The 707400-nt window shown below is 68.7% G+C and carries 626 protein-coding genes, 8 tRNA genes, 6 pseudogenes and 2 riboswitches (2 of these 642 cut by a window edge); of the genes and pseudogenes, 305 read left to right on the forward strand and 335 right to left on the reverse strand.

What is annotated here, in order from left to right:
• Positions 1-2453, forward strand: partial view of a tetratricopeptide repeat protein gene (locus LCHO_RS09855; RefSeq protein WP_012346990.1) — the 3' portion only. It extends 85 nt beyond the left edge of the window; the window shows 2453 of its 2538 coding nt (coding positions 86-2538); its start codon lies off the left edge, out of view; its stop codon occupies positions 2451-2453.
• A 680-nt stretch (positions 2454-3133) separates the two neighbouring features.
• On the opposite strand, the gene LCHO_RS09860 is transcribed toward LCHO_RS09855, so the two are convergent.
• The 8 genes and pseudogenes from LCHO_RS09860 to LCHO_RS09890 all read right to left on the reverse strand — a co-directional run bounded on the left by LCHO_RS09860 (position 3134) and on the right by LCHO_RS09890 (position 11928).
• Positions 3134-3502 (reverse strand): DUF1428 domain-containing protein, encoded by a 369-nt coding sequence (locus LCHO_RS09860; RefSeq protein ID WP_012346991.1) that lies wholly within the window; start codon positions 3500-3502, stop codon positions 3134-3136.
• A 96-nt stretch (positions 3503-3598) separates the two neighbouring features.
• Positions 3599-3782: pseudogene (locus tag LCHO_RS24300) on the reverse strand (type I restriction endonuclease); the annotation flags it as partial.
• Positions 3779-4411: a DUF4276 family protein gene (locus LCHO_RS09865; protein ID WP_012346992.1), complete on the reverse strand. Its 633-nt coding sequence runs from the start codon at positions 4409-4411 to the stop codon at positions 3779-3781. The gene LCHO_RS09865 and the pseudogene LCHO_RS24300, both read right to left, overlap by 4 nt.
• Before the next feature lie 2 nt (positions 4412-4413).
• Positions 4414-5688 (reverse strand): AAA family ATPase, encoded by a 1275-nt coding sequence (locus LCHO_RS09870; protein WP_012346993.1) that lies wholly within the window; start codon positions 5686-5688, stop codon positions 4414-4416.
• A gap of 411 nt (positions 5689-6099) precedes the next feature.
• A complete protein-coding gene (locus LCHO_RS09875) occupies positions 6100-9177 on the reverse strand; it encodes an efflux RND transporter permease subunit (RefSeq protein WP_012346995.1) in 3078 nt (1025 codons plus the stop codon).
• Positions 9178-9193: 16 nt separating this feature from the next.
• The gene (locus tag LCHO_RS09880) at positions 9194-10429 is read right to left on the reverse strand and encodes an efflux RND transporter periplasmic adaptor subunit (protein WP_150105447.1); all 1236 of its coding nucleotides are present in this window, start codon (positions 10427-10429) and stop codon (positions 9194-9196) included.
• A 129-nt stretch (positions 10430-10558) separates the two neighbouring features.
• Entirely contained in the window at positions 10559-11041 is a 483-nt protein-coding gene (gene rnhA / locus LCHO_RS09885; protein WP_012346997.1) for a ribonuclease HI, read from the reverse strand.
• 65 nt (positions 11042-11106) lie between these two features.
• Complete coding sequence (locus LCHO_RS09890) at positions 11107-11928, reverse strand: class I SAM-dependent methyltransferase (protein WP_012346998.1); 822 nt, start codon at positions 11926-11928, stop codon at positions 11107-11109.
• Between LCHO_RS09890 and gloB the strand changes: the two genes are divergently transcribed.
• Both gloB and LCHO_RS09900 read left to right on the forward strand, forming a co-directional pair.
• Complete coding sequence (gloB, locus tag LCHO_RS09895) at positions 11927-12709, forward strand: hydroxyacylglutathione hydrolase (protein ID WP_043704111.1); 783 nt, start codon at positions 11927-11929, stop codon at positions 12707-12709. The genes LCHO_RS09890 and gloB overlap by 2 nt on opposite strands.
• Positions 12706-14442 carry a transglycosylase SLT domain-containing protein gene (locus LCHO_RS09900; protein ID WP_012347000.1) on the forward strand — a complete coding sequence of 579 codons (1737 nt, stop codon included), beginning with the start codon at positions 12706-12708 and terminating at the stop codon, positions 14440-14442. Before gloB ends, LCHO_RS09900 begins: the two co-directional genes overlap by 4 nt.
• 54 nt (positions 14443-14496) lie before the next feature.
• Here LCHO_RS09900 and recR read toward each other — a convergent pair whose 3' ends face one another.
• The 3 genes from recR to dnaX all read right to left on the reverse strand — a co-directional run bounded on the left by recR (position 14497) and on the right by dnaX (position 17488).
• Positions 14497-15093, reverse strand: coding sequence for a recombination mediator RecR (recR, locus tag LCHO_RS09905; protein ID WP_012347001.1), 597 nt, complete (start codon positions 15091-15093; stop codon positions 14497-14499).
• A 28-nt stretch (positions 15094-15121) separates the two neighbouring features.
• Positions 15122-15448, reverse strand: coding sequence for a YbaB/EbfC family nucleoid-associated protein (locus tag LCHO_RS09910; RefSeq protein ID WP_012347002.1), 327 nt, complete (start codon positions 15446-15448; stop codon positions 15122-15124).
• Positions 15449-15535: 87 nt separating this feature from the next.
• Positions 15536-17488, reverse strand: a complete 1953-nt coding sequence (gene dnaX, locus LCHO_RS09915) for a DNA polymerase III subunit gamma/tau (protein ID WP_012347003.1) — start codon at positions 17486-17488, stop codon at positions 15536-15538.
• A gap of 35 nt (positions 17489-17523) precedes the next feature.
• On the opposite strand from dnaX, the gene LCHO_RS09920 reads away from it, so the two are divergent.
• The 3 genes from LCHO_RS09920 to LCHO_RS09930 are packed head-to-tail and all read left to right on the forward strand — an operon-like array spanning position 17524 to position 20229.
• On the forward strand, positions 17524-18675 hold the full coding sequence (locus LCHO_RS09920) for an AIR synthase-related protein (RefSeq protein ID WP_223210530.1): 1152 nt from the start codon (positions 17524-17526) through the stop codon (positions 18673-18675).
• Positions 18676-18718: 43 nt separating this feature from the next.
• Positions 18719-19489: a leucyl/phenylalanyl-tRNA--protein transferase gene (gene aat, locus LCHO_RS09925; protein ID WP_012347005.1), complete on the forward strand. Its 771-nt coding sequence runs from the start codon at positions 18719-18721 to the stop codon at positions 19487-19489.
• Positions 19486-20229: an arginyltransferase gene (locus LCHO_RS09930; protein WP_012347006.1), complete on the forward strand. Its 744-nt coding sequence runs from the start codon at positions 19486-19488 to the stop codon at positions 20227-20229. Before aat ends, LCHO_RS09930 begins: the two co-directional genes overlap by 4 nt.
• A 34-nt stretch (positions 20230-20263) precedes the next feature.
• Here LCHO_RS09930 and LCHO_RS09935 read toward each other — a convergent pair whose 3' ends face one another.
• Positions 20264-20647 carry a cupin domain-containing protein gene (locus LCHO_RS09935; RefSeq protein WP_012347007.1) on the reverse strand — a complete coding sequence of 128 codons (384 nt, stop codon included), beginning with the start codon at positions 20645-20647 and terminating at the stop codon, positions 20264-20266.
• A gap of 128 nt (positions 20648-20775) precedes the next feature.
• On the opposite strand from LCHO_RS09935, the gene LCHO_RS09940 reads away from it, so the two are divergent.
• Complete coding sequence (locus LCHO_RS09940; RefSeq protein WP_012347008.1) at positions 20776-21537, forward strand: SDR family oxidoreductase; 762 nt, start codon at positions 20776-20778, stop codon at positions 21535-21537.
• A 27-nt stretch (positions 21538-21564) separates the two neighbouring features.
• Here the strand turns inward: LCHO_RS09940 and LCHO_RS09945 are convergent, their stop codons facing one another.
• The 3 genes from LCHO_RS09945 to LCHO_RS09955 all read right to left on the reverse strand — a co-directional run bounded on the left by LCHO_RS09945 (position 21565) and on the right by LCHO_RS09955 (position 24517).
• Positions 21565-22749 carry a porin gene (locus LCHO_RS09945; protein WP_012347009.1) on the reverse strand — a complete coding sequence of 395 codons (1185 nt, stop codon included), beginning with the start codon at positions 22747-22749 and terminating at the stop codon, positions 21565-21567.
• A 393-nt stretch (positions 22750-23142) separates the two neighbouring features.
• Positions 23143-23781, reverse strand: coding sequence for a 3-oxoacid CoA-transferase subunit B (locus LCHO_RS09950; protein WP_012347010.1), 639 nt, complete (start codon positions 23779-23781; stop codon positions 23143-23145).
• Positions 23782-23815: 34 nt separating this feature from the next.
• Positions 23816-24517, reverse strand: coding sequence for a CoA transferase subunit A (locus tag LCHO_RS09955; RefSeq protein ID WP_012347011.1), 702 nt, complete (start codon positions 24515-24517; stop codon positions 23816-23818).
• A 122-nt stretch (positions 24518-24639) separates the two neighbouring features.
• Here LCHO_RS09955 and LCHO_RS09960 point away from each other — a divergent pair, with 122 nt between their 5' ends.
• Positions 24640-25197, forward strand: coding sequence for a LuxR C-terminal-related transcriptional regulator (locus LCHO_RS09960; protein WP_012347012.1), 558 nt, complete (start codon positions 24640-24642; stop codon positions 25195-25197).
• 20 nt (positions 25198-25217) lie between these two features.
• Here the strand turns inward: LCHO_RS09960 and LCHO_RS09965 are convergent, their stop codons facing one another.
• Positions 25218-26117 carry a c-type cytochrome domain-containing protein gene (locus tag LCHO_RS09965; RefSeq protein ID WP_012347013.1) on the reverse strand — a complete coding sequence of 300 codons (900 nt, stop codon included), beginning with the start codon at positions 26115-26117 and terminating at the stop codon, positions 25218-25220.
• Between the two features lie 169 nt (positions 26118-26286).
• Here LCHO_RS09965 and LCHO_RS09970 point away from each other — a divergent pair, with 169 nt between their 5' ends.
• Positions 26287-26754: a (2Fe-2S)-binding protein gene (locus tag LCHO_RS09970; protein WP_012347014.1), complete on the forward strand. Its 468-nt coding sequence runs from the start codon at positions 26287-26289 to the stop codon at positions 26752-26754.
• Between the two features lie 2 nt (positions 26755-26756).
• Positions 26757-28949 (forward strand): xanthine dehydrogenase family protein molybdopterin-binding subunit, encoded by a 2193-nt coding sequence (locus LCHO_RS09975; protein ID WP_012347015.1) that lies wholly within the window; start codon positions 26757-26759, stop codon positions 28947-28949.
• A 62-nt stretch (positions 28950-29011) separates the two neighbouring features.
• On the opposite strand, the gene LCHO_RS09980 is transcribed toward LCHO_RS09975, so the two are convergent.
• The 3 genes from LCHO_RS09980 to LCHO_RS09990 all read right to left on the reverse strand — a co-directional run bounded on the left by LCHO_RS09980 (position 29012) and on the right by LCHO_RS09990 (position 32509).
• Positions 29012-30010, reverse strand: a complete 999-nt coding sequence (locus LCHO_RS09980; protein ID WP_012347016.1) for a 2-hydroxyacid dehydrogenase — start codon at positions 30008-30010, stop codon at positions 29012-29014.
• A gap of 25 nt (positions 30011-30035) precedes the next feature.
• Positions 30036-31451 (reverse strand): sodium:proton antiporter, encoded by a 1416-nt coding sequence (locus LCHO_RS09985; RefSeq protein ID WP_012347017.1) that lies wholly within the window; start codon positions 31449-31451, stop codon positions 30036-30038.
• A 101-nt stretch (positions 31452-31552) separates the two neighbouring features.
• Positions 31553-32509: a histone deacetylase family protein gene (locus tag LCHO_RS09990; RefSeq protein ID WP_012347018.1), complete on the reverse strand. Its 957-nt coding sequence runs from the start codon at positions 32507-32509 to the stop codon at positions 31553-31555.
• 174 nt (positions 32510-32683) lie between these two features.
• On the opposite strand from LCHO_RS09990, the gene LCHO_RS09995 reads away from it, so the two are divergent.
• The 5 genes from LCHO_RS09995 to LCHO_RS10015 all read left to right on the forward strand — a co-directional run bounded on the left by LCHO_RS09995 (position 32684) and on the right by LCHO_RS10015 (position 35899).
• Positions 32684-33247, forward strand: coding sequence for a phasin family protein (locus tag LCHO_RS09995; RefSeq protein WP_012347019.1), 564 nt, complete (start codon positions 32684-32686; stop codon positions 33245-33247).
• 278 nt (positions 33248-33525) lie between these two features.
• Positions 33526-33999: a DUF2946 family protein gene (locus tag LCHO_RS10000; protein WP_083772707.1), complete on the forward strand. Its 474-nt coding sequence runs from the start codon at positions 33526-33528 to the stop codon at positions 33997-33999.
• A gap of 230 nt (positions 34000-34229) precedes the next feature.
• Positions 34230-34745, forward strand: coding sequence for a copper chaperone PCu(A)C (locus LCHO_RS10005; protein WP_043705107.1), 516 nt, complete (start codon positions 34230-34232; stop codon positions 34743-34745).
• Between the two features lie 13 nt (positions 34746-34758).
• A complete protein-coding gene (locus tag LCHO_RS10010) occupies positions 34759-35352 on the forward strand; it encodes an SCO family protein (RefSeq protein WP_012347022.1) in 594 nt (197 codons plus the stop codon).
• 82 nt (positions 35353-35434) lie between these two features.
• A complete protein-coding gene (locus LCHO_RS10015) occupies positions 35435-35899 on the forward strand; it encodes a copper chaperone PCu(A)C (RefSeq protein WP_012347023.1) in 465 nt (154 codons plus the stop codon).
• A gap of 65 nt (positions 35900-35964) precedes the next feature.
• Here LCHO_RS10015 and LCHO_RS10020 read toward each other — a convergent pair whose 3' ends face one another.
• Entirely contained in the window at positions 35965-36666 is a 702-nt protein-coding gene (locus LCHO_RS10020; protein WP_012347024.1) for a Crp/Fnr family transcriptional regulator, read from the reverse strand.
• 139 nt (positions 36667-36805) lie between these two features.
• Positions 36806-37186: a DUF2946 family protein gene (locus LCHO_RS10025; protein WP_012347025.1), complete on the reverse strand. Its 381-nt coding sequence runs from the start codon at positions 37184-37186 to the stop codon at positions 36806-36808.
• 159 nt (positions 37187-37345) lie between these two features.
• On the opposite strand from LCHO_RS10025, the gene LCHO_RS10030 reads away from it, so the two are divergent.
• Positions 37346-38221 (forward strand): ChaN family lipoprotein, encoded by an 876-nt coding sequence (locus tag LCHO_RS10030; protein ID WP_050757328.1) that lies wholly within the window; start codon positions 37346-37348, stop codon positions 38219-38221.
• Here LCHO_RS10030 and LCHO_RS10035 read toward each other — a convergent pair.
• Together LCHO_RS10035 and alaS are read right to left on the reverse strand one after the other, a co-directional pair.
• Entirely contained in the window at positions 38209-38730 is a 522-nt protein-coding gene (locus LCHO_RS10035; RefSeq protein WP_012347027.1) for a DUF1993 domain-containing protein, read from the reverse strand. The genes LCHO_RS10030 and LCHO_RS10035 overlap by 13 nt on opposite strands.
• Before the next feature lie 27 nt (positions 38731-38757).
• Entirely contained in the window at positions 38758-41385 is a 2628-nt protein-coding gene (gene alaS / locus LCHO_RS10040) for an alanine--tRNA ligase (RefSeq protein ID WP_012347028.1), read from the reverse strand.
• A gap of 94 nt (positions 41386-41479) precedes the next feature.
• On the opposite strand from alaS, the gene gabT reads away from it, so the two are divergent.
• Both gabT and LCHO_RS10050 read left to right on the forward strand, forming a co-directional pair.
• Complete coding sequence (gabT, locus tag LCHO_RS10045) at positions 41480-42784, forward strand: 4-aminobutyrate--2-oxoglutarate transaminase (RefSeq protein WP_012347029.1); 1305 nt, start codon at positions 41480-41482, stop codon at positions 42782-42784.
• A 55-nt stretch (positions 42785-42839) separates the two neighbouring features.
• Entirely contained in the window at positions 42840-44330 is a 1491-nt protein-coding gene (locus LCHO_RS10050) for an NAD-dependent succinate-semialdehyde dehydrogenase (RefSeq protein WP_012347030.1), read from the forward strand.
• Positions 44331-44360: 30 nt separating this feature from the next.
• On the opposite strand, the gene LCHO_RS10055 is transcribed toward LCHO_RS10050, so the two are convergent.
• Positions 44361-45275, reverse strand: a complete 915-nt coding sequence (locus LCHO_RS10055; protein WP_012347031.1) for a GGDEF domain-containing protein — start codon at positions 45273-45275, stop codon at positions 44361-44363.
• A 313-nt stretch (positions 45276-45588) separates the two neighbouring features.
• On the opposite strand from LCHO_RS10055, the gene LCHO_RS10060 reads away from it, so the two are divergent.
• The 3 genes from LCHO_RS10060 (at position 45589) to serB (ending at position 50391) form a co-directional block, all read left to right on the forward strand.
• Complete coding sequence (locus LCHO_RS10060) at positions 45589-46011, forward strand: hypothetical protein (RefSeq protein WP_150105449.1); 423 nt, start codon at positions 45589-45591, stop codon at positions 46009-46011.
• A gap of 111 nt (positions 46012-46122) precedes the next feature.
• On the forward strand, positions 46123-49590 hold the full coding sequence (gene mfd / locus LCHO_RS10065; RefSeq protein WP_012347033.1) for a transcription-repair coupling factor: 3468 nt from the start codon (positions 46123-46125) through the stop codon (positions 49588-49590).
• Between the two features lie 93 nt (positions 49591-49683).
• Positions 49684-50391: a phosphoserine phosphatase SerB gene (gene serB, locus LCHO_RS10070; protein ID WP_012347034.1), complete on the forward strand. Its 708-nt coding sequence runs from the start codon at positions 49684-49686 to the stop codon at positions 50389-50391.
• Positions 50392-50424: 33 nt separating this feature from the next.
• On the opposite strand, the gene LCHO_RS10075 is transcribed toward serB, so the two are convergent.
• The 5 genes from LCHO_RS10075 to LCHO_RS10095 all read right to left on the reverse strand — a co-directional run bounded on the left by LCHO_RS10075 (position 50425) and on the right by LCHO_RS10095 (position 55742).
• Complete coding sequence (locus LCHO_RS10075) at positions 50425-51291, reverse strand: HDOD domain-containing protein (protein WP_012347035.1); 867 nt, start codon at positions 51289-51291, stop codon at positions 50425-50427.
• A 124-nt stretch (positions 51292-51415) separates the two neighbouring features.
• Positions 51416-51919, reverse strand: a complete 504-nt coding sequence (rraA, locus tag LCHO_RS10080) for a ribonuclease E activity regulator RraA (RefSeq protein ID WP_012347036.1) — start codon at positions 51917-51919, stop codon at positions 51416-51418.
• Positions 51920-51950: 31 nt separating this feature from the next.
• Positions 51951-53900, reverse strand: a complete 1950-nt coding sequence (gene dsbD / locus LCHO_RS10085) for a protein-disulfide reductase DsbD (protein WP_012347037.1) — start codon at positions 53898-53900, stop codon at positions 51951-51953.
• A 17-nt stretch (positions 53901-53917) separates the two neighbouring features.
• On the reverse strand, positions 53918-54442 hold the full coding sequence (locus LCHO_RS10090; protein ID WP_012347038.1) for a TlpA family protein disulfide reductase: 525 nt from the start codon (positions 54440-54442) through the stop codon (positions 53918-53920).
• Positions 54443-54476: 34 nt separating this feature from the next.
• Positions 54477-55742 (reverse strand): MFS transporter, encoded by a 1266-nt coding sequence (locus tag LCHO_RS10095; RefSeq protein ID WP_012347039.1) that lies wholly within the window; start codon positions 55740-55742, stop codon positions 54477-54479.
• Positions 55743-55957: 215 nt separating this feature from the next.
• Between LCHO_RS10095 and LCHO_RS22095 the strand changes: the two genes are divergently transcribed.
• The 4 genes from LCHO_RS22095 to LCHO_RS10115 all read left to right on the forward strand — a co-directional run bounded on the left by LCHO_RS22095 (position 55958) and on the right by LCHO_RS10115 (position 60246).
• Positions 55958-57349: a roadblock/LC7 domain-containing protein gene (locus LCHO_RS22095; RefSeq protein ID WP_012347040.1), complete on the forward strand. Its 1392-nt coding sequence runs from the start codon at positions 55958-55960 to the stop codon at positions 57347-57349.
• A 41-nt stretch (positions 57350-57390) separates the two neighbouring features.
• Entirely contained in the window at positions 57391-58659 is a 1269-nt protein-coding gene (locus tag LCHO_RS10105; protein ID WP_012347041.1) for a hypothetical protein, read from the forward strand.
• 97 nt (positions 58660-58756) lie between these two features.
• The gene (gene nadA / locus LCHO_RS10110) at positions 58757-59875 is read left to right on the forward strand and encodes a quinolinate synthase NadA (RefSeq protein WP_012347042.1); all 1119 of its coding nucleotides are present in this window, start codon (positions 58757-58759) and stop codon (positions 59873-59875) included.
• A gap of 86 nt (positions 59876-59961) precedes the next feature.
• On the forward strand, positions 59962-60246 hold the full coding sequence (locus tag LCHO_RS10115) for a late competence development ComFB family protein (RefSeq protein WP_012347043.1): 285 nt from the start codon (positions 59962-59964) through the stop codon (positions 60244-60246).
• Positions 60247-60253: 7 nt separating this feature from the next.
• Here the strand turns inward: LCHO_RS10115 and nadB are convergent, their stop codons facing one another.
• Entirely contained in the window at positions 60254-61879 is a 1626-nt protein-coding gene (gene nadB / locus LCHO_RS10120; RefSeq protein WP_012347044.1) for an L-aspartate oxidase, read from the reverse strand.
• A gap of 188 nt (positions 61880-62067) precedes the next feature.
• On the opposite strand from nadB, the gene LCHO_RS10125 reads away from it, so the two are divergent.
• Complete coding sequence (locus LCHO_RS10125; RefSeq protein ID WP_012347045.1) at positions 62068-63309, forward strand: hypothetical protein; 1242 nt, start codon at positions 62068-62070, stop codon at positions 63307-63309.
• A 60-nt stretch (positions 63310-63369) separates the two neighbouring features.
• On the opposite strand, the gene clpB is transcribed toward LCHO_RS10125, so the two are convergent.
• From clpB to LCHO_RS10165, 8 genes are all read right to left on the reverse strand, one after another.
• Positions 63370-65967, reverse strand: coding sequence for an ATP-dependent chaperone ClpB (clpB, locus tag LCHO_RS10130; RefSeq protein WP_012347046.1), 2598 nt, complete (start codon positions 65965-65967; stop codon positions 63370-63372).
• A gap of 130 nt (positions 65968-66097) precedes the next feature.
• Entirely contained in the window at positions 66098-66577 is a 480-nt protein-coding gene (locus tag LCHO_RS10135) for a molybdenum cofactor biosynthesis protein MoaE (protein ID WP_012347047.1), read from the reverse strand.
• A gap of 10 nt (positions 66578-66587) precedes the next feature.
• A complete protein-coding gene (locus LCHO_RS10140) occupies positions 66588-66839 on the reverse strand; it encodes a MoaD/ThiS family protein (RefSeq protein ID WP_012347048.1) in 252 nt (83 codons plus the stop codon).
• Positions 66840-66855: 16 nt separating this feature from the next.
• Complete coding sequence (locus LCHO_RS10145; protein ID WP_012347049.1) at positions 66856-68166, reverse strand: molybdopterin molybdotransferase MoeA; 1311 nt, start codon at positions 68164-68166, stop codon at positions 66856-66858.
• Complete coding sequence (mobB, locus tag LCHO_RS10150; RefSeq protein WP_012347050.1) at positions 68135-68680, reverse strand: molybdopterin-guanine dinucleotide biosynthesis protein B; 546 nt, start codon at positions 68678-68680, stop codon at positions 68135-68137. The genes LCHO_RS10145 and mobB overlap by 32 nt, the downstream gene beginning before the upstream one ends.
• Before the next feature lie 37 nt (positions 68681-68717).
• Positions 68718-70136 (reverse strand): threonine synthase, encoded by a 1419-nt coding sequence (thrC, locus tag LCHO_RS10155; RefSeq protein ID WP_012347051.1) that lies wholly within the window; start codon positions 70134-70136, stop codon positions 68718-68720.
• Positions 70137-70165: 29 nt separating this feature from the next.
• A complete protein-coding gene (locus LCHO_RS10160; protein ID WP_012347052.1) occupies positions 70166-71482 on the reverse strand; it encodes a homoserine dehydrogenase in 1317 nt (438 codons plus the stop codon).
• 62 nt (positions 71483-71544) lie between these two features.
• Positions 71545-72774, reverse strand: coding sequence for a pyridoxal phosphate-dependent aminotransferase (locus LCHO_RS10165; protein ID WP_012347053.1), 1230 nt, complete (start codon positions 72772-72774; stop codon positions 71545-71547).
• Positions 72775-72926: 152 nt separating this feature from the next.
• On the opposite strand from LCHO_RS10165, the gene LCHO_RS10170 reads away from it, so the two are divergent.
• The 3 genes from LCHO_RS10170 (at position 72927) to LCHO_RS10180 (ending at position 75788) form a co-directional block, all read left to right on the forward strand.
• Positions 72927-73298: an Mth938-like domain-containing protein gene (locus LCHO_RS10170; protein WP_012347054.1), complete on the forward strand. Its 372-nt coding sequence runs from the start codon at positions 72927-72929 to the stop codon at positions 73296-73298.
• A gap of 97 nt (positions 73299-73395) precedes the next feature.
• Complete coding sequence (locus LCHO_RS10175) at positions 73396-73872, forward strand: peroxiredoxin (RefSeq protein ID WP_012347055.1); 477 nt, start codon at positions 73396-73398, stop codon at positions 73870-73872.
• A gap of 194 nt (positions 73873-74066) precedes the next feature.
• Positions 74067-75788: a PhoH family protein gene (locus tag LCHO_RS10180; protein ID WP_012347056.1), complete on the forward strand. Its 1722-nt coding sequence runs from the start codon at positions 74067-74069 to the stop codon at positions 75786-75788.
• A 67-nt stretch (positions 75789-75855) separates the two neighbouring features.
• Here the strand turns inward: LCHO_RS10180 and LCHO_RS10185 are convergent, their stop codons facing one another.
• The 6 genes from LCHO_RS10185 to tadA all read right to left on the reverse strand — a co-directional run bounded on the left by LCHO_RS10185 (position 75856) and on the right by tadA (position 84163).
• On the reverse strand, positions 75856-77784 hold the full coding sequence (locus LCHO_RS10185; protein ID WP_012347057.1) for an ABC transporter ATP-binding protein: 1929 nt from the start codon (positions 77782-77784) through the stop codon (positions 75856-75858).
• Positions 77781-79250, reverse strand: coding sequence for an ABC transporter permease (locus LCHO_RS10190; protein WP_043704133.1), 1470 nt, complete (start codon positions 79248-79250; stop codon positions 77781-77783). Before LCHO_RS10190 ends, LCHO_RS10185 begins: the two co-directional genes overlap by 4 nt.
• An 84-nt stretch (positions 79251-79334) precedes the next feature.
• Positions 79335-80318 carry an ABC transporter permease gene (locus LCHO_RS10195; RefSeq protein ID WP_012347059.1) on the reverse strand — a complete coding sequence of 328 codons (984 nt, stop codon included), beginning with the start codon at positions 80316-80318 and terminating at the stop codon, positions 79335-79337.
• Positions 80315-82525, reverse strand: a complete 2211-nt coding sequence (locus LCHO_RS10200) for an ABC transporter substrate-binding protein (RefSeq protein ID WP_043704136.1) — start codon at positions 82523-82525, stop codon at positions 80315-80317. The genes LCHO_RS10195 and LCHO_RS10200 overlap by 4 nt, the downstream gene beginning before the upstream one ends.
• Positions 82526-82548: 23 nt before the next feature.
• Entirely contained in the window at positions 82549-83475 is a 927-nt protein-coding gene (locus tag LCHO_RS10205) for an LD-carboxypeptidase (RefSeq protein ID WP_012347061.1), read from the reverse strand.
• Complete coding sequence (gene tadA, locus LCHO_RS10210) at positions 83468-84163, reverse strand: tRNA adenosine(34) deaminase TadA (protein WP_012347062.1); 696 nt, start codon at positions 84161-84163, stop codon at positions 83468-83470. The genes LCHO_RS10205 and tadA overlap by 8 nt, the downstream gene beginning before the upstream one ends.
• Positions 84164-84231: 68 nt before the next feature.
• On the opposite strand from tadA, the gene LCHO_RS10215 reads away from it, so the two are divergent.
• Positions 84232-86805 carry a cation-translocating P-type ATPase gene (locus LCHO_RS10215; protein ID WP_012347063.1) on the forward strand — a complete coding sequence of 858 codons (2574 nt, stop codon included), beginning with the start codon at positions 84232-84234 and terminating at the stop codon, positions 86803-86805.
• Here the strand turns inward: LCHO_RS10215 and LCHO_RS10220 are convergent.
• Complete coding sequence (locus LCHO_RS10220) at positions 86768-87244, reverse strand: Lrp/AsnC family transcriptional regulator (RefSeq protein ID WP_012347064.1); 477 nt, start codon at positions 87242-87244, stop codon at positions 86768-86770. The two genes, LCHO_RS10215 and LCHO_RS10220, sit on opposite strands and share 38 nt — an antisense overlap.
• Before the next feature lie 226 nt (positions 87245-87470).
• Between LCHO_RS10220 and LCHO_RS10225 the strand changes: the two genes are divergently transcribed.
• The 10 genes from LCHO_RS10225 (at position 87471) to LCHO_RS10270 (ending at position 96468) form a co-directional block, all read left to right on the forward strand.
• A complete protein-coding gene (locus tag LCHO_RS10225) occupies positions 87471-88445 on the forward strand; it encodes an ABC transporter substrate-binding protein (protein WP_012347065.1) in 975 nt (324 codons plus the stop codon).
• 50 nt (positions 88446-88495) lie between these two features.
• Positions 88496-89437 (forward strand): ABC transporter permease, encoded by a 942-nt coding sequence (locus tag LCHO_RS10230; RefSeq protein ID WP_012347066.1) that lies wholly within the window; start codon positions 88496-88498, stop codon positions 89435-89437.
• Positions 89437-90231: an ABC transporter ATP-binding protein gene (locus tag LCHO_RS10235; protein ID WP_012347067.1), complete on the forward strand. Its 795-nt coding sequence runs from the start codon at positions 89437-89439 to the stop codon at positions 90229-90231. The genes LCHO_RS10230 and LCHO_RS10235 overlap by 1 nt, the downstream gene beginning before the upstream one ends.
• Positions 90232-90334: 103 nt before the next feature.
• A complete protein-coding gene (locus LCHO_RS10240; protein ID WP_012347068.1) occupies positions 90335-91561 on the forward strand; it encodes a Glu/Leu/Phe/Val dehydrogenase dimerization domain-containing protein in 1227 nt (408 codons plus the stop codon).
• A 44-nt stretch (positions 91562-91605) separates the two neighbouring features.
• A complete protein-coding gene (hppD, locus tag LCHO_RS10245; protein WP_012347069.1) occupies positions 91606-92682 on the forward strand; it encodes a 4-hydroxyphenylpyruvate dioxygenase in 1077 nt (358 codons plus the stop codon).
• A complete protein-coding gene (locus tag LCHO_RS10250) occupies positions 92679-93230 on the forward strand; it encodes a VOC family protein (protein ID WP_012347070.1) in 552 nt (183 codons plus the stop codon). The genes hppD and LCHO_RS10250 overlap by 4 nt, the downstream gene beginning before the upstream one ends.
• Positions 93227-94522, forward strand: a complete 1296-nt coding sequence (gene fahA, locus LCHO_RS10255; RefSeq protein ID WP_012347071.1) for a fumarylacetoacetase — start codon at positions 93227-93229, stop codon at positions 94520-94522. Before LCHO_RS10250 ends, fahA begins: the two co-directional genes overlap by 4 nt.
• Complete coding sequence (locus LCHO_RS10260; protein WP_012347072.1) at positions 94522-94845, forward strand: 4a-hydroxytetrahydrobiopterin dehydratase; 324 nt, start codon at positions 94522-94524, stop codon at positions 94843-94845. The genes fahA and LCHO_RS10260 overlap by 1 nt, the downstream gene beginning before the upstream one ends.
• 13 nt (positions 94846-94858) lie before the next feature.
• A complete protein-coding gene (phhA, locus tag LCHO_RS10265) occupies positions 94859-95770 on the forward strand; it encodes a phenylalanine 4-monooxygenase (RefSeq protein WP_012347073.1) in 912 nt (303 codons plus the stop codon).
• On the forward strand, positions 95767-96468 hold the full coding sequence (locus tag LCHO_RS10270; protein WP_012347074.1) for an SDR family oxidoreductase: 702 nt from the start codon (positions 95767-95769) through the stop codon (positions 96466-96468). Before phhA ends, LCHO_RS10270 begins: the two co-directional genes overlap by 4 nt.
• Before the next feature lie 26 nt (positions 96469-96494).
• On the opposite strand, the gene LCHO_RS10275 is transcribed toward LCHO_RS10270, so the two are convergent.
• The 4 genes from LCHO_RS10275 to LCHO_RS22100 form a co-directional block, all read right to left on the reverse strand.
• Positions 96495-99695, reverse strand: coding sequence for an efflux RND transporter permease subunit (locus tag LCHO_RS10275; RefSeq protein WP_012347075.1), 3201 nt, complete (start codon positions 99693-99695; stop codon positions 96495-96497).
• A complete protein-coding gene (locus LCHO_RS10280; RefSeq protein WP_012347076.1) occupies positions 99692-101263 on the reverse strand; it encodes an efflux RND transporter periplasmic adaptor subunit in 1572 nt (523 codons plus the stop codon). Before LCHO_RS10280 ends, LCHO_RS10275 begins: the two co-directional genes overlap by 4 nt.
• A gap of 5 nt (positions 101264-101268) precedes the next feature.
• Positions 101269-102504 carry a TolC family protein gene (locus LCHO_RS10285; protein WP_012347077.1) on the reverse strand — a complete coding sequence of 412 codons (1236 nt, stop codon included), beginning with the start codon at positions 102502-102504 and terminating at the stop codon, positions 101269-101271.
• A gap of 78 nt (positions 102505-102582) precedes the next feature.
• Positions 102583-103020, reverse strand: coding sequence for a hypothetical protein (locus tag LCHO_RS22100; protein ID WP_150105450.1), 438 nt, complete (start codon positions 103018-103020; stop codon positions 102583-102585).
• Between the two features lie 187 nt (positions 103021-103207).
• On the opposite strand from LCHO_RS22100, the gene LCHO_RS22740 reads away from it, so the two are divergent.
• On the forward strand, positions 103208-103366 hold the full coding sequence (locus LCHO_RS22740) for a DUF3149 domain-containing protein (RefSeq protein WP_012347079.1): 159 nt from the start codon (positions 103208-103210) through the stop codon (positions 103364-103366).
• Between the two features lie 127 nt (positions 103367-103493).
• On the forward strand, positions 103494-104933 hold the full coding sequence (locus LCHO_RS10295) for a DNA recombination protein RmuC (protein WP_012347080.1): 1440 nt from the start codon (positions 103494-103496) through the stop codon (positions 104931-104933).
• Between the two features lie 12 nt (positions 104934-104945).
• Here LCHO_RS10295 and mnmC read toward each other — a convergent pair whose 3' ends face one another.
• Positions 104946-106913, reverse strand: a complete 1968-nt coding sequence (mnmC, locus tag LCHO_RS10300; RefSeq protein ID WP_012347081.1) for a bifunctional tRNA (5-methylaminomethyl-2-thiouridine)(34)-methyltransferase MnmC2/FAD-dependent 5-carboxymethylaminomethyl-2-thiouridine(34) oxidoreductase MnmC1 — start codon at positions 106911-106913, stop codon at positions 104946-104948.
• Positions 106914-106994: 81 nt separating this feature from the next.
• Between mnmC and rimO the strand changes: the two genes are divergently transcribed.
• A complete protein-coding gene (rimO, locus tag LCHO_RS10305) occupies positions 106995-108395 on the forward strand; it encodes a 30S ribosomal protein S12 methylthiotransferase RimO (protein ID WP_012347082.1) in 1401 nt (466 codons plus the stop codon).
• Between the two features lie 21 nt (positions 108396-108416).
• Positions 108417-109616: a PLP-dependent transferase gene (locus LCHO_RS10310; RefSeq protein ID WP_012347083.1), complete on the forward strand. Its 1200-nt coding sequence runs from the start codon at positions 108417-108419 to the stop codon at positions 109614-109616.
• Between the two features lie 3 nt (positions 109617-109619).
• On the opposite strand, the gene smpB is transcribed toward LCHO_RS10310, so the two are convergent.
• Positions 109620-110084: an SsrA-binding protein SmpB gene (smpB, locus tag LCHO_RS10315; RefSeq protein WP_012347084.1), complete on the reverse strand. Its 465-nt coding sequence runs from the start codon at positions 110082-110084 to the stop codon at positions 109620-109622.
• An 84-nt stretch (positions 110085-110168) separates the two neighbouring features.
• On the opposite strand from smpB, the gene LCHO_RS10320 reads away from it, so the two are divergent.
• Positions 110169-110636, forward strand: coding sequence for a type II toxin-antitoxin system RatA family toxin (locus LCHO_RS10320; protein ID WP_012347085.1), 468 nt, complete (start codon positions 110169-110171; stop codon positions 110634-110636).
• Positions 110623-111003 (forward strand): RnfH family protein, encoded by a 381-nt coding sequence (locus tag LCHO_RS10325; RefSeq protein WP_012347086.1) that lies wholly within the window; start codon positions 110623-110625, stop codon positions 111001-111003. Before LCHO_RS10320 ends, LCHO_RS10325 begins: the two co-directional genes overlap by 14 nt.
• A 13-nt stretch (positions 111004-111016) precedes the next feature.
• Here the strand turns inward: LCHO_RS10325 and LCHO_RS10330 are convergent, their stop codons facing one another.
• Complete coding sequence (locus LCHO_RS10330; RefSeq protein ID WP_012347087.1) at positions 111017-111562, reverse strand: DUF4124 domain-containing protein; 546 nt, start codon at positions 111560-111562, stop codon at positions 111017-111019.
• A 110-nt stretch (positions 111563-111672) separates the two neighbouring features.
• On the opposite strand from LCHO_RS10330, the gene guaB reads away from it, so the two are divergent.
• The 4 genes from guaB to LCHO_RS10350 all read left to right on the forward strand — a co-directional run bounded on the left by guaB (position 111673) and on the right by LCHO_RS10350 (position 117435).
• Positions 111673-113142 (forward strand): IMP dehydrogenase, encoded by a 1470-nt coding sequence (guaB, locus tag LCHO_RS10335; RefSeq protein ID WP_012347088.1) that lies wholly within the window; start codon positions 111673-111675, stop codon positions 113140-113142.
• A 78-nt stretch (positions 113143-113220) separates the two neighbouring features.
• Positions 113221-114465 carry a tetracycline resistance MFS efflux pump gene (locus tag LCHO_RS10340; RefSeq protein WP_043704140.1) on the forward strand — a complete coding sequence of 415 codons (1245 nt, stop codon included), beginning with the start codon at positions 113221-113223 and terminating at the stop codon, positions 114463-114465.
• A gap of 7 nt (positions 114466-114472) precedes the next feature.
• Positions 114473-116071, forward strand: coding sequence for a glutamine-hydrolyzing GMP synthase (gene guaA, locus LCHO_RS10345; protein WP_012347090.1), 1599 nt, complete (start codon positions 114473-114475; stop codon positions 116069-116071).
• 41 nt (positions 116072-116112) lie between these two features.
• Entirely contained in the window at positions 116113-117435 is a 1323-nt protein-coding gene (locus LCHO_RS10350; protein ID WP_012347091.1) for a voltage-gated chloride channel family protein, read from the forward strand.
• A 13-nt stretch (positions 117436-117448) separates the two neighbouring features.
• Here the strand turns inward: LCHO_RS10350 and LCHO_RS10355 are convergent, their stop codons facing one another.
• The 4 genes from LCHO_RS10355 to LCHO_RS10370 form a co-directional block, all read right to left on the reverse strand.
• Entirely contained in the window at positions 117449-117892 is a 444-nt protein-coding gene (locus tag LCHO_RS10355) for an acyl-CoA thioesterase (RefSeq protein WP_012347092.1), read from the reverse strand.
• A 36-nt stretch (positions 117893-117928) separates the two neighbouring features.
• A complete protein-coding gene (locus LCHO_RS10360) occupies positions 117929-118597 on the reverse strand; it encodes a YceH family protein (RefSeq protein ID WP_012347093.1) in 669 nt (222 codons plus the stop codon).
• 19 nt (positions 118598-118616) lie between these two features.
• On the reverse strand, positions 118617-119399 hold the full coding sequence (locus LCHO_RS10365; protein ID WP_012347094.1) for an SDR family oxidoreductase: 783 nt from the start codon (positions 119397-119399) through the stop codon (positions 118617-118619).
• A gap of 103 nt (positions 119400-119502) precedes the next feature.
• A complete protein-coding gene (locus LCHO_RS10370; RefSeq protein ID WP_012347095.1) occupies positions 119503-121692 on the reverse strand; it encodes a putative bifunctional diguanylate cyclase/phosphodiesterase in 2190 nt (729 codons plus the stop codon).
• A 311-nt stretch (positions 121693-122003) separates the two neighbouring features.
• On the opposite strand from LCHO_RS10370, the gene LCHO_RS10375 reads away from it, so the two are divergent.
• The 4 genes from LCHO_RS10375 to LCHO_RS10390 all read left to right on the forward strand — a co-directional run bounded on the left by LCHO_RS10375 (position 122004) and on the right by LCHO_RS10390 (position 131057).
• Entirely contained in the window at positions 122004-123689 is a 1686-nt protein-coding gene (locus tag LCHO_RS10375; protein ID WP_012347096.1) for an electron transfer flavoprotein-ubiquinone oxidoreductase, read from the forward strand.
• 206 nt (positions 123690-123895) lie between these two features.
• On the forward strand, positions 123896-126166 hold the full coding sequence (gene bcsB, locus LCHO_RS10380) for a cellulose biosynthesis cyclic di-GMP-binding regulatory protein BcsB (RefSeq protein ID WP_050757332.1): 2271 nt from the start codon (positions 123896-123898) through the stop codon (positions 126164-126166).
• Positions 126167-126168: 2 nt separating this feature from the next.
• A complete protein-coding gene (gene bcsZ, locus LCHO_RS10385; protein ID WP_083772709.1) occupies positions 126169-127353 on the forward strand; it encodes a cellulose synthase complex periplasmic endoglucanase BcsZ in 1185 nt (394 codons plus the stop codon).
• On the forward strand, positions 127323-131057 hold the full coding sequence (locus tag LCHO_RS10390) for a cellulose biosynthesis protein BcsC (protein WP_012347099.1): 3735 nt from the start codon (positions 127323-127325) through the stop codon (positions 131055-131057). The genes bcsZ and LCHO_RS10390 overlap by 31 nt, the downstream gene beginning before the upstream one ends.
• Positions 131058-131072: 15 nt before the next feature.
• Here the strand turns inward: LCHO_RS10390 and bcsG are convergent, their stop codons facing one another.
• The 4 genes from bcsG to LCHO_RS10410 all read right to left on the reverse strand — a co-directional run bounded on the left by bcsG (position 131073) and on the right by LCHO_RS10410 (position 137808).
• Positions 131073-132662 carry a cellulose biosynthesis protein BcsG gene (gene bcsG / locus LCHO_RS10395; protein ID WP_012347100.1) on the reverse strand — a complete coding sequence of 530 codons (1590 nt, stop codon included), beginning with the start codon at positions 132660-132662 and terminating at the stop codon, positions 131073-131075.
• Between the two features lie 11 nt (positions 132663-132673).
• Entirely contained in the window at positions 132674-135217 is a 2544-nt protein-coding gene (gene bcsA, locus LCHO_RS10400; protein ID WP_190274850.1) for a UDP-forming cellulose synthase catalytic subunit, read from the reverse strand.
• Between the two features lie 106 nt (positions 135218-135323).
• Positions 135324-136106 (reverse strand): enoyl-CoA hydratase, encoded by a 783-nt coding sequence (locus LCHO_RS10405; RefSeq protein ID WP_012347102.1) that lies wholly within the window; start codon positions 136104-136106, stop codon positions 135324-135326.
• 31 nt (positions 136107-136137) lie between these two features.
• Positions 136138-137808 (reverse strand): acyl-CoA synthetase, encoded by a 1671-nt coding sequence (locus tag LCHO_RS10410; RefSeq protein WP_012347103.1) that lies wholly within the window; start codon positions 137806-137808, stop codon positions 136138-136140.
• A gap of 104 nt (positions 137809-137912) precedes the next feature.
• Between LCHO_RS10410 and mltB the strand changes: the two genes are divergently transcribed.
• The 4 genes from mltB (at position 137913) to LCHO_RS10430 (ending at position 143067) form a co-directional block, all read left to right on the forward strand.
• A complete protein-coding gene (mltB, locus tag LCHO_RS10415; RefSeq protein ID WP_012347104.1) occupies positions 137913-139085 on the forward strand; it encodes a lytic murein transglycosylase B in 1173 nt (390 codons plus the stop codon).
• 58 nt (positions 139086-139143) lie between these two features.
• Positions 139144-141108 carry an ABC-F family ATP-binding cassette domain-containing protein gene (locus tag LCHO_RS10420; RefSeq protein ID WP_012347105.1) on the forward strand — a complete coding sequence of 655 codons (1965 nt, stop codon included), beginning with the start codon at positions 139144-139146 and terminating at the stop codon, positions 141106-141108.
• A 54-nt stretch (positions 141109-141162) separates the two neighbouring features.
• Positions 141163-142332 (forward strand): SPL family radical SAM protein, encoded by a 1170-nt coding sequence (locus LCHO_RS22105; RefSeq protein WP_012347106.1) that lies wholly within the window; start codon positions 141163-141165, stop codon positions 142330-142332.
• A gap of 309 nt (positions 142333-142641) precedes the next feature.
• Positions 142642-143067 (forward strand): organic hydroperoxide resistance protein, encoded by a 426-nt coding sequence (locus tag LCHO_RS10430; protein WP_012347107.1) that lies wholly within the window; start codon positions 142642-142644, stop codon positions 143065-143067.
• Between the two features lie 30 nt (positions 143068-143097).
• On the opposite strand, the gene LCHO_RS10435 is transcribed toward LCHO_RS10430, so the two are convergent.
• Positions 143098-144027 carry an asparaginase gene (locus tag LCHO_RS10435; protein ID WP_012347108.1) on the reverse strand — a complete coding sequence of 310 codons (930 nt, stop codon included), beginning with the start codon at positions 144025-144027 and terminating at the stop codon, positions 143098-143100.
• 196 nt (positions 144028-144223) lie between these two features.
• Between LCHO_RS10435 and lexA the strand changes: the two genes are divergently transcribed.
• The 3 genes from lexA (at position 144224) to mnmH (ending at position 146433) form a co-directional block, all read left to right on the forward strand.
• Positions 144224-144919: a transcriptional repressor LexA gene (lexA, locus tag LCHO_RS10440; protein ID WP_012347109.1), complete on the forward strand. Its 696-nt coding sequence runs from the start codon at positions 144224-144226 to the stop codon at positions 144917-144919.
• 126 nt (positions 144920-145045) lie between these two features.
• Positions 145046-145324 (forward strand): hypothetical protein, encoded by a 279-nt coding sequence (locus LCHO_RS23375; protein ID WP_150105452.1) that lies wholly within the window; start codon positions 145046-145048, stop codon positions 145322-145324.
• Between the two features lie 50 nt (positions 145325-145374).
• Positions 145375-146433, forward strand: a complete 1059-nt coding sequence (mnmH, locus tag LCHO_RS10445; RefSeq protein ID WP_043704145.1) for a tRNA 2-selenouridine(34) synthase MnmH — start codon at positions 145375-145377, stop codon at positions 146431-146433.
• 97 nt (positions 146434-146530) lie between these two features.
• On the opposite strand, the gene phbB is transcribed toward mnmH, so the two are convergent.
• The 3 genes from phbB to phaC all read right to left on the reverse strand — a co-directional run bounded on the left by phbB (position 146531) and on the right by phaC (position 150462).
• Positions 146531-147268 (reverse strand): acetoacetyl-CoA reductase, encoded by a 738-nt coding sequence (gene phbB / locus LCHO_RS10450; protein WP_012347112.1) that lies wholly within the window; start codon positions 147266-147268, stop codon positions 146531-146533.
• A gap of 176 nt (positions 147269-147444) precedes the next feature.
• Positions 147445-148623, reverse strand: coding sequence for an acetyl-CoA C-acetyltransferase (locus LCHO_RS10455; RefSeq protein ID WP_012347113.1), 1179 nt, complete (start codon positions 148621-148623; stop codon positions 147445-147447).
• A 78-nt stretch (positions 148624-148701) separates the two neighbouring features.
• Positions 148702-150462, reverse strand: a complete 1761-nt coding sequence (gene phaC / locus LCHO_RS10460) for a class I poly(R)-hydroxyalkanoic acid synthase (protein WP_012347114.1) — start codon at positions 150460-150462, stop codon at positions 148702-148704.
• A 151-nt stretch (positions 150463-150613) separates the two neighbouring features.
• Between phaC and LCHO_RS10465 the strand changes: the two genes are divergently transcribed.
• On the forward strand, positions 150614-150910 hold the full coding sequence (locus LCHO_RS10465; protein WP_012347115.1) for a hypothetical protein: 297 nt from the start codon (positions 150614-150616) through the stop codon (positions 150908-150910).
• On the opposite strand, the gene pgeF is transcribed toward LCHO_RS10465, so the two are convergent.
• Both pgeF and maiA read right to left on the reverse strand, forming a co-directional pair.
• A complete protein-coding gene (gene pgeF, locus LCHO_RS10470) occupies positions 150830-151651 on the reverse strand; it encodes a peptidoglycan editing factor PgeF (RefSeq protein ID WP_012347116.1) in 822 nt (273 codons plus the stop codon). The two genes, LCHO_RS10465 and pgeF, sit on opposite strands and share 81 nt — an antisense overlap.
• Positions 151652-152293, reverse strand: coding sequence for a maleylacetoacetate isomerase (gene maiA, locus LCHO_RS10475; protein ID WP_012347117.1), 642 nt, complete (start codon positions 152291-152293; stop codon positions 151652-151654).
• A 79-nt stretch (positions 152294-152372) separates the two neighbouring features.
• Between maiA and LCHO_RS10480 the strand changes: the two genes are divergently transcribed.
• The 4 genes from LCHO_RS10480 (at position 152373) to LCHO_RS10495 (ending at position 161270) form a co-directional block, all read left to right on the forward strand.
• Positions 152373-152918 carry an NUDIX hydrolase gene (locus tag LCHO_RS10480; protein ID WP_012347118.1) on the forward strand — a complete coding sequence of 182 codons (546 nt, stop codon included), beginning with the start codon at positions 152373-152375 and terminating at the stop codon, positions 152916-152918.
• A 122-nt stretch (positions 152919-153040) separates the two neighbouring features.
• Positions 153041-155263, forward strand: a complete 2223-nt coding sequence (locus LCHO_RS10485; protein WP_012347119.1) for a type I secretion system permease/ATPase — start codon at positions 153041-153043, stop codon at positions 155261-155263.
• Positions 155260-156666 (forward strand): HlyD family type I secretion periplasmic adaptor subunit, encoded by a 1407-nt coding sequence (locus LCHO_RS10490; protein WP_012347120.1) that lies wholly within the window; start codon positions 155260-155262, stop codon positions 156664-156666. The genes LCHO_RS10485 and LCHO_RS10490 overlap by 4 nt, the downstream gene beginning before the upstream one ends.
• A gap of 317 nt (positions 156667-156983) precedes the next feature.
• Positions 156984-161270, forward strand: coding sequence for a cadherin-like domain-containing protein (locus LCHO_RS10495; RefSeq protein WP_012347121.1), 4287 nt, complete (start codon positions 156984-156986; stop codon positions 161268-161270).
• A 10-nt stretch (positions 161271-161280) separates the two neighbouring features.
• On the opposite strand, the gene LCHO_RS10500 is transcribed toward LCHO_RS10495, so the two are convergent.
• Together LCHO_RS10500 and LCHO_RS10505 are read right to left on the reverse strand one after the other, a co-directional pair.
• Positions 161281-163179, reverse strand: a complete 1899-nt coding sequence (locus LCHO_RS10500) for a bifunctional diguanylate cyclase/phosphodiesterase (RefSeq protein ID WP_012347122.1) — start codon at positions 163177-163179, stop codon at positions 161281-161283.
• A 25-nt stretch (positions 163180-163204) separates the two neighbouring features.
• Positions 163205-163942: a transglutaminase-like cysteine peptidase gene (locus LCHO_RS10505; protein WP_012347123.1), complete on the reverse strand. Its 738-nt coding sequence runs from the start codon at positions 163940-163942 to the stop codon at positions 163205-163207.
• 313 nt (positions 163943-164255) lie between these two features.
• On the opposite strand from LCHO_RS10505, the gene LCHO_RS10510 reads away from it, so the two are divergent.
• On the forward strand, positions 164256-166082 hold the full coding sequence (locus LCHO_RS10510) for a TolC family outer membrane protein (RefSeq protein ID WP_223210533.1): 1827 nt from the start codon (positions 164256-164258) through the stop codon (positions 166080-166082).
• Between the two features lie 27 nt (positions 166083-166109).
• Here LCHO_RS10510 and rocF read toward each other — a convergent pair whose 3' ends face one another.
• The 5 genes from rocF to LCHO_RS10535 all read right to left on the reverse strand — a co-directional run bounded on the left by rocF (position 166110) and on the right by LCHO_RS10535 (position 171549).
• Positions 166110-167036: an arginase gene (rocF, locus tag LCHO_RS10515; RefSeq protein WP_043704153.1), complete on the reverse strand. Its 927-nt coding sequence runs from the start codon at positions 167034-167036 to the stop codon at positions 166110-166112.
• Positions 167036-167935, reverse strand: a complete 900-nt coding sequence (locus LCHO_RS10520) for an LOG family protein (RefSeq protein ID WP_150105453.1) — start codon at positions 167933-167935, stop codon at positions 167036-167038. The genes rocF and LCHO_RS10520 overlap by 1 nt, the downstream gene beginning before the upstream one ends.
• 79 nt (positions 167936-168014) lie before the next feature.
• Positions 168015-168770 (reverse strand): HesA/MoeB/ThiF family protein, encoded by a 756-nt coding sequence (locus LCHO_RS10525; RefSeq protein WP_012347127.1) that lies wholly within the window; start codon positions 168768-168770, stop codon positions 168015-168017.
• Positions 168771-168856: 86 nt separating this feature from the next.
• Positions 168857-170305: a S41 family peptidase gene (locus tag LCHO_RS10530; protein ID WP_012347128.1), complete on the reverse strand. Its 1449-nt coding sequence runs from the start codon at positions 170303-170305 to the stop codon at positions 168857-168859.
• A 173-nt stretch (positions 170306-170478) separates the two neighbouring features.
• Positions 170479-171549 carry an ABC transporter ATP-binding protein gene (locus LCHO_RS10535; protein ID WP_012347129.1) on the reverse strand — a complete coding sequence of 357 codons (1071 nt, stop codon included), beginning with the start codon at positions 171547-171549 and terminating at the stop codon, positions 170479-170481.
• 89 nt (positions 171550-171638) lie between these two features.
• On the opposite strand from LCHO_RS10535, the gene LCHO_RS10540 reads away from it, so the two are divergent.
• From LCHO_RS10540 to LCHO_RS10570, 7 genes are all read left to right on the forward strand, one after another.
• Entirely contained in the window at positions 171639-173270 is a 1632-nt protein-coding gene (locus LCHO_RS10540) for an ABC transporter permease (RefSeq protein ID WP_012347130.1), read from the forward strand.
• Positions 173271-173574: 304 nt separating this feature from the next.
• Positions 173575-175095 carry an acetaldehyde dehydrogenase ExaC gene (exaC, locus tag LCHO_RS10545; protein ID WP_012347131.1) on the forward strand — a complete coding sequence of 507 codons (1521 nt, stop codon included), beginning with the start codon at positions 173575-173577 and terminating at the stop codon, positions 175093-175095.
• A 116-nt stretch (positions 175096-175211) separates the two neighbouring features.
• Entirely contained in the window at positions 175212-175580 is a 369-nt protein-coding gene (locus tag LCHO_RS10550) for a DUF779 domain-containing protein (protein WP_012347132.1), read from the forward strand.
• Between the two features lie 49 nt (positions 175581-175629).
• Complete coding sequence (queF, locus tag LCHO_RS10555; protein WP_012347133.1) at positions 175630-176478, forward strand: NADPH-dependent 7-cyano-7-deazaguanine reductase QueF; 849 nt, start codon at positions 175630-175632, stop codon at positions 176476-176478.
• Between the two features lie 41 nt (positions 176479-176519).
• Complete coding sequence (locus LCHO_RS10560; RefSeq protein WP_012347134.1) at positions 176520-176879, forward strand: ArsC family reductase; 360 nt, start codon at positions 176520-176522, stop codon at positions 176877-176879.
• Between the two features lie 159 nt (positions 176880-177038).
• On the forward strand, positions 177039-177401 hold the full coding sequence (locus LCHO_RS10565; protein WP_012347135.1) for a roadblock/LC7 domain-containing protein: 363 nt from the start codon (positions 177039-177041) through the stop codon (positions 177399-177401).
• On the forward strand, positions 177401-178174 hold the full coding sequence (locus LCHO_RS10570; RefSeq protein WP_012347136.1) for a phosphate/phosphite/phosphonate ABC transporter substrate-binding protein: 774 nt from the start codon (positions 177401-177403) through the stop codon (positions 178172-178174). The genes LCHO_RS10565 and LCHO_RS10570 overlap by 1 nt, the downstream gene beginning before the upstream one ends.
• A gap of 20 nt (positions 178175-178194) precedes the next feature.
• On the opposite strand, the gene LCHO_RS10575 is transcribed toward LCHO_RS10570, so the two are convergent.
• Complete coding sequence (locus tag LCHO_RS10575; protein WP_043705144.1) at positions 178195-179328, reverse strand: DNA alkylation repair protein; 1134 nt, start codon at positions 179326-179328, stop codon at positions 178195-178197.
• A 106-nt stretch (positions 179329-179434) separates the two neighbouring features.
• Here LCHO_RS10575 and LCHO_RS10580 point away from each other — a divergent pair, with 106 nt between their 5' ends.
• From LCHO_RS10580 to LCHO_RS10600, 4 genes are all read left to right on the forward strand, one after another.
• On the forward strand, positions 179435-181351 hold the full coding sequence (locus LCHO_RS10580) for a PhoX family protein (RefSeq protein ID WP_012347138.1): 1917 nt from the start codon (positions 179435-179437) through the stop codon (positions 181349-181351).
• 98 nt (positions 181352-181449) lie between these two features.
• Positions 181450-182433, forward strand: coding sequence for a PIN domain-containing protein (locus LCHO_RS22110; protein ID WP_012347139.1), 984 nt, complete (start codon positions 181450-181452; stop codon positions 182431-182433).
• 31 nt (positions 182434-182464) lie between these two features.
• Entirely contained in the window at positions 182465-183172 is a 708-nt protein-coding gene (locus tag LCHO_RS10595; RefSeq protein WP_012347140.1) for a riboflavin synthase, read from the forward strand.
• Between the two features lie 16 nt (positions 183173-183188).
• Complete coding sequence (locus tag LCHO_RS10600) at positions 183189-183740, forward strand: DUF1415 domain-containing protein (protein ID WP_012347141.1); 552 nt, start codon at positions 183189-183191, stop codon at positions 183738-183740.
• An 82-nt stretch (positions 183741-183822) separates the two neighbouring features.
• Here the strand turns inward: LCHO_RS10600 and LCHO_RS10605 are convergent, their stop codons facing one another.
• Genes LCHO_RS10605 through LCHO_RS10625 form a run of 5 tightly spaced genes read right to left on the reverse strand, consistent with a single transcriptional unit; the run spans position 183823 to position 190444 of the window.
• Positions 183823-184743 (reverse strand): hydroxymethylglutaryl-CoA lyase, encoded by a 921-nt coding sequence (locus tag LCHO_RS10605; protein WP_012347142.1) that lies wholly within the window; start codon positions 184741-184743, stop codon positions 183823-183825.
• Between the two features lie 22 nt (positions 184744-184765).
• Positions 184766-186844: an acetyl/propionyl/methylcrotonyl-CoA carboxylase subunit alpha gene (locus LCHO_RS10610; RefSeq protein WP_012347143.1), complete on the reverse strand. Its 2079-nt coding sequence runs from the start codon at positions 186842-186844 to the stop codon at positions 184766-184768.
• 12 nt (positions 186845-186856) lie between these two features.
• Complete coding sequence (locus LCHO_RS10615; protein WP_012347144.1) at positions 186857-187645, reverse strand: enoyl-CoA hydratase/isomerase family protein; 789 nt, start codon at positions 187643-187645, stop codon at positions 186857-186859.
• 2 nt (positions 187646-187647) lie between these two features.
• Entirely contained in the window at positions 187648-189270 is a 1623-nt protein-coding gene (locus LCHO_RS10620) for a carboxyl transferase domain-containing protein (protein WP_012347145.1), read from the reverse strand.
• A 1-nt stretch (position 189271) separates the two neighbouring features.
• Positions 189272-190444, reverse strand: coding sequence for an isovaleryl-CoA dehydrogenase (locus tag LCHO_RS10625; RefSeq protein ID WP_012347146.1), 1173 nt, complete (start codon positions 190442-190444; stop codon positions 189272-189274).
• Between the two features lie 178 nt (positions 190445-190622).
• On the opposite strand from LCHO_RS10625, the gene LCHO_RS10630 reads away from it, so the two are divergent.
• Both LCHO_RS10630 and LCHO_RS10635 read left to right on the forward strand, forming a co-directional pair.
• Positions 190623-191327, forward strand: coding sequence for a TetR/AcrR family transcriptional regulator (locus tag LCHO_RS10630; protein ID WP_012347147.1), 705 nt, complete (start codon positions 190623-190625; stop codon positions 191325-191327).
• An 81-nt stretch (positions 191328-191408) separates the two neighbouring features.
• Positions 191409-191645: a DUF2789 domain-containing protein gene (locus LCHO_RS10635; RefSeq protein WP_012347148.1), complete on the forward strand. Its 237-nt coding sequence runs from the start codon at positions 191409-191411 to the stop codon at positions 191643-191645.
• 37 nt (positions 191646-191682) lie between these two features.
• Here LCHO_RS10635 and LCHO_RS10640 read toward each other — a convergent pair whose 3' ends face one another.
• Genes LCHO_RS10640 through LCHO_RS10660 form a run of 5 tightly spaced genes read right to left on the reverse strand, consistent with a single transcriptional unit; the run spans position 191683 to position 199236 of the window.
• Positions 191683-192786, reverse strand: a complete 1104-nt coding sequence (locus LCHO_RS10640; protein ID WP_012347149.1) for an acyltransferase family protein — start codon at positions 192784-192786, stop codon at positions 191683-191685.
• Complete coding sequence (locus LCHO_RS10645) at positions 192783-196520, reverse strand: hydantoinase B/oxoprolinase family protein (protein ID WP_012347150.1); 3738 nt, start codon at positions 196518-196520, stop codon at positions 192783-192785. Before LCHO_RS10645 ends, LCHO_RS10640 begins: the two co-directional genes overlap by 4 nt.
• Positions 196521-196538: 18 nt before the next feature.
• Positions 196539-197717, reverse strand: coding sequence for a 50S ribosomal protein L11 methyltransferase (locus tag LCHO_RS10650; protein WP_012347151.1), 1179 nt, complete (start codon positions 197715-197717; stop codon positions 196539-196541).
• Entirely contained in the window at positions 197695-198135 is a 441-nt protein-coding gene (locus LCHO_RS10655) for a hypothetical protein (RefSeq protein ID WP_012347152.1), read from the reverse strand. The genes LCHO_RS10650 and LCHO_RS10655 overlap by 23 nt, the downstream gene beginning before the upstream one ends.
• 60 nt (positions 198136-198195) lie before the next feature.
• Positions 198196-199236, reverse strand: a complete 1041-nt coding sequence (locus tag LCHO_RS10660; protein WP_050757335.1) for a tRNA dihydrouridine synthase — start codon at positions 199234-199236, stop codon at positions 198196-198198.
• A 168-nt stretch (positions 199237-199404) separates the two neighbouring features.
• On the opposite strand from LCHO_RS10660, the gene LCHO_RS22115 reads away from it, so the two are divergent.
• Positions 199405-199911, forward strand: coding sequence for a hypothetical protein (locus LCHO_RS22115; RefSeq protein WP_012347154.1), 507 nt, complete (start codon positions 199405-199407; stop codon positions 199909-199911).
• Positions 199912-199951: 40 nt separating this feature from the next.
• Here LCHO_RS22115 and LCHO_RS10670 read toward each other — a convergent pair whose 3' ends face one another.
• Positions 199952-200563, reverse strand: coding sequence for a DUF924 family protein (locus LCHO_RS10670; RefSeq protein ID WP_012347155.1), 612 nt, complete (start codon positions 200561-200563; stop codon positions 199952-199954).
• Positions 200564-200658: 95 nt separating this feature from the next.
• Entirely contained in the window at positions 200659-203649 is a 2991-nt protein-coding gene (locus LCHO_RS22120; protein ID WP_012347156.1) for an FAD-dependent oxidoreductase, read from the reverse strand.
• Positions 203650-203960: 311 nt separating this feature from the next.
• On the opposite strand from LCHO_RS22120, the gene LCHO_RS10680 reads away from it, so the two are divergent.
• Genes LCHO_RS10680 through LCHO_RS10690 form a run of 3 tightly spaced genes read left to right on the forward strand, consistent with a single transcriptional unit; the run spans position 203961 to position 206204 of the window.
• Positions 203961-204692 carry a DUF2589 domain-containing protein gene (locus tag LCHO_RS10680; RefSeq protein WP_012347157.1) on the forward strand — a complete coding sequence of 244 codons (732 nt, stop codon included), beginning with the start codon at positions 203961-203963 and terminating at the stop codon, positions 204690-204692.
• Between the two features lie 9 nt (positions 204693-204701).
• Positions 204702-205511 carry a hypothetical protein gene (locus LCHO_RS10685; RefSeq protein WP_012347158.1) on the forward strand — a complete coding sequence of 270 codons (810 nt, stop codon included), beginning with the start codon at positions 204702-204704 and terminating at the stop codon, positions 205509-205511.
• Positions 205512-205514: 3 nt separating this feature from the next.
• A complete protein-coding gene (locus LCHO_RS10690; protein ID WP_012347159.1) occupies positions 205515-206204 on the forward strand; it encodes a hypothetical protein in 690 nt (229 codons plus the stop codon).
• 34 nt (positions 206205-206238) lie between these two features.
• Here LCHO_RS10690 and LCHO_RS10695 read toward each other — a convergent pair whose 3' ends face one another.
• The 3 genes from LCHO_RS10695 to LCHO_RS10705 all read right to left on the reverse strand — a co-directional run bounded on the left by LCHO_RS10695 (position 206239) and on the right by LCHO_RS10705 (position 211220).
• Positions 206239-208671, reverse strand: a complete 2433-nt coding sequence (locus LCHO_RS10695; protein WP_012347160.1) for a YgiQ family radical SAM protein — start codon at positions 208669-208671, stop codon at positions 206239-206241.
• Positions 208672-208841: 170 nt separating this feature from the next.
• Positions 208842-209060: a hypothetical protein gene (locus tag LCHO_RS10700; protein ID WP_012347161.1), complete on the reverse strand. Its 219-nt coding sequence runs from the start codon at positions 209058-209060 to the stop codon at positions 208842-208844.
• A gap of 267 nt (positions 209061-209327) precedes the next feature.
• Positions 209328-211220 (reverse strand): ABC transporter ATP-binding protein, encoded by a 1893-nt coding sequence (locus LCHO_RS10705; protein WP_012347162.1) that lies wholly within the window; start codon positions 211218-211220, stop codon positions 209328-209330.
• Between the two features lie 170 nt (positions 211221-211390).
• Between LCHO_RS10705 and LCHO_RS10710 the strand changes: the two genes are divergently transcribed.
• From LCHO_RS10710 to LCHO_RS10730, 6 genes are all read left to right on the forward strand, one after another.
• Positions 211391-212410: an amino acid ABC transporter substrate-binding protein gene (locus tag LCHO_RS10710; RefSeq protein ID WP_012347163.1), complete on the forward strand. Its 1020-nt coding sequence runs from the start codon at positions 211391-211393 to the stop codon at positions 212408-212410.
• Positions 212411-212438: 28 nt separating this feature from the next.
• On the forward strand, positions 212439-213470 hold the full coding sequence (locus LCHO_RS10715; RefSeq protein WP_012347164.1) for an amino acid ABC transporter permease: 1032 nt from the start codon (positions 212439-212441) through the stop codon (positions 213468-213470).
• A gap of 160 nt (positions 213471-213630) precedes the next feature.
• Positions 213631-214731 carry an amino acid ABC transporter permease gene (locus tag LCHO_RS10720; RefSeq protein ID WP_012347165.1) on the forward strand — a complete coding sequence of 367 codons (1101 nt, stop codon included), beginning with the start codon at positions 213631-213633 and terminating at the stop codon, positions 214729-214731.
• Positions 214732-214855: 124 nt separating this feature from the next.
• On the forward strand, positions 214856-215611 hold the full coding sequence (locus tag LCHO_RS10725) for an amino acid ABC transporter ATP-binding protein (RefSeq protein ID WP_012347166.1): 756 nt from the start codon (positions 214856-214858) through the stop codon (positions 215609-215611).
• Positions 215608-215754, forward strand: a complete 147-nt coding sequence (locus LCHO_RS22745; RefSeq protein WP_012347167.1) for a type II toxin-antitoxin system HigB family toxin — start codon at positions 215608-215610, stop codon at positions 215752-215754. The genes LCHO_RS10725 and LCHO_RS22745 overlap by 4 nt, the downstream gene beginning before the upstream one ends.
• The gene (locus LCHO_RS10730; RefSeq protein WP_012347168.1) at positions 215744-216103 is read left to right on the forward strand and encodes a helix-turn-helix domain-containing protein; all 360 of its coding nucleotides are present in this window, start codon (positions 215744-215746) and stop codon (positions 216101-216103) included. The genes LCHO_RS22745 and LCHO_RS10730 overlap by 11 nt, the downstream gene beginning before the upstream one ends.
• 48 nt (positions 216104-216151) lie before the next feature.
• Here the strand turns inward: LCHO_RS10730 and LCHO_RS10735 are convergent, their stop codons facing one another.
• Complete coding sequence (locus LCHO_RS10735; RefSeq protein ID WP_223210534.1) at positions 216152-216400, reverse strand: glutathione S-transferase family protein; 249 nt, start codon at positions 216398-216400, stop codon at positions 216152-216154.
• Between the two features lie 118 nt (positions 216401-216518).
• Positions 216519-217484 (reverse strand): LysR family transcriptional regulator, encoded by a 966-nt coding sequence (locus tag LCHO_RS10740; protein ID WP_012347169.1) that lies wholly within the window; start codon positions 217482-217484, stop codon positions 216519-216521.
• Positions 217485-217610: 126 nt separating this feature from the next.
• On the opposite strand from LCHO_RS10740, the gene LCHO_RS10745 reads away from it, so the two are divergent.
• Genes LCHO_RS10745 through LCHO_RS10750 form a run of 3 tightly spaced genes read left to right on the forward strand, consistent with a single transcriptional unit; the run spans position 217611 to position 219857 of the window.
• Entirely contained in the window at positions 217611-218417 is an 807-nt protein-coding gene (locus LCHO_RS10745; protein WP_012347170.1) for a (R)-mandelonitrile lyase, read from the forward strand.
• A gap of 11 nt (positions 218418-218428) precedes the next feature.
• Positions 218429-218605, forward strand: a complete 177-nt coding sequence (locus tag LCHO_RS23700; RefSeq protein ID WP_012347171.1) for a hypothetical protein — start codon at positions 218429-218431, stop codon at positions 218603-218605.
• Positions 218606-218639: 34 nt separating this feature from the next.
• A complete protein-coding gene (locus tag LCHO_RS10750; protein WP_012347172.1) occupies positions 218640-219857 on the forward strand; it encodes an aldo/keto reductase in 1218 nt (405 codons plus the stop codon).
• Positions 219858-220084: 227 nt separating this feature from the next.
• On the opposite strand, the gene LCHO_RS10755 is transcribed toward LCHO_RS10750, so the two are convergent.
• On the reverse strand, positions 220085-221092 hold the full coding sequence (locus tag LCHO_RS10755; protein WP_012347173.1) for a sodium:calcium antiporter: 1008 nt from the start codon (positions 221090-221092) through the stop codon (positions 220085-220087).
• A gap of 122 nt (positions 221093-221214) precedes the next feature.
• Between LCHO_RS10755 and LCHO_RS10760 the strand changes: the two genes are divergently transcribed.
• The 12 genes from LCHO_RS10760 (at position 221215) to LCHO_RS10815 (ending at position 234117) form a co-directional block, all read left to right on the forward strand.
• Complete coding sequence (locus tag LCHO_RS10760) at positions 221215-222465, forward strand: putative Na+/H+ antiporter (RefSeq protein ID WP_012347174.1); 1251 nt, start codon at positions 221215-221217, stop codon at positions 222463-222465.
• Positions 222466-222588: 123 nt separating this feature from the next.
• Positions 222589-223179 carry a 2-oxoacid:acceptor oxidoreductase family protein gene (locus LCHO_RS10765; protein ID WP_012347175.1) on the forward strand — a complete coding sequence of 197 codons (591 nt, stop codon included), beginning with the start codon at positions 222589-222591 and terminating at the stop codon, positions 223177-223179.
• A complete protein-coding gene (porA, locus tag LCHO_RS10770) occupies positions 223163-224428 on the forward strand; it encodes a 2-ketoisovalerate ferredoxin oxidoreductase subunit alpha (RefSeq protein WP_012347176.1) in 1266 nt (421 codons plus the stop codon). Before LCHO_RS10765 ends, porA begins: the two co-directional genes overlap by 17 nt.
• A gap of 336 nt (positions 224429-224764) precedes the next feature.
• Positions 224765-225796 carry a thiamine pyrophosphate-dependent enzyme gene (locus tag LCHO_RS10775; RefSeq protein ID WP_012347177.1) on the forward strand — a complete coding sequence of 344 codons (1032 nt, stop codon included), beginning with the start codon at positions 224765-224767 and terminating at the stop codon, positions 225794-225796.
• A gap of 2 nt (positions 225797-225798) precedes the next feature.
• Positions 225799-227508, forward strand: a complete 1710-nt coding sequence (locus LCHO_RS10780) for an NAD(P)-binding protein (protein WP_043705155.1) — start codon at positions 225799-225801, stop codon at positions 227506-227508.
• Between the two features lie 64 nt (positions 227509-227572).
• The gene (locus LCHO_RS10785) at positions 227573-228787 is read left to right on the forward strand and encodes an ABC transporter substrate-binding protein (protein WP_012347179.1); all 1215 of its coding nucleotides are present in this window, start codon (positions 227573-227575) and stop codon (positions 228785-228787) included.
• Entirely contained in the window at positions 228763-230499 is a 1737-nt protein-coding gene (locus LCHO_RS23150; protein WP_012347180.1) for an ABC transporter permease, read from the forward strand. The genes LCHO_RS10785 and LCHO_RS23150 overlap by 25 nt, the downstream gene beginning before the upstream one ends.
• Positions 230496-231140, forward strand: coding sequence for an ATP-binding cassette domain-containing protein (locus LCHO_RS23155; protein WP_012347181.1), 645 nt, complete (start codon positions 230496-230498; stop codon positions 231138-231140). The genes LCHO_RS23150 and LCHO_RS23155 overlap by 4 nt, the downstream gene beginning before the upstream one ends.
• Positions 231137-232312, forward strand: coding sequence for an MFS transporter (locus tag LCHO_RS10800; RefSeq protein WP_012347182.1), 1176 nt, complete (start codon positions 231137-231139; stop codon positions 232310-232312). The genes LCHO_RS23155 and LCHO_RS10800 overlap by 4 nt, the downstream gene beginning before the upstream one ends.
• 65 nt (positions 232313-232377) lie before the next feature.
• The gene (locus tag LCHO_RS10805; protein WP_012347183.1) at positions 232378-233019 is read left to right on the forward strand and encodes a cation efflux transmembrane domain-containing protein; all 642 of its coding nucleotides are present in this window, start codon (positions 232378-232380) and stop codon (positions 233017-233019) included.
• Positions 233003-233455 (forward strand): disulfide bond formation protein B, encoded by a 453-nt coding sequence (locus LCHO_RS10810; RefSeq protein WP_012347184.1) that lies wholly within the window; start codon positions 233003-233005, stop codon positions 233453-233455. Before LCHO_RS10805 ends, LCHO_RS10810 begins: the two co-directional genes overlap by 17 nt.
• On the forward strand, positions 233452-234117 hold the full coding sequence (locus LCHO_RS10815; RefSeq protein WP_012347185.1) for a DsbA family protein: 666 nt from the start codon (positions 233452-233454) through the stop codon (positions 234115-234117). The genes LCHO_RS10810 and LCHO_RS10815 overlap by 4 nt, the downstream gene beginning before the upstream one ends.
• Before the next feature lie 4 nt (positions 234118-234121).
• On the opposite strand, the gene LCHO_RS10820 is transcribed toward LCHO_RS10815, so the two are convergent.
• Positions 234122-234619, reverse strand: coding sequence for a hypothetical protein (locus LCHO_RS10820; protein WP_012347186.1), 498 nt, complete (start codon positions 234617-234619; stop codon positions 234122-234124).
• Positions 234620-234682: 63 nt separating this feature from the next.
• The gene (gene ribA, locus LCHO_RS10825; protein ID WP_012347187.1) at positions 234683-235324 is read right to left on the reverse strand and encodes a GTP cyclohydrolase II; all 642 of its coding nucleotides are present in this window, start codon (positions 235322-235324) and stop codon (positions 234683-234685) included.
• 199 nt (positions 235325-235523) lie between these two features.
• Here ribA (LCHO_RS10825) and LCHO_RS10830 point away from each other — a divergent pair, with 199 nt between their 5' ends.
• From LCHO_RS10830 to LCHO_RS10855, 6 genes are all read left to right on the forward strand, one after another.
• A complete protein-coding gene (locus LCHO_RS10830) occupies positions 235524-237227 on the forward strand; it encodes a DUF1302 domain-containing protein (RefSeq protein ID WP_012347188.1) in 1704 nt (567 codons plus the stop codon).
• A gap of 10 nt (positions 237228-237237) precedes the next feature.
• On the forward strand, positions 237238-238587 hold the full coding sequence (locus LCHO_RS10835; protein ID WP_012347189.1) for a DUF1329 domain-containing protein: 1350 nt from the start codon (positions 237238-237240) through the stop codon (positions 238585-238587).
• Positions 238588-238617: 30 nt separating this feature from the next.
• The gene (locus LCHO_RS10840) at positions 238618-239724 is read left to right on the forward strand and encodes a WD40/YVTN/BNR-like repeat-containing protein (protein WP_012347190.1); all 1107 of its coding nucleotides are present in this window, start codon (positions 238618-238620) and stop codon (positions 239722-239724) included.
• 71 nt (positions 239725-239795) lie between these two features.
• A complete protein-coding gene (locus LCHO_RS10845; RefSeq protein WP_012347191.1) occupies positions 239796-242222 on the forward strand; it encodes an efflux RND transporter permease subunit in 2427 nt (808 codons plus the stop codon).
• 6 nt (positions 242223-242228) lie between these two features.
• Complete coding sequence (locus LCHO_RS10850) at positions 242229-242600, forward strand: Rieske (2Fe-2S) protein (protein ID WP_012347192.1); 372 nt, start codon at positions 242229-242231, stop codon at positions 242598-242600.
• A gap of 235 nt (positions 242601-242835) precedes the next feature.
• A complete protein-coding gene (locus tag LCHO_RS10855) occupies positions 242836-244749 on the forward strand; it encodes a methyl-accepting chemotaxis protein (protein WP_150105454.1) in 1914 nt (637 codons plus the stop codon).
• A gap of 29 nt (positions 244750-244778) precedes the next feature.
• On the opposite strand, the gene yjjJ is transcribed toward LCHO_RS10855, so the two are convergent.
• A complete protein-coding gene (yjjJ, locus tag LCHO_RS10860) occupies positions 244779-246170 on the reverse strand; it encodes a type II toxin-antitoxin system HipA family toxin YjjJ (protein WP_050757339.1) in 1392 nt (463 codons plus the stop codon).
• A 451-nt stretch (positions 246171-246621) separates the two neighbouring features.
• On the opposite strand from yjjJ, the gene LCHO_RS10865 reads away from it, so the two are divergent.
• Complete coding sequence (locus LCHO_RS10865; RefSeq protein ID WP_043704180.1) at positions 246622-247203, forward strand: hypothetical protein; 582 nt, start codon at positions 246622-246624, stop codon at positions 247201-247203.
• Between the two features lie 271 nt (positions 247204-247474).
• Here LCHO_RS10865 and LCHO_RS10870 read toward each other — a convergent pair whose 3' ends face one another.
• The 7 genes from LCHO_RS10870 to LCHO_RS10900 form a co-directional block, all read right to left on the reverse strand.
• The gene (locus LCHO_RS10870) at positions 247475-248569 is read right to left on the reverse strand and encodes a YeiH family protein (RefSeq protein ID WP_012347196.1); all 1095 of its coding nucleotides are present in this window, start codon (positions 248567-248569) and stop codon (positions 247475-247477) included.
• Positions 248570-248572: 3 nt separating this feature from the next.
• On the reverse strand, positions 248573-250213 hold the full coding sequence (locus LCHO_RS10875) for a 3-(methylthio)propionyl-CoA ligase (protein ID WP_012347197.1): 1641 nt from the start codon (positions 250211-250213) through the stop codon (positions 248573-248575).
• Between the two features lie 100 nt (positions 250214-250313).
• Positions 250314-251672, reverse strand: coding sequence for an MFS transporter (locus LCHO_RS10880; protein WP_012347198.1), 1359 nt, complete (start codon positions 251670-251672; stop codon positions 250314-250316).
• A gap of 14 nt (positions 251673-251686) precedes the next feature.
• Complete coding sequence (locus LCHO_RS10885; RefSeq protein ID WP_012347199.1) at positions 251687-252679, reverse strand: quinone oxidoreductase family protein; 993 nt, start codon at positions 252677-252679, stop codon at positions 251687-251689.
• A 27-nt stretch (positions 252680-252706) separates the two neighbouring features.
• Complete coding sequence (locus LCHO_RS10890; RefSeq protein WP_012347200.1) at positions 252707-253765, reverse strand: beta-keto acid cleavage family enzyme; 1059 nt, start codon at positions 253763-253765, stop codon at positions 252707-252709.
• Between the two features lie 55 nt (positions 253766-253820).
• The gene (locus tag LCHO_RS10895; protein ID WP_043705166.1) at positions 253821-254669 is read right to left on the reverse strand and encodes a TauD/TfdA dioxygenase family protein; all 849 of its coding nucleotides are present in this window, start codon (positions 254667-254669) and stop codon (positions 253821-253823) included.
• Between the two features lie 209 nt (positions 254670-254878).
• Entirely contained in the window at positions 254879-257545 is a 2667-nt protein-coding gene (locus LCHO_RS10900; RefSeq protein ID WP_012347202.1) for a winged helix-turn-helix domain-containing protein, read from the reverse strand.
• A 180-nt stretch (positions 257546-257725) separates the two neighbouring features.
• Here LCHO_RS10900 and LCHO_RS22125 point away from each other — a divergent pair, with 180 nt between their 5' ends.
• Positions 257726-258505 carry a CAP family protein gene (locus LCHO_RS22125; protein WP_012347203.1) on the forward strand — a complete coding sequence of 260 codons (780 nt, stop codon included), beginning with the start codon at positions 257726-257728 and terminating at the stop codon, positions 258503-258505.
• Positions 258506-258688: 183 nt separating this feature from the next.
• Here the strand turns inward: LCHO_RS22125 and LCHO_RS10910 are convergent, their stop codons facing one another.
• From LCHO_RS10910 to LCHO_RS23380, 15 genes are all read right to left on the reverse strand, one after another.
• The gene (locus tag LCHO_RS10910) at positions 258689-259099 is read right to left on the reverse strand and encodes a hypothetical protein (protein WP_012347204.1); all 411 of its coding nucleotides are present in this window, start codon (positions 259097-259099) and stop codon (positions 258689-258691) included.
• Between the two features lie 123 nt (positions 259100-259222).
• Positions 259223-259702 (reverse strand): HGGxSTG domain-containing protein, encoded by a 480-nt coding sequence (locus tag LCHO_RS23955; RefSeq protein ID WP_223210535.1) that lies wholly within the window; start codon positions 259700-259702, stop codon positions 259223-259225.
• 30 nt (positions 259703-259732) lie between these two features.
• Positions 259733-259867 carry a hypothetical protein gene (locus LCHO_RS24130; protein WP_012347206.1) on the reverse strand — a complete coding sequence of 45 codons (135 nt, stop codon included), beginning with the start codon at positions 259865-259867 and terminating at the stop codon, positions 259733-259735.
• Between the two features lie 2 nt (positions 259868-259869).
• Positions 259870-260406 (reverse strand): hypothetical protein, encoded by a 537-nt coding sequence (locus LCHO_RS10920; protein WP_012347207.1) that lies wholly within the window; start codon positions 260404-260406, stop codon positions 259870-259872.
• A complete protein-coding gene (locus LCHO_RS10925) occupies positions 260403-260852 on the reverse strand; it encodes a hypothetical protein (protein WP_012347208.1) in 450 nt (149 codons plus the stop codon). Before LCHO_RS10925 ends, LCHO_RS10920 begins: the two co-directional genes overlap by 4 nt.
• A complete protein-coding gene (locus LCHO_RS10930; protein ID WP_012347209.1) occupies positions 260849-261538 on the reverse strand; it encodes a hypothetical protein in 690 nt (229 codons plus the stop codon). The genes LCHO_RS10925 and LCHO_RS10930 overlap by 4 nt, the downstream gene beginning before the upstream one ends.
• 33 nt (positions 261539-261571) lie before the next feature.
• Positions 261572-261841: a hypothetical protein gene (locus tag LCHO_RS10935; RefSeq protein WP_012347210.1), complete on the reverse strand. Its 270-nt coding sequence runs from the start codon at positions 261839-261841 to the stop codon at positions 261572-261574.
• The gene (locus LCHO_RS10940; RefSeq protein ID WP_012347211.1) at positions 261838-262170 is read right to left on the reverse strand and encodes a hypothetical protein; all 333 of its coding nucleotides are present in this window, start codon (positions 262168-262170) and stop codon (positions 261838-261840) included. The genes LCHO_RS10935 and LCHO_RS10940 overlap by 4 nt, the downstream gene beginning before the upstream one ends.
• Positions 262154-262390, reverse strand: coding sequence for a hypothetical protein (locus LCHO_RS10945; RefSeq protein ID WP_012347212.1), 237 nt, complete (start codon positions 262388-262390; stop codon positions 262154-262156). Before LCHO_RS10945 ends, LCHO_RS10940 begins: the two co-directional genes overlap by 17 nt.
• Positions 262391-262392: 2 nt before the next feature.
• Positions 262393-263205 (reverse strand): hypothetical protein, encoded by an 813-nt coding sequence (locus tag LCHO_RS10950; protein WP_012347213.1) that lies wholly within the window; start codon positions 263203-263205, stop codon positions 262393-262395.
• 189 nt (positions 263206-263394) lie between these two features.
• A complete protein-coding gene (locus tag LCHO_RS22130) occupies positions 263395-265596 on the reverse strand; it encodes an AAA family ATPase (protein WP_012347214.1) in 2202 nt (733 codons plus the stop codon).
• Positions 265593-266123, reverse strand: coding sequence for a hypothetical protein (locus LCHO_RS10960; protein WP_012347215.1), 531 nt, complete (start codon positions 266121-266123; stop codon positions 265593-265595). The genes LCHO_RS22130 and LCHO_RS10960 overlap by 4 nt, the downstream gene beginning before the upstream one ends.
• Before the next feature lies 1 nt (position 266124).
• A complete protein-coding gene (locus LCHO_RS10965) occupies positions 266125-266331 on the reverse strand; it encodes a hypothetical protein (RefSeq protein ID WP_012347216.1) in 207 nt (68 codons plus the stop codon).
• A complete protein-coding gene (locus tag LCHO_RS10970; protein ID WP_012347217.1) occupies positions 266324-266536 on the reverse strand; it encodes a hypothetical protein in 213 nt (70 codons plus the stop codon). The genes LCHO_RS10965 and LCHO_RS10970 overlap by 8 nt, the downstream gene beginning before the upstream one ends.
• Entirely contained in the window at positions 266533-267054 is a 522-nt protein-coding gene (locus LCHO_RS23380; RefSeq protein WP_150105456.1) for a hypothetical protein, read from the reverse strand. Before LCHO_RS23380 ends, LCHO_RS10970 begins: the two co-directional genes overlap by 4 nt.
• A 15-nt stretch (positions 267055-267069) precedes the next feature.
• Between LCHO_RS23380 and LCHO_RS23705 the strand changes: the two genes are divergently transcribed.
• Positions 267070-267240, forward strand: coding sequence for a hypothetical protein (locus LCHO_RS23705; protein ID WP_012347219.1), 171 nt, complete (start codon positions 267070-267072; stop codon positions 267238-267240).
• Positions 267241-267434: 194 nt separating this feature from the next.
• Here the strand turns inward: LCHO_RS23705 and LCHO_RS10975 are convergent, their stop codons facing one another.
• The 9 genes from LCHO_RS10975 to LCHO_RS11010 all read right to left on the reverse strand — a co-directional run bounded on the left by LCHO_RS10975 (position 267435) and on the right by LCHO_RS11010 (position 271402).
• Positions 267435-267725, reverse strand: coding sequence for a hypothetical protein (locus LCHO_RS10975; protein WP_012347220.1), 291 nt, complete (start codon positions 267723-267725; stop codon positions 267435-267437).
• Positions 267722-268162 (reverse strand): single stranded DNA-binding domain-containing protein, encoded by a 441-nt coding sequence (locus LCHO_RS10980; protein ID WP_012347221.1) that lies wholly within the window; start codon positions 268160-268162, stop codon positions 267722-267724. Before LCHO_RS10980 ends, LCHO_RS10975 begins: the two co-directional genes overlap by 4 nt.
• Complete coding sequence (locus LCHO_RS10985; protein WP_050757340.1) at positions 268162-268509, reverse strand: hypothetical protein; 348 nt, start codon at positions 268507-268509, stop codon at positions 268162-268164. The genes LCHO_RS10980 and LCHO_RS10985 overlap by 1 nt, the downstream gene beginning before the upstream one ends.
• A 63-nt stretch (positions 268510-268572) precedes the next feature.
• On the reverse strand, positions 268573-268809 hold the full coding sequence (locus LCHO_RS10990) for a helix-turn-helix transcriptional regulator (protein ID WP_012347223.1): 237 nt from the start codon (positions 268807-268809) through the stop codon (positions 268573-268575).
• 53 nt (positions 268810-268862) lie between these two features.
• A complete protein-coding gene (locus LCHO_RS23385; protein ID WP_150105457.1) occupies positions 268863-269276 on the reverse strand; it encodes a hypothetical protein in 414 nt (137 codons plus the stop codon).
• A 96-nt stretch (positions 269277-269372) separates the two neighbouring features.
• Positions 269373-269621: a DUF4926 domain-containing protein gene (locus LCHO_RS10995; RefSeq protein ID WP_012347224.1), complete on the reverse strand. Its 249-nt coding sequence runs from the start codon at positions 269619-269621 to the stop codon at positions 269373-269375.
• Positions 269618-269875 (reverse strand): hypothetical protein, encoded by a 258-nt coding sequence (locus LCHO_RS11000; RefSeq protein WP_012347225.1) that lies wholly within the window; start codon positions 269873-269875, stop codon positions 269618-269620. The genes LCHO_RS10995 and LCHO_RS11000 overlap by 4 nt, the downstream gene beginning before the upstream one ends.
• Positions 269872-271119 carry a tyrosine-type recombinase/integrase gene (locus LCHO_RS11005; protein WP_012347226.1) on the reverse strand — a complete coding sequence of 416 codons (1248 nt, stop codon included), beginning with the start codon at positions 271117-271119 and terminating at the stop codon, positions 269872-269874. Before LCHO_RS11005 ends, LCHO_RS11000 begins: the two co-directional genes overlap by 4 nt.
• A 206-nt stretch (positions 271120-271325) precedes the next feature.
• Positions 271326-271402 (reverse strand) — tRNA-Arg (locus tag LCHO_RS11010).
• Positions 271403-272109: 707 nt separating this feature from the next.
• On the opposite strand from LCHO_RS11010, the gene LCHO_RS11015 reads away from it, so the two are divergent.
• From LCHO_RS11015 to LCHO_RS11025, 3 genes are all read left to right on the forward strand, one after another.
• Positions 272110-273462 (forward strand): hypothetical protein, encoded by a 1353-nt coding sequence (locus tag LCHO_RS11015; protein WP_043704192.1) that lies wholly within the window; start codon positions 272110-272112, stop codon positions 273460-273462.
• A 17-nt stretch (positions 273463-273479) separates the two neighbouring features.
• Positions 273480-276005, forward strand: a complete 2526-nt coding sequence (locus LCHO_RS11020; protein WP_012347228.1) for a fibronectin type III domain-containing protein — start codon at positions 273480-273482, stop codon at positions 276003-276005.
• A 120-nt stretch (positions 276006-276125) separates the two neighbouring features.
• Positions 276126-276221: riboswitch (TPP riboswitch) on the forward strand.
• Between the two features lie 56 nt (positions 276222-276277).
• A complete protein-coding gene (locus tag LCHO_RS11025; RefSeq protein WP_012347229.1) occupies positions 276278-277567 on the forward strand; it encodes a purine-cytosine permease family protein in 1290 nt (429 codons plus the stop codon).
• Positions 277568-277632: 65 nt separating this feature from the next.
• Here LCHO_RS11025 and thiD read toward each other — a convergent pair whose 3' ends face one another.
• The 11 genes from thiD to LCHO_RS11080 form a co-directional block, all read right to left on the reverse strand.
• Entirely contained in the window at positions 277633-278517 is an 885-nt protein-coding gene (thiD, locus tag LCHO_RS11030) for a bifunctional hydroxymethylpyrimidine kinase/phosphomethylpyrimidine kinase (RefSeq protein ID WP_012347230.1), read from the reverse strand.
• Positions 278514-279176 (reverse strand): thiamine phosphate synthase, encoded by a 663-nt coding sequence (thiE, locus tag LCHO_RS11035; protein ID WP_012347231.1) that lies wholly within the window; start codon positions 279174-279176, stop codon positions 278514-278516. The genes thiD and thiE overlap by 4 nt, the downstream gene beginning before the upstream one ends.
• A complete protein-coding gene (gene thiM / locus LCHO_RS11040) occupies positions 279169-280005 on the reverse strand; it encodes a hydroxyethylthiazole kinase (RefSeq protein WP_043704194.1) in 837 nt (278 codons plus the stop codon). Before thiM ends, thiE begins: the two co-directional genes overlap by 8 nt.
• 98 nt (positions 280006-280103) lie before the next feature.
• Positions 280104-281555, reverse strand: a complete 1452-nt coding sequence (locus LCHO_RS11045; RefSeq protein WP_012347233.1) for an FGGY-family carbohydrate kinase — start codon at positions 281553-281555, stop codon at positions 280104-280106.
• An 8-nt stretch (positions 281556-281563) separates the two neighbouring features.
• Entirely contained in the window at positions 281564-281884 is a 321-nt protein-coding gene (rhaM, locus tag LCHO_RS11050; protein ID WP_012347234.1) for an L-rhamnose mutarotase, read from the reverse strand.
• A gap of 19 nt (positions 281885-281903) precedes the next feature.
• Positions 281904-282887 (reverse strand): ABC transporter permease, encoded by a 984-nt coding sequence (locus LCHO_RS11055; protein ID WP_012347235.1) that lies wholly within the window; start codon positions 282885-282887, stop codon positions 281904-281906.
• Complete coding sequence (locus LCHO_RS11060; protein ID WP_012347236.1) at positions 282884-283915, reverse strand: ABC transporter permease; 1032 nt, start codon at positions 283913-283915, stop codon at positions 282884-282886. Before LCHO_RS11060 ends, LCHO_RS11055 begins: the two co-directional genes overlap by 4 nt.
• On the reverse strand, positions 283912-285519 hold the full coding sequence (locus LCHO_RS11065) for a sugar ABC transporter ATP-binding protein (RefSeq protein WP_012347237.1): 1608 nt from the start codon (positions 285517-285519) through the stop codon (positions 283912-283914). The genes LCHO_RS11060 and LCHO_RS11065 overlap by 4 nt, the downstream gene beginning before the upstream one ends.
• 23 nt (positions 285520-285542) lie before the next feature.
• Positions 285543-286535: a rhamnose ABC transporter substrate-binding protein gene (gene rhaS, locus LCHO_RS11070; protein WP_012347238.1), complete on the reverse strand. Its 993-nt coding sequence runs from the start codon at positions 286533-286535 to the stop codon at positions 285543-285545.
• An 85-nt stretch (positions 286536-286620) separates the two neighbouring features.
• The gene (gene rhaI / locus LCHO_RS11075) at positions 286621-287910 is read right to left on the reverse strand and encodes an L-rhamnose catabolism isomerase (protein WP_012347239.1); all 1290 of its coding nucleotides are present in this window, start codon (positions 287908-287910) and stop codon (positions 286621-286623) included.
• A gap of 26 nt (positions 287911-287936) precedes the next feature.
• Positions 287937-290060, reverse strand: coding sequence for a bifunctional rhamnulose-1-phosphate aldolase/short-chain dehydrogenase (locus LCHO_RS11080; protein WP_012347240.1), 2124 nt, complete (start codon positions 290058-290060; stop codon positions 287937-287939).
• Positions 290061-290234: 174 nt separating this feature from the next.
• On the opposite strand from LCHO_RS11080, the gene LCHO_RS11085 reads away from it, so the two are divergent.
• The gene (locus tag LCHO_RS11085; RefSeq protein WP_012347241.1) at positions 290235-291179 is read left to right on the forward strand and encodes a LysR family transcriptional regulator; all 945 of its coding nucleotides are present in this window, start codon (positions 290235-290237) and stop codon (positions 291177-291179) included.
• Between the two features lie 48 nt (positions 291180-291227).
• Here LCHO_RS11085 and LCHO_RS11090 read toward each other — a convergent pair whose 3' ends face one another.
• On the reverse strand, positions 291228-292523 hold the full coding sequence (locus LCHO_RS11090; protein WP_012347242.1) for a M16 family metallopeptidase: 1296 nt from the start codon (positions 292521-292523) through the stop codon (positions 291228-291230).
• Positions 292524-292713: 190 nt separating this feature from the next.
• Here LCHO_RS11090 and ppk2 point away from each other — a divergent pair, with 190 nt between their 5' ends.
• From ppk2 to LCHO_RS11105, 3 genes are read left to right on the forward strand one after another with little or no spacing between them, the layout of a single operon-like run.
• Positions 292714-293889 (forward strand): polyphosphate kinase 2, encoded by a 1176-nt coding sequence (gene ppk2 / locus LCHO_RS11095; protein ID WP_012347243.1) that lies wholly within the window; start codon positions 292714-292716, stop codon positions 293887-293889.
• Positions 293890-293924: 35 nt separating this feature from the next.
• Complete coding sequence (locus tag LCHO_RS11100; RefSeq protein ID WP_012347244.1) at positions 293925-294209, forward strand: toxin-antitoxin system TumE family protein; 285 nt, start codon at positions 293925-293927, stop codon at positions 294207-294209.
• Positions 294206-294577 carry an HVO_A0114 family putative DNA-binding protein gene (locus tag LCHO_RS11105; RefSeq protein ID WP_012347245.1) on the forward strand — a complete coding sequence of 124 codons (372 nt, stop codon included), beginning with the start codon at positions 294206-294208 and terminating at the stop codon, positions 294575-294577. Before LCHO_RS11100 ends, LCHO_RS11105 begins: the two co-directional genes overlap by 4 nt.
• Before the next feature lie 369 nt (positions 294578-294946).
• Here the strand turns inward: LCHO_RS11105 and LCHO_RS11110 are convergent.
• Both LCHO_RS11110 and LCHO_RS11115 read right to left on the reverse strand, forming a co-directional pair.
• A tRNA-Pro gene (locus LCHO_RS11110) sits at positions 294947-295023 on the reverse strand.
• An 81-nt stretch (positions 295024-295104) separates the two neighbouring features.
• Positions 295105-296055 carry a carbohydrate kinase family protein gene (locus LCHO_RS11115; RefSeq protein ID WP_012347246.1) on the reverse strand — a complete coding sequence of 317 codons (951 nt, stop codon included), beginning with the start codon at positions 296053-296055 and terminating at the stop codon, positions 295105-295107.
• Between the two features lie 247 nt (positions 296056-296302).
• Between LCHO_RS11115 and LCHO_RS11120 the strand changes: the two genes are divergently transcribed.
• The 5 genes from LCHO_RS11120 (at position 296303) to LCHO_RS11140 (ending at position 301106) form a co-directional block, all read left to right on the forward strand.
• A complete protein-coding gene (locus LCHO_RS11120; protein ID WP_012347247.1) occupies positions 296303-297301 on the forward strand; it encodes a sugar ABC transporter substrate-binding protein in 999 nt (332 codons plus the stop codon).
• A 192-nt stretch (positions 297302-297493) separates the two neighbouring features.
• Positions 297494-298453 (forward strand): ABC transporter permease, encoded by a 960-nt coding sequence (locus LCHO_RS11125; protein ID WP_012347248.1) that lies wholly within the window; start codon positions 297494-297496, stop codon positions 298451-298453.
• Positions 298453-299244, forward strand: coding sequence for an ATP-binding cassette domain-containing protein (locus tag LCHO_RS11130; RefSeq protein ID WP_012347249.1), 792 nt, complete (start codon positions 298453-298455; stop codon positions 299242-299244). The genes LCHO_RS11125 and LCHO_RS11130 overlap by 1 nt, the downstream gene beginning before the upstream one ends.
• Before the next feature lie 83 nt (positions 299245-299327).
• Positions 299328-299798, forward strand: a complete 471-nt coding sequence (locus LCHO_RS11135; RefSeq protein ID WP_012347250.1) for an RbsD/FucU family protein — start codon at positions 299328-299330, stop codon at positions 299796-299798.
• 69 nt (positions 299799-299867) lie between these two features.
• Positions 299868-301106 carry an ROK family transcriptional regulator gene (locus LCHO_RS11140; protein ID WP_150105458.1) on the forward strand — a complete coding sequence of 413 codons (1239 nt, stop codon included), beginning with the start codon at positions 299868-299870 and terminating at the stop codon, positions 301104-301106.
• 27 nt (positions 301107-301133) lie between these two features.
• On the opposite strand, the gene hrpA is transcribed toward LCHO_RS11140, so the two are convergent.
• Positions 301134-305171: an ATP-dependent RNA helicase HrpA gene (gene hrpA / locus LCHO_RS11145; protein ID WP_420805702.1), complete on the reverse strand. Its 4038-nt coding sequence runs from the start codon at positions 305169-305171 to the stop codon at positions 301134-301136.
• Between the two features lie 61 nt (positions 305172-305232).
• Positions 305233-305571, reverse strand: a complete 339-nt coding sequence (locus LCHO_RS11150) for a VOC family protein (RefSeq protein WP_262925505.1) — start codon at positions 305569-305571, stop codon at positions 305233-305235.
• Positions 305572-305736: 165 nt separating this feature from the next.
• Here LCHO_RS11150 and argA point away from each other — a divergent pair, with 165 nt between their 5' ends.
• A complete protein-coding gene (gene argA, locus LCHO_RS11155) occupies positions 305737-307077 on the forward strand; it encodes an amino-acid N-acetyltransferase (protein ID WP_012347254.1) in 1341 nt (446 codons plus the stop codon).
• Positions 307078-307137: 60 nt separating this feature from the next.
• Entirely contained in the window at positions 307138-307410 is a 273-nt protein-coding gene (locus tag LCHO_RS11160; RefSeq protein ID WP_012347255.1) for an oxidative damage protection protein, read from the forward strand.
• Positions 307411-307562: 152 nt separating this feature from the next.
• Here the strand turns inward: LCHO_RS11160 and LCHO_RS22135 are convergent, their stop codons facing one another.
• From LCHO_RS22135 to LCHO_RS11340, 38 genes are all read right to left on the reverse strand, one after another.
• Entirely contained in the window at positions 307563-308015 is a 453-nt protein-coding gene (locus tag LCHO_RS22135) for a tail fiber assembly protein (protein ID WP_012347256.1), read from the reverse strand.
• A gap of 2 nt (positions 308016-308017) precedes the next feature.
• The gene (locus LCHO_RS11170; protein ID WP_150105459.1) at positions 308018-308218 is read right to left on the reverse strand and encodes a hypothetical protein; all 201 of its coding nucleotides are present in this window, start codon (positions 308216-308218) and stop codon (positions 308018-308020) included.
• A 126-nt stretch (positions 308219-308344) separates the two neighbouring features.
• Complete coding sequence (locus tag LCHO_RS11175) at positions 308345-314092, reverse strand: phage tail protein (RefSeq protein WP_012347258.1); 5748 nt, start codon at positions 314090-314092, stop codon at positions 308345-308347.
• A complete protein-coding gene (locus tag LCHO_RS11180; RefSeq protein ID WP_012347259.1) occupies positions 314089-314658 on the reverse strand; it encodes a hypothetical protein in 570 nt (189 codons plus the stop codon). Before LCHO_RS11180 ends, LCHO_RS11175 begins: the two co-directional genes overlap by 4 nt.
• Entirely contained in the window at positions 314655-315281 is a 627-nt protein-coding gene (locus LCHO_RS22140; protein ID WP_012347260.1) for a hypothetical protein, read from the reverse strand. The genes LCHO_RS11180 and LCHO_RS22140 overlap by 4 nt, the downstream gene beginning before the upstream one ends.
• A 7-nt stretch (positions 315282-315288) precedes the next feature.
• A complete protein-coding gene (locus tag LCHO_RS22145; protein WP_012347261.1) occupies positions 315289-318630 on the reverse strand; it encodes a phage tail tape measure protein in 3342 nt (1113 codons plus the stop codon).
• 15 nt (positions 318631-318645) lie between these two features.
• On the reverse strand, positions 318646-319014 hold the full coding sequence (locus tag LCHO_RS22755; RefSeq protein WP_012347262.1) for a DUF1799 domain-containing protein: 369 nt from the start codon (positions 319012-319014) through the stop codon (positions 318646-318648).
• A 17-nt stretch (positions 319015-319031) separates the two neighbouring features.
• Positions 319032-319382, reverse strand: coding sequence for a phage tail assembly chaperone (locus LCHO_RS11200; RefSeq protein ID WP_012347263.1), 351 nt, complete (start codon positions 319380-319382; stop codon positions 319032-319034).
• Positions 319383-319392: 10 nt separating this feature from the next.
• Positions 319393-320358 (reverse strand): phage tail tube protein, encoded by a 966-nt coding sequence (locus tag LCHO_RS11205; RefSeq protein WP_012347264.1) that lies wholly within the window; start codon positions 320356-320358, stop codon positions 319393-319395.
• Positions 320359-320396: 38 nt separating this feature from the next.
• A complete protein-coding gene (locus LCHO_RS11210) occupies positions 320397-320615 on the reverse strand; it encodes a hypothetical protein (protein WP_012347265.1) in 219 nt (72 codons plus the stop codon).
• Between the two features lie 33 nt (positions 320616-320648).
• Complete coding sequence (locus LCHO_RS11215) at positions 320649-321110, reverse strand: hypothetical protein (RefSeq protein WP_012347266.1); 462 nt, start codon at positions 321108-321110, stop codon at positions 320649-320651.
• On the reverse strand, positions 321107-321520 hold the full coding sequence (locus tag LCHO_RS11220) for a gp436 family protein (RefSeq protein ID WP_012347267.1): 414 nt from the start codon (positions 321518-321520) through the stop codon (positions 321107-321109). Before LCHO_RS11220 ends, LCHO_RS11215 begins: the two co-directional genes overlap by 4 nt.
• A gap of 9 nt (positions 321521-321529) precedes the next feature.
• Positions 321530-321748, reverse strand: coding sequence for a hypothetical protein (locus LCHO_RS11225; RefSeq protein ID WP_012347268.1), 219 nt, complete (start codon positions 321746-321748; stop codon positions 321530-321532).
• Between the two features lie 127 nt (positions 321749-321875).
• Positions 321876-322757, reverse strand: a complete 882-nt coding sequence (locus LCHO_RS11230; protein WP_012347269.1) for a Mu-like prophage major head subunit gpT family protein — start codon at positions 322755-322757, stop codon at positions 321876-321878.
• Between the two features lie 41 nt (positions 322758-322798).
• Positions 322799-323212, reverse strand: a complete 414-nt coding sequence (locus LCHO_RS11235) for a hypothetical protein (RefSeq protein ID WP_012347270.1) — start codon at positions 323210-323212, stop codon at positions 322799-322801.
• A gap of 53 nt (positions 323213-323265) precedes the next feature.
• On the reverse strand, positions 323266-324387 hold the full coding sequence (locus tag LCHO_RS11240; RefSeq protein ID WP_012347271.1) for a phage protease: 1122 nt from the start codon (positions 324385-324387) through the stop codon (positions 323266-323268).
• A gap of 66 nt (positions 324388-324453) precedes the next feature.
• Entirely contained in the window at positions 324454-325032 is a 579-nt protein-coding gene (locus LCHO_RS11245; RefSeq protein WP_012347272.1) for a phage virion morphogenesis protein, read from the reverse strand.
• Positions 325033-325037: 5 nt separating this feature from the next.
• A complete protein-coding gene (locus LCHO_RS11250) occupies positions 325038-325793 on the reverse strand; it encodes a phage head morphogenesis protein (protein WP_012347273.1) in 756 nt (251 codons plus the stop codon).
• Between the two features lie 2 nt (positions 325794-325795).
• Positions 325796-327550, reverse strand: coding sequence for a DUF935 domain-containing protein (locus LCHO_RS11255; protein ID WP_012347274.1), 1755 nt, complete (start codon positions 327548-327550; stop codon positions 325796-325798).
• 157 nt (positions 327551-327707) lie between these two features.
• Positions 327708-329390, reverse strand: coding sequence for a hypothetical protein (locus LCHO_RS11260; RefSeq protein WP_012347275.1), 1683 nt, complete (start codon positions 329388-329390; stop codon positions 327708-327710).
• Positions 329387-329608: a hypothetical protein gene (locus LCHO_RS23390; RefSeq protein WP_012347276.1), complete on the reverse strand. Its 222-nt coding sequence runs from the start codon at positions 329606-329608 to the stop codon at positions 329387-329389. Before LCHO_RS23390 ends, LCHO_RS11260 begins: the two co-directional genes overlap by 4 nt.
• Entirely contained in the window at positions 329605-330177 is a 573-nt protein-coding gene (locus LCHO_RS11265) for a DUF3486 family protein (RefSeq protein WP_012347277.1), read from the reverse strand. Before LCHO_RS11265 ends, LCHO_RS23390 begins: the two co-directional genes overlap by 4 nt.
• A 3-nt stretch (positions 330178-330180) precedes the next feature.
• The gene (locus LCHO_RS11270; protein ID WP_012347278.1) at positions 330181-330486 is read right to left on the reverse strand and encodes a VpaChn25_0724 family phage protein; all 306 of its coding nucleotides are present in this window, start codon (positions 330484-330486) and stop codon (positions 330181-330183) included.
• Positions 330483-330836, reverse strand: a complete 354-nt coding sequence (locus LCHO_RS11275) for a hypothetical protein (protein WP_012347279.1) — start codon at positions 330834-330836, stop codon at positions 330483-330485. The genes LCHO_RS11270 and LCHO_RS11275 overlap by 4 nt, the downstream gene beginning before the upstream one ends.
• A 57-nt stretch (positions 330837-330893) precedes the next feature.
• Positions 330894-331325: a hypothetical protein gene (locus tag LCHO_RS11280; RefSeq protein WP_150105460.1), complete on the reverse strand. Its 432-nt coding sequence runs from the start codon at positions 331323-331325 to the stop codon at positions 330894-330896.
• Entirely contained in the window at positions 331258-332277 is a 1020-nt protein-coding gene (locus LCHO_RS11285) for a reverse transcriptase domain-containing protein (protein WP_012347281.1), read from the reverse strand. The genes LCHO_RS11280 and LCHO_RS11285 overlap by 68 nt, the downstream gene beginning before the upstream one ends.
• 265 nt (positions 332278-332542) lie before the next feature.
• A complete protein-coding gene (locus tag LCHO_RS11290) occupies positions 332543-332968 on the reverse strand; it encodes a four helix bundle protein (RefSeq protein ID WP_012347282.1) in 426 nt (141 codons plus the stop codon).
• Between the two features lie 36 nt (positions 332969-333004).
• On the reverse strand, positions 333005-334549 hold the full coding sequence (locus tag LCHO_RS22150) for a ubiquitin-activating E1 FCCH domain-containing protein (protein WP_012347283.1): 1545 nt from the start codon (positions 334547-334549) through the stop codon (positions 333005-333007).
• Positions 334549-334854, reverse strand: a complete 306-nt coding sequence (locus tag LCHO_RS11300; protein ID WP_012347284.1) for a hypothetical protein — start codon at positions 334852-334854, stop codon at positions 334549-334551. Before LCHO_RS11300 ends, LCHO_RS22150 begins: the two co-directional genes overlap by 1 nt.
• A gap of 23 nt (positions 334855-334877) precedes the next feature.
• Positions 334878-335090 carry a hypothetical protein gene (locus tag LCHO_RS11305; protein WP_012347285.1) on the reverse strand — a complete coding sequence of 71 codons (213 nt, stop codon included), beginning with the start codon at positions 335088-335090 and terminating at the stop codon, positions 334878-334880.
• Complete coding sequence (locus LCHO_RS11310) at positions 335087-335575, reverse strand: D-Ala-D-Ala carboxypeptidase family metallohydrolase (protein WP_012347286.1); 489 nt, start codon at positions 335573-335575, stop codon at positions 335087-335089. The genes LCHO_RS11305 and LCHO_RS11310 overlap by 4 nt, the downstream gene beginning before the upstream one ends.
• Positions 335576-335999: 424 nt before the next feature.
• Positions 336000-336590 (reverse strand): hypothetical protein, encoded by a 591-nt coding sequence (locus LCHO_RS11315; protein ID WP_012347287.1) that lies wholly within the window; start codon positions 336588-336590, stop codon positions 336000-336002.
• A 7-nt stretch (positions 336591-336597) separates the two neighbouring features.
• Complete coding sequence (locus LCHO_RS11320) at positions 336598-337476, reverse strand: DUF4747 family protein (RefSeq protein WP_043704209.1); 879 nt, start codon at positions 337474-337476, stop codon at positions 336598-336600.
• Positions 337477-337489: 13 nt separating this feature from the next.
• Complete coding sequence (locus LCHO_RS11325) at positions 337490-337738, reverse strand: hypothetical protein (RefSeq protein WP_012347289.1); 249 nt, start codon at positions 337736-337738, stop codon at positions 337490-337492.
• 60 nt (positions 337739-337798) lie between these two features.
• Entirely contained in the window at positions 337799-338125 is a 327-nt protein-coding gene (locus tag LCHO_RS11330) for a hypothetical protein (RefSeq protein ID WP_012347290.1), read from the reverse strand.
• A 55-nt stretch (positions 338126-338180) separates the two neighbouring features.
• On the reverse strand, positions 338181-338624 hold the full coding sequence (locus LCHO_RS22155; RefSeq protein WP_012347291.1) for a helix-turn-helix domain-containing protein: 444 nt from the start codon (positions 338622-338624) through the stop codon (positions 338181-338183).
• A gap of 191 nt (positions 338625-338815) precedes the next feature.
• A complete protein-coding gene (locus tag LCHO_RS23710) occupies positions 338816-338989 on the reverse strand; it encodes a hypothetical protein (RefSeq protein WP_190274800.1) in 174 nt (57 codons plus the stop codon).
• A 13-nt stretch (positions 338990-339002) separates the two neighbouring features.
• Complete coding sequence (locus tag LCHO_RS11340; protein WP_043704216.1) at positions 339003-339287, reverse strand: hypothetical protein; 285 nt, start codon at positions 339285-339287, stop codon at positions 339003-339005.
• A 39-nt stretch (positions 339288-339326) separates the two neighbouring features.
• Between LCHO_RS11340 and LCHO_RS11345 the strand changes: the two genes are divergently transcribed.
• From LCHO_RS11345 to moaA, 26 genes are all read left to right on the forward strand, one after another.
• Positions 339327-339554: a DNA-binding protein gene (locus tag LCHO_RS11345; protein WP_043704218.1), complete on the forward strand. Its 228-nt coding sequence runs from the start codon at positions 339327-339329 to the stop codon at positions 339552-339554.
• 56 nt (positions 339555-339610) lie between these two features.
• Entirely contained in the window at positions 339611-340102 is a 492-nt protein-coding gene (locus LCHO_RS11350) for a hypothetical protein (RefSeq protein ID WP_012347293.1), read from the forward strand.
• Between the two features lie 38 nt (positions 340103-340140).
• Positions 340141-340515 carry a hypothetical protein gene (locus LCHO_RS11355; protein ID WP_012347294.1) on the forward strand — a complete coding sequence of 125 codons (375 nt, stop codon included), beginning with the start codon at positions 340141-340143 and terminating at the stop codon, positions 340513-340515.
• The gene (locus tag LCHO_RS11360; RefSeq protein ID WP_012347295.1) at positions 340515-340781 is read left to right on the forward strand and encodes a hypothetical protein; all 267 of its coding nucleotides are present in this window, start codon (positions 340515-340517) and stop codon (positions 340779-340781) included. The genes LCHO_RS11355 and LCHO_RS11360 overlap by 1 nt, the downstream gene beginning before the upstream one ends.
• Positions 340778-341083 carry an IclR family transcriptional regulator gene (locus tag LCHO_RS11365; protein ID WP_012347296.1) on the forward strand — a complete coding sequence of 102 codons (306 nt, stop codon included), beginning with the start codon at positions 340778-340780 and terminating at the stop codon, positions 341081-341083. Before LCHO_RS11360 ends, LCHO_RS11365 begins: the two co-directional genes overlap by 4 nt.
• The gene (locus tag LCHO_RS11370) at positions 341083-341358 is read left to right on the forward strand and encodes a hypothetical protein (protein WP_012347297.1); all 276 of its coding nucleotides are present in this window, start codon (positions 341083-341085) and stop codon (positions 341356-341358) included. Before LCHO_RS11365 ends, LCHO_RS11370 begins: the two co-directional genes overlap by 1 nt.
• Complete coding sequence (locus LCHO_RS22160; RefSeq protein WP_012347298.1) at positions 341355-342371, forward strand: hypothetical protein; 1017 nt, start codon at positions 341355-341357, stop codon at positions 342369-342371. The genes LCHO_RS11370 and LCHO_RS22160 overlap by 4 nt, the downstream gene beginning before the upstream one ends.
• A gap of 30 nt (positions 342372-342401) precedes the next feature.
• Positions 342402-344195 carry a DDE-type integrase/transposase/recombinase gene (locus tag LCHO_RS11380; RefSeq protein WP_012347299.1) on the forward strand — a complete coding sequence of 598 codons (1794 nt, stop codon included), beginning with the start codon at positions 342402-342404 and terminating at the stop codon, positions 344193-344195.
• 42 nt (positions 344196-344237) lie between these two features.
• A complete protein-coding gene (locus LCHO_RS11385) occupies positions 344238-345536 on the forward strand; it encodes an ExeA family protein (protein ID WP_012347300.1) in 1299 nt (432 codons plus the stop codon).
• A gap of 29 nt (positions 345537-345565) precedes the next feature.
• A complete protein-coding gene (locus LCHO_RS11390) occupies positions 345566-345898 on the forward strand; it encodes a hypothetical protein (protein WP_012347301.1) in 333 nt (110 codons plus the stop codon).
• Entirely contained in the window at positions 345898-346227 is a 330-nt protein-coding gene (locus LCHO_RS11395) for a hypothetical protein (protein ID WP_012347302.1), read from the forward strand. Before LCHO_RS11390 ends, LCHO_RS11395 begins: the two co-directional genes overlap by 1 nt.
• Positions 346218-346853 (forward strand): hypothetical protein, encoded by a 636-nt coding sequence (locus tag LCHO_RS22165; RefSeq protein WP_012347303.1) that lies wholly within the window; start codon positions 346218-346220, stop codon positions 346851-346853. The genes LCHO_RS11395 and LCHO_RS22165 overlap by 10 nt, the downstream gene beginning before the upstream one ends.
• Positions 346850-347209 (forward strand): HTH domain-containing protein, encoded by a 360-nt coding sequence (locus LCHO_RS11405; RefSeq protein ID WP_012347304.1) that lies wholly within the window; start codon positions 346850-346852, stop codon positions 347207-347209. Before LCHO_RS22165 ends, LCHO_RS11405 begins: the two co-directional genes overlap by 4 nt.
• Positions 347210-347247: 38 nt before the next feature.
• Entirely contained in the window at positions 347248-347433 is a 186-nt protein-coding gene (locus LCHO_RS11410) for a DUF3164 family protein (protein ID WP_012347305.1), read from the forward strand.
• Between the two features lie 45 nt (positions 347434-347478).
• Positions 347479-348662, forward strand: a protein-coding gene (locus LCHO_RS11420) for an IS3 family transposase (RefSeq protein ID WP_223210436.1) whose coding sequence is annotated in 2 segments (ribosomal slippage) — positions 347479-347749 and positions 347749-348662 — 1185 coding nt in all. Because the reading frame shifts where the segments join, the coding sequence is not laid out codon by codon here.
• Positions 348663-348671: 9 nt separating this feature from the next.
• On the forward strand, positions 348672-349127 hold the full coding sequence (locus tag LCHO_RS11425; protein ID WP_012347306.1) for a DUF3164 family protein: 456 nt from the start codon (positions 348672-348674) through the stop codon (positions 349125-349127).
• Positions 349128-349135: 8 nt separating this feature from the next.
• The gene (locus LCHO_RS11430) at positions 349136-349393 is read left to right on the forward strand and encodes a hypothetical protein (RefSeq protein ID WP_012347307.1); all 258 of its coding nucleotides are present in this window, start codon (positions 349136-349138) and stop codon (positions 349391-349393) included.
• 208 nt (positions 349394-349601) lie between these two features.
• A complete protein-coding gene (locus tag LCHO_RS11435; protein ID WP_012347308.1) occupies positions 349602-350078 on the forward strand; it encodes a regulatory protein GemA in 477 nt (158 codons plus the stop codon).
• A complete protein-coding gene (locus tag LCHO_RS11440; RefSeq protein WP_012347309.1) occupies positions 350075-350437 on the forward strand; it encodes a Mor transcription activator family protein in 363 nt (120 codons plus the stop codon). The genes LCHO_RS11435 and LCHO_RS11440 overlap by 4 nt, the downstream gene beginning before the upstream one ends.
• A 162-nt stretch (positions 350438-350599) precedes the next feature.
• Positions 350600-350803, forward strand: coding sequence for a hypothetical protein (locus LCHO_RS11445; RefSeq protein WP_012347310.1), 204 nt, complete (start codon positions 350600-350602; stop codon positions 350801-350803).
• Positions 350804-350947: 144 nt separating this feature from the next.
• Entirely contained in the window at positions 350948-351148 is a 201-nt protein-coding gene (locus LCHO_RS11450; protein ID WP_012347311.1) for a hypothetical protein, read from the forward strand.
• A 2-nt stretch (positions 351149-351150) separates the two neighbouring features.
• Positions 351151-351360 (forward strand): hypothetical protein, encoded by a 210-nt coding sequence (locus tag LCHO_RS11455; protein WP_012347312.1) that lies wholly within the window; start codon positions 351151-351153, stop codon positions 351358-351360.
• Between the two features lie 297 nt (positions 351361-351657).
• A complete protein-coding gene (locus LCHO_RS11460; RefSeq protein WP_012347313.1) occupies positions 351658-352713 on the forward strand; it encodes a Fe(3+) ABC transporter substrate-binding protein in 1056 nt (351 codons plus the stop codon).
• 81 nt (positions 352714-352794) lie between these two features.
• The gene (locus LCHO_RS11465; RefSeq protein WP_012347314.1) at positions 352795-353133 is read left to right on the forward strand and encodes an H-NS histone family protein; all 339 of its coding nucleotides are present in this window, start codon (positions 352795-352797) and stop codon (positions 353131-353133) included.
• A gap of 254 nt (positions 353134-353387) precedes the next feature.
• The gene (locus tag LCHO_RS11470; RefSeq protein ID WP_012347315.1) at positions 353388-354116 is read left to right on the forward strand and encodes a C40 family peptidase; all 729 of its coding nucleotides are present in this window, start codon (positions 353388-353390) and stop codon (positions 354114-354116) included.
• 66 nt (positions 354117-354182) lie between these two features.
• On the forward strand, positions 354183-355328 hold the full coding sequence (gene moaA, locus LCHO_RS11475; protein WP_012347316.1) for a GTP 3',8-cyclase MoaA: 1146 nt from the start codon (positions 354183-354185) through the stop codon (positions 355326-355328).
• Position 355329: 1 nt separating this feature from the next.
• Here the strand turns inward: moaA and ispF are convergent, their stop codons facing one another.
• The 6 genes from ispF to LCHO_RS23395 all read right to left on the reverse strand — a co-directional run bounded on the left by ispF (position 355330) and on the right by LCHO_RS23395 (position 360857).
• The gene (gene ispF / locus LCHO_RS11480) at positions 355330-355827 is read right to left on the reverse strand and encodes a 2-C-methyl-D-erythritol 2,4-cyclodiphosphate synthase (RefSeq protein WP_012347317.1); all 498 of its coding nucleotides are present in this window, start codon (positions 355825-355827) and stop codon (positions 355330-355332) included.
• Positions 355828-355845: 18 nt separating this feature from the next.
• On the reverse strand, positions 355846-356973 hold the full coding sequence (locus LCHO_RS11485; RefSeq protein WP_012347318.1) for an NAD-dependent epimerase/dehydratase family protein: 1128 nt from the start codon (positions 356971-356973) through the stop codon (positions 355846-355848).
• Positions 356974-357436: 463 nt separating this feature from the next.
• On the reverse strand, positions 357437-358138 hold the full coding sequence (gene ispD / locus LCHO_RS11490) for a 2-C-methyl-D-erythritol 4-phosphate cytidylyltransferase (protein ID WP_012347319.1): 702 nt from the start codon (positions 358136-358138) through the stop codon (positions 357437-357439).
• 30 nt (positions 358139-358168) lie between these two features.
• The gene (locus tag LCHO_RS11495) at positions 358169-359353 is read right to left on the reverse strand and encodes an ATP-binding response regulator (RefSeq protein WP_012347320.1); all 1185 of its coding nucleotides are present in this window, start codon (positions 359351-359353) and stop codon (positions 358169-358171) included.
• A complete protein-coding gene (locus LCHO_RS11500; RefSeq protein ID WP_012347321.1) occupies positions 359350-360108 on the reverse strand; it encodes a sensor histidine kinase in 759 nt (252 codons plus the stop codon). The genes LCHO_RS11495 and LCHO_RS11500 overlap by 4 nt, the downstream gene beginning before the upstream one ends.
• A gap of 479 nt (positions 360109-360587) precedes the next feature.
• Positions 360588-360857 carry a hypothetical protein gene (locus LCHO_RS23395; protein WP_150105462.1) on the reverse strand — a complete coding sequence of 90 codons (270 nt, stop codon included), beginning with the start codon at positions 360855-360857 and terminating at the stop codon, positions 360588-360590.
• Positions 360858-360874: 17 nt separating this feature from the next.
• Between LCHO_RS23395 and LCHO_RS11505 the strand changes: the two genes are divergently transcribed.
• From LCHO_RS11505 to LCHO_RS11520, 4 genes are all read left to right on the forward strand, one after another.
• Complete coding sequence (locus LCHO_RS11505) at positions 360875-365827, forward strand: peroxidase family protein (protein WP_012347322.1); 4953 nt, start codon at positions 360875-360877, stop codon at positions 365825-365827.
• Between the two features lie 67 nt (positions 365828-365894).
• Entirely contained in the window at positions 365895-367439 is a 1545-nt protein-coding gene (locus LCHO_RS11510) for a TolC family protein (protein WP_012347323.1), read from the forward strand.
• Between the two features lie 41 nt (positions 367440-367480).
• Positions 367481-369700 (forward strand): type I secretion system permease/ATPase, encoded by a 2220-nt coding sequence (locus LCHO_RS11515; RefSeq protein ID WP_012347324.1) that lies wholly within the window; start codon positions 367481-367483, stop codon positions 369698-369700.
• A complete protein-coding gene (locus tag LCHO_RS11520; RefSeq protein WP_012347325.1) occupies positions 369700-371106 on the forward strand; it encodes an HlyD family type I secretion periplasmic adaptor subunit in 1407 nt (468 codons plus the stop codon). The genes LCHO_RS11515 and LCHO_RS11520 overlap by 1 nt, the downstream gene beginning before the upstream one ends.
• Before the next feature lie 27 nt (positions 371107-371133).
• Here LCHO_RS11520 and LCHO_RS11525 read toward each other — a convergent pair whose 3' ends face one another.
• The 5 genes from LCHO_RS11525 to LCHO_RS11545 form a co-directional block, all read right to left on the reverse strand.
• Positions 371134-372435, reverse strand: a complete 1302-nt coding sequence (locus tag LCHO_RS11525) for a DUF3422 family protein (protein ID WP_012347326.1) — start codon at positions 372433-372435, stop codon at positions 371134-371136.
• 78 nt (positions 372436-372513) lie between these two features.
• Positions 372514-374124, reverse strand: a complete 1611-nt coding sequence (locus LCHO_RS11530) for an MFS transporter (RefSeq protein WP_012347327.1) — start codon at positions 374122-374124, stop codon at positions 372514-372516.
• 100 nt (positions 374125-374224) lie between these two features.
• Positions 374225-375739: a tripartite tricarboxylate transporter permease gene (locus tag LCHO_RS11535; RefSeq protein ID WP_012347328.1), complete on the reverse strand. Its 1515-nt coding sequence runs from the start codon at positions 375737-375739 to the stop codon at positions 374225-374227.
• A 10-nt stretch (positions 375740-375749) separates the two neighbouring features.
• A complete protein-coding gene (locus LCHO_RS11540) occupies positions 375750-376214 on the reverse strand; it encodes a tripartite tricarboxylate transporter TctB family protein (RefSeq protein ID WP_012347329.1) in 465 nt (154 codons plus the stop codon).
• Positions 376215-376581: 367 nt separating this feature from the next.
• Positions 376582-378140, reverse strand: a protein-coding gene (locus tag LCHO_RS11545; RefSeq protein WP_085986844.1) for an IS3 family transposase whose coding sequence is annotated in 2 segments (ribosomal slippage) — positions 376582-377702 and positions 377702-378140 — 1560 coding nt in all. Because the reading frame shifts where the segments join, the coding sequence is not laid out codon by codon here.
• On the opposite strand from LCHO_RS11545, the gene LCHO_RS22170 reads away from it, so the two are divergent.
• The 3 genes and pseudogenes from LCHO_RS22170 to LCHO_RS24305 form a co-directional block, all read left to right on the forward strand.
• Complete coding sequence (locus LCHO_RS22170; RefSeq protein ID WP_012347332.1) at positions 378123-380036, forward strand: DUF637 domain-containing protein; 1914 nt, start codon at positions 378123-378125, stop codon at positions 380034-380036. The genes LCHO_RS11545 and LCHO_RS22170 overlap by 18 nt on opposite strands.
• A gap of 2 nt (positions 380037-380038) precedes the next feature.
• Positions 380039-380560 (forward strand): Imm42 family immunity protein, encoded by a 522-nt coding sequence (locus LCHO_RS22760; RefSeq protein ID WP_083772715.1) that lies wholly within the window; start codon positions 380039-380041, stop codon positions 380558-380560.
• A 116-nt stretch (positions 380561-380676) separates the two neighbouring features.
• Positions 380677-380940, forward strand: a pseudogene (locus tag LCHO_RS24305) (DUF637 domain-containing protein); the annotation flags it as partial.
• 140 nt (positions 380941-381080) lie between these two features.
• On the opposite strand, the gene LCHO_RS11565 reads toward LCHO_RS24305, so the two are convergent.
• From LCHO_RS11565 to LCHO_RS11580, 4 genes are read right to left on the reverse strand one after another with little or no spacing between them, the layout of a single operon-like run.
• On the reverse strand, positions 381081-382928 hold the full coding sequence (locus LCHO_RS11565; protein WP_012347333.1) for a GspE/PulE family protein: 1848 nt from the start codon (positions 382926-382928) through the stop codon (positions 381081-381083).
• 21 nt (positions 382929-382949) lie between these two features.
• Positions 382950-383873: a spermine/spermidine synthase domain-containing protein gene (locus tag LCHO_RS11570; protein WP_012347334.1), complete on the reverse strand. Its 924-nt coding sequence runs from the start codon at positions 383871-383873 to the stop codon at positions 382950-382952.
• On the reverse strand, positions 383870-384397 hold the full coding sequence (locus LCHO_RS11575; protein ID WP_012347335.1) for a DNA-deoxyinosine glycosylase: 528 nt from the start codon (positions 384395-384397) through the stop codon (positions 383870-383872). The genes LCHO_RS11570 and LCHO_RS11575 overlap by 4 nt, the downstream gene beginning before the upstream one ends.
• Positions 384394-385242, reverse strand: coding sequence for a TatD family hydrolase (locus tag LCHO_RS11580; RefSeq protein WP_012347336.1), 849 nt, complete (start codon positions 385240-385242; stop codon positions 384394-384396). The genes LCHO_RS11575 and LCHO_RS11580 overlap by 4 nt, the downstream gene beginning before the upstream one ends.
• Positions 385243-385359: 117 nt before the next feature.
• Here LCHO_RS11580 and LCHO_RS11585 point away from each other — a divergent pair, with 117 nt between their 5' ends.
• The 8 genes from LCHO_RS11585 to LCHO_RS22180 all read left to right on the forward strand — a co-directional run bounded on the left by LCHO_RS11585 (position 385360) and on the right by LCHO_RS22180 (position 394236).
• Positions 385360-386391, forward strand: a complete 1032-nt coding sequence (locus LCHO_RS11585; protein WP_043704237.1) for a S1C family serine protease — start codon at positions 385360-385362, stop codon at positions 386389-386391.
• Positions 386392-386440: 49 nt separating this feature from the next.
• Complete coding sequence (locus LCHO_RS11590) at positions 386441-387451, forward strand: AAA family ATPase (RefSeq protein ID WP_043705217.1); 1011 nt, start codon at positions 386441-386443, stop codon at positions 387449-387451.
• Positions 387448-388773 (forward strand): DUF58 domain-containing protein, encoded by a 1326-nt coding sequence (locus LCHO_RS24310; protein ID WP_150105463.1) that lies wholly within the window; start codon positions 387448-387450, stop codon positions 388771-388773. Before LCHO_RS11590 ends, LCHO_RS24310 begins: the two co-directional genes overlap by 4 nt.
• Complete coding sequence (locus LCHO_RS11600; protein ID WP_012347340.1) at positions 388770-389822, forward strand: VWA domain-containing protein; 1053 nt, start codon at positions 388770-388772, stop codon at positions 389820-389822. The genes LCHO_RS24310 and LCHO_RS11600 overlap by 4 nt, the downstream gene beginning before the upstream one ends.
• A 141-nt stretch (positions 389823-389963) precedes the next feature.
• Complete coding sequence (locus tag LCHO_RS22175; protein ID WP_012347341.1) at positions 389964-390500, forward strand: PEPxxWA-CTERM sorting domain-containing protein; 537 nt, start codon at positions 389964-389966, stop codon at positions 390498-390500.
• A gap of 242 nt (positions 390501-390742) precedes the next feature.
• Positions 390743-392233 (forward strand): undecaprenyl-phosphate glucose phosphotransferase, encoded by a 1491-nt coding sequence (locus LCHO_RS11610; RefSeq protein WP_012347342.1) that lies wholly within the window; start codon positions 390743-390745, stop codon positions 392231-392233.
• Between the two features lie 64 nt (positions 392234-392297).
• On the forward strand, positions 392298-393479 hold the full coding sequence (locus tag LCHO_RS11615; RefSeq protein ID WP_012347343.1) for an MFS transporter: 1182 nt from the start codon (positions 392298-392300) through the stop codon (positions 393477-393479).
• Positions 393480-393636: 157 nt separating this feature from the next.
• Positions 393637-394236 (forward strand): CZB domain-containing protein, encoded by a 600-nt coding sequence (locus LCHO_RS22180; protein WP_012347344.1) that lies wholly within the window; start codon positions 393637-393639, stop codon positions 394234-394236.
• Positions 394237-394242: 6 nt separating this feature from the next.
• On the opposite strand, the gene LCHO_RS11625 is transcribed toward LCHO_RS22180, so the two are convergent.
• The 3 genes from LCHO_RS11625 to LCHO_RS11635 form a co-directional block, all read right to left on the reverse strand.
• Entirely contained in the window at positions 394243-395175 is a 933-nt protein-coding gene (locus LCHO_RS11625; RefSeq protein WP_012347345.1) for a dienelactone hydrolase family protein, read from the reverse strand.
• 112 nt (positions 395176-395287) lie between these two features.
• Positions 395288-396610, reverse strand: a complete 1323-nt coding sequence (locus LCHO_RS11630; protein ID WP_012347346.1) for a UDP-glucose dehydrogenase family protein — start codon at positions 396608-396610, stop codon at positions 395288-395290.
• A gap of 205 nt (positions 396611-396815) precedes the next feature.
• Positions 396816-397421 carry an FxDxF family PEP-CTERM protein gene (locus tag LCHO_RS11635; RefSeq protein ID WP_012347347.1) on the reverse strand — a complete coding sequence of 202 codons (606 nt, stop codon included), beginning with the start codon at positions 397419-397421 and terminating at the stop codon, positions 396816-396818.
• A 303-nt stretch (positions 397422-397724) separates the two neighbouring features.
• Between LCHO_RS11635 and LCHO_RS11640 the strand changes: the two genes are divergently transcribed.
• The gene (locus LCHO_RS11640) at positions 397725-398177 is read left to right on the forward strand and encodes an FxDxF family PEP-CTERM protein (RefSeq protein WP_012347348.1); all 453 of its coding nucleotides are present in this window, start codon (positions 397725-397727) and stop codon (positions 398175-398177) included.
• Between the two features lie 160 nt (positions 398178-398337).
• Here LCHO_RS11640 and LCHO_RS24315 read toward each other — a convergent pair.
• Positions 398338-398430 (reverse strand): annotated as a pseudogene (locus LCHO_RS24315) (PEPxxWA-CTERM sorting domain-containing protein); the annotation flags it as partial.
• A gap of 721 nt (positions 398431-399151) precedes the next feature.
• On the opposite strand from LCHO_RS24315, the gene LCHO_RS22185 reads away from it, so the two are divergent.
• The 3 genes and pseudogenes from LCHO_RS22185 to LCHO_RS11660 all read left to right on the forward strand — a co-directional run bounded on the left by LCHO_RS22185 (position 399152) and on the right by LCHO_RS11660 (position 401183).
• Positions 399152-399805, forward strand: a complete 654-nt coding sequence (locus LCHO_RS22185) for a PEP-CTERM sorting domain-containing protein (protein ID WP_050757348.1) — start codon at positions 399152-399154, stop codon at positions 399803-399805.
• 334 nt (positions 399806-400139) lie between these two features.
• Positions 400140-400637: pseudogene (locus LCHO_RS23720) on the forward strand (FxDxF family PEP-CTERM protein); the annotation flags it as partial.
• A 162-nt stretch (positions 400638-400799) separates the two neighbouring features.
• A complete protein-coding gene (locus tag LCHO_RS11660) occupies positions 400800-401183 on the forward strand; it encodes a RidA family protein (protein ID WP_012347352.1) in 384 nt (127 codons plus the stop codon).
• A gap of 34 nt (positions 401184-401217) precedes the next feature.
• Here LCHO_RS11660 and LCHO_RS11665 read toward each other — a convergent pair whose 3' ends face one another.
• The 3 genes from LCHO_RS11665 to LCHO_RS22770 are packed head-to-tail and all read right to left on the reverse strand — an operon-like array spanning position 401218 to position 403223.
• Positions 401218-402783 (reverse strand): ATP-binding protein, encoded by a 1566-nt coding sequence (locus tag LCHO_RS11665; RefSeq protein WP_012347353.1) that lies wholly within the window; start codon positions 402781-402783, stop codon positions 401218-401220.
• Between the two features lie 4 nt (positions 402784-402787).
• On the reverse strand, positions 402788-403048 hold the full coding sequence (locus tag LCHO_RS11670) for a DUF2442 domain-containing protein (RefSeq protein WP_012347354.1): 261 nt from the start codon (positions 403046-403048) through the stop codon (positions 402788-402790).
• Positions 403020-403223: a DUF4160 domain-containing protein gene (locus tag LCHO_RS22770; RefSeq protein ID WP_083772718.1), complete on the reverse strand. Its 204-nt coding sequence runs from the start codon at positions 403221-403223 to the stop codon at positions 403020-403022. The genes LCHO_RS11670 and LCHO_RS22770 overlap by 29 nt, the downstream gene beginning before the upstream one ends.
• 17 nt (positions 403224-403240) lie before the next feature.
• Between LCHO_RS22770 and mntA the strand changes: the two genes are divergently transcribed.
• Entirely contained in the window at positions 403241-403627 is a 387-nt protein-coding gene (gene mntA, locus LCHO_RS11675) for a type VII toxin-antitoxin system MntA family adenylyltransferase antitoxin (protein ID WP_012347355.1), read from the forward strand.
• Complete coding sequence (gene hepT, locus LCHO_RS11680) at positions 403627-404025, forward strand: type VII toxin-antitoxin system HepT family RNase toxin (protein ID WP_223210438.1); 399 nt, start codon at positions 403627-403629, stop codon at positions 404023-404025. The genes mntA and hepT overlap by 1 nt, the downstream gene beginning before the upstream one ends.
• Positions 404026-404049: 24 nt before the next feature.
• Here hepT and LCHO_RS11685 read toward each other — a convergent pair whose 3' ends face one another.
• From LCHO_RS11685 to LCHO_RS11700, 4 genes are read right to left on the reverse strand one after another with little or no spacing between them, the layout of a single operon-like run.
• Positions 404050-405621 (reverse strand): ATP-binding protein, encoded by a 1572-nt coding sequence (locus LCHO_RS11685; protein ID WP_012347357.1) that lies wholly within the window; start codon positions 405619-405621, stop codon positions 404050-404052.
• Between the two features lie 28 nt (positions 405622-405649).
• Positions 405650-407245 carry an ATP-binding protein gene (locus LCHO_RS11690; RefSeq protein ID WP_012347358.1) on the reverse strand — a complete coding sequence of 532 codons (1596 nt, stop codon included), beginning with the start codon at positions 407243-407245 and terminating at the stop codon, positions 405650-405652.
• 28 nt (positions 407246-407273) lie between these two features.
• The gene (locus tag LCHO_RS11695) at positions 407274-408857 is read right to left on the reverse strand and encodes an ATP-binding protein (protein WP_012347359.1); all 1584 of its coding nucleotides are present in this window, start codon (positions 408855-408857) and stop codon (positions 407274-407276) included.
• Positions 408858-408885: 28 nt separating this feature from the next.
• Positions 408886-410463, reverse strand: a complete 1578-nt coding sequence (locus tag LCHO_RS11700) for an ATP-binding protein (RefSeq protein ID WP_012347360.1) — start codon at positions 410461-410463, stop codon at positions 408886-408888.
• Between the two features lie 22 nt (positions 410464-410485).
• On the opposite strand from LCHO_RS11700, the gene LCHO_RS22195 reads away from it, so the two are divergent.
• Positions 410486-411178 (forward strand): FxDxF family PEP-CTERM protein, encoded by a 693-nt coding sequence (locus tag LCHO_RS22195; protein WP_223210439.1) that lies wholly within the window; start codon positions 410486-410488, stop codon positions 411176-411178.
• A 268-nt stretch (positions 411179-411446) separates the two neighbouring features.
• A complete protein-coding gene (locus LCHO_RS23965) occupies positions 411447-412340 on the forward strand; it encodes a PEPxxWA-CTERM sorting domain-containing protein (RefSeq protein WP_012347362.1) in 894 nt (297 codons plus the stop codon).
• Between the two features lie 117 nt (positions 412341-412457).
• Here LCHO_RS23965 and LCHO_RS23405 read toward each other — a convergent pair whose 3' ends face one another.
• The 14 genes from LCHO_RS23405 to LCHO_RS11745 all read right to left on the reverse strand — a co-directional run bounded on the left by LCHO_RS23405 (position 412458) and on the right by LCHO_RS11745 (position 430011).
• Positions 412458-415154 (reverse strand): right-handed parallel beta-helix repeat-containing protein, encoded by a 2697-nt coding sequence (locus LCHO_RS23405; RefSeq protein WP_012347363.1) that lies wholly within the window; start codon positions 415152-415154, stop codon positions 412458-412460.
• An 840-nt stretch (positions 415155-415994) separates the two neighbouring features.
• A complete protein-coding gene (locus tag LCHO_RS22775; protein ID WP_083772719.1) occupies positions 415995-416789 on the reverse strand; it encodes a WecB/TagA/CpsF family glycosyltransferase in 795 nt (264 codons plus the stop codon).
• Positions 416761-417684: a glycosyltransferase family A protein gene (locus LCHO_RS22200; protein WP_012347365.1), complete on the reverse strand. Its 924-nt coding sequence runs from the start codon at positions 417682-417684 to the stop codon at positions 416761-416763. Before LCHO_RS22200 ends, LCHO_RS22775 begins: the two co-directional genes overlap by 29 nt.
• Before the next feature lie 38 nt (positions 417685-417722).
• Positions 417723-418871, reverse strand: coding sequence for a glycosyltransferase family 4 protein (locus LCHO_RS22780; protein ID WP_150105464.1), 1149 nt, complete (start codon positions 418869-418871; stop codon positions 417723-417725).
• Between the two features lie 108 nt (positions 418872-418979).
• Positions 418980-419981: a glycoside hydrolase family 5 protein gene (locus LCHO_RS22785; RefSeq protein WP_083772720.1), complete on the reverse strand. Its 1002-nt coding sequence runs from the start codon at positions 419979-419981 to the stop codon at positions 418980-418982.
• Positions 419982-420053: 72 nt separating this feature from the next.
• Positions 420054-420794: a glycosyltransferase gene (locus LCHO_RS22205; protein WP_012347368.1), complete on the reverse strand. Its 741-nt coding sequence runs from the start codon at positions 420792-420794 to the stop codon at positions 420054-420056.
• A 31-nt stretch (positions 420795-420825) separates the two neighbouring features.
• Positions 420826-422271, reverse strand: a complete 1446-nt coding sequence (locus LCHO_RS22790) for an O-antigen ligase family protein (RefSeq protein ID WP_012347369.1) — start codon at positions 422269-422271, stop codon at positions 420826-420828.
• Positions 422272-422330: 59 nt separating this feature from the next.
• A complete protein-coding gene (locus LCHO_RS22795) occupies positions 422331-423830 on the reverse strand; it encodes an oligosaccharide flippase family protein (protein ID WP_012347370.1) in 1500 nt (499 codons plus the stop codon).
• A gap of 88 nt (positions 423831-423918) precedes the next feature.
• A complete protein-coding gene (locus tag LCHO_RS11720; protein WP_150105465.1) occupies positions 423919-425376 on the reverse strand; it encodes a mannose-1-phosphate guanylyltransferase/mannose-6-phosphate isomerase in 1458 nt (485 codons plus the stop codon).
• Positions 425377-425389: 13 nt separating this feature from the next.
• Entirely contained in the window at positions 425390-426514 is a 1125-nt protein-coding gene (gmd, locus tag LCHO_RS11725) for a GDP-mannose 4,6-dehydratase (RefSeq protein WP_012347372.1), read from the reverse strand.
• Between the two features lie 32 nt (positions 426515-426546).
• Positions 426547-427485 carry a GDP-L-fucose synthase family protein gene (locus LCHO_RS11730; protein ID WP_012347373.1) on the reverse strand — a complete coding sequence of 313 codons (939 nt, stop codon included), beginning with the start codon at positions 427483-427485 and terminating at the stop codon, positions 426547-426549.
• A 36-nt stretch (positions 427486-427521) separates the two neighbouring features.
• Entirely contained in the window at positions 427522-428238 is a 717-nt protein-coding gene (epsI, locus tag LCHO_RS11735) for an exosortase-associated protein EpsI, B-type (RefSeq protein ID WP_012347374.1), read from the reverse strand.
• The gene (gene xrtB, locus LCHO_RS11740; RefSeq protein WP_338033614.1) at positions 428235-429155 is read right to left on the reverse strand and encodes an exosortase B; all 921 of its coding nucleotides are present in this window, start codon (positions 429153-429155) and stop codon (positions 428235-428237) included. The genes epsI and xrtB overlap by 4 nt, the downstream gene beginning before the upstream one ends.
• A 208-nt stretch (positions 429156-429363) precedes the next feature.
• The gene (locus LCHO_RS11745) at positions 429364-430011 is read right to left on the reverse strand and encodes a fibronectin type III domain-containing protein (RefSeq protein WP_012347376.1); all 648 of its coding nucleotides are present in this window, start codon (positions 430009-430011) and stop codon (positions 429364-429366) included.
• A gap of 613 nt (positions 430012-430624) precedes the next feature.
• On the opposite strand from LCHO_RS11745, the gene LCHO_RS11750 reads away from it, so the two are divergent.
• From LCHO_RS11750 to LCHO_RS11780, 7 genes are all read left to right on the forward strand, one after another.
• Positions 430625-430897 carry a type II toxin-antitoxin system ParD family antitoxin gene (locus LCHO_RS11750; RefSeq protein WP_012347377.1) on the forward strand — a complete coding sequence of 91 codons (273 nt, stop codon included), beginning with the start codon at positions 430625-430627 and terminating at the stop codon, positions 430895-430897.
• 259 nt (positions 430898-431156) lie between these two features.
• The gene (locus LCHO_RS11755; RefSeq protein WP_012347378.1) at positions 431157-432101 is read left to right on the forward strand and encodes a GSU2403 family nucleotidyltransferase fold protein; all 945 of its coding nucleotides are present in this window, start codon (positions 431157-431159) and stop codon (positions 432099-432101) included.
• A 76-nt stretch (positions 432102-432177) separates the two neighbouring features.
• Entirely contained in the window at positions 432178-432954 is a 777-nt protein-coding gene (locus LCHO_RS11760) for a hypothetical protein (protein ID WP_012347379.1), read from the forward strand.
• Positions 432951-433817: a hypothetical protein gene (locus LCHO_RS11765; RefSeq protein ID WP_012347380.1), complete on the forward strand. Its 867-nt coding sequence runs from the start codon at positions 432951-432953 to the stop codon at positions 433815-433817. The genes LCHO_RS11760 and LCHO_RS11765 overlap by 4 nt, the downstream gene beginning before the upstream one ends.
• On the forward strand, positions 433817-435142 hold the full coding sequence (locus LCHO_RS11770) for a hypothetical protein (RefSeq protein WP_012347381.1): 1326 nt from the start codon (positions 433817-433819) through the stop codon (positions 435140-435142). The genes LCHO_RS11765 and LCHO_RS11770 overlap by 1 nt, the downstream gene beginning before the upstream one ends.
• 85 nt (positions 435143-435227) lie before the next feature.
• Positions 435228-435962, forward strand: a complete 735-nt coding sequence (locus LCHO_RS11775; protein WP_012347382.1) for a hypothetical protein — start codon at positions 435228-435230, stop codon at positions 435960-435962.
• A gap of 164 nt (positions 435963-436126) precedes the next feature.
• Positions 436127-437275, forward strand: coding sequence for a GNAT family N-acetyltransferase (locus tag LCHO_RS11780; RefSeq protein ID WP_012347383.1), 1149 nt, complete (start codon positions 436127-436129; stop codon positions 437273-437275).
• A 32-nt stretch (positions 437276-437307) separates the two neighbouring features.
• On the opposite strand, the gene LCHO_RS11785 is transcribed toward LCHO_RS11780, so the two are convergent.
• Positions 437308-437883 (reverse strand): Uma2 family endonuclease, encoded by a 576-nt coding sequence (locus LCHO_RS11785; RefSeq protein WP_012347384.1) that lies wholly within the window; start codon positions 437881-437883, stop codon positions 437308-437310.
• A 157-nt stretch (positions 437884-438040) separates the two neighbouring features.
• On the opposite strand from LCHO_RS11785, the gene LCHO_RS11790 reads away from it, so the two are divergent.
• Positions 438041-439207 (forward strand): ATP-binding protein, encoded by a 1167-nt coding sequence (locus LCHO_RS11790; protein ID WP_012347385.1) that lies wholly within the window; start codon positions 438041-438043, stop codon positions 439205-439207.
• 42 nt (positions 439208-439249) lie between these two features.
• Here the strand turns inward: LCHO_RS11790 and LCHO_RS24195 are convergent, their stop codons facing one another.
• The 7 genes from LCHO_RS24195 to LCHO_RS11825 all read right to left on the reverse strand — a co-directional run bounded on the left by LCHO_RS24195 (position 439250) and on the right by LCHO_RS11825 (position 446909).
• Entirely contained in the window at positions 439250-440788 is a 1539-nt protein-coding gene (locus LCHO_RS24195) for a methyl-accepting chemotaxis protein (protein WP_012347386.1), read from the reverse strand.
• Between the two features lie 79 nt (positions 440789-440867).
• A complete protein-coding gene (locus LCHO_RS11800; RefSeq protein WP_012347387.1) occupies positions 440868-441350 on the reverse strand; it encodes a cache domain-containing protein in 483 nt (160 codons plus the stop codon).
• A 201-nt stretch (positions 441351-441551) separates the two neighbouring features.
• Positions 441552-442472: a polysaccharide biosynthesis tyrosine autokinase gene (locus LCHO_RS11805; RefSeq protein WP_012347388.1), complete on the reverse strand. Its 921-nt coding sequence runs from the start codon at positions 442470-442472 to the stop codon at positions 441552-441554.
• Between the two features lie 43 nt (positions 442473-442515).
• Positions 442516-443934, reverse strand: coding sequence for a chain length determinant protein EpsF (gene epsF, locus LCHO_RS11810; protein ID WP_012347389.1), 1419 nt, complete (start codon positions 443932-443934; stop codon positions 442516-442518).
• Between the two features lie 43 nt (positions 443935-443977).
• Positions 443978-444802 (reverse strand): polysaccharide export protein EpsE, encoded by an 825-nt coding sequence (gene epsE, locus LCHO_RS11815; RefSeq protein WP_043704255.1) that lies wholly within the window; start codon positions 444800-444802, stop codon positions 443978-443980.
• Positions 444803-444911: 109 nt separating this feature from the next.
• Positions 444912-445799 (reverse strand): EpsD family peptidyl-prolyl cis-trans isomerase, encoded by an 888-nt coding sequence (locus LCHO_RS11820; protein WP_190274801.1) that lies wholly within the window; start codon positions 445797-445799, stop codon positions 444912-444914.
• Positions 445800-446066: 267 nt separating this feature from the next.
• Positions 446067-446909: an IclR family transcriptional regulator gene (locus LCHO_RS11825; protein WP_012347392.1), complete on the reverse strand. Its 843-nt coding sequence runs from the start codon at positions 446907-446909 to the stop codon at positions 446067-446069.
• 177 nt (positions 446910-447086) lie between these two features.
• On the opposite strand from LCHO_RS11825, the gene LCHO_RS11830 reads away from it, so the two are divergent.
• Genes LCHO_RS11830 through LCHO_RS11845 form a run of 4 tightly spaced genes read left to right on the forward strand, consistent with a single transcriptional unit; the run spans position 447087 to position 452797 of the window.
• Positions 447087-448265, forward strand: coding sequence for an acetyl-CoA acetyltransferase (locus LCHO_RS11830; RefSeq protein WP_012347393.1), 1179 nt, complete (start codon positions 447087-447089; stop codon positions 448263-448265).
• The gene (locus tag LCHO_RS11835) at positions 448262-449860 is read left to right on the forward strand and encodes an acyl-CoA synthetase (protein ID WP_012347394.1); all 1599 of its coding nucleotides are present in this window, start codon (positions 448262-448264) and stop codon (positions 449858-449860) included. The genes LCHO_RS11830 and LCHO_RS11835 overlap by 4 nt, the downstream gene beginning before the upstream one ends.
• A gap of 42 nt (positions 449861-449902) precedes the next feature.
• On the forward strand, positions 449903-450919 hold the full coding sequence (locus LCHO_RS11840) for a TRAP transporter substrate-binding protein (RefSeq protein WP_012347395.1): 1017 nt from the start codon (positions 449903-449905) through the stop codon (positions 450917-450919).
• A 9-nt stretch (positions 450920-450928) separates the two neighbouring features.
• Entirely contained in the window at positions 450929-452797 is a 1869-nt protein-coding gene (locus tag LCHO_RS11845) for a TRAP transporter large permease (protein ID WP_012347396.1), read from the forward strand.
• A 4-nt stretch (positions 452798-452801) separates the two neighbouring features.
• Here LCHO_RS11845 and LCHO_RS11850 read toward each other — a convergent pair whose 3' ends face one another.
• Both LCHO_RS11850 and LCHO_RS11855 read right to left on the reverse strand, forming a co-directional pair.
• On the reverse strand, positions 452802-453671 hold the full coding sequence (locus LCHO_RS11850) for a PPC domain-containing DNA-binding protein (RefSeq protein ID WP_012347397.1): 870 nt from the start codon (positions 453669-453671) through the stop codon (positions 452802-452804).
• 26 nt (positions 453672-453697) lie between these two features.
• Positions 453698-454495, reverse strand: a complete 798-nt coding sequence (locus LCHO_RS11855) for an SDR family NAD(P)-dependent oxidoreductase (RefSeq protein WP_012347398.1) — start codon at positions 454493-454495, stop codon at positions 453698-453700.
• A gap of 112 nt (positions 454496-454607) precedes the next feature.
• Here LCHO_RS11855 and LCHO_RS11860 point away from each other — a divergent pair, with 112 nt between their 5' ends.
• Entirely contained in the window at positions 454608-455321 is a 714-nt protein-coding gene (locus LCHO_RS11860) for a YebC/PmpR family DNA-binding transcriptional regulator (RefSeq protein WP_012347399.1), read from the forward strand.
• Between the two features lie 18 nt (positions 455322-455339).
• On the opposite strand, the gene LCHO_RS11865 is transcribed toward LCHO_RS11860, so the two are convergent.
• A complete protein-coding gene (locus tag LCHO_RS11865) occupies positions 455340-456224 on the reverse strand; it encodes a LysR family transcriptional regulator (protein ID WP_012347400.1) in 885 nt (294 codons plus the stop codon).
• Positions 456225-456373: 149 nt separating this feature from the next.
• Between LCHO_RS11865 and LCHO_RS11870 the strand changes: the two genes are divergently transcribed.
• The 4 genes from LCHO_RS11870 to LCHO_RS11890 all read left to right on the forward strand — a co-directional run bounded on the left by LCHO_RS11870 (position 456374) and on the right by LCHO_RS11890 (position 461579).
• Entirely contained in the window at positions 456374-457357 is a 984-nt protein-coding gene (locus tag LCHO_RS11870; RefSeq protein ID WP_012347401.1) for a tripartite tricarboxylate transporter substrate binding protein, read from the forward strand.
• 29 nt (positions 457358-457386) lie between these two features.
• Positions 457387-458595 carry a M20 aminoacylase family protein gene (locus tag LCHO_RS11875; protein WP_012347402.1) on the forward strand — a complete coding sequence of 403 codons (1209 nt, stop codon included), beginning with the start codon at positions 457387-457389 and terminating at the stop codon, positions 458593-458595.
• Positions 458596-458699: 104 nt separating this feature from the next.
• Positions 458700-458807: riboswitch (glycine riboswitch) on the forward strand.
• Positions 458808-458869: 62 nt separating this feature from the next.
• The gene (locus tag LCHO_RS11880; RefSeq protein WP_012347403.1) at positions 458870-460156 is read left to right on the forward strand and encodes a D-amino acid dehydrogenase; all 1287 of its coding nucleotides are present in this window, start codon (positions 458870-458872) and stop codon (positions 460154-460156) included.
• Positions 460157-460395: 239 nt separating this feature from the next.
• Positions 460396-461579 (forward strand): IS3 family transposase gene (locus LCHO_RS11890; RefSeq protein ID WP_223210436.1). Its coding sequence is split into 2 segments (ribosomal slippage): positions 460396-460666 and positions 460666-461579, totalling 1185 coding nucleotides; the frame shifts between segments, so codons are not numbered across the junction.
• Here LCHO_RS11890 and LCHO_RS11895 read toward each other — a convergent pair.
• The 3 genes from LCHO_RS11895 to LCHO_RS11905 all read right to left on the reverse strand — a co-directional run bounded on the left by LCHO_RS11895 (position 461474) and on the right by LCHO_RS11905 (position 463919).
• Entirely contained in the window at positions 461474-462757 is a 1284-nt protein-coding gene (locus LCHO_RS11895; protein WP_012347404.1) for a tyrosine-type recombinase/integrase, read from the reverse strand. The genes LCHO_RS11890 and LCHO_RS11895 overlap by 106 nt on opposite strands.
• A 215-nt stretch (positions 462758-462972) precedes the next feature.
• Positions 462973-463062: transfer RNA gene (locus LCHO_RS11900), tRNA-Ser, on the reverse strand.
• 35 nt (positions 463063-463097) lie between these two features.
• Positions 463098-463919, reverse strand: a complete 822-nt coding sequence (locus tag LCHO_RS11905) for a symmetrical bis(5'-nucleosyl)-tetraphosphatase (RefSeq protein WP_012347405.1) — start codon at positions 463917-463919, stop codon at positions 463098-463100.
• Between the two features lie 62 nt (positions 463920-463981).
• On the opposite strand from LCHO_RS11905, the gene LCHO_RS11910 reads away from it, so the two are divergent.
• Together LCHO_RS11910 and LCHO_RS11915 are read left to right on the forward strand one after the other, a co-directional pair.
• A complete protein-coding gene (locus LCHO_RS11910; RefSeq protein WP_012347406.1) occupies positions 463982-465283 on the forward strand; it encodes a hemolysin family protein in 1302 nt (433 codons plus the stop codon).
• Positions 465280-466074, forward strand: coding sequence for a SapC family protein (locus LCHO_RS11915; protein ID WP_012347407.1), 795 nt, complete (start codon positions 465280-465282; stop codon positions 466072-466074). Before LCHO_RS11910 ends, LCHO_RS11915 begins: the two co-directional genes overlap by 4 nt.
• A gap of 48 nt (positions 466075-466122) precedes the next feature.
• On the opposite strand, the gene LCHO_RS11920 is transcribed toward LCHO_RS11915, so the two are convergent.
• The 5 genes from LCHO_RS11920 to LCHO_RS11940 form a co-directional block, all read right to left on the reverse strand.
• Positions 466123-467667, reverse strand: a complete 1545-nt coding sequence (locus tag LCHO_RS11920; protein ID WP_012347408.1) for a DUF1501 domain-containing protein — start codon at positions 467665-467667, stop codon at positions 466123-466125.
• Positions 467668-467675: 8 nt separating this feature from the next.
• On the reverse strand, positions 467676-469490 hold the full coding sequence (locus tag LCHO_RS11925) for a DUF1800 domain-containing protein (RefSeq protein ID WP_012347409.1): 1815 nt from the start codon (positions 469488-469490) through the stop codon (positions 467676-467678).
• Between the two features lie 150 nt (positions 469491-469640).
• Positions 469641-470666, reverse strand: coding sequence for a CapA family protein (locus tag LCHO_RS11930; RefSeq protein ID WP_223210440.1), 1026 nt, complete (start codon positions 470664-470666; stop codon positions 469641-469643).
• Positions 470666-471094, reverse strand: a complete 429-nt coding sequence (locus LCHO_RS11935) for a hypothetical protein (protein WP_012347411.1) — start codon at positions 471092-471094, stop codon at positions 470666-470668. The genes LCHO_RS11930 and LCHO_RS11935 overlap by 1 nt, the downstream gene beginning before the upstream one ends.
• 44 nt (positions 471095-471138) lie before the next feature.
• Entirely contained in the window at positions 471139-471633 is a 495-nt protein-coding gene (locus LCHO_RS11940) for a Crp/Fnr family transcriptional regulator (RefSeq protein ID WP_012347412.1), read from the reverse strand.
• A 136-nt stretch (positions 471634-471769) separates the two neighbouring features.
• Here LCHO_RS11940 and LCHO_RS11945 point away from each other — a divergent pair, with 136 nt between their 5' ends.
• The 5 genes from LCHO_RS11945 (at position 471770) to LCHO_RS11965 (ending at position 475499) form a co-directional block, all read left to right on the forward strand.
• A complete protein-coding gene (locus tag LCHO_RS11945; protein WP_012347413.1) occupies positions 471770-473041 on the forward strand; it encodes a class I SAM-dependent methyltransferase in 1272 nt (423 codons plus the stop codon).
• 114 nt (positions 473042-473155) lie between these two features.
• Positions 473156-473920, forward strand: a complete 765-nt coding sequence (locus LCHO_RS11950; protein WP_043704261.1) for a hypothetical protein — start codon at positions 473156-473158, stop codon at positions 473918-473920.
• Positions 473917-474540 carry a GTP-binding protein gene (locus LCHO_RS11955; RefSeq protein ID WP_012347415.1) on the forward strand — a complete coding sequence of 208 codons (624 nt, stop codon included), beginning with the start codon at positions 473917-473919 and terminating at the stop codon, positions 474538-474540. Before LCHO_RS11950 ends, LCHO_RS11955 begins: the two co-directional genes overlap by 4 nt.
• 63 nt (positions 474541-474603) lie before the next feature.
• Complete coding sequence (locus LCHO_RS11960; protein ID WP_012347416.1) at positions 474604-475125, forward strand: roadblock/LC7 domain-containing protein; 522 nt, start codon at positions 474604-474606, stop codon at positions 475123-475125.
• Entirely contained in the window at positions 475122-475499 is a 378-nt protein-coding gene (locus LCHO_RS11965) for a hypothetical protein (RefSeq protein WP_012347417.1), read from the forward strand. Before LCHO_RS11960 ends, LCHO_RS11965 begins: the two co-directional genes overlap by 4 nt.
• Before the next feature lie 24 nt (positions 475500-475523).
• On the opposite strand, the gene lolD is transcribed toward LCHO_RS11965, so the two are convergent.
• Together lolD and LCHO_RS11975 are read right to left on the reverse strand one after the other, a co-directional pair.
• Entirely contained in the window at positions 475524-476222 is a 699-nt protein-coding gene (lolD, locus tag LCHO_RS11970) for a lipoprotein-releasing ABC transporter ATP-binding protein LolD (protein ID WP_012347418.1), read from the reverse strand.
• Positions 476215-477471: a lipoprotein-releasing ABC transporter permease subunit gene (locus LCHO_RS11975; protein WP_012347419.1), complete on the reverse strand. Its 1257-nt coding sequence runs from the start codon at positions 477469-477471 to the stop codon at positions 476215-476217. Before LCHO_RS11975 ends, lolD begins: the two co-directional genes overlap by 8 nt.
• 97 nt (positions 477472-477568) lie before the next feature.
• On the opposite strand from LCHO_RS11975, the gene LCHO_RS11980 reads away from it, so the two are divergent.
• Positions 477569-478609, forward strand: a complete 1041-nt coding sequence (locus LCHO_RS11980; RefSeq protein WP_012347420.1) for a putative signal peptide protein — start codon at positions 477569-477571, stop codon at positions 478607-478609.
• 1 nt (position 478610) lies between these two features.
• Entirely contained in the window at positions 478611-480350 is a 1740-nt protein-coding gene (gene recJ, locus LCHO_RS11985; RefSeq protein ID WP_012347421.1) for a single-stranded-DNA-specific exonuclease RecJ, read from the forward strand.
• A 36-nt stretch (positions 480351-480386) separates the two neighbouring features.
• Here recJ and LCHO_RS11990 read toward each other — a convergent pair whose 3' ends face one another.
• From LCHO_RS11990 to LCHO_RS12010, 5 genes are read right to left on the reverse strand one after another with little or no spacing between them, the layout of a single operon-like run.
• Positions 480387-481544 carry an ABC transporter substrate-binding protein gene (locus tag LCHO_RS11990; protein ID WP_012347422.1) on the reverse strand — a complete coding sequence of 386 codons (1158 nt, stop codon included), beginning with the start codon at positions 481542-481544 and terminating at the stop codon, positions 480387-480389.
• Positions 481545-481594: 50 nt separating this feature from the next.
• A complete protein-coding gene (locus LCHO_RS11995; protein WP_012347423.1) occupies positions 481595-482212 on the reverse strand; it encodes a TetR/AcrR family transcriptional regulator in 618 nt (205 codons plus the stop codon).
• Between the two features lie 31 nt (positions 482213-482243).
• Complete coding sequence (gene paaK, locus LCHO_RS12000) at positions 482244-483554, reverse strand: phenylacetate--CoA ligase PaaK (protein WP_012347424.1); 1311 nt, start codon at positions 483552-483554, stop codon at positions 482244-482246.
• Between the two features lie 35 nt (positions 483555-483589).
• Complete coding sequence (paaI, locus tag LCHO_RS12005) at positions 483590-484042, reverse strand: hydroxyphenylacetyl-CoA thioesterase PaaI (RefSeq protein ID WP_012347425.1); 453 nt, start codon at positions 484040-484042, stop codon at positions 483590-483592.
• 4 nt (positions 484043-484046) lie between these two features.
• On the reverse strand, positions 484047-484865 hold the full coding sequence (locus LCHO_RS12010; protein WP_012347426.1) for an enoyl-CoA hydratase-related protein: 819 nt from the start codon (positions 484863-484865) through the stop codon (positions 484047-484049).
• Between the two features lie 135 nt (positions 484866-485000).
• On the opposite strand from LCHO_RS12010, the gene paaY reads away from it, so the two are divergent.
• Positions 485001-485627 (forward strand): phenylacetic acid degradation protein PaaY, encoded by a 627-nt coding sequence (gene paaY, locus LCHO_RS12015; protein WP_012347427.1) that lies wholly within the window; start codon positions 485001-485003, stop codon positions 485625-485627.
• A gap of 46 nt (positions 485628-485673) precedes the next feature.
• On the opposite strand, the gene LCHO_RS12020 is transcribed toward paaY, so the two are convergent.
• The 4 genes from LCHO_RS12020 to LCHO_RS12035 all read right to left on the reverse strand — a co-directional run bounded on the left by LCHO_RS12020 (position 485674) and on the right by LCHO_RS12035 (position 489795).
• On the reverse strand, positions 485674-486699 hold the full coding sequence (locus LCHO_RS12020) for a LacI family DNA-binding transcriptional regulator (RefSeq protein ID WP_012347428.1): 1026 nt from the start codon (positions 486697-486699) through the stop codon (positions 485674-485676).
• 100 nt (positions 486700-486799) lie between these two features.
• Positions 486800-487603 carry an ATP-binding cassette domain-containing protein gene (locus LCHO_RS12025; protein ID WP_012347429.1) on the reverse strand — a complete coding sequence of 268 codons (804 nt, stop codon included), beginning with the start codon at positions 487601-487603 and terminating at the stop codon, positions 486800-486802.
• A 1-nt stretch (position 487604) separates the two neighbouring features.
• Positions 487605-488726 carry an ABC transporter permease gene (locus tag LCHO_RS12030; RefSeq protein ID WP_012347430.1) on the reverse strand — a complete coding sequence of 374 codons (1122 nt, stop codon included), beginning with the start codon at positions 488724-488726 and terminating at the stop codon, positions 487605-487607.
• 136 nt (positions 488727-488862) lie between these two features.
• Positions 488863-489795, reverse strand: a complete 933-nt coding sequence (locus LCHO_RS12035) for a sugar ABC transporter substrate-binding protein (RefSeq protein ID WP_012347431.1) — start codon at positions 489793-489795, stop codon at positions 488863-488865.
• A gap of 529 nt (positions 489796-490324) precedes the next feature.
• On the opposite strand from LCHO_RS12035, the gene LCHO_RS12040 reads away from it, so the two are divergent.
• The 10 genes from LCHO_RS12040 (at position 490325) to LCHO_RS12085 (ending at position 500633) form a co-directional block, all read left to right on the forward strand.
• Positions 490325-491107: a TIM barrel protein gene (locus tag LCHO_RS12040; RefSeq protein WP_012347432.1), complete on the forward strand. Its 783-nt coding sequence runs from the start codon at positions 490325-490327 to the stop codon at positions 491105-491107.
• Positions 491108-491204: 97 nt separating this feature from the next.
• On the forward strand, positions 491205-492215 hold the full coding sequence (gene iolG, locus LCHO_RS12045) for an inositol 2-dehydrogenase (protein ID WP_012347433.1): 1011 nt from the start codon (positions 491205-491207) through the stop codon (positions 492213-492215).
• A 3-nt stretch (positions 492216-492218) separates the two neighbouring features.
• Positions 492219-493154 (forward strand): MurR/RpiR family transcriptional regulator, encoded by a 936-nt coding sequence (locus LCHO_RS22210; RefSeq protein ID WP_012347434.1) that lies wholly within the window; start codon positions 492219-492221, stop codon positions 493152-493154.
• Positions 493155-493250: 96 nt separating this feature from the next.
• Positions 493251-494084: a shikimate dehydrogenase gene (aroE, locus tag LCHO_RS12055; RefSeq protein ID WP_012347435.1), complete on the forward strand. Its 834-nt coding sequence runs from the start codon at positions 493251-493253 to the stop codon at positions 494082-494084.
• 182 nt (positions 494085-494266) lie between these two features.
• The gene (locus tag LCHO_RS12060; RefSeq protein ID WP_012347436.1) at positions 494267-495169 is read left to right on the forward strand and encodes an HTD2 family dehydratase; all 903 of its coding nucleotides are present in this window, start codon (positions 494267-494269) and stop codon (positions 495167-495169) included.
• A gap of 14 nt (positions 495170-495183) precedes the next feature.
• Entirely contained in the window at positions 495184-496377 is a 1194-nt protein-coding gene (locus LCHO_RS12065; RefSeq protein WP_012347437.1) for a CaiB/BaiF CoA transferase family protein, read from the forward strand.
• A 1-nt stretch (position 496378) separates the two neighbouring features.
• A complete protein-coding gene (locus LCHO_RS12070) occupies positions 496379-497194 on the forward strand; it encodes an HpcH/HpaI aldolase/citrate lyase family protein (protein WP_012347438.1) in 816 nt (271 codons plus the stop codon).
• A 37-nt stretch (positions 497195-497231) separates the two neighbouring features.
• Positions 497232-498578, forward strand: coding sequence for a class-II fumarase/aspartase family protein (locus LCHO_RS12075; protein ID WP_012347439.1), 1347 nt, complete (start codon positions 497232-497234; stop codon positions 498576-498578).
• 95 nt (positions 498579-498673) lie between these two features.
• Positions 498674-499816, forward strand: a complete 1143-nt coding sequence (locus tag LCHO_RS22215) for a sensor histidine kinase (RefSeq protein ID WP_012347440.1) — start codon at positions 498674-498676, stop codon at positions 499814-499816.
• Between the two features lie 85 nt (positions 499817-499901).
• The gene (locus LCHO_RS12085; RefSeq protein ID WP_012347441.1) at positions 499902-500633 is read left to right on the forward strand and encodes a glutathione S-transferase; all 732 of its coding nucleotides are present in this window, start codon (positions 499902-499904) and stop codon (positions 500631-500633) included.
• A 16-nt stretch (positions 500634-500649) separates the two neighbouring features.
• Here the strand turns inward: LCHO_RS12085 and LCHO_RS12090 are convergent, their stop codons facing one another.
• Positions 500650-501588, reverse strand: a complete 939-nt coding sequence (locus LCHO_RS12090; protein WP_012347442.1) for a LysR family transcriptional regulator — start codon at positions 501586-501588, stop codon at positions 500650-500652.
• Between the two features lie 110 nt (positions 501589-501698).
• Between LCHO_RS12090 and LCHO_RS24320 the strand changes: the two are divergent.
• The 3 genes and pseudogenes from LCHO_RS24320 to LCHO_RS12100 all read left to right on the forward strand — a co-directional run.
• Positions 501699-502745, forward strand: a pseudogene (locus LCHO_RS24320) (4-oxalomesaconate tautomerase); the annotation flags it as partial.
• Between the two features lie 108 nt (positions 502746-502853).
• Positions 502854-503795: a Bug family tripartite tricarboxylate transporter substrate binding protein gene (locus LCHO_RS24325; RefSeq protein WP_275935188.1), complete on the forward strand. Its 942-nt coding sequence runs from the start codon at positions 502854-502856 to the stop codon at positions 503793-503795.
• A gap of 37 nt (positions 503796-503832) precedes the next feature.
• Positions 503833-504906 carry a porin gene (locus tag LCHO_RS12100; protein WP_012347444.1) on the forward strand — a complete coding sequence of 358 codons (1074 nt, stop codon included), beginning with the start codon at positions 503833-503835 and terminating at the stop codon, positions 504904-504906.
• Between the two features lie 14 nt (positions 504907-504920).
• Here the strand turns inward: LCHO_RS12100 and LCHO_RS12105 are convergent, their stop codons facing one another.
• Together LCHO_RS12105 and LCHO_RS12110 are read right to left on the reverse strand one after the other, a co-directional pair.
• On the reverse strand, positions 504921-505532 hold the full coding sequence (locus LCHO_RS12105) for an NIPSNAP family protein (RefSeq protein WP_012347445.1): 612 nt from the start codon (positions 505530-505532) through the stop codon (positions 504921-504923).
• A 139-nt stretch (positions 505533-505671) separates the two neighbouring features.
• Positions 505672-506469: a shikimate dehydrogenase family protein gene (locus tag LCHO_RS12110; RefSeq protein WP_012347446.1), complete on the reverse strand. Its 798-nt coding sequence runs from the start codon at positions 506467-506469 to the stop codon at positions 505672-505674.
• 117 nt (positions 506470-506586) lie between these two features.
• On the opposite strand from LCHO_RS12110, the gene LCHO_RS12115 reads away from it, so the two are divergent.
• Both LCHO_RS12115 and LCHO_RS12120 read left to right on the forward strand, forming a co-directional pair.
• The gene (locus LCHO_RS12115; RefSeq protein WP_012347447.1) at positions 506587-507396 is read left to right on the forward strand and encodes an IclR family transcriptional regulator; all 810 of its coding nucleotides are present in this window, start codon (positions 506587-506589) and stop codon (positions 507394-507396) included.
• A 24-nt stretch (positions 507397-507420) separates the two neighbouring features.
• Complete coding sequence (locus LCHO_RS12120) at positions 507421-509220, forward strand: FAD-dependent oxidoreductase (RefSeq protein ID WP_012347448.1); 1800 nt, start codon at positions 507421-507423, stop codon at positions 509218-509220.
• 132 nt (positions 509221-509352) lie between these two features.
• On the opposite strand, the pseudogene LCHO_RS12125 reads toward LCHO_RS12120, so the two are convergent.
• Positions 509353-509817: pseudogene (locus LCHO_RS12125) on the reverse strand (RES family NAD+ phosphorylase); the annotation flags it as partial.
• Between the two features lie 59 nt (positions 509818-509876).
• On the reverse strand, positions 509877-510602 hold the full coding sequence (locus tag LCHO_RS23725) for a hypothetical protein (protein WP_012347450.1): 726 nt from the start codon (positions 510600-510602) through the stop codon (positions 509877-509879).
• Positions 510603-510958: 356 nt separating this feature from the next.
• On the opposite strand from LCHO_RS23725, the gene thiC reads away from it, so the two are divergent.
• From thiC to LCHO_RS12180, 10 genes are all read left to right on the forward strand, one after another.
• Positions 510959-512845: a phosphomethylpyrimidine synthase ThiC gene (gene thiC / locus LCHO_RS12135; protein ID WP_012347451.1), complete on the forward strand. Its 1887-nt coding sequence runs from the start codon at positions 510959-510961 to the stop codon at positions 512843-512845.
• A gap of 10 nt (positions 512846-512855) precedes the next feature.
• On the forward strand, positions 512856-513959 hold the full coding sequence (locus LCHO_RS12140; RefSeq protein WP_012347452.1) for an FAD-dependent oxidoreductase: 1104 nt from the start codon (positions 512856-512858) through the stop codon (positions 513957-513959).
• Positions 513956-514207, forward strand: coding sequence for a sulfur carrier protein ThiS (thiS, locus tag LCHO_RS12145; RefSeq protein WP_012347453.1), 252 nt, complete (start codon positions 513956-513958; stop codon positions 514205-514207). Before LCHO_RS12140 ends, thiS begins: the two co-directional genes overlap by 4 nt.
• Before the next feature lie 5 nt (positions 514208-514212).
• Positions 514213-515046, forward strand: coding sequence for a thiazole synthase (locus LCHO_RS12150; protein ID WP_012347454.1), 834 nt, complete (start codon positions 514213-514215; stop codon positions 515044-515046).
• 21 nt (positions 515047-515067) lie between these two features.
• A complete protein-coding gene (locus LCHO_RS12155; RefSeq protein WP_012347455.1) occupies positions 515068-516909 on the forward strand; it encodes a bifunctional hydroxymethylpyrimidine kinase/phosphomethylpyrimidine kinase in 1842 nt (613 codons plus the stop codon).
• A gap of 244 nt (positions 516910-517153) precedes the next feature.
• Complete coding sequence (locus tag LCHO_RS12160; protein WP_012347456.1) at positions 517154-517867, forward strand: class I SAM-dependent methyltransferase; 714 nt, start codon at positions 517154-517156, stop codon at positions 517865-517867.
• Positions 517868-517986: 119 nt separating this feature from the next.
• Complete coding sequence (locus LCHO_RS12165) at positions 517987-518718, forward strand: TetR/AcrR family transcriptional regulator (protein ID WP_012347457.1); 732 nt, start codon at positions 517987-517989, stop codon at positions 518716-518718.
• Between the two features lie 155 nt (positions 518719-518873).
• The gene (locus LCHO_RS12170) at positions 518874-519527 is read left to right on the forward strand and encodes a protein-L-isoaspartate O-methyltransferase family protein (protein WP_012347458.1); all 654 of its coding nucleotides are present in this window, start codon (positions 518874-518876) and stop codon (positions 519525-519527) included.
• A gap of 29 nt (positions 519528-519556) precedes the next feature.
• Positions 519557-519901, forward strand: coding sequence for a rhodanese-like domain-containing protein (locus LCHO_RS12175; protein WP_012347459.1), 345 nt, complete (start codon positions 519557-519559; stop codon positions 519899-519901).
• Positions 519902-519955: 54 nt separating this feature from the next.
• Complete coding sequence (locus LCHO_RS12180; RefSeq protein WP_012347460.1) at positions 519956-521287, forward strand: TolC family outer membrane protein; 1332 nt, start codon at positions 519956-519958, stop codon at positions 521285-521287.
• A gap of 12 nt (positions 521288-521299) precedes the next feature.
• On the opposite strand, the gene LCHO_RS12185 is transcribed toward LCHO_RS12180, so the two are convergent.
• From LCHO_RS12185 to LCHO_RS12200, 4 genes are all read right to left on the reverse strand, one after another.
• Entirely contained in the window at positions 521300-522391 is a 1092-nt protein-coding gene (locus LCHO_RS12185; protein ID WP_012347461.1) for a WD40/YVTN/BNR-like repeat-containing protein, read from the reverse strand.
• A 109-nt stretch (positions 522392-522500) separates the two neighbouring features.
• Entirely contained in the window at positions 522501-522770 is a 270-nt protein-coding gene (locus LCHO_RS12190) for a MoaD/ThiS family protein (protein WP_012347462.1), read from the reverse strand.
• Between the two features lie 77 nt (positions 522771-522847).
• Positions 522848-524164, reverse strand: coding sequence for a 3-deoxy-D-manno-octulosonic acid transferase (locus tag LCHO_RS12195; protein WP_012347463.1), 1317 nt, complete (start codon positions 524162-524164; stop codon positions 522848-522850).
• Between the two features lie 14 nt (positions 524165-524178).
• Positions 524179-525597, reverse strand: coding sequence for a phosphomannomutase/phosphoglucomutase (locus LCHO_RS12200; protein ID WP_012347464.1), 1419 nt, complete (start codon positions 525595-525597; stop codon positions 524179-524181).
• A gap of 267 nt (positions 525598-525864) precedes the next feature.
• Here LCHO_RS12200 and LCHO_RS12205 point away from each other — a divergent pair, with 267 nt between their 5' ends.
• From LCHO_RS12205 to LCHO_RS12235, 7 genes are read left to right on the forward strand one after another with little or no spacing between them, the layout of a single operon-like run.
• Positions 525865-526218, forward strand: coding sequence for a hydrogenase maturation nickel metallochaperone HypA/HybF (locus LCHO_RS12205; RefSeq protein WP_012347465.1), 354 nt, complete (start codon positions 525865-525867; stop codon positions 526216-526218).
• A gap of 3 nt (positions 526219-526221) precedes the next feature.
• Complete coding sequence (hypB, locus tag LCHO_RS12210; RefSeq protein WP_012347466.1) at positions 526222-527193, forward strand: hydrogenase nickel incorporation protein HypB; 972 nt, start codon at positions 526222-526224, stop codon at positions 527191-527193.
• A 3-nt stretch (positions 527194-527196) separates the two neighbouring features.
• On the forward strand, positions 527197-528384 hold the full coding sequence (locus LCHO_RS12215) for a Kae1-like domain-containing protein (RefSeq protein WP_012347467.1): 1188 nt from the start codon (positions 527197-527199) through the stop codon (positions 528382-528384).
• A 2-nt stretch (positions 528385-528386) separates the two neighbouring features.
• Positions 528387-528650: a HypC/HybG/HupF family hydrogenase formation chaperone gene (locus tag LCHO_RS12220; protein WP_012347468.1), complete on the forward strand. Its 264-nt coding sequence runs from the start codon at positions 528387-528389 to the stop codon at positions 528648-528650.
• Complete coding sequence (hypD, locus tag LCHO_RS12225) at positions 528647-529786, forward strand: hydrogenase formation protein HypD (protein ID WP_012347469.1); 1140 nt, start codon at positions 528647-528649, stop codon at positions 529784-529786. The genes LCHO_RS12220 and hypD overlap by 4 nt, the downstream gene beginning before the upstream one ends.
• Entirely contained in the window at positions 529783-530838 is a 1056-nt protein-coding gene (gene hypE / locus LCHO_RS12230; protein WP_012347470.1) for a hydrogenase expression/formation protein HypE, read from the forward strand. The genes hypD and hypE overlap by 4 nt, the downstream gene beginning before the upstream one ends.
• Before the next feature lie 25 nt (positions 530839-530863).
• Positions 530864-532636 carry an enoyl-CoA hydratase-related protein gene (locus LCHO_RS12235; RefSeq protein ID WP_012347471.1) on the forward strand — a complete coding sequence of 591 codons (1773 nt, stop codon included), beginning with the start codon at positions 530864-530866 and terminating at the stop codon, positions 532634-532636.
• 52 nt (positions 532637-532688) lie between these two features.
• Here LCHO_RS12235 and LCHO_RS12240 read toward each other — a convergent pair whose 3' ends face one another.
• The 8 genes from LCHO_RS12240 to LCHO_RS12275 form a co-directional block, all read right to left on the reverse strand.
• Positions 532689-535229, reverse strand: a complete 2541-nt coding sequence (locus tag LCHO_RS12240) for an ATP-binding protein (RefSeq protein ID WP_012347472.1) — start codon at positions 535227-535229, stop codon at positions 532689-532691.
• Between the two features lie 16 nt (positions 535230-535245).
• Positions 535246-536379 (reverse strand): HD-GYP domain-containing protein, encoded by a 1134-nt coding sequence (locus LCHO_RS12245; protein ID WP_012347473.1) that lies wholly within the window; start codon positions 536377-536379, stop codon positions 535246-535248.
• A 75-nt stretch (positions 536380-536454) separates the two neighbouring features.
• Positions 536455-537258, reverse strand: coding sequence for a crotonase/enoyl-CoA hydratase family protein (locus LCHO_RS12250; RefSeq protein ID WP_012347474.1), 804 nt, complete (start codon positions 537256-537258; stop codon positions 536455-536457).
• Between the two features lie 135 nt (positions 537259-537393).
• On the reverse strand, positions 537394-538257 hold the full coding sequence (locus tag LCHO_RS12255) for a fumarylacetoacetate hydrolase family protein (RefSeq protein ID WP_012347475.1): 864 nt from the start codon (positions 538255-538257) through the stop codon (positions 537394-537396).
• Between the two features lie 57 nt (positions 538258-538314).
• Positions 538315-539070 (reverse strand): SDR family oxidoreductase, encoded by a 756-nt coding sequence (locus LCHO_RS12260; RefSeq protein WP_012347476.1) that lies wholly within the window; start codon positions 539068-539070, stop codon positions 538315-538317.
• A 56-nt stretch (positions 539071-539126) separates the two neighbouring features.
• Positions 539127-540326, reverse strand: coding sequence for a fumarylacetoacetate hydrolase family protein (locus LCHO_RS12265; protein WP_012347477.1), 1200 nt, complete (start codon positions 540324-540326; stop codon positions 539127-539129).
• Positions 540327-540379: 53 nt separating this feature from the next.
• Positions 540380-542161, reverse strand: coding sequence for an IlvD/Edd family dehydratase (locus LCHO_RS12270; protein WP_012347478.1), 1782 nt, complete (start codon positions 542159-542161; stop codon positions 540380-540382).
• A gap of 71 nt (positions 542162-542232) precedes the next feature.
• Positions 542233-543243 (reverse strand): TRAP transporter substrate-binding protein, encoded by a 1011-nt coding sequence (locus LCHO_RS12275; RefSeq protein WP_012347479.1) that lies wholly within the window; start codon positions 543241-543243, stop codon positions 542233-542235.
• Between the two features lie 151 nt (positions 543244-543394).
• Here LCHO_RS12275 and LCHO_RS12280 point away from each other — a divergent pair, with 151 nt between their 5' ends.
• The gene (locus LCHO_RS12280; protein WP_043704269.1) at positions 543395-544363 is read left to right on the forward strand and encodes a LysR substrate-binding domain-containing protein; all 969 of its coding nucleotides are present in this window, start codon (positions 543395-543397) and stop codon (positions 544361-544363) included.
• 45 nt (positions 544364-544408) lie between these two features.
• Here LCHO_RS12280 and LCHO_RS12285 read toward each other — a convergent pair whose 3' ends face one another.
• The 11 genes from LCHO_RS12285 to LCHO_RS22220 form a co-directional block, all read right to left on the reverse strand.
• Positions 544409-545992 carry an aldehyde dehydrogenase (NADP(+)) gene (locus LCHO_RS12285; RefSeq protein ID WP_012347481.1) on the reverse strand — a complete coding sequence of 528 codons (1584 nt, stop codon included), beginning with the start codon at positions 545990-545992 and terminating at the stop codon, positions 544409-544411.
• Positions 545993-546120: 128 nt separating this feature from the next.
• The gene (gene scpB / locus LCHO_RS12290; RefSeq protein ID WP_012347482.1) at positions 546121-546900 is read right to left on the reverse strand and encodes a methylmalonyl-CoA decarboxylase; all 780 of its coding nucleotides are present in this window, start codon (positions 546898-546900) and stop codon (positions 546121-546123) included.
• A gap of 76 nt (positions 546901-546976) precedes the next feature.
• Complete coding sequence (locus tag LCHO_RS12295; protein WP_012347483.1) at positions 546977-547339, reverse strand: HPF/RaiA family ribosome-associated protein; 363 nt, start codon at positions 547337-547339, stop codon at positions 546977-546979.
• A 125-nt stretch (positions 547340-547464) separates the two neighbouring features.
• Positions 547465-547923 carry a co-chaperone DjlA gene (locus tag LCHO_RS12300; RefSeq protein ID WP_012347484.1) on the reverse strand — a complete coding sequence of 153 codons (459 nt, stop codon included), beginning with the start codon at positions 547921-547923 and terminating at the stop codon, positions 547465-547467.
• A gap of 34 nt (positions 547924-547957) precedes the next feature.
• Complete coding sequence (locus LCHO_RS12305; protein WP_012347485.1) at positions 547958-549808, reverse strand: AAA family ATPase; 1851 nt, start codon at positions 549806-549808, stop codon at positions 547958-547960.
• Between the two features lie 13 nt (positions 549809-549821).
• Entirely contained in the window at positions 549822-550532 is a 711-nt protein-coding gene (locus LCHO_RS12310; RefSeq protein ID WP_012347486.1) for a PspA/IM30 family protein, read from the reverse strand.
• A gap of 58 nt (positions 550533-550590) precedes the next feature.
• Complete coding sequence (locus LCHO_RS12315; RefSeq protein WP_012347487.1) at positions 550591-551469, reverse strand: hypothetical protein; 879 nt, start codon at positions 551467-551469, stop codon at positions 550591-550593.
• Between the two features lies 1 nt (position 551470).
• Positions 551471-553042 carry an extracellular solute-binding protein gene (locus LCHO_RS12320; protein WP_012347488.1) on the reverse strand — a complete coding sequence of 524 codons (1572 nt, stop codon included), beginning with the start codon at positions 553040-553042 and terminating at the stop codon, positions 551471-551473.
• A 35-nt stretch (positions 553043-553077) separates the two neighbouring features.
• A complete protein-coding gene (locus LCHO_RS12325) occupies positions 553078-553563 on the reverse strand; it encodes a hypothetical protein (protein WP_012347489.1) in 486 nt (161 codons plus the stop codon).
• Positions 553564-553567: 4 nt separating this feature from the next.
• Positions 553568-554230: a hypothetical protein gene (locus LCHO_RS12330; protein WP_012347490.1), complete on the reverse strand. Its 663-nt coding sequence runs from the start codon at positions 554228-554230 to the stop codon at positions 553568-553570.
• A gap of 119 nt (positions 554231-554349) precedes the next feature.
• On the reverse strand, positions 554350-556509 hold the full coding sequence (locus tag LCHO_RS22220) for a diguanylate cyclase domain-containing protein (RefSeq protein WP_012347491.1): 2160 nt from the start codon (positions 556507-556509) through the stop codon (positions 554350-554352).
• A gap of 189 nt (positions 556510-556698) precedes the next feature.
• Here LCHO_RS22220 and LCHO_RS12340 point away from each other — a divergent pair, with 189 nt between their 5' ends.
• Both LCHO_RS12340 and pbpC read left to right on the forward strand, forming a co-directional pair.
• Positions 556699-561792 (forward strand): alpha-2-macroglobulin family protein, encoded by a 5094-nt coding sequence (locus LCHO_RS12340; RefSeq protein WP_012347492.1) that lies wholly within the window; start codon positions 556699-556701, stop codon positions 561790-561792.
• Positions 561789-564188 carry a penicillin-binding protein 1C gene (pbpC, locus tag LCHO_RS12345; protein ID WP_012347493.1) on the forward strand — a complete coding sequence of 800 codons (2400 nt, stop codon included), beginning with the start codon at positions 561789-561791 and terminating at the stop codon, positions 564186-564188. The genes LCHO_RS12340 and pbpC overlap by 4 nt, the downstream gene beginning before the upstream one ends.
• Before the next feature lie 45 nt (positions 564189-564233).
• On the opposite strand, the gene LCHO_RS12350 is transcribed toward pbpC, so the two are convergent.
• Together LCHO_RS12350 and LCHO_RS12355 are read right to left on the reverse strand one after the other, a co-directional pair.
• Complete coding sequence (locus tag LCHO_RS12350; RefSeq protein WP_190274802.1) at positions 564234-565313, reverse strand: cobalamin-dependent protein; 1080 nt, start codon at positions 565311-565313, stop codon at positions 564234-564236.
• 280 nt (positions 565314-565593) lie between these two features.
• On the reverse strand, positions 565594-566934 hold the full coding sequence (locus LCHO_RS12355; protein ID WP_012347495.1) for a ferredoxin reductase family protein: 1341 nt from the start codon (positions 566932-566934) through the stop codon (positions 565594-565596).
• Positions 566935-567086: 152 nt separating this feature from the next.
• Between LCHO_RS12355 and baeS the strand changes: the two genes are divergently transcribed.
• Together baeS and LCHO_RS12365 are read left to right on the forward strand one after the other, a co-directional pair.
• Positions 567087-568505, forward strand: a complete 1419-nt coding sequence (gene baeS, locus LCHO_RS12360) for a sensor histidine kinase efflux regulator BaeS (protein WP_012347496.1) — start codon at positions 567087-567089, stop codon at positions 568503-568505.
• The gene (locus LCHO_RS12365; RefSeq protein ID WP_012347497.1) at positions 568502-569227 is read left to right on the forward strand and encodes a response regulator; all 726 of its coding nucleotides are present in this window, start codon (positions 568502-568504) and stop codon (positions 569225-569227) included. The genes baeS and LCHO_RS12365 overlap by 4 nt, the downstream gene beginning before the upstream one ends.
• Positions 569228-569274: 47 nt before the next feature.
• On the opposite strand, the gene LCHO_RS12370 is transcribed toward LCHO_RS12365, so the two are convergent.
• Positions 569275-570252: a sugar kinase gene (locus LCHO_RS12370; RefSeq protein ID WP_012347498.1), complete on the reverse strand. Its 978-nt coding sequence runs from the start codon at positions 570250-570252 to the stop codon at positions 569275-569277.
• A 136-nt stretch (positions 570253-570388) separates the two neighbouring features.
• Between LCHO_RS12370 and LCHO_RS12375 the strand changes: the two genes are divergently transcribed.
• Entirely contained in the window at positions 570389-571267 is an 879-nt protein-coding gene (locus tag LCHO_RS12375) for a hypothetical protein (protein ID WP_012347499.1), read from the forward strand.
• Here the strand turns inward: LCHO_RS12375 and LCHO_RS12380 are convergent.
• Positions 571168-572484: a PQQ-dependent sugar dehydrogenase gene (locus LCHO_RS12380; RefSeq protein ID WP_012347500.1), complete on the reverse strand. Its 1317-nt coding sequence runs from the start codon at positions 572482-572484 to the stop codon at positions 571168-571170. The two genes, LCHO_RS12375 and LCHO_RS12380, sit on opposite strands and share 100 nt — an antisense overlap.
• A 200-nt stretch (positions 572485-572684) precedes the next feature.
• Here LCHO_RS12380 and LCHO_RS22225 point away from each other — a divergent pair, with 200 nt between their 5' ends.
• Entirely contained in the window at positions 572685-575225 is a 2541-nt protein-coding gene (locus LCHO_RS22225; protein ID WP_012347501.1) for a response regulator, read from the forward strand.
• A 9-nt stretch (positions 575226-575234) separates the two neighbouring features.
• Positions 575235-575585, forward strand: a complete 351-nt coding sequence (locus tag LCHO_RS12390) for a hypothetical protein (RefSeq protein WP_012347502.1) — start codon at positions 575235-575237, stop codon at positions 575583-575585.
• Positions 575586-575620: 35 nt separating this feature from the next.
• Here the strand turns inward: LCHO_RS12390 and LCHO_RS12395 are convergent, their stop codons facing one another.
• The 3 genes from LCHO_RS12395 to garD are packed head-to-tail and all read right to left on the reverse strand — an operon-like array spanning position 575621 to position 579480.
• The gene (locus LCHO_RS12395; RefSeq protein ID WP_012347503.1) at positions 575621-577078 is read right to left on the reverse strand and encodes a S1 family peptidase; all 1458 of its coding nucleotides are present in this window, start codon (positions 577076-577078) and stop codon (positions 575621-575623) included.
• Complete coding sequence (locus LCHO_RS12400; RefSeq protein WP_012347504.1) at positions 577075-577824, reverse strand: hypothetical protein; 750 nt, start codon at positions 577822-577824, stop codon at positions 577075-577077. The genes LCHO_RS12395 and LCHO_RS12400 overlap by 4 nt, the downstream gene beginning before the upstream one ends.
• Before the next feature lie 54 nt (positions 577825-577878).
• Positions 577879-579480, reverse strand: coding sequence for a galactarate dehydratase (garD, locus tag LCHO_RS12405; RefSeq protein ID WP_012347505.1), 1602 nt, complete (start codon positions 579478-579480; stop codon positions 577879-577881).
• A 256-nt stretch (positions 579481-579736) separates the two neighbouring features.
• On the opposite strand from garD, the gene LCHO_RS12410 reads away from it, so the two are divergent.
• The 4 genes from LCHO_RS12410 (at position 579737) to LCHO_RS12425 (ending at position 585294) form a co-directional block, all read left to right on the forward strand.
• Positions 579737-580699, forward strand: a complete 963-nt coding sequence (locus LCHO_RS12410) for a Bug family tripartite tricarboxylate transporter substrate binding protein (RefSeq protein ID WP_012347506.1) — start codon at positions 579737-579739, stop codon at positions 580697-580699.
• Positions 580700-580830: 131 nt separating this feature from the next.
• Positions 580831-582234 carry an MBL fold metallo-hydrolase RNA specificity domain-containing protein gene (locus LCHO_RS12415; protein ID WP_012347507.1) on the forward strand — a complete coding sequence of 468 codons (1404 nt, stop codon included), beginning with the start codon at positions 580831-580833 and terminating at the stop codon, positions 582232-582234.
• 78 nt (positions 582235-582312) lie between these two features.
• Complete coding sequence (ylqF, locus tag LCHO_RS12420; RefSeq protein ID WP_012347508.1) at positions 582313-583299, forward strand: ribosome biogenesis GTPase YlqF; 987 nt, start codon at positions 582313-582315, stop codon at positions 583297-583299.
• Positions 583300-583812: 513 nt separating this feature from the next.
• The gene (locus tag LCHO_RS12425; RefSeq protein ID WP_012347509.1) at positions 583813-585294 is read left to right on the forward strand and encodes a vanadium-dependent haloperoxidase; all 1482 of its coding nucleotides are present in this window, start codon (positions 583813-583815) and stop codon (positions 585292-585294) included.
• Positions 585295-585376: 82 nt separating this feature from the next.
• Here LCHO_RS12425 and ribA (LCHO_RS12430) read toward each other — a convergent pair whose 3' ends face one another.
• Complete coding sequence (gene ribA / locus LCHO_RS12430) at positions 585377-585997, reverse strand: GTP cyclohydrolase II (protein ID WP_012347510.1); 621 nt, start codon at positions 585995-585997, stop codon at positions 585377-585379.
• A gap of 226 nt (positions 585998-586223) precedes the next feature.
• Here ribA (LCHO_RS12430) and LCHO_RS12435 point away from each other — a divergent pair, with 226 nt between their 5' ends.
• From LCHO_RS12435 to LCHO_RS12450, 4 genes are all read left to right on the forward strand, one after another.
• The gene (locus LCHO_RS12435; protein ID WP_012347511.1) at positions 586224-586886 is read left to right on the forward strand and encodes a CoA transferase subunit A; all 663 of its coding nucleotides are present in this window, start codon (positions 586224-586226) and stop codon (positions 586884-586886) included.
• The gene (locus LCHO_RS12440) at positions 586879-587538 is read left to right on the forward strand and encodes a 3-oxoacid CoA-transferase subunit B (RefSeq protein WP_012347512.1); all 660 of its coding nucleotides are present in this window, start codon (positions 586879-586881) and stop codon (positions 587536-587538) included. The genes LCHO_RS12435 and LCHO_RS12440 overlap by 8 nt, the downstream gene beginning before the upstream one ends.
• Before the next feature lie 87 nt (positions 587539-587625).
• The gene (locus LCHO_RS12445; protein ID WP_012347513.1) at positions 587626-588471 is read left to right on the forward strand and encodes a ParB N-terminal domain-containing protein; all 846 of its coding nucleotides are present in this window, start codon (positions 587626-587628) and stop codon (positions 588469-588471) included.
• Between the two features lie 29 nt (positions 588472-588500).
• Entirely contained in the window at positions 588501-588992 is a 492-nt protein-coding gene (locus LCHO_RS12450) for a flavodoxin family protein (protein ID WP_050757497.1), read from the forward strand.
• 4 nt (positions 588993-588996) lie between these two features.
• On the opposite strand, the gene LCHO_RS12455 is transcribed toward LCHO_RS12450, so the two are convergent.
• From LCHO_RS12455 to LCHO_RS12480, 6 genes are all read right to left on the reverse strand, one after another.
• The gene (locus LCHO_RS12455) at positions 588997-589491 is read right to left on the reverse strand and encodes a hypothetical protein (protein ID WP_150105467.1); all 495 of its coding nucleotides are present in this window, start codon (positions 589489-589491) and stop codon (positions 588997-588999) included.
• A gap of 45 nt (positions 589492-589536) precedes the next feature.
• On the reverse strand, positions 589537-589773 hold the full coding sequence (locus tag LCHO_RS12460) for a hypothetical protein (RefSeq protein ID WP_012347516.1): 237 nt from the start codon (positions 589771-589773) through the stop codon (positions 589537-589539).
• Between the two features lie 82 nt (positions 589774-589855).
• Positions 589856-590773, reverse strand: coding sequence for a ribose-phosphate pyrophosphokinase (locus LCHO_RS12465; RefSeq protein WP_012347517.1), 918 nt, complete (start codon positions 590771-590773; stop codon positions 589856-589858).
• Positions 590770-592299, reverse strand: a complete 1530-nt coding sequence (locus LCHO_RS12470) for a thymidine phosphorylase family protein (RefSeq protein ID WP_012347518.1) — start codon at positions 592297-592299, stop codon at positions 590770-590772. The genes LCHO_RS12465 and LCHO_RS12470 overlap by 4 nt, the downstream gene beginning before the upstream one ends.
• A gap of 36 nt (positions 592300-592335) precedes the next feature.
• The gene (locus tag LCHO_RS12475) at positions 592336-593121 is read right to left on the reverse strand and encodes a general secretion pathway protein GspB (RefSeq protein WP_012347519.1); all 786 of its coding nucleotides are present in this window, start codon (positions 593119-593121) and stop codon (positions 592336-592338) included.
• A 3-nt stretch (positions 593122-593124) separates the two neighbouring features.
• Positions 593125-594801 carry an ExeA family protein gene (locus LCHO_RS12480; RefSeq protein WP_043705314.1) on the reverse strand — a complete coding sequence of 559 codons (1677 nt, stop codon included), beginning with the start codon at positions 594799-594801 and terminating at the stop codon, positions 593125-593127.
• A 260-nt stretch (positions 594802-595061) separates the two neighbouring features.
• Between LCHO_RS12480 and LCHO_RS12485 the strand changes: the two genes are divergently transcribed.
• The 3 genes from LCHO_RS12485 (at position 595062) to LCHO_RS12495 (ending at position 600230) form a co-directional block, all read left to right on the forward strand.
• Positions 595062-595370 carry a DUF485 domain-containing protein gene (locus tag LCHO_RS12485; protein WP_012347521.1) on the forward strand — a complete coding sequence of 103 codons (309 nt, stop codon included), beginning with the start codon at positions 595062-595064 and terminating at the stop codon, positions 595368-595370.
• Positions 595367-597190 carry a cation acetate symporter gene (locus LCHO_RS12490; protein WP_012347522.1) on the forward strand — a complete coding sequence of 608 codons (1824 nt, stop codon included), beginning with the start codon at positions 595367-595369 and terminating at the stop codon, positions 597188-597190. Before LCHO_RS12485 ends, LCHO_RS12490 begins: the two co-directional genes overlap by 4 nt.
• A gap of 166 nt (positions 597191-597356) precedes the next feature.
• The gene (locus tag LCHO_RS12495) at positions 597357-600230 is read left to right on the forward strand and encodes a hybrid sensor histidine kinase/response regulator (protein ID WP_012347523.1); all 2874 of its coding nucleotides are present in this window, start codon (positions 597357-597359) and stop codon (positions 600228-600230) included.
• On the opposite strand, the gene LCHO_RS12500 is transcribed toward LCHO_RS12495, so the two are convergent.
• Genes LCHO_RS12500 through ligA form a run of 3 tightly spaced genes read right to left on the reverse strand, consistent with a single transcriptional unit; the run spans position 600205 to position 605041 of the window.
• Positions 600205-600861 carry a 3'-5' exonuclease gene (locus LCHO_RS12500; RefSeq protein ID WP_012347524.1) on the reverse strand — a complete coding sequence of 219 codons (657 nt, stop codon included), beginning with the start codon at positions 600859-600861 and terminating at the stop codon, positions 600205-600207. The two genes, LCHO_RS12495 and LCHO_RS12500, sit on opposite strands and share 26 nt — an antisense overlap.
• A complete protein-coding gene (locus LCHO_RS12505) occupies positions 600858-602696 on the reverse strand; it encodes a DUF294 nucleotidyltransferase-like domain-containing protein (protein WP_012347525.1) in 1839 nt (612 codons plus the stop codon). The genes LCHO_RS12500 and LCHO_RS12505 overlap by 4 nt, the downstream gene beginning before the upstream one ends.
• A 38-nt stretch (positions 602697-602734) precedes the next feature.
• Positions 602735-605041, reverse strand: coding sequence for an NAD-dependent DNA ligase LigA (gene ligA / locus LCHO_RS12510; protein WP_012347526.1), 2307 nt, complete (start codon positions 605039-605041; stop codon positions 602735-602737).
• A 248-nt stretch (positions 605042-605289) separates the two neighbouring features.
• Here ligA and LCHO_RS12515 point away from each other — a divergent pair, with 248 nt between their 5' ends.
• Entirely contained in the window at positions 605290-605865 is a 576-nt protein-coding gene (locus tag LCHO_RS12515) for a hypothetical protein (RefSeq protein ID WP_043704272.1), read from the forward strand.
• Between the two features lie 24 nt (positions 605866-605889).
• On the opposite strand, the gene LCHO_RS12520 is transcribed toward LCHO_RS12515, so the two are convergent.
• Entirely contained in the window at positions 605890-606933 is a 1044-nt protein-coding gene (locus LCHO_RS12520) for an RNA methyltransferase (protein WP_012347528.1), read from the reverse strand.
• A gap of 125 nt (positions 606934-607058) precedes the next feature.
• Here LCHO_RS12520 and LCHO_RS12525 point away from each other — a divergent pair, with 125 nt between their 5' ends.
• The gene (locus tag LCHO_RS12525; protein ID WP_012347529.1) at positions 607059-608954 is read left to right on the forward strand and encodes a type IV pilus assembly protein FimV; all 1896 of its coding nucleotides are present in this window, start codon (positions 607059-607061) and stop codon (positions 608952-608954) included.
• Between the two features lie 31 nt (positions 608955-608985).
• Here LCHO_RS12525 and LCHO_RS12530 read toward each other — a convergent pair whose 3' ends face one another.
• From LCHO_RS12530 to LCHO_RS12540, 3 genes are all read right to left on the reverse strand, one after another.
• Positions 608986-609483 (reverse strand): thioredoxin family protein, encoded by a 498-nt coding sequence (locus LCHO_RS12530; RefSeq protein WP_012347530.1) that lies wholly within the window; start codon positions 609481-609483, stop codon positions 608986-608988.
• A gap of 84 nt (positions 609484-609567) precedes the next feature.
• On the reverse strand, positions 609568-611934 hold the full coding sequence (locus LCHO_RS12535; RefSeq protein WP_012347531.1) for an ATP-dependent DNA helicase: 2367 nt from the start codon (positions 611932-611934) through the stop codon (positions 609568-609570).
• 5 nt (positions 611935-611939) lie between these two features.
• Complete coding sequence (locus tag LCHO_RS12540; RefSeq protein WP_012347532.1) at positions 611940-612689, reverse strand: MBL fold metallo-hydrolase; 750 nt, start codon at positions 612687-612689, stop codon at positions 611940-611942.
• A 98-nt stretch (positions 612690-612787) separates the two neighbouring features.
• Here LCHO_RS12540 and LCHO_RS12545 point away from each other — a divergent pair, with 98 nt between their 5' ends.
• Positions 612788-613291 (forward strand): acyl-CoA thioesterase, encoded by a 504-nt coding sequence (locus LCHO_RS12545; protein WP_012347533.1) that lies wholly within the window; start codon positions 612788-612790, stop codon positions 613289-613291.
• Positions 613292-613313: 22 nt separating this feature from the next.
• Here the strand turns inward: LCHO_RS12545 and LCHO_RS12550 are convergent, their stop codons facing one another.
• On the reverse strand, positions 613314-614426 hold the full coding sequence (locus LCHO_RS12550; protein WP_012347534.1) for a cell division protein ZipA C-terminal FtsZ-binding domain-containing protein: 1113 nt from the start codon (positions 614424-614426) through the stop codon (positions 613314-613316).
• Between the two features lie 58 nt (positions 614427-614484).
• Positions 614485-617997: a chromosome segregation protein SMC gene (smc, locus tag LCHO_RS12555; protein ID WP_012347535.1), complete on the reverse strand. Its 3513-nt coding sequence runs from the start codon at positions 617995-617997 to the stop codon at positions 614485-614487.
• Positions 617998-618057: 60 nt separating this feature from the next.
• Between smc and dapC the strand changes: the two genes are divergently transcribed.
• From dapC to LCHO_RS12585, 6 genes are all read left to right on the forward strand, one after another.
• Entirely contained in the window at positions 618058-619281 is a 1224-nt protein-coding gene (gene dapC / locus LCHO_RS12560; RefSeq protein WP_012347536.1) for a succinyldiaminopimelate transaminase, read from the forward strand.
• 50 nt (positions 619282-619331) lie between these two features.
• Complete coding sequence (gene dapD, locus LCHO_RS12565) at positions 619332-620156, forward strand: 2,3,4,5-tetrahydropyridine-2,6-dicarboxylate N-succinyltransferase (RefSeq protein WP_012347537.1); 825 nt, start codon at positions 619332-619334, stop codon at positions 620154-620156.
• Between the two features lie 31 nt (positions 620157-620187).
• Positions 620188-621402 (forward strand): PilT/PilU family type 4a pilus ATPase, encoded by a 1215-nt coding sequence (locus tag LCHO_RS12570; RefSeq protein WP_012347538.1) that lies wholly within the window; start codon positions 620188-620190, stop codon positions 621400-621402.
• A gap of 47 nt (positions 621403-621449) precedes the next feature.
• Positions 621450-622598: a succinyl-diaminopimelate desuccinylase gene (dapE, locus tag LCHO_RS12575; RefSeq protein ID WP_012347539.1), complete on the forward strand. Its 1149-nt coding sequence runs from the start codon at positions 621450-621452 to the stop codon at positions 622596-622598.
• Positions 622595-623554, forward strand: a complete 960-nt coding sequence (prmB, locus tag LCHO_RS12580) for a 50S ribosomal protein L3 N(5)-glutamine methyltransferase (RefSeq protein ID WP_012347540.1) — start codon at positions 622595-622597, stop codon at positions 623552-623554. The genes dapE and prmB overlap by 4 nt, the downstream gene beginning before the upstream one ends.
• 98 nt (positions 623555-623652) lie before the next feature.
• Positions 623653-623844, forward strand: coding sequence for a hypothetical protein (locus tag LCHO_RS12585; protein ID WP_012347541.1), 192 nt, complete (start codon positions 623653-623655; stop codon positions 623842-623844).
• Between the two features lie 63 nt (positions 623845-623907).
• Here LCHO_RS12585 and LCHO_RS12590 read toward each other — a convergent pair whose 3' ends face one another.
• Positions 623908-625020, reverse strand: a complete 1113-nt coding sequence (locus LCHO_RS12590) for a 3-deoxy-7-phosphoheptulonate synthase (protein WP_012347542.1) — start codon at positions 625018-625020, stop codon at positions 623908-623910.
• 111 nt (positions 625021-625131) lie between these two features.
• On the opposite strand from LCHO_RS12590, the gene LCHO_RS12595 reads away from it, so the two are divergent.
• From LCHO_RS12595 to LCHO_RS12620, 6 genes are all read left to right on the forward strand, one after another.
• Positions 625132-625356: an RNA-binding S4 domain-containing protein gene (locus LCHO_RS12595; protein ID WP_012347543.1), complete on the forward strand. Its 225-nt coding sequence runs from the start codon at positions 625132-625134 to the stop codon at positions 625354-625356.
• A 44-nt stretch (positions 625357-625400) separates the two neighbouring features.
• Entirely contained in the window at positions 625401-626501 is a 1101-nt protein-coding gene (locus LCHO_RS12600) for a Tim44 domain-containing protein (RefSeq protein WP_223210441.1), read from the forward strand.
• 167 nt (positions 626502-626668) lie between these two features.
• Positions 626669-626956: a hypothetical protein gene (locus LCHO_RS12605; RefSeq protein WP_012347545.1), complete on the forward strand. Its 288-nt coding sequence runs from the start codon at positions 626669-626671 to the stop codon at positions 626954-626956.
• A gap of 2 nt (positions 626957-626958) precedes the next feature.
• The gene (locus LCHO_RS12610) at positions 626959-627357 is read left to right on the forward strand and encodes a hypothetical protein (RefSeq protein WP_150105468.1); all 399 of its coding nucleotides are present in this window, start codon (positions 626959-626961) and stop codon (positions 627355-627357) included.
• A gap of 141 nt (positions 627358-627498) precedes the next feature.
• Positions 627499-628314 carry a mechanosensitive ion channel family protein gene (locus LCHO_RS12615; RefSeq protein ID WP_043704276.1) on the forward strand — a complete coding sequence of 272 codons (816 nt, stop codon included), beginning with the start codon at positions 627499-627501 and terminating at the stop codon, positions 628312-628314.
• A gap of 367 nt (positions 628315-628681) precedes the next feature.
• Complete coding sequence (locus tag LCHO_RS12620; protein WP_012347548.1) at positions 628682-630190, forward strand: DEAD/DEAH box helicase; 1509 nt, start codon at positions 628682-628684, stop codon at positions 630188-630190.
• Positions 630191-630272: 82 nt separating this feature from the next.
• On the opposite strand, the gene LCHO_RS12625 is transcribed toward LCHO_RS12620, so the two are convergent.
• The 7 genes from LCHO_RS12625 to LCHO_RS12655 form a co-directional block, all read right to left on the reverse strand.
• Positions 630273-631700, reverse strand: a complete 1428-nt coding sequence (locus LCHO_RS12625) for a HAMP domain-containing sensor histidine kinase (protein WP_012347549.1) — start codon at positions 631698-631700, stop codon at positions 630273-630275.
• A gap of 27 nt (positions 631701-631727) precedes the next feature.
• Positions 631728-632426, reverse strand: coding sequence for a response regulator transcription factor (locus LCHO_RS12630; RefSeq protein WP_012347550.1), 699 nt, complete (start codon positions 632424-632426; stop codon positions 631728-631730).
• Between the two features lie 74 nt (positions 632427-632500).
• Positions 632501-633049 (reverse strand): Spy/CpxP family protein refolding chaperone, encoded by a 549-nt coding sequence (locus LCHO_RS12635; RefSeq protein ID WP_012347551.1) that lies wholly within the window; start codon positions 633047-633049, stop codon positions 632501-632503.
• Positions 633050-633183: 134 nt separating this feature from the next.
• Entirely contained in the window at positions 633184-633801 is a 618-nt protein-coding gene (locus tag LCHO_RS12640) for a CDP-alcohol phosphatidyltransferase family protein (RefSeq protein WP_012347552.1), read from the reverse strand.
• Positions 633794-634657, reverse strand: a complete 864-nt coding sequence (locus LCHO_RS22230) for an HvfC/BufC family peptide modification chaperone (RefSeq protein WP_012347553.1) — start codon at positions 634655-634657, stop codon at positions 633794-633796. Before LCHO_RS22230 ends, LCHO_RS12640 begins: the two co-directional genes overlap by 8 nt.
• Positions 634654-635583: an MbnB/TglH/ChrH family RiPP precursor modification enzyme gene (locus tag LCHO_RS12650; RefSeq protein WP_012347554.1), complete on the reverse strand. Its 930-nt coding sequence runs from the start codon at positions 635581-635583 to the stop codon at positions 634654-634656. Before LCHO_RS12650 ends, LCHO_RS22230 begins: the two co-directional genes overlap by 4 nt.
• A 24-nt stretch (positions 635584-635607) precedes the next feature.
• Positions 635608-635895, reverse strand: coding sequence for a BufA1 family periplasmic bufferin-type metallophore (locus LCHO_RS12655; protein WP_012347555.1), 288 nt, complete (start codon positions 635893-635895; stop codon positions 635608-635610).
• Positions 635896-636039: 144 nt separating this feature from the next.
• On the opposite strand from LCHO_RS12655, the gene LCHO_RS12660 reads away from it, so the two are divergent.
• Both LCHO_RS12660 and LCHO_RS12665 read left to right on the forward strand, forming a co-directional pair.
• Positions 636040-636609: a sigma-70 family RNA polymerase sigma factor gene (locus tag LCHO_RS12660; protein ID WP_012347556.1), complete on the forward strand. Its 570-nt coding sequence runs from the start codon at positions 636040-636042 to the stop codon at positions 636607-636609.
• A gap of 5 nt (positions 636610-636614) precedes the next feature.
• Entirely contained in the window at positions 636615-636809 is a 195-nt protein-coding gene (locus LCHO_RS12665; protein WP_012347557.1) for an anti-sigma factor family protein, read from the forward strand.
• A gap of 4 nt (positions 636810-636813) precedes the next feature.
• On the opposite strand, the gene LCHO_RS12670 is transcribed toward LCHO_RS12665, so the two are convergent.
• The 4 genes from LCHO_RS12670 to LCHO_RS12685 form a co-directional block, all read right to left on the reverse strand.
• Positions 636814-637773, reverse strand: coding sequence for an NAD(P)H-dependent flavin oxidoreductase (locus LCHO_RS12670; protein ID WP_420805706.1), 960 nt, complete (start codon positions 637771-637773; stop codon positions 636814-636816).
• Positions 637770-639560, reverse strand: coding sequence for an acyl-CoA dehydrogenase (locus LCHO_RS12675; protein WP_012347559.1), 1791 nt, complete (start codon positions 639558-639560; stop codon positions 637770-637772). The genes LCHO_RS12670 and LCHO_RS12675 overlap by 4 nt, the downstream gene beginning before the upstream one ends.
• Before the next feature lie 120 nt (positions 639561-639680).
• Positions 639681-640607, reverse strand: a complete 927-nt coding sequence (locus tag LCHO_RS12680) for an electron transfer flavoprotein subunit alpha/FixB family protein (protein WP_012347560.1) — start codon at positions 640605-640607, stop codon at positions 639681-639683.
• A gap of 2 nt (positions 640608-640609) precedes the next feature.
• Positions 640610-641359 (reverse strand): electron transfer flavoprotein subunit beta/FixA family protein, encoded by a 750-nt coding sequence (locus LCHO_RS12685; RefSeq protein WP_012347561.1) that lies wholly within the window; start codon positions 641357-641359, stop codon positions 640610-640612.
• 189 nt (positions 641360-641548) lie between these two features.
• On the opposite strand from LCHO_RS12685, the gene murI reads away from it, so the two are divergent.
• Complete coding sequence (gene murI, locus LCHO_RS12690) at positions 641549-642367, forward strand: glutamate racemase (protein ID WP_012347562.1); 819 nt, start codon at positions 641549-641551, stop codon at positions 642365-642367.
• A gap of 51 nt (positions 642368-642418) precedes the next feature.
• Here the strand turns inward: murI and LCHO_RS12695 are convergent.
• From LCHO_RS12695 to LCHO_RS12745, 11 genes are all read right to left on the reverse strand, one after another.
• Positions 642419-642507 (reverse strand) — tRNA-Leu (locus LCHO_RS12695).
• A gap of 92 nt (positions 642508-642599) precedes the next feature.
• Positions 642600-642675: transfer RNA gene (locus LCHO_RS12700), tRNA-Gly, on the reverse strand.
• Positions 642676-642722: 47 nt separating this feature from the next.
• Positions 642723-642796 (reverse strand) — tRNA-Cys (locus LCHO_RS12705).
• Between the two features lie 54 nt (positions 642797-642850).
• Positions 642851-642926 (reverse strand) — tRNA-Gly (locus LCHO_RS12710).
• Between the two features lie 104 nt (positions 642927-643030).
• Positions 643031-645448, reverse strand: coding sequence for an endopeptidase La (gene lon, locus LCHO_RS12715; protein ID WP_012347563.1), 2418 nt, complete (start codon positions 645446-645448; stop codon positions 643031-643033).
• Positions 645449-645566: 118 nt separating this feature from the next.
• Positions 645567-646841: an ATP-dependent Clp protease ATP-binding subunit ClpX gene (gene clpX, locus LCHO_RS12720; protein ID WP_012347564.1), complete on the reverse strand. Its 1275-nt coding sequence runs from the start codon at positions 646839-646841 to the stop codon at positions 645567-645569.
• A gap of 38 nt (positions 646842-646879) precedes the next feature.
• Complete coding sequence (gene clpP, locus LCHO_RS12725; RefSeq protein WP_012347565.1) at positions 646880-647488, reverse strand: ATP-dependent Clp endopeptidase proteolytic subunit ClpP; 609 nt, start codon at positions 647486-647488, stop codon at positions 646880-646882.
• Positions 647489-647658: 170 nt separating this feature from the next.
• On the reverse strand, positions 647659-648966 hold the full coding sequence (gene tig / locus LCHO_RS12730; RefSeq protein ID WP_012347566.1) for a trigger factor: 1308 nt from the start codon (positions 648964-648966) through the stop codon (positions 647659-647661).
• 40 nt (positions 648967-649006) lie between these two features.
• Positions 649007-649093, reverse strand: a tRNA-Leu gene (locus LCHO_RS12735).
• A 141-nt stretch (positions 649094-649234) separates the two neighbouring features.
• Positions 649235-652378, reverse strand: coding sequence for an efflux RND transporter permease subunit (locus LCHO_RS12740; RefSeq protein WP_012347567.1), 3144 nt, complete (start codon positions 652376-652378; stop codon positions 649235-649237).
• A gap of 31 nt (positions 652379-652409) precedes the next feature.
• Entirely contained in the window at positions 652410-653576 is a 1167-nt protein-coding gene (locus LCHO_RS12745) for an efflux RND transporter periplasmic adaptor subunit (protein WP_050757500.1), read from the reverse strand.
• 156 nt (positions 653577-653732) lie between these two features.
• Here LCHO_RS12745 and hpnC point away from each other — a divergent pair, with 156 nt between their 5' ends.
• The 3 genes from hpnC (at position 653733) to hpnE (ending at position 656768) form a co-directional block, all read left to right on the forward strand.
• Positions 653733-654563: a squalene synthase HpnC gene (gene hpnC / locus LCHO_RS12750; protein WP_012347569.1), complete on the forward strand. Its 831-nt coding sequence runs from the start codon at positions 653733-653735 to the stop codon at positions 654561-654563.
• Between the two features lie 80 nt (positions 654564-654643).
• Positions 654644-655480, forward strand: coding sequence for a presqualene diphosphate synthase HpnD (hpnD, locus tag LCHO_RS12755; RefSeq protein ID WP_012347570.1), 837 nt, complete (start codon positions 654644-654646; stop codon positions 655478-655480).
• The gene (gene hpnE / locus LCHO_RS12760; RefSeq protein WP_012347571.1) at positions 655470-656768 is read left to right on the forward strand and encodes a hydroxysqualene dehydroxylase HpnE; all 1299 of its coding nucleotides are present in this window, start codon (positions 655470-655472) and stop codon (positions 656766-656768) included. Before hpnD ends, hpnE begins: the two co-directional genes overlap by 11 nt.
• 459 nt (positions 656769-657227) lie before the next feature.
• Here hpnE and LCHO_RS12765 read toward each other — a convergent pair whose 3' ends face one another.
• Positions 657228-657809: a superoxide dismutase gene (locus LCHO_RS12765; RefSeq protein WP_012347572.1), complete on the reverse strand. Its 582-nt coding sequence runs from the start codon at positions 657807-657809 to the stop codon at positions 657228-657230.
• A 151-nt stretch (positions 657810-657960) separates the two neighbouring features.
• Positions 657961-659259 (reverse strand): exodeoxyribonuclease VII large subunit, encoded by a 1299-nt coding sequence (xseA, locus tag LCHO_RS12770; protein ID WP_012347573.1) that lies wholly within the window; start codon positions 659257-659259, stop codon positions 657961-657963.
• Between the two features lie 413 nt (positions 659260-659672).
• Between xseA and LCHO_RS12775 the strand changes: the two genes are divergently transcribed.
• From LCHO_RS12775 to LCHO_RS12825, 11 genes are all read left to right on the forward strand, one after another.
• A complete protein-coding gene (locus LCHO_RS12775) occupies positions 659673-660293 on the forward strand; it encodes a MotA/TolQ/ExbB proton channel family protein (RefSeq protein ID WP_043704279.1) in 621 nt (206 codons plus the stop codon).
• Complete coding sequence (locus LCHO_RS12780) at positions 660290-660715, forward strand: ExbD/TolR family protein (protein ID WP_012347575.1); 426 nt, start codon at positions 660290-660292, stop codon at positions 660713-660715. Before LCHO_RS12775 ends, LCHO_RS12780 begins: the two co-directional genes overlap by 4 nt.
• Positions 660712-661758 (forward strand): tetraacyldisaccharide 4'-kinase, encoded by a 1047-nt coding sequence (gene lpxK / locus LCHO_RS12785; RefSeq protein WP_012347576.1) that lies wholly within the window; start codon positions 660712-660714, stop codon positions 661756-661758. The genes LCHO_RS12780 and lpxK overlap by 4 nt, the downstream gene beginning before the upstream one ends.
• 51 nt (positions 661759-661809) lie before the next feature.
• The gene (locus LCHO_RS12790; RefSeq protein WP_012347577.1) at positions 661810-662013 is read left to right on the forward strand and encodes a Trm112 family protein; all 204 of its coding nucleotides are present in this window, start codon (positions 661810-661812) and stop codon (positions 662011-662013) included.
• A 59-nt stretch (positions 662014-662072) separates the two neighbouring features.
• Complete coding sequence (gene kdsB / locus LCHO_RS12795) at positions 662073-662825, forward strand: 3-deoxy-manno-octulosonate cytidylyltransferase (RefSeq protein WP_043705332.1); 753 nt, start codon at positions 662073-662075, stop codon at positions 662823-662825.
• Between the two features lie 185 nt (positions 662826-663010).
• Positions 663011-663664: an adenylate kinase gene (adk, locus tag LCHO_RS12800; RefSeq protein ID WP_012347579.1), complete on the forward strand. Its 654-nt coding sequence runs from the start codon at positions 663011-663013 to the stop codon at positions 663662-663664.
• A 155-nt stretch (positions 663665-663819) separates the two neighbouring features.
• A complete protein-coding gene (locus LCHO_RS12805) occupies positions 663820-664578 on the forward strand; it encodes a 3-hydroxyacyl-CoA dehydrogenase (RefSeq protein WP_012347580.1) in 759 nt (252 codons plus the stop codon).
• 58 nt (positions 664579-664636) lie between these two features.
• On the forward strand, positions 664637-666436 hold the full coding sequence (locus LCHO_RS12810; RefSeq protein WP_012347581.1) for a gamma-glutamyltransferase family protein: 1800 nt from the start codon (positions 664637-664639) through the stop codon (positions 666434-666436).
• A 43-nt stretch (positions 666437-666479) separates the two neighbouring features.
• Positions 666480-668276 carry a DNA primase gene (dnaG, locus tag LCHO_RS12815; protein ID WP_012347582.1) on the forward strand — a complete coding sequence of 599 codons (1797 nt, stop codon included), beginning with the start codon at positions 666480-666482 and terminating at the stop codon, positions 668274-668276.
• Positions 668277-668601: 325 nt separating this feature from the next.
• Positions 668602-670866: an RNA polymerase sigma factor RpoD gene (gene rpoD, locus LCHO_RS12820; RefSeq protein WP_012347583.1), complete on the forward strand. Its 2265-nt coding sequence runs from the start codon at positions 668602-668604 to the stop codon at positions 670864-670866.
• Between the two features lie 128 nt (positions 670867-670994).
• Positions 670995-671927 (forward strand): adenylate/guanylate cyclase domain-containing protein, encoded by a 933-nt coding sequence (locus tag LCHO_RS12825; RefSeq protein WP_012347584.1) that lies wholly within the window; start codon positions 670995-670997, stop codon positions 671925-671927.
• An 18-nt stretch (positions 671928-671945) separates the two neighbouring features.
• Here the strand turns inward: LCHO_RS12825 and LCHO_RS12830 are convergent, their stop codons facing one another.
• The gene (locus tag LCHO_RS12830) at positions 671946-672641 is read right to left on the reverse strand and encodes an HAD family hydrolase (protein ID WP_012347585.1); all 696 of its coding nucleotides are present in this window, start codon (positions 672639-672641) and stop codon (positions 671946-671948) included.
• Between the two features lie 69 nt (positions 672642-672710).
• Between LCHO_RS12830 and hemH the strand changes: the two genes are divergently transcribed.
• Positions 672711-673817, forward strand: coding sequence for a ferrochelatase (hemH, locus tag LCHO_RS12835; RefSeq protein WP_012347586.1), 1107 nt, complete (start codon positions 672711-672713; stop codon positions 673815-673817).
• Positions 673818-673862: 45 nt separating this feature from the next.
• On the opposite strand, the gene LCHO_RS12840 is transcribed toward hemH, so the two are convergent.
• From LCHO_RS12840 to LCHO_RS12855, 4 genes are all read right to left on the reverse strand, one after another.
• On the reverse strand, positions 673863-674786 hold the full coding sequence (locus tag LCHO_RS12840) for a porin (RefSeq protein WP_012347587.1): 924 nt from the start codon (positions 674784-674786) through the stop codon (positions 673863-673865).
• A 182-nt stretch (positions 674787-674968) separates the two neighbouring features.
• Complete coding sequence (locus tag LCHO_RS12845) at positions 674969-676456, reverse strand: tripartite tricarboxylate transporter permease (protein WP_012347588.1); 1488 nt, start codon at positions 676454-676456, stop codon at positions 674969-674971.
• Positions 676456-676950 carry a tripartite tricarboxylate transporter TctB family protein gene (locus tag LCHO_RS12850; RefSeq protein WP_012347589.1) on the reverse strand — a complete coding sequence of 165 codons (495 nt, stop codon included), beginning with the start codon at positions 676948-676950 and terminating at the stop codon, positions 676456-676458. The genes LCHO_RS12845 and LCHO_RS12850 overlap by 1 nt, the downstream gene beginning before the upstream one ends.
• Before the next feature lies 1 nt (position 676951).
• On the reverse strand, positions 676952-677911 hold the full coding sequence (locus LCHO_RS12855) for a Bug family tripartite tricarboxylate transporter substrate binding protein (RefSeq protein WP_012347590.1): 960 nt from the start codon (positions 677909-677911) through the stop codon (positions 676952-676954).
• Positions 677912-678035: 124 nt separating this feature from the next.
• Between LCHO_RS12855 and LCHO_RS12860 the strand changes: the two genes are divergently transcribed.
• The 3 genes from LCHO_RS12860 to LCHO_RS12870 are packed head-to-tail and all read left to right on the forward strand — an operon-like array spanning position 678036 to position 680646.
• Positions 678036-678704, forward strand: coding sequence for a response regulator transcription factor (locus LCHO_RS12860; RefSeq protein ID WP_012347591.1), 669 nt, complete (start codon positions 678036-678038; stop codon positions 678702-678704).
• 14 nt (positions 678705-678718) lie between these two features.
• Positions 678719-680188 carry a sensor histidine kinase gene (locus LCHO_RS12865; RefSeq protein WP_012347592.1) on the forward strand — a complete coding sequence of 490 codons (1470 nt, stop codon included), beginning with the start codon at positions 678719-678721 and terminating at the stop codon, positions 680186-680188.
• Positions 680185-680646, forward strand: a complete 462-nt coding sequence (locus tag LCHO_RS12870; protein WP_012347593.1) for an RNA-binding S4 domain-containing protein — start codon at positions 680185-680187, stop codon at positions 680644-680646. Before LCHO_RS12865 ends, LCHO_RS12870 begins: the two co-directional genes overlap by 4 nt.
• Before the next feature lie 46 nt (positions 680647-680692).
• Here the strand turns inward: LCHO_RS12870 and LCHO_RS12875 are convergent, their stop codons facing one another.
• Together LCHO_RS12875 and LCHO_RS12880 are read right to left on the reverse strand one after the other, a co-directional pair.
• Positions 680693-682264: a DUF5666 domain-containing protein gene (locus LCHO_RS12875; protein ID WP_012347594.1), complete on the reverse strand. Its 1572-nt coding sequence runs from the start codon at positions 682262-682264 to the stop codon at positions 680693-680695.
• 48 nt (positions 682265-682312) lie between these two features.
• Positions 682313-683212 (reverse strand): DUF6502 family protein, encoded by a 900-nt coding sequence (locus LCHO_RS12880; RefSeq protein WP_012347595.1) that lies wholly within the window; start codon positions 683210-683212, stop codon positions 682313-682315.
• A gap of 189 nt (positions 683213-683401) precedes the next feature.
• On the opposite strand from LCHO_RS12880, the gene grpE reads away from it, so the two are divergent.
• From grpE to LCHO_RS12900, 4 genes are all read left to right on the forward strand, one after another.
• Positions 683402-683947, forward strand: coding sequence for a nucleotide exchange factor GrpE (grpE, locus tag LCHO_RS12885; RefSeq protein WP_012347596.1), 546 nt, complete (start codon positions 683402-683404; stop codon positions 683945-683947).
• A gap of 125 nt (positions 683948-684072) precedes the next feature.
• Entirely contained in the window at positions 684073-686013 is a 1941-nt protein-coding gene (gene dnaK, locus LCHO_RS12890; protein ID WP_012347597.1) for a molecular chaperone DnaK, read from the forward strand.
• A 128-nt stretch (positions 686014-686141) separates the two neighbouring features.
• The gene (dnaJ, locus tag LCHO_RS12895) at positions 686142-687299 is read left to right on the forward strand and encodes a molecular chaperone DnaJ (protein ID WP_012347598.1); all 1158 of its coding nucleotides are present in this window, start codon (positions 686142-686144) and stop codon (positions 687297-687299) included.
• A 138-nt stretch (positions 687300-687437) separates the two neighbouring features.
• Positions 687438-689171, forward strand: coding sequence for a response regulator (locus tag LCHO_RS12900; protein ID WP_012347599.1), 1734 nt, complete (start codon positions 687438-687440; stop codon positions 689169-689171).
• On the opposite strand, the gene LCHO_RS12905 is transcribed toward LCHO_RS12900, so the two are convergent.
• Complete coding sequence (locus LCHO_RS12905; RefSeq protein ID WP_012347600.1) at positions 689108-690385, reverse strand: CaiB/BaiF CoA transferase family protein; 1278 nt, start codon at positions 690383-690385, stop codon at positions 689108-689110. The two genes, LCHO_RS12900 and LCHO_RS12905, sit on opposite strands and share 64 nt — an antisense overlap.
• Before the next feature lie 307 nt (positions 690386-690692).
• On the opposite strand from LCHO_RS12905, the gene LCHO_RS12910 reads away from it, so the two are divergent.
• The 8 genes from LCHO_RS12910 to LCHO_RS12945 all read left to right on the forward strand — a co-directional run bounded on the left by LCHO_RS12910 (position 690693) and on the right by LCHO_RS12945 (position 699225).
• Positions 690693-691598 carry an ectoine/hydroxyectoine ABC transporter substrate-binding protein EhuB gene (locus LCHO_RS12910; RefSeq protein ID WP_190274803.1) on the forward strand — a complete coding sequence of 302 codons (906 nt, stop codon included), beginning with the start codon at positions 690693-690695 and terminating at the stop codon, positions 691596-691598.
• Entirely contained in the window at positions 691595-694795 is a 3201-nt protein-coding gene (locus LCHO_RS12915) for an EAL domain-containing protein (protein WP_012347602.1), read from the forward strand. Before LCHO_RS12910 ends, LCHO_RS12915 begins: the two co-directional genes overlap by 4 nt.
• A 72-nt stretch (positions 694796-694867) precedes the next feature.
• Positions 694868-695737, forward strand: coding sequence for a 3',5'-nucleoside bisphosphate phosphatase (locus LCHO_RS12920; protein WP_043705344.1), 870 nt, complete (start codon positions 694868-694870; stop codon positions 695735-695737).
• Positions 695738-695774: 37 nt separating this feature from the next.
• Positions 695775-696707 (forward strand): DMT family transporter, encoded by a 933-nt coding sequence (locus LCHO_RS12925; RefSeq protein WP_012347604.1) that lies wholly within the window; start codon positions 695775-695777, stop codon positions 696705-696707.
• Positions 696708-696775: 68 nt separating this feature from the next.
• Positions 696776-697402, forward strand: coding sequence for an L-threonylcarbamoyladenylate synthase (locus LCHO_RS12930; protein WP_012347605.1), 627 nt, complete (start codon positions 696776-696778; stop codon positions 697400-697402).
• Between the two features lie 23 nt (positions 697403-697425).
• On the forward strand, positions 697426-697926 hold the full coding sequence (ybaK, locus tag LCHO_RS12935; RefSeq protein WP_012347606.1) for a Cys-tRNA(Pro) deacylase: 501 nt from the start codon (positions 697426-697428) through the stop codon (positions 697924-697926).
• Positions 697927-698005: 79 nt separating this feature from the next.
• Positions 698006-698767: a glycerol-3-phosphate 1-O-acyltransferase PlsY gene (gene plsY / locus LCHO_RS12940; RefSeq protein ID WP_150105469.1), complete on the forward strand. Its 762-nt coding sequence runs from the start codon at positions 698006-698008 to the stop codon at positions 698765-698767.
• A 71-nt stretch (positions 698768-698838) separates the two neighbouring features.
• A complete protein-coding gene (locus LCHO_RS12945) occupies positions 698839-699225 on the forward strand; it encodes a glutaredoxin family protein (protein WP_012347608.1) in 387 nt (128 codons plus the stop codon).
• A 30-nt stretch (positions 699226-699255) separates the two neighbouring features.
• Here LCHO_RS12945 and LCHO_RS12950 read toward each other — a convergent pair whose 3' ends face one another.
• Positions 699256-700314 carry an aldo/keto reductase gene (locus LCHO_RS12950; RefSeq protein WP_012347609.1) on the reverse strand — a complete coding sequence of 353 codons (1059 nt, stop codon included), beginning with the start codon at positions 700312-700314 and terminating at the stop codon, positions 699256-699258.
• 278 nt (positions 700315-700592) lie between these two features.
• Here LCHO_RS12950 and LCHO_RS12955 point away from each other — a divergent pair, with 278 nt between their 5' ends.
• Both LCHO_RS12955 and LCHO_RS22235 read left to right on the forward strand, forming a co-directional pair.
• Positions 700593-701720 carry an HD-GYP domain-containing protein gene (locus LCHO_RS12955; RefSeq protein ID WP_012347610.1) on the forward strand — a complete coding sequence of 376 codons (1128 nt, stop codon included), beginning with the start codon at positions 700593-700595 and terminating at the stop codon, positions 701718-701720.
• 57 nt (positions 701721-701777) lie between these two features.
• Positions 701778-707400, forward strand: the 5' portion of a protein-coding gene (locus LCHO_RS22235; protein WP_012347611.1) for a PAS domain S-box protein. 257 nt of this gene lie beyond the right edge of the window; the window shows 5623 of its 5880 coding nt (coding positions 1-5623); the start codon lies at positions 701778-701780; the stop codon falls past the right edge of the window.

Raw genomic sequence — 707400 nt, forward strand, 5'->3', positions numbered from 1 at the left:
ATGACATTGATGACGCATTGCAGGATGCGACCCCGAATTCCTTCGATGCACGGGCTTGTGCGTACCTCGCTGCAGATATCCTTTCAGCTTCAGACCATCATTTCTCTTTGGCCTACGCACTGAACACTGCCATCGGCGCCAGTTGCATGTCCGGCGAGACGGAACGCGCAAGGCGATATCTGGCACAGCTGGTCGATCTGACGATTGAGAAGGGCACCGAACTCGCAGCCCTATCAGCGGCTGAAAACGTCCGCCGACTATTGCCTGGAAATGCAAAGGCAGATCACGCGCCGAACATCCTCTATGAGGTTATTCGGCTGTATATACATCTCGAAAAAAATGACGATGCCATCCGTACACTGATCACCGCCGCATACCTCTTCGCAGACTTTGGTGCATTTCAACCCGCTTACGGGGCGCTGATGCAGGCAGAAGACATTGCAAGGGACAACCGCCTCCTTCAGGAGTACACGGATGTGGTCTCTACGATGTACTCGATTTGCCTGCTTGAAGAGGACCACACCTACGCCGAAAATATGTGGCCGACGCTAAAGCAGAAGTACGTCGAGCTTGGAAAGCCCGTCCCAACGCATCTCGCAGTCAATCGCGCAACATTGTTGTTTCGGACCAAGCAATACCAAGCTGCCCGAGAAGCCTACGAAGAAGCACTTGAAGGACTCGAGGCTGGTAACGAGCGCGACGAGGGGCGTGCGAGCATTTTGATCAACCTGTCGGCATGCCTCCGCGAACTCGGAGAGCGCGAGCTCTCCGATGCCAAATTGGCTGAGGCTCGAATGCTGGTGCGCACCTTCGAAGAGGTCGACCCGGAGTTGCCTCTGGAAATGGAATTGATCGCCTCAAAGAGTGCCGTTGCCAAGGGCGATTTCTTTGAAGCGGGCGCGTGCCTAGTTCGCGCGGCCAAGCAGCTGGATGCTGGCGTCGCTTTGGTTGAGAAGCTTCACTACCGTCGGGGCTTTCGTGAACGCTATGTCCCTCGGATGGAGCGACTGCTTGCTAGTCTTCCCACAACCGGAAGCGCTGCCCACGTCCTGCCTGTCATTTCTGCAACGCGAGCGAATCGGGTGTCCGACTGGCTTCACTTTTTGGATTGGGTCGAGGTACTCGCCACCAAGATGCCCCCCGATGAGCAGCAAGCGCTCGATGAACTTGTCGAGGATCTCGCGCATTTCGGATCACCGCATCTCCTCGGCCACCGGGAGAAGTACGACGATCCATTGGCCGCAATGGGAATGCGCGATCCGTGGCGCAACATTGCAGAGTACGCCGACAAGGTCACTGCGAGCTACGGCGTCGGCCGCCCCTTCGACGGCGCAACAGCTGAAGGCATCTCAGAGACCATCTCCAAGCGGCTTGAGGAGGGGTACGCAGTACTCGTGAATATGGTGGTCTCCGGACACAAGATGCTGCTCCTCGTGGGCAATCGCTACGTCCAGTGTGACCTGCCCCAGAGCGAGACCAGGGAGTTCTTCGAGGCACTCCTTAAGCATCGTTCCGAGCCCAATCAAGCCAAGACCCTTGGTCAAGCCGTGATCGCTTATCAGGCGGCTCTGCTGAGCTCGATGACGCCTGTGCTGAGCGAACTTGAGGCGGACAGCTGCAAGGGCGTCATCTTCATTCCGGACGGCTCGAATCTGACGCCGATCAATCTGGTCATGGTTGGAGCTCCGAAGATCCGTGCGCGCATGGCGGCTGGCGCTTTCGAAGTTCGTACGTGCATCGCGCCCTATCCCGCGAAACTGCCTCATGGCGCTCCGACGTCATGCCTTGGTGTCATCGAAAGCGATTCAGGCTTGAAGTACGACCGGGCCGATGTTGAGGGATTCTTCAAAGGTGTGGAGTCTGAAGGAAGGTTGCTTGTAGACCCGTCCTGGGAATCGTTCGCTGAAGCTATGGAATCAGCGGACGCACTGGTTCTATCGCACCACGGCTCTTCTGTTGGCCTCTTTACAGACCCGTTCGTCGCAGACATGGCAGGCCCCCATCGGCGCAGCGCCATGAGCTTGAGCCAACTCCAGGGCACGGCATATCGATGGCCCCATCGGCTGGCAGTTCTGGGCACATGCCACAGTGGGGGGCTCGTCAATCGAAACCACCAAGGCCCATTCCGCTCGCACGACCTTATGGGATTCCCGACGGTATTCCTGCTTAACGGTCGAGCTGAAGTCATCGCGGCATCTTGGGCGATCTTTGATCGATTCAACCTACTGTTTACTAACCTGTTGGCGCCCGCATTGAGGACAGCTCATCCTTCGCTGGCTGCCAGTACGGCATTGGCCCTGCTGTTCGACTTGCCTTGCGATGAGTTCGCCGATCTATTGAGGCGCGCATTCTCAGCCGATGTTCAGCGCACCTCCGTACTACATGCACAAATGGATAATTTGCGTCGGCAGCCATTCTGTTACGGCGCATACCAGACATATACCTTGCTGTAACTGCTCCGGCAATGCCTTCTCAGAATTCGTAGGCCAAAGTGCTTATCCGTCAATGACGATGTCGGCGAAGGGCGAGCCCTGGACGCGTGCGTGGTTGGCGAGCCGACTTCGCGCGGCTCACCGTCGCGAGGTCGGGCGTCCGGTTGAAGGCAGTCAGCGTGAGTTCAGCGATTGACGGCGGCAGACCGCACCCGCTGCGCTGCTGCCACTGGCGGCGCGGAGCTGGACGGCAGCAACGGGTCGAAAGTCCCAGTTCGCAGCGAGCGGTAGCAGTCGTTGGCAGGGCATCGTCGCCAGGCCGCTGACTCACCCGAACGCCCAGGCGGCATGGAATGGCGCGATGCAAGGTACACCGGTCATTCGCGCATACGGAACACACGGGTGACCGGTTCCTGCGACCGTCGACATTCATTCCCTGACGCTCACTGGCTGCACCCAGTCTAGTACCGTCGTCCGTCTTGCCACCGTGAACGACAGAAGGTGGCCGCGAGCGTGAAGCCATGCAGGGTCCCGAGAGCCGACATACGGCGACTGCCCCGGGTAGGTGCGAGGCGGTTGCTGGTCCCCGGATCGGGCGCTCTGCGCGACGTCTCCGGGACCACCTGCCTGCGAGCCGGCAGTTTTCGCCAGAGGCCCGCCGTGACGCGTGGCACGTCAAGGGGCGGCGTCGCCCCGCCCGCTCAAGCCGTCACTTCGACCACCGGTTCGAAGCCGCCGAAGATCATGCGTTTGCCGTCGAAGGGCATCGGCGGGTTGCCGGGTGTGGACGGGTCCATGCGCGGGTCTTCCATCATCTTCTTCATGCCGGCGTGGCGCGTGGCCTTGTCCGGCCATTCGACCCACGAAAAGGCCACCGTCTCCTCGGCCGTGGCCTGGACGGCGCGGCTGAAATCGGTGACTTTGCCGTCGGGGACGTCGTCGCCCCAAGCCTCGATGACACGAGTGGCGCCCAGTTCGATGAACAGCGAGTCGAAATGGCGCGCGTGCTCGATGAACTTCTGCTTGTTGGCGGTGGGGACCGCGATCACGAAACCATCGATGTATGACATGTCTTCACTCCTTGGGGGTCGACCGGTCGGCGCGCCCACCTGAGGGCGCCTCGTATCCCATCGACGAATGACAGTACGCCGGATCGACATGGCCCTCAGACGCCGGATGGCATCGCGCAGGCGATGCTTGAGCAGCGCCTCGCGGTAGCTGTCGCGCTCGGTGCCGGGTGTCTTGGCAACGGGCGGCGAAACATCCGGCCCCGTGACCGACTTCCCAGCCCAGCGTCGACAGCCATTCGAGCGTGGCTTGTTCGACGTGGTCTTCGGTGAGGCCTGTCACACCAACGCCTCCGCCAAGGCCGCATGAAACGCCAGGAAGCTCGGTGACCGGCTTCGGCTGGGCTCGATATGCCGACCGATGGCTCGCGCCGCCTCGATCTTGGCCAGCCCGGCCTTGGCGTAGCCGTGGCGCTGCAGCACACGCTCGAAGGCCTCCCAGGTGCCGCCCGTGATGGCATCCGGGTCACGCAAGCCACGGCTCTTGGGCACCCCGTCGGGCAGCTTCGGGTACACGGCCTGCACGGCGGGCCAGTCGCCGAAGTACCAGGCCTCCAACTCCTCGACGGCGATGCGGTTGGCCAGTTGCCAGTCGCCGTGGCCGGCCGCCGCGACGGCCCGTGTGCGCGTCAGCAGGCCGGCGCGGGTGCCGATGGCTTCCATCCGCGACTTGAGGGCCTTGCAGTCCTCGTCGTCCCTGTCCACGATCACCAGCACACGCCAGTCATCGGGCAGCCATTGCGCATAGGCGCGCAGGCGAGCCTCCAGCTTGGCCATCAGGTCGTCCTTGCCCTGGAACGGGTGGATCTCGAACGTGCGTCGTGCCGGCATCAGGCGCGGCAACAACGCGTGCAGGAAGGCCTCCATCGAAGGCTCCTCCACCAGCAGGACCAGGTGGTTTGCTGCCGGCATGCTCAACCCTTCTTCCGGCTGACCGTGGCAGCTGGGCGCCTCAGGGGGCGCGTCGGTGCGCCCTGATTGACGAGGGGGTCGCCAACGCCCAACTGACCTTCCATCCACAGATGGCCGAGCAGGGCCCCCTGCTCGATGAATGCCGTGATGCCGGGCAGATCGGACGCCCGCATCACCTGGGTGTAGCCGGCCTCGTCCCGCCACAGAACGCGCACCTCATCCGGCCGCAAGGCGTTCACGAAGAAAGGCGAATGTGTCGTCACCATCAGCTGGGTCTGCTCGGTGGCCTTGCGGCATTCCTCGGCCAGATCCAGCAACATCCGTGGGTGCAGGAAGTTCTCCGGCTCCTCGATGCCGATGAACGGCGGTGGTGCCGGATCGTGCAGCAGCACCAGGTACTGCAACATCTTCAGCGTGCCGTCGGACGCAAAGCGGGCCAGCACCGGGTGGCTGAAGGGGGTGTCCTTGATCTGCAGCAGCAGGCGGCCATCGGGCATCGGGTCCGCCAGCACGCGCTCGATGCGCGGCACCCGTTGCCGCAGCACGTCGACGATGTGCTCCAGCCGCTCGGCATGGCGCTCGCCCAGGTACTGGATGACGTTGGGCAGATTGTCTCCGGTCTTGGTCAGGTGCTCTTCCGGTCCGGCCTCGGGTTGCCCGCGGGCACTGTCTGCCGCCAGGTAGGACACATGCCAGCCGGTGATGAACTCGCGCAGCGCCGCCACACGCGGATGCTCGGCAAACTGGCCCAGCGCGTTCACGGCCAGCAGGTCGGGCGACTTCAGCGGGATGTCCACCCGCCGGTCTTGTTCATCGGGCAACTCGCCGCTGACGGCCTGGCCCACGCCCTGCCGGTAGTCCAGAAAGCGGAACGGTTTGCCGCCCTTGCCACGTGTCCAGCGCAGCCACTCCTCAACCACGACCGGCACCCCGTTGCGTTCGTCGACTGCGAGGTGGTAGGTGATGAGGGGAAAGCCCGGTTCGCGGTACTTGATCTCCACCGACACCGGGCCCTCTGCGCCGCGGGTCTTCAACTCCTTGGCCCGGCCACGTTTGTCCCAAGCCTTGCGCAGCCCCAACTCGAAACACTCGGCCAGGAAGGCAAAGACGTCGAATACCGTGGACTTGCCGCTGCCATTGGGCCCGAGCAGCACCGTCAGCGGCGTCAGGTCCTTGAACTCGACATCGTGCAGAGCGCGGAAGTTCTGCACCTTGAGGTATTCGATGCGGGCCATGCCGCCGGGCTTCTTCGCGGGGAGACGGGGGGACGGACTCATGAGGTGGCTTTCAAGGCTGCCTGCGCTTCGGGCAGGCGCAGTTTGCCGGAGATGAGGCGGGGGTCTGCGGTAGCCCAGAGGATCTTGTTGAGGTCTTGTTGCATGGAATGCCTGATGAATCAGCGGCCAGCGCCGACTGGATGTCGAGCGATCCTGAGCATCAGGACGGCAATCGTGCTGGCACCGATCACAAAGGCGTGGGCATGCCCCGGGCAACATGCCGGCATGCAGCGGATGTCATGCCTGCATGAGGTCGGGTGATGCCGGCATCGGGTCGACATCACCTGGGCACAGGGTCGACCTGGTGCCGGCCTGCCGAAGGCCTTGCCGGCGCAGCACATGCGCCTCGTGCTGGCAGGGCATGCTCATCGCGGCAGCACCGTGCGCGCCATGCCGGGGCACGGCCGGTCTTCAATGCGCCGCAGCCGGCGCCTCCTCGTTCGCCGGCGTGGTGATCTCGCCGGGCACCTGCTTGCGCGCCATCAGCGTGTAGATCGTCGGCACGACGAAGATCGTCAGCAGCGTGCCCAGGCTCATGCCGCCGACGATCACCCAGCCGATCTGCTGGCGGCTCTCGGCGCCGGCGCCTTCGGCCAGGGCCAGCGGCAAGGCGCCGAGCACCATCGCGCCGGTGGTCATCAGGATCGGCCGCAGTCGCAGGCTGGCGGCTTCGAGCGTGGCGTCCATCACCGACTTGCCCTGCTGGCGCAGCTGGTTGCTGAACTCGACGATCAGGATGCCGTGCTTGGTGATCAGCCCGACCAGCGTGATCAGGCCGATCTGCGAGTAGACGTTGAGCGTGCCGCCGCTCCACTGCAGCGCGGCGAGCGCGCCCACCATCGACAGCGGCACCGCCAGCATGATGATGAAGGGGTCGACGAAGCTCTCGAACTGCGCCGCCAGCACCAGGAAGATGAACAGCAGCGCCAGCACGAACACCAGCCCCAGCGCGCCGCTCGACGAGCGGAACTCGCGGCTGATGCCGTTGAGCTCGGTGGCGTAGCCGACCGGCAGCACCTTGGCGGCCGTGGCATCCATGAACTGCAGCGCCTCGCCGAGCGAATAACCCGGCGCCAGATTGGCCGTGATGGCCAGCGAGCGGCGTTGGTTGAAGTGGTTGAGCTCGCGCGGGCTGACCGACTCGCGTACCTTCACGATCGACGACAGCGGCACCATCGTGTCGTTGCGCCCGCGCACGAACAGGCGGTCGATGTCGTCGGGTGTGGTGCGGCCGCTGGCCTGCGTCTGCACCAGCACGTCGTACTGGTCGGCGTCGCGCTTGTAGCGTGTCACGGCGCGGCCGCCGAGCATGGTCTCGACCGTGCGCGCCACCTGGTCGATGGCCACGCCGGCGTCGGCCGCGCGGTCGCGGTCGACCTCGAGCAGGATCTCCGGCTTGTTGAGCCGCAGGTCGCTGTCGGGCTGCACGATGCCGGGGTTCTTGGCGATCTCGGCCAGCATCTGCTGGTTGATGCGCGCCAGGTTGGCGTAGCTGTCGTTGGTCAGGATCACGAAGTTGATCGCCCGCTCGCGAAAGCCCTGCCCCAGGCTCGGCGGCGTGACCGGGAACGCCGACACGCCCGGCAGGCTGGCGAACTGCGGCTGCATCGCGCGTGCGATCTCGGCGGTGGTGCGGCTGCGTTCGGTCCAGTCGACCGCCCGCAGGATGGCCGTGGCCTGCGCCACCGTCGGGTTGCCGGTGATGACGAACTTGCGATCCAGCTCGGGGAAGTCGGCAGCGATGCCCTCGATCGCACGCGCGTAGCGGGCGGTGTAGTCGAGCGTGGCGCCGTCGGGCGAGTTGATGGTGGTGATGATGACGCCGCGGTCCTCGAGCGGCGCAAGTTCGCTCTTGGCGTGGCTGAACAGCCACCAGCTGCCCGCCCCCGACGCCGCCATCACCACCAGCACGATCCAGCGCTGGCCGAGCAGGCCGCGCAACACCCAGGTGTAGCCGGCGGTCAGGCGGTCGAGCCCGGCCTCCATGACGCGGTCGAAGCGGTTCGGCTTGGCGTTGTGGCGCAGCAGCAGGCTGCACATCATCGGCGTGAGCGTCAGCGCGACAAAACCCGACACCACCACCGCACCGGCCAGCGTCAAGGCGAATTCGGCAAACAGCCGCCCGGTGCGCCCCGGCGTGAAGGCCAGCGGCGCGTAGACCGCCGCCAGCGTCAGCGTCATCGCGACCACCGCGAAGCCGATTTCCTTCGCGCCCTTGAGCGCGGCCTGGAACGGTTCGAGGCCCTCCTCGATGTGGCGGAAGATGTTTTCCAGCACGACGATGGCGTCGTCGACCACCAGGCCGATCGCCAGCACCAGCGCCAGCAGCGTGAGGGTGTTGACGGTGAATCCGGCCACCGACATCAGCGTGAAGGCGCCGATCAGGCTGACGGGGATCGTCACCAGCGGGATCACCGCCGCGCGCAGGTGGCGCAGGAACACGAACACCACCAGCGCCACCAGCACCACCGCCTCGGTGATGGTGGTGTAGACCGACTTGACGGAGCGGTCGATGAAGATCGAGTTGTCGTTGGCCACCGTCACCTGCAGGCCCGGCGGCAGGTCGTCCTGGATCTTGGGCAGCACGGCGCGCACGGCGGCCGAGACTTCCAGCGGGTTGGCCGTGGCCTGGCGGATCACGCCGGTCGAGATCGCCGGCGTGCCGTTCAGTCGCACGATCGAGCGCTCGCTGGCCGGCGCCTGTTCGATGCGCGCCACGTCGCGCAGCCGCACCGAGTAGCCGCTGACCACCTTGAGCGCGACATCGCCGAACTGCGCCTCGGTGTTGAGGTCGGTGCGCGAGGTGACGTTGAACTCGCGCTGCCGGCTCTCGATGCGCCCGGCCGGCACCTCGAGGTTCTGGCGCCGCAGTGCGTCCTCGACGTCCTGCACCGTCAGGCGGTAGGAGGCGAGCTTGTCGGCGTCGAGCCAGATCCGCATCGCGTAGGTGCGGTCGCCGTTGATCTGCACGTCGGCCACACCGGGCACGGTCTGCAGGCGCGGCTTGACGACGCGGTTGATGATGTCGGTGATGGCCAGCGGCGTGATCGTCTCGCTGCTGAAGGCCAGCCAGATGGTGGGCGTGGCGTCGGCCTCGACCTTGGCGATCACCGGCTCGTCGATCGCATCGGGCAGCCGGCCGCGCACCCGCGAGACGCGGTCGCGCACGTCGGCGGCGGCGTTGTCGGGGTCTTTCTCGAGCTTGAAGCGCACCGTGATCTGGCTCTGCTCGGAGCGCGAGATCGAGGTGATGATGTCGACGCCGTCGATGCCGGCGATCGAGTCCTCGAGCGGCTTGCTGACCTGCGACTCGATCACCTCGGCCGAGGCGCCGATCAGCTTGGTGCGCACCGTCACCACCGGCTCGTCGATGCGCGGGTACTCGCGCACCTGCAGCCGGGTGTAGGACACCAGCCCGACCAGCACCAGCAGCAGCGACATCACGGTGGCGAACACCGGGCGGCGGATCGAAACTTCGGACAGTCGCATCGTGTCTCTCCCGCGTTCAGGGCGACGAGGCGGCGTCACCCATCGTCAGCCCGCTGGCCGCGCGGCCCGGCGCCGACGCGGCGACCGCGCCTGCAGCCGCACCGGAACCGCTCGACGCCGTGCGGGCCAGATCGATCACCCGCACCGGCACCGGCGTCGCGTCGCGCCCCAGCCGGGCCTGGCCGGCCGTGACGACCACATCGCCGGCCTTGACCGCGCCGGTGACTTCGGCCAGCCCGGGTAGGCGCAGGCCCACCGTCACTTCCTCGCGCTGCGCCACCTGGCCCTTCTCACCTGCCACCACCTTGAAGACATATTGCTTGTTGCCCAGCGGCACCAGGGCCTCCTCGGGCACCAGCAAGGCGTTTTCGCGCACGCCCATCACCGTGCGCACCCGCGCGAACATGCCCGACTTGAGCCGGTCGCCCGGGTTGTTGACCCGCGCGCGCACCAGCAGGGCCCGGCCGTTGGCATCGACCTGGGCATCGATGGCTTCGACCTGGCCCTTGAACTGCTGACCCGGAAAGGCGTCCATCTCGGCCTCGATGACCGCGCCGCGCCGCAGCCGGCCCAGCACCCGCTCGGGCAGGCGGTAATCGAGCCACATGCTGCTGGTGTCTTCGAGGTTGATGAGGTCGGCGCCATCCTTGACGAAATCGCCGACGTTGATCAGCCGGATGCCGGCCATCGCGTCGAACGGTGCAAGCACGCGCATGCGCGCCAGCTGCGCCTCGACCAGCCGGACTTGCGCATCGGCCACGGCGACGTTGGCGGCCGCCTGATCGACGGCACTCTGGCTCACGAACTTTTCAGCTGCCAGCTCCTGGCTGCGCTGCAGATTGGTGTTGGCGATGCCGGCCTGGGCCCGCGCCTGCTGCAACTGGGCCTGCTGCAGGGTGTCGTCGAGCTGGATCAGCAGTTGGCCGCGGCGCACCCGCTGGCCGTCCTGGAAGCCGATCTTCATGATCCGGCCGGCCACCTCGGGCCGCATCATCACGCCCTGGTTGGAGCGCAGGCTGCCGACCGCGTGCACATCGTCGTCGAGCCGGCGCAACACCACCTGGCCGACCTCGACCGGTGCCGGCCCGCCCGCGTTGCCGGATCGGCCCTGAGCCCCCTTGGCCGCGCCAGAACCCGCGCCGGCCACCGGCCCACCCGCCGCTGCCTCGCCGGCGACGGGACTCGTGCCGGCGGGTCGGTTCTGCACCCAATAGGCCGCACCGGCGAGGGCCACCAGGCCCACGAGGGCCACCAGTTTTTGTGTGATCTTCACAGGGCGCCAGGCCCGTGGAGGGGCCGTTGAAGAGGTTGACGCTGAAATGTAAGCGCAGCCACCGGCGGTCGGGCAGTGCGAAACCGAATGGCCCGTCGCGGGCAGGGATCAGCGCGCGCGCGCGACTTCGACGCCGCGGTTGGCGAGCGCATCGGCGCGTTCGTTGCCCGGGTCGCCGGCATGGCCCTTGACCCAGCGCCACTCGATCTGGTGCAAGGTGGACAAGGCATCCAGGCGCTGCCAGAGGTCGACGTTCTTGACCGGCTTGTTGTCGGCGGTTTTCCAGCCGCGCCGCTTCCAGCCGTGAATCCAGCTGCTGATGCCGTTCTGGACGTAGGCGCTGTCGGTGTAGACCGTGATGCGGCAGCTGCGCTTGAGGCTGGCCAGCGCCTCGATCACCGCCATCATCTCCATGCGGTTGTTGGTGGTGTTGGCCTCGCCGCCGCAGAGCTCCTTTTCATGCCCGCCGCTGACCAGCCAGGCACCCCAGCCGCCCGGGCCCGGGTTGCCCTTGCAGGCGCCGTCGGTGTAGATCACCACCTCGGGTTTGGCGATGACCGCTTGCGGGCCGGCTGTCGATTCGATGCTCATGGATGGGGCTAATTTTTCAAAGGCCGAAGTATCGGGCCAGCGCCAGCCTCGAGGCTCGAATCGCGTCAGGGCTCGTGGTGATGCCGGGCGACCGCCGCCGGAACGGTCGCGCCCTGGGTCTTCTTGCGCCAGGCCGGACCCATCAGGCGCATCGCGCGCACCCGCTTGACGGCCACCAGCACATAGGCCGAACCCAGCACCGGCCACCAGCGCGAGCCGGCATCGTCGAACCAGGCGCAGCGCTCGAGCCAGCGCTCGGTCGCGAACGGCGGGCGATAGCAGCCGAAGCGGCCGGACTCGAACTCGAGGCCCAGCAGCCGCAGCCAGTCGCGCAGGCGGCGCCAGCCGATCAGTTCGGTGCCGCTGCTGACCGGGCCCGAGCCCCAGCCCAGCCGGCCTGCGACGTCGGCGCTGGCCTGGTAGGCGCCCCACAGGCTGGCGGGGTTGAAACCGATCACCACCACCCGGCCCTCGGGCATCAGCACCCGCTCGACCTCGCGCAGGGTCTGGTGCGCATCACCGGCAAGTTCGAGCGTGTGGGGCAGGACCACGAGGTCCAGGCTGGCGGACGGAAACGGCAGCGTCTCGTAGTCGCTCATGACGCTCAGCGGCAGCGGGCCGGGTGGCCAGATCGCGGCGCCGTCGACCGGCGCGGGCGCGCTGGCGGCCAGTCCCGCGTTCAAGGGTCCGTCGTTGACCAGCCAGCGGTGGCGCATGCGGTTGCAGCGCAGTCCCTGCACCGCCGGCCAGCCCAGTTGCACCGCGTGGTAGCCGAAAATGTTGCTCACCAGGCGATCGAGCTGGGCCTGCTCCCACGCGACCAGATAGCGGCCCGGAGGGGTCGTCAGCCACTCGTCAATCCCTATAATTGCTGACTCTTTCGCCATGAATCTACTAGCGCTGCCCGCCTTCGACGACAACTACATCTGGATGCTCCATGACGGCCAGGCGGGCGTGGTGGTGGATCCGGGTGACGCTGCGCCGGTGATTGCGGCGCTCGAGCGCCTGTCGCTGCGTCTGGCGGGCATTCTAGTGACGCACCACCACGGCGATCACGTCGGTGGCCTGGCCGCCCTGCTGCAGCGATGGCCGGTGCCGGTGTGGGGCCCTGCGGGCGAGCCGATGCCGGTGCCCGTCACCGCGGTGCGCGATGGCGACACGGTGCGTGTGCTCGGCCTGGCCCTGCAGGTCATCGACGTGCCCGGCCACACCGCCGGCCATGTCGCCTACTTCATCGATGCGGCCGATCAGCCGTCGATCGGCGAGCCGGTGCTGTTCTGTGGCGACACGCTGTTCTCGGCCGGCTGCGGCCGGCTGTTCGAGGGCACGCCGGCGCAGATGCTGACGTCGTTGTCGCGCCTGGCCGCGCTGCCCGGCGACACCCGCGTCTGCTGCGCCCACGAGTACACGCTGTCGAACCTGCGCTTCGCGCGTGCGGTCGAGCCCGACAATGCCGCGATCGCCCGGCACGAGGCCCATTGCCTCGGCCTGCGCGCCACCCGGACCCCCACCTTGCCCAGCCGGATCGCGCTGGAGCGCCAGATCAACCCCTTTCTGCGCAGCCACGAGGCCGCCGTCATCGAGACGGCGCGCGAGCGTGGCGCCGATGCGCACGACCCGGTGGCGGTGTTTGCCGCCATCAGAGCCTGGAAGAACACCTACCGATGAAATCATCCGCACGCGCCGGTCTGGCACTCACCGCCGTCGCCTTGGCCAGCTGGCTGGCCGGTTGCGCGACCGCCCCGCAGGCCTCGCTGTCCAACACCAGCGAGATCCCGCCGCCGCCGCTGCTGACCACCGTCTCGACCCGCACCCAGCGCCCGCAAGAAGGCCCGCTCGCGCCGCTGCCGTCGCTGGACGGCCAGAACGCGCCGGTCGCCAGCGCCGCCGCACCCGGGGCCGGCGACGTCGCCACCAGCCCGCAACCGGCCGCGACCCGCACGCTCAACCCGACCGGCACGGCCCATGCCGACGACGGCGGCGCCACGGTCGACGTCCGGCCGCTGGCCCGCTCCGAGATCCTCAGCGCCGCCCTGCCCCCGGCCGAGCCCGAAAACGGCATCGATGCAGCCGGCCGACCGACCGACATCCTGCGTCCCGATCAGACGCCGATCGACGACTCGCAGGCCCGCCTCGACCTCTGGCAGCGCGTGCGCGACAGCTACCGCATGCCCGATCTCGACGGCGCGCTGGTCGAGCAGCACGAGCGCTGGTACGCCGCCCGCCCCGAATACGTGCAGCGCATGACCGAGCGCGGCGGCCGCTACCTGTTCCACATCCTCGACGAAGTCCAGCGTCGCGGCATGCCCGGCGAGCTGGCGCTGCTGCCGTTCATCGAAAGCGCCTTCAACCCGCAGGCGATGTCGGTCGCCAAGGCGTCGGGCATGTGGCAGTTCATCCCGTCGACCGGGCGCGATTTCGACCTCAAGCAGAACCATTTCCGCGACGACCGCCGCGACGTGCTGGCCTCGACCCGCGCCGCGCTCGACTACCTGGCGCGCCTGCATCGTCAGTTCGGCGACTGGCACCTCGCGCTGGCCGCCTACAACTGGGGTGAAGGCAACGTCAGCCGGGCCATCGCGCGCAACCAGCGCCTGGGCCTGGCCACCGGCTACGAGAGCCTGCGCATGCCGGCCGAGACGCGCAGCTACGTGCCCAAGCTGCAGGCGGTCAAGAACATCGTCGCCAACCCGCGCGCCTTCGGCCTGACGCTGCCGGCGCTCGAGAACCACCCGTATTTCATGAGCGTGGCGATCAAGCGCGACATCGACGTGGCGCTGGCCGCGCGGCTGGCCGGTCTCGGCGTCGACGAGTTCAAGGCGCTCAACCCGTCGATGAACAAGCCCGTCATCCTGGCCGCAGGCACGCCGCAGGTGCTGCTGCCCTACGACAACGCCGATGCGTTCGTGCGCCGCCTCGAGGCCCATCAAGGCCCGCTCGCCAGCTGGACCGCCTGGGTCGTGCCGCGCACCATGCGCCCGGCCGATGCGGCCAGGCAGGTCGGCGTGAGCGAGTCGGTGCTGCGCGAGGTCAACCACATCCCGCCGCGCATGCTGGTCAAGGCCAGTTCGACCCTGCTGGTGCCGCGCTCGCTGCGGCGCAGCGTCGACGTCTCCGAGCAGGTCGCCGACAACGCCTACATGAGCCTGGCGCCGGATCTGCCGCCGATGAAGAAGGTGGCGATCAAGGCGCGCAAGGGCGACACGGTGGCCAGCGTGGCCAAGCGCCATCGCATCAGCGCGGCGCAACTGGCGCAATGGAACAAGGTGTCGACCAGCGCGCGCTTTGCCGCCGGCCAGTCGCTGGTGATCTACAAGGCGAACAAGCCGGCCAAGGCCACCAAGGTGCGCCGTGCCCAGGCGCCGGCCAAGGCGGTCAGGGTGGCGAGCAGCCGTCCGTGAATCGACTGAAGCAACCGAAGCCGCCGCGGCATGCGGCTGCTTCGGCGGGCCGCTTCAGCGCCGCTCGCTGAAGGCGTGCGCGATGGTGCCGAGGTCGACGTATTCGAGCTCGCTGCCGATCGGCACGCCGCGCGCCAGCCGCGTCACGCGCAGGCCGCGTGACTTGAGGGCCTCGGCGATCACGTGCGCCGTGACCTCGCCCTCGGCGGTGAAGTTGGTCGCGACGATCACCTCCTGCACCACCTCGTCGAAGGCGCGCTCGATCAGCGCCGGCAGGCCGATGTCGTGCGCGCCCACGCCGTCGAGCGGGCTGAGCTTGCCCATCAGCACGAAATACAGCCCGCGGTAGCTGCCGGTGCGCTCCACCGCGGCCTGGTCGGCCGGCGTCTCGACGACGCACAGCTGATGCGGATCGCGCTGCGGGTCGAGGCAGGTGGCGCACACCGGCTGCTCGGTGAAGGTGTGGCAGCGCTCGCAGTGCTGCACCTTCTGCACCGCCGCATCCAGCGCGCGCGCCAGCTGCGAGGCGGCGGGCTGGTCGTGCTGCAGCAGGTGATACGCCATGCGCTGCGCCGACTTCACGCCCACGCCCGGCAATCGGCGCAGCGCCTCGACCAGGTGCGCCAGGGCGTCGCCGGACGAGGCTTTCATCGTGAGTCCCGACGCCTGCGCGCCGTCATCAGAACGGGAACTTCATGCCCGGGGGCAGCGGCATGCCGGCGGTGAGCTTGCCCATCTTTTCCTGGCTGACCGCTTCGGCACGGCGCACGGCATCGTTGAAGGCGGCGGCCACCAGGTCTTCGAGCATGTCCTTGTCGTCGGCCAGCAGGCTCGGGTCGATCGACAGGCGCTTGACGTCGTGCTTGCAGGTCATCACCACCTTCACCAGGCCGGCACCCGACTGGCCTTCGACCTCGACGTTGGCGAGTTCGTCCTGTGCCTTCTTCAGGTTGTCCTGCATCGCCTGGGCTTGTTTCATCAGGCCGGCGAGTTGTCCTTTGATCATGGCGTGTCCTTGGGGTTGGAATGGAAAATGGAAAAGTGGAAGTTGAAACGGGGGTGGCCCGTGGCCACGGGCAAGCGAGTCTGACCGTCAGCGAGGCCGCACCGAACCCGGCACGATGCGCGCGCTCGGGTAGCGCGCCAGCAACTGCTGCACCACCGGATCGTTGCGGATCACCCGTTCGGCCTGCGCCTGGGCCTGCGACCTGGCTGCCACGTCACGGCGGGCGGCGCTGTCGGTGACGGCACCGACGTCGATCTCCAGCCGCTGCGGCTGTCCGAGCAGTTCGCTCATGGCGGCCTGCAGGCGCTCGCGGTGGCTGGCCTGGCGCAGCGATTCGCGCTCGACGCGCAGCTGCCAGCAGACCGGATCGGCAGCGTCGTCGATGCCGGTGCATTCGGCCTGCCAGGCCAGCTCACGCACCAGGCCGGTGACCTTGGTCTGCGCGAGCAGCTGCTGCACGGTGGCCAGCCAGCGGGCCTGGGCCGGATGGGGCGCGGGGATGTCGGCGGCCTGCGGTGCGTCGACGACTTCGGGCGATGGCGGTTGGCTCTCGTTGCGGGCGGTCGGGCGGGCGCCGTCCGATGACTCGGACTCTTCGCGCACCCAGGGCGGTTCGTCGTCCCAGGGTGGCGTTTCGGCTGCCGCAGCAGGCGCCGCCGCCGGACGCAACGGTGGCGCCGGTTCGGACACGCTGATCGCAGTCGGGGCAGCCATCGGGGCAGCAACCGGGGCAGCCATCGGGGTCGGGGATGCGCGCGGCGGCTCCGGGCGGACCGGTGGGGCCGACGGTGCCTGCGCCACCGATGGCACCGTCGTCTTGCTGACGGCGCCGCTGGTGCGCAGCAGCTCGCGGCTGGCTGCCACGGCCGGAGCCGGCACGGGCGCTGCGGCGACGATCGGCGCGGCGGCTGCCGGCCTGACCGCCGACGCAGCGGCACCACCGGCCGGCCGGAACGCCAGCATGCGCAGCAGCACCATCACCAGGCCGCTGTATTCATCGGGCGCCAGCGCCAGTTCGGCACGGCCGTGCAGCGCGATGCTGTAGAGCAGCTGGGTCTCGTCGGCCGGCAGCAAGGGCGCCAGGCCCTGCAGCACCGCCGCGTCGGGATGGGTCGGGTCGATCGCCTGCGGCACTGCCTGCAGCACCGCCATCTGCTGCGCCAGATCGGCCAGCTCTTCGAGCGTGCCGGCGGCCGACAGGCCCTGCGCGCGCAGCTCGTCGACCGTGCGCACCAGCGCCACGCCGTCGCTGGCGGCCAGCGCCTCGACGATGCGCACCCCATGACCGCGGTCGACCGCACCCAGCATCTGGCGCACGGCGGCCTCGCCGAGGTGGCCGCCGGCGTAGGCGATGGCCTGGTCGGTGAGCGACAGCGCGTCGCGCATCGAGCCGCGCGCGCCACGCGCCAGCAGCCGCAGCGCCGGATCCTCGAACGGCACCGATTCGGCGTTCAGCACTGTCTGCAGGTGCTCGAAGACGGTTTCGGTGGCCATCGGCCGCAGGTTGAACTGCAGGCAGCGGCTCAGCACCGTCACCGGCACCTTCTGCGGATCGGTGGTGGCGAGCACGAACTTCAGGTACTCGGGCGGCTCCTCGAGCGTCTTCAGCATCGCGTTGAAGGCGGTCGTCGAGAGCATGTGCACCTCGTCGATCATGTAGACCTTGAAGCGCCCCACCACCGGCTTGTAGACGGCCTGATCGAGCAGCTGGCTGATCTCGTCGACACCGCGGTTCGACGCCGCATCGAGCTCGACATAGTCGACGTGGCGGCCGGCGTCGATGTCGCGGCAGGCGCTGCACACGCCACATGGCGTGGCGGTGATGCCGCCCAGGCCGTCGGCGCCGACGCAGTTCAGGCTCTTGGCCAGGATGCGCGAGACGGTGGTCTTGCCGACGCCGCGGGTGCCGGTGAACAGGTAGGCGTGGTGCAGACGCTGTTGCGTCAGGGCATTGCTCAGGGCCTGCACGACGTGCGCCTGCCCCACCAGCTCGGCGAAGCTGCGCGGGCGGTACTTGCGGGCCAGGACGATATAGGACATGGAGAGGATTCTAGGGTGCCCGATAATCGCTCCCCATGACTTCCGCCTCCCCCACCCCGTCCTCGGCCATGCCGGGCGATGCCGCCACCGGCACCCTGAGCTACGAACAAGCCGGCGTCAACTACGACCTGATCGACCCGCTCAAGGTCACGGCCCAGCGCGCCGCGGCCTCCACCGCCAGCCAGCTGGCGCACCACGGTTTCACCGAAGTGGCCGCCTCGCGCGGCGAATCGGCCTATGTGGTCGACGTCGGGCCGTTCTACCTCGCCTCGATCGTCGAGTGCCTGGGCACCAAGACGCTCGTCGCCGACGAGATGGCGCGCCTGACCGGCAAGAGCTGGTACGACGCCATCGCGCAAGACACCATCGCGATGGCCATCAACGACCTGATCACGGTCGGCGCCACGCCGCTGGTGGTGCAGGCCTACTGGGCCGCCGGCGGCTCCGACTGGTTCGGCGACGACCAGCGCTCGCAGGCGCTGGTGGCCGGCTGGAAGCGCGCCTGCGAGGTCTGCCAGGTCGCCTGGGGCGGCGGCGAAACCCCGGCGCTGGCCGGCATCGTCGAAGAAGGCCGCATCGACCTGGCGGCCTCGTGCACCGGCCTGATCAACCCGAAGGAGCGCCTGTCGGTGGGCGACAAGCTCGCCGCCGGCGACGCCATCGTGCTGCTGGCGTCGAGCGGCATCCACGCCAACGGCCTGAGCCTGGCGCGCAAGCTGGTCGAGCGCCTGCCCGACGGCTACCTGACCGAGATCGCCCCCGGGCTGACGTACGGCGCGGCGCTGCTGGCGCCCACCACGCTCTATTCGCCGGTCACCGAGGCGCTGTTCAAGGCCGGCATCACGCCGCACTACTGCGCCAACATCACCGGCCACGGCTGGCGCAAGCTGCTGCGCCATCCGGCCGAACTGAGCTACCGCATCCACACGGTGCCGCCGGTGACGCCGGTGCTGCGCTTCATCCAGCAGCAGGCGCAGCAGGACGACCGCGAGGCCTACAGCACGCTCAACATGGGCGCGGGTTTCGCGATCTTCGTGGCCGCCGAAGACGCCGAGCGCACGGTCGAGATCGCCCGCGCGCAGGGCATCGCGGCCTGGGTGGCCGGCGAGGTCGAGGCCGGTGCCAAGCGCCTGCAGATCGAGCCGCTGGACATCGAGTTCGGCAACGACGACCTGCAGCTGCGTTGAACCCGGCCGCGCCCGTCGCCCCGCAAGCCGCATCGGCATCGGCATGATCCCCTGGCTGCCCGACGACAGCGACAGCGCGCCCTTCCCGCCCACCCGCCTCGCGCTGGGCCCCGACAGCGAGGCGCCGGGGCTGCTGTGCGCGGGCGGGCAGCTCAGCGTGGCGCGGCTGCGCATGGCCTACCGGCTGGGCATCTTCCCGTGGTACAGCCAGGGCCAGCCGGTGCTGTGGTGGAGCACCGACCCGCGCATGGTGCTGCAGGTGGCGCAGTTCAGGCTGCACCGCTCGCTGAAGAAGACGCTGCGGCGCTTTCTCGTCACGCCGGGCAACGAGGTGCGCATCGACAGCGCCTTCGCCGACGTCATCGACCACTGCAGCCGCACGCCGCGCGAAGGCCAGGACGGCACCTGGATCGTGCCCGAGGTCAAGGCCGCCTACGTGGCGCTGCACCGCGCCGGATCGGCCCATTCCTTCGAGACCTGGGTCGACGGCGAACTGGTCGGCGGCCTCTACGGCGTCAACATCGGACGCATGTTCTACGGCGAGTCGATGTTCGCGCGCCGCACCGATGCGTCGAAGATCGCCCTGGCGGCGCTGGTGGCGTTCTGCCTGGCGCACGAGATCGCCTGGATCGACTGCCAGATGGAAACCGAACACCTGGCATCGCTGGGTGCGCAGCCGGTTCCGAGGGCGCAGTTCGAGGCCCATCTGCGCCGGGTGGTCGATCTGCCCGCCCCGAAGGATTGGTTTTATGATCCTTCGTCGTGGGCCCGGCTGGGAGACCGGGGCCCAGGTCAGCCGAGTCCATCTGCGTGACGCACCCGAAGGAACTACCGCTCGCCCAGTTGCAGTTCTATGCAACCGCGCCCTACCCCTGCAGCTACCTGGCCGACCGCATGGCGCGCTCGCAGGTGGCCACGCCGTCGCACCTGATCAACGCCGAGACCTACTCCGGCCTGGTCGCCGCCGGTTTCCGGCGCAGCGGCATGTTCACCTATCGCCCGTATTGCGACGGCTGCCAGTGCTGCGTGCCGCTGCGCGTGCCGGTGAACGACTTCGCGCCCAGCCGCAGCCAGCGCCGGGCCTGGAAACAGCACCAGGGCCTGCAGGCGCGCGTGATGCGCCTGTGCTTCGTGCCCGAGCACTACGCGCTCTACCTGCGCTACCAGAACCGGCGCCACGCCGGGGGCGGCATGGACGAGGACTCGGTCGATCAGTACACCCAGTTCCTGCTGCAGAGCCGCGTCAACTCGCGGCTGGTCGAGTTTCGCGAGCCCGGCATCGGCGACCAGCCTGGCGCGCTGCGCATCGTCTCGATCCTCGACGTGCTCAACGACGGGCTGTCGGCGGTCTACACCTTCTACGAGCCCGACCCGGCCTGCAGCTACGGCACCTACAACGTCATGTGGCAGATCGCCCAGGCGCGTGAGCTGGGCCTGCCGTATCTGTACCTCGGCTACTGGATCGAGGCCAGCGCCAAGATGGCCTACAAGTCGCTCTTCCAGCCGCACGAGATGCTGCTGGGCGGCACCTGGCAGCGCCAGCCGGCGCGGTGAAGATCAAGATCCGCAGCCGACCTGCAACCCGTCTTCAGCCACGCACGAACAGGGTCTTCAGCGGCTCGTCGCCCACCTGGCGGCTGCAGTGGCCGTGCAGGGCCGGGTCGAACACCGCGCCGGCGGGCAACACGTCGGCCGAATAGAAGTGATCGCCAGGCCGGAAGACGCGCTTGCTGCCGTCCTGCAGGCCGATCTCCATCACGCCACCGATGATGAACACCCACTGCGGCTCGCCGGTGCAATGGAAATCGCTGCGAAAACCGACCGGGCTCTCGCGCAGCTGATAGCCGCCGCTCGGCAGCAAGGGCGACAGGCGCGATTGCGGCTTGCCTTCGCTCAGCGCGAGGCTCGATTCGGCCCAATGGGCGCGGCCGTCGGCGCCGGTGACGAGGCTGATCTTGGTGAAAACGCTCATGGGTGCTCCAGTCGATGCGTGAGGTGGGTGGAATCGTCAGCCCGGCATCGTAGTGGCCCGCAGCCGCCCTGCAGCCGGGGCTGCACGACGACACAATCGCGGCTTCTTTGAACGGCTGAGGAGACCCCATGAAACCCATCGCCCTTGTGACCGGAGCCGGCAGCGGCATCGGCCGCGCCTGTGCCCACGCCCTGCTGGCCGACGGCTGGAACGTCGCCTTCGTGGGCCGCCGCGCCGAGACGCTGCAGGCCGCCATCGACGCCGCGCCCGACGTGAGCGGCGACATCGCGACGCGCACCCTGGCGCTGCCCGCCGACGTGTCCGACGCCGCCTCGGTGGCGGCCGCCTTCGAGGCCGTGCAGGCCCATTGGGGCCGGCTCGACCTGCTGTTCAACAACGCCGGCATCTCGCTGCCTTCGACGATGCCCGACGAGATCGGCATCGAAGACTGGCGGCGTGTCGTCGACACCAACCTCAACGGCGCCTACTACTGCCTGGCGCAGGCCTTCAGGCTGATGCGCGCGCAGAGCCCGCAGGGCGGCCGGATCATCAACAACGGCTCGATCTCGGCCCACGTGCCGCGGCCGGGCTCGATCGCCTACACCGCCACCAAGCACGCCGTCAGCGGCCTGACCAAGGCGGCGGCGCTCGACGGCCGGCGCCACAACATCGCGGTCGGCCAGATCGACATCGGCAACGTCGCCAGCGACATGACCGAGCGCATGGCCAAAGGCGTGCCCCAGGCCGACGGCAGCATCAAGGCCGAAGCACGCATGGACATGGCCGCGGTGGCCGACACCTTCATGGCGATGGCGCGCCTGCCGTTGTCGGCCAACGTGCTGACCATGACGGTGATGGCCACGCAGATGCCCTACGTCGGACGCGGCTGAGGCCACGTCCGACGCACCTGACGGCGATCAGAAGAACATGATGCCGCCCAGCGAAATGGTGCGAACCTTTTCGACTGCCGCGGCGTTGGTCTGCTTCTCCTGGTTGAGCTCGCCGACCAGCGTGATGTACTTGTTGAGCGAGTGGTAGGCACCGAAGGTGACGGCCTTGCGGTCGTTCTTCGGTGCGCCGAACACGCCCGCCGTGGCGCCACCTTCGTCGGTGTTCTTGCCGTAGTTCACGCCGAGCTTGGTGTCGCCGATCTTGTAGGTGACCTGCGCCAGGAAGCCCTGCGAATCGGTCTTGTTGCCCGCGGCATCACCGCCGCCGAGGAACTGCGCGCCGATCGTCGACAGGCCCAGGCCCTTGCCCTTGAAGGCGTAGAGCACGCCTTCGAAGCCGGCCACGCCGGCCTTGGCGCCCAGCTCGTAGCCCGACGCGGCGTGCGGCACGGTGGCGCAGGTGCCCGAGCAGCTCGTGTCCTGGCTCACCAGGCCGGCCCAGACCTTGCCCGGCGCGGCGCCGGCGAAGTCGAAGCTGGCCATCGCCTGCACGCCCGGGGTCTTGGTTTCATTGCCCGCATAGGCGCTGGGCTGGAAGATGCCGGCCGAAGCCTGCAAGCCACCGAGCTTGGGCGACGAATAGCTGATCTGCGGCTGGAAGCCGGTGTACATGTAGCCGTGACCGATCATGCCGAACGTGGTGTTGAACGGCGTGCCGGCATTGGAGGTGCCACCCACGCCCAGCAGCGTCATGTCCGACAGCACGATGTTCTGGCCGAACAGGCCGATGTCGCGACCCAGCTTGATGCGGCCCCAGCTGTCGTTGCCGAACTGGAAGTAGACGTTGCGGGTGTCGACCTGCGAGTAGGCCCCGACGCCGGAGGCGGCGCTCGGCAGGCCGACGATGGTCGAGTTGTTCATGATGCCGGGGGCAAAGCCGAAGTGCGCCTTGACGTCCTGGTCACCGGCCTTCGCGGTGGCGACGAAGTTGATCCAGCCCGGCAGCAGGCCGTTGGAGATCGCGCTGTTGCTGGTCTTGGTCTCGGCCCCGCCGGTGGGCGTGGTCTTGACCTCGCGGTTGACGTAGAAACCGTTGACCGTGCCGTTGATGTCGAGGGTCACGTCGCCCTGGGTGAAGCTGACGGCATGGCTGGCGCCGGCGGCTGCGAGCAGGCAGAGGGCGGCTGCGTGGGCGATGGGTGTGGTTTTCAAGGGGAGTCTCCTCGTGGTGATTCGGTTCAGCGCCTGCTGTTGCAGGTGAACCACCCAAGGCCAAATCCATGCCACCAGGCAAACCGGCCGGACGGGCCGATTTCCAGGTGTTTACCCTGTTGCTGCGATCGATGTTGTCTCTGACGGCACAACGTCGTCCGCCATGACGCGAGGCGATTCGTCGCACGGCTCGGCTGTCCATCCGGGTCTGCACCAGCACCGGATCCTGGTTACAACGCCGGCACAGGATCGCCGACCCGAATCAGCAGGGAAACGCGTGCGCAGGTAGGTGTAACCAACTAGAAACCACCGAGGGCCCTCGATCGAAAAAAAGGACCCGAAGGTCCTTTCCTGATTCACGCGAACCTGCCCCGGCTCGGCGCCGGGGTTGCATCAATGCAATGCCACGCCGGTCGCCGCCTGGATCTGGTCGCGGGTGACGCCCGGCGCCAGCTCCACCAGCTCGAGCCCGTTGTGCGTCACGTCGAGCACGCCCAGGTCGGTGATGATGCGGTTGACCACACCCACGCCGGTCAGCGGCAGGGTGCAGTTGGCGATGATCTTCAGGTCGGTGCTGCCGTCCTTCTTGGTCGCCACGTGCTCCATCAGCACCACCACGCGGCCGACGCCGGCCACCAGGTCCATCGCGCCGCCCATGCCCTTGACCATCTTGCCGGGGATCATCCAGTTGGCCAGATCGCCCTGCTCGCTGACCTGCATCGCGCCCAGGATCGCCAGGTTGATCTTGCCGCCGCGGATCATGCCGAAGCTGTCGGCGCTGCTGAAGAAGGCCGAGCCGGGCAGCGTGGTGACGGTCTGCTTGCCGGCGTTGATCAGGTCGGCGTCGACCTGGTCCTCGGTCGGGAACGGGCCGATGCCGAGCAGGCCGTTCTCGCTCTGCAGCCACACCTCCATGCCTTCGGGCACGTGGTTGGCCACCAGCGTCGGCAAGCCGATGCCGAGGTTCACATAGAAGCCGTCGCGCAGTTCTTTTGCAGCGCGCGCAGCCATTTCATCGCGGGTCCATGCCATGTCTAGCTCCTGATTTCGTGTGTGCGGGCCGCGTTCAGGCGGTCTTGCGGACGGTGCGCTGCTCGATGCGCTTTTCCGGCGTCGCGTTCAGCACGATGCGGTGCACGAAGATGCCCGGCAGGTGGACCTGATCGGGGTCGAGCTCGCCGGTCTCGACGATCTTCTCGACCTCGACCACGGTGATCTTGCCGGCCATCGCCACGTTGGGGTTGAAGTTGCGCGCGGTCTTGTTGAAGACCAGGTTGCCGCTCTTGTCGGCGATGTACGCCTTGACCAGCGACACCTCGGGCGTCAGCGACCGCTCCATCACGTACTTGTGGCCGTCGAACTCGCGGATCTCCTTGCCTTCGGCCACCAGCGTGCCCACGCCGGTCTTGGTGAAGAAGGCCGGGATGCCGGCGCCGCCGGCGCGCAGCTTCTCGGCCAGCGTGCCTTGCGGCGTGAAGTCGAGTTCGAGTTCGCCGCTGAGGTACTGGCGCTCGAACTCCTTGTTCTCGCCGACGTAGCTCGAGATCATCTTCCTGATCTGGCGCGTGGCGAGCAGCTTGCCGAGGCCGAAGCCGTCGACACCGGCGTTGTTCGAGATCACCGTCAGGTTCTTGACCGCGCTGGCCTGCAGCGCGTCGATCAGGGCCTCGGGGATGCCACAGAGGCCGAAGCCGCCCACGGCCATCAGCTGGCCGTCGCGGACGATGCCGTCGAGCGCAGCGGCAGCGCTCGGGTAAACCTTGTTCATGCGTGAGTCTCCACAGGGTTCTGGAACGGCGCTCAGCGTACTACGTAAGGCATTACGTACACGATACGTAGAATTGACTCAGGGTTTGCCCGGGATGGCCCGGCCCCTGCCTGGAAATCCGCATGACCGACCTCGACTACCGCACCGCCTTCGACCTGGCGCCGATCGGCATGGTGCTGTCACGCAACCGGCTGATGGTCGACTGCAACCAGCAGCTGCTGGCGATGTTCGGCGCCCAGCGCGACCAGCTGATCGGCCAGAGCTTCGAGGTGCTGTACCCGAGCACGGCCGAGTTCGAGCGCACCGGCGCACGCATCGTCGCCAGCCTCGGGCGTGACGGGCGCTACGCCGACGAGCGGGTGATGCGCCGACTGAGCGCGCCTGCGGGCAGCGAGCTGTTCTGGTGCCACGTGTCGGGCCGTGCGCTCGACCCGGCGCAGCCGCACGCGGCGGGCATCTGGACCTTCGAGGACCTGTCGGCGGTGCGTCAGCTGAAAGCCGACCTGACGCCGCGTGAACGCGAGATCGCCGCGCTGCTGATCGAGGGCCTGACCAGCAAGCTGATCGGCAAGCGCCTGGTGATCAGCCCGCGCACGGTCGACGTCTATCGCGCCCGGCTGATGCGCAAGTACGAGGCCGCGACCACGCCCGAGCTGGTGCACAAGCTGCTGAGCGCCTGAGCCCGGCCGCGCGGGCGAACTCAGCGCCGCCGCACCCGTTCGGCGGCGATCTGGCCGTCGGGCAGCACCACGCCGCGCAACTCGACGCCGTCGCCGGGGTACGGCATCTTGTCGCGCCGGCCACCGGACGGGATCACCAGCCCGTCGAGCGTGCCATCGGCCGACAACACGCCACGCAGGCGGATGCGCGCGCCGGCCGGCACGGGCGCCGGCTGGCCGCTGCCGTTGCGGGCACCGGCGGCGATCCAGTCGCTGATCAGCGTGATGTCGGCATCGCCCAGGTACGGCGGGCCGTCGAAGGGCATGCGCGGGCGCGCGTGGCCGCGGATGCGCCGCACCACCTCGCTGGCCAGCGGCTGGCCGGGCACGATGCGCACACGATCGCCAGCGGACAGCGCGCCCTCGTAGCTGTTGAGCAGATAGCCCTCGGGCGCCGGCCCCATCAGCCCCTGCGGGCTGTGGCACTTGGCGCAGCGGGTGGCGAAGATCGGCGCCACATGGGCCCAGGTGGGTGCCTCGCCGGCCTTCGGGCGTGGCGCCGCGGCCGGGCTCGGGGCGGGAGCTGACGCACCGGCGCTTGCGGCGCCGCCGGGCGGCATGCCGCCGGCGATCCAGCGCTCGAACAGCGCCACCTCGGCATCGCTGAGCCACGGCGGGCCGGTCATCGGCATGCGCGGCTGGCTCTGGCCCTTGAGGCGACGGATCAGTTCGCTGCCGGCGGCGTCGCCGGCCTTGGCGACCGGCCCGCTGCTGCTGCCCTTGAGCAGGCCGGCCAGGCTGTCGAGCTGCAGCCCACGTGGCGCCGACGCGCCGGTGTGGCACATCACGCAGCGGCTCTGCAGGATCGGCTGCAGCTCGGCGTAAGTCGGGGCGGGCTGGGCCTGCACGGCAGCGGCAAACGGCGTCACGGCGATGAACATCAGTGCCAGTCGGGCCTTGGCAACTCGGCGTGCAAATGAGCTCGGAGGGTGTTTGAATCGGTCGCGCATGCAGGCATTGTGTCGCGACGGAGGTGGTTTCCAAGTCCACCCGAGCCCGTCACCCCCGACCTGAACGCAGCACCTTGAACAACAAACCGCGAGGAGAACCATGATCAAGCTCACCGTCAACGGCCAGTCTCGAAGCATCGATGCCGACGCCGACATGCCCCTGCTGTGGGCCGTGCGCGAAAACCTCCAGCTCACCGGCACCAAGTTCGGTTGCGGCATGGGGCTGTGCGGCGCCTGCACCGTGCACCTGGATGGCAAACCGGTGCGCTCGTGTTCGACACCGCTGTCGGCCGCCGCCGGCAAGAAGGTCACCACCATCGAGGCGATGGCCGCCACCCGCACCGGCAAACTGGTGCAGGCCGCCTGGATCCTGCAGGACGTGCCGCAATGCGGCTACTGCCAGTCGGGCCAGATCATGAGCGCCTGCGCGCTGCTGGCCGAGAAGAAGTCGCCCAGCGACGCCGAGATCGACACCGCCATGAGCGGCAACCTCTGCCGCTGCGGCACCTACAACCAGATCCGCGCGGCCATCAAGGACGCGGCCGGTCAACTGACGAAAGGGGCCTGAGCATGAACACCCCGATCGAATCGAAGTCGCCGGACCACGTCGCGGCTGAAACCGGCGACACCGCCGGCCCCGTCACGCTCAACCGGCGCGGTTTCATGGGTGCCGGCGGCGCGCTGGTGCTCGGTTTCATGTTGCCGGCCAGCGGCCGCCTCGGCGCCGCCACGCCGACAGGCGCCACGCTCAACGCCTGGCTGCGCATCACGCCCGACAACCGCATCACCGTGTTGTGCGGCTCGGCCGAGATGGGCCAGGGCGTGCACACCGCCATCCCGATGCTGCTGGCCGAGGAGCTCGATGCCGACTGGAAATCGGTGCGCGTCGAGCAGTCGCCGGTCGACAAGGCCTACGCGAACCCGATGTTCGGCATGCAGGCCACCGGCGGCAGCACCACGGTGCGGGCGCACTGGACACCCTTGCGCAAGGCCGGCGCCGCAGCGCGCGCGATGCTGGTGGGCGCTGCGGCCACGCAGTGGAAGGTCGAGCCCTCGCAATGCCGCACCGCGCTCGGTCAGGTGCTCGGGCCGAAGGGGCAGAAACTCAGCTATGGCGCACTCGCCGTGGCAGCCGCCAAGCTCACCCCGCCGCAAGACCCGCCGCTGAAGGACCGCAAGGACTTCAAGCTGCTGGGCCAGCCGCTCAAGCGCCTGGACACCCCGGCCAAGGTCGACGGCACGGCGAAATACGGCATCGACGTCAACCTGCCCGGCATGCTGGTGGCGGTGATGGCGCGCGCGCCGCAGCCCGGCGCCAAGGTTGCCAAGCTCGACGACAGCGCCGCCAAGGCAGTCAAGGGCGTGCGCCAGGTCATCACCATCCCGCACGGCGTGGCGGTGCTGGCCGACGGCTACTGGGCCGCCAGGAAGGGCCGCGACGCACTCAAGATCGACTGGGATCTGGGCACGCTGGCCGATCTGTCGAACGACAAGATCGATGCGATGCTGTCCGAAGGCGCCCGCGAAGGTGGCTCGGTGGCACGCGAGGCCGGCAACATCAAGGACGCCAATGCGACGTCGGCCAAGACGCTCGATGCCCGCTACAGCGCGCCCTACCTGGCGCATGCCTGCATGGAGCCGATGAACTGCACCGCCTGGGTGCGTGGCGACGAGGTCGAGATCTGGGCCGGCACCCAGAGCCAAGGCCCGGCGCAGGGCATCCTGAGCCAGGTGGCGCAGGTCACGCCGGCCAAGGTGACGGTCCACACGATGATGCTGGGCGGCGGTTTCGGCCGGCGCTTCGCGCCCGACTTCACGATCGACGCCACGCTGCTGTCCAAGCTCAGCGGCAAGCCCGTCAAGCTGATCTACAGCCGCGAGGACGACATGATGGCCGGCTTCTACCGGCCGGCGTCGGTGGCGATGTTCAGCGGCGCGCTCGACGACCAGGGCGCCCTCACCGGCCTCGCAGCCAGCGTGAGCTCGCCGTCCATCATGGCGGCCTCGGGCTTCATGAAGATCCCCGACAACGGCGTCGACAACTTCGCGATGGAAGGCATCGCCGACATGCCCTACGACATCGAGAACCTCAAGCTCGAATACGGCCGCCGCGAGCCGGGGCCGCAGGTCTGGTTCTGGCGCTCGGTCGGGCACTCGCAGAACATCTTCTTCATGGAAGGTTTCATCGACGAGCTGGCGGTGGCGGCGGGCAAGGATCCGTACGAGTTCCGCCGCAACCTGCTGGGCAAGCAGCCGCGCTACAAGGGCGTGCTCGAAGCCGCGGCGCAGAAGGCCGGCTGGGGCCAGCCGCTGCCGGCGGGCGTGTTCCGCGGCATCGCGGTGGGCATGAGTTTCGGCAGCTACGTGGCCGAGGTTGCCGAGGTGTCGGTGGCCGCCGACGGCACGCCCAAGGTGCACCGGGTGGTGGCCGCGGTCGACTGCGGCATGACGGTGAACCCGGAGATCATCCGCCGCCAGACCGAGAGCGGCATCGTCTTCGGGCTGTCGGCGGCGCTCTACGGCAAGCTCGATTTCAAGGACGGCCGCCTGCAGCAGAGCAACTTCCACGACTACCCGGTGCTGCGCATGAACGAGGCGCCGAAGGTCGAGGTGCACATCCTGCCCAGCACCGAAGCGCCCGGCGGCATCGGCGAGCCCGGCACGCCGCCGCTGGCGCCGGCAGTGGTGAACGCGCTGTTCGCCGCCACCGGCCAGCGGCTGCGGCAGTTGCCGATCGACAGCAGCAAGCTCAAGCGGGCCTGACAACTCCCGCGCCTGAATGAGCCGAGGCCGGCGCACCGTGGGGTGCGCCGGCCTCTTTCACGTCAGGTCGTCAGGACCTGCGGGTTCAGCGCCGTGGGCGGCGTGCCGCCGGTGAAACAGGCGATCAGGTTGTCGGCCGCCAGGTTGGCCATCGCCGTGCGGGTGGGCAGGCTGGCGCTGGCGATGTGCGGGGTCAGCACGACGTTGGGCACGTCGAGCAGATCCGGGTGCACCTGGGGCTCGCCCTCGAAGACATCCAGCCCGGCCGCGGCAATCACGCCGCTCTTGAGCGCCTGCGCCAGCGCGGCGTCGTCGACGATGCCGCCGCGGGCGACGTTGGTGAGCGTCGCGGTCGGCTTCATCTGCGCCAGTTCAGCCGCGCCGATGCTGTGGTGCGACTGCGCGCTGTACGGCAGCACGATCACCAGGTGGTCGGCCTGGCGCAGCAGGTCTTCCTTGCCGAGCCAGCGCGCGCCCAGCGGCTGCTCCAGCTCGGGCGCCAGCCGCGAGCGGTTGTGATAGACCACCGGCATGCCGAAACCGAGCGCACCGCGCCGGGCGATGGCCTGGCCGATGCGGCCCATGCCGAGGATGCCCAGCGTGCGGCCGTGGACGTCCTGGCCGGCGAACATGTCGACCGCCCATTTGTTCCACTCGCCGCGGCGCAGGAAGCGTTCGCTCTCGGTGATGCGGCGCGCGGTGGCCATCATCAGCGCGAAGCCGAAGTCGGCGGTGGTCTCGGTCAGCACGTCGGGCGCGTTGCTGGCCAGCACGCCGCGTTCGGTGCAGGCCGGCACGTCGATGTTGTTGTAGCCGACCGCCATCGAGCACACCGCCTTGAGCTGCGGGCAGGCGGCCAGCACGCCGCGGTCGATCGGCTCGCCGGTGGTGACGAACACCGCGTCCATGCCCTGCAGGCGCTCGATCAGCTCGGCGCGCGACCAGACCTCGTCGGCCTCGTTGTGCTGCACGTCGAAGTGCTCGCGCAGCCGGGCAATGACGCTTGGGAAGACGGCGCGTGCCACCAGCAGTCGGGGGCGGCCCTGTTCGGACGGATTCATGTCGTGTCTCCTGTGGGCACCGCGCTCAGCGGAACCAGATCAAGGTCATGACGGCAAACAGCGGCAACAGCACCAGGGTGCTCCACGCCATGTAGCCGAAGAAGCTGGGCATCTTCAGGCCGCGGTCTTCGGCGATCGCCTTGACCATCAGGTTGGGCGCGTTGCCGATGTAGCTGTTGGCGCCCATGAAGACCGAGCCCGCGGACACCGCCGCCAGCACCGGTGCGAGCGTGGTCATCAGCACCTGCGGGTCGCCGCCGGCCAGGTTGAAGAACACCAGGTAGGTCGGCGCGTTGTCCAGGAACGACGACAGCAGGCCCGAGGCCCAGAAGTACATCGCCGGGATCGGCTGGCCGTCGGGCGCGGTGACGAGGTTGACGATCGGCGCAAACGCCCCGGCGGTGCCGGCCTTGAGCATCGCCAGCACCGGGATGATGGTCAGGAAGATGCCGGCGAACAGCTTGGCCACCTCCTGCATCGGTGCCCAGTTGAACTGGTTCTGCTGGCGCGCGTTGTGAGGCGTGAACTCCAGCGACAGCAGCGTGATGACGATCAGCCCGACATCGCGCACCACCTGCTCCAGACCGACCGGCGTGCCGGCGATGTCGAAGCTGATGCCCGGTTTCCAGGTGCCGCTCATCAGCACCAGGGCGACCACGCCCAGCAGCAGCAGGCCGTTGATGTGGCCTTCGATGCCGAAGCTGTGATCGTCGGGCGTGGGGTCGGCGCGCACCACGCCTTCGCGCCGGTAGTACCAGGTGTCGATGACGAAGAAGATCGCCAGCAGCGCGCCGACGAGAGCCAGCGTCTCGGGAAAGATGTGGCTGAGCGTCCAGAAGAAATCGACGCCCTTGAGGAAACCCAGGAACAGCGGCGGGTCGCCCAGCGGCGTCAGCGAGCCGCCGGCGTTGCTGACGATGAAGATGAAGAACACGATCACGTGGGCGGCGTGCTTGCGGTTGTCGTTGGCACGGATCAGCGGGCGCACCATCAGCATCGACGCGCCGGTGGTGCCCATGAAGCTCGCCAGCACCGCGCCGATCACCATCAGCACCACGTTGAAGCCCGGGCTGCCATGGAAGTTGCCGCGGATGTAGATGCCGCCGGCCACCGTGTAGAGCGCGGTCAGCAAGATGATGAACGGGATGTACTCGGCCAGCAGGGCGTGCACGAAACCCTGCCCGGCCATCGCCGGCCCGTAGAAAAAGGCAAACGGCAGCAGGAACGCCAGCGCCCAGGCCGCGGTGATCTTGCCGTAATGGTGGTGCCAGACGATCGGCGACACCAGCGGGCACAGCGCGATCGACAGCAGCAGGCCGGCGAACGGCACGGCCCAGGCCCCGCCCAACTGGCTGCCGTCCACGTCGGCCGCCTGTGCGGCAATCGGCAACAGCAGGGCCGCCAGCCCGAGGCCCAGGGCCCGAAGGGGCGCTTTCGACATCTCTACTCCTCGTTGTCTTGACTCGATGCGGCAATTGCGCCGCTGCGGCGCGCATCCTAGGGGCAGCGCAGCCCCCGCGCGAGAGCATCTGCCCGGATGGGTCACGCGTCGGCCAGCGCGCCGCGGGTCTGACGGGGCCACTGATGCCAGCATGCGAGCGCCTCGCGCCAGGTCTGCATCTGCACCGCCACGGTGTCCTCGATCGTCCGGCCGTAGCCGCCGCCCATGCTGATCGCCACCGGCACGCCGCGTTGGCGGGCGGCCTGCAGCACGCGCCGATCGCGTTCGGCCAGGCCGGCGGCGCTGATCTTGAGGCGGCCGAGCCGGTCGCCCTCGTGCGGATCGGCGCCGGCGATGTAGAAGATCAGCCCCGGCGGTGACTCGGCGTGGTGCTGCCAGAGCCGTTCCAGCGCAGCGTCGAGCGCCTGCAGATACGGCCCATCGGTGCAGCCGTCGGGCAGATCGACGTCGTGGTCGCTGGCCACCTTGCGGAACGGGAAGTTCTTTTCGCCGTGCATCGACAGCGTGTAGACCATCGGATCGTCGGCAAAGATCGACGCCGTGCCGTTGCCCTGGTGCACGTCGAGGTCGATCACCGCGATACGCAGGAACTGTCGATGCCGACGGTGCCACTCGGCCTGCATCAGTCGCGCGGCCACGGCCACGTCGTTGAAGACGCAGAAGCCGCTGCCGCCGCCGGCGCTGGCGTGATGGGTGCCGCCGGCCAGGTTGCCCGAGATGCCTTCGGCCAGTGCGCAGCGTGCGGCGGCGATGGTCGCGCCCACCGAGCGCCGGGCCCGCTCGGCCATCGCGGGCGACCACGGAAAACCGATCTCGCGCTCCTGCTGCGCGCTCAGCCTGCCGTGCTGCACGGCGTCGACATAGGCGGGTTCGTGCACCAGGGCCAGTTCGCCGTCGCTGGCCGCCGCAGCCTGGACCAGCCTGACCGCGGCCAGTTCGGCCGCCACGGCGTCGCGCAGCAACCGGTACTTGTGCATCGGGAAACGATGCCCTGCCGGCAGGGGCAGCACGAAGTGGTCGCTGTAGTGGAGCTGCATGGATCAATTGTGACAAACGTCAACAAAGCAGCCACTTTAGGGGCGACCATCTAATGCTTGCTGCAGCGCAACATCGCGCTTGCATTTCAATCTCTCTTGCCTATACTGAGTTCATGTTGCGGCGCAGCATCAACGCAAGCAAGCAATTTATCTTTCAACTGTGGAGCCACACTCATGAGCAATTCCCCCGAGCAATTCGCCGCTGCTGGCAAGGCCAACCTCGAAGCCCTGGTCGAACTGGGCCAGAAGACTTTTGAAGGCGTCGAGAAGCTGGTCGAACTGAACCTGCAAGCCGCCCGCTCGAACATGGGCGAAGGCGTCGACGCTGCCAAGGCACTGTTCGCGGTCAAGGATGCTCAGGAGCTGTTCGCCCTGCAATCGTCGCTGATGCAGCCCGCCACCGAAAAGGCCACCGCCTACGGTCGTCAGGTGTACGAGATCGCCCAGAGCACGCAAGCTGAAGTCGCCAAGCTGGCCGAAGCCCAGTACGCCGCCCTGCAGCAGAACATTGCCGCGCTGGTCGACACCGCCGTCAAGAACGCCCCGGCCGGCAGCGAAGGCGCTGTTGCCATGGTTCGTCAGGCCGTGACTGCCGCCAATACGGCGCTCGAAAACGCCCAGAAGGCTGCCAAGCAGGCCGTCGGTGTTGCTGAAGCCAACTTCGAAGCCATGAGCCAGACCGCTGCCAAGGCCGCGTCGGCTGTGGCCCCGAAGGCTGCTCGCCGCGCTGCGGCCTGATTGCTGTTGACACGGTTTGAACCACGCAGCACCGTTCAAAGTGCCCGCGGGCGGCACCGGAAGCATTGAACTTCCGGCGTCCGACCCGATCATTCAAGGGCGCGAACTGTGCAGACAGGTTGCGTGACTGGTTGTCTCCTCGGTACTTCGTGAAAGCCCGCTTTCCAGGTACCTTCAAACCCGGCTGTCAGGCCGGGTTTTTTTTCGTCTGCACGAGCCTGTCGTGTTGCTGCAACTGACGATGACGGCGATTGCCGACGGCACACGTTTTCATCGACATGGACGTCCTGCCTGAATGGCCGATGACGGGGCAGATGGCAAATTCCCCGACAATCGCCGCCATGCAAGGCCTGCGCGCGCAACACCGATGGATCAGCTGGATGGGCGTCATGCTCGTCCTGATGAGCCTGCTCGCGCCTACCGTGAGCCATGCGGTCCGCGACGCGCGGGGCGTTGCATCGGCGGCCTCGATCCTGAGCGCCTGGTGCAGTCCGTCGACACTGTCGCAGGATCAGGGCGCCCAATCCGCGTCGGCCGCCGATTCGACCGATCGGCACGATGCACTCGCCGGTGAACCCGCTTGCGGTTATTGCCTCTCGGCCGCACTGAACACCGGTGTCGCGGCCGCGCAGACACGAGCGGTCAAGCCGCCGCTTCAGCCGGTCGCCCGGACGCATCGTTCCGAGGCCCGGCCGCTGGGCACCGAGCTGCCGACGCGGCACCGCTCGCGAGCCCCGCCGCTGTCGTCCTGAGCGCACCGCTCTCGCCGTGCGAGCACAGCGGCGCCACGCCGGCCCGGCCGGCTGTGCGCCACGCCATTCAGAACCTTGCACGGACACCCTCGTCCGCAGTCCCAACGGCTTGTGTTGCCGCAACGCAGGCCCGATGAAAGATCGATCATGAATCTGCTCTCACGTATCGGCTCAGGTTGCGTGACCGTGGCGCCGGCCCTCGCGTTCGCCGCAACCTGAAGGGCAACAACATGCGCACTGAAATGAACGCCAGGGCCCGGATGATCGCGTCGGCATGCGCCATGACCTTCGCGGTGCTGATGCCGAACGTCGCACCGGCCCATGAGGCCAGGGCCGGCGCCGTCACCATCGAGCATCCTTATGCCGTGCCGACGCCGCCCGGGGCCAGAACCGGCGGCATGTATTTCCGACGGCTGAAGAACGGTGGCGCCGATCTCGACCGGCTGACCGCGGCGAGCACGCCGATCGCCCGCACGATCGAGTTCCACCGCATGCAGATGGACGGCGACGTCATGAGGATGCGTGCCCAGCCGACCATCGACCTGCCACCCGGCAAGGAACTCGAGGTGCGCCACGGCGGCACGCTGCACCTGATGCTGCTCGACCTGAAACAGCCGCTCAAGGACGGCGACCGCTTTCCGGTCACGCTCACGTTCGAGCGGGGTGGCAGGCAGGAGGTGATGGTCTGGGTGCAGCGCCCACGTGCAGCCGCCACGGCCCCCGAACATGACGCACACAAACACTGAGGAAACCAGGCCCATGCTGCATCGACGTCGTTTTCAACTGAGCCTGCTGGCTGCCGGCGTGCTGGCGCTGGCCGGCTGCAAGGACGCCCCGCCGCCGTTCAAGAACCTGGACATCACCGGCTCCGACTACGCCCGCAGCTTCGACCTGCAGGCGCCCGATGGCAGGAACCGCTCGCTGGCCGATTTCAAGGGCCGGCTGGTGATGGTGTTCTTCGGCTTCACGCAATGCCCGGACGTCTGTCCGACCGCACTCAGCCGCGCCGTTGCGGTGCGGCAGATGCTGGGTGCGGACGCCGAGCGCCTGCAGGTGATCTTCATCACCGTCGACCCCGAGCGCGACACCGCCGAACTGCTGTCGCAGTACATGGCCGCGTTCGACCCGAGCTTCCTGGCCCTGCGCGGCGACCTGGTGCGCACGACCGAGGTGGCGCGCGAGTTCAAGGTGTTCTTCAACAAGGTGCCCACCGGTTCCTCGTACACCATGGACCACACCGCCTTGTCGTACGTGTTCGACACCCAGGGCCGCCTGCGCCTGGCGGTGCGGCATTCGCAGGGCGCCGAAGACGTGGCGCACGACCTGAAGCTGCTGCTGCACGAATCGACCTGATCCCGCCTGCGGACCGGCATCCGCGCCGGTCTCGTCCTTGTTTTCACCCTCCGATTTCCCCGTTCACTTCAAAGGAACCGACATGAACATCCGCACCCTCACCCTGCTCGCCGGCCTCGCGATCACCGGCCTGGCACAAGCCGAAGTCACCGTGGCCGAACCGTGGGTGCGTGCCACCGTGGCCCAGCAGAAGGCCACCGGCGCCTTCATGACGCTGACCTCGACCGGCGATGCCCGCCTGATCTCGGCCAGCTCGCCCGCTGCCGGCGTGGTCGAGGTGCACGAGATGGCGATGGAAGGCGACGTCATGAAGATGCGCGCCGTGCCGGCCGTCAACCTGCCCGCCGGCAAGGCGGTCGACCTGAAGCCGGGTGGTTATCACATCATGCTGATGGGGCTCAAGCAGCCGCTCAAGGCCGGCGAGACGGTGTCCGTCACGCTGGTCGTCGAAGGCAAGGACCAGAAGCGCGAGACCGTCGAAGTGCAGGCACCGGTGCGCGCGCTGGGCGGCATGAAGATGGAGCACAAGATGGAACACAAGCACTGATCGACACGGACTGCAGCGCGGCGACCGGCCGGTGGCCGGATTGCACGCTGCAGCCGGTCGGGCGCTCAGTCGCGGATGCGGCTGCGCGTCATGCCCACGGGCAGCTCGCCGCCTTCGAGCAGCAGGCCGCTGGCCAGGCGCACGCGGCGATGGCCGTGATCGGCGAGCAGGCCGCTGCGTCGCAGGCTCGACACCACACGCGAAACGGTCTCCGAGGCGGTCATCGTGACGGCCGACATGTCGGCCAGCGACGGCAGTTCGCAGACGATCGGTTCTTGCGTGTCGCCGGCCCGGCTCGCCGTGGCGCCCTCGTCGACGCCGGCCAGCATCAGCAGCAGCCGTCGCACCCGCTCGCTGGCACTGCCGGCCCGCACCTTGCCGAGACTGGCGCCCTGCGACTGGCGACGCAGCAGCGCGTTGAGCAGCACGTCGCGCCACTCGGTGTCCGACATGCGGCGCAGCGGCGCGATTTCGCTGTCGACGAGTGCCCGCACATCGCAGGTCGGCGACCAGCCGTGCAGGGCCTCGAGTCCGACCAGATCGCCCGGCCAGGCGAGCTGAAGGTTTTCGGGTCCTGAGCCGGGTCGATCGATGCGCAGCGCGCCGCTGATCAGCACGCAAGGCACCGCGCTGCCGCCGGCGCGCAGGACCTGTTCGCCACGTTCATAGTCTCGGCGCATCGGGCGCGGGGGTGACGGGAAGTCCGGCTGGTGGCGGTCGTTGAGGTGAGCGCGCAGGGAACTGCGCGGCATGTCCATGAGAATCATCGGGTGTCTTTCCTTGGCGGCATGGCTGCCGACTGATCCGGATCGCATCGCGCCTGGCACGGGGTGCGCGGCAGACGCGCCCGGAATCCGTGCCGGCAGAGCGATCGCATTGGCGGCCGTGTGGGCCGTGGCGGTCGGATCAGGCCGAAGGAGGGGCCCGCGCGGGCAGTCGAACCCAGGCCGGCGGGGTGCGGTCGCGCGCATCGACGCCGTCAGGCTGGCGATCGACCCGCGCCCACGTGGCCGGCGCGTGGTTCTGCCCCGACGCAGGCGGCAGCGCATCGAACAGCTTGCCGCACAGCGCGCAATGGGTGCCGCCGTGCCGGACGGCGTCCGGCTGCGACGAGTCGGCCGATCCCGGCAGGCGCTCGCCCGCCACCTGGCAGTAGTCGCTCCCGCCCGCTGCAGGGCCGTTCAGGCGCATCGACAGCAGCTGCGACCAGGCCGGCGACAGCGCAGCGAACAGCAGGCTCGCCAGCAGCAGCCGTAGCAGTCGGACGCGAGGGTGTCGGGCGGTCATGAAAGGCGGTTCAGGCGTGCAGGTGGATCAAGCCGGCAGAAATGCTAACAGCGTCGGTGGCCGGCGTGCGCCCGGGCGGTCGCGGATGCTGCGCATCGTGCGCAAGCACCGCCCGCAGGTGCTCCAATGCAGGCACCCTGCAACCCGTCGATGCCAACGATGTACCACGCCAAGTTCAGCATTCCCGCACGCCTGCTGCGGTCGGCCATCGGCGCGTTCGGCCTGTGTGCCGCGTCGATGCTGGCCGGCTGCGAGAACCTGCCGTCGCTCCTGCCGCCACCCGCCGGCTCGGCCGAGGTGCTGCTGATGGGCGAGCAGCACGACCAGCCCGATCACCAGCGCCAGATCGCCGCCGAGGTGCAGCGCCTGATCGCGCAGGGTCGCCTGGCGGCGCTGGTGCTGGAGATGGTCGACAGCGACCGCGACAGCACCGCGCTGTACCGCGCCAGCCCCGAGGAACAGGTGCGCGAGACACTCGGCTGGGACGACCGTGGCTGGCCCTGGGCGGCCTACGGCCCGGCCGTGATGATCGCCGTGCGGGCCGGCATTCCGGTGCTGGGTGGCAATCTTCCGCGCAAGCAGATGGCCGCGGTGATGGCCGACAGCCGCATCGACACGCAGTTGACCGAGCCGGTGCGTGCGCTGATTTCGCAGGCGGTGCATGACGGCCACTGCGGCATGCTCAAGGCCGATCAGCTGCCGGCGATGGTGCGTGTCCAGATGACCCGCGACCAGCGCATGGCCGAGACGCTGCTGCGCGCCCGGCTCAAGGCCGGCGCCGGACAGGTGGTGATGCTGCACGCCGGCGAACAGCACGTGGCGCGTGACCGCGGCGTGCCGCTGCACCTCGACCGGCTCGGCGTGCCGACGGGCCAGATGCGCGTGGTGGCGTTCGGCGACGGTGAACTGCCGGTCGACGAGCGCCGGCCGGCCGAGCGGGTCGACAGCATCGACCACTGCGCCGAATTCCGCGCGCAGATGGAGCGCAGGAAAGCCGCGCCGGCTGCGGCTCAGGCGGCCTCTCAGGCCGGCTGATCGGCGCCGAGCAGGTAGTCGATCTTGCCCAGATCGACGCCGTTGTGGCGCAGCAGCGCGTACGCCATCGTGACGTGAAAGAACACGTTGGGCAGCGCCCAGTGCCGGAGGTAGTCCTCGCCCTTCATCGTGCGGGTCTTGTCACGCCCGACCGGGAAGGTGATCTCCTTGTCCTCGGTGCCGTCCAGCACGTCGGCCGGCACGCTGTCGAGCCAGGCCAGCGTGCGGGCAATGCGCTCGCGCAGTTCGGCGAAGGTCGACTCGGTGTCGTCGAACTTCGGCGCGTCGAGCCCGCCGAGGCGGGCCACGCACAGCTTGGCCGCATCGCAGGCGATGCGGATCTGCGACGCGAACGGCAGCATGTCGGGCGCCAGGCGCATCGACACCAGCACGTTGACGTCGAACTTGCGCTGCTGCGCGTACGCGGCCGCCTTGCCGAGGCAGTGGTCGAGATTGCGCAACGCGGTGCAGAACACCGGCAGGCTGGCACGGGACATCGTGATGCTCATGGCTCGTCCTTTCGTTTCAGTTCGCGATCAGACCCGCTCGCCGACCCAGCCCGGCACGCTGGCCAGCGCAGCAGCCAGCTTGCTCGGGTCGGTGCCGCCGGCCATCGCCATGTCCGGCTTGCCGCCGCCCTTGCCACCCACCTGCTGGGCGACGAAGTTGACCAGCTCGCCGGCCTTGACCTTGGCCGTCGAATCGGCCGTCACGCCCGCAGCCAACTGAACCTTGCCGCCGTCGACCGCCGCCAGCACGATGGCCGCGGTCTTGAGCTTGTTCTTGAGCTGGTCCATCGTCGTGCGCAAGGTGGCCGCATCGGCGCCTTCGAGCACGACCGCCAGCACCTTCAAGCCGTTGATGTCGACCGTTTGCGCCAGCAGGCTGTCGCCCTGCGATGACGCCAGCTTGCCCTTGAGCGCAGCCAGCTCCTTCTCGAGCGCACGCACCTGATCCTGCAGGCCGCTGATGCGCGCCGGCACCTCCGGCACCGCCGACTTCAGCGCGCTGGCCACGCCGTTGACGGTCGACTCCAGACTCTGCAGATAGGCGAGCGCGTTGTCGCCTGTGATCGCCTCGATGCGGCGGATGCCGGCGGCCACGCCGCTCTCGGCCACCACCTTGAACAGGCCGATGTCGCCGGTGGCCTTGACGTGTGTGCCGCCACACAGTTCCTTGCTCGAACCGATGCTCAGCACGCGCACGGTCTCACCGTACTTCTCGCCGAACAGCATCATCGCGCCGCTCTTCTGCGCGTCGTCGAGCGCCATCACCTGCGCCGAGGCCGCGGCGTTGGCCAGGATCTCGGCGTTGACGATCGCCTCGACCTGGCGGATCTGCGCGTCGCTCACCGGCGCGTTGTGGGCGAAGTCGAAGCGGGTGCGCTCGGCGTTGACGAGCGAACCCTTCTGCTGCACATGCGCGCCCAGCACCTCGCGCAGCGCCTTGTGCATCAGGTGGGTGGCGCTGTGGTTGCGCACGGTCTTGGCCCGCAGTTCGGCGTCGACCTTGGCGACGAAGCTGTCGCCGACCTTGACGCTGCCTTCGACGATGCGGCCGTGGTGGCCGAACACGTCGGCCTGGATCTTGAACGTGTCGGCCACCACCACGCGGGTGCTGCCGTTGCGCAGCTCGCCGCTGTCGCCGGCCTGGCCGCCGCTCTCGGCGTAGAACGGGGTGTGGTCGAGCACGATGGCCGCGTCGTCACCGGCTTGCGCCGCATCGACCGGGGTGCCGTCGACGTAGATCGCGACCACCTTCGAGGTCTCGCAGACGAGGTGCTCGTAACCGTGGAACGCGGTCGGCGCGCCGCTGTAGGCGAGGCCGGCGGCCATCTTGAACTTGCCGGCGGCGCGCGCCTGCGAACGCTGGTGCTCCATGGCGGCGTCGAAGCCGGCCTGGTCGACCGTCACGCCACGTTCGCGGCAGACGTCGGCGGTCAGGTCGACCGGGAAGCCGTAGGTGTCGTGCAGCTTGAAGGCGGTCTCGCCGTCGACCTGCTTCGTGCCACCGGCCAGCGCGTGCTCGAGGATCTCCATGCCGTGCTGGATGGTCTGGAAGAAGCGCTCTTCTTCCTGCTTCAGCACCTCGGTGACACGCGCCTGGGCTGCACGCAGCTCCGGATAGGCCTCGCCCATCTGCGCCACCAGCTCGGCCACGATCTTGTGGAAGAACGGCGTGCGCGCACCCAGCTTGTAGCCGTGGCGGATGGCGCGGCGGGCGATGCGGCGCAGCACGTAGCCGCGGCCTTCGTTGCCGGGGATCACGCCGTCGACGATGGTGAACGAGCAGGCGCGGATGTGGTCGGCGATGACCTTCAGGCTCGGGGATTCGGGGTCGACGTCCTTGCCGCCGGCGCTCTCGACGGCCGCCTTGGCCGCGGCCAGCAGCGCGACGAACAGGTCGATCTCGTAGTTGCTGTGCACATGCTGCAGCACCGCGGTGATGCGCTCCAGGCCCATGCCGGTGTCCACGCTCGGCTTGGGCAGCTTGTGCATCACACCGTCTTCGGTGCGGTTGAACTGCATGAAGACGTTGTTCCAGATCTCGATGTAGCGGTCGCCGTCTTCATCGGGGCTGCCCGGCGGGCCGCCGGGGATGCCTTCGCCGTGGTCGAAGAAGATCTCGGTGCACGGACCGCAGGGGCCGGTGTCGCCCATCATCCAGAAGTTGTCGGACATGTAGCGCGCGCCCTTGTTGTCGCCGATGCGCACGATGCGCTCGGCGGGCACGCCCACCACCTTGTTCCAGATCTCGTAGGCCTCGTCGTCCTCGGAGTAGACGGTGACCCAGAGCTTGTCCTTCGGCAGCTTGAAGTGTTCGGTCAGCAGCTCCCAGGCGTAGCTGATGGCGTCGTGCTTGAAGTAGTCGCCGAAGCTGAAGTTGCCCAGCATCTCGAAGAACGTGTGGTGGCGCGCGGTGTAGCCGACGTTGTCGAGGTCGTTGTGCTTGCCGCCGGCGCGGATGCACTTCTGGCTGGTGGTGGCGCGACTGTAGGGGCGCTTGTCGAAGCCCAGGAAGACGTCCTTGAACTGGTTCATGCCGGCGTTGGTGAACAGCAGCGTCGGGTCGTCGCCGGGCACCACGGGGCTGGAGCCCACGATCTGGTGGCCCTTGGACTCGAAGAACTTCAGGAAGGTGGAACGGATTTCGGAGGCTTTCATGCGGTCTCTCGGTAGATCGGGCGATTTTAAGTGGGCAATGCGCGTCCTATAGTGGCGGGCAGACATTCGATCGTCCGATCCGGAGAGCCTCGCCATGCAACGTGAACCCCATGCCACCAACGCCGCGCTGATGGCGCGCCGCCGTGCCGCCCTGCCCGCCGGCCTCGGCCAGACCTACGAGGTGTTCGTCGACCACGCCGAAAATGCCGAGGTCTGGGACGTCGAAGGCCGGCGCCTGATCGACTTCGCCGGTGGCATCGCGGTGCTCAACACCGGCCACCGTCACCCGAAGGTGATCGCCGCGGTCAAGGCGCAGCTGGACCGCCAGCACCACACCTGCTTCCAGGTGCTGGCCTACGAGTCGTACGTGGAACTGGCCGAACGCCTGATCGCCAGGACGCCGGGCGATTTCGCCAAGAAGGCGTTTTTCCTGAGCAGCGGCGCCGAGGCGGTCGAAAACGCCATCAAGATCGCGCGCGCTGCCACCCGCCGCGGCGCGGTCATCGCCTTCGGCGGCGGCTTCCACGGCCGCACGATGATGGGCATGGCGCTGACCGGCAAGGTGGCGCCGTACAAGACCGGCTTCGGGCCGTTTCCGGCCGAGATCTACCACGCCAAGTTCCCGAACCCGTTGCATGGCGTGAGCACGGCCGATGCGCTGGCGTCGGTGGAGGCGATCTTCAAGTACGACGTCGAGGCCGCACGGGTGGCGGCCATCATCCTGGAGCCGGTGCAGGGCGAAGGCGGCTTCTACGTCGCGCCGATCGACTTCGTGCGCGGCCTGCGTGCGATCTGCGACCAGCACGGCACCGTGCTGATCGTCGACGAGGTCCAGACCGGCGCCGGCCGCACCGGCACCTGGCTGGCCTGCGAGCAGTGGGTGGCCGCGGGCGTGGGCGCGCCCGACATCGTGACGATGGCCAAGTCGATGGCCGGCGGTTTCCCGATCTCGGCCGTGATCGGCCGCGCCGAGCTGATGGACGCGCCCGGCCCCGGCGGCCTGGGCGGCACCTATGCCGGCAGCCCTTTGGGTTGCGCCGCGGCGCTGGCAGTGCTGGAGGTGTTCGAGGAAGAAAACCTGCTGGAGCGCAGCCGCGACGTGGGCAAACGCCTGACCGCCGGCCTTCAGGCCATCGCCGCACGCCACAAGAGCATCCAGGACGTGCGCGGGCCGGGCGCGATGGTGGCGATCGAGCTGTTCAAGGATGGCGACCTTCACCAGCCGGATGCCGACCTGACCAAACGCATCTGCACCGAGGCGATCCGGCGTGGCCTGGTGCTGCTGAGCTGCGGCGTCCACGCCAACGTGATCCGCATCCTGGTGCCGCTGACGGCCAGCGATGCGGTGATCGACGAAGGCCTGGCGATCCTCGCCGCGAGCTTCGACGCGGTGGCCTGAAGCCGCCGCCATTGCCACTGACCGGCGAACCTGCCCCACCCCGATCGGAAACCGCATGGACATGACCACCAACCCGCTGGCACTGCTGAACGACCCCGGCCTGCTCAAGACCGACGCGCTGATCGACGGCGAGTGGATCGCCGGCACCAGCCGCTTCGACGTCGCCGACCCCGCCACCGGCGCCAGGCTGGCGGACGTGGCGCTGCTGGGCGCGAGCGAAACCGCAGCCGCGATCGCCGCCGCCAACGCCGCCTGGCCGGCCTGGCGCGCCAAGACCGCCAAGGAGCGCGCCGGCATCCTGATGAAGTGGTACCAGCTGCTGATCCAGCACGCCGACGACCTGGCCCGCATCATGACCGCCGAGCAGGGCAAGCCGCTGGCCGAGGCGCGCGGCGAGGTGGTCTACGGCGCCAGCTTCATCGAGTGGTTTGCCGAAGAAGCCAAGCGCGTTTACGGCGAGACGATTCCGAGCACCGACGCCAACAAGCGCTTCATCGTGCTCAAGCAGCCGATCGGCGTCTGCGCGGCGATCACGCCGTGGAATTTCCCGATCGCGATGATCACGCGCAAGGTCGCGCCGGCGCTGGCCGCGGGCTGCCCGGTGATCATCAAGCCGGCCGAGCAGACGCCGCTGTCGGCGCTGGCCTGCGCCGAGCTGGCCCAGCGCGCCGGCATGCCGCCGGGCGTGCTCAACATCCTGACCGGTGATGCCGAGAGCTCGATCGAGATTGGCGGCGTGCTGTGTGCCTCCGACGTGGTGCGCCACCTGAGCTTCACCGGCTCGACCGAAGTGGGCCGCATCCTGATGCGCCAGTGCGCGCCGACGATCAAGAAGCTTAGCCTCGAACTCGGCGGCAACGCACCCTTCATCGTCTTCGACGACGCCGACATCGACAGCGCGGTCGAGGGCGCGATGGTCAGCAAGTACCGCAACGCCGGCCAGACCTGCGTCTGCGCCAACCGGCTGTACGTGCAGGACAGCGTCTACGACGCGTTCGTCGAGAAGCTCGCCGCCAAGGCCGCGGCGATCAAGGTCGGCAACGGTTTCGAGGCCGGTGTCAACCAGGGGCCGATGATCGACGCCCAGGCGCTGGCCAAGGTCGAATCCCACGTGGCCGATGCCGTCGCCAAGGGTGCCCGGGTGGTGGTGGGTGGCAGCCGAGGTGCTGGCGCGCTGGGCCAGCGTTTCTACACGCCGACGGTGCTGTCGGACGTGACCGCCGAGATGCTCTGCGCGCGCGAGGAAACCTTCGGCCCGGTGGCGCCGGTGATGCGTTTCAAGACCGAGGCCGAGGCGATCGCGCTGGCCAATGCCACCGAGTTCGGTCTGGCGGCTTATTTCTACAGCCGCGACATCGGCCGCATCTTCCGCGTCGGCGAGGCGATCGAGGCCGGCATGGTGGGCGTCAACACCGGGCTGATCTCGGTGGCCGAAGTGCCGTTCGGCGGCGTCAAGCAGTCGGGGCTCGGCCGCGAGGGCTCGCGGCACGGCATCGAGGATTACGTCGAGATGAAGTACCTGTGCCTGGGCGACATCCTGCGCTGAAGGCCGTGGCGACGACCGGGCGCCCGCGCCTCAGTCGTCGTTGGCTGCGCCGCCCGTGCCGCCCATCATGCCGGCGCGCAGCGTGCCCTTGGACTGCACCGCCGACGCATACGCCAGCCTGAGCAGTTCCTCGGCCTGGCGGCCGTGTTCGGGGTAGAGGCTGACACCGGTGCCGATGCCCAGCACGGCCTGCTGGCCGGTGACGACATAGGGCTCGCTCATGCTCTTGGCCAGCTTGGCGGCCACCCGCTCGCCATCCTGCGGCCGTTCCATGCTGGGCAGCACCGCCGCGAAGGCGTCGGCACCGACCACCGCCACCACGTCGCTCGAGCGCAGCCCCGCGCGCAGGCGCACCGCGGCCTTGCGCTTGAGCAACTGGGCGGCCTGCTCGCCGAGCCGGGCCTGCACCGCTTCCAGGCCGTCGAGCCGCAGCACCAGCAGGGCCATCGGCATCGGCTCGCGCTCGCGCAGTGCACACAGCTGATTGAGCAGCTCGACCAGCAGCGCGCGGTTGGGCAGGCCGGTGGACAGGTCGATCGACCAGGCCCGGCGGACCTCGAGGTCCTGTTGCTTGCGCTGTACCGCCAGCCAGATCGCGCGCCGCAGCCGCGCGCCTTGCGTGTCCTCGATCGCCAGCACGTCCTGCACGCCGATCTGGATCAGGCGGCGTGCCAGATCGCGATCCGGCGACGGCCAGGCGACGATCACCGCCGAAGCCGTCGCGGCCTGCGACAGCCCCTGCCACGACAGCAGCGCCTGGGCCTGCGTGCGCGTGCTGCAACCGATCACGATCGCCTGCGGCGCATGCACCTGCATGTAGAGCACCAGGGCGTCGAGGCTCTCGCAGGCGTCCCAGACGATGCCCTCGTCGCCCGCACCGTCCGGATTCAGGGCTCCGAGCCCCAGGTGGCAGGCGGTGATCGGGTTGGAACGTGAGTTGGACATGGCGGCGAACTGCAGGCTGCTAAATGAAATACAGGGCGCTGATATTACTGAAACCCTCCGGCGTTGGCGCTCGACAGATTCTGCGCAAACTGCATGCGCAGCGATCTTCGACCGATTTCCGGATATTGAAACTGACTTCGGCGCAATCCGGGGGGTGCGCGGGAAGGTGCGGCGCAAACACGAAGTGTGGCGCTCCCGCCTCATCCTTTAGGGGGAGGCGGATTTTCACGCACCTCACCTACGCTTTGAGGCAGTTCCAGCCCGAGGCCATGTCATGAAAATCTTGTTGCTCAGCGACCACAGCAGTCTGCACATGCTCCTCCAGCACGTGCTGCAAGGGCGCACCGCCGAGGCGCAGGTCTGGCGCACGCACGCCCTCGCCAGTGCGCTGCCCTATCTGCGGCAGGAGCCCGAGATCGAAGTCGTCATGCTCGACATCGCCCTGTGCGGCTGGTCGCGCCTGGCCACGCTGGTCAGCACGCTCAGGCCGTGCCTGGGCCACCGCAGGCTGGTCCTGCTGGTCGACGCGCTGCGCGACACCGCGCTGGTGCGGGCGCACGGAGTCACCGTCGACCTCTGCCTGTCCAAGGCGAGCGGGGTCACGGAGATGGTCGAGCGGCTGCTGCAGAGCAGCCGGCCGCCGCACATCGCGCCGATCTGCCTGGACTTGCACTTCGGCCCCACCGTCATCCATGCCCCGAAGGCATCGGCCGAGTTCACGCAGCTGGTCTGGTGAGCGGGCGCCGGCCCCCGCCTAGAATCCGCCGCGTCTGTTGAAGCCCGACGTCGCCCGGCAACCGCCCGGTGGCGTGGCGGCGTTTCAGCGGCTCAACCCCGAGCCCCGTCCATGCTGCTTCCGAACATCGCACCCGGCAAACGCTTTGCCGTTTCACGCCCGATCGGCTCCGCCGATGCGCTCTTGCTGGCCCGCTTCGCCCAGGCCCGGGTGGCCAGCCGGCAACTGCTGGCCGTGATCGTGGCCGAGCCCGCCGACGCCCAGCGGCTGCCCGACGAACTGGCTTTCTTTGCCCCTGAACTGCGCGTGGCGGTGTTCCCCGACTGGGAAACCCTGCCCTACGACAGCTTCAGCCCGCACCAGGACCTGATCTCCGAGCGCCTGGCCACGCTCTGGCGGGTGCGCTCGGGCGAGGTCGACGTGGTGCTGCTGCCCGCCACCACGGCGCTGACCCGGCTGGCGCCGCCGTCGTTCCTGGCCGGCTACACCTTCCATTTCAAGCAGAAGCAGAAACTCGATGACGCCGCGCTCAAGGCACAGCTGACGCTGGCGGGCTATCAGCACGTCAGCCAGGTGGTGTCGCCGGGCGAATACGCCGTGCGCGGCAGCCTGATCGACCTGTTCCCGATGGGCTCGCTGGTGCCCTACCGGGTCGACCTGTTCGACAACGAGGTCGATTCGATCCGCGTCTTCAACCCCGACAGCCAGCGCAGCCTCTACCCGGTGCCCGAGGTGCGGCTGCTGCCCGGGCGCGAGTTCCCGATGGACGACGCCGGGCGGCAGGCCTTCCGGGCCCGCTGGCGCGAAAAGATGGACGGCGACCCGAGCAAGGCGCGCATCTACAAGGACATGGCCTCGGGCATCGCCACCGCCGGCATCGAGTACTACCTGCCGCTGTTCTTCGAGCAGCCGGCCACCTTCTTCGACTACCTCGGCGACGCCGCCGCGCTGGTGCTGCACGGCGAGGTCGACGAGGCGCTGGCGCGTTTCTGGGGCGAAACCCGCGAGCGCCACAAGTTCCTGCGCCACGACCCCGAGCGGCCGGTGCTGCCGCCCGAGGACATCTACCTGCGCCAGGAAGAATTCTTCGCGCGGTGCAACCAGCACGCCCAGCTGTCGATCCGCGGCAACGACCCCGTCGAATGGGCCCGGCCGCTGCCCGACCTGAGCGTGATCCGCGGCGGCACCGATCCGCTGCAGCGCCTGGAGCAGCAGCTCGAGAAGATCCGCAGCCAGAAGAACCGGCTGCTGATCGTGGCCGAAAGCGCCGGCCGGCGCGAGAGCCTGCTCGAACTGCTGCGCGACCACCGGCTGGAGCCGCCGCCGATCGACGGCCTGTCGGCCTTCATCGCCAGCGACCACCCGTACGCGATCGCCACCGCGCCGCTGGCCGCCGGTTTCTTCTGGACCGACGCGACGGCCGACTTCGGCATCCAGTTCGTCACCGAAACCGAACTCTTCGACGCCACGCCCACCGCACGCCGGCGCCGCAAGCAGGAGCAGACCAGCGACGTCGAGGCGCTGATCAAGGACCTGTCGGAGCTGAAGGTCGGCGACCCGGTGGTGCACGCCAACCACGGCATCGGCCGCTACCAGGGGCTGGTCAGCATCGACCTGGGCGAGGGGCCGACCGAGTTCCTGTTCCTCGAATACGCCGACCAGGCCACGCTCTACGTGCCGGTGTCGCAGCTGCAGCTGATCAGCCGCTACACCGGCGTCAGCGCCGAAGAGGCGCCGCTGCACAAGCTCGGTTCCGGCCAGTGGGAAAAGGCCAAGCGCAAGGCGGCCGAGCAGGTGCGCGACGCCGCCGCCGAGCTGCTGAATCTGTACGCGCGCCGCGCTTCGCGCGAAGGGTTTGCATTCCGTTTCTCGCCGCAGGATTACGAGGCGTTTGCGGCCAGCTTCGGCTTCGAGGAAACCGCCGACCAGAACGCCGCGATCCACGCCGTCATCCAGGACATGATCAGCCCCAGACCGATGGATCGGCTGGTCTGCGGCGACGTCGGTTTCGGCAAGACCGAGGTGGCCTTGCGCGCCGCCTTCGTGGCGGTCACCGGCGGCAAGCAGGTGGCGCTGCTCGCGCCGACCACGCTGCTGGCCGAGCAGCACTACCAGACGCTGGCCGACCGCTTCGCGCAGTGGCCGGTCAAGGTGGCCGAGATCAGCCGCTTCCGCTCGACCAAGGAGGTCAAGGCCACGCTCGACGGCCTGGCCGCCGGCACGGTCGACATCGTGGTGGGCACGCACAAGCTGCTGAGCCCGGACTCGAAGTTCAAGAACCTGGGCCTCCTGATCATCGACGAGGAACACCGTTTCGGCGTGCGCCACAAGGAGCAGATGAAGGCGCTGCGCGCCGAGGTCGACGTGCTCACGCTCACCGCCACGCCGATCCCGCGCACGCTGGGCATGGCGCTCGAAGGGCTGCGAGATCTGAGCGTGATCGCCACCGCGCCGCAGCGGCGCCTCGCGATCAAGACCTTCGTGCGCAACGAGACCGGCGGCACGATCCGCGAGGCCGTGATGCGCGAGTTGAAGCGCGGCGGCCAGGTCTACTTCCTGCACAACGAGGTCGACACGATCGAGAACCGGCGCCAGAAGCTCGAGGAAATGCTGCCCGAGGCGCGCATCGCGGTCGCCCACGGCCAGATGCCCGAGCGCGAGCTCGAGCGCGTGATGCGCGACTTCGTGGCCCAGCGCCACAACGTGCTGCTGTGCTCGACCATCATCGAGACCGGCATCGACGTGCCGAGCGCCAACACCATCGTCATCAGCCGCGCCGACAAGTTCGGCCTGGCGCAGCTGCACCAGCTGCGCGGGCGCGTCGGTCGCAGCCACCACCAGGCCTACGCCTACCTGCTGGTGCCCGACACCGAGGGCCTGACCAAGCAGGCGCAGCAGCGCCTGGACGCCATCCAGGCGATGGAGGAACTGGGTTCGGGCTTCTACCTGGCGATGCACGACCTGGAGATCCGCGGCGCCGGCGAGGTGCTGGGCGACAACCAGAGCGGCAACATGATGGAGGTCGGCTTCCAGCTCTACAACGAGATGCTGGCCGAGGCGGTGCGGGCGATGAAGGCCGGCGAGGAGCCCGACCTGCTGTCACCCACCGGCTTCTTCGGCGCCGCCACCGAGGTCAACCTGCACGCCCCCGCGCTGCTGCCCGACAGCTACTGCGGCGACGTGCACGTGCGCCTGAACCTCTACAAGCGCCTGGCCACGGTCGACAGGCTCGACAAGATCGACAGCCTGCTCGAGGAGATCGTCGACCGCTTCGGCAAGCTGCCCGCCCAGGGCCAGACGCTGTTCGACCTGCACCGCCTGCGGGTGCAGGCGCGGCCCTACGGCGTGGTCAAGATCGACGCGGGCCCGGCGGTGATGAACATCCATTTCAAGCCGAACCCGCCGATCGATCCGATGCGCATCATCGAGCTGGTGCAGAAGAACCGCAACGTCAAGCTCGCCGGCAACGACAAGCTGCGCATCGACCGGGCCTACCCCGACGCCAAGGACCGGGCGCAGTACGTGCGCGACGTGCTGCGCGCACTCGGCCAGCCGCAGGCCAAGGCGGCCGCCACCTGAATGCACAGGGCCGCGTGCCCGCCGGCGGCACGGCATCGTTAGCATTGCCGCCTTTCCATTCACGCACACGACCGGCTCGGCCGGCCCCTGCAGATGCCTCAAGAATTTGCCTCCGGCCTGGTGATCCAGGGTTTCACGCCGCCCCTGGCGCTGGCGAACTTCCGCCTGATCGCCTTCGACATGGATTCGACGCTGATCAACATCGAATGCGTTGACGAGATCGCCGACGCCGCCGGCCGCAAGGCCGAGGTGTCGGCCATCACCGAGGCCGCCATGCGCGGCGAGATCGCCGACTACAAGGAAAGCCTGCGCCAGCGCGTGGCGCTGCTGGCCGGCGTGCCGGTGGCGGCGCTCGAGCAGGTGTTCAGCCAGCGCCTGCAGCTCAACCCCGGCGCCGAGGCCCTGGTGCGCGCCTGCCAGGCCGCGGGCCTGAAGACGCTGCTGGTGTCGGGCGGCTTCACCTTCTTCACCGACCGGGTGCGCGATCGCCTCGGCCTCGACTTCACGCGCAGCAACGTGCTCGAAGTGGCCGACGGCCAGCTGACCGGGCGCATGGTCGACCAGCCTTGGGGCGACATCTGCGACGGCGACGAGAAGCGCCGCATGCTGCTGGCCACTTGCGCCGATCTGGGCATCGAGCCGAGCCGGGCGATCGCGATGGGCGACGGCGCCAACGACCTGCCGATGATGGCGGTGGCCGGCCTGTCGGTGGCCTATCACGCCAAGCCGCGGGTGCGCGAGCAGGCGATGGTGGCAATCAACGAGGGTGGGCTCGACCGCCTGCTCGAACTGCTGGCCTGAGTTCGTTGCGGTGCCGCGATGGCGGCGCCGGGTTCAGAAATCCAGTTCGAGCAGGGTCTGCAGTTCGTCGCACCAGACGTCGAACTCACGCGCGTTGACGCCCAGTGCCAGCAGCGCCTGGGCGCCGCCGCGCTCCCACTCGCCGTGCCGGTTGCGGCCTTGCTGGCGCTGCAGGAAGCGCTCGGCCAGCAGCGCCAGCGCGATCAGGTGGCGCAGCCGCGGGGTCGCGGGGTTGGCGAAGACGCGGTAGTCGTGGTGCAGGCGCACCGCCTCGACGATCTCGGCGCTGACGCCCCAGCTGTGCGCCAGCGCCGCGCCGACCACCGCGTGATCGGTGCCGTGCCGGGCGTTCTCGACCTCGGTGAACGGGCGCCGGCCGAGGTTGGCCTCGGCCAGCGTGACGCGGTAGCTGGGCTGCTCGAAACGCTGGATCAGCACCGCGATGCCGACGTCGCAGAACAACCCGAAGGTGTGCGCCACGTCGGGCTCGATCACGCCGTGCTGGCGCGCCAGCCAGCTCATCGCCAGGCTGCGGCGATGCGCCACGTCCCAGAACCGCTCCAGGCTCGGGCCGCGCACCGGCAGCACCTTGCGCAGCACCAGCGCGCTGAGGATGGCGATGCAGCGCTGATTGCCCAATTGCTCGAACGCCCGGCGCAGCGTGCCGGCGGCGCGAGGCACGCCGGGCCAGCGCGCGTTGGCCACCTTCAGCAGCGCGGCGGCCACCGCCACGTCGTAGGAGGCCAGCTGCACCAGCATGTCCTGGCGCGGCTCGTCGCGCAGCAGTTCGGTGTGCAGGCGCTCGAGCAGCTGCGGTCGCGGCGGGATGCCGATGTCGCGCACCAGCGTGGCGAGTTGTCCGGTGTCGACCGGCGGGACGGCAAGTTCAGGCAGTGACATGTCACGGATCCACGACGTGCGGGCCGCTCGGGGCGAGCTGACGGCCTCACCCCTTCGTTTCGGCGCGGCGTCGTCGAAATTGAGGGGCAAACCGTGATCCGATGTGAGCCGGTCCGGTCGGTGGTCAGTCGGGCTGGCTCATGACGACGATGCCGTCGGCGTCGGCGGCCAGCCAGTCGCCCGGGCGCACCCAGACGCCCTGGATCTGCACGGCGACGTCGGTCTGGCCGACGCCTCGCCGGTCGGTCGGCAGCGGCATCGCAGCCAGCGCGCGGATGCCGACCTCGCTGACCGCCAGCTCGGCGACATCGCGCACGCAGCCGTCGATCACCAGGCCGGCCCAGCCGTTGCGCGCCGCGGCGGCGCCCAGGTTGCCACCGAGCAGGGCGCGGCGCAGCGAGCCGCCGCCGTCGACCACCAGCACGCGGCCCAGGCCCGGCGACTCGACGGCGGCCTTGAAGTGGCTGTTGTCCTCGTGGCACTTGACCGTCACCACCCGGCCGCTGAAGGCGCTGCGCGCGCCGAAGTCTCGGAACACCGGCGGCAGCACGCGGAAGTCACCGTCGCTGTCGTTCTTGTGGGCATCGCAGAGGTCGCAGGTGGCTGGGGACGAGATGGCGGAGTTCATCGGCGGAAGGGTGAGTGTTCGAGGAAGAGGGTCACAGGCCGGCGGTCTGCAGGCTGCGCAGGAACTGCTCGGCGTTCTGGTAGCCGATCACGCGCGCTCCGGCCTGCTCGCGCCCTTGCGGGTCGAAGAAGATGATGCCGGGCGGGCCGAACAGCTGGAAGCGCTTGAGCAGGGCGCGGTCGTCGGCGTCGTTGGCGGTCACGTCAGCCTGCACCAGCACCGCGCCGGCCAGCTTGGCCTGGACCTGCGGGTCACGGAAGGTGAACTGCTCGAACTCCTTGCACGAGACGCACCAGTCGGCATAGAAGTCGAGCATCACCGGCTTGCCGGCGGTGAGCAGCAGGGCGTCGAGTTCGGCCACCGACTTGACGCGCTGGAAATGCACCTCGCCCGCCTGGGTCGGCGAAGACCGACCGCTGCCGTCGGCCAGCACGGCGCCCCGCGCGTCGGTGCTGACCGAGCTGACGAGGTGCGAGAGCGGCTGCAGCAGCGAACGCCCGCCCGAGAGCATGCCCAGCCATTGCGCCGCGCCGCCGATGGCCAGCACCAGCGCCAGCCCCTTGCCCAGGTGGGCCGACCGGCGGGCCGTCGGCGCCAGCGGCTCGAGCAGCCCGAGGTAGGACGCGCTCACCAGCATCAGGCTGCCCCAGGCGGCCATCATGAGCCAGACCGGCAGCACCGGCGTGACCATCCACAGCGCCACCGCGATCAGCAGCACGCCGAAGAAGCGCTTGACCGACTCCATCCACGCCCCCGAGTGCGGCAGCAGCGACCCGGCCGACACGCCCACCAGCAGCAGCGGCAGGCTCATGCCGCAGGCCATCGCGAACAGCGCCACGGCGCCCAGCAGCACGTCGCGGGTCTGGCTGATGTAGACCAGCGCGCCGGCCAGCGGCGCGGCCACGCACGGCCCGACGATCAGGGCGGAGATCCCGCCCATCGCGAACACGCCCAGGTGCTGGCCGCCCTGGAAGCCGCTCGAGACCTGGGCCAGCCGGCTTTGCAGCGCGTGCGGCAGCGCCAGCTCGTAGTAGCCGAACATCGACAGCGACAGCCCCACCAGCAGCAGCGCGAAGGCGCCCAGCACCCAGGGGTTCTGCAGCGCGGCGGCCAGTCCCTCGCCGGCCAAGCCGGCGGCCACGCCGAACAGCGTGTAGACCAGCGCCATGCCGAGCGAGTAGCTGACCGACAGCCCGAGCCCGCGCCAGCGCGACACCGGCCCGCCCTGGCCGACGATGATCGACGACAGGATCGGCACCATCGGCAGCACGCAGGGCGTGAACGACAGCAGCACGCCGGCGAGCAGGAACACGCCCGCGATCGTCCAGAGGCTGCCCGATTGCAGCGCCGCGGTGGCGCTGTCGGGCGACGCTGCGGCCGGGCGGGTGGCAACACGCTGGGCGGTGATCGTCAGCAGTTCGGAGGGGGCCGGCTGCCAGGCCAGGCCGGCCTCTTCGGCCATCAACTCGACCTGGCGGACGGCGCCACCATCGATCTGCACCTTCAGCACCTGCTGGCGCGGCGGGTAGCACAGGCCCGCATCGGCGCAGCCCTGGCTGGTGACGGCCAGCTTGAACTGCGCCGGACCGGCCAGCACCGGAACCGACACGAGCAAGGTGTCGCGGTAGCTCTCGACGTCCTTCTGGAAGGTTTCGTCGAACTTGATCTTGCCCGGCGGATAGAGCACCTCGCCCAGCTTCACGCCGGTCGGCGCCGCTTCGACCGCGAAGCGCTCGCGGTAGAGGTAGTAACCGGGCGCGACTTCGTAGCGCAGCTCGATGCTGGCGCCGTCGGGGCTGCGGGCGCTGAGCTTGAAGGCCTGGTCGGGCTCGAGAAACTCGTCAGCCGCCGCAGCGGCCGCCGGCCAACCGCCGAGCAGCACCGACAGCATCAGCAACAGCGGCACGAGGAGGTCCTGGCGCACACGTGCGAGCCGCGAGAGGCACCGCGTCCGCAGCGCCGGATAAGTGGAAACGATCATGCTGCGATTGTCGCTTTTCAGCGCCCGGCCTGTTTCAGGGCGGCGACGATCGCGGCTTCGAGTCCCTGCTGGTCGTTTTCGCGGAAACCGCTGTGGCGGTGCAGCACCTGGCCATCGGCGCCGATCAGCACCGCCGTCGGCATGCCCTTGATGGCGTAGCGCTTGGGCGTGTCGCCGGCGGGGTCGAAGGCGATCAGGAAATTCGCCGGCAATTGGGCCAGGAACTTGTCGGCGTCTTCGCGCTTGGCGTCGACGCTGACGCCGACGACCTGCAGGCCGCGTGCGCCGTACCTGGCCTGCATCTGGTTCATCCACGGAAAGCTGACCCGGCAAGGCCCGCACCAGGATGCCCAGAAGTCGAGGTAGACCACCTGGCCGCGCAAGGCGGCGAGGTCGACCGTGCCCTGCACGCCGGCCAGTTTCACTGCCGGTGCGGGCTGGCCCACGTCGACCGCGTGTGCCGCCACGGCCGTCGCGAGGCCGGCCGCGCACAAGGCCGCACGGCCCAGCCGCAAGGTCGATTCAAGGCAAGAGACAAACATCGAGCGTCCTTCGTTCATTGGGAGTGTGTGGCGGTCAAGCCGTCCGGGTGGGTGCCGCGACCCGTGCCGTCAACGATCGGCCGACCAGCGCCGCCGACATGACCGCAGCGAGCAAGGCGAGCGCCGATCCTTCGAAGATCGCCGCCGCCTGGCCGGCATCGAGCAGATGGCCGAAGACCGGCGCCGACAACGCAAAGCCGAGGTCGAGTCCCGAATAGACCAGGCCGTAGACGCGCCCTGACGCACCGGGCGGTGCGGCTCGGCGGATCAGCATGTCCCGCGAGGGGCCGGCCAGACCGGTGCCCAGGCCGGCCAGCGACACCAGCGCCAGCGCCGTCAGGCCGGAAACCCAGGGCGTGACAGCCAGCAGCAGCAGCAACCCGGAAAATACCAGCGTCACGGCGATCAAAGGTTCGAGTTTGCTGAAACGGGTCAACAAGAAGCCGCCGGCGACCATGCCGATCGCGCCGCAGACCATGTAGCCGCTGACGACCAGCCCCGACCAGGTGAGCGGCAGGTCGTGCAGTTGATGCAGCGCCGGGCTGGCAAAGCTCTGGATCGCGCTGAGTGCGCAGGTGGTGAAGAACAGGAAAGAGAAGCACAGCCAGATCGACGGCAGCCGCAGGAAGGCCAGCACGTGCTCCGGTTTGCCGGCGCCCGGACTGCCGTGGCCGGTGCCCGTGGCCGCCGGGGCACCGGGCGCCCGGTCGTTCAGGCTGTCACGCGACAGCAGGACGATGGCCAGAACCACCACCGCAAGCGCGGCGACGCCGAGGTAGGCGATGCGGATCGATCCGGTCAAGCTGACCAGACCGGCGGTGAACAGCGGTGACACCGCCCAGCCCAGATTGCCGCTGATGCCGTGCACCGAATAGGCATGGCCCAGGCGCGCCGGGCTGACCCGGCGGTTGAGTATCGTGAAGTCGGCCGGGTGAAACGGCGCATTGCCGAGCCCGGCCAGCGCCGACGCCGCCATCAGTCCCGCATAACCCCGGGCGCCCGCCGCACTGAGCGCGGCCAGCACGAAACAGCACAGCGCCGCGATCAGCACCGGGCGCGCGCCGATGCGGTCGACCACAAACCCCGACAGTGCCTGGCCGACGCCCGAGATGACGAAAAAGACCGTCACCAGCAAACCCAGCTGCGAATAACTCAGCCCGAACTCGCTGATGAAAAACGGGAAAAGCGGTGGCAGCAGCAGATGAAAGAAGTGCGAGGTGCCGTGCACCAGCCCGACCAGGCCGATGGTGCGGGCGTCTTGCCGGAGCGAGGCCGGTTGCGGTTCTGACTGAGTGTGCATCGGGGAATGATAGAACCCGTGCGCACGGCCTGTGAGGGCGTGGCCTGCCGGGTCGTTCGGCGCCGATCTGCGGGAAGTCCCGCGTGATCATGTTTCCACCTGTTTCCAGGCGTGACACCGGCTACGACTAAAGTAGCGCATGAAGGCAACCGGGTCAGTTTGTCGACGCGGTCACCGCCGAGAAAATCCAGTTCGAACATCACGATGAGGTAATGATGCTGAAAAGCCTGTTTGGGGATTTGGCACCGCTGCGCGAGCCCGCTGACCGGCGCGAGGCCGAGCGCGATTTCGCGGCCACGGCCATCCTTGAATCGGTGACCGGCGAGGTCAACGATCACGGCCAGATCGTCGATCGCCATGTGCGCGACCTGTTCGTCACCGGCTCGCCCGCGCAGGCGATGCGGGCGCACTTCGCGAGCACGCGTGAAGAACACGGCGCCGACCAGCGTGTCATCACGCTGTTCGACCCGGCGCAGATGTGGGCGGTGTCGGTCATCAAGGCGCTGGCCGACGCCAGCGGTCAGCCGGTCGAGCGCCTGCACCTGCGCGACCAGACCACGCTCGCGACGCTGGCGATGATCGAGCGCACGACGCTGCCGCGCCGGCTCGACGACACGCTCAAGGTCTATCACGCCGACGTGCGCACGCAAGGCGCCGATGTCGCCTCGATCCCGATCGCGCTGATGGAGCGCTCGGACCTGACCGCCGTCATCGTCGGCCCGCTGCCGCCGTCGGCGATCGACGAGATGCTGACCAACCTGCGCGCCGCGATGGCCAGCGACACCTGGCGCTGCCCGCGCCTGCTGTTCATGCTGCCGGTGGGCGCGGTCTGGATCGCCAACAAGATCGAGGGCATGAAGTGGCCCGCGGGCATGAAGGTCAGCACGCTCGCCGAGCCGCTCACCAGTGCCAGCGCGGTCTGGAACAAGTTGCTGGCCTACTGGAACAACCTGCAGGCCGACGGCACGCCGGCCGCGGCGAACGCGACCAGCAATCCGTTCGGCGCGATGACGTCGCCGCGCGCCGATGCCGGCCCGAGCACCTTCGGCGTGGCCGCGGCGTTCGCGCCGACCCATCCGCCCGGCCTCAGCCCGGCCCCGCACAGCGACAGCGTGCACACCAACAACACCACCACGGTGCTGGTGGCCAACGCGGGCTACCCGTCGGCAACCTCGGCCTATCCGGGCCAGAGCCCGGGCGATTCGACCTTCGGGCAGGACGGCGCTCGGCGCCCGCCCGACCACCAGCGCGCCAGCGTGGTGCTGCACGAGCTGATGCTGCTCGATGGCCTGATCTATGCCGTTCTGGTCGACGTCAACACCGGCCAGGTGGTGGCCAGCGAAGGACGTGGCCCCGACATCGACCGCGCCGCCCTGGCCGCCAGCGAAGTGCTGCGCGTGCATCGCCGCACGCTGCGCCAGCTCGGCCATGCGCGTCCGAACGATCCGGTCGACGAGGTCCTGGTGACGGCCGGCAGCCGCTATCACATCCTGCGCACGCTGCAGGCCCATCCCGACTACTTCATCCTGGCCGTGCTCGACAAGCTGCGCAGCAACCTGGCCATGACACGCTTTCGCATCATGGAGGCCCAGCAGGTGCTCAACTGAGCCACTGCCGCACCCCCACCCGCGCCGGCACAGCCCGATCCATGTCTTCAGCAACTCCGTCTTCCGGGGCCGTCGACCTGCCCAAGCCAAATCGCGGCGACGACGACCCCTGGCAAAGCAGCGTCAGCGTGCCGTCCGAGGTGATGCACAACGTGCAGCGCCACACCCGGGAACTGCGCACCACCGACGAATCGCCCACCGCGCCGCAGGTGGCCTTGCTGTTCCGGCGCGGCAGCGCGCCGCCCGAACAGATCGTGGTGCTCTGGGATCCGGGCCGCAACTGGACCGGGTTTTCGATGCATGCGCTGGCAGCACTCGGTTCGGGTGAGCTGACCGAGGTGCGCCTGCGCCGCGAAGGCATGGCCGAGCCGCTGCTGATCATCGAACACACCTTGTTCCGGCCCGAGCCCGGCAGCGTCGGCGTGATGCTGCTGCGCGCCGCGCCCGACGAGCCGGTCGCGATGCGCCTGGCGCTGTCCCTGCTGGCGCAGGCGAGCCGCGCGATCATCCTGGCCGGCAGCGCGCTCGACTCCGAACTGGCTCGCCACGTGCGCGCCCAGTTGCCCGACAACGAATGGGACGGTCCGCCGCTGCTGCTCGTGTCGCCCACCGACAAACCCAGCCGGGCACAGCGTCTGCGCCGCCTGAGCTGGCCGGCGGGTTTGCGCATCCATGTGCTCGAGCTGTTCAGGAGCAATGCCGCGGGCTGGTCCGGCCAGCTGATCGAACAGGTCACGGCCCTGGGCACCGGCACGCCGTCCGCAGATCCGCAGGAGATCCCATTGAATCGCAGCAAGACCCCGCGTTCACCGATGGCCGCACAACGTCCGGCCGGACCGACTTCGAGCCCCGCCCCCCGCAGCGCAGGCAGCCGGCACCACGGCAGTCATGGCCAGGCCCTGTTGCCCGGCGGCATGGCGGTGGCGACCACGGAAAGACCCGCGACCCGAACCGGCACGCCCGCCGACGCCGTCAGCGCGATGGCCTTGTCACTGGCGAGCGCAGCACCCGGTGTCTGCGGCTGCGCCCTGGTCGACGGCCGTGACGGCACCGTGCTGGCCCGACAAGGCCAGGCGGATCTGCTGCAAGACAGCGCGGCCGCAGCCTGCCGCCTCTGGAGCGCCTACCGCGACACGATGTCGGACCCCGCGCTCGAAGAACTGAGCTGGAACGCCGGCGGACACCTGAATCTGGTGCTGCCGCTGAAGTCGCAGCCGGAACTGCTGCTGATCGCCGTGGTCGACCGCGAGTTCGGGGACCCGGCCCAGTCGCGCTGGCATCTGGCGATCGCCCGCAACCACCTCGACTGAACACCGGCGCCCGGCGCGCGGGGCGTCACCCTGACGCCGGCCGACACAGGCGGCTGGGCTAGCATGCGCGATCCGTTTCCGTTCGCATCTACCGACCATGACGACCGCGCTTTTCGACTACACCGAGCAGGACGCCAGCGGCGCGACCTGCATCGCCCACGCCTGGGCCAAGGTTCCGGTTCCGCTCAGCCCGACGCAGCGCGATGCGCTCAAGCAGCGTGCCCGTGACCTGCTGGCGCAGCACCGCGCCGTGCTGGTGGCGCACTACTACGTCGACGGCGACCTGCAGGATCTGGCGATGGAGACCGGTGGCTGCGTCTCCGATTCGCTCGAGATGGCGCGCTTCGGCCGTGACCATGCCGCGCAGACGCTGATCGTCGCGGGCGTGCGTTTCATGGGCGAGAGCGCCAAGATCCTGTCGCCGCACAAGCGCGTGCTGATGCCCGATCTCGACGCCACCTGCTCGCTCGATCTCGGCTGCCCGGCCGACTCGTTCGCGGCCTTCTGCGACGCCCATCCGGACCGCACGGTGGTGGTCTACGCCAACACCAGCGCGGCCGTGAAGGCGCGCGCCGACTGGATGGTGACGAGCTCGTGTGCGCTGCCGATCGTGCGTCACCTGCATGAGCAAGGCCAGAAGATCCTCTGGGCGCCCGACCGCCACCTCGGCAGCTACGTGCAGCGCCAGAGCGGCGCCGACATGCTGATGTGGAACGGCGCCTGCATCGTGCACGACGAGTTCCGGGGCATCGAGCTGGAGTTGCTGCGCCGCGAGCACCCGAACGCCAAGGTGCTGGTGCACCCGGAATCGCCGCGCAACGTGGTCGAGCAGGCCGACGTGGTGGGCTCGACCGCCCAACTGCTGCGCGCCGTGACCGAACTCGACGCGCAGGAGTTCATCGTGGCGACCGACAACGGCATGTTCCACCGCATGCGCCAGGCGGCGCCGCACAAGAAGCTGTTCGAGGCACCGACCGCCGGCAACAGCGCCACCTGCAAGAGCTGCGCGCATTGCCCCTGGATGGCGATGAACGCGCTGCAGGGCGTGATCGACTGCCTCGAGCAGGGCCAGGGCCAGGGCGAGGTGTTCGTCGACGAACCGGTGCGCGTCAAGGCCGAGGGCTGCATCAACCGCATGCTCGACTTCGTGGCCGCCAATCCGAACGCGACACGCCAGCCCGCGCAGGGGCTGGTGCCCGGCATCGGCGCGGCCTGATCGGGGCCCGGCGGCGTGATCGATCAAGTCCGGCGCCAGGGCGCCGATATCTGCGTCAGCACCACCGACCGCGGGCACGAACGACCATGAACGCAGATTTCAGCTCCGTCCACAACCATTACGAACGCCCGGTGTTCGACGCGGTTGCGCGCCTGGCCGCCACCTATCCGTATCTGGACGAGGACGCCCTGCCCGACGTCGCATGCGTGGCCCTGAACCGGCTGGGCGCGCGCTACATCCGGCACACCGTCGACCTGGCGTTCTACCTGACCGAAAAGGAGCGCCTGTCGATGGACCAGACGATCAACGAAGCGGTCAGCTTCGCCTTCGAGTTCGTGCAGGCCCGCATCGCCATGCGAGCCCGGCGCTGAGCCGGTCTCAGGCGCCGTGCATCGGCCGGCGCTTGGCCTCGCGCACCAGGATGGTCGGGAAGCTCACCGGCAGCGTGTCCGGGAAGTCGCGGCTGTAATGCAGCCCGCGGCTTTCATGCCGCATCAGCGCGGAGCGCACGATCAGCTCGGCGCAATCGACCAGGTTGCGCAACTCCAGCAGGTCGCGGTTGACCCGGAAGTTGGCGTAGTAGTCGTCGATCTCGCTGCGCAGGAACTCGATGCGATGCAGTGCGCGCTCGAGCCGGCGCGTGGTGCGCACGATGCCGACGTAGTTCCACATCAGCAGGCGCAGCTCGTCCCAGTTGTGCGAGATCACCACCTGCTCGTCGGCGTTCTCCACCTGGCTTTCGTCCCAGGCCGGCAGTGCCGGCCGGGTTTCGGTGCCACGCGCGATGATGTTTTCGGCGCAGCTGCGGCCCAGCACCACGCACTCGAGCAGTGAATTGCTGGCCAGGCGATTGGCGCCGTGCAGACCGGTGTAGGTGGCCTCGCCCACCGCGTACAGACCGGGCAGATCGGTGCGGCCGTTGAGGTCGGTGACCACGCCGCCACAGGTGTAGTGGGCCGCCGGAACCACCGGGATCGGCTGGCGCGCGATGTCGATGCCCAGCGCCAGGCAGCGGGCGTGGATGGTCGGGAAGTGCTCCTTCAGGAACTCTTCGCCGAGGTGGGTGGCGTCCAGCCAGACGTGGTCGACGCCGTGTCGCTTCATCTCGAAGTCGATCGCCCGGGCGACCACGTCGCGCGGTGCCAGCTCGGCGCGGGGGTCGTGCGCGGGCATGAACCGCGTGCCGTCGGGCAGCTTGAGCACGCCACCCTCGCCGCGCAAGGCCTCGGTGATCAGGAAGCTGCGATCCTGCGGGTGGTACAGGCAGGTCGGATGGAACTGGATGAACTCCATGTTGCCGACCCGGCAGCCCGCGCGCCAGGCCATCGCGATGCCGTCGCCGGTGGAGGTGTCCGGGTTGGTGGTGTAGCGGTAGACCTTGCCCGCACCGCCGCTGGCCAGCACCACGGCGCTGGCATCGAGTGTCTCGACCCGCTGGCTGTCGATGTCGAGCGCATAGATGCCATAACAGCGCGGCGCCTCGTCGCGCTTGATCTGGCGCGAGGTGACGATGTCGACCGCCATCCAGCGTTCGCGCAGCGAGATGTTCGGGTGGCGGGCCACCTCGGCGAGCAGCGCGTCGTGGATCGCCTTGCCGGTGGCGTCGGCCGCATGGGCGATGCGACGCACCGCGTGGCCCCCCTCGCGCGTCAGGTGCAGGCCGAGCGGGCCGCTGGGGTCGGCCGAAAAGGGCACGCCGCGATCGACCAGCCAGGCCACCGCGTCGGCGCTGCGCTCGGCGATGAAACGGGCCGTGTGCTCGTCGACGAGGCCGGCGCCGGCATCCTGGGTGTCGCGCACATGACTGTCGATGCTGTCGTCACCGCCCAGGACGCCGACGATGCCGCCCTGAGCCCAGGCGGTGGCTCCTTCCTCGAGGTTGCGTTTGGCGAGAACGATCACCGGGCGCGCCTGTTGCGCCAGTTGCAAGGCCACGGTGAGTCCCGCCAAACCCGCGCCGACGATAACCACCGGCAAATTATCCGAATGCTGAGATGAAGTCATGTATTTGAGTTGCGGCCCGTGCTGAATCACATCAGGCGAACGCGCCGCCGGTCGGCATGCGCGGGAACTCGGGCGCGAATGATAGGATGAGTGTAAACAAATGCACGCGGCGCCATTCTGATTGTGAAATCGCATTGCCGCCTGTCCACGATACCCCGGAATGCCCTGCTCGGGTTTGGAGGTTAGGCATGAACTCATCGATCGAGGCATTGGCCGGTCGAGCGTCACCGCGGGGTACGGACAGCCACCCGCCGGCCAGTCTGGCCGGACAGTTATCCGGAATCGACAGCCAGGTTGCCACGCTCATCCAGCGCAGCCCGGGGGAGTACCTGGGCGAGCGGCCGGACATCGGCCGCGCGGTGGGCAATCACATCCGTGAGTTGTTTGTTTCCTGCGAAGTGGGCGAGGCCCTTCAGCAGCAGTTCGAGCACCTTCAGCCGGCTTACATCGCCCTGCACGACCTCGCCTGCCATGCCTCGAGCCATCTGCTGCACGCGGTCGCGGCGGCGGCCGGCCGGCCGGTCCAGCGTCTGGTGGTCAGGCGCCAGGGTTACGGCACCACGCTGGCGAGCATCGAGTTCGTCGACTGCGTGGCGGCCAACCAGCAGTTGATCCGCCTCTACGGCACCGATGCCGACACCGACACCCACTCGCGCCAGGCGATCACGCGCGTGCTGCTCAGCCGCGCCACCCTGTCGGTCGTGATGATGGGCGACCTGCCTGCCCATGCGGTACCCGAGCAGTTGCAGCCGCTGCGCGAGTTGCTGTTCAGCACCAGCTGGCGCTGCCCGCACCTGCAGCTGATGCCGCTGGCGCCCGGCACCGCGATCGCGCTCAAGGCGGTGGCCGGCGGCCTGACCGCAGGCGCCGGCGTCCAGACCCGCCTGGCGCCGATGGTCAGCCGACCGGCCGAGGCCTGGGCCTTCCTGAGTGCCACCTGGAACCAGATCCAGACCACGCAGAACCCCGACGGGCAGAACCTCGCCTTGCTCGAAGCGCTGGCACCCGCTCGCGAGAGCGCCCAGCCGATGCCCGACAACCGGGCCATCGCGCCGCGCCCGAAACCGCTCGAACGCTTCGTGCAGGAGGCCGCGGCGCTGCCGGGCATCCAGGACGTCTGCATATTCGAGCTCGCCACCAGCCGGGTGCTCGCCCACGCCGGGACCCATCCGACGCCGGCCGATCTGGCCCGGCGCGGCACGCTGCTGATGGCCGCGGCCGCCGCCAGCCGCAAGCAGCTGGGCATCGACGGGCCGGCCGACGAGATCTTGCTGATGGGCGGCCTCAAGGCCCAGGGCCTGCGCTCGCTGCACGCCCAGCCGGGGCTGGCGATCCACGTCATATTCATGCCGACCAAGGCCGACTGGCCCCAGCTGCGCCCGCGCCTGATGGCGCTCGATGCCGCCCTGCCCCGCAGCCCGGTGATCTGATACCGGGCTCAAGCCCGAAACGAGACCGGGGCAGCCTCTCGCCACCCCGGCTTCGCAACGTCAGTGCACCGTGCGGCCGAACTCGAAGTCGCCGGTGGCGCCGACGTTGACCGGCACCACGTCCTTCGGGCCGAAGCGGCCCTCCAGGATCAGCTTGGCGACCGGGTTCTCGATGCGCTGCTGGATCGCCCGCTTGAGCGGCCGCGCGCCGAACACCGGATCGAAGCCGACCTTCGCCAGCTCGGCCAGCGCCTCGGGCGAGACCTCCAGCGTCATCTCCATCTTGCCCAGCCGCGCCGCCAGCGCCTTCAGCTGGATCTGCGCGATCGCCTCGATGTGCTTCTGGTCGAGCGCATGGAACACCACCGCCTCGTCGATGCGGTTCAGGAACTCCGGGCGGAAATGCTGCTTGACCTCGGCCCACACCGCCTCGCGGATCAGCTCGGTGTCCTGCCCGGCCATCTGCATGATCTGGTGCGAGCCCAGGTTGCTGGTCATCACGATCACGGTGTTCTTGAAGTCGACCGTGCGGCCCTGCCCGTCGGTCAGGCGGCCGTCGTCGAGCACCTGCAGCAGCACGTTGAAGACGTCCGGATGCGCCTTCTCGACCTCGTCGAGCAGCAGCACGCTGTAAGGCTTGCGGCGCACCGCCTCGGTCAGGTAGCCGCCTTCGTCATAACCGACGTAACCCGGGGGCGCGCCGATCAGCCGGCTCACCGAGTGCTTCTCCATGAACTCGCTCATGTCGATGCGGATCATGTGGTCGTCGCTGTCGAACAGGAAACCCGCCAGCGCCTTGCACAGCTCGGTCTTGCCGACGCCGGTGGGCCCCAGGAACAGGAAGCTGCCGAGCGGCCGGTTCGGGTCGCTCAAGCCGGCGCGTGAACGCCGGATCGCGTTGCTCACCGCGATGATCGCCTCGCTCTGGCCGACCACGCGGTCGTGCAGCTTGCCTTCCATCTGCAGCAGCTTGTCGCGCTCGCCCTGCATCAGCTTGGCCACCGGGATGCCGGTGGCACGCGACACCACCTCGGCGATCTCCTCGGCGCCCACCACCGTGCGCAGCAGTTGCGGGCCCTGACCGCCCTTGGCCTTGCCGGCCTCCTTGGCCTGGGCGTCGTGCAGCTTCTTTTCCAGCTCGGGCAGCTTGCCGTACTGCAACTCGGCCACGCGGTTGAAATCGCCCTTGCGCTTGAACTCCTCGATCTGCAGGCGCGCGCTCTCGATCTCTTCCATGAACTGCTTGGAACCCTGCGCGGCGGCCTTTTCAGCCTTCCAGATCTCCTCCAGATCGGCCGCTTCGCGTTCGAGCTTGGCGATCTCTTCCTCGATCAGGCCGAAGCGGCGCACCGAACCTTCGTCCTTCTCCTTGCGCACCGCCTCGCGCTCGATCTTGAGCTGGATCAGCCGGCGATCGAGCTTGTCCATCGACTCCGGCTTGGAGTCCATCTCGATCTTGATCTTGGCCGCCGCCTCGTCGATCAGGTCGATCGCCTTGTCGGGCAGGAAGCGGTCGGTGACGTAGCGGTGGCTCAGCTCGGCCGCGGCGATGATGGCCGGGTCGGTGATCTGCACGCCGTGGTGCACCTCGTACTTTTCCTGCAGGCCGCGCAGGATGGCGACCGTGGCCTCCACGCTCGGTTCGTCGACCAGCACCTTCTGGAAACGCCGCTCCAGCGCGGCGTCCTTCTCGACGTACTTGCGGTATTCGTTGAGCGTGGTCGCGCCGATGCAGTGCAGCTCGCCACGCGCCAGCGCGGGCTTGAGCATGTTGCCGGCGTCGATCGCGCCCTCGGCCTTGCCGGCGCCGACCATCGTGTGCAGCTCGTCGATGAACAGGATGATGCGGCCCTCGTCGGCGGCCACTTCCTTGAGCACCGCCTTCAGGCGCTCCTCGAACTCGCCGCGGTACTTGGCGCCGGCCAGCAGCCCGGCCATGTCGAGCACCAGCACGCGCTTGTTCTTCAGGCTCTCGGGCACCTCGCCGTTGACGATGCGCTGCGCCAGGCCCTCGACGATCGCGGTCTTGCCGACACCCGGCTCGCCGATCAGCACCGGGTTGTTCTTGCTGCGGCGCTGCAGCACCTGGATGGCGCGGCGGATCTCGTCGTCGCGGCCGATCACCGGGTCGAGCTTGCCCATGCGGGCGCGCTCGGTCAGGTCGAGCGTGTATTTCTTGAGCGCCTCGCGCTGGCCTTCGGCCTCGGCGTTGTCGACCGTGGCGCCACCGCGCACCGCGTCGATCGCGGCCTCGAGCGCCTTGCGCGTCAGGCCGTGACCACGCACCACGCCGCCGATGTCGCTCTTGCTGTCGGCCACCGCCAGCAGGAACAGCTCGCTGCTGACGAACTGGTCGCCGCGCTTGCCGGCATCCTTTTCAGCCGCCTGCAGCAGCGCGAGCAGATCACGGCCCGGCTGCACCGACTGACCGCTGCCCTCGACCTGCGGCAGGCCCCTGATCAGCGTGTCCATCGCGGTTTTCAGCGCCGCGGTGTTGGCGCCGGCGCGGTCGAGCAAGGCCTTCGGGCCGTCCTGCATCGCCAGCATCGCCGCCAACAGGTGGGCCGGTTCGATGTAGGGGTTGTCGCGGTTGATGGCCAAGCTCTGCGCGTCGGCCAGGGCTTGTTGGAAAGCAGTCGTGAGCTTGTCGAGTCGCATGGGCAGATCCTCCGGGTTGCAGAGAATCTTAGGCAGCATGGCCCCATTTCAAGGCCCGCCGCAGCGCCTTTGGTGACAGCCGGTAGACGAGGATCAATCCGCCGTCAATCGGACGGCCGGTGCGGCCGTGTCAGCCGACGTTGCCCGGCGTGATGCCCCAGCGGCGCAGCGCATCGTCGTCGCTGACGCGGGCGTCGACCCAGCGCGCGCCCTCGGGCGTGGTTTCCTTCTTCCAGAACGGCGCCTCGGTCTTGAGGTAGTCCATCAGGAACTCGCAGGCCTGGAAGGCCTGGCCGCGGTGCGCCGAGCTGACGGCCACCAGCACGATCTGGTCCTGCGGCTGCAGCAACCCGACGCGGTGGATGACGCGCGCGGCGCGGATGTCAAAGCGCTGCAGCGCCGTGTCGATCATGGCCTCGATGCTGCGCTCGGTCATGCCGGGGTAATGCTCCAGTTCCATCGCGCTGACACCGGCGCCGTCGCTGCGGTCGCGCACGGTGCCGATGAAACTGGCCACCGCGCCGACGCCACCGTCACCAGCACGCAAGGCCGCGACCTCGGCAGAAAGGTCGAAATCGGCCTGCTGGATCGTCACCCGGGGCGTATTCACGTCCAACTCCTCAGCCGCCGGTCACGGGCGGGAAAAACGCCAGCTCGGCGCCGTCTGTCAACTCGGTGTCTTCGCTGCACATCGTCTGGTTCAGCGCCGCACGCAGCGCGCGGCCGCGGGCCAGCGCGCTGGCGTGCGGTTCGCCCTGGGCGATGAGCCGGTCGCGCACCGCGGCCACCGTGGTCGGCGCGGGCAGTTCGAGGCTTTCGCCGGCACCGAGGGCTTCGCGCAGCGAGGCGAAATAACGCAGTTGGATCTTCATGTCTGGCTTGAACAAATCACGCGGCAATCGGAATGAAACGCACCGCATCGCCGGCCCGGATGGTCTGCCCGCCCGGGTTGTCGAGCAGACCGTCGGCCCACACCGCCGACGTCAGCACGCCCGAACTCTGGTTCGGAAACAGGTCGAGCCCGCCGGCCGCGTTGAGCCGCACGCGCAGGAACTCGCGGCGCTTGTCGGCGCGCGGCCAGTCGAAATCGGCGCGCAGCGTGTAGGTGCGCGGCGCCGTGTCGGTCGCACCCTGCAGGCGCAGCAGCACGGGGCGCACCAGCAGCAGGAAGGTCACGAAGCTCGACACCGGATTGCCCGGCAGGCCCATGAACCAGGCGCCCGAATGGCCGGCCGCGCTGTCACCAGCGTCTTCGCCACTGCGGCGCACGCTGCCGAAGGCGAGCGGCTTGCCGGGCTTGATCGCCATCTGCCAGGTGTCGAGCCGGCCCTCGGCCATCACGGCGGGCTTGATGTGATCCTCTTCGCCGACCGACACGCCGCCGGAGGTCAGGATCAGGTCGTGGCCATGCGCGGCATCGCGCAGCGCGGCGCGGGTGGCGTCGAGCCGGTCGGGCACGATGCCCAGGTCGGTGACCTCGCAGCCCAGGCTTTGCAGCAGCGCGCACAGCGTGTAGCGGTTGGAGTTGTAGATCGCGCCGGGCTTGAGCGGCTCGCCGGGCATCACCAGTTCGTCGCCGGTGGAGAACAGCGCCACGCGCGGACGGCGCGCGACCTGCAGGTTGGCCGCCCCGACCGAGGCTGCCAGGCCCAGCGCGGCCGGCGTCAGGCGCGTGCCGGCGTGCAGCACCACGCTGCCGTGTTGCACGTCCTCGCCGCGGCGGCGGATCCACTGGCCCGATTCGGGCACGGTGTTGATGCGCACGGCGCCCAGGCCCTCGCCCCCCTCGGAAGCCTCGGCGCTGCATTGCTCCTGCATCACCACCGCATCGGCGCCGAGCGGGATCTGCGCGCCGGTGAACACCCGCGCCGCCGTGCCAGGCTGCAGCGGCTGGCCGACCACGCCGGCCGGCACGCGCTGGCTGACCGGCAGGCGCGTGCCCTCGGCGGGCACGTCGGCCGCGCGCATCGCGTAACCGTCCATCGAGGTGTTGTCGGCCGGCGGCACGTCGAGCAGCGAGCGGACGTCCTCGGCCAGGATGCGGCCGAGCGCTTCGAAGGTCGAGACGCGTTCGTGGCTGGCTGGCGGCAGCGGCTGCACGGTCGACAGCAGGCGCTCGATCGCTTCGTCGAGGCTCAGCAAGGCGCCGCGCCCGGGGGCGCCGGCGCTAGAGGAAGTCTTGGGGGGCGTGGTAGTCATATCGAGCCGAATCTTGCAACAGGAAGGCCGCGATCGCGCGCGGCTGGTTCAGATCCAGCACCGGCAATCCGGTCGGCGCGGGCAGCGACGGCGTCGGGTCGGTGGCCACGGCGATCACGAACGGATCGCCGGCGGCGTACAAGGCCGGGGCGCCGTGCGCGGCGCGCCAGACCTCGATCTTGGGCAGCGCAGCGTGTTTGAAACCCTCGACCAGCACCCAGTGCGCCTCGCCGCAGTCGACCAGTTCGGCCAGCAGGTCGTGCACGCTCGGTTCGTACTCGACCTCGAACTCGCGCACCTTGGCCAGCCGGTGGTTGTTGGCGATCACCACCTCGAAGGCGCCGGCCTCGCGGTGGCGGTGCGAGTCCTTGCCGGGCACGTCGATGTCGAAGCGCTTGTGTGCGTGCTTGACCACCGACACCCGCTGGCCGCTGGCTTTCAGTTCGCGGATCAGGCCCTCGGCCAGGCTGGTCTTGCCCGAACCCGAGGAGCCGCAGAGGCCGACCACCTTCATGGCCGGCACCCACGCTGCAGCGCGATCGCGTGCGCCATCAGATCGACACGCGCTCGGCGATGTAGCGCTGCACGCGCGCGGCATCGACCGGCATCACCTCGAAGCGCTTCGGGCGCGACTCGATGTCGACCAGGCCGGCCGGCCGCGGCGCCTTCACGTCGGCGCCCAGCGCCTCGGTGATGGTCGCCTCGAACTTGGCCGGCAGCGCGGTCTCCAGCACGATCATCGGCACGCCGGGCTGGACGTGTTCACGCCCGACCTTCAGGCCGTCGGCGGTGTGGGTGTCGATCAGCACGCCAAAACGCTGCCAGGTGTCGCGGATCGTGGCCAGGCGGTCGGCGTGGGTGCTGCGGCCGGACACGAAACCGTAGGCCGGCACGCGGGCGAACTCGTCGGTCGAGAGCGTGAAAGCGCCCTCCTTCGACAACGCGGCGCCGAACAGCGCCTGGATGCGCGCACCTTCGCGGCCGAGCAGGTCGAACACGAAGCGCTCGAAGTTGCTGGCCTTGCTGATGTCCATCGACGGGCTGGAGGTCTCGAAGGTTTCCGCGCTGCCGCGCACCCGGTAGGTGCCGGTGTTGAAGAACTCCTCGAGCACGTTGTTCTCGTTGGTGGCGACCACCAGCTGCGCGATCGGCAAGCCCATCATGCGCGCCACGTGGCCGGCGCAGACGTTGCCGAAGTTGCCCGACGGCACCGCGAAGCTGACCTGCTCGCCCTCGGCCTTCGTGGCCTGGAAGTAGCCGGCGAAGTAGTACACCACCTGCGCCAGCAGCCGCGCCCAGTTGATCGAGTTGACGGTGCCGATGCGGTACTGGCGCTTGAAAGCCAGATCGTTGGAGACCGCCTTGACGATGTCCTGGCAGTCGTCGAACACGCCTTCGACGGCGATGTTGTGGATGTTCGCGTCTTGCAGACTGAACATCTGCGCCTGCTGGAACGGGCTCATGCGACCGTGCGGGCTGAGCATGAACACGTTCACGCCGGCCTTGCCGCGCATCGCGTATTCGGCCGCACTGCCGGTGTCGCCGCTGGTGGCACCGAGGATGTTGAGCGTCTCGCCGCGGCGGCCCAGTTCGTACTCGAACAGGTTGCCGAGCAGCTGCATCGCCATGTCCTTGAAGGCCAGCGTCGGGCCGTTGGACAGGGCTTCGAGGCACAGGCCGGCTTCGAGCGACTTGAGCGGCACGATCTGCGGCGTGCCGAACACGGCTTCGGTGTAGGTCTTGTCGACCAGCACGCGCAGATCGGCAGCCGGGATGTCGTCGATGTAGAGCGACAGGATCTCGAACGCCAGGTCGGCGTAGCTCAGGCCGCGCCACTTGGCGAGCGTGGCGGCGTCGACCTTCGGGTAGGCCACCGGCAGGTAGAGCCCGCCGTCGGGCGCCAGGCCTTCGAGCAGGATCTCGGAGAAGCCGCGCTCGGTCTTGTCGCCGCGGGTGCTGATGTACTTCATCGTCTCGTGTCCAGTGCGGTGTCAGCGGCTCAGGCCAGCTCTTCCTTGCGGATGCTCACGATCGGCGCCAGCACCGTCGGCAGCGCCTGCATCTGCGCCAGCGCGGCGCGCATGCGGCCCTCGACGGTCTCGTGCGTCAGGATGATCACGTCGGTCTGGTTCTCGCCTTCGGCCGATTCACGCTGCAGCACTGCGTCGATCGAGATGTCGCTCTCGGCCAGGATGCGGGTGATGGCGGCCAGCACGCCCTTCTGGTCGGCCACGCGCAGGCGCAGGTAGAAGGCGGTGCGCACGGCGTCGATGCCGACGATCGGCGTGGCGTGCAGCTCGTCGGGCTGGAAGGCCAGGTGCGGCACGCGGTGATCCGGGTCGGCGGTGTGCAGGCGGGTGATGTCGACCAGGTCGGCGATCACGGCCGATGCGGTCGGCTCGCTGCCGGCGCCCTTGCCGTAGTACAGCGTGGTGCCGACGGCGTCGCCCTGCACCATCACGGCGTTCATCGCGCCTTCGACGTTGGCGATCAGGCGCTTGCTCGGCACCAGCGTCGGGTGCACGCGCAGCTCGATACCGCCGCCGTCCGCCTGGCGCTTGGCGATGCCCAGCAGCTTGATGCGGTAGCCGAGCTGCTCGGCGTAGCGGATGTCGGCCGCGCCCAGCTTGGTGATGCCTTCGATGTGGGCGCGGTCGAACTGCACCGGGATGCCGAACGCCAGCGCGCTCATCAACGTGGCCTTGTGCGCGGCGTCGACGCCTTCGATGTCGAAGGTCGGGTCGGCTTCGGCATAACCCAGCGCCTGCGCCTGCTTGAGCACGACGTCGAAGTCGAGGCCCTTGTCGCGCATCTCGCTCAGGATGAAATTGGTGGTGCCGTTGATGATGCCGGCGATCCACTGGATGCGGTTGGCGGTCAGGCCTTCACGCAGCGCCTTGATGATCGGGATGCCACCGGCGACGGCGGCCTCGAAGGCGACGATCACGCCCTTTTCGCGCGCGGCGGCGAAGATCTCGGTGCCGTGCACGGCCAGCAGCGCCTTGTTGGCGGTGACGACGTGCTTGCCCGCGGCGATCGCTTCGAGCACCAGCGCGCGGGCGATGCCGTAGCCGCCGATCAGCTCGATGACGATGTCGATCTCGGGGTTGGCGATCACCTCGCGGGCGTCGGCCACCACCTGGACGGCGTCGCCGACGATCTCGCGGGCGCGCTCGACGTTGAGGTCGGCCACCATCGTGATCTCGATGCCACGGCCGGCGCGGCGGCGGATTTCTTCCTGGTTGCGGGCGAGCACGTTGAACGTGCCGCTGCCGACGGTACCGATGCCCAGCAGGCCGACTTGGATGGGTTTCATAGGGACTCTATCGGGCGCACTCGGGCGCCGGTTTCAGGGGAGAAGGAAAAGAGCGACGCGCCTCAGGCGCTGTGGCGCTTGCGGTAGTGGTCGAGGAAACGCGCGATGCGGCTCACCGCGTCGGTCAGGTCGTCCGAATTGGGCAGGAAGACGAGCCGGAAATGGTCGGGCGTGGGCCAGTTGAAGCCGGTGCCCTGGACGATCAGCACCTTCTCTTCGGCCAGCAGTTCGTAGGCGAACTGCTGGTCGTCGGCAATCGGGTACATCTTGGGGTCGAGCCGCGGGAACATGTAGAGCGCCGCCTTGGGCTTGACGCAGGTGACGCCCGGAATCTCGCTCAGCAGCTTGTGCGCGAGGTCGCGCTGGCGGCACAAGCGGCCGGTCGGCACCACCAGGTCCTTGATGCTCTGGTAGCCGCCCAGCGCGGTCTGGATTGCCAGCTGGCCGGGCGTGTTGGCGCACAGGCGCATCGAGGCCAGCATGTTCAGACCTTCGATGTAGTCGCGCGCATGGCGCTTGTCGCCCGACACCACCATCCAGCCGGCGCGGTAGCCGCAGGAGCGGTAGTTCTTGCTCAGGCCGTTGAAGGTCAGGATCAGCACGTCGTCGGCCAACGCCGCGATGCTGGTGTGGGTGTGGCCGTCGTAGAGCGTCTTGTCGTAGATCTCGTCGGCAAAGATGATCAGCTGGTGCTGGCGGGCCACCTCGATCAGCTCCAGCAGCACGCTGTCGGGGTAGAGCGCGCCGGTCGGGTTGTTCGGGTTGATGACGACGATCGCGCGGGTGTTGGGCGTGATCTTGCGGCGGATGTCGGCGATGTCGGGCATCCACTCGGCTTGCTCGTCGCACATGTAGTGCACCGGCTTGCCGCCCGACAGCGCCACCACCGCGGTGTAGAGCGGGTAGTCGGGCGACGGGATCAGCACCTCGTCGCCGTCGTCGAGCAGCGCGTTCATGCTCATGGCGATCAGCTCGGAGGCGCCGTTGCCCAGATAGACGTCATCGACGGTGACGCCCTTGACGCCCTTCTCCTGCGTGTAGTGCACCACCGACTTGCGCGGCGCGAACAGGCCCTTGCTGTCGGTGTAGCCCGCAGCGTGCGGCATGTTGCGGATCATGTCCTGCACGATCTCGTCGGGCGGCTCGAGCCCGAACACGGCGAGGTTGCCGATGTTGAGCTTGATGATCTTGTGGCCCTCTTCCTCCATCTGGCGGGCCTTCTCCAGCACGGGGCCGCGGATGTCGTAGCACACGTTGGCGAGCTTGCTGGATTTGGCGACGGTCTTGAGCACGGGGATTCCTGGAGGACGCAAAGGCACTGCTCGATGAGCGGTCAGCCGCAGGCGCAAAAGCTAGAATTTTATCCGACTGAACCGGTCTGCCACTCGCACACTGCTGCGCGCAAGCCCGGACCCCGCATCCCTACGTCGAGCACCCCGTCACCGTGAAATTCCAGCCCGACCGCATCGAAGGCGTCAACGTCATCACCGGCTACACGTCAGCCAGCATCAACGTCAACGCTCAGCCCTGGGATTGCAGCGTGATCGTCCCGTTCCAGGGCGACATCCTGGCCTGGCCGTGTGCCCGTTTCGACGAACTGGCCGAGTCGCATTTCGAGCCGCTCCTGGCGCTGCGGCCGGAGCTGGTGATCGTCGGCAGCGGGCGTCAACATCGTTTCGTGCCGCCGGTGCTGGTGCGTGCGCTGATCGCCAAAGGCATCGGCGTCGAGAGCATGGACACGCAGGCGGCCTGCCGCACGTACAACATCCTGGCGGGAGAAAGCCGGCGCGTGGTGGCGGCGCTGCTGCTCGATTGACGGAGCACGTGCGCCGCCAACGCCGGCGCCAGAACGCGAGCGACGGCTCACGAGCCTTATAATTGCAGGATTCCGCCCTATAGGGACACGTACCTGCATGACGCCCGCTCTCAATAAATCTCTCCCCGACCTTGAAGCGAACGCCACGGGAGGCATCAAGTTCACTCCTCAGGCCTTTCTGGGCAAGACGGTCGTACTTTATTTCTACCCGAAGGACAACACGCCGGGTTGTACCACCGAAGCGATGCAGTTCCGCGATCACCACAAGGAATTCACCAATGCCGGCGCAGTGGTATTCGGGGTTTCGCGCGACAACATGGCGTCGCACGACAAGTTCAAGCAGAACCTCGAACTGCCCTTCGAGCTGATTGCCGACACCGAAGAAAAGCTCTGCCACATGTTCGGCGTGGTCAAGAACAAGATCATGTACGGCAAGAAGGTCAAGGGGATCGAACGCTCGACCTTCCTGATCGACACCGAAGGCGTGCTGCGCGCCGAGTGGCGCGGCCTCAAGGTGGCCGGTCACGTCGAAGAAGTGCTGAAGGCGGTGCAGGAACTCAAGAGCCCGGCCTGACCCTGGCTGCGACAGCGCCTTGACACGGCACCGGATGGAGCGTCAGGCCGCATGCATAATCGGTGCATGCGTTTGACTACCGAGCCGCATGAATCCAAAAAGCCGAACAGCTTGCTGTCCGGCTTTTTCTTTTTTGGCCGTCAACGACCTGCCTGCACACCGCTGGCGGTCGCATCCTCAGACTGAACTCATCGATGCCTCTGCCCAAACCCCCTGCCAAACGTGGCGCCCTGCTGGCCCCGAGTGAATTCGATGTCCAGGCCGCCCCCAAGCCGGCGCGCCGCACTACCAAGGCGGTCAGCGCAGATCGCGCACTGCTCGAGTTCAAGGTTCCGACGACAGCCGGTGCCGCACCCGCGCCGAAGGTCGTGACGCCCGCCGCTGCGGTGGCAGGCGTGATCGCCGCCGAGGCCCCCGTGCAAACGCGTCCGGAGCCGGCGGCACGCAAGAGCACCGTGCCGGTCAAGCAGGCTGTCACGGCCAGCCAGCGGCGCGCCCGCACGCCGCGTGGCACCGGGCCGGCCAAGCTGTTCGTGCTCGACACCAACGTGCTGATGCACGACCCGATGTCGATCTTCCGCTTCGAAGAGCACGACATCTACCTGCCGATGATCACGCTCGAAGAGCTCGACGGCCACAAGAAGGGCATGAGCGAGGTCTCGCGCAACGTGCGCCAGGTCAGCCGCGAGCTCGACGGTCTGGCCGCCAGCCTCGAAGACACCGCCAACCTGAACACCGCGGCGGGCATCCCGCTGGCGAAGACCGGTCACCGCGAGGCCGGCGGCAAGCTGTTCTTCCAGACCACGCTGCTCGACGTCAAGCTGCCCGACGGCCTGCCGCAGGGCAAGGCCGACAACCAGATCCTGGGTGTGGTGCAGGGCCTGCGCAACCAGTTCGCCGATCGCGAGGTGGTGCTGGTGTCGAAAGACATCAACATGCGCATCAAGGCGCGAGCGCTGGGCCTGCCGGCCGAAGACTATTTCAACGACAAGACGCTCGAAGACGGCGACCTGCTCTACACCGGCGTGCAGCCGCTGCCGTCGGATTTCTGGGAGCGCCACGGCAAGACGATGGAGAGCTGGCAGCAGGGCGGCACCACCTACTACCGCATCAGCGGGCCGATGGTGCCGGTGCTGATGGTCAACCAGTTCGTCTACCTCGAGTCGCCGGGCAATGCCGCGCTCTACGCCAAGGTCACCGAGATCACCGGCAAGACCGCGGTGCTCAAGACGCTCAAGGACTACACCCACGCCAAGCATTCGGTGTGGGGCGTGACGGCGCGCAACCGCGAGCAGAACTTCGCGCTCAACCTGCTGACCGACCCCGACTGCGACTTCATCACCCTGACCGGCACCGCCGGCACCGGCAAGACGCTGATGACGCTGGCCGCAGGCCTCAGCCAGGTGCTCGATGACCGCCGCTACTCCGAGATCATCGTCACCCGCGTGACCGTGCCGGTGGGCGAGGACATCGGTTTCCTGCCCGGCAACGAGGAAGAGAAGATGAGCCCCTGGATGGGCGCGCTCGACGACAACCTCGAAGTGCTGGCACGCGGCGACAGCGCCTCCGGCGAATGGGGCCGCGCGGCCACCAACGACCTGGTGCGCAGCAAGATCAAGATCAAGAGCCTGAACTTCATGCGCGGGCGCACCTTCCTGAACAAGTTCGTCATCATCGACGAGGCGCAGAACCTGACGCCCAAGCAGATGAAGACGCTGATCACGCGCGCCGGCCCGGGCACCAAGATCGTCTGCCTGGGCAACCTGGCGCAGATCGACACGCCCTACCTGACCGAAGGCTCGTCGGGCCTGACGTTCGCGGTCGACCGCTTCAAGGGCTGGCCGCACGCCGGCCACATCACGCTGGCGCGCGGCGAGCGCTCGCGGCTGGCGGATTTCGCGTCCGAAGTGCTGTAAGCGATCGAGCACCTCCTGCCTTCGGGCAGATCACGACGGGTCCGGCCAAGCCGGGCCCGTTTTTCATTCAGGGCCCGGTTCGGGTCGCCAGCCGTGGCACCGCGGCCAGCAGCGCGCGGGTGTAGTCCCTGCGCGGCGCGCCCAGCACCTGGTCGACCGTGCCGACCTCGACGATGCGCCCACCCTGCATCACCGCCACCTCGTCGGCCAGGTACTCGACCACGCCGAGGTGGTGGGTGATGAACAGCAGCGCCACGCCGGTGTCGTGCTGCAACTGGCGCAGCAGGTTGAGGATCTGTGCCTGCACCGACACGTCGAGCGCCGAGGTCGGCTCGTCGCAGATCAGCAGCCGCGGCTCGACCGCCAGTGCGCGCGCAATCGCGATGCGCTGGCGCTGGCCGCCCGAAAACTCGTGCGGATAAGCCTGCAAGGCGCGTGACGGCAGGCCGACCTGCTCGGCCAGGTCGTCGACGCGGCGTTTGCGCGTGTGTTGGCTCAACTCCGGCCGCAACTCGATCAGGCCCTCGGCCAGGATGTCGGCCACCCGCATGCGCGGGTTCAGCGAGGCGTACGGGTCCTGAAAGATCAGCTGCACCTCCCGCCGCGCGGCGCGCAGTTCGCTGCCTTGCAAGGTGAACAGATCGCGGCCGTCGAGCAGCGCGCGGCCGGTGCACGTGGCCTGGCGCCGCAGCAACTGCGCGATCGCCTTGCCGGTGGTCGTCTTGCCGCTGCCCGATTCGCCCACCAGCGCCAGCGTGCGGCCGCGCGCCAGTTGCAGGCTGATGCCGTCGACGGCGGCGGTGCCAGACTGCGAGCGCCACCAGAATCCGCTCGCGCGCGAGAACGTGACACGCAACTGCTCCACCGCCAGCAAAGGCACCGGCGTGGCGCCGGATGTGAGGCGGGCATCGGGTGGCGTCATCGGACGACCTGTCGACGGCGTGATCGACGGTGCTGGCGATCTGCCATGCGCTGCGTGATCCAGCGCCGCATCGCCGGCGCGCGCGCAACGCAGCCCGTGGCCTGGCGGCATCTCCACCCACGTCGGCTCGGCGTTCAGGCAGACGTCCTGCGCATGCGGGCAGCGCGGCGCGAAGCGGCAGGCGTTGAATTGCTGCGCAAGCGACGGCACCGCGCCGCCGATCGCCGCCAGCGGCCGGCCGCGCCGTGCGCCGTCGGGCAGCGCCTGCAACAGCAGTTGCGCATAGGGGTGGCGCGGCGCGGCAAAAAATGCCTCGGCGCTGCCGACCTCGACGATCTGGCCGGCATACATCAGCGCCACCTGCTGCGCCATGCCGGCCACCACCGCCAGGTCATGCGTGATCAGCAACAGGCCCATCTGGTGCTCGCGCTGCAGGTCGCGCAGCAGGTCGAGGATCTGCGCCTGGATCGTCACGTCGAGCGCCGTGGTCGGCTCGTCGGCGATCAGGAAATCGGGCTCGGCGGCCAGCGCGATGGCGATCATCACGCGCTGCTGCTGGCCGCCCGACAGGCGAAACGGGTAGTCGTCGAAACAGCGCGCCGGCTCGGGCAGGCCCACGCGCGCCAGCCACTCGACCGCACGTGCACGGGCGGCGGCGCCGCGCAGTGCGGTGTGGGCCTCGATCGCCTCGCGCAGCTGCGCGCCCACCGTCATCACCGGGTTCAGGCTGGTCGACGGCTCCTGGAAGATCATGCCGATGCGCCCGCCACGCACCCGGCGCATCTGCGCTTCGGGCAGGTCGAGCAGTTCGGTGCGGCCCAGGCGCACCGAGCCCGATTCGACAAAACCGTTGTGCGGCAGCACGCGCATCAGCGCAAGCGCGGTCATGCTCTTGCCGCAGCCCGATTCGCCGACCAGCGCGAAGGTCTCGCCGCGGCGGATCGCCAGCGACAGGCCGTCAACTGCGCGCAGCAAGGCGGCGTCGGCCTGATCGACATCGAGCGCCACCTGCAGCTGATCGAGCCGCAGCGCCTGGGCCTCGCCCCGCGGGTCTGGCACGCCCGGCGCGCTCATCGCACGCTCCGGCGCTGGCGCAGCACCCGCGCGCGCCAGCTGCCCGCACGCGGATCGAAGGCCAACCGCACGCCGTCGGCAAACAGGTTGGCTGCGAGCACCAGCGCCACCATGAACACGAACGCGGCGCTGAACGACCACCACACCACCGGGTCGCGGCTCATCTCCGATCGCGCCAGGTTGATCATGCCGCCGAAGCTGTTCATCGCCGGGTCGACGCCCACGCCCACATAGCTCAGCACCGCCTCGTAGAGCACCAGCGCGGAGAACTCGAGCACGCTGTTGATCAGCACCAGGTGCATCACGTTGGGCAGGATGTGGCGCAGCATGATGCGGCTGTCGCGCACGCCGCAGGCGGTGGCGGCCAGCACGAAATCGAGCTCGCGCAGCTTGAGCGTCTCGGCCCGGATCAGCCGGCACAGCCCGGCCCAGCCGGTGGCGCCGAGGATCAGGCAGAGCAGGAAGATCTTCAGGTCGGCGCGTTCGAGCTGGGTCTCGAACAGCGCCGGGTTCTGGTCCAGCCAGACCTGCACCATCAGCACGCAGGCGGCGATCAAGAGCACGTTGGGCACCGACGACAGCACCGTATAGAGGTACTGGATCAGCTCGTCGCCCCAGCCCTTGAAATAACCCGCCAGGATGCCCAGCGTGATCGCCAGCGGCAGCGTCGCCAGCGTCGAAAGGCTGCCGATCACGAAGGCGGTGCGCACGCTCTTGAGCGCCTGCACCAGCACGTCGTTGCCGGTGCGGTCGGTGCCGAGCACGTGGTAGTGCGCGCCCAGCGCCACCGCCATGCCGAGCAGCGTGCACAAAGCGGTCAGCGTCAGCAAGGCGGCACGCAGCGGCAACTCGGTCTGCCGATGCCAGATCGCGCGCAGGGCATCGCGGGTCGACGCGGGATGCGGATGGCGCGCCGCCACGCGCGGGCGCCACCACGCCACCACCAGCCAGGCGAGCGCCGCCAAGCCCAGCCCGGCACCCAGGCCGATCGCAGCCCGGCGCAGCAGATCGGCGGGCCATTGCCGGGCCGGGTCGCTCAGATGGCGGCCGGCGTGCTGCAGCGGCCGGTGCTCGCGCAGCGTCTGGCCGTCGCGCTCGATGGTTTCCTTGGTGAAGCCGACGTGATCGAGCGGGCGCGAATAGCTGCTCTCGCGCATCGCGATCGGCGTGGCCAGCAGCACGTCGAGCAGCGACTCGGTGCGCGTGGCGTAGAACACCTCGCGCGCAGCCGGTCGCTCGCCCTCGGCCGGCGGCAGCGCACGGCGGAAGTGCACGCTGTCGATCAGCGCGACACCGGCGAAGAACACCAGCACCACCGCCGCACTGAGCGCCGCCGGCTCCTGCCAGACCTTGCGCCAGCTCGCCCGCCAGGCCGGCGAGCGCAGCACCGCGATGGCATAGACCGCCAGCCCGATCACGACGGCGGCCAGCAATGCGTCGGTCCACAGCAGCACGAAACGGGGCATCGGATTCATGTCAGTTCTGCCGGGCCGCCCCAAGGGACTGACACGCCCCCACGGGGGGCAGCGAACACAGTGAGTGTGGGGGTCTCATGCGAGCCTCACCCGCGGATCGGCCAAGCTGTAGGCGATGTCCACCGCGATGAACGAGGCGATGTAGAGCAGCGAGCCCAGGAACACCATCGTGCGCACGATCGCGAAATCCTGGCCGCTGATGGCCTCGATCACGTAGGCGCCCAGCCCCGGCAGGCCGAAGAAGCTCTCGAACACCAGGCTGCCGAGGAACACGTAGGGCAGATAACTGCCGGCGCTGGTCAGGATCGGCAGCAGCGCGTTGCGCAGCACGTGGCGGCCGAGAACCACCGCCTCCGACAGGCCCTTGGCGCGCGCGGTGCGCACGTAGTCCTTGCCCATTTCTTCGAGCAGCATCGCGCGGTACAGGCGCGCCTCGGTGCCCAGCCGCGCCAGCAGCGACAGCCCGATCGGCAGCAGCATGAAACGCCAGGCCGCCCAACCCTCGGCATAACCCGAGATCGGCGCGAGCCGCAGCACGCGCGAGAACAAAAACTGGCCGACCACGATGTAGAACAGGCTCGAGATCGACAGCATCGCCACGCACAGCACGACGCCCCAGAAATCGATCCGGCTGCCGCGGAAGAACACCAGCACCAGCGCGAACAGCGTGCTCGCGATCAACTGCAGCACGAACAGCGGCAAGGCCAGTTGCAGGCTGACCCACATCCGGCTCTTGACCTGCGTGCCGATGTCGCCGGCGCTCTCGGCGTCGGCGCGGCCGAACTGCAGCGTGAACAGCGACACCGAGCGCTCCCAGAAGATCGTCTCGGTGAGCTGCTCGCCGCCCTGCTTCGCATCGTTCCAGTACAGCGGCTTGTCGTAGCCGCGCTCGGTTTTCCACTTCTGGATCTGCTCGGGCGTGATGCGCTTGCCGCCGATGTTCAGCCGCGCCATGTCGTCGGGCGTGTTGACGCTGAAGAACAGGAAGAACGTCAGCAGGTTGACGCCCAGCAGCACCAGCAAACCATGGCCGAGGCGACGCAGGATGTAGGAAGTCATCGCGCCGTCGCTCGTTCACGCGCTCGCCAGCTGCGCCAGCCGAACCAGACCAGCGCCAGCAGCGCCACGCCCGCGAGCATCAGCGGCCAGCCGACCGGCCGGTTCCAGGCCCGCTGCAGCCGCGTGCGCAGCGCCGTGTCGACGCGGTAGAAACGCAGGTGATCCTTGATCAGCACCGGCACCACCGCGTTGCGCACCCAGGGCTGGAAGGCGCCGGTGGCGTCGGGGATGTAGCCCCAGATCCACGGCGCGTCGTCCTGCAGCAGCGCCACCATGCGGTCGATCAGCGCCTGCTTGGGCGGCCCGTCGTCCAGATCCTTGAGCTGCTGGAACAGCCGGTCGAAGGCCGGGTTGTCGTAGTTGGCGGTGTTCTCGCCCTCCGAGCGGGTCTTGCCGTTCGGGCCGTAGAGCAGGAACAGGAAGTTCTCCGCGTCCGGGTAATCGGCCAGCCAGCCCGAGAAGAACAGCTGATGCCGGCCCTTGCGCACCTTGTCCTGGAACTGGTTGTTGTCGGTGGCGCGCACCTCGAGCTGGATGCCGAGCTGGCCGAACTGGCGGCTCATCCAATCGATCTCGGCCTTGAATTCGGGCGTCAGCGTGCGGTAGAAATCGTAGTTGATGACCAGCGGGCGGCCCGTGCGGGCGTCGCGCCCGTCGGGGTAGCCGGCCTCGACCATCAGCTTGCGCGCGTCCTCGATCGGCCGCCGCACGATCTTGCCGTCGACCACCCGGTGCGTGACCGGATTGACGCCGTCGAGCGCACCTTGTCGCGAGCCGAAGATGCCTGCCGGCAGCGGCCCCATCGCCTCGACGCCGCCCTTGTTCGGGAAGATGTTGCTGTAGTCGGCCCAGTCGAGCGCGATCGAGATCGCCTGGCGCAGCCGGCGATTGCGCGCCTGCTGCTCGGGCGTGTCGCCGCGGCCGACCACCGGGTCGAGCATGTTGAAGCCCATGAACCAGATGCTCAGGTCGCCGGCGCGCGGCAGCTGGTAGCCGCGCTCGGTGTACTCGGCGCGCGCTTCGGGCGAGTCTTCCATGTCGATCAGATAGTCGGCGCCGCGGTCGGTGCGCTCGATCTCGGGCACGTCCAGGAAACCCTGGCGGAACTTGGCTTTCAGCGGCACCTGTTCGCGCTCCATCTGGAACACGATCCGGTCGACGAAGGGCGTCGGCTTGCCGCAGTCGTCGAGCAGGCCGCGCTCGCGGTCGCCGGGCATGCCTTCGCAGGGGTACGGGTCGCCGCGGTAGTTGGGGTTGCGTACCAGCACGTGGCGGCGATCCTGTTCGAACTCGGCCATCATGAACGGCCCGGTGCCGACCGGCCAGCGGTCCAGCGACAGCCCGTTGCGCGCCATGCCCGGCTGGGCGTAGAAGGCGTCGGCCTCCCACGGCATCGGCGCGGCAAACGGCATCGCCATCCAGTATTTCCACTGCGGATACTTGCCGCGGATGCGCAGGCGCAGCAGGTGCTTCTCCGGCGCGCTGACCCCCGCCAGTGGCCAGCGGCGGAAGTCGAGAAACGGCTTGTCGAGTGCGGCCGGATCGAGCCCGGCGCGCAGCTTGGCGTCCTCCTGCTTGACCAGCGCGCCGTACTCCTTCAGCCCGACGATGTACTCGGCAAAGATGCCGAAGATCGGCGTGGTCACCCGCGTGGTGGCGTGGCGCTTGAGGCCGTAGACGAAGTCCTCGGCCACCAGTTCGCGCGTACCCGTCACCTCGAACTGCCACGGCGACGTGCGCTCGCCCACCTGCGCCGCGCTCAGCTGGTGATACAGGTAGCGGCCTTGCGCGTCCTGCGCAAACGCCGGGTGCGGCTGGTAGCGGATGCCGGGGCGGATGCGCACCTCGTACACGCTCTCGGCCACCTGTTCGCCCGGCGCATCAGCGGCCAGGCGCCGGCCGTTCTTGTCCAGATAGACCGGCGGCGCCACCTCGGTCGCCACCTTCGGGATCAGCGTGAACGGGCGCTTGAGGTAGTGATAGGTGTACGGCGGCTCGTAGATGCCGTAGGTGTAGGGCGTGTCCTGGTTCCAGTACGACGCCACTGGGTCGAGGTGTCGTGGCGAGCGCTCGGTGAACGCGGTGTAGAGCGTGTTCGAGGCCGCCGAGCCAGGGCCGTGCGGACTGTTGTCGCAGCCGGCCAGCAAGGTGAGGCCTGCCAGCACCAGGCCAGCGCCGAAGCGGATCACGCGTTGCATCCAGGCCATCGCGTGATCGGCCATCGCCCGGGTCAGCCCCAGGCCACCAGGGCGTCACGCCCTTCGATCACCAGCTGCGCCTTGATCCCCACCGGCAGCGTCACCTTGGTCGGCACATGGCCGATCGGCAGGCCGGTCAGCACCGGGGTGGAGGTCATCGCCCGCACCTGCGCGACCATCGACTTGACGTTGTAGCCGCGGTCGAGCGGGCTCTTGCGCCAGCCGCCGAAATCGCCCAGCAGCACCGCCTTCTGCGCCGCCAGCACGCCGGCCTGCTGCAGCTGCATCAGCATGCGTTCGACCCGGTACGGGTGCTCGTTGATGTCTTCGAGGAACAGGATGCCGCCCTTGACCTTCGGCCAGTGCGGCGTGCCCAGCAGCGAGCACAGCACCGTCAGGTTGCCGCCCCACAGCAGGCCCTTGACGTCGAGGCCGTCGTGACCTTCTTCGGTACGGAAACCCACCGCCTCCAGCTCGCCGCTGACCGCCTCGATGAAGCAGTCGGGCGTCACCTCGTCGAGCCCGCCCTCGGCCACGCTGCGGCCGAAGTCGTCGACCGCCAGCGGGCCGTGCCAGCTCGGCGCCTTGGTGTGCGCCAGCAGGCCCAGGTGCAGCGCCGTCTGGTCGCTGTAGCCGACCCAGTGCGTGCCGCGCGCCACCGCACGCGCCAGCAGCGGCCAGTCGATGCGGTCGAGCAGCCGCGTCAGGCCGTAACCGCCGCGCGTGGCCAGCGCCACCGTGGGGGCGGCCTCGGCCACGCGGTGCAAGGCGGCCAGGCGCAGGTCGTCGTCGCCGGCAAAACGCTGGTGGCGGGCCAGCGCGTCGGCGTCGATCGACACCTCGAAGCCGTAGGCCTGCAGCCGCTTGGCCGCGCGCCGCAGGGCGGGCGCCGCCATCACCACGCCCGACGGGCTGTAGAGGTGCAGGGTACCCAGGTCGTGGGCGAATGCTTCAGTCATTGCGGTTCCGATCAGCGGACATCAGTTGGGCTGCGAACAGGTCGAGCGCGCCGGCTTCGCTGAGCCGGCCCTCGTCGACGTCGGGCAGCGGCATGGGTTCGTCGGGTTCGTCAGGCAGCATCTCGAAGACCTCGCCCACGGCGACCGGGCCGGTCTCGGCCGGCGCTTCTTCGCTGCGGCGCGCCAGGCGTTCGGCCTTCTGCTGGTTGCGCCGCTCGACGAAGAATTCGCGCAGCACCCGGCCGCAGCTGTCGGCCAGCACGCCGCCCTGCACCTCGGTCTGGTGATTGAGCTGTGGCAGGTCGAACAGGTTCACCACCGAGCCGGCCGCGCCGGTTTTCGGATCCCAGGCGCCGAACACCACGCGCCGCAAGCGCGCGTGCAGCAGCGCCATCGCGCACATCGCGCAGGGCTCGAGGGTGATGTAGATCTCGCAGTCGGGCAGGCGGTAGTTCTCGAGCAGCGTGGCGGCGTGGCGCAGCGCCACCAGCTCGGCGTGCGCGGTCGGGTCGTTCGTGGTGACGGGCCGGTTGTAGCCGGTGGCGATCACCTGCGGGCCGTCGGCGGTGTGGCGCACGATCACCGCGCCCACCGGCACTTCGCCGGCCAGGTGCGCGTTGAGCGCCTGGTCGAGTGCCAGGCGCATGGTGTTTTCGTCTCGGGAGGTGGTGTCGGTAGCGTCGGTCATGGCATGGAGCGATCGCCACAGGCGATGGGTCGACATTGTCTCAGGACACCCGACGCACAATGGCCCGCATGATCCGCGTCGAGGACCAGCCTCCGGCCGACCCGCCACGCGCCGCCGTCGGCGATGGGCACGGCTTGAGCAGCACCGAAGCCCGGCAGCGCCTCGCGCTCGACGGCCCGAACGCGCTGCCGGAGTCGCAGCCGCGCAGCGCATTGCGCCTGCTGGGCGACGTGCTGCGCGAGCCGATGTTCCTGCTGCTGGTGGCCTGCGGCGCGGTCTACCTGGTGCTCGGCGACCGCAACGAGGCGCTGATGCTGCTGGGCTTCGTGTTCGTGGTGATGGGCATCAGCTTCGTGCAGCAGCGCCGCACCGAGCGCTCGCTCGACGCGCTGCGCGAGCTGTCGAGCCCGCAGGCGCTGGTGCTGCGCGACGGCGTGGCGCGCAAGATCGCCAGCCGCGAGCTGGTGCGCGGCGACATCGTGCTGCTGGCCGAAGGTGACCGCGTGCCGGCCGACATGGCGCTGCTGCAGTCGGCCAACCTGTCGGTCGACGAGTCGATGCTGACGGGCGAATCGGTGCCGGTGAGCAAGCGGGTCGGCGCGGCTGATGACGACCAGAATGCCGGCCAGGTGTTCTCCGGCACGCTGATCACACAAGGCACGGCGCGCGCCCGGGTGACGGCCACCGGCGAGCGCAGCGCGCTCGGGCGCATCGGCCGGTCGCTCGAAGCGCTGGGCGCCGAGGACACGCCGATCCAGCGCGAGACTCGCCAGATCGTGCAGCGCGTGGCCGTGCTCGGCCTGCTGCTGGCGGCCGGCCTGGCGCTGGCCTGGTGGCTCACGACCGGCGACTGGCTGCGCGGCCTGCTCGCCGGCCTGACGCTGGCGATGGCGGTGCTGCCCGAGGAACTGCCGGTGGTGCTGACGCTGTTCCTGGGTCTCGGCGCCTGGCGGCTGACGCGCGAGCAGGTGCTGGCGCGCAGCATCCCGGCGGTCGAGCTGCTGGGCGCCACCACCGTGCTGTGTGTCGACAAGACCGGCACGCTGACCGCCAACCGGATGGCGGTGCGCTCGATCCGGTCCGAGGCCGATGACTACGACAGCGTCAGTGCCCTGCCCTTGCAGGACGCGGTGCACGACGTGCTCGAGTTCGCCGTGCTCGCCAGCCACCGCCGCGCCTTCGACCCGATGGAGAGCGCCATCGGCGCCTGCGGCCAGCGGCTGCTGGCGGACACCGAACACCTGCACGGCGACTGGACGCTGGTCGACGACTACCCGCTGTCGCCCGAGATGCTGGCGATGTCGCGCGTCTGGCAATCGCCCGACCGCAGCGAACGCATGATTGCTGCCAAGGGCGCGCCCGAAGCGATCGTCGACCTCTGCCACCTCGACACCACCCGCCACGCCGCGATCGCCGAGCAGGTGGCGGCGATGGCCGGCAACGGCCTGCGGGTGCTCGGCGTGGCGCGGGCGGTGTTCGCGGCGCAGGCGCTGCCGGGCAACCAGCACGATTTCGACTTCGAGTTCCTCGGCCTGATCGCGCTCGAAGACCCGGTGCGCCCGGACGTGCCGCAGGCCATCGCCGAGTGCCGAGCCGCCGGCATCCGGGTCGTGATGATCACCGGCGACCACCCGGCCACCGCCACCTCGGTGGCGCGCCAGGCCGGCCTGGACGCCGACGGCCAGGTGATGACCGGCACCGAACTCGATGCGCTCGGCGACACCGAACTGGCCGCCAGGCTGGTCGACACGTCGATCTTCTGCCGCGTGCAGCCCGAGCAGAAGCTGCGGCTGGTGCAGGCCTTGCGCGCCCGTGGCGACGTGGTCGCGATGACCGGCGACGGCGTCAACGACGCACCCGCGCTGAAGGCCGCCCACATCGGCGTGGCGATGGGCGCGCGCGGCACCGACGTGGCGCGCCAGGCCGCGGCGCTGGTGCTGCTGAACGACGATTTCGCCTCGCTGGTCACCGCGCTGCGCTACGGCCGGCGGGTGTTCGCCAACCTGCGCAAGGCCTTCGTGTTCGTGATCGCGGTGCACCTGCCGATCATCGGCCTGTCGATCCTGCCGGTGCTGCTGGGCTGGCCGATGCTGCTGATGCCGGTGCACATCCTGTTCCTGCAACTCATCATCGACCCGGCCTGTTCGGTGGTGTTCGAGGCCGAGCCGCTGGAGCCGCAGGCCATGACCGCGCCGCCGCGCCGCCCGGACGCACGCCTGTTCGACGCCGCCGTGTTGGTCCGCGGCCTGTGGCAAGGCGCCGGCCTGCTCGTGCTGCTGGTGGCGGTGTACGCGCTGGCGCGCTCGGCGGGGCAAGCCGACGACGCGGCGCGCACGCTGCTGTTCACCGCGCTGGTGCTGTCGAATCTGGCGCTGATCCATGCCAACCGCGCGTGGGGGCCGGTGTCGTGGACGGCCAACGGCAGCGCCAACCACGCCTTCCGGTGGATCGCGCTGGCGGCCGTCGGGCTGCTCGGCCTGGTGCTCGGCGTGCCGGCGGTGCGGCGGGTGTTCGCGTTTGCGCCGCCGTCGGCCGTGTTGCTGCTGGTCGGCGTGGGTACCGCGCTGCTGAGCCTGCTGTGGTTCGAGGCGGTCAAGTGGTGGCTCAGCCGCCCGGCAGCGGCAGCGCGCTGGTGCACTTGATCTCGTCCAGGCAGACGCTGGACCGTACCGCCGTCACGCCCGGCAGGTGCATCAGCGTCTCCATCAGGAAGCGCGACAGCGCCTTCAGGTCGGTCGCGATCACCTTGATGACGTAATCGAAATCGCCGGTCACCGAGTAGCACTCCAGCACCTGCGGAAAGTCGGCGATCAGGTCGTTGAACTTCGGCATCTCGCGCAGGTGGCCGCGCTCCATCGTCAGGTGGATGAAGGCGACCACGCCCAGCCCGAGCCTGGCGCTCGACAGCCGGGTCTCGTAGCGGGCGATGTAACCCGCGTCCTCAAGCCGGCGGTGCCGGCGGTGGCATTGGGCGGGCGACAGGCCGACCTCCTGCGCCAGCTCGAGGTTTGACGCACGTCCATGTTCCTGCAGATAAGCCAGGATTTTCCGGTCGGTTCGATCCAGATCAAGCTCGGACAAGATCCTCTCCTACTTCTGCTGCTCGATGAAATTTCGTCTCGCCAACCAGGGTTCTCCCGGCTGGTTTGCGAAAGCTTATTTTTCGACCCGAACTCTAAACTTCTTTTCGCTGACTGACCCGGTACAGCCCTTCAGGAAGCCCTTCACAGAGGGGCCGACACCCTGCACTGACCGAGGTTCCGAGCCGATCCGGCCCTGCCAGCGATTCCCACAAGGAGACGATTCGATGCAACATTCTTTCTTCCGTCGTGCCACCCTCGGCGCCCTGTCGCTGGCCCTCGCCGCCGCCTTCACGCCCGCACTCGCCGCCGACAAGTCGGTCGCCGTCACGGCGATCGTCGAACACCCCGCACTCGACGCGGTGCGTGACGGCGTCAAGGACGAGCTCAGAGCCGCCGGCTTCGAGGCCGGCAAGAACCTGAAATACGCCTACCAGAGCGCACAGGGCAACAGCGGCACCGCCGCGCAGATCGCCCGCAAGTACATCGGCGACCGGCCGGACGTGATCGTCGCCATCGCCACGCCGTCGGCCCAGGCGGTGGTGGCCGCCACCCGCGACGTGCCGGTGGTGTTCAGCGCCGTCACCGACCCGGTGGCCGCCAAGCTGGTCAAGACCTGGAGCGCCTCGGGCAGCAACGTCACCGGCGTGTCCGACCTGTCGCCGCTGGACAAGCACCTGGCGCTGATCAAGCAGATCCTGCCGCAGGCCAGGCGCATCGGCGTGATCTACAGCCCGGGCGAAGCCAACTCGGTGGCGATCGTCGACGCACTGAAAAAGGCCGCGCCCGCCGCCGGCCTGACGCTGGTGGAAGCCGCCGCCGCCCGCACGGTCGACGTGGCCAGCGCCGCGCAGAGCCTGGTCGGCCGCGCCGACGTGATCTACGCGCCCACCGACAACAACGTGATGTCGGCCTTCGAGGGCATCGTCAAGGTGGCGCAGCAGGCCAAGCTGCCGGTGATCGCCGCCGACACCGACGCGGTCAAGCGCGGCGCGGTGGCCGCGCTGGGCCTGAACTACTACGACCTCGGCCGCCAGACCGGCAAGGTGGTGGCGCGCATCCTCAACGGCGAGGCCGCCGGCAGCATCGCCTCGCAGGTCAGCAGCACCTTCGAGCTGCACGTCAACCCGGCCGCAGCCACGCGCCAGGGCGTGACGCTGTCGCAGGCGTTCATCCAGTCGGCCAAGGTGGTGGTTCGCTGAAATCGCGCTCGATCCGGCCCGCCCCCACCCACTGAACAAGGACTCGCTCCATGTCCCTCATCGCCTCCCTGGGCGCGCTTGAAATCGGTCTGATCTTCGGACTGGTCGCGCTCGGCGTCTTCCTGTCGTTTCGCATCATCAACTTCCCCGACCTCACGGTCGACGGCAGCTTCCCGCTCGGCGGCGCGGTCGCCGCGGCGCTGATCGTCGCCGGCTGGAACCCGTTTGCCGCCACCGCGATGGCGGTCGTGGCCGGCGCGCTGGCCGGCTACCTGACGGCCTGGCTCAACGTGCGGCTGCGCATCATGCAGTTGCTGGCCAGCATCCTGGTGATGATCGCGCTGTACTCGATCAACCTGCGCGTGATGGGCAAGCCCAACATCGCGCTGATCAACGACCCGACCGTCTTCAGTCTGCTTGCCTTTGGCGACCTGCCCGACTACTGGCTCAAGCCGCTCGCGCTGCTGGCCATCGTGGCGATCGCCAAGATCGGCATCGACCTGTTCTTCGCGTCCGAACTGGGCCTGGCGATGCGCGCCACCGGCGGCAACCCGCGCATGGCCCGGGCGCAGGGCATCTCGACCGACCGGCTGACGTTGTGGGGCCTGGCGCTGTCGAACGCGCTGGTGGCACTGGCCGGTGCGCTGTTCGTGCAGACCCAGGGCGGCGCCGACATCTCGATGGGCATCGGCACCATCGTGATCGGCCTGGCCGCGGTGATCATCGGCGAGACGCTGCTGCCCGCCCGCACCCTGGTGCTGACCACCCTGGCCTGCATCCTGGGTGCGGTGCTCTACCGCTTCTTTATCGCCACTGCGCTCAACAGCGATTTCCTCGGCCTGCAGGCGCAGGACCTGAACCTCGTCACCGCGCTGCTGGTCGCCCTGGCGCTGCTGATCCCGTCCTACAAGCGCAAGCTCGCGGCGTTGTTTCCGGCTGCGTCCGGCTCCGCCAAGACGGCCCGCGTTTCCACCCTGAAGGAGGCCCGCTGATGCTGCGCGCCCAGAACCTCGAGATCACGTTCAACCCCGGCACCCCGATCGAGAACCGCGTGCTGCGCGGCCTCGACCTCGAGATCCCGACCGGCCAGTTCGTCACCGTCATCGGCTCCAACGGCGCCGGCAAGTCGACCTTTTTGAACGCCGTCAGCGGTGACCTGATGGTCGACCGCGGCACCATCCACATCGACGACACCGACGTTACCCGCCGCGCCGCCTGGCAGCGTTCGGACCTGGTCGCCCGGGTGTTTCAAGACCCGATGGCCGGCACCTGCGAGAGCCTGACGATCGAGGAAAACATGGCGCTGGCCTGGAAACGCGGCGCCGGCCGCGGCCTGGGTTTTTCGCTCAACCGCCACCTGCGCGAGCTGTTCCGCGACAAGCTGTCGATCCTGAAGCTGGGCCTCGAAAACCGCCTGGCCGACCGCATCGGCCTGCTGTCGGGCGGCCAGCGCCAGGCGGTGAGCCTGCTGATGGCGTCGCTGCAGCCGTCGCGCATCCTGCTGCTCGACGAGCACACCGCCGCGCTCGATCCCAAGACCGCCGCCTTCGTGCTCGAACTCACCGACCGCATCGTCGAAGGCGCGAAGCTGACCGCGATGATGGTCACGCACAGCATGCGCCAGGCGCTCGACCACGGCTCGCGCACCGTGATGCTGCACGAGGGGCGCGTGATCCTGGATGTGTCCGGCCCGCAGCGCGCCGGCATGGACGTGGCCGACCTGCTGCACCTGTTCGAGCAGACCCGCGGCGAAAAGCTCGACGACGACAAGCTGCTGCTGGCGTGATGACAGCCCCAAGACGCCTTCGGCGTCGCCCCCCGAGGGGAGCTCAGCCCTCTTGGGGCGGCCCGGCGAGGGCTGAGATTCGCAACTACTCCGAAAGAATCCGATGAAAGAACTGCTGACCCGTTTCGAGAACAAGGCGCCCGAGATCGTCTTCGAATGGCATGACGACGAGACCCCGGCGCGCGGCTGGGTGGTGATCAATTCGCTGCGCGGCGGCGCGGCCGGTGGCGGCACGCGCATGCGCCGCGGCCTGGACCGGCGCGAGGTCGAGTCGCTCGCCAAGACGATGGAGGTGAAGTTCTCGGTCTCCGGCCCGACCATCGGCGGCGCCAAGTCGGGCATCGACTTCGACCCGGCCGACCCGCGCAAGGCCGGCGTGCTGAGCCGCTGGTACAAGGCCGTGTCGCCGCTGCTGAAGACCTATTACGGCACCGGCGGCGACATGAACGTCGACGAGGCCGCCGAGGTGGTGCCGATGACCGAGAGCCACGGCGTCTGGCACCCGCAGGAAGGCGTGGTCAACGGCCACTACCAGCCCAGCGACAGCGAGCGCATCCGCAAGGTCGGCCAGCTGCGCCGGGGCGTGGCCAAGGTGGTGGAAGACGCGCGTTTCACGCCGTCGCACGAGCGCAAGTTCATCGTCTCGGACCTCATCACCGGCTGGGGCGTGGCCGAATCGGTGCGCCACCACTACCGCCTGCAGGGCGGTGAGCTGGCCGGCAAGCGCGTGATCGTGCAGGGCTGGGGCAACGTGGGCGCCACGGCGGCCTATTACCTGGCGCAGGCGGGGGCCCGCGTGGTCGGCATCATCGACCGCAACGGCGGCCTGATCGAGCCCGAAGGTTTCACTTTCGCGCAGATCCGCGCGCTGCTGCTGGGCAAGCACGGCAACCAGCTGTTTGCCGCCCACATGCTGCCGTTCGCCGAGGTCAACGCCGGCATCTGGCACACCGGCGCCGAGGTCTTCGCGCCCTGCGCCGGCTCGCGGCTGGTGACGCGCGACCAGGTCGACGCGCTGATCCGCGGCGGCCTCGAGGTGGTGGCCTGCGGCGCCAACGTGCCGTTTGCCGACGACGAGATCTTCTACGGCCCGGTCTACGAACACGCCGACCGCAGCGTGGCGGTGATCCCCGATTTCATCGCCAACTGCGGCATGGCGCGCGCATTCGCATTCCTGATGCAGGGCGATGTGGCGATCTCCGACGCGGCGATCTTCGACGACGTATCTTCGACCGTGGCCACCGCACTCGAACGCTGCCACGCCCGCAATTCCAGCGGCACCGGCATCGCCAGCACCGCGTTCGAGATCGCGCTCGACCAGCTGGTCTGAACCGCCCGATCCGATTCGTACACATTCATCAAAGGAACATGACCATGTCCGATCTGTTCGAAAACCCGATGGGCCTGATGGGCTTCGAGTTCGTCGAGTTCGCCTCGCCCACGCCGGGCGCGCTGGAGCCGGTGTTCGAGATGCTGGGCTTCACGAAGGTGGCCACGCACCGCTCGAAGAACGTGGTGCTGTACCGCCAGGGCGGCATCAACTTCATCGTCAACAACGAGCCGCGTAGCGCGGCCGCGTACTTCGCCGCCGAACACGGCCCTTCGGCCTGCGGCATGGCGTTCCGGGTGCGCGACTCGCACAAGGCCTACGCCCGCGCGCTCGAACTCGGCGCCCAGCCGGTGGAGATCCCGACCGGCCCGATGGAGCTGCGCCTGCCGGCGATCAAGGGCATCGGCGGCGCGCCGCTCTACCTGATCGACCGGTTCGAAGAAGGCAAGAGCATCTACGACATCGACTTCGATTTCCTGCCCGGCGTCGACCGCCACCCGGCGGGCCACGGCCTCAAGCTGATCGACCACCTGACGCACAACGTCTACCGCGGCCGCATGGCGTACTGGGCGGCGTTCTACGAACGGCTGTTCAACTTCAGGGAGCTGCGCTACTTCGACATCAAGGGCGAATACACCGGCCTGACGAGCAAGGCCATGAGCGCGCCCGACGGCAAGATCCGCATCCCGCTGAACGAGGAATCGTCGCGCGGCTCGGGCCAGATCGAGGAGTTCCTGATGCAGTTCAACGGCGAAGGCATCCAGCACATCGCCCTCTACACCGACGACCTGCTCGGCACCTGGGATTCGCTCAAGAAGGCCGGCCTGCCCTTCATGACCGCCCCGCCGGCCACCTACTACGAGATGCTCGAAGGCCGCCTGCCCGGCCACGGCGAGCCGGTGGGCGAACTGCAGGCGCGCGGCATCCTGCTCGACGGCAGCAGCACGCCCGGCGACCAGCGCCTGCTGCTGCAGATCTTCTCGCAGACGCTGCTCGGCCCGGTCTTCTTCGAGTTCATCCAGCGCAAGGGCGACGACGGTTTCGGCGAGGGCAACTTCAAGGCACTGTTCGAGTCCATCGAGCGCGACCAGGTGCGCCGCGGCGTGCTGGAGGCGGCATGAAGATCGATCGCATCCACCACGTCGCCTATCGCTGCCGCGACGCCGAGCAGACCGTGCGCTGGTACGGCCAGATGCTGAAGATGGACTTCGTGCTGGCGATCGCCGAGAACGAGGTGCCCTCCACCCGCGCGCCCGACCCGTACATGCACGTGTTCCTCGATGCCGGCCACGGCAACGTGCTGGCGTTTTTCGAGCTGCCCTCACAGCCGCCGATGGGGCGCGACCCGAACACGCCGGAGTGGGTGCAGCACATCGCCTTCAAGGTGGCCGACCGCGCCACGCTGCTCGAATTCAAGGCCCATCTGGAAGCCAACGGCGTCGAGGTGCTGGGCGTCACCGACCACGGTGTCTTCCACTCGATCTACTTCTTCGACCCCAACGGCCACCGCATCGAGCTGGCCTGCCCGGACCCGGACGAAGCGCCGCAACTCGCCCGGCTCGACGCGGTCAAGTGGGCGATGCTGGAGGAATGGAGCCGCACCAAACGCGCGCCGCGCCACGCCGCGTTCCTGCACGCGCACGCGCTGGCCGCAGAGGAGCCCGCATGAGCTTCGACGACACGCTGGACCCGGCGCTGCGCAGCTGGCTCGAATCGGCCAATGCGGCGGACACCGACTTCCCGATCCAGAACCTGCCGTTCGGTCGCTTCCGGCTGGCGGGTGAAACCGCGAGCGCCTGGCGCATCGGCGTGGCGATCGGCGACCAGGTGCTCGACCTCCGGCGCGCCGGCCTGATCGAGCATGGCGACATGGCCCGGCTGATGTCCGCCTCCGCCTCCGTTGCCGATCGCCGCGCGCTGCGCCGGGCGATCTCGGCGGGCTTGCGTGAAGGCAGTGCGCAGCGGGCGACGTTCAGCGAGGCGCTGCTGCCGCAGGCCGCGGTGCAGATGGGCCTGCCGTGCGAGATCGGCGACTACACCGACTTCTACACCGGCATCCACCACGCCACCACCGTCGGCAAGCTGTTCCGGCCCGAGGCCCCGCTGCTGCCCAACTACAAGTGGGTGCCGATCGGCTATCACGGCCGGGCCTCGTCGATCGTGGCGAGCGGCCAGGACTTCCACCGCCCGCTCGGCCAGGTCAAGGCCGCCGATGCCGAGGCGCCGGTGCTGCGCCCGAGCGGCCGGCTCGACTACGAGCTGGAGCTGGGCATCGTGATGGCGCGGCCCAATGCGCTGGGCGAGCCGGTGCCGATGGCTGCGGCCGAGGACCACGTGTTCGGTCTCACGCTGCTCAACGATTGGAGCGCACGCGACCTGCAGGCCTGGGAATACCAGCCGCTCGGGCCCTTCCTGTCGAAGAACTTCGCCAGCACCGTGTCGCCGTGGATCGTCACGCTGGAGGCGCTGCAGCCGTTTCGCGCGCCGCCCGAGCGCCCGGCGGGCGATCCGCTGCCGCTGCCGTATCTGGATTCGCCGTACAACCGCGAAGCCGGCGCGATCGACATCACGCTCGAAGTCTGGCTGCAGACCGCCGCGATGCGTCGTGCGGGCCTGGCCGCGCAGCGGCTCAGCACGTCCAACTACCGCGACGCCTACTGGACGCTGGCGCAGCTGGTGGCGCACCACACCGTCAACGGCTGCAACCTGCGCAGCGGCGATCTGCTGGGCACCGGCACCTTGTCCGGCCCGCAGCCTGATCAAGCCGGCTCGCTGCTCGAACTGAGCCTGGGCGGCCAGCAGCCGGTCACGCTGGCCAACGGCGAACAGCGGCGCTTTCTGGAGGACGGCGACAGCGTGATCCTGCGCGCCTACTGCGAGCGGGATGGCCACCGGCGCATCGGTTTCGGCGAATGCATCGGCACCGTGCTGCCGGCGCGCCAACTTGAAGGAGCGACGTGATGGACATGATCATCGGAACCGACAAGCTCGACGCCCGCCAGGCCGCCGAGCAGCTCACGCTGCTGCCGCACTGGCAGCACGACGCCGAGCGCGGTGCGATCAGCCGCAGCTACCGGTTTGCCGACTTCGTGCAGGCCTTCGCCTTCATGACGCAGCTGGCGCTGGTGGCCGAGCGCTGCAACCATCACCCGGAATGGTCCAACGTCTACGACCGGGTCGACATTGTTCTCACGACCCACGACCTGGGCGGCCTGTCGCAGCGCGACATCGACCTGGCGCGCTGTGCCGACGAGGCATTTGCGCGCTTCGCCGCCCCGACTTGAAGGAGACACTGCCATGCAGAGCTCACCCGCCGACCTCGTCAAACACGGCGCCGCCGCGCCCGGTGCCACGCCCCCGAGCCGCGCCGACTGGACCATCGATCAAGGCTGGGCCAGCTACAGCGCCGCCGACCACGCGACCTGGAAGACGCTGTTCGAGCGCCAGACCCAACTGCTGCCCGGCCGCGCCTGCGATGCCTTCGTGCAGGGCATGCGCGCCCTGCCGATCGCCGCCGACCGGATCCCCGACTTCGAGCGCCTGAGCGAGGTGCTGATGCGCCACACCGGCTGGCAGGTGGTGGCGGTGCCGGGGCTGGTGCCCGACGAGGTGTTCTTCGAGCACCTGGCGAATCGGCGTTTCCCGGCCGGCAACTTCATCCGCAGCCCGCAGCAGCTCGACTACCTGCAGGAGCCCGACGTCTTCCACGACGTCTTCGGCCACGTGCCGATGCTGATGAACCCGGTGATCGCCGACTACATCCAGGCCTACGGCGTCGGCGGCCTGCGGGCGCAGAAACTCGGCCGGCTGAAAGAGCTGGCGCGTGTCTACTGGTACACGGTCGAGTTCGGCCTGGTGAAGCAGGCGGACGGCCTGCGCATCTACGGCGCGGGCATCGCCTCGTCGTTCACCGAGACCCAGTTCGCGCTGGCCGACCCGTCGCCGAACCGGCTCGGTTTCGAGCTGGAGCGGGTGATGCGCACGCGCTACCGCATCGACGATTTCCAGGAAAGCTACTTCGTGCTCGATGACCTCGACGACCTGCTGGCCCTGGCGCAGATCGACTTCGCACCCGCCTACCAGCGCGCGGCACTGGCGGCGGAGCTGGAGCCGAGTGAGGTGCTGCCGAGCGATCGGGTCGTGACACGCGGCACCGGCCTTTATCACGCGGTCAAGCGCGAGGCGCAACTGCAGGAGGTGCACGCATGACCCACTCGTCCACCGTGATGATCACCGGCGCGGCCGGCAACCTGGGCCGCGCGGTGGCGCAAGCCTTTGCCGAGCGCGGCGCGCGGCTGGTGCTGGTCGACCTGCAACCACAGAGCCTGGCGCAGGCCTTCGGCGCGCCCGACGAGCGCCGGCTGCTCTGCCCCTGCAACCTGCTCGACGCCGCGCAGGTGGACGCGGCGGTGCAGCGCGCCCTCGCGCAGTTCGGCCGCATCGACGTGCTGTGCAACCTGGCCGGCGGCTTCGCGATGGGCACGCCGGTGCACGAGACGGCCGACGCGCGTTTCGACTTCCTGTTCGACCTCAACGTGCGCACGCTGCTGCACACCGCACGCGCCGTGGTGCCGGGCATGATCGCGAGCGGCGGCGGCAAGATCGTCAACGTCGGCGCCTTCGGGGCGCACAAAGGCGCCGCGCTGATGGGCGCCTACGGCGCGGCCAAGGCCAGCGTGGCGCGGCTCACCGAGGCGATGTCGGCCGAGTTGCGCGAGCAGCGCATCAACGTCAACGCCGTGCTGCCCACGATCATCGACACCCCACAAAACCGCGCCGCGATGCCCGACGCCGACCCGGCCCGCTGGGTGGCGCCGGCCGACCTGGCGCAGGTGATCGTGTTCCTGGCGTCGGACGCGGCGTGCGCCGTGCATGGCGCGACGCTGCCGGTCACCGGGCTGAGCTGAGCGCGCGGGGCGCTCGCGCCCTGCCCTCAGCTACGCCGGCGCAGCAGCGCGTAGACCGCCGGCACGATGAACAGCGACAGCAGCGGCGCCGTCACCATGCCGCCCAGCATCGGCGCGGCGATGCGGCTCATCACCTCCGAGCCGGTGCCGCTGCTCCAGACGATCGGCACCAGGCCGGCCAGGATCACCGCCACCGTCATCGCCTTGGGCCGCACGCGCAGCACCGCGCCCTCGCGGATCGCATCGTCGACCAGCGCGGCCGACGGGCTCGCACCGGCTGCCAGGCGATCCTGCAGCGCGTGCTTGAGGTACAGCAGCATCACCACGCCGAACTCGGCCGCCACGCCCGCCAGCGCGATGAAACCCACGCCGGTCGCGACCGACATCTGGTAGCCCAGCAGGTACAGGAACCACACCCCGCCGGTGAGCGCAAACGGCAGCGTCGCCATGATCAGCAGCGCCTCGTCGAAGCGGCTGAAGGTCAGGTACAGCAGCACGAAGATGATCAAGAGCGTCGCCGGCACCACCACCTTGAGGCGGGCGTTGGCGCGCTCCAGGTACTCGAACTGGCCCGAATACGCCACGCTCATGCCGGCTTCGAGCGGCACGTCACGCGTCACCGCCGTGCGCAGGTCGTTGGCCACCGCGGCCAGATCACGGCCGCGCACGTCCACATAGACCCAGCCCGACGGCCGGGCGTTTTCGCTCTTGAGCATCGGCGGGCCGTCGCTGATCGCCACCCTCGCGACCGAGCCCAGCGTGATCTGCTGGCCCATCGGCGTCAGGATCGGCAGCTGCGCCAGGCGCTGCGGCGTGTCGCGCCATTCACGCGGGTAGCGCAGGTTGACCGGGAAACGCGCCCGGCCCTCGATGGTCTCGGTGACGTTCTCGCCGCCGATCGCGCCGGCCACCAGCGCCTGCACGTCGGCGATGTTGAGGCCGTAACGCGAAGCCGCGGCGCGGTCGATCTGCACGTCGACATAACGCCCGCCGGTGAGCCGCTCGGCCAGCGCCGACGACACACCCGGCACGCCCTTGGCGACCTGCTCGATGCGGGCGGCCACCCGGTCGATCGCCGCCAGATCACCGCCCGTCACCTTGACGCCGATGGGGCTCTTGATGCCGGTGGCGAGCATGTCGATGCGGTTGCGGATCGGCGGCACCCACAGGTTCGACAGCCCCGGCACCTTGACGGCGCGATCCAGTTCCTCGACCAGCTTGTCGGGTGTCATGCCGGCGCGCCACTGCTCGCGCGGCTTGAGCTGGATGGTGGTCTCGAACATCTCGATCGGCGCCGGATCGGTGGCGCTCTCGGCGCGGCCGGCCTTGCCGAACACCCGCTCGACCTCGGGCACGGTCTTGATCATGCGGTTGGTCAGCTGCAGCAGCTCGCCGGCCTTCTGCGCCGACAGCCCCGGCAGCGCCGACGGCATGTAGAGCAGATCGCCCTCGTCGAGCTTGGGCAGGAACTCGCCACCCAGCTGCATCAACGGCCAGGCGGTCGTGGCCAGCACCAGCAGCGCGGCGGCCAGCGTCGCCTTCGGCCAGCGCAAGACCCATTCGAGCGCGGGCCGGTAGACGGCGATCAGCGCGCGGGTGATCGGGTTCTTCTGCTCGTCGGGGATGCGCCCGCGGATCCAGTAGCCCATCAGCACCGGGATCAGCGTGACCGACAGCGCGGCCGAGGCCGCCATCGCGTAGGTCTTGGTGAACGCCAGCGGGCCGAACAGCCGGCCCTCCTGCGCTTCGAGCGTGAACACCGGGATGAACGACAGCGTGATGATCAGCAGCGAGAAGAACAGCGCCGGGCCGACCTCGACCGCCGCGTCGGTCATGACCTGCCAGCGTTCCTCGCCTTCGAGAACTTGATCGGGGTGGGCGTGTTGCCAGGCTTCGAGCTTCTTGTGGGCGTTTTCGATCATCACCACCGCCGCGTCGACCATCGCGCCGATCGCGATCGCGATGCCGCCCAGCGACATGATGTTGGCGTTGATGCCCTGGTAGCGCATCACCAGGAATGCCGTCAGCACGCCCAGCGGCAACGCGATGATCGCCACCAGCGCCGAGCGCAGGTGCCACAGGAACAGCGCGCAGACCGCGGCCACGACGATGAACTCCTCGATCAGCTTGTGCGTGAGGTTCTCGATCGCCCGCTCGATCAGCGCGCTGCGGTCGTAGGTGGTGACGATCTCGACGCCCGCGGGCAGGCTCTTCTGCAGCTCGGCCAGCTTGGCCTTGACCGCCGTGATGGTCGACTGCGCGTTCTTGCCCGAACGCAGGATCACGACGCCACCGGCGACCTCGCCTTCGCCGTCGAGCTCGGCGATGCCGCGCCGCATCTCGGGGCCGATTTGCACCGTGGCGACATCGCCCAGCTTGACCGGGATGCCGCCACGCGCGGCCAGCGGGATGGTGCGGAAGTCGTCGAGCGAACGCAGGTAGCCGCTGGCGCGCACCATGTATTCGACCTCGGCCAGCTCCAGCACCGAGCCGCCGGTCTCCTGATTGCCGGCCATCAGCGCGTCGCGCACCTGGGCGTAGGTGATGCCGTAGGCGGCGAGCTTGGTCGGGTCGAGCACGACCTGGTACTGCCGCACCATGCCGCCCACGCTCGCCACCTCGGCGACGTCGGGCAGGCTCTTGAGTTCGTATTTGAGGAACCAGTCCTGCAGCGTGCGCAGCTGCGAGAGGTCCTGTTCACAACCGCGATCGCTGAGTACCGGGCGCCGGGCCGCCCCAAGCCCGGTGCTCGCCCCCTCGGGGGGCTGGCGCGCAGCGCCTGGGGGTCGACACACCAAGGCGTACTGGAAGATCCAGCCCACGCCGGTGGCATCGGGCCCGAGCGAGGTCTTGGCGCTGGCCGGCAGCCGGCCCTGCACCTGATTGAGGTATTCGAGCACCCGCGAGCGCGCCCAGTACAGATCGGTGCCATCGTCGAACAGCACGTAGACGAAGCTGTCGCCGAAGAACGAGAAGCCGCGCACCGTCTTGGCGCCCGGCACCGACAGCATCGTCGTCGCCAGCGGATAGGTCACCTGGTTCTCGACGATCTGCGGCGCCTGGCCGGGGTAGCTGGTGCGGATGATGACCTGCACGTCCGACAGGTCGGGCAGCGCGTCGATCGGCGTGCTGCGCAGGCCCCAGACGCCCCAGGCGGTCAGCAGTACGGTGGCCAGCAGCACCAGGAATCGGTTGGCGACCGACCAGCGGATCAGCCGGGCGATCATCGTTGTGCTCCCGAGGCGGCAACGGCCGGGGCGCGATGGCCGGCGTGCGGGTCGGCGTCGACGCTGCCGGATGCGGCCGTGGCCGGTGCGATCTCGGTCAGGCGGTAGTCGTCGCCGTGCTGGTCGAAGCCGAAACGTACCGCCTGGCCGGGCTTGAGCCCCTTCAGCAGCTTCGGGTCGGTGACCTTGAACGGCATCGTCATGCCCGGCCATTTCAGCGCCGGCACCGGCGCGTGTTCGAGCGTGATCGAGCCCGAGTCGGTCTCGACGACGACGCCGGTCGTGCGGTACACCGGGGCCTCTGCCACCGGCGTGACGGCGGCGCTGGCCGCAGGTGGCGCGCTGCGCGCCATCACGCCCTGCAAGCTGGCTTCCGAGTCGACCAGGAACTGCCCTGACGCCACCACCTGCTGCCCGGCGGCGAGGCCGCTGCGCACGACGATGTATTCATCGAACTGCTCGCCGATCTCGACCTCGACCGGGCGGAAGTGCCCCGGCTGCTCCGACAGGTAGACCAGCGCGCGCCGGCCGGTGCGGATCACCGCCTCGGCCGGCACCATCAGCGCCTCGCCTTGTGCGGCGCGCAGGCTGACCTGCGCGAACAGGCCGGCGCGCAGGCGCTGCTTCGGATTCGGCAGCTCGATGCGCAAGCGCAGCGTGCGTGTTTCGCGGTCTGCCTCGGGCAGCACCGCCGCGACCTTGCCGCGCACCACCTCGCCCGGCAGCGCCGGGAAACGCACCTCGACCGCCTGGCCGGTGCGGATCGTCGCCGCCTGCGCCTCGGGCAAGGCCGCCTCCAGCCAGACCGTGGCCAGGCCGTTGATGCGCGCCAGCGTCATGCCGGCCGACACCGTCATGCCCTGGCGCACCATCAGCTCGCTGATGACACCGCCGCCCGGCGCGACGAGGGTCTGCACCGCCGCCGGCTGGCCGCTGCGCTCGACCTGCTCGATCAGCGCCGCCGGCATGCCCAGCAGCACCAGCCGGGCGCGCGCCGCCTGCGTCATCGCGGCGTCGCCGGTGGCCTTGACGGCCAGGTATTCGTGCTGCGCGCCGAGCCACTCGGGGTTCAGCAGATCGACCAGCGGCGCACCCGCTGCAATCACGTCGCCGGGTGCGCGGGCGTAGACCCGTTCGACGAAACCGGCGGTGCGTGCCTGCACGATGCTGATGTCGCGCTCGTTGAGCTGCACCGTGCCGACCACCTCGATGGCGGCGCCGATCGGGCGCTTTTCGACCGTCGCCAGCCGCAGGCCGAGCGCCTGCCGGGCCTGGGTCGAGACGGCGAGTGCGGCGCCGCTGTCGGCACCGGCGTCGGCCTCGTCGGCGTAACGCGGCACCAGCTGCATGTCCATGAACGGCGACTTGCCGGGCTGGTCGAACTTCTGCGTGGGCACCATCGGGTCGTACCAATACAGCACCTTGCGCTCGGCGGTCGGTGCCGCCGTGTCGGACGCGGCGGTCTGTGCCGATGCACCGGTGCGCCACTGGCTGATGCCCCAGCCGGCCGCGCCGCCGAGGCCGAGCAGCATGAGGGCTGCGACGAGAGATTTGAGTCGGGTGTTCATGGCGGTCACTCCGCGATCAAAGTGTTGAGGCGCACCTGCAGCGCCAGGCGCTGGGCGTCGAGCTCGATCAGGCGCAGGCGGGTTTCGACCGCTTCGCGGCGCGCCATCAGCACGTCGGCCAGCATGCCGCGGCCGCCCTGGTAGCTGGCCAGCGCCAGCGCGATGCGCTCGTCGGCCAGCGGCAGGCCGCTGTCGACCAGGCGCGCACGCTGCGCGTCGAGTGCGGCCAGCTCGGCGAGCTGGGCCTCGATCTCCTCGCCGTGGCGGCGGATCGTGTCCTCGCGTTCGGCCTCGATGCGGGCGATGTCCTGCTGCTTGCCGGCCAGCATCGGGCGCTGGCGCCGATCGCGCGCCCACGGCAGGTCGAAGCTGAACTGGAACGACACCATGTCGCCGTACTGCGGGCCGCGGCGGCTGTAGGCCACCTCCCAGGCCCAGTCGCCGCGCTGCTCGGCGTCGGCCTCGCGGGCCTCGGCCTGCGCCATCGCCTGCATCGCCGCATAGGGCGCGATCTCGGCGTGGCGGTGGATCTGCGCGCGCACTTCGTCGCCCGACTGGGCCAGCGCGGGCGGGTCGCCGTCGAGCGGTTCGTCGGCCCGTGCGCCAACCCAGCGGCGCAGCGCCGAGCGGGCTTTGGCGATGTCGCGCTGCGCATCGTCGTGGCGGTCGGCCAGTGCCAGGCCTTCCTGGCGCGCCATCGTGCGCTCGGCCGGCAGGGCCTGGCCGGCGGTGATGCGCGCGCCCAGGGTGTCGATCAGCAGCTGGTTCTCGGTCGTCAGATCGCGCAGCTGCGCGGCGCGGCGTTCGGCAAAGTGCACGCCCAGCCAGGCCAGCGCGGCTTCGCGTCGCACGGTCAGTTCGGCCACGGCCAGCATCGCCCGCTCACGTTCGATGCGGGCCTGGGCGCCGGCTGCGCGGGCTTCGCGGCGGGCGCCGTTGGGCACCTCCTGCATCAGGCCGATGCGCTGCATGGTCATGAAGTCGCGCGTCAGACTCCAGCGGTCGGCGCCGCTGACGGGCAGGTTGTCGACGCCCAGCGTCAGGCGCGGATCGGGCAAGGTGGCGGCAGCCGGTTGCACCGCCTCGGCGCCGGCCAGCGCGCTGCGCTGCGCGAGCAGGGCCGGTGCCTGGTCGCGTGCCAGCCGGGTGGTTTCGTCGTAGCTCAAGCCTGCGACGGCGAGTGTCGGCAGGCCGAAGGCCAGCGCGACGGCGACGCGCAGGCGGCAAAGTGTGTGAACCATGTCCATCCTTCAAAAACAACGCGACCGGAAACAGCACGGCACAGCGCCCGGGCGGGCGCAGGCCGACAGCGTTTCGCGCTAGTTGCGAAGGACGAGCAGGGACAGGTAGAGCGGCGGCGCCCCGGGTGGCGAGGCACCCGGCGGCGTCAGGCCGGCACGGCGGTTCGGGGACAGCGGCGCCACGGCGGCGGGCCGCCAGTCGAGCACCGCCAGCAGCGCGGGCGTGGGCAGGTCGTCCGGCCAGGCCGATGGCGCCGGGTTGACCGTCTGCGTGCCTTGCTCGCAATGGGCCTTGCACAGCTGCGGCTGGTCCGGGTCCATCGCGGTCGACGCCATGTTGCCGTCGCAGCCGGGCATGTCGGCCATCGCGGCGGCGAGCCCGGGGCCTGCCGGGGTGGCGGTCGGCACGCCGGCCACGACCTGCGGGCAGGCATAGGCGGCGGTGGCGATCTGCGTGAACAGCAGCACCACGAAAAGCCAGGCGGACAGCCAGCGACGTTGACGACGATCGAACACCACGGGCGCCAGTCTACGGTGCAAGAGTCGTGCAACCTTGATGGACGTCAAGGCGCTGATCCGGCTGCACGGCGTGACAACGAATGTGTCGCTGTCTCGTGCATCGCCGATACCCTCTGATGCATGTCAATGAGGCCGGTGCCCGAAGCGTGCCCAATGTGCACGAGTTGAACCACAGGAGGCACACATGCACGCACTCAAGGATCTTTTCACCACCGACGTCGGCCTGATGAGCATCGGCGGCATCGCCTTCATGATCGGCATGGGCGTGTTCTTCGTGCGCTACTTCTTCAAGCACATGGAAGAAGACGGCGCCCGCGCAGCGGCCGCCAGCGCCAAGCATTGAACGTCGCGACCTGAGGGCCGGGCCGGGGCGCGCGCCACGGCCGAGGCGGGTTGACGCGCAGGCATGGCTCATGCCATGAGCCTGTGGCGTGCGAGGCTGCGGGGGATCTGCCTGAGACAATTCCGCCATGCCCTCGCTGTCCTCGATGTTGCTGATCGTTCTCGCCGTGCTCGGCGGGCTGAACCTGTTTGTGCTGGTTCAGCTGCTGCGCCAGACCGGCTCGGACCAGGATCCCGACAGCCAATGGCAGTGGCTGCAGACCACCTTGACGGCGCTGCAGCGCGATCAGCACAGTGGCGCCGAGCGCACCGAGCGTGAACTGCGCGGCGCCGTGCTGGCCGCCGCGCGCGACACCCGGGTCGAACTCGGTGGCGGGCTGGCCGAGTTCCAGCGGCTGCTGATGGCGCAATCGGGCGAGGTGGCGCGCACGCAGAACGAGCAGATCGACTCGTTTCGCATCCAGCTGGCCGCGATGCAGACCGGCCTCGACCAGCGCCTGGCCGGCCTGCAGGGGGGCATCGAGCAGCGGCTGGTGTCGATGCAGGGCAGCGTCGAGCAGCGCTTGAGCAATCTGCAGGGCGGTGTCGAGCAGCGCCTGGCCAGCCTGCAGGCCGACAACGAGAAGAAGCTCGACCAGATGCGCGCCACGGTCGACGAGAAGCTGCACGCCACGCTGGAGGCGCGGCTGGGCGAGAGCTTCAAGCAGGTCGCCGAGCGGCTCGAGCAGGTGCACCGCGGCCTGGGTGAGATGCAGACGCTGGCGCAGGGCGTGGGCGACCTCAAGCGCGTGCTGACCAACGTGAAGGCGCGCGGCGTGTTCGGCGAGGTGCAGCTCGCCGGCCTGCTGGAGCAGGTGCTGACGCACGAGCAGTACGCCGTCAACGTGGCCACCGTGCCGGGCAGCAACGAGCGGGTGGAGTTCGCGATCCGCCTGCCCGGCCGCGCGGTGGGCGGGGCGCCGGATGCGCCGGTCTGGCTGCCGATCGACGCCAAATTCCCGCGCGAGGACTACGAACGTTTGCTCGACGCCCACGACCGCGCCGACCGCGAGGCGGCCGAGGCAGCGGCCAAGGCGCTCGAGCAGCGCATCCGCGACGAGGCCCGCAGCATCGCCGCCAAATACCTGGCGCCGCCGCACACCACCGATTTCGCGATCCTGTTCCTGCCCACCGAGGGCCTGTACGCCGAGCTGCTGCGCCGCCCCGGTCTGACCGAGGCGCTGCAGCGCCAGCACCGCGTCACGCTGGCCGGGCCGACCACGCTGCTGGCGATGCTCAACAGCCTGCAGATGGGCTTTCGCACGCTGGCGCTGGAGCAGCGCAGCTCGGAGGTCTGGAGCGTGCTGGGCGCCGTCAAGACCGAGTTCGCCAAGTTCGGCGACGTGCTGGCCAAGACCAAGAAGAAGCTGCTCGAGGCGCACAACACCATCGACGACGCCGAGGTGCGCGCGCGCTCGATGGCGCGCAAGCTCAAGTCGGTGGAGGCGCTGCCCGAGCCCGAGGCGCGCGCGCTGTTGCCGGTCGAGTCCGGCGTGGCGCGGGATGGCGACGCGGCAACGGCCGGCTGAAGCGAGGTTGCGTCACTTCGACAGGCGCGCCGGGTCGAGCGCGTTGCGCAGGTCGGCGTCCACCGGCGCGGGTGCGCCGCTCACCCAGGCCGCCAGCAGCCGGCCGGCCAGCGCGGCGCTGGTGATGCCGCGCGAGCCCAAGCCGGTGCACAGGTAGAGGCCGGATCGATCGTCCACACAACGCGGCTGATGGCGATGGGCGTCGAGCCGCACCCGGCCGCCGCGCGCCTGCGCCAGTTGCGCCAGATCGATCGGCGGGCCGACCAGCGGCAGGCGGTCGGCGGTGACGGCGCGCCAGCCGGCCCGGCCGGGCAGCAGCGTGGTGCCGAATTCGGCTGCGGTGGCATCGAGCACACCCAGCCCGGCGGCGCGTTGCAGGTTGCGCTGCTGATCGGCCAGCCGCAAGGCCGCACCGTCGATGCCGACCGGTTCGTCCTGCGTGGTCGCGCCGACCAGCACGTCGCCGTTGTCCAGCCGCAGCGCGTAACCCTGACCGGCGACGGTCAGACGCGGCGGCCGCAGCCCCGGCGTGCCGGCGGGGATGCGCGTGACCTGGCCGCGCACCGCCGACAGGCCCGGCGGCGGGCAGTGGGCCGGCAGCAGCCGGGCGGCGTCGAGCGCGTTGGCGAGCACCAGCACCGGCGCGCTGGCGATCACGCGGCCGTGGCGATCGATCGCCTGCCAGCCGCCGTGGTGGTCGGCCGCGCCATCACGCGGGCCGCGCAAGGCGGCGACTCCGGTGCCACCGATCCAGCGCGCCGAATCGCCGGCCGATTGCAGCATCCAGCGGCTGTAGCCGGCCGGGTCGAGCCAGCCGGCGGCGCCGTAGTGCCAGGCGCCGCACGGCAGTTCGAGGCCCGCGGCAGCCCGGGCGCCGGCCACGTCGAGCCAGGCCAGCCAGGCTCGTGGCAGGCCGACCGCACTCAGCTGTGCCTCGGCCTGGGTGGTGTTGAGGCGCTCGTCCAGCCGCAGGAAACCCGCCAGCGTGCCGGCCAGCTCACCCGCGGCCAGTCCGGCCGCTGCGTTGCGCGCGGTGTGCATCGCCGCCGCCCGGAACCAGCGCGCGTGCGGGCTGTCGGGTGCGTTGAAGATGCCGTGCATCAGGCCGCCGGCGTTGCCGGAGGTTTCCTGCGCCGGCCCGGCCTGGCGGTCGATCACGGTCGATCGCCAGCCCTGCAGCGCCAGTGCCTGCGCCACCGCGCAGCCGGCCAGGCCACCACCGATCACCAGCGCCTCGCGGGCGGCGGCGTGCGGCCATCGCCAACCACGCGGCGGCTCGGGCTGAAAGCGCGGCGCGTAGCGGGCCACCGTGGCGTCCGCGCCGGTGGCACGCACCTCGAACCCCTGCCGCACCAGCCCGTCGCGCACCGCGCTGTCCGCGTGCCCGCTCGCGGCCATCGCGCCGGGCGCAGCCAGGCGGGCGATGCGCTTGAACACGTCGGCCGACCACATCGCCGGATTGCGGGCGGGTACGAAGCCGTCGAGGTAGAGGCTGTGCGCCTCGGCCTGCAGGCCCGGAAGCACGTCGTGGATGTCGCCCAGGGCCAGCATCAGCTGCACCCGGCCGCCCTCGAAATCGAGCAGGTGCAGATCCGGCGTGGCCAGCGGCCAGGCGGCGATGAGCTGCGCGGCCAGATCGGCGAGCGGACTGTCGCGGTGCACGTCGGCCAGGTCGGCGGGGGCCGGCGGGTGCTTGTCGATCGCCAGGTAGACCAGCCGCTCGCAGCGCCGCGGATCGCGCCGCCAGGCCGCCCATGTGGCGAGGAAGTTGTGGCCGAGGCCGAAGCCGGTCTCGAGGATCACGTGCCGCGCCTGCCCGGCCCAGCGTGCGGGCAGATCGGTGCCGCGCAGGAACACCTGCTCGGCCTGCGCCAGCGCGCCCGCCGAAGGGTGGTAAGGCGCACCGAAATCCTCGGAGAACGGCAGGCCCTCGGCGCTGCGGCCCAGGCGGGCGGGGGTGATCGGGTTGGAGCGTCGCACGGGGCCGGGTGGGATGGGGTTCGGCGGGCATTGTGCCGGCCGGTGCCCGGCCCATCGGGTGATCGCCGACAATCCCGCCCCATGAATGACCTCGCCATCTCCCTCCCCACGCCGGCCGCTGGCGCTGCCGCACCGCGCATCGGCTTCGTGAGCCTCGGCTGCCCGAAGGCGCTGACCGACTCCGAGCTGATCCTGACGCAGCTCAGCGCCGAGGGTTACGCCACCAGCAAGACCTTCCAGGGCGCCGACCTGGTGATCGTCAACACCTGCGGTTTCATCGACGACGCGGTGCGCGAAAGCCTCGACACCATCGGCGAGGCGCTGGCCGAAAACGGCAAGGTCATCGTCACCGGCTGCCTGGGCGCCAAGACCGGCGACGGCGGTGGCAACCTGGTGCGCCAGATGCACCCGAGCGTGCTGGCCGTCACCGGCCCGCATGCCACGCAGGAGGTGATGGACGCGGTGCACCAGCACGTGCCCAAGCCGCACGATCCGTTCGTCGACCTGGTGCCGCCCGCGGGCATCAAGCTCACGCCCAAGCACTACGCGTACCTGAAGATCAGCGAAGGCTGCAACCACCGCTGCTCGTTCTGCATCATCCCGAGCATGCGTGGCGATCTGGTCTCGCGCCCGATCGGCGACGTGCTGACCGAGGCGCAGCGCCTGTTCGAAGGCGGCGTCAAAGAGCTGCTGGTGATCAGCCAGGACACCTCGGCCTACGGCGTCGACGTCAAGTACCGCACCGGTTTCTGGGACGGCAAGCCGGTCAAGACGCGGATGCTCGACCTGGTCGCGCAGCTCGGCGAGCTGGCCAGGAAACACGGCGCCTGGGTGCGGCTGCATTACGTCTACCCCTACCCGCACGTCGACGAGGTGCTGCCGCTGATGGCCGAGGGGCTGGTGCTGCCTTACCTCGACGTGCCGTTCCAGCACGCGCACCCGGATGTCCTCAAGCGCATGAAGCGCCCGGCCAGCGGCGAGCGCAACCTCGAGCGCCTGCTGAAGTGGCGCGAGGCCTGCCCCCAGATCGTGGTGCGCTCGACCTTCATCGCCGGTTTCCCGGGCGAGACCGAGGCCGAGTTCGAGTACCTGCTCGACTTCCTGAAAGAAGCGCAGATCGACCGCGCCGGCTGCTTCGCCTACTCGCCGATCGAAGGCGCGCCGGCCAATCTGCTCGACGGCGCCTTGCCGGATGCGGTGCGCGAGGAGCGCCGCGCCCGCTTCATGGCGGTGGCCGAGGCCGTGTCGACCGCCAAGCTGCAGCGCCGCGTCGGATCGAGCATGCAGGTGCTGGTCGACAGCGCGCCGGCGATGGGCCGCAAGGGCGGCGTCGGCCGCTCGTACGCGGACGCGCCGGAGATCGACGGCACCGTCAAGATCCTGCCGCCGAGCAAGGCCTCCAAGACGATGAAGGTGGGCGAGTTCTCGCGCGTGCGCATCGTCGGCTCGCAAGGCCACGACCTGATCGGCGAGCTGATCTGACCCGAACCCGCCGAGGCCCCGATGACCGACCCCCAGCTCGCCACCGCGCTGATCCATCACCCGTACCGGGCGCCGGCCGAGTGGGACGCGATTCCCACGGGCGTGTTCAAGGCCTCGACGGTGTTCTTCCCCAACGTCGCGGCCATGCGCGAGCGGCGCTGGATCGACAAGAGCGCCTACACCTACGGCCTCAAGGGCACACCGACCACCTTCACGCTCGAAGCCCGGCTGGCCACGCTCGAAGGCGCCGAGCACCTGATGCTGGTGCCCAGCGGGCTGGCGGCGATCATGCTGATCGACCTGGCGGTGCTGAAGACCGGCGACGCTGTGCTGCTGCCCGACAACGCCTACGGCCCCAGCATGAGCCTGGCCCAGCACGAGTTGCGCCACTGGGGCATCACGCACCAGGTCTACGACCCGATGGACGTGGCCAGCCTGAGCGCGGCGCTGACGCCCGCCACCCGGCTGGTCTGGCTGGAGGCGGCGGGCTCGGTGACGATGGAGTTCCCGGACCTGCGCGCGTTGATCCGTTGCGTGCGCCGCGAGGCACCGCAGGCGCTGATCGCGATCGACCACACCTGGGGCGCGGGCCTGGCGTTCAAGCCGTTTGCGCTCGGCGCAGGCGACGAGGATCTGGCGGTCGACTTCACGGCCCACGCGCTGACCAAATACCCGTCCGGCGGCGGCGACGTGCTGCTGGGCTCGGTGGGCTGCCGCGACCGGCGCCTGCACGATCAGCTGGCCTGGTGCCACGCCCGGCTCGGCCTCGGCGTGGGGGTCGACGACGTGGCCGCGGTGCTGCGCGGCCTGCCGACGCTGCCGTTGCGCTACGCCGCGCAGGACCAGGCTGCGCGCCGCATCGCCAGCTGGGCGCAGGGCCGTGCCGAGGTGGCGCGGGTGCTGCACCCTGCCCTGCCGGATTCGCCCGGCCACGCGCACTGGGCCGCGCTGTGCACGCAGGCCGCGGGCATCTTCTCGATCGAGATGCAGCCGGGCTACAGCCAGGCGCAGGTCGACGCCTTCGTCGACGCGCTCAAGCTGTTTCGCATCGGCTGGTCATGGGCCGGACCGGTGAGCCTGGTGGTGCCGTACGAGGTATCCACGATGCGCCGCCTGCCCACACCCTACCGCGGCGCGCTGGTGCGGCTGTGCATCGGGCTCGAAGACGTCGACGACCTGATCGCCGACCTCGACCAGGCGCTCGCCAGGCTGTCGGACTGAGGCTCAGTCCTTGTGCGGCGCCGACACCTTGTGGCGCATCAGCCGGCCCTGTTCGCGCTGCCAGTCGCGGTCCTTGATGGTGTGGCGCTTGTCGTGTTCGGCCTTGCCCTTGGCCAGCGCCACGTCCACCTTCACGCGGCCGCCCTTGTAGTGCAGGTTCAGCGGCACCAGCGTGTGGCCCTTCTGCTCGACCTTGCCGATCAGGCGGCGGATCTCGGCCTTGTGCATCAGGAGCTTCTTGGTGCGGTCGGGCTCGGGGTTGACGTGCGTGGAGGCGCTGCGCAGCGCGTTGATGCGCAGGCCGATCAGGAACAGCTCGCCGTCCTTGATCACCACGTAGCCGTCGGTCAACTGGATCTGACCCGAGCGGATCGACTTGATCTCCCAGCCTGCCAGCACGATGCCGGCTTCGAAGCGCTCTTCGATGTGGTAGTTGAAAAAAGCTTTCTTGTTTTCGGCGATGCTCATCGGGGCTCCTGCTCTGCGGCGGCTGTGCGGGTGGTTGGTTGCTGCAGGTGAGGCCTGTGAGCGTCCATACAATCGCCCCATTGTATGAAGCACGTCAAAAAGTCCGTCCTGCTCTGGTACTCACCGCGCGAGATCTACGATCTGGTGGTCGATGTGCCGGCCTATCCGCAGTTTCTGCCCTGGTGTCAGCGTGCCGAGGTGCTGGCCCAAGGTGCCGACGATGTCACCGCCCGGCTGCACCTGTCGTACGCCGGCGTGCGCCACGCCTTCACCACCCGCAACACGCATGTGCCCGGCGAGTCGGTCACGATGGGCCTGGTCGACGGGCCCTTTTCGCATCTCGAGGGGGTCTGGCGGTTCTTGCCGATCGGCACGCCCGCAGCCGCCACGCCGGGCGCCGGCGCGCAGGCCTGCCGGGTCGAGTTCGAGCTGGCCTATGCGTTCTCGAGCCGCCCGCTCGAACTGGTCGTCAGCCCCGTCTTCGACCGCATCGCCAATACTTTCGTCGATGCCTTCGTCAGCCGGGCCGAGCAGGTGCATGGGCGGCGTTGAGGTGCTGATCGGCGTGACGGTGGTGGCCAGCCCGCAGTCGCGCCAGCACGACATCCGCACGCTGCAGCTGCCCGCCGGCACCACCGTGGCCGATGCCATCGCGGCCAGCGGCCTGCTCGATCGACACCCGGTGTTGCGCGAGCTGGCCGACGCCGGCAACTTGCGGGCGGGCGTGTGGGGCCGGCTGAGCCGCCTCGATGCCCCGCTTGCGGACGGCGACCGGGTCGAGCTCTGGCGTCCGCTGGTGGTCGACCCGAAGGAGGCGCGCCGGGTGCGCTATCGGGCGCAGGGAGAGCGCGGCCGCCAGTCGCGCCCGCGGCGCAAGCCGGTTGCGCCGGCCCTGCCCGAGCCGATCCCGCAGGACTGAGCGGCTCAGCCGTTCAACGGCAGTCCGCTGCGATCACTTCGCGTGCGCGGTTCAACTCGGCGCGGCGTTCGTTGTCGCCGAGCGTGGTGCGCTCACCCTGCGCGTTGACGCGGGCGATCGGCAGGCCGGTTTCGAGCGTGCGCAGATAGTCGCGGGCCCGCGCGCAGCTCTCGGCGCGCTCGCGGGCGAGCTGCTCGTCGGCCGCCTTGCGCTCGGCTGCCTCGGCGTCGCGACGGCGCGCATTCAGCTCGGGATCGACGGTTCGCGGGCCTGACGCGGCACTGGCCGGGCCGGCCGCAGCCGCTGCTGCGGGCGCGGTGCCGACCGGTGGCCGTGCTGCGGCCGGGCGCTGCAGGATGTCGCGCGGCGGCACGTTCTGAGGCGGCGGTCGGTCGCTGTACTGCACCTGGCCCTGGGCGTTGCGCCACTTCCATTGCGCCTGGCTGGGCGGGCTGATCAGGACGCCGCAAAGCGCGCACAGCAACCAAGCGGCGTGCAGCGCGCGTGCCCGGACAGGGGCGCTCGGGACGGTACTGGCGAGAGGACGGTCGGTGCTCATGCGAGGCAGTGTACTGACGGTGCCGCACCCGCTCCAGAGGTCGGCAAGCTCGGCTCGCGGCCGATCTCCGAGCCTTCTCTATAATTTGCTTTTGCGTCTGGAGCCATCTCATGCGCCTTCTAGGCAAAGCACTCACCTTCGACGACGTTCTGTTGGTGCCTGCTTTTTCCCAGGTGTTGCCACGCGACACCCGCCTCACCACCCAGTTCTCCCGCCACATCACGCTGAACCTGCCCCTGGTTTCGGCGGCGATGGACACCGTCACCGAAGCGCGCCTGGCGATTGCCATCGCGCAGGAGGGCGGCATCGGCATCGTGCACAAGAACCTCAGCCCCAAGCAGCAGGCGGCCGAGGTAGCACGGGTCAAGCGGTACGAATCGGGCCTGCTCAAGGACCCGATCACCGTCTCGCCCAACGTGGCGGTGCGGCACGTGATCGACCTGTCGCGCCAGCACGGCATCTCGGGTTTCCCGGTGGTCGACGAGGGCCGCGTGGTCGGCATCATCACCGGCCGCGACCTGCGTTTCGAGACCCGCCTCGACGCCCCCGTGCGCGAGATCATGACGCCGCGCGAGCGCCTGGTCACCGTGCGCGAAGGCGCCACGCTGGCCGAGGCCAAGGCGCTGATGCACCAGCACAAGCTCGAGCGGGTGCTGGTGTTGAACGAGGCCTCCGAACTGCGCGGCCTGTTCACCGTCAAGGACATCACCAAGCAGACCACCTTCCCGAACGCCGCTCGTGATGCAGCGGGCAAGCTGCGCGTCGGCGCCGCGGTCGGCGTGGGCGAAGGCACCGAAGAACGCGTCGAACTGCTGGCCCGTGCCGGCGTCGACGCGATCGTGGTCGACACCGCCCACGGCCACAGCGCCGGCGTGATCGAGCGAGTGCGCTGGGTCAAGCGCAACTACCCGCAGATCGACGTCATCGGCGGCAACATCGCCACCGGCGCGGCGGCGCTGGCACTCGCTGAAGCGGGTGCGGACGGCGTCAAGGTCGGCATCGGCCCGGGCTCGATCTGCACCACCCGCATCGTCGCCGGCGTGGGCGTGCCGCAGATCACCGCGATCGACAACGTCGCCACGGCCCTGCAAGGCACCGGCGTGCCGCTGATCGCCGACGGTGGCGTGCGCTACTCGGGCGACATCGCCAAGGCGATCGCCGCCGGTGCCAACACCGTGATGATGGGCGGCATGTTCGCCGGCACCGAAGAGGCGCCGGGCGAGATCGTGCTGTTCCAGGGCCGCAGCTACAAGAGCTACCGCGGCATGGGCTCGATCGGCGCCATGCAGCAGGGCAGTGCCGACCGCTACTTCCAGGAAAACACCGGCGCCAACCCGAACGCCGACAAGCTCGTGCCCGAAGGCATCGAGGGTCGCGTGCCCTACAAGGGCTCGGTGGTGGCGATCCTGTTCCAGATGGCCGGCGGCCTGCGCGCGTCGATGGGCTACTGCGGCTGTGCCTCGATCGACGACATGCGCAACAAGGCCGAGTTCGTCGAGATCACCTCGGCGGGCATCCGCGAGAGCCATGTGCATGACGTGCAGATCACCAAAGAAGCACCCAACTACCGCATGGAATGACGGCGACGCACGATGACTGAGGCAGCGGGCGCGAGCGCCGAAACGACCGGGCCGACCGGCAGGAAACGGGCCGCGGCCATGCCCTTCATCATGCTGACGGTGCTGCTGGACATGATCGCCATCGGGCTGATCATTCCGGTGCTGCCGCCGCTGGTGGGCACCTTCACCGGCTCGCAGGCCGACCACGCCTTCTGGTATGGCGTGGTCACCTTCTCGTTCGGCCTGGCCAACTTCTTCGGCGCGCCCATCCTGGGTGCGCTGTCGGACCAGTACGGCCGCCGCCCGGTGCTGCTGGTCGGTCTGGCCGGGCTGGCGTGCAGCTTCTTCGTCACCGCGCTGGCCACGGCCTTGTGGATGCTGGTGGCGGTGCGCGTGTTCAGCGGCGCGCTGCAGGCCAACGCGGCGGTGGCGCAGGCCTACGTCGCCGACATCAGCACGGCGGCCGATCGCGGCAAGCGTTTCGGCATGCTGGGCGCGATGTTCGGCATGGGCTTCGTGCTCGGTCCGGTGATGGGTGGCCTGCTCGGCGGCATCGACCTGCGACTGCCGTTCTTTGCAGCCGGCACGCTGGCGGTGCTCAACACGCTGTACGGCATCTTCGTGCTGCCCGAATCCCTGGCCGCCGATCGCCGCACGCCGATCAACTGGAAACGCGCCAACCCGATCGCCTCGTTCTCGCAGTTGCGCCAGCTGCACGGCGTGGGCATGCTGGTGGCGGTGATCGGGCTGTCCGGCCTGGCGCAGTTCATCCTGCACACCACCTGGGTGCTCTACACCACCTTCAAGTTCGGCTGGGGCCCGCAGGAAAACGGCTGGTCGCTGTTTGCGGTGGGTGCGATGTCGGTGCTGGTGCAGGGTGGCCTGATCCGCGTGGCGCTCAAGCGCAGCACGCCGCAGCGCATCGCCGTCATCGGCCTGGTGTCGTCGTCGCTCAGCTACCTGCTGTGGGGCGCGGCCACCGAGGGCTGGATGATGTACGCAGTGATCGGCTTGAACGTCTTCGGCTTCATGGTGCAGACCGCCATCCAGACCATCGTCTCCGGCGCCGCCGACGAGCAGTCGCAAGGCCGCACGCTCGGCGCCGTGGCGTCGATCAACAGCCTGACCGCGGTGGTCGCGCCGATCATCGGCGCCGGCCTGCTCGGCATCGTCTCGCACCTGCCGCGCGGCGACTGGCGCATCGGCGCGCCGTTCTTCCTGTGCTCCGCGCTGCAGCTGGTGGCGATGGTGCTGGCGCTGCGCCACTTCCGTCGCCATCCGGCGCACTCTTCCATTCCTACACCCGGCACCGCGGCCGTCACATCGGCCGCCACCGAGGCTTGAGACCTTCATGCAACACGACAAGATCCTGATCCTCGACTTCGGCTCGCAAGTCACCCAGCTGATCGCACGCCGCGTGCGCGAGGCGCATGTCTACTGCGAGATCCACCCGAACGACGTCAGCGACGACTTCATCAAGACCTTCGCGCCCAAGGCCATCATCCTCAGCGGCAGCCACGCCAGCACGTATGAGGACCACCAGCTGCGCGCGCCGCAAGCCGTGTGGGACGCCGGCGTGCCGGTGCTCGGCATCTGCTACGGCATGCAGACCATGGCCGTGCAGCTGGGCGGCAAGGTCGAGTGGAGCGACCACCGCGAGTTCGGCTACGCCGAGGTGCGCGCACGCGGCCACACGAAGCTGTTCGACGGCATCGAGGACTTCGCCACCGCCGAAGGCCACGGCATGCTCAAGGTCTGGATGAGCCACGGCGACAAGGTCACCGAACTGCCGCCCGGCTTCAAGCTGATGGCCAGCACGCCCAGCTGCCCGATCGCCGGCATGGCCAACGAGGACAAGCGCTACTACGCGGTGCAGTTCCACCCCGAGGTGACGCACACGCTGCAGGGCGCGGCCATGCTGACGCGCTTCGTGCGCGACATCGCCGGCTGCCGCGGCGACTGGATCATGGGCGACTACATCGCCGAAGCCGTGGCGCACATCCGCGCCCAGGTCGGCGACGAAGAAGTCATCCTCGGCCTGTCGGGCGGTGTCGATTCCAGCGTGGCCGCCGCGCTGATCCACCGCGCCATCGGCGACCAGCTCACCTGCGTCTTCGTCGACCACGGTCTGCTGCGCCTGAACGAAGGCGCGATGGTGATGGAGATGTTCGCCGGCCGCCTGCACGCCAAGGTCGTGCACGTCGAGGCCGCCGAGCAGTTCCTCGGCCACCTGAAGGGCGTGACCGACCCGGAGCAGAAACGAAAGATCATCGGCCGCGAGTTCGTCGAGGTCTTCCAGGCTGAGGCTGCCAAGCTCAAGGGTGACGGCAACAAGGGCGCCAAGTGGCTGGCCCAGGGCACGATCTACCCCGACGTGGTCGAGAGCGGCGGCACCGCCAGCAAGAAGGCCACGATCAAGAGCCACCACAACGTCGGCGGCCTGCCCGAGACACTCGGCCTGAAGCTGCTGGAGCCGCTGCGCGAGCTGTTCAAGGACGAGGTGCGCGAACTGGGCGTCGCGCTCGGCCTGCCGCACGACATGGTGTATCGCCACCCCTTCCCCGGCCCGGGCCTGGGCGTGCGCATCCTGGGTGAGGTCAAGCCTGAGTTCGCCGAGCTGCTCAAGCGCGCCGACCACATCTTCATCGAGGAGCTGCGCAAGACCGTCGACGAGGCCACCGGCAAGACCTGGTACGACCTGACGAGCCAGGCCTTCACGGTGTTCCTGCCGGTCAAGAGCGTGGGCGTGATGGGGGACGGGCGCACCTACGACTACGTGGTGGCGCTGCGCGCGGTGCAGACCAGCGACTTCATGACCGCCGACTGGGCCGAGCTGCCCTACGCGCTGCTCAAGAAGGTGTCGAGCCGCATCATCAACGAGGTGCGTGGCATCAACCGCGTCACCTACGACGTGTCGAGCAAGCCGCCGGCGACGATCGAGTGGGAGTGAATCTCACGGCCTGACCGCAACCGTCGGGGATCCGCGTCGCCATGAAACGCCTGCGGCTCCCGGAGCAGGTCGAACTGCTGCCCCATGTCGGGCGCTGGCTCCTGCTGGCCGGCCTGGTGGCGGTGCTGGCGGGCTCGGCCTCCGCCTTGTTCCTGCTGGCGCTCGACTGGGTGACCGGCACCCGCGAGGCGCAGCGCTGGCTGGTCTTCGGCCTGCCGCTGGCGGGCTTTGCGGTCGGCTGGGTCTACCTGAAGGTGGGCCGCGGCGTCGAGGCGGGCAACAACCTGCTGATCGACGAGATCCACGATCCGAAGAACGTCGTGCCGCTGCGCATGGCGCCGCTGATCCTGGCCGGCACCGTGATCTCGCACCTGTTCGGCGCCTCGGTGGGTCGCGAGGGCACCGCCGTGCAGATGGGTGGCGCGCTGGCCGACCAGCTCACGCACGTCTTCAAGCTGCGCCCGGAAGACCGCCGCATCCTGCTGATGGCGGGCATCAGCGCCGGTTTCGCGTCGGTGTTCGGCACGCCGCTGGCCGGCGCGGTGTTCGGGCTCGAGGTGCTGCTGATCGGCCGCCTGCGCTACGACGCGCTGCTGCCGTGTTTCACCGCCGCGATCGTGGCCGACCAGGTCACGACCGCCTGGGGCGTGCACCACACGCATTACCTGGCCGGCCTGATCCCGGCGGTGTCGGCGTGGACGCTGACGGCCGTGGTGCTGGCAGGCATCGTGTTCGGGCTGGTCGGCATGCTGTTCGCGCAGGCGACCCACGCCGGCGCGGCCGTGGTCAGACGTCATGTCGGCTATCCGCCGTTGCGGCCGCTGTTCGGCGGGGCGGCCATCGCCGTGGTGATCTGGTTCGGCGACGGCTGGCGTTATGCGGGCCTGGGCATTCCGGTGATCGTCGAAGCCTTCGTGCAGCCGGTGCCGTCGTGGGATTTTGCCGCCAAGCTCGGCCTGACGGTGGCCTCGCTGGCCAGCGGTTTCAAGGGCGGCGAGGTGACGCCGCTGTTCTTCATCGGCGCCACGCTCGGCAACGCGCTGGCGCCGTTGCTGCAACTGCCGTTGGGCCTGCTGGCGGCGCTCGGTTTCGTCGCCGTGTTCGCCGGCGCGGCCAACACGCCGCTGGCCTGCACGCTGATGGCGATGGAGCTGTTCGGTGCGCAGATCGGCGTGTACGCCGGCCTGGCCTGCGTCGTCAGCTATCTGTTCTCGGGCCACACCGGCATCTACCGCTCGCAGCGGGTCGGCCACGCCAAGCATCGCCACACGCCCGAGGGCATGAAGCTCGGCGACGTGCCGGCCTACCGCGACCGGCAGCGCGCCGCGCAGGACGCTGCCGACGCGCCCCGCCAGGAACCCTGAGCCGGCTCAGCGATCAGGCTGCATCGGGGGCCGTGCCGGCCAGGAGGTGCGCGCGCAGCCAGTCGGGCATGGCGATCGACTTCTGCCGCGGCCCGTCGATCCAGACCGTCTTGGCGCCGCCGGCGGCGTAGATCACGCCGGGTTCGTCGACCCGCTCCAGCGTGGTGTAGAAGTCGAAGCTGCTGCGCCCGGGGTTGCGCACGTAGCTGCGCGCCAGCACGTCGCCCGGAAAGCTCAACTGGAGGTGGAAGTTGCAGAAGGCGTTGACGATCACCGGGCCCTCGCCCAGCGGGTTGGGCAAGGCGGCGATGCGCCCCAGCCAGTCGAGCCGGGCGATCTCGAGGTAGCGGAAGTAGACCGTGTTGTTGACATGGCCCATCGCGTCCATGTCACCCCAGCGGATCGGCAACGTCATCTCGTGGACGAGGTGTTTGTCGGCAGGAATCTCGAACCGCATGTGGCGGGCTCCGGGTCGGTGGGCAGGGGCCGGCGATCAGGCCGGGTCGAGGTTGACGCCCAGTTCGTCGGCCAGGCGCTGCACCTGGCTGCGCAACAGCGCCACCTCGGCCAGCACCTGCTTGTGCTCGGCACGCAGCAGCGCCAGTTCGTCGTCGGCAGCGCCCCCGGCCATCTGGCTGGCAGCGCCGCCGACCGACAGCGCGGCCACGTCGACCTCGCCGCACAGCAGATGCACCCAGCGCGCCTCGCGGGCCCCGGGCGCACGCGGCAGCTTCAGCACCCGCGGCGGCGATTTTTCCGCCAGCTCGTCGAGGAAACCCTCGACCGACGAGACATCGGCAAAGCGGTGCAGGCGCTCGCTGTGGGCCCGCAACTCGGCGGCGGTCTGCGGGCCGCGCAGCATCAGCGTGGCCAGCAGCGCCACCGCGGCACCGGGCACGCCGAGCACGCGGCCGAGGTTGTGTTCATAGCGCACCACCCGGCTGCCGCTGCCCTCGAGCACCAGGTGCAGGCTCTTGAGCTCGTCGATCGCCAGCAGCACCTGCGCGTCGGTGAGCGTCATCACCGGGTCGCGTGTGGTCTTCTGATTGCAGCCCGCCACCAGCGAGTTGAGCGACAGCGGATAGGTGTCGGGCACGGTGGACTGCTTTTCCACCAGCACGCCGACGATGCGCGCCTCGACCGGCGTGAGGTCCCTGGTCATGTCGAAACCCCGTGCCGCTTCAGATGCCGAAGCCGTCGTCGGCCTGGATCACCGCGCCGTTGATGAAGTGGCTCTCGTTGGCGCACAGCATCAGCAGGCTGGTGTCGAGGTCTTCGGGCTTGCCCAGGCGCTTGCGCGGCAGCATCTGCACCAGTTTCTGGCCGCCGTCGGTTTCCCAGTGGTGGTGGTTGATCTCGGTGTCGATGTAGCCCGGGCAGATGGCGTTGACGTTGATGCCGTACTTGCCCCACTCGAGCGCCATCGCCCGCGTCATGTGGATCACCGAGGCCTTGCTCATCGAGTAGACGCCGATCTGGCTGAGCACCCGCAGGCCGGCCATCGAGGCGATGTTGACGATGCGCCCGCCGATGTAGGTGCCCGGCGCCGCGCCGACCGCGCGCGCCACCATGCGCTTGCCGACTTCCTGCGCCACGAAGAACGCGCCGCGCACGTTGGTGTCGAAGATGAAATCGTAGTCGTCGGCCGTCACGTCGACCAGCTTCTGCGTGGTGCTGACGCCCGAGTTGTTGATCAGGATGTCGAGCGTGCCGACTTCGGTCTCGGCATGCGCCACGGCCGACTTGATGCTGTCGATGTCGGTGACGTCGAGCTCGACCACATGGGCGTCGCCGTCGTGCGACTCGATCTCGGCACGCAGCTCTTTCAGGCGATCGGTCCGGCGCCCGGCCAGCACCACCGCGGCACCGGCCTTGGCCAGCGTGCGGGCGAACTGCGCGCCCAGGCCGCTGGACGCTCCGGTGACCAGGGCCACGCGGCCCGACAGGTCAATGCGATAGCTCATTTTTCGAGGTCTCCGAGAGAGGTCTGAATCAGGTCGAGGGACGATAGCACGGCGCTCTGACGCCCCGATCCAGGCGCTCGGCCCCGTGCATCGAGGTGCCGGTTCAGGTCGGCAGATGCGGCGGCTCGCCGGGTCGGGCCGACAGCCGCGCGACCCATTCGTCGACCGGCAGCGGCCGCGCGAAGTAGTAGCCCTGGAACTCCTGCACGCCCAGGTCGAGCAGCGCCTTGAACTGCGACTCGCTTTCGACCCCCTCGGCCACGGTCGACATGCCGAGTGCGCCGCACAGCTTGACCATGTGCGCCAGCAGCCGCGCTGCCCGATGGTCGTGGTCGATGTCCATCACGAAGCTGCGGTCGATCTTGATCTTGTTGAACGGCAGGTGGCGCAGGTAGCTCAGCGACGAGAAGCCGGTGCCGAAGTCGTCGAGCGCCAGGCTGAAGCCGTGCTGGCGCAAGCGCTGCAGCAGCGGCTCGATGATGGTCATGTTGTCGACCAGGGCCGACTCGGTGAGCTCGAGCTCGAGCATGGCCGGTGCCACGCCGGCGCGCTCGCAGGCCAGCAGCAGCTGGCGGTCGAGGCCGCGCTGCAGCAGCTGCTTGGGCGACAGGTTGACGGCCACCGGCAGCGGCTGGTGCACCTGCAGGCTGCGCGCGGCCAGCTGCGCCGCGGCGTGCAGGGCGTGGCGCCCCATCAGGCCGATCAGGCCGATCTTCTCGGCCATCGGGATGAACTCGCCCGGCGACACCATGCCGAACGCGGCCGTCGGCCAGCGCATCAGCAGCTCGGCGCCGACCGCATGGCCCTCGCGATCGACCTTGGGCTGGGCGACGAAGGTGAAGCCGTTGCGCTCGGCGTCCAGCCGCAGCTGGTTGTGCATGCGCACGCGCCGCTGCGAATCGGTGTCGAGCGAGCCGTCGTAGAAGGCCAGGCTGTCGCGTCCGCGCAGCTTGGCCGCCTGCATCGCGCTGTCGGCCTTGCGCAGCAGCAGGCCGGACTCCCGACCGTCGCGTGGCACCAGCACCGCGCCGATGCTCGGCGCCACCGAGATCTCGTTGAGGAACACCTTCATCGGCGGGCTGAGCGCGGCGATCATGGTCTGGGCGCACGAACGCACCTCGGTCTCGCCGCTGCCCGGCGCCAGCACAAGCACGAACTCGTCGCCACCCCAGCGGCTGATGAACGTGCCGGCCGGCAGGATCGTGCGCAGGCGATCGGCCAGCTGGCGCAGCAGGTCGTCGCCGGCATCGTGACCGAAGGAATCGTTGACCTCCTTGACGCCCTCGACATCGAGGTACATCAGCGCAAACGCCTGCTCGCGATCGAGCTGGCGCAACAGCTGGTTCTCGAGCGCCGAGCGGTTGGGCAGGCCGGTGACCGCGTCCGACAACGCCAGGTGTTCGAGGCGGGCCTCGACACGGCGCTGCTCGCTGATGTCGTTGAGCGACACCAGGTAGGTGCCGCCGCTGTGGTCGCCCGGCAGCGTGGTGATGGTGACGTCCACCGGCACCCGCAGGCCGTCGAGGCGACGCATCTCGGTGACTTCGGCCCAGGCCGCTTCGTCGCCGATCGGCAGCGGCGCCAGGGCCGGCAGGTTCAGCCGTTCGGTCAGCACCGTGCCCTGCACGGCGTTGGGCGCGGCGCCGGCGAGGCGGCAGTAGGCCTCGTTGGCCTCGACGATGCGCCAGTCGTGGTCGGTCACGACCAGCGCGTCGCGCGTGCTCGAGAACGCATGCGCCATCAGCCGCAGCGACTGTTCGGCATGGCGCTGCGAGGTGACGTCCTTGATCGTGCCGGTCATGCGCCGGGCCAGGCCCTTGCCGTCGCGCTCGAGCGCACTGCCGCGCACCCGCACCCAGCGCACGTGCTCGCCCAGGCACAGCCGGAACGACATGTCGAGATCCGGGCGTGCGCCGCTCATGTGCAGGCGCCACGCCATGCGCAGGGCGTCGACATCGTCGGCATGCACCAGTTCGGCCAGACCCGAGGACGAACACGTCATCGGCAGCGGCTTGTCGTCGAACTCGAACGAATCGATGCGCACCAGATCGCTGTCGGCATCCCAGTTCCAGACGCCCTTGCGGCTGCCGGCCAGCGCCAGGCGCAGCCGGTGCTCGCTGTCGTGACGCTGGCGCAGGGCCTCGTCCAGTTCATGGTTGCGCAGATCCAGCTGTTCTTCGGCTCGGGTGCGCGCGGCGCGCTCGAGTTGCAGCTGCTGCGTGAGCTGCGCCAGCGCTTCGTCGGCACATGCCCGCTCGGCGGTGGGTGATGACGAGAGATGAGCCGGATTCATGCGACACGCTGCCAGGGTTGATCGATCAGTGAACGACGCATGCCCGGGGTGTGCAATGCGCCGCGCGACGCCAGAACGCCGGGACGGGCGACTATCGCTCAGGTTAGGCCCTCGCCTGGTGCGCAAACGGCTGAAAAATGCCGTGTTCGCTCGCCAATCCCGATTCCGGCCGCGTGCGGTCCGATGCGTGAGGCGCCTCACAAAAGCACGGTCGTGCTATTTGATGAACTTCAACCGCTAGAATCCCGCGCGCCTTTCGCACCAACCGACGCTGCCTTTGCGCGGCGATCTTTCAGAACTCAAGGACAAGCATGAGCCCGCAGGAGATCCTGGCCCAGTTCGGCCCACGTGAATCGATGGAATACGACGTGGTGATCGTCGGCGCCGGCCCGGCAGGCCTGTCGGCCGCGATCCACCTCAAGCAGCTGGCGTCGGCCCAGGGCCGGGAGGTGTCGGTGGTGGTGCTCGAAAAAGGCTCCGAGCCGGGCGCCCACATCCTGTCGGGCGCGGTCATGGATCCGATCGCGATCAACGAGCTGCTGCCCGACTGGAAGGCGCTCGGCGCGCCGCTGAACCAGGCCGTCACCGACGACGAGGTGCTGTTCCTGTCCGAGACCGGTGCCACCCGCACGCCCAAGGCGCTGATCCCGAACTGCTTCCACAACGAAGGCAACTACATCGTCAGCCTCGGCAACGTGGTGCGCTGGCTGGCGCAGCAGGCCGAAGGCCTGGGCGTGGAGATCTTCCCCGGCTTCGCCGCCGCCGAGGTGCTGTACGACGCCGATGGCGCCGTCAAGGGCGTGGCCACCGGCAACATGGGCGTGGGCCGCGACGGCGAGCCTGGCGACAACTTCCAGCTCGGCATGGAACTGCTGGGCAAGTACACCTTCTTTGCCGAAGGCGCGCGCGGCCACCTCGGCAAGCAGCTGATCGCCAAGTTCGACCTCGACGACGGCCGCGATCCGCAGAGCTACGGCCTGGGCATCAAGGAGCTGTGGGAGATCGACCCCGCCAGGTCGAAGCCCGGCCTGGTGGTTCACACCGCCGGCTGGCCGATGGCGAGCGACACCTACGGCGGCGGTTTTCTCTACCACCTCGACGACAACAAGGTCACGCTCGGCTTCGTCACCGGGCTCGACTACAAGAACCCGTGGCTGAGCCCGTTCGAGGAAATGCAGCGCTGGAAGACCCATCCCAGCATCCGCCAGCACCTCGAAGGCGGCAAGCGCCTGAGCTACGGCGCCCGCGCCATCACCGCCGGCGGGCTGCTGAGCCTGCCCAAGACGGTGTTCCCGGGCGGCGCGCTGATCGGCTGCGACGCCGGCTACCTGAACGCCTCGCGCATCAAGGGCAGCCACGCGGCGATCAAGTCCGGCATGCTGGCCGCGGCAGCCGCCTTCGAGGCGCTGGCCGCCGGGCGTGAGCACGACGAGCTGGCGGCCTACCCGGCCGCCTTCGAGCAGAGCTGGCTGCATGCCGAACTGCACCAGTCGCGCAACTTCAAGCAGTGGTTCAAGAAGGGCATCGTGGTCGGCTCGATCATGACCGGCGTCGAGCAGTGGCTGCTGCCGCGCCTGGGCGTCAAGAGCCCGCCGTGGACGATCCACCGCACCCTGCCCGACCATGCCGGCCTCAAGCCCGCGGCCGAGTGCCAGCGCATCGACTACCCCAAGCCCGACGGCCGGCTGACCTTCGATCGGCTGAGCTCGGTGTTCGTCAGCAACACCAACCACGAAGAACAGCAACCCGCCCACCTGACGCTCAAGGACGCCCGGGTGCCCGTGCAGACCAACCTGGCGCGTTTCGCCGGCCCGGAAAGCCGCTACTGCCCGGCCGGCGTGTACGAGTTCGTCAAGGCCGAAGACGGCGCCGACCGGTTGCAGATCAACGCGCAGAACTGCGTGCACTGCAAGACCTGCGACATCAAAGATCCGACGCAGAACATCGTCTGGATCACGCCCGAAGGCGGCGGCGGTCCGAACTACGCCAGCATGTGAGCCACGGCCCGCGGCCCGAACGCCGCGGCCATCGCCGCAGGCGAATGCCTGCCTTGTAACGGTGTCAGCTTGATGATGCGCACATGTATCATCAGGTAACTTTTACTGACGTTTTGTGACAGCCTCCCTCCGTGTCGGGGGGCTGGCAGACGTGACAGACTTGGCGTGTCCGAGATCTGTACAACTTCATGGCCACACCCTCCACCATGCAGCATCGAAACGCCAGCAGTTTTCACGCGTTTGTCGCAGCTGTCCTGCTCGGCGGCATCCCTCTGCAAGGCGGTTCCGCCCCGGCGCCGACCGATGCCGTCGCCGCGGTTGCGGCGGCGCCCGCCGACACGAGCACACGCATCCAGACCCTCAGTCTGCGAGACCTCGGCGCCCAGCGCCCGATCGAACTGCGCGGCATCGATCACAGCGTCTACCTGCCGCTGTCGGTGCGCCTCGACGAAACCGTGACGCGGGCGCGTCTGAAGCTCAACTACACCTTTTCTCCCGGCCTGCTGGCCGATCTGTCGCAGCTGAAGGTGTTCGTCAACGACGAGGTGCTGGCCACGGTGCCGGCCGTCAAGGGCAAGCTCGGCAGCCCGCAGACGATCGAGATCGACCTGGAACCGCACTTCTTCACCGAGTACGCCCAGCTGCGGCTGCAGTTCATCGGCCACTACACGCTCGATTGCGAATACCCGTTCCACAGCAGCCTGTGGGCCAACATCAGCAACCAGAGCAGCCTCGAGATGACGACGCAGCGCCTGCCGCTGCGCAACGACCTGGCGCTGCTGCCGGCGCCCTTCTTCGACGTGCGCGACGGCACCCGCCTGAAGCTGCCGTTCGTGATCGCGCCGTCGCCCTCGCCGGAGGCCCTGCGCAGCGCCGGGGTGCTGGCGAGCTGGTTCGGCGCGCTCGCCAGCTATCGCGGCGCGCAGTTCCCGGTGTCCGACGCGCTGCCCGCAGGCCATGCCGTGGTGATGGCCACCAACGACCAGCGCCCGGCCGGCCTCGACCTGCCCCAGGTCGAGGCACCGACGCTCAAGATCGTGCCGCACCCGTCGGATCCGGGCGCCAAGCTGCTGCTGGTGCTCGGCCGCGACGCCGCCCAGCTCAAGACCGCCACCGACGCGCTGGTGCTGGGCCAGGCGGCCCTCAGCGGCGACCAGGTGCAGGTCGACAAGCTCAACTACCCGGCGCGACTGGCCGCGCACGAGGCGCCCAACATCGTCAAGACCGGCGGCATCGTGCGCCTGGGCAGCCTGGTGCCGAACGCCGCCGCGCTGCAGGTGGCGGGCGCGCAGCTGCAGACCATCCGCCTGCCGCTGCGCCTGCCGGCCGACACCTTCGCCTGGCAGTCCGAGGGCCTGCCGATCGAGCTGCGCTACCGCTACACGCCGCCGCACGAGCTGGGCGCGGCGCGGCTGGCGGTGCAGATCAACGAGCAGCTGGTCGAGTCCTTCCTGCTGCGCCCGGCCGGCACCCAGGGCACGCGCAGCCAGCGCATGGTGCTGCCCTTTCTCGAGATCGGGGGCACCTACGACCGCCAGGACATCACCGTGCCGGCGTTCCAGCTGGGCAACAACAACGAACTGCAGTTCCGCTTCGAGATCCCGCCGGTCGACACCTCGCGCTGCCGCGAGACGGTGCTGATCTCGCAGGCCGGCATCGACGCCGACTCCACCATCGACCTGCGCAACGTCGAGCACTACGTCACCCTGCCGAACCTGGCGCTGTTCGCCAACAGCGGTTTCCCGTTCACCAAGTTCGCCGACCTGGCCGAGACCGCGCTGATCCTGTCGGACGCACCGGCCGTGGCCGAGATCGAGGCCGCACTCAACCTGCTCGGCCAGATGGGTGCGGCCACCGGCATCGCCGGCACGCGGCTGCAGGTGCTGCCGGCCAGCCGGGTCAAGGAGGCGGCCGACCGCGACCTGCTGGTGATCGCCAGCGGCAGCGCACCGGCGCCGCTGGCCAACTGGTCGCAGCACCTGCCGGCGCGACTCGACGCCAGCCGGCGCAGCAACACCTCGCTGACCCGGTTGAGCGACGCCGGCTCCGAATGGTTCTCGGGTGCCCTGCCGCGCAACTTTCCCGACGACGAGTGGGCCGAGCTGCAGGCCAAGGGGCCGCTGACGGCGCTGATGGGTTTCGAGTCGCCTCTCAACAGCGGCCGCAGCGTGGTCGCCCTGCAGGCGACCGAAGGCGCGTCCCTGCAGCAGGCCGCCGCCACCCTGCTCGACCCCGGCAAGATCCGCCTGATCCAGGGCGACCTGGTGCTGATGCGCAACGAGGCGTTCGAGGCCTTCCGCATCGGCGAGGTCTACCAGGTGGGCGAACTGCGCTGGTGGCGCTGGGTCTGGTACCAGATGCGCGGACACCCGCTGCTGATGGTGCTGCTGGTGGGCCTGGTGTCCTTGTTGCTGGCCCTGCCGCTGTACCGCGCACTGCGCATGCGGGCCGAACGTCGCGTGCGCAGCGAGACCTGAACGTGTTGCGTCGTCGCGTGCTCGGCGCGCTGGCATTCGGGCTGCCGATGGCCACGCGGGCGCAGTCTGCCAACCCCTGCAGCGCCGTCGAGGGCCCGACCGGCTGGCCGGCATGGCAGACCCTGCGCCGGACCCTGATGAGCCGCGACGGCCGTGTCATCGACCGCTACGCGAGCGACGCCACCACCTCCGAAGGCCAGGCCTACGGCCTGTTCTTCGCGCTGGTGGACAACGACCGCGCGGCCTTCGAGCTGCTGTTGCGCTGGACCGAAGACAACCTGGCGGCCGGCGACCTGGCCGCGCGCCTGCCGGCCTGGCGCTGGGGCCGGCGCGCGGACGGCAGCTGGAACGTGATCGACGCCAACTCCGCCGCCGACGCCGACCTGTGGCTGTCCTACGTGCTGTCCGAGGCCGGCCGGCTCTGGAAGAACCGCCGCTACGACGCGCTCGGGCGGGTGCTGGCGCGCCGCATCGCCGCCGAAGAGGTGATCGAGCTGCCCGGCCTCGGCACCACCCTGCTGCCCGGGCCGCAGGGATTTCGCCGCGGCGAACGCGGCGCCAAGCTCAACCCGAGCTACCTGCCGCCGCAGCTGCTGCGCTGGTTCGCGCGCAACCGCACCGAGTCCGTCTGGGTGCCCCTGCGCGACGCCTCGCTGCGCCTGCTGCACGACAGCGCGCCCCACGGCCTGGCGCCCGACTGGACCGTGTTCGACGCCGACCGGGGCTGGAGCCTGGCCGAACTGGCCGACGACGAGCGCAGCGGCAGCTACAACGCGATCCGGGTCTACCTCTGGCTCGGCCTGACCGATCCGGGCGATCCGGCGCGCGGGCGCCTGCTCGCCCGCTATGCGCCGATGGCGCGGCTGTCCGAACTGCTCGGCGGCGTGCCCGAGAAGGTCGATCCGGCGCGCCCCGCACTCGAGCAGTCGGCCGGCGCGCAAGCCAACGGGCCGGTCGGTTTCCAGGCCGCCATGCTGCCGTTCGCCGACGCGCTCGGCCAGACCGCGCTGAGCGAGCGTCTGGCCGACCGCGTGGCCACGCAGGGCGTGCAGCCGGACGCCTATTACGACCAGGTGCTGAGCCTGTTCGCGCTCGGCTTCCGCGAGCGGCGCTACCGCTTCGCCGCCGACGGATCGCTGCAACCGGGATGGGCCTCATGCGACGCACCGCCTGGATCCTCGCGCTGATCCTGCTGCCGACAGGCAGCCCCGCCGCGCCCGGCGACGCCCAGCAGCGCGGCGTCAACGAGCTGATCGACAGCGCCCAGCTCTGGCAGACCCGTCGCCGCCCCGACCTGGCGCGCAGCCTGCTGCAGAAGGTGCTGGCGGTGCGGGCCGACGAACCGCGCGCGCTGCTGCTGCTCGGCGAGATCGACCTGCGCAGCGGCCGCAAGGATGCCGCGCTGCCGCAGCTGGCCATCCTGCAGGCGCGCCACCCGGACAGCGCCGAACTGCGCGAACTGCAGCAGCTCGCCTCGCTCTACAACAACGACCCGCTGCGCCTGAGCCGCCTGCAGCAGCTGCGCGAAGCCGGCCGCAACGCCGAGGCGGCCAGCCTGGCGCGCCAGATCTTCCCCAGCGCCAGGCCGCCGGGCATGCTGGGCGCCGATCTCGCCGGCCTGATCGCCAGCACGCCGGGCGCCTGGGAGGTGAGCCGCCGGCAAGCCGAGGAACGGGTCGCCGCCAGCAATTCGGCCACGAACCGGCTGGCGCTGGCCGAGGTGCTGGCGCTGCGACCGGCCACCCGCGCGCGTGCCTGGGAAACCTACAACCTGCTGGCCCGCGAAGGCCAACTGCCGAGCGACACGGTGGCCTCGTCCTGGCGCCGCTCGATCCGCATGCAGCCGCCGGGCACGCCGGTCGGGCCGCTCTGGGCCTCGCTGAACAAGGCCATCGACGGCCCCGGCGCTGCGCTGACCACCGCCGCCGGGCCCCGCTCGGCGGGGGCGAACGCAGCCGTCGTGACCGCCGCGATCGCTGCGCTGAACGGCGAGGTCGACGGTGCGGCCGGCAGGCCGGGCAACGGCGGTAATGGCGGTAATGGCCGGAACGGCAACGCGACCTCGGCCAACGGCAACGGCAACGGCGCAACGGCCGGCGCTGCGCCGGCGCCGATCAGCGCGCGGGCCGTGGCCATCCAGCAGGCGCTGGCCGACGCCCAGAAACAGCTTGCGGCCGGCGCCAACGAACAGGCTGCCAGGCTGCTCGAAGCCAGCCTGGTGCGCAACGGCGACGACGGGCCGACCTGGGGTCTGCTGGGCCTGTCGCGCATGCGCGAGGGCCAGCACGCCGAGGCCGAGCCGGCGTTCGCCCGCGCCTTGCGCCTCGATCCGGGCGATGCCGACCGCTGGCGCTCGCTCGGCGTGGCGGCGCACTACTGGGCCACGGTCAGCCTGGCGCGCATCGAGGCCGACGTCGGCCGCACCGAGGTCGCCGCCGATCTGCTGCGTCCGGTGGCCGACACCCAGCCCACCGCGATCGAGGCCAAGTTGCTGCTGGCCCGGCTCGAGGGTGAACTCGGCCAGGACGAGATCGCCCTCGAGCACTTCGAGCAGGTGCTCGCTGTCGAGCCGAAAGAAGAGCGCGCCTGGCGCGGCCGCTTCGTCGTGCGCCTGAAGACCGACCCCGAAGCCGCGCTGACCGAACTGGCCGCCTTCGGCCCGGGCGCGGCCGGGATCGTCGACGGCGGCGCGGTGCGCGATCTGGCCGATGGCCGCATCGCCCAGGGGCGCACCAGCGCGGCCTTGCGGCTGCTCGAGCAGGCCATCGACGCGGCGCCGGGCGACCCCTGGCTGCGTCACGACGCGGCCCGCATCTACCTGCGGCTGGGCCTGCCCGACAGTGCCCGCTCGCTGATGGCCGAAGGCCGTGCCGCGGCCGACCCCGACAACGCCGTCTCGATGCTGCACGCCAGCGCGCTGGTGGCGCTGGCCGCCGACGAGAACAACCTGGCGGTCGAGCTGGTCTCGGCCCTGCCCGAGGCCGAAGCCGACGGCCCGCTGCGCGATCTGGTGCGGCGCGCCCGGCTCGAGCAGGCCTTTGCCAACGCCCGGCAAGCGATCGACGCCCAGCGCCCGACGATGGCGCACGACTGGCTCGACAAGGCCGACCGCCTGATCGACAGCAGCGCCGGGCAAGGCATGCGGCTGGCCCGGCTGCGACTGGGCGCCGGCCAGCGGCAGCAGGCGCTGGCGCTGCTGCGACGCATCGACCCGGTCGAGCTGGACGCCGCCGACACGCGGGCCTGGGCCGGCATGGTGGCCGATGCCGGCGCCGCCGAGCTGGCGCTCGACCGCCTGCAGGCGCGCATCGACGCCAACCTCGGCGCGCGCAACCTCATGCTCGCCAGCCCGGCCGAGCCAGGCGCGGTCGACGGCAACGAGCCCCCGCCCCTGCCGGTCTGGAACACCGACGACCTGACGCAGGCACGGCTGGCGCACGCCGATCTCGCCATCGAGGCCGACCTGCCGCAGACCGCCCGCCAGGATCTGCAGCGGCTGGCCGCCGACCTGCCCGCCGATGCGCTCGACGATCGCCTGCGGCTGCTGCAGCTGCAGCGGCGGGTGGGCGACACGTCGGCCGCGCGGGCCACGCTGGCCGACCTGATGGCGCGCTCGGGCGACGATCCGGCCGTGCGCATCGAGGCCGCCCGGCAGGCCCGCATCGACGACGACGACACCGCCGCTCGCGCCCACCTGCAGCTGGCGCGCGAGCGCAGCGCACCGGGCAGCGAGACCGCCGCCGAGGCCAGCCGCGCGATCGACGTGATCGACGCCGAGCGCCAGCCGCTGTTCGAGATGGCGATGCACGACGCCTCGCTCGACGGCAGCGACGGCCGCGCCCGCCTGCACAGCAACGAGGCCACCGCCCGCCTGAGCTGGCCGGGCGTGGCCAACGGCACCTTCTTCACGCAGGTCGACCTGATCCGGCTCGATGCCGGCACGCTGGCAGCGGACATCGACCAGTCCGAGGCCTTCGGCCGCGTGCTGGCGAGCAGCCCGGCCGGGCTGGCCGCCGCGGCACCGCAGAACGACCGCGGCGCCGCCCTCGGCGTGGGCTGGAGCAGCCGCGACGACAGCGTCGACATCGGCGTGGTCGGCCTGCGGCTGCGCAACTGGGTGGGCGGCTGGTCGCACACCCGCCGGCGTGACGACGGCGGATGGGGCGTCGAGATCTCGCGCCGCGTCCTGACGGGCAGCCTGATGTCGTGGGCCGGCGTGCAGGATCCGGTCGACGGGGCGGTCTGGGGCGGCGTGACGCTCAATGCGCTGACGCTGCGCACCGAGCATGTGCTGAGCCCGGCCGATTCGGTCTCCGCCAGCCTGCGCCTGGGCCTGCTGCAGGGCCGCAACGTGGCGAGCAACCGGATGCAGCAGCTGCGCGCGGCGTACGACCACGACCTGCAGCGCAGCGACGATCACCGCCTGCGCATCGGCCTGAACGCCAACGTCTGGCTCTATGCGCGCAACCTGAGTTTTCACACCTTCGGCCAGGGCGGCTACTACAGCCCGCAGCGTTACGTGTCGATCGGCGTGCCGCTCGAAGCCGCCGGCATGAACGGCCGGCTGAGCTACCAGGTGCGCGCCAGCGTGTCGCAGTCCTGGACCCGCGAGGACGACACGCCCTACTACCCGACCGACCCGGCGGCGCAGGCCGCGGCCGGCAATCCGATCCACACCGGTGGCCCGGGCGGCGGGACGGGCGCCTCGCTGCGGGCGGCGCTGGAGTGGCGGGTCGCCCCGCAATGGGCGATCGGCACGGCATTGGCGCTCGAACGCTCGACCGACTACACGCCCGGGCGCGCCAGCGTCTACCTGCGCCACTGGCTCGGCCGCGTGCCGGCGCCGCTGGACTGGCCGCCGCAGCCGCTGACGCCCTATCTGCGCAACTGAACCGGCGGGCGGGCGTCAGGGTGCGCTGTCGAGGGTGCGCCAACGGCCTTCGAAGTCGCGCACATAGGTGTGCGGGCCGCGTCGCAGGACGATGGTCTTGTCGTTCTCGGCCACCCACTCGACCGGCGGCAGCGCCTGCGCCACCTCGGTCAGGCGCTCCGGCGTCGCCACCTCGGGGCCGCCGTGCATCAGCGCGGCCACCACGGTGAACAGCGACAGGTAGCTCGACGTCTGCTCCACGTGCACCGGCTCCTGGCCGTCGGCGCGCCGCTCGCCCATGCCGATCAGCATCACGCCGGCCGGCACGTGGGTGATCGCCGGGGTGGGCAGCTCGCGCAGGCCGGCGATCTGCTGCGCGTCGCCACGCACCGCGCCGCCGTGCTCGGGCACCAGCACCAGCACGGTCGGGCGGCCGCTGGCCTCGACCAGGGCGGCGAAGCGCTCCAGGTCGGCCATCAGCTTGCGGGCGCGCGGGGCGTAGGTCTCGAGGCTCGACAGCGACTGGATGCCCGGCACGCGGTTGCCGTCGTGCAGGGTGATGGAGTTGTAGAGCATCGCCAGCGGGACGCCCGACGCTGCCGCGGTGCGGTCGCTCCACCAGCGCGTGAGCGTCTCGCCGTCGTCGCGGATCGGCGAGCCGTCGAAGCTGCTCATCGCCACCGCCGCGTCGAAGCGCTGTTCGGGCACCAGGCCCAGGCCGCTGTCGCGCCGCAGCTCGGTCGAGAAGTTGTCGTAGCGGCCGTCGTGGTTCAGCAGCAGGGCCGGGCGGTAGCCGGCCTGTTCGAGGTTGCGGAACAGGTAGCAGTCGGCCACCGCGCCACCGTAGAGCTCGTGCTGGGCCGGCTGGCCGCAGGTGCCGTGCAGCAGTCGCATCACCGCCGGGCCGCTGTAGCTGGCCGCGCTGTTGAAGCGGTCGAAGACGACGTCGAGCCGGCGCATGAACGGTGCGTTGCGCAGCCCGGCGAAGGCCAGGTCGTCCCACGAGAGCGAGCAGATGTTGAGGATCAGCAGGTCGAAGCCCGGCACGTTGCCGTCCTTGGGCAGGCGCAGGATCTTGCCGCGTTCGGTGTCGTAGAAGGCCTGCAGCGCCTGGTCGAGCTGGCCGGCGTCGAGCAGGGGCGCCGTCGCTCGATCGGCCGCACGATCGGCCGTGCCGTCGGCGCCGGTGGCCGCCTGCGCCAGATCGGTGACGCCACCGTGTTGCGACGGCAGCGCGGCCACCGCCACCAGGCCGACGAAGACCCAGGTCGCCAGGCGCAGGCGCTGCTTGAGCACCCACCACAGGGCCGCACCCATCGCCACCGCCACCAGCAGCTGCACGTTGATCACGCGCCCGACCAGTTCGACCAGATAGGCGAAGCTGAAGCCGCTGATCGCCTGCCACTGGCTCAGGATGCGCGTGGCCGGTGGCCAGAACGAGTCGTGATACAGCAGGGCCACGGCCACCGGCCAGGCCAGGAAACGCCAGGCCCGGCGCCAGCCCGGATGGGCCCAGGGCCAGGCCAGCGCCACCGCGAACAGCAGGTTGAGCGGCACGTCGAGCTGGATCAGCCCCGCCACATGCAGGCCCAGCTTGACGAGGAAATACAGCGACCAGCTTCCCATCACCCGCCCGATCAATGGATGCGGGTGTGGTGCGCCCAGCGGCGCAGCACCCAGCCGGGCAGCGCCAGCGAGTGGTTCTTGACCGAGCGCATGCCGTCCATCAGCAGTTCACCGTAGCTGTGCAGGCCCAGCCGCGCGATCTCGAACAGGCCCTGCATCGCCCGGTCGCTCTGCGGATGCAGCTGCCAGTTCTGCCAGGCGTCCTTGCGCGTGAAGGTGCAGCGGATCAGCGCGGCCTGCTGGTCGAGGCTGAGCCGCTCGAAGCTCAGCGCCATGCGGCCGTTGCGGCAGCTGACGACGCGGGCCGGGAACAGGTGCGGCGTGCCTTCGTCGAACAGCCGCACCGCCACCCAGCTGCCCGCGGGCAGCTCGAGCGACGGCGGCAGGCCCTGCAGGCCGACGCCGGCGAGCGCGTAGTCCTCGGTCTCGCAGTTGATCTGCTGGCCGTCGGTCAGCAGCAGGCTGGCCGGCAGGCGGCTGGTGACGCGGGTGGTGCGGCGCACCTGGCGCTTCTCGCGCGCCACGCCGATGGCCGCGCCGAGCGCCAGCAGGTTGTAGATCGTCCACGCCATGTTGAGCGTGATCGTGCCCCACTCCTGCGGATCCCAGAACAGCCGGAAGATGCCGAACACCGCGCCGATCGCGTTGAGGATCACCAGGAAGAAGTACGGCCGCGAGATGTTCCAGTCGAGGTGGGTTTCCTCGACCAGCCCGCCCTTGGCGGTGACGTCGAACTTGCCCGCGCTCGGATTGAACAGCGCCACGGTGGTGGGCACCGCCACGTACCAGGCCAGCACGGTCTCGTAGAGCTCGGACCAGAAGGTGTGCCGATGCGGGCCGGCGATGTGGGCATTGGCGATGTGCGGCAGCACCAGGTGCGGCAGCAGGTAGAGCAGCAGCACACCCACCGACGCATGGATGATGTGAAATTCGAAGTACAGGTAGCCCAGCGGCGCGGTCAGGAAGATCAGCCGCGGCAGCCCGTAGAAGAAATGCAGCATCGCGTTGGCGTAGCACAGGCGCTGCATCACGGTCAGGCCGCGGCCGAGCAAGGGGTTGTCGAGCCGGAAGATCTGCGCCATGCCGCGCGCCCAGCGGATGCGCTGGCGCACGTGGCCCGACAGGCTTTCGGTGGCCAGCCCGGCCGCGTGGGTGACGTTCAGGTAGGCGGTGCGCCAGCCCTTGCGGTGCAGCTTGAGGGCGGTGTGGGCGTCTTCGGTGACGGTCTCGGTGGCGATGCCGCCGATCTGCTCGAGCGCGCTGCGGCGCAGTACCGCACACGAGCCGCAGAAGAAGCTGGCGTTCCAGACGTCGTTGCCGTCCTGCACCAGGCCGTAGAACAGCACGCCCTCGTTGGGCACGCGGCGGAAGGTGTCGAGGTTGCGCTCGAACGGATCGGCCGAGAAGAAGTGGTGCGGCGTCTGCACCATCGCGCAGTTGCTGTCGCGCAGCATCCAGCCCATCGTGTTGACCAGGAAACCGCGCGCCGGCATGTGGTCGCAATCGAAGATCGCGATGTACTCGCCGCCGGTCTCGGCCAGCGCGTTGTTCAGGTTGCCGGCCTTGGCGTGGCGGTTGTTGTCGCGCGAGATGTAGTTGACACCGGCCGCCTCGGCGTAGGCGCGCACCTCGGGGCGGTGGCCGTCGTCGAGCACGTGCACCACCAGCCGGTCGGCCGGCCAGTCGAGGTCGCGTGCGGCCAGCACGGTCGGCCCGATCACGCTGAGCGGCTCGTTGTAGGTGGGGATGTAGACGTCGACCGTGGGCCACTGATCACGTGGCAGTTCGATCGGCGCCACCGGTCGCTTGAGCGGGCGCGAGGTCTGCACGAAGCCCAGCACCATGATCAGCCAGGCGTACAGCTCGGCGCACAGCAGACCGCCGCCGAGCAGGGATTCCCAGCCGGGCGCGAGGTCCATCGACTGCGTGACCCGCCACCAGCCGTAGCGGAACGACGCCAGCAGCGCCAGCCCGATCAGCACCAGCGTGGGCATGTTGCCGGGGATGCGCCGCACCACCAGCACCAGGCCGAGCATCGCCAGGAAGAACACCGCCTGCGCCAGCTCGCTCATCGGCGTGGTGGCGGCCATCCAGAACGCGGCGGTGCCGACGACGATCAGCGCGCTGCGCACCACGCGGCGCTGCCACAGCGGGGCTTCGGCCCAGTGCTCCATCCGGTGGCCCCAGGGCGCGAAGTCGAAGGCACGCCAGCGCCGATAGAACGCGTCGAAGGGCGCGCGCCAGCGCGGGCGCGGTTCGGTCGGCGGCTCTGCCGGTGGCGCGGGGGCCGGCCCGGCGGCGGCGGCGCTGCCGAGCGAAGGGTTGTCGAACACCTGGCCGGTTTCGGGCGGCCCCAGCGGCATGCGACGGCTGACCGGCAAGGGCCGGCGGCGGATGGCGCGCTCGGGCACCGGTCGCGGCGGTGGCAACGGCACCGGGGCGACGAGTTCGGCCTCCGGCAGGCTCGCCGGCGGCAGCACGAACAGGCGCAGCAGCCAGCACGTCCAGCTGTCCGGCCTTTCGACCTGAAGTGCGCCGGCCCAGCGCTTCACCATGCCTCGCGTCATTCTTGTTGCCTCTCGCCCCTGAAAGGATGATTGTGCGTGTCTTCGTGACGGATTTGTCATCGTCCGCCGCACGGCTGGCGGGCGATGCGATCCCTCACCACTTCGGCGCGCGCTTGTCGATGAAGGCCTGCACGCCTTCGAGCGCGCTCTCGTCCATCATGTTGCAGGCCATCGTCTGGGTGGCGGCCTGGTAGGCGGCCTCGACGCCCATCTCGAGCTGGCGGTAGAACAGCTGCTTGCCCATCGCCAGCGCCACGCGCGGCTTGGCGACGATGCTGGCGACCAGGCGCTCGACTTCGTCGTCCAGCGCTTCGGGCGCGGCCACGCGGTTGACCAGGCCGCGCACGTGGGCCTCGTCGGCGCTGATGAACTCGCCGGTGACCAGCATCTCGAAGGCCTGCTTGCGGCCGACGTTGCGTGCCAATGCCACGCTGGGCGTGGCGCAGAACAGGCCGAGGTTGACGCCGCTGACGGCAAAGCGCGCGCTGCTCGACGCCACGGCCAGGTCACAGGCCGCCACCAGCTGGCAGCCCGCCGCGGTGGCGGTGGCATGCACCCGCGCCACCACCGGCACCGGCAGGCGCTGGATCGCCAGCATCACGCGGCCGCACTGGTCGAACAGCTGGCGGTAGTGGTCGAGGCCGGGCTGGGCGCGCATTTCCTTGAGGTCATGCCCGGCGCAGAAGGCCCGCCCGGCGGCAGCCAGCACCACCACGCGCACGCTGTCGTCGGCGGCAATCGCGGTGAGTTCCTTCTGCAGCGCCGCCAGCATCGCCTCGCTCAAGGCGTTGAAGGCCTGCGGGCGGTTGAGCGTGAGGGTCAGCACGCCGCGGGCGTCCTGGCTGCGCAGCAGAAGGGGGTCGTCGAGGGTCAGCATCTTGTTGTCTCCGGTCTTGTGTGGGTCGTGATCAATCGAAAGCCTGCGTCGAGCGAGCCCGCTCGCGCAGCTGGAACTTCTGGATCTTGCCGGTCGATGTCTTCGGGATCGGCTCGAAGCGGATCTCGCGCGGCACCTTGTAGCCCGCCAGCAGCGCCTTGCAATGGGCGATCAGCTCGGGGGCCGTGACCTGCGCGCCGTAGGCCAGCTCGACGTACGCCAGCGGCGTCTCGCCCCACTTCGGATCGGGCTTGGCCACCACCGCGCAGGCCGTCACCGCGGGGTGGCGGTAGAGCGCATCCTCGACCTCGATCGAGCTGATGTTCTCGCCGCCCGAGATGATCACGTCCTTGCTGCGGTCGCGGATCTTGACGTAGCGGTCGGGCTCCATCACCGCCAGGTCGCCGGTGTGGAACCAGCCGCCTTCGAGCGAAGCCTGCGTCGCCTTCGGGTTCTTCAGGTAGCCCTTCATGACGATGTTGCCGCGGAACATGATCTCGCCCATGGTCTGGCCGTCGGCCGGCGTCTCGGTCATGGTCTCGGGGTCCATCACCGTCATGCCTTCCTGGAGCACGTAGCGCACGCCCTGGCGGCCGTTCAGGCGGGCCTGCTCGCCCAGGTCGGCATCGGCCCATTCGGGCGTCTTGACCGCCACCGAGGCCGGGCCGTAGACCTCGGTCAGGCCGTAGACGTGGGTGATGTCGAAGCCGATGCGCTGCATGCCTTCGATCATCGCCGCCGGCGGCGCGGCGCCGGCCACCAGGCCGCGGATCTTCCTGGACGACCCGGTCGGGTCGGTGCCGAGGCCCTCGCGCAGTTCGGCCGGCGCGTTGATCAGCAGGCTGTGCACGATCGGCGCGGCGCAGTAGTGGTCGACGGCGTGCTCGCGCATGGCGTCGAGGATGGCCCGGGCGTCGACCTTGCGCAGGCAGACGTGCGTGCCGCCGAGCGCCGCGATCGTCCACGGGAAGCACCAGCCGTTGCAGTGGAACATCGGCAGCGTCCAGAGGTAGACCGGGAAGTGCGGCATCGTCCAGGTGACGCTGTTGCAGACCGCGTTCAGGTAGGCGCCGCGGTGATGCGTGACCACGCCTTTCGGGTCGCCGGTGGTGCCGCTGGTGTAGCTGACCGCGATCGCGTCCCACTCGTCGGCCGGGCCTTCGAGGCGGTGCAGCGGCACGTGGGCGGCGAGCAGGTCCTCGTATTCGTGCGTGCCGAGGTGCTCGTGCACGCCCGTGAACTCGCTGTCGCAGACGTCGATCACCCGCAGCTCGCGGCCGTGCTGGCTCTTGAGCAGCGCCAGCGCCTTGTCCATCAGCGGCGCGAACTCGCTGTCGGTGATCAGCACCGTCGCCTCGCAATGGTTCATCTGCCAGGCCAGCAAGGCGGCGTCGAGCCGGGTGTTGAGGGTGTTGAGCACGGCGCCCAGCGCCGGCACGGCGTAATGGGCCTCGACCATCTCCGGCGTGTTGGGCAGCATCACGCTGACGGTGTGGCCGCGCTCGACGCCCAGCGAACGCAGGGCCGACGCCAGCCGCGCGCTGCGCTCGCGCACCTGCGCCCAGCTGTAGCGGCGCCGGCCGTGGATGACGGCGGTGCGCGCGCCGAACACCTCGGCGCTGCGCTCGACAAAACTCACCGGGCTGAGCGCGGTGTAGTTGGCCGCGGTGCGCGGCAGGTCCTGTTCGTAGATGTTGCTCATGGGTCGCCTCCAGGCCTGCACTCTAGCGAAGCCGGCGGCGTGCCGGCATCGGGCCTGAACCTACACTGAGCCGCCCTGCTTCGCCGCTGTTGCCCGCCCCACGCATGTTCCTGCCGATCCGCCCCGAGCCCGTGCGCTCGCACATGCGTCTTGCCGAAAGCCCGACCTGGCCGATCCCCGGCCGCCGCGCGATCCGGGCCGCGTTCATCGCCTTCCTGATCGCCGCCGTGAGCGGCGCCCTGCTCGCCGGCCCGGCCGAGGCGAACACGCGCCCGCACAAATCCAGGCGGACGGCCGTCAAGCCGCAGCCGGTGACGCCGCCGTACGGCCTGCGCGACGACGTGCAGGACTACATCCGCCAGGTCACGCAAGCCCATCCGGACTGGCCGGCCGACTGGGTCGCCACGACCATCGGGCAGGCCCGCCACCTGCCGCAGGTGACGCGGCTGATCATGCCGCCGCCCACCGGCACGGCCAAGAACTGGGCGGCCTACCGGGCGCGCTTCGTCGAGCCGCAGCGCATCACGGCCGGCATGGCGTTCTGGAGTCAGCACGCCGATGCGCTGGCGCGCGCCGAAGCCACCTACGGCGTGCCGGCGGCGGTGATCGTGGGCATCGTCGGCGTCGAGACCTATTACGGCCGCCACACCGGCCGGCTGCGCACGGTCGACGCGCTGGCCAGCCTGGCGTTCGACTTTCCGAGCGGGCGCAGCGACCGCAGCGCCTTCTTCCGCAGCGAACTCACGGCCCTGCTCGAACTGGCGCTGCGCGACGGGCTCGACCTCGGAACGCTGCGAGGCAGCTACGCCGGCGCGCTGGGCTGGCCGCAGTTCATGCCGAGCTCGTGGCTCAGGCACGCGGTCGATTTCGACGGCGACGGCCGCATCGCGCTGCACGACAGCCCGGTCGACGCGATCGGCAGCATCGGCAGATTCCTGGCCGCGCACGGCTGGCAGCGCGGCTTGGCCGTCGCCTACGGCGTGTCGCCGCCGGACGACGAGGCGGCGCTCGCCACGTTGCTGGCGCCCGACATCCGACCGAGCTTCAGCGCCGCGCAGATGGGCCAGCTCGGCGCCGCGCTCGACGAGGATGCGCTCGTGCACCCCGGCCCGCTCGCGCTGGTGCAACTGCACAACGGCGCAGAGGCGCCGAGCTACGTTGCCGGCACCGAGAACTTCTGGTCGCTGACGCGCTACAACTGGTCGTCGTACTACGCGATGGCGGTGATCGAACTCGGCCAGGCGGTGGCCGCACAACGCCCTGCGTCGCCGCGCTGACGCCACCTTCTACACTCGGCGCCGGTCCGTGCCACGGACATCAGTCAACCCGTTGTCCATGCTCCAGCTCAAGAACATCACCCTGCGTCGCGGCACCAAGCTCGTGCTCGAACAAACCGGCTTCACCCTGCAGCCTGGCGAAAAGGCCAGCCTGGTGGGCCGCAACGGCGCGGGCAAGTCCAGTCTTTTCGCGCTGCTGACCCACCGTCTGCAGTCCGACGGCGGCGAGGTCGAGATGCCGCCGCGCTGGCGCATCGCCGAGGTCGAGCAGAACATGCCCGAGACCGAACAGGGCGCCACCGACTTCGTGCTCGAAGGCGACCGGCCGCTGATGGCCGCGCGTGCCGCGCTCGCTGCCGCCGAAGCGGCCGACGATGGCCACGCCATCGGCGACGCCTACCTGGCGCTGGGCGAGGCCGGCGAGTTCGACGCGGTGGCCCGCGCGCAGACGCTGCTGCTGGGCCTGGGCTTCTCGATGGCGCAGGTCGACTCGCCCGTCAACAGCTTCTCGGGCGGCTGGCGGATGCGGCTGCAGCTGGCGCGTGCGCTGATGTTCCCGGGCGAACTGCTGCTGCTCGACGAACCCACCAACCACCTGGACCTCGACGCGCTGGTCTGGCTCGAAGCCTGGCTGCAGCGCTTCGAGGGCACGATGCTGGTGATCAGCCACGACCGCGAATTCCTCGACGCCGTCACCAAGGTCACGCTGCACCTCGAGGAGACCAAGCTGACGCGCTACGGCAGCAACTACTCGGGCTTCGAACTGATGCGCGCCGAGCGCATGGAGCAGCAGCAGGCCGCGTTCGGCAAGCAGCAGGAGAAGGTGGCACACCTGCAGCGCTTCATCGACCGCTTCAAGGCCAAGGCCAGCAAGGCCAAGCAGGCGCAGAGCCGCGTCAAGGCGCTGGCACGGATGGAGAAGATCGCGCCGGTGCTGACGAGCGCCGACTTCCAGTTCGAGTTCCGCGAGCCGCAGAGCCTGCCAAACCCGATGCTGGTGATGAGCGATCTGGAGGTCGGCTATCCGGGCGAGGACGGTGCGCCCGACACGGTCATCGTGCGCAACATCAACAAGAGCGTGCTGCCGGGTGAGCGCATCGGCATCCTGGGCGCCAACGGCCAGGGCAAGTCGACGCTGGTCAAGACGGTGTCGCGCATGCAGAAGGCGCTGGGCGGCCACATCCAGGAGGGCAAGGGCCTGGCGATCGGCTATTTCGCGCAGCAGGAGATGGACGTGCTGCGCCCCGACGAAGGCCCGCTGGCGCACATGATCCGCCTGGCCCGCGATCAGGGCCCGCCAGGGCGCGAACAGGAACTGCGCGACTTCCTCGGCCGCTTCCGCTTCACCGGCGAGATGGTCGGACAGGCGGTCGGCAGTCTGTCGGGCGGCGAGAAGGCGCGGCTGGTGCTGGCCATGCTGGTCTGGCAGCGCCCCAACCTGCTGCTGCTCGACGAGCCGACCAACCACCTCGACCTGACCACCCGCGAGGCGCTGAGCATGGCGCTCAACGAATACGAAGGCACGGTGATGCTGGTCAGCCACGACCGCGCCCTGCTGCGCGAGGTGTGCGACGAGTTCTGGCTGGTCACCAAGGGCCGCGTCGAGCCCTTCGACGGCGATCTGGACGACTACCAGAAGTGGCTGCTCGAGCAGAGCCGAGAAGCCGCGCGGGCCGCCAAGGCCTCGCAGCAAAGCCCAGCGGCCGCACCGGTCAATACCGTCGCCGCCGCGCCCAGCGCGCCGGTCGATGCCGGCGATCGCAAGGCCAGCGCAGCCATCCGCCAGAAACGAGCCGAACTGGCCAAGCCCCTGAAGAAGGAGCAGGCGCAGGTCGAACAACGGCTGGCCGCGGCCCAGGCCCAGCACGCCACGCTGCTGGCCGCGATGGCCGACGCCGCCTTGCCAGCCGCCCGGCGCGCCGAACAAGGCCGTCAACTCAAGGAACTGGCCGACAGCATCGAGACGCTCGAGCACCGCTGGCTGGAGATCGGCGAAGCACTCGAAGACATGTCGCGCGACTGACCCTTGGTCCTCGAAAACTGTATGCGCATACAGTTTCATGGCACACTGTCGACCATGAGTCGCGCTGCACGAATTCATCAGGCCGGGCTTGCCCAGCCGACCGCCAACCTCGCCTTGTTCGACGCGGGCGATGCACCGGATCTGCCGGCCACCCTGCACAAGCCGGTCCGGCGCTACGCCAGTGTCCAGTCGGCCAGTTCGGCCGTGCTGCAAGTCCGCGAAGCCCCGCCGGCCTGGTTGGCGGGCGGGCCGCCGACGGACGAAGGCCGCCAGCGGCGTGAACGCCGCTGGCCCACGACACGGTCGCCCAGACCGATCGATGCGTCGACCACCCAGGTTGCGGCCGAGCCCGTGGCGCCGGCAGAAATCGTCGAAGAGCAGTGCCTGAGCCTGCTGCGTGCCAACGATGCGCCCGACCTGCCCTATCGGCTGGCGATCAACCCCTATCGCGGCTGCGAACACGCCTGCGTCGGCTGCGCGTTGGCCGTGGCGCAGGGTCTCGGCGCGTCACCCGTCACCGCATCGGGCCCGGGTGTCGACGGATTGCCGTCAGGCGGGTCGCGCATCTATGCCAAGGTCAACGCTGCGGAACGCCTGCGCGAAGAACTGCGCCGGCCGGGTTACGTGCCGCGGCCGCTGAACCTCGGTTCGGCGACCGACGCCTACCAGCCCGCCGAACGTCGCCTGCGCCTGACCCGCGCCCTGATCGAGGTGCTGCACGAATCGGGACACCCGTTTGCGCTGGCAACCCGCTCGGCCGGTGTCGTGCGCGACCTGGACCTGCTGGCCGAAATGGCCGTGCAGCGCAAGGTGCTGGTGCTGATGAGCATGACCTCGCTCGATGCGGACCGCGCTCGCCTTCTCGAACCGCAGGCCAGCACGCCGGCGCTGCGCTTGTCGGCCATGCGCACCCTGGCGCAGGCCGGTGTGTGGGTGGGCCTGAACCTGTCACCGCTGCGACTCGACACGGATCCCGCCGAACTCGAGGTGCTGCTGGCCGCAGCGGCCGATGCCGGTGCCCGCTCGGTGCATTGGCGCATCGGCAGCGGCGCATTGGGCCGTGGCGACGCCGATGTGATCGCGCTGCAAGCGCTCATCGAACGCACGGCGCTGACCCACGGACTGCGCACCAGGCTGCCTGAATTGAACAGTCGCGACTTCGAGCCGCCGCGTTCGGTCCAGCCGGTGGCAGCCAAGCTGCCGGGCCAGCACGAGCTGTTCTGATCCAGGCGCATCGCCTGTCGATGCGTCAATCCAGCCTGTCGATGCGCATATCCACATGGCGTGCAATTGTGTTGTCCGCAATCAATACTCGCGCACTCTGGCGCGCCTGATCACGCGTCTTGAGTGCGCCGGCCGTGGCGAACACGCCGCCGATTCGATGAACCACATCTCGTGGCTTGCTCGACCGATACCGGTCGGGCGCTGAATCAGCCGACGCTCACGATTCCTCCCCACATTGCCGGGACAGGCCGGCAACGACATCACCACCGCCCATCCAACGGGCAACCAGCGTCCCATCAAGGATCCACCATGGCTCTTCCGACCGTGCTCTACACCGCCCACGCCACCTCGACCGGAGGACGTGCCGGCACGTCCGTCAGCAGCGACGAGCGCCTCCGTGTCACCTTGTCGGTGCCCAAGGGCCTGGGTGGCGACGACGGTCCGGGCACCAACCCGGAGCAGCTGTTTGCAGCGGGTTATTCGGCCTGTTTTCTGGGCGCGCTGAAGTTCGTGGCGGGCCAGAAGAAGATCGCGATCCCGGCTGAAACCACCATCACGGCGGACATCTCGATCGGCCCGATCCCGACCGGCTTCGGCATCCAGGCTGCGCTGACCATCCACGTGCCGGGCGTCGACCGTGCCACGGTCGAGGAACTGGTGCAGGCCGCTCACATCGTCTGCCCCTACTCGAACGCCACGCGCGGCAACATCGACGTCGCGCTGACGGTGGCCTGAGCACCACGCCGGCGCCGATCCGGCGCCGGTTCAGCGCTGGATCAGCAGGCGCAGCAGCAACTCGACGCGGGCCTGGGCGGGTGTCAGGCCACCGGCAGCCGGCAGTTCGTCGTGCCCGCCGGGCACGAGCACGCCGCCCCCCTGGCGCAGGGCCCTGAGCACGCTCACCCCGCACTGCTGCGCACGCATCAGCACGGCCATCAGGTCATGGTGGATGGTGCCGTTGCCGGTGCAGGCCACCACCAGCCCCTGCACCCCCGCTTCGAGCAACAGTTCGACCAGGCGCCCGTCGGAGCCCGCGTGGCTGTGCACGATCTGAACCTCGGGCCAGATTTCCGGCCCCAGCACCTGCACGCCCAACGGCGTCGCCTGTGGCCAGCCCCGCAGGATCCGCAATCGGCCTTCCTCGATGTAGGCCAGTGCGCCGGCGTCACCGGCCGAGAACGCATCCAGCCGATACGGATGGACCTTGCGAGCCTCGGCGCCGGACCACACGACGCCGCCCATCGCGAGCAGCACGCCATGTGCCTGAACGTGCATCGCCAGGCCGACGGCATCGCACAGATTCTGCGGACCATCGGCCTGCGACGAACTGGCCGGGCGCATGGCAGCCGTCAGCACCACCGGCTTGTGCGGTGCCAGCACCCGATGCAGCAGGTAGGCGGTTTCCTCGAGCGTGTCGGTGCCGTGCGTGACGACCACACCGCTGACGTCCGGCCGAGCGACGTGCGTGGCCACTCGCTCGGCGAGCCGACGCCACACCGCGTGGCTCATGTCCTTGCTGTCGACCTGCGCGACCTGCTCGGAATCGAGCATCAGGCCCTGCTCGACCCAGCGCCGCAGCCCCGGCACCGCATCGACCAGTTGCGCGACCCCCAACTGAGCGGCGGTGTAGCCGACGTTGTCCCCCGCGGAGGGGGCCCGTCCGGCAATGGTTCCTCCGGTTCCCAGCACGACCACCCGGCGGCCTGCCAGCGGTTGTTCTCTCGCAGTCGAATTCGCGTGAGGATCAAAAAAACCGGCAGCAGAACTTGTCATGTCAATCCGACTGGATAAAATTACAGTGACTGGATGGATCGTCAGATCCATCGATGATGAACACCGATCCCGACCCGTGCCGCTTGGTGCGCCCGCTCATCCAACCCAACGAGGCCTTGTGCAAGACAGCCCCAAGCTCACCGCTCGCCAGCAACAGATCCTCGATCTGATCCAGAGCACCATCGAGCGCACCGGCGCCCCGCCCACCCGTGCCGAGATCGCCACCGAGTTCGGCTTCCGATCGGCCAATGCGGCCGAGGAACACCTCCAAGCCCTTGCGCGCAAGGGTGTGATCGAGCTGCTGGGCGGCACCTCGCGCGGCATCCGGCTGAAGTCTGACACATTGCGATCCATCAACGAATCGCGCCTGCGCGGCATCGGCCAGCAGTTCAGCCTGCCGCTGTCGAACATGCCGCCGGCCCAGCTCACGTTGCCCCTGGTCGGTCGGGTTGCTGCCGGCAGCCCCATCCTGGCGCAGCAGCACATCGATCAGAGCTACACGTTCGAGGCCCACATGTTCTCGCGCAAGCCCGATTTCCTGCTCAAGGTGCGTGGCATGAGCATGCGCGATGCGGGCATCCTCGATGGTGACCTGATCGCCGTGCAGCGCGCCAGCGAAGCCAAGAACGGCCAGATCGTGGTGGCACGCCTGGGCGACGAGGTCACCGTCAAGCGCTGGCGCCGCAGCAAGAGCGGCATCGACCTGATCCCCGAGAACCCCGATTTCGACATCATCCATGTGCCTGCGGACAGCCCCGACTTCGCGCTAGAAGGCTTGGCCGTGGGTCTGATCCGCAACACGATGCTGATGTGACGGGGCGGTGCGAGCGAGTCACCCGAATGCTGGCGTGACTTGTCTCACGCGATGCCGAAACCAGATCTCCCGATGAGGCGTTCCACCGCGCGGTGAGATCAAGTCACGCGGGTTCGAGTCGATAGCTTGAACAGAGTCGACGCACATCTGTTGTCGCTGGAGCACACCATGCACCCACTTCTGGCCCGTTGGATCTCACGCCGTTCGGTTCTGCCGGTTCCTGTCGTGTCCGTGCCGGCGGTCATGCCGTTCACGATGGCATCGATGGCCCGCGTGCCGGCAACGAGCGCACGGCGTCTTCGCATGCGGATCGATCCGAGCGATCAGCAGCGCACGCTGATCAGCGGCCGCATGAGCGACGTCTGCGATGCGCTCGATGCGCTGGTCCTTCGCCAGCAGGCCTGACGTCCGGCGCCACGCCGCTCGTCCCGGGCATGTTGGGCGAAAATGCCCTGATGCCCTTGCAACGACTCAGTGCCCTGGAATCAATCCAGGCGATCGATACCTTCGACGCCATCATCGATGCCCGGTCCCCGGCTGAATATGCCGAAGACCATCTGCCGGGCGCCGTCAACTGGCCCGTGCTCGACAACGACGAGCGTGCCATCGTCGGCACGATCTACAAGCAAGTCTCCGCCTTCGAGGCCCGCAAGCGTGGCGCAGCCATGGTGGCGCGACGTGTGGCCGATCACCTCGACCGCTGGACCGCCGATCTGGAGCGCGGTTGGCGACCGCTGGTCTACTGCTGGCGCGGCGGCGATCGCTCCGGCACGCTGGCGTGGTTTCTCGACCGTGTCGGCTTCCGGACGACCCTGGTCGAGGGGGGCTACAAGGCCTACCGCGCCGTGGTGCGCGATCAGCTGCAGACCCTGCCGGCCCAGTTCGACTGGCAGGTGCTGTGCGGCAAGACCGGTTGCGGCAAGACCCGCCTGCTGCATGCGCTGAAGGACGCCGGCTCACAGGTGCTCGACCTGGAAGCGATCGCCTCGCACCGTGGCTCGGTGCTGGGCCTGCCGCCGGGTGTCGTGCAACCCAGCCAGAAGCGACTCGACACGCTGGTCTGGCAGGCGCTGCGCCAGTTCGACCGCACGCGTCCGGTGTTCGTCGAAGGTGAAAGCAAGAAACTGGGTCAGCGCTGGCTGCCCGAGCAGCTGATCGAGCGCATCCGCAGCCATGCGCGCTGCGTGCACGTCGAGATGCCCGACGCCGCGCGATTGAAGCTGCTGCTCGAGGACTACGCCTTCCTGAAGGACGACCCGGCCTTCTTCTGCAGGCAGCTCGACTCCCTGGTCGAGTTGCGCGGGCGCGAACAGGTCAAGCAATGGCAGGAAGCGACGCGCTCGGGTGGCACCGCGCAGGTGTTTGCCGAGTTGATGGCCCTGCACTACGACCCCGGCTACCTGCGCTCGATCGCGCATCAGTTCAAGGGCTGGGAGAACGCCCGGCGTCTTGAACTGGCAGACGGCAGCGAGGCCAGCCTGAAGGCGGCGGCGATGGCGTTGTTGCGATCCTGAATGAAAAACCGGGCGCCAGGCCCGGTTCGACGTGGGGGACAGCGGACTGCCGCCGCACCCCGCGATCCGGCCTGAGGCCGGATCGTTTCGTCCTGTCTCAGCCCATGTGCAGGCCGCCGTTGCAGCTGAAGTCGGCGCCGGTGGTGAAACCGGAGTCCTCACCCGCCAGCCAAGCGACGATCGAACCGATTTCCTCGGGTGCGCCCAGGCGCTTGACCGGGATCGTGGCGACGATCTTCTCCAGCACTTCGGGCTTGATCGCACGGACCATGTCGGTGCCGATGTAACCCGGGCTCACGGTGTTGACCGTCACGCCCTTGGCCGCCAGTTCCTGCGCCAGGGCCATCGTGAAGCCGTGCATGCCGGCCTTGGCCGCCGAGTAGTTGGTCTGGCCGGCCTGGCCCTTTTCACCGTTGACCGAGCTGATCTGGACGATGCGACCGAAGCCGCGCTCGACCATGTCGGGCACGACCTGCTTGGTCACGTTGAACATCGAGTTCAGGTTGGTGTCGATGACCGCGTGCCAGTCTTCCGGCGTCATCTTCAGGAACATGCGGTCCTTGGTGATGCCGGCGTTGTTGACCAGCACGTCGATCGGGCCGTGCTCGGCCTTGGCCTTGGCGAAGGCCTCGACCGTCGACGCCCAGTCGGACACGTTGCCGACCGATGCGTAGAAGGTGTAGCCCTCGGCGGCCTGCTCGTCGAGCCACTTCTTGAAGTCGCGGCTCGGGCCACAACCGGCGATCACCTTGAAGCCGTCCTTGTGAAGGCGACGGCAGATGGCGGTACCGATGCCACCCATGCCGCCGGTGACGTAAGCAATCTTCTGTGTCATGTCTGTCTCTCCTTGGAATGAACACACCGGGCAGGATGCCCGGGATGGGTTCGTTGCCCATCGGGGGCTGCCCTGTCTTTCAACAGACAGACAACATCCCGCGGGAAAACATCGAGCACCTCGGTGTCGCGGCCTTCAAGCCGTGCTCGGCCGGGGTGCGTCGTCAAAACTCGATCTCAGCGTTCGACCGTCAGCGCCACGCCCATGCCGCCGCCGATGCACAGCGAGGCGATGCCGCGCTTGGCATCACGGCGCTGCATTTCGTGCAGCAGCGTGACCAGGATGCGGCAACCGGATGCGCCGATCGGGTGGCCGATGGCGATGGCGCCACCGTTGACGTTCACCTTGCTGGTGTCCCAGCCCATTTCCTGGTGCACGGCGCAGGCCTGTGCGGCAAAGGCTTCGTTGATCTCGAGCAGATCGAGGTCGGCGGGCTTCCAGCCGGCGCGCTCGAGCGCCTTGCGGGCGGCGGGCACCGGACCCATGCCCATGTAGGCAGGATCGAGGCCGGCACTGGCGTAGCTGGCGATGCGCGCCAGCGGCGTCAGGCCCAGCGCGGCCGCCTTCTTGGCGCTCATCACCATCACGCCGGCGGCGCCGTCGTTCAGGCCCGAGGCATTGCCGGCGGTGACGCTGCCGGCCTTGTCGAAGGCCGGGCGCAGGCCGCCGAGCACGTCGGCGCTGGTCTTGCGGTTGATGAACTCGTCGGCTTCGAAGCGCAGGGCGTCGCCCTTCTTCTGCGGGATGAGCACGGCAGCGATCTCGTCCTTGAAGCGGCCGGCGTCCTGCGCCGCGGCGGCCTTCTGCTGCGAGGCCAGTGCCAGCGCATCCTGCATCTCGCGGGTGACGCCGTACTTCTTGGCGACGTTTTCCGCCGTGATGCCCATGTGGTACTGGTTGTAGACGTCCCACAGGCCGTCGACGATCATCGAATCGACCATCTTCCAGTCGCCCATGCGCTGGCCGTCGCGCGAGCCCTGCAGCACGTGCGGGCTGGCGCTCATGTTCTCCTGGCCGCCGGCGATGACGATCTCGCTGTCGCCGTCGCGGATGGCCTGCGCGGCCAGCATCACGGCCTTCAGGCCCGAACCGCAGACCTTGTTGATGGTCATGGCCGGCACGCCCTGGGGCAGGCCCGACTTGATCACGGTCTGGCGCGCCGGGTTCTGACCGGCTCCGGCCTGCAGCACCTGACCGAGGATGACCTCGTTGATCTGCTCGCCGGCCAGCCCGCTGCGCTCGAGCAGCGCGCGCACGACGGTGGCACCCAGCTCGGGTGCGGCAACCTTGGCCAGGCTGCCACCAAACTTGCCGACAGCAGTGCGTGCGGCTGCGACGATGACGATTTCACTCATGTGAGACTCCTCGAAATGAACCTGGGCTGAAATGGTACCCAGCACCGAGCGCCCGCCGATGGCCGCGGGCGCAGGGCATCAGACTTTCTGCTTGACGTAACGACCGGGTGCCGGCTCGATCGGCTTGTACTTGCGGTTGCCGTAGGTCTTGGGCGCGGCCTTGAGCTTGCCGGCGTGTCCCTTCAGCCATTCGGACCAATCCGGCCACCAGCTGCCGGCATGCTCGGTGGCGCCGTCAAGCCAGGCTTGCGCGGTCTCGGGCAGCTTGTCGTTGATCCAGTGGCTGCGCTTCTTCTTGGTCGGCGGATTGATGACGCCGGCAATGTGGCCCGAGGCGCCCATGACGAAGCGCAGCTTGCCGTTCAGGATCCGGGTGTTCAGGTACGACGAGTCCCACGGCACGATGTGGTCTTCGCGCGATGCGTACAGGTAGAACGGCGCCTTGATCTTGCCGAGGTCGACCTTCTCGCCGCAGACCGTGAGCGCACCCGGCACCTTGAGCTTGTCCTCGAGGTAGGTGTTGCGCAGGTACCAGCAGTACATCGGACCCGGCAGGTTGGTGCTGTCGGAGTTCCAGTACAGCAGGTCGAACGGCGGCGGCGTCTCGCCCTTCAGGTAGTTGCCGACGACGTAGTTCCAGACCAGGTCGTTCGGGCGCAGGAAGCTGAAGGTCGCGGCGAGTTCCTTGCCCTTGAGCAGCCCGGGGCCCTTGGGCGCGTCGGCGCCCAGGGTGATCTCGCGCAGCCGCACCGAGGCCTCGTCGATGAACAGGTCGAGGATGCCGGTGGCGCTGAAGTCGAGGAAGCTCGTCAGCAGCGTGACGCTGGCTGCCGGCTGCTCGCCGCGTGCGGCCAGCACCGCCAGCGCGCAGGTCAGCAGCGTGCCGCCGACGCAGAAGCCCAGCATGTCGATGGTGTCCGTGCCGCCGATTTCCTGCACCACGCGGATCGCCTTGATGACGGCGTCTTCGGTGTAGTCGTCCCAGGTCTTGGCCGCCAGGCTCTCGTCGGGGTTGCGCCAGCTCAGCACGAACACGCGGTGACCTTGCGCCACGGTGTAGCGGATCACCGAGTTGTCGGGCTGCAGGTCGAGGATGTAGTACTTGTTGATGCACGGCGGCACGAACAGCATCGGCCGCTCGTGGACCTGCTCGGTCAGCGGCTTGTATTCGAGCAGCTGGAAGAGCTCGTTCTCGAACACCACCGCGCCTTCGGTGGTGGCGACGTTGCGGCCGACCTCGAACAGGCTCTCGTCGGTCTGCGAGACATGGCCCTGGCGCATGTCGGCGATCAGGTGCTGCATGCCCAGCGCGATGCTCTCGCCCTTGGTCTCGAGCGCCTTCTTCTGCGCGTCCGGGTTGAGCGCCAGGTAGTTGGACGGCGCCGCCGCATCGATCCACTGCTGGACCGCGAAGCGCACGCGGGCGCGGGTCTTGGCATCGCCGTCGACCGATTCGGCCATCTGCATCAGCGTGCGCGCATTGAGCAGGTAGAGCGCCGCGGTGAAGCCCGACATCGGGCTCGACGACCATTCGGCCGACGCGAAACGCCGATCGCCCGGGGCCGGCGAGGCGGCTCCGGTGAGCGCGCTGTTCCAGAGTTGCGCGGCCTGCTGCACGTATTCGGCCTGGATGCGCGACAGTTCGGCCGGCGGGATCTGCAGCTTCGTGAAGCCCTTGAGCGAATCGCCCAGGCTGCTGCCCAACGAACCCAGCTGCTGGCCTGCACGGCCCAGATCAGCCAGGCCCCCCATCGCCAAGGTCTGCCTGAGACTCTCTTCGAGGTTTGTGCCGCCCGCAAGGCCGGCCAACCCAGGCATCTGCCCGAGGAATGCGCTCATATGTCTCCTCTAACCATGGAATCAGCGCAGATGTGCCACGCTGCAGGAAGAAACCGGGCACGAAGGCTCGGCAATCGAACGCGGGCATTATGGCGCCCGCGGCTTGCGTGAAACTGTTCGCGTGACCTCTCGCACGAATCTTGGAGTCTCGATGTACTTGGTGGCAATTGGCTGGCTTTACGTGGCCTTGATGATGGCGCTGGCCGAGGCGATGCACCCGTCCGGCGGCGTGTTCGGCGCCGTCGTCACGTTCCTGCTTTACGGCGTCGCGCCGGTCGCGCTGGTGCTGTACCTGATGGGCACGCCGATGCGTGGCCGCGCACGCAAGGCCCGCGAAGCCGCCGAACTCGCCGCCGTGGCGCCTGCTTCAGAGGCCGCGGTCGTCGAGCCAGATCAGGGCGGCCATGCGCCCGGTCGGGTGATCGCGCCGGTACGAGAAGAACCGTGACGGGTTGCCGACGGTGCACCAGGCGGGGCTGCCGTCGTTGCCGCCCAGGCGCCGCACGCCGGCCGCCTGCAGCCGGTCGCGTGCCAGGCCCGCCAGGTCGGCATGCCATCGCGGTCCGGCCGGCGCGTAGGGCGCAGCACTGAAACGCACGCCGGGCGCCGACGGGTCCTGTCCGAATGCCTGCAGGACGTCGCGACCCACCTCGAAGCGAAGCGGGCCGATGCAGGGGCCGAGCCAGGCTTCGACGGCATCGACCGCCATCCCGCCTTGTTCGCAGACACGGGCCAGGCAGGCCTCCAGCACGCCGCCGGCCAGACCCCGCCAGCCGGCATGAGCGGCACCCACGACCCGGCCGCCGAGATCGGCGAACAGCACCGGCAGGCAGTCCGCCACCTGGATCTCGCAGGCTGTGCCGGGCTGGATCGATACCAGGGCATCGGCCACGGGCAGCGTCTCGGCGGGCGATTGCCGGTGCGCGGGCAAGACCGTGTGCACCTGCGCGCCGTGTACCTGATCGACCCGGATCGACATTCGCCCGACAAGACCCTGCAAGCGCAGGCGGTTGGCGGCCACGGCCTGCTCGTCGTCGCCGATCTGCGGCCGCAGGTTGAAGCTGGTGAAGCCGCCCGTGCTGGCGCCGCCTTGCCGGGTGCTCATGTAGGCGCCCACGCGCGGATGACCGAAACGCGGCCACAGGCCGCGCTCGTCGATCTCGGTGGACGGGCCGATCGCCGCGCCCATTCAGGTCTCCGCGTCCGGGCACGCCGACGGCTCGGCGGCCTGGAAGGCCGGCAAGGCCATGCAGGCCTGGAAGATGCGCGTGATCGTCGGCAACTGGTCGATCTGGCAATCGAAGCGCTGGGCGTTGAAGATCTGCGGCACCAGCACGCAGTCGGCCAGACCGGGCTGGTCGCCGTGGCAGAAGGTGCCGGTGGCGGCATCGGCGGCCAGGCGGCGCTCGACCGCCTCGAGCCCGCCCTCGACCCAGTGCCGATACCAGCCGTTCTTGGCGTCCTCGTTCACGCCCAGGTCCTTGACGAGGTAGCGCAGCACGCGCAGGTTGTTGAGCGGGTGGATCTCGCAGGCGATGTCGAGCGCCAGCGAGCGCACCCGTGCGCGCCCCAGCGCGTCGGCGGGCAACAGCGGCGGCTGCGGATGGGTTTCGTCGAGATACTCGATGATCGCGAGCGACTGGCTGACGGTGGCATCGCCGTCGACCAGCAGCGGCACCAGCCGCTGCGCCGACAGGGCCGAATAGTCGGCCGAGAGCTGCTCGTTGCGCACCAGATGGACCGGCTGGTAGTCGTAGCCCAGGCCCTTGAGCGCCAGCGCGATGCGCACGCGAAACGAGGCCGAAGAACGGTAGTAGTTGTAGAGCTGCATGCGTCGGGGGTTCCGGTTCCGGTGGCCGGTCGGCCGTCGGGGATGATGCCATGCACACCCTCGCGGCTACACTGAACCCATGCTCTTCACGCACCGAATCAAGCATTGCCGCGCCTGCGGCACACCGGTGCAATACGCGACCCCGGCCGACGACAACCGCGAACGCGCGGTCTGCCCCGCCTGCCAGACCGTGCACTACGAAAACCCGCTCAACGTGGTGGGAACGGTGCCGACCTGGGAGGACCGCGTATTGCTGTGCCGCCGCAACATCGAGCCGCGCCGAGGCCTCTGGACGCTGCCGGCCGGTTTCATGGAAATGGGCGAGACCACCGCCGAAGGCGCCCTGCGCGAGACCGTCGAAGAAGCCGGCGCCGAGATCGAGCTGCAAGGCCTCTACACCGTGCTGAACGTGGTGCCGGCCGGCCAGCTTCACCTGTTCTATCGCGCCCGCCTGAAGCACCTGCGCTTCGATCCCGGCCCCGAGACGATCGAGGTCGGCCTGTTCAGCCAGGCCGATCTGCCGTGGAACGAACTCGCCTTCCGCACCGTGCGGGTGACGCTCGAGCGTTATTTCGCCGACCGCGAAACGGGGCAGTTCTCGATCTATCACGGCGACATCCGCTGAGCCCCCGAGCCCTGCCTGCACGATGCGGCCGAGTTGCAGCACCGCCTTGGCCCGCCCACCGATTCCTCCCGCGGGCGCATCGCCCGTGACAACGTGTGCCGCCCCAGCGCACCGAGCCGCACATGAGTGACACCGCAGCGTCCGCCCGGATGGGCATTGCCGCACCGCCCGCCAGCACCGCGACGCCGAACCCTGCGCCGTCCGATACCGACCGCCTGCGCGAAGACCTGCTCTACCCCGACCCGCTGCTCGACTGCCTGCTCGAGGTCTGCCGCCTGCACGGCGTGAGCGCGTCGCGCGCCTCGCTCAGCGCCGGCCTGCCGCTCGACGACGGTCGCCTGAGCCTGGCGCTGGTCGAGCGTGCGGCTGGCCGTGCGGGCATGTACACGCGGTTGCAGCGGGTCAAGGCCAACCAGATCGACATGTCGACGCTGCCGACGATCCTGCTGCTGCGCGGCAACGACGCCTGCGTGCTGCTGGGCTGGACCAAGGACGGCGACGCGCGCGTGCTGCTGCCCGAAACCGGCCAGGGCGCGGTGGTGATGCCGCGGCGCGAACTGGTGCGCCGCTACACCGGCGTGGCGCTGTTCGTGCGGCCGCATTTCCGCTTCGACGAACGCACGCCGGGCGTGCGCGAGCAGCGCGTCGGCCACTGGTTCTGGAGCGTCGTCAACAGCCAGCGCGGCGTCTACCGCGACGTGCTGTGGGCCGCCTTCCTGATCAACCTGTTCGCGCTGGCGTTCCCGATCTTCACGATGAACGTCTACGACCGGGTGGTGCCCAACCATGCGGTCGAGACGCTCTGGGTGCTGTCGACCGGGCTGATCCTGGTGCTCGGCGCCGACCTCTACATGCGCCTGCTGCGCAGCCGTTTCGTCGACGAGGCCAGCGCCCGCATCGACCTGCAGCTGTCGGCCACGCTGATGGAGCGCGTGCTGGGCATGCGGCTCGAACACCGGCCGGCCTCGGTCGGCTCGTTCGCGGCCAACCTGCGCGGCTACGAGCAGGTGCGCGACTTCATCGCTGCCTCCACCGTCACCACGCTGATCGACCTGCCGTTCGCGCTGCTGTTCATGCTGACGATGCTGTGGATCTCGCCCTGGCTGCTGCTGCCGGTGGTGATCGCCTTCGTGCTGATCCTGCTGACCGGCTGGGTGCTGCAGGGGCGCCTGCACACGCTGTCGCAGTCGACCTACCAGGCCAGCGCGCAGCGCAACGCCACGCTGGTCGAGGCCCTGACCGGCATCGAGACCATCAAGACCCAGGCCGCTGAAAGCGTCGTGCAATCGCGCTGGGAGCGCGGCAACCAGTTCCTGGCCAGCGCGCAGGTCCGCATGCGCGACATCGCCAATCGCGCCAGCTACGGCACCAGCTCGCTGGTGCAGATCGTGTCGCTCGCGGTGATCGTGATCGGCGTCTACCTGATCAGCGAGCGGTCGCTGACGATGGGCGCCTTGATCGCCTGCACCACGCTGGCCGCACGGGCGCTGGCACCGGCGGGCCAGATCGTCGGTCTGCTGATGCAGTACCAGGGCGCACGCACCGCGCTGACCGCGCTCGACGCCGTGATGGCCAAGCCGGTCGAACGCGAGGGCGGGCAGAACTTCCTGCACCGCCGCGAGATGCTCGGCGAGATCGAGCTGCGCAACGTCAGCTTCGCCTATCCCGGCCGCGATGACGCGGTGCTCGAAGGTGTCAGCCTGCGCATCGCACCGGGCGAGCGGGTGGCCTTCATCGGCCGCGTCGGCTCGGGCAAGACCACCCTGCAGAAACTCATGCTCGGGCTCTACCAGCCGACCGAGGGCGCGGTGCTGATCGACGGCATCGATCTGCGCCAGCTCGACCCGGCCGACGTGCGCCGCAACATGGCCTACGTGTCGCAGGACGTGACGCTGTTCTACGGCACGCTGCGCGACAACATCACGCTCGGCCTGCCGTATGCCGACGACCAGGCGGTGCTCGCCGCTGCCGACACCGCCTGCCTGAGCGAGTTCGTCAACCGCCACCCGCGCGGCTTCGACCTGCAGGTGGGCGAGCGCGGCGACCTGCTGTCGGGCGGCCAGCGCCAGGCGGTCGGCATCGCGCGTGCGGTGCTGCACAACGCGCCGGTGCTGCTGCTCGACGAGCCCACCAGCGCGATGGACTTCTCGACCGAAGCGCAGATCACCCGCAAGGTGACCGACTTCGCCGAGGGCAAGACCGTCGTCCTGGTCACGCATCGCACCTCGATGCTGGCCCTGGTCCAGCGGGTCGTCGTGATCGACGGCGGCAAGGTGGTGGCAGACGGTCCGCGTGACCGCATCCTGGAGGCCCTGCAATCGGGCCGGATCGCGAGGGCGGCATGAACGAGAAACTGCAGCGCGGGCTCGAAGGCGCCCGCACCGTGCTGGCCTGCGCCGCGCGCAAGCTGGTCGGAACCACCGTGGCCAGCGCCGACAAGGCACAGACCACGCCCGGCTTCGAGTTCGAGGCCGCCGAGCTGATGTCGCGCGAGCAGACCGCCCGCGCCCAGCTGATCGTGCGTGCCGCCGTGCTGGTCACGCTGGTGCTGCTGGCCTGGGCCGCGATCGCCGAGATCGACGAGATCACCCGCGGCGACGGCAAGGTGATCCCGTCGCGCCAGCTGCAGGTGGTGCAGTCGTACGACGGCGGGGTGGTCACCGAGATCCTGGTGCGCGAGGGCGATCAGGTCGAAGAGGGCCAGCTGCTGCTGCGGGTCGACGAGACCCGCGCCACTTCGGGCGTGCGCGAAAGCGCCGCCCAGGCCTTTGCGCTGCGCGTGCGACTGGCGCGCCTGAAAGCCCTGGCCGAAGGCGGCGCCTTCCTGCCGCCGGCGCCGCGGGCCGGCGACGCGGAGGAGCTGCGCATCGTCGACGAAGAGCGCAACCTCTACCAGTCGCGCGCGTCCGAGCTGCAGGCGATGCTGTCGATCAACCGCCAGCAGCTCACGCAGCGCCAGCAGGAATTGAGCGAAGCCCAGGCGCGGCGGTCCTCGGCGCAGCGCACGCTCGAGCTGTCGCGCCAGGAACTGAACAAGACCCGCCCGCTGCTGGCCTCGGGTGCGATCTCCGAGGTCGAGGTGCTGAGGCTCGATCGCGACGTCAGCCGCAGCCGCGGCGAGGTCGAGCAGCTGACCGCGCAGATCGCCCGCGTCCAGGCGTCGATCGGCGAGGCGCAGCGCAAGACGCAGGAAACCGAGTTGTCTTTTCGCAACGAGGCCCGGCGTGACCTGTCGGACGTGCTCGGTCGTCTGAATGCCCTCAATCAGGGGGCCGTGGCCCTGGCCGACCGGGTCAGCAAGGCGCAGGTCAAGTCGCCCGTGCGCGGGCGGGTGCAGCGGCTGCTCGCCAACACGGTGGGCGGCGTGGTGCAGCCGGGCAAGGACATCGTCGAGATCGTGCCGCTCGACGACGCCCTGGTGCTCGAAGCCAAGGTGCAGCCGAAGGACATCGCCTTCATCCACCCCGGCCAGGCCGCCACCGTCAAGTTCAGCGCCTACGATTTCTCGATCTACGGCGGCCTCGACGCGCTGGTCGAGAACATCAGCCCCGACACCCAGGTCGACGAACGCGGCAACGCCTTCTACCTGGTGAGGGTGCGCACCACGCAGCCGAACTTCGGCGACCAGCAGCCCATCATTCCGGGCATGACGGCTTCGGTGGACATCCTGACGGGCAAGAAGTCGGTGCTGTCCTACCTGCTCAAGCCGATCCTGAAAGCCGGGGCCTACGCCTTGCGGGAGCGCTGAGCCCGATCGCTGCAAACGCGATCGGCGCCGCAGCGCCGCCCGGTTCCGGGTACCGGAGCGGCCCGACATGACGGCGATGTGACCGAGTCCGAAACACGCAAAAATCGTCCCTCGGGCGCTGTTTTTTGCTGTTTCAAGATGTATTTCGCGTATCCGGAGCTTCCGCTTGCATCGCCACGACGGCACAGAAACCGTTATGCTTCACGACGATACGAGCGCGAATTGAGAAACTACTTGAAGTTTCATCGCCAGCGGCAGTGACCCCCGCCCCTCAGGCGCCTCGGTGGCTCCAGCCGCGACACATGAAGGGTTGACCCATGGCTGCGAAATCATCTTCTTCCGAACTGGCTGCCAGTCTGGCGGCCAAGGCCGCCCAGATCCCCAGCCTGCGCGCGGTCCGGCTGGAAGCCGATTACGTTCCCGCCCGCCTGCCGTCCGGCAAGGTGACCGGCATCTGGGGCGAAGCGTTCATCCGCACACCCGATGGCGATCTGCGCCCGCTGGTGGTCGGCGACGAAATCCGCAAGGGTGACGTCATCATGACGACCCAGAACGGCATTGTCGAGATCGACGATGCCGGCACCCGCCTGGCCCGCTTCCCCGGCACCGATGCGCTGGAGCAGATCCTCACCGATCTGCCGCCGACCGGCGCCGGCCTGAGCGGCGGCGACCCGGGTTCCCTGCTGCCGGGTGTGCGGGTCGATCGCATCAACGAGTCGGTCGACGGCCAGGCATTCGCCTTCGACGCCGCCGAGCGTGGCGAGGGCCAGGCCTTCATCGCCGCGACCGACGAAGTCCTGATCCCCACCGTGGTGTCCGTGACCCCCGTCGCGCCCGACTCCACCGGTGACGGCGTGCCCGACGTTATCGAAGGTACCGGCGCCGGCAACGGCAATGCGGTGAGCTACACCGTGACGCTGTCGAGCGGCGCCAGCGAGCCGTTCACGTTCAGCTTCGGCGTGACGGGCACCGGCACCAACCAGGCCGATCCGGTCAGCGACCTGGCGCCGGCCCTCACCTTCACCAACGGCGTGGTTCTCAACGCCGACGGCAGCACCATCACCGTGCCGGCCAACGTGCAGAGCTTCTCGGTCACGATCGTCACCAACCCGGACACGATCGACGAAGAGAACGAGACGTTCAACGTCAGCATCGGTGGTGTCTCGGGCACGGTCAGCATCATCGATGACGACGCCATCGTGGTGATCGACATCGACGGACCGGGCGCGGGCAACGCGCGCCAGTTGAACTACACCGAAAACGACGCCGCGTCGCCGATCGCCCCGGCGATGACCCTGGCCGATCCCGACAGCAACATCGTCAGCCGCGCCACCGTCAGCATCACCGGCGCCTTCACGGTCGGCGAGGACGTGCTGGCGTTCACCGCGGTCAACGGCATCGCCAGCAACTACGTCGCCGAGACCGGTGTCCTCACCTTCACCGGCACGGCCACGCTGGCGCAGTACCAGACGCTGCTGCAGTCTGTGACCTACTTCAATCCGAGCGAGAACCCGACCGCCACGCCGCGCACCGTCAGCTTTGTCGTCTACGACGAGATCGACCGGCCCAGCGTGCCGGCCCTGGCCACGGTCAACGTGATCCCGGTCAACGACGCACCGACCAATCTGCCGGTCGTGCTGGCCGCGATCGCCGAAGACAGCGGTGTGCGCGTGATCACGCAGGCCGAGCTGCTGGCCAACGCCGCCGACGTCGACAACACGACCCTGAGCGTCGTCGGCCTCACGGCCAGTTCCGGCACGCTGGTGGACAACGGCAACGGCACCTGGAACTACACGCCGGCACTGAACGACGACACGGCGGTCAGCTTCACGTATTCGGTCAGCGACGGCAGCCTGAGCGTCGCCGGTTCGGCCGCGATGGACATCACGCCCGTCAACGACGCGCCGGTCAACACCCCCGCGGTGCTGGCGCCGATCGCGGAAGACAGTGTCCCGCGTGTCATCACGCAAGCCGAGTTGCTGACCAACGCGTCCGACGTCGACAGCCCCGCGCTGACCGCCGAGAACCTCGTCATCACCGCGGGCGGCGGCACGCTGGTCGACAACAACGACGGCACCTGGACCTACACCCCGGCGCCCGACGACGACACCACCGTCAGCTTCGACTACACCGTCACCGACGGCAGCCTGTCGGTTCCCGGTTCGGTGACGCTCGACATCACGCCGGTCAACGACGCGCCGGTCACGACGCCGGTCGTGCTCACCGCCATCGCCGAGGACAGCGTCCCCCGCGTCATCACGCAGGCCGAACTGCTGGCCAATGCCAGCGACATCGACAGCAACACCCTCACCGCGACGGGCCTGACCATTGCCGCCGGTGCCGGTTCTCTGGTCGACAACGGCAACGGCACCTGGACCTACACGCCGGCGTTGAACGACGACAGCAGCGTCAGCTTCAACTACACGGTCAGCGACGGTGCCTTGTCCGTGCCGGGCACGGCCACGCTCGACATCACGCCCGTCAACGACGCGCCGGTCAACACGCCCGTCACGCTGGCGGCGATCGCCGAAGACAGCGGCGCACGCATCATCACGCAGGCCGAGCTGCTGGCCAACGCGACCGACGTCGACGGCCCCGCACTGACCGCCGCCGGCCTCACCATCACCGCCGGCAACGGCATCCTGGTCAACAACAACGACGGCACCTGGACCTACACGCCGGCGCCCAACGACGACGGAGCTGTCAGCTTCAGCTACACGGTCAGCGACGGCAGCCTGTCGGTTCCCGGCTCCGCCGCGATGGAGATCACGCCCGTCAACGACGCGCCGGTCACCACGCCGGTCGTTCTGGCCGCCATCGGCGAAGACAGCGGCGCGCGCATCATCACGCAGGCCGAACTGCTGGCCAATGCGACCGACGTCGACAGCACCACCCTCACCGCGACAGGCCTGACCGTTGCCGCCGGCGCCGGTTCTCTGGTCGACAACGGCAACGGCACTTGGACCTACACGCCGGCATTGAACGACGACAGCGCCGTCAGCTTCAACTATTCGGTCAGCGACGGCGCCTTGTCCGTGCCGGCCACGGCCACGCTCGACATCACGCCCGTCAACGACGCCCCGACCAACACACCGGTCACGCTGGCCTCGATTGCCGAAGACAGCGGGCCCCGCACCATCACCCAGGTCGAACTGCTGGCCAACGCTGCAGACATCGACGGCCCCGCGTTGACCGCGTCCGGTCTTGCGATCGCCACCGGCAACGGCACGCTGGTGAACAACAACGACGGCACCTGGACCTACACGCCGGCACCCAACGACGACACCGCCGTCAGCTTCAACTACACCGTCAGCGATGGCAGCCTGTCCGTCGGGGGCTCGGCGTCGATGGACATCACGCCGGTCGACGATGCGCCGGTCAACACCCTGCCGGATCCGACCACCAATCTCGACGGCGTGACGACCAACGAAGACACGCCGCTGTTCTTCTCGGTCGCCAACGGCAACGCCATCACCGTGTTCGACGCCGACATCGTCAACGACGCCGGCACCCTGACCACGACGATCAGCGTGGCACAGGGCACGTTCACGCTCGGCAGCACCAACGGTGTCACCGTGTCGGGCAACGGCAGCAGCAGCGTCACGGTCAGCGGCACGCCGACGGCGATCAATGCCGCTCTCAACGGTGCCAGCTACCGCAACGTGGCGGACTTCTTCACGCACAACAGCAATGGCGGGTTCATCGACAGCGCCGGCATCGGCCTGACGGTCACCACCACCGACAGCACCAATCTGCCGGACACCGACAGCACGAGCCTGGTCGTCAGAGCCGTCACGGACGTGCAGATCGTCACGCGGGTCACGAACGAAGGTCAGGCCACCACGCCGTTCACGTTGGCATCCCTGGTCAATGTCAACGATCCGGGCAGCGGTTTTGAGGGCGCCGGCCCGGCGATCACGGCCATCAACGGCACGGCGGTCGCCGCAGGCGGCAGCGTGACGGTCCTCAACGGCGTCGTCACCTTGACCGGCGACCAGTCACTGGTGTTCACGCCGAACGCGGGCTTCACCGCGACGGCCGAAGATCCGGCGTCGTTCACCTACACGGTGGCATCGGGCGGGCGCACCGAGACTGCAGCATTTTTCGTGCAGGTCGACCCGATCGCCCTGCCCGTCCAGGCCTCGCCCGGCGTGGCGGCAAGCAGCGCCGAATCGATCCAGTCGATCAATGCGGCCAGCACGTCGCCAACCCAGTCGAGCGTCGACGTGTTCAACGGCAGTGTCGGCAGTGACGTGTTCGCCTGGCACCTCGGCGACGCCGGCACGGCGGGTTCCCCGCGCGCCTACACCGTCAACGACTTCGACGCCGCGCCCGCCAGCGCGGGCGGCGACGTGCTGGATCTGCGCGATCTGCTGGTCGGCGAGAACGCCGACAACCTGGGCGCCTTCCTCGATTTCTCGAAGTCGGGTGTCGACACCGTCATCAGCATCAGTTCGACCGGCAGCGGTGCCGCCGATCAGACCATCACCCTCACCAACCTCGATCTGGCCGCGACCATCGGCCTTGCACCCGATGCGAGCGAAGCGCAGATGATCACGGCGCTGATCAACCAAGGCAAGCTGCTGGTCGACACGGCCGCCTGATCGGGCCCCGTCAGACCGCAGGACCCGTCACGCCATCGACGCCGCAATCCCAGCAACCCGTCACATCGGCTGCGTTCCGCAGCCCCTCGGCATACACCGCAACACCCAAGCCGTGCAGAACCGAAACGATGCCCCTGAGCAGCGACTGGCGCGCCGGATGCGAGGCAATGTCTTGGCTGAGCGTCTGGGAGAGCTTGATGTAATCGAGGCCGGCCTCGAAAACCGCATGGCTGGTGGCCATGCGTTCACCGACATGCTCGATGCCGACGTGCACGCCCATCGGCCGCAAGCGGCTGCACAGTTCGGTCAGTTCGCTGGCATGGCGCGCCAGGACCGAGGCATCGACCTCCACCCACAGCAGCCGCGTGGCGTGCGTGTCGTCCTTCAGGCGAGCCACGACGCGAGACAGGAACATCGGGTCGCACAGCGAACGCGGCGACAGGTTGATGCAGCGCGGCTTCTGATCCAGCGCGATGGCGCGCATCGCCAGGTCGATGGCGCAGGCGTCGATGTCCGACGTCAGGCCGGTGCGCATGGCATGCGGCAGCCAGGTGGCGGCCACCTGGTAGTCGTCGCCCGCCTTCATCTGCAGTCGCAGGGGGCTTTCGGTGTGGATGCGCCGGCCGCTGCGATCCACGACCGCGAAATGCCCCAAGCGCACCCGTCCGTGCCGGAGCGCCTCGCGAATGGACTGGCGCCACACGACCTCGCCACCGGCTTGCGCCAGCAGGTCGGCCTGCTCGACGAGTTCGATCGAGAAGTCGCCCCGCGCCTCGGCACACGCCAGGCCGGCATCGGCTCGCGACATCAGGGCGGCGACGGTGTCGGCCTGCTGCAATCGCACGGCCGACATCACCGAAGCCGCGCCCGGATAGGCCGCCAGACCGGTGCGCACCTTGTCCATCAGGATGCCCGCGGCATCGCTGGACGCGCCGTCATGGCCGAACAGGATCGCAAAATCGCTGCCGTTGAGCCGCCCCACCACGCGCGGCACACTGTCGCCGGCGGGCTCCTCGAGGCTGCGCGCCAGCGATTGCAGCATCGCGTCGGTCGCAAGATGCCCCTGTTTCAGATTCAGTTCGGCCAGTCCCAGGACGCGAATCAGGATCAGTTGCCCGTCAACCGGCAAGTCCTCGTGCGTCAACTGCGCATGCAGGCAAGACATGAAATGCGCCCGGTGCGACACACCGGTCAGCGCATCGCCGTTGGCGCGCTGGCGCAACTCGTCGACCTGCGCCGCCTGCTCGTTGAATTGCAGCCGCACGCGATCGACCATCTGATTCATCGCTCGCGACACATCGCGCAACTCGGGCGTCGCCGGCTCGACGATGGTCATGTAACGACGCTGACTCAGCGCCTGTGCCTGCGCAACCGCCTCGTCGAGCGGTCGACGCAGTCGGTTCACAGCCAGATGCGCGACCAGCGCGGCAACCGCGCCGACCATCAACATCCAGAGCGTGTTGGTCCAGGCACCCGTCCACAGTTCGGCATAGGCGAAGCTTGGCTGGCTGATCACCTCGAGGCTGCCCAGCGCGGCCCAGCCCGCCGACACCTGTGCCACGCCGGGGACCGACTCGATCTCGATCAGGCGCGTGAACCAGCGCGGCGCGCCGGCCTCGACGGGGGCAGCCTCACGGCCGATCAGCACCGCGCCGCGTTCGTCCTTCAACCGGATCGACCGGTAATGTCCGATGTCGAACTGCGCCGAGATCGCCAGTTCGATCAAGGCGATATCCCCACCCTGTTGCGACAAGGTCAATGCGAGCGACTGCGCGTTGTCGCTGTTTTTCAAGGCCAATTGCGTCTGGAGATAACCGCGCGCGGTCCAGATCGACGAGGCGATGCTGCCAACGAGGGCAAAAATGATGATGCCCAGAACTAACAGCCAGACTTGTCGTATCAGCGACATTGCGCAGCCCTCGTGTTACTTTTATTCACATGAATCCTTGTTCCCTGGCTCGCGCCAACAAATCTCGCCAACGAGACAGGCGCGATACCGGGTCGCCCGCTCCAGGCCCCTGAGTGCCGGACCAGAGGCCTTCGGTATTGAAACTGAAAACAGGCAGCAGGTCGGGGCGACGCGATGCCGGCCGAATCTCGCCGATCAGATTGTCCAGAATCAACGGATCGGCGTTGCCGCTGGCGCCATAGTAGGCCAGCACCATGTGAGCCTGCTGAGCCGCGCCGGACACGCCGGCCAGCGTCGCCTTTACATACACCAGTCGCATGCGGGCCGGATTGACTCCTGCAGCCACCAGACTGAAGTATTTCGCGATCGCGTAGTCCTCGCAATCGCCCTCGCCGCGCCCGATCATCTCGAGCGGCGTGGCCCAGTAGTCGATCTGGCCCCACACCTCGATGTCGTCGCGGAAAACCACGCGACGATTGAAGAACTGGTTCAGCGCCTGCAGACGCGCCTCATCGTCGAGGTGCGAGGCCGCCGCGACCGCGTCGAGCAGTGCGCGCATCGATTCCTGTTGGGCCGCGCCTTGGCGGTAGCTGGCCAGCCGTATCCGATCCGCGTCCCAGGCCGTCGAATTCATGGTGGTGCTGCCGAGCAGCACAAACACCACAAGCGTCGCGAACGCTTGCTGAAAAATCCTGAACAACGCGACACAGATCACGGTCAGCGATCTGCAGGCGTTGCTCAATAACAGCATGTAGGACGACATCGTCTGGATATCGACGAGTCAGATCACCACTTGAGGAGGAATGAAAGATGGCATCGCAAACACTCGACTCGCAAGCGATCGACAAATCTGGCCTTGCTTGCCGGGATGCCTGCGCATGTGAAATACTTGAATGAATTAAGTCTATGAATCGCGACATTTCAGCGTTTCAAACATCTGTCTTTCGAGGCGTTGCCGTCTCGGCGGTGGCGACAGGCAGCAAGCAAGGATTTACACCAAAATGAAACACATCAACCCCCATGTCGTCGGGCTGATCGCCTTGGCTTGCCACTTGGCAATCATGCCTGCTAGCGCGGTGGCACAGGTCACCGATCCGCTCAAGGATGCGGCGCAACGAGCGATTTCCACCAATCCAGAGGTCACGGCCCGTCTCAATGCGTTCCGCGCTGCGGTCGACGAGGTCGATGTGGCCAGGGGCGGTTTCCTGCCTCGTGTCGATCTGTCCGCGGAAGCGTCACGGACCCGTGATCGGATCGAGAACGGTCGCACGCCGGCCAGCCAGTCCATGAACAGCACGGGCATCGCGTTGACGGCCACCCAGTTGCTGTGGGACGGCATGGGCACGCGCAGCCAGGTTCAGCGACTTGACCACGCTCGCCTGGTGCGGTATTTCGAGTTCATCGAAAGCAGCGAGCAGGCCGCCCTCGAAAGCACGCGTGCCTACGCCGACGTGGCGCGCGCGCGTCGCATGGTGAAACTCGCCGAGGACAACTACGTGCAGCACCGGCAGGTGTTCGACCAGATCCAGTCGCGTGTCAAGGCAGGCGTCGGTCGAGGGGTCGACCTCGAGCAGGTCGGCGCACGACTGGCCTTGGCCGAATCCAATCTGGCGACCGAGTCGTCGAATCTGCATGACGTCACCGAACGGTATCGGCGCATCGTCGGTACGGTTCCGCCCAGCCAACTGCCCTTGACCGCCAATCTGGATCGCGGTCTGCCGGCGTCTGCCGCCACGGCGCTCGATCAGACCGCCAAGCGCAATGCGATGGTCGCGGCTGCGGTCGAGAACGTCCGCTCGGCACAATCGCAGAGCAAGGAACGCGACAGCGCCTTCCAGCCCCGCGTCGAGGCGCGGCTGCGCAGTGGCGCAGGCAACAACCTCGACGGCGTTGCCGATCAGAAGCGCGAAACCAGCGCTGGCGTTTTCCTGAACTGGAACCTCTACAACGGCGGGTCGGATCAGGCGCGTGTGCGTCAATATGCCAACCTGCTCAACCAGGCTGGCGACGCCCGCGACAAGGCCTGCCGGGACGCGCGTCAGACCTCGGCCATCGCCTACAACGATGTCCGCATGCTGACCGAGCAGATCTCGTATCTGGATCGCAATGTGTTGTCGAGCGAAAAGGCCCGGGACGCCTATCGCCAGCAGTTCGACATCGGTCAGCGCAGCCTGCTTGACGTGCTCAATGCCGAAAACGAGCTCTACGCAGCCCGTCGCGCCCTGACCGCCGCCGAGCACGACCTGGTCGTGGCCAAGGCGCGCAGCCACGCGGCCTCCAGCAGCCTGGTGGCCGCCCTGGGCCTCACGCGTGCGGGCAACGCCGCCGACGAACCGGATGATGGTCGTTACTGGCAAGCCGGCGATGACGCGGCACAGCGGTGCCCGCTGAGCGCCACCGAACTCGCTCTGCTGACGAAGTCGGATCTGGATGCCCGTGCCCGGCAGGACCAGGGCGCCACGGCTTCACTGGCCGCACCGGTGCCTGCGTCGTCGATCGCCGTGCCGGCTGCCAACGGAGCCGCTCTTGCTGCTGCCGCCCAGAAGTCGCCGCGGCCTGATCCGCCGATTTCGTCGCCGGTGTCGCAGCGTCTGCTCGACTGGGTGGCGGCATGGTCGACCAAGGACGTGACGCGCTACGTCAGCTTCTACGACGCCAGCTTCAAGCCGGCCGGCGTGTCGCGCAACACCTGGTTCGCCAATCGCACCAAGCTGCTCAAGAAGGACGGGCCGATCGAACTGAAGATCAGCAACGTACAGCGCCGTTCGGTGTCGCCCACGGTGGTTGAAACCCGCTTCGAGCAAACCTATGCGTCGAAGGGTTTCAAGGACAAGACCCAGAAGGTGCTGACCTGGAAACGCGTCGGAACCGAGTGGTACATCGTCAAGGAAAGCAACCGCTGACCCGCCGCCGCGGCCTTGCCGCGGTTTTTACTTGCGCATCAAGGTGCTCTTGCCGAACAGGCTTTCGATCAGATCGACCGCCAGTTCGGCCGTCTTGTTGCGCAGATCAAATGCCGGATTGAGTTCGACGACGTCCAGCGATGCCAGGCGCCCGGTGTCGGCAATCATCTCCATGCACAACTGAGCCTCGCGGTAGGTCGGCCCCCCCGGCACCGTGGTGGCGACGCCCGGGGCGATGTCGGGATCCAGAAAGTCGACGTCGAAACTGACGTGCAGATGGGTCTTGTCATCCAGCGTGGCCAGCGCCAGTTCCATCGCGTGGCGCATGCCCATCTCGTCGATGTAGCGCATGTCGAACACTTCGAGGTCCTGCTGGTGGACGAAGCGCTTCTCACCTGCGTCGACGCTGCGGATCCCGACCTGACGGATCACCTTGGGTGAGATCGCCGGCACCACGTCGCCGATGTTGACCAGTTCGGCCGGGCCGTGTCCGCACAGGCAGGCCACCGGCATGCCGTGGATGTTGCCGCTCGGGGTGATCGCACTGGTGTTGAAGTCGGCGTGGGCGTCGAGCCACAGCACACGCAGCTTGAGGCCTTGCGCACGGCAGTGCCGCGCAACGGCGCTGACAGAGCCGATCCCCAGGCAATGATCGCCGCCCAGCATGATCGGCAGGTGGCCACGCGCCAGGCTGGCGTACACGGCCTCGTGCACCTGCCTGTTCCAGTGAGCCACCTCGGCCAGGTGGCGATAGCCGTCGACCGGCGGCAACCAGGGGTTGCTCGGGCCGCTGAGGTTGCCGAGGTCGTGGACGTCGATCGCGTGGGCTTGAAGACGCTCCTTCAGCCCGGCCACCCGCAGCGCTTCCGGCCCCATCGAGGCGCCCCTCGCAGAGGCACCGACGTCGGTCGGGGCACCGATCAGGTCGACACTTCGAGACGGTGCGCTCGTCATCAGATGTCCTCGGCGAAGGGGCCCGTCAGCGTCGCGGGGAGGTCGAAGCCGTAGTGCTCGGCCAGGCAGTACCAGGCGTCTTCGGCCGTTTCGACGAACTTGAACAACCCGACGTCGGCGGCGTGGATCATGCCGGTTTCGATCAGGAGGTCGAAGTTGATCAGGCGACTCCAGAACTCGCGCCCGAAAAGCAGGATCGGGCGGGCCCGGGACTTGCCCGTCTGCACCAGCGTCAAGGTTTCGAACAGCTCGTCGAGCGTGCCGAAGCCGCCTGGGAAACACACCAGCGCGATGCTGCGCATCACGAAGTGCATCTTGCGCAGCGCAAAGTAGTGGAACTGGAAGCACAGCTCGGGCGTGATGTACGGATTGGGCTCCTGCTCGTGCGGCAGCACGATGTTCAATCCGATGCTCTTGCCGCCGACTTCGTGGGCTCCCCGGTTGCCGGCCTCCATGATGCCGGGGCCACCGCCGGTGACCACGTAGATCGGCGTGTCCAGCGTGCACGAGCGCTCGGTCACGATGGCTGCAAAGCGCCGCGCCTCGTCGTAGTAGCGGCTCATCTGCACCTGCATCTGTGCCGCCCGCACGGCGCGGGCATCGGTGCCGGCCTCCGACAGGCGCTGGGCGGCCACCTCCGGCGGCAGGATGCGCGCGCTGCCGAAGATCACGATGGTCGACTCGATGCCCAGTTCCTGCTGGATCATCTCGGGCTTGAGCAGCTCGAGTTGCATGCGCACGGGCCGAAGTTCCTCGCGCAGCAGGAATTCGCTGTCGGTAAACGCCAGGCTGTAGGCGCTGCCCTTGCCGCCGTAGCGAGAAGGAGCAGCCTGGGCCTGAACTTCCTCTTCAGCCGTCGGGAAATTGCGATCTGTCAGGGCGGGTTTGGTCTTGTCCATGACGCGCAGCATACCCGCTGAGCCGGCGCACAGCCATCATCCGGCGACACCCGTCAGCGGGTCGCAACCGAGGCTGATTTCAAGAATGCCGCGTTGCGCACACCGGGCAATTCGGATCACGGCCGACGCGGATTTCGGTCCATTCCATGTTGCGGGCATCGAGCATCTGCAGCCGACCCGCCATCGACACGCCGGTGCGCGCAAGCAGCTTCAGCGCCTCTGCGGCCTGCATGGTGCCGATGATTCCCACCAGCGGCGCAAACACGCCCATCGTGGCGCAGCGCACCTCTTCGACAGTCGTCTCGGGCGGAAAGACGCAGGCATAACAAGGATGGGCCGATCCGCGCGCATCCCAGACCGAGATCTGTCCGTCCAGGCCGATCGCGGCACCTGACACCAGCGGCCTGGCGTGCTGCACGCAGGCCGCATTGACCGCCTGGCGGGTGGCGAAGTTGTCGCTGCAGTCGAGCACCACATCGGCTGCAGCCACCAGTTCCCCGAGCCACTGCGTGTCGGCACGGCGCTGCAGCGCAACCACCTTCACCTCCGGGTTGATCGCCGCCATGCTGAGCGCAGCCGAGTTGACCTTGCTCCAGCCGACCCGCGATTCCTGATGGGCGATCTGGCGCTGCAGGTTGGTGCGATCGACGGTGTCGTGATCGACCACCGTGATCGTGCCGACGCCCGCACTGGCGAGGTAGAGCAAGGCGGGCGACCCCAGCCCGCCAGCGCCGATCACGAGGGCGTGGCCATCGAGAATGCCCTGCTGTCCCTCGACGCCGATGTCGTCGAGCAGGATGTGGCGGCTGTAGCGCAGCAACTGGTCATCGTTCATGCGCAGGAGCATACCCAGAAACACCCCCGAAACAGCGCGGGGGCCCGAAGGCCCCCGCGTCAGGATCCGGACCTGCCAGCCGGGTGTCAGTTGCTCTTGGGCTCTTCGGCCTTGCGTTCGGACTGCGTCTGGCTGGCGAGTACCGGCTTGCCCTTCAAGCGGTTGAGCGCTTGCTGCAACTGGAAGTCTTCAGCGGTACCGAACTCGGGCAGCCGCGCCGGCGCCTTGTCCCTGTTCTTGCCGTTTTCCTCTTCGAGCTTCTTGAGCGCCTCTTCACGCGCCTTCTCGCGAGCGGCGTCCTTCTTGCCGCTCTCGCCACCTCCGGTCAGGTGGCGATCGAGGTCGGCCTCACGCATGCGCAGGGCGGCGAACGGGCTGCCCTCGGCGGTCTCGTCGACCAGCACGTCCGGCACGATGCCCTTGGCCTGGATCGACTGACCCGACGGCGTGTAGTAGCGCGCGGTGGTGATCTTCAACGACGTGTTGGGCATCGGCAGGCGGGTCATCTCGCTCTGCACCGAGCCCTTGCCGAAGGTCTGCGAACCCATGATGACGGCGCGCTTGTGATCCTTCAGCGCGCCGGCGACGATCTCGCTCGCCGAGGCCGAACCTTCGTTGACGAGCACCACCACCGGCACCGTCTTGATCAGCGCCGGCACGCCCGCCAGCACGTCGCTGCCGTCGCGCGAGTAGTACGCCGGCGCCGCCTTCAGGGTGCTGCGCGATTCGGCGATCTGGCCGTTGGTCGACACCACCACCGCGTCACGCGGCAGGAAGGCCGCCGAGATGCCCACCGCGCTGTCGAGCAGGCCGCCCGGGTCGTTGCGCAGATCCAGCACCAGGCCCTTCAGGCCGGGCTCCTGCTTGAAGATGTCCTTGAGCTGCTCGGCAAAATCGCGCAGCGTCGGCTCCTGGAACTGGCTGACGCGGATCCACGCATAACCCGGCTCGACCACCTTGGAGCGCACGCTCTTGGTCTTGATCTCCTCGCGCACGATGGTCACCGGGAAGGTCCGGTTCTCGGCCTTGCGGAAGATCATCAGCATGACCTTGGAATTGCTGGGCCCGCGCATGCGCTTGATCGCCTGATCCATCGTCAGGCCCTTGACCGCGGTGTCGTCGATGCGCGTGATCAGGTCGCCGGTCTGGATGCCGGCACGGAAAGCTGGTGAACCCTCGATCGGGGAGACCACCTTCACCAGCCCGTCGTCCATCTCGATCTGGATACCCACGCCGGTGAACTTGCCGCTGATGCCTTCGTGGAATTCCTTGAAAGCCTGGCCTTCGAAATAGACGGAGTGCGGATCGAGCCCCGAAACCATGCCGCCGATGGCGTCGCGGATGAGTTTCTTTTCATCCACGGGCTCGACATACGAGCGTTTCACCAGGTCGAACACAGCCGCGAGCTGCTGCATGTCCTCGATGGGCAGCGGCGACATCGCGCTGCGAGCGGTCGCCTGCAACTGCATCGTCGTGAGGGCCCCGGCCACCGCGCCAGCTGCCACCCAACCCGCCACTTTCCACTTGCTGCTCATGTCGATTCACCTTCGGGAACACCAGACGTTGCCCCATGGCCACGCGCCGGAAGTATAGGACGGCCGACATCTCCCGGATGCCTTGCGGGGCGCCCGCGTGCCGCCGTTTCACCCCGTGACAAGGGGTATCTCGAACCCGCGCACCGCGCTCGATATCGGCGCGAAAACCGGCTTCAGGCCACCAGCCGCGGGAACGTCACCACGTGATCCATCTCGGCGCGCACGCCGATCCACTCGCCGATCGCGTGGTCGTGATGCGATGGCACATGGGCCAGAACCTGCTCGCCGCTGGCGAGTTTCAGGGTGTAGAGAAACTCCGAGCCGCGGAACGCCTTGGCCTGGATCTGTGCCCGCACCGGGCTGTCGTCGTCGTGCACGATGTCGTCGGCGCGCAGCAGCACCTCGCACAAGCCGTCGTTGCCCGGCAGCGGGCATTCGATCGGGTCCGACAGCAGGCCCAGCGGCGTGCGCACCTGCGGGCCGTCGGCGCCGACCACCAGTTCGGCCTGGGCGAACACGCCGTGCCCGACAAAGCTCGCCACGAACCGCGTCGCCGGCCGGTGGTAGAGCGCGTAGGCCTCGTCCCACTGTTCGAGCTGGCCGTGGTTCATCACGCCGATCACGTCGGCCACGGCAAAGGCCTCGAGCTGGTCGTGGGTGACGAACAGGGCCGTCGTGCCGGTCTGCTTCAGGATCGCGCGCACCTCCTGCGCCAGGCGCTCGCGCAGGTCGATGTCGAGGCTCGAGAACGGCTCGTCCATCAGCAGCAGGCTGGGCTGCGGCGCCAGCGCCCGCGCCAGCGCGATGCGCTGCTGCTGACCGCCCGAGAGCTGATGCGGATAACGCTTGGCCGCCCCGCCCAGGCCGACCAGGTCGAGCATCTGCGCCACGCGCTCGCGCTGCGCCGCAGCCGACTGGCCGTGCAGGCCGAAGGCGATGTTCTGCGCCACCGTCATGTGCGGGAACAGCGCGTAGTCCTGGAACACCATGCCGATGCGGCGCGCCTCGGCGTCGACGTGCACGCCCAGCGCGGCATCGCTGACTGTGCGCTGATCCAGCACCACCTTGCCGGACTTCAGCCGCTCCAGCCCGGCCACCGCGCGCAGCAGCGAGGTCTTGCCGCAGCCCGATGGGCCGATCAACGCGCCGACCTGGCCGCGCCGCAAGCCCAGCGAGACATGCTGGACCGCCGGGCGGGCCGCTGCGGCGTACTGGACACTGATCTGGTCGAGATGCAGGTACATCGTGTGGCGCAAACGCTGAAGACGGTTGAAAAACCGCTCTATCATAACGGTCAATTGGCAATGCAAATCATTCTCGATCAACGCCTGACATGTCCACTGTGCCCGCCACGCGGCTGAACCACGCGCTCGGTCTGCTCTGCCTGTTGCTGGCGTTGCCGGTGCTGAGCCTGGCGTCGGCCTGGTTCAGCCTCGACGCGGATGCGCTCGATCTGCTTCGGCACCAGTTCTCGACCGTGTTGCCCGCTTACGCCAGCAGCTCGCTGCAACTGGCGGTGGCCGTCGGCCTGGGCGTGGCGCTGGTCGGCGCCGGCACGGCGGCGGCGGTCACGCTGTTCGATTTCCCGGGCCGGCGCGCCCTCGAGCTGGCGCTGCTGCTGCCGCTGGCGATGCCGGCCTACGTGCTGGCCTACGTCTACACCGACACCCTGCAATCGAGCGGACCGCTGCAAGCCTGGCTGCGCATGCGCACCGGCGCCACCGGCGCGCTCTGGCCTGACGTGCGCAACCTGGCGGGCGCGGTGGTGCTGTTCGTGCTGGCGCTCTATCCCTACGTCTACCTGCTGACCCGCACCGCGCTGGCCGGACGCGGCTCGGCGCTGCTCGAAGCCGCCCGCCTGCTCGGCGCCGGCATGACGCGGCGCGTGCGCGAGGTGGCGCTGCCGCTGGCACGCCCGGCGATCGCCGCCGGAGTCTCGCTGGCGCTGATGGAAACGCTGGCCGACTACGGTGTCGGCGCCTACTTCGGCCTGCAGACCTTCACCACCGGCATCTACAAGGCCTGGCTGTCGTTCGGCGACCGCATCGCCGCCGCGCAGCTGGCGACCGTGCTGCTGGTGGTGGTGGCGCTGCTGGTGTGGCTCGAACACCATGCGCAAGCCCGGCTGCGATTCGCCTCCAGCCGCCCGGCCGGCCGTGGCGCCGACGCCCAGCCGCTGCGCCTGAAGGGCCCGGCGGCGCTGACCGCCATGCTGCTGTGCAGCCTGCCGGTGCTGCTCGGTTTCGTGCTGCCGGTGCTGCTGCTGCTGCGCCTGGTGCTCGAGGAACACCTGCACGGCGAGTTCGGCCTGCCGTGGGATCGTTTCCTGACCTGGTCCTGGGCCAGCCTGCGACTCGCCGGCGGCGCTGCGCTGCTGGCCGCGCTGTTCGCGCTGGTGCTGGCGTTTGCCGTGCGGCTGCGGCCGAGCTGGCCGCTGCGGGTGGGCATCCGCGTGGTGTCGCTCGGTTACGCCGTGCCGGGCGCGGTGATCGCCATCGGCCTGCTGCTGCCGGCCGGCTGGCTGCAGCAGCGCTGGCCCGACAGCAACTGGGGCACGCTGCTGACCAGCACCTCGTTCGGCCTGATCTATGCGTACCTGGTGCGCTTCTCCGCAGTGGCGCTGCAGTCGGTGCAGGCCGGTTATGCCCGCCTCTCGCCCAGCCTGGACGAAAGTTCGCGCATGCTCGGCGCCGGCCCGGCGCGCATGTTCTGGCAGGTGCACGGCCCGCTGCTGCTGCCGTCGGTGCTGGGGGCGGCGCTGCTGGTGTTCGTGGACGTCATGAAGGAGCTGCCCGCCACGCTGGTGCTGCGCCCCTTCAACAGCGACACCCTGGCGGTGGTGGCCTACCAGCTGGCCCGCGACGAGCGACTGGCCGAGGCCGCCCTGCCCTCGCTGGCGATCGTGCTGGTCGGGCTGATCCCGGTGCTGATGCTGGCGCGGGCGATCCGGCGCGCCGCCGACTGAATCACGTCGTCTCCGGCCCGGCCTGCAGGCCCGCTGGCTATGCAAACCGATTCAAAAGGGCCGACCCGCCCCCGCGATCACGGCGGTACACCCGCTGTGCCAGACGATTGTGACGCTGTGACCGGGCAACTGCTCCACATCGCCACAGGCATCGAGACAGCCGGTGCGCCGCGGGTCAATCCGGACTGTTTCTCATAGGTGAAACGCGCGGTTTTGGCGCCAAAACACGCGCGGGCCCAAGCTGGCACGAGCGATGCGTTAGAGGTGCTGTCCAGACCCTCTCAACCCGCAGGAGACACACCCCATGCTGTACGCATTGCCCGGCGCCGCTGGCGCGAAACTCGCCTACAAGACCCGCTACGACAACTTCATCAACGGCAAGTTCGTCGCGCCGGTCGAAGGCCAGTACTTCGACGTCATCACCCCGATCACCGGCCTGCCGTACACCCAGGCCGCCCGCTCGACCGCCGCCGACATCGAGCTCGCCCTCGACGCCGCCCACGCCGCCAAGGCCGGCTGGGCCGCCACCTCGATCACCGAGCGCGCCAACATCCTGCTCAAGATCGCCGACCGCATCGACGCCAACCTCGAGGTGCTGGCCTATGCCGAAACCGTCGACAACGGCAAGGCGATCCGCGAGACGCTCAACGCCGACATCCCGCTGTCGTCGGACCACTTCCGCTACTTCGCCGGCTGCCTGCGTGCGCAGGAAGGTTCGCTGTCCGAAATCGACGGCAACACCATCGCCTACCACTACCACGAGCCGCTCGGCGTGGTCGGCCAGATCATCCCCTGGAACTTCCCGATCCTGATGGCGGCCTGGAAGCTGGCCCCCGCACTCGGCGCCGGCAACTGCGTGGTGCTCAAGCCCGCCGAATCGACCCCGATCAGCATCCTGGTGCTGGTCGAGCTGATCGCCGACCTGCTGCCCCCGGGCGTGCTGAATGTGGTCAACGGTTTCGGCCGCGAAGCCGGCATGCCGCTGGCCACCAGCAAGCGCATCAACAAGATCGCCTTCACCGGCTCCACCGCCACCGGCCGCGTGATCGCACAAGCCGCTGCCACCAACCTGATCCCGGCCACGCTGGAACTGGGCGGCAAGAGCCCCAACATCTTCTTCGAGGACATCGCCTCGGCTGACGATGCGTTCTTCGACAAGGCCGTCGAAGGCCTGGTGCTGTTCGCGTTCAACCAGGGCGAAGTCTGCACCTGCCCGAGCCGCGCGCTGATCCAGGAATCGATCTACGACAAGTTCATGGACCGCGCCCTTAAGCGCGTCGCCGCGATCAAGCAAGGCAGCCCGCTCGACACCGATTCGATGATGGGTGCGCAGGCCTCGGCGATGCAGATGGACAAGATCCTGTCCTACCTCGAAGTGGGCAAGCAGGAAGGCGCGCAAGTGCTCATCGGCGGCGGCAAGGCCGAGATGAGCGGCGACCTGGCCGGCGGCTACTACATCCAGCCGACCCTGTTCAAGGGCAACAACAACATGCGCGTGTTCCGCGAAGAGATCTTCGGCCCGGTGCTGGCCGTGACCACCTTCAAGGACGAAGCCGAAGCCCTGGCCATCGCCAACGACACGCCTTACGGCCTGGGCGCGGGCGTGTGGAGCCGTGACGGCAGCCGCGCCTACCGCATGGGCCGGGCCATCCAGGCCGGCCGCGTCTGGACCAACTGCTACCACGCCTACCCGGCCGGTGCGGCGTTCGGCGGCTACAAGGAATCGGGCATCGGCCGCGAGACCCACAAGTCCATGCTCGACCACTACCAGCAGACCAAGAACCTGCTCGTGAGCTACAACCCGAACGCGCTGGGCTTCTTCTGATCCTGGCCGCTGCTTCCGCCCACGGGCGGACGGCGGATCCGATCGCTTGACGGGGCGGCCATGTGCCGCCCCTTTTCACGTCTGCCACGAACACGTCCGCACGAAAGGACATCGCCATGATCGAACGCGTCATCGCCACCGAGGCGGCCTGCGCACTGATCGAGCGCCTGCGCCAGCAGCACGGCAAGATCTTCTTCTACCAGTCCCACGGCTGCTGCGAGGGCAGCGTGCCGATGTGCTTCGCCGAAGGCGAGATGGGCCTCAACAGCGAGGACGTGCAGCTCGGCGCGATCGGCGGCGTGCCCTTCTACGCCAGCCGCGGCCAGAGCGACTACCTGCAGGGCCTGCAGCTCACCATCGACGTGGTGCCGGGTGACGGCGGCACCTTCTCGCTCGAAGAAGGCTCGGGCCAGCACTTCGTCGCCCGCCTGCGGCTGTGGACCGACGACGAGGCCCGCGCGCTGCAGGCCCAGCAGGCCGGCTGACAGCGGCCCGACGGCGCTAGGATGGCGGTCGAATCCGCCCCCATCCGTCATGAGCCAGCTGCCCGATCCCAACCCGAACGCCGACGCCTCGCCCCTGGGCCGCGCGTCGAGCTACCGCGACACCTACGACGCGAGCCTGCTCTATCCGATGTCGCGCCAGCCCAAGCGCGACGAGATCGGCCTGAGCGGCGAGCTGCCCTTCATGGGCTGCGACCTCTGGACCGCCTACGAGCTGTCGTGGCTGACGCCGCGCGGCAAGCCGCAGGTCGCCTTGCTCAACCTCACGGTGCCGTGCGAATCGCCGGCCATCGTCGAGAGCAAGTCGTTCAAGCTCTACCTCAACAGCTTCAACATGAGCCGCTACGAGTCGAGCGACGCGGTGCGCGAGCTGCTGGTGGGCGACCTGAGCGCTGCCTTCGGCGTGCGGGTGGGCGTGAAGCTGGTGCCGCCCGAACTCTTCGATGCCCAGCCCATCCACGAGCTGTCGGGCCGCAACCTCGACCGGCTCGACATCGAGTGCGACCGGTACACGCCCGCCCCCGAGCTGCTGAGCGCCAACCACGACGAGCTGCCGGTCGAGGAGACGCTGACCTCCCACCTGCTCAAGAGCAACTGCCTCGTCACCGGCCAGCCCGACTGGGGCAGCGTGCAGATCAGCTACAGCGGCGCGCAGATCGACGAGGCCGGGCTGCTGCGCTACCTGGTGAGCTTTCGCCAGCACAACGAGTTCCACGAGCAGTGCGTCGAGCGCATCTACATGGACATCTGGCAGCGCTGCCGGCCGACCACGCTGCAGGTCTACGCCCGCTACACGCGCCGTGGCGGGCTCGACATCAACCCCTGGCGCACCAGCCACCCGGCCGCGCCGCCGGTCAACGTGCGCACCGCGCGCCAGTGACGCCGCCCCGATCCCATACAAACGAGACCCAGGAGGACCGCGTGATCACGCTGCATGGCATCCCGAACTGCACCACCGTCAAGAAGGCCCGCGCCTGGCTCGAGGAACACGGCCGGCCCTACGCCTTCCACGATTTCAAGAAGCAGGGTGTGCCCGAGGCCGCGCTCGACCAGTGGATCGCCACGCTCGGCTGGGAGCCGCTGGTCAACCGCAGCGGCACCACCTGGCGCGGGCTCGACGACGCCGCCAAGGCCGCCGTCACCGACGCGGCCAGCGCCCGTGCCCTGATGCTGGCCCACCCCAGCGTGATCAAGCGCCCGATCGTGCAGTGGGGCCAGGCGGCCCGCCAGCGCCTGACCGTGGGTTACAGCGACACGCTGTTTTCATCCCAGTTCGACTGAACGGGCGGCGGGCGCGCCTGGCACGCGAGCGCCCAGGGCGGGAATAGTTGACCCCTGCACCCCCTGATTCACGGGGATCGAGCCGGCCGCTGCGCTCAGCCGGCACACCGGCGATCGATAACATCAGCCGCATCTTATTTTCATTTCGAGAATGCAAGCATGCGCGCTGAACTGCTGAATTCCATCCTGAGCGAGCTCAACGGCTCCACCGCCGACATCGAGGCCTCGGCCGTGCTGTCCAACGACGGCCTGATGATGGCCTCGCTGCTGCCCGCGGGCATGGATGAAGACCGCGTCGGCGCGATGAGCGCGGCCATGCTGTCGCTCGGTGACCGCACCTCGCGCGAACTCGCGCGGGGCGAGCTCGAGCAGGTGCTGGTCAAGGGCGGCAAGGGCTACGTGCTGATGACGCACGCCGGCGGCGACGCCGTGCTGACCGCGCTGTGCAAGCCCAACGCCCGCCTGGGCCTGATCTTCCTGGACGTCAAGCGCGCCGCCGACTCGATCAGCAAGGTGATCTGATGCTGACGGCGCCGTCCACACCCGGCGACGCGAGCAAGGCTGCGACGCGCTATCGCCTCTCGGTCTGCCCGCACGACACGGCCAAGAACCTGGCCGGCTGGTTCGTGCTCAACACCTACCTGCAGCGCAAGCTCGGCATCGCGATGCGCTTCGAGCCGGCCGACAACTTCAACATCGAGCGCGAGCAGGTGCTGGCAGGGGGCTACCACCTGGTCTACGCCAACCCGTTCAGCGCACTGCAGTTCCATCGCCAGCGCGGCTTCGTGCCGCTGGCACGGCCGGTGGCGCTGTTCGACGAGACCCTGCTGATCGCGTCGGCCGGCAAGCTCCTGCCGGCCGACGGGCCGCTGAAGATCGCGTCGGCGACCGAAAAGCTGATCGTGCACTTCCTCGGCCTGACGCTGCTCGATCAGCTGGGGATTGATCTGTCGCGCGCCAGCTACCAGTTCGTCGGCAACCACCTCAAGGCCGCGCATGCGGTGCTGAACGGCCAGGCCGACGCCGCCTTCGTCTTCAACGAGACCTGGAACGGCATGGCCGCCAAGTCACGCGCCGAACTGCAGGTGCTGGCCCAGACCGAGAGCCGGCAAGCGAGCCACTGCTTCTGCGTCGGCCCCGAACTGGCCGACCGGGCCGACGAGATCCGCGCGGTGCTCTGCGACATGCAGACCGATCCGGCCGGCCTGCGCATCCTCGAAGACCTGAATTTCAAAGGCTTCGAGGCGATCGACGTGGCCGCGGTCGAGCAGCTCGCGCAACTGGTCGTCAGCTGAGCCGACCGGCATCGGCCGGGTCAATCGACACCCAGCTCGAACCCCGCTTCGGCCACCACCCGTCCGTTGACCTGCGCCTGCACGCGATGCCAACCCGCGTGATAGGTGCGGGTGGTGATCGGCGTCACCTTGTGGCGGCGGCTGAGCAGCCGCTGCTCGCCCGCCGCCAGTTGCACGCGCCAGCCTTTGAAGACCTTGGGCGACGTGCTGCCGCCGGCCTTGACGTGGTGCACCACGTAGTCGACCACCAGCGCCTGCGCGGCGGCTGCGGTCGAACGCAGCGTCAGGCTCAGCTCGACGGCTTCGCCCAGCCGGATGCGCGCCGGCCCGATGCGCAGCGCCGCCTGGCCGTGCAGTTCGGCGCCCAGGCCCCAGGCCGTCAGCACCGCGGCGTCACCCTGCTTGATCAGCGTGCGGCTGGCGTGGCGCAGCAGCGCCCGGCGGTTGTCGGACGCATCGGGCAGATGGCGCTGCAGCCACTCGGCCACGCGCGCGGGATGATCCTTGGCGATGTCGTTGAGATGATTGGCGACCGAGCGGCGCACGTAGGCGCTGGGGTCGTCCTGCAGCGCGGCCAGCAGCGCAAGCGTCGGGCTCGGGTCGGCGATCAGCGGCTTGAGCTGCAGGCCCCACGGCAGGCGCGGGCGGCTGCCCTCGCTGACCAGTCGGCGCACATGTGCGCTCGGGTCGTGCACCCAGCGCGCCAGGGTCTCGAACGTCAGCTGCGGATGCGCCAGGATGAACGGCCGGATCGCGAACTCGGCGCTGAAACGCTGTGTCATCGCGTGCAGCGCCTGCAGCCCGCGCGCGGGATCGGCCAGGCCGTGGCGGGCGATGAACTCGCCCATCGGCCACAGCGCCCAGCCGGCCAGGCCCTGATCGCCGGTCCGCAGCCCGCTCAGATCGTCGCCCTGCCCCGGCGGCCCGAGCGCATTCACCAGCGCCTGCGACGCCAGGCTGAAATCGGCCGGCAGCGCCTGCTCGAGCGCGTCGGCCAGCTGCATCGCGCGGGCCTTGAATTCGAGGCCGTCGAGATCGGGCAAGGCGCGCGCGACGAAGGCGTCGTGATCAAAATGCGCGCTGACCCGCCCGAGGTGCTGCGCCATCGCCGCGACGGTGGCGGGGTTGATCAGGTTCTTGAATGCGTCAGCCATGACCGGCATTGTCGCCATGCACAGGCTCGCGCACTGTCATGCGGCGGTCACACGGCGCTGCCATCGTGCGCGCTTCTACAGAATCGATCCGCGACGGAGCACACGAATGTCCAAAGACTTTTCGACCATGGAAGACAGCAACCGCTCGGCCAACCGGAGCATCCACGAGGTCTCCGAACCGAGCCGCCGCGTGGTGCTGCGCGGTGGCCTGGGCGCGCTGCTGGGCGGCACGCTCGCGCCGCTCGGCCTGGCCGGTTGCGCCACGCTCGGCGCCAGCAGTGGCGGCCCGCTGCTGGGCTTCAAGAGCGTGCCGGTGTCGACCGCCGACACCATCACCGTTCCGCCCGGCTACGTGGCGCAGGTGATCGCCGCCTGGGGCGAGCCGGTCGGCATCGAAGGCCGCATGCCGGCGTTCAAGTTCGACGGCAGCAACACCTTCGCCGAGCAGGAAGCCCAGCTCGGCATGCACCACGACGGCATCCACTTCTATGCCCAGGATGGCGCCAAGCGCGGCCTGCTGGTGATGAACCACGAATACGTCGACGACGGCCTGCTGCACACCAAGGGCACCGGCGTCTGGACCGCCAACAAGGTCAAGAAGTCGCAGGCCGCGCACGGCGTGTCGGTGATCGAGGTCGAACTCAAGGACGGCCGCTGGCAGCAGGTGCTGCCCTCGAAGTTCGCCCGCCGCATCACCGCCACCACGCCGATGACGCTGGCCGGCCCGGCCGCCGGCCATGCCCTGACGAAGACCGCCGCCGACCCGAGCGGCACGAAGGTGCTGGGCACCTTCAACAACTGCGGCAGCGGCATGACCCCGTGGGGCACCTACCTGACCTGCGAAGAGAACTTCATCAACTATTTCAACGGACCGGCCTCGCCGGATGCCCACGGCAAGCGCTGGGGCCTGAAGAAGGTCGACGACACGCTCTACCGCTGGCACGAGTTCGACGAGCGTTTCGACGCCGTCAAGAACCCCAACGAGCCGAACCGCCACGGCTGGGTGGTCGAGATCGACCCGGCCAAGCCCGGCTCGACCCCGGTCAAGCGCACTGCGCTCGGCCGGGCCGCGCATGAAGGCGCGACCGTCGCCGTCACCAAGGACCAGCGCGCCGTGGTCTATATGGGCGAGGACGCCCGCTTCGAATACATCTACAAGTTCGTCAGCCGCGACGCCATCAAGGCCGGCGGCGCGGCCGCCAACGCCACGCTGCTCGACCACGGCACGCTCTACGTCGCCCGTTTCGACGCCGAAGGCAAGGGCACCTGGCTGCCGCTGGTGCATGGCCAAGGCCCGCTGACGGCGGCCAACGGCTTTGCCGACCAGGGCGAGGTGCTGATCAAGAGCCGCCAGGCCAGCGATGCACTGCGCGCCACCAAGATGGACCGCCCGGAGTGGACCGCGGTCGACCCCAAGACCCGCAAGGTCTACTGCACGCTGACCAACAACAGCAACCGCGGCCGCGACAAGCAGCCCGCCACCGACGCCGCCAACCCGCGTGCCAACAACACGATGGGCAACATCATCGAGTGGCTCGACGACGGCGACTACAGCGGCACCACCTTCACCTGGAAGCACTTCGTGCTGGCCGGCGACCCGGCGCTCGAGCGCGCCGACGCCCGCGGCAACATCAAGGGCGACGCCTTCAGCTGCCCGGACGGCCTGTGGGTGGACGGCCGCGGCGTGATGTGGATCCAGACCGACATGTCGACCTCGGCGATGGGCAAAGGCGACCTGGTCAACATGGGCAACAACCAGATGCTGGCGGCCGACCCGGCCAGCGGCGAGATCCGCCGCTTCCTGACCGGCCCGCGCGGCTGCGAGATCACCGGCGCCACCATGACGCCCGACAGCACCACGATGTTCATCAACGTGCAGCACCCGGGTGAAAGCCCGAGCGAGCGCAGCGATCCGGACGCGCCGGGCAAGATCTCCAACTGGCCCGATCACAAGCAGGGCGGCCGCCCGCGTTCTGCCACGGTGGTGATCCGCAAGCTCGACGGTGGCGTGATCGGCAGCTGAGTCACAGCGCCCGCGGGTGTCGACGCGGGCGGAAATCGCCGATGATCCGGGTCCCGCGCGCAGGCAATCCCGCCTGCGCGCAGCTGCCTGGAGCCCACATGACCCTCACCTGCATCCTCGTCGACATGGAGAACGTGCAGCTGCGGGTGCCCGACCTGTCGGCGCTCGAACGCGGCCGGCACCAGCTCAAGATCTTCCACGGCCCGAGCCAGAACAAGCTCACCATCGAGATGGTGCGGGCGCTGCAGCCGCTGGGTGACGCGGTCGAGTACATCCAGTGCGAGAAGGCCGGGCCGAACGCGCTCGACTTCCACCTCGCCTTCCACCTCGGCCGCCTGACCGCCGCCCAGCCGGACGCGCGCTACCTGATCGTCTCGCGCGACAAGGGCTTCGCCCAGCTGGTGGCGCACGCCAACAAGCTCGGTGGCCGGGTCGAACAGCACGCCAGCCTGCCGGCAGACATCGTCGGCTCGGCCGCGACGCCGGCACCGGTCAGCGCCGCCGGCAAGGCGCGCACCACCCGCTCGACGCGCGCGACGGCAACTGAGTCGGCACCGACGCCCGCGCCGGCTCGAAAGGCTGCCGCCACGAAAACCGCCGCCAAGACGGCTGCGCGCAAGGCACCCGCCAAGAAGACGGCCGCAGCAAAGACGGTGACCGCACCCGCCGCAAGCCCGGCACCTGCTGTCGCGCCAGCCGCCAAGAAGGTGCCAGCCAAAAAGGCGGCCGCGAAACAGGCTCCGGCCCGGAAAGCCGGCGCCAGGGCCGACACGTCGCCGGCCATCCTGCCGCCCGCCGCACCGGCTCGCAGCGCTGGCACGGCACCGGACCCAGCCGCCGCGCCAGCCGCCAAACCCACCCGCGACATCGCCACCGCAACCGACCGCGCCAAGGCGATCGCCACGCTGCAAAAGCTCGGTGCCAAGCGCCCGGTGACGCAGCGCGCGCTGCTGCGCCACCTGCAGTCGCACCTCGGCCACGACCTGAGCGACGGCGCGGTGCAGGCGCTGGTCGACGCCCTGGTGGCTGCGGGCGTGGTGGCGCTGGCGCAAGGCAAGCTCACCTACCATCTTGGCGCCTGACCTTCCTGACCCTTTCGAGCGAGAGACCTCCATGTTCACCGGCATCGTCCAAGCCGTCGCCACCGTCGTGGCCATCACCGACCGCCCCGGCCTGCGCAGCTTCACGCTCGAATTCCCGCCGGGCTTCATCGACGGCCAGGAGATCGGCGCCAGCGTCGCCTGCGACGGCGTCTGCCTGACCGTCACCGCCCACCACGGCGGCCAGCGCGCCGATTTCGACGTCATGCAGCAGAGCCTGATGCTCACCACACTGGGCACGCTCGAGGTCGGCAGCCGCATCAACGTCGAACGCGCCGCGCGCGACGGCGTCGAGATCGGCGGCCACCCGATCTCGGGTCACGTCGACTTCCAGGCCCACGTGGCCGAAGTGCGCCAGCCCGAGAACAACCACGTGCTGCGCATCGCCGTGCCGCAACCGTGGATGCGCTACGTCTTCCCGAAGGGCTACATCGCCATCAACGGCGCCAGCCTGACCGTGGCCGAGGCCGACCGCAAGGCGGGTTGGTTCGAGGTCTGGCTGATCCCAGAAACCCTGCGCCAGACCACCTTCGGTGCCAAGGACGCGGGCAGCGCGCTCAACATCGAGATCGAACGCGGCACCCAGGTGATGGTCGACACCGTGCGCGACACGCTCGAAGAACGCCTGGGCCCGCTGCTGCCCGCGCTCGAAGCGCTGCTGCGCGAACGTGGCCTGGACGTGACCGCGCTCGGCGGCACGCCCGCCCTGCTCCAACCTTGAGACTGTGGATCACCCCATGAGCCAGACCCCGAACGAAGCCGACGTCATCGCCGCCACCCGCACCTGGCTGGAGCGCGCGGTGATCGGCCTGAACCTCTGCCCCTTCGCCAAGGCGGTGCACGTCAAGGAGCAGATCCGCTACGTGGTGAGCGCGGCCACCACGCCCGAAGAACTGCTCGCCGACCTGGTCCGCGAACTCGAAGTGCTGGCCGAAGCCAGCGCCGACAAGATCGACACCACGCTGCTGATCCACCCGCAGGTGCTGGGCGATTTCCTCGACTACAACGACTTCCTCGACCTGGCCGACGGCGCGCTCGAAGAGCTGCAGCTCGACGGCATCCTGCAGATCGCCAGCTTCCACCCCGACTACCAGTTCGACGGCACCGCGTTCGACGACGTCGGCAACTTCAGCAACCGCTCGCCCTACCCCACGCTGCACCTGCTGCGCGAGGACAGCATCGAGCAGGCGGTGGCGGCCTTCCCGGATGCGGCCGACATCTACGAGCGCAACATCGAGACGCTGAACAAGCTGGGTGTGGCGGGCTGGAAGAAGCTGTTCGAGGCTTGAAGGCGGTCCCTGCGGCTCGGTCGCGCTGATTCGTGGGCGCCGGCACTCATCCGCGCCACGTTCGGGGACTGAATCCGGTCGATCAGCTTGCTGGCGCCGACCGCCTGGCCAGCAGCGCCCGCGCCACCCGCGAGCCGTTCGGCTGGCCGAGCACCGCGCGGATCGCCGCCCCGGCGTCGATCAGCGCATCCAGATCGATGCCGGTGTCGATGCCCAGGCCCTGCAGCAGGTAGACCACGTCCTCGGTCGCGACGTTGCCGGTCGCGCCCTTGGCGTAGGGGCAGCCGCCCAGGCCGCTGACGCTGGTGTCGAAGGTGTGGATGCCCAGCTCCAGGCTGGCGTAGACGTTGGCCAGCGCCATGCCGTAGGTGTCGTGGAAATGACCGCTGACCTCGTCGATCGGGAAGTGCCGCAGCGCGGCTTCGAGCGCCGCCTGCACCCGGCGCGGCGTGCCCACGCCGATGGTGTCGGCCACGCCGACGTGCTGCACGCCGATGCCGGACATCAGCCGGGCGACCAGCTCGACCCGTTCGGGCGCGATGTCGCCTTCGTACGGGCAACCGACCGCGCACGAGATCGCCGCGCGCACCTTGACGCCCGCCGCACGCGCGGCCTGCACCACCGGCGCAAAACGTTCGATGGATTCGGCGATCGAGCAGTTGATGTTGCGCTGGCTGAAAGCCTCGCTGGCGGCGCCGAAGACGACGATCTCGTCGGGCCGCGTCGCCACCGCCGCCTCCCAGCCCTTGAGGTTGGGCGTCAGCACCGAATAGCGCACGCCCGGCTGGCGCGTGATGCCGGCCATGACCTCGGCGTTGTCGGCCATCTGCGGCACCCATTTCGGGCTGACGAAGCTGGTGACCTCGATTTCTCGAAGGCCGGCGCCCTGCAGCGCGTGGACGAGCGCGATCTTGTGGGCGGCGGCTACCGGCTGTTTTTCGTTCTGCAGACCGTCGCGCGGGCCGACTTCGACCAGCGTGACGCGTGAGGGCAATGGGCTCATGACGTGATCCTTTGGAGAGGTTTCACTGCTCGGCCAGGCGCAGCAGCTCGGCGCCATCGCCGACCTGATCGCCCACCGCGTACAGCAGTTCGGCGACGACGCCGTCGCGCGGCGCGGCCAGCGTGTGCTCCATCTTCATCGCCTCCATCACCGCCAGCGGCTGGCCCTGCTTGACGACGTCGCCCGCCTTGGCCATCAGCGCCACCACCTTGCCGGGCATCGGCGCGGTCAGACGGCCGCCCACCGCGGCTTCACCCGCGTGGGCGATCGGGTCGAACTCCTGCAGCTCCAGCAGGCCGTCGGCGCCGAACACCGTGACGCGCTCGCCCTGCATGTAGACGCTCAGGCGATGGCGCTCGCCGTCGAGCGTGATGTCGTGGTGGCCGTCGCCGAGCGCTCGCGCATCGAACACGCAGTTCGCGCCGCTGACGCCCAGGCGCAGCGCGCCGTCGTGCAGCCGTTCGAGCGTGGCGACGTGGTGTTCGCGCGCCACCAGCAGATCGAAACGCCGCCGCGCCCCGCCGTGGATGCGCCAGCCGTCGCGCCGCGACCAGGGGTCGGCCGTCTCCAGCGCCGCCTCGCTCTGCAGCGCATGCGCGGCCACGCCGGCCGCGGCCACCGCCAGCAGCAGGCCGGGCTGGTCGAACAGCACGGCGCGTTCGCGCTCGATCAGCGCGGTGTCGAGGTCGGCGCTCGCAAACGCCTCGCTGTTGACCACCCGGCGCAGGAAGGCGACGTTGGTGTTCAAGCCGACGATGTGGGTGTCGCGCAGCGCCGCATCGAGTCGCGCCAGGGCCTGGGCGCGGTCCTCGCCCCAGACGATCAGCTTGGCGACCATCGAGTCGTAATACGGGCTGATCGCGTCACCCTCGCGCACGCCGGCGTCAACCCGCACAAAGATGTCAGCCCCCGCCTCCGGGGTACCGGAGTCGCCCCTCGAGGGGGCGCGGCCCGCCTTGAGGCGGCTCGGCGCCGGGCCGCCTGCGCGCTGAAAAGCCACGTGCGCCGGCCAGCGCAGCACGTCGAGCGTGCCGGTGGCGGGCAGGAAGTTGGCGTCGGGGTTCTCGGCGCAGATGCGCGCCTCGATCGCGTGGCCGCGGATCTTGAGATCGGCCTGCGCGGCCGGCAGCGGCTCGCCCGAAGCCACGCGCAGTTGCCACTCGACCAGGTCGAAGCCGGTGATCGCCTCGGTCACCGGGTGCTCCACCTGCAGCCGCGTGTTCATCTCCATGAAATAGAAGCGCAGATCGCCGTCGTCGGTCGGTTCGGCGATGAACTCGACCGTGCCCGCGCCGACGTAGCCGACCGCCTTGGCCGCCGCGACCGCCGCCGCGCCCATCTCGGCCCGGCGCTCCGCGCTCATGCCCGGCGCGGGCGCTTCTTCGAGCACCTTCTGGTGGCGGCGCTGCACCGAGCAGTCCCGCTCGAACAGGTAGACGCAGTTGCCCTGGGTGTCGCCGAAGACCTGGATCTCGATGTGGCGCGGCCGGGTCACGTAACGCTCGACCAGCACGTGATCGTTGCCGAAGCTGGCCGACGCCTCGCGCTGGCACGAGGCCAGCGAGGCCAGAAAATCCTCGGCCCGGTCGACTCGCCGCATGCCACGCCCGCCGCCACCCGCGCTGGCCTTGATCAGCACCGGAAAGCCGATGCGCTCGGCTTGCGCCAGTAGGAACTCGGGCTCGTTGTTGTCGCCGTGATAACCCGGCACCAGCGGCACGCCGGCCTGCTCCATCAGCGACTTGGCGGCGGACTTGCTGCCCATCGCCGCGATCGCCGCCACCGGCGGGCCGATGAAGACCAGGCCGGCATCGGCGCAGGCGCGCGCGAAGTCCTCGTTTTCGCTCAGGAAACCGTAGCCCGGGTGCACCGCCTGCGCACCGGTCGCCTTGGCGGCGTCGAGGATGCGCTGCCATTGCAGGTAGCTGTCTTTCGCTGCGGATGCGCCGATGTGCACCGCCTCGTCGCAGGTCATCACATGCTGCGCGCGGGCGTCGGCATCGGAGTAGACGGCGACGGTCTGCACGCCCAGGCGGCGCGCGGTGGTGGCCACGCGGCAGGCGATTTCGCCGCGGTTGGCGATCAGGATCTTCTTGAACATGTGTTTGTCTCCTCAGACCAGCCAACTTGGCGAGCGTTTTTGCAGGAAGGCGGACACGCCCTCCTTGCCTTCGGCGCTGCAGCGGATGTCGGCGATGCGGCGCGCGGTGTCGTCGCGCAGCTCGGCGGTGATCGGGCGGGCGGCCACGTCCTGCACCAGCTGCTTGCAGGCCTTGACGGCAGCCGGGCCGTTGGCGACGAGTGAGGTGACGAGCGCCTGCACCCGTTCGTCGATCTGATCGGGTGCGCACAGCTCGTGCACGAAACCGAGCCGATGCGCCTCGGTGGCGCTGAAGCGTTCGGCCGTCAGGAAATAGCGTTGCGAGGCGCGCTCGCCCAGCGCCTTGACCACGTACGGCCCGATCGTGGCGGGCAGCAGGCCGAGCTTGGCTTCGCTCAGGCAGAAGCTCGCCGCCTCGCTGGCCACCAGCACGTCGCAGACAGCGGCCAGGCCGACGCCGCCGGCATAACAGTCGCCATGCACGCGGCCGATCACGGGCACCGGACAGCTGTGGATCGCCCACAGCATGTCGGCCAGCGCCTGCGCGTCGGCGCGGTTGCGCTCCCAGCTGTAGTCGGCCATGGCGCGCATCCAGTTCAGGTCGGCGCCGGCGCAGAAAGCCTTGCCGTGGCCGCCGAGCACGATCACGCGCAGGTCGGGGTCGGCGGCCAGGGAGCCGAACGTGGCGGTCAGCTCGGCGATCACGTCGTCGTTGAAGGCGTTGCGAACGTCGGGGCGGTTGAGCCAGACCTCGGCCACATGGGGCGAGGGGCGGCGCAGGTCGAGGGTGGAGGCACTCATGGTCACATCCGGAAGACGCCGAACTTGGCGTCCGGGATCGGCGCGTTCAGGCTCGCCGACAGGCCGAGTGCCAGCACGCGACGGGTGTCGGTCGGGTCGATCACGCCGTCGTCCCACAGGCGCGCGCTGGCGAAATACGGGTGGCCCTGCACCTCGTACTGCTTGAGGATCGGCGCCTTGAAGGCCGCTTCCTCGTCGGCGCTCCAGGCGCCGCCCTTGGCCTCGATGCCGTCGCGCTTGACGGTGGCCAGCACGCTGGCGGCCTGCTCGCCGCCCATCACCGAGATGCGCGCGTTCGGCCACATCCACAGGAAACGCGGGCTGTAGGCGCGGCCGCACATGCCGTAGTTGCCCGCGCCGAACGAGCCGCCGATGATGACGGTGAACTTGGGCACGTTGGCGCAGGCCACCGCCGTGACCATCTTGGCGCCGGCGCGCGCGATGCCTTCGTTCTCGTACTTGCGCCCGACCATGAAGCCGGTGATGTTCTGCAGGAAGACGAGTGGCACCTTGCGCTGGCAGCACAGCTCGATGAAGTGCGCGCCCTTGTTGGCGCTCTCGGAGAACAGGATGCCGTTGTTGGCGACGATGCCCACCGGCATGCCTTCGATGTGCGCGAAGCCGCACACCAGCGTGGCGCCGTAGCGGGCCTTGAACTCGTCGAACTCGCTGCCATCGACGATGCGGGCAATGATCTCGCGCACGTCGAAGGGCTTGCGGGTGTCGGTCGGGATCACCGACAGCAGCTCCTGCGGGTCGTACTTGGGCACGCGCGGTTCGGCCATGCGCAGCGGCACGTCCTTGCGCCAGTTCAGGTTCGCGACCGCCTGACGCGCCAGAGCCAGCGCGTGCAGGTCGTTTTCAGCCAAGTGATCGGCCACGCCCGACAACCGCGTGTGCACGTCGCCGCCGCCCAGGTCTTCGGCCGTCACCACCTCGCCGGTGGCGGCTTTGACCAGCGGCGGGCCGCCCAGAAAGATCGTGCCCTGGTTCTTGACGATGATGGTTTCGTCGCTCATCGCCGGCACGTAGGCGCCGCCGGCCGTGCACGAACCCATCACGACGGCCACCTGCGGGATGCCGGCGGCGCTCATGTTGGCCTGGTTGAAGAAGATGCGGCCGAAGTGGTCGCGGTCCGGGAAGACCTCGTCCTGGTTGGGCAGGTTGGCGCCGCCCGAGTCGACCAGGTAGATGCACGGCAGGCGGTTCTGCTGCGCGATCTCCTGCGCGCGCAGGTGTTTCTTGACGGTCAGCGGGTAGTAGGTGCCGCCCTTGACGGTGGCGTCGTTGCAGACGATCAGGCACTCGACCCCGGAGATGCGGCCGATGCCGGCGACCATGCCGGCGCAGGGTGCCGCGTCGCTGCCGTCCTTTTCGGGGTACATGCCGAGCGCGGCGAGCGGCGCGATCTCGAGGAACGGCGTGTCCGGGTCGAGCAGCATCTCGACACGCTCGCGCGGCAGCAGCTTGCCGCGCGCCAGGTGCTTGGCGCGCGCGGCCTCGCCGCCGCCTTCGGCGATCTTCGCCAGCTTGGCGTTCAGGTCGTCGACCAGCGCGCGCATCGCGGCGGCGCTGGCAAGTGAGTCGGCCGAACGCGGGTTGAGCTTGGAGGTGATGACGGGCATGTCAGCAGGTCTCGGCGAAGAGTTCGCGGCCGATCAGCATGCGGCGGATCTCCGACGTGCCGGCGCCGATCTCGTAGAGCTTGGCGTCGCGCCACAGGCGGCCGACCGGGTATTCATTCGTGTAGCCGACGCCGCCGAGCGCCTGGATCGCCTCGCCGGCCATCCAGGTCGCCTTCTCGGCGGTGTAGAGGATCACGCCGGCGGCGTCCTTGCGCAGCGTGCGGCTGTGGTCGCCGCGGTCGCAGGCCTGCGCCACCGCGTAGGCGTAGGCGCGGCAGGCCTGGAAGGTGCTGTACATGTCGGCCAGCTTGCCCTGCATCAGCTGGAACTCGCCGATCGACTGGCCGAACTGCTTGCGCTCGTGCACGAAGGGCACGACCGCATCCATGCAGGCCGCCATGATGCCCAGCGGCCCGCCCGAGAGCACCACGCGCTCGTAGTCCAGGCCCGACATCAGCACCTTGGCGCCGTTGCCCTCGCCGCCGAGCACGTTTTCGGCCGGCACTTCGCAGTCCTCGAAGAACAGCGGGTAGGTGTTGGAGCCGCGCATGCCGAGCTTGTCGAGATGGGTGCCGTGGCTGAAGCCCTTGAAGCCCTTCTCGATGATGAACGCCGTCATGCCGCGTGCGCCCATCTGCGGCTCGGTCTTGGCGTAGACCACCAGCGTGTCGGCGTCGCCGCCGTTGGTGATCCACATCTTGCTGCCGTTGAGCACGTAGCGGTCGCCGCGCTTGTCGGCACGCAGCTTCATGCTGACGACGTCGGAGCCGGCGTTGGGCTCGCTCATCGCCAGCGCGCCGACGTGTTCGCCGCTGATCAGCCGGGGCAGGTAACGCGCCTTCTGCGCGGCCGTGCCGTTGCGGTTGATCTGGTTGATGCACAGGTTGCTGTGCGCGCCGTAGCTCAGGCCCACGGAGGCGCTGGCGCGGCTGACCTCTTCCATCGCCACCATGTGGGCGACGTAGCCCATGCCGGTGCCGCCGTCTTCCTCGGGCACCGTCAGGCCGTGCACGCCCAGGTCGCCGAGCTTCATCCACATGTCGGCCGGGAACTGGTTGGCGCGGTCGATGTCGGCTGCGCGCGGCGCGATCTCGTTTTGCGCGAAGTCGCGCACGGCCTCGCGCAGGGCGGCGATGTCGTCGCCGAGCGGGAAGGTGAAGGTGGACTCGAACATCGGCTGTCTCCTGATGGCCCGGCGGGTCGAGCCCGTCCTGAGCATTGATGAGCTTTACTCAATACAAACCCTGACGGGTCTTGAACCGGCAGCGCGATCCGCATCACGGCGGCGCGACGAGCGCCAATCTAACAGCACATGGATCGCCTTACAAGCATTTTTGAGTGATACTCAATTCATGCAGAACGACAGCCCCGCAACCACCACCCGCCGCCAGCCCGCCAGCGCCAAGAGCGAGCAGCGCATCCGCGACATCCTGCGGATCGCTCGCGAGGTGTTCGCCGAGAAGGGCTACGAACGCGCCACCACCACCGAGATCGCGCAACGCCTGGGTATCAGCGAGGCGACCGTGTTCACCTACTTCCGCGGCAAGCGCGAGCTGTGCGTGCGTGTCATCAGCGACTGGTACGACGAGATCATCCAGGCCATGGAGACCGGCCTGCGGCGCGATCAGCCGGTGCGCGCGCAGCTGCAGTTCCTGATCCGCACGCACCTGCATCTGTTCCTGATCCAGGGCACCGGGCTGTGCGCGCTGGTGCTGTCGGAGGGGCGATCGAAGGGTCAGGAGCTGGGCGAGAGCTTCCTGCCGCTGCAGCGCCGCTACACCGCGCCGCTGATGGACCTGCTGGCGCGCGGCCAGGCCAGCGGCGAGATCCGCCAGGACGTGCCGCTGCGCCTGATGCGCGCGATGGTGCTCGGCCCGATGGAGCACCTGCTGTGGGAGGTGGTGGCGCAGGACAAGCCGACCGACATCGACGCGGTCTCGCACGACCTGGTGGCGCTGCTGTGGTCGGCCCTGCAGGCACCCGATGCCGAACGGGCCGCGCTGCGCCGCCTGCAGCGCGAGGTGGCCGATGCGCTGCAGCGCGCCGGTGGCGCCTGAGTTGATCCGGCCGGTGACAAGGGCAGCGTCGGCGTGGTATCAATCACGCTGTCGCCGATCGCTGTCTAGGAGTTTCACGCCATGGAATCATCCAGCCACACCCTGAGCCAGCTGTTCGCCCAGCTCGGACTGCCCGACGATCACGCGTCGATCGAACGTTTCATCACCGTGCACGGGCCGCTGCCGGGCGGGGTCGATCTGGCCGAGGCGCCGTTCTGGAGCCCCGCGCAAGCCGCGCTGCTGTGCAGCGAGCGTGCCAAGGACGCCGACTGGGTCGAGCTGATCGACACCCTCGACACGCTGATGCGCAGGCACTGACCGGCTTGGGCCCGCGGGCACGCCGTGCCCGGGCCGCTCAGGCCCGACGGATCAGCGGGTGCGCCAGCGGCTGAGCCGCGCGCCGCGCCGGTGGCTCGACCCAGCGGTGCAGGGCCTGCCCGGCCGCCAGGCTGGCCAGCCAGGTGCCGACCAGGCCGAGCAGGTTGAGTTCGAGCGAATCCGGCGCCAGCGCGGTCACCCCGGCCGCCACCAGCAGGCTGATCGGGTAATGCGCCAGGAACACGCCGTAGGAGATGCGCGACAGGCGCACCACCAGCGGCTGCAGCCGGGTGCGGTCGAGCCAGCCGCGGCCCAGGTTGAACGCCAGTGCCAGCGCCACCACCCCGGCCAGCGCGATGCGGCTGCGCCACTCCAGCCACAGGGCGAGCAGCACCAGCACCGCCATCAGCGTCTGCCAGGCCAGGCGCTGCGAGCGGCCGGGCGCCTGCACCGCCCAGTGCGCCAGCACGCCCAGGCCGTAGGAGCCGAAGAAATACGGCGCCCACATGTCCGCATCCGGCAGCCGATTGATCCACAGCAGCGAGGCCGCCACCAGGCCCGCGACCAGCACCACCGCCGCGGCAGCCAGCCACGCGCCACGCAGGCGGCTGGCGCCGAGCAGCGCCGCAAGCCCCGCCAGCAGCGCGAACAGCTGCAGATCGATCGCCACGTACCAGATGCCGGCGCTCAACGCGTCCTGGCCGACGATGTCCTGCAGCATCAGCGCGTTGGCCAGCAGTTGCGGCCAGCTCGGCGCGGCAGGCGTGTCGGCATCGACCATCAGCGTGCGCGCCACCCAGGCACCCAGCACGGCCAGCAGCAGCGTCACCAGGTAGGGCCGCGCCAGCCTCCGGTAGCGCTGCCACAGCAGCGACGGCAGACGCCCCAGGCCGACTTGCCCGGCAGCACCCGGGCTGGGCATCAGGCCGCGAGCGGCCAGGAAGCCGCCCATCACCAGGAACACCTGCACCGCCAGCCGCGCCGGATCGGCCAGCCAGGCGAACAGCTCGGGCGCCAGCGGATCGACCTGCTTGCGCATCGGCCCGTAGATCATCAGGTGGTGCCAGACGATCAACTGCGAGGCGATCGCCTTGGCCCAGTCGATCAGGGGCACGGGGGAGTGGCGGTTCGGGCTCGTCATGTTGCCGGGTCATTCAGGCCGCGGCCGAAGCCACCACCGCCGGGCGTCTCGATCACGAACACGTCGCCGACGCCCACCTCGACCGCGCCGATGTGGCCGAGCGGCTCGACGCGGCCATCGGCGCGTTCGATGCGGTTGGCGCCCACCTGCCCGGCCGAGCCCCCGGCCAGGCCGAACGCACCCTGCGTGCGGCCGTTGCTGAGGATGCCCGCGCTCATCGGCTCGAGGAAACGGATGCGCCGCGTGCCGCCGTCGCCACCGCGCCAAGACCCGGCGCCGCCCGATCCGGTGCGGATCGCGTACGACTCCAGCCGCACCGGGAAGCGCCATTCGAGCACCTCGGGGTCGGTCAGGCGCGAGTTGGTCATGTGGGTCTGGACCACGCTGGTGCCGTCGAAACCGCCGACCAGCGCACCCTGCGCATCGAACAGCCCGCCGGCACCCGAGCCGCCGGAGATCGTCTCGTAATACTGGTGGCGTGCATTGCCGAAGGTGAAGTTGTTCATCGTGCACTGCGCCGCCGCCATCACGCCGAGCGCGCCGTAGAGCGCGTTGGTGACGCAGGTCGAGGTCTCGACATTGCCGGCCACCACCGCAGCCGGCGGGTTCGGGTTGAGCATGCAGCCCGCGGGCACGATCACCTGCAAGGGTTTGAGGCAGCCGGCGTTGAGCGGGATCTGGTCGTCGACCAGGGTACGGAACACGTACAGCACGGCCGCCAGCGTGACCGCCTTGGGCGCGTTGAAGTTGTTGGGCAACTGCGCGCTGGTGCCGCTGAAATCGATCACCGCGCTGCGCTCGGCGGCGTCGACGCTGACCTGCACCCGCACCACCGCGCCGTTGTCCAGCGGCAGCTCGAAGCGGCCGGTGCCGAGGCCGCCCTGCTGCAGCGCACCGATGGCGCGGCGCACGCAGGCCTCGGCGTTGTCCTGCACATGCCGCATGTAGGCCGCCACGGTGGCGCGGCCGTATTGCGCCACCATCGACTGCAGCTCCTGCACGCCCTTCTGGTTGGCGGCGATCTGCGCGCGCAGGTCGGCCAGGTTCTGCTGCGGATTGCGCGCCGGCCACGGGCCGCCGGCCAGCAGCGCCAGCAGTTCGGCCTCGCGCAGCACGCCGCTGCGGGCGAGCAGGAAGTTGTCGATCAGCACGCCTTCATCGGCGATGGTGGTCGAGAACGGCGGCATCGAGCCGGGGCTGATGCCGCCGATGTCGGCGTGGTGGCCGCGCGAGGCGACGTAGAAAGCGGGCCGGTCATCCCCGTCGAGCCACACCGGCGTGACCACGGTGACATCGGGCAGGTGCGTGCCGCCGTGGTACGGGTCGTTGAGCGCGTAGACGTCGCCCGGCCGCAGCGCCGGGTTGCGCTCGATCACGCTGCGGATCGCCTCGCCCATCGAGCCCAGGTGCACCGGCATGTGCGGCGCGTTGGCGATCAGGGCGCCGTCGGCGTCGAACAGCGCGCACGAAAAATCCAGCCGCTCCTTGATGTTGACCGAGTGCGCGGTGTTCTGCAGCCGCTGGCCCATCTGCTCGGCGATCGCCATGAAGAGCTGGTTGAAGACCTCCAGCAGCACCGGATCGACCGCCGTGCCCAGCGCCTGGCGCGAGGCGCGTGGCAGCACGCGCTGCAGCTCCAGCACGCCGGCCGCGTCGAGCGTCGCCTGCCAGCCGGGCTCGACCACGGTGGTGGCGTTGCGGTCGGCCACGATCGCCGGGCCGGTGAGCGTGGCGCCCGGGCGCAGATCGGCACCGAGGTAGAGCTGCGCCGCGCACCAGCCCGGCGTGCCGTCGCTCGCCTCGGTGTAGACCGACACGGCGCTGTGCGCGGTCGGCACATGGGGCACGGCGACAGCCTCGGGCGCAGCCGCCGGCAGGCCCTGGCCGGGCGCGGCGACTTCGACCGCCACCGCCTCGATCAGCAGCGGCCTGCCCGGCATCAGGAAGGCGAAACGCTGGCGGTAGGCGGCCTCGAAATCGAGCCGCAGCGCGTCGAGCGACGCGGCGTCGGACGCCGCATCCAGGGCCGCAACCTGTGCCCACGTCAGCGCCAACGCGGTGTCGGTGCCCTGATAGCGCAGCCGCAACTGCCAGCGCATGCGCAGGCCGTCGCTCGCCACGCCTTGCGTCGTCAGCTCGGCGGCGGCGGCGCTCTGCAGATCGAGCAACCGCGCCCGGGCCGCCGCCAGTCCGGCCGCATCGAACGCCATTTCGAGCGAGGCCTCGCGCAGCGCCAGCTGATCGGCCAACCCCATGCCGTAGGCGCTCAGCACACCCGCGAGCGGATGGATGCAGACCCGCTGCATGCCCAGCGCATCGGCCACCGCGCAGGCGTGCTGGCCACCGGCGCCGCCGAAACACTGCAGCGTGTAGCGCGTGACGTCGTGCCCCTTGGCCACCGAGATGCGCTTGATCGCGTTGGCCATGCTCGCCACCGCGATCTGTAGCGCGCCGGCCGCGACCTGCTCGGGCGTGGTCGGCCGGCCGCTGGCTCGCGTCACTTGTTCAGCCAGATCGGCAAAACCGGCCCGCGCGGCGGCGGGGTCGAGCGGCTGGTCGGCGTCGGGCCCGAACACGCGCGGGAAAAACGCCGGCGCGATCTTGCCCAGCAGCAGGTTGGCGTCGGTGACGGCCAGCGGCCCGCCGCGCCGGTAGCAGGCCGGCCCGGGATCGGCGCCCGCGCTGTGCGGCCCCACGCGCAGCCGCGCGCCGTCGAAATGGATCACCGAGCCGCCGCCCGCGGCGACGGTGTGGATCGCCATCATCGGCGCGCGGATGCGCACGCCGGCCACCTGGGTCTCGAAGACGCGCTCGAACTGGGCGTCGCCGCCCTCGCCCGCCGCGGCGCTGAAATGCGACACATCGGTCGACGTGCCGCCCATGTCGAAGCCGATCACCTGCCGGTGCCCGGCGGCGAGCGCCGTGCGCACCATGCCGACGATGCCGCCGGCCGGGCCCGACAGCACGGCGTCCTTGCCATGAAAGGCCTGCGCCTGCGCCAACCCGCCCGAGCTCTGCATGAAGAACAGCCGCACGCCCGGCATCTGCGCGGCCACCCGGTCGACGTAGCGGCGCAGGATCGGCGACAGGTAGGCGTCGACCACCGTGGTGTCGCCGCGCGAGACCAGCTTCATCAGCGGGCTGACCTCGTGCGACACCGACACCTGCGTGTAGCCGATCGCGCGCGCCAGCTCGGCCGCGGCGGCCTCGTGGGCGGTGTGGCGCCAGCCGTGCATGAAGACGATCGCGCAGGCGCGCAGGCCGGTGTCGAAGGCCTGCTGCAGTTGGGCGCGCAGGGCATCGGGATCGAACGGGGTGACGACGGTGCCGTCGGCGCCGATGCGCTCGTCGGCCTCGATCACCGTCTCGTAAAGCAGTTCGGGCAGCACGATCCGGCGCTCGAACAGCTGCGGGCGTGCCTGCCAGGCGATGCGCAGCGCGTCGCGGAAACCGCGTGTCGTCACCAGCAGCGTGCGCTCGCCCTTGCGCTCCAGCAGCGCGTTGGTCGCCACCGTGGTGCCCATCTTGACGCAGGCCACACGCTGCGGCGTGATCGGTTCGCCGGGGCGCAGGCCCAGCAGCCGGCGGATGCCCTCGACCGCCGCGTCGGCGTACTGGCCGGGGTTCTCGCTCAGCAGCTTGAGGGGGTGCAGGCGGTCGTCGGCGTCGCAGCCGATCACGTCGGTGAAGGTGCCGCCGCGGTCGATCCAGAACTGCCAGGCGGCGTCGCTCATCTCACCCGCTCCAAGAACTCAGACGGCGCCCAGCCGCCACAGCGACGTCAGCTCGGCGGCGCGGGCGGCGTGCAGCGGGTCGCTGGAGTCGGCCGCCTTGGGGTGGCGCGGGCGGATGTCGAGGCGGTCGATCACGCGCAGGCCGGCGGCGTCGAACCAGCTGGTCAGGGTTTCGCGGGTGCGCAGGCCCAGGTGCTCGGCCAGGTCGGACAGGATCAGCCAGCCCTCGCCGCCGGGCGCCAGGTGCGCGGCCAGGCCGCTCAGGAAACCGCGCAGCATGCGGCTGTCGGGGTCGTAGATGGCGTGTTCGAGCGCCGAACTCGGTTTGCCCGGCAGCCACGGCGGATTGCAGACCACCAGCGGCGCGCGGCCGCTCGGGAACAGGTCGGTCTTGAGCAGTTCGACCCGGGCGGTGCAGCCGAGCCGGGCCAGGTTGTCGGCGGCACAGGCCAGCGCACGCGGGTCGGTGTCGGTGGCGACCACGTGTTCGACACCCCGGCGCACCAGCAGCGCGGCCAGCACGCCGGTGCCGGTGCCGATGTCGAAGGCCAGGGTCTCGGACGGCAGCGGTGCCTGCGCCACCAGGTCGACGTATTCGCCGCGCACCGGCGAGAACACGCCGTAGTGCGGGTGGATGCGCCCCTTCAGCGCCGCGATCTCGACGCCCTTCTTGCGCCACTCGTGCGCGCCGACCAGCCCGAGCAGCTCGCGCAGCGACACCACCGACGGCTGGCCACCGGCCGCGCCCCAGGCCTCGCCCAGCGCCGCGTGCAGGTCGGGCGCACGCCGCAGCGGGATCGCGTGATCGGCGTCGACCGGGATCAGCACCGCGCCCAGCAGCCGCGCGCGCTGCGCCTGCGCCATGCGGTGCAGGTGGAAGGCCTCGGTGATCGACGCCGGCGTGTGCGCCTTGTGCGGCTTGCGGTCGACGCGCCGGGCGAGCGCCTGCAGCAGCAGGCGGGCGTTGTGGAAATCGCCGCGCCACAGCAGCACCGTGCCGCCGCTGGCCAGGCGCCAGGCGGTGTCGGCGTTGATGCGGTCGTCGGCCAGCACCACCTTGTGCGGCACCGCCCCGCCGCTCTCGCAGCGCCAGAGTGCCTGCTGCGGCTGCCCGCCTTCGTCCCAGCGGATCAAGGGGGCGGGCGCATTCGGGGTCAAGGTCAAGGTCGATGTCTCAGTTGGGGGCGGAGGCGGCATCGTCGCTGCGGCGCGCCTTGAATTCACGTCGGGCCGCCTTGGCGGCGGCGCTGGCTGCGGCGCCGACGGTCTGGGCGCCTTCCCTGGTGGCTTTCCAGGCGCCCTGGGCGCGGGTGGAGGCGGCCTCGCCGACCTCGCGGGAGGTGCGCGAGACCGCGCCGCCCACCTCGCGGGCGCCACCGGCGATCGCCGAGGCGGCTTCCTTGGCGCCCTTGGCGATCGCGCCGCCGGTCTCGCGGGCGCGTTCGGCCAGCTCGCCGGTGATCGAGCCCGAGGCCGCGCTCGACGGCGATTCGGCCGCCGTCACCGCTGCGCCGCCGGCGTCGGCCGCGCGGGCGGTGGTGGTGATGCACAGCGCCGCGACGGCAAGCAGCGCGCAGGCCAGGATCCTGGCGGGCAACAGATCGGTCTTCGACATCGCGCAAAACTCCACGGTACGGCAAGGGGTGCGCATGATGGTAACGACCGGCCGCACGCGTCAAGCCGCCGTTGCGAGCTGTTGTAACAACGGCCGCTCGGCGCCCGGACCGGCCTGCGGCACGGCCGGCGTGGCGTGTGCATCGCCCCAGCCGCGCTGCAGGCAGGCCTCGACGACGGTCGGATCGCTGAGGGTGCGCAGCTCGGCAAAGGCCAGTTCGGCGCCCGGATGGACGCGGCGCAGGAAGTTGAGCCACTGCTTGACCCGCCCGATGCGGTCGCGCGAGCTCATGCGCGGCGCGTTCAGCGCCCAGAACAGCTGCAGCAGCCGTTGCAGGTCGGCCCACGGCACGCCGGTCTGCGTCGCATCGTCGACCGGTCGGCCGCGGGCGATGATCGCCAGCGCCAGGCCCGGGTCGGCCACCATGCCGCGGCCGAGCATCAGGTCGTCGCAGCCGCTTTCGCGGCGGCAGCGCAGCGCGTCGTCGGCATTCCAGATCTCGCCGTTGGCGACCACCGGCACCGGCACGGCGGCGCGCACCTCGGCCACCTTGGCCCACCAGGCCGGCGGGCGATAACCCTGCGCCTTGGTGCGCGCGTGCACCACCAGCTCGGCGGCACCGCCGTCCACCAGGGCCTGGGCGCAGTCGACCGCGTGTTCGTCATGGTCGTAACCGAGCCGCATCTTGGCCGACACCGGCAGGTGCGCCGGCACCGCGCGCCGCACCGCCGCGACGATCGCCGCCAGCCGCTGCGGCTCGCGCAGCAGCGCCGCGCCGCCGCCGTGGCGGTTCACCACCTGGGCCGGGCAGCCGAAGTTCAGGTCGACCCCTTCGGCGCCCATCTGCGCCAGCCGGGCGGCGTTGTCGGCCAGGCAGGCGGCGTCGGACCCCATCAGCTGCGGCCGCACCGGCACGCCCGACGGCGTGCGGCAACCGTGTTCGAGCTCCGGCACGATGCGCAAGAACACGCGCTCGGGCAGCAGCGTGCCGGTGACACGGATGAACTCCGACACGCAGCGGTCGACGCCGCCCACACGCGTCAGGATGTCGCGCAACGGCGCGTCGAGCAGCCCCTCCATGGGCGCGAGCAATAACCTCATGGGCCGGATTGTCCCGCAGCGCCCCGGCCGACCCGATCGAACGGACGAACGGACGCCAGCCGCGGCGACAGGGCGACACGCTTGCTCACCAAGCGACAAGCCGATCGGGCGGCGACGCGCCCACCCGGCGCTAAAGTGGCCGGCACCGCCTCGAACCAAGCCACCGCGATGCCACACCGCCTGCCCCACCCGTCTCGCCGCATCGCCCGCACGACCCGCCGGTGGGCCGTCAGCACCGTCATCGGCTTCGGCCTGGGTCTGTCACTGGCCGCTTGCGCCGCCGCCAGCGGCGCCGATCCGGCAGCGCCGCAGCCCCGCGCCGCGCCGCAGCCGGCGCTGTCGAAAGCGGCCGAACTGCAGACCGCCATCCGGATCGAGATCGGCCAGCCGCGCTGCACCGCCGACAGCCAGTGCCGCAGCCTGCCGGTCGGTCACAAGGCCTGCGGCGGCCCGGAAGGCCATCTGGCCTGGTCGACCGCCGTCAGCGACGAGACGCGGCTGCTGGCGCTGGCGCGTGAACAATCCGAGCTGCGCCGCCAGGAGGTCGAGGCGCGCGGCCTGATGTCGAACTGCCAGGTTCAGGCCGACCCCGGCGCGGTCTGCCGGCAAGGGCTGTGCGTGCTGGCCCCAGCCGGTGCGGCCGGGGCATCCGGCGGCGCCAACCCGGCGCGCTGACGCTGGCACGGGCCGGGCACTCGCAGGACACGCCGGGCGCTCAGAACCCCGAACCGGGCTGCTTCAGGAACTCGATCTCGTCGGCCGTGCTGACACGCCCGAGGATCGGGTTGCGATGCGGGAAGCGACCGAAGCGCGCCACGATGTCGTGATGGCGCCGGGCCCAGTCGAGCAGGCCGGCGAGGCCGGGTTCGTCGCGCCCGAGCTGCTCGAACAGCGCCATCGAACAGTGCTGCGCCACCATCGACTCGGCATGCTCGAACGGCAGGTAGACGAACTGGCGCTGCACGCCGCTGAGCCTGCGGTCGGCGCCGCGCTTGACCAGCCGGGTGGCCGCCTCGAGTGCCAGGCTGTCGCCGGCAAAGGCGCGCGGGGTGCCACGGAACAGGTTGCGAGGGAACTGGTCGAGCACGATGATCTCGGCCAGCGCCGAGCCGGTCTCGTCGGCCCAGGACATCAGTTCACCGGCCAGGCCGCTCTCGATCAGCGGGCCGAAACGCGTGCCGATCAGGGCGTCGAAGGCGGCGTCCTTCTCGAACCACTGGCGCCGGGGCTGCAGATGGCCGGGATCGCCGGGTGGGCCGAACCAGAAATCGAGCACCGCCTGCGCCTCGGCCGGGCGCCCGGGTGACGCGAGTGAATCTGCAGACATCGCCGGCCTCCTGGCCCGTCAGGAACACGCCGCCAGTGTGCCCGCGTCGCGGCCGGCCTGCAGAACAGCCCCGAAACGGAAAATCGAGGCGTTGTTCAGCCGACACGCCGAACCGCGGTCGGCGCCCCCCGGGTCGGCGCCACCCGGGCCTGGGCCACCTCGGCCGGCTGCAGCAGCCAGCGGTGGCCGGCGAGCAACGACTGCAGCGAGGCCAGGCTGGCACGGCGCTTGACCGCATCGAGCAGCTCGTCGCCGATCTCGTGCGCGCCGACGATCACGACGCCGATCAGGCGGTCGCCCCCGGCGTGTTCCTCGACCACCAGCTTGCAGTAGCCAGGCCCGGCGTCGGCCTCGTCGGGTTCGTCACCGGCCAGCGAACCGGCGCACAGCAGCTCGCTCTGGCCGGCCCCGCCGGCACCGGCCGCACCGGCGCTGCGCACCTCGATGCCACGCAGCTTGAGCGCCGTCACCGGCTGGATCGATTCGAAGCGGGCGGCCAGCCCGAGCGCGCTGCGCGCCGCCACCTCGCCCTGCGCGACGGCGATCGCCCACAGGCCGAACTGTTCGCCCTCGAACTCGGCCACGTCGCCGGCCGCGTAGACGTGTTCGGCGCTGGTGCGCATCTGCGCGTCCACCGTGATGCCGCGGCCGGTGGCCAGGCCGGCGGCGTGCGCCAGCGTCAGCTCGGCGCGGGTGCCGGCGCACACCACCAGCAGTTCGGTGGGCAGCTCGCGGCCGTCCTCGAGCCGGATGGCGCTGATGCGGCCCGCGCTGCGCACCACCCGGCGCAGCTTGGCGTTGCCGACCAGCTCGATGCCCTGGCCGCTCAGGTGCGCGACCACCAACTCGCTGGCCGCGCGGTCGATCTGGCGATCGAGCACCTGCTCGTTCAGGCTCAGCACCTGCACGCCCAGGCCCAGCTGCCGCAAGGACGCCGCGGCCTCCAGCCCGAGCAGGCCGGCGCCGACCACCACCGCGTGGCGCGCGCCGTGGCGCTGCACGAAGGCGCGGATCGCCATCGCGTCGTTGGCCTGGCGCAGCAGGAAGGAGCCGGCGATGCCGAAACCCTCCACCGGCGGCATCCAGGCCTGGCTGCCGTTGGCCAGGATGAGGCGGTCGTAGCCGAGCGTCTCGCCGGTCGCCAGCTGCACCTGGCGGCCGGTGGTGTCGACGTCGGTGGCGCGGGTGTTGAGCCAGTGCGTGATGCGCTGTTCGGCGTACCAGGCGTCGGGCTTCAGGCCCATGCCCTGCATGCCCGAGCGCTGGTTGATCAGCGCGCTGACCGCCATGCGGTTGTAGGGCAGGTAACGCTCGCGGGCGATCAGGTGGATCTCGCAATCCGGGTGATGGCGGCGCACGTGCTCGGCCGCGGTCAGGCCGGCCACGCCGTTGCCGACGATGACGACGCTGCGGATCGAGCGGTCGTGCCTGGCTACCACCGGCGCCACGACCGACGCCACGACCGACACGGCCGCCGGTGCGGCGTGGCGTGTGGGCGCAGGCGCAGCGCCGGGCGCATCGACGGCATGCGGCTTGAGCTCGACCGTGACGGTACCGGCATTGCGTACCCGCGCCATGCAGGCCATGCGGGTGTTCGACGCGTGGCCCAGGCGGGCCAGCGTCGCGCGCTCGGTGTCGCCGATCGGGCCCAGGCAATCGGCGCCGCCGGTGATCGCGATGGGGTCGCCGCCACAGGCGCCGGCGCGGCAGCCGGCCTGGATCGCCGCGCCGCAGCCCTCGAGGGTGTCGAGCAGGCTGGCGCCCTTTTTCAGCGGCACGCAGCGGCCCTCGGGCTCGATGCGCAGTTCGGGGCGCGAACCGGCCTTGGGTGCCGCAGCGGCCGGGGGGCGTGCCACGGCATCGGCCGGCGCTGCCTCGAGCGGCGCCAGCGCGCCGGGCTGGGTGTCGCCACCCTGGATGCGCGCCGAGTTGGCGGCCGGCGCGTCCGATGCCACCGGCTCGACATCGACCCGGCGCGGCACGATGTTGCGGTGCAGGCGCACGGTCTCGACCACCACCGGCGCGAGATGGATCTCGCCGCCCTGGCCACGGCGCACCTGCTCGTTCAGGAACAGTCGCTCGGCCTGGATCGACCGTGCGATCCACACCAGGCTGGCGATCACCACGGCGGCGCGCACGGCGCCGACCAGCGTCAGGTCGATCGGCGCGCCCAGCTGCTGCAGCGTGTTGAGCACGATCGGCGCCGCGAACCAGTAGTAGACATTGATCGCCAGCGCCGCGAACACCACCGGCAGGCGGTTGCGGGTCGACTTCAGCAGCAGGTCGAGCAGCGTGAACACGGTCAGGCTGCTGGCCATGTAGAGCAGCATCTGCAGCACCACCGCGCCGGCGCCGATCTGCGCGGTGCCGGGCACCAGGTAGAAGCCCAGGATCAGGCCCGGAAACAGGCCGGCGAAGAAGCGCCGGAAGTCGCGGTAGCTCGGGTCGGCGTCGTACTGGTCAGCAAGATACGCCGAGCCGGGGTTGAAGTCGTAGCAGTTCTTGGCGCAGCCCACGCACGGCTCGCACTGGGTGTTGGCGATCTTCAGGAACGGGGTCTGGCCGTAGAGACGCTGCACCGGCAGCAGCGGGCAGATGCTGCTGCACCAGCCGCTCTTGCCCTTGAAGACGATGCCGCCGGCAAACGCCATCACCATCGCGCCGACGATCAGGGCGGCGGTGGCGACACCGCTGGTGTTGAACATCAGCTTGCGCGCCAGGATCGCGGCGATGAACAGGCCGATACCGATCGGAAACGCCGCGCCGGTGGCGAGCGTCTTCTGGTTGATCTTCTTGATCAGCCCGAGCCGGCGCGGCGCCTGGTTGCTGCTGGCCAGCGGGCAGACGTTGCGCCAGATGCCCGGCGTCAGCATGAACACCAGCGGCAGCACCGGCACGATCAGGCCCCAGAACAGCGGCAGGCCCTGCTCGGGCCGCAGCGCCAGCAGGCCGGCCACGGCCAGCGCGCCGAGCACGCTGCACAGCCGCAGCAGCCGCCAGGCCCAGCCGGGCAGGTAGCTGTTCATCTGCATGAAATTCGGAAACGGCTGCCATGCGGCGGCACCAGCCCCGGTCGGGTTCGACATCGTCAGACTCCTTGAATGATCTGCCGACGCCTCTCATGCACAAGCCGTGCGCCAGCTACTTGCTGCGCACCTTAAGCGGTTGTTAATGTTTCAAGGGTGTGGGATCGGAGCAAGCGGTAAGCGGGGTGACACGGTGATGCGAAGGGTTGGCGCGCTGTCACACATCGCGCCGGGAAACCGGCCGCCGACACAAAGCGATTCGAGTGGGTGACGACCGCGCCTGCGGGACGTGCGCCCAGTTTCCGGTTGACGCGCAGGCCGAAACCGCAAAAACTGATCAACCCTCCACCCCATTTGAGCGAGCGAACGTCATGGCAACCCAGAAAACCGCCCGTCCGACGACCCCGTCACTGGCCCCTGCGATCAAGAAGACCGCCGCACCCGCCGCGAAGAAGGCCGCCGCCTCGGGCGCGACGGACGCGGCGAACCTGGCCAGCGCCGCCCGCGTCACGCAGTCGGCCGGCCAGCTGGCCGCGCGGGCTGCCAGCCGCGCGCTGCCGGCCGCGCCCAGCCTGACCTCCGAACTCAACAACATCGACTTCCAGAAGATGATCGGCGGCCCGCTGCAGGCGGCCGTCGACGCGCAGGTGAAATCGTCGCTGGCCACGGTCGAGTTCATCAACGCGGTGGGGTTCACGACCGCCCCCCAGACCCAGAAGCGCGAGCTGGTGATGGTCGACTTCTCGCACACCAAGAAGGACGTCGACGACACGGGCGCCGCCAAGGTCACCGACGTCAACGTCAAGGTGCCGCTGCTGGCGATGCTGCAGATCCCCAGCCTGCGCATCGAGCACGTCATCATCGACTTCAACGTCAAGCTCAACTCGGTGCAGACCAGCAGCGTGTCCGACAAGCTGGGCATCGACGCCAGTGCCAGTGGCGGCTGGGGGCCGGTGAACTTCAAGGTCTCGGCGTCATATCAGCGCCAGTCGAGCAGCGGGGTCGAGGTGAAGAAGGAGTACGCGCTCAACGTCAACGTCAAGGCGGTGCAGGACGAGATCCCGGCCGGGCTCGAGAAGATCCTCGGCATGCTGTCCGCCTGAGGCCCGGCCATGCCCGAAGTCACCCTCGCCGACTACACCGGCTACATCCTGCTGGAGCTCACCAAGGCGCGCGAGATGGCCGACGCCTACTCGCGCGAGGTGGCCGAGCGCTACCGCAACGACCCGGTGCTGCAGCATTTCTCGACCCCGCGGTTCAAGATCCCGAAGATGGAGCTGACGATTCCGGTGCTGATCTCGGGCGCCCGGTATTCGCAGGTGATCGACTTCGTGATGCCGATCCGCGATTTCGAGAAACTGGTGCTGAGCGCCGTCAACGACGTGGTGCGCACGGTCAACCTGTCGAACGCGCCGGTGGTGTCGGTGGTGGCGCCGATCAAGCTCGACATGGGCACGGTGTTCGCACCGGCCAGCCTGGTGGTGCGCGGCAAGCGGGCCAGTCGGGAGCTGGGTGTCGACAACTCGCTGCGGGCCTCGATCGAGGCCTTCTTCATCGCGCTGGCCGAGCACGAGGACCTCAGCCAGCCCGACAGCCTGATCGAGTTCCACTGGCGCAACATCTTTTCGCAGGCCCTCAAGACCGCCAAGCTGATGGACGCCTACACCCGCGCCAACCCGAGCGACGCGCTGTTCCACAAGTCGCTGGCCAGCCTCGCCGCGCCGATCAAGTCGGCCATCGTGGTGAGCAAGACGACGATCTCCAACCTGCTGGTCAGCCCGGAGACCAACAACGTCAAGAACGGCAGCAACGAGTCGTCGGTGTTCACGATCAAGGCCGAGGTGCTGGAGGAAGGTTTCTTCATCAAGTCGATCCGCGACGACATGACCGGCGAAGTGCGGCAGGTCGTCGAGTTCGAGTGAGCCATGCTGCCCTTCGTGCACGCCCGCCTGGCCCGCTACCGGGGCCTGATCGAGGCTTCCAACCTGCTGGCCGGCCGGGCCTTGCGGCAGGAACTGCAACTGGCCGAGAGCGTCGTCGCGCACCTGCACCACTGTGCGCAGGCCTACCAGTCGCTCGGCCAGTCGGCCGTCGAGAGCCGGATGCTGAACCTGGCGCTCGACATCCACGCCGCCCGCCACGTCAGCGCCCGCCGGGCCGCCCAGGACGGCGGTCCGCGTCCGCGTGAACTGGAGCGTGCCGCGGTGGTCGCCGCCATCCAGGCCAGTGCCGCGCAGCTTCAGGCCGACCTGCAGCACGACCGCCAGCTGATCGCCACGGCCCGCGAGATGCTGTCACCGATCACGCTGGCGGCCTTGCAGAAGCAGCTGCTGCGGCCCAGGCGCGGGCGCATCGGCCATGCCGTCGCCGATGCCCAGGCGCTGTGGCGCAGCGTGGCGGCCGACGACGACCTGCGCCTGCCCTGCCAGCGGGTGGGGATGGCGGTGAGCGTCTACGACGTGCAGCTGATTCTGCAGGAGCTGCTCGAGGCGCTGGATGCGGCCAGGCCGCAGCGACCGACCACCGGCAGGCGGGAGGCGATCGACGCGGGCCAGGCGGAATCAGGCTCGGCCAGGCGCCGCCCGGCAGCGGACGCGGGCGACGAGCCGGGCTGAGCCGGGCCGATGGCCGGCCCGGCCCGATCTCGGCTCAGCCGCCCTTCTTGCGGCCGCCGGTCTTGGCCGAGGGGCCCGGCCGCGGCCCGGCCGGGGCGGCCGGCGGCCGGGCGCCCGGCACGATGATCGGCGAGCTGACGCGCGGGCCGGCCTTGCGCGGCGCGCCGGTCTCACGCGGCGGCAAGCCGGTGTGCTGGGTCAGGATGCGGCCCTTGGGCGGCGCGGATCCACCGGCTCGGGCGGCCGGCTTGTTGGGCGCGGCCTTGACCCCCGTGGCGGTCGAGTTCTTGCGCCGCGCGCTCTCGTAGCTGCCGTCGGTGGCGGGCTGCCAGGTCGGGATCAGGTGCTGCTTGCCGTTGCCGATCAGGTCGGCGCGGCCCATCGCCTGCAGCGCCTCGCGCAGCAGCGGCCAGTTGTTGGCGTCGTGGTAGCGCAGGAAGGCCTTGTGCAGCCGGCGGCGCTTGTCGCCACGCACGATGTCGACCGTCTCGCTGCTGCGCGTGACCTTGCCGAGCGGGTTCTTGCCCGAGTGGTACATCGCGGTGGCGGTGGCCATCGGGCTCGGGTAGAAGGTCTGCACCTGGTCGGCCCGGAAGCCGTTGTGCTTGAGCCAGACCGCCAGGTTCATCATGTCCTCGTCGCGCGTGCCCGGGTGGGCGGCGATGAAGTACGGGATCAGGTACTGCTTCTTGCCGGCCTCGGCGCTGTACTTCTCGAACAGCTGCTTGAAGCGGTCGTAGCTGCCGATGCCGGGTTTCATCATCTTGGACAGCGGCCCGTCCTCGGTGTGTTCGGGCGCGATCTTCAGGTAGCCGCCGACGTGGTGCTGCACCAGCTCCTTGATGTACTCGGGCGAGCGGATCGCCAGGTCGTAGCGCAGCCCCGAGCCGATCAGGATCTTCTTGATGCCCTTGAGCTGGCGGGCGCGCTGGTACATGTGGATCAGCGCGTCGTGGTCGGTGTTGAGGTTCTGGCAGATGCCCGGGTAGACGCAGCTCGGCTTGCGGCACGCGGCCTCGATCTCCGGGCTCTTGCAGCCCAGGCGGTACATGTTGGCCGTCGGCCCGCCCAGGTCGGAGACCACGCCGGTGAAGCCTTTCACCTTGTCGCGGATGTCCTCGATCTCCTTGATGACCGAGTCCTCGCTGCGGCTCTGGATGATGCGGCCCTCGTGTTCGGTGATCGAGCAGAAGGTGCAGCCGCCGAAGCAGCCGCGCATGATGTTGACGCTGAAGCGGATCATCTCCCAGGCCGGGATCTTGGTCGCGCCGTCATGGCCGCCGTGTTCGTCGGCATAGGCCGGGTGCGGGCTGCGGGCGTACGGCAGGTCGAACACGTGGTCCATCTCGGGCGTGGACAGCGGGATCGGCGGCGGGTTGATCCAGACGTCGCGCGCGGTGTTGCCGTCGCCGTGGCGCTGCACCAGGGCGCGGGCGTTGCCGGGGTTGGTCTCGAGGTGCAGCACGCGGTTGGCGTGGGCGTACAGCACCGGGTCGCTGCGAACCTGCTCGTAGCTGGGCAGGCGGATCACGCTCTTGTCGCGCGGCGGCATCTTGATGCGGCCGGTGAGCTTGGGCGGGGCGACGAAGGTGATGGTCTTGTAGACCGATTCGGGGTCGGCGGCCGGGCCGGCTGCTGCCGGTGCGGCGGCGCCCTCCTCCTTCGAGCAGGTGCTGCCTTGCGCGGCCGCCTGTTCGGCGGTGGTCTGGTAGGGGTTGATGTGTTCGTCGACGCGACCGACCAGGTCGACCGAGCTGGAGTCGATCTCGAACCAGCCGGCGGCGTCCGGGTCGTCCGAGCGGCGCACGAAGGCGGTGCCGCGGATGTCGGTCATGCGGCGCACGTTCTCGCCCGCGGCCAGGCGGTGCGCCACCTCGATGATGGCGCGCTCGGCGTTGCCGTACAGCAGCAGGTCGCACTTGGCGTCGACCACCATCGAGCGGCGCACCTTGTCCTGCCAGTAGTCGTAATGCGCGATGCGGCGCAGCGAGGCCTCGATGCCGCCCATGATGATCGGCACTTCCGGGTAGGCCTCCTTGCAGCGCTGCGCGTAGACCAGCGAGGCGCGGTCCGGCCGCTTGCCGCCCAGGCCGCCCGGCGTGTAGGCGTCATCGCTGCGGATTTTTCGATCAGCCGTGTAGCGGTTGATCATCGAATCCATGTTGCCGGCGGCCACGCCGTAGAACAGGTTCGGTTTGCCGAGCGCCTTGAACGGGTCGGCGGTCTGCCAGTCGGGCTGGGCGATGATGCCGACGCGAAAACCCTGCGCCTCGAGCGTGCGGCCGATCACCGCCATGCCGAAGCTCGGGTGGTCGACGTAGGCGTCGCCGGTGACGATGACGATGTCGCAGCTGTCCCAGCCGAGGGCATCCATCTCGGCGCGGCTCATCGGCAGGAACGGCGCCGGCCCGAAGCGCTTGGCCCAGTGCGGGCGGTAGCCGGTCAGGGGCTTGTCGGCGCGGGGCACCGTGGGGGCAGCAGAGGCAACAGACGCAGCGGACACGGGCAAAACCAGTCGGACGAAGGGCCGCTATTGTCCGCGCTGGCCACTTCACGCGCCCGATGGCCTTGCAGAAGACCCGGAATCCGCAGGCCCGGCCGCGTTCGACGCGGCGCCGGTCTGCGCTCGGGTCGGATTCAGTGGAGTTCCGCCAGTTGCACGGCCGGGGTGGCGTACTCGCGCCCGACCATCGCCTGCGCCTGGTGGAAGTTGTGGCGGGCCCGGTCGCTGAGTTCGTCGACGCGGACACGGCCGTGGGCGTCACACGGAAAACTCAGGCCGCGGCCGCTGTGGAACAGCGACTGGAAGCGGATCTCGTAGCGGACATGGGCCGCGGTGCCGTCATGGGGAGTCATGTTGCGTACCTCCAAACCAACCATCGGGTGAACACACTGTGCGCCTGCGACGGCCGCCCGAAGCGGCAAAACGAAGTCGAAAGACAGGCCAGTTCGTGTCGGCTGCGAGCCAGTTTGCGTGCGCCGGACGGGCCGGCACATCCCCCGATCGAGGTAAGAGTCGGCCTCGGACTGCACGAAATTCCGACCTTGTTCACATCCGGCCGAAGACCGTTGCGACCCCGGTCCGGCAGGCCGTGATCGGGCCGCGTCAGCCGCGGTGATGGGTCACTTGGCGCCGACCAGCTCGGCCGCGATCGGCGGGCGGGTACCCGTGGCGGCCGGCTCGTCGTCATCGGCCCCCAGGAAACCGCCGCTCTGGTGCGCCCACAGCCGCGCGTACAGGCCGCCCATCGCCAGCAGGCTGCGGTGGTCGCCCTCCTCGACGATGCGGCCGCGGTCGAGCACGATCAGCCGGTCCATCGCCGCGATGGTCGACAGCCGGTGCGCGATCGCCACCACCGTCTTGCCCTCCATCAGCTGATACAGCGTGGTCTGGATGGCGGCCTCGACCTCGGAATCGAGCGCGCTGGTGGCCTCGTCGAGCAGCAGGATCGGCGCATCTTTCAGCATCACGCGGGCGATGGCGACGCGCTGGCGCTGCCCGCCCGAGAGCTTGACGCCGCGTTCGCCCACATGGGCGTCGTAGGCGGTGCGGCCCTTCGGATCGGTCAGCCCCTGCACGAACTCGTGCGCCTGGGCGCGTTTGGCGGCACTGATCATCTGCTCGTCGGTGGCGTCAGGACGGCCGTAGAGGATGTTGTCGCGCACCGAGCGGTGCAGCAGCGAGGTGTCCTGCGTCACCATGCCGACCTGCGCGCGCAGGCTGTCCTGCGTGACGTGCGCGATGTCCTGGCCGTCGATCAGCACCTGGCCCGAGCGCAGGTCGTAGAAGCGCAGCAGCAGGTTGACGATGGTCGACTTGCCGGCGCCCGAGCGCCCGACCAGGCCGATCTTCTCGCCCGGTCGGATGTGCAGGTTCAGACCCTCGACCACCGCCGCGCCGTTGCCGCCGTAGGCGAAATCGACGTTGTCGAAGCGGATCTCGCCGCGGCTGACCTGCAGCGGCTTCGCGTCGTCCCGGTCGGTCACGGCGTTCGGCCGCGACAGCGTCGCCAGCCCGTCCTGCACCGTGCCGATGTGCTCGAACAGCGACGCCACCTCCCACATCACCCAGTGCGAGATTCCGTTCAGGCGCAACGCCATCGCGGTGGCCGCGGCGACCGCGCCGATGCCGACCTGGCCCTGGCTCCACAGCCACAGCGCCGAACCCGCCGTGCCCAGGATGAACAGCATGCTCAGCGAGTGGATGCAGACCTCGAAACCGCTCACCAGCCGCATCTGTCCGTGCACCGTGCGCAGGAACTCCTGCATCGCCGAGCGCGCGTAACCGGCCTCGCGCTGGGCGTGCGAGAACAGCTTGACGGTGGTGATGTTGGTGTACGCGTCGGTGATGCGCCCGGTCATCAGCGAGCGCGCATCGGCCTGCGCCTTGGCCACCCGCGCCAGCCGCGGCACGAAGAAAACCACCACCACGATGTAGGCCGCCAGCCAGGCCGCGAACGGCAGCAGCATCCAGCGGTTGAAGTGGCCCACCACCGCGGTCATGGTGACGAAGTAGATGACCACGAACACCAGGATGTCGGTCACGATCAGGATCGCGTCGCGCACCGCCAGCGCCGACTGCATCACCTTGGCGGCCACCCGGCCGGCCAATTCGTCCTGATAGAACGACATGCTCTGCGCCAGCATCATGCGGTGGAAGTTCCAGCGCAGGCGCATCGGGAAGTTGCCCGACAGCGTCTGGTGCTTGAGCAGCGTCTGCAGCATCACGACCAGCGGGCTGGCCGCGATCACGCCCACCAGCAGCAGCAACTGCCCCCCCGCATCGCTCCAGATCCGCGCTGGCGGGATCTGGCCCAGCCAGTCGACCACCTCGCCGAGCATCGCGAACAGCAGTGCCTCGAACGCGCCGATCAGCGCGGTGCAGATCGTCATGCCCAGGATGTAGCGCCGCGTGCCTTCGCTGCAGGCCCAGATGAAGGCGAAGAACCGCGGCGGTGGCGGCGTCGGCCGGGTGACGGGATAGGGGTCGACCAGCCGCTCGAAAGCTGCAAACAAGCAAGATCTCCTGTGTGGCATCGGGGGTGCCGAAGCCGCCGTATTCTGTCAGCGAACGATTGGCGGCCGGCATGCCCCTGCTGGCCGCACACGCCCGGCGGCGGCATGTCGGCCCGTCGAATCTCCGGCATCATCGCCCGCTGATCCGCAAGACCCTGAGGCTCCTCCCCATGAAACGACTGCATTCATCCGTTCTGGCGCTCGCCCTGCTGGCCGCCGCCCCGGCCTTTGCCGGCAAGACGCTCGACACCATCAAGCAGCGCGACCAGATCCTCGTCGGCGTCAGCACCGGCGTGGCGGGCTTCTCGGCCGCCGACAGCCAGGGCAAGTGGACCGGGCTCGACGTCGACGTCGGCCGCGCCATCGCCGCCGCCGTGCTGGGCGATGCCGACAAGGTCAAGTGGGTGCCGCTGGCCTCGCCGCAGCGCTTCACGGCGATCCAGTCGGGCGAGGTCGACGTGCTGTCGCGCAACACCACCTTCACGCTCACGCGCGATGCCTCGCTCGGCCTGCACCAGACGGCGGTGGTCTTCTACGACGGCCAGGGTTTCATGGTGCCGGCCAAGACCAAGGTCAAGAGCGCCAAGCAGTTGAAGGGCGCCACCGTCTGCGTGCAGTCGGGCACCACCACCGAGAAGAACCTGACCGACTTCTCGCGCGCCAACAAGCTCAACCTGAAGCCGGTCGTGTTCGACAAGCTCGACGCAGCCAACGCCGCCTACTTCTCGGGCCGCTGCCAGGCCTACACCACCGACGCATCGGGCCTGGCCTCGATCCGCTCGAAGGAAGCCAAGGACCCGAAGGACCACGTGATCCTGCCCGAGCTGATCTCGAAAGAGCCGCTCGGGCCGCTGGTGCGCCGCGGCGACGACGAATGGTTCGCGATCGTCAAGTGGGTGGTCTACGGCCTGATCGAAGCCGAGGAATCGGGCATCACGCAGGCCAACGTCGACCAGCTCAAGGCCGACAGCACCGACCCCGTCGTGCAGCGCCTGCTCGGCAAGACCGAAGACACCGGCAAGCTGCTCGGCCTGGACCGCGAGTGGCTGGCGCGCGCCATCAAGGCGGTGGGCAACTACGGCGAGATCTACGAGCGCAACGTCGGCGAGAAGACCCCCGTCGGCCTGCCGCGTGGCAAGAACGCGCTCTGGACCAACGGCGGCCTGCAGTACGCGATGCCGATCCGCTGACGTCGCCAGCCTCCGCCAATAGCTGCCGATGAGCGACGAGACCGCCGCGCCGCGCCGACCCCCTGCGCGGCGGCGCAGCTGGGCGTGGTCCAACCCGGCCACGCGTGGGCTGGTCTACCAGCTGCTGATGCTGGCGCTGGTGGCCGTGGTGGTGGGCTGGCTGGTGCACAACACGCTGGCCAACATGGCGCTGCGCGGCATCCGCAGCGGCTGGGATTTTTTGACCCAGACCGCCGGTTTCGACATCGGCGAGAGCCTGATTGCGTTCGAGTCGATCGACCCGTACTGGCGCGCGTTCCTGGTCGGCCTGCTCAACACGCTGCGGGTGGCGCTGATCGGCATCGTGCTGATCACGCTGCTGGGCACCGCGCTCGGCGTGGGGCGCTACTCGCGCAACGCGCTGGTGCGCGGGCTCTGTTATGGCTATGTCGAGCTGTTCCGCAACGTGCCGATCCTGGTCCAGCTCTTGATCTGGTACCTGCTGATGGTCGAGTTCCTGCCCGAGGCGATGGCGCCGCTCGATTGGGGCGGGCGGGTGTTTCTCAGCAAGTCGGGGCTGTCGCTGCCGTGGCTGGCGCACAGCGCCGAGGCGGGCTGGTCATGGAGCATTCCGGAGCCGGGCGCCTTTGTGCTCGAAGGTGGCGTGACGCTGTCGCCCGAGTTCCTCTCGGTGCTGCTGGGGCTGACCTTCTACACCTCGTCGTTCGTGGCCGAGGTGGTGCGCGCCGGCATCGCCAGCGTCCCGCGCGGCCAGACCGAAGCCGCGCACAGCATCGGCCTGAGCCGCGCCAAGACGCTGCGGCTGGTGGTGCTGCCGCAGGCGCTGCGGGTGATCATTCCGCCGCTCACCAACCAGTATCTGAACCTGACCAAGAACTCGTCGCTGGCGGTGGTGATCGGCTATCCGGACGTGGTCTCGATCGCCAACACCGCGCTCAACCAGACCGGCCGCGCGGTCGAATGCATCGCCATCATCATGGCCGTCTACCTGAGCACCTCGCTCGGCACCGCCGCGCTGATGAACGCGTACAACCGCCGCGTGGCGATCCGGGAGCGGTAGAGATGACAGCCCCCAGCTCGCTACGCTCGCAGCCATGCCGGCCGCGCCAAGCCGGTGGCTTGGCCCTTCGGCAGGCACAAGCCGTCCTCAGGACGCCTTGTGTCCGGCCTCAGCCCCCGAGGGGCGCGTCGGCTCCTTGGGGCGGCCCGGCGGAACCGACATGAGCCAGGCTTTTTCGCCCATCGCCGCGCGGCCGCCAACCCGGCGCTCCACCACGCCTTGGCGCTGGGCGCAACGCAACCTGTTCGCAGGTGTGCCGAGTTCCTTCGCCACGCTGCTGCTCATCGCCAGCTTCGCCTGGGCCTTGCCGCAGCTGTGGATCTGGGGCGTGTCGCACGCGGTCTGGTCCGGCAACGCCGAGGCCTGCCAGGCCGCGCGTGGCAGCGGCGCCTGCTGGGGCGTGATCACCGAAAAGCACCGGCTGGTGATCTTCGGCCGCTACCCGTACGACGCCCAATGGCGCCCGCTGATCGCCACGCTGGCGATGTTCACGATGCTCGTCATCAGCTGCGTGCGCCGTTGCTGGCGGCCCTGGCTGGTGCCGGCCTGGGCGGGCGTGCTGGCGGTTTTCTTCGTGCTTATGGGCGGCGGCTTCGGTCTCGCCAAGGTCGGCACCGACCAGTGGGGCGGCCTGCCGCTGACCGTGACGCTGGCCACGCTGTCGATCGTGCTGGCGTTTCCGATCGCGGTGGCGGTGGCGCTGGGCCGGCGCTCCAAGCTGCCGGCGATCCGCTCGCTGTGCACGCTCTACGTCGAGCTGATCCGCGGCGTGCCGCTGATCTCGGTGCTGTTCATGGCGAGTTTCATGTTCCCGCTGCTGATGCCCTCGGGCACCTCGCCCGACGTGCTGCTGCGCGTGCTGGTCGGCATCACGCTGTTCTCGGCCGCCTACATGGCCGAGATCGTGCGCGCCGGCCTGCAGGCCATCCCCGCCGGACAGCTCGAAGCGGCCGCCTCGGTCGGCCTGGGCTGGTGGCAGACCCAGCGCCTGGTGGTGCTGCCGCAGGCGCTGGCGGCGGTGGTGCCCTCGCTGATGAACAACTTCATCGCGATCTTCAAGGACACCTCGCTGATCACCGTGGTCAGCCTCTACGAACTCACCGGCTCGCTCGGCCTGGCGCTCAGCGGCGACCCGGTCTGGCGGCCGTTCAAGATCGAGGGCTACCTCTTCATCACCGCGATCTACTTCGTGATCTGCTTTGCGATGTCGCGCTACAGCCTGTGGGTCGAAGCCCAGCTCGGCCGCAGCCGCAACCGTTGAACCCCGTTCGCATGAACCACATCCATTCAACGCCTTTGCGGTGGGCCGAGCGCCGGGCCGCTCCCAAGCCGGCCCACATCCCCGCGGGGGATCGGTCGACGTATTCGTCGGCCGAGGGGCAGTCATGACCGTCCCGATCATCACCTTCGAGCGCGTCAACAAGTGGTACGGCGACGCCTTCCACGTGCTGCGCGACATCGATCTCAGCGTGCGCCGCGGCGAGCGCATCGTGATCTGCGGCCCGTCGGGTTCGGGCAAGTCGACGCTGATCCGCTGCATCAACGCGCTGGAGCCGTATCAGGAAGGCCGCATCGGGGTCGACGGCACCCCGCTCGGCATCGAGGGCCGCGAGGACGACCGCGCGGTGCAGGCCGTGCGCCGCCAGGTCGGCATGGTGTTCCAGCAGTTCAACCTGTTCCCGCATCTGACGGTGCTGCAGAACCTGACGCTCGCACCGCTGCACGTGAGCCGCGAGCCCAAGCGCGAAGCCGAGGCCCGCGCGATGGCGCAGCTCGAACGGGTGCACATCGCCGAGCAGGCGCACAAGTTTCCGCTCCAGCTCTCGGGCGGCCAGCAGCAGCGGGTGGCGATCGCCCGCGCGCTGTGCCTGGCGCCCAAGATCATGCTCTTCGACGAGCCCACCTCGGCGCTCGACCCCGAGATGATCCGCGAGGTGCTCGACGTCATGATCGAGCTCGCTGGCCAGGGCATGACGATGGTCTGCGTCACGCACGAGATGGGTTTTGCCAAGTCGGTGGCCGACCGGGTGGTGTTCATGGACCAGGGCCAGATTGTCGAGGCGGCGCCGCCGGCGGAGTTCTTCAATGCGCCGCGCAGCGAGCGGACACGCAGTTTCCTGGAGCAGGTGCTGGCGCATTGAACGGCGTAGTGTTCAACATCGGCGGCAACAAGTACCGGCTGGTGGTTGAAATGCAGTACCGCGCCGGCATCGCATGGGTGAAATTCATCGGAACCCACGCCCAGTACGACAGGATCATTGTGGAGACCGTCAATGACCATTAAGCCGATTCGCACCGACGACGATCTGCATGCGGTGTTCCGCCATCTCGAGAGCATTTACCAGGCAGACGAAGGCACGCCCGAGGCAGACGAGCGAGACGTGCTGATGACCTTGATCGAAGCCTACGAGAACCAGCATTACGACTTCGGTCCGGCGGACCCGATTGAAGCGATCAAGTTCAGGATGGAGCAACAGGGCCTGACGCCACGCGATCTCGAACCCTATATCGGGCCCAGCGGACGAGTCTCCGAGGTACTCAATCGCAAGCGCCCGCTGAGCCTGCGGATGGTCAAGCAACTCCACGATGGATTGCGCATTCCCTACGAGAGCCTACTCGCCGGGACGGCGTGATCGGCCGTCGGATCGGCGCATTGCTATCGGCCTGCGGAATCCTCGGTTCTATCCGTTGTGACGACCGGTTGAATCCACCCGCGCGCAGTACGCCTCGATGGTCCGCTTCCACGCAGGCCGGGCCAGGCACCGATCCCGATACGACGCGATTGCCGGATACGGCGCGATGAATGCCTCGTCCTTGATGCCCGCCGAGAGCACGTGCGCCATCAGGATGTCGGCGACCGTGAAACCGTCTGTCGCGACAAAGTTGCGGTCGGCGAACCAGCGTTCCAGGTTCGTCAGCACCCGATTCACCCAGCCGACCAGGAACTGGCTGTGCTTGCCGCAATTGCCGTCCGGCAGTCAGGCGGTCATGGGGTGATGCACGCCGCCCGCCCCCAATGCAACAGTACGCAGGGTCGAGCGCCGCCGTTCAATCCGGCAAGACTCGCGCACCACGCGCGGCCGATTTCATTTCACGCATGGTCAACACGTATTCGGGGTTGTCGACCAGCCGCGCCACCGCCAGATCAACGAAGGCGCGCACGCGTGCCGGCTGCGCGCTGCGGCTGCCGTAGTAGACGAAGTAGCTGTAGCGGTCAGGTACGAGATCGACCAGCAGCGGCACCAGTTGCCCGGCCCGGATGTAGGGCGCGGCCGTCACGCCCGCCAGTTGCCCGATCACCTTTCCGGCCAGGACGGCGTGCAACTCCAGCACCTCGTCGTTGGTGCTCAGCGCAGGCACGACGGGCTGCTCCACCTCTTCATCGCCCACCTTGAAGCGCCAGGGCACCACGCGCCCGGTGCCCGGGTTGCGGTACACGCTGCAGCGGTGCGTGGGCAACGCCGCCATGCTGTCGGGCACGCCATGAGCGAGCAGGTAGCCGGGTGACGCACAGAGCACCAGCTGAACCGGAAACAGCCGGCGCGCGATCACGCCCTCATGGGGCGAGATGCCGAGCCGGAAGCCCACATCCACCCGGTCCTCGACCCAGTTGCCGACCCGGTCTTCCAGCTGGACGTCGGGCACGATGTCCGGATAGCGCACGCAGAACTCGTCCAGCAGCCGCCAGAGCAGAGGCTGGAAGGTGGCGCGCGGGCCGACGATGCGCAGCGGCCCGGCGATCTCGTCCTTGGCATGTCGGACGGTCTGCAGGGCCCGACGCAGGCCCAGGAGCGAGGGCTGGGCCTCGTCGAGAAACCGCTGGCCTTCATCGGTCAGCGCCATGGAGCGGGTGGTGCGGTGGAACAGCCGCACGTCCAGGTGCTGCTCCAGTTGCGCCAGCGCCTGGCTGGCGGCCTGCGGACTGATGTTCAGCGCAGCGGCGGTCTTGCGCAGGCTGCCCAGTTCGGCGGCCGTGACGAAGACGGAAATGGCGCGCAGTTCGTTGATGGCCATGGCGATGTCCGGCGCAGATTGTCCGATCCAGGTTGCCAATTCATCAAGAGTTTTGCAGCTATTCATCGATCAATCGGGTTCCTAGACTGGAACCCGTTGCACTGTCTCAACACTCAGGAGTCCTTCATGCATCGTTGGATCGTTGCCGCATTGGCCGCGGGGGTGCTGTGCCCCGCAGGCGCAGCCGAGCCGGAACTCCAGGTCTCCCGGGCCGGCGCACGCACGGCCCGCCCGGCACCGGCCGCGCACTTCAGCGGTCAGGCGATGGTGGACATGCGCCATGTGCCCAGCGGCGCGGCGCGAGCCTCCGTGGGCTCGGTGAGCTTCTCGCCGGGGGTTCGTACCGCCTGGCACACGCACCCGCTGGGGCAGACGCTGGTGGTCACGGCCGGCGCTGGGCAAGTCCAGCGCTGGGGTGGTCCGGTGGTCGAGATGCGGGTCGGTGACGTGATCCACATCCCGCCGCTGCTCAAGCATTGGCACGGTGCCGCACCAGGGGGCGCGATGACCCATCTGGCCATCACCGAGGCGCAGGACGGCTCGACCGTCCAATGGCTGGAGGCCGTGGCCGAGGCCCCAGGCGCACCGGCACCCGCCACCGCCGCATCAGCGGCGCCATCGCGCGCACAACGCCTGATGGGCGATGTGGCACCCAAGTTGGCCCAACTGACCGACGAAGTCTTGTTGGGCGATGTCTGGACCCGGCCCGGCCTGTCGCCCCGGGACCGCAGCCTCGTCACCGTGAGCGCGCTGATCGCGTTGAACAGGCCTGAGCAACTGCGCTCGCACCTCGGGCTCGGGCTGAACAACGGCCTGACCCGCGACGAGATCTCCGAAGCCCTCACCCACCTGGCGTTCTACGCCGGTTGGCCCAATGCCATCACGGCCGCTGGTGTGGCGCGCGAGGTGTTCGCCGCTGCGCCAAAACCGTGACAGCCACCGCCATGGACCACGTCACCGCCAACAACGGCATCCGCATGCCGATCGACGCCTCGCTGCGCCGCCTGCCGCTGGAGCACCTCGACCCCTTCCACCAGCAGGTCGAGAGCGTGGCCTTCATGCGCGAGCAAGGCGTGCAGGCCATGGTCAAGCGCCTGAGCGAGTGGCGCGTGGACATTTGAGCCCAAGCTCACCATCACATTGAAGGAGCAAGACATGAGCATTCGCCCGACACCCATGAACGCCGACCTTGAAGGTCAAAACCAGCAACGCCGCCACCTGATGCTCACCGCCGCCACGCTGGGCGTGGCTCCGTGGCTTCTCTCCGCCTGCGCCAGTACCGCCGGCGGTGCAGAGGCAGGCCGCTCGCCGGGCCGCCCACAAGCCGCCGGGGCGCGTCGCCGGCTCGGCCCGCTCGAAGTCTTTCCCGTAGGGCTGGGCTGCCAATGGCGACCGGGCGCCACGCCCGGCGTGGTGGTCGATTCGTACAGCAGCCGCTTTGACCGCCCGGCCGCCATCCGCCTCATCCGCCAGGCCGTGGACCAGGGTGTCACGTTGATCGACACGGCCGAAGCCTACGGCCCCTTCCTGTCGGAAGACATCGTCGGCGAGGCGCTGCAGGGCATCCGCGACAAGGTGGTGCTGGAGACCAAGTTCGGCTTCGACATCGATCAGGTCACAGGGCAACGCCTGCCCGGTGGCCGCAACAGCCGGCCCGAGCACATCCGCCGGGTGGTCGACGCCCAGCTGCGGCGCCTGCGCACCGACCGCATCGACGTGCTGATCCAGCACCGGGTGGACCCGAACGTGCCCATCGAGGACGTGGCCGGCACGGTCAAGGACCTGATCGGCGCCGGCAAGGTGCGGCACTTCGGCCTGTCCGAGCCCGGCCTGCAGAGCGTGCGCCGCGCCCATGCGGTGCAACCGCTGGCGGTGATCCAGAACGAATACTCGATGCTGTGGCGTGGCCCCGAGGCCCAGGTGCTGCCGCTGTGCGAGGAACTGGGCATCGGCTTCGTCTGCTGGAGTCCGCTGGGCATGGGTTTCCTGGCCGGCGGCGTGCGGGCGGATTCGCGCTTCGCGACCGCGCCGATCACCGACTTCCGCGCCATCTCGCCGCGCTTCGCCCCCGAGGTGCTGCCCGCCAACATGGCGCTGGCCGACCTGGTGCGCAACTGGGCGCAACGCAAGAACGCCACGCCCGGCCAGTTGTCGCTGGCCTGGCTGCTGGCGCAAAAGCCCTGGATCGTGCCGATTCCGGGCACCACCAACGCGGCCCACATGACCGAGAACCTGGGGGCGGCCTCGATCTCGTTCACCGCGCAAGAGCTGCAGCAGCTCAACACCGCGGTGGCCGCCATCCGCATCCAGGGGGATCGCCTGCCGCCGGCCGTGGCGGTGATGTCGGGCGTCGAGGCTGCGCCCAAGCGCTGAGCGGGCGCCGCTGTTGTCGACCGACGCGCCGGGGGCGAGTATCCCCGACCGTCCGCCCGCGAAGGCGATCACCACCGCCATGCTGAACGAGGCGTAGAGGCCGATCTTGGAATCGACGCCCGCGATGACGGACATCGCGACGAGCAAGCCGCTGCCCGGGTCGGACACCGGGTCGAGGGATGCGGTTGCCGATCGGTTTGGCACTGCAGCCGTTTGGCGGGCCGGGTTCAGCGTCCGTGCAGGTACTGCACCACCGCATTGAACAGATACAGCGCCAGCAGCACGAGACTGGCCCAGCTGGCCGAACGCCACACGCGTGAGACCGGCCGGTAGACCAGCGCCACGATCACCGCCCCGTTCATCATGCAGGCGGTCAGCGCAGAGACGATGTGCAGCGGCGACAGATGCTGATAGAGCGGCCCGCTCAGATACGCAAAATCATCGACGGCCAGGATCAGCACGTCGAACAGGTTGCTGCCCAGCAGGTTGCCGAAAGCCATGTCGATGGCGCCGATGCGCACCGCGCCCCAGGTGGTGGCGAGTTCCGGCACCGAGGTGGCCAGTGCCACGAAAAGCGTGCCGACGAAGGAGTTCGACCAGCCCATCAGGTGGGCCAGTTCGACACCGATCAGCGGCAGCCAGATGCCCATGCCGACGATCACGGCCGAGGCGATGCCGTAGCCCATCAGGGCCGTCTTGAGCGTCATCGCCGTCGGTGTCTCGACGGGGGCGGAGTTGCCCCGTCGTTGCTCGGTGAGGTAGAGCGCGCGCATGCCGATGAGGTAGATCGCCACGATCAGCACGCTGGCCAGGCTGAAATGACCGAGCGCAGGCATGCTGCCCTGCTGGCTCAGCACCAAGGCCAGGCTGACCGCCGACAACAGGATCACCCCCAGCCCCGCGGACATGGCGTGCGTGGCGCTGGCAGTCGCATAGATCGCACCGTGCCGGTAGAACACGTCGACCAGCGCGAGGATGGCCAGATTGAAGACGCAGCTGCCCAGCGCGTCGCCGACCGCGATGTCGGGCGCATCGGCCACGGTCACGGCGCTCAGGCCGGTGACCAGTTCAGGCAGCGACGTGACCGTGGCCACCAGGACCAGGCCGATCCAGTTGCGCGACAGGCCGGTGTGGCTGGCGATCGCATCGCCGTAGCGGCTCAACCGCGAACCCGCCACGCCGATCACCGCGGCACACAGGCTGAACTGGATCCAGATGGACAGGGCCGGATGCATGACGGGCCTTCGATCGGTGGGAACGCTTGCAGTATCGAAGCCTGTCGGCCCGCCGAGCCGATTCACCCTGTGGTAGGTTTGCCGCGGATCACGGTCAGCCCCTGTTCTCAACCACGGACTCCATGCAAAACATCGAACTCATCTCCGCTGTCGTCTTCGGGCTCGCGCTGCTGCACACGTTTTCGGTCAAGTTCTTCGAGCAGCTCGCGCACCGGCATCCCCGGCACGCCGGGCTGTTTCACCTGCTCGGCGAGATCGAGGTCGTGTTCGGCTTCTGGGCCTTCGTGCTGATCGCGCTGATGGCCTTGGTGGACGGCGGGCCGCGGGCGATCGCCTACGTCGAGTCGCGGCAATACACCGAGCCGCTGTTCGTGTTCGTGATCATGGTGGTGGCGGCCTCGCGGCCGGTGCTGCAGGCGATCCAGGCGCTGATTGCCGGCATCGCGCGCCGGGCACCCGGGCAGACCGCGGTCATGACGGTGTGGCTGTGCCTCGCGCTGGTGCCGCTGATCGGCTCGTTCATCACCGAGCCGGCGGCCATGACGCTGGCCGCGCTGATGCTGGCGCCGCGGGTCTTTCGCCCCGGCATGCCCGAGTGGCTGAAATACGGCGCGCTGGGCGTGCTGTTCGTCAACGTCTCGATCGGTGGCACGCTGACCTCGTTCGCGGCGCCGCCGGTGCTGATGGTGGCCGGCACCTGGGGCTGGGACAGCGCCTTCATGGCACGGCACTTCGGCTGGAAGGCCGCCATCGCCGTGCTGATCAACGCCACGGCGATCACCTGGCTGCTGCGGCGTCACCTCGCCACGGCTGACGGCGACAGCGCGCCGCCGCAGGTCCACCCCGCGTCGAAGACGGTCAGCGCGATCCACCTGGCGTTTCTGGCCGCGGTGGTCGTGTTCGCGCATCACCCGGTGATCTTCCTGGGGCTGTTCCTGCTGTTCCTGGGCTTCACGCAGGCCTACGCGCGCTACCAGAGCCCGCTGATCCTGAAAGAGGCGCTGCTGGTCGGCTTCTTCCTGGCCGGGCTGGTGGTGCTGGGTGGCATGCAGCAGTGGTGGCTGCAGCCGATCGTCTCCAGCCTCGAACCGACCGCGCTGTTCTTCGGCGCGCTCGGGCTGACGGCGATCACCGACAACGCGGCGCTGACCTACCTCGGCTCGCTGATCGAGGGCATGTCCGACCCGGCCAAGTACATGCTGGTGGCCGGCGCGGTGGCCGGCGGCGGCCTGACCGTGATCGCCAACGCGCCCAACCCGGCCGGCGTGACGCTGCTCAAGCAGGGCTTCGAGGACCAGTCCATCGGCGCCGGCGGTCTGTTGGCCGGCGCGCTGTTGCCCACGATGGTCGCAGCCGCGTTGCTGCTGTCCTGAGTTTCCCGGAGTCGACCTGAACCGGGCGCACCGAGCCCGTCCGGCTTGAGCCACGTCAAGCCGCAGCCCCCTGCGCAGGCGAAGAATCGCCGCCATCCGAGCCAAGGCGAAAGGATGGTCCCGATGCTGCAGATCCGCATCCACGGGCGGGGTGGGCAAGGCGTGGTGACGGCGGCCGAGTTGCTGTCGGTGGCCGCCTTCGAGCAGGACCGCCACGCGCAGGCCTTTCCGAGCTTCGGCTCCGAACGCACCGGCGCGCCGGTGGTGGCGTTCTGCCGCATCGACGACCGCGAGATCCGCCTGCGCGAGCCCATCCTCGCGCCCGACGTGCTGATCGTGCAGGACCCGACGCTGCTGCACCAGGTCGACGTCTTCCAGGGCCTGCAGGCCGACGGCTACGTGCTGATCAACAGCCGGCGCAGCTTCGACGAACTCGGCCTGGGCGAGATCGCCACGCGCTTTCGCCATGAACGCCTGATCACCGTGCCGGCCAGCGAGATCGCGCAAAAGCACCTCGGCCGCCCGCTGCCCAACGCCGTGCTGCTGGGCGGTTTCGCGGCGTTGTCGGGGCTGATCACGCTCGACGCCGTGGCCCATGCGATCGGCGACAAGTTCAGCGGCAAGGTGGCCGCCGCCAACGTGGCTGCCGCGTCCGAGGCCTTCGACTACGTGCGCCATCAACTCCGGGAACTGACCCATGCTCAAGCAGATTGAAGGCTCGCAGGCGGTGGCGCAGGCGGTGGCGCTGTGCCGCCCGGAGGTGATCTGCGCCTATCCGATCTCGCCGCAGACGCACATCGTCGAGGGCCTGGGCGAGCTGGTGAAGGACGGCTCGCTCGCACCCTGCGAGTTCATCAACGTCGAGAGCGAGTTCGCGGCGATGAGCGTGGCCATCGGCAGTTCGGCCGCCGGTGCACGCACCTACACCGCCACCGCCAGCCAGGGCCTGCTGTTCATGGCCGAGGCGGTCTACAACGCCAGCGGCCTGGGGCTGCCGATCGTGATGACGGTGGCCAACCGGGCGATCGGCGCGCCGATCAACATCTGGAACGACCACAGCGACAGCATGAGCCAGCGCGACTGCGGCTGGATCCAGCTGTTTGCCGAGAGCAACCAGGAGGCGCTCGACCTGCACATCCAGGCCTTCAAGCTGGCCGAGGAACTCTCGATGCCGGTGATGGTGTGCATGGACGGCTTCATCCTCACGCACGCCTATGAGCGCGTCGACATGCCCGATCAGGCCGCGGTCGACGCCTTCCTGCCTCCGTACGAACCGCGCCAGGTGCTCGACCCGGCCGAGCCGGTGTCGATCGGCGCGATGGTCGGGCCCGAAGCGTTCATGGAGGTGCGTTACCTCGCGCACGCCAAGCAGCTGATGGCGCTGGACGTGATCCCGCGCATCGCCGATGAATTCGAGCAACGGTTCGGTCGCCGTTCCCATGGCATGTCCGGCGGACTGGTGCGCGGCTACCGCACCGAAGACGCCGACACCATCGTGGTCGCGCTCGGTTCGGTGCTCGGCACGCTGAAGGACACCGTAGACGAGATGCGCGCCGAGGGTCTGAAGATCGGCGTGCTTGGCATCCAGTCGTTCCGGCCGTTTCCGCTCGTTGCGGTGCGTGCGGCACTGCAAGGTGCGCAGCGGGTGGTGGTGCTGGAAAAGAGCTTCTCGGTTGGCCTGGGCGGCGTGGTGTCGACCGACGTGCGGCTCGCGCTCTCTGGGCTGCAACTGCACGGCTACACCGTGGTGGCCGGGCTCGGTGGGCGATCGATCACCAAGGCCTCGCTGCACCGCACGCTGCGCGAGGCGATTGCCGACAAGCTTGCGCCGTTGACGTTCATGGATCTGGATTGGCGGATCGTGAATCGGCAGTTGGAGCGCGAGGCGCAGATGCGGCGCAGCGGGCCGATCGCGGAGAACCTGCTGCGCGATGTCGGCACGGTGGCGTCGAAGGTGAGCTGAGGTGGTGTCCATGCAGCCTTCGATGCGCTTGAGCGGGAGCAGGACGGCGGGGCGGTGTACTCCGCTCATGTCCCCCGAATCGGACTGCGTCCGCTTCTCCTCCTTGACTTCGCTGCGCACACCACCCCACCGTCCCGCTCGTGCCACCACTGTGGTTGTTCGGGCGGTTGAACAACAGCGGTGCTGCTTGACGTGGATGTCGGGTGACCGGTGTAGTGAAGTCAAGGAGGAGGGTCGGGCGCAGCCCGAGCCGGGGGACATGAACGGAACCGGTCGCCCGGCGTCCATGTCCCGCGCCAACGCTTGAAGTCCAGCAGCAGCAACAGGAACCATCCGATGTCGCAGCAACCGATCAAGTTCTACCAGACCGGCACGTTCACCGTCGGTAACCGCCTGCTCGCCCCCGAGCAACGCAGCGTGCAAGCCAGCACCGAGCGCAGCAACTCCCTCAACTCCGGCCACCGCGCCTGCCAGGGCTGCGGCGAGGCGCTGGGAGCGCGTTATGCGGTCGATGCCGCGATGCGTGCCACCGACGGCCAGCTGATCGCCGCCAACGCCACCGGCTGCCTGGAGGTGTTCTCCACGCCCTACCCCGAAACCTCATGGCAGCTGCCGTGGATCCACTCGCTGTTCGGCAATGCCGCGGCAGTGGGCACCGGCATCGCGGCGGCGTTGAAGGTCAAGGCGCAAAAATTGGCAAAGACAGCCGGCCAGGCCCGCAGCGACGTGCGCGTGATCGCCCAGGGTGGCGACGGCGGCACCACCGACATCGGCTTCGGTTGCCTGAGCGGCATGTTCGAGCGCAACGACGACGTGCTCTACATCTGCTACGACAACGAGGCCTACATGAACACCGGCGTGCAGCGCAGCTCGGCCACGCCGCCGGCGGCCCGCACGGCCACCACGATGGCAGTGGGCGCGCACCCCGGCGCCGAGTTCGGCCAGGGCAAGAACCTGCCGCTGATCGCGATGGCGCACGAGATCCCGTACGTGGCCACCGCCACCGTCGCCGACCTGCGTGACCTGGAGGCCAAGGTGGCTCACGCGATGAGCCTGCACGGCGCGCGCTACCTGCACATCCTGGTGCCCTGCCCGCTCGGCTGGGGCTCGGCCAGTCACGACACCATCAAGCTCGCCCGGCTGGCGCGCGAGACCGGCCTCTTCCCGGTCTTCGAGGCCGAGCATGGCGAGGTGACCCACGTGACAAAGATCCGCAACCGCGTGCCGGTCGAGGATTACCTGCGGCCGCAGAAACGCTTCGCCCACCTCTTCGGCACGCCCGGGCAGCCGCAGATGCTGGCGCGGATCCAGGCCGATGCGGATCGCAACATCCGCCGCTTCAAGCTGCTCGACGAGGTGACGGCATGACCATGCAGAAACCGTTTGCGATCACGCTCGACCCGGGCTCGTCGCTCGCCAACAAGACCGGCACCTGGCGCACCGAACGGCCGGTCTACGTCGACCGCCTGCCACCGTGCAACGCCCAGTGCCCCGCCGGCGAGGACATCCAGGGCTGGCTGTTCCACGCCGAAGGCGGCGACTACGAAGCCGCCTGGCGCCACCTGACGCGCGACAACCCCTTCCCCGCGATCATGGGCCGGGTCTGCTACCACTCGTGCGAAGGCGTCTGCAACCGCGGCCGCATCGACGCGCCGGTGGGCATCAACTCGGTCGAGCGCTTTCTCGGCGACGAGGCCATCAAGCGGGGCTGGCAGTTCACGCCGCCCACAAACGAGAGCGGCAAGCAGGTGCTGATCGTCGGCGCCGGGCCGTCGGGCATGTCGGCGGCCTATCACCTGCGCCGGCTCGGCCACGGCGTGACGGTCATGGAGGCCGGCCCGCTGATGGGCGGGATGATGCGTTTCGGCATCCCCAAGTACCGGCTGCCGCGCGACGTGCTCGACGCCGAGATGCAGCGCATCGTCGCGATGGGCATCGACGTGCAGCTCGGCGCCCGGGTGGCCGACATCGCGCAGAGCATGGTCGACGGCGGCTACGACGCGGCGTTTCTGGCGGTGGGCGCGCACATCGCCAAGCGCGCCTTCATACCGGCCAAGGACTCGGCCCACATCCTCGACGCGGTGTCGGTGCTGCGCTCGATGGCGGGCGCCGAGGGTGAAGGCTCGCAGCCGATGCTCGGCCGCCGGGTGGTGGTCTACGGCGGCGGCAACACCGCCTTCGACGTGGCCCGCACCGCCCGGCGGCTGGGCGCCACCGAGGCGGTGATCGTCTACCGCCGCACCCGCGACAAGATGCCGGCGCACGATTTCGAGGTCGAGGAGGCGCTGCAGGAAGGCGTGATGGTGAAGTGGCTGTCGACCATCACGCAAGCCGGTGACGGCGCATTGACGATCGAGAAGATGGTGCTCGACGAGCAGGGCCGCGCCCAGCCGACCGGCGAGTTCGAGACGCTCGCGGCCGACTCGCTGGTGCTCGCGCTCGGCCAGGACGTCGATCTGTCGCTGCTCGACGGCGTGCCCGGCCTGGAGCTGAAGGACGGCGTGGTGCAGGTCGACCCCGCCACGCTGATGACCGGCCACCCCGGCCTGTTCGCCGGCGGCGACATGGTGCCGGCCGAGCGCAACGTGACGGTGGCGGTGGGCCACGGCAAGAAAGCCGCCCGACACATCGACGCCTGGTTGACGGCGCCCCCACGCTCTCTGCGTTCGCTGCCCCCCGAGGGGGCGCAGGCCGCCTTGGGGCGGCCCGGCGGCGACCTGGCCGCTACGCCGAGCGCCAAGCACCCGCTTGCCACTTTCGAGCACCTGAACCCCTGGTACTACAGCGACGCGCCCCAGACGATGCGCCCGCAGCTCGACCTGGCGCGCCGCACCAGCAGCTTCGACGAGGTGCAAGGTGGCCTGACCGAGGACAACGCGCTGTTCGAGGCGCGCCGCTGCCTGAGCTGCGGCAACTGCTTCGAGTGCGACAACTGCTACGGCGTGTGCCCCGACAACGCGGTGATCAAGCTCGGGCCGGGCCGGCGCTTCGAGATCAACCTCGACTACTGCAAGGGCTGCGGCATGTGCGCGGCCGAGTGCCCGTGCGGCGCGATCGAGATGGTGGCCGAGACGGGTTGACACCGCAGCGCGATGGCGCGCCGGTGCGCACAATGCGGCCTTTCCACTGCACTCGCCGCCGCCCATGCTCGATCGCCGTCAATTCACCCTCCTGAGCCTCGGCTCGCTCGCACCGGCCTGGGCCGCCGCCCAGGCCGGTGCGCCCTGGAACGAGGTGCTCGCCAAGGCGCGTGGCCAGACCGTCTACTGGAACGCCTGGGCCGGCGACGAGAAGATCAACGCCTTCATCGCCTGGGTCGGCGAGCAGGTCAAGGCGCGCCATGGCGTCACGCTGCAGCATGTGCGGCTCAAGGACACCGCCGAGGCCGTGACCCGCGTGATCGCCGAGAAGTCCGCCGGCCGCAGCCGCGACGGCTCGGTCGACCTGATCTGGATCAACGGGCCCAACCTGCTGGCCATGAAGCAGCAGGGTCTGCTCCACGGCCCGGTGACGCAGGCGCTGCCCAACTACCGCTGGGTCGACACGGTCAACAAGCGCTCCAACGTGATCGACTTCACCACCCCGGTCGACGGCCTGGCGGTGCCCTGGCGCATGGCGCAGGTGGTGTTCGTCTACGACTCGGCGCGCATCCGCAACGCCACCGAGGTGCCACGCTCGGCCGCTGCGCTACTCGACTGGGCGCGCCGGCACCCGGGGCGGCTGACGCACCCGGACGTCAGCAACTTCCTGGGTTCGACCTTTCTCAAGCAGGCGCTGCTCGACCTGACGGCCGATCCGGCGGTGCTGCAACGCCCGGCCACCGACGCCAACTTTGCGCAGGTCACGGCACCGTTGTGGGCCTGGTACGACCAACTGCGGCCGACCCTCTGGCGCCGCGGCGAGCAGTTCCCCGACAGCGGCCCGGCGCAGCGCCAGCTGCTCAACGACGGCGAGATCGACATCACGCTCTCGTTCGACCCGGCCGAGGCGGCGGTGTCGGTGCAGGCCGGCCTGCTGCCGCCGAGCGTGCGCACCTTCACCTTCAGCAAGGGCACGATCGGCAACACCAGTTTCGTGGCCATCCCCTACAACGCCCGCAGCAAGGAGGGCGCGCTGGTGGTCGCCAACTTCCTGCTCGAACCCGCCACCCAGGCGCGCGCGCAGGACATCGCGCAGACCGGCGCCTTCAACGTGCTCGACCTGTCGCGACTCGGTGCGGCCGAGCGTGCGCATTTCGATCGCCTCACGCCCAGCGCGGCCCTGCCCAGCGCCGCCGAACTCGGCGTGCCGCAGCTCGAACCGCATGCCTCGTGGATGACGCGCATCACGGCCGAATGGCAGAAGCGCTACACCCGCTGAGCGTCGAGTCAAGCCGGCCACGGCCACACGGTTCGCGCTGGCTGGCGCTGGCGCCGGCCCTGACGCTGACGGCCTTCACGTTGCCGATCGCCGCCGGCCTGCTCGGCACGCTGCTGCCCGCTTTCGGCTACCTGCCGGCGCTGGGCGGCGAGGGCCTGGGCCTGGCGCCGTGGCGCTCGCTGTTCGAGGCCCCGGGCTTTGCGACGGCGCTGCGCTCGACCCTGGTCACCGGCTGGCTGGCGAGCGGGCTCGCCGTGCTGCTGGCCGTGTGCATCGTCGCGTACCTGCACCCCCGGCGCCGGGCCCGCCGGCTCGGCGAGGCGATGGCGCCGATGCTGGCGATGCCGCATTCGGCGCTGGCCATCGGCCTGGCCTTCCTGATCGCACCGTCGGGCTGGCTGGTGCGCTGGGTTTCACCGGGGCTCAGCGGCTGGGAGCTGCCGCCCGACGTCAGCACCGTCGGCCACCCGTCGGGCTGGCCGCTGGTGCTGGCGCTGCTGCTCAAGGAAGTGCCGTACCTGGTGCTGATGCTGCTGGCCGCGCTCAACCAGGTCAACGCGCAGGCCCACGTCACGGCGGCGCGTGCGCTCGGTTACGGCCCGGTGCAGGCGTGGCTGGCGGTGGTGCTGCCGCAGGTCTGGGCGCAGATCCGCCTGCCGGTCTACGCGGTGCTGGCGTTTTCGCTGTCGGTGGTCGACGTGGCGCTGGTGCTGGGCCCCGGCAACCCGCCCACGCTGGCGGTGCTGGCGGTGCGCTGGTTTGCCGACCCGGACCCGCAATGGATCTTCCCGGCCTCGGCCGCCGCCACGCTGCTGCTGGGCGTGGTGGCTGGCAGCATCGGGGCCTGGCACCTGGCCGAGCGGGCGGGGTTGCGCTGGCTGCGCGAACGCCAGGCCCGCGGCGTGCGCAGCCGCGCCAGCCACGCGCTGGCGTCGGCGGCCACGGCGATCGGCGCCGTGCTGCTCGCCGCCGCGGTGCTGTCGATGCTCGGCCTCGCGCTGTGGTCGGCCGCCCGAAGCTGGCGTTTCCCGGCCGCCTGGCCGACCGACTGGACCTTCGCCAACTGGCAGCAGCAGGCGTCGAGCCTGATCGGGCCGGCGCTGACGACGCTGGGCGTGGGCGCTGCGTCGACCCTGATCGCGCTGCTGCTGGTGCTGGCCTGCCTCGAAAACGAAGCGCGCGCACCCGGCCGGCGCCCGTCGCGCAGCCTGTGGCTGCTCTACCTGCCGCTGCTGGTGCCGCAGGTGGCGTTCCTGTTCGGCCTGCAGGTGCTGCTGGTGCGGCTGGGCGCGGACGGCACGCTGGCGGCGGTGATCGGCGCGCACCTGGTGTTCGTGCTGCCCTACCTGTTCCTGTCGCTGGCCGATCCGTGGCGCGCGCTCGACCCGCGTTACAGCCGGGCTGCCGCCAGCCTGGGTGCCTCGCGCTGGCGGGTGTTCTGGCGCATCAAGCTGCCGATCCTGCTCAAGCCGATCCTGATGGCGTGCGCGGTGGCCTTTGCGGTCAGCGTCGGCCAGTACCTGCCGACGCTGTTCGCCGGCAGCGGCCGGGTGGCCACGCTGACCACCGAGGCCGTCACGCTGGCCGGTGGCGCCGACCGCCGCGTGATCGGCACCTGGGCGCTGCTGCAGGCGGCGTTTCCGCTCGTGGCTTTCTGGGCCGCGGCGGCGCTGCCGCGGCTGATCTACCGACACCGCAAAGGCCTGGTTTGACATTGCCACTCCACCTCGACAACGTGCAGATCCGGCTCGGCGAGCGCGTGCTGCTCGGCCCGATCGGCGCCCGGATCGAGCCCGGCGAGTGCCTGACGGTGATGGGCCCGAGCGGCTGCGGCAAGTCGACCTTGCTGGCCTTCGTGGCCGGCACGCTCGACCCGGCGTTCAGCGCGAGCGGGCACGTGCGCATCGGCGCGCACGACCTGACCGGCGTGCCGCCCGAGCGGCGCCGCATCGGCATCCTGTTCCAGGACGACCTGCTGTTTCCGCACCTGTCGGTGGCCGGCAATCTCGGTTTTGCGCTGCCGGCCGAGGTGCGGCCCAAGGCCGTGCGGCGCCGGCGCATCGAGCAGGCGCTGGCCGACGCCGGCCTGGCCGGGTTTGCCGATCGCGACCCGGCGACGCTGTCGGGCGGCCAGCGCGCCCGCGTCGCGCTGCTGCGCAGCCTGCTCGCCGAGCCCGCCGCACTGCTGCTCGACGAACCGTTCGGCAAGCTCGATGCGCAGCTGCGCGACGATTTCCGGCGCTTCGTCTTCGATCACGTGCGCGCGAGCGGTCTGCCGACCCTGCTCGTCAGCCACGACGCCGCCGATGCCGCTGCCGCAGGCGCGGCGGTGATCCAATTGCCTCAGACATGAAAAATCCGGTTCCCGTCATCGTCATCGCCCAGCTGTTGGGCACCTCGCTCTGGTTCTCGGCCAACAGCGCGGCCGAGGATCTGCGCCAGGCCTGGGGCCTGAGCCTGGCCGACATCGGCACGCTGACCAATGCGGTGCAGGTCGGCTTCATCGTCGGCACGCTCGGCTTCGCGCTGACCGGCCTGGCCGACCGGCATCCGGCCAGCCGCATCTTCGCGGTCTGCGCCACGCTGGGCGCGCTGTGCAACGCCGCCTTCGCGCTGTGGGCGCAGGGGCTGGAATCGGCCGTGCCGCTGCGCTTCGCCGTCGGGCTGTGCCTAGCCGGGGTCTATCCGCTGGGCATGAAACTGGTGGTCAGCTGGGTGCCGCAGCGCGCCGGTGCGGCGCTGGCGCAGCTGGTGGGCATGCTGACGCTGGGCACCGCGCTGCCGCACGGCATGCGCTTCGCGAGCACCGGGCTGTCGTGGCAGGCCACCATCCTGGTGTCGTCGGCGCTGGCCCTGCTGGCTGCGGCCCTGATCGGCCGGCTCGGCGACGGGCCGCATCTGAAGCGCCAGGCCGGCGCCCCGCCGCTGCGGCTGGGCAAGGTGTTCGAGGCGTTTTCGGTGCCGGCCTTCCGGGCCTCGGCGCTCGGCTATTTCGGCCACATGTGGGAGGTCTACGCCTTCTGGACGCTGGTGCCGGCGCTGCTGGTGCTGGGCGGGCTGGCCACGCCCGGCAGCGCGGCGCTTTCGGGTCTGGCGTTCCTGGTGATCGGTTTCGGCGCCGTCGGTTGCCAGCTGGGCGGCTGGTGGAGCCAGCGGGTCGGCAGCGCGCGGGTGGCGGCCACCGCGCTGGCGGCGTCGGCGCTGTGCTGCGCGCTGTTTCCGTGGACCGACGGCTGGTGGAGTGCGGCCCGGATCGCGCTGCTGCTGGCGTGGGGCGCGGCCGTGGCGGCCGATTCGCCGCACTTTTCGGCGCTGTCGGCCCGAGCCTGCGCGCCCGAGATCGTCGGCAGCGCGCTGGCGCTGCAGAACTCGATCGGTTTCGCGATCACGCTGGTGTCGATCCAGCTGGGAACGGCCTGGGTCGACGGCTGGGGCGCCCGGATCGCCTGGCTGCTGCTGCCCGGCCCGCTGCTCGGCCTGATCGGCCTGCGCTCGCTGTGGTGGCCTCGAGCCGTCCGGGCGTGACGACAATCCCCATCGGCACACGCACGGATCCGCACCTGGCCCACCTCTGTTGCAAGGAAACACCCATGTCTGCCCACTGCTGCCAGCACGAACCTCCCAAGCCGGCGGCGATCGTCGACCTGGCCCGCTACCGCCGCGTCCTCTGGATCGCGCTGCTGGTCAATGCCGCGATGTTCGCGGTCGAACTCGGCGCCGGCTATCGCGCCGGCTCGCTGTCGCTGCTGGCCGACGCGATCGACTTCGCCGGCGATGCGCTGAACTACGGCGTGTCGCTGGCCGTCTTGTCGGCGGCGCTGGCGTGGCGCGCACGGGCCGCCGTGCTCAAGGGGCTGTGCATGGCGGGCTTCGGGCTGTTCGTGATCATCCGGGCGGTCTGGGGCGCGCTCGGCGGCGCGGTGCCGGACGCGGCCACCATGGGCGTGGTCGGCGCGATCGCCCTGCTGGCCAACGTCGGCGTGGCGTGGATGCTGTATGCGTTTCGCGAAGGCGACGCCAACATGCGCAGCGTCTGGCTGTGCTCGCGCAACGACGCCATCGGCAACCTCGCGGTGATGGGCGCGGCGGCGGGCGTGCTCGGCACCGGCACGGCGTGGCCCGACCTGGCGGTGGCGGCCGTGATGGCGGCCCTGGCGCTGCAGGGTGGCTGGCTGGTGCTGCGGCAGGCCCGCGGCGAACTGACAGCGCAAGCGCATGAACACGCACACTGAATCCGCAACGTCCGCAACGGCGCAAGCGGCCTCGCGCTGGCTGTTCGCCGCCTGGCTGATCGCGCTGGCCGCGACGCTCGGGGCCCTGTTCATGGGCGAGGTGATGGGCAAGACACCGTGCGTGCTGTGCTGGTATCAGCGCATCGCGATGTTTCCGCTGTCGATCATCCTGTTTCTCGGCCTCGTGCCATTCGATCCGCGCAGCATCCGCTACGCCCTGCCGCTGGCCGCCATCGGCTGGCTGATCGCGCTCTATCACTGCCTGCTGTTCTGGGGTGTGGTGCCGGAGGATCTGATCCAGTGCGCACAGGGCGCGTCGTGCAAGGACGCCGACGTGCAGATCGCCGGCTTCGTGCCCATCCCCTTGTTGTCCCTGCTGGCCTTCACGCTGGTGGTCGGGCTGTTGTTCCTCGCAAGAAGAAAGTCTCGAGAATGAATCAGACACGGCTGGCCGTCGCGGCCCTGCTCATCGCCGCATTCGCCTTCATCGTCGGCACGCTCTACTACAAGAGCGAAACCCTGCAGCAGTCCACGACGGCGGTGCAGGACAACCGACAGGCGCTGGTGCGGCCACACGCGCCGGTGTTCGGCAACGCCCAGGCCAAGGTGACGATCGTGGAGTTCTTCGATCCGGCCTGCGAAACCTGCCGGGCCTTCTACCCGATCGTCAAGGACATCATCCGGTCGGGCTTCGGCGAGGTGAACCTGGTGCTGCGCTACGCGCCGCTGCACCAGGGCTCCGACATCGCCATCCAGATCCTGGAAGCGGCCCGGCAGCAGGATCTCTACTGGCCCGTGCTCGAGAAGGTGCTCGAGACGCAGCCGATCTGGGCCGATCACGCCCAGCCGAATCCGCAGCGGATCTGGGAACTGCTCGACGGCACCGGCCTCGACATGGCCAGGGCCCGGGCGGCGATGAACGACGTGGCGATCAGGCAGGCCCTCGAGCAGGACGTGGCCGACATGGTCACGCTCAAGGTGACGAAGACGCCCAGCTTCTTCGTCAACGGCACGCCCTTGTCGCGCTTCGGCGTCGAGGAACTGCGCACGCTCGTCAGCGAAGAACTCAGGCGCGCCAAGGCACAGTCGCCGAAGTGACGGGTCAGCCGGCGCCGCGGCCCACCTCGCCGAGCACGCGCTTGAGCGTCTCGACCATCGGCGCGATCTCGTCCGGCGCCAGACCGCCGTGGGCGCGCAGGTAGTCGGCCACCGGACGGTTGCCCGCCTTGCCGACCGGCACGCCGTCGCGCAGCAGCAGCGACTTGCGCGCGAAGTCGGCGGCGCTGCCGTGGCAGCCGCTGCACTTCGCCTTGAACACCGGCGCCGTCGTCACCTGGGCGACCAGCATCGCGGTCACCGGCGCGACCCAGTCGTCGGCGAGGTAGTGCTGTTGCAGGAACTCGTCGAGCCTGTCGCGGTGGTGCCGGCCGATCAGCCGCCCCTGCTCGACCTGCAAGGTGCTGCGGGCAAAGTCCCCGGCGTCGCCGTGGCAGCTCTTGCAGCGCCCGTCCCAGTAGTCGTGCAGGTCCGGCGGATCCGCGCTGGCCGGCACCACCGGTGCCAGCGCCATCCACAGCAGCAGGGCCATCAGTCTGCGCATGTCGGGCTCCTCGTCTGACGCGGCATTGTGCGCACGCGCTGGGCGGGGGCGCCTTGCGAAGCGTCAATCCGCCGGTGATGCCGCGGCGGGCGTCAGCAGGTGCCCGAGCCGGTCGCGCTTGGTGGCCAGGTAGCTGGCGTTCTCGGGGTTGGCCTCGATCTCGTGCGGCTCGCGCTGCTCGATGCGGATGCCGTGCTCCTGCAGCGCCAGCAGCTTGAGCGGGTTGTTGCTCATCAGGCAGACCGAACGCACCCCGAAGTCGTGCAGGATCGCCGCCGCCGCCTCGAAACGCCGGCTGTCGGCCGGGTGGCCCAGCGCCAGGTTGGCCTCCACCGTGTCCAGCCCCTGGTCCTGCAGCGTGTAGGCGCGCAGCTTCTGGTCGATGCCGATGCCGCGCCCCTCGTGCCCGCGCATGTAGATCACCAGCCCGCGCCCGACCTGGGCGATGCGCGCCAGCGCCATCTGCAGCTGCGGGCCGCAGTCGCAGCGCAGCGAGCCGAAGATGTCGCCGGTCAGGCACTCCGAGTGCACCCGCACCAGCACCGCCTCGCCGGCGAGTTCGCCGACGTGCAGCGCCAGGTGCTCGATGCGCGTGGTGAGGTCGAAGTACGACGTCATCGTGAACTCGCCGTGCGGCGTGGGCAGGCGGGCGCTGGCGCCGCGCTCGATGCGGGCCTGTAGGCAGGTGGCGGGTTCGGACTTCATGGCGGTCGGTTCGGGCAATTCCTCTTGATCCGCATGATCGCATCCGCCGCCGCCGAGCCCTCTGGGCGCGGGTTTTGGGAGGGGTGGCAGCCCCCCGGCGAGAGGGGGGCTTCGCGGGGGGGCGACTTCCAGAATCGTCGCCATGGCCCAGCCATCGGTGCGGATCTCGCGCCGGACCAGAACCCCACGCGGAGACACGATGAGCACCCACCCCTCCAGCGCGATGCGCTGCAACGGCCCCACGCCGGCCCGCCCCACCCTGCTGACCGTCGCGGTCGCGGCAAGCCTGCTGAGCCCCGCCGCCTGGGCCTTCGAGATCGACACCGGCAACCCCGATCTCACGCTGCGCTGGGACAACACGCTGCGCTACAACCATGCGGTGCGGGTCGAGCAGCGCGACAGCAAGATCGGCAACTCGGCGCTGGCCGACGAGGGCGACTACCGCTTCGACAAGGGCGACGCGGTGGCCAAGCGGCTCGACATCCTGTCCGAGCTCGACCTGGTCTACGCCCGCGCGCACGGCCTGCGCATCAGCGCCGCCGGCTGGTACGACGGCGCCTACGACGGCCGCAGCCGCACCAACCCGAACCCGCCGTTCACCAACATCCCGAGCTACGTCGGCCAGCAGTACAGCAGCACCACCCAGCGCCTGTACCGCGGCGGCACCGGCGAGATCCTCGACGCCTTCGTCTTCAGCCAGGCCAACCTGGGCGAGGTGCCGGTGCGCGCCAAGCTCGGCCGCCACACGGTCTACTGGGGCGAGTCGCTGCTGCTGGGCGGCAACCTGCACGGCGTGGCCTATGCGCAGAATCCGCTCGACCTGCAGAAGGCCTTTGCCACGCCGGGCGCCGAAGCCAAGGAGCTGTTCCGCCCGCTCAACCAGCTGTCGATGCAGGCCCAGGTGAGCGACACGCTGTCGCTGGCGGCGCAGTACATGCTCGAGTGGGAGTCGTTCCGCTACCCCGAGGGCGGCACCTACCTCGGCCCGGTCGACTTCGTCTTCAACGGCCCGGACCGCCAATGCGCCGCGGCCTGCGCCACGGCCACGCCGATCTTCGCCACCCGCGGCAACGCGGCCGAGCCGAAGCAGCGCGGCGAGTTCGGCCTGTCGGCGCGCTGGAGCCCCGAGTGGCTCGACGGCACCGCCGGCCTCTACTACCGCCGCTTTGCCGACAAGCTGCCGCAGACGCTGATCACCCAGGGCGGTGCCAGCCCGCGCTACAACCTGATCTACGCCGACGGCATCGACCTGCTCGGCCTGAGCCTGGCCAAGAGCATCGCCGGCGTGAGCGTCGGTGCCGAGCTGTCGATGCGCCACAACACGCCGCTGAACAGCCAGGTGCTGGGCCCCGCCATCGGCCTGCCCGAACCCGGTGAAACCAGGGGCCCCCGCGGCGACACGCTGCACGCGGTGCTCAACGGCCTGGGCACCATCAACAAGACGCCGGTCTTCGACGCCGCCACCTGGGCCGCCGAACTGGTGTGGTCGCAATACACCCAGGTGCGCAGCGGCGCCAACCTGTTCAACGCGCTGGGCCACACGCCCTGCAACGGCCGCGACAAGTGGGACGGCTGCGTCACCCGCAACTACGTCGGCATCGGCATGGGCTTCACGCCGACCTGGTATCAGGTCGCACCGGGCATCGATCTGTCGATGCCGCTGAACTACGCGGTCGGCTTGAAGGGCAACGCCGCCACCGTCTTCGGCGGCAACGAGGGGCTGGGCAACTACAGCGTCGGCCTGGGCGCGGACGTGCACCAGAAATACCGCATCGACCTCAAGTACATCGACTACATCGGCCGCTACCGCGACAACGGCACCGCGGTGACCAGCACCAACGGCCTGACCACCTACCTGAAGGACCGCGGCTTCGTGAGCCTGACGCTCAAGACCAGCTTCTGAGGAGACCAGCATGACCATCCGCCACACCACCGTCGCCGCCGCCATCGGCCTGCTCACGAGCCTGGCCGCCCACGCCGCCATCAGCGCCGACGAGGCCCGCGCACTCGGCACCACGCTCACCGCCATCGGCGCCGAGAAGGGCGCCAACAAGGACGGCAGCATCCCCGCCTACAGCGGCGGCCTGAGCAGCGCGCCGGCCGGCTTCAAGGCCGGCGACGGCATCCGCCCGAACCCGTTTGCCGCCGACAAGCCGCGCCTGGTGATCGACGCCAGGAACCTGGCGCAGCACGCCGAGCAGCTGACCGAAGGCAGCAAGGCGCTGCTCCAGAAGTACCCGAGCTACCGCATCGACGTCTACCCGACGCAGCGCAGCGTGGCCTTCCCGAAGTTCGTGGCCGACAACACCGCCAAGAACGCGGTGCGCGCCAAGACGCTCAACGACGGCCGCTCGATCGAAGGCGCGCACGCCGGCTTCCCGTTCCCGATCCCCAAGACCGGCAACGAGGCGATGTGGAACCACCTGGTGCGTTTCAACGGCCAGGCCTACGAGTCCAAGTACCGCAACCTCAACGTCGACGCCAGCGGCCGCGTCAATCTGGCCACCGAAGGCCTGAGCACGCAGGAATACCCGTTCTGGGACAACGCCAAGACCAGCGCCGACACCTTCTGGCGCATCAAGCTGACCTACACCGGCCCGGCACGGCGCGCCGGCGAAGCGCTGATGCTGATCGACCCGCTCGACATCGGCACCAAGGAGCGCCGCGCCTGGAGCTACCTGCCCGGCCAGCGCCGCACCAAGGTCGCGCCCGACCTGTCGCACGACACGCCGAATCCGGGCACGGCGGGCGCCACCACCTTCGACGACACCTTCATCTTCAACGGCTCGATGGACCGCTACGACTTCAAGCTGGTCGGCAAGAAGGAGATGCTGGTGCCCTACAACGCCTACGCCGCGGTCTACGGCGCCAGGCAGGACGATCTGCTCAAACCCAATCACCTGAACCCCGACCTGGTGCGCTGGGAGCTGCACCGGGTGTGGGTGGTCGAGGCCAAGCTGAAAGACGGCAAGCGCCACGTCTACAGCAAGCGCACCTTCTATCTGGATGAAGACAGCTGGGTCGCACTGGCCAGCGACGAATACGACGCCCGCGGCCAGCTCTGGCGCGCCGGCTTCGCCTACATGGCGCCCAGCTACGACCTGCCCGCGCCCTACACCGACATGTTCGGCCACTACGACCTGATCGCGCGGGTCTATTCGCTGACTGGCTTCATCGCCGAGACCGGCGGACTCAAGCACACCAAGGCCTTGGCCGAGCGCGAGTGGACCGCCGATGCCCTGGCCGGCGCCGGCATCCGCTGAAGCAGACGTACGAGAACAAGGAGACGCGGCATGTCCAGCTTCCACCCCCATCGTGTTCTGCTGGCCATCGCCGCGGCCGGCCTGTTGGCGGGCGGCGTATTCGCCATCACCGCAGCGGCGCCGGCCGCGCGCGACGTGCTCGACAGCCCCGCCATCACCAGCGCGCTGGCCAGCCGCGGGCTGCTCAACGGCTTGGCGCAGGCCGGGGAGCGGCGCATCGTCGCGGTCGGCCAGCGTGGCCACGTGCTGTGGTCGGACGACGGCGGCGCGCGCTGGCAGCAGGCGCAGGTGCCGGTCAGCTCGGACCTGGTCGCGGTCAGCTTTGCCGATGCCCGCAACGGCTGGGCGGTCGGCCACGACGGCGTGATCCTGCACAGCAACGACGGCGGCGCCAGCTGGAGCCGCCAGCTCGACGGCCGCGGCCTCGGCGCGCTGTTGAGCGAGGCCTACGGCCGCGCCGACGCCTTGCCCCAGCTCGATGCGGCCACCCGCAGCACCCTGCTGGCCGAGGCCGAGCGCCTGAGCGCGCAAGGCGCCGAGCTGCCGTGGCTGGACGTGTGGTTTGCCGACGCGCAAAACGGCTACGTCGTCGGCGCCTTCGGCCTGATCCTGCGCACCCGCGACGGCGGCCAGCACTGGGAGCCGCTGATGCACGCGCTCGACAACCCGAAGGCGCTGCACCTGCACGCGCTGCGGGGTGTCGGCCGCGAGTTCTACATCGTCGGCGAGCAGGGGCTGGTGCTCAAGCTGGATCGGAAGAACGACGGGTCCACCGAGCGCTTCCGCCGCGTCGAGCTGCCGTATCAGGGCAGCCTGTTCGGCGTGATCGGCAACGATCGCGCGGTGCTGGTGCACGGCCTGCGTGGCAGCGCGCTGCGCAGCACCGACGGCGGCGCGAGCTGGCAGACCGTGGCCACCGGCGTGCAGGCCGGCCTGACCGCCGCCACGCTGGCCGGCGACGGCCGCTGGCTGCTCGCCAGCCAGGCCGGCCACCTGCTGGCCAGCACCGACGACGGCGCCAGCTTCAGCCCCGTGCGCCTGGCCGGCCCGCTGCCCGCCGCCGCGCTGCTGAGCCCGGCCGCCGGCCAGATCGTCATCGCCGGCCCACGCGGCGTGAGCGCCCAGCCGCTGCCCTGATTGCGGTTTGATCGCGGCACCAACAGCCGCACCCCGCCGCACCGTTCCCACCCGACTCCGGGAGACCCCGCATGCATGCACCCCACGACTCCAGCGCGCCCCTGCCCGGCAGCGACACCTTCGACCCGCAATCGGGTTCGCGCCTCGAACGGCTGGTGTTCAACCACCGGCGCGCCGTGATGATCCTGTGCGCGCTGCTGACGCTGCTGTTCGGCGCGCTGGCGGCGAGCCGGCTGACGCTCAACGCCAGCTTCGAGAAGATGATTCCGCGCAGCCACCCGCACATTCAGAACTACCTCGCGCACCGCGAGGATCTGCGCGGCCTGGGCAATGCGCTGCGCATCGTGGTCGAGAACCCGTCGGGCAGCATCGACGCGCCGGCTTACCTCGATGCGCTCAAGAAGATCCACGACGAGGTTTTCCTGACGCCCGGTGTCGACCGCGCCTGGGTCAAGTCGCTGTGGGCGCCGGGCGTGCGCTGGACCGAGGTCACCGAAGAAGGTTTCCGCGGCGGCCCGGTGATGCCCGACAACTACGACGGCTCGCCGGCCGCGATCGAGCAGCTGCGCGGCAACATCGCACGCGCCAACCTGGTCGGCAATCTGGTGGGCAAGGACATGCAGTCGAGCATGATCGTCGCGCCGCTGCTCGACCGCGACCCGGCCACCGGCGAGCGCATCGACTACCGCCAGCTCGCGCAGGCGATCGAGCAGATCCGCGCTCGCCACGAAGGCCCGGCGCTGCGCCTGCACGTGATCGGCTTCGCCCAGCTGGTGGGCGACCTGATCGCCGGCCTGCTGCAGGTGGCGATCTACTTCGGCCTGGCGGCGGCGATCGCCACCGCCATCATCTACGGCTACACCCGTTGCGTGCGCAGCACCGCGCTGGTGGTGGCGTGTTCGTTGGTGGCGGTGGTCTGGCAGCTCGGGCTGGTGGCGGCGCTCGGCTTCGAGCTCGACCCGTATTCGATCCTGGTGCCCTTCCTGGTGTTCGCCATCGGCGTGAGCCACGGCGCGCAGAAGATGAACGGCATCATGCAGGACATCGGCCAGGGCGCACCCAAGGAGGTGGCCGCGCGCTTCACGTTCCGGCGCCTGTTCCTGGCCGGCGTGACCGCGCTGGTGGCCGATGCGGTGGGTTTCGGCGTGCTGATGCTGATCGACATCGCCGTGATCCGCGACCTGGCACTCACCGCGAGCCTGGGCGTGGCGGTGCTGATCGCCACCAACCTGATCCTGCTGCCGGTGCTGCTGTCGTACTGCGGCGTCAGCGCCGCGGCGGCCGAGCGCAGCCTGAAGGCCGACAAGCCCGGCAGCGTCAGCCACTTCGTGCTCGCAGGGCTGGCGCGTTTCACCGAACGCCGCTGGGCGACGGTGACGATCGCCGTCGCCGCGCTGCTGAGCGTGGGCGGCTACCTCGTCAGCACGAAGCTGCAGATCGGCGACCTCGACCCCGGCGCGCCCGAGCTGCGTGCCGACTCGCGCTACAACCGCGACAACGCCTACGTCACCGGCCACTACGCGCTCTCCAGCGACACCTACGCGGTGATCGTCAAGACCGAAAAAGAAGGCTGCCTGAAGTACGACACCCTGGTCGAGGCCGACCGGCTGGCCTGGACGCTGCAGCAGGTTCCCGGCGTGCAGACCACCGCCGCGCTGACGCAGGCGGTGCGCCAGATCACCGCCGGCAGCTACGAGGGCAACCCGAAGTGGCTGACCATCGCGCGCAACCAGGACACGCTCAACTACGGCGCCCAGCAGGCCAGCGTCAACAACCCGGATCTGTTCAACACCGACTGCTCGGTGATGCCGGTGATCGCCTACCTGGCCGACCACCGCGCCGACACGCTCGATCGGGTCGGCGCCGCCGCCGCCGACTTTGCCGCCGCGCACAGCACGCCCGAGCGCCAGTTCCTGCTCGCCGCCGGCCCGGCCGGCATCGAGGCTGCCACCAACAGCGTCGTGCGCAAGGCCTGGACGCAGATGCTGCTGTGGGTCTACGCGGCGGTCACGGTGCTGTGTTTCATCACCTTCCGCAGCTGGCGCGCGGTGGTGGTGGCCGTTGTTCCGCTGGTCATCACCTCGGTGCTGTGCGAGGCGCTGATGGTGGCGCTGGGCATCGGCGTCAAGGTGGCGACGCTGCCGGTGATCGCGCTGGGCGTGGGCATCGGCGTCGACTACGCGCTGTATCTGCTGAGCGTGCAGCTGCAGCAGCAGCGCGCCGGTGCCACGCTGATCCTGGCCTACGCGCAGGCGCTGCGCTTCACCGGCAAGGTGGTCGCGCTGGTCGGCGTGACGCTGGCCGCCGGCGTGGCGACCTGGGCGCTGTCGCCGATCAAGTTCCAGGCCGACATGGGCGTGCTGCTGGCCTTCATGTTCGTCTGGAACATGGTCGGCGCGGTGCTGCTGATCCCGGCGCTGTCGTACTTTCTGCTGCCCGAAGGCGTGATGGCGCGCCGCCGCGCCAGCGCCACGCTCACCCCCGTTGTCAGCGTCTGAAAAAGCATGGGCACGACGATGAACGACGACGGCTGGGTCGACGCCCTCGGCGCTGAAGAACTGCCCGAAGGCGGCCGCCGCCTGCTGCGCCTGGCCGGCCGCGAGATCGCGCTGTTCCATGTCGACGCCGCCTACTACGCGCTAGACGACAGCTGCCCGCACGCCGGCGCCTCGCTGGCCGGCGGCCGACTGGAGGGCAAACACATCGTCTGCCGCGCCCACGGCCTGCGCTTCGAACTCGCCACCGGCTGCATGGCCCGGGTGGCGGGTTTCGGCACGCCGGTGCACCCGGTGCGCGTGCGCGACGGGCGGGTCGAGATCCGGCTGCCGATCGAGCGCGGCGCCACCATCCCCATCCTTTCGAAGGAAACCCCATGAGCGACCTCGCCCCCAGGGAATTGCGAGGTCTTTCCACCGCAGATCTGCACGCGCCGCAGCGGCCCGCTGCCGACAATCTGCGGACAAGAACAGCTAGAACGTGGCCACTGCGATGCAATCGACGACGACGACACTGTCCGCGCCGGACAACAGGCCCCCTGCGGGGGATGCGGGCTTCTTCGCCCACCACGGCTTGTGGGCACCCGGGGTGCGGCTGTTCCGGCGGCTGCGCTTCATGTCCAAGGCCACCATCATCTCGCTGGCCTTCACGCTGCCTTTGCTGGGGGTCCTGTCCTGGCAGATGAAGACCCAGCACGAGCAGGCGCTGCAGGCGCGGCTGGACGCGACGCGCCAGCACGTGGAGGTGGCCCACGGCCTGATCGTCTGGGCCCAGGCGCAGGAGGCCAGCGGCCAGATGCCGCGCGAACAGGCCCAGCAGATGGCGCTGCGCGCCCTGGCGGCGCTGCGCTATGACGGCAACGCGTATTTCTGGGTCAACGACATGCAGCCGCGGGTGCTCATGCACCCCGTCACCCCGGCGCTCGACGGCCAGGATGTCGGCGGCATGCAGGATGCCGACGGCCAGTTCCTGTTCAAGGCCTTCGTGGCCGAGGTGCGCCAGCACGGCAAGGGTTTCGTGTTCTACCAGTGGCCCAGGCCCGGCCAGGAGAAACCGGTGGACAAGGTGTCCTACGTGATGGGTTTCGAGCCGTGGGGCTGGGTCGTCGGGTCGGGGGCGTACACGGGCGACATACGCCAGGCCGCGCTGCAGACGGCGGCCTGGACCGCGGGCATCGTGGCGGCCGCGCTGCTGCTCGCGTCGTACCTGTTCCTGTGTTTCTACCGCGTCATGGACGGCGGGCTGCGCGAGACCCGGCGCCACCTGCGCGCCATGACCGCCGGCGACCTGACGACATCGCCCTCGCCGTGGGGTCGCGACGAGGCTGCGCAACTGATGTTCGAACTGCGCGCCATGCAGGAATCGCTGCGCGGCATGGTGCTGCGGGTGCGCCGTTCGAGCGACGACATCGTGCACTCCAGCAGCGAGATCGCCAGCGGCGCGATGGATCTGTCGGCCCGCACCGAACAGACCGCCGCCAACCTCGAACAGTCGGCGGCATCGATGGAACAGATCGCATCGACGGTGAAGATCACCGCCGAGCACACCCAGGAGGCCGCGGGCGTGGCCCGCCACAACGCCCGCAGCGCCGCCGACGGGGGCCGCGTGATGACCGAGGTGGTGCAGACGATGGAAGGCATCCGCTCGTCGTCGACGCAGATCGGCGACATCATCGGCACCATCGACAGCATCGCCTTCCAGACCAACATCCTCGCCCTCAATGCCGCCGTCGAAGCAGCGCGCGCCGGCGAACAGGGGCGCGGTTTCGCGGTGGTCGCCAGCGAGGTCCGCACCCTGGCCCAGCGCAGCGCCAATGCGGCACGCGAGATCAAGACCCTGATCGGCCGCAGCGTCGAGCAGGTCGAGGCCGGCACGGCCATCGTGCGCAATGCCGGCGCGGCCATCGACGAGATCGTGGCCTCGTCGCAGCGTGTCGACCACCTGCTGGGCGAGGTGGCGGTCGGCGCCCGCGAGCAGAGCCTCGGGGTCGGCCAGATCGGCGAGGCCGTCCAGGAACTCGATCGCATGACCCAGCAGAACGCCGCGCTGGTGGAAGAAACGGCGGCCGCCTCCGCGGCCATGAAAGACCAGGCCCACGCGCTGGCCGAAGAGGTCGCACGCTTCAAGATGCCGGCGGGGCTGGTGCTCGGGGCGGCGAGCGAGACCGTCGCGGCGGCCGACTTCGATTTCGACAAGGCGATCGAGGCGCATCGGCAGTGGAAGGTCAAGCTGCGCCAGGCGATCGCCAGCCACGACAAGCTCGACGCCGACAAGATCTGCCGCGACGACCAGTGCCCGCTCGGCCAGTGGATCCACGGCCCGGGCGGCACGCAATGGGGAACCCGGCCGACCTTCGTGGCACTGCTCCAGAAACACGCCGAGTTCCACCAGACCGCCGGCGGCTTGGCCCGCCAGATCAACGCCGGCCACTACGCGCAGGCCGAGCAGCTGATCGGCGCGGGATCGCCATTTGCGCAGGTGTCGACCGAAGTGGCGACGATCCTCACGCGCGCCAAGCGCGGGCTGTAGCCGCGGCCGGCCGTGGTGGCGCCCGGTGCTCAGCCCGGGTTCGTCACCAGCGGGCTGGCGCACAGCTCACGCACCGTCTGCGCGTTGTGTGCGCAGATCGGGCGGAAGGCCTCGCTGATGCGGGCGTCGCCGCTGGCGCGGGACCAGAACTGGATCGCCGCCGTGGCCGCCACACGCCAGGCGTCGCGTTCGGACGGCAACGGCAAGGGCGGTGCAAAGGTCCGCGTCGGCAGCTCGACGCCACGCAACGGGGCGTACATCATCGGCAGCATGTCGTAGACCGGCGCCAGCACCAATGGTTGCTGCGGCCCGGGGCGAAACGACAGGTTGCCGTCGTGCATGTCGGTGTTGGCGATGAGTTGGCCGAAGTGCCACAGCCGCTGGATGGCGACCTGGCTGTCGGTGTCGATCAGTCCCTGGGCAAGCAAGGCAGCGCCACCGGCCGGCCAGGGCTTGCCCGCCAGGCCGAACATCGCCGCGTTCAGCGCCGACCACGAACAGACCGGCGAACGGCCGAGCGCATCGTGACGGTCGAAGCGTGCCACTTCGAGGAATGTGCGGCCGCCGGCCTGCAGGATGCGGCTGGTCGACGCGTCCATCTGCAGCTGCTCCGCCACCACCGCCAAGGCCAGGTGCTCGCAGACCAGCAGGTCGGACCAGCGCTGCGTTCCCGGCGACGGGTCCGAGCCCGAGAACTTCACGATGACATGGCTGGCCGTGTCGCCCAGGCTTCGATAGGCCGTGAACTTGGGGAACTCGCCGCCGGCCGACGAACCTGCGACACCGAGCGCCATCGAGTTTTCGGCCAAGGCCAGGTAGGCCGACTCCAGCTGTCCCACGGTCAAGGCCGTGGGTCCTTGCTGCGATTGCGCCATCCAGCGCCGATACGCCGGCTCACCCACGATGTAGTTGCCGGGCTGATCGGCCCCCAGCAGCGACAAGGCATAGAGCACGTCGTCTTCCGACCAGCGCTGCGGGTCCTCGCTCACCTGCAGCAGGTCGGCATGGTGGCGCGCGAAGTTGCGCCCCAGAAAGCCCTGCGGCCGCATGTCCTCCAGCGGATAGGGCACGCCCTCGAACCAGCCATCGCGCATGTCCTCGTCGAGCGGCCACTCGAACGGTTCGAGAAAGTCCACCGCGCAGCCGGCCGGATAGGTCAGGTGCAGCGTGGCCACCTCGGCCGCGCGACCGTCGCGATCGACGCGAAACAGCGGCAGTGCTTCGTTGCGGCCTCGGAGCGCACGCCGGGCTGCGTAGGCCGTGCGACGGGCTCGGCCGCGAGTGATGATGACCTCCGGGCCCAGGGACTGGACCGCGCGCATCAGCGTTGCCCGGCTGACCTGGAGGCGGGCGAGCAGTTCTCCTGCGGGCATTCGGTGCCAGGTGCGCAGGGTGCGGAGCAGATCTTCCGGAATTGGCATGAAACGATCGTCTGGATGAAGTAGCTGCTAGGCACGCCGCGTGAAATGGAGTGTCCTATGAAACGATTGTTGAAACAATCAATTCTGGAGCCGACAACGGATTCCTGCAGCAGGTCGAGTCGCGCACAACCTGACTTCCATCCGGATCGACGAGCCTCAGTCGCCGACGAGGTTGTCACCTGAGCGATGGCATGGCGGCATGAGCAGTCGTCGGCGAACTCACGCTGCCGGCCAGGAGCGGTGCATCGCGTCGGCGGCACAAACCGGCCCGTGGAATGAGGGCCGCTGATCGAAGGTGCTGTCGGGGGCAACTGCATCGGCGGAAGGCTTCCCTTCCTCGCCATCGTGCGGTCTCGAGCCGAGCGACAGTCTCAGTCAGACTGGTCACGATCCCGAGAGAAGCCATAGCCGCTATGGCAGGATCGTTGCCGCCTTCGACCACAGCTACGCCATGCCACGACCATCAGCAGCCATCGACCGTGCTCGACTCCCTGCTCAATGGCCGACCACTCTGTGCGCGGCTGAGTTCTGGGAACATCTTGGACGGACGATTGCCACGTTCGGTCTCCTTGAGGACGTCCTCGGCAAGGCAATCTTCGCGTTTACCGCCACGAAAGAGTACAGCGAGGAAGATGTGGCCAATGTTCTTGCGAAGTGGGGCATGCAACTTGAGCAGGCGCTGACCGATACGCTCTGGCCGCTGTCGGAGGTTTATGGGAAAGTCGTTCGAGAGCATCAGGACGCCGACTTCAAGAACGTCGGGAACCTTGTCGAGGACATCAAGAAGGCGTCCAAGATTCGCAATGCTCTATGCCATGGCTCGTGGCACGCACCTGATGCATCCGGCAAGACCGACTTGTACTACTTCGACAAGAAGGACGGCAAATTCGACACGCGCATTGACATCGCGTGGCTCCAACAGGTGCAGGCTCACGTGGTTGACCTAATCTGCAACGTAATTAACTCGGTCACCGTGATGGGATGGGAGTTCCCCGGTACAGCTGGTCCAGGTGAGCCGATATGGTCAAAGTGAGATCCTCCGGACTCGCGGTTCCACACTCGGCAGTGACCGGCCACGAACTGCGACCGACAACACGTTTCCCCTAACGGCTCTACCTTCTTGACGAGCAACCGGTCTTCCTGGCGGAGACCGGGAACTCCGGGTCGAACCCGCCTTCTCGGAAAAGGCTATGGATGCAGCCAGCATGTTTGCCCACCGATCGGGCGCAGTCCAATGGCCTGCCGCTTGCGGAAGCCGCCCCAAGCCCGAGCCAGCATCGGCCGAATGCCTTCGATGCCGACTCTCACCCCAACCACCGCCACAACCCCAACACCAACCCCGCCAGAAACACCGTCTCCCCCACCATCAACACGATCGGCCTGATCCCCACGCTCACCAGTTGCGCGAGCTGCGTCTTCATCCCGATCGCCGCGATCGAGGCGACCAGGAACCAGCGTGATGCCTCGTTGCCCAGCCCGATCACCGGCTTCGGAACCCAGCCGGTGCTGTTGACCGCCAGCAGCAGCGCAAAGCCGACGGCGAACCACGGCAGGATCGGCGGGCGTTCACCCGTGCCCTCGCCGCCGCGCCAGCGCGTGATCAGCGAGGCGAACAGGATCACCGGCAGCAGCATCGCCACGCGCATCAGCTTGACCAGCGTGGCGGCGTCGCCGGCTTCGGTGGACAGGCTGTAGCCGGCGCCGACCACCTGGGCCACGTCGTGGATGGTGCCGCCGATGAAGACGCCGGCGTCGACCGGCGGCAGGCCCAGCGCACGCGCCAGCATCGGGTACAGCACCATGCAGACGGTCGACAGCGCCGACACGCCGATCACGGTGAACAGCGTGGCGCGTTCCTTCAGCGGGTGGGCGGGCAGGGCGGCCGACAGGGCCATCGCGGCCGAGGCGCCGCAGATCGCGGTGGCGCCGCCCGAGAGCAGGCCGAACAGCGGCTTGAAGCCCATCGCGCGCGCCACCGCCATCGACACGCCGATCGTGACCGACACGCTGATCAGCACCATCACCACCGGCCCCCAGCCGAGCGTGGCGACCTGGGCGAAGGTGATGCGCAGGCCCAGCAGCGCCACGCCCCAGCGCAGCACGTGGCGGGCGGTGAATTCGATGCCGGGTTTGCACGGCCCTTCGACCGACAGGAAGTTCATCGCCAGGCCGAGCAGCAGCGCAAACAGCATCACCGGCGCGCCGTAGTGCTCGGCCAAAAAGCTTGCCGCCGTGGCCACCACGGCGCTGGCGAGCAGGCCGGGGAACAGCCGGCCGAGCTGGCTGCGGCTCGTGACCAGGGAATGGCCCACGCGCTGCGCCAGGCCCTGGCTCACGGGTTGAGCCTGCGCCGGCTGGATCGTGTCGGGCATCGGCGTCATGGCGGTGGGCGCAGCCATGGCTCAGGCCGCCGACATCAGGTGGTCGCGATACTGGTCGCGCAGGCGGTTCTTGAGCATCTTCCCGGTGGCGCCGAGCGGGATCGAGTCGACGAAGAGCACGTCGTCGGGCGTCCACCACTTGGCGATCTTGCCTTCGTAGTGCTTGAGCAGATCCTCGCGCGTCAGCTCGGCGCCGGGCTTCTTCACCACCAGCAGCAGCGGGCGCTCGTCCCACTTGGGGTGGCGGGCGGCGATGCAGGCGGCGATCGCGACGCCGGGGTGCGACATCGCCACGTTCTCCAGGTCGATCGAGCCGATCCACTCGCCGCCGGACTTGATGACGTCCTTGGCGCGGTCGGTGATCTGCATGTAGCCGTCGGCGTCGATGGTGGCGACGTCGCCGGTCGGGAACCAGCCCTGACCATCCTGATACGCCAAGGGGTCGCCACCCTCGCTCTTCAGGTAGCTGCGGATGATCCACGGCCCGCGCACCATCAGCTCGCCGGCCGCCTTGCCGTCGTGCGGCAGCGGCTGGCCATCGTCGCCGACGATCTTCATGTCGACGCCGTAGACCACGCGGCCCTGTTTGGCCTGCACCGCCATGCGTTCGTCGGCGCCGAGCGACTCATGGCGCGGCTTGAGCGTGCAGACGGTGCCGACCGGGCTGATCTCGGTCATGCCCCAGGCGTGCAGCACCTGCACGTCGTAACGCTCCTGGAAGGCGCGCATCATGGCCGGCGGGCAGGCCGAGCCGCCGATCACCGTGCGGCGCATGGTGGAAAAATTCAGGTGGTGGCTCTCGACGTGCGCCAGCAGGCCCTGCCAGACGGTGGGCACGCCGGCCGACATCGTGACGCCCTCGCCCTCGAACAGTTCGTGCAGGCTCTTGCCATCGAGCCACGGGCCGGGGAACACCAGCTTGGCGCCGACCATGCACGCGATGTAGGGCAGGCCCCAGGCGTTGACGTGGAACATCGGCACCACCGGCAGGATCACGTCGCGCGCCGAGCAGTTCAGGCTGTCGGGCAGCGCCGCGGCCCAGGTGTGCAGCACGGTCGAGCGGTGGCTGTAGAGCGCGCCTTTCGGGTGGCCGGTGGTGCCGCTCGTGTAGCACAGCGAGCTGGCGCGGTTCTCGTCGAACACGGGCCATTCGAAGGCGTCGTCCTGTGCGGCGAGCAGGTCTTCGTAGCACAGCAGGTTCGGCACCTTGCTGGCGGCCGGCATGTGGGCGCGGTCGGTCATCACGACGAAATGCCTGATCGTCGAGACGCGCTCGGCGATGGCCTCGACCAGCGGCAAAAAGGTCAGGTCGAAACACAGCACCTGGTCTTCGGCGTGGTCGGCGATCCAGACCACCTGGTCGGGATGCAGGCGCGGGTTGAGCGTGTGCAGCACGGCGCCCGAGCCCGACACGGCGTAATACAGCTCCATGTGGCGATGGCCGTTCCAGGCCAATGTGGCGACGCGCTGGCCTTCGGTGACGCCGAGTGCGGCGACCGCCTTGGCGAGCTGGCGCGAGCGCTGGGCGAGCTGGCGATAGGTCTGGCGGTGCAGGTCGCCCTCGACGCGGCGCGAGACGATTTCCTGTTCGCCGTGATGGCGTTCGGCGTGGGTCAGCAGGCTGGAAATCAGCAGCGGCTGGTCTTGCATCAGTCCGTTCATGGGGGGCTCCTCGGGGAAGACTGGATAGCGCGTCAAAGGCGCGGCCCGACCCTGGCGCGCAGGGCCGTGTGGATGGGACGACGGGGACTCGGTACGGCGTTCAGGCCGGCGCGGCGCGCTCGGCGCCCGCGAGCGGGTATGGCGGATCGCTGGCCGGCGGCGCCGGCTGCACCGCGCGCAGGTCGGACTCGTAGCTTCGCGTGGCACGCACGAAGGCCAGCGCGGCGACGATGCCGAACAGCGGCGTGATGGCCAGCGCGGTCGACAGGCCCAGCGCATCGGACAAGCCGCCGGCAATCAGCGGCCCGGCCGCCAGCCCGAACAGGTTCTGGAACAGCGACAGCACCGACGCGCCGGTGGCCCGCACGCCCGGGTGCACCACGTCGATCACCACCGCCGACACCGGGCCGACGGTGCAGGTCATGACGAAGCCGCCGGCCAGGATCAGGCCGAACTGGGCGGACGGGCTCATCGCCAGACCGAAGGCCGGGCCGGCAAAGGCCGTCACCAGGATCGCCATCGCCAGCAGGCACAACCCGGCGACCACGCGCAGCTTGTCGCGCGGCTGGCGGCGGCCGGCACGGTCGGCCACCGCGCCCCAGACCACGCTGCCGGCGGCACCGGCCAGCACGACCAGCGCGGCGCGGGCGCCGGCGTTTTCAGCGGCGACGCCGTGCACGCGATTCAGGAAACTCGGCAGCCACGACCAGATCGCAGACACCACGACCAGCTGCGCCGCGCCGCCGATGCAGGCCCACAGCAGCGTGCGCGAACGCAGCAGCGCAAAGGCCGCAAACCGCGCCGCGCCGGCGGTCGACTGAGCCGCCTTCTCGCGGCCCGGGTCGAGCGCGACGGTGCGGTAGTCGCGCACCTTCAGGTAGAGCAGTGCCAGCACCAGGCCGGGCGCGCCGACCACGCCGAAGGCCGCTTGCCAGCCCCAGCGTGCCGCGATCATGCCGCCCAGCAGCACGCCGAGCACCGAGCCGACCGACGCCGACGCGAAGAACGCCGCCATCAGCGCGCCACGCAGCCGGGCCGGAAAGTGGCTGGCGATCAGTGCCGCGCCGACCGAGCCGTAACCGGCTTCGCCCACGCCCACCACCGCGCGCGCCGCCAGCAGCTGGCCGTAGTTGCGCGTGAACATGCACGACAGCGTCGCCAGGCTCCAGGCCGTGGCCATCACGACGATGCTCTTGACGCGGCTGGCGCGGTCGGCCAGCAGCGCCACCGGCAGGCCGCACAGCGCCACCGTCACCGACACCACCGACACCAGCGCGCCCAGCTGGCTGTCCGACAGCCCCCACTCGGCCTTGATGTGCGGGAACAGCGACACGATGATCTGCCGGTCGAGGTAGTCGAACACCATCAGTGCGATCGTCATCGCGAAGGCGAACCAGGCGGCGCCGCGGCCGACCAGGTAGTCGTCGCCGGCGCGGGCGTCAGGGGGTGGCAGATGCATGGCCGTCTCCCGGCTCAGGGAATCAACACGGTGGCGCCGACGGTGGCGCGCGATTCGAGCGCGCGGTGCGCCTCGGCGGCGTCGGCCAGCGCGTAGACCTGCTGCGGCTCACCCTGGATGCGCCCGGCCAGCACGTGGCCGAACAGCTCGTTCGCCATCGCCAGCATGTGGCTGCGCGGCGTCGCGTAATGGACCATGGCCGGGCGCGTGACCCAGATCGAGCCCTTGACCGCCAGCAGCGTGGTGTCGATCACCACCGGCCCCGACGAGGTGCCGTTGCTGACCAGGCTGCCACGCGGCTGCAGGCTGTCGAGCGAAGCCATCAAGGTGTCCTTGCCCACCGAGTCGTAGACGACCGGCACACCCTTGCCGTCGGTGATCTCGCGCACACGTTTGGCGATCAGGCCGGCGAGCGCTTCGGGCGCGGTGCCGCCGGTGACGATGGTGTGCGCACAGCCGTGGGCGTGTGCGATCGCTGCTTTTTCTTCGGTGCTGACGGTGCCGATCATGGTCACGCCGAGCGCCCGTGCCCATTGGCACGCCACCAGGCCGACACCACCGGCCGCGGCGTGATACAGGATGGTCTCGCCGCCCTGCAGCGGGTAGACCTGCCGGAACAGGTACTGCGCCGTCATGCCCTTCATCATCAGCGCCGAGGCGGTGCGGTCGGACACGCCGTCGGGCAGCGGGATCAGCACGTCGGCCGGTATCAGGCGCACGTCGCTGTACGCGCCCTGCGGCCCGAGCAGGTAGCCGACGCGGTCGCCGGGCTTGAACTCGGTGACGCCCTCGCCCACCGCCTCGACCACGCCGACGGCGTCCGAGCCCAGGCCGTTCGGCAGCGGCATCGGGTAGCGGCCGGTGCGGAAGTAGATGTCGATGAAGTTGACTGCCACAAAGCTGTGGCGCACACGCGCCTGGCCGGGGCCGGGATCGCCGACCTCGACGCTTTCGAGCGTGAGCACTTCAGGGCCGCCGGTCTGGTGGATGCGGATGGCTTTGGACATGTTGGTGGTCTCTGTCTGTCTGGAGGCTCAGGCCACCGCGCGCTGCGGCACGTTCTTCTGGCCGTTGCGGCGGTTCGGCGCCATGCCGTTGGCGATCAAGGTGCTCTCGACGTCCGGGTACTGCACGCCGATGCGGTAGATCTGCCGCGCCTCCTGGCCGTTGGCGACCTCGCGGCCCAGTTCGTGAGCGACGCGCACGCATTGGCGGATCTGCTGCACCGAGCTCATGCGCCGGCCGTGCTGGTCGATCAGGGTGTCCTCGATGCCGCAGCGCGGGTGCAGGCCGATCGCCATCGCCATCATGTTGAAGGGCAGCACGTTCTTGAGCAGCGACTCGGCGGTGAGCGTGCAGCCGTCGGGCGCGCGGTGCACGAAGTGCATGAAGTTGAACGGGTTCGGGCCGTCGAAGCCGCCGCCGATGCCGATCCACGTCAGGTTCAGCGGGCCCTTGTAGACGCCCTTGCGCACCAGCCGCTCGACGGTCTCGAGCGCATGGATGCCGGTGAGCTGGAAGTGCGGCTGGATGCCCGCGGCCTGCAGGCGGCGCAGGTGCTCCTCGACCCAGGCCGGGCCGGCCGGCACGGTCATCTCGCTGTAGGCGGCCTGGTAGGCCGGGTTCTCCAGCGAGGTGCCACGCAGGTACTCCGGGTAGAGCAGCTCCATGATGTTCATCTGCGTGGTGTTGATCGCGATCGTCACCTGGTCGGGCTTGGGCGTCAGCTCGGCCAGCATGTGGCGGGTGTCGTCGCTCAACCAGAGCGCCGCCTCGCCGTCACCCTCGGGCGCAAACGAGATCGAGCCGCCGACCTGGATGATCATGTCGGGCACCGCGGCGCGCACGCCGGCGATCAGCTCGTTGAACTTCGACAGCCGCTTGCTGCCCTTGCCGTCGAGTTCGCGCACGTGCAGGTGCAGCACGGTGGCGCCGGCCTCGTAGCAGTCGACCGCCTTCTGCACCTGCTCGTCCATCGTCACGGGGATGTCTTCCGGGAAGTCGGCCGGCATCCACTCGGGGCCGTAGGGCGCCACGGTGATGACCACCTTGTCCTGGTTTTCGGGGTGCAGGGAATCGTCGAAGAATTGCATGTCGGGCTCCGGTGGGGATGTGGGTCGCGGGTTCGGGGGCGGCGGGTTCAGGACGTCAGAACGGCGTGTCGCCGACGATGCCGGCACGCTCCATCTTTCGGTGGCTCGGCGGGTAGTCCATGACGGCGTAGTGCTGGGTCGAGCGGTTGTCCCACATGGCCATGCTGTTGGGCCGCCAGCGCCAGCGCACCTGGTACTCGGGGATCTGCGCCTGGCCGATCAGGTACTGCAGCAACTGCGGCCCGGCGTGCGTGTAGTCCTGGCCGACGCGCACGTTGTCGGCGGTGTGGAAGTTGCTGAAGTGGGTGGTGAAGGCGTTGACGAACAGGATCTTCTCGCCGGTCTCGGGGTGCGTGCGCACGACCGGGTGCTCGGCGTCGGGGAACTGCGCTTTCAGCGCCAGGCGCTTGTCGATCGGCATCGCCGCGCCGAAGCTGGCCTCGATGCTGTGACGGGCGCGCAGGCCGGCGATCTGGGTCTTCACGTGTTCGGGCAGGCGCTCGTAGGCCAGCACCATGTTGGCCCACATCGTGTCGCCGCCCACCGGCGGGCATTCGATGCAGCGCAGCACGCAGCCGAACGGCGGCTTCTCGCGCCAGGTGGCGTCGGTGTGCCAGGCGTTTTCGTAGCGGTCGGCGGGCTGGTCGGGGTTCTTGTAGATGCGCACCAGGCCGGGATGTTCCGGGTCGCTGCCGGCCACCGGGTGGTCTTCGAGCTCGCCGAAGTGGCGCGCGAAGGCGACGTGTTCGGCGCGGCTGATGTCCTGGTCGCGGAAGAACAGCACGCGGTGCCTGAGCAGCAGGGCGCGGATCTCGGCGACCAGATCGGGGTCACGCGAGGCGGCGCCCAGGTTGACGTGGCTCAGTTCGGCGCCGATGCTGCAGGTCAACGGCTCGACGTGGATCGAGCGCTGCAGCGCGGCAGCGCTGACGATGGCCGGTGCGGCCAGGGTGGCGGTGGACGTGGGGGTGTTCATGCCTTGTCTCCTTGTTTTCGTGTCCCGGTTCGCCGACTGGGGCGGTGCACCGAGCACCATGGAGACGAAGCTTAGGCGTGCCATACGCCCGCCTCCCCCCCATCGCGGAGGGGGGAACCTTCAGCCGCGCAGCGGCTTCAGGCGTCCTGTTCGAACAGGCCCAGGATGCGGGCCCGCGACACCACCTGCTTGCGCGTGCCGGCGTCGAGCTTGGCGAACAGGTTCTTCATGTGCCACTTGATGGTCTCCTCGCCCACCTGCAGCGCCAGGCCGATCTCCTTGTTGGAGAGGTTGCGCGCCAGCAGCTCCAGCACCTCGCGCTCCTTGGGCGTCAGCGCCATGCTCGGCGTGGCGCGCAGGGCCGGGTTCTCGCGGGGGGCCGGCTTGGGCGCGCTGGCGGCGCCACGCGCGCCCCAGCTATCGACGCTGCGGAGCGCCCAGGCGTCGAGCTCGGGGTGGGCGTCGATGAAAACGCGCCCCAGCCCCATCGCGTCGGCCAGGTCGACCACCTCGCGCAGCTGCTCGCGGCTGTCCTCGCCGCAGCGGTCGAGCACGAAGGCGCGCAGCGCCAGCAGCTCGATCTGCTGACGGCCCAGCCGCAGCTCGCGCACCAGCGCCTCGGCGCGGTCGAGCGGCGCCACCGCGCGGCGCCACTCCTGCGCGCCGATCGCCGCTAGCGCATGCGCCACGTGGCGCAGCAGCTCGACCGAGCGGCGCCAGAGCCGACCGTCGGGCAGGCCGGGTTCGTCGAAGAAGGCCTCGACCTGCACCAGCAGCGCCCGGCAGGTCGCGGCCCGGTAGCCGCGCGCATGGATGCGCAGCTGCTCGACCAGGCTGGCCAGGCGCAGCCGCGGCAGATGGCGCGTGACGCCCACCGCGTGCATGGCGCCGAGCAGCTCGATGGCGCGGTCTTCGGCCCCTTCGGCCATCGCCACCCGCGCGGCGGTGCGGTAGCCGAGCAGCACCGCCTCGGGCAGGCCGCTGCGTTCGAGCACGTCGAGCCGGTTCGCCAGCAGCGCCGCGGCTTCGGCCGGCCGGCCGCGCTCGCACACCGCCGCCGCCAGCAGCGCGGCCAGCATGCTGGCAAAGCTGCTGCGGCGGCCGAGTTCGCCCTCGGCGCCCTGCAGGGTCGGGCGCAGCAGGTTCTCGCCCAGGCGCACCTGGCCTTCCCACAGGTAGCTCAGGCCGACGATAAAGTCGCCCCAGCGCGTCACATGGGCCAGCGCCGAGCCCAGATCCTCGCGCGGCGCCAGCTGCTGGCGCATCCGGGCGAGCGCCGGATCGCCGTCGATCAGGGCCCGGAAGGCGTTGCGGTTGGCCTGCACGAAACGCAGCAGCGGATCGCGCAGCGGCAGCTCGGCCCACGGGTCGTGCAGTTCGGCGTAGCGGTCGGGCTGGTCGGCAAACACCGCCGCGCCGCCCAGGATCAGCGCGCATTCGCACTGCAGCTCGGGCGCGATGCCGGGCTGGCCGTGCAGGTGTTCGATCAGCCGCACCGCCTCGGCATGGCGTTCGCTGAGCGCCAGCGACCAGGCGGCGGCCAGCAGCAGCCGCGGGCGGCGCTCGAGCTCGGCGCGCGGCAGGCGCTCCAGCCACTCGAACACCGTGGCCTGGCGGCCGCGGGTCAGGATCGACTCGTACAGGCTGCGTTCGGCGAGCTGGTAGGCGCGCTCGTGTTCGCCCGCGGCCAGCGCATGCCAGGCCGCCGCCTCGATCAGGCCCTGGCGCGCCAGCCAGTCGCTCGCCCGGCCGTGCAGCGCCGCCCGTTCGGCCGCCGGCAGCTCGGCGCAACGCAGGCGCAGCTGATCGCGCGCCAGGTGGTGCATGCGCAGCCACTCGCCCTGTTCGGCACCGACGAAGACCGGCGTGTCGCGCATCAGGCGCGTCAGGCGCTCGCCGGCGTCGTCGGCGCCGACCACCGCGCGGCACAGCTCGGGGTGGATGCGGTCGAGGATGGCGATGCGGACCAGGAAATCGCGGTCCGCCGGGTCGAGGTTGGCGAGCAGCAGGCCGACCAGCTCGTCACGCAGGCCGCCACCGTGCCGAGCCAGCTCGCCCACCGCGGCGACCCGGTCGGTGCTGCGCGCCAGCAGCGACAGCGCCAGCTGCAGGCCCAGAGGCCAGCCGTCGACCAGCTCGTGCAGGCGGGCGGCCAGGTCGTAGTCGACCCGGGCCGGGAAGCGCTGGCGCACCACCTCGAGCGTCTCGTCGAGCTGCAGCGCCAGCGCGCCGGGGCCGAGCAGCACGCACTGGCCGTAGGCGATCAGGTCATCGAGCGCCAGGTTGACCTCGTTGCGCGCGGCCACCAGCACGCGCAGATTCGGCGGCGCGTTGCGCATCAGGTAGGTCAGGCGGTCGAGCGAGGCGGCCGGCAGGCGCTCGATCTCGTCGAGCACCAGCACCACATCCATCGCCAGCTGGGCGACCGCGGCCAGCCAGCGGGTGTAGCCCTCGAGCTCGCCCGAGGCCACCGATTCGAGCAGCGTGTGGCCGAAGGTCGGCCGGCCGCTGGCATTGCGCACCGACAGCGCCAGCGCCTGCAGCAGGCGCTGCGGATCGTCGCGACCTTGCGCCGTCAGCCACGCCACCACGTGGCCCTGCGCCAGGTGTTCGCGCCGCCACTGCGCCAGCAGCGAGGTCTTGCCGTAGCCGGCCGGCGCCTGCACCAGCACCACCGGCGCATCGCGCCAGCGTGCGTCGTCGGCCAGCAGGCGCGAGCGGTTCGGCAGGTGGCGCGCCAGGCGCGGCGGCGTGACCTTGAGGACCAGTTCGTCGTCGATGCGGGCGGATCCGGCGGTGGGCACGATGGGGCAATCCTGGTCTTGGAGGGCGACATGGGCCGGGCGGGCCGACGACTCGGCAGAGGCAGGCCGCACGCTGCGCGAGCGGCCCCGGACGCCGGGATGTTAGTGGCGGCCACGCCGCCCGGACGTGTTGACGTCCACCGGTTTTGCACGCATCGTCCGGGACCGGAGGAAATCGCCATGATCCCCATGCCCCGCACCTGGCTCGCCGCGCTGCTGGCGCAACAACTGTGCGCATCGGCTGCGCTGGCGGCGCCCGCCCCGGGCGAGCGCTTCATCGTCGACGGCCGCTGCGTGACGGTCACCGAGGTCGATGCCGGACAGGTGTCGTACGAATGGAGCGAAGGCAACGCCAACGGCTGGGGCACGCTGGACGCCGGCTCGCTCGGGCCGCGCTGCCGCGTCGATGCAAGGCCACCCGCGGCTGGCGCGCGGCCACGGGTCGAGCGCCCGGCCGATGCCGGCGAGCGCGCCGCGATGCCGAACACGCCGGCCGGCGACGACGCCTTCGCCCAGCAGATCCTGAAGGCGCACAACCGCTTTCGCTGCCTGCATGGCGCACCGCCCCTGCAATGGAGCGACGCCGTGGCGGACTACGCCCAGCGCTGGGTCGCCCGGGCGGGCTTCAAGCACAGCGACTCGTACAACTCGCCGATCGGGCAGATGGGCGAAAACCTGTACGGCAGCTCCGGGGCCCTGTCGGGCGACGAAGCCACCGCCGCCTGGTACAGCGAGAGCGAAGGCTACGACTACGGCCGCGAAGGCTCGTCCAGCTCGGGCCACTTCACCGCCATGATCTGGAAGGACGCCAAGTTCATGGGATGCGGCCGCGCCCGCGGCACGCTGTCGTGCAACTACTGGGCCGGTCCGGCGGCCGACAGCTGCGCGGTGCCGAACATGGGCGGCTGCTACACCAAGCAGGTCCGGCCCGTATCCCGGGATCGCCAGTCTTGCCGATGAGCCCGGCCTGTCAGGTGGGCCGGCGCTTGCCGCGAGCAAGCGCCTGCCCGGAGGGGATCGAACATCGGTCTGAAACCCGCATGAATGCTTGCTCTGCGGTCTGACGATGGCGATTCGTTCCCCGGTTTGTTCCCCGGTTTCGTTCTGCCTACCGCACCCATTGATTCGCCCATTTTGGCGAACCTACCGCACCCGCCCCCACAGCGCCCGGTGCACGGCCCGATCCAGCTCCGCCCAGCTCGTCATGTCGCGCTGCTGGTCGTAGGCGTCAAGCAGCTCGCGCAGCACCAGGCGGTCGTCAGCAGCACCGCCAGCACCGCACCGCCGCAGCGCCGCCTCGGCACGCTCGACCAGCGGCAGGGCCTCGGCACCGATGCCGGCGCGGCCCAGCTCGGCACTGACCAGGCACATGCGGCGCAGCGTGGCGCGGTCGGCGGCCGTGGCGCGGCCCTCATCGAGCGCGGCCAGGCTCATCAGCTCAATGGTCCGCAGGCTGGCCAGGTCTTGCGCCTGGGTCGGCCGGCTGGCGAACAGCGCCAGGCGCACAGGGTTGCAGTCGGGGTCGTAGCGTTTGCGGCGGCAGCTCTTGCGCATCGGGGTGTGGGTGCCAGTCGTCGGGATCGTGGTCGTCGGTGTCTTCGTCGCGCAGCGGCTCGAAGGTGTAGGCGTCGGCGTGCTTCAGCTCGCGGGCGAGCGAGCGGCTGCGGGCGCGGCGGCTCACGCCTCTGCCTTTTTGCGCTTCACCGAAGAACCTTCATGGGGTCCGGTCAAGTTCGCCAGCGCCCGCAGCTTGCCCGCCTGGGTCTTCGGCCCGGTGGACAGCCCGCCATGGTTGATGCATCGACCGTTGCCGTAGATGTCGCGGCGCTTGCACGGCTCACCCTTGCGGTTCTTGGCCCCACAGCACAGGGCAGCGAAGCGGGCGAAGTCCATGCTCTGCGGGTTGCCGGCCATGTGCTCAGCCATGCGCCAGGACGGCACGCCGGCAGCGGTCAGGCGCTCGCGTTCGGCCTTGTCCGCCTTGGTGGCCTTGAGGTAGCGGCGTCGCATGTCGGCCTGTGGGTCGGCGAACTTCCGTTTCCTCACTACCTCATGGGGTTCTGCGGCTGGTGCCGTCGGCCCTTCGCTCAACCTTAGCTTTTCGGATCTGCTCATGGGGTTCGTGTCCTGCGAGGCGGTGTTTTGCAGTGTCGCCATGGGGTTATGTCGATCCGATGTCATCTTTTGTCATCCGCCCATGGGGTTCTCGTGCGCCAGCAGCGCCAGCCAGGCGCCACCGGTGCGGCAGGACGCGCACAAGCCGACCAGCCGGTGCGAGCGGGCTGCGGCGATGCGGTCGAGGCGGTGGTGCAGCGACTTCATCGTCAGCCGCCTCGTTCGATCTTGGCCAGCACCGCGGCGACGTGGCGCTCGAAGATGGCCGGGGCCTGGGCTGCGGCGCGCTCGAGCCAGGGGTCGCCCTTGTAGCCGGGGTGGTTGACCTCCTTGGCGAAGAAGAATTTCCCGCCGCCCGGCCAGCGCAGCATTGACTTGCCATCGCGGGTATGCGCGGAAACCTGCACGGCGCCGTGCTTCGTGTTGCGCGTGTGCGAGCGGACGTTCTGCTGCACGACACCCGTGTTCTTCGGCCGGATCTTGTGCGGCTTGGTCCCCCAGTGCACGAACAGCGCATGCGGCGCCACCTGCAGGTCGTGGCCGATCTCGTAGCCGTTGCCGACCGGCCTGTTGTAGACCGAGCGCCACAGCGCGCCGGTGTTCTTGTGTTCGCCGGCCTGTTCGCCGACGTACTTCTCGAGATCCTCGGCCGTCTTGTCCAGCGCGTTTTTCGCCGTCTGCTGGCCGATCCGCAGCAGCGTGCGGCGCACGGCTTCGGTTCCTGATAGGGTGACGTCGAGTTTCATGCCGTGCCCGCCTTCGCCTTCAGCTCCGCCGCCAGGCCGGGGTTCTCGCGCTTGATCCTGATCTGCTCGGTCAGGTTGAACGTCGGCCCCTTCGCAAACGGGTTCGGCGCCTGGGTGGCGCCGGCCAGGTGGCGGGCCATTTCCGGGCTCTCGCGCTTGAGGCGAAGTTGCTCGGTCAGGTTGAAGCTGCCCGGCGCCCACGGATTCGTGCGCGGCAACGTGTCGGCGTCCGGCGCGGCCGTGGTGCGATAGACGCCGTCGGGCAGGCCTTGGCACAGGCGCTCGATGGCGGCCGTGTCGTAGGGCGTCACCAGGGCCAGGTTCTCGCCCTTGCTCCAGGTGATGCGCCCGCCCTTGAGCTCGAGGTCGGCGCCGGCCGTGATGTCGGCGATGTGGCCGCGCACCGACTCGTGCAGCGGCGTCAGGTCGATGCTGCGCTCGGTCATGCGAGGCCTTTCAGCGTGTTGACGATGGTCTCGACCAGGGCGCTCGGGTTGCCGTTGATGTGGACGACATCGGGGGCGGTGGCGGCGCGGTTGGTCGTGCCGTCCGAGCCGAGCACACCCAAGGTGGCGATGGGAAGGCGCACCTCTCGCGCATCGAACGCGCCCAAGTCGCCGTGGCCGATCTGGTCGTTCATGCGCTGGCGGTACGCGGCATGGGCGACGGCGCGCACGGCCGACAGCTCGACGGCAGCGGCGCGCATCGCCTGCACCGCGTTGGCATAGGCCTGGGCCGTCGTCGCCACCATCGGTTCGGCAGCCGCAGACAGCGCGGCCAGCTCCAGCTTTCGGACCTCAGCCAGCCCGGCGGCATGGAAGCGCACCGCCGCGTCATGCGTGGCCACGTCGCTCTTGGCGCTGGCGATGCGGGCGGCGTGTGCGGTCAGCGCGGCTGCGTCGGCGGTCTTCTGCGCCAGCAGCGCGTCCTTTCGGCCGACGGTCAGCCCGGCCAGGTCGGACAGGCGGGCGGTTTCCAGCTCGCCGGGGCCGATGGCCTGCACGTCGGGCTTGGGCTCGGCTGCAGCGGCGTGCGCGGCCTGCAGCGACTGCTCGGATGCGGCCAGGCGCGCCTTGATCGCCTGGGTCTCGGTGTGCAGCGCGACGGCCGCAGGGTTGGGTGCGATGTTCATGCCGCCGATTCTTCAACCCGATGCGGACATCGTTCACCTGAAAGTGTCCGCCGCCTTGCTCAAGATGCGCCGGCAGGATCGCGCGGTGAGGCCGAACCGCTGCACCAGGATGTCGACCGCATCGGCGCGTGCGACGCCGGCTCGCAGCAGTTGCTCGGCAGCGGCCCGGGGCTGGTCGCGGCCCATGCGGCCGATGTAGACCTGCTGTCGCTCCCAGCAGCGCAGCACCAGCTCGATGCGGCGCTGCACGGCCGCGTCGCCACCGGCTGCCGCGACCAGCTCGGTGATGAAGCGCCGGCTCATCGGTTGCCTCGGCTCACGGCGCCCTGCACCGCCCGCTCGCGCAGCGCCGTGCCAACCACCCGCTCGGCCGTGTCGCGGCTGAAGCCGCAGCGCGCGACCATCTCGCGCCGGGCCTCGGTGGGCGTGAAGCCGGCATCGAGCAGCGCGCGGGCAGCACGCAGGCGCTCGGGCTGCAGCAGCTCGCGGCGAGTGATGAACAGCCGCTGGCCGGCCATGCCGCGCAGCAGGTCGCGCACCATGTCCTTGGTTCGGTCACAGCCGGGGCGCCGATCCAGCTCGGACAGGAACCACTGCAGCGCGTTCGGGCCGACATCATCTGGCTTCGGCATCGGCGTCCTTCGTCAACTCTTCGACCAGGCGGCGAGCGGCCGGCCGGTCGGCGATCAGGCAGGTGGTGGGCGACAGCTTCGACCAGGCAGAACGCACCGGTGCGTCGTGCTTGGCCAGGTGCAGCGCCAGCAGCTCGGCATCGGCGTCCGGGCCACGGCGCAGGACGCGGGCGGCGTCGTCGAGGAGGTCGGCCAGCAGATGACGCCGCAGTTCGAGCACGATCAGGCGCCGCCGATGTTGAAGCCAGCATCCCGCATGCCGCGCGCGATGACACCGGCACCGCACTCGCCGCTCAGGTGCTCGATGGCGGCCATCGTCTCGACGCCGTAGGGGCCGCTGCTCAGGATCTGGCGCAACGCCTCGGTGCGGCTGTAGCCGGCCTGCGCAGCGGCCTTGAGCACGCCGTTGACCAGCTTGCGAGCTGCTGCGCCGCCGTCGCCACAGTCGATCGACTCCTTGGGGTCATGGCCCGTCTGAGCCGACATCAACAGCGTCGCTTCTGCGGTCATCTCGTAGAACCGCTCGCCGTGTTCGTTGGTGCGCTCCTTGAAGTGCTCGTGCATCGGCCGGCGCAGCTTCATGGCCGGCTGGATCGGCGGCAGCGCCTGCGGCCTGGGTGCGTCGCTGGTCCGGCGCTCGACGCACTGCGCCACGTCGTCGCCGAAATGTTCCTTGAACAGCGCGTCGAGCAGGTCGTGGCGGTTGTCGCAGTAGGCGCCGGCCTTGCGCGCCAGGGCCTCCAGGCGCTCGTTCGCGGCGCCCTTGGCCATCAGCGTGTCGAGCAGGTCCATGCCGCGCCAGCCACCCGCCACGGCCACGTCGAGCAGCGTGCCGAGTCGCTGGCGGGCTTCGGTCAGTTCATCGTCGTACAGCACGATGCCGCCGACCTGCCGGCCGGTCGTGACGGTGCGCACCAGCAGCCACACCATGTCCGGCATCGAGAAGGTTTTGCGGTCGGTGCTGATGGCGAGCATGTCGCGCGCTGCGCGCTCCACCAGGTCGGCGGTGAGGTCGAAAGTCTTGTTCGTGGTCATGGTCAGTTCCTCGTGTTCGGGTGAGTGCTGGCGGGGGTGGCGTTCCCAATCGTTCCCAATCGTTCCCATGCGTTCCGGGTGTCGTGGGAATGGGTGCGGGTGGGTGGCGGCAAACAAGCCGCACCCCACACGTTCCCGCCTTTTTTTCCTATAGGGGAACGGGTGGATCGGGAACGGGTGGAATCGAGGTCAGGCGGCCGGGTCAATTTCCACCTCTGGCGCGTTTTCCTCAACCAACTCGGGAACGGGTGGCGCCGCCTGTTTTTTCCAGGTTGCCGGGATCACCAGCAGCTCGGGCGGCAGGGGCTCGCCGGCACGCACAGCGTCGTGTTGCTCGGTCGTCAGCTTGACCAGGAACGCGGCACGCGAAGAGTGCGCCCGCTCCTTCGCCGGCACGCCCACTTCCCACAGCCACATCTCCGACAGCAGGTTCTCGATAGCGTCCGTCACCTCGCTGGCGCGGCGCCTGATCTTCGCCTTGACCCCTGCCCGGTTCAGCGGGTTGCCCGTCTGCCAGGCCGCTTGCACCGCGTCCATGATCTCGACACGCAGCTCGGCATCGGCGTCCTTGCGGGCCTGTTCCTGGGCCTCTGCGCGGGCCTCGATGCGTGGCACCTCGGGCGGGGCCGGGTGCGTCCAGCGCAAGACGACGTGCTCGGTGCCGCCGAACTCGTTGCGGGCGGTCGTCATGGCCGTGAAGGTCTTGATTTCCAGCTCGGTCCAGCGAGCCTCGAAACGGGTCTTGCCGCGCATGAGGTACCGCACCTCGCCATCGGTGGCCAGGTAGAGCACCTGATTCGCGTCCGCCTCCCATGCGCTCGCGCCGCGCGCCGACAGGTTCGCCACATCGGACCGGCTCATGCTGGCCTTGGCAACGTGCCCGACCAGCCACACCGGCAGGCCGGCGAAGCGTTGCTTGAGCATGGCGACGGCGGCGCTGGCCTCGCTGTTGCTGTTCTCCTCTTCCAGCTCGAGCACGGCGGACTTGGTGTCGAACACCACCAGCGGCAGCAGCTCCACGCCGTCAACATCGCGGCGCAAGTGGGCGTAGTCGCCAGCCACTTCGACCACCTCGGCAGGCGGCAGGCGGCGGGCCTCGACCACGCGCAGGCGGTCGCGCACCAGGTCGAGCGCCGGGCGGTACTGTGCGTGGCTCAGGACCCCGGCCAGGATGCGGCGAGCCTGCTCCACGTCCTCGGTGACGTAGACCACGCGGCGCCAGTGCAGCGGTGCCAGCGGATCGCCAGGGGGATGCAGGCCAGCCGCCACCAGCGCCAGCGGCAGAAGCGCAGTCGTCTTGCCGGCCCCGTGGGCGCCCGCGATGATGACCAGGCCGTGGCCGATGAAGCCGGGGATCACCCAGCGCGGTGCGGCCGGCTCTGCGTCCAGGTCGATGAAGCGGGCGAGCGGGTGTGGCGCCGGTTCTGGCGCGGCGTGAGCATTGCCCAGCAGCACCTCCAGCGCGTCGAAGCCTTCGGCCTGGGCGTAGTCGTTGGCGTCGAAGTTCGCCGGGCTGCCCGCCGGCATCGTGACCACGGCGGCGCCCACCTCGGCAGCGATTGCCGCAGCGTCTTCCTCCTTGCCCGCGTCAGGCACCAGCACCAGCCGGGCCGATGCATCACGCTGGCGCAGCTCGGCAGCCACACCGGCCACGCGGCCCCAGCCGAACGCCACCACGGCAGCGACGCCGGTCGCCTTCCAGCACGCCCACGCCTGACCGATGCCTTCGACCAGGTGCACGCGCTCGCCGGGCCGCAGCTCGCCGACGATGAACACGCCATCCATCGAGGCGCCGGGCAGGTTCAGTTTCTTGCCGGCACCAGGCGCCGGGATGAACTGGATCGACACGGGGGTGTCACTGCCCAGCGGGTACACCGGCACGGCCAGGGCGCCAGCCATCGGTTGCCCAGCGATGCGCAGCGGATCGCCCTCTGGCACCACGCGCAGGCCCTCGGGGGTGCCCTGCTTGGCGACGATGTAGCCGTGGGCATCGGCGGCCGGCAGGAACCTCGCCCACAGCTCAGGCGCCGACAGGCCTTGCCGGGGCTTGCCGGGGCGCACGGCCACCTGCTGGTGGGGCCTGGGCTGCTGGCGCGGCCGATCCTGCGGCTTGCCGTCCTGCGGCGGTTTCCATCCGGCATCGATGGCGGCTTTCCACAGCGTGCCCGGGCCGGTGCCGCCTGCGGTGTTGACGGTGCGGAACGCCGCGCGCACGTCGCGCTCGCTCTTGAAGTTCGGCGCGCTGGCGCTCCACTCCACCAGGTCGTCGACGCTCAGGCCGGCAGCGAGGGCGGCGCGGCCGATCTTGTGCCAGTCGTCGCGGCTGCACCCGGGGTCGATGGCGCGCAGGGCGTCATGGGCGTGCCGCAGGTCGATGCGGTCTCCTGTCATGACGACACCTCCTCCTGACGCGGGAACGCCGACAGCGCAGCGACGGCGCGGCGCTCGGCAGCCGCCTTGCGGCCGGCGGCCAGGCGGGCGACGCGCTCGGCTTTCTCCTTGGCCTCGAGCTGGCGCATCGTTTCCAGCCCCGTGCGATGGTTGGCAATCTTCGCGTCGAGGTACTCGACACGGCCGACCTCGCGCATCGCCAGGCACGCCCACTCGATCAGCTCGTGCAGGAACCAGTGCGCCGTCTGGTCGCGGCTGTCCCAGTCGCCCGACCAGGCTGCTGCGGCGGCGCTCTGCACCGAGCAGTAGATGCGGTAACTCAGGGCGCGAACGTCCTTCGGTGCAACCTCCTTCATCGAGATCATCGTTGCGCGCATCGCCTCCAGCGACACCAGCATCGCGTCTTCGTCGGCACCCGGCGCACGCGGCGCCCAGTCCTTGCTCTTGGTGCGAAACGGGAGCTGATCCCACACGGCAGGCAATGCAGCGGCTTCACCGGCCGCGCCGGTCTTCTTCTTGGCGGCCATGTCAGGCTCCTTGTTCGGTGGTGGGGTGCTGCAGCTGCCAGGCGCCGATCACGGCGGCCAGGCCCTGCGCATGCACGCGCAGGCCTTCGACCTCGAAGGGCGTCAGCGTGGCCAGGTCGGTGCGGTCGGGGGCGCACAGCGCGGACAACTGCGCGGTGAGGTCGAGCCACTGGCGGGCGGTCTTCATCACGGTGGTGGGCTTACGCATGGTCGGCACCCCCGTCGATCTCGATGCGCTCGGCAACGTGGCGAGAGATGGCGCCGGCCAGGGCTTCGCAGCGGTCGGCAATCCGCATCAGCGTGCCGATATCGACATCGAGCAACTCAACGGGGTCACGGTGCAGCAGCGCGTAGAGCGAATCCATGCGCAGGTCCAGTGCCTGCACCAGTGCGATAGAGGTGCTGCCGCTCATGCTGCACCCCCACGATTCAGCCGGTCGGCGGCGATGACGCCGAAGGCACGAGCACGCAGCTCGGCACGGCGCAGGGCCGCGCGGTCGGCCAGGCGGAAGGCCAGGCGCTTCAGGTAGTGGCGGGGGGGCGCCTCATCTTTGAGGAGTCGGCCAACGCACGACGGCTCAAAACTGAGCCGTCGATCGGCCTGGGCGGATGAACTGCGCTCAGAAATGAGCGCAGCGTATGCGGCAGCTTGTGCCGACTTGGGGGTCGTCATGGTCTCGGGCTCCTGAACGAGCTTCAGAAATCCACCCCTGCCGTTTTCAAGCGGCAGAGGGTGGGCGGGATGTTGAAAACACGAGTTCAGTCGTGCGGCCATGCTTGCGCGATGGCCCATCCCGCCCATTGAAACCTTGACGGAATACGGGCGTGACAAAGCCGCACTGACGGGGCGGCTTGCCGCTGAACTCAAGGTGTTTTCAAGCACCTGCGCGCAGTGTGCCTTGCGCTGTCGTGCGCGGTCAAGCGTTCTCATGCGCACAATCCCCCGATGCGCTGCCCCTTCCTCGCCCTGTTGTCCGTGCTGCCCTCGCTGCTCGTCATGCTGGTGGTGCTGGCGTTCGTCGGGCTTTTCTTCGGCTGGTTCGGCGTGGCGTGCGCCGTGCTGCTGCTGATCGGGCTGGTCGTGGTGGAGCGGCAGAAGGCCAAAGGCCGGCAGTAGCGGTGCGCGTGGCAACGACTTGGAAACCCGGCACTCAGTGCCGCCTTTTTCTGGCGACGACGTGCAGGCGTCAGCGGTGCCCGTTGCAACACCATCTGGATGTTCATCCAGATGTGGGCGCCACCGCGAAGACGTGCAGGCGTCAGCTTCGCGTTGGTGGTCGACCGGCGCAGTTTTGCGCTCGTGGCCAGTCATCAAGCCACCTCCCGCAGATGAGCGGCCAGCGCCTTCTCGACACGAGCCAGGAAGCCGCACAGGCCGGGGTCAGCCGCACCGATGCGCGCGGCCAGCTCGCCGGGCTGTGCCAGGTCGTTGACCAGGCGCGACAGGTAGGTGTCGGCAGCGCGCTCGCCACGGATGAAGGCCAGGGCGGCGTCAGAGGTGGCCGGGATGCTCCGCTCGCCAATTCCGGCGGGCGGCGCATCGTCGCCGATCGTGTGCACGGTGGTGCGGTCGGCGGGGTGGGTGAGGAGCAGGGTGGTCATGAGCGTTCACCCCGCAGCCATGCGTCATCGTCGTGGTGTTGGGCCACTACGAAACTTTCGTCGTGCTCGTCGGCTGCCTGACGTGCTGCCGCTGGTGGTGCTGCAGCAGCCGCCACGGCGTCGCGCTTCTTCTTCAGGCCGTAGGTCGTCAGCACCTGCGCGGCCACCAGGTCGAGCGAGGGCCGGGCGTCGCCCTCCCGGTCGATCCAGGCGCCGGGCTTGAGCGTGCCGGCCAGCGCCAGCGAGTCGCCGGCATCGAGGGCCAGCAGCGCGCGGCCGGCCGACTCGCTGAATGCGACCACGTTGACGAACACGCCGCCGGCATCGCCAGCAGCGGCGAGCACCTTGGCGGTGACGAACTGGCGGCCGGTGTTGCCGCTGGTGCGGCTCTTGGCTGGCTCGTGCAGCTTGCCGAGGATCAGGGCTTCGATGCTCATTACGCGGCCCTCCCGGTCATCTTGGCCAGCGCCAGCAGCACGTGCTCGGCTGCATCGCGGTCGGCCGCGGTCAGGCTGTAGGTGCCGCGCTCGATGGTGCGGCCGTCTCGGTCGACCACCGGCGAGAAGGTGCACGGGATGACCAGGCCGAAGCGGCGGCGCAGCTTGGCCACCACGTCAGGGCCGTTGCTGGCGCCGGCTGCGCGGTCGATCTGCTCACGCGTCTGCCGCCCGGTCAGCAGCGCCGACAGCACGCGGGTCTGTCGCGGGCTCGGTGGACGTTGGAACAGATGTTCGAACAGTTGCGCGGGATTGGTCGATGCGGCAACATCCGCTTCGGTCTGCATGGGGGTCGCGCTGGTAACGCGGCCCTTTCTTTTTTCTGGGGTGGTCTGCATGGCCGGCACCTATTACGACTGGCGGGCCATGAACGCCTGAACGTCGCCGCTGCGCCAGCGGGTGCAGCGCGGTCCCATGCGGACGGGCTTGAGGTCGCCGGCTGCGGCCAGGCGGTAGATCGTCGCCACCGACAGGCCGAGCACGGCCGAGACGGTGCGTGCCGTCAGCAGTGCGCCAGGCAGTGCGGCGGCTTCGATGGGCTGGGGGTTCTTGGGCTTGCCGGTCTGGCTGGGTGCGGTGGCTTGCATGTGCGCCTCACTGATGAAGTGAGCGCATGGTCGAAAAAGCAGGGGCTCTGCCGTCAACTCTGCATTTGCGCTGCCCGTGCTTTGTGAAGCTCTTCAGTCACGTCCTGCCGCGTTGATCGTGCGCGGCCTGCTGCCGACTCTTCTTTGACCAGCCTTGCGAGCGCGCCGCGTTTGCCAATGACCTGCCACCCGACCACGGTCTGCCGCAGGTCTCCGCCAAGTTCTTTCAATCGTGCGAGCCGGCGGCTCGCCCTTGCCTCTGGCGTCTCTGATCGCGCAACAGCAATTGTTCCTGCGCGCGTCGCCGCCCTGATACGCTCAAATCCCGCGTGCGCAATCTCGAGAAAGTGTCGACTCTCTGCCTCTCTTGCCGCGCGCTCAATGGCCTCACGATGAAGGCGCAGTTCTTGAATCAATGCCTCGCTGGCAGATAGCGCCAAGTCCGGATGCTGGTCGATTTCATCCATGCATGCTCCCATGCACTCCCTGATGAGTGCCGCGCCAGCCAGGGGGAGCGCCTGGGGTTCGGGGATCAGCCTAGGCGCGGCGGGGTGCATTGTCGGTCAGCTCTCGTCAGCCCACACCAGTTCGAGGTGCTCGGCAAGCATGGTCGGCATGGCCAACGTCTCGCCGTCGTCATTGCAGAACTCGACCATGTAGGCGTCGTGTGGGGTCGTGAAGGCGCAAACGACTGCACCAACGTCGCCAGGGCTGACGGGCCGGCCCCATTCGTCGCCTGGCACCGCCACGCGGCTGCGCACAACGTCATGCTCTCGGAATAGCCGGCTGTGCGGGGTGCTCGGCTCGCTCATGCGCCACCCCTCAGCAGCTCGTCGGGGTCGAAGCGACGAACAAGGTCCGACAGCAGCTCGTCACCGGTCATGTCGGCCCAAACGTCGGCCTGGCACCGCGCCCAATGCAACATCCCGTACAAGGCCACGCTCTGCCCGGCGTCGAAGTCGTCCCACACGGGCTTGCGCAGCAGTGCTCGCGCCTCTTCAATGGTGCGTTCAAGCACCGAATGCAGCACTGCCAGCGCGCCGGCCTGGGTGGTCTGTTCGCTCATGCCGCCCTCCCCTTGATCGGCACCACCTGCGCACCGATGCGCAGACGGTCGAGGTAGTCCGCCCACGCCGCCATCATCTGCCGGCGCTGCTCCATGAACTCCGCCCGGTCATAGGCCATGCCCAGCGGCCCGGACTTGCCGTGCGCGAGCTGCGCCTCGATCACGTCCGGGTTGATGCCGGGCAGGCGCTCCACGATCAGGGTGCGCGCCATCGCCCGGAAGCCGTGGGCGGTCATCTCGTCGTTGCTGTAGCCCATGCGGCGCAGGGCGGCCCGGATGGTGTTCTCGCTCATGCAGCGCTCACCGGTCAGCAGCGAGGGGAACACGAACTGGCCGTAGCCGGTCAGCGTCCGCAGCTCTTCAAGGATCGCCAGGGCCTGGGGCGCCAGCGGGACCAGGTGCGGCCGGCCGTTCGTCTTGCCGTGCACCGTGCGCTTCATCTTGTCGGCCGGGATCGTCCACAGCGCCGCGTCGACGTCGACCTCGGCCCACTCCATCGCCCGGATGTTGCCGGGGCGCTGGAACACCAGGGCTGAAATCGCCAGCGCCGCGCGGGTGATGGGCTGGCCGGCGTAACTGTCGATGGCGCGCAGCAGCTCGCCGGCCTTGATCGGCTCCAGCACCGCGGCCATGTGCTTGACGGCGACGGGGCGCAGCGCGCCGTGCAGGTCAGGCGCCGGGCTGCGCTCGCAGCGGCCCGTCTGGATCCCGTAGCGAAACACCTGCCCGGCCGTCTGGCGCAGGGTGTGCGCCGTCTCGTTCGCGCCGCGCTTCTCGACCCTGCGCAGGGCGTCCAGCAGCATCGGGGCCGAAACGTCGGCCAGCGGCAGCGAGCCGAGCACGGGGAACAGGTCTTTCTCCATCTGCGTGATCCAGCGCGCCGAATAGGTCGCGCTCCAGGCGCCGGCCTTGGTGGCGAAGAACTCGCGCGCCACCGCCTCGAACGTGGTCGCGTTGCTGGTGGCCTTGGCCAGCGTGTCGGCCTTGCGCTGCTGAACCGGGTTCGTGCCGTCGGCCCTGACCTTGCGGGCGGCGTCGCGCGCCAGGCGGGCCGCCTTCAGACTCACCTCGGGATAGCTGCCCAGCGCCAGGCGGGATTCCTTGCCGTCCGGGTAGAACTTCCAGAACCAGCGCTTGGAGCCGGCCGGCGACACCTCGAGGTACAGCCCGGCCGCATCGGACAGGCGCCGACGCTTCAGATCAGGCGGGCAAGAGGCGTTGCGGCAGTCGGCGTCGGTCAGCATGGCGGGCTTTCTGTGCCCCGGTCGAGGGAAACCGGGGAACAACTACCCTGATTTGCCCCGGGATCCCGGTTCGTTCCCCGGATTGTTCCCCGGTACGGGGTGCGCTGTATAGACCCTCACTGCGTCAACGTGACATGAAAAAAGCCCCTAAGTGGTTGATTCACCGAGGGGCTTGATTCAACGTGAGCGGTCGTGATCTGCTGATTTGGCCTGCCCGGAGGGGATCGAACCCCCAACCCCCGCCTTAGAAGGGCGGTGCTCTATCCAGTTGAGCTACGGGCAGCACGGCAGATTGCAGCGATGGGGGCCGTCCGATCCCTGTGGTCGGGGCGATGCCGTTATCGCTGCACGCCTCCAAAAATTATGGCACGGCGGGAAAGTCGCTCTCCCGGCGCCGCCGCCGCGCGCTCGACACCCGGCCACGCCCCGCCAGGTGCGGCGACAGAACCGCCACGGCAGTAGCCCGAACGCGGCATGCCGCATTAGCGATTCTTCACGGAACAGGTCTGCCACGCGCTTTTCCATCCGCCCGAATGAAGGAAAAGACGGCTCGAACAACCCCTGTTCGCGGGATTGCATAAACCTGGATATGGCATGGGTTGGGTCAAATCCACCACCACAACCGCGTCAATTGACCCGATCGCTGATCACTTCTGCGAGATCAGGATGGGAACAGAACCCATTAATTACAGGTTTCATGCACCGTTACGCAGGGTCGGGTCAAGTACATGCAACAGCTCAAACATGTGCACTTCATCACACCCCCAACTTGGGTTCAGGTTGTGAGGGGTGTTCGTGAATATGGCTTACCTATTGCTGTGAAGAGGATGTGATCTGCAGGGAAATCGCACCCAAGACCCCGTTTTCAGCCTTCAGGTAACGCCGGTGCGACGCCCGACCAGTTCGTTGATCAACCCAACCCTCGCGGGGGAGCAAACGATGATGAAACTTTCCGTCCTGGCTCAAGCGGCCATTCTGGGATTGAGTCTGATGACCCAGTCTCTGCAGGCTCAAGTCTGCCTGGCTGACAGCACCAAACCGTTCAGTGCCGGCGCACCGGGCGCCCTGCCCGGTTTCGCACCGAACGGTTTTGCCGAATTCGTCGTCGACTCGGAAGGCTATGGCCTGGTGCTGTGCAACGACCCGGCCTACTGCTTCTTCGACCCGGTCATCGCCGGCAACGCCTTCTCCGAAGAGACCGGCCTGGGCGGTGAAACCTTCTGGTTCCTGGCCGACAGCGTGACCACCACCACCGGCCCGGCGGCGATCGACGCGCTGCTGGTGATGGGCGTCGAAGCCGCCTTCGCCGTCGAGGAGCCCACCGCCGGCCTGAACTTCCCGTTCACCCGCCTGCGCACCCGCATCGACGTCAATGCCGTTGGTCAGTACAAGCTCGAACACCCGTGGGGCGAGCGCAATTTCACCGTCAGCTCGATCGTCGACGCCACCGGCCGCCCTGAAGCCAAGGAAATCAACGAAACCATCGACATCGAGTTCCGCCCCAACGCCGGCGGCCAACGCGGTTCGATCGGCCCGTGGCTGCGCTGGACGGCACCTGGCGACCCGGGTTACGTGCCCGGAGAAGCGCTGGCCCCGGCCGGCTACCTGGGTGACGGCCCGACCACCCCGCACACCGTGGTCGGCAGCCCCTGCGGCCGCAACCACGTGCGCATCAGCGCCACCAACCTGGCGGGCACCGCCGGCCTGGCGATCGATCCGGGTGACGCCGACGGCGACGGCTCCGAGTTCAGCGTGACCAACCGCCTGTTCACCGTGCAGGGCAAGCTGGCGGCGTTCACCTCCACGCCGCTGAACCTGCCCGGCATCACCTACTCGCGCGCCCTGCTGCCCGCCGGTGGCACCGAAACGCGCCTGAACGTGTTCGCCGAAGCACCGTCGACCGCGATCGTCACCACCACCAACCCGAACGGCGGCGCCGACCTGACCCTGGCGACCGACAACACCGGCCGCTACTTCAGCTCGACGATCCTGAACGTGCCGGTGCCGCTCGCCGTATCGGTGAACGCGATCGCCCCGGTGTTCGGCGGCACGCTGAGCACCGCCAGCAAGCCGGTGACCGACGAAGTCAACATCACCGCCGCGCAGGCCACCTGCACGATCGCCGCACCCAAGGTCTGCAGCCTGACCGTGTCCGCCAACTCGAGCGACCGCGCAGCCGTGGCTGACGGCGGCCCGACGCTGACGCTGACCTTCCAGAACCAGACGCTGAGCGCCGACGTGCCCCTGACCCTCAACAGCCTGTCCGTGCTGCCTGCTGCCGTGACCGTGCGCTCCGACAAGGGCGGTACGGCCACCAAGGCCATCACCGTCGTCAACCAATAAACCGGGAGTCCATACCCATGAAACGCACTCTGCTGGCACTCCTCGCCGTCACGGCACTCGACATGTTCGCCGCCCAGGCCGCCATGGCCCAGGCCGCATCCTGCGCCCTGGCCAACGGCGGCAACGGCGCGAGCCCGATCTCGACCGGCCCGACCAACACGCTCAACGGCTTTTCCACCTTCGTGGCCAGCGGCGGCACCGCGCTCGAGCTGTGCACCGACCCGGCCTTCTGCTTCTTCGACCCGGTGGTCGAAGGCAACCTGTTCTCCGAGCAGATCGGCACCGGCGGCGAATCGTTCTGGTACTCGGCCGATGCCTTCATCGTCGGCAACAACGGCCTGACGGTGAACTACATCACCGCCGCCGAAGCGGCCTTCGCCACCGAAGAGCCGGTGCCGGGCGGCCAGTTCAGCTTCACCCGCCTGCGCATCCGCATCGACGTGCCCCAGCCCGGCATCTACACCCTGGTTCACCCCTACGGTGAGAAGCAGTGGACGGTGGACGTGGTCGACGTCGGCAACGAGATCAACGAGACGCTCGACATCAGCTTCACGCCCAACCTGGCGCAGTCGTCGTCGTTCAACGCCGTCGGCCCGTTCCTGCAGTGGGATGCCACCGCACCGGCAGCACCGGCCGGTTTCATCGGTGACTTCAACGTCGGCCACACGGTCACCGGCAGCCCCTGCAACACCAACTTCATCCGCCTGAGCGGCACCAACCTCGACGGCACGCCGATCGCAGGCGGCATCGACGGCAGCGGTGCCGATGCGCTCGAAAGCACCGAGTTCTTCGTGCAGGGCAAGATCTTCACCGGCCTGTTCCGTGCGCCGCTGGCCGTGCAACGTGCCACCTTCAACCGCTCCGACGCGGCTGACGCGCAGCTCGAGGTGTTCGCCACCGTGCCGGGCGGCATCGCCACCACCGCGGTGAGCGTGGCTGAAACCGGCACCCCGGTGCGCCTGCTGGCACCCGCGGCACTGGCCGGCAACGTGGTCGACGGCTTCTTTGCCAGCGCCGCACTGAGCACGGCCAACCCGGCGGCGATGCCCAACTCGGTGGCCGTGACGGCTGCCGACACCGCCGCCGTGGCCGGCGCCCTGCCGACCACGCTGCTGGTCAAGGCGGTCGACAACGTCGTCATCACCCAGGCCGACTACGACGTCGCCGCCAAGGTGCTGACCGTCAACGCCACCTCCAGCGACACCCGTGCCGGTGGCCCGCTGCTGACGGTGTACGAGACGCAATCGCCGGTCGGCATCGCACAGACGACCAACGCCCCGCCGTTCCAGGTGACGGTGGTGTCGGCTTCGGGCGGCACCGCCACCGCGACGGTGAACGTGGTTGCCACGCCGCTGCCGCTGGCCCCCACCGCCCTGAGCGGCACGGCCTCGGCGTTCAACAGCGTCAGCCTGAGCTGGACCGACGGCTCCACCAACGAAGCCGGTTTCCGCATCAAGCGCAACGGCGTGGTGGTCGGCACGGTCGGCCCCAACGTGACCACGTTCGTCAACAACACCGGCGTGATCGAGAACACCGCCTACAACTACGAGGTGGTGGCCTACAACGCCGCCGGCGAGTCGGAAGCGGCAGCGGTTTCGGTGTCGACCCCGGTGGCGCCGCTGAATGCACCGGCCGTGACCTCGCTGATCGCCCTGAGCAACAGCTCGGTGCGCATCAACTGGGCCGACAACTCGAACAACGAGGCGGGTTTCCGCGTCGTGCGCACCCGCACCGACGTGGCCAGCGCGCCGGTGACCACGCAGCTCGCCGCCGGCGTGATCACGCTGACGCAGACCGGCCTGGTGGCGGGCGCCACCTACTCGTACCAGGTGGTGGCTTTCCGCACGCCGGCCAACTCGACCACCGAGCAGACCTCCGCGTCGGCCGAGTCGACGATCGCCGTGCCGCTGGGTGCCACGCTGAACGCCCCGTCGGGCCTGGCGACCACGCGCCTGTCGGGCACCTCGGTGCGCCTGCTGTGGGCCGACCAGTCGAGCCTGGAGACGGGTTACCGCGTGCAGCGTTCGACCGCCACCGTGAACGCCACCACCGGCGTCACGACGGCCGGCGCCACGTTCGCGACCACCACCTCGCCCAACGGCAACATCGCGGCCAACGCCACCCTGTACAACAACACGGGCCTGGCGCAGAACACGATGTACACCTACCGGGTGAACGCGGTGGACGGCACGACCCAGGGCCCGACCGCGCAGATCTTCTACTACAGCGGCACGCTGCCGACGGTGAGCGGAACCGGCACCAACGCCACCACCGTGGTGGGCCGTGTCGTGCCGCGCTGGACGCGCAGCACCAACGTCGCGGTGGCCGGCTACACGCTGCAGCGCTGCACGTTGAACAACACGACCGTCTGCACGGCCGCCGGCCCCTGGACCGACATCAACATCGCCGGTCGCAACACCAACCTGTACAACGACGACGGTCTGGTCACCGGTCGCCGCTACAGCTATCGCATCCGCACGGTCAACGCCGCGATCAACCAGGCGGGCAACTACTCGGCCATCTTCAGCGCGCTGGCACGCTGATCGATCGATCGATTGATCCTTGAAAGAGGCTTGGGCCGCGGGGGCAACCCCGCGGCCCTTTTTGCGATCGAAATCACGAAAACAGGGCCACCGGGCGCGATCGGCTAAGCTCGCGCCCTCGTTCCTTGCTGGGGGTGCTGGCCTTGTGCCGGCTGAGAAAGTCCCTTCGAACCTGACTGAGGTAATCCTCGCGCAGGGAAGCATGGCGCGGAGCCCCGCCTTCCTGCGGCGCGCCGCCCTGCTGACCTGCCATCTTCACAACGGTGAACCCGATGGCCGATACACACACTTCGATTTCTTCTTCCCGCCCGCTCGATGCGTCGCAGCGGGTCTTCGGCCTGCGCGACCACGCCTCGCTCTGGTTCAGCCTGGGCGTGGGCCTGCTGGTGATGCAGGTCGGCGCCTACCTGGTGCCGGCGATGGGTACGCAGGCGGCGCTGTTCGCGATTCTGGTCGGCTCGATCGTCGGCGCCGGCCTGCTGGCCTGGGTGGCGCAGATCGGCTGCGAGCGCGGCCTGTCGAGCGCGGCGCTGATCAGCCAGACGCTGGGCAGCCGTTTCGCCCGCCTGCCGGTGATCCTCAACATCGTGCAGCTGCTCGGCTGGACCGCCTTCGAGCTGGTGGTGATGCGCGACGGCAGCGCCGCGATCGTCAAGCAGCTCACCGGCGTCGACGCCGCCTGGGTGCCGTATGCCGCCACGCTGCTGCTGGGCGGCCTGCTGCTGGCGCTGGCGCGCGGCTCGATGGTCAGGCTGGTGCGGCGTTTCGTCGGCCGCTACGGCCTGCCGCTGGTGATCGCCTCGCTGGTCTGGCTGACGGTCCAGTTCGTGCTGGCCGCGCAGGCGCAGGGCTTCGAGGCCTTCTGGCAGCGCCCCGGCAACGGCTCGATGAGCACCATCGCCGCGGTCGACCTGGTGATGGCGATGCCGGTGTCGTGGCTGCCGCTGGTGGCCGACTACGCGCGCTACGGCAAGTCCGGCCTCAGTGCCCGCCGCGGCACCTGGATCGGCTACGCGATCGCCAACACCTGGTGCTACGCGCTGGGCGTGCTGGTGGTCAGCACCGCGCAGCCCGGCCTGGACCTGGTGACGACGCTGCTGCTGGCGCAAGGCGGCCTGATCGCGCTGGGCCTGATCCTGATCGACGAGATGGACAACGCCTACGGCGACGTGCACTCGGGCGCGGTGTCGCTGAACTTCCTGCGACCGGGCACCAGCGTGTCGAGCTGGGGCATGGTGATGGCGGGGGTGTCGGTGGCGGCGGCGATGGTGCTGCCGATGCACAGCCTCGAGCCCTTCCTGCTGATGCTCAGCTCGGTGTTCGTGCCGCTGTTCGGCGTGGTGATCTCGCAGCTGGCCGCACAAGGCCGCAGCCGCGAGGTCGCGATCGCCTGGGGCCCGGCGGCGGTCTGGCTGCTGGGCATCGCGGTGTTCCACCTCAGCCCGAAGATCGCGCCGGCGCTGGGTTCGGCCATCCCCGCGCTGGTGGTGACGCTGGCCGTGGGCAGCCTGCTGCGTTCGCGCGGCCACGACGGCCCGGTGCCGTCGGTCAGCGGCGCCTGACACGCTGCCGCCTCGACCGGAACGGGCGCCCTGGTGGCGCCCTTTTTTTCGCCTGCTTTTCCGGCTCAGGCGCCGATCGGCAGCCGATGCGTCGCCACCGGCGCATGGCCGTGGTTCAGCGGGCCGTGGCCGGCGCCGGTGCGCACCGCCGCACCCGCAGCGATGGCGCCGAGGATGTAGCGGCGCGCCGCCTGCACCGCCTCGGCCAGGTCCAGCCCCAGCCCCAGCGCCAGATGGCAGGCGACAGCGCTCGACAGCGTGCAGCCCGTGCCGTGCACGTTGCGGCTGGCGATGCGCGCGCTTTCGAGCCGCAGCGGCGCGGCATCGGGCCCACTCAGCAGCAGGTCCTGCACCCGCTCGCCGGCCAGGTGGCCGCCCTTGAGCAGCACCGCCGGCGCGCCCAGCGCCAGCAGCGCACGGGCGGCATCTTCGAGTGCGTCGATGCCGCCGATCGGCCGGCCGAGCAGCAGTTCAGCCTCGTCGAGATTGGGCGTGATCAGCGTGACGAGCGGGAACAGCTCGGCCACCAGCACCGCCACGGTCTCCGCGGCGATCAGGCGATCACCGCTGGTGGCCACCATCACCGGGTCGAGCACCACCTGTTTCAGGCCGTGGCGGCGGATCGCTGCAGCCACCACACGCACCACGGCCGGGTCGTGCAGCATGCCGATCTTGACCGCGTCGACGCCGATGTCCTCGACCACGGCGTCGATCTGCGCCGCCAGCACCTCGGCCGGCAGCGCATGGATGGCGCGCACGCCGACGGTGTTCTGCGCCGTGATCGCGGTGATCGCGGTCATGCCGAAACAGCCGAGCGCCGACATCGTCTTGAGGTCGGCCTGGATGCCGGCACCGCCGCCGCTGTCGGAGCCGGCGATGCTGAGCACGCGGGCGTAACGATGGGTGGGCACGATCTCGGTCGGCGTGGCGGGGGGCATGGCAGTGTTCATGACGGGCGGGAATTCGATTCGGATTCGATGCAGCCGGCCAGTTCGGCGGCTGCGGCGCGGGGGTCGGCGGCGGCGCAGATGGCGCTGACCACCGCCAGGCTGTCGGCGCCGTGGCGCAGCACGGCGCGGGCGTTGTGTGCGCCGATGCCGCCGATGGCCACCAGCGGCAGCCGGGTGGCGGCACGGATCGCCGCCAGGCCTTCGAGGCCCAGCGCGGCAGCCGCATCGGCCTTGGTGGCGGTGGCGAAGACGGGGCTGACGCCGAGGTAGTCGACCCCGGCCGGCGCCGCCAGCAGGTCGGCCATCGACTCGATCGACAGGCCGACGAGGGCGTCGGGCAGCCACAGCCGCACGTCGGCCACCGACAGGTCGCTCTGGCCGACGTGCAGGCCGTCGGCGCCGACCACCAGCGCGATGTCGAGCCGGTCGTTGATGACCAGCGGCACACCCGCCGACGCGGTCAGCGCCTGGATGGCGCGGGCGCGTTCGACGAAGGCGCGGCTGTCGAGCTTTTTCTCGCGCAGCTGCACCATCCCGACACCGCCTTGCAGCGCCGCGCTCACCACCTCGACCAGCGTGCGTGGCGCGCACAGCGAGCCGTCGGTGACCAGGCACAGCGCGTGGCGAGGCTGCCAGCGCGTGGGCAGTCGATCAGCCATGCACGGTCATCTTCAGGCGGGCGCGGAAGGTGGCATCGTCGAGCAGCTGCAGGCCGTCGAGCAGCTTGACCTGCAGCGAGCCGACACCATTGCCCGCCGCGATCACCTGTTCGGCGGCCCATTCACCGACCACGCCGAGGTAGGCCATCGCCGCGGTGGTGGCGCGCCAGGCGTCGGGCTGCACGGCCGCGAATGCGCCGATCATCGCGGTGGCCGAGCAGCCCACGCCGGTGATGCGCGTCATCCACGGGTGGCCGTTGGACAGCGTCGCCCAGCGCCCCAGTGCATCGACCACGTGGTCGTCGGCACCGCTGACGCAGACCACCGAGCCGATGCGGCGCGACAGCGTCTGCGCGGCCGCCACCGCATCGTTGGACGACAGGGTGCTGTCGACTCCCCGCGTGGGCGCGCCCAGCCCGGCCACGCTCAGCACCTCGGAGCCGTTGCCGCGGATCACGGTGGGCGCGCCGGCCGCGAGCAGGCCCGACAGGGCGCGGTTGCGATAGGCGGTGGCGCCGGCGCCGACCGGGTCGAGCACGACCGGGATGCCGCGCGCACGCGCGGCACGCCGCGCCTTGTGCATCGACTCGACCCACGCCGGCTCGAGCGTGCCGATGTTGAGCACCAGCGCCTGCGCGATGCCGGCCATGTCGGCCACCTCGTCATGCGCATGCGCCATCACCGGCGCTGCGCCCAGCGCCAGCAGCACGTTGGCGTTGAAGTTCATCACCACGAAATTGGTGATGCTGTGCACCAGCGGCGACTGGGCGCGCACGGCAAGCACGTCGGCCCAGAGGTCGGCGGCGGTCAGGGGGGCGGCGAGGGACATGGCAGTTCGGAGATGGCGCGTGCCGGGCACGGGGCCGCCATTCTGCGGCATGTGCTCGGCGCCTGATGCCGATCAGGCCGTGCGGTCGAATCGGGGATTCACTTCACCGCGTCACCACACGCCGCCCGCGCATGGGCCGCGATCCGATCGATCAGGCCGGCCTCGGGTGCCGGCAACCCAGCCGTCCGGCCCTGCCAGCGCGAGGCCTGCGGCCAGCGCGCCAGCAGCCACGCGCCACGCGCCGTGCCTTCGAGCGGATCGAGCGCCAGGCTCACGCCGCCCGGCGCCAGCAAGGCGGCCAGCGCGACGCAGAAGGCCTCGTCATGTGCCATCGGGCCTTCCAGCACGACCGGGGCAGCGGTCGCAGCCGGCGCGCCGATCTGCTGCAGCAGGTGTGCCGACACCTCGGCGCAATACAGCGCGGCCAGCGCCGGCCGCAAGGGGGCAGGCACCGCCAGTGGGCCGGCCGTGCAGACCTCGCCATGTCGCGTGATCAAACCCTCGCGCCCGACGAACGGCCCGCCCGACGCGGCAAAGCCCGGCTGCGCCAGCCAACCTTCGTCCAGCACCTGCTGCAAGGCCTCGGCAGTGGCCAGCGCGGGGTCCGCTCCGGCGCACAACGCCGCGAACTCGCGCCCGCCCATGAAACGCGCCGTCGGCACCGGCGCGCCGTCGACCGCCACGTTGACGAGCTGGTCACGGCCGGCGTCGAGCATGTCGGCTGGCGCCCCGGCGGCCATCGCGATGGTCCAGGTGCCGGTCGACAGCACCGTGGCGTCCGGGCTGTGGCACAGGTAGCGCGCCAGGCAGGCGTTGCTGTCGTGCGAGCCGCAATGCACCTCGACCGTCTCCGCCAGCCCGAGCGATCGAGCCAGCGCCGGCCGCAGTGGTCCGAGCACATCCCACGCCGGGCGAACGGGCGCGAACAGCGTGGCGATGCCACGGCGCTGTGCCCAGTCGCTGAAGCCACCACGCTGCGGCGACCACAGCCCCGTGTGGCAACCGAGCGACGACACCTCGCTGGCCGCCACGCCGCTGAACCACCAGGCCCAGTACTGCGGATACGGCAACCAGCAGCGGATCTGCCACCACGCATCCGGCAACTGGCGCTGCAGCCAGTGCAGTTGCAGACCGGCGTTGAGGCCTTGCGGCAGGTGCGGCGAGCCGGTGTGGGTGAACGGGTCGGACTCGGCCTCGAACGCGGCGCGCTCGTCGCCGTAACCATCCCACTCGTAATCGATCGGCGCGATCAGCAGGCCATCCTCACCCAGCGCGCAGAACGCCGCGCCGTGGGTGGTGACGGAGATGCGCGCGATGCGCTCGCGCTGCGGCAACTCGGGGATGGCCTGCAGCAGCCACGCCTGCAGCGCATCCACGCCGAGTGCGCGATACGGCAACGCCTCGCCCTGCCAGCGAGACTCGCCCGGCGCGACCGATTCGTTGGCGCGCTGGGCGCGGGCGATCACCTCGCCCGCGGCATCGATCAGCACCAGCTTGGCGTTGCTCTTGCCGATGTCGAGCACCAGCGTGCAGGCGTCCTTGTCTTGCATCGCCGGGCTCAGTCGAGATGGAACAGACACGGCAGCGGCTCGGCCACCGGCGAGCCGTCGGGGTTGCAACGCATGATGTCCTTCATGTGCTGCCACCAGCGCTGCATCACCGGGTGCTGCGGCAGCGTCTGCATCGTGTGACCGGGGCTGCGGCTCAGCACGGCGAACAGCACGCCGCGCGGCTCGTCGAGAAAGATGCTGTAGTCGCTGACGCCGCTGTTCTTCAACAGCGCCACCAGTTCGGGCCAGATGCGGTCGTGGCGCAGCTGGTACTCGGCCTCGCAGCCGGGGTTGAGGAACATGCGGAAGGCGATCTTTTCGGTCGTCATGGTCGTGATTCCTTCGTCCTCAGGCCGGCTTGAGCGCCGCCGCACTCGGGCGGCGCAGCAGCCGCAGCCAGCGTGGCAGCACCATCGCCACGATCAGCAGCGCGCCGACGATCATCGACATCACGATGCCCGAGACGTTCAACATGCCGAGCGCGAACGTGAAGCTGCCCAGCAGCACGGCCGCCAGCAGCACGCCGACGATGCTGCCGCGCCCGCCCTCGATGGCGACGCCGCCGAGGATCACGATCGTCACCGCGTCGAGCTCCCAGCCCATCGCCAGATTGGGTCGCGTGCTGCCGATGCGCCCGGTCAGCAGGATCGCGGCGAGGGCCGCCATCACTCCGGCAAAGATGAACAGCCCGAGCCGATAGCGATCGACCGCGATGCCCGAGAAGCGCGAGGCGATCGGGTTGGCGCCGATCGCATAGATGCGCCGGCCGTGGATCGTGCGGTGCAGCAGCAGGCCCACGGCCAGCGCCATCACCAGCAGCACCGCGAACTCGATCGGCACGATCAGCCACGGCACACCGATCAGGTCACCGACGCTGCCGTTGCCCCAGTTGCTGAGCGTCTCGGGATAGCCGGTGATCGCCTGGTCGCCCAGCACCACCTGCGCCAGGCCGCGATAGAGCGACAGCGTGCCGATGGTGACCACGATCGACGGCAGCTTCCAGCGCGTGACCAGCCAGCCGTTGAAGGCGCCGCACAGCGCACCGACCGCGATCGCCACCAGCAGCATCACCGGCAGGCCGGCGCCGGCCTGCATCGCAAAACCCATCGCCAGCGACGCCAGCGCCATGGTCGCGGCGATCGACAGGTCGATCTCGCCGGAGACCACCAGCAGCGCCATGGCGAGTGCGATCAGCGCCTTCTCGGAGAAGTTGTAGGTGCTGTCGGCCAGCGCGTAGGGCGAGAAGAAGCCCTCGATGCCGATGCCGAAGCAGAAGTAGACCGCCACGATCAGCGCGATCAGCACGCGCTCCCAGGTGTCGAGCGCTTTCATGCAGCGGCTCCTTGAGTTGCAGTGTTGGACGGAGCGGGCGACTGCGGCCGCTCCAGGATCTGTCGGCCGTGGCCGCGGTCGGCGCGGGCGTTGAGCACCACCGAGATCAGGATCACGGCGCCGGCGATGGCCTGCTGCCAGAACGGCGAAACCTGGATCACCGGCAGCGCGCCGTTGATCACGCCGATGAACAGCACGCCCAGCACCGCGCCGCCGATCGAACCGACGCCGCCGCCGATGCTGACGCCGCCGATCACGCAGGCCGCGACCACGGTGAGTTCATAACCCGACGCCAGCTCGCTGAAGGCGATCGAATAGCGCCCGACCCACAGCAGCCCGGCCAGGCCCGCCAGCAGGCCCGACAAGGTGTAGGCCATCACCAGCCGGTCGAGCACCGGGATGCCCGCATAAACCGCCGCCGTCGGGCTGCCGCCGAAGGCGTACAGCTCGCGCCCCTCGCGCCGCCAGCGCAGCAGGTACAGCGCCAGCGCCACCACGATCGCGGCAATCCAGATCAGCATCGGCAGGCCGAGCAGCGTCTCGCGCGGCAGGCCCTTGATGAGCGGATGGATGTCCTGATCCGACACCCAGGCGCCGCCGCTGGAGACGAACACCGCACCGCGGTAGGCCGCCATCGTGCCGAGCGTGACGACGATCGCCGGCAGGTTGAAGCGCATGATCAGCCAGCCGTTGACGAAACCGAGCCCGGCACCGATGCCGCAGGCCATCGCGATCAGCAGCGGCAGCGGAATGTCGGCCCAAGTACGCCCGGCCAGCGCGCACAACATGCCGGTGAGCGCGAGGTTGGACGCCACCGACAGGTCGATGCCGCGTGTCAGCAGCACCAGCATCTGGCCCATCACCAGGATGGCGAGGATGGCCGAGTCGTTGCCGATGTCGAGCGCGTTGCGCCAGGTCAGGAACACCGGCGCGCGCGCGCCGACCGCCAGCACGATCACCGAGATGATCGCCAGCAGCAGCCACTCGCGGCGCACGCCGGAGATGTGAGAAAACAGCGTGGGCTTCATGCGGCCAGCTCCGGGTTCAGGGTGATGGGTCGCAGCTCATCGGGCGCGCTCAGGGGTGCCGGCACCGCCGACCGGGGTGGCAGTTCCAGGCCGGATGCCGCGGCCACCACGGTTTCCGCATCGGCCTGGCCCATCGCGAACTCGCTGGCCATGCGGCCGCGTCGCATCACGATCACGCGGTGCGCCAGGTGCATCACCTCGGGCAGTTCGGACGACACCAGGATCACCGCCAGGCCCTGTTCGACCATCTCGGCGATCAGGTGATAGACGGCCTGCTTGGCGCCGACGTCGATGCCCTTGGTCGGCTCGTCGAGGATGACGATGCGCGGGTTCAGGCCCAGCCACTTGGCGATCACCACCTTCTGCTGGTTGCCGCCCGACAGGCCCGACATCGGCGTGTCCTGGCTCGCGGTCTTGATGCGCAGGCGCTCGATCATCTTCGCGGCCAGCGCGCCCTCGCGCAGCGGCGACAGCCACGGCCCACGCGACAGCGCCGAGGCTCCGCTCGCCAATCCCGCCAGGCTGATGTTGTGCCGCACCGAGAAGCCGAGGATGCCGCCCTGGCGCTGGCGCTCCTCGGGCACATAGGCCATGCCGGCTGCGATCGCGTCACCGGGTCGGCGGATCTCGATGCGCTTGCCGTCGACCGTCACTTCACCCGTCGCTGCCGGGTTGAGCCCCATCAACGCGAGCATCGCCTCGCTGCGGCCGGCGCCCACCAGGCCGTAGAAGCCGAGGATCTCGCCACGCCGCAACTCGAAGCTGAGGTCGGCGAACTCGCTCGGGTGGCTCAGGCCCTGCACCTTCAGCACCACCTCGCCGGGCTGGCTGGTGATGGCGGGATAGATGTGTTCGATGGCCCGGCCGGCCATCAGCTTGACCAGCATCGGCTCGTCGGCATCGGCGATCGCGCCCTCGCCCACCGACGCGCCGTCGCGCAACACCACGTAGCGGTCGCAGACGGCAAAGATCTCGTCGAACTTATGGGTGATGAAGAGCACCGCCACGCCCTGCGCCTTGAGGCCGCGCACCAGCCCGTAGAAATCACGGATCTCGGCTTGCGACAAGGCCGCGGTGGGCTCGTCGAGGATCACGACGCGGGCCTTCTGCGACAGCGCCCGCGCGATCTCGATCAGGTGGCGCTGCGCCAGGCTCAGGTTCTTGACCGTCGTGGTCGAGGCAAAACCGGCGCCCACTTGATCGAGCACCGCCTGCGCCTCGCGGTTCATGCGCGCCCAGTCGATCACCTTGAACGGGCCGACGCTGCGCATCGGCTGGCGACCGATGAAGATGTTCTCGGCGGCGCTCAGCTCCTCGAACATCACCGTTTCCTGGTGCACGGCCACGATGCCGGCGGCCTGCGCGTCCTGCGCCCGCAGGAAGCGCTGCGGCTTGCCTTCGATGCGGATCTCGCCTTCGTCAGATTGGTAGACGCCGGTCAGCGTCTTCACTAAGGTCGACTTGCCGGCGCCGTTTTCGCCGATCACGGCCAGCACCTGGCCGGGCACCAGGTCCAGGTCCACACCCTTCAGGGCATGGGTCGGACCGAAGCGTTTGTGGATGCCGCGCAGCGTGAGCCAGGCGGGGGATGAATCAACTCTCATGACAACGCGGCACCCGGTCCAACTTAGAAAATCTTCGCGAACTGCTCGACGTTGCCGGCGTCGTAGGTGAACGGCTCGGCCATCGCGCCCTCAAGGTTGGCATCGAGCGTGGTCGTGCCGACGCGGCCGAGCGAGATCTTCTCGCCCGCAGTGCCCTTGGCCTTGCCCTTCATGAAGGCATGCGCGATGTGGATCGACGAGTAGCCGAGGTCGATCGGATTCCAGATCGCGAACGACTTGACCGCGCCGCTCTTGACGTGTCCGGCCATCTCGGACGGCAGGCCCAGGCCGGTGACGAAGATCTGGCCGACCTTCTTCTCGTCCTGCACCGCCTTGGCGGCGGCGGCAATGCCCACCGTGGTCGGGGCCACGATCGCCTTCAGGTTCGGGTAGCTCTTGAACAGGCCTTGTGCTTCGCGATAGCTCTTGTCGGTCTGGTCGTCACCGTAGACCACGTTGACCAGCTTCAGGCCGCTGTAGCCGGGCTGCGCCAGCACCTTTTTCATCTCGCCGATCCAGATGTTCTGGTTCGTGGCCTGCGCAGTGGCCGACAGCACGGCGATCTCGCCCGTCTTGCCTACCACCTGCTCGCTCATCTTGACCAGCTTCTCGCCGATCAGCGCGCTGTTGGACGGGTTCAGCTGCATCAGCCGGCCTTCCTTCTTGACGCCCGAGTCGAAGGAGATGACCTTGATGCCACGCGACATCGCCTTCTTCAGCGACGGCACCAGCGCGTCCGGGTCGTTGGCCGAAATGACGATGGCCTTGACGTTCTGCGCGATCAGCGAATTGATGATCTCGATCTGGCCTTCGGCCGTGGCCTTGGCCGGGCCGGTGTAGATGATCTCGACGTCCTTCAATTCCTTGGCCGCTTCCAGCGCGCCCTGGTGGGCGGCATCGAAGAAGCCGTTGCCCAGGCTCTTGACGACCAGCGCGATCTTGTCGGCGGCCATGGCCGGGCTCACCATGCAGACCGCCAGGGCGGCGGCGGCGATCAGTTTGATTCGGGTTGTCATGTTGTCTCCTCGGGGGCTGTGTAAGGCCGCGACGTGCGACCAGGGGGTGAAACGCGTGGGAACTGCGTGAACTCGAAACCGCGGGTCAGACGATGCCGCCACCACCGCCCGCCACCGCCGGCCGGGCCTCGGCCACGCGCTGGCGGTAGCCGCTGGCGCGGTAGGCGCCGACCAGGTCGATCGCGCCGCCGGCATCGAAGCGCACACGCTGCAGGATCGGCGTGACGTCGGTGTCGAAGCCGCGCTTGAGGCACTGCGTGGCCACCAGCGCGTCGTTGGCGTCCTGCGCGGCGTCGAGCGCGGCGCGGTCGACGATCAGCGCCTGCGCGTAGGTGCGCTGCACCTGCGCGGCGCTGGTCATCAGGCTCTCGATCGGATCGGTGACGTTGTGGCTCTGGTCGAGCATGTAGGCCGGGTCGAAGCCGCTCACACCCTCGTGCGCCGCAGCCACCAGTTCGTTGAAGACCAGGAACAGGCGATACGGCGCGACGCTGCCGGCATCGAGATCATCGTCGCCGTACTTGCTGTCGTTGAAGTGGAAACCCGCCAGCTTGCCGGCGGCGATCAGGCGCGCCACGATCATCTCGATGTTGACGTTGGGCGCGTGGTGGCCGAGGTCGACCAGGCACTGCGCCTTCGGGCCCAGCGCGCTGGCAGCCATGAAGCTCGAACCCCAGTCCTGGATCACGGTGGCGTAGAACGCCGGCTCGCAGATCTTGTGCTCCAGCATCATTCGCCAGTCGCCCGGCAGCGCGGCGTAGATCTGCTGCGCGCTCTCCAGGTAGCGGTCGAAGGCGCGGCGGAAATGCTGCTGGCCGGGGAAGTTGGCACCGTCGCCGATCCACACCGTCAGCGCCTTGCTGCCGAGCTTCTGGCCGATCTCGATGCACTCGATGTTGTGCGCCACGGCCTGCGCGCGGGTGGCCGCGTCGCCGTGCGTCAGGCTGCCGAACTTGTAGCTGTGGGCCTGGCCCTTCTGGTCGGAGAAGGTGTTGGAGTTGATCGCGTCGAACGCCAGGCCGTGGCTGGCTGCGGCCTGGCGCAGCTCGCTCCAGTCGCTGCACGTGTCCCACGGAATGTGCAGCGAGACGGTCGGCGTGGCGCGCGACAGCTGCTGGATCACGCCGCAGTCTTCGAGCTTGTCGAACACGTTGCGCGGCTCGCCGCGGCCCGGGAAACGCGCGAAACGCGTGCCGCCGGTGCCCACGCCCCAGCTCGGGATGGCGACGCCGAATGCCGCCACCTTGGCGCGCACGGCTTCGATGTCGATGCCGCGGCGGGCGAGCTGTTCGCCCAGGTGGGCGTAGTCGTTGTTGACGTGGCGCAGGAGCCGGTCGTTGTGCGCGGCGATGAGGTTCTTGTCGATCAGGGACATGGTGATTCCTTGGTTCGGCAGCAGGCTCAACGGGTGAACGCGGCGAGATTTCCCGCATCGACGTTGAGGATGTTGCCGGTGGACTTCGCGCTCAGGTGTTCGGCGGCAAAGAAGTAGGTCGCTTCGGCGATGTCTTCGGGGAAGACGCTGCGCTTGAGCATCGAGCGGTCGCGGTAGAAGGCTTCGAGGTCGCCCTCGTCGATCTTGTTGGCGGCGGCGCGCTCCTCGCTCCACTTGCCGGTCCAGATCTTCGAGCCGCGGATCACGGCGTCGGGGTTGACCACGTTGCTGCGGATGCCCAGCGGCGCGCCTTCGAGCGCGAAGCTGCGGCTGAGCTGGATCTCGGCCGCCTTGGCGGCGCAGTAGGCGGTCGCCTGATTGCTCGCCACCATGCCGTTCTTGCTGGCGATCATGATCATGCTGCCGCCGGTGCCTTGGGCCTTCATCTGCTTGAAGGCTTCGCGGGCGACCAGGAAGTAGCCGGTGGCGAGGATGCTCTGGTTGCGGTTCCAGAGTTCGAGCGTGGTCTCGTCGATCGGCGCGGCCGAGGCGATGCCGGCGTTGCTGACCAGGATGTCGACGCCGCCGAACTCGACGGCTGCGCGGTCGAAGGCGGCGATCACGCTGGCCTCGCTCGTCACGTCGCAGCGCACGCCGCGCACGTGGTCGCGGCCATGCGCCTTGGCCAGGTCGGCACCGACCGAATCCAGCGCCTCCTGGTCGATGTCGGCCAGCACGACGCAGGCGCCTTCGGCCAGCATGCGCTTGGCGATCGCCTGGCCGATGCCACCGGCACCGCCGGTCACCAGCGCCACCTTGCCGACCAAGGGCTTCGGGCGGGGCATGCGCTGCAGCTTGGCTTCTTCGAGCAGCCAGTATTCGATGTCGAAGGCTTCCTGCTCGGGCAGGCCGACGTATTTGTCGACGGCATTGGCTTCGCGCATCACGTTGATCGCGTTGACGTAGAACTCGCCGGCGATGCGGGCGGTGGCCTTGTCTTTCGCGATCGTCACCATGCCGATGCGCGGCAGCAGGATCACGACCGGATTCGGGTCGCGCAGCGCCGGGCTGTTGGCGCGCTTGCAGCGCTCGTAGTAGGCGGCGTATTCGGCGCGGTAGGCGGCCAGCAGGTCCTGCAGCGCGGCCTTGAGTGGCGCGCCGGTCAGGCGGTAGACCGCCTCGGGCACGATCAGTGGGCGGATCTTGGTGCGCAGGAAGTGATCCGGGCACGAGGTGCCGAGCCCGGCCAGCGGCTCCAGATCGGCGGAGTTGACGAACTCCAGCACTTCCGGTGACGTATTGAGGTGCAAGAGCTTCGGCGCGCCTTCGGCCGACAAGCCGCGCAGCACCGGGAGCACGCGGGCCAAGGTCGCCTGGCTGTCGTCAGCGGCCAGCGTCTCGAAGCGGGTGCCGCCGAACACCTGCACCTTGCGTGCGGCGCGTTCCTGCGCCAGCCAGGTCTGCGCGCGTTCGATCAGGTCGACGGTGTTCTCGTAGCAGCTCTTGGCCGTGTCGCCCCAGCTGAACAGGCCGTGGCCGCCGAGCACGATGCCGCGCAGGCCGGGGTGGGCGGCGTTGCAGGCGGCGAGCTGCTGGCCCAGTTCGTAGCCCGGGCGCAGCCAGGGCATCCAGCCGACGGTGCCTTCGAACACCTGCCTGGTGATGACCTGTGAGTTGGCCATCGCCGCGATCGCGATCACCGCATCGGGATGCATGTGGTCGACGTGCGTATAGGGCAGCGACGAGTGCAGCGGCGTGTCGATCGAGGCGGCGCGGCCGTTGAGGTTGAAGGTGCAGTGCGGCAGGTAGCCGACCATCTCGTCTTCGTTCTCGAGCCCGCGGTACAGGCCCTTGAGGGCGCGCAGCTTGTCCATGTAGAGGGTCGAGAAGCCGTCGAGCTTCATCGAGCCGACGTCGCCGCCCGAGCCCTTGACCCACAGCACCTCGACCTGCTCGCCGGTCAGCGGGTCGCGCTGCCAGATCTTGGCCGAGGTGTTGCCGCCGCCGTAGTTGGTGATGCGCAGGTCCGACCCCAGCAGGTTGCTGCGATAGAGCAGCTGGCCGGGTTCGTCGAGCGCGGCGGCACGCGCATCGTCCCAGCGCGGGAAGGGCTTGAAGGTGGACATCGGGGTGGCAGCGGTGGTGTTCATGGGTGCCAAGCGTAGGAGCCGACACCTTCAGGCGCAATTGATAGACTCTGATCCGATCCATCAAGAAATACTGATGTTGCAGTGCTTCGCCATCGTGGATGCCCCCGGCCGCCCCGCCAGCCGCCACCCGGGGTCGGCGGGCTGCGGGAAAGTCCTGAATCGAAAGTGAGCGACATGAAAGACTTCAACCTGCGCCACCTGCGGATATTCGAGACCATCGCCAGCTGCGGCAGCTTTTCGCGCGCCGCCGAGCAGCTCGGCATGAGCCAGCCGGCGGTGTCGATGCAGCTGCGCCAGCTCGAGACCGACCTCGGCACGCTGCTGTTCGAGCGCCCGCAGCGCCAGCGCCTGACCGATGCCGGGCAGGATCTGCTGCAGCACGCCCGGGTGATCCTGGCCCAGGTGCGCGCCACCGAAGACGCGATGGCGGTGCACGAGGCCGAGGCCAGCGGCGCTTCGGCGGCGGGCGCCCGGGGCCCGCGCGGGCTGCTGCACCTGGGCGTGGTGTCGACCGCGCACTACTTCGCGCCACGGCTGCTGAGCGAGTTCCACCGCCGTCATCCCGAGGTGCGGCTCAAGCTCACGGTCGCCAAGCGCAGCGAGGTGCTGGCGATGCTGCAGGAGCACCGGCTCGACATCGCGATCACCGGCTATCCGCCGTCCGAGGCCGACCTGGAGGCGGCCAGCTTCGCGCGCCATCCGCACTGCATCGTCGCCCACCCCGGTCACGCGCTGGCGCGGCGTCGCGGCCTGGCGTGGGCCGATCTGCGCGACGAGGAGTTCATCTTCCGCGAGGGCGGTTCGGCGACGCGGCAGTTCCTGGAACACCTGCTGCAGTCGCAGTCGATCCAGATCAAGCGCGGCATGGAACTGGCCGGCAACGAGACCATCAAGCAGGCGGTCATGTGCGGCATGGGCATCAGCTTCCTGTCGGCCCACACCTTCCAGGTCGAGCTCGGCGCGGGGCTGATGGCGGTGCTCGACGTGCAGGGCATGCCCAAGCTGATCGACTGGTGTTTCGTGCAACGCCGCGACACCTTGCTGACCGGCGCGAATGCGGCGTTCCGGCAGTTCGTGTTCGAGGAAGGCGCGACGCTGGCGGCCTGCCGGGTGGCCTGAACGCGGATCGACGCAGCCGAGCGCGGTCGAACGCCGGTTCGGTGCGACTCAGGCCGGCCGGCCGCCGAGCACCGCCAGGCGTTCGAGCGCGCGTTCCTTGGCACGCGCCGGCACCTTGCCGGCGATCGCCACCGCCACCGGCGAGCCGATCAGGCGCGCAAACTCGGTGCGCACCTGATCCGCGCTGACCGCGTCGATGCCGGCCTGCCACTCGGCGCGCGAGCGCACGTGGCCGAACACGTACAGGTCCAGCGCAGCCGATTCGAGCCGACGCTGCGGCCGCTCGAAGTTGCGCAGGCCGCGCATGGCGAGCTGGTTGCGCGCGCGCTCCAGGTCGATCGGCTGGATGCGCTCGGCCTGGGTGCGCAGCAGCTGGCCGACCTCGTCGAAGAAGTCGTCGAGGTGTTCGGCCGAGGTCGACGCCTCGACCATGAACTGGCCGGCGATCTCGGTGATGTCGGTCGAGCAGGCGGCGTAATAGGCCAGGCCACGGCGCTCGCGCAGGGTGTCGAGCAGCGGCGAGCTCATGCCCTCGCCGAGCACCGCGGCAGCCACGATCGCCGCCTGCGGCTGCGAACGCAGCGCCGGTGCCGGAAAACCCAGCACCACGTGGGTCTGGCTGCAGCCGGCCTGCCGATGGGTGCGCAAGCCGCCGACCCAGTGCGGCGCCGTCACGCGGTTGACGGGGCCCGAGGCCATCGTGCCGAACGCCGCCTCGGCCTCGCGGGCGATCGCCTGCGGGTCGACCGGCCCGGCCACCGCGACGATCACGTTGGGCGCGCTGTACCGCTGCTGCACGTAGTCGAGCAGGTCCTGGCGCGTGAAGCGTTCGATGTTGGCGCGCACGCCGATCACCGGCTGCGCGGCGGCGTGGCTGCCGAAGCACAGGCGGTCGAACAGCTTGTAGCCCTGCGTCAGTGCGTCGTCTTCATCTTCGGTGTACTCGTGCAGGATGACCTGGCGCTCGCGCTCGAGCTCGGCCTCGGGGAAGGTGCTGTTGCGCACGATGTCGCCCAGCATCTGCACGAACACGCCGGCATGCTGTGCCAGGCCGCGCATGTGGTAGGCGGTGTGGTCCTTGTCGGTGTGGGCGTTGACGTCGGCGCCCAGCCGTTCGGCGTCGAGGTTGATCTGCTGGCAGGTACGCCCGTGCGTACCCTTGAACGCCATGTGCTCGACCACGTGGCTGATGCCGTTGAGGCGCCGGCTCTCGTGGTGGCTGCCGGTGCGCACGAACACGCTGACGTTCACGCTCGCCAGGTGCGGCAGCGCGATGGCGAGCACGCGCACGCCGTTGGGCAGCGTGATCACGGTGGTGTCGGCGTCGTGGGAGAGCGGATTCATCGGCAGCAGGATCGGTGGTGAGCAGGACGTGAGGGGAAGGCGGCGGCGCAGATTGTGACGGTTCGGCTCGGCCCGGCCGGGCACACCCTGCGGCGGGTCGCGCCTCATGCCGTGACTTGACTTATCGCAAGCCAGCCCGTCCGCGGTCGCGCATCATCAAACCATCACACGTTTGTCACATGAGGTTCTGATGGCCAAGGATCAAGCCGGCGTCGCGCCACCCCAACCCGAAAGCCCTGCGCCGGTTCGACGCAAGCGCAGCACGCCGCGGCCGACCACTGCCGGCGACACCCTCGCCAGCCCGGGATCGCTCACGGCCGAACGCGACCGCGTGGCGCGGCGCACCAGCACCACCCTGACGGTGCAGGAGGCGGTGGTGACCGACCTGCTGAACCGAGCGCCCGGCAAGCGTCAGGTCAACGAGTCGCTGCGCCAGTTGCAGACGCTGATGGCCGGCGCATCGCCCGACGAGGTGCAGGCGCTGCGCGCCGCGCTGCTGTCGGGGCCCGACGCCTTGCGTGCCGGCACCGACCCGGACATCGAGCTCAGCGCCCGCTGGCGCGAGGGCGCCTATCCGTACCGCAACCTGCTGTCGCGCAAGTCCTACGAGAAGCAGAAATACCGCCTGCAGGTCGAGCTGCTGAAGCTGCAGGCCTGGGTCAAGGAGACCGGCGCGCGGGTGGTGATCCTGTTCGAGGGCCGCGACGCGGCCGGCAAGGGCGGCGCGATCAAGCGCTTCATGGAGCATCTGAATCCACGCGGCGCGCGCGTGGTGGCGCTCGAAAAACCCAGCGAGGTCGAGCGCGGCCAGTGGTACTTCCAGCGCTACATCCAGCACCTGCCCACGCGCGGCGAGATCGTGATGTTCGATCGCAGCTGGTACAACCGCGCCGGCGTCGAGCGGGTGATGGGTTTCTGCTCCGATGCCGAGTACGACGAGTTTTTGCGCCAGGCGCCGGAGTTCGAGCGCCAGCTGGTGCGCTCGGGCGTGCACCTGTTCAAGTTCTGGTTCTCGGTCAGCCGCGCCGAGCAGCGCCGCCGCTTCAAGGAGCGCGAGCTGCACCCGCTCAAGCAGTGGAAGCTCAGCCCGATCGACATGGCCTCGCTCGACAAGTGGGACGACTACACCCGTGCCAAGGAGGGCATGTTCGTGCACTGCGACACCTCGGACGCGCCGTGGACGGTGATCAAGTCGGACTGCAAGAAGCGCGCACGCCTGAACGCCATGCGCTACGTGCTGCACCGGCTGCCGTACACCCGGCGTGAACTCGGCACCATCGGCTCGGTCGACCCGCTGATCGTCGGTCGGCCGTCGCTGGTGCCCAGCGCGGGCGAGGATCAGCTGGCGATGGGTGGAGTGGGCTGACCACAAGGACGTGACTGTTGGCATAATTGCCAACGATGAAGGCCGAGCTCATCACCCGCTTCAAGAACATCACGCCCGAGGGTGTGATCGAACTGGTGGTGTGGCGCGTTCCTGAGCCGGTGCCGCCAACCGAGCACGGGTTCAAGTACCGCGCCATCTATGCCGTCGGTGGTCAGCGCGTGGTCGGCTTCGACAACGAGCGCGGCAAGGGCGACCACTGCCACATCGGCGACGAAGAGCGGCCCTATGTGTTCACCAGCGTGGAACGCCTGGTGGAAGACTTCATTGCAGCCGTGGAAGCGGCCCGGAGAGCGCCATGAGCATGACCCCGCGAACCCTGACCATCACGCTGCAGCCCGACTGGCAATCCGGCCTGCGCGCTGCTGCCCGCAAAGCCACCTCGGCCAGCTATCAAGGCGAGGTGCTGAACTTCGAGAGCCCGGCCTCGTTCTTCGGTCGCCTGACAGAGCGGCGCTGGGCTCTGGTGGGCGCGCTGCAGGGCCAAGGAACGATGGCAGTGCGCGAGCTGGCGCGGCGTGTAGGCCGGGACGTGAAGCGCGTCCATGAGGATGTGCAGGCGCTGGCCGAACTGGGGCTGATCGAGCGCGACGAAGCCGGCGCCGTGGTGTGCCCCTTCGCCGATGTGCACATCGACATGCACGTGAACGGCTGGCCGCTGGCCGCCTGAGAAAATCCCCACCGCCGCGCCTAGGCTGGTCCCCGAATCCCAGGTGCTTCACCTGATCAGCGCGGCAGCTTCGGTCGGTGCGGATTGAAACTTGGCCAAGCGTCCAGACCTCGAGGTCACCATCCTCCGGCGCTACACACCCTTGCGTGCAGGGCGTCCGGGCATGATCCGGTTGATGGAACAGCCGAACGGATAGCCAAGGCAGAGAGAAAAAAGCCGGCTTGAGCGCCGCGCCCGATGAGCATTTTCGAGGGCGCCAACGCGGCGCTACAGCCTTGAAATCACGGCTGCCGTTACCCCGGCGTTACCCCGGCGTTACCCCAAAGCCAAACGGCCTAGCCCTTTGCAGAGCTAAGCCGTTGATTCATATGGTCGGGGCGACACGATTCGAACGTGCGACCCTCTGGTCCCAAACCAGATGCGCTACCAAGCTGCGCTACGCCCCGAAGCCCACCAGTATACAGCCCCGCCAGACCTTGTCGGCCAAACACTTGGGCACGGGCCTGGCGGAGCGAGGCACCCTTCCCTCAGACGCTGGCGGGAAGCTCGTTGCGGCGCGGCAGATCCGGACCGCGGCGGGTGCAGGTGATCGCTGCCGCATTGGCGGCAAAGCTGGCCACGCGCTGCATTTCGTCGAGGCTGAGCGTGCCGATCGCGCCCGGCGTGAGCTTGCCGATCTCGGCCAGCGCGGTCAGCGTGGCGGCCTGGAAGGTATCGCCCGCGCCCACGGTGTCCTGCACCTTGACCTTGGGCGCGCTGACGCTCACGTGGCCGGCGGCCGACCAGACCAGCGCGCCATCGCCGCCGCACGTCATCATCACCAGCTTGACGCCGGCCGCGAGCCAGCCGCGCGCCAGATCCTGCGGCTCCTGGCCGGGATAGAGGCGCTCGAAATCCTCGTCGCTGAGCTTGAGCAGGTGGGCGCGCTGCGCCATCCACTCGACCATCTCGCGCCAGACCTCCAGTGACGGCTGCACGTTCAGGCGCACGTTGGGGTCGTAGGAGATCACGCTGGTCGCGCGACGGTCGTCGACCAGTTGGCGGATCGTGCTGCCGATGGGCTCGACCACGCAGCAGTACGAGCCGAAGTGGAACGCCGCCACCTCGGTCGGCAGCAGCGCCAGGTGCTCCGGCAGCAACTGGCGGTCGGCGCCGCCGTGACCGTAGAAGCGATAGCTCGGCACCCCCTGGGCGTCGACGCCCACCAGGCTGAGGGTGGTCGGTGCATCGCAGCGCACGAGTGCGCCCTTGTGGATGTTCTCCTCGCTGATGCTGCGTTCGATGCGCTCGCCCAGGAAATCGCGCGACACGGCGCCCAGGAACCAGGCCGGCTGAGCCAGCCGCGCAAGGCCCATCGCGACATTGAGCGGCGAGCCGCCCACCACCGCGTCGAGCCGCAGCCCGGTGGGCGTGGCGCCGTCTTCGAACACATCGAGCAGCGATTCGCCGCACACAACAACAGGCTGGGTTTGATTCATGGCGGAACTCGGTGAAACTTTGATCAACAGGAAAGATTTAGCACAGGCCTAAACAACCCGACACAACGGCGTGGCCTGCGCGACCGGGATCGTCTCATCTGCTGATCGGGATTGAACTAAGGGAAATCACTAAATCAACTTCATTGATTTATTCAACAGCACCGTTACGATCCGTTCCGCGTTCAAGAGGTCCAGCCGATTGAAGCCGACACGGTTCCAACCCACTTTTTGCCCCCCAGGAGACAACATGAAGCGTCTTTCCACCCTTGCCATCGCCGCTGCTCTGGCTTGCGCCGCCGGTGCCTCTTTCGCTGCCGAGCCGGTCATCGGCCTGATCACCAAGACCGAAACCAACCCCTTCTTCGTGAAGATGAAGGAAGGCGCCGCGGCAGCCGCCAAGGCCAAGGGCGCCAAGCTGCTGAGCGGCGCTGGCAAGACCGACGGCGACAACGCCGGCCAGGTCACCGCGATGGAAAACATGATCGCCGCCGGCGCCAAGACCATCCTGATCACCCCCAGCGACTCGAAGGCCATCATCCCGGCCATCAAGAAGGCCCAGGCGCAAGGCGTGATGGTGATCGCGCTCGACAGCCCGACCGACCCGGCCGAAGCCACCGACGCGCTGTTCGCCACCGACAACTACAAGGCCGGCGTGCTGATCGGCCAGTACGCCAAGGCAGCGCTGGGCGGCAAGACCCCGGTGATCGCCACGCTCGACCTGTTCCCCGGCCACCCGGTGGGCGCGCAGCGTCACAACGGCTTCCTGCAGGGCTACGGCCTGAAGTCGTTCGATGCCAAGAACAACGAGCTGGCCAAGCCGGCTGAAGTGGTCTGCATGGCCGACAGCTTCGGCGACCGCGCCAAGGGCCAGACCGGCATGGAAAACTGCCTGCAGAAGAACCCCAACATCAACGTCGTCTACACCATCAACGAACCCGCAGCCGCCGGTGCCTACAACGCACTGAAGGCCGCCGGCAAGGAGAAGGACGTGCTGATCGTGTCGGTCGACGGCGGCTGCGACGGCATCAAGGACGCCAGCGGCGGCAAGATCGCTGCCACCTCGCAGCAGTACCCGCTGCGCATGGCCTCGATGGGCGTCGAAGCCGGCGTCGAATACGCCAAGACCGGCAAGAAGGTCAGCGGCTACACCGACACCGGCGTGACCCTGATCGCCGCCAAGTCGATCGCCGGCGTCGACAGCAAGGACGCCAAGACGGGTCTGGACCTGTGCTGGGGCAAGAAGTAATTTCCTGACGGCCGATCCCGGGGGCGCGCCGAGCGCCCCCCGGTCGGCGCCCCGGGTCGCCGCTGACGGCGACCGCTCCCGCCCGGGGGCGGCCAAGGCGCAGGGGCCACAGGCGCACGCGGCGTCGAACGAGCGGCCAGGCCCCGTTCGGCAGGCCGTGCGCCCTCTCCACTCTCACGTCCAAGGACCACCGTGAACACCTTGAAAGACAAGCTGCCACCGATCAGCCAGCTCGGGCCGTTCATCGCCCTGGCGATCGCGTGCGCCATCTTCGGGATCACCACCGACAACTTCTTCAGCGGCGCCAACTTCTCGCTGATCCTGCAACAGGTCATGGTGGTCGGCGTCATCGCGATCGGCCAGACCCTGATCATCCTCACCGCCGGCATCGACCTCTCGTGCGGCATGGTGATGGCACTGGGCAGCATCGTGATGACCAAGGTGGCCGAAGACTTCGGCCTGCCCGCACCGCTGGCCATCCTGCTGGGCATCTCGGTGACCGCCGCATTCGGCCTGATCAACGGCCTGCTCGTCACCCGCATCAAGCTGCCTCCGTTCATCGTGACGCTGGGCACCTTCAACATCGCCTTCGCCGTCACCCAGCTCTATTCGGGCGCTCAGACCGTCACCCAGGTGCCGGAGATGATGACCTGGCTGGGCAACACCTTCCGCATCGGTGGCACCTCGGTCGCCTACGGCACCGTGTTCATGATCGCGCTCTACCTGGGCGCCTGGTTCTGGCTGCGTGAAACCGCCTCCGGCCGCCACGTCTACGCGGTCGGCAACAACCCCGAGGCGACCCGGCTGGTCGGCATCCCGACCGAACGCGTGCTGCTGTGGGTCTACGTGCTCGCCGGCGTGTTCTACGGCGTCGCTTCGCTGCTGTCGGTGGCCCGCACCGGCGTGGGTGACCCCAACGCCGGCCAGACCGAGAACCTCGACGCCATCACGGCAGTCGTGCTCGGCGGCACCAGCCTGTTCGGCGGGCGCGGCGTGATCCTCGGCTCGCTGGCCGGTGCGATCGTCGTCGGTGTGCTGCGCAACGGCCTGACGCTGATGGGTGTGTCGTCCGTCTATCAGGTGCTGATCACCGGTATCCTGGTGATCGTGGCGGTCACTGTTGACCAACTTTCTCGCAAGGGAGGCCGCTGATGGCCACGCAACAGATCGTGATGCAGGCCCGCGGCCTGGTCAAACGCTACGGCCAGGTCACCGCCCTCGACGGCGCCGACTTCGAACTGCGCGCCGGTGAGATCCTGGCGGTGATCGGCGACAACGGCGCCGGCAAGTCCAGCCTGATCAAGTGCCTGTCGGGGGCGACGATTCCCGACGAGGGCACGATCGAACTCGACGGCAAGCCGATCCACTTCAAGAGCCCGATGGACGCCCGCAAGGTCGGCATCGAGACGGTCTATCAGGACCTCGCCGTGGCCCCGGCCATGACGATCGCCGAGAACCTGTTCCTGGGCCGCGAACTGCGCCGCGAGGGTTTTGCCGGCAACGTGCTGCGAATGCTCGACAAGAAGAAGATGCTCGAGCAGAGCATCGCCCGCATGAACGACCTGAAGGTCGGCATCCGCTCGATGCTGCAGGCGGTGGAGACCCTGTCGGGCGGCCAGCGCCAGTGCGTGGCGGTGGCGCGTGCGGCGGCGTTTGCCGAGCACGTCGTGATCCTCGACGAGCCGACCGCGGCGCTGGGTGTCAAGGAGGGCAACATGGTGCTCGAACTGATCCGCCGGGTGCGTGACAAGGGCCTGCCGGTGATCCTGATCAGCCACAACATGCCGCACGTGTTCGAGATCGCCGACCGCATCCACGTGGCGCGGCTGGGCAAGCGCTGCGCGGTGCTCAACCCCAAGAAGATCAGCATGAGCGACACCGTGGCGGTGATGACCGGGGCGATGCCGCCGGAAAAGATCCCCGCCGAATACCTGGCGCACTGACACCGGCGCGCGCCTTCGCCCGTCTGCCTGTGCACGCCCCGGCCCACCGTCCGGGGCGCTTTGTTTGAAGAGAAGGATTCATCATGCTCAAGGGCATCGACCCCCTGCTGACCCCCGACCTGCTGAAGGTGCTGGCCGAGATGGGACACGGCGACGAGATCGTCATCGCCGACGCCAACTTCACCGCCGCCAGCCTGGCGATCGGCGCCAACGGCGTGCGCAAGCCGGTGCTGCACGTCAGCGGCGCGGGCATCGGGCGCACGGTCGAGGCCGTCATCAAGCTGCTGCCGCTGGACGCCGCGGTGGAGCAGCCGGTCGCCTACATGCAGGTCAGCGACACCCCGGCGGGCTACCGCAGCCGCCTGCAGCGCGACGTCATCGCCATGCTGGCCGACGGCGGCCATGCGCGCCCCGAGCAGTGTCAAGCGATCGAGCGCTTCGCCTTTTATGATCGCGTCAGTGGCGCCTTCGCCATCGTGCTCACCGGTGATCTGCAGCCGTACGGCAATTTCATCCTCAAGAAGGGTGTGATCGGCGAGGCGCTCGACCCCTGAACCCCGAACGCCACCGCCCCTGCACACCGCCCCGCAGCCATGGCTTACGAAATCGATCCGTTGTCGCCCATGAGCTCCCGCCCCGCCTCCGCACCGACCACGCCCAAGCTGCGGCCCCGCGGCTCGAACCACGTCGGCATGCGCCAGTACAACGAGCGCGTGGTGCTGCAGGCGATCCGCCTCAATGGCGAGCTGCCCAAGGCCGACCTGGCCCGGCTCACCCACCTGAGCACGCAGACGGTGTCGCTGATCGTCAACGCGCTGATCGATGACGGCCTGCTGATCAAGCGCGAGCCGCTGCGCGGGCGGGTCGGCCAGCCGTCGGTGCCGATCGCGCTCAACCCCGAGGGCGCTTTCGCGATCGGCGTCAAGATCGGACGGCGCAGCATGGACGTGCTGGTGATCGACTTCACCGGCGCGGTGCGCGAGCGTTTCGGCGTGCAGTACGACTTCCCCGACCCGATCACGCTGTTCCCGGAGCTGCAGCGCATGCTCGGGCACTGCGTGGCCAGCCTCGGCTCGCTGAGTCACCGGCTGACCGGCATGGGCGTGGCCGCGCCGCTGTCGCTGGGCGGCTGGCAGACCCTGCTGGGCGTGCCGAGCGATCAGGCCAGCCGCTGGAACGACATCGACCTGGCCGAGCGCGTGTCGGCCATGACCGACCTGCCGGTGCACCTCATCAAGGACACCGCCGCGGCCTGCGTGGCCGAACTGGTGGCCGGGCGCGGGCGCTCGATGAAGAGCTTTCTCTACCTGTTCGTCGACACCTTCGTCGGCGGCGGGCTGGTGATCGACAGCCACCTCTACGGCGGCGCCGGTGGCAATGCCGGCGCGGTGGGCTCGATGCCGCTGCACGCCGCCAACAGCGGCGGCGTGCCGGCGCAGGTGCTGAGCGCGGCCTCGCTGTTCAACCTGCAGCGCCTCTACGAATCGGCGGGGCTCGATCCGCAGGCCGCCGTCGACGGCCGTGCCCTCGAGCCGCCGTGGGCCAACTACACCCGCGTCTGGCTGCGCAACGCCGCCCAGGCGATGGCGCTGGCGATCGCCAACGCGGCCTGCCTGCTCGATCTCGGCGACGTCATCGTCGACGGCGTGTTCGGCCGTGACCTGCTGTCGCGCCTGATCGCGCACATCGAGGAAGCCCTCGACGCCTACAGCTGGGAAGGCGTCACGCGCCCGAGCGTGCGCGCCGGCACCATCGGCTCCGACGCCCGCGCGCTGGGTGGCGCGCTGCTGCCGCTGTACGCCGAATTCGCGCCCGACCCCGAGCTGTTCCTGAAAAACCAGCCCTCGCCCGCCACGGTCTGAGCCGGCCCGGGTTCAGGCGGATCGCCATCAGCTGCTGAGCTGGCTCCAGACCTTGTCGAGCCGCTTGGCGCTGACCGGCTGCGGCGTGCGCAGCTCCTGCGCGAACAGGCTCACGCGCAGTTCTTCGAGCAGCCAGCGGTATTCGTCCAGCCGCGCATCGGCCGCGCCCTTGCGCTCGGCCAGGCGGCGGATGTAGCGCTGCTCGAGCGGGCGCAGCTCGGCCAGGCGCTGCGCATCGCGGGCCGGATCGGCGCGGTACTTGTCGAGCCGCTGCGTGATCGCCTTCAAATACCGTGGCAGGTGCTGCAGCTGCGCCCACGGTGTCGACACGATGAACAGCCTGGGCACCAGCCGCTGCAGTTGCCCGGTGATGTCGTCGGCGACGTCCTTGGGCGCCCGGCTGTCCTTGAGCTTGCGGGCGGCCGCGGCAAACTCGATCAGCACCACCCCGGCGATGCGCGCCACCTCCTGCGCGATCAGGTTCAGGCGCGTGCGGCCCTCGTCGATGCGACCCTTGAAGGCGAGCGCGTCGGTCGGCAGCGGCTCGGCCAGGAAGGCGCGGTCGAGCGCGACGTCGATGATCTGCGTGCGCAGTTCTTCCATCGAGCCCAGCGGCATGAAGGCGACCGCCATCTTCGTCAGGTCCGGGATGTTCTTTTCCAGGTACTTCAGCGGCTCCTTGATCTGCAAGGCGACCAGCCGGCGCAGGCCGGCGCGGTGCTTGGCGGCGGCCGCTTCGGGCTCGTCGAAGACCTCGATCTCGACATGCGTGCCGCGGTCGATCAGCGCCGGGAAACCCACCAGCGTCTGGCCGGCCTTGCGGATCTCCATCAGTTCGGGCAGCTCGCCGAAGGTCCAGGCGGTGTAGATCGCAGGCGGCGCGGCCAGCGCCGCGGCCGGCGCTTCGGGTTGGCCGCTGACGCGGCGCGGGCCGGATGGGGCCGCGGTGCTCCCGCTCGCCGCTCGATCGGGCGCCGCATGGGCGGAGGCGGCGCCACTGGCGGCCGCGTTCACGCCGGCACTGAGCTTGATCGCCGCCAGCGCCTGGAAGGCCGACCGCGCCTGCCCGCCCAGCTCGGCCTTGAGCGCGGCGAGGTGCCGCCCCATGCCGAGCTGGCGGCCGTGCTCGTCGACCACCCGGAAGTTCATGAACAGATGCGGCGCCAGCTGCTCGGGCTTGAAGTCGTTGCGCTGCACGGCGATCTGGGTGCGTTCGCGCACCGCCTTGAGCAGCACGTCGAGCAGGTTGCCCTGGCCGAACGGCGCCAGCTCCAGGAACTCGGCCACGTAGTCCGGCAGCGGCACCAGCCGCGAGCGCGGCCGCTGGTGCAGCGTCTTGACCAGCGCCAGCACCTTGGCCTCGATCATGCCGGGCACCAGCCAGTCGCAAGGGTCTTCGTTGACCTGGTTGAGCACGTAGATCGGCACGGTCACCGTGACACCGTCCTTGGCGTCGCCGGGTTCGTGCAGGTAGGTGGCTGCGCAATCCACGCCGCCCAGCCGGATCGTCTTCGGGAAGGCCGACGTCGTGATGCCCGCGGCCTCGTGGCGCATCAGCTCGTCGCGTGTCAGGTGCAGCAGCGTGGGCTGCTTCTTCTGCTCGGCGCGGTACCAGCGCTCGAAGCTCGCGCCGCTGACGATCTCGGCCGGCAGCTGCTGGTCGTAATAGGCGTGGATCAGCTCGTCGTCGACCAGCACGTCCTGGCGGCGCGACTTGTGCTCGAGTTCCTCGACCTGGCGGATCATCCTGGCGTTGTGGGCCAGGAACGGCAGCTTCGATTCCCACTCGCCGTTGACCAGTGCCTCGCGGATGAAGATCTCGCGTGCCACCTTCGGGTCGACCAGGCCGTAGTTCACCCGCCGGTTGCTGTAGATCACGATGCCGTAGAGCGTGGCGCGCTCGAGCGCGATCACCTCGGCGGCCTTCTTCTCCCAGTGCGGCTCCAGCAGCTGCGTCTTCAGCAGGTGGCCGGCGATCTGCGGGATCCACTGCGGCTCGATCGCCGCCAGCCCGCGGCCGAACAGCCGGGTGGTCTCGACCAGCTCGGCCGCCACCAGCCAGCGGCCGGGTTTCTTGCTCAGGTGTGCGCCGGGATGACGGTAGAACTTGATGCCGCGTGCGCCGAGGTACCAGTCCTCGTCTTCGCTCTTCAGGCCGACGTTGCCGAGCAGGCCGGCGAGCATCGACAGGTGCAGCTGCTCGTAGCTGGCCGGCGCGGTGTTGAGCCGCCAACCGTGTTCGGCCACCACCGTGTGCAGCTGGCTGTGGATGTCGCGCCACTCGCGCACCCGGCGCGGGCTGACGAAGCTGTCGCGCAGGCGCTGTTCCTGCTGGCGGTTGCTGAGCTTGTGTGCAGCGTTCTGGGCCTGGGCCGGGCGGGTCTCGGGCGGGCCGGGTTTGCGGCCGGTGGCGGTCGGACGCGGACCGGCCGTCGGCAGCGCCTCGGCATGGCCGCGCCCTTCCTCGATCCAGCGCCAGAGCTTGAGGTAGCCGGTGAACTCCGACTTCTCGTCGTCGAACTTCTTGTGTTTTTCGTCAGCCGCCTGCGCGGCTTCCATCGGGCGGTCGCGCACGTCCTGCACGCTGAGCGCGCTGGCGATGATCAGCACCTCGTCGAGCGCCTGGCGGTCACGCGCCTCCAGGATCATGCGGCCGACGCGCGGATCGAGCGGCAGCTTGGCCAGTTCGCGGCCGATGGGGGTCAGCTCGTTGGCGTCGTCGACCGCGTTGAGCTCGCCCAGCAGCGCGTAGCCGTCGGCGATCGCCTTGCGCGGCGGCGGCTCGAGGAAGGGGAAGTCGTCGATCAGACCGAGGTGCAGCGACTTCATGCGCAGGATCACGCCGGCCAGCGACGAGCGCAGGATCTCGGGGTCGGTGAAACGTGGCCGGCCGGTGAAGTCCTTCTCGTCGTAGAGCCGGATGCAGATGCCGTTGGCCACCCGCCCGCAGCGGCCCGCGCGCTGGTTGGCCGCGGCCTGGCTGATCGGCTCGATCTGCAGCTGCTCGACCTTGCTGCGGTAGCTGTAGCGCTTGACCCGCGCCAGACCCGAGTCGATCACGTAGCGGATGCCGGGCACGGTCAGCGAGGTCTCGGCCACGTTGGTGGCCAGCACGATGCGCTGCTGGCGGCCGGTCTCGAAGACCTGGTCCTGCTCCTGCTGCGACAGGCGCGCGAACAGCGGCAGGATCTGCGCGTTGCGGTGCAGCGGCTGGTGCGCCAGGTGCTTGCGCAGGTGGTCGGCGGCCTCGCGGATCTCGCGCTCGCCGGGCAGGAACACCAGGATGTCGCCGCCCGCCATGCCGCGCCAGAGTTCGTCGACCGCGTCGGCGATGGCCGTGTTCAGGTCGTATTCGCGGCTTTCCTCGAACGGCTTGTAGCGCTGCTCGACCGGGAACAGCCGGCCGCTGACCATCAATACGGGCGCCGGGCCCTTGGCGCTGGCGAAGTGCTGCGCGAAGCGATCCGCGTCGATCGTGGCCGAGGTGACGACGATCTTCAGGTCCGGCCGGCGCGGCAGGATCTGGCGCAGGTAGCCGAGCAGGAAGTCGATGTTGAGGCTGCGCTCGTGCGCCTCGTCGATGATCAGCGTGTCGTAGGCCTTGAGCAGCGGATCGGTCTGCGTCTCGGCCAGCAGGATGCCGTCGGTCATCAGCTTGACGCTGGCGCCGGCCTGCAGGCGGTCCTGGAAGCGCACCTTGTAGCCGACCACCTCGCCCAGCGGCGATTTCAGCTCGTCGGCGATGCGCTTGGCCACCGAGCTGGCGGCAATCCGCCGCGGCTGGGTGTGGCCGATCAGGCCGCTGCCACCGGCACCCCAGCCGCGGCCGAGTTCGAGCGCGATCTTGGGCAGCTGGGTGGTCTTGCCCGAGCCGGTCTCGCCGCAGACGATGACGACCTGGTGATCGCGCAGGGCCTGCGCGATCTCCTCGCGCCGGGCGGAGACCGGCAGCGATTCGGGGTAGGTGATGGGCGGGATCGGCGTGGCCGGCCGGGGTGGCCGGGCGGGCCGGCGAGCGGGGCTGCGCGATTCGATGCCGCCAGCTTCGGCGATAGGTGGGTTCACGGGGGCTGGATTATCCACACGCCGTGCCGTGACCCGGCGTGGGCCGGAACGACGTCGAAGACTACTCGTCGATGTAGTCGATCACGCTGATCACCGCGCCCTGCGGATCCTGCAGCACCGCGAAGCGGCCGACGCCGGGGATGTCGGTCGGCTTGACCAGCACCTTGCCGCCCAGTGCCTCGCACTCGCCGGCCGTCTCGTCGGCGTTGTCGACCGTCACGTAGCAGCCCCAGGCCGGTGGCATGTGCGGCGCGTCGGCCGGCAGCGACATGATGCCGGCCACCGAGGTGTCGCCCACCTTGACCAGGTGATACGGCCCACCCGGCATCTGCATGGTCTGCACCGTCCAGCCGAACAGCTGGTGATAGAAGTCGGCAGCGGCTTGCGGATGGGGCGTCATCAGTTCGCTCCAGCTGAACGCACCGTGGGTTTTCATCGGATCCATGGCCTGCTCCTCGAGGGGGGTGTGGTGACAACCGCCGACCATGCTGCGCGCCGGCGCCGGCAGCGTCAAGACCGGTCACGGGGCCTGCGGCACAATCGCGCACGCCACTGTCAGCCGGTCATGAACCTCGTATTCCCGCACACCTTCGTTCCCTGGTTTCGCTCGGTCGCCCCGTACATCCACGCCTACCACGGCAAGACCTTCGTGGTCGGCATGGCTGGCGAGCTGATCGCCGCGGGCAAGCTCAGCGCGTTCGCGCAAGACCTGTCGATCCTGCATGCCATGGGCATCAAGCTGGTGGTCGTGCACGGCTTTCGGCCGCAGGTCAACGAACAGCTGCTCGCCAAGGGCCACCCCTCGCGTTTCAGCCACGGCCAGCGCATCACCGACGCGGTGGCGCTCGACTGCGCGCAGGAAGCCGCCGGACAGTTGCGATTCGAAATAGAAGCCGCGTTTTCGCAGGGCCTGCCGAACACCCCGATGGCCAACGCCACGGTGCGCGTGGTGTCGGGCAACTTCCTGACCGCCCGCCCGGTGGGCATCGTCGACGGCGTGGATTTCATCCACAGCGGCGTGGTGCGCAAGGTCGACAGCGGCACCATCCGGCGCGCCATCGATATCGGTGCACTGGTCCTGCTGTCGCCGTTCGGGTTTTCTCCGACCGGCGAGGCATTCAATCTGGCGATGGAAGACGTGGCCACTGCCACGGCCATCGCGCTGCAGGCCGACAAACTGCTGTTCATCACCGAAGTGGCCGGAATCCACGAACAACTCGACGATCCGGACAGCGCCATCGATACCGAACTGGCGCTGGCCGACGCCAAGCGGCTGCTCGCGACCTTGCCCAGTCCGACCCAGCCGACCGATATCGCGTTTTATCTGCAGCATTGCGTCAAAGCCTGCGAAGGCGGTGTCGAGCGTTCGCACATCCTGCCGTTCGGGGTCGATGGCGCCTTGCTGATGGAGGTTTTCACGCACGACGGCATCGGCACCATGGTGGTCGACGAAAAACTCGAAAGCCTGCGCGAAGCCAGTTCCGACGATGTCGGCGGCGTGCTGCAGCTGATCGAACCGTTCGAGCGCGACGGCACCCTCGTCAAACGCGACCGCACCGAAATCGAACGCGATATCGCGCTCTACACCGTGATCGAGCACGACGGCATCATCTTCGGCTGCGCCGCGCTCTACCCCTATCCGGAAGCGCGCACCGCCGAAATGGCCGCGCTGACGATCTCGCCGCAGGTGCAGAGCCAGGGCGACGGCGAACGCATACTCAAGCGGATCGAGCAGCGCGCCCGCGCGCTCGGCCTCGAGAGCATCTTCGTGCTGACCACCCGGACCATGCACTGGTTCATCAAGCGGGGATTCCAGAACGTCGACCCGGAATGGCTGCCCGACGCCCGCAAACGCAAGTACAACTGGGACCGGCGCTCGCAGGTGCTGGTCAAGAAACTGGGTTGATGCGCCACGGCGATCGCCTCGCCGTGACCTCGATCCGCCCATCGACAAGGAGAAGTTGCAATGGCACGTACTGTTCAATGTGTTCTGCTGAAAAAAGAAGCGGACGGTCTCGATTTTTCGCCCTACCCCGGCGAACTCGGCAAGCGAATCTACGAGCAGGTCAGCAAGGAAGCCTGGCAGCAATGGCTCAAGCACCAGACCATGCTCGTCAACGAAAACCGCCTGAATCTGGCCGACGCACGCGCACGTCAATACCTTGCGCGCCAGATGGAGCGCTATTTCTTCGGCGAAGGCGCCGACCAGCCGACCGGCTACGTGCCGCCCACGGCCTGAGTTGGTCGACAGCAGGCGCCTCGACAGCGCCTGCCTTCAACGAAACAACGCGCCGATTGATGCGCCGCGCGAAAAATGAGCCGGTGCAGTGAGAAAAATCGAGCTGCGTGCGCGTTGCAGCCAGCGAAACAAAATGCCGCTGACTGAAAGACTCACGCCGGCTCAACTGGCCAAGTGACCTCGAACGGGAAGCCAGGCTGCGCTGGAACGTCAGCCAACGCCTGCAGGTAGGCTGCCCACTCTGTAGGCACGGGCTCGCCGCGACGCATGGCGCGCAGAGTGACCCAGTCGGCGCCAGCCATCCTGCGGTCACGCTCAGACCTCACAGTCGCGGCGATTGCAGCCAGCGTGGGGACGCTCACCCACAGTTCCGCGGTCTCATCCCACGCCCACGTCTGCCAATCGTCGTCAGCCGGCGGGGGCGGCCGGTACGGGACGACTGCGCCGGTTTCGAGGTCGACGCGGACGCGCAGGTGGTCGTGATCGCCCGGGATGGCAGCGCATCCGGCAGGCGTGTTGATCTCGAGCAAATCCTCAGGCCCCGAGTACATCGCGCCCGTGAACACCCCGCCCGCGTCGCAAAAGCTCCACTTGCCCATGCTCATGCTCATCTCATGAACAGCTGGCAGCTGATGCGCAGCTTGGTTGCACTGATCGACCCCGCGCCGACGATCGAGAACGAATTCAGGTCCGTGATGCCGACCGAGACGCTTTGCCCTGCCGTGTAGTCCAGCTCAAACGTTGCCGTCGGGCCGACGATGTCGAGGACGGCTGTCTGCACAAGAGCACCGCTCGTGACGGTCGCCAACAACCGCAATTTCCACGTGCTGGACCCGTAGTCGGCCGAGTACGTCGCCCACACCCCCGAAAACTTCACGACGAGGCGGCCGGATTCGGTTGATGAAAATGATCCAGATGGAAGCCCCACGCTCAATCACCCCGCATTTGATTTGACGATGCCGGCGGCGTCGTAGAACTCGACGAATCTCGTGACGGAATCAGGCGCAATGTCCGCCGTCGTGACCGCCAGCCACGCCCCCAGCGGCGGCTCGGTGCCATCCACAACGTGCACCATCGGCTGGCCGAACCGCGTCTCTGATCCGTTGTCGGCCGCAAACTGAAACGCCCGTACCCCGCACGACGACGCCGCAGCAGGCCAGCAGTAGTTCGCCCCACCTTGGAGTTTTGCTCCGGTGGTCGTGTCCCACACACCGGCATCGGTGTGCGTCATGCCCGTCGAACCGGCCGGGTAGACATACCCGACCGCCAGATACCAGCGGCCTGCCGTCAGAGTGCTGGTGGTCGTGAAATAGGGGTTGCCGTTGAGCGTGCTGGTGTTGAGGTTGCAGACCTTGTTGTTCTCGGACCCGAAGTACTGGATCGCGTAGAGCCCGGCGGTTTCGCGCCAGATCGGCACCAGAAATCGGTACGTCTTGGCCGGGTCTGGGACAAAGGCATTTGCAGCTGACGCCTCGAACCCCCCATCGTTGTTTTCGCGAGGCCCGACCGCGTTATCGGTGGCGCTGGCCAGATTGATCACGGGGTCGTCGATCCACAGGCTCAGTGGGCCGTTCGTCCACGAAAACACCGACACCGAGATCGCGACAACACCCGCGGGCACCGTGTATGCCGTAATCGCGTACTGGGTGTAGGTCGATGTCGCCGGGCCATTGGCCAGGATGTTGACGACGCTGGCGCGATTGCTGAACGTCACGGCGCCGGACGCAGGCATCGTCGTGGCCTGGTTGATCAGCACGTACAAGCCCGCCGCCGAGGCGGCATCGCCGCGCACGCGCACGCTCACACGCAGCACCTGGCCAGGGGTCACCGCGAAGGCCTTGTTGCCCATGCCGCTGGACTGCACCGCAGTGGCAGTTTTGGTGATCTTGTACGCAGGCCCGCTGTAGACGCCCGCAGTCGTGGTGTAACCGCCTGCGGCATCAAGCGCAGCCGTCGGAGCCACAGCGGTTCCCTGGGTTTCGGCGGGGAACCAGAACGCATTCCAGAACGACGTCGCAGCGACGTTGCTGGGCGTGTAGACCTTGTTGTAGCTGTCTGCCACGCACTGGACGACGGGCACGCTCTGCCCCTTGACCCCTGGCGCCCAGATGATGGCGGTCTCCGGCGTGGGCGCGTGCTCGCGCTTTGCCCACGCGAACGTGGCACTGGGCGACCACCACCCCGTATCGACCATGTTGACGCCGCTGCCATCGTCGACCACCGGCACGATCTCCTCGTCGAGCAGCGTCGTTGTGCCGCCGGCCAGGTAGAGGCGCAGTCGCAGTGCCACGACTCCGGCCGCCGGCGTCTGGCTCCGGCTGCTTTCGTTCGCGGCGCTGGTGTAGACGTCGGTGTAGGTCGAGCCGTCGAGGGTCTGGGCGATCACAAAGCGGCCGGCGTAGGCGGCCGGCGCGGCGGTGCCGGTGGCGCTGTAGGCCGTGACCGTGAGGCTGGCCGGGGTGTAGGCACCCGACACGCTGCGCTTGATGGCGCCAGCGCTGCGGGAGAGCCAGTAGGCGGTGGCCGCTGCGCCTGCTGCCCCCGTGGCGCCGGTGGCCCCTGTCGAACCCGTTGCCCCTGTGGCGCCGGCCGCACCGGCGCGCACCTTGCTGATCGTGAAGCGCTTGGTCACGCCGCTGAAGCCGCTCTTGCTGGCCGTGAAGTCCACATAGCCGACGTCGGCACTCAGGCTGCTGATGTTGACCACCGAGGCCGCATCGCCGGCCGTGCCCGCACAGCTCGTGAACACCTTGCTGATCGTCCAGCCGACCCCGCCGGTGCCGCCCTCGTAGACAAACGCCGTCGACGTCGCGCCGCCGAAGCTCGTGACCGTGCCAGCGCTGTCGGCGGGCACGGCGTGCGCCTCGTTGCTGAGCACCAGGCTGACCGCGTTGGCGCCGGCCGGGCCGGTGGCGCCTGTCGCACCGGCCGAACCTGTGGCGCCCGTCGCGCCATCCACGACGACAGGCACGATCTCCTGATCGAGCTGGGTCGTGGTGCCGCCGGCCAGGTAGAGCGTCACCCGCAGGGCCTTGATGCCCGCCGCGGGCGTCTGGGTGCGGCTGCTCTCGTTGGCGGCGCTGGTGTAGACGGTGGTGAACGTGGTGCCGTCGGTGGTCTCTGCGATCACGAACCGCCCGGCGTAGGCGGCAGGTGCCGCGGCGCCGGTGGCCGATCGAGCGGTGAACGTGACGCTGGCGGGTGTGTAGACCCCCGCCACGCTGCGGGCGATGGCGCCCACGCTGCGCTCGATCCAGTAGGCGGTGGCCGCCGCACCGGTTGCTCCCGTGGCGCCGGTGGCCCCTGTCGAACCCGTTGCCCCCGTGGCGCCGGCTGCACCGGCGCGCACCTTGCTGATCGTGAAGCGCCGCGTCAGCGTTGCGTAGCCCGATCGGGTAGCAGTGATGTCCACATACCCGACGTCAGCAGCCAGCGCGCTCACGGTCACGGTGGTGCCGGCGAGCGTGCTGGTGCAGCTGGTGTCGACCTTGCTGATCGCCCAGCTTGCCGTGGCATCGGCGCCGGCCTGCAATACGGTGATCGTGCTGGCAGCGCCGGCGAACGTGCCGACCACGCCGGCACTGTCAGCCGGCACGGTGTGGCTGTCGTTGCTGAGCACGGCGGTGAGGCCGCGCCATGCACCATCGCCCATGAGCTGCAGGATGCTCGGTTCGGTGCCGTCGGCGATGTGGATCTGCGGCTCGCCGAACTGCACCTCGGCGCCGACCACGGTCGTGCCGTACTGAAAGGCCCGCACGCCGAACGTGTCAGCATCGGCCATCCAGCAGTAATTGGTCCCAGCACCGAGCAGGGCGCCGGTGTCGCATCGATAGGTGCCTGCGCCGGCGTTGGTCATGCCTGAGCTGCCCGCGGGGTAGACATAGCCCACGACCAGCAGCCACACGTCGGCCGGCGCAGTCGAAATCGGCTGCCCGTCGAAATACGGGTTCGTGTTGCCGGTCGTGGTGTTGATGTCTGCAATCTGGGCGACAGCGGGAAACCCTGGTGCCGGGCCCACATAGATGGTGCCGTTGCCGCCCGACCCCACCCGCTTGCACGGCACGACGACGCGATAGGTCTTGGTCGTGTCGGGCACGATGAACGCGCCGGGTGACCAGCTGCCGCTCCAGCCGCCATCACCGTTGCCCGCTGTTGCGCTGTCTCCCGACGCCACCGCGCGCCAAAGCAGAGACCCGACTCCGCGCGGACCAATGCCCAGCACGATCGAGTTCTCGGTCGCGGTGTTGGTGATGCGCGGCCACGGCATCGTGGCATCCGCCTGCCCGGCAACCCATGTGCTCGTGTCCACAAGGTTGCGCCCGGCCTGCGGCTGGCCGGTGATGTTGCCCCACTGCACCAGCGCACTGGCGTCGACCACCGCCACCACCGATGCGTCAGCGGCGCTGACGTTGCCGCTGCTGTCGAAGTGGCGCGCCCGGATCGTGTAGCTGCCCTGCGCTGGCCACGGCCAGGTGTAGGTGTTGCCCTTGAGGTCGGCCAACAGCGTGCCCGCGGCCCAGCTGGTGCCGATGCGCAGCTGGGTGCTGGCGTAGTCGAGCTCGTCGCTGCCCGTCCACGTGATCTTGACGCCGCCCGGCACCACAGCGGCAGTCAGCCCCGCCACGTTGACGGGCACGGCGCTCTTGCCGACGACGACATGGCTGATCACCACCCAGTCGCTCGCCCGCCCCAAGCTGTTCACGGCACGCGCCTGGATGTAGATCACGCCAGCATCCGGCAGCGGCGCGAGGTAGGTCGAGGTCGCTGCCCCCGGTACGTGCGGAGCGTCCTGCCAGGTCGCTGCGTCGGCGATACGCCATTGCACCTGCACGTGTCCGCCCTCGGCCACGAACGCCTCGGTGCTCTGCGTCCACGACAGCAGCGCGCGGGTGATGACCGTGCCGTCAGCGCCCAACTGCAGGTGCGTCGTTCCGCTGGCGGCCGACAGGCCGGTCAGCGCAGCAGGCCGCACCAGCGGATTGGGCAGCGACGTGTTGGGCGTCAAGTCGACCGTGGTGGCGTCGCCGAGCGCCCAGTCCCACACCGCCGCCGCCGTCTCGCGCAGCGTCAGATCGACCTGCATCGTGGCCGGGTCGAGCGTGCGACTCATCACCTCGAACAGCTTGCCCGACCACCCGTAGCGCACGAGCGTCAGCGCAACCGTGTCGCTGGGGCTCAGGTCATAGCCGCGCAGGTTGCAACTGATTTGCACTGTGAGAGCCTGGCGGGAGCGCTCCAGCTCGATCTTTGCCAGGCGCTGGGCCCGCAGCGCGCCGGTGACCAGGTCGTAGGTGATCTCCTGCGGCAGGTCGATGCCGCCATCGTCGGCCAGGTAGGTCGCGTTGCTGACGGCCGGCGCCTGCATCTCGGTGTAGGCCTTGGCGCTCTCGGCGTAGGTCGGCACGATCCGGTTGACCAGGTTGGCGCGGGACGCGAACGGGCTGATGACGGGGGCCTTGTCGGCGAGCATGTCTTCGGTCAGCGTCAGCACCGCGGCCCGATGGGCGCCGGCGCGCATGAGCCAGCGGCCTTGGGTCCAGACCAGTGATCCGGCCATCGACTCGGTCAGCTTGTCGAGGTTGTCGCGGGCGGTGGCGCCGCTGTCGAGCACGCCGTTGCAGGTGTAGCGGGGCTCGGTGGTCAACGGCGAGGCGGTGAGCGTCACCAGCTCGTCGCAGATGTTGGCCGCGGCGATCAGCTCGGCGTCGGGCACCTGGGCAGCACTGGCGCCCATGCCGTAGGTCGCGTCGCGCAGGTAGTCGGCCAGGCAGAGCGCGGCGTTGTCGGTCCAGACCGTCAGGCCGGTGCGGGGGTCACGAATCGGCTTGCCGCGCACGACGGCGCTGACGTTGGGCAAGCCGGTCTGCCCGAAGATGTCCTGGTCGTACTCGAGGCGCAGATAGATCGCCGCGATGCCCTTGAGCTGGTGCGCCGCAGTCCACTTGCCGCCGCTCTCGGCGACCAGCTCTGCGAACGCCGACTGGGTGGCCGTGCCCAGCACCGAGCGCACCCGCACCCGCGAGGTGCCGGTGGCGATGGTGTAGGTCACCGACACACCCGTGACACTCAGCGAGCCGTTCCCACCCCCAGCAACCCCGCTGACCACGTTGCCCGACAGCGTGTAGGACTGGGCTGCGAACTGGACGGTGGCGCCGTAGGCCATGCGCCGCGTCATCCCGACCACGCTGACCAGTGACTCGCCCGGGCCCAGCGGCAGCGTGATCGAGAACGCCCCGCCAGCCGATACGGCCGCGCCGGCGCTGCGGGTTTCCTGCCGGCCCGAGAAGTACTCCCCCGACTCGATGAAGCCGGTGCTCGCGTTCGGCGCCGGCAGCGCAACGTCGTTGAGGTAGATCGTCTCGACGGCATCGATCTGATGCCCGGCCAGCGCGACGACCAGGTGCAAGTACTGCTTCTTGTCGCCCGACGAGTGCGCAAACACGATCGGGCCGGACACCCGGGCCCGGCCGTAGACGACCTTGCGCGCCTCGGTCGCGCTCTTGACCATCGCGTAGCGGTCCTTGAGCGAGTCGTTGTAGGCCTTGCGGGCGTTGCGCTGCCGGCGGCGCACGTCCATGTCGTTGTAGGTTCCGGCCGCGAATGCCGCCGCAGCCACCCAGGGATTGAAGCCCGACGCAACGAACGCGACCGCAGCGGTGAAGAAGTTGCTGATGAAGCTCATGCTGCGAAGAACTCTTTGCCGGGCCAGACGATCTGCGCTTCCGCTACAGCCGCGACGTACTCGAGCCCGCGGTCACCTGGGTACAGGGCCTGCTGCGCGGCATCGGTGTAGCGCGCCGGGCGGGGGCGATCCCAGACGGCCAGCATGTGTTCGGCCGTGATCGAGACGACGCAGTTGCTGGCGTTGTCGTCGATCTGCATCGTGTCCATCAGGCCCTGCCAGACGTTGGTGTCGACCTGCAGCGCGCCAGCCGCATCGAGCACCGCCAGGCGCACCGTGACCGGCCGGCCCTGCACCTTCTCCTGCAGCGCAAGCGCCACGTTCGCGCCCGGCGCGCCGGCCAGCAGGATGCGCAGGCCCTGTGCCGATGCAGCGGTCTCTTCCAGCGCCTCGATGCTGATCAGGCCCTGCGCGGCGCTGTAGGTGTTGCCCGACCAGGTCACGTCGTGCGCCAGGCCGCAGACGTAGTCGGTGCCCGACGCGAAGCCGAGCTCGATCAGCGGGAACGCGGTCACATGGGCGCCCGCCAGCGCGGCAGCGAAAGGGCTTGTCAGTGCGCGGGTCACGAGAACACCTCCATCAGCTCGACCGAGAACGGCGGGCACTTGTTGGTGCCGCCGCGCGGGATGCTCAGTTCCGGGGTGGCCAGCACGAACAAGGCGGTCGGCTTGTCGAGCGTCACCGCAGCGCCAGAGGCCACGCTGCCGCGCAGCAGCGGTCGGGTCTCGACCGTCATGGCGCCACCGGCTGATGCCGTTGCGTCAGCCGCGATCTGCAGCAGCTGGGCGCCGTTGCTGGTGGTCACGCGCAGCCAGTCGCCCGCCAGCAGCGTGGTGGACGCGCCGCAGCCAGCCAGGACCAGGCCGGCTGCAAATTGCGCCGCCACGGCGCTGACCGTCACACCGGTGAGGTTGCAGGTGCCGCGGCGCTGGGGCCGGCTCACGTCCCACAGCGCCAGTCGGTGCTCCATGCCGCTGAGCCGGGTCAGCAAGGCCTCGATCTGCGCGCGCTCGGCATAGGTCTGGATGGGGTAGTCCAGGGACACCGCCCATCGGCTGCCCGGCAGACTGCTGGTCTGGGTCGCGCCGTTGAGCGATGAGGTCGACACGCGGGTGTTGTGGCGCTGGGTCCACGTCAGACCCGCCGGCGCGAAGGCGCTGCCGGTGGTCGGGTAGGTGTAGGTCGTCATGGTCGGGTCAGGAGCTGAAGGCGCGGTTGCCGCGGGCGCGCTGATCGGCCACCTTCGACACCGCCTGGTTGACCGCCTGCTGCACGCCCTGCTGAACCAGCTGCATCACCTGCGTCTTGTCGGTGCGGGCGTCGATGTTGATGACCGGGGCGACGGTGAGTGCGAGGCCCGCGTCTGCGCCGGCCGCGCTGCCGCTGGCGCGGCCGATGGTTTCGGCCAGGCGTGCCCCACCCCCGAACGAGCCGCCGGTGGCAAACGCCTGCACCGCCAGCCGGCCACCCGGGCCGCGGCGCAGCTGCATGCCGCCCACGAGCTTGCCGGTGCGATCGACCGCATCGACCTGGTGGCCGCCGCCCGAGCGGCGCAGCGGCATGATGGCCTCGTCGCCCGCCTCGCCCATGAGCCCCAGTCGGGTCTGGCCACCGCTCTTGAACTTGAAGTAGGTGTCGCTCGTGACGACGCTGTTGGTGAACGATCCCCCGCTGGCAAATGCCACTGCGCCGCCGGCCCGGTAGGCCCGGCCGGTGGCGGCCAAGTCGATCGGGATCGAGGCATTGCCGGCGATCGTGGGCGCGGCGCTGTTGCCGCCGCTGCTGGCCAGGCTGGCCAGCATGCCCAGAAAGCCGGCGCCCGACGACCCGCCGCTGCTGCTGCTGGCCAGCAGCCCAACGGCCTGGGCGGCGCTCATCAGCACGCTGCCGAAGCTGCCCAGGCCTTTGGTCAAGTCCGCGAACTGGCCGCTCAACAGGTCGGTCGACACAGCCGATCGCTGCATCGATTCACCCGCCGCAGCGGCCGTGCCCGACATCTCGTCAAGGTCGCGCTCCCAGCTGTTGAAGCTGTCGAGCGTGTCCGCATCCTCAGACTTGCCCGGCTTCCCGGCAGATGGCTTGCCCCCCAGAAACTCCGAGATCGCGCCCAGCGCCGACTTGCCGGTATCGCCCCCCAGCGCCTTGCGGAATTCGAGGCGCAGCATCTGCTCCAGCGCATCGTCGACCAGGCTCTTGATGTTGAGCTTGCCGGTGCGCGCGAACTCCACGAACGCGTCTTCGCCATTGCGCACCACGCCCTGCATCAGCTCGTCGTGGCTCTCGCGCATCAGGCGGGTGGCATCGCTCCAGCCGTCGACCATCTGCTGCCAGCCCGGCTTCATGCGCTCGGCCATGCCCGCATTGGCCAGCACGATGGCCTCGGCCGACTGCTCGCCGATGGCGGTGATCTCGCTCTGCAGCAACTTGCGCTGCGCCGGGTCGACCGTCAGGCCGAGCGTGAGCTGCAGGTCCTTCGTGACCTGGTCGGCCTGCTTGCGGATCGCGGCCACCTGCATGTCGAGCTCGGCTCCGGCGCGTGCCACCGGGTCGGTGATCAGTGCGGCGCGTGAGCGGGCGTTCTGCTCGGCAAGCTCGGTGACCTGGTTGTTCGCGGTGGTCCAGGCTTGCGCCCAGGCCTGCGAGCGCTGGCGCGAATCCTCCAGGGCCCGCTGCTCGGTGCCGGCCTGAGCCACCAGCGGCAGCGCTTTCTGCTCGGCGCGTACACCCGAGAGCTGATCCTGCAGCCCGACCACCTTGGCCTGCTGCGCCACGCGGCCCGCGGCATCGGCCGGCCGGCGCTGCTGCTCGAGCTCGATCTCTTCTTGCAGCAGGCCTTCGCGCTCACGCAGCTTTTGGCGCTGGATGTCCAGGCGCTGCCGCTCGAATTCGTCGACGCTCAGCAGCCCTTGCGCGCGCACCACCGCGAGCTGCTGCTCCTGCGCCTCGATGCCGCGCAGGCGCTCATTGCCCGCTGCCTGGTCGCGGGCCCGCTGCAGGTTCAGGGCGGCGTCATAGGCCGCCGGGCCGCTCTTGTCGGCGTACTTGGCACGCAGTGCGTCCAGGTCCTTCGCCTGCTGGGCCGCATCGATCGGGCTGCCGGCACGGGCCAGCAGATCGGCATTGCGCCGGTATTCGTCCAGGGCCTTGGTCAACCCGGCTTGCGCGTTGGTCTGCTGGTGCAGCCGATCGACGTAGCCCTGGGCACCGATCACCGCCTGAGTGTTGGTTGCGGCCTCGCGCTGCTGTGTGGCGGCGCGGCCCTCGAGCTGGATCGATTCCTTCAGCGTGGCCACGAGCCCCTGCTGCTCGCGGATCCGGCGCACCAGGAAGTCATCGCCGCCAAGCGTGGCCTGCGTCGCCTCGACCAGGCCGGCATTTTTGAACGGGTTCTTGCCCTGCAGCTCCGTCAGCCGAGCCTCGGCCTCGGTCAAGGTGTCGGTCAGCGTGTCGGCGCGGCCGACGTTGAGCATCGCGTCCCACGCTTCCTTGGCGATGTCCTTGACACCCGACCATCCCCGCTCAATGGAGCCCAGCCGCTCGATGATCTGGCCTGCCCGGGATTCGATGGCATCGGCGTAGGCCTGCTGCGCCAGGGCTGCAGCTTCGGTGGTGCGACCCGCCTCGGTCAGCGCGCGAATCTGCTGGTAGACCGACACCGTCAGGTAGTTGATCTGGCTGTTGAGCTTGATCGACTCCGCCAGCGGCGCCTGGCCCAGCGCGCTGAACTGCTTGACCGTCTCGGCCACCGATGTGCCGACCGCGCGCTCCATCTGGATGGCCGCCGTGGCGAACCGCTCCAGGCCAGCAGGTGAGATGTTGGCCGCGCCCGCGAACTGTGCCAGCGCCTCGGCTGCCGCGGCCTGCGTGCCCACCACGCCGTCGATGCGGCTGGCGGCGTCCTGCAACCGGCCCGCCGTGGTGCCTGCGACGTTGCCGTTGAGGATCAGCGCCGTCGAGTAGGCATCAGCCTCGCGGCTACCCTGCGCGTAGGCCAGGGCCAGTGCTGCAGCAGCACCGGCGGTCAGCGTGAACGGGCCGATCAGCTCGTACACGTAGCCGCCCAACGCCCTGGCCGCGGGGCCGATGCCGCCGAACGAGTCCTTGATCTGCCCGCCCTGCTGCAGCAGCACCATCAGCGGGCTTTGCCCACCGGCCAGGCTGGTGGCGATGTCGGTGAACTGCGCCGGCAACGTGCGCATGGCGGCCGCTGTCTGCGCCGCGCTCACGCCTGCAGCCTTGCCCTGCTGATCGATGGCCTCGGTGGCCTTGGCGCTAGCTGCGGCCGTGGCGGAAGCGCCTTGCGTGGTGGCGGCTGCCGCCGTGGTTGCAGCGGCAGCCCCCTGCGTGGCGGCCGCGCCGGTGGCCGCTGCAGCGGTGGATGCCGCGGTGGCTTGCCGGTCCAGCGCGGCAGCGCCTTGCTGGCCGGTGTTGGCCGACGTGGCACCCAGCTGTGTGGCCGAGTCCTTGACGTCACGCAGGCCCTTGAGCGCCCCCGTCACATCCGATGTGATGATGATCTTGGCGCCGATGTCAGCCATGCGTGGCTCCGGTGGTCACTTGGATCGGTGCTGCTCGGCCTGCTCGGCAAACCACACCAGCGCCTCGTCCTCCATCACCCGCAGATCGGCAAACGCCTGCGCCTCGTCGGCCGGCGAGATGCCCACCCGCGAGCACACCCAGGCCAGCGGCCCGTAGTCCAGCCCGATCACACCGCCACTGGCGGTGCGCCACTGGGTCTGCATCGCGTCGAACAGCGTGTAGGCGGGTTGGTGCTCGGGCCATAGCTCAGTGGTGTCCTGGTTGGCCTGCGTGGCGCGGCCAGTGAAATCGGCCGCATCCGGGTCGGTGGTGCCGAAGGCGGCCAGCGCGGCGTCGTAGTCGCTGCGCGCGGCAGCGGTGGGGCGCGGTGGCCCGGCGAGCACCGCGCGGGCCACCGCCCTCAGTTTTTTGCGCGGCTCGTTTCCAGCGCAGCGCGGTAGCCGTCGTAGATCTCTTGCGCCGACGGCGGGTAGGCATCGAGCAGCCTCTGCAGCGCCTCGGGCGAGTACAGCGCGTCGGTGCCGTCGTCGTTGATCGGGCCAGACCAGGCCTCGATCACCTCGTCGAGGTACTGCACGCTGCTGAGCGTGACGCCGTCCCGGGCCATCAGGCCGGGCTTCTTCACCCAGGCATCGAGCGCCGCAACGCCCTTGTGCCGGAAGGTGAACTCGACCTTGGCGCCTTCGGCACTGCCGGCCACCGTGAGCGCGACGGTGTGCTTGAACGTGGGGTTCGGTTTGAGCTTGATCATGGCCAGCGCCTCAGATGCAGAAGATGCGGAACTCGTCGTTGTTGGCCGCCGGCCGCAGGGTGAAGCCCAGCTTGTCGATCATCACCGGGCCATCCTGCTGGTCATCCACGCTGGTGATCACGCCCACCGGTGCGTAGACACCCACCTTGCGACCACCCACCGAGCCGTGCACCAGGCCGAAGGCTCGGGTGGTGCCGGCATGCATGTCGGCCTTGAACGCCGCGTGCGCGGTGCCGCCCAGGTCGGCGGTGATCTGCGCGCTCGGGTTGCGGCCGTAGATGCCCACCGACTCCACCTGCACCAGCTCGATGTCCTGAACGTCGTTGGCCATGTCGATTTCGAGCGACTTGAACGCGTACTGGGTGCCGCCGGCGAGTGCACCGGCGCTGTAGGTGACGGGGCCGATCGACAGCGGGGTGGTGAACGCAGGCCCCACCGCCTCGGCACGGATCCAGGCCGTGAGCGTGGGCGTCACCAGGCCCGATGCCGCCGAGCTGGTGACCAGGCCGGTGAACGTGAAGTCCAGGCTCGGCACCTTGCCGACGCTCATCGAGACCTTCACCGTGCCGGCGCAGAACGTGAACTTCTCGAGCCGGTTGTTGATGTAGGCCCAGATCGTCAGCGTCTTGAGCGCCGTCGATGCGGGCAGGTAGTCCACCCGGGCGGTCGCAGTCACGGTCTCGCTGAAACCGCAGGCCTGCAGCAGGTCGCCCCACTGCGGCGCGGTGCCCAGCGTGCCGCTGGCCTGCATCTCGCAGCTGAAGCTGATCGTGCCGCGGCGCGTGTACGGCAGCTTGTCAGGCGCCGAGAAGCCGCCGGTGATGACGTCGCGCTCGGCGAACTTCTCCTCGATCTTGGCCGAGAGGTTGGTCACGCGGATCGCCACGGCGTCCGCGGTGTTGGTGGGCGCCGAATCGGTGCCGCTGGTCACCTCGATCTTGGCGAGGATGACGCTGTTCTGAATGCTGCCGGCCATGCTGGGCTCCTGTCAGGTGTGGGGTCTGGGGCCGGCGCTCAGCGGCCGGTCTTGCGCGGCACGAGGTCCGGCACGATCTCCGGGTCGGGCTCGGCCGGGGCATCGCCCCACTGCAGGCCGGCGGCCTTGGCGGTGGCTGCATCGCCAGGCGTCAAGCCGCCGTCGGCGTCGCGCAGCCAGCTGCCGCCGCACGGCGGGTTGAGTTCGATCACCTTGCCGGTCTCGGCGTCGATGACGGGTGCGATGCGCTTGTCCATGAGCGGCTCCAGATCAGTGTGTGCAAAGGGGTTTCAGTGACGGGGGGCCAGACTGGCGCCCACGGTCTCGTGCGTGATGGCCAGCTTCCACTGCGCCATCGCGAAATTCGGGCTGTTCGGGCCGCCTTCGATCACGCCCCAGGTCACCTCGGGGTCGAGGTCGATGGACTGGGCGCCCAGCGCCGCAGCGCTCAGCGTGTCCAGGCGCTCGGAGATGCCGAGCACCAGGTCATCCAGGGTCGCGTCGGGCGTGTCGCCAGGGGCTGCACGCACCAGGGCGGTCACGGCAATGAGGGTCACCCAGGTGCGCGGAGCCCCCGGGCCGGCCAGGTCGTATCGACCCTTGCTCTTGACCAACTGCACGTCCACCCGCGACGGGTATTCATTGATCGCCGGGCGCTTGAGGCCGCCGGTGATGCGCCCGCCGGCCAGAGCCGGGGCCTGCGCCATCGCAGCTGCCACGGCGTCGCGCACCAGCGTGAAGGCCGTGCTCATGACTCGCGCCCGAACACCTTGCTGCCCGCATCGAACAGCACCGCACCGGCACCGCTGACCGGCGGCGCGGCCGAAGGCGCCACCACCACCACGTCGCCGCGCGCCACCTTGACCAGGTAGGCCAGTGCGTCTTCGTAGTCGCGACGGGCCGGTTCGTCTGCCGAGCTGCCGAGCAGGCGATACCAGCAGATCGAGCAGGCATGCACCTTCAGGATCGCCGGCCAGGCCGCCAGCGGCAGCTCGTAGCGGCCGATCAGGTAGCCGTCGATCTCGGCATCGGCGTCGGCCAGCTTGGCGGCGATCACCGCCGGCCGGATCGCGCCGAGCAGCGGCTCCTCGATGTCGGTGAGCTGCTGCAGGCGCGGCGACCCGAAGCGGTCGATCATGTCCTGCTGCGTGGCGTAGGGCATGGCGGCGCGTTACTCGACCTGGCCGACTTCGCCGTCGGGCGTGATCTCGGCGTTCTGCACCAGCAGCAGCGGCTCGGCCTTGAGCGCCGCGATCTGCGCATCGCTGAGTTCGCTGATGGCCACCGTGGTGGGCTGCGCGCTCCAGTCGCGGCCAGCGCGCCAGAGGTTGCCGCGCGGGCTGCGGCTGGTGACGGTGATGGCAGGGAGGGTCTTCGGCTTGGTGGCCATGCGTGGCTCCGGTCGGGATGGGTTGGCGCGGCACTTCGGCAGATGTCGTGCGCGCACCAGTCACAAAGGGCTATCCCGTGCGCCACCTGCCGGCGCTCGGGGTCATCGCGTCGTCGTGAGTCCGGCGTTACAGCAGTTCGGGCGCCTCGATCACCTGCAGACGGCCCTTGAGCACGTTGCTCTCGCCGTTGCTGATCAGCTCCTTGCCGAAGATCGCGCGGGCGGTCTCGGCCAGGGTCGGGCTGCACACCAGGTGGGTCGGGGTGATCTTGAGCGGCTTGCCACTCTCGCCGCGCTGGCTGGCCATCGCGGTCAGCGTTGCGGTGATGTTGGTGGCGTCGAGCGTCTGCTTGCTGGCGAACGCGAGCTGCCAGAACGGGCTGTAGCCCACGCCCGCGCGGCCGTCGACGCCCCAGACGTACTCGCTCTTGAAGAACACGTTCGGGTCGGTCTCGCTGAAGAGCTTGACCATGTTGAACGCCTTGCGCGGCTGCCAGATCACCGGCTTGTAGACCTTGCTCGCGTCGATGATGTACCAGGCCTCGCCCGCGCCACCCATGTGGTTGCTCACCACGCCCGAGCCCACAGGGTGGTCGGTGTCGAAGAAGTACTGGCCATCGGGGCCCAGCGTGGTGAAGCCGGCCTTGAGGGTCGGGAAAATCTGGTCGGCCGGGAACGAAGCCACGTTCAGGCCCATGTTCTCGAACATCGGGCCGTAGACACCGTAGGCATCGTCATCCACCGCGGTGCGGGGCACGCCCTGGGTCTGCTCGTAGGACTTGTTCTTGATCGAGAACTCGCCCTTGGCCAGGTTCTGGATCACGCGATCGCCCACCCACTCGCGGATGGCGCCCACGTCCTTCAGGTACGGGTAGATGTTCTCGGCCGAGGCGCTCGGGACGGTCATCGCGACGGCGTCCCACGCGGTCACGGCGCGGGCCAGGCCCGCCTGGAAACGCATGTCGACGGTCTGCGCGAGCAGGGCAAGGGTGGCGGCGTTGAGGATCATGTCAGGTGCTCCGGTGTGGGGTTGCTGCGGCTGCGGTCAGGTCAGGAGAAGCTGACCCACACGCCATCGGTGTCGACGTCGAACACCACGCCCGCGGCGCTGCGCGTGCTGGTTCCGTTGGTCTTGGCCACGGTCTGGTTGTCGACGATGAAGCAGGTGCTGCCCACGTCGGCCAGGGCGATCAGGTCGGTCGAGGCGCTGTTGGCAAACGGGCCGTAGACGCCGTTCTGCACCTCGCCCTTGACGGCGCCGGCTGCGCCCGTGGCGTTGTTGTAGTTGCCCATGCTCACGCCCACGCACTTGAGCGTGGTGGAGGTGGCGCCGTTGACGAGCTCGCCGGCGGCGTTGAGGCAGGCGATCACGCCCGCCGGAATCACAGCGGCGGCCGCGAGGCCAAACACACGCTGGCGGCCCGAGCGGGCCTTGGTGTTGCGGTCAGTGGTGGTGGCGGTCATGAGTGACTCCGGGGGATCAGATCAGGGGTACAGGGTGGCGCGGCGCGAGCGGGTCAGGCCTTCTTGCCGTACTGCTTCAGCCAGGCCTCTTCGGTGATGCCCATCAGCGTCAGCACCTTCTTGGTTTCGGCGTTGAGCGCCACCACGCCATCGGCGCCGGGCTCCACGCCGTTGGTCTGCCCGCCGGCACCGGGCAGCAGCTTCGGCGCGGTGGAAAGGAAGCCTTGCAGCGCCGTCAGATCCTTCTTGCCCAGCTGGGTGGCCCAGTCCTTCAGGGCCGGCAGCAGCCGGCCGTCGGTGAGGCCTTGAGCCACCAGCGCCTCGACCTGGTTGCCGGTCGACTGCGCGCTGAGCGCGGCCACCTGGGCTTGCAGGGCGGTGATGGCCGACAGGGCGGCGGCGTCGCCACCCTTGAGCGTGGTGACGGCTTGCAGTGCGGCGGCTTCGTCGGCGCCGGGCTTCAGGCCCAGTGCCGTGACGAGCGCACCGCTGAGTGCGGTGGGCTGGCCCGCCTTGTCCTTGAGCGCGCCGGCCTCGGCCTTGAGCGCGGTAACGGCGTTGAGCGCCTCGGTTTCGTTGGCGTCGGCCTTGAGGCCGAAGGCGGCGATGAGTGCAGCGAGAAGAGTCACTTCGGTCTCCGGTGATTGCGTAGGGGTGTGGAACTGGGAAGACAGGTGCGCAGCCAGATCGCGGCCGATCGGCTCCATGCCCATCAAGGCGGGGTAGTTGGTGATGGCGGCCATCAGCACGCCGGTGATGCGGCCGGCCGGGTCGAACGTGATCACCGGGCTGACGTAGCGGTAGGCACCGCCCTCGATCCAGCCCTGGGCCTGCTCGGTCCAGCGCACGTCGGTGGCAAACAGGCCGATGCCGGCGCGCCACTCGAACTGCGTGGCCCAGCCAGCGGCGGGTGCCGGCTGGCCGTTGACCTCGGCGCGGAGGGTCTGGTGATCGACGTCGAAGACGAAGGCGCTCTTGGCAGATGCGGCGGTCAGGTCGGCCGCCAGCTTGGCGCCCTGGGCATCGCTCAGCGTCCAGGCCTTGCCGTTGCCAGGCCGGCCGTCGCGGGCGGCGAACTCGCCCGCGGGCAGCAGTTGCACCTCGGCCTGCGCGCCCAGGCTCAGGGCCGCGGCAAGCAGTGCGATGTAGGTGGAACGGGGCTTTCTGGAAGGCATGCCGGCATCGTGCCGGCGGGGTCCAGAAGGCGGGAGAGGAACCGGTTCAGGCGTTGAGGGCGCCTGTCAGAACAACGTGGTCAGGAAGCGATCCACCTCGGCCAGCACATCGGCCGTGTCCTCGCCGCCCAGGCGCCCGGTCTGGGGGTCAGCGGTCAGCAGCCCGCGGCGTGGCATCTTCTGCTTCCCGCCTTGGGTCTGGGTGCCGAACTCGTGGAGCATGGCCACCTGCCACTTGCCGCCCGGCGTGGCGCGGTTGAAGCCGATGTCCACGAAGTCGTCACCGGAGTTTCGGGTGAGGCTGTTGCGCAGCTGGCCGGTGCGGATCAGCAAGGTGCCGGGCATCGTGGCGTCCTGCTCGCCGGCACGCAGCGAGGCCCAGCCCTCCTTGGTCGGCTTGCGCGGCTGGCCCTTGCTGTTGTGGGTGAGGGCATAGAACTGCGGCGTCAGCGCGCTGATCGGCGCCCAGCGCTGGCCGCTGGGGTCGGTCTTGGTGTCGAAGCGGATGTTGATGTTGGCCTGCAGCACCGCGCCCACGCTGTCGAGCAGCTCGCGCGGCTGGGCCAGCGCCTGCACCGCGGCATCGAGCGCGGCCTGCAGCTCGGCGCCGCTGACCGTGATGCTGATGAGGCGCTCTGTGCTCATCGCCGTCAGCCCCGCAGCACCGGCCGCGGCGCGCGCGGGTTGTAGCCGAAGCCGGGATCCACGCCGCGCGGCACCTTGCTGACCTCGCCGGTGCGCTTGTTGGTGAACTCGACCCACTCGGTGGGCGGCGCCTCGGTCTTGACGGGCAGCCCGGCGGCGCGCAGCTTGTCGAGGCCACGCTGGTCGATGGCGTAGGCGTGGCATCGGCAGCGCCACCCGCACGGTGGGTAATGCGTGTCCCACCACGGGTCATCCACGGGCAGCGCCAGGCCATCCCACGGCCGGTGCGAGTTGCGCACCTGCTCGTCGCGCATGGTCCGGTAGATCACGAAGGGCAGGCGCGCCTTGCTGCGCTCGATGCCGGCCCAGCGCCCGGCCGCGTAGCTCTGCCGCGTGTTGACCTCGAAGATCAGCTGCAGGCGCTTGGGATCGAAGGTGGTGCTGACCTTCTCGCCGGTGGCGGTGTCGACCACCTGGCGCTTGCCCCACCATCCCGCCGCCTCGAAGCGCTGCTGGATCGTGTCCGCCCAGTCCCGAAAATCGGTGCCGGCCTCGATCGCCTTGTCGAGCTCGGCACGCACGAAGTCGAGCAGGTCGGTTTCAGCCAGGCGGCTGATCGTGAAAGCGCGGGTGTGCTCCACGTGCCACAAGTCCTGCCAGCTGAAGGTGGTCTCCAGCAGGCCACGAGCCTGGAATGCGGCCATTGCTTCCTCGGGCGCAACGGCGCCGAGGGTGAAGTCGGTGGGGATGGGCGTCGGCATGGTCAGACGAGCTCGTCGCCGCTGAGGTCGAGATCCGCCTCGCCCGCCAGCCTGGCCACGAACGTGGCGCGCGCCACGCGCTCGGCCAGCGGCGCGTCATCCATCTGCTTGGCGATCTTGGGCAGGCGGTCGCGGAAGGCCTGCAGGCTTTCGCCTGATGCAAGGGCCTTGTCGATTTCGGCCATCAAGGGCTCGACCAGCGCGGCCATCACCGGCTGCCAATCACTCAGCGCGGAGTCGACCAGGTCGTCGAGCGCATCACGCGGCGCCGGCGCGGGTGGCGTGGTGCCGGCCAGCGCCACCTGCTTGACGGCGGCCGCGGCGGGCGGGGCCTTCTTGGCGCGGGTGCGCTTCGCAACGGGCGGCTTCACACCAGGTGGCATGGCGGGGTCTTCGTCGTCTGCCGAGTCTTCGGCCTCGGGGTCGATCGCACCTGGCGCACCGATCGCAGGCGGCGCGCCGGGCATCGTCGGCGCCGGCGGCCCCTTCAGCACCTCCTCGCCATCATCGGCCTCTTCGATCCGCAAGCGCCGGTGCAGATCGCTCACCCCGATGCGCATGCCCGCCGCGGCCAGCTTGGGCAGCGCCTCGGCATAGAGCGCCAGGTCTTCGGGATCGGGCACGTCGATGCAGAAGCGCGGCAGCCGGCGCGGGTCAGCGCCCGAGATGTTGAAGAGCACCAGCGGCGCGATCAGCTGGCTGGTCAGCGTGGCGGCCACGCGTTTGGCGTCGCTGCGCAGGATGTCCAGCCGCACCTCGTTGTGCACGTTGCCCAGCGCCTGGCTGCCGCTCTTGCCCTCGCTGCTGGTGAGCGTCTGGCCCAAGATGATCTTGCTCTGCACGGCGTCCATGCCATCCCACATCGTCTTGAACGGCGCCTCGTTGCCCTGCGCCGCGTTCTGGAAGTCGATCGCCATCGAGGCCGGGATCACGCCGCCGGCGTTGTGGCCGATGCTGACCACCGCCTGCAGCAGCTTGCGCTTCTCGTCGTCCGACGCCCCGGCCGGGTACTTGCCCAGGCGCATCGGCAGGCCGTAGATCTCGAGGAACTCGGCCAGGTCGCGCACCGCGTAGTGCTTGAACAGGAACGGCCAGGCCAGCACCCGCGCCAGGCTGCCGCGCGCCAGGTAGCCGTTGCGGCTCTTGTGCACGTGCAGCAGCCAGCCGTAGGGCTGCAGCGGCACGCCGTACTGGCTGGCGCCGTCGCGCAGGCGCAGGCTGTTGCGGTCTTCGCCGATGCACAGCCAGCGCTGCGGGCGCGGCGCGAAGCGCGGCTGGCGCGTGCCCTGGTCGAGCTCCCACCACATCTCGATCGGCTTGTAGCCCTTGAGCACCGCGTCCATCAGCTCAAGCAGCACGTCTTCTTCGAAGTTCGGGATCTGCTTGATCCAGTCGCGCACCTGGTCGGCCATTGCCTGCTCGGCCGAGCTGGCGTCGTCGGGCGGCTCCACGTCCCATTCGAGCGTGGTCACGGCGGTCTTGCGCTTGGCGAGCTCCGAGAAGATCTGTCCGTCGCGCTCTTCCATGTCGTCGGCCAGCTCGAGCTGCGCAGTGATGTCGCCTTGCTCGGCCTGCGTCAGGATGGCGTTGAGCCGTGCCGGCGTGAGCGCGCGGCCCGGGTGCGCATCGAACTCGCGGTGCAGCCAGCCCACGCGAGCGGCGCCGCCGGTGGCGGATGCTTCGCGCTCGGTCTGTGGCTCGCGGATGGCGGCCAGGTCGATCGGCTTGCCGTATTGGTCCAGGATCTTCGATGCCACGTTGCGGCCCTCGGTTCAGCGTTTTGGATAGAAGGCCGTTTGAGGCCGCAAAGGGCCGCAGGCATACGCAGATGGCCACTCGCCCCCATGCGGCCGCGCTGGGCCGGTTTGGATAGATTTGGACAGGGGTGTGCGCATGGGGCTGCCCGACCCGGCGCTAGAAGCCGCGCACCCAGCCTGCCGACGACACGAAATCGCCGTCATCCGCCTTGCCGCCCCACTCTTCGACCTTGGATGGCAGCGCCATGAAGTCGATCTCGCCGGCTTCGCGCGTGAAGGCGTAGTGCGCCATGAACAGCGCAATCGCGAAGTCACCGTGCCGGCGCAGCTTGCCGCCGCCGCCGTCGGCCGCGGCCGCCTTGGCCCCGGCGCTCTGCGTGTCGGCCTTGGGCAGCTTGGGCACGCCCTGCACCAGCTTGATGGCGCGCAGGTCATCGCGCAGCGCATCGTCGCGGGGGATGTCGACCAGCGTGGCGTCCTGCAGGCCGGCCTTGAGCTTGGGCATGTGCGCCAGGTAGAAGCCGTCGGACAGCTTCACCTGCTCGACCATCTGCGTGCCGTAGCGCTGCGCCGCGGCCTCGGCCAGCGCCGCACCGTTGCCGGTGGCATCCATCGCGCCACCACGGAAGCGCGGCAGGCCATCGATCAGCGCGAACAGGATCTGCTGCTGCGATGAGAACGGGCAGTTGGCCAGCTCGACCACCAGGCGCACGTACTCGACCAGGTCGAGGTCTTCATGCAGCACCGTGATCACGCTCTGGTCACGGTTGCGGGCGAAGTCGTTGCCGAACACATGGCGCAGCGACTTGTTCAGGCGCGCCAGGTGCGGGGTGATGTTCTCGGCAATCCAGCCGGCAATGGCGAAGCGCCGCACATCCTCGGGCAGGTAGGCAAAGCCGTCGTCCCACTTGCCGCGGATCAGCACCGGTCCGGTGGGGTTGGTGCTCGACCAGGCGGGCACCATGCGCTGGCTGATCAGCGCCAGGCTCAGGTAGGCGCCGCCGCTCTGGCTAGGGATCACGTCGAGCTCTTCGGCCGCGTCGTCGCCGTACATGGCGCGCGCTTCGGTCGACCACTTGTCTTGGCCGGCCTGCGTCCAGGCCAGACCCTTGCGTAGGCAAACGCGGCGATACAAGCCGGCATCGACAGCCTGGTCGAAGGTGACGCGATGCACCGTGGCCACCTCGGCAGATCCACGCTTGCCGGCACGCACCTCCTCGATCAACGAGTTGAACGGGTTCTCGACGCCATCGTGGGTGCTGATGATCCGCACCTTGTCGCCCCACAGGAGCATGGCCATCGCAGCCTTGATCAGGCCGGCCAGCTCGGGTGCGAACGAGGCTTCGTCGATCACGATCACGCCCTGCTTGCCGCGCAGGTTGGTCGGACGCGAGCTGAGCGCCAGGATGCGCCGCCCCGTGGCCGGGAACGTGACTTCGAAGGTCTTGATGTAGCGCCGGCCCTTCTCGGGGTCGACATCGTCTTCGTAGATGCCCTCGCCGATCTGGCTGGCCACGTACGAGAAAGCCTTTGCCCACATGGCCACAGCCTCGATGTACTCGCGGGCCATGTCCTGGTTGGCGGAGATGTAGAAGACGTTGCTGCCGCCTTCGGCCGACGCGATCAGCACGTCGTCGGCCGCTTCGCACCAGGTCAACCCGGTGCGGCGGCTCTTCTCCATGACCTTGAGCTGCGCCTCATCGGCGATCCAGGCCTGTTGATACGCCATGAGCACCGGCGGCGGCGCGTCGACCTTTTCGCTGCCAGCGGGAATGTGGTCAAGCCGGTCGAGTGCCGTGCCGACGTCGACGACCAGGCCGTGGATGACCTCGTCGCTCATGCCGCACCTCGCATGTGGCGATCGAAGGCGATGAGCATCTGCAAGCGATTGCTCTTGCCGCTTTTGCGCAACGCGTCGCCGGCCTGCACCTCGATGGTCTTGACCGACACATCGCGCAGTCGCGCCGCACCCTTGTTGCAGCCGGTGTCGATGACGGCCTGCACCGCTGCCGCTTGGCCTGGCGAAAGCCCCCAGGGCGGATTGACGGGCTCGCTCACGCCGTCACCCTCTTCGTGATCCCCAGGATCTGCTCCCGGATCTCCTTCACCTGCGCGGCCTGCAGCCCGCCGGTCTTGGCGATCTTGGCCACCGCGTCGGCGGCCTCCTTGGCCTTGGTCTCGACCTCACGGCGCCAGCGGCGTTGCTTCACGCTGGCTTCGGTCAGGCGGGTGGCGGCCTTGGCGGCTTCGCCCATCATCCCGAGCCGGGCGATCGGGTCTTCTTCGCTCTCGGCTTCGCGGGCCTTCATCAGGCAGTCGAACATGTCGCTGCTGATCAGGGCCATCAGCGCCTCGCCGCGTGCGTCGCCATCGTCGCGGCTGCTCTCGGCGATCAGCTTGGCCGCCTCGGTCGACGCCTTGATGCTCTCCTGGGCCCGCTTGATCTTGAGCGACTCGGCACCCACGGCGCTCTTGCCGATGTACATCGCAATGCCGGCTTCCTGCAGCATCGCCTGCAGCTGGTCGGTCACGCCGTGGATGTCGCCAAACGAGCGCTTCACCAGCGTGGCGTGCAGCCAGGCGCGGATCTCTTCGGGCAGCTGGGCGATCTTGCCGACGGGGGGCATGGCTCAGGTCCCCGGCTGCGGTTGCGCCACGCCCGGGCACTTGGCGCGCCCGCTGGACACGTCGAGCCCGCGCTCGGTGAGCGTGGTCACCCACACGCCGCTGTCGTTCACTTCGACCAGGGCCTGCTCGCTCAACCAGGTCAAATCGGCGTAGAGGCGATCCCGGCTCACCGCGTGGCCCACGGCATCGCAGTAGCGTTGGATCAGCCCCACGTTGACCCGGTACTGCGCCGCAGCGGCCAGGCATTGCAGGATCGACAGCCGGCGGTCCATCTGCTGGAACTCGGCGAATTTGGGCGTCGCACTCATAGCCGGGAATCCCTCGCGTTCAGCAGATAGGCCTCGATCCGGTTGAGCTGCACGCGCATGGTCGACATGCTCTCGACCAGGCCGGCGGTCTGCGCCGCGCTGGCCTTGACGGTGCCCTCGAGCTCCATCAGCTCGGCCGAGGTGGGCACGTGCTTGATGTGCTCCTCCACCGTGATCACGCGGTGCGTGATGCGCGAGAGCAGCGTCAGCACTTCCGCCCGCAGCTTCGTGACCGCTTCGGCGGCGTCTTGGCCGGGCTTGCGCAGCCACACGGTCACGCCGATGGCGCCGGTGGCGAGCCACTGGATCAGGTTGATCCAGTCTTTGAATTCAGGGGGGATGGCAGGCATGCAGGCATGGTGCTGCCCGGGCTGCGGATGCGGGAGAGGAACCGGTTCAGGCGACCTCTACACCCCCAGCGCCACACGCTGCGCACGCCCCCACTCCCGGCACGCCTCCACATGCGCCTGATACCGCGCCAACTCCTCGCGCTCGCCGGCCTCGAGCTCGTACACCCCCAGCGCCGCCCCGGTGCCAATGCGCGCCAGGTACATCTCGTCGTCAGGCGAGTACATCGCCCGGATGTGATCGACCACGCGCTGACCAATCAGCTTCACATGCGGACTGGCCGCGCGAATCGCGTCTCGCTGCTCAGCAGTGAGCGGCGCCGCCTGCGCCTCGATCTGCTCGGGCTGCCCTTCCGGCAGCGTGGCCCCGTCGGGCAGGCTGACGAACGTGATGCCATCCACGGTGGCCAGCTCGGTGGCGCCATCAGGCAGCCGCAGCGCATGGGTCGTGTAGGCGTCGGTGACTTTTCGGTAGCTGATGATGGAGGGCATGGTGGTGCTCCTGCAGGTGGTTGACCATGTGGTGGTGTGATGCGGTCTTGAGGGCATGCCCGAGGCTCGACACGACGGACTGCAGATCCCCCCGCCGCGCGGCCTGGCGGAACGTGCTCAGCGCATGCTTGCGGACGAACCGGCGGCTCGCCCAGGTGCGGTAGCCGACGAAGTTGACCCCGCGGCGCGTGGGTGCCATCGTGGCCTTGCTGAGCTGCAGCCTGAGGTGATCCGCCAGGTAGTGCTCGATCGCATCACGGTGAGCGATGGCCTCGTCTCGACTCAGGTCGAGCAACAGCAAGTCGTCGACGTAGCGGCAGTAGAGCCGCACGCCCAGCTCGCGCTTGATGTAGTGGTCCAGCGGGTTGAGGTAGATCAGCGCGTGCAGCTGCGACAGCAGATTGCCGATCGGCAGGCCGACAGGCCCAGGCATCTCGGCAAACGCCATCATCAGGTCGACCAGGCGCCGGTCCTTGAGCTTGCGCTCGACCAGCGCACGCAGGATGCCGCGGTCGATCGAGTAGTAGAAGCGGCGCACGTCGAGGTGCAGCGTGTAGCTGTCGGGCCTGCTGATCTGCATGCCGTGCTGCACGTAGTCGGCAGCAGCATGGGTGCCGGCGCCGGGCCGGCAGGCAAAGCTCTGATCGATGAACGTGCGATCGAAAATGGGCTGGATGACGTTGTAGACCGCGTGCTGCACGACGCGGTCACGAAAGGCCGGCGCACTGATCTCGCGCGGCTTGGGCTCATGGACCATGAAGGTGTTGTAGGGCCGCGGCGCGTAGGTGCCGGCCTCGAGGCTCTGCGCCAGATCGCTGAGCTGGGCACCCAGGCGGCGCTCGAAGGCGTGGCAGGCGAAGCGGGCGCGCTTGCCCTTGCGGGCGTCCACATAGCCTTGGTGCAGCGCATCCAGGCAGGTGGCTTGGGCATAGAGGTTGCCGATGCGTTTCATTTTTCGAACCCGACGGAACCGTTGACGATCGCCGCCGTACGAGCAGCAGCTACTGGAAAACGGCGGGCACCACGATTTCGCCCAAGGCAGGAAGGCACCTCCCTCTGCTCCACCATCGCCACGATCGGGCGTGCGAGGTAGTGCGGAGTCGGCCCGGAGCCCCACGTTGTCGTTGGAGTTCGACCGCGCGTTGTTCCAGTTGACCGCCCACACGCCGGCCGTAGACGAGTTCGTCCAGTTCCCGCCGGCGATCGGACACAGCATCTCAAGATGCCTCCCCTGTTGCCGCAACCTGCGAGTCTTTGCGCTCGCTCTTGACCCATCCTCCGATCATTCGGCCCAGCTCATCGACCAGCCTCGAAATCGCCACGTAGCGGCGCACCGCCGAAGCCGGGCCATCATCCGGAGCCGCCTTGACTCCGCCATGAAACCCGAAGTACCCCAGGTCATTGGCCAGGCTGAGCAGCATGCGCAACTGCTCATGGCGGACGTCCAGATTCGTGAGCGTGGTCTTCTTGTGATACCGCTTCTGGCACTCGACGATCAGCGCATAGACGTCGTAGGCGGCCACCCGGATCGCCTGCGCCAGACCGTACTTCTCGGCCTTCGGGAAGTGCGCCAGGTAGACGTTCATGAGCTTCGCGAACTCGGTGAACTTGCGGTTCAGCTGTGCTTCGGAATGCAGGCTCATGTCAGACGATCCAGGCCATCGCTATCGCGCCGGCCATCAAAGATACGAGGCGGCCCGGAGCCCCACGGTGCCGTTGGAGTACGACCGCGCGTTGCTCCAGTAGACCGCCCACACGCCGGCCGTAGACGAGTACGCCCAGCCCCCGCCGGCGAGCGGACACAGCTCGTTGAGGATGAACTGGTAGTACCGGTCCTGACCAAAAGCCGAAATCCCGCTGGTGCCGATGGCGGCAGCGCTCGCCATGAGCCCCAGGTTTGCCCGAGTCCATTCGGTGCCGCTCGTGGCCGGAGAAATCACCTGCGCCGCGCCGTTGCCGTAGCGCAAATCGAAGATGGCATTCGGCGACCACGCATACGCGACCGGCGAGCTGTGAGCGGCCACGCCGGCGACGCCGAACGCATCGGTGGCCAGCGTGTTGCCGCCCGTGAGCGCCGCCGCATCGGCTGCCGTGTTGAGCGCATGCCACACGCCGGACGTGAGCGTGCCAGCGCTCGTGTAGGCGCCATAGGCGGTACCGTTGACGCCGTCGAGGGTCAGGTTGTTGGCGTCGACCACGGTGACGGTGTAGAACTTGTCGTTGAGCTGCGTCATGCCCGCGACCGACTGGATCATCACCGGCGCGCCGGTGGCGAAACCATGCGCCGCCACGGTGATCTGCACCGGGTTGGCCTGCGTGGCTGCAGTGATCGACTTGCCGCTCGCGACGCAGGTGATGCCGGGCGACACCTCCCACACGTTACCGTTCAGGTCGGCGATGCCGCAGTCCTGCCCGTTGTGGGTCGTCTTCGCGAACGGCACGCCGGAGCCGGTCTTGCCGCAGTTGAGGTACCCGTCGCCGACATAGGTGACGGCGCCGTCGTTGGCATCCTTCAACGCGTTGTTGTTGTTGCCCTTCGGGCCCGCCAGGCCGGTGGTCGAGCCATCCCACCAGGCACACCAGGCCGTGCTCGCAGACGCCTGCGCATGGGCCATCGCCAGCAGCGCGAGGGCGACATGCATGTAGCGCATGGTCGGGAAAAACCGGGCGCCACGGGTCTTGGCCGCAGCGAACGCGCCACCCAGGGTGTTGGCCGGAGCGCCGGTCAGACCCGCAAACGGCGCGTGTGCCGACGAGGCGGTCAGCGGGTTGCCGTATCGCAGGCTGGATGCCACGCCGGCGTTGTTGGAGCACTGGTACTTGTCGACGAAGAAGCCTGGCTGGATGGCCCCCGCGTTGTAGAACGCCCGCGGCAGCGCGTATCCGGCAGCCGCAGCAGCAGCCACGTCAGCGAAGGCGGAATACGGCTCGACGTCGATGCTGTTGAGCAGCCAGGTGGCATAGGTCGGGTTGGCGGCGTGACCGATGCGATACCAGAAGGCCGGCACCCACACCATCACCGAGCCGTCAGCGCACTGGTAGTTGCCGTAGTTCGGCGAGGCAGGATCCGAAGTGCCGGGCAGCAGCGCGAAGCCGGCCGGGATCGACGGGCAGATGCCGACGCCAAAGCCCTGCAGACCCTGCATGCCGATGTCGTTTGATGCGGGGGCTGATACCGGGGTGACGCCGCCGGTGAGCGGTACCCCGCGCGATGAGGCGGCCATCACGCGCGCCCACCAACCGGCGCCACCACCAACGTCGTGTTCTCGCCTGGCGCACAGACGGCAGCCAGGTGCGTGGCCGTGCCCTTGTGGAAGACCTCCCGCCACTGCGGCGGCATCAGGATCGACAGCTCCGTGGCCGCCGCATCGGCGTGACCCGCCTTGACCCAGCAGGCCGATGCGCCGGTGTTCTGCACGACGCAGTACTCACAGGCTCGGCCGAAGTCGTCGCCCGCAATCAGCGTTGCCGAGCTGACGGCGGTCACGTCGATCTGCACGCCGTCGCGTCCACTGATGGAAAGACTCATGTTTGCTCCTTGGATGGGTTGGGCTACTGGCCGGCAGGCGTGCGCCCCAGCGGCTGCGTGGTGACGACCCGCAGCGCGGCGTTCACGATCGGCAGCACGAACGCCAGCAGCGCATAGACGTTCACGGGCATCAGCGGTTGCAGCACCTGCAACTGGCTTTCGGCGGCTGCCAGGCTGAGCAGCAGCGCGTTGACGATCAGGGTGCGGCTGAGCCACCAGGGCTTGGTTTCGTTCATACGAGCCCCGCGCGGTATTGCGTGGGCACGCCCTTGGCGAACACGGCGGTCAGCACCTGGTTGCGCATCGGCGCGCCGACCTCAGCCAGGCCGACATGCACCCAGCTGCCCTCGTAGATCAGCTGGTCGAACATCAGCTTGTCGAACGACAGGCCCAACGACAGTACCCGCTCGCAAACGGCGCGCGGGCTGCCGAAGGCCGGGGCGATGAAGTCGGCAGCCAGGCCGCGCAGGTGGGCGCTCTGATTCGAGCCGCCCACGAGCTTGTTCACGGCGGGCGAGCGGTAGCCGCTCAGCACGGTGATCGGGCAGCCCAGCGCGCCGCGCAGGGTCTCGAGCCACTGGGCCGTGCGGCGCAGGTTGCGCACCTGGGTGGCCTGCGGCTCGTTGCGCAAACCGGCCCGCTCGCCCGACGGCGAAATCACCAGCTCCGAGAGCCGGAAGTGCGGGGCGAGCTGGATGTCTGGGGGTGGGGATTCGGGCATGCAGGCATCGTCGATGCCCGCACCGGTTCGGGAAAGAGGAACCGGTTCAGTGTGGGTGCAGGTGGGGGGCGCCTATCGACTGGCTGAGGCCAGCAAGCCGCGGTAGGCCGCCCAACGGCGCGGGCGGGCGCGCCATCGAAACCAACGACCACGGCAACAGGCCCCACGACATCGCACGCTCAGATTGAGCTGCCCAACCGGGCCATTGACTTCGACTTGCACACGCCTCTCCTGCGGTTATTTGAGGCGGGAGTGTGCGGGGCTTCAGCGACCGTTCATGCCGACCGAAGGCGCCCAGGGGTGGAGCTGCGTCAATTTTCACAGCCGGCCGACGGGGGAGCCCCTGGCTGTGGGGGAGCGGCGCCAACCCGATGTGCTTGAACGCGCAATGGCGCCGACGTGTCGCGGGCGGAATCTGAATCGACTACTCGACCTGCTCCGCCGATTCGCTCAACGAGCGCTGGTATTCCTCGTACATCGTGGCGATGCGAAAGATGTGCATGGTTGCAGCAAGGACCGAGGTCAACGCATACAGAAACAACCCATATCCGATCGCTCCGCCAAGTACGTTCAACGCTGGCAAAACAGCCTTGACTGCCGGTGGCCAGGCGAACTCGAACCACCACGCCTCGGCGAGGATCGCGCAGAACAAGGCAAGCACCTGCACGATGATGAAGTGGACGAACGTGGAGCAAAGACCTACATAGACGGTGTGGGTCTCCTCGCTCTCGTCGGGCTCAGCAAGCAGTTGACGAAATCGCTCATCGCCAAACCCGATGAAGATCGCAAATCCACCTAGCGTAAAACCCAGCAGGTTTGGCAGCACACCGATCGACTGCTCCCACCAACCCGCGTTGATCCACGTGTTCGACGTCGCCACCAACAACACGATCGAGAAGTGCAGGTACGGCGAACGCAGCAGCGCCTGCAATCCACCGTAGGCGCCCCAGTACCGCTTGAAAATGGTGAAGACGCCTTTGTACTGCTTGCGGGTGGGGGAGACTTCTTGGCACATGAGCCGATTATTCCGTGCCCAGAACGTCCGCAGTCCGCTTGAGCGCCAGCATGACGGTTTCGACCTCCGGATTCACAAGAACTCGCTCGATCAAAGGCCTGTCGGTTGTTGAAAGCTCCTGCTTCATGCCATTGAGGTCGTGGCCGCTGGCGGTGACCTTGCCGTTGTGGGAAGCCACTCTGGCCAGTTCCAACGTGTCCTTGTCTGGCTTGATGGATTCATTCCTCAACCCATCGAGTCTGAGAGTTTGACGGCGCACGTTTTGGGCCTTCAACTTCTTCTTCCATCGCTCTTGCTCTGCGTGTCCATCGTCCGCGTTGGGGGGAACAAGATCGATGACGATGTGCTCCAGCGAAGCCAGACTCAGGACTTCATCGAGTGCCCCTTTGTCCGGACGAACGGTGACCTCGAAGGGTGGATAGTTCAGCTCGTTGGTCAAACGGTTCAGCACTGCCTCGAAGAGCAACTTGGCGGTACTTGGCGCGAGGCTGTCCTTGCGATCCCTTGCCACGAAGTAAAGCCTGTGCACCTTCGGCCTGAAGACGAAGGGGATCCGCTGCAAATGGGGCAGCAGGTGTTCAGGAATGCTGATTTGCCGCAACTCTTTGGCCGTCGCAGCCTCGCGAGTTTCCGCATTGAACCAAGGCTCATTCGGGTCCAGCTTGAGGAAGCGATAAATCTCCCCGGTCACATCGTTTCTCGGGTCCTCTGGCTCTGCCACGTGAAGGGATCCGATCAAGGCTCCGTACACCCCTCCCACCGGTACAACCGCGCGTAGGCTGAAGGCATCGCGCATCATGGCAAGGTACCTTGCGGGCGAGTGGGGCACGCCCATCGCGATGTTCAAGCAGGCAACGCTGATCGTTCTCGTCCTGGATTTGGTCATTTGAAACCCCGTGTCAGTGTTGGCCCGCCGACGGCACCAGCCTGAGCTGCCGCGAGGCATTCAGCTGATCCAGCGTCGCATCCACGACCAGCCGCTGCGCAACCTGAGGACCGGGCGGCAGTTGGCCCGCCGCGTTGGCCAGGTCGGCCAGGAACTCCTGCGCATTCACGGCGCCGCGCTCATCCAGGTGCACGATCAGGCGCATGAGCATCCGCAGTTGGACATCGAACGTGTCACCGGCTGCCGTACTGTGATTCGACATGCTTCTCTCCCTGTTGACGCGGCGTGAACGGGCGCCGCTGACCCGGTGTCGTTGCGTTGGCTACACCTTCGGGCACCTGAACAGCACGCCGACCGCCAGATCCACGCCGAAGCCTGCGGGCGGCTCCCACACGACGTGCGTGGCCTTGGCGACCAGGCCGGCGGGCGCTTCTTCAAGGGCAGCCCTGCGTGAGTGGTAGTGCCCCGACCCGGCCCCCACGACGCCGGCACCGAAGTAGCTCTTGCCCTCGACGCGGCCCACGCGCTGGCATTCCTGGCTGGGCAAGCTGTTCGTCTGCTCGATGCCAAATCCCTCGGTCGGCAAGGCGGCACAACCCACCACGAGCGGCATCCAGACGACCAGGCCAACGACTCTCCAGACCTTCATGACTTCCCCCTGAAATCGGCCAACCCTGCAGCGAAGCGGGCGCCGCACCCCGTGGTCACTCCGCTTTCGCCTTGCGCGTCTTGCGCGCCGGCCCGCCCATGTTGAACGTCTGCGGCGAGTGAATGCCGCCCTCGACCTGCTGGCCGATGCCACCGGCCACGTGCACGGTGATGCCACCGTGCTTGACCGTCTTGGCCGCCGGAGCAGGCACACGCGTCACGGCTGATGGCTTCGCGGCCGCCGGCATCTCTCCCGTGGCCAACGCCGCCAGCACCGCCTGGCGCACCTTGATGTCGGCCAGCCGGTAGAGCGCCAGCAGGCGCTGCTCGTCGGCACTCGGCGCGTTTTCAGGGCGCTTGCCGGTGAGGACGTAGAGCACATCGACCCCTGATGCAGCAGCACGGCCAAGCACCGACGCGCCCGGCTCAGCGCCAGCCTCGTACTTCGCCCACATCTCGCGGCGAATCGACAACGCGTCCGCCACCTGTTGCTGGGTCATGTCGAGGCGCGTTCGCTCTTCCGCGAGTCGCTGACCTCGTTGTGCATCAACAGACACAAATTCTCCTTGACTATTGTGCACCCAAATGCACACAATCACACCATCGACACCAAACACACACCACTTGAGGACAAGAAGACATGCCCAGCAAGAAGCTCCCTCAGCCCGCCCAGGCGGACACGAATAACGGTTCAGAAAACGGTCTGCGCGAGTTCCTTCGCCCGACCGCCAATCGCCTGCTGCCGCGCATCCCGGCCGGGCTGCAGGTTGCCCTGGTGATGGCGCACACCGACGATGGCATCGAGGGCTGGCAGGTCCGCATTGAGGCCATCGATCCCGAGATGACGGCCGCAGATTTCGCGCAACGGGTGGCCGTCTTCATGGCCGCTTTTCCGGCAAGGGAACGCCCGGCATTTGCCACTGATCGTCCCGTAATTGGAGGGTCGCGGCCAGCGAGTGCAGCAGATCAACCAGCGCCGCCCGCGCCTCTTGCTGGGCAACCGGGCTCTCCATCTGCAACCGAAGCGCCCGCTGCGCCAGAGGCGTCAGGACCTGGGTCACGTCAATGACGCAGGCGTGGTGCAACTCAGCGGCCAGAGCCACAGCGAACTGCGCAACCGCCTCGATCCGCCCCCTGAGTGCCTCGACGTCTTCTGTGTCCATTGCCTGACCTCCACCAATTCACACCATTTTGCCCGCGCCATGAAGCCAAAGCTGAAGACCGCTACTGAGGCCCGTGCCGAGTTCGAGCACAAAGGCCTGTCGATCGCCGCCTGGAGCCGCGCCAACGGCCTGCACCAGAGCCTCGTCTACGAAATCCTGGCCGGGCGCAAGAAGTGCCACCGCGGCAAGAGCCACAAGGCCGCCGTGCTGCTGGGCATGAAGGCCGGCGAGATCGTTGACCAAGACCCGTTGAAGCAAGCCGCCTGACCCAGAGCGTGCGCCTTGTTCGCCCGTCGATCTATCCCCCAAAAGTAGGAACCGTGATGACCCACCACATCCCCCAACGGCCGAGTCGACGCGCCATCGAGCGTGTGCTAGCCGGCATCTGCACCAGCCTGGTCTCGACCCTGGCGATCGTGCTGGGTTCGTGCGTGGCGCCGCAGTCGGCACACGCGGCTGAGCCCGTCACGGTGGGCCTGCACCTCGCCACGGCGCACACCGCAGGTGGCTACAACCCGGTCAACCCCGGCCTCTACATCCGCACCGCCCGCGGCCTGACGCTGGGCATCTACCGCAACAGCATGCGCGCCACCAGCGCCTATGCGGCCTACACGCACGAGTGGCTCGGCGGCCACCTGGCGCTGACCGCCGGCGCCGTGACCGGCTATGCCGCGCTGCCCGTCGCCCCGCTGCTGGTGCCCAGCGTGCGCCTCGACCTGGTCGACGGCTTCAGCGCCCGCCTGGCCTACCTGCCCAAGCCACCGCACTACGGCGGCAGCGCCGGCCTGCACCTGAGCGTCGAGCGCAGCTTCTGACCCCCATCCACCCCCAACCACCAACCCAAGGAAGCGCCATGAACCAACTGCACGTCGGCAGCCACTCGCCCGCGCCGATGCCCCCCCTGCGCCTGCTCGGCCAGCGGCACCTCGGCACCCATGCCGATCTGACCCAGGCCCTGCTGGCCCTGGTGGGTCACGTGTCCGAGCTCAACACCCAGCACACAGACGCCAATCGGCAGCGCGGCGTCACGCAACGGCAGCTGGATCGCCAGAAGACGATGGCCCTGGCCCTGCTGGTGATGCTGCTCGAGGACATGCGGCCGGGCCTGGGCATGCTGATGGAGCGCCTGGTGATGCCCGATGACGTGATCGATGCATCGGACGATGACCTCGATCTGCACGAGGCGGTCACGGTGCCTGCCCCCTTGTCACCGCTGGCGGGGCTGTGATGGCCGGCACATCCACCCCCAACCCCACCACCGCGGCTGCTGCCGAGATCGTGGACCGCCTGCTCAAGGACGCCTTCGCACACGGCGACCCGCGCAGCCCGGAATACCACCGTGGCGCCCGCGCCGCCCTGGAGCGCCGGCTGATGGGCCGGCAAGTGCTCAACCCCTACGCGATGGGCAACGCACGGGCCGATGCGTTCTGGGCCGGCGTCGACCGCGGCAACGCGATCTGGGTGCGCCACGTTGAAGGGGACCTGACGGCATGAGCACGGCCTACACCCACGAGGGCCAGCAGCGAATCCTGCGCCTGGTGATGCTGCTGGCCGGCCACGAGATCACCGGCCTGGCGCCGGCCGACATCGCCAAGCAGCAGCAGTGCAACGCAAGCGCCGTCACGCGCGACCTGGCCAACCTGGCCGAGGCCGGCTTTGCCGAGCTGGTGCCCGAGACGGGCCGCTGGCGTCTGGCACCGCAGGTGGTGCAGATCGCCATCCGGCACATGACGGCACTCGACCGCGCGCAGGCGCGGCTTGATGAGATCCGCGGTCGATTCAGCCGGAGCGTGTGATGGACCTGCAATCTTTCTTCCAACACACGGTGGAGTCCGCTGCGGTACGGCGCTCCGTGGCATTGAAGTTTCAGAACGTGGCCGTTGCCCTGCAGGCCACCTCCTACAGCGACGGCATCAATCGCCTGATGCCCCACGGCAGTACCGCCGACAAGGTGGCCTACCTGAACAGCCTGAAAGACCTCTTCGCCACTGTGCTGGATCGCATGGCGGACCAGGTCGAGTACGAAGCGCTTGAGCAGGCCCTCATCAACAAACTGAAAGACGAGCAATGAAACAACCCGAAGACAACAAGACCATCGACCTGCTCACCCCGCAGCGCGGCCGCAAGCCGCTGACATCGACCGAGCCGGTGACCGATGTGATCACCGCCGCAACGGCAGCCGCCTACAGCCGTGCGGCCAGTCAGGTGGTAGCGCTCGACAACGCCGTCAGCGCCGAACAGATCGACTTCAGCCAGTGGGTTGGTGAGCGGCTGGGGCGCAAGAAGACCGCTGACCTGATCAAGAAAATTGCTGACGTCAGCGATTTGCTTGAGCTGCAACAGATCAAGGAGTCCAGGAAATACAAGGACTTGCGTGTTTCCGTCGGCGGAAAACTGCTGACCGTCAGCACTTGGGATGATTTCTGCACCACCGTCGTGGGCCGTTCGCGGCAGCACGTTGACGATGACCTGCTGAACCTCAAGACCTTCGGGGCCGAGTTCCTGGAGATGACCCAGAACTACGGCCTGGGCTACCGGCAAATGCGTGAAATGCGCGCAATCCCGATGGACCAGCAGGCCGAGCTGATCGAGGCGGCAAAGGCCGGCGACAAGCAGACGCTGCTGGACGTGGCCGAAAGCCTGATCGAACGCCACGCTCGAGACAAGGCCGAGGCTGCACGCCAACTTGAAGAGGCCTCCCAGGTTGCAGACGCCCGGAAACGCCTGCTCGACGAGAAGAACACCCAGTTCGACACGCTCAAGGAGAGGCTGCACCGGCCCTACAAGCCGAGCAAGGAGGCCGCAGCACGCACTGCCGCCGAGAAGCTGATGCTCGATGACCTGCACAAGGGCGCGATCGACGCCAACGGGGGCATGAACCGCATCGTCGAGGTCATGACCGACATGGCCGGCGCCGACGTGAGCGAGAGCTGCCGCCTGGCCGCGCACAACGACCTGATCTGGCTGGGCCAGCGCCTGGCCGAAGTGATGCGTGCGCATGCGATCGCCTTCGACCTCGAGGCCGAGGTGGTGCCGAGCTGGGTGCGGGAGCACGCCGGCAAGTTGAAGGCCGTTCAGTCCTGAGCCACCGGCTCGACCTCCTAGAAGAAAACCATGAACGCAGCCGAGTGGGAACTGATGCTCAAGGCCCGGGACATGCTGGTGAACGCACCTCATGGCGCCAAGGCCGAGGTGACGGCGCGCGCCGCGCAACTGCTCGGCTGCAGCACCGCCACCGTGTACCGCAAGCTGGAGAAGGCAGGCTTGGACCTGGGCCGCAAGCGGCGCTCTGATTCGGGCAGCAGCGCCGTGAGCCAGGACGATCTGCGGCTGATCAGCGCCACGCTGCTGGCCAGCCGGCGCGACAACGAGAAGCAGCTGTGGTCAGGCAAGCGTGCCGTGAACGCCCTGCGCGCCAACGGCCTGATCAGCACCGAACTGAGTTCGGGCCGCCTGCTGACCAAGCTGCGCGACCACCACCTGCACGTCGAGCAGATGAGCCAGCCGCGCAACGCCACGCCGATGCAGACGCCGCATCCGAACTTCCTGTGGCAGATCGACTCGTCGACCTCGGTGCTCTACAAGGACAAGACCGGGCGCATGCGGTCGATGTCGACCGACGAGTTCTACAAGAACAAGCCGGCGAACTTTGCCAAGGTCATCAACGACCTGGTCACCCGCTACCTGGCGGTGGACCATGCCAGCGGCAACTTCAAGGGCCGCTACTACATGGGCGGCGAGTCGGCCGAGAACCTGATCGACTTCGTCATCTACTGCATCACCAAGCAGGGCGACAGCCCCATGCACGGGGTGCCGCTGCACATCTACACCGACCAGGGCTCGGGCAACAAGGCCGGACTGTGGATCAACTTCGCCAAGAACTTGGGCGTGAAGCTGCTTCGCCACGAGCCGGGCCGCGCCAACGCCACCGGCTCGGTGGAAAAGCACGGCGACATCTGGGAGCGCAATTTCGAAGGCGGCTTCCCCTTCATGGACCCGGACACCATCACGCTGGACTGGCTCAACGTGGCCGGGCCGAAGTGGGCCGCCGTGCACTGCGCCACCGAGCTGCACACCCGCCACCGCATGACGCGTGACAGCGCCTGGTTGCTGATCAAGGAAGGCGAGCTGCGCATTCCGCACTCGGTGGAGTTGCTGCGCGAGCTGGCCTTTGCCGAGCCGATGACACGCCGCGTGAGCAACACGCTGACCATCAGCGTGAAGATCAAAGGCTTCGACGCACAGACCTACAGCTTGCGCGACGTGCCTGGCGCATCGGCGGGCGTCAAGGTAACGCTGACCGTCAACGCGTACCGCGCGCCGGCCATCGACGTGCACGAGGTGGATGCGGCGGGCCAGACCGTGCTGCACACCGTGGCGCCGGAGATCGTCAACCAGTTCGGTTTCCCGATCGATGCACCCACGCTGGGCCAGAGCTTCCGCCCGGCTGCCTATTCGCAGGCCGAGCACCAGCGCAACGAGTTGCTGCGCGAAACCTACCGCCAGGTCGACGACAAGGGTCAGCCCGCCGCGCTGCCCACGCTGGAAGAGGCCCAGAAGCTGCGCAAGAAGCACGCGCAGGCGATGGGCGGGCGCATCGACCCGATGGCCGACATCGACCAGGCCGAGCTTCCCACCTACATGCCGCGCCGCGGCACTGAACTCGAGGCCACGTCGCGCCGAGTGGTGGCCGTGGTGCTGACGGCCGTCGAGGCCTGCAAGCGCCTCAAGCCGATCCTGGGCGAGCGCTACAGCCCGCAGGTCTACGGCTGGATCACACAACGATTTCCGGAAGGGGTGCCCGAGGACCAGCTGGCGGGCATTGCCAGTCAGTTCGCCGCGGCACCCGAACAAACCGACACCAGCACGCAGCCGACCGGCTTGCGCGTGGTGGCCGGGGGCGGCTGATCACCGCCTGACAGCACATCACAACATCAACAGGACGCAAGGATGGACGCAACTCTTCTGACCCCCGAGGTGCCCGATGTGGCGCCTCAGCTCCCGCCGCGACGGCTGGGCGTGCTGCATGTGGCCGGTGTGGCGCACGACGTCTACACGCTGGCCGAGATGGCCGTGCTGCTGCGCGTGAGCCTGAGCGATGCCGCACGCAGCATCAAGCTGCCCCGAACGACGGTCTACCGGCTGTTCAACCTCGGCGAGTGGCCCACGCGCATGAGCGACGAGATGCTGAAGGTGACGGCCAACCGGCTGATCCTGCTGTTCAACAACCGCGGCGGCAAGCGGCCCGAGGTCGCTCGCATCGTGCGCGCCACGCTGCCCGGCGCCCTGGTCATCGAGCTCGATGACGAATCCGAAGACACCCCCGACACCAAGAAGGACGAACCCATGCTGATGGCCAAGCAGACCCTGAGCCCCGCCGCGCGCAAGGCTTTCACGTTGTTCACCAACCCGTTCGACGGCGAGGTGATCGACGACACGCAGATGTTCACCAACGGCGAGATTGCCTATGTCCGCGAGGCCTGCATGCAGGCCGCCACCGGCGGGCGCTTCGTGGCCGTGGTGTCGGAGTCCGGCGGCGGCAAGACCACGATGCTCGGCGACCTGGAAGCACGCATCCAGCGCGACCGCAAGCCGGTCATCGTGATCAAGCCCTGGGTGCTGGGCATGGAGGACAACGACACCAAGGGCAAGACGCTGAAGTCGACCGACATCCTGGCCAGCGTGGTCACCACGCTCGACCAGCTGGCCAGCCTGAAGCAGACCCTGCAAGGCCGCAGCAACCAGGCCAAGGATCTGCTGGTCAAGAGCGCCGAGGCCGGCTACAGCCACCTGCTGGTGATCGAGGAGGCGCACAGCCTGCCCGAGGCCACGCTCAAGCACCTGAAGCGCCTGCACGAGATGCGCCTGGGCCGCAAGCCGCTGCTGGGCATCCTGCTGTTGGGCCAGACCGAGCTGGCCCTGAAGCTCGACCCGCGCCGCGCCAGCCTGCGTGAAGTGACGCAGCGTTGCGAGGTGGTGCACCTGCTGCCGCTCGACGGCGATCTGCGCGCCTACCTCGAGCACCGCGCCCGCGCCGCAGGCCGCGAGCTGGGCGACTTCATCGATCAGTCGGGCGTCGACGAGTTGCGCACGCGGCTGACGATCACCCGGCCGGCCTCGGGCGGCAAGACCGCCGCCACCAGCCTGCTGTATCCGCTGGCCGTCAACAACCTGGTCACCGCCGCGCTGAACGTGGCTGCCGACCTGGGCGTGCCCGTCATCAACCGCGACGTCGTGCGCGCGGTCTGAGCCCCCCGTCATCCCATCAGGAGCAGAGCATGAAAGACGAACGGAAACTGTTCATGGACCTGGCCACAGACGACCGGCGCGCCGTGCGCCGCAATGCCGCGCAGATGCTGGTAGCCGTGCTGCTCGCATCTGGCGCATGGGCACTGGCCGCGCACATGGCCGAGATGCAGCAAGACGAGCTCGAGCAGGTGCGGCACGAGGTACGCATGGCCGTGCACGCCAAGGCCGCCATCGAGGCCCAGCAGGCGGCGCAGTCGTACTGGGTGCCGCGCGTGGCCGTCGCCTATGCCCAGGGCGCACGCGACGAGTGCGAGCGCCAGCGCATGGCCAATGGCAGCCACCTGCCGTGCGGAGGTCAGTGATGGCGCGCCGCAAAGTCGAGCCAGGCGCATTCATCCCGCGTTCGATGCGCAGCGCGTCAGACGGCGCCGGTGTGACCGCATCCGGCTGCCGGGTGGTGATCCCCGAGGGCGTCAAGGTGACGGTGTACCAACGCCCGCCGTCTGACCCGAACCGCATCGACATGATGGCTGGCAACTGCCCGCCCGACCGCTTCGTGCCGCGCGCCGGCTCGCAGGATCACCTGGCGTGCCCCAGCCGCAATGGCAATCAACGGGTCTACCGCACGTCGGTGCCGGCGTCGCCTGCGCCCGAGGGCTGGACGGATGGCGAGGAGCCGTCATGCGCCTGAAGTGCCCGAGCTGCAATGCCGAGATGGACCTCGACGTGCTGCTGGCCCACGAGGAGGGCCGCCACGTGCTGGCCCAGCTGCTGCAGATGGGCGTGCCGATGGGGGCGCTGCTGATGCGCTACATCGGCATGTTCCGCCCGGGCAAGCGGGCGCTGGCGATGAGCCGCACGCTGGCCCTGCTGAGCGAGCTCTGGCCCGACATGACGCGCGGCGCCATCACCCGCAAGGGCCGCGACTGGGCCACCACGCCGGCGCAGTGGCAGCAGGCGATCGAGCAGGTGATGGCGGCGCGCGACAAGGGCAACCTGACGCTGCCGCTCACGAGCCACGGCTATCTCTACGAAGTGCTGCTCGGCCTGGTCGACAAGGCCGAGTCGCATGCCGAGCGCGAGCGTGAGGCCGGCCAGCGCGGCCGGGCACACACCGCCGGCGGCACCGCGCTGGGTGACGTGATGGCCGACATGGATCGAGCCCTCGGACGCGCATCAAAAGCCGTTGAAGCGCTTGCCGCAGCGGCCCCTGCGCCTGCACCCGGCCCCAGCCGCTACGCCCAGAAGCTGCGCGCAGAGATCGCCGCCAAGAAGGCGGTTCCGACCGTTCCCACCGAGAGCAACCCGACACCATGACAACGACCGCCGCTCGCCAGAAGCCCGCCCTCAAGGCGCCCGACTGCACATCCCTGCTGCAGGCGATGGCCCAGCACCAGGGCGCCGGCCGCGGCATCAGCGCCGCCGAGCTGGCCACGCGCCTGGGCCTGACCCGCCGCATCTTGCGCAAGCGCATCAGCGAGGCCCGCTGCCAGGGCTTCCTGGTGTGCGGCCACCCTAAGACGGGCTATTTCATGGCGACCACGGCGGACGAACTGCGCATGGCGACGGCCTTTCTCGAACACCGGGCCCTGCACAGCCTTCTGCTGCTCAGCCGCATGCGCGGCGTTGGCATGCCGGAGCTGCTGGGCCAACTCAAGCTCAACCAGGCTTAACCCGATCCGATCCGACTCAACTCGACAAGGAGTTTTCAGTGACCGAAACCACCATCCCCACCATTCCCGCCGGCTACAAGCAAGACGCCAAGGGCCGCCTCGTGCCCGAAGGCCAGATCAAGCCCGTCGACCTGATGCGCGACCAGCTGGTGCACGACATCGCCGACGGGGCCAAGAACCTGTCGGCCATCCTGGCCACGTTCAAGCGCATTGTCATGGTCTAATTTTCCCGGACACCTCGATAGGTGGAATCCACCTGGACGAGGAACATGAGCAAGAGAGAACGAAGGACATTCAACGCGGAATTCAAGCTGCAAGTGGTGCAGATGATTCGCGAGCAGGGCTTGAGCGTGGGCGACGTCTGCCGCGACATGAAGCTCGGCGAGACGGCCGTGCGGCGATGGCTGGCGCAAGCCGATGAAGAGGCTGCAGGCCGCCCCGGCATTGGCAAACCGCTCACCGCCGAGCAGCAACGCATCCGCCAGCTTGAGGCCGAGAACAAGCAACTGCGCGGCGACGTCGACATCTTAAAAAAAGCATCGGCCTTCTTTGCCCGCGAGCTTCGATGAGCTACCAGTTCGTCGAGCAACTGCACAAGAAGGCCGTCACCGTCGAGCGTCTATGCCGCGTGCTGGGCGTCAGCCGTTCGGGCTACTACGGTGCCCGTCAGCGCGCCAAGCTCGCGCCCAAGGCCTGCTTGGTCAGCACGCAATTGAAGGCCGAGTTCGCCGCCAGCGGCCGCGTCTATGGCAGCCGTCGCCTGTGCGCAGTGCTGCGCGCTCGGGGGCTGGGCATCGGGCGCCACCGGGTGCGACGTTTGATGCGCGAGAACAGGTTGCGGGCCCTGTGGCGACGCAAGTTCATGCACACCACCGACAGCGGTCATGCGCTGCCCGTCTCTGACAACCTGCTGGCACGGCGCTTCAATCCGAGCCGCCCCAACCAGGCCTGGGTGAGCGACATCACCTACATCCGCACGCGCAGCGGCTGGCTGTACCTGGCCGTGGTGCTGGACCTGTACGCCCGCAAGGTCGTGGGCTGGGCGATGGCGCCGACGATGCATGCCGAGTTGGTGTGCGCAGCGCTGCAACTGGCCATTGCGCAGCGCCAACCCGCGCCAGGGCTGATTGTTCATTCCGACCGAGGCAGCCAGTACGCCAGCGCGTTGCATCAGGCGCTGCTGGCGCGCCACGGCCTGGTCGGCAGCATGAGCCGCAAGGGCAACTGCTGGGACAACGCGGTGATGGAACGCTTCTTCCTGAGCCTCAAGACCGAGCGGGTCTGGCAGCGCGACTACGCCAACCATGCCGAGGCCATGACCGACATCGCCGACTACATCGTGGGCTTCTACAACAGCGTGCGGCTGCACTCCAAACTGGGCAACCTGCCACCCAATGCCTTCGAGCAGCAATCGGCAATCAAACAACCTATCGTGGTGTCCGAAAAAACTTGACCAGCACACATGGCGTTCGCCGACATCGCCGCCTTCATCGAGACCAGCGCCGAGGAGTACGGCGCCAAGCTGCGCGGCGCCAAGGGCAACACGGTGCTGTACACCTTCGATGGCCGCTTCAAAGTCGAGCGCCGCTTCGCCGACAACATCACCTTCGACGAGCGCCTGGCCGCGGCGAAAGCGCTCATCGATGAGTGCATCACCGAGTGGAGCCAGGGCAGCCGCGACGAGATCAAGACGCTGATCAACGATGCGTTCCGTGTCGACCAGCAGGGCCAGGTGAGCACAACGCGCGTGCTCGGCCTGCGCCGCCTGAACATCGTCCACCCGACCTGGAGCCGCGCGATGGAGGCCATCAGCGACAGCGTGCAGGTGGTCGGATCGAGCAGCTACGTGCGCGTCTACGAGCGCATCGGCGACAGCGACCAATACCGCCAGATTCCGCTCGATCTGGCGTCGGTGTGAGGCCCGCCATGACCACCGCTACCCCCGCACCGGCACTCCCCGAAGTGCACCTGCAGATCAACAACAGCGGCGCCTGGAAGACGCTGGCCGTCGTGGGCCTGAACAGCATGGAGCGCTGCCGCGGCGCGGTCGACGTGCTGTGCCTGGCTGACAAGCGCCAGCAGCTCGCCCGGCGTCCGACGTATCGGCTGGCCATCGCCGGCCAGGGCGGCCTGTTCGAGGTGCTCGAGTACCGCCACCCCGCGAACGGCTGGTACCAAGCATGAATTCAACGCGCAGCTGGACGCCTGGGGCGCGTCAGTCCGGCGGCTGTCAGCGGAGGGTGCGCCTACTCAAAACCACCGCAGTCATCGTGAGAGACCACCTGCAGCCTCCTTTCTGCAAGTGGAAGGCCCGTCGAACGGCTGCCCCACAGCGATGACCGCTTACGCCGGGTGTGCGCAACACCCGGCACTTTCTTTTCTGGACCCCGAAATGCCCGCACACGTCAACGCCGACACCCGCCGCCTCGACCTGGCCCGCATCCACATGCTCAAGGCCGAACTCGGCTGGGACGAAGACCTGTACCGCGACGTGATGGCCACCGTGTGCGGTGGCATTCGCTCATCTGCGCAGCTCGACATCACCGGCCGCCAGCGCCTGCTGGCGCACATGCAGGCGTGCAAGTCCCGCGACCTGGTCAAGGTGCCCGGCAAGGCCCCCGCGAAGGCTGCACGCAAGCCGCTGTCGGCCGCCGGCAAGAAGCTCTGGAGCCTGTGGATGCAGGCCGCCGACAAGGGCATGGTGCAGCACCGCAGCATGGCTGCGCTGAACACCTGGGTGCAGCGCCAGACGGGCGTGGAGCGCATCGAGTGGCTCAAGGGCGCGCAGGCGGATCTGGCGATCGAGAGCCTGAAGAAGTGGGTGGCGCGCAAGCCAGATGCTTTCGCAACTGAAGGAGATCGAGCGTGAGAAAGGGCAAGCCGAAGCCGGCCGAGATCATCGGCCGCCTGGTCGACATCGGTGTCGAGCGGCTGGTTGCCGATGCAGGCATCGACGCCGACATGGCCCGCACGATCATTCGCGAGGTGGCGCACATTTTCTTCAGCGAGTACGGCGGCAACGAGATCTATTTCCCGAAGGATCTGGCGTTTCCGCTCTATCGGCGCGATGTGGCGATCTGGCGCGAATTCACCGGCACCAACGGCTGGGAATTGGCCCGGCGCCACGGCCTGAGCGAGCGGCAGATTCGCTACATCTGCGAGGCGATGCGCAAGCAGGCCGTGCGGCTGAACCAGCTGGAGTTGCCGGGGCTGGATGAGCCTGATTGAAGATCGACACGCCAGCAGAAAGCCCGCTTCGAGCGGGCTTTTTTGCGTCTGGTGTTCGCGGCGCTCGATGGAACTGCTTCCTCTGTTATGGGCGTGGGGCCGATCGGATACTGATTCTTTGAATCGCCGAACACCGCCACCCCAACCGCCGGAGATCACACCGTGACCAAGAAAGTACGCATCGAAAACGCCGACACCAGCAACTACAAAGTGATGGTCGAGATCTGGGACAAGGGTTACCCGGAAGGCCAACCCGACACGCTGGCGAAGACCATCAAGCTCGACCACCCGACGCAGATGACTGGGGACGACTGCTACCTGACGAGCACGCGCTACATCGTCGTCAAGGAAGCGCCTGCAGCCTGATTTCAGCGGCCGCCACATGGCGTGAGCGGGGGGCATGAGGATGTTGCCCCAGTTCAAGCCGAGAGGGCCTCAGGGCCGATGGACGACTTCTAACGCGAGCGCAACCTGGCTGCCGCGCCCAACACCGATCGATCGAGATACCCCATGCCCAGCACCACCATCAAGTACTTCGCCTTCGCTCATCTCCCGCTGCACCTGCAGACCGTGAGCAAGCCAATCGGCGAACTCGCCGACCAGTTCGAAACCATGCTGCCAGACGGTCCCGAGAAGAGCGCAGGCATGCGCAAGTTGTTGGAGGCGAAGGATTGCTTCGTGCGGGCCGCGCTGGACGTGCCGAAGGCCTGACCATGCCCCGCACCGCTATCAGCGATCGAGAGCTACTGGAATGGATGCTTCAGCAGGACCAGTTGCGCATCGAGAAGTGGCATCACCCTGGCGGCAAGCAGTCCGTGAGCGTCTGGACCAATCTGGACGATGATGACGCCCCCAGCGGCGTGGCGACCACCGCACGCGGGGCGCTGGTGATGGCCATTCAGCATCAGCGTTCCCTGAGCTGATCGAGGCGCTTCTGGGGTGATCCGGGTGCCCCGTCACCCCTTTCACTCTCTGCAAGAGACTTTTTCTGCGGCCGTGATCTTCCAGCCTCTTCCGGGTTCTTCCGGGCCGTTTTTCTCATTCCTTCCCCTGACTTATCTCACTCCCGTTCAGCCGATACCCGGCGCGTTTTTTTGTTTTTGACTGTGATTGCGAATCATTCTCGTTCGTTGATAGAATGACGCACCGCAGCGCCGAACCGTTCACAACGCCACGCAAGCTCGGCGGCGTCGTTCGTTCAACCCGAATCCACCATTGCCATGACACAACCGTCCCGTTCGACCCCGTTCGCAGCCATCGTTCTGGGTGCTGTCGCGCTGTTGGGCTTCCCCTCGGCGCACGCCCAGGAGCAGGTGCTCAATCTCTATTCGGCTCGCCACTACCAGACCGACGAGGCGCTCTACAGCAACTTCACCAGATCCACCGGCATCAAGATCAACCGGGTCGACACCGACGATGCCGCGCTGATCCAGCGCCTGAAGACCGAAGGCGCAGCCAGCCCGGCCGACGTGGTCCTGATGGTCGATGCGGCGCGACTGTGGCGTGCGGAGACCGACGGGATGTTCCTGCCAATCAAGTCGCGTGTGCTCGAACAACGCATTCCGGCCACCTTGCGCGGCAAGGACGACGGCAACGGCTCGCAATGGTTCGGCTTCTCGACCCGCGCGCGGGTGGTGGTCTACAACAAGATCAAGGTCAAGGCGCAGGACGTCGACACCTACGAAAAACTCGCCGATGCGGCCAACAAGGGGCGTTTCTGTTCGCGCTCGGGTTCACACCCGTACAACCTTTCGCTGTTCGGCGCCTACCTCGAACACGCCGGCCCGGCAAACACCGAAAACTGGCTCAAAGGTCTGGTCGCCAACATGGCGCGCGACCCGAAAGGCGGCGACACCGACCAGATCAAGGCCGTTGCCAGTGGCGAATGCAGCGTTGCGCTGAGCAACACTTATTACATCGCCCGACTGATGCGCTCGAACAAGCCCGATGATCGCCAGGTCATGGAGCAGGTCGGCGTGATCTTTCCGAACCAGCAAAGCTGGGGCACCCACGTGAATGTCGCCGGTGGCGCTGTCGCCCGCCATGCCAAGAATCGCGCCGCGGCGATCAGCTTCCTCGAATATCTGGCCAGCGACGAGGCCCAGCGCTATTTCGCCGACGGCAACAACGAATACCCGTCGGCCACCGGCGTGAAGACCGCCAACCCGGCACTCGAAGCGCTCGGCAGCTTCAAGCAGGAGTTGATTCCGATATCGGTGGTCGGCCAGAACACGGTCAAGGTTCAGCAAATGCTCGATCGGGTCGGCTACAAGTAATCCCTGTGAAATGGGCGCTGGACAAAACCCCGGGTGGTTTCTTAGAATCCCTCACGAACTTAGCCCCTGGGGATTACATCGATGTCCACCTATCAAGAACTGATTGCCCAGCGTGCTGCCCTTGAAAAGCAGACCGCCGATCTCGAAAAACAGATCGCAGACACTTTGAAGGCTGAACGCAGCAATGTGATCAACCAGATCAAGACGCTGATGGCCGACCATGGCATTACCGCCGCCGATCTGGGCGGCAAGGTCGGGCGCCCGCCCAAGGCAGCGGTGGCCGGCGCGCAGCCTCGCAAGGTTGCGGCCAAATTCCGCGACCCCTCGACCGGCGAAACCTGGTCCGGCCGCGGCCTCAAGCCCAAGTGGCTGACGGCCGCACTGGAATCCGGCCGCAAGATCGAAGAATTCACTCTTTGAAGCAGAAACTGCCGTGATCGACCGGTTTTCGATTCGATTCGCCGACTGCACCTAGCCGCAATCGATCAACCCTGGTCATCTGAAGCGGGCGTCTATCGCCCGCTTTTTTCATGGATCGTCGCGTCCTGCGCTCGGCACGCTGCGGCAGACCGCCGGGCCGCGGCCTGCGCCAGGTCAGCCGACGTTCAGACAGCGATTGACAGTGAACTGCTCGGTACCTATGCTCGCGCAGTGATTTTTTCACGACTTGCAAAATGCTTCAGATTCGCACCTTTTTCAGACTTGCCTGCGTGGTCGCCCTGACCGGCCTGGGCCTGGGTGCGTCTGCTGCGCCGGTCGACGCCGGCGCCGCGCCTGTCGTGTCGACCGCCGTCCCCGCCAAGCCGACCAATCTGATCGGCACCAGCGCCGACGCCGTGGCGCGATTCCTTCAGGAGTCCGGCGTGCTGGCCAGCACGGAGACTGCCGGTGCCTCGACCGACGCGCTGATGCAGCAGGTGCGCAACACCGCGTCCGATCTGGTGGTGTCGGCGATGGATTTCCTGGGCGTCCGGTATCGGCGTGGTGGCACGTCGGCCGACACCGGCTTCGACTGCAGCGGCTTCACCCGTCACGTGTTCGAGAACAGCGTCGGCCTGCTGCTGCCGCGCCGCTCACGCGACCAGGCCAGCCTGGCCGGCCTGCTGAACGTCAAGCGCGATGAACTCAAGCCTGGCGATCTGGTGTTCTTCAACACCATGCGCAGCGCGTTTTCGCACGTGGGCATCTATGTCGGCGACGGCAAGTTCATCCACTCGCCGCGCACGGGCAGCACGGTGCGCATCGAAGACATGGGCGAGGCCTACTGGACCAAGCGCTTCAATGGCGCCCGGCGTGCGCCGAGCCTCGCCGAGTCGTCCTCGCTGTCGGCCAAGCTCCAGGCCGAGGTTCAGGCCAAGACCTCGGCCTTTTCCGGCGACGCATCGGTTTCAGCCACCCGCTGATCCCGTCCGGAGGTCTGCTTGCCCTGCACGGCGTCGGGGCGGTGAGGTGCAGGCGACAATCGAGCCATGTCTGAACGCAACATCATCGCGATAACGCCCCTCTCGCCGCGCGGCCTGCGGGTGGCGATTCCGGCCACGAGCCCGGACGACGCGGGCAGTCCCCTCGTCGATGCGCTGGGCCGGCCGCTTCGCGATCTGCGGATCTCGGTCACCGACCGCTGCAACTTCCGCTGCAGCTACTGCATGCCCAAGGAGGTGTTCGACAAGAACCACCAGTTCCTGCCGCATGCGCAACTGCTGAGCTTCGAGGAGATCACCCGTCTGGCGCGCATCTTCGTCGAGCGCGGCGTGCGCAAGATTCGGTTGACCGGCGGCGAACCCCTGCTGCGCAAGAACATCGAGCGGCTGATCGAGATGCTGGCGGTGCTGCGCACGCCCGACGGCCAGGCACTCGATCTCACCCTCACCACCAACGGTTCGCTGCTGGCGCGCAAGGCGCGCTCGCTGCGCGATGCCGGCCTGCAGCGGGTGACGGTCAGCCTCGACGCGATGGACGACGCGATCTTCCGCCGCATGAACGACGTCGACTTCCCGGTCGCCGACGTGCTCGAGGGCATCGCCGCCGCCGAAGCCGCGGGCATGGCGCCGATCAAGGTCAACATGGTCGTCAAGCGTGGCACCAACGACCACGAAGTGCTGCCGATGGCGCGCCATTTCCGCGAGAACCACGGCGCGCGCGTCGTCTTGCGGTTCATCGAGTACATGGACGTGGGCGCCACCAACGGCTGGCGCATGGACGAGGTGCTGCCGTCCGCCCAGTTGCAGGCCCGGATCCACGCCGAATACCCGCTGCACGCGCTCGAACACGCCAACGTCGGCGAAACCGCCGAGCGCTGGGGCTACCAGGACGGCCGCGGCGAGATCGGCTTCATCTCGAGCGTGACCCAGGCCTTCTGCGGCGACTGCAACCGGGCCCGCCTGTCGACCGAGGGGCAGCTCTACCTGTGCCTGTTCGCCGGTCAGGGACACGATCTGCGCACCCTGCTGCGCGGCCCGGTCGACGGTCGCAGCGCCACCGATGCGGACATCTCGGCCGCGGTCGATGCGTTGTGGCGCGCCCGCCGTGATCGCTATTCGCAACTGCGCAGCGAACTGCCCGCCAGCCCGGCAGGCTCCGCCCGCCGTGTCGAGATGAGCTACATCGGCGGCTGAATCAGCCCCGCATCAGCAGGCAGACCGCGCGCGCCTCGATCGCCTCGCCGCGGCCGACCGGCCCCATGCGCTCGGCCGTCTTGGCCTTGACGTTGACCTGATCGGGCGCAACGGCCAGTGCCGAGGCGATGCGCTGGCACATCGCCGGAATGTGCGCGGCCATCCGCGGCGCCTGGGCGACGACGGTGCAATCGACATTGACGACCTGCCAGCCGGCCTCGGCAGCACGCTGCGCCGCAACGCTCAGCAGCCGATGCGAATCGGCGCCCTTGTGCTCGAGTGCGGTGTCCGGAAAGTGGCGGCCGATGTCGCCCAGCCCCGCGGCCCCCAGCACCGCATCGGTGATGGCGTGCAACAGCGCGTCGGCATCGGAGTGGCCGAGCAGACCCAGCGTGTGCGGGATCCGCACGCCGCCCAGCCACAGGTCGCGCCCAGGTACCAGCGCGTGGGTATCCCAGCCCTCGCCGATGCGAAGGGCCGGCAGTTTCGTCGAAGTCATGCCGGGATTGTCACCCGATCAATGAGCGCCGCCGATGTGCTGGCCCTGCGTCGACCGGCTGATCAGGCTGCGCAACGCCGGCATCATCTGGACCGACGACGGATCCTCGAAGACCGCAGCCCGGCGCTGTGCCGAGGGCTCCTTGCCCGAGCGCAGCCCGTGGTAGCCCAGATACCAGTGGACGAAGCGCTGCACACCCTCGGCCAGCGGCATGGTGGAACGTCGTTCGCCGACCAGATCGGGCTGACGCTGCAACGTGGTGTCGACCGGCACGCCGGCATCGTCGAAGTTCATCGGCATCATCTTGAGTTCGGCCTCGCGACCGACTGCGTTCTCGAGTGCCGCCACGAAATCGAGCAGCCGGACCGGATCGTGGCTGCCGATGTTGAGCACCCGCGCCTGGGCACCGGGATGGGCTCGTTCGTCGGCCATCGTGCGCGACGGCAGGCGCAGCGCCTGCAGGATGCCGGCGACGATGTCGTCCACATAGGTCAGGCCGTGGCTGACCGCGCCACCATGCGTCGACGGAATCGGGTCACCCGCCAGCAGCGCGCGCGTGAAACCGTAATAAGCCATGTCCGGACGTCCCCACGGGCCGTAGACCGTGAAGAAGCGCAACCCCGTGGTCGCCAGGCCGTGAAGCCGGCTGTAGGTCTGCGCCATCAGTTCGTTGGGCATCTTGTGCGCCTCGACCTCGCTGGCCGACGGCCCGTGCAGGTTGCGACTGGCCAGATTCATCTGCCGCAGGCCGCTGTAGACGTTCGAACTGCTGGCATAGACCATGTGCGGCACGCCGTGCTGGCGGCAGCCTTCGAGCATGTTGATGAAGCCGACCAGATTCGGCTGGGCGCTTTCGCGCGGGTGGCTCACCGCCCGCCCGCCACCGGCCTGGGTGGCCAGATGGACCACCTGCTCGAAGCCGTTCGCCGCAAAGCACGCATTCACGGCCGGCCGGTCCGACACGTCCATCTTCAGGAAACGGAATCGCGGATGCGACTGGATGCGCGACAGTCGCGCGTACTTCAGCGCCACCTCGTATTGATCGCTCAGGTCGTCGATGCCGACCACTTCGTCACCGCGCGCAAGAAACGCCTGAGCAACGTGCATGCCGATGAAACCGGCCGCACCCGTGACAAGCACCTTCATGCCGGCCTCCCCGTGGCGGACACAGCGAGGCACCGGGCACCCGACGGCTGGTCGATCCAATTGACTGTCATGCGCATCCTTCTGAACACCGAGTCCTGTTCGAACCATTCGGAGAAACAGATCGGTCCGGAATGGTAAGTTTTCCCAGTTGACCATGCACAACTCATGCCGTGCAACTACATTTTGTTAAACATCCGCCCATGTGCAGGGAAACCACTTCGACAACGCTGAATACAGGCCTGAAATGGGTCATATGCCCCTCACCAGCTGGTGCAAGTCCCCCACCGGTTTGTCAGCGTGAATGCCCCGCGGACCGACGCCGGAGCAGGACTGCCCGGGAGCACACATGCTCGCCCCGCCGTGTGAACGCCGTGTCAAGCACTTGGCACAAACTGTAGAGCTCCCCCCGAAATGCGCCACCCATATTTGGGGGGATGGTCCGAGGGATCAGCGGCGCCACACCTCAGACGTCCGACCGGTGCAGCAGCCGCTGCGCGAGCGCGAAGTCTTCCGGCCAGGTCAACTTGAAGTTACAAAAATCGCCCCGCACCAGTCGCGGCGCGTGACCCAGCGCCTCGATCGCGCTGGATTCGTCGGTGACCGCTGCGCCGGCCGCGGCCAGTGCCGCATCCAGCAGGCCCAGGCGAAACATCTGCGGCGTCTGGGCGGCCCACTTGCCGGTGCGATCGACGGTCGAGCCGACACGCCCCTCGTGCGACTGCTTGAGCGTGTCGGCCACCGGCAGCGCCAGCAAGCCGCCGACCGGGTCGCCGCTGCAAGCGTCGATCAGGCGGTCGACCCACTCGGGCCGGATCAGGCACCGGGCGGCGTCGTGCACCAGGACCCAGTCGTGCTCGCAGGCCCCTCGACGCCTGAGCTCATGAAGGCCCGCAAGCACGGTCCGGGCGCGGGTCGATCCGCCGGCACGCGCCACCCAGGCCGCATCGAAGCCGGGCACGGCCGACTCGAATTGGGTGTCGTCCGCAGACAGCACCACCAGCATCGCGCGCAAACGGGTCACTTGACCCAGTGCGGCCAGCGTATGGGCCACGACCGCGCGTCCCGCGACAGGGTGATACTGCTTGGGACCGTCGACACCGGCGCGGGAGCCCACGCCCGCGCAAGGAATCAGGGCGTAGCAATCAGAGGGGATGTCGATCGGCATCGACGGATTGTCGCCGGCCGCGGCCAGCAATCAGGCGGCAGCCGACGCCTCACTGCCAGCCTGCGGTTCGGCCACCGCGCGGGCCGCCAGCTTCAGGCGCACCACGTTCGGCGCACCATCGGTGCGAACCCACTGCACCCCCGCACCGTTGCGCTGCGCCAGCAGGCCGCACAGCGCCAGGCCGAGGCCGCTGCCTTGCTGCTCGTGCTGCTCGCGACCGAACTGGATCAGCGCGCCGCTGACCTTCTGCACCTGCGCGGGCAAGGCCGGGCCGTGGTTGCGCACGTCGACGTGGTAATCGCCGCCCGGCTGCATGCGGCCTTCGAGCGAAACCGTGGCGCCCGGCACCGAGAACTTGATGCCGTTGGAGATCAACTCCGCCAGCACGCGCAGCAGGTCGTCGCAATGGCAATGGATCTGTGCCGGCGCCAGGTCGAAACGCAGCAGGCGGCCAGCCAGCATCCGGTCGTTGCTCGGCAGGCTGGCCCATTCGCCGGGCAGGCTGTCGAGCACCAGGGTGCGGAACGCCTTGCTGGCCAGCACATCGGTGAGTCCGTGGGCGTCGACCCGCTCGCCCGAGCGCAACTGGCCGCCGCCGCGCGCCGCATTCAGTTCGGACCACGCCATGTAGCGGCCGATGGTGCGCGACAGCCGCTGCGCCGAATCGTGGATGTGGCGATGCATGTCGGCCTGCTGATCGGCCGAGATGCGCCCGCCGCGCGCGATCAGCAGCTGCGAATAGCCGAGGATGTTGGTCAGCGGCGTGCGCAACTCGTGCGGCACCGACGTCAGCAGCGCACCGCGCAGGCGATCGAGACTGCGCTCGGTGTCGGCCTCGTGGCGCTCGCGCCGCGCCAGCTGGCCGGTCACCGCCGACACCAGTTCTTCGGGCGTGAACGGCTTGCTCAGGAAGTCGTCCGCGCCGGCCTCCATCGCGCGGCGCATCGACTTCTTCTCGGCCATCGCCGTGACCATCAGGATCGGCACCGTGCGCAGGTGTTCGTGGGCGCGCGCGGCCTGCACGAAGCCGTAGCCGTCGAGCACCGGCATGTTGATGTCGCACAGCACGATGTCGGGTGCCAGCTGCTGGGCCCGCTCCAGCCCGAGCTGGCCGTGCGGTGCTTCGATGACATTGAAACCGGCGTCTTCCAGCACCTCTCGCATGATGTCGCGCAGCACGCTCGAGTCATCGATCACCAGGACGGTCTTGTTCATGAGGCGGTCTCTTTCGCAGCGGGGCTCAGGGGCAGGCTGACCGACACGGTGGTGCCCACCTGAGGGGTCGATTCGATCCGGATCTGGCCATCGGCGAGTTGCAGCAGCTGGTGCACGAGGGTCAGGCCCAGTCCCATGCCGGGCAGATCGCGCACGGCCGGCGCACGGTGGAACGGCTCGAACAGCAGCGCCATCTCGGCGGCATCGATGCCGATGCCGTGGTCGCTGATGCGCAGGTGAAACCGGTTCGCCTCGCAGCGCGCATGCAGTGTCACCACGCTGTCGGGGGGCGAATACTTGAAGGCGTTGTCGAGCAGCTGGGTCGCCACCTGGCGCAGCACGAGCGGGTCGAGCAGACCCTGCACCTGCGCCTGCTGCACGTCGAGCCGCACCTCGCGAGGCACGTCGCCGCGCTCCTGCAGGCTGGCGGCCAGCGACATCAGCACGTCACCGGGCACACACAGGCGCGGCCGGTGCGGTTCGTCGCCCGCACCGATGCGGTCGATCAGCAGCACCCGCTCGATCGCGGCCACCATCGTCGACGTGGCCTGCTCGATGCGCTCGCACGACGCCAGCATGCGCCGGGCATCGTGCTCATCGACCGACAGCGTGCCGACGCGGCGCCTGATCAGGCCGGCGCTGGCCTGGATCACCGCCAGCGGCGTGCGGAACTCGTGGCTGACGGTCGCCACAAGCCGCTCACGCAACTCGACGACCGCCCCCTCCGACACCTGCCCATGCCCCATGAAACCCATGAATACCGTCTCCTGCTGCCGGACACGGCCTGCCCACGCTCGGGCCCGCCGCGGCCGAAGAACCCACCGGGATCCGGTGCGTCATCGACAGGACCGATTTCGTCAGCTCGCAGCACATCTTGAACAGGATGGCTGCAACACGAACGAGCACCGGCCTGATGAACCGTGACATTTCTCAAGAATCGCAGGACTCGATCGCTTAGCCAGACTGAATACAAGCAATGGCAGCGTGGATTTGAAAGTGACGAAAGTTCAGTCAAATCGGTCCGCCAATCGATCATTCATGAGCAATCGATCACACAAATCGGCTTCATCTCATCCTGATGAACCCGAATCCGTCCGATTGCCGCCTGAAGGCCGGATTTGAGTCGATTGCGTCAAGTTAATCCCTGGTTCAGAATCGCCCTACTCGCACAGTTCATTAAGTTTTCTTAACCACCAGATCTGTGCGGGCACATCACCTCATGCTTCAAATGACTTCAGCAATTCGCCATGCGCTTGACGCTGCGGTCCGAAGCCGACAACCGGCCCTGATGGCCCTGCGGCACATCGGCGGCACGGACGGTCGATGTTGACGCACCAAAGGCGCTGACCTCCGCCCATCGGACCGAGCCGATGGAGCCGGAATCGGCAGCCCTTGACGCGGCCACCGGTCGCCCTTCGATCAGCCTGCATCTCGACAGCAACGGTTTCTGCTGTGCGGACTGGCTACGCCTGTCTTTCTTGATCTCGCCGCGTTTTTCGCTCATTCGCACCGGAGTCCACCATGCAACTCGTCAGACACGACCTCGAATTCATCCTGCAGCAGATCTTCATCGCCGAGGCACACGCGGCCGGTGGCGACCTGCTGACCCTGGTGACCAGCCCGCTGCTGCCATACGGCCTGCGCACGGTGGACGGCAGCCACAACAACATCGTGCCCGGCCAGGAAGAGTTCGGCGCCGCCGACCGGCCGATGCCCAATGCGCTGCAGCAGTTCTTCAGAACCGCAGAAATGGGCGATGTCGACGGCCCCGGACCGGGCGGACTGGTGCAGACCACCTACGCCAACGCCACCGGCGGCCTGGTGTTCGACTCGCAACCGCGCGTCATCAGCAACCTGATCTCCGACCAGACCATCACCAACCAGGCCGCGGTCGATGTGGCCACCCGATTTGCGGACGGTGAACCGGTGGTGATCTCCGATGAGGGCACCTACTTCATCCAGAACGTCGCCCCTGACGAAGGCCTGTCGGCGCCGTTCAATTCGTGGTTCACGATCTTCGGCCAGTTCTTCGACCACGGCCTCGACCTGATCGGAAAGGGTGCCGGCACGGTCTTCATTCCGCTCAAGCCGGACGATCCGCTGATCGCCGGCGATGACGGCATCCTCGGCAACGCCGACGACCTGCCGCCGCAGCTGCAGTTCATGGCCCTGTCGCGCGCAGCGGCGTCGAACATCGCCCCTGGCGCCGACGGCGTGGTCGGTACCTCCGACGACGTGCGCACCTTCAGCAACTCGACCACCCCGTGGATCGACCAGAACCAGACCTACACCTCGCACGCATCGCACCAGGTGTTCCTGCGCGAGTACACGCTGGTGGGCGGACGGCCGGAGTCGACCGGTCGCCTGCTCGACGGCGCGGTCGAAGGCTCGATCGGCAACTGGGCCGAAGTGAAGGCCCAGGCGCTGATGCTGGGCATCCGGCTGACCGACGCCGACATCGGCAACGTGCCCGTGCTGCTGACCGACGAATACGGCAAGTTCATCCCGGGCAGCAACGGCTACGCGCAGCTGGTGATGGCCAACGGCAGCATCGTCCAAGGCACTGCGGCCGGGATCCTGACCACGGGATCGGCCAAGACCGGCCACGCCTTCCTCGACGACATCGCCCACCACGCGGTCCCGGGTTTCGTCGACACCAACCGCGACGGGATCCAGAACAACGGCGAACTCTCGCAGACGCCCGATACCGACACGGGCGATGTGAACCTCGACGGCGTGGTCAACGAGGCCGACCTGACCGCAGACGACCGCATTGCCGGCACCTACGACAACGAACTGCTCGACCGTCACTTCATCACCGGCGACGGCCGTGGCAACGAGAACATCGCGCTGACCGCGGTGCACAGCGTCTTCCACTCCGAGCACAACCGGCTGGCCGAGCAGATCAAGGAACTGGCCGTCTCGAGCAACGACGTGACGTTCCTGAACCAGTGGCTCGACACCCCGGTGGCAGCGGTTCCGACCACGCAGGCCGGCGTCGACGCGCTCAACTGGAACGGCGAGCGCCTGTTCCAGGCCGCCCGCTTCGGCACCGAAATGCAGTACCAGCACTTCGTGTTCGAGGAGTTCGCCCGCAAGGTGCAGCCGTCGATCGACGTCTTCAGCGGCTACAACAGCACCGTCGACCCGGCCATCATGAGCGAGTTCGCCAACGTGGTGTACCGCTTCGGCCACTCGATGCTGACCGAGACGGTCGACCGCATCGACCCGCTCACCGGCGAATCGAACCCGATCGGCCTGATCGAAGCCTTCCTGAACCCGGTCGAGTTCGGTGCCGGAACCACCACCACCGCCGAAGCCGTCGGCAACATCGTCACCGGCATGACGCGCCAGACCGGCAACCACATCGACGAGTTCATCACCGAGGCGCTGCGCAACAACCTGGTCGGCCTGCCGCTCGACCTGGCGGCCCTGAACATCGCCCGCGGCCGCGACACCGGCATCCCCGGCCTGAACGCGGCACGTGCCATGTTCTTCGAGGACACCGGCCTGTCGAGCCTGCAGCCGTACGACAGCTGGTCCGACTTCGGCCTGGGCATCAAGAACCCCGAATCGCTGGTGAACTTCATCGCCGCCTACGGCACCGACGCCAGCATCACCGGCGCGACCTCGCTGGCTGACAAACGTGCGGCCGCGCAGGCGATCCTCGACGCCGCCGAGCTCGGTGATGCAGCCGCCCTGGCCTTCCTCGAAGGGCCCGCGGCGACCACCGGCGTCAACGACATCGACTTCTGGATCGGCGGCCTGGCCGAAGTCACGCAGCCCTTCGGCGGCATGCTCGGCACGACCTTCGACTACGTCTTCTCGACCACCCTGCTGCAGCTGCAGAACAACGACCGCCTCTACTACCTGGCCCGCACCGCCGGCCTGAACGTGCTGACGCAGCTCGAAGAAGGATCGCTCGCCGAGCTGGTGATGCGCAACTCGACGGCCAAGCACCTGCCGGGCGACATCTTCTCGACGCCGACCTACATCTTCGAAGTCGGCACGATGAACCCGACCGGGCGCCCCCTGTCGGACGACCCGAGCACGCCCGACGTCAACGAATCGCTGCTGCTGACGCGCATGGCCGACGGCACCATCCGCTATGCCGGTGCCGAGCACATCCTGATGGGCGGCACCGATGGCGCCGACCGCCTGCGCGCCGGTGCCGGTGACGACACCCTGCACGGCGACGCCGGCAACGACCGGCTCGAGGGCGGCGCCGGCAACGACTTCTTCTTTGCCGGCGAAGGCGACGACATCCTCACCGACAGCTTCGGTGACGACAACATGAAGGGCCAGGGCGGCAACGACGTCATCAGCAACAGCGGCGGCTTCGACCTGCTGTTCGGCGGCGACGGCAAGGACTTCATCCTCGGCGGCCAGGGCGATGCCGAATCCTTCGGTGGCCACGGTGACGACTTCATCCACGCCGGCACCGGCATCAACACCGTCTTCGGCGATTCCGGCAACGACTGGATCGAAGGCGGCGACGGCGCCGACCTGCTGCAGGGCGACAACGGCGACCCGTTCCAGCAGAGCACCATCATCGGCCACGACGTGCTGCTCGGCGACGGCAACGACGACTACGACTCCGAGTCGGGCGACGACATCATGTTCGGCACACCGGGCACCAACCGGGCCGAAGGCATGCTGGGCTTCGACTGGGTGACCTACGCCCGCTCGACCGAACTGGTCGACGCCGACCTGAACCGCACCGCGCTGCTGCCGCCCGACCTCGACAACATCAACGACCGCTTCGACAACGTCGAGGGCCTGTCGGGCTGGAACGGCAACGACCTGCTCAAGGGCAGCAGCCTGCTCGATGTCGACCTCGACGGCCATCGGCTCGACGCCGCCGGCGTGGCACGCATCGCCGGCCTGGGCAACGTGCTGGGCGCCAGCAACGTCATCAGCCCCGACGGCCTGATCCACCTCAACGGCGACATCCTGCTCGGCGGCGGCGGCGCAGACATCATCGAAGGCCGCGAGGGTGACGACGTCATCGACGGCGACGCCTGGCTGAACGTGCGCATCAGCGTGCGGGCGGCCAACAACCCGAACCTGGAAATCGCCAGCCACAACAGCATGGCCGGCCTGACCGCGAGCATGCTCAACGGCAGCATCAACCCGGGCCAGCTGGTGATCGTGCGCGAGATCCTGAACACCGCCGGCGTCGGTGACGTGGCCGTGTTCACCGGCGCACGTGCCGACTACACCATCGGCGCGCTGCAAGCCGATGGCAGCCGGCTCGTCACCGACAACGTCGGAACCGACGGCGTCGACCGGATCCGCAACATCGAGATCCTGCGTTTCAGCGATGGCGACCTGCTCATCGGCGGGGGCAACGCGGCAGCCACCGGCACCCCGACGATCACCGACACCACGCCGACCGAAGGCAGCGCCACCACGGTGCTGACCAACACCATCGGCGACACCAACGGCCTGGGCACCTTCAGCTTCCAGTGGCAGACCTCGCCGGACGGCACCCCTGGTTCGGTATGGACCAACGTGGGCACCAACACGGCCGCATTCACCCCTGCGCAGGCCCAGGTCGGCCAGTTCCTGCGGGTGACGGTGAGCTTCACCGACGGACAGGGCAACCTCGAGTCGCTCACGTCGGCGCCCACCTCCGTGATCGGCGACCTGTTCGGTGGCACGGCCGCTGCCGACGTCTTCAACGGCACGGCCGGCGCGGACAACGCCGCGGGCGCCGGTGCGGCAGACACCCTCAACGGGCAGGCCGGCAACGACACCCTCAACGGTGGCGCAGGCAACGACACCCTCAACGGTGGCACGGGTGCCGACAGCATGACCGGTGGCGGTGGCAATGACACTTTCTTGGTCGATGACGCCGGTGACGTGGTCGTCGAGGGCAACGGCGGCGGCACGGACACCGTGCAGGTGCAGTCGCTGCTGAATGCCTTCACGCTGGCAGCCAACTTCGAGAACCTGCTGGTCGTCGGCGCCACCAACTTCGCCGGAACGGGCAACGGAGTCGGCAACACATTGACCGGCGGTACCGGCGGCGACACGCTCAGCGGCCTCGGCGGCGCGGACGTGCTCAACGGCGGCGACGGCAACGACGTGCTGCTGGGCGGCGCAGGTGCGGACGACCTGACCGGTGGCGTGGGTGCGGACACGATGACCGGCGGTGCCGGCGCAGACAACTTCATCTACACCAACGTCGACCAATCGACTGCGGCGCTGCGCGACCTCATCATCGACTTCGGCGCCACCGACGACATCGACCTGGGCGCGATCGACGCCAATGCAGGCACCGTCGCCAATAACGCCTTCTCGTTCATCGGCACGGCGGCGTTCGGCGCCAACGCGACCGGTCAGTTGCGCTACTCCTTCGTCGGTGCCAACACCTTGGTCGAGGCGTCCAACGACGCCGACGCGGTGGCCGAGTTCTCGTTGCTGCTGCAGGGCAACCTGAACCTGGTCGCCGGCCAGTTCGTGGTGTAAGCAAGCACCCGCCACGGCGCAGCGCTGCCGTGGCGGGTTTTCCGTTTCATCTTCAGGGGCCATCAAGATGAACCAGAACCGAACCCGGCCCCCGATGCGCACGCACATGGCCACGCTGTGCACGGCCGTGCTGCAGATCGGCTTGATGCACGACGCGACGGCGCAAGCGGCACGCACGGAGGCGGCCACCGACCTGGCGCAGGCCGCCCCCCCACGCACGGCGGCAACCGAGCAGTCGGCCTACGGCGAACAGCAGGCCCAGTGGCTGCTGAAGATGCTCGAGGCGCCGCCGCAGGCCAGCCAGAACGCGGCCCTCGCGCTGCTGCGCCAGCGCGTGCTGGCGGTGGTGCTCGAACACCCCGAGTCCCGCGCCGCCGGCGCCTCGTTGCGCGGCGCCCAGGCGTCCACCCGCGAGGCCCGCTCGGCCAAGCGGCCGCAACTCGAGCTCGACGCCGAGACCGGCTATCGCCACAGCGACCCCAGCACCCTCACCCAGAACCCGCAGCGCCGCCACGAGACCGGCAGCGTCGGGCTGACGCTGCGCCAGAGCGTCTACGACTTCGGCGCCAACGACGCGGCGATTGCAGCATCCGAGGAGTTCGCCGCCGGCGTGGCCGCACGGGCCGACGGCCGGCGCGGCGACCTGGCCCTGCGCGCCGTGCAGGCCACGCTCGACCTGCTGCGCGCGCGCCAGCTGCTCGACCTCGCCCGCATCAACCTGCAGGCGCGCGAGGAGATGGTGCGCTACCTCAACAGCCGCTACGAACTCGGCGGCGGCACCGTCAGCGATGTCTGGCGGGCGCAGTCGCGGCTGGCCGACGCCCGCGGCGCGCTGGCCCAGGCACAGGCCCGCGAACGCTCGAACGCGGCGATCTACCGCGAGCTGTTCGCCCACGCGCCCGACGACACGCTCGATCTCGCCCTGCCGCCGCCGCAGGACACCCGGGCCCTGATGAGCGCACCGCTGCAGTCGGTGCAGGATTTCGCCGCGCTGCGCGGTGCCGCCGCCGCGCTGCGCACCGCCGAGCAGGAGCTCGAGGCCACCCGCCGGCGCGACAAGCCGCGTGTCAACCTCGAACTCGGCGCCCAGCGCCGCGACCTGATCGGCCGCGGCAGCCCCGGCACCGACTGGCAGGCCAGCCTGGTGCTGCGCCACAGCTTCTACAGCGGGGGGGGCGACGACGCCCGCGTCGACCAGGCGCAGGCCCGCATCAACGAGGCCGACGAGCAGCTGCGCAACACCCGCCTGCAGCTCGAACGCGCGCTGCTGCAGGCCCTCAACGACGACGCCGTCGGCACCGAGCTGCTGGCGGCGCGGCGCGACGCCGTGCGGCTGGCGGTCGACGCGCTGCGCGGCGTGCGCGAGCAGTTCGCCAACCGCCGCGGCAGCCTGCTCGACCTGCTGAACGCACAGGACGTGCTGCACGGCGCCGGCCTCGAATGGGTCGATGCCCAGCTCGGCCAGGCGCTGGCGAAATGGCGGGTGGCGTACTTCAGCGCCGCGCTGCTGCCGTGGCTCGGGCTCGAGCCGCAGAGCGCCCATGCCCATGCCGACGCCGGCCCACCGCCGTCGGCGCACGTCTCGCCCTCGCTCGCCGCCGGCAGCCGCTGATCCCATCGATCGCCCCGCATCACGAACCACGGTGAACCGCCATGACAGCCATGCTGCACGCCACCCGCACCGACTCTCCCGCGCCGGCCAGCGCCGTCGTCACCCCGCTGCCGACGCCTGCGGCCTCGCCCGCACCGCCGGTGGCCGACAGCCTGCGGACCTGCCTGCTGTTCCTGCTCGAGCACCACGGCCGGCCGCTGTCGGCGGCGGCCTTGCGCGCGATGGTGGCGCGACCCGACGAGAGCTGGCAGATCGACGACTTTGTCGATGCGATCGAGAGCCTCGGCTTCGCGACCCGCACCGCCCGTGCCGATGAGCCACCCGAGCCGGCACCGAACGAGCCGCTGCTGCTGATCGGCGTCGACGGCGAGGCCAACGTGCTGCTGGGTCGGCGCGGCAACGACCGCATCGAGAACTGGGAGGTCTACCTCAGCGCCACCCGCAAGGTGGTGCAGCTCACCCGCGCCGAGCTGCTGGCCCGCCACGGCGGCCAGGTGGTGCAGGTGCGCCCGCCGCAGCGGGTCGCCGGCACAGACGCCGGCGCGCCGCGCGGGCGCCACGGCCACTGGTTCTGGGGCCCGAACCTGGTCGCCAGGGCGCTCTACGGGCGGGCCATCGTGGCCTCGGTGGTGACCAGCCTGTTCGCGCTGGCGTCGTCGATCTTCACGATGATCGTCTACGACCGCGTGATCCCCAACAACGCCGTCGAGACGCTCTGGGCGATGCTGTTCGGCGTCGGCATCGTGTTCCTGTCGGACTTCGCGATCCGCAACGTGCGCGGCTATTTCCTCGACATGGCCGGCGGGCGCGCCGACGTCGAGATCGCCGACACCGTGTTCGACCACGTGCTCGACCTCGACATGCGCGCCCAGCGCGGCCCCACCGGCAGCCTGGCCAGCATCCTGAAAGAGTACGAGACCATCCGCGACTTCGCCACCTCGGCCACGCTGACCACGCTGATCGACATCCCGTTCGCCTTGCTGTTCATCGTCGTGCTGTACTGGATCGGCGGTCCGATGGCCTGGGTGCCGGTGGTGGCGATCCCGCTGATGGTGCTGGCCGGCCTGCTGCTGCAGCCCAACCTGAAGCGCCAGTCGCAGATGAGCCACGACGACAGCCAGACCAAGCAGGCGGTGCTGGTCGAGACCCTGGCCGGGTTGGAGACCATCAAGTCGCTCGGTGCCGGCGCGGTGATGCGCCGGCGCTGGCAGGACGCCGTGATCCACCAGGCCCGCATCAGCATGAATGCCCGCCTGCTCGCGCAGCTGGCGGGCAACTGGGCCAACCTCGTGATGATGGGCTCGCAGGTCGCGGTGGTGACGGTGGGCGTGTACCTGGCGGCCGACGGCCAGGTCGGCTCGGGCGCGATCGTGGCGGCCACCATCCTGTGCGGCCGGGCGGTGCAGCCGCTGGCGCAGCTGTCGCAGCTGCTGATCCGTCTCAACCAGTCGATGGCCAGCTACCGCTCGCTGGCGCGCGTGATGGCGATGCCGCGCGAGCACATGCCCGGCCAGCAGACGATGGCGCACGACCGCCTGGGCGGCTCGATCGAGCTGCGCGAGGTCAGCTTCAGGTACCCCGGCAACGACACGCCGGTGCTCGACAAGGTCTCGCTGCGCATCGCCGCCGGCGAGCGGGTGGCCATCATCGGGCGGGTCGGCTCGGGCAAGACCACCCTCATCAAGATGCTGCTCGGCCTGTACCGGCCCGACGAAGGCCACCTGCTGGTGGGCGGCGTCGACGTGCGCCAGATCGACACCGCCGACCTGCGCCGCAACGTCGGCTCGGTGCTGCAGGACGTCTGGCTGATGTCGGGCTCGGTGCGCGACAACATCGCCCTCGGCGCCGAGCGCCCGAGCGACGACGCCGTGCGCCACGCCGCCGGCCTGGCCGGCTCGCACGAGTTCATCTCGCAGCACCCGCAGGGCTACCAGATGCGGGTCGGCGAAGGCGGCATGGGCCTGTCGGGCGGCCAGCGCCAGTCGATCGCGATGGCCCGCGCGCTGATCGGCGACGCGCCGATCCTGGTGCTCGACGAGCCCACCAGCGCGATGGACCCGGCCGCCGAGCGGCAGCTGCTCGACCGCCTCAAGACCGAGCTGCAAGGCCGCACCGTGCTGCTGGTGACGCACAAGCCGTCGATGCTGGCGCTGGTCGACAAGGTGATCGTGCTCGACGGCGGCCGGATCGTCGCGGCCGGCCCGCGCGACCAGATCATGCGCATGCAGTCGCCCGCGGGCACGCAGAAGGAGGCCGCGTGATGCACGACCCGACGCAGGACAACCCGAAGCAGGACGACGCCATGCAGGACACACCGCCCCCGGACATCGCCTCGACCACCGCCGTGCACCCGGCACAGGCGCCGCGCCGGCGCCGCGACACCGTCTCGAACGCCACCCGCATGGGCGAGGTGTCGCGGGCCTCGAGCCTGCTGCTGCTGACCATCACCGCCGGCTTCGTGGCACTGGCCGGCTGGGCCTCGGTGGCCGAGATCGACACGGTGGCGCAGGCCCTCGGCAAGGTCATCCCGTCGGCCAAGGTGCAGATGGTGCAGAGCCTGGAGGGCGGCATCGTGCAGGAGATCCACGTCAAGACCGGCCAGGCGGTCGAGGCCGGCGACCTGCTGGTGTCGCTGAGCCAGACGCAGGTCGATGCCGACTTCCAGTCGCGCCAGCAGCAGGCCCTGACGCACCAGGCCCGGGTCGCCCGGCTGCAGGCCGAGGCCGATGGCCGCGAGCCGATGTTCGCGACCGAGCTGCAGCGCCAGCACCCGCAGAACGTGGCGGTCGAGCAGGCCGCGTTCCGCAGCCGGCAGGCCGAGCAGCAGGCGCAGGCGCGCATGCTCGACGCCCAAGTGCTGCAGAAACGCGCCGAGCTCGACGAATCGCGCAACGCCATGCAGACCGCGCAGCGCTCGCTGCAGACCGCCCGCGACGAGCGCGTGATGGTGCAGAAGCTGGTCGACCAGGGGCTCGAGCCGCGCATCGAACTGGTCCGCCTCGACCGCCAGATCGCCGAGGCCGAGGGCCGCTACGCCGGCGCGCAGGTGGCGATCGAGCGCACCGAGCAGGCCATCCTCGAGACCAGCGCCCGCCGCGACAGCGTGCAGCGCCAGTTCCGCGCCCAGGCGCGCGATGAGCTGAATCGCGCGCTGGCCGATCTGCGCAGCCTGGCGCCCGCCATGCCGGCGCTCGAAGACCGGGTCGAGCGCACGGCGCTGCGCGCGCCGGTGCGTGGCGTCGTCAACCGGGTGTTCGTCAACAGCGTGGGTGGCGTGACACGGCCCGGCGATCCGGTGGTGGAGCTGGTGCCGGTGGAGGACAAGCTGGTGGTCGAGGCCAAGGTCGACCCGCGCGACATCGGATTCGTGCGCGTCGGCCAGGATGCGCGCGTCAAGCTGACCGCCTACGACTACGCGATCTACGGCGCCATGCCCGCCAAGGTGGTGCAGGTGGGCGCCGACGCCATCACCAACGACCGCGGCGACAGCCACTACATCGTGCACATCGAGACCAGCCAGGCGGCGGTCAAGTCGCTCGGCCAGGAGCTGCCGATGCTGGCGGGCATGCAGGCGCAGAGCGACATCGTCACCGGCTCCAAGACGGTGATGAACTACCTGCTCAAGCCGCTGGTGGGCGTGCGCGAGAACGCCTTCCGCGAGCGCTGATCGGCGGGTGATCCGAAAGCGCCGGCCTCAGTGCCCGGCGCCGTGTCCGACCGATGCCAGGATGCGGGCGTGCAGCTTGCGCACGCCCCACCACACCGCCAGCGCGATGAACGGCACCGCCGCCGCCACCATCATGTCGGGTGACACCGGCAGGTCGGCCGCCTTCATGCCCTTGGCCATGTAGCCGACCAGGCCGGCGCCGTAGTAGGTGATGGCCGCCACCGACAACCCTTCGACCGCGCCCTGCAGCAGCAGCTGGGCTTCCTGGCGGCGGTTCATGGCGTCGAGCAGCGCCTCGCTGCTGCGCTGCTGGGCCACCTCGACGCGGGTGCGCAGCAGGTTGCTGGCGCGCGAGATGCGCTCCGACAGCGACTGCAGCCGGCGCGCCGCCGCCGAGCAGGTCTGCATGCCCGGCGACAGGCGCCGCTCCATGAACTCGCCCAGCGTCTGCAGGCCCAGCAGGCGCTGCTCGCGCAGCTCGGTGATGCGCCGCTGCACCAGCTCCCAGTAGGCGGTGGTGGCCGAAAACCGCGAGTGGGTGCGGGCGTACAGGCCCTCCACCATCGCGGCCTGCTCGCTCAGGCGGCGCAGCAGGTCGGGCTCGTCGGCCTGGTCGACGGTGCGGATGGCCTGCGCCACCTCGGCCAGGTCGCGCTCGGCGCTGGCCAGCGTGGCGCCGACCTCGCGTGCCGCCGGCAGGCCGAGCAAGGCCATCATCCGGTAGGTCTCGATCTCGATCACGCGTTGCACCGCGCGGCCGAGCCGGCGCGGGCTCATGCCGTCGACCACCACCAGCCAGCGCGCGAAGCCGTCGGCATGCAGGCGGAAGTCGGTGTAGATGTCGGCCTGCGCGTCCATCACGCGGCTGCACACCAGCGATTCGTCGGACAGGCTGCTGCGCACCAGCTGCGGCAGGCCGTCCTCGTGCGTGGCCAGATCGGCGCGCTGCAGCACCAGCACGTGCATGCCGATCAGCCACTGGCCGGGCAGCGAGTGCAGCCAGTCGTGCGGCACGTCGGCCAGCGCGACCTTCTCGAAACCCTGCGGCACGTCGGTCAGCGGCTTGACGAAGGTGGCGGTGTGGAACTCGGTGTGGCGCTCCCAGCGCAGGCGCAGCTGGCCCAGTTCGACGCTCAGGTGGCTGGCGTCCTCGCCGGCCTGCGGCAGGTGGCGGCGCTGCAGCAGCTCGTTGAGATGCTCGCGTGCCTGGCTGACCTCCTGGCCGACCCAGCCGATGTGGGTGATCGCCAGCGGCGCCTGCAGGCGTTCGTGCGGGCGGGCGTGGACCTCGTTGTGCAGCGCTTCGCGCCAGGGGTGCATCGTGTGCATTCGACTGTGATCTCCTCGGCGTCGATTATCACGAGCAGCGGTTACGTGACCGTCTCACCCATCCGGGGGCCTGCACGCTCAGACATCGAGATCCTCGGCCAGATAGCGCGTCACGCGCGGGATCTCGCTGCCGCGGTGGAAGGCCAGGCGGCGGTCGCGCAGGCCGATGTCGGCGGCGGTGAAACGCTCCATGCGGCGCTGGTGCTCGACCCAGGACTCGTCGACGAAATACTCGATGTAGCGCCCGGTCTGCGCCGTGTCGCGGAACAGCCCCCACGACAGCGCGCCCTGGCGCAGCCGCGCGCGCCGGGTGTCCTGCATCACGGCGCGGAAGGCGTCGCCGTCGGCCGGGTCGATCAGGTACTCGACCGTCACCATCACCGGCCCGCGGTCGGGCTCGAAGCTGAAGGCCGGCGCCGGCACCGGGTGGGCCGGCATCGCGCTCAGGTCTTCGTCCTGCCCGCCCCCCAGGCTCAGGCGCCGCGTCAGCAGCAGCACCAGCGGGCCCAGCGCCGCGGCGGTCACCAGCGCCGCCGGCACGCTGGCGCGCTCGGCCACCTGGCCCCACAGCACCGCGCCGCCGGCCGAGCCGCCCATCAAGGCCATCTGATAGACCGACATGCCACGTGCCCGCACCCAGTTGGGCAAGGCCAGCTGGGCCGACATGGTCATGGTGTTGGCGGTGCTGATCCAGGCCACGCCGGCCACCACCATCGCCAGCGCGGCGATCCACAAGGCCGGCGCAAACGCCACCGCCAGCGTGGCGGTCGAGACGATCAGCGTGCCCCACAGCGCGATGGCGTCGCGCGTGACCTTCTCGCGCAACTGCGGCACCGTGAGCGCCGCCGCCACCGCGCCCACCCCCATCGACGACACCAGCAGCGTGAAGCCGCCGGCCCCGCTGCCGAGCCGGCGCGCCACCAGCGGCAGCAGCGCGGTCAGCGCCATGCTCTGCACGAAGAACAGGAACACCCGCACCAGCACCGCCTTCATGCGCGGGCTCTGCCGCACATGCTGCAGGCCGACCCGCATGGCACCGACGAAACGCTCGCCCGGCAAGGCGCTGACGCGCGGCGGGCTCTTCCAGCGCAGCACCTGCGCAAACGCCACCAGCGACAGCAGCGCGTTCAACACGAACACCGCGGTGCTGCCCGACGCCGCCAGCAGCGCGCCGGCAAACATCGGCCCGACCACGCGCGAGATGTTCATCGCCAGCGCCTGCAGCGCCAGCGCCCCCGACAGCCGCTCGCGCGGCACGATGTCGGGCACGATGGCCGCGAACACCGGCCAGCGCATCGCCAGGCCGATGCCGTTGGCAAAGGTCAGCGCCAGCAGCAGCTGGGCATCGAGCCCGTCGCCCAGGCTCAGCAGCGCCAGCAGCACCGCCACGCTGGCGACCCACAGCTGGGTGGCGGCGAACCAGCGCCGGCGGTCGATGATGTCGGCCAGCGCACCGCTGGGGATGCCGAGCAGGAACACCGGCAGGGTCGACGCCGCCGACACCAGCGCCACCATCACCGCGCTGTCGGTGAGCTGCGTCATCAGCCAGGCGGCCGCGACGTCGTTCATCCACATCGTCAGGTTGGCGGCCAGCCAGGCCAGCCACAACATCCGGAACACCGGCAGCGTCAGCGCCTGCAGGGTGGGCGGCAGGCGGTCGACCAGGGGCGGCTTGGCGGGTGGATTCATGCTGCGCAGTGTCCTCGAGTCGGCACCAACAAAAAGCCCCACCGGGATGGGCGGGGCTGGTGAACGTCAGGCCGGCGGTGTCGAGCCGCCGGAACCGGGTTCAGTCTTCGTCGTGGAAGGCTTCTTCGCGCTTGCTGCGGATCGACGGCAGCATCACCACCACGATCATCAGGAAGGCCGCCACCAGCAGACCGGCCGACAGCGGACGCGTCAGGAAGGTGCTCCAGTCACCGCGCGACAGCAGCAGCGCGCGGCGCAGGTTCTCTTCCATCATCGGCCCGAGGATGAAGCCCAGCAGCAGCGGCGCCGGCTCGCAGCCGAGCTTGTAGAAGATGTAGCCGACCACCGCGAACATCGCGCCCATGAAGACGTCGAAGTTGTTGTTGTTGAGCGTGTACAGGCCGATGGAACAGAACACCACGATCGACGGGAACAGGAAGCGGTAGGGCACCGTCAGCAGCTTGATCCAGATGCCGATCAGCGGCAGGTTCAGGATCACCAGCATCGCGTTGCCGACCCACATCGAGGCGATCAGGCCCCAGAACAGCTCCGGGTTGGCGGTCATCACCTGGGGACCCGGCTGGATGCCCTTGATCGTCATCGCGCCCACCATCAGCGCCATCACCGCGTTGGGCGGGATGCCCAGCGTCAGCATCGGGATGAACGAGGTCTGCGCACCGGCGTTGTTGGCAGCCTCGGGGCCGGCCACGCCGCGGATGTTGCCCTGGCCGAACGGCACCTCGCCCTTGCGGCCCTTGGTCTTCTTCTCGACCGTGTAGGCCGCGAACGACGCCAGCAGCGCGCCGCCACCGGGCAGCACGCCCAGCAGCGAGCCCAGCGCGGTGCCGCGCAGCACGGCCGGTGCCGCGTCCTTGAAGTCCTGGGTGGTCGGCCACAGGCCCTTGACGTCCTTGGTGAAGACCTCGCGGTGCTCGGCCGGGCGGCCGAGGTTGGAGATGATCTCGCCGAAGCCGAACACGCCCATCGCGATGGTCACGAAGCCGATGCCGTCGGTCAGCTCGGGGATGTCGAAGCTGAAGCGCGGCACGCCCGAGATCACGTCGGTGTTGATCTGGCCGAGCAGCAGGCCCAGCAGGATCATCGAGATCGCCTTGACCAGCGAGCCCGACGCCAGCACCACCGCGCCGATCAGGCCCAGCACCATCAGGCTGAAGTACTCGGCCGGGCCGAACTTGAAGGCCACCTCGGTCAGCGGCGGTGCGAAGGCCGCGATGATGATCGTGCCCACGCAACCGGCGAAGAACGAGCCCAGGCCGGCGGCGGCCAGTGCCGAGCCGGCGCGGCCCTTGCGGGCCATCTGGTAGCCGTCGATCGACGTCACCACCGACGACGCCTCGCCCGGCACGTTGATCAGGATGGCGGTGGTCGAGCCACCGTACTGGGCGCCGTAGTAGATGCCGGCCAGCATGATGAGCGCGGGCGTGGCGTCGAGCGCGTAGATCGACGGCAGCAGCATCGCGATCGTGGCGACCGGGCCGAGGCCGGGCAGCACGCCGATCAGCGTGCCCAGCAGCGCGCCGCCGAAGGCATACGCCAGATTCTGGAGGGTGAAGGCGACTCCGAAACCGAGCGCCAGGTTGTTGATGAGATCCATGAAGGGTTCCTCAGCCGGCCAGGAAGGTGGGCCACAAGGGCAACGTCAGGCTGAGACCCTTGACGAAGATCCCCCACGACATGAAGGTCAGCACGGCCGCGTTGAACAGCGCCTCTTTCCAGTGGAACTCGTCACCGGCGAGCGAGACGACGAACACCAGCAGCGGCAGCATGACCAGCAAGCCCAGGCGCGGCAGGCCGAACCCGAACATCACCAGCGAGCCCACCACGATCAGCAGCGGCCGCCAGGCCCAGGGGCCGATGCGCCCGCCGTCATCGGTCTCGACAGTCATCGAGGTGAACAGCACCAGCGCACCGAGCAGCGCCATCAGCACGCCCAGGCCGAACGGGAAGTACGCGGGGCCGGGCCGGGCCGAACTGCCGAAGCTGTACGTCAGCGAGCCGACCGCGAAAGCGAGCCCGACCCCCACGAACATCAGCCCCGACCAGAAATCCTTCTGGCTCTTGATCTGCATCCAAGTCTCCTCTTCTGTGAATGGAGGCGATTCTAGGAAGCGGATATGCGCGTCCCGCTGTGGATTCCACTTAGCGCCCCCCCGGCAAACCCTCCCTCGAAGAGCGGATCGCGGATCTCGCCGATCCGGGGTCCTGGCGCATCAGCATGCGCATGCAGGCAGTGAAGTCGAGATCCAGCCCGGCACAACGTCATGCCAGCCATGCCCAGGCCATCCTGGCTGCACGGCACGCGCTGTACCTCACGGTCGAACAGCGCCACCCGGCGTGCTGGTCACGTTGCTCTCGTTCACCGGCCCGACCGCCCCGGTCTTCCAGGGCCCAGTGCTGGCGCAGATCCGGTACGTGTCAACATAGTTGTCGCCTGAGTCATGCAGCTTCGGGCTGTTTGCCGAGCTGATCCAGGTGGGCCGTAATGACTGCGTCCCGTTCGGGATTGAGCGTCACGGCCGAGATCACTTTCCAGTTGCGCGTCGGCCCCGACCACCTTGCGGGGTTGGCCCGTCGAGCGCTCAGGTACAGCTCGTGGCGTGCATCCAGAATCGCCCGGTCCTCACCCGCATGCCGCTGCGCCGGGCTCACATATCGGATACCGCTGTGGCGGTGCTCGACGTTGTACCAATGCACAAAGCCGGCCGCCCACATGCGCGCGGCCTGCAGATCCGCAAACCCCTTGACCGGGAACTCCGGCCTGTATTTGGCCGTGCGGAACAGGCTTTCCACGAACGCGTTGTCGTCGCTCACCCTGGGGCGCGAGTACGACGGTTTCACACCCAGCCAGTTCAGCATCGCCAGCACCGTGGTGGCCTTGAGCGTGGCGCCGTTGTCCCCGTGCAGAACGGGTTTGCGGACCTTGGCCGCAATGCCTTCGGCCAGCGCGCATCGCCGCACCAGATGGGCCGCGTGATCGGCATCGTCGGCCTCGTGCACTTCCCAGCCCACGATCTTGCGGCTGTACAGATCCAGGATCAGGTACAGGTAGAACCAGCGCCCCACCACCGTGGCGGGCAGATAGGTCATGTCCCAGCACCACACCTCGCCCGGCGCGCACGCGATGTGCGTGCTCGGCGGCTTGCTCGTGCTGGGCGTCCTGGCTCTTCCCCTGCGCATGTTCTGGCCTTGCTCGCGCAACACCCGCGCAAAGGTGGATTCGCTGGCCAGATACACCCCTTCGTCGGCCAGCATCGGCACGATGCGCGCGGGTGGCATGTCGGCAAACCGGGGCTCGTTGGCCACGCAGACAATCCGCTCTCGCTCGGCGGCACTCAACGCGCGGGCAGGTTGGGGACGAACGGCACCGGGTCTGCCGTCACCTCGCTCCAGCCCCGCCGATTTCCACCGCTGCAGCGTGCGCACGCTGATGCCCACCATCTCGCAGGCCTGTCGCAGTCGCGCCCCCTTGGCATGGGCCGTCTCCACTTCTCGGGTCAACTCACGGCGATCTTCGAGTCCGATCATTCGTCCTCGCCCCTGTTGAAGATCGCCTCGACTTTTTTTGACAGTACCAGCAGCGCCGCCGTCTCAGCCAAGGCCCGGTCCTTGCGCCGCAGTTCGCGCTCCAACTCCTGGATGCGCTTGCGGTCGAGTTTGGTCTGCTGCGGACTGGCCCGCGCTTCTTCGGGCGCTGCCAACGCCTGTGTGGCCGACGCCCGCCACTGATCAAGTTCCTGGGGGTACACGCCGTTCGTGCGGCACCATGCGCTCTTGGAGGCTTCATCCATGGCCGCCGTCGTCAGCACGGCATCAAACCTCGCCGCCGCGGTCCATACCCGCTCACGTTCGGGCTGACCCAGGGCTTCGCTGCGCCAGCGCTCCAACGTGGCCGACGAAACTCCTGTCTCCAGTGCCACGTCTTCCAGCGATGCACTCTCAGGTGGCAACAACCTCGCCACCGCCTTGTCCTTGAACGCTTGTCCGTATCGGGCCACTTCCGTCTCTCTTCCTACCCCCGGGATTCAGATTCCTATCGGGGCGACAACTATTCTGACGCGGGGGGGATCCCGGCCGGCGACTTCAAGACGCAGATCCAGAGCCTGAGCCAGCAGCCGGGCATGGCCTACCTGCAGACGCTGACCACGCGCAGCGACGTCAACTGGCAGCCCGTCAAGCTCGCCCACGACCAGTGGCGCTACGACCAGCAGGGCCTGACGCCGGCCGGGGCGGCATTGCTGAGCGTGGCGGTGGCCTGGGCCACCGGCGGCATGGGCGCCGGGCTTGTTGGCACCACCGGCACCACCACCAGCCTGATGGCCAACGCCGCCTTCTCCAGCCTGGCCAGCCAGGCCAGCATCACGCTCATCAACAACCGCGGCGACATCGGCAAGACCTTGAAGGATCTGGGCCGCAGCGATACCGTCAAGGCCACGCTGGCGGCGGCGCTCACCGCCGGGGCGCTGGACAAGATCGGCACGCTGCCCGGCATGGACACCCTGTCCAAGAGCACCGCGTTCACCGACAAGCTCACCGCCAACCTCGTCAACGCCGGCGGCCGGGCGCTGACCAACACCGCCATCAATGGCGGCAGCCTGGAAGATGCCCTCAAGGGCGCCATGATCGGCGGGCTGGTCGATACCGCGCACGGCGCAGTGGCCAGCGAGATCAAGGGGCTCGAAGCCGACTACCTCACCCACAAGCTCGCCCACGCGCTGGCCGGCTGCGCGGCCGGGGCGGCGGCGCAGGGCACGTGCAAGGACGGGGCGATCGGCGCGGCGGTGGGCGAGATGGTGGCCGAACTGGTGCCCAAGCCGGCCGCCGGCGCCAGCAAGGCCACGGTCGATGCCTACAACGCCAAGTCCAAGGCCTACAGCCAGCTCATCGCCGGCGGCGTGGCCGCCTACTCGGGTGGCAACGCCCAGTCGGCCATCACCACGGCCGAGATCGCGGTGCAGAACAATTACCTGTCCAAGCCGCAGCTCGTCGCGCTGCAAGGTGAACTCAATACCTGCCAGACCAGCAACTGCACCGAAACCCAGACCAACGCCATCCTCGACAAGTACGCCAAGCTGTCGGCCACCAACGACGCGGCGCTGGCCGCCTGCACCACCCAGGTCTGCGTGGACACGCACCGCAAGGCGCTGGTCGACGCCGCCGGCCTGAGCGCCAGCGTGATGTGGCAGGTCGGCAATGCCCGTGGCAACCCGCTGCTCATCGGCGAGCTGATGGGCCGGCAGAACCAGGCCAGCAACCTGCAATACCTGCAGGGCCGCGCCGAACGCATCGAACAGGCCCGCAAACAGCTCGACCAGTACGTCAGCACGAACTGCCAGAGCCTGACCCAGGCGGCCTGCGGCACCAAGCTGCAGCAGTCGCAGAGCTTCGCCAGCACACTGACCGACATCTTCGTCGGCTTCACCCCGGTGGGCATCGCCGTCGATATCAAGGATCTGCTGCAGGCCAAGACGATGGGGGACTACAGCCTGGCCGTGCTCGGCACGGTTCTGCCCGGGCTGGGGGATGGCGTCAAGGGGTTGGTGAAGGCCAACAATGCCTTGCCGATACCTGCCAAGACCATCGCTCAGAATGGCTTGAAGATCGAGTCGAACACCAAACACACACTTGGGCAGCTCGGCAATAGATCAGATGCAGGGATAGAGCCGAGGAATTCTTTGGAGTTGTTCAACAATTCAATCCCCGATCCGACAAACCAGGGTGTTCGGTGGAGCGTCGATGTGGATGGTGGGGTACATCGATTTTCTGGAAAAGGTGGTGATGGAACATATCACTGGAACGGAAGCACTTCGGATGACAGAAATCCTATTCCACAAAACAAAAAATATATTCCCCAAACAGTTTTGAGCTTGACAAAGATGAAAAGGAAAGGCTAATTATGTTAGTCGGAAACCCACATGAATTTGCCATCTGGCTAGATCCAGTAAAAGAATGGACAGTTCAGTCAACTGTCGAAGGACTATTCATCCTCTGCGTTGATGGAGTCTTCCTGGTCAAACGGTCTTCATTGTCCGCAAGAGCAGTTACCTTGTCAGGAGAAAGCGAATTCTGGATGGAACGTCTTCGCCGAATAGACGATGACAAACAAACAGAGACTCGCGGAAGGAATAAAGAAGAGCTTTTTGAAGCTGCCGTGAACATCATTTACAGTGAAGATGGGGCAATCTCCTTATCGGAAGGGATAGAATTGACCCCTCAAGAAACAAAGGATAGTTACTGGCACGTTTACTTATTTCGCAATAGCGCCACAAATGAAGATGTGGTTGTTTATTCGCATGATGAGGATGAAACGATTCGCGAGTTTCATCTACCCTACGGCAGGATCCGATCCATCATCGAAGATTTCGTAGAACAAACCAAGATATTCGACCACAAGGAGCTTTTCGGGTTGCAACCTTGATTCGCAGCGGTTCGCGCATGACCAATGGCGCTACGACCAGCAGCGTCGCGGTGGCCTGCGTGACCGGCGGCATGGGCGCCGGGCTGGTCGGGGCCACCGGCCCGACCACCAGCCTGATGGCCAACGCCGCCTTCTCCAGCCTGGCCAGCCAGGCCAGCATCACGCTGATCAACAACCGCGGCGACATCGGCAAGACCTTGAAGGACCTGGGCCGCAGCGATACCGTCAAGGCCACGCTGGCCGCCGCGCTGACCGCCGGGGCGCTGGACAAGATCGGCACGCTGCCCGGCATGGACACCCTGTCCAAGAGCACCGCGTTCACCGACAAGCTCACCGCCAACCTCGTCAACGCCGGCGGCCGGGCGCTGACCAACACCGCCATCAACGGCGGCAGCCTGGAAGACGCGCTCAAGGGCGCCATGATCGGCGGGCTGGTCGATATTGACCTTGCCCCCGGATCGCTTTCCCTCTGCAGCCACCGTGCCGCGCATGTCGTGCCGCAAGGATGTCTGAACGCGATTCAGCTTTCCCAGGCCGGCGTGGCGCGCAGCACTTCTTCGAGCGTGGTGTGGCCGGCAGCAACATGGCGCAGCCCCGCCAGCCGCAGCGGCTGCAGCCCTTCGCGCAAGGCCTGGCGGCGGATCACCGCCAGATCGGGGCGCTCGCCGATGGCGCTGCGCAGCTCGGCGCTCAGCAGCAGCAGCTCGAACAGCCCGCGGCGGCCGCGGAAACCGGTCTGCCGGCAGGCGTCGCAGCCGACCGGGCGCTGCGGGCGGAACAGCGCGCCCATCTCTGCCAACGATTCGGCCAGCGGCACATCGGGCATCGCCGCCTGCAGCAACTCGGGCGTCACCGCCGGGTCGTCCTGGCGGCAGGCGGCGCACAGCTGGCGCACCAGGCGCTGCGCCAGCACGCCGATCACGGTGGCGTTGATCAGATAGGCCGGCACGCCCAGATCGAGCAGTCGCGTGACGGCGCTGGCCGAGTCGTTTGTGTGCAGGGTGCTGAAGACCAGGTGGCCGGTCAGCGCGGCCTGCACCGCCATCTCGGCGGTCTCGAGGTCGCGGATCTCGCCGATCATGATGATGTCGGGGTCCTGGCGCATCAGCGAGCGCAGGCCGGTGGCGAAGTCGAGATCGAGCGCAGGCTGCACCTGGGTCTGGTTGAAGGCCGGCTCGACCATCTCGATCGGGTCCTCGATGGTGCAGACGTTGACCTCGTCGGTCGCCAGCCCCTTGAGCGTGGCGTAGAGCGTGGTGGTCTTGCCGCTGCCGGTCGGGCCGGTGACGAGGATGATGCCGTGCGCCTGCCCCACCAGGCTCTGCCAGCGCGCGGCGTCGTGCGGCCCGAAACCCAGCGCCTCGACCGGCTGCACCGCGGTCTCGGGGTCGAAGATGCGCATCACCAGCTTCTCGCCAAACGCCGTCGGGAGGGTCGACAGCCGCATCTCGATCTCGTCGCCCTTGGGGCTGCGGGTCTTGATGCGGCCGTCCTGGGCGCGCCGGCGCTCGATCACGTCCATGCGGCCGAGCAGCTTGATGCGCGCGGTGACTGCCGCCATCACGGTCTGCGGCAGGTTGTAGACGGTGTGCAGCACGCCGTCGATGCGCAGCCGGATGACGCACTGCTCGCGCCGCGGCTCGAGGTGGATGTCGCTGGCGCGCTGCTCGAAGGCGTAGCCCCACAGCCAGTCGACCAGCTGCACGACGCCCTGGTCGTTGGCGTCGAGCTGCTTGTGCTTGCCCATCTCGACCAGCTGCTCGAAGTTGACCGCCGAGGCGGTCTCGCCACTTTTCTGCGCCGCACGCACCGAGCGCGCGACGTTGTAGAACTCGCTGGTGTAGCGGGCGATGTCGTTCGGGTTGGCGATCACCAGCCGCACGGTCTTGCGGGTGTGGGCGGCGATCTCGCTGACCCAGTCGAGCAGGTGCGGCTCGCTGGTGGCGATGGTCACTTCGCTCAAGCCCACCTGCACCGGCAGGATGCGGCGCTTCTCGGCATACCCGGCCGACATCACCTCGGTGACACGCGCCACGTCGACCTTGAGCGGGTCGATGCGCAGGTAGGGCAGGCTCACGCGCTGGGCCAGCCAGCGGGTCAGCAGCTCGAGGTCGAGCGCCTCGCCGCTGCGGGCATCGAGCAGGCCGGCGCCCGCCAGCCGCACCAGCGGGTGCAGGCTGCTGCTGCCGGCCAGGCGCTGCGCCAGCGTGGCGGCGGCGGCGGCGCCGATCAGGCCGTCTTCCTGCAGCCAGGCGACCAGTTGCTTCCAGGCCAGCGGGCCGGGCGCGATCTTCAGGCTGCGCGTGGCCGACGTGGCCGACGTGGCCGGCTTGTGGGTCGGCGTGGCGCCGGCATGGGACGAGGTCATGGCGGACTCCGGGCCGGGTGATCAGGCGACGGTGGCCGGGTCGGTGGACACCTCGGCAGGCGCGTCGGGGGTGGCCGACGCCGCGGCCGTCCTGGCCCGAGAGGCCCGTGCAACCGGCACCGGCTTGAGCATCGGCAGCCACTCGCGGGCCTTCAGGCCGGTGCGTGCCTCGATCACGCCGGCGCGCTGCGCCAGCACCTCGGCGGGGGGCAGGCCGCGGCCCTTGAGTGCCACCACGATGGTGTTGTGCTCGTCGGTCGGATCGAGCATCCAGACCTGTCCGCCCGTGGGCACGAAGGCGGCCTGGATGCGCCGGGCGCTGCGGCCGAAGCTGGCGTTGCGGCCGAACAGGTTGACGGTCAGCACGCCGTCGTCGGCCAGCAGGGTGTGGCAGGCGGCGTAGAAGGCGTCGTCGTCGAGCACCGGCGCTGCGGCCTGGTGGTCGTAGAGGTCGATGTTGAGCACGTCGGCGGTGCCGGCCTGTTCGGGCTCGGCCACCCAGGCACCGGCATCGGCCTCGATCACGCGCAGGCGCGGATCGCTGTCGGGCGGCAGCCGGAACCACTGCCGGCAGGCGGCGATCACCTGGGGGTTGAGCTCGACCGCGGTGGTGCACATCTTGAGCTCGGTGTGGCAGAAGCGCGTCAGCGCCGCCGCGCCCAGGCCCAGCTGCACCGCGTGCAGGTCGGCCCAGCGGTCGGGCTCGTGCAGCAGCAGCCAGACCATCATGCGGCGCACGTATTCGAGCTCGATCACGCGGGTCTTGCGCAGCCGCATGGCGCCCTGCACCCAGGGCGTCTGGCCCAGGTGCAGGTAGCGCACGCCTTCGAATTCGGAGATCGTGGCCACCGGCAACTTGCGCGTGCCGGCTTCGCGTTTCTTGCGGGCGGGCGAACGCTGGGCCAGCAGGCCGGGTTCGCCGTCGATGTTGTTGAGCAAGGTCATGCAATATCGTAAAGCGCAAACACCTCGCGCCAGGCGGCGAGTTTGCGCTCGAAGCGCCAGCTGGCGTTGGCCGGGCTGGTGGACGGCAGACGATGCACCGGCAGGCCGAGCGTGGCGGTGATGCGCATCGCACGCGCCGATTCGCCGCCGTTGTGCGCCAGCGCCGCCAGCCGCGGCAGGCGCTGGCGCAGGCCCGCCAGGTCGTTCAGGCGGGCGTCGTGGATGGCGCTGTCGAGGCTGCCGGCGCGGCGGCAGCCGGCGTAGACGTCCCAGATGCCCAGGCCGCGCTCGCGCACCACGGCCAGCCGCTGCGGATAGTCGAGCGCGACCAGGTCGACGCCCCACAGCGCGCCCAGCAGCGGCCAGAACTGGTTGCGCGGGTGGGCGTAATACTGCTGCGCAGCAAGTGATGCCACGCTCGGAAAGCTGCCCAGCAGCATCAGCCGGGTGTGCGGGCCGAGCACCGGCGCCAGCCCTTCGAGCAGCGGCAGGTCGCGATCAGGTGGACGAGGTGCCGGCTTCATGAATCGGCGGCCACAGCGCCGTCCGCCAGCAACCCAGCCAGCCGCGGCAGCGCGGCACAGGCGTTGGCGCCGGTTTGGCGCGCCAGCTCGTCCAGGCCGATGCCACGCAACTGCGCCAGCTCGGCGGCGATGCGAGGCAGCTCGGCCGGCTCGTTGCGCGAGCGCGCGCCGGCCGCGCGTTCGGCCGCGCTGCGGTAGAGCCAGTGCGGCGGGATGTCGGGCGCATCGGTCTCCAGCACCAGCGCCTGCACCGGCAGCGTGGCGGCGAGGCGGCGGATCTGAAGGGCGCGGTCGAAGGTCATGGCGCCGCCGAAGCCGAGCTTGAAACCCAGTTCGACGAAGGCCATCGCCTGCCGCTCGCTGCCGTTGAAGGCATGGGCGATGCCGCCGCGCACGCGGATGCGACGCAGCTGCTGGAGCAGCGCGTCGGCCGAGCGCCGCACGTGCACGATCACCGGCAGGTCGAACTCGGCGGCCAGGCGCAGTTGGGCACTGTAGTAATCAGTCTGCACGGCCCAGTCGAGGCCGGGCACGAAACCGTCGAGGCCGATCTCGCCCACCGCCACCAGGCGCGGGTCGGCCGCCGCGGCCTGCAGCGCGCGGCGCAGGTCGGCCAGCGCGCCCGGCGGCTCGTGGCCGACGTAGAGCGGGTGCAGGCCCAGCGCGTAGGCGTCGCCCTCGGCGTGGGCCAGCGCCTGCACCGCCGCGAGGTTGCCGCTGCACACCGTCGGCAGCACCAGCAGGCCGACACCGGCCTCGCGCGCCCGACGGCGCACGGCGGCGCGGTCGGCGTCGAACTCGCTCGCGTCGAGGTGGCAGTGGGTGTCGATCCAGGCGCCGTTCATCGGGCCATGATGCCGCATCATGAGCCGGCCGCCACGGACAACCCGGCACTGACAAGATCGCCCCGGCCGTGCTAACTTGCGCACATGCCGGCCACCGGGGCTGGCGCAGGGGCGCCGATGAAACGCACACCCAGCTACAGCCGCGCCGCGCCTGCCACGCCACGGCCCGCCCTCGACCCTTCGGGCCCTGCAGCGGTCGCCCCGGCCAGCCGCCGCCAGCGCTGGGCCCGTGCACTGGCCGCCCCCCGCACGCTGTGGATCGCCTGGATGGCACTGGCGCTGGCACTCGGCGGCGCGCTGCTCTGGCAGCAGGACCACCGCCCGCCGCGGCTGACGCAGAAGGACATCGACCGCGCGGTGCTGCACACGCTCAACACGCAGCCGCTGCCGTCGGCGGCCCGCAAGGCGGCCGACAAGATCATGCCGTCGGTGGTGCGGGTGGTCGGGCAGCTCGATCTCGAAGACCGCCCCGCCACGCCGCCGGACAAGCCCGAAAACGGCAAGGCCCCGGCCGCCGGCAAGGACAAGTCGGCCAGGCCGGCACCCGGCAAGGCCCGGCCGCCCGCCGACGACGCGGACGACGGCGACGAAGACGGCGACCCCGAACACCCGCGCCGCGGTGTCGGCAGCGGCGTGGTGATCGTCGAGAACGGGCTGATCCTGACCAACTTCCACGTCATCCACGGCGCCCGGCGCATCCTGGTGACGTTCGCCAACGGGCTGGAATCGGAGGCGCGGGTGGTCAACGTGCAGCCCGAGCAGGACCTGGCCGTGATCCGCGCCCTCAAGCTGCCCGACGACCTGGAGCCCGCCACCCTGCGCGGCACCGGCGACCTGGCCGCCGGCGACACGGTGGTGGCGGTGGGGTTCCCGTTCGGCATCGGGCCGAGCGTGTCGTCGGGCGTGGTGTCGGGGCTGGACCGCGAGTTCCGCTCGCCCGAGGGACGCAACACGCTCAGCCGCCTGATCCAGTTCGATGCCGCCGCCAACCCGGGCAATTCGGGCGGGCCGCTGGTCAATTCCGAGGGCGAGGTGGTGGGCATCGTCACCGCCATCCTCAACCCGACCGCCGCGCGCACCTTCATCGGCATCGGTTTTGCCGTGCCGATCGAGAGCGCCGCCGGTGCGGTCGGCATGCCGCCGTTCTGAACCACCCGACCCGCGAGGCCCCATGCAGATCAGCCATCCCGTCATCGACATGCCCGCCGGCGTTGCGCCGCCGAACATCGACGCCCCCGCGGCGCTGATGGAGCGCATCCTCTACGAAGTCAAGCGCGTGGTCGTCGGCCAGGACAAGTTCCTCGAACGCGTGATGGTGGCGATGCTGGCGCAGGGCCACCTGCTGGTCGAAGGGGTGCCGGGGCTGGCCAAGACGCTCACCGTCAAGACCCTGGCACAGGTGGTGCACGGCCAGTTCAAGCGCATCCAGTTCACGCCCGACCTGGTGCCGGCCGACCTGGTCGGCACGCGCATCTACAGCCAGAAGAGCGGCGAGTTCAGCACCTCGCTCGGGCCGGTCTTCACCAACCTGCTGCTGGCCGACGAGATCAACCGCGCCCCCGCCAAGGTGCAGAGCGCGCTGCTGGAGGTGATGCAGGAGCGCCAGGTCACGATCGCCGGCGTCAGCCACCGGGTGCCGGAGCCGTTCCTGGTGATGGCCACGCAGAACCCGATCGAGACCGAGGGCACCTACCCGCTGCCCGAGGCGCAGGTCGACCGCTTCATGATGAAGGTGCTGGTCGGCTATCCGAGCGAAGAAGAAGAGTTCGTGATCGTGCAGCGTGTCACCGGCGCGGCCATCACGGTGGCGACGGTGGCCGACACCGACCAGCTCGCCGCGCTGCAGCGGGCCTGCCGCGAGGTCTACGTCGACCCGTCGATGGTGCAGTACGCCGTCAAGCTGGTGTCGCTCGGCCGCGATCCGGTGCGCGGCGGCCTGCCCGAACTGGCGCCGCTGCTGAGCTACGGCGCCAGCCCGCGCGCCACCATCGCCCTGATCGAAGGCGCCCGCGCGCTGGCGATGCTGCGCGGACGCGGTTACGCCTTGCCCGAAGACCTGCTCGACCTGGCGCCCGACGTGCTGCGGCACCGCCTGGTACTCAGCTACGAGGCGCTGGCCGAAGGCCTGAGCGCCGACACGCTGATCGCGCGCATGCTGGCCCACCTGCCCGCGCCGGCCAAGCCGCTGGCGCACCAGGAATCGTCATGAACCCGCTGCTGCGCCAGCGCCTGCTCGCAGCGGTGGGGCTGCGGCGGCGCCATGCCGGCGAGCCGATGGCGACATCGGCGGCTCGAGGCGGGCTCGAGGGCACGGCGCCCTCCTCGCCCACGTTGCCCGCCACGGCCCGGCCGGGCGCCGCCGTCACGCCCGGACTGGCCGAGGCCCTGCTGCGGCGCCTGGAATGGACCGTGATCCGCCGCCTCGACGGCCTGCTGCAGGGCGACTGCCGCACCCTGCTGCGCGGCACCGGGCTCGATCTGGCCGACCTGCGCGAGTACCAGCCGCACGACGACGTGCGCCACATCGACTGGAACGTGACCGCGCGCGTGGGCGTGCCCCACGTGCGGCAGTTCCAGGAAGACCGCGACATGACGGTGGTGTTCCTGCTCGACCTGAGCTCGTCCGTCAATTGGGGAACCGTCTGCCCCCCGCCCGCCGAATGCGGCGGTCGACCCCCCATGGGGATCGAACCCGGCTTGGGGCGGCCCGGCACCGGGTTCGACGCGGCCGGCCCGACCGATGCGAACCGCGGGGTGCGCACCAAGCAGCAGGTCGCCACCGAACTGATCGCCGTGCTGGCGCGGCTGTTCACGCGCAGCGGGCATCGGGTGTCGGCCTTGATCTACCGCCAGGGCGGCAGCAGCACCGAAGAACTGCCCGCGCGCGGCGGCCGCGGCCAGGTTCTGCAGTTGCTGACCCGCATCACCCGGCCGCACCGACTGTCTCGAACTGAAACAGTCGCCCCGCCGTTGCCGGTTCGGGGCTGGCTGAGCGGCTGGTTTCGTGGTAACCGCCCAGCCATCAGCCGCACCGACGAAGCCACCCGGCTGGCCGATCTGCTGCAGGCTGCCGAGCACCGCCTGCGCCGCCGCTGCACCGTGCTGGTGGTGTCGGACTTCATCAGCCAGCCCGGCTGGCAGGCGCCGCTCGGCCGGCTGGCACTGCGCCATGACGTGCTGGCGGTGCGACTCAGCGACCCGTCCGAACACGAGCTGCCGGCCGCCGGCCTGGTGCTGCTGCGCGACGCCGAAAGCGGCGAAGAACTGCTGGTCGACACCGACGATCCGGCCCTGCGCGCCCGCCACGCCGCGCTGGCGCAAGCCCACGAGCGCCGCGTGTTGGACGGCCTCGCCGGCGCCGGTGTCGACACGCTCGAGCTCGGCACCGCCGAGCCGCTGCTCGAGGCCCTGCGGCGCTTCCTGGCACTGCGCCGCCTGCGCCGCAATCAGCGCGCGGGCGCCGCCCCGCACAGGGCAGGCAGCGCCGGCCCGACCACCGCGCAGCCTGCGCGGCCGGAGACACCCCGATGAACCTGACCGCGATCCCGCTGAGCTTCCTGTGGCCGAGCCTGCTGTGGGCGCTCGGCCTGCTGCCGCTGCTCGTGCTGCTCTATGTCTGGCTGCTGCACCGGCGCAAGCGTCAGGTGGTGCCTTACGCCAGCCTCGGCCTGATCAAGCAGGCGGTCGGACGCGGCGGCTCGTGGCGGCGCCATGTGCCGCCGATCCTGCTGGCCCTGGCACTGGCCAGCCTGCTGCTGGCGCTGGCTCGGCCGGTGGCGACGCTGACGCTGCCGCTGCGCGACCAGACCCTGCTGCTGGCGATGGACGTGTCCGGCAGCATGCGAGCCACCGATGTCGAGCCCAACCGGCTGGTGGCTTCGCAGGTGGCGGCGAAGAATTTCGTCAAGGATCTGCCACGCCATGTGCGCGTCGGCGTGGTCAGCTTTGCCGGCACCGCCGCGGTGGTGCAGGCACCCACCCACAGCCGCGACGACGTCTTCGCGGCGATCGACCGCTTCCAGCTGCAGCGCGGCACCGCCATCGGCAGCGGCATCGTGCTGAGCCTGGCGACGCTGTTCCCGGAGGCCGGCATCGATCTGAGCGACATCACCGGCGAGCGCCGCATGCCCAAGGGCATCGGCGAGAGCGACAAGCAGGACGACTTCAAGCCGGTGGCGCCGGGCAGCTACGGCTCGGCGGCCGTCATCTTGCTGACCGACGGCCAGCGCACCACCGGCCCCGACCCGATGGACGCCGCCAAGATGGCGGCCGACCGCGGCGTCAAGGTCTACACCGTCGGCTTCGGCACCACCAGCGGCGAGATCATCGGCTTCGAGGGCTGGAGCATGCGGGTGCGGCTCGACGAAGCCACCCTGAAGAACATCGCCAACCTGACCCAGGCCGAATACTTCTACGCCGGCAGCGCCACCGACCTGCAGAAGGTCTATGACACCCTCAGCAGCCGGCTGGTCTTCGAGCGCAAGGAGACCGAAGTCACCGCGCTGCTGGCCGGTCTGGCGGCGGCCCTGGTGGTGCTGGCGGCCGGGCTCAGCGTGGCCTGGTTCGGACGGGTCCTGTAGCCCTGAACACCCCCCCGGATCCGGCCTGCGGATCCCCCGGTCGCGGGATGGCCGATCAGCGTTACATCTCGACAATCTCTCCCAGGCAGCCTGTTTGCACCTGCATTTCATGCAAGCAGTGGCCGCCAACGGGAGAAGTTCATGAATTCGAAACGTTTCATCGCTGTCGTCCTGCTCGGCCTCACGTCACTTGTGGCACGCGCAGACTTCAACGGCAACCTGCATCGCGTGGGCGGTACCGACGACGCCTGGTTCTATTCCAGCTCGCTGAGCGGCGGAATGGACACCACCCTCGGCTTCGCGCCCGATCACACCGAACCGCGGCTGTACACGGTGCTGATGTCGCTCGATGTCACCAACGTGGACCCGGCCCAGCGCCCGGTCAGCACGTCCGTCACGCTCGACGGTGCGGCCATGACGTTCAGTTCGCTGTCCTTCGGGGCGTCGACCTACAGCTACTTCACCTTCCTCGGCCTGCTCGACGGCCCGTCGCACGAACTGTTCTTCGATTTCTCGGGCAAGACATTCGGCTCGATCGGATCGCACATCTCGGTGGCATCGGCGCCGGTACCGATTCCGACCCCCGTGCCCGAACCCGAAACCTGGGCCATGCTGCTGGCCGGACTGGGCCTGCTGGGCCATGTCGCACGCAAGCGCCGGATCGCGCTCGCGGCCTGACACAGCCTCTGCGCACCTCGGTCGCGCCAGTCGGAAACGGATCGCTCGGTCCGTTTTTTTTCGCCTGGACATCGCGGCGTCGACGTGTTCGGGCCACACCACCCCCGCGGGCAAGGGAGCTTCCGGGCGGCCTGCGGCGTGCACATTGCCGACATCCTGCCGGAACACGAGAAACGCGGCGTGTCGAGACCCGGTGGGTGCGCACAATGAACGCAATCCAATTTTCCAGCGAGCAAACACGCATGACCGCGCAACCCAGCGCAGCGGCGTCTCTACCGAGCCCTGCCAAACCTGACCATGGCAACGCCGTGCGGCAGATCTCCCCCGCCTGGCAACTCGGCAACGCGATGCTGGGTGCGCGCGGCTTCGCACCCACGCCGCCGCAGTCGATCTCGAGCTTCGTGGCCGGCATCGCCGAGCCGATGGTGTCGGTGCTGGCCCTGATGCTGTGCACCCTGGCGTTCGACGAACCGATCGACCGCGCCACCGAACTGCTGGCCCTGGTCGTCATGGTGCTGACCTTCCCCGGCGCCAACCGCTTTCATTCATCGCCGGCGACCGCGGCGAGCGGCATCGTCGGCTCGTGGATCACCGTCACCTGCGTGCTGCTGCTGGTCGGCTATGCGACCGACACCTACAAGTTCTTCAACACCGAGGCGGTCACGCTCTGGCTGGTGGTCTCTCCGCTGCTGCACGGCCTGGTGGCCGCGACCGGCCACATCTGGCTGCGCCAGCGCGCACGCAAAGAACACGCCCGGCGGCGCGCCCTCGTGATCGGCGCCGGCGAGCTGGGCGTGCGGGTGGCCAACATGCTGCGCCAGCGCAGCGCGGTCGGCCACGACTTCATCGGCTTCGTCGAAGACCGCGACCTCGAACGCTGCCCGGCGAGCGCTCGCCACGACGTCATCGGCAGCATGCAGCAGGTGCAGGACATCATCCGCGAGCGCGGCATCCGCGACGCCTACATCACCCTGCCGCTGGGCAGCCAGCCGCGCATCTCGCGGCTCGTCAGTGCGCTGCAGGATTCGGCTGCCACGCTCTATTTCGTGCCCGACGTGTTCGGCGTCAACGTCATCCAGGGCCGCATGCGCAACCTCGACGGCGTGCCGGTGGTCGGTCTGCTCGAAAGCCCGTTCATCGGCACCAACGCGCTGCTCAAGCGCGCCAGCGACATCGTGATCTCCAGCCTGATCCTGGTCCTGATCGCGCCGATCATGCTGGCCATCGCGATCGGCATCAAACGCACGTCCCCCGGCCCGGTGATCTTCAAGCAGCGCCGCCACGGCCTGGACGGGCGCGAGATCGTGGTCTACAAGTTCCGCTCGATGACCACGCAGGACAACGGCCCGGTGGTGCAGCAGGCCACCCGCAACGATCCGCGCGTGACGCCGTTCGGCGCCTTCCTGCGCCGCACCTCGCTCGACGAACTGCCGCAGTTCATCAACGTGCTGCAAGGGCGCATGAGCATCGTCGGCCCGCGCCCCCACGCGCTGGCGCACAACGAGCAGTACCGCGAGCTGATCAAGGCCTACATGGTGCGCCACAAGGTGCGCCCGGGCATCACCGGCTGGGCCCAGGTCAACGGCAGCCGCGGCGAAACCGACACCACCGACAAGATGGCCGAGCGCGTGCGGCTCGACATCGAGTACCTGCGCAACTGGAGCCTCGGCCTCGACCTGCGCATCATCGCGCGCACCGCCGGCCTGACGCTGTTCGACCGCAACGCGTACTGAGCGTCCGCGGCTGGCGCTGCAGCGGCGTCGATACACTGGGTTGTATCGACACCGTCTGCCCGCCATGAACCGCCACCTGCTGCTGCTTGCCCTCTGCCAGGGGCTGTTCCTCTCGAACAACGTCACCCTCATCGCGATCAACGGCCTGGTCGGGCTGAACCTGGCGCCGGTGGCCTGGATGGCGACCTTGCCGGTGGCCGGCTACGTGGCAGGCAGCGCCATGGCGGCCCCGCTGGTGGCACGACACCAGCGCGCCTGGGGGCGACGACGCACCTTCCAGCTCGGCCTGCTGGTCGCGATGCTGGCCTCGGCGCTGTGCGCATGGGCGGCGATCAGCGGCAGCTTCTGGCTGCTCACCGGCGCCACCGTGATGGCCGGCTACTACAGCGCCAACGCCTCGCTCTACCGGTTCGCAGCCAGCGAACTGGTCGATCCGTCGCTCAAGGAGAAGGCCATCTCGTGGGTGCTGGCCGGCGGCATCATCGGCGCCGTGGTCGGCCCCAACCTGGCCAACGCCAGCCGCGACGTGCTGATCCAGCCCTTTGCAGGCGCCTACGTGGCGCTGGTCGGTGTCGGCGCGCTGGCGCTGCTGCTGATGAGCTTCATCGAGTTTCCGCCGCTGTCGGTGGCCGGCCAGCCGCAGGTTCGGGGACGGCCCCTGCGCGAGATCGCCCGGCAGCCGGTCTTCATCGTCGCGGTGGCCGCCTGCGCGCTCGGCTACGGCGTCATGAGCCTGCTGATGTCGGCCACGCCGATCGCGATGGCGCAGTGCGCGCACCCGTTCTCGGCCGCCGCCCTGGTGCTCGAGTGGCATGTGCTCGGCATGTTCGTGCCGAGTTTCTTCACCGGCTCGCTGATCAAGCGGTTCGGCACCCTGCCGGTGATGGCGGTGGGCCTGCTGCTCAACATCATCTGCGTGGTGATCGCATTGTCAGGGGTCGACCTGATGCACTTCCTGGCGGCCCTGCTGGCGCTGGGCGTGGGCTGGAACTTCCTGTTCATCGGCGGCACCACGCTGGCCACCCAAGCCTATCGGCCCGAAGAGCGCACCACGGCGCAGGCCGCGGTCGACTTCTGCGTCTACCTCACCATGACGCTCACCGCCTTCGGCTCTGGCGCGCTCGTCACCACCGGCGGCTGGGCCGCGATGAATCTGGGCTCGCTGTTTCCGCTGGCGCTGCTCGGCCTTGCACTGCTGTGGCTGCACCGCCATCAACGCAGCACCAGGCTCTGCGACAACCCTTGATGCAGGGGGTCTGCGCAATCGGAAACTTCCCCGATGTTGCAACCTTGTTCATTTAAGGTAGCCAATGTCACTTGCAAGTTTGTCGTAAGTCGATTCGTAACAATCGTTTCCAACCGCCGCAGTCGTGCGGACGGGCCCGTCTCACCGAGGGATTTCGATGGCCTGGCTGGAATGGTTCGTGCACTTGGCAGCGCGTCTGCGCATCGTCGACGCTTCAGGCGGCAACTGGGCGGCGGTGCCGTCGACGCTGCCGGCGCCGGTGTGCGGCAGCGAGCACGATACCGAGCTTGACGGTCTCGATTTCGGACGGGCCATGCGGGTCCACCAGCAGTGGAAAAGCCGCCTCGTCGACGTGCTCGACGGCGCCGACGACAAGCGCTACAGGATGGAGCAGGTGCGCCGCGACGACTGCTGCGAACTCGGCCGGTGGCTGCACGGCCCCGGCTGCACCCACTACGGCCACCTGCCCAGCTTCCGCAAGCTGGTGCTCAGCCACCGGGCCTTCCACGTGGCCGCGGCCGACGTGCTGGCCACCCATCAGGCGGGCCAGACCGAAGCGGCCCGCAACATGATCGAGTCCGGCCTGTACGCCAAGTTCTCGGTGCGCGTGCAAGGCATGCTGGCGCAGTTCTTCCTGGACCGCAGCGGCCGGGTCTCGGTGCGCTTCCCCAAGTCGGCCAGCATGCCGCTGACACGCAGCGAGCCGTTCCGGCCGGCTGCGTCGCATACACCGCAGGCAACGCCGCACCAGGCCTGATGCCGATCAGCCGGCCGCTCGCAGCGTGCGGTTGAAGAACGCCAGCGTGCGATCCCAGGCCTGCCTGGCGGCCGCCTCGTCGAAACGCGGCGTGGTGTCGTTGTTGAAGCCGTGTTCGGTCTTCGGGTAGATGTGGGCCTCGTAGCGCACGTTGGCGGCCTTCAGCGCCGCCTCGTAGGCCGGCCAGCCGGCGTTGATCCGCTCGTCGTTGCCGGCATGGTGCAACTGCAGTTCGGCCTTGATCTGCGGCACCTGATCGGCCGCCGGGCCCGGCCCGTAGAACGGCACGCCCGCCACCATCGTGCTGCCCAGGCGCGTGGCCAGGAAATTGACCATGCCGCCGCCAAAGCAGAAGCCCACCACACCGAGCCTGCCGCTGCCCGCGGGCAGGGCGTGCGCGTAACGCGAAGCGGCGATGAAATCCTCGCGCACCTTGGCCTGGTCGAGCTGGCCGAACAACGCACGGGCCTTGTCCTCGTCGCCAGGATAACCGCCCAGCGTATGCAACGCATCGGGCGCGAAGGCGATGAAGTTGTCGAGCGCCAGGCGGCGGGCGATGTCCTCGATGTGCGGGTTCAGGCCGCGGTTCTCGTGCACCACCAGCACGACGGGCAGCTTGCCGGCAGCCTGGGCCGGGCGCACCAGATAACCCCGCACCTTGCCGTAGCCGGCCGGCGAATCGATCTCGACGAACTCGGCCTTGATGCGTGCATCGGTGGGTGACACCTTCTGCGCAAAGGCGAACCGCGGGCTGAGCGCCGCCAGCAACCCCGCACCACCGATGCCACCGGCTGCAAACCGGCCGGCCGAGTCGATGAACGCACGCCGGTCGATCTGGCCGTGCACGTACTGGTCGAACAGGCGCAGCACTTCGGGCGGGAAATCGCTGGCACGGCCCAGCGGGCGCTGCTCGGAAAGGCGGTCGCTCTCGAGTGACATCGGTGAACTCCTGACTTTTTGGGAAAAATCAGTAGATCACCGTTCAAGATCCTTCGCCGGCAGCAGGGAAACCGCCGGCCGCAGCGCGGGCAGCCCCGTCGACCTCAATCCCTCACGGCCGCCCGATGCAGTGGTATTCCAGCCCCATCGCGCGGATCAGCGCCGGCTCGTACAGGTTGCGGCCGTCGAACACACGCTTGTCCTTGAGCGCATCGCGGATGCCGTCGAAATCGGGCGTGCGGAACTCCTTCCACTCGGTGACGATGATCAGCGCGTCGGCGCCTTCGAGCGCGGCGCTGGCGCCACTGGCGTAGGCGAGCTGCGCGCTGGCGGGCATCACGCGGCTGGCCTCGTGCATCGCCACCGGGTCATAGGCCTGGATGCGGGCACCGCGGCGGTTGAGTTCCTCGATGATCACGCGGCTGGGAGCCTCGCGCATGTCGTCGGTGTTGGGCTTGAAGGCCAGGCCCCAGAGCGCGAAGGTGCGCCCGCTCAGGTCCTCGCCGTACTTGGCGACCACCTTGTTGACGAGCACCAGCTTCTGTTCGTCGTTGACGGCCTCGACCGCCTCCAGCATCTTGCTCGGCAGGCCGGCATCGGCCGAGGTCTTGGCCAGCGCCTTGACGTCCTTGGGGAAACAGCTGCCGCCGTAACCCGCACCGGCGTACAGGAAGTGCGTGCCGATGCGCGGATCCGAGCCGATGCCCTGGCGCACCAGTTCGATGTCGGCGCCCATCACCTCGGCCAGACGCGACAGCTCGTTCATGAAGCTGATGCGGGTGGCCAGCATCGCGTTGGCGGCGTACTTGGTGAATTCGGCGCTCTTGATGTCCATCACCATCATGCGATCGCGGTTGCGCGTGAACGGCGAATACAGCGCGCGCATCAGCAGGATCGCGCGCTCGTCGTCCGCACCCACCACCACGCGGTCCGGACTCATGAAATCCTTGACCGCCGCGCCCTCTTTCAGGAACTCGGGGTTCGAGCACACCGCGAAATCGAGCTTGATGCCGCGCTTGGCGATCTCGTCGGCCACGGCGGCCTGCACCTTGTCGCCGGTGCCCACCGGCACGGTGCTCTTGTCGACGATCACCTTGAAGTCGGTCATCGTGCGGCCGATGGCGCGGGCCGCCGCCAGCACGTACTTCAGGTCGGCCGAGCCATCCTCATCGGGCGGCGTGCCGACCGCGATGAACTGGATCGTGCCGTGCGACACCGCGCGTTCCACGTCGGTGGTGAACTGCAGCCGGCCGGCCGCCACGTTGTTGCGCACCACCTCCAGCAGACCCGGCTCGTGGATCGGGATGCCACCTTCGTTGAGCGTCTTGATCTTGTCGGCGTCCAGATCCAGGCACAACACGTGGTTGCCCATTTCCGACAGGCAGGCGCCCGTGACCAACCCCACATACCCAGTGCCGACGACGGTGACTTTCATTCGATGTGCTTCCTCGATTCCGAAGCCGTGGGTTTTAGCAGATCCATGCGACGCGAATACCCTCGGATCGAGGCCCGGCCCCGATCCCCGGCACCGAGCGCGAAATGCTGCCGGAGTCCCTGTCGCGACACCCCGACGCAGCCCCCAAACGCGCAGCGGGCCCGAAGGCCCGCCGTCTGCGCGGATCAGCTGATCGTCGACCGGGTCACTGGTCCTGCGCCTGGGCCTGCCGCCGCCGCCGCATGAAGCCGATCGCACCCAGGCCCGCCAGCAGCATCGCGTAGGTTTCCGGCTCCGGCACGGCCGTCACGCTGACGTTGTCGAGCAGGGCGCCGGCATTGTCGCCACCACGGTTGTGGAACAGCAGCGCAAACGAGCCGTTGCCACCCGCCGTGAAACTCAGGGTGCGGGTGGAAAAACCATCGCCGGGATTCAGGGTGTAGGTGCCCGCCGCACTGCCGAAAGTCACGTCGACGATATCGGACGGATATCCACCACTGGGCACATTGTTGCCGGCCAGATCGAACGACAGCTGATAGGTCGTGCCGCCCGTCAGATTCAGAAACTTGAACAGCGTGCCACCTTCGGAGGTGGAGCCGTCCAGATCGACATACAGGCCATTGCCCGGCACATAGTCGTACAGGAAACCGCTACCGATGATGTCCACCGTGCCACCGCCCAGAAACCAGCCGGTCGGCACGGTGTTCACGGCCGGCGTGTTGGCGTCGAAGTTGTCCTCGAACACCGGAGCCGCCTGAGACCAGCCCGCGACCGAAAGCAACCCTGCGAAAACGACAGTGCGCAATTTCATGATGATTCCCTTGAAATTTGACCGTTGTACCTGCCAGCCCCATACCGCAGGGTTGAACCGATTCTGCTGACATGTGCACATCTCGTGGCCCCGCATTCAGGGGGATTCCACGTCCAGCGCCCATTCGACCCCTCCAGATGAGGGGGGACAACCTGAACCCATGCTGCATCGCCGCATGCAGTCCTGTTCATACCCTCAGGTGCGGGATAGGTAAAAACCATCGACTGCCGACAATGAAAACCAGTGTGGTGCCGCCGTGGCGGTGCATCACGCAAACCATTTCAACCGCCCGGGGAGATTTACATGAAGCTGAAATCCATTCTTGCGATTGCCGCCCTGAGCCTGGGTGCAATGGCTGCCAATGCCGGCACCCTGCAAGCGACCTCGACCGCGAACACCTACAAGTTCACCGGCACCGACGACGACTCGTTCTCCTTCGTTCTGAGCGGCTCGAATGCCGTCGGTTCGAGCGTGATCGATTTCCTCACCGGAGGCATCACCAGCGTCACCATCGACGGCACGAGCTTTGTCAATGTGCTCGGCGATGGTTCGTTCTGGTCGTTCACGGGCATCCTGGGTGCCGGTTCGCACACGTTGAGCGTCGACGCCACGGCACCCGGCCTGTACAAGGGCTCGCTGCAGATGACGCCGGCGACCGCCCCGGTTCCGGAACCCGAAACCTACGCCATGCTGCTCGCCGGCCTGGGCGCCATCGGTTTCATGAGCCGTCGCCGCAAGGGCATCGGTCACTCCTGATCGACACCCGTCATCTCGACCTCGAGATGCGAGGCAGCCCAGGCGGGCTGCCTTTTTTTCGTCCGAACACTCCTTGCGACGAAAAAAAGCGGGCCGAAGCCCGCTTGAAAGAGCGCCCATCGCATACAGCCATGCGACGGCGCCCTTCTCTCGACCTGACTCAGGCCTTGTTCTTGCGCCGACGGGCCATCGCACCCACCACGCCCATGCCGGCAAGCAGCATGGCGTAGGTCTCGGGTTCCGGAACCGACGACACCACCGGGCCGACCGTCAGCTGGCCGCCGGCCGGCTCGGTCAGCCAGGCGAAGCTGGACGTGCCCGTGCCGTCGTAGGTCAGCTCGTAGCTGTTGTCCGAGCCGGTGATGGCGAAGTGGTAGAAGTAACCACTCAGGTCGGTGAACACGCCGGTCGAGAAGCCGTCCAGCTTGACATCGCCCAGGCCACCTGACAGGTTGTAGAGCGAGCCGGTCAGGCCCAGGACCGTGTCCGAACCCGTGTAGGTGATGGTTTCGGTCGCGGCGAAGCTGCTGGCCGCAGCAGCGCTGAGCGCCACGGCGGCGATGATGGATTTGAGTTTCATGAAGTTTTCCCCGGGCGGTTTATGTGGGTTGTGTGGCGCACCGCCACGGCGGCGCCACACGGATTTCCATTTTCGGCACCAGCCGTTTTTCACCAATCCCGCAACCAAGGGCTGATACGAATCGGGCGTGGTTATGTCGCATCGAATCCGTTCGAGCCGACGACAAAACCACCGACAGATATCAATTCAGGTCAGACATGCCCGAAACGCCACTTATTCACGGGTATCGAAACCACCCGACTGCGGTGATCCCTGCAAATGGGGGCTTGTTCTGGCGCTGATCGGATGAATCCGCTTGCGGGCCCTTCGTAGGATCCGTTCCATACCTGCAGACCTTCAAATCGACGCACCCGATGGGCGGCTGCGCGAATCGACAGCAGGCCGGGAGGGTCACTTGAACCGCACCATCAGCCAACGCGCACGGTGGATGGCCGCCATCGCCACCACAGCCTTGTCGGCAGCAGGCGCGGCGCAGGCCCAGACCACCCTCACCGAAGACTTCAACCACGGCGTCAGCCTGGTCGGTGGCGCCTACCGCGGCAACAACACCGTGTCGGGATGGCTCAGCACGGGCACGGCCGACGCCGTGAGCGTCGGTGGCGCCAACAGCGCCAATGCCGACAACTTCATCAGCCTGGCCAACGGTGGCGCCCTCACCTACGGGTTCGCGCTGTCCGGCACGTCGGATCTGGACCTGTCGTTCTGGTACACGCGCTCATCGAGCGACAACAGCTTCATCGCCAGCGTGACACTGACCGGCCAGACACCGATCGTGCTGCTGCGCGACGGCACCCACAGCGGCAACCCCGGCGCCGATCAGAACAAGACCGCGCAATACGGCACCACGTTCAGCGGGCTTGCCGCGGGCGACTACAGCCTGACCTTCAACTACACGGGCACCGCGCGCGGCAACTCGGTCTTCCAGTTCGACGATGTCGCCATGACGATCAGCGCCGTGCCGGAACCGCAGCCCTACGCCCTGCTGCTGGCCGGGCTGGGCGCCGTCGGATTCATGGCTCGCCGCCGCCGCCGCACCGATCCGACCTGACAGACATTCAGCCCGCCGAAGCGCCCTGACGGGCGCATTTTCATTTCTCGGGCGAGCACACACCCCAAATTGGCAAAACACGATTTCAGCCCAATCCGCGACCCTTTGTTCACGGGGTCGATCTGCCGGATCACCACAAAACCCCCTTGAACACGGGACTCCGCCAGCGCCTTGCACCCTTACTGCACTGCACCACAAGCCGTAGCATGAAACCGCAGATTCGCGCCGGGCAGCGAAACCTCGAACCCAGCCTTACCGCCCGTGTCAAACCGATCCAGGGAAACACATGATCCGCATCAATCACCTTCTGAAGACCGGCGCACTCGCCGCGGCGATGTTGCTGGGCGCGCAGGCGCACGCACAGAGCATCACCAACGGCACCTTCGACAGCGACCTGACCGGCTGGGGCCAACCCGGCACGACCGCCGTGACCTGGTCCAGCTTCGGCACGGCGTTCTTCAACGCAAGCACCGACGTCCTGAGCCAGGTGATCGGCGTGATCGGCGGGCAGCAGTATGAAATGACGTTTTCGTACCTCTCCAGCGGCAGCGCGGGCAACGCCCTGCGAGTCGACTTCGGTGGCGCAGCGTTCAATCCGGCCATGGTTGGTTATGTATCCACGGACGGCGACGTGTTCAACCAGACCTACAGCTTCACCGCCACCTCGACCGGCAACACCACGTTGCGTTTCCTGGGCGTGAACGGCCGCAACACCCACCTCGACAACGTCAGCATCTCCGCCGTTCCCGAACCCGAAACCTACGCCATGATGCTCGCCGGTCTCGGTGCCGTCGGCTTCATGGCGCGTCGTCGCAAGTTCAAACAGGCATGATCGGGTGGCTGCGCCACGGGCGCAGCGCCGGCTGATCCCAGAAGCGCCTTCCGAGGCGCTTTTTTCATGGGCATCGAGGACCAACATCCGTCAGACCACCCCTGCAGTCGCACTACGATCCCTGCTCGGCACAAAAGGTCTATCGCCGAGAGGAAACATCGCGTGGATACCCATCAGAAAGCTCCCACCTCCGACATCACCCGTTTTCACCCCGGCCCGCGCTACTGCGAAGCCACGGTACACAACGGCACCGCCTACCTCGCGGGGCAGGTTGCCGATGACGGTTCGCAGGACATCCGCGGCCAGACCGCGCAGGTGCTCGCCGCGATCGACCGCTTGCTGGCCGAGGTGGGCAGCGACCGATCGCGCATCCTGATGGCACAGATCCACCTGGCGGACCTGGCCGACTATGACGGCATGAACGCGGTCTGGGACACCTGGGTGCCCCACGGCCACGCGCCGCCGCGGGCCACCGTGCAGTCACGGCTGGCGCGCCCCGAATGGCGCATCGAGATCGTGGTGACCGCCGCGGTGATGGCCGCATAGGCACGACCGCGCACGCGGTCCGGCCGGCCGTGCGTCAGGCCGTCAGCGTCTCGACCTCGAACCCGACGATGTTGCGATCCGCCTTGCTGAACTCCACCCCGATCAGGTGGATCGGCTCACCGCGGCTGCGGTACTTGTCGGCGTAGCCGCGCTCGCGGATCTGGCGCAGGGCCTCGCCGCGCGCGGCCTGCTCGACCACCTTGAACTCGAAGATGAACACCCGGCCCTCGAACAGCACCACCATGTCGATGCGGCCGTGGTGGGTGGCGTCCTCGACCCGGATGTCCAGGCCCAGCGCCGCAAAGTGGCTGTAGAACACGCTGGCGTAATAACCCTCGAAGCCGGCGAGTTCGTTCTTGCGATACCAGTCGTTGGGGATGCTGGCGAACAAGGCGCGCAGCAGCACCTGCATGGCCGGCAGGTTCGCGGTCTTGAGGATCTCGATCAGCCGGATGCGGGCGTTCAAGGCCTGGCGCTCGGGCACGCCATAACCGACCAGCAGCGCGCGGTTGAGGCTGGTCTCGACCTCGCGGTTCGGATAACCCAGCGTGTAGATCTGCTCGCCCGGCATCGGCCGGCTCACGCCGTGCAGCGTCAGGTAGCCGGTCTGGAACAGCAGGGCTTCCGGGGCGATGTGGTCGACGTCGAAGCTCGACAGCAGCGACAGATCGCTTTGCAGGCTGCTCAGGTCGGGGGTGTGGAAGTGCTGCTCGGCCAGCAGCTTGACCAGGAAGGTGGGCGCGCCGGTCTCGAACCAGTAGGGCCGGAACTCGCGGCTCTCGAACAGCCGCAACAAATCGAACGGGTTGTAGACCGACTCGCCCAGCCAGTTGTAGCCGTTGTACCGGCGCCGGATTTCCTCTCGATCCAGACCTGGCAGCTCGGGCGCGAACACCGTGTCCACATCCGCGTCGGTGTAGCCGCAGAGTGCGCTCCATCGTTCATCGAGCGTGATGTTCTGCAGGTGGTTCAGCCCGGAGAACAGGCCTGCCATGCTGAATCTGGACACACCGGTCAGAAAGACAAATTTCAGGTGCGCATCGGCATCCTTGAGCACCGAATAGAAATTCATGAGCCCGTCGCGCATCTGCCGCGCAATCTCCGGGTCGGTGATGTTGTCCAGGATCGGCTTGTCGTATTCGTCGATCAGCACCACGGCGGACTGGCCGTGCTGCTCATGCGCCAGTCGGATCAGCTCGGCGAAGCGGCTCGCGATGCTCTCGTACGTGCCCTGCACACCCAGCTCGCGCTGGGCATCCCCCAGGATCTCGAAGATGCGCCGCTCCAGTTCGGCCCGGCTCTGCAGCACACCATCGGCAAAACTGATGCGGATCACCGGATGGCGCCGGGTCCAATCCCAGCGCGTCTCGGCCGCCAGACCCTCGAACAACGCCCGGTTGCCCTCGAACAGCTCCTTGAAGGTATCCACCAGCAGGCTCTTGCCGAAGCGGCGCGGCCGGCTCAGGAAGAAGTACGAGCCCGAATCGATCAGGTCGATCGCCAGGCCCGTCTTGTCCACGTAGTAGCAGCCCTGCTGGCGCAGCTTGGCCAGGGTCTGGATGCCGATCGGCAGCTTGCGGCGCGGAGATTCAACAGCCATGAATTCAGCCGTCAACGGCTCGCGAGATCAGCGGGAAGTTCTCCGGCTTTCGGATCGATTCGATCGACAGATCCATGTCGAGCTGCGGCCAATAGAGATGGTTCTCGCTCGGGCGTTCGACGTTCGAAAGCTGCTCGATCGTTGCCGACTTGAACCATGGAAACGCCGCGAACGGCACTGCAAGCTCTTCATCGCCCAGCAAAAGCCAGAAGCAGTGCATGGATACGTTGGTGACCTCAGCCGCCAAAGTGACGATGCCAGGCATCTTCGATCTCCTGAATATGCTTTTCAACGACAGTCTGCGCCTGCCGTACCTGCAGGTTGGAGAGCCCTGTGTTCACGGCCAAGTGTACCGACGGCGTGAGCCAGAACTTTGCTTCGCCGTCCGCGTGCGAAACATGTTGTCGTGGCTGGCCGACAAACGGGCGTTGACGTTGCATACCGTACGATCCCTGCCATGCACGGCACAGACCCGATCGAAACCGCCATCGCCAACCATCCCGAACTGGAGACGGTGCTGCTGTTCGGCTCGCTGGCCCAGGGGCGGGCACGCGCAGACAGCGACGTCGATATCGCCGTTCAAGCACGGCATGCCTTGAGCGCCGAAGAAAAGATGGCCTTGATCGCCGACCTGGCCGATACCACCGGCAGAGCGGTCGACCTGGTCGACCTGCGCACGGTGGGTGAGCCCTTGCTGGGGCAGATCCTGGCCCACGGCCGGCGCATCCGTGGCAGCGACGCGGCCTACGCCGCACTCATCAGCCGGCACGTCTTCGACAACGAAGACTTCATGCCTTATGTCCGGCGCATGCTGGCCGAGAGGAGAAAAGCGTGGATCGGTTAGTGCTGGAACGCAAGCTCGAGTCGCTGCGACGCTGCCTTGTGCGTGTGCGCAGCAAGTGCCCGGCCTCGCTGCCAGAATTGCTCGGTGATGTCGACGCTCAGGACGTGCTGGTATTGAACCTCAGTCGCGCCGTGCAGTTGTGTGTCGACATGGCCGCACACCTGCTTTCCGAACTGGAACTGCCACCACCGAACACGATGGGTGAAACGTTCACCCGATTGACAGAAGCGAGCGTGATCGACGCAACCTTGGCTCAAGCCATGCGCCGATCGGTCGGATTCCGGAATTTGGCTGTCCATAACTATGACGAGATCGACTGGGCCATCGTCTTCGCCATTGCCACCCTGCATCTGGATGATTTCGAGCGATTTGCGCAGCGAGTGACTGAACGATTGTGAGCGATCCCCAGGCCCCGGGGAACTTCAGCCCGCCAGCGTCTCCACCTCGAACCCGACGATGTTGCGATCGGCCTTGCTGAACTCCACCCCGACCAGGTGGATCGGCTCGCCGCGGGCGCGGTACTTGTCGGCGTAGCCGCGCTCGCGGATCTGGCGAAGCGCCTGGCCGCGGGCGGCCTGCTCGACCACCTTGAACTCGAAGATGAACACCCGGCCCTCGAACAGCACCACCATGTCGATGCGGCCGTGGTGGGTGGCGTCCTCGACCCGGATGTCCAGCCCGAGCGCCGCGAAGTGGCTGTAGAAGACGCTGGCGTAATAACCCTCGAAGCCGGCGATGTCGTTCTTGCGAAACCAGTCGTGCGGGATCGACGCGAAGAAGGCTTGGAACAGCGCCTGCAGCGCCGGCAGGTCGGCCGTGCGCAGCAGCTCGATCAGCCGGATGCGCGCGTCGAACGACTCGCGATCGGGCACGCCGTAGCCTTCGAGCAGCGCGGCGTTCAGGCTGGATTCGACCTCGCGGTTCGGATAACCCAGCGTGTAGACCCATTGCCCGGGAATCGGCTGGCGCACGCCGTGCAGCGTCAGGTAGCCGGTCTGGAACAGCAGCGCCTCGGGGGCGATCTTCTCGACGTCGAAGGTCGACAGCAGCGTCAGGCTCGCGTGCACGCGGCTGAGGTCGGGCGTGAAGAAGTGCTTGGCCGCCAGCAGATCAACCAGGAAGGTGGGCGTTCCGGTCTCGAACCAGTAGGGCCGGAACTCGCGGTTCTCGAACAGCAGCAGCACGTCGAAGGGGTTGTAGACCGACTCACCCAGCCAGTTGTAGCCGTTGTACCAGCGCCGGATCTCGTCGCGGTCCAGCCCCGGCAGCTCGGGGGAGAACACGGTGTCGATGTCCGCGTCGGTGTAGCCGCACAGGGCGCTCCAGCGCGCGTCGAGCGTGATGTCGCGCAGGTTGTTGAGGCCCGAGAACAGGCTCACCTTGCTGAATTTGCTCACCCCGGTCAGGAAGACGAACTTGAGGTGCGCGTCCGAACCCTTGAGCACCGAATAGAGATTCCTGAGCCCATCTCGCATCTCGCGCGCCAGATCGGGCCGGGTCAGGTTGTCGAGGATCGGCTTGTCGTATTCGTCGATCAGCACCACCACGGGAGCACCCAGCGCCTCGTGCGTGAGTTCGATCAACTCGCTGAACTGGCCGCTGACGCTCTGGTGCTGGCACGTCACGCCGAACCGGCGTTGGTGATCTTGCAGGATCTCGAAGATGCGCTGGTCCAGTTCGGCCCGGCTCTGCAGCACACCATCGGCAAAACTGATCCGGATCACCGGATGGCGCCTGGACCAGTCCCAGCGTGTCTCGGCCGCCAGCCCCTCGAACAGCGCCCGGTTGCCCTCGAACAGCTCCTTGAAGGTATCCACCAGCAGGCTCTTGCCGAAGCGGCGCGGCCGGCTCAGGAAAAACGCCTTGCCGGACGACTCGATCAGGTCGATCGCCAGCCCGCTCTTGTCCACGTAGTAGTGGCCGGCCTCGCGGATTTCGCGCAGGTTCTGGATGCCGATCGGCAGCTTGCGGCGCGGTGTCGGTGACGAACTCATCGGCCCAGTGTAGGACCGAGTCATGGCTTCACGACGCCGCCAGCGTCTCCACCTCGAACCCGACGATGTTGCGATCAGCCTTGCTGAACTCCACCCCGATCAGGTGGATCGGCTCACCGCGGGCGCGGTACTTGTCGGCGTAGCCGCGCTCGCGGATCTGGCGCAGGGCCTCGCCGCGCGCGGCCTGCTCGACCACCTTGAACTCGAAGATGAACACCCGGCCCTCGAACAGCACCACCATGTCGATGCGGCCGTGGTGGGTGGCGTCCTCGACCCGGATGTCCAGGCCCAGCGCCGCAAAGTGGCTGTAGAACACGCTGGCGTAATAACCCTCGAAGCCCGCCAGCTCGTTCTTGCGATACCAGTCGTGCGGGATCGACGCGAAGAAGGCCTGGAACAGCGCCTGCAGCGCCGGCAGGTCGGCCGTGCGCAGCAGCTCGATCAGCCGGATGCGCGCGTCGAACGACTCGCGATCGGGCACGCCGTAGCCTTCGAGCAGCGCGGCGTTCAGGCTGGATTCGACCTCGCGGTTCGGGTAACCCAGCGTGTAGACCCATTGCCCCGGAATCGGCTGGCGCACGCCGTGCAGCGTCAGGTAGCCCGTCTGGAACAGCAGCGCCTCGGGGGCGATCTTCTCGACGTCGAAGGTCGACAGCAGCGTCAGGCTCGCGTGCACGCGGCTGAGGTCGGGCGTGAAGAAGTGCTTGGCCGCCAGCAGATCAACCAGGAAGGTGGGCGTGCCGGTCTCGAACCAGTAGGGCCGGAACTCGCGGTTCTCGAACAGCAGCAGCACGTCGAAGGGGTTGTAGACCGACTCACCCAGCCAGTTGTAGCCGTTGTACCAGCGCCGGATCTCGTCGCGGTCCAGGCCGGGCAGTTCGGGCGCGAACACGGTGTCGATGTCCGCGTCGGTGTAGCCGCACAGCGCGCTCCAGCGCGCGTCGAGCGTGACGTCGCGCAGGTTGTTGAGTCCGGAGAACAGGCTCACCTTGCTGAACTTCGATACCCCCGTCAGAAAGACGAAACGCAGGTTGGCGTCCATCTCCTTGAGTACCGAATAGAGGTTGCGCAGCCCTTCGCGCATCTCGCGCGCCACGTCGGGCCGGGTCAGGTTGTCGAGGATGGGCTTGTCGTATTCATCGACCAGCACCACGACGGTCTGGCCGAATCGGACATGGGCCTGAGCGATCAGGTCTGACAGATGCCCGGCCACATCGTCGGCCGGGATGTCGTCCGGCCGAGACAGGCCGAGCGCACTGCGGTTGGTGCGCAGATTGTGCTGAATGCGCTGCAGCAGCCCGGCTGCATCCTGCACCACGCCGCCGCCGAAGCTGATGCGGATGACAGGATGGCGCTTCTGCCAGTCCCAGCGTGTTTCTGCGGCCAGCCCGGTGAACAGCACCCGGTTGCCCTCGAACAGCTCCTTGAACGTGTCCACCAGCAGGCTCTTGCCGAAGCGGCGCGGCCGGCTCAGGAAAAAGTACGAGCCCGAATCGATCAGGTCGATCGCCAGGCCGCTCTTGTCCACGTAGTAGCAGCCCTGCTGGCGCAGCTTGGCCAGGTTCTGGATGCCGATCGGCAGCTTGCGGCGCGGTGTCGGTGTCGGTGTCAGTGACGAACTCATCGGCCCAGTGTAGGACCGAGTCATGGCTTCACGACGCCGCCAGCGTCTCCACCTCGAACCCGACGATGTTGCGATCGGCCTTGCTGAACTCCACCCCGACCAGGTGGATCGGCTCGCCGCGGCTGCGGTACTTGTCGGCGTAGCCGCGCTCCTGCAGTTGCTGCAGCGCACGCCCCTGCGGCACCAGTTCGACCACCTTGAATTCGAACAGCCACACCGCGCCGAAGCACAGCACCGCCATGTCGATGCGGCCCTTGCTGGTGGTGTCCTCGACCACGATGTCCAGGCCCAGTGCGGCGAAGTGGCTGTAGAAGATGCTGGCGTAGTAGCCCTCGAAGTCGGCGATGTCGTTCTTGCGGTACCAGTCGTGCGGGATGCCGGCAAAGAAGGCATGGAACAACCCGCGCAGCGCCGCCACGTCGCCGGCTTGCAGCAGGCGATAGAGCCGGCTGATCTGCGGCCCTGGTACAGAAAGACCGCCGCTCAGGCTTTGCAGCAAGCAGGTGTTCAGGCTGGCTTGCACCTCGTGGTTCGGGTATTTCAGCGTGACCTCGTACTGGTTCGGCAACTCCTCGACCGAGTCGATGGTCAGGTAGCCGGCCTGAAACATCAGCGCCTCCGTCGGGATGGTGTCCACGTCGAAGGTAGAGAGCAACTCCTCCGGCGCCACAGTACGGCCCAGGTCCGGCGTGAACTGGCGGCGCTCGGTCAGCAGCTTGATCAGGAAGGTGGGCGTGCCGGTCTCGAACCAGTAGGGCCGGAACTCGCGGCTCTCGAACAGCCGCAACAAATCGAACGGGTTGTAGACCGACTCGCCCAGCCAGTTGTAGCCGTTGTACCGGCGCCGGATTTCCTCTCGATCCAGACCTGGCAGCTCGGGCGCGAACACCGTGTCCACATCCGCGTCGGTGTAGCCGCAGAGTGCGCTCCATCGTTCATCGAGCGTGATGTTCTGCAGGTGGTTCAGCCCGGAGAACAGGCCTGCCATGCTGAATCTGGACACACCGGTCAGAAAGACAAATTTCAGGTGCGCATCGGCATCCTTGAGCACCGAATAGAAGTTCATGAGCCCCTCGCGCATCTGCAGCGCAATCTCCGGCGCGGCGATGTTGTCGAGGATCGGCTTGTCGTATTCGTCGATCAGCACCACGGCAGTGGCGTCGAAGTGCGCATGCGCCTGGCGGATCAGCTCGGCCAGATCGCTCGCCACATCCTCCGGCGGCAGATCGGCCGGCCGAAGCAACCCCAGGGCGCTCCGGTTGCTGCGCAGGTTGTGCTGGATGCGGTGTGCCAGCTCGGTGACGTTCTGCGCCACCCCGTCCGAAAAACTGATGCGGATCACCGGATGGCGCCGGGTCCAATCCCAGCGCGTTTCGGCCGCCAGACCCTCGAACAACGCCCGGTTGCCCTCGAACAGCTCCTTGAACGTATCCACCAGCAGGCTCTTGCCGAAGCGGCGCGGCCGGCTCAGGAAAAACGCCTTGCCGGACGATTCGATCAGGTCGATCGCCAGCCCGCTCTTGTCCACGTAGTAGTGGCCGCCCTCGAGGATCTCGCGCAGGTTCTGGATGCCGATCGGCAGCTTGCGGCGCGGTGTCGGTGACGAACTCATCGGCCCAGTGTAGGACCGAGTCATGGCTTCACGACGCCGCAAGCGTCTCCACCTCGAAGCCGACGATGTTGCGATCGGCCTTGCTGAACTCCACCCCGACCAGGTGGATCGGCTCGCCCCGGCTGCGGTACTTGTCGGCGTAGCCGCGGTCCTGGAGCTGCTGCAGCGCACGCCCCTGCGGCACCAGTTCGACCACCTTGAACTCGAACAGCCACACCGCGCCGAAACACAGCACCGCCATGTCGATGCGGCCCTTGCTGGTCGTGTCCTCGACCACGATGTCCAGGCCGAGTGCTGCGAAGTGGCTGTAGAAGATGCTGGCGTAATAGCCCTCGAAGGCCGACAGCTCGTTGCGGCGATACCAGTCGTGCGGGATCGAGGCAAAGAAGGCATGGAACAGCCCGCGCAGCGCCGCCACGTCGCCGGCTTGCAGCAGGCGATAGAGCCGGCTGATCTGCGGCTCGGGCACTTCGGGTGAGCCGCTCAGGCTCTTGAGCAGCACGTCGTTGAGGCTCGCCTGCACTTCCTTGTTCGGATACTTGAGCGTCAGCTCGCGCCGCCCCGGGATCTGCCAGACGCTGTCGATGGTCAGGTAGCCGGCCTGGAACAGCAGCGCCTCGGGCAGCAGCGTATCCACGTCGAAGGTCGACAGCAGCGAGTCGGTGGCGACGATGCGGCCCAGGTCCGGCGTGTACGGGCGGCGCTCGCTCAGCAGCTTGACCAGGAAGGTCGGCGTGCCGGTCTCGAACCAGTAGGGCCGGAACTCGCGGTTCTCGAACAGCCGCAACAAATCGAACGGGTTGTAGACCGACTCGCCCAGCCAGTTGTAGCCGTTGTACCGGCGCCGGATTTCCTCTCGATCCAGACCTGGCAACTCGGGTGCGAACACCGTGTCCACATCCGCGTCGGTGTAGCCGCAGAGTGCGCTCCATCGTTCATCGAGCGTGATGTTCTGCAGGTGGTTCAGCCCGGAAAACATGCCTGCCATGCTGAATCTGGACACACCGGTCAGAAAGACAAATTTCAGGTGCGCATCGGCATCCTTGAGCACCGAATAGAAATTCATGAGCCCGTCGCGCATCTGCCGCGCAATCTCCGGGTCGGTGATGTTGTCCAGGATCGGCTTGTCGTATTCGTCGATCAGCACCACGGCGGACTGGCCGTGCTGCTCATGCGCCAGTCGGATCAGCTCGGCGAAGCGGCTCGCGATGCTCTCGTACGTGCCCTGCACACCCAGCTCGCGCTGGGCATCCCCCAGGATCTCGAAGATGCGCCGCTCCAGTTCGGCCCGGCTCTGCAGCACACCATCGGCAAAACTGATGCGGATCACCGGATGGCGCCTGGACCAGTCCCAGCGTGTCTCGGCCGCCAGACCCTCGAACAACGCCCGATTGCCCTCGAACAATTCCTTGAAGGTATCCACCAGCAGGCTCTTGCCGAAGCGGCGCGGCCGGCTCAGGAAAAACGCCTTGCCGGACGACTCGATCAGATCGATCGCCAGCCCGCTCTTGTCCACGTAGTAGTGGCCGCCCTCGCGGATCTCGCGCAGGTTCTGGATGCCGATCGGCAGCTTGCGGCGCGGTGTCGGTGACAGTGACGAACTCATCGGACCAGTGTAGGACCGAGTCATGGCTTTACGACGCCGCCAGCGTCTCGACCTCGAACCCGACGATGTCGCGATCGGCGTGAGCAGCCGAAGCGGGCCCTGGAACCAGCAAAACCCCGTGCACGCGGGATGGTGCCCCCATGACCCTGCATCCACCATCGCCCATGGCCAGATGCACCGGGCGGGGCACCTGGCCACGCTGTTTTCAACACCACCCGCCAGGGAAACAACCATGCATCTGATGAAAAAACTGGCCCTCGCGGCCGTGCTGGCCACCGGCGCTGCCAGCAGCGCCATGGCTGCGGACACCAACGTGGCCATCGACCTCGGCGGCTCGTTCACGGCGCTGCTCGAACAGATCACGATCGGCAGCCTGTCGAACGTGACCGGCCACCTGAACTTTGCCAGCGGCAACTACATCCTCGGCCCGTTCAGCTTGATGCTTGCCGACCCCGGCAGCAACGTGACGGTGGACTTCGGCTCCGCTGGCAGCGTGTTGGCCACCCCGACCGGCTACTCGTTCGCGTTCAACAACGTGGCCGCCGGCACCTACCTGCTGAGCGCCACCGGCAACAACGCCTTCGGCGCCACCGCAGTGAATGCCACCTACACGGTCACGGCCGCGCCGGTGCCGGAACCCGAAACCTACGCCATGCTGATGGCTGGCCTGGGCGTGGTGGGCTTCATGGCTCGTCGCAAGAAGAAGGTTGCCTGATATAGGCGACCTGCGCCCCGTGGACACGGGGCTTGTGCGGCACGCCCTGCAGAACAAAAACCCTGTCAGGCAGGTCACGTGGCTTGTCAAGCCCTCCACCCCGCCATCAAGGGGGTCCGAGACACTTAAAGCCTGAAACCCCCTATACAAGGGAGCCAGTTTCATTGAGGAATACCCCGGCGGCTTCGAGAATAAAACTAGGTCAACGGTGTGGTTTTCCATCTCTGAAAACGCAACCGTGGCCTCCTCAACCTCTTCGGGAGTCTCCATGAAACTACGCCTTGCCGCCCTGGCCGCCATGATGGTCATCGGCGCAGCGCCCGCTCACGCGGTGTCGTCTTCGTCGGCATCCTTCACCGACATCACGTTCCAGCTGGTTGACCTCAATCCTCTGGACGCGCTCACGCCGTACCTCACGTTCATCAATGGCAGCTCGGCTGCCAGCACGGTGAGCACCAACGTCAGCCTCAACGATCCTGACACCGGCTCCGATGGCGGCAGCAACACCAAGACGGGTGTGCGATCGACCACTTCCAAGTCGTCGTCGCAAGACTTCGGCGCAACCACTGCCAATGCCTCCGTCGTTGGCAACAATGCCACCACGCTCAACGGCGCCGGCACCTACACCAGCGCCCTTTCGTCGGTGTCTGCGAGCGGTTCTGCCTACAGCCCGACCGCGGGCGGCTACGCCAGCTACAGCGCAACCGCTCAAGTTCCCAACTACTGGTACTCGTCCAACTTCCTGCTGAGCGCAAACACGATCCTGATCGTGACGGCCAATGGGGCTGCTTCCGCGCAAAATTCGGTCGGTTACGATGGCTTGACTGGCAGTTCTGAAAACTCGTATGCGCAACTCAGTTTCAACCTGAGCGGTTCCGGGCCGTCGGGTTCGGGTAGCCAGGGCGCCAGCGATTCGATCTCTCTCTACAACTACTACTGGTACGGCACCGGTGCACAAAGCGACGCCCGCGTCATGGGCGGTGCTTTCACGAACCTCAGCAACGTCGACCTCTATGGCACGCTGTCGCTGCAGGCCACCGTCTCCGGTGACTCGAGCGTGGTTTCCCTGCCCGCCCCGGTTCCTGAGCCCGAAAGCTACGCCATGATGCTGGCCGGCCTCGGTGCCATCGGCGCCATGGCTCGCCGCCGCAAGCAGAAGTAAACGTATTCCTGCCGCGCAGACTGCGCGGCTCGGAAAACGGAAAATGGAAAACGGCAGATCAGATGATCTGCCGTTTTGCTTTGGGGGCCATGGGGCCCCCATCTGTTTTGAACCGCGTCAGTTGCTCCAGGCCGAACCGGCGCGCAACAAGAGCTTGGCCGTTCGCGCTGGCACCACGACAGGCAACGCCACAGCGTTATCCATTGTGTCCGTCACCGCACAACCGGCCGGCCAACCCAGCGCACTGCAATCAAAGCTGCGATCCACCGTGCCAGCGGCGGCCACCGCGACAAACTCACTGGCCGGCGCCAGCTTGTAGGACAAGATCTCACGCAGCGAGACATTGTCGAAAGCGACCGACATCTTGGCAGGCGACGCACGGAGCATGGTCACAGCTTGTGCCGATGTTGACGCCACGAAGTTCCCGGTGAACCTGCCAACCTCACCCTTTTGACCCACCATCGAACTCGACGACACCATACCGGGCATCTTGACGTAAGAAACGAATGGCTGGGTCGCACTACCGACGAACGGCGGTGCAATATTGCCATTGGCAAGGTACATCGCGTCGAACGATACCTGATACATCTTACCCGCGGTCAACGTAGCAGCCGAACTGCTGACATAGTCAGCCATGTTCGTATTGGTGAACAACAGGCAGGTTCCCGTGCAGCCAGGCGTGGAAGCACTCGCTGCAAAAACACGCCCTGTACCGGGCGGCACAAACCATGCATTCCAACTGTTCAGGGCATTCGCAAAACCCCCATTGGTGATCAACTCCGCGCCCATAACAGGCCGATGTGTCACGTAGCGCGGCTTTGCCGGCACAATCGTTTCTCCTGCATTCAAGTTGCGCCAAGCGGCAGGATCAAGATAAGCATCTGACTTGGCCGTCGTCACGCGTGCAAAACGCGCGCCGTCAGCGTTCAACATCAAGACACGATTCAGCGCGAATGAATTCGAGCCATTCGTCAAAGTGGCGGTACCTGAATACAGGTTGCGAAAGATAAAAGCTTGCGGCGAGTTGACCATAGGCAATGCCGGGTAACTTCCTGTGGCATTGGACAAACGCACGATCTCGTTGCCAATGACTGCATTGCCCGTCATGTAGTCGGCATCGGTCTGGTCCATATTGGACCAAATCGCCGACGCCGTATTCAACCAAAGCTTGTTGCTTTCGATGACATGATTAGAACCATTGTGGACATAGACGCCATACTGGCCACCCGAAACCGTGTTATCACGCACGGTAGTTCCGAGTGAAAAATCATCCAGATAAATGCCAGCAACAAGCGACCCACCGGAAATCGCACTGCTACGCCGCGCTACGGTGTCTTGAATCAGATTACCTGTGACTAGCGCACTTTGGTTGCTGGTGACACGACTGGCTTTCGGGCCGTTCCAGGTATAAATTCCTGCGCAATCAGTCAAACGTGCGCAGTGTCCCGCAATCCGGTTGCCCGCGACACGAGACCCGCCCGTACCGGAAAACCGAATCCCCAAGTACGCCGAATTCTGGATGAAATTATTTTCCACCGATGATTCCGGCCCCACCAGGATGGCACCGAGCGAGTTGCCCGCCATAGCCTGAGTACCCGTTTCGAGCACTGTATTGCCGATCACATCAACCCGCATTGCACTGGTGGCATTGATTCCGTTTGCTCCATTGTCCGAAATCAGGCTATTGCGCAGATCAAGCCCGCGTGCAGTGCCGACGGGTGCCGCACGAAGCGCCACTTGCACACCATTGCGCCCATGGCCTCGCACCTCAACGCCACTCACGCTGGACTCAGGCGTATCGCTTAGCGCCAGTCCATCCAAGCGAGCCATCTCGATTGCAATGCCGCTGATCCTCAAACCCTTGCGGCCGGACAGCGCCACAGCCACATCTCGTACCGAACCTTCCACTTGGGTGGTATTCAGGCTAGCCTGAGACGTGGCATCAGCCGGATAGACATACACCGTGTTGGTGGCCGTGTCGTGAAAAAACTCACCTGGTGCATCAACCATCCATTTTTTGTCGGCCAACACGTATTCGGTGGTCGAACCTGTGGCGTATACCGTGGCCGTTCCCAGACCGACAACATTGGTGCTACTGCTGAAACTGCTGATGTTGCTCGAATCGACCGACCACGCAACGCTGCGCAACAAAGCAATGGCCCCCACGATATCCTTGCCAGCCAAGAGTGCAGCGTCAGCAGCCTTGATCTTGAACTGGGTATTGGAAGCTGCAGTACTCGCATCGGCCACCGCAAAGCCGCCAGCAGCAGAATGGTTAGGCCATTGCGCCAAACGCTGCGCGGCGCCATTGATGAACAAGCGCCCGATCTTGGGCGTGCCTGCAGGCACCTTGCGCGACCATATGTTGCCTGATTTCGCCCACCCGCCAGAAAAGTTGTCCGAGCCCAGAATGCGCGGTTTGCTCGTCACGCATTCGGCCCCATACGATCCGAAACTGATACTGTCAGCGAACTGCGTGGCACCGAGGCTCAGCGATTCGCGCCACACAGCACCGCACCGCAGAAACACTGCTTGCCCTGTGCTCAAGCCGGCCTTGGAGATACGCGCAAGCGTCTTCCAAGGTGCTGCCTGACTACCCGAGTTGGTGTCGCTACCTGCCGATGCGTCTACATAGTAATCACCGGCCGCCGCGGCCTGAATGCGCGACGTCCCATCAATCGCCTGGCTGCCAGCAACTGGCGAAGCGACATCTTCATCGCTACCGCCGCCGCAACCGCTCAACCCGCCAGCCAACGCGGCGAGCATCAGTGAACAGCCCACGGCCGGACTGCTCAACATGAAAAAACGTGCCATCGAAACCCCGTGTTTTTTTGCGCGAGACAGAGATCAAGTCCTGCTCGCAAGGCCAAGCGCCGTAGCGTCGCAACGCCACCCATCAGATGTACATAAAAACAGACAAGTCTGTCAGCTTTTGAGGAGTTGACTGCCGCCTGGAACCCGCCGGAACAGGGGGCGAACACCCCATGTACGCGCCTTTGTGCAACTGCCACACAACACCTGTGAACTGTCGTGGTCAATGACCTGAGTGATGCAAGGTGAGCCGTTTCCGTCGACCTGATTTGTCATGATCCTCCGCGTCCTGCCAAATCTGCAACTCGCGTGTTGGAGACTTGGTCGCGGCATGACCAATGAGATCGTTCAGAAGTTGCCGCAGTCTCGGTCGGTTCCAACAGCACCGGCACTGGAACCGTGCTCGTGTGCCCTGACCGACTAGGCAGTGCTCGGCCGCACCACAGAGCGGACAGCGAAACCATCTAACCAACAGTGCGAGATCAGGGTCTGCTCGCATCACTCCCGTAGCGGAACAGGAAGTCGGTCAGCGACACCCCTTCTGGAACTGGTTCATGGCCATCGTCGCGCCTCCTGCTTAGGTAACGGTGTCGGGTGTCTCGGGCGACGAGCCTTGCTGAGGTTAGTGACGAATCAGGTCTTCACTTATGGATACCTTGTCATTCAAGTCTTCTGCTCGCGCCCTGATTTTATCAATCGCAGCTTCGCTCACGCCTACTCAAAGCACCCTCGACGGGAGCTATATTTCCCAAGCACAATATACGAGACACCCCTCAACTATTCAACATCGCAATTGTGCAAATTAAAATAAAGCACATAAGCAGCAAAACTAATTTCAATTATTTAGCGCAAAATTCTGTAAATAACAGCCTTCAACAACATTACTAAAGCAAACGGCAAATCATCAATCAAATATCTACGAATCAGTCGTCGAGGTTCAAGCACCATTCGATGCAACCATTCAAGACCAATAACCTGCATCCACTTGGGTGCGCGCGCCATCTCCCCAGCCACAAAACTAAAAGTTACACCCACCCCAATCCACCAAATATCCGAACGAATACCCCGAAGCCTAGAAATCAGATGCTCTTGCTTTGGCGAACCCAGACCAACAAATACTATCCGAGCAGAGCTGTGTCGAACGAATTCATCTAACTCAGTCAGTTGACGCTCATCTTTCTCGAACCCAAATTCTGGACACACACTACCAGCAACTTCAAGCAGAGGGTATCGATCCCTCAATATAATCGCCGCCGCCTCAGCCACTCCCGGATTACCTCCAATAAGTGCGACTGGCAATCCACCTCGGGCACTTTTTTCACAAACACTTAAAAACAAATCAGAGCCCGGAACCCGTTCTGCCAACTTATCGCCTCGGAGACGCGCAGCCCAAACGATCGGGGCCCCATCCGGGGTAAAAATATCTGCAGAAGAAACAAGATGCTTAAATAACGCATCGCGAACAATGCGCCTAACAATATCAACATTCGGAGTTACGACCCAGCCTCCCCTTCCCTCCTTGGCTGCCTCAACAATATAACGTCCAGTCTCAGCCAACCCGAGGCAGCTAAATGGCACCCCTTCAAGCTCTACACAAGGGATCGCCTTATCAACCATGATCAGCCAAAATCCTTGCATTCAACTCAGCTGTTGCCCTTGCCTTCCCAACAAGTAAACAGCGAAGCTGATACTTACGGAGAAATCGAACAAACTCAGCATTGTCGTACCGCTTGACTCGCAATAACATGCTACGCAAATACCCGTACAACATTGATGCACCACCAAAAAAAACTGGGGGCCTACTCATACGAAACACCGCACTAGCGATCATGTACATGATCCCAGTTCCCATAAAATATTGCCCAAATCCATGACGTTGCCGACCAGTCAATATTCCTTTGTGGCTAGATCCCATAGCACGAAGATGCAGAAACCGTAACTCAGGCTCATCCCAACTGCTCGCTAACCACCCTTTCATTCTGCATGTGTGGCAATCGATTCCATCCCACATTACCTCGCGCACAAAACCGCCAATATCCTCAAAGCAGGATACTCGATAAAATTTTGTCATTCCAACCGACATCTCGTCGCCGCACTCTTCGCTAACAAGTTTTCCAGTTATCGGATGCGGATAATACGGCTTACCACTACAAGTGCCGAGACGCGGATTTTCGTTCATTTTTCCGATCAAAATCTCGAAGTAGCGAGAGCCAATCTCCAGATCAAGATCAAACTTACAGATATACTCAAAATCACGAACATCAATCAATCGGAGGCCATCATAAAACGCCTCTATGACACCAGGACCGACCTGCCTAACGCCTCTATCGGCCCTTTGATGTATTTCAATGAATGAGTATTTTTCCGCATACTCTCGCAGAATATCCGACGTGCCATCAGTAGACCCATCATCCACGATCACCCACTTTGCAGGCAATATTGACTGTCTCACAACACTTTCGAGTGTCCGCCGAGCATAATCTATCTCATTCCGACAAGGAGTCACCAAACAATAACTTTTAAACTGAATCATATTAATACTTATATTTTAAAAATTAACGCAATATACGGTTATTCGACAATACCTTCATAACTACTCACAAGCGGTTTAAGTACAGCACACCATTCGAAATACGTTCGGGCGCGCTCTACCGTCTTTGAGCGATCCGACCAAGTTACTTCTTTAAGAGTGTCGCGTATTGCACCAATAAAAGCTTCGTCTACACTTTGCCCAACAACGCATCCACCACCCAGTGACGCATATTCGCATAACGAACCGACGTTTGTAGCCACCACCGGTACCCCATACGACAGCGCAGTAAAAATTACGCCACTTTGGTCAATCTTGCGATAGGGCATCACCATAACATCTGATGCCGCCAGCAATTTAGATGCCTCATTGTGCTCAATATAGCGATCGAACCAAATCACTTTCATACCATTATTATTTTTTGCCAATTTCGAACTAATGCTCTCCCGCAATTCAGAATCAGCACAGACGCCAGCAATAACAAAGACCCATTGATCAGTTGGACGCACAAATTGATCAGTGGCGACAATAAATTCCTCAAGACCCTTATATCGCATTACCTTCCCAAAAGACAACACTACTCTCTCGTCGTCGCCAACCCCTAAAATTTTTTTTCTACCATAATCTCGATCCGCAGGATCGAGATTAGAAAACAAATCTATTCCATGCTCAATTATGACGATCTTATCTGGCGACACCCCAAATTCACCAATCAAACTCTGACGCATCAATTTCGTGTGTACAACAAGGAGGTTTGGCAGCCGATAAACAATCCCATAAATTATACGAGTCAATCGCCCCTCACTGTCATGCGGAAGTAAGTTGTGAACCGACAATACCCAGTTCCTGATAAATAGTCGCGCCAAGAAAGATTCGAGCAATACGGCCAAGTTACCCCTCATAGAGAACAAGCCATTAAAATGAAATATTGCACGACGATCCTTGATCGCCAGCCCAAAATATGAAAACCAATACTTGGCCATATTACATACTTTGGCAATAAAGCCACGACCCGATTCCTGACTTCCGCGTAACGGCATAACCTTAACGGACGACGCCAATCTGCCGACAAGAGTATTGTCAGAGGCAATCATAATTACCTCACAATTTGATTGGGCCGCCAACCCGTTTGCAAAACCAACCTCGTACTCTTGCTGAAAACCATGAGGAAGAAGATAAACCCTGACCACCAGTCACCCCGTTAACAAACTAAATTTATCAACCCAACACAACAAGTAGCCCGACTTGCACGCAACATCCACATTAAAAACTCAGTCAATAAATCATAATAATAATAATTATTTACTGGTAGTTATATATGATTTTATTTTCTTCATTAACAGCCTCTCCTCACCATTCCTAGGCTCAAGTGAGAGAATATTTTTTGGACTAAACGCACCCCCTGCCCAATAATACGAATCTATGCATGCGTTTTTCGTGATAGCGTAAAACTCTTGTACGCCAGAAAACCACTTATCATCGTCACTCGGAACACCAAATTCGCCGATTACGCCTACTTTCCCGTACTTTTTTAGCCATGCGAAGTACGGTGCAAGTCGGTCTCTCACACGAGATTCGGGGTCGGATTTTGGATGCCCCTCGAGATAACGCCCACTGGCATCATCGTCAAGATAGAGATGAACCTCGTATCGCTCTCGGCCCTCGGGATCAATAACAAATGGGCGTGGGTTAGCCTGAACCCATTGGACCGCATTGCTCCACCCGTCACCGCCAATATAAATATCTTTTCGACGATCAGAATCCCTTATTCCATCGACACCGAATTGGGCCATCCGGTGCCACACACGCCGCGCATCGTTCGGTTCATTCATGAGGCCATACGCGGCAATGCTGCCGTGCTCCCGAAGGCGCATCGCAATTCTTTTCCATACATCCCTGAATGCAGCACCATCAATATCTACGCCAACGATCTTTCCTCTATATCTTCCATAGTTATGAAGATCAATTACAACCTTTACTCCAACCCTTTCCGCATCCCGAGCAACTCGTTCTATGGACCTGACATACTGCTCATGCAAGTCGCCATATAACTCAGGCTGGATTCTTTCCCAAAGAATTGGCAGTCTGATCGCCCCAAACCCTGTTCGCATGTATTTTTCAATTTGAATACTCGTTGGAAATTTGTATTCAATTCCCTCCACTCCCGGAAGTACGCTCGGTGCAAACTCGGCCCCAGCAAGATTTATTCCCATAACCGGATTTATACACGCAGCCCTGGCGGACAAAGAGAGCAGCCATGCTACCAACGCAACGTAAATTAACTGCTTCCGAATCATCATGCAGGATTTCACCAAACATAAGTACAGAGTTCTTTGACTACTATGACCATCCCTCACTTCAGATTCCGTCAATCAACGAACCTCTCGAAATCTTCTGTAAACATATCTCAGCGCGAACTCCGGCCATAGATAAGGCGGAGAGTTTTTGAACCGGGTCAAGAAGTCTTCATTAAAAGACTGCAATGCAAATTTTGTTGTAGAACTTTCACCATGCCGCCGGAATACGCCAAGATACTCGTCCATTTGAACTGGAACATAGCACCTAGAGAGGCGAAGCCATAAGTCATAGTCCATTGCAAGACGATATTTATCAGAAAATCCACCCATCTGAATAAATACGTCCCTCATAATAAAAGTTGCACAATGCGGAATAATATTTCTTCGCATCAGCGTCGGAACGGAGTACTTCCGGACCGGATAAGAAGGCGGCGCAAGAACACCGTCCCTTAGATTATAAAATCTCCCATAGAGCCACTTCGTACCCGCATTATCTTCAAATGCACGAGCAACTCGCGAAAGAACGCTTGAATTAGCAAAATAGTCGTCTGCATGCAGGTGCGCAATAATTTCGCCCGATGCAACAGATACCCCCGCATTCATTGCCTTTGAAATACCCCCTCTTATATTATTGAGAACCACCTTTTTGCATGTAACGGCATCAATTTTTTCGAGAGTTCCATCTTCAGAACCTCCATCCACAAATACTATCTCAAACCCCTCGTAAAATTGACTTGTGATTGAGGTTATGCAGTCGGAAATATAATCCGAACTATTCCAACAACATACAATTATGGAAAATTTCGGCTGATCCATGTGTTTTATAAGTTAAATGATGTGCATTGGATCACGGCAATGGCGTCGATTGCCCGACACACAACCGCTCTGTATTTTTATCTGCAAGTCCCCATAACATTAGCAGCACAAGTAAAAAAAACGTCTCACCAGTTCCTATCGCAGCCACCTTGAGAGGCGCTTCCGTTATACATCGAAAGGTAAACAACAGAAAAATTGCAACGGAACCCCCGTAGGTAGACACCCTAGCCTTGAAGCAGTAAAGCAGGGAAGCAACAAAAAAAACCCCGAAACCTAGAATTCCACACACACCAGATTCAGACATAGACTGAAGCAATTGGTTGTGAGCATGATATGCATAATTCATCCCAATCGAAGCTCTGAAGTCTGCCCCCCAAATTCCAAGACCATATCCGAACATTGGATTCCTCTCGAACTCATAAATTGCTGTTCGCCAAATATCAGACCGGCCCGACATCGTGCTAAAGTCAATCGCCGAATTAATTTTCGACGCCACAGAAGCAAGTTCTCTTGGCATACCGATTATCGAAAACATTAATAAGACAAGAGTCGCCGCAGATAATGCGAAACCAGCTATCACATGAGGCAGCCCCATAACATATGGTCCTGAATAATCAGCATTCCTTTTCCCACACGCGAATGAAGCCACTACCATTCCAACCATCGCTGCACCAATAGACGTTTTTGATTGAGAGATAATCAGAACAAAAGTTCCAACCAAATAGAATGAGGATCTTGCCAGAAAACTTCTGCTGGGCACCGATACCTCTAAAAACAACAGAAGTGCAGCAAGAGGGCCGATTGCGTTCGCATGAGGAGCAAGCCCCCAGAAACGATATGAAAACCCAGGAATAACCCCCTTATATCCAGGCGCCAGTACTTGATTAAAATCCAATGCAATGTATAAAACCGACACAACCATGTAGATAAGCAATATTAACTTTGCACACCGAAGACCAGCAATCAAACCGGCGCCAGGCGACAATAACATTGCAGAAAAAGCGATAATCCAATACACCGGTTTTTGCTCAAAACCTCCCTCAGTCCCAAAGACCTGGGAAATGAAGTACATGAAAACGAAAGATAAAAAGAGTGTACTAAGCCTCGGAAACAAAGACCACTTCAAAGCATTACCCGACTCATCGCGGCTTCTCCAAACATGGGCAATAATTTTTACAACCAGGTAGCTACCACCCAACGACAGAACAAATAGATTTGCAACACGTGAAATCCAATTTACATATGGCGAAATATTCAGATCTACTGAGTTTACAGCAAGACTCGCAAGCTGCAAGTTTCTCTCCGTCAGCATCCCCGAGATGAGAAATACCAAGCCAGACAGGGATACCAAGACTGACGGAATATACAGTTCAAAAATGGCCAAGTTTTTCTTGACCCAAGAAAGCAGACTAGCCTGAATACCTACAACAACAAGTGCCCCCAAGGCCGAGAGCATGATCAATATTGACTCAGTCATCACTCACCTCTCGGAGTTCGTGGTCGAAACCTACTCATAAATACATTCATGCGATCACCTTAGCGACCTGCAAAGTACGGTAGCAACCGAGGACGAATCAAGTCATTTAATTCACGAGTTCCAGTAGTATAAATGACGACGCCGATAACAACTGGAAAACACAAAAAACATGTAAAAACCAGAGTTAGCATTTGCAATGCTGGGCTCAGTTGACTAGAAAATGCTATGTACATAACGCCATTGACTAGCACACCAATTGCTATTGCAGCTACAACACCACCTATTAAAGACCGCGCCATTTCAGCTCTAGTTGCACCTACTGCCCTACTAATCTGCCTAACCGTCCAAATAGCTCGAATTAACACACAAGGAAGCACCGCCCATGCGATTGCAGCGGGATTCGATGCTGTTATGGAAGCGTACGCAGCTATACCTATCATGACAGCGCCAACGAATTGAGCTTTCGCATCGCTTGACACTTTGCCGATTGACCACAAAAGCGGCGTAAGCAGTCCAGATAGCCCATAGAAAGCCATAGTTAGCGCAGCAGGACTCAATACAAGGGCAGCATCCATCCACTCAGAACCGTAAAGGGCGCTAATAATTGTGTCTGAGGACGTAGATATCACAAACATAAGTGGCAAGAATATCAATCCACCCACTTCAAGCAAAAGGTGCAGCGCCTTTTTTATGTTCTCCCTATTCTGACTTGAGTCGCGCGATGCAGTTGCAAAAATAACTTGTTGCGCAGTAGATAAAATCTGTGATGTTGCTGTAAATATCAGATTACTGGCAACAGTGTAATTGGCAAGCTGAGACGGCAGGTAGCCATACCCAACAATTGTCTTATCAATACTTGTTCCCAGCCACGTCGATATGTTACTAACGAGTGCTGACAAGCCAAATTTCGTCAATTCCTTTTCTTCCGGATGTCTAAATCTTATGCCTATAGGAGGCCGCGCTCGCACAAACAGAATTATTGTTGTGAGAACGACTTGCGCTACCCATGCGAACGCCAAACTCCATACGCCAGCACCAAAATGCGCCAATGGGATACCAACAAAGGCATAGCCAAAAAATATACCACTCAACTGGGATATTTGGATTCCACGATAATCCAAGTTTCTACGCAACAAGTTCATTGAAACAGAGCCAATCGACGACAACCAACATACAATCCCCATAAGGCGAATTACACTTGGCGCACTATCTCCTGCATTAAAAAACGCAGAAAAATAAGGCGCAAAAATCCAAATGAAAAAGAAAGTTACCGCTCCAGTTATGTTTTGCCACGTCGACACAAAAATAGTTATTTCGTCATCCAGCCTACTCTTTTGGATGAGCGACGCACCTATTCCGCCGTCCGCTATGTAATTCGCAATCCCAACAATAATTGCACCGACAGCAAATACCCCATATTCAGCCGGGCCAATAATTCTTGCCAACACTATCTGTGCAATCAATTGAATTGCAACTCTACCCAGGGTGCCAATATACCCCCAGATGGCGGCCGTCTTTGCCTTGCCCAATAATCCATTACTCGAGACAGCTTTATTCATAATCCATCTGAAAGACAACAATAAGACGAACTAATTACTCGTTCTGAACTGCAATATGGCCCGCCTATAATTCATAGTCATCTATGATTTATTGATTCCGCCCATAGACATCCTCGAACCGCACGATGTCATCCTCACCCAGATAACTGCCCGACTGCACCTCGATGATCTCGAGCGGCATCTTGCCGGGATTGGCCAGGCGATGCGTCTGGCCCAGCGGGATGTAGGTCGACTGGTTCTCGCTCAGGATCATGACGCGGTCGCCGTTGGTGATCTCGGCGGTGCCGCTGACGACGATCCAGTGTTCGGCGCGGTGGTGGTGCATCTGCAGGCTCAAGCTCGCACCGGGCTTGACCATGATGCGTTTGACCTGGTGGCGCGGGCCGTGGTCGATGCTGTCGTACCAGCCCCAGGGGCGGTGCACCTTGCGGTGCAGGCTGTGTTCGGTGCGTTTCTGGGCGTCGAGCAGGTTGACGATCTTCTTGACGTCCTGGCTGCGGCTGCGATCGGCCACCATCACGGCGTCGGGGGTTTCGATCACGACCACATCGTCGAGGCCGACCACGCTGACCAGGCGGCTGGTGGCGTGCACCAGGGTGTTGTGGCTGTCCTGGGCGATGACGTCACCGAAGGCGGCGTTGCCGGCGGCGTCCTTGGTGGCGGCCTGCCAGACGGCGTCCCAGGCGCCCAGGTCGTTCCAGCCGGCCGACAGCGGCACCATGCGGATGTCGAACTCGCTTTGCGGGCAGCGCTCCATCACGGCGTAGTCGACCGATTCGCTGGGCACGGCGGCGAACAGCGCCTTGGACGGGCGCACGAACTTGGCGTCGGTGGCGCTGGCCTCGAAGGCGGCGCGGGTGGTGGTGGCGATGTCGGGGCGGAAGCGCTCGAGCGCGGCCATCCACACCGAGGCCTTGAGCACGAACATGCCGCTGTTCCAGCTGTAGCTGCCCTCGGCGAGGTAGCGCTGCGCGGTGGCGAGGTCGGGTTTCTCGACGAACTGCATCACCCGGGCGGCGCCGGTTTCAGGGGTGCTGCGGATGTAGCCGTAGCCGGTTTCCGGGCGGTCGGGCGTGATGCCGAGGATGACGATGGCGCCATCGGCGGCCAGCCGGGCCGATTGCTGCAGCGCAGCGGTGAAGGCCGCCAGGTCGGCGACGACGTGATCGGCCGCGACGATGACGAGCACCGGGTCGGCGCCCCCGGCCTGCGCCTGCAGGGCCGCCAGGGTGATGGCCGGCGCGGTGTTGCGGCCCATCGGCTCGAGCAGCACGGCGCTGGGATCGCAGCCCACTTCGCGCAGCTGGTCGAGCACCAGGAAGCGGTGTTCTTCGTTGCCGACGATCAGCGGCGCGGCCACCGCCAGGTCAGGCGCGGCCAGATCGACCAGGCGCAACGCGGCTTGCTGGAACAGGCTGCGGTTGCTGTCGTCGAGCACCAGGAACTGCTTGGGATAGCCCGCACGCGACAGCGGCCACAGCCGCGTGCCGCTGCCGCCGGCCATGATGACGGGTTGAACTGCAGTTTTTCCTTGGGAAATTTTCATGACTATTCCCGATTCACTCGTGGTGATCGAAGGCCTGGAAACCCGCCATCTTGACCAGGCTGTCCTTGCGCGCTGAGGTGTAGTCGGCCTCGATCATTTCCTTGACCAATTCGTCGAAGGTGGTACGCGGCGTCCAGCCCAGCTTGACCTTGGCCTTGGTCGGGTCGCCGAGCAGGGTTTCGACTTCGGTCGGGCGGTAGTAGCGCGGGTCGACCTTGACCACCACGTCACCCACCTTGCATGTAGCCTGTTTGCCAGTGACCGACGCCACGTAGCCGTATTCGTTTTCGCCTTTACCCTCAAACGCAATCGTGATGCCCAACTCGGCAGCCGCCTTCTCGACGAACTGGCGCACGCTGTACTGCACGCCGGTGGCGATGACGAAGTCTTCGGCCTGGCTCTGCTGCAGCATCAGCCACTGCATCTCGACGTAATCGCGCGCGTGGCCCCAGTCGCGCAGCGCGCTCATGTTGCCCAGGTACAGGCAGTCCTGCAGGCCCAGCGCGATGCGGGCGACGGCACGCGTGATCTTGCGAGTGACGAAGGTCTCGCCGCGGATCGGGCTCTCGTGGTTGAACAGCACGCCGTTGCAGGCGTAGATGCCGTAGGCCTCGCGGTAGTTGACCGTGATCCAGTAGGCGTACATCTTGGCCACCGCGTAGGGGCTGCGCGGGTAGAAGGGCGTGGTTTCCTTCTGCGGGGTTTCCTGCACCAGACCGTAGAGCTCGCTGGTGGACGCCTGGTAGAAACGGGTCTTCTTTTCCAGGCCGCAGATGCGGATGGCTTCGAGCAGCCGCAGCGCGCCGATGCCGTCGGCGTTGGCGGTGTATTCGGGCTCCTCGAACGAGACGGCGACGTGGCTCTGTGCGGCCAGGTTGTAGATCTCGTCGGGCTGCACCAGCTGGACGATGCGCACCAGGCTGGTCGAGTCGGTCAGGTCACCGTAGTGCAGGGTGAAGTTGCGCTGCTCGACGTGCGGATCCTGGTACAGGTGGTCGATGCGGTCGGTGTTGAACAGGCTGCTGCGGCGCTTGATGCCGTGGACTTTGTAGCCCTTCTTGAGCAGGAACTCGGCGAGGTAGGCGCCGTCTTGGCCCGTAACGCCGGTGATGAGGGCGACTTTTTGTTTTTCGGTCATGGATATTCTTCCTGAATGATTTTTATCGAAGATTAAACAGAGATCGGGGTATGAAACGGCGCAGCCTCATAAGCCAGCCGGATGCCGTTGCGCAGCGAGGTGCTCGCGCTCCAGCCCAGGCTCTTGAGCCGGCTCACATCCAGCAGCTTGCGCGGCGTGCCGTCGGGCTTGCTGGCGTCAAAGACGATGCGGCCCTCGAAACCGACGATCTGCATCACGGTTTCGGCCAGTTCACGGATGGTCACGTCCTCGCCGGTGCCGATGTTGACGAGCGGGCCGTCGTAGCCGGTTTCCATCAGGTGCACGCAGGCGTCGGCCAGGTCGTCGACGTACAGGAACTCGCGCTTGGGTGTGCCGCTGCCCCAGACCACGTATTCGGCGTCGCCGCGTTGTTTGGCCTCGTGCGCCTTGCGCAGCAGCGCCGGCAGCACGTGGCTGTTGGCGAGGTCGTAGTTGTCGTTGGGGCCGTAGAGGTTGGTCGGCATCGCGCTGATGTACTGCCGGCCGTACTGGCGGTTGTAGCTTTCGGCCAGCTTGATGCCGGCGATCTTGGCGATGGCGTAGGGCTCGTTGGTCTGTTCGAGCGGGCCGGTCAGCAGATAGTCCTCCTTGATCGGCTGCGGGCAGTCGCGCGGGTAGATGCAGCTGCTGCCCAGGAACATCAGGCGCTGCACGCCGGCTAGGTGGGCGCCGTGGATCAGGTTGGCCTCGATCAGCAGGTTCTGGTACAGGAAGTCGGCACGGTACAGGTTGTTGGCCTGGATTCCGCCGACCTTGGCTGCGGCGATGAAGATGTAGTCGGGCTTCTGTTCGGCCAGGAAGGCGTGCACCGCGCGCTGGTCGAGCAGGTCGAGTTCGGCGTGGGTGCGGGTGAGGATGTTGCTGTAACCCAGCGACTGGAGCCGGCGCACGATGGCCGAGCCGACCATGCCGCGGTGGCCGGTGACGTAGATTTTGCTGTTGTGGTTCATGTTCAAGGGGCGGCAGAGCGCCCACGGTGATTCAATTCAGCGCAGACCGGAGAGCCGAAACCGGTCGTCAGCGGGGATGCTGGCCAGCAGGTCACTGGCAAACTGCTGTTGCAGTTCAAATGCCCGGGCGGTGTTGTCGTCGATGCTGGAGACTCGGAATAGCAATCCGTCAGCGATGTATCCCTTCATCGCGTATTCAATTTCCTTGATCTTCTTGTCCACGCCACTGCGTACCGCGTGATCGCCGATCGTCGTCCAGTACGTCACGGGCTCTTGGCGCTGGCCGCCAAGGCTGGTCTCGATGCGGCGCACCGGGATCTGCCCCTGCGTCGTTTCAAGGGTGCCGGCCACGTTGCTCTTGAGCTGAAACCCTTGCGCCGGATAGCAGATTTCAGGCTTGTGGACCTGGAACGAGTCGCTTTGGTTTTTACCGTACGCGATCGACAGCATCACCCGCTGACCCTTTTCATTGACGTAGGTACGGGTGACGATTTCCGAGTAGAGGCTGTTGAGCAGTTCTTCTTGCTGCGGATTGACGACGCCACCGCTCACTTCAGCAAGTCGCCAGCCGGAAAACGCGGTGGGGATGGAAGGCTCGATCTTCAGAACCGGGCGGGTGTCTGCGAGTTGCAGGGTGGGCTTGAGATGGTTGGCAAAGGCCGCAGTGACGGCCATTGCTGCGGCCAGTATCAAAGCGGACGTGAGGTTCTTGGTCGGCATGGCGTTCACGTGGATGAGGTTGACCCGGCTCATGCCGCTTGGCTTGGCGCGGCATTCGTGCGGCTCGCAAGTAGCCACCGAAGCACGGAGTCGGTGCCGATGATCAGGAGCAACGCCGCCATGAACAGCACCATGCCGGCAAAGCCGTGCAGAAACCCCTGCCCGGCTTCGTCACCAAAGTGATAGGTGATGAGGGTGAGCACCATCACGCGGATCACGTTGGCCGTGAAGCTGATCGGCACGATCAGCGTGGCCAGCGCCACGTTGCGCGCCACGCTTTCGTGGCGGACGAGATTGAGATACAGCAGGCCCAGGGCCTCCAGCGTGAACAGGGTGTGCAGGCCGGCGCAAGCATCCGCCACCAGCAGTTGGTACTGTCCTACCTGCAGCACGACACCCGTGCGGCTGATGGGGTAGCCCACCCCGTGCAACACGAACTCGGCCACGTAGGACACCGCCAGCTTCATGGGCTGCGTCAGGGCATCGACCACGACGCCAGGCAACGGGATCATGAACAGCAGGAAGAACAGCCCGAACCACAGGTGCTTCATCGCGCGCGCGCCGCTCAGCAGCAGCGTGACAGCCGCAATCAGCCAGATGAGCGCGCCCACCTCGAACAGCAGGATGTCTTGCGAACGGCCCACCAGATAGAGAAGCAGTCCGATCACGAACACCGGCCAACCGACGCCACGTGCCGGCTGACTGGGCAGCGCACGCACGTCGGGCCATTTGCGCCACAGCAGCCACAGGCCGATGCCCAGCACGATGGGGCCGTGGCCCTGCTGGTCGGTCGACCAGATGCCGTGCATGAGATCCCAGAAGGTGGGCACATACATGGCCAGCAGGCCGGCGCCGGCGATCAACCAGGGCGTCAAGGGCACAGCTGCGGCCTGGGGCTGCAGCGCCGCTTCAGGCTCGGGTGTCGTGCTGTCTTGAATGGGCTGTGACACGGCGTGGCTCATTGATTAAGCAGGGTTTTCGCGAATCACCTGAGCCTAACAACCTTGAATGCGCCCCCCTCCCCCCGTTTGCCGGGGTTGCGCACCTGTGCCGCGCAGGAATTGGCGCTGTACAGGGCTGCGTGTGCGGCGTGCCTGCGACAGGGGGCGCGTTTTTTCTGCACCGGGGGCGCCGCATGCCGGGCGCTCCCTGGGTCGATCAGGCCACCATCACCTTGATCGGGTCGGTCCACAGCCCCGGGCCCTTGTTGGCAATGCCGCGCGCGCGCACCCAGAAGCTCTCGCCGGGCGGCAGGCCCTGCAGCAGGATGCGCAGGCCGGACACGGAGGTGATGACGTGTTTCCACTCGCCCGAGGGGCTGCCGTCGCCCTGGGAGATGCTGACCTCGTAGGACACGGCGCCGTTCAGGCGGGCCATGTGCACTTCGAGCGTGCCGCTGACGCGACCGCGGGTGACCCGGAACTCGGTCGGCGCCGACAGCGGCTCGTTGCTGGCAGGGCTGCGGATCGTGGGGCGGCGCAGGTCGTAGCCCGTGCTCTCCAGCATGATGGGGTCGCCCTGGGCCATCAGTTCGAGGTAGGGCGCCAGCTGGTGCAGCAGGCCTTCGAGCGTTACGCGGGCGGCGTTGCGGGCGCGGGTCTTGGCGGTATCGCGCACGTTGCCGTCGGTGTAGTTGCGGCGGTATTCGGCGAGCACGTCATTGAGCTGCGCCAGCGTGCTGACCTGCGGCGCCCAGGGCTCGGGATAGTGGATGTTGCCGGTCAACTGGCTGATGATGTAGCCGGCCTTGGCCTGGAACTCGGGTTCGCTGTGGTGGTGAAATGAAACGATCAATCTCGGCTTCATGGAGCTGCTCCCTGGTTGTTGGAGCCTTGATTCTTCAACACGATGCACCGGTCTGCAACGTTGACAAACCGGTCAGGGACGTTGCAGAGGCGGTCATGAAAGTTCTTTCCACAGTTGTGGAAACCGCTTGACCGATTGTCGGCGTTGCTTGGCAATCCCTCTGAAGGATGAAGACCGGTTCATAAATCACGTTCCACGACTCGAAAATGGGGGATACCGGTCGTGGAAGTGGACGGAACCGATCGGTTCTGCGGCTTTGTCGATCGGTGGCAACAAGTATTTCAATCGGTAAAGCGGCTTCATCAACAAGAAAACCGGCGGAACCGATCGTGGATGGGACGGAACCGATTGTGGAAAGAACAAAACCGATCGGGTTTGTGGCAGAAACGGTTGGGGGAGGAATGGGAAGGGTTGTGGATACTGGGGGATCGGTTGTGGAAGGAACAGAACTGACAGGGGGTTCGGCGGGAAGGGTTGGTAATTAATGCAAGTTGGGGAGCTTCCGCCTCTGAAATTCAGTCAGCGTGGGCGACAGAAGGCGGTGAGGGACTTGCAATCAGCGGGTGGATGTGATGACAATTGATAGCAATATTTAGTTGATGGAGGTTCGCCCATGCCCACCAGTGTTGCCCTTGGTTCGCATTTCGAGGAATTCGTGAAGTCGCAGGTCATGTCTGGCCGCTACAACAACGCCAGCGAAGTGGTACGCGAAGGCCTGCGCCTGCTCGAAGATCATCTGGAACTGCGCCGGGTGAAGTTGGACAAGCTCCGCGCGGGTCTGAAGGAAGGCCTTGACAGTGGCGCCGGCGCGCTGGCCGACGACGTTTTTGCCAGCCTCGAAGCCAAGTACCTCAAGATGGCGCAAGAGCGCGGTGAAACGCGGTGAGGGTCCGACTCTCCAAACGCAGCGAACTCGACCTCTCGGAGCGATGAGTTCGATGTCTTTCTTGAGCAACTCGTTGACGAGTTGGGCCACTTCGATGCCCTTGGCCTTGGCGCGGGCAGACAGATAAGCAAGCGCCGGTGGTGCACATGGACGAGACAAGCTCGACATCGAGCGCCACCAAGTGTGCGGGGCTCAAGAGCACAAGTTGTTGATTTATAGTGATTCACCGCAATGGATTGCTTTTGGCTGATTCACGGTGATGAACTATCTCCCACTTTCTGACAACGCTGCGCGCCAGGTCATCGACTCGATGACCATCTTCACCGAGTTCCAGCGAGTGAAGGTTCAGGCGCAGTCCTACGCCGGCAGCATGTACTGGAAGCAGGAGGGCGGCCACGAGTATCTGGTCAAGACCCGGCCACGCCGGCGCACGCAAGAACGTTTGGGCGCCCGTTCGGAGCAGACCGAGTGCATTTTCAGCGAGTACACCGCGCGCAAGCAGGCGATCGAATCGCGCCTGAAGTTGCTGCATGAGGCGCTCATCGAGGCCCAGCGCATGAACAAGGCGCTGAAGACCGGGCGCACACCCAACCTCGTGGTGACTTTGCTCGGGGTGCTGGAGGACGCCGGTTTGACGAAACACTTCACCGTCGTCGGCACGCACGCGTTGTATGCCTACGAGACGGCAGCGGGGGTTCGCCTCGTCCCGGGCGCGCTGGCAACCCAAGATGTTGATCTGTTGTGGGATGCACGCAAGCGCGTGCAGTTCATGACCGACCTCGCGGAACTCGACGCTTCGATGCTGTCCATTCTCCAGCGAGCTGACCCGACCTTCGAGCGCAAAGAGGGTCAGTACGAAACCGCCATCAATGCCCGCGGGTTCGAGGTTGATTTTCTGCGCCGCCAGCCGGTCGACGATGATCCGCACCCCTTCTGCTTTTCGGCGGATGAGGGCGATCTGTGGCCGGTCCAGGCGGTGCGCGCGTCGGTGCTGACGAGCGCGCCACGCTTCGAACATCTGGTCATTTCAGCCACCGGGCGCATGGTGGTGATGCGCACCATCGCGCCGGCCTCGTTCGTGGAGTTCAAGCGCTGGTTGGCCGAGAAAGCGCCCCAGCGCGAAGAAACCAAGCGTCGCCGCGACCGCCTGCAAGCCGATATCGTTCAAGAGCTTCTGGACCAGAAACTGCTTTTTCCACGGTGAAGAATGTTGACGCCACGCGACGCGAGTCGTTCAATCGACACGGCGCAACCAGCCCCCACGCACACCGAGCCGCACCATGCCGAACCCGCGGGTTTCTTCTCCTCTGGCGCGCGGCTGCGGGGTCGGCCAGCGCTTGCGTGCGATCGACCTGCGCCTGGGCAAGCTCGAATCGGCGCCATCGCCGCCAGCGCCGGCGCCCGGGGTTGTGGCGCGTCTGCTGGGCGGCCTGGTGTCGGCCTGGCCGCAGTTGTTCAGCAGCGTGGTGATGCTGGTGCTGGGGTTCGCGGTGAAGGATTCGGTGGACATCGCGATCCGTCAGCAGCAGTTGCAGCAGAACTTTGCCGCCGGCGCACGCAGCGGGCTGGAGCAGATGACACGCGAGGGCGCGGGCCCCGAGGTGACCAAGCAGGCGGCGGCGGTGATCGCGTCCTTCGGGTCCGCGGCGGTGATGCCGCTGGTCAACGAGCTGCGGGCCGGCGGCAACCGCACCGTGGGCGCCGAGGCCGGGCTGGGTGCGCTGACGCTGACCGAGCCTGAGGCGGTGTGCAGCGCGCTGCGGCGGGCGCTGGCTCATTCGGGCCAGTGGCTGCAGGCGGAGGCCTACATGGCGACGGTGCGCACGCTGGCATTGGCCGATTGCACCGATGCGCTGGCGGTGCTGCGCGATCACCGGGTGCGGCTGGGCGCCGCATCGGCCGCCGGTGGCGAAACGACCCGGCCGCTGATGGAGCAGCGCCCCACGCCGCAGCAGCTCAAGAGCGCGATCGAGGAGGTGGACAAGGCGATCGCCCTGCTCGAAGCCCTGCCCGATCGCCGCTGGGGCCGCTGGTTGGGCCGCGGGAGCCCGGCATGATCGCCCGCCGTCGTCGCGCCTGGCGCCTGGCCTTCTGTGCGGTGCTGGCGGCCCTGCTGGCGGCGCTGCACGGTGGCGCGCGGGCGTCGCTGGGTGAATGCCGGGTGCCGGAGCAGGCGCCGTATGTGGTGTTTCTGAGCGAGCCGACGTTTTCTGCGGACGCGTTCGCGTCACGGGAGCAGATGCTCAAGGAGTTCGATCGCCTGCATCTGCACCTGGCCCAGCGGCGCGACGAGGACATGGCGGGCCTGATCGGCATCCCGTTCAAGGTGGCGCGCTGCGCCGGGCGGGTGCCGGCGATCGACGGCGCGGATTTCACGGCCGACGTGGTGCGCAGCCTCTACACGCGCAGCGTGGTGATCGAGGTCTGGGGTTTCCTGGACCGCGCACCGCGTGTGGGCGGCGTCGCGGGCCCCAAGGCACAGATGAACTACCTGCTGATGCCGCTCAGCCGCGCCCACCACGAGCGTGGTTTGCAGGTGCCGGCGCTGCATCGTTTCGACTATCCGGATGGCGACATCCGTGCGGCCGACCATGTGGGCCTGGTGTCGAACCGCGATCTGTATGCCTTCGTGGCCAGCGCGATCGGCGTGATGGCTTTCGACGGCGACGAGTTCCCGAAGGCGCACGAGTACCTGTGCGCCGCCTTCGGGCGCCTGGGTGCCGTGCGCGAGCGCCTGGTCAGGCAGCCGCAGGGCCAGGGCCAGGCCCAGGCGGCCGAGGTGGAGGCCCTGCGCCAGCATGTGATGAGCCTGGCCGGCAAGGCGCTGGAGCAGATCCGCAAGCGTGCGCCCGCCGGCGCCAACGCAGCGGCGGGCCTGCAGGTGTCGGCGCAACCCTGCGGCGCGGCGGTGAGGCCGTGATGAACGCCATCACGCTGTTGCGGCTGGCGGCCATGCTGCTGCTGTTGATCGGCAGCCTGGGAGCGCGTGCCGGCGGGCGACTGCCCTGCCAGGAGGCGCGGGTGTTCGGCGAAGCGGCGGTCAATGCGTTCGTGCTGCCGTACCGCGATGCCCGCTCCGACACCCAGCCCCACGGATCGGCGAGCTGGCGGTTGCCGGCGCTGATCCAGCAGGAGGTGCTGATGTCGCTGCTCAAGTACGGCAGCGTGGGCGTCGTCGAGGTGACCCAGAACGGCACGGCCGTCTGCGACGTGCGCGAGGTGATCGCGCGCGCCACCCAGGGCACGGGGTCGGGCCGCCTGAAGCCGGGGCACGGCCTGGTGCTGATCTGGGGGCGCATCTACGAGGACGGGCCGCAGCTGTACGTGCAGAGCTACCTGCGCTTCTTGCGGCGCGACGAGGCCGATGCCATCACGGTGGCACTGCCGGCGCGCACGGGCCCGCCGTTGCTGCTCGATGCGACGCTGCCGGCACAGGCGGTGGCCATGCCGCCGCGACGCATCAGCCAGAAGGACATCCGGGAGATCGAGGCGCAGGCCCGCAAGGCGCTGGTGCTGCACGACCGGCCGGATCCGAACGCCAACCCGCAGCCCTTCGTCACCGACCCGGAAACGCCGTTTTCGTACGGCGTGACGAAGACGAATGGCGACTGGATGTACATCACCACCCTGGGGCGTGGGGGCTGGGTGCGCGTGCGCAACGAGGCCAGCGGCTGGTCGCTGCGCCGCTTTCTGCCCGAGCTGGCCTACCTGGATGCCGTGGCGGGCTATCTGCGCCTGCGCGCGGCGCGTGTCGTGCCGCTGACGGTGAACCCGGTGCGCCTGATGGGCCATGTCGACGCCGGCTTTGCTGAGTTCGACCAGGCGGTGGGCGCCGACGCCGCCCCTGACGCGCGGGCCCTGGCCCGGGCGATGCGGGGCCTGCTGCAGTGGCAGGCCGACGCCATCCAGCCGACCGACGAATCACGCCGCAGCGCCGCCCTGGCCTTTGCCGAAGCGGCGTCGCTGACACCGGAGTCGCCCATGCTGCGCAACCTGGCGGCCGTGAGCGCACCGTACCGAACGCTGCCCATCAAGACCGGCGCCGAGGCACTGGCGGAGGTCGACGCCGGCCTGCTGGGCGCCCTGGCCCTGGACGGCGGCAACCCGCTGGTGCTGCGCAACCTGGAGCGCGTCTACGACCGGCTGGCTGCCGAGGAGGCTCAGACGGTGTATGACGCGCAGGAGCTGAAGCGGCGGCAGGTGCTGGTGAGGGCGGTGCCGAGGAGTGGCACTCTGCGCAATTGAAGGGGATGTGCAGGCGCGCGGGCTTGACGCCGACGCTGGCGCGGCACTACACCAGAGCACCGACCCGCCTTGCGAAAACCCCACCATGAGCGACACCCCCAAAAGCGAGCAGCGCTCGCCCGATCAGTGGACCGGCCCGGCCAAGTGGGCGGTGATCGGCGTGGTGGCGATCACGTTCATGGTGATGTTCAAGAGCGAGCTCGGCAACATGCTGGGCCGCGCCGAGGAGGTGAGCGTGAGCGCGGACGGCGGGGTCACGGTCAAGCTGGCCACCGTCAAGACGCCGCTGGGCGAGACGGTGCTGTCGAACACCGGCGCCGAGCTCACGCAGCCGGGCGCGCAGGGCAAGCCGGCGCCATTGCCGGAGTCGGCGATGGCGCAGTACACCGATCCGTCGTACGGCTACAGCCTGGCCTGGCCGCAGAACGGCAACTGGCTGCGCGACGACGCCATCGCCCAGCAGTTCGGCGCGGCGCTGGTGGTGCGGCATCGGCAGGCCTACGGCAATTTCACGCCCAACGTGAACGTGACGCTCGAGCAGGTGGGCGGCCTCACGGTCGACACCTGGATGCAGGCCGGCAACGCCACCTTCGCGGCGGCGGGTTTCCAGCTGGTGAGCATGCAGACCGACCAGGCCACGCAATCGGGCGTGCGTGTCACGCGGCACACCGGCGTGCAGGGCGTGCTGTACCAGATCCAGCGCGTGATCGTGCGCAACGGCGTGGCGTTCGTGGTCACGGCCAGCAAGCTCGAGCAGGCCGATGCGCCGGGGCTGTACGAGCAGATGGGGCAGATCCTGAATTCGTTTCAGGTGGGGTGAACGAAAACCGGCACCCGACTGGTGCATCCGACCCCGCACGTTGGCCTCGTCTTGGGGCAATCCTCGGAAAACGCGCCTGGATATGCGGCGAATTCACGTTACGGGGTCGACGGCCCCGCCTAGACTCTTAAGCCTAGAAGCTTAGCCAGCAACCCGCACACTCCATGCAGATTGAAATCATCACCGACCGCGCAGGCTTCGAAGCCATGCGTGAGCCTTGGGCACGACTGCAGGATCGCATACCCGATACCAGTGTCTTCATGACCTGGGAGTGGCAGCATCTCTGGTGGAAACATTACGGCGATGGCCAGGAGTTGCGCCTGCTGGTGGTGCGCGATGCCGGCATCGTGGTCGGGATCATGCCGCTCTATCTGCAGAACCGGCGGGTGCTGCGGCTGGTGCCGGTGAAGATACTGCGCAACGTCGGCACCGGTGGTGATACGGCGCCGGATTATCTGGATCCGCTGATCGATCCGGCGCAGGCCGACGAGATTGCCAATGTCCTGGTTCAAGCGATCCTGGACAAATCGCTGGCGTACGACCAGTTGCTGCTGGCGGATTTCATCCCGGAATCGGCGTTTGCCAGGACCTTGCGCAAGCACGTCGGCACGACGGATGCCAGGCGGCGTGAATCGGTATCGGCCCGCATTTCGTTCATCACCTTGCCCGACAGCTGGGATGATTATCTGGCAGGCCTGAGCGGTGACCGCCGCAACGTGATCCGGCGGTTTCGCCGCAAACTCGAGGTGCTGCCGGCGGCACGGTTTTACACGTGGCAGGATCCGGCCACGCTGGACCGCGGCATCGACCGCCTGATCGAGTTGCACCTGAAACGCTGGACCAACCGCAGCGACAGCCATGCATTTTCAAGCAAGGCGTATGTCGGGTTTCACCGCGAGGTGATGCATGCCGCGATGGAAAAGGGCTGGCTGCGGCTGTTCTGCGTCGAGGCCGAAGGCCAGATCATGGCGATGCTGTACTGCTACCGCTACCGCGACCGGATGTATTACTTCCAGGGCGGTTTCGACCCGGCGATGTCGAAACTGCGGCCCGGGCTGGTCCTGATGGGCCATGCGATCGAGCAGGCGATTCTCGAAGGCACCCGCACCTTCGACATGCTGCGCGGCGAATACGAGTTCAAGACGCACTGGGCCAAGGAACGGCACGAGACGGCACAGATCGCGGTCAGCCGCATCACGCCGGCCGGCCTGACCTGGCACCTGCGCACCGAGATCCTGCCGGCGCTGAAGAAGCGCTTCGCGTCGGGCAACGCCTCCCGCCTGCCCTCGGTGGCGATGGCTGCGGCCGACTGATGACCCCCACCCACCGGCGCCAAGGCGCCGGTTCAGGCGACCTCGGGCGGGTCGACCTCGGCGTACAGGTCGGCGTCGGGAAGCAGCAGGTCGACGCTGGCCAGTTGCACCGCCTGGCCGGGCTCGAACGGATGCAGCACCCACAGGCCGTCGACGTTCTTGCGGTAGACGTCGGTGCGACGGCTTTCGACGTCGACCAGCACGTATTCGCGCAAGGAGCCGAGCTGGCGGTACTGGGCGAACTTGTTGCCGCGGTCGTACGCCGCGGTGCTCGGTGACAGCACCTCCACCAGCAGGATCGGCTCGGTCTTGACCAGGCGACTCTGGTGATCGGCTGCGCTGCAGGTCACCATCACGTCGGGATAGAACACGCTGCCGAGGCTGTCGACACGCAGCTTCATGTCGCTCATGTCGGCGCGGCAGGGCGAGCCCTTGAGGTGGTGGCGCAAGGCAATGGCGATGTTCAAGGCCACGGTCACATGGCCGTCTTCGGCACCGGCCATCGCGAAGATCTCTCCGCACACCAGCTCGACCTTGTCGGTCTGGGTGGCGTCCCAGGCCAGGAATTCATCGATGCTGAGCTTGGCGCCAGGTTGGGCAGCGCCCATGACGGACTCCATGGTGGTGGGGTGACGGGCTCATTATCGTCAGGCACTGGATGAACGATCGGCTCTGCATCGGCAGTTGCTGAACTTTGCAGATTCGACGATTTACAGTGAATTATCCAGGATGAATAATTGGTGAACGGCATCAATGGAGGCGTGCATGCTCAGCAACGACAACGTGTTTCATCGGCCGAAGTACGCCGAGGAGATGGCCGAGCAGTTGCTGCACCCGACTGCGCTGCAGCAGAGCGTGCGCTCCGGTGTCTTTCTCTCGGGCATCCGACGCGTGGGCAAGACGACCTTCCTGCGCCAGGATCTGATACCGGCGCTCGAGGCGCGTGGCGCCATCGTCATTTACGTGGACTTGTGGACCGACGTGTCCAAGAGCCCGGCGGCACTCGTGCACGAGGCTGTCCGCCACACCTTGGCGCAGTTGGAGGCACCTGGCTCGGGGCTGCTCAAGCGCTTGAAGGGCATGAACATCGGCGCCGCGGGCTTCTCTCTGGGTTTCCAGATCGACAGTGTGGGCGCCCCGGGCGGCACCACGCTGGCCCAGGCTTTTGCGACGCTCGTGGCCAAGGTCGAGACCGACGTCGTGCTGATCGTTGACGAAGTGCAGCAGACGCTGTCCTCGGAGGACGGCAAGAACCTGATGCATGCGTTGAAAGCGGCGCGCGACGCGGTCAACGCCAAGCCCGGCACGCCCGGGTATTTCCTGTTCCTCGGCACGGGCTCGCACAAGTCGCTGGTCACTGACATGGCCTCGCGTCGCTCGCAGCCCTTTACCGGCGCGGTGTCGACCTACTACGAGGTTCTGGGCCAGGACTTCGTCGAGTGGCAGTTGCAACGCGTGAGCGTGACGCCCGGCGCCAAGGTGCCGAGCCTGGCTGTGGCAGTCGCGTGTTTCCAGGCCATGGGCAGCCGGCCGGAAGAGTTGCTCAAGGCGCTCAGGCAGTTGCAGGGCATCAACACCCTGCGGCCCGACCAGGCGTTTCCGGTCATCTGCGACACGCTGGCCTCGGCGGCGGCGGACATCGAGCTTCGTGCCATCGAGGATTTCGGCGAACTGGGCAAGCTGATCTTCGGGCGCATCGCGGCCGGCAGTGAAGAAGGTGTCTCGGGGCTGTTCAGTGCAGACGCCCTGGCTGAATACAGCCGCAGCGTCGGCACCTCGGTCGACGCGCCGCAGGTGCAAGGCATCACCGACAAGATGATCGCGGCCAACCTCATCACCCGACCGGGGCACGGCGTGTACACGGTGGCAGACCCGTTTGTGCGCAGCGTCTGGCGCAAACGCAGCGAAACCTTGGCGGGACCGGCAGCCTGATGCGTGGGTCCCTGCCCCGTCAGGCGCGATCCGGATTCAGATTCAACCCGCCAACCTGAAATACCCCACCGCCTGCGCCAGATGCCCGCCCTGCTCGTGCAGGCTGCTGGCCGCGGCGGCGCTTTGTTCGACCAGCGCGGCGTTGCGCTGCGTCATCTGGTCGATCTGCGAGACGGTCGCGGTGACCTGGGCGATGCCCTGGCTCTGCTCCTGGGTGGCCACGCTGATCTCGCCGATCATGGACGAGACGCGTTGCACGTGGTTGACGATGTCTTCCATGCTGCTGCCGGCATCGGCCACCAGGCGGGCGCCGGTGCTGACGGTCTCGACGCTGGCGTTGATGAGGCCCTTGATCTCGCGGGCAGCGTCGGCCGAGCGGCCGGCGAGGCTGCGCACCTCGGTGGCCACCACGGCGAAGCCGCGGCCCTGTTCGCCGGCGCGGGCGGCTTCGACCGCGGCGTTGAGCGCGAGGATGTTGGTCTGGAAGGCGATCGAGTCGATCACGCCGATGATGTCGGCGATCTTCTTGCTGGACGCGTTGATGTGATCCATGGTCTGCACCACCCGGGTGACGACCTGGCCGCCTCGGGCCGCGGCGTCCGAGGCGGTGGCGGCCACCTGCAGCGCGCTGTGCGCCGAGGCCGCCGTCTGCTGCACCGTGCTGCTGAGTTCTTCCATCGCGCTGGCGGCCTGCTGCAGGCTGCTGGCGGTCTGTTCGGTGCGCTGGCTGAGATCGTGGTTGCCGGCGGCGATTTCGGCCGACGAGGTCTCGATCGAGCGGGCCGCGCCCAGCACGGCGCCGACCGATGCACCCAGCCGCGTGGCCATGCCGTCGATGTGGCGCATCAGGTCGCCCACTTCGTCGCTGCGTTCGGTGTGCACGCGCACGCTCAGGTCGCCAGAGGCCACCGCGTTGGTGACCGCGCCGGCCTGGATCAGGTCGACCAGGAAGCGCCGTTGATGCAGCCAGGCCAGCGCCACGGTGGCAGCCGATGCGAGCAGCCCGAGGCCGGCAAGCAGCAGGTTGTTACGCAGCTGGCTGCGGGCACTGGCGGCGGCGGCGCTGCTGCGCAGGTCGTCGATGTGGGCGATCAGCGCGCCCATCGAGGTGGCCAGCACCTTGTAGCTGGCGTCGGCGCCCTGCAGCGCGGCAATGCCGGTGTTGGGGTCGACCGCGGAGAGGTCGATCGCCATGTCGGACTGCTTGAGGTAGTTGTCGATCGCCTGGCCGCCCTCGGCCACGGCGCTGCGCACCTGGGCGTCGGCGCCATCGGCATCGGCGCTGAGGGTGAGCGTGCGCTTGACGCCGTCGAGCTGCCGGGCCAGGTCGTCGCGGGCGGCGCGCACCTGCTGGTCGTCGAGCGAGGCCATCAGCGCGACCGTGCGGTAGACACCCGCATGCAGCTGGGCCAGCTGGGCTCCGACGCTGTCGACGGTCTTGTAGAGCTCGAGCTGGCTCGACAGCACGGCCTCGTTGTGCGCCGCGTCGCGGGCGTTGAGCCAGACCGTGGCCTGGCCGGCGCCGAAGGCGACCACGGCGGTGAGCAGCGGCGCAAGCAAGAGCTTCAATCCCAGTTTCATGGTGGTCCTTCTCGACGCGGCAGGGGAACGGAACGACGGGGCGAGTCGATGCGGCGGGTGCCCGCCCGCCGTCGCCGGCTTACTTGTAGATGCCGCCGCAGACCACCGCGTCTTCGAGCTTCTCGCAGTACATCGCCTTGGGCTCGACCTTCTTGTTCTCGGGGTTGGTGAACTTGTAGTCCTGCCAGAAGGTGGCCTTGGTCTTCGCCATCTCGACACGCTCGCGCACGAAGGCCTTGCCGTCGATGTCCTTCAGGTCGATCAGGTTCTTGCCGACCATGCGCTCGTTGGCGCCGTGGGCGCGCACGACGCCGTCGAGGCCGTAGACGACGAGGTAGAGGTCGCGGTCCTTGAACGTGCCGGCCTTGTTGCTGACCTCGGCATAACCCTTGTCACGGCCGTTGGCCTTGATGAAGGCGACCCCCTTCTTGACCATCGCGGTGGCGTCGGCTTCGGTGGCGCCACCTTCGGCGGCATGGGCGGCGGAGGTCGCAAGAGCGGCAAAGGCCGCCAGGGTGGCGGCACGGGCGTATCGATGGATGCGATGGCTGGACGGGTGCACGGGAGGTCTCCTGTCGGCAAGGTGGGGGTTCGGTGGATCGCGGGCTGCAGCGCCATGCGGGGCGGCGCAGAAACCTGCTGTGACCATATCGACCAACCGGGCGCACAGATTGAGCGATCAGACGCAAAAAAGCCCCGCAGAGCGGGGCTTCGAGGTCGGTGCGGCCCGGCCGGACGGGTGTCCGACCGGCTCGGCGACGCGTCAGAACTCGTTGACGATCACGCCGGCCAGCTTGGCGGTACTGGCGCTGACGGTGGCGACCAGTTCGTTGAGGCTGTTGACGCGGGTCCTGTCCTTGCGGGCCAGGGCGAGCGCGGCGCCGCACTTGGAGGCGATCACCGCCGCGTCGCTGCCGAGCTGGCCGGCGGGGGTGTCGACCACCACGTGATCGAACTTGCGCAGCAGCTCGCCCATCAGCAGGCGGAAGGCCGGGCGCTCGAGCAGTTCGAGCGGGTTGGGCGGCGTCACGCCGACCGGCATCACGTAGAGGCTGGGGATGTCGGGGGCCTGGTAGATGACGTTGTCTTCCTGGCGCCCGCTCAGGATGCCGCTGAGGCCGCTGGCGTTGGGGATGCCGAACACCTGGTGCAGGCGCGGACCGCGCAGGTCGGCGTCGACCACCAGCGTGCGCCCGCCCAGCTGGGCCAGCGAGACGCCGAGGTTGGCGACGAAGAAGGTCTTGCCGTCGCCGCTGTCGGGGCTGATGACGGCCAGCGCGCGCTTGGGCTCGGCGGGATTGAAGACCCGCATCATCAGCTGGCTGCGGATGGCGCGGAAGGCCTCGGCCTGCTTGCTGAAGGGCTGCGACGCCGTCACCAGCTCGAGGTTGGTGCCACGCCGCTCGTCGGGCGTGTACGGGTAGTGGAACTGCTGGCTGAGGGCGAAGACGACATCGGAGTCGCTCGCCAGGCCCAGCGACACCGCGGCCTCGCCGAACCGCACGCCGTTGGCGCGCTGGAACTCGACGATGGCGTTGACCTGCTCGTCGCTGAGGTTCTTGGTCTGGCGAATGATGTCGCCGATGCTGCGGTCCTGTTCGGTGCTGGTCTGCACGTCTTCGGCGGCATGCACGAGCGTGGGGCCGCGATGCTGCGGGTTGATCTGGCGGGCGGCAACGTTCATGGGGTGCTCCGGATGAGGGCGACTGGGGCGCACGGGCGGGGCGTCAGGCGCCGGCACGGGGAAGGCGTGCCATCACGTTGATGGGCAGCTGTAGCGCCGGGCTGCGGGCCGATCCGCGCATCGGCTTGGGCAGCGCGCCCAGCACCGGCAGGCCGAGGCCTTCGGCCAGGTCTTCGACGGTGCGCACGCGGCGGTCCATCAGTTCGCGCACCAGCGCAAAGCCGACCGCCAGCAAGGTACCCAGGAAGACGCTCAGCAAGGCGTTGAGCAGCAGCTTGGGCGACGAATGGTCGGCCGGCTCGGTGGCGGGCGTGAGCACCGAGATGTTGGTCTGGGTGTTCTGGCTCTCGAGGTTGGTCTGGCTGGCACGGGCCACCACCTGGTCGTAGGCGCGCTGGGCGGTCTCGACTTCCTTCATCAGCACCAGCGCCTCGTCGCGCTGCTGCTTGAGCGCCAGCACCTTGGCGCGCTGGGCTTCGAGGGCGGCGCGGACTTCGCCTTCGCGGGCCTTGTTGATGGTGTTGTTGATGCCCACGCTGCCGCTGACGCGGCGGGTTTCGCCGTCGATGCGCTGACGCAGTTCGGCGATGTTGGCGCGCAGCTCGACCACCTGCGGGTGGGCGTCGCCGAGCTTGGAGTTCATTTCCATCAGGCGCGCTTCCTGGCGCGACAGGTCGGCACGCAGGCCGGCCACCACCGGGTTGTTGATGACGTCGCCCAGCTGGTCGGCCTGGTTGCGGGCCTGCGCGCTGCGGCTGGTCGATTCGGCCGACAGCGCCTGCAGGGCCACGAGCTGCGAGCTGAGTTCGTTGAGGCGCTGGTTCTCGACGTCGAAACGCTCGTCGGTGGCCAGGATGCCGCTGGTCTTCTGGTAGGTGGTGAGCTTGGCCTGGGCCTGTTCGAGGGCCTCGCGCAGTTCCTTGCCGCGGGCGTCGAAGAACTCGTTGTACTGCTTGGCCGGCGACACCCGCAGGCCGATGCTGACGTCCATGTACGAGCGCACGAAGGCGTTGGCCAGTGCCGCCGCAAAACGCGGGTCGGGGCTGGTGTAGCCGATGTTGATGACGTTGCTCTCGCGCGAGGGCTTGACGTCGAGCTTCTTCTTGAGCAGGTCGGCCAGCCAGGCCTCGAAGTTGCCCTTGCCGCCGGTGGCGTCCTGCCACTGCTGGCGGGTCTCGGGGTTTTCGGTCAGGCGCAGGCCCTGCACCACGCGCTGGGCGACGCGGTCGCTCTGGATGATGTCGACCTGGGTGGCCATGTAGGCCGGCATCGCCATCGCGCCGAGCACCATGCCGGCGATCGGGTCGGGCGAGCGCACGTCGAGCACCACGGCCGCCGAGGCGGTGTAGTTCTTGGGCAGCATCAGGCTCACGCCGATGGTGGTGCCCACGGTCAGCACGAGCACCAGCAGGGCGGCGATCCAGCGAGCCTTGAGGATCGAGAGGAACTGGGAGAAGGTCATGTCGTAGGCCTCGCGGTCTGGGAGCAGGCTTGCGGAATCGGAATCAGAACAGGCTTTCGCGCACGTAGATCACGTCGCCGTCGATGAGGGTATCGGTGAGCGCCGGCTCGAATTCCTTGATGACGCCGTCGGCGCCGCGGCGGTGCACCTTGAGGCCCTTGACGGTGCCGCGCGTGTTGGTGCCACCACCACCGGCGAGTGCCTGCATGACGGTCATGCCGCGCTCCAGGCGCATCGAGCCGGGGCGCTGCACCTCGCCGTAGATGTAGACCATCGGCATGCGCTCGACGTAGAGCGCGTCGCCGTTCTGCACCACCGGATCCTGTTCGTTGCCGGCGCCGGTGAGCAGACGGCCGATGTCGACCCGGGTGCGCACCAGCTGGCCGCCGCGCACGCCGGTGTGGATGACGACATCGCTGCCGCCCACCGCGATGCCGCCGGCGGTGGCGAGCAGTTCGCTCAGGCGCATGCCGGTCACTTCGATCGGATAGCGGCCGGGCCGGTTGACCATGCCCAGCACGGCGGCCTGGTTGCCACGCACCTGCATCAGCAGCACGCTGACCTGCGGCTGCTTGACGAAGTTGCCGCGGCGCAGGCCGTCGGCGATGGCCGATTCGGCCTGCGTCACGCTCAGGCCGCCCAGCACCACCGAGCCGAGCAGCGGGTAGCTGACCGCGCCGCTTTCGGCAACGCGGGTCTCGAGCGAGAGATCCTGGTTCTGGTAGACGGTGATGCGAAGCACGTCACCCGCACCGATGACGTAGTCCTTTTTCGGATCGGCCTTGTCCTGGGCTTGTGCCGCGAGCGGCAGCATGCCGATCAGGCCGAACATCAGGAGGCTCAGAAATCGGACGAGTCGTTGGGTCATGGCTGGGCGTGCTTCGCAAGGTAAGGGGTTGCCACCGGGCTTGCCACCGCCGCAGCGGTGCATCGGCAAGGATCGGGCGCCAACGCGGAGGTTACGCGCCCGTCGGATCTCACTGGCTGGCCGCGGCCGCCGTGGTGTTGGCTGCAGCAGCAGCGGCGAACTGGCCTTCGTAGGAGATCTTGGCGCTGCCGCGCAGGCGCTTCATCTCGTCGGCCACGAGCTTGCGCTTGCGGTCGTTGAGCAGGAACTGCTCGATCGCCGGCTTGGCCTGCTCGGCCGTCACCGGCTGCGGTTTGGCGGCAGCCACGAACACGGCGCTGATGCCGTTGGCCGACGGGATCGCCAGGCTCTGGCCTTCGGCCAGCGAGCCGATGCGGTCGATCATCGCCAGCGGCAGGTTCTCGGCCGGCTGGGTGACCACGCGCGACGCGAACTTGACGCTGGCTGCCGTCAGCTGCTTGCTCAGTTCGTCGCTGCTCTTGGCCGCCTGCACCAGGGCAGTGACATTCTTGGCCGCATCACCCGCGGCCTCGATGCTGAACTCGTGCAGCGTGTAGACGCGGCGTTGCGCGAACAGCGCCGGCTTGTCCTTGTAATAGGCCGCGATCTCGTCGTCGGTCGGCTTGGAGACGGTATCGGCCAGCTTGTCGGCGTAGGCACGCGCCAGGATTTCCCGCTTGGCGGCCTCGATCGCCATCACCACCTTGGGATCGCGGTCGATCTTCTGCTCCTGCGCTTCCTGGATCGCCAGTTCCTGGTCGATCAGGCCTTCGAGCACGGCCTTGGTGGCGGCCGGCGCCTGTTCGGGCTTCAGGCCCGGCTGGCGCTGCAGCACGAAATTGATCTGGTGGACCGAGATCTCTTCCTTGTTGACCTTGGCGGCGACCTGCGTGGCGCCTTTCTTGTCACCCCCACCGCAGGCCACCAGCATCGCGGCGGCGGCCAGCAGGGTCAGGGCAGTTGCAGTGCGCCGAACGGCGCCGCACGGGGTGGACATGGCATTCTTCATGGACGGAAAACTCCCTGGGTCAGAGCCCGGAAAAAGTCGCCGCGGAGGCGACAGCAAGCAGTTAAGCAAGGGCAAACATCAAATGCCGGCGGATCTTAACGGGGGTATCCCTAGGCCCAACACCCCGGATGAATGGGTGCCGGTCGGCGCACAACGGCAGCGTTAAGTCTGCACGGGGTACTTTCACGCACGTCGGGCATGTATTCACGCGATCGGCAGGAGCAATTAAACATTTACCCGAAATGAAAAAATGAATTACCCGGCCGGGCCTTGTTCGCGCTGCAGCTGATGGAGTTCCTGGCTGGCTTTCATCAGCCGGTTCGCCAGTGCCGCGCGCCGCGCCGGGCCCAGGCGCGCCTCGATCGCCGCCAGGCTGAGCGAGGCCACCGGGCGGTTGTGCAGGTCGTAGACCGGCACGCCGAGCGCCCAGCTGCTTTCGAGCACCAGGCCGGGGTTGAAGCAGTAGCCCTGCAGGCGCGTCTCCTGGATCTGCTGGCGGATCGCCGCGTCGGTGCAGCGCGGGTAGCCCTGCTCGCGCTGGGCGGCGTTGCGGGCCAGGATGTCGTCGATGTCGGCATCGGACAGCGCCGCCAGCATCGCGCAGCTGCCCGCGCCCACGCCCAGCGGCCAGCGGTCGCCGGCCTTGACGAGCTGGTTGCGGATCGGAAAGTCGCCCTCGGTGCGCGACAGGCAGATGCTGTCGATGCCGTGCAGCACCGTGAAGAACACCGTGTCGCCCGACTCCAGCGCCAGCGCGCGCATCAGCGGCGCGGCCAGGCGCTGCAGTTCGTAGCTCGGCTCGGCCGCCAGCCCGACCGCAAAGGCCTCGGGCCCGAGCCGGTAGGCGCCCGACACCTGGTCGTGCAGCACGAAGCCCTCGTCGACCAGCGTGCGCGTGAGCCGGATCGCGGTCGACTTGTTGAGCGCCAGCCGGCGGCCGATCTCGTTCATGCGCAGCCCCCCCGGGCCCACGCGTGTCAACAGCCGCAGCACCGCCAGGCCACGGCGCAGGGTCTGCGCGCCGGCCATCTCGGTGCGTTCGGTCGCCACGCCGTCGGCGACCGGCAACAGCGGGGAATCGGGATCCAAACTCGGCATTTACCCTGAACCTCTGGTCCACATCGTGAACCGATTTCTGATCTGACGAGCGCCTGCGAGGCGGAAACCGCACCCGCTGCCGCATAGCATTCAGCGCAGGACGCAGGGCGGGATCCGATCCGCGCCGCACCCGAGGTTCACATAGTAGATCGCTGACCGCGACCGAGGAGACACCGCATGACCGCGACACCCCACATCGTCGGCTGGGCCCACACGCCCTTCGGCAAGCTCGATGCGCTCGACACCGAGCAGCTGTTCCGCGAGGTGGCACTGCCCGCGATCGAGAGCGCCGGCCTCGCGCCGCGCGACATCGACGGCGTCTTCGTCGGCCATTTCAACGGCGGTTTCGTGCGCCAGGATTTCAGTGGCGCGCTCGCCGCGCTGGCCGTGCCCGAGCTGCGCCACACGCCTTCGGTGCGGCTCGAAAACGCCTGCGCCACCGGCTCGGCCGCGATCTGGGCGGGGCTCGACGCGCTGGCGTCGGGGCGCATGCAGCGCGTGCTGGTGGTCGGGCTGGAGAAGATGAACACCCTGCCCAACGAGCAGATCGGCGAGATCCTGCTGCGCTGCTCGTATGTCAAGGACGAGGGCGACACACCCGGCGGTTTTGCCGGCGTGTTCGGCAAGATCGCCAGCAGCTACTTCGAGCGTTTTGGCGACCAGAGCGACGCGCTGGCCGCGATCTCGGCCAAGAACCACGCCAACGGCGTGCACAACCCCCACGCGCACATGCGGCGCGACCTGGGGTTCGAATTCTGCCGCACGCCGTCGGCCAAGAACCCGTTCGTGGCCGGCCCGCTCAAGCGTTCGGACTGCTCGCTGGTGTCCGACGGCGCCGCCGCGCTGGTGATCGCCAACGAAGCGCTGCCCGGCGCCGCGCAGCCGGCCGTGCGCTGGCGCTCGCGCACGCAGGTCAACGACTACCTGCCGCTGTCCTACCGCGACCCGACCCGTTTCGAGGGCGCGGCGATGGCCTGGTCACGCGGCCTGGCCGACGCCGGCTGCACGCTGGCCGACCTGCAGTTCGTCGAGACCCACGACTGTTTCACCGTCGCCGAACTGCTGGAGTACGAGGCGATGGGCCTGGCGCCGCACGGCCAGGGCGCGCGCGTGATCCTCGACGGCGTGAGCCGCATCGACGGCCGGCTGCCGGTCAACCCGTCGGGCGGACTGAAGTCGCGCGGCCACCCGATCGGCGCCACCGGCGTGTCGCAGCACGTGATGGCGGCGATGCAGCTGAGCGGCAGCGCCGGCGCGATGCAGATCGGCTCGGCACAGCGCGGCGCGGTCTTCAACATGGGCGGCGCGGCGGTGGCCAACTACCTGAGCATCCTCGAAGCGAGCGGCGCGGCATGAATGCCGCGCAGGCCTGCAATCTGGCGCAACTGCTGCGCCAGACCGCGCGCCAGTTCCCGGATCGGCCCGGCCTGATCCAGGGCGACAACCGCTGGAGCTGGTCGCAGATCGACCGCCGCGTCGACGCCCTGGTGGCGGCGCTGCACGCGCTCGGGCTGCAGAAGGGCGACTGCATCCTCACCCAGTCGCGCAACAACCTGGCGATGTTCGAATGCGCCTGGGCGGCGTTTCGCATGGGCTGCGTGTGGGTGCCGACCAACTTCCGGCTCACGCCGCAGGAGGTGGCGTATCTCGGCGAATCGAGCGGCGCGCGCGCCATGCTGGTCGAGACCTGTTTTGCGGGCCATGCCGAGGCGGTGCAGGCCGCCGCACCCGAGTTGAAGCACGTGGTGTGGATCGGCGCGGATGCACCCGCCGGCTCGCTGGATTACGAGGCGCTGCTCGCTCGACACGCCGATGCGCCTGCGGCCGAGGCCACGGTGGCGCACGACGATCCGCTCTGGTTCTTCTACACCTCGGGCACCACCGGCAAGCCCAAGGCGGCGATCCTGACACACGGCCAGATGGGCTTCGTGGTCACCAACCACCTGGCCGACCTGATCCCCGGCACGACCGAGACCGACTGCTCGATCGCGGTGGCGCCGCTGTCGCACGGCGCGGGCATCCACGCGCTGCTCAACGTCGCCCGCGGTGCGGCCACCGTGCTGCTGCCGGGCGAGAAGATGGACCCGGCCGTGGTCTGGCAGCTGATCGCGCAGCACCGCGTCAGCAACCTGTTCACGGTGCCGACGATCGTCAAGCTGCTGGTCGAGCACCCGGCCGTCGATCAATGCGATCACAGCAGCCTGCGCCACGTGATCTATGCCGGCGCGCCGATGTACCGCGCCGACCAGCGCCTGGCGCTGCAAAAGCTCGGCCCGGTGCTGGTGCAGTACTTCGGCCTGGGCGAGGTGACCGGCTGCATCACGGTGCTTCCCGCCCACATGCACAGCGCCGACGATGCCGATCCGAATGCCCACATCGGCAGCTGCGGGCGGCCGCGCACCGGCATGGAAGTGGCCGTGCTCGACGCCGAGATGCAGCCCGTCGCCACCGGCGAGATCGGCGAGATCTGCGTGCGTGGCCCGGCCGTGTTCGCCGGCTATCACGCCAATCCGGAAGCCACGGCCAAGGCGCTGCGCGGTGGCTGGTTCCACACCGGCGACCTCGGCCGGCTCGACGCGCGCGGCCTGCTCTACATCACCGGCCGCGAGTCGGACATGTACATCTCCGGCGGCTCCAACGTCTACCCGCGCGAATGCGAGGAGCTGCTGCTCACCCACCCCGGCGTGGCCGAGGTGGCGGTGCTGGGCGTGCCCGACCGCACCTGGGGCGAGGTCGGCGTGGCCGTGGTGGTGCGCCGCGAGGGCGTGCCGGCGGTGAATGCCGAGACGCTGCTGGCCCACCTCGACGGCCATCTGGCGCGCTACCGCTGGCCGCGCCAGTTCGTCTTCTGGGACGCGCTGCCCAAGTCCGGTTACGGCAAGATCACCAAGAAGGACGTGCGCGCCCTGCTCTACGAGCGCGGTGACGTCATGCCGATCGACGCCGGCTGAGCCCTTTCCTCTTTCCTTTTCCCACCGACAGGAGACACACCCATGCAAATCACCCGCCGCACCCTGCTGGCCGGCACCGGCGCCCTCGCGCTGCCCGGCGTCGCCACCCACGCCCTGGCGCAGAACAAGGCCGAGTTCACGCTGAAATACGCCAACAACCTGCCCATCACGCACCCGATGAACGTGCGCGCCACCGAGATGGCGGCGGCGATCCTGGCCGAATCGAAGGGCCGGGTCGACCTGAAGGTGTTCCCGAGCAGCCAGCTGGGCACCGACACCGACATGCTGTCGCAGATCCGCTCGGGCGCGATCGACTACTTCACGCTCTCGCCGCTGATCCTCGGCACGCTGGTGCCGTCGGCGCAGATCAGCGGCGTGGGCTTCGCGTTCAAGGACTACAACCAGGTCTGGGCCGCGATGGACGGTGACCTGGGCGCCCACGTGCGCAAGGAGATCGCCGCCAGGTCGACGATGTTCGCGTTCGACAAGATCTGGGACAACGGCTACCGCCAGATGACCAGCAGCGCGCGCGCCATCACCAAGCCCGAAGACCTCAAGGGCATGAAGATGCGCGTGCCGCCGAGCCCGTTCTGGGTCTCGATGTTCAAGGCCTTCGAGGCGTCGCCGGCCACCATCAACTTCGCCGAGGTCTACACCGCCCTGCAGACCAAGATCGTCGACGGCCAGGAGAACCCGCTGGCGATCATCGCCACCGCCAAGCTGTTCGAGGTGCAGCAGTTCTGCTCGATCACCAACCACATGTGGGACGGTTTCTGGTTCCTGGCCAACAAGAAGTCCTTCGAGCGCCTGCCGGCCGATCTGCAGGAGATCGTGACGCGCAACGTCAACAAGGCCGGCCTGAACCAGCGCGACGACGTGCGCAAGCTCAACGACTCGCTGCTGGGCGAGCTCAAGGCCAAGGGCATGGCGATCAACACCACCGACGCCGAGCTGTTCCGCGCCAAGCTGCGCGCGGCCGGTTTCTACGCCGAGTGGCACAAGAAGTTCGGCGACGAAGCCTGGGCGGTGCTCGAGAAGTACACCGGCAAGCTGGTCTGACCGCCTGCCATGTCCGCCGCCGTCGAACGCTCCGAAACCTTCACCCTGCCCGACGAGGTGCAGGCCACGCTGGCGCGGTCGCGCCTGATGCTGCCGCTCGAAGCGGCGGCGGCGGCGCTGATGGCGGCCATCATGCTGATGCTGCTGGCGGGGGTGGGCTCGCGCTACCTGCTGTCCGATCCGCTGGTGTGGGTGGACGAGGCGGTCTCGATCGCCTTCCTGTGGCTGGCGATGCTGGGCTCGGCGATCGCCATCCACCGCAACGAGCACCTGCGGCTGACGGTCGGTCTCAACGCCCTGCCCGTGCGGCTGCAGGGCTACGTGCAGGCCTTCGGGCTGATGGTGACGGCGGTGTTCCTGCTGGCGCTGGTGCAGCCGGCGTTCGAGTACGTCGAGTCGGAAGCCTTCGTCACCACCCCGGCGCTGGAGATCCCCAACAGCTGGCGGGTGGCGGCGATCGCTTTCGGCATCGTCGCGATGCTGGTGGTGGTGCTGACACACGCCTGGCGCACCTGCACGCTGGCGCAACTGGCGGTCGGCACGGGCGCGGTGGCGGCGGTGGCCGGTGCCTGCTGGGGCGGCATGCCGGTGCTGGCCGACCTGGGCCACCTCAACATCGTGATCTTCCTGATCGGCTTCGTGGCGGTGTGCCTGGTGGCGGCGGTGCCGATCGCGTTCTGCTTCGGCATCGGCGCGGTCAGCTTCCTGGCCTTCACCACCCACATCCCGATGGGCGTGATGATCGGCCGCATGGACGAGGGCATGTCGAGCCTGGTGCTGGTGTCGGTGCCGGTGTTCGTGCTGCTGGGCTGCGTGCTCGATGCCACCGGCATGGGCCGCGCGATCATCGATTTTCTGGCCTCGCTGGTGGGCCACGTGAAGGGCGGCATGAGCTACGTGCTGCTGGGCTCGCTGTTCATCGTCTCGGGCATCTCGGGCTCCAAGGTGTCGGACATGGCGACCGTCGCGCCGGCCCTGTTCCCCGAGATGAAACGCCGCGGCCAGAAGCCCAAGGACATGATCGCCCTGCTGTCCACCGGCGCGGCGATGGCCGACACGGTGCCGCCGAGCATCGTGCTGATCGTGCTGGGCTCGGTGGCCGGGGTGTCGATCGCCGGGCTGTTCCAGGCCGGCGTGACGGTGGCGCTGGTGCTGCTGCTGGCGCTGGCCGTGCTGGCGCGCTGGAAGGCCCGCAACGAGGTGCTGCAGCAGGTCAGGCGCGCGCCGCTGGCGCTGGTCGGCCGCACGCTGCTGATCGCCGGCCCGGCGCTGGTGCTGCCCTTCCTGATCCGCGGCGCGGTGGGCGGCGGCGTGGCCACGGCCACCGAGGTGTCGACGCTGGCGGTGGTCTACGCGATGCTCGTCGGCATGGTGATGTACGGCGGCATCGGGCCGCGCAAGATCTACGCGATGCTGGTCGAGACCGCGGCCCTCAGCGGCGCGGTGCTGATGATCCTGGGCACCGCGCTGGCGATGGCCTGGGTGATCACGCAGTCGGGCGTGGCGCAGCAGCTGGCCGTGTTCATGAAGACGCTGCCGGGCGGCGTGTTCGGCTTCATGGCCGTCACGATCGTGATGTTCCTGATCCTCGGCTGCGTGCTCGAAGGCCTGCCCGCGCTGCTGCTGATGGCGCCGCTGATGTTCCCGATCGCGCGTGCGATGGGCGTCAACGACGTGCACTACGCGATGGTGGTGGTGGTGGCCATGAACATCGGTCTGATGATGCCGCCCATCGGCGTGGGCTTCTACATCGCCTGCCGCATCGGCGACGTCTCGCCCGACGAGGCGATGGGCGCGATCTGGCCCTACATCGCCGCGCTGATCGTCGGCCTGATCGTGATCGCGGCGGTGCCGGGGATCTCGACCGCCGTGCTCTAAAAGGTCAATCGAACGCGAGCACCAGCTCGAAGGTCACGAGCACCGGGTTCTGGCCGCGTGCCAGCCGGCCCTGGTGCTGGCCGCCGAGGTAGTCGACCATCGTGACGTCGATCTCGGCGCGCGGCTGGCCATCGGCATCCGCGACGATGCGGCCCTGGCGCACCAGGGTTTCGGTGACGAAGGGCTCGACGATGCGGCCGTCGTCGAACACCGCACCCACCGTGCTGCCGACGCCGCCGCGCAGCGTCGCGGTGGAACGGCCGTGCGCGCGGCAGACGGCTTCGAGCGTGCTGCAGACGTCCTGGTTCGGGCTCAGTCGAACGGCGACCGCGAGTGCTTGATCGGGCGGCGCAGCCGTCGATGCATCGTCCATCGGCAAGGGCTTGAACAGCGAGAAACGTGTCTCGTCATCGGCGACCACCGTGAAGGCCGCGCCGTGCAGCGCCCAGAGCTCGGCCCGCGCCGGAGCCTCGATCAACACGGCATCTTCGGGCAGCACGTGGCCGCAGTGGCGCTGGCCGTCGGCGCTGCGCCAGTCGGCGTGGCAATGCAGCCAGGGCCGGCCGTCGGCACGCACGCCGAAGGTGACGGTGGCAGCCTCGAAACTCACCGGCTCGGCGGCATCGAAGCGGTCGCTGAAATACACCGCGTGCTCGGGCGTGCGCGACAGCGCCGGCATCGCGTAGGCAAACGGAAAGAAGCGCCCGCCGTGCAGGCGCGCCACGCCGCTGCGTGCGTTCAGCGCGGCCATCGCTTCGTGCAACGCATCGAGCAGCGTCACGCCCGAGCGCAGTTGAACCTCGCGTGGCGTGAGCGTGACGGGCACGACCGAGGTGTGCAGCGCGGCCGGGCCGGGGTGCTGGATGTGTCGCATGGGCGCCTTTGTCGCGCAGCCGTCGATCAGCCCAGTGCGCCAGTCTTGCGCAAGGTGGGCAGGCCCACGCCGGCAGCGTCGAAACCGCCGTCCACCGCGATCACCTGGCCGTTGACGTAGCTGGCCGCCGGGCTGCACAGGAAACCCACCACGTTGGCGATCTCCTCGGTGGTGCCGTAGCGTTCGAGCGGGATCACGTCGTGGTAGTCGGAGCGGATCGCCACGCTGTGCACCAGCTTGGCCATCTCGGTCTCGACCGGGCCGGGCGCCACCACGTTGCAGCGGATGCCGACCGTGCCGAGTTCGGTGGCGTGCTGCTTGGTCAGGTGGATCAGCGCGGCCTTGCTGGTGCCGTAGGCCACCCGCAGCGTGCTGGCGCGCAGGCCCGAGATCGAGGCGATGTTGACCACCGCGCCGCCGCCGTTGCGGCGCATCACCGGCGCCACCGCCTGCGTGCACAGGAAGGGGCCGTCGAGGTTGGTGCCGAGCACGTGCCGCCAGTCGTCGAAGGTGGTCTGGTTGATCGGCTTGAACACCGCCACGCCGGCGTTGTTAACCAGCGCGTCGATGCGGCCGAAGGTGTCGACCACGCGCGCGGTGGCGGCGTCGACCTGATCGGGCTGCGAGACGTCGCAGTGGATCGCCAGCACGCGCGCCGGGTCGTTCAGTTCGCCGGCGGTGCGGCCCAGCGTCTCGGCGTCGATGTCCCACAGCGCGACGCGGTACTCGTGCGCCAGGAACCAGTGCGCGATGGCCAGGCCGATGCCGCGGGCGCCGCCGGTGACGACGGCGACGGGCTGGTTCGTAACGGGGGTGCTGCTCATGGTGGAGTCTCCTCTCGGGTGTTGTGCTGGAGCGCGATTGTCGTATCGGCTCAGGCCGGTCGCAGCCATCGACCTAAACTCCGTCTTCGATCAACACAAGGAACGATCAGACATGGGCGCGCAATGGAAAGCCAAGCACAAGGACATCGCGGCCAATGCCAAGGGGCGGCTGTTCGGCAAGCTGGCCAAGGACATCATGATCGCGGCGCGCCACGGCGCCGACCCGGCGGCGAACGCGCGGCTGCGGCTGGTGGTCGAGCAGGCGCGCAAGGTCTCGATGCCCAAGGACACGCTCGAACGCGCGATCAAGAAGGGCGCCGGGTTGACCGGTGAATCGGTGCATTTCGAACACGCCATGTACGAGGGCTTTGCGCCGCACCGCGTGCCCGTCATGGTCGAGTGCCTGACCGACAACGTGAACCGCGCCGCCTCGGAAATGCGGGTGCTGTTCCGCAAGGGCCAGCTGGGCACGTCCGGATCGGTGTCCTGGGATTTTGTCCACGTCGGCATGATCGAGGCCGAACCCGCCGCCGCCGGTGCCGATCCCGAGCTGGCCGCCATCGAAGCGGGCGCGCAGGACTTCGAGCCGGCCGATGACGAGGGCGTCACGATGTTCCTGACCGAGCCCGCCGACCTCGACCTGGTCAGCCGCGCGCTGCCGGCGCAGGGTTTCAGCGTCCTGTCGGCCAAGCTCGGCTACAAGCCCAAGAATCCGATCGACCCGGCCAGCCTGACGGCCGAGCAGCTCGAAGAGGTGGAAACCTTCCTGGCCGCGCTGGACGCGAACGAAGACGTGCAGAACGTCTTCGCGGGCCTGCAGGGCTGAGTGTCGCGGGCGGTGCCCTCAGTCGTGCAGCAAGGCCTCCATCACCTGGCGCACGATCGACAAGGCCGGCGCCTGCGCGCGGCCGGCCAGCGTCACCAGGCCGAAGCGCGCGCGCGCGCTCAGGGCCGGCGTCAGTTCCAGTTCGACCAGATCGGGCGCCGCCGCGCGGATCGCCAGCAGCACGGCGTCGCTTGAGCGCACCACCTCGACCAGGCTGGCGATCTCCTCGCAGCGCAGCGTGACGCATTCGCCGGGGTGCGCCGCCGGGCCGTAGCGTTCGATCAGGATGCGCGCCACCTCGTCGCTGAGCGGCGTGGAGGCCAGCGGATACGGCCGCAGCGCCTCGAAGCGCAACGCCTTGCGCCGGCGGGTCAGCGGGTGGTCCGGGCGGCACATGAAGGCGCCGCGCATCTCGGCCAGGCTGTCGACCTGCAGATCGGCGGCCGGCGCCACCGAACGGGCGTCGACCACCAGCGTGTCGAGCCGGCGCTCGCGCAGGGCTTCGAGCAGGAGACCGGTCTGGCCGCGGGCGATCTCGACCTGCACCCTCGGGTGGTGGGTGGCCATTTGCTGCAGCAGCGGCGTCATCAGCAGCGCCCCCGGCCCCGATCCCATGCCCACGCGCAGCTTGCCGGCCAGACCCTCGCGCATCTGGCGGCCGCTCGCGCCCAGTTCGTCGGCATCGAACACCAGTTGGGTGGCGCGGTGCAGCACCTCGCGGCCGAAGGGCGTCAGCTCGTTGCGGCGGCCGACGCGATCGAACAGCGGCTGGCCGAGTTCGTCCTCCAGCGCACGGATGCTGCGGCTGAGCGCGGGCTGGGTCAGGAACAGCGCCTCGGCCGAGCGGCTGAACGAGCCGCTTTCGGCCAGCGCGATCAGGTGGCGGAGCTGGACGAGGGTCATGCGAGGGGGCGCCGCAATGCATTCATCCGAATCATGCTATCGCATAGAACAATGCATTGGACTGGCGGAGTCCGGCTTCCTACGATGGCCCCATGCCTCGACCCGAATGGTTCGGCCCGGGGCGGCCGGAATCCGGCGCAGGAGTGGACATGAACCCGATCCTCAAACGCTCGCTCGCCCTGGTGGGCGGACTCGTGCTGGCCTGCGGCGCAGCATTGGCGCAGACCTGGCCGGCCAAGCCGGTCAACCTGATGGTGCCCTACCCGGCCGGCGGTCCGTCGGACGCGATCGCGCGCATCTTCTTCAACCCGCTGGGCAAGGAGCTCGGCCAGCAGGTGCTGGTGGAGAACCTCGGCGGCGTCAGCGGCGCGCTGGCGGCGCAGAAGGTGCTCGCAGCCCCGGCCGACGGGCACTTCATCTTCCAGGGTTCACCCAACGAGGTGATCCTGTCGCCGCTGGCCAACGCCGCGGTCAAGCTCAAGACCGAGGATTTCCGGCTGGTGCACCCGGTGGCCGACGCGGTGATGGTGTTCGTGACGCGCAAGGACCTGGGCGTCAACAGCGTCGACGAGCTGATCGCGCTGGCGCGCAAGTCGGGCGAGCGGCCGCTCACCTACGGCAGCGTGGGCGTGGGCTCGCTCTACCACCTGATCCTGGAGAACGCGCAGCAGATCACCGGCGTCAAGCTGCAGCACGTGCCGTACAAGGGCAACGCGCCGCTGCTGCAGGACATCGCCGGCGGCCAGGTCGACTTCGCGGTGCTGGTCTACAGCGCCGGCATGGGAGCGCTCGGTGATCAGGGCAAGCTCAAGGTGATCGGCCAGCTCGGCGCGCAGCGCTCGGAGCTGCTGAAGAACGTGCCCACCGCCAGCGAAGGCCAGGCGCTGAAGAACTTCTCGTACAAGATCTGGACCGGCTTCATGGTGCCCAAGAACACGCCCGAGGACGTGGTCGTGCGCCTGCACGCCGCCATCGGCAAGACCTTGCAGGACCCGACCGTGCGCGCGCAGCTCGCAGCGCAGACGCAGCTGGCATCGGCGCCGATGTCGCTGGCCGACTCGGCCAGGTTCTTCGCCGCGGAGACGGCGCGCTACCGCGCCATCGCCAAGTCGATCGAGCTGCAGCCCCAATAAGCACGGACCAGACGGACGACGAGGCCACCATGAGCAGCTACCTGCTGGACGCGATGCAGACGCGCATCGGTGAGTTCATCCACCTGCGCCGCGACATCCACCGCCATCCCGAACTCGCCTTCGAGGAGCACCGCACCGCCGCGCTGGTGGCCGACAAGCTCGAAGGCTGGGGCTACGAGGTCGAACGCGGTGTGGGCGGCACCGGCGTCGTCGCGCGGCTGGTGCGCGGCGAGACCGACGAGAAAGGCACACGCCGCCTCGGCCTGCGTGCCGACATGGACGCGCTGCCGATCACCGAGGCCAGCGGCGCCGAATGGGCCAGTTGCAAGCCGGGCCTGATGCACGCCTGCGGCCACGACGGCCACACCGCGATGCTGCTGGCCGCTGCCCGTCAGCTGGCCGAACACGGCCGCTTCAACGGCACGCTGAACCTGATCTTCCAGCCCGCCGAAGAGGGTGGCGGCGGCGCGCTGCGCATGATGGAAGACGGGCTGTTCGAGCGTTACCCGTGCGACGCGATCTTCGCGATGCACAACATGCCCGGCGTGCCGCAGGGTCGTCTGGTGCTGCGCGAAGGCGCGGCGATGGCATCGAGCGACTACGCCACCATCACGCTCGACGGCATCGGCGGCCACGGCGCGATGCCGCACCGCGCGGCCGACCCGATCGTGGCGGCGGCCGGCATCGTGATGGCGCTGCAGAGCATCGTCTCGCGCAACGTCGACCCGCTGCAGATGGCGGTGGTCACGGTGGGTGCGCTGCATGCGGGCAAGGCCAACAACGTGATCCCGGCCAGCGCCACGCTGGAGCTGAGTGTGCGTGCGCTCGACCGCGAGGTGCGCGTGCTGCTGGCGCAGCGCATCAAGGCGCTGGTGGCCGCGCAGGCCCAGAGCTACGGCGTCACCGCCCGCATCGACTGGCGGCCGGGTTACGCGGTGCTGGTCAACAGCGCGGCGGAAACCGCCTTCGCACGCGAGGTGGCGATCGACCTGGTCGGCGCCGACCGCGTCACGCAACAAGGCCCGGCGCTGAGCGGCAGCGAGGATTTCGCCTTCATGCTCGAACGCGTGCCGGGCAGCTACCTGCTGATCGGCAACGGCGATGGCGCGAGCCCGGGTGCCTGCATGGTGCACAACCCCGGCTACGACTTCGACGACGCCAACATCGCCATCGGCGCGGCCTACTGGGTGGCGCTGACCGAACGATTCCTGTCGATCCCTGAGAACAGCGAGGGCTGATCGAAAGCCCTAGACTCACGACCCTGCAGGAGAGTGCCGCGTCGATGACGCGGCCACCGAAGGCGCAAACTCCCATGAACGCTCAGGTCCAACACTGCACACACACCACGCCGTCTGGAGAGACGTCACGCCCGTGACGCACCGAAGGAGCAAGGCCCCGGCACAGCGCCGCGCGGCTGAAACTCTCAGGTATCAAGGACAGGGGGAGCGGCAAACGCACGGCCCGATGGCATCGAAGCCACGGTGTCGTGCGGCCGATCCTGGAGCACAGCTCATGAAAGTCCTCGTCCTCGGCGCCGGCCTGCTCGGCGTTACCTCGGCCTATTTCCTGCGCCAGCAAGGTCACGACGTCACCGTCGTCGACCGCCAGGCCACGCCCGCATCCGAGACCAGCTTCGCCAACGGCGGCCAGATCTCGGTCAGCCACGCCGAACCCTGGGCCAACCCGAGCGCACCGCTGAAGGTGCTGCAATGGCTGGGCAAGGAAGACGCGCCGCTGCTGTTTCGCCTGCGCGCCGACGCCCGCCAGTGGCGCTGGGTGCTGCAGTTCCTGCGCGAATGTACGCCCGGGCGCACGCGCCACAACATCGAGCAGATCGTCAAGCTCGGCACCTACAGCCGCGACACGCTGCAGCAGCTGCGGCGTGACATCGGCGTGGCCTACGACGAGCGCACGCAGGGCATCCTGCACTTCTACACCAGCCAGAAAGAGTTCGACGGCGCCGAGGCCCCGGCCGCGCAGATGCGCGAACTGGGCTGTGACCGGCGCGTGATCTCGGCCGACGAAGCCGTGCGCATCGAGCCCGCGCTGGCGGCGATCCGCGCGCAACTGGCCGGCGCCACCTACACGGCGGAAGACGAATCCGGCGATGCCAACCGCTTCGCCCGCGAACTGGTCAAACACTGCCAGGCCGACGGCGTGCAGTTCCTGATGAGCCACACCGTGACTGCGCTGCGCGAGGTGGGCGGGCAGATCGACCACGTCGAGGCGACCGACGCCGAAGGCCGTTTCCAGCGCCTGCGCGCCGACGCCTACGTGCTGGCGATGGGCAGCCTGTCGCCGCTCTACGCGCGTCCGCTGGGCATCGAGCTGCCGATCTACCCGGCCAAGGGCTACTCGGTGACGATGCCGGTCAAGGACGCCGCCAAGGCGCACCAGGTCTCGCTGACCGACGACGAATACAAGCTGGTGTTCTCGCGCCTGACCACGCCCGGCGTGGACGGCCAGCCCGGCACCGACCGCCTGCGCATCGCCGGCACGGCCGAGTTGAACGGCTATGACCGCGACCTGAACCGGGTGCGCTGCGAGGCCATCGTGCGCCGCACCGAGGAGCTGTTCCCCGGCGCCGGTGACACCGCGCAGGCGCAGTTCTGGACCGGCCTGCGCCCGGCCACGCCGAGCAACGTGCCGATCATCGGCCGCAGCAAGCTGCGCAACCTGTTCCTCAACACGGGCCACGGCACGCTGGGCTGGACGCACTCGTGCGGCTCGGGCAAGAGCATCGCCCGCATCGTCAGCGGGCTGGCGCCGGAGATCGATTTCGCGTTTGCCGGCGCCTGAGGACCGGCTTGGGCCGGCGGCCCGGCTCGGCACTGCGCGTGACCGAATCGGGTCCATTTCCGATTTCCGTCATCGCCAAACAGAAAGCCCGCGAACCATGACGGTGGCGGGCTTGCTTCCTGTGAACGGGGTTCCAGAAGGAAATCGATCACGGGTTCTTGTCGCTGGGTTACGGGCTCCCTGTCATGGTCTAATTTTCCCGGACACCTCGATAGGTGGAATCCACCTGGACGAGGAACATGAGCAAGAGAGAACGAAGGACATTCAACGCGGAATTCAAGCTGCAAGTGGTGCAGATGATTCGCGAGCAGGGCTTGAGCGTGGGCGACGTCTGCCGCGACATGAAGCTCGGCGAGACGGCCGTGCGGCGATGGCTGGCGCAAGCCGATGAAGAGGCTGCAGGCCGCCCCGGCATTGGCAAACCGCTCACCGCCGAGCAGCAACGCATCCGCCAGCTTGAGGCCGAGAACAAGCAACTGCGCGGCGACGTCGACATCTTAAAAAAAGCATCGGCCTTCTTTGCCCGCGAGCTTCGATGAGCTACCAGTTCGTCGAGCAACTGCACAAGAAGGCCGTCACCGTCGAGCGTCTATGCCGCGTGCTGGGCGTCAGCCGTTCGGGCTACTACGGTGCCCGTCAGCGCGCCAAGCTCGCGCCCAAGGCCTGCTTGGTCAGCACGCAATTGAAGGCCGAGTTCGCCGCCAGCGGCCGCGTCTATGGCAGCCGTCGCCTGTGCGCAGTGCTGCGCGCTCGGGGGCTGGGCATCGGGCGCCACCGGGTGCGACGTTTGATGCGCGAGAACAGGTTGCGGGCCCTGTGGCGACGCAAGTTCATGCACACCACCGACAGCGGTCATGCGCTGCCCGTCTCTGACAACCTGCTGGCACGGCGCTTCAATCCGAGCCGCCCCAACCAGGCCTGGGTGAGCGACATCACCTACATCCGCACGCGCAGCGGCTGGCTGTACCTGGCCGTGGTGCTGGACCTGTACGCCCGCAAGGTCGTGGGCTGGGCGATGGCGCCGACGATGCATGCCGAGTTGGTGTGCGCAGCGCTGCAACTGGCCATTGCGCAGCGCCAACCCGCGCCAGGGCTGATTGTTCATTCCGACCGAGGCAGCCAGTACGCCAGCGCGTTGCATCAGGCGCTGCTGGCGCGCCACGGCCTGGTCGGCAGCATGAGCCGCAAGGGCAACTGCTGGGACAACGCGGTGATGGAACGCTTCTTCCTGAGCCTCAAGACCGAGCGGGTCTGGCAGCGCGACTACGCCAACCATGCCGAGGCCATGACCGACATCGCCGACTACATCGTGGGCTTCTACAACAGCGTGCGGCTGCACTCCAAACTGGGCAACCTGCCACCCAATGCCTTCGAGCAGCAATCGGCAATCAAACAACCTATCGTGGTGTCCGAAAAAACTTGACCAGCACAGACGGCGTGGTTGTAGGCGGCGCGGACCCGGTTGCCCTCGATGTGCGACAGCTGGGCCTCGATCACGTCGAAGCGGAATCCCATCTCGTTCAGCGCCGTCGAGGCGATGCCCCGGAAGCCGTGGCCGGTCATCTTGCCCTTGTAGCCCATGCGCTCCAGCGCCTTCAGCATGGTGTTGTTGGACATCGGGCGCTCGTGGTCGCGCTCGCCGGGGAACAGCAGCGCCGGCCCGCGGCAACGGTCAGCACCGCGCGCCGACTGCAGCAGGCGCAGCACCGCCAGGGCCTGCGGCGCCAGCGGAACCAGGTGCGCACGGCGCTCGCCCTGCCGGCCCTTGCGGCCGATGCGATCGGGCGGGATCGTCCATTCCGCGGCATCGAGGTCGAACTCTTGCCACTGCGCGCCGATCAGCTCTGACGTGCGCACGAAGGTCAGCGCCATCAGCTGCAGCGCCAGGCGCGTGAACACGCTGCCGTCGTACGCGTTGATGTGGCGCATCAGGTCGGGCAGTTCGGCCGCGCCGACACGGGCGAAGTTCTCGACCGTGCGCGGCTTGAGGATGTCGCCGGGCTTCACGTCGGCGGTCGGGTTGCGCTCGGTCAGGCCGTGCGCCACGGCCCAGCGCATGACCTGGCCGCTGGTTTCCATGATCCGGCGCGCCAGCTCGCCGACGCCACGCGCCTCGATCTTCTTGGCCATGCGCACGAAGTCCGGCGCGGTCAGGCCAGCGACCGGCTTGGCGCCGATCACCGGGAAGGCGTCGAGTTCGAGGCGCCGCAGCACGTATTCGGCGTAACGCTCGGTCTTGTTCGCCTTCCAGCCTGCCCACCACTGACGCGCCACGGCCTCGAAGGACGTTTCGTGCTCGTTCAGCTTGGCGTACTTGGCCTCCTTGCGGGCCTCGCCGGGGTCGGTGCCGGCATCGAGCAGCGCGCGCGCCTTGGCCTGTTCGCGCCTGGCTCCGGCAACGCTGACGGCGGGATAGGCGCCGATCGCCAGCAGCTTCTCCTTGCCACCGTGCCGGTACTTCCAGCGCCAGAGCTTGGAGCCGCTGGGCGTCTTGGCGCCCGGCGGCTTGACCTCGAGGTAGAGGCCGCCGGCATCGGCGAGACGAACGAACGCGCGACCCTCTGGGCACTTGGCGTTCCTGCATTCGGTGTCGGTCAGCATGGCGGCGATCCTGACCGGTCAGTGCGACCGGGCTGCGATACCCCCAACACGGCGCTGGGGTGCTCGCAAATCTACCCCCAAATCTACCCCCAGTTCATCGCGGCTGCGCACGAACCGTGGCGAACGTCCGCGAACGCAAAACCTCGTGTTTAAGGGCTGAATCGTGGGATTTGGGTGGATTCGCGAACGGTTGCGAACTGCTGCGAACCTATCCCTGGCGGAGAGCGTGGGATTCGAACCCACGGACGGCTTCCACCGTCGGCAGTTTTCAAGACTGCTGCCTTAAACCGCTCGGCCAGCTCTCCTGCGGCGGCGATTGTAGGGGCACGGCGATGCGCCCTCACACGGGCGACTGAGCCTGCACGCATTTCACGCTGATCAGTTCGCGCCGCCCGCCGTCGATCCGCGCGGCGGTGAGTGCGCCGCCCCAGATGCAACCGGTGTCGAGTGCCAGCAGATCGGGGCGGTCGAGCAGCCCCAGCGTCGACCAGTGGCCGAAGGCGATCGGCACGCCGGCGGTGCGGCGTCCGGGCACGTCGAACCACGGCATCAGGCCGGGCGGTGCGGCGTCGGCGCCCTCCTTGACCTTGAAATCGAGCGTGCCGTCGGCGCTGCAGAAACGCACCCGCGTGAGCGTGTTGATGACCAGCCGCCAGCGGTCGGCGCCTTGCAGGGCATCGTCCCAGCACGCGGGCTGATTGCCGTACATGACCTGCAGGAACGCCGGCAGATCGCTGCCGCGCAGCAGCGCCTCGACCTCGGCGGCCAGCGCCAGCGTCTGCTCGGCGCTCCACTGCGGCAGCACGCCGGCATGCACCATCAGCCAGCCGTGCGCCTGAACGGCCAGGCGCTGCCGGCGCAGCCAGCCGAGCCAGTGTTCGCGCTGCGGGCTCTCCAGGATCTGGTCGAGCGTGTCGCTCTTGTGGACGCCGCGCACGCCGTGCGCGACAGCCAGCAGGTGCAGGTCGTGGTTGCCGAGCAGGCAGGTGGCCGAGTCGCCGAACGAGGCCAGCCGCTCGAGCGTGCGCAGCGATTGCGGCCCGCGGTTGACCAGGTCGCCGAGCACGTGGACGTGGTCGCGCGAGGGTGAAAAGTCGAGGGTTGCGAGCAGGCGGTCGAATGCGTCGCAGCAGCCTTGCAGGTCGCCGATGAGATAGATCATGGGTCGATTCTGCTACGCTGACTGCGCCTCAACTCTGGCGCGGAACGTGCTCCGTGCCCGTCATGGAAGTCGCGCTGCTGGTTTTTCTGATTCTGCTCAACGGCGTGTTCGCGATGTCGGAGATGGCCCTGGCATCGAGCCGCAAGGCGCGCTTGCAGGTGATGGTGGAGACCGGCGATCAAGGCGCCATCGCCGCGATGGCACTGCACGAGAACCCGACGCACTTCCTGTCGACGGTGCAGATCGGCATCACGTCGATCGGCGTGTTGAACGGCATCGTCGGCGATGCCGCATTCTCCGAGCCGCTGGCTCACTGGCTGAGCCAGACCTTTCCGGTCGCGCACACCGCCGCGCTGATCGGCGCGACCGCGCTGGTGGTGGTGATCATCACCTTCCTGACCATCATCTTCGGCGAGCTGGTGCCCAAGCGTGTCGGCCAGCTCTACCCCGAGGCCGTCTCGCGCCTGACGGCCCGGCCGATGAACGTGCTGTCGATCACCGCGCGGCCGTTCGTGCGGCTGCTGTCGGCCACGACCCAGGCGGTGCTGCGGCTGCTGGGCGTCAGCGACACCGGCCCGCGTGGCGTGACCGAAGAGGAGATCGCCGCCAGCCTCGAGGAAGGCCTGGACGCCGGCGTGATCGAGGCCCACGAGCACCAGATGGTGCGCAACGTGTTCCGCCTCGACGACCGCCAGATCGGCAGCATGATGATCCCGCGCGGCGACATCGCCTGGCTCGAGGTGACGGCCCCGCGCGAGCAGATCCTGGCGGTGCTGGTCGAACACGGCCACTCGCGTTACCCGGTCTGCCGCGGCGGGCTCGACGACGTGCTGGGTGTCGTCACCGCCCAGCAGCTGCTGATGCAGCTGGCGCGCAGCAGCGAGCTGTCGCTGACCGATGCGATGCAGCCGGCGGTGTTCGTGCCCGAGACCTTGTCGGGCATGGAGCTGCTCGAACACTTCCGTGGCTCCGAAGTGCAGATGGTTTTCGTGGTCGACGAGTACGGCGTGGTGCAAGGCGTGATTACTTTGCGCGACGTGCTGGAGGCGATCACCGGAGAATTCACCCCCGCGCAGGCCGAGGACGCCTGGGCGGTGCAACGTGATGATGGTTCGTGGCTGGTCGACGGCCTGATTCCGGTGCCCGAGCTGAAGGATCGTCTGGGCCTCAAGCAACTGCCCGACGAAGACCGCGGCCGCTACAACACCCTGGCCGGCATGATCATGCTGCTGCTCGGACGCCTGCCGCAGACCGCCGACTTCGTCGAATGGGACGGCTGGCGCTTCGAGGTGATCGACCTCGACGGCAAGCGGGTCGACAAGATCCTGGCCAGCCGAACACCCACAGACGGAGAAGATGAATGACCCAGACCAACAACAACGACGCCACCGTCACCGCTGCCGCCGCGGCGCAGGCCGCACCGGCGCGCTCGAACGGCATCTACCGCAACCTGGTCCTGCTGGACCGCAAGCGCCACGCCGGCAAGCGCGTCAAGCCGGTCAACGACTGGCTGTTTGCGCGTGACCTGAACGCGGTGCCGCTGACCACCATCGAGTTTGCCGAAGTGGCGCGCGAGTTCCCGATCGGCTTCATCCCCGCCCCGCCCGACGCCAATGGCAAGGCGCGTGTCGCGCCGGTGGTGATGCTGGGCCTGCGCGAGCGCCAGAACCTGGTGATCGGCGACGACGGCCGCTGGGGCGGCCGCAGCCTGCCGGCGGTGCTGCGCCGCTATCCGTTTGCCTACGTGCGCACGCAGCCCGAACAGCTCAGCCTGGTGATCGACGAAGCCTACGAAGGCCTCAACGACAGCGAGGGCGAACTGCTGCTCACCGAGGCCGGCGAGCCGACCGACTACCTGCAGTCGGTGATGCGTTTCCTCGACCGTTTCGAGACCGAGCAGCAGCGCACCGAGGCGCTGTGCGAGCGCCTGGTGGCGCTCAACCTGCTGCGCGGCGCCGAGATCAAGGGCGAGCTGGCCAACGGCGAGCACATCAACGCCACCGGCTTCTTCATGGTCGACGAGGAAAAGCTCGCCAAGCTGCCCGACGCCGACGTGCTGGCCCTGCACCGCAGCGGCGCCCTCGCCCTGCTGCACGCGCATCTGGTGTCGATGGGCCAGTTCAACGCACTGGCGCAGCGCCTGGGCGCACGCTGAAGCGCGGCCGCCGGCGCGGCCTCTCGGCGCGCCGGCGGGTGAACAGCTTCAAGCCGGTGCGGACAGGAAGCCGAGATGGCGCTTGCTGACGTCGAAGTTGGCGAGGTTCGGGAAGATCTCCAGCGCCTGGCTGTCGGAAACCCCCATCCAGCGCGCCAGCGTCGCGCCCATCTGCTCGACCGACGTGGTGGGCAGCAGCGCGCCGTTGCGCAACTGGTCGGTGCTGCTGTCGAAATCGTTGTTGGCGCTGTTCTTCGCGCCCAGCGTGGGCCAGTCGCCATACAGGCCTGAACGCACCGCACCGCCCATCACGAACTGGTGCGAACCCCAGCCGTGATCGGTGCCGTCGCCGTTGCTGGTGAAGGTGCGGCCGAAGTCGGAGGCGGTGAAGGTGGTGACGAGCGGGGCCGCGCCCATGCTCACCAGCGTGCGGTCGAAATAGCTCAGGCCATGGTCGAGCCGCGCCATCAGGTCGGCATGGTTGCGGTTCTGGTTGTCGTGGGTGTCGAAGCCGCCCAGGTTGACGAAGAACACCTGGCGCTTCATGCCCAGCGTGCCGCGTGCGGCGATGCAGCGCGCCACCATCTGCAACTGCCTGGCCAGCGGATTGGTCGTGGCGTTACCGGTGATGGCGCTGGTGTAGCGCAGCAGCGGGTCGGTGTCGGCGTTGTAGCTGCCGGTGCTCGGTGCCGTGCCCCAGGCGCCGTCACTGGCCGCAGGCAAGGCGCTGCTGAGCTGCACTTCGGCGTCGACCGAACGCGCCACCACGTCGGCATGGTCGTGTTCGAGCACATGGGTGCCGCGGCTGTTGCGCATGATCTGCTGCATGGCGGCGAACCCGGCCGTCGAGCCGAACAGGCTGTTGCCGCTGCCGATGCGGATCGCGCCGTTGGTGCTGACCTGGTACTGGCGCGCGGTCTGGCCGGCCAGCCAGACACTGGCGCCGCTGGCCGAGATGGCGGTGAACATGGCCCGGCTGTTGTCGCTCATCAGCCGATCGGCCATGCGCCCACCCCAGCCGCTGCGCGCGCCCTCGGGCGACAGCGCCTGCCAGAGGTTCTGCTGGTCGTTGTGGCTGAACAGCTTGGCCGGCTTGGGGTGGCCGATGCTGGCGTACTGCGCCTTGCTGGTCGGCTGCACCAGCGGTCCGACATTGGCCAGCACCGCCAGCCGCTTGCTGATGTTGAAGTTGTTCGCCAGACCGCCCAGCAGCGGATGCACGGCCAAGCTGCGGCCGGCCAGCGTGAGCGGCAACACGCCGCCCAGCCGGGCCGGCGAACCGGCCGCGGCGCTCGCATCGGGCAAGGTGCCGGCGGCCAGCAGCGCGATGCTGTCGGGCACCTGGTTGCGCACGCCCTGGTAGGCGGCCCAGGCCGGCGCATCGGTGGCCAGCACGGTGTTGAAGCTGTCGTTGCCACCGTTGAGAAACACGCACACCAGCGCCTTGTAGTCGCCGGCGGTCTGCGCGGCCGCCTGGCCGCTGGCGGCCAGCAGCGTGGCCAATGGCAGGGCGCCCGGCGCGGTCATGCCCACCAGCGCGCCGGCACGGCGCAGGAACTCGCGGCGCGTGGCCGTCGATAACTTTTGCGACATCACGGCACTCACTTCTGGACGATGAACTCGGGCGACACCACGCTCAGGTAGAGCGCCAGCCGGACACGATTGGAGTTGGCGGCTTCCCAGGCCACCATGTTCGTGCTCGTGAGCAGCGGAATGGTGATCGACTCCACGGCCGCCTGGATCTGATCGGCCAGTGCGGCGGGCATGGCGCCACCGAACAGGCGGCTGTTCATCAGCGCCACCAGTTCATCGGGCTTGTGGGCGGCTGCCCGTGCAGCCGAGAGGTCGAGCTGCACATCCCGCGTGCTCGCGCCGGCGGGCGTCTCGCCCACCCCGTTGTTCTGCACCACGCTGCGCATGAAGTTGGCATAACCGGCCACGCTGGTCTCGTGCGTGATCTGCATCTCGGGCACGGTCAGCGAACGGGCCGCGGCCAGCGTGTTGGGCGGCACGTAGCCGGGGCGGTAGAAGTTGAAGACCGAGGGCGAACGCAGCGGCGTCTGGCCCAGCGAGGTGCCGGGGTCGTCGGTGTTGCCGATCAACCAGTGGCTGGAGGTGGACGTGGCACCGAACGCACGCAGGACCTTGCTCAGGCGCAGCACCGGCTCGCGCAGCTTGCCGAAGCTGTCGCGCTGCGCGGCCGAGGGCGCGCGGGCTTCGGTGTCGAGCAGCACGGCCTTGACCACGGCCTTGAGATCGCCGCGCACGCCGCTGCCGTTGTTGTTGAACACCTTGGCCACCCGCTCCACATACGCCGGGCTGGGATGGCTGGTGACCAGGCGCTGGATCAGCTGGCGGCCGATGAAGGGGCCGACGTTCGGGTGGGCGGCGAGCCGGTCGAGCGCGACTTTCAGGCTGGCATCGCCGTCGCTGCCGCCGGCCACCGTGCTGCCGAGAAACGCCTTCTCGCTGGCCGAGTGGTACTTCGCGTAGCTGCGCATCGATGCGATGCTGCGATCCGGGTAGGCCTTGGCCGATTCGTTCCAGCCGTGAAAGCAGCTGTCGCTGGTGTCGCCGTTGCAGTGCCAGCTCCAGCCGGTGAAGACCTTGGCCAGGCCGGAGATGTCGTCGGCGCCGTAGGTCTCGCGCGGGCCACCGGCGCTGGCGCTGCCGTCGAGGTCGAGTTCGACCAGGCCGATCGAGAACAGCTGCATCACCTCGCGGGCGAAATTCTCGTCGGGCACGCGGCCCTTGGCGAGGTCTTCCTTCTGGTTGCGCAGGTGCGAGAGGTAGATGCCCATCACCGGGTGCAGCGAGACATCCTGCAGCAGCTGGCGATAGTTGCCGAACGCATGCTGGCCGAGCATGTCGTAGTAGCTGGTGACACCGCGCGGCTGATCGTTGACGCCCGAATCGACCATCGACACCACCATGATCTGCGACAGCGCGTAGGCCACCCGCTGGCGCAGCTGGTCGGGCGCGCTGACGGCGTTGTGCCAGAAGCTGTGATAGACCTCGGTGCGGCTGACAGCGGTCGGGTCGGCGGCCTTGTTCTGCCGGTCCAGCATCTCCCAGTGCGTGCGGCTGGACGTGGCCGGCTTGGCCATCTGCTCGTCGATCCAGGCGCTGGCACCGAGATCCCTGACGCGCTGGACCTCGATCGGCGTGGCGCCGAAGGTGGCCTGGTCGAGCAGGCGCACGGCTTCGGCCTCGCTGGTGACGGGCACACGGGCAGCGGCGCCGGTCTCGTCGCTCGAAGCGCCGCCGCCGCCGCAGGCAGCGAGCATCAGCGACAGGCTCAGCACGGCGGCCGCCAGCGGCAGGCGCAGGCGGGCCTGCGCGGCGATCCGGGTGGACGGGGTTGCAGGTATCAGTGGCATCAATTCGGGCGGTGGCATCGCGGCGATCAGACTCATCGACAGACTTGCGGGCGCACCCGGCGCCCGCTCAAGAGGCGATCATCGACGAGGGCTGCGCATGATCGGCGTGCAGAGTGGGCATCTGCCAGCAGCGTTCCATGTGCTTACCGCTGTCACCACCCAGGCACGGGGGACGTCACACCCGCGTCAGGGGCTCGGTGCAACACCGGGACGAGGCCGGCAGACCCGCACGACCGGCAGGCCGCGCCGACCGCAAGGCGTGGCCACCTGCGGCTCGGGCGTGGGCGTGCCGGCCTCGTCCATGCGCGCCTGCAGCGTGTCCCAGGCGACGACGCCGTGGCGGTCGACGCCCAGGCGCAGCAGCCAGCCGATCCGCCCGGGGCCCGGCTCGAAGCCGTCGAACACGAAATTGCCCAGGCTCCAGATGATCGGCTTGCCGCGGTAGGTGTCGGCGCCCTGCGTGACGTGCGGGTGGCCGCCGACCACCGCATCAGCACCGGCGTCGATCATCAGCCGGGCGAGCTGGCGCTGGCGCTGGCTGGGCTCGGGCTCGCGCTCCCAGCCCCAGTGCATGAACGGGATGATCACGTCGGCGCCGGCGCGGCGGGCGGCGCGGATGTCGGCCAGCACGTGGCTGTCCTCGCTCCAGGCCACGCCGGCCCAGCTGGCGCCGGCCTCGAAGCTGCGCGGCTTGAACTCGTTGTAGCCCAGCACGGCGATGCGCAGGCCCTGGCGCTCGATCCACAGCGGCCGGTGCGCCTCGGCCAGGTTGCTGCCGCCGCCGAAGGTGGCGATGCCCGCGCCCTGCACCAGCGCCATGGTTTCGAGAAAGGCGGCGCGGCCGTAGTCGCCCGAATGGTTGTTCGACAACGCCAGCGCGTCGAAGCGGCCGGCGAGCACCTTCAGCACCCGCGGGTGGGCGCGGAAGGTGTAGATCTTGTTGTCCATCGGCGCGCCGACGGTGGCGATCGGCACCTCGAGGTTGCCGATGCGGTAGTCGGCCTCACGCAGCCAGGGGTCGAAGGCGGCCAGCGGGTCGCCGCCGGCCTCGATGGTCCGGCCCGGGCCGTCGTCGAGCATCAGGTCGCCGACGAAGACCAGGCGCAACGGTGCCGATGCCGATGCCGATGCCGGTGGCGGCGCGGCGCCGGCAGCGGTCACGAGCAGCAGGGCGGCCATCAGCGCCAGGCCGCAGCGGATCTGCTTGAACATCATCGCGCGCTCCGATCGGCGCGGCGTTCGCACCAGTATTGCAACTCGCCATCACGCACCGGCTCGTAGACCCACTGCAGGCCGGTGAACCCGCCCGGCGCACCGGGCCGCAGCCGCGGCGGTGGCCAGGCGACGGCCTGCTGATGGATCGGCACCGGGCCGCCCTCGCGGTCGGCATAGGTGTAGAGCTTGACCGCCGCCAGCGCGGCCGGTTCGGTCTGCACGACGATGCGGAACAGGAAATACGAGCCGATCGCCACCGGCGCCACCGCGTAGGGGCTGGCCACCGGGCTGGCACGCAGGATCTGCGTCTCGCCGCCATAGGTGACGTGGCACAGCACCTGCGGCGCCGGGCGGGCCGAGGCCAGCGCCGGCAATGCGATCAGGGCGGCGCAGGCGAACAGGAATGGGCGTGCGGAAGAAGGCATGGCGCGATTGTCGACGCCGCGCACGGTCGCCGCGATCAGGCCGGTCAGAGCGACTGGAACACCGTGTCCACGCTCGACGGCAGCTCGCCGACCATCGCCTGGAACAGCAGCTCGTCGGTGACGCGCAGGCGCCGGCAGACCTCGCGGCCGATGTTCATCTGCACCAGCGCGAACTGCTCGACGTCGTGTTCGTACAGCCGCAGCAGATCGTCGGGCGACAGCTCGATGGCCACGCAGTCGGCGTCGGCGCGCACCGAGGCGCTGCGGTCGGCCAGGTCCATCAGCGCCATCTCGCCGAAGCAGTCGCCGGGGCCGAGCGTGCGCAGCTTGAAGTCGCGGTCGCGCCAGCTCTTGCGCACCGACACCTCGCCGGTCTCCAGCACGTACATCGAGCAGGCCGGCTCGCCCTGCCGGAAGAAGAACTCGCGCGCCCTGACCTCGCGCAGGCGGGTCTGCGCCAGCAGGAACTCGAGTGCGGACGGGCTGAGCGCGCCGAAGATCGGCATGCGCTGCAGCATCTCGATGCGTTGGGCCTGCATCTGTGCGGTCTCCTCGGAGCGGAGTGGGATCGGCAGCGGCAACGATAGCGCAGCCGGGCGCGCCTGCAGGGCCCGGCCGGGGCGATCGCCGACAATCGCAGGCTGCCGCGCCTCCGCTGCGCCCACCGGTTCCGCCATGTTCACCGACCTGATCCCCGACTCTTCCCCGACCGCTGCGACCGCCGCGCCCGACGACCGCGCGCGCTTCTTCCGGCTGCTGACCACCGCCGTGGCCGGCGGCAAGCTGGTGCGGCTGACGCTGGGCCAGTACCGCGGCGGCGAGGCCGGCCTGGAGCGGCTGCTGGTGCGCCCGATCACGCTGCGCGACGAGCCCTGCCTGCAGATGGTCTGGCGCCACACCACCCGGGACATCACCAAGAACCCGCCGAACGCGCAGGCGCTGGCGCTGCTCGACGAGCTGATCGGCGCGAGCTTCGGCCACGCCCACATGGACACCGACACGCAGGAGGTGCAGCTGGGCGTGCGCATCAAGGGCGGCCAGCCGCGCTACCGGCTGCAGGTGGGCCGACGCGCCCAGGCCGCGGCGCCCGCCGGCGACGCGGCACAGGGCCACAACCGCGACAAGCAGCGCCCGCTGGCGCTCGAGCGGCCGTGCTGGGTCGACCTGGGCGTGGCCACCGCGCAGGGCGCGCTGGTGCCGTCGATGGCGCGCAAGTGGAAGCAGATCAACAAGTTCACCGAGATCTTCGGCGCCGCGCTGGCCGCCTCGCCGCTGGCCGATGCGCCGAGCGTGCGGGTGGTCGACTTCGGCTGCGGCAAGGCCTACCTGACGTTCGCGATGCACGAGCTGCTGCGCGGCCTGGGCAAGCAGGCGCTGGTGACGGGCGTGGAGCTGCGCGAAGACCTGGTCAAGCTGTGCAACCGCGTCGCCCGCCAGCACGGCCATGACGGGTTGACGTTCGACGCCGGTGACGTGCGCAGCCACGCCGTGGCGCCGATGGACGTGATGGTGGCGCTGCACGCCTGCGACATCGCCACCGACTACGCCATCCACCTGGGCCTGCAGGCGGGTGCGTCGATCATCATGTGCTCGCCGTGCTGCCACAAGCAGCTGCGGCCCCAGATCAAGACGCCGGCGATGCTGCGGCCGATGCTGCAGCACGGCGTGCACCTGGGCCAGGAGGCCGAGATGGTGACAGACAGCCTGCGCGCGCTGCTGCTCGACGCGGCGGGCTACGACACCCAGGTGTTCGAGTTCGTGTCGCTGGAGCACACCAACAAGAACAAGATGATCCTGGCGGTGCGCCGCGCCAAGGATCGACCGGGCCATGCCGAGGCGATCCGGGCCCAGATCGCCGAGATCAAGGCCTTCTACGGCATCCGCGAGCAGTGCCTGGAAACCCTGCTGACAAATTCTTCAATTCCGACTCCGGATATGAAAAACTAGCGTCCTTGTCAAACCCCTAGATCAAGGTTGCGGCGCGGGCCGCCGCTCAGAAAGCGCACAGGTGTGGAAATGATCCGGACCACCGGGCGATTCCTGGAGAGGCCATCCCCGTCCGTGTCCGCACGACCGGAGCCGAACCACTACGCCCTGTGGTCGCCGCATCGGGATTCGCGTGAGGTCATCCTCTGGAAATCGCTGCTGAGCTTTCGGGGTGAACCCTGGCACTGGGTGAACGAATCCGAGGCGGCGCGCTGGTTCATCGTCGACGTGGCACGCGGTGTGGCGCCGGATCTCACCGCCACCATCGAGCGCGACGGCCGGCTGCACGGCATCGCCCTGGCGCGCAACTGGATCGACCTGCCAGCGCCGTGCTGGACCTTCTTTCGGGTGCCGCTGCAGCACGACAGCGTGACGCGCTGGCTCGATCAGCTGGTCGGGCGCGCGCCCGGTGCGACGGTGCCGGCCGACGATGCCAGCAGCGAGCGCTGGTCAGGGCAGGCGCTTCGGCTGCACCGCTGGCCCGACGTCAACCGCTACGGCAATGCCTCGGTCGAACTGGCGGTGGCCTGCGGGCGCCTGCTGCGCGGCTGGACCCCCTATCCCTTGCTGGTCCACGGCCTGCGCGACACCCAGGCGCTGCACCGGCTGCTGCACGACGCCCAGCTCAGGGGCTGGCTCGACAGCGTGCCGGCCGAGTTGCAGACGCAGGCGGGCGCATCGGCGCCGGTCGACCTGTCGGCGCTGCCGGTGCTCAACGAGCGGGTCGACATCGTGCCCGGCCTGCCGCGCCCGCCCGCCCCAGCGGCCCCTCCCGCCCCGCAAGGGAGCGAGTCGCGCCGCTGGGGCCTCTTGCGACGCCTCTGGCAACGTTACGCATGACATCCCTTTTGCGCCCCCTGTCGCGCCCGGCCCTGCGGCCCCTGATCGGCGACAGCCTGAGCGATCGCGTCACCTTCGTCGGCCCCTACGGCGTGGGCAAGACCACCGCCTTGCGCGCGGTGTCGGACATCCCGGTGCTCGACACCGACGTGCCGATGACACGCGAACAGCTCGGCGCGGACAGCCACAAGACCCGCACCACCGTCGGTTTCGACTACGGCGAGTGGCAGTTCGGCGATGGCTCGCGCATCAGCCTGTGCGGCCTGCCGGGGCAGGAGCGCTTCGATGCCGTCTGGGACGCGTTGCTGCCGCAGAGCAGTGGCGTGGTGCTCTGGCTGTTCGGCGACCGGCCCGGCGGCAGCGCCGAGGGCGTGGCCGAAATGGCCCGCTGGGTCAGCGCGATCGCCGCGCGGGTGCCGGTGGTGCGGCTGGCGGTGGCGATCACCCGCCTGCCGGCCGGTTTTGCCGACAGCGCGCTCGACCCCTACCGCGACGCACTGCAGGCCTGGCATCCGATGGCACCGGTGCTGTCGGCCGATCCGCGCAGCGCAGCCGACGTGCGGCAGGTCATCGCCGTGTCGCTGGCCAGCCCCGCGGCGGCCGTGACGGCGGTGGCCTGAACCGTGCCGCCACGTCGCATCCGGGCAGATGGACTGGCCTTTCGTCAATACCTGAGGTGGCAGATGGATTCGATGGCGATGGGCAAGCGGGCGGTGCCCGCGATGGAGCTGCTGGCCGCACGCCTGCCGCAGCTGCGCAGCGCGGTGCTGTGCACCGGCGACGGTTTCAACGTCTGCTCGATCGGCGTCACCGAGAGCCAGCTGGGCAAGCTCGCCGCGCTGGCCAGCTCGCTGTTCACGATGGGCGAGGCCACCTTGTCGAGCCTGTCCGACGATGACAGCACCGGCGGACCGCCCGGCCTGGACGTGCTGACCCTCGAAGCCGGGGGTTCGATCCTGGTGGCCGTGCAGGTGCCGCACCCGACCCAGCCGCTGGTGCTGATGATCGGCGCGCGCAGTACCCCGCTGGGCGTGCTGCACCTGCGCGCACGCCAGAGCGCCGACGAGCTGGGCCGCCTGTTCGGTGCCGGCCCGCGCCTGCAGGCCGGCCGCCCGAGCCAACCGAGCCACCCGATGGCGCCGACCGCGACCGCGCCGCATCCGATCCCGACACGACAACCCACCCACGGAGACACCGCACCATGAACCTCGACATCGCCCAGCTCGACGCCGCCGTCAACGACCTCAAGGGTCTGCTGAAAGACGGCCTGCTGGCCACCGACATCTGGGACCGTGAAACCGGCCTTTCGCTGGCCGGCCACAACGCCCAGCCGGCCGCGGTGGCGCTGTTCACGCAGGTCACCAACGACCTGGTGGCGGTGCTCAGCAATGCGGGTTTTCCGTCGCTGCGCCGCTACCTGCTGCTCGATCTCGACGGCAATTCCACCGTGATGGTGATCCGCCACGGCGAGGACGTGCTGCAGGGCATGCTGCTCAACAACCAGCGCGCCAACCTCGGCCTGCTGATCGCCGTGGCCCTGCCGCGGATGCTGGAGTCGGTGGCCAAGGCGCGGCTCTGAGGCTCAAAGAGACAAGGGCCGCACTCAGGGAACGATCGAACCCTTGTCGAGCCGCAGCACGCGGTCGCAGCGCGCGGCCAGCGTGGTGTCGTGCGTGACCAGCACGAAGGCCGTGCCCTGGCGGCGCGCCAGGTCGAGCATCAGCTCGAACACCTGGGCGGCGGTTTCGCGGTCGAGGTTGCCGGTGGGTTCGTCGGCCAGCACGCAGGCCGGCTGGCTGACCAGCGCCCGCGCGATCGCCACCCGCTGGCGCTCGCCGCCCGACAGCTCGCTGGGCCGATGCCGCGTGCGCGCGGCCAGGCCCACGCTCGCCAGCATCGCCTGCGCCGCCTCGCGTGCATCGGCCATCGAGCCACGCCGGATCAACAGCGGCATCGCCACGTTATCGAGCGCGCTGAACTCGGGCAGCAAGTGGTGGAACTGATAGATGAACCCGAGGTGGCGGTTGCGCCAGCGGCCCTGCTCGGTGGCGTTCAGCCCGGCCAGGCGGCGGCCCATCAGCATGACCTCGCCGCTGGTGGGCGCGTCGAGCCCGCCCATCAGGTGCAGCAAGGTGCTCTTGCCCGAGCCCGAGGCCCCCACCACCGCGACGATCTCGCCGCGCGAGATGGTCAGGTCGACACCGCGCAGCACGGTGACGTCGAGCCCGTCGTCGCCGCCCTCGTGGTAGCGCCGCACCAGGCCGGTGGCCTTCAGCACCGCGTGGTTCACGCTGTCATTCATAACGCAGCGCCTCGGCCGGGTTGACACGGCTGGCGCGCCAGCTCGGATACAGCGTGGCCAGGAAGGCCAGCACCAGCGAGGTGATCACGATCGGCATGATGTCGGCGCTCTGCGGGTCGCTGGGCATGCGCGTGATGAGGTAGATGTTGCCGGGCAGGAAGCTGATGTTCAACAGCCGCTCGATCGCCGGCACGATGACGTCGATGTTGAGCGCCACCGCCAGCCCCAGCAGCAGCCCGCCGAAGGTGCCGATCACGCCCGAGGTGGCGCCCTGCACCATGAAGATGCCCATCACCGAGCGCGGGCTCGCGCCCAGCGTGCGCAGGATGGCGATGTCGGCGCGCTTGTCGGTCACCGTCATCACCAGCGTCGACACCAGGTTGAAGGCCGCCACCGCGACGATCAGCGTCAGGATCAGGCTCATCATGCGTTTCTCGATCTGCACCGCGTCGAACCAGGTCGCGTTGGTGCGGGTCCAGTCGCGCACCTGATAGGCCGGGCCGAGGCCGCCGACCAGGTCGGCCGCCACCGTGCGGGCCTGGTGCAGGTCGGCCAGCCGCAGCTGCACGCCCTGCGGGCCGCCGGTGCGGAACAGCCGCGCGGCGTCGTCGATGTGCATCAGCGCCATGCCGCTGTCGTATTCGTAGTGGCCGGCGTTGAACACGCCCGCCACCGTCACCTGCTTCAAGCGCGGCACCACGCCGGCCGGCGTGGTCTGGCCGCTGGGGGTGACGAGCGTGATGCTGTCGCCCTCCTGCACGCCCAGGCTGCGCGCCAGCTGCGCGCCGAGCACGACGCCCCAGCTGCCGGGCTGCAGGCGCTTGAGCACGCCGTCCTTGAGCTGCGCGCCCAGCGCGGTGACATCGGCCTCTTCGGCCGGATCGATGCCGCGCACCAGCACGCCGCGCATGTCGTCGCCGCGGGCGATCAGCGCCTGCGCAGCCACGAAAGGGGCCGTCGCCTTGACCTGCGGATGGCGCTGCAGTTGTGCCGCCAGCGCCTGCCAGTCGGCCAGCGGCTCGCCGCCGTTGCCGTAGACCTCGACGTGCGCGATCACGCTCAGCATGCGGTCGCGCACTTCCTTCTGGAAGCCGTTCATCACGCTGAGCACGATGATCAGCGCCGCCACGCCGAGCGCGATGCCGAGCATCGACACGCCCGAGATGAAGGAGATGAAGCCGTTGCGACGTCCACCGCGACCGGCTCGGGTGTAGCGCCAACCGATGCGCATTTCATAGGGCCAGTTCATGGGGTCGGCATGCTAACTGACACCTGCCGCGCGGCTTGGCCCCGGCCGGATAATCCGCGCTGCCCCTGAACCGACCGCAGCCAGCGTCCGCCCACCCGTGTCCCCATCCCCCGCCCAGCCCGCCCCGCACCTGCTGGTGCCCCACGCCAGCGGCATCTCCGCCGCCGCCCAGGCCGCCTTGCAGGTGCTGAAACTGCCCCGCCTGGAAGCGCTGCTCGAACGGCTGACCGAAACCGGCGCACCCGGCCCCGCACCCTCGGCCCATGCGGCCCATGCCAGCCGGCCGGGCACGGCCACCGAGCACGACGAAGCCGACGAATACAGCCTCAGCGCGCCGCACGAACACGTGCTGGCGCAGCTCCACGGCTGGCAGGGCGGCGACGGCCGCTGGCCCTGGGCCGCCGCGCTGGCCGCCGCCGACGGCGTGGCCGACGGCGGCGATCCGCACACCGCCTGGGGCCTGGTCACGCCGGTGCACTGGCAGGTCGGCAGCGACCAGATCTCGCTGCTCGACCCGGCCCTGCTCGAGCTCGGCGCCGACGAATCGCGCGCGCTGTTCGAGGCCCTGCTGCCCTCTTTCGAGGCCGAAGGCTGGCGCCTGATCTGGGGCGCGCCGCTGCGCTGGTACGCCCGCCACGCCAGCCTGGCCGGCCTGCGCACCGCCTCGCTCGACCGCGCCATCGGCCGCAGCCTCGACCTCTGGCTCAGCGACGACCTGCAGGCGCGCCGCCTGCGCCGCCTGCAGGTGGAGGCGCAGATGCTGTGGCACGAACACCCCGTCAACGAGGCCCGCGACGCGGCCCACCAGTGGCGCGTCAACTCCTTCTGGCTCAGCGGCTGCGGCGTGGCCCAGCCGGTGCTGCCGATCGCCGGCCTGCAGGTCGACGACAGCCTGCGCGCCGCCTTGCTGGCCGGCGACTGGCAACGCTGGTGCGACGCCTGGCAGGCGCTCGACGCCGGGCCGATCACCGAGCTGCTGGCGCGTGCCGAACGCGGCGAGCCGGTCACGCTGACGCTGTGCGGCGAACGCCGCGCGCGCCAATGGCAGGCCCGGCCGCAGGGCTGGCTGACGAAACTACGCCGGCGCCTGGGCGGCGGCTCGGGCGGCGGTGCGGCGGTCGTGCTGGGAGAACTTTGAGATGAGCACCCCGCAGATCGACATCCGCGACGTCCCGCCGCGCGCCGCCTGGGCGCTGGAGCAGGCCGGCGTTCACCCGCTGCTGGCGCGCCTGTACGCGGCGCGCGGCATCCGCACGCCGTCCGAACTCGACGACGGCCTGGCGCGCCTGATCCCGCCCACCGAACTGCTCGGCGCCGACGCCGCTGCGCGCCTGCTGGCCGACGCGCTGCAGGCCGGCGAGCGCATCGTCATCGTGGCCGACTACGACTGCGACGGCGCCACCGCCTGCGCCGTCGCGCTGCGTGGCCTGGCGATGCTGGGCGCCCGCCCCGGCACGCTGCAGCATGTGGTGCCCGACCGCGCGGTGCACGGCTACGGCCTGACGCCGACCATCGTCGACCTGGCGCTGGCCCGCCCGGCGCACGAGCGCCCGAGCGTGCTGGTGACAGTCGACAACGGCATCGCCAGCCACGCCGGCGTGGCGCACGCGCAAGCGCTGGGCATGAAGGTGCTCGTCACCGACCACCACCTGCCCGCGGCCGACGCCAACGGCGCGGTGACGCTGCCCACGGCCGACGTGATCGTCAACCCCAACCAGCCCGGCTGCGCGTTCGAGAGCAAGGCGCTGGCCGGGGTCGGCGTGATGTTCTACGTGCTGCTGGCGCTGCGCGCGGAGTTGCGTGCACGGGGTGCCTTCGATGCCGCGAATCAGCCACGGCTCGATGCGCTGCTCGACCTGGTCGCGCTCGGCACCGTGGCCGACGTGGTGCGGCTCGACGCCAACAACCGCCGGCTGGTCGCGCAGGGCCTGAAACGCATCCGCAGCGGGCGCATGCAGGCGGGCGTGGCGGCGCTGTTCGTGGCCGCCGGGCGTGATCCGATGAAAGCCAGCGGCTTCGACTTCGGCTTCGCGCTCGGCCCACGACTGAACGCCGCCGGGCGCCTGGCCGACATGGGCCTGGGCATCGCCTGCCTGCTGAGCGACGACCCGGGCCACGCCACCGAACTGGCGCAGCAGCTCGACGCCATCAACCGCCAGCGCCGCGAGGTCGAAAGCGGCATGAAGGAGCAGGCCGAGGTGCTGCTGGAGCGCCTGATGCCCGCCGGCGAGCCGCCGCCGGCGCTGTCGCTCTACGACCCCGAGTTTCATGAAGGCGTGGTCGGCATCGTCGCCGGCCGGCTGAAGGAGCGGCTGCACCGGCCGACCTTCGTGTTCGCACGCGGGGCCGACGGCCACCTCAAGGGCTCGGGCCGCTCGATCCCGGGATTTCACCTGCGCGACGCACTCGACCTGGTCGCCAAGCGCCACCCCGAGGTGCTCAAGAAGTTCGGCGGCCACGCGATGGCGGCCGGCTGCACGATCGACGAGGCCGACTTCGCCACCTTCGATGTCGCGCTGCAGCGGGTCGCCACCGAATGGCTGTCACCGGCCGCGCTGCAGCGCCGCCTGGCCACCGACGGCCCGCTGGAACGGCAGTGGTTCGACACCGACGTGGTGCAGCTGCTCGACGCGGCGGTCTGGGGCCAGGCCTTCGAGGCGCCGCTGTTCACCGACGAGGTCGACGTGGTGAGCCAGCGCCTGGTCGGCGAAAAGCACATGAAGCTCAGCGTGCGCCACGCCGGTCAACTGCGCGAGGCGATCTGGTTCGGCCACACCGAGGCCCTGCCCGCGCGCGTTCGGCTGGCCTACCGGCTCAGCCTGGACGAATACCAGGGCCGCAAGCGCGTGCAGATGGTGGTGGAAGCAGCGGCGGCCTGAACGCCGGCGGGCGCCCGCGTTCAGGGCCCGCAAGGCTTACGGCAGGTACTTCCAGGCGCCGTTGTCGATCGTCACCATCACGCGGGCGCGCTGGTCGAGGCCCAGGTGATCGGTGGCCGACATGTTGAAGATGCCGTGCGCGCCGGGCAGTTCCTTGACCTGCTCGATCGCGTCACGCAGCGCGACGCGGAACTCGGGCGTGCCCGGCTGCGCCTTCTTCAGTGCCACCGGCACCGCTGCGGTCATCAGCAGGCCGGCGTCCCAGGCGTGGGCGCCGAAGGTGCTGACGCTGCCCTTGCCGTAGGCGGCTTCGTACTTGGCGACGTAATCGCTGGCGCTCTTCTTCAGCGGATGCTTGGCCGGCAGCTGGTCGGCCACCAGCACCGGGCCGCTGGGCAGGATGGTGCCGTCGACGTCCTTGCCGCCCACGCGCAGGAAGTCGTTGTTGGCCACGCCGTGGGTCTGGTACTGCTTGCCGGTGAAGCCGCGTTCCTTCAACGCCTTGGCCGGCAGCGCGGCGGGCGTGCCCGAGCCGGCGACCAGCACCGCGTCGGGCTGCGCGGCCATCAGCTTGAGCACCTGCGCGGTCACCGAGGTGTCGGCGCGCGCATAACGCTCGCTGGCGACGATCTGGATGCCCTTGAGCCCGGCGGCCTTGGTGAACTCCTGGAACCAGCCTTCGCCGTAGGCATCGGCAAAACCGATGAAGCCGACCTTCCTGATGCCGTTGTCGGCCATGTGGGTGGCGATCGCCAGCGACATCATGATGTCGTTCTGCGGCGTCTTGAAGACCCAACGCTTCTTGGCGTCGACCGGCTCGACGATGCGCGCCGAAGCCGCCATCGAGATCATCGGCACCGAGGCCTCGGACACCGCATCGATCATCGCCAGCGAGTTGGGCGTGGTGGTCGATCCCAGCACCACGTCGACCTTGTCCTCGGTGATCAGGCGGCGCGTGTTGGCCACCGCCTTGGTGGTGTCGGAGGCGTCGTCGAGCACGATGTATTCGACCGTCTTGCCGCCGATGGTCTTGGGCATCAGCGCGATGGTGTTCTTCTCGGGAATGCCGAGCGACGCGGCCGGGCCGGTGGCCGACACCGTGACGCCGACCTTGATCTGCGCCATCGCACTGCCGGCGGCCAGGTTGAGCGAGGCGATGGCGGCGCCAGCGAGCAGGGTCTTGATGAACTTCATGGTTTTGTCTCCTTCGGTCGGGTGGGGTGAAATCAGGAAATGGGCATCGATCAGGGCGACGCAACCGACTCGGGCAATCGCACCGCCGCCAGGCCGCCCAGGAACAGGTCGGCCACCACCGGCGCCATGTCGGCGTGGCTCAAGGCGCCGCCCGGCTGCAGCCAGGTGAACATCCAGTTGATCATGCCGAACAGCAGCATCGTCAGCGGCTTGTGCAGCGCCGCGTCGGCGATGCCGGGGCGCACCGCGGCCACCGCGCGGGCAAAGGCGGCGACCACCTGGCGCTGGCCTTCGAGCACCTGCTCGCGCTCGGCATCACCGAGAAACCGCACATCCTCGGTCAGCACGCGGTGCTGGTGCTGGGCGTCGGCATAGGCCTGCACGAAGGCCAGGATCAGCGCACGCAGGTGCTCGTCGGGCAGCAGCTGGCGGGCGGCGACCTCGTCGACCAGTTCCTGCAGCGTGACGATGTGGTCCTCGCAGATCTGCAACAGCAGCGCCTGCTTGTCGCGCACGTAGTGGTAGAGCGCGGGCTTGGTCAGGCCGCAGGCGGCGGCGACCTCGTTCATCGAGGTGCCCGGATAACCGCGGGCGGCAAACAGCTCGGCCGCGCGGGCCAGGATGGCCTCGCGCTGATCGTCGTAGGTGGCGGAACGGCCGCGTGCCATAGGGGCTCAGCTTCGAATCGTGGAGGTCAGCTCATTGTCGCGGCCGGCGATCGATCACCCGCCGCGCCTTGCCGACCAGCGTGCGCTCGATGCTGTCGGCGTCACCCACGATCACGCTCGCGGTCACGCCGACCAGCGTCTTGATGCGCTGCTGCAGCCAGCGCGCGGCCTCGTCGCCCACTTCGGCACTGGTGCCGGGCAGGCGCTCGCAGCGCACCTCGAGCTCGTCCAGATGGCCGCTGCGCGTCACGATCAGCTGGTACTGGCCGGCGAGCTGACCGTGCTGCAGCACGATCTCCTCGATCTGGGTCGGGAAGACGTTGACGCCGCGGATGATCAGCATGTCGTCGCTGCGGCCGACGATCTTGCCGATGCGGCGCATGCTGCGCGAGGTGGGTGGCAGCAGGCGCGTGAGGTCGCGCGTGCGGTAGCGGATCACCGGCAGCGCCTCCTTGGTCAGCGTGGTGAAGACCAGCTCGCCTTCGCTGCCGTCGGGCAGCACCTCGCCGGTGACCGGGTCGATGATCTCGGGGTAGAAATGGTCCTCCCAGATCACCGGGCCGTCCTTGCTCTCGATGCACTCGCTGGCCACGCCCGGGCCCATCACCTCGCTGAGACCGTAGATGTCGACCGCATCGATGCCGGCGCTGGCCTCGATCTCGCGGCGCATCGCCTCGGTCCAGGGTTCGGCGCCGAAGATGCCGACCTTCAGCGAACTGGCCGCGGGATCGAGCCCCTGGCGGCGCATCTCTTCCACGATCACCTGCATGTAGCTCGGCGTCACCATGATGATGTCCGGCTTGAAATCGCTGATCAGCTGGACCTGCTTCTCGGTCTGGCCGCCGCTCATCGGGATCACCGTGCAGCCCAGCCGCTCGGCACCGTAGTGCGCGCCCAGCCCGCCGGTGAACAGGCCGTAGCCGTACGCGATGTGCACGATGTCGCCGGCCCGCCCGCCCGCGGCGCGGATCGAGCGCGCCACCAGGTCGGCCCAGTTGTCGATGTCGCGTTTCGTGTAGCCCACCACCGTCGGCTTGCCGGTGGTGCCCGACGACGCATGCACCCGCGACACCTGCTCGCGCGGCACCGCGAAGAGTCCGAACGGGTAGTTGTCGCGCAGCGTCGCCTTGGCCGTGAACGGGAACTTGGCCAGGTCGGCCAGCGTCTTCAGGTCCGACGGATGCACGCCCTTGGCATCGAAAGCCTGGCGGTAGTGCGCGACGTTGTCGTAGGCGTGCTGCAGCGTCCAGCGCAGGCGTTGCAGTTGCAGCGCCTGCAGTTCGTCGCGGCTGGCGGTTTCGATCGGCTCGAGGTCGCCGGGGGCAGGTTGTTTGACGGGCATGGGTGATCTCCGAATCGAATGCAGCCGAGCGGCGCTCAGGCTGAAAGAGGCAGCGTGACGACGGCTTGGCCGCGCTTGCGGTACGAGCGGCCGCGGAACGCCGCCACCGCCTCGCCGCGCTGGTTGTGCACGGCCACGTCGTAGACGCCCAGCCGGCCGCCCTGCTGCAGCTCGTGGGCGACGGCGGTGAGCACGTCGCCCTCGCGCGCGGCAGCCATCAGGTCGATGCTGAAACCCGAGGCCACCGTGACCTCGTTGCAGGCGTTGCAGGCGTAGGCGAAGGCGGTGTCGGCCAGCGTGGCCAGCAGCCCGCCGTGGCAGGTGGCGTGGCCTTGCAGCATGTCGGGGCGCACCGTCATCACGGCGGTGGCGCTGCCGGGGCCGATGGCGGTGATGGCGATGCCGAGCGCGCGCACGGCGTCGTCTTGCGCATACATGCCCTCGCGGACCAGTTCGGCGATCTGTTGCGGGGTCAGTTGGGATGTCATCGGTTCAGCGTTCGGTGAAGACAGCGGCGCGCTTGGCGAAGAAGGCGCCCACACCCTCGGCATAGTCGGCCGAGCGGCCGAGGCGGCGTTGCAGGCGCGCCTCGTTGTCGAGCGCGTCATCGAGGCCGGATGCGGCACCGGCATCGAGCGCTGCGCGGGTCTCGACCAGCGCCTTGACCGGCAGCGCCGCCAGCCGCTGGGCCAGCGCCATCGCCGCGGCGGGCAATTCGGCGTCGTCGACGCATTGCCAGATCAGGCCCCAGTCGGCGGCCTGCTGGGCGCCGAGCTTGTCGCCCAGCATCGCCAGGCCCAGCGCGCGCTGGCGGGTGGTCAGGCGCGGCAGCAGCCACGAGCCGCCGCAATCGGGCACCAGGCCGATCTTGATGAAGGCCTGGATGAAGCTGGCCGAACGCGCCGCCAGCGTCAGGTCGCAGCCGAGCGCCAGGTTGGCACCCGCCCCCGCCGCCACGCCGTTGACGGCGCAGACCACCGGCACCGGCATGCTCTGCACGCGCAGCGCCAGCGGGCGGTAGGTGGCCTCGATCAGCGCGCCGATGTCGGGCTGCTGCTCGGGCGGCGCCATCACGCCGTCGATGCGGATCGGCGCCACCGCCGGGTCGGTCAGATCCTGGCCGGCGCAGAAACCCCGGCCCGCGCCGGTGATCAGCACGCAGCGCACCGCGTCGTCGGACGCCGCCGCATCGAGCGCCGCCAGCAACTCGCCGTGCATCTCGGTCGTGAAGCTGTTGAGCGCCTGCGGGCGATTGAGCGTGAGCGTGCGCACGGCACCCGTTTGCGTCACCAACACCAAGGATTCAGACACGTTGCACACTCCAAAACATTCTTGACCGACCGGTAGGTAAATCGTAGCCTCCGCTTTGATCTGCAACAAGCCCGCATCACTCGGGATCAACCCGCGGGTGCCCGGCCCCCCCTGCCCATACAACGAGGAGACAAGATGCCCTGTTATTCGATCGACGGCGTGGTGCCGGTGGTGCACCCGAGCGCGCATGTGCACCCGACCGCCGTGCTGATCGGCGACGTGATCGTCGGCCCCGGCGCCTACATCGGCCCGCTGGCCAGCCTGCGCGGCGACTTCGGCCGCATCGTCATCGAAGAAGGTGCCAACGTGCAGGACACCTGCGTGATGCACGGCTTCCCCGGCAGCGACACCGTCGTCGAGGTCAACGGCCACATCGGCCACGGCGCGGTGCTGCACGGCTGCGTGGTGCGGCGCGACGCGCTGGTCGGCATGAACGCGGTGATCATGGACGAGGCCGAGGTCGGCGAAGCGACCATCGTGGCCGCCTGCGCCTTCGTGCGCGCCGGCGTCAAGCTGCCACCGCGCTCGCTGGTGGCGGGCCTGCCGGCCAAGGTGATCCGGCCGCTGAGCGACGACGAGATCGCCTGGAAACGCGAGGGCACCGCCGTCTACCAGGACCTGACGCGGCGCTGTCTGGCCAGCTTGCACGAGGTGCAGCCGCTCGCGGAGGTCGAGTCCGACCGCCCACGGGTGCCGGCGCCGGATGTGAAGTCGCTGATCGCGACGCGACGCGACGGTGCTGCGGACCCCTCAACGCCCTGAGCATCAGGCCGACGCCGTCAAGCCCGGGCCACCCGCCGGGCGCCCGTCAGCCCGCGCTGCGGCGATGCGATTGGCGCATCACCAGCGTGCCGGGCGCCATCAGAGAACCCAGCGAGTCCGCATCCGGGTCGAGGATGCGGCGCAGCGCCTCGCTGACGAGGTATTCGATCGGCTGGCGGAAGGTGGTGAGCTCGTAGCTGGGCGAGCTGCCGAGCTCGATGTCGTCGAAGCCGACGATGGCGATCTTGCGCTGCGAGTGGGTCGCCACCAGCGCATCCATCGCGCCGATGGCCAGGATGTCGTTTTCGCAGAACAGCGCCTCGATGCGCTCGCCGCGAGGCGTCGCCTCGAGATAGCGCTGCAGCGTCTGCAGGCCTTCGCTGCGGCGATAGTGGCTGGCTTCGAGCACCAGAGACAGCGGCGTGCCGGCCTCTTTCAAGCGGTCGCGAAAGCCCTCCATGCGCCGCAGCTCGGTGCGCTCGGACATCGGGCCGGCCATGTAGCCGATCCGGCGGTAGCCCTCGCTCAGGAACAGGTCGGCGATCTCGCCGCCCGCCACGTAGCCGTCGGTGCTGACGTAGCGGATGTCGGCCTCGCCGCTGTTGCGCAGGATCACGACCAGCGGGATGTGCTTGATGCGCTGCGCCAGCTCGATCAGGTCACGCTTGAGCGTGGTGCCGAGAAACACGATGCCGTCGACCTGGAACTGGTCCGCCAGGTTCACCGCTTCGGCCGGGCCGTATTCGGCGCTGAGGTTGAGCAGCAGGGTGCTGTAGCCACGCGCCTGCATCTGCCGGGTGGCCTCGTTGAGCACGCGCAACTGGTTGAAGTTGCCCAGTTCGTCGACCACCAGCGCGATCAGCCGGGTGCTGCGCGTGGACAGGCTGCGCGCCAGCAGATTGGGCGTGTAGCCCATCTCGGCGGCGATCTGGCGAATGCGCTCACGCACCTTGGGTGCGACCGTGCCGCCATCGGTGAAGGCGCGCGACACGGTCCACTTGGAAACCCCCGCTCGCTCTGCCACGTCCTTGGCCGTGACTTTCTTGATGCGCGGATCGGAGGGCGGCTGCATGGCGGGGGACATCCTTCATTCGGTCGGATCGGGGAGAGCCGGTTATTGTGAATCGTGCGCAAGCCCTCCTTGCGACCGGTCCCGGCCCCGATCCGCCGGCTCAGATGGTTCCGCCCAGCGAGCCCTCCAGCGTCGCCAGTTCCTGTCCCCCGGCCATCAGGTCTTGCAACTCCTCGGCGCGGATGTGGCCACGAGCGGCGGTGCCCAGCGTGCGGCCGCGGTTGATCACGGTGAAGCGATCACCCACGGCCATGGCATGGCGGACGTTGTGCGTGATGAAGACCACGCCGACGCCCTGCTTGCGCACGCGGTCGATGGTGGCCAGCACGTTGGCAGTCTGGCGCACGCCCAGTGCCGAGGTCGGCTCGTCGAGGATCAGCACCTTGGCACCGAAGTAGACCGCGCGGGCGATCGCCACCGTCTGGCGCTCGCCGCCCGACAGCGTGCCCACCGCCTGGTCGGGCTCGCGCAGCCGGATGCCCATCTTGGTCATCTCGGCCATCGTCACGTCGTTGGCATGCTGGACGTCGAAGCGCATGAACGGCCCCCAGCCCTTGGTGGGCTCGCGGCCCATCCAGAAATTGCGCGTCACCGACATCAGCGGAATCATCGCCAGGTCCTGGAACACGGTCGCGATGCCGGCGTTCATGGCCGCGCGCGGGCTGTCGAAAGTGACAGGCTGGCCGTTGACCAGCATCTGCCCCTTCGACGGCGCATGCACGCCCGACATGGTCTTGATGAAGGTCGACTTGCCGGCGCCGTTGTCGCCCAGCAGGCAGTGGCATTCACCGGACTGCACGCTGAACGAGACCCCGGCCAGCGCGATGATGTTGCCGTAGTGCTTCTCGATGTCGCGCATCTCGACCAGGGGTTGCGCCTGGCTTGTCTGTTGAGTGGTGCCCATGTCAACGCTCCCCGGTCACGCGCTTGCGGATGATGTTGTTGAACAGCACGGCCACCAGCAGCATGCCGCCCAGGAACACGAGGTACCAGTCCTGGTCGATGCGGGTGTAGGTCAGGCCGATCATGACCATGCCGAAGATGATGGAGCCGAGGAAGGCGCCGATCGCCGAGCCGTAGCCGCCGGTCAGCAGGCAGCCGCCGATGACCGCGGCAATGATGGCCTCGAACTCCTTCTGGAAGCCGCGGCGGGCGTCGGTCGAGCCGCTGCCCAGCACCGTGATCACGGCCACCAGCCCGGCGCACAGCGCGGCCAGCACGAACAGCCCGATCTTGACCTTGCGCACCGGCACGCCGGAGTTCTTGGCCGCCACCGGGTCGCCGCCCGAGGCGAAGATCCAGTTGCCCAGCGGCGTGCGCAGCAGCACCCAGGTGGCCAGGCCGGTCAGGATCACGAACCAGACGATCTCGACCGGGATGCCGGTGACCATCGCCTCGCCATTGTCGAAGCGGGGAATCCAGCCGCGCTCTGTCAACGTCCGGAACAGGCCTTCGAAAGCCTTGCCGCTGAACACGCCCAGCAGCGCATGGCCCTCGACCGCCTCGGTGATGCCGCGCATCTGGGTCGAACCGCCGGTCGCCCACTTGAGGCCGACCAGGCTCAGCCCGCGCAGCATGAACAGGAAGGCCAGCGTGACGATGAAGCTCGGCAGGCCGGTGCGGATCACGAGATTGGCGTTGAGGGCGCCGATGGCACCGGCCACCACCAGCGTCAGCAGCACGGCGGCCAACAGGGGCAACTGCAGCACGGTGATGCTGGCGCCGAAGATCAGGCCGGCGAAGGCGACCATCGAGCCGATCGACAGGTCGAACTCACCGCCGATCATCAGGAGTGCCGCGCCCAGGGCCAGGATGCCGAGTTGCGCCGCCGGGGTCAGGAAGTTGACGAGGCCGGCGAGGTTGAACATCACCGGGTCGGCAGTGATGAAGAAGAAACACGTCACCAGGATCAGCCCGGCCACCGCGCCGAGCTCGGGGCGGCGCATCAGCCGGGAGAGGCGGGAGACGGTCCTGAGCCGCTCGTCACCGGGAACGAGGGTGTTCTTGAAGCTGCCTGAGGGGATCATGCGTAGGGGGCCATCGGGTGGCGTCCAGGTCGGTCGCTGCGTGTGCGTTCGCGCAGACCCAAGCAAAGGCGAACGCACAGGCAAAGACGTGGGCAGAGATGAGGACAGGGGCGTGGGTGGTACGCAGCAGCTTCGCTCAGCGGATGCCCTTGGCCGACAGTTCGGTCACCTGCGAGGCCTTGTCGGCAGTGATCAGGTTCGGGCCCGAGGGCACGTTGCCGCCGGGGATCAGGCCGAACTTGGCGTGCAGCGCCAGGAAGGACACCGGCAGATAGCCTTGCAGGAACTGCTGCTGGTCGATCGCGAAGGCGGCTTCCTTGGCAGCCACGGCCTTCAGGAAACCGGCCGACAGGTCGAACGTGGCGACGTGGATCTTGGCCAGACGGCCCGAGTCCTTGGCGGCCGCCAGGGCCGGCTCACCGGCGGTCGAGGCGCCCAACGCCATGATGGTGTCGACCGAGGTGTCGGAATCCAGCGCGGCCTTGACCTTGGCGCGCACTTCCGACGGCTCGTTGCCGGTGGGCACCACCTTGGATTTGCCGCCGAAGCCGTCGGCGAAGCCCTTGCAGCGCAGGTCCAGCGAGACGTTGCCGACTTCCTGATTGACGCAGATGCCGTTCTTGCCGCCCATCGCCTTGAGTCGCTCGCCGGCCGACTTGCCCGCGTCGTACTCGGACTGACCGACGTGCAGCACGGCGCCGAGCTTCTTGGACGACTCCAGGCCCGAGTTGATCGTGATGACCGGAATGCCGGCCCTGACGGCACGCTGGATCGCGGCGCCCAGCGCCGATGCGTCCGGCAACGACACCACCAGGCCGTCCGGCTTCTGGTTGACGGCCGCATCGATCAGGCGGCTCATCGCGACCATGTCGAACGATTCCGGCGCGCGGTAGGTGACCTTGACACCCGAGTCCTTGGCAGCGGCCTCGACGCCGTTCTTGACCACCGACCAGAACGCGTCATTGGCCTGACCATGGGTGACCACGGCGATGTTCTGGGCGTGTGCGCCGGCGCAGACCAGCACAGCGGCTGCAGCAACGGTCTGTGCGATTTGGCGTTGGAAGTTCATGGAGTCTCCGGTGTGTAGGTGATCAAGTCGTTTCAGGTCCGCTCCGTTCGGGTTGTCATGACTGCGGTCGGCGTGACGTGACACGGAACGGTGGGGTCAAATCCCGGCAAGTAATGCCACCGGGTGCAGCCATCATAGAATCACATTGGAAACTGATTTCTAAGTGCTTACACCTAGAGAAAAACACTGCGCTTCACGAACCTTTCTGTGAATTCGGCTCTCGGACCGAGAGGAACGCGTTCTCCGGGTTGCGTCGCATCGAAAAAGTGGCGAACCAGCCGCTCGCTGGGCGGTTGCATCTTGTATGGACGGAGCCGTCAGCGGTCCGCCAGACCAGCATTGCAGGTACTTCTGTCAAAAAACTGCACCCGGGAGCAGTTTTCAAATAGACTCGCATCCTGTCCGACGAGGCCTCTGCATCCGCTGAACCCGGGTCTCGTGGTCGCCGCTGCGCCGTCGGGCGATCTCTGTCATGTCCGAACGGCAGCCCCGCTGACGAGGGCCGCCGTGATCCACTGAAAGTGCCTCCATGTCTTCACCCTTTGTGCTGGCCGCCTGCGCCGAAATGCTTTGGAACGATCGCCCGATGTCGTGGCGGCTCGCCCGCCTCACCGAGATGGGCTTCGAGGTCGGCATCTGGAACTCGCCCAACCATGACCTGGCCATGCTCGAGAAGTCGGGCGCGCGCTTCTCGTCGATGACCGGCTACCTGCGCGGCCGCCTGGCCGATGACGCCGGTGCCGACGAGTTGCTGGCCACCGCCGCCGAGGCGATTGCCGTCGGCAAGCGTCTGAACGTGGCGCGGCTCAATCTGCATGGCACGGGTCTGGGCGACCGCGGCCTGCCCGTCACGCCCTGCGAGACCGTCACCGGCGCGATGTGGCTCAAGGCGCGCGACACGCTCGAGCGCATCGCCGACCTGGCCGAGACGCACGGCGTCACCTTCATGATCGAAAACCTGAACCTGCCCGTCGATCACCCCGGCGTGCCGTTCGCGCTCGCCAAGGACACGCTGGCCTTGGTGTCGTCGATCAACCGCCCGGGCCTCAAGCTCAACCTCGACCTCTATCACGCGCAGATCGGCGAGGGCAACCTGATCGAGCTGTGCCGCGCCTGCCAGCCGTGGATCGGGGAGGTGCAGGTGGCCGACGTGCCCGGCCGCATGGAGCCCGGCACCGGCGAGATCAACTACGCCGGCGTGGCCCGCGCGCTCAAGGCAATGGGCTATCGAGGCACGGTCTGCATGGAGGCGTTTGCCTCGGGCGACGCCGAGGCAGCGCTCGAAGCCTTCCGCACCGCGTTCACGGTCTGACGGGTCGGCCTCGCGCCCTTCTTGCCAACACCGTTTCACTTCTCCATCGCACCGCAGCCCGCGGTGTTTCCACTCCAAACCCCACCAAGGAATCCCCATGATCAAAGTCGGACTGCTGGGCGCCGGTCGCATCGGCAACGTGCACGCCAAGAGCATCGTCGCCAACCCGGCCAGCCAGCTGGTTGCCATCGCCGACGTCAACCATGCGGCCGCTGAAAAGCTCGCCAACGAATACGGCGCGCAGGCGCGCACCGTCGACGACATCATCAACGACCGAAGCATCGACGCGGTGCTGATCGCCACCTCCACCGACACCCACTCGGACCTGATCGAAGCGGCCACCGCTGCCGGCAAGGCCGTGCTGTGCGAGAAGCCGGTCGACCTCGATCTGGAGCGCGCGCTGGCCTGCCAGGCCGCAGCCGCCCGGCATGGCCGCCCGGTGATGATCGGCTTCAACCGCCGCTTCGATCCCAACTTCGCGGCCGTCAAGCGCGCGCTCGACGCCGGCGAGATCGGCCGCGGCGAACTGCTGGCGATCACCTCGTTCGACCCGGCGCCGCCGCCGGTCAGCTACATCAAGGTCTCGGGCGGCCTGTTCCGCGACATGGCGATCCACGACTTCGACATGGCCTGCTGGATCTTCGGCGCCGCGCCGGTCGAGGTTTCGGCGGTCGGCACCAGCATCGTCGATGCGGCCATCGGCGAGGCCGGTGACGTCGACACCGCCGTCATCACGCTGCGTTTTGCCGACGGCCGCATCGCCGTCATCAAGAACAGCCGCCGCGCCGTCTACGGCTACGACCAGCGCCTGGAACTGCTCGGTGCCACCGGCCTGCTGCAGGCCGGCAACATGCTCGAGAACACGGTCGCCAAGACCACCACCGCCGGCGCCCTGAGCGCCAAGCCGGAGTTCTTCTTCCTGGAGCGCTACATGCGTGCCTACGAGGCCGAATGGCGCGCCTTCGTGCAGGCGGTCGAACAGGGTGGCGCGATGCCCGTCACGCTGCAGGACGGCGTCAATGCGCTCGCAGTGGCCGAGGCCGCCACGCTGTCGGCGCGCATCGGCCGCGCGGTCAAGCTCGCCGACGGCCGCCCGGTCGTGGCCTGAGCCATGACCCGCCTCGAGGCGTCACCGGGCCAGGCCCGCGAGGGCTGGCCGCTGGCCCCGGCGAGGGGCGAGGCGATGTCGCATCCACCGGAGCCGGCGCTGCCGCAGGGGCTGCAGGGCCGCTGGCTGCGGCGCGCCGTGGACGTGGCGCCTCGGGCGGGTCGATCGGCCTTGCTGCAGCGCATCGAGGCCGACCTGCCCAAGCTCAGCCCGCAACTGCGCAAGGTGGCCGAGCACCTGGTGCGCGAGCGCGGGCTGCCGCACCGCTACCGCATCACCGATTTCGCCCGACTCACCGACACCACGCCGGTGACGGTGGTGCGGCTGGCCAAGCGCTACGGCTTCCAGGGCTTCTACGAACTGAAGTTCGCGTTCCTGCTGGACGACGACGGGGCGCCGCCCGCGGCGATGACGGATGAGCCCGAACCATCGCCGTCGGACCCGCAGGCGCTGCGCGGCGCGCAGCGCGCCATCGCTGCGCTGCGCAGCGTGGTCGAGCACCCGGCCTTCATGCAGACCGCACGCTGGCTGCTGGAGGCTGACGGGGTGTGGGTCGGCAGCGCGTCGCGTGCCGACGAAGCGCTGGCGGGCTGCATGGTTCAAAGCCTGCAGTTCGCGGGGCTGCCTGCCCGCTCGGCGTCGACCGATCGCCTCGAGGCCCAAGCGTCATCGACCTTCTCCAGATCCGTTCACCTGCATGTGGCGCTGACGGGCGAGTCACCCGGCACCAGCGGAACGGTCCACTCCGCGGCGCGCTGGCAGGACCGCGTGATCGCCCTGTGTCGCGCGCCTCAATCCGCGCCCCCCGCGATCACCGCAGACGAACGGCTCGTCATGCTCGGCCTGGACATCGAAAGCGCGGACTCGGCGCTGCCAGCAGCCTTGGGCCTGATTGCGGCCTGGTCGGGGGCCATGCGGGCCATGGGCAGCGGTCACTGATCCATCGACGGCCCTGTCGAATCACCCGAACGCCGACACGATCCGGCTGGACGTTTTCGCCGACACTCTTGGGTTGTGCCAACTCGAGCCTCGCCCATGGACCGCTACGCCGTCGCCGGTTATCCCGTCAAACACAGCCGCTCGCCGGCCATCCACAGCCAGTTCGCCGCGCAGACCGGCGAGCCGCTGGTGTACGAAAAGCTCGAGGTCCTGCCCGGCACCTTCGTGGCCAGCGTGCAGGCTTTCCAGGCCGCCGGCGGGCGCGGCTGCAACGTGACGGTGCCGTACAAGCTCGAAGCCTTCGAGGCCGCGGCGCGCCGCACCCCGCGCGCCGAGATGGCGCAGGCCATCAACACGCTGCGTTTCGACGCCGACGGCTGGACCGGCGACAACACCGACGGCGCCGGCCTGGTGCGCGACATCGAGGTCAACGGCGGCGTCAGCCTGCGCGGCCGCCGCGTGCTGCTGATCGGCGCCGGTGGCGCGGCTTCGGGCGCGCTGGCGCCGCTGATCGAAGCCGGCCCGGCCGAGCTGGTGATGTGCAACCGCACGGTCGCCCGCGCGCAGCAGTCGGTGCAGCGCCATGCCGAACTGGCCCGCGCCCGCGGCGTGGCACTGAGCGCGGCCACGCTCGACGATTGCGGCAGCGGCTTCGACGTCATCATCAACGCCACCTCCAGCAGCCTGGCCGGCATGCCCAGCCCGGTGGGCGCGCAGGTGCTCAGGCCCGGCTCGCTGGTGCTGGACATGATGTACGGCCCGGCGGCCAAACCCTTCCTGGCCTGGGCGCAATCGCACGGCGCCACCGCGCGCGACGGCCTGGGCATGCTGATCGAGCAGGCCGCCGAGGCCTTCTTCTTCTGGCGCGGCGTGCGCCCGGCCACCGACGGCGTGATGGCGGGCATCCGCGCCGAACTCGACGCCGCCTGAGCGCGGCAAGCGACCTGATCCGCCCGCGCCGGCACCCGGCTGCGGGCGGTTCCGATTGATGCGTTGTCGGCATCAAAACTTCCGAAACGTGCAATTCCCGGATGCAATGACCGGGTCGAGAATCGTCAGCGAGCCGTCGAAACCTTCGACGCCCCTCGACTGCCACGAGCCTCGACACCGCCATGAACGCACCCGCTCCCGCCCTCGATCCGACCGCCTGGATCGGCCGCAGCGAAACCACGCACGACCGCATCACCGCGGCCCCGGTGCGCGCCCTCACCGCCACGCTCGACCACCCGGCGGTGGACGCACCCGACGGCACGGCACTGCCGCCGCTGTGGCACTGGCTGTACTTCCTGCCGATGCACCGGCAGTCCGAGATCGGCCCGGACGGCCACGCGAAACGCGGCGGTTTCCTGCCGCCGGTGCCGCTGCCGCGGCGCATGTGGGCGGGCAGCCAGTTCGAGTTCCGCACCCCCATCCGTGTCGGCGACGCGGTGGAACGCACGTCGACCATCGACGATGTCAGCACCAAGACCGGTCGCACCGGCACGCTGGTGTTCGTGAAGGTGCGCCACGAGGTGCGCTGCAACGGCGCGGCCGACGCGGCGCTGGTGGAGTTTCACGACATCGTCTACCGCGAGGCGAAGCAGCCGGGTGATGTGGATCCGCCACCGCTCAGAGCGCCGGAACTTCCGCAAACGCACCCCCTCGGGGGGCAGCGACCGCAGGGCGCGTGGGGGCGCCAGATCGTGCCCGACGACGTGCTGCTGTTCCGCTACAGCGCGCTGACCTTCAACGGCCACCGCATCCACTACGACCGCCAGTACGTGACCCAGGCCGAGGGCTACCCCGGCCTGATCGTGCACGGCCCGCTGATCGCCACGCTGCTGATGGACCTGCTGCGCCGCGAGCTGCCCGCGGCCGACGTGGCGAGCTTCCGTTTCAAGGCGGTGCGCCCGACCTTCGACCTGAACCCGTTCAGCGTGCACGGCGCGCTGCAGCCCGACGGCAGGACCGTGCGCCTGTGGGCGCAGGACCACGAGGGCTGGCTGACGATGGACGCCACCGCCACCTTGCGCTGAACCGGGACACGACCATGCAACCCCTCCAAGGCCTGACCGTCGTCACGCTCGAGCACGCCATCGCCGCGCCGTTCGCCACCCGCCAGCTCGCCGACCTGGGCGCGCGCGTGATCAAGATCGAACGCCCCGGCAGCGGCGATTTCGCGCGCGGCTACGACGCGCGGGTGCGCGGCCTGGCGTCGCACTTCGTCTGGACCAATCGCTCGAAGGAGAGCCTGACGCTCGACGTCAAGCACCCCGAGGCGGCCCAGGTGCTGGAGCGCCTGGTGCTCGAGAAGGCCGACGTGGTGGTGCAGAACCTCGCACCCGGCGCCGCCGCGCGGCTGGGCCTGGGCCACGAGCGGCTGGCCGCACGCAAGCCCGGCATCATCGTGTGCGACATCTCGGGCTACGGCGCCGACGGCCCCTACCGCGACAAGAAGGCCTACGACCTGCTGATCCAGAGCGAGGCCGGTTTCGTGTCCGTCACCGGCACGGCCGACGAGCCCTGCAAGGCCGGCCCGTCGATCGCCGACATCGCCGCGGGCATGTACGCCTACACCCAGATCCTGGCCGCGCTGCTGCAGCGCAGCCAGACCGGCCGTGGCCAGCACATCGACATCTCGATGCTCGAATCGCTGGCCGAGTGGACCAGCTATCCGCTGTACTACGCCTTCGACGGCGCGCCGCCTCCGCCACGCACCGGCGCTGCCCACGCCACGATCTACCCCTACGGCCCGTTTCCCACCGGCGCCGACGGCGGCAGCGTGATGCTCGGCTTGCAGAACGAACGCGAGTGGGTCAACTTCTGCGACAAGGTGCTGCTGCAGCCGGCACTCGCCCGGGATCCGCGCTTTGCCGGCAACGCCCGGCGGGTGGCCGAACGGGCGGCGCTGCGCGCGCTGATCGTCGAGACCTTCACGCCGTTGACCGCGCCGCAGGTGGTGGAGCGGCTCGAGGCCGCGCAGATCGCCAACGCCCGCGTCAACACGATGCACGACGTCTGGAACCACCCGCAGCTGCAGGCACGCGGCCGCTGGCGCGAGGTCGGCTCGCCCGCCGGCCCGCTGCCAGCAATGCTGCCGCCGGGCTCGTGGGGGCCAGATGCCGCCGACGGCCCGCGCATGGACCCGGTGCCGGCACTCGGTGAACACACCGATGCGATCCTGCGCGAGCTGGGCCTCGACGCCGACGCCATCGCGGCGCTGCGCAGGGCCGAGGCGATCTGACGTGGCGCCGCGCACCTACCTGTTCGTGCCCGGCAATCGCCCCGAGCGATTCGGCAAGGCGTTTGCCAGCGGCGCCGACGCGGTGGTGCTGGACCTGGAGGACGCCGTGGCGCCCGAGGCCAAGGGCGCGGCGCGCGCAGCGATCGCCGAATGGTCCGGCCAGGCGAGCGCCGATCAGCGCGCACGCGCCGTGCTGCGCATCAACGACGCGGCATCACCGCACTTCGCCGACGACCTGAGCCTGTCGCGCAACGCCGGCCTCGGCGCGCTGATGCTGCCCAAGGCCGAGTCGCCCGATCAGATCCACGCGGTGCGCGCGGCGGTGGGCGGCGCGCAGGTGCTGGCGCTGATCGAAAGCGCCCGCGGCGTGGCGAACGTCGACGCCATCGCGGCGAGCGAGGACGTGCGGCGGCTGGTCTTCGGCACGCTCGATTTCGCGCTCGATCTCGACCTCGACATCAGCGAGCAGCCCGACGCGCTGGCCCATGCTGCCAGCCGGCTGGCGATCGCCTCGCGCGTCGCCGGGCTGGCCGCGCCGGTGGCCGGCGTCACGCCGCAGATCGACGACGAAGCCCGGCTGCTGGCCGACCTGGCCTGGGCGCGGCGCTTCGGTTTCGGCGCCAAGCTGTGCATCCATCCGACGCAGGTCGCGGCCATCCACGCCGCGCTGGCACCGAGCCCGCAGGCGCTCGACTGGGCGCGGCGGGTGCTCGCCGCCGAAGCCGCATCACCCGGCGCCGCCCGGCTCGACGGCCGAATGATCGACCGCCCGGTGGTGCTGCAGGCGCAGCGCACGCTGCAGCGCGCCGGCCACTGAACGCCCCCCACATCCACTTCGACACCGAAAGACACGCATGGCCTCCACGATCATCGACTCCGCCATCTTCCAGGGCATCTTCAGCAGCGACGCGATGCGCCAGGTGTGGTCGGACGAAAACCGCACGCAGAAGTACCTCGACATCGAACGCGCCCTCGCCGTCGTGCAGGGCCGGCTCGGCCTGATCCCGCAGGAGGCGGCCGACGAGATCGTGAGCCACTGCCACCTCGACCAGATCGACCTGGTGAAGCTGCGCGCGCAGACCGAGCGCATCGGCTACCCGATCCTGGGCGTGGTGTCGCAGCTCAACGCGCTGTGCCGCGACCAGCTCGGCGAGTACTGCCACTGGGGTGCGACCACGCAGGACATCACCGACACCGCCACCGTGCTGCAGATCCGCGAGGCGCTGACGCTGGTCGACGACGAACTGGCGGCGATCGCGACGGCGATGGCCAGGCTGGCGCGCGAACACCGCCTGACGCCGGTGATCGGCCGCAGCAACCTGCAGCAGGCGATCCCCGTGACCTTCGGCTACAAGATCGCCGGCCTGCTGTCGGCCGTGCTGCGGCACCGCGAGCGCATCGCGCAACTGCGTGAACGCGTGCTGGTGGGCGAGTTCGCCGGGGCGGCCGGCACGCTGGCTTCGCTCGAATCAGGCGCCATGGAAACGCAGGCCGGCCTGTGCGCCGAACTCGGCCTGGCGCAGCCGGTGATCGCCTGGCACACCATCCGCGACAACATCGCCGAGGTCGGCGCCGTGCTCGGCCTGATCGGCGGCACGCTGGGCAAGCTCAGCATGGACGTCAAGCTGATGATGCAGACCGAGGTCGGCGAAGTGCAGGAGCCCTACTACCACGGCCGTGGCAGCAGCAGCACGATGCCGCAGAAGCGCAACCCGATCAGCAGCGCCTACGTGCACGGCGCCATCAGCGTGCTGCGCCAGCACGCCGCGGCGCTGATGGACGCGATGGTGGCCGACCACGAACGCAGCACCGGCCCGTGGCAGATCGAGTGGATCGTGCTGCCCGAGGCCTTCTGCCTGCTGGCCGGCGCGCTCAAGCAGAGCCGCGTCATCGTCGAGGGCCTGGAGGTCGATGCCGACGCCATGATGCGCAACATCGAGATGACCGGCGGCCTGGTGATGAGCGAGGCGGTGATGATGGGCCTGGGCCCGTTCATCGGCCGCGAGTACGCCCACGACCTGGTCTACGACCTGTGCCGCGAATCGCTGGCGAAGAAGGCGCCGCTGCTCGACCTGCTGGCTGCGCATCCCGAGATCAACCGGCACGTCGACCGTGCGGCGCTGGCGCGCATGCTGGACCCGGCCAACTACCTCGGCCAGTCCGGCGTGATGGTCGATCGGGTGCTGACGCGCATGGGCTGAGGCGCGAGCCGTCGTCGACGGTTGATTCTGCGCAAGATCGGGCGTCGCCTTCCGCAGCAGGCCGTGGCCACGGAGTCCAGAATCGCGGGGAAATCATGCCGCCACCGATCCCCCACGCCGCCCGGGTGACACCGCACGACGACACCGAACTCAAGCGTGCGCAGACCGAACTGATGCGCTCGCAGGACGTCCTGCGGCGCCTGGCCGCGGGGCTCGACAGCGTGCAGGAAAACGAGCGGCGGCGCATCGCCAGCGAGCTGCACGACGACCTGCAGCAGACGCTGGCGGCGATCGGCCTGGAGGTGGGCGCGATCCGCGGCCAGCTTGCGGCGCAGGCGTGCGACCTCACCGCTCGGCTGGACACCGTGCGCGAGCTGGCGATCACCGCCATCGCCGCGACCCGGCGCATCGTCAACGACCTGCGGCCGCCGATCCTCGAGGAGCTCGGGCTGGCGGCCGCGCTCGATGCGCTGGTGGCCCAGGTGGCGCGGCGCACCGGCATGCGCTGCCGATTCCAGACCGACGAAGACACCGATGCGGAACTGGCGCCGGCGGTGGTCACCTCGCTGTACCGCACCGCCCAGCAGGCGCTGAGCAACGTGACCCGCCACGCCGGCGCGAGTGCCGTGACGGTGCAGCTGCAGCGCGACGGCGGCCGTGGCGTCCTGCTGCGCATCGCCGACAACGGCCGCGGCATGGCGGTGGACGATCGGCGCCGGCCGTTCACGGTCGGCCTGCTGTCGATGCAGGAGCGCTTGCGCGCGCTGGGCGGCGAGCTGCGGCTCGAAAGCCGGCTGGGTGCGGGCACCACCGTCGAGGCGCGAGCGCCCAGCACGCCCGCGGCAGCGACTTCGCCGCAATCGCTGGTGGTGGGCATCCCCCGGGAGCCCGACGATGACCTGCTGCGGTTTCTCCACCGCGCCCCGGTGGGCCTGGTGCAGGCCGCGCTGGACGGACAGATCGAGATGCTCAATCCGACGGCCACCCGCTTGCTGATGCCGTTTTCAACCGATGGTCGCCTGGACAACCTGTTCGGCGTGCTCAAGCAGGCGGTGCCGCATCTGCGCCACCTGAGCGCCCAGGTCGAGCCCCCGTCAGGCGTGGTGTGCGAGTCGCTGCGCATCGAACTCGCGCCGCAGGGCGAGCGCGGCGCCGTGCAGGCGTTGTCGCTCAGCATGCTGAAACAGGCTGGCGGGCGCCTGATGGCCGTGCTCGGCCCGGCCGAGCCGGACCGGTAGCGTCGCGGACATCGGCGGCAGACGCGGTCTCGCCCCCGGCGGCGGATCGAAGGGGCGGCCATGCGCTGCAGCTACAGTGCGCCGCATGGCATATGAACTCCACTATTGGCCGACCATCCAGGGCCGCGGCGAATTCGTGCGGCTGGCCCTGGAAGCGGCCGGCGCACCCTACATCGACGTGGCGCGCGGCGCAGAAGAAGCGGGCCTGGGCGTGCCCGCCATGCAGCGCTGCCTGCACGACCGCAAGCTGGTGCATCCGCCGTTCGCGCCGCCGTTCCTGATCGACGGCAACGTCGTCGTCGCACAGACCGCCGCCATCCTGCAGTACCTGGCGCCGACGCTGAAACTGGTCGCTCGCAGCGAGCAGCTGCGGGTCTGGACGCAGCAGATCCAGCTGACCATCGCCGACATGGTCGACGAGGCCCACGACACCCATCACCCGGTCGGCGCCGGCCTGTACTACGAAGACCAGAAACCCGAAGCGCTGCGCCGCGCGACCGATTTCTGCCGCGTCCGCATGCCCAAGTTCCTGCAGTGGTTCGAAGCCATCGTGGTGCGCAACACGGCCGGCACGCGGCACCTGGTCGGCGGCAAGCTGAGCTACGCCGACCTGTCGCTGTTCCAGCTCGTCGAGGGCCTGCGCTACGCCTTCCCGAAGGCCGCGCAGCAGGCGCTGGCCAGCACACCCGCCGTCGTGCAACTGCACGACCGCATCGCCGACCTGCCCCGCGTGGCCGCGTATCTGCGCAGCGACCGGCGCATCCCGTTCAACGAGCAGGGCATCTTCCGCCGCTACCCCGAGCTCGACATCGCGTAGGGCGCGCAGACGGCGATCAGGCCGCAGCCGTGCGCGCCTTGGCCGCCGGCCGGCCCGCGCGGCTGCCTTTCATCTCGGCAAAGAAGTCGTACAGCTGCTGCGCCGCCGGTGACAGCGAACGGCCCTTGCGCCGGATCAGCCCGACCTGGCGCGTCACCACCGGCTCGACCAGCGGCACGCTCACCAGCGTCGGGTGGTCCTTGCCCGGCATCGCCAGCGAAGGCACTGCCGCCACGCCCAGGCCCGCCTCGACCAGGCCGAGCAGCGTGGTCACGTGCTGGGCCTCGTACACGCCTTGCGGGCTGCCCGCCACGTTGGCCAGCGCCTGGTCGATCAGCAGGCGGTTGCCCGAGGTCTTGCTGACGGCGATGAAGTCGTAGGCGCCGAGTTCGCTCCAGCTCACGCTGCGCTTGCGCGCCAGCGGATGGTCGCGCCGGCAGGCGGCGACGAAACGCTCCTCGAGCAGCGAGCGGAACTCGATGTCGGGCTCCTGGCTGCCGATGAAGTTGAGGCCGAAATCGGCCTGGCTGCGCGCCACCGCGTCGAGCACCTCGTTGGCGCCGGCATCGAACACCTTGACGCGGATCTTCGGAAAGCGCTCGTGGTAGCGCCGGATCACCTGCGAGAGGTAGTAGTAGACCGTCGACGGCACGCAGGCGATCGTGACCTCGCCCATGCGCGTGGCGGCCACGCCGCGGATGCCGAGCAGCGTCTGATCCAGCTCGTCGAGCAGCAGCGTCACCTTGCGCGCGAAGTCGCGCCCCACGGCCGTGAGGCTGACGCGCCGCGTGGTGCGGTCGAGCAGGCGCACGCCGAGCGCCTCTTCGAGCTTGTCGATGCGCCGGCTGAAGGCCGGCTGCGAGATGCTGATCGCCTCGGCGGCCTTGCGGAAGTTGCCGATCTCGGCCACCGCGCGAAAGGCCTGCAGATCGTTGAGGTCGAAGTTGATGGCCATGGGAACGGGGGTTGGTGCTGAACAGTCGCAATCCGACTGATGCAGATTGTGGATCAATCGTTCGGAACTATGCAATTCACAGACAAGCGTGCAATCTCGATCATGCCGACATGGCACACACGATCCCCTGCACCCTGATGCGCGCCGGCACCTCCCGCGGCCCCTTCTTCCTGCTCGATTCGCTGCCCGTCGACGAGACGGCGCGCGACGAGGCCCTGATCGGCGCGATCGGCGCTTCCGACCTGCTGCAGGTCGACGGCCTGGGCGGCGGCAGCACGCTGACCAGCAAGGTCGCGATCGTCTCGCGCTCGGCGCAGCCGGACTGCGACGTCGACTACCTGTTCGCGCAGGTCGGTGTCGGCCAGCGTTCGGTCGACACCCGGCCCAACTGCGGCAACATGCTCTCGGGCGTGGGGCCGTTCGCGATCGAACAAGGCCTGGTCGCGGCACGCGACGGCGTCACCACGGTGCGGGTCTTCAACGTCAACACCCGCTCGCGCATCGAGGTAACGGTGCAGACGCCCGGCGGCCAGGTGCGCTACGACGGCGACACCCGCATCGACGGCGTGGCCGGCACCGCGGCGCCGATCGCACTGAACTTTCTCGACGCCTGGGGCGCGGTCACCGGCTCGGTGTTCCCGACCGGCCAGCGCCAGGACGTGATCGACGGCGTGGCGGTGACCTGCATCGACGCGGCGATGCCGCTGATGATCGTGCGCGCTGCCGACCTCGGATTCAGCGGCCGCGAGAGCCCCGCCACCTTCGATGCCGATGCCGCCTTCCTCGAGCGCCTGGAGCGGCTGCGCCGCATCGCCGGCGAGCGCATGGGCCTGGGCGACGTGTCGAACAGCGTGATCCCCAAGCCGGTGCTGGTGAGCGCGGGCGAGGACGCCTACAGCATCACCTCGCGCTATTTCACGCCGCGGCGCTGCCATGCCTCGCACGCCGTCACCGGCGCCATCGGCGTGGCCACGGCGCTGGCCCTGCCCGGCACGGTGGCCAGCAGCAGCGCGGCGCTCGGCGGCGCGCACCGGCTGACGGTGCTGCACCCGGCCGGGCGCATCGACATCGAGGTGGCGATCGACGGCAGCGGCGACAGCGCCCGCATCGTCACCGCCGCCCTGGTGCGCACCGCCCGCAAGATCATGCAGGGCGACCTGCACATCCCCGACTACGTTTTTTCCCGACCCGAACCGACTGCAGGAGACACCATGAAGCAGACCCCGACCCAGGCCAGACAGAGCCTTGCCAAGACCCTGGCACCGATGATCGCCGCCGCCACGCTCGCCACCGCGTCGGGCACGGCGCTGGCATGGCCCGACAAGACCATCACGATCGTCGTGCCCACCGCGGCCGGCGGCGGCAACGACGCGATGGCGCGCACCATCGCCGCCAAGCTCGGGCCGCTGCTGGGCCAGACCGTCATCATCGACAACCGCGCCGGCGCCAACGGCTCGATCGCCAGCGAATACGTTGCCCGCGCCACGCCCGACGGCCACACGCTGATGCTCGGCTACATCGCCACCCACAGCATGAACCCGGCGCTGCAGAAGCTGCGCTACGACCCGGTGAAGGATTTCGAGCCGGTCGGTCTGGTCGGCTATTCGCCCACGCTGATGGTGGCGCACGCCAGGACGCCGGTGAAGGACGTCAAGGACCTGGTGGCCCAGCTCAAGGCCTCGCCCGACAAGTACACCTACGCCTCGGCCGGCAACGGCACGGCGCCGCATTTCGCGGCCGAGCTGTTCAAGCTGAACGCGGGCGTGACGATGCTGGGCATCCCGTACAAGGGCTCGGCACCGGCCGTGACCGACACCATCGGCGGCACCACGCAGTTCATGTTCCCGAGCCTGTACACGGCCTACCCGCAGGTCAAGGCCGGCAAGCTGCGTGCGCTGGCGGTCGCCGGCCCGAAGCGCGTGCCCAGCCTGCCCGACGTGCCCACGCTCAAGGAAGCCGGCATCGACGGCGTCGACGTGACCCAGTGGTACGCGCTCTTCGCCCCGGCCAAGACACCCAAGGCGGTCGTCGACCAGCTCAACAAGGCGCTCAACCAGGTGCTCAAGGACGCGGACACGATCAAGCGCATCGAGGACCACGGCGCCGACGTCGACACCAGCACGCCCGAACAGCTGCGCGCGATGGTCGACAGCGAGCTCGCCAAGTGGAAGTCGGTGGTCCAGAAGGCCAAGCTGACGGCCGATTGAATCCCCCCAAAAGAACCCGAACCCGACAGGAGACACCTTGAACAAGAACGCCATCACCCTCGCCCTGCTCGCCACCGTCGTCGCCCCTGCGATGGCACAGAGCACCGTCAGCGTCTCGGGCATCGCCGATGCCGGCCTGCGCAGCGTCAGCAACAGCGGGCTGGCCTCGGTGCGCTCGATGGTCAGCGGCGCCAACGCCACCAGCCGCCTCGTGATCCGCGGCACCGAGGACCTCGGCAACGGCAACAGCGCCGGCTTCCACCTCGAACACGGCCTGGCGCTGACCAACGGCACGGCCGCGTCGAGCACGCAGTTCTGGGACCGCCGCTCGACCGTCAGCCTGGCCAGCAAGACCGCCGGCGAGCTGCGGCTGGGGCGCGACTTCGTGCCGAGCTATTCGAACTGGAGCCGCTACGACCCGTTCAGCCACGTCGGTGCGGCGAGCGCGGGCAACTTCGTCTCGGCCACGCCGACCGGGCCGATCCGCAGCGCCTTCGGCAGCAACGGCAACACCACGGTGCGCGCCAACAGCGCCTTCCAGTACCTGCTGCCCGGCGGCCTGGGCGGCCTCGAAGGCGGCCTGATGCTGACCGCGGCCGGCGCACGCTCGGCAGCCGACGGCCAGAACAAGGTGACGGGCCTGCGCCTGGGCTGGGCCGGCGGTCCGATGGGCGTGTCGGCGGCCAGCACCACCACCGAAAACGACCTGACGACCAGCGGCAGGTTCACCGACCGCGCGCTCGGCGCCAGCTACGACCTGGGCATGGTGCGTGTCAGCGCGGTCGTGCGGCAGTTCAAGCAGGCCGGCGCCAAGCAGACCAACCAGCTGATCGGCGCCTGGATCCCGGTCGGCCAGGGCGAGATCAAGGCCTCATGGCAGCGCGCCGACCTGGCCGGCCAGGTCGGCGCCACGGTGATCGACGCCAACGACGCCCGGCAGATCGGCCTGGGCTACGTGCACAACCTGTCCAGGCGCACGGCGCTCTACACCACGTACTCGCGCATCACCAACAGCGGCGCCAGCGTGCGGGTGGTGCCCGGCGGGACGAGCGGCATGGCGGCCGGCGGCACGTCCAAGGGCTTCGAGGCCGGCGTGCGCCACAACTTCTGACGACGATCCGTCGCTCACTTCAGCGGCGAAAACGCCACCGGCGCGCACAGCGTCGACTGCATGCGCGTCAGGTTGGCCGGGCCGCCCTTGGGTGGCCACACGCCCTTTTGCACCGCTTCGGCGCGGATGCGTGCACGCTCGTCGACGCTCGGGTAGGCCCAGATGTTGAGGAAACGCGGCTGCTCGCCGTCGAGCGCCGTGAAGGCGCCGACCATCGGCGACAGCGCCGTGCGCGCCGGGATGGCGTCGCGCCAGGCGTCGATCGTCTGCGCCAGCACGCCCTGGCGGATGCTGTAGGTGCGGAACTCGTACCAGCGCCCCATCGCGCCCGGCTCGATCGCCGGCAGGAACGGGAACAGCTTGTAGCTCTGCGAGCCGAGCTTGACCAGCCACTCGCCCACGCCCAGCGGGTTGTCGGCCAGCAGCATCTGCATGCGCGCGTCGGCCAGCGCGTTGGCGTCGGCGAACTCGCGCAGGATCAGCACCTGGCTCAGCTCGCCGATGTCGGACGCGAACACGCCCAGCAGCTTGCCGCCGGCGCTCGGCAGGCTCTCCTGCAAGGCGGCATAGACGGCGGCGTTGCTGAAGACCTTGATCTCCAGGGTGGTCAGTTCATGAACGGTCATGACTGCCCCTCGTCCGTGGTGTACCCCGGCCGATCCCCCGAGGGGATGCGTGCCGGCTTGGGGCGGCCCGGCGCTCGGCACGCAACGGCCGCGATGGATAGAGACTGTGTCATGGTGTGACTCCGGTTCAGGTCGGGATTCAGGGCTTGGCCAGCAGGAACTCGACCATGCGGTCGCGCACGCGCTCGAACATCTGCGTGCCGGTCATCGTGGCGCAGCTGCGGGCGCGGGCGGCCTCCAGCAGCGCCGGCACCGCGGGCACGGTGACGACGTCGCCGACGAAGGTCTGCGGGCCGAGCTTGTCGACCTCGATCGGCAGCGGATCGTCGGGCCGCATGCCCATCGGCGTGGCGTTGATGACGAGGTCGTGGCCGCTCGGGTCGGCCGAGCCGACCGAGATCGGCACCGCGCCGTAGGCCTCGAGCTTGCGCTGCAGGCTGTCGCGGCGCGCCACGTCGGCCTCGTGCAACGCCAGCGACACCACGCCCGCATCGACCAGCGCGTGCGCGATCGCCGAGCCCGCCCCGCCGGCGCCGACCAGCAGGGCGCGCCGCCCGGCCGGATCGCAGCCGGCCAGGCGCAGCGCGGCCACGTAGCCCTCGCCGTCGCACATGTCGCCGAACCAGCCGCCGCTGGCATCGCGGCGCATCACGTTGACCGCGCCGATCGAGCGCGAGCGCGCCGACACGCTGGCGCACAGGTCGGCGACGGCGAATTTGTGCGGTACCGTGACGATCAGCGCGTCGACGTTGCGCATGCGTTGCGTCGTGCGCATGAAATCGGCCAGGTCGTCGGGCGCCACGTGCGCCGGCACCACGATCGCATCGGCGCCGCGTTCGCGCAGCATCCGCGTGACGCCGGCGGGTGACTTCACCTGCGCGATCGGGTCGCCGACGATGAAGATGACGCGGGTGGCGCCGCTATAGGAATCCAGCACGACAGTCCTTCAGATGACCGAATCAGTCTGCAGCATAGCAAATGATGAGAACAAAATTCAATACTTGAATGTTGTTCCAGTTTTTTGCACAATCGATCAAGGCACGGAGAAAACAACATGTCCGGAGTGATGGAGAGAACCCTGGCGATCCTCGAGCGGCTGGCGCTCGACGTGAACGGCGTGCCGCTGGCCACCCTGGCCGACGAGCTGAACATCCCGCGCAGCGCGGCGCACCGCCTGCTGCTGGAGCTGACCGAGCACGGCTACGTGCGCCAGTCGCGCGAGCGCGGCGACTACATGCTGACCACCAAGCTGGTCTCGCTGGGGCTGAACTACCTCAAGACCTCGGGGATCATCGACCTCTGCCAGCCGGTGCTCGACCGGCTCGCCGCCAGCTCGGGCGAGCTGGTGCGCCTGGGCGTGGTCGACGTCGATCACCTGACCTGGGTGGCGAAGGCGCAGGGCGCCACCTACGGCCTGCGCTACGACCCCGACATGGGCATCGACGCGCGGCTGAGCTGCACCTCGTCCGGCCTGGCCTGGCTGGCCACGCTGAGCGACGACGATGCGCTGCAGGTGGTCGCCCGCGAGGGCGGCCTCGGCAAGCCCGAGCAATACGGCCCCAACGCGCCGGCCACGCCCACCGCGCTGCTGAAGGTGCTGGCGCAGGTGCGCAAGCTGGGCTACGCGCTGACGGTCGAGACCTACTCGCCGGGTGTCACCGCGGTGGCGGTGGCGGTGGTGCCGCCGGGCCGCGGTGCGGTCGGCGTGGTGACGATCTCCGGCCCGCTGGTGCGCCTGACCGAAGACAAGATGCGTGCGCTGGTGCCGGAGCTGCAGTCCGCCGCCGCCGACCTGGCCGCCGCCAGCGCGGCCTCGCCGCTGTTCAACCGCGCGTACTCGAGCGAATCCGCGCCGGCTCATTGACCTGCCATCTCCGACCCGTCTGCCGTGAATCCGCTGCCCGACGATCCAGCCTCGCTGCCTGCCGAATGTGACCTGCTCGTGATCGGCTCGGGCGCGGGCGGCCTGAGCGCCGCCGTCACCGCCGCCTGGTTCGGGCTCGACGTGGTGGTGGTCGAGAAGGAGCCGGTGCTCGGCGGCACCACCGCCTGGTCGGGCGGCTGGATGTGGGTGCCACGCAACCCGCTGGCTCGCGCGGCGGGCATGGCCGAAGACCTCGCGCCGGTGCGCGCCTACCTGCGCCACATCCTCGGCGCGCAGTACGACGCCGCGCGCATCGAGGCCTTGCTGACGCACGGGCCGGCGATGGTGCAGTTCCACCTCGAGCACACCGCCTTGCGTTTCATCGACGGCCACCAGGTGCCCGATTTCCGCGGCGATGCGCCGGGTGCGCGCACCGGCGGGCGCTCGGTCTGCGCCGCGCCGTTCGACGCCCGCGTGCTGGGCGCCGACCTGAAGCGCCTGCGCGCGCCGCTCGACATCCTGAGCTTCCTCGGCATGGGCATCGGCGGGGGTGCGGATCTGCGGCACTTCCTGCGTGTCACGCGGGCCTTCGATTCGTTCTCGTACGTCACCCGGCGGCTGTTGCGGCACTTCCGCGACGTGCTGCTGCACGGCCGCGGCACCGTGCTGATGGGCGGCAACGCGCTGGCCGGCGCGCTGCTGAAGTCGGCGCTCGAACGCGGCGTGAAGCTGTTCACCGGCCTGGCTGCGAGCGAGCTGATCCGCGATCAGGGTCGCGTCACGGGCGCCGTGCTGCGCTCGGCCGACGGCCAGACGCGCAGCGTGCGTGCGCGCCGCGGCGTGGTGCTGGCCACCGGCGGTTTCCCGCACGACGTGCAGCGCAAGAAGGCGCTGTTCGCGCACGCACCGAGCGGTCACGAGCACTGGTCGGCCGCGCCGCCGACCAACACCGGCGACGGCCTGCGGCTGGCCGAGGCGGTGGGCGCACGCATCGACGTGGGCGCCCACGCCGGGGCCTGGGCGCCGGTGTCGCTGGTGCCGCGGCGTGACGGCAGCGTCGGCCACTTTCCGCACCTGGTCGATCGCGGCAAGCCGGGGCTGATCGCGGTCAATGCGCGCGGCCAGCGTTTCGTCAACGAGGCCGGCAGCTATCACGACTTCATGAACGCGCTGTTCGCCGGCACGCCCGCCGGCGAGGCGCCGGTGGCCTGGCTGGTGGTCGACCACCGCTTCCAACGCCGCTACGGCCTGGGCCACAGCAAGCCGTGGCCGCTGCCGCTGGGCGGACATCTGCGCAGCGGCTACCTGCAGCGCGGGCACAGCTTCGAAGAGCTGGCGCAGCGCTGCGGCATCGATCCGGCCGGCCTGGCGCGCACGGTGGCGCACTACAACCCGGCCGCCCGCGAAGGCCGAGACCCCGCCTTCGGCCGCGGCAGCACGGCCTACAACCGCATGCAGGGCGACGCCGAACACGCCGGCACCAACCCCTGCGTGGCGCCGATCGAGGACGGGCCGTATTACGCCGTCAAGGTCGTGCCGGGCAGCCTCGGCACCTTCGCCGGCCTGGCCGCCGATGCGCACGCCCGCGTGCTCGACGCGCGCGGCGCGCCGATCCCCGGCCTCTACGCCTGCGGCAACGACATGGCCAGCGTGATGGGCGGCCATTACCCGAGCGGCGGCATCACGCTCGGGCCGGCAATGACCTTCGGCTACGTGCTGGCGCACCACGTCGCCGGCCATGCGCTGGTGACGCCGCCGGCGCCGGTCGATGCCGGCGACACCGGTCCCGACAGCATGGCGCGATTCACCGCCCGGGCGGCCTGACGGCGGCCCGGCTCACGACGCGTCGATGCCCACCCGCAGCGCCAGCGTCAGGATGGCCTGGCGCAGCACGTCGTTGCCGCGCAAGGCCGGGCCCATGCGCGTGCCGGTGAGCGCCGCGCCCACCCGGTCGCCGAACAGCAGCAGCGCCTGATCGCGATCGCGCTGGCGCGACATCCACAGCAGGCCGTCCACGTCGGGACATTGCCGGTGCAGGGCCTCGGCCCAGCGCGCGGTGTCGAGGTAGTCGATCGGCGCACTCGCGATCAGCTCGGACTTGGGCACCTTCAGCCGATGCAGCCCGTCGGTCGTCAGGTTGATCAGCCGCAGGTCGCGCTGCGGCACGATCTGGCCGTGAGCGCGATTCGCGTGGTCATCCAGGTCGACGAACTTGTCGGCGGCATCGATCGGCACGTTGTGGAACACCGTCTCGAAGATCGCGCAGTCGCGTGACGAGCCGCCGTACAGATACGGCACGACCTGGCCGCAGGCGTCGCGGATGGGCGCGAAGCGCGTCGGCGTGCGCAACTGGCCGGCCGCATCGACACCGGGGTTGAAGCTGCCGGGCTCGTAGGCGGCGTCGTGGATCACGTGGATCACCTGGCCGGCCGGCCAGGTGTCGATCAGCGGGTCGAGCGGGCGGTTCGGCGCCCGACAGCTCAAGCCGCGCTCCCGGCCGCATCGTGCCGGGCCGCCTGCACGACGGCCTCGGGGGCGGACGCCAGCAGGTCGACCGGCCGGGCCTGGCCGGGCAGCCAGCCGTTGTTCGAGGTGAACCACAGCGCCAGCTTCCACGCCGCCTTGTGTTCGCCGAAGGCCTCGATGACGGCCTGCACCGCCTTGATCGGCTTGTGATCGTCGAACTGGAACAGCGGGAAGACCTCGCGCGAGCGCCCCGATTCATCGCGGTGGCGCACCGAGAACACCTGGCCGCGCTTCTTCCAGTTGTCGGCCAGCGCGCTGCGGTTGGCCGCGCGCGAGTGGTTGGCCTCGGCCAGCTGCTCGGCGCTGGCGTAGCCGAACTCGTTGAGCACCCGCGCATGCCGCTGCGCCAGCCGCTGCGCCATCTGGGTGTCGACGTGGCTGGGCACCACCATCTGGCCGGTGATGAAGTCGACCATCTCCTCGAGCTTGCGCTCGCGGACCTCGGCGGTCTTCTGCAACAGCAGGCGGTCCAGCATCGGCATCACGGCTTCGAGCAACTGCGACATCGCCTCGCCCTGGACCTGCAGCAGATAGGAGCGGCCGGTCTCGTCGGGCGCAGCCTTGGCCTGACCTCGCGCCGACGCCGCAGCCGGCGTCCACGGGCGCAACGAGAGCACGCCGCCTGGAAATGCGGCCAGGGAAGCGGCCGGGGGAACGGCCTGGGCAGCAGATTTGGCCATGGCATCGTCCTTTGATGAAGTTGACAAGATTCTAATCCTTGTCGTCAAGATCATCACATCGAGCCATCGACTCGTCACCTCCGGCGGCGCATCAGGTCTTTGCACGTCCCTTGACGCCGGCCAAGGCCCCCGCCCACAATCGCTCCCGCTCCGGGGTGCACCCGGGCCGTCAGCGAATGTCCGCAGACGGCTCGTGTGCTGAGATGGCGCCTTCTGGCCCGAACCCGCTGAACTTGACCCGGCTCGTACCGGCGTAAGAAGAGCTCGCACCCAAGGCCCCATCGGCAGATCCGTCGCCGATGCCGGGCCACCGGGCGCACCTCGGAGCACGTTCACCCACCCAGGAGACCTGCCCGATGAATGCCCCCGACAAGCTGCAAGACCTGCTCTCGCTGACCCGCGAACCCTTCCCCGCCTCGCGCAAGGTCTACGCCGAGGGCTCCGAGGGCGTGCGCGTGCCGATGCGCGAGATCGCGCTGACCAACGGCGAGCGCGTCACGGTCTACGACACCTCCGGCCCCTACACCGATCCGCTCGCGACGATCGACGCCAAGCTCGGCCTGCCGAGCGTGCGCACCGGCTGGATCGAGGCCCGCGGCGACACCGAGACCTACGCCGGCCGCAACCGCGTGGCGCTGGACGACGGCGGCAAGCACGAGGAAACGGCGCGCATCGAAGCCCTGCGCGCCCAGGCCGCCGCGCTGCAGCGCACGCCGCGCCGCGCCAAGGCTGGCGGCAACGTGACGCAGATGCACTACGCCCGCCGCGGCATCGTCACGCCCGAGATGGAGTACGTGGCGATCCGCGAAAACGGCAAGCGCGAATGGATGCGCGAGTACCTGGGCGACGCCGAGCGCGAGGCCCGCCTGGCCGGCAATGCCAAGGGCGCGCGCATCCCCGAGATCTACACGCCCGAGTTCGTGCGCGACGAGGTGGCGCGCGGGCGCGCGATCATCCCGGCCAACATCAACCACCCCGAGGTGGAACCGATGGCGATCGGGCGCAACTTCGGCGTCAAGATCAACGCCAACATCGGCAACTCGGCGGTGACGTCGAGCATCGAGGAAGAAGTCGAGAAACTCGTGTGGGCGATCCGCTGGGGCGCCGACAACGTGATGGACCTGTCGACCGGCCGCAACATCCACACCACGCGCGACTGGATCGTGCGCAACAGCCCCGTGCCCATCGGCACCGTGCCGATCTACCAGGCGCTCGAGAAGGTCGGCGGCATCGCCGAAGACCTGACCTGGGCGATCTACCGCGACACGCTGATCGAGCAGGCCGAACAGGGCGTCGACTACTTCACCATCCACGCGGGGGTGCGCCTGCCGTTCATCCACCTGACGGCGAATCGGCGCACCGGCATCGTCTCGCGCGGCGGCTCGATCCTGGCCAAGTGGTGCATCACGCATCACAAGGAAAACTTCCTGTACACGCACTTCGAAGAGATCTGCGAAATCATGAAGGCCTACGACGTCAGCTTCTCGCTCGGCGACGGCCTGCGTCCGGGCTCGGCGTCCGACGCCAACGACGCGGCGCAGTTCGCCGAGCTGAAGACGCTGGGCGAGCTGACGCAGGTGGCCTGGAAACACGACGTACAGACCATGATCGAAGGCCCCGGCCACGTGCCGATGCACCTGATCCAGGCCAACATGGACGAGCAGATCAAGCACTGCCACGAGGCGCCGTTCTACACGCTCGGGCCCTTGACGATCGACATCGCACCCGGCTACGACCACATTGCGTCAGCGATCGGCGCAGCCATGATCGGCTGGATGGGCACGGCGATGCTGTGCTACGTGACGCCCAAGGAGCACCTCGGCCTGCCCGACCGCGACGACGTCAAGCAGGGCATCATTGCCTACAAGATCGCCGCGCACGCGGCCGACATCGCCAAGGGCCACCCGGGTGCACGGGCCCGTGACGACGCGATGAGCAAGGCGCGCTTCGAGTTCCGCTGGCACGACCAGTTCAACCTCGGCCTCGACCCCGACACGGCGCGCGACTATCACGACGAGACGCTGCCGAAGGACTCCAGCAAGGAAGCGCATTTCTGCAGCATGTGCGGGCCGAAGTTCTGCTCGATGAAGATCACGCAGGACGTGCGCGACTACGCCGCGGCCAAGGGCTTGAGCGAGGAGCAGGCGCTGGCCGACGTCGAACAAGGCATGGCGGCCAAGTCGGCCGAGTTCAAGGCGCAGGGCGGCGAGCTCTACATCCCGATCACGCCGGTGCAGGCCTGAGGCTCAGGTGATGAGCCAGCGACTGCAAATAGGCATTGCCGGTGCCGGCGTGCTGGGCCGACTGGCGGCCTGGGCGCTGGCCGAGGCCGGCCATCACGTGACGGTGTTCGACCCGGCCGACGGCCCGGCGCCGCGCCAGGACGGCCGCGGTGCCGCCGGCTACACCGCCGCGGGCATGTTGAGCCCGCTGGCCGAGCTCGACAACGCCAGCGCCGAGGTGGCGTTGCTGGGCTGGCAGTCGATCGCGATCTGGTCGCGGGTGGCCGAACGATTGACCGCCGCCCACGCAGGCAGCGAGCCCGCACCGCTGCTGTTTCGCCAGCTCGGCAGCCTGATGGTGGCGCACGGCAGCGACCTCGGCGCGGCCGAGCGCGTGCTGGCGCGGCTGCGTGGCGCGACCGATCTGCACGCGGCGATGCCACAGGCGCAGGCGCTCGATCGCCCCGCGCTGCGCGAACTCGAGCCCGCGCTTGACCCGCAGTTGCGCGCCTGGCTGCTGCCCGGCGAGGGCCAGATCCTGCCCGCGCCAATGCTGAGCGCGCTGGCGGCGTCGGCGCGTGGTGTCGACTGGCGCTGGGGCTGCAGCGCCGACGAGGTGGCGCCCGGGCGCATCACGCTGGCCGACGGCACCTGGCACGACTGCGACCAGGCACTCGACCTGCGCGGCCTGGGCGCCCGCCCCGCCCTGCCCCTGCGTGGCGTGCGCGGCGAGGTGGTCTGGCTGCACGCGCCCGGCGTGGCGCTGCAGCGGCCGGTGCGGCTGCTGCACCCGCGCCACCGGGTCTACATCGTGCCGCGGCCGGGGGATCTGTTCGTGGTCGGCGCCAGCGAGATCGAGAGCGAGGACCGCTCGCCCGTCAGCCTGCGCAGCGCGGTCGAGCTGATGGCCGCCGCGCACAGCGTGATCAGCGGCCTGGCGGAAGCGCGCATCGTGCACCTCGAGACCAATCTGCGCCCGGCGCTGCCCGACAACGAGCCGCGCATCGAAGCCGAGCCGGGCCTGCTGCGCATCAACGGCCTGTTCCGCCACGGCTGGCTGCTGGCGCCCGCGCTGCTGCGCGACGGCCTGCGGCGGGCCGGGCTGGTGAATGCGTTGGAGAATGGCGCCCCATGAAAACGCTCGAAACGATCGCTGCCGTCGATCCGTCGATCGCCGTCACCTTGAACGGCGCGCCTTGCCAGGTCGACGCCGGCACGCCGCTGGGCGAACTGCTCGCCCGGCACCCCGAGACCGCCACGCTCGCGCCGCAGGCCTACGCCAGCGCCGTCAACGGCGCGTTCGTGGCGCGCGCCAGACGCGAGCGACACATGCTGCAGGCGGGCGACGCGGTCACGGTCTTCCAGGCCATCGTCGGAGGTTGAACACGATGCACGACACCACCAGCCGCCCCCCGGCCACCACCCCGATCCCGCAGCCGTGGACGCTCTACGGCATCACGCTGCACAGCCGCCTGCTGCTGGGCACGGCGGGTTATCCGTCGCCGCAGGTGCTGGGTGATGCGATCGTCGCCTCGGGCACGCAGATCGTCACCGTCGGCTTGAAGCGCACGCTGGCCGCGGGCGGCGACAACGGCTTCGTCGGCATGATCCGCCAGACCCTGCGCGAGCGCGGCGCCCGGCTGCTGCCCAACACCGCCGGCTGCCGCACCGCCGCCGAGGCCATCACGCTGGCCGAGATGGCACGCGAGCTCTACGACACCGCCTGGCTCAAGCTCGAGGTGGTGGGCGACGAGCACACGCTGCAGCCCGATCCGTGGGAGCTGGTCGAGGCCGCCGCGGTGCTGGTGCGCGAGGGTTTCGAGGTCTTTCCCTACTGCACCGACGACCTCGTCACCTGCCAGCGCCTGCTCGACGTCGGCTGCCAGGTGCTGATGCCGTGGGGCGCGCCGATCGGCTCCGGCCAGGGCCTGATCAATCCGTGGGCGCTGCGCACGCTGCGCGCGCGGCTGCCGGGTGTGCCGCTGATCGTCGACGCCGGCATCGGCGCGCCGGCACACGCGGCGCAGGCGCTGGAGATGGGCTACGACGGCGTGCTGCTCAACTCGGCGGTGGCGCAGGCACGCGATCCGGTGCGCATGGCGGCGGCCTTCGGTCATGCCGTCAGCGCCGGTCGGCTAGGCTACGAGGCTGGCGTGATGGCGCCGCAAGCGATGGCCGTGGCCAGCACGCCGGTGGGCGGGCGGCCTTTCCTGATCGACTGAACGGACCGACTGAAGTACGCGATGCAAGCAGCAAACCCGAACACGAACACCTCGACGGACCTCGACACGCCCCCCGGCGCGACGCGGCGCCCGATCGTCTGGAGCATCTCGAGCAATGACGCCAGCGGCGCCGCCGGCCTGAGCGCCGATGCGCGCGTGGCCGCCGCCTTCGGCGTCCACCTGTGCCCGATCGTGGCCTGCGTGACGTCGCAGAACTCGCTGTCGATCGAGCACATCACGCCGATCAGCGCGACCCTGCTCGACGCCCAGCTCGACACGCTGGCCGCCGACATGCCGCCCGACGCCATCAAGACCGGCATGCTCGGCAGCGCCGAACTGGTGGCGGTGGTGGCCCGCTGGGTCGACCGGCTGCGCCGCCGCAACCCCCACCTGCCGCTGGTGGTCGATCCGATGCTGCGTGCCGGCACCGGCACCGGCTCGGCCTTTGCCGATGCGCTGCTGCTGGCCGCCTACCAGGACGACCTGCTGCCACGCGCCACCGTGATCACGCCGAACCGGCGCGAGGCGCGCGCCCTGCTCGATCACGATGACAGCGGCAACCTGCCGATCCAGCCCGATGCGGTCGCGCCGCGCGGCACCGATCACGCAGCGGTCGCGGCCCGCCTGGGGCCGGCGCCCGAACTCGCCGCCGTGCCGGCGATGGCGCGCGCGCTGCGAGCGGCGGGCGCCAAGGCGGTCTGCATCACCGGCGGCCACGGTGACGACAACGGCAGCGACAGCACCGCCCACAACCCGGCCGGGCTGGTGCTCGACTGGCTCGACAGCGAGCTGGCCCAAGGCTGGATCGCGCTGCCGAAGGTCGAGACCCGCAACTACCGCGGCAGCGGCAACACCCACGCCACCGCGCTGGCCGCGGCGCTGGCACGCGGCTTCGTCGACGCCGATGCCGCGGTGCTGGCCAAGATGGCGAGCACCGCGGCACTGCGCCACGGTTACGCCGCCGGTGCGGGCGTCGGGCCGGTGGGCACGGCCGAAGGTTTCATCACCGATGCGAGCCTGCTGCCCCGCATGAGCTGGGGCAACGATGCGCAGGCGCTGGCGATCGCTGCAGCCGGCACCGCCACGGCCGGACAGCCGCTGCGCTCCGGTTATTACGCGCTGGTCGACGACGCCACGCGCATTCCCGCGATCCTGGCGGCCGCGTCGAGCGACCTGTGCGCGCTGCAGCTGCGCATCAAGCGCGAGGCCCATTCCGACCTCGACGACGCGGCCTTCCAGGACCACGTGCAGACCCAGATCGCTGGCGCGGCGGCGCAGTTGCGCGGCAGCGCCATCGCGCTGATCGTCAACGACCACTGGCCGACCGCCGCCGCCGCGCTCGCACGGCGCGGCGATGCGCTGGCTGGCGTCGAACTGGGCGTTCACCTCGGCCAGGCCGACCTCGAGATCCTCGGCCCCGACGGCCGCGCCGCACTGCGCCAGGCCGTCACCGGCCAGCAGCCGGGCGCTGCGCCGCTGGCGCTGGGCATCAGCTCGCACAGCCTGTGGGAGCTGGCACGTGCCGCCAGCCTGGCGCCCAGCTACATCGCCTGCGGCCCCGTCTGGCCGACGCTGACCAAGGCGATGCCGTGGCGCGCCCAGGGCCTCGACAACCTGCGCTGGTGGAGCGCGATGGCCCCCGCGCCGGTGGTCGCGATCGGCGGCGTGCTGCAGCCCGACCAGGCCCGGGACTGCGTGGCAGCCGGCGCAAGCGCGGTCTGCCTGGTGCGGGCGCTCGATGGCGACGCGCTGGCGGGATGGCCGGCCTGGCGTGAGGCCTGGCAGCGCGGGCGTGAAGCGACGGCCACGCAGCCGGCGGTCGCCTGGCCGCATCCGAGCCTGGACGCAGCGACGGCGCACTGACATCCGGCCGGGCGACGCCGGATGCGCCGCACAGGCGCTACAGTCACGCCTCTGCCGGCGGGTGAACGACCTCGTTCCCGCCGGCAGTTTCTCGTTATGCCTCGCAAACATGCCTTTCGGCGCGGCCCGGCGGCGGTTCAATCCGGCTGCCCTGCGTGTTCGATCTGAACATCTCTGTGCCGCACTGCGCCGATTCACGAGCCGCGACCGCCTGAGGTCCGGCTTGCCGCGAGGAACACCCGCCATGCCGGGTTACCAGATCAAGCTCGAGGACGTCGCCATCGGCGGCGTCGCCGACGTGCACATCCGTTGCCTGCTGGACCGCCAGCAATACGCCGATCCGCTCGGCGCAGCCGCCGCGCTGGGCATCTCGTCGGCGGCCTGGCCGCTGTTCGGCATGGTCTGGCCGTCGGGGCTGCAACTGGCGGCGGCGGTGGCGCAGCGGCCGGTGCGGGCCGACGAGCGCATCCTCGAGATCGGCTGCGGCCTGGCGCTGGCCAGCCTGATCTGCCATCGGCGCGGCTCGCAGGTCACGGCCAGCGACTGCCATCCGCTGGCCGGCGAGTTCCTGCGCCAGAACCTGCTGCTCAACCACCTGCCGCCGCTGCCCTATCGCCACGGCGACTGGGGCGCGCCGCAGGAGGCCGACCTGGCACCCACCTGCGCGCAGGGCCCGCGCCTGCAGGGCCGCTACGAGCTGATCATCGGCAGCGACGTGCTCTACGAGCGCGACGACGCCGGCGTGCTGCCGCAGTTCATCGCCCGCCATGCCGCCGCGGTGGGCGAGGTGCTGATCGTCGACCCGAACCGCGGCAACCGCTCGCCCTTCCATCGGCGCATGCAGGCGATGGGCTACACGCTGCAGGAAACCCGCCTGCTGGCACCGGCGGATGCGGCCGGCGCCATCTATCGGGGCCGGCTGCTGCACTACCGGCGCGGCCTGATCGCCGCCCATTGAGCACGCCCGATACACCGGCCCGGGCCACCACGCAGGCCCGCTCGCCTTGAACCGCGGTTGACCGGCTGCAGCGGCCGATCTATATTACTGACCGGTCAGTCATTTATTTAAGCCGTACCGTGCCTGCCACACCCCCGCCTTCGCCAACAGCCGTTTCGATTTCTGCCGCCGCGGCGTCCGACGACACCCGCGCGATCGAAACACCCGTCGCCCCCGCCCACCAGCGCCGCAAGGCCGAGCGCCCGCACGAGCTGGTCGATGCCGCGCTGGACCTGTTTGTCGAGAAGGGTTTCGCCGCCACCCGCATCGACGAGGTGGCGCGCCGCGCGGGTGTCTCCAAGGGCACGCTCTACCTCTACTACGCCAGCAAGGAAGAGCTGCTGAAGGCGGTGATCCGCGAGCGGCTGTCGACCGAGATCGCCGCCGCCGCGCTGACCGTGGCCGAGCACCGCGGCAGCAGTGCCGACCTGCTGACCGGCCCGCTGGCGGCCTGGTGGGCGCGCGTGATCGCCAGCCAGGCGTCGGGCGTGTTCAAGCTCATCATCACCGAGGTGCGCAACTTCCCCGAGATCGCCGAGTTCTATCGCCACGAGGTGATCGAGCCCGGCCACGCGCTGATCGGCCGGATCCTGCAGCGCGGCATCGACGGCGGCGAGTTCCGGCCCGTCGACATCGACGCCACGGTGCATTCGCTGCTGCTGCCGATGGTGATGCTGTGCATCCACCGCCACTCGCTGGGCGTCTGCCAGCCCAACGAGGCGCTGCAGGACCCGCTCGTGTTCATCCAGCACCACATGCACCTGATCCTGCGCGGGCTGGCCCGGCCGGACCAGGCGCCGAACGCAAGCTGAACCCGGACCGGTGACAGCGCCGGCAACGGCGCTCGATGACCGGTCGCAGCGGGCGGCGCGGCCGTGGCACCGCAAAGCCACAGCCACACGTCAGCCTGCCTCCTAAAATGTCCGGCTTTGTTGCGCACGCTCCGAACTCCAAACGAGGTCCACCCATGAATGTCGAACAGGCCCGCTTCAACATGATCGAGCAGCAGATCCGCCCCTGGGATGTGCTGGACAGCTCGGTGCTGTCGCTGCTGGCGGTGGTCAAGCGCGAAGATTTCGTGCCCGCCGCACACCGCAGCGTCGCCTTCATGGACCTGGAGGTGCCGCTGCCCGGCGGCCAGTCCATGCTCGCCCCGCGCCTCGAGGCCCGCCTGCTGCAGGACCTCGCCCCGCACCGCCACGAGAAGGTGCTTGAGATCGGCACCGGCTCGGGCTTCATGGCCGCGCTGCTGGCGCACAAGGCGCAGCAGGTCGTCAGCCTCGAGACCCGCCCCGAGCTGGTCGCGATGGCACGCGAGAACCTGCGCCACGCCAAGATCATGAACGCCGAGGTGCGCCAGGCCGACGGCTCCGATGCCAAGGCCGTCGCCGGTCCGTGGGACGCCATCGTGCTGTCGGGCTCGGTGGCCGAAGTGCCCGCCGCGCTGCTGCAGCAACTCAAGGTCGGTGGCCGGCTGGTCGCCGTGGTCGGCCAGGCCCCGATGATGCGGGCCACCCGCGTCACCCGCACCGGCGAGCGCGATTTCCGCACCGAGGTGCTGTTCGACACCGTCGCGCCCCGGCTCGACGGTTTCGGCGAACCCTCGCGTTTCTCGTTCTGACCCGAACGGTCCTTTTTCCGGCCAAGAAGATGCAACAAGTCGCCGTCCGGGACATCGCCGCCCTGCTCGACACCTGGCGCGGCCAGGGCCTCAGGCCCGCGCTGCTGGACGTGCGCGAAGCCTGGGAAGTGGCCACCGCCAGCCTGAGCCTGCCGGGCGTCGAGACCCGCTGCATCCCGATGCAGCAGGTGCCGGCCCGCCATGCCGGCGAGCTCGATGCCGCGCAGCCGCTGCTGGTGCTGTGCCACCACGGCATGCGCAGTCTGCAGGTGGCGATGTACCTGGATGGGCAAAGATACCCCCATGTGTATAACATCGCGGGTGGCATCGACGCCTGGTCGCGCGTTGTCGATCCGACGGTGCCGACCTACTGAACCTGGCCGCCACGGCCGCCGTGCATCTCCCCTGGCCAAGAAAAGGACCTCTCGATGAAGCTCTCGACCGCGCGCAAGCCCCTGCTGGTGTCCGTGCTGGCGGCCTTGGCCGCCCTGGCCGTGCCCGCACATGCGCAAAGCCTGCGCGAGCTCTACGACGCTGCCCGCAGCTACGACGCCGGCTACCTGGCCGCGCAGGCGCAGGCCCAGGCGACGCAGTTCCGCGCCGCGCAGTCCGAGTCGCTGCTGCGCCCCAACGTCGGCCTGAGCGCCGGCGCGGCGCAGTCGGTCAGCGACACGCCGCTGGCCGGCACCCGCAACCTGACCGCCGCGACGGTGGGCGTGAGCGCCGTCCAGCCGCTCATCAACCGCGCCAATTCGGCAGCGGTCGACCAGGCCCGCAAGTCGCTCGAAGTGGTCGAGGCCGACCTCGCCAGCGCCGAGCAGGACCTGATGGTGCGGGTGGCGCAGGCCTATTTCGACGTGCTCGGCGCGGTCGACACGCTCGCCACCGCGCAGGCCAACAAGACCGCGATCAGCGAGCAGCTGGCGTCGGCCAAGCGCAATTTCGAGGTCGGCACCGCCACCATCACCGACACGCGCGAGGCGCAGGCGCGCTTCGACCTCGCCAGCGCACAGGAGATCGCCGCCGACAACGACCTGCGCACCAAGCGCATCGCGCTCGACCAGCTGATCGGCAAGACCGGCATCGAGCCCACGCCACTGGCCCAGCCGGTGGTACTGCCCAACCTGGCCAGCGACGACGTCGAAGGCTGGGTCGCCAAGACCGCCGACGCGCCGCTGGTGCGCAAGGCCCGGGTCGGCTACGAGATCGCCAAGCTCGAAACCCGCCGCGCCGACGCCGGCCACAGCCCGACGCTCGACCTCGAAGGCTCGATGGGCAGCGCCCACAACTCGGGCTCGGCGGCGGTGTCGTCGGGCGGCAAGGGCGTGTCCAGCAACGCCCGGATCGGCCTGACGCTGCGCATGCCGCTCTACAGCGGCGGCGCGATCGACAACCGCGTCAAGGAAACCGTGGCGCTCGAAGAAAAATCGCGCAACGACCTCGACACCGCCCGCCGCGCGGTGGCGCAGGCCACGCGGCAGGTCTACTTCGGCGTGCAGTCGGGCCAGGCGCAGGTGCTGGCGTTCGAGGCGGCCGAATCGTCATCGAAGCTCGCGCTCGAAGCGACCCAGACCGGCTACCGCGTCGGCGTGCGTGTCAACCTCGACGTGCTCAATGCCCAGACCCAGCTCTACTCGACCCAGCGCGACCTCGCCAAGGCGCGCTACGACGTGCTGGTCAACGGCCTGCGGCTGCGCCAGGCCGCGGGCGTGCTGTCGGTCGGTGACCTCGACACCATCAACGGCCTGCTCGGCCGCTGAAACCCTGGCGGCTCAGGCCGCCCAGCGCACCGCGTAGATCGGCGGCAGCTGGCTCGACAGCGTCTGCCAGCGGTTGCCGGCATCGCCGGACAGCCAGAGCCCGCCGGTGGTCGAACCCATCGCGAGCAGCTGGCCGCTGTCGTCGATCGCCAGGCCGTGGCGGTAGATCAGGTCCCAGGCCGGTGACGGCAGGCCGTCCCACACCGCGTGCCAGTGCGCGCCACCGTCGGTGCTGCGGTTGACGACCAGGGTGGCGTTGACCGGCACGCGCTGCGCATCGGCTTGCGCCGGCACCAGCCAGACCCGCTCGGCATCCTGCGGGTGCACCGCCACCGCAAAACCGAAGGCCGACGGCGCGATGTCCGTCACGGCGCGCCAGCTGCGCCCGCCATCGCCGGAGCGGAACACGCCGCTGTGATGCTGCATCCACAGCTGATCGGGCTGGCCCGCGCAACGCTGCACGCGGTGCGGGTCCTGCACCGCCGCGTCGCCGATGCGCTCGGGCGGCAGGTAGTCGGCGCTCAGGCCTTCGCCCAGCAGCTGCCAGCTGGCGCCGTCGTCCTGCGTCAGCCAGACGCCGCCGCACGACACCGCCACCAGCACACAGCGGCTGTCGCGCGGGTCGACGCAGATCGAGTGGATGCCGGGGAAGTCGTAGCCGCCGCCGAACCACTGCAGGCGCTCGGGCACGTTCCAGAGCGACTCGACCAGCTGCCACGAGGCGCCCGAGTCGTCACTGCGAAACAGCCCGCCGGGGATGGTGCCGGCCCAGAGCCGGCCGGGCTGGTCGGCACCGCCGGCTTCGAGCGACCAGACCGTGTCGAGCTTCCACGCGGTGGCGTCGGCATGGCCTTCGGGTTTGGGCGGATAGGCCGGCGTGGCGATCTCCTCCCAGGTCACGCCGCCGTCGCGCGAGCGGTGCAGCTTGCAGCCGAAATGGCCCAGGCGCAGCGCCGCGTAGAGCGCGCCGTCACGCGGGTCGGGCAGCAGGATCGAGACCGGCTCGCCGAGGAAGGCGGCCTCGGTGGCGAGCCGCCAGTCGCCGTCGACCTGGCGGGCGTTGAACAGGCCCTTGCGGGTGGCGATCCAGAGCGTGGGCGTCATCGTGTGTCTCCTCTCGAGGGGTCGTGGTGCGATAGTCGGACGGGACACGACGATCGACGCGGCCTGGAATCGACATGCCCGTCAACCGCCGTCCATCAACCGCCCTTCATCAACCGCCGGTCAAGGCCTGAAAGATCTGCACCTCGTCGGCCGGTGCCACGGCATCGCTCAGGCCGAGCCGGTCGTGGATGCGCTGGCCGTTGACGAACACCATCACGTGCTGGCGCACCGCGCCCTGTTCGTCGAGCACGTAACCCTGCAGCCGCGGGCTGTGCTGCCAGGCCGCGCGCAGCACCTCGCCGACGGTGCCGCCGTCGAGTTGCAGCGGCGGGCAATCGACGTGACGGCGCAGGTTGGGGGCGATGGTCAGGCGGGGCATGGCGGCTCCGGGCCGTGGGCGGGATTGCATCTTCGTGAGATGACCGCCATGACGCAAGCGGGGTCGACCCGCGGCGCTCAGCCCGGCCAGCGCGCCTGTTTCAGCAGGATCGCCGCCATGCGTTCGGACGCGCCCTGGTGCGCCGCGGCGTAGGCCAGGGCCGCGGCCGAGGCCTGCGCGTGGGCCGACACGTCACCGGCCTGCGCGACCGCCAACGCCACGCCGTTGCCGATCGCCGGCACCCGACGCGCGGCCGATTGGGCCTCGGCCAGCTGGGCCGCGTCGGCAAAGTTGAAGGTGTGCGGCCCCATCACCACCGGGCAGCCGCAGGCGGCCGCCTCGATCAGGTTCTGGCCGCCCAGCGGCGCGAAACTGCCGCCCAGCAGCGCCACGTCGGCCAGCGCGTAATAGGCCGGCATCTCGCGCATCGAGTCGCCCAGCCAGACGTCGGCCTGCGCCGCCGCATCGGGCACCGCGGCGTCGCCCTCGCCCCAGCTGCTGCGTCGAGACAGCGTCAGCCCCGCGGCCTGCACCAGCGCCGCCACCTCGTCGAAACGCTGCGGATGGCGCGGCACCAGCGCCAGCACGGGGCGGCGGGCTGACGGGTCGGATTGCGCCAGCATCGCGGCCCAGGCCTGCAGCAGGGGCTCGTCCTCGCCTTCGCGCCAGCTCGCCGCCAGCACGATCGGCCGGCCGGCTGCAGCAACACGCCAGTGCCGGCCGCGCGTCAGCAAGGCCGGGTCGGGGCGCAGGTCGAACTTGATGTTGCCGCACACCTGCACGTCGCGGGCGCCGGCTTCGCGCAGGCGCCGGGCGTCGTCCTCGGTCTGCGCCAGCGCCGTGGACAGCGCCTCGACCGCCGGCCGCATCAACGCGTCGAGCCGCAGCGACTTGCGCAGGCTCTTGTCCGACAGCCGTGCGTTGGCCAGCACCATCGGCACACCGGCGGCCAGCGCCTCGGCCTGCAGGTTCGGCCAGACCTCGGTCTCCATCAGCACGCCGATGGCCGGCCGATGGCGGCGCAGGAAACGCCGCACCGCGCCGGGGGTGTCGAACGGCAGCCAGCGTTGCGCGTCACCGGCGCGCAGCAGCGCCGCGCCGGTCTCGCGGCCGGTGGCGGTGCCGTGCGTGAGCAGCAGCCGCAGCCCAGGCCGGGCCGCGCGCAAGGCCTGGATCAGCGGCTCGGCGGCGCGGGTTTCACCGAGCGAGACCGCGTGCAGCCATAGCGCGCCCGGTTTGGTGGGCGCGCCGAAACCGAGCCGCTCGCCGATCGCCTGGCCATACGGCGGCTCACGCCGCGCGCGCCAGAACAGCCGCGCCAGCAGCAGCGGCGTGAGCCCGCGCAGCAGCGTGCTGTAGGCCAGCCGCGCCAGACCGCGCTTGAGTGCGATCACGGGCGAGCCGGCGTTCAGTGCGCCGCCTGCTGCACTTGCGCTTCAGGCATGACCCGGCGCAGCGCCGCCATGAAATCACCTTCGATGCGATGCAGCGCCGCCTCGGTGTGGCCCTCGAAACGCAGCACCAGCACCGGCGTGGTGTTCGACGCCCGGATCAGGCCGAAGCCGTCCGGATAGTCGCCCCGCAGGCCGTCGATGGTGCCGATCGTGGCACCCGGAAAGTCGGCTTGAGCGATCAGCTCCTCGACGATCTGGTGCTGGTTGCCGGCCGGCACCGCGACGTTCAGTTCGGGCGTGCTGAAGCTGGTCGGCAGCGCCTTGAGCACCGCGCTCGGGTCGTCGAAGCGCGACAGGATCTCCAGCAGGCGGCCGGCGGTGTACATCGCGTCGTCGAAGCCATACCAGCGCTCGCCGAAGAAGATGTGGCCGCTCATCTCACCGGCGATCGGCGCGCCGGTCTCGCGCAGCTTGGCTTTCACCAGCGAGTGGCCGGTCTTCCACATCAGCGGCACACCGCCCGCTTCAAGAATGCCGGCCGACAGGCGCTGCGAGCACTTGACGTCGAAGATGATCGTGCCGCCCGGGTGCCGGCTCAGGATGTCGCGTGCGAACAGCAGCATCTGGCGGTCCGGGAAGATGATCTCGCCGTCCTTGGTGACCAGGCCCAGCCGGTCGCCATCGCCGTCGAACGCCAGGCCGAGTTCGGCGTCGGTGGCGTGCACGATCTTGATCAGGTCGGCCAGGTTTTCGAGCTTGGACGGATCGGGATGGTGGTTCGGAAAATCGCCGTCGACGCGGCTGTAGATGTCGATCACGTCACAGCCCAGCGCCCGCAGGATGGCGGGCCCCGAGGCGCCCGGAATGCCGTTGCCCGAGTCGACCACGATCTTCATCGGCCGCGCCAGCTTGCAGTCGCTGACGACGCGGTGCGTGTATTCCGGCAGGATGTCCATCGCCGCGATGCGGCCCACGCGCGGCTTGGAGTTCTTGCGCTTGCCGGGCACGTGCAGGTAATCCTCGGCCTCCATGCGCGTGCGCAGTTTCTGGATCGCCTCGCCGTGGATCGCCACGCCGGCCAGCACCATCTTGAAGCCGTTGTAGTCCTTCGGGTTGTGGCTGCCCGTCACCTGGATGCCGCTGCGGCAACCGTGTTCGCCGCGGGTGGCGGCCACGTAATAGAGCATCGGCGTGGTCACCGCGCCGAGGTCGACCACATCCAGCCCGGTCGAGGCCAGCCCGCGCATCAGCGCCGCCGACAGGTCCGGCCCGGAGACGCGGCCGTCGCGGCCCACCGCCACCGCGCGTTCGCCGGCGGCGATCGCCTCGCTGCCGAAGGCACGGCCGAGGTGCTCGGCAAATTCGACGTCGAGCGCCTGCCCGACGATGCCGCGGATGTCATAGGCCTTGAATGCCGATGCGAGTGTTTTCATGCCGAAGACCTGACCTTGAAAATGGAAGAAATCGGCGCGGATTGTAGGGAGCGCCGATTCGCTCCGACCTGACGGACAGGCCCCCGTCCGCGGGTGCTGCGCCTCGTGCCCGACCGTCGGGCCTGGCGGCGTGACGACGGATGCAGGCTTGCACAGCCCTGCGGACGGTCCACGCGCCCGCCCGGCATCACAATGGCGCAATGCCTACGCTTTCACGATCGATCGATGTCCTGCAGCGGCTCGCCCCGCGCGTCGAGGAGCCCGCCCATGCATGAGCTGAGCCTGGCCGGCGGCATCGTCAAGGTGATCGAGGACGCCGCAGCGCGCGAAGGCTTCAGGCGCGTCTCGCAACTGCGGCTCGAGGCCGGCGCGCTGGCGGGTGTGGAGGTGCGGGCGCTGCGTTTCGCGCTCGAAGCCATCACGCCCGGCACCTGCCTCGAAGGCGCCGCGATCGAGATCGACGAGCCCCCCGGCACGGCCTGGTGCCCGCGCTGCAGCTGCAGCGTGGAGATCACCTCGCGCGCCGACCCCTGCCCGCTGTGCAGCGGATTTCAGCTACAAGCCACCGGCGGGACCGAGCTTCGGGTGCTCGACCTGCTGGTGCACGACGAGGAGACCTGAGCCATGTGTGTCGTCTGCGGATGCAGCAGCGGGGCGCCAGCCGCCCCGCATGAACATGTCAGCGTGGCGCCGAATACCGGCGACCTGCATTACGGCGCCGGAGCGGCGCGGGTGTCGGTGCCGGGCATGAGCCAGGCGCGCGCCATCAAGCTCGAGGTCGACGTGCTGGGCGAGAACAACCGCCTGGCCGCGCACAACCGCGCGCACTTCGCCTCGCACGGCATCACCGCCTACAACCTGGTGTCGAGCCCCGGCTCGGGCAAGACCACGCTGCTGTGCGCCACCATCGAGGCGCTCAAGAGCGCCGCGCCACAGCTGCCGCTGGCGGTGATCGAGGGCGACCAGCAGACCTCGAACGACGCCGACCGCATCCGCGCCACCGGCGCCGCGGCGATCCAGATCAACACCGGCAAGGGCTGCCATCTGGATGCGCAGATGGTGGGTGACGCGTTCGCGCGGCTCGATCTGCACGGGCACAGCCACAGCCACGGTCACGAACACACGCACGACGGACACGGACACGCGCAGGGCCATCACCACGCCGACGCACTGCTGTTCATCGAGAACGTCGGCAACCTCGTCTGCCCGGCAATGTGGGACCTGGGCGAGGCCGCCAAGATCGCCATCCTCTCGGTCACCGAGGGTGAGGACAAGCCGATCAAGTACCCCGACATGTTCGCCGCCGCCCGGCTCATGGTGCTCAACAAGATCGACCTGCTGCCCTACCTCGACTTCGACATCCCCAAATGCATCGAGTACGCACGCCGCGTCAACCCGGGCATCGAGGTGCTGCTGGTGTCGGCCAGGACCGGCCAGGGCATGGACGCCTGGATCGACTGGCTGTTGCACGCGGGCGAGCCGGCCCAAGCGCACGAGCACGACACCGCCGATGACGCCGGCGCCACCGAGGCCGCGCTGCGCAGCCGGATCGCCCAACTCGAAGCGCAGCTGGCCGCCGCCGGCATCAAGGCCTGAGCCGTGCCGGGCCCCACATCTCTGCCCTGCCCCGCGCCCCTGCGCGTGCTGGCATGCGGCGCCTACCTGAAGAACAGCGCCTGCCGGCTCGACGGCGACCGGGCGCGCTGGTCCGCGCTGCACGGCGACCTGGGTGACGCCGCCGCGTGCGACGCGCTGCAGGTGTCGGTCGAGACCCTGCTGGGCGCCGGCGACGGCCCGCTGCAGGCGGTCGCACACGACCTGCATCCCGACTTCCACAGCACCCGCGTCGCCCTCGCCGCGGCCGAGCAGCTCGGCCTGCCGTCGATTGCCGTGCAGCACCACCACGCGCACATCGCCGCCGTCATCGCCGAACAGGGCCTGCGCTTGCCGGTGATCGGCCTGGCGCTCGACGGCGTCGGGCTCGGCAGCGACGGCACGGCCTGGGGCGGCGAGGTGTTGTGGGTCGACGGCGGCGCCGCGGCGCACCGCTGGCAGCGCATCGGCCATCTGCAGCCCTTGCTGCTGCCCGGCGGCGACATGGCGGCGCGCGAACCCTGGCGCATGGCCGCAGGCCTGATGCACGCGCTGGGCCGCGGCGACCGCATCGAGGCCCGTTTTGCGCCGATCGTCGGCGCGCAGGCGGCCCGGGTGGTGCGCAGCATGCTCGAACGCAACGTCAACTGCCCGCTCACCAGCAGCGCCGGCCGCTGGTTCGACGCCGCCGCCGGCGCGCTCGGCCTGAGCGTGCGCCAGTCGACCGAAGCCGAAGCGGCGATCGCGCTCGAAGCCTGCGCTGCGGCGTGGCAGCGCGCCCACCCCAGCTTCGACGAGCCGTGGGAAAGCCTCGACCTGCGCCCGATCGTCGGCCGCCTGTTCGAGATCGACCCGGCCAATGCCCGCGCCGTGTCGCACGGCGCCGGCTCGTTCCACCTCGCGCTGGTCAACGGCCTGGCGCACGCCGCGATCGGCGCCGCGCGCGAACGTAGCCTGCGCGATGTCGTGCTCGGCGGCGGCTGCTTCATGAACCGCGTGCTGAACACCCAGCTGACCCGGCGGCTGCAGGACGCCGGCCTGGCCGTGCATCAGCCCCAGGCCATGAGCTGCGGCGACGCCGGGCTGGCGCTCGGCCAGGCCTGGGTCGCCGCCTGCACGATCGCCGATCCTCATTTTGCGGACGCTACTGACTCCGGTTGGGAAACCACCCACCTCATCGAACTGGAACACTGACCATGTGCCTCGCCCTGCCCGCCCGCGTCGTGGCCCTGCATGACGCACACAGCGCCACTGTCGACCTCGGCGGCGTGCGCAAGACCATCTCGATCGAACTGACACCCGAGGCCCAGATCGGCGACTACGTCATCGTGCACGTCGGCCACGCCATCGGCATGCTCGACGCCGAAGAGGCCGAGCGCACGCTGGCGCTGTTCGCCGAACTCGCGGTGCATCAGGCGGCCGCCGAATCCGTCGTGTCTGACAGCCAGGCCGCCGCATGAAGTACATCGACGAATTTCGTGATGGCGACGTGGCCCGCCGCATCGCCGAGCGGCTGGCGGCCGAGGTCGACCCGGCGCGCCACTACAGCTTCATGGAGTTCTGCGGCGGCCACACGCACGCGATCTCGCGTTACGGCATCGCCGAGCTGCTGCCCGCCAATGTGCGCATGGTGCACGGCCCGGGCTGCCCGGTATGCGTGCTGCCGATCGGCCGCATCGACCTGGCCATCGACCTGGCGCTCAACCGCGGCGTGATCCTGTGCACCTATGGCGACGTGATGCGGGTGCCGGCGTCAGAATCGCTTTCATTGATGCGCGCCAAGGCCCGCGGCGCCGACATCCGCATGATCTATTCGGCGGCTGACGCGGTGAAGCTTGCGCGTGAAAATCCGGGCCGTGAAGTCGTCTTCCTGGCCATCGGCTTCGAGACCACCACGCCGCCCACCGCACTCGTGATCCGCCAGGCCGCGAAGGAGCAGCTCGGCAACTTCAGCGTGCTGAGCAACCACGTGCTGACGCCCAGCGCGATCACGCACATCCTCGAATCGCCCGAGGTGCGCCAGTACGGCACCGTGCCGATCGACGGTTTCATCGGCCCGGCGCACGTCAGCATCGTGATCGGCTCGCGGCCCTACGAACACTTCGCCGAGGAGTATCAGAAGCCCGTGGTCATCGCCGGCTTCGAGCCGCTCGACGTGATGCAGGCGGTGCTGATGCTGGTGCGCCAGGTCAATCAAGGCCGCACCGAGGTCGAAAACGAGTTCACCCGCGCCGTCACGCGCGACGGCAACCTGGCCGCGCAGGCGGTCGTCTCCGAGGTGTTCGAACTGCGCAGCAGCTTCGAGTGGCGCGGCCTGGGCGAGGTGCCGTACAGCGCGCTGAAGATCCGCCCGGCCTACGCCGCCTTCGACGCCGAACGGCGCTTCGAGCTGACCTACCAGCCGGTGCCCGACCACAAGCAGTGCGAATGCGGCGCGATCCTGCGGGGTGTCAAGAAGCCGACCGACTGCAAGCTCTTCGGCACGGTCTGCACGCCCGAGAACCCGATGGGCTCGTGCATGGTGTCGTCCGAAGGCGCCTGCGCGGCGCACTACTCGTACGGGCGCTTCCGTGACATCCCCGTGGTGGCCGCATGAGCATCAAGAAGGACTACATCCGCCCGGTCGACTTCAAACATGGCCGCGTCGACATGAACCACGGCGCGGGCGGGCGGGCTTCGGCGCAACTGATAGCCGAGTTGTTCGCGCGTGCCTTCGACAACGACTACCTGCGCCAGGGCAACGACGGTGCGCTGCTCGACATCCCCGCCGGCCACCGGCTGGTGATGGCGACCGACGCGCACGTGATCTCGCCGCTGTTCTTTCCGGGCGGCGACATCGGCTGCCTGTCGGTGCACGGCACGGTCAACGACGTGGCGATGCTGGGCGCGACGCCGCTGTACCTGAGCGCGAGCTTCATCCTCGAAGAAGGCTTCGCGCTGGCCGACCTCAAGCGCATCGTCGAGTCGATGGCCGCGGCCTCGCGTGACGCGGGCGTGCCGATCGTCACCGGCGACACCAAGGTGGTCGAACAGGGCAAGGGCGACGGCGTGTTCATCTCCACCACCGGCATCGGCGTGGTGCCGATGGACCGCCAGATCGGCGGCGCGCTGGCGCGGCCGGGCGATGTGGTGCTGGTGTCGGGCACGATCGGCGACCACGGCGTGGCGGTGCTGTCGCAACGTGAATCGCTGGAGTTCGAGACCACCATCGAGTCGGACACCGCCGCGCTGCACGGCCTGGTCGCGCGCCTGCTGGCCGCCGTGCCTGAAGGCGCCGTGCATTGCCTGCGCGACCCCACGCGCGGCGGCCTAGCGACCACGCTCAACGAGATCACGCGCCAGTCGGGCGTGGGCATGCTGCTGCAGGAGACGGCGATTCCCGTCGCGCCGCAGGTCAACGCCGCCTGCGAGCTGCTCGGGCTCGACCCGCTCTACATCGCCAACGAAGGCAAGTGCATCGTGATCTGCGCGGCCGAACACGCCGACGCGGTGCTCGACGCGATGCGCGCGCACCCGCTGGGCCGCAACGCGGCGCGCATCGGCAGCGTCACCAACGACCCGCACCACTTCGTGCAGATGGCCACCGGCTTCGGCGGGCGCCGCATCGTCGACTGGCTCAGCGGCGAGCCGCTGCCGCGCATCTGCTGACCTCTGACATCGATCGGCTGAAACGATGCGCATCCTGCTGCTGGCGCACGCCTTCAACGGCCTGACGCAGCGCCTGTTCTGCGCGCTGCGCGAGGCCGGCCACACGGTCTCGGTCGAACTCGACATTGCCGACGCGGTGACCGAAGAGGCGGTGGCGCTGTTCGAGCCTGACCTGGTCATCGCGCCGTTCCTGAAGCGGCGCATCGCCGAGTCGGTGTGGTCGACGCGGCCCTGCCTGATCGTGCATCCCGGCCCGCCGGGTGATGGCGGGCCGGCTTCGCTCGACTGGGCGGTGTGGCGCGGCGAGGCCGAATGGGGCGTGACGGTGCTGCAGGCCACCGGCGATTTCGACGCCGGGCCGGTGTGGGCGTGGCGGGCGTTTGCGGTGCGCGAGGGTGCGAGCAAGGCGAGCCTGTATCGGCACGAGGTGACGCGCTGCGCGACCGAGTCGGTGCTCGAAGCGTTGACGCGTTTTGCGCCCGGGACGCGCGGGCCTGTGCCGCCGCCGTCCTTGCCGGCCACGCTCGGCCAATGGCAGGGGCCGATGACTGCGGCGATGCGGGCGATCGACTGGTCGGCCGACGACACCGCCACCGTGCTGCGCAAGATCGCCGCCGCCGACGGTCATCCGGGCGCGCCCGATGTGCTGTTCGGCCGCGTCTGCCGCCTGCACGACGCCCATGCTGCAAGCGCCGGGGCACTGGCCGCCGTGCCGCACGGTGCGCCCGGCGATGTGATCGCCCGTCGCGGCCCGGCGCTGCTGCGGCGCACGCGCGACGGCGGCGTCTGGATCGGCCATGTGCGCTGCCAACCGTTGGCCGACGAGCCGGCGCTCAAGCTCGCCGCCACCCGCGCCTTTGCCGCCGAAACCGCCGCGCTGCCCGAACTCGCCGTGCCGCTGCTGCGCAAGCCCGACGAACCCGACGAGTGGGACGAACTGCATTACGACGAACTCGGCCCGGCCGGCGCACGTGTGGGCTGGCTGCGTTTCGACTTCCACAACGGCGCGATGTCGACCCGCCAGTGCGAGCGTCTGCGCGATGCGCTGCGATTCGCCCGCGCCCGCGACACGCAGGTGCTGGTGCTCGCCGGTGGCAGCGACTTCTTCAGCAACGGCATCCACCTGCACGACATCGAAGCCAGCGCGCACGACGCCGGCGACAGCGCGGCCGACGCGTCGATGCGCAACATCGTCGCGATGAACGACGTCGTGCTGGAACTGCTGACGCTGACCGACCGGCTCACCGTCGCGCTGCTGCAGGGCAATGCCGGCGCGGGCGGCTGCTTCCTGGCGTTCGCGGCCGACACGGTCTGGGCGCACGCGGGCGTGGTGCTGAACCCGCATTACAAGAACATGGGCAACCTCTACGGCTCGGAGTACTGGACCTACACGCTGCCCTTGCGAGCCGGCGCCGCGCAGGCCGACGCGTTGACACGCCGCGTGATGCAGGGCCGGCTGCCGATGTCGGCGCACGAGGCGCGATCGCTGGGCCTGGTCGACGCCGTGCTGGCCGACGATGCCGCCGCGCTGCGCAACACCGCGCAGCAGGCCGCCCTGACGCTGGCCGCAGCGCACGATCTCGCCGAACGCGTGGCCGCCAAGCAGCGCCGCCGCGCCGACGACGAAAGCCGACGCCCGCTGGCCGCCTGGCGCGACGACGAGCTGCGCCAGATGCATCGCAACTTCTACGGCTTCGACCCCAGCTACCACGTGGCGCGCCACCACTTCGTGACGCGCAAGCCGCGCGCCTGGACGCCCCGGCACCTGGCGCTGCACCGCCGGCCCGGGCCACGCTGAACGCCGGCGAGGCCTGCGGCGCGGCTGGCGTGGCGGCCGGTGTCGTGGCGCGTCAGCCGTGCGGATGCCCGGGGTCGGGCGCCGACTTGTGGCGGGCCTCGCGCAGCAGGGCGGCAGCCTCTTCGTAGCGGAAGGTGTCGACCAGCGCCACCAGCGGGCGGAACGCCTCGCCGAGCGCGGCCTGCAGCACCGCGGACTGTTCGGTCAGCAGGCGATAGCAGGCCATGTCGCCGGCGGCCAGCAGGATGTCGAGCTGCTCGAGCGCGGCCTGCGGTGCCAGCGCGGGCACCGGTGCCGACGGCGCCGACACGGGCGCCTCGCCCAGCGCGTCCAGGCCCACGAACAGCGCGTGCAACTGGGATTGCAGGGCCCGCGCCGCCACCTCGCGCTCGATGCTCGACGAGCCGTCACGCAGGATCTGCTCGAGTGACGCGGCCGCCTGCTGGACCTGCACCGCGCCGATGTTGCCGGCCGCACCACGCAGGGCGTGGGCCAGGCGGCGCAGCGCCGGCCAGGCCGCCGCGGCGATCAGGGTGCTGATGCGCTCGGGATCGTCGGCATGGCTGCGGCGAAACAGCCGCAGGATGCGCAGGCTGGTGCTCGCCCGGCCGCCGGCGCGCGCCAGGGCCAGGCCCCAGTCGATGCCGATCAGCTCGGGCAGGGCCGCGTGCGGCTCGGTGGCGCTCGGGTCCGGCGCGGGAGCGGGCCCGGGCGGCACGCCGTCGAGCCGGGCAGGCAGCCAGCGCAACAGGGCGGCGTAGAGGTTCTCGGCCTCGAAGGGCTTGCCGATGAAGTCGTTCATGCCGGCCTCGGCACAGGCGCGGCGCACCTCGTGCGTGACGTTGGCCGTCATCGCCAGGATCGGCAGCGTGGCGCCGCCGGGCAGGGCCCGGATCGCGCGGGTGGCGACCAGGCCGTCCATCAGCGGCATCTCGATGTCCATCAGGACCAGGGCGGGCGCGTCGGCCACCACCCGCGCCACGGCCGCCAGCCCGTCCTCGGCGGTCAGCACCTCGAGTCCGGCGGCCTGCAGCTGCTCGACCGCCACTTCGCGGTTCACCAGGTTGTCTTCGGCCAGCAGCACGCGCGCGCCGGCGTGGCGTGCCCGCACGGCTTCTTCGGGCGCCGGGTGCAATGTCGGCGACGGGGCAGGCGACGGCGCCACGCCACGCGGCAGCGTGACGTGAAGCCAGAAGCGGCTGCCCTGCCCCGGTGCGCTGTCGACGCCCACGCTGCCGCCCATCAGTTCGACCAGCGATCGCGTCACGGCCAGGCCGAGCCCGGTGCCGCCGAAGCGCCGGGTGGTCGACTTGTCGCCCTGCTCGAAGTCGTTGAACAGCCGCGGCAGGTGTTCGGGCGCGATGCCGATGCCGCTGTCGCGCACGTCGAAATGCAGCCGCACCGCGCGTTCGCCGGCGGCCTCGCACTGCACATCGAACCGCACCCAGCCGGTCGGCGTGAACTTCACGGCATTGGCCATGTAGTTCAGCAAGGCCTGACGCAGGCGGCCGGCGTCCCCGCGCAGCCACAGCGGCGCCGGCGGCGCCTGGATTTGCAGCGCCAGGCCCTTGGCGGCGGCCTGATGCGCCACCGCGTTGCCGACCTGGGCCATCAGCGCACCGAGCTCGAAATCGTCGGCATCGAGCGCCTGGCGGCCGGCCTCGACCTTGGACAGATCGAGCACGTCGCTGATCAGCCCGAGCAGGTGGTGCGCCGCGTCGTCGATCTTGGCGATGCGGTCGGCCTGCTGCGCGTCGAGCGTGGAGCGGCGCAGCAGCCGCGCCAGGCCCAGGATGGCGTTGAGCGGCGTGCGGATCTCGTGGCTCATGTTGGCCAGGAAGCTGCTCTTGGCCCGGTTGGCGGCCTCGGCGCGCGCGCGGGCCTCGTCGAGCTGGACGGTGCGCTTGCGCACCAGGTCTTCGAGGTGGTCGCGGTAGTCGGCGAGCTCCTGCGTCAGGCGCTTCTGCTCGCTCAGGTCCTGCAGATAGCCGCGCACCCGCACCACCCGGCCGTTCTGCATCTCGGGAATGCCGACCGTGCTGACCGACTTGATGCGCCCTTTCGGCGACTTCAGCACCAGTTCGATGTCGTATCGCGTGCCCAGCGTGCAGGCGGCGGCGATGGCCGCATCGATGCGCTGGCGCGACTCGCCCTCGAAGCAGCTCAGGCCGGTCGCCATGTCGAAGGGGTGCGACGGGTCGAGATCGAAGATGCGCGCCACCTCTTCGGTCCAGCTGCCCTCGTGTGTCAGCGGATCGAAGCTCCAGCCGCCGATGTGGCCGATGGCGCTCATCCCGGCGAGCAGCTCGCGCTCGGCGCGCAGCGCCTCTTCAGCCTTGCGGCGCTCGGCCCGCGTCTGCCGTTCGCGCTCGGTCTGGCGCCGCACCAGCACGTAGAGCACCACCGATGTCACCGCGACGAAGACCCAGCCCTTGAGGGTGGCGGCCAGCGTGATCGAGTGCGGGCTGGAGAACAGCCACTCCACCGCCTTGTCCGACAACAGGATCCAGGCCGACGCGAAGGCCGCGTAGATCAGGCCGATGCGGCGCGCCGGATTGGCGGCGCTGTCACGCGACGGCTCGGGCCGGTCCATCGCGATGCCGCAGCGCTCAGGCCGCGCGCACCCGCCAGCCGGCGTCGGCGTAGCGGTCGGCGATGGCGCAGAAGGCGTCGAACTGGCGCTCGAAGGCGTCGACGACATCGGGGTCGAAATGGCTGCCGCGGCCGGCCCGGATCAGCTCGCGGGCCTGCTCGCCGCTCATCGGCTCCTTGTAGACACGCGGCGTGATCAGCGCGTCGAACACGTCGGCCAGCGCCATCAGCCGCGCCGACAGCGGGATGGCCTCGCCCTGCAGGCCGTCGGGGTAGCCGCTGCCGTCCCAGTGCTCGTGGTGCCAGCGTGCGATCTCCTTGGCCACGCTCAGGAAATCGACCTCCTGCTCGGTGTCCAGCTCGGCCAGCTCGATGGCGCGCGCGCCGATGGCGGCGTGGGTCTTCATGATCTCCCAGTCCTCGCCGTGGAGCCGGCCCGGATGCAGCAGCACGCGGTCGGGGATGCCGACCTTGCCGATGTCGTGCAGCGGCGCCGAGCGCGCCAGCAGCGCCACGAATCGTTCGGTGAGCAGCGTGCGGTGGCGCGGGTGGTTGCGCAGTTCGGTGGCCAGCGCCAGCACGTAGGCCTGCGTGCGCAGGATGTGGTTGCCGGTTTCGGGGTCGCGGATTTCGGCCAGATGCGCCAGCGCGCGGATGCTGACGGTCTGCGTCAGCTCGTTCTGCGCCATCCGGCGGACCACCTCGGCCTCGAGCCAGGCGTTGTGGTTGCGCAGCAGTTCGCGGGCGCGGGCGGCATCGATCTGGGTGCGCACGCGCGCCAGCACGATGGCCGGCTGGATCGGTTTGGAGATGTAGTCGGCCGCGCCCAGCGACAGCCCGAGCTCCTCGTCCGACGGCTCGCCCAGCACGGTCAGGAACACCACCGGCAGCAGCGCGGTGGCGGGCTCCTCGCGCAGGCGGCGCAGCACTTCGTAGCCGTCCATCGTCGGCATCACGACATCGAGCAGCACCAGGTCGGGCGCCGGGCTGCGCGCCGCGTAGCGCAACGCCGCCTCGCCGCTCTGCGCCGCCAGCACGCGGTAGCCGTTGGCCTGCAGCAGCGCGCCGATCACGGCCAGGTTGGTCGGCATGTCGTCGACGATCAGGATGGTTCCGGACGGCGGTGCGGGCTGGGGTACGGCGATTTGCATCACCGAATTGTGAAGGCTCCCGCCGACCGGGGTCAGGGATTCGGCGTCGTCATGGCGTCGGCACCTGGCTCGGGCTCAATGACCGGTGAACACCGGAGGGCGTTTTTCGAAGAAAGCCGTCACGGCCTCGGCGTGGTCGGCGGTGTGGTGCGCCTGGCCCTGCAGCTGGCCGGCGGCGTCGAGCGCCTCGTCGAGCGTGCCGGTGCGGGCCTGCTGCAGCAGCTGCTTGGTCCAGCGCAGCACCTGCGGCGGGTTGGCGGCGATGCGAGCGGCCAGCGCCAGCGCCTCGTCCATCAACGCGGCGGGTTCGACCACGCGCGAGACCAGCCCGATGCGCAGCGCCTCGGCCGCGTCGATGCTGTCGCCGGTCAAGGCCAGCTCGGCCGCGCGCGAGGCACCCACGATGCGCGGCAGCAGCCAGCAGCCGCCGTCGCCCGGGATGATGCCGACCTTGACGAAGCTCTCGGCAAACCGCGCCGTGCTGGCGGCGATGCGGATGTCGCACATGCACGCCAGGTCGTTGCCGGCGCCGATCGCCGCGCCGTTGACCGCCGCGATGATCGGCACCTGCAGGCGCTGGAAGGCGCGTGGGATGCGCTGGATGCCGGCCCGGTAGTGGGCCGCGATCTGCTCGGGCGAGCCGCCGAACATGCCGGTGCGGTCGCGCATCTCGGCCACGTTGCCGCCGGAGCAGAAGGCGCTGCCGGCGCCGGTCAGTACGGCGGCGCGGATGGACAGGTCGGCGTCGAGGCGCTCGAACAGCTGCTCGAAGGCGGCGAACATCTCTTCGCCGCTGAGCGCGTTGCGGGTGTCGGGGCGGTTGAGCGTCAGCAGCGCGATGGGGCCGCGGATCTCGCAGAGGATGGGTTCGGTGCTCATGTGGGGTGTCTCGCTCGGTTCATGAAGGGATGGTGCAAGTTCATCACAACCGCTCGATCGCCCGCGCGATGCCCTGGCCGACGCCGATGCAGATCGTCCACTGCTGACGATGGCCGCCTGGCCGGCCGGTACGCCTCAACCGTCGATCAGCGCCGGATCCCAGGCGTGCACGGTCTGTCGCTGGTCGCCCAGCTTCTCGATGCCCAGCGTGATGACGTCGCCGGCCTTCAGGTACTCGGGCGCGGGCTTCTGCCCCATGCCCACGCCCGGCGGGGTGCCGGTGGTGATCACGTCGCCGGGCTCCAGCGTCATGAAGCGGCTCAGGTAGCTGACGATCTGCGCCACCGTGAAAATCATGGTGCGGGTGCTGCCGGTCTGCTTGCGCACGCCGTTGATGTCCAGCCACATCGACAGGTTCTGCGGGTCGCCCACCTCGTCGGCGCTGACCAGCCAGGGGCCGATCGGGCCGAAGGTGTCGCAGCCCTTGCCCTTGTCCCAGGTGCCGCCGCGCTCGAGCTGGTACTCGCGCTCGGACACGTCGTTGATGGTGCAGTAGCCGGCCACGTGCGCGAGCGCGTCGGCCTCGCTGACGTAGCGGGCGCGGCTGCCGATCACCACGCCGAGTTCGACCTCCCAGTCGGACTTGACCGAACCCTGCGGCAGCACCACCGGGTGGTTGCAGCCGACGGCGCAATCGACCGTCTTGGTGAAGACGATCGGCTCCTTGGGAATCGGCATGTTCGCTTCGGCCGCGTGGTCGGCGTAGTTCAGGCCGATGGCGATGAACTTGCGCATGCCGGTCCAGGGCACGGCCAGGCGGCCTTGCGGCACGACGGGCAGCGTGCCGGCGTCGATGCGGGCCAGCGCGGCCAGGCCGGCGGGCGAGAGCTGGGCCGGGCCGATATCGGGCAGCACGGCGCTGAGGTCACGCAGCGTGCCGTCGGTGTGCAGCAGGGCGGGCTTTTCCTGGCCCTTGGGGCCGTGGCGGAGGAGCTTCATGGAACGGTTCCTGAAAGGCGGTGGGTCGGGGGAAGTGTCGGGGCGCGAGGGCTGCGTTCAGATCGCCCAGCCGCCGTCGATGAGCTGGGTCGTGCCGGTGGTGAAGGCCGATTCGTCGCTGGCCAGGTACACGGCCAGGGCGGCGATCTCCTCGGCCCGGCCCAGCCGGCCCATGGGCTGGCGCGCCATGAAGGCAGCCTGCACCGCCTCGATGGGCTGGCCGCTGGCGCGGGCCTGCTCTTCCATGCGCTGCTGCAGCGAGGGCGACATCACCGTGCCCGGGCAGATCGCGTTGCAGCGGATGCCGCGGGTCACGTAGTCGGCGGCCACCGACTTGGTCAGCCCCACCACGGCGGCCTTGGTGGCCATGTAGATGAAGCGGTTGGGCGCGCCCTTGAGGGCACCGACGATCGAGGCCACGTTGATGATCGAGCCGCCGCCCTGCGCCAGCATGCCGGGCAGGAAGGCCTTGATCAGGCGGTACTGCGAGCGCACGTTGAGGTCGAAGGCCAGATCCCACTCGGCATCGGTGCTGTCGAGCACCGTGCCGGCGTGCACGATGCCCGCGCCGTTGAACAGCACCTGGATCGCGCCGGTGGCCTCGGCCAGCGCGCTGACGGCCACCGCGTCGGTAACGTCCAGGCGGTGGGTGGTGCAGCCGGTCTCGGCGCGCAGGGTGTCGAGCGACTCGGCGTTGATGTCGGTGGCGATCACGCGTGCGCCCTCGGCGGCGAAGGCGATGGCCGTGGCGCGGCCGATGCCCTGGCCGGCGGCGGTGATGAAGGCGGTCTTGCCGGCGAGTCGCAGTGTCATGGGAGTCCTTCGATGAGGTTAGGGTCTCGCGTCGGGAAGGACGGCAACGCTCGGTTTCAGAGCGCCGGGCCGTTCAACAGCCCGCGTGCAGCCAGGTTGGCGATGAAGGCGCGCAGGCCGAAGCGCCAGGGCGGCGCGGTCTCGCTGTGCGTGACGCGGTTGTGCAGCCCGCCCAGCCAGGCGCTCTGGATCGTGACCACGTCGCCGAGCTTGTGGGTGAAACCGCCGCCGGGCTGGTCGCGGTCTTCGATCGGCGCGAACAGCGTGCCCAGGAACAGCATGAAACCGTCCGGATACTGGTGCGCGCCCAGCGTCTGCGCCACCAGGTCGGCCGGGTCGCGGCTGATGCTGGCCATGGTGTTGATGCCACGCAGTTCGAAGCCGTCGACGCCCGCCACGCGCAAGTTCACGGTCTCGCGGCGCACGTCGTCGAGGCCGAAGCCGGCATCGAACAGCCGGATGAACGGGCCGATCGCGCAGGAGGCGTTGTTGTCCTTGGCCTTGCCCAGCAGCAGCGCGCTGCGGCCTTCGATGTCACGCAGGTTGACGTCGTTGCCGAGCGTGGCGCCGACGATGTCGCCGCGGCTGTTGACCGCCAGCACCACCTCCGGCTCGGGGTTGTTCCAGGCCGAGTCGGCGCGGATGCCGATGTCCTCGCCACAGCCCACCGAGGCCAGCACCGGCGCCTTGGTGAAGACCTCGGCGTCCGGGCCGATGCCCACCTCCAGGTACTGCGACCACAGGCCTTTCTGCTGCAGCAGCGCCTTGAGCGCCATCGCCTGCGGCGAGCCGGGGCGGATCTCGGCCAGGCTGGCGCCGATCAGCTCGGTCACCTGCGCACGCAGGCCCTGGGCGCGGCTGGCGTCACCACGGGCCTGCTCCTCGATCACGCGCTCGATCAGGCTGGCGGCAAAGGTCACGCCCGCTGCCTTCACCACCTGCAGATCGCAGGGCGCCAGCAGCCAGGGCAGCGCCTCGTGGCGGGCGCCGGGCAGGCTGTTGGCGAGCAGTTCGTCGACGCTGCACAGGCGCTGGCCGGCGGCTTGGCGCACGGCCTCGGCGGGCTGCGCGGTGTCGAGCAGCGTGCTCATGGTCGGGTAGGCCGCGCTCAGGTCGAACACGCCTTCGGGCCGCAAGGCCACCACGGCCGGCCCGGTGCCGCCGATCCAGACGCGGCCCACCAAGGTGCCGGCCAGTCCGTCGTCGGGCAGGATCCGGGCGTGCGGGTTCGCAGCAGCCGCTGTCACGTTGCTCATGTCATTTCCTTCCAGGTTTCAAGTCGGCGCAGGGGTCGCACGCCGACCGAGGCTCAATGGTTGTGACGCGGAGTCGTCTCGGAGATGCGCCGGTAGTCCAGCGCGAAGTCCAGCGTCGCACCGTCGACCAGCTGGCCGGTCTTCTCGCGGTACAGCGATTCCCAGGGCGAATGGCTCTTGGGGATCGGCGGCGCGGGCAGTTCGCGGCGGCGGCGTTCGATCTCCTCGGGCGCCACCAGCGCGTCGCAACGGCCGGTATTGAGGTCGATGCGGATCCGGTCGCCGCTGCGCAGCCAGCTCAGGCCGCCGCCCACCGCGCTCTCGGGCGAACAGTTCAGGATCGAGGGGCTGTCCGCGGTGCCGGACTGGCGGCCGTCGCCCAGCGTCGGCAGGGTCATGATGCCGCGCCGGATCAGCGCGTCGGGCGGCTGCATGTTGACCACCTCGGCCGAGCCCGGCCAGCCGATCGGGCCGGCGCCGCGCATCACCAGGATGCAGTCTTCGTCGATGCCCAGGGCCGGGTCGTTGATGCGGTGGTGGTAGTCGTCGGAGCCCTCGAACACCACGGCGCGGCCCTCGAAGATGCCCTCGGCGCCCGGCCGGTTCAGGTAGCGCTCGCGAAAGCGCGCCGAGATCACCGAGGTCTTCATGATGCCGAAATCGAACAGGTTGCCGCTCAGCACCAGGAAGCCGGCCTTGTGCATCAGCGGCGCGTCGAACGGGTAGATCACCTCGCGGTCGCGGGTCTCGCGGCCTTGCAGGTTCTCGGCCACGCTGCGGCCGGTGACGCTGAGGCACTCGCCGTGCAGTCGGCCGGCCTGCTGCAGCTCCCACATCAGCGCCGGCACGCCACCGGCACGGAAGAAACGTTCGCCCAGAAACTTGCCCGCCGGCTGCATGTTGAGCAGCAGCGGCAGGTCGTAGGCGTGCGCGGTCCAGTCCTGCGGCTGCAGCTCGACACCGGCGTGGCGAGCCATTGCCATGATGTGCACCTGCGCGTTGCTGGAGCCGCCCGCGCAGCTGATCACCGACAGCGCGTTCAGGAAGCTCTCGCGCGTCAGGATGCGCGACGGGCGCAGGTCCTCGTAGGCCATCTCGACGATGCGCCGGCCGGTCTCGTAAGCCATCTGGCCACGCTCGCGGTAAGGCGCCGGAATGGCCGCGCAGCCGGGCAGCGACAGACCCAGCGCCTCGGCCACCGCGTTCATGGTCGAGGCCGTGCCCATGGTGTTGCAGTGGCCGGCCGAGGGCGCGCTGCTGCAGGCGCGCTGCAGGAATTCCTCTTCGTCGATCTCGCCGGCGGCGAGCTGGCGGCGGCTGCGCCAGATCACGGTGCCCGAGCCGACCAGCTCGCCGTCATGCCAGCCGTCGAGCATCGGCCCGCCCGACAGCACGATGGCCGGGATGTCGACCGTGGACGCGGCCATCACGCCCGCCGGCGTGGTCTTGTCGCAGCCCGTGGTCAGCACCACGGCGTCGATCGGGTAGCCGTACAGGATCTCGACCAGGCCCAGGTAGGCCAGGTTGCGATCCAGCGCCGCAGTCGGGCGGCGGCAGTTCTCGAAGATCGGATGGACCGGGAATTCCATCGGGATGCCGCCGGCATCGCGGATGCCGTCACGCACGCGCCGGGCCAGGTCCAGGTGGATGCGGTTGCACGGCGACAGGTCGCTGCCGGTCTGCGCGATGCCGATGATGGGCCGGCCCGAGCGCAGCTCCTCGGGCGTGAGCCCGTAATTCATGAAGCGCTCGAGGTAGAGCGCGGTCATGTCCGAACGTGCGGGATCGGCGAACCACTCGCGCGAGCGGAAGGGTCGGCGGGGTGTCTTGTCCATGTCGGCACCTGTTGCGGGTCAGCCAGAAAGGGGAAAGGCGGCGCGGGCCAGCCGCGCCGCTCATGCGCGGTTTACTTGGCGGCGCCGCGCACCTTGGCCAGCTCGCTCATCAGCTCGGCCGTGGTGTCCTCGCCGAACTCCTTGCCGAACTTGGCCACGATCGGCTGCAGCTTGGCGCGCATCTTGGCCTGCTCGGCGGCGGGCAGTTCGGTGACCTGCATGCCGACCTTCTTGAGCTCGCCCAGCGCCTTGTCGCCGAAGGCGCGGATGGTCTTGCGCTCGAACAGCGTGGCCTCGCGGGCGGCCTCCTGCACGATCTTCTGCTCCTGCGCCGACAGGCCGTCCCAGGTCTTCTTGGACATCAGCAGCACCCAGGCGCTGTACATGTGGCGCGACAGCACCAGGTGCTTCTGCACCTCGTAGAACTTGCTGGCCAGGATGGTGGCGGGCGGGTTTTCCTGGCCGTCCACGGCGGCCTGCTCCATCGCCGAATACAGCTCGGTGAAGGGCATCGGCGTGGCGTTGGCGCCCAGCGCGCCGAAGGTGTCGAGGAACAGCGGGTTCTGGATCACGCGCAGCTTGAGGCCGGCCAGGTCGTCGGCCTTGGTGATCGGGCGGCGCGAGTTGGTGACGTGGCGGAAGCCGTTCTCCCAGAAGCCCAGGCCGATCAGGCCTTTCTCGGGCAGCCTGGCCAGCAGCTTCTGGCCGACCGGGCCGTCGAGCACGGCATCGGCCTCGAGCTCGCTGTTGAAGGTCAGCGGCAGGTTGATCACGCCGAAGGGCTTGGACATCGAGACCAGCGTGGAGCTGTCGGGCACCGTCATCTCCAGGGTGCCGCCACGCAGCGCCGAGGTCATCGTCACGTCGTTGCCCAGCGTGCCGCTGGCAAACAGCTTGGCGCTCATCTTGCCGCCGCTCTTGGCAGCCAGCAGTTCGGCGAAATGCTTGACGGACTGGCCCTGGGGGTGGTCTTCGGTCAGGCCGATGCCGACCTTGAAGACGTGTTCCTTGATCTGCGCAGACACCGGGCCGGCCAGCGCGGCCAGCACGGCGGCGGCCAGGGCGAGGGATTTGAACTTCATGCATGTCTCCTGTTGATTGACCTTGTCGCGGTGGAGATCCCCACCGGCGTCGCCTCGGCCGTGTGCCGGGCCGTCTCGACGCAGGCGGAGATTAGGACTGCGACCGGCATGAGTCCACTCAAGTTTTTGCTAGCATCGATTCCAGATGCTTATGAGTCCAGACGCTTTTACGGGCAAACCCTTGTCGATGGCGCAGGCCTGCGGGCGGCTGCGGTTCCGGCATCTGCAGTTCCTGGACATCCTCGGCCAGACCCGCAACCTGCGGCTCACCGCCGAGCAGATGCACATCACGCAGCCGGCGGCCACCAAGATCCTGATGGACATCGAGCAGATCCTGGAGGCGCGCCTGTTCGACCGGCTGTCGCGCGGCATGCGGCCCAACGAGCTGGGCCTGTTCACGCTGCGTTATGCCGGCGTGGCACTGGCCGGGCATCGCAAGTTCGTCGATGAATTCAATGCCCTGCGGCACGGCGGCCACGGGCACCTGACGATCGGTGCGATCACCGGCTCGGCCGCCCACCTGCTGATGGCGTCGGTGGCGGAGATCCAGCGCCTGCGGCCGCTGCTGGTGCTCAAGATCCTGGAGCAGAGCAGCGACCAGCTGGTGGTCTGGCTGGCCGAACGCAAGATCGACCTGATGATCGGGCGCTTCACGGACGAGGCGCAGAAGGCCCAGTTCCAGTACGAGCGCCTGGCCAGCGAGCAGCTGCAGGTGGTGGCCGGCGTCGATCACCCCTTGCGCGGCGCACTCGACCTGGAGCTGACCCAGCTGGCGCACTGGCCGTGGATCCTCTACCCGACCTCGACGGCGGTGCGCAGGGTGTGCGACGACATCTTCGGCCGCAACGGCCTGGCGCTCGCCTGCGGCGTGGTCGAGACGCCCTCGTTCCTGTTCGCGCTGGAGCTGATGCAGCGCACCGACATGCTGTCGCTGCAGCCCGCGGCGCTGGTCGACAAGTACGTGAAGAAGGGCCTGCTGGCGCGCATCCCGGTCGAGCTGCCGGACCGCCTGCCCGACTACGGCCTGATCACCCGGCTCGACGAGCCGCCGACACCGGCGGCGCAGGCGTTCACGGACGTGTTGCGGACGCTGGCCGGCACCGCTGCAGAAACCGGCTGAGGTCCCACCCGAGCGGCCCGAGCCGGGCGTGGCCCGGCGCTCCCGTCAGGCCAGACGCTCGCGCGTCATCGCGCCATCCACCAGCCGGGCGATGCCCAGCGGGTTGTCGTTCTTCAGCGCGTCGGGCAGCAGGGCGTCCGGGAAGTTCTGGAAGCAGACCGGACGCAGGAACCGGTCGATCGCCAGGGTGCCCACCGACGTGCCGCGTGCGTCCGACGTGGCCGGGTACGGGCCGCCGTGCACCATCGCGTCGCAGACCTCCACGCCGGTCGGGTAGCCGTTGATCAGCAGGCGGCCGACCTTGTGCGCCAGCAGCGCCAGGATGTCGGTCGAGGCCAGCAGGTCGTCGGGCTCGCCGATCAGCGTGGCCGTCAGCTGGCCGCGCAGGCCGTGCAGCGCCTGCATCAGTTCGGCCCGATCCGCCACCTCGACGACCACCGTCGCCGGGCCGAAGACCTCCTCCTGCAGCAGCGCATCGCCCGTCAGCAGCAGGCTCGCGTCGGCCTTGAAGACCTGGGCCCGGGCCTGCGCGCCGGTCTGCTCGGGGCCTGCCAGACGCGTCAGGCCCGGATGCGCCAGCCAGGCGTCCAGACCGTGGCAGTAGCTGCGCAGCGTGCCGGCGTTGAGCATGGTCTGCGGCGCCACGTCGCTCATGCGCTGGCACAGGCGCGCGACAAAGGCGTCGAACGCGGCCGAGCGGATGCCGATCACCAGGCCCGGGTTGGTGCAGAACTGCCCGGCCCCCTGCACCACCGAAGCCGCCAGATCCTGGGCGATCAGGTCGCCGCGCGCCTGCAGCGCACCGGGCAGCACCAGCACCGGGTTGATGCTGCTCATCTCGGCGAACACCGGGATCGGCTGCGGCCGCGCCGCGGCCATCTCGCACAGGGCTCGGCCGCCTTTGAGGGAACCGGTGAAGCCGACCGCCTGGATCGCCGGGTGCTTGACCAGCCACTCGCCGACGCCGTTGCCGTAGACCATGTTGAACACGCCGGCGGGCATGCCGGTGCGTTGCGCCGCGCGCACGATGGCATCGGCCACGCCCTCGGCCGTGGCCATGTGGCCGCTGTGCGCCTTGACCACCACCGGGCAGCCGGCGGCCAGCGCGGCGGCGGTGTCGCCGCCTGCGGTCGAGAACGCCAGCGGGAAATTGCTCGCCCCGAACACCGCCACCGGGCCCACGCCGATGCGGCACTGGCGCAGGTCCACGCGCGGCAGCGGCTTGCGATCGGGCAGCGCGCGGTCGATGCGCGCGCCGTGGAAATCGCCGCGCCGCAGCACCTTGGCGAACAGGCGCATCTGGCCGCTGGTGCGGCCGCGCTCGCCCTGGATGCGCGCCGCCGGCAAGGCGGTCTCGCGGCAGACGATGGCGACGAAGGTGTCGTCCAGCGCGTCCAGCTCGTCGGCAATGGCGTCCAGGAACTGCGCCCGGCGCTCGGCCGACAGGCTGCGATAGACCGGGAACGCGGCGGCGGCAGCGCTGGCGGCGGCATCCACCTCGTCGGCCGTGGCCTGCACGAAACTCGGCGGCAGCGGCTCGCCGGTGGTGGCGTCCAGGCTGCGCAGGATGACGGCGCCGGCGGCGCTGCGGCCGCCACCGATGTAGTTGTGGCCAGTGGAGTCGGACATGGTGATCTTTCGAGGGAAGGCGGCGCCGATTCTAGGAAGCGGGCCCGCCGCTTCCCAATCACGAATCGGGATCCATCGATAACCAATCGTTATCGAGATCGGCTGGCGGCGCGTCGGCCGCCCGGCCCTCACTCGCCCCGGTAGACCGGCCGGCGCTTTTCCTTGAAGGCGTGGATGCCCTCGGCGTAGTCCTGGCTGTCGTACACCACCCGGCGCAGGCCCTGGATGCGCTCGAAGCCGGCCGGCGACATCGCGTGGGCACCGGCCAGGATGCGCAGCTGCTCCTTCATCACCGCGATCGCCAGCGGCGAGTTGTGGGTGATGACGCTGGCGAGTTCGCGCGTGAATCCGGTGATCTGCTCGGCCGCGACCACGTTGTTGACGATGCCGTGCAGCTCGAGCCGGGCCGCGCTCATGGGCCGGCCGGTGAACAGCAGTTCCTTGGCGATGTGCGGCGGCGCGGCGTTCAGGAAGGTCAGCAGGCCGGTGGCGTTGTAGGGCACGCCGAGCTTGGCCGGCGTGGCCGCGAAGGTGGCCTGCGGCGTGGCGATGATCATGTCGCAGGCGAACACCAGCTCGCAGGCGCCGCCCCAGACGCCGCCCTCCACCAGCGCGATCACCGGCGCGTGGAAGGACTCGATCTCGCGGATCAGCAGGCGCAGCGGATCCTGCCAGCCGAGCGGGTCGCGCCCGCCTTCGGGCAGCTCGGACACGTCGTGGCCCGACGACCAGACCGTGCTGCCGGGCTGCGCCCGCAGGATCGCGGCCCGCACGCCCTCGTTCTTGAAGTGCTCGAGGGCGGCCACGATCTCCTCGACCATCGGTTCGGACAAGGCATTGCGCTTGGCCTCGTGGTCGAGCGTGATGGTGCCGATGGCGTCGCCGATGTCGATCTGGGTAAAGGCCATGAAATGGGCGCGGGCGCCTGGAAGAATCTGTCGTGGACCCGGCATCCGCAGGCGAGCCGCGGATGCCGGCATGTCATCAGGCCGAGAGGTCGACCTCGGGCGCCGTCGGGCGAGCCGCGCCGCGCTTGGAGTCGTGCTTTTCCAGGTCGCTGGTGATGGCGCGCTTGAGCTTGCCGGCCGCCAGCTGGATCGCCTGGTGGGCGGTGTCGGCGTGCGCCTTCACGACCACGGCGTCCATCCCGACCAGGCGCGCTTCCAGCGTGCAATGGATCTCGTCCGGGCTGGTCTTCTCGTGGCTGTGGGCATCGGCCAGGTGGGCCTCGACACGGGTGACCTGATCCTTGAAACGGCTCAGCGCGTCGTTGACGACGCTGGTCAGGTGCTCGGCCATCGTGTGGCGTCCGTCGACATGGGGATCGGTGTTCAGCAGGACTTGCATGGTTGCTTGAATGGGTTCGTTTCGTGGAATCGCGACTCGAAGATGAAACCTTCTCGTCGTGCCTTCAGGGTAGCCGAAGCGCTGCCCCGCGGCCGGACCGCAGGTTGACGCGGATCAAATCCCGCTCAATCGCCGGACGCCAGTTCGCGCACCACCGCGGCCACCGAAGCGGCATCGGGCAGATGCGACAGCGCGCCGACCAGCTCGTCACGCACCTGCGCCAGATGGGCCTCGAAACGCGCCGCATCGACGCCCATCGCGGTCGCCAGGGTCTGCACGCAGGCCCGCTCGGCGGCACTCAGATGGCCGTCGGCGTAGGCCGTCATCAGGCACATCAGCACCACGGTGTCGGCAAAACCGGCCGACACGCCGGCCAGCCGGGCGGCATCGAACGGGCCTGCATCGGGCCGCGCCAGCACCGTGGCGGTGCTCGGCATGTCGGCACTGCGCGAGCTCTCGTAGAACTGCCCGATCAGCGCCGCTTCGGCCGGGTGGATGCCGTCCACCAGCGCCACCGACAGCATCGCCTGCGTCAGCTCGATCACCTGCGTCGAGCTGAGTTCCTGATCCTTGATCGCATTCATGAGGGTCTCCGGTTGGGGGCGGTCGCGTGACGCGCTATCGCGTCAGGGCGCGCCGCCGGGCTTGAATCAGCTTGTCCTGGATGTCGGCCAGGGCCATGTCCCGAAAGCGTTGCGGCAGCATCGAGCGGCGCGAGGTTTCCGAGACGGCCAGCAGCTCCATGAACTCGATCATGTCGCGCTCCTGCGGCGGCATGAAGTCCTCGGCCGCGGCGGCCAGCACCTGCGCATCGAGCGCCCGGCCCTGGTTGCGGGCCAGCTCGACGGCCAGCAGCGCCAGCGCCTCCAGATCAGCGTTGGAGTAACCGATCAGGGTGTCGCACAGCGTCAGCATTTCTTCGGGCGTGGCGGCGCAGGTCTCGCCATAACGAGACAGCACCGCGTTCAGCACCTGGGCCCGCTCGGGCGCCGATTCGCAATAGAAGAACGGGATCTTGCGGTCCAGCCGGCCGGGCCGCTTGATGTCGCTGTCGAGCTTGTCGGGGCGGTTCGTCATCATCACGAACAGCACCTGGCCGCGGTTCTCGGTCTCGGCCATGAACTCCTTCAGCCGCGCGATCACGCGCGAGCTGGTGCCGCCGTCGCTGTCCTCGCCGCCACCCGAGCCGAAGCTGCGGTCGCCCTCGTCGATGATCACCGCGATCGGCCCCATCGCCTTGACGGTGGCCAGCACGCGCTCCAGGTTGGCCTCGGTCGAGCCGACCCACTTGGAGCGGAAATTCTTCAGCGCCACCGCCGACAGCCCCGCCTCCTTCAGGAAGGCCTTGATGACGAAGGTCTTGCCCGAACCCATCGGGCCGACCGCGAGCAGGCCCATCGGCGTCAGCGCGGTGTCGCCGGCTTTCAGGTTGCGGGCAATCGCCAGCAGCTCGTGCTTGATGTGTTCATGCCCACCGACCGCTTCGAGGCCGTGTCTGGGCTCGATGAACTCGATCAGGCCGGCACATTCCTTCTCGATCATCTCGCGCTTGCGCGTGTGGATGACCTTCAGCACCTCGGCGTTGGCGTCGCCCTCCGGCAAGGCGCGGCCGGGCTCGATCAGCCGGGTCACTTCGGCCGGCGTCATGCCGGCGGTGATGGCCGCCAGCGTGGTGGCACGGGCCTCGGCGTCGGGCGTGCCCTGCAGCAGTTGCAGGATCAGCGCGCGCCGCTGCGGCTCGCTCATGCCGTGGCCGCCCGAGCTGGCCATGATGCTGGCCAGCTGCACCGTGCGCAGCCCGCCGGTGCGATCGGAAAACAGCGTCAGCTGCGCCTCGCTCAGCTTGGGCGCGAGGTGCGCGATGACGCGCCGGCGCTGCGCCAGATCGGGCATCGGGATCTCGATCGCCGCCACCTTCGGGTTGCTCAGCAGCCCCGGGTTGATGGCGTTGAGCGACTCGGAAATGAGGATCGTGATGTTGTCGCCGCGGGTCAGCGCCGGGTCGAGCGACCAGCGGTGGAAGGCCAGGTAGAGCTGCCGATCGGCGTGTGCCATGAAACTCGGGTCACCGGCGGGCAGCAGCGCGTCGGCATAGGGCACCAGCACGGCGGTCGAACGGCCGCCGCGCATCTGCGCCTCGAGCACATGCAGCGATGCCAGCAGCGCGCCGCTGTCGGCGTCGACGTCCGGCATGGCAAGTGCGCCATCGGCCTTGCCGCCGAGCACCCGGATGCCGCGCTCCAGGCTGATCTCGCAGACCTGCTGCTTGGTGTCCTTGAACAGCTCGCCGACCAGGAAGGACTGCAGGTCGTGCAGCACCTCGCCGACCAGGAAGTTGTCGAACACGTTGCGGTAGAGCACGAAGGTCGACGCCTCGCCGGCCAGGTACTTCTGCCGCAGCGTCTCGGCCCAGCGGGGCAAGGCGGTGCGGGTGCCGGCCGCAAGGGCCGTGTGGGCCGGGCTGCTCATCGCCACGCCGCGCTCAGAGGTTCTTGACCGGTGCGGACTGCGCCGCCGCCCGCGCCGCCTTCAGGGCGTCGAGCTGCGCCTTGGCGGTGACGGCACCGCTGCTCTGGCGCAGCTTGTTCAGGCGCACGTCGAGGTCGGATTCGCGCAGCTCGGCGCCCAGGCTGGCCTGCGCCACCTGGCTCTTGATGTGGTCGCGCACGGCACCCAGCGCCTGCACCTCGGCGTCGACCGACAGGCCGTCGAGCTGGCCCTGGATCTTCAGCCGCGCCTGCGCGCTGTGCATCTGCGCGAGCATGCGGTCCTTCTCGGCTTTGAGCTTGTCGATCTCGGACTTCACCTGCATCAGCGAATCCTTGGCGGTGTCGGCATCCGAGGTGGCCTGGGCGGCATCGGCGCGCAGTTCGACCAGCGCCGCATCGACCGCGTTCTTCTTCTGGATCAGCACCACGGCCAGGTCGTCCTGGTTGGTGGCCAACGCGGTCTCGAGGTCGGCGCTGACGCTGGCCAGCTCGCGCTCCTGCGCCTCCAGCCGCGCGGTGATCTCCTGGCGGCGCGCGATGATGGCACCGGTCGCGGCCTTGAGCTGGGTGTACTTCTCGATCATCGAGGCGATCGCGTTCTGGTACGCGATCTCCGGATGGGCCTTCTCGACGTCGGACACCCACAGTGAGATGAACCCCGACCACAGGTTGGCGAGGCGGGCAAAGATTGCGTTGTTGGCCATGGGAATGCTCCTGGTTGGATGCGGCGAAACGGGGACGGGCCGGCGACGATCGCCGACCCTACTTGCGGATGAATTCTTGCGACGACCGGGCGCGCGAGGCCTGCCGGATGGCCTGATCCGAAGCGCTGGAAGCGGCCGCAGCGGGCCGCCCGACATCCGCCGGCTCGGCGGCGCCGAACTCGGCCGCCACTTCCTCGGCGATGCGCAGGCGTGCCAGCGACTCCTCGAGCTTGCCGTCCATGCCGGAAGAATACGGCGAGCTGATGACCAGCTGGTAGACCTCCTCGAGCTTGTCGGGCATCGAGATCAGCGTCGCCTCGAGTGCGCTGCGGCGCACCGCCAGACGGCGCGAACGGTTGGCCGCCTCGGTGTATTCGGCCAGCGCGCTGCGCAGCGGGCGCGCCTCTTCGGCGGCCAGCGCCGGGTTCTGCAACTGCGCCTGCAGGGCGGCGATGCGCTTCATCAGCACCTCGTCGTTGGCGCCATCCTTGCGCGGCTTGAGCGACTGCCAGACCACGCACAGCCCGAGGTAGTCGACCAGCATGTCCTCGAGCTTGTCGACATCGGCGCGTGTCAGCGTGTTGCGGCTGTCGCCCACCGCCTGGTAGAGCGCCTGCACCCGCCCGGACATGTGCCGGTAGGTGGCCAGCGCCTTGTCGTCGCCGTAGTTGTTCAGCTCGGCCAGCAGCCGGCCCTGCCGTTGCAGGCGCGCCTGCACGTGCAGGTCGCGGTCGACCCGGGCCCGGAACGACGGCAGGCTGGGGATCGCCAGCGCCGCCAGGATCTCGGTGCCCAGCGCCAGCACGCCGACCAGCGCCAGGCCGGTCCAGCCGTAGGGGATCGACGCGAAGATGGCCGCGCAACCGGCGGCCAGCAAGGCCACGCGGTTGTTCGGATGGCGCCAGAAGGCCCCGAGGTAAGGCGACGGCGAGCTCACGCTACTTGGCGAACTTCGACCACAGGCGTTCGATGTCGCGCTGGTCCTGCTCCGACAGGATCGGGATCGGCGACGAGCGGCTCAGCGACGTCGCGCTCGGCACCACCGCCGGGTTGGCCTTGATGCTGTCGTTCATGAACTCGCCGGCCTTGAGGTTGGCGTTGGCGTAGCCCACGGTGTTGGAGACCCTGGCGATCACCTGCGGGCGCAGCAGGTAGTCGATGAACAGGTGCGCCTCGCGCCTGTTCTTCGCGTTGGCCGGCGTGGCCATGGCGTCGATCGCCAGCAGCCCGCCGTCCGACGGCACGCGGTATTCGACCGCGCCGCGCGACTTGCTCTGCGCCTGCACCGCGTCGCCCGAAAAGCCGATCGCCACGCAGATCTTGCCGCTGGCCAGCGCGTCGATGAACTGGTCGGTCGGAATCACCTTGACCGTGCCGCTCAGCTTGTCGAGCACCTGCGAGGCCGCGTTGATGGAGGCCTTGCCGCTCCAGCGCGGCTGCCCGCCGGCCATCGCGGCCAGCGGCACCACGTCGGTGGCCGAGTCGACCACGCCGATGCCGCAGGACTTGAAGCGCCGTGCCGTCTCGGCATCGAACACGCTGGTCAGCGTGTCCATCGCGTGGCCGGGGTAGGCCCGTTCGGTCAGCTTGGGGTTCCAGGCGATGCCGACCGTGTACCACATGTAGGGCAGGCTGTAGGCGCCGTCCTTGTCCCACGAACGCAGCGTGGCGTCGACCCGCGGGTCGAGGTTGGCGAGGTTCTTCAGGCTCGGCTTGTCGAGCTTGGCCAGCAGCCCTTGTGTGGCCAGCGCGGGCACCGAGTTGGCGGTCGGGAACACCACGTCATACGGCGCGGCGGTGTTGCGCAGCTTGGCTTCGAGGTCGCCGGCATTGGCGAAGATGTCGTAGACCACGCGGATGCCGGTCTCCTTCTCGAAGTCCTGCAGCACGCCGGGCTCGATGTAGTCGGGCCAGTTGAGCACCCGCACCGTCGACTTGGCCGACGCCCCCACGCCGTTGACGGCGCGGCGCAGGTTCATCAGCACGGTGGCGGTGATCAGGCCGTCGACCGTGACCTTCTGCGACTCCTGGAAGGCCTCGGCTGCCACCTGCGTCTGCGGGCCGAAGGTGCCGTCGAGCGGGCCGGCGTCGAAGCCGAGCTTGCCCAGCAGGATCTGCGCCTCGCGCAGGCCGGCGGCGTCGACCAGCTTCTCGCGGCCCTTGTAGTTGCCGCCCGCCCATTTCTGGGTCTGCCAGATGACGCGGCGGATCGCGTTGAGCAGCGGGTCGGTGACCTGATTCGTCGGCGCCAGGCCGTTCTGCGCCGCGAAGGCGCGGATCGCCTCCTGCGTGGCCGGCGTCAGCGTGCCGGTCGGCGTTTCGCGGTACAGGCCCATGCGGGCCAGCAGGCGCTGGGCGGTCTCGACCTTGGCGCTGCGGGCGCCCGCGGGTGCGGCGGCCTGGTCCTTGGGTGCGTCGGTGCCGAACACGAAGCCCTGTGCGTGGGTCGGGCCGGCCGTCCAGGCGCTGCCGATCGAGATGGCCAGGACGGCCAGGGTGCGCAATGTCATGTGGGGTTCCTGCTGTCGAGCCGTGATGCCGTCGGTCATCTGCCGGAGGCAAAACAGATGATGTTGCGCGACTGGGCCAGCTGGAACAGCCGCGCCGCCTGGTCCTGATCGGCCGTGATGCCGCCCTGCCCCTTGAGCGTCATCTCGCCCAGCAGACAGGCCGAGGCGCCGTCACCGTCCTTGACCGCCTGCTCCAGATGCACGCGGGCCTGCGCGAAGTCGCCCGCGGCGAGCCGCTGGCGGCCCGCCTCGGCGTTCTGTGCGACCGACAGCTTCTGGCTCTCGGTGGCGGTCGCCACCGGTGGCGCAGCGGGCGGCGCGGCCACCGCGGGCGCGGGCGCGGGTTGAGGGGTCTGCGCGGGCGCAGCCGGCGTGTCGGCCGTCGACACAGGTGCCGGCGCCGTGCTGGCCGCGGGCGCGCCCAGCCGGTTCTTCAGCACCAGGTGCCAGACAGCCGACGCCATGCCGCCGACCACGGCCAGGGCGATCAGCCCTTTCGAGAGGGGAGTCAGACTGGCCATCGCCTCATTCCTTCCGGTCGGCCGCGGAGGGGCCGAACTGTCGTGACAGGCCCTGCAGCCGCTGGCTGGTCTGCGCCAGGCTCGCCACCTGCTGGGCGGTCTGCTGGCGGGCGGCCTGCAGGCCGGCCTCGTGCGTGGCGGTTTCCTGCGCCGAGCGGGTCAGCTCGCGTTCGACCAGGGCCTCGAGTTCGGCAATCTGCCTGCGGATGTCGCCCACCACCTGCTCGCGCCGCGCCGCGACCGCCTGCAGCCGCGCCTGCGTTTCACTTTCGAGCGTCTGCAGGTCGTGCTGCAGCCCGTCGGCATGCCGGGCCAGCGCCTGCACCTTGGCGGCGGCATCGGCCAGCGGATCGTCGATCGACCACGACTCGTCGGCCGCGTCCATCGCCTTGATCGCCATCAGCCGCGTGGCCTCGTCCATCGCGCCGAGGCCGTCGACCAGCCGCAGCAGGCGCTCGGCCGGATAGACCGACGGCGGCACGCCCGCGCTGGCGTAGATCTGGTCGAGCTGCATCGGCACGGCCTCGCCCGCGGCGGCAACCGGCGGCGCAGCGTCGGGCGGCGGTGGCGCAGCGGCCTGCGGTGGTGCGTCGGGCGGGGCCGGCTGCGCCGGTGCATCCCGCGTGACCAGACCCGCCTTCTCCAGAAAGTTCAACATGCCCTTCATCGCTTGTTCTCCACCCCGGGGTTGATGTGCGAAACCCGAGTCGCACAGGACTTGGCCAGGATCATATGAGAACCCGTGCGGCCCGCCGTCTGGCGGCGCAGGGCGCGCGGGCGTGCGCGTCAGGCGGGGTTTTCGCCGTGGGTCCGCAGCCGGAACGTGTTGCGGCCCGCGTGCTTGGCCTCGTAGAGCGCAGCGTCGGCGGTCGCCATGAGGGCCTTCAGGCTCCTGGCGTCGACATCGCCGGTCAGCAGGCCGACGCCGATGCTGGCGGTGGCAGGCAGGAACCCCGCCGCCAGATCGAACGGGGTCTGCATGACCGCGTGGATCTTCGACGCCACCCGCCGGGCCTCGTCCTGGTCGTGCAGCTGTTCGAGCAGCACGACAAATTCGTCGCCGCCCAGGCGCGCGACGGTGTCGGTGTCACGCACCGCGCCTTTGAGCCGACGCGCGAATTCGGTCAGCACCGCGTCGCCGGCGGCGTGGCCGTGGCGGTCGTTGATGCCCTTGAAGTGATCGATGTCGATGTACAGCAGGGCCGGCTTCAGCGCCGTGCGCCGTGCGCGCCGCAGGGCCTCGTGCAGCCGGTCGTCGAACTGCAGGCGGTTGGCCAGCCCGGTCAGGTGGTCGACACGGGCGAGCTGGCGCAGCTGCGCCTCGACCGCCTTCAGCTCCGAGATGTCCATGCTCATCGCGTACAGGCCCGCCACCGAGCCGTCGCTGCGCACATCGGGCACGTAAGTGCTGCGCAGATGGCGCTCGCGCCCGCCGCGGTCGGTCAGGCCCTCCAGGGTCTGGCGCCTTCCGCTGCGCAGCACCTCGTCCATGACGGGTTTGCGGGCCGCGTGGAACGCCGCGCCGAGGCAATCGCCGAAGGTCCGGCCGATCAGGCTGTCGGGCGCGATGCCGAACCAGTCCGCGTAAGTCTGGTTGGCGAACACGAAGCGGTGCTCGCGATCGAAGTAGGCGATCAGCGCGGGCAGGTTGTTCGTGATCAGGCGCAGCAGCTCCTCGTTGGCCGCCAGTCGGGCCTGCGCCTCCTTGCGCTCGGTGACGTCGCGCAGCATCAGCTGGGTCTGCCACTGGCCGCGGGCGTCGATGTGGCGGGCCGTCTGCGGCTCGATCTGCAGCGTCCGGCCGTCGCCGCGTGTCAGCTGCAGGTCGGGCGACACCGGTGCAGACGGCTGCGCCGCAGCCAGCCACTTCGCCAGCGCCGCGCCGGTGTGCGCCAGCTCGGCCAGCGGCCTGCCGAGGACATCGGCCGGCTCGATGCCGAGCAGGGCGCTGGCGGACGGGTTGAGCGCGCCGACCCTGCCGTCGGGGCCGACCAGCAGGATGCCTTCGTTGGCGTGCTCGAACAGCGCCGCCTGCTGCCGCTGGCTCGACAGCAGCTCGGCCGCCAGCGCGCAGATCAGCACGCTGGTGCAGGCCTGCGCCGTGATGTAGCTCCACAGCGCGAGCAGTCCGGCATGCGGATCGTGGCCGGCAAACGGGCCGACCCCATTGGCAGTCCCCCACGCCACCGCGCCCGACAGCAGCAGCACCGACAGCGACGCGGCGAGCACGCCGGCACGCAGCGCGAGCACCGCCGTCACGAACAGCGGCAGCGACAGCAGCGGAAACAGCAGCGCCGGTGCCACCCAGGGCGAGAAGCTCAGGGTGCCGCAGACCAGCACCACGCCCAGCAGCAGCAGGTTGATCAGGCCGGCTCGACCGCCGAACGTGGTGCGTGACGTGGCAGCGGTGAGCGCCACCAGCGGCACGCCGCCGAGCAAGGCGCCGACGGCATCGCCCACCCACCACGACATCCAGGCGGAGACCCAGATCGACTCGGGCAGCAGGCCGGCCACCCGCAGCCAGGCCGTGCCGTTGCTCGCGGTGACCACCATGCCGGCCATCGCCGCCAGCAGGTACACGCCGAGGTCGTTGCGCCGTGTCAGGGCCGGATCGAAGCCCCAGCGCCGCAACAGCCGCGTGCTCAGCCACGGCCCCAGCGCATTGCCGGCGGCGATGCCCAGCCCCATCCACGGCGGCCCGCCGATCTCGACATTGACCGCGAAGGCGGCCGCCATGACGCCGATCGACATCAGGCCGCCCCAGCGCAGGTAGGCGGCGATCGCGATCCCGGTCGGCAGCCACACCAGCGAGACATGGGTGCCGACGTAGGGGATCAGCAGCCCGAGCCGCGCGCCCAGGTAGTAGACGACCGCGACGCCGAGCAGCCTGGCGGCCCAGATCGCGGGTGACGTGGCGGACAGAACCGGGTCCGTGGATCTGATCATTCTTTGATCATTCTTGTTGGTGTCGTCTTCGCAGAGAAACGCCGGTGCACGATGGAGGTGCCCCTGTCCGTGGCTGTAACAGTATCGATGCAAGGGCGCATCGGACCGACAAATCCGATGCGTCAGCAAGGGCGTCGGGCGGCGAGCCTGCCCTAGACTCCCGCGCACCCCTCACACGGAACGCCCGCCATGCCCCAACGGATCAAAGCCGCGATCGCCGCAGTCATCGTCGTGCTGGTGGCGGTCCTGGCCTGGTGGGCCTGGTCGTCCGGCCGGCAGGATACGCTGCCGAGCCGGGTCGAGGTCGGCAGCGCGCAACCCTTCGCGCTGGCCGACTGCAAGGCCCGGCTGTTCGACGGCGCACCGGCGATCGCGGTGATGTTCACCCAGCCGCTGGCGCGTTCGCAGGACTGGGGCAAGCTGCTCAAGGCCCACGAAAGTGTCGGCACGGGCGACTCGGCCCAGGCCACGCAGGCCACCGAGCCGGTGCCCGCGCGCTGGGTGCTGGGCGACAACCCGCGCGTGCTCTACCTGCCGTACGTCAAGCCCGAGCACACCTTCCGCATCGAGCTGGCCGCCGACCTGAAGGCCGCGGGCGACGGCGGCACGCTCGCCACGGCGCAGACCTGCACGGCCGCCAGCGAGGCGATGCCGGTGGCGTTCTACTTCGCCAGCCGCGGCGTCGTGCTGCCGGCGGGCCAGAACGGCGGCCTGCCGGTGGTGACGGTCAACACGCCCGAGGTCGACGTGCAGTTCCTGCGCGTGGGCGCCAGCGCCCTGCCCGGCTTTCTCGAACAGGTCGGCGGGCGCCCGCCCGAGCGCCGCGCGACACAAGGCGACGGCAGCGACGAAGAGTCCGACGGCGGCTACGACTACCTGAGCAACGAACGCCGCCTCAAGGGCACCGTCTCGGGCTGGCAGCTCGACCAGTTGCGCGAGCAGTCCACCAGCGTCTACCTCGGCCGCTTCGCCACCGACGAGCGCACCAACCGCCGCAACGTCAGCTTCCTGCCGGTCGAGAAGATCAAGGAACTGCAGGAGCCCGGCGTCTACATCGCGGTGATGAACCCGCCGGGGCGCTTCGGCTGGGACTACCAGGTGACCTACTTCTACGTCACCGACATCGGCCTGCACCTGCGCCGCCACGCCGCGCAGACCGACGTGTTCGCGACCTCGCTGAAAACGGGCACGGCGCTGGACGGCATCGAGGTCTCGCTGCTCGACGCCACCGGCAAGGCGCTGGCGCAGGCGCGCACCGACGGCGCCGGCCACGCGGTGTTCGACGGCGCCACCGACCCGGCGCGCGCCGTGATGGCGCGGCGCGGCCAGGAGATGTCGGTGATCGCGCTGCGCGACCCGGCGCTCGACCTGTCGGAGTTCGACGTCGGCGGCAACCCGTCGCGCAACCAGAAGCTGTTCATCTACGCCGGCCGCGACCTGTACCGGCCGGGCGAGCCGTTCACCGTGTCGGTGCTGGCGCGTGACGCCGACGGCAAGCCGCTGCCGGCACCCGCCGGCGCCACCGCGCTGCCGCTGACGCTGGTGCTGAAGAAGCCCGACGGCCAGACCGAGTCGACCCGCATCGTGCTCCCGCAGACCGCCGGCACCGCCTACTACCAGCACGCCGTCACGCTGCCGGCCGATGCGCCGACCGGCCGCTGGCTGCTCGAAGCGCGCACCGACCCGGCCGCCAGGCGGGCCGACGCGCAATGGAGCTTCCAGGTCGAGGAGTTCCTGCCCGAGCGCATGAAGCTCGACCTGAAGGCGCCCGAAGCGCCGCTGCAGGGCGGCGCCGCCACGCTGTCGGTCGGCGTCGAGGGCAACTACCTCTACGGCGCGCCGGCCGCGGGCAACCGGCTGCTCGGCAGCGTCGCCACCGAGCGCGAACGCCTCGCGCTGCCCAAGGCCTGGCCGGGATTCATCTTCGGCGACGTCGAGGACGACAGCGCGAAAAAGCGCCAGGACCTGCCCGAGGCCGAACTCGACGACGCCGGCCACGCCGAGGTCGCGGTGCCGGTCGACGTGGCGCAGCGCAAGTCGCCGATGAAGCTGCGCGCCAGCTTCAGCCTGCTCGAATCGGGCGGGCGGCCGGTCGTGCGTTCGATCGAACGCAGCTGGTGGCCGGCGCCGGTGCTGGTGGGCGTGCGCCCGCTGTTCGACCGCGACGTGGTGCAGGAAGGCGGGCTGGCCGAATTCGAGCTGGCGCGGGTCGACAGCAGCGGCAAGTTCTCGGCGGCCAAGGAAATCCGCATCCAGCTGGTGCGCGAGGAGCGCCGCTGGTACTGGCGCTACGACGACAGTCGCGGCTGGAACAGCGGCTTCAACGTCGAAGAAGAGATCACCGAGGCGCGCAGCGTGGCGCTGGCCGCGCGCAGCAAGATCGCGCTGCCGGTCGGCTACGGCCGCTACCGGCTGGAGCTGCACGACCCGGCGACGCAGCTGACCGCGCGCTACCGCTTCTACGCCGGCTGGGGCGCGCAGGACGCCGACGACGTCGGCAACCGCCCGGACCGCGTGCAGCTCAAGCTCGAAGGCGCGCCGTTCAAGGGCGGCGACACGGCCAAACTGACGATCACGCCGCCGCACGACGGCGAGGCGCTGGTGACGGTCGAGGGCGACCGCGTGCTGTACCAGAAGCGCGTCGGCGTGCGCACCGGCGGCACGCAGATCACGATTCCGGTCGACCCGAGCTGGCAGCGCCACGACCTCTACATCGGCGTGGTCGCCTTCCGCGCCGGCAGCCAGGGCGACCGCGTGACGCCGTCGCGCGCGCTCGGCCTGGTCCACCTGCCGCTGTCGCGCGAGGCGCGCAAGCTGCAGCTGGCGATGACCGCGCCGGCCAAGGCCGTGCCCGAGCAGAAGGTGCCGGTGAAGATCAGGCTGCGCGACGCCGGCGGCAAGCCGGTGAGCGGCGCCGGGGCGATCGTGACGCTGTCGGCGGTCGACGTGGGCATCCTCAACATCACGCGCCATGCGAGCCCCGACCCGCTCGGTTTCTTCTTCGGCAAGCACCGCTACGACGCCGACGTCATCGACCTCTACGGCAAGCTGATCGAGAAGATGGACGGCAGCGCCGCCAGGCAGCGTTTCGGCGGCGACGCCGGCCAGCGCGACACGCAGAGCCTGCCGCGCAAGGTGCGGCTGGTCGACCTGTTCAGCGGGCCGGTGGTGCTCGATGCCAACGGCGAGGCGACCATCCCGCTCGCCTTGCCCGACTTCAACGGCACGCTGCGCCTGATGGCGGTGGCGAGCACGGCCGACAGCTACGCAAAAGCAGACGCCGAGATGACGGTGGCCGCGCCGATCGTGGCCGAGCTGGCGATGCCGCGTTTCATCGCGCCGGGCGACAGCGCCACCATCGCGCTCGACGTCACCAACCTGTCGGGCAGCGCGCAGGAGGTCAGCGTCAAGGTCGAGGCCGGCGCGCCGCTCAAGATCACGGGCAGCAGCGCCCCGGTCAAGCTGGCCGACCAGCAGCGCACGGTGCTGCGCTACACGGCCGAGGCGACCGACGCCTACGGCCTGGCGCCGATCAAGCTCACGGTCACCGCCGGCGCGATCCGGCTGGTGCGCGAGGCGGCGCTGCAGGTGCAGCCGGCGACGCCGCTGGTGCGCGAAGTGCGCCGCCTGCGCGTCGAGCCCGAGGGCACGGTCAAGCTCGACGCCACGCTGGCCGACGGGCTGTGGGCCGGTTCGACCGCGGTCGGCGTGACGCTGTCGAACAAGCCGCCGATCGACGTGCGCGACGCCGTCCAAGGCCTGCTGATGTACCCCTACGGCTGCCTGGAGCAGACCACCAGCAGCGCCTACCCGCTGGTGTTCATCGACGAGGCGGCGGCCACGGCGATGCGCATGACGCCGATCTCGCGCGAGGAGCGCGCCAAACGGCTCGACGTGGCGTTCGGCCGCCTGGCCGGCATGCAGCAGCCGCAAGGCGGCTTCGGCCTGTGGAACGCCAGCAGCCCCTACGAGGCCTGGCTGAGCGCCTACGTCGGCGGCTTCCTGCAGGACGCCCGCGAGGCCGGTTTCGCGGTGCCCGATGCGCTCGAAAGACGCGCGATGGCCGCGCTGCTGGAGCAGTTCCAGCGCGCCCCCGGCCTGCAGATCCAGCCGCCCGCCGAGCTGCGCCGCGGCGCGGCGGGTCGGGTCAGCGACTTCCGCGAGGTCGAACTGCTGCGCATGGCGCACCAGCGTTTTGCCGAGGCCGCGCACATCGGCTACATCCTGGCGCGCGAGCAGAAGGCGCCGCTCGCCACCCTGCGCACGCTGCACGACAGCCACCGCGCCAACGCCCGCTCGCCGCTGCCGCTGGTGCACCTGGCGCTGGCGCTCAAGCTGATGGGCGACGAGGCGCGCGCCAAGGTGGCGATCGACGACGCGCTGCAGCGCCCCTACGGCATCGGGCCGGCCGACGACCGGCACGGCTGGGGCGAGTGGCTGGGCGACTACGGCTCGCAGGTGCGCGACCCGGCGCTGGCCTACGCGCTGCTGCAGCGCCACAAGATCGTGCACGCCAGGCGCGAGAACCTGCTGCTCGACCTGGCCGGCGAGTTCACGCGCCGCCAGTACCTGTCGACACAGGAGCGGCTGGCGCTGTTCCTGGCCGCGCGCGCGGCCGGTGGCGACACCGAGCAACCCTGGAGCGCCGCGCTGCAGACCGGCGCGCAAAGCGAGAACCTGAGCGCCAGGTCGAACGAGCAGCGCAGCGTCGACGCCGCCACGCTCAAGCGCGGCATCAGCGTCGGCAACCGCGGCACGCAGCCGCTGTTCGTCGAGCTGGCGGTGCAGGGCTATCCGGTCAAGCCGCTGCCGGCGCGCGAGGAGCGCATCGCCATCGAACGCAGCTGGTGGACCACCGCCGGCGCGCCGGTCGCGGGCCGGCAGTTCAAGACCGGCGACATGCTGATCGTGCGGCTGCGCGTCAACGCCCGGCAGCGCATCAAGGACGGCCTGATCGTCGACCGCAACCCCGCCGGCCTGGAGGTCGAGAACCTGAACCTGAGCCAGGGCGCGCAGGCGGGCGAGTTCACGGTCGAGAACATCCCGATCGCCGGCGCGATGGCCGACGCGCGCATCAAGCACAGCGAATACCGCGACGACCGCTTCGTGCTGGCCGCCGACCTCGACGGCCGCCGGCTCGACGTCTTCTACCTCGTGCGCGTGGTCACGCCGGGCCGCTACGTCGTGCCCGCACCGTTCGTCGAAGACATGTACCGGCCGGACGTGCGCGGCATCGGCCGCACCGAGCCGGACATCGTGGTGGTCGACGCGCGCAGCCCATGAAACGCGTGGCGCAGCGCGGCGCCGTGGCCCTGCTGGCGCTGGCCGCGCTGCTGTTCGGGCTCGACCGGGCCTTTCCGCTGCCGGCCCAGGCGCGCCTGGGCGCGGTCAGCGACGGCACGCGGGTCGTGCTGGCCCACGACGGCACGCCGCTGCGCACCTGGCCCGGCGCCGACGGCAGCCTGCGCCAGCCGATCACGCCCGATGCGGTGTCGCCGCTGTACCTCGAAGCGCTGCGCCATTACGAGGACCGCTGGTTCGACTGGCACCCGGGCGTCAACCCGCCCGCCCTGCTGCGCGCGGCCTGGCAATGGGCGCGGCAAGGCCGCATCGTCTCGGGCGGATCGACGTTGACGATGCAGGTGGCGCGCCTGCTCGACCCGTCGCCATCGGCACCACGCAGCCTGGCCGCCAAGCTGCGCCAGATCGCCCGGGCGCTGCAGCTCGAGGCGCACCTGAGCAAGGCGCAGATCCTGACGCTCTACCTGAATCACGCACCGATGGGCGGCCAGATCGAGGGCGTCGAGATGGCCGCGCGCGCCTACCTCGGCAAGCCGGCGCGCACGCTCAGCCACGCCGAGGCGGCGCTGCTGGTGGCGCTGCCGCAAGCCCCGTCGCGGCTGCGGCCCGACCGCGCCGCCGGTGCGGCCCAGGCGGCGCGCGACAAGGTGCTGCAGCGCATGCGCACGCTGGGCATCTGGGACGCGGCCACGGTGGCCGATGCACGGCTCGAGCGCGTGTTCGCCCCACCGCTGCGCGCCCGCTGGCTGGCGCCGCTGGCCGCCGAGCGCCTGCGCCAGGCGGCGCTGCGATCGAGCAGAACCGGCGACGCCGCCGCGCCGATCATTGCCAGCACGCTCGACGCCGGCGTGCAGCTGCGCCTGGAGCAGGTGCTGCTCGACCGCCTCGGCAGCCTGCCCGACCCGGTGTCGATTGCCGCGCTGGTGGTCGAGAACGACACGCTGGCGGTGCGCGGCTACGCCGGCTCGGCCGATTTCACCGACAACAGCCGCGCGGCCCACGTCGACATGGTGCGCGCGGTGCGCTCGCCCGGCTCGACGCTCAAGCCGTTTCTGTACGCGATGGCGCTCGACGACGGGCTGGTGCATTCCGAGAGCCTGCTGATCGACGCGCCGCAGAGCTTCGGCGGCTACGCGCCGGGCAATTTCGAGGCGGCGTTCAGCGGGCCGGTGAGCGTCAGCGACGCGCTGCAGCGCTCGCTCAACGTGCCGGCGGTCGACCTGCTGGAGCGCATCGGCCCGGCGCGTCTTGCCGCGCAGCTGCGCAATGCCGGGCTGCGCCTGCGTTGGCCCGCGGGCGGTGCGCCCAACCTGAGCCTGATCCTCGGCGGCGGCGGCACCACGCTCGAGGAACTGGTCGGCGCCTACACCGCGCTGGCACGCGACGGCGTGGCCGGGCTGCCGCGGCTGACGCCCGAGGCGCCGTTGATCGAGACCCGGCTGATGAGCGCGGGCGCCGCCTTCATCGTGCGCGAGATCCTCGAAAACGGCGGTCGCCCGGATGCACCGTTTCGCGAGTCGTCGGCCCGCGTGGCCTGGAAGACCGGCACCAGCTTCGGTTTCCGCGACGCCTGGGCGGTCGGCGTGACCGACCGCTACACGGTCGGCATCTGGGTCGGCCGGCCCGACGGCACGCCCAACCCCGGCCACTTCGGCGCCAACACGGCGGCGCCGCTGGTCAAGGATCTGCTGGCCGCGCTCGGTGCACCGGGCGCCACCACCACCGGGCCGCGCAGCGTGCCCGCCGGCGTGCGCGCGCTCGACATCTGCTGGCCGCTCGGCCTGGCCGCCGAGGCGACGCCGCCGGACCAGTGCCGCGTGCGCCGCGCCGCCTGGACGCTCGACGGCACCGCGCCGCCGACGCTGCCCGACCGCGTGCGCAGCGGCGGCCTGATCGAGACCGCGTGGGTCGACGCTCGCCACACCCGGCGCCTGCGTCCCGGCTGCGAAACACGCGCACCGAGGCACACGCCGACGCCGATGTCGACGCCCGCCGCCACCCGCTGGGTGCCGCTCGAATACGTCCGCTGGCCGACGCTGCTGGAGCCGTGGATCGAACGCAGCCTGCGCAGCGAGGCCGAGCGCATCCCCTGGGCCGCCGACTGTGCGGCGCGTGGCCCGAGCCGCGCGCTGCGCATCACCGGCATCGAACACGGCAGCGTGATCCGCCCGGCGCCGGGCAGCCCGGCGGCCGTCGTGCGGGTGCAGGTGGTGGGCTCGCGCGAGCGGGTCGACTGGCTGCTCGACGGCCGGCTGGTCGGCAGCACCGAGCCCCACGGCGAGGGCCTGCGCCTGACGCTCGGTCGGACCGGCGAACACGCGCTGACGGCGATCGATCCGCAAGGCCGTTTCGAGCGGGTGCGCTTCAGCGTGCGCTGAACCCTGGCGAGCGGGTCGAGCGGGTGAGCCCGTCGCCACCGACGGTCAAGGCGCGGGTGCGGACTGTGCCAGCCAGTGGCCGGCGAGCGCCACCGCCGCCTCGGCATCGGACGCGGTGCCATCCGCCCCGACCGCGCGGCACAGCGCCGGGTCGACGGTGAACGGCGGGCCGCCGACCATGACACGCACCCGGGCACAGCGCGGATCGGCGCGGACACGCTCGATCAGCTCCTTCACCCCGTGCAGGTGGCAGCCCATCGTCGCCGAGACGGCCAGCACGTCGGCCGCACGCTCGGCCAGCGCCTGCACGACGGCGTCGTGCGGCGTGCTGGCGCCGCAGTAATAGGCGTCCCAGCCGGCCATCTCGAAGAAATCGCCCACCATGCGCGCGCCGACCTCGTGCAGATCGCCGCTGATGCAGACGACCACGACGCGGTGCCCGCCGCGCGTGTCGGTGATTGCCCGCGGCAGCAGCTGCGACATCACGACCTGGGTAGCGGCACTGCAGAAATGCTCCTGCGCGACGCTGATCTTCTTCATCTGCCACAGCAGGCCGACCTCCCGCAGCGCCGGCTGGAAGACCTGCAGGTACAGATCTCGGACGGACTCGCCGCGTTCGGCGGCGTCGAACACCAGCCGGCCCGCTGCCTTGCGGTAGCCGCCCAGCAGCGTGTGAACGTACTCGCGCGCCAGCGGTGCCAGGCGCTCGCCGGGGTCGATGAAGCTGGCGCTGGTGCTCGGCAGGGTCGGCAGCGCGGCGCGCGCGCCGTCGATCATCGCGATGGCGGGGTCGGCCACCGGGGGCGGCATCTGCTCGCGCAACACGTCGGCCATGCAGGCGAGGTGGTGATCGAGGTCCTCGCTGCGCACGTTGCGCTGCGCCAGCAGCACCTTGACCCAGCCGATGTAGTCGTTGAAGAGCGCCGGGCTGCCGGCGTCGACGGCATCGGCGAGATACGCGAAATGGTAGCCCGCGTCCCGGCGCGCCTTGGCGCGGCCGGCGGCGCCGTAACGCGCGCGCAAGCGGGGATAGCGGGCGAACTCGCACACGACCACCGCGTCGGCCAGTGCGCCGGCCTGGTCGCGCAGCTGGTGGCCGGCAGACAGGACGAGCGTGTCGTTCATCGCTGCCTCGTCCGCACACGGCTCGAATTCGCGCAACACCGCCCCGGCCCCGGCCATCGTGGACCCGGCATCGACTCCGTCACTGGCTTGTTCGCGCTGGCACCGCCATCCATGCATTCGACCCCTCGGCGGGCTTCGACCCGCCCTGACACAGGGGCGATGATCGCGCGAAAACCACGACGCAGTCGTCGACGCCACCTTGAAAGGACCGCGCGCTTGCGCCAGCGTCAACCCGGCGGCGGTCGTTGCGGCGCCCGGGAAACCTCGATGCGCGGCGGATTCAGCGCATGTGGAACAGCTCCTGATGGAAGGCGGTGCGCGGCAGGCCACGCGCGCCGAAGTCGCGCATCAGCGCCTGGCCGAAGCCGACCGGGCCGCAGAACCACAGGCTGGCGTCGCGCCAGTCGGGCACCAGGGCGCGGATGCGGGTGCCGTCGAGCCGGCCGTGTTCGGCGTCGACCAGCACGTGCAGGCGCACGCCGGCTGCTGCGGCGTCGGCGGTCAGCCTCTCCAGTGCGACCGGGTCGCTGACCGCGGTCGGGTGGAACAGGTCGATCTGCGCCGCCCCCGGCGTGCCCGCGAGCTGCTGCATGCGCGCGATGAAGGGCGTGATGCCGATGCCCGCGCCGACCCAGATCTGGCGGCGCTTGCCGTCCTCGAAATCGAAGCGGCCGTAAGGGCCCTCCACCGTCACCGGCATGCCCACCGTCAGGTACTCGGGCAGGCGCCGGGTGTGGTCGCCCAGGGCCTTGGTGATGAAGGTGATCTGGCGCGTCTGCGCGTCCCAGGCCGAGGCGATGGTGTACGGGTGCGCGCCTTCCTTCGGGTCGGTGGTCACGAAGGCGAACTGGCCGGCGGCGTGGCCGGGCCAGCCGTCGGCCAGCGTGACGCGGGACTCGAGCACGTCCAGCTCGGGGTAGGGCCGCAGCGCCGTGATCGTGCCCTGGACCTTGCGGCGCGCGCCGACACGGCCGAGCAGGACCCGCACCGCGGCCACGCTGCCGGCGGCCATCAGCGGCGCGAGCACCCAACCGACCGGCTGGCCCCAGTAGGCGAACTTGACCAGCACCACCGAATGGAAGACCAGCGCCAGGTAGATGGCGGCCAGCCACGTGTGCGTCTTGGCAAACAGCCGGTACGGAAAACGCTTGATCAGGGCCAGCACCAGCAGCAGCGCGGCGGCGTAGAAGGCCCACTCGCCGACCGTCTCGGCCAGGCCGCGCTGGCTGCCGAGCAGGCCTTCGATCAGGCCCTTGTCGCCGGTCGGGCGCGGGCCGCGGGCCGGGCGGACCAGCCAGCCCCAGCCGACCATCCACTTGGTGCCCCGGCCCAGCCACCAGTGCAGCACGCTCACCACCAAGGCGGTGATGCCCAGCCACTTGTGCAGGCGGTACATCTTGTCGAGGCCGTCGAGGTGCGGCTCCAGCCACACGGGGCGCAGCGCCAGCAGCATCGACAGGCTCATCACGCCGATCGCGATCACGCCGCTGTACTGCATGAACACGGCGCGAAAGCCGAAGTAGGTCAGCGGCTGCGGCAGCTGCGGCTCGGCCAGCAGCCACAGGCCCGTGAGCAGCACCAGGGCCGCGATGAAAGCTTGTTTGACTCGGTAGGTCTGCATGTCAGTCCTGGCCTGTGCTCGGCCGGCCGTCTTGGGATGGGCACAAGATTGGCGCGCGAATGTGCAGGAAAAATGGAAGCCCCTCGCCCGCCAGCCGAGCCTTGCCAGAACCGGTCGCCGATGCGCCAATCGGCCCGAACCGCACGCCAGACATGAAACGCCCCGGCATCACCATCCAACTCTTCCTGGCCGTGCTGGCCGTCGCCACGCTGGTCGCCGTGGCGATGGGCGCGGCGGCGCAGCTGAGCTTCAGCCGCGGCTTCATCGGCTACCTCAACGAGCAGGCGGTGCAGCGCATGGAGGCCGCGATCCCGCGCCTGCAGCAGGCCTACGGCGAGCGCGGCGGCAGCTGGGCCTTCCTGCACGGCAAGCCCGGCGCCTGGTTCCGGCTGATCGAGGCCGAGGCCGGCACCGACCTCAGCGGCCCGTGGGACGCCGACCCCGACCTGCTGGCGCCGCACCTGCTCGGCCTGGGCCGGCGGCTGACGCTGCTCGATGCGCAGCGCCAGCGCGTCATCGGCTACCCCAACCTCTACGCCGACTCCGAGCAGCGCGAGATCACCGTCGACGGCCGCAGCGTCGGCTGGATCGCGCTGGCGCCGATCCAGTCGGTCACCGATGCCGCGACGCTGCGGTTCCTCGACAGCCAGCTGCGTGCCATCCTGGCGATGGGCGCGCTGGCACTGGTGCTGGCCACGCTGATCGCCTGGTGGGTGGCGCGCGCCCTGCTCGCGCCGGTGCGCGAGGTCGCCGCGGCCACCCATCGCCTGGCGGCCGGACACCACGACACCCGGGTGTCGATCCGCAGCAAGGACGAGGTCGGCCAGCTGGCGCAGGATTTCAACCAGCTCGCCCTCACGCTCGAGCGCAACGAACGCATGCGGCGCGACTACATGGCCGACATCTCGCACGAGCTGCGCACGCCGCTGTCGGTGCTGCGCGGCGAGATCGAGGCGATGGAGGACGGCATCCACCCGCTCACGCCACAGAACCTGGGCGTGCTGCACGGCGAGGTGCAGACGCTCACCCAGCTGGTCAACGACCTGCACGAGCTGGCGCTGGCCGACGTCGGCGCGCTGCGCTACCGCAAGACCGACCTCGACCTGGCGCCGCTGCTGGCCCGCGAGGCGGCACAGTTCGGCACCCGCTGCGCCGAGCGCCGGCTGCGCCTGGAGGTCGACACGGGCACAGAAGCCGTCACCGTGCAGGCCGACGCCGACCGCCTGCGCCAGCTGCTGCACAACCTGCTCGACAACGCGGTGCGCTACACCGATCCGGGCGGCAGCTTGCAGGTTCGGCTGCGAGCCCAAGGCACGTGGGCGGTGATCGACATCGAAGACTCGGCGCCGGGCGTGCCGACCGAGCAGCTGCCGCGGCTGTTCGAGCGCTTCTTCCGGGTCGAAGCGTCGCGCGGCCGCGCCGGTGGTGGCAGCGGTCTGGGGCTGGCGATCTGCCGCAGCATCGTGCAGGCCCACGGCGGCGACATCACCGCGCACGCCTCGCCGCTGGGCGGCGTGCGCATCGAGATCCGGCTGCCGCTGCTGCAGGCCGTGACGGAGAACCCCGCATGAACGCCCCCCGCCCCGACCATGTGCTGGTGGTCGAAGACGAGCCCCGCCTGGCCCGGCTGGTCAGCGACTACCTGGTCGCCGCCGGCTACACCACCCGCATCGTCGACCACGGCCTCGACGTGCTGCCGGCCGTGCGCCAGCACGCGCCCGACCTGATCGTGCTCGACCTGATGCTGCCCGGCCGCGACGGCCTGAGCCTCTGCCAGGAGCTGCGGCGGTTCAGCGAGGTGCCGGTCATCATGCTGACGGCGCGGGTCGAGGAGGTCGACCGCCTGATCGGCCTCGAAGCCGGCGCCGACGACTACATCTGCAAGCCCTTCAGCCCGCGCGAGGTGGTGGCGCGTGTCAAGGCCGTGTTGCGCCGGCACAAGCGCGTGCCGACCGACTTGGTCGCCGCGCCATCGAGCCCGCTGGTGATCGACGAGGAGCGCCACCGCGCCCTGCTCGACGGCCACGAGCTCGACCTGACGCCGGTCGAGTTTCGGCTGCTGAAGGCGCTGGCCGCCGCACCCGGCCGGGTCTTCTCGCGCGACCAGCTGCTCGACAAGCTGCACGACGACACCCGCGCGCTGAGCGACCGCACCATCGACAGCCACGTCAAGAACCTGCGCCGCAAGCTGGAGCAGGCGTGCCCGGGGCTGGAGCCGATCCGCTCGATCTACGGCGTGGGTTACCGGTTCGAGCTGGGTGACGACACGCGTGCCTGGTCGAGCTCGCCGTAGAACGCCTTGCGCACGTCCTGTGGCAACGGGCCCGCGGCAGGCTCACGTCACGGCTTGATGACGTGTCGATCGATCCATTGCCGGACTTCCGTCAGCGCCCCCTCGGGCGCCAGGGCGCCGTGGTGACCGATGACCACGCCGGCGACCTGCTGGCCGAGCCGGCATGAGACCAGCGGGTCCATGCCCACCAGCCGGCCGGCGAGGTAGCCCGCGTTGAACGAGTCACCGGCGCCGGTGGTGTCGCGGATGTCCGTCACGTCGGGCGTCGGCAGATGACCGCGGCGGCCGGCCACCGAATACGCCACATCCTGCGCGCCGTTCTTGACCACGATCTCGGCCACGCCGGCGGCCTCGAAGCGGGCCAGCGTCGCCTGCGGATCCGCATCGCCCCAGACCTGCGCCTCGTCGTCGAAGCTCGGCAGCGCGATGTCGGTGACCGCCAGCATGGCCTGCGTGGCCGCGCGCAGTTCCGCCACGTCGCGCCAGAGCCGCAGGCGCACGTTGGGGTCGAACGACACCCCCGCGCCGGCGCTGCGGGCCTGTGCCAGCGCCTGGAACAGGTGCCGGCGCCCGGTCTCGCCGATGACGGCCAGCGTGATGCCCGAGACGTGGATCAGGCCGCAGTCGCGCGTCGCATCGGCCAGAACGGCGAGGTCGTCGGCCAGGCGTCGCGCGGCCGAGGTCTCGCGCCAATAGGTGAAGCTGCGCTCGGCCCCGGCCAGGCTGATGACGTAGAGCCCGAGGGTGCGCTGCGGGTCTCTGGCGATGCGCTGCGCGTCCATCCGGCTGGCCTCGATGAAGGCCACCAGCTGGTCGGAGAAGGCGTCGTTGCCGACCTTCGTGAAATAGCCCACCGACGCGTGCGCGCCGAGGATCTGCGCCATGTGCCAGCAGGTGTTGAGGGTGTCGCCGGCAAAGCCGCGGCGATAGGTGTCGCCACCGGTCGGGGCGAACTCGACCATCGCCTCGCCGATGCCCAGCACCGAGCGGTTGCGCCAGTGGCGGATGTGCTGCGTGGGGGTCATGGGATCAGCCTCGTCGTTCAAAGATGGCGCCGGTCAGGAAACGATGGTCTTCGAGCGGGCTGCTGCGCGTCAAGGGCACCGGGCGGCAGGACGCGTCCAGTAGAGTCGCACCCTCCCCTGATCGCCGCCCGTCGCCATGAACCGCTTGCAGACCGAGTTCCGCCGCCTCTACCACCCCCATCCGGCCGGTGCGGCCGGTGCGGCCGGGGCGGACGGCGACCCGGAGGGCCTGATCGACGCGCAGGGCCGGGTCCGCGCCCTGGTGCTGGAGCTGGCCCGTCCGGCCGACTGGGATCGGCTCGGCGAGGTGTGGCGTGGCGTGCAGGCCGACCTGGGCCTGCCGGCGCCGGCCATCGCGGTCTCGGGGACGGACGGGCTGCAGCTCTGGTTCTCGCTCGGCGAGCCGCTGGACGCGGCGCAAGCCCATGCCTTCCTGGTGGCGTTGCGCAGCCGTTATCTGCCGGACGTGGCCGCGCAGCGCATCGCCCTGATGCCGGCGCCGGACGCGTCATCGACAGCAGCGCAGCCGCATGCCCCGAAGGTGCCAGCCCGGAACGAATCGACCGGCGACTGGTCGGCCTTCGTCGCCCCGGACCTGGCGCCCATCTTTGCCGAGACACCCTGGCTCGACCTGCCGCCGGGTGACGAGGGCCAGGCCAACCTGCTGGGCCGGCTGGCGAGCATCAGGCCGCCGCAACTGGCGGCCGCGCTCGCGCAGCTCGAACCGGCGGCGCCATCGACGGCCAGCCCGTCGACAGACAAGCCTGCGGCGGCCACCAGCGACAGCTGCCCGACGCCCGGCTCGGCGATCGGCTCGACCCGGTATCCGGAGCCCGGCAGCTTCCTGCTGGCGGTCATGAACGACGCGTCCGTGCCGCTGGCGCTGCGCATCGAAGCCGCCAAGGCGCTGCTGCCCTACGCCGACGTCACGCGCCAGATGACGTTGCCCACGTCGTCGGCCACCAGCAGCGAGGCCGCGTCGGGCCCGATCACGACGCCGACCGGGCGGCCGTAGGACTGGCTCTCGTCGGGCGCCAGAAAGCCCGACAGGATGTCGCGCGGCGGCCCGGCCGGGCGACCGTCGACGAAGGGCACGAAGACCACCTTGTAGCCGCTCAGCGTGCTGCGGTTCCACGAACCGTGCTGGCCGATGACCATGCCGTCCGGGAAGCCCGGCAGCGTGCCGGCCGGCAGCCAGCACAGGCCCAGCGAGGCGGTGTGCCCGCCCAGCGCGTAATCGGGCGCGATGGCGCGGGCGACGGCCGCCGGATCCTGCGGCACCCGGTCGTCCACCGTCGGCCCCCAGTAGCTGTAGGGCCAGCCGTAGAAGCCGCCGTCGCGCACCGAGGTCAGGTAGTCGGGCGGCGTCTCGTCGCCCAGGCCGTCGCGCTCGTTGACGACCGTCCAGAGCTCGCCGGTCTGCGGCTGCCAGGCCAGGCCCACCGGGTTGCGCAGGCCGCCGGCAAAGATCCGGCTGCTGCCGCTGGCCAGGTCGACCTCGTGGATGCAGGCGCGGCCCTGCTCGACCTCGAAGCCGCTCTCGGCGATGTTGCTGAGCGAGCCGACGCCGACGAACAGCTTGCTGCCGTCCGCGCTCGGCAGCAGGCTGCGGGTCCAGTGCCCGCCGGGCTTGAACGCCGCCAGCTGGCGGGCCGGCGCGGTGATGCGGGTGGCGCCGCTCGTGTACGGGAAAGCCAGCAGCGCGTCGGTGTTGCCGACGTAGAAGGTCTCGCCCAGCAGCGCCATGCCGAAGGGCTGGCTCAGGCCTTCGAGGAAGGTCGTGCGGGTTTCGGCCACGCCGTCGCCATCGGCGTCGCGCAGCAGCGTGATGCGGTTCGGGCTGATGCCGGTGGCGGCCGCACGTTTCATCGTGCTGAGCATCGCGTAGTCGAACAGCGAGTTGACGGTGCCGGGCAGGAAACAGGCCTCGGCCACGGTGACATCGCCGTTGGGCAGCACCAGCATCCAGCGCGGGTGATCGAGGCCGCTGGCGTAGGCGTCGACCCGCAGACCCGGCGCGGCCACCGGCTTGTGCCCCGGCGCCCAGCCCCTGGCGGTCGGCATCTTCAGCGTGGGCAGCCGGCCTTGCGGCCGGGCCGCGGGAATCGTCGGCGTGCTGCCGAGCGCCTGCGCCTGCGCGCCGCCCTGCAGGCGCCGCCACAGGATCGCCGCGTCGCCCACGCGGGCGACCACGCGTGCAAAAACCTGCGCGAGAACTCCGGACTCGTTCATGGCATCCCCCCTTTCAAGTGGTGCGCATGGTACGCAGGTCTCCGCAATCGATAACGAAACGAACGGCCGGGGTTCGCGTGTCTGAGAAAATCCACGGTACCGGCGGCAAATTGACAGCATCTGTGGCAGACGACGACAAAACGAATTCACCGCCGATCGGCACCTCCCGGGGCTGGCGCGCCTTGGGCGTCACCTGGGTCATGACGCTGCTGCTCGTGGGCGTGATCTGGATCGCGGCCTACGAGCGGGTGGACTTCGAACACGACCAGGCGCTGTCGGCCGAGCTGGCCAAGAACAACGACCTGGCGCTGGCCCACGAAGAACGCACGATGCGATCCATCGACGTGTTCGACAACGCCCTGCGCACCGTGCGCCACCTGCACCTGCACGGTGGCGTGCCGCGCGACCTGCGGCCGCTGCTGGCGGCATCGGGCCTGGACGCGCGCTACTACACGGTGTTTTCGGTGATCGGCGCCGATGGCGAGGTGCTGGCCTCCAACGCCCCGGACCTGACGCAGAACTTCTCGGACCGCGGCTACTTTCGCGAGCACGTCAAGGACCCGGCCGACAGGCTGCTGATCGGCCAGCCGATCCTCGGGCGGATGACCGGGCGCTGGGTCGTGGCGCTGACCCGGCGCATCGAGACACCGGGTGGCGGATTCGGCGGGGTGATGTTCGTCGCGATGGATCCGGCCTTCCTGGCGACGCTGCATGAACAGGTCTCGCAGGGGCCCGGCGGCGCCACCGCGCTGATCGGGCTCGACGGCATCGTGCGGGCCCGGCGCAGCGGCAACGCCGTCAGCTTCGGCGACGACGCCAGCGGCTCGCAGGTGTTCGAGTCGCTGCGCACGGCCCGCGTGGGCAACTACGTCGCCATCGGGCGCATCGACGGCGCGCTGCGCGCGACCAGCTATCGACGCCTGAACAACTACCCGCTGGTCTCGGTGGTGTCGTCCGCGATGAGCGACGTGCTGGCCAGAACGCGCGAGCGCGACCGCGCCATCTACGGCGCCGCGGCGTTCGGCACGCTGCTGACGCTGGCCCTGGGCCTGTCGACGGCGGTCATGCTCAGGCGCAGCATGCGGGCGGTCGACGAAGCCGAGGCGGGCAAGCAGGTCTACGTCGACCTGAACCGGGCCTTGAACGAAAGCGAGTCGCGCGCCAACCGCATCATCGAAAGCACGCCCAGCGCCATGGTCGTGGTCGAAGCCGACGGAACCATCGCGCGCGCCAACACCCGTGCCGAGGCCCTGTTCGGCTATGACGCCGGGGGGATGAGCGGCTTGGCGGTCGATCGGCTCGTGCCCGAGCGTGTGCGTGACCGCCACGCCACCCACCGCAGCGGCTTCATGAGCAACGGATCGACGCGCACGATGGGACAGGGCATCGAGCTCTTTGCCTGTCGCAAGGACGGCTCGCTGTTCCCGGTCGAGATCGGCCTGGCGCCGCTCACGACGGGGGAGATGCGGCAGACCATCGCGTCGGTGATCGACATCACGCAGCGCAAGGCGATGCAGGCCGAGCTCACGCAGCACCGCGATCGCCTCGAGGAACAGGTCGCCGCGCGCACCGTCGAGCTCGTCAACGCGCGCAACGAGGCCGAGCGGCTGGCGCAGGTCAAGGCGCAGTTCCTGGCCAACATGAGCCACGAGATCCGCACGCCGCTCAACGCGATCGGCGGCATGGCGCACCTGATCCGCCGCCAGGGGCTGTCGGAAAAGCAGACCCGGCAGATGGACTCGCTCGAACGTGCGAGCGCGCATCTGCTCTCGGTCATCAACTCGATCCTCGAACTCTCGAAGATCGATGCGGGCGCCTTGCACCTGGCCAGCGAGCCGGTCAGCGTGACCTCGCTGGTGCACGAGGTGATCGACCTGCAGCGCCAGCAGGCCACCGACAAGCACATCACCCTGCGCTGCGAACTGGCGCTGCGCACGGATGCGTGGGTCGGCGACCCGACGCGGCTGCGGCAGGCGCTGCTGAACTACGTGTCCAACGCCATCAAGTTCACGGGCTCGGGCGCCGTGCTCATCCGCGTCGACCCGGTCGACGAGGACGCGGCCAGCGCGCTGATCCGCTTCGAGGTGCAGGACACCGGCATCGGCATTTCACCGGACGCCATGCCGCGCCTGTTCAAGGCCTTCGAGCAGGCCGACAACTCCCACACGCGCCAGTACGGCGGCACCGGCCTGGGCCTGGCCATCACCCGCATGGTGGCGCGCCAGATGGGCGGCGACTCGGGCGCGACGAGCCTGCCGGGCGTCGGCAGCACCTTCTGGTTCACCGCCCGCCTCGCCAAGGCACCGGCCGCCGCCGTGGCCGCCGATGCCCGGGACCGGCGGCCGTCGCTGGAACTGCTGATCGAGCGGCACGCACGCACCGCCGTCCTGCTGGTCGACGACGAGCCGATCAACCGCGAGGTCGCGGCGGAGATCCTCGAGGACGCGGGGTTCGACGTCACGCTCGCCAGCAACGGCATGGAGGCACTCGAGCGGCTGCAGCGCCACCCGGTCGATCTCGTCATCATGGACATCCAGATGCCCGGCATGGACGGCCTGACCACGACGCGGCGCATCCGCCAGATGCCCGACCGCGCCCACCTGCCGATCATCGCGATGACCGCCAATGCATTTGCAGAAGACGAGACCGAGTGCTTGAATGCCGGCATGAATGCGTTCATTCCCAAGCCGATCGACCCCGAACGGCTCTACCGCATCGTCCTGAGCTGCCTGGACCGTTGAGGCGCCGCCATGGAAACCGTCCTCGCGAGCCTGGGCCTGTTCATCTGCGTGCTGCTGCTGGTGCGCATGGCCTTGCGACCGCGTGCGCGTGAGCGGCTCGACCGCGTCGGCCGCACCCTGCGCGGACAGGGCGTGGCGCTGTACGGATGGCTGGCCGGCCTGATCCGGCGGCGGCGCGCACCCGGCCCGGCCCGGCCGGATCCGAAAGCCGCGCGGCAACTGGCACAGGAGGCGATCCGGCGCGCCCGTGGCGGATCGAGCGCGCCCCAGGGCGAATGGGACGGCAACGTGTTCCGCCCCCGCGGCGTCGACTGGTCGGGGCCGCCGGCCGGCAGGCCGGGCGACGAGCCGCGCGACTGAACCGGCAGGCACGGCGCCGAGCCGGCCCGCGGCCCTCAATGCGCGGCGAAATCGGACAGGTTCTGGGCCCCCATCTGCATCATCAGGTAGGTGGCCAGATCCTGTGGCGACAGGTCCCGGGCGATGTCCTCGGGCCCGTACACCGCATAACCCAGCAGCTGCCGGCCGGAAACCGTCAGCGACAGGTTGAGGCTGACGGGCTGGCCGGTCGAGCGGTCCACGCCGTGGAAGAAGTTGGCGTTGTTGGCGTACTCGACGCTGTCGCCGTCGCGCGACAGCGTCAGGCTTGCGGGCGACTGCTTCCATTGCGCCAGCTTGACGATCGGGTTCAGGAACGCCTGCCGGCCCGACACCTTGGCGTCGGCGTAGGACGGGCTGGTCAGGACGCCGATGATCATGCGGGCCTTGCCGCTGGGCGTGCTGGCGTCGACCGCGGCGATGCCGGCGTTCCAGGCCAGCTTGACCGACGCCGGCACACCGAAGGTGGCCCCGGTGGCCGGGTCTTCCCAGATGTCGAAGGAAAGCCGGTCGAACTCCGCGGGCGTGAGCGTCTGGCGGATGAACGTGATGTTGCCGTCGGGCTGGCCCTTGCGGACGAGCATCTGCTCGAAGGCCGCCAGCGTCATGGTGCGCACCCGCTTCAATGCCACCTTGGTGGGCGAGTCGCCGGCCCGCACGCGATCGGGGATGACGATGGACTTGGGTTCGGCGGGCGTGACGCTGCTGAACAGGTTGGCCCACTCCGACGGCTGGGTGGGCTTGGCGTCTCTCGAGCTCGGCAGGCCCGGCAGGTACTTGTGGGCGGGGATGCTCCAGTTCAGGCCTCGCCAGCCCTCCAGCATGCCGCCGTCGACGATGGCGACGACGCGGCCCTTCGAGTCCAGGATCGGCGCCCCCGATTGGCCCGGCTGCAGCAGGCTCTTGACCCGGAAGACCGTCGCGCTGGTCCTGGGAAAGGCGACGCCGGCGAACAGGTCGCGCTGGCTCCTGACCGAGTCGTAGGCATCCTTGAGCGTGATCATGCCGCCCTGCAGGCCGTCGGCGAACACCGCCTCGTCGCTGTCCATCCTCGCGATGCCCAGCGGGTAGCCGACCACGCGGTAGCGGTCGCTGCGCAGATCGGGCTCGGCGGTCAGGTGCTTGAGCGGGGTCACGTCGAGCCGCTCGCCCAGTTTCAGCAAGGCCAGATCGGCCTCGAGATCGACCCTGTCGATCGTCGCCGACAGCCTCTTCTTCAGGTGCTCGCTGTAGACCTGGGTCCTGGTGCACCCGGCCACGGCGTGCAGCGCGGTCACGACCCGGTCGGCATCGAGCCAGACGAAGCCGGTCGACTTCATCACGTTGCCGTTGGGCAGGTTGCAGGTGACCTCGAGCACCGCCTGGTAGTGCGAACGATCGGGCTGGGCCCCGGCCGGCGCCGGCCACAGCGTGGCGATCGCCGAGCACACGAGGAGCAGCGGCAGCGCACTGCGCGCGCAGGGGTGTGATGTCATGGGGGTGGCCCTTTCTGCTTGCGTTGCGCCGCCTGCAGCTCGCACAGCAGGGCGTGCACCGCGGACAGGGAACTGAGTCGATGCGCCGGCGGCAACTCGCCGATCCTGCGGGCCGCCGCGGCATAGGGCCCGCCCTCGACCGCGTAGGCTTCGAGGATCTTCTGCACGTCATCGCCGAAGCGATCGGGGGCGAGATCCCCGCAAAGGTCCTTGCCCGATTCGCCGCCGAACAGGCCGGGCTGGATCGGCACCGGCCCCGAGGCGGCCTTGACGGTCGTCGGCGGCGCGTCGCGGTCGAAGCTGAGCGCGCCGGGCGTGATGCCCGTGCGCTCCTTGATCATCATCTGCGCCGCCAGCGCCGGGTTGTCGGGAAACGCCGCACGCCAGCGGGCAAGCTGCCGCTCGGGGGTCTCGGCCATCGGGTTGTTGATGCGCACGTACTGGCCGAGCAGCACGCCGGCCACCGCGGCCAGCCCGAAGGCGCCGATGCGCACGCCGTTGATCTGCACCCGGGCCAGCACGGCGGGGTTGGCGTCGGCCCGGCTGTCGAGGCCCAGGAACACCGCCAGCAGCGACACCAGCCCACCGACCACGACGCCGACCACCGGCGAGATGGCCAGCCCGACGATCAGCCCCAGCAGCAGGCCCAGACCGGCACCGGACAGCAGATCCGTCGCCACCGCGTTGCGCTGCGCGGGGGCCGGCTGGTTGGCGCCTAGCGGTGATTCTTCAGCGGCCGTGTCCATCGCGCCGATGCTCGTCCATGCGAGCGGCCTTGGCAAGGCCTGCGACCGAACAGGTCAGGTCACCGGAGCGGGATTGAACAGCACCAGCGCGTTGTGCAGCTTCCAGTGCTCGGCCCAGGTCTTGCGACGGCCGCTGGCGACGTCGAGCATCAGGCGGAACAGCTCCCAGCCGACCTGCTCGATGGTGGCCGTGCCGTCGGCGATGCTGCCGGCGTTGACGTCCATCAGGTCGTGCCAGCGCCGCGCCAGGTCGCTGCGCGTGGCGACCTTGATCACCGGCACCTGCGCCAGGCCGTAGGGCGTGCCGCGGCCGGTGGTGAAGACGTGCAGGTTCATGCCGGCGGCCAGCTGCAGCGTGCCGCAGATGAAGTCGCTGGCGGGCGTGGCGGCGTAGGTCAGGCCCTTGTGCTTCAACTTCTCGCCCGGTGACAGCACGTTGGAGATCGGCGCCGAGCCCGACTTGACGATCGAGCCCATCGCCTTCTCGACGATGTTCGACAGCCCGCCCTTCTTGTTGCCCGGCGTGGTGTTGGCGCTGCGGTCGGCGCCGCCACGCCGGAGGTAGGCGTCGTACCACGCCATCTCGCGGATCACGGCCTCGGCCACCTCGGGCGTGCTGGCGCGCGAGGTGAGCTGGTCGATGCCGTCGCGCACCTCGGTGGTCTCGGAGAACATCACGCTCGCGCCCGCGCGCACCAGCAGGTCGGTGCAGAAACCCACCGCCGGGTTGGCCGTGACACCTGAAAACGCGTCACTGCCGCCGCACTGCACGCCGACCACCAGCTCGCTCGCCGGCACCGTCTCGCGCCGGCGGGCGTTCAGGCGTTCGAGGTGCTCCTCGGCCTGGCGCAGGATCGAGTCGACCATCGACATGAAGCCGACGTGCGCGTCATCCTGCAGGCAGACCACGTCGAGCGTGGCGGCCTCGTTGGCGCCGACATCGGCGACGCTGCGCTCATCCACGATCGCAAAACTGCCCGGCGGCAGCAGGCGCTCGGGCTGCAGCTTCTCGCAGCCCAGGCTCACCACCATCACCTCGCCGCCGAAGTTCGGGTTCAGGCTGATGTTGCGCAGCGTGCGGATCGGCACCGGCGCGTCGGGCGCGTCGATCGCCACACCGCAGCCGTAGCCGTGCTCGAGCGCGACCACGTCGTCGACGTTGGGAAACTTCGGCAGCAGCTCGGCCTTGATGCGCTGCACCGCGAAATCGGTGACGGCGGCCACGCACTGCACCGTCTGCGTGATGGCCAGGATGTTGCGCGTGCCCACCGAGCCGTCGGCGTTGCGGTAGCCCTCGAAGGTGTAGCCCGTGAGCGGCGGCAGCGGTTCGGGCTTGACGGTGGCGATCGGCAGGTCGTCGAGCCCGCGCGCGTCAGGCATGTCGAGCAGGCGCTCGTGCACCCAGCTGCCCGCCGGGATGTCCTTGAGCGCGTAGCCGATCGGGATGCCGTAACGCAGCACCGGTGCCCCGCCCGCCAGATCGACCAGCGCCACCTTGTGGCCCTGCGGCACGCGGTCGACCAGCACCAGCCCGGACGCCAGCACGCTGCCCGCCGGCAGCCCGCCGTCGTTGGCGACGATGGCGACGTTGTCGCGCTCGTGCATGCGGATGGTCAGCGGCGGACGGGCGGCGGGGGTCGGGGGGCTGGCTTGCATCGGGGGTTTCGGTTGGATCGCGTCGGGAATGGCTTGCGCCACTCGTCATATGTTGTCGTACAACATGCCGAGCGAACTTTAGAGGGTCATCCACCCGCAAACATCAGGGTTAACGCTGATTCGACGGTTTGGGGTCCAGTTTGAATCTGGAACCGGATTCATGCGTAGTTTTGCTGACTTCAAACCTCAACTCAAGTTATACGATGACGTACAACAAATCACATCCCAGCCCGTTCACCCCGCCGGAGACATCCCGATGAAGAAGACCCTGATCACGCTGTTGACCGCCCTCGTCACCGCCACCGGTGCGCAGGCCCAGGCCTGGCCGAACAAGCCGGTCACGCTGCTGGTGCCGTTCCCGGCCGGCGGCTCGACGGATGCCATCGCGCGGGCGATCTCGCCCAAGCTGCAGGAGCGGCTGGGCGCCACCTTCGTGGTCGAGAACAAGGCCGGCGCCGGCGGCACGGTCGGCGCGGCGCAGGCCAAGCGCGCGGCGCCGGACGGCTACACGATCTTCGTCTCGTCGCTCGGGCCGTTCGTGATCGGGCCGCACCTGATCAAGAGCGCCGCCTACGATCCGCTCAAGGACTTCGACTACATCACCGTCGCGGTGCAGGCGCCCAACGTGCTGGCGGTGCCGGCCAACTCGCCGCACAAGACGCTGGCCGACGTGATCGCCTTCCACAAGGCCAACCCGGGCAAGATGAGCTTCGCCTCGTCGGGCAACGGCTCCAGCGACCACCTGACGGCCGAGCTGTTCTGGCAGATCACCGGCACCAGCGGCCTGCACGTGCCGTACAAGGGCGGCGCGCCGGCGATGTCCGACCTGCTGGGCAGCCAGGTCGACGCGACCTTCATGAACATCAACACCGGTCTCACCAACATCAAGGCCGGCAAGCTGCGCGCGCTGGCCATCACCAGCGCCAAGCGCTCGCCGCTGCTGCCGGACGTGCCCACGCTGGAAGAATCCGGCATCAAGGGCGCCACGGTCTATTCGTGGCAGGCGCTCGCCGCGCCCAAGGGGCTGCCGGCCGACATCAAGAGCAAGCTGCACGAGTCGATCGTGGCCGCGCTGAACGACGCCTCGATCAAGCCCAAGCTGCTGGAACTGGGCTTCGAGATCGTCGCCAACACGCCCGAGCAGTTCACCGCCTTCCAGGCCGCCGAGTTCGCGCGCTGGAAGAAGGTGATCGAGGTCGGCAAGATCACGGCCGACTGAGCCGGGCCGCCTCGCCCGACCCGGGCCTGTGCGTGCGCAAGATGACGTCGAGGCGTTGCTCGTAGACTGGAACCGGGGCACGGTCAGGCCCGCAGCCGCAGCCGGCCGCTCCCGCCCAACCGGAGAGACGCATGAGACTGAGCTTCATCGGCGCCGCGCAGGAAGTCACCGGATCGTGTTTTCTCGTCGAGACCGACGAGGTGCGCTTTCTGGTCGACTGCGGCATGTTCCAGGGCGGGCGCGAGGTCCGCGAGCGCAATTTCCAGGGCTGGCCGTTCGATCCGCGCACGCTCGACTTCGTGCTGCTGACACACGCGCACATCGACCACAGCGGCCTGCTGCCACGCCTGTGCGCGCTCGGTTTCAAGGGCCCGATCCACACCACCACGGCCACCGCGGACCTGCTGTCGGTGATGCTGCTCGACAGCGCCTTCATCCAGGAGTCCGACTGGACCCGCGCCCAGCGCAAGCGCGGACGCACGCCCCGCAACGGCGCGGCGCCGGCCGAGCTGCTGTACACGGTGGCACAGGCCGAGGCCTGCCTGGCGCAGGTGCGCGGCGTCGCCTACGACACCGAGCTCAAGCCGCACGCCGACGTGCGCTGCCGCTTCCGCGACGCCGGCCACATCCTCGGCTCGGCGATCGCCGAGATCTGGCTCGACGAGCCCGGCCGCACGCGCAAGCTGGTGTTCTCGGGCGACCTCGGCCAGCCCGGCCGGCCGATCGTGCGCGACCCGACGCCGATCGCCGACGCCGACGTGCTGGTGGTCGAGTCGACCTACGGCAACCGCCTGCACCGGCCGATGCAGGAAACCGTCGACGAGCTGGTGCGGGTGATCGAGGACGTGCTGCGCCGCCGCCAGGGCAACGTCATCATCCCGGCCTTCGCGCTCGGGCGCACGCAGGAGGTGCTGTACCTGCTGACCGACCTGTGCCGCAGCGGCCGGCTGCCACCGCTGCAGGTGTTCGTCGATTCGCCGATGGCCGACAAGGTGACGGCCATCACCGAAAAGCACCCCGAGTTCCTCGACGACGAGACCCGGGCGCAGCTGTCGCAGCGCCACGCACGGCAGGGGCCGCTGCACCTGCGCTTCACCCAGAGCGTCGAGGAATCGATCGAGCTGAACCGCATCAAGGCCGGCGCCATCATCATCGCCGCCAGCGGCATGTGCGACGCCGGGCGCATCAAGCACCACCTGCGCCACCACCTCGGCCGCCCGGAGTGCGCCGTCGTCATCATCGGTTTCCAGGCCGTCGGCACGCTCGGGCGGCGGCTGGTGGACGGCGACAAGCAGGTGCGCATCTTCGGCGAGGAGCTGAAGGTCCGCGCCAGCGTGCACACCATCGGCGGCCTGTCGGCCCACGCCGACCAGGCCGCGCTGCTGGGCTGGCTGCGCGGCTTCAGGCGCGCGCCGGCGCAGACCTTCGTGGTGCACGGCGAGTCGGCCACCGCCTGCGGTTTCGCCGACACCATCGCCGCCGAGCTGGGCTGGCGCGTCGAGGCGCCGCCAGCGGGCGCCCGGATCGAGCTCTGACGGCGGCAGACCGCCGCCTGCGTCGACAATCGGGCCCAACCGCGAAGCCTCGCGGGTGTCATCTGAAAGCACCGTCACATGCCCATCCAGTGGTTTCCGGGTCACATGAACTCGACCAAGAAAGCCATCGCCGAGCGACTGCCGGAAATCGACGTGGTGATCGAGCTGCTCGACGCGCGCCTGCCCGGCTCGAGCGCCAACCCGCTGCTGGCCGACCTGACACGCGGCAAGCCGGCGCTCAAGGTGCTCAACAAGCAGGACCTGGCCGACCCGGCGCGCACCGCGCTGTGGCTGGCCCATTACCAGGCGCGGCCCGGCACGAACGCGATCGGCCTCGATGCCAGCGTCACCGCGCCGGCCCGCCAGCTGATCGCGGCCTGCCGTGAGCTCGCACCGCTGCGCGGCGGCATGGTCAAGCCGGTGCGGGTGCTGATCTGCGGCATCCCGAACGTGGGCAAGTCGACGCTGATCAACACCCTGCTCGGCCAGCGCTCGGCCAAGACCGGTGACGAGCCCGGCATCACCAAGGTCGAACAGCGCCTCACGCTGGCGAGCGATTTCTACCTGTACGACACGCCCGGCATGCTGTGGCCGCGCATCACGGTCGAGCAGAGCGGCTACCACCTCGCGGCCAGCGGCGGCATCGGCCGCAATGCCTACGACGAGGAAGAAGTGGCGCTCGACCTGCTGGCCCGCGTGCGCCCGCACTACGCCGATCGGCTGCAGGCGCGCTACAAGCTGGCCGACCTGGCGGGCCTGAGCGACGAGGCCCTGCTGGCCGACATCGGCCGCAAGCGCGGCGGCCTGATGGCCGGCGGCAAGGTCAACCTGCAGAAGGCCGCCGAGGTCGTCATCACCGACTTCCGCACCGGCACCTGGGGCCGCATCACGCTGGAGACGCCCGACGAGTTCATGCAGTGGCAGGCGGCCGGCCAGGTGCTCGATGCCCAGCGGCAGGCCCGGCGCGATGCGCGCAACCAGAAGAAGATCCCGCAGCGCGACGCAGCAGCAGCAGCCGCGGCGGCGGCGATGAGTACCGACGCCGCGGACGCGCAACCGGACTGACGCCGGCCCGCGTCAGCCGCCCAGCAGACGGCCGAGCCGGTTGCGCTTGGTGGCCAGGTAGCCGGCGTTCCAGGCCCGATCTCGTGGATGTCCAACCTTTGGATGGTGCGCGGCAAATTGATCGCAGCGCAGGCATGAGTGCGCCTGCCAAGCGAGTGCACCAATCTCAAATTCCGGCTTCAGCGCCGGGTGGGCACAGGGACGCTGCTTTTGCTTTGTGCAGAACTTCGCTTTGTGCAGAACTTCGATGAGCGCCCCGCGGTCCTAAACCGGAAAAAATGATAAAACCGCCGGCCCTGCTCCGACTGGCCTGAGGCCGTCCGAGCTCCCCAGCCTCAGCCCGCGCACAGGCGGCGCTGGCTTGCGCCGCATCGCTGCACTCGCCCAGCTCCTGTCCGTTCGAACATGGCAGACCTTTCATGGGTTCGGGTTTCAGCGCTTCGGTTCCACACCATGCAGAAACCTCGCCCATCCTGGCGCGCCGGACTGCGCAATCAACGGTCAGAGAAACCCATGAATAGACGCGATTTCTTGCAGTACGGCGCCATGGCCGCTACCGCCGCCACGCTGCAGGGCTGTGGTGGCGGCAGCGAGCCGGACAAGGAAGCGCCCCAGCCCCGGGTGGTGATTCTGTGGAACAGCGCGGCCCTGGCCGCGGTGCGCGACGCCAAACCCGGTCCGCCGATGGTGGCCCGCTCGTTGGCCGTGATTCACACCGCCATGTTCGATGCCTGGGCCGCCTATGACGCCGTGGCCGTCGGCACCCAGCTGCGCGGTGCGTTGCGCCGCCCCGGAGCCGAGCGCAGCGCCGCAGCCAAGGTCAAGGCCATCAGCCAGGCCGCCTATGCCGCCGGCCTGAACCAGTACCCGGCGCAAAAGCCCATCTTTGACCAACTGATGAGTCAGCTCGGCTTCAGCCCATCGAGCTCCGTCGATCCGGCCCAGCCCGAAGGCATCGGCAACCTCGCCGCGCAGGCCGTGATGGACTACCGCCGCGGCGACGGCGCGAACCAGGACGGCAGCCTGACCGCCTCCGGCATCCCCTACTCGGACTACACCGGCTATGCGCCCGCCAACCCCGCCACCGTGTTCACCGGCGGCACCGTGCTTTCGGCGATTCCGGCCCCCGACCGCTGGCAGCCCCTGACCTTCACTGACGGGGCCGGCATGACCCGCACGCCCGGCTTCATTGCGCCGCACTGGCGTCATGTCCGGTCCTTCGCCATGAGTTCGGCCAGCCAGTTCCGCCCTGCACCGCCGGCAGCCCTGAACACGCCTGCCTTCACCGCCCAGGCCCAGCAACTCGTCGATCTGCTGCCCAACCTGACCGAGAAGCAGAAGTGCATCTCGGAATACTGGGCCGACGGCCCGAGTTCCGAACTGCCGCCGGGGCACTGGAATTTGTTTGCCCAGTACATTTCCACGCGCGACAAGTACGACAACGACCGGGACGTGCGCCTGTTCTTCGCGCTGACGAATGCCATCTTCGACGCCAGCATCGCCACCTGGGAATGCAAGCGCTTCTACGACTACGTGCGCCCCGTCACCGCCATTCGCTACCTGTTCAACAGCCAGACCATCAAGGGCTATGGCGCCGGCGGGCCGGCCGCGGGTGTGGTGAACATCAGTGGGGCCAGCTGGCGCCCCTTCCAGCGCGACACATTCCCGACCCCGCCCTTTGCGGAATACACCTCGGGCCACAGCGCCTTCTCCGCTGCCGGGGCCGAGGTGCTGCGCAGTTTCACCGGCAGCGACAGCTTCGGCCACAGTGCGGTGATTGTCGCCCGCTCCCTGACGGCCGACACCGGCCTGCCGGCCGCGCCGGTCACCCTGGCCTGGGCCAGCTTTACCGAGGCCGCGGAAGAAGCAGGCATGTCCCGTTTGTATGGGGGCCTCCACTTCGCCGACGGCAACAACGCCGGCCGGGACATCGGCATCAAGACCGGCGCCCAAGCCTATGCCAAGGCGCGGCGCTACTGGGAAGGTACCGCCTGATCCGGGTGAGAGCTTGGCGCGCGATGCCGCGGCGGCGAGTGTCGACGCCGCGGATGCACCACCGGACTGACGCCGGCCCGCGTCAGCCGCCCAGCAGGTGCCCGAGCCGGTCGCGCTTGGTGGCCAGGTAGCTGGCGTTCTCGGGGTTGGCCTCGATCTCGTGCGGCTCGCGCTGCTCGATGCGGATACCGTGCTCCTGCAGCGCCAGCAGCTTGAGCGGGTTGTTGCTCATCAGGCACACCGAGCGCACCCCGAAGTCGTGCAGGATCGCCGCCGCCGCCTCGAAGCGCCGGCTGTCGGCCGGGTGGCCCAGCGCCAGGTTGGCCTCCACCGTGTCCAGCCCCTGGTCCTGCAGCGTGTAGGCGCGCAGCTTCTGGTCGATGCCGATGCCGCGCCCCTCGTGCCCGCGCATGTAGATCACCAGCCCGCGCCCGACCTGGGCGATGCGCGCCAGCGCCATCTGCAGCTGCGGGCCGCAGTCGCAGCGCAGCGAGCCGAAGATGTCGCCGGTCAGGCACTCCGAGTGCACCCGCACCAGCACCGCCTCGCCGGCGAGTTCGCCGACGTGCAGCGCCAGGTGCTCGATGCGCGTGGTGAGGTCGAAGTACGACGTCATCGTGAACTCGCCGTGCGGCGTGGGCAGGCGGGCGCTGGCGCCGCGCTCGATGCGGGCCTGCAGGCAGGTGGCGGGTTCGGACTTCATGGCGGTCGGTTCGGGCAATTCCTCTTGATCCGCATGATCGCATCCGCCGGAGCCCGTCGCTGCGGTTGCGGCTGCGGCCACCGTTCGTGCACCGGCAGCGGCCGCGCGCCGGCCGAACCCGTCGGCTTGACCTGCGACAAGTCTGCAGCCCCGTCGCCGTGTAGGCTCACCGTCATGCAGTGATGGCACAAACGTGCCCCGGCATTCAACGCAGAGGACATCCATCTTGAGCAAGACCATCAAGGCGGCAGACGCCGTGGCCCGCATCCCCGACGGGGCGGTGCTGATGATCGGCGGCTTCATGGGCGTGGGCACCCCCCATCGCCTGGTCGACGAACTGGTGCGCCAGGGCAAGCGCGACCTGACCGTGATCGCCAACGACACCGCGCGCCCCGGCGTCGGCATCGGCAAACTGATCAGCGCCGGGCTGGTGAAGCGGGCGATCGTCAGCCACATCGGCACCAACCCCGAGACCCAGGCGCAGATGATCGCCGGCAAGCTCGAGGTCGACCTGGTGCCCCAGGGCACGCTGGCCGAGCGCGTGCGCGCCGGCGGCTACGGGCTGGGCGGCGTGCTCACGCCCACCGGCGTGGGCACGGTGGTGGCCGACGGCAAGCGCACGCTCGAGATCGAGGGCCGCCTGTTCCTGCTGGAGCTGCCGCTGCGGGCCGATTTCGCGCTCGTCAACGCCCGCCAGGCCGACCACATCGGCAACCTCGCCTACGCGCTGACGGCGCGCAACTTCAACCCGCTGATCGCGATGGCCGCCGACGTCGTGCTGGCCGAGCCGCAGGAGATCGTGCCGGTCGGCGTGATCCCGCCCGACGCCGTCATGACGCCGTCGGTGGTCGTCACCCACATCATCGCCAAGGAGTCCGCACATGGATGACAAGCTGCTCATCGCCTCGCGCGTGGCCCAGGAACTGCGCCCCGGCACGCTCGTCAACCTCGGCATCGGCCTGCCCACGCTGGTCGCCGGCCTGGTGCCGCGCGACGCGCACATCTTCTTCCAGTCCGAGAACGGCATCATCGGCATGCAGTCGGTGCCCGAACACGGCCTCGAAGACGACGACCTGACCGACGCGGGCGGGCGCCCGATCAGCGCCCTGCCCGGCGCGGCCACCTTCGACAGCGCGATGTCCTTCGGCCTCATCCGCGGCGGCCACCTCGACGTCACGGTGCTCGGCGGCCTGCAGGTCGACCGCAACGGCCGGCTGGCCAACTGGATGGTGCCCGGCAAGATGGTGCCCGGCATGGGCGGCGCGATGGACCTCGTCACCGGCGCGCGCCGCGTGATCGTGGCCATGACGCACACCGCCAAGGGCGAGCACAAGATCGTCGACGCGCTGACGCTGCCGCTGACCTCGTCGCGCTGCGTCGACCTGATCGTCACCGAACTGGCGGTGCTGCTGCCGACGTCGGCCGGCATGGTGCTCAAGGAACTGGCGCCGGGCGTGACGGTCGAGCAGGTGCAGGCGGCCACCGGCACCCGGCTGATCGTGCCCGAGGACGTGCCGACGATGGGCACCGTGCAGTCCTGACGGCAGCGGGCCCGGACGGGGCGCGCCTCTAGAATCACGCCCCCTTTCCAGCCACCCGCCAGCCGCCAGCCGGATGGTCCGAGCGCCATGAACATCGTCGTCAACGCAGAACTCCAGGCCTACATCGACCCGCTGACCGCGGAGGAACTCGAGGCCCTGGAGCGCAGCCTGCTGGCCGAAGGCTGCCGCGACGCGCTGGTGCTGTGGGGCGACGTGCTGGTCGACGGCCACAACCGCCATCGCCTGTGCCTCAAGCACGGCCTGCCGTTCCGGACGGTGCAGAACCCGCGCTTCAAGTCGCTCGAGGACGTGCACCTGTGGATGATCGACCAGCACCTGGGCCGGCGCAGCGTCTCGAACTTCCAGCGCGGCCTGCTGGCGCTGCGCAAGAGCGAGATCGTCGCCGGGCAACGGGCCCGGGCCTTCGCGCCGCAGCCCGCCGAGCCGGCCCGCGACGAGCCCGCCCCGCCGGCAGCAGCCGAGACGGCCCCGCCGCCCACGCCCGCCGCCACCAGCCCGGCACCCGAGCGCATGGACAGCCGCGAGGCGATCGCCAAGGCGGCGCGCCTGAGCAGCAACCAGGTCGTGATGATCGAGCGCATCCGCAAGCAGGCCGCGCCCGAGGTGGTCGCGGCGGTGCGCGCGGGCACGATCTCGATCAACGCCGCCGCCGCGGTCGCCACCCTGCCGGCCGAGGAACAGATCGCCGCCGCCACGGCAGGTGCCGACGAGCTGAAGCAGGCCGCCAGGCGCGTGCGCGAAGCCCGCAGCAAACCGCCCAAGCCGCGCGAGACGCCGGCCGCGTCGGAGCAAGACACCGAGCCCGACGAGCTTGAGATGCTGCGTGAACGCGTCACGCAGCTCACCGCCGAAAACCTCGACCTGCGCCGGCAGCTGGCCGAACTGCAGGCGCTGCAGGCTCGAACGCCGTGACCCGTACGCTGCTGATCGTCTACCACTCGATGACCGGCGGGACCCGCCAGATGGCCGAAGCGGCCGCCGAGGCCGCCCGGTGCGAGGCGGCCGGCGCAGCCGACGACAGCGCCGGCGTGCCGGTCGAGGTGCGGCTGCTGCACGCCAGCGCCGCCGGCCCGGCCGACGTGCTGGCGGCGCACGGCTACCTGTTCGCGACGCCGGAAAACCTCGCCGCGATCGCCGGGCTGATGAAGGATTTCTTCGACCGCAGCTACTACGGCGCGCTCGACCGCATCAACGGGCGACCCTACGCCAGCCTGATCTGCGCCGGCAGCGACGGCCGCAACGCGGCCCGCCAGATCGAACGCGTCGCCACCGGCTGGCGGCTGGTCGCGGTGGCCGAGCCGCTGATCGTCTGCACCCATGCGCAGACCCCCGAGCAGATCCTGCAGACCCAGCAGATCGCCGCGGCGGATCTGCAGCGCTGCGCGGAGCTGGGCGCGGCGATGGCGGCCGGGCTGGCGCTCGGGGTGTACTGACGCCTCAAGGCTTGGGCGGGGGCGTGTAGAACGGCTCCGTGCTGAGGCTGTTGGCCAGCCGCTCCAGTTCCTTGATCATCGGCCCGCGCAGCGCCTGCTGGCCGTTTTCGCCCTGGAAGTTGCTGCGCACCGCGGTCGGAAAGTGCAGCCGCACCCAGGCCGACGCCGCATCGATGGCGCCCTCGGTGGCGCTGTCGGAAAAACGCACCGAGCTGGCGTGTTCGGGGTCGTAGAAGATGTAGGACTGGTCGGGCTCTCGCACCACCGGCTTGACCGGCGTGTCGGTCCAGCGCAGCCGCGCCAGCAGCTGCACGCGGCCCTTGTGGCCCTTGGGCGTCTTGAAAAGCCAGATGTTGTCGGGCGCGCCGTCTTTGAGCTCGGCCAGCTTGTCGCGGTTGGATCGAAAACTTCCGACGCGACCCGCCTTGAGGTCTTCGTTGAAATCTTTCCAGTAGAAGAACACGTCCATGTCAGCTTTCCAGCCCTGTCGAGAGAGCATTTGAGTGGGCGGCGAGGTCGACAGACTTCGCCGCGGGGGGCAGGATCAGCCGTTGAGCAGGGCCTTGGCCATGTTGCGCAGCGCGGCTGCGTCGAGTGCCTTGGTGGGCTGCGACTCGCAGATCACCGCCAGGCGATCGAGGATGCCGGCCGCGAACCGGTGCGCGGCGGCGAGCGTTTCTGCGTCGCTGTCGTAGGTGTCGTAGGCCTCGACGGCCACGCCGCTGTCGGATGCGATCGCCTTGACGTCGATCTTCGTGGAGGGCGTCGTTCTGGTTGCCATGATCTAGCTCTGTGATGTTGCGGAGACCGCCTGACTTTAGCCTCAGCCGGCACGCCCGCCCGAGCGACGCCGCGCGGGGGGCTCAGGACATGAACTTGTCGCGCACGATCTCGGCCAGCAGCGGCACCACGCTGACGGCATTGCTGGCGTGCGGCACGCAGTCGGTGCTCCAGATGTGGCGCACGCCGGCTTGCCGCAGCAGCGTGTGCGCGTCGCCCACGAACAGCGCGTGCGTGACCGCCACGTCGACGCTGGCGGCGCCGCCCTCGAGGCACTGCCTCGTGGCGTCGAGCAGGGTGCGGCCGGTGCTGGCGATGTCGTCGATCAGCACCACCGCGCGGCCCTGCAGCGCCAGGCCGGGCGGCAAGGTGACGCGCACGTCGCGGTCGCCGCTGCGCTGCTTGACGCAGCAGGCGTGGTCGAGCGGCTGCGGCCGGCCGAGCGCGGTGGCGCCGTCGCGCGCGGCACACCGCACCCAGGGCGCCGATTCTTCGTCCGGGCCGAGCAGCAGCACGTCGCGCACCTGGCGCGCCGCCCAGGCACCGAGCAGGCCGGCGGCCGACAGGCTGACGCCGCGGCCGGCGGGCATCACCTCGTCGAGCGAGGCGATGCGGTGCAGGTGCGGATCGACCGTGATCACGGCGTCGAAATGCTGCGCCAGCAGGCGCGCGATGTGGCGCTGGCTGACCGACTCGCCGGGCGTGAAGGCGATGTCCTGGCGCATGTAGGCCAGGTAGGGGCTGACCAGCAGCAGCCGCTGCGCGCCCAGCTCGCGGGCGCTCGGCGCGCCGATCAGCAGCTCGACCAGCTTCTCGTTGGGCTGCTGCAGGCCGCGCCAGATCAGCACGCTGCCGTGCAGCGCCGCGGGCAGTCGCAGCCTGATCTCGCCGTCGGGGAAACGGTGGCGCCCGATCAGCGCCAGCGGCACGCCCAGCGTGCGCGCCAGCGCGCCGGCCGGGGCCTGTTCGTCGTCGAAGGCGAGAACCTGGCTGATCGTCATGACGGGCGGGTGGTGGCGGCGACGGTGTAGCCGCTGTCGCGCGCGGCCAAGTCGCGCGAGAACCCCAGGTCGGCGGCGTAGCAGGCGTGGATGCGGTAGAGCGGCTGGCCGGCCTGCACCGCATCGCCCTGCTTGCGCAACAGGTCGACGCCGGCGCCGATCACCTGCGGGGCGCCGGCCAGGCGGGCGATGCGGGCGAGCTGCAGGTTGTCGATCGCGCTGACCGCGCCGTCGGCCGGCGCGATCACCTCGTGCGTCATCTCGCCGAGCGCGGGCGGCTGCAGGCGGCGGCCCTGGGCGTCGATCAGGGCGTTCATCTGCGCCAGCGCACGGCCCGATTCGAGGATGTCGCGGGCGATGCGCCAGCCGTCGCCGCCGCGCACGTCGGGGTCGAACTCGATCACGCGGCCGGCCAGGCGCAGCGACTTGTCGCGCAGGTCGGCCGGCGCCGCCGGGTCGTTGCGCAGCACGCGCATCACGTCGCGCGCCTCCAGCACCGGGCCGATGCCGCTGCCGATCGGCTGGCTGCCGTCGGTGATCACCACCTCGAGGTGCAGGCCGAGCCGGTCGGCGACGTACTCGAACAGCTTGCGCAGCTGCTGCGCGGCCGGCATCGAGCGCACCTTGGCGGTCGGGCCGACGGGGATGTCGAGCACCAGGTGGGTCGAGCCGGCGGCGATCTTCTTGGACAGGATCGAGGCCACCATCTGGCCGGGCGAGTCGATCGCCAGCGGCCGCTCGACCGAGATCAGGATGTCGTCGGCCGGCGACAGCCCGGCGCGGCCACCCCACACCAGGCAGCCGTTGGTGTCGCGCACGATCTGCGTCAGCCGCTCGAAGGGCAGCTCGACCTCGGCCAGCACCTCCATCGTGTCGGCGGTGCCGGCCGGCGAGGTGATGGCGCGCGACGAGGTCTTGGGGCACAGCATGCCGTGCGCCGTGACGATCGGCACCACCAGCATCGAGGTGCGGTTGCCCGGGATGCCGCCGATGCAGTGCTTGTCGACCACCGGCCCGCCGCGCACCTGGTGCTGCCAGTCGAGCCGGCGGCCGGCGGCGATCATGGCCTCGGTGAGGTGCAGCACCTCGTCGCGGTCGAGGTCGTAGCCGTTGGTGGCGACCACGAAGGCGGCCAGCTCGATCTTGGAATAACGCGCCTGGGCGATGTCGCGCACGATCGCGTGCAGGTCGTCGCGCGACAGCCGCTCGCCGCCGATCTTGCGGTGCAGCGCGCCGATCGAGGCAGGCGGCTCGGCCGGCGCCACATGGGCGGCGTGACCCTCGGGCACGTTCATGCGTGCGAAGGCGTCTTCGGACAGGCCCAGCTCGCAGGCCTGCACGATGCGCTCGTCGTCGACCACGTTGAGCACCGCGCTGATGGTGGTGCCGTTGGCGTGCACCGTCACCTTCGACAGCGCCTGGAAACCCGAGGCCCGCACCACCGGGCAGTCGCGGTGCAGGTAGGCGACGTTCTCGCGCCAGGTGTCGATGGCGACGCGGCGGATGCGCAGGTCAGGCGGGTTCATGCACACACCCTCGGGTTCGGGGCCGGACGGCCGCGCTCAGATCGGCAACTGGTAGCGATGGCCCTTGTAGCGCAGCACGGCGGCGTTCAGGCGGATCTGCTCGAGCACCAGGTTGGGCTGGATCAGGTCGCCCTCCATGTAGATCACGCCGTTGATGATGAGGCTTCGACGCGGCGGGTCTTCGAGCTGGATCAAGCCGCCGAACACCAGGTTCGGCAGTTCGCGGGCGATCTCGGCCGGCAGGTCGGCGGGCGCGTGGATGCGGCCGTCCGGCTGGGCGACGGGCGCGGCATTCGGCTGCGCATCCGGCGGGCGGGGCGGCGTGACGACGGCTGCGCTCGCAGCCGGCACCGCGGTCGAGACCGATGCGGCGGCGGCCGCCGCCTTGACGCGCGCCGGTGCGGCCACCGACGCCGCCGCCGGCAGCGCCGCGGCGGGTGCCGCCGAGGGCACGGACGGCAGACCCGGCGGGGCGGCTTCGGCGCGCACCACACGATCCTTGACGGGCGCCGGCAGGGGCGCCGGCACCGCCGCAGCCGGCACGGCGGCCGGGGCCTGCGCGGCGGCGGTGATGCCGGTGACCGCGGCGACCTCGGGGCCGGGCACGACATCGGCCGTCGCCCATTGCCACCACAGCCGCACGCCCATCACCAGCAGCACGGCGCCGACCATGCCCGCCAGCAGCCAGAGCCACGGGTTGCCGCGACCGAGCAGCCGGCGGTCGACGTAGACCGGCACGCCGGCATGGGTGTTCAGGCCCGGCAGCGAGCCGCGGTCGCGCTCGGCCTCGGCCCGGCGCAGCGCATCGAGGATGTAGGACATGGGCTACCTCAGGACTTCGAGGCGCGGCTCGTCGACCCCGAGCGCGCGGTTGAGTTTCATCATCGTGACCGGCCCGATCAGGCCGTCGGGCTGCAGCGCCTGGGTCACCTGGAAGGCGTGGATGCGCGCCCGCAGGCTGGCCTCGGCCGACGCCGATGCGGCGCCGCCGTCCGGGCCCGACGGCACCGGCAGCTGCTGGCTCAGCATCTGAGCCACCGCGGTCGATTGCGAGCCCGGGCTCTGCTCGAGGTAGCCGGGTGGCGCGCGCCAGAAGGTCGTGAACTCGCCGCGCCAGACCTGCGCCAGGCTCAGCAGCGGCACCTTGATGCGGCCGTCGGCGGTCTGCAGCAGCGCCAGCTGGTCGTTCACGCCCAGCAGCAGCACGTGGCCACGCTGGTTGTTGGCGTTGACCAGCGTCAGCGTGCCGGGCCGGTCGAGCTGCTGCACCAGCGCCAGGCTGACGGTGGACCGATAGCAGATCAGCTGCTTGCGCCGGGCCTCGTCGCAGACGTCGCCGCCGCCGAGCAGCTCGCCCCAGCCGCGCGACAGCACGCGCAAGGCCTGCTGCTCGGTGCGCCAGCCGTAGGCGACGTCGAGCCGGTCGAGGGTGGGCGCGCCGAAGCCGGCGGCTTCGGGCACCGCCGCCGCCGCGCCGGCCGCAAGCGCCGCAGCGCCCTGGCCGTTCGCCGAGCTGGCGCCTGCCGGCGCAGCCGCGCCGGCCACCCGGCGCAGCAGGCCGCTCTGCCAGGCGCTCGCGGCCAGCCCCACCGCCACCGCCAGCACCACCATGCCGGTGCCCCAGGCGAGCATGCGGAACTGGTTGCCGCGATCGGCGGCACGGCGGGCGGCGCGCTGGGCGGCGTCGTCGAAGACCTCACGCGCCGCCTTCTTCACCACCTCGCGGCCGACCCGCGACTGGCCGTGCGCATAGGCGCCCAGCAAGGCGCGGTCGCACAGCAGGTTGATGCGCCGCGGCACGCCACGCGAGAGCCGGTGGATGCGCTGCAGCTCCTTGCGGTCGAACGGCGAGGCCGAACCCAGGCCCGCCACGCGCAGCCGGTGCAGCACGTACTGCGCGGTCTCGGACTCCGACAGCGGCTGGAGGTGGAAACGCGCGATCACCCGCTGCGCCAGCTGCTCCAGCTCGGGACGCGCCAGCATGTCGCGCAGCTCGGGCTGGCCGATCAGCACGATCTGCAGCAGCTTGCGCTCGGCGGTCTCGAGGTTGGTCAGCAGGCGCAGCTGCTCGAGCAGATCGACCGACAGGTTCTGCGCCTCGTCGATCACCAGCACGCTGTTGCGCCCGCCGGCATGGGCATCGAGCAGGAAGCGGTTGAGCGGCGCCACGTAGTCCTGCACCGTCACGCCCGGCGTGCCGGCCGAGGGCGCGTCGACGCCGAACTCCTCGCACACGGCCTTGAGCAGCTCGTGCACGGTGAGCTTGGGGTTGAAGATGTAGGCGAAGTTGCACTGCTCCGGGATCTGCTCCAGGAAACAGCGGCACACCGTGGTCTTGCCCGCACCGATCTCGCCGGTCAGCAGCACGAAACCGCCGCCGCCGCGGATGCCGTAGAGCAGGTGAGCCAGGGCCTCACGGTGGTGCTCGCTCATGTACAGGTAGCGCGGATCGGGGGCGATCGAAAACGGCTCCTGCTGCAGACCGAAAAATGACGCGTACATGGCCTTGAGCATAGCGGCCCGCATCGGCGCGACGGCGCGGCGGCACGCAGGCGTCGCATCCTTCGCCGACCGCCAACCGTACACGGGCCTGACGGATCCGGGCGAGGTGCCGTTGCAACACCATCCGGCCGAGTAAGGGAAGACCCTGCTGCGGTCCGAGACGAAACGTCAGGTGATGGTCAGTGCATTTACGCACAGTCGAGCCAGAACCTGCAGTTACGTATTTGCAGGGTTTTGACATCTCTCTGAGGAGACCTCAAATGAACGATGACATCGTGGTCCGGATCCGGGCCAATCCGAAATACAAGGAGCTGAAAGCCAAGCGCACGTCGTTCGGCGTTCTGCTGACGATCCTGATGATGGTCGTCTACTACGGCTACATCGCGCTGATCGCCTGGAACAAGCCGTTCCTGGCGCAGCCCCTGGGTTCCGGCGTGACCACCGTCGGCGTGCCGCTGGGCATGGCCGTGATCGTGTTCACCATCGTGATCACGGGCATCTACGTGCGTCGCGCCAACACCGAGTTCGACGCCCTCACGGCTCAGATCCTGAAGGAAGAAGTCAAATGAAGCGGATTTCTGCAACTCGCAACGTCACGGTGGCGCTGATCGCGCTGCTGGCCGGCGCCGCGGCCTGGGCCGCAGGTGCTGACGTCGGCCAGGCCGCCAAGCAGGCGACCAACTGGACCGCCATCGGCATGTTCGCCGCCTTCGTGGCCGGCACGCTCTACATCACAAAGTGGGCCGCCGCCAAGACCAAGTCGGCTGCCGACTTCTACACCGGCGGTGGCGGCATCACCGGCTTCCAGAACGGCCTGGCGATCGCCGGCGACTACATGTCGGCCGCTTCGTTCCTGGGCATCTCGGCAGCCGTGATGGCTTCCGGCTACGACGGCCTGATCTTCTCGATCGGCTTCCTGGTCGGCTGGCCGGTCATCACCTTCCTGATGGCCGAGCGCCTGCGCAACCTCGGCAAGTTCACGTTTGCCGACGTCGCCGGTTACCGCTTCAAGCCGGGCCCGATCCGCGCCTTCGCGGCCTCGGGCACGCTGGTCGTGGTGGCGTTCTACCTGATCGCGCAGATGGTCGGTGCCGGCCAGCTCATCAAGCTGCTGTTCGGCCTGGAGTACTGGATGGCGGTGGTCATCGTCGGCGCGCTGATGATGATCTACGTGCTGTTCGGCGGCATGACGGCCACCACCTGGGTGCAGATCATCAAGGCCTGCCTGCTGCTGTCGGGCGTGACCTTCATGGCCTTCATGGTGATGTCGCAGTTCGGCTTCTCGCCTGAAGCGCTGTTCGCCCAGGGCGTGGCGGTCAAGTCGGCCATCGCGGTCAATGCCAAGGCAGCAGCCGTTGCCGCTGCCGCGGCCAGTGCGGCCGTGGCGACCACGCCCGAAGCCGTGGCAGCCGCTGCTGCGGCCGTGACCAAGGCCGAAGCCATCGATCCGGCCAAGGTCGGCCTGGCCCTGATGGGCCCGGGCGGCTTCATCAAGGACCCGATCTCGGCGATCAGCTTCGGCATGGCGCTGATGTTCGGCACCGCCGGCCTGCCGCACATCCTGATGCGCTTCTTCACGGTGCCTGATGCCAAGGAAGCCCGCAAGTCGGTGTTCTGGGCGACCACCTGGATCGGCTACTTCTACATCCTGATCTTCATCATCGGCTTCGGCGCGATCACCCTGGTGCTGACCAACCCCGAGTACTCGGATGTTGCCAAGGGCGTCATCCTGGGCGGCGCGGGCACGGCCAACATGGCGGCGGTGCTGGTGGCCAAGGCGGTCGGCGGCAACGTGTTCTACGGCTTCATCTCGGCGGTGGCCTTCGCGACCATCCTCGCGGTGGTGGCCGGCCTGACGCTGTCGGGTGCCTCGGCGGTGTCGCATGACATCTATGCCACGCTGATCAAGAAGGGCAAGGCAGACAGCGCAGCTGAACTGAAGGTCTCGCGCATCACCACCCTGGCGCTCGGCGTCCTGGCGGTCACGCTGGGCATCGTGTTCGAGAAGCAGAACATCGCCTTCATGGTGTCGCTGGCCTTCGCGATCGCGGCCTCGGCCAACTTCCCGGTGCTCTTCATGAGCGTGCTGTGGAAGGACTGCACCACCAAGGGTGCGGTGATCGGCGGCTTCCTGGGCCTGTTCTCGTCGGTCGCGCTGACCATCGTGTCGCCGTCGGTGTGGGAAGCCACGCTCGGCAACCCGAAGGGCTCGGCCTGGTTCCCGTACAGCTCGCCGGCGCTGTTCTCGATGACGATCGCCTTCGTCAGCATCTGGCTGATCTCGATCCTCGACCGCAGCCCGCAGGCGGCCAAGGAACGTGCCCTGTTCGACGCGCAGCAAGTGCGCAGCGAAACCGGTCTCGGCGCTGCCGGTGCCTCGGGTCACTGATCGATCTCTGGTCCAATGAAAAGGCCGGGCGCAAGCCCGGCCTTTTTTCATTGTCCGGACGCAGTTCGACTTGACGCAAGACAAGCGGGACAGCGCGCCGGCAGCGTATCAATGCACCGTCAACCTGGTCAGGCCAACCCGGCCGCCGCACTACCGACAAGCCTGCATGACGATCGACAAGCGCCGCTTCGCTGCCCCGCTCACGCCGCTGGTGGCGCTTGCAATCCAGTGGAGCTTCTGGCCTTGGCTGCAGCCTTTCGCCTGGTTCCTGTTCTATCCGGCGATCTTCTTCGCGGCACGCCTGGGCGGGCGCATCGGCGCCTGGCTGGCCACGGCGCTGTCGGTGGTGCTGGTGTGGACCGTCTTCATCGGTCCGTCACCGGGCGTCGGCAACCCCTCCGCCGTGTTCTCGACGATCGTCTTCGCCTTGATGGGGATCCTGTTCGGAGAAGCGCAGGAGCAGCTGATGCGCGCCCTGCGAAAGGATCGCCAGGCGCTCGACGGCAGCCAGGCCGAACTGCAGCGCCACCGCGATCACCTGCAGGAACTCGTCGACGCGCGCACCGCCGAACTGGAGAAGGCGATGCAGGCGCGCGGTGACGCCGAGGCGTTCGTGCGGGCGATCGCCGACAACCTGCCCGCGCGGGTGAGCTTCTGGGACGTCGACCTGCGCTGCCGCTTCGTCAACCAGCGCTTCTGCCACGACGAGGGCCGCCCGCGCGAGGCGCTGATCGGCGCCTCGCTGATCGATGTCTTCGGCGCCGGCCGCATCGGCGAGGTCGAGGCCCGGCTGCGCATGGCGATGCAAGGCCAGGCGCAGCATTTCGAGCGCATCGTGCCAGGCCTCGACGGCACCACCCGCACGCTGTGGGTCCACCACATCCCGGTGATCCGCGACGGCCGCCTGCGCGGCGTCGTCGCTATGGGCACCGACATCAGCGAGATCAAGCGCGACGAGATCCGGCTGAGGCAGCTCAACACCGAACTCGCCCAGGCCCGCGACCATGCCGAGGCCGCCAACCGCGCCAAGAGCACCTTCCTGGCCAACATGAGCCACGAGATCCGCACGCCGATGAACGCCATCATCGGCCTGACGCAACTGCTGCGGCGCACCCACCGCGACCCCGCCGGCGCCGAACAGCTCGCCAAGGTGGCCGACGCGGCCGATCACCTGCTGCAGATCATCAACGACGTGCTCGACCTGTCCAAGATCGAGTCCGGCAAGGTCGAGCTCGAGAGCATCGACATCGACCTCGACGAACTGCTCTCGCGCACGCTGTCGCTGGTCAGCAGCCGCGCGCACGAAAAGGGGCTCGAGCTGGTGCTCGACACCGACCACCTGCCGCGCACGCTGCGTGGCGATCCGACCCGGCTGTCGCAGGCGCTGCTGAACCTGCTGACCAACGCGATCAAGTTCACCGACCACGGCAGCGTGATCCTGCGGGGCCAGAAACTGCAAGACGGCGCCGACGGCGTGCACGTGCGTTTTTCGGTGCAGGACACCGGCATCGGCGTCGAGGCCGACCAGGTCGAGGCGCTGTTCCTGGCCTTCGAACAGGGCGACAGCTCGACCACCCGGCGCCACGGCGGCACCGGTCTCGGCCTGGCGATCACGCGCCACCTGGCGCAGCTGATGGGCGGCGAATCGGGCGCCGACAGCGTGGCCGGACAAGGCAGCACCTTCTGGTTCACGGCGCGGCTGGCGCATGCGCGCACGCTGCAGCCACCACGGCGTCCGACCGCCCTGCACGGCCTGCGCGTGCTGCTGGCCGACGACCTCGAACCCGCGCGCGAGGCGATGGCCGAGATGATGCGGTCGATCGGCCTGCGGGTCGATGCGGTGGCGTCGGGCGAACAGGCGCTGGCCGCACTGCAGGACGTGTCGCCGGACCCTTACCGCCTGGTGCTGCTGGACTGGTGCATGCCCGGTCTGGACGGCATCGAGACCGCCCGCCGCATGGCGCAGCTCGCGCTGCCGCAGCGCCCGCCGGTCGTGCTGGTCAGCGCGCAGGACGACGACACCCTGCCCGCCCTGGCGCGCACGGTCGGCATCGGCACGGTGCTGCTCAAGCCGCTGACGGCGTCGAGCCTGCATGACGCCGTGATCGGCCTGCTGCAGATCGACGCGCCACGGGCGGCGGCCACGCCGCCGCAGGCCCTGCAGCAGCTCGAGCGCCAGTTGCGGCAGCGCCATGGTGGCGCCCCGGTGCTGTTGGCCGAGGACAACCCGATCAACCAGGAGGTCGCCAGCTCGCTGCTGCAGCTGGCCGGGCTGCAGGTCGACGTCGCCGACGATGGCGCACAGGCGCTGGCGATGGCCGAGACCACCGACTACCGCGCCATCCTGATGGACATGCAGATGCCGGTGATGGACGGCCTGCAGGCCACTCGGGCGATCCGCGCACTGCCGCGCGCGGCCGGACTGCCGATCATCGCCATGACCGCCAACGCCTTCGGCGAGGACCGGGCTGCCTGCCTGGCCGCGGGCATGAACGACCACATCGCCAAACCCGTCAACGCGCAGGTGCTGTACGCCACCCTGCTGCGCTGGCTCGACGCCCATCCGCCGCCACTCGAGACGCCCATGACCCCGGAAAAACCAGCCGACCGCGACGCGACACCCGGTTCGGGTTTCGCAGCCATCGAGGGCCTGAACATCCAGACCGGCCTGCGCCAGATGGGCGGGCGCATGAGCACCTACGTGCGCATCATCCGCCGCTTCACCGAGCTGTACGGACGCGGCATCGCCGGCCTGAACCAGGCCCTGCTCGACGGCGACGGCGCGGCAGCCCGCAACGCCGTGCATGCCTTCAAGGGCGCCAGCGGCACCATCGGCGCGACGTCGCTGGCCGAACAGGCCAGCGCGCTCGAGCACGACATCCTGGCGCGCCGGCCGACCTCCGAGCTGGTCGAGGCCGTCGAGCACCTGCAGCAGGATCTGGCCCGGATGGTCGAGGCACTCGACCAGGCGCTGCCGGCCGAGTCCGAGGCGGTGGCCGCCCACGGGGCCGCCGCTAGGCCAGCAGGCGGCGCAGCTTGAGGTAGGCCAGCGCCGCCATCACCGCATCGTTGAGCGCATCGTGCGCATCGCGCTGCGGCAGATCGAGGTCCTTCATCAGGGTGTCGAACCGCAGGTCGATGTTGACCGACTGCTGCTGGTACGGCAGCAGCTGGCGGTGCTTGTAGTCGTGGTAGAGCGACGAGACCTCGATCCTGGGCTGCGGCAGGCCCATGCCGAGCATCGGCCAGGCCACGCGGTTGATCATCGCCAGATCGAACTCGAGGTAGTAGCCCACCAGCGGCCGGCTGCCGATGAAGTGCATCAGCTGCATCACCGCCTCCTCGGGCTTGAGGCCCTGGGCGACGTCCTGCTCGCGCAGGCGGTGCACCCGCACGCTGTCGGCCGAGAGCTTGCGCTTTTCGGGCCGCACCAGCAGCTCCAGGCGCTCGCTGGTCATGATGCGGTTGCCGACGATGCGCACCGCGCCGATGGCGATGATCTCGTCGCGGCCGACGTCCAGGCCGGTGGTCTCGCAGTCGAGCGCCACCCACTCGTCGGGCGGCGGCTCGTCCCACATGAAACGCAGGCGCTGGTCGCCCAGGTGGTAGAGCAGCCATTCGCGCTTGAGCGCAGCCAGCGCCTGTGCGGGCGACAGGTCGGCGAGCTTCACATCGTGTCCAGGTGGAAGCGGTGGCGCAGCATCGCCTTGAAACGCTTGACCGCGCCGAGCGCGTCCTTCAGCAGATCGCGCTCGAGCGGCGTCAGGGCGCCGAGGTCGACCGTGCCGGTGACCGGCCGGCCCAGGTCCATCTCGGCCAGCGCGGCCTTCAGGCGCAGCGCCATCAGGTAGTGCAGGCTGTCGGTCAGCTCGGCGCCGGTTTCCTTGGGCAGCTTGCCCATCGCCACCAGCGCCTCGATGCGGTCGACCGTGCCGGTGGCCGCCACGTGCTGCTGCAGCGCGACGGCGCGCACACCGTGCACGAGCGAGAAGATGCCGGCCTTCTTGAGGTGCAGCGCCTCGCGCTCGTCGGTGCCGAGCGTCAGCAGGCGGTTCCACCAGCCGCTGCCTTCGTTGAAGGCGTCGATCGCGGCGACGAAACGCGTCAGCAGCGAATCGTTTTCTCCGACCAGCCCGAAGATCTCGCCGCGCACCTGGTCGAGCAGCGCGTGGTCGCCGCAGACGGCGTGCGCGTCCATGAAGATCGCCAGCGCCATCAGGCTGTCGCCGTCGGGCAGCTGCAGCCAGCGCCGCACGCGCTGGCCGAACTCGGCCGCCGGGTGACGCCAGTCGGGGTTGCTGACCATGATCCCGCCAGGGCACTCGGGGTAGCCGAAACCGGCGAGCGCCTGCGAAAAGCGGCTGCAGACATCGGCCAGGTCGGTCGGCGGCGTGTAGCCGTCGCGCAGGATCAGGCCGTTGTCCTGGTCGGTGCGCAGCAGCTGCTCGCCGCGGCCCTCGCTGCCCATCACGAACAGGCAGCTGTTGGCGACCAGATCGGCCGGCGCCACCAGCTGCCAGGCACGCTCGAACAGCTTGGCGTTGAGCTCCTGAACCAGCCGGGCGATCATGCCCACCCGCGTGCCGCCGCGGTGCAGCAGCGTGATCAGGCGGGTGATCTGGTGGGCGGCGGCCTCGAGCGCGGCGAGATCCTGCGCCTCCAGGATCTGCAGCGTGATCAGGTAGGAGTGGTTCGACAAAAAGCTCAGCAGATCGAGCTGTTCGAGCACGCCCACCACCTGCGGGTCGGCACCGCTGCGGTCGATCACGACCACCCGGTGCACCTGGTGGCGGATCATCATCGCCAGTGCGTCGAACAGGTAGTCGCTCGGCTCGCAGCTCACCAGCCCGAAGGTGGCCAGCTCGCCGACCGGCAATCGGTCGAGCGGCATGCCGTGCAGGATCGCGCGCTGCAGCCCGGTGGTGGTGAAGATGCCCAGCCGCGACGGCACCGAGGCGTCGTCGCGCACCAGCACGTTGGAGGTGCGGTTGGCGTGGAAGGCCCGCACCACCGAGACGATGTCGGTGGCCGCGTCGACGAACACCGGCGCACGCAGGAACACCTCCTGGATGCGCGCCATCGTCAGCGACTGCATCTCGTGCTGGCTCTGGCGCTCGGACAGCGCGCTCAACTTCTGCGACAGGTCCGAGAACAGCAGCGCCGCGAAGGTGGCGTTGGCGGCGATCAGCTCGGTCACCGTCTGGCGCGCCAGCTGGTAGGCCACCACCTCCTCGGCCGCCACGAAGCGGCCGTTGACCCGGCCGGTGACCAGCGAGCGGCCGTCGAAGCTGTCGTCGGGCCCGTAGGTGGCGACCAGCTCGTCGCCCTCGAACTGGCTGACGTGGCCCTTGATGATCACGAACAGGTGCGTCGGCGTGTCGCCGCTCCTGAGCACCGGCTCGCCGGCCGGAAAGTAGGCGATGTCGACGCTGTGGCGCACCAGCTCACGCTGCGGCGCGTTCAGGCAATCGAAGGGCGAGGCGTTGAAGTTGAAGGCGCTGGGCATGTGTGGGTGCACTCTAAGCGCACGCAGCGTCGACAGGCTTACGTTGGCGCAACAGGCGAGTCAGGCAAACCCTCGGCATCGGCATCGGCGTCGGCCTCGGCCTCGTTCAGCAAGGCCAGCAGGCCGGCCTCGTCGAGGATCACCAGCCCCAGCTCGCGCGCCTTGTCGAGCTTGCTGCCGGCCTCCGCGCCGGCCACCACGAAGTGGGTCTTCTTCGACACCGAGCCGCTCACCTTGCCGCCCGCGGCTTCGATCAGGTCCTTGGCGGCGTCGCGGCCGAGCGTGGGCAGCGTGCCGGTCAGCACCAGCGTCTTGCCGGCCAGCGGCAGTTCGGCGGCGTCGGCGGCGGCGCTGGCCTCGTGTTCGGCCCAGTGGATGCCGGCCGCGCGCAGCTGCTCGACCACCTCGCGGTTGTGCGGCTGGTCGAAGAAGGTGCGGATGCTCAGCGCCACGATCGGGCCGACATCGGGCACCGCCTGCAGCTGATCGACGCTGGCGTCCATCACCCGGTCGAGCGCGCCGAAATGCCGCGCCAGCGCCTTGGCCGTGGCCTCGCCGACCTGGCGGATGCCGAGCGAAAACAGGAAGCGCGCCAGCGTCGTCTGCTTGCTCTTCTCGAGCGCGGCCACCAGGTTGACGGCGCTCTTCTCGCCCATGCGCTCCAGCGCGGTCAGCTTGGCCACGCCGAGCTTGTAGAGCTCGGGCAGGGTGCGGATGACGCCGGCGTCGACCAGCTGATCGACCAGCTTGTCACCCAGACCCTCGATGTCCATCATGCGCCGGCTGGCGAAATGCAGGATCGCCTGCTTGCGCTGCGCGGCGCAGAACAGGCCGCCGGTGCAGCGCCAGTCGGCCTCGCCTTCGGGCCGTGCGATCGCGCTGCCGCACACCGGGCACCGGCCGCCCAGGCGCTGGTAGAGGTCGAACGGTTCGCCGACGTCATCCGGGCGCTGCTCCAGCACCACGCCGACCACCTGGGGGATGACGTCACCGGCACGCCGCACGATCACGGTGTCGCCCACGCGCACGTCCTTGCGGCGCGCTTCGTCCTCGTTGTGCAGCGTGGCGTTGCTGACCGTCGTGCCGCCGACGAACACCGGCTCCAGCCGGGCCACCGGCGTGAGCTTGCCGGTGCGCCCGACCTGGATCTCGATGCCCAGCAGCCGCGTCATCTGCTCCTGCGCCGGGTATTTGTGCGCCACCGCCCAGCGCGGCTCGCGGGTCACGAAACCGAGCCGCTGCTGCAGCGCCAGGCTGTCGACCTTGTAGACCACGCCGTCGATGTCGAACGCCAGGCTGTCGCGCAGCGCGCCGATGCGCTGGTGGAACGCCACCAGCCCGTCGGCGCCCTGCACCACCGCGCGCTCGGCGCACACCGGCAGGCCGGCGGCGGCCAGCGCGTCGAGCAGGCCGGCGTGGGTGTGTGGCAGCGCCCAGCCCTGCACCTCGCCCAGGCCGTAGGCGAAGAAGCTCAGCGGCCGCTGCGCCGCGATCGCCGGGTCAAGCTGGCGCACCGCGCCGGCTGCAGCATTGCGCGGGTTGACGAAGGTCTTCTCGCCCTTGTCGCCGCGCGCGATGCGCTCGCGCTGGCGCTCGTTGAGCGCCTCGAAATCGTCGCGGCGCATGTAGACCTCGCCGCGCACCTCCAGAACGGCAGGGGCCAGATCCGGCGCACCGGTTTCGCCGCCGGGCCGCCCCAAGGCGAAACGCGCCCCCTCGGGGGGCAGCGAGTGCGCATCAGCGCCGAGCGTGGGGGCCCACCTCAGCCGCAGCGGGATCTGGCCGATGGTGCGGATGTTCTGCGTCACGTCCTCGCCGCTTTCGCCGTCGCCGCGGGTGGCAGCCTGCACCAGCACGCCGTGTTCGTAACGCAGGTTGATCGCCAGGCCGTCGAACTTGAGCTCGGTGGCGTAGCTGATCGGCGGGGCGTCGTCGGGCAGTTCCAGCTCGCGGCGCACCCGCGCATCAAAAGCGACCGCGCCGCTGGCCTCGGTGTCGGTCTCGGTGCGGATGCTGAGCATCGGCACGGCGTGGCGCACCACGACGAAGCCGTCGCGGACCTGGCCGAGCACACGCTGCGTGGGTGAATCGGCGGTACGCAGCGCCGGATACATCGCCTCGATGGCCTGCAACTCTTGAAACAGGCGGTCGTACTCGGCATCGGGCAACTCGGGCGCGTCGAGCACGTAATAGAGGTGCGCGTGGTGCTGCAGCGTGCTGCGCAGCCAGGCCGCGCGTGCGGCGGCGGTCTGCAGATCGGGTGGCGCCGCGCTGGCCGGGCCGACGTCAGGAACACCGTTGCGATCAGGGTCGGGAGCGGAGTTGGCAGGAGCTGAAGGCGACATGGCAGGAGTCTAGCCAGCCGCAGGCCCGCTCCGAATCCTGCCGCCGATGCCAGATCCATCACGTCACGACCGCACACCGATCGCGGCGGGTGGGCACCGTGTAGGAGATTCAACTCGTTACACCGTCATCCATCGCCTTACAAGCCGCTGCTAACTGCCCGACAAGATGCGTCGATCAGATCGGCCAGACAGAGCAGTTCTTCAGTGGGGCCGAGATGCAGTTCCAATCCTTTTCACCCGTGCGCGCAATGAATTTCGAGAATGACGGCCCCACGCGCGAACGGCGAACCCTTGGCCTGTGGTGCCACGCCGCACTGCTTTGCGGCCTGCTGTGCAGCACCACCGCGATGGCCGAGGACCGCAACGACCCCACGCCCCGCAACCTCGGTGACGCTGCCTTGCGGCAGGTGAGTCTCGCCGGCAACGGCGCCGGCCCCCTGTCGGTCGGACTCGATGCCGTGCCGCTGCTGGAGAGCAACCCCGACGGGCCGCTCGGCGGGCCGGCCGCCAACGACTTCGGCGCCTCCCGCTGGGGCCCCCGGCGCGGCCTGACCGACACCAGCGCCTTGGCACCGCGCGGCGCCAACGGCGCTAGCCTCTACGCCTATGTCGACCTCGGCTCGGCCCTGCCGGCGCGCCTGCGCGAACTGATCGGCCAGCCCGACGGCGGCGTCACGATGGACTTGCGCGGCAGTTCCAGCGCGTTCTCCGGGCCGTCGATGGGATCGATGATGCGCTGGAACAACCGCGACGGCAGCCAGCTCTCGCTGCGCCTGCGCCGCGGCAAGCTCAGCCTGCAGTACGGCCTGCGCTTCTGGCACTGAGCCGGCACCGAGCCCGCCGCGCATTCAGGGCAGCGAGGCGACCGGCCGGATCTCGATGCGCCGCGCCGACGGCGCCAGCTCACGCGCGCGCAGCTGGCCGCAGCCACCCTCCACGTCCTGCCCGGCCGATTGCCGCAGCTTGGTCAGGATGCCGCGCCGGTGCAGCGTGCGCGCCAGCGCGGCGGCGGCCTCCCACGACGGCCGCGTGTACGGCAGATCGGGCACCGTGTTGTACGGAATCATGTTCAGCACCGCGTACTTGCCGTGCAGCAGCCGCACGATGCCCTCGACCTCGTCGGGCCCGTCGTTGATGCCTTCGAGCAGCGTCCACTGGTACTGGATCGGGTAGCTGGTGGCGCGTGCATAGGCTTCGGCGCGCTCGACCAGATCGGCCGGGTCCATGCGCGGCGCGCGTGGCAGCAGTTGCGCGCGCAGATCGGCCCGCGTGGTGTGCAGCGACAGCGCCAGCGCCGGCTTGACCGGCCCGAGCGGCAGGCGCTCGAACACGCGCGGGTCGCCCACGGTCGAGAACACCAGGTTCTTGTGGCCGATGGCGCCGGTCGTGCCGAGGAAGTCGATCGCCTCCATCACGTTGTCGAGGTTGTGCGCGGGCTCGCCCATGCCCATGAACACCACCTTCTTGACCAGCCGCTGGCGCCGCGCCAGCACCACCTGCGCCACGATCTCGGCGCTGCCGACCTGGCGCAGCAGGCCCTCGCGCCCGGTCATGCAGAACACGCAGCCGACCGCGCAGCCGACCTGGGTCGACACGCACAGACCGTCGCGCGGCAGCAACACGCTCTCGACCGTCTGACCATCGGCCAGTTCGACCAGCAGGCGCGCCGAACCGTCCTCGCCGGGGTGCTGCGAGCGCAGGCGGGCCAGGCCGTCCAGATCGGCCAGCAGCGCCGGCATGGCGTCGCGCACGGCCTGCGGGAGGAAATCGTCGGGGCGACTGCGGCCACCTTCGGTCGGCAGCACCTGCGCCCAAATCCGCAAAATCCGCTGTTCGTGACAGGGTTTCGCACCTTGGGCACGCAGGCGTTGGCGTATGAAATCAATGCGCATCGAAATAACGTCTGGATGGGGCATGCCAAAAGTAATCGGACGGGCAATACTGGCACAGGCCCTTCATGCGCATTTATCACCCCATGCTAGAGTTTATCGAGCCGTCTCCTCGCGTCTGACCTTGCATGCAGAAGAAGCGACCATCCCTTTCATCGTTTCTGATCGGCTTGGCTGCGGGCGTGCTGCCGCCGCATGTGGCTGCGCTGGAATTCGGCCCCGCGCCCCAAAGCATCGCACTCGGCCAGCCTCTCGATTTCTCGGTGCCGCTGCGCCTGGAGCCGGGCGAATCGACCGCCCCGGATTGCACCATCGCCGACGTCACGCTCGGCGATGAACACCTGCCGGCGCCGCTGGTGCGAACCCGGCTCGAACGGACCGATCTGCGGTCGGCGCTGATCCGGGTGACGTCCACCCAGGCAGTCAACGAGCCGCTGGTCACGGTGGAGCTTTCGGTCGGTTGCGGGTCGCGCATCACGCGTCGGTTCGTGGTGCTGGCCGACCCCTCGCTCGCGCCGGCCGTTGCGCCGGCCGTTGCGCCGTCGGTTGCCGCCCCGCCGGTGGCGTTGCCGGTGGCCGAGCCGTTGCGCGACGCGCCGCCACCGCCGCGTGCCGCCGTTGCCGCGCCGGCCAGCACGGCGCGAGCCGCGGAGCCCGCGCCTGCGGTTCCACGCCCGGCACCCGGCAGCGCGCCACCGGCCACCAGGAAACCGAAGGAAACCCGTGCCGCGCCGGCGCCTCGCACGCGGGCGAGCGAATCCGCCATCGTGGCACCCGACAGGCCGCGCCTCAGGATGGACGTGGTCGAGCCCACGGCGACGACGGCCAAACCGCTGGCCACCATCGTCGAGGAGGCGCTGCAGGCCATCGAGGCCGCCGCGCAGTCGGCCAGTTCGGCCGGCGCTGCGGCATCGGCCGCCCCCACCGCGTCGACGCGGATCGCGGCACTCGAAAAGACCGTCCTCGACCTGCACAAGGAGTCGCAGGTCCAGCGTGAACTGATGCTGCAGATGCAGGCGCAGCTGCTGGCCGCGGAAACAGCCAACCGCTGGGTCATGCCCTTGTCGATCATGCTGGTAGGGCTGACGGGCCTGGCCGGCTGGCTGGCCTGGCGGGTGCGACAGCTGCAGCGCGGGGGGCGGTCGGACAACCCGCCGAGCAACTTGCCCGTGCCGGCGTCAGGCGTGGCCGATGACGAGGCCATCTCCCTGCCGCCGAACTACGACTCGACCAGCCCGCCCAGCGCGAACCTCAACGGCGGATCGCCGCGCGACGTGTCGATCGAGGAACTGATCGACCTGGAGCAGCAGGCCGAGTTCTTCATCGCGCTGGGCCAGGAGGACTCCGCCGTCGAGCTGCTGACCGACCATCTGCGCAACAGCGAAGGCGGCAGCCCGCTGGCCTACCTGAAGCTGCTGGAGATCTACAAGCGCCGGGACGACCGGGCGTCCTACGAGCGCATCCGGGTCGGCTTCAACCAGCGCTTCAACGCCTACGCGCCGGTCTGGGAGGCCGATCTGCAGGCCGGACTGGTGCTCGAAGACTACCCCGAGGTGATGCAGCAGCTGCAGAAGGTGTGGCCCCGCCCGCTGGCTGCGATGGCGGAGCTGGGGATGCTGATCTTCCACACCACGCGCGGCGACGTCTTCGATCTGCCCGCCTACCGCGACGTGCTGTTCCTGTACGCACTGGCTCGCGACCTGGCCGACCACAACGAGCCGACGATCCAGCGCATCGCCCTGATGTCGCCGCTGCCCGAGGTGTCCGAGTTCAGCGACACCGCCCAGCATGTGGAACCGGTCGACGATCGCCTGCCGAGCATCGACGCCACCGACAGCGAGCTGCCCACCACGATGGTCGAACTGGTCGACCTGGACCTGCATCTGGATCTCGACCTCGACAGCAGCAACACCGTGGAGGTCCAGACCGCCACCGCCATCGACACCGATGAGGTCCCCGAGCTGGACCTGGACCTGGATCTGTCCGACCCGTTGTATTCCGACCGCAAGATACGGCGGCAGTGACCCCTTGCCGGCCTGGCCGGCAAAGCGTGAATCACGACTTGGCGGGGGCGTTTTCCGCCACCTTCCTGAAAAACTCGAAGATCCCCGAGTCGCCCATCCGCCTCGCATTCGACAACTCGCCCGCCCGCGTCGAGTAGATCACCTCACCGGCCGGTGATACCAGGACGGCCGCCGGAATGCCTTTCTTGGTCGGGTTGCCGTACTGCGTGGTCAGGTCGAGATTGCGGTTGAAATTGCCCACGTCCACCTTGACCGTCACGAACTCCTTGGCCATCAGTTCGGCGTTGCGGGTGGTTTTCAGGGATTTGTCGAGCGCACGGCAGTCCTCGCACCAGTTGGCGCCGAAGATCACCAGCGCCGGCAGATTGGCGGCCCGGGCGCTGGCCAAGGCCTGGGCGACATCTTTCCGGGCATCGGCGGCTTCGTCGTAGGGCGGCGGACCGGCAGGCCGGCCGACCCCCGAAAACCACAGCGCGGCGCCCCCGAGCAACAAGACGGCGGCAATCGGGGCGAGGATGCGGAGCTTCATGACAGTGCGTGGGCCCGACCCACGATGGAATTGAACGGCAGCGCGAGTGTGCCGGGCCCTCGTGCCAGGCGCGACCCGGCGCCGTCAGCCGATGCGCATCGGGGCCAAATTTGACGCGGCATCCGACCCGCCGACGCCGTCATCCATCTGCCACCAGGCCGGCAGCAGCGTCCTCACCTCGCGCCGGCCGAACCGGTCGTCGAGCAGGTGCACCACGCCCTGGTCGCGGGTGGTGCGGATCACGCGCCCGGCCGCCTGCACCACTTTCTGCAGGCCGGGGTAGAGGTAGGTGTAGTCGAAACCGGCGCCGCACAGGCGCTCGATGCGCTGGCGGATCTGCTCGTTGACCGCGTTGACCTGCGGCATGCCGAGGGTGGCGATGAAAGCGCCCACCAGGCGCTCGCCGGGCAGGTCGATGCCTTCGGCGAACGAGCCGCCGAGCACCGCGAAGCCGATACCGCAACCGCCGGGCCGGAACTGCGCCAGGAACTGCGCCTGCGCCGCCTCGCTCATGCCGCGCGCCTGCCGCCACAGCGGCACCTCGGGGTGGTGCTCGGCAAAGCGCGCCGCCACGCGTTCGAGGTAGTCGAAGCTGCTGAAAAACGCCAGGTAGTTGCCCGGCCGCTCGGCATACTGACGCGCGATCAGCGCGACCACCGGCGCCAGCGAGGCGCTGCGGTGCTGCCAGCGGGTCGAGATGTGGCGGGCGATCTGCACCGAGAGCTGGCGCGCCTCGAAGGGCGAATCGACGTCGATCCAGGCGGTGTCGTCGGGCAGGCCGAGCAGATCGGCGTGATAGCGGCGCGGCTGCAGCGTGGCCGAAAACAGCGTGGTGCTGTGCGCCGCGGCCAGGCGCGGCGTGAGAAACGGCGCCGGCACGACGTTGCGCAGGCACAGCGTGACGCCGGGTTGCGCGCCTTGCGTGCTGCGCGCCAGATCGAACAGCGAGTGCTCGCCGAACGACTCGGCCAGCCGGGTGATGGCGAGCGCGTCGAAGCAGAAATCCAGCCACAGCGGCTGCACGTCGATCGGGTGTTCGGCCAGGTGATCGAACACGGCGGTGGTGGCTTGCTGCAGTGCGTCGAGCAGCTTGTCGGGCGCAGCGTCGAGCACCTGGTAGTCGAGCGGGTGTTCGGCGGCGAGTGCGCTCCAGCGCCGCTGCACGCGCTCGAAGGCCTTCTTGAGCGGCGCCGGCGCGCCACGTTTGATCGCCTTGAGCCGGGCCGGATCGAACTCGGCGCTGTACATCTTGCGGGCGCGCTCGACCAGGTTGTGCGCCTCGTCGACCAGCAGCGCCACGCGCCACCGGTGCAGCGCGCTCAGGCCGTGCAGCATGGCGGCGCTGTCGAAGAAGTGGTTGTAGTCGCCCACCACCACGTCGCTCCAATGGGCCAGTTCCTGGCCGAGGTAGTACGGGCAGATGTGGTGCCGGGCGGCGAGCTGGCGCACGCTGTCGCGCCGCCAGTCAGGCAGCGACAGGGCGGCGTGGCGGGCGGCGCCAAGGCGGTCGTAAAAACCTTCGGCGAGCGGGCACGACTCGCCGTTGCAAGCCTTGTCGGGGTGCTCGCAGGCCTTGTCGCGGGCGACGAGTTCGAGCACGCGCAGCGGGAAGATGCGCGCGGGCAAGGTGTGCAAGGCGGACTCGGGTGGGCTCGACGCGGCCTCGGCCGTCGACGCCGGTCGCCCGCTCAGCAGCGCCAGCGCATCGAGTGCCAGGGCGCGGCCGGAGGTCTTGGCGGTCAAAAAAAACACCCGGTCCAGCCGCTCGGGCATGGCCTTGAGCAGCGGGAACAGCGTGCCCACCGTCTTGCCGATGCCAGTGGGCGCCTGCGCCATCAGGCAGCGGCCGGCCCGCGCGACCTTGAACACCGCCTCGGCGAGCGCGCGCTGGCCGTGGCGGAAGGTGGCGTGCGGAAAGGCCAGCGCGCTCAGTGCCTCGTCGCGCGCGCTGCGGTGCGCCAGTTCGGATTCGGCCCAGGCCAGAAAGGCGCCGCAGCGCGCCTCGAACTGATGGCACAGATCGACGGCACTCACCTGCTGCGTGAACACCGTCTCCTGCTGCGAGGCCACGTCGAGGTAGACCAGCGCCAGCTCGATCTGCGCCAGCCCGCGCGCCTGGCACATCAGCCAGCCGTAGGTCTGCGCCTGCGCCCAGTGCAGCGCGCGGTGGTTGTCGGGCTGGCGGTCGAGCCGGCCGCGGTGGGTCTTGACTTCTTCGAGGCGGTTGCGGGCAGCGTCGTAACCGTCGGCCCGGCCGCGCACGTGCAGCGGCCCGAAATCGCCGGCCAGCGTGATCTCCACCTCGTGCCCCGGCCCGCGCCGCCCCGCCACCAGCGCGTGGCCGTCGATGCCCTCCTGCGCGCTGGGCGACGGCGTGAAGCGCAGGTCGAGATCACCGGCCTTGGCGGTGAACTCGCACAGCGTGCGCACCGCCACCGTGTACTGCGCCACCCGGCTCAGCCTTGCCGGCTCTCGGTCATGGTCTGGCAATAGGCCTTCATCTGCTCGGGCAGGTCGGTCGGGCAGACGCCGCACTGGCGGTTGCCGGGCACGGCGTGGTCGATGAACTTGGGGTACGGCAGGTTCAGCCCGGCCATCAGCTGCGCAAATTCCTCGAGCGAGCGGCCTTGGCCGAGGCGCGGGTTGCGCTGCTTTTCCTGGCCGATCGACGAGACACGACGGCCGTTGTAGTCGTGGCCGGGGTAGACCAGCTGGTCGTCGGGCAGCGCGAACAGCTTGTCGGTCACGCTGCGGTAGAGCGCGGCCGAATCGCCGTTCTGGAAATCGGTGCGGCCGCAGCCGTCGATCAGCAGCGCGTCGCCGGTGAACACGCGCTCACCCGCCACGAAGGCGAAATGGCTGTCGGTGTGGCCGGGCGTGTGCAGCGGCTCGACCGTGAGGCTGCCGAGCTTGAGCGGCCGGCCTTCGACGATGCCGATGTCGGCGCACGGCAGCCGGTCCATCGCCGCCACGCCGATGCGGCTGTTGACACGCTGCTTGAGGTGCAGCGCGGCGGTGATGTGGTCGGCGTGAATGTGGGTGTCGAGCGTCACCATCAGGATCAGCTCCAGCTCGCGCAGCAGCGCCAGGTCGTGGTCGATGCGGTTGACCACCGGGTCGATCAGGATTGCCTGACGGGTGTCCTCGCAGCCGATCAGGTAGGTGTAGGTGCTCGAAAGCGGTTCGAAGAGTTGCCTGAAGATCATGGTTCGGCCTCCGGTGGGCGGGGAAATTGCATGCTTACAGCAGGCTTGCACGGCTAGACTGCGCGCCTTCAAGAATAGCTTCGACCTAGGAATCACCCATGGATCTGCCCGCCCACCAATTGACGATGACGGTGCTGATGACACCCGACACCGCCAACTTCGCCGGCAACGTGCATGGCGGCACCATCCTCAAGCTGCTCGACCAGGTGGCCTACGCCTGCGCCAGCCGCTACGCCGGGCGCTACGTGGTGACGTTGAGCGTCGACCAGGTGATGTTCCGCCAGTCGGTGCACGTGGGCGATCTGGTGAGCTTTCTGGCCAGCGTCAACTACACCGGCACCTCGTCGATGGAGATCGGCATCAAGGTGATCGCCGAGAACATCCGCACCCAGGAGAAGCGCCACGTCAACAGCTGCTTCTTCACGATGGTGGCGGTGGACGACGACCGCAAGCCGGTGGCGGTGCCGGCGCTGCGGCCGTTTTCGCCCGACGAGCGGCGCCGCTACGCCGCCGCCGAGTTGCGCAAGCAGCTGCGCCAGGAGTTCGCGCTGCGCTTCGAGGCGGTGCGTTCGTCGGCGCCGGCGCTCGGCAGCGATCTCTGAACCCGCGGCGGCTCGCCGAGGCTCAGCTGAACAGCCGCCGCGCCGCCAGCGTGCCGGCGGCCAGATCACGTTCGGCGAGCTTGGCGTAGAGCGTGGCCAGCTCCTCGGCGATCTGCGGGAAGGCCGCAGGCTGCAGCAGCTGGCCCTGGTCGTCGAACACCTGGGCGTCGAGCGTGATCGCCAGCGCCTGGCCGGCGGCGCACCAGGCGTTGAAGGGCTCTTCGTAGGCGGGGGTCTGGGGCACGTCGAACATCAGGGTCAGCTCGCTGACCTGGGCGTCCTTCGGGTCGTCGGCCATCGCGGCCTGGGGGTCGAACTGCAACGCCAGCATCGGCGGCGCACCGTCGATGCTGGCCGGCAGCACCAGCCGACCGGCGGTCACGCCGTGCACGAAACCGTGGCGCGCGGCGTGCACCGCCACCACGGCGACCGGCCAGGCCGCACCACGCGAGCGCAGGCGCATCGCCAGCTGGGCATCGTGCGCGCTGGCAAAGGTGTCGAGCTCGCGCCCGCGGGCGACCACGTCGAGCATGTCGGGGAAATCGGGCGTGGCGCCCACCGCGTCGGCAAAGGCCTGCACGATCTGCACGAACTCGGAGAACTCGATCTCGTTGATCGGCCCGAGCCGGTTGGCCAGCTGCACGCCGGCCTGCAGCTCGCTGTACCAGGTGTTGAGCACCGGCAGCTCCCACTCGCCGGTGAGCGAGTGGCGGCCCTCGATGGTGAACGGCTTGCCGCCGGCGCGCCGGCTCGGCGGCAGGTGCAGCAGCACGGTCTCGCCCGAGACATTGCCCTCGAGCGCGAGGTTGGCGATGCCGTCGATCAGCGCGTCGACCCGCGGCGAGTAGATCGGCCGGCGCACCGGCAGGTGGATCACCGGGTCGATGCGCTGCGATTCGCCCGGCACGCCGCTGCCGCTGTCGGCGGCCATGCGTGCGGCGATGCCATCGGCCTCGCCGGCCGGCGCCATCGGATCGTCGAAGCTCGGTTCACGCGGCGGCTGATGCGGCTGCGCCGGTGCGGGGCTGCTGCGGCGCACGCCGCCGGCACGCCGGGTCTGCCAAGCGCTGTGTGCCAGCAGCGCCGCCAGCACCACGCCGCCGAGCACCGCCAGCCAGAGTTGCAGAGAGTTCATCGCGCTGCCATTTCCTGAGCTCGCTCCGGGACGTGTGGGTGTTCTTGAACGGCCGTCATCATGCCTCAGCCATCGACAGCGCCGAGTCCATGTCGACCGCCACGATGCGCGACACGCCCTGTTCCTGCATCGTCACGCCGATCAGCTGCTGGGCCATTTCCATCGCGATCTTGTTGTGCGAGATGAACAGGAACTGCGTGCCGGCGGACATCTTCTCGACCAGCTTGGCGTAGCGCTCGGTGTTGGCGTCGTCCAGCGGCGCGTCCACTTCATCGAGCAGGCAGAACGGCGCCGGGTTGAGCAGGAAGATCGCGAACACCAGCGCGATCGCGGTCAGCGCCTTCTCGCCACCCGACAGCAGGTGGATGGTGCTGTTCTTCTTGCCCGGCGGCTGCGCCATCACCTGCACGCCGGCATCCAGGATCTCGTCGCCGGTCATCACCAGCCGGGCCTGGCCACCGCCGAACAGGCTCGGGAACATCTGGCCGAAACCTTCGTTGACCTGGTCGAAGGTGCCCTTGAGCAGGTCGCGGGTCTCGATGTCGATCTTGCGGATCGCGTCCTCGAGCGTGTTCATCGCGCGCGTCAGGTCGTCGTTCTGGGCGTCGAGAAAACCCTTGCGCTCGCTCGCCGCCTTCAGCTCGTCGAGCGCGGCCAGGTTGACGGCGCCGAGCGCGGCGATCTCGCGGTTGATGCGGTCGATCTCGGTCTGCAGGCCGTAGAGCTTGACGGCGTCGGCCTCGATGCCGGCGGCGAGCATCGCCAGGTCGACCTCGGCGGCCTGCAGCTGCTCCATGAACTGCGCGCCGCCCAGGTGCGCGGCCTGCTCTTCGAGCTGCAGGCGGGTGATCTCGTCGCGCAGCGGCTGCAGGCTGCGCTCGAAGGCCAGGCGCTGCTCGTCGGCGCGACGCAGTTGCGCCGACAGGTCGTCGTAGCGGCTGCGCGCAGCGCCCAGCACCTGCTCGCGTTCGAGCCGCAGCGCCAGCGCCTCCTGCAGGCCGCCCTCGGCCGCGGCGTCGTCGAAGCGGGCGAGTTCGTCCTCGATCTGCGCGGCGGCGTGCGCGTTGGCGTGCTGCTGCGCCACCGCGGTCTCGATGCTGCGCTGCAGCTCGCCGCGCCGCGCCGCCAGCGCGCGGGCCGAGAACTGCGCCTCCTGCGCCGCGCGCTCCAGGCTGCGCAGCTTCTCGCGGGCGTCGGACAGGCGGCGATCGGCGGCGATCACCGCTTCTTCCAGCTCGGCGTGGCGCTCCTGTTCGGTGCCCAGCGCGATGTCGAGCTCCTCGAAACGCGCCTCGCCGGTCATGCGGCGCTCCTCGTTTTCTTCGAGGTTGGCGTCGATCTCGTGCAGCTCGGCGTCGAGCTGGTCGCGCCGCTGGGTCGCCTGCTCGGCCTGCTGGGCCAGGCGCAGCACGTCGACCTGCAGCTGGTGCGCGCGGGTCTGAGCCTCCTGCGCCTCGCGTCGCACGCGCGCCAGGCGCATCGCGGCGTCGGTGTACTGGGCTTCGGCGCGCACCAGCGCGCTGCGCGCCTCGTCGGACAGCAGCGCCTGGGCGCGACCTTCGAGCTCGAGGTTCTCGATCTCCTGGGCGCGCGCCAGCATGCCGGCCTGCTCGGCGTCGGGGGCGTAAAAGCTCACCGCGAACTGGCTCACCGCGTGGCCCGCGGCGGTCATGATCACTTCGCCGTGCGTCAGGCGCTGGCGATTGGCGAGCGCCTCGTCCAGGCTGGCGGCGGTGTAGACACCTTCGAGCCAGTCGTTGAGCAGCGCCTTCAGGCCCGGGTCGGCCAGGCGCAGCAGGTCCGACAGCCGCGGCAGCGTCTGGTGGCTGTTGGCGATGGCCGACAGCGGCGCCGTGTAGAAGGCCAGCTTGGCCGGCGGCGGATCGAGCTCGAAAGCCCGCACGGTCTCGATGCGGCCGACGGCAAGCGCGCCGATGCGCTCGCGCAGCACCGCCTCGAGCGCGGTCTCCCAGCCGGTCTCGATGTGGATGCGCGTCCACAGACCGGCCAGGCCGTCGAGGCCGTGCTTGGCCAGCCAGGGCTTGAGCTTGCCTTCGGTCTGCACCTTCTCCTGCAGCGCCCGCAGCGCCTCGAGCCGGGCCTTGACCGCAGCCGCGCGCGCCGATTCGCTGTTGACGAGGTTCTGCTGGTGGCGGCGCTGCTCGTCGAGCGTGGGCACTTCGGCGGCCAGCTCCTGCAGCTGCTCGTCGGCCAGCGCCTGCTGTTCCTGCGCCTGTTCGAGCTGGGCGCGCAAGCCGGCCAGGTGATCGAGATCGGGCGCGACCAGACCGCGGCGCTCGCCGGCCAGGCGGTCGCGGCGCTGGTTGAGCTCGCGCCGGCGCTCGTCGAGGTTGCGCGACTGCGCGGCCAGCAGCTGGATCTGCTGCTGCACCTCGGCGGCGCGGGCGCGCTGCTGGTTGGCGGTGTTCGTGGCGGCGCGCACGGCGTCCTCGAAACCGGGCAAGGCCATCGCCTGGTCTTCGGCCTGGGCGGCGAGCACCTCGCCCTGCTCCTCGGCGGCGGCGATCTGGTCGGCCAGCGTCTCCAGCTCGGTCTCGGCCTGCTCGCGGCGCTGCGTCCACTGCGCGTTCTGGGCCTGGCTGTCGGCCAGGCGCTGCTGCGCGCGGGCACGGCCTTCGACGACATGGCGGATGCGCTCCTCGAGCCGGCTCACCTCCATCGACACCTCGGCCAGCGCGCCCTGGGCGGCGTGCAGCTCGTCGTTGGCGCCGAAATGCTGCTGGCGCACTTCCTCCAGCTCGGCCTCGACGTGGCGCAGCTCGGCCAGGCGCGATTCGAGCGCGTTGGTGGCGGTCAGCACCGCCTCGCGCACGCGGTCCTGCTCGGAGGTGGCGTCGCGGTGTTTCAGGAACCAGAGCTGGTGCAGCTTGAGCGTGCCGGCGTCCTGCAGTCCGCGGTAACGCTGCGCCACCGCGGCCTGCGCCTCCAGGCGCTCGAGGTTGCTGTTGAGCTCGCGCAGGATGTCGTCGACGCGGGTCAGGTTCTCGCGCGTGTCCTTCAGGCGGTTCTCGGTCTCGCGGCGACGCTCCTTGTACTTGGAGACACCGGCGGCCTCTTCGAGGAACAGCCGCAGCTCCTCGGGGCGCGATTCGATGATGCGGCTGATGGTGCCCTGGCCGATGATGGCGTAGGCGCGCGGCCCCAGGCCGGTGCCGAGGAAGACGTCCTGCACGTCGCGCCGGCGCACCGGCTGGTTGTTGATGTAGTAGCTGCTGGTGCCGTCGCGGGTGAGCACGCGCTTGACGGCGATCTCGGTGAACTGGTTCCACTGGCCGCCGGCGCGCGCGCTGGCGTTGTCGAAGATCAGCTCGACGCTGGCACGGCTGGCCGGCTTGCGGTTGCCGCTGCCGTTGAAGATGACGTCCTGCATCGACTCGCCGCGCAGCTCGCTGGCCTTGCTCTCGCCCAGCACCCAGCGCACCGCGTCCATGATGTTGGACTTGCCGCAGCCGTTCGGGCCGACCACGCCGACCAGTTGGCCGGGCAGCTGGAAATGGGTGGGCTCGGCAAAGGACTTGAAGCCGGAAAGCTTGATCGAATTCAGTCGCATAGGGCTCGGGAAAGGCGGGCGCGATGATAGCGGCGCCCCCCGCGCCGATAATGCCGGCCCATGAATCCGCTCCTCTCACGCCTGCAGCCGTATCCGTTCGAGCGGTTGCGCGCGCTCATGCAAGACATCGTGCCGAATCCGGCCCTGCGACCGGTCAGCCTGGGCATCGGCGAGCCCAAGCACGCCACGCCGCAGTTCCTGAAGGACAGACTCAGCGCCACGCTCGCCGGCCTGGCCGCCTACCCCGCCACCGCCGGCCTGCCCGAGATGCGCGCCGCCTGCGCCGCCTGGGTGCAACGCCGCTACGGCGTCAGCGTCAATCCGGCCACCGAGGTGCTGCCGGTCAACGGCTCGCGCGAGGCGCTGTTCGCGCTGGCGCAGACCGTGATCGACCCGACCCGCGACGCCGATCGCGGCGGCCCGGTGGTGGTCTGCCCGAATCCGTTCTATCAGATCTACGAGGGCGCGGCCTACCTGGGCGGCGCCACGCCGGTGTTCGCCAACAGCGACCCGGCGCGCAACTTCGCCGCCGACTGGAACCAGATCGACGAGGCCACCTGGGCCCGCACCCAGCTGCTGTACGTCTGCTCGCCCGGCAACCCGGCCGGCGCGGTGGTGCCGCTCGACGAGTGGGCGCGGCTGTTCGAGCTGAGCGACCGGCACGGCTTCGTGATCGCGTCCGACGAGTGCTATTCGGAGATCTGGTTCCGCGACGAGCCCCCGCTGGGCGCGCTGCAGGCCGCGCAGCAGCTCGGCCGCGACTTCACCCGGCTGGTGGTGCTGACCAGCTTGTCCAAGCGCTCCAACGTGCCGGGGCTGCGGTCGGGTTTTGTCGCCGGCGATGCGCAGATCCTGAAGAACTTCCTGCTCTACCGCACCTACCACGGCAGCGCGATGGCCACGCCGGTGCAGCACGCCAGCATCGCCGCCTGGAACGACGAGGCGCACGTGGTCGAGAACCGCGCGCTCTACCGCACCAAGTTCGCCCAGGTCACGCCGGTGCTGGCCGAGGTGATGGACGTGGCGCTGCCCGACGCGGCCTTCTACCTCTGGGCCCGCGTGCCCGACGACGTCTGCGGCGGCTCGGACACCACCTTCGCGCGCGAACTGCTGCGTCAATACAATGTGGCGGTACTGCCGGGCAGCTACCTGGCGCGCGAGGCTCACGGCGTGAACCCGGGCGCCGGCCGCATCCGCATGGCGCTGGTCGCCGAGGTGGATGAATGCCTCGAAGCCGCCCAGCGCATCGCCGCCTTCATCCGCGCCCAGCGCGAGCCGGCATGAGCCGCACCCATCGTCATTCCCACCCTCCCTCACTCCAACAACATCGCATCATGTCCAGCCAACTCCAGCAAGTCATCGAGGCCGCGTGGGAAGACCGCGCCAACCTGTCCGTCGCTTCCGCCCCGGCTGCCGTGCGTGAGGCCGTTGCCCATGTGCTGGGCGAGCTCGACGCCGGCCGCATCCGCGTGGCCGAGCGCCAGGCCGTGGGCCAGTGGCAGGTCAACCAGTGGGTCAAGAAGGCGGTGCTGCTGAGCTTCCGCCTCAACGACAACGTGGTGATGGGCGACGGCGCGCTGACCTTCTTCGACAAGGTGCCCAGCAAGTTCGGCGGCATGGACGAAGCCGCGCTGCGCGCCACCGGCGTGCGCGTGGTGCCGCCGGCCGTGGCGCGGCGCGGCAGCTTCATCGCCCGCGGCGCGATCCTGATGCCGTCCTACGTCAACATCGGCGCCTACGTCGACGAAGGCACGATGGTCGACACCTGGGCCACCGTCGGCAGCTGCGCGCAGATCGGCAAGAACGTGCACCTGTCGGGCGGCGTCGGCATCGGCGGCGTGCTCGAGCCCCTGCAGGCCGGCCCGACCATCATCGAGGACAACTGCTTCATCGGCGCGCGCTCGGAGGTGGTCGAAGGCGTGGTGGTCGAGGAGAACTCGGTCATCTCGATGGGCGTCTACATCGGCCAGAGCACCAAGATCTACGACCGCGCCACCGGCGAGGTGACGTACGGTCGCATCCCGTCGGGCTCGGTGGTGGTGAGCGGCAACCTGCCGTCGGCCGACGGCAAGTACAGCCTGTACTGCGCCGTGATCGTCAAGCGCGTGGACGCCCAGACCCGCGCCAAGACCAGCATCAACGACCTGCTTCGTGGCTGAAGCGCCCGGCACCGGACAGCAGGGTCCGAACATGACCAAGAATCTGGAGCGCATCCTTCGGCTGATGGCCGAAAAGCGCGCCTCCGACGTGTTCCTGTCGGCCAACATGCCGGTGCTGATCAAGATCCACGGTCAGATCATGCAGCTGACCCAGGATCAGCTGGCGCCCAACCAGACACGCCAGCTGCTGGCCGAGATGCTGACCCACACCCAGCTCGAGGACCTGGATGAAACCGGCGAGCTCAACGTCGGCCTGCAGCTGCCCGGCGTCGGCTCGTTCCGGCTGTCGGCCTTCAAGCAGCGCGGCACAATCGCGGCGGTGTTCCGCTGCATGCCCACCGAGGTGCCGACGATCGAGTCGCTCAACCTGCCCGACAGCCTGCCGGCGATCGCGCTGGCGCGGCGCGGCCTGGTGCTGATGGTGGGCGCCACCGGCTCCGGCAAGAGCACCACGCTGGCGTCGATGATCCAGCAGCGCAACCGCACGGTGGCCGGGCACATCCTGACGATCGAGGATCCGATCGAGTTCCTGTTCACCAACTACAAGTCGGTGGTGAACCAGCGCGAGGTCGGCCGCGACGTGCAGTCGCTGCAGATCGGCCTGAAGAACGCGATGCGCCAGGCGCCCGACTGCATCTTCATCGGCGAGATCCGCGACCGCGAGACCATGAGCGCGGCGCTGTCGTATGCACTGTCGGGCCACCTGGTGCTGTCGACGCTGCACGCCAACAACAGCCACCACGCGCTCAACCGCATCCTGTCGTTCTACACGCCCGAAGCACGGCCGGCGCTGATGTCGGACCTGGCGTCCGGGCTGAAGGCCATCGTCTCGCAGCGCCTGCTGCGCTCGACCCGCGGCGGCCGCATCCCTGCCTGCGAGGTGCTGCTCAACACCCAGCTGATCGCCGAGCTGATCGACCAGGGCAACTTCGGCGGCGTCAAGGAGGCGATGGAGCGCTCGATCGCCGAAGGCTCGCAGACCTTCGAGCAGGACTTGGCGCGGCTGATCTCCGAAGGCCTGGTGACGCGCGAGGAAGGCCTGAGCCATTCCGATTCGCCCACCAACCTGCTGTGGCGGCTGCAGAACGAGGCGCACGGCGGCAAACGCCAGCCCGAGCCCGAACCCGAGGCCGAACCCGGCCCGTCGTTCACCGAGATCACGCTCGACGTGCATTCGGCGCAAGCCAACCGCGGCCGTCGCAACCCGCTGCTGCGGCCGTTGCCGACCAACACCAAGTCGAACTGACTCCACCGAGCCCTTCAACGGGGCGGCCCGGCCGCCTCGCCGACGCGATGCACCTGCCCACACTCTCCCTGGTCGAAGAACTGATCGCCCGGCGCTCGGTCACGCCCGACGACGCCGGCTGTCAGGCGCTGATCGCCGCCCGCCTGGCGGCGCTCGGTTTCGAGATCCACGCCCTGCCGCACGGCCCGGCCGACGCGCGGGTCGACAACCTGTGGGCGATCCGGCGCGGCCAGGGCGACGGCCCGACGCTGGTGCTGGCCGGCCACACCGACGTGGTGCCCACCGGCCCGCTCGAACGCTGGCACAGCGACCCCTTCGTGCCCTCCCACCGCGCCGGCCTGCTCTACGGCCGCGGCGCCGCCGACATGAAGACCTCGCTGGCGGCGATGGTGGTGGCGGTGGAGGAATTCGTCGCCGCCCATCCGGTGCACCGCGGCAGCGTGGCCTTCCTGCTGACCAGCGACGAAGAAGGACCGGCGGTCGATGGCACCGTCAAGGTCTGCGAGTGGCTGGCCGCGCGCGGCGAGCGGCTCGACGCCTGCATCGTCGGCGAGCCGACCTCGGTGCGCCAGCTCGGCGACATGATCAAGAACGGCCGCCGCGGCTCGCTCTCCGGGCGCCTCACGGTGGTCGGCCAGCAGGGCCACATCGCCTACCCGCACCTGGCCAGGAATCCGATCCACCTGGCCGCGCCGGCGCTGGCCGAGCTGGCGCAGCAGCGCTGGGACGACGGCAACGAGCACTTCCCGCCGACCAGCTGGCAGATGTCGAACATCCACGCCGGCACCGGCGCCACCAACGTCATCCCCGGCGAACTGGTGGTGGATTTCAATTTCCGCTTCTCGACCGAATCGACGCCCGAGAGCCTGCAGCAGCAGGTGCACGCGCTGCTCGATCGCCACGGCCTCGAGCACCGCATCGCCTGGACCCTGGGCGGGCGGCCCTTCCTGACCCGGCCCGGCAGCCTGACCGACGCGCTCAGCCAGGCGATCACCGCGGTCACCGGCCTGCGCACCGAGCTGTCGACCACCGGCGGTACCTCGGACGGGCGGTTCATCGCGCAGATCTGTCCGCAGGTGGTCGAGTTCGGCCCGGTCAACGCGACGATCCATCAGGTCGACGAACACTGCGAGGTGGCCGCCCTCGGGCCGCTGAAAGACATCTATCGACGCACGCTGGAGGCGATGCTGGCATGAACCCCACGAGTCCATCACCGGCCGATCAGGCCGGATCGGCCGCAGTCGCCCCCGCCATCGACGCGACCACTTCGACCACCACGACCGTGCACGCCCTGGTGCAGGCGATGAGCACGCGACTGACGCAGGCCGGCGTCGCCTTCGGCCACGGCACCACCAATGCCCGCGACGAAGCGGCCTGGCTGACGATGTGGAAGCTCGGCCTGTCGCTCGACGCCTACGACGAAGTGGCCGATTCGCCGGTGTCGCCCGCCAACGTGGCGGGTGTCGAGGCAGTGATCGCGGAGCGCATCGCCAGCCGCAAACCCGCTGCCTACCTGACCCACGAGGCCTGGCTACAGGGCGTGCCGTTCTATGTCGACGAACGCTGCATCGTGCCGCGCTCGTTCATCGCCGAACTGCTGGGCGACCCGCAGTACGGCGACATGCTCGACGCCTGGCTGAGCGATCAGACCCGGCGCGTGCTCGACCTGTGCACCGGCAACGGCAGCCTGGCCGTGCTGGCCGCGATGGCCTACCCGGACGTGGTGGTCGACGGCGCCGACCTGTCGCACGATGCGCTCGACGTCGCCCGCATCAACGTCCAGCGCCACCAACTCGGCGAGCGCATCACGCTGCTGCACAGCGACGGCCTCAAGAGCGTGAACGGGCCCTACGACCTGATCCTGTGCAACCCGCCGTACGTCAACGCCCAGTCGATGGCAGCGCTGCCGCCGGAGTTCAAGGCCGAACCCGAGCTGGCGCTGGCCGGTGGCGCCGACGGCATGGATTTCATCCGTGCGCTGCTCGCCGATCTGCCGAAGAATCTGACCCCGCACGGCGTGCTGGTGCTCGAGATCGGCCACGAGCGTGCGCACTTCGAAGCGGCCTTTCCGCGCCTGCCCGCCATCTGGCTGGAAACCAGTGCCGGCTCGGATCAGGTCCTGCTGCTGCCGCGAGACGTGCTCGCGGCCTGAGGGCCGGCCGCGAAGGCGGTCGGCGATCGCTTATCCTAGGGGGTCGAGCAGCAGGCACCTGACCTGTTGCCATCCCCGCATCGCAAGGAGCAGCTTTTTTGGCGACCCCTAACTATTCCTACGAAAAGCGCCAGCGCGAGCTGGCCAAGAAGCGCAAGAACGAAGAAAAGCGCCAACGCAAGGCCACGCCGAACCGCAGCGATGACCCCAACGCCCCGGCGCATGACGAGCCGAGCGAAGGCGCTGAAGGCGCCGCAGCCGAACCGGGCACCACGCCACCCAACGCCTGAGTGCCGAACCGCCCGAAAGGGTGGCGATTTGACGAGACCGCGCCTTGAGCGCGGTTTTGTCATTCAGCGGCCGCGACGCGCCCGCACCGCCTCGGCCAAGGTGTCGAGCAGCGCGGCGGTGTCGTCCCAGCCGATGCAGGCGTCGGTGATCGACACACCCGGGCGCAGCGTCTGGCCCGGCACCAGATCCTGGCGGCCTTCATGCAGGTGGCTCTCGATCATCACGCCGGTGATGCGGCGATCGCCGGCGGCGAGTTGCGCGGCCACGTCGCGGCCGACGTCGATCTGGCGGCGATGCTGCTTCTCGGAGTTGGCGTGCGAGAAATCGATCATCACCTGCTCGCGCAGGCCGTTGACGCGCAGCGCCGTGCAGGCCTGCTCGACATGCGCGGCCGAGTAGTTCGGCTGCTTGCCGCCACGCAGGATGACGTGGCAATCCGTGTTGCCGCGGGTCTCGAAGATCGCCGCCTGGCCCATCTTGGTCATGCCCATGAAGGCATGCGAGGCACTCGCCGCGACGATGGCGTCGGCCGCCACCTTGATGCCACCGTCGGTGCCGTTCTTGAAGCCGACCGGGCACGACAGGCCCGACGCCAGCTGGCGGTGGCTCTGGCTCTCGGTGGTGCGTGCGCCGATGGCGCCCCAGCTCACCAGATCGGCGACGTACTGGGGGCTCAGCAGATCGAGGAACTCGGTGCCGGCGGGCAGGCCCAGCCCGACGATCTCCAGCAGCAGTTCGCGGGCGCGCCGCAGCCCCTCGTTGATGCGGAAGCTGTCGTCGAGCCGCGGGTCGTTGATGTAGCCCTTCCAGCCCACCGTCGTGCGCGGTTTCTCGAAGTACACCCGCATCACGATCAGCAGGTCGTCGCCCAGCCGCTCGGCCGCGGCGCGCAGCAGGCGCGCGTAGGCCAGCGCCTGGTCGTGGTCGTGGATCGAGCACGGCCCGACCACCACGATGAGCCGGTCGTCGCGCCCGGCCAGCACGCGGGCCAGCGCATCGCGCGAGGTTTCCACCAGCGCCTCGGCGGCCGCCGGCAGCGGCAGTTCGTCGAGCAGCACGGCCGGCGAGATCAGGGGCCGCACGGCGCTGATGCGCACGTCGTCGACGCGCGTGCTGTCGTCGGTCGAGGGGGCACGTCGGCCCGCTTCGTGGTCATGCTGCCAGTCGTCCACCATCTTGAATTCCTGTCTCCCGCCGTCAACGGCGCCCGGGCGCACGGACCATTCCGGCGCGCGCTGGATTATCGGCGTGCACCAGCGCCCCGCCGGCACCCTAGACTCCTGGCCATGAACGACATCGAATTCACTCTGCGCGGCGACCACATCGGCCTCGACGCCCTGCTCAAGGCCACCGGCCTGGCCGACAGCGGCGGCGCCGCCAAGGCGCTGATCGCACAAGGCCTGGTGCAGATCGACGGCCAGACCGAACTGCGCAAGACCTGCAAGGTGCGCGCCGGTCAGTGCGTGACGTTCGCCGGCTCTCGCGTGCTCGTGGCCGCCGGTGCACCGTAAAACGGCGGTCGAGGGAACTTGCGACGCGCGATCGCACTCTTACATTGGCCCTGGCTTCGCGAGTCTTGACAGAACCCTTGAATTCGCGAGCGCCAACGCCATCTGGCAAGGCATCAATCTCACAAACACCTGAGGACGACACAATGAAAAACTGGTTGCTGGCTGCCCTGATGGCGCTGGTTGCAGTCACCACCACGCTGCCTGCCGACGTCGAGGCCAAGCGCCTCGGCAGCGGCGGCTCTGCAGGCATGCAGCGCAGCATGCCCGCACGCAATGACAGCGCAGCAACGCCCGCCAAGCCGGCGCCTGCCGCGCAGCCGGGCCAGCAAGCCGGTCAACAGGCCGGTGCCGCACCGGCTGCAGCGCCCAAGCGCAACTGGATGGGACCGATCGCCGGCCTTGCCGCCGGTCTCGGCATCGCCGCGCTGATGAGCCATCTGGGCCTGGGCGAAGCGTTCGGCAACTTCCTGATGATGGCGTTGCTGGCGGTCGCCGCGATCGCGCTGGTGGCCTTCCTGATGCGCCGCTTCGGCAGCAAGGGCAAGACGGCCCCGGCTGCAGGCGACTGGGCGCCGGCGGGTGCCGGCGCCGCAGGCAGCAGCGCCGGCAGCGGCGCGCAGGTTGCCTGGCCGGCCGCGATGCAGCGCAGCAATGCGCAAGAAGGCAGCGCGGCAGCAAGCTTTGGCCAGGCCGGCAACTCGGCCGGATTCAATTCGGCTTCCGCCCCGGCCTTCGAGCCCATCGGGGCAGCGCCGACCGCCGCCGCCAACCTGCCGGCCGACTTCGACCAGGCTGGTTTCGAACGCATCGCCAAGATGATCTTCATCCGCATGCAGGCGGCCAACGACAGCGGTGACCTGAACGACCTGCGCAGCTTCACGACGCCGGAGATGTTCGCCCACATCCGCCTTGAACTGCAGGAGCGTGGCAACGCCCCGCAGACCACCGACGTGGTCGACGTGGCAGCCGAAGTGCTCGACCTGACCCGTGACACGGATCGCGACATTGTCAGCGTGCGCTACCACGGCCAGATCCGTGAAGCGGCGGGCGCGCCGGTGACATCGTTCGACGAGATCTGGCACCTGGTGCAGCCGCGTGACGGCAGCCGCAACTGGGCGATCTCGGGGATCCAGCAAACGAACTGAGCCACCTCTGCCCGCCTGGCGGACAGAAGACTCACCCCGAAACGGCGCCAAGGCGCCGTTTTTTTGTGCCCGGATCGATCAACATTCAGTCACAGCGGGCGCATCGACCCGATCACAGAATCGGCACGCCCGGGCCCTGACCCGGTACCACGCCACGGGAGTTCCTGATGATCGATCGACCAGCCCCCCGCCGCCTGCACTCGGCGCGCGAGCACCAGCAACTGCGCGCCGTTGCGGCACTGAGCCTCGGTGGCGTGATGCTGCTGACGCCGCTGTTCCTGCAGCCCAACCAGCGTCAGGCCTTCGACCTGCTGCTGCCGCTGGGCTGGTGTGCCGTGGCGCTGGGCGCGCTGTTGCAGTGGCGGGTACCGGCGGCGACGCCGGCGTTCCTCGCCCAGCAGATCGAGGCCGATCTGATGCACCACCGCCGCGTCCGCACCACCCGTGCAGCGTGATGATGCATCTGCTCGCCCTGCAACGTCACCCGCCGGGCTGGCTGGCCCTGGCCGTGATGGCGACCGCGATGGCGGTCTACACCTGGCCGCAGCGGCTGGACGCAGATGCCGTCTGGCAGATGCTGCAGCAACCCTGGCGATCCGCATCGACCGCTGCCGTCGAGGATTCGACCGACCCCGCGCTGCTGCGTCGCCCGACCGTCGTGGCCGGCGGATTCGATCCCTTCAGCCGCGCCACGGGAACGCCGCTGCCCGTGCTGGCCAGCATCACCGACCCGAGCCCGCAGCCACCGGGCGCGACCCAGGTCGTGCGCTGCAGATCCGGCGGTCGGGTCGTCTATGCCGACACCTGGTCGGCCTGTCCACGCGGCATGGGCGAATTGCTGTCGCTGGCGCGTTGAACGCTTGCACCGCGAAGGTCGACGGGTCGAGCTTCGACACGCCGGGTCGGATGGAAACAACAGGTGAGCATTCCGTCTAGCTGAAACTGCACAAATCATTCAAAGTTCTTGCGTGCAATTCAGCACGAGGAGGACTCAATGATGGACATGCAGTCGATGCAGACTTTTCTCAGCACCACCGTCAGCGATCTGGCGGTGAAGATCTTGGCCGCTGTCGCATTCTGGATCGTCGGCCGCTGGCTGATCGGCCGAGTGATTGCAGTCATGCAAGCGGCCATGAACCGCAATGCGGTCGATCCGACGCTGACCAAGTACCTCGGCTCGATCGTCGCGATCACGCTGAACATCACCCTGGTGCTCGGCATCCTGGGCTACTTCGGCATCCAGACCACCTCGTTTGCGGCCATGCTGGCCGGTGTGGGCGTGGCGATCGGCGCGGCCTGGAGCGGCATGCTGGGCAACTTCGCCGCAGGTGCCTTCATGCTGGTGCTGCAGCCGTTCAAGGTGGGGGATTTCGTCACCATCGGCGGCGTGACCGGCACGGTGCGCGAACTGGGCCTGTTCGGCACCACGCTGCTGACACCCGACAACGTGCAGACGATCGTCGGCAACGGCAAGGCCTTCAGCGACACGATCCAGAACTTCTCGTCCATGCCGGTGCGCCGCGTCGATCGCACCGCACAGCTCGCCGGCAGCGTCGACCCGCTGGACGCGATCGCGCGCTTCAAGGCCGCCGTCGCCCAGATCCCCAATGTGGCCACCAGCCCGGCCCCGGAGGTGAACCTGCTCGACTTCAACCTGGTCGGCTGCGTGATCTCGGTGCGTCCTTACACCCACACCGACCACTATTGGCAGGTCTATTTCGACACCAACGAAGCGATCGCCCGGGTCGCCAAGGAAGCCGGCTGGCCCGCGCCGACACCCAGCGCCATCCATCACATCGTCCCGGCGGCCTGAACCGACCCGCGGAAATTTGTTGCGCAGTGCAACAACAACCGCGGGTAATCCGCTACACTGCGCCGCGCACGCCCCATCCGTGGGGCGTTGCTGTCTCGTTCATCGGCTCTGACCTTCCTCTTTCCCTCACATCCTCCGGCAGACGGCCTTCTCGGCCAGATCTGCGGGGTTGCAGGCGCGGTCGGCGGCGATGCTGTTCGACCGGGCGGGCTTTCCTTCCCCCCAGATGTTTCGCGATCCCCTGCGCGTTGATGGATGCCGCGCCGGCTTCGTGTTGCCCTGCCCATGCGCGGTCGTCTTCCGACGACCACCTGCAAGGCTCCTTCCCGCAGAAACGGGCCGGCGCCATTGAAAGACTGAAGCAATCATGACCTTTGACACCCTTGGCCTGCACGAAGCCATCCTGAAATCCGTCACCGCCGCCGGCTACGACACGCCGACCGACGTTCAGGCACAGACCATTCCGCCCGCACTGCAAGGTCTCGACCTGCGTGTGTGCTCCAACACCGGCAGCGGCAAGACCGCCGCCTTCGTGCTGCCGGCGCTGCAGCGCGTGCTGGCTGCCCGCAACGACCCGTCGAAGGCCCGCGCCAAGGGCCAGGTCTGCGGCCCGCGCGTGCTGGTGCTCGCACCGACGCGTGAACTGGCGATGCAGGTCTCCAAGGCGGCCAGCACCTACGGCCAGCACGTGGCCGGCCTGCGCGTGGCCACCATCGTCGGTGGCGTGCCCTACCCGGCCCAGCTGGCCGCGCTGCGCAAGCCGCTCGACATCCTGATCGCCACTCCCGGCCGCCTGATCGACCACCTCAACAGCGGCAAGGCCGTGCTGGGCGACGTCGAGATGCTGATCCTCGACGAAGCCGACCGCATGCTCGACATGGGCTTCATCGAAGACATCGAGCGCATCGCCGAATCGCTGCCGCAAGAGCGCCAGACCGTGATGGTCAGCGCCACCTTCGCCGGTCAGGTCGGCCGTCTGGCGGACCAGATCCTGAAGAGCGACGCCAAGCGCATCGAGATCACCAGCCACACCGACAACCACGAGAACATCGAACAGCAACTGCTGTGGGCCGACAGCATCGAGCACAAGGCCAAGCTGCTCGAGCACCTGCTGACCGAACGCGAAATGCAGCAGGCGCTGGTCTTCACCAGCACCCAGCGTGACGCCGACGAGCTCGCCGCTCACCTGTACGAACTGGGCCACGCCGTCGCGCCGCTGCACGGCGGCATGCCGCAAGGTCGCCGCAGCCGCACGCTGATGGCGCTGCGCAACGGCGAGATCAAGGTCCTGATCGCCACCGACGTCGCCGCCCGCGGCATCGACGTGCCGACCATCAGCCACGTGATCAATTTCGGTCTGCCGATGAAGGCCGAGGACTACGTGCACCGCATCGGCCGCACCGGTCGTGCCGGCCGTACCGGCCGCGCGATCACGCTGGCCGAGCGCCGTGACGTCGGCATGATCCGCCGCATCCAGCAGTTCACGACCCAGACCATCCCGGTGACGGTCATCGCCGGCCTGGAACCGACCCGCCCCGCGCCGGAAATGTTCCTCAGCCGTGGTGCACCGCGTCGTGATGCCGGCCGTCCGCCGCACCGCGGTGCGGGTGGTTACGGCGCGCCGAGCGGCCGTGGCCGTCCGGGCCCGGGCGGTTTCAACAACCGTGACCGTGAAAGCCACGCCCCGCGTGACGGTGGTTTCGGCGCCGCGCCGCGCAGCCATTTCAATGGCAGCGACGGTGGTGCCGGTGGCCATCACCACCCGACTGGCGCACGTCGCCATGACGGCGATCGTAGCCCGGGCGCCCATGGTGGCGGCCGTCCTGCCGACCGCAGTGGTTTCGGTGGCCGCCCGCGCGGTTTCACCCCGCGCTAAAGGGTTGCTGACGCTGCGGCGTCAACACACTTCGAACCGGCCTCTGGGCCGGTTTTTTATTGCCTGGCGCGGATGTTCTGGGTCACGCGGGCAGGTATCGGGGCCAATGCACCTGGACCTCCAGACCGGGTTGCGCCGGGCGCAGCGTCAGCGTGCCGCCGTGCGCCTGCGCCACCAGCCGGCACAGATGCAGGCCCAGCCCGACGCCGCCGGTGTGGCGGGCCCGGGCGGCATCGGCGCGGTAGAACGGCTCGCTCAGGTGCGCCAGGTGTTCGGCATCGACGCCGGGGCCGTGGTCGCGCACGCTCAGCAGCAGCTGATCGCCGTCGGCTTGCAGGCGCACGATCACCTCGGCCGGCGCCGGCGCCAGCCGGCCGTGACGCAGGGCGTTGTCGATCAGGTTGCGCACCAGCAGGCGCCAGCGTGCCGGGTCGACGCGGCTCATCCCCAGCTGATCGTCGAGCTGCAGCTCGACCCGTGGCGCGGATTCGCCCGCACGAACCCCGCGGCTGTCCAGCACATCGGCCACGGTCTGACGCACCAGCGCGGCCAGGTCGGTGGCCTCGGGCTGAAGTGCGCGGTGGCCGGCAGCCAGGCGTTCGCTCTCGAGCAGATCGTTGATCAGCTCGCGCATCTCGCCCAGGTCGCGCAGCAGCGCATCGCGGGCGCTGCCTTCGTCGACCAGTTCGGCGTTCAGGCGCGCGCGTGTCAGCGGTGAGCGCAGCTCGTGGCTGATGGCCAGCAGCAGGGCGCGCTTGGCGTCGAGCATGTGGCGCAGTTCGCCGGCCATGGTGTTGATCTGGCCGGCGAGCTGGCCGAGCTCGTCGCCGCGACGCACGATGATCGGCTCGTCGAAATCGCCGCGGCCGTAGCGCACGGCACCGGCGCGGATCTCGGCCAGCGGACGCAACAGGTGGCGCATCACGGCATAGGCCAGCGCGGTGACCAGCAGCAGCAGCGCCAGCGTGATCCAGCCGATCACCCGCGGCTGATGACGCAACGGCACCTCGCCGAGGGCAAAGACGATGCGGTGGCCGTCGGCACTGCGACGTGTCAGCGTGAACGAACCACGCTCGCCCGACGGGGCCTCGGCGGCGTCGTCATCGGAGCGCATCCTCGGATGCATCGGCCGCCCCACCGCATCACCCTCGCCGCGCAACCACGGCGGGCGATGCATCGGGCGCAGCGGCAAGGGCTGGCGTGGCAGGCCGTCGGGGTGCGACGACCAGTTGACCTGCGGGCCTTCGATGCGCACGGCCACCGGCAGCCGATCGACAAGCGCCTGGGCGCGCGCCTCGTCGGGCGGGCTGCCGATGTCGGCGACCAGGCGGTCGACGTAATCGGCCACCAGCGGGCGCACCAGCGCACGCCATCCGCCACCGAGCGCACGCTGCATGCCGGTCATGAACGTGAGGGTCATGACCAGCGCGAGCAGCAGGAACAGCAGCATCAGCCGCACGCCCAGCCGCTGCAGACGCGGCGGCTGGCTGACGGGATCGCGCTCGGCCATGTCAGGCACCGGCACGGGGCGCCGCAGTCACGGCACGAGGCGGGCGCCGGCAAAGGCGTAGCCCGCGTTGCGCAGCGTCTTGATGCAATCGAGCGGCTCGAGCTTCTTGCGCAGCCGGCTGACCAGGATGTCGACCGCCCGCGTGAACAGGTCGTCGGACTCCTGCCCGCGCAGGCGGATCAGGATGTCGTCACGGCTGAACACCTTCTGCGGCTCGCGCGCCAGCAGCACCAGCAGCTCGAACTCGGTGCCGGTCAGTTCGACCGGCCGGCCCTGCACCAGCACCTGGCGGCGCTCGAGGTCGATCACGAGTCCGTCGAAAACGAGCGGGGTCGTGGACACCGCCGCCGCTGCCGGCGCGGGCGCACGCTGGCGCCGCAGGATGGTCTGCAGCCGCGCCGCCAGCTCGCGCGGCTCGAAGGGCTTGGGCAGGTAGTCGTCGGCGCCGAGTTCGAGGCCGATCACGCGGTCCATCACGTCGCCGCGCGCGGTCAGCATCAGGATCGGGATCTGGCTGGTCTTGCGGATTTCGCGGCAGACCTCGAAGCCGTCCATCTCGGGCAGCATGACGTCGAGGATCACCGCGTCATAGCCGCCCCCGGCCAGCCGCTGCAGGCCGAGGCTGGGACGTTCGGCGTGATCGAGGTCGAGGTCGAAACGGCGCAGATAGGCCGCCAGAGGCGCGGCCAGATGTTCATCGTCGTCGATCAGAAGCAGGCGCGGCATGTCGGAATGATCCCATGCGAAAAGGCGGCGAGCCTCGTCAGCTCGCCGCCCGTGCCACGGTCCAGCGACCGGAATCAGTCGCGATGGCGGCCCATGCCTTGGTGGCGACCGCCGCCACGCTTGGCCATGAACTCGCGCACCTTGGCCTGCTGCTCGGGCTTGAGGCTGTCGAAGAAATCGCCCGCCGCGGCGATCAGCTGCGGGCTGGCGGCCTTGACCGCGCCGGTCTTGGCATCGACCAGCGCCTGCGCCTTGCTGCGATCGAAGCGTTCACCGGCAATCAGCGCCTGCATGTCTTCGCGCGGGCCCTTGCCCGGCTCGCCCATCATGGCCTTGCGCTGCGCATGCATCTGGCTCATCAGCGTGGCCAGGCGCTGCTTCTGCGCGTCGTCGAGCGACAGCTCCTTGGTGGCGCGCTCGAGCATGCGCTCCTGCCGCTTGGCGGCATCGGCCTCGTTCATCGGGCCACGGTGATGGCCGCCGCCGCCGTGCATGCCCATCATCTCGCCGGCGCCGCCCATCGGGTCGCCACCGCCCATCGGGCCGTGTCCGCAAGCGGCCAAGCTGATGGCCATGCCCACGCCCATCAGGGCGAACAGACTGCGTTTGATCAGGGTTTGCATGATGCGTGTCCTTTCCAGTTGATGCGGTGTCTTGACCGCGGGGTTGATGGAAAGGATGTTGCCCGCGCCAGATCGTGCCGTCCTTGCAGGCGAGTTTCGGCTTGTATCGTTTCTTTTCTGACGCGGCCCGGTGTTCAGGCGGCGCCGCCGAACTGGCGCCAGCCGGCCACCACCCGCGTCACGATGGTGGCCAGGCACAGCACCGCAAACCCGTAGGCCCAGACGCTGAACAGCGCCGGCCACAGGCACATCAGGCTGAAGCACAGCAGCGTCTCGCTGGCTTCGGTCAAGCCGCCGAGGTAATAGAAGCCCTTGCGCGGATAGACCAGGCTCTTGAGCCCCTGGCGCTCGGCCAATACGGCGTAGGCCAGGAAACTGCTGCCGGTGCCGATGAAGGCGGCCAGCAACGTCGCCCCGGCCAGCGCGTTGGCCACCGGGTCGGCCCAGGCGAACGCCAGCGGCACCAGCGCGTAGAACAGGAAATCGAGCGTGATGTCGAGAAACGCACCGCGTGCGCTGGCCTCGCAGCGGTGACGGGCCAGCGCGCCGTCGAGCCCGTCGGCCAGCCGGCTGGCCAGGATCAGCGCCCAGCCGAGCAGCCAGGCCTGCAGGGCGATCGCGCCCGCCGCGGCCACGCCGAGCGCGAATCCGAACCACGTGACCGCGTCGGCATGCACACCGGCTCGCGCCAGCGCGGCCGCACCCCGCGCCAGCCACGGCGACAGCAGCGCGATGGCGCGCCGGTCAAACATCGTCGGCCATGTTGACGTCGGGCTCGACCGACAGGCCCGGCAGGCTGCGCTCGCGCAGCGCCTGCATCAGCCAGCGCTCGAAATCGAACGCTGCGCCCGCCGCATCGAGCGCCGCGGCCAGGTTGTCGCCGGCCAGCACGCGGCGCACAAACGTTGCGGTGGCAGGATCGACCGATCGCACCGCCACCTGCCAGCCGTCGCGCCAGACCCAGGCGGTGTCGAACAGCGCCGCCGGGTCGGTCCGAGCGGCGGCAGCCACGAAACCCTGTTGCACGGCGGCGAACCGATCGTCACGCCCGATCCGATCGGCGTCGTGATGCGCCAGCCAGATCGCGGTGATCGGATGGCGGCTGTCGACCAGCGACGCGCCGGGCGGCCGGCGCAGGTACAGGCGGGCCGGATCGGTGCCGGCCAGATCGCTCAGGCTGGCGGGATCGGACTCGGCGTCGGCCGCGTTTTCGGCGTCATGCACGGCAGCGTCGAGGCGAGCGACGTCGGCCAGATAGGGCTCGTCGGCCAGTTGTCGGCTCGCCGCGATGAAAGCCGCGAGGCCGTGGCCCCACTGCGCCAGATCGCCACGCTGCGCGGGCTCGGCATGCCAGAGATGACGTGCCAGCTGCGCAAACGAGTCCTCACCGAGCAAGGCCTGCACGGTCGGATAGCGCGCTGCCAGCGCCCGCTCGGCCGACGCCGCCGCGTTGGCGCTGTAGGCGAGGTAACCCCGTTCGAGGTCATGCCGGCTGCGCGACGGCAGGTGTGCCCAGCCGCGCAGGGCCGTGACCCCGTCGCCGTGCAGGGCGCGCAGCAGGCACTGCTGGCGCAGCAGTTCGTGTTGACGGGCGTCAGCCGCGTTCATGCGTGCACCGCCGTCAGCTCACGACGGGGCCGATGCACGGCGGCAGCGCACTCGCGGGCGAGCGCTGCTTCATCGAGCAGCACGTCGAGCGCGGGCAGGTCGGTGTCCCACTCGATCAGCACCGGCACATCCGGCAGGCGTGCGCGGGCGTGCGCAAAGGCTTGCCAGACCGGCGCGTGCACGCGGCTGCCGTGGTCGTCGATGACGATCTCGCCGCTGTCGCAGTAGCCGGCCAGATGCATTTCGCCGACGCTCGCGGCGTCGATGCGGTCGATCCAGTCGCAGGTCTGCACCACCGCGCCGGCCTCGTCGCAGCCGGCGTTGAGCGCGTTGACAACCAGGTTGTTGACGTCGAGCAGCAGGCCGCAGCCGCTGCGGCGGGTCAGCTGGTTGAAGAAGTCGGGTTCGGGCAGCAGATCGTCGGCCCAGCCGAGATAGGCCGACAGGTTCTCGACCAGGATCGGCCGGCGCAGGCGATCCTGCACCTGCTGCACGTTGTCGATCAGGATCTGCAGCGCCGCTTCGGTGCGGGCAATCGGCAGCAGGTCATTGGCATGCCAGACCGGCCCGCCGCGCCGGCCCGGCACGCGGGCGAACGAGGCGTGGTCCGACACCCGCACCGGCTCGATGCGCTGCACCAGCGCCGCCAGCCGGTCGAGGTGCCAGGCGTCCAGCCCCGCCGCGCTGCCCAGCGCCAGGCCGACACCGTGCAGGCTGACGGGATAGTGCGAGCGCGCCTGCGCCAGCACGCCGAGCGCCGCCCCGCCGTCGGCGAAGTAGTTCTCCGAATGCACTTCGACGAAACCGAGCGCGGGCTGGAGCAAAAGCAACTCGCGGGCATGCGGGTGGCGCAAGCCGATGCCGACCGATGGCGGCTCAGGCCGGGCGGACAGCGCGGACATGCCGGTGTTGGGCGGGACGTGCATGGTGTGCGGCGGGCGGCGAGGTACTTACTTCTTCATCGCCATCTTGGCTTCGTCGGCGCTCATGCCCTTCATCGACTTGCAGGTGCCCTTGGCCACGTACTTCCATTCGTCCGGGCTGACCTTCGTCGACTGGCCCGCACAGGAATGGCTGCCCGACAGGCTGGCGCAATCGTTCTGGCCGGCCTTGGCGATGCCGTAGCACTTTTCCTTGTTTTTGCCGCCGGACATGTCGTCGGCGGCTGCGGCATGGCCGACCAGGCCGAGGGCGAAAACAGCGGCGAAAGCGGAAGAAACAACGCGGGTCTGACTCATGGGACAACTCCTGGGTATCTGGGTATTGCGCATGCAAGCGCGGGAAACATGAATTGAATTGTCGATCAGCGATGCCGACGTCGACTCTGTCGCCGCAGGTGGTGAAGTCCTTACACTGCGGCGCAAACAGATTCGAGGATACGCATGACCGACCTGGCGTCGCAGTTGCAGGGCCTGCGTGAGCCGCTGATGCGCTACGCCCGCAAACAGTTGCGCAACGAGGCCTGGGCCGAGGATGCGGTGTCGGAGACGCTGCTCGCAGCACTCGAAAAGCCGCAGCAGTTTGCCGGCCAGAGCCAGCTCAAGACCTGGCTGGTGGGCATTCTCAAGCACAAGCTGGTCGACCAGATCCGCCGCCACGGCCGCGAGATCTCGGCCACGCCCGACGATGACCAGGACATCGACGACCTGCTGTTCAAGGCCGACGGCCACTGGCGCGAGGCGCCGCACGAATGGGGCAACCCCGAGGCCAGCCTCGGCCAGCGTCAGTTCATCGAGGTGCTCGACGCCTGCGTCGAACATCTGCCCGGCCAGCAAGGCCAGGTTTTCATGATGCGCGAGTGGCTCGAACTGGAGACGACGGAAATCTGTAATCAACTCGGCCTGAGCTCGACCAACCTGTTCGTGCTGCTGCATCGCGCCCGATTGCGGCTGCGTGACTGCCTGCAGTTGCGCTGGTTCAACCATCCGAACCCATCAAAGGCCCGAGCGTGAATCCCATGCGACTGAACCGCACATGCCGCGACGTGACCCGCCTGGTGCTCGAAGGCGAGGAGCGCCGCCTCGCCCCGGGCGAACGCCTGGTGGTGCGCATTCACATGCTGATCTGCAAGGCCTGCCCCACCTTCGAGCGCCAGGTCAAACTGATGCGCGGGGCGATGGGGCAGTGGCGGCAATACCGCGACGGCGAATAGCCCGTCAGGCCACGCACAGGCGCGCACGGGCCGCCTGGTATTCGCGCTGCCAGCGCGCCACCAGCTCGGCCGCGCCGACGATCTGCTCGATCGCGCCGATGCCCTGGCCGCAGCCCCAGATGTCCTTCCAGGCCTTCTTGGCGGTGTCGCCGCCGAAGTTCATCTTGCTGGGGTCGCTCTCGGGCAGGTTCTCGGGGTCCAGCCCGGAGGCTCGGATCGAGGCCTTCAGGTAGTTGCCGTGCACGCCGGTGAAGAGGTTGCTGTAGACGATGTCGTCGCTGTCGCTGTCGACGATGCACTGCTTGTAGTCGTCGCTGGCACGCGCTTCATGGGTGGCGATGAAGGCCGAGCCGATGTAGGCGAAATCCGCCCCCATCGCCTGCGCCGCCAGCACCGCACCGCCACTGGCGATCGAGCCCGACAGCGCCAGCGGGCCGTCGAACCACTGGCGGATTTCCTGGATCAGCGCGAACGGGCTCTTGACCCCCGCGTGCCCGCCCGCACCGGCCGCCACCGCGATCAGGCCGTCGGCGCCCTTCTCGATCGCCTTGTGCGCGAAGGCGTTGTTGATGATGTCGTGCATCACCACGCCGCCCCAGCCGTGCACCGCTTGGTTGACGTCGCTGCGCGCGCCCAGGCTGGTGATGACGATCGGCACCCGGTACTTGCCGCACAGCGCCAGGTCGTGTTCGAGCCGGTCGTTGCTCTTGTGCACGATCTGGTTGATCGCGAACGGCGCGGCCGGCGCCTCGGGATGGGCAGCGTCGTGGGCGGCGAGCGTCTCGGTGATCTCGGCCAGCCAGTCGTCGAGCTGCGAGGCCGGCCGGGCGTTGAGTGCCGGCATGGCGCCGATCACACCGGCCTTGCACTGCTCGATCACCAGCTTGGGGTTGCTGATGATGAACAGCGGCGCGCCGATCACCGGAAATCGCGCCTTGGCGAGAGCTGCGGGCAGGGCCATCAGAATGCCTCCAGCGCCAGGGCGCAGGCGGACTCGCCACCTTCGACGATGCTGTCGCGCAGGCCGGGCACCCGCGTCAGGATGTGGTCGGCATAGAAGCGCGCGGTGGCGATCTTGGCCTGCATGAAGGCGGTGTCCTCGCCCTCGTTGAGGCTGTCTTCGGCGGCCAGCAGCGCGCGGCCCATCTGCCAGCCGGCCATCAGGTTGCCGGCCAGCATCAAGTAGGGCACCGAGCCGGCGAAGACCGCGTTCGGGTCGGACTTGGTGCCAGCGACGACAAACGTGACCACGTCGAGGAACGCCAGTCGCGCGGCGCTCAGCCGCTTGGCAAAGGCTTGCGCGGCGGCGCTGTCGTGCGAGGCCAGCGCGATCTCGGTCAGCTCGATCTGCGCGGCGATCGCACGCGCGGTGCGGCCGCCATCGCGCGCGGTCTTGCGACCGACCAGGTCGTTGGCCTGGATCGCGGTGGTGCCCTCGTAGATCGTCAGGATCTTGGCATCACGGTAGAACTGCGCCGCGCCGGTCTCCTCGATGAAGCCCATGCCGCCATGCACCTGCACGCCCAGCGACGTGACCTCGAGACTCATCTCGGTGCTGAAGCCCTTGATCAGCGGCACCATGAATTCGTAGAAGGCCTGGTTCTGCTGCCGCGCCTCGGGGTCCGGGTGGGAGTGCGAGGCGTCGTAGGCAGCGGCGGACACCAGCGCGAGCGCGCGGCAACCTTCGGCATACGCGCGCATCGTGCTGAGCATGCGGCGCACGTCCGGGTGATGGATGATGGCCGCCGAACCCGCCACCGAGCCGTCGACCGGGCGCGACTGCACACGATCGCGCGCGTAGGCCACCGCCTTCTGGTACGCCATCTCGGCCACCGCGATGCCCTGCACGCCGACGGCGAAGCGCGCCGCGTTCATCATGATGAACATGTACTCGAGGCCGCGGTTCTCCTGGCCGATCAACTGGCCGACCGCGCCGCCGTGGTCGCCGAACTGCAGCACCGCGGTCGGGCTCGCCTTGATGCCGAGCTTGTGCTCGATGCTGACGCAGTGCACGTCGTTGCGCTCGCCCAGGCTGCCGTCGGCGTTCACCATGAACTTGGGCACGACGAACAGGCTGATGCCCTTGACACCCTCGGGCGCACCGACCACCCGCGCGAGCACGAGATGCACGATGTTCTCGGCCATGTCGTGTTCGCCGTAGGTGATGAAGATCTTGGTGCCGAAGATCTTGTACGTGCCGTCGGGCTGCGGCTCGGCGCGGGTGCGCACCGCGGCCAGATCGGAGCCGGCCTGCGGCTCGGTCAGGTTCATCGTGCCGGTCCAGCTGCCGTCGATCATCCTGGGCAGGTAGGTGGTGCGCTGGGCGTCGCTGCCGGCGGTCAGCAGGGCCTCGATCGCACCATCGGTCAGCAGCGGGCACAGCGCGAAGCTCAGGTTGGCGCTGTTGATCATCTCGATGCAGGCCGCGTGGATCAGCTTGGGCAAGCCCTGGCCGCCGAACTCGTCCGGGTGATGCAGGCCTTGCCAGCCGCCCTCGGCAAACGCACGGAAGGCTTCCTTGAAGCCGGCGGTGGTGGTCACCACACCGTCCTTGAACCAGCTCGGCGCGATATCGCCGGCGCGGTTGAGCGGCGCGATCACCTGCTCGTTGAGCTTGGCGCATTCTTCGAGCACGGCCACGGCGGTGTCGTAGCCGGCGTCTTCGAGGCCAGGCAAGGCGGTCAGCGCATCGATGCCGGCAAGCTCCTTGATGTCGAAAAGCAGGTCTTTGAGCGGGGCGCGGTAGGTCATTTTCAGTCTCCTTGAGTGTCTTCAGATGGAACAAGGGCGCCGCAACCGATGGTTGGGCGCCCTCTTTTCTCGGTGTTGTTCTGTCTGGCTGTCAGCGGCAGACGACGACGCAGCGCAGGATCAGAGCGCCTGGACCAGCTCCGGCACCGCCACGAACAGATCCGCCTCCAGCCCGTAGTCCGCCACGCTGAAGATCGGCGCCTCGGCGTCCTTGTTGATCGCCACGATCACCTTGCTGTCCTTCATGCCCGCCAGGTGCTGGATCGCGCCCGAGATACCGGCGGCGATGTAGAGCTGCGGTGCGACGATCTTGCCGGTCTGGCCGACCTGCCAGTCGTTCGGGGCGTAGCCCGCGTCGACGGCGGCACGGCTGGCACCGAGCGCGGCGCCGAGCTTGTCGGCCAGCGGTGTCAGCACCTCGTTGAACTTGTCGCTGCTGCCCATCGCGCGGCCGCCGCTGACGATGATCTTGGCGGCGGTCAGCTCGGGCCGGTCGCTCTTGGCGATCTCGCTGCCGATGAAGGCGCTCTTGCCGCTGTCGGCGACGGCCGCGATGGTTTCGATCGTTGCATTGCCGCCCAGGGCCGCGGCGTCGAAGCCGGTGGTGCGCACGGTGATGACCTGGGTCTTGTCGCTGCTCTGCACCGTGGCCACGGCGTTGCCGGCGTAGATCGGGCGCTCGTAGGTGTCGGCGCTGATCACCTGGGTGATCTCGCTGATCTGCGCCACGTCGAGCTTGGCCGCGACACGCGGGGCGACGTTCTTGCCGTGTGCCGTGGCGGCGAACAGGATGTGGCTGTAGCCGGCGGCGATCGAAATCACTTGCGCGGTGATGTTCTCGGCCAGCTGTTCACCGAGGCTCGCACCATCGGCGTGCAGCACCTTGGCGACACCGGCGATCTGGCTCGCAGCCTGTGCCGCGGCGGCGCAATCGGTACCCGCGACCAGCACGTGCACCTCGCCCAGTTGGGCAGCGGCCGTGACGGTGTTGAGCGTCGCACCTTTGAGAGTGCCGTGTTCGTGTTCGGCAATGACGAGGATGGTCATGTTCAGATCACCTTGGCTTCATTCTTCAGTTTGGCCACGAGGGTCGCGACATCGGGCACCTTGATGCCTGCGCCGCGCTTGGGCGGTTCAGACACTTTGAGCGTCTTCAGCCGTGGGCTCACGTCGACACCCAGATCGGCCGGCTTGATCGTCTCCAGCGGCTTCTTCTTGGCCTTCATGATGTTGGGCAGCGTGACGTAACGCGGCTCGTTCAGGCGCAGGTCGGTGGTGATGACCGCGGGCAGGCTCAGAGAAATCGTCTCCAGGCCACCGTCGATTTCACGCGTGACGCGGGCCCGGCCGTCGATGACGTCGACCTTCGATGCGAACGTGGCCTGCGGCAGATCGGCGAGCGCGGCGAGCATCTGGCCGGTCTGGTTGTTGTCGTCGTCGATGGCCTGCTTGCCGAGGAGGATCAGGCCCGGTTGTTCGCGGTCGACCAGCGCCTTGAGCAGCTTGGCCACCGCCAGCGGCTGCAGTTCTTCGGCGGTCTCGACCAGGATGGCCCGATCGGCGCCGATCGCCATCGCGGTGCGCAGCGTTTCCTGGCACTGCGCCGCGCCGCAGGACACGGCGATCACTTCAGTCAACACACCCTTCTCACGCAGACGCACCGCCTCTTCGATCGCGATCTCGTCGAACGGGTTCATGCTCATCTTGACGTTGGCGATGTCCACGCCCGTGCCGTCGCTCTTGACGCGAACCTTGACGTTGTAGTCGACCACCCGTTTGACGGGGACCAGTGCCTTCATGCGACGTTCTCCAGAGGACGAAAAATAGTGGGTCTCGGATTCTATGGGTCGGCAAGGGATCCAGGCCGAGCGCCGAATCATAAAAGCACGATCGTACTATTTCAATGACGATCTGTGCCCGGGTTCGCCGCAACCCTCGGAACGGCACTGATAGACTGCCTCGCCGATTCGCAGACCTGCCATCCGACCATGCCCACCTCACCTCTGCAGCATCGCGTGCGCATCGGGGTTTTCGACTCAGGACTTGGCGGGCTCTCGGTGTTGCGCGCAATCCACGAGTTGCTGCCCTCGGCCACGCTGATGTACGTCGCCGACTCGGGACATGCACCCTATGGCGAGCGGTCTGTGGCCTACGTCGAAGAACGATCTCTGCGCATTGCGGCATTCCTGCGGGATCAAGGCGCACAGGTACTGGTCGTGGCCTGCAACACAGCGACGGCCGCGGCGGTGCAGGCACTGCGGATGCACCATCGTGATTGGGCAATCGTCGGCGTCGAACCCGGCATCAAACCCGCAGCGGCCATGACGCGAAATGGACGAATCGGCGTCCTCGCCACCGAAGGCACCTTGCGCAGCGATCGATTCAAACTCCTGGCCCAAGCCCACGCGGCGCATGTCGAACTGTTTCTTCAAGCCTGCCCAGGCTTGGCGGCCGCCATCGAATCCGGGGCACTGACATCACCCGCAGTCACCGAACGCGTGCAGACCTGCTGCGCTCCACTGCGCGAGCATCAAGTCGACACCGTCGTGCTCGGGTGCACGCACTACCCGTTCGTGGCGAATCAGATCGCTGCGGCACTCGGCCCGGACGTCGTGCTGATCGACACGGCGGATGCTGTCGCGCGGCGCACCCTTGCGTTGAGCTTGGCACAGGCCGCGCCTGACGATGATCTCAATCAGGACGATCGACCCGTCACCCGCATGTGGACGACTGGGGACCGACTTCTGCTGGCCAACGTGGCCGAGCGGTGGTTGACGTTTCCGTGCACCGTCGACACCCTGCCGTGAATGGACTGCAACGGTTTCATCCGGAATCCAGGGCCGGATTCGCCACTGTGCTGGTGCCCAGGACGGGAATCGAACCCGTACGATCGTTTCCAATCGGCGGATTTTAAGTCCGCTGTGTCTACCAGTTCCACCACCCAGGCCACGGTGAATTATGTGCGTAACAGTCGCCTGTTCACGCCGGCAACAGTCACTGACAACAAAAAAGCCGTCGTTTCCGACGGCTTCTTGAATCTGGAGCGGGATAAGAGACTCGAACTCTCGACCTATACCTTGGCAAGGTATCGCTCTACCAACTGAGCTAATCCCGCATTCTCAAAAATCGAACAATCTGCAATCAGTGCTCAGCCTGACACACTGGAGGCGCGGAGTGGAGTCGAACCACCCTAAACGGATTTGCAATCCGCTGCATAACCGCTTTGCTACCGCGCCATGAGTTTCCAACCAACAAAAAAGGAAGCTATTTGAACTTCCTCTTCTGCGAACTGGAGCGGGATAAGAGACTCGAACTCTCGACCTATACCTTGGCAAGGTATCGCTCTACCAACTGAGCTAATCCCGCATTACCCTTGAAGCCAAAGCATCAACTTCAAGAGCCGCAACAAATGCAGAACGAAAGTATAGACCAAGCATCCTGACCTCGCAAGAGGCCAAGATGAAAATTCATCAATGCTTGGTCGCGTCAACGACGACCGGCGCGGCATCCGGCGTCTTCGGCGCTTCGACCTTCGCCTCCTCTTCCGGCAAAGGCTGAGGTTTGGACGTCAAGGCGATCTCGAGCACCTTGTCGATCCACTTGACCGGAATGATCTCAAGCTGACTTTTCACGTTCTCGGGAATCTCCTGGAGATCCTTGGCGTTTTCCTCGGGGATCAAGACCGTCTTGATGCCCCCGCGGTGAGCGGCCAGCAGTTTCTCCTTCAGTCCGCCGATTTCGGTGACTTCACCACGCAGGGTGATCTCACCCGTCATGGCGACGTCAGCGCGCACCGGAATGCCCGTCAACGCCGATACGAACGCGGTGGTCATCGCGGCTCCCGCACTCGGGCCGTCCTTGGGCGTTGCGCCATCGGGCACGTGGATGTGGATGTCGCGCTTCTCGAACATCTCGTCCTTGATGCCCAGGCGTGCTGCACGACTGCGGACCACGGTGCGTGCGGCTTCGACCGACTCCTTCATCACGTCACCGAGCGAGCCGGTGCGGATGATGGTGCCCTTGCCAGACATCACGGTCGCCTCGATGGTGAGCAGATCACCACCCACCTCGGTCCACGCCAGGCCATTGACCTGACCGACCTGGTTCTGCTTCTCGGCCTGGCCGAAGCTGTACTTGCGTACCCCGAGGTAATCGTTGAGATTTTCTGCCGTCACCTGCACGAGGCCCACGTACTTCTTGAGCGTCAACCCCTTGACCACCTTGCGGCAGATCTTGGAGATCTCTCGCTCGAGCGAACGCACGCCGGCTTCACGCGTGTAGTAGCGGATGATCGCCCTCACCGCGCTCTCGGTGACTTCGAGTTCGGTTTCGGCGACGCCGTTGTTCTTGAGCTGCTTGGGCAACAGGTAACGTTGGGCGATCGAAACCTTCTCGTCTTCGGTGTAGCCCGAAAGACGGATCACCTCCATGCGGTCGAGCAGCGCCGGCGGGATGTTCAGCGAATTGGAGGTCGCCACGAACATCACGTCGGACAGGTCGAAGTCGACCTCGACGTAGTGGTCGGCAAAGGTGTGGTTCTGCTCGGGGTCGAGCACTTCCAGCAGCGCCGACGACGGATCGCCCCTGAAATCCATGCCCAGCTTGTCGATCTCGTCGAGCAGGAACAGCGGGTTGCGCACGCCGACCTTGCTCAGGCTCTGCAGCACCTTGCCCGGCATCGAGCCGATGTAGGTGCGGCGGTGGCCACGGATCTCGGCCTCGTCACGCACACCACCGAGCGCCATGCGCACGAACTTGCGTCCGGTCGCACGCGCCACCGACTGACCGAGCGAGGTCTTGCCGACACCCGGAGGGCCGACCAGGCACAGGATCGGCGCCTTGACCTTGTCGACGCGCTGCTGCACCGCAAGGTATTCGAGGATGCGTTCCTTGACCTTGTCGAGACCGAAGTGGTCTTCGTTGAGCACGTTCTCGGCGTTGGGCAGATCGTGCTTGACCTTGCTCTTCTTGGCCCAGGGCAGGTTGATCAGCGTGTCGATGTAGTTGCGCACCACCGTCGCTTCGGCCGACATGGGCGACATCAGCTTGAGCTTCTTGAGCTCGTTCTCGGCTTTCTTGCGCGCTTCGCGGGACATCCGGGCCGCGATGATCTTCTTCTCGAGTTCATCGAGATCGGCGCCCTCTTCACCTTCGCCCAGTTCCTTCTGGATCGCCTTGACCTGCTCGTTGAGGTAGTACTCGCGCTGGCTCTTTTCCATCTGGCGCTTGACGCGACCACGGATGCGCTTTTCGACCTGCAGGATGTCGACCTCGTGCTCAAGCAGCTCCAGCAGCTTTTCCAGCCGACCGGAGATCGCCACCATGTCGAGGATGGCCTGCTTGCTCTCGAGCTTGAGCGGCAGATGGGCGGCGATGGTGTCGGCCAGACGGCCTGCATCGTCGATCCCGGCGATCGAGGTGAGGATCTCCGGCGGGATCTTCTTGTTCAGCTTGACGTACTGGTCAAACTGCTGCGTGACCGCGCGTCGCAGCGCCTCGATCTCGGGCGAGGCCTGATCGGGCAGCGGCACGGGCACCAGTTCGGCGGTGAAGAACTCGCCGCTGTCATCGATGCTGCGTGTGTTGGCGCGTTGCAGACCTTCGACCAGCACCTTCACGGTGCCGTCGGGCAGCTTGAGCATCTGCAAGATGCTCGAGACGCAACCGGTCTCGAACATGTCTTCCGGCTTGGGCTCGTCCTTGCCGGCAGCCTTCTGGGCCACCAGCATGATCTGCCGGCCGGCTTCCATCGCAGCTTCGAGCGCCTTGATCGACTTCGGGCGTCCCACGAAAAGCGGGATCACCATGTGCGGGAACACCACCACATCGCGCAACGGCAACAGTGGCAGGGTGATCGGATCCGCGGGGAGGATAGGGTGACCTGACATCAGAACCTCTCTTTCTGCGCTCCATGTGAGAGCACAGCCATGAAATGCAAGAGCGGCCGACGCGGCACCCGGAGGTGGGCGCCGGCTGCTGTCCGACCCTGCGGACAGGGCGACAAGATCAGGCGCTGGCCTTGGCCTGCTCGCGGTAGACGAGCAGGGGCATGGTGTTGTCTTCGATGGTGTTTTCGTCCACCACCACCTTGGCCACGCCGTCCATGGCGGGCAACTCGAACATGGTGTCCATCAAGGCCTGCTCGACGATCGAGCGCAAGCCACGCGCACCGGTCTTGCGCTTGAGCGCCTTCTGGGCGATCGCGGCCAGGCCGGACGGCCGGATCTCGAGCTCGACGCCGTCCATGCCGAACAGTCGCTGATACTGCTTGAGCAGCGCGTTCTTCGGCTCGGTCAGGATCTGCACGAGCGCGTCTTCGGTCAGCTCGCCAAGGGTGGCGATGACGGGCAGACGCCCGACCAGTTCAGGGATGATGCCGAACTTGATCAGGTCTTCGGGCTCGATCTGGCGGAACACTTCGGAGACGCTGCGCTCGGCCTTGCTCTTGACCGTCGCTCCGAAACCGATGCCCGATTTCTCGGAGCGGTTGGCGATGACCTTTTCCAGGCCGTCGAACGCGCCGCCGCAGATGAACAGGATGTTGGTCGTGTCGATCTGCAGGAAGTCCTGGTTCGGATGCTTGCGCCCGCCCTGCGGCGGCACGCTGGCCATCGTGCCTTCGACCAGCTTGAGCAGCGCCTGCTGCACGCCCTCGCCGGAGACATCGCGCGTGATCGACGGGTTGTCGGCCTTGCGGCTGATCTTGTCGATCTCGTCGATGTAGACGATGCCGCGCTGGGCCCGCTCGACCTCGTAGTTGCAGTTCTGCAGCAGCTTCTGGATGATGTTCTCGACGTCTTCGCCCACGTAACCGGCTTCGGTCAGCGTGGTGGCGTCGGCAATCACGAACGGCACGTTGAGCATGCGCGCGAGCGTCTGCGCCAGCAGCGTCTTGCCCGAGCCGGTGGGCCCGATCAGCAGGATGTTGCTCTTGGCCAGCTCGACCTCTTCGCCCTTGCCCTTGTCGGCCATGTGCTTGAGGCGCTTGTAGTGGTTGTAGACCGCCACTGACAGCGTGCGCTTGGCAGCGTCCTGACCGATCACGTACTGATCGAGCAGTGTCTTGATCTCGCTGGGCACCGGCAGATCGCTGCGGCTGGTCTTGCCACCCGCCTCCACCGCGGGCACTTCGTCGCGGATGATGTCGTTGCACAACTCGATGCATTCATCACAGATGAACACCGACGGGCCGGCGATCAGCTTCTTGACCTCGTGCTGGCTCTTTCCGCAGAACGAGCAGTACAAGATCTTTTCGCCGGAGGAGCCTTTTTTCTCGGGCATGGGATGCGGCCTAGGTGGAGTCGATTCGATGATAGAACTTACGGGCGCTTGCTGATGACCTGGTCGATCAGGCCGTAAGTCTGCGCCTCTTCGGAGGACATGAAGTAATCGCGCTCGGTGTCGTTCTGGATCTTTTCCAGCGACTGCCCCGTGCGCTCGGCCAGGATGCGGTTGAGTTGCTCGCGCGTCTTCAGGATCTCGCGGGCATGGATCTCGATGTCGGTGGCCTGACCCTGCGCGCCGCCCAGCGGCTGGTGGATCATGATCTTGCTGTTGGGCAGCGAGAAGCGCTTGCCCTTGGCGCCGGCCGCCAGCAGGAACGCGCCCATGCTGGCCGCCAGGCCCATGCACAGCGTCGACACCTGCGGCTTGATGAACTGCATCGTGTCGTAGATCGACATGCCGGCGCTGACGCTGCCGCCGGGCGAGTTGATGTAGAACGAGATGTCCTTGTCGGGATTCTCGCTTTCCAGAAACAGCAACTGCGCGACCACCAGATTGGCGCTCTGGTCGTTGACCGGTCCGACCAGGAAAATCACTCGCTCGCGCAGCAGGCGCGAGTAGATGTCGTAGGCGCGCTCGCCGCGGCCCGACTGTTCGATGACGATGGGCACCATGCCCAGGTTTTGAGTTTCGACTGCGCTCATTCTTGCTGGCCCTGAAAGCGATGCAAATCGCCGTGTGGAATCAATGGAAACGTACCGTCCCGATTATGAGGGCGGCGTGAAACCTGCGATGACGGTCGGAGACTCCCCAGATGTGACAAGGGGCGCCCTGGGCGCCCCTCGAATCCAGGAATGGCCGGCAGCCCTCTGGATCAGGCGCCCATCAGTTCGTCGAAAGGCAGCTGCTTGTCGACGACCTGAGCCTGGCCGAGAACGAAGTTGGCCACATTGGCCTCGATCACCACGGCTTCGACTTCGGACAGGCGCTGCTGGTCACCGAAGTACCAGCGCACGACCTCTTCGGGCTTCTCGTAGCTCTGCGCCATCTCGTCGATGTGGGCCTTGATCTGCTCCATCGTGGCCGACAGCGCGTTGGCACGCACCAGCTCGGCCATCGTCAGGCCCAGGCGCACGCGGCGCTCGGCTTGCGGCTGGAACATCTCGGTCGGGATCGGTGCCTTGTCGGCGTCGGCAATGCCGCGCTGCTTCAGATCGGCACGGGCGTTCTCGACCAGGCGAGCCATCTCGTTGTCGACCAGCGCCTTGGGCAGGTCGAAGGTGGCGACCTTCTCGAGGGCGGACATGACCGACTGCTTGTTGCGCGCGGCGACGCGGAACTTGACCTCGCGCTCGAGGTTCTTCTTGATGTCGGCACGCAGGCCGTCGACAGTCGCGTCGGCGATGCCCAGCGACTCGGCAAAGGCCGCGTCGACTTCAGGCAGATTCTGGGCTTCGATCCGGGTCAGCGTGACCAGGAAGTCGGCTTCCTTGCCGGCCACGTCAGCGCCGTGGTAATCGGCCGGGAAGGCCAGCGGGAAGGTCTTCGACTCGCCCGTCTTCATGCCGCGCACGGCCTTCTCGAAGGCTTCGAGCATGCGGCCCTCGCCCAGGATGAACTGGAAGGCCTCGGCCTTGCCGCCCTGGAAGGTTTCGCCGTCGATCTTGCCTTCGAAGTCGATCGTCACGCGGTCACCGTCGACCGCGTACTCGCCCTGCGGACGGTCGGCGAAGGTGCGACGCTGCTTGCGCAGGATGTCGAGCGTGCGGTCGATCGCGACGTCGGTGACTTCGGTCGTGACGCGCTCGACTTCCAGCGCCGACAGGTCGCCGATCGTCACTTCGGGATAGACCTCGAAGGTGGCGTCGAAACTGACCTGGCCGTCGGCCGAGCCGTCCTTCTCGGTGATGCGCGGCGTGCCGGCCACGCGCAGCTGCGCCTCGCCGGTGGCCGCTGCGAAGGCCTGACCGACCTTGTCGTTCATGACCTCGTACTGCACCGAATAGCCGTAGCGCTGGGCCACGACGCTCATCGGCACCTTGCCGGGGCGGAAGCCGTCGGCCTTGGTGGTGCGGGCCAGCTTCTTCAGGCGCGACTCGACCTCGTTCTTGAGTTCATCGGCCGACAGCGTCAGGGTGATGCGGCGCTCGAGCTTGTCGAGGGTCTCCACGGTAACAGCCATGTCTTGGTGCTCTTTCGGTTGCGTGATCGTTCGGTGTGCCTGGTGCGCGGGGCCGGACTCGAACCGGCACGCCCGTGAAGGCGTCAGGACCTAAACCTGGTGCGTCTACCAATTTCGCCACCCGCGCGGTGTCCTGGGGGTCGCCCGGCGTGAGCCGCTTGAGCCCTGCCCCTGCGCCCGACGGCGCGCAAAGCGGCAGGCGGGTCGGCGGCAAGGCGCCGGGGGTGGTTCTATCGAGCAACCCCTGGCGATCCGTGAACCCGATATTCTAGCCGGCTGCGACAGGGTGTTCGCGACGGACCCGAAACCATGCCGCATACATCGCCGGCAGCGCCAGCAGCGTGAGCGCCGTGGCGACGATCAGCCCGCCCATGATGGCCACCGCCATCGGCCCCCAGAACACGCTGCGCGACAGCGGGATCATCGCCAGCACCGCCGCCGCCGCCGTCAGCACGATCGGCCGGAAACGCCGCACCGCCGACTCCACCACCGCGTCCCAGGTCGGCACGCCACGGTTGCGGTCGGTCTCGATCTGGTCGATCAGGATCACCGAGTTGCGCATGATCATGCCCATCAGCGCGATCACGCCCAGCAGCGCCACGAAGCCGAACGGCCGGTTCAGCAGCAGCAGCGCCGCGGCCACGCCGGCGATGCCCATCGGGCCGGTCAGGAACACCAGCAACGAGCGCGAGAAGCTCTGCAACTGCAGCATCAGCAGCGTGAAGATGATGAAAAGCATGATCGGCACGCCCGCGGCGATCGAGCCCTGGCCCTTGGCGCTCTCCTCGACCGCGCCGGCGATCTGGATCGAATAACCCGGCGGCATGCGTTCGCGCAGTTTTTGCATTTCGGGCCAGAGCTGCTCGGTCACGGTCGGCCCCTGCACACCCTCGGCCACGTCGCCCTGCACGGTCACGGCGTACTGGCGGCCCTCGCGCCAGATCACGCCCGGCTCCCACTGGTAGCCGATCTGGGCGATCTGCGTCAGCGGCACCGCGCGGCCGCTGCCGGTGGGCACGTAGGCCGACGCCAGATCGGTGATCGCCGCACGCTCGTCCGGCGGCTGGCGCAGCACCACGTCGACCAGCTTGTCGCCCTCGCGGTACTGGCCGATGGTCGTGCCGTTGAGCAGCGTGCGCGTGGCCTGCGCGAGCGACTGGCTGGTGATGCCCAGCGCACGCGCCTTGGCCTGGTCGATGTCCAGGCGCAGCGCCTTGATCGACTCGTTCCAGTTGTCGTTGACACCGCGCATGCTCGGGTTGGTGCGCAGGATCTCCTTGGCCTGATCGGCCCAGTGGCGCACCTGCGCGACCTCCGGTCCGACCACCCGGAACTGCACCGGATACGGCACCGGCGGCCCGTTGGGCAGCAGCTTGACGCGCCCGCGCACCTCCGGGAACTCGCTCGCCAGCAGCGCCGGCAGGCGCTTGCGCAAGGCCTCGCGCTCGGCCAGGTTTTTCGGCAGCACGATCGACTGGCTGACGTTGCTCTGCGGAAAGATCTGGTCCAGCGGCAGATAGAACCGCGGCACGCCGGTGCCGACCCAGGTCGTGACACTCTCGACCCCGGCCTCCTGCTGCAAACGTGCGCCGAAGCGCTGCGCCAGCGCGTCGCTCTCCTCGATCGTCGAGCCTTCGGGCAGCCACAGGTCGACCAGGATCTCGTGCCGGCTCGAATCCGGGAAGAACTGCTGCTGGACCCGGCCCATGCCGGCCAGGCCGAGCACGAAGACGCCGATCGTCAGCCCGATCGTGATCCAGCGGTGCTGCACGCACCAGCCGACCAGGCGCCGGAAGCGGTTGTAGAACGGCGTGTCGAACAGGTCGTGCAACTCGCCGGCGTCGGCGTGCGGCTTGACCCGCAGGAAACGCGCGCCCAGGTACGGCACGAAATACACCGACACCACCCACGAGATCAGCAGCGCCGCCGACGTCACGGCAAAGATCGCGAAGGTGTACTCGCCCACCGTCGACTGCGCCAGGCCGATCGGCAGGAAACCCGCGGCGGTGATCAGCGTGCCGGTGAGCATCGGCATCGCGGTCGAGTCGTAGGCGTAGGTGGCGGCGTAGAGCTTGTCGTGGCCCTCTTCGAGTTTGCGCACCATCATCTCGACCGCGATGATGGCGTCGTCGACCAGCAGCCCGAGCGCGATGATCAGCGAGCCCAGCGAGATCTTGTGCAGCCCGACGCCCCAGTAGTACATCGTGACGAAGGTGATCGACAGCACCACCGGAATCGTGATGCCCACCACCATGCCGGGCCAGATGTCGATGCGCAGCGGTTTGGTGTGCAGCCCCAGGCTGATGAAGCTCACCGCCAGCACCACCGCCACCGCCTCGATCAGCACCTTGACGAACTCGCCCACCGAACGCGACACGGCGTCGGGCTGGTTCTGGATCTGGCTCAGCTCGATGCCGGCCGGCAGCTCGGCGCGGATCAGATCGGCACGCGCGCGCAGCTCCTTGCCCAGCGCGATGATGTCGCCGCCCTTGGCCATCGAGATGCCCAGCGCGATGACCTCGCGGCCCTGGTGGCGCACCTTGACCTCGGGCGGATCGGCATAACCGCGGCGCAGCGTGGCGATGTCACCGAGCTTCAGGTTGCTGGCCGCGCCGGTGGCGGGGTTGACCGCGCGCAGCGGCATGCGCGCGAGCTCTTCCACCGAGTTGAACTGGCCGCCCACCCGCAACTGCAGGTTCTGGCTGCCGGCGTTGAGCTGGCCGGCGCCCTCCACCGCGTTCTGCGCGCCGATCTGCGCGATCACCTGGTTCAGGTCCAGGCCCAGCTGCGCCAGCCGCTTGCCGGGGATCTCGATGAAGATCTTCTCGCTCTGCGCGCCGAACACCGCCACCTTGGCCACCGACGGCACCTGCAGCAACTGCGAGCGCACCCGGTCGGAGAACTCGCGCAGCTCCTCGGCCGAAAAACCATCGGCCGACAGCGCATAGATGGTGCCGAACACGTCGCCGAACTCGTCGTTGAAGAACGGCCCGATCACGCCCTGCGGCAGGCTTGAGCGCATGTCGCCGATCTTCTTGCGCACCTGGTACCAGACCTGCTCGACCTCGGCCGGCGGCGAGTTGTCCTTGATCTGGATGATCGTGACCGACTCGCCCGGCTTGGTGTAGCTGCGGATGATGTCCGGGTACGGCGCCTCCTGCAGCACCTTCTCGATCTTGTCGGTCACCTGCTCGGCCATCTGCTGCGCGGTCGCGCCCGGCCAGCGCGCCTGCACCACCATCGCCCGGAAGGTGAACGGCGGGTCCTCATCCTGGCCGAGCTGGAAGTAGGCGACGATGCCCAGCAGCGTCAGCACGATCAGCAGGTAGCGCGTCAGCGCCGGGTGCTCGAGCGCCCAGCGCGAGATGTTGAAGCCCGAACGGCGGGCGTTGTCGTGGCTGTGAACCTTCATGGCGTGACCTTGCAGCTAGACGAACGCCGGCTCAGCGCGACGCGGCCGAGGCCACCGGCACCACGGCTGGCGATGCCGCGGGAGCCACCGCAGGCCCATTGCCGCGCACCGGCTCGACATAACGCGTGACCTTCTGGCCCGGCGTCAGCACATGCACGCCGGCCACCACCACCTCCTGACCCGCGGCCAGCCCCTGCGCCACCAGCACCTGCGTACCCTCGGCGCCCGCCACCTCGATCGGCTGCTGGCGCACCGTCATCGTGGCCGCATCGAGCAGCCAGACCACGCTGCGGCCGCCCGCCTCGCTGACCGCCGCCAGCGGCAGGCGCTGCACGTCCTGGCGCGGCGCGCCTTGCAGGCGCACGGTGGCGGTCTGGCCCAGCCGCACCTCGGCACGGCCCAGATCGGCCTTGACCTGGAAGGTGCGCCCGACCGGATCGGCCGCGGCCGACACCTCGCGCACCGTCGCGGCCAGCGGCGCGCTGCCGGCGCTGCTGCCCCACAACTCCACCTGCAGCGCGCCGGCCTTGCCCAGCAACGCGCGCACCACCGCGATGCGGTCCTCGGGCACCTGGAACACCACGTCGCGCGGGCCGTCGTGCGCCAGCTTGAGCACCGGCGTGCCCGACGACAGCACCGCGCCCGGCTCGGCCTCGACCGCCGTGACCACCCCCGCCACGTCGGCCACCAGCCGGCTGTACTGCGCCTGGTTGCCCTGCACGCCGGCCTGCGCGCGGGCCTGCTCGAAGGTCGCCTGGGCCGCCTTCTGGGTCGACGCGCGCCGCTCCAGATCGGCGGCGCTGATGAAACCCTGCGCCTTCAATTCCTCGAAGCGCTTGAGGTCGGCCGTCGCCTGATCCAGATTGACCTGGGCGGCGCGCAGAGCGGCCTGCGCCGCCTCGGCGCCGAGTCCGAGATCGGTGACATCGAGCTGGCCCAGCAACTGCCCGCGCCGCACCGACTGGCCCAGCTCGACCGGCCGCGCCAGCAGCTTGCCGCCGACCCGGAAACTCAGCCGCGACTCGGTGCGCGCCTTCACCTCGGCCGCGTATTCGAGCGTGCCGACCGCCGTCTGGCCGTCGACCACCCGGGTGCGCACGGCCCGCACCGGCTCGGGTGCCGGCTCGGGTTTCGAGCAGGCGGCAAGCAGGACCACGACGAGCAGCGACGGCAGAAGAGCGAGGGAACGTGAGCGCATGAGGCACCAGACCATTGAGTTACTGACTGACCGGTCAGTAATGTACGAGCCCGATCCGAGCCTTGTCAAACGCCCGTCCATCCCGGCGCAGGGTCGGCCGACAGCGGGCGCGTCGTGATAATCGGCCATGCCTGTTGCCACCCTCGGTGCGGCGCCATGAGCGTCGACCACTACGAAAACTTCCCCGTCGCGTCGATCCTGTGCCCGCCGGCCCTGCGCCCGGCGGTGACCTCGATCTACTGGTACGCCCGCACGGCAGACGACCTGGCCGACGAGGGCGATGTGCCCGTCGAGCAGCGTCTGGCCGACCTGGCGCAATACCGCAGCGACCTGCACGCCGCCGCCGGCGACCGGCGCGGTTCGGGCCGCTGGGCCGGTGTCTTCACGCCACTGGCCGCCACGCTGGCGCAACACGCCCTGCCGCTGCAACTGCTGGAAGACCTGCTCGACGCCTTCGAGCTCGACCTGCACCAGCCCCGCCATGCCGACCGCGATTCGCTGCTGGCGTATTGCCGCTGCTCGGCCAACCCGATCGGCCGGCTGCTGCTGCACCTGTACGGCGTGCACGAGGCCGGCGCGCTGCGCCAGTCGGACGCCATCTGCACGGCGCTGCAGCTGATCAACTTCTGGCAGGACGTCAGCGTCGACCTGCCGCGCGGGCGGCTCTACCTGCCGCTGGCAGACTGCGAGCGCCACGGCCTGGACGCACAGGCCCTGCTCGCCAGCGCCAGCGCGCGCGCCGATGCGCGCCGGTGCGCCCCGCTGGTGGCCGAGCTCGCAGCCTGGACGCGCGCCATGATGACCGACGGCGCCGACCTGGTTCACCACCTGCCCGGCCGGCTCGGCTGGGAGCTGCGGCTGGTGGTGCAAGGCGGGCTGCGCATCCTCGACAAGGTCGAGGCGCTGCAAGGTGGCGTGTTCACGCAACGCCCGAAGCTGCACGCGTGGAACGGCCCGCGCCTGCTGTGGCGCGCCATCAACATGTGAACGCAGAGGCGGACTGCGCGGCTCGCAGGGCCGCGCGCCCGCAAGCCGGACGCAGGGCCGATGCATCGACAATCGCCGCCATGACGCCGCAAAACTATGTGCAGGAGAAAGCCGCTGGCAGCGGCTCGAGCTTCTATTACGCCTTCCTGTTCCTGCCGCCGCCACGGCGCGCCGCGATCACCGCGTTCTACGCCTTCTGCCGCGAGATCGACGATGTCGTCGACGAGGTCAGCGACCCCGGCGTGGCCGCCACCAAGCTCGCCTGGTGGCGCCAGGAAGTGGCCCGCGCCTTTGCCGGCACGCCGCAGCACCCGGCGATGCAGGCGCTGATGCCGCACGTGGCCGACTACGACATCCGCGCCGAACACCTGCTGGCCGTGATCGACGGCTGCGAGATGGACCTGCAGCAAAGCCGCTACCTCGACTACACCGGCCTGCAGCGCTACTGCCACCTGGTGGCCGGCGTGGTCGGCGAGGTGGCGTCGGGCATCTTCGGGCGCACCGAGGCGGCCACCGTCGGCTACGCGCACCAGCTCGGGCTGGCGTTCCAGCTCACCAACATCATCCGCGACGTCGGTGACGACGCACGGCGCGGGCGCATCTACCTGCCGGTCAACGAGCTCAAGCAGTTCGACGTCAAGGCGCAGGAGATCCTGAACCGCACGTACAACGAGCGCTTCACGGCACTGATGCGCTTCCAGGCCGAGCGCGCCCACCGCTGCTACGACGAGGCCCTGGCGCTGCTGCCCGAGTGCGACCGCGCCACCCAGAAACCCGGCCTGATGATGGCCAACATCTACCGCACGCTGCTGCGCGAGATCGAGGCCGGCGGCTTCCAGGTGCTGCACCAGCGCATCTCGCTGACGCCGGTGCGCAAGCTCTGGATCGCGATGCAGACCAACTGGCGTGGCCGCTGACGAACCCGTCCGGCGCCGCATCGCGGTGATCGGCGGCGGCTGGGCCGGCCTGGCCGCAGCGGCCGAAGCCACGGCGCGAGGCCATGAGGTCACGCTGTTCGAGATGGCACCACGGCTCGGCGGCCGGGCCCGCAGCCTGGCTGCAGCCGAGCCCGGCGCCACACCGCTCGACAACGGCCAGCACATCCTGATCGGCGCCTACACCGCCACGCTCGCGCTGATGCGCAGCGTCGGCGTCGACCCTGACGCCGTGCTGCTGCGCATGCCGCTGACCTTGGTCGATGCCGACGGCCGCGGCCTGCGGCTCGGCCGCGGCCCGGTGCCGATCGCCTTCACGCGCGCGGTCTGGGCGATGGCGCACTGGCGCTGGCGCGAGCGGCTGGCGCTGTCGAACGCGGCGCTGGGCTGGCTGCTGCGCGGCTTCCGTTGCGATCCGACGTGGACGGTCGCGCGACTGACCGCGACGCTGCCCGAGCGCGTGCGCCACGAGTTCGTCGACCCGCTGTGCGTCGCCGCCCTGAACACGCCTGCGGACGCGGCCAGCGCGACGGTCTTCCTGCGCGTGCTGCACGACGCGCTCTTCGCCGGCCCGGGATCGAGCGACCTGCTGGTACCACGCCGTCCGCTGGCGGAGCTGCTGCCCGAGCCGGCGCAAGCCTGGTTGATCGGGCACGGCGTGAAAGTCCACACCGCGCGGCGCGTGCAGCACCTGCAACGCTCGGCCGACGGCTGGACGGTCGATGGCGAGGCCTTCGACCGCGTCGTGCTGGCCTGCAGCGCCAGCGAGGCGGCGCGCCTGACCGCCGATGTCGCGCCGGCCTGGTCCGCGCTCGCCGCCGCCTTCGGCTACGAGCCGATCGTGACGGTCTACCTCCACGCCCCGGGCGCCCGGCTGGTCGCGCCGATGGTGGCGCTGGCCGAGGGGCCACAGGCGCCGGCGCAGTTCGCTTTCGACCACGGCGCGCTGGGCGCTGCGGCGGGCGTGTTCGCCTTGGTCGTCAGCGGGGCGGCGCCGTGGGTGGCGCGCGGGCTCGAGGCCACGTGTGCGGCGGCGCTGGCGCAGGCGCAGACGGTGCTGCGAGGGGTCGATGCCCGCGGGATCGCGGTGATGAAGGTCGTCGCCGAGAAGCGGGCGACGTTTCGGTGCGTGCCCGGGCTGGATCGGCCGGGTGCGTCCATCGCCGAGGGGCTGGTGGCGGCGGGGGACTATGTCGACGGGCCGTATCCGGCGACGCTGGAGGGTGCGGTGCGCAGCGGGGTGGCGGCGGCGGTGGGTGGGTTGGGCTGAATCCGGCTTCGAACTCGCATGCCACGGCCGGCGCGCGGGCGGGTGACTGGGGCCCGCGGGCTCCGGCCCACGCTCGCGGGATGAGACCGAGCGTCGAGAGGCGGTCGAACCGCGAATGGGTCCTGCGCCCGCGGGCCCCAGCCACCCACCCGAGTCACACCGAGCTTTGCTGTCGAGGGAGTCAACAGACCCGCACGGATTGCCGCACCGCGCGGTGCATCGCAGGGCGGCGGGGCTGGCTGCGGTCGCAGGCCCCATTCGCGGCCCGTCCGCTGATCCTGCGCTCGGTCTCATCCCGCGAGCGTGGGCCGGAGACCGCAGCCAGCCCCGCCGCCCTGCCGCCCGGTCCAGGCAAGCGGCTGCAGCGTCATCACCCACCAGACACAAAAAAGCCGACCCCAAGGCCGGCTTCGATCACCCCTCCGAGCCGTCCAAGGACGACCCGAAGAAATCAGTCCATCACGCGAAGTTGGCTTCCGCGAACGACCAGTTCACCAGGTTGTTCAGGAAGGCCTCGACGAACTTAGGACGCGCATTGCGATAGTCGATGTAGTAGGCGTGTTCCCACACGTCGATCGTCAGCAGCGCCTTGTCGGCGGTGGTCAGCGGGGTGCCGGCGGCGCCGGTGTTGACGATGTCGACCGAGCCGTCGGCCTTCTTCACCAGCCAGGTCCAGCCCGAACCGAAGTTGCCCACGGCGCTCTTGGTGAAGGCTTCCTTGAAGGCGGCGTAGCTGCCCCACTTGGCATCGATGGCCGCGGCCAGCGCACCGGTCGGCGCGGCGCCGCCGGCGGGCTTCATGCAGTTCCAGAAGAAGGTGTGGTTCCAGACCTGGGCGGCGTTGTTGTAGACCGGGCCGCTGGCCTTCTTGACGATCTCTTCGAGCGCCAGACCGGCGAACTCGGTGCCGCCGATCAGGTTGTTCAGGTTGGTGACGTAGGCCTGATGGTGCTTGCCGTGGTGGTATTCGAAGGTTTCCTTCGAGATGAACGGCGCCAGGGCGTCGATCGCGTAAGGCAGGGCGGGCAGCGTGTGTTCCATGATCGGATCCCTCGTCGGTGGCGTGATTGCTGCGATGCAGCGGGTTGAATGCGGCGCATTGTAGGCAAGCGATCGCGGACGTGCTTGCCACCGGAAACCGCCGTCAAACCGGGTCGGACGGCGTCACTTCCGGCCCGTGCGCCGGGGTGGATCAGCGCCTGGCCATGGCGGGCAGAACGGCCTCGACGACGCTGTCGACGCGGCCGTCCTGCAGCACCGCGCTCAGGCGCTGGCCGGGCTGCAGCGCGCGCACGCTCGTCACCGGCTGGCCGCTCGCGTCGTTGAGCCAGGCGTAGCCGCGCCGCAGCACCTGGCCCGGGTCGAGTGCGGCGTGCCGGGCAGCCAGCACCGCCAGCGTCTGCTCGCGCGACTGCAGCGCCCGTGCGCCAGCGTCCTGCAAGCGGGACTGCAGCCGTTCGAGCCGGTGCTGCTGGCCCTGCAGCCAGACCGGTGCGGCGCGGGCGTGGCGTTGTTCGAGCAGCGCCAGCCGCTGCAGATGGCCGCGCAATGCGTCGGCCGGGCGCGCCAGGCGCTGGGCGATGCGGTCCAGGCGCTGGGCGTCGCGGTCAAGCCGGTGGTGCACCCGCTGACTCAGCCAGCGCGCCTGCTGGGCGAGCGCCTGCAGGCAGTCGGCGCGTGCCGGCGCCGCCAGCTCGGCGGCGGCGGTCGGCGTGGGGGCGCGCAGGTCGGCGGCGAAATCGGCCAGCGTGAAGTCGGTTTCGTGGCCGACGCCGCAGATCACCGGCAGCGGCGATGCCGCGATCGCACGCACCACCTGCTCGTCGTTGAAGGCCCAGAGGTCTTCGAGCGAGCCGCCGCCGCGGCAGACCAGCAGCGTCTGCACCTCGGCGCGCTGGCCGGCCAGACGGATCGCCTCGACCAGCTGCGCCGGCGCGTCCGCGCCCTGCACGCTCGCCGGATAGATCACCAGCCGGACCTGCGGCGCACGCCGTTGCAGCGCGCTGGCCACGTCGCGCAAAGCCGCCGCGGCGAGCGAGGTGACGACGCCGATGGCCGCCGGATACGGCTCGATCGGGCGCTTGCGCGACGGCTCGAACAGACCCTCGCCTTCGAGCCGGGCCTTGAGCCGCAGGAACTGCTCCATCAGCGCGCCGGCACCGGCCGGGCGCATGGCCTCGACGATCAGCTGCAGCTCGCCGCGCGGCTCGTAGACCGCCAGCCGGCCGCGCAGCTCGACCTGCTGGCCGTCACGCGGCGTGAAGTCGAGCATCGAGGCGGCGCGGCGGAACATCGCGCAGCGCAGGCCGGCGCTGCCGTCGACCGACCGCAGGTTGAAGTAGCAGTGCCCGCTGGCCGCGCGGGTCACGCCGGCGAGCTCGCCGCGCACCGCCACCGCGCCGAAGCGCGCCTGCAGCGCATCGCCGACGGCCTGCACCAGCGCGGCCACGTCCCAGACCATCGGCTGGGCGCGGTTCTCAGGCAAGGCCATCACCGACCTCCCGATCGCGTGGAAACCCTTTATCCATCGACCCCGTGTCATCCACAGCCGCGCCGATGGCTGTCAGGGCGGCCCTTTCGCTGTCACGAGCCTTTAACATACGTGTAAGTCATTGATTTATAAAGATATTTCCGTGAGCAAAAAAGCAGCAATCCACTGAAACCCTCGTTCTGACGGGACCTTGCGTGCGTCCGTACCGGGTTGCCCACAAAGTTATCCACAGAAAATGGGGATGAATCGGGTTCTTCGGGCCTGTGGATGACGTCGACACGGCGCCTGCGCCGATGCCTGCCCGGCGCCCTGCGCCGCCGCCGAAAACCGCCGCCGCGCCAGCAGCCATAATCGCGTCCGCTGTCTTCAGGCACCCTGTCGCGAGGGTGCCAGCCTGAGCCCGGGGGATCTCTTTGTTTTCGATCATACAAGCCGCTGGATGGCCGATCTGGCCCTTGATTCTGTGCTCCATCGCCGCGCTGGCGCTGATCATCGAGCGCCTCGCCAACCTGCGTGAAGTCAAGGTGGCACCGCCCAAGCTGCTCGACGAAGTGCTGGGCCTGACACGCAGCGGCCTGCCGTCCGACGACGTGCTGCGCAAGCTGGCCGACAACTCGGTGCTCGGCTCGGTGCTCGCCGCCGGCATCCGCAGCGCGACGCCTTCGCGCGGCACCAACGAGGCGCAGCTGCGCAAGGCCTTCGAGTCGGCCGGCCGCGCCGCCGTGCACAAGCTCGAGCGCTACCTCAACGCGCTGGGCACCATCGCGTCGGCGGCGCCGCTGCTGGGCCTGCTCGGCACGGTGGTGGGCATGATCGAGATCTTCGGCGCGCAGAGCCCGACCTCGGGCAGCAACCCGGAAATGCTCGCCCACGGCATCTCGGTGGCGCTCTACAACACCGCCTTCGGCCTGATCATCGCGATCCCGTCGCTGATGTTCTACCGCTACTTCCGCGGCCGGGTCGACGCCTTCGTGCTCGATCTCGAACTGGCCGCCGAGCGCCTGCTGCCGCACCTGCTGCGCCACGGATCATGAACTTCCGCCCCCGCCGCCCCGAAGAGCCGGAGATCAACCTGATCCCCTTCATCGACGTGCTGCTGGTCGTGCTGATCTTCCTGATGCTGTCGACCACCTACTCGCGCTTCACCGAGCTGAAGGTCACGCTGCCGGTGGCCGACGCCAACCAGCTCGACAACCCGCCGCGCGAGATCCTGGTGGCGGTCTCGGCCGAGGGCCGTTACAGCGTCAACCGCCAACTGGTCGGCCAGCCGGGCGTCGAAGGCCTGACGGCGGCGCTCAGCAACGCCGCGCAGGGTGACTTCAAGCGCCCGCTGATCATCTCGGCCGATGCCATGGCAGCCCACCAGAGCGTGATCAACGTCATGGACGCGGCCCGCCGGGTCGGCTTGAGCCAGCTCACGTTCGCGGCGCAGAACAGCCGCAGCCCGGCCCGTTGAGCGGCACGGCGGACCGGCTGGCCGCGCGCATCGAACGCGCCTGGCAGGACGGCGGCGCGCTGCAATGGGCGCTGCGCCCGCTGGCGCTGCTGATGCGGGGCGCGGTGACGGCGCGGCGCGCGCTCTATCGCTGCGGGGCGTGGCGCACCGAGCGCCTGGGCGTGCCGGTGATCGTGGTCGGCAACCGGGTGGCGGGCGGTGCGGGCAAGACGCCGACCACGCTCGCCATCGTGGCCGCGCTGCAGCAGGCGGGCCGACAGCCCGGCATCGTCTCGCGCGGCCACGGCAGCCGCGAGCGGGAGGCCCGCCCGGTGTCGGCGGACTCGACCGCGCAGTCGGTCGGCGACGAACCGCTGCTGATGCAGCGCCGCGCCCAGGTGCCGGTGTGGGTCGGGCGCGACCGGGTGGCCGCCGGACGGGCGCTGCTGGCCGCGCACCCGCAGGTCGACGTGCTGGTCTGCGACGACGGCCTGCAGCACCTGCGCCTGCGCCGCGATGTCGAGGTGATCGTGTTCGACGAACGTGGCGCCGGCAACGGCTGGCTGCTGCCGGCCGGCCCGCTGCGTGAACCGATCGACGCGCCGACCGACGCCCGCCAGATCGTGCTCTACAACGCCGAACGGCCGAGCACCGCCCTGCCCGGCCATTGCGCGCGGCGCCGGCTGGCCGGGCTGGTCGAACTCGGCGCCTGGTGGCAAGGTGCCGACGCACGGGCAGAACTGCCGCCCGAACTGAAGCGGCAGCCGGTGCTGGCCAGTGCCGGCATCGGCCAGCCCGGGCGTTTCTTCGACAGCTTGCGCACCCTCGGCCTCGCGATCGAGCCTTGGCCGCTGCCGGATCACCACGGCTTCGACACCTTGCCCTGGCCGGCCCAGACGCGCGACGTGATCGTCACGGAGAAAGACGCCGTCAAGCTCCCCCTGCAACGCCTGCGTGCCGAACGGCCCGGTCTGCGGGTGTGGGTCGCGCCGCTGCTGTTCGATCTGCCCGAGACCTTTGTCAGCGAGTTGCTGGCCGCACTGCCGGCCCGCCGGCCCGATTGAACAACCGCCGGCCTGCTGCGCCAGCCGCACGAGTCGCGCTAGGATCACCCAATGGACACTCGACTGATGGATTTGCTGGTCTGCCCTCTGTGCAAGGGGCCGCTGGCCCACGACCACGCCACGCATGAACTGGTCTGCAAGGCCGACCGGCTGGCGTTTCCGATCCGTGACGGCATCGCCGTGATGCTCGAAAGCCAGGCTCGATCGATCGATCAACCCGCGGCCGAATCGGCACCCGCCGACCTGTCGTCATGAGCACGCCGGGCCGATCCGATCAGGACGCGGGGGCAGGAACGCCGCCGGTGGATCCGGCCGTGAGCTTCACCGTGCTGGTGCCCGCCCGGCTGGCGTCGACCCGCCTGCCGCGCAAGGCGCTGGCCGATCTGGGTGGCCTGCCGATGGTCGTGCGGGTGGCGCAGCGTTGCGCGCTCAGCGGCGCCAGCGCGGTCGTCGTCGCCACCGACAGCGAGGAGATCCGCGCCGCCTGCGCCGCCCACGGCGTGCGCGCCCTGATGACCCGCGCCGATCACCCGACCGGCAGCGACCGCCTGGCCGAGGCCTGCGTGCAGCTCGGCCTGGACGGGCGCGACATCGTCGTCAACGTGCAGGGCGACGAGCCGCTGATCGAGCCCGGCCTGATCGACGCCTGCGCCGGCCTGCTGGCGCAGCGCAGCGACTGCGTGATGAGCACCGCCGCGCACGCGCTCGACGACGTCGAGGAATACGGCAACCCGAATGTCGTCAAGGTGGTGACCGACGCAGTCGGGCGGGCGCTGTACTTCTCGCGCGCGCCGCTGCCGTGGTGGCGCGACGGCTATGCCTCCGGCGTGCTGGCGCTGCCCGATCCGGCGCCGCTGCGCCACATCGGCATCTACGGCTACAGCGCCGGTTTCCTGCGGCGCTTCCCGAGCCTGCCCGAGAGCCCGCTCGAGCGCATCGAGTCGCTCGAACAGCTGCGCGTGCTCTGGCACGGCGAACGCATCGCGGTGCACCTGAGCGCGGTGCGCCCCGGGCCCGGCATCGACACCCCCGAAGACCTCGAACGCGTGCGCCGCCACTTCGGCTGAAGCACCCGCCAGCGCGCGCGCCAGCCCGGCTCGCGCGGGCCCGTGTAGCGGCTGCGGCACGGCTGCGCCAGGGGCGAAACGTCAGTTTCGTCACAGGGGTCGCATGCTATTCTTGATTTGACAAAGACCCTCATGAGGGCTGCGCATGGCAGCCACGTGCAGACCGGACATTCCCGAGGAGATCCATGAGACTGATTCTGTTGGGCGCCCCTGGCGCTGGCAAAGGCACCCAGGCCGCGTTCATCTGCCGCAAGTACGGCATCCCACAGATCTCCACCGGAGACATGTTGCGTGCGGCCGTGAAGGCCGGCACCGAGATGGGCCTGGCGGCCAAGAAGGTGATGGACGCCGGTGGCCTGGTGAGTGACGACATCATCATCGGCCTGGTCAAGGAGCGCATCCTGCAGGACGACTGCGCCAACGGCTTCCTGTTCGACGGTTTCCCGCGCACGATCCCGCAGGCCGAGGCGATGAAGGCCGCCGGCGTCAAGCTCGACCTGGTGCTCGAGATCGACGTGCCCAGCGAAGCCATCATCGAGCGCATGAGCGGTCGCCGCTCGCACCCGGCGTCGGGGCGCACCTACCACGTCAAGTTCAACCCGCCCAAGGTGGACGGCGTCGACGACGTGACCGGCGAGCCGCTGGTGCAGCGCGACGACGACAAGGAAGAGACCGTGCGCAAGCGCCTGGAGGTCTACCAGGCGCAGACCCGTCCGCTGGTCGACTACTACTCGGCCTGGGCCGCCACCGGCGACGCCGCCGCGCCGCGCTACGCCAAGATCGAAGGCCTGGGCACGGTCGAGGAGATCACCGCCCGCGCGCTCGCCGCACTCGGCTGAGCACGCCGCCGACACGACGATCGAGCCGCCTGCGGGCGGCTTTTTTGCGCCGACCAATTGACGTTTACGTCAACGTCAACTCAAATCCGCATCCCCTCCCCGTTACCTCCCCCGTTCCCCCCTCCATCCCCATCACCGACAAGGCAGACAGATCCATGGACATCGCAGGCAAGGTTTTCATCGTCACCGGCGCAGCCTCCGGGCTGGGCGAAGGCACGGCGCGCATGCTCGCCCGCGAAGGCGCAACCGTGGTGCTGGCCGATCTGCAGGTCGAGCGCGGCCAGCAGGTCGCCGCCGAGATCGGCGGCGCCTTCGTGCGCTGTGACGTCTCGAACGAGGACGACGGCCGCGCCGTGGTCGCGCAGGCGGTCGCGCTCGGCAAGCTGATGGGGTTGGTGAATTGCGCCGGCATCGCACCTGCGATCAAGACCGTCGGCAAGGACGGCGCCCACCCGCTGGCGGCCTTCAGCAAGACCATCACCGTCAACCTGATCGGCAGCTTCAACATGATCCGCCTGGCCGCCGAGGCGATGTGCAAGAACGAGCCCGAGTCCACCGGCGAGCGCGGCGTGCTGATCAACACCGCCAGCGTGGCGGCCTACGACGGCCAGATCGGCCAGGCGGCCTACGCCGCCAGCAAGGGCGGCGTGGTCGGCATGACGCTGCCGATCGCGCGCGACCTGGCGCGCAACGGCATCCGCTGCATGACGATCGCGCCGGGCATCTTCGGCACGCCGATGCTGTTCGGCATGCCGCAGGAGGTGCAGGACGCGCTGGCCGCCGGCGTGCCCTTCCCGAGCCGGCTCGGCACGCCCACCGACTACGCCAAGCTGGTGCATCAGATCGTCACCAACGAGATGCTCAACGGCGAGGTGATCCGCCTGGACGGCGCGATCCGCCTGGCACCGCGCTGAACCGTCGCGGCGCTTGGCGCTGCTTAACATCGCCCGGTTGCAGTTCCGGGAGTTGTCGATGTCATCACGCCGATGGGCCGCCACGGTGGCCGCCTGCCTTGGCCTGGCAGGCTGCATCGGTGCACCGCCGCCACATGCCGGCGACCGGCCGGCGCAGCCCGAGGCGGCATCCGGCCACGTCGAGCAACAGGGCTGGTCGAGCACCCGCTACTCGGTGGCCGCCGCCAACCCGCTGGCCACCCAGGCCGGGTACGGCGTGCTGAAAGCCGGCGGCAGCGCGGTCGACGCGGCCATCGCCGTGCAGATGGTGCTGGGGCTGGTCGAGCCGCAGTCGAGCGGCATCGGCGGCGGCGCGTTCCTGATGCACTGGGACGGCCGCCAGGTGCGGTCCTACGACGGCCGCGAAACGGCACCCGCAGGTGTCGACGACAAGCTCTTCCTGCAAGGCGACGGCCGGCCGATGGCCTTCCATGACGCAGCGGTCGGCGGCCGCGCGGTGGGAGTGCCCGGCACGCTGCGCATGCTTGAAATCGCTCACCGGGCGCACGGTCGACTGCCGTGGGCGGCGCTGTTCGAACCGGCCATCACGCTGGCCGAAAGCGGCTTCCGGGTCAGCCCGCGGCTGCACGCGCTGCTGCGAGGCGATCAGCACCTGCGCAAGGACATCACCGCAGCGCGTCAGTTCTACGCCGACGATGGGCAGCCCTTGCCCGTCGGCACGCTGCTGCGCAACCCCGCACTGGCGGCGGTGATGCGCACGGTGGCCGAGCACGGCGCCGACGCGTTCTACGGCGGCGCCATCGCTCGCAGCATCGTCGGCAAGGTGCAGGGCCACGCATCCAACCCGGGCCGGCTGAGTGCGCAGGATCTCGTCGATTACCGCGCCCAAGTGCGCGCGCCGCTGTGCGCCGATTGGCAGCGCTGGCGGCTGTGCGGCATGGGGCCGCCGTCGTCGGGCCAGATCGCGGTGATGCAGATCCTCGGCACGCTCGACCACGTCGTGCCGACCGCGGCCGTGCCGTTGCAAGACGGGATCCCGAGCGCCGACTTCCTGCACCTGTACACCGAAGCGTCGAAGCTGGCTTTTGCCGACCGGGCCCGGCACGTCGCCGACCCCGATTTCGTTGCCGCCCCCGCGGGGCGCTGGAGCAGCCTGCTCGATGCGAGCTACCTGCGCGAGCGCGCCGCGCTGATCGGACCGCAAACGATGCCGACCGCCCCGCCCGGCCAACCCGGAGGGCAGCGTTCCGCCTGGGCGGCGCAGCCGGAGCAGCCCGAATACGGCACCTCGCACATTTCGATCGTCGACGCGCAGGGCCAGGCGGTGGCGATGACGAGCACCATCGAGGATCAGTTCGGAGCCCGCCAGATGGTCGACGGCGGCACCGGGCTGCCGGGCGGGTTCCTGCTCAACAACGAGCTGACGGATTTCTCGTTCGCGCCCACCGACGCCCAGGGCCGGCCGATCGCCAACCGCGTGCAGCCCGGCAAACGGCCACGTTCGAGCATGAGCCCGACGCTGGTGTTCGACCGCGCCGGCGGCCAGCTGCAGATGAGCGCGGGCTCGCCGGGCGGTGCGCTGATCATCCACTTCACCGCCAAGGCGCTGCTCGGCACGCTGGCCTGGGGCCTGGACGCCCAGCAGGCCATCGCGCTGCCCAACTTCGGCACCACCGGCGGCCCGGTGCTGCTCGAAGCCGGGCGCTTTCCACCCGCCACACGGAACACCCTGAAGACGCGCGGCCACTCGGTCATCGAACTCGACCTGACGAGCGGCCTGCAGGCGATCGAACGACGTGGCGGCGGCTGGTTCGGTGGCGCCGATCCACGCCGCGAGGGCATCGTGATGGGCGATTGAGGCGGCCGGTCAGCGCCCCAGGACGGTTCGCTAGACTCGCGGCGTGATCCCCCAAGGCTTTATCCAGGACCTGCTCGCCCGCGCCGACATCGTCGCGGTGGTGGGCCGCAGCGTCCAGCTCAAGAAGACCGGCGCCAACTACAGCGGCCTGTGCCCGTTCCACGCCGAAAAATCGCCCAGCTTCACGGTCAGCGCGACCAAGCAGTTCTATCACTGCTTCGGCTGCGGGGCCAACGGCAACGCGATCGGTTTCCTGATGGAAGCCAGCGGCATGACCTTCGTCGACGCAGTGCACGAGCTCGCGCAGGAAGTCGGCGCAACGGTCCCGGAAGAAAACACCAGCCCCGAACAACGCGAGAAGGCCGCCCAGGCGCGCGCCCAGCAGCTCACGCTGACGGAGCTGCAGGCGCAGGCCGCGGCCCACTACCGCAAGCAGCTCAAGGCCAGCCCGAAGGCGATCGACTACCTCAAGCGGCGCGGTCTGACCGGCGAGATCGCGGCCCGTTTCGGCCTCGGCTACGCGCCGCCCGGCCACCACGGCCTGGCGAGCGCGTTTGCACGTTACGACGACCCGCTGCTGGTCGAATCGGGGCTGGTGATCCTCGACGAAGGCCAGGATCAGCGCCGCCACGACCGTTTTCGCGATCGGATCATGTTCCCGATCCGCAACGTCAAGGGCGAGATCATCGGCTTCGGCGGGCGGGTGCTCGACGACAGCAAGCCGAAGTATCTGAACTCGCCCGAGACGCCAGTGTTCGTCAAGGGCCACGAGCTGTACGGCCTGTACGAGGCGCGCCAGGCGATCCGCCAGCGCGGCCACGTGCTGGTCACCGAGGGCTACATGGACGTGGTGGCGCTGGCGCAGCTCGGCTTCGACCAGGCGGTGGCCACGCTCGGCACCGCCTGCACCGCCGACCACGTGCAGAAGCTGGTGCGCCACACCGACCAGGTCGTCTTCAGCTTCGACGGCGACAACGCCGGCCGGCGCGCGGCCATGCGGGCGATGGAGGCGGTGCTGCCGTTTGCCACCGACACGCGCAGCTTCCGCTTCCTGTTCCTGCCGGCCGAACACGATCCCGACTCCTACGTGCGAGCCGAGGGGGCCGAGGCGTTCGAGCGCCGCATCGCCGAGGCATTGCCGCTGTCGAGCCAGATGCTGCAGGTGGCGGGCGCCGACTGCGACCTCGTCACGCCCGAAGGACGCGCACGCCTGGTCGCCCAGGCCGAACCGCTGTGGCGCGCGCTGCCCGCAGGCGTGCTGCGCATGCAGATGGTCAACGAGTTCGCGCAGGTCGCCCAGCTCAATGCCGCCGATCTGGCGGCCCGCTGGGGCGCGGGGCCGCCGCGGGCGCCGGCGCAGTCGCAGGAACAGCCGTACGCGCCGTCGTACCCGTCCACGCCGGGGCGTGGCAAGTTCCAGCGCCGGGACGGCCGACCCGGCAAGGACAGCGACCTCATGGCGCAACTCGCGAGCCGCGCCGGTGGCCGCCGGCCGAATGCGCACCGCCCCGAAGACCGCGCCGCCTGGTTACTGCTGCAGCGCAGCGAGTGGTGGGCCGGGCTGTCGGGCGCCGATCACGACCTGCTGTGCGAACTGCCGGGCTGGCACGGCGAGCTGTTCCGGCACCTCGACCAGATGCACATGGAGTCCGAGCCGCTGTCCTGGCCCGAGCTGCGCGACACCCTGGTGCAGTTCGAGTGGTGCAGCACGGCGATCGCGCTGGTCGACGCGGCCATCCAGGGCATCGAGCCGCTGCTCGAGGATCTGCAGCCCGTCATCACGCAGATCCGGGGCGCCGTGCCGCAGGCCGAGGGCTGGCGCCTGCTGGGTCGGATTTGATGTTCCGGGTATAATCCTCGGCTGTCTCCAAACGGCAAGAGGACAGCAGCGCCTGCCGGCCCCGGCCACCCGCGACACGGGTCACTTCAGCGGCCAACACACCGCCAGCGCTGCATGAACAGATGTCCACACCCGCTTGCCCGCCTGATGATCGGTTCCACCGCACGCCCTGCGTGCGTGCGCCTGTTGCCGCTTGATGTACCCATGACGCCGCATCAAGCACCTGATGTGCTGATGATGCAGATTGATCGCCACGGCGCACCGACTTGAGCCTCAGGCCCCCGTCACCACTTATGTCCAGTCGAGCCCATTGCCGAGGAATCGCATGACCGCGAAGAAGAGCGCCCCCGCCACGTCCACCCTGACCGACGACAACCTGCCGGCCGCTGCTGCACCCGAAGGCAAGACCGTGCGCGTCGTCCGGGTGGCCAAGGCTGCCAAGGCTGCAGCGCCCGGCGAAGAAACGACCCCCACCGTTGCGGTCAAGCGCGGACGCAAGCCCAAGGCAGCCGCCGAGCCGGCCAAGAAGGCCGAGTCCAAGCCTGCGCTGGGGGGCGAGGAGGATTTCGCCGACATCGAAGCCGAACTCGAAGGCGAGGTCGAAGTCGAGGCGGAGGGCGAAGTCGAGACGGTCGCGCTCGAAGGCACGGGTGAAGTCACGCCCAAGGCCAAGCCGCTGCGCATGAAGGTCAGCCGGGCCAAGGAACGCGCGCTGATGCGCGAGTTCGGCCTCGACGAGACCATGCTGACCGAAGAGGAAGTCGCCAAGCGCCGCTCGGAGCTCAAGACCCTCATCAAGATGGGCAAGACGCGCGGTTTCCTGACGCATCAGGAAATCAACGACCACCTGCCCGAGAAGCTGGTCGAGGCCGAGATCCTCGAAGCCATCGTGTCGATGCTCAACGACATGGGCATCGCGGTCTACGAGCAGGCGCCCGACGCGGCCACGCTGCTGATCGCCGGCGGCGGCACCACCACCTCGACCGAAGAAGAAGCCGAAGAAGCCGCCGAAGCCGCGCTGTCGACGGTCGACTCCGAGTTCGGCCGCACGACCGACCCGGTGCGCATGTACATGCGCGAGATGGGCACCGTCGAGCTGCTGACGCGTGAAGGCGAGATCGAGATCGCCAAGCGCATCGAAGGCGGTCTGCAGGCGATGATGCTGGCGATTTCGGCCTCGCCGGCCACCATCGCCGAAGTGCTGGAAATGGCCAACAAGATCCGCGCCGGCACGGACCCGATCTCGAGCGTGGTCGACGGCTTCGTGGCCGCCGACGAGGCCGACGACTACGTCGCCGAAGAAGACTTCGACGAGTTCGACGAAGAAGAAGACGACGACGGCAACGGCGGCTCCAAGGCCCTGACCAAGAAGCTCGAGGAGCTGAAGAACCAGGCGCTGGTGAAGTTCGACGCGCTGCAGCTCGACTTCGACAAGATGCGCAAGGCCTACGACAAGGACGGCTACAAGTCGCCGGCCTACAACAAGGCGCAGGAAGCGATCAGCGGCCAGCTGATGACGGTGCGCTTCACGGTCAAGACGATCGAGAAGCTGTGCGACCTGCTGCGCTCGCAGGTGGACGACATCCGGCGCTTCGAGCGCGAGCTGCGCAAGATCGTGGTCGACCGCTGCGGCATGCCGCAGGAGTACTTCATCAAGAGCTTCCCGCCCAATATCCTGAACCTGGAGTGGGCCGAGAACGAGATCGCCGCCAACAAGCCCTACAGCGCCGTGATGAGCCGCAACCTGCCGGCCATCCAGGAACTGCAGCAGAAGCTGACCGATCTGCAGACCAAGGCGGTGGTGCCGATCGACGATCTCAAGCAGATCAACCGGCGCATGAACGAGGGCGAAGCCAGTTCGCGCGAAGCCAAGCGCGAGATGATCGAGGCCAACCTGCGCCTCGTGATCTCCATCGCCAAGAAGTACACCAACCGCGGCCTGCAGTTCCTCGACCTGATCCAGGAAGGCAACATCGGCCTGATGAAGGCGGTCGACAAGTTCGAATACCGCCGCGGCTACAAGTTCTCGACCTACGCGACGTGGTGGATCCGTCAGGCCATCACCCGCTCGATCGCCGATCAGGCCCGCACCATCCGCATTCCGGTGCACATGATCGAGACGATCAACAAGATGAACCGTCTCTCGCGTCAGCACTTGCAGGAGTTCGGTTTCGAGCCCGACGCGCCTTCTCTGGCCGAGAAGATGGAGATGCCCGAGGACAAGATCCGCAAGATCATGAAGATCGCGAAAGAGCCGATCTCCATGGAAACGCCGATCGGCGACGACGACGATTCGCATCTGGGCGACTTCATCGAGGACACCAACAACACCGCGCCGATCGAGGCGGCGATGCAGTCGGGCCTGCGCGACGTGGTGCGCGACATCCTCGACAGCCTGACGCCGCGCGAGGCCAAGGTGCTGCGCATGCGCTTCGGCATCGAGATGAGCACCGACCACACGCTCGAAGAAGTCGGCAAGCAGTTCGACGTGACGCGCGAGCGCATCCGCCAGATCGAGGCCAAGGCGATCCGCAAGCTCAAGCACCCGAGCCGTTCGGACAAGCTGCGCACCTATCTGGACAATCTGTAAATTGCAGACCCCCATGCTCGGGGGATACCGCATCCCCTTGCCTGAAGGCCCGGTTCACCGGGCCTTTTGTCTTTTGAGAACAGCGACCGTGTCGTGCGTCACGCAACGGCACGCTAAACTTCGCATCCATGCCGCAGACTGTCACCTGCACCGTTTTGTTTGCCGATCTGCGCGGCAGCACCTCGCTCTACGAAAGCCTGGGTAACGCCGAAGCCGCTTCGGTCGTCACTCAAAGCGTTTCCGTGGTGGGGCGGATCATCGAGGGCCAGGGAGGCCGGGTGATCAAGACCCTGGGGGATGGCCTGATGGCCGTCTTCAAGGGGCCGCTGCCCGCGATCCGCGCCGCCGAAGAAGTCCACGAATCGATCGATCGCGTGATGGGTGCGTCACGCCCGGCGAGCCAGCCCGTGATGCGGGTCCAGATCGCCATGGTTCATGGCGAAATGATCGAGGTCGCCGGCGACTGCTTCGGCGATGCCGTCAACGTGTCGGCCCGGCTGCTCGATGCCGCCGGCGACAACGAGACGCTGCTCACCACCCAGACCCTCGAACCGCTGCCCCCGGAGATGCGCAAGCGCTTTCGCAGGCTCGAGCGCCTGCATCTGCGCGGGCGTGTCGAACCGGTCGAAGTCTGGCGCCTCGAGCCGCGGCGCGGCCAGGATGCAGCGTCGACGATGTTCGGCGACAGCGCCCCGACCGCCGCGCCCGAAGGCATCCGGCTGGCCAGCGAAGGGGTTTCACGCATCCACACGGTGCGCAGCCTGCCGGTGATCATCGGCCGCAGCCACGAGGCCAACTATTGCGTCGACGACAGCCGCGTCTCGCGCAGCCACGCCCGCATCGAGTGGCACAGCGGCAACTTCCAGCTCACCGACCTGAGCTCGAACGGCACCTACGTGCGCTTCGGCCGCCAGTCCGAGGTGGTGACGCTGCGCCGCGGCGCCTGCACGCTGCACGGCCGCGGCGTGATCTGCATGGGCGTGAGCCCGAACGTGCTCAACGCACCGACCATCAGCTTCGAGATCCTGCGCTTCGACGACACCGATCCGCAGCCGATCTGACGATCCGAGCCTGCCGGCTCAGGCGCCGAGCAGATCGGCCAGCGCCAGCAGGTCGCTCACCTGCAGGTGCCGGCGCCCGGCCTCCTGCGTCGACCCTCCAGGCTGCTGCACCCCGTCACGCCGTACCCACGCGGTCTGCAGGCCGGCGGCGCGTGCGCCGTCGACATCCAGGGCAAGGTCGTCGCCGATGTGCATGACCTGAGCCGGCGCGCGGCCGAGCTGTTCGCAGGCACTGCGGAAGATCCGCACATCCGGCTTGGCCACGCCGGCCGAGCGGGCGCTCACCGAGCCGCAGAACCAGCGTGACAGCCCGGTCGCGGCCAGCTCGGCATTGCCGTTGCTGAGCGCCAGCAGCGGGAAGCGCGCGGCCAGGCGGTCGAGCGCGGGGATCACGTCGGCATAGAACTCGACCTGCTGGCGCTGCGCGAAGAACACCTCGAAGGCCGGCTCGGCCAGCGCCGGATCGTCGCCGCTGGCCCGCAGCGACTCGCGCAACGCGATCAGGCGCAGCTGGCTCAGGTCGTGAGCCAGCCGGGGATGGCGGCGCGACACGTCGGCGCGCAGCTCACGCATCGCCGGCACGCCGAAGCGCAGCGCGGTGGCGGGGGCCTGCCGCTCGAGCCACGCGTGCGTGACCTGCTCGGCGCGCTCGATCACAGGCGCGATCGGCCACAGCGTGTCATCGAGGTCGAGGGTGAGGGCAAGGACAGTCATGCGCGCATTGTCGTCATGCCATCGGCCCGCTGCGGCAATGGGGCCAAGGCTGGGCGAGAATCCGCCGCCATGCCGACACCCCGTTACGCCCCCGAACCCCCTTACCGCCACGGCAGCGCGCCCCGCATCGGTGTGCTGCTCGTCAACCTGGGCACACCCGACGCCCCACGCACCGCCGAGGTCCGCCGCTACCTCGCCGAGTTCCTGTCCGACCCGCGCGTGGTCGAGATCCCGCGCGCGATCTGGCTGGCGATCCTGCACGGCATCATCCTGCGCGTGCGGCCGGCCAAGTCGGCCGCCAAGTACGCCAGCGTCTGGACCGCCGAAGGCTCGCCGCTGGCGGTCTGGACGCGCCGCCAGGCCACGATGCTGCAGGGCTATCTGGGCGAACGCGGCCTGCAGGTGACGGTGGCACACGCCATGCGCTATGGCCAGCCGGCCGTGGCTGCCACGCTCGACCAGCTCAAGCAGGCCGGCTGCGATCGCATCCTGGTGCTGCCGATGTACCCGCAGTATTCGGGCACCACCACCGCCAGCGTGTGGGACGCGGTGGCGGCCTGGAGCTTGAAGCAGCGCAACCTGCCCGAGCTGCGCTTCGTCAAGCAGCACCACGACGAGCCCAGCTACATCGACGCCCTGGCGCGCCGGGTCGAAGACTTCTGGGCCCGCGAAGGCCGCGGCGACCACCTGCTGCTGAGCTTTCACGGCGTGCCCGAGCGCACGCTGCATCTGGGCGATCCGTACCACTGCCAGTGCCTCAAGACCGGCCGGCTGCTGCGCGAGCGGTTGGGGCTGTCGGAGCAGAACCTGAGCGTCAGCTTCCAGAGCCGCTTCGGCAAGGCCAAGTGGCTGGAGCCCTACACCGAGGCCACGCTCAAGGGCCTGGCCAAGCGCGGCGTCAAGCACCTGCAGGTGTTCTGCCCGGGTTTCCCGGCCGATTGCCTGGAGACGCTCGAAGAGATCGCCATCGAGGGCCGCGAGCTCTTCCTGCACGCCGGTGGCCAGCGCTTCGAACACATCCCGTGTCTGAACGACCACCCGGCCTGGATCCAGAGCCTGGTGGCGATCGTGCAGCGCCACACCGGCGGCTGGCCGGTGATGCGCGACGAGCAGCCGCGTGCGGCCGAGCTGGAGAGCCAGCGCCTGCGCGCGCTGGCTCTGGGCGCCAAGACCTGATCACACCGGCCGCGCAGCAGGCTGCTGCGGCCGGCGCAGACACGCTCAGAACGTGTGCTTCACGCCGAGGTCGTAGCCGGTCTTGTTGGCGACCGCCTTGCTGTCATGGCCGACGTCGGTGTAGATCGTCGTGCGCTTGGACAGCGCGTAGTGGTAGCCCAGGCCGACCTTCTGCGCGGTGGTCGTGCTGCCCTGCTTCTGCGTGCCGGCGGCGGCTTTCAGCTCGCCGGGGCCGAGCGCCCAGTTCAGGCCGACCATGAAGCCCTTGGCGGTGACGTTGGCGTTGGTGTCGCCCTTGGCGTAACCGGCCGAGACCGTGGCCGCGCCCATCGTGTAGGCCGCGCCGACGTGCACGATGCGGTCGTTCGCGCCGGCCGGATCCTCGTAGCCGGCGCCGACGAACAGGCCGCCCACCTTGTAGTTCGCGCCCACCGAGAACGGCCGGTCGCTGCCGCCGTTGGGCGTCGACTCGGCGCTCGACACGGCCAGGTTCAGTCCGTTGGTGCTGTAGTCGTAGCGGATCGAGCTGTCGATGCGCACCTTGGTGATGCCGCCGACCCGAAAGCCGACGTCACGCAGCTGCGCCACCGTGTCGCCGCCGAACGGGTCGATCTTGTCCTGGATCATCGAGAACGCGGCGATGTACTGCCGGCCGAACGACACCTGGCCGAACGCACCGCCGATGCCGACCTGCGACAGGCCCTTCCAGAACTGCGCGCCGTCCTGAGCGCCGGTGTTCGGGAAGAAACGATGCTGCAGATCGAAGAAGGCGCGGTTGCCACCGCCCAGGTCCTCGGTGCCCTTGAAGCCGAGCCGGCCGTCGCTGCCGGTGGCCATTTCACTGTTGGTGGCGCCGACGGCCTTGCGCACGCCGAGGTCGATCTTGCCGTAGACCGTGACGTTCGATTGCGCGGCGGCGGTGCCGGCTGCGGCGGCCAGGATGGCGAAGGTGATCAGGGACTTGTTCATTCGGGTTGTCTCCGGTTGTCGAAATGTCGAGACCGTCACGGCATCAGGCGCCTTGATCGATCGTGTTCACGCACCCGAGGGCGCGCACGGATCCCCCGGGCCCTGGATCCAGGGCCCGAGAAAACGGGGAACGGGGAAAGAAGACGGGCCCGGACCGGGTCCGGTGGTCGCCCGCCCGGGGCTCAGCGCATGCGTTGCACCAGCTTGACCAGTCGCGGCAGGACCAGCACGGCGATCACCACGATCACCAGCGTCAGCGACATCGGCCGGTCGAGGAAGACGCTCCACTTGCCCTCGCCGATCGACATCGCGTTGCGCAGCTGCGCTTCGGCGAGCGGGCCGAGGATCAGGCCGACCACCACCGGTGCTGCGGGGAAGTCGAAGCGCCGCATCACCAGGCCGAGCAGGCCGATGGCGTAGAGCAGGAACAGGTCGAAGCTCGACTGCCGGATGCCGTAGACACCCACGGTGGCGAAGATCAGGATGCCGGCATACAGGCCCGGCTTGGGGATCTTCAGCAGCTTGACCCACAGCCCCACCAGCGGCAGGTTGAGGATCAGCAGCATCACGTTGCCGATGTAGAGCGAGGCGATCAGCGCCCAGACCAGCGCGCCGTTGCTGTCGAACAGCTGGGGCCCGGGCTGGATGCCGTAGTTCTGGAACGCGCCGAGCAGGATCGCGGTGGTGTTGGAGGTCGGGATGCCCAGCGTCAGCAGCGGGATCAGCGTGGCCGTGATGGCCGCGTTGTTGGCCGCCTCGGGGCCAGCCACGCCCTCGATCGCGCCGGTGGTGCCGAACTCCTTCTGATGCTTGGACAGCTTCTTCTCGGTCGCGTAGCTCAGGAAGGTCGGGATCTCGCTGCCACCGGCCGGGATGCAGCCGAACGGCAGGCCGATGAAGGTGGCGCGGATCCAGGCCGGGAACGAGCGCTTCCAGTCCGACAGGCTCATGTGGACGCGGCTGAGCTTGTTCTGCGACTCGACCACCCGGCCCTCGAACAGCACCACGTGCAGCGCCTCGGCGACGGCGAACAGGCCGACCGCGACCAGCACCACGTCGATGCCGTCCATCATCTCGGGCACGCCCAGCGTGTAGCGCGCGGTGCCGGAGATCTGGTCGATGCCCACCAGCCCCATCGACAGGCCGATAAAGAGCGCCGTCAGGCCGCGCAGCGTGCTCTTGCCGAGCACCGCGCTGACGGTGCAGAAGGCCAGCACCATCAGCATGAAATATTCCGGCGGGCCGAGCCTGACCGCGTATTCGGCGATCACCGGCGCGCCGAAGGTGACCACCACCGTGGCGATGGTGCCGGCCACGAACGAGCCGATCGCGGCGGTGGCCAGCGCGGCCCCGGCGCGGCCGCTCTTGGCCATCTTGTTGCCCTCCATGGCCGTGACCATCGAGCCGGCCTCGCCGGGCGTGTTGAGCAGGATCGAGGTGGTCGAGCCGCCGTACATCGCGCCGTAGTAGATGCCGGCGAAGAAGATCATCGACGCCGTCACCTCGACCTGCAGCGTGATCGGCAGCAGCATCGCCACCGCGGTGGCCGGACCGATCCCCGGCAGCACGCCCACCGCCGTGCCGATGGTGCAGCCCAGCAGCGACCACAGCAGGTTGACCGGCGTGCCGGCGGTGATGAAGCCCTGCAGCAGTTGATTGAAGGTGTCCATCAGATCCATCCCGTCGAAGTCAGGCCCGGCAGGTTGATGGCGAGCAGCTTGGTGAACATCCAGAACACCGGCGCGGCGATCGCCAAGCCCGTCAGCGCGTGCACCAGCCAGCTGCGCACACCGCCGTCAAGCACGCCCTGCGAGGCCTTGAAGCCGCGCACCGCGAGCATGAAACACAGCGTGCAGCTGAGGATGAAACCGAGCGTGCCGATCAGCAGCGCATTGAGCAGGATGCCGGCCGAGACCCAGGCGAAACCGCGCCAGTAGCCGGCCTCGTCGCCCGAGGAATCGTCCATCTCGCGGAAGCCGCCGCTGGCGGCCTCCCAGATCAGGCCGACCCCGCACAAGAGCAGCGCGCAAGCCACCACCAGCGGCAGGAAGCTGGCGCCGACACCGCCGTAACCGGCTTCGGTCGGGATGTCCCAGGCACCGGCTGCGAGCAGCACGCCGATGCCCAGCACGCCCGCACCCACGAGGGCTTGCGGCGTCTTCATGTCAGATCATCCCGGCCTGGGTCATGGTCTTGCGCAGGTTGGCGAAGTCGTCTTCGACGAACTTCTCGAACGCCGCGCCCGACAGCACCGCCGGCATCCAGCGGTTGCGCTCCAGCGCCTCGGCCCAGCCCTTGGACTGCACCGTCTTGAGCACCATGTCGGTCAGCGCCGCGCGCTGCTCGGCGGTGATGCCGGGCGCGCCGTAGACGCCGCGCCAGTTGCCGAGCACGACGTTGTAGCCCTGCTCCTTGAGCGTCGGGATGTCGAAGCCCTTCAGGCGCGCGTCGGCCGTGACGCCCACGCCGCGCATCTTGCCGCTGGTGATGTACTCGTCGAACTCGCTCAGGCCGCTGCCGCCGATGGTGACGTTGCCACCCAGGATCGCGGCCGTGGCCTCGCCACCGCCCCGGAAGGCGACGTAGTTGATCTTGGCCGGATCGACGCCCACTTCATGCGCCAGCATCGCCGCGGCGATGTGTTCGGTGGAGCCGCGCGAACCGCCGCCCCACTTGACGCTGCCGGGGTCCTTCTTGAGCTGCTCGACCACGTCCTTCATGGTCTTGAAGGGCGAGTTGGCCGGCAGCACGAAGACGTTGTATTCGCTGGTCAGGCGGGCGATCGGCGTGGCCTGCGTCAGGCTCACCGGCGGCTTGCCGGTGATCAGGCCGCCGAGCATGACCGCGCCCATCACCATCAGCGCGTTCGGGTCGCCCTTGCTGCCGTTGACGAACTGCGCCAGGCCGATCGCGCCGGCCGCGCCGCCCTTGTTGTCGTAGCTCACCGAGCCGGCCACGCCGGCGTCCTGCATCGCCTTGCCCAGCGCGCGGCCGGTGCTGTCCCAGCCGCCCCCCGGATTGGCGGGAATCATCATCTTGAGATTCGCCGCCGCGCGGGCGCTCAGTGGCAAGGTTCCCGCCACGGCGAGGGCGGCCATCGACTTCAGAAAGGTGTCACGACGCATGTTTGTCTCCTGCTCGTTGGTGAATCACGGACAGAATCAATGGTGACGCCGCTGGCTGTCGATCGGCTGTCCAACCCACTAGGGGAAACGCCAAGCGAGCGCCACTCCGAACCCTTGCCCGCCCATGAAACTGCTCCTGATCGAAGACAACCTGGCGATGCAGACCTCGCTGCAGCGCGCCTTCGAGCGCCGCGGCATGCAGGTCGTGACCTGCGCCGACGGCGCCCGTGCGCTCGACCGCTGGCAGGCCAGCCAGCCCGACGTGGTGCTGCTCGACCTCAGCCTGCCCGGCGTCGACGGCCTGGAGGTGCTGACCCGCGCCCGCGCCGAGGGCCTGCGCACGCCCGTCATCATCCTGACCGCCCGCGGCGCGGTGGGCGACCGCGTGCTCGGCCTGAACACCGGCGCCGACGACTACCTGGCCAAGCCCTTCGACCTCGACGAACTCGAGGCACGCGTGAAGGCGCTGGTGCGGCGCCAGCCCAGCGAGCGCCACGACACGCCCGAGTACTGCGGCCTGCGTGTCGACGCGCAAAGCGGTGCGGTCTACTTCCAGGGCCAGGCGCTCGAACTCGCGCCGCGTGAGTCGGCGCTGCTGCGCGCGCTGCTGGCCCGGCCCGGCCAGGCGGTGGCCAAGGAACGGCTGTTCGAGCTGGTGTTCGCCGGCGAGGCCGACGTGCAGCCCGACGCGATCGAGGTCGTGGCCTACCGCCTGCGCAAGCGCCTGGCGACCACCGGCGCACGGCTGGTGACGCTGCGCGGCCTGGGTTACCTGCTGTCGCCGCAGCCGTGATCGACCGGCTGTCGATGCGCCTGGCGCGGCTGTCGATGCGCAGCCGGCTGCTGCTGGGCATCCTGCTGCCGGTCGGCCTGCTGGTGGCGATCAACACCTGGAGCCTCTACCACCAGGCCCTGCGCTCGGCCGACACCGCCTACGACCGCACGCTGCTGGCGTCGGCCAAGTCGATCGGCGAACTGCTCGAAGTGACCGGCAACAGCGACGCCCTGCAGGTGCGCGCCAACGTGCCCTACTCGGCGCTCGAGGCCTTCGAGGCCGACAACCGCAGCCGCATCTTCTTCAAGGTGTCGGGCTTCGGCGGCGAGATGGTCTCGGGTTTCGAGGACCTGCCGGCCTGGCAGGGCCGGATTCCGGTGCGCGGGCCCTACGCGGCGCTGGTCGATTTCTACGACGACCACTACCGCGGCGAGCCGGTGCGGGTGGCCGTGCTGCTGCAGCCGGTGTCGGGCCAGGCCGGCCAGGGCATGGCGACCATCCAGGTGGCCGAGACGCTGGAGCTGCGCCAGACGCTGGCGCGCCAGATGCTGTTCGACACCCTGTGGCGCCAGGCCGCGCTGCTGGGGGTGATCAGCCTCGTGGTGTCGTGGGTGGTGCAGCGCGCTACCCGGCCGGTGCGCGAGCTCAGTGCGGCCATCACGGCGCGCCCGGCCGATGACCTGTCGCCGATCGACACCACCGGCACGCCGCGCGAACTGCAGCCGCTGATCGACGCCACCAACGACGCGATGGCCCGCCTGGCCGGTCTGCTGACGCGCCAGAAACGCTTCGTGCGCGACGCCTCGCACCAGCTGCGCACGCCGCTGGCCGTGCTCAAGACCCAGGTGCAGTCGGCGCTGCGCGGCGACCTGCCGGCGCACGAGGCGCTGCGCGAGATCCGCGCCACGGTGGACGGCGCCACGCGCCTGGCCAACCAGATGCTGGCGCTCGCCAAGCTCGATCAGGTGCAGAACGACCAGGCCGCCGAAAGCATCGACCTGGCCGCGCTGGTGCGCGACGTGGCGCTCGACCTGGCGCCGCTGATCGCCGACAAGGGCCTCGACTTCGAGCTCGCCGCCGACGCGCCGGTTCCGGTGCGCGCGCGCGACTGGATGCTGCGCGAGCTGACACGCAACCTGCTGCACAACGCCATCCGCGCCACGCCGGCGGGCGGGGCGCTGAGCGTGGCGGTGCTTGCGCTGACGCCGCCCACCGCGGCCGACGGGCCCAGCGCCGACCCGATCGCCCGGCTGCAGATCCGCGACAGCGGCCCCGGCATCTCGGCGGCGCAGCGCGAGCACCTGTTCGAGCCCTTCCACACCGGCCATCCGAGCAGCGGCAGCGGCCTGGGGCTGAACATCTGCCGCGAGGTCTGCGAACGGCTCGGCGGGCAGATCCGGCTCGACAACCGGGTGGCGGCCGATGGCTCGGGCGCCGCACTCGGCCTGGACGCGCGTGTGGACTTGCCGCTGCACGCTGCCGCGCCACAATCGGCGGCGTGAAACACCGATCCGACGACAAGACCGATGCCGCCGCAGCGCCCGACAGCCGCGAGGGCGTGCGCCTCGACAAGTGGCTCTGGGCCGCGCGCTTCTACAAGACCCGCAGCCTGGCCGGCGACGAGATCGGCCACGGCCGCGTCATGATCAACCAGCAACTGGCCAAGGCCGCCCGGCTGGTGCGCTGCGGCGACCTGCTGAGCGTGAAACAGGGCAACTGCCCGCTGCCGCGCATCATCCGGGTTCTGGCCCTGTCGGACGTGCGCGGCCCGGCGCCAGTGGCCCGGCAGCTCTATGAAGAGACCGAAGAAAGCCGCGCCGCCGTGGCGACCTGGCTCGCCAACCGGCCGTTGACGGTCGACCCGGCGCAGAGCATCACGCAAGGCCGGCCGACCAAGTCGGATCGCCGGCAGATCACCGAGTGGCAGCGCTGGAGCGTGTCGCTGGACGACGAGGGCTGAGAGACGCCGGCGCCCATCCATCGGACGACGACGCTCCCGAAAGCGATCAGTCGTCGTCGCGCTTGATCTTGATGGCGTTGAGCACTGCCGATGTGCCGGTGCCGCTCAACGAGCCTTCGACCTCGACAGCCAGACCATCGGTCCAGTTCGGGATGTCGCGGAAGAAGGTGTTGTCGGTGTAGGCGACTGTCACATCCGCAACACCCGTGCGCTGCAAAACGAAGGTGCGAGCGCTCACGCTGAGGGACGTCACCGTCCCCTGTCGCTCGACCACCGATCCGGCCACCTCGCTCTTGCACTCGAGTTGGGTGGCAGTGATGCCCGTGCTCGAGACGAGGCCCTTGACTTCGACGAACTGATCGTTCAGCACCACCCCGACCGCCGGGCAATCCTTGACGGCTGCGGAGTCCGGCAGCAGGACCTCGGTATCACGCACGACGAACTTCGCAGGCGTGGTGAGGGTTGCGTCGACAAAGCCGCTCAAGGTTCCATGCAGTTCAGCCGGGTTGTTGACGTCGTCGTCGCCCGTGCGCAACTGCAGTCGGTCCGCAACGAACGAGGTCGCCGACAGATAGCGCCCGCGTGCACGCACGTAGTCGCCGACGACCAGCGTGGCAAACGTGACGCGATCGAAATCGGCATCGGCAACACGCGACAGATCGACCGTCGCGCCGTCGATGGCAATCAGCTTGGTCGTCGCGTTGATCTCCGTGACCACGCCGCTCAGGTAGGCCGAGATCGACACCGGCGACGCGAACGAACGCACCCTCACCGCCCCGTCGGTCACGTCCAGTCTCGGCGCCGTCGCCCCGGTCGCCACATAGGCGCCGGTCGGGGCGAACACCACCACCGAGTTGCCGTTGGCAATCTGGAGCGCCGGGCTGCCAACCGGCAGGATCACGGTCGAGCCGGAGCGCTGCACCGTCAGGGGGCCGAGCTTGAACGTGCCCGTGCTGCCGCCGCTGACGCCCGACACGACACCCGCGATGCGAAGGTAGGCCGGTGGTGCCGCAGTCTTTTTCTCGATCCGCGTCGCGAGGTAGGTCACTGCGTCGCCGCTGCCCTGGCGCAACGCATGCACTTCGACAACATCGGTCGTCGGCTGGATGTCGGCAATACCCGAAAAGCCCTCGTACACGGTCGCCGGTTGCTGGCCGCCCGTCGAGTTGACGACCACCCGCTGGCCGAGCACCGTGATCGAGTCGCCCAGCTTGCTGTCGACCACCCCCACCAGCGACGGTTCGACCTCGATGCGCTGGGCCACGCCCAGGCTCGCGGTGGTGTCGTTTGCGCTGCCGATCGATTCGACCAGCGAGCGATGACCGAGCTTGACCTCGGCCAGCACGAACTCGTCCCCCTTGGAACCTTGCTCGATCTCGACTCGGGCCTGACGGTCATCAAACCGCACGCCATCCACGATCACGCTGCCGAAGCCGTTCACCGTGCCCATCGAAATGCCGGTGCCATTGGTGCCGACGCCACCATCTCCACCCCCTCCCCCGCACGCCACCAGCGTGAGCACGGCCATCACGGCGGCGCCGAACCAGCCGACGGCGGAACCTCGCGCGCGCGGCACGTGCACCGGGGGCGCGGCATCGTTGTCGACTCGGTCGAACATGGTGAACTCCAGATATCCAGTGTGATCGTTCGGTGCAGCAGGCCCGGGTCACTCGTGCCGCGAGGCGGACTTCGAGGCCGCGTCGGGTTTCCCGTTCTCGCCTTCGGGGGTGAGGGCCTCGTGGTAGTAGTACACGCCAAAGCGCATGCGCAACGGCGTGTCTTCACGGCTATTGTCCGCGCGCACGCAATCGGTGGCCGCCGCCACCATGCCGTCGAACGCAGGGGCCCACACCGCGCGCGCCACGGCCGCCAGCTTGTTGCCCGATTCGACACTCAGGCCGTTGGCGTAGACGCTCTGCTCCAGGAACTTGAAGCCGTTGCCGGCCTGCAGGTTGTAGACCGCCGCCGCGAGGTGGTCGGCCGCGTTGACCGCCAGGGTCTGCGCGGCGCTGGCGTCCTCCGGGCGGCTGACGAAGCGGTCGGCGCTCAGGCAGACGTCGTCGCCGTCGACGCTGACCATGCCCAGGCGCTGCAGTTCCTCGAGCAGCGTGCGCGGGTGGACGTCGCTGGAGGTCTCGCGCGCCAGCGCCTCGAAGCTGGGCATCTCGCCGTGGCGCGGCAGGCGCGACAGCACCTGCGCGCTGGCCGGATCGCGGTAACGCGGGTCGGTGATCCAGCGCGTGAACAGCACCGACGCCGGCGTGGGCACCAGCGGCGCCACCGGCAGCGCCTGGTTGCCGAGCGCGCGCACGTCCTTGCGGTGCACGCCCGACAGCACGCTGAGCGCCGAATCGGTCACCTTGCTGCCCTTGCGCTGCAGTTCGCTGCGCGCCTCGGCCAGGAACACCTGCTTGAGCACCTGGGTCAATGCACCGTAATGGACGCCGTGGCGCAACAGCCAGCGCACCACCGGCCGCAGCACGACAGCCGCGCCATCGAGCGCCTGCTGTGCCCGCGGATCATGGCCGGCGACGGATCCAGGATCGTGGTTGGGTTGGTCGCTCATGGCACTGCTTTGGGAGTCTATTGCTGGGATAATTTCCCATGAAATATACCTTAACGCCGCAGATTGTGTTGCGTTGCGTGCGTGCTCCCGTGCAGGGCGCGAGAAAAATCTTGTCGCAACCCTCTTGAATTCATGGCCATCGGTGCAAGTTGCACTGCCGGTTCATCGTCAGACGGACAGAGACATTTCATGCCAGACACGCCCAAAGCCGACATCCCATCCGACAACGCCGCCCTGGAAGCCCAGGGTATCGCCTCAGAGCTAATCGACGACAGCGCCGCGCGCATCGCCGAACTCGAAGCCAAGAACGCGGATCTGGCTGATGCCTACCTGCGCGCCAAGGCCGAAGCCGACAACATCCGCCGTCGTGCCGATGACGACATCGCCAAGTCGCGCAAGTTTGCAGTCGAATCCTTCGCCGAGAGCCTGCTGCCGGTGAAAGACAGCCTGGAGGCCGCGATTGTGAGCCACGCCGCCGGCAAGGGCTCGCCCGAACAGGTGATCGAGGGCGTGCACGCCACGCTGCGCCAGCTCGGCCAGGCGCTCGAGCGCAACAAGGTGCTCGAGGTCAATCCGCCGGCCGGCACCAAGTTCGACCCGCACCAGCACCAGGCCATCAGCGTGGTGCCCGCCGAACAAGAGGCCAACACGGTGGTGGCCGTGCTGCAGAAGGGCTACCTGATCGCCGACCGCGTGCTGCGGCCCGCGCTGGTGACCGTCGCCGCCGCCAAATGACACGCTGATCGCGACCGCGCGCCGGGCCCTGCTCCAACGCAGGCCGCGCGCAGGTCGCAGGGCTTGAAAGCCCGGCCGTCAGCCGCAAATCAGACACCAGTTCACAAATTTTCCGGAGCACACACATGGGCAAGATCATCGGTATCGACCTCGGCACGACCAACAGCTGCGTCGCCGTCATGGAAGGCAACACGACGCGCGTGATCGAGAACAGCGAGGGTGCGCGCACCACGCCGTCGATCATCGCGTACCAGGAAGACGGCGAGATCCTGGTCGGTGCCTCGGCCAAGCGCCAGGCCGTGACCAACCCGCGCAACACGCTGTACGCGGTCAAGCGCCTGATCGGTCGCAAGTTCACCGAGAAGGAAGTGCAGAAGGACATCGACCTGATGCCCTACAAGATCGCTGCGGCCGACAACGGCGACGCCTGGGTCGAAGTGCGCGGCAAGCGCATGGCCCCGCCGCAAGTCAGCGCCGAAGTGCTGCGCAAGATGAAGAAGACCGCCGAGGACTATCTCGGCGAGGAAGTGACCGAAGCCGTCATCACGGTGCCGGCCTACTTCAACGACAGCCAGCGCCAGGCCACCAAGGACGCCGGCCGCATCGCCGGCCTGGACGTCAAGCGCATCATCAACGAGCCGACCGCGGCCGCGCTGGCCTTCGGCCTGGACAAGCACGGCAAGGGCGACCGCAAGATCGCGGTCTATGACCTGGGCGGCGGCACCTTCGACATCTCGATCATCGAGATCGCGGACGTCGACGGCGAGATGCAGTTCGAGGTGCTGTCGACCAACGGCGACACCTTCCTGGGCGGCGAGGACTTCGACCAGCGCATCATCGATTTCATCATCGCCGAGTTCAAGAAGGACCAGGGCGTCGACCTGTCGAAGGACGTGCTGGCCCTGCAGCGCCTGAAGGAAGCGGCCGAGAAGGCCAAGATCGAGCTGTCCAACAGCGCGCAGACCGACATCAACCTGCCGTACATCACGGCCGACGCGTCGGGCCCGAAGCACCTCAACATCAAGCTGACCCGCGCCAAGCTGGAAAGCCTGGTCGAGGAGCTGATCGAGCGCACGATCGCACCGTGCCGCACGGCGATGAAGGACGCCGGCGTGTCGGTCGGCCAGATCGACGACGTGATCCTGGTCGGCGGCATGAGCCGCATGCCCAAGGTGCAGGACAAGGTCAAGGATTTCTTCGGCAAGGAGCCGCGCAAGGACGTCAACCCGGATGAAGCGGTGGCCGTCGGTGCCGCGATCCAGGGTCAGGTGCTGGGCGGCGAGCGCAAGGACGTGCTGCTGCTCGACGTCACCCCGCTGTCGCTGGGCATCGAGACGCTCGGCGGCGTGATGACGAAGATGATCACGAAGAACACCACCATCCCGACCAAGTTCTCGCAGACCTTCTCGACCGCCGACGACAACCAGCCGGCCGTGACGATCAAGGTCTACCAGGGCGAGCGCGAGCTGGCCTCGGGCAACAAGAGCCTGGGCGAGTTCAACCTCGAAGGCATCCCGCCGTCGCCGCGCGGCACGCCGCAGATCGAGGTGACCTTCGACATCGACGCCAACGGCATCCTGCACGTGGGCGCCAAGGACAAGGCCACCGGCAAGGAAAACAAGATCACGATCAAGGCCAACTCGGGTCTGTCGGAAGACGAGATCCAGAAGATGGTGCGTGACGCCGAAGCCAACGCGGCCGAGGACAAGAAGAAGGTCGAGGTCGTCCAGGCCAAGAACCAGGGCGACGCGATGGTGCACTCGGTCAAGAAGTCGCTCACCGAATACGGCGACAAGCTCGACGCCGGCGAGAAGGAAAAGATCGAAGCCGCGATGAAGGACGTCGAGGAAGCCATCAAGGGCGACGACAAGGACGACATCGAGGCCAAGACCAACACCCTGATGACGGCCAGCCAGAAGCTCGGCGAGAAGATGTACGCCGACATGCAGGCCCAGCAGGCCGCCGGTGCCGCTGCCGGCCCCGCGGGCGGCGAGGCACCGAAGTCCGAGAGCAAGGCCGACGACGCGGACGTGGTCGACGCCGAGTTCAAGGAAGTCAAGAAGTGAAATGCGCCGGTGCGGTGCGGCCCCTCGGGGCGCACCGTCCGGTGGTCTTCGCCGCGTGCGGGAGAGGTACTGAAAAGCGCCTTGTTCTCGACGCGGCGTTCTAGCTTGAGAAGATCTGGGTCCTGCTCATGGGAAAGCGCGATTACTACGAAGTTCTGGGTGTGGGCAAAACCGCCTCCGAGGACGAGATCAAGAAGGCCTACCGCAAGCTGGCCATGAAGCATCACCCGGATCGAAACCAGGGTGATGGCGCGAAGGCGTCGGAAGAGAAGTTCAAGGAGGCGAAAGAGGCCTACGAGATGCTCTCGGACGCGCAGAAACGCGCTGCCTACGACCAGTTCGGCCACGCCGGCGTCGACCCCAATGCGGGTGGCGCGGGCTTCCGGCCGGGTGCGGGCGGCGAAGGCTACGGCGGCTTTGCCGAGGCCTTCGGCGACATCTTCGGCGACATCTTCGGCCAGCAGGGCGGTGGCGGACGACGCGGGGCCGGCGGCCAGCAGGTCTACCGCGGCGCCGACCTGTCGTACGCGATGGAGATCACGCTCGAAGAGGCTGCGCACGGCAAGGAAAGCCAGATCCGCATCCCGACCTGGGAAGAGTGCGACACCTGCCACGGCAGCGGCGCCAAGCCGGGCACCAGCGCCAAGCCGTGCACCACCTGCCACGGCGCCGGCACGGTGCATCTGCGCCAGGGTTTCTTCAGCATCCAGCAGACCTGCCCGCACTGCCACGGCAGCGGCAAGATCATCCCCGAGCCCTGCACCAGCTGCAACGGCGCGGGCAAGGTCAAGAAGCAGAAGACGCTCGAGGTCAAGATCCCGGCCGGCATCAACGAAGGCCAGCGCATCGCGCTGCGCGGTCATGGCGAGCCGGGCACGCAAGGCGGGCCGGCGGGCGACCTGTACGTCGAGATCCGCATCAAGCAGCACGAGATCTTCGAGCGCGACAGCGACGACCTGCACTGCACCGTGCCGGTGCCGCTGACGACCGCGGCGCTGGGCGGCGCGATCGAGGTGCCCACGCTCAGCGGCTCGGCCGAGATCGAGCTGCCCGAAGGCACCCAGCACGGCAAGACCTTCCGCCTGCGCGGCAAGGGCATCAAGGGCATCCGCTCCAACTATCCGGGCGACCTGTACTGCCACGTGTCGGTGGAGACGCCGGTCAAGCTCACCGAGCATCAGCGCAAGCTGCTCAAGGAGCTCGACGAGTCGTTCCGCAAGGGGGGCGACAAGCATTCGCCCACCTCGAAGAGCTGGACCGACCGGGTCAAGGATCTGTTCAAGTAAGCCCGCGAGCCTTCATGCCCGCATCGGACGGCCACCTGCGGGTGGCCGTTTTCATGTGCGGGTTCAAGTTCCAGGGCGGCCGGCCGATCTCATGGCACGAATCCGTCGTGCGACACCCATCGGTTCAACCCACGCCCCATGTCAGTTCCAGACCCGGACATCCAAGCCTGCCGAGCCCTCGTCATCGACGGCAACCCGACCTCGCGCAGCACGCTGGTGGCGATGCTGCGCGAGTTCGGCGTCGGCACGGTGGCGCAATGCGCCCGGGCGATCGACGCGCGCCGCATCCTCGAACACCGCAATTTCGACGTGGTGGTGTGCGAGCACCACTTCGACCATCAGCACATGGGCGGCCAGGATCTGCTCGACGACCTGCGGCGCGCCCAGCTGCTGCCGCTGTCGACCGTGTTCATCATGGTCACCGGCGAGGCCTCGTACGCCAAGGTGGCCGAGGCGGCCGAGTCGGCGCTCGACAGCTACCTGCTCAAGCCGCACAACGCCACCGCGCTGCTCGATCGCGTGCTGCAGGCGCGCCGGCGCAAGCACATGCTCAAGCCGATCTTCGACGCCATCGACGAAGGCCAGCTCGAGGTCGCGGCGCGGCTGTGCCAGCACCGCTTCGAGGCACGCGCCGAGTACTGGCTATACGCCGCGCGGGTGGGTGCCGAGCTGCTGCTGCGCATGGGCCGCCACGACGACGCCCGCGCGCTGTTCACCGCCATCCGCGAGACCCGCGCGCTGCCCTGGGCCAAGCTGGGCATCGCACGCGCCGAGGTCGAGGCCGGCACCACCGTGCAGGCGCGCCGCACGCTCGAATCGCTGATCAGCGACAACCCGAGCTTTGCCGATGCCTACGACGTGATGGGCCGGGTGCAGGTCGAGCAGGGCGACCTCGAAGGCGCGCTGGCGACCTTCCGGCGCGCCAGCGCGATCACGCCGGCCAGCGTCACGCGGCTGCAGAAGCAGGGCATGCTGGCGTTCTACGCCGGACAGTGGGACGAAGCCGGCAAGGCGCTCGAACGCGCGATGGTGACGGGCCTGTCGAGCAAGATGTTCGACATGCAGACGCTCGTCCTGCTGGCGCTGCTGCGCTTCGACCAAACCGACCCGCGCGGCCTGATCCGGGTCGGCGACAACCTGACGCGGGCGGTCGAGAAACACGGCGAAAGCGCCCGCCTGCGCCGCATGCTCGACCTGGTCACGGTGCTGCGCACGCTCAACGAGCGGCAGATCGCGCGGGTGATCGAGCAGGTCAAGTCGATGGCCCGCGAGCTGAGCGACGACGATTTCGATTTCGAGGCCGCCAGCAACACGGTCGCCCTGCTGACGCGGCTGGCGCGCACCGAGATCCAGCTGGCCGACGCCGAGATCTGGATCCGCACGCTGGCGCTGCGTTTCTGCGTCTCGAAGGCCGGCACCGACCTGCTGTCGGCCGCGGCGATCGGCCATGACGGCTACCAGCAGATCATCCGCGAGGCGCAGGTGCGCATCGCCGCACTGGCCGAGCGGGCGATGACGCACAGCATCAAGGGCTCGCCCCTGATCGCGGTGCAGGCGCTGATCAGGCAGGGCCAGGAAACCCTCAACGCCAAGCTGCTCGAACTGGCCGGCCTGGTGCTGCAGCGGCACCGCGAGCGGATTCCGGTCTACGCGGAAATGCTCGCCGAGGTGCGCGCGCTGCAGCAGCGCTACTGCGCCAAGGGCACCCGCGTCAGCCTGAGCGACACCGGCCGCAGCGCCGGCGCGATGGCGCTGCGCATGCAGACCGACGCCCCCCAACGCACGGTCGCGCGGCTGGACGGCGGCGATCAGGCGCTGCCGTCGGCGGCCACCTCGCCGAGCCAGTCGGCCAGCACCTCGGCGGTGTCCTGACCGAGCCGCGGCGGCGCGCTGCGATACGTCACCGGCGTGGCCGACAGGCGGATCGGGTTGGCCACGCCGGGCACGCTGCCCGCCAGCGGGTGCGGCAGATCGACCCGCAAGCCGCGCGCGATCACCTGCGGGTCGGCAAACACCTGGTCGATGCGGTTGATCGGCCCACACGGCACGGCCTCGGATTCGAGCGCGGCGATCCACTCGGCGGTGCTGCGCATCACGGTGGCCTGGCGCAGCAGCGGGATCAGCGCGGCGCGGTTCGCCACCCGCGCGGCGTTGCTCGCATAGCGTTCGTCCGCGGCCCATTCGGGCCGGCCGGCGACGGCGCAGAAACGCGCGAACTGGCCGTCGTTGCCGATCGCCAGGATCATGTCGCCGTCGGCGGTCGGGAAGTCCTGGTACGGCACGATGTTCGGGTGCGCGTTGCCCATGCGGCGCGGCACCGTGCCGCCGATCAGGTGGTTGGCGGTCTGGTTGGCGAGCGCGGCCACCTGCACGTCGAGCAGCGCCAGGTCGATGTGCTGGCCGCAGCCGCTGCGCTCGCGGTGCGCCAGCGCGGCGAGCACGCCGATGGTGGCGTACAGGCCGGTCATCACGTCGGTCAGCGCCACGCCCACCTTCTGCGGGCCGGCACCCTGCTCGCCATCGGCGCGGCCGGTCACGCTCATCAGGCCGCCCATGCCCTGGATCAGGAAGTCGTAGCCCGCGCGCGGCGCATACGGCCCGGTCTGGCCGAAGCCGGTGATCGAGCAGTAGATCAGCCGCGGGTGGGCCGCGCACAACGTGGCGTGGTCAAGACCGCAGGCCTTGAGTCCGTCGACCTTGAAGTTCTCCAGCACCACGTCGGCCTGCGCGGCCAGGCGCCGCACCAGCGCCGCGCCGGCCGGATCGGCCAGGTCGATCGCGACCGAGCGCTTGTTGCGGTTGGCACAGAAGAAATAGGCCGCGTCGCTCGTGTCGCGGCCCTCGGCATCCTTGAGCCACGGCGGGCCCCACGTGCGGGTGTCGTCGCCCAGGCCCGGGCGCTCCACCTTGACGACGTCGGCGCCCAGGTCGGCCAGCAGCTGGCCGGCCCACGGCCCGGCCAGGACGCGCGACAGGTCGAGCACCTTCAGGCCGGCCAACGCCCCCGGCGCGGCGGCGGCGGCATCGAGCGGACGGTTCGGTCGCTGCGGCTCGTCGCTGCGAAAGGAAGCGGGATCGGGGGCCATCGGTCGTCTCCGGTCAGCGTTGTCAGGCCTGCGACGAACGCAAGGCAAGGGCGGCGATGCTAGAACGCCGGGCGCCACCGGATCGGAAAATGCCTGCACGCAACACCTGGGGACAGCGACGACCGGGCCCGGACGGACGGATCGGCAGGCGTCTCGAACTGAAAAAAACATGCCGCCATGCGACTTGCCGATCGGTCGGGCGGTCCGCATGAACCAGAATCGTCGCCTGGCACAACAGCAGGCGCACCACGCCAAGCAGGAAGATGCACATCATGCGTCGGGTCGCACGATCCACTCAATCCACGTCATGAAGCACACGAAGTTGCAGGCCTGGGCGCTGCTGGTGCTGATCGGCACGCTGATCGCCATGGGAATGGTCGTCGGCACCGGCGGCGGCCCGTCGGGCTCGCACGCCGACGACCGGCCGCTGCGGGTCGGCTACGCGCTGGAGGCGCCGTACGCCTATCTCGACGGCCGCGGACGGGTCGGCGGCGAATCGCCCGAGGTGCTGCGCGCGCTGTTGCGCCGCATGGGCGGGCCCGAGCCGCAGTGGGTGCACCAGGAGTTCTCGACGCTGATCCACGAACTCGAGATCGGCCGCATCGACGTCATCGCCGCCGGCCTGTTCATCACCGCCGAGCGCAGCCAGCGGGTCGCCTTCACCCGACCGACCGTGGCGGTGCGCACCGGCCTGCTGGTGGCGGCCGGCAACCCGCGCAAGCTGTCGCGCCTGCAGGATCTGGCCGGGCAGGATCGCCTGCGGCTGGCCGTGATCGAAGGCGCCGTCGAGGCCCGTCAGGCGCAGGCCAGCGGCGTGTCGAGCCGGCAGCTGCTGCGGGTGCCGGACGCGCAGACCGGCATCGCCGCCGTGCGCACCGGTCGCGCCGCGGCGATGGCGCTGTCGGCGCCGTCGTTGCGCTGGATGCTCGGCCAGGGTGACGGCCGCGGGCTCGAGGTGCTGGATCTGGCGGACGATCCGGCGACCGCCGGCATCGGCTATCCGGCCTTCGCCTGGCGCCTCGACGACCCCCGTCGCGAACGCTTCGACCGCCAGCTGGCGGCGTTCGTCGGCAGCTCGGAGCACCTCGAGATCGAGCTGCGCCACGGCATGTCGACGGCCGATGTCGAACTGGCGCGGCGCTGGAAACCCGGCTCGCAGGCCGGGGCGCCGGCGGACCGCCGCCTCGTCCACGTCGCCGGGGCGGGATCGTGAAGAAGACGCCGCGTCGCGACATCGAGCCGGTGCTGGGCGCGATCGCGCTGTTCGTGCTGGTCTGCCTGGGCCTGATGGCGTGGACGCACCTGCGCTGGAGCGCCACGCTCGAGCACACCACGGCGCCGCTGGACACGCTCAACCAGGTGCGCCAGAAGGTGCTGGCCGCCGAGCTCAACGGCGAGCGCCTGCTGGCCCGCGATCCCACGGTGACCACCGAGATGGTGCTGGCCGACCTGGCGACGGCGGAGGTCCGCTCACGCCAGTTGCTGACCCAGATCGACGAGACCCGTGGCGACATCGACGGCCAGGACGGCAGCGACCTGCGCGATGCCGCCGAGCGCTACAGCGCCAGCCTGATGCAGCTGCGCAGCGCCGCGCAGGCCCGCATCGCCGCATCGGCCGACGACCGCGAGGGTGCGGCGGTGGCGCTGCGGGTGGCGCGCGCGCCGCTCGATCTGGCGGCGATGGCGCTCGAGCGCCAGTTGCGGCTGCACAGCCAGGTCCGCATCGATCACCAGCGGTGGCTGACGCTGTTCACGCTCGGGCTGCTGTCGGCGCTGGCGATCACGCTGATGGGCGTGCTGATGCGCCTGAGCCGGCAGCGCAACGAGTCCGACGCGGCGCTGGCGGCCAGCGAGGCGCACCTGCGCACCTTCATGCGGGCGATGCCCGACGTGTCGTTCCTGTTCGACCGCGACGGGCGCTATCTAGACGTCTTCGGTCCGGCCGAGAAACTGGCCGAACCGGTCGAGCGCATGCTGGGGCGGCGCATCGCCGACGTGCACGGCGAGCGCCACGTCGAGCTGTTCATGTCGGTGATCCGGCTCGCGCTCGAGACCCGCGAGCCGCAGCGCTGCGAGTTCGCGCTCGAGGTGCAGCAGGGCACGCGCTGGTTCGAGGCGCGCGTGTGCGCGGTGCCGGACCGCGAGCAGGTGGTCTGGGTCAGCTGGGACATCAGCGAGCGCCGGGCCGCCGAACTGCGCGTCACCGAGCTGACCCGGCTCTACAGCTTCATCAGCCAGGTCAACCAGGCCTTCGTCTGGACCCGCAGCGAGGCCGAGCTGTTCGACCGCATCTGCAACGTCGCCATCAGCCACGGCCACCTGCGCCTGGCGTGGGTGGTGCAGCGCGACGGCGCGGCCAGCGCGCCGCGGGTGGCCGTGCAGCGCGGCGACTCGACGCTCGTGCACCTGTGCGCGGCCTCGCTGCCGCCGGCCACGCACAGCCACGCGATGGCGGTGTCCCAATCGCTGCTGACCGGCACGGTGCAGTGGCGCCCGGGCAGCGTCAAGCCGGCCGGCGAAGCGCCGCTCGACCTGGTCAGCGTGCCGGTGCGCAACCTCAACCAGGTGGTCGCCGCCGTGGTGCTGGTGGGCAACAAGCTCGACCCCGAGGACCGCGAGCAGCAGGCCCTGATCGCCGAGCTGGGCAGCGACATGTCGCACGCGCTGGCGCAGTTCACGCGCGAGGCGCAATGGCAGGAATCGCTGGCGCGCACCCGCCTGCACGCCGCCGCGCTCGAGAGCACGCAGGACGGCGTGATGGTCACCGACCTGCGCCCGCGCATCGTCTCGGTCAATCGCGCCTTCACCGAGATCACCGGCTACAGCGAGACCGAGGCGGTCGGCATGTCGCCGCGGCTGCTGCAGTCGGGCCGCCACGAGCCGGCGTTCTTCACGCGCCTGTGGAACCAGCTGCTGACCCACGGCCGCTGGCAGGGCGAGGTGCAGAACCGCCGCAAGAACGGCGAGCTCTACACGCAGTGGATGTCGGTCAGCACGGTGCGCGACGAACACGATCAGCCGACCCACTACGTCTCGGTCTTCACCGACATCACGCCGCAGAAGGAGGCCGAGCAACGGCTGCAGCACCTGGCGCACTTCGACCCGCTCACCCAGCTGCCCAACCGCCTGATGGTGCTGAGCCGGCTCGAGCACGCCATCGCCTCGGCCGCACGGGCCGAGCGGCGGGTGGCGGTGCTGTTCATCGACCTCGACAACTTCAAGACCGTCAACGACAGCCTCGGCCACAGCGCCGGCGACGACCTGCTGCGCGCGGTGGCCGATCGCCTGGGCACCCGCACGCGCCGCGAGGACACCCTCGGGCGGCTGGGCGGCGACGAGTTCATCCTGATGCTCGAACACCTGCGCGAGCCGCAGGATGCCGCCCAGGTCGCGCAGGAACTGATCGGGCTGCTCGAGACGCCGTTCCGGGTGGCCGGCCAGGAGGTGTACGTGCAGGCCAGCATCGGCATCAGCCTGTACCCGGACGACGGCCTCGAGGTCGGCGAACTGGTGCGCGATGCCGACGCCGCGATGTACCAGGCCAAGCGCGCCGGCCGCGGGGTCTACCGCTTCTACACCGAGAGCCTGACCACCGCGGCGCAGAGCCGGCTGGCGCTCGACACCCGGCTGCGCCGCGCGCTCGAGAACAAGGAGTTCGTGCTCTGGTACCAGCCGCTCTACCGGCTGGCCGACCGCTGCCTGATCGGCCTGGAGGCGCTGGTGCGGCTCAACCAGCCCGGCCTGCCGCCGATCGGCCCGGCCGAGTTCATCCCGCTGCTCGAGGAGACCGGCCAGATCACCACGCTGGGCGCCTGGGTGACGCAGGAAGCCTGCCGCCAGGGCCGCGCCTGGCTCGACGAGGGCCTCGATTTCGGCCGCATCGCGATCAACCTGTCGCCGCAGGAAATCCGCCGCGGCCAGACCGACGAGCGGGTGCGCGAGGCACTCGAACGCAGCGGCCTGCCGGCCGAGCGCCTCGAGCTCGAGCTGACCGAATCGGGCCTGATGGAACAGGGCGAACGCGCCGAGGCCTTCCTGCACCGGCTGCGCGCGCTGGGCGTGCGGCTGGCGATCGACGATTTCGGCACCGGCTATTCGTCGCTGGCGTACCTGAAGCGCTTTCCGGTCTCCAAGCTCAAGATCGACCGCAGCTTCGTCCGCGACCTGCCGGCCGATGCCAACGACGCCCAGCTGGTGCAGACCATGGTGTCGATGGGCCGCAACCTGGGCATCTCGGTGCTGGCCGAAGGGGTCGAGACCGAAGCCCAGTTCGACTACCTGCGCAGCCTCGGCTGCGACGCGGCGCAGGGCTATTTCTTCAGCCCGCCGCGCCCGGCCGACGAGGCCCGGCACTGGCTGCGGCCACTGGCGGCGGCGCAGGCAACGCCCGTCCAGGCCGAACCGCCGTGACGGCGCGGGCCCTGGCCCGCACTGGCCGGTGACCCTGCCCGGCGCTTGTCGGCCGGCGCTTCCTACAATGCGGTGGTGAGCACCCTCAACGCCGACCTGCACTGCCATTCGACCGTCTCCGACGGCACCCTCAGCCCGGAGGACCTGGCCGCACGCGCGGCGAACAACGGCGTCGAGCTGTGGGCCCTCACCGACCACGACGAGATCGGCGGCCAGCTGCGCGCCCGCGCCGCCGCCCACGCGCACGGCATGGCCTACCTGTGCGGCACCGAGATCTCGGTCACGTTTGCCGGCGAGACGGTGCACATCGTCGGCCTGGGCTTCGACCCGCTCGACCCGCAGCTGATCGACGGCCTGGCGCGCACCCGCGGCGGGCGCGAACTGCGGGCCCGCGACATGGCCGCCAGCCTCGCCAAGGTGGGCATCCACGGCGCCTTCGAGGGTGCGCTCAAGTACGTCGGCAACCCGGACCTGATCTCGCGCACCCACTTCGCGCGCCACCTGGTCGAGGTGGGTGTGTGCAACGACACCTCCGAGGTGTTCCGGCGCTTCCTGACCGAAGGCAAGCCCGGTTTCGTGCCGCACCGCTGGGCCGGCCTGGGCGACGCGGTGCACTGGATCACCGAGGCCGGCGGCGTGGCGGTGGTGGCGCACCCCGGCCGCTACCGCTTCAGCCCGACCGAGGAATACGCGCTGTTCACCGAGTTCATCGCCCACGGCGGGCGCGGCGTCGAGGTCGTCACCGGCAGCCACACCAGCGCCGAGTTCGTCCGGTACGCCGACCTGGCGATCGAGCTGGGGCTGGTGGCCTCGCGCGGCAGCGATTTCCACTCGCCGGCCGAGAGCCGCATCGATCTCGGCAAGCTGCCGCCCCTGCCCGCGCAGCTGACGCCGGTCTGGCAGGTGCTGGCCGAACGCGTCCAGGCACCGACCGCGGCCTGAGCCGCCACCCCGCCCCTCGCACCCCGCCGCCGAATCGATGCAATCGCGCCCCCTGCTCGGCGTGGCGCTGATCGTCTGCGCCACGATCTGCTTTGCCACGATGGACAACGCGGTGCGCTACGCCGGCCGCATCATGCCGGTGCTGGTGATCATCTGGCTGCGCTACATGACGCAGACCGTGGTGATGGCCGGCTGGCTGCTGCGCGAGGTCCTGCACGACGGCCGCCGCAACGCCTTCCGCACCGCCCACCCGAAGTTCCAGAGCGTGCGCGGCGCGCTGCTGCTGGCCTCGTCGGCGTTCGGTTTCTTCGCGGTGCAGTACATGCCGGTGGCCGAGTTCACCGCCATCAACATGCTGACGCCGGTGCTGGTCACGCTGCTGGCCGCCTGGCTGTTGCGTGAACGCGTCAGCCGGCTGCGCTGGCTGCTGGTGCTGGGCGCGTTCACCGGCGCGCTGATCGTGATGCGCCCGGGCAGCGGGCTGTTCGGCTGGGCGGTGCTGCTGCCGCTGGGCGGGGCCGTCACGTACGCCAGTTTCCAGGTCCTGACCAGCAAGCTGGCCGCGCTCGAAAGCCCCACCACCACGCACTTCTACACCGGGCTGGTCGGCACCCTGCTGCTCGCGCCGGTGGTGCTGGCCAGCCCGATCGACATCGACGCCCAACTGCTCGCCGCCAGCGGCACCACCTGGGCGCTGCTGATCGCCATCGGCCTGCTCGGCACGGTCGGCCACCTGCTGCTGATCCTGGCGCTGGGCTGCGCGCCGGCCTCGCGGCTGGTGCCGTTCCTGTACGCGCAGCTGGGCATGGCGGCGCTGATCGGCTGGCTGCTGTTCGGCGACCTGCCCGACGCCTGGGGCTGGATCGGCATGGGCGTGATCGCCCTGTGCGGCGCCACCACCGCCTGGCTCAACGTGCGCGCCGCCGCCACGCCGCCCTCGCCGCTGACGAGCGATCCGGTCTGCGATTGAGCCTGCGCCAGATCGACGCGCGTCGAGTTGTGGCGGGCTGAAGACAGGCGTCGCGCGACAATCGCGCCATGGCTCAATTCTTTGAAGTCCACCCGGACAACCCACAGCCGCGCCTGCTCAAGCAGGCGGTGGCCATCATCGCCGCCGGCGGCGTGGCGGCGATCCCGACCGACTCGAGCTACGCGCTGGTCTGCCAGCTCGACGACAAGGCCGCCGCCGACGCGCTGCGGCGCATCCGCGGCGTCGACGACAAGCACCACCTGACGCTGCTGTGCCGCGACCTGTCCGAGCTGTCGAGCTACGCGCGGGTCGACAACCGCCAGTACCGCCTGCTCAAGAGCGCCACGCCGGGGCCGTACACCTTCATCCTCGAGGCCACCAAGGAGGTGCCGCGGCGGCTGTCGCACCCGTCGCGCCGCACCATCGGCCTGCGCGTGCCCGACCACCGCGTCACGCAGGATCTGCTCGATCTGTTCGGCCAGCCGCTGCTGGGCACCACGCTGATCCCGCCCGGCGAGATCCACCCGCTCAACGACTGCGCCGAGATCCGCGAGCGCTTCGAGCGCCTGGTGCAGGTGATCGTCGACGCCGGCCCCTGCCCGGCCGAGCCGACCACCGTGGTCGACCTCAGCAGCGGCGACCCGGTGCTGGTGCGCGCCGGCCGCGGCGATCTGGCCACCGTCGGCCTCGACTGAAACCCGACACGGCGATTGCAGCGATGGCGAAGAAACCCGTGCATGTCAGCGAGACGCCGGCCACGCAGTTCCTGCGGCGCGCCGGCATCGCCTTCACCGAACACCCGTACGACTATGTCGAGCGCGGCGGCACGGCCGAATCGGCGCGCCAGCTGGGCGTCGACGAACACGCCGTCGTCAAGACGCTGGTGATGCAGGACCAGGACGCCAAACCGCTGATCGTGCTGATGCACGGCGACCGCCAGGTCAGCACCAAGAACCTGGCGCGCCAGATCGGCGCCAAGAAGGTCGAGCCCTGCGCGCCCGACGTGGCGCAGCGCCACAGCGGCTATCTGGTCGGCGGCACCAGCCCGTTCGGTTTCCGCAAGGCGGTGCCGGTGTACGTCGAGGCCGGCGTCCTGGCCCTGCCGTGCATCTACATCAACGGCGGGCGGCGCGGTTTCCTGGTCGGCATCGCGCCGGCCGTGCTGGTCGACAGCCTGGGCGCGCGGGCTGTCGAGGCGATCGACCCGGCCTCCGCCTGAACGCCCGCCGCCGATTCCTCCAAACGCCCCCACTAAACTCGCTGCCGCCATGCTTGTGGCGGCCGGAACCTTCACGCAGATGACCACCCCCACTCTCACCATCGCCGCCGTCGTGCTGGCCTACCTGATCGGCTCGCTGTCGTTCGCCGTCATCGTCAGCCGCGTCATGGGCCTGACCGACCCGCGCAGCTACGGCTCGGGCAACCCCGGCGCCACCAACGTGCTGCGCTCGGGCAACAAGGCGGCGGCCGCGCTGACGCTGCTGCTCGACCTGCTCAAGGGCCTGATCCCGGTGCTGGCGGTGATGCTGTTGGGCGAGCCCTGGAACCTGCGCGAGAACACCGCCGCGCTGGTCGGCCTGGCGGCCTTTGCCGGCCACGTCTGGCCGGTGTTCTTCAAGTTCAAGGGTGGCAAGGGCGTGGCCACCGCAGCCGGCGTGCTGCTGGGGCTGAACTGGGCGCTCGGGCTGGCCACGCTCGGGGTCTGGATCGTGGTGGTCTATTTCACGCGCTATTCGTCGCTGGCGGCGCTGCTGGCTGCCGTGGCGGCACCGGCGCTGCACATCGTCGGCTGGGGCGCGTCGGGCGCCACGCTGTCGATCGTGGTGATGAGCGCGCTGCTGGTCTGGCGCCACAGCGCCAACATCGGCAAGCTGCTGGCCGGCACCGAAAGCAAGCTCGGCCAGAAGGCTGGCGGCGCCGCCAAGGGCGCCTCGTCAAGCCCGTCGGCCCACGCGGAGGCGGGCCCGACCGATGTCGCCAGACAGGCCCCGCCGCGCCGCCACGGCCCGGCGACCAGCCCGAACGCCGGGCCCAAGGGCGGCCGGCGCCGCCGCCACTGAATCTCGAATCCTGCAGCGGCCGCCACGGCCGCAAGCGTCAACGCCAGCATCCGCACCTTGAGGAGCACCGCATGATCAAGAAACTCCTGGCCAGCGCCCGCCGACACAGCCTGATCTCGCTGGTGCTGGTGGTCGGCTTCACCGCCGTTTCCGTCAAGGCGGCGCAGAAGGTGGTGGACTACCAGCGCGCCTCGGCCCTGCGGGCGGTGGCGCAGCCGGGCGACATCCGCATGCTCTCGCGCACCGATTGCGGCTACTGCACGCTGGCGCACGCCTGGATGAGCAAGCATGCCATCCCGTTCGAGGAATGCATGATCGACACCGATGCCGCCTGCCGCGCCGAACACGAGCGCCTGGGCACCCGCCTGACGCCCACCGTGCTGGTGCGCGGCGAGGTGCAGCGCGGCTTCGACGCCCAGCGCGTCACCGCCACGCTGGCCGGCAAACCGGCGCACTGAGCGCAGCACGGCGGCACAGCGCCGCCAGTCTCACTGGCCCGGGTCGCGGTGCTTCCAGCGGATCGCGTCGATGCCCGCCAGCACGTCGGCCGACAGGGTCGTGCCCCAGGCGTCGAGGTCTTCGTCGAGCTGCGCCAGCGTCGTCACGCCGATGATGGTGCTGGCCACGCTCCAGCGCCGGTAGCAGAACGCCAGCGCCATCTGCGTGGGCGTCAGGCCGTTGTCGCGCGCCAGTGCGTTGTAGAGCCGCGCGGCTTCGAGCGACTCGGGGCGGCCCCAGCGCTGCTTCTTCATGCTGTCGAAGATCGCCATGCGGCCCGGCAACGCCGGGTCTTCGAGGCCCAGCGCGTCGTACTTGCCGGTCAGCAGGCCGAAACCGAGCGGCGAATACGCCAGCAGCGACACCTGCTCGCGCCACAGCACCTCGTCGAGCGCGTTGTCGACCACCCGGTTGATCAGGCCGTACGGGTTCTGCACCGTGGCCACGCGCGGCAGGCCGGCCTGCTCGGCCACCTTGACGAATTCCGACACGCCCCACGGCGTCTCGTTGGACAGGCCGATGGCGCGCACCTTGCCGTCGCGCACCAGGCGCTGCAGCGCGCCGAGCTGGGTCTCGATCGACGCACCGGCGCGCTCCTTGCGCGGCTCGAAATACACCGCGCCGAAGGCCGGCACGTTGCGCACCGGCCAGTGGATCTGGTAGAGGTCGATCACGTCGGTGCGCAGGCGCTTGAGGCTGGCCTCGCAGGCCGCGACGATGTCGTCGGCGCCGAGGTCGGCGCTGCCGCCGCGGATCCAGTCCATGCCACGCGACGGGCCGGCCACCTTGCTGGCCAGCACCACCTTGTCGCGCACGCCCGGCCGGCCGGCCAGCCAGCTGCCGATGATGGCTTCGGTGGCGCCGAAGGTCTCGCGCCGCGGCGGCACGGCGTACATCTCGGCGGTGTCGATGAAGTTGACGCCGCGCTCGACGGCGCGGTCCAGGATGGCGTGGGCGGCGGCTTCGCCGACCTGTTCGCCGAACGTCATGGTGCCCAGGCAGATCGGGGTGACACGCAGGTCGCTGCGGCCGAGGGTGATCAGTTCCATGTCGAAGATCCTTGCGTGTGAGGGGCCGGCTCGGGCCGAAGAGGCGCGAGTTTGCCGCAAGCGCCGGCTTCACGCGCGGCCCGGTGATCCGTCCGGAAGGGGATGCTCGGGCGCGGTATTTCCGAAGCAGGCTTGACGCGCGTCTGACACGGCGTCAAATGGCATGAACAGATCGTGAAACTTGTGGCTGTTCGAGGTTTCGCGGCAAATCGGGTCGATATGATCCCCAACTGCCTGCAAGGATGGATGGCGGTCATCCACGGCGGCGCCCTTGCGTGATGCCCGACTCGATCATCCTCATCGTCGACGACAACCCCGAGAACCTCACGGTGCTCGGCGAGTTGCTGCGCAGCCACTACCAGGTGCGCGCCGCCAACTCGGGCCCGAGCGCCCTGCGCCTGGCCGCCCTCGTGCCGCGCCCGCAACTGGTGCTGCTCGACGTCATGATGCCGGGCATGGACGGCTACGAGGTGCTGCGCCTGCTGCGCGCCGACGAAAGCACGCGCGACATCCCGGTGATCTTCACCACCTCGCTCGACGCCACCGAAGACGAGGAGCTGGGCTTCACGCTCGGCGCGGTCGACTACATCACCAAGCCGCTGCGCCCGGCGATCGTGCTGGCGCGGGTGCGCACCCACCTCGAGCTCAAGCAGGCGCGCGACCGCCTGCAGGAACAGAACACCGACCTCGAGGCCGAGGTGGTGCGCCGCATGGGCGAGAACCTGCTGATCCAGGACGTCAGCATCCTGGCGCTGGCGCACCTGGCCGAAATCCGCGACCCGGAGACCGGCAACCACCTGCTGCGCACCCAGGAATACGTGCGCTGCCTGGGCCACGCGCTGAGCAGCCATCCGCGTTTTGCCGACGTGCTCGACAGCCACACCGTCGAGCTGCTGGCCAAGTCGGCGCCGCTGCACGACATCGGCAAGGTCGGCATCCCCGACCACATCCTGCTCAAGCCCGGCAAGCTCAGCCCTGAAGAATGGGTGGTGATGCAGACCCATGCGCGCATGGGCGCCGAGGCGATCGAACACGCCGAGCGCGACGCCGCACGGCCGGTGGAGTTCCTGGCGTTTGCCAAGCAGATCGCCCACCACCACCACGAGCGCTGGGACGGCAACGGCTACCCCGACGGCCTGGCCGGCGACGCCATCCCGCTGGCGGCTCGCCTGATGGCGCTGGCCGACGTGTTCGATGCGCTGATCTCGCGGCGGGTCTACAAGGAGCCGTTCCCGCCCGAACAGGCGCGCGACATGATGGCGCGCGAACGTGGCAGGCACTTCGACCCCGACATGCTCGACGCCTTCCTGCGGGTGTTCGACGACTTCTGTGCCATCGCTGAGCGCTACGTCGACAGCCAGGACAGCGTCGACGCCAAGCACCGCCAGCTGACCGCCTCGCGCTAGCGCGTGTCACCGCGGCGTGCGCCGGCCCCTCCCAACCTGAAACCGCCGGCCGATCCCGTGTCCACCGCCGCCACCCAGCGCAGCCGCCGAATCAGCTGGACGCTGCTTTACGCGGCTGTTGCCGCGCTGTGGATCTACGGCTCCGACGCGCTGCTGAGCGCGCTGGTGAGCGACCCCATGGCGCTGTCGCAGCTGTCGGTGCTCAAGGGCTGGCTGTTCGTGGCGGTCACGTCGGTGGCGCTGTACTGGATCCTGGGCAAGTCCGGCCCGGCGACCCCCGCCCCGATCGCGGCATCGACCCGGGTCTGGCCCTTGCGCGTGATGGTGGTGGCCGGCGCCCTGACGATCCTGGGCCTGATCGGCCTGACCATCACGCTGAGCTACGAGCAGCAGAAGCAGCGCGAAGGCGCCCGCATCGAGGCGATCGCCCAGCTGCGTGCCGACCAGATCAGCGCCCTGCTGCAGGACAAGAAGAAGGACAGCGCCTTCGTCGTCAACAGCGCCTTCTTCGCCGACCTCCACACGCGCTGGAAGGACGGCGGCGATGCCGCGGCCGGCGTGCTGCTGAAGAGGCGCCTGGGCGAGTACCGCGAGTCCAACGGCTTCCAGTCGGTGCTGCTGCTCAACGATCAATTCGAACCGCTGATCACCTCCGGCGTCCACGCCGACACCACCAGCGCGGCGCTGCAGCAGACCGTGCAACGCGCCTTCGCGACCGGCTTGCTGCAGGTTTCCGACATCCACGGCGCCAGCAGCCCCGCCGACGCGCAGGTGCTCGATCTGGTCGCGCCGCTGCGCCTGAGCGGCCATCCGCCACGTGTCGTGGTGGTGCTGCGGCTGCGCCTGAGCGATTTCCTGTACCCGACCCTCGACCACTGGCCGATCCCCAGCCGCAGCGCCGCCACGCTGCTGGTGCGGCGGGTCGGCGACGAGCTGATCGGCGTGCGCGGTCGCAATCCGATCCCGCTGGCCACCTCCGACTCGCTGGCCGCACGCGTGGTACGGGGTGAACTGCCGTACGGCCGAGCCGTCGAGGCGCCGGATTTCCGCGACAAGCCGGTGTTCGGGGCCGTCATGCCGATCAAGGGCACCGACTGGCTGCTGGTGGCGCGCATCGACCGCGCCGAGCTGATCGAACTGGCGATGAAGGACGCCATGTGGATCGGCGCGGCCGGGCTGCTGGCGCTGTTCATGGGCGGCGTGGCGGCGTACTGGCTGCGCGAGCGCCAGTCGCTGCAGTTCGAGCTGCGCGCGCAGTCGCAGGAACACGAACGCCTGCGCGCCCTCGCCTTGCTGTCGGCCATCGCCGACAGCTCGACCGACGCGATCTTTGCCAAGGACCTGCAGGGCCGCTACCTGCTGTTCAACCGCGAAGCCTCGCGCCTGACAGGCATGTCGGCCGATGCGGTGCTGGGCAATGACGACCACCTGCTGTTCCCGCCCGAGCAGGCGGCGAAAGTGATGGCCAACGACGCCCAGGTGATGCGCGACGGCCAGGTCGGGACTTTCGAGGAGGAGCTCGACACCCCCGAAGGCCGGGCGACCTACATGGCCACCAAGGGGCCGCTGCGTGACACGCAGGGGCAGGTGGTCGGCATGTTCGGCATCTCGCGCGACGTCACCGAGAAGCGGCGTGCCGAACAAGCGCTCGCACGCAGCGAGGCGCGCTACCGCGCCGCCTTCGAGCAGGCGGCGGTCGGCATGTCCGAAACCGGTCTCGACGGCCGCTGGCTGCACGTCAACGACCGGCTTTGCGAGATCACCGGCTACAGCCGCGACGAGCTGCTGCAGATGCGTTTCCAGCAGGTCACGCTGCCCGAGGAACTCGAGCCGATGCAGGTGCTGATCGAGCGCACGCTGGCGGGCGAGCAGAACGGCTTCTCGATCGAGAAGCGCGATCGCCACCGCGACGGCTGGCTGATCTGGGTGCACGTGTGGACGCAGCTGGTGCGCGACGAACACGGCGCGCCGCAGTACTTCGTGTCGGTGATCGAGGACATCAGCCTGCGCAAGCAGACCGAGGCGGCGCTGGCCGAATCGGTCGAACTGGTGCAGGCGGTGGAAGACTCGGTGCTCGATCACATGGCGGTGCTCGATGCCGACGGCAACATCGTCGCGGTCAATGCGGCCTGGGAGCGCTTTGCGCACGACAACACCGATCCCGGCAACGAAGGCAGCGAACGCAGCGACGGCAGGCCGGCGCCGCGCACCGGCGTGGGCGACAACTACCTGCGCGTCTGCGAGGCCGCCACCGGTGACGAGGCCGCGCAGGCCCGCGCCATCCACGACGGCATCCGGGCGGTGCTGCGGGGCGAGGCCCAAGCGTATGCGGTCGACTACACCTGCCACACGCCCACGCGCAAACGCTGGTTCCATCTGGCCGTGACGCCCCTGCGCACGCGCAGCAGCGGCGCGGTGATGGTGCACACCGACATCACCGATCGCAAGCGCGAGCAGGAGCTGCTGCGCAAGAGCGAAGCACGCCATCGCTCGATGGTGAATTCGCTCAGCGAAGGCATCATCATCTTCGACGCCCGCGGCCATGTCCAAGCCTGCAACCCCGCCGCCGAACGCATGATGGGCCTGACGCAGGCACAGATGCGCGGCCCGCGCGAGACCGGCCTGGCGATGTGGCGCCCGGTGCAGCCCAACGGCAGGCCGATGCCCCGCTCGAAGCTGCCGCTGCTGCGCACGCTGACGACCGGCCAGCCCTGCCACGACGTGGTGCTCGGCGGCGTCACGCCCGACGGCAAGACGCGCTGGCTGCTGGCCAACGCCGAGCCGGTGCGCGAGCCGGTGTCGGGCGAGCTGACCGGCGTGGTCACGTCGTTCACCGACATCAGCGAGCGTTTCGTCGCCGAGCAGCAGCTGCGCAAGCTGTCGCTGGCGGTCGAACAGAGCCCCACCGGCATCGTCATCACCGACGTGCAGGGCAACATCGAATACGTCAACCAGGCCTACACGCTGGTCAGCGGCTACAGCCGCGACGAGCTGATGGGACACAACCCGAGCCTGGCGCAGTCGGGCCTGACACCGCGCCAGCATTACACCGACATGTGGAGCACGCTGGCAAAGGGCCAGTCGTGGCAGGGCGAGTTCATCAACCGGCGCAAGAGCGGCGAGACCTACGACGTGTTCGCCACCGTGGTGCCGATGCGTGACGGTGAAGGCGCGGTCACGCATTACCTGGCGATCAGCGAGGACATCACCGAACGCAAGCGCCTGAGCGCCGAGCTCGACCAGCATCGACACCACCTCGAGGAGTTGGTGGCCGAGCGCACCCAAGCGCTTCAGGTCGCGCACCAGGCGCTGGCCGACAGCGAGAAATTCCTGCGCTCGCTGGCCGACAACCTGCCCGACCGGCTCACCTACTGGGACACCGACCTGCGCTGCCGGTTCGCCAACAAGGCCTTCCTGAAGTTCCACGACCTGAGCGAGGAGCAGGCCATCGGCCGCAGTTCCAGGCATCTGCTGATGGATCAGGCCAGTGCCAGCGAATGGATCGTGCGCATGTCGGCGGCGATGAGCGGAGCCCCGCAACACTTCGAACGGGCCCGGTTGGGTGCCGATGGCCGCAGTCGCACAGAAAGGGTGCACCAGATCCCCGACCTCAAGGACGGCGTCGTCCAGGGTGCGTTCGTGCTGGTGTCGGACATCACCGGCATCAAGCAGGCCGAACAGCGCCTGACCCAGCTCAACGAGGAACTGACCTTCGCACGCGACCGCGCCGAGGCGGCCAACCGCGCCAAGAGCGTGTTCCTGGCCAACATGAGCCACGAGATCCGCACGCCGATGAACGCCATCATCGGCCTGACGCACCTGCTGCTGCGCGACAGCACCGACACCGTGCAGCAGGAGCGCCTGGGCCAGGTGACGGGCGCCGCCCACCACCTGCTCGACGTGATCAACGACATCCTCGATCTCTCCAAGATCGAATCCGGCAAGCTCGAACTCGAGCAGACCGACTTTCCGGTCGACACCCTGCTGTCGCGCGCCTGCGCCCTGGTGGGCGAACGCGCCCGCGCCAAGGGGCTGGAACTGGTGCTCGACAGCCATCGGCTGCCGACCAGCCTGCGCGGCGACCCGACCCGGCTGTCGCAGGCGCTGGTCAATCTGCTGAGCAACGCGGTGAAGTTCACCGAACAGGGCTCGGTGGTGGTGCGCGCCGAGATCGTGCACGAAGACCCCGACGGGCTGACGGTGCGTTTCGAGGTCGACGACACCGGCATCGGCATGGCGCCCGAGCAGATCGGCCGCCTGTTCGCCGCCTTCGAGCAGGCCGACAGCTCGACCACCCGGCGCTTCGGCGGCACCGGACTCGGGCTGGTCATCACACGCCACCTGGCCGAGCTGATGGGCGGCGAGGTCGGCGTCAGCAGCGCGCCGGGCGTGGGCAGCCGGTTCTGGTTCACCGCGCGGCTGCAGCGCGCGGCCGGCGGCGGCGCCCCGGCCGTCGTCGCGCCGGCGTGGTTGACGGGCATGCCGGCGCTGCTCGTCGAAGACCTGAGCGCCACGCGCCAGGCCGTCGGCGACATGCTGGGCGCGCTCGGCCTGCGCGTCGACACCGCCCAGGAGCGCCAGGAAGCGATCGACAGGGCCGCCAGCGCAGCCGCAAGAGGCGCGCCCTACCGGATCCTGCTGATCGACGCCCGACTCGGCACCGAACAACCGGCCGCCACCGCGCTGCAGATGCACACCCGGCTGGGCGCGCAGATGCCGCCCACGGTGCTGCTGGTCGAAGACGGCGACCCGATCGAGCTGCCGGCGTCGCTCACGACGCTGCACGCCGTCGCGCTGCCCAAGCCGGTCACCGCCTCGGCCCTGCTCGACACCTTGCTGCTGCTGCTGCGCGACGACATTGCCGCGCCCGCGCCACCGGCGCCGGCCGCACCGATGCCGATCGAAACCCTGCTGCGCAGCCGGCATGCCGGCGCACGCGTGCTGCTGGCCGAGGACAACGCCGTCAACCGCGAGGTGGCGGTCGAGCTGCTGCAGGCCGCCGGCATGCAGGTCGACCTGGCGGTCGATGGCCAGGAGGCGATCGACATGTGCCAGCGCACCGCCTACGCGCTGGTGCTGATGGACATGCAGATGCCGCAGGTCGACGGCCTGGAAGCCACCCGCCGCATCCGCGCCGATGCGCGCCTGGCCGATCTGCCGATCCTGGCGATGACCGCCAACGCCTTCGGCGAAGACCGCGCCGCCTGCCTGGCTGCCGGCATGAACGACCACATCGCCAAGCCGGTCGACCCGCAGGTGCTCTATTCGCATCTGCTGCACTGGCTGCCCCCGGTTGGCACCCTGGCCGCAGACCGGGCCGGGATCACGACCGATCGGGCGGCCCTGCCCGGCACGGTCCCCGCCCGGGAAACGGCCGCGCCACCGCGCAACAGCACACCGACCGAGCGGCAGACGCGGGTGCTGCAGCTGTTTGCCGAAACCGAAGCGCAGGCACTCGATCCGCTCGACGACGAACTCGGCCGGGGCGACCTGGCAGCCGCGCGCCACACCGTCCACGGCCTGCGCGGCGCGGCCGGTGCGATCGGCGCCAGCGCCCTGCATGCCGAAGCGGCGTCACTCGAGGCGGCGATCGTCGCCGGCCTGTCGATCGACACGCTGCGCGGCTCGGCCGCGGCCTTGCGGACGTCGCTCGCCGGCTTTCTGGCGCAGATCGACACCC

This window comes from Leptothrix cholodnii SP-6 (assembly GCF_000019785.1).
Lineage (GTDB): Bacteria > Pseudomonadota > Gammaproteobacteria > Burkholderiales > Burkholderiaceae_C > Sphaerotilus > Sphaerotilus cholodnii.

Coding starts and splice junctions, on each gene's coding strand:
- LCHO_RS09860 (WP_012346991.1), bottom strand. CDS start 3,502: ATGTCATACATCGATGGTTTCGTGATCGCGGTCCCCACCGCCAACAAG.
- LCHO_RS09865 (WP_012346992.1), bottom strand. CDS start 4,411: ATGCCGGCAGCAAACCACCTGGTCCTGCTGGTGGAGGAGCCTTCGATG.
- LCHO_RS09870 (WP_012346993.1), bottom strand. CDS start 5,688: ATGAGTCCGTCCCCCCGTCTCCCCGCGAAGAAGCCCGGCGGCATGGCC.
- LCHO_RS09875 (WP_012346995.1), bottom strand. CDS start 9,177: ATGCGACTGTCCGAAGTTTCGATCCGCCGCCCGGTGTTCGCCACCGTG.
- rnhA (WP_012346997.1), bottom strand. CDS start 11,041: ATGAGCATCGAATCGACAGCCGGCCCGCAAGCGGTCATCGCCAAACCC.
- gloB (WP_043704111.1), top strand. CDS start 11,927: ATGAATCTACTAGCGCTGCCCGCCTTCGACGACAACTACATCTGGATG.
- LCHO_RS09890 (WP_012346998.1), bottom strand. CDS start 11,928: ATGGCGAAAGAGTCAGCAATTATAGGGATTGACGAGTGGCTGACGACC.
- LCHO_RS09900 (WP_012347000.1), top strand. CDS start 12,706: ATGAAATCATCCGCACGCGCCGGTCTGGCACTCACCGCCGTCGCCTTG.
- recR (WP_012347001.1), bottom strand. CDS start 15,093: ATGAAAGCCTCGTCCGGCGACGCCCTGGCGCACCTGGTCGAGGCGCTG.
- LCHO_RS09910 (WP_012347002.1), bottom strand. CDS start 15,448: ATGATCAAAGGACAACTCGCCGGCCTGATGAAACAAGCCCAGGCGATG.
- dnaX (WP_012347003.1), bottom strand. CDS start 17,488: ATGTCCTATATCGTCCTGGCCCGCAAGTACCGCCCGCGCAGCTTCGCC.
- LCHO_RS09920 (WP_223210530.1), top strand. CDS start 17,524: ATGACTTCCGCCTCCCCCACCCCGTCCTCGGCCATGCCGGGCGATGCC.
- aat (WP_012347005.1), top strand. CDS start 18,719: ATGATCCCCTGGCTGCCCGACGACAGCGACAGCGCGCCCTTCCCGCCC.
- LCHO_RS09935 (WP_012347007.1), bottom strand. CDS start 20,647: ATGAGCGTTTTCACCAAGATCAGCCTCGTCACCGGCGCCGACGGCCGC.
- LCHO_RS09940 (WP_012347008.1), top strand. CDS start 20,776: ATGAAACCCATCGCCCTTGTGACCGGAGCCGGCAGCGGCATCGGCCGC.
- LCHO_RS09950 (WP_012347010.1), bottom strand. CDS start 23,781: ATGGCATGGACCCGCGATGAAATGGCTGCGCGCGCTGCAAAAGAACTG.
- LCHO_RS09955 (WP_012347011.1), bottom strand. CDS start 24,517: ATGAACAAGGTTTACCCGAGCGCTGCCGCTGCGCTCGACGGCATCGTC.
- LCHO_RS09960 (WP_012347012.1), top strand. CDS start 24,640: ATGACCGACCTCGACTACCGCACCGCCTTCGACCTGGCGCCGATCGGC.
- LCHO_RS09965 (WP_012347013.1), bottom strand. CDS start 26,117: ATGTTCATCGCCGTGACGCCGTTTGCCGCTGCCGTGCAGGCCCAGCCC.
- LCHO_RS09970 (WP_012347014.1), top strand. CDS start 26,287: ATGATCAAGCTCACCGTCAACGGCCAGTCTCGAAGCATCGATGCCGAC.
- LCHO_RS09975 (WP_012347015.1), top strand. CDS start 26,757: ATGAACACCCCGATCGAATCGAAGTCGCCGGACCACGTCGCGGCTGAA.
- LCHO_RS09980 (WP_012347016.1), bottom strand. CDS start 30,010: ATGAATCCGTCCGAACAGGGCCGCCCCCGACTGCTGGTGGCACGCGCC.
- LCHO_RS09985 (WP_012347017.1), bottom strand. CDS start 31,451: ATGTCGAAAGCGCCCCTTCGGGCCCTGGGCCTCGGGCTGGCGGCCCTG.
- LCHO_RS09990 (WP_012347018.1), bottom strand. CDS start 32,509: ATGCAGCTCCACTACAGCGACCACTTCGTGCTGCCCCTGCCGGCAGGG.
- LCHO_RS09995 (WP_012347019.1), top strand. CDS start 32,684: ATGAGCAATTCCCCCGAGCAATTCGCCGCTGCTGGCAAGGCCAACCTC.
- LCHO_RS10000 (WP_083772707.1), top strand. CDS start 33,526: ATGGACGTCCTGCCTGAATGGCCGATGACGGGGCAGATGGCAAATTCC.
- LCHO_RS10005 (WP_043705107.1), top strand. CDS start 34,230: ATGCGCACTGAAATGAACGCCAGGGCCCGGATGATCGCGTCGGCATGC.
- LCHO_RS10010 (WP_012347022.1), top strand. CDS start 34,759: ATGCTGCATCGACGTCGTTTTCAACTGAGCCTGCTGGCTGCCGGCGTG.
- LCHO_RS10015 (WP_012347023.1), top strand. CDS start 35,435: ATGAACATCCGCACCCTCACCCTGCTCGCCGGCCTCGCGATCACCGGC.
- LCHO_RS10020 (WP_012347024.1), bottom strand. CDS start 36,666: ATGATTCTCATGGACATGCCGCGCAGTTCCCTGCGCGCTCACCTCAAC.
- LCHO_RS10025 (WP_012347025.1), bottom strand. CDS start 37,186: ATGACCGCCCGACACCCTCGCGTCCGACTGCTACGGCTGCTGCTGGCG.
- LCHO_RS10030 (WP_050757328.1), top strand. CDS start 37,346: ATGTACCACGCCAAGTTCAGCATTCCCGCACGCCTGCTGCGGTCGGCC.
- LCHO_RS10035 (WP_012347027.1), bottom strand. CDS start 38,730: ATGAGCATCACGATGTCCCGTGCCAGCCTGCCGGTGTTCTGCACCGCG.
- alaS (WP_012347028.1), bottom strand. CDS start 41,385: ATGAAAGCCTCCGAAATCCGTTCCACCTTCCTGAAGTTCTTCGAGTCC.
- gabT (WP_012347029.1), top strand. CDS start 41,480: ATGCAACGTGAACCCCATGCCACCAACGCCGCGCTGATGGCGCGCCGC.
- LCHO_RS10050 (WP_012347030.1), top strand. CDS start 42,840: ATGGACATGACCACCAACCCGCTGGCACTGCTGAACGACCCCGGCCTG.
- LCHO_RS10055 (WP_012347031.1), bottom strand. CDS start 45,275: ATGTCCAACTCACGTTCCAACCCGATCACCGCCTGCCACCTGGGGCTC.
- LCHO_RS10060 (WP_150105449.1), top strand. CDS start 45,589: ATGCTCCTCCAGCACGTGCTGCAAGGGCGCACCGCCGAGGCGCAGGTC.
- mfd (WP_012347033.1), top strand. CDS start 46,123: ATGCTGCTTCCGAACATCGCACCCGGCAAACGCTTTGCCGTTTCACGC.
- serB (WP_012347034.1), top strand. CDS start 49,684: ATGCCTCAAGAATTTGCCTCCGGCCTGGTGATCCAGGGTTTCACGCCG.
- LCHO_RS10075 (WP_012347035.1), bottom strand. CDS start 51,291: ATGTCACTGCCTGAACTTGCCGTCCCGCCGGTCGACACCGGACAACTC.
- rraA (WP_012347036.1), bottom strand. CDS start 51,919: ATGAACTCCGCCATCTCGTCCCCAGCCACCTGCGACCTCTGCGATGCC.
- dsbD (WP_012347037.1), bottom strand. CDS start 53,900: ATGATCGTTTCCACTTATCCGGCGCTGCGGACGCGGTGCCTCTCGCGG.
- LCHO_RS10090 (WP_012347038.1), bottom strand. CDS start 54,442: ATGTTTGTCTCTTGCCTTGAATCGACCTTGCGGCTGGGCCGTGCGGCC.
- LCHO_RS10095 (WP_012347039.1), bottom strand. CDS start 55,742: ATGCACACTCAGTCAGAACCGCAACCGGCCTCGCTCCGGCAAGACGCC.
- LCHO_RS22095 (WP_012347040.1), top strand. CDS start 55,958: ATGCTGAAAAGCCTGTTTGGGGATTTGGCACCGCTGCGCGAGCCCGCT.
- LCHO_RS10105 (WP_012347041.1), top strand. CDS start 57,391: ATGTCTTCAGCAACTCCGTCTTCCGGGGCCGTCGACCTGCCCAAGCCA.
- nadA (WP_012347042.1), top strand. CDS start 58,757: ATGACGACCGCGCTTTTCGACTACACCGAGCAGGACGCCAGCGGCGCG.
- LCHO_RS10115 (WP_012347043.1), top strand. CDS start 59,962: ATGAACGCAGATTTCAGCTCCGTCCACAACCATTACGAACGCCCGGTG.
- nadB (WP_012347044.1), bottom strand. CDS start 61,879: ATGACTTCATCTCAGCATTCGGATAATTTGCCGGTGGTTATCGTCGGC.
- LCHO_RS10125 (WP_012347045.1), top strand. CDS start 62,068: ATGAACTCATCGATCGAGGCATTGGCCGGTCGAGCGTCACCGCGGGGT.
- clpB (WP_012347046.1), bottom strand. CDS start 65,967: ATGCGACTCGACAAGCTCACGACTGCTTTCCAACAAGCCCTGGCCGAC.
- LCHO_RS10140 (WP_012347048.1), bottom strand. CDS start 66,839: ATGAAGATCCAACTGCGTTATTTCGCCTCGCTGCGCGAAGCCCTCGGT.
- LCHO_RS10145 (WP_012347049.1), bottom strand. CDS start 68,166: ATGACTACCACGCCCCCCAAGACTTCCTCTAGCGCCGGCGCCCCCGGG.
- mobB (WP_012347050.1), bottom strand. CDS start 68,680: ATGAAGGTGGTCGGCCTCTGCGGCTCCTCGGGTTCGGGCAAGACCAGC.
- thrC (WP_012347051.1), bottom strand. CDS start 70,136: ATGAAGTACATCAGCACCCGCGGCGACAAGACCGAGCGCGGCTTCTCC.
- LCHO_RS10160 (WP_012347052.1), bottom strand. CDS start 71,482: ATGAAACCCATCCAAGTCGGCCTGCTGGGCATCGGTACCGTCGGCAGC.
- LCHO_RS10175 (WP_012347055.1), top strand. CDS start 73,396: ATGACGCCCGCTCTCAATAAATCTCTCCCCGACCTTGAAGCGAACGCC.
- LCHO_RS10180 (WP_012347056.1), top strand. CDS start 74,067: ATGCCTCTGCCCAAACCCCCTGCCAAACGTGGCGCCCTGCTGGCCCCG.
- LCHO_RS10185 (WP_012347057.1), bottom strand. CDS start 77,784: ATGAGCGCGCCGGGCGTGCCAGACCCGCGGGGCGAGGCCCAGGCGCTG.
- LCHO_RS10190 (WP_043704133.1), bottom strand. CDS start 79,250: ATGCCCCGTTTCGTGCTGCTGTGGACCGACGCATTGCTGGCCGCCGTC.
- LCHO_RS10195 (WP_012347059.1), bottom strand. CDS start 80,318: ATGACTTCCTACATCCTGCGTCGCCTCGGCCATGGTTTGCTGGTGCTG.
- LCHO_RS10200 (WP_043704136.1), bottom strand. CDS start 82,525: ATGGCCTGGATGCAACGCGTGATCCGCTTCGGCGCTGGCCTGGTGCTG.
- LCHO_RS10205 (WP_012347061.1), bottom strand. CDS start 83,475: ATGACTGAAGCATTCGCCCACGACCTGGGTACCCTGCACCTCTACAGC.
- tadA (WP_012347062.1), bottom strand. CDS start 84,163: ATGACCGACGCTACCGACACCACCTCCCGAGACGAAAACACCATGCGC.
- LCHO_RS10215 (WP_012347063.1), top strand. CDS start 84,232: ATGATCCGCGTCGAGGACCAGCCTCCGGCCGACCCGCCACGCGCCGCC.
- LCHO_RS10225 (WP_012347065.1), top strand. CDS start 87,471: ATGCAACATTCTTTCTTCCGTCGTGCCACCCTCGGCGCCCTGTCGCTG.
- LCHO_RS10230 (WP_012347066.1), top strand. CDS start 88,496: ATGTCCCTCATCGCCTCCCTGGGCGCGCTTGAAATCGGTCTGATCTTC.
- LCHO_RS10235 (WP_012347067.1), top strand. CDS start 89,437: ATGCTGCGCGCCCAGAACCTCGAGATCACGTTCAACCCCGGCACCCCG.
- LCHO_RS10240 (WP_012347068.1), top strand. CDS start 90,335: ATGAAAGAACTGCTGACCCGTTTCGAGAACAAGGCGCCCGAGATCGTC.
- hppD (WP_012347069.1), top strand. CDS start 91,606: ATGTCCGATCTGTTCGAAAACCCGATGGGCCTGATGGGCTTCGAGTTC.
- LCHO_RS10250 (WP_012347070.1), top strand. CDS start 92,679: ATGAAGATCGATCGCATCCACCACGTCGCCTATCGCTGCCGCGACGCC.
- fahA (WP_012347071.1), top strand. CDS start 93,227: ATGAGCTTCGACGACACGCTGGACCCGGCGCTGCGCAGCTGGCTCGAA.
- LCHO_RS10260 (WP_012347072.1), top strand. CDS start 94,522: ATGGACATGATCATCGGAACCGACAAGCTCGACGCCCGCCAGGCCGCC.
- phhA (WP_012347073.1), top strand. CDS start 94,859: ATGCAGAGCTCACCCGCCGACCTCGTCAAACACGGCGCCGCCGCGCCC.
- LCHO_RS10270 (WP_012347074.1), top strand. CDS start 95,767: ATGACCCACTCGTCCACCGTGATGATCACCGGCGCGGCCGGCAACCTG.
- LCHO_RS10275 (WP_012347075.1), bottom strand. CDS start 99,695: ATGATCGCCCGGCTGATCCGCTGGTCGGTCGCCAACCGATTCCTGGTG.
- LCHO_RS10280 (WP_012347076.1), bottom strand. CDS start 101,263: ATGAACACCCGACTCAAATCTCTCGTCGCAGCCCTCATGCTGCTCGGC.
- LCHO_RS10285 (WP_012347077.1), bottom strand. CDS start 102,504: ATGGTTCACACACTTTGCCGCCTGCGCGTCGCCGTCGCGCTGGCCTTC.
- LCHO_RS22740 (WP_012347079.1), top strand. CDS start 103,208: ATGCACGCACTCAAGGATCTTTTCACCACCGACGTCGGCCTGATGAGC.
- LCHO_RS10295 (WP_012347080.1), top strand. CDS start 103,494: ATGCCCTCGCTGTCCTCGATGTTGCTGATCGTTCTCGCCGTGCTCGGC.
- rimO (WP_012347082.1), top strand. CDS start 106,995: ATGAATGACCTCGCCATCTCCCTCCCCACGCCGGCCGCTGGCGCTGCC.
- LCHO_RS10310 (WP_012347083.1), top strand. CDS start 108,417: ATGACCGACCCCCAGCTCGCCACCGCGCTGATCCATCACCCGTACCGG.
- smpB (WP_012347084.1), bottom strand. CDS start 110,084: ATGAGCATCGCCGAAAACAAGAAAGCTTTTTTCAACTACCACATCGAA.
- LCHO_RS10320 (WP_012347085.1), top strand. CDS start 110,169: ATGAAGCACGTCAAAAAGTCCGTCCTGCTCTGGTACTCACCGCGCGAG.
- LCHO_RS10325 (WP_012347086.1), top strand. CDS start 110,623: ATGGGCGGCGTTGAGGTGCTGATCGGCGTGACGGTGGTGGCCAGCCCG.
- LCHO_RS10330 (WP_012347087.1), bottom strand. CDS start 111,562: ATGAGCACCGACCGTCCTCTCGCCAGTACCGTCCCGAGCGCCCCTGTC.
- guaB (WP_012347088.1), top strand. CDS start 111,673: ATGCGCCTTCTAGGCAAAGCACTCACCTTCGACGACGTTCTGTTGGTG.
- LCHO_RS10340 (WP_043704140.1), top strand. CDS start 113,221: ATGCCCTTCATCATGCTGACGGTGCTGCTGGACATGATCGCCATCGGG.
- guaA (WP_012347090.1), top strand. CDS start 114,473: ATGCAACACGACAAGATCCTGATCCTCGACTTCGGCTCGCAAGTCACC.
- LCHO_RS10350 (WP_012347091.1), top strand. CDS start 116,113: ATGAAACGCCTGCGGCTCCCGGAGCAGGTCGAACTGCTGCCCCATGTC.
- LCHO_RS10355 (WP_012347092.1), bottom strand. CDS start 117,892: ATGCGGTTCGAGATTCCTGCCGACAAACACCTCGTCCACGAGATGACG.
- LCHO_RS10360 (WP_012347093.1), bottom strand. CDS start 118,597: ATGACCAGGGACCTCACGCCGGTCGAGGCGCGCATCGTCGGCGTGCTG.
- LCHO_RS10365 (WP_012347094.1), bottom strand. CDS start 119,399: ATGAGCTATCGCATTGACCTGTCGGGCCGCGTGGCCCTGGTCACCGGA.
- LCHO_RS10370 (WP_012347095.1), bottom strand. CDS start 121,692: ATGAATCCGGCTCATCTCTCGTCATCACCCACCGCCGAGCGGGCATGT.
- LCHO_RS10375 (WP_012347096.1), top strand. CDS start 122,004: ATGAGCCCGCAGGAGATCCTGGCCCAGTTCGGCCCACGTGAATCGATG.
- bcsB (WP_050757332.1), top strand. CDS start 123,896: ATGCAGCATCGAAACGCCAGCAGTTTTCACGCGTTTGTCGCAGCTGTC.
- LCHO_RS10390 (WP_012347099.1), top strand. CDS start 127,323: ATGCGACGCACCGCCTGGATCCTCGCGCTGATCCTGCTGCCGACAGGC.
- bcsG (WP_012347100.1), bottom strand. CDS start 132,662: ATGGGAAGCTGGTCGCTGTATTTCCTCGTCAAGCTGGGCCTGCATGTG.
- bcsA (WP_190274850.1), bottom strand. CDS start 135,217: ATGGTGAAGCGCTGGGCCGGCGCACTTCAGGTCGAAAGGCCGGACAGC.
- LCHO_RS10405 (WP_012347102.1), bottom strand. CDS start 136,106: ATGCTGACCCTCGACGACCCCCTTCTGCTGCGCAGCCAGGACGCCCGC.
- LCHO_RS10410 (WP_012347103.1), bottom strand. CDS start 137,808: ATGAGCAACATCTACGAACAGGACCTGCCGCGCACCGCGGCCAACTAC.
- mltB (WP_012347104.1), top strand. CDS start 137,913: ATGTTCCTGCCGATCCGCCCCGAGCCCGTGCGCTCGCACATGCGTCTT.
- LCHO_RS10420 (WP_012347105.1), top strand. CDS start 139,144: ATGCTCCAGCTCAAGAACATCACCCTGCGTCGCGGCACCAAGCTCGTG.
- LCHO_RS22105 (WP_012347106.1), top strand. CDS start 141,163: ATGAGTCGCGCTGCACGAATTCATCAGGCCGGGCTTGCCCAGCCGACC.
- LCHO_RS10430 (WP_012347107.1), top strand. CDS start 142,642: ATGGCTCTTCCGACCGTGCTCTACACCGCCCACGCCACCTCGACCGGA.
- mnmH (WP_043704145.1), top strand. CDS start 145,375: ATGCCCTTGCAACGACTCAGTGCCCTGGAATCAATCCAGGCGATCGAT.
- phbB (WP_012347112.1), bottom strand. CDS start 147,268: ATGACACAGAAGATTGCTTACGTCACCGGCGGCATGGGTGGCATCGGT.
- LCHO_RS10455 (WP_012347113.1), bottom strand. CDS start 148,623: ATGAGTGAAATCGTCATCGTCGCAGCCGCACGCACTGCTGTCGGCAAG.
- phaC (WP_012347114.1), bottom strand. CDS start 150,462: ATGAGCGCATTCCTCGGGCAGATGCCTGGGTTGGCCGGCCTTGCGGGC.
- LCHO_RS10465 (WP_012347115.1), top strand. CDS start 150,614: ATGTACTTGGTGGCAATTGGCTGGCTTTACGTGGCCTTGATGATGGCG.
- pgeF (WP_012347116.1), bottom strand. CDS start 151,651: ATGGGCGCGGCGATCGGCCCGTCCACCGAGATCGACGAGCGCGGCCTG.
- maiA (WP_012347117.1), bottom strand. CDS start 152,293: ATGCAGCTCTACAACTACTACCGTTCTTCGGCCTCGTTTCGCGTGCGC.
- LCHO_RS10480 (WP_012347118.1), top strand. CDS start 152,373: ATGCTCTTCACGCACCGAATCAAGCATTGCCGCGCCTGCGGCACACCG.
- LCHO_RS10485 (WP_012347119.1), top strand. CDS start 153,041: ATGAGTGACACCGCAGCGTCCGCCCGGATGGGCATTGCCGCACCGCCC.
- LCHO_RS10490 (WP_012347120.1), top strand. CDS start 155,260: ATGAACGAGAAACTGCAGCGCGGGCTCGAAGGCGCCCGCACCGTGCTG.
- LCHO_RS10495 (WP_012347121.1), top strand. CDS start 156,984: ATGGCTGCGAAATCATCTTCTTCCGAACTGGCTGCCAGTCTGGCGGCC.
- LCHO_RS10500 (WP_012347122.1), bottom strand. CDS start 163,179: ATGTCGCTGATACGACAAGTCTGGCTGTTAGTTCTGGGCATCATCATT.
- LCHO_RS10505 (WP_012347123.1), bottom strand. CDS start 163,942: ATGTCGTCCTACATGCTGTTATTGAGCAACGCCTGCAGATCGCTGACC.
- rocF (WP_043704153.1), bottom strand. CDS start 167,036: ATGACGAGCGCACCGTCTCGAAGTGTCGACCTGATCGGTGCCCCGACC.
- LCHO_RS10520 (WP_150105453.1), bottom strand. CDS start 167,935: ATGGACAAGACCAAACCCGCCCTGACAGATCGCAATTTCCCGACGGCT.
- LCHO_RS10525 (WP_012347127.1), bottom strand. CDS start 168,770: ATGAACGATGACCAGTTGCTGCGCTACAGCCGCCACATCCTGCTCGAC.
- LCHO_RS10530 (WP_012347128.1), bottom strand. CDS start 170,305: ATGAGCAGCAAGTGGAAAGTGGCGGGTTGGGTGGCAGCTGGCGCGGTG.
- LCHO_RS10535 (WP_012347129.1), bottom strand. CDS start 171,549: ATGTACCTGCATCTCGACCAGATCAGTGTCCAGTACGCCGCAGCGGCC.
- LCHO_RS10540 (WP_012347130.1), top strand. CDS start 171,639: ATGTCCACTGTGCCCGCCACGCGGCTGAACCACGCGCTCGGTCTGCTC.
- exaC (WP_012347131.1), top strand. CDS start 173,575: ATGCTGTACGCATTGCCCGGCGCCGCTGGCGCGAAACTCGCCTACAAG.
- LCHO_RS10550 (WP_012347132.1), top strand. CDS start 175,212: ATGATCGAACGCGTCATCGCCACCGAGGCGGCCTGCGCACTGATCGAG.
- queF (WP_012347133.1), top strand. CDS start 175,630: ATGAGCCAGCTGCCCGATCCCAACCCGAACGCCGACGCCTCGCCCCTG.
- LCHO_RS10565 (WP_012347135.1), top strand. CDS start 177,039: ATGCGCGCTGAACTGCTGAATTCCATCCTGAGCGAGCTCAACGGCTCC.
- LCHO_RS10570 (WP_012347136.1), top strand. CDS start 177,401: ATGCTGACGGCGCCGTCCACACCCGGCGACGCGAGCAAGGCTGCGACG.
- LCHO_RS10575 (WP_043705144.1), bottom strand. CDS start 179,328: ATGGCTGACGCATTCAAGAACCTGATCAACCCCGCCACCGTCGCGGCG.
- LCHO_RS10580 (WP_012347138.1), top strand. CDS start 179,435: ATGTCCAAAGACTTTTCGACCATGGAAGACAGCAACCGCTCGGCCAAC.
- LCHO_RS22110 (WP_012347139.1), top strand. CDS start 181,450: ATGACCCTCACCTGCATCCTCGTCGACATGGAGAACGTGCAGCTGCGG.
- LCHO_RS10595 (WP_012347140.1), top strand. CDS start 182,465: ATGTTCACCGGCATCGTCCAAGCCGTCGCCACCGTCGTGGCCATCACC.
- LCHO_RS10600 (WP_012347141.1), top strand. CDS start 183,189: ATGAGCCAGACCCCGAACGAAGCCGACGTCATCGCCGCCACCCGCACC.
- LCHO_RS10605 (WP_012347142.1), bottom strand. CDS start 184,743: ATGAGCCCATTGCCCTCACGCGTCACGCTGGTCGAAGTCGGCCCGCGC.
- LCHO_RS10610 (WP_012347143.1), bottom strand. CDS start 186,844: ATGTTCAAGAAGATCCTGATCGCCAACCGCGGCGAAATCGCCTGCCGC.
- LCHO_RS10615 (WP_012347144.1), bottom strand. CDS start 187,645: ATGAGTGCCTCCACCCTCGACCTGCGCCGCCCCTCGCCCCATGTGGCC.
- LCHO_RS10620 (WP_012347145.1), bottom strand. CDS start 189,270: ATGCCCGTCATCACCTCCAAGCTCAACCCGCGTTCGGCCGACTCACTT.
- LCHO_RS10625 (WP_012347146.1), bottom strand. CDS start 190,444: ATGTTCGAGTCCACCTTCACCTTCCCGCTCGGCGACGACATCGCCGCC.
- LCHO_RS10630 (WP_012347147.1), top strand. CDS start 190,623: ATGCAGAACGACAGCCCCGCAACCACCACCCGCCGCCAGCCCGCCAGC.
- LCHO_RS10635 (WP_012347148.1), top strand. CDS start 191,409: ATGGAATCATCCAGCCACACCCTGAGCCAGCTGTTCGCCCAGCTCGGA.
- LCHO_RS10640 (WP_012347149.1), bottom strand. CDS start 192,786: ATGACGAGCCCGAACCGCCACTCCCCCGTGCCCCTGATCGACTGGGCC.
- LCHO_RS10645 (WP_012347150.1), bottom strand. CDS start 196,520: ATGAGCGACGCCGCCTGGCAGTTCTGGATCGACCGCGGCGGCACCTTC.
- LCHO_RS10650 (WP_012347151.1), bottom strand. CDS start 197,717: ATGCCGCCTCCGCCCCCAACTGAGACATCGACCTTGACCTTGACCCCG.
- LCHO_RS10655 (WP_012347152.1), bottom strand. CDS start 198,135: ATGTCGAAGACCGATCTGTTGCCCGCCAGGATCCTGGCCTGCGCGCTG.
- LCHO_RS10660 (WP_050757335.1), bottom strand. CDS start 199,236: ATGAGGTTATTGCTCGCGCCCATGGAGGGGCTGCTCGACGCGCCGTTG.
- LCHO_RS22115 (WP_012347154.1), top strand. CDS start 199,405: ATGCCACACCGCCTGCCCCACCCGTCTCGCCGCATCGCCCGCACGACC.
- LCHO_RS10670 (WP_012347155.1), bottom strand. CDS start 200,563: ATGTCTGCAGATTCACTCGCGTCACCCGGGCGCCCGGCCGAGGCGCAG.
- LCHO_RS22120 (WP_012347156.1), bottom strand. CDS start 203,649: ATGTCGAACCCGACCGGGGCTGGTGCCGCCGCATGGCAGCCGTTTCCG.
- LCHO_RS10680 (WP_012347157.1), top strand. CDS start 203,961: ATGGCAACCCAGAAAACCGCCCGTCCGACGACCCCGTCACTGGCCCCT.
- LCHO_RS10685 (WP_012347158.1), top strand. CDS start 204,702: ATGCCCGAAGTCACCCTCGCCGACTACACCGGCTACATCCTGCTGGAG.
- LCHO_RS10690 (WP_012347159.1), top strand. CDS start 205,515: ATGCTGCCCTTCGTGCACGCCCGCCTGGCCCGCTACCGGGGCCTGATC.
- LCHO_RS10700 (WP_012347161.1), bottom strand. CDS start 209,060: ATGACTCCCCATGACGGCACCGCGGCCCATGTCCGCTACGAGATCCGC.
- LCHO_RS10710 (WP_012347163.1), top strand. CDS start 211,391: ATGAAACGACTGCATTCATCCGTTCTGGCGCTCGCCCTGCTGGCCGCC.
- LCHO_RS10715 (WP_012347164.1), top strand. CDS start 212,439: ATGAGCGACGAGACCGCCGCGCCGCGCCGACCCCCTGCGCGGCGGCGC.
- LCHO_RS10720 (WP_012347165.1), top strand. CDS start 213,631: ATGAGCCAGGCTTTTTCGCCCATCGCCGCGCGGCCGCCAACCCGGCGC.
- LCHO_RS10725 (WP_012347166.1), top strand. CDS start 214,856: ATGACCGTCCCGATCATCACCTTCGAGCGCGTCAACAAGTGGTACGGC.
- LCHO_RS10730 (WP_012347168.1), top strand. CDS start 215,744: ATGACCATTAAGCCGATTCGCACCGACGACGATCTGCATGCGGTGTTC.
- LCHO_RS10740 (WP_012347169.1), bottom strand. CDS start 217,484: ATGGCCATCAACGAACTGCGCGCCATTTCCGTCTTCGTCACGGCCGCC.
- LCHO_RS10745 (WP_012347170.1), top strand. CDS start 217,611: ATGCATCGTTGGATCGTTGCCGCATTGGCCGCGGGGGTGCTGTGCCCC.
- LCHO_RS23700 (WP_012347171.1), top strand. CDS start 218,429: ATGGACCACGTCACCGCCAACAACGGCATCCGCATGCCGATCGACGCC.
- LCHO_RS10750 (WP_012347172.1), top strand. CDS start 218,640: ATGAGCATTCGCCCGACACCCATGAACGCCGACCTTGAAGGTCAAAAC.
- LCHO_RS10755 (WP_012347173.1), bottom strand. CDS start 221,092: ATGCATCCGGCCCTGTCCATCTGGATCCAGTTCAGCCTGTGTGCCGCG.
- LCHO_RS10760 (WP_012347174.1), top strand. CDS start 221,215: ATGCAAAACATCGAACTCATCTCCGCTGTCGTCTTCGGGCTCGCGCTG.
- LCHO_RS10765 (WP_012347175.1), top strand. CDS start 222,589: ATGCTGCAGATCCGCATCCACGGGCGGGGTGGGCAAGGCGTGGTGACG.
- porA (WP_012347176.1), top strand. CDS start 223,163: ATGCTCAAGCAGATTGAAGGCTCGCAGGCGGTGGCGCAGGCGGTGGCG.
- LCHO_RS10775 (WP_012347177.1), top strand. CDS start 224,765: ATGTCGCAGCAACCGATCAAGTTCTACCAGACCGGCACGTTCACCGTC.
- LCHO_RS10780 (WP_043705155.1), top strand. CDS start 225,799: ATGCAGAAACCGTTTGCGATCACGCTCGACCCGGGCTCGTCGCTCGCC.
- LCHO_RS10785 (WP_012347179.1), top strand. CDS start 227,573: ATGCTCGATCGCCGTCAATTCACCCTCCTGAGCCTCGGCTCGCTCGCA.
- LCHO_RS23150 (WP_012347180.1), top strand. CDS start 228,763: ATGGCAGAAGCGCTACACCCGCTGAGCGTCGAGTCAAGCCGGCCACGG.
- LCHO_RS10800 (WP_012347182.1), top strand. CDS start 231,137: ATGAAAAATCCGGTTCCCGTCATCGTCATCGCCCAGCTGTTGGGCACC.
- LCHO_RS10805 (WP_012347183.1), top strand. CDS start 232,378: ATGTCTGCCCACTGCTGCCAGCACGAACCTCCCAAGCCGGCGGCGATC.
- LCHO_RS10810 (WP_012347184.1), top strand. CDS start 233,003: ATGAACACGCACACTGAATCCGCAACGTCCGCAACGGCGCAAGCGGCC.
- LCHO_RS10815 (WP_012347185.1), top strand. CDS start 233,452: ATGAATCAGACACGGCTGGCCGTCGCGGCCCTGCTCATCGCCGCATTC.
- LCHO_RS10820 (WP_012347186.1), bottom strand. CDS start 234,619: ATGCGCAGACTGATGGCCCTGCTGCTGTGGATGGCGCTGGCACCGGTG.
- ribA (WP_012347187.1), bottom strand. CDS start 235,324: ATGAAGTCCGAACCCGCCACCTGCCTACAGGCCCGCATCGAGCGCGGC.
- LCHO_RS10830 (WP_012347188.1), top strand. CDS start 235,524: ATGAGCACCCACCCCTCCAGCGCGATGCGCTGCAACGGCCCCACGCCG.
- LCHO_RS10835 (WP_012347189.1), top strand. CDS start 237,238: ATGACCATCCGCCACACCACCGTCGCCGCCGCCATCGGCCTGCTCACG.
- LCHO_RS10840 (WP_012347190.1), top strand. CDS start 238,618: ATGTCCAGCTTCCACCCCCATCGTGTTCTGCTGGCCATCGCCGCGGCC.
- LCHO_RS10845 (WP_012347191.1), top strand. CDS start 239,796: ATGCATGCACCCCACGACTCCAGCGCGCCCCTGCCCGGCAGCGACACC.
- LCHO_RS10850 (WP_012347192.1), top strand. CDS start 242,229: ATGGGCACGACGATGAACGACGACGGCTGGGTCGACGCCCTCGGCGCT.
- LCHO_RS10855 (WP_150105454.1), top strand. CDS start 242,836: ATGTCCAAGGCCACCATCATCTCGCTGGCCTTCACGCTGCCTTTGCTG.
- yjjJ (WP_050757339.1), bottom strand. CDS start 246,170: ATGCCAATTCCGGAAGATCTGCTCCGCACCCTGCGCACCTGGCACCGA.
- LCHO_RS10865 (WP_043704180.1), top strand. CDS start 246,622: ATGCCACGACCATCAGCAGCCATCGACCGTGCTCGACTCCCTGCTCAA.
- LCHO_RS10870 (WP_012347196.1), bottom strand. CDS start 248,569: ATGGCTGCGCCCACCGCCATGACGCCGATGCCCGACACGATCCAGCCG.
- LCHO_RS10875 (WP_012347197.1), bottom strand. CDS start 250,213: ATGAACGGACTGATGCAAGACCAGCCGCTGCTGATTTCCAGCCTGCTG.
- LCHO_RS10880 (WP_012347198.1), bottom strand. CDS start 251,672: ATGCATCTGCCACCCCCTGACGCCCGCGCCGGCGACGACTACCTGGTC.
- LCHO_RS10885 (WP_012347199.1), bottom strand. CDS start 252,679: ATGTCCAAAGCCATCCGCATCCACCAGACCGGCGGCCCTGAAGTGCTC.
- LCHO_RS10890 (WP_012347200.1), bottom strand. CDS start 253,765: ATGCAATTCTTCGACGATTCCCTGCACCCCGAAAACCAGGACAAGGTG.
- LCHO_RS22125 (WP_012347203.1), top strand. CDS start 257,726: ATGATCCCCATGCCCCGCACCTGGCTCGCCGCGCTGCTGGCGCAACAA.
- LCHO_RS10910 (WP_012347204.1), bottom strand. CDS start 259,099: ATGCGCAAGAGCTGCCGCCGCAAACGCTACGACCCCGACTGCAACCCT.
- LCHO_RS23955 (WP_223210535.1), bottom strand. CDS start 259,702: ATGGCGACACTGCAAAACACCGCCTCGCAGGACACGAACCCCATGAGC.
- LCHO_RS24130 (WP_012347206.1), bottom strand. CDS start 259,867: ATGAAGTCGCTGCACCACCGCCTCGACCGCATCGCCGCAGCCCGCTCG.
- LCHO_RS10920 (WP_012347207.1), bottom strand. CDS start 260,406: ATGAAACTCGACGTCACCCTATCAGGAACCGAAGCCGTGCGCCGCACG.
- LCHO_RS10925 (WP_012347208.1), bottom strand. CDS start 260,852: ATGACCGAGCGCAGCATCGACCTGACGCCGCTGCACGAGTCGGTGCGC.
- LCHO_RS10930 (WP_012347209.1), bottom strand. CDS start 261,538: ATGAACATCGCACCCAACCCTGCGGCCGTCGCGCTGCACACCGAGACC.
- LCHO_RS10935 (WP_012347210.1), bottom strand. CDS start 261,841: ATGAGCCGGCGCTTCATCACCGAGCTGGTCGCGGCAGCCGGTGGCGAC.
- LCHO_RS10940 (WP_012347211.1), bottom strand. CDS start 262,170: ATGCCGAAGCCAGATGATGTCGGCCCGAACGCGCTGCAGTGGTTCCTG.
- LCHO_RS10950 (WP_012347213.1), bottom strand. CDS start 263,205: ATGACCACGAACAAGACTTTCGACCTCACCGCCGACCTGGTGGAGCGC.
- LCHO_RS22130 (WP_012347214.1), bottom strand. CDS start 265,596: ATGACAGGAGACCGCATCGACCTGCGGCACGCCCATGACGCCCTGCGC.
- LCHO_RS10960 (WP_012347215.1), bottom strand. CDS start 266,123: ATGGCCGCCAAGAAGAAGACCGGCGCGGCCGGTGAAGCCGCTGCATTG.
- LCHO_RS10965 (WP_012347216.1), bottom strand. CDS start 266,331: ATGCGTAAGCCCACCACCGTGATGAAGACCGCCCGCCAGTGGCTCGAC.
- LCHO_RS10970 (WP_012347217.1), bottom strand. CDS start 266,536: ATGAGCGGCAGCACCTCTATCGCACTGGTGCAGGCACTGGACCTGCGC.
- LCHO_RS23380 (WP_150105456.1), bottom strand. CDS start 267,054: ATGAGAACGCTTGACCGCGCACGACAGCGCAAGGCACACTGCGCGCAG.
- LCHO_RS23705 (WP_012347219.1), top strand. CDS start 267,070: ATGCGCTGCCCCTTCCTCGCCCTGTTGTCCGTGCTGCCCTCGCTGCTC.
- LCHO_RS10975 (WP_012347220.1), bottom strand. CDS start 267,725: ATGACCACCCTGCTCCTCACCCACCCCGCCGACCGCACCACCGTGCAC.
- LCHO_RS10980 (WP_012347221.1), bottom strand. CDS start 268,162: ATGAGCATCGAAGCCCTGATCCTCGGCAAGCTGCACGAGCCAGCCAAG.
- LCHO_RS10985 (WP_050757340.1), bottom strand. CDS start 268,509: ATGCAGACCGAAGCGGATGTTGCCGCATCGACCAATCCCGCGCAACTG.
- LCHO_RS10990 (WP_012347223.1), bottom strand. CDS start 268,809: ATGCAAGCCACCGCACCCAGCCAGACCGGCAAGCCCAAGAACCCCCAG.
- LCHO_RS23385 (WP_150105457.1), bottom strand. CDS start 269,276: ATGGATGAAATCGACCAGCATCCGGACTTGGCGCTATCTGCCAGCGAG.
- LCHO_RS10995 (WP_012347224.1), bottom strand. CDS start 269,621: ATGAGCGAGCCGAGCACCCCGCACAGCCGGCTATTCCGAGAGCATGAC.
- LCHO_RS11000 (WP_012347225.1), bottom strand. CDS start 269,875: ATGAGCGAACAGACCACCCAGGCCGGCGCGCTGGCAGTGCTGCATTCG.
- LCHO_RS11005 (WP_012347226.1), bottom strand. CDS start 271,119: ATGCTGACCGACGCCGACTGCCGCAACGCCTCTTGCCCGCCTGATCTG.
- LCHO_RS11015 (WP_043704192.1), top strand. CDS start 272,110: ATGACCCAGTCTCTGCAGGCTCAAGTCTGCCTGGCTGACAGCACCAAA.
- LCHO_RS11020 (WP_012347228.1), top strand. CDS start 273,480: ATGAAACGCACTCTGCTGGCACTCCTCGCCGTCACGGCACTCGACATG.
- LCHO_RS11025 (WP_012347229.1), top strand. CDS start 276,278: ATGGCCGATACACACACTTCGATTTCTTCTTCCCGCCCGCTCGATGCG.
- thiD (WP_012347230.1), bottom strand. CDS start 278,517: ATGAACACTGCCATGCCCCCCGCCACGCCGACCGAGATCGTGCCCACC.
- thiE (WP_012347231.1), bottom strand. CDS start 279,176: ATGGCTGATCGACTGCCCACGCGCTGGCAGCCTCGCCACGCGCTGTGC.
- thiM (WP_043704194.1), bottom strand. CDS start 280,005: ATGTCCCTCGCCGCCCCCCTGACCGCCGCCGACCTCTGGGCCGACGTG.
- LCHO_RS11045 (WP_012347233.1), bottom strand. CDS start 281,555: ATGCAAGACAAGGACGCCTGCACGCTGGTGCTCGACATCGGCAAGAGC.
- rhaM (WP_012347234.1), bottom strand. CDS start 281,884: ATGACGACCGAAAAGATCGCCTTCCGCATGTTCCTCAACCCCGGCTGC.
- LCHO_RS11055 (WP_012347235.1), bottom strand. CDS start 282,887: ATGAAAGCGCTCGACACCTGGGAGCGCGTGCTGATCGCGCTGATCGTG.
- LCHO_RS11060 (WP_012347236.1), bottom strand. CDS start 283,915: ATGAAGCCCACGCTGTTTTCTCACATCTCCGGCGTGCGCCGCGAGTGG.
- LCHO_RS11065 (WP_012347237.1), bottom strand. CDS start 285,519: ATGAGAGTTGATTCATCCCCCGCCTGGCTCACGCTGCGCGGCATCCAC.
- rhaS (WP_012347238.1), bottom strand. CDS start 286,535: ATGACAACCCGAATCAAACTGATCGCCGCCGCCGCCCTGGCGGTCTGC.
- rhaI (WP_012347239.1), bottom strand. CDS start 287,910: ATGTCCCTGATCGACAAGAACCTCATCGCCGCGCACAACGACCGGCTC.
- LCHO_RS11080 (WP_012347240.1), bottom strand. CDS start 290,060: ATGAACACCACCGCTGCCACCCCGATGTCCACCTTCAAGCCCTTCCCG.
- LCHO_RS11085 (WP_012347241.1), top strand. CDS start 290,235: ATGAAAGACTTCAACCTGCGCCACCTGCGGATATTCGAGACCATCGCC.
- LCHO_RS11090 (WP_012347242.1), bottom strand. CDS start 292,523: ATGAATCCGCTCTCCCACGACGCCGACACCACCGTGATCACGCTGCCC.
- ppk2 (WP_012347243.1), top strand. CDS start 292,714: ATGGCCAAGGATCAAGCCGGCGTCGCGCCACCCCAACCCGAAAGCCCT.
- LCHO_RS11100 (WP_012347244.1), top strand. CDS start 293,925: ATGAAGGCCGAGCTCATCACCCGCTTCAAGAACATCACGCCCGAGGGT.
- LCHO_RS11105 (WP_012347245.1), top strand. CDS start 294,206: ATGAGCATGACCCCGCGAACCCTGACCATCACGCTGCAGCCCGACTGG.
- LCHO_RS11115 (WP_012347246.1), bottom strand. CDS start 296,055: ATGAATCAAACCCAGCCTGTTGTTGTGTGCGGCGAATCGCTGCTCGAT.
- LCHO_RS11120 (WP_012347247.1), top strand. CDS start 296,303: ATGAAGCGTCTTTCCACCCTTGCCATCGCCGCTGCTCTGGCTTGCGCC.
- LCHO_RS11130 (WP_012347249.1), top strand. CDS start 298,453: ATGGCCACGCAACAGATCGTGATGCAGGCCCGCGGCCTGGTCAAACGC.
- LCHO_RS11135 (WP_012347250.1), top strand. CDS start 299,328: ATGCTCAAGGGCATCGACCCCCTGCTGACCCCCGACCTGCTGAAGGTG.
- LCHO_RS11140 (WP_150105458.1), top strand. CDS start 299,868: ATGAGCTCCCGCCCCGCCTCCGCACCGACCACGCCCAAGCTGCGGCCC.
- LCHO_RS11150 (WP_262925505.1), bottom strand. CDS start 305,571: ATGACGCCCCATCCGCAAGCCGCTGCCGACTTCTATCACCAGCTGTTC.
- argA (WP_012347254.1), top strand. CDS start 305,737: ATGAACCTCGTATTCCCGCACACCTTCGTTCCCTGGTTTCGCTCGGTC.
- LCHO_RS11160 (WP_012347255.1), top strand. CDS start 307,138: ATGGCACGTACTGTTCAATGTGTTCTGCTGAAAAAAGAAGCGGACGGT.
- LCHO_RS22135 (WP_012347256.1), bottom strand. CDS start 308,015: ATGAGCATGGGCAAGTGGAGCTTTTGCGACGCGGGCGGGGTGTTCACG.
- LCHO_RS11175 (WP_012347258.1), bottom strand. CDS start 314,092: ATGAGCTTCATCAGCAACTTCTTCACCGCTGCGGTCGCGTTCGTTGCG.
- LCHO_RS22140 (WP_012347260.1), bottom strand. CDS start 315,281: ATGACGACCTACACCTACCCGACCACCGGCAGCGCCTTCGCGCCGGCG.
- LCHO_RS22145 (WP_012347261.1), bottom strand. CDS start 318,630: ATGGCTGACATCGGCGCCAAGATCATCATCACATCGGATGTGACGGGG.
- LCHO_RS11200 (WP_012347263.1), bottom strand. CDS start 319,382: ATGATCAAGCTCAAACCGAACCCCACGTTCAAGCACACCGTCGCGCTC.
- LCHO_RS11205 (WP_012347264.1), bottom strand. CDS start 320,358: ATGGCCGGCAGCATTCAGAACAGCGTCATCCTCGCCAAGATCGAGGTG.
- LCHO_RS11210 (WP_012347265.1), bottom strand. CDS start 320,615: ATGGACAAGCGCATCGCACCCGTCATCGACGCCGAGACCGGCAAGGTG.
- LCHO_RS11215 (WP_012347266.1), bottom strand. CDS start 321,110: ATGAGCACGGCCTTCACGCTGGTGCGCGACGCCGTGGCAGCTGCGATG.
- LCHO_RS11220 (WP_012347267.1), bottom strand. CDS start 321,520: ATGCCCTACGCCACGCAGCAGGACATGATCGACCGCTTCGGGTCGCCG.
- LCHO_RS11225 (WP_012347268.1), bottom strand. CDS start 321,748: ATGGCCACCAAGCCGAAGACCCTCCCTGCCATCACCGTCACCAGCCGC.
- LCHO_RS11230 (WP_012347269.1), bottom strand. CDS start 322,757: ATGATCCTCAACGCCGCCACCCTTGCCCTGCTCGCGCAGACCGTCGAC.
- LCHO_RS11235 (WP_012347270.1), bottom strand. CDS start 323,212: ATGACCGCCACCACCACTGACCGCAACACCAAGGCCCGCTCGGGCCGC.
- LCHO_RS11240 (WP_012347271.1), bottom strand. CDS start 324,387: ATGCCTTCCAGAAAGCCCCGTTCCACCTACATCGCACTGCTTGCCGCG.
- LCHO_RS11245 (WP_012347272.1), bottom strand. CDS start 325,032: ATGAGCACAGAGCGCCTCATCAGCATCACGGTCAGCGGCGCCGAGCTG.
- LCHO_RS11250 (WP_012347273.1), bottom strand. CDS start 325,793: ATGCCGACGCCCATCCCCACCGACTTCACCCTCGGCGCCGTTGCGCCC.
- LCHO_RS11260 (WP_012347275.1), bottom strand. CDS start 329,390: ATGAGCGACGAGGTCATCCACGGCCTGGTCGTCGACGTCGGCACGGCA.
- LCHO_RS11265 (WP_012347277.1), bottom strand. CDS start 330,177: ATGCCCCCCGTCGGCAAGATCGCCCAGCTGCCCGAAGAGATCCGCGCC.
- LCHO_RS11270 (WP_012347278.1), bottom strand. CDS start 330,486: ATGAGTGCGACGCCCAAATTCGCCGAGTTCCAGCAGATGGACCGCCGG.
- LCHO_RS11275 (WP_012347279.1), bottom strand. CDS start 330,836: ATGCCTGCCATCCCCCCTGAATTCAAAGACTGGATCAACCTGATCCAG.
- LCHO_RS11280 (WP_150105460.1), bottom strand. CDS start 331,325: ATGCCCTCCATCATCAGCTACCGAAAAGTCACCGACGCCTACACGACC.
- LCHO_RS11285 (WP_012347281.1), bottom strand. CDS start 332,277: ATGAAACGCATCGGCAACCTCTATGCCCAAGCCACCTGCCTGGATGCG.
- LCHO_RS11290 (WP_012347282.1), bottom strand. CDS start 332,968: ATGAGCCTGCATTCCGAAGCACAGCTGAACCGCAAGTTCACCGAGTTC.
- LCHO_RS22150 (WP_012347283.1), bottom strand. CDS start 334,549: ATGGCCGCCTCATCGCGCGGGGTACCGCTCACCGGCGGCGTCACCCCG.
- LCHO_RS11300 (WP_012347284.1), bottom strand. CDS start 334,854: ATGAGTCTTTCCATCAGTGGACGCGACGGCGTGCAGATCGACGTGACC.
- LCHO_RS11305 (WP_012347285.1), bottom strand. CDS start 335,090: ATGAACGAAACCAAGCCCTGGTGGCTCAGCCGCACCCTGATCGTCAAC.
- LCHO_RS11310 (WP_012347286.1), bottom strand. CDS start 335,575: ATGCCCGAATCCCCACCCCCAGACATCCAGCTCGCCCCGCACTTCCGG.
- LCHO_RS11315 (WP_012347287.1), bottom strand. CDS start 336,590: ATGTGCCAAGAAGTCTCCCCCACCCGCAAGCAGTACAAAGGCGTCTTC.
- LCHO_RS11320 (WP_043704209.1), bottom strand. CDS start 337,476: ATGACCAAATCCAGGACGAGAACGATCAGCGTTGCCTGCTTGAACATC.
- LCHO_RS11325 (WP_012347289.1), bottom strand. CDS start 337,738: ATGTCGAATCACAGTACGGCAGCCGGTGACACGTTCGATGTCCAACTG.
- LCHO_RS11330 (WP_012347290.1), bottom strand. CDS start 338,125: ATGAAGGTCTGGAGAGTCGTTGGCCTGGTCGTCTGGATGCCGCTCGTG.
- LCHO_RS22155 (WP_012347291.1), bottom strand. CDS start 338,624: ATGACCCAGCAACAGGTGGCGGACGCGTTGTCGATTCGCCGCGAGATG.
- LCHO_RS11340 (WP_043704216.1), bottom strand. CDS start 339,287: ATGGACACAGAAGACGTCGAGGCACTCAGGGGGCGGATCGAGGCGGTT.
- LCHO_RS11345 (WP_043704218.1), top strand. CDS start 339,327: ATGAAGCCAAAGCTGAAGACCGCTACTGAGGCCCGTGCCGAGTTCGAG.
- LCHO_RS11350 (WP_012347293.1), top strand. CDS start 339,611: ATGACCCACCACATCCCCCAACGGCCGAGTCGACGCGCCATCGAGCGT.
- LCHO_RS11355 (WP_012347294.1), top strand. CDS start 340,141: ATGAACCAACTGCACGTCGGCAGCCACTCGCCCGCGCCGATGCCCCCC.
- LCHO_RS11360 (WP_012347295.1), top strand. CDS start 340,515: ATGGCCGGCACATCCACCCCCAACCCCACCACCGCGGCTGCTGCCGAG.
- LCHO_RS11365 (WP_012347296.1), top strand. CDS start 340,778: ATGAGCACGGCCTACACCCACGAGGGCCAGCAGCGAATCCTGCGCCTG.
- LCHO_RS11370 (WP_012347297.1), top strand. CDS start 341,083: ATGGACCTGCAATCTTTCTTCCAACACACGGTGGAGTCCGCTGCGGTA.
- LCHO_RS22160 (WP_012347298.1), top strand. CDS start 341,355: ATGAAACAACCCGAAGACAACAAGACCATCGACCTGCTCACCCCGCAG.
- LCHO_RS11380 (WP_012347299.1), top strand. CDS start 342,402: ATGAACGCAGCCGAGTGGGAACTGATGCTCAAGGCCCGGGACATGCTG.
- LCHO_RS11385 (WP_012347300.1), top strand. CDS start 344,238: ATGGACGCAACTCTTCTGACCCCCGAGGTGCCCGATGTGGCGCCTCAG.
- LCHO_RS11390 (WP_012347301.1), top strand. CDS start 345,566: ATGAAAGACGAACGGAAACTGTTCATGGACCTGGCCACAGACGACCGG.
- LCHO_RS11395 (WP_012347302.1), top strand. CDS start 345,898: ATGGCGCGCCGCAAAGTCGAGCCAGGCGCATTCATCCCGCGTTCGATG.
- LCHO_RS22165 (WP_012347303.1), top strand. CDS start 346,218: ATGCGCCTGAAGTGCCCGAGCTGCAATGCCGAGATGGACCTCGACGTG.
- LCHO_RS11405 (WP_012347304.1), top strand. CDS start 346,850: ATGACAACGACCGCCGCTCGCCAGAAGCCCGCCCTCAAGGCGCCCGAC.
- LCHO_RS11425 (WP_012347306.1), top strand. CDS start 348,672: ATGGCGTTCGCCGACATCGCCGCCTTCATCGAGACCAGCGCCGAGGAG.
- LCHO_RS11430 (WP_012347307.1), top strand. CDS start 349,136: ATGACCACCGCTACCCCCGCACCGGCACTCCCCGAAGTGCACCTGCAG.
- LCHO_RS11435 (WP_012347308.1), top strand. CDS start 349,602: ATGCCCGCACACGTCAACGCCGACACCCGCCGCCTCGACCTGGCCCGC.
- LCHO_RS11450 (WP_012347311.1), top strand. CDS start 350,948: ATGCCCAGCACCACCATCAAGTACTTCGCCTTCGCTCATCTCCCGCTG.
- LCHO_RS11455 (WP_012347312.1), top strand. CDS start 351,151: ATGCCCCGCACCGCTATCAGCGATCGAGAGCTACTGGAATGGATGCTT.
- LCHO_RS11460 (WP_012347313.1), top strand. CDS start 351,658: ATGACACAACCGTCCCGTTCGACCCCGTTCGCAGCCATCGTTCTGGGT.
- LCHO_RS11465 (WP_012347314.1), top strand. CDS start 352,795: ATGTCCACCTATCAAGAACTGATTGCCCAGCGTGCTGCCCTTGAAAAG.
- LCHO_RS11470 (WP_012347315.1), top strand. CDS start 353,388: ATGCTTCAGATTCGCACCTTTTTCAGACTTGCCTGCGTGGTCGCCCTG.
- moaA (WP_012347316.1), top strand. CDS start 354,183: ATGTCTGAACGCAACATCATCGCGATAACGCCCCTCTCGCCGCGCGGC.
- ispF (WP_012347317.1), bottom strand. CDS start 355,827: ATGACTTCGACGAAACTGCCGGCCCTTCGCATCGGCGAGGGCTGGGAT.
- LCHO_RS11485 (WP_012347318.1), bottom strand. CDS start 356,973: ATGAAGGTGCTTGTCACGGGTGCGGCCGGTTTCATCGGCATGCACGTT.
- ispD (WP_012347319.1), bottom strand. CDS start 358,138: ATGCCGATCGACATCCCCTCTGATTGCTACGCCCTGATTCCTTGCGCG.
- LCHO_RS11495 (WP_012347320.1), bottom strand. CDS start 359,353: ATGAACAAGACCGTCCTGGTGATCGATGACTCGAGCGTGCTGCGCGAC.
- LCHO_RS11500 (WP_012347321.1), bottom strand. CDS start 360,108: ATGGGTTTCATGGGGCATGGGCAGGTGTCGGAGGGGGCGGTCGTCGAG.
- LCHO_RS23395 (WP_150105462.1), bottom strand. CDS start 360,857: ATGAGCGAAAAACGCGGCGAGATCAAGAAAGACAGGCGTAGCCAGTCC.
- LCHO_RS11505 (WP_012347322.1), top strand. CDS start 360,875: ATGCAACTCGTCAGACACGACCTCGAATTCATCCTGCAGCAGATCTTC.
- LCHO_RS11510 (WP_012347323.1), top strand. CDS start 365,895: ATGAACCAGAACCGAACCCGGCCCCCGATGCGCACGCACATGGCCACG.
- LCHO_RS11515 (WP_012347324.1), top strand. CDS start 367,481: ATGACAGCCATGCTGCACGCCACCCGCACCGACTCTCCCGCGCCGGCC.
- LCHO_RS11520 (WP_012347325.1), top strand. CDS start 369,700: ATGCACGACCCGACGCAGGACAACCCGAAGCAGGACGACGCCATGCAG.
- LCHO_RS11525 (WP_012347326.1), bottom strand. CDS start 372,435: ATGCACACGATGCACCCCTGGCGCGAAGCGCTGCACAACGAGGTCCAC.
- LCHO_RS11530 (WP_012347327.1), bottom strand. CDS start 374,124: ATGAATCCACCCGCCAAGCCGCCCCTGGTCGACCGCCTGCCGCCCACC.
- LCHO_RS11535 (WP_012347328.1), bottom strand. CDS start 375,739: ATGGATCTCATCAACAACCTGGCGCTCGGTTTCGGAGTCGCCTTCACC.
- LCHO_RS11540 (WP_012347329.1), bottom strand. CDS start 376,214: ATGCAGATCAAGAGCCAGAAGGATTTCTGGTCGGGGCTGATGTTCGTG.
- LCHO_RS22760 (WP_083772715.1), top strand. CDS start 380,039: ATGTTAGTCGGAAACCCACATGAATTTGCCATCTGGCTAGATCCAGTA.
- LCHO_RS11565 (WP_012347333.1), bottom strand. CDS start 382,928: ATGACCTCGTCCCATGCCGGCGCCACGCCGACCCACAAGCCGGCCACG.
- LCHO_RS11570 (WP_012347334.1), bottom strand. CDS start 383,873: ATGACCTTGCTCAACAACATCGACGGCGAACCCGGCCTGCTGGCCCAG.
- LCHO_RS11575 (WP_012347335.1), bottom strand. CDS start 384,397: ATGAAGCCGGCACCTCGTCCACCTGATCGCGACCTGCCGCTGCTCGAA.
- LCHO_RS11580 (WP_012347336.1), bottom strand. CDS start 385,242: ATGAACGGCGCCTGGATCGACACCCACTGCCACCTCGACGCGAGCGAG.
- LCHO_RS11585 (WP_043704237.1), top strand. CDS start 385,360: ATGAAACGCACACCCAGCTACAGCCGCGCCGCGCCTGCCACGCCACGG.
- LCHO_RS11590 (WP_043705217.1), top strand. CDS start 386,441: ATGCCCGCCGGCGTTGCGCCGCCGAACATCGACGCCCCCGCGGCGCTG.
- LCHO_RS24310 (WP_150105463.1), top strand. CDS start 387,448: ATGAACCCGCTGCTGCGCCAGCGCCTGCTCGCAGCGGTGGGGCTGCGG.
- LCHO_RS11600 (WP_012347340.1), top strand. CDS start 388,770: ATGAACCTGACCGCGATCCCGCTGAGCTTCCTGTGGCCGAGCCTGCTG.
- LCHO_RS22175 (WP_012347341.1), top strand. CDS start 389,964: ATGAATTCGAAACGTTTCATCGCTGTCGTCCTGCTCGGCCTCACGTCA.
- LCHO_RS11610 (WP_012347342.1), top strand. CDS start 390,743: ATGACCGCGCAACCCAGCGCAGCGGCGTCTCTACCGAGCCCTGCCAAA.
- LCHO_RS11615 (WP_012347343.1), top strand. CDS start 392,298: ATGAACCGCCACCTGCTGCTGCTTGCCCTCTGCCAGGGGCTGTTCCTC.
- LCHO_RS22180 (WP_012347344.1), top strand. CDS start 393,637: ATGGCCTGGCTGGAATGGTTCGTGCACTTGGCAGCGCGTCTGCGCATC.
- LCHO_RS11625 (WP_012347345.1), bottom strand. CDS start 395,175: ATGTCACTCGAGAGCGACCGCCTTTCCGAGCAGCGCCCGCTGGGCCGT.
- LCHO_RS11630 (WP_012347346.1), bottom strand. CDS start 396,610: ATGAAAGTCACCGTCGTCGGCACTGGGTATGTGGGGTTGGTCACGGGC.
- LCHO_RS11635 (WP_012347347.1), bottom strand. CDS start 397,421: ATGAAATTGCGCACTGTCGTTTTCGCAGGGTTGCTTTCGGTCGCGGGC.
- LCHO_RS11640 (WP_012347348.1), top strand. CDS start 397,725: ATGAAGCTGAAATCCATTCTTGCGATTGCCGCCCTGAGCCTGGGTGCA.
- LCHO_RS11665 (WP_012347353.1), bottom strand. CDS start 402,783: ATGGCTGTTGAATCTCCGCGCCGCAAGCTGCCGATCGGCATCCAGACC.
- LCHO_RS11670 (WP_012347354.1), bottom strand. CDS start 403,048: ATGCCTGGCATCGTCACTTTGGCGGCTGAGGTCACCAACGTATCCATG.
- LCHO_RS22770 (WP_083772718.1), bottom strand. CDS start 403,223: ATGCAACGTCAACGCCCGTTTGTCGGCCAGCCACGACAACATGTTTCG.
- mntA (WP_012347355.1), top strand. CDS start 403,241: ATGCACGGCACAGACCCGATCGAAACCGCCATCGCCAACCATCCCGAA.
- LCHO_RS11685 (WP_012347357.1), bottom strand. CDS start 405,621: ATGAGTTCGTCACCGACACCGCGCCGCAAGCTGCCGATCGGCATCCAG.
- LCHO_RS11690 (WP_012347358.1), bottom strand. CDS start 407,245: ATGAGTTCGTCACTGACACCGACACCGACACCGCGCCGCAAGCTGCCG.
- LCHO_RS11695 (WP_012347359.1), bottom strand. CDS start 408,857: ATGAGTTCGTCACCGACACCGCGCCGCAAGCTGCCGATCGGCATCCAG.
- LCHO_RS11700 (WP_012347360.1), bottom strand. CDS start 410,463: ATGAGTTCGTCACTGTCACCGACACCGCGCCGCAAGCTGCCGATCGGC.
- LCHO_RS22195 (WP_223210439.1), top strand. CDS start 410,486: ATGGCTTTACGACGCCGCCAGCGTCTCGACCTCGAACCCGACGATGTC.
- LCHO_RS23965 (WP_012347362.1), top strand. CDS start 411,447: ATGAAACTACGCCTTGCCGCCCTGGCCGCCATGATGGTCATCGGCGCA.
- LCHO_RS23405 (WP_012347363.1), bottom strand. CDS start 415,154: ATGGCACGTTTTTTCATGTTGAGCAGTCCGGCCGTGGGCTGTTCACTG.
- LCHO_RS22775 (WP_083772719.1), bottom strand. CDS start 416,789: ATGCAAGGATTTTGGCTGATCATGGTTGATAAGGCGATCCCTTGTGTA.
- LCHO_RS22200 (WP_012347365.1), bottom strand. CDS start 417,684: ATGATTCAGTTTAAAAGTTATTGTTTGGTGACTCCTTGTCGGAATGAG.
- LCHO_RS22785 (WP_083772720.1), bottom strand. CDS start 419,981: ATGATGATTCGGAAGCAGTTAATTTACGTTGCGTTGGTAGCATGGCTG.
- LCHO_RS22205 (WP_012347368.1), bottom strand. CDS start 420,794: ATGGATCAGCCGAAATTTTCCATAATTGTATGTTGTTGGAATAGTTCG.
- LCHO_RS22790 (WP_012347369.1), bottom strand. CDS start 422,271: ATGACTGAGTCAATATTGATCATGCTCTCGGCCTTGGGGGCACTTGTT.
- LCHO_RS22795 (WP_012347370.1), bottom strand. CDS start 423,830: ATGAATAAAGCTGTCTCGAGTAATGGATTATTGGGCAAGGCAAAGACG.
- LCHO_RS11720 (WP_150105465.1), bottom strand. CDS start 425,376: ATGAAAATTTCCCAAGGAAAAACTGCAGTTCAACCCGTCATCATGGCC.
- gmd (WP_012347372.1), bottom strand. CDS start 426,514: ATGACCGAAAAACAAAAAGTCGCCCTCATCACCGGCGTTACGGGCCAA.
- LCHO_RS11730 (WP_012347373.1), bottom strand. CDS start 427,485: ATGAACCACAACAGCAAAATCTACGTCACCGGCCACCGCGGCATGGTC.
- epsI (WP_012347374.1), bottom strand. CDS start 428,238: ATGAGCCGGGTCAACCTCATCCACGTGAACGCCATGCCGACCAAGAAC.
- LCHO_RS11745 (WP_012347376.1), bottom strand. CDS start 430,011: ATGAAGCCGAGATTGATCGTTTCATTTCACCACCACAGCGAACCCGAG.
- LCHO_RS11750 (WP_012347377.1), top strand. CDS start 430,625: ATGCCCACCAGTGTTGCCCTTGGTTCGCATTTCGAGGAATTCGTGAAG.
- LCHO_RS11755 (WP_012347378.1), top strand. CDS start 431,157: ATGAACTATCTCCCACTTTCTGACAACGCTGCGCGCCAGGTCATCGAC.
- LCHO_RS11760 (WP_012347379.1), top strand. CDS start 432,178: ATGCCGAACCCGCGGGTTTCTTCTCCTCTGGCGCGCGGCTGCGGGGTC.
- LCHO_RS11765 (WP_012347380.1), top strand. CDS start 432,951: ATGATCGCCCGCCGTCGTCGCGCCTGGCGCCTGGCCTTCTGTGCGGTG.
- LCHO_RS11770 (WP_012347381.1), top strand. CDS start 433,817: ATGAACGCCATCACGCTGTTGCGGCTGGCGGCCATGCTGCTGCTGTTG.
- LCHO_RS11775 (WP_012347382.1), top strand. CDS start 435,228: ATGAGCGACACCCCCAAAAGCGAGCAGCGCTCGCCCGATCAGTGGACC.
- LCHO_RS11780 (WP_012347383.1), top strand. CDS start 436,127: ATGCAGATTGAAATCATCACCGACCGCGCAGGCTTCGAAGCCATGCGT.
- LCHO_RS11785 (WP_012347384.1), bottom strand. CDS start 437,883: ATGGGCGCTGCCCAACCTGGCGCCAAGCTCAGCATCGATGAATTCCTG.
- LCHO_RS11790 (WP_012347385.1), top strand. CDS start 438,041: ATGCTCAGCAACGACAACGTGTTTCATCGGCCGAAGTACGCCGAGGAG.
- LCHO_RS24195 (WP_012347386.1), bottom strand. CDS start 440,788: ATGAAACTGGGATTGAAGCTCTTGCTTGCGCCGCTGCTCACCGCCGTG.
- LCHO_RS11805 (WP_012347388.1), bottom strand. CDS start 442,472: ATGAACGTTGCCGCCCGCCAGATCAACCCGCAGCATCGCGGCCCCACG.
- epsF (WP_012347389.1), bottom strand. CDS start 443,934: ATGACCTTCTCCCAGTTCCTCTCGATCCTCAAGGCTCGCTGGATCGCC.
- epsE (WP_043704255.1), bottom strand. CDS start 444,802: ATGACCCAACGACTCGTCCGATTTCTGAGCCTCCTGATGTTCGGCCTG.
- LCHO_RS11820 (WP_190274801.1), bottom strand. CDS start 445,799: ATGTCCACCCCGTGCGGCGCCGTTCGGCGCACTGCAACTGCCCTGACC.
- LCHO_RS11825 (WP_012347392.1), bottom strand. CDS start 446,909: ATGCCGAGTTTGGATCCCGATTCCCCGCTGTTGCCGGTCGCCGACGGC.
- LCHO_RS11830 (WP_012347393.1), top strand. CDS start 447,087: ATGACCGCGACACCCCACATCGTCGGCTGGGCCCACACGCCCTTCGGC.
- LCHO_RS11835 (WP_012347394.1), top strand. CDS start 448,262: ATGAATGCCGCGCAGGCCTGCAATCTGGCGCAACTGCTGCGCCAGACC.
- LCHO_RS11840 (WP_012347395.1), top strand. CDS start 449,903: ATGCAAATCACCCGCCGCACCCTGCTGGCCGGCACCGGCGCCCTCGCG.
- LCHO_RS11845 (WP_012347396.1), top strand. CDS start 450,929: ATGTCCGCCGCCGTCGAACGCTCCGAAACCTTCACCCTGCCCGACGAG.
- LCHO_RS11850 (WP_012347397.1), bottom strand. CDS start 453,671: ATGCGACACATCCAGCACCCCGGCCCGGCCGCGCTGCACACCTCGGTC.
- LCHO_RS11855 (WP_012347398.1), bottom strand. CDS start 454,495: ATGAGCAGCACCCCCGTTACGAACCAGCCCGTCGCCGTCGTCACCGGC.
- LCHO_RS11860 (WP_012347399.1), top strand. CDS start 454,608: ATGGGCGCGCAATGGAAAGCCAAGCACAAGGACATCGCGGCCAATGCC.
- LCHO_RS11865 (WP_012347400.1), bottom strand. CDS start 456,224: ATGACCCTCGTCCAGCTCCGCCACCTGATCGCGCTGGCCGAAAGCGGC.
- LCHO_RS11870 (WP_012347401.1), top strand. CDS start 456,374: ATGAACCCGATCCTCAAACGCTCGCTCGCCCTGGTGGGCGGACTCGTG.
- LCHO_RS11875 (WP_012347402.1), top strand. CDS start 457,387: ATGAGCAGCTACCTGCTGGACGCGATGCAGACGCGCATCGGTGAGTTC.
- LCHO_RS11880 (WP_012347403.1), top strand. CDS start 458,870: ATGAAAGTCCTCGTCCTCGGCGCCGGCCTGCTCGGCGTTACCTCGGCC.
- LCHO_RS11895 (WP_012347404.1), bottom strand. CDS start 462,757: ATGCTGACCGACACCGAATGCAGGAACGCCAAGTGCCCAGAGGGTCGC.
- LCHO_RS11905 (WP_012347405.1), bottom strand. CDS start 463,919: ATGATCTATCTCATCGGCGACCTGCAAGGCTGCTGCGACGCATTCGAC.
- LCHO_RS11910 (WP_012347406.1), top strand. CDS start 463,982: ATGGAAGTCGCGCTGCTGGTTTTTCTGATTCTGCTCAACGGCGTGTTC.
- LCHO_RS11915 (WP_012347407.1), top strand. CDS start 465,280: ATGACCCAGACCAACAACAACGACGCCACCGTCACCGCTGCCGCCGCG.
- LCHO_RS11920 (WP_012347408.1), bottom strand. CDS start 467,667: ATGTCGCAAAAGTTATCGACGGCCACGCGCCGCGAGTTCCTGCGCCGT.
- LCHO_RS11925 (WP_012347409.1), bottom strand. CDS start 469,490: ATGAGTCTGATCGCCGCGATGCCACCGCCCGAATTGATGCCACTGATA.
- LCHO_RS11930 (WP_223210440.1), bottom strand. CDS start 470,666: ATGTTCAAGCAGATCCGCTGCGGCCTGGCGCTGATGGCCGCCCTGCTG.
- LCHO_RS11935 (WP_012347411.1), bottom strand. CDS start 471,094: ATGCCTTCTTCCGCACGCCCATTCCTGTTCGCCTGCGCCGCCCTGATC.
- LCHO_RS11940 (WP_012347412.1), bottom strand. CDS start 471,633: ATGCAGGCCCAACGCATCGAGATGCTGCAGCGCATGCCGATCTTCGGC.
- LCHO_RS11945 (WP_012347413.1), top strand. CDS start 471,770: ATGTTCACCGACCTGATCCCCGACTCTTCCCCGACCGCTGCGACCGCC.
- LCHO_RS11955 (WP_012347415.1), top strand. CDS start 473,917: ATGACATCCCTTTTGCGCCCCCTGTCGCGCCCGGCCCTGCGGCCCCTG.
- LCHO_RS11960 (WP_012347416.1), top strand. CDS start 474,604: ATGGATTCGATGGCGATGGGCAAGCGGGCGGTGCCCGCGATGGAGCTG.
- LCHO_RS11965 (WP_012347417.1), top strand. CDS start 475,122: ATGAACCTCGACATCGCCCAGCTCGACGCCGCCGTCAACGACCTCAAG.
- lolD (WP_012347418.1), bottom strand. CDS start 476,222: ATGAATGACAGCGTGAACCACGCGGTGCTGAAGGCCACCGGCCTGGTG.
- LCHO_RS11975 (WP_012347419.1), bottom strand. CDS start 477,471: ATGAACTGGCCCTATGAAATGCGCATCGGTTGGCGCTACACCCGAGCC.
- recJ (WP_012347421.1), top strand. CDS start 478,611: ATGAGCACCCCGCAGATCGACATCCGCGACGTCCCGCCGCGCGCCGCC.
- LCHO_RS11990 (WP_012347422.1), bottom strand. CDS start 481,544: ATGAAGTTCATCAAGACCCTGCTCGCTGGCGCCGCCATCGCCTCGCTC.
- LCHO_RS11995 (WP_012347423.1), bottom strand. CDS start 482,212: ATGGCACGCGGCCGTTCCGCCACCTACGACGATCAGCGCGAGGCCATC.
- paaK (WP_012347424.1), bottom strand. CDS start 483,554: ATGCCCGTCAAACAACCTGCCCCCGGCGACCTCGAGCCGATCGAAACC.
- paaI (WP_012347425.1), bottom strand. CDS start 484,042: ATGACATCCCAACTGACCCCGCAACAGATCGCCGAACTGGTCCGCGAG.
- paaY (WP_012347427.1), top strand. CDS start 485,001: ATGCCCTGTTATTCGATCGACGGCGTGGTGCCGGTGGTGCACCCGAGC.
- LCHO_RS12020 (WP_012347428.1), bottom strand. CDS start 486,699: ATGCAGCCGCCCTCCGATCCGCGCATCAAGAAAGTCACGGCCAAGGAC.
- LCHO_RS12025 (WP_012347429.1), bottom strand. CDS start 487,603: ATGGGCACCACTCAACAGACAAGCCAGGCGCAACCCCTGGTCGAGATG.
- LCHO_RS12030 (WP_012347430.1), bottom strand. CDS start 488,726: ATGATCCCCTCAGGCAGCTTCAAGAACACCCTCGTTCCCGGTGACGAG.
- LCHO_RS12035 (WP_012347431.1), bottom strand. CDS start 489,795: ATGAACTTCCAACGCCAAATCGCACAGACCGTTGCTGCAGCCGCTGTG.
- LCHO_RS12040 (WP_012347432.1), top strand. CDS start 490,325: ATGTCTTCACCCTTTGTGCTGGCCGCCTGCGCCGAAATGCTTTGGAAC.
- iolG (WP_012347433.1), top strand. CDS start 491,205: ATGATCAAAGTCGGACTGCTGGGCGCCGGTCGCATCGGCAACGTGCAC.
- LCHO_RS22210 (WP_012347434.1), top strand. CDS start 492,219: ATGACCCGCCTCGAGGCGTCACCGGGCCAGGCCCGCGAGGGCTGGCCG.
- aroE (WP_012347435.1), top strand. CDS start 493,251: ATGGACCGCTACGCCGTCGCCGGTTATCCCGTCAAACACAGCCGCTCG.
- LCHO_RS12060 (WP_012347436.1), top strand. CDS start 494,267: ATGAACGCACCCGCTCCCGCCCTCGATCCGACCGCCTGGATCGGCCGC.
- LCHO_RS12065 (WP_012347437.1), top strand. CDS start 495,184: ATGCAACCCCTCCAAGGCCTGACCGTCGTCACGCTCGAGCACGCCATC.
- LCHO_RS12075 (WP_012347439.1), top strand. CDS start 497,232: ATGGCCTCCACGATCATCGACTCCGCCATCTTCCAGGGCATCTTCAGC.
- LCHO_RS22215 (WP_012347440.1), top strand. CDS start 498,674: ATGCCGCCACCGATCCCCCACGCCGCCCGGGTGACACCGCACGACGAC.
- LCHO_RS12085 (WP_012347441.1), top strand. CDS start 499,902: ATGGCATATGAACTCCACTATTGGCCGACCATCCAGGGCCGCGGCGAA.
- LCHO_RS12090 (WP_012347442.1), bottom strand. CDS start 501,588: ATGGCCATCAACTTCGACCTCAACGATCTGCAGGCCTTTCGCGCGGTG.
- LCHO_RS24325 (WP_275935188.1), top strand. CDS start 502,854: ATGATCGCCGCCGCCACGCTCGCCACCGCGTCGGGCACGGCGCTGGCA.
- LCHO_RS12105 (WP_012347445.1), bottom strand. CDS start 505,532: ATGACCGTTCATGAACTGACCACCCTGGAGATCAAGGTCTTCAGCAAC.
- LCHO_RS12115 (WP_012347447.1), top strand. CDS start 506,587: ATGTCCGGAGTGATGGAGAGAACCCTGGCGATCCTCGAGCGGCTGGCG.
- LCHO_RS23725 (WP_012347450.1), bottom strand. CDS start 510,602: ATGGCCAAATCTGCTGCCCAGGCCGTTCCCCCGGCCGCTTCCCTGGCC.
- thiC (WP_012347451.1), top strand. CDS start 510,959: ATGAATGCCCCCGACAAGCTGCAAGACCTGCTCTCGCTGACCCGCGAA.
- LCHO_RS12140 (WP_012347452.1), top strand. CDS start 512,856: ATGAGCCAGCGACTGCAAATAGGCATTGCCGGTGCCGGCGTGCTGGGC.
- thiS (WP_012347453.1), top strand. CDS start 513,956: ATGAAAACGCTCGAAACGATCGCTGCCGTCGATCCGTCGATCGCCGTC.
- LCHO_RS12150 (WP_012347454.1), top strand. CDS start 514,213: ATGCACGACACCACCAGCCGCCCCCCGGCCACCACCCCGATCCCGCAG.
- LCHO_RS12155 (WP_012347455.1), top strand. CDS start 515,068: ATGCAAGCAGCAAACCCGAACACGAACACCTCGACGGACCTCGACACG.
- LCHO_RS12160 (WP_012347456.1), top strand. CDS start 517,154: ATGCCGGGTTACCAGATCAAGCTCGAGGACGTCGCCATCGGCGGCGTC.
- LCHO_RS12170 (WP_012347458.1), top strand. CDS start 518,874: ATGAATGTCGAACAGGCCCGCTTCAACATGATCGAGCAGCAGATCCGC.
- LCHO_RS12175 (WP_012347459.1), top strand. CDS start 519,557: ATGCAACAAGTCGCCGTCCGGGACATCGCCGCCCTGCTCGACACCTGG.
- LCHO_RS12180 (WP_012347460.1), top strand. CDS start 519,956: ATGAAGCTCTCGACCGCGCGCAAGCCCCTGCTGGTGTCCGTGCTGGCG.
- LCHO_RS12185 (WP_012347461.1), bottom strand. CDS start 522,391: ATGACGCCCACGCTCTGGATCGCCACCCGCAAGGGCCTGTTCAACGCC.
- LCHO_RS12190 (WP_012347462.1), bottom strand. CDS start 522,770: ATGCCCCGCCTGACCATCGCCCCCAACCTGCGCCGTCACGTCGATTGC.
- LCHO_RS12200 (WP_012347464.1), bottom strand. CDS start 525,597: ATGAAAACACTCGCATCGGCATTCAAGGCCTATGACATCCGCGGCATC.
- LCHO_RS12205 (WP_012347465.1), top strand. CDS start 525,865: ATGCATGAGCTGAGCCTGGCCGGCGGCATCGTCAAGGTGATCGAGGAC.
- hypB (WP_012347466.1), top strand. CDS start 526,222: ATGTGTGTCGTCTGCGGATGCAGCAGCGGGGCGCCAGCCGCCCCGCAT.
- LCHO_RS12220 (WP_012347468.1), top strand. CDS start 528,387: ATGTGCCTCGCCCTGCCCGCCCGCGTCGTGGCCCTGCATGACGCACAC.
- hypD (WP_012347469.1), top strand. CDS start 528,647: ATGAAGTACATCGACGAATTTCGTGATGGCGACGTGGCCCGCCGCATC.
- hypE (WP_012347470.1), top strand. CDS start 529,783: ATGAGCATCAAGAAGGACTACATCCGCCCGGTCGACTTCAAACATGGC.
- LCHO_RS12235 (WP_012347471.1), top strand. CDS start 530,864: ATGCGCATCCTGCTGCTGGCGCACGCCTTCAACGGCCTGACGCAGCGC.
- LCHO_RS12240 (WP_012347472.1), bottom strand. CDS start 535,229: ATGGACCGGCCCGAGCCGTCGCGTGACAGCGCCGCCAATCCGGCGCGC.
- LCHO_RS12245 (WP_012347473.1), bottom strand. CDS start 536,379: ATGCAAATCGCCGTACCCCAGCCCGCACCGCCGTCCGGAACCATCCTG.
- LCHO_RS12250 (WP_012347474.1), bottom strand. CDS start 537,258: ATGAGCACCGAACCCATCCTCTGCGAGATCCGCGGCCCCATCGCGCTG.
- LCHO_RS12255 (WP_012347475.1), bottom strand. CDS start 538,257: ATGAAGCTCCTCCGCCACGGCCCCAAGGGCCAGGAAAAGCCCGCCCTG.
- LCHO_RS12260 (WP_012347476.1), bottom strand. CDS start 539,070: ATGACACTGCGACTCGCCGGCAAGACCGCCTTCATCACCGCCGCCGGC.
- LCHO_RS12265 (WP_012347477.1), bottom strand. CDS start 540,326: ATGAGCAACGTGACAGCGGCTGCTGCGAACCCGCACGCCCGGATCCTG.
- LCHO_RS12270 (WP_012347478.1), bottom strand. CDS start 542,161: ATGGACAAGACACCCCGCCGACCCTTCCGCTCGCGCGAGTGGTTCGCC.
- LCHO_RS12275 (WP_012347479.1), bottom strand. CDS start 543,243: ATGAAGTTCAAATCCCTCGCCCTGGCCGCCGCCGTGCTGGCCGCGCTG.
- LCHO_RS12280 (WP_043704269.1), top strand. CDS start 543,395: ATGAGTCCAGACGCTTTTACGGGCAAACCCTTGTCGATGGCGCAGGCC.
- LCHO_RS12285 (WP_012347481.1), bottom strand. CDS start 545,992: ATGTCCGACTCCACTGGCCACAACTACATCGGTGGCGGCCGCAGCGCC.
- scpB (WP_012347482.1), bottom strand. CDS start 546,900: ATGGCCTTTACCCAGATCGACATCGGCGACGCCATCGGCACCATCACG.
- LCHO_RS12295 (WP_012347483.1), bottom strand. CDS start 547,339: ATGCAAGTCCTGCTGAACACCGATCCCCATGTCGACGGACGCCACACG.
- LCHO_RS12300 (WP_012347484.1), bottom strand. CDS start 547,923: ATGAATGCGATCAAGGATCAGGAACTCAGCTCGACGCAGGTGATCGAG.
- LCHO_RS12305 (WP_012347485.1), bottom strand. CDS start 549,808: ATGAGCAGCCCGGCCCACACGGCCCTTGCGGCCGGCACCCGCACCGCC.
- LCHO_RS12310 (WP_012347486.1), bottom strand. CDS start 550,532: ATGGCCAACAACGCAATCTTTGCCCGCCTCGCCAACCTGTGGTCGGGG.
- LCHO_RS12320 (WP_012347488.1), bottom strand. CDS start 553,042: ATGACATTGCGCACCCTGGCCGTCCTGGCCATCTCGATCGGCAGCGCC.
- LCHO_RS12325 (WP_012347489.1), bottom strand. CDS start 553,563: ATGGCCAGTCTGACTCCCCTCTCGAAAGGGCTGATCGCCCTGGCCGTG.
- LCHO_RS12330 (WP_012347490.1), bottom strand. CDS start 554,230: ATGAAGGGCATGTTGAACTTTCTGGAGAAGGCGGGTCTGGTCACGCGG.
- LCHO_RS22220 (WP_012347491.1), bottom strand. CDS start 556,509: ATGATCAGATCCACGGACCCGGTTCTGTCCGCCACGTCACCCGCGATC.
- LCHO_RS12340 (WP_012347492.1), top strand. CDS start 556,699: ATGCCCCAACGGATCAAAGCCGCGATCGCCGCAGTCATCGTCGTGCTG.
- pbpC (WP_012347493.1), top strand. CDS start 561,789: ATGAAACGCGTGGCGCAGCGCGGCGCCGTGGCCCTGCTGGCGCTGGCC.
- LCHO_RS12350 (WP_190274802.1), bottom strand. CDS start 565,313: ATGAACGACACGCTCGTCCTGTCTGCCGGCCACCAGCTGCGCGACCAG.
- LCHO_RS12355 (WP_012347495.1), bottom strand. CDS start 566,934: ATGCAGACCTACCGAGTCAAACAAGCTTTCATCGCGGCCCTGGTGCTG.
- baeS (WP_012347496.1), top strand. CDS start 567,087: ATGAAACGCCCCGGCATCACCATCCAACTCTTCCTGGCCGTGCTGGCC.
- LCHO_RS12365 (WP_012347497.1), top strand. CDS start 568,502: ATGAACGCCCCCCGCCCCGACCATGTGCTGGTGGTCGAAGACGAGCCC.
- LCHO_RS12370 (WP_012347498.1), bottom strand. CDS start 570,252: ATGACCCCCACGCAGCACATCCGCCACTGGCGCAACCGCTCGGTGCTG.
- LCHO_RS12375 (WP_012347499.1), top strand. CDS start 570,389: ATGAACCGCTTGCAGACCGAGTTCCGCCGCCTCTACCACCCCCATCCG.
- LCHO_RS12380 (WP_012347500.1), bottom strand. CDS start 572,484: ATGAACGAGTCCGGAGTTCTCGCGCAGGTTTTTGCACGCGTGGTCGCC.
- LCHO_RS22225 (WP_012347501.1), top strand. CDS start 572,685: ATGACGCTGCTGCTCGTGGGCGTGATCTGGATCGCGGCCTACGAGCGG.
- LCHO_RS12390 (WP_012347502.1), top strand. CDS start 575,235: ATGGAAACCGTCCTCGCGAGCCTGGGCCTGTTCATCTGCGTGCTGCTG.
- LCHO_RS12395 (WP_012347503.1), bottom strand. CDS start 577,078: ATGACATCACACCCCTGCGCGCGCAGTGCGCTGCCGCTGCTCCTCGTG.
- LCHO_RS12400 (WP_012347504.1), bottom strand. CDS start 577,824: ATGGACACGGCCGCTGAAGAATCACCGCTAGGCGCCAACCAGCCGGCC.
- garD (WP_012347505.1), bottom strand. CDS start 579,480: ATGCAAGCCAGCCCCCCGACCCCCGCCGCCCGTCCGCCGCTGACCATC.
- LCHO_RS12410 (WP_012347506.1), top strand. CDS start 579,737: ATGAAGAAGACCCTGATCACGCTGTTGACCGCCCTCGTCACCGCCACC.
- LCHO_RS12415 (WP_012347507.1), top strand. CDS start 580,831: ATGAGACTGAGCTTCATCGGCGCCGCGCAGGAAGTCACCGGATCGTGT.
- ylqF (WP_012347508.1), top strand. CDS start 582,313: ATGCCCATCCAGTGGTTTCCGGGTCACATGAACTCGACCAAGAAAGCC.
- LCHO_RS12425 (WP_012347509.1), top strand. CDS start 583,813: ATGAATAGACGCGATTTCTTGCAGTACGGCGCCATGGCCGCTACCGCC.
- ribA (WP_012347510.1), bottom strand. CDS start 585,997: ATGAAGTCCGAACCCGCCACCTGCCTGCAGGCCCGCATCGAGCGCGGC.
- LCHO_RS12440 (WP_012347512.1), top strand. CDS start 586,879: ATGGATGACAAGCTGCTCATCGCCTCGCGCGTGGCCCAGGAACTGCGC.
- LCHO_RS12445 (WP_012347513.1), top strand. CDS start 587,626: ATGAACATCGTCGTCAACGCAGAACTCCAGGCCTACATCGACCCGCTG.
- LCHO_RS12450 (WP_050757497.1), top strand. CDS start 588,501: ATGACCGGCGGGACCCGCCAGATGGCCGAAGCGGCCGCCGAGGCCGCC.
- LCHO_RS12455 (WP_150105467.1), bottom strand. CDS start 589,491: ATGCTCTCTCGACAGGGCTGGAAAGCTGACATGGACGTGTTCTTCTAC.
- LCHO_RS12460 (WP_012347516.1), bottom strand. CDS start 589,773: ATGGCAACCAGAACGACGCCCTCCACGAAGATCGACGTCAAGGCGATC.
- LCHO_RS12465 (WP_012347517.1), bottom strand. CDS start 590,773: ATGACGATCAGCCAGGTTCTCGCCTTCGACGACGAACAGGCCCCGGCC.
- LCHO_RS12470 (WP_012347518.1), bottom strand. CDS start 592,299: ATGAACCCGCCTGACCTGCGCATCCGCCGCGTCGCCATCGACACCTGG.
- LCHO_RS12475 (WP_012347519.1), bottom strand. CDS start 593,121: ATGTCCTACATCCTCGATGCGCTGCGCCGGGCCGAGGCCGAGCGCGAC.
- LCHO_RS12480 (WP_043705314.1), bottom strand. CDS start 594,801: ATGTACGCGTCATTTTTCGGTCTGCAGCAGGAGCCGTTTTCGATCGCC.
- LCHO_RS12485 (WP_012347521.1), top strand. CDS start 595,062: ATGAACGATGACATCGTGGTCCGGATCCGGGCCAATCCGAAATACAAG.
- LCHO_RS12490 (WP_012347522.1), top strand. CDS start 595,367: ATGAAGCGGATTTCTGCAACTCGCAACGTCACGGTGGCGCTGATCGCG.
- LCHO_RS12495 (WP_012347523.1), top strand. CDS start 597,357: ATGACGATCGACAAGCGCCGCTTCGCTGCCCCGCTCACGCCGCTGGTG.
- LCHO_RS12505 (WP_012347525.1), bottom strand. CDS start 602,696: ATGCCCAGCGCCTTCAACTTCAACGCCTCGCCCTTCGATTGCCTGAAC.
- ligA (WP_012347526.1), bottom strand. CDS start 605,041: ATGTCGCCTTCAGCTCCTGCCAACTCCGCTCCCGACCCTGATCGCAAC.
- LCHO_RS12515 (WP_043704272.1), top strand. CDS start 605,290: ATGAATTTCGAGAATGACGGCCCCACGCGCGAACGGCGAACCCTTGGC.
- LCHO_RS12520 (WP_012347528.1), bottom strand. CDS start 606,933: ATGCGCATTGATTTCATACGCCAACGCCTGCGTGCCCAAGGTGCGAAA.
- LCHO_RS12525 (WP_012347529.1), top strand. CDS start 607,059: ATGCAGAAGAAGCGACCATCCCTTTCATCGTTTCTGATCGGCTTGGCT.
- LCHO_RS12530 (WP_012347530.1), bottom strand. CDS start 609,483: ATGAAGCTCCGCATCCTCGCCCCGATTGCCGCCGTCTTGTTGCTCGGG.
- LCHO_RS12540 (WP_012347532.1), bottom strand. CDS start 612,689: ATGATCTTCAGGCAACTCTTCGAACCGCTTTCGAGCACCTACACCTAC.
- LCHO_RS12545 (WP_012347533.1), top strand. CDS start 612,788: ATGGATCTGCCCGCCCACCAATTGACGATGACGGTGCTGATGACACCC.
- LCHO_RS12550 (WP_012347534.1), bottom strand. CDS start 614,426: ATGAACTCTCTGCAACTCTGGCTGGCGGTGCTCGGCGGCGTGGTGCTG.
- smc (WP_012347535.1), bottom strand. CDS start 617,997: ATGCGACTGAATTCGATCAAGCTTTCCGGCTTCAAGTCCTTTGCCGAG.
- dapC (WP_012347536.1), top strand. CDS start 618,058: ATGAATCCGCTCCTCTCACGCCTGCAGCCGTATCCGTTCGAGCGGTTG.
- dapD (WP_012347537.1), top strand. CDS start 619,332: ATGTCCAGCCAACTCCAGCAAGTCATCGAGGCCGCGTGGGAAGACCGC.
- LCHO_RS12570 (WP_012347538.1), top strand. CDS start 620,188: ATGACCAAGAATCTGGAGCGCATCCTTCGGCTGATGGCCGAAAAGCGC.
- dapE (WP_012347539.1), top strand. CDS start 621,450: ATGCACCTGCCCACACTCTCCCTGGTCGAAGAACTGATCGCCCGGCGC.
- prmB (WP_012347540.1), top strand. CDS start 622,595: ATGAACCCCACGAGTCCATCACCGGCCGATCAGGCCGGATCGGCCGCA.
- LCHO_RS12590 (WP_012347542.1), bottom strand. CDS start 625,020: ATGGTGGACGACTGGCAGCATGACCACGAAGCGGGCCGACGTGCCCCC.
- LCHO_RS12595 (WP_012347543.1), top strand. CDS start 625,132: ATGAACGACATCGAATTCACTCTGCGCGGCGACCACATCGGCCTCGAC.
- LCHO_RS12605 (WP_012347545.1), top strand. CDS start 626,669: ATGATCGATCGACCAGCCCCCCGCCGCCTGCACTCGGCGCGCGAGCAC.
- LCHO_RS12610 (WP_150105468.1), top strand. CDS start 626,959: ATGCATCTGCTCGCCCTGCAACGTCACCCGCCGGGCTGGCTGGCCCTG.
- LCHO_RS12615 (WP_043704276.1), top strand. CDS start 627,499: ATGGACATGCAGTCGATGCAGACTTTTCTCAGCACCACCGTCAGCGAT.
- LCHO_RS12620 (WP_012347548.1), top strand. CDS start 628,682: ATGACCTTTGACACCCTTGGCCTGCACGAAGCCATCCTGAAATCCGTC.
- LCHO_RS12625 (WP_012347549.1), bottom strand. CDS start 631,700: ATGGCCGAGCGCGATCCCGTCAGCCAGCCGCCGCGTCTGCAGCGGCTG.
- LCHO_RS12630 (WP_012347550.1), bottom strand. CDS start 632,426: ATGCCGCGCCTGCTTCTGATCGACGACGATGAACATCTGGCCGCGCCT.
- LCHO_RS12635 (WP_012347551.1), bottom strand. CDS start 633,049: ATGCAAACCCTGATCAAACGCAGTCTGTTCGCCCTGATGGGCGTGGGC.
- LCHO_RS12640 (WP_012347552.1), bottom strand. CDS start 633,801: ATGTTTGACCGGCGCGCCATCGCGCTGCTGTCGCCGTGGCTGGCGCGG.
- LCHO_RS22230 (WP_012347553.1), bottom strand. CDS start 634,657: ATGAACGCGGCTGACGCCCGTCAACACGAACTGCTGCGCCAGCAGTGC.
- LCHO_RS12650 (WP_012347554.1), bottom strand. CDS start 635,583: ATGCACGTCCCGCCCAACACCGGCATGTCCGCGCTGTCCGCCCGGCCT.
- LCHO_RS12655 (WP_012347555.1), bottom strand. CDS start 635,895: ATGAGTCAGACCCGCGTTGTTTCTTCCGCTTTCGCCGCTGTTTTCGCC.
- LCHO_RS12660 (WP_012347556.1), top strand. CDS start 636,040: ATGACCGACCTGGCGTCGCAGTTGCAGGGCCTGCGTGAGCCGCTGATG.
- LCHO_RS12665 (WP_012347557.1), top strand. CDS start 636,615: ATGCGACTGAACCGCACATGCCGCGACGTGACCCGCCTGGTGCTCGAA.
- LCHO_RS12675 (WP_012347559.1), bottom strand. CDS start 639,560: ATGACCTACCGCGCCCCGCTCAAAGACCTGCTTTTCGACATCAAGGAG.
- LCHO_RS12680 (WP_012347560.1), bottom strand. CDS start 640,607: ATGACCATCCTCGTCATTGCCGAACACGAACACGGCACTCTCAAAGGT.
- LCHO_RS12685 (WP_012347561.1), bottom strand. CDS start 641,359: ATGAAGGCACTGGTCCCCGTCAAACGGGTGGTCGACTACAACGTCAAG.
- murI (WP_012347562.1), top strand. CDS start 641,549: ATGCCCACCTCACCTCTGCAGCATCGCGTGCGCATCGGGGTTTTCGAC.
- lon (WP_012347563.1), bottom strand. CDS start 645,448: ATGTCAGGTCACCCTATCCTCCCCGCGGATCCGATCACCCTGCCACTG.
- clpX (WP_012347564.1), bottom strand. CDS start 646,841: ATGCCCGAGAAAAAAGGCTCCTCCGGCGAAAAGATCTTGTACTGCTCG.
- clpP (WP_012347565.1), bottom strand. CDS start 647,488: ATGAGCGCAGTCGAAACTCAAAACCTGGGCATGGTGCCCATCGTCATC.
- tig (WP_012347566.1), bottom strand. CDS start 648,966: ATGGCTGTTACCGTGGAGACCCTCGACAAGCTCGAGCGCCGCATCACC.
- LCHO_RS12740 (WP_012347567.1), bottom strand. CDS start 652,378: ATGAAGGTTCACAGCCACGACAACGCCCGCCGTTCGGGCTTCAACATC.
- LCHO_RS12745 (WP_050757500.1), bottom strand. CDS start 653,576: ATGCGCTCACGTTCCCTCGCTCTTCTGCCGTCGCTGCTCGTCGTGGTC.
- hpnC (WP_012347569.1), top strand. CDS start 653,733: ATGAGCGTCGACCACTACGAAAACTTCCCCGTCGCGTCGATCCTGTGC.
- hpnD (WP_012347570.1), top strand. CDS start 654,644: ATGACGCCGCAAAACTATGTGCAGGAGAAAGCCGCTGGCAGCGGCTCG.
- LCHO_RS12765 (WP_012347572.1), bottom strand. CDS start 657,809: ATGGAACACACGCTGCCCGCCCTGCCTTACGCGATCGACGCCCTGGCG.
- xseA (WP_012347573.1), bottom strand. CDS start 659,259: ATGGCCTTGCCTGAGAACCGCGCCCAGCCGATGGTCTGGGACGTGGCC.
- LCHO_RS12780 (WP_012347575.1), top strand. CDS start 660,290: ATGAACTTCCGCCCCCGCCGCCCCGAAGAGCCGGAGATCAACCTGATC.
- LCHO_RS12790 (WP_012347577.1), top strand. CDS start 661,810: ATGGACACTCGACTGATGGATTTGCTGGTCTGCCCTCTGTGCAAGGGG.
- adk (WP_012347579.1), top strand. CDS start 663,011: ATGAGACTGATTCTGTTGGGCGCCCCTGGCGCTGGCAAAGGCACCCAG.
- LCHO_RS12805 (WP_012347580.1), top strand. CDS start 663,820: ATGGACATCGCAGGCAAGGTTTTCATCGTCACCGGCGCAGCCTCCGGG.
- LCHO_RS12810 (WP_012347581.1), top strand. CDS start 664,637: ATGTCATCACGCCGATGGGCCGCCACGGTGGCCGCCTGCCTTGGCCTG.
- rpoD (WP_012347583.1), top strand. CDS start 668,602: ATGACCGCGAAGAAGAGCGCCCCCGCCACGTCCACCCTGACCGACGAC.
- LCHO_RS12825 (WP_012347584.1), top strand. CDS start 670,995: ATGCCGCAGACTGTCACCTGCACCGTTTTGTTTGCCGATCTGCGCGGC.
- LCHO_RS12830 (WP_012347585.1), bottom strand. CDS start 672,641: ATGACTGTCCTTGCCCTCACCCTCGACCTCGATGACACGCTGTGGCCG.
- hemH (WP_012347586.1), top strand. CDS start 672,711: ATGCCGACACCCCGTTACGCCCCCGAACCCCCTTACCGCCACGGCAGC.
- LCHO_RS12840 (WP_012347587.1), bottom strand. CDS start 674,786: ATGAACAAGTCCCTGATCACCTTCGCCATCCTGGCCGCCGCAGCCGGC.
- LCHO_RS12845 (WP_012347588.1), bottom strand. CDS start 676,456: ATGGACACCTTCAATCAACTGCTGCAGGGCTTCATCACCGCCGGCACG.
- LCHO_RS12850 (WP_012347589.1), bottom strand. CDS start 676,950: ATGAAGACGCCGCAAGCCCTCGTGGGTGCGGGCGTGCTGGGCATCGGC.
- LCHO_RS12855 (WP_012347590.1), bottom strand. CDS start 677,911: ATGCGTCGTGACACCTTTCTGAAGTCGATGGCCGCCCTCGCCGTGGCG.
- LCHO_RS12860 (WP_012347591.1), top strand. CDS start 678,036: ATGAAACTGCTCCTGATCGAAGACAACCTGGCGATGCAGACCTCGCTG.
- LCHO_RS12865 (WP_012347592.1), top strand. CDS start 678,719: ATGCGCCTGGCGCGGCTGTCGATGCGCAGCCGGCTGCTGCTGGGCATC.
- LCHO_RS12875 (WP_012347594.1), bottom strand. CDS start 682,264: ATGTTCGACCGAGTCGACAACGATGCCGCGCCCCCGGTGCACGTGCCG.
- LCHO_RS12880 (WP_012347595.1), bottom strand. CDS start 683,212: ATGAGCGACCAACCCAACCACGATCCTGGATCCGTCGCCGGCCATGAT.
- grpE (WP_012347596.1), top strand. CDS start 683,402: ATGCCAGACACGCCCAAAGCCGACATCCCATCCGACAACGCCGCCCTG.
- dnaK (WP_012347597.1), top strand. CDS start 684,073: ATGGGCAAGATCATCGGTATCGACCTCGGCACGACCAACAGCTGCGTC.
- dnaJ (WP_012347598.1), top strand. CDS start 686,142: ATGGGAAAGCGCGATTACTACGAAGTTCTGGGTGTGGGCAAAACCGCC.
- LCHO_RS12900 (WP_012347599.1), top strand. CDS start 687,438: ATGTCAGTTCCAGACCCGGACATCCAAGCCTGCCGAGCCCTCGTCATC.
- LCHO_RS12905 (WP_012347600.1), bottom strand. CDS start 690,385: ATGGCCCCCGATCCCGCTTCCTTTCGCAGCGACGAGCCGCAGCGACCG.
- LCHO_RS12910 (WP_190274803.1), top strand. CDS start 690,693: ATGAAGCACACGAAGTTGCAGGCCTGGGCGCTGCTGGTGCTGATCGGC.
- LCHO_RS12925 (WP_012347604.1), top strand. CDS start 695,775: ATGCAATCGCGCCCCCTGCTCGGCGTGGCGCTGATCGTCTGCGCCACG.
- LCHO_RS12930 (WP_012347605.1), top strand. CDS start 696,776: ATGGCTCAATTCTTTGAAGTCCACCCGGACAACCCACAGCCGCGCCTG.
- ybaK (WP_012347606.1), top strand. CDS start 697,426: ATGGCGAAGAAACCCGTGCATGTCAGCGAGACGCCGGCCACGCAGTTC.
- plsY (WP_150105469.1), top strand. CDS start 698,006: ATGACCACCCCCACTCTCACCATCGCCGCCGTCGTGCTGGCCTACCTG.
- LCHO_RS12945 (WP_012347608.1), top strand. CDS start 698,839: ATGATCAAGAAACTCCTGGCCAGCGCCCGCCGACACAGCCTGATCTCG.
- LCHO_RS12950 (WP_012347609.1), bottom strand. CDS start 700,314: ATGGAACTGATCACCCTCGGCCGCAGCGACCTGCGTGTCACCCCGATC.
- LCHO_RS12955 (WP_012347610.1), top strand. CDS start 700,593: ATGCCCGACTCGATCATCCTCATCGTCGACGACAACCCCGAGAACCTC.